At 52.8% G+C, this 922,746-nt stretch carries 831 protein-coding genes, 18 tRNA genes, 3 rRNA genes, 2 other RNA genes, 19 pseudogenes and 1 other annotated feature (2 of these 874 only partly in view); of the genes and pseudogenes, 362 read left to right on the forward strand and 511 right to left on the reverse strand.

The features are described 5' to 3' along the window. Positions 1-13, reverse strand: the start of a protein-coding gene (locus tag HV107_RS01070; protein WP_182061724.1) for a polysaccharide export protein. It extends 1,121 nt beyond the left edge of the window; the window shows 13 of its 1,134 coding nt (coding positions 1-13); it begins with the start codon at positions 11-13; its stop codon lies off the left edge, out of view. Between the two features lie 367 nt (positions 14-380). Between HV107_RS01070 and HV107_RS01075 the strand changes: the two genes are divergently transcribed. Further along, the gene (locus tag HV107_RS01075; protein ID WP_182061725.1) at positions 381-713 is read left to right on the forward strand and encodes an RcnB family protein; all 333 of its coding nucleotides are present in this window, start codon (positions 381-383) and stop codon (positions 711-713) included. Further along, positions 688-1,143 carry a GNAT family N-acetyltransferase gene (locus HV107_RS01080; protein ID WP_409050244.1) on the forward strand — a complete coding sequence of 152 codons (456 nt, stop codon included), beginning with the start codon at positions 688-690 and terminating at the stop codon, positions 1,141-1,143. Before HV107_RS01075 ends, HV107_RS01080 begins: the two co-directional genes overlap by 26 nt. Positions 1,144-1,225: 82 nt before the next feature. Here the strand turns inward: HV107_RS01080 and apbC are convergent, their stop codons facing one another. Next, positions 1,226-2,335, reverse strand: coding sequence for an iron-sulfur cluster carrier protein ApbC (apbC, locus tag HV107_RS01085; RefSeq protein WP_182061727.1), 1,110 nt, complete (start codon positions 2,333-2,335; stop codon positions 1,226-1,228). A gap of 137 nt (positions 2,336-2,472) precedes the next feature. Here apbC and metG point away from each other — a divergent pair, with 137 nt between their 5' ends. Continuing rightward, positions 2,473-4,506: a methionine--tRNA ligase gene (gene metG / locus HV107_RS01090; protein WP_182061728.1), complete on the forward strand. Its 2,034-nt coding sequence runs from the start codon at positions 2,473-2,475 to the stop codon at positions 4,504-4,506. A 78-nt stretch (positions 4,507-4,584) separates the two neighbouring features. Here the strand turns inward: metG and HV107_RS01095 are convergent, their stop codons facing one another. The 3 genes from HV107_RS01095 to HV107_RS01105 are packed head-to-tail and all read right to left on the reverse strand — an operon-like array spanning position 4,585 to position 7,500. After that, on the reverse strand, positions 4,585-5,055 hold the full coding sequence (locus tag HV107_RS01095; RefSeq protein WP_182063435.1) for a DUF1456 family protein: 471 nt from the start codon (positions 5,053-5,055) through the stop codon (positions 4,585-4,587). 46 nt (positions 5,056-5,101) lie between these two features. Beyond that, on the reverse strand, positions 5,102-5,821 hold the full coding sequence (gene btsR / locus HV107_RS01100) for a two-component system response regulator BtsR (RefSeq protein ID WP_182061729.1): 720 nt from the start codon (positions 5,819-5,821) through the stop codon (positions 5,102-5,104). Next, the gene (locus HV107_RS01105) at positions 5,815-7,500 is read right to left on the reverse strand and encodes a sensor histidine kinase (protein WP_182061730.1); all 1,686 of its coding nucleotides are present in this window, start codon (positions 7,498-7,500) and stop codon (positions 5,815-5,817) included. The genes btsR and HV107_RS01105 overlap by 7 nt, the downstream gene beginning before the upstream one ends. A gap of 218 nt (positions 7,501-7,718) precedes the next feature. On the opposite strand from HV107_RS01105, the gene mlrA reads away from it, so the two are divergent. Both mlrA and HV107_RS01115 read left to right on the forward strand, forming a co-directional pair. Continuing rightward, positions 7,719-8,459: an HTH-type transcriptional regulator MlrA gene (gene mlrA / locus HV107_RS01110; protein WP_182063436.1), complete on the forward strand. Its 741-nt coding sequence runs from the start codon at positions 7,719-7,721 to the stop codon at positions 8,457-8,459. A 70-nt stretch (positions 8,460-8,529) separates the two neighbouring features. Continuing rightward, complete coding sequence (locus HV107_RS01115) at positions 8,530-8,643, forward strand: protein YohO (RefSeq protein ID WP_010433613.1); 114 nt, start codon at positions 8,530-8,532, stop codon at positions 8,641-8,643. Here HV107_RS01115 and HV107_RS01120 read toward each other — a convergent pair. The 7 genes from HV107_RS01120 to HV107_RS01150 all read right to left on the reverse strand — a co-directional run bounded on the left by HV107_RS01120 (position 8,618) and on the right by HV107_RS01150 (position 16,635). After that, on the reverse strand, positions 8,618-9,355 hold the full coding sequence (locus HV107_RS01120; RefSeq protein ID WP_182061731.1) for an ABC transporter permease: 738 nt from the start codon (positions 9,353-9,355) through the stop codon (positions 8,618-8,620). The two genes, HV107_RS01115 and HV107_RS01120, sit on opposite strands and share 26 nt — an antisense overlap. Beyond that, entirely contained in the window at positions 9,339-10,289 is a 951-nt protein-coding gene (locus HV107_RS01125) for an ABC transporter ATP-binding protein (RefSeq protein WP_182061732.1), read from the reverse strand. Before HV107_RS01125 ends, HV107_RS01120 begins: the two co-directional genes overlap by 17 nt. Next, positions 10,282-11,439 (reverse strand): ABC transporter permease, encoded by a 1,158-nt coding sequence (locus tag HV107_RS01130; protein ID WP_310649366.1) that lies wholly within the window; start codon positions 11,437-11,439, stop codon positions 10,282-10,284. Before HV107_RS01130 ends, HV107_RS01125 begins: the two co-directional genes overlap by 8 nt. Positions 11,440-11,451: 12 nt before the next feature. After that, the gene (locus tag HV107_RS01135; protein WP_182061733.1) at positions 11,452-12,369 is read right to left on the reverse strand and encodes an ABC transporter substrate-binding protein; all 918 of its coding nucleotides are present in this window, start codon (positions 12,367-12,369) and stop codon (positions 11,452-11,454) included. Between the two features lie 70 nt (positions 12,370-12,439). Continuing rightward, positions 12,440-13,675: an MFS transporter gene (locus HV107_RS01140; RefSeq protein ID WP_182061734.1), complete on the reverse strand. Its 1,236-nt coding sequence runs from the start codon at positions 13,673-13,675 to the stop codon at positions 12,440-12,442. Between the two features lie 51 nt (positions 13,676-13,726). Next, a complete protein-coding gene (locus HV107_RS01145) occupies positions 13,727-15,286 on the reverse strand; it encodes an MFS transporter (RefSeq protein WP_182061735.1) in 1,560 nt (519 codons plus the stop codon). A gap of 23 nt (positions 15,287-15,309) precedes the next feature. Then, positions 15,310-16,635: a glycoside hydrolase family 28 protein gene (locus tag HV107_RS01150; RefSeq protein WP_182061736.1), complete on the reverse strand. Its 1,326-nt coding sequence runs from the start codon at positions 16,633-16,635 to the stop codon at positions 15,310-15,312. Between HV107_RS01150 and HV107_RS01155 the strand changes: the two genes are divergently transcribed. Next, entirely contained in the window at positions 16,634-16,882 is a 249-nt protein-coding gene (locus HV107_RS01155) for a hypothetical protein (protein ID WP_182061737.1), read from the forward strand. The genes HV107_RS01150 and HV107_RS01155 overlap by 2 nt on opposite strands. Before the next feature lie 93 nt (positions 16,883-16,975). Here HV107_RS01155 and bglX read toward each other — a convergent pair whose 3' ends face one another. Beyond that, positions 16,976-19,273 carry a beta-glucosidase BglX gene (gene bglX / locus HV107_RS01160; RefSeq protein WP_182061738.1) on the reverse strand — a complete coding sequence of 766 codons (2,298 nt, stop codon included), beginning with the start codon at positions 19,271-19,273 and terminating at the stop codon, positions 16,976-16,978. Between the two features lie 189 nt (positions 19,274-19,462). On the opposite strand from bglX, the gene dld reads away from it, so the two are divergent. From dld to HV107_RS01190, 6 genes are all read left to right on the forward strand, one after another. Then, the gene (gene dld, locus HV107_RS01165; protein WP_182061739.1) at positions 19,463-21,211 is read left to right on the forward strand and encodes a D-lactate dehydrogenase; all 1,749 of its coding nucleotides are present in this window, start codon (positions 19,463-19,465) and stop codon (positions 21,209-21,211) included. 112 nt (positions 21,212-21,323) lie between these two features. Continuing rightward, complete coding sequence (locus HV107_RS01170) at positions 21,324-21,878, forward strand: GNAT family N-acetyltransferase (RefSeq protein WP_182061740.1); 555 nt, start codon at positions 21,324-21,326, stop codon at positions 21,876-21,878. A 515-nt stretch (positions 21,879-22,393) separates the two neighbouring features. Next, positions 22,394-22,873 (forward strand): hypothetical protein, encoded by a 480-nt coding sequence (locus HV107_RS01175; protein WP_220458425.1) that lies wholly within the window; start codon positions 22,394-22,396, stop codon positions 22,871-22,873. Between the two features lie 99 nt (positions 22,874-22,972). After that, the gene (locus HV107_RS01180) at positions 22,973-23,176 is read left to right on the forward strand and encodes a hypothetical protein (RefSeq protein ID WP_182061742.1); all 204 of its coding nucleotides are present in this window, start codon (positions 22,973-22,975) and stop codon (positions 23,174-23,176) included. 248 nt (positions 23,177-23,424) lie between these two features. Then, positions 23,425-25,176 carry a hypothetical protein gene (locus HV107_RS27155; protein ID WP_259349669.1) on the forward strand — a complete coding sequence of 584 codons (1,752 nt, stop codon included), beginning with the start codon at positions 23,425-23,427 and terminating at the stop codon, positions 25,174-25,176. Continuing rightward, complete coding sequence (locus HV107_RS01190) at positions 25,157-25,570, forward strand: hypothetical protein (protein ID WP_182061743.1); 414 nt, start codon at positions 25,157-25,159, stop codon at positions 25,568-25,570. The genes HV107_RS27155 and HV107_RS01190 overlap by 20 nt, the downstream gene beginning before the upstream one ends. A 396-nt stretch (positions 25,571-25,966) precedes the next feature. Here the strand turns inward: HV107_RS01190 and pbpG are convergent, their stop codons facing one another. Together pbpG and HV107_RS01200 are read right to left on the reverse strand one after the other, a co-directional pair. Further along, the gene (pbpG, locus tag HV107_RS01195) at positions 25,967-26,887 is read right to left on the reverse strand and encodes a D-alanyl-D-alanine endopeptidase (protein ID WP_182061744.1); all 921 of its coding nucleotides are present in this window, start codon (positions 26,885-26,887) and stop codon (positions 25,967-25,969) included. A gap of 167 nt (positions 26,888-27,054) precedes the next feature. Then, positions 27,055-27,642, reverse strand: a complete 588-nt coding sequence (locus HV107_RS01200; protein WP_182061745.1) for a Yip1 family protein — start codon at positions 27,640-27,642, stop codon at positions 27,055-27,057. A gap of 174 nt (positions 27,643-27,816) precedes the next feature. Here HV107_RS01200 and HV107_RS01205 point away from each other — a divergent pair, with 174 nt between their 5' ends. Further along, positions 27,817-28,383, forward strand: coding sequence for a DedA family protein (locus HV107_RS01205; RefSeq protein ID WP_182061746.1), 567 nt, complete (start codon positions 27,817-27,819; stop codon positions 28,381-28,383). Between the two features lie 22 nt (positions 28,384-28,405). On the opposite strand, the gene mdtQ is transcribed toward HV107_RS01205, so the two are convergent. From mdtQ to HV107_RS01245, 8 genes and pseudogenes are all read right to left on the reverse strand, one after another. Then, positions 28,406-29,824: a multidrug resistance outer membrane protein MdtQ gene (gene mdtQ / locus HV107_RS01210; protein ID WP_182061747.1), complete on the reverse strand. Its 1,419-nt coding sequence runs from the start codon at positions 29,822-29,824 to the stop codon at positions 28,406-28,408. A gap of 201 nt (positions 29,825-30,025) precedes the next feature. After that, entirely contained in the window at positions 30,026-31,420 is a 1,395-nt protein-coding gene (locus HV107_RS01215) for a glycoside hydrolase family 1 protein (protein ID WP_182061748.1), read from the reverse strand. Between the two features lie 12 nt (positions 31,421-31,432). Continuing rightward, positions 31,433-33,404 (reverse strand): annotated as a pseudogene (bglF, locus tag HV107_RS01220) (PTS beta-glucoside transporter subunit IIABC). A gap of 25 nt (positions 33,405-33,429) precedes the next feature. Continuing rightward, complete coding sequence (gene bglG / locus HV107_RS01225; RefSeq protein WP_014071014.1) at positions 33,430-34,263, reverse strand: transcriptional antiterminator BglG; 834 nt, start codon at positions 34,261-34,263, stop codon at positions 33,430-33,432. A 165-nt stretch (positions 34,264-34,428) separates the two neighbouring features. After that, positions 34,429-35,784 carry a carbohydrate porin gene (locus tag HV107_RS01230; RefSeq protein WP_182061749.1) on the reverse strand — a complete coding sequence of 452 codons (1,356 nt, stop codon included), beginning with the start codon at positions 35,782-35,784 and terminating at the stop codon, positions 34,429-34,431. A 354-nt stretch (positions 35,785-36,138) separates the two neighbouring features. After that, a complete protein-coding gene (gene dusC / locus HV107_RS01235) occupies positions 36,139-37,071 on the reverse strand; it encodes a tRNA dihydrouridine(16) synthase DusC (protein ID WP_182061750.1) in 933 nt (310 codons plus the stop codon). A 65-nt stretch (positions 37,072-37,136) separates the two neighbouring features. Further along, positions 37,137-37,916 (reverse strand): type I methionyl aminopeptidase, encoded by a 780-nt coding sequence (map, locus tag HV107_RS01240; protein ID WP_182061751.1) that lies wholly within the window; start codon positions 37,914-37,916, stop codon positions 37,137-37,139. Then, on the reverse strand, positions 37,897-38,115 hold the full coding sequence (locus HV107_RS01245; RefSeq protein ID WP_014071020.1) for a ParD-like family protein: 219 nt from the start codon (positions 38,113-38,115) through the stop codon (positions 37,897-37,899). The genes map and HV107_RS01245 overlap by 20 nt, the downstream gene beginning before the upstream one ends. Before the next feature lie 185 nt (positions 38,116-38,300). Here HV107_RS01245 and HV107_RS01250 point away from each other — a divergent pair, with 185 nt between their 5' ends. The 5 genes from HV107_RS01250 (at position 38,301) to HV107_RS01270 (ending at position 42,757) form a co-directional block, all read left to right on the forward strand. Then, complete coding sequence (locus HV107_RS01250; protein ID WP_182061752.1) at positions 38,301-38,696, forward strand: CidA/LrgA family protein; 396 nt, start codon at positions 38,301-38,303, stop codon at positions 38,694-38,696. Further along, positions 38,693-39,388, forward strand: coding sequence for a CidB/LrgB family autolysis modulator (locus HV107_RS01255; protein ID WP_182061753.1), 696 nt, complete (start codon positions 38,693-38,695; stop codon positions 39,386-39,388). The genes HV107_RS01250 and HV107_RS01255 overlap by 4 nt, the downstream gene beginning before the upstream one ends. Before the next feature lie 128 nt (positions 39,389-39,516). Continuing rightward, positions 39,517-40,401: a cytidine deaminase gene (gene cdd, locus HV107_RS01260; RefSeq protein ID WP_182061754.1), complete on the forward strand. Its 885-nt coding sequence runs from the start codon at positions 39,517-39,519 to the stop codon at positions 40,399-40,401. A 127-nt stretch (positions 40,402-40,528) separates the two neighbouring features. Further along, positions 40,529-41,248, forward strand: a complete 720-nt coding sequence (gene sanA, locus HV107_RS01265) for an outer membrane permeability protein SanA (protein WP_182061755.1) — start codon at positions 40,529-40,531, stop codon at positions 41,246-41,248. Positions 41,249-41,368: 120 nt separating this feature from the next. After that, positions 41,369-42,757 carry a glutamine synthetase family protein gene (locus HV107_RS01270; protein WP_182063440.1) on the forward strand — a complete coding sequence of 463 codons (1,389 nt, stop codon included), beginning with the start codon at positions 41,369-41,371 and terminating at the stop codon, positions 42,755-42,757. Between the two features lie 46 nt (positions 42,758-42,803). Here the strand turns inward: HV107_RS01270 and mglC are convergent, their stop codons facing one another. The 7 genes from mglC to HV107_RS01305 all read right to left on the reverse strand — a co-directional run bounded on the left by mglC (position 42,804) and on the right by HV107_RS01305 (position 50,997). Beyond that, the gene (gene mglC, locus HV107_RS01275; protein WP_182061756.1) at positions 42,804-43,814 is read right to left on the reverse strand and encodes a galactose/methyl galactoside ABC transporter permease MglC; all 1,011 of its coding nucleotides are present in this window, start codon (positions 43,812-43,814) and stop codon (positions 42,804-42,806) included. A 15-nt stretch (positions 43,815-43,829) separates the two neighbouring features. Further along, positions 43,830-45,350, reverse strand: a complete 1,521-nt coding sequence (gene mglA, locus HV107_RS01280; RefSeq protein ID WP_014071027.1) for a galactose/methyl galactoside ABC transporter ATP-binding protein MglA — start codon at positions 45,348-45,350, stop codon at positions 43,830-43,832. Positions 45,351-45,429: 79 nt separating this feature from the next. Next, entirely contained in the window at positions 45,430-46,428 is a 999-nt protein-coding gene (mglB, locus tag HV107_RS01285) for a galactose/glucose ABC transporter substrate-binding protein MglB (RefSeq protein WP_014071028.1), read from the reverse strand. A 294-nt stretch (positions 46,429-46,722) separates the two neighbouring features. Beyond that, positions 46,723-47,745 (reverse strand): HTH-type transcriptional regulator GalS, encoded by a 1,023-nt coding sequence (galS, locus tag HV107_RS01290; protein WP_182061757.1) that lies wholly within the window; start codon positions 47,743-47,745, stop codon positions 46,723-46,725. A gap of 155 nt (positions 47,746-47,900) precedes the next feature. Next, on the reverse strand, positions 47,901-49,058 hold the full coding sequence (yeiB, locus tag HV107_RS01295; protein ID WP_182061758.1) for a DUF418 domain-containing protein YeiB: 1,158 nt from the start codon (positions 49,056-49,058) through the stop codon (positions 47,901-47,903). An 18-nt stretch (positions 49,059-49,076) separates the two neighbouring features. Then, positions 49,077-49,745, reverse strand: coding sequence for a GTP cyclohydrolase I FolE (folE, locus tag HV107_RS01300; protein WP_014071031.1), 669 nt, complete (start codon positions 49,743-49,745; stop codon positions 49,077-49,079). A gap of 103 nt (positions 49,746-49,848) precedes the next feature. Beyond that, entirely contained in the window at positions 49,849-50,997 is a 1,149-nt protein-coding gene (locus HV107_RS01305; RefSeq protein ID WP_182061759.1) for a YbfB/YjiJ family MFS transporter, read from the reverse strand. Between the two features lie 137 nt (positions 50,998-51,134). Here HV107_RS01305 and fghA point away from each other — a divergent pair, with 137 nt between their 5' ends. Next, positions 51,135-51,971 carry an S-formylglutathione hydrolase gene (gene fghA, locus HV107_RS01310; RefSeq protein WP_182061760.1) on the forward strand — a complete coding sequence of 279 codons (837 nt, stop codon included), beginning with the start codon at positions 51,135-51,137 and terminating at the stop codon, positions 51,969-51,971. Positions 51,972-52,074: 103 nt separating this feature from the next. Here the strand turns inward: fghA and cirA are convergent, their stop codons facing one another. From cirA to yieE, 3 genes are all read right to left on the reverse strand, one after another. Beyond that, positions 52,075-54,045 (reverse strand): catecholate siderophore receptor CirA, encoded by a 1,971-nt coding sequence (gene cirA / locus HV107_RS01315; protein WP_182061761.1) that lies wholly within the window; start codon positions 54,043-54,045, stop codon positions 52,075-52,077. A 225-nt stretch (positions 54,046-54,270) separates the two neighbouring features. Beyond that, on the reverse strand, positions 54,271-55,740 hold the full coding sequence (locus HV107_RS01320) for an amino acid permease (protein ID WP_182061762.1): 1,470 nt from the start codon (positions 55,738-55,740) through the stop codon (positions 54,271-54,273). Positions 55,741-55,923: 183 nt separating this feature from the next. Continuing rightward, entirely contained in the window at positions 55,924-56,790 is an 867-nt protein-coding gene (gene yieE, locus HV107_RS01325) for a DNA-binding transcriptional regulator YeiE (protein ID WP_182061763.1), read from the reverse strand. A gap of 98 nt (positions 56,791-56,888) precedes the next feature. Between yieE and HV107_RS01330 the strand changes: the two genes are divergently transcribed. The 3 genes from HV107_RS01330 (at position 56,889) to HV107_RS01340 (ending at position 59,954) form a co-directional block, all read left to right on the forward strand. Then, complete coding sequence (locus HV107_RS01330; RefSeq protein WP_182061764.1) at positions 56,889-57,935, forward strand: YeiH family protein; 1,047 nt, start codon at positions 56,889-56,891, stop codon at positions 57,933-57,935. A gap of 64 nt (positions 57,936-57,999) precedes the next feature. Continuing rightward, complete coding sequence (nfo, locus tag HV107_RS01335; protein ID WP_182061765.1) at positions 58,000-58,857, forward strand: deoxyribonuclease IV; 858 nt, start codon at positions 58,000-58,002, stop codon at positions 58,855-58,857. A gap of 2 nt (positions 58,858-58,859) precedes the next feature. Next, positions 58,860-59,954: a sugar kinase gene (locus HV107_RS01340; RefSeq protein WP_182061766.1), complete on the forward strand. Its 1,095-nt coding sequence runs from the start codon at positions 58,860-58,862 to the stop codon at positions 59,952-59,954. Positions 59,955-60,060: 106 nt separating this feature from the next. Here HV107_RS01340 and HV107_RS01345 read toward each other — a convergent pair. The 4 genes and pseudogenes from HV107_RS01345 to fruB form a co-directional block, all read right to left on the reverse strand. Beyond that, positions 60,061-60,309 (reverse strand): annotated as a pseudogene (locus HV107_RS01345) (Na+ dependent nucleoside transporter N-terminal domain-containing protein); the annotation flags it as partial. A 107-nt stretch (positions 60,310-60,416) separates the two neighbouring features. Beyond that, positions 60,417-62,102, reverse strand: coding sequence for a PTS fructose transporter subunit IIBC (fruA, locus tag HV107_RS01350; RefSeq protein ID WP_182061767.1), 1,686 nt, complete (start codon positions 62,100-62,102; stop codon positions 60,417-60,419). A gap of 16 nt (positions 62,103-62,118) precedes the next feature. After that, positions 62,119-63,057: a 1-phosphofructokinase gene (gene fruK / locus HV107_RS01355; protein ID WP_014071044.1), complete on the reverse strand. Its 939-nt coding sequence runs from the start codon at positions 63,055-63,057 to the stop codon at positions 62,119-62,121. Then, the gene (gene fruB, locus HV107_RS01360) at positions 63,057-64,187 is read right to left on the reverse strand and encodes a fused PTS fructose transporter subunit IIA/HPr protein (RefSeq protein ID WP_182061768.1); all 1,131 of its coding nucleotides are present in this window, start codon (positions 64,185-64,187) and stop codon (positions 63,057-63,059) included. The genes fruK and fruB overlap by 1 nt, the downstream gene beginning before the upstream one ends. 357 nt (positions 64,188-64,544) lie before the next feature. Here fruB and setB point away from each other — a divergent pair, with 357 nt between their 5' ends. Next, entirely contained in the window at positions 64,545-65,726 is a 1,182-nt protein-coding gene (gene setB / locus HV107_RS01370) for a sugar efflux transporter SetB (RefSeq protein ID WP_182061770.1), read from the forward strand. On the opposite strand, the gene HV107_RS01375 is transcribed toward setB, so the two are convergent. Continuing rightward, positions 65,723-65,977 (reverse strand): YkgJ family cysteine cluster protein, encoded by a 255-nt coding sequence (locus tag HV107_RS01375; RefSeq protein ID WP_182061771.1) that lies wholly within the window; start codon positions 65,975-65,977, stop codon positions 65,723-65,725. The genes setB and HV107_RS01375 overlap by 4 nt on opposite strands. A gap of 164 nt (positions 65,978-66,141) precedes the next feature. On the opposite strand from HV107_RS01375, the gene yeiP reads away from it, so the two are divergent. Then, positions 66,142-66,714: an elongation factor P-like protein YeiP gene (yeiP, locus tag HV107_RS01380; protein ID WP_008500940.1), complete on the forward strand. Its 573-nt coding sequence runs from the start codon at positions 66,142-66,144 to the stop codon at positions 66,712-66,714. Positions 66,715-66,838: 124 nt separating this feature from the next. On the opposite strand, the gene uxuA is transcribed toward yeiP, so the two are convergent. Then, on the reverse strand, positions 66,839-68,029 hold the full coding sequence (gene uxuA / locus HV107_RS01385; protein WP_182061772.1) for a mannonate dehydratase: 1,191 nt from the start codon (positions 68,027-68,029) through the stop codon (positions 66,839-66,841). A gap of 205 nt (positions 68,030-68,234) precedes the next feature. Between uxuA and HV107_RS01390 the strand changes: the two genes are divergently transcribed. The 9 genes from HV107_RS01390 to yejF all read left to right on the forward strand — a co-directional run bounded on the left by HV107_RS01390 (position 68,235) and on the right by yejF (position 79,892). Further along, positions 68,235-69,701, forward strand: coding sequence for a mannitol dehydrogenase family protein (locus tag HV107_RS01390; protein WP_182061773.1), 1,467 nt, complete (start codon positions 68,235-68,237; stop codon positions 69,699-69,701). A 116-nt stretch (positions 69,702-69,817) separates the two neighbouring features. After that, positions 69,818-70,804 (forward strand): GTP-binding protein, encoded by a 987-nt coding sequence (locus HV107_RS01395; RefSeq protein ID WP_182061774.1) that lies wholly within the window; start codon positions 69,818-69,820, stop codon positions 70,802-70,804. A 34-nt stretch (positions 70,805-70,838) separates the two neighbouring features. Continuing rightward, on the forward strand, positions 70,839-71,552 hold the full coding sequence (locus HV107_RS01400) for a phosphatase PAP2 family protein (protein ID WP_182061775.1): 714 nt from the start codon (positions 70,839-70,841) through the stop codon (positions 71,550-71,552). Between the two features lie 416 nt (positions 71,553-71,968). Then, positions 71,969-72,538, forward strand: coding sequence for a bifunctional murein DD-endopeptidase/murein LD-carboxypeptidase (mepS, locus tag HV107_RS01405; RefSeq protein WP_014071052.1), 570 nt, complete (start codon positions 71,969-71,971; stop codon positions 72,536-72,538). 181 nt (positions 72,539-72,719) lie between these two features. Further along, on the forward strand, positions 72,720-74,276 hold the full coding sequence (locus HV107_RS01410) for a cyclic di-GMP phosphodiesterase (RefSeq protein WP_182061776.1): 1,557 nt from the start codon (positions 72,720-72,722) through the stop codon (positions 74,274-74,276). 90 nt (positions 74,277-74,366) lie between these two features. Beyond that, a complete protein-coding gene (locus HV107_RS01415; RefSeq protein WP_182061777.1) occupies positions 74,367-76,172 on the forward strand; it encodes an extracellular solute-binding protein in 1,806 nt (601 codons plus the stop codon). Positions 76,173-76,181: 9 nt separating this feature from the next. Then, positions 76,182-77,276 carry a microcin C ABC transporter permease YejB gene (locus tag HV107_RS01420; RefSeq protein ID WP_182061778.1) on the forward strand — a complete coding sequence of 365 codons (1,095 nt, stop codon included), beginning with the start codon at positions 76,182-76,184 and terminating at the stop codon, positions 77,274-77,276. Beyond that, positions 77,276-78,301: an ABC transporter permease gene (locus HV107_RS01425; RefSeq protein ID WP_182061779.1), complete on the forward strand. Its 1,026-nt coding sequence runs from the start codon at positions 77,276-77,278 to the stop codon at positions 78,299-78,301. The genes HV107_RS01420 and HV107_RS01425 overlap by 1 nt, the downstream gene beginning before the upstream one ends. A gap of 1 nt (position 78,302) precedes the next feature. Further along, positions 78,303-79,892: a microcin C ABC transporter ATP-binding protein YejF gene (yejF, locus tag HV107_RS01430; RefSeq protein WP_182061780.1), complete on the forward strand. Its 1,590-nt coding sequence runs from the start codon at positions 78,303-78,305 to the stop codon at positions 79,890-79,892. A gap of 3 nt (positions 79,893-79,895) precedes the next feature. On the opposite strand, the gene HV107_RS01435 is transcribed toward yejF, so the two are convergent. The 3 genes from HV107_RS01435 to rsuA all read right to left on the reverse strand — a co-directional run bounded on the left by HV107_RS01435 (position 79,896) and on the right by rsuA (position 82,494). Then, positions 79,896-80,240 (reverse strand): YejG family protein, encoded by a 345-nt coding sequence (locus HV107_RS01435; RefSeq protein WP_014071058.1) that lies wholly within the window; start codon positions 80,238-80,240, stop codon positions 79,896-79,898. Between the two features lie 334 nt (positions 80,241-80,574). Beyond that, a complete protein-coding gene (locus HV107_RS01440) occupies positions 80,575-81,771 on the reverse strand; it encodes a Bcr/CflA family multidrug efflux MFS transporter (protein ID WP_182061781.1) in 1,197 nt (398 codons plus the stop codon). Positions 81,772-81,786: 15 nt separating this feature from the next. Next, positions 81,787-82,494, reverse strand: a complete 708-nt coding sequence (rsuA, locus tag HV107_RS01445; RefSeq protein WP_182061782.1) for a 16S rRNA pseudouridine(516) synthase RsuA — start codon at positions 82,492-82,494, stop codon at positions 81,787-81,789. Positions 82,495-82,646: 152 nt separating this feature from the next. Here rsuA and HV107_RS01450 point away from each other — a divergent pair, with 152 nt between their 5' ends. From HV107_RS01450 to rplY, 4 genes are all read left to right on the forward strand, one after another. After that, on the forward strand, positions 82,647-84,404 hold the full coding sequence (locus HV107_RS01450) for a DEAD/DEAH box helicase (RefSeq protein ID WP_182061783.1): 1,758 nt from the start codon (positions 82,647-82,649) through the stop codon (positions 84,402-84,404). 821 nt (positions 84,405-85,225) lie between these two features. Continuing rightward, the gene (gene uspF / locus HV107_RS01455; RefSeq protein ID WP_182061784.1) at positions 85,226-85,660 is read left to right on the forward strand and encodes a universal stress protein UspF; all 435 of its coding nucleotides are present in this window, start codon (positions 85,226-85,228) and stop codon (positions 85,658-85,660) included. A 170-nt stretch (positions 85,661-85,830) separates the two neighbouring features. Further along, positions 85,831-88,128, forward strand: coding sequence for a heavy metal translocating P-type ATPase (locus HV107_RS01460; protein ID WP_182061785.1), 2,298 nt, complete (start codon positions 85,831-85,833; stop codon positions 88,126-88,128). A gap of 289 nt (positions 88,129-88,417) precedes the next feature. Beyond that, entirely contained in the window at positions 88,418-88,702 is a 285-nt protein-coding gene (rplY, locus tag HV107_RS01465; protein WP_182061786.1) for a 50S ribosomal protein L25, read from the forward strand. A 52-nt stretch (positions 88,703-88,754) separates the two neighbouring features. Here the strand turns inward: rplY and yejK are convergent, their stop codons facing one another. Beyond that, a complete protein-coding gene (gene yejK / locus HV107_RS01470) occupies positions 88,755-89,762 on the reverse strand; it encodes a nucleoid-associated protein YejK (RefSeq protein ID WP_014071063.1) in 1,008 nt (335 codons plus the stop codon). 134 nt (positions 89,763-89,896) lie between these two features. Between yejK and HV107_RS01475 the strand changes: the two genes are divergently transcribed. The 3 genes from HV107_RS01475 (at position 89,897) to HV107_RS01485 (ending at position 92,053) form a co-directional block, all read left to right on the forward strand. After that, positions 89,897-90,124: a YejL family protein gene (locus HV107_RS01475; protein ID WP_182061787.1), complete on the forward strand. Its 228-nt coding sequence runs from the start codon at positions 89,897-89,899 to the stop codon at positions 90,122-90,124. 19 nt (positions 90,125-90,143) lie between these two features. Next, positions 90,144-91,904, forward strand: coding sequence for an LPS biosynthesis-modulating metalloenzyme YejM (gene yejM, locus HV107_RS01480; RefSeq protein WP_182061788.1), 1,761 nt, complete (start codon positions 90,144-90,146; stop codon positions 91,902-91,904). 72 nt (positions 91,905-91,976) lie between these two features. Beyond that, positions 91,977-92,053, forward strand: a tRNA-Pro gene (locus HV107_RS01485). Between the two features lie 97 nt (positions 92,054-92,150). Here HV107_RS01485 and HV107_RS01490 read toward each other — a convergent pair. Both HV107_RS01490 and HV107_RS01495 read right to left on the reverse strand, forming a co-directional pair. Next, positions 92,151-92,471 (reverse strand): hypothetical protein, encoded by a 321-nt coding sequence (locus HV107_RS01490; RefSeq protein WP_182061789.1) that lies wholly within the window; start codon positions 92,469-92,471, stop codon positions 92,151-92,153. Then, on the reverse strand, positions 92,471-92,710 hold the full coding sequence (locus HV107_RS01495) for a hypothetical protein (RefSeq protein WP_182061790.1): 240 nt from the start codon (positions 92,708-92,710) through the stop codon (positions 92,471-92,473). Before HV107_RS01495 ends, HV107_RS01490 begins: the two co-directional genes overlap by 1 nt. A 100-nt stretch (positions 92,711-92,810) precedes the next feature. On the opposite strand from HV107_RS01495, the gene HV107_RS01500 reads away from it, so the two are divergent. Next, positions 92,811-93,050 (forward strand): DinI family protein, encoded by a 240-nt coding sequence (locus tag HV107_RS01500; RefSeq protein WP_182061791.1) that lies wholly within the window; start codon positions 92,811-92,813, stop codon positions 93,048-93,050. A gap of 56 nt (positions 93,051-93,106) precedes the next feature. Here the strand turns inward: HV107_RS01500 and HV107_RS01505 are convergent, their stop codons facing one another. The 21 genes and pseudogenes from HV107_RS01505 to HV107_RS27160 all read right to left on the reverse strand — a co-directional run bounded on the left by HV107_RS01505 (position 93,107) and on the right by HV107_RS27160 (position 114,238). Continuing rightward, the gene (locus tag HV107_RS01505) at positions 93,107-94,267 is read right to left on the reverse strand and encodes a tail fiber domain-containing protein (RefSeq protein WP_182061792.1); all 1,161 of its coding nucleotides are present in this window, start codon (positions 94,265-94,267) and stop codon (positions 93,107-93,109) included. A 64-nt stretch (positions 94,268-94,331) separates the two neighbouring features. After that, positions 94,332-98,480, reverse strand: a complete 4,149-nt coding sequence (locus HV107_RS01510; RefSeq protein WP_259349670.1) for a DUF1983 domain-containing protein — start codon at positions 98,478-98,480, stop codon at positions 94,332-94,334. Between the two features lie 52 nt (positions 98,481-98,532). Then, a complete protein-coding gene (locus HV107_RS01515; RefSeq protein ID WP_047345243.1) occupies positions 98,533-99,123 on the reverse strand; it encodes a tail assembly protein in 591 nt (196 codons plus the stop codon). A gap of 42 nt (positions 99,124-99,165) precedes the next feature. Beyond that, positions 99,166-99,552, reverse strand: coding sequence for a hypothetical protein (locus tag HV107_RS01520; RefSeq protein ID WP_048986097.1), 387 nt, complete (start codon positions 99,550-99,552; stop codon positions 99,166-99,168). 88 nt (positions 99,553-99,640) lie between these two features. Then, positions 99,641-100,354: a C40 family peptidase gene (locus HV107_RS01525; protein WP_182061793.1), complete on the reverse strand. Its 714-nt coding sequence runs from the start codon at positions 100,352-100,354 to the stop codon at positions 99,641-99,643. 1 nt (position 100,355) lies between these two features. After that, entirely contained in the window at positions 100,356-101,111 is a 756-nt protein-coding gene (locus HV107_RS01530) for a phage minor tail protein L (protein ID WP_047345241.1), read from the reverse strand. Then, a complete protein-coding gene (locus HV107_RS01535; protein WP_047345240.1) occupies positions 101,108-101,455 on the reverse strand; it encodes a phage tail protein in 348 nt (115 codons plus the stop codon). Before HV107_RS01535 ends, HV107_RS01530 begins: the two co-directional genes overlap by 4 nt. A 2-nt stretch (positions 101,456-101,457) precedes the next feature. Next, a complete protein-coding gene (locus tag HV107_RS01540; protein WP_182061794.1) occupies positions 101,458-103,977 on the reverse strand; it encodes a phage tail tape measure protein in 2,520 nt (839 codons plus the stop codon). Continuing rightward, positions 103,961-104,275: pseudogene (locus tag HV107_RS01545) on the reverse strand (phage tail assembly protein T); the annotation flags it as partial. The gene HV107_RS01540 and the pseudogene HV107_RS01545, both read right to left, overlap by 17 nt. Before the next feature lie 8 nt (positions 104,276-104,283). After that, positions 104,284-104,706, reverse strand: a complete 423-nt coding sequence (gene gpG, locus HV107_RS01550) for a phage tail assembly chaperone G (RefSeq protein WP_182061796.1) — start codon at positions 104,704-104,706, stop codon at positions 104,284-104,286. 36 nt (positions 104,707-104,742) lie between these two features. Next, the gene (locus tag HV107_RS01555; RefSeq protein WP_182061797.1) at positions 104,743-105,480 is read right to left on the reverse strand and encodes a phage tail protein; all 738 of its coding nucleotides are present in this window, start codon (positions 105,478-105,480) and stop codon (positions 104,743-104,745) included. A gap of 7 nt (positions 105,481-105,487) precedes the next feature. Beyond that, positions 105,488-105,886 (reverse strand): phage tail terminator protein, encoded by a 399-nt coding sequence (gpU, locus tag HV107_RS01560; protein WP_047345237.1) that lies wholly within the window; start codon positions 105,884-105,886, stop codon positions 105,488-105,490. Further along, entirely contained in the window at positions 105,883-106,437 is a 555-nt protein-coding gene (locus tag HV107_RS01565; protein ID WP_063249643.1) for a phage tail protein, read from the reverse strand. The genes gpU and HV107_RS01565 overlap by 4 nt, the downstream gene beginning before the upstream one ends. 8 nt (positions 106,438-106,445) lie before the next feature. Beyond that, positions 106,446-106,721, reverse strand: coding sequence for a hypothetical protein (locus HV107_RS01570; protein WP_045406520.1), 276 nt, complete (start codon positions 106,719-106,721; stop codon positions 106,446-106,448). Continuing rightward, the gene (locus HV107_RS01575; protein ID WP_045406798.1) at positions 106,714-107,040 is read right to left on the reverse strand and encodes a DUF2190 family protein; all 327 of its coding nucleotides are present in this window, start codon (positions 107,038-107,040) and stop codon (positions 106,714-106,716) included. The genes HV107_RS01570 and HV107_RS01575 overlap by 8 nt, the downstream gene beginning before the upstream one ends. An 83-nt stretch (positions 107,041-107,123) precedes the next feature. Then, positions 107,124-109,139: a ClpP-like prohead protease/major capsid protein fusion protein gene (locus HV107_RS01580; RefSeq protein ID WP_409050246.1), complete on the reverse strand. Its 2,016-nt coding sequence runs from the start codon at positions 109,137-109,139 to the stop codon at positions 107,124-107,126. Continuing rightward, on the reverse strand, positions 109,084-110,586 hold the full coding sequence (locus tag HV107_RS01585) for a phage portal protein (RefSeq protein WP_182061799.1): 1,503 nt from the start codon (positions 110,584-110,586) through the stop codon (positions 109,084-109,086). The genes HV107_RS01580 and HV107_RS01585 overlap by 56 nt, the downstream gene beginning before the upstream one ends. Next, the gene (locus HV107_RS01590; RefSeq protein ID WP_045406801.1) at positions 110,583-110,798 is read right to left on the reverse strand and encodes a hypothetical protein; all 216 of its coding nucleotides are present in this window, start codon (positions 110,796-110,798) and stop codon (positions 110,583-110,585) included. Before HV107_RS01590 ends, HV107_RS01585 begins: the two co-directional genes overlap by 4 nt. Beyond that, positions 110,795-112,897 carry a phage terminase large subunit family protein gene (locus HV107_RS01595; protein ID WP_182061800.1) on the reverse strand — a complete coding sequence of 701 codons (2,103 nt, stop codon included), beginning with the start codon at positions 112,895-112,897 and terminating at the stop codon, positions 110,795-110,797. Before HV107_RS01595 ends, HV107_RS01590 begins: the two co-directional genes overlap by 4 nt. Beyond that, positions 112,897-113,385: a DUF1441 family protein gene (locus HV107_RS01600; RefSeq protein WP_156731048.1), complete on the reverse strand. Its 489-nt coding sequence runs from the start codon at positions 113,383-113,385 to the stop codon at positions 112,897-112,899. Before HV107_RS01600 ends, HV107_RS01595 begins: the two co-directional genes overlap by 1 nt. Positions 113,386-113,617: 232 nt before the next feature. Then, entirely contained in the window at positions 113,618-114,238 is a 621-nt protein-coding gene (locus tag HV107_RS27160) for a hypothetical protein (RefSeq protein ID WP_259349671.1), read from the reverse strand. 182 nt (positions 114,239-114,420) lie between these two features. Between HV107_RS27160 and HV107_RS01610 the strand changes: the two are divergent. Next, a pseudogene (locus HV107_RS01610) lies at positions 114,421-115,124 on the forward strand (helix-turn-helix domain-containing protein); the annotation flags it as partial. Positions 115,125-115,152: 28 nt separating this feature from the next. Here HV107_RS01610 and HV107_RS01620 read toward each other — a convergent pair. Beyond that, a protein-coding gene (locus HV107_RS01620; protein ID WP_087451024.1) for an IS3-like element ISSen4 family transposase occupies positions 115,153-116,273 on the reverse strand; the annotation gives its coding sequence in 2 pieces (ribosomal slippage) (positions 115,153-116,015 and positions 116,015-116,273; 1,122 coding nt in all). Between the two features lie 70 nt (positions 116,274-116,343). Between HV107_RS01620 and HV107_RS01625 the strand changes: the two are divergent. Next, positions 116,344-117,003, forward strand: a pseudogene (locus HV107_RS01625) (IS3 family transposase); the annotation flags it as partial. A gap of 40 nt (positions 117,004-117,043) precedes the next feature. Here HV107_RS01625 and HV107_RS01630 read toward each other — a convergent pair. The 17 genes from HV107_RS01630 to HV107_RS01710 all read right to left on the reverse strand — a co-directional run bounded on the left by HV107_RS01630 (position 117,044) and on the right by HV107_RS01710 (position 127,748). Beyond that, the gene (locus HV107_RS01630; RefSeq protein WP_182061802.1) at positions 117,044-117,310 is read right to left on the reverse strand and encodes a hypothetical protein; all 267 of its coding nucleotides are present in this window, start codon (positions 117,308-117,310) and stop codon (positions 117,044-117,046) included. A 751-nt stretch (positions 117,311-118,061) separates the two neighbouring features. Continuing rightward, entirely contained in the window at positions 118,062-118,586 is a 525-nt protein-coding gene (locus HV107_RS01635; protein WP_108090970.1) for a Rha family transcriptional regulator, read from the reverse strand. Positions 118,587-118,679: 93 nt separating this feature from the next. Continuing rightward, entirely contained in the window at positions 118,680-118,844 is a 165-nt protein-coding gene (locus HV107_RS01640; RefSeq protein ID WP_182061803.1) for a hypothetical protein, read from the reverse strand. A 165-nt stretch (positions 118,845-119,009) separates the two neighbouring features. After that, positions 119,010-119,390, reverse strand: a complete 381-nt coding sequence (locus HV107_RS01645) for a DUF2570 domain-containing protein (protein WP_182061804.1) — start codon at positions 119,388-119,390, stop codon at positions 119,010-119,012. Positions 119,391-119,405: 15 nt separating this feature from the next. Continuing rightward, positions 119,406-119,846, reverse strand: coding sequence for a lysozyme (locus HV107_RS01650; protein ID WP_182061805.1), 441 nt, complete (start codon positions 119,844-119,846; stop codon positions 119,406-119,408). Further along, on the reverse strand, positions 119,833-120,174 hold the full coding sequence (locus HV107_RS01655; RefSeq protein WP_014071190.1) for a phage holin, lambda family: 342 nt from the start codon (positions 120,172-120,174) through the stop codon (positions 119,833-119,835). Before HV107_RS01655 ends, HV107_RS01650 begins: the two co-directional genes overlap by 14 nt. Before the next feature lie 1,082 nt (positions 120,175-121,256). Next, complete coding sequence (locus HV107_RS01660) at positions 121,257-122,087, reverse strand: antitermination protein (RefSeq protein ID WP_182061806.1); 831 nt, start codon at positions 122,085-122,087, stop codon at positions 121,257-121,259. 12 nt (positions 122,088-122,099) lie between these two features. Continuing rightward, positions 122,100-123,089, reverse strand: coding sequence for a DUF968 domain-containing protein (locus HV107_RS01665; protein WP_182061807.1), 990 nt, complete (start codon positions 123,087-123,089; stop codon positions 122,100-122,102). A gap of 7 nt (positions 123,090-123,096) precedes the next feature. Next, complete coding sequence (locus HV107_RS01670) at positions 123,097-123,891, reverse strand: KilA-N domain-containing protein (RefSeq protein WP_023330784.1); 795 nt, start codon at positions 123,889-123,891, stop codon at positions 123,097-123,099. A 70-nt stretch (positions 123,892-123,961) separates the two neighbouring features. Next, positions 123,962-124,369, reverse strand: a complete 408-nt coding sequence (locus HV107_RS01675) for a RusA family crossover junction endodeoxyribonuclease (protein WP_182063441.1) — start codon at positions 124,367-124,369, stop codon at positions 123,962-123,964. Beyond that, positions 124,369-124,587, reverse strand: a complete 219-nt coding sequence (locus HV107_RS01680) for a hypothetical protein (protein ID WP_182061808.1) — start codon at positions 124,585-124,587, stop codon at positions 124,369-124,371. Before HV107_RS01680 ends, HV107_RS01675 begins: the two co-directional genes overlap by 1 nt. After that, the gene (locus HV107_RS01685; protein ID WP_182061809.1) at positions 124,584-125,243 is read right to left on the reverse strand and encodes an MT-A70 family methyltransferase; all 660 of its coding nucleotides are present in this window, start codon (positions 125,241-125,243) and stop codon (positions 124,584-124,586) included. Before HV107_RS01685 ends, HV107_RS01680 begins: the two co-directional genes overlap by 4 nt. Further along, positions 125,243-125,677, reverse strand: coding sequence for a PerC family transcriptional regulator (locus HV107_RS01690; protein ID WP_259349697.1), 435 nt, complete (start codon positions 125,675-125,677; stop codon positions 125,243-125,245). The genes HV107_RS01685 and HV107_RS01690 overlap by 1 nt, the downstream gene beginning before the upstream one ends. A 5-nt stretch (positions 125,678-125,682) precedes the next feature. Continuing rightward, a complete protein-coding gene (locus HV107_RS01695; RefSeq protein WP_182061811.1) occupies positions 125,683-126,600 on the reverse strand; it encodes a conserved phage C-terminal domain-containing protein in 918 nt (305 codons plus the stop codon). Next, the gene (locus HV107_RS01700; RefSeq protein WP_182061812.1) at positions 126,590-126,769 is read right to left on the reverse strand and encodes a DUF4222 domain-containing protein; all 180 of its coding nucleotides are present in this window, start codon (positions 126,767-126,769) and stop codon (positions 126,590-126,592) included. The genes HV107_RS01695 and HV107_RS01700 overlap by 11 nt, the downstream gene beginning before the upstream one ends. Positions 126,770-127,009: 240 nt before the next feature. Continuing rightward, a complete protein-coding gene (locus HV107_RS01705; RefSeq protein WP_182061813.1) occupies positions 127,010-127,480 on the reverse strand; it encodes a YmfL family putative regulatory protein in 471 nt (156 codons plus the stop codon). 25 nt (positions 127,481-127,505) lie between these two features. Then, positions 127,506-127,748 carry a YdaS family helix-turn-helix protein gene (locus tag HV107_RS01710; RefSeq protein WP_182061814.1) on the reverse strand — a complete coding sequence of 81 codons (243 nt, stop codon included), beginning with the start codon at positions 127,746-127,748 and terminating at the stop codon, positions 127,506-127,508. A gap of 139 nt (positions 127,749-127,887) precedes the next feature. Here HV107_RS01710 and HV107_RS01715 point away from each other — a divergent pair, with 139 nt between their 5' ends. Further along, positions 127,888-128,574: a helix-turn-helix transcriptional regulator gene (locus HV107_RS01715; RefSeq protein WP_182061815.1), complete on the forward strand. Its 687-nt coding sequence runs from the start codon at positions 127,888-127,890 to the stop codon at positions 128,572-128,574. Here HV107_RS01715 and HV107_RS01720 read toward each other — a convergent pair. Then, a complete protein-coding gene (locus tag HV107_RS01720; RefSeq protein ID WP_182061816.1) occupies positions 128,560-129,447 on the reverse strand; it encodes a BRCT domain-containing protein in 888 nt (295 codons plus the stop codon). The genes HV107_RS01715 and HV107_RS01720 overlap by 15 nt on opposite strands. 856 nt (positions 129,448-130,303) lie before the next feature. Between HV107_RS01720 and HV107_RS01725 the strand changes: the two genes are divergently transcribed. The 9 genes from HV107_RS01725 to HV107_RS01765 all read left to right on the forward strand — a co-directional run bounded on the left by HV107_RS01725 (position 130,304) and on the right by HV107_RS01765 (position 135,913). Continuing rightward, on the forward strand, positions 130,304-130,825 hold the full coding sequence (locus tag HV107_RS01725) for a hypothetical protein (RefSeq protein WP_259349672.1): 522 nt from the start codon (positions 130,304-130,306) through the stop codon (positions 130,823-130,825). Beyond that, positions 130,818-131,840, forward strand: coding sequence for a chromosome partitioning protein ParB (locus tag HV107_RS01730; RefSeq protein WP_182061817.1), 1,023 nt, complete (start codon positions 130,818-130,820; stop codon positions 131,838-131,840). The genes HV107_RS01725 and HV107_RS01730 overlap by 8 nt, the downstream gene beginning before the upstream one ends. Before the next feature lie 91 nt (positions 131,841-131,931). Then, positions 131,932-132,465 carry an ead/Ea22-like family protein gene (locus HV107_RS27170; RefSeq protein ID WP_409050280.1) on the forward strand — a complete coding sequence of 178 codons (534 nt, stop codon included), beginning with the start codon at positions 131,932-131,934 and terminating at the stop codon, positions 132,463-132,465. Continuing rightward, a complete protein-coding gene (locus HV107_RS01740) occupies positions 132,462-132,659 on the forward strand; it encodes a hypothetical protein (protein ID WP_182061818.1) in 198 nt (65 codons plus the stop codon). The genes HV107_RS27170 and HV107_RS01740 overlap by 4 nt, the downstream gene beginning before the upstream one ends. Further along, entirely contained in the window at positions 132,656-133,171 is a 516-nt protein-coding gene (locus HV107_RS01745; RefSeq protein WP_182061819.1) for an ead/Ea22-like family protein, read from the forward strand. Before HV107_RS01740 ends, HV107_RS01745 begins: the two co-directional genes overlap by 4 nt. A 1-nt stretch (position 133,172) precedes the next feature. Then, positions 133,173-133,409 carry a hypothetical protein gene (locus tag HV107_RS01750; protein WP_182061820.1) on the forward strand — a complete coding sequence of 79 codons (237 nt, stop codon included), beginning with the start codon at positions 133,173-133,175 and terminating at the stop codon, positions 133,407-133,409. After that, positions 133,406-134,065 (forward strand): DUF551 domain-containing protein, encoded by a 660-nt coding sequence (locus HV107_RS27175; RefSeq protein ID WP_259349674.1) that lies wholly within the window; start codon positions 133,406-133,408, stop codon positions 134,063-134,065. Before HV107_RS01750 ends, HV107_RS27175 begins: the two co-directional genes overlap by 4 nt. A gap of 458 nt (positions 134,066-134,523) precedes the next feature. Beyond that, on the forward strand, positions 134,524-134,733 hold the full coding sequence (locus HV107_RS01760; RefSeq protein WP_182061821.1) for a hypothetical protein: 210 nt from the start codon (positions 134,524-134,526) through the stop codon (positions 134,731-134,733). A gap of 1 nt (position 134,734) precedes the next feature. Further along, a complete protein-coding gene (locus HV107_RS01765) occupies positions 134,735-135,913 on the forward strand; it encodes a phage integrase Arm DNA-binding domain-containing protein (RefSeq protein ID WP_182061822.1) in 1,179 nt (392 codons plus the stop codon). A 214-nt stretch (positions 135,914-136,127) separates the two neighbouring features. Here the strand turns inward: HV107_RS01765 and HV107_RS01770 are convergent, their stop codons facing one another. Beyond that, positions 136,128-137,315 (reverse strand): MFS transporter, encoded by a 1,188-nt coding sequence (locus tag HV107_RS01770; protein WP_182061823.1) that lies wholly within the window; start codon positions 137,313-137,315, stop codon positions 136,128-136,130. A 138-nt stretch (positions 137,316-137,453) separates the two neighbouring features. Further along, positions 137,454-137,714 carry a DUF2534 family protein gene (locus HV107_RS01775; RefSeq protein WP_014071065.1) on the reverse strand — a complete coding sequence of 87 codons (261 nt, stop codon included), beginning with the start codon at positions 137,712-137,714 and terminating at the stop codon, positions 137,454-137,456. Positions 137,715-137,918: 204 nt separating this feature from the next. Here HV107_RS01775 and eco point away from each other — a divergent pair, with 204 nt between their 5' ends. Further along, a complete protein-coding gene (gene eco / locus HV107_RS01780; RefSeq protein ID WP_182061824.1) occupies positions 137,919-138,428 on the forward strand; it encodes a serine protease inhibitor ecotin in 510 nt (169 codons plus the stop codon). A gap of 135 nt (positions 138,429-138,563) precedes the next feature. On the opposite strand, the gene mqo is transcribed toward eco, so the two are convergent. Further along, positions 138,564-140,213 (reverse strand): malate dehydrogenase (quinone), encoded by a 1,650-nt coding sequence (mqo, locus tag HV107_RS01785; RefSeq protein ID WP_182061825.1) that lies wholly within the window; start codon positions 140,211-140,213, stop codon positions 138,564-138,566. Positions 140,214-140,401: 188 nt separating this feature from the next. Here mqo and HV107_RS01790 point away from each other — a divergent pair, with 188 nt between their 5' ends. After that, the gene (locus tag HV107_RS01790) at positions 140,402-141,697 is read left to right on the forward strand and encodes a SulP family inorganic anion transporter (protein WP_182061826.1); all 1,296 of its coding nucleotides are present in this window, start codon (positions 140,402-140,404) and stop codon (positions 141,695-141,697) included. Here the strand turns inward: HV107_RS01790 and mgtE are convergent. The 6 genes from mgtE to HV107_RS01820 all read right to left on the reverse strand — a co-directional run bounded on the left by mgtE (position 141,660) and on the right by HV107_RS01820 (position 149,030). Beyond that, positions 141,660-143,096, reverse strand: coding sequence for a magnesium transporter (gene mgtE, locus HV107_RS01795; protein ID WP_182061827.1), 1,437 nt, complete (start codon positions 143,094-143,096; stop codon positions 141,660-141,662). The two genes, HV107_RS01790 and mgtE, sit on opposite strands and share 38 nt — an antisense overlap. A gap of 151 nt (positions 143,097-143,247) precedes the next feature. Then, the gene (locus tag HV107_RS01800; protein ID WP_182061828.1) at positions 143,248-144,891 is read right to left on the reverse strand and encodes a multidrug ABC transporter permease/ATP-binding protein; all 1,644 of its coding nucleotides are present in this window, start codon (positions 144,889-144,891) and stop codon (positions 143,248-143,250) included. Between the two features lie 76 nt (positions 144,892-144,967). Then, complete coding sequence (alkB, locus tag HV107_RS01805; protein ID WP_182061829.1) at positions 144,968-145,618, reverse strand: DNA oxidative demethylase AlkB; 651 nt, start codon at positions 145,616-145,618, stop codon at positions 144,968-144,970. Continuing rightward, on the reverse strand, positions 145,618-146,676 hold the full coding sequence (gene ada / locus HV107_RS01810; RefSeq protein WP_182061830.1) for a bifunctional DNA-binding transcriptional regulator/O6-methylguanine-DNA methyltransferase Ada: 1,059 nt from the start codon (positions 146,674-146,676) through the stop codon (positions 145,618-145,620). The genes alkB and ada overlap by 1 nt, the downstream gene beginning before the upstream one ends. Positions 146,677-146,748: 72 nt before the next feature. Further along, positions 146,749-147,807 carry an FAD:protein FMN transferase ApbE gene (apbE, locus tag HV107_RS01815; protein WP_182061831.1) on the reverse strand — a complete coding sequence of 353 codons (1,059 nt, stop codon included), beginning with the start codon at positions 147,805-147,807 and terminating at the stop codon, positions 146,749-146,751. A 116-nt stretch (positions 147,808-147,923) separates the two neighbouring features. Beyond that, positions 147,924-149,030 (reverse strand): porin OmpC, encoded by a 1,107-nt coding sequence (locus HV107_RS01820; protein WP_182061832.1) that lies wholly within the window; start codon positions 149,028-149,030, stop codon positions 147,924-147,926. Between the two features lie 741 nt (positions 149,031-149,771). On the opposite strand from HV107_RS01820, the gene rcsD reads away from it, so the two are divergent. Continuing rightward, entirely contained in the window at positions 149,772-152,444 is a 2,673-nt protein-coding gene (gene rcsD / locus HV107_RS01825) for a phosphotransferase RcsD (protein WP_182061833.1), read from the forward strand. A gap of 16 nt (positions 152,445-152,460) precedes the next feature. After that, on the forward strand, positions 152,461-153,111 hold the full coding sequence (gene rcsB, locus HV107_RS01830) for a response regulator transcription factor RcsB (RefSeq protein WP_003859405.1): 651 nt from the start codon (positions 152,461-152,463) through the stop codon (positions 153,109-153,111). 79 nt (positions 153,112-153,190) lie between these two features. Here rcsB and rcsC read toward each other — a convergent pair whose 3' ends face one another. Beyond that, positions 153,191-156,037, reverse strand: coding sequence for a two-component system sensor histidine kinase RcsC (gene rcsC, locus HV107_RS01835; RefSeq protein ID WP_182061834.1), 2,847 nt, complete (start codon positions 156,035-156,037; stop codon positions 153,191-153,193). Positions 156,038-156,173: 136 nt separating this feature from the next. After that, positions 156,174-158,810 carry a DNA topoisomerase (ATP-hydrolyzing) subunit A gene (gene gyrA, locus HV107_RS01840; RefSeq protein ID WP_182061835.1) on the reverse strand — a complete coding sequence of 879 codons (2,637 nt, stop codon included), beginning with the start codon at positions 158,808-158,810 and terminating at the stop codon, positions 156,174-156,176. Positions 158,811-158,942: 132 nt separating this feature from the next. On the opposite strand from gyrA, the gene ubiG reads away from it, so the two are divergent. The 4 genes from ubiG (at position 158,943) to yfaE (ending at position 163,742) form a co-directional block, all read left to right on the forward strand. After that, a complete protein-coding gene (gene ubiG, locus HV107_RS01845) occupies positions 158,943-159,671 on the forward strand; it encodes a bifunctional 2-polyprenyl-6-hydroxyphenol methylase/3-demethylubiquinol 3-O-methyltransferase UbiG (protein WP_182061836.1) in 729 nt (242 codons plus the stop codon). A gap of 349 nt (positions 159,672-160,020) precedes the next feature. Beyond that, the gene (nrdA, locus tag HV107_RS01850) at positions 160,021-162,306 is read left to right on the forward strand and encodes a class 1a ribonucleoside-diphosphate reductase subunit alpha (RefSeq protein ID WP_182061837.1); all 2,286 of its coding nucleotides are present in this window, start codon (positions 160,021-160,023) and stop codon (positions 162,304-162,306) included. A 51-nt stretch (positions 162,307-162,357) separates the two neighbouring features. Next, on the forward strand, positions 162,358-163,488 hold the full coding sequence (nrdB, locus tag HV107_RS01855) for a class Ia ribonucleoside-diphosphate reductase subunit beta (RefSeq protein WP_182061838.1): 1,131 nt from the start codon (positions 162,358-162,360) through the stop codon (positions 163,486-163,488). Further along, the gene (yfaE, locus tag HV107_RS01860) at positions 163,488-163,742 is read left to right on the forward strand and encodes a class I ribonucleotide reductase maintenance protein YfaE (protein WP_182061839.1); all 255 of its coding nucleotides are present in this window, start codon (positions 163,488-163,490) and stop codon (positions 163,740-163,742) included. Before nrdB ends, yfaE begins: the two co-directional genes overlap by 1 nt. Before the next feature lie 24 nt (positions 163,743-163,766). Here yfaE and glpQ read toward each other — a convergent pair whose 3' ends face one another. After that, on the reverse strand, positions 163,767-164,819 hold the full coding sequence (gene glpQ / locus HV107_RS01865) for a glycerophosphodiester phosphodiesterase (RefSeq protein WP_182061840.1): 1,053 nt from the start codon (positions 164,817-164,819) through the stop codon (positions 163,767-163,769). Positions 164,820-164,830: 11 nt separating this feature from the next. Further along, a complete protein-coding gene (glpT, locus tag HV107_RS01870; protein ID WP_182061841.1) occupies positions 164,831-166,183 on the reverse strand; it encodes a glycerol-3-phosphate transporter in 1,353 nt (450 codons plus the stop codon). 255 nt (positions 166,184-166,438) lie between these two features. On the opposite strand from glpT, the gene glpA reads away from it, so the two are divergent. Genes glpA through glpC form a run of 3 tightly spaced genes read left to right on the forward strand, consistent with a single transcriptional unit; the run spans position 166,439 to position 170,494 of the window. Further along, the gene (gene glpA, locus HV107_RS01875) at positions 166,439-168,067 is read left to right on the forward strand and encodes an anaerobic glycerol-3-phosphate dehydrogenase subunit A (protein WP_182061842.1); all 1,629 of its coding nucleotides are present in this window, start codon (positions 166,439-166,441) and stop codon (positions 168,065-168,067) included. Then, positions 168,057-169,307, forward strand: coding sequence for a glycerol-3-phosphate dehydrogenase subunit GlpB (gene glpB, locus HV107_RS01880; protein ID WP_182061843.1), 1,251 nt, complete (start codon positions 168,057-168,059; stop codon positions 169,305-169,307). Before glpA ends, glpB begins: the two co-directional genes overlap by 11 nt. Next, positions 169,304-170,494: an anaerobic glycerol-3-phosphate dehydrogenase subunit GlpC gene (glpC, locus tag HV107_RS01885; protein ID WP_182061844.1), complete on the forward strand. Its 1,191-nt coding sequence runs from the start codon at positions 169,304-169,306 to the stop codon at positions 170,492-170,494. Before glpB ends, glpC begins: the two co-directional genes overlap by 4 nt. A gap of 34 nt (positions 170,495-170,528) precedes the next feature. Here glpC and HV107_RS01890 read toward each other — a convergent pair whose 3' ends face one another. The 10 genes from HV107_RS01890 to HV107_RS01935 form a co-directional block, all read right to left on the reverse strand. Continuing rightward, complete coding sequence (locus HV107_RS01890) at positions 170,529-171,728, reverse strand: nicotinamide mononucleotide deamidase-related protein YfaY (protein WP_182061845.1); 1,200 nt, start codon at positions 171,726-171,728, stop codon at positions 170,529-170,531. 92 nt (positions 171,729-171,820) lie between these two features. Continuing rightward, positions 171,821-172,363 carry a YfaZ family outer membrane protein gene (locus HV107_RS01895; RefSeq protein ID WP_182061846.1) on the reverse strand — a complete coding sequence of 181 codons (543 nt, stop codon included), beginning with the start codon at positions 172,361-172,363 and terminating at the stop codon, positions 171,821-171,823. 133 nt (positions 172,364-172,496) lie between these two features. Then, positions 172,497-173,858 (reverse strand): o-succinylbenzoate--CoA ligase, encoded by a 1,362-nt coding sequence (gene menE / locus HV107_RS01900; RefSeq protein ID WP_182061847.1) that lies wholly within the window; start codon positions 173,856-173,858, stop codon positions 172,497-172,499. Continuing rightward, positions 173,855-174,820 carry an o-succinylbenzoate synthase gene (menC, locus tag HV107_RS01905; protein ID WP_182061848.1) on the reverse strand — a complete coding sequence of 322 codons (966 nt, stop codon included), beginning with the start codon at positions 174,818-174,820 and terminating at the stop codon, positions 173,855-173,857. The genes menE and menC overlap by 4 nt, the downstream gene beginning before the upstream one ends. After that, complete coding sequence (gene menB, locus HV107_RS01910; protein ID WP_182061849.1) at positions 174,820-175,677, reverse strand: 1,4-dihydroxy-2-naphthoyl-CoA synthase; 858 nt, start codon at positions 175,675-175,677, stop codon at positions 174,820-174,822. The genes menC and menB overlap by 1 nt, the downstream gene beginning before the upstream one ends. Next, a complete protein-coding gene (menH, locus tag HV107_RS01915) occupies positions 175,674-176,450 on the reverse strand; it encodes a 2-succinyl-6-hydroxy-2,4-cyclohexadiene-1-carboxylate synthase (protein ID WP_182061850.1) in 777 nt (258 codons plus the stop codon). The genes menB and menH overlap by 4 nt, the downstream gene beginning before the upstream one ends. Further along, positions 176,447-178,117, reverse strand: a complete 1,671-nt coding sequence (menD, locus tag HV107_RS01920) for a 2-succinyl-5-enolpyruvyl-6-hydroxy-3-cyclohexene-1-carboxylic-acid synthase (protein WP_182061851.1) — start codon at positions 178,115-178,117, stop codon at positions 176,447-176,449. Before menD ends, menH begins: the two co-directional genes overlap by 4 nt. 88 nt (positions 178,118-178,205) lie before the next feature. Next, positions 178,206-179,501 (reverse strand): isochorismate synthase MenF, encoded by a 1,296-nt coding sequence (menF, locus tag HV107_RS01925; RefSeq protein WP_182061852.1) that lies wholly within the window; start codon positions 179,499-179,501, stop codon positions 178,206-178,208. Between the two features lie 98 nt (positions 179,502-179,599). After that, on the reverse strand, positions 179,600-179,905 hold the full coding sequence (gene elaB / locus HV107_RS01930) for a stress response protein ElaB (protein WP_182061853.1): 306 nt from the start codon (positions 179,903-179,905) through the stop codon (positions 179,600-179,602). 53 nt (positions 179,906-179,958) lie between these two features. Further along, complete coding sequence (locus HV107_RS01935; RefSeq protein ID WP_182061854.1) at positions 179,959-180,420, reverse strand: GNAT family N-acetyltransferase; 462 nt, start codon at positions 180,418-180,420, stop codon at positions 179,959-179,961. A 72-nt stretch (positions 180,421-180,492) separates the two neighbouring features. On the opposite strand from HV107_RS01935, the gene rnz reads away from it, so the two are divergent. Both rnz and HV107_RS01945 read left to right on the forward strand, forming a co-directional pair. After that, positions 180,493-181,410 (forward strand): ribonuclease Z, encoded by a 918-nt coding sequence (rnz, locus tag HV107_RS01940; protein ID WP_182061855.1) that lies wholly within the window; start codon positions 180,493-180,495, stop codon positions 181,408-181,410. A gap of 64 nt (positions 181,411-181,474) precedes the next feature. Further along, on the forward strand, positions 181,475-182,479 hold the full coding sequence (locus HV107_RS01945) for a chemotaxis protein (protein WP_182061856.1): 1,005 nt from the start codon (positions 181,475-181,477) through the stop codon (positions 182,477-182,479). A 163-nt stretch (positions 182,480-182,642) separates the two neighbouring features. Here the strand turns inward: HV107_RS01945 and nuoN are convergent, their stop codons facing one another. From nuoN to lrhA, 14 genes are all read right to left on the reverse strand, one after another. Continuing rightward, a complete protein-coding gene (nuoN, locus tag HV107_RS01950; RefSeq protein ID WP_182061857.1) occupies positions 182,643-184,100 on the reverse strand; it encodes an NADH-quinone oxidoreductase subunit NuoN in 1,458 nt (485 codons plus the stop codon). 6 nt (positions 184,101-184,106) lie between these two features. Next, positions 184,107-185,636, reverse strand: coding sequence for an NADH-quinone oxidoreductase subunit M (gene nuoM / locus HV107_RS01955; protein ID WP_182061858.1), 1,530 nt, complete (start codon positions 185,634-185,636; stop codon positions 184,107-184,109). 76 nt (positions 185,637-185,712) lie between these two features. Next, entirely contained in the window at positions 185,713-187,554 is a 1,842-nt protein-coding gene (nuoL, locus tag HV107_RS01960) for an NADH-quinone oxidoreductase subunit L (RefSeq protein ID WP_182061859.1), read from the reverse strand. After that, positions 187,551-187,853 carry an NADH-quinone oxidoreductase subunit NuoK gene (gene nuoK / locus HV107_RS01965; RefSeq protein WP_003861496.1) on the reverse strand — a complete coding sequence of 101 codons (303 nt, stop codon included), beginning with the start codon at positions 187,851-187,853 and terminating at the stop codon, positions 187,551-187,553. The genes nuoL and nuoK overlap by 4 nt, the downstream gene beginning before the upstream one ends. After that, a complete protein-coding gene (nuoJ, locus tag HV107_RS01970) occupies positions 187,850-188,404 on the reverse strand; it encodes an NADH-quinone oxidoreductase subunit J (RefSeq protein ID WP_182061860.1) in 555 nt (184 codons plus the stop codon). The genes nuoK and nuoJ overlap by 4 nt, the downstream gene beginning before the upstream one ends. 10 nt (positions 188,405-188,414) lie before the next feature. Continuing rightward, entirely contained in the window at positions 188,415-188,957 is a 543-nt protein-coding gene (gene nuoI, locus HV107_RS01975) for an NADH-quinone oxidoreductase subunit NuoI (protein WP_014071104.1), read from the reverse strand. Between the two features lie 13 nt (positions 188,958-188,970). Further along, positions 188,971-189,948 carry an NADH-quinone oxidoreductase subunit NuoH gene (nuoH, locus tag HV107_RS01980; RefSeq protein WP_006176509.1) on the reverse strand — a complete coding sequence of 326 codons (978 nt, stop codon included), beginning with the start codon at positions 189,946-189,948 and terminating at the stop codon, positions 188,971-188,973. Continuing rightward, entirely contained in the window at positions 189,945-192,668 is a 2,724-nt protein-coding gene (gene nuoG / locus HV107_RS01985; RefSeq protein ID WP_182061861.1) for an NADH-quinone oxidoreductase subunit NuoG, read from the reverse strand. Before nuoG ends, nuoH begins: the two co-directional genes overlap by 4 nt. Before the next feature lie 55 nt (positions 192,669-192,723). Further along, a complete protein-coding gene (gene nuoF / locus HV107_RS01990; RefSeq protein WP_182061862.1) occupies positions 192,724-194,061 on the reverse strand; it encodes an NADH-quinone oxidoreductase subunit NuoF in 1,338 nt (445 codons plus the stop codon). Next, positions 194,058-194,558, reverse strand: coding sequence for an NADH-quinone oxidoreductase subunit NuoE (gene nuoE, locus HV107_RS01995; protein WP_014071107.1), 501 nt, complete (start codon positions 194,556-194,558; stop codon positions 194,058-194,060). The genes nuoF and nuoE overlap by 4 nt, the downstream gene beginning before the upstream one ends. Positions 194,559-194,560: 2 nt before the next feature. Next, positions 194,561-196,363 (reverse strand): NADH-quinone oxidoreductase subunit C/D, encoded by a 1,803-nt coding sequence (gene nuoC / locus HV107_RS02000; protein WP_182061863.1) that lies wholly within the window; start codon positions 196,361-196,363, stop codon positions 194,561-194,563. An 89-nt stretch (positions 196,364-196,452) separates the two neighbouring features. Further along, on the reverse strand, positions 196,453-197,127 hold the full coding sequence (gene nuoB, locus HV107_RS02005; RefSeq protein ID WP_003861482.1) for an NADH-quinone oxidoreductase subunit NuoB: 675 nt from the start codon (positions 197,125-197,127) through the stop codon (positions 196,453-196,455). 15 nt (positions 197,128-197,142) lie between these two features. Next, the gene (gene nuoA, locus HV107_RS02010) at positions 197,143-197,583 is read right to left on the reverse strand and encodes an NADH-quinone oxidoreductase subunit NuoA (protein ID WP_014071109.1); all 441 of its coding nucleotides are present in this window, start codon (positions 197,581-197,583) and stop codon (positions 197,143-197,145) included. Positions 197,584-198,206: 623 nt separating this feature from the next. After that, entirely contained in the window at positions 198,207-199,151 is a 945-nt protein-coding gene (gene lrhA, locus HV107_RS02015; RefSeq protein ID WP_182061864.1) for a transcriptional regulator LrhA, read from the reverse strand. A 947-nt stretch (positions 199,152-200,098) separates the two neighbouring features. On the opposite strand from lrhA, the gene alaA reads away from it, so the two are divergent. Together alaA and yfbR are read left to right on the forward strand one after the other, a co-directional pair. Then, on the forward strand, positions 200,099-201,313 hold the full coding sequence (alaA, locus tag HV107_RS02020; protein WP_003861471.1) for an alanine transaminase AlaA: 1,215 nt from the start codon (positions 200,099-200,101) through the stop codon (positions 201,311-201,313). Positions 201,314-201,408: 95 nt separating this feature from the next. Continuing rightward, on the forward strand, positions 201,409-202,008 hold the full coding sequence (gene yfbR, locus HV107_RS02025; RefSeq protein ID WP_182061865.1) for a 5'-deoxynucleotidase: 600 nt from the start codon (positions 201,409-201,411) through the stop codon (positions 202,006-202,008). Positions 202,009-202,062: 54 nt separating this feature from the next. Here yfbR and HV107_RS02030 read toward each other — a convergent pair whose 3' ends face one another. The 4 genes from HV107_RS02030 to yfbV form a co-directional block, all read right to left on the reverse strand. Beyond that, positions 202,063-203,895 carry an SLC13 family permease gene (locus tag HV107_RS02030; protein ID WP_182061866.1) on the reverse strand — a complete coding sequence of 611 codons (1,833 nt, stop codon included), beginning with the start codon at positions 203,893-203,895 and terminating at the stop codon, positions 202,063-202,065. 77 nt (positions 203,896-203,972) lie between these two features. Continuing rightward, a complete protein-coding gene (locus tag HV107_RS02035) occupies positions 203,973-204,632 on the reverse strand; it encodes a sugar phosphatase (protein WP_182061867.1) in 660 nt (219 codons plus the stop codon). Positions 204,633-204,643: 11 nt separating this feature from the next. Next, on the reverse strand, positions 204,644-205,138 hold the full coding sequence (locus HV107_RS02040) for a YfbU family protein (RefSeq protein WP_182061868.1): 495 nt from the start codon (positions 205,136-205,138) through the stop codon (positions 204,644-204,646). A gap of 92 nt (positions 205,139-205,230) precedes the next feature. Continuing rightward, positions 205,231-205,686, reverse strand: coding sequence for a terminus macrodomain insulation protein YfbV (gene yfbV / locus HV107_RS02045; RefSeq protein WP_014071115.1), 456 nt, complete (start codon positions 205,684-205,686; stop codon positions 205,231-205,233). 337 nt (positions 205,687-206,023) lie between these two features. Between yfbV and ackA the strand changes: the two genes are divergently transcribed. Both ackA and pta read left to right on the forward strand, forming a co-directional pair. Further along, entirely contained in the window at positions 206,024-207,226 is a 1,203-nt protein-coding gene (ackA, locus tag HV107_RS02050) for an acetate kinase (RefSeq protein WP_182061869.1), read from the forward strand. 76 nt (positions 207,227-207,302) lie between these two features. Next, a complete protein-coding gene (pta, locus tag HV107_RS02055; RefSeq protein WP_014071117.1) occupies positions 207,303-209,444 on the forward strand; it encodes a phosphate acetyltransferase in 2,142 nt (713 codons plus the stop codon). A gap of 107 nt (positions 209,445-209,551) precedes the next feature. On the opposite strand, the gene HV107_RS02060 is transcribed toward pta, so the two are convergent. The 5 genes from HV107_RS02060 to HV107_RS02080 form a co-directional block, all read right to left on the reverse strand. Next, on the reverse strand, positions 209,552-210,505 hold the full coding sequence (locus tag HV107_RS02060) for a transketolase family protein (RefSeq protein ID WP_166716418.1): 954 nt from the start codon (positions 210,503-210,505) through the stop codon (positions 209,552-209,554). Further along, positions 210,498-211,328 carry a transketolase gene (locus HV107_RS02065; protein ID WP_182061870.1) on the reverse strand — a complete coding sequence of 277 codons (831 nt, stop codon included), beginning with the start codon at positions 211,326-211,328 and terminating at the stop codon, positions 210,498-210,500. The genes HV107_RS02060 and HV107_RS02065 overlap by 8 nt, the downstream gene beginning before the upstream one ends. Next, the gene (locus HV107_RS02070; RefSeq protein WP_182061871.1) at positions 211,325-212,716 is read right to left on the reverse strand and encodes a PTS ascorbate transporter subunit IIC; all 1,392 of its coding nucleotides are present in this window, start codon (positions 212,714-212,716) and stop codon (positions 211,325-211,327) included. Before HV107_RS02070 ends, HV107_RS02065 begins: the two co-directional genes overlap by 4 nt. Before the next feature lie 22 nt (positions 212,717-212,738). After that, positions 212,739-213,011: a PTS sugar transporter subunit IIB gene (locus HV107_RS02075; protein ID WP_182061872.1), complete on the reverse strand. Its 273-nt coding sequence runs from the start codon at positions 213,009-213,011 to the stop codon at positions 212,739-212,741. Between the two features lie 80 nt (positions 213,012-213,091). Beyond that, entirely contained in the window at positions 213,092-213,535 is a 444-nt protein-coding gene (locus HV107_RS02080) for a PTS sugar transporter subunit IIA (protein WP_182061873.1), read from the reverse strand. A 236-nt stretch (positions 213,536-213,771) separates the two neighbouring features. Here HV107_RS02080 and HV107_RS02085 point away from each other — a divergent pair, with 236 nt between their 5' ends. Continuing rightward, positions 213,772-214,791 carry a LacI family DNA-binding transcriptional regulator gene (locus tag HV107_RS02085; protein ID WP_182061874.1) on the forward strand — a complete coding sequence of 340 codons (1,020 nt, stop codon included), beginning with the start codon at positions 213,772-213,774 and terminating at the stop codon, positions 214,789-214,791. Between the two features lie 3 nt (positions 214,792-214,794). Here HV107_RS02085 and yfcD read toward each other — a convergent pair whose 3' ends face one another. Genes yfcD through yfcF form a run of 3 tightly spaced genes read right to left on the reverse strand, consistent with a single transcriptional unit; the run spans position 214,795 to position 216,656 of the window. Continuing rightward, positions 214,795-215,349 carry an NUDIX hydrolase YfcD gene (gene yfcD, locus HV107_RS02090; protein WP_182061875.1) on the reverse strand — a complete coding sequence of 185 codons (555 nt, stop codon included), beginning with the start codon at positions 215,347-215,349 and terminating at the stop codon, positions 214,795-214,797. Between the two features lie 55 nt (positions 215,350-215,404). Continuing rightward, complete coding sequence (gene yfcE / locus HV107_RS02095) at positions 215,405-215,956, reverse strand: phosphodiesterase (RefSeq protein ID WP_182061876.1); 552 nt, start codon at positions 215,954-215,956, stop codon at positions 215,405-215,407. Positions 215,957-216,011: 55 nt separating this feature from the next. Beyond that, positions 216,012-216,656 (reverse strand): glutathione transferase, encoded by a 645-nt coding sequence (yfcF, locus tag HV107_RS02100; RefSeq protein ID WP_182061877.1) that lies wholly within the window; start codon positions 216,654-216,656, stop codon positions 216,012-216,014. A 139-nt stretch (positions 216,657-216,795) separates the two neighbouring features. Between yfcF and yfcG the strand changes: the two genes are divergently transcribed. From yfcG to HV107_RS02120, 4 genes are all read left to right on the forward strand, one after another. Continuing rightward, positions 216,796-217,425 carry a GSH-dependent disulfide bond oxidoreductase gene (gene yfcG / locus HV107_RS02105; RefSeq protein ID WP_182061878.1) on the forward strand — a complete coding sequence of 210 codons (630 nt, stop codon included), beginning with the start codon at positions 216,796-216,798 and terminating at the stop codon, positions 217,423-217,425. Positions 217,426-217,499: 74 nt separating this feature from the next. Next, positions 217,500-217,868: a dihydroneopterin triphosphate 2'-epimerase gene (folX, locus tag HV107_RS02110; RefSeq protein WP_182061879.1), complete on the forward strand. Its 369-nt coding sequence runs from the start codon at positions 217,500-217,502 to the stop codon at positions 217,866-217,868. 13 nt (positions 217,869-217,881) lie between these two features. Further along, complete coding sequence (locus tag HV107_RS02115; protein ID WP_182061880.1) at positions 217,882-218,787, forward strand: TIGR01777 family oxidoreductase; 906 nt, start codon at positions 217,882-217,884, stop codon at positions 218,785-218,787. 3 nt (positions 218,788-218,790) lie between these two features. Further along, the gene (locus tag HV107_RS02120) at positions 218,791-219,312 is read left to right on the forward strand and encodes a GNAT family N-acetyltransferase (RefSeq protein ID WP_182061881.1); all 522 of its coding nucleotides are present in this window, start codon (positions 218,791-218,793) and stop codon (positions 219,310-219,312) included. A 94-nt stretch (positions 219,313-219,406) separates the two neighbouring features. On the opposite strand, the gene hisP is transcribed toward HV107_RS02120, so the two are convergent. The 7 genes from hisP to HV107_RS02155 all read right to left on the reverse strand — a co-directional run bounded on the left by hisP (position 219,407) and on the right by HV107_RS02155 (position 225,397). Continuing rightward, positions 219,407-220,180 (reverse strand): histidine ABC transporter ATP-binding protein HisP, encoded by a 774-nt coding sequence (gene hisP / locus HV107_RS02125; RefSeq protein WP_182061882.1) that lies wholly within the window; start codon positions 220,178-220,180, stop codon positions 219,407-219,409. Positions 220,181-220,188: 8 nt separating this feature from the next. Then, positions 220,189-220,905, reverse strand: coding sequence for an ABC transporter permease (locus HV107_RS02130; protein ID WP_182061883.1), 717 nt, complete (start codon positions 220,903-220,905; stop codon positions 220,189-220,191). Beyond that, positions 220,902-221,588, reverse strand: a complete 687-nt coding sequence (locus HV107_RS02135; protein ID WP_182061884.1) for a histidine ABC transporter permease HisQ — start codon at positions 221,586-221,588, stop codon at positions 220,902-220,904. The genes HV107_RS02130 and HV107_RS02135 overlap by 4 nt, the downstream gene beginning before the upstream one ends. Positions 221,589-221,676: 88 nt before the next feature. Continuing rightward, positions 221,677-222,459: a histidine ABC transporter substrate-binding protein HisJ gene (gene hisJ, locus HV107_RS02140; protein ID WP_182061885.1), complete on the reverse strand. Its 783-nt coding sequence runs from the start codon at positions 222,457-222,459 to the stop codon at positions 221,677-221,679. 242 nt (positions 222,460-222,701) lie between these two features. Further along, positions 222,702-223,484, reverse strand: a complete 783-nt coding sequence (argT, locus tag HV107_RS02145; protein WP_182061886.1) for a lysine/arginine/ornithine ABC transporter substrate-binding protein ArgT — start codon at positions 223,482-223,484, stop codon at positions 222,702-222,704. A gap of 288 nt (positions 223,485-223,772) precedes the next feature. Continuing rightward, positions 223,773-224,342, reverse strand: coding sequence for a UbiX family flavin prenyltransferase (locus HV107_RS02150; RefSeq protein WP_182061887.1), 570 nt, complete (start codon positions 224,340-224,342; stop codon positions 223,773-223,775). Positions 224,343-224,383: 41 nt separating this feature from the next. Further along, positions 224,384-225,397, reverse strand: coding sequence for a LacI family DNA-binding transcriptional regulator (locus HV107_RS02155; protein ID WP_182061888.1), 1,014 nt, complete (start codon positions 225,395-225,397; stop codon positions 224,384-224,386). A 298-nt stretch (positions 225,398-225,695) separates the two neighbouring features. Between HV107_RS02155 and HV107_RS02160 the strand changes: the two genes are divergently transcribed. Both HV107_RS02160 and HV107_RS02165 read left to right on the forward strand, forming a co-directional pair. After that, entirely contained in the window at positions 225,696-227,102 is a 1,407-nt protein-coding gene (locus HV107_RS02160; protein WP_182061889.1) for an MFS transporter, read from the forward strand. Positions 227,103-227,109: 7 nt separating this feature from the next. Next, on the forward strand, positions 227,110-229,080 hold the full coding sequence (locus HV107_RS02165) for a glycoside hydrolase family 127 protein (protein ID WP_182061890.1): 1,971 nt from the start codon (positions 227,110-227,112) through the stop codon (positions 229,078-229,080). 39 nt (positions 229,081-229,119) lie between these two features. On the opposite strand, the gene purF is transcribed toward HV107_RS02165, so the two are convergent. From purF to pdxB, 9 genes are all read right to left on the reverse strand, one after another. Further along, positions 229,120-230,637 carry an amidophosphoribosyltransferase gene (gene purF, locus HV107_RS02170; RefSeq protein WP_182061891.1) on the reverse strand — a complete coding sequence of 506 codons (1,518 nt, stop codon included), beginning with the start codon at positions 230,635-230,637 and terminating at the stop codon, positions 229,120-229,122. Between the two features lie 180 nt (positions 230,638-230,817). Then, on the reverse strand, positions 230,818-231,306 hold the full coding sequence (cvpA, locus tag HV107_RS02175; protein WP_014071138.1) for a colicin V production protein: 489 nt from the start codon (positions 231,304-231,306) through the stop codon (positions 230,818-230,820). Positions 231,307-231,493: 187 nt separating this feature from the next. Beyond that, entirely contained in the window at positions 231,494-232,195 is a 702-nt protein-coding gene (gene dedD, locus HV107_RS02180; protein ID WP_182061892.1) for a cell division protein DedD, read from the reverse strand. Beyond that, positions 232,185-233,453 carry a bifunctional tetrahydrofolate synthase/dihydrofolate synthase gene (gene folC, locus HV107_RS02185; RefSeq protein WP_182061893.1) on the reverse strand — a complete coding sequence of 423 codons (1,269 nt, stop codon included), beginning with the start codon at positions 233,451-233,453 and terminating at the stop codon, positions 232,185-232,187. The genes dedD and folC overlap by 11 nt, the downstream gene beginning before the upstream one ends. Positions 233,454-233,522: 69 nt before the next feature. Continuing rightward, positions 233,523-234,428: an acetyl-CoA carboxylase, carboxyltransferase subunit beta gene (gene accD, locus HV107_RS02190; RefSeq protein ID WP_182061894.1), complete on the reverse strand. Its 906-nt coding sequence runs from the start codon at positions 234,426-234,428 to the stop codon at positions 233,523-233,525. 154 nt (positions 234,429-234,582) lie between these two features. Next, positions 234,583-235,242, reverse strand: a complete 660-nt coding sequence (locus tag HV107_RS02195; RefSeq protein ID WP_014071141.1) for a DedA family protein — start codon at positions 235,240-235,242, stop codon at positions 234,583-234,585. A gap of 27 nt (positions 235,243-235,269) precedes the next feature. Beyond that, entirely contained in the window at positions 235,270-236,082 is an 813-nt protein-coding gene (gene truA, locus HV107_RS02200; protein WP_182061895.1) for a tRNA pseudouridine(38-40) synthase TruA, read from the reverse strand. After that, a complete protein-coding gene (locus HV107_RS02205) occupies positions 236,082-237,095 on the reverse strand; it encodes an aspartate-semialdehyde dehydrogenase (protein WP_182061896.1) in 1,014 nt (337 codons plus the stop codon). The genes truA and HV107_RS02205 overlap by 1 nt, the downstream gene beginning before the upstream one ends. A gap of 67 nt (positions 237,096-237,162) precedes the next feature. Further along, positions 237,163-238,299: a 4-phosphoerythronate dehydrogenase PdxB gene (gene pdxB / locus HV107_RS02210; protein WP_182061897.1), complete on the reverse strand. Its 1,137-nt coding sequence runs from the start codon at positions 238,297-238,299 to the stop codon at positions 237,163-237,165. A gap of 113 nt (positions 238,300-238,412) precedes the next feature. Between pdxB and flk the strand changes: the two genes are divergently transcribed. Beyond that, complete coding sequence (gene flk, locus HV107_RS02215) at positions 238,413-239,417, forward strand: flagella biosynthesis regulator Flk (RefSeq protein ID WP_182061898.1); 1,005 nt, start codon at positions 238,413-238,415, stop codon at positions 239,415-239,417. 90 nt (positions 239,418-239,507) lie between these two features. On the opposite strand, the gene HV107_RS02220 is transcribed toward flk, so the two are convergent. Together HV107_RS02220 and fabB are read right to left on the reverse strand one after the other, a co-directional pair. Next, entirely contained in the window at positions 239,508-240,686 is a 1,179-nt protein-coding gene (locus HV107_RS02220) for an MFS transporter (RefSeq protein ID WP_182061899.1), read from the reverse strand. Between the two features lie 68 nt (positions 240,687-240,754). After that, on the reverse strand, positions 240,755-241,972 hold the full coding sequence (fabB, locus tag HV107_RS02225) for a beta-ketoacyl-ACP synthase I (RefSeq protein ID WP_182061900.1): 1,218 nt from the start codon (positions 241,970-241,972) through the stop codon (positions 240,755-240,757). 158 nt (positions 241,973-242,130) lie between these two features. On the opposite strand from fabB, the gene mnmC reads away from it, so the two are divergent. Continuing rightward, complete coding sequence (gene mnmC / locus HV107_RS02230; protein ID WP_182061901.1) at positions 242,131-244,131, forward strand: bifunctional tRNA (5-methylaminomethyl-2-thiouridine)(34)-methyltransferase MnmD/FAD-dependent 5-carboxymethylaminomethyl-2-thiouridine(34) oxidoreductase MnmC; 2,001 nt, start codon at positions 242,131-242,133, stop codon at positions 244,129-244,131. 45 nt (positions 244,132-244,176) lie between these two features. Here the strand turns inward: mnmC and HV107_RS02235 are convergent, their stop codons facing one another. From HV107_RS02235 to prmB, 6 genes are read right to left on the reverse strand one after another with little or no spacing between them, the layout of a single operon-like run. Continuing rightward, positions 244,177-244,452: a YfcL family protein gene (locus HV107_RS02235; protein WP_014071149.1), complete on the reverse strand. Its 276-nt coding sequence runs from the start codon at positions 244,450-244,452 to the stop codon at positions 244,177-244,179. A gap of 13 nt (positions 244,453-244,465) precedes the next feature. After that, a complete protein-coding gene (locus tag HV107_RS02240; protein WP_182061902.1) occupies positions 244,466-245,011 on the reverse strand; it encodes an elongation factor P hydroxylase in 546 nt (181 codons plus the stop codon). Then, a complete protein-coding gene (locus tag HV107_RS02245; protein ID WP_182061903.1) occupies positions 245,011-245,820 on the reverse strand; it encodes a sulfite exporter TauE/SafE family protein in 810 nt (269 codons plus the stop codon). The genes HV107_RS02240 and HV107_RS02245 overlap by 1 nt, the downstream gene beginning before the upstream one ends. After that, positions 245,820-246,644: a penicillin-insensitive murein endopeptidase gene (mepA, locus tag HV107_RS02250; protein ID WP_182061904.1), complete on the reverse strand. Its 825-nt coding sequence runs from the start codon at positions 246,642-246,644 to the stop codon at positions 245,820-245,822. The genes HV107_RS02245 and mepA overlap by 1 nt, the downstream gene beginning before the upstream one ends. A gap of 2 nt (positions 246,645-246,646) precedes the next feature. Beyond that, positions 246,647-247,732, reverse strand: coding sequence for a chorismate synthase (aroC, locus tag HV107_RS02255; protein ID WP_182061905.1), 1,086 nt, complete (start codon positions 247,730-247,732; stop codon positions 246,647-246,649). 60 nt (positions 247,733-247,792) lie between these two features. Continuing rightward, on the reverse strand, positions 247,793-248,725 hold the full coding sequence (gene prmB, locus HV107_RS02260; protein ID WP_182061906.1) for a 50S ribosomal protein L3 N(5)-glutamine methyltransferase: 933 nt from the start codon (positions 248,723-248,725) through the stop codon (positions 247,793-247,795). A gap of 145 nt (positions 248,726-248,870) precedes the next feature. Here prmB and smrB point away from each other — a divergent pair, with 145 nt between their 5' ends. Next, positions 248,871-249,422 (forward strand): endonuclease SmrB, encoded by a 552-nt coding sequence (smrB, locus tag HV107_RS02265; RefSeq protein WP_182061907.1) that lies wholly within the window; start codon positions 248,871-248,873, stop codon positions 249,420-249,422. 37 nt (positions 249,423-249,459) lie between these two features. Here the strand turns inward: smrB and sixA are convergent, their stop codons facing one another. The 4 genes from sixA to HV107_RS02285 all read right to left on the reverse strand — a co-directional run bounded on the left by sixA (position 249,460) and on the right by HV107_RS02285 (position 254,102). Further along, on the reverse strand, positions 249,460-249,945 hold the full coding sequence (gene sixA / locus HV107_RS02270; RefSeq protein WP_182061908.1) for a phosphohistidine phosphatase SixA: 486 nt from the start codon (positions 249,943-249,945) through the stop codon (positions 249,460-249,462). 209 nt (positions 249,946-250,154) lie between these two features. Continuing rightward, positions 250,155-252,302: a fatty acid oxidation complex subunit alpha FadJ gene (gene fadJ, locus HV107_RS02275; RefSeq protein WP_182061909.1), complete on the reverse strand. Its 2,148-nt coding sequence runs from the start codon at positions 252,300-252,302 to the stop codon at positions 250,155-250,157. After that, the gene (fadI, locus tag HV107_RS02280; RefSeq protein WP_182061910.1) at positions 252,302-253,612 is read right to left on the reverse strand and encodes an acetyl-CoA C-acyltransferase FadI; all 1,311 of its coding nucleotides are present in this window, start codon (positions 253,610-253,612) and stop codon (positions 252,302-252,304) included. Before fadI ends, fadJ begins: the two co-directional genes overlap by 1 nt. A gap of 205 nt (positions 253,613-253,817) precedes the next feature. Beyond that, complete coding sequence (locus HV107_RS02285) at positions 253,818-254,102, reverse strand: YfcZ/YiiS family protein (protein ID WP_182061911.1); 285 nt, start codon at positions 254,100-254,102, stop codon at positions 253,818-253,820. 371 nt (positions 254,103-254,473) lie between these two features. On the opposite strand from HV107_RS02285, the gene fadL reads away from it, so the two are divergent. Continuing rightward, a complete protein-coding gene (gene fadL, locus HV107_RS02290; RefSeq protein WP_182061912.1) occupies positions 254,474-255,820 on the forward strand; it encodes a long-chain fatty acid transporter FadL in 1,347 nt (448 codons plus the stop codon). A gap of 44 nt (positions 255,821-255,864) precedes the next feature. On the opposite strand, the gene mlaA is transcribed toward fadL, so the two are convergent. Beyond that, positions 255,865-256,617 carry a phospholipid-binding lipoprotein MlaA gene (gene mlaA, locus HV107_RS02295; protein WP_182061913.1) on the reverse strand — a complete coding sequence of 251 codons (753 nt, stop codon included), beginning with the start codon at positions 256,615-256,617 and terminating at the stop codon, positions 255,865-255,867. A 314-nt stretch (positions 256,618-256,931) separates the two neighbouring features. Here mlaA and HV107_RS02300 point away from each other — a divergent pair, with 314 nt between their 5' ends. From HV107_RS02300 to HV107_RS27180, 3 genes and pseudogenes are all read left to right on the forward strand, one after another. Continuing rightward, on the forward strand, positions 256,932-257,861 hold the full coding sequence (locus HV107_RS02300) for a formate/nitrite transporter family protein (RefSeq protein ID WP_182061914.1): 930 nt from the start codon (positions 256,932-256,934) through the stop codon (positions 257,859-257,861). A 75-nt stretch (positions 257,862-257,936) separates the two neighbouring features. Next, positions 257,937-258,011: transfer RNA gene (locus HV107_RS02305), tRNA-Arg, on the forward strand. Positions 258,012-258,087: 76 nt separating this feature from the next. After that, a pseudogene (locus HV107_RS27180) lies at positions 258,088-258,204 on the forward strand (integrase arm-type DNA-binding domain-containing protein); the annotation flags it as partial. A 203-nt stretch (positions 258,205-258,407) separates the two neighbouring features. Here HV107_RS27180 and HV107_RS02310 read toward each other — a convergent pair. The 5 genes from HV107_RS02310 to HV107_RS27495 all read right to left on the reverse strand — a co-directional run bounded on the left by HV107_RS02310 (position 258,408) and on the right by HV107_RS27495 (position 264,707). After that, positions 258,408-261,617: a hypothetical protein gene (locus HV107_RS02310; protein WP_182061915.1), complete on the reverse strand. Its 3,210-nt coding sequence runs from the start codon at positions 261,615-261,617 to the stop codon at positions 258,408-258,410. A 10-nt stretch (positions 261,618-261,627) separates the two neighbouring features. Next, positions 261,628-263,043 carry a hypothetical protein gene (locus HV107_RS02315; RefSeq protein WP_182061916.1) on the reverse strand — a complete coding sequence of 472 codons (1,416 nt, stop codon included), beginning with the start codon at positions 263,041-263,043 and terminating at the stop codon, positions 261,628-261,630. 251 nt (positions 263,044-263,294) lie between these two features. Then, positions 263,295-263,438 carry a hypothetical protein gene (locus tag HV107_RS27185; protein ID WP_259349675.1) on the reverse strand — a complete coding sequence of 48 codons (144 nt, stop codon included), beginning with the start codon at positions 263,436-263,438 and terminating at the stop codon, positions 263,295-263,297. A 73-nt stretch (positions 263,439-263,511) separates the two neighbouring features. Next, entirely contained in the window at positions 263,512-263,841 is a 330-nt protein-coding gene (locus HV107_RS27190; RefSeq protein ID WP_259349676.1) for an HTH domain-containing protein, read from the reverse strand. A gap of 656 nt (positions 263,842-264,497) precedes the next feature. Further along, positions 264,498-264,707 carry an RNase A-like domain-containing protein gene (locus HV107_RS27495; protein ID WP_409050281.1) on the reverse strand — a complete coding sequence of 70 codons (210 nt, stop codon included), beginning with the start codon at positions 264,705-264,707 and terminating at the stop codon, positions 264,498-264,500. Between the two features lie 93 nt (positions 264,708-264,800). Between HV107_RS27495 and HV107_RS02325 the strand changes: the two genes are divergently transcribed. The 3 genes from HV107_RS02325 to ypdK all read left to right on the forward strand — a co-directional run bounded on the left by HV107_RS02325 (position 264,801) and on the right by ypdK (position 266,918). Then, positions 264,801-265,277, forward strand: a complete 477-nt coding sequence (locus tag HV107_RS02325; RefSeq protein WP_182061917.1) for a WbuC family cupin fold metalloprotein — start codon at positions 264,801-264,803, stop codon at positions 265,275-265,277. A gap of 308 nt (positions 265,278-265,585) precedes the next feature. Further along, a complete protein-coding gene (lpxP, locus tag HV107_RS02330) occupies positions 265,586-266,506 on the forward strand; it encodes a kdo(2)-lipid IV(A) palmitoleoyltransferase (protein ID WP_182063443.1) in 921 nt (306 codons plus the stop codon). A 340-nt stretch (positions 266,507-266,846) separates the two neighbouring features. Beyond that, positions 266,847-266,918, forward strand: a complete 72-nt coding sequence (gene ypdK / locus HV107_RS02335) for a membrane protein YpdK (RefSeq protein ID WP_099458937.1) — start codon at positions 266,847-266,849, stop codon at positions 266,916-266,918. 64 nt (positions 266,919-266,982) lie between these two features. Here ypdK and alaC read toward each other — a convergent pair whose 3' ends face one another. Then, a complete protein-coding gene (alaC, locus tag HV107_RS02340) occupies positions 266,983-268,206 on the reverse strand; it encodes an alanine transaminase (protein ID WP_182061918.1) in 1,224 nt (407 codons plus the stop codon). 386 nt (positions 268,207-268,592) lie between these two features. Here alaC and HV107_RS02345 point away from each other — a divergent pair, with 386 nt between their 5' ends. Both HV107_RS02345 and HV107_RS02350 read left to right on the forward strand, forming a co-directional pair. Beyond that, positions 268,593-270,290: a sensor histidine kinase gene (locus tag HV107_RS02345; RefSeq protein WP_182061919.1), complete on the forward strand. Its 1,698-nt coding sequence runs from the start codon at positions 268,593-268,595 to the stop codon at positions 270,288-270,290. A gap of 13 nt (positions 270,291-270,303) precedes the next feature. After that, positions 270,304-271,035 carry a LytTR family DNA-binding domain-containing protein gene (locus HV107_RS02350; RefSeq protein ID WP_166716470.1) on the forward strand — a complete coding sequence of 244 codons (732 nt, stop codon included), beginning with the start codon at positions 270,304-270,306 and terminating at the stop codon, positions 271,033-271,035. Positions 271,036-271,072: 37 nt separating this feature from the next. Here the strand turns inward: HV107_RS02350 and glk are convergent, their stop codons facing one another. Beyond that, entirely contained in the window at positions 271,073-272,038 is a 966-nt protein-coding gene (gene glk / locus HV107_RS02355; protein WP_182061920.1) for a glucokinase, read from the reverse strand. A gap of 204 nt (positions 272,039-272,242) precedes the next feature. On the opposite strand from glk, the gene HV107_RS02360 reads away from it, so the two are divergent. Further along, the gene (locus HV107_RS02360; RefSeq protein WP_182061921.1) at positions 272,243-273,478 is read left to right on the forward strand and encodes an ion channel protein; all 1,236 of its coding nucleotides are present in this window, start codon (positions 272,243-272,245) and stop codon (positions 273,476-273,478) included. On the opposite strand, the gene ipdC is transcribed toward HV107_RS02360, so the two are convergent. After that, a complete protein-coding gene (gene ipdC, locus HV107_RS02365; RefSeq protein WP_182061922.1) occupies positions 273,479-275,137 on the reverse strand; it encodes an indolepyruvate decarboxylase in 1,659 nt (552 codons plus the stop codon). A gap of 184 nt (positions 275,138-275,321) precedes the next feature. Between ipdC and HV107_RS02370 the strand changes: the two genes are divergently transcribed. After that, the gene (locus HV107_RS02370) at positions 275,322-276,320 is read left to right on the forward strand and encodes an aldo/keto reductase (RefSeq protein ID WP_182061923.1); all 999 of its coding nucleotides are present in this window, start codon (positions 275,322-275,324) and stop codon (positions 276,318-276,320) included. 126 nt (positions 276,321-276,446) lie between these two features. Then, on the forward strand, positions 276,447-276,782 hold the full coding sequence (gene ypeC, locus HV107_RS02375) for a DUF2502 domain-containing protein YpeC (protein WP_182061924.1): 336 nt from the start codon (positions 276,447-276,449) through the stop codon (positions 276,780-276,782). A gap of 34 nt (positions 276,783-276,816) precedes the next feature. Here the strand turns inward: ypeC and HV107_RS02380 are convergent, their stop codons facing one another. Further along, entirely contained in the window at positions 276,817-278,055 is a 1,239-nt protein-coding gene (locus HV107_RS02380) for an Nramp family divalent metal transporter (protein WP_182061925.1), read from the reverse strand. Positions 278,056-278,405: 350 nt separating this feature from the next. Between HV107_RS02380 and HV107_RS02385 the strand changes: the two genes are divergently transcribed. After that, a complete protein-coding gene (locus HV107_RS02385) occupies positions 278,406-279,593 on the forward strand; it encodes a NupC/NupG family nucleoside CNT transporter (protein ID WP_182061926.1) in 1,188 nt (395 codons plus the stop codon). Between the two features lie 43 nt (positions 279,594-279,636). Here the strand turns inward: HV107_RS02385 and HV107_RS02390 are convergent, their stop codons facing one another. From HV107_RS02390 to HV107_RS02400, 3 genes are all read right to left on the reverse strand, one after another. After that, the gene (locus tag HV107_RS02390) at positions 279,637-281,826 is read right to left on the reverse strand and encodes an EAL domain-containing protein (protein ID WP_182061927.1); all 2,190 of its coding nucleotides are present in this window, start codon (positions 281,824-281,826) and stop codon (positions 279,637-279,639) included. A gap of 214 nt (positions 281,827-282,040) precedes the next feature. Next, positions 282,041-282,116: transfer RNA gene (locus HV107_RS02395), tRNA-Ala, on the reverse strand. A 41-nt stretch (positions 282,117-282,157) separates the two neighbouring features. After that, positions 282,158-282,233: transfer RNA gene (locus HV107_RS02400), tRNA-Ala, on the reverse strand. A gap of 217 nt (positions 282,234-282,450) precedes the next feature. Here HV107_RS02400 and HV107_RS02405 point away from each other — a divergent pair. Together HV107_RS02405 and HV107_RS02410 are read left to right on the forward strand one after the other, a co-directional pair. Then, positions 282,451-282,807 carry a YfeC-like transcriptional regulator gene (locus HV107_RS02405; protein ID WP_182061928.1) on the forward strand — a complete coding sequence of 119 codons (357 nt, stop codon included), beginning with the start codon at positions 282,451-282,453 and terminating at the stop codon, positions 282,805-282,807. 1 nt (position 282,808) lies between these two features. Then, the gene (locus HV107_RS02410; RefSeq protein ID WP_182061929.1) at positions 282,809-283,204 is read left to right on the forward strand and encodes a YfeC-like transcriptional regulator; all 396 of its coding nucleotides are present in this window, start codon (positions 282,809-282,811) and stop codon (positions 283,202-283,204) included. A gap of 43 nt (positions 283,205-283,247) precedes the next feature. Here HV107_RS02410 and gltX read toward each other — a convergent pair whose 3' ends face one another. Further along, on the reverse strand, positions 283,248-284,663 hold the full coding sequence (gltX, locus tag HV107_RS02415; RefSeq protein ID WP_182061930.1) for a glutamate--tRNA ligase: 1,416 nt from the start codon (positions 284,661-284,663) through the stop codon (positions 283,248-283,250). A gap of 258 nt (positions 284,664-284,921) precedes the next feature. Here gltX and HV107_RS02420 point away from each other — a divergent pair. The 4 genes from HV107_RS02420 to HV107_RS02435 all read left to right on the forward strand — a co-directional run bounded on the left by HV107_RS02420 (position 284,922) and on the right by HV107_RS02435 (position 285,301). Next, positions 284,922-284,997 (forward strand) — tRNA-Val (locus HV107_RS02420). Positions 284,998-285,039: 42 nt separating this feature from the next. Then, a tRNA-Val gene (locus HV107_RS02425) sits at positions 285,040-285,115 on the forward strand. Between the two features lie 30 nt (positions 285,116-285,145). Beyond that, positions 285,146-285,221: transfer RNA gene (locus tag HV107_RS02430), tRNA-Val, on the forward strand. Between the two features lie 4 nt (positions 285,222-285,225). Further along, positions 285,226-285,301 (forward strand) — tRNA-Lys (locus HV107_RS02435). An 85-nt stretch (positions 285,302-285,386) separates the two neighbouring features. Here HV107_RS02435 and HV107_RS02440 read toward each other — a convergent pair. From HV107_RS02440 to xapA, 3 genes are all read right to left on the reverse strand, one after another. Further along, positions 285,387-286,274: a LysR family transcriptional regulator gene (locus HV107_RS02440; protein ID WP_182061931.1), complete on the reverse strand. Its 888-nt coding sequence runs from the start codon at positions 286,272-286,274 to the stop codon at positions 285,387-285,389. A 68-nt stretch (positions 286,275-286,342) separates the two neighbouring features. Beyond that, positions 286,343-287,599 carry a nucleoside permease gene (locus HV107_RS02445; protein ID WP_182061932.1) on the reverse strand — a complete coding sequence of 419 codons (1,257 nt, stop codon included), beginning with the start codon at positions 287,597-287,599 and terminating at the stop codon, positions 286,343-286,345. A 52-nt stretch (positions 287,600-287,651) separates the two neighbouring features. Continuing rightward, positions 287,652-288,476 carry a xanthosine phosphorylase gene (xapA, locus tag HV107_RS02450; RefSeq protein ID WP_182061933.1) on the reverse strand — a complete coding sequence of 275 codons (825 nt, stop codon included), beginning with the start codon at positions 288,474-288,476 and terminating at the stop codon, positions 287,652-287,654. Positions 288,477-288,680: 204 nt separating this feature from the next. Here xapA and HV107_RS02455 point away from each other — a divergent pair, with 204 nt between their 5' ends. Next, positions 288,681-289,025 carry a FlxA-like family protein gene (locus HV107_RS02455; RefSeq protein ID WP_182061934.1) on the forward strand — a complete coding sequence of 115 codons (345 nt, stop codon included), beginning with the start codon at positions 288,681-288,683 and terminating at the stop codon, positions 289,023-289,025. On the opposite strand, the gene HV107_RS02460 is transcribed toward HV107_RS02455, so the two are convergent. Then, entirely contained in the window at positions 289,016-289,957 is a 942-nt protein-coding gene (locus HV107_RS02460; protein WP_182061935.1) for a LysR family transcriptional regulator, read from the reverse strand. The genes HV107_RS02455 and HV107_RS02460 overlap by 10 nt on opposite strands. Before the next feature lie 89 nt (positions 289,958-290,046). Between HV107_RS02460 and HV107_RS02465 the strand changes: the two genes are divergently transcribed. Further along, a complete protein-coding gene (locus tag HV107_RS02465) occupies positions 290,047-291,042 on the forward strand; it encodes a bile acid:sodium symporter family protein (RefSeq protein WP_182061936.1) in 996 nt (331 codons plus the stop codon). Here the strand turns inward: HV107_RS02465 and HV107_RS02470 are convergent. From HV107_RS02470 to zipA, 3 genes are all read right to left on the reverse strand, one after another. Next, the gene (locus HV107_RS02470; RefSeq protein WP_182061937.1) at positions 291,039-291,254 is read right to left on the reverse strand and encodes a DUF3820 family protein; all 216 of its coding nucleotides are present in this window, start codon (positions 291,252-291,254) and stop codon (positions 291,039-291,041) included. The two genes, HV107_RS02465 and HV107_RS02470, sit on opposite strands and share 4 nt — an antisense overlap. 1 nt (position 291,255) lies before the next feature. Further along, the gene (gene ligA / locus HV107_RS02475) at positions 291,256-293,271 is read right to left on the reverse strand and encodes an NAD-dependent DNA ligase LigA (protein WP_182061938.1); all 2,016 of its coding nucleotides are present in this window, start codon (positions 293,269-293,271) and stop codon (positions 291,256-291,258) included. A 69-nt stretch (positions 293,272-293,340) separates the two neighbouring features. Beyond that, the gene (gene zipA / locus HV107_RS02480) at positions 293,341-294,315 is read right to left on the reverse strand and encodes a cell division protein ZipA (RefSeq protein WP_182061939.1); all 975 of its coding nucleotides are present in this window, start codon (positions 294,313-294,315) and stop codon (positions 293,341-293,343) included. Between the two features lie 230 nt (positions 294,316-294,545). On the opposite strand from zipA, the gene cysZ reads away from it, so the two are divergent. From cysZ to crr, 5 genes are all read left to right on the forward strand, one after another. Then, positions 294,546-295,307: a sulfate transporter CysZ gene (gene cysZ / locus HV107_RS02485; protein ID WP_182061940.1), complete on the forward strand. Its 762-nt coding sequence runs from the start codon at positions 294,546-294,548 to the stop codon at positions 295,305-295,307. Between the two features lie 163 nt (positions 295,308-295,470). Beyond that, a complete protein-coding gene (cysK, locus tag HV107_RS02490) occupies positions 295,471-296,442 on the forward strand; it encodes a cysteine synthase A (protein WP_182061941.1) in 972 nt (323 codons plus the stop codon). 317 nt (positions 296,443-296,759) lie between these two features. Continuing rightward, positions 296,760-297,017 (forward strand): phosphocarrier protein Hpr, encoded by a 258-nt coding sequence (gene ptsH / locus HV107_RS02495; protein ID WP_000487600.1) that lies wholly within the window; start codon positions 296,760-296,762, stop codon positions 297,015-297,017. Between the two features lie 44 nt (positions 297,018-297,061). Next, the gene (gene ptsI / locus HV107_RS02500; RefSeq protein ID WP_182061942.1) at positions 297,062-298,789 is read left to right on the forward strand and encodes a phosphoenolpyruvate-protein phosphotransferase PtsI; all 1,728 of its coding nucleotides are present in this window, start codon (positions 297,062-297,064) and stop codon (positions 298,787-298,789) included. Positions 298,790-298,829: 40 nt separating this feature from the next. Continuing rightward, entirely contained in the window at positions 298,830-299,339 is a 510-nt protein-coding gene (crr, locus tag HV107_RS02505) for a PTS glucose transporter subunit IIA (RefSeq protein WP_003861316.1), read from the forward strand. A gap of 44 nt (positions 299,340-299,383) precedes the next feature. Here the strand turns inward: crr and pdxK are convergent, their stop codons facing one another. The 10 genes from pdxK to HV107_RS02555 form a co-directional block, all read right to left on the reverse strand. Beyond that, on the reverse strand, positions 299,384-300,220 hold the full coding sequence (gene pdxK, locus HV107_RS02510; protein WP_182061943.1) for a pyridoxine/pyridoxal/pyridoxamine kinase: 837 nt from the start codon (positions 300,218-300,220) through the stop codon (positions 299,384-299,386). A 5-nt stretch (positions 300,221-300,225) separates the two neighbouring features. Next, a complete protein-coding gene (cysM, locus tag HV107_RS02515) occupies positions 300,226-301,137 on the reverse strand; it encodes a cysteine synthase CysM (RefSeq protein WP_182061944.1) in 912 nt (303 codons plus the stop codon). A gap of 115 nt (positions 301,138-301,252) precedes the next feature. Then, the gene (cysA, locus tag HV107_RS02520; RefSeq protein ID WP_182061945.1) at positions 301,253-302,347 is read right to left on the reverse strand and encodes a sulfate/thiosulfate ABC transporter ATP-binding protein CysA; all 1,095 of its coding nucleotides are present in this window, start codon (positions 302,345-302,347) and stop codon (positions 301,253-301,255) included. Further along, positions 302,337-303,212: a sulfate/thiosulfate ABC transporter permease CysW gene (gene cysW, locus HV107_RS02525; RefSeq protein WP_182061946.1), complete on the reverse strand. Its 876-nt coding sequence runs from the start codon at positions 303,210-303,212 to the stop codon at positions 302,337-302,339. The genes cysA and cysW overlap by 11 nt, the downstream gene beginning before the upstream one ends. Continuing rightward, on the reverse strand, positions 303,212-304,045 hold the full coding sequence (cysT, locus tag HV107_RS02530; RefSeq protein ID WP_182061947.1) for a sulfate/thiosulfate ABC transporter permease CysT: 834 nt from the start codon (positions 304,043-304,045) through the stop codon (positions 303,212-303,214). The genes cysW and cysT overlap by 1 nt, the downstream gene beginning before the upstream one ends. Continuing rightward, positions 304,045-305,058 (reverse strand): sulfate ABC transporter substrate-binding protein, encoded by a 1,014-nt coding sequence (locus HV107_RS02535; RefSeq protein WP_182061948.1) that lies wholly within the window; start codon positions 305,056-305,058, stop codon positions 304,045-304,047. Before HV107_RS02535 ends, cysT begins: the two co-directional genes overlap by 1 nt. A 154-nt stretch (positions 305,059-305,212) precedes the next feature. Then, positions 305,213-306,112, reverse strand: a complete 900-nt coding sequence (locus HV107_RS02540; protein WP_182061949.1) for a Dyp-type peroxidase — start codon at positions 306,110-306,112, stop codon at positions 305,213-305,215. 92 nt (positions 306,113-306,204) lie between these two features. After that, complete coding sequence (locus HV107_RS02545; protein ID WP_182061950.1) at positions 306,205-306,780, reverse strand: RpoE-regulated lipoprotein; 576 nt, start codon at positions 306,778-306,780, stop codon at positions 306,205-306,207. A 62-nt stretch (positions 306,781-306,842) separates the two neighbouring features. Next, positions 306,843-307,292 (reverse strand): DUF2919 domain-containing protein, encoded by a 450-nt coding sequence (locus HV107_RS02550; RefSeq protein ID WP_182061951.1) that lies wholly within the window; start codon positions 307,290-307,292, stop codon positions 306,843-306,845. Next, positions 307,279-307,704 carry a GNAT family acetyltransferase gene (locus HV107_RS02555; protein ID WP_182061952.1) on the reverse strand — a complete coding sequence of 142 codons (426 nt, stop codon included), beginning with the start codon at positions 307,702-307,704 and terminating at the stop codon, positions 307,279-307,281. The genes HV107_RS02550 and HV107_RS02555 overlap by 14 nt, the downstream gene beginning before the upstream one ends. Positions 307,705-307,917: 213 nt before the next feature. Between HV107_RS02555 and amiA the strand changes: the two genes are divergently transcribed. Both amiA and hemF read left to right on the forward strand, forming a co-directional pair. Beyond that, a complete protein-coding gene (amiA, locus tag HV107_RS02560) occupies positions 307,918-308,793 on the forward strand; it encodes an N-acetylmuramoyl-L-alanine amidase AmiA (RefSeq protein WP_182061953.1) in 876 nt (291 codons plus the stop codon). After that, positions 308,793-309,692: an oxygen-dependent coproporphyrinogen oxidase gene (gene hemF, locus HV107_RS02565; RefSeq protein ID WP_182061954.1), complete on the forward strand. Its 900-nt coding sequence runs from the start codon at positions 308,793-308,795 to the stop codon at positions 309,690-309,692. Before amiA ends, hemF begins: the two co-directional genes overlap by 1 nt. A gap of 22 nt (positions 309,693-309,714) precedes the next feature. Here the strand turns inward: hemF and HV107_RS02570 are convergent, their stop codons facing one another. The 4 genes from HV107_RS02570 to maeB form a co-directional block, all read right to left on the reverse strand. After that, complete coding sequence (locus HV107_RS02570) at positions 309,715-310,398, reverse strand: DUF2931 family protein (protein ID WP_182061955.1); 684 nt, start codon at positions 310,396-310,398, stop codon at positions 309,715-309,717. A gap of 5 nt (positions 310,399-310,403) precedes the next feature. After that, complete coding sequence (locus HV107_RS02575; RefSeq protein ID WP_182061956.1) at positions 310,404-311,087, reverse strand: DUF2931 family protein; 684 nt, start codon at positions 311,085-311,087, stop codon at positions 310,404-310,406. Continuing rightward, the gene (gene tssD, locus HV107_RS02580) at positions 311,084-313,072 is read right to left on the reverse strand and encodes a type VI secretion system tube protein TssD (protein WP_182061957.1); all 1,989 of its coding nucleotides are present in this window, start codon (positions 313,070-313,072) and stop codon (positions 311,084-311,086) included. Before tssD ends, HV107_RS02575 begins: the two co-directional genes overlap by 4 nt. A 207-nt stretch (positions 313,073-313,279) precedes the next feature. After that, positions 313,280-315,559 carry an NADP-dependent oxaloacetate-decarboxylating malate dehydrogenase gene (gene maeB, locus HV107_RS02585; RefSeq protein ID WP_182061958.1) on the reverse strand — a complete coding sequence of 760 codons (2,280 nt, stop codon included), beginning with the start codon at positions 315,557-315,559 and terminating at the stop codon, positions 313,280-313,282. 293 nt (positions 315,560-315,852) lie between these two features. Between maeB and tal the strand changes: the two genes are divergently transcribed. Next, positions 315,853-316,803 (forward strand): transaldolase, encoded by a 951-nt coding sequence (gene tal / locus HV107_RS02590; protein ID WP_182061959.1) that lies wholly within the window; start codon positions 315,853-315,855, stop codon positions 316,801-316,803. A 19-nt stretch (positions 316,804-316,822) separates the two neighbouring features. Next, positions 316,823-318,811, forward strand: coding sequence for a transketolase (gene tkt, locus HV107_RS02595; RefSeq protein ID WP_182061960.1), 1,989 nt, complete (start codon positions 316,823-316,825; stop codon positions 318,809-318,811). Between the two features lie 49 nt (positions 318,812-318,860). On the opposite strand, the gene HV107_RS02600 is transcribed toward tkt, so the two are convergent. Further along, the gene (locus HV107_RS02600) at positions 318,861-319,193 is read right to left on the reverse strand and encodes a tRNA-binding protein (RefSeq protein WP_182061961.1); all 333 of its coding nucleotides are present in this window, start codon (positions 319,191-319,193) and stop codon (positions 318,861-318,863) included. Between the two features lie 138 nt (positions 319,194-319,331). Here HV107_RS02600 and ebgR point away from each other — a divergent pair, with 138 nt between their 5' ends. The 6 genes from ebgR (at position 319,332) to ygjK (ending at position 328,960) form a co-directional block, all read left to right on the forward strand. Further along, positions 319,332-320,315, forward strand: coding sequence for a transcriptional regulator EbgR (ebgR, locus tag HV107_RS02605; protein WP_182061962.1), 984 nt, complete (start codon positions 319,332-319,334; stop codon positions 320,313-320,315). 155 nt (positions 320,316-320,470) lie between these two features. Further along, entirely contained in the window at positions 320,471-323,554 is a 3,084-nt protein-coding gene (ebgA, locus tag HV107_RS02610) for a beta-galactosidase subunit alpha (protein ID WP_182061963.1), read from the forward strand. After that, positions 323,551-324,000: a beta-galactosidase subunit beta gene (locus HV107_RS02615; RefSeq protein WP_182061964.1), complete on the forward strand. Its 450-nt coding sequence runs from the start codon at positions 323,551-323,553 to the stop codon at positions 323,998-324,000. The genes ebgA and HV107_RS02615 overlap by 4 nt, the downstream gene beginning before the upstream one ends. A 57-nt stretch (positions 324,001-324,057) precedes the next feature. After that, on the forward strand, positions 324,058-325,494 hold the full coding sequence (locus HV107_RS02620; protein WP_182061965.1) for an amino acid permease: 1,437 nt from the start codon (positions 324,058-324,060) through the stop codon (positions 325,492-325,494). A gap of 38 nt (positions 325,495-325,532) precedes the next feature. Further along, positions 325,533-326,591, forward strand: coding sequence for a protein YgjJ (gene ygjJ, locus HV107_RS02625; protein WP_182061966.1), 1,059 nt, complete (start codon positions 325,533-325,535; stop codon positions 326,589-326,591). A 17-nt stretch (positions 326,592-326,608) separates the two neighbouring features. After that, the gene (gene ygjK, locus HV107_RS02630; protein WP_182061967.1) at positions 326,609-328,960 is read left to right on the forward strand and encodes an alpha-glucosidase; all 2,352 of its coding nucleotides are present in this window, start codon (positions 326,609-326,611) and stop codon (positions 328,958-328,960) included. On the opposite strand, the gene HV107_RS02635 is transcribed toward ygjK, so the two are convergent. The 3 genes from HV107_RS02635 to aegA all read right to left on the reverse strand — a co-directional run bounded on the left by HV107_RS02635 (position 328,957) and on the right by aegA (position 332,744). Then, positions 328,957-330,000 (reverse strand): DUF1176 domain-containing protein, encoded by a 1,044-nt coding sequence (locus HV107_RS02635; protein WP_182061968.1) that lies wholly within the window; start codon positions 329,998-330,000, stop codon positions 328,957-328,959. The two genes, ygjK and HV107_RS02635, sit on opposite strands and share 4 nt — an antisense overlap. A 109-nt stretch (positions 330,001-330,109) precedes the next feature. Then, a complete protein-coding gene (nudK, locus tag HV107_RS02640; protein WP_182061969.1) occupies positions 330,110-330,700 on the reverse strand; it encodes a GDP-mannose pyrophosphatase NudK in 591 nt (196 codons plus the stop codon). Between the two features lie 67 nt (positions 330,701-330,767). Then, on the reverse strand, positions 330,768-332,744 hold the full coding sequence (aegA, locus tag HV107_RS02645) for a formate-dependent uric acid utilization protein AegA (protein ID WP_182061970.1): 1,977 nt from the start codon (positions 332,742-332,744) through the stop codon (positions 330,768-330,770). Positions 332,745-332,938: 194 nt separating this feature from the next. Here aegA and narQ point away from each other — a divergent pair, with 194 nt between their 5' ends. Further along, the gene (narQ, locus tag HV107_RS02650) at positions 332,939-334,633 is read left to right on the forward strand and encodes a nitrate/nitrite two-component system sensor histidine kinase NarQ (protein WP_182061971.1); all 1,695 of its coding nucleotides are present in this window, start codon (positions 332,939-332,941) and stop codon (positions 334,631-334,633) included. A 201-nt stretch (positions 334,634-334,834) separates the two neighbouring features. Beyond that, positions 334,835-337,948 carry a multidrug efflux RND transporter permease AcrD gene (gene acrD / locus HV107_RS02655; RefSeq protein ID WP_182061972.1) on the forward strand — a complete coding sequence of 1,038 codons (3,114 nt, stop codon included), beginning with the start codon at positions 334,835-334,837 and terminating at the stop codon, positions 337,946-337,948. Positions 337,949-338,137: 189 nt separating this feature from the next. Here the strand turns inward: acrD and ypfM are convergent, their stop codons facing one another. Continuing rightward, a complete protein-coding gene (gene ypfM / locus HV107_RS02660) occupies positions 338,138-338,197 on the reverse strand; it encodes a protein YpfM (protein WP_015572204.1) in 60 nt (19 codons plus the stop codon). A gap of 385 nt (positions 338,198-338,582) precedes the next feature. Between ypfM and HV107_RS02665 the strand changes: the two genes are divergently transcribed. The 3 genes from HV107_RS02665 to HV107_RS02675 are packed head-to-tail and all read left to right on the forward strand — an operon-like array spanning position 338,583 to position 340,293. After that, on the forward strand, positions 338,583-338,939 hold the full coding sequence (locus HV107_RS02665) for an ArsC family reductase (RefSeq protein ID WP_182061973.1): 357 nt from the start codon (positions 338,583-338,585) through the stop codon (positions 338,937-338,939). A gap of 3 nt (positions 338,940-338,942) precedes the next feature. After that, on the forward strand, positions 338,943-340,070 hold the full coding sequence (dapE, locus tag HV107_RS02670; protein ID WP_166716562.1) for a succinyl-diaminopimelate desuccinylase: 1,128 nt from the start codon (positions 338,943-338,945) through the stop codon (positions 340,068-340,070). A 25-nt stretch (positions 340,071-340,095) separates the two neighbouring features. Then, a complete protein-coding gene (locus HV107_RS02675; RefSeq protein ID WP_059179411.1) occupies positions 340,096-340,293 on the forward strand; it encodes a YpfN family protein in 198 nt (65 codons plus the stop codon). 48 nt (positions 340,294-340,341) lie between these two features. Here the strand turns inward: HV107_RS02675 and ypfH are convergent, their stop codons facing one another. The 6 genes from ypfH to dapA all read right to left on the reverse strand — a co-directional run bounded on the left by ypfH (position 340,342) and on the right by dapA (position 346,854). Continuing rightward, positions 340,342-341,037: an esterase gene (gene ypfH, locus HV107_RS02680; RefSeq protein WP_182061974.1), complete on the reverse strand. Its 696-nt coding sequence runs from the start codon at positions 341,035-341,037 to the stop codon at positions 340,342-340,344. Between the two features lie 73 nt (positions 341,038-341,110). Next, positions 341,111-343,111 carry a tRNA(Met) cytidine acetyltransferase TmcA gene (locus tag HV107_RS02685; RefSeq protein WP_182061975.1) on the reverse strand — a complete coding sequence of 667 codons (2,001 nt, stop codon included), beginning with the start codon at positions 343,109-343,111 and terminating at the stop codon, positions 341,111-341,113. A gap of 3 nt (positions 343,112-343,114) precedes the next feature. Continuing rightward, positions 343,115-343,981 carry a neutral zinc metallopeptidase gene (locus HV107_RS02690; protein WP_182061976.1) on the reverse strand — a complete coding sequence of 289 codons (867 nt, stop codon included), beginning with the start codon at positions 343,979-343,981 and terminating at the stop codon, positions 343,115-343,117. A gap of 120 nt (positions 343,982-344,101) precedes the next feature. Next, complete coding sequence (purC, locus tag HV107_RS02695; protein WP_014071282.1) at positions 344,102-344,815, reverse strand: phosphoribosylaminoimidazolesuccinocarboxamide synthase; 714 nt, start codon at positions 344,813-344,815, stop codon at positions 344,102-344,104. A gap of 109 nt (positions 344,816-344,924) precedes the next feature. After that, positions 344,925-345,959, reverse strand: a complete 1,035-nt coding sequence (gene bamC / locus HV107_RS02700; RefSeq protein ID WP_182061977.1) for an outer membrane protein assembly factor BamC — start codon at positions 345,957-345,959, stop codon at positions 344,925-344,927. 16 nt (positions 345,960-345,975) lie between these two features. Beyond that, on the reverse strand, positions 345,976-346,854 hold the full coding sequence (gene dapA, locus HV107_RS02705) for a 4-hydroxy-tetrahydrodipicolinate synthase (protein WP_182061978.1): 879 nt from the start codon (positions 346,852-346,854) through the stop codon (positions 345,976-345,978). A gap of 145 nt (positions 346,855-346,999) precedes the next feature. Between dapA and HV107_RS02710 the strand changes: the two genes are divergently transcribed. Then, positions 347,000-347,569, forward strand: coding sequence for a glycine cleavage system transcriptional repressor (locus HV107_RS02710; protein WP_182061979.1), 570 nt, complete (start codon positions 347,000-347,002; stop codon positions 347,567-347,569). Beyond that, positions 347,569-348,039 carry a thioredoxin-dependent thiol peroxidase gene (bcp, locus tag HV107_RS02715; RefSeq protein WP_182061980.1) on the forward strand — a complete coding sequence of 157 codons (471 nt, stop codon included), beginning with the start codon at positions 347,569-347,571 and terminating at the stop codon, positions 348,037-348,039. Before HV107_RS02710 ends, bcp begins: the two co-directional genes overlap by 1 nt. An 85-nt stretch (positions 348,040-348,124) precedes the next feature. On the opposite strand, the gene HV107_RS02720 is transcribed toward bcp, so the two are convergent. Continuing rightward, entirely contained in the window at positions 348,125-349,189 is a 1,065-nt protein-coding gene (locus tag HV107_RS02720) for an AI-2E family transporter (RefSeq protein WP_182061981.1), read from the reverse strand. 221 nt (positions 349,190-349,410) lie between these two features. Here HV107_RS02720 and bepA point away from each other — a divergent pair, with 221 nt between their 5' ends. Further along, the gene (gene bepA, locus HV107_RS02725; protein ID WP_182061982.1) at positions 349,411-350,874 is read left to right on the forward strand and encodes a beta-barrel assembly-enhancing protease; all 1,464 of its coding nucleotides are present in this window, start codon (positions 349,411-349,413) and stop codon (positions 350,872-350,874) included. A gap of 18 nt (positions 350,875-350,892) precedes the next feature. Further along, a complete protein-coding gene (gene arsC, locus HV107_RS02730) occupies positions 350,893-351,249 on the forward strand; it encodes an arsenate reductase (glutaredoxin) (protein ID WP_182061983.1) in 357 nt (118 codons plus the stop codon). Here the strand turns inward: arsC and HV107_RS02735 are convergent. Then, positions 351,246-352,070 (reverse strand): XRE family transcriptional regulator, encoded by an 825-nt coding sequence (locus HV107_RS02735; RefSeq protein WP_182061984.1) that lies wholly within the window; start codon positions 352,068-352,070, stop codon positions 351,246-351,248. The two genes, arsC and HV107_RS02735, sit on opposite strands and share 4 nt — an antisense overlap. Before the next feature lie 159 nt (positions 352,071-352,229). On the opposite strand from HV107_RS02735, the gene celB reads away from it, so the two are divergent. Genes celB through HV107_RS02750 form a run of 3 tightly spaced genes read left to right on the forward strand, consistent with a single transcriptional unit; the run spans position 352,230 to position 355,933 of the window. Then, entirely contained in the window at positions 352,230-353,549 is a 1,320-nt protein-coding gene (celB, locus tag HV107_RS02740) for a PTS cellobiose transporter subunit IIC (protein ID WP_182061985.1), read from the forward strand. A gap of 3 nt (positions 353,550-353,552) precedes the next feature. Beyond that, on the forward strand, positions 353,553-354,506 hold the full coding sequence (locus tag HV107_RS02745; protein WP_182061986.1) for a N(4)-(beta-N-acetylglucosaminyl)-L-asparaginase: 954 nt from the start codon (positions 353,553-353,555) through the stop codon (positions 354,504-354,506). Between the two features lie 2 nt (positions 354,507-354,508). Beyond that, entirely contained in the window at positions 354,509-355,933 is a 1,425-nt protein-coding gene (locus HV107_RS02750; RefSeq protein WP_182061987.1) for a M17 family metallopeptidase, read from the forward strand. Positions 355,934-356,028: 95 nt separating this feature from the next. On the opposite strand, the gene HV107_RS02755 is transcribed toward HV107_RS02750, so the two are convergent. The 5 genes from HV107_RS02755 to bglK all read right to left on the reverse strand — a co-directional run bounded on the left by HV107_RS02755 (position 356,029) and on the right by bglK (position 361,389). After that, the gene (locus HV107_RS02755; RefSeq protein WP_217187534.1) at positions 356,029-356,730 is read right to left on the reverse strand and encodes a DnaA inactivator Hda; all 702 of its coding nucleotides are present in this window, start codon (positions 356,728-356,730) and stop codon (positions 356,029-356,031) included. Between the two features lie 96 nt (positions 356,731-356,826). Then, positions 356,827-358,116: a uracil permease gene (gene uraA / locus HV107_RS02760; RefSeq protein WP_182061988.1), complete on the reverse strand. Its 1,290-nt coding sequence runs from the start codon at positions 358,114-358,116 to the stop codon at positions 356,827-356,829. Between the two features lie 87 nt (positions 358,117-358,203). Next, positions 358,204-358,830 (reverse strand): uracil phosphoribosyltransferase, encoded by a 627-nt coding sequence (upp, locus tag HV107_RS02765; protein ID WP_014071296.1) that lies wholly within the window; start codon positions 358,828-358,830, stop codon positions 358,204-358,206. Positions 358,831-359,054: 224 nt separating this feature from the next. After that, positions 359,055-360,485: a 6-phospho-beta-glucosidase gene (locus HV107_RS02770; protein ID WP_182061989.1), complete on the reverse strand. Its 1,431-nt coding sequence runs from the start codon at positions 360,483-360,485 to the stop codon at positions 359,055-359,057. 10 nt (positions 360,486-360,495) lie between these two features. Next, positions 360,496-361,389, reverse strand: a complete 894-nt coding sequence (gene bglK / locus HV107_RS02775; RefSeq protein WP_182061990.1) for a beta-glucoside kinase BglK — start codon at positions 361,387-361,389, stop codon at positions 360,496-360,498. Between the two features lie 259 nt (positions 361,390-361,648). Here bglK and purM point away from each other — a divergent pair, with 259 nt between their 5' ends. The 6 genes and pseudogenes from purM to ppx all read left to right on the forward strand — a co-directional run bounded on the left by purM (position 361,649) and on the right by ppx (position 373,002). Beyond that, positions 361,649-362,686 carry a phosphoribosylformylglycinamidine cyclo-ligase gene (gene purM, locus HV107_RS02780; protein WP_182061991.1) on the forward strand — a complete coding sequence of 346 codons (1,038 nt, stop codon included), beginning with the start codon at positions 361,649-361,651 and terminating at the stop codon, positions 362,684-362,686. Continuing rightward, positions 362,683-363,324, forward strand: a complete 642-nt coding sequence (gene purN, locus HV107_RS02785) for a phosphoribosylglycinamide formyltransferase (RefSeq protein ID WP_182061992.1) — start codon at positions 362,683-362,685, stop codon at positions 363,322-363,324. The genes purM and purN overlap by 4 nt, the downstream gene beginning before the upstream one ends. Before the next feature lie 136 nt (positions 363,325-363,460). Continuing rightward, a complete protein-coding gene (locus HV107_RS02790) occupies positions 363,461-367,441 on the forward strand; it encodes an RHS repeat-associated core domain-containing protein (protein ID WP_182061993.1) in 3,981 nt (1,326 codons plus the stop codon). Between the two features lie 424 nt (positions 367,442-367,865). After that, positions 367,866-368,170, forward strand: a pseudogene (locus HV107_RS02795) (RHS repeat-associated core domain-containing protein); the annotation flags it as partial. Between the two features lie 1,220 nt (positions 368,171-369,390). Further along, entirely contained in the window at positions 369,391-371,451 is a 2,061-nt protein-coding gene (ppk1, locus tag HV107_RS02800) for a polyphosphate kinase 1 (RefSeq protein ID WP_182061994.1), read from the forward strand. Positions 371,452-371,454: 3 nt separating this feature from the next. Next, entirely contained in the window at positions 371,455-373,002 is a 1,548-nt protein-coding gene (ppx, locus tag HV107_RS02805) for an exopolyphosphatase (RefSeq protein WP_182061995.1), read from the forward strand. 4 nt (positions 373,003-373,006) lie between these two features. Here the strand turns inward: ppx and HV107_RS02810 are convergent, their stop codons facing one another. Beyond that, positions 373,007-375,247 (reverse strand): EAL domain-containing protein, encoded by a 2,241-nt coding sequence (locus tag HV107_RS02810; RefSeq protein ID WP_182061996.1) that lies wholly within the window; start codon positions 375,245-375,247, stop codon positions 373,007-373,009. Between the two features lie 352 nt (positions 375,248-375,599). On the opposite strand from HV107_RS02810, the gene HV107_RS02815 reads away from it, so the two are divergent. Beyond that, a complete protein-coding gene (locus tag HV107_RS02815; protein ID WP_182061997.1) occupies positions 375,600-375,788 on the forward strand; it encodes a YfgG family protein in 189 nt (62 codons plus the stop codon). Here HV107_RS02815 and HV107_RS02820 read toward each other — a convergent pair. After that, positions 375,785-376,675 (reverse strand): LysR family transcriptional regulator, encoded by an 891-nt coding sequence (locus HV107_RS02820; RefSeq protein ID WP_182061998.1) that lies wholly within the window; start codon positions 376,673-376,675, stop codon positions 375,785-375,787. The genes HV107_RS02815 and HV107_RS02820 overlap by 4 nt on opposite strands. A gap of 97 nt (positions 376,676-376,772) precedes the next feature. On the opposite strand from HV107_RS02820, the gene HV107_RS02825 reads away from it, so the two are divergent. Then, a complete protein-coding gene (locus tag HV107_RS02825) occupies positions 376,773-378,002 on the forward strand; it encodes an MFS transporter (RefSeq protein ID WP_182061999.1) in 1,230 nt (409 codons plus the stop codon). A gap of 56 nt (positions 378,003-378,058) precedes the next feature. On the opposite strand, the gene HV107_RS02830 is transcribed toward HV107_RS02825, so the two are convergent. Continuing rightward, positions 378,059-378,502 (reverse strand): helix-turn-helix domain-containing protein, encoded by a 444-nt coding sequence (locus HV107_RS02830; protein WP_182062000.1) that lies wholly within the window; start codon positions 378,500-378,502, stop codon positions 378,059-378,061. Positions 378,503-378,617: 115 nt separating this feature from the next. Between HV107_RS02830 and HV107_RS02835 the strand changes: the two genes are divergently transcribed. Continuing rightward, positions 378,618-379,832: an MFS transporter gene (locus HV107_RS02835; protein ID WP_259349677.1), complete on the forward strand. Its 1,215-nt coding sequence runs from the start codon at positions 378,618-378,620 to the stop codon at positions 379,830-379,832. On the opposite strand, the gene iolB is transcribed toward HV107_RS02835, so the two are convergent. The 10 genes from iolB to HV107_RS02885 form a co-directional block, all read right to left on the reverse strand. Then, a complete protein-coding gene (gene iolB, locus HV107_RS02840) occupies positions 379,798-380,622 on the reverse strand; it encodes a 5-deoxy-glucuronate isomerase (protein ID WP_182062001.1) in 825 nt (274 codons plus the stop codon). The genes HV107_RS02835 and iolB overlap by 35 nt on opposite strands. Positions 380,623-380,631: 9 nt before the next feature. Continuing rightward, on the reverse strand, positions 380,632-381,522 hold the full coding sequence (gene iolE / locus HV107_RS02845; RefSeq protein ID WP_182062002.1) for a myo-inosose-2 dehydratase: 891 nt from the start codon (positions 381,520-381,522) through the stop codon (positions 380,632-380,634). 11 nt (positions 381,523-381,533) lie between these two features. Next, positions 381,534-383,438 carry a bifunctional 5-dehydro-2-deoxygluconokinase/5-dehydro-2-deoxyphosphogluconate aldolase gene (gene iolC / locus HV107_RS02850; protein WP_182062003.1) on the reverse strand — a complete coding sequence of 635 codons (1,905 nt, stop codon included), beginning with the start codon at positions 383,436-383,438 and terminating at the stop codon, positions 381,534-381,536. A 12-nt stretch (positions 383,439-383,450) separates the two neighbouring features. Then, positions 383,451-384,584, reverse strand: a complete 1,134-nt coding sequence (locus HV107_RS02855) for a Gfo/Idh/MocA family protein (protein ID WP_182063445.1) — start codon at positions 384,582-384,584, stop codon at positions 383,451-383,453. A gap of 8 nt (positions 384,585-384,592) precedes the next feature. After that, positions 384,593-385,621, reverse strand: a complete 1,029-nt coding sequence (locus HV107_RS02860) for an ABC transporter permease (protein ID WP_182062004.1) — start codon at positions 385,619-385,621, stop codon at positions 384,593-384,595. Between the two features lie 11 nt (positions 385,622-385,632). Next, positions 385,633-387,180, reverse strand: a complete 1,548-nt coding sequence (locus HV107_RS02865; RefSeq protein WP_182062005.1) for a sugar ABC transporter ATP-binding protein — start codon at positions 387,178-387,180, stop codon at positions 385,633-385,635. A 54-nt stretch (positions 387,181-387,234) separates the two neighbouring features. After that, complete coding sequence (locus HV107_RS02870) at positions 387,235-388,164, reverse strand: sugar ABC transporter substrate-binding protein (protein WP_014071315.1); 930 nt, start codon at positions 388,162-388,164, stop codon at positions 387,235-387,237. Positions 388,165-388,195: 31 nt separating this feature from the next. After that, positions 388,196-389,182, reverse strand: coding sequence for an inositol 2-dehydrogenase (gene iolG, locus HV107_RS02875; RefSeq protein ID WP_182062006.1), 987 nt, complete (start codon positions 389,180-389,182; stop codon positions 388,196-388,198). A gap of 344 nt (positions 389,183-389,526) precedes the next feature. Continuing rightward, positions 389,527-391,452 carry a 3D-(3,5/4)-trihydroxycyclohexane-1,2-dione acylhydrolase (decyclizing) gene (gene iolD, locus HV107_RS02880; protein WP_182062007.1) on the reverse strand — a complete coding sequence of 642 codons (1,926 nt, stop codon included), beginning with the start codon at positions 391,450-391,452 and terminating at the stop codon, positions 389,527-389,529. 11 nt (positions 391,453-391,463) lie between these two features. Beyond that, complete coding sequence (locus HV107_RS02885; protein ID WP_182062008.1) at positions 391,464-392,969, reverse strand: CoA-acylating methylmalonate-semialdehyde dehydrogenase; 1,506 nt, start codon at positions 392,967-392,969, stop codon at positions 391,464-391,466. A 292-nt stretch (positions 392,970-393,261) separates the two neighbouring features. Between HV107_RS02885 and HV107_RS02890 the strand changes: the two genes are divergently transcribed. After that, the gene (locus tag HV107_RS02890) at positions 393,262-394,092 is read left to right on the forward strand and encodes a MurR/RpiR family transcriptional regulator (RefSeq protein WP_014071319.1); all 831 of its coding nucleotides are present in this window, start codon (positions 393,262-393,264) and stop codon (positions 394,090-394,092) included. Between the two features lie 181 nt (positions 394,093-394,273). Here the strand turns inward: HV107_RS02890 and HV107_RS02895 are convergent, their stop codons facing one another. The 4 genes from HV107_RS02895 to HV107_RS02910 form a co-directional block, all read right to left on the reverse strand. Further along, on the reverse strand, positions 394,274-394,756 hold the full coding sequence (locus HV107_RS02895) for a DUF2514 domain-containing protein (protein WP_182062009.1): 483 nt from the start codon (positions 394,754-394,756) through the stop codon (positions 394,274-394,276). 217 nt (positions 394,757-394,973) lie between these two features. Beyond that, the gene (locus HV107_RS02900) at positions 394,974-395,600 is read right to left on the reverse strand and encodes a glycoside hydrolase family 19 protein (protein WP_182062010.1); all 627 of its coding nucleotides are present in this window, start codon (positions 395,598-395,600) and stop codon (positions 394,974-394,976) included. Beyond that, positions 395,590-395,883, reverse strand: a complete 294-nt coding sequence (locus tag HV107_RS02905) for a phage holin family protein (protein ID WP_182062011.1) — start codon at positions 395,881-395,883, stop codon at positions 395,590-395,592. Before HV107_RS02905 ends, HV107_RS02900 begins: the two co-directional genes overlap by 11 nt. Continuing rightward, the gene (locus tag HV107_RS02910; RefSeq protein ID WP_182062012.1) at positions 395,870-396,274 is read right to left on the reverse strand and encodes a putative holin; all 405 of its coding nucleotides are present in this window, start codon (positions 396,272-396,274) and stop codon (positions 395,870-395,872) included. The genes HV107_RS02905 and HV107_RS02910 overlap by 14 nt, the downstream gene beginning before the upstream one ends. A 153-nt stretch (positions 396,275-396,427) precedes the next feature. On the opposite strand from HV107_RS02910, the gene HV107_RS02915 reads away from it, so the two are divergent. The 3 genes from HV107_RS02915 to HV107_RS02925 are packed head-to-tail and all read left to right on the forward strand — an operon-like array spanning position 396,428 to position 399,161. Further along, a complete protein-coding gene (locus HV107_RS02915; protein ID WP_182062013.1) occupies positions 396,428-396,790 on the forward strand; it encodes a GtrA family protein in 363 nt (120 codons plus the stop codon). Then, the gene (locus HV107_RS02920; protein WP_182062014.1) at positions 396,787-397,704 is read left to right on the forward strand and encodes a glycosyltransferase family 2 protein; all 918 of its coding nucleotides are present in this window, start codon (positions 396,787-396,789) and stop codon (positions 397,702-397,704) included. The genes HV107_RS02915 and HV107_RS02920 overlap by 4 nt, the downstream gene beginning before the upstream one ends. Continuing rightward, positions 397,701-399,161, forward strand: coding sequence for a glucosyltransferase domain-containing protein (locus HV107_RS02925; RefSeq protein ID WP_182062015.1), 1,461 nt, complete (start codon positions 397,701-397,703; stop codon positions 399,159-399,161). The genes HV107_RS02920 and HV107_RS02925 overlap by 4 nt, the downstream gene beginning before the upstream one ends. 30 nt (positions 399,162-399,191) lie before the next feature. Here the strand turns inward: HV107_RS02925 and HV107_RS27195 are convergent, their stop codons facing one another. After that, positions 399,192-401,624, reverse strand: coding sequence for a hypothetical protein (locus tag HV107_RS27195; protein WP_259349678.1), 2,433 nt, complete (start codon positions 401,622-401,624; stop codon positions 399,192-399,194). 195 nt (positions 401,625-401,819) lie between these two features. Here HV107_RS27195 and HV107_RS02935 point away from each other — a divergent pair, with 195 nt between their 5' ends. Then, positions 401,820-402,080, forward strand: a complete 261-nt coding sequence (locus HV107_RS02935) for a hypothetical protein (RefSeq protein WP_182062016.1) — start codon at positions 401,820-401,822, stop codon at positions 402,078-402,080. A gap of 223 nt (positions 402,081-402,303) precedes the next feature. On the opposite strand, the gene HV107_RS02940 is transcribed toward HV107_RS02935, so the two are convergent. From HV107_RS02940 to HV107_RS03010, 15 genes are all read right to left on the reverse strand, one after another. Beyond that, positions 402,304-405,060 carry a hypothetical protein gene (locus tag HV107_RS02940; RefSeq protein ID WP_182062017.1) on the reverse strand — a complete coding sequence of 919 codons (2,757 nt, stop codon included), beginning with the start codon at positions 405,058-405,060 and terminating at the stop codon, positions 402,304-402,306. Further along, positions 405,060-406,625: a hypothetical protein gene (locus HV107_RS02945; RefSeq protein WP_182062018.1), complete on the reverse strand. Its 1,566-nt coding sequence runs from the start codon at positions 406,623-406,625 to the stop codon at positions 405,060-405,062. The genes HV107_RS02940 and HV107_RS02945 overlap by 1 nt, the downstream gene beginning before the upstream one ends. Continuing rightward, a complete protein-coding gene (locus tag HV107_RS02950; protein ID WP_182062019.1) occupies positions 406,625-409,153 on the reverse strand; it encodes a hypothetical protein in 2,529 nt (842 codons plus the stop codon). The genes HV107_RS02945 and HV107_RS02950 overlap by 1 nt, the downstream gene beginning before the upstream one ends. Before the next feature lie 12 nt (positions 409,154-409,165). Next, complete coding sequence (locus HV107_RS02955) at positions 409,166-409,705, reverse strand: hypothetical protein (protein ID WP_182062020.1); 540 nt, start codon at positions 409,703-409,705, stop codon at positions 409,166-409,168. Beyond that, positions 409,705-410,169 (reverse strand): hypothetical protein, encoded by a 465-nt coding sequence (locus HV107_RS02960; protein ID WP_182062021.1) that lies wholly within the window; start codon positions 410,167-410,169, stop codon positions 409,705-409,707. Before HV107_RS02960 ends, HV107_RS02955 begins: the two co-directional genes overlap by 1 nt. Then, on the reverse strand, positions 410,169-412,634 hold the full coding sequence (locus tag HV107_RS02965) for a hypothetical protein (RefSeq protein ID WP_182062022.1): 2,466 nt from the start codon (positions 412,632-412,634) through the stop codon (positions 410,169-410,171). The genes HV107_RS02960 and HV107_RS02965 overlap by 1 nt, the downstream gene beginning before the upstream one ends. Continuing rightward, positions 412,634-413,239 carry a hypothetical protein gene (locus tag HV107_RS02970; protein ID WP_182062023.1) on the reverse strand — a complete coding sequence of 202 codons (606 nt, stop codon included), beginning with the start codon at positions 413,237-413,239 and terminating at the stop codon, positions 412,634-412,636. The genes HV107_RS02965 and HV107_RS02970 overlap by 1 nt, the downstream gene beginning before the upstream one ends. Next, complete coding sequence (gene gp10, locus HV107_RS02975) at positions 413,239-413,574, reverse strand: capsid staple protein (protein WP_032636536.1); 336 nt, start codon at positions 413,572-413,574, stop codon at positions 413,239-413,241. The genes HV107_RS02970 and gp10 overlap by 1 nt, the downstream gene beginning before the upstream one ends. Positions 413,575-413,638: 64 nt before the next feature. After that, positions 413,639-413,923, reverse strand: coding sequence for a hypothetical protein (locus tag HV107_RS02980; protein ID WP_182062024.1), 285 nt, complete (start codon positions 413,921-413,923; stop codon positions 413,639-413,641). Beyond that, positions 413,916-414,308 carry a Bbp16 family capsid cement protein gene (locus HV107_RS02985; protein ID WP_015971042.1) on the reverse strand — a complete coding sequence of 131 codons (393 nt, stop codon included), beginning with the start codon at positions 414,306-414,308 and terminating at the stop codon, positions 413,916-413,918. Before HV107_RS02985 ends, HV107_RS02980 begins: the two co-directional genes overlap by 8 nt. 12 nt (positions 414,309-414,320) lie before the next feature. Further along, complete coding sequence (locus tag HV107_RS02990) at positions 414,321-415,328, reverse strand: major capsid protein (RefSeq protein WP_058659533.1); 1,008 nt, start codon at positions 415,326-415,328, stop codon at positions 414,321-414,323. 10 nt (positions 415,329-415,338) lie between these two features. After that, positions 415,339-416,046, reverse strand: a complete 708-nt coding sequence (locus HV107_RS02995; RefSeq protein ID WP_182062025.1) for a peptidase — start codon at positions 416,044-416,046, stop codon at positions 415,339-415,341. Between the two features lie 2 nt (positions 416,047-416,048). Beyond that, positions 416,049-416,345, reverse strand: coding sequence for a hypothetical protein (locus HV107_RS03000; protein WP_182062026.1), 297 nt, complete (start codon positions 416,343-416,345; stop codon positions 416,049-416,051). After that, positions 416,342-418,012: a portal protein gene (locus HV107_RS03005; protein WP_182062027.1), complete on the reverse strand. Its 1,671-nt coding sequence runs from the start codon at positions 418,010-418,012 to the stop codon at positions 416,342-416,344. Before HV107_RS03005 ends, HV107_RS03000 begins: the two co-directional genes overlap by 4 nt. Before the next feature lie 14 nt (positions 418,013-418,026). After that, positions 418,027-418,233: a hypothetical protein gene (locus tag HV107_RS03010; RefSeq protein WP_032634944.1), complete on the reverse strand. Its 207-nt coding sequence runs from the start codon at positions 418,231-418,233 to the stop codon at positions 418,027-418,029. A gap of 703 nt (positions 418,234-418,936) precedes the next feature. Here HV107_RS03010 and HV107_RS03015 point away from each other — a divergent pair. Next, positions 418,937-419,296, forward strand: coding sequence for a Gp49 family protein (locus HV107_RS03015; RefSeq protein ID WP_182062028.1), 360 nt, complete (start codon positions 418,937-418,939; stop codon positions 419,294-419,296). Positions 419,297-419,375: 79 nt separating this feature from the next. Then, positions 419,376-419,531, forward strand: coding sequence for a hypothetical protein (locus HV107_RS03020; protein WP_182062029.1), 156 nt, complete (start codon positions 419,376-419,378; stop codon positions 419,529-419,531). An 11-nt stretch (positions 419,532-419,542) separates the two neighbouring features. Here HV107_RS03020 and HV107_RS03025 read toward each other — a convergent pair whose 3' ends face one another. The 16 genes and pseudogenes from HV107_RS03025 to HV107_RS03095 all read right to left on the reverse strand — a co-directional run bounded on the left by HV107_RS03025 (position 419,543) and on the right by HV107_RS03095 (position 427,941). Then, on the reverse strand, positions 419,543-421,018 hold the full coding sequence (locus tag HV107_RS03025; protein ID WP_182062030.1) for a terminase: 1,476 nt from the start codon (positions 421,016-421,018) through the stop codon (positions 419,543-419,545). Next, on the reverse strand, positions 421,015-421,647 hold the full coding sequence (locus HV107_RS03030; RefSeq protein ID WP_182062031.1) for a terminase small subunit: 633 nt from the start codon (positions 421,645-421,647) through the stop codon (positions 421,015-421,017). Before HV107_RS03030 ends, HV107_RS03025 begins: the two co-directional genes overlap by 4 nt. A 102-nt stretch (positions 421,648-421,749) precedes the next feature. Further along, complete coding sequence (locus HV107_RS03035; RefSeq protein ID WP_182062032.1) at positions 421,750-422,088, reverse strand: hypothetical protein; 339 nt, start codon at positions 422,086-422,088, stop codon at positions 421,750-421,752. Beyond that, positions 422,081-422,446, reverse strand: a complete 366-nt coding sequence (locus HV107_RS03040; protein WP_182062033.1) for a phage protein NinX family protein — start codon at positions 422,444-422,446, stop codon at positions 422,081-422,083. Before HV107_RS03040 ends, HV107_RS03035 begins: the two co-directional genes overlap by 8 nt. After that, complete coding sequence (locus HV107_RS03045) at positions 422,446-422,652, reverse strand: hypothetical protein (RefSeq protein ID WP_182062034.1); 207 nt, start codon at positions 422,650-422,652, stop codon at positions 422,446-422,448. Before HV107_RS03045 ends, HV107_RS03040 begins: the two co-directional genes overlap by 1 nt. Positions 422,653-423,027: 375 nt before the next feature. After that, positions 423,028-423,372, reverse strand: a pseudogene (locus HV107_RS03050) (hypothetical protein); the annotation flags it as partial. A 3-nt stretch (positions 423,373-423,375) separates the two neighbouring features. Further along, on the reverse strand, positions 423,376-423,579 hold the full coding sequence (locus tag HV107_RS03055) for a hypothetical protein (RefSeq protein WP_180238328.1): 204 nt from the start codon (positions 423,577-423,579) through the stop codon (positions 423,376-423,378). A gap of 2 nt (positions 423,580-423,581) precedes the next feature. Continuing rightward, positions 423,582-423,956, reverse strand: a complete 375-nt coding sequence (locus tag HV107_RS03060; protein ID WP_182062035.1) for an alpha/beta hydrolase — start codon at positions 423,954-423,956, stop codon at positions 423,582-423,584. Next, a complete protein-coding gene (locus tag HV107_RS03065; RefSeq protein WP_182062036.1) occupies positions 423,953-424,234 on the reverse strand; it encodes a hypothetical protein in 282 nt (93 codons plus the stop codon). Before HV107_RS03065 ends, HV107_RS03060 begins: the two co-directional genes overlap by 4 nt. After that, positions 424,231-424,713 carry a hypothetical protein gene (locus HV107_RS03070; protein ID WP_182062037.1) on the reverse strand — a complete coding sequence of 161 codons (483 nt, stop codon included), beginning with the start codon at positions 424,711-424,713 and terminating at the stop codon, positions 424,231-424,233. Before HV107_RS03070 ends, HV107_RS03065 begins: the two co-directional genes overlap by 4 nt. Then, on the reverse strand, positions 424,710-424,841 hold the full coding sequence (locus HV107_RS27200; protein ID WP_259349679.1) for a hypothetical protein: 132 nt from the start codon (positions 424,839-424,841) through the stop codon (positions 424,710-424,712). Before HV107_RS27200 ends, HV107_RS03070 begins: the two co-directional genes overlap by 4 nt. A gap of 56 nt (positions 424,842-424,897) precedes the next feature. Further along, complete coding sequence (locus HV107_RS03075; RefSeq protein WP_182062038.1) at positions 424,898-425,362, reverse strand: crossover junction endodeoxyribonuclease RuvC; 465 nt, start codon at positions 425,360-425,362, stop codon at positions 424,898-424,900. Between the two features lie 120 nt (positions 425,363-425,482). Further along, positions 425,483-426,316, reverse strand: coding sequence for a DnaT-like ssDNA-binding domain-containing protein (locus HV107_RS03080; RefSeq protein WP_182062039.1), 834 nt, complete (start codon positions 426,314-426,316; stop codon positions 425,483-425,485). Next, a complete protein-coding gene (locus HV107_RS03085) occupies positions 426,316-427,368 on the reverse strand; it encodes a DNA cytosine methyltransferase (protein WP_182062040.1) in 1,053 nt (350 codons plus the stop codon). The genes HV107_RS03080 and HV107_RS03085 overlap by 1 nt, the downstream gene beginning before the upstream one ends. Then, the gene (locus tag HV107_RS03090; RefSeq protein WP_032636567.1) at positions 427,365-427,559 is read right to left on the reverse strand and encodes a hypothetical protein; all 195 of its coding nucleotides are present in this window, start codon (positions 427,557-427,559) and stop codon (positions 427,365-427,367) included. Before HV107_RS03090 ends, HV107_RS03085 begins: the two co-directional genes overlap by 4 nt. Before the next feature lie 151 nt (positions 427,560-427,710). Then, positions 427,711-427,941, reverse strand: coding sequence for a hypothetical protein (locus HV107_RS03095; RefSeq protein ID WP_032634928.1), 231 nt, complete (start codon positions 427,939-427,941; stop codon positions 427,711-427,713). A gap of 154 nt (positions 427,942-428,095) precedes the next feature. On the opposite strand from HV107_RS03095, the gene HV107_RS03100 reads away from it, so the two are divergent. From HV107_RS03100 to HV107_RS03155, 12 genes are all read left to right on the forward strand, one after another. Next, entirely contained in the window at positions 428,096-428,686 is a 591-nt protein-coding gene (locus tag HV107_RS03100; protein ID WP_182062041.1) for a helix-turn-helix domain-containing protein, read from the forward strand. 151 nt (positions 428,687-428,837) lie between these two features. Then, the gene (locus HV107_RS03105; protein ID WP_162843058.1) at positions 428,838-428,987 is read left to right on the forward strand and encodes a hypothetical protein; all 150 of its coding nucleotides are present in this window, start codon (positions 428,838-428,840) and stop codon (positions 428,985-428,987) included. Beyond that, the gene (locus HV107_RS03110) at positions 428,984-430,051 is read left to right on the forward strand and encodes a hypothetical protein (RefSeq protein WP_182062042.1); all 1,068 of its coding nucleotides are present in this window, start codon (positions 428,984-428,986) and stop codon (positions 430,049-430,051) included. Before HV107_RS03105 ends, HV107_RS03110 begins: the two co-directional genes overlap by 4 nt. A gap of 7 nt (positions 430,052-430,058) precedes the next feature. Beyond that, positions 430,059-430,358 carry a hypothetical protein gene (locus HV107_RS03115; RefSeq protein ID WP_150318762.1) on the forward strand — a complete coding sequence of 100 codons (300 nt, stop codon included), beginning with the start codon at positions 430,059-430,061 and terminating at the stop codon, positions 430,356-430,358. Further along, complete coding sequence (locus HV107_RS03120) at positions 430,355-431,176, forward strand: PD-(D/E)XK nuclease-like domain-containing protein (protein WP_182062043.1); 822 nt, start codon at positions 430,355-430,357, stop codon at positions 431,174-431,176. Before HV107_RS03115 ends, HV107_RS03120 begins: the two co-directional genes overlap by 4 nt. Continuing rightward, the gene (locus tag HV107_RS03125) at positions 431,173-432,081 is read left to right on the forward strand and encodes a RecT family recombinase (protein ID WP_182062044.1); all 909 of its coding nucleotides are present in this window, start codon (positions 431,173-431,175) and stop codon (positions 432,079-432,081) included. The genes HV107_RS03120 and HV107_RS03125 overlap by 4 nt, the downstream gene beginning before the upstream one ends. A 49-nt stretch (positions 432,082-432,130) precedes the next feature. Next, positions 432,131-432,379, forward strand: coding sequence for an AlpA family transcriptional regulator (locus tag HV107_RS03130; RefSeq protein ID WP_182062045.1), 249 nt, complete (start codon positions 432,131-432,133; stop codon positions 432,377-432,379). 108 nt (positions 432,380-432,487) lie between these two features. Continuing rightward, a complete protein-coding gene (locus HV107_RS03135; protein WP_182062046.1) occupies positions 432,488-432,787 on the forward strand; it encodes a PerC family transcriptional regulator in 300 nt (99 codons plus the stop codon). Next, positions 432,780-432,938, forward strand: coding sequence for a DUF1317 family protein (locus HV107_RS03140; RefSeq protein ID WP_182062047.1), 159 nt, complete (start codon positions 432,780-432,782; stop codon positions 432,936-432,938). The genes HV107_RS03135 and HV107_RS03140 overlap by 8 nt, the downstream gene beginning before the upstream one ends. Next, entirely contained in the window at positions 432,935-433,126 is a 192-nt protein-coding gene (locus HV107_RS03145) for a DUF1382 family protein (protein WP_182062048.1), read from the forward strand. Before HV107_RS03140 ends, HV107_RS03145 begins: the two co-directional genes overlap by 4 nt. Beyond that, entirely contained in the window at positions 433,123-433,770 is a 648-nt protein-coding gene (locus HV107_RS03150) for an MT-A70 family methyltransferase (RefSeq protein ID WP_182062049.1), read from the forward strand. The genes HV107_RS03145 and HV107_RS03150 overlap by 4 nt, the downstream gene beginning before the upstream one ends. Then, positions 433,767-433,952: a hypothetical protein gene (locus tag HV107_RS03155; protein WP_047344943.1), complete on the forward strand. Its 186-nt coding sequence runs from the start codon at positions 433,767-433,769 to the stop codon at positions 433,950-433,952. The genes HV107_RS03150 and HV107_RS03155 overlap by 4 nt, the downstream gene beginning before the upstream one ends. Positions 433,953-433,965: 13 nt before the next feature. Here HV107_RS03155 and HV107_RS03160 read toward each other — a convergent pair whose 3' ends face one another. The 3 genes from HV107_RS03160 to guaB form a co-directional block, all read right to left on the reverse strand. Further along, positions 433,966-435,216, reverse strand: a complete 1,251-nt coding sequence (locus HV107_RS03160) for a site-specific integrase (protein WP_182062050.1) — start codon at positions 435,214-435,216, stop codon at positions 433,966-433,968. A gap of 191 nt (positions 435,217-435,407) precedes the next feature. Next, positions 435,408-436,985, reverse strand: a complete 1,578-nt coding sequence (gene guaA, locus HV107_RS03165; RefSeq protein ID WP_182062051.1) for a glutamine-hydrolyzing GMP synthase — start codon at positions 436,983-436,985, stop codon at positions 435,408-435,410. Positions 436,986-437,053: 68 nt separating this feature from the next. After that, the gene (gene guaB / locus HV107_RS03170; protein WP_014071321.1) at positions 437,054-438,520 is read right to left on the reverse strand and encodes an IMP dehydrogenase; all 1,467 of its coding nucleotides are present in this window, start codon (positions 438,518-438,520) and stop codon (positions 437,054-437,056) included. 159 nt (positions 438,521-438,679) lie between these two features. On the opposite strand from guaB, the gene xseA reads away from it, so the two are divergent. Then, the gene (gene xseA, locus HV107_RS03175; RefSeq protein ID WP_182062052.1) at positions 438,680-440,053 is read left to right on the forward strand and encodes an exodeoxyribonuclease VII large subunit; all 1,374 of its coding nucleotides are present in this window, start codon (positions 438,680-438,682) and stop codon (positions 440,051-440,053) included. Here xseA and HV107_RS03180 read toward each other — a convergent pair. The 5 genes from HV107_RS03180 to HV107_RS27205 all read right to left on the reverse strand — a co-directional run bounded on the left by HV107_RS03180 (position 440,050) and on the right by HV107_RS27205 (position 445,767). Beyond that, positions 440,050-440,265: a zinc ribbon domain-containing protein gene (locus HV107_RS03180; protein ID WP_182062053.1), complete on the reverse strand. Its 216-nt coding sequence runs from the start codon at positions 440,263-440,265 to the stop codon at positions 440,050-440,052. The genes xseA and HV107_RS03180 overlap by 4 nt on opposite strands. Positions 440,266-440,318: 53 nt before the next feature. Continuing rightward, complete coding sequence (locus HV107_RS03185) at positions 440,319-441,353, reverse strand: Gfo/Idh/MocA family oxidoreductase (protein WP_182062054.1); 1,035 nt, start codon at positions 441,351-441,353, stop codon at positions 440,319-440,321. A 63-nt stretch (positions 441,354-441,416) separates the two neighbouring features. Beyond that, positions 441,417-442,958 carry a peptide MFS transporter gene (locus HV107_RS03190; RefSeq protein WP_182062055.1) on the reverse strand — a complete coding sequence of 514 codons (1,542 nt, stop codon included), beginning with the start codon at positions 442,956-442,958 and terminating at the stop codon, positions 441,417-441,419. A 526-nt stretch (positions 442,959-443,484) separates the two neighbouring features. Beyond that, the gene (locus tag HV107_RS03195) at positions 443,485-444,294 is read right to left on the reverse strand and encodes a DUF2971 domain-containing protein (protein ID WP_182062056.1); all 810 of its coding nucleotides are present in this window, start codon (positions 444,292-444,294) and stop codon (positions 443,485-443,487) included. Between the two features lie 876 nt (positions 444,295-445,170). Further along, positions 445,171-445,767 (reverse strand): hypothetical protein, encoded by a 597-nt coding sequence (locus tag HV107_RS27205; RefSeq protein WP_259349680.1) that lies wholly within the window; start codon positions 445,765-445,767, stop codon positions 445,171-445,173. Positions 445,768-445,891: 124 nt separating this feature from the next. Between HV107_RS27205 and HV107_RS03205 the strand changes: the two genes are divergently transcribed. Both HV107_RS03205 and HV107_RS03210 read left to right on the forward strand, forming a co-directional pair. After that, a complete protein-coding gene (locus HV107_RS03205; protein WP_182062057.1) occupies positions 445,892-447,262 on the forward strand; it encodes a P-loop NTPase fold protein in 1,371 nt (456 codons plus the stop codon). 273 nt (positions 447,263-447,535) lie between these two features. Continuing rightward, positions 447,536-448,654 (forward strand): annotated as a pseudogene (locus HV107_RS03210) (IS3 family transposase). 18 nt (positions 448,655-448,672) lie between these two features. Here the strand turns inward: HV107_RS03210 and HV107_RS03215 are convergent. The 11 genes and pseudogenes from HV107_RS03215 to HV107_RS03265 form a co-directional block, all read right to left on the reverse strand. Continuing rightward, positions 448,673-449,446: pseudogene (locus tag HV107_RS03215) on the reverse strand (tyrosine-type recombinase/integrase); the annotation flags it as partial. Between the two features lie 211 nt (positions 449,447-449,657). Continuing rightward, the gene (gene der, locus HV107_RS03220) at positions 449,658-451,133 is read right to left on the reverse strand and encodes a ribosome biogenesis GTPase Der (RefSeq protein WP_182062058.1); all 1,476 of its coding nucleotides are present in this window, start codon (positions 451,131-451,133) and stop codon (positions 449,658-449,660) included. 112 nt (positions 451,134-451,245) lie between these two features. Further along, a complete protein-coding gene (gene bamB / locus HV107_RS03225) occupies positions 451,246-452,424 on the reverse strand; it encodes an outer membrane protein assembly factor BamB (RefSeq protein ID WP_014071330.1) in 1,179 nt (392 codons plus the stop codon). 10 nt (positions 452,425-452,434) lie between these two features. Further along, on the reverse strand, positions 452,435-453,055 hold the full coding sequence (locus HV107_RS03230) for a YfgM family protein (RefSeq protein ID WP_182062059.1): 621 nt from the start codon (positions 453,053-453,055) through the stop codon (positions 452,435-452,437). 13 nt (positions 453,056-453,068) lie between these two features. Beyond that, complete coding sequence (gene hisS / locus HV107_RS03235; RefSeq protein ID WP_182062060.1) at positions 453,069-454,343, reverse strand: histidine--tRNA ligase; 1,275 nt, start codon at positions 454,341-454,343, stop codon at positions 453,069-453,071. 81 nt (positions 454,344-454,424) lie between these two features. After that, positions 454,425-455,543 carry a flavodoxin-dependent (E)-4-hydroxy-3-methylbut-2-enyl-diphosphate synthase gene (gene ispG / locus HV107_RS03240; RefSeq protein WP_014071333.1) on the reverse strand — a complete coding sequence of 373 codons (1,119 nt, stop codon included), beginning with the start codon at positions 455,541-455,543 and terminating at the stop codon, positions 454,425-454,427. Between the two features lie 26 nt (positions 455,544-455,569). Continuing rightward, positions 455,570-456,586, reverse strand: a complete 1,017-nt coding sequence (rodZ, locus tag HV107_RS03245; protein WP_182062061.1) for a cytoskeleton protein RodZ — start codon at positions 456,584-456,586, stop codon at positions 455,570-455,572. A 293-nt stretch (positions 456,587-456,879) separates the two neighbouring features. Further along, the gene (locus HV107_RS03250) at positions 456,880-458,046 is read right to left on the reverse strand and encodes a bifunctional tRNA (adenosine(37)-C2)-methyltransferase TrmG/ribosomal RNA large subunit methyltransferase RlmN (protein ID WP_182062062.1); all 1,167 of its coding nucleotides are present in this window, start codon (positions 458,044-458,046) and stop codon (positions 456,880-456,882) included. A gap of 168 nt (positions 458,047-458,214) precedes the next feature. Further along, the gene (gene ndk / locus HV107_RS03255; RefSeq protein WP_014071336.1) at positions 458,215-458,646 is read right to left on the reverse strand and encodes a nucleoside-diphosphate kinase; all 432 of its coding nucleotides are present in this window, start codon (positions 458,644-458,646) and stop codon (positions 458,215-458,217) included. 157 nt (positions 458,647-458,803) lie between these two features. Further along, the gene (pbpC, locus tag HV107_RS03260) at positions 458,804-461,128 is read right to left on the reverse strand and encodes a peptidoglycan glycosyltransferase PbpC (protein ID WP_182062063.1); all 2,325 of its coding nucleotides are present in this window, start codon (positions 461,126-461,128) and stop codon (positions 458,804-458,806) included. A 1-nt stretch (position 461,129) separates the two neighbouring features. Further along, a complete protein-coding gene (locus HV107_RS03265) occupies positions 461,130-466,091 on the reverse strand; it encodes an alpha-2-macroglobulin (protein ID WP_182062064.1) in 4,962 nt (1,653 codons plus the stop codon). Between the two features lie 285 nt (positions 466,092-466,376). Between HV107_RS03265 and HV107_RS03270 the strand changes: the two genes are divergently transcribed. The 4 genes from HV107_RS03270 to HV107_RS03285 all read left to right on the forward strand — a co-directional run bounded on the left by HV107_RS03270 (position 466,377) and on the right by HV107_RS03285 (position 471,006). Further along, positions 466,377-467,921 (forward strand): PTS transporter subunit EIIC, encoded by a 1,545-nt coding sequence (locus tag HV107_RS03270; RefSeq protein ID WP_182062065.1) that lies wholly within the window; start codon positions 466,377-466,379, stop codon positions 467,919-467,921. Between the two features lie 12 nt (positions 467,922-467,933). After that, positions 467,934-469,301, forward strand: coding sequence for a 6-phospho-alpha-glucosidase (locus HV107_RS03275; protein WP_182062066.1), 1,368 nt, complete (start codon positions 467,934-467,936; stop codon positions 469,299-469,301). A gap of 89 nt (positions 469,302-469,390) precedes the next feature. Next, a complete protein-coding gene (gene sseA / locus HV107_RS03280) occupies positions 469,391-470,236 on the forward strand; it encodes a 3-mercaptopyruvate sulfurtransferase (protein ID WP_182062067.1) in 846 nt (281 codons plus the stop codon). Continuing rightward, positions 470,236-471,006, forward strand: a complete 771-nt coding sequence (locus HV107_RS03285) for a MurR/RpiR family transcriptional regulator (RefSeq protein ID WP_182062068.1) — start codon at positions 470,236-470,238, stop codon at positions 471,004-471,006. Before sseA ends, HV107_RS03285 begins: the two co-directional genes overlap by 1 nt. 18 nt (positions 471,007-471,024) lie before the next feature. Here the strand turns inward: HV107_RS03285 and sseB are convergent, their stop codons facing one another. The 11 genes from sseB to trmJ form a co-directional block, all read right to left on the reverse strand. After that, the gene (sseB, locus tag HV107_RS03290) at positions 471,025-471,801 is read right to left on the reverse strand and encodes an enhanced serine sensitivity protein SseB (protein ID WP_182062069.1); all 777 of its coding nucleotides are present in this window, start codon (positions 471,799-471,801) and stop codon (positions 471,025-471,027) included. Positions 471,802-471,882: 81 nt separating this feature from the next. After that, positions 471,883-473,169 (reverse strand): aminopeptidase PepB, encoded by a 1,287-nt coding sequence (gene pepB / locus HV107_RS03295; protein ID WP_182062070.1) that lies wholly within the window; start codon positions 473,167-473,169, stop codon positions 471,883-471,885. Between the two features lie 53 nt (positions 473,170-473,222). Further along, positions 473,223-473,423: a Fe-S cluster assembly protein IscX gene (gene iscX / locus HV107_RS03300; protein WP_181681346.1), complete on the reverse strand. Its 201-nt coding sequence runs from the start codon at positions 473,421-473,423 to the stop codon at positions 473,223-473,225. A gap of 1 nt (position 473,424) precedes the next feature. Next, positions 473,425-473,760: an ISC system 2Fe-2S type ferredoxin gene (fdx, locus tag HV107_RS03305; RefSeq protein WP_014071345.1), complete on the reverse strand. Its 336-nt coding sequence runs from the start codon at positions 473,758-473,760 to the stop codon at positions 473,425-473,427. 1 nt (position 473,761) lies between these two features. Next, on the reverse strand, positions 473,762-475,612 hold the full coding sequence (gene hscA / locus HV107_RS03310; protein ID WP_182062071.1) for a Fe-S protein assembly chaperone HscA: 1,851 nt from the start codon (positions 475,610-475,612) through the stop codon (positions 473,762-473,764). A gap of 15 nt (positions 475,613-475,627) precedes the next feature. Next, on the reverse strand, positions 475,628-476,143 hold the full coding sequence (gene hscB, locus HV107_RS03315; RefSeq protein WP_182062072.1) for a co-chaperone HscB: 516 nt from the start codon (positions 476,141-476,143) through the stop codon (positions 475,628-475,630). A 77-nt stretch (positions 476,144-476,220) separates the two neighbouring features. Continuing rightward, positions 476,221-476,544 carry an iron-sulfur cluster assembly protein IscA gene (gene iscA, locus HV107_RS03320; RefSeq protein ID WP_014071348.1) on the reverse strand — a complete coding sequence of 108 codons (324 nt, stop codon included), beginning with the start codon at positions 476,542-476,544 and terminating at the stop codon, positions 476,221-476,223. Positions 476,545-476,557: 13 nt separating this feature from the next. Further along, positions 476,558-476,944, reverse strand: coding sequence for a Fe-S cluster assembly scaffold IscU (iscU, locus tag HV107_RS03325; RefSeq protein ID WP_005120408.1), 387 nt, complete (start codon positions 476,942-476,944; stop codon positions 476,558-476,560). Positions 476,945-476,968: 24 nt separating this feature from the next. Continuing rightward, the gene (locus tag HV107_RS03330; protein ID WP_182062073.1) at positions 476,969-478,183 is read right to left on the reverse strand and encodes an IscS subfamily cysteine desulfurase; all 1,215 of its coding nucleotides are present in this window, start codon (positions 478,181-478,183) and stop codon (positions 476,969-476,971) included. Positions 478,184-478,302: 119 nt separating this feature from the next. After that, positions 478,303-478,794, reverse strand: coding sequence for a Fe-S cluster assembly transcriptional regulator IscR (iscR, locus tag HV107_RS03335; RefSeq protein WP_008502158.1), 492 nt, complete (start codon positions 478,792-478,794; stop codon positions 478,303-478,305). A 231-nt stretch (positions 478,795-479,025) separates the two neighbouring features. Beyond that, positions 479,026-479,751, reverse strand: a complete 726-nt coding sequence (gene trmJ / locus HV107_RS03340) for a tRNA (cytosine(32)/uridine(32)-2'-O)-methyltransferase TrmJ (RefSeq protein ID WP_182062074.1) — start codon at positions 479,749-479,751, stop codon at positions 479,026-479,028. A 131-nt stretch (positions 479,752-479,882) separates the two neighbouring features. Between trmJ and suhB the strand changes: the two genes are divergently transcribed. Beyond that, positions 479,883-480,686 carry an inositol-1-monophosphatase gene (gene suhB, locus HV107_RS03345; protein ID WP_014071352.1) on the forward strand — a complete coding sequence of 268 codons (804 nt, stop codon included), beginning with the start codon at positions 479,883-479,885 and terminating at the stop codon, positions 480,684-480,686. A gap of 36 nt (positions 480,687-480,722) precedes the next feature. On the opposite strand, the gene HV107_RS03350 is transcribed toward suhB, so the two are convergent. Next, positions 480,723-481,703, reverse strand: a complete 981-nt coding sequence (locus HV107_RS03350; RefSeq protein ID WP_182062075.1) for a nickel/cobalt transporter — start codon at positions 481,701-481,703, stop codon at positions 480,723-480,725. Beyond that, positions 481,694-482,332 (reverse strand): DUF1007 family protein, encoded by a 639-nt coding sequence (locus HV107_RS03355; RefSeq protein WP_182062076.1) that lies wholly within the window; start codon positions 482,330-482,332, stop codon positions 481,694-481,696. Before HV107_RS03355 ends, HV107_RS03350 begins: the two co-directional genes overlap by 10 nt. A gap of 125 nt (positions 482,333-482,457) precedes the next feature. On the opposite strand from HV107_RS03355, the gene csiE reads away from it, so the two are divergent. After that, the gene (gene csiE, locus HV107_RS03360) at positions 482,458-483,735 is read left to right on the forward strand and encodes a stationary phase inducible protein CsiE (protein WP_182062077.1); all 1,278 of its coding nucleotides are present in this window, start codon (positions 482,458-482,460) and stop codon (positions 483,733-483,735) included. Here the strand turns inward: csiE and HV107_RS03365 are convergent, their stop codons facing one another. Continuing rightward, complete coding sequence (locus tag HV107_RS03365; protein ID WP_182062078.1) at positions 483,736-484,875, reverse strand: 3-phenylpropionate MFS transporter; 1,140 nt, start codon at positions 484,873-484,875, stop codon at positions 483,736-483,738. It lies immediately after the preceding gene. Between the two features lie 172 nt (positions 484,876-485,047). On the opposite strand from HV107_RS03365, the gene HV107_RS03370 reads away from it, so the two are divergent. Continuing rightward, on the forward strand, positions 485,048-485,470 hold the full coding sequence (locus HV107_RS03370; RefSeq protein ID WP_182062079.1) for a DoxX family protein: 423 nt from the start codon (positions 485,048-485,050) through the stop codon (positions 485,468-485,470). 52 nt (positions 485,471-485,522) lie between these two features. Here HV107_RS03370 and glyA read toward each other — a convergent pair whose 3' ends face one another. Next, positions 485,523-486,776: a serine hydroxymethyltransferase gene (gene glyA / locus HV107_RS03375; RefSeq protein ID WP_182062080.1), complete on the reverse strand. Its 1,254-nt coding sequence runs from the start codon at positions 486,774-486,776 to the stop codon at positions 485,523-485,525. 304 nt (positions 486,777-487,080) lie between these two features. Here glyA and hmpA point away from each other — a divergent pair, with 304 nt between their 5' ends. Next, entirely contained in the window at positions 487,081-488,271 is a 1,191-nt protein-coding gene (gene hmpA / locus HV107_RS03380) for an NO-inducible flavohemoprotein (RefSeq protein WP_182062081.1), read from the forward strand. 80 nt (positions 488,272-488,351) lie between these two features. Here the strand turns inward: hmpA and glnB are convergent, their stop codons facing one another. The 5 genes from glnB to purL all read right to left on the reverse strand — a co-directional run bounded on the left by glnB (position 488,352) and on the right by purL (position 496,715). Beyond that, on the reverse strand, positions 488,352-488,690 hold the full coding sequence (glnB, locus tag HV107_RS03385) for a nitrogen regulatory protein P-II (protein ID WP_003860685.1): 339 nt from the start codon (positions 488,688-488,690) through the stop codon (positions 488,352-488,354). Positions 488,691-488,770: 80 nt separating this feature from the next. Next, positions 488,771-490,108, reverse strand: a complete 1,338-nt coding sequence (gene glrR, locus HV107_RS03390; protein WP_182062082.1) for a two-component system response regulator GlrR — start codon at positions 490,106-490,108, stop codon at positions 488,771-488,773. Then, positions 490,105-490,866: a two-component system QseEF-associated lipoprotein QseG gene (qseG, locus tag HV107_RS03395; RefSeq protein ID WP_182062083.1), complete on the reverse strand. Its 762-nt coding sequence runs from the start codon at positions 490,864-490,866 to the stop codon at positions 490,105-490,107. The genes glrR and qseG overlap by 4 nt, the downstream gene beginning before the upstream one ends. Continuing rightward, positions 490,863-492,296, reverse strand: coding sequence for a two component system sensor histidine kinase QseE/GlrK (gene qseE, locus HV107_RS03400; RefSeq protein WP_182063446.1), 1,434 nt, complete (start codon positions 492,294-492,296; stop codon positions 490,863-490,865). The genes qseG and qseE overlap by 4 nt, the downstream gene beginning before the upstream one ends. A gap of 531 nt (positions 492,297-492,827) precedes the next feature. Continuing rightward, positions 492,828-496,715 (reverse strand): phosphoribosylformylglycinamidine synthase, encoded by a 3,888-nt coding sequence (gene purL / locus HV107_RS03405; protein ID WP_182062084.1) that lies wholly within the window; start codon positions 496,713-496,715, stop codon positions 492,828-492,830. A 35-nt stretch (positions 496,716-496,750) separates the two neighbouring features. On the opposite strand from purL, the pseudogene HV107_RS27500 reads away from it, so the two are divergent. Beyond that, a pseudogene (locus tag HV107_RS27500) lies at positions 496,751-496,828 on the forward strand (hypothetical protein); the annotation flags it as partial. A gap of 153 nt (positions 496,829-496,981) precedes the next feature. Further along, positions 496,982-498,532 (forward strand): membrane-bound lytic murein transglycosylase MltF, encoded by a 1,551-nt coding sequence (gene mltF / locus HV107_RS03410; RefSeq protein WP_182062085.1) that lies wholly within the window; start codon positions 496,982-496,984, stop codon positions 498,530-498,532. Here the strand turns inward: mltF and tadA are convergent. From tadA to murQ, 4 genes are read right to left on the reverse strand one after another with little or no spacing between them, the layout of a single operon-like run. Continuing rightward, positions 498,420-498,926 (reverse strand): tRNA adenosine(34) deaminase TadA, encoded by a 507-nt coding sequence (tadA, locus tag HV107_RS03415; protein WP_041162105.1) that lies wholly within the window; start codon positions 498,924-498,926, stop codon positions 498,420-498,422. The genes mltF and tadA overlap by 113 nt on opposite strands. 56 nt (positions 498,927-498,982) lie before the next feature. Then, positions 498,983-499,618 (reverse strand): phosphatidylglycerophosphatase C, encoded by a 636-nt coding sequence (yfhb, locus tag HV107_RS03420; protein ID WP_182062086.1) that lies wholly within the window; start codon positions 499,616-499,618, stop codon positions 498,983-498,985. Between the two features lie 3 nt (positions 499,619-499,621). Then, positions 499,622-500,983, reverse strand: coding sequence for a PTS transporter subunit EIIC (locus HV107_RS03425; RefSeq protein ID WP_182062087.1), 1,362 nt, complete (start codon positions 500,981-500,983; stop codon positions 499,622-499,624). A gap of 13 nt (positions 500,984-500,996) precedes the next feature. Further along, positions 500,997-501,890: an N-acetylmuramic acid 6-phosphate etherase gene (gene murQ, locus HV107_RS03430; RefSeq protein WP_182062088.1), complete on the reverse strand. Its 894-nt coding sequence runs from the start codon at positions 501,888-501,890 to the stop codon at positions 500,997-500,999. Positions 501,891-502,009: 119 nt separating this feature from the next. On the opposite strand from murQ, the gene HV107_RS03435 reads away from it, so the two are divergent. Then, positions 502,010-502,858: a MurR/RpiR family transcriptional regulator gene (locus tag HV107_RS03435; RefSeq protein WP_182062089.1), complete on the forward strand. Its 849-nt coding sequence runs from the start codon at positions 502,010-502,012 to the stop codon at positions 502,856-502,858. Between the two features lie 56 nt (positions 502,859-502,914). Beyond that, positions 502,915-503,175: a YfhL family 4Fe-4S dicluster ferredoxin gene (locus HV107_RS03440; protein WP_014071370.1), complete on the forward strand. Its 261-nt coding sequence runs from the start codon at positions 502,915-502,917 to the stop codon at positions 503,173-503,175. A gap of 10 nt (positions 503,176-503,185) precedes the next feature. Here HV107_RS03440 and acpS read toward each other — a convergent pair whose 3' ends face one another. The 12 genes from acpS to rseD all read right to left on the reverse strand — a co-directional run bounded on the left by acpS (position 503,186) and on the right by rseD (position 512,583). Then, the gene (acpS, locus tag HV107_RS03445; protein ID WP_166716663.1) at positions 503,186-503,566 is read right to left on the reverse strand and encodes a holo-ACP synthase; all 381 of its coding nucleotides are present in this window, start codon (positions 503,564-503,566) and stop codon (positions 503,186-503,188) included. Then, positions 503,566-504,297, reverse strand: coding sequence for a pyridoxine 5'-phosphate synthase (gene pdxJ / locus HV107_RS03450; RefSeq protein WP_014071372.1), 732 nt, complete (start codon positions 504,295-504,297; stop codon positions 503,566-503,568). The genes acpS and pdxJ overlap by 1 nt, the downstream gene beginning before the upstream one ends. A 32-nt stretch (positions 504,298-504,329) precedes the next feature. Then, positions 504,330-505,037 carry a DNA repair protein RecO gene (gene recO, locus HV107_RS03455; protein ID WP_182063447.1) on the reverse strand — a complete coding sequence of 236 codons (708 nt, stop codon included), beginning with the start codon at positions 505,035-505,037 and terminating at the stop codon, positions 504,330-504,332. Positions 505,038-505,055: 18 nt separating this feature from the next. Further along, positions 505,056-505,961: a GTPase Era gene (gene era, locus HV107_RS03460; RefSeq protein ID WP_014071375.1), complete on the reverse strand. Its 906-nt coding sequence runs from the start codon at positions 505,959-505,961 to the stop codon at positions 505,056-505,058. Next, positions 505,958-506,638 carry a ribonuclease III gene (gene rnc / locus HV107_RS03465; protein WP_182062090.1) on the reverse strand — a complete coding sequence of 227 codons (681 nt, stop codon included), beginning with the start codon at positions 506,636-506,638 and terminating at the stop codon, positions 505,958-505,960. Before rnc ends, era begins: the two co-directional genes overlap by 4 nt. A gap of 222 nt (positions 506,639-506,860) precedes the next feature. Next, on the reverse strand, positions 506,861-507,835 hold the full coding sequence (lepB, locus tag HV107_RS03470) for a signal peptidase I (protein WP_182062091.1): 975 nt from the start codon (positions 507,833-507,835) through the stop codon (positions 506,861-506,863). A 16-nt stretch (positions 507,836-507,851) separates the two neighbouring features. Beyond that, the gene (gene lepA / locus HV107_RS03475) at positions 507,852-509,651 is read right to left on the reverse strand and encodes a translation elongation factor 4 (RefSeq protein ID WP_182062092.1); all 1,800 of its coding nucleotides are present in this window, start codon (positions 509,649-509,651) and stop codon (positions 507,852-507,854) included. 186 nt (positions 509,652-509,837) lie between these two features. Further along, on the reverse strand, positions 509,838-510,314 hold the full coding sequence (gene rseC, locus HV107_RS03480) for a SoxR-reducing system protein RseC (RefSeq protein WP_182062093.1): 477 nt from the start codon (positions 510,312-510,314) through the stop codon (positions 509,838-509,840). Then, a complete protein-coding gene (rseB, locus tag HV107_RS03485) occupies positions 510,311-511,264 on the reverse strand; it encodes a sigma-E factor regulatory protein RseB (protein ID WP_182062094.1) in 954 nt (317 codons plus the stop codon). Before rseB ends, rseC begins: the two co-directional genes overlap by 4 nt. Next, positions 511,264-511,914: an anti-sigma-E factor RseA gene (gene rseA, locus HV107_RS03490; RefSeq protein ID WP_182062095.1), complete on the reverse strand. Its 651-nt coding sequence runs from the start codon at positions 511,912-511,914 to the stop codon at positions 511,264-511,266. The genes rseB and rseA overlap by 1 nt, the downstream gene beginning before the upstream one ends. Before the next feature lie 31 nt (positions 511,915-511,945). After that, positions 511,946-512,521 (reverse strand): RNA polymerase sigma factor RpoE, encoded by a 576-nt coding sequence (gene rpoE / locus HV107_RS03495; protein WP_006176728.1) that lies wholly within the window; start codon positions 512,519-512,521, stop codon positions 511,946-511,948. Beyond that, a complete protein-coding gene (gene rseD, locus HV107_RS27210) occupies positions 512,518-512,583 on the reverse strand; it encodes a rpoE leader peptide RseD (RefSeq protein ID WP_224955222.1) in 66 nt (21 codons plus the stop codon). Before rseD ends, rpoE begins: the two co-directional genes overlap by 4 nt. Before the next feature lie 353 nt (positions 512,584-512,936). On the opposite strand from rseD, the gene nadB reads away from it, so the two are divergent. Then, on the forward strand, positions 512,937-514,556 hold the full coding sequence (gene nadB / locus HV107_RS03505; RefSeq protein ID WP_182062096.1) for an L-aspartate oxidase: 1,620 nt from the start codon (positions 512,937-512,939) through the stop codon (positions 514,554-514,556). Here nadB and trmN read toward each other — a convergent pair. After that, positions 514,541-515,278 carry a tRNA(1)(Val) (adenine(37)-N(6))-methyltransferase TrmN gene (trmN, locus tag HV107_RS03510; protein ID WP_182062097.1) on the reverse strand — a complete coding sequence of 246 codons (738 nt, stop codon included), beginning with the start codon at positions 515,276-515,278 and terminating at the stop codon, positions 514,541-514,543. The two genes, nadB and trmN, sit on opposite strands and share 16 nt — an antisense overlap. Positions 515,279-515,410: 132 nt before the next feature. On the opposite strand from trmN, the gene srmB reads away from it, so the two are divergent. Then, entirely contained in the window at positions 515,411-516,739 is a 1,329-nt protein-coding gene (gene srmB / locus HV107_RS03515) for an ATP-dependent RNA helicase SrmB (RefSeq protein ID WP_166716667.1), read from the forward strand. Between the two features lie 53 nt (positions 516,740-516,792). Here the strand turns inward: srmB and grcA are convergent, their stop codons facing one another. Beyond that, a complete protein-coding gene (gene grcA, locus HV107_RS03520; protein WP_014071384.1) occupies positions 516,793-517,176 on the reverse strand; it encodes an autonomous glycyl radical cofactor GrcA in 384 nt (127 codons plus the stop codon). Between the two features lie 313 nt (positions 517,177-517,489). Here grcA and ung point away from each other — a divergent pair, with 313 nt between their 5' ends. Then, positions 517,490-518,179, forward strand: coding sequence for a uracil-DNA glycosylase (ung, locus tag HV107_RS03525; RefSeq protein WP_182062098.1), 690 nt, complete (start codon positions 517,490-517,492; stop codon positions 518,177-518,179). Positions 518,180-518,228: 49 nt separating this feature from the next. On the opposite strand, the gene HV107_RS03530 is transcribed toward ung, so the two are convergent. Further along, positions 518,229-519,344 (reverse strand): tRNA/rRNA methyltransferase, encoded by a 1,116-nt coding sequence (locus tag HV107_RS03530; RefSeq protein ID WP_182062099.1) that lies wholly within the window; start codon positions 519,342-519,344, stop codon positions 518,229-518,231. Between the two features lie 206 nt (positions 519,345-519,550). Here HV107_RS03530 and trxC point away from each other — a divergent pair, with 206 nt between their 5' ends. The 5 genes from trxC to HV107_RS03555 all read left to right on the forward strand — a co-directional run bounded on the left by trxC (position 519,551) and on the right by HV107_RS03555 (position 525,271). Then, on the forward strand, positions 519,551-519,970 hold the full coding sequence (gene trxC / locus HV107_RS03535; protein ID WP_182062100.1) for a thioredoxin TrxC: 420 nt from the start codon (positions 519,551-519,553) through the stop codon (positions 519,968-519,970). A 69-nt stretch (positions 519,971-520,039) separates the two neighbouring features. Next, complete coding sequence (tapT, locus tag HV107_RS03540; protein ID WP_182062101.1) at positions 520,040-520,738, forward strand: tRNA-uridine aminocarboxypropyltransferase; 699 nt, start codon at positions 520,040-520,042, stop codon at positions 520,736-520,738. Between the two features lie 35 nt (positions 520,739-520,773). Beyond that, positions 520,774-523,437 (forward strand): bifunctional acetate--CoA ligase family protein/GNAT family N-acetyltransferase, encoded by a 2,664-nt coding sequence (locus HV107_RS03545; protein WP_182062102.1) that lies wholly within the window; start codon positions 520,774-520,776, stop codon positions 523,435-523,437. 110 nt (positions 523,438-523,547) lie between these two features. Further along, entirely contained in the window at positions 523,548-524,903 is a 1,356-nt protein-coding gene (gene pssA / locus HV107_RS03550) for a CDP-diacylglycerol--serine O-phosphatidyltransferase (protein ID WP_182063448.1), read from the forward strand. Between the two features lie 32 nt (positions 524,904-524,935). Then, the gene (locus HV107_RS03555; protein ID WP_409050248.1) at positions 524,936-525,271 is read left to right on the forward strand and encodes a YfiM family lipoprotein; all 336 of its coding nucleotides are present in this window, start codon (positions 524,936-524,938) and stop codon (positions 525,269-525,271) included. Here the strand turns inward: HV107_RS03555 and HV107_RS03560 are convergent. From HV107_RS03560 to rluD, 8 genes are all read right to left on the reverse strand, one after another. Continuing rightward, positions 525,268-526,563 (reverse strand): MFS transporter, encoded by a 1,296-nt coding sequence (locus HV107_RS03560; RefSeq protein ID WP_182062104.1) that lies wholly within the window; start codon positions 526,561-526,563, stop codon positions 525,268-525,270. The two genes, HV107_RS03555 and HV107_RS03560, sit on opposite strands and share 4 nt — an antisense overlap. Before the next feature lie 472 nt (positions 526,564-527,035). Then, a 5S ribosomal RNA gene (gene rrf, locus HV107_RS03565) occupies positions 527,036-527,151 on the reverse strand. A 71-nt stretch (positions 527,152-527,222) separates the two neighbouring features. After that, positions 527,223-530,128, reverse strand: a 23S ribosomal RNA gene (locus HV107_RS03570). A 194-nt stretch (positions 530,129-530,322) separates the two neighbouring features. Then, positions 530,323-530,398 (reverse strand) — tRNA-Glu (locus HV107_RS03575). A gap of 86 nt (positions 530,399-530,484) precedes the next feature. Beyond that, positions 530,485-532,024, reverse strand: a 16S ribosomal RNA gene (locus HV107_RS03580). Together the 16S, 23S and 5S rRNA genes with 1 tRNA gene alongside form the textbook arrangement of a ribosomal RNA operon. Before the next feature lie 461 nt (positions 532,025-532,485). Further along, complete coding sequence (clpB, locus tag HV107_RS03585; RefSeq protein ID WP_182062105.1) at positions 532,486-535,059, reverse strand: ATP-dependent chaperone ClpB; 2,574 nt, start codon at positions 535,057-535,059, stop codon at positions 532,486-532,488. 129 nt (positions 535,060-535,188) lie between these two features. Next, positions 535,189-535,920, reverse strand: coding sequence for a purine nucleoside phosphorylase YfiH (gene yfiH / locus HV107_RS03590; RefSeq protein ID WP_182062106.1), 732 nt, complete (start codon positions 535,918-535,920; stop codon positions 535,189-535,191). Continuing rightward, positions 535,917-536,897 (reverse strand): 23S rRNA pseudouridine(1911/1915/1917) synthase RluD, encoded by a 981-nt coding sequence (gene rluD / locus HV107_RS03595; protein ID WP_182062107.1) that lies wholly within the window; start codon positions 536,895-536,897, stop codon positions 535,917-535,919. Before rluD ends, yfiH begins: the two co-directional genes overlap by 4 nt. 131 nt (positions 536,898-537,028) lie before the next feature. Between rluD and bamD the strand changes: the two genes are divergently transcribed. From bamD to pheA, 4 genes are all read left to right on the forward strand, one after another. Beyond that, a complete protein-coding gene (gene bamD / locus HV107_RS03600) occupies positions 537,029-537,766 on the forward strand; it encodes an outer membrane protein assembly factor BamD (RefSeq protein WP_181620428.1) in 738 nt (245 codons plus the stop codon). Between the two features lie 269 nt (positions 537,767-538,035). After that, on the forward strand, positions 538,036-538,377 hold the full coding sequence (gene raiA, locus HV107_RS03605) for a ribosome-associated translation inhibitor RaiA (RefSeq protein ID WP_014071397.1): 342 nt from the start codon (positions 538,036-538,038) through the stop codon (positions 538,375-538,377). A gap of 103 nt (positions 538,378-538,480) precedes the next feature. After that, positions 538,481-538,606: a sequence feature (Phe leader region), on the forward strand. Then, positions 538,482-538,529, forward strand: a complete 48-nt coding sequence (gene pheL / locus HV107_RS03610; RefSeq protein WP_100249759.1) for a pheA operon leader peptide PheL — start codon at positions 538,482-538,484, stop codon at positions 538,527-538,529. It overlaps the preceding feature by 48 nt. Positions 538,607-538,636: 30 nt before the next feature. Continuing rightward, positions 538,637-539,797, forward strand: a complete 1,161-nt coding sequence (gene pheA / locus HV107_RS03615) for a bifunctional chorismate mutase/prephenate dehydratase (RefSeq protein WP_182062108.1) — start codon at positions 538,637-538,639, stop codon at positions 539,795-539,797. On the opposite strand, the gene HV107_RS03620 is transcribed toward pheA, so the two are convergent. Genes HV107_RS03620 through aroF form a run of 3 tightly spaced genes read right to left on the reverse strand, consistent with a single transcriptional unit; the run spans position 539,794 to position 542,928 of the window. Further along, positions 539,794-540,666, reverse strand: coding sequence for an SMP-30/gluconolactonase/LRE family protein (locus HV107_RS03620; protein WP_182062109.1), 873 nt, complete (start codon positions 540,664-540,666; stop codon positions 539,794-539,796). The two genes, pheA and HV107_RS03620, sit on opposite strands and share 4 nt — an antisense overlap. A gap of 59 nt (positions 540,667-540,725) precedes the next feature. Next, a complete protein-coding gene (tyrA, locus tag HV107_RS03625; RefSeq protein ID WP_182062110.1) occupies positions 540,726-541,847 on the reverse strand; it encodes a bifunctional chorismate mutase/prephenate dehydrogenase in 1,122 nt (373 codons plus the stop codon). Positions 541,848-541,857: 10 nt separating this feature from the next. Next, the gene (gene aroF / locus HV107_RS03630) at positions 541,858-542,928 is read right to left on the reverse strand and encodes a 3-deoxy-7-phosphoheptulonate synthase AroF (RefSeq protein ID WP_182062111.1); all 1,071 of its coding nucleotides are present in this window, start codon (positions 542,926-542,928) and stop codon (positions 541,858-541,860) included. Positions 542,929-543,142: 214 nt separating this feature from the next. Between aroF and HV107_RS03635 the strand changes: the two genes are divergently transcribed. The 4 genes from HV107_RS03635 to HV107_RS03655 all read left to right on the forward strand — a co-directional run bounded on the left by HV107_RS03635 (position 543,143) and on the right by HV107_RS03655 (position 545,920). After that, positions 543,143-543,517: a DUF2799 domain-containing protein gene (locus HV107_RS03635; protein WP_182062112.1), complete on the forward strand. Its 375-nt coding sequence runs from the start codon at positions 543,143-543,145 to the stop codon at positions 543,515-543,517. 154 nt (positions 543,518-543,671) lie between these two features. Further along, positions 543,672-544,208 carry a YfiR family protein gene (locus tag HV107_RS03645; protein WP_395677025.1) on the forward strand — a complete coding sequence of 179 codons (537 nt, stop codon included), beginning with the start codon at positions 543,672-543,674 and terminating at the stop codon, positions 544,206-544,208. After that, positions 544,201-545,421 (forward strand): diguanylate cyclase DgcN, encoded by a 1,221-nt coding sequence (gene dgcN, locus HV107_RS03650; RefSeq protein ID WP_182062113.1) that lies wholly within the window; start codon positions 544,201-544,203, stop codon positions 545,419-545,421. Before HV107_RS03645 ends, dgcN begins: the two co-directional genes overlap by 8 nt. A 13-nt stretch (positions 545,422-545,434) precedes the next feature. After that, positions 545,435-545,920 (forward strand): OmpA family protein, encoded by a 486-nt coding sequence (locus HV107_RS03655; protein WP_182062114.1) that lies wholly within the window; start codon positions 545,435-545,437, stop codon positions 545,918-545,920. 3 nt (positions 545,921-545,923) lie between these two features. Here HV107_RS03655 and HV107_RS03660 read toward each other — a convergent pair whose 3' ends face one another. From HV107_RS03660 to ffh, 7 genes are all read right to left on the reverse strand, one after another. Next, positions 545,924-547,294, reverse strand: a complete 1,371-nt coding sequence (locus tag HV107_RS03660) for a PepSY domain-containing protein (RefSeq protein WP_182062115.1) — start codon at positions 547,292-547,294, stop codon at positions 545,924-545,926. Between the two features lie 39 nt (positions 547,295-547,333). Then, on the reverse strand, positions 547,334-547,738 hold the full coding sequence (locus tag HV107_RS03665) for a DUF2946 domain-containing protein (RefSeq protein WP_182062116.1): 405 nt from the start codon (positions 547,736-547,738) through the stop codon (positions 547,334-547,336). 132 nt (positions 547,739-547,870) lie between these two features. Further along, a complete protein-coding gene (gene rplS / locus HV107_RS03670; RefSeq protein WP_006178051.1) occupies positions 547,871-548,218 on the reverse strand; it encodes a 50S ribosomal protein L19 in 348 nt (115 codons plus the stop codon). A gap of 43 nt (positions 548,219-548,261) precedes the next feature. Next, positions 548,262-549,029 carry a tRNA (guanosine(37)-N1)-methyltransferase TrmD gene (gene trmD / locus HV107_RS03675; RefSeq protein WP_182062117.1) on the reverse strand — a complete coding sequence of 256 codons (768 nt, stop codon included), beginning with the start codon at positions 549,027-549,029 and terminating at the stop codon, positions 548,262-548,264. A gap of 31 nt (positions 549,030-549,060) precedes the next feature. Beyond that, positions 549,061-549,606 carry a ribosome maturation factor RimM gene (gene rimM / locus HV107_RS03680; RefSeq protein ID WP_182062118.1) on the reverse strand — a complete coding sequence of 182 codons (546 nt, stop codon included), beginning with the start codon at positions 549,604-549,606 and terminating at the stop codon, positions 549,061-549,063. 18 nt (positions 549,607-549,624) lie between these two features. Then, on the reverse strand, positions 549,625-549,873 hold the full coding sequence (gene rpsP, locus HV107_RS03685) for a 30S ribosomal protein S16 (RefSeq protein WP_022649067.1): 249 nt from the start codon (positions 549,871-549,873) through the stop codon (positions 549,625-549,627). A 249-nt stretch (positions 549,874-550,122) separates the two neighbouring features. After that, entirely contained in the window at positions 550,123-551,484 is a 1,362-nt protein-coding gene (gene ffh / locus HV107_RS03690) for a signal recognition particle protein (protein ID WP_182062119.1), read from the reverse strand. Between the two features lie 166 nt (positions 551,485-551,650). Here ffh and HV107_RS03695 point away from each other — a divergent pair, with 166 nt between their 5' ends. After that, positions 551,651-552,442, forward strand: a complete 792-nt coding sequence (locus HV107_RS03695; protein WP_182062120.1) for an inner membrane protein YpjD — start codon at positions 551,651-551,653, stop codon at positions 552,440-552,442. A gap of 18 nt (positions 552,443-552,460) precedes the next feature. After that, on the forward strand, positions 552,461-553,747 hold the full coding sequence (locus HV107_RS03700) for an HlyC/CorC family transporter (RefSeq protein WP_182063450.1): 1,287 nt from the start codon (positions 552,461-552,463) through the stop codon (positions 553,745-553,747). 52 nt (positions 553,748-553,799) lie between these two features. On the opposite strand, the gene grpE is transcribed toward HV107_RS03700, so the two are convergent. Continuing rightward, positions 553,800-554,393 carry a nucleotide exchange factor GrpE gene (gene grpE, locus HV107_RS03705; protein ID WP_182062121.1) on the reverse strand — a complete coding sequence of 198 codons (594 nt, stop codon included), beginning with the start codon at positions 554,391-554,393 and terminating at the stop codon, positions 553,800-553,802. 122 nt (positions 554,394-554,515) lie between these two features. Here grpE and nadK point away from each other — a divergent pair, with 122 nt between their 5' ends. From nadK to bamE, 3 genes are all read left to right on the forward strand, one after another. Beyond that, the gene (gene nadK, locus HV107_RS03710) at positions 554,516-555,394 is read left to right on the forward strand and encodes an NAD(+) kinase (protein WP_041162108.1); all 879 of its coding nucleotides are present in this window, start codon (positions 554,516-554,518) and stop codon (positions 555,392-555,394) included. 85 nt (positions 555,395-555,479) lie between these two features. Next, positions 555,480-557,141 carry a DNA repair protein RecN gene (gene recN / locus HV107_RS03715; RefSeq protein ID WP_182062122.1) on the forward strand — a complete coding sequence of 554 codons (1,662 nt, stop codon included), beginning with the start codon at positions 555,480-555,482 and terminating at the stop codon, positions 557,139-557,141. A 138-nt stretch (positions 557,142-557,279) separates the two neighbouring features. Then, a complete protein-coding gene (gene bamE, locus HV107_RS03720; RefSeq protein ID WP_182062123.1) occupies positions 557,280-557,618 on the forward strand; it encodes an outer membrane protein assembly factor BamE in 339 nt (112 codons plus the stop codon). Positions 557,619-557,718: 100 nt separating this feature from the next. Here bamE and HV107_RS03725 read toward each other — a convergent pair whose 3' ends face one another. Then, entirely contained in the window at positions 557,719-558,006 is a 288-nt protein-coding gene (locus HV107_RS03725) for an RnfH family protein (protein WP_182062124.1), read from the reverse strand. Beyond that, a complete protein-coding gene (locus HV107_RS03730; protein ID WP_041162109.1) occupies positions 557,996-558,433 on the reverse strand; it encodes a type II toxin-antitoxin system RatA family toxin in 438 nt (145 codons plus the stop codon). The genes HV107_RS03725 and HV107_RS03730 overlap by 11 nt, the downstream gene beginning before the upstream one ends. A 156-nt stretch (positions 558,434-558,589) precedes the next feature. Between HV107_RS03730 and smpB the strand changes: the two genes are divergently transcribed. The 3 genes from smpB (at position 558,590) to HV107_RS03745 (ending at position 560,920) form a co-directional block, all read left to right on the forward strand. Beyond that, positions 558,590-559,072 (forward strand): SsrA-binding protein SmpB, encoded by a 483-nt coding sequence (gene smpB, locus HV107_RS03735; RefSeq protein ID WP_014071418.1) that lies wholly within the window; start codon positions 558,590-558,592, stop codon positions 559,070-559,072. Positions 559,073-559,162: 90 nt separating this feature from the next. Beyond that, positions 559,163-559,525, forward strand: a transfer-messenger RNA (tmRNA) gene (ssrA, locus tag HV107_RS03740). A 165-nt stretch (positions 559,526-559,690) separates the two neighbouring features. Then, entirely contained in the window at positions 559,691-560,920 is a 1,230-nt protein-coding gene (locus tag HV107_RS03745; protein ID WP_169737566.1) for an integrase arm-type DNA-binding domain-containing protein, read from the forward strand. Between the two features lie 1,061 nt (positions 560,921-561,981). Here the strand turns inward: HV107_RS03745 and HV107_RS03750 are convergent. Further along, a pseudogene (locus tag HV107_RS03750) lies at positions 561,982-562,260 on the reverse strand (integrase core domain-containing protein); the annotation flags it as partial. A gap of 202 nt (positions 562,261-562,462) precedes the next feature. On the opposite strand from HV107_RS03750, the gene HV107_RS03755 reads away from it, so the two are divergent. The 3 genes from HV107_RS03755 to HV107_RS03765 are packed head-to-tail and all read left to right on the forward strand — an operon-like array spanning position 562,463 to position 568,513. Further along, positions 562,463-564,010, forward strand: a complete 1,548-nt coding sequence (locus HV107_RS03755; RefSeq protein ID WP_128321142.1) for a class I SAM-dependent DNA methyltransferase — start codon at positions 562,463-562,465, stop codon at positions 564,008-564,010. After that, positions 564,007-565,215 carry a restriction endonuclease subunit S gene (locus tag HV107_RS03760; protein ID WP_103468898.1) on the forward strand — a complete coding sequence of 403 codons (1,209 nt, stop codon included), beginning with the start codon at positions 564,007-564,009 and terminating at the stop codon, positions 565,213-565,215. Before HV107_RS03755 ends, HV107_RS03760 begins: the two co-directional genes overlap by 4 nt. A 58-nt stretch (positions 565,216-565,273) precedes the next feature. Continuing rightward, positions 565,274-568,513 (forward strand): type I restriction endonuclease subunit R, encoded by a 3,240-nt coding sequence (locus HV107_RS03765; RefSeq protein WP_128321141.1) that lies wholly within the window; start codon positions 565,274-565,276, stop codon positions 568,511-568,513. A 45-nt stretch (positions 568,514-568,558) separates the two neighbouring features. Here the strand turns inward: HV107_RS03765 and HV107_RS03770 are convergent. Beyond that, positions 568,559-569,223 (reverse strand): IS1 family transposase gene (locus tag HV107_RS03770; RefSeq protein ID WP_224360164.1). Its coding sequence is split into 2 segments (ribosomal slippage): positions 568,559-569,007 and positions 569,007-569,223, totalling 666 coding nucleotides; the frame shifts between segments, so codons are not numbered across the junction. 519 nt (positions 569,224-569,742) lie between these two features. Between HV107_RS03770 and HV107_RS03775 the strand changes: the two genes are divergently transcribed. From HV107_RS03775 to HV107_RS03805, 8 genes are all read left to right on the forward strand, one after another. Further along, a complete protein-coding gene (locus HV107_RS03775; protein ID WP_259349681.1) occupies positions 569,743-570,435 on the forward strand; it encodes an ankyrin repeat domain-containing protein in 693 nt (230 codons plus the stop codon). 657 nt (positions 570,436-571,092) lie between these two features. Next, the gene (locus tag HV107_RS27460) at positions 571,093-571,533 is read left to right on the forward strand and encodes a hypothetical protein (RefSeq protein WP_001044498.1); all 441 of its coding nucleotides are present in this window, start codon (positions 571,093-571,095) and stop codon (positions 571,531-571,533) included. A 15-nt stretch (positions 571,534-571,548) separates the two neighbouring features. After that, positions 571,549-572,493, forward strand: a complete 945-nt coding sequence (locus HV107_RS03780; protein WP_128321325.1) for an ankyrin repeat domain-containing protein — start codon at positions 571,549-571,551, stop codon at positions 572,491-572,493. Between the two features lie 177 nt (positions 572,494-572,670). After that, a complete protein-coding gene (locus HV107_RS03785) occupies positions 572,671-573,075 on the forward strand; it encodes an ATP-binding protein (protein WP_128321326.1) in 405 nt (134 codons plus the stop codon). Then, positions 573,072-574,271 carry a relaxase/mobilization nuclease domain-containing protein gene (locus HV107_RS03790; RefSeq protein WP_182062125.1) on the forward strand — a complete coding sequence of 400 codons (1,200 nt, stop codon included), beginning with the start codon at positions 573,072-573,074 and terminating at the stop codon, positions 574,269-574,271. Before HV107_RS03785 ends, HV107_RS03790 begins: the two co-directional genes overlap by 4 nt. A gap of 188 nt (positions 574,272-574,459) precedes the next feature. Next, complete coding sequence (locus tag HV107_RS03795; protein WP_045889457.1) at positions 574,460-574,732, forward strand: hypothetical protein; 273 nt, start codon at positions 574,460-574,462, stop codon at positions 574,730-574,732. A gap of 49 nt (positions 574,733-574,781) precedes the next feature. Next, positions 574,782-575,168: a hypothetical protein gene (locus tag HV107_RS03800; RefSeq protein WP_045889458.1), complete on the forward strand. Its 387-nt coding sequence runs from the start codon at positions 574,782-574,784 to the stop codon at positions 575,166-575,168. Between the two features lie 26 nt (positions 575,169-575,194). Then, positions 575,195-575,515, forward strand: coding sequence for a cell wall-binding protein (locus tag HV107_RS03805; protein ID WP_128321328.1), 321 nt, complete (start codon positions 575,195-575,197; stop codon positions 575,513-575,515). A 145-nt stretch (positions 575,516-575,660) separates the two neighbouring features. On the opposite strand, the gene HV107_RS03810 is transcribed toward HV107_RS03805, so the two are convergent. Next, entirely contained in the window at positions 575,661-576,086 is a 426-nt protein-coding gene (locus tag HV107_RS03810; RefSeq protein WP_045889460.1) for a hypothetical protein, read from the reverse strand. 1,291 nt (positions 576,087-577,377) lie between these two features. On the opposite strand from HV107_RS03810, the gene HV107_RS03815 reads away from it, so the two are divergent. Together HV107_RS03815 and HV107_RS03820 are read left to right on the forward strand one after the other, a co-directional pair. Then, positions 577,378-577,941, forward strand: coding sequence for a helix-turn-helix domain-containing protein (locus tag HV107_RS03815; RefSeq protein WP_045889379.1), 564 nt, complete (start codon positions 577,378-577,380; stop codon positions 577,939-577,941). 69 nt (positions 577,942-578,010) lie between these two features. Further along, positions 578,011-578,316, forward strand: coding sequence for a hypothetical protein (locus HV107_RS03820; protein WP_045889377.1), 306 nt, complete (start codon positions 578,011-578,013; stop codon positions 578,314-578,316). Between the two features lie 173 nt (positions 578,317-578,489). On the opposite strand, the gene HV107_RS03825 is transcribed toward HV107_RS03820, so the two are convergent. The 3 genes from HV107_RS03825 to HV107_RS03835 all read right to left on the reverse strand — a co-directional run bounded on the left by HV107_RS03825 (position 578,490) and on the right by HV107_RS03835 (position 580,153). After that, positions 578,490-578,765: a hypothetical protein gene (locus HV107_RS03825; protein WP_045889375.1), complete on the reverse strand. Its 276-nt coding sequence runs from the start codon at positions 578,763-578,765 to the stop codon at positions 578,490-578,492. A 204-nt stretch (positions 578,766-578,969) separates the two neighbouring features. Then, positions 578,970-579,176 (reverse strand): AlpA family transcriptional regulator, encoded by a 207-nt coding sequence (locus tag HV107_RS03830; RefSeq protein ID WP_045889374.1) that lies wholly within the window; start codon positions 579,174-579,176, stop codon positions 578,970-578,972. Between the two features lie 122 nt (positions 579,177-579,298). Then, entirely contained in the window at positions 579,299-580,153 is an 855-nt protein-coding gene (locus HV107_RS03835; RefSeq protein WP_016246264.1) for a DUF6387 family protein, read from the reverse strand. Between the two features lie 240 nt (positions 580,154-580,393). On the opposite strand from HV107_RS03835, the pseudogene HV107_RS03840 reads away from it, so the two are divergent. After that, a pseudogene (locus HV107_RS03840) lies at positions 580,394-580,520 on the forward strand (IS3 family transposase); the annotation flags it as partial. A gap of 66 nt (positions 580,521-580,586) precedes the next feature. Here the strand turns inward: HV107_RS03840 and HV107_RS03845 are convergent. Then, positions 580,587-580,734 (reverse strand): annotated as a pseudogene (locus HV107_RS03845) (ATP-binding protein); the annotation flags it as partial. A 174-nt stretch (positions 580,735-580,908) separates the two neighbouring features. Here HV107_RS03845 and HV107_RS03850 point away from each other — a divergent pair. Then, positions 580,909-581,901: an ankyrin repeat domain-containing protein gene (locus HV107_RS03850; RefSeq protein WP_045889372.1), complete on the forward strand. Its 993-nt coding sequence runs from the start codon at positions 580,909-580,911 to the stop codon at positions 581,899-581,901. A gap of 773 nt (positions 581,902-582,674) precedes the next feature. Continuing rightward, positions 582,675-585,272: a hypothetical protein gene (locus HV107_RS03855; RefSeq protein WP_045889370.1), complete on the forward strand. Its 2,598-nt coding sequence runs from the start codon at positions 582,675-582,677 to the stop codon at positions 585,270-585,272. A gap of 273 nt (positions 585,273-585,545) precedes the next feature. On the opposite strand, the gene HV107_RS03860 is transcribed toward HV107_RS03855, so the two are convergent. The 3 genes and pseudogenes from HV107_RS03860 to HV107_RS27215 form a co-directional block, all read right to left on the reverse strand. Continuing rightward, positions 585,546-586,673 (reverse strand): hypothetical protein, encoded by a 1,128-nt coding sequence (locus tag HV107_RS03860; protein ID WP_045889369.1) that lies wholly within the window; start codon positions 586,671-586,673, stop codon positions 585,546-585,548. Between the two features lies 1 nt (position 586,674). Continuing rightward, a complete protein-coding gene (locus HV107_RS03865) occupies positions 586,675-587,298 on the reverse strand; it encodes a hypothetical protein (protein ID WP_045889368.1) in 624 nt (207 codons plus the stop codon). Between the two features lie 485 nt (positions 587,299-587,783). Continuing rightward, positions 587,784-587,998, reverse strand: a pseudogene (locus HV107_RS27215) (hypothetical protein). A gap of 654 nt (positions 587,999-588,652) precedes the next feature. Between HV107_RS27215 and HV107_RS03870 the strand changes: the two are divergent. After that, entirely contained in the window at positions 588,653-589,594 is a 942-nt protein-coding gene (locus HV107_RS03870) for a thymidylate synthase (protein WP_045888796.1), read from the forward strand. Positions 589,595-589,603: 9 nt separating this feature from the next. Beyond that, positions 589,604-590,542: a hypothetical protein gene (locus tag HV107_RS03875; RefSeq protein ID WP_045888781.1), complete on the forward strand. Its 939-nt coding sequence runs from the start codon at positions 589,604-589,606 to the stop codon at positions 590,540-590,542. A gap of 2 nt (positions 590,543-590,544) precedes the next feature. On the opposite strand, the gene HV107_RS03880 is transcribed toward HV107_RS03875, so the two are convergent. Then, on the reverse strand, positions 590,545-591,627 hold the full coding sequence (locus tag HV107_RS03880) for an ImmA/IrrE family metallo-endopeptidase (RefSeq protein ID WP_045888782.1): 1,083 nt from the start codon (positions 591,625-591,627) through the stop codon (positions 590,545-590,547). A 984-nt stretch (positions 591,628-592,611) separates the two neighbouring features. Here HV107_RS03880 and HV107_RS03885 point away from each other — a divergent pair. Next, the gene (locus HV107_RS03885) at positions 592,612-593,802 is read left to right on the forward strand and encodes an integrase domain-containing protein (protein WP_182062126.1); all 1,191 of its coding nucleotides are present in this window, start codon (positions 592,612-592,614) and stop codon (positions 593,800-593,802) included. A gap of 38 nt (positions 593,803-593,840) precedes the next feature. Here the strand turns inward: HV107_RS03885 and HV107_RS03890 are convergent, their stop codons facing one another. The 5 genes from HV107_RS03890 to HV107_RS03910 all read right to left on the reverse strand — a co-directional run bounded on the left by HV107_RS03890 (position 593,841) and on the right by HV107_RS03910 (position 597,924). Further along, positions 593,841-595,190 (reverse strand): nucleotide-binding domain-containing protein, encoded by a 1,350-nt coding sequence (locus HV107_RS03890; protein WP_182062127.1) that lies wholly within the window; start codon positions 595,188-595,190, stop codon positions 593,841-593,843. Continuing rightward, positions 595,187-595,744 carry a Pycsar system effector family protein gene (locus HV107_RS03895; protein ID WP_182062128.1) on the reverse strand — a complete coding sequence of 186 codons (558 nt, stop codon included), beginning with the start codon at positions 595,742-595,744 and terminating at the stop codon, positions 595,187-595,189. Before HV107_RS03895 ends, HV107_RS03890 begins: the two co-directional genes overlap by 4 nt. Positions 595,745-596,380: 636 nt before the next feature. Then, on the reverse strand, positions 596,381-596,947 hold the full coding sequence (locus tag HV107_RS03900) for a phage polarity suppression protein (RefSeq protein ID WP_182062129.1): 567 nt from the start codon (positions 596,945-596,947) through the stop codon (positions 596,381-596,383). Between the two features lie 18 nt (positions 596,948-596,965). After that, the gene (locus HV107_RS03905; RefSeq protein ID WP_047352759.1) at positions 596,966-597,193 is read right to left on the reverse strand and encodes an ogr/Delta-like zinc finger family protein; all 228 of its coding nucleotides are present in this window, start codon (positions 597,191-597,193) and stop codon (positions 596,966-596,968) included. Next, on the reverse strand, positions 597,190-597,924 hold the full coding sequence (locus HV107_RS03910; RefSeq protein ID WP_182062130.1) for a glycoprotein 3: 735 nt from the start codon (positions 597,922-597,924) through the stop codon (positions 597,190-597,192). The genes HV107_RS03905 and HV107_RS03910 overlap by 4 nt, the downstream gene beginning before the upstream one ends. A gap of 552 nt (positions 597,925-598,476) precedes the next feature. Here HV107_RS03910 and HV107_RS03915 point away from each other — a divergent pair. From HV107_RS03915 to HV107_RS03945, 7 genes are all read left to right on the forward strand, one after another. Next, entirely contained in the window at positions 598,477-598,743 is a 267-nt protein-coding gene (locus HV107_RS03915) for an AlpA family transcriptional regulator (RefSeq protein WP_182062131.1), read from the forward strand. Continuing rightward, positions 598,740-599,300: a host cell division inhibitor Icd-like protein gene (locus HV107_RS03920; protein WP_182062132.1), complete on the forward strand. Its 561-nt coding sequence runs from the start codon at positions 598,740-598,742 to the stop codon at positions 599,298-599,300. Before HV107_RS03915 ends, HV107_RS03920 begins: the two co-directional genes overlap by 4 nt. Further along, positions 599,287-599,580 carry a Derepression protein gene (locus HV107_RS03925; RefSeq protein WP_182062133.1) on the forward strand — a complete coding sequence of 98 codons (294 nt, stop codon included), beginning with the start codon at positions 599,287-599,289 and terminating at the stop codon, positions 599,578-599,580. Before HV107_RS03920 ends, HV107_RS03925 begins: the two co-directional genes overlap by 14 nt. After that, entirely contained in the window at positions 599,573-600,022 is a 450-nt protein-coding gene (locus HV107_RS03930; RefSeq protein WP_182062134.1) for a hypothetical protein, read from the forward strand. The genes HV107_RS03925 and HV107_RS03930 overlap by 8 nt, the downstream gene beginning before the upstream one ends. Before the next feature lie 71 nt (positions 600,023-600,093). Further along, the gene (locus HV107_RS03935) at positions 600,094-600,354 is read left to right on the forward strand and encodes a hypothetical protein (protein ID WP_182062135.1); all 261 of its coding nucleotides are present in this window, start codon (positions 600,094-600,096) and stop codon (positions 600,352-600,354) included. Further along, complete coding sequence (locus HV107_RS03940; protein WP_182062136.1) at positions 600,351-600,671, forward strand: DUF5375 domain-containing protein; 321 nt, start codon at positions 600,351-600,353, stop codon at positions 600,669-600,671. Before HV107_RS03935 ends, HV107_RS03940 begins: the two co-directional genes overlap by 4 nt. 14 nt (positions 600,672-600,685) lie before the next feature. Then, positions 600,686-603,019 carry a primase-helicase zinc-binding domain-containing protein gene (locus HV107_RS03945; protein WP_182062137.1) on the forward strand — a complete coding sequence of 778 codons (2,334 nt, stop codon included), beginning with the start codon at positions 600,686-600,688 and terminating at the stop codon, positions 603,017-603,019. Between the two features lie 724 nt (positions 603,020-603,743). Here HV107_RS03945 and HV107_RS03950 read toward each other — a convergent pair. The 3 genes from HV107_RS03950 to HV107_RS03960 form a co-directional block, all read right to left on the reverse strand. Next, entirely contained in the window at positions 603,744-604,286 is a 543-nt protein-coding gene (locus HV107_RS03950; protein ID WP_259349682.1) for a hypothetical protein, read from the reverse strand. A 108-nt stretch (positions 604,287-604,394) separates the two neighbouring features. Then, complete coding sequence (locus HV107_RS03955; RefSeq protein ID WP_182062138.1) at positions 604,395-607,088, reverse strand: cation-transporting P-type ATPase; 2,694 nt, start codon at positions 607,086-607,088, stop codon at positions 604,395-604,397. A gap of 47 nt (positions 607,089-607,135) precedes the next feature. Next, positions 607,136-607,567, reverse strand: coding sequence for a universal stress protein (locus HV107_RS03960; RefSeq protein WP_182063452.1), 432 nt, complete (start codon positions 607,565-607,567; stop codon positions 607,136-607,138). 397 nt (positions 607,568-607,964) lie between these two features. Between HV107_RS03960 and HV107_RS03965 the strand changes: the two genes are divergently transcribed. From HV107_RS03965 to HV107_RS03975, 3 genes are read left to right on the forward strand one after another with little or no spacing between them, the layout of a single operon-like run. Beyond that, complete coding sequence (locus HV107_RS03965; protein WP_182062139.1) at positions 607,965-609,050, forward strand: efflux RND transporter periplasmic adaptor subunit; 1,086 nt, start codon at positions 607,965-607,967, stop codon at positions 609,048-609,050. Beyond that, positions 609,050-612,112 carry an efflux RND transporter permease subunit gene (locus HV107_RS03970; protein WP_182062140.1) on the forward strand — a complete coding sequence of 1,021 codons (3,063 nt, stop codon included), beginning with the start codon at positions 609,050-609,052 and terminating at the stop codon, positions 612,110-612,112. The genes HV107_RS03965 and HV107_RS03970 overlap by 1 nt, the downstream gene beginning before the upstream one ends. Beyond that, the gene (locus HV107_RS03975; RefSeq protein ID WP_182062141.1) at positions 612,109-613,074 is read left to right on the forward strand and encodes an acyltransferase; all 966 of its coding nucleotides are present in this window, start codon (positions 612,109-612,111) and stop codon (positions 613,072-613,074) included. The genes HV107_RS03970 and HV107_RS03975 overlap by 4 nt, the downstream gene beginning before the upstream one ends. Here HV107_RS03975 and pagP read toward each other — a convergent pair. Continuing rightward, positions 613,071-613,646: a lipid IV(A) palmitoyltransferase PagP gene (pagP, locus tag HV107_RS03980; RefSeq protein ID WP_182063453.1), complete on the reverse strand. Its 576-nt coding sequence runs from the start codon at positions 613,644-613,646 to the stop codon at positions 613,071-613,073. The genes HV107_RS03975 and pagP overlap by 4 nt on opposite strands. Before the next feature lie 262 nt (positions 613,647-613,908). On the opposite strand from pagP, the gene rhaD reads away from it, so the two are divergent. The 6 genes from rhaD to HV107_RS04010 all read left to right on the forward strand — a co-directional run bounded on the left by rhaD (position 613,909) and on the right by HV107_RS04010 (position 617,198). Continuing rightward, positions 613,909-614,736, forward strand: a complete 828-nt coding sequence (gene rhaD / locus HV107_RS03985) for a rhamnulose-1-phosphate aldolase (protein ID WP_014071428.1) — start codon at positions 613,909-613,911, stop codon at positions 614,734-614,736. A gap of 275 nt (positions 614,737-615,011) precedes the next feature. Then, on the forward strand, positions 615,012-615,215 hold the full coding sequence (locus HV107_RS03990; protein WP_182062142.1) for a hypothetical protein: 204 nt from the start codon (positions 615,012-615,014) through the stop codon (positions 615,213-615,215). Between the two features lie 4 nt (positions 615,216-615,219). Then, entirely contained in the window at positions 615,220-615,495 is a 276-nt protein-coding gene (locus HV107_RS03995; protein WP_182062143.1) for a hypothetical protein, read from the forward strand. A gap of 196 nt (positions 615,496-615,691) precedes the next feature. Continuing rightward, positions 615,692-616,048 carry a hypothetical protein gene (locus tag HV107_RS04000; protein WP_182062144.1) on the forward strand — a complete coding sequence of 119 codons (357 nt, stop codon included), beginning with the start codon at positions 615,692-615,694 and terminating at the stop codon, positions 616,046-616,048. 130 nt (positions 616,049-616,178) lie between these two features. Then, a complete protein-coding gene (locus HV107_RS04005) occupies positions 616,179-616,523 on the forward strand; it encodes a cupin domain-containing protein (RefSeq protein ID WP_182062145.1) in 345 nt (114 codons plus the stop codon). Between the two features lie 99 nt (positions 616,524-616,622). Next, complete coding sequence (locus HV107_RS04010; RefSeq protein ID WP_182062146.1) at positions 616,623-617,198, forward strand: YceI family protein; 576 nt, start codon at positions 616,623-616,625, stop codon at positions 617,196-617,198. Here the strand turns inward: HV107_RS04010 and HV107_RS04015 are convergent. The 3 genes from HV107_RS04015 to HV107_RS04025 are packed head-to-tail and all read right to left on the reverse strand — an operon-like array spanning position 617,178 to position 619,036. After that, positions 617,178-617,966 carry an anti-sigma factor gene (locus HV107_RS04015; RefSeq protein WP_182062147.1) on the reverse strand — a complete coding sequence of 263 codons (789 nt, stop codon included), beginning with the start codon at positions 617,964-617,966 and terminating at the stop codon, positions 617,178-617,180. The genes HV107_RS04010 and HV107_RS04015 overlap by 21 nt on opposite strands. After that, positions 617,963-618,439, reverse strand: a complete 477-nt coding sequence (locus HV107_RS04020) for a sigma-70 family RNA polymerase sigma factor (protein ID WP_259349699.1) — start codon at positions 618,437-618,439, stop codon at positions 617,963-617,965. Before HV107_RS04020 ends, HV107_RS04015 begins: the two co-directional genes overlap by 4 nt. Before the next feature lie 60 nt (positions 618,440-618,499). Continuing rightward, positions 618,500-619,036: a tetratricopeptide repeat protein gene (locus HV107_RS04025; protein WP_182062148.1), complete on the reverse strand. Its 537-nt coding sequence runs from the start codon at positions 619,034-619,036 to the stop codon at positions 618,500-618,502. A gap of 685 nt (positions 619,037-619,721) precedes the next feature. On the opposite strand from HV107_RS04025, the gene HV107_RS04030 reads away from it, so the two are divergent. From HV107_RS04030 to HV107_RS04045, 4 genes are all read left to right on the forward strand, one after another. Continuing rightward, positions 619,722-629,756: a BapA/Bap/LapF family large adhesin gene (locus HV107_RS04030; protein WP_182062149.1), complete on the forward strand. Its 10,035-nt coding sequence runs from the start codon at positions 619,722-619,724 to the stop codon at positions 629,754-629,756. Positions 629,757-629,835: 79 nt separating this feature from the next. Beyond that, positions 629,836-631,236, forward strand: coding sequence for a TolC family outer membrane protein (locus HV107_RS04035; protein WP_182062150.1), 1,401 nt, complete (start codon positions 629,836-629,838; stop codon positions 631,234-631,236). Continuing rightward, positions 631,233-633,419, forward strand: a complete 2,187-nt coding sequence (locus HV107_RS04040) for a type I secretion system permease/ATPase (RefSeq protein WP_182062151.1) — start codon at positions 631,233-631,235, stop codon at positions 633,417-633,419. Before HV107_RS04035 ends, HV107_RS04040 begins: the two co-directional genes overlap by 4 nt. Positions 633,420-633,429: 10 nt before the next feature. Next, entirely contained in the window at positions 633,430-634,599 is a 1,170-nt protein-coding gene (locus HV107_RS04045) for an HlyD family type I secretion periplasmic adaptor subunit (RefSeq protein ID WP_182063455.1), read from the forward strand. 117 nt (positions 634,600-634,716) lie between these two features. On the opposite strand, the gene HV107_RS04050 is transcribed toward HV107_RS04045, so the two are convergent. Further along, positions 634,717-634,962 carry a hypothetical protein gene (locus HV107_RS04050; protein ID WP_182062152.1) on the reverse strand — a complete coding sequence of 82 codons (246 nt, stop codon included), beginning with the start codon at positions 634,960-634,962 and terminating at the stop codon, positions 634,717-634,719. Positions 634,963-635,237: 275 nt separating this feature from the next. Between HV107_RS04050 and HV107_RS04055 the strand changes: the two genes are divergently transcribed. From HV107_RS04055 to HV107_RS04070, 4 genes are all read left to right on the forward strand, one after another. Continuing rightward, a complete protein-coding gene (locus HV107_RS04055; protein WP_182062153.1) occupies positions 635,238-635,786 on the forward strand; it encodes an Arm DNA-binding domain-containing protein in 549 nt (182 codons plus the stop codon). A 324-nt stretch (positions 635,787-636,110) separates the two neighbouring features. Next, positions 636,111-636,800, forward strand: coding sequence for a hypothetical protein (locus HV107_RS04060; RefSeq protein ID WP_182062154.1), 690 nt, complete (start codon positions 636,111-636,113; stop codon positions 636,798-636,800). Between the two features lie 7 nt (positions 636,801-636,807). After that, a complete protein-coding gene (locus tag HV107_RS04065; RefSeq protein ID WP_182062155.1) occupies positions 636,808-638,211 on the forward strand; it encodes a PAAR domain-containing protein in 1,404 nt (467 codons plus the stop codon). 55 nt (positions 638,212-638,266) lie between these two features. Then, positions 638,267-638,650 carry a hypothetical protein gene (locus HV107_RS04070; protein WP_182062156.1) on the forward strand — a complete coding sequence of 128 codons (384 nt, stop codon included), beginning with the start codon at positions 638,267-638,269 and terminating at the stop codon, positions 638,648-638,650. 284 nt (positions 638,651-638,934) lie between these two features. Here the strand turns inward: HV107_RS04070 and HV107_RS04075 are convergent. Further along, a pseudogene (locus tag HV107_RS04075) lies at positions 638,935-639,255 on the reverse strand (serine hydrolase); the annotation flags it as partial. 691 nt (positions 639,256-639,946) lie between these two features. Here HV107_RS04075 and HV107_RS04080 point away from each other — a divergent pair. From HV107_RS04080 to nudI, 3 genes are all read left to right on the forward strand, one after another. Continuing rightward, positions 639,947-640,384, forward strand: a complete 438-nt coding sequence (locus HV107_RS04080) for a hypothetical protein (RefSeq protein ID WP_182062157.1) — start codon at positions 639,947-639,949, stop codon at positions 640,382-640,384. Between the two features lie 548 nt (positions 640,385-640,932). Continuing rightward, positions 640,933-641,184: a HigA family addiction module antitoxin gene (locus HV107_RS04085; protein ID WP_182062158.1), complete on the forward strand. Its 252-nt coding sequence runs from the start codon at positions 640,933-640,935 to the stop codon at positions 641,182-641,184. 75 nt (positions 641,185-641,259) lie between these two features. Next, entirely contained in the window at positions 641,260-641,685 is a 426-nt protein-coding gene (gene nudI / locus HV107_RS04090; protein ID WP_182062159.1) for a nucleoside triphosphatase NudI, read from the forward strand. 3 nt (positions 641,686-641,688) lie between these two features. Here nudI and HV107_RS04095 read toward each other — a convergent pair whose 3' ends face one another. Next, positions 641,689-642,198, reverse strand: a complete 510-nt coding sequence (locus HV107_RS04095) for a DUF6622 family protein (protein WP_182062160.1) — start codon at positions 642,196-642,198, stop codon at positions 641,689-641,691. Positions 642,199-642,285: 87 nt separating this feature from the next. Then, positions 642,286-643,467 (reverse strand): PLP-dependent aminotransferase family protein, encoded by a 1,182-nt coding sequence (locus HV107_RS04100; protein ID WP_182062161.1) that lies wholly within the window; start codon positions 643,465-643,467, stop codon positions 642,286-642,288. A gap of 488 nt (positions 643,468-643,955) precedes the next feature. Between HV107_RS04100 and HV107_RS04105 the strand changes: the two genes are divergently transcribed. Genes HV107_RS04105 through HV107_RS04120 form a run of 4 tightly spaced genes read left to right on the forward strand, consistent with a single transcriptional unit; the run spans position 643,956 to position 654,421 of the window. Then, entirely contained in the window at positions 643,956-645,578 is a 1,623-nt protein-coding gene (locus HV107_RS04105) for a ShlB/FhaC/HecB family hemolysin secretion/activation protein (protein ID WP_182062162.1), read from the forward strand. Beyond that, positions 645,578-646,126 (forward strand): toxin-activating lysine-acyltransferase, encoded by a 549-nt coding sequence (locus tag HV107_RS04110; protein WP_182062163.1) that lies wholly within the window; start codon positions 645,578-645,580, stop codon positions 646,124-646,126. Before HV107_RS04105 ends, HV107_RS04110 begins: the two co-directional genes overlap by 1 nt. Next, the gene (locus HV107_RS04115) at positions 646,119-654,050 is read left to right on the forward strand and encodes a hemagglutinin repeat-containing protein (protein ID WP_182062164.1); all 7,932 of its coding nucleotides are present in this window, start codon (positions 646,119-646,121) and stop codon (positions 654,048-654,050) included. Before HV107_RS04110 ends, HV107_RS04115 begins: the two co-directional genes overlap by 8 nt. An 11-nt stretch (positions 654,051-654,061) precedes the next feature. Then, the gene (locus tag HV107_RS04120) at positions 654,062-654,421 is read left to right on the forward strand and encodes a hypothetical protein (protein ID WP_182062165.1); all 360 of its coding nucleotides are present in this window, start codon (positions 654,062-654,064) and stop codon (positions 654,419-654,421) included. Positions 654,422-654,529: 108 nt separating this feature from the next. Here HV107_RS04120 and HV107_RS04125 read toward each other — a convergent pair whose 3' ends face one another. Next, complete coding sequence (locus HV107_RS04125; protein WP_182062166.1) at positions 654,530-655,438, reverse strand: LysR substrate-binding domain-containing protein; 909 nt, start codon at positions 655,436-655,438, stop codon at positions 654,530-654,532. A gap of 98 nt (positions 655,439-655,536) precedes the next feature. On the opposite strand from HV107_RS04125, the gene HV107_RS04130 reads away from it, so the two are divergent. Then, positions 655,537-656,139: a short chain dehydrogenase gene (locus HV107_RS04130; RefSeq protein WP_182062167.1), complete on the forward strand. Its 603-nt coding sequence runs from the start codon at positions 655,537-655,539 to the stop codon at positions 656,137-656,139. On the opposite strand, the gene HV107_RS04135 is transcribed toward HV107_RS04130, so the two are convergent. From HV107_RS04135 to HV107_RS04165, 7 genes are all read right to left on the reverse strand, one after another. Further along, entirely contained in the window at positions 656,136-656,624 is a 489-nt protein-coding gene (locus tag HV107_RS04135) for a hypothetical protein (RefSeq protein WP_182062168.1), read from the reverse strand. The genes HV107_RS04130 and HV107_RS04135 overlap by 4 nt on opposite strands. 120 nt (positions 656,625-656,744) lie before the next feature. Then, a complete protein-coding gene (locus tag HV107_RS04140; RefSeq protein ID WP_182062169.1) occupies positions 656,745-658,124 on the reverse strand; it encodes an amidohydrolase family protein in 1,380 nt (459 codons plus the stop codon). 16 nt (positions 658,125-658,140) lie between these two features. After that, positions 658,141-659,091, reverse strand: coding sequence for a carbamate kinase family protein (locus HV107_RS04145; RefSeq protein ID WP_182062170.1), 951 nt, complete (start codon positions 659,089-659,091; stop codon positions 658,141-658,143). Between the two features lie 80 nt (positions 659,092-659,171). Further along, a complete protein-coding gene (locus tag HV107_RS04150) occupies positions 659,172-660,716 on the reverse strand; it encodes a xanthine permease (RefSeq protein WP_182062171.1) in 1,545 nt (514 codons plus the stop codon). Between the two features lie 11 nt (positions 660,717-660,727). Further along, a complete protein-coding gene (locus HV107_RS04155) occupies positions 660,728-662,143 on the reverse strand; it encodes a DUF1116 domain-containing protein (protein WP_182062172.1) in 1,416 nt (471 codons plus the stop codon). Further along, on the reverse strand, positions 662,143-663,684 hold the full coding sequence (gene fdrA, locus HV107_RS04160; protein WP_182062173.1) for an acyl-CoA synthetase FdrA: 1,542 nt from the start codon (positions 663,682-663,684) through the stop codon (positions 662,143-662,145). Before fdrA ends, HV107_RS04155 begins: the two co-directional genes overlap by 1 nt. Positions 663,685-663,790: 106 nt before the next feature. Then, positions 663,791-664,396, reverse strand: a complete 606-nt coding sequence (locus HV107_RS04165; RefSeq protein ID WP_182062174.1) for an ankyrin repeat domain-containing protein — start codon at positions 664,394-664,396, stop codon at positions 663,791-663,793. Between the two features lie 368 nt (positions 664,397-664,764). Here HV107_RS04165 and HV107_RS04170 point away from each other — a divergent pair, with 368 nt between their 5' ends. Further along, entirely contained in the window at positions 664,765-665,694 is a 930-nt protein-coding gene (locus HV107_RS04170) for a LysR substrate-binding domain-containing protein (RefSeq protein ID WP_182063456.1), read from the forward strand. Here HV107_RS04170 and HV107_RS04175 read toward each other — a convergent pair. Further along, complete coding sequence (locus tag HV107_RS04175) at positions 665,691-665,849, reverse strand: YqaE/Pmp3 family membrane protein (RefSeq protein WP_002903230.1); 159 nt, start codon at positions 665,847-665,849, stop codon at positions 665,691-665,693. The genes HV107_RS04170 and HV107_RS04175 overlap by 4 nt on opposite strands. A 177-nt stretch (positions 665,850-666,026) precedes the next feature. Here HV107_RS04175 and HV107_RS04180 point away from each other — a divergent pair, with 177 nt between their 5' ends. The 3 genes from HV107_RS04180 to HV107_RS04190 all read left to right on the forward strand — a co-directional run bounded on the left by HV107_RS04180 (position 666,027) and on the right by HV107_RS04190 (position 667,117). Continuing rightward, complete coding sequence (locus HV107_RS04180; protein WP_014071463.1) at positions 666,027-666,326, forward strand: helix-turn-helix transcriptional regulator; 300 nt, start codon at positions 666,027-666,029, stop codon at positions 666,324-666,326. A 10-nt stretch (positions 666,327-666,336) separates the two neighbouring features. Continuing rightward, positions 666,337-666,858: a rhodanese family protein gene (locus HV107_RS04185; protein WP_182062175.1), complete on the forward strand. Its 522-nt coding sequence runs from the start codon at positions 666,337-666,339 to the stop codon at positions 666,856-666,858. A 79-nt stretch (positions 666,859-666,937) separates the two neighbouring features. Continuing rightward, entirely contained in the window at positions 666,938-667,117 is a 180-nt protein-coding gene (locus HV107_RS04190; RefSeq protein ID WP_182062176.1) for a hypothetical protein, read from the forward strand. 39 nt (positions 667,118-667,156) lie between these two features. On the opposite strand, the gene stpA is transcribed toward HV107_RS04190, so the two are convergent. Beyond that, positions 667,157-667,561, reverse strand: coding sequence for a DNA-binding protein StpA (stpA, locus tag HV107_RS04195; RefSeq protein WP_182062177.1), 405 nt, complete (start codon positions 667,559-667,561; stop codon positions 667,157-667,159). A gap of 637 nt (positions 667,562-668,198) precedes the next feature. On the opposite strand from stpA, the gene alaE reads away from it, so the two are divergent. Next, positions 668,199-668,648 (forward strand): L-alanine exporter AlaE, encoded by a 450-nt coding sequence (alaE, locus tag HV107_RS04200; protein WP_182062178.1) that lies wholly within the window; start codon positions 668,199-668,201, stop codon positions 668,646-668,648. A gap of 33 nt (positions 668,649-668,681) precedes the next feature. Here the strand turns inward: alaE and HV107_RS04205 are convergent, their stop codons facing one another. Then, positions 668,682-669,026 (reverse strand): DUF2002 family protein, encoded by a 345-nt coding sequence (locus HV107_RS04205; protein WP_182062179.1) that lies wholly within the window; start codon positions 669,024-669,026, stop codon positions 668,682-668,684. 160 nt (positions 669,027-669,186) lie between these two features. Between HV107_RS04205 and HV107_RS04210 the strand changes: the two genes are divergently transcribed. From HV107_RS04210 to leuA, 13 genes and pseudogenes are all read left to right on the forward strand, one after another. Next, positions 669,187-669,513: a DUF883 domain-containing protein gene (locus HV107_RS04210; protein ID WP_010434339.1), complete on the forward strand. Its 327-nt coding sequence runs from the start codon at positions 669,187-669,189 to the stop codon at positions 669,511-669,513. A 251-nt stretch (positions 669,514-669,764) separates the two neighbouring features. Beyond that, positions 669,765-670,004 (forward strand): glutaredoxin-like protein NrdH, encoded by a 240-nt coding sequence (gene nrdH, locus HV107_RS04215; RefSeq protein ID WP_014071471.1) that lies wholly within the window; start codon positions 669,765-669,767, stop codon positions 670,002-670,004. Beyond that, positions 670,001-670,411, forward strand: a complete 411-nt coding sequence (nrdI, locus tag HV107_RS04220) for a class Ib ribonucleoside-diphosphate reductase assembly flavoprotein NrdI (RefSeq protein ID WP_182062180.1) — start codon at positions 670,001-670,003, stop codon at positions 670,409-670,411. The genes nrdH and nrdI overlap by 4 nt, the downstream gene beginning before the upstream one ends. Beyond that, positions 670,384-672,528: a class 1b ribonucleoside-diphosphate reductase subunit alpha gene (gene nrdE, locus HV107_RS04225; protein ID WP_182062181.1), complete on the forward strand. Its 2,145-nt coding sequence runs from the start codon at positions 670,384-670,386 to the stop codon at positions 672,526-672,528. Before nrdI ends, nrdE begins: the two co-directional genes overlap by 28 nt. A gap of 9 nt (positions 672,529-672,537) precedes the next feature. Beyond that, positions 672,538-673,497 (forward strand): annotated as a pseudogene (gene nrdF, locus HV107_RS04230) (class 1b ribonucleoside-diphosphate reductase subunit beta). A gap of 365 nt (positions 673,498-673,862) precedes the next feature. Next, positions 673,863-675,065: a glycine betaine/L-proline ABC transporter ATP-binding protein ProV gene (gene proV / locus HV107_RS04235; protein WP_182062182.1), complete on the forward strand. Its 1,203-nt coding sequence runs from the start codon at positions 673,863-673,865 to the stop codon at positions 675,063-675,065. Beyond that, entirely contained in the window at positions 675,058-676,122 is a 1,065-nt protein-coding gene (gene proW, locus HV107_RS04240) for a glycine betaine/L-proline ABC transporter permease ProW (protein ID WP_182062183.1), read from the forward strand. The genes proV and proW overlap by 8 nt, the downstream gene beginning before the upstream one ends. A gap of 9 nt (positions 676,123-676,131) precedes the next feature. Continuing rightward, entirely contained in the window at positions 676,132-677,127 is a 996-nt protein-coding gene (gene proX / locus HV107_RS04245; protein ID WP_182062184.1) for a glycine betaine/L-proline ABC transporter substrate-binding protein ProX, read from the forward strand. Positions 677,128-677,275: 148 nt separating this feature from the next. Then, positions 677,276-678,460, forward strand: a complete 1,185-nt coding sequence (locus HV107_RS04250; protein ID WP_182062185.1) for an MFS transporter — start codon at positions 677,276-677,278, stop codon at positions 678,458-678,460. Positions 678,461-678,787: 327 nt separating this feature from the next. Further along, positions 678,788-679,318 (forward strand): transcriptional repressor MprA, encoded by a 531-nt coding sequence (gene mprA / locus HV107_RS04255; RefSeq protein WP_182062186.1) that lies wholly within the window; start codon positions 678,788-678,790, stop codon positions 679,316-679,318. A 128-nt stretch (positions 679,319-679,446) separates the two neighbouring features. Beyond that, positions 679,447-680,619, forward strand: a complete 1,173-nt coding sequence (gene emrA, locus HV107_RS04260; RefSeq protein WP_182062187.1) for a multidrug efflux MFS transporter periplasmic adaptor subunit EmrA — start codon at positions 679,447-679,449, stop codon at positions 680,617-680,619. 15 nt (positions 680,620-680,634) lie between these two features. After that, on the forward strand, positions 680,635-682,182 hold the full coding sequence (emrB, locus tag HV107_RS04265) for a multidrug efflux MFS transporter permease subunit EmrB (protein ID WP_182062188.1): 1,548 nt from the start codon (positions 680,635-680,637) through the stop codon (positions 682,180-682,182). A 185-nt stretch (positions 682,183-682,367) separates the two neighbouring features. Next, on the forward strand, positions 682,368-684,017 hold the full coding sequence (leuA, locus tag HV107_RS04270) for a 2-isopropylmalate synthase (protein ID WP_182062189.1): 1,650 nt from the start codon (positions 682,368-682,370) through the stop codon (positions 684,015-684,017). On the opposite strand, the gene HV107_RS04275 is transcribed toward leuA, so the two are convergent. From HV107_RS04275 to mltB, 19 genes are all read right to left on the reverse strand, one after another. After that, positions 684,014-684,778, reverse strand: coding sequence for a helix-turn-helix transcriptional regulator (locus tag HV107_RS04275; RefSeq protein WP_182062190.1), 765 nt, complete (start codon positions 684,776-684,778; stop codon positions 684,014-684,016). The genes leuA and HV107_RS04275 overlap by 4 nt on opposite strands. Positions 684,779-684,831: 53 nt before the next feature. Continuing rightward, positions 684,832-685,347 (reverse strand): S-ribosylhomocysteine lyase, encoded by a 516-nt coding sequence (luxS, locus tag HV107_RS04280; protein WP_014071484.1) that lies wholly within the window; start codon positions 685,345-685,347, stop codon positions 684,832-684,834. Between the two features lie 152 nt (positions 685,348-685,499). Next, positions 685,500-687,044 carry a glutamate--cysteine ligase gene (gshA, locus tag HV107_RS04285; RefSeq protein ID WP_166717650.1) on the reverse strand — a complete coding sequence of 515 codons (1,545 nt, stop codon included), beginning with the start codon at positions 687,042-687,044 and terminating at the stop codon, positions 685,500-685,502. A gap of 83 nt (positions 687,045-687,127) precedes the next feature. After that, positions 687,128-687,556: a YqaA family protein gene (locus HV107_RS04290; protein ID WP_166717649.1), complete on the reverse strand. Its 429-nt coding sequence runs from the start codon at positions 687,554-687,556 to the stop codon at positions 687,128-687,130. Further along, the gene (yqaB, locus tag HV107_RS04295; protein WP_014071487.1) at positions 687,553-688,119 is read right to left on the reverse strand and encodes a fructose-1-phosphate/6-phosphogluconate phosphatase; all 567 of its coding nucleotides are present in this window, start codon (positions 688,117-688,119) and stop codon (positions 687,553-687,555) included. The genes HV107_RS04290 and yqaB overlap by 4 nt, the downstream gene beginning before the upstream one ends. Positions 688,120-688,378: 259 nt before the next feature. After that, a tRNA-Arg gene (locus tag HV107_RS04300) sits at positions 688,379-688,455 on the reverse strand. Positions 688,456-688,652: 197 nt separating this feature from the next. After that, positions 688,653-688,729 (reverse strand) — tRNA-Arg (locus HV107_RS04305). A 29-nt stretch (positions 688,730-688,758) separates the two neighbouring features. Then, positions 688,759-688,835, reverse strand: a tRNA-Arg gene (locus tag HV107_RS04310). A 197-nt stretch (positions 688,836-689,032) separates the two neighbouring features. After that, positions 689,033-689,109 (reverse strand) — tRNA-Arg (locus HV107_RS04315). Positions 689,110-689,113: 4 nt separating this feature from the next. After that, positions 689,114-689,206 (reverse strand) — tRNA-Ser (locus HV107_RS04320). Positions 689,207-689,548: 342 nt separating this feature from the next. Beyond that, the gene (csrA, locus tag HV107_RS04325; protein WP_000906486.1) at positions 689,549-689,734 is read right to left on the reverse strand and encodes a carbon storage regulator CsrA; all 186 of its coding nucleotides are present in this window, start codon (positions 689,732-689,734) and stop codon (positions 689,549-689,551) included. A gap of 241 nt (positions 689,735-689,975) precedes the next feature. Next, the gene (gene alaS, locus HV107_RS04330) at positions 689,976-692,603 is read right to left on the reverse strand and encodes an alanine--tRNA ligase (RefSeq protein WP_182062191.1); all 2,628 of its coding nucleotides are present in this window, start codon (positions 692,601-692,603) and stop codon (positions 689,976-689,978) included. 131 nt (positions 692,604-692,734) lie between these two features. After that, positions 692,735-693,235 carry a recombination regulator RecX gene (gene recX / locus HV107_RS04335; protein WP_182062192.1) on the reverse strand — a complete coding sequence of 167 codons (501 nt, stop codon included), beginning with the start codon at positions 693,233-693,235 and terminating at the stop codon, positions 692,735-692,737. Between the two features lie 68 nt (positions 693,236-693,303). Next, a complete protein-coding gene (gene recA / locus HV107_RS04340; RefSeq protein WP_182062193.1) occupies positions 693,304-694,362 on the reverse strand; it encodes a recombinase RecA in 1,059 nt (352 codons plus the stop codon). 91 nt (positions 694,363-694,453) lie between these two features. Then, on the reverse strand, positions 694,454-694,951 hold the full coding sequence (pncC, locus tag HV107_RS04345; protein ID WP_014071491.1) for a nicotinamide-nucleotide amidase: 498 nt from the start codon (positions 694,949-694,951) through the stop codon (positions 694,454-694,456). A gap of 129 nt (positions 694,952-695,080) precedes the next feature. Next, complete coding sequence (locus HV107_RS04350) at positions 695,081-695,959, reverse strand: metal ABC transporter substrate-binding protein (RefSeq protein WP_182062194.1); 879 nt, start codon at positions 695,957-695,959, stop codon at positions 695,081-695,083. Positions 695,960-695,973: 14 nt separating this feature from the next. Then, positions 695,974-696,834, reverse strand: a complete 861-nt coding sequence (locus HV107_RS04355) for a metal ABC transporter permease (RefSeq protein ID WP_182062195.1) — start codon at positions 696,832-696,834, stop codon at positions 695,974-695,976. Beyond that, complete coding sequence (locus tag HV107_RS04360) at positions 696,831-697,484, reverse strand: metal ABC transporter ATP-binding protein (RefSeq protein ID WP_182062196.1); 654 nt, start codon at positions 697,482-697,484, stop codon at positions 696,831-696,833. The genes HV107_RS04355 and HV107_RS04360 overlap by 4 nt, the downstream gene beginning before the upstream one ends. Positions 697,485-697,796: 312 nt before the next feature. Continuing rightward, a complete protein-coding gene (gene mltB, locus HV107_RS04365) occupies positions 697,797-698,897 on the reverse strand; it encodes a lytic murein transglycosylase B (protein ID WP_182062197.1) in 1,101 nt (366 codons plus the stop codon). Positions 698,898-699,171: 274 nt separating this feature from the next. Here mltB and srlA point away from each other — a divergent pair, with 274 nt between their 5' ends. The 7 genes from srlA to gutQ all read left to right on the forward strand — a co-directional run bounded on the left by srlA (position 699,172) and on the right by gutQ (position 704,120). Beyond that, positions 699,172-699,735 carry a PTS glucitol/sorbitol transporter subunit IIC gene (gene srlA / locus HV107_RS04370; protein ID WP_182062198.1) on the forward strand — a complete coding sequence of 188 codons (564 nt, stop codon included), beginning with the start codon at positions 699,172-699,174 and terminating at the stop codon, positions 699,733-699,735. Then, a complete protein-coding gene (locus HV107_RS04375) occupies positions 699,732-700,703 on the forward strand; it encodes a PTS glucitol/sorbitol transporter subunit IIB (protein WP_182062199.1) in 972 nt (323 codons plus the stop codon). The genes srlA and HV107_RS04375 overlap by 4 nt, the downstream gene beginning before the upstream one ends. A 12-nt stretch (positions 700,704-700,715) precedes the next feature. After that, positions 700,716-701,078, forward strand: a complete 363-nt coding sequence (srlB, locus tag HV107_RS04380) for a PTS glucitol/sorbitol transporter subunit IIA (RefSeq protein WP_182062200.1) — start codon at positions 700,716-700,718, stop codon at positions 701,076-701,078. 15 nt (positions 701,079-701,093) lie between these two features. Continuing rightward, on the forward strand, positions 701,094-701,873 hold the full coding sequence (gene srlD, locus HV107_RS04385; protein ID WP_182062201.1) for a sorbitol-6-phosphate dehydrogenase: 780 nt from the start codon (positions 701,094-701,096) through the stop codon (positions 701,871-701,873). A 92-nt stretch (positions 701,874-701,965) separates the two neighbouring features. Further along, on the forward strand, positions 701,966-702,325 hold the full coding sequence (gutM, locus tag HV107_RS04390; protein ID WP_182062202.1) for a transcriptional regulator GutM: 360 nt from the start codon (positions 701,966-701,968) through the stop codon (positions 702,323-702,325). A gap of 63 nt (positions 702,326-702,388) precedes the next feature. Further along, positions 702,389-703,162: a DNA-binding transcriptional repressor gene (locus HV107_RS04395; RefSeq protein WP_014071501.1), complete on the forward strand. Its 774-nt coding sequence runs from the start codon at positions 702,389-702,391 to the stop codon at positions 703,160-703,162. Next, positions 703,155-704,120 carry an arabinose-5-phosphate isomerase GutQ gene (gutQ, locus tag HV107_RS04400; RefSeq protein WP_182062203.1) on the forward strand — a complete coding sequence of 322 codons (966 nt, stop codon included), beginning with the start codon at positions 703,155-703,157 and terminating at the stop codon, positions 704,118-704,120. The genes HV107_RS04395 and gutQ overlap by 8 nt, the downstream gene beginning before the upstream one ends. Here gutQ and norR read toward each other — a convergent pair. Continuing rightward, positions 704,117-705,631, reverse strand: coding sequence for a nitric oxide reductase transcriptional regulator NorR (norR, locus tag HV107_RS04405; RefSeq protein WP_182062204.1), 1,515 nt, complete (start codon positions 705,629-705,631; stop codon positions 704,117-704,119). The genes gutQ and norR overlap by 4 nt on opposite strands. Before the next feature lie 186 nt (positions 705,632-705,817). On the opposite strand from norR, the gene norV reads away from it, so the two are divergent. The 4 genes from norV (at position 705,818) to HV107_RS04425 (ending at position 710,636) form a co-directional block, all read left to right on the forward strand. Further along, entirely contained in the window at positions 705,818-707,266 is a 1,449-nt protein-coding gene (norV, locus tag HV107_RS04410; protein WP_182062205.1) for an anaerobic nitric oxide reductase flavorubredoxin, read from the forward strand. Next, positions 707,263-708,396, forward strand: a complete 1,134-nt coding sequence (gene norW / locus HV107_RS04415) for an NADH:flavorubredoxin reductase NorW (protein ID WP_182062206.1) — start codon at positions 707,263-707,265, stop codon at positions 708,394-708,396. Before norV ends, norW begins: the two co-directional genes overlap by 4 nt. 244 nt (positions 708,397-708,640) lie before the next feature. Next, positions 708,641-708,799 (forward strand): hypothetical protein, encoded by a 159-nt coding sequence (locus HV107_RS04420; RefSeq protein ID WP_182062207.1) that lies wholly within the window; start codon positions 708,641-708,643, stop codon positions 708,797-708,799. A 163-nt stretch (positions 708,800-708,962) separates the two neighbouring features. Beyond that, positions 708,963-710,636 carry an SgrR family transcriptional regulator gene (locus HV107_RS04425; RefSeq protein ID WP_182062208.1) on the forward strand — a complete coding sequence of 558 codons (1,674 nt, stop codon included), beginning with the start codon at positions 708,963-708,965 and terminating at the stop codon, positions 710,634-710,636. Here the strand turns inward: HV107_RS04425 and HV107_RS04430 are convergent. From HV107_RS04430 to HV107_RS04445, 4 genes are all read right to left on the reverse strand, one after another. Then, entirely contained in the window at positions 710,609-711,631 is a 1,023-nt protein-coding gene (locus tag HV107_RS04430; protein WP_182062209.1) for a HoxN/HupN/NixA family nickel/cobalt transporter, read from the reverse strand. The genes HV107_RS04425 and HV107_RS04430 overlap by 28 nt on opposite strands. 1 nt (position 711,632) lies before the next feature. Then, on the reverse strand, positions 711,633-713,867 hold the full coding sequence (gene hypF, locus HV107_RS04435) for a carbamoyltransferase HypF (protein WP_182062210.1): 2,235 nt from the start codon (positions 713,865-713,867) through the stop codon (positions 711,633-711,635). A 6-nt stretch (positions 713,868-713,873) separates the two neighbouring features. Next, positions 713,874-714,419 carry an electron transport protein HydN gene (hydN, locus tag HV107_RS04440; RefSeq protein ID WP_014071512.1) on the reverse strand — a complete coding sequence of 182 codons (546 nt, stop codon included), beginning with the start codon at positions 714,417-714,419 and terminating at the stop codon, positions 713,874-713,876. Between the two features lie 133 nt (positions 714,420-714,552). Continuing rightward, on the reverse strand, positions 714,553-715,590 hold the full coding sequence (locus HV107_RS04445) for a LacI family DNA-binding transcriptional regulator (protein WP_409050282.1): 1,038 nt from the start codon (positions 715,588-715,590) through the stop codon (positions 714,553-714,555). Positions 715,591-715,780: 190 nt separating this feature from the next. Here HV107_RS04445 and ascF point away from each other — a divergent pair, with 190 nt between their 5' ends. Together ascF and HV107_RS04455 are read left to right on the forward strand one after the other, a co-directional pair. Then, positions 715,781-717,232 carry a PTS cellobiose/arbutin/salicin transporter subunit IIBC gene (gene ascF / locus HV107_RS04450; protein WP_182062212.1) on the forward strand — a complete coding sequence of 484 codons (1,452 nt, stop codon included), beginning with the start codon at positions 715,781-715,783 and terminating at the stop codon, positions 717,230-717,232. Positions 717,233-717,250: 18 nt separating this feature from the next. After that, positions 717,251-718,675 carry a 6-phospho-beta-glucosidase gene (locus HV107_RS04455; RefSeq protein WP_182062213.1) on the forward strand — a complete coding sequence of 475 codons (1,425 nt, stop codon included), beginning with the start codon at positions 717,251-717,253 and terminating at the stop codon, positions 718,673-718,675. Positions 718,676-718,757: 82 nt separating this feature from the next. Here HV107_RS04455 and hycI read toward each other — a convergent pair whose 3' ends face one another. The 9 genes from hycI to hycA all read right to left on the reverse strand — a co-directional run bounded on the left by hycI (position 718,758) and on the right by hycA (position 726,548). Further along, a complete protein-coding gene (gene hycI / locus HV107_RS04460) occupies positions 718,758-719,213 on the reverse strand; it encodes a hydrogenase maturation peptidase HycI (protein ID WP_182062214.1) in 456 nt (151 codons plus the stop codon). Next, positions 719,206-719,616 (reverse strand): formate hydrogenlyase maturation HycH family protein, encoded by a 411-nt coding sequence (locus HV107_RS04465; RefSeq protein WP_182062215.1) that lies wholly within the window; start codon positions 719,614-719,616, stop codon positions 719,206-719,208. Before HV107_RS04465 ends, hycI begins: the two co-directional genes overlap by 8 nt. Then, the gene (locus tag HV107_RS04470) at positions 719,613-720,380 is read right to left on the reverse strand and encodes an NADH-quinone oxidoreductase subunit B family protein (RefSeq protein WP_182062216.1); all 768 of its coding nucleotides are present in this window, start codon (positions 720,378-720,380) and stop codon (positions 719,613-719,615) included. The genes HV107_RS04465 and HV107_RS04470 overlap by 4 nt, the downstream gene beginning before the upstream one ends. After that, the gene (locus tag HV107_RS04475; RefSeq protein ID WP_182062217.1) at positions 720,380-720,922 is read right to left on the reverse strand and encodes a formate hydrogenlyase complex iron-sulfur subunit; all 543 of its coding nucleotides are present in this window, start codon (positions 720,920-720,922) and stop codon (positions 720,380-720,382) included. Before HV107_RS04475 ends, HV107_RS04470 begins: the two co-directional genes overlap by 1 nt. 9 nt (positions 720,923-720,931) lie before the next feature. After that, positions 720,932-722,641 carry an NADH-quinone oxidoreductase subunit C gene (locus HV107_RS04480; RefSeq protein ID WP_182062218.1) on the reverse strand — a complete coding sequence of 570 codons (1,710 nt, stop codon included), beginning with the start codon at positions 722,639-722,641 and terminating at the stop codon, positions 720,932-720,934. 15 nt (positions 722,642-722,656) lie between these two features. Beyond that, positions 722,657-723,580 carry a respiratory chain complex I subunit 1 family protein gene (locus HV107_RS04485; RefSeq protein WP_182062219.1) on the reverse strand — a complete coding sequence of 308 codons (924 nt, stop codon included), beginning with the start codon at positions 723,578-723,580 and terminating at the stop codon, positions 722,657-722,659. Between the two features lies 1 nt (position 723,581). Next, positions 723,582-725,408, reverse strand: a complete 1,827-nt coding sequence (hycC, locus tag HV107_RS04490) for a formate hydrogenlyase subunit 3 (protein ID WP_182062220.1) — start codon at positions 725,406-725,408, stop codon at positions 723,582-723,584. Beyond that, complete coding sequence (locus tag HV107_RS04495) at positions 725,405-726,013, reverse strand: 4Fe-4S dicluster domain-containing protein (RefSeq protein ID WP_182062221.1); 609 nt, start codon at positions 726,011-726,013, stop codon at positions 725,405-725,407. Before HV107_RS04495 ends, hycC begins: the two co-directional genes overlap by 4 nt. A gap of 70 nt (positions 726,014-726,083) precedes the next feature. Then, positions 726,084-726,548: a formate hydrogenlyase regulator HycA gene (gene hycA, locus HV107_RS04500; RefSeq protein ID WP_182062222.1), complete on the reverse strand. Its 465-nt coding sequence runs from the start codon at positions 726,546-726,548 to the stop codon at positions 726,084-726,086. 210 nt (positions 726,549-726,758) lie between these two features. Here hycA and hypA point away from each other — a divergent pair, with 210 nt between their 5' ends. From hypA to HV107_RS04550, 10 genes are all read left to right on the forward strand, one after another. After that, positions 726,759-727,109, forward strand: a complete 351-nt coding sequence (gene hypA, locus HV107_RS04505; RefSeq protein WP_182062223.1) for a hydrogenase maturation nickel metallochaperone HypA — start codon at positions 726,759-726,761, stop codon at positions 727,107-727,109. A 2-nt stretch (positions 727,110-727,111) separates the two neighbouring features. Continuing rightward, positions 727,112-727,975, forward strand: a complete 864-nt coding sequence (hypB, locus tag HV107_RS04510) for a hydrogenase nickel incorporation protein HypB (protein ID WP_182062224.1) — start codon at positions 727,112-727,114, stop codon at positions 727,973-727,975. Then, positions 727,966-728,238, forward strand: coding sequence for a HypC/HybG/HupF family hydrogenase formation chaperone (locus HV107_RS04515; RefSeq protein ID WP_182062225.1), 273 nt, complete (start codon positions 727,966-727,968; stop codon positions 728,236-728,238). The genes hypB and HV107_RS04515 overlap by 10 nt, the downstream gene beginning before the upstream one ends. A 2-nt stretch (positions 728,239-728,240) precedes the next feature. Beyond that, positions 728,241-729,362, forward strand: coding sequence for a hydrogenase formation protein HypD (gene hypD / locus HV107_RS04520; protein ID WP_182062226.1), 1,122 nt, complete (start codon positions 728,241-728,243; stop codon positions 729,360-729,362). Then, positions 729,359-730,369 (forward strand): hydrogenase expression/formation protein HypE, encoded by a 1,011-nt coding sequence (gene hypE, locus HV107_RS04525; RefSeq protein WP_182062227.1) that lies wholly within the window; start codon positions 729,359-729,361, stop codon positions 730,367-730,369. Before hypD ends, hypE begins: the two co-directional genes overlap by 4 nt. 66 nt (positions 730,370-730,435) lie before the next feature. Continuing rightward, positions 730,436-732,508 (forward strand): formate hydrogenlyase transcriptional activator FlhA, encoded by a 2,073-nt coding sequence (flhA, locus tag HV107_RS04530; protein ID WP_182063457.1) that lies wholly within the window; start codon positions 730,436-730,438, stop codon positions 732,506-732,508. Between the two features lie 153 nt (positions 732,509-732,661). After that, a complete protein-coding gene (locus tag HV107_RS04535; protein ID WP_182062228.1) occupies positions 732,662-733,660 on the forward strand; it encodes an ABC transporter substrate-binding protein in 999 nt (332 codons plus the stop codon). Then, entirely contained in the window at positions 733,660-734,697 is a 1,038-nt protein-coding gene (locus HV107_RS04540; protein ID WP_182062229.1) for an iron ABC transporter permease, read from the forward strand. The genes HV107_RS04535 and HV107_RS04540 overlap by 1 nt, the downstream gene beginning before the upstream one ends. Next, entirely contained in the window at positions 734,697-735,458 is a 762-nt protein-coding gene (locus HV107_RS04545) for an ABC transporter ATP-binding protein (protein WP_182062230.1), read from the forward strand. The genes HV107_RS04540 and HV107_RS04545 overlap by 1 nt, the downstream gene beginning before the upstream one ends. 15 nt (positions 735,459-735,473) lie before the next feature. After that, the gene (locus HV107_RS04550) at positions 735,474-736,721 is read left to right on the forward strand and encodes an MFS transporter (RefSeq protein WP_182062231.1); all 1,248 of its coding nucleotides are present in this window, start codon (positions 735,474-735,476) and stop codon (positions 736,719-736,721) included. A 2-nt stretch (positions 736,722-736,723) separates the two neighbouring features. Here the strand turns inward: HV107_RS04550 and HV107_RS04555 are convergent, their stop codons facing one another. After that, complete coding sequence (locus HV107_RS04555) at positions 736,724-737,071, reverse strand: nitrous oxide-stimulated promoter family protein (RefSeq protein ID WP_182062232.1); 348 nt, start codon at positions 737,069-737,071, stop codon at positions 736,724-736,726. Positions 737,072-737,247: 176 nt separating this feature from the next. Between HV107_RS04555 and HV107_RS04560 the strand changes: the two genes are divergently transcribed. From HV107_RS04560 to HV107_RS27225, 6 genes and pseudogenes are all read left to right on the forward strand, one after another. Beyond that, positions 737,248-737,478, forward strand: a complete 231-nt coding sequence (locus HV107_RS04560) for a SymE family type I addiction module toxin (RefSeq protein WP_182062233.1) — start codon at positions 737,248-737,250, stop codon at positions 737,476-737,478. A gap of 338 nt (positions 737,479-737,816) precedes the next feature. Continuing rightward, the gene (locus HV107_RS27220) at positions 737,817-738,191 is read left to right on the forward strand and encodes a hypothetical protein (RefSeq protein WP_123912595.1); all 375 of its coding nucleotides are present in this window, start codon (positions 737,817-737,819) and stop codon (positions 738,189-738,191) included. 16 nt (positions 738,192-738,207) lie between these two features. Beyond that, the gene (locus tag HV107_RS04570) at positions 738,208-739,362 is read left to right on the forward strand and encodes a hypothetical protein (RefSeq protein WP_004114812.1); all 1,155 of its coding nucleotides are present in this window, start codon (positions 738,208-738,210) and stop codon (positions 739,360-739,362) included. Continuing rightward, positions 739,355-741,229 carry a ThiF family adenylyltransferase gene (locus HV107_RS04575; protein ID WP_004114814.1) on the forward strand — a complete coding sequence of 625 codons (1,875 nt, stop codon included), beginning with the start codon at positions 739,355-739,357 and terminating at the stop codon, positions 741,227-741,229. Before HV107_RS04570 ends, HV107_RS04575 begins: the two co-directional genes overlap by 8 nt. Next, positions 741,222-741,704: a Mov34/MPN/PAD-1 family protein gene (locus tag HV107_RS04580; RefSeq protein ID WP_031275127.1), complete on the forward strand. Its 483-nt coding sequence runs from the start codon at positions 741,222-741,224 to the stop codon at positions 741,702-741,704. The genes HV107_RS04575 and HV107_RS04580 overlap by 8 nt, the downstream gene beginning before the upstream one ends. An 898-nt stretch (positions 741,705-742,602) precedes the next feature. Beyond that, positions 742,603-743,036, forward strand: a pseudogene (locus HV107_RS27225) (hypothetical protein). A 30-nt stretch (positions 743,037-743,066) separates the two neighbouring features. Here the strand turns inward: HV107_RS27225 and HV107_RS04585 are convergent. Continuing rightward, complete coding sequence (locus HV107_RS04585; protein ID WP_045783774.1) at positions 743,067-743,426, reverse strand: hypothetical protein; 360 nt, start codon at positions 743,424-743,426, stop codon at positions 743,067-743,069. A 978-nt stretch (positions 743,427-744,404) separates the two neighbouring features. Between HV107_RS04585 and HV107_RS04595 the strand changes: the two genes are divergently transcribed. From HV107_RS04595 to HV107_RS04645, 13 genes are all read left to right on the forward strand, one after another. Beyond that, the gene (locus tag HV107_RS04595; protein WP_000101605.1) at positions 744,405-745,952 is read left to right on the forward strand and encodes a class I SAM-dependent DNA methyltransferase; all 1,548 of its coding nucleotides are present in this window, start codon (positions 744,405-744,407) and stop codon (positions 745,950-745,952) included. Continuing rightward, the gene (locus HV107_RS04600; protein ID WP_021536851.1) at positions 745,949-747,070 is read left to right on the forward strand and encodes a restriction endonuclease subunit S; all 1,122 of its coding nucleotides are present in this window, start codon (positions 745,949-745,951) and stop codon (positions 747,068-747,070) included. The genes HV107_RS04595 and HV107_RS04600 overlap by 4 nt, the downstream gene beginning before the upstream one ends. A 58-nt stretch (positions 747,071-747,128) precedes the next feature. Then, positions 747,129-750,368, forward strand: a complete 3,240-nt coding sequence (locus HV107_RS04605; protein WP_001096909.1) for a type I restriction endonuclease subunit R — start codon at positions 747,129-747,131, stop codon at positions 750,366-750,368. Between the two features lie 52 nt (positions 750,369-750,420). Next, positions 750,421-751,014, forward strand: a complete 594-nt coding sequence (gene kwaA / locus HV107_RS04610) for an anti-phage protein KwaA (RefSeq protein WP_000378353.1) — start codon at positions 750,421-750,423, stop codon at positions 751,012-751,014. 10 nt (positions 751,015-751,024) lie between these two features. After that, positions 751,025-751,996 carry a Kiwa anti-phage protein KwaB-like domain-containing protein gene (locus HV107_RS04615; protein ID WP_000494846.1) on the forward strand — a complete coding sequence of 324 codons (972 nt, stop codon included), beginning with the start codon at positions 751,025-751,027 and terminating at the stop codon, positions 751,994-751,996. 429 nt (positions 751,997-752,425) lie between these two features. After that, positions 752,426-753,412, forward strand: a complete 987-nt coding sequence (locus HV107_RS04620) for an ankyrin repeat domain-containing protein (RefSeq protein ID WP_045783776.1) — start codon at positions 752,426-752,428, stop codon at positions 753,410-753,412. Between the two features lie 355 nt (positions 753,413-753,767). Next, complete coding sequence (locus HV107_RS27465; RefSeq protein WP_001044498.1) at positions 753,768-754,208, forward strand: hypothetical protein; 441 nt, start codon at positions 753,768-753,770, stop codon at positions 754,206-754,208. Positions 754,209-754,223: 15 nt separating this feature from the next. Continuing rightward, a complete protein-coding gene (locus tag HV107_RS04625) occupies positions 754,224-755,168 on the forward strand; it encodes an ankyrin repeat domain-containing protein (protein ID WP_001062023.1) in 945 nt (314 codons plus the stop codon). Between the two features lie 177 nt (positions 755,169-755,345). Then, on the forward strand, positions 755,346-755,750 hold the full coding sequence (locus HV107_RS04630; protein ID WP_012139001.1) for a hypothetical protein: 405 nt from the start codon (positions 755,346-755,348) through the stop codon (positions 755,748-755,750). Then, on the forward strand, positions 755,747-756,970 hold the full coding sequence (locus tag HV107_RS04635) for a relaxase/mobilization nuclease domain-containing protein (RefSeq protein WP_182062235.1): 1,224 nt from the start codon (positions 755,747-755,749) through the stop codon (positions 756,968-756,970). Before HV107_RS04630 ends, HV107_RS04635 begins: the two co-directional genes overlap by 4 nt. Positions 756,971-757,158: 188 nt before the next feature. Continuing rightward, on the forward strand, positions 757,159-757,431 hold the full coding sequence (locus HV107_RS27230; RefSeq protein WP_000377562.1) for a hypothetical protein: 273 nt from the start codon (positions 757,159-757,161) through the stop codon (positions 757,429-757,431). A gap of 49 nt (positions 757,432-757,480) precedes the next feature. Further along, positions 757,481-757,867 carry a hypothetical protein gene (locus HV107_RS04640; RefSeq protein ID WP_016239769.1) on the forward strand — a complete coding sequence of 129 codons (387 nt, stop codon included), beginning with the start codon at positions 757,481-757,483 and terminating at the stop codon, positions 757,865-757,867. Between the two features lie 26 nt (positions 757,868-757,893). After that, positions 757,894-758,214, forward strand: coding sequence for a hypothetical protein (locus HV107_RS04645; RefSeq protein WP_016239768.1), 321 nt, complete (start codon positions 757,894-757,896; stop codon positions 758,212-758,214). Positions 758,215-758,359: 145 nt separating this feature from the next. Here HV107_RS04645 and HV107_RS04650 read toward each other — a convergent pair whose 3' ends face one another. Then, on the reverse strand, positions 758,360-758,785 hold the full coding sequence (locus HV107_RS04650; RefSeq protein WP_004114857.1) for a hypothetical protein: 426 nt from the start codon (positions 758,783-758,785) through the stop codon (positions 758,360-758,362). A gap of 983 nt (positions 758,786-759,768) precedes the next feature. On the opposite strand from HV107_RS04650, the gene HV107_RS04655 reads away from it, so the two are divergent. After that, on the forward strand, positions 759,769-760,335 hold the full coding sequence (locus tag HV107_RS04655) for a helix-turn-helix domain-containing protein (RefSeq protein WP_016239675.1): 567 nt from the start codon (positions 759,769-759,771) through the stop codon (positions 760,333-760,335). 89 nt (positions 760,336-760,424) lie between these two features. Here the strand turns inward: HV107_RS04655 and HV107_RS04660 are convergent, their stop codons facing one another. After that, positions 760,425-761,000, reverse strand: a complete 576-nt coding sequence (locus tag HV107_RS04660) for a hypothetical protein (protein WP_004114867.1) — start codon at positions 760,998-761,000, stop codon at positions 760,425-760,427. Between the two features lie 11 nt (positions 761,001-761,011). After that, complete coding sequence (locus tag HV107_RS04665) at positions 761,012-762,466, reverse strand: tyrosine-type recombinase/integrase (RefSeq protein ID WP_001530776.1); 1,455 nt, start codon at positions 762,464-762,466, stop codon at positions 761,012-761,014. 159 nt (positions 762,467-762,625) lie between these two features. Here HV107_RS04665 and mutS point away from each other — a divergent pair, with 159 nt between their 5' ends. Next, positions 762,626-765,193 carry a DNA mismatch repair protein MutS gene (mutS, locus tag HV107_RS04670; RefSeq protein ID WP_182063458.1) on the forward strand — a complete coding sequence of 856 codons (2,568 nt, stop codon included), beginning with the start codon at positions 762,626-762,628 and terminating at the stop codon, positions 765,191-765,193. A 90-nt stretch (positions 765,194-765,283) separates the two neighbouring features. Here mutS and HV107_RS04675 read toward each other — a convergent pair whose 3' ends face one another. Genes HV107_RS04675 through HV107_RS04685 form a run of 3 tightly spaced genes read right to left on the reverse strand, consistent with a single transcriptional unit; the run spans position 765,284 to position 767,535 of the window. Further along, positions 765,284-765,505, reverse strand: coding sequence for a non-oxidative hydroxyarylic acid decarboxylases subunit D (locus tag HV107_RS04675; protein WP_182062236.1), 222 nt, complete (start codon positions 765,503-765,505; stop codon positions 765,284-765,286). Positions 765,506-765,515: 10 nt separating this feature from the next. Continuing rightward, on the reverse strand, positions 765,516-766,943 hold the full coding sequence (locus HV107_RS04680) for a non-oxidative hydroxyarylic acid decarboxylases subunit C (protein ID WP_166717616.1): 1,428 nt from the start codon (positions 766,941-766,943) through the stop codon (positions 765,516-765,518). Beyond that, entirely contained in the window at positions 766,933-767,535 is a 603-nt protein-coding gene (locus HV107_RS04685) for a non-oxidative hydroxyarylic acid decarboxylases subunit B (RefSeq protein ID WP_182062237.1), read from the reverse strand. Before HV107_RS04685 ends, HV107_RS04680 begins: the two co-directional genes overlap by 11 nt. 173 nt (positions 767,536-767,708) lie before the next feature. Between HV107_RS04685 and HV107_RS04690 the strand changes: the two genes are divergently transcribed. Then, entirely contained in the window at positions 767,709-768,116 is a 408-nt protein-coding gene (locus tag HV107_RS04690) for a MarR family winged helix-turn-helix transcriptional regulator (protein WP_182062238.1), read from the forward strand. Here the strand turns inward: HV107_RS04690 and HV107_RS04695 are convergent. Beyond that, entirely contained in the window at positions 768,113-769,000 is an 888-nt protein-coding gene (locus HV107_RS04695) for a LysR family transcriptional regulator (protein ID WP_182062239.1), read from the reverse strand. The genes HV107_RS04690 and HV107_RS04695 overlap by 4 nt on opposite strands. 108 nt (positions 769,001-769,108) lie before the next feature. Between HV107_RS04695 and HV107_RS04700 the strand changes: the two genes are divergently transcribed. Both HV107_RS04700 and HV107_RS04705 read left to right on the forward strand, forming a co-directional pair. Continuing rightward, positions 769,109-770,311 (forward strand): MFS transporter, encoded by a 1,203-nt coding sequence (locus tag HV107_RS04700; protein WP_182062240.1) that lies wholly within the window; start codon positions 769,109-769,111, stop codon positions 770,309-770,311. Continuing rightward, entirely contained in the window at positions 770,308-770,685 is a 378-nt protein-coding gene (locus HV107_RS04705; RefSeq protein ID WP_182062241.1) for a DUF4440 domain-containing protein, read from the forward strand. The genes HV107_RS04700 and HV107_RS04705 overlap by 4 nt, the downstream gene beginning before the upstream one ends. Before the next feature lie 52 nt (positions 770,686-770,737). Here HV107_RS04705 and rpoS read toward each other — a convergent pair whose 3' ends face one another. From rpoS to cysG, 13 genes are all read right to left on the reverse strand, one after another. Further along, complete coding sequence (gene rpoS / locus HV107_RS04710) at positions 770,738-771,730, reverse strand: RNA polymerase sigma factor RpoS (protein ID WP_013098493.1); 993 nt, start codon at positions 771,728-771,730, stop codon at positions 770,738-770,740. A 59-nt stretch (positions 771,731-771,789) separates the two neighbouring features. After that, positions 771,790-772,914 carry a murein hydrolase activator NlpD gene (gene nlpD / locus HV107_RS04715; RefSeq protein ID WP_182062242.1) on the reverse strand — a complete coding sequence of 375 codons (1,125 nt, stop codon included), beginning with the start codon at positions 772,912-772,914 and terminating at the stop codon, positions 771,790-771,792. 116 nt (positions 772,915-773,030) lie between these two features. Next, positions 773,031-773,657 carry a protein-L-isoaspartate(D-aspartate) O-methyltransferase gene (locus tag HV107_RS04720; protein WP_014071545.1) on the reverse strand — a complete coding sequence of 209 codons (627 nt, stop codon included), beginning with the start codon at positions 773,655-773,657 and terminating at the stop codon, positions 773,031-773,033. Next, a complete protein-coding gene (surE, locus tag HV107_RS04725) occupies positions 773,651-774,412 on the reverse strand; it encodes a 5'/3'-nucleotidase SurE (protein WP_182062243.1) in 762 nt (253 codons plus the stop codon). Before surE ends, HV107_RS04720 begins: the two co-directional genes overlap by 7 nt. Further along, positions 774,393-775,442, reverse strand: coding sequence for a tRNA pseudouridine(13) synthase TruD (gene truD, locus HV107_RS04730; RefSeq protein WP_182062244.1), 1,050 nt, complete (start codon positions 775,440-775,442; stop codon positions 774,393-774,395). Before truD ends, surE begins: the two co-directional genes overlap by 20 nt. Further along, a complete protein-coding gene (gene ispF / locus HV107_RS04735; protein ID WP_014071548.1) occupies positions 775,439-775,918 on the reverse strand; it encodes a 2-C-methyl-D-erythritol 2,4-cyclodiphosphate synthase in 480 nt (159 codons plus the stop codon). The genes truD and ispF overlap by 4 nt, the downstream gene beginning before the upstream one ends. Further along, positions 775,918-776,628 carry a 2-C-methyl-D-erythritol 4-phosphate cytidylyltransferase gene (ispD, locus tag HV107_RS04740; protein WP_182062245.1) on the reverse strand — a complete coding sequence of 237 codons (711 nt, stop codon included), beginning with the start codon at positions 776,626-776,628 and terminating at the stop codon, positions 775,918-775,920. The genes ispF and ispD overlap by 1 nt, the downstream gene beginning before the upstream one ends. Before the next feature lie 19 nt (positions 776,629-776,647). Then, positions 776,648-776,959, reverse strand: a complete 312-nt coding sequence (ftsB, locus tag HV107_RS04745; protein ID WP_182062246.1) for a cell division protein FtsB — start codon at positions 776,957-776,959, stop codon at positions 776,648-776,650. A gap of 167 nt (positions 776,960-777,126) precedes the next feature. After that, the gene (locus HV107_RS04750; RefSeq protein WP_182062247.1) at positions 777,127-777,453 is read right to left on the reverse strand and encodes a DUF3561 family protein; all 327 of its coding nucleotides are present in this window, start codon (positions 777,451-777,453) and stop codon (positions 777,127-777,129) included. A 58-nt stretch (positions 777,454-777,511) separates the two neighbouring features. Then, positions 777,512-778,117, reverse strand: a complete 606-nt coding sequence (cysC, locus tag HV107_RS04755; RefSeq protein WP_182062248.1) for an adenylyl-sulfate kinase — start codon at positions 778,115-778,117, stop codon at positions 777,512-777,514. Then, on the reverse strand, positions 778,117-779,541 hold the full coding sequence (cysN, locus tag HV107_RS04760) for a sulfate adenylyltransferase subunit CysN (protein ID WP_182062249.1): 1,425 nt from the start codon (positions 779,539-779,541) through the stop codon (positions 778,117-778,119). Before cysN ends, cysC begins: the two co-directional genes overlap by 1 nt. A 9-nt stretch (positions 779,542-779,550) precedes the next feature. Next, the gene (gene cysD / locus HV107_RS04765; RefSeq protein ID WP_008499613.1) at positions 779,551-780,459 is read right to left on the reverse strand and encodes a sulfate adenylyltransferase subunit CysD; all 909 of its coding nucleotides are present in this window, start codon (positions 780,457-780,459) and stop codon (positions 779,551-779,553) included. Between the two features lie 9 nt (positions 780,460-780,468). Further along, entirely contained in the window at positions 780,469-781,818 is a 1,350-nt protein-coding gene (gene cysG / locus HV107_RS04770; protein ID WP_182063459.1) for a siroheme synthase CysG, read from the reverse strand. A gap of 246 nt (positions 781,819-782,064) precedes the next feature. On the opposite strand from cysG, the gene HV107_RS04775 reads away from it, so the two are divergent. Then, positions 782,065-783,108: an aminopeptidase gene (locus HV107_RS04775; RefSeq protein WP_182062250.1), complete on the forward strand. Its 1,044-nt coding sequence runs from the start codon at positions 782,065-782,067 to the stop codon at positions 783,106-783,108. A 117-nt stretch (positions 783,109-783,225) separates the two neighbouring features. On the opposite strand, the gene cysH is transcribed toward HV107_RS04775, so the two are convergent. From cysH to cysJ, 3 genes are all read right to left on the reverse strand, one after another. Further along, positions 783,226-783,960: a phosphoadenosine phosphosulfate reductase gene (cysH, locus tag HV107_RS04780; RefSeq protein ID WP_182062251.1), complete on the reverse strand. Its 735-nt coding sequence runs from the start codon at positions 783,958-783,960 to the stop codon at positions 783,226-783,228. 76 nt (positions 783,961-784,036) lie between these two features. Next, the gene (gene cysI / locus HV107_RS04785; protein WP_182062252.1) at positions 784,037-785,749 is read right to left on the reverse strand and encodes an assimilatory sulfite reductase (NADPH) hemoprotein subunit; all 1,713 of its coding nucleotides are present in this window, start codon (positions 785,747-785,749) and stop codon (positions 784,037-784,039) included. Beyond that, complete coding sequence (cysJ, locus tag HV107_RS04790; protein WP_182062253.1) at positions 785,749-787,554, reverse strand: NADPH-dependent assimilatory sulfite reductase flavoprotein subunit; 1,806 nt, start codon at positions 787,552-787,554, stop codon at positions 785,749-785,751. The genes cysI and cysJ overlap by 1 nt, the downstream gene beginning before the upstream one ends. A gap of 304 nt (positions 787,555-787,858) precedes the next feature. Here cysJ and queD point away from each other — a divergent pair, with 304 nt between their 5' ends. Next, the gene (queD, locus tag HV107_RS04795; protein WP_014071558.1) at positions 787,859-788,221 is read left to right on the forward strand and encodes a 6-carboxytetrahydropterin synthase QueD; all 363 of its coding nucleotides are present in this window, start codon (positions 787,859-787,861) and stop codon (positions 788,219-788,221) included. Positions 788,222-788,310: 89 nt separating this feature from the next. Here queD and queE read toward each other — a convergent pair whose 3' ends face one another. Beyond that, positions 788,311-788,982 (reverse strand): 7-carboxy-7-deazaguanine synthase QueE, encoded by a 672-nt coding sequence (gene queE, locus HV107_RS04800; RefSeq protein WP_182062254.1) that lies wholly within the window; start codon positions 788,980-788,982, stop codon positions 788,311-788,313. A 537-nt stretch (positions 788,983-789,519) separates the two neighbouring features. Between queE and HV107_RS04805 the strand changes: the two genes are divergently transcribed. Continuing rightward, the gene (locus tag HV107_RS04805; RefSeq protein WP_182062255.1) at positions 789,520-790,629 is read left to right on the forward strand and encodes an SDR family oxidoreductase; all 1,110 of its coding nucleotides are present in this window, start codon (positions 789,520-789,522) and stop codon (positions 790,627-790,629) included. A 55-nt stretch (positions 790,630-790,684) separates the two neighbouring features. Here HV107_RS04805 and eno read toward each other — a convergent pair whose 3' ends face one another. The 5 genes from eno to rlmD form a co-directional block, all read right to left on the reverse strand. Beyond that, positions 790,685-791,980 carry a phosphopyruvate hydratase gene (gene eno / locus HV107_RS04810; RefSeq protein WP_182062256.1) on the reverse strand — a complete coding sequence of 432 codons (1,296 nt, stop codon included), beginning with the start codon at positions 791,978-791,980 and terminating at the stop codon, positions 790,685-790,687. A gap of 82 nt (positions 791,981-792,062) precedes the next feature. Further along, entirely contained in the window at positions 792,063-793,700 is a 1,638-nt protein-coding gene (gene pyrG, locus HV107_RS04815) for a glutamine hydrolyzing CTP synthase (RefSeq protein ID WP_182062257.1), read from the reverse strand. A 223-nt stretch (positions 793,701-793,923) separates the two neighbouring features. Then, complete coding sequence (mazG, locus tag HV107_RS04820; protein WP_182062258.1) at positions 793,924-794,715, reverse strand: nucleoside triphosphate pyrophosphohydrolase; 792 nt, start codon at positions 794,713-794,715, stop codon at positions 793,924-793,926. 68 nt (positions 794,716-794,783) lie between these two features. Next, positions 794,784-797,015 (reverse strand): GTP diphosphokinase, encoded by a 2,232-nt coding sequence (gene relA / locus HV107_RS04825; RefSeq protein WP_182062259.1) that lies wholly within the window; start codon positions 797,013-797,015, stop codon positions 794,784-794,786. A gap of 51 nt (positions 797,016-797,066) precedes the next feature. Next, positions 797,067-798,365: a 23S rRNA (uracil(1939)-C(5))-methyltransferase RlmD gene (gene rlmD / locus HV107_RS04830; protein ID WP_182062260.1), complete on the reverse strand. Its 1,299-nt coding sequence runs from the start codon at positions 798,363-798,365 to the stop codon at positions 797,067-797,069. 57 nt (positions 798,366-798,422) lie between these two features. Between rlmD and barA the strand changes: the two genes are divergently transcribed. Further along, positions 798,423-801,182, forward strand: a complete 2,760-nt coding sequence (gene barA, locus HV107_RS04835) for a two-component sensor histidine kinase BarA (RefSeq protein ID WP_182062261.1) — start codon at positions 798,423-798,425, stop codon at positions 801,180-801,182. Positions 801,183-801,234: 52 nt separating this feature from the next. On the opposite strand, the gene HV107_RS04840 is transcribed toward barA, so the two are convergent. The 8 genes from HV107_RS04840 to syd all read right to left on the reverse strand — a co-directional run bounded on the left by HV107_RS04840 (position 801,235) and on the right by syd (position 809,576). Beyond that, on the reverse strand, positions 801,235-802,374 hold the full coding sequence (locus tag HV107_RS04840) for a glycerate kinase (RefSeq protein WP_182062262.1): 1,140 nt from the start codon (positions 802,372-802,374) through the stop codon (positions 801,235-801,237). Positions 802,375-802,461: 87 nt separating this feature from the next. Then, positions 802,462-803,799 carry a glucarate dehydratase gene (gene gudD, locus HV107_RS04845; protein ID WP_182062263.1) on the reverse strand — a complete coding sequence of 446 codons (1,338 nt, stop codon included), beginning with the start codon at positions 803,797-803,799 and terminating at the stop codon, positions 802,462-802,464. A 12-nt stretch (positions 803,800-803,811) separates the two neighbouring features. Next, positions 803,812-805,155: an enolase C-terminal domain-like protein gene (locus HV107_RS04850; RefSeq protein ID WP_182062264.1), complete on the reverse strand. Its 1,344-nt coding sequence runs from the start codon at positions 805,153-805,155 to the stop codon at positions 803,812-803,814. After that, on the reverse strand, positions 805,155-806,510 hold the full coding sequence (gudP, locus tag HV107_RS04855) for a galactarate/glucarate/glycerate transporter GudP (RefSeq protein ID WP_182062265.1): 1,356 nt from the start codon (positions 806,508-806,510) through the stop codon (positions 805,155-805,157). The genes HV107_RS04850 and gudP overlap by 1 nt, the downstream gene beginning before the upstream one ends. A 324-nt stretch (positions 806,511-806,834) precedes the next feature. Further along, positions 806,835-807,284, reverse strand: coding sequence for a flavodoxin (locus tag HV107_RS04860; protein ID WP_182062266.1), 450 nt, complete (start codon positions 807,282-807,284; stop codon positions 806,835-806,837). Between the two features lie 21 nt (positions 807,285-807,305). Further along, positions 807,306-808,085 carry a tRNA pseudouridine(65) synthase TruC gene (truC, locus tag HV107_RS04865; RefSeq protein ID WP_182062267.1) on the reverse strand — a complete coding sequence of 260 codons (780 nt, stop codon included), beginning with the start codon at positions 808,083-808,085 and terminating at the stop codon, positions 807,306-807,308. Then, positions 808,082-808,411 (reverse strand): YqcC family protein, encoded by a 330-nt coding sequence (locus tag HV107_RS04870; protein WP_182062268.1) that lies wholly within the window; start codon positions 808,409-808,411, stop codon positions 808,082-808,084. The genes truC and HV107_RS04870 overlap by 4 nt, the downstream gene beginning before the upstream one ends. Positions 808,412-809,030: 619 nt before the next feature. Continuing rightward, the gene (syd, locus tag HV107_RS04875) at positions 809,031-809,576 is read right to left on the reverse strand and encodes a SecY-interacting protein (protein ID WP_182062269.1); all 546 of its coding nucleotides are present in this window, start codon (positions 809,574-809,576) and stop codon (positions 809,031-809,033) included. A 69-nt stretch (positions 809,577-809,645) separates the two neighbouring features. Between syd and queF the strand changes: the two genes are divergently transcribed. From queF to xni, 5 genes are all read left to right on the forward strand, one after another. Continuing rightward, a complete protein-coding gene (gene queF, locus HV107_RS04880; RefSeq protein WP_182062270.1) occupies positions 809,646-810,488 on the forward strand; it encodes an NADPH-dependent 7-cyano-7-deazaguanine reductase QueF in 843 nt (280 codons plus the stop codon). Between the two features lie 116 nt (positions 810,489-810,604). Next, positions 810,605-811,969 carry a nucleotide 5'-monophosphate nucleosidase PpnN gene (gene ppnN, locus HV107_RS04885; RefSeq protein ID WP_182062271.1) on the forward strand — a complete coding sequence of 455 codons (1,365 nt, stop codon included), beginning with the start codon at positions 810,605-810,607 and terminating at the stop codon, positions 811,967-811,969. Positions 811,970-812,485: 516 nt separating this feature from the next. Next, positions 812,486-813,781, forward strand: coding sequence for an HAAAP family serine/threonine permease (locus tag HV107_RS04890; RefSeq protein ID WP_182062272.1), 1,296 nt, complete (start codon positions 812,486-812,488; stop codon positions 813,779-813,781). Positions 813,782-813,845: 64 nt separating this feature from the next. Continuing rightward, entirely contained in the window at positions 813,846-815,213 is a 1,368-nt protein-coding gene (locus tag HV107_RS04895; protein ID WP_182062273.1) for an L-serine ammonia-lyase, read from the forward strand. A gap of 112 nt (positions 815,214-815,325) precedes the next feature. After that, positions 815,326-816,084, forward strand: a complete 759-nt coding sequence (gene xni, locus HV107_RS04900) for a flap endonuclease Xni (protein WP_182062274.1) — start codon at positions 815,326-815,328, stop codon at positions 816,082-816,084. A 39-nt stretch (positions 816,085-816,123) separates the two neighbouring features. Here xni and rlmM read toward each other — a convergent pair whose 3' ends face one another. Genes rlmM through gcvA form a run of 3 tightly spaced genes read right to left on the reverse strand, consistent with a single transcriptional unit; the run spans position 816,124 to position 818,570 of the window. Beyond that, a complete protein-coding gene (rlmM, locus tag HV107_RS04905) occupies positions 816,124-817,224 on the reverse strand; it encodes a 23S rRNA (cytidine(2498)-2'-O)-methyltransferase RlmM (protein WP_182062275.1) in 1,101 nt (366 codons plus the stop codon). Then, complete coding sequence (locus tag HV107_RS04910) at positions 817,217-817,612, reverse strand: DUF423 domain-containing protein (protein WP_003862756.1); 396 nt, start codon at positions 817,610-817,612, stop codon at positions 817,217-817,219. The genes rlmM and HV107_RS04910 overlap by 8 nt, the downstream gene beginning before the upstream one ends. A 40-nt stretch (positions 817,613-817,652) precedes the next feature. Further along, on the reverse strand, positions 817,653-818,570 hold the full coding sequence (gene gcvA, locus HV107_RS04915; RefSeq protein ID WP_182062276.1) for a glycine cleavage system transcriptional regulator GcvA: 918 nt from the start codon (positions 818,568-818,570) through the stop codon (positions 817,653-817,655). Positions 818,571-819,010: 440 nt separating this feature from the next. Between gcvA and csdA the strand changes: the two genes are divergently transcribed. Then, the gene (gene csdA / locus HV107_RS04920; RefSeq protein ID WP_182062277.1) at positions 819,011-820,216 is read left to right on the forward strand and encodes a cysteine desulfurase CsdA; all 1,206 of its coding nucleotides are present in this window, start codon (positions 819,011-819,013) and stop codon (positions 820,214-820,216) included. Beyond that, entirely contained in the window at positions 820,216-820,662 is a 447-nt protein-coding gene (gene csdE, locus HV107_RS04925; protein ID WP_182062278.1) for a cysteine desulfurase sulfur acceptor subunit CsdE, read from the forward strand. Before csdA ends, csdE begins: the two co-directional genes overlap by 1 nt. On the opposite strand, the gene tcdA is transcribed toward csdE, so the two are convergent. Next, positions 820,653-821,459 (reverse strand): tRNA cyclic N6-threonylcarbamoyladenosine(37) synthase TcdA, encoded by an 807-nt coding sequence (tcdA, locus tag HV107_RS04930; RefSeq protein ID WP_182062279.1) that lies wholly within the window; start codon positions 821,457-821,459, stop codon positions 820,653-820,655. The genes csdE and tcdA overlap by 10 nt on opposite strands. A 76-nt stretch (positions 821,460-821,535) precedes the next feature. Next, positions 821,536-822,633, reverse strand: a complete 1,098-nt coding sequence (gene mltA, locus HV107_RS04935) for a murein transglycosylase A (RefSeq protein ID WP_182062280.1) — start codon at positions 822,631-822,633, stop codon at positions 821,536-821,538. Positions 822,634-822,842: 209 nt separating this feature from the next. On the opposite strand from mltA, the gene HV107_RS04940 reads away from it, so the two are divergent. The 3 genes from HV107_RS04940 to HV107_RS04950 all read left to right on the forward strand — a co-directional run bounded on the left by HV107_RS04940 (position 822,843) and on the right by HV107_RS04950 (position 823,288). After that, positions 822,843-822,919 (forward strand) — tRNA-Met (locus tag HV107_RS04940). Between the two features lie 172 nt (positions 822,920-823,091). Beyond that, positions 823,092-823,168, forward strand: a tRNA-Met gene (locus HV107_RS04945). Between the two features lie 43 nt (positions 823,169-823,211). Next, positions 823,212-823,288, forward strand: a tRNA-Met gene (locus HV107_RS04950). A gap of 87 nt (positions 823,289-823,375) precedes the next feature. Here the strand turns inward: HV107_RS04950 and amiC are convergent. Then, positions 823,376-824,629: an N-acetylmuramoyl-L-alanine amidase AmiC gene (amiC, locus tag HV107_RS04955; protein ID WP_014071587.1), complete on the reverse strand. Its 1,254-nt coding sequence runs from the start codon at positions 824,627-824,629 to the stop codon at positions 823,376-823,378. A gap of 226 nt (positions 824,630-824,855) precedes the next feature. On the opposite strand from amiC, the gene argA reads away from it, so the two are divergent. After that, a complete protein-coding gene (argA, locus tag HV107_RS04960) occupies positions 824,856-826,187 on the forward strand; it encodes an amino-acid N-acetyltransferase (RefSeq protein WP_182062281.1) in 1,332 nt (443 codons plus the stop codon). Between the two features lie 36 nt (positions 826,188-826,223). On the opposite strand, the gene recD is transcribed toward argA, so the two are convergent. The 12 genes from recD to rppH form a co-directional block, all read right to left on the reverse strand. After that, positions 826,224-828,044 (reverse strand): exodeoxyribonuclease V subunit alpha, encoded by a 1,821-nt coding sequence (gene recD / locus HV107_RS04965; protein WP_182062282.1) that lies wholly within the window; start codon positions 828,042-828,044, stop codon positions 826,224-826,226. Further along, the gene (gene recB / locus HV107_RS04970) at positions 828,041-831,583 is read right to left on the reverse strand and encodes an exodeoxyribonuclease V subunit beta (protein WP_182062283.1); all 3,543 of its coding nucleotides are present in this window, start codon (positions 831,581-831,583) and stop codon (positions 828,041-828,043) included. Before recB ends, recD begins: the two co-directional genes overlap by 4 nt. After that, positions 831,580-834,462, reverse strand: a complete 2,883-nt coding sequence (gene ptrA / locus HV107_RS04975) for a pitrilysin (protein ID WP_182062284.1) — start codon at positions 834,460-834,462, stop codon at positions 831,580-831,582. The genes recB and ptrA overlap by 4 nt, the downstream gene beginning before the upstream one ends. A 140-nt stretch (positions 834,463-834,602) precedes the next feature. Continuing rightward, a complete protein-coding gene (gene recC / locus HV107_RS04980) occupies positions 834,603-837,977 on the reverse strand; it encodes an exodeoxyribonuclease V subunit gamma (protein WP_182062285.1) in 3,375 nt (1,124 codons plus the stop codon). Between the two features lie 12 nt (positions 837,978-837,989). Continuing rightward, positions 837,990-838,313, reverse strand: coding sequence for a prepilin-type N-terminal cleavage/methylation domain-containing protein (locus tag HV107_RS04985; RefSeq protein WP_182062286.1), 324 nt, complete (start codon positions 838,311-838,313; stop codon positions 837,990-837,992). Beyond that, positions 838,298-838,702, reverse strand: a complete 405-nt coding sequence (locus HV107_RS04990; RefSeq protein ID WP_182062287.1) for a DUF2509 family protein — start codon at positions 838,700-838,702, stop codon at positions 838,298-838,300. The genes HV107_RS04985 and HV107_RS04990 overlap by 16 nt, the downstream gene beginning before the upstream one ends. Then, positions 838,699-839,259 carry a prepilin peptidase-dependent protein gene (locus HV107_RS04995; RefSeq protein ID WP_182062288.1) on the reverse strand — a complete coding sequence of 187 codons (561 nt, stop codon included), beginning with the start codon at positions 839,257-839,259 and terminating at the stop codon, positions 838,699-838,701. Before HV107_RS04995 ends, HV107_RS04990 begins: the two co-directional genes overlap by 4 nt. After that, on the reverse strand, positions 839,250-839,714 hold the full coding sequence (locus HV107_RS05000; protein WP_182062289.1) for a prepilin peptidase-dependent protein: 465 nt from the start codon (positions 839,712-839,714) through the stop codon (positions 839,250-839,252). Before HV107_RS05000 ends, HV107_RS04995 begins: the two co-directional genes overlap by 10 nt. Before the next feature lie 185 nt (positions 839,715-839,899). Further along, entirely contained in the window at positions 839,900-840,694 is a 795-nt protein-coding gene (gene thyA / locus HV107_RS05005; protein WP_182062290.1) for a thymidylate synthase, read from the reverse strand. Between the two features lie 6 nt (positions 840,695-840,700). After that, positions 840,701-841,576 (reverse strand): prolipoprotein diacylglyceryl transferase, encoded by an 876-nt coding sequence (lgt, locus tag HV107_RS05010; protein ID WP_182062291.1) that lies wholly within the window; start codon positions 841,574-841,576, stop codon positions 840,701-840,703. 194 nt (positions 841,577-841,770) lie between these two features. Further along, complete coding sequence (ptsP, locus tag HV107_RS05015) at positions 841,771-844,017, reverse strand: phosphoenolpyruvate--protein phosphotransferase (protein WP_182062292.1); 2,247 nt, start codon at positions 844,015-844,017, stop codon at positions 841,771-841,773. Positions 844,018-844,029: 12 nt separating this feature from the next. Next, a complete protein-coding gene (rppH, locus tag HV107_RS05020) occupies positions 844,030-844,560 on the reverse strand; it encodes an RNA pyrophosphohydrolase (RefSeq protein WP_014071600.1) in 531 nt (176 codons plus the stop codon). Between the two features lie 442 nt (positions 844,561-845,002). On the opposite strand from rppH, the pseudogene HV107_RS27235 reads away from it, so the two are divergent. From HV107_RS27235 to HV107_RS05040, 4 genes and pseudogenes are all read left to right on the forward strand, one after another. After that, positions 845,003-845,089: pseudogene (locus tag HV107_RS27235) on the forward strand (hypothetical protein); the annotation flags it as partial. 154 nt (positions 845,090-845,243) lie between these two features. After that, positions 845,244-845,936 carry a DNA mismatch repair endonuclease MutH gene (gene mutH, locus HV107_RS05030; protein ID WP_182062293.1) on the forward strand — a complete coding sequence of 231 codons (693 nt, stop codon included), beginning with the start codon at positions 845,244-845,246 and terminating at the stop codon, positions 845,934-845,936. A 129-nt stretch (positions 845,937-846,065) separates the two neighbouring features. Beyond that, positions 846,066-846,284 (forward strand): YgdI/YgdR family lipoprotein, encoded by a 219-nt coding sequence (locus HV107_RS05035; RefSeq protein WP_014071602.1) that lies wholly within the window; start codon positions 846,066-846,068, stop codon positions 846,282-846,284. A 123-nt stretch (positions 846,285-846,407) separates the two neighbouring features. Beyond that, positions 846,408-847,448: an NADP(H)-dependent aldo-keto reductase gene (locus tag HV107_RS05040; protein WP_182062294.1), complete on the forward strand. Its 1,041-nt coding sequence runs from the start codon at positions 846,408-846,410 to the stop codon at positions 847,446-847,448. A 146-nt stretch (positions 847,449-847,594) separates the two neighbouring features. On the opposite strand, the gene lplT is transcribed toward HV107_RS05040, so the two are convergent. After that, positions 847,595-848,788: a lysophospholipid transporter LplT gene (lplT, locus tag HV107_RS05045; RefSeq protein ID WP_182062295.1), complete on the reverse strand. Its 1,194-nt coding sequence runs from the start codon at positions 848,786-848,788 to the stop codon at positions 847,595-847,597. Further along, positions 848,781-850,940, reverse strand: coding sequence for a bifunctional acyl-ACP--phospholipid O-acyltransferase/long-chain-fatty-acid--ACP ligase (aas, locus tag HV107_RS05050; RefSeq protein ID WP_182062296.1), 2,160 nt, complete (start codon positions 850,938-850,940; stop codon positions 848,781-848,783). The genes lplT and aas overlap by 8 nt, the downstream gene beginning before the upstream one ends. 622 nt (positions 850,941-851,562) lie before the next feature. On the opposite strand from aas, the gene galR reads away from it, so the two are divergent. Further along, complete coding sequence (galR, locus tag HV107_RS05055; RefSeq protein ID WP_182062297.1) at positions 851,563-852,579, forward strand: HTH-type transcriptional regulator GalR; 1,017 nt, start codon at positions 851,563-851,565, stop codon at positions 852,577-852,579. Here the strand turns inward: galR and HV107_RS05060 are convergent. The 4 genes from HV107_RS05060 to HV107_RS05075 all read right to left on the reverse strand — a co-directional run bounded on the left by HV107_RS05060 (position 852,540) and on the right by HV107_RS05075 (position 856,638). Beyond that, positions 852,540-853,016: a GNAT family N-acetyltransferase gene (locus HV107_RS05060; protein WP_182062298.1), complete on the reverse strand. Its 477-nt coding sequence runs from the start codon at positions 853,014-853,016 to the stop codon at positions 852,540-852,542. The genes galR and HV107_RS05060 overlap by 40 nt on opposite strands. Then, complete coding sequence (locus HV107_RS05065; RefSeq protein WP_182062299.1) at positions 853,013-853,786, reverse strand: FCD domain-containing protein; 774 nt, start codon at positions 853,784-853,786, stop codon at positions 853,013-853,015. The genes HV107_RS05060 and HV107_RS05065 overlap by 4 nt, the downstream gene beginning before the upstream one ends. A 91-nt stretch (positions 853,787-853,877) precedes the next feature. Next, positions 853,878-855,305 carry a glycoside hydrolase family 1 protein gene (locus tag HV107_RS05070; RefSeq protein ID WP_182062300.1) on the reverse strand — a complete coding sequence of 476 codons (1,428 nt, stop codon included), beginning with the start codon at positions 855,303-855,305 and terminating at the stop codon, positions 853,878-853,880. Between the two features lie 7 nt (positions 855,306-855,312). Continuing rightward, entirely contained in the window at positions 855,313-856,638 is a 1,326-nt protein-coding gene (locus tag HV107_RS05075) for a PTS sugar transporter subunit IIC (protein WP_182062301.1), read from the reverse strand. A gap of 299 nt (positions 856,639-856,937) precedes the next feature. On the opposite strand from HV107_RS05075, the gene HV107_RS05080 reads away from it, so the two are divergent. Continuing rightward, positions 856,938-857,954, forward strand: coding sequence for a LacI family DNA-binding transcriptional regulator (locus HV107_RS05080; RefSeq protein ID WP_182062302.1), 1,017 nt, complete (start codon positions 856,938-856,940; stop codon positions 857,952-857,954). On the opposite strand, the gene lysA is transcribed toward HV107_RS05080, so the two are convergent. Continuing rightward, positions 857,946-859,208: a diaminopimelate decarboxylase gene (gene lysA, locus HV107_RS05085; protein WP_182062303.1), complete on the reverse strand. Its 1,263-nt coding sequence runs from the start codon at positions 859,206-859,208 to the stop codon at positions 857,946-857,948. The genes HV107_RS05080 and lysA overlap by 9 nt on opposite strands. A gap of 123 nt (positions 859,209-859,331) precedes the next feature. Between lysA and HV107_RS05090 the strand changes: the two genes are divergently transcribed. Next, complete coding sequence (locus tag HV107_RS05090; protein WP_182062304.1) at positions 859,332-860,264, forward strand: LysR family transcriptional regulator; 933 nt, start codon at positions 859,332-859,334, stop codon at positions 860,262-860,264. 19 nt (positions 860,265-860,283) lie between these two features. On the opposite strand, the gene HV107_RS05095 is transcribed toward HV107_RS05090, so the two are convergent. Then, complete coding sequence (locus HV107_RS05095; RefSeq protein WP_014071614.1) at positions 860,284-860,832, reverse strand: flavodoxin family protein; 549 nt, start codon at positions 860,830-860,832, stop codon at positions 860,284-860,286. 168 nt (positions 860,833-861,000) lie between these two features. On the opposite strand from HV107_RS05095, the gene HV107_RS05100 reads away from it, so the two are divergent. Further along, on the forward strand, positions 861,001-861,399 hold the full coding sequence (locus tag HV107_RS05100; protein WP_182062305.1) for a helix-turn-helix domain-containing protein: 399 nt from the start codon (positions 861,001-861,003) through the stop codon (positions 861,397-861,399). A 26-nt stretch (positions 861,400-861,425) separates the two neighbouring features. Here HV107_RS05100 and HV107_RS05105 read toward each other — a convergent pair whose 3' ends face one another. Beyond that, the gene (locus tag HV107_RS05105) at positions 861,426-862,118 is read right to left on the reverse strand and encodes an aspartate/glutamate racemase (RefSeq protein WP_182062306.1); all 693 of its coding nucleotides are present in this window, start codon (positions 862,116-862,118) and stop codon (positions 861,426-861,428) included. Between the two features lie 134 nt (positions 862,119-862,252). On the opposite strand from HV107_RS05105, the gene HV107_RS05110 reads away from it, so the two are divergent. Further along, the gene (locus HV107_RS05110; RefSeq protein ID WP_166717568.1) at positions 862,253-862,576 is read left to right on the forward strand and encodes a cupin domain-containing protein; all 324 of its coding nucleotides are present in this window, start codon (positions 862,253-862,255) and stop codon (positions 862,574-862,576) included. A 29-nt stretch (positions 862,577-862,605) separates the two neighbouring features. Here the strand turns inward: HV107_RS05110 and wzz(fepE) are convergent, their stop codons facing one another. After that, on the reverse strand, positions 862,606-863,739 hold the full coding sequence (gene wzz(fepE) / locus HV107_RS05115) for an LPS O-antigen length regulator Wzz(fepE) (RefSeq protein WP_182062307.1): 1,134 nt from the start codon (positions 863,737-863,739) through the stop codon (positions 862,606-862,608). A gap of 546 nt (positions 863,740-864,285) precedes the next feature. On the opposite strand from wzz(fepE), the gene HV107_RS05120 reads away from it, so the two are divergent. The 5 genes from HV107_RS05120 to HV107_RS05140 all read left to right on the forward strand — a co-directional run bounded on the left by HV107_RS05120 (position 864,286) and on the right by HV107_RS05140 (position 869,706). After that, entirely contained in the window at positions 864,286-865,176 is an 891-nt protein-coding gene (locus HV107_RS05120) for a carbohydrate ABC transporter permease (RefSeq protein ID WP_014071620.1), read from the forward strand. Further along, positions 865,169-866,071 (forward strand): carbohydrate ABC transporter permease, encoded by a 903-nt coding sequence (locus tag HV107_RS05125; protein ID WP_014071621.1) that lies wholly within the window; start codon positions 865,169-865,171, stop codon positions 866,069-866,071. Before HV107_RS05120 ends, HV107_RS05125 begins: the two co-directional genes overlap by 8 nt. A gap of 12 nt (positions 866,072-866,083) precedes the next feature. Next, positions 866,084-867,211, forward strand: a complete 1,128-nt coding sequence (locus HV107_RS05130; RefSeq protein WP_182062308.1) for an ABC transporter ATP-binding protein — start codon at positions 866,084-866,086, stop codon at positions 867,209-867,211. Positions 867,212-867,224: 13 nt separating this feature from the next. Continuing rightward, on the forward strand, positions 867,225-868,511 hold the full coding sequence (locus HV107_RS05135) for an ABC transporter substrate-binding protein (protein WP_182062309.1): 1,287 nt from the start codon (positions 867,225-867,227) through the stop codon (positions 868,509-868,511). Positions 868,512-868,578: 67 nt separating this feature from the next. Then, positions 868,579-869,706, forward strand: a complete 1,128-nt coding sequence (locus HV107_RS05140; protein ID WP_182062310.1) for an oligogalacturonate lyase family protein — start codon at positions 868,579-868,581, stop codon at positions 869,704-869,706. Positions 869,707-869,795: 89 nt separating this feature from the next. Here the strand turns inward: HV107_RS05140 and HV107_RS05145 are convergent, their stop codons facing one another. The 3 genes from HV107_RS05145 to kduI all read right to left on the reverse strand — a co-directional run bounded on the left by HV107_RS05145 (position 869,796) and on the right by kduI (position 873,186). After that, the gene (locus tag HV107_RS05145; protein WP_259349700.1) at positions 869,796-871,229 is read right to left on the reverse strand and encodes a sugar porter family MFS transporter; all 1,434 of its coding nucleotides are present in this window, start codon (positions 871,227-871,229) and stop codon (positions 869,796-869,798) included. Positions 871,230-871,524: 295 nt separating this feature from the next. Further along, positions 871,525-872,286: a 2-dehydro-3-deoxy-D-gluconate 5-dehydrogenase KduD gene (gene kduD, locus HV107_RS05150; protein WP_182062312.1), complete on the reverse strand. Its 762-nt coding sequence runs from the start codon at positions 872,284-872,286 to the stop codon at positions 871,525-871,527. A gap of 63 nt (positions 872,287-872,349) precedes the next feature. Further along, on the reverse strand, positions 872,350-873,186 hold the full coding sequence (kduI, locus tag HV107_RS05155; RefSeq protein WP_182062313.1) for a 5-dehydro-4-deoxy-D-glucuronate isomerase: 837 nt from the start codon (positions 873,184-873,186) through the stop codon (positions 872,350-872,352). A gap of 412 nt (positions 873,187-873,598) precedes the next feature. On the opposite strand from kduI, the gene HV107_RS05160 reads away from it, so the two are divergent. Continuing rightward, complete coding sequence (locus HV107_RS05160; RefSeq protein WP_182062314.1) at positions 873,599-874,774, forward strand: oligogalacturonate lyase family protein; 1,176 nt, start codon at positions 873,599-873,601, stop codon at positions 874,772-874,774. A gap of 827 nt (positions 874,775-875,601) precedes the next feature. On the opposite strand, the gene HV107_RS05165 is transcribed toward HV107_RS05160, so the two are convergent. The 3 genes from HV107_RS05165 to HV107_RS05175 form a co-directional block, all read right to left on the reverse strand. Beyond that, complete coding sequence (locus HV107_RS05165; RefSeq protein WP_182062315.1) at positions 875,602-876,285, reverse strand: oligogalacturonate-specific porin KdgM family protein; 684 nt, start codon at positions 876,283-876,285, stop codon at positions 875,602-875,604. Between the two features lie 319 nt (positions 876,286-876,604). Continuing rightward, positions 876,605-877,783, reverse strand: coding sequence for an acetyl-CoA C-acetyltransferase (locus HV107_RS05170; RefSeq protein ID WP_182062316.1), 1,179 nt, complete (start codon positions 877,781-877,783; stop codon positions 876,605-876,607). A gap of 92 nt (positions 877,784-877,875) precedes the next feature. Then, positions 877,876-878,742 (reverse strand): LysR family transcriptional regulator, encoded by an 867-nt coding sequence (locus tag HV107_RS05175; protein ID WP_182062317.1) that lies wholly within the window; start codon positions 878,740-878,742, stop codon positions 877,876-877,878. Positions 878,743-878,843: 101 nt separating this feature from the next. On the opposite strand from HV107_RS05175, the gene HV107_RS05180 reads away from it, so the two are divergent. Both HV107_RS05180 and HV107_RS05185 read left to right on the forward strand, forming a co-directional pair. Continuing rightward, positions 878,844-879,305, forward strand: a complete 462-nt coding sequence (locus tag HV107_RS05180; RefSeq protein ID WP_182062318.1) for a multidrug/biocide efflux PACE transporter — start codon at positions 878,844-878,846, stop codon at positions 879,303-879,305. Positions 879,306-879,424: 119 nt separating this feature from the next. Then, on the forward strand, positions 879,425-880,654 hold the full coding sequence (locus HV107_RS05185; protein WP_182062319.1) for an amino acid permease: 1,230 nt from the start codon (positions 879,425-879,427) through the stop codon (positions 880,652-880,654). Between the two features lie 603 nt (positions 880,655-881,257). Here the strand turns inward: HV107_RS05185 and HV107_RS05190 are convergent. Continuing rightward, positions 881,258-881,530, reverse strand: a complete 273-nt coding sequence (locus HV107_RS05190; RefSeq protein ID WP_014071634.1) for a GNAT family N-acetyltransferase — start codon at positions 881,528-881,530, stop codon at positions 881,258-881,260. Positions 881,531-881,540: 10 nt separating this feature from the next. Continuing rightward, positions 881,541-881,771 (reverse strand): 4Fe-4S mono-cluster protein YjdI, encoded by a 231-nt coding sequence (yjdI, locus tag HV107_RS05195; protein ID WP_182062320.1) that lies wholly within the window; start codon positions 881,769-881,771, stop codon positions 881,541-881,543. A gap of 179 nt (positions 881,772-881,950) precedes the next feature. Here yjdI and HV107_RS05200 point away from each other — a divergent pair, with 179 nt between their 5' ends. The 6 genes from HV107_RS05200 to HV107_RS05225 all read left to right on the forward strand — a co-directional run bounded on the left by HV107_RS05200 (position 881,951) and on the right by HV107_RS05225 (position 889,257). Continuing rightward, entirely contained in the window at positions 881,951-883,588 is a 1,638-nt protein-coding gene (locus tag HV107_RS05200) for a sensor histidine kinase (RefSeq protein WP_182062321.1), read from the forward strand. Positions 883,589-883,591: 3 nt separating this feature from the next. Further along, positions 883,592-884,293, forward strand: coding sequence for a response regulator (locus tag HV107_RS05205; protein WP_182062322.1), 702 nt, complete (start codon positions 883,592-883,594; stop codon positions 884,291-884,293). 163 nt (positions 884,294-884,456) lie between these two features. Continuing rightward, positions 884,457-885,545, forward strand: coding sequence for an ABC transporter substrate-binding protein (locus HV107_RS05210; protein WP_182062323.1), 1,089 nt, complete (start codon positions 884,457-884,459; stop codon positions 885,543-885,545). Positions 885,546-885,624: 79 nt separating this feature from the next. Then, complete coding sequence (locus HV107_RS05215) at positions 885,625-887,394, forward strand: iron ABC transporter permease (protein ID WP_182062324.1); 1,770 nt, start codon at positions 885,625-885,627, stop codon at positions 887,392-887,394. Further along, positions 887,387-888,457, forward strand: coding sequence for an ABC transporter ATP-binding protein (locus tag HV107_RS05220; protein ID WP_182062325.1), 1,071 nt, complete (start codon positions 887,387-887,389; stop codon positions 888,455-888,457). Before HV107_RS05215 ends, HV107_RS05220 begins: the two co-directional genes overlap by 8 nt. 401 nt (positions 888,458-888,858) lie before the next feature. Next, entirely contained in the window at positions 888,859-889,257 is a 399-nt protein-coding gene (locus HV107_RS05225; RefSeq protein WP_182062326.1) for a hypothetical protein, read from the forward strand. Positions 889,258-889,320: 63 nt separating this feature from the next. On the opposite strand, the gene HV107_RS05230 is transcribed toward HV107_RS05225, so the two are convergent. Then, complete coding sequence (locus tag HV107_RS05230; protein WP_182062327.1) at positions 889,321-889,935, reverse strand: outer membrane beta-barrel protein; 615 nt, start codon at positions 889,933-889,935, stop codon at positions 889,321-889,323. A 98-nt stretch (positions 889,936-890,033) separates the two neighbouring features. Further along, positions 890,034-890,663, reverse strand: coding sequence for a winged helix-turn-helix transcriptional regulator (locus HV107_RS05235; RefSeq protein WP_182062328.1), 630 nt, complete (start codon positions 890,661-890,663; stop codon positions 890,034-890,036). Positions 890,664-891,015: 352 nt separating this feature from the next. Between HV107_RS05235 and HV107_RS05240 the strand changes: the two genes are divergently transcribed. Continuing rightward, complete coding sequence (locus HV107_RS05240; RefSeq protein WP_182062329.1) at positions 891,016-892,893, forward strand: flagellin; 1,878 nt, start codon at positions 891,016-891,018, stop codon at positions 892,891-892,893. Between the two features lie 511 nt (positions 892,894-893,404). Here the strand turns inward: HV107_RS05240 and HV107_RS05250 are convergent. Together HV107_RS05250 and actS are read right to left on the reverse strand one after the other, a co-directional pair. Continuing rightward, positions 893,405-893,478: transfer RNA gene (locus tag HV107_RS05250), tRNA-Gly, on the reverse strand. Positions 893,479-893,558: 80 nt separating this feature from the next. Next, a complete protein-coding gene (actS, locus tag HV107_RS05255) occupies positions 893,559-894,299 on the reverse strand; it encodes an amidase activator ActS (protein WP_182062330.1) in 741 nt (246 codons plus the stop codon). 164 nt (positions 894,300-894,463) lie between these two features. Between actS and idi the strand changes: the two genes are divergently transcribed. Beyond that, positions 894,464-895,006 (forward strand): isopentenyl-diphosphate Delta-isomerase, encoded by a 543-nt coding sequence (idi, locus tag HV107_RS05260; RefSeq protein ID WP_182062331.1) that lies wholly within the window; start codon positions 894,464-894,466, stop codon positions 895,004-895,006. A gap of 48 nt (positions 895,007-895,054) precedes the next feature. Here idi and lysS read toward each other — a convergent pair whose 3' ends face one another. The 5 genes from lysS to xerD form a co-directional block, all read right to left on the reverse strand. Next, entirely contained in the window at positions 895,055-896,572 is a 1,518-nt protein-coding gene (lysS, locus tag HV107_RS05265; RefSeq protein ID WP_182062332.1) for a lysine--tRNA ligase, read from the reverse strand. 9 nt (positions 896,573-896,581) lie between these two features. After that, positions 896,582-897,680 (reverse strand): peptide chain release factor 2 gene (gene prfB / locus HV107_RS05270; RefSeq protein WP_182062333.1). Its coding sequence is split into 2 segments (ribosomal slippage): positions 896,582-897,604 and positions 897,606-897,680, totalling 1,098 coding nucleotides; the frame shifts between segments, so codons are not numbered across the junction. Positions 897,681-897,770: 90 nt separating this feature from the next. Next, on the reverse strand, positions 897,771-899,504 hold the full coding sequence (gene recJ / locus HV107_RS05275) for a single-stranded-DNA-specific exonuclease RecJ (protein ID WP_182062334.1): 1,734 nt from the start codon (positions 899,502-899,504) through the stop codon (positions 897,771-897,773). Between the two features lie 5 nt (positions 899,505-899,509). Continuing rightward, on the reverse strand, positions 899,510-900,223 hold the full coding sequence (dsbC, locus tag HV107_RS05280; protein ID WP_182062335.1) for a bifunctional protein-disulfide isomerase/oxidoreductase DsbC: 714 nt from the start codon (positions 900,221-900,223) through the stop codon (positions 899,510-899,512). Between the two features lie 28 nt (positions 900,224-900,251). Next, complete coding sequence (xerD, locus tag HV107_RS05285; RefSeq protein ID WP_182062336.1) at positions 900,252-901,148, reverse strand: site-specific tyrosine recombinase XerD; 897 nt, start codon at positions 901,146-901,148, stop codon at positions 900,252-900,254. 101 nt (positions 901,149-901,249) lie between these two features. On the opposite strand from xerD, the gene fldB reads away from it, so the two are divergent. Continuing rightward, positions 901,250-901,771, forward strand: coding sequence for a flavodoxin FldB (gene fldB / locus HV107_RS05290; RefSeq protein WP_182062337.1), 522 nt, complete (start codon positions 901,250-901,252; stop codon positions 901,769-901,771). A gap of 5 nt (positions 901,772-901,776) precedes the next feature. Here the strand turns inward: fldB and HV107_RS05295 are convergent, their stop codons facing one another. Then, positions 901,777-902,187 (reverse strand): protein YgfX, encoded by a 411-nt coding sequence (locus tag HV107_RS05295; RefSeq protein WP_182062338.1) that lies wholly within the window; start codon positions 902,185-902,187, stop codon positions 901,777-901,779. After that, on the reverse strand, positions 902,168-902,434 hold the full coding sequence (gene sdhE, locus HV107_RS05300; RefSeq protein WP_014071654.1) for an FAD assembly factor SdhE: 267 nt from the start codon (positions 902,432-902,434) through the stop codon (positions 902,168-902,170). The genes HV107_RS05295 and sdhE overlap by 20 nt, the downstream gene beginning before the upstream one ends. Positions 902,435-902,727: 293 nt before the next feature. Here sdhE and ygfZ point away from each other — a divergent pair, with 293 nt between their 5' ends. Further along, positions 902,728-903,708 (forward strand): tRNA-modifying protein YgfZ, encoded by a 981-nt coding sequence (gene ygfZ, locus HV107_RS05305; RefSeq protein ID WP_182062339.1) that lies wholly within the window; start codon positions 902,728-902,730, stop codon positions 903,706-903,708. Between the two features lie 73 nt (positions 903,709-903,781). On the opposite strand, the gene trhA is transcribed toward ygfZ, so the two are convergent. Further along, complete coding sequence (trhA, locus tag HV107_RS05310; protein WP_182062340.1) at positions 903,782-904,435, reverse strand: PAQR family membrane homeostasis protein TrhA; 654 nt, start codon at positions 904,433-904,435, stop codon at positions 903,782-903,784. 165 nt (positions 904,436-904,600) lie between these two features. Beyond that, complete coding sequence (yqfB, locus tag HV107_RS05315) at positions 904,601-904,912, reverse strand: N(4)-acetylcytidine aminohydrolase (RefSeq protein WP_182062341.1); 312 nt, start codon at positions 904,910-904,912, stop codon at positions 904,601-904,603. Positions 904,913-904,964: 52 nt separating this feature from the next. Between yqfB and HV107_RS05320 the strand changes: the two genes are divergently transcribed. The 6 genes from HV107_RS05320 to HV107_RS05345 all read left to right on the forward strand — a co-directional run bounded on the left by HV107_RS05320 (position 904,965) and on the right by HV107_RS05345 (position 910,883). Further along, complete coding sequence (locus HV107_RS05320; RefSeq protein ID WP_182063460.1) at positions 904,965-905,696, forward strand: MurR/RpiR family transcriptional regulator; 732 nt, start codon at positions 904,965-904,967, stop codon at positions 905,694-905,696. Between the two features lie 116 nt (positions 905,697-905,812). Next, on the forward strand, positions 905,813-907,246 hold the full coding sequence (locus HV107_RS05325) for a 6-phospho-beta-glucosidase (protein WP_182062342.1): 1,434 nt from the start codon (positions 905,813-905,815) through the stop codon (positions 907,244-907,246). Positions 907,247-907,371: 125 nt separating this feature from the next. Then, on the forward strand, positions 907,372-907,731 hold the full coding sequence (locus HV107_RS05330; RefSeq protein ID WP_182062343.1) for a copper resistance protein: 360 nt from the start codon (positions 907,372-907,374) through the stop codon (positions 907,729-907,731). A 48-nt stretch (positions 907,732-907,779) separates the two neighbouring features. Beyond that, positions 907,780-909,789, forward strand: a complete 2,010-nt coding sequence (locus HV107_RS05335) for a protein-disulfide reductase DsbD (protein WP_182062344.1) — start codon at positions 907,780-907,782, stop codon at positions 909,787-909,789. Between the two features lies 1 nt (position 909,790). Beyond that, positions 909,791-910,393, forward strand: a complete 603-nt coding sequence (locus tag HV107_RS05340; protein ID WP_182062345.1) for a DsbA family protein — start codon at positions 909,791-909,793, stop codon at positions 910,391-910,393. Further along, positions 910,383-910,883, forward strand: a complete 501-nt coding sequence (locus HV107_RS05345) for a protein disulfide oxidoreductase (protein ID WP_182062346.1) — start codon at positions 910,383-910,385, stop codon at positions 910,881-910,883. The genes HV107_RS05340 and HV107_RS05345 overlap by 11 nt, the downstream gene beginning before the upstream one ends. A gap of 3 nt (positions 910,884-910,886) precedes the next feature. On the opposite strand, the gene HV107_RS05350 is transcribed toward HV107_RS05345, so the two are convergent. The 8 genes from HV107_RS05350 to HV107_RS05385 form a co-directional block, all read right to left on the reverse strand. Next, the gene (locus HV107_RS05350) at positions 910,887-911,630 is read right to left on the reverse strand and encodes an SDR family oxidoreductase (RefSeq protein ID WP_182062347.1); all 744 of its coding nucleotides are present in this window, start codon (positions 911,628-911,630) and stop codon (positions 910,887-910,889) included. Positions 911,631-911,699: 69 nt separating this feature from the next. Further along, positions 911,700-914,573, reverse strand: a complete 2,874-nt coding sequence (gcvP, locus tag HV107_RS05355) for an aminomethyl-transferring glycine dehydrogenase (RefSeq protein ID WP_182062348.1) — start codon at positions 914,571-914,573, stop codon at positions 911,700-911,702. 127 nt (positions 914,574-914,700) lie between these two features. Beyond that, the gene (gene gcvH, locus HV107_RS05360) at positions 914,701-915,090 is read right to left on the reverse strand and encodes a glycine cleavage system protein GcvH (RefSeq protein WP_166717536.1); all 390 of its coding nucleotides are present in this window, start codon (positions 915,088-915,090) and stop codon (positions 914,701-914,703) included. A 23-nt stretch (positions 915,091-915,113) separates the two neighbouring features. Further along, positions 915,114-916,208 (reverse strand): glycine cleavage system aminomethyltransferase GcvT, encoded by a 1,095-nt coding sequence (gcvT, locus tag HV107_RS05365; RefSeq protein WP_182062349.1) that lies wholly within the window; start codon positions 916,206-916,208, stop codon positions 915,114-915,116. Between the two features lie 429 nt (positions 916,209-916,637). Next, positions 916,638-917,840 (reverse strand): FAD-dependent 2-octaprenylphenol hydroxylase, encoded by a 1,203-nt coding sequence (gene ubiI, locus HV107_RS05370; protein WP_182062350.1) that lies wholly within the window; start codon positions 917,838-917,840, stop codon positions 916,638-916,640. Between the two features lie 12 nt (positions 917,841-917,852). Next, positions 917,853-919,031, reverse strand: coding sequence for a 2-octaprenyl-6-methoxyphenyl hydroxylase (gene ubiH / locus HV107_RS05375; protein WP_182062351.1), 1,179 nt, complete (start codon positions 919,029-919,031; stop codon positions 917,853-917,855). Further along, positions 919,028-920,341: a Xaa-Pro aminopeptidase gene (gene pepP, locus HV107_RS05380; RefSeq protein WP_182063461.1), complete on the reverse strand. Its 1,314-nt coding sequence runs from the start codon at positions 920,339-920,341 to the stop codon at positions 919,028-919,030. Before pepP ends, ubiH begins: the two co-directional genes overlap by 4 nt. Positions 920,342-920,372: 31 nt before the next feature. After that, entirely contained in the window at positions 920,373-920,951 is a 579-nt protein-coding gene (locus HV107_RS05385; RefSeq protein ID WP_182062352.1) for a YecA family protein, read from the reverse strand. 167 nt (positions 920,952-921,118) lie between these two features. On the opposite strand from HV107_RS05385, the gene zapA reads away from it, so the two are divergent. The 3 genes from zapA (at position 921,119) to HV107_RS05400 (ending at position 922,294) form a co-directional block, all read left to right on the forward strand. Beyond that, positions 921,119-921,448 carry a cell division protein ZapA gene (gene zapA / locus HV107_RS05390; protein WP_182062353.1) on the forward strand — a complete coding sequence of 110 codons (330 nt, stop codon included), beginning with the start codon at positions 921,119-921,121 and terminating at the stop codon, positions 921,446-921,448. A gap of 41 nt (positions 921,449-921,489) precedes the next feature. Further along, positions 921,490-921,673: non-coding RNA, 6S RNA (gene ssrS / locus HV107_RS05395), on the forward strand. 24 nt (positions 921,674-921,697) lie between these two features. Continuing rightward, complete coding sequence (locus HV107_RS05400) at positions 921,698-922,294, forward strand: 5-formyltetrahydrofolate cyclo-ligase (RefSeq protein ID WP_182062354.1); 597 nt, start codon at positions 921,698-921,700, stop codon at positions 922,292-922,294. A gap of 96 nt (positions 922,295-922,390) precedes the next feature. On the opposite strand, the gene serA is transcribed toward HV107_RS05400, so the two are convergent. Continuing rightward, positions 922,391-922,746, reverse strand: partial view of a phosphoglycerate dehydrogenase gene (gene serA, locus HV107_RS05405; RefSeq protein WP_182062355.1) — the end only. 877 nt of this gene lie beyond the right edge of the window; only the last 356 of its 1,233 coding nucleotides appear in the window; its start codon lies beyond the right edge, outside the window; its stop codon occupies positions 922,391-922,393.

Below are 922,746 nucleotides of genomic sequence, written 5' to 3' on the forward strand. Positions count from 1 at the left end.
TTATTAATTTCATTTTTTATATTGATGATAGGCATGGGTTAATCGCCTGAAATATTTAGGAAATAAATATTAAATATCAGCGAGTGATAAAGTCTGCATCCTAAGTTAGAGGGTGTGCTAATACAAGAATTGCGCCCAACAATAATAGAAATTAACAGAAGCAACGCTAAGGAGAATAAACAGACTATTACAGCGAGAGTGGAGTGTTCGCTCGTCCGATAGCCAGCGCTATCACATCGCTCTTTCTGATAAAGACAAGACACAACCATTTGTTACATTTTTTCCCAAACGAGCCACACTGCCAGTCATAAGATACACTGTTTCTGGCTGGTCACGGAACCACAGGCCAGATTATCGCTAAATGAAACATCGGAGAAACAATGTCGAAAGGTAAATTACTGCTTCTGGGCGCGTTGATGTCAGTTGCAGGTATCGCGTTTTCCGCGCCAGAGGCGGCGGCAGCCCCTGCGGGCATCCAGGCATACGCAGAACAAGAGTTCATTGCCGATTTCACGAAATTCAAGATCGGTGACACGGCGCCTGCGCTGTACCAGACACCGGAATACACCATCAAACAGTATCAACTGCGTAACCTTCCAGCACCGGATGCGGGCACGCACTGGACCTATATGGGCGAGAATTACGTTCTGATCGGTGATGCCGATGGCAAAATCTATAAAGCGTACAATGGAGATATTTTCTATCACCGCTGATTCAATAACGATCCGCCCGTGGCAGGAAAGCGACCATCCTTTCCTGCGCACGCTCTACCTACACGCGCGCCGTGATGCCTGGCCGTGGTTAAACAGTTCGCAATGGCAACCTGAAGACTTTGACGCAGCAACCCGCGACGAAGAGATTTGGGTCGCTGTGCAAGACGGCCATCGCCTGGGTTTTGCATCCATCTGGATTACCGATAACTTTCTGCACAACCTGTTTGTCGACCCGCAGTACCAGAGTCTGGGCGTGGGACGATTGCTACTGGAACAGGCGCAAAAGACGTTTACCAGTACCGGGGCATTAAAGTGTCTGGTGAAAAATAAACGGGCCGTCGTCTTTTACCAGCGCCACGGCTGGCATATCGAGGCATCGGGAGATTCTCCGGACGGAGAGTATTATTTGATGCATTACCGGTTGCGTTAAAAGTCGGGTGGCGGCTTCGCCTTACCCGACCTACGTGATGAGCCGGGTAAGCGAAGCGCCACCTGGCACTAAAGCAAAGAAATTACACCGCGCGGAACGCGATTTCACCCGGAATGACTTCACCCTGCCAGTAGAGCTGCGCGGCAACGCGGCCCGCAAGCTGGCGATACATATCAGCGAACTCACTTTCAGGGCGGCTCACAACCGTCGGTTTACCGCTGTCCAGATCTTCACGCAGCGTAATGTGCAGCGGCATCTGGCCGAGTAACTGGGTGTGATACTGCTCAGCCAGTTTCTCTGCGCCACCGGTGCCAAAGATTGGCTCATGATGTCCGCAGTTGCTGCAAATATGCATACTCATGTTCTCGACAATACCGAGCACCGGTACGTCCACTTTCTCGAACATGACGATCCCTTTTTTGGCATCAATCAGCGCGATATCCTGCGGCGTGGTCACCACAACGGCACCAGTAACCGGAATGTTCTGCGCCAGAGTGAGCTGAATGTCACCCGTACCCGGCGGCATATCCAGAACCAGGTAATCCAGATCGGGCCACATCGTTTCCTGCAACATCTGCATCAGCGCTTTACTGGCCATCGGGCCACGCCAGACCATCGCGTTATCGTCTGTTACCAGATAGCCAATCGAGTTGGTTGCCAGGCCATGCGCCATGATAGGCGCCATGTGCGTACCATCTGGCGAAGTTGGACGTTGGTTTTCTGCGCCCAGCATGTTGGGAATCGACGGGCCGTAGATATCAGCATCCAGAATACCCACTTTTGCCCCTTCGGCAGCCAGCGCCAGCGCCAGGTTTACCGCCGTGGAGGATTTACCCACCCCACCCTTACCGGAGCTGACCGCGATGATATTCTTCACGCCGTTCACACCCGGATGGTTTTTCACCCGCTTAAGCGTGGCGATGTTGTGGGTCAGCTTCCAGTCAATGGCTTTCGCCCCGGTGATGCGCAGCAGATCAGAGCTGCACTCCTCTTTTAACGCATCAAAGGCGCTGGTGAACACGAACGGCATTTGCAGTTCAATGTGCAGCGTTTCATCCAGCCAGGCGACATGATGCAGCGCTTTCAGCGTAGTGAGATTGTGCTTCAGGGTTGGATGCTGAAAATTAGCCAGGATCCCGGCAACCATTGCGCGTAGGACTTCCGGTGATTTGGCCTGGGATTGCGAACTCATCCCGACTCCTTTGTTCTTGTGAATAAGACCTTAGTTGAACAAGTTTACCTGAAAGGCCGCGGTTTGTGCTTACTTAATAATGCCCCATTTGGTAATATCAAAAACCCTTTTCACAGTTAAAAGAAGTAATGACTACTATGACTCAAGTCGCGAAAAAAATTCTGGTAACGTGCGCACTGCCGTACGCCAACGGCTCAATCCACCTCGGCCACATGCTGGAGCATATCCAGGCTGATGTCTGGGTCCGTTACCAGCGAATGCGCGGCCATCAGGTCAACTTCATCTGCGCGGACGATGCCCACGGCACGCCAATTATGTTGAAAGCACAGCAGTTGGGTGTTTCTCCTGAGCAGATGATTGCCGAAATGAGTCAGGAACATCAGACTGATTTTGCTGGCTTTGACATCAGCTACGACAACTACCACTCCACGCACAGCGACGAAAACCGTGAGCTGTCGGAGCTTATTTACTCGCGTCTGAAAGAGAACGGTTTTATTAAAAACCGCACTATCTCTCAGCTGTACGATCCAGAAAAAGGTATGTTCCTGCCGGATCGTTTCGTGAAAGGCACCTGCCCGAAATGTAAATCACCCGACCAGTATGGCGATAACTGCGAAGTGTGCGGCGCAACCTACAGCCCAACCGAGCTTATCGAACCAAAATCGGTAGTATCTGGCGCAACGCCGGTGATGCGTGATTCCGAACACTTCTTCTTCGACCTGCCGTCGTTTAGCGAAATGCTGCAGGCGTGGACCCGCAGTGGCGCGCTGCAAGAGCAGGTGGCGAACAAAATGCAGGAGTGGTTCGAGTCTGGTTTGCAGCAGTGGGATATCTCCCGCGATGCACCATACTTCGGCTTCGAAATCCCGAACGCACCGGGCAAATATTTCTACGTCTGGCTTGACGCGCCAATCGGCTACATGGGCTCCTTCAAGAACCTGTGCGACAAGCGCGGCGACACCGTCAGCTTTGACGAATACTGGAAGAAAGACTCCGATGCCGAGCTGTATCACTTCATCGGCAAAGACATCGTTTACTTCCACAGCCTGTTCTGGCCGGCAATGCTGGAAGGCAGCAACTTCCGCAAGCCGACCAACCTGTTCGTACACGGCTATGTGACGGTCAACGGCGCGAAGATGTCCAAATCTCGCGGCACCTTCATTAAAGCCAGCACCTGGCTGAACCACTTCGACGCGGACAGCCTGCGTTATTACTACACCGCGAAACTCTCTTCACGCATCGACGATATCGACCTGAACCTGGAAGATTTCGTGCAGCGCGTGAACGCAGACATCGTGAACAAAGTGGTCAACCTGGCTTCCCGTAACGCAGGTTTTATTGCCAAGCGTTTCGACGGCGTGATGGCAGCTGAACTGGCCGACCCGGCCCTGTACAAAACCTTCACCGACGCAGCTGCCACCATTGGCGACGCGTGGGAAGCACGTGAGTTCGGTAAAGCCGTGCGTGAAATTATGGCGCTGGCAGATCTGGCTAACCGCTATGTGGATGAGCAGGCTCCGTGGGTCGTGGCGAAGCAGGAAGGCCGTGATGCCGATTTGCAGGCCATCTGCTCTATGGGGATCAACCTGTTCCGCGTTCTGATGACGTATCTGAAGCCGGTTCTGCCACAGCTTGCTGCCCGTGCAGAAGCGTTCCTGAACACTGAACTGACCTGGGATGCGATCGCTCAGCCGCTGCTCAGCCACAAAGTGAACACCTTCAAGGCGCTGTATAACCGCATCGAGATGAAACAGGTTGAAGCGCTGGTTGAAGCCTCTAAAGAAGAAGTGAAAGCCGCTGCTGCACCGGTCACCGGCCCGCTGGCTGACGATCCGATTCAGGAAACCATCACCTTTGATGATTTCGCGAAAGTTGACCTGCGCGTAGCGCTGATTGAAAACGCGGAATTTGTGGATGGCTCCGATAAACTGCTGCGTCTGACGCTGGATCTGGGCGGCGAGAAGCGTAACGTCTTCTCTGGTATCCGTTCTGCGTATCCTGATCCGCAGGTACTGATTGGTCGTCAGACCGTCATGGTTGCTAACCTGGCACCGCGTAAAATGCGCTTTGGTATTTCTGAAGGCATGGTGATGGCCGCAGGTCCTGGCGGGAAAGATATCTTCCTGTTAAGCCCTGATGAAGGCGCGAAACCTGGTCAGCAGGTGAAATAATAAAAAAGCCGGAGATCATCTCCGGCTTTTTTTTAGCTTTTTTGCCGGGTGGCGACTCCGCTTTACCCGGTCTGCAACCTACGCTTTTTTGGCGTGCTCGCGTACCGTCAACCCGCGTAAAAAATAACGCATAAACTGGTCGCCACACTCGCGGTAATTTTTATGGTCCGGGGCGCGCATCATCGCGGTGATTTCCGGCATCGACACGCGGAATTTCTGCTCGGTCATGATCGCCAGAATATCGTCGGTTTTCAGTGAAAACGCGATACGCAGCTTTTTCAGCACCGTGTTGTTGTTCACACGACGCTCCAGCGCCAGCTCCGGCGCAGATTCATCTTTGCCGCGCTTATGATAGATAAGGCCGTTCAGGAAACCAGACAGAATGATGTCCGGGCAACGCACAAAGCCCTCTTCATCTTCTTTGGTCATCCAGGTGTCGAAACCGGCTGACGTGGATTCCATATCGGCCAGCGTAAGAATACGCACCATATCGTTGTTGTTTGCTTTCAGGGTGTAGCGCAGGCTACGGAGTATATCGTTACTGAGCATAGAGCCTTCGAATGTCGATGATGCAATGGCGCGCAGTGTACCAGTTTTACAGGCCAATCGCCTCTTTCAAACTTTTCAGATAGCGACGGCTCACCGGTACGGTCTGTCCTGCGCGCAATACCAGCTCAGCCTGGCCGTTATCCTCCAGGCGGATCTCTTTCAGGTGCGCCATGTTAACCAGGTACTGACGATGGCAGCGAATCAACGGCGTGCGGCTTTCCAGCGTGCGCAGGGTCAGCTCGGTAAAGCCTTCGTTACCTTCGGCGCTGGTGACAAACACGCCGCTCATGCGGCTACTGACAAAAGCCACATCGTCCATTTGCAGCAGATAAATTCGGCTGTGACCGGTACAGGGAATAAACTTCAGCGGCTGCTGATTTTCCGGTAACAGGGTAACATCCTGCACGGTACGCTCCTGGCGCAGGAGGATGAGCGTCTTTTCCAGTCTTTTTTCTTCTATCGGTTTAAGCAGATAATCAAAGGCATGTTCTTCAAAAGCTTTCACGGCGTATTCGTCAAACGCCGTCAAAAACACAATATACGGGCGGTGTTCCGGGTCGAGCATCCCGACCATCTCCAGCCCGCTGATGCGCGGCATCTGGATATCCAGAAACAGCACGTCCGGGCGCAGTTTATGTACGGCCCCAATTGCTTCTATAGCGTTAGCACACTCACCAACGATCTCGATATCGCTTTGCTCCTGCAACAGAATGCGCAGGTTTTCCCGTGCTAACGGCTCATCATCAACAATCAGCACTTTCAACATGCGTTTTCCTCCAGCGGTAATCGTAAGGTAATGCGGGTAAATCGGTCCGGCTCACAGGCGACGGTAATGCCGCACGCATCGCCGAAGTGAGCGCGCAGGCGTTTATCCACCAGGCTCATCCCTAATCCGCCCGAGGCGGTTGGCTGGTAGAGCCCGGCGTTATCTTCAATATCCAGCACCAGATGGTGATTAAAACAGCTGGCCGATATGGTTATCTCCCCGATGCCCAGCAGCTGCGACGTGCCGTGTTTGATGGCATTTTCCACGATAGGTTGCAGGGTAAAGGCCGGAAGATGCTGATACGCCAGCTCGTCCGGCACGGATAACGACACATGCAGCCGCGACTGAAAACGCGCTTGCTCGATTTGCAGATAAGCGTTCACATGCTCAATTTCATCGGCCAGGGTAACAATTTCCGAAGGGCGTTTGAGGTTCTTACGGAAAAATGTCGATAAATACTGCACCAGCTGCGCGGCCTGGTCGCTGTCACGGCGAATAACCGCTTTTAGCGTATTCAGGGCGTTAAACAGGAAGTGCGGGTTCACCTGCGCATGAAGAAGTTTGATCTCCGACTGGGTTAAGAGCGCTTTTTGTCGCTCATATTGCCCGGCCAGGATCTGCGCCGAAAGCAGCTGCGCAATCCCCTCACCCAGCGTGCGGTTGATTGAGCTGAACAGCCGGTTTTTTGCCTCGTACAACTTGATGGTTCCCATCACATGCTGGTTTTCCCCACGCAGCGGGATCACCAGAGTAGAACCGAGTTTGCAGTGAGGATGCAGCGAACAGCGGTATGGCACCTCGTTACCGTCGGCATACACCACTTCACCGGTTTCAATGGCACGTAGCGTATAGGTGGACGAAATCGGTTTGCCTGGCAGGTGATGGTCATCCCCTGTTCCGGTAAACGCCAGCAGCCGCTCGCGGTCGGTTATCGCCACCGCGCCAATATCCAGTTCTTTATAAAGAACCTGCGCCACCTTCATGCTGTTTTCTTCGTTAAACCCCTGGCGCAGAATGCCTTCCGTAGAAGCGGCAACCTTCAGAGCGGTAGCGGAAAACGCCGAGGTGTATTTCTCAAACATGGCGCGCTTGTCCAGCAGGATGCGCATAAAGAGCGCCGCGCCCACGGTATTCGTCACCATCATTGGGGCGGCGATGCTGTTCACCAGATGCAGCGCATCCTCAAACGGGCGGGCAATCAGCAGAATAATTGCCATCTGCGCCATTTCTGCGACAAACGTAATCGCACCCGCGGTAATGGGGCTAAAGACTTTATCCGGGCGACCGCGCTTAATCATGTAGCTGTGAACCAGGCCGCCGAGCAGCCCTTCGACGATCGTCGAGATCATGCAGCTTAGCGCCGTCATGCCGCCCATCGAATAACGATGCAGGCCACCAGTTAACCCGACAAGGCCGCCAACAACAGGCCCCCCGAGCAGCCCGCCCATCACCGCACCGATGGCGCGCGTATTGGCGATTGAATCTTCGATATGGAGACCAAAGTAAGTCCCCATAATGCAGAAAATAGAGAAGGTAACGTAACAGAGCAGCTTGTGCGGCAGGCGTACGGTAACTTGCATCAACGGGATAAACAGGCGCGTTTTACTCATCAACCAGGCGATGACAAGGAAAACACACATCTGCTGAAGCAGCAGCAACACCAGGTTAAACTCGTACATACTTGCAAACCGCACGTTCTAAAAACGCGTAACATACACTGATGTGGTTAAACTTTCTTTGAAGCGTACCGAAAAAGGTGTAATTCGTGTTCGATATCACATCTTTTGCTGAATATAACGTTACCTTCGCATTCTTTGTTCAAAAAGTCGCCAATCCTTCCTGGTTCACCATTCTGGGTCTACAGTTAAGCTGGGGACGCGTAAGCCAGGGGGCGAATATGGCGCTTTACACAATAGGTGAAGTGGCACTCCTTTGTGATATCAATCCCGTTACTCTACGGGCTTGGCAACGACGATACGGATTACTTAAACCGCAGAGAACAGACGGTGGTCATCGCCTGTTTAATGATGCGGATATCGATCGGATCCGCGAGATCAAAAGCTGGATCGACAACGGTGTTCAGGTAGGGAAAGTTAAATCGTTACTCAGCCAGGACGATCCTGACACACAACATATCTGGCGCGAACAACAAGAAACCCTGCTGCGACTGTTGCAGGCGGGGAATCTGCAACGCCTGCGTGCGTGGATTAAAGAGCAAGGGCGCGACTACCCTGCGCAAACCCTGATTACCCATCTTTTTATTCCATTACGCCGCCGTCTTCAGTGCCAGCAGTCCACCTTGCAGGCGCTGCTGAGTATGCTTGATGGCGTACTCATCAATTACATTTCCGTTTGCCTTGCCTCGGCAAGGAACAAAAACGGAAAAGATGCGCTGGTCGTTGGCTGGAATGTGCATGATACCACCCGTCTGTGGCTGGAAGCGTGGATAGCCACACAGCAGGGCTGGCGCGTGGATGTACTGGCGCATTCTCTGGCCCAGCTTCGGCCCGAATTCTTTGACGGACAGACGCTACTGGTCTGGTGTGGCGAAGTCCCGACAGCCTCACAGCAACAGCTGCTGACGGAGTGGCGCGAGCACGGCTACCCGGTTTATTCGCTCGGTCCGAATGAGTCGTAACGGCATTTAATGGTTCATTAACAGCTACGCTTCACCGTATAATTGCTCCGTTAACAACAGGAGCACATTTATGAAGGCAACTAAACTGGCCGTGATCACCCTTTTCGTCCTGATGGCCGTCAGCGGGATCGGCGGTGTTATGCTGGCAGGTTACTCGTTTATTGTTCGCGGCGGTGTCGGCTGAGGTAATTCGCCAGACGCTCGAAACCGCGGTCAACCACAATGGCCGCGAGCGCAACCAGCACTGCCCCCTGAACGATATAGGCCGTATTAAATCCGCTTAGGCCGATAATGATCGGCGTGCCCAGGGTGTTTGCCCCTACCGTGGAGGCAATGGTCGCAGTGCCGATGTTAATAATTACGGATGTGCGGATCCCCGCAATAATGACCGGGGCGGCCAACGGCAGCTCAACATTGCGAAGCCGCTGCCAGGCGCTCATTCCCATCCCTTCTGCCACACTCATCACCGATGCGGGCACGGCCGAAATCCCTGCTAGCGTCCCCTGCAATATGGGCAGCACGCCATATAAAATCAGGGCAATTATCGCAGGCTCCTGACCAAAACCTATCACCGGGACGGCGATCGCCAGCACGGCTACGGGCGGAAATGTCTGGCCGATGGCGGCAATGGTTTCAACCAGCGGGCGAAACTCCCGGCCCGAAGGCCGTGTGACCACAATCCCGGCGCCCACGCCAAGCACAATGGCCAGCACACTGGAAACCGCCACCAGCCAGAAGTGCGCCAGCGTCAGATTAATAAAACTTTCCTGCTGGTAGACCGGGCGCGGCAGCCCGGGAAAAAGCGCGCTGAATACCCTGGCGCTGTGCGGCATCAGGATTAACAGTGCGGCAAAAACCAGCACCAGCCAGATAAGCGGATCACGCACCCACTTCACGCGCCACCTCCCCCACCAGCAGATCGCGAAAATAGAGCGTGCCACAGAGTTTGCCCTGCACGTCCGCCACTGGCAGAACGTCACACTGCCGGGCAACAAAAGCCGATAGCGCATCGCGCAGGCTCATGTGCTCCAGCAACGGTTCGCCACCAGTTTGCGTCTCCTGCCGATGCATCGCCTCCCCGACGGTTCGCAGCGAAAGCAGGCGCACGCCCAGTTCACTACGGCCAAAAAACTCACGCACAAAATCGTTCGCCGGGCGCGTGAGGATCTCAAGCGGCGTGCCCTGCTGAATGACCTCGCCGTTGTCCATCAGTATCAGCCGGTCGGCTAGCTGAAGCGCCTCGTCAATATCGTGGGTCACAAGGATTATCGTGCGCCCCAGAATACGATGAATACGGGTCATCTCCGCCTGCAATGCGCTACGCGTCACCGGATCCAGCGCACCGAAAGGTTCATCCATCAACAGCACCTGCGGATTGGTAGCCAGCGCCCGCGCCACGCCAACCCGCTGCTGCTGCCCGCCGGAAAGCTGATGCGGATAACGGTCACGCAGGACAGGCTCTAACCCCAGCAGCGCCATCAGCTCATCCACACGCGCATTGATTTTTTGCCGTGTCCATTTTTCCAGCTGCGGTACGGTGGCGATGTTCTGCGCCACCGTCCAGTGCGGAAACAGGCCAATAGACTGGATGGCGTATCCCATTCGTCTGCGAAGCTCTAGCACCGGCAGGCTGCGGATCTCTTCACCGGCAAAACGGATCAGGCCGCTGTCGTGCTCCACCAGCCGGTTGATCATCTTAAGCGTGGTGGATTTTCCCGAACCCGAGGTGCCTATCAGCACGGAAAAGGCCCCCTCCTCAAAATGCAGATTCAGATGGCTTACCGCCGGACGCCCCGCAAAGGTTTTACTTACATCGTGGAATTCAATCATTCTCCCTCCCCCTGAGCAGCGCGAGCCATAGGGCAAACAGCGCATCCACCACCACCGCCAGGGCAATCGCCGGAACAACACCCAGCAGCACTAAATCCAGTGCGCTGCTGAGCAAGCCCTGGAATACCAGTGCGCCAAACCCGCCTGCGCCAATCAACGCCGCGATCACCGCCATCCCTACCGTCTGCACGGCCACCACCCGCAGGCTGCGCAGCAGCAGCGGTAACGCGATGGGCAGTTGTATCTTCCAGAAGCACTGGCGCGTGCTCATTCCCATCGCCTGCGCGCTTTCCAGCACATTCGGTGCAACCTGGCTTAGCCCCGCCACCACACCGCGAACCAGCGGCAAGAGCGCGTACAGCACCAGCGCAATCAGTGCAGGGGTTAATCCCGTACCGGCGATACCGAGTGAAGCAAGCAGCGGGAATGATTTGACCAGGCCTGCCAGCGGCGCAATCAACAGGCCAAACAGCGCCACGGACGGGATAGTCTGAATGACGTTCAGCAGTGCAAAGACCGCGCCCTGCCGCGCGGGATGGCGATAACACCATATCCCCAACGGCAACCCCAGCAGCAGCGCCGGGAACAGCGTCCCGAACAAGATGGTCAGATGCTGGGCCAGGGCATCATCAAAGATGTCCTGGCGGTTGGCATACTCTTTTAACAATGAGAGGTTATCCAGCGCACCGCTGAACAGCAGCAATAGCGGGATAGACCAGATCTGCGCATTTAGCACCCAGCGCCAGACGGCGTGCGGCGTAAGACGCCGAATGGCATCACTGCTTGCCAGCAGACAGAGCGCAAGCCACAGCCACAGGCCGCTCCCCACAGAGGTTCGCGCCAGCGGGCTTTCGGCAGAAACCATCTGCGTTGCCGCAAGGCCTGCGCCCCAGAACAACACAATAAACAGCGCTTCGCAGAGGATAAGCGTCAGCCACTGGGCCGCACGTCCTTGCCAGAGCGATAACGCAATAATCGCGCCCAGCGCCCCTGCCAGCAGCAGCGGCGTAAATGACCAGACCTGCCAGAGCGCGCGCCCTTCACCTGACACCAGGCGGTTAGGCGCGACATTCACAAACGGAAGCGCAACGGCCACGATAGCGACACCGGTCAGCATCAGCAGAACGCGGTTATGACATTTTATTGGCACAGCCCTGTCCTGTTACTTCGCAAGCCCTTGTTGTTTCAGGAAGTCGGCAGCCACTTTTTTGGCATCCAGCCCCTCGACGGCAATACTGGCGTTGAGCTGTTGCAGCGTTTTCTCATCCAGTTTTTCAAAGACCGGTTTGAGCCACGCGCCAATCTCCGGGTACGCCTTCAGCGTGGCTTCACGCACGACAGGTGCTGGAGCATAAATTGGCTGAACGCCTTTCGGATCGGTCAGGGTTTGCAGGCCAAGCGCCGCAACCGGGCCATCGGTCCCGTAGGCCATAGCGGCATTCACCCCGGAGGTTTGCTGCGCCGCTGCTTTGATAGTCACTGCCGTATCGCCCCCGGCCAGAGAGAGCAACTGGCTCTGATCAAGTTTAAAGTCATAGGCTTTTTCAAACGCCGGAAGCGCGTCTGGCCGCTCGATAAACTCAGCGGACGCGGCGAGCTTAAAGTCGCCCTTCTCTTTGAGGTAACGACTCAGATCGTCAAGCGACGTCAGCTTGCCTTTTTCGGCAAGATCTTTGCGCACGGCAATGGTCCAGGTGTTGTTGGCAGGCGCTGGGGTCAGCCAGACCAGCTTGTTCTGATCCGCATCCAGCTTTTTGACTTTTTCATAGCCGGCCTGCGCATTTTTCCAGGCAGGATCGTTCTCATCTTTGAAGAAGAAGGCCCCGTTGCCGGTATATTCAGGGTAGATATCCAGCTCGCCAGAAGTGATAGCACCACGCACAACGGGCGTTGTGCCAAGCTGTACTTTATTGACCGTTTTGACACCGTGGCTTTCCAGCACCTGCAAGATGATATTGCCAAGCAGCGCACCTTCGGTATCAATCTTAGAACCAACTTTCACCGGCTCCGCCGCCTGTAGCGGCAGGCTCAGCGCTGCCAGAAGTACCGCTGAGCCAGTGATCCCCTTTGCAATCGTCATTGGGCTTTCCTCATTATTTTGCCGCCTTTTTCATAGGCTTGAGAGAAAAGCGTAGCCTAAAAACCAGAATTCAGCCTTCTTCCGGTAAGGTCAGCGGCACACTCAGCAGGCTGGCGGCAAAATAGAGAATGGCGATCACCCATAACGTGCCCTCCACACCAAGCGGGACAACGCAGAGTGTGACAATCAGCGGCCCGACAAAATTACTTAACCCGGAGCCCAGATTCAGACAGGAGATGGCCGCCCCTTTGTTGTGAGGTAACAGAGAAGGTATCAGCGCGCTCAGCGGGCCAAACGCCCCAAGACCAATGGCATATAACACCAGCGCCATAAACAGGGCTGTTTCACTGTTGCCAAACCACACCGGCGCGTAACAGACGGCAAGCATCGCCAGCCCGCACAGCGTGCCCGAGAACCAGACCACCGTCTTGCGCCAGCCGATAGTGTCCCCAAGCCAGCCGAAGAAGTAGTTGGCGAAGATATTGACCACGTTCACCAGCCCCCAGATGCCCAGCCACTGGGCGATGCTGAAACCAAAGCGCGGCAGGTAGACCGGCATCAGGATCACCAGCGAGAACTTGCCGATGTCATTGATGGTTTTGACGATAACCGCAAGGCGCATTTTTGGCTCGCGTACCAGCACCAGTAATCCTTCCGCCAGCGCGGTGCCAAGCCTGCCCTCGTGCTGCCACTGCGGACGATCACGGTTGAGCACCAGCGCGCAAAACGCCCCCAGCACCACAAATACAAAGCCGCTAAGCAGCGTGGCGGTTTCGCCAATAACAGGCAACATCACGCCGGAATACCACGGCCCGACAATGGTCATCCCCACGCCGAAGGCAATCCAGAACCAGGAGACCGCGCGGCCAAGAATACCTGGCTCACAGCGCTGGTTGACCCACACCAGAAACGAATAGGCAAACAGAGGATACGCCACGCCGCGCAGAGCGTAGCTCGCCACCATCAGCGGGTAATGCCCCTGCGGCAGCGCCCAGCCAATAAACGGGACTGAGCCGATAAAGTAAATCAGCGTAGCGACCCACATCAGACGACGCAGCCCGAGCACGCCCGCACCAATGCCGGAGAACCACGACACCAGCGCCACACACAAGCCAAAGACCGACGAAAGCAGGCTGATATGCACCGCATCAAACCCACGGTGCTGTAACAACGAGGCGAGCCAGCTTTGTTCGATAGTCGCCCCGGTAATAAACAAGAAAATGCCAAAAAATCCCCAGCACAACTCACGGGGCAGCCCTAACCGGGCCCAGATCCCCTGCTGGATAATCATACTGTGTTCTGTCATGTCAGTTCATCTTAAGCAGGCCGGGCGCACGAGCCCGGCCAAATCAGAAAGTCAGGCGTTTTCCAGTTGCCCGGCCAGTTTGCGGGCAAGCATCCGCTTGCGATTGAGGTAGCCGACGGTGTTTTCACCCCAGCAATGTTCGTATGGCATCCCGGTCAGGCTTTCGATCACCGCCCGGTTTTCTGTGCTCACGGTGGCCTTACTGCCGCCCTGTTTCAGACGCGCGACTTCCTCGTTCAGAATGGCGTGCGTACGGCTGTTCACCCTGAACTGGAAGGCAGACCAAATCCCCCACAGGGTGAGGACAACCGGCAGGGCAATCATGATAATCATGATCATGCTGATAGCTGACTGCGGCTGAGCGCTCTGCCCGGAGACGAAGCCCGACATCTGCAACGCGACCCCGACCAGGAAGATCGAGAGCGCCTGAGAAGCTTTGCGCAGCAGGCTCATAAACCCGGCAAAGATCCCTTCACGACGATTCCCGGTAAGGATTTCATCCACATCGGCCACAAAGGTGTAGTTGTTCCACGGAATGGCATAAATCCCCCCGCGCGCCAGACCGGCAACCGCAGCGCCCACATACAGAAGGGTCATTCCACCCACGCCGCTGATGTACGCCGAAACAAACAGAGCAAAAGCGAGCAGCGCCATGGTGGCCTGAGTGGCGAAAGCCCGGGAAGGCGAGAAGCGCAGCGTCAGCCAGGTGGCGATACCAACGCCAAAGAATTGCAGGCCGTTGATCACCCCCAGCAGGTTAGAGGCCATCACGGATGAGGTCATCATCGCGAAGACCACAAAATAGGTGAATACCGAGTTGAAGATGTCCTGTGCAACTGAGCCACCAAGGTACATGCCCAGATGCGAACGGAAGGTCTTTATCTTAAGCGTGGAGACAAAATCGTAGTAGATATGAAAAATGCGGGTCCCAAACGGCTCCTTTTCCTCGTCTTGCGCGTGGTGCTCGTTTTGCTGTATTTCTTCCAGCGAGCGCTCCCAGGTGCCGAAATAGACAAAGAACAGCACTATCATGAACGACACGGTGAAAATGGCCCCGGTGTAGAAGAAGGAATCCGAAGAGTCCTGGCCGAAGTAACCCACCAGCCGTCCGGGCAGGAATGCCGCCGCAAACCCGGCCAACTGGGCAATGTACATGCGGGCGCTGGTCAGTTTTGAGCGTTTTTTGAAATCAGAGGTCATCTCCGCCGACAGCGTGTCGTACGGGATAATTATCATGGTGTAGACGATTTCAAAGAGGATATAGAACAGCAGATACATCCAGTAATTGAACCCTTCTACCCACAGCAGGCTGTAGACCGACACCAGCGGAATACTGGCCAGCAGGAAGAAACGGCGGCGACCAAACCGACGTCCGAGTCGGGTTTTATGGAAGTTATCGGAAACATAACCGATAACCGGACACATAATCACATCGACAATCCTTGCCACTGCAAACAGCGACCCTGCCTGGAGAGGCGTCAGGCCGCAAAATGTGGTCAGGAAGAACAAAAGCCAGGCGCTGACAAGCGTAAAGGCCCCAGAACCAATCACATCCGCCAGCCCGTAACAGACATAGTTACGCAGCTTTATTTCACGTATTTTTTTTATCATTTTTATCCCCTGAATTTACCGTGTTAAACCCGGATTTCCTCAACATCCCAACCCTCAGGCAGCGGTGAAGGACGCGTTATGTGTAAATCACTTAATTGCAGCCGACTGACACCGCTGGCGAAAATCGCAGGTAGCCCTTGCGGATAACGCTCTACACCGTGGGCGCGCCCGGTATCGGGGTTCACCTTATAGGCGTTGTCCAGCCCCATTCCGGTTGGCCGTTCCGGGTTACACGGCGGGCGCACGTCGTAGCAGCCCTGTTCGTCTGACGGCCCACAAATCTGGTTGAAGGTCACTCCGCTGAAGGTGATACCGGAAATGGCATCGGGTATTTCACTGTGAAGATTGATGGCGCCCTCGCCCACGCCATTCAGGCCGGAGAAGGTGATTTGACTGATGTTGCCAGGACGGATATCCAGCGCGCGGTAACGCAGGGAGACAAAGATCGGATCGGCTTTCCCCCAGTGACAGGGATCGCCATGACGGCAATCAAACAGGATATTGCTAAAGACCATCTGGCTGAACGCGCCGCCATCGCGTGACACCAGGCCGATGCCGCGATTGGATTCAAAAATCACACAGTTGTTGACGGCAATATTGCGGATGTCCGCGTGGGTTTCAGTCCCGACTTTAATGGCGCAACTTTTAGAGCGAATAATGCAGTTATTCACCGTGACGTTATAAATTGGCTGCTGGAGTTCAGGTGCTTTGGCGGTTGTTTTCAGGCAGATGCCATCATCAGCGGCGCTGAAGTAGCTGTCACTGATGTGTACATGCTGGCAGCTGTCGATATCCAGCGCGTCGGTGTTGGAGAGCGTCAGGTCGTTATCGATGGTGAGATTACGGATAAAGACGTGGTTGCAGCTCACCAGATGGGCGGTCCACATGGGTGAGTCATACAGGGTGATATTACTGATACGCACCTGCTCGCAACTTTCGAACACCGCCAGACGAGGACGTTGGGTTTTCGGCTGGCGATACCCCTGCGCATCTGCCTGCGGCTCAAACCAGGCAGTGGCGTTCCCGTCAATACAGCCCGCTCCGCTTAGCGTCACGCCGCGGGCATCACGGGCGTATATCAGCGCCATGTGCGAAAGCTCTGCCATGCTTTGCGTCACTGCCGCCTGGTAATCCTCTTCGCGATGGCTGGCAAGCAGCCGGGCACCAGCTTCCAGATGCAGCGTGATATGTGAGGACAATACCAGGGTTCCGGTCAGATAGATGCCTGGCGTGACCACCAGCGTGCCACCCCCGGATATCGCCAGCTCGTCGATTAAGCCCTGTAGGGTCGCCGTCACGAGCGAAGCCCCGGTACGGTCCAGTTCGACGTTTTCTAATGTGAGTTTCATGTCGTTACCTGTCAGTATTGATTTAACAGGCATTAAACGGGGATTTCAGTGCACGCTCGTGGCGCAATCAGCGGGAATTTATACGAAGAGTGAAGGTCATCACGCCTGTCTGATGGCATTGCCGACACTTTTGATGTTGTTCACGTTTTCGCCCGGGGCGCAAAAAAGAAGTGTGAAAAACCTCACATTTCAGGGGCGCAGAGAGGGGAAAAAAGCGGGTTTTGGGGATTTTTGTAGTGAGGAGTAAGAAAAGTTGCGTTGTGGGTCACGGAACAGGAGGAATGAGAACAGATCGGGGGTTGTCAGTCCGCTCTCCCCAAAGGAGAGAGCGGCGGGAAAATCACTGCAATTCGAACTCGCCTTTATTCACGCGAGCTGAATCCACCCCGATAAACACATTGAATTTGCCCGGCTCAGCATCGTATTTCATCTGCTGGTTCCAGAACTTCAGTGCATCCACATCGATCGGGAAGCTGACGGTTTTGGTTTCACCCGGTTTCAGGCTCACCTTATCAAAGCCGCGCAGCTGTTTCACTGGACGACTCATTGATGCAGTGACGTCCTGAACGTACATCTGGATAACCGTTGCCCCTTCACGTTTGCCGGTGTTGGTCACCTCTACACTGGCGGTCACTTTGCCGTCACGCTTCAGTGTTGGCGCAGACATTTTCACGTCAGAAACCTTGAAGGTGGTGTAGCTCAGGCCATAACCAAACGGATACAGCGGGCCATTGGCTTCGTCGAAGTAGCGCGAGGTGTACTTGTTCGGCTTGTCAGCGTTATACGGACGACCGGTGTTCAGGTGGCTGTAGTAAACCGGGATCTGCCCAACCGAGCGCGGGAAGGACATCGGCAGCTTGCCTGACGGGTTGTAATCGCCAAACAGCACATCGGCAATGGCGTTACCGCCTTCGGTACCGGCAAACCAGGTTTCCAGGATGGCGTCAGCCTGCTGATCTTCTTTCACCAGCGCCAGCGGACGGCCGTTCATCAGCACCAGCACCAGCGGTTTGCCCGTGGCTTTCAGCGCAGCAATCAGGTCACGCTGGCTTTGCGGAATGGTGATGTCAGTGCGGCTGGACGCTTCATGCGCCATACCCTGCGCTTCCCCAACAACGGCAACCACCACATCGGATTGCTTCGCTGCGGCCACGGCTTCGTCAATCATCTCTTTCGGCGAGCGAGGATCAACTTTCACCGCCTCTTCATACTGATTAAGGAAGGTGACGATATCTTTATCGTTGGTGACGTTCGCCCCTTTGGCGTACACCACTTTACCGTTGTCACCGATGGCGTTTTTAATGCCGGTCAGAACGGTCACGGACTGATCGGCTACACCAGCTGCCGACCAGCTTCCCATCACATCACGCTTGCTGTCAGCCAGCGGGCCAACCACGGCGATAGTGCCGGATTTTTTCAGCGGCAGCGTTTCCAGACGGTTTTTCAGCAGCACCAGGCTTTCGCGTGCCACGTCACGCGCGTCTTTGCGGTGCAGGCGGCTTTCAGCGTTGGTATCAACAGGGTCTGACTCTTTTGGCCCCAGGTGGCTGTACGGGTCGTTAAACAGCCCCATGTCATATTTCACGTTCAGCACGTGGCGGGTGGCATCGTCCAGCTCTGCCTTCGTCACTTTGCCGCTCTTCACCAGCCCCGGCAGGTATTTGCTGTAGTACTCGTCGCTCATACTCATGTTAATGCCAGACTTGAGCGCCACACGCACCGCATCTTCAGGGTCAGACGCCGTACCGTGCTTGATAAGCTCTTTAATCGCGCCGTGGTCAGACACCGTGATGCCCTTAAAGCCCCACTGGTCACGCAGCACGTCTTTCAGCAGCCAGGCGTCAGAGGTAGCAGGCGTGCCGTTGAGCGAGTTCAGCGCCACCATCACCGCGCCGCTGCCTGCATCCAGGCCCGCTTTGTACGGCGGCATGTAGTCGTTGAACAGGCGCTGCGAGCTCATGTCGACGGTGTTGTACTCTTTCCCGCCTTCAACTGCGCCGTAAGCCGCGAAGTGCTTGACGCTGGTCATGACCGAATAGCGATCCGCCGGGCTTTTGCCCTGCATCGCTTCGACCATGGTTTTGCCCATCGTCGAGGTCAGATAAGTATCTTCACCAAAACCTTCAGAAGCACGCCCCCAGCGCGGATCGCGCGAGACATCCACCATCGGTGCCCAGGTCATGTTCAGGCCGTCATCCGCCGCTTCATAAGCAGAAATGCGCCCGACGGTTTTGACCGCATCGAGGTTAAATGAGGAGGCTAAGCCCAGGCTAATCGGGAAGACGGTACGCTGGCCGTGCAGCACGTCATAGGCGAAGAACAGTGGGATTTTCAGGCGGCTGAGTTCCATCGCCTGATCCTGCATTTTGCGGATATCCTGGCGGGTGACGGTGTTAAAAATCGCCCCGACCTGGCTATCCTTAATCATTTCGCGGATGGCCTCTTTCGGGTTATCCGGGCCAACGCTGATAAGACGAAGCTGACCGATTTTTTCATCGACCGTCATCTTCTTGAGCAATTCAGTGACAAATGCATCACGAGCTTCCGGCGTTAGCGGGTGATTGCCAAACAAATCATCTGCCAGTGCAGGTTGTAACGCCAGACTGACGGCGACCCCTACAGAACAAAGCCATTTCATGTTGTTTTACTCTCTCATCAATAACCGCCGGAAGATCTCGGCCAAACCGTGCGAAAAGCGCAGTTTGCCACAAACCCTCTGAACCTTGCAGGGTTATTCTCTGATTTTTCTCATGAATACTCGACCACTTAACAGTTTATCGCGCTATGCTTTACAGCGAGAAATTTGCCCCACCACAAGGAGTGGAAGATGTCTTCTGTTCGAACCTACGATAACAATACTTTTATTAACGAACTGTCGCGCCTGGTTGGTCACTCTCACCTGCTCACCGACCCGGCCAAAACGGCCCGCTACCGTAAGGGCTTTCGCTCCGGACAGGGCGATGCGCTGGCGGTGGTGTTCCCCGGCACGCTGCTGGAACTGTGGCGTGTGCTAAGCATCTGCGTCGATGCCGACAAGATTATACTGATGCAGGCTGCCAACACCGGCCTGACCGAAGGCTCGACGCCAAACGGCAACGATTACGATCGCGACATCGTAATAATCAGCACCCTGCGCCTGGACAAACTGCACCTGCTGGACAAAGGCGAACAGGTCCTCGCCTTCCCGGGCACCACGCTTTATTCGCTGGAAAAAGCCCTGAAGCCGCTGGGACGCGAACCGCATTCGGTGATTGGTTCCTCCTGTATTGGCGCCTCGGTTATTGGCGGCATCTGTAATAACTCCGGCGGCTCACTGGTGCAGCGCGGCCCTGCCTATACCGAAATGTCGCTATATGCCCGTATTGATGAAAACGGCAAGCTGACGCTGGTTAACCATCTGGGGATTGATTTGGGTGTGACCCCGGAACAGATCCTCAGCAAGCTTGATGATGACCGTGTAAAAGACACCGACGTTCAGCATGATGGCCGCCACGCCCACGATCATGACTACGTAACACGCGTGCGAGATATCGACGCCGATACACCAGCGCGCTACAACGCCGACCCGGACAGGCTGTTTGAGTCTTCCGGCTGCGCAGGCAAACTGGCGGTATTTGCGGTGCGTCTGGACACCTTCCCGGCAGAGAAAAAACAGCAGGTGTTTTATATCGGCACCAATCAGCCGGACGTGTTGACCGAGATCCGTCGTCATATTCTGGGGGAATTCACCCACCTGCCAGTGGCGGGCGAGTATATGCACCGGGATATTTACGACATCGCCGAGCGTTACGGGAAGGACACCTTCCTGATGATCGACAAACTCGGCACCGACAAAATGCCATTCTTCTTCACCATGAAGGGCCGCACCGACGCGATGCTCGATAAAGTGTCGCTGTTCAAGCCCCACTTCACCGACCGTTTTATGCAGAAACTGGGCAACGTCTTCCCGGCACATTTACCGGAGCGGATGAAGACCTGGCGCGATAAATACGAGCACCACCTGTTGCTGAAAATGGCCGGGGATGGCATCGAAGAGGCGCAAACCTGGCTGACGGAATTCTTCAAAACCGCCGAGGGTGATTTCTTTGCCTGTACGCCAGAAGAAGGCAGCAAAGCCTTCCTGCACCGTTTTGCCGCAGCGGGCGCAGCGATTCGTTATCAGGCCGTTCACGCTGAAGAGGTGGAAGATATTCTGGCGCTGGATATTGCCCTGCGCCGTAACGACACCCAATGGTATGAGCATCTGCCGCCGGAAATTGATAGCAAGCTGGTACATAAGCTCTATTACGGCCACTTTATGTGTTATGTCTTCCATCAGGATTACATTGTCAAAAAAGGGGTGGACGCGCATGAGCTGAAAGAGCAAATGCTCGCCCTGTTACATGAGCGTGGCGCGCAATATCCTGCCGAACATAACGTCGGGCATCTGTATAAAGCACCGGCAACGTTAAAGCGTTTTTATCGCGAGAACGACCCAACTAACAGTATGAACCCCGGCATTGGTAAAACTACACGGCATAAACACTGGAAAGAGCGGGCTGAAACCGTGGATCCTGATACACAACACATTGATTAATGTGTACAGCCATTTTTAAGAGATTGTTAAGCGTTCCTCAATCGTACTAGAGTAAATGACCGACGCCGGAGAAACGTTTCTCCGGCTTTTTATGACGAGGAGCCAGCACATCATGTCGGCCGTCGAAATTTTATCCGAAACCGAAGTTGAAGTGCGCGATGCACTACCCGACGATGTGCACGCTATCTCGGCTATCTATGCCTGGCATGTGCTTCACGGACGCGCGTCGTTCGAGGAAGTCCCCCCTGCGATTGACGAAATGCGCCAGCGAATGAAAAGTGTTGCTGACAGCGGTCTGCCGTGGCTGGTAGCGCTGTATCGCGGCATTGTGGTGGGCTATTGCTATGCTACCCCTTATCGCCCACGTCAGGCCTACCGATATACCCTTGAAGAATCTATCTATGTGGATGCCAGCACCACAGGTCGCGGTTTTGGCACGGCGCTGATGGACGCTCTGATTGCGCGTTGTGAAGAGGGGCAGTGGCGGCAAATGATCGCCGTTGTCGGCGACGGAAATAACAACCCCGGCTCGTTGCGATTGCATAAAAAACATGGCTTCGAGGTGGTCGGGCAGTTGCGCAGTGTGGGTTATAAAAAAGGTGACTGGCGCGATACGATTATTATGCAGCGCTCACTGAACGATGGTGACTGGACGCTGCCGGAATAAGGCGCTGTGCGGTCTGTGCCCTCACCCCGACCCGCCCTCTCCCACGGGGCTGAGGAATCCCCAAAAAAATTAAATATGGAAAAGTGGTTTTTTATCGTTCAAAACAGAGGTAAAACAACCGATAACCCGACAAGAGATGATCTTTTATGATCACTTTTCTGTCAGTTTACGAGCAGAGTGAAACTAACTGCTCGTAAAACATTCATTCTAATTATCTGAAACCACTAATAAAAAATTAGTGGGGATTCCTCAGCCCACGGGGAGAGAAATATTCAAAATCATTGACTATAATTTAATCGCAAACTTGTTATAACTACCTGATTAACAAGATAATTTAATAGTTGTGCAATCTCAAGTGAATTCATACGATTTCAACGTAACAGCCCCCACAACAACCCCCGCTGTTATGCAAATTGTATGCACCGCTTATGCAAAGGAGATAGCAACATGCGGCTAAATAATAGTGTGATCGGCGGATTACACGCAGCATCCAGCACTGAACAAAACAGGGTTATATGCCCAGAGCAAAGGAAGTAAGAAAGAAACTTCATGTCCTATATGAATATGGTGTTGTGGTTGATAACGATCCCATGAGCGATTCAGTATCTAACGGGGTGCAGTTTCAGATATCTCATAACCCTGTCAGGAATGTTCAGGACTTTGAAGCCGGAACCCCCGGAGAGCGTTATCTTGATTTTAAAGAATTGCGTTATCTGTTAACACTTCTTGCAAATGAAAAATACGTATTACTACCGGATGTACATGCCTTAATTGAGCAGGGGTTCTATACGTGCGGTCAGCGTCCATTCGAGTTATGTCACTTACAAAAAATTAGGTTTATCCCGGAACAAAATAAAATCATTCTAGCTAAAGAATTCTCAAAAACAGGGATCGAAACAGCCATTTTTTTATGTGATAAAGCGAAAAAAAATCTGTACGAACAGGCGACGCGACATCCTGAAAGTGATTTCCTCTTTCTTAATGTCAACTATTAGGAACAATTAAATACATACAATAAGAAAATAAAAGGAATTTCTGTTATCAGTGCTGAAAAGCCAACAATTGGCCTTAACAGTGATGCATGGAAGAATCATATGAAGAACTTTACCAGGAAAAATTTTGATAAATCACTTATGATGCGGGATATACGTCGTACATTTAAAACCCTGGCGGGTATGTTGCATTTTACTGAAAACGAACGTGATATCGTCAATCAGCATGTAAACAAAACAACCAGCAAAAAACACTATGATAAATATGATTATTTTATTGAAAAACGTGAAACGACTCAGAAATAGGAAAACGCATTAAAGGTTCTATTATCAAGCAATGGCCTTAATGAGATAAATTTGATTATTGAAAAGAAAAGTATGCTTTAACACATATCTCAAATGAATAGCATATAAAATAATATTGATTGCCTGAATCTTTGAATAAAGATTCAGGCTTTTTTTTAACGTTTGAGAAAACGATCACAATCTTAATCAATCATATAGTCTGAAATCATATGGTTAATAAAAGGACCGTTTCAATAAAGGATGCATGAATGAATAAATCAAGAGGTTTTCTGTTATCACCATACGACAAAACCAGTTGTGGAGGATATATTTTAAGGCATGAAAATGTTTATACTCTTGAACAATTTGAGTTTGCTTGTGAAGGAGATGAATATATATGTGGGATGGATGGTCAAAAATATATAATAGAGGGAGGGATGCCTAACGGGGAACTGATAGAAAAAAGTTGGCCATTGTATAGGAATTACAACGAAGAAGACCTTTGTATAACAGGTGAAAAAGTCATACCTTTCTCTGAAAGAATGAAAAATCCAGGTGATTTAGAACAATTACAAATTGATCCGTTTAGCAATTTTAATATGTTTGACATGAGAAGAAGTCAAAGATTAGGAATCGTAGGGGGACTAATACAATCCGGCAGAACTGAAATAATTACTGATGCAAAGCCGAATAAATTTGGTTTTATTGACCGTGATACCTTTATGCGATTAGAAATCGACAATAAGACATATGATTTTTATAAAAGAATTAGAGGGGACTTATCTCATTATTTCACGAAAATCATAAAACATTTAGCAGGTTCGGCACATAGTCAGGGAACCTGTGGATGCCGTTGCAGATTTATTCCTAAATTAAACATAACATATACATTTGATAAATATGCACAATACGGAGTGCAATCAGTACAACAAAATCCAATACGCAATACACAACAAAAAAGACAAATGACACCGCCACGCCAGCCTGTAGATCCTGGCTTTTGTGTAGTACCAGATCAGACAACACCTAATACATATGAATTAGAATTAATGATTAATCCACCATCAGGAGTGAAAGAGTTATACCGTGAGTTAAACCCGGAAAGAAAGAAAAAACCGGGTTCGATACTTATTGTTGCAGACCCATTATCCGACTCACCGGAAAAAATAAAGAAAATGCAGATCGCAAGAGACAAAATAGATGCGGCATTAGAACCTTTGACAGTTCAGGAAGCAAAGTTATTGCATGATAACAGGGGGGCTGTGGATGCATTTTCACATCAGCTTTTTGCCGATAATTTAAGTAAAGCTGGCGATGGATTGGGCTATATCAGTGAAATTGGGAAAAGTTATTATGAAGAAACTAATAGGATTCTAAGAGAAGTTGAGGATTTATATAAAAATACTTACAACCGAAACAATGGTATTGTTTCAGGTAAAGAGTTTTTTGGTCAAAGAACAAGGTTATTCAAACAACTTGATTTGGTTTTAACTAAATTTTCAAAAGCACAGTTAAATTTAGGTGAATATCATAGCATTAAAAGAGCGTTGGGCTTATCAACAAGATCTATTATGCACCGTTGGGATAGAACAGGCGTTGATAACATAGAAGGATATGCGTCATATATTGAAAAATCAGCCAAACTTATGAAGATCATGAAAACTGTAGGTTATGTAGGTATAGGTTTAGATTTTGCAAGTTATACTTCTAATGTCTATGATGCATGTTCGAAGGGGCGAGAAAGCGAATGCCGTAAAGTTGCTATTACAGAGTATAGTAAATTCGGCACCAAACAAGGCGTAAGTTATGCAGCAGGTGCTATAGGGGCATGGGCTGGTAATAGTGCTTGTATGTGGATATTAGGATTAGCAACTTCCGAGGTAGGCGCAATTGGAGCGGGTTTATGTCTCGTGACAGGTATCGGGACGGGAATGGGCGCAGCCAAGATGGTGGAAGGAAAAGCTGAAGATGCGGGGGAATATTTTGGAGAGCATATTTTATATGAAAAACTTTTTAAATAGTCACCCGAATATTGGCTTGTTATTAATAGCAATTTCAGCAATTGGAATGCTATTTATACTAATAGTATCAGCAGTAAATAAACTAGCATATAAAAAAATAATAAAATTATACATTGGTAAGTATTCAAGGTTACCTCTCACGGCGGCTTTAGCAAAAGAAGCGAGCTTAGTTGCCACTCCAGGTGCGTATCATGCTAAAGTTGGATTTATTATGGGTTCATTAATGTTACCCTATAATAAAATTACTAATCATGACATGACAAGAGAACAATATGATTATATTAACAACTTGCCACTTAAATTAACAATCGGGTTTAGAGTTGAAGCTTTTTTATGGGTGGTAATTGGTACAGGAATGGTCTTTGGATTTATATTGGAATTTGTTTTTAATTAAAAAAAGGGACTCTATTGAGTCCCTTTGCTTGGTAAAGTTGTTGAAGGCTATTTCTCGTTAGAGTTTGAGAAGCCAACGTCCTTGTCTTCCGGAATAAGTTACATACCTGCATACGGAAGAGTTGAAGCTCAAAGTAACATATTTGATGTTGATTGTACTTTAGAATGAGAACTCATTAAGTTATGAGTGAATGAATATGCATCCGAATGAATGCATATAATTTGAAACAGATACAGCGCCCGCTAAAGCACCCAATCAAAAATATTGAACCAAGATAAGAACTCTAATTTATTGTAATATCAGGATTAATATCATTTTTTATTATTCTAATCCTCTCGCCGTGGGAGAGGGAGAAAACATAAAAAACGGTAACCTGGGTTACCGTTTTACATTTACCTAATCGTTTTGCGCAGTTGCCATCTGTTCAGCTTTCTGCTTTTTGTAACTCAGTGCCGCAGCCGGCACTGGCTGTACTTTCCCGGTTTCAATCCAGGTACGCAGGCGGCTTGCATCCGCGAAGTGGGTATATTTGCCAAACGCATCCATCACCACCAGCGCCACCGGTTTACCGTTAAATACGGTACGCATCACCAGACAGTGACCCGCCGCATTGGTAAAGCCCGTTTTGGTTAACTGGATATTCCAGTTTTCGCGATACACCAGATGGTTAGTATTGCGGAACGGCAGCGTATACGCAGGGTTGGCAAAGGTTGCCATCTCTTCACGCGTGGTGCTGAGCTGGCCAATCAGCGGATACTGTTTGCTGGCAATCAGCAGCTTCGTCAAATCGCGTGCGGTAGAGACGTTGCGAATCGACAGCCCGGTAGGCTCAACATAATGGGTGTTAGTCATGCCGAGCGATTTGGCTTTTGCATTCATTGCGCGAATAAACGCGTCATAACCGCCCGGATAATGGTGAGCCAGGCTCGCCGCCGCGCGGTTTTCAGAGGACATCAGCGCCAGCAACAGCATATTCTTACGGCTGATTTCGCTGTTCAGACGCACGCGAGAGTAAATCCCTTTCATTTCTGGCGTCTGGCTAATGTCTACCTTCAGTTTTTCATCCAGCGGCAGTCGTGCATCAAGCACCACCATCGCGGTCATTAATTTGGTGATTGACGCGATCGGGCGCACCAGATCAGGGTGGCTGGCGTAGATCACCTGGTTGGTGTTCAGATCAACAATCATCGCGCTGCCGGAGGCAATTTCCGGCTGTGCAGCGGTGGTCACTGCGGGCGTTTTGGCTAACGCTGGCACAGCAACAGATGCGCCCAGGATCAGCGCAAGGCTAAGTAAAGAAACTCGGAATTTCAGCATGGTGAGACTTCTGATAATTATTCACGCACGTAATGACGTACACCGCCTGTGTTGAAGGATAAGCACAGGCTGGCTTCGGCATCATAGCGGTCACCGTGCTTTGTCGCCAGCGAAGAATCATGAACAGATGCTGCATTGCTGGCATTTACGCCAGCAATGCAGTGAACTTAAAAGAGACGATATCCATAACCCCAAAGAATAACTGTCAGGGCAAGTAAGGCTTCCAGCACCAGCACACCAATTGCGAGTGTTGAACTGGAGAAGCTAAGCCCCTCTTCTTTGTTGATATTGAGGAAGGTTGGAACCCCCAGATACAGCAGATAACCTGTGTAAAAGAGAGCAACAGTACCGATCAGCGCGCACAGCCAGACCAGTGGATAGAGCGCAACAATACCGCTTAAGAACAGCGGGGTCGCGACATATCCGGCAAAGACCATACAGTGTGCCAGCGACGGGCGTTTCGGATAGTTACGTGCCATCCAGTGAATGACACGCCCCATGACGGCCACCCCTGCCAGCATAATGCCGTAGAACAGGACGGCGAGATAAAGCCCGGTAAACCAGTTAAGCTTCACAACGGTGCCATCACCGAAGTTCCAGCCAATTTGCGTGGTGCCGATAAATGCGCAGATCACCGGCACTGCCGCCATCAGCAGCACGTGATGCGTGTAGTGATGCGCAATCGTTTCGTTCTCGCCTCTTATCACGTGCATTTCACGGTCGGGATGGGAAAAGAGTCCCCAGACATGGTTCATAGCGCCCCCTTGTTGTCGGCCCGTCAGCGATACTTCAAGTATAATGCAGGCTTCAGATTATTTTATGTGCAACGCTAAAAATGCCGCCTGGTGCAATCTGCATTCATTGCACCAATATTGATTCATGGGGTATATGATTAATGCAGGCACTGGCAGGGAGACTACGCTGACTTTATGGATATCAATGGTCTGATTGAACAGTACGGCTACGCAGCGCTGGTGATAGGCAGCGTAGCTGAAGGCGAAACCATCACGCTGCTTGGCGGTGTGATCGCGCATCAGGGATTATTACGTTTCCCGTTGGTGGTGGCCGCCGTGGCACTGGGCGGCATGATTGGCGATCAGCTGCTCTATTTTCTGGGGCTGCGCTACGGCCCTGCCCTGCTGCAACGTTTTTCAAAACACCGTAAGAAAATCCGCCGTGCCCAGCGACTCATCCAGCGTCATCCGTACCTGTTTGTGATTGGCACGCGCTTTATGTACGGCTTTCGTATTATCGGGCCGATCCTGATTGGCGCCAGCCGCCTGCCGCCTAAAATTTTCCTGCCGTTAAATATCCTTGGCGCCATTGGGTGGGCGTTGATCTTTACCACGCTGGGTTATCTCGGCGGTGAGGTCATTGGCCCGTGGCTGCACAATCTTGATCAGCACGTTAAACACTGGGCATGGTTGATTCTGGTGGTTGGGGCGGTGATTGCCGTACGGATTTGGCTCAAACATCGGGAAAATAAGCGTGAGTGAAAATGCGCTCCCGCCGTTGCTGTTACCCGTGGTTATAGCCCCCACCCAGCGCGGAGGTCAGCTGGAGCGATGCGTCAAGGTACTGCCCTTTCAGGGTCAGCCCGGCAATGTGTTCCTGTAATGCGGGGATTTTGGCCTCGCTGACGCGTGAACCGGCAATCAACCCGGCGCTAAAGCGGGCCTGTGCAAGGTTCACCACCCGCGCGGCATCGTGTTCCACTTTCTGCTGCTGTTGATTTTTGTGGGCCAGCGTTTCAACTTCACTGGCGGTTCGCGCTACCTGATTGACCGCATCCACAACCGCTTTGTTGTAATCGGCAATGCTCAGGTTGGTTTGCGCCTGGGCAATATCCAGCCCGGCATTAAGCCGGCCGCTATCGAAGATGGGCAGCGTAAACCCGGCGGTGACGCCCATCTGCTGTGCAGAATGGCGGAACAGGTCGCTCAGGTGCAGGGCATCCTGTTGCAGGAACGCCATCAGGTTGAAGTCCGGGTAGAAGGCCGCTTTGGCGGCATCAACATTGCTCATGGACGCTTCAATGTACCAGTGTGCTTCCTGAAGATCCGGGCGACGTGCCAGCAGCTCATAACCCAGCGTTGAGGGTAACGAGGCCTCAACCGCAGGTAAATCATGACGCGCCAGCTTTATCGACGACGAGTTAGTCAGCGCCTGTAGTCTCGCTTCAATAACCTTCATCTTACCGCTCACTTCGGCAATGCGTTCATCAGTTTTGCTGGCGTTGATATCCGTCTCCACCCCTTCGATGGATGAGGTGATCCCGTGCTGATAAAGCTCTTTATCCGCCGAGATAATCGAATTTTGTTCCTGCCTGATGTCGCTTAACACGCTGTTGATCGCCGACTCGGTCTGCCACTCCCAGTAAAGCCTTGCCACGCTGCTGGCCAGCAGTTGCCGGGTCTGTTCCAGCTCGGCTTTCTGGGCGTTAACCTTACCGATACGCGCCTCAACGAGATCGCGGTTTTTACCCCACAGATCCAGGTCCCAGCCCGCCGTCACGCCAAAGGTGCCGTTGGTATACCACGGCCCGGTAGTGCCTGCGGCCGGATCGGTTATCGCGAAGGGCCCCATTAACCCTTCGGCGGACATTTTTTGCCGTTCGACATCTGCGGATAAATCGATCTGCGGGCCGTCGGCGGCCATGGTGGCTTTAGCCTGCGCTTCCGCAAGCGTAATGCGCTGCCGGGCGATTTGCATATCTGGCGCATCATTCAGGGCCTTCGTAATCAGCGCATTAAGCTGCGGATCGCCATAGGCTGTCCACCATTCACTTTTCGGCCAGTCGGTATGGCTAAGTTGTGTTGCCACCGTCGCGTTTACCGCTTGTGTTCCGATGGGGGCTACCGTGGAATGTTGCGGTGCGCAGGCAGTAAGAATGAATAAAAGAGGAGCACTCAGAGATATAAAAAGAGACGATTTCATTACGCCATTCACTCAAAAAATAAAGGCGCAAATTACCCCTGTAAAACTTCTTTTTTTTAGGAAACCGTGGCAATCCGTAATTTGTTATACAAATTCACGTTTAGAAAAATATTCAGCGGACAAATTAATTAAATATATTTAATATCCAAACTAATTATTAACCCGACAGAAATAAAATCTGCCGGGTTAATAACCAGTGTTTTACACTTTCAGTGACGCGCCTTTTGTGGCAATCACTTCTTTATACCAGTGGAAACTTTTCTTACGGCTGCGCGCCAGCGTCCCTTTTCCGCTATCGTCACGGTCGACATAAATAAAGCCGTAGCGTTTAGACAGTTCCGCTTTAGAGGCGCTTACCAGGTCGATTGGCCCCCAGCTGGTATAGCCCATCACCTCAACGCCGTCGTCAATCGCCTCACGCACCTGGACCAGGTGATCGTTGAGATAGCTGATACGGTAGTCGTCCTGCACCACGCCTTCAGCATCCGGTTTGTCTTTCGCGCCCAGACCGTTTTCCACAATAAACAGCGGTTTCTGATAGCGATCCCACAGCACGTTCAGCAAGGTGCGCAGGCCAACCGGGTCAATCTGCCAGCCCCACTCAGAGCTTGCGAGGTGCGGGTTTGGCACCATGCTCAGGATATTGCCGCGCGCCTGCTGGTTCAGCTCTTCATCGGTGGTCACACATCCGGTCATGTAATAGCTGAACGAGATAAAATCGATGGTCGATTTCAGCGCATCGCGATCCGCATCGGTAATCTCCAGTTGGATGCCATTATCACGGAAGAAACGCAGCATGTAGCCCGGATAAGCGCCACGGCACTGTACGTCGCCGAAGAACTGCCAGGCGCGGTTTTCCTGAAGTGCTTCCAGCACATCTTCTGGTTTACAGGTCAGCGGATACATCAGGCCGCCCAGCAGCATGTTGCCAATTCTGGCGTCAGGAATAATGTCATGGCAGGCTTTTACCGCCAGCGCGCTGGCCACCAGCTGGTGGTGAATAGCCTGATACACCTCGCCTTTACTGCTGGTTTCCGGCAGGCCAACACCGGTCATTGGCGCGTGCAGCGACATGTTGATCTCGTTGAAGGTCAGCCACAGTTTGACTTTCTCTTTGTAACGCGCAAACACGGTACGGGCGTAGCGTTCGAAGAAACCAATCACCTGACGGCTGCCCCAGCCGCCATACTGCTTCACCAGTCCCCACGGCATTTCATAGTGCGACAGGGTGACCAGCGGCGTGATGTTGTGCGCGGCCAGTTCGTCGAACAGCTTGTCGTAAAACGCCAGGCCCGCTTCGTTTGGCTGTTGTTCATCCCCATTCGGGAAGATGCGCGTCCAGGCAATAGAGACACGCAGGCAGCTAAAGCCCATCTCGGCAAACAGGGCAATGTCTTCCGGGTAGCGATGATAGAAATCGATCGCCACATCTTTAATGCCGTTGTCACCCGCCACGCGCTCCACCACCGGGCCAAACACCCCCTGTGGCTGGACGTCAGAGGTGGACAACCCTTTGCCATCGGTCAGGTAAGCGCCTTCTACCTGATTCGCGGCAACCGCGCCGCCCCATAAAAAATCATCCGGGAAAGTTTTCATCACGTTCTCCTGTTATTGATGGCTTACGCTGAGTAACGGGGTTCCGGCATTGACGGACGTCGCCGCCACGGTCACCACTTCGCGGTACTCGTCGCTGTTACTGATAATAATCGGGGTCGCCAGATCGTATCCGGCATCAAGAATGGCCTGACGATCAAACTCCAGCAGCAGGTCGCCCGGCTGTACTTTGTCTCCCACCTTCACGTGGGCGGTAAATGGCTTGCCGTCGAGTTTCACGGTGTCGATCCCCACATGGATCAACACTTCAATGCCACTTTCACTGAGCAGGCCGATGGCATGTTTGGTCTGGAACAGCGAGGCCACCTCGCCGGCAAACGGCGCAATTACCTTGTTATCCGCGGGAATGATGGCCGCACCGTTGCCCAGCAGGCCGCTGGCAAAGGTGGCGTCCGGCACCTGGTCCAGCGCCAGCACGGTACCGGTCATCGGCGACAAGACTTCGTTTTCGCCTACGCTCGCCGGTACTGCCGTTTCTTGCGTGGTACGCCGTGGCATCCCCGCCACCAGCGTCAGGCCGCAGCTCAGCACCAGCGCCACGACTGTACCGATAATACCGCCCCACAGAGTTGCATCCACGCCGCCTGGCGGGATCATCTGCGCGATGGTAAAGATGTTGGCAAAGCCGAACGAATAGACATGGGTATCGCTAAAGCCGACAATCGCCCCACCGATCGCCCCCGCCACACAGCCAAAGATAAACGGGCGGCGCAGCGGCAGGTTAACGCCATACACTGCCGGTTCGGTAATCCCGAAAATCCCCGCCGTGACAGACGACCCCGCCAGCATTTTCTGGCGAGCATCACGGGTACGCAGGAAGATACCGAGCGCCGCCCCCACTTGCCCGAACACCGCAGGCAACAGCATCGGTAGCATGGAATCGTGGCCAAGCACGGCCAGGTTGTTGATCATCAGCGGCACCAGCCCCCAGTGCAGACCGAAAATCACGCAGACCTGCCACAGCGCACCCATTGCCGCGCCCGCCAGCCACGGCGCCAGCACGTAAATCCACTGGTAGCCGTTTGCCAGCATCTGACTCAGCAAGGTCGCCAGCGGGCCAATCACCAGGAAGGTCAGAGGCACGGTAATGCCTAAGCAGATCAGCGGCGCGAAGAAGTTTTTCATCGACGGCGGCAGAAGCTTCGTGCTCTGTTTTTCCAGCCAGCAGCTCACCCAGGCCGCGAGGATAATCGGGATCACCGACGAACTGTAGTTGAACCAGGTCACCGGAATACCGAGGAATGCATCAGCCACCGCACCCGGCTGCTGGCTGGCGGTAAACGCCGAGATCATCAGAGGGTGTGTCAGTGCGCCACCAATCACCATGGTGATAAATGGGTTGCCGCCAAACTTCTTCCCTGCGGTGTAGCCCAGCACCAGCGGGAAGAAGAAGAACAGCGCGTCACTGGCCGCAAACCAGATTTTATAAGTCCCGCTGTCGGTGGTGAGCCAGCCGCACACCACCGCCAGGGCCAGCAGTCCTTTCAGGATCCCTGAAGCCGCCAGGATGCCGATAAACGGAGTGAAAATCCCGGAGACGATGTCAATCAGACGCCCCAGCAGATTGCCTTTTTCACCCTTCTCTTCCACGACGGGCGTATCATCCGTCAGCCCTGCTTCGCTTCGTACCGCCTTCCAGACGCTGTTCACATGGTTACCAATCACCACCTGAAACTGGCCGCCGCTTTCGACAACCATAATCACGCCCGGATTTTTCTTCAGCCCTTCGGCGTTCGCTTTTTGATTGTCTTTCAGTTTGAAGCGCAGTCGGGTGGCGCAATGGACAAGACTGACGATGTTCTCTTTACCGCCAACGTGGCCGAGAATATCCTTCGCTAAAGCCTGGTATTCCATCTCGATTTCCTTACATCCGATGCCCGCAGGCACCTGTTGACTGAGTATAAAAATAAAAAAACCCGAGAACGTCCTCCTTTCGAAGGCCGCGCTCAGGTTTTGCCTGCGTTATGCAGTAACAATCCAGATTTTGAGGCTTAACGCCCCTCTTTTCTCACCCGTTCAATATGAATGGCGAGGAACATAATTTCTTCGGTTGTCAGCTCGCGCTGATAACTTTTCTGCAAATGCTGCGCGATTTTCTCGGCGCACTTCCAGGCTTTCGCGTAGTTGTCTTTCACCGCCGTATGCAGAGATACATCATCGTCTTCCACCACGGTGCGGGTGAGCATCCGTTGGGCAAAGAACTTCAGATGGGTAACAAAACGCTGATAGCTTAACGACTCTTCGTCGTACTCCAGGTGCAGCTGGTATTTCACCAGTTGCAGGATCTCCTGCATGACCCGGGTAACGTGCATCACTTCCGGCATTTCGCTGTTCAGCTGCGCGGTCACCAGATGCAGCGCGATAAACCCGGCCTCATCCTCTGCCAGTTCGACATTCAGGCGTTTGGCGATAATGGCCCGCGCCTCTTGCCCCAGTTCGAACTCTTTTGGATACAGGCGTTTAATATCCCACAGCAGCACGTTTTTGATTGCCAGCCCTTTCTTTTGCCGTTCAATCGCAAAGTAGCAGTGGTCCGTTAAGGTGATATACAGACTGTCCTGCAATTTCCCTAACCGCTGCGCTGCCAGTCCAATGATGCGGTCGCAGGTGGTCATCACTTCCAGCGGGATCTGACTCAGTAGTTCCCCCAGCCGACGCACCAGTTCGTCACTTTGCAGCGCAAACACTTTTTCGACAAGCGCAGTATCCAACTCTTCACCGACGCGCTTCTGGAAGGCAAGTCCTCGCCCCATCACAACCTGTTCGCGCCCGCGTTCATCCTGAACAACCACCACATTATTATTAAGAATTTTGGCGATTTTCATCGGAACTCCAGAAACAAAAAAACCTGACCTCCGGCAGATGCCAGAAAATCAGGTTTTGCCTGCCTAAGCAGTAACAATCCAGTTCTGGCACTCTATCAGTTTCATTCGTAGCTTCAATGTGTCACGAGCAAAAACGTGACGCAGATCGTACTTGCTACGGTTTAATCAGAAGGTCACAACGGTTTTCAGTTCGGTTACCCATGCATCCTGAGTGCGGGCAACCCCACCCGGATGGTGCCAGTACTGAATACCCGGTTGTAGTTCCAGCCAGGATACCGGACGGAAGCGATAATAGAATTCACCGTTCACCGAGTGACCCGGAACAGGGTGATACGCCGGATCGTTATAGTCAGAAACACCGCTCAGGGAATTCAGATACCGCTGGTTACGCGCGTACTGGCTGCTCATATCAATCCAGGTCAGACCAAAGCCAATCCAGTCATCCGGGCGGGCGTCAAACAGCCCGCGGTAGCGTAGCGAGGCGGCGTAGACCTGATGCATATAGTTACTGCTTTGATCGGCAAGGCTCATGCTGACAGAGGTGCTCAGACCGCGATTGGGATCGTCCTGATGCCGCGTCAGCTGCTGGTTCAGCCCGGCATACATAAACCAGGTCCGGTTATGCTCTTCGTATCCTTCAGGGTCACTTGCCCCTGCACCACCCGATTTTCCGCGATAGAGGTCAGCCTGCGGCGCATTGGTAAACACCACGCCCAGGTTGTACGCCCCCGGCAGCCCGTTAATCAGCGGACGGGCTTCGATTTCAACCGGCAGTAGGACGCCCTGGCTGCCTTTCGTTGACCAGCTCCAGGCGTGGTTACGGCTGGAGGCATCCGGGTTTTGCTCCATCACACCGCCTTTTAAGGTAACGGTTGGCGTCACTTTATACTCAAGCGTGGTGCCCCAGGTGTGGACGTTCCAGTTGTTCCAGGTCAGCGAGTTGGCCGATTTCCCGCCGCACTGGGAGAGCATCTGGAAATCACACGGGATGATTTGGTCGAAGGTTTGCACCTTGTTCATCATTCCGATACGCCAGGTCAGGCGACGGTCATCAAAGCTACGGGCAAAGGTCAGCCAGCCCAGACGGGTAATGGACTGCCCTCCCCAACTCTCCTGGGTCAGGTCGTTAAAGTTGACGCGCGGATCCTGCACACGTTTGGTGGTGAGATCGTCGTTGTGATTACGGTTGACGATATTCCCTTCGATGCGTGCATCCGGGATGCCGGTCCAGCGCTCCAGATCCTGATTGAAGGTCAATGCAAACTGGTCAATATAGGCCACATGGGAGTCGTGGTTGTAACCGCCGCCGCCATTCCAGCCGATTTCATTCAGATAGCCCAGGTTGTAGGTAAACCCGTTGTCATTGAGGATCTTACGAATGCCGAGCATATCGCCCAGGATCGGGTCGGGCGGCGCTTCAAAACCTAACACCGTCCCGTTCCACTCCTGCGCCATCGACAAAGGAGAAACCGTCAATAAGGCAAGTGCGCACAGCTTATAGTGAATATTTTTATATGCCATAATTAAACCTGTGATTGAGTATTTAGTGCGTAACCGGTCGCAGGCAATTTATATATCACCTGTCATCATTAAATTTATTTTGGTAATAGCAGCCCGTGCAGTTATTCAATAACCACAAATGGTGTCCTGCTTTATTTCTGCGTATCGCGTTAAGGCAAATGTCTCTCCTGCGTAAATGACAGGCAAAAAAAAACCTAAGCGCTCCACAGCGATGAGCGCCGTGGAACGCTTAGGTTTTGCCTGTTAACCAGTAACAATCCTGCGTTGAAAACAGTGGCACCTTAACACCCTCGTGCCACATTGAAAACCGGATTTGTTTTATATATTAAAAAAGTGTGAGCAAATTAACGCTTATTATTTTGACTGAATGACGCGTGCAATATCCGCCGATGTCTGTAACGTGCGGATCTCCTGGAATAATCCCAGCGCCTCAGAATATTCTTTACGCAAATAACTCAGCCACTGTTTAATCCGCGCGACGTGATACAAACCGGTATCCCCCTGCTTTTCCAGGCGGGTATATTTTTGCAGTAAGGTGACGACATCCGGCCAGGCCATGCGTGGCTCATTGTATTTCACCACCCGGCTGAGGTTCGGCACGTTAAGGGCGCCACGCCCAATCATCACCGCATCACAGCCGGTCTCTTTCAGACAGGCCTGCGCGCTGGCGTAATCCCAGATTTCGCCGTTGGCGATAACGGGAATGGTGAGTCTTTTTCGGATCTCGCCAATTGCCTGCCAGTTGATGCGTTCGGCTTTGTAGCCATCTTCTTTGGTGCGGCCATGCACCACCAGCTCGGTGGCCCCGGCCTGCTGCACCGCATCGGCGATTTCAAACTGCCGTGCATCGCTGTCCCAGCCCAGGCGCACTTTTACCGTCACCGGCAAATGCGAGGGCACGGCTTCACGCATGGCTTTAGCGCCACGGTAAATCAGCTCCGGATCTTTGAGCAAGGTCGCACCGCCACCGCTGCCGTTCACAAGCTTAGACGGACAGCCACAGTTGAGATCAACCCCATACGAGCCAAGCTCAACCGCGCGGGCGGCGTTTTCCGCCAGCCATTCAGGGTACTGACCCAACAGCTGAATACGCACCAGCGTGCCAGAGGTGGTACGGCTCAGACGATGCAGCTCCGGGCAGAGTCGGTAGAATGATTTTGCTGGCAGCAACATATCGACCACGCGCAAAAACTCCGTCACGCAGAGATCGTAATCGTTCACCTCGGTCAGAAGTTCGCGTACGAGGGAATCGAGCACGCCTTCCATTGGGGCCAGTAAAACACGCATATCAGTACCTGTGAAAAAAGACGCGCTATAGTAGCCGCTCTCCAGGTATGTTGAAAGCCCGGAGGTTAATCCGGGATCGTCTCGTCAGGCCGCAGAGTAAGGACGTCAAAACCATCGGCTGTAACGGCAATGGTATGCTCCCACTGGGCCGACAGTTTTTTATCGCGGGTGACCACCGTCCAGCCATCTTTTTTGGTTTTGATCCGGCTGTCCCCCTGGTTCACCATCGGCTCAATGGTAAACACCATTCCCTCTTTCAGCACCGCGCCTTCACCCGGTTTGCCGTAGTGCAGCACCTGCGGATCTTCGTGCATCTCTTTACCCACACCGTGTCCGCAATATTCGCGCACCACGCTGTAGCCGTTGCCTTCAACGTGCGACTGAATGGCGTGGCCAATGTCCCCAAGCGTTGCGCCGGGTTTCACCGCCTTGATCCCCTTCCACATGGCCTCATAGGTTTTTTTCACCAGCCGGCGCGCCAGCGGTGACACGTCACCAATCAGGTACATTTTGCTGGAGTCGGCAATCAGGCCGCCTTTCTCAAGGGTGATATCCACGTTGACGATTGACCCGGTTTTCAGGTGTTCCGACTCTTTCGGGATCCCGTGGCAGACGACCTCGTTTACCGAGGTGTTCAGCACGTACGGAAAGTCATACTGCCCTTTACTGGCCGGGCGGGAGTGCAGCTCATTAACAATAAAATCTTCCACCCGGTTGTTGATTGCCATCGTCGTGACCCCGGGCTGGATAAATCCGTCTAACATGGTAAACACGGAGGCAAGCAGTTCGCCGGCATGGCGCTGCGTTGCAAGCTCATCAGCCGTTTTAATGATTATTGACGGCATTGATCACCTCCAGCAGACGGTCGGATCCTGATTTCAGCATCATCATCTTAATTTGTTGGTAATTGAGTTCAGGATAGAGTTCGCACAACATCCCCAGACGGAGCCAGTATTCGGCCTGCGCGTTCACCGAGCGCGACATAGCCTTACTGGCATCGCGGATGTCGTCATGCAGCAGGTCAGATATTTTTACGATTCCCATTTATACATACCGTAACGATTCATATATGAATCATATATTCTCATTTAACCGGCGCCCTGTCCATTTGTGGAAATGCCCGACGTTCCATTCAGGAATGTCTGGTATGCTCAAAATTCATGATGTGATCCGTGGCACATTTCCGGGTTTAATTGTATGATGAATGCGTTTCATCAAGGACTTTCACCATGAGCAAATCATTGAATATCATCTGGCAGTACTTGCGCGCATTCGTCCTGATTTACGCTTGCCTCTACGCCGGGATTTTCCTCGCATCGCTGCTTCCTATCACTATTCCTGGCAGCATTATCGGGATGCTGATCCTGTTTGTTCTGCTGGCGCTGCAAATCTTGCCGGCAAAATGGGTCAACCCTGGCTGCTTTGTGCTCATCCGCTATATGGCCCTGCTGTTCGTGCCTATCGGTGTCGGGGTGATGCAGTACTTTGATTTGCTCAAAGCCCAGTTCGGCCCCATCGTTGTGTCTTGCACGATAAGCACGCTGGTGGTTTTCCTGGTAGTCAGCTGGAGTTCGCATCTGGTTCACGGCGAACGTAAAGTGGTTGGGGAGAAAACAAAAAAATGATGGCCAATATCTGGTGGTCGCTGCCGTTAACGCTGGTCGTGTTCTTCGCCGCACGTAAACTTGCCGTACGTTTTAAGATGCCATTACTTAACCCACTGCTGGTGGCAATGGTGGTGATTATTCCTTTTCTGCTGCTGACGGGCATCCCGTACGAGCGCTATTTCGCTGGCAGCAAAATTTTAAACGACCTGCTGCAACCTGCCGTTGTCGCACTCGCCTTTCCTTTATATGAACAGTTACATCAGATCCGCGCGCGCTGGAAATCCATCATCACCATCTGTTTTGTCGGTAGCCTGGTAGCGATGATCACCGGGACTTCCGTCGCGCTATTGATGGGGGCATCTGCGCAAATTGCCGCTTCTATTTTGCCGAAATCCGTCACCACGCCTATTGCGATGGCCGTAGGTGGCAGCATCGGCGGCATTCCGGCGATCAGCGCCATGTGCGTCATTTTCGTCGGTATTCTGGGTGCGGTATTTGGTCATACTCTGCTGAATCTCATGAAAATCCGGACTAAAGCCGCCCGTGGCCTGGCGATGGGAACCGCCTCACACGCCCTGGGCACCGCGCGCTGCGCTGAGATGGATTATCAGGAAGGTGCATTTAGCTCGCTGGCGCTGGTAATCTGCGGGATCATGACCTCCCTGATTGCGCCATTCCTGTTCCCGGTTATTCTGGCCGTTGTGGGCTAAAATTTGCGATGCGTCGCGCAAATTTCATTTTGCTTTCATAAGTTGCATAAATAATGAGAAGTGGATCACATATAAAGCCCTGACGGCTCCGTACACTACCGATCCATTAACCTTTATGAGGCATTGCCATGCATCCACGTTTTCAAGCCGCTTTCGCCCAGCTTGCAGAGAATTTGCAGTCAGCCCTGGCCCCGGTTCTGGCGGATGAGCATTTCCCCGCCCTGCTGACGGCAGAGCACGTCACGACGCTTAAACAGGCGACGGGGCTGGACGAAGACGCGCTGGCTTTCGCACTGTTGCCGCTGGCTGCCGCCTGTGCCCGCGCCGATCTCTCCCACTTCAACGTTGGTGCCATTGCACGCGGCGTGAGCGGAACCTGGTATTTCGGCGGGAATATGGAATTCCTCGGCGCCACCATGCAGCAAACGGTTCATGCAGAGCAGAGTGCCATCAGCCACGCCTGGCTTCGTGGCGAAACAGCGCTGAGTGCCATTACCGTTAACTACACCCCGTGTGGTCACTGTCGCCAGTTTATGAATGAACTGAACAGCGGGCTGCAACTGCGTATCAACCTGCCAGGCCGTGCACCGCACACCCTGGGAGATTACCTGCCAGATGCCTTCGGTCCAAAAGATCTCGATATCAAAACACTGCTGATGGACGAGCAGGATCATGGCTTTGCGCTTTCCGGTGACGCGCTAAGCGAAGCGGCAATTGTTGCTGCAAATAAAAGCCATACCCCATACAGCAAATCACCAAGCGGTGTGGCGCTTCAGTGCCGTGATGGCCGCATCTTTAGCGGCAGTTACGCTGAAAATGCGGCATTCAACCCAACGCTGCCGCCTCTGCAAGGCGCACTGAATCTGTTGAACCTGAACGGATACGATTACCCTGATATCCAGCGCGCGATTCTGGCAGAAATTGCCGATGCACCGCTGATCCAGTGGGATGCGACCGCCGCCACGCTGAAAGCGCTCGGCTGTACCACCATTGATCGTGTACTGCTTGCGTAATACTGAGTGCGGGCAGAAATGCCCGCATATCTGATGAAAAACCCCTCAGTTGAATCGCTGTTTCTTGCTCTTACCGGACGGGTAAAGTAGCCTGAGTGAAATCCCATCTTCGGAACGAGCCATCTGCATGTTAAAGCGCGTTTTTTACAGCCTGTCTGTCCTGGTCGGCATACTGCTGTTGACTGCGCTTGGCCTCGACCGCTGGATGAGCTGGAAAACCGCCCCCTACATCTTTGATGACCTGCAAGACCTCCCTTACCGCCAGGTTGGCGTGGTGCTCGGCACCGCCAAGTACTATCGCACTGGCGTTATCAATCAGTATTACCGTTACCGTATTCAGGGTGCGCTTAACGCCTACAACAGCGGCAAGGTAAATTACCTGCTGCTCAGCGGTGATAACGCACTGCAAAGCTATAACGAGCCGGTAACGATGCGTAAGGATTTGATTGCCGCAGGCGTCGATCCCGCCGATATCGTGCTCGACTACGCCGGTTTCCGCACCCTCGACTCTATCGTGCGGACCCGCAAGGTGTTCGACACTAACGACTTCATCATCATTACCCAGCGTTTCCACTGCGAACGCGCGCTGTTTATCGCGCTGCATATGGGTATTCAGGCCCAGTGTTACGCCGTGCCATCACCTAAAGACATGCTTAGCGTACGCGTACGTGAGTTTGGTGCCCGTTTTGGCGCGCTGGCCGACCTGTACATATTCAAACGTGAACCGCGCTTCTTAGGCCCGCTGGTGCCGATCCCGGCGATGCACGAAGTCCCTGAAGATGCGCAAGGTTACCCGGCGGTGACACCTGAGCAATTGCTGGATATGCAGAAAAAAGAGAAAAAATAGCCCTCTTTTATTCTTTCTTTACGACACCAGCCACTCTTTTTATCCCTCCTTTACACCCGCCCTTTTAAGCTGAGTTCACTGCCGTTACGGCTTCATTGAAGAATCACTATGAACTCAATAATGAATGCTTTTTTCCTGAAAAATATCCGCCAGTACTTCAACTTTCCGGGCTTATCTCTTCCGGGCACCCGCAATTCCGGCCTGTATTTGGATGAGAAAATGGCGGCCATGAAGCGCACGTTTTCGGTGGAAGTGGCGGATTATCTGGAGCGTTACCCGCAGACAAAACACATTGACGTTTATCTGAACGATATCAATGGCATTATGCGCGGTAAGCGACTTTCAGTGGATAACATGCTGAGTCTCGAGAACGGCTGCTATTTCCCTCTCTCGGTCTATTCGATGGATCAGAAAGGGAAGATCGCCGCACCTCTTCATGATGAGCCAGACCGGCTATGCGTTCCGGTCGCTGGTTCCCTGCGCCCTTCTTTGCACGATCCGCAGCACAGCGCGCAGATCCTGCTGACGATGAAAGACACTAACGGGCAAGACTGTCCGTTTGAACCCCGCGTGATATTGCAGAATGTCCTCGAACGCTTCCACCAGCATGGGCTTTTCCCGGTGATTGCGCCGGAAGTTGAGTTCTATCTGACGGGGAAAGGCGCTCAGGATCCGCAAAATCAGGGCTGCTTTCATATGGACACCTCAGCGGCACACGCGGCACTGTTTGATGAGCTGGAACAGCTGGCACATTGCCAGCATATCCCACTCACCGGGATCGTAGCTGAGGCTGAATCCGGCCAGTTCGAACTGAACCTCAGGCACAGTCATCGGGTGGTTGAAACGTGCGATAACGTGCTGGCGTTACGCCGTTTGACCCGCTTTGTCGCCGACAAAAACGGTCTTCAGGCCAGCTTTATGGCTAAACCCTTTAGCCTTCAGTCCGGTAGTGGTCTGCATTTCCATTTCAGTCTGAATAATATTCACGGCGAAAACGTGTTTGCCTCACCCGCCGAGGAACTCAATGGCATGATGCGCTTATGTATCGCGGGCCAACTGGCGCTGATGCCCGCATCCATCGCCATTCTTGCTCCGGGCGTTAACGGCTTCCGCCGTTTGCGTAAAAACCTTACCGAGCCGTTGTTCAATTCCTGGGGCTATAACACCCGCTCTGCCGCGCTACGCATACCCTGCTCGGATGAGGGCAATCGTCGTATTGAGTATCGGCTCGCCGGCGCAGATGCCAACCCCTATCTGGTGGTCGCTACCATCCTGACCGGTATGTTGTATGGACTGGAAAAGGTCGATGAGCAAGATTTACAAGAGCCGCAACATGATGAACCTGTACTGCCGCTTTTCCAGCAGCAAGCTATCGAGGCATTTTCCGGCAACCAATATCTCATTGATAGCCTGGGCGAGGCCTTTTCACAGCAGTGGATTGCCTGCAAACTTTCTGAGCTCGAAGGGTTTGAACGTATCGTCACCGAGCAAGAATTGACGCTTGCGTGAAATAAAAAGCCCGCTCAGAGAGCGGGCCTGATAATGCAAGGTATCTTTATTTCTTACGGGCGTATTTCAGTGAATCCAGCGCTACCGCGAAGATGATGATTGCGCCTTTGATGATGTACTGCCAGTACGGGTTCACGCCGATGTAGGTCAGACCGTAGTTGATAACAGTGAAGATAATTACACCAGTTACCACGCCGAGCACCGTACCTACGCCACCGCTGAAGGAAACGCCGCCGACCACGCACGCTGCAATCGCATCCAGTTCGTACATGAAGCCGAGGTTGTTGGTTGCAGAACCGATACGACCTGCTTCCAGCATCCCGCCGAAGGCGTAGAACACACCAGACAGGGCATAAATCATCAGCAGATTCAGAGCCACGTTTACGCCGGACACTTTCGCCGCTTCCGGGTTACCACCGATAGCGAAGATGTTCTTACCGAAACGGGTTTTGTTCCACAGGACCCAGACGAAGGCCACCGCAATCAGTGCATAGAAGGTGATATACGACAGGCGGAAGCTGCCCAGCGCGATAAACCCTTGCGTAAATGTTGAGAAGCCGCTGTCGAAGCCTGAAATTGGGGATGCACCCACGAAGTCATAGTACAGGGAGTTGATACCGTAAACGATGATCATCGTACCTAAGGTGGTGATGAATGGCGTCACGTTCAGGTAAGCGATGATGATGCCGTTAATCAGGCCAATGATCGCACCGATGACACACACAATCAGGATCACCACGAAAATCGGCATGGTCGCCATTTCCGGGAAGACTTTGTTGGCGTTTTCCATCGACTGCAACATGGTTGCTGCGATAACCGCTGCAAGGCCAACCTGACGCCCTGCGGAAAGGTCAGTACCCTGGGTCACAATCAGACCTGCCACGCCCAGTGCGATAATAATACGCACGGAAGACTGAGTCAGAATGTTACTCAAGTTCAGCAGGCTTAAGAACGTAGGGTCCTGGAAAATGATGATGGCCAGTAACACTAAAAGAACAACGTAAATACCGCCGTCTTTCAGATAAGTGAGAAAACTTTTTTTATTTAACGCACTCATGAGGAGCCCCTGATCTTAAAGGTGCAAAGACGCAAGACGGAGAATTTCGTTTTGCGTTGTCGTTTTGGTGTCAACAATACCGGCAACGAGACCATTGCTCATAACCAGAATACGATCTGTGATCCCTAACAATTCCGGCATTTCGGAAGAAATAATAATGATCCCTTTATTCTTTTTAGCCAGCTCAGCAATCAACTGATAAATTTCAAACTTTGCACCCACATCGATACCGCGGGTTGGTTCATCCAGCATCAGAATTTCTGGCTGGGTTAATAACCAACGCCCGATAATAACTTTCTGCTGGTTACCCCCTGACAGAGAGCCGATTTGTGTACGGTGGCCTGGCGTTTTAACACGCATGGAGTCAATAACCCACTGGGTATCACTCTTCATACGGGAATTATCCAGCAGACCGACTTTGTTCTTATAATTACGAATATTCGAAATTAACGAGTTAAAGTTAATATCCAGATAAGCGTAAATACCGGTAGAACGACGTTCTTCCGTCACCAGCGCAAAACCATGGTTAATGGCTTCGTTGGCGTTGTGGTTGTTAATTTTTTTACCGTGCAGCGTAATGGTGCCGTCGGCTTTTTCGCGAATACCAAACAGGGTTTCCACGATATCGGTACGTTTGGCACCGACCAGCCCTGCGATCCCCAGAATTTCGCCTTTATGCAGGTCAAAAGAGACATCGCGAATGGACGGCTGACGCAGCGAGGTCAGGTTACGCACCTCAAGGATCACTTCACCCGGTTTGTTCTCACGGTCCGGGAAGCGCTGGTTCAGTGAGCGGCCAACCATCATGGCAATGATCTTGTCCATGTCCAGGCCTTCGAGCGGCTGAGTGGCAATCCACTGACCGTCACGCAGGATGGTAATTTCATCACACAGCTGGAAGATCTCTTCCATTTTGTGCGAGATATAGACAATACCGCAGCCGCGATCTTTGAGTTTACGAATAATGGTAAAAAGGTGGTTAACCTCTTTTTCCGTTAATGACGATGTCGGTTCATCCATGATGACGATTTTTGCATCATAAGAGAACGCTTTTGCAATTTCGATCATCTGCATCTGGGATACCGATAATGTGCCGACGCGGGCGCGCGGATCGATATCAATATCCAGTTCATCGAAAATGGCTTTGGTGTCGCGATACATTTTATCCTGATCGACAAACACACCTTTGGTTGGATAACGACCCAACCACATATTATCCATAACCGAACGTTGCAGTACCAGGTTCAATTCCTGGTGAACCATCGAGATACCGTTTTCCAGTGCTTCTTTAGCTGAATGGAAATCGATCTCTTTCCCCTGAAAAAGTATGCTGCCAGAATCTTTTTGATAGATCCCAAAAAGACATTTTAATAATGTCGATTTCCCTGCACCGTTTTCACCCATTAAGGCATGAATAGAGTGAGGACGAACTTTTAAATTAACATTATCGAGTGCCTTAACACCGGGAAAAGACTTGTTGACACCGGTCATTTCCAACAAGTATTCACCGGACGACTGAGTATTTGTGCTGACCATAATTATACCTTGTTGGCCTCGCATATCGCGTTATAAAAGGGCGCAACGAATTGCGCCCAGTGGAGACAGTACTAATGACTTATTTACCGATAAACTCAGCCAGGTTGGACTGGTCTACGCCCACGTATGGAACGCGAACGATTTTGTTTTCAATCTTCCAGTTGGTGCCATCAGCTGCACCTTTACCGTCGGCCAGGTTTTTCGCCAGATCGAAGGTGGCTTTCGCCTGGTTGTTAGCATCGTTCAGAACGGTACCGGCCATTGCGCCAGATTTAACCAGCGCCAGTGCTTCAGGCAGAGCATCCACACCGAACACAGGGATGGAAGATTTGTTGTGTGCTTTCAGCGCTTCTACTGCACCCATTGCCATCGCATCGTTGTTGGCGATAACCACTTCGATTTTGTTAGCATTCGGGCCAGACAGCCACGCGTCCATCTTATCTTTCGCCTGAGCGGTATCCCACATTGCAGTATCTAACGCCAGTTGCTGAGTTTTCAGGCCTTTGTCGTTCAGTTCTTTGATAACGTAAGTGGTACGTGCTTCAGCATCCGGGTGGCCTGGTTCGCCTTTCAGCAGAACGAACTGGATCTGACCATCTTTGTTCAGGTCCCAGTTAGGGTTTGCCGCCCAGTGTTTAGCAATCAGATCGCCCTGGATAATACCGGACTCTTTAGAGTCAGTACCTACGTAAAACGCTTTGTCATAGCTGTCCAGCGCTTTACGAGAAGGTTCTTTGTTGAAGAAAACGATTGGCACATTCTGGCCACGCGCTTTCTCGATAACTGTGCCTGCCGCTGCTGGGTCAACCAGGTTGATTGCCAGTGCTTTCACGCCTTTCGCCAGCAGTACGTCGATCTGATCATTCTGCTTGGACTGGTCGTTCTGGGAGTCATTCATCAGCAGCTGAACGTCTGGCGCTGCTTTAGCATCTTTCTCGATAGCTTTACGAACAACAGACATGAAGTTGTCGTCGTATTTATAGATTGTCACACCAATACGGGTATCCGCAGCGTGCGCTGTTGCACCAAAAAGCATACTTGCCATAACAGCAGACAGAGTCAACACCTTCTTATTCATGGTATCTCCGGTTTTTTTATGCAGGGTAGTTCTTGTGAATAACGGTCGGCGGGCAGGTGTTAAAAAAACGTTACTGACAGCCGAAGTTCACTTATAAAATTTCTATCTTCCGTGTTCGGTAACGCTCCAGAAATGCGTTTTATTGGTTGTTTGCGGTACTTTGGCTATAGTGAAAGTGATTAATCACCGTTACATAGCGTTTCAGCTCCTAAAACGCTGACATCATAGTAAGCGCCTTGTTAAGATACTGTGAATTTACTCACAGATTGAAAACGGTTACATCGACCTACGTAATCAGTTAGTGATCGGAACCACAGTTTGCCGAATAGATACCGAATGGCGACGCACTAAAGTCGGCATGAAACAGTGTGTTGCCCCCGGATCCAACTGCCCTGCCGCGCCTTGTAACGCCAGCTCAGTCGCCAGTTTTGCCATTGAAGCAATCGGATATCGCACCGTGGTCAGCTGCGGATCGGTGTAACGCGCAATCGGGATATCATCAAAACCAATCAGCGACAAATGCTGTGGCACCGCAATTCCGTTGTCTTTCAGCGCCGTAAGCGCGCCCGCCGCCATGTTATCGTTGTAGGTAAAGACAGCAGAAAGGTGAAGATTGCGCCCCAGCAGTTCGACCATCGCCGCTTCCCCACCCTGCATATCAGGCGAGCCAGTACCCACCCAGCTTTCCAGAGGCGTAATGCCGTGCTCTTTCAGCGCCCTCTGCCACCCTTCGCGGCGCATAGCATCGTCTTCAATATGATGGTTGGATGCCAGAAAGCCGATACGCTGATGGCCATTGTTAATCAGCATCCGCGTGGCCATCATGGCACCGCTGACGTTATCCAGCCCGACACAACGGTGGGCGTAACCTGGAACAATTCGATTGATCAGCACCATACCAGGGATTTGTTCCATAAACCCTGCCAGCTCCTCATCACTCAAGGCTTTTGAGTGAACAATCAATGCGTTACATCGCTGGCGAATCAGAACTTCAATCGCATGACGCTCTTTTTCAGCCTCATGATAGCTATTGCCAATCAGCACATACTTCTGGTGCTGCTGCGCGACAACGTCGACCGCTTTGACCAGCGCGCCAAAGAATGAGTCAGATACATCCATCACCACCACACCAATGGTGTCACTTACCTGGGTGGCTAACGCCTGGGCATTGGCATTCGGCCTGTATCCCAGTTGCGTGACGGCTTTCATCACGGCTTCACGAGTTTCAGGGCTGACCAGCGCGCTGTTGTTCAGCACGCGCGAGACAGTAGCAACAGAAACGCCCGCCTGGCGGGCGACATCACGAATGGTGATCATATTCACCATCCTTAATAGGATTGCAGCAACTCACAGACACCCCCTGTGTTAAGCAAGGTGGCTATTTTGGCAGCGAGAGAAAGGGGACTACGTGAAGAAGCTCACACGGATGAAAACGTTTACATCCGTTTTGTTAATGATTGTGATCCAGATCGTTATCTGGATGTATTACTCAATGATACACCCGAAGCATGTGCGGTTAATTGCCGCCATAGCCATTCCAGTGGTCCCTGGCGGAAATAACGCAGCCAGATAACCGAAAACGCCACATTCACGACCCATACCGGAATAACAAACGCCAGCAGTTCGAGTCGGTCGAATTTCATAAACAGACCGAAACGATAGAAAAGCGTGGTGCAAATCAACGTTTGCAGTAAGTAATTGCTCAGCGCCATTCGCCCGACACAGGCAACGGCACTGACTAACCAGAAGCGACACAGCTGTGGCCAGAAGCCATAAATCAGCGCCGCATAGCCAACGGTCTGGAACGGTGCGCCAAGCTCGCGAGGCACCTGAAGCAGGAAGGCACACCAGCGGTAATTCCAGTCAAGATGCCACTGCATCACGATTGCCGGAACATTAATCAGCACACCAATCGCAACCAGCCCGGCCCCGACTCGACGATAATGGCGAAGGCTGAATTCGCCTTTCAGCCAGCCCGTTCGCATCAGCGAGGCGCCCATCAGCATCATTCCCGCCAGCTGCCAGCCATACTGCGCCCCCAGCGCCAGAAGATTGTCACCGAGCATATCTGCGCGGTTGCTTATTGCTTCCACGCCACCTTTCAGCTTCCAGAACTGTTCATACTGGAGGTTCGCCGCATCCGGGATCCACGAACGGTTGGTAGCGTCGCCCGAGATCATCCCCAGCAGTATCAGCACACCGATGCCCATGAGATACAGCATAACGCCGGTGTTAAAGAGGCTTTTCACGCTGTGCGCATCGCGGATCAGTCGCCAGCAGATTAAGCCGACTAATCCATAAGCCAGCAGAATATCGCCGTCCCAGAAAAGCAGGCCGTGGATAAAACCAAGAATAACTAACAGAGTCAGACGAGACTGTATCCAGCGCGTACCGCGCTTTAACAGCAACTGAAGACCGGCACCAAACAACAGCGCAAAGAGGGTGAGGAATTTGACCTGGGCGAAAAGATCGAGCAACGCCCACGTCCAGGCATCGCTACGGGTGATGTCACCGTACCACGCCGGGTTGAGATAAGCGGCCTTTGGCAAACCAAAGGCGCTGATATTAAGCAGCAGGATACCGAGAATGGCGACGCCGCGAACAAAATCGAGCGTGACATTTCGCTCCATGTACCCTGCCCTGCCTGATTAGTTGTGGTGACGCACCGCGCGCAGGAACTCCTGGCGAGTGTTCTGGCTGGATTTAAACAGGCCGCCCAGAGACGTAGTGGTGGTCGCACTGGTCGCATCACGAACGCCGCGCGCTTTCACACAATAGTGAACCGCATCAATAGACACCGCCACGTTATTGGTTCCCAGCAATGTTTGCAGCGCAGTCAGGATCTGTTGCGTCAGACGTTCCTGTACCTGCGGGCGCTGCGCAAAGAAGCGCACGATACGGTTGATTTTCGACAGACCAATAACCGTATCTTTCGGAATGTATGCCACGGTGGCTTTACCGTCGATAGTGACGAAGTGATGCTCGCAGGTGCTGGTCAGCGTAATGTCGCGAACCGTTACCATCTCATCAACCTTCATCTTATTTTCGATAACGGTGATTTTCGGGAAGTTAGCGTAGTCCAGGCCCGAGAAAATCTCATCGACATACATTTTCGCGATGCGGTGAGGGGTTTCCATCAGGCTGTCATCGCTCAGATCGAGATTCAGCAGTTGCATAATCTCGGTCATATGGCCGGAAATCAGACGTTTACGTGTTTCATTGTCCATCTCCTGAACGGGTGGACGCAGAGGCGTTTCAAGGCCGCGCGCAAGCAGGGCTTCATGAACCAGGGCAGCTTCTTTACTGAGTGATGACATTTTTTTCTCCCGCAGGTGTGGCTGTCTTCTGCCCTCGTTGTGGCAAAAGTGTGCGCTCATTGTGCGTGAGGCGGCGCACATAATCCAGTATTCACGACGATAATTATTGCAATTGCTGTTGCCTTTCGGCCTTGCGGTTCCAGACTAGCGCACCGCCGATAAACAGTGCAATACCCGCAAGCCCTAACGCAGGCTCCAGCTGATGCAAAAACCAGGTAGATAATGCCGAGGTCACAGGGCCAACAAGTTGCCCTACCGCATAGCCTGTGGTGAGCAGCCCAGCCATATAACGCGTATGCTGAGGTGCCAGTTCCCGGCCATACAAGAGGGAAAGCTGAACGGCGCACAGGAATCCACCGCCCACCAGCAATCCGCCCAACAATAAGCCCGTGATACCCGGCACCAGCCAGGCAGCCAGTACGCCGACACCCTGCAACCACAGAACAATGGCCAGCCTGCGATTAGAGGATGAGAAGTGACGTAACACAATGCTGAGCGCAATCCCCACCACGGACGCCGCGCCAAAGAGCGGCCAGACAAACTGTGCAAACAGGCTGCCCGGGAAACGCGCGACCGCCATTTGCGATAAAAATGTCGCCGGAAGGATATACCCGAAGCCCGCCAGGCTATAGCTCCAGACCAGACGCCGCAGATTGGTGGTCAGTACCAGAGGTTCAGGTGCCGTCTCCGGGCGGTGAAGCTGACCACCACGGGGAAGATAGCGCGCTACCAGCGTCACCAGGGTAAGCGCCAGGACGCCATAAATCTGCCACGCGGCCCCCGCCGGGATCGCCCTGCTCTGAATATAGACTGCCAGCAAGCCGCTGAGGGCAATACCCGCACCCGGTCCGGCAAACACCGCCGCGCTCAGCCCCGGTTTCCCCAGATATCCCAGCCGCTCGTTGGTCCACGCCGCAATCAGCACCATCGACCAGCCGCTCATACATCCGATAGCAAACCGCAGCACGCCGTGAACTATGGCGTTATCCGCAGCTGCCGAGAGCAACGTCAGTGCAACCGCGCCTGTAATCCCCACCCAGAGTCGCAACTCAACGAAACGGTGCGCTCGCATGGCATCCCAGGCCCCGACCAGATAGCCGAGGTAGTTCATCGCCGCCACCAGCCCGGCGCTCGTCAACGTAAGTTGTCCGTCCGCAATCATCAGCGGTACCTGCGGGGTGAAGGCGAAGCGCCCAATTCCCATCGCAACGACCAGAACGACAAATCCGCTGAGCGCAATCCGCAGCGCCATGACCACCCCAATTGTTAAAAATAAGTTAATTTATGATGCAGTATCTTGCCGCTAAGCGGAAGTGAAAGTTACTCACAGGTAAATGAAAACTCTGTATTATGGGTTTAATAAATACCATTTCGTATAAGGAGCCTTGCATGGAACTGCTCGAAGAGCACCGTTGTTTTGAAGGTCGACAGCAGCGCTGGCGGCACGACTCCACCGTACTGAACTGCGCCATGACGTTCAGCATTTTCCTGCCGCCGACTGAACAGGGAGCGAAACCACCCGTTCTGTTCTGGCTGTCTGGCCTAACCTGTAACGACGAAAACTTCACCACCAAAGCGGGTGCACAGCGCATTGCCGCTGAACTGGGCATTGCCCTGGTGATGCCTGACACCAGCCCGCGCGGTGATGATGTAGCCGATGACGCCGGATACGACTTAGGTAAAGGCGCAGGGTTTTATCTGAACGCCACCGAGCAACCGTGGGCTAGTCATTACCGCATGTATGATTATGTTGGTGATGAGCTCCCGGTATTGATTCAGGCCGAGTTTGCGGTAAGCGATCGTTGCGCTATCAGCGGTCATTCGATGGGCGGACACGGCGCGCTGATCATGGCGCTGAAAAATCCCGGTAAGTTCACCAGCGTTTCGGCATTTGCGCCCATTGTGAACCCAACGCACGTACCGTGGGGGCAGAAAGCCTTTACGCAGTATCTGGGGAATGATGCCGAAAAATGGCAGGCATGGGATAGCTGCGCGCTGCTGCTGGCAAGCAATGCTGAAGATGCGATCCCGACGCTTATCGATCAGGGGGATGCCGATCAGTTCCTGGCCGGACAGTTACAACCTGCGGTGTTTGCTGAAGCTGCGCGCCAGAAAGACTGGCCACTGACGCTGCGTATTCAGCCGGGATACGATCACAGCTATTACTTTATTGCGTCCTTTATTGAGGATCATCTCCGCTTCCATGCGGAGCATTTGTTCGGGTAATTGCGGCCTTTCATGCCCGGTGGCGCTTCGCTTACCGGGCCTACGAGTTTGTGCTGTTTTGTAGGCCGGGTAAGGCGCAGCCGCCACCCGGCACATTACCGCATCAGAACTTATAATCCACGCCCACAAAGTAACGGCGGCCATCTTCCGTGTAGCTGTAATCGTCACGGTTCAGGTCTTTATCCAGCAAGTTCTGCACGCCGGCACGTAGCTTCACGCTTTTCGTTGCCTGCCATGCCGCGCCGGTGTTCCAGATAACATAACCCCCCGGCGTCGCTTCCCCCGAGGTCAGCGCACGCTTCTCACCGGTGTAGTTCCCCTGAACATAGAATGACCAGTCCTGCGTTGCCTTCCAGTCGACGGTACCATTGGCGGTATGGAACGGCAGCTCAGACAACGGTTTGTTACCACCGTTGCTGATATCACGGCCATCGTTATAGGTGTAGTTCAGCGTCACTTTCCAGTCTTCTGCAACCGGGAACTTCAGCTCAGTTTCTACCCCACGGATACGGGCCTTATTGACGTTGTAATATCGGAAAATAGGTTCGCCGTCGGCGTTCAGCCCGACATAGTTCGGGTAGCTCTGAGCCTGGTTTACGTTAGCGGTACGGCTGATGCTGATCCGGTCATCCACATCGTTCTGGAATGTGGTAATGCTGGCCTGCACGCCTTCTAACCAGCCCTCTTCCCCGCTGTAGTACAGCCCAAGTTCGACGCTTTCGCTGGTTTCCGGTTTCAGATCCGGGTTACCCACAATTTCGCAGGCGCCGCGGCACGAACCGGTCACCCAATCCGGGCTAAGTTGCAGCAGCGATGGTGCTTTAAATGCGGTTGCCCACCCCCCTTTCACCGTGACGGTATCGGTCGCGTTATAGACCAGATAGGCACGCGGGCTCCAGTGATCGCCGTAAGTTTCATGGTCATCCATACGGATGCCGGTGGTCAGTGCCAGCGGTTCAAAGATCCGCCATTCGTCTTCCAGGAAGAGTGCATACTGGCTCGCAGATGTCGCACTGCTGGAGCTGCCCGTCAGGTTAACCGGGTCTTTAAGCTTGTCGTGACGCCACTCCCCGCCGAAGGTCAGAAGCTGGTTAATCTCAGACAGCGGCAACACGTATTTACCGTCAACAGAATTGCTTTCGGACGTAATAGTGCCGGTGTTCCCCGGGTTCTTGTTATCAACTTTCTCACCGTAGAATTTGAGCTCACTATTGCCCATCCCCCAGCGACCATTGTGGCTCAGGGAGTAGTTTTGGCGCTCCAGGCGGTTCTGGTCCAGCGAATCGGAATCACGATCCTGGCGATCGAAACCATAGCCCGCGGTAAAGTCATGATCTTCATTTGGTGTCCAGGCGAATTCAACGTTGGCATCGCGGCTGGTGAAGCCCTCAATACGCGGCGTTTCCCCGGTGGCAGACGTGGAAGATTGTTGTTGGTCGTCTTTTTCGCGCTTAGACAGGCTACCGTAGGCTTTCAGCCCCAGAACGCCGTCCACCAGCGGACCGCTGGTATAGAATTGGCCGTTATAGGTGTCGCCACGATCGCGGTGTTCCTGAATGGTGGAATCTGCACTCAGTGTCCCCGTCCATTTCTGGCCGATTTTTTTAGTGATGATGTTCACCACCCCGCCCAGGGCATCAGAGCCGTACAGCGAAGACATTGGCCCGCGCACCACTTCGATACGCTCGATAGCGTCTACCGGGACCCAGTTCAGGTCAAAATCGTTGTGACGGAAAACCGCATTGCGGGAGTTCACGCGTTTTCCGTCGACCAGGATCAGCGTATAGCTGCTGTCCAGGCCACGGATGCTGACCCCTTTGCGGTTATCCCCTTCGTTGGTGAGCTGTACACCCGGCACGTCCTGTAACACATCTTTCAGGTTCTGGACGGGTTTACGCTGCAAATCTTCCTGAGTAATGACGCTGATACTGGCCGGTGCATCTTTCAGGTTTTGCTCGGTAGCGGCGGCCGTCACCACCATAGTGTCGCCGGATTCGGCTGCGATGACAGGCAGTGCCAGGGACATTGCGGACGCACAAAGTCCTCCCCGGACGAAGGGATTCAACCTAAACATTCCATATCTCCATGAGGTAAATACAATTAAAACAAATAATTATTGCTCGCAATGCCTTGCTGCCCGCCCGCATCTCCGGCTGGTCGGGTTGCTGCTTATTTTTCCGTAACGATAAAGCAAACGATAACCATTATCAATTTAATTGTTAAGAAATATATCTGTTCTTCATAATGTGGAGATAAAAAAACCCGCTCAGTTGAGCGGGTTAAAAGAGAGGAAGTGCGATTATTTTTTAAATCGTTCCGGGAAATCCATTTCGCTGTAGCGAACGAATTGGGTTCCTTTCGTCAGTTTGTAACCAAACCAGATGACCAGGAACAGCGGGATACCAATGTACGTGGCCGTTACTGCGCCCCAGTCAATGGTGTCCGCAAGGAAGGCTTCATAGTTCTGACCAAGCGTAATAATCAGGCACAGAATGAAGGCGAAAATCGGCCCCAGTGGGAAGAAACCTGAACGGTACGGCAGGTTGTTAAGGTCGTGACCCTGCATCACATAACCGCGACGGAAGCGGTAATGGCTGATAGCAATCCCCAGCCAGGCGATGAAGCCCGTCATACCGGACGTGTTAAGCAGCCACAGGTAGACCGTCTGGTTGCCGAACATCGAGGTCAGGAAGCACAGACCCGCAATCACAGTGGTGGCATACAGCGCGTTACGCGGCACGCCGCCACGGGACAATTTGGCGAAGATGCGTGGCGCTTTACCATCGCATGCCAGGGTGTAGAGCATACGGGTTGAGGCGTACATACCTGAGTTACCCGCAGACAGCACCGCGGTCAGGATAACGGCGTTCATTACCGCAGCCGCAGAGAGCAGGCCCGCGTGCTGGAAGACCAGCGTAAACGGACTCACGCTGATGTCTTTCACATCATTACGCAGCAGGCTCGGATCGGTATAAGGAATGATCAGGCTGATAATCAGGATGGCGAACACATAGAACAGCAGGATACGCCAGAACACCTGACGCACCGCGCGCGGAATGTTCTTCTCTGGATCTTCGGATTCCCCTGCGGCGATACCGATAAGCTCTGTCCCCTGGAAGGAGAAGCCAACAATCATCGCCACACCAATCATTGCTGAAAACCCGCCAGCAAACGGTGCATCGCCAATCGTCCAGTTGCTCCAGCCCACAGGTTCAGCACCTTTGAAAATACCGACGATCATTGCCACACCGACAACGATAAAGATAATGACGGTCGCCACTTTGATCAGAGAGAACCAGTATTCTGCTTCACCAAAACCGCGAACGGAGATGTAGTTCAGCAGGAAAATTACGCACAGGAAAAGTGCGCTCCAGATCCAGCCCGGCGTATCCGGGAACCACCAGTTCATGACCAGCTGTGCGGCCACCAGGTCCACGGCGATGGTCACCGCCCAGTTGTACCAGTAGTTCCAGCCCAGCGCGAAGCCAAAGCCTTCTTCAACGTATTTTTGACCGTAGGTTGAAAACGAACCCGACACTGGCATGTATGCCGCCAGTTCACCCAGACTGGTCATCAGGAAGTACACCATCAGGCCAATCAGGATATAAGAAAAGAGTGCCCCACCCGGGCCTGCCGCGGAAATCGTTGCGCCAGAGGCAACGAAAAGACCTGTACCGATAGAACCGCCGATGGCGATCATCGTCAGGTGGCGCGCCTTAAGTTCGCGACGTAGCGCGGGCGCTTCTGTGGTTTTAATTTCTGAAACCATGTGAAAATGCTGTCCATTTAATAAATGAGGCGCGATTGTAACAGACGATAAGCGTTCCTTCTGGCAGAAATGCCCAGTTATAAGAGAGCTTCATGACTCGGCCTGGATTATAAGTAACGTAGAAAAAGGCAGGACAAAAAGAGGCCCTTCCCCGGCCCGCGAAGCGCCACCGGGGAGAGAAATTCAGATTTCGCAGTAACGCAGAAAACGCTGGAGCGAGCTGGAAAGGTGCTTTTGACGATGGTGAATGCACCACAGCGTTCTCACCAGTTTAGGCAACGGCACCGGAATTTCGACCAGGGTGCCGGATTCAAGCTGTTCTGCAATCACTCGCCGGGAGAGGCAGCTGATCCCTAATCCGTGGCGCACCGCGTGCTTGATGGCTTCGGAATTCCCAAGCTCCATCCCCAGCTGAAACTGCGGCAGGTGGGATAACAACAGATAATCAACTATTTCGCGCGTCCCGGAACCGTGTTCACGTAAGATCCACTGCGCCTGGGCCAGACGCTCCAGGGTTACCTCTCCTTCCAATAAAGGAGAGGCAGGAGATGCAAACACCACCAGCTCATCTTCCAGCCAGGGTTCAGCAATCACATCCACGTTATGACAAGGTCCTTCGATAAGACCGATGTCCACACGGAAATCGATCACCGCATTAATGACGTCCTGGCTGTTTCCCACGCTCATCTCCAACGGCAAGGTGGGAAAATCACGGCGATAGCGGGCAATCACTTCCGGGAGAATGTAGTTACCAATGGTACTGCTGGCGAAAACGCGGATCGCGCCGTTGTCTTCGCGGAACAGCTGCTCGATTTCTGTCGCCTGCTCCAGCAATGCCAGCGCGCGCGGGTAAAGCAGACGACCATGTTCGTTCACCACCAGGCGCTTCCCTACCCTGTCGAAGAGCTGAACGCCGAGCTGCCCTTCAAGATCGGTCAACGCCGCACTGACCGCAGACTGAGACAAAGCCAGCATCTGCGAAGCCTGGGTTGTTGACCCGCTTTTCAGCACTTCGGCAAAAACTTCCAGCTGACGCAATGTAATGTGCATGGTTGCTTACCACTTATAAAGATTAATTATAAATATATAATCAATTTTATTTTTAAGCCAGACCGCCGTAACCTTTTAGCCAGATAAAGGAGAAGGTTATGACAGAACTCACCCTACAGAATCATCGTACAGTGTGGCACTTCGTGCCCGGTCTTGCGCTCAGTGCCGTTATCACGGGCGTGGCATTATGGGGCGGCAGCATTCCGGCGGTCGCTGGCGCAGGTTTCAGCGCATTAACGCTGGCTATTTTGCTTGGCATGGTCGTCGGGAATACCGTCTATCCACATATCTGGAAATCCTGCGACGGCGGCGTTATCTTCGCCAAGCAACACCTGCTGCGTCTGGGGATCATCCTGTATGGCTTCCGCCTGACCTTTTCGCAGATTGCTGATGTCGGTGTCAGCGGTATCGCCATCGATGTACTCACGCTGACCAGTACCTTTTTACTGGCCTGCTTTATTGGGCAGAAAGTCTTCGGGCTGGATAAACAAACCAGCTGGCTTATCGGGGCAGGCAGCAGTATTTGCGGCGCCGCAGCCGTGCTGGCAACCGAGCCGGTGATTAAGGCTGAATCCAGCAAAGTGACCGTGGCCGTGGCGACCGTTGTTATCTTCGGTACGCTGGCGATATTCCTCTACCCGGCCATGTATCCGCTGGTCGCTCACTGGTTTACACCTGAAACCTATGGCATCTACATTGGTTCAACAATGCATGAGGTTGCACAGGTGGTGGCCGCCGGTCACGCCATTAATCCGGATGCAGAGAACGCGGCGGTGATTGCCAAAATGCTGCGCGTGATGATGCTGGCACCGTTCCTGATTATCCTGGCGGTGCGTGTTAAACAGCTGGCTCCGGCAGGCAGTAGCCAGCAAAGCAAAATCACTATTCCGTGGTTCGCCATTCTGTTTATTGTGGTGGCAGTGTTTAACTCCTTCCATCTGCTGCCTAAAGCCGTGGTTGATATGCTGGTCACGCTGGATACGGTTTTACTGGCGATGGCGATGGCGGCGCTGGGTGTCACCACGCACGTCAGCGCGCTGAAAAAAGCCGGTGCTAAGCCGCTGCTGATGGCGCTGGTGCTCTTTATCTGGCTGATTGTGGGCGGCGGCGCAATTAACCTGGTCGTTCACAGTTTGATGGCATAAACCACCTCGTCCTTCTCCTGTTAACCCGCTATCATAAGCATTTCGGGTTAACAGGAGTTCTTGTATGAAATATGTTGGAGCGCACGTAAGCGCTGCCGGTGGCCTTGCGAATGCCGCCATTCGTGCTGCTGAAATCGACGCGACCGCTTTCGCTCTGTTCACCAAGAACCAGCGCCAGTGGCGCGCCGCCCCGCTTACCAGTGACGTGATTGATGATTTCAAAGCCGCCTGTGAGAAATATCACTTCGGGCCGGGCCAGATCCTTCCCCACGACAGTTATCTGATTAACCTCGGCCATCCGGTTGAAGAAGCGCTGGAGAAATCCCGTGAAGCCTTCCTCGATGAAGTGCAACGCTGTGAACAGCTCGGCCTGACGCTGCTGAACTTCCACCCGGGCAGCCACCTGACGCAAATAGATGAAGATGCCTGCCTGGCGCGCATTGCGGAGTCCATCAACATTACGCTGGATAAAACCAAAGGTGTGACGGCGGTTATCGAAAATACTGCCGGTCAGGGCAGTAACCTCGGATTTAAGTTCGAGCATCTGGCGGCCATCATCGACGGCGTGGAAGACAAGACCCGCGTCGGTGTGTGTATTGATACCTGCCACGCCTTCGCCGCCGGTTACGATCTGCGCACCCTCGAAGAGACCAAAAAGACCTTCGACGAATTCGAGCGCATTGTCGGCTTTAAATACCTGCGCGGGATGCACCTAAACGATGCCAAAAGCACCTTTGGCAGCCGTGTTGACCGCCATCACAGTCTGGGTGAAGGCAATATCGGTCATGACGCTTTCCGCTTTATCATGCAGGACGCCCGGTTTGATGGTATCCCGATGGTGCTGGAAACCATTAACCCGGATATCTGGGCAGAAGAGATAGCCTGGCTGAAAGCACAGCAGACTGATAAGGCGGTTGAGTAATAATGAACGACAGAGAGAAGCAGATACTCAAGATCCTGCGTCGTAATCCTCTTATCCAGCAAAACGAGATCGCCGATATTTTGCAGATCAGCCGTTCACGTGTGGCGGCACACATTATGGATTTAATGCGCAAAGGGATGATCAAAGGGAAAGGCTACATCCTGACCGAGCAAGAGTACTGTGTGGTGGTCGGCGCGATTAACATGGATATTCGCGGCGTGGCGGATATCCATTATCCGCAGGCCGCATCAAACCCCGGGAACATTCAATGTTCGGCGGGTGGCGTGGGCCGCAACATTGCGCATAACCTGGCCCTGCTGGGGCGCGATGTGCATTTGATCTCCGCCGTAGGCAGCGATTTTTACGGCGAAACCCTGCTGGAGCAGACCCGTCAGGCAGGGGTAAATATCTCCAGCTGTATCCGTCTGCATGGGCATAATACCTCTACCTATCTTTCCATTGCCAACCAGCAGGAAGAGACGGTTCTGGCAATTAACGATACCCACATTCTGGAAAAACTGACCCCGCAACTGCTGAACGGCTCCAGGGATCTTATCCGCCACGCCGGAGTTGTGCTGGCTGACTGCAACCTGACGGCTGAAGCTATCGAGTGGGTATTTACCATTGCGGGCGATATCCCGGTCTTTATTGATACCGTTTCTGAATTCAAAGCAGAAAAAATCAAGACCTGGTATTCGCGGATCCACACTCTGAAACCGACGCAAAAAGAGCTGGAGATCCTGTGGGGCCAGCCAATTCACTCCGATGCCGACCGCATAAAAGCGGTGAATGCGCTCCATCAGCAGGGTGTTGAGCACATTTATGTGTGCCTGAAAGATGAGTCGGTCTTTTGCAGCAAGAAGAATGGCGAACAGTTTCTGCTTACATCCCCAGCTCACACGGTAGTGGACAGCTTTGGCGCCGATGATGGCTTTATGGCCGGGCTTATCTACAGTTTTCTGGAAGGGTGCGATTTTCGCGACAGCGCGCACTTCGCCATGGCCTGCGCCGCGTTATCGCGCGCCAGCGTCAGCATTAACAACCCGACACTTTCCGCGGATAACGCACTTTATCTGCTGCAAACCGCCCAGGCGTAATGCCCGGGCAGTTTCGTTATGAACCAATAAAGAACCCTGCAATAGTGGCATCACTCCAGTCCACGCCCATAATCCTGGCCAGTGGAGCCAGCATGTAACCGAAGATCCCCACCAGCGAGCCAAAAATAAAGGCACTTCCCGCGTCGCTATAGGACATCACCTTGTGAACGTCGAACGCGGCCTGCTCCACCAGCCATTTCCCCGGTGGAAAATAGAGCATAACCCCACCGATAGCGATTTGTAGCACCAGCGCAGCGCCCACGGTTCGCAGGCTGATGCGCTTTTCATTTACTGACAACAGGAAAGCAATTGCCAGTAATACCACCATCCCCACAACACTACTCATGATGTCCATAATGAATTCCCTTCATGCCAGGAAACCCGGCGCTATCGGCAGGTTTCCTGGCATAAAGGCATAAAAAAAGGGCAGAGAAATCTCTGCCCTTGTGAAGTGGAGTGGGATCAGGCAACTTTTGCTGCGGATTCCACTTCTGGACGTTTCAGCACGGCATAAGACAGACCTGCTATCAGCGTACCGGCAATAATCGCCATCAGATAACCCAGAACCGGGGTGATCGCGCCGGGGATCAGCAGAACAAACAGACCACCGTGTGGTGCCATCAGTTTCGCGCCAATCGCCATAGAGATTGCGCCTGTCACCGCACCGCCGACGATACAGCATGGCAGTACACGCATCGGATCACGCGCTGCAAACGGGATTGCACCTTCAGTAATGAAGCACAGACCCAGTACCAGTGCGGCTTTACCACCTTCCTGCTGCGCTTTATCGAACTTACGACGCGCAATAATGGTCGCCAGACCCAGTGCCAGAGGAGGCACCATACCCGCAGCCATAATCGCCGCCATCGGAGCGTAGGTCTGAGTACTCAGCAGGCCCACACCGAAGGCGTATGCCGCTTTGTTCACCGGCCCACCCATGTCGGTACACATCATACCGCCGAGGATAGCACCCAGCAGAACCGCGTTCGCCGTACCCATCGTTTGCAGCCAGTGGGTCAGACCCGCCAGGATGCCAGCAACCGGTTTACCAATCAGGTAGATCATCGCCAGACCCACCACCAGACTGGAAATCAGCGGGATGATCAGGATCGGTTTCAGCGCTTCCATACTTTGCGGCAGTTTCAGTTTCGAGCTGATAAGCTTCGCAACATAACCGGCCAGGAAGCCCGCAATGATACCGCCAATAAAGCCGGAACCGGTGCTCACCGCCAGCATACCGCCGATAAGACCCGGGGTCAGGCCCGGACGGTCCGCAATGGAGAAGGCAATAAAGCCTGCCAGAACCGGAACCATCAGTGCGAAGGCTGAACCACCGCCGATTTGCATCAGCGCAGCCGCCAGCGTGCCTTGTTCTTTAAACGCCTGAATACCAAACGCAAACGACAGCGCGATACACAGACCGCCAGCCACCACCATCGGCAGCATGTAGGAAACACCAGTCAACAGGTGACGGTAGGCCCCCGCAGACTCTTTCTTACCTTCAGTCGCGCTCTGTGCAGCACCGGTTGCCTGATAAGGTTTGGCTTCCACCAGCGCTTTATCAAACTCCTGAGCGGTCTTTTTCAGCGCCTGGCCGGTAGAGGTACGGTACATTGGCTTACCGGCGAACTTCGCCAGATCCACTTCGATATCGGCCGCGACAATCACCAGATCGGCTTCAGCCACCTCTTCCGGGGTAATCGCATTGCCCGCACCCACGGAGCCGCGGGTTTCAACTTTTACCCACCAGCCGCGTTTTTTGGCTTCAGTTTCAATGGCTTCAGCAGCCATAAAGGTATGTGCAACGCCGGTCGGGCACGCGGTGACTGCGACAACGCGTTTTGGACCAGAGGCGGCAACTGGAGCGGCCGCAACAGGTGCGCTGTAAACAGACGCGTGACCTTTCGCTTCACTCAGGAACAGTTCCGGGTGTGCCACTGCGCGATTAATATCGCCCAGCCACACTTTTTTACCGTTCAGCGCGCTATCCGCCGGGATTTTATCGCCAAGAACAACTACCAGTTCGGCATCGCTCGGGTTATCGATAAACTCCAGATGTGCTTTGCTTGCCGCCGCTCCCAGCAAGGTCTTCGCCATATAAGTGCGAGCCTGTCCAAGACCGGAGTCAATAATCAGCAGCGTTTTCATTATTCCTCTCCTGCTGTTAGTTAAAAGGTTTTAAGTCAACGCGCGCCATCATCGCGGCTAACTGGGTACGATCGGTAATACCGACATTGCTCTGACTCACGGCCAGGGCAGCAACGGCGGTGGCAAGACGTAAGGTATGTTCACTGGATTCGCGCATCAGCAGGCCATAGATCAAACCGCCAACCATTGAATCCCCTGCACCAACGGTACTCACAACTTCAACCGATGGCGGTTTGGCGATCCATTCGCCAGAAGCGTTAACCCACAACGCCCCTTCTGCACCCAGAGAAATCACCACGTGAGCGATACCTTGTTCGCGCAGCGCATGTGCAGCTTCAATCACATCTTTTAATTCTGGCAGCTTACGGCCAGCCCAGATCTCCAGTTCGCGGCGATTTGGTTTAACCAGCCACGGCGCAGCTTTAAGACCCGCAACCAGCGCATCGCGGCTGCTGTCGAAAATAATGCACGGGCACTGGCTGCGCAGGCGCGTCATCCAGTCGGTGAACGCTTCCGGGCTCACGCCGGACGGCAGGCTGCCGCTGACACACACCATGTCGAACTGACCAAGCCAGGTCAGGGAATCATTAACAAAACGCTCCCAGTCTGCCGGCGTCACTTCAAAGCCGGAGAAGTTCAGGTCGGTAACTTCACCGTCTTTCTCCGTCAGTTTGACGTTGATACGGGTACGGCCCTGCACAACCTGGAAACGGTTAGCAATTCCCAGTTCGCTGAACAGCTGCTGGAAACCATCCTGGTTATCTTTGCCGAGGAATCCGCCCACGGTGACATCGATACCGAGATCCTTGAGCACTTTCGCGACGTTAATCCCTTTGCCTGCTGCATGAAGGCCAGTGGTACGCACGAGGTTTACTTCGCCACGCTCAATCTCCGGGCAAAACCCCACCAGGTCGTAAGCCGGGTTCAGCGTAATAGTCGCAACACGTCTGCTCATTATGCGCCCTCCCCAAGACCTGCCGCGATGGCGTCGCCAATCGCTTTCAGCGCCTGTTCTGCATCAGCACCCTGTGCAGTGAAACGCAGGCGGTGGCCTTTTTTCACACCCAGAGCAACCACTTTCATCAGGCTACGGCCATTCGCTGGCTTACCTGTGCCATCAAGGTTCGCTACGGTGATTTCACTGTCGAATTGTTTGATGGTATTCACCAGCATAGTACCTGGACGCGCGTGCAGGCCGTGTTCGTTACGCACAACGAATTCAGCATTCAGCACATCGTCAGTCAGCGCATCATCGCTGGTCAGCAGCGCCAGTACGGTCGCCGCATCTGCGTTCAGCAGTTTTTCAGCTTTATTGTTCAGCAGCAGATCGCCCAGACGCTTCAGCACGGAAACCGGCTGGTCATCAGTCATTGCTACGGTCACCAGCATCTCGGCACGGTCACCGTCAACCTCAAAGGCGTTTGCCGCACGGCTCACTGCGACAGCGCTGCGCAGGTTGCCTTCCGCACTGTCGTTGAGCCAGATACCCTGGCCCAGATTCAGCGGTTTATCGTTGATGACGTGCGCGACAAATGTTGCATCAGCAGCGCCTGCCTCTTTCAGACGGGCAGCGTTCAGTGCCTGCAAGGTCACCAGATCGGTGGCAGCCACATCCAGCGTCAGCGTTTCATTATCCAGTTTCAGCGCTTCGCTCTGTTTTTCACCCATCAGCAATGCACGCAGCTCTTCAGCTGTGGTTGCTGATTGCAGCTGTTCTGCAACTGAGTCATCGCTCAGCACATGCGTCAGCTGACGCAGCAAACCTAAGTGCTCGTCGCTGCTGGCGGCGATACCGATAGCCACGTAAGCCACCTGCCCGTCACCCCACAGCACGCCCTGAGGGAACTGATAAACCTGAACACCGGTTTTCAGCACCTGGTCGCGGGTGTCAGTTGTCCCGTGCGGAATAGCGATACCATTGCCGAGGAAGGTAGAGGTTTGCTGCTCGCGCGCCAGCATCCCGTTAACGTAGCCGTCAGCAACGTTGCCTGCCTGTACGAGTGCAACGGCAACCTGGCGAATGGCCTCTTCTTTATTCCCGGCCTGAGCGCCCGGGTGAATATCCTGAACAGATAACTGGAACATGGTTCTCCTCTCCTGCTGAACTTGAATCGTTTCAGCCCAAATGAGAAAAAATGCGCTAACCTGCTCCTTCAGTTAAAACAAGATAGCGCTGAAACGTTTCAAGAAGTCTTGCTCTTTCTACAAGGCGTTGCAAGGAAAGTTACATTTCTCGTTTCAGAATTTAGAGATGCAGCACATTTCTTCTTCGCTCAGCTGAAACTTGCTGACGTTCAGCAACCAGTTTCAGCTAAACTCAGCCTGAATGTGTAAGTTGAAATGCCATTTTGATTTTTGTGGCGAAATTGACCGCACCATCTGTTTATTTTCTGACAAGCGGCGTACACTCCGCGTCTCTCACGCAATCACTGATATAGAAACATGCATAACACCCCCGCTGCCGCCTCACCAAAGCCTTTTGATTTGACGTCAACGGCGTTTTTGATTGTTGCCTTCCTCACCGGAATTGCCGGTGCGTTACAAACACCAACGCTAAGTCTATTTCTGACCAACGAAGTCCATGTCCGCCCGGCTATGGTCGGCTTCTTTTTTACCGGAAGCGCCATCATCGGCATCCTGGTCAGCCAGTTTCTGGCCGGGCGTTCGGATCGAAAAGGCGACCGCAAGAGCCTTATCGTCTTCTGCTGTTTGTTAGGTGTTTTTGCATGTGTGCTGTTTGCCTGGAACCGTAACTACTTCATTTTGCTGTTCGTAGGCGTGTTTCTGAGCAGCTTTGGCTCCACTGCCAACCCGCAAATGTTTGCCCTCGCCCGCGAGCACGCCGACCGCACCGGACGTGAAGCCGTCATGTTCAGCTCAATTCTTCGTGCGCAGGTATCCCTTGCCTGGGTGATTGGCCCGCCGCTGGCCTATGCGCTGGCGATGGGTTTTGGCTTTACGGTGATGTACCTGAGTGCGGCGGTTGCCTTTGTGGTGTGTGGCGCGATGGTGTGGTTTTTCCTGCCGTCGATGCGTAAAGAGCCCAAAGCGGCTACCGGCGCACTGGAAGCTCCCCGCCGTAACCGCCGCGACGCACTGTTGCTCTTTATTATCTGCACCTTAATGTGGGGCACTAACAGCCTCTATATCATCAATATGCCGCTGTTTATTATTGATGAACTGCATCTGTCGGAAAAACTGGCCGGGATAATGATGGGTACGGCCGCAGGTCTGGAAATTCCCACCATGCTGATTGCAGGTTATTACGCAAAGCGCTTCGGAAAACGTTTTTTGATGCGCATAGCAGCAGTGGCAGGATTGCTGTTCTATATTGGAATGCTGACCGTTCACACACCGGCGTTGCTGCTTGCTTTACAGCTGCTGAACGCGATTTATATCGGGATCCTCGCCGGGATTGGGATGCTCTACTTCCAGGATCTTATGCCGGGTCAGGCGGGGTCAGCAACAACCCTCTATACCAATACCACCCGCGTGGGCTGGATAATTGCCGGTTCAATGGCCGGTGTCGTTGCCGAAATCTGGAACTATCATACGGTGTTCTGGATTGCGCTGGTGATGTGCACGCTGACTATTGGCTGTCTGACGCGCATTAAGGATGTTTAAGGCGCAGTGAGGGATTCCAACTCCAGAAGATAAGTCATGGCCTGTGCACGGGTGTTACCGCACATCTCAGCCGAAGGCATCAGCCCGGAACACACTTTTGGGCGCAGGGGTGAGCCAAAAATCATACACAGATTGTTTTCAGAAAGCTGAACACAGCGCGTATTAGCAGGCTTGCCATCCGGCATCCCAGGAATGGAGCTTGAAATGGACGGTGCAGTGCAACATGCGCCACAGTCTGGACGGCAATCCATAAATGTTCTCTTTCAGCGACGGATACCCGCACAATCGGGCGTGGCGCGCACAGTAACACCTTTTGCGTATTGATAGCAAAAGCCACGAAATCCACTTGCCTGAAAGGCCGCGCGCGAGTAATTTGGCGCGATATTTTTTACCTCCCGTAAACAGGATTACTGCAATGCCAAGAGCGAACGAAATTAAGAAAGGTATGGTACTGAATTACAACGGCAAACTGCTGATTGTGAAAGATATCGATATTCAGGCCCCTAGCGCCCGTGGAGCAGCAACGCTGTACAAAATGCGTTTCGCCGATGTTCGTACTGGCCTGAAGGTAGAAGAACGCTTTAAAGGTGACGATATCGTGGATACCGTGACCCTGACCCGTCGTTATGTGGATTTCTCTTACATCGATGGCAACGAATATGTGTTCATGGATAAAGAAGACTACACCCCGTACATCTTCACCAAAGATCAGATTGAAGAAGAGTTGCTGTTCATTCCTGAAGGTGGGATGCCGGACATGCAGGTTCTGACCTGGGATGGCGTGCTGCTGGCGCTTGAACTGCCGCAGACCGTAGACCTGGAAATCGTTGAAACAGCACCTGGCATCAAAGGCGCTTCCGCCAGCGCACGTAACAAACCAGCCACCCTGACCACCGGCCTGGTGGTACAGGTTCCTGAATACCTGTCCGCTGGCGAGAAGATCCGTATCCATATCGAAGAAAAACGTTATATGGGTCGTGCTGACTGATTGTGGCATTTGCCGGGTGGCGTCTCCGCCTTACCCGGCCTACGAAAGCGCGAATAAAAAAACCGGCCCGATGGCCGGTTTTTTTGTAGGCCCGGTAAGCGCAGCGCGCTCCGGGCAACAGAACCTACAGCAGTTCCGGGTACTTCGTCATCTTCAGTGCCAGCTCAACGCCGCGTACTTCCGCCATCCCTTTCAGTCGGCCAATGGCTGAATAGCCTGGGTTGGTTTTCTTACGCAGATCGTCCAGCATCTGATGACCATGGTCAGGGCGGAACGGAATAGGACGTAAATCACCTGCGTGTTTACGGCGCTGCTCTTCCGCCAGAATAGCGTCAACCACTGCCACCATGTTCACATCACCACCCAGGTGTGCGGCTTCGTGGAAGGTTTTCGGGTTATCTTCACGGCAGGTTGCGCGCAGGTGGGTGAAGTGAATACGATCGCCGAAAGTTTCAATCATTCGCACCAGGTCGTTATCCGCACGCACGCCATATGAACCGGTGCACATGGTAAAGCCGTTGTAGATGCTGTTTACCGTCTCTTTCAGCCACTGCATATCTTCAATGGTGGATACAATGCGCGGCAGGCCGAGGATTGGACGCGGAGGATCGTCAGGGTGCACGGCCAGGCGTACACCTGCCTCTTCGGCGACCGGCACAATCGCGCGCAGGAAATGCGCCATGTTTTCACGCAACTGGTTCTTATCTATATTGCCGTACTCCGCCAGACGCGCGCGGAACTGATCCAGCGTGTAGCCTTCTTCGGCACCCGGCAGGCCAGCAATAATATTGCGGGTCAGTTTTTCGATATCGGCTTCGCTCGCGGCGTTAAACCATGCCAGCGCCTGCTGCTGCTCTTCTGCGGTATAATCCGCCGCCGCACCTTCGCGCTTCAGGATATGTAATTCAAATGCCGCGAACGCAATCTGATCAAAGCGCAGCGCTTTTGAACCGTCCGGCAATGTGTACTCCAGGTCGGTACGCGTCCAGTCCAGAATCGGCATAAAGTTATAGCAAACCGTGTCAATCCCGCAGACAGCCAGGTTGCGAATGCTTTGCTGATAGTGAGCAATCCAGGTTTCACATTCGCCTGAATGCGTTTTGATATCTTCGTGAACCGGGATACTTTCAACAACAGACCAGGTTAAGCCCTTTTCAGCCAGCAGTGCCTGGCGCTTTTTGATTTCGTCTACCGGCCAGACCTGGCCGTTAGGGATATGATGCAGCGCGGTAACGACACCCGTTGCGCCAGCCTGACGCACATCATCAAGAGAAACCGGATCGTTCGGCCCATACCAACGCCAGGTTTGTTCCATTGTCTCACCCTCTCAAGTTGTTATACCAATACATGTTAATGCAATGACGACTACCATACATGTTTAATGGGAAGGGTCAACACACCGCGACACATTGATTGATCAAACTCACAGAACAGGGATATTTACGGCTCACCAATTTAATTTGTTGTCATATAACTTTACACTGACGTTGTTAATTAATGGTTAATCAGGTGTGTACTTAATGAAGACTATTGCCTCCGCCTCGCTTCCTGCCCACGTCCAGCAGCCACGCTACGATCGCCAGCAGTTACGCTCACGTATCGTTCACTTTGGGTTTGGTGCTTTTCACCGCGCGCATCAGGCACTATTGACCAATCGCGTACTGAATGCGAAAGGAGGCGACTGGGGGATTTGTGAAATAAGCCTCTTCAGCGGTGATGTGCTGATGAGCCAGCTGCGCGCACAAGACCACCTGTTTACCGTGATGGAAAAAGGGGCCGACGGAAATCAGCCGATCGTTGTCGGTGCCGTCCATGAATGCCTGAATGCAAAGCTGGATTCACTGGCTGCCATCATTGAGAAATTCTGTGAGCCGCAGGTAGCCATTGTTTCACTCACCATCACTGAAAAAGGCTACTGCATTGACCCGGCCACCGGGAAACTGGATCTGAACAATGCCCGCATTGTTCACGATCTGGAAACACCTTGCGAACCGCATTCCGCACCAGGGATCCTGGTGGAGGCCCTGCACAGGCGTCGCGAGCGCGGCTTGCCGCCATTTACCGTACTTTCCTGCGATAACATCCCGGACAACGGCCATGTCGTGAAAAATGCGGTACTGGGGATGGCCCAGAAGCGTTCAGCCGAACTCGCCGAGTGGGTTAGCGCACATGTCAGTTTTCCGGGCACGATGGTAGACAGAATTGTCCCCGCCGCTACGGACGCCTCGCTTTCGGAAATCACACAAGCGTTGGGCGTTGAAGATCCCTGTGCCATCAGCTGCGAACCTTTTATTCAGTGGGTCGTCGAAGACAACTTTGTCGCCGGACGCCCTGAGTGGGAATTGGCTGGCGTGCAGATGGTGCAGGACGTTTTACCCTGGGAACAGATGAAACTGCGGATGCTGAACGGCAGTCACTCTTTCCTGGCCTACCTGGGTTATCTTGCCGGATACGCACATATCAGTGACTGTATGCAGGATGCCAGCTTCCGCACCGCTGCACGCAGACTGATGCTGGATGAGCAAGCTCCTACGCTGCGTATCACCGACGTTGACCTCACGGCGTATGCCGATAGTCTGATTGACCGTTTTGCCAATCCGGCGTTACAGCACCGCACCTGGCAAATCGCCATGGACGGTAGCCAGAAACTGCCTCAGCGAATGCTGGAGGGTATTCGTGTTCATCTGGAGCGTGGCAGCGCGTGGCCGCTGCTGGCGTTAGGCGTTGCTGGCTGGATCCGTTATGTCAGCGGTGTGGATGACAGTGGCAACGCCATTGATGTGCGCGATCCGCTCAGCGATAAGATCCGCGCGATTGTCGATGCCAGCAGTAATGACGAGCGCGTAAATGCTCTGCTGACGCTGAATGAAATCTTCGGCCAGGACCTGCCGCAATCGCCGCTGTTTGTTGACGCGGTCAATCAGGCCTATCAGCGTATTGCACAGCGTGGTGCGCGCCAGGCTGTTATCGAAACGTTAAATATTTAGCGATAATTGCGCTTAACGCGAATGGAAATGTTCTCCGTTCGCCTTTCCCCCTTCTCATTGCGCTCTTTTTTCGTCAGGATAATGTGCATAGCATCACACTGATTTCTGGAGCGCACGTGACCAAAACCAACCTTATCACCGGCTTTCTCGGCAGCGGTAAAACCACCTCAATTCTGCATTTGCTGGCCAATAAAGATCCGGCAGAAAAATGGGCCGTTCTGGTGAACGAATTTGGCGAGGTCGGTATTGATGGCGCATTGCTGGCGGACAGCGGCGCGTTGATCAAAGAGATCCCCGGCGGATGCATGTGTTGTGTAAATGGTTTACCCATGCAGGTTGGACTAAACACTCTGCTGCGCCAGGGCAAGCCAGACCGTCTGCTGATTGAACCGACCGGGCTCGGCCATCCAAAACAAATTCTCGATTTGCTGACCGCGCCCGTGTACGAGCCGTGGATCGATCTGCGGGCGACGCTGTGCCTGCTTGATCCACGTCAGTTGTTGGATGAACGAGCCGTTAACAATGAAAACTTCCGTGATCAACTTGCCTGCGCCGATATTGTCATCGCCAATAAAGAGGATCGCGCAACCGCAGAAAGCCATGTGGCGTTTGATACCTGGTGGCAACATTTTGGCGGTGAACGTCAGCGTGTTTACAGCACACAGGGCAAGATTGACAACGCCCTGCTCGACCTTCCCCGGCTGAATCAGGCTGAACTGCCTGCCAGCGCAGCGCATAGCCACAGCCAAAGCGCCAAGCAGGGTCTGGCAGCACTGAGCCTGCCTGAACATCAGCGCTGGCGTCGTAACCTGAATAGCGGCCAGGGGCATCAGGCCTGCGGCTGGATTTTCGATGCCGATACGGTTTTTGACACCATTGGGATCCTGGAGTGGGCGAGGCTTGCCCCGGTGGATCGCGTGAAAGGGATCATGCGTACGCAGGATGGTCTGGTTCGCATCAACCGTCAGGGAGAAGATTTCTTCATTGAAACCCAAAATGTCGCGCCGCCTGATAGCCGAATAGAGTTAATTAGTGCGGTTAACACCGACTGGAACGCCTTGCAGTCCAGCCTGTTGAAGCTTCGTTTAAGTTCGGGCGGCTAACGTTGCCCCTGATTTAACTGTATGCTGAATAGTGATGACGACTCGATTTCCCCTGATTTTATTGCTTAACGTTGCCGGCCTGGCGCTCTTTTTCTCCTGGTATCTTCCAGCGAATCACGGTTTCTGGTTCCCGCTGGATTCCGCGATTTTCCACTTCTTTAACGAAGAATTAGTGAAGAGCCAGGCTTTTCTGTGGCTGGTAGCCCTCACCAACAATCGCGCTTTCGACGGCTGTTCGCTGCTGGCGATGGGTGGCCTGATGCTCTCTTTCTGGCTGAAAGAAGATAAATCAGGACGCCGCCGTATTCTGATTATTGGTCTGGTGATGTTACTGCTGGCAGTAGCGATTAATCAGCTGGCATCCAACATTATTCCCGTGAAACGCTCAAGCCCAACGCTCTTTTTCGACAATATCCATCGCGTCAGCGAGCTGTTGTCTGTTCCGACAAAAGATGCCTCTAAAGACAGTTTCCCGGGTGATCATGGAATGATGTTGCTTATTTTTGCTGCAATCATGCTTCGTTATTTCGGTCAAAAAGCGTTCACGGTTGCCCTGATTATTTTTGTGGTTTTTGCCTTCCCACGGGTAATGATTGGCGCTCACTGGTTCACTGATATTGCCGTTGGCTCCCTTTCCGTTGCGCTTATAGCACTGCCGTGGTGCCTGATGACACCTTTGAGCGACTGGATAATAGAGCTATTTGATCGCCATCTGCCCTGTCGAATGCAACAAGTTCAAAACAAATAATTAACTTAAATTCAGGTTATCCATCAGGGATCATTTTCGATCCTTGATGGATTTTCACCCAAATCCTGCCGTTTCTGTCATAATCTCGTAATACTATTCGTGATATAAATGAATGCATTGCACGGTTTTTAACCTAAATTGACTTCATTTTGAGCAATTCCGTTTATTCACTTTGTGTATCACAATTTCTTATAAAAAAACGGATATTTTTGCTCGCAATGCCCCTGCCAATCGGTTAATCTCGAACTCGTTTTGCCCCATAGAGACAATTATTTTCAGGGTGAATAATTTTGTGCGTTGTGCCACAAATCTGACCAGAAAGAATTGTCTCATTGTGAACAGATAATTAGTCTCGTCACGGTTGGCATTTTTATAACGATATTTATCGTTAAGGACTTCAAGGGAAAATAAACAAAATGGTCAAATCTCAACCGATTTTGAGATATATCTTACGGGGGATCCCGGCGATTGCAGTTGCGGTACTGCTTTCAGCATGTAGTACATCTAACACCGCGAAGAATATGCATCCTGAGACGCGTGTTGTGGGAATGGAAGATTCCTCTTCACTGCAAGCCTCTCAGGATGAATTTGAGAATATGGTTCGTAACCTGGACGTGAAGTCCCGAATTATGGATCAGTATGCTAGCTGGAAAGGCGTGCGTTATCGTCTGGGTGGCAGCACCAAAACAGGTATCGATTGTTCCGGTTTTGTACAGCGTACTTTCCGCGAGCAGTTTGGGTTAGATCTTCCGCGTTCAACCTATGAACAGCAGGAGATGGGCAAGTCGATTTCTCGTACCAAACTGCGTACAGGTGATTTAGTCCTGTTCCGTGCAGGCTCTACGGGTCGACATGTTGGCATCTACATTGGTAACGACCAGTTTGTACATGCTTCCACCAGCAGTGGTGTGACTATCTCCAGTATGAATGAACCTTACTGGAAGAAGCGCTACAACGAAGCGCGACGAGTTCTGACCCGCAGTTAATCTGTCATGTTGCCGGTTATCCCTTGGCTAGTAACACGACAAAAAAAAGCACTGCTTCGGCAGTGTTTTTTTTTGCCTGTCACTCGAAATTCACTTTACGCTGTACCAGGCTGTAGTCTTGTCATAACGTAAGTTTAGCCGTGCTGATGGCACTCACGGCAATCCAGGAACCACGACGTCTATGTTCACCCGCTACCTGTCCAGTAACCGCAAGATCCTTACCGTCAGTATTCTCGCTGGTTTCTTCATTGCTCTGCTCCTGGGGACATTGCAGTTTTTCTGGAGCTACCATAAGCGGGAAGTCAAATTCGACACCTTAATTACGGATTTGAGCGTTTACATGGAGAGCTATTTCGAAGAACTAAAAACCTCAATTGATACGCTCCAGCCGCTCACCCTGAATAATTGCCACGACGTTAGCGCTGAGTTAACCTCCCGCGCCGCCTTTAGCATCAACGTTCGCGCTTTTTTGCTGGTGAGGGATAAAAAGGCGTTCTGCTCTTCCGCGACCGGGCCGATGGACGTCCCACTGGAAGAGCTCATACCTGAGCTGCATATCAACAAGCCACTCGATATGGTGCTGTTGCCTGGCACGCCTATGCTGCCCAATAAGCCGGCAATAGCTATCTGGTATCGAAATCCACTGGTGAAAGACGGCGGTGTCTTTACGTCAGTTAATATCAATCTGACCCCTTATCTGCTCTACACTGCGCGCCAGGACGAGTTTGCGGGCATTGCGGTGATTATTGGCGACCAGGCGTTATCGACGATGTCTGGCTCTCTGCTCAAGACGCACGATCTCCGTGAACCCCCTTCCCGCACCGCCACACTGAAAGATTTTCCCCTCACTATTAATCTGTATGCCGAACAGTGGACGACGGATGAGCTGCTGTTTGCGCTCTTTTTTGGGCTGGTGTGTGGTATTGCGGCTGGCTCGCTCAGTTTCTATATCCTGACTATCCGCCTGAACCCGGGAAAAGAAATTTTAACCGCCATCAAGCTTGGCCAGTTTTATGTGGTCTACCAGCCGGTAGTGGATGCTAAAGAACTCAAAATGCGCGGCGTTGAAGTGCTGATGCGCTGGAAACACCCGACGATGGGAGAGATCCCACCGGATGCCTTTATCAATTTTGCTGAAGCACAGAAACTGATTGTCCCGCTCACGCTCCATCTTTTTGATCTCATCATCCGGGATGCCCCGCTTTTACAAACGATGCTACCGCCGGGGGCAAAACTGGGGATTAACATCGCACCAGGGCATCTGCACGCTGACAGCTTTAAAGAAGATATGCGCACCTTCAATGCCGCTCTCCCGCGGGATCATTTCCAGACAGTACTGGAAATAACCGAACGCGACATGATTCAGCAGCGTGAAGCCAACCAGCTTTTCGAGTGGTTACACAACGAAGGGTTTGAAATTGCAATTGACGATTTTGGCACCGGCCACAGTGCGCTGATTTATCTTGAACGTTTCACGATGGACTATCTCAAGATTGATCGTGGTTTTGTGAACGCAATTGGTACTGAAACCGTCACCTCTCCGGTGCTTGATGCCGTTTTGACGCTTGCAAGACGCCTGAATATGTCCACCGTGGCAGAAGGGGTAGAAACCCCCGAACAGGCCGCCTGGCTGCGCGAGCACGGGGTGAATTTCCTGCAAGGATACTGGATAAGTCGCCCGATGCCGCTGGAGCAATTCAGAAAATGGCAGCCGGATATGCACCCTGACCGTGAATAATTTCACAACGGTGGCGGCGTCACTTATTATTCAGCTTAACTAAGTGCGCCGACGCGCATGAGTCAGAATAAAAGAGGGAACCGCCGCAAGATGTTAATGCGCTCCGTGTTGCTGCTGCTGGCATTCGTCAGTTTTTCCGGTCAGTCGGAAACCATCAAAGAAAACTACGCATTTGCCGTGCTTGGTGAGCCTAAGTACGCCATTAACTTTAATCATTTCGACTACGTCAATCCTGCAGCCCCCAAAGGCGGGAAAGTGACGCTCTCGGCGACCGGGACATTTGATAACTTTAACCGCTTCGCGTTACGTGGCGTGGCGGCGGCGCGTACTGAATCACTTTACGACACGCTCTTTGTCACCTCTGACGATGAGCCTGGCAGCTATTATCCACTGGTGGCAGACAACGTCCGCTACGCAGATAACTTCTCCTGGGCAGAAATATCGATTAACCCTCAGGCTCGTTTCCATGACGGCTCGCATGTTCAGGCAAGCGATGTGGCCTTCACGTTTCATAAGTTTATGACCGAAGGTGTTCCCCAGTTCCGCCTGGTGTATAAAGGCGCAACGGTTAAGGCCATCGCCCCGCTGACTGTGCGCATCGAACTGAGTGAACCGAATAAAGAGAACATGCTCAGCCTGTTCTCACTGCCCGTCATGCCAGAGTCTTTCTGGAAAAACCATAAACTTAGCGACCCCTTATCCACACCGCCGCTGGCGGGCGGGCCTTATCGCATTACGGACTGGAGCATGGGGCAATATGTGGTCTATTCCCGCGTAAAAGACTACTGGGCTGCCAATCTGCCCGTAAATCGTGGCCGCTGGAACTTCGATACCCTGCGCTATGATTACTATCTCGACGACAACGTGGCGTTCGAAGCCTTTAAAGCCGGTGCCTTTGATTTACGCGTGGAGAACAGCGCCAAAAACTGGGCCACTCGCTATATCGGCAAAAACTTCACCAATGGGTATATCGTCAAAGACGAACACAAAAATGAGTCTGCGCAAGATACGCGCTGGCTGGCGTTCAATATCCAGCGCCCTGTCTTTACCGATCGCCGGGTTCGCGAGGCCATTACCCTGGCATTTGATTTTGAATGGATGAACAAAGCGCTGTTTTACGGCGCCTACAGCCGCGCTAACAGCTATTTCCAGAATACCGAATATGCCGCGCGTAATTACCCGGACGCCGATGAACTCACCCTGCTGGCTCCACTGAAAGCGGAGATCCCGCCAGAGGTGTTTACCACCGTGTTTCAGCCACCGACATCCGACGGTAAGGGCTTTGATCGCGAAAACCTGCTGAAAGCCAGCAAACTGCTGGATGACGCGGGTTGGGTTCTGAAAAATCAAAAACGGATCAATACCCAAACAGGTAAACCGCTGAGCTTTGAGCTTTTGCTCTCTTCGGGCGGAAATGACCAGTGGGTGCTGCCGTTTAAACAGAATCTTGCCAGACTTGGCATCACCATGAACATTCGCCAGGTCGATAACGCGCAGATAACCAACCGGATGCGCAGCCGCGATTACGATATGATGCAGCGTCTGTGGTCCGCCCAGCCGTGGCCAAGCTCTGATCTGCAAATCTCGTGGGCCTCCAGCTACATCAATTCGTCCTATAACGCACCTGGCGTTAAAAGTCCGGTTATTGATGCGCTGATCGCCAAAATCGTGGCGGCACAGGGAGATAAGGACAAACTGTTACCTTTAGGGCGTGCCCTCGACAGGGTGTTAACCTGGAATTACTACATGCTGCCGATGTGGTATATGGGGGAAGACCGCGTGGCCCAATGGAACAAATTCTCGCAGCCCGCCGTACGCCCCATTTACTCACTGGGATTCGATAACTGGTGGTACGACGTTAATAAAGCCGCCAAACTGCCCGCAGAGCGGCGTTAAGGAACCAAAATGGGTGCTTATCTGATACGCCGCTTATTGCTGGTTATCCCTACGCTGTGGGCAATTATCACCATTAACTTTTTTATCGTGCAAATCGCCCCAGGCGGCCCGGTTGATCAGGCTATTGCCGCCATTGAGTTTGGCAATAACAGCGGAATGCCCGGCGGCGGCGGTGAAAACCTGAGCGCCAGCCACGCCAGAACCGGGACAGGTAATATCAGCGAAAGCCACTACCGGGGCGGACGCGGGCTTGATCCCGAAGTGATCGCTGAGATAACCCACCGCTACGGTTTTGATAAACCCATTCATGAGCGTTATTTCAAAATGCTCTGGGACTATGTACGTTTTGACTTTGGCGACAGCCTGTTTCGCAGCGCCTCAGTCCTGACGTTGATCAAACAAAGCATGCCTGTCTCCGTGACGCTCGGTCTGTGGGGAACGCTGATTATCTATCTGGTGTCTATTCCGCTTGGGATCCGCAAGGCGGTTTACAACGGCAGTCGGTTCGATATCTGGAGCAGCACATTTATTATCATTGGTTACGCCATCCCGGCGTTCCTGTTCGCGGTTTTGCTGATTGTCTTTTTTGCCGGTGGCAGTTACTTCGACGTCTTCCCGCTGCGCGGGTTAGTGTCAGCCGATTTTAGCACTCTGCCATGGTATAAAAAGATCGCTGATTACTTCTGGCACATCACGCTGCCCGTCCTCGCTACGGTGATTGGCGGGTTTGCGGCGCTGACCATGCTTACTAAAAACGCCTTTATGGATGAGATCCGCAAACAGTATGTAGTGACCGCGCGCGCAAAGGGCCTGGCTGAGAAGCAGATTATGTGGAAGCACGTGTTCCGCAACGCCATGCTGCTGGTAATTGCCGGATTTCCTGCCACGTTCATCAGTATGTTTTTTACCGGTTCGCTGCTGATAGAAGTCATGTTCTCGTTAAACGGCCTGGGTCTGCTGGGTTATGAGGCCACCGTCTCGCGCGACTACCCTGTGATGTTTGGCACACTCTACATTTTCACCCTGATTGGCCTGCTGCTGAATATCATCAGTGATATCAGCTATACGCTGGTTGATCCACGAATCGATTTTGAGGGTCGCTGATGCCGCGTTTAAGCCCCGTCAACCAGGCCCGCTGGGGCCGTTTTCGCCACAATCGCCGCGGCTACTGGTCACTGTGGATTTTTGCCGTGATCTTTATATTCAGCATGTGTTCTGAACTGATTGCTAACGATAAACCGCTACTGGTGCATTTTAATGACCGATGGTATGTCCCGGTGCTGGCAAACTACAGCGAAAGCGATTTTGGCGGCCCCTTTGCCACGCCGGCGGAGTATCAGGATCCATGGCTTCGCGAACAGATAGACCAACACGGCTGGGCGCTCTGGGCCCCTGTCCGCTTTGGTGCGAACAGCATTAACTATGCGACATCCACCCCCTTCCCGTCGCCCCCTTCCACGCAAAACTGGCTGGGAACCGATGCAAACGGTGGTGATGTTCTGGCACGCATTCTCTACGGTACGCGTATCTCCCTGCTTTTCGGACTGATGCTGACGCTTTTCTCAAGCGTGATGGGCGTTGTGGCCGGTGCGGTTCAGGGCTATTACGGCGGAAAAATCGATCTCTGGGGACAACGCGTGATTGAGGTCTGGTCCGGGATGCCAACGCTGTTTTTAATTATCCTGCTCTCAAGCGTGGTGCAGCCAAACTTCTGGTGGTTACTGGCCATTACGGTGCTCTTTGGCTGGATGGCGCTGGTGGGCGTGGTTCGCGCTGAATTTTTACGCACCCGTAATTTTGATTATATCCGCGCCGCGCAAGCGCTGGGGGTCAGCGATCGGGGGATCATCTTCCGCCATATGCTCCCCAATGCCGTAGTAGCTACCCTCACCTTCCTGCCATTTATTTTGTGCAGCTCCATCACCACCCTGACGTCGCTCGATTTTCTCGGGTTCGGGTTGCCGCTTGGGTCGCCTTCGCTCGGTGAATTATTGCTGCAAGGCAAGAATAACTTGCAGGCGCCCTGGCTTGGCATAACAGCCTTCCTTTCTGTGGCAGTATTGCTCTCGCTGCTGATTTTTATTGGCGAAGCAGTGCGTGATGCCTTTGACCCGAACAAGGCGGTATAAGATGACGCAACCCCTTCTCAGTATCGATAATCTGTCGATTGCGTTTTCGAATCAGGGTGAAACTCGCACCGTGGTCAGCGATTTGTCGCTGCGCATCCAGGCGGGCGAAACGCTGGCGCTTGTGGGTGAGTCGGGCTCAGGTAAGAGTGTTTCCGCCCTTTCCGTACTGCGTTTGCTGCCCTCGCCGCCGGTGAGTTATCCCCAAGGCGATATCCTGTTTCAGGGTAAGTCGCTGTTACATGCCGACGAACACACGCTGCGTGGCATTCGCGGGAATAAGATTGCCATGATCTTTCAGGAACCGATGGTGTCCCTTAATCCGCTGCATACGCTGGAAAAACAGCTGTACGAAGTCTTGTCGCTGCACCGGGGAATGCGTAAAGAGGCGGCACGGGGCGAGATCCTGGATTGTCTTGAACGCACGGGTATTCGCCATGCGGCTAAACGGCTGAGCGATTTTCCACATCAGCTTTCAGGGGGAGAGCGCCAGCGCGTGATGATTGCGATGGCCCTGCTGACACGCCCGGAACTGCTGATTGCCGACGAACCCACCACCGCACTGGACGTAACGGTACAGGCGCAAATCCTTCAGCTTCTGCGGGAGCTGAAAGATGAGTTGAATATGAGCCTGCTGTTCATCACGCATAATCTTAGCATCGTGAAAAAACTGGCAGACAGCGTTGCGGTGATGCAAAACGGGCGCTGTGTTGAGCAAAACACCGCGCACATGCTCCTGAACGCCCCTCAGCACCCTTACACACAACGTCTGCTTGATAGTGAGCCTTCTGGCGACCCGGTCCCGCTTCCCGTGAACACCGTGCCTTTGCTAAGCGTTACCGATCTGGCCGTTTCGTTCCCGATACGCAAAGGCCTGTTAAGGCGCATTGTCGATGAAAATCCGGTGCTGAAAAACATCAGCTTTTCCCTGCGGCCAGGAGAAACGCTGGGGCTGGTTGGTGAATCGGGCTCGGGCAAAAGTACCACCGGCCTGGCGCTGCTGCGCTTAATCACCTCTCAGGGGACAATCCAGTTTGACGGAATGCCGTTACACAGCTGGAACCGCCGCCAGATGCTGCCCGTTCGCCCGCGAATGCAGGTGGTGTTTCAGGATCCCAACTCCTCGCTCAACCCTCGACTGAGCGTTTTGCAAATTATCGAAGAGGGACTTCGCGTTCACCGCCCGGCCCTCACGCCACAGCAGCGCGAAGAAGAGGTGATAAGGGTAATGGAAGAAGTGGGTCTGGAGCCCCGGGCCCGGCATCGCTACCCGGCGGAGTTCTCTGGCGGGCAGCGTCAGCGTATCGCCATCGCCCGCGCCCTGATCCTCAAGCCTGAGTTGATCATTCTGGATGAACCTACGTCGTCGCTCGACAGAACCGTACAAGCGCAGATCTTAGCGCTTCTGAAGGGGTTACAGGAAAAACACCGGCTGGCCTATATCTTTATCAGCCACGATTTACAGGTCGTCCGTGCGCTATGCCATCAGGTGATTGTGTTGCGACAGGGGGAAGTGGTAGAGCAAGGGGAGTGCCAGCACGTGTTCACTGCACCGACGCAGAGCTACACGCGCCAGCTGTTAGCCTTAAGCTAGCACTTAGAAAGGATATTGCCCTGAAAATGGCTCTGCAATCGCCACACCGAAGTTTTTCAGTCGGCAGGTAGCGGCAAATTCGTCCTGGCTTTTAACAAACAGGCACGGCTCACCTTCACACTCCAGTACTGAACTGTCGACTTCGATATCCGTCAGCGCCTGGCTCAGGCGCTCCATTACCGGCCATGCGCTTTCATCGCTTGGGCTCAGCAGTTTGAGCGCGACCAGACAATTCTCGCACCCGGCCACGTTTTGCGGAATCGGTTCAACTTTCGAACCTGCAAAACCCGCCGACCAGCGATAGCTCTGGGGCAAGCGATGGACTATGGAGAGTTGTAATGTATTCACGTTCGTTCCCCGGAAGCAAAATTTACTTCACAATTTATTTACATTCATAGTAACACATCGTCGCTAACCTGCCCTGTTTTTGATAAGAAAACGCTTACAGCCGCAGTTTACGGGCATTAGCATCTTATTTATCCGAGCTTTTTTAAAGGAGGTGCAGGTTCGCGTCGGCGCTATATGTACCCGTTTCTGCGATCTAACTCAACCTTTTTAACTACAATGATGTGACTTTTTACATAAATAGATTTTACATAAAAGAAACAAATACGGGGTAAACGAACGATGCTTTGGTTGATATGCATCAACAAAAAGGCCCGTAACGGGCCTTTTAAGTGATTCAGTGCGCCGTTTTTCGCGGGCGACTAGCGTAGAGATAGAACAGAATGGAGCTGGTTGCGCAAAAAGCGATAGCCCACAGCATCGGCCAGGCGGTGTTAAACGTTGCCATCGACAGCAGCGCCCCCACAATAGCACCAATGCCAAAGCGAAACGTCCCCGCAAGCGATGAGGCCGTCCCCGCCATATGAGGGAACTCATCAAGAATAACGGCCATCGCGTTTGAGGAGATCATCGACACGCAGCCCACAAACGCCGCAACGCCCAGCACCAGTGCCCAGAAACCGATCCCCAGAAACGCGCTCACCACAAGCCAGATAGCCATCACAAACTGGATCCAAAGCCCGGCACGGAACATGTTCAGCGCCCCAACCCGCCGGACAAAACGGCTGTTGATAATGGTCAGGATAAACAGGAACACGATGTTCAGCGCAAAGTAATAGCCAAAATGCTGCGGTGAAACATGGTTAAGCTCGATGTAAACAAACGGCCCGGCACTCAGGAAAGAGAACATCCCGGCGAAGCTAAAACCGCTCGCCAGCATATAGCTCAGCACACGCTTATGGCGGAACAGTGAAGCAAAGTTACCCAGCGTGGTGCGGATGTGGAATTTCTGCCGACGCTCAACGGGTAGCGTCTCATCGATGAAGAAGAAAATCATCGCCGATGCCAGCAGCGCCGCAAGCGCCAGGATCCAGAAAATCGCGTGCCAGCTAAACCACACCAACACCGCCCCACCCGCCATCGGCGCAATCAGCGGGGCAATGGTAGTGACCAGCATGACAAACGACATCATGCGGGAGAACTCTTCTTTCGGATACACATCGCGCATCAGGGCGTTAATTACTACGCTGGCCGCCGCCGCTGCAAGCCCGTGGAAAAAGCGCATGACAATCAGATGATCGATAGTTTGCGCCAGAGCACAGGCGACTGCTGCACCTGCAAACACCAGCGTGCCACCCAGAATGACCGGTTTACGGCCAAGACTGTCGGCCATTGGCCCATATAACAGCTGCCCAATCGCAAAGCCAAGAATATAGGTACTGAGTGTCATCTGCGCGCTGCCCGCCGGTACGCCAAACTGCGCGGAAATGACCGGCAGTGCTGGCAAATACATATCGATGGACAATGGCATCAGCATGGCCAGCAGGCCAAGGATGAAAACAATTTTGAAAGACGAGTGTGGCCTGGTGGTCACAGAGTTCTCCTGAAATTAGCGCGAAGGCAACCCTACGCTGGCGATTTCTTCTTCCGTCAATGGGCGGTATTCACCTGGTTCAAGTTCCGGGTCGAGTTCAATCGCACCAATACGCTCACGGTGTAAGCCCACAACATGATTTCCTACAGCTGCAAACATGCGCTTAACCTGATGATAGCGCCCTTCGCTGATAGTCAGACGCACCTCGGTCGGGGCTATCACTTCCAGCACAGCCGGTTTCGTCAGGTCTTTCTCATTATGCAGCTGAACGCCTTTTGCGAATTGTTCTGCTGTGTCATCGGACACCGGCGATTCCAGCGTCACAAGGTAGGTTTTTTCGCAGAGATGGCGCGGGGACGTAATGCGGTGTGACCATTGACCGTCATCAGTCATCAGCACCAGCCCGGTGGTGTCGATATCAAGACGCCCGGCCGCATGTAGCTTGTGCGCCACAGGCTCGTCGATAAAATAGAGGACCGTCGGATGATCGGGATCATCCGTGGAACAAACATAACCTTCCGGTTTGTTCAGCATGAAATAGCGTGGGCCATTTTGCTGAGTCAGCGGGTTACCGTCGTACTCCACCTGATGTTCAGGCTGAAGTTTGAAGGACGTGTCTTTTACAATGTCGCCATCCACGGTAACGCGGCTGGCGCGAATTTCACGCCCGGCAATAGCGCGGCTAACGCTGAGTTGCTGAGCGATAAACTTATCAAGTCGCATGAAGTCTTTTTAGCCTTAATGGTGCTGGAAGTCGGACGACGCGTCCGAAAAAAGAAGCAGTCAAGAGTCGTTCAGTATAATGGTCTGGTTGCGCCACTCAAGGGAAAAAGTTTCGTGGCATACTATGGATGAGTTAACCAATCAGAGAACCCATGACTTTTACACTTCGCCCCTATCAGCAGGAAGCCGTCGACGCCACCCTCTCCTGGTTTCGAAAACATAAAGAACCGGCTGCGATTGTGCTCCCGACGGGGGCTGGAAAAAGCCTGGTGATCGCCGAACTGGCGCGCCTGGCGCGTGGGCGCGTGCTGGTGCTGGCGCACGTAAAAGAGCTGGTGGCGCAAAACCACGCCAAATATTGTGCGCTTGGCCTGGAGGCTGATATTTTCGCCGCCGGGCTTAAACGTAAAGAGAGCCACGGCAAAGTGGTGTTTGGCAGCGTGCAGTCGGTTGCGCGTAATCTGGAACATTTTCTAGGCGAATTCTCGCTGCTGATTGTCGATGAGTGTCACCGCATCAGCGATGATGACGATAGTCAGTATCAGCAAATCCTTTCGCACCTGAAAGAGGTAAATCCTCACCTGCGCCTGCTCGGCCTGACCGCCACGCCGTTTCGCCTGGGGAAAGGCTGGATTTATCACTTTCATTATCATGGGATGGTTCGCGGGGATGAGAAAGCGCTGTTCCGCGACTGCATCTATGAACTCCCGCTGCGCTATATGATTAAACATGGTTATCTGACGCCACCCGAACGCCTGGATATGCCCGTGGTGCAGTACGATTTCAGCCGCTTACAGGCGCAAAGCAACGGCTTATTCAGTGAAGCCGATCTCAACCATGAGCTGAAAAAACAACAGCGTATTACCCCGCATATCATCAGCCAGATTGAAGAATTCGCCCAGACGCGCAAAGGGGTGATGATCTTTGCCGCCACCGTTGAGCACGCCAGGGAAATAACCGGCTTACTTCCGCCAGGGAACGTTGCGCTCATTACCGGCGAAACCCCTGGCCCTGAACGTGACGCGCTGATTAACGCTTTCAAGGAACAGCAGTTCCGCTATCTGGTAAACGTCTCGGTGTTAACCACCGGATTTGATGCGCCGCACGTCGATCTGATTGCCATTTTACGCCCCACAGAATCCGTCAGCCTGTATCAGCAGATCGTCGGGCGCGGCCTGCGTCTGGCACCGGGTAAAACCGATTGCCTGATTCTGGACTACGCCGGAAACCCGCACGATCTCTATTCCCCGGAAGTGGGTACACCGAAAGGGAAAAGTGACAATGTGCCGGTTCAGGTCTTTTGTCCGGCCTGCGGTTTCGCCAATACCTTCTGGGGCAAAACCACCGCCGACGGCACGCTGATTGAACATTTCGGGCGCCGCTGCCAGGGCTGGTTTGAAGATGACGAAGGGCATCGTGAGCAGTGCGATTTTCGTTTCCGCTTTAAAAACTGCCCACAGTGTAATGCCGAAAACGACATTGCCGCCCGACGCTGCCGGGAATGTGACACGATACTGGTCGACCCGGACGATATGCTGAAGGCTGCGCTTAAGCTCAAAGATGCGCTGGTGCTTCGCTGTTCCGGTATGGCGTTACAGCCGGGTGCAGATGAAAAAGGTGAGTGGCTGAAAATTACCTATTACGACGAGGACGGGGCCGACGTCAGCGAGCGATTCAGGGTGCACACACCAGCCCAGAGAACGGCCTTTGAACAACTTTTTATCCGCCCGCATACTCGTACTCCAGGAGTGCCTCTGCGCTGGATAACGGTGGCCGATATCGTGCATCAGCAGGTGCTGTTGCGCCATCCAGATTTTGTCGTCGCCCGCAAGAAAGGCCAGTTCTGGCAGGTGCGTGAAAAGGTCTTTGACTATGAAGGACGCTTTCGCCGGGCGAATGAAATGCGCTAGTGTGGGATCTCGCTGTAGTTCATGGCATTGGCGACAAAGCAACTGGAGGATATCGCACTGGAGTTTTCGACATTTATCGTTGATGGGCGACCGGACTAAATCATGATGGTTATTAACCCCGCAGACGACGAAAGCCAGCGGCGGCTCCGCCAGGTGACAACCTCAGCGGTATAGTCCTTTATTTAATTCTGAAAAATGAGATAAGCCACGCTTTCAGAGAGCACAGAATAGTATCAGCATTTATGCTCAAACCTTTACTTATTGCAACCTGTGAATAATAAAACGGTTGTGCCTCATGGTGTAAGAAATATAAACAACCACTTTAAGAGAAACCTGCCATGAAATAATTTTAGCCATTAGAATGGTTACACTCAAGAATGTAAATCACCTCTCAATATCACTTTCATTATCATTTAGTGCACTTTATTCATTGAGACTGCCTGATTGAGAAGATATTTACACCCTAATAGTTCTCTCTTAGTGAGACTGAAAAAATCCTTCGATTAGGTGAATGAAGAACCCCCTACTTAGGGGGATAATTTCGTTTGGAGTTGAAAAAGTATAACAACTATAAAACTTATGCGCCTGGTCTCCGCAGAGGGTTGGTTGTAATGCGGGATAACGGTCACGGTAATTTATTGGTCTAAACATTTATAATGTATAGGACTGATATATTTTATTTCCTTCGGTATCTGACTGAATCTGTCGGGATTGACAGATGCAAAGACCGATATTCTACGCTGACGTGCCAGGATAAAACGACAGGGTAAAAACAGACGCTTACTAACCGTGTACAGAACAAATGCAAACAGGAGGATCAAATGTACAACCCTACTTTAGTACCGATTGATATTTCTGAAAGCGGCCTCACAGAGATGGTTATACCTCACGTTCAGAGGCATACGGTCCTGAATACAACAAAAGTCCATTTTCTTACCGTCGTTCCTTTTTTTCCTTACTACTCTTCTCTTGGGATGGGCTATGCGCCGGAAATGTCGGAAATAAGTGAAATGACACAGAAAGCACTAGCAAAACTCAATGAAATCGTTAAAGAATTCAAGTTACCTGCCGAGAAGGTTGTAACACATGCAGTCGTCGGAACGCCTAAAGATAAAATTCTCGAATATTCTGAGGAAATTGGAGCAAAGTTGATCATTATTGCCTCTCACCGTCCTGACCTGACAACCTATCTTTTAGGATCAAATTCATCTGCAATTGTACGACATTCGAAATGCCCAGTGCTGGTAGTTCGTTGAATCAGCTAACATCCGCAGAGGCAGTTATGTGGGTAAGATAACGTTCATCGTTAAAATTAAAAGATATATATCTGTTTATCCAGGAGACAATGTTAAACCAGACAACGGTTAATGGTTCATATGTTCTACTTTTAACCGACCCAGGAGCATAGCTCTGGAGGCAAAAACCCATGAAAAACAGCCGATTATTACTCGATATTATGCTGTTAATTTTCCCTCTACTGGCTTTGATGCTGTATATCTTCAATCAGGATGCTACCTGGGTACAGAGTATCTCCATTATATTAATCATTTCGACTATCCCCTCTTTGCTTTTATTAATTTATGAAGTGGTTAAATCATTATTAAATCATAAGTTTGGGGTGGATTTACTCGCCATTCTTTCAATGTCAGGGGCTCTCTGGATGAATGAACCGGCCACTGCGGCCGTCATTGCTGCTATGACGGCTTCAGGCCGATTTCTAGAAAACTACGCCCGGGGTCGTGCAGAACGTGAAATGGTTGCGTTGCTGTCCAGAGTCCCTCGTGTCGCCAACCGACTGACTGAGGATGGCATTCAGGTCATTCCCGTTGAATCCATTCAACCTGGTTATCTACTACTGGTTAAGCTGGGAGAAACCATTCCAGTAGATGGTCCGTTGGTGAGTGTGAGCGCTGTGCTAAATGAATCCTCTATTACCGGGGAATCGTTGCCGGTCACCAGGCAAACTGGTGAATTACTGCTAAGTGGTACCATTAATGCTGGTGATGCTCTGAAAATGCACGCTGCCCGTGCAGCTAAAGACAGCACACTTCAGGGTATCATCAGTGTGGTTGAACAAGCAGGCCAGGCTCGTGCGCCAGCAGCCAGACTCGCTGATCGCTATGCGGTCTGGTTCATCCCTTTCACCCTTATTGTTGCCTGGCTGGCCTGGTTAGTGAGTCAGGATCCAATACGTGCACTGGCCGTCCTGGTTGTTGCAACGCCTTGCCCCCTCCTGCTGGCTGTGCCGGTGGCACTGGTATCCGGGATTTCTCGTTGTGCAAAGCGGGGAATTTTGATCAAAGGTAGCGCTGCGCTGGAACAACTTGCCCGGGCTGATTATTTGTTTTTTGACAAGACCGGCACTCTGACTGGTGGTATGGCAAAACTGATGTCGATTCACAGTTTCTCTCCCCATTTCTCACAACCTGATTTGCTCAGACTGGCAGCCAGCATGGACCAGCTTTCCTGTCATGTTATAGCCAGTGCCATTTTGCAGGCTGCACAAGAGCAAGGTCTCGGATCCTTGCCGATGCCAGAGTCAGTACAGGAAGTGGCTGGAGCAGGCCTGACAGGAAAAGTGAACGGACAACAGGTTTGTCTCGGCACACTGGATTTTGTCCTGAGCCAGGCGCGCGCGGGAAGCTGGCTGGAGTCTGCCCGTCAGCGCTTATTTATTGAGAACTCGACGGTCGTTGCGATTGCGGTGAATGCCGAACTGGTCGGCTGGTTGTTGTTTTCTGATCAGTTACGACTTGAGACCCCGCGGGCTTTGCGTATGTTACGCAAATCAGGCGTTCACGAGATCGTCATGCTGACAGGTGATAAGCAGGAAGTAGCGGATAGTATTGGCACTGGTCTCGGCGTAGATCAGGTACTGGCAGAATTAACTCCAGAGATGAAACTGAAGTATGTCTCAAGCGCTTCATCCGCTCACTGCACAATGATGGTTGGTGATGGAGTGAATGATGCCCCAGCACTGGCAGCTGCGGGCGTCGGGGTTGCAATGGGGGCAAGAGGCACGGCTGCCGCAGCAGAAAGCGCAGATGTTGTATTGCTGACAGACCGCTTAGACCGGCTGGCTGAGGCCAAAGCCATAGCCAAACTGTCAATTCGTATTGCCAGACAAAGTGTCTGGCTAGGCATGGGTCTGTGCTGTGTTGCCATGGGCTTTGCCGCCCTGGGTCTGCTTCCCCCCTTTGAAGGTGCCCTTTTGCAGGAGTTAATAGATCTGCTGGCCATTATGTCGGCATTGCGGGTTCTTGCGAGTGGGATAGCTCGCCCGGCGGACAAGACAATGAGTGCAGAGCAGGTTGCTACCTTACGTAATGAACACCAAATGTTGCAGCCACTACTCCAGCGTTTGACCGAGGTTGCAACACAGTTACCTCTGGCAAGTCCGGAAGAACGACGCACGCTCATGAAGACACTCCATGAGCAACTGACCCAGGATATCCTTGCTCATGAACAGCAAGACGAACAAGGGCTGTACCCCACCATGACATTGATGCTGGCCGGTGATGACCCTCTGGCTGCCATGAGCCGAAGTCACCAGGAGATTTATCTGCTTGTCAGAAAACTGGGCCAGTTGAGCAACCTTCTACAGAATACAGACGGCTCTTCAGGTACTGTTCAGGATATTCAACAGTGTCTTTATGGCCTTGAAGCGATTCTGAGATTGCATTTTGCCCAGGAAGAAGAATTATTTAGTGGTCTTCAAAAGTAGCCTCTACCAGCTACTTTCTGAGAGCTTCAGTGAATAAAGACAAGCCGTGTCTCTCCCGCAATTTCTCGCTGGCAAGTGTAAAAATCAGCGTAGCTGTCTCTTTAATCATGAAAAATCCCCCCGAGAATCGCCTGGGGACATTACAGCTTAGGATTAACAGACCGTAGGTTTTGATTGCCCCGTGGGGGATTGGGGGCTATAATGCCGCCCGCTTTTGCATCCGCAAAGCAGAACACTCACCTGCTGCTGGGTCGCCTGTAGTAGGGTTTTAAAATACAGAGAGAAATCAATGTTTACTATCGAAGCAGAAGTACGTAGCGTTCAGGGTAAGGGTGCGAGCCGCCGCCTGCGTAACGCCAACAAGTTCCCAGCTATCGTTTACGGTGGCGAAGCTGCTCCAGTTGCAATCGAACTGGACCACGACAAACTGTGGAACCTCCAGAACAAAGCTGAATTCTACAGCGAAGTTCTGACCATCGTTGTTGGCGGTAAAGAAGAAAAAGTGAAAGTTCAGGCTGTTCAGCGTCACCCGTTCAAGCCAAAACTGTCTCACATCGACTTCGTTCGCGCGTAATCGCAAACTTGTCGAAAAAAAACCCCGCGTCTGCGGGGTTTTTTTATGGCTGCTATTTACCGCCAGAGGTGCGGCGTTGCAGCTGATCGCGCAGGTTTGGTGGCGTCCCTTTGATGGTCAGGGTGTCAGTCGCCGGATCCCAGAAAATACGTTCACCAAGCAGCATGGCATCAAAGTTAACCGTTAACCCACCGCCGCTGCCGGCGAATTTGGTTAACTGACGCAGCGTACTACGGTCTGCCGGGAAACTCTCTTCCAGCTCATAACCTTTATCAGCCGTAAATTCCTGGAAGCTCACTTCACTCACGCCCGCCAGTTCTTTGGAAAGCGACTCCAGCTCAATCTCTTCGCCCGCCTGCAACTGTTCGTTGCAATAGCTGTAAACCTGCTGACGCACATTCTGGCGTTCTGATTTATCAAGCTGGGCTTCCGCGGTGAAGTCATCTACCGCCTGCAACAGACCTTTATTCTGTGCCTTGGCGTTAAGGCCTTCGCTGGCACCCAGGAAGTCCATAAAGAAATCCGCCACTTTGCGGCCTACCCGTCCTTTGAGGAAAGTCAGGTAGCGGGTGGATTCCGGGTTGGTTTCCCATTCGGTCAGATCGATACGCGCGACGATATCGGCATGGTTAATGTCCAGATAGTGCGTAGAGCTGATATCCAGCTGCTCATTGACGCGCATACTGCTTAAATTATTCAGCACGGTCACCAGCAGGTACTCAACCGCAAGATAGCGATACTGGCAGAACAGAACGATGCCGCCATCAGCGAACGGGTATTTTGCCAGTTCATCACGCAGACGCCCGGTTGCCGCCCGGCTGAATGCCAGAAAATCTTCTTCGCCCTGGCGTTGCAGACGCAGGCTATCCGCCAGTTCGCTCTCTTCGCTGAACAGGCCATAGGCTTTATTTTTAGCGCTATAAACGCGATGCAATTCCGCCATCATTTCAACAACAGTAGGCGTTGGTTCAAGTAACGAATCGCGCAGCACCACTTCAAGGGTTTGCTCATCACGCTTGATAAGCTGGTGCAAGGCAATCTGGTTGATATCCAGACTCATGATAAACTCTCCTTTTAGACCGGGCGGTATTCAACCACCACCAACGCATGTGTGCAACAAGAGATAAAAAAGGGGAAAAAAAGCTGTTCCTACGGTAATATGTTGCCCTTTCATCAACAAACTGATTTTGATTTATGCCACAACATTCCCGCTACAGTGACGAACACGTTGAACAACTGCTCAGTGAGCTGGTCAACGTACTGGAAAAACATAAAACGCCGACCGATCTTTCCCTGATGGTATTGGGAAATATGGTTACCAACCTTATCAATACCAGCGTTGCTCCGGCTCAGCGTCAGGCGATCGCCAGGTCTTTCGCCCAGGCTTTGCAGTCATCCGTTAGCGACGACCAGGCCCACTAAGGGAAACGAACAACAGTTTATGGTGACGAATCGTCAGCGCTACCGTGAAAAAGTCTCCCAGATGGTTAGCTGGGGGCACTGGTTTGCCCTGTTCAACATTTTGTTGGCCATGGTGCTTGGCTGCCGTTATCTGTTTGTGGCGGACTGGCCAACCACGCTGACCGGGCGCATCTATTCCTGGATGAGCGTTGTCGGCCACTTTAGTTTTCTGGTTTTCGCCACCTATCTGCTGATTCTGTTCCCGCTGACGTTTATCGTCATGTCGCAACGCCTGATGAGGTTCTTATCCGCCATCCTTGCGACGGCGGGCATGACGTTATTGCTTATCGACAGCGAAGTCTTTACCCGTTTCCACCTCCATCTCAACCCCATCGTCTGGGAACTGGTGATTAACCCGGACCAGAACGAAACCGCGCGTGACTGGCAGTTGATGTTTATCAGCGTGCCGGTGATCCTGCTGATTGAGATGCTGTTTGCCACCTGGAGCTGGCAAAAGCTCCGCAGTCTGACGCGGCGTCGTCATTACGCGAAGCCCGTTGCTGCGCTCTTTTTTGTCTCATTTATTAGTTCGCACATCATGTATATCTGGGCCGATGCGAACTTCTATCGCCCTATCACCATGCAGCGAGCTAACCTGCCGCTCTCTTATCCGATGACGGCACGTCGTTTCCTTGAAAAACACGGTCTGTTGGATGCGCAGGAGTATCAGCGTCGTCTGGTCGAGCAAGGCAACCCGGAAGCCGTCACCGTTCAGTATCCGCTGAGCGACCTGCGTTACCGGGATATGGGACGTGGTCAAAACGTACTGCTGATAACCGTTGATGGTCTGAACTACTCGCGTTACGAGAAGCAGATGCCTGCGCTCGCCGAGTTCGCTGATAAGAACGTGTCGTTCACGCAGCATATGAGTTCCGGTAACTCAACCGATGCCGGTATTTTTGGCTTGTTCTATGGTATTTCGGCCGGTTACATGGACGGCGTGCTTTCGGCGCGCGTTCCCGCGGCGCTCATTACCGGGCTTAACCAGCAGGGTTACCAGTTGGGGCTGTTCTCTTCGGATGGCTTTAACAGCTCGCTGTATCGCCAGGCACTGTTGTCTGATTTCTCACTGCCTGCTGCGCAGAGCCAGTCTGATGAACAGACCGCTAATCAGTGGGTGAACTGGCTTCAGCGTTATGCTCAGGAAGATAACCGCTGGTTCTCCTGGGTTGCGTTTAACGGCACCACACTTGATGACAGCAACCAGAAAGGCTTTGCACGCCGTTATAGCCGTGCGGCTGGCGACGTTGACGCACAAATTGGCCGGGTGCTGAACGCACTGCGTGAATCCGGCAAGCTGGATAACACCGTGGTCATTATTACCGCCGGACACGGTATCCCGCTGGGTGACGAAACGAAAAGTATGGTCTGGTCGCGCCCTAACTTGCATGTTCCGCTGGTCATCCACTGGCCGGGAACGCCAGCACAGCGCATCAATATGCTTACCGATCATAAAGACGTGATGACCACCCTGATGCAACGTCTGTTGCACGTAAGCACTCCGGCGAATGAGTACTCGCAAGGACAGGATCTGTTCAGCGCCACTCGCCGCCATAACTGGGTGACTGCTGCCGGGAATAATACGCTGGTGGTAACCACACCGGAACTGACGCTGGTGCTGAACAGTAATGGCAATTACCAGACGTATAATCTGCAAGGTGAAAAATTGCATGACCAGAAACCGCAGCTCAGCCTGCTTCTGCAAGTGCTGACGGATGAGAAGCGGTTCATTGCTAACTGATTAATTATAAACCAGTTAGCGCCTGACTCCCTTGCATTCAAAAAGGAATCGAGTAGTATTCTTTTTACGCGTCGGCACGTAGCGCAGCCTGGTAGCGCACCGTCATGGGGTGTCGGGGGTCGGAGGTTCAAATCCTCTCGTGCCGACCAAAAATCTCTAATCAAACCAACCAATTACGGTTGGTTTTTTTATGCTTCAGATTTTCAGATGGTGAAACCATGGTGAAATGGTGGTGAAACTAGCCGTTTAAATAGCTGGGCAACTATCATTTTTTACACTGTTTAGTGTGTGCGTCAGAACGCCATGCACTTTCACATCTTCCAGCGCATCACCTTCTATCGCCTCGCCTTCTTCTGTTATCAATGCCAGACCATGCAGTTTAACAAACTGATTTATACCATCCATGGTTGCCAGCAGCGTATCACCGTCGCTCGCTTTCATGGCCACGTTAATGACGGCCCATCCGCATGACGTTTCAATCACCCAGCAGTTACCGTCAATACCACACAGAGAATCGATGGTCAGCCGTTCTTCAACATAGTCAGTAGCAGGAGAAACAAACCCCATCAGAATACCCTCCCCATGTTACGCAGGATCCAGTAACGGTTCTCGCTGCCGTCAGTTGTCTTGTCAGCGAAGTCTGGCTGATTACGTTCAATCCACTGGTTTGCATCAACCTGGCTAAAGTGACAGTTCTTTTCTCGTAACTTGGTGATGAAGCTGTCCGTGCTGAGATAGCGATAACCCTTTGGATTTAGCTGTATGGCCTCAATGAATGCAGCCCGTATCTCATATGGACGTGGCATGAGTCCCACCCTCACTCGGTTATTGACTGTATGCATATACAGTAGTATTTTTGAAGCTACAGATCAAGCCAAGACTATTTTCACATTCTAAGGAAAGGTTATGTTCGTAGAACTCGTTTATGACAAAAGAAATTTTGATGGTTTGCCTGGCGCCAGAGACATCATTCTTGGCGAATTAAGCAAAAGAGTGCACCGTATTTTTCCAGATGCTGATGTTCGGGTTAAACCGATGATGACTCAGCCGGCTATCAATACTGACGCCAGCAAACATGAAAAGGAGCAGATCAGCCGGGTCGTGCAGGAGATGTTTGAAGAAGCTGATATGTGGCTTGAGGCTTAATCGTTAATCGTACCGGCAGGCAGCCATTTGATTGTATGACTGCCTGGTGAGGACTCTTATGGTTTCTGAGTATTAAGCATCTCTTTCAACTCTACCAGCTCACCCTGCATATGCTGGATAGTCAGGGTCAGTTTTGCGATAGCTGCCATTGGGTCAAGATAGTACATGCCGGAGAGATCATCGCTTTCGAGGTCAACCCCGGAAGGCAGGCCAGTACCTTTCACAACCTCTGGGGAGACCTCCTTCATGTCGTTAGCGATGAAGCCGAGCTGCCCCGGTTTCTTATCGAGAACGCCCCTGGCTTTCATATCGAAGAGAGCAACCTGCCATCTGCTTACTTCATCTGCTGCCTTTTCCCGGTCGGTCTGATAGACGATATTCTCTTTCAGCTCCCGGTCCGATGAAGTAACGGTGATGGCTCCAACGTCACTGTTGTCTACATAAAGACGCATAGCCCCACTGGTCCAGAGCATGTTAAACACGCTCGCACTGTAGCTGCCTTTTGTCCCGGAACGACACTGATAACCGCCTTCAACCTGAAGTATGCCAGTTCCACCACCTGTGCCGCCTTTCACTTCAAGTGAGGCTGTTCCTGAGGCCCACAATCGCGCAGAGTAATCGTTAGTGGTAGAGCCGTAATGAAAATCGAGGAACGGTGAAGCTGCCGATAATTCGATGGACGCAAAGAAAGGGGTGTCAGTGCTTCCTAAACCAAGGTTTGTGCGAGCATCTGCGGCGGTTTTCGCACCGGTGCCACCCTGGCCAACGCTGAGCGCGGTAGTCAGCCCGGAAAGGCTGGTGATGTCGCTGTTAGCCCCCTTCTTCGCCAGCGATTTCTGACCCGGTACAGTGACGGCCACGCCGTTAATCGTGATGGTGACGTCTGTAGTACCGTTCATTACATCAGCGAAACCGCTCATGTAACGCTGGTACATCGTGAAGGTTTCAGCAATGTCCTGCGCCAGGCCATCCACACTCAGGCTGTCGCTCAGCAAAATCGAATACTTCGTTCCGGCAGGGATTGCAGGGCTTGCCGCAGGTGTCACGGTGAGACTGGTTGCCCCGCCGATAGCAGTAATCTGGAATACCTGGGCGGGGCTGGTCAGCGCGATAACTGTGCATCCGTTGCGGATCAGTGAGCCCGCAGCAGTAAAGTTTGTACCCGTTCCGGTAAGCGTATTGCCGCTGACTGCAATCGTGCCTGTTGTGTAAATCATAATTTCTCCACGCAATAAAAAACCCGCCGAAGCGGGTTATAAATCAGGTTGAATATCAGGAAGGTCAGGCAAAAGAGCCGGTACCACGGGTAATAGTTAATGTCGGGGCTGATATAATCTTACTGGCCGTTCCTGTTCCGGTTACCGTTATGATTCCGGTTACAGTCGATGTTGTTATATTCCTCACAGCGTGTCTTACGGTCATCCAGACCCCGGCAGTCCCGGAAGGGACATTGATTTTCCCTAAATCACGCGTGCTCCCGTTAATGTTGAGGGTGATACTGACCGTTGTTGCAGCAGATGCAGAAAGATAAATTAGCGCCTCAAGAAGTGCTGATTTACCAAGTGCTGATGTTGAGGAATCCGTAAACGTGATCGTTCGTGTCGCAACCCCACCGCCAGAAATACTGACGTCACCGCCAATTCCCACGTTTGCAATGTCACCAACAAAAGTAGTCGCCTCTACCGTGCCTTTAAAGTTGCCACCGCTGGCGTATACCATTCCCCGGATCGTGACGTTATTCAGCTCAGCGTTACCGCTTTTAGGCAGATTCCATCCAGCCCCATTCGAACCAGTAACGAAGTTATCCGATTTCAGTGAATCGGTGATTTTCCCGAACTGAATACTGGCATCGCGGAAAAATGCATCGTTTATGAAGACCTGTCCGTTCTGGATAACAAATGGCAGAGTCACGGTCCCGCCCGCCTGGGTCATCACGGCGAAGCGGTCAGCAAGGAAGAGAACCTGCGACTGCATACCCGCTGGCGTATTCTGAACACCAATCCCCATCCCTGCCGCGTACTGGTTACCATTAGAATCAACAGCGACCTTGATGCTGTACATCGCATTCAGGTTGTTATTGATATCTGCCGACACCTGAGCGTTCGTGACAATGGCCGCTGACTGCCCGTTAACCGTGACCTTAAGCGAGTTGATCTGCGTGGCTGATGCCTGAGAGAAGTCCGCCATGGTTTTGGCGAAATCCGTCACGTTCGCGGTGTTACCACCTGCGCTGGAGTCCAGCCTTTTCAGCGATTCGGCAACTGCTTTGCTCGCATCAGCCATCACGTTATCAACGCGTTCAATACCGGCCTTGTTATCACCGTACTGCACGCTCTGGGTCATTCGCTGATTCACCTGAGCAAGCGTACTGGTGATAAGCGCAATTGCGTTGTTCTGGATGCCACCATTTGCCGTATCGGTTCTGGCTCCCAGCTCATCCAGGCGGGATGCCATAGACGAAGCAGTGTCCGTTACAACCTGCTGCAAACTGGTGATGTCAGCGCTGTTCTGTGAACTGGCCTGCCCGGCAGCATCAGCCTTGTCAGAAATCACCTGGGTGGTGGCTGTGAGCTGGTCTACCGCTGAGGCCCTGGCCTGCGTTTCATCGGACAGTGCCTGCCTGACCTCAGTAATGCCGGCGGCATTGTCTGCTGTCTCCGCCTCCAGCCGGGTGACGTCAGTAACGCGCGCTTCCGTTTCCGTGGCAATCACTTCCCGGAGCTGCTCAAAGGTTGCAGTGTTGGCTCCCTGCTGTGCCGTCTGACGGACAACGACATCAGCAATGGCCAGCGCGTTGCCGATAATGGCTTCCGCTGTCTGCTTATTCGAGCCTACAGCAGCCGCCAGCCCCTCAGCATTCTCCTTAATCGCATCAGACAGTTCAGCCAGTTTGTCACTGCTGGCCACAGCATCCTCGATCAGGTCCTTGAAGCTTTCGGAACCTTTGATGTTCTCCAGAATCGCATCAGTGATATCCGATACATCCACGCTGGCCTGCCCGCGCACAAAATCTGTATACCCTGATTCGTTGCCGGTCCGATCAACCAGCTGCGCGCGGTACCAGAATATCTGCCCTGCCTTCAGGCCCATCTGCTGATATTTGCGCTGCGGGTAAGGTACATCGGCCAACAGGATTGCATCATCCTCGGTACCGGTCAGGCTGTACTGAATTTCCGTTTTCAGGGTATCGCCGGTGTTCGCCGGGAACCCCCAGTTCAGCTCGATACCAAACACCACATCTTCTGATGCAGTAAAGCCAACCGGCTTCGGCGGATTCCCCACCTTGCCTGTTAACGTTTTCTCTTCTGAATAACCCCATCCTGAGGAAATCTCAGAGGCGTTGATGGCGCGGACACGAACCAGATATCGACCAGCATAAATCCCCGGCACATCGAAGGATGTGGTGGAGCTGCGCGGAACGTTCACCCAGTTTCCGTCATTACGCCTCCACTGAGCTTCATAGGCGATAGCGTTCTGCGCCTGGTCCCAGCTCACGCGCATGGTTTGCACACTGATATTCTGCTGAACCACTGAGAACGCGCTGATCACGATGTTGGCTGGCGGCGACTGGTTCCCTGGTGGAATAACACTCACCGGGCGCTGGTCGATGATGGCGCCGGTATCGATACGGGCATATTTATCCGGGTCATGCCACGCACCGGTAATGGAGAAAGTGCCATCATTTTTATCGGAGACACTGACAACACGATACTGCTGTGCGTAGAGCTCGTCTGACTCAACTACCCATACTGCTTCAGCTTGAGGCGTCTCGCTGTACGTAGTGGTGACCGTAACAGTTTCTCCGTTTACGGCCTGAATTGTCCTGCTCTGTGAAGCTCCGGATGGAAGGTTGAGAATAAGGCGATCGCCTGCTGTTGCATCAGCAACGCGGTCAAGTTTGATAACGCGACCGTTAACCGCACTGATTCGACCACCCATAACCTTTCCGGACAGCAGCTCGTCTGCCACAGCGATGATGTACCCTGGCTGAGGAATATTGCCGTCCAGGCCAACATCGAAGGAAACAACGCGATCTTTATTATTGGTCAGTATGCCCCAGCGGCCCTTTCGGTTTGCTTCTGACTGCCTGGTGCAGCCGATGGCTGTCATTTCCAGTTGATTGAATCCGTACCGAGCTACCAGAGTCTGCTCAAACACAGGCTCCATTGCATCTGCATAAGCATTCGCCGGGTCAGACCAGGACACAAGCGCATTGGTATATCGGCTTTTTGATGTGCTGCTGGAATAATTGAAAACACCGTCGATCACATTGCTGCGGTTATACGTGTAATCAATATCCCGTGGCATGTCGGCTAGGGCAACAATTTGATCGCCCCCCCAATAGGTCATGCCACGGAAGATAGCAGCAAAATCGCGCAGGACTGTGTAAGCATCGTTCCGATCCTGAATATACACGTTGCAGATATACCGCGGCTCTGTACCACTGCCACCTTTACCGTCAGGCACTTGCTGATCGCAATACTGGGCTACCTGGTACAGTGTCCATTTATCAATGTTCGCCGCCGTCAGGCGGTTCCCAAGTCCGAAGCGGTCGGATACCACCAGATCGTAAAAAATCCATGCCGGGTTATCCGTCCACGCCCACTTAAATGCCCCGGTCCATGTGCCGCTGTAAGTCCTCGTTTCAGGATCATAAACATCAGGCACTCGAATGACGCGGCCACGCGGCTCACAGGAAATCTGCGGGATGGAGCCATTGAACTGGCTGGAGTCGAATTCAATGTATAACAGCGCGGTATTAGGGTAGCGCAACTTGGCGTCAATCACTTCAGTGAAGCTCTGCAACGTCATGGTGTCGCCAATTTTCGCGCTGTTTGCATCAGCGGTAATCTTGCGCAGGCGTATTGTCCAGGTGCTGCCCGCCTGAGGTAAATCAATTCGGTGGCTACGCTCATAACCGGACGTGGTTTTTCCAGTCACGCTGGTGTTTAACACCGTCTTCCATGTGCCACCGTCAGTCTGTAGGTCAATGGCATAATTGACAGAATTACCAACCAGGTCGCCGTCATCCTCCTGTTTGAAAAGTGAAGGCCATTTCAAGCGCAGGCGAACTGCTGAAAGCTGAGTATTGGTAAACGTGCGCGCCCAGGCGGTAGCGCTTGAAACTTCGGTTCCCACACTGATTTCATTTTCGGTACCAGGGATACCCTGAATATATTTCTGAGCCTGTGTCCCAGCACGGAACTCCCAGGTGACACCGCTAAAGTTTTGGGAGCCATCGGCATTCTCCAGCGCAGTTCCGTCCAGATAGATATTTTTGCCGGTTAGCTGTCCTGCAAACTCGCCTTCCCCCAGCGCGAGAAGGATTTTCGCCTTTGCTACAGATTGCAGATCATCAGGCTGCTCTGTAGGGGTTCGTGAACTGGAGCTGCCGCCCTTGCGGCCTTTAATTGGGGTTGCTGTAGCCATATCGCGCCCATAAAAAAAGCCACCCTGAGATGGCCTGATGGAAAGAAAATCGTTACTGCTGATCTTCGACGTAGATACCGGCGGAAATTATCGCCCCGCCAATGAGTCGCTTGCCGTAAAGCAGCGGTACCGGATTACCCTGTGCCGTTGTATTAGTGACACCACCGAAGGCATAGCTGGCTTTATTATCAGCCGACTGCTTGCTGGCCAATCCTTTTGTTTGTGGTGAGAGCATCTGGATCACCCCTCCGAGCGCGAGTGCGGCCCCCACCTGGAAAACAACATTACTGGCCCAGATTGCCGCCCCCCACGGAGCGAACGCGGCGACGGCGATCAGTGCAGCACCCAGAATGGTCTGCATCAACCCGCCACGCTTGCTGCCAATGATGACGGGTGCGATACGGATATCATCGCCACCTTCATCCATTTCCAGCGCTTTCTGATCCAGATTCTGCTTACCACTGAAAACGGCATAGGTCAGTCCACGCTGTCGACTGTTATTCAGGAACCTTTCAAAGCCAGGAACAATGACACATAACGCCCTCACCGCTTCCCTGGCTGACGATACAGCAAGCTGATATTCACGCCCAAAAGTTGCCCCCAGAACACCGTAAAGGCGAACCTTTCTTACTGATTCAGACATGTTTGCTCCCAATAAAAAACCCGCCGTAGCGGGTTATTTTTATCATTTACACTTTTCAATCCAGTCTCTGACGAATGTTGTCGGCCTCATGCTGTCCACATAATACTCGCGATAAAACGCCGTTCTTCCGTTGTCAGATACACTGAGATTTACGATAAAACTCTGCCTTCCTGAATAAGCTCCAAATGAATTTTTCCCATTTACATAACCGCAGACATAGCCAGTGAGTACACCGCCAGAAGCATCCCCTCTCTGGTAAAATTTCGATGACTCAAACTTAACTGAGTCTGGATCTTTCATCATTGAGGATATTTTCTTTTCGGCAAATGTTATTGCATTACCCGGAGATGGGGGTAAATGGTTATTTATGATTGCAAATGCAGCGAATAAAACTATCAATACAACAATGGTAATTATTGCTTTTTTCATATCCTGATTCCTTTCTAAAAAATTAAGACGAGAATAACAGGATAAAATGTAACAACAAAACTCAGAAACCACGTTCACAGGTTAGAGATCATCTCATAAGATTTTTAAATCTTACGATCTTCATTGTGCGCTCAATCCAGTATCCGCCATACGGCACTCGCTGGCTCAGATGGCCGTACAGATGATGCAGTAGCATATTGCCATCAAGCAGGATCCCCGCATGATTCCACTTATCGGCCTGGAGCTGCATGATCACCATATCGCCTGGTTGTGGCGGCCCGTCGAATTCCCGGAATCCACACTCATACCAGCAATCCTGGTAAAAGTTGTCAGGATAGTCGTTTTCCCACCAGGGATAATCTACCCGGTAATCTTTCAGCTCAATGCTGTGTTCCTGCCGGAAATAACTCATTACGAGCCCCCAGCAGTCCAGGTGACCAAGTACAAAAGGACGTTGCAGCAGCGGCAGTTCTCCGCGAGGCTGTATAGTACGTAAGTCTCCTTCGGGCCAATTCACAATATGCCAGGGCAAAAGAGTTAAATCACACTGCGCCTTGTCCAGCTCACTCGGTTGCGTGGTGGCGTCTGGATGACTGTGGACTATTCCTGTAATGGCTCCCCAATCCTCAGCCGATGCATAATCTTCGGGACAAAGGTGAAATTGCTCCGTTGGCTGAGCAGCCATGTTCCGGCATGGGAAATAACGCTCAACCCGGTTTTTCTGCGCCACTACGCCACAGCATTCGCGCGGATACTCCGCTGCGGCGTGCGCCATGATCGCATCAATAGTTTTCTGACGCATATCAGCTCCTGATTAATGACGTTCCGGGGAAGCCTCCAAATGGAAGCTCATTACCTTCACCGTGACGGAGTTCGCAGGCAGAAAGTGTTCCGTTGCATTCATCCAGAGAAGGGTCGCTTACCGGTTTGTTGTTTTTGTCAAAATACTGCGTTCCCGCATAGTCGCAGCCATCGCCGCTACGGTATTTATTACGAATACACCAGGTGCAAAGGGAATGTAGCTGGCGCGTTGGGATCATCATTCCCTGTACGTCCATCGGACTGGATAGAACAAACTGCACCGTCTCATTTGTCTCACCAGTCCTGCCATCGATGTACCATGTCTGGCGTTTTTCCTGCGTCGGGTTCGCCAGGGGATTTCCTGACGGGAAGTTACGATCATCCAGATACTTTGCCATCGTGTCGTGAATGACAACACGCGCCAGGACAAGATCGTCATACGCAAGACAAAGAGCGGTGATCGAGCTGTCCAGATTGGCAACTGAAAGTTTGGGTTCGGCGCTGGTACCATCCGTGGATTTTTCCAGCCCCTCTATCTGATATGGCCACGCCTTGTATTCAGTGCCCTGCCACCAGATTGATTTGGGCGGTAGCCGAGTTTCATCACCACCAGCGGCGGCAATCTCTTCTGGCGTATGTGGGATGTTGTAAGCGTGAAAATACATCACATCAGACATACCAAACGCTGTGCCGTCCACTTCAATCAGCCGGATATCATTACCCGGCTCCAGTTTTTGATAATCAGCGTTAAGACTCATGGTGCGAATGCCTGTTCAAACGTTGCTGAAACAGAAAGCAGTTTGTTGCCAAGAACAACCTTCTGTAGAGAATTGGCCTGAACTCGCCACAGGGCGAGCTCTCCGAATGGCGGTGTGAAGATGAACGATTTGGTTTTGTGGCGGCGAAGAAAGGTGTAGATCTCCAGCCCTTTTTCAGGTCGTCCCCTGAACGAATATTCAAAAATCAGCTTTTCATCATTCAGACCGGAGCCGCTCACCTGCTCATAACCATCACCAAATTTCGCTTTCCGGATGGTGTCTTCACTTTTGGTGGTGGGCTGGCTTGCCGACTGGATCCCCCACGTAAATGTTTCAATTGCCATGTTTACCTGACCTTCATCGCATTCCAGATAATCCCGCCCGGACGCGAAGCCTTGCGGATGCCGTCCTGAACTGATTTATCGATAACCTGCTGATAAGCGCGACCGAGTTGGTCACCCTGTGACTGCTGCTGTCCTCCCTGCTGCTCAGTCGTCACATTGACAGGCGCGTACACACTGATGCCGAACGGCACACCGACACTGGAAGAGGAACCGCCCCCCACATAGCCACCACTGGCGTATCCCTTCATCATTCTGTAGAGATTACCCACGCCAATCCGTGAGGTGGATTCTTTGTTAAAGACAAACTCGCCGCGGTGTACCACACCAGCAGGCTCATATTTACCGCCGGAACCGGTATAACCACCACCAGCAAACCCAATAGCAGAGCCAACTGCTCCGACGATCCCCACGCCCGCCTGTTTGATAGCGATCTGCGCCAGCATCGAGAGTGTTGACCGGGTAAAATCAGCCCATTTTGCCTTGCCAGTGGTCAGCATATTGGCAAGGTTTTGCGTCATTCCGTCGAAGGTGTTGGCCGCCACAGACTTCATCTGACCATAAGCGTCACCCGCAGAATCGGCATAATCCGCCCAAGCTGATTTCGCCCCAGAAAGCCAGTCGCCTCGCAACTTATCCTGTTCTGCATAGTATTTTTTGAGAGCAGCCGATTCCTTCAGATAACCAGCATCTTCCAGTGTACCCACTGCATTAATCCACCCCTGACGTAGCTGAGCCTCTTCGTTCATACGCTGAGCCTGTCGGCTACTTAATCCTGCGCTGCTCTGAAGTGAAGAGGTTTTTTCATCCATCTGGGTGACGTATTTTTGTGAAGTATCCTGAAGACGGTTAAGGCGTTCCTGAGCGGCAATCTGATCGCCCAGTTTTGCATTCATCTCCGCGCGCGAAAGCACTTCATCCTTACTGGCCAGCAGGGATTTTTCTTCCACAGAGAGGGGGCGTTTTTTTGCGGCCTCTTCCAGAACGGAGAAGCGGGCCTGCTGCCGCCAGAGCTCCTGCCGCTGCTGGCTGATAGTGTCATTGATACCCTTGTGCTCTTGCAGTGTGCGTAACTGCGTCTCAAGCTCCATCGTCTGTGCGGTGGCGGTATCGGTCGCCCGGGTGCCGGCGGGTGTTCTGACCGTGGCAGTCTTTTTCGACGGCTTCTTGAGAGTATCCTCATACTCTTTTTTCGCCGCAGCCAGGTTGATGTTGTAGTCGGCCTGGAGGATCCGGCCATCCTTCAGAGCCTTGTTAAGCTCATTCTGGCGGGCCGTGTACTTTTCCAGTGCGCTTTGTGTTTTGGCGTAATTGGACTGGGCCTGCGCGGCGTACTTTAGGCGGTCAGATTCAGCAGCCGCTTCACGCGATGCATTATCTTGCTTCTCCTTCTCAGCTCCGGCCTTGCGCCTGGCATTTTCAAGCTCAACTCTCGCTGTTTCTCGATCATTCCAGTAAAGATCGCGTGCCTGAGAATTGACATAACCATCATTTTTACGAAGGTTCCAGATTTCATCCGCTTTCTTAAAGGCGGCTTCTGCCTTTGCCACCATCTCCTGCGCAGTATCAGGACGGCCGATATCAAGCGCCGCATCCCACATCGATTTAAAGGCACGCTTCAGGCTGTCTGCCGATGACTCAATCGTTCCCATGTTGTCGCGGAGCGATTTGGTCTGCTCGTTAAACCCGGAGGTCGCAGCATCGTTTGCCGCTTGCAGGGCAGCTGCTTCATCACCGGCCCGCTGCAATTGCGCCACATAGGCTATCTGCTCAGCAGTCACATTGTGAAATTGCTGGGCCATGGCAATCAGCCCGGATGTCGGGTCTGAGGTCAGTTTCCCAAACGCGGCGGCAACCTTATCAACCGGCACACCTGAAGCGTCAGTGAAGCGCGCAACCGCCTGGCTCATATCATCAAAGCGGGAACCCGCACGAACACCCGCATTGACCAGCTCAGTCAGCGCTTCGCTGGTCTGGTTGAATGTCAGTCCTGCGGCCTGCCCGTTTCGTGCCAGAACCAGCATTCTGTCGGCGGTCAGCCCCGCTGAATTCCCTGAGAGCACCAGCGTTTTGTTGAAATCAGACAGCGTTGACGAACCGGCATACCATGCATAGAACAATGCCCCTGTTGCCGCAGACAGCGCTGTAACACCCACCATAACCGGGGAGATAGTGCCCAGCAGCGCGCGGAACGTTGGAATAATACCGCCGAAGGAGTCTTTAACCTGGCCGCCCTGCTGGAGGAGGATAAGCCACGGACTCTGCCCGCCAGCCAGCTGGGTCGCAATATCAGTAAACTGCGCCGGGAGCATACGCATTGCAGCGTTATATTGCCCGACAGATATCACGGCCTTACGGGCGGCACTCTCCTGGCGGGTAAATGACTGCTGCATTCGCAACGCGGCATCATTTGCCGCATCACCCGTCTGCTTAAATTCTTTTTTAACGTAGCTGATCTGTTCAGTGAATTTCGTCGAGTTAACGTCAAGGTTAACGACCAGATCACCGACTGCCGTCTGGGCCATAGCGTACGCCTCCTGAAATTCCTGCTGCCTTTGCCATCAGCGTCTCATCGCCAGGCCCATCGATATCGACAGGATCTGATGCAGAAGAAAGAATGCTGAAACTGTCGGGGGTTAATTCCGGATCGGCGAAAAACAGGGTTGATATGGTGTAGAGCAGGCCGGAGAAATGAGCATCCAGCTGCGCATCATGAAAGTAGTTGTCCCGGTAGAAGATTTTCCAGTCGCCATATTCCGTAGAAGACATGCCAGCAAGCATGGCGCGCCAGTCAGGGCGACCGAACTCACGCGCCAGTTTCATGGCAAATATCAGCTCGCTGGCGAGGGCTTTTCCGCCGTAATGGGTTCAGCTGGCTCATTCTGTTCTTCGCCTGGCTCTGCCGGCTCATCCGTTACAGGTGCAATCATCCCGGACAGGAGTTTCACCTTAAATTCTGCTTCGGCAACGAGTTCCATCGGCCAGGTCTGCATGACTTCATCCTGAATTTTTGCCACTTCTGCCGCTGCATTTTCGCCCTGCGAGCCTTTCAGTGGGTGACCATGCCAGAGAGACATTGCCACCAGATAAGCCCCACTATTCACGGTGAGTGTAACGGCCGCCTGAATATCGCTCCCTTCAATCGCTTCCATCTGTTTCAGGTATTCAAGGTGTTCAATACGCTGTAATGCTGACAGCTGGAACAATGTGACACTGCTGCCGTTACTTTCAAGCAGTTCGCTCTTTAGAAACATAATTACTCCGGGAGAACGGGGCTTTCGCCCCGGTTATCAGGAAACAGTGACCTTACAGATCGCCACAAAGTTACCGTCATTGCTCATAACGATGATTTCTACGGTACCTGCCGCCACGCCGGTGACAGTCAGGGTATTGCCGCTGACGGTGACCGTTGCCTTAGACGGGTCAGAGGTTGCAACCCGGAACGAGGAATCGGAAGCACTGGCTGGCAGCACAGATGCCACCAGCTGAGTGGTCGCGCCAACAGCAACGGCAGCCGTGGCTTTATCCAGAGTGATCCCCGTTACGCCAATCGGTACCGAACCGCTGTCTTCTGCCAGAGACGGCTTACCGTTGTTGGTGATTTTTACGGTTCGCGTCATCGTCTCTTTGGACGTAACTGTCTTGCCAAGGCTGCTCACCCACCCTTTAAAGGCATCGATAACGCCGTTCGGATACTTAATCTTGTAGCCTTTAACAGCGCCCTCATCGAACCAGTTAACCAGGTCCTGCTGTCCGCTTTCACCCGGCAACCAGGCCAGTGTGAAGCTGGTTTCGCCGGCTGATTTCTGGCCCTGCATGGTCGAGGTCCAGTCAGGGTTGTCATCATCGAGGTAGGTATCATCTTCGGATTCGGCTGTCAGTTCGCCCGGCTGAATATCTTTAACCTTTGCCAGGCGGATCCAACTAACATCCGAAGCAGGGTTCGCAAATGGGTCACCGCTTCCGGTATAAACCCACAGCGTTGTACCAGCGCCTTTCGTTGGCGCCAGAGGGTTTGGTGTGGTCATAAAGTCCTCACATTACATAGCTGATTGAGTAGCTGAGATCGGCCGATCCCCACATCATCGCTTCATCATCGCGTTGATAGTCATAACCGCTTGCGTTCATCAATTCGATGAGGGGAAGCAGCTCGGGGATATCACCCAGGGCGGGATACACTTTCTCTTCCATCCAGGCATCCAGAGCGGAATCAGGCTCCTTCGCTTTCAGGAAAACTTCGATATGCAGCAGTGCGGACCACATATCTTCATCGATGTTGTCGTCCGAGGCGCGCGCATCCGTCAGGTATACCGCCACTGCCGGAAGATCCTCCTCGTCAAGGAAGCCAGGGCGACCGTCAAACCAGGTGACCTGTTCGGTAATGTTACGTTTAAGCGCCGCCAGAACGGCGGCACGGATTTGTGGGTGTTTCATCGTGAAAGAATCAACCTCAGCTGGTTTTGCAGATTCTGCCGCATCACCTCAGGCATACGTTCATCCATCAGTCTCGGTAGCTCTGCGCGGAAAGCTTCAGTCAGCGGTACCGCCAGAGGGATGCTGACCACTTCGATCGGATACCGGTTGCGGGTTGTTCTCCGCAGTACATGCCAGCGACCATTTGCCAGTTGCTGAATAAAGGCGCCAGGGAAACGAAACGGTCCGATCCTCAGCACGCTGCTGGCTCCTGATTTATCGCGTTTTCTGCGCGACAGACGAACACTGGCGGTCCCAAGTTTAATTGCGGGTAAATTTCCCCGGTTCACGCGGATAAGAGCGCGGGGTTTGCCGACGGTTGCCCGCCGGATCCGGGCACGCTGTTTAACCAGCTTTCGGGGGACACGGGTTGACTTTGAAACGACTGAAACACTGCGATTGACTGCCTGTCCTGCAATGCGGTTAACAGATTGTGCACTGGCGCGGGGGACGGCTTTTTCACTGATGCTGTTGAGGTTAGCGATTGCCTGTTCCAGGCCTTTAATCGACATAACACCTCCTATTCAATGAAGATACGTGGTTTCCCGTTAAAAGTGTCGTGGCGGGTAACGGTCCAGTTCTTGCCCTCCCATTCCACTTCGTCGTTTCGCCGCGGGGAATACTCTGCACTGAACACCACCAGCGAATGAATATTCCCTGATAGCGGGCCCATCTCCTCCAGAAGGTCGGCTGAGATGGCATCGTGAGACACGCCATTGATCAGCACAGTTTTTCCCATGGTTTTCACCGTGGCCGCGTCCATGCGACCCGCCAGCCGTTCAAACGGATTAGCCATTGATTTTGACTTCAACCACAGTCACGTTTGCACCTGCGGATTCCCAGGCGACCCCGGCCACGACCGCATCGGTTTCCGTCAGCTGCACTTTACCGTCTTTCAGGTAAACCTGTTCCCCGGCAGTGATTGCATCAGCGGCCAGCTTAGGAAGCAAAAACACGCCTTCCGTGAAACCGTCCCCGCTCTGGCCAGCTGCAATATCCGTGATGGCCACAGCAATAACTTTTCCGACTGCAACCGGTTCACCACTGAGAATGTCATCCGTCCCGCCATTCACCAGAGAGATGGTTTTACCGTCCTGTACAAAATTCTTCGCCATGTTGTGCTCCATTCAGCCCCTTTCGGGGCTGGTTTCAGGTATAAAAAAAGCCCTTACGGGCGTCTGGTTATCGGGGCTGTTTATTACTGGCCAGTTGATTTGGTCATGCCGCGATAGTCAAGCGGCGCCACACCGGCATCAATACGCACTTTCGTGGCGATACCATCAGTGGTGAATCCCTCCTGCTGGTCGATGTATGGCGTATCGACCCCGTTCAGATAAGCCACTTCAATGGTATCTGTGCCCTGTGCGGCTGCCAGATACCAGGCTTTTGCATCGGCATCATCCAGTCGCGCTTCCGCAATCACTTCTGCAAAGTTCTGGATAGGGTTGATAATACCGGCATTAATATCCGCCCCTTTCACGCTGGCAGACTTGATGGTCTGGTTTGCCAGTGTTTCAAGGCCAACCGGTACCAGCATGAATGCCGGACGAATATTCAGGGAGCGCTCGCCCTCTTTCTGAAGGCGCATCAGCTTACGCGCATCATCAAGGCTACTGACGGAGATCGCGCCAGATGAAAGGTTTTTATGGTCAGCATGGAACAATGCTTTCCCATCTGACAGTTTCGGGTTTTTGGTCAGAACGGCATAAACCAGATCACCGATGGTACCCTTGGCTGCGCGGCCCATCTTCATCGGCACATCAGTCAGCTGATTGAGGTCATCGTTGATAATAGCCTGACGGGTGATGGAGAAGATTTCGCCGTAAGTCGCCAGGGCGATGGTTTCGCCTTTATCGCCAGTGGTAACGTATTTGTACTCAGCCCCTTCACGAACCTGACGCAACGACTGGAATCCACCCATGCCAACACGATTGGCGGTCTTAAAGTCTGACAGTTGCCCCTTTTTGGTCCAGAGCTGGAAGGTTTCTTCAGCTTCTTCCCAGCCCTGCAACAGAGCTTTGTTTGCAACATCGAGCAGGATATTGCCGAAGTCAGATGAACTGTGCGTCAGTGCAAGCCCGACCATCTGCATCGGGTTATAACTGGACACACCGATACCTTTTTCGGTCAGGGCCATGCGCGCATATTCACGCAGCGTCATACTGTTGTAGACGTTGTCACGCTCCTGATTTTCGTAACCGGCACGCGCCATCAGTGCCTGGCGAATACCATCAGCCACGAAATTACCGTTGCTGGCATGAATATGAACCTGAGTGGTTTTGTTGGATGGGGTTGCAGTTTTACCCAGCTCAGCCAGTAGCAAATCTTTAGCCTGCTCAACGGAACATTCAGGATCTGCAATGCACTTATTTTGCAGCTCCATGTGTTTGTTACCGAACATGGCGAAGAGATCGCCAATACCATTCACACGGGCCTTCTGCTCAGTCAGAACCTGGGCGCGGACATCGCCCTCGTTGACGACCGGTGCGGGATTCGGCTGCTGGGATGGATTATGCTGATTTCCCTGGTCACGCTGGGTAGAGTTGCGCGGCGGGGTGATCATATTGCGAATGCTGTTTGGCATCTTTTCAAATTCCTCGATACGTTTTGAATGAATACAGGCCATCGCCTGCAAAGAAGGCGTCACCTGATCGGCAAACCCCAGCGAGACGCATTCAGTGCCGTCCATCCAGGTTTCGTCTTCCAGCATTGCCGCGATTTCTTCAGTGGATTTTCCGGTCTTTTGCGCATATGCCGGGATGAGCACTGATTCAACTTTGTCGAGGAGGTCTGCATAGTCGCGCATGTCGTTAGCATCACCCCCGGCAAATCCCCAGGGCTTGTGGATCATCATCATGGTGTTTTCAGGCATGATGACCGGATTGCCCACCATTGCGATGACGGATGCCATTGACGCGGCCAGACCATCAATATGCACAGTGATTGACGCGCCATGATGTTTGAGGGCATTAAAAATGGCGATGCCATCAAAGACATCACCACCCGGTGAGTTGATGTGAAGGTTAATGTGACTGACTTCACCGAGAGCTTTGAGGTCATTGACGAACTGTTTTGCGGTCACCCCCCAGTAGCCGATTTCGTCGTAGATATAAATTTCGGCCGCATTGTTATTGCTGGCCTGCATCCGGAACCACGAATTACTTTTTACGCTGGCTTTCGGACGGTGGACCGCCCGGCTCTTTGACTTCGGCACTGGTGCCTCCTTTATCATTGGAGGGGTCAGTGTCAAACACCAGCCCCATTTCTTTGTTTTCATCAACTTCCGCTTTACGGCGTGACTTCACATCGTCCGGATTACGGCCGCTGGCGCGAACCCAGTCAGATTCAGTTGCAGCACCACCGCGTATCTGGGTTTTCCAGGCATTTGCTTCTTTGACAGGATCAATCCAGGGCATGACCGGCCCTGAGTAGACAGCGTTGTAAAGCGTATCCATGTCAACACCGCGTGGAAGGCTGATTTCTCCAGCGGCGACTGCCATCTTCAGCCAGGCCCGGTACATCGGTCGGGTGACTGAGCCGATAAACCAGTCCTGAAGTATCAGATACCCATCGGTTGACTCCACCAGCTCCTGCCGCTGGGCGCTGTAGGTACCGTTATAGTTGCGGGCAGTGCTGGAAAAGCTGAGGCGACTGCCTGCGGCAACAGCACGCAGCTGACCATTGCGGAACGTCTCAAGGTTAGGGTTAGGTCGGTCAGACTTAATCATCCCGATTTCTTCCCCGGCCTGAAGGTCGTCATACAACATGCCAGGCTGGATCATGAGCTCACGGTCATCACCAGATTTGTCATCGGAGTCAAAACTCTGCCCGTCACCCTTTTTGATATACATGCCCAGTACTGCGGCAATTCTCGCTGCGGTAAGTTCGGAGTCTTCATACTCCTTGAGCGCACTCAGGCGCATCAGTACCCCAGACAAAAGAGAGGTGCCTCGGGTCTGGTGAAGGCGGCGGGTAAATTTGAGGTGGAGCATGTTCGCCGCGTCTACCTCTTTGGTATCAAACTGTCTCCCGGAAACCGGCAGACTTTTGTAAACCTGGTATTTTTTGGGTCGTCCCCAGTTGTCAACAAAGACCCCCTGATTCATCTGGGTTGCGGCGTCACTGTTCATGGGTACGAAATCAGGCTCAAGCGCTTCCAGCCAGAACGGCACACCCGCGACTGGTTGAAGGCCGTTGCCTGTACCACTAACCAGTTGTGCAAATACTTCACCATCCCGTAACCAGGTGCGCAGCATCAGGCGCTCAAGCATCGGTCGGGTAAACTGGTTAGTCACTTCAGGTCTGACAGACCATTCACCAAACTTTCTACGGATATCCTTTACCAGTTTCTTGGCGATTTTCCCGTTGGTCAGCAGGGGGATCGGTTCAACAATAATCCCCTGCTTACCAATAACCCGCTCTTCAAGCTTGTCGAACACGCCAATCACCAGATCGTGATTGTTATCCAGCCAACGGGCCTGCTCACGAAGCGAAACCGCCCCCATCTGGCTGAGCTGGTCGGCAGAACGATTCTCCCGTTGTGCTTTATGGGTCCGGGTAGGCTTTACCGCCTCATAGGCCTTGATTACCGCACGGGCACGCAGGCGTGAAGCTTTCCAGCCCGGCGAAAACAGGCCTATTGCATCATCTAAAAGACTCATCCAAACCTCGCCAGCCTGTAGCCGGGTCTCCCACGGCGTTTGTTGTTGAGTGCAGTAAGACGACGTTCCCACTCCTGTCGCCCTTTTCGGATTTCCGACAGGTTTTCGAATGTCATCTGCTGACCATTAAAGGTGATGGATTTTCCTTCCAGAACGGCAAGCTCTGCTGATGCATAGCGGTCGATCATATTTTGAATATCTGCCTGATTCACACCCATCCTCCTGAGTTTGTCCACGGATTCGCCTCGCTGGTTACGGGCTTCTCACGTTTTGGTTTTGGCTTTGGTTTCGCCGCAGGTATCGGGGATGGCGCTTCGCCAGTTTCCGTCTGCGTGCTCTCGATCCACGTTTCCCGCCGTGCCCATTCAGGAACAGACGGCCATTTGATTTTTTCGTACCCGCTAAGGATGGCGAGGGCATCGGCATAGACGAGAAGGTCAAATGCTTCGTTGGCGCCGCGGCCTGGCTTACTCCATTTCCCTTCATTTGAGCGTTCCTCATAGGTCAGTTCATCGTAGAACCAGTTGCCCAGCCAGGAGGGAAAATGAACATATCCAGGCCCGGGAGAATCACGCCAGAGTGCATTATTCACCCGGTCTTTCAGGGCATCAGTCTGGAGAAGATAAAGAGGAACATCACCGGTCGCCTGCGCGCGGCGGGTAGACCTGCCGGTGTTATCTGGGAATGTCCTCTGAATAAGTTTGCTGCGGCGTACACTGTCGCCCTTAAAGAGATAAACCCGTTTACCCAGCCCTTCACGGCGACACTTGCGCCAGAATTTGTAAGCGTTATCCGTGACGCCATCCTCACCGCCGGAGTCAACCGCCATCGACATCAGCCTCATACCTTTTGACGGATCAGATGCCAGAGGCCAGATTTTCTCGAAGACATCCGTAAGCAGGAGATCCCAGTCTTCCGGGTAGCTCGCGGGATCGATCTGGATGCTCTCTCCGTTACCATCACATCGCAGGGACTGCCGTATGTTGTAGCGGTCAACTATCCAGCGCTCTCCCATACTCCCGTAACCGGTTATCTGGACAACAAACCGCCTGTTGCGGCCCGCCTGAACGTCCACGGTTGCTGTAAGGAACAGCACGCCGTCCGGGACCGAGCGTTTTGGCACGTCTTCAGCACGTTGCTCCAGCAACTCACTTTTGCGTTGCTCTATGCTGGCGCGGGGTAAATAAGGTCGGCCAAAGTCGGTATTGATAACCGTCTTCAGGGTTTCCTCACTGCGGGTGGTTTCATATTCCTGCTCTGCTGTCAGGAATTTGTAGATAAGCTGAGCCCAGGTCTGGTAAGCAGCTGCCGGGCCTTCCATCCAGAACGAAGCAATACGTGAGCGGCGACCATCACCCTGAATATTGCCGCTGCTGTCAATATGCTGGCCATCACGTAACCAGACGCCCTTCATGTTCAGGGCGCGCTTCATGTCCGGGGTGACCCGGCCTTTACATGCAGGGCACTGGAGGAATGCCGCTTCACTCGCCAGAACCGGATCATTGCTATCGCGGTAGCCAGCCATATTGTCCATTTCCGGCTGGAAGTATTCGCCGCAATGTGGGCAGGGCCAGTAAAGCCGGCGGCGATCGCCCCGGTTGTACAGCGATAAAATACCCGTGGTCGGCGGTGCTTCATGTGGCGTAGTCCGGCGCCATTTGGTATCCCTGATATCCCGGCCAGGAGAACTCTCGACCAGCGTCATGCCAGATGACATAAATGTGGTGGTTCGTTTGGAAGCCAGTGAGTAAGCGTCCCCTTCCCCGTCGATGTCTTCCGGGAAACGGTCATAATCCGTCAGCGCAACGCTTTTATAGTCGGAAGAGGACATGATATTTACTGATGGCCAGCCCAGTTTGAGATAGTTGCCGGCGCGGAAAGTCCGATCATAAACGTTGTTGTCATTACGCCGGGGGCTGAGTCGGGTTTTGACTTCTGGGCTGGAGCGGAAGGTACGATCAAGGCGTTTTTTGGAATGCTCGCGCGCCTTCTCTTCGGATACCTGAATAACGAGCATATCGGCGGGATCGCAAACGATATTGTAGACAATCCAGCCATCAATCAGGCCAATGGTTTTACCGGTTCGCGCCGGACCAACAAACACAACCGCGTCATATTCGCGTGATGCCAGGCAGTTCATTGGCTCAATAACGTAAGGTGCCAGGTTCGGGTCCCACGGAACGGAGTTCCCCGCTCCCATTGGTACTCGCATGTAATCTTTCACCGCGTCGGCAACTAACATTCGACGTGGAGCGCGTAATATACCGGAAACATCGCGACGAATGCCCCTGGCTGATGCCCGCTTTGCCATCAGTCCTCCTCCTGGTCGTCCTCCTCTTCTTCGGCATCCAGTACTTTCTGGGCCATCTGATCTCGTAAATCATCTATCACGCTCTGAACACGGCTAACTGCTGCGGGCGTAAGTGCGCAGTCGCGTTCAAGTACATCAGGAAGGGTCTCAAGCACCATGACAATGGCCTTTGCCATCAGAGAAAATTCACGAGCAACTTCATCTGCCGGGATGAGTTGCCCGGTTTCCTGCTCGAACTTTATCCGTTCATTCTCCGCTTTCCAGTGGGCCAGGCGGTCAGACGGAGTCATCTCTTCGAGCTCTCCTGAGACAGTCGGTACCATCAGTTCGGTGAGAATGTCTGTTATCTGGAACAGTTTTAATTTGGCGTTACTGCCTGGTGCCGGCTCAACATTTTTCAGCCTGGCGGCGACCGTCTGCCGGTGAACACCCGTTATTCCGGCCAGCTGATTTATGTTCAGCTTAAAAGAAGCGATTTCCTGGTCCATGATGGTGAACACTTTTTAAACAATTCGACATCTTGTGAAAATGGCCTCTAATTAAATCAAAGACCTGCATAAATGATGATGATGACCCTAGATCGCAAAAACTAGGCGTTTTCCGCGCACCGGCCGCCCCGTGGCAGGCCACCCCTCCGGGAGGACCCGCAAATGATAATGAATCCTATTCGCACAACACATCACTAATCCACGCTCATTTAGACGTCTAAACGTCCATAAATCATCGACGTGAGATAGCTGCCCAAAGAGCGCCTCCCGGTTTGATCGCATTCCGGATAGCATCGCCCACTGCGTCATGCAGTGACTGTTTCAGGTCAGAGGTTGAGGCTGCCTGAGCAGCTATCGCAGTCTGAAGGGATGTGAACAGATCGCTTTCACGCACTGCATCAATGATGGCCTGTTTCATTTCATCGCTGAGCGAAGTTTTCACCTTCATGTTTGAAACCACAGCGTTTTCGATGGTTGATTGAGCGGCTTTATTCCACTTTAAGTGGTCAGCCTCAAACACTACCTTGCGCTGGTCACCTTCAATACTGACGCCAATACCGGCAGAGTACAGCTTGCCTGAAGCTTCCCCAAGGTAACCACCTACAGGCACACCAAAGCGAGTCTTGACCAGGTTCTCAATGGCAAACTCCTGCCCCTGGGCAGTCAGGAAGGTAAAGTGACTTGTCTTCAGATATTCCGTTGCAGTATGACGGCTTTCAGCTAACCCAAGCTCACGAAGTTCGGCAGCGCCTGATTTAGATGGCAGGTTGCCAGAATGCAACGCACCACGGAAAAACAGCGCATACAGAACATCCGTCGCGCGGCCGGATAAACTAATGATTTTCTCTGCCATGATTTATTTCCTTTTAGACGTGAGCCTGTCGCACGGCAAAGCCTCCGAAAGTTAACGGTTTGCCCAGGCTCACAGCTGAAAGACTTTCTTCGATGTGCGCGTGCGATGCGCAATAAAAAAGCCGCACGATTGAAGTGAACCCCGAAAGTTGGACATCCAACGATTAGGGGTTTTGCGTTTCAATGGGCAGAAAAAAATACTCACCTGAATTCAAGCAGCAAGTCGTACTCCACTATCTGTTCAGCAGTGATGGTGCAAAGAAAACAGCGCGGTTGTTCGGCGTTGATCACGGAGCGGTCAGACGCTGGACTGAGCACTGGAAAGTGAATGGGATGGACAGTTTTACCATTCCTACCAGGGCTTACTCTGCCGAGTTTAAAGAGTCTGTCGTGCTCTGGATGCAGCAACACAACAAATCATCCCGGAAAGCTGCGGCGGAGTTTCGTATTGCAGCCGCTTGTACTGTCAGCAAATGGGAGCGTCTTTACCGTACTGGCGGTATCATTGCCCTACAGGATAAACCCAGAGGACGCCAGATGAAGTCAGGGAAGAACGAAACTTCAGATAAAGAACTTAATAATCCCCGTCCAGCGTTCCAGAACGCTGAGGAAGAACTTGAATACCTGCGTGTTGAGAATGCCTACCTAAAAAAGCTTCAGGCCTTGATTCGGGAAAAGCAGAAGACAAAGCAAAAATAATTACCGAATTGAGGCGAAACCATAACCTGAGAATGCTGCTTCATATAGCAGGATTACCTCGCAGCACGTACTACTGGCATGTCAAAGCAGATAGCCGTGGAGAGCGCTATGAGGGCGAACAGCAAAGAATAGCCGCACTGTTCCACTATCATAAAGGACGATATGGTTACCGGCGCATTACCCTGGCTGACCTGCCCCCACGATTAGATACAACGCTCAGTTAGTAACGTCGGAATCTTCATTCTCAGAATGACCCTTTCTCCAGCCCGCTGCAAATTCAGACGGTGTCTGATAATTCAGCGTGGAGTGCGGGCGGCATTCGTTATAATCCTGCCGCCAGTCATTAATAATTTTCCTGGCATGAACGATATCGCTGAACCAGTGCTCATTCAAACATTCATCGCGAAATCGTCCGTTAAAGCTCTCAATAAATCCGTTCTGCGTTGGCTTGCCCGGCTGGATTAAGCGCAACTCAACACCATGCTCAAAGGCCCATTGATCCAGTGCACGGCAAGTGAACTCCGGCCCCTGGTCAGTTCTTATCGTCGCCGGATAGCCTCGAAACAGTGCAATGCTGTCCAGAATACGCGTGACCTGAACGCCTGAAATCCCAAAGGCAACAGTGACCGTCAGGCATTCCTTTGTGAAATCATCGACGCAGGTAAGACACTTGATCCTGCGACCGGTGGAAAGTGCGTCCATGACGAAATCCATCGACCAGGTCAGATTGGGCGCCGCCGGACGGAGCAGCGGCAGACGTTCTGTTGCCAGCCCTTTACGACGTCTTCTGCGTTTTACGCCCAGGCCACTGAGGTGATAAAGCCGGTACACGCGCTTATGATTAACATGAAGCCCTTCACGGCGCAGCAACTGCCAAATACGACGGTAGCCAAAACGCCTGCGCTCCAGTGCCAGCTCAGTGATGCGCCCTGATAAATGCGCATCAGCAGCCGGACGGTGAGCCTCATAGCGGCAGGTCGACAGGGATAAACCTGTAAGCCTGCAGGCACGACGTTGCGACAGACCGGTCGCATCACACATCAACATCACGGCTTCCCGCTTCTGGTCTGTCGTCAGTACTTTCGCCCAAGAGCCACCTGAAGCGCCTCTTTATCCAGCATGGCTTCGGCAAGCAGCTTCTTGAGTCTGGCGTTCTCTTCCTCAAGCGACTTCAGGCGCTTAACTTCAGGCACCTCCATACCGCCATACTTCTTACGCCAGGTGTAAAACGTGGCATCGGAAATGGCATGCTTGCGGCAGAGTTCACGGGCGGGTACCCCAGCTTCGGCTTCGCGGAGAATACTGATGATCTGTTCGTCGGAAAAACGCTTCTTCATGGGGATGTCCTCATGTGGCTTATGAAGACATTACTAACATCGGGGTGTACTAATCAACGGGGAGCAGGTCATGGCGTTGCGTAATGAAGGCTATGGCATTAATCATAAAACAGTACGGAAACTGATGCGCAAGATGGGGCTGGCCTCATGCCTGAGAAGCAAAAAGTATCAGTCATACAAAGGCACCTACGGTAAAGTAGCGCCAAATACCCTTGCACGTGATTTTAAGGCCAGCAGTCCAAACCAGAAATGGGTCACGGATGTGACAGAGTTCAACGTAAAAGGGACAAAGCTGTATCTGTCACCAGTGCTTGATCTGTATAACAGCGAGATAATAGCCTGGAATATGACGACGCATCCGGGAATGAATCTGGTCGAAAACATGCTCAGCAAAGCCGTCAAGAGGCTGAAACCGGGTGACAGACCGGTACTGCACTCTGATCAGGGTTGGCAGTATCAGATGGCACGGTATCAGGAGAAACTTAAAGCTAAAGGCATAGAACAAAGCATGTCGCGCAAAGGGAACTGTCTGGACAATGCAGTGATAGAAAATTTTTTTGGTCTGCTGAAAACAGAATGTTGGTACCACGAAGAGTTTGAAAATACAGACCATCTACGAAAAACGGTGGAAGAGTATATCCACTACTACAACAACGAACGAATCAAGCTAAAACTAAACGGCCTGAGTCCGGTACAATACCGAACCCAGGCCATGTCAGCCGCCAGTTAAGAACGTGTCCAATATATGGGGTTCACTTCACGATGGCGGCTCAAGAATTAACTTTTGGTTTTGGTTTTGGTTTTGGTTTCGGCTTTTGTTTGGGTTTTGGCATTTCGCGAGGTGCATCGTGTGCCATCGGCACTAAACCTCGCTTGAGGCATGTATACTGCTTCTCTGTCATATTCAACAATCCAGCCTCATATTTCTCCATAAGCTTCTGAGCTACAGGTATCGCATAATCACGATCCTCGACAACGGGAATACCTAACAAACCGTGCCACACTTCGGAGAACTCTTTGTCGCTTAAAATTTCCATATTCCACCTCTTGCAAATGAGGTCGTATAATTTGCTGAGGTTGTGCTAAATGCAAGTATCGACTAACACCAGAGAAATGACATTATCACAGGCACTCTGTGAATGTTTGCTGTAAGGCCAACAATCTGCTACCTCGACAATACATACGTTAATACCAACGCTGGTATCCCTATCAATACAGTCAAAATCATGAATGCAGTAGCCAGCTTCCTGTACCCCAGCCTATACATGTAGAACGACTCAGCAAGAAGGATCAGGCAGAGAATCGGTGATAGACCAAGAAAAAAAGTTGTCAATGGTGAGGCATTAAGAACTGATACCACCGTACCTATCCTTTTGACGTGGGTAAATGATTTAAAACTGCACTACAGCAGCTGCGCTTGAAATCAGTAAAAACACAAGGGATAGGATCATCAGCTTTTTCATCTGAAGCCCATACGAAATGAGCGTTAGGCTTAAGAAGACTATCGCTGATATCAGGCTAAAAATCATAAAGAAGCCGTTGAGGTCTTCACTTGAGATAAACATAAGCTTTTAGCTCTTTTCTTAGGTTTATGCAGCAGTTATAGGTTTCGTTCATTTTAACTTTACAACATTTCTGACATCAAATTGCTACTTTTCGGCCTCTGTTGGTTGCCGCCATCCACTACCTTTATCCCTTTATCACCTTGTTGGTATATTGAATGTCTTATCAGCTACAGGGGATAACCATTATCAAGCCCACCAGCAGATGAGCTTTGTAATGACATCTTCAACTAATCAGCAATTCAGGCTGCGTCACTTGCAATATGTGCTCGTGCTCGAGCTCAAGAACGCGCTTCTCTTTCTTCCGCTCATTCATCAACCGGCTGCCGATCGTGCCTTTCAGCTTTGAGCGAGTTTCTTTGATGGCGTAGCGATGTTGCATTTCTTCACCCAGGGCAAGGCGACGGCTAAGTTGCTCAGACATCCAGTTGAACGCTGAAATGTAGCTTTCTTTGATAGCTGCAGCAGCTTTCCCGGTGAACCCCATCACAACCATGATCCAGCCATCTTTCGTCAGGTTGTACATCGGGCGTACCTTACCCTGCTCATCGATATAATCAGCCGACGCAAAATTGCGTTGGCTAAACTCATTCGAGCAATCGGCTTTAACCTGCTCGATTTTCCTGAGCACATCGCCGTGACGCTTGCCGAAATACGTGGCAACTTTTCTGGATGTGGTAACGACCTCTCCGTTTTTTGCTTGCACCATTTCGCGGAAGTCGAAGGCCGGAATAACTGACGGATTATTCATAGCGTGTACCTTACTTTGAGATGAACCTTTGCCGCATAGGAAATCAGCCCGTCGAGGCTCGCCAGCACTAACTGACTTCCTCAAAGGCTCATTTCAAAGGGTTTGGTTCGACGTGGTTTGAATGCGCTGCGGTGCGCGGTGAAATGCGGATACAAAAAAGCCACGGCGATTGCCGAGGCTCAGAATTTTGTTTTTGACACTTGTTGATTTTTCTTCAGCTAGACTGCTCACAGCATGACTGACTTTTACTACTTTCATTTCTCGATTTCAATTTATTTTTTTCTCGCTTCTTCAATTTTCCTAATCCCCGCTTTATCCAGATTGCACTGCCCCAGCGCCGTATAGAGCTGAGCGTTTAACTCCAGACTTGCTTGCCAAGTGAACGGAACCGCCATTCCGGGGATCGGCGTCTCTGCGGTCAGGTCAGGGCTTATTGGTACTACCGGAGCCGGGACGTAAACTGTCTGCGTATTCCCGCAGGCTGTCAGCAGCGGCAGCAGGAACAAGCTGGTTAGCGCACGGGTCGCCTTCAAGCGCCTGCCTGATGTAGACAATGCGCGTTTCGCCTTTCTGGGCCAGTTCGTTCTTAGCATTCTGGGTAGCCTTTGAGATGTCACGGATGAGGTTCATCGCGGTGATAACGTTATTGGTGATGGCTTCGGATGTATTGGCGCGAACAACAGCCTTATCGCGCTGGTCTTTGTATGTGATGGCATTGTTGCGATAAATGTTGCTCTGTACAAACAAGGCGGCAACCAATCCGAGAAGGATCGCAATAGTGATTGTCACTGTTTTATCAATCATTTGCTTACCCACCAATCACGACAGGAACAGGGTGCGCTCTGCCTCACGCCGCCGGGTCAGCCCTTTCAGGGCTTTGCCACCAGCTTTATTCCAGCTCATGAACTCAGCGGCAGCGCCAGTGTAATCACCGGCGTTGAGCTTGCGCAGCAGTGTTGAGGTCGACAATGAGCGAGCGCCAAGGTTATACGTGAACGACACCAGGGCATCGAATTGCCCCTGAGTCATACCGACTTTAACCAGGCGAGACACGTCGCTTTCATAACTTACCAGTCCGGTCTTCAGCAGGCGTTCTGCCGTCTCCTGCTTAATGGTCATTCCGGCGCGGATTGGTTTCCCATCTACAGGCTGAGTCCAGCCATAGCCGATCGTCCAGACGCCTACGCTGTCCTGGTAGGCGGTGAGTTTGCAGCCTTCGAACTCTTTGATCAGGGCAATGCCTTTATCACTGGTTTGCATCGCCACCTCCGAATCGAGAACTAAACACCCTGCCAGCTACAGCTTTAACCTGTTCAACACCAACAAAGCCCAGAGCGCCGCCGATAGCAATCGACAGAGACTGCGGAAGGTTAAAGTAATCAAGAGCTGATACAGCTGTAAGAGTTAGCGCTCCACAAATAGAGCCTTCCAGAATCATTTTCTTCCAGCCACCACCGCCGTAGGCAATCCTCATGGCAGCCATGACTACCGATAGCAAGACAGCACCCATCGGCGTTTCACCACGCCACCAACTGTGGAGCAGTTCGATAAACTCCGTCCAGGAGTGGGGATCGTTATGCATTTTCATCGTCTCTCACCTCGCTGCTTGCGGGTGCTGTGTGAAGGAATAAAAAAAGCCCGCGTTTAAGGGCGGGCTATATGGTTAGACTATCAATTAAGGTAGGAGCAAGAACGACTGACTATCCAGAGTGGTACTGTATCGGCAGATCCACTATTGGTTCAGGAGAACCATTAGACAGGTAGAGTCGACTCACGACTAAAGCATAGCGGCAATTGGAAAATTAGGGCAAAAAAAAACCTGCTGTTTATGGCTGGCTCTCAAGGGGTGGAAAGCATTATTAATATTTATACTTTGTGGTGCCGGGTGCCTCCCGGTGACTCTACCCCATGTCAGTAAAATCGCGCGCATACCTGCAAATAACAGTCGACTGGAACGCCCTTTCGCTTAGAAAGGATTCACCACATTCATAATCTATGTTTGATTCATAATCTGAGTCAATGGCAATTTAACAGGAGGCTGACCAAAAAAGACGCCTGTCCGGGTAAACAGGCCGAAGTTTATTCACAACAGGAATTGTTATAGTTAAGTGGCGCCGGGTGCCTCCCGGTGGACTCTCCAGTCACGAAGTCCGCGATCTCGTTTACGATTCTCATCAGAGAAACTTTGACTGTGCGCCCCGCCGCATAGGGGGATTCACCACGAGAGCAATTTACCTGTGATTCATAAATATCGTCAATCTACCAAACGACAGGGGTTGATATTTTTTAACTTTATTAATTAAATTTTTTACTTTTGAGATTGTCATTTCAATTGTAAGGGGCTACATTCCTGCCGCTGGTTTTCACAGCCACAGACAGAAAAACGTGAAAACCGTTGAGCGGGGAATGCGATGTCGTTCCCCGTTTTTTTTGCATTGCGCAACGGCAACCGAGATGAATGTTAAGCCCCCTCTAATTGCCGTGAGTCCTCTCAGAACGAGGGGAAACAAAAAAGGCCACCCATAGAAACAACAAAACCCCGCCGTAGCGAGGTTTTTTATATTTTCTTTCTAACTGTGGACATACAAAGCCCATCGTTAGATAGAAATTAACACAGATTCGGGAAAAGTAAATAGCTAGCGATAAAATCGCAGTCTATTTTTTAAAACACTATCTTGTTATTGCTTTAAGTTGTGAATCTGCCCAAGCCTCTTCAACATCGAATTTGATGATCAGTTGGTCATAGAACGGTTTCACTGACTTCTTCCAGGTATCGAGGCTGATAGCATCAGTGATTTGGCAAACAGCTGAATGTGCAACTGTCGATGGTATGCGTTCATAACCACGCCCACCACAGCGTTTACAGTCAGCAAGAACTGGCACACCCTGTTTCTCTGACAGCTCCTGATTCACCGCTTTACCGCGCCCGTGGCAGTCATTGCAGGCGCAACTGATCACCTTCTTTCCTTTGCAATGATGACAGAGAACGCGGGTTACCTCTTTAACATCTCGTCTGTTCTGGTACTGAGATGGATAAACCTTCAACCCCCACTCTTTTGATTTTTTGACGATCTCTTTTGCACAAGACGGGGTGTAAGTTTTCATGCTGAAAACATCGACTTCAATGAACCCCTCACCATCGCAACAATCACACTTTTTCGTGCTGGCGGCGCTGCGCGAGTAATCTTCAAAAGCGAAGGTAGCCAACTGTCGAATTACCAGCGGTTTTATACCTGCTTCCAGTTTACGCAACGCAGGAACATTATCGCATTTTGTCATGGCGTACTCAGAGAGAAGCTCGATCGCTCTCTCCCTGTCATTATTGCTGATGCCCAGCTTTCCAAGAAAAGCAGAAAAGCCGAATGATGCTCGACTTTGTGACATTCCCTGTGCAGCCATTACATCGGTGACCGTCAATGCATCGCTGCTTGTTGCAGGGCTGTCATCACTAAGTTTTGGTGATTTAGGTGAATAGAATTTTGGTAGTGATTCAATATTCATGAGCGTCTCCACTTACGCCAGTACGCCGATTGCCAGCGCACGATCTAAAACCCGAAACACCAGCGTCAACTGGTCGCCGTGCTTCGCTTCAAATGCCACAGGATCAGCGTGCAACTCATCGTGATGCGCTCTGCACAGCGGTATCACAAACAGGTCGTGCGCTTTTGTACCCATTCCACCCTGCCCGTGGCCAATCAGGTGGTGGGGGTCGTCTGCCGGGTTATTACAGCAACTGCACTGCTGTGACTTTACCCAGCGGGTGTACTTCTCATTCACCCAGCGGCGGCGCTTTGGCCTCAGCATAAAAGACTCTGGCGTTTCGGGGTCAACCTTCACAGCCACGATCTTCTTTGCTTTTTCCTGGAGGATTTCAGTTGCCGGTAATGATGGGGTGATATCGCTTTCCCGCATTATCGAGCTGAACGATTCAGGCTTCATCCTGAGGGCTTTAGTCGCTACCGATTCAGGAATGAGGTCAGCCAGATCATTTCGTACCATCCACCAGCAGAACTCTGGAAGTGTCAGGGTATGGTAAGAGTTAAAACCCAACTCAATATTCACCCTTTCGAGTAGCCATTCTACCAGGTTCTGTCTGGCAATTCCCGCCAGCCTTTCAGTAGTTTGCTCACGTAATTGATTATCACAGCCCCAGCAAAGACGGATGCTGCCGGGTGCGTGACGCATAACAGTGAAGTCACTGGAGTGCCAGTCGTTATGTTCCCACTGGCATTCAAACTTTCGTTCCAGCCAGCTATCAAGACCATTCAGGCCGCCAGCACGCTGAATAACCCTCTCGTTCTCAAAAATTGCCTGCATACTGGCGTCATCTGCCAGCGGTTGATCTGCTTCAGGGATAAGGCCTGATGGCAAATGCTGGATTGCTTCTGATGGCGTCTCAATAACCACCCTTCCATGACGAAACAGCCAGAGCAACTCATTACCAGGGCGGAACAGAACCACCCCGGACATTGGTGCAACTTCAGGTGTCAGTAATGCTCTCACTGTTACCTCAGGCTACGATGTCAATTATTTTAAGAAGCTCCGCAAACTTCGACTCAAAAAAATGAGGCTGAGTTTCTCGTGGGTTTGCAGGACTGGTGATGTTCTTGCCGTACATGCAGCCTTTAGCAGTAAGTGACCAGAACTTTTTAACACCGTTCACACCAGAACGACTGTTTCGCTCTTTTTGTTCCACAATCCCAAAGCGGGACATCATGTGATAAACCTGATTGGCGGTGATGCGGATGTTTTTTGCTTTAAGCAAAGCGCTGAGTGATTGGGTAGGACGGCTGGACCCATCCTGCGCACCGGCAGGTGCATCGATCGCGTAATGCGGCATCAGATCTGGAAGACCAGCTACCTGCTGGAGTTTTTGATAAGCACCGAGTCTTGAAGAGTTTGAGAGGTTCAGCATTTTCGCCGCCGATTCAAGCAGGATCACGCCAGCCTGAATTTTGTCGGATGTCGGCGCATTGGATGCAGGATTCTGTACGGCATCGAACGTTCTGATGACTTTGAGGTTAAATTTCGGGCTGATCCACATTGCATAGGAATAAACCAACTCCTTGCAAACGAATGTCCCCTGATTAACGCCACCAGTAAGGGTGACCAACGGGGCCGCTCCTGTAATTCCAGGAGCGCTCGAAATTTCAGCGATGAGTTCTTGCGTTTGGGTAAGACAGGACCAGTTGGAAGGCTGGTGACGTTTTTCACCTCCCGCCGCACGATGCAAATCATTCAGGCAGTAACGACCATCAAAATCACGGCGTACGGAAACGCCATCAATTACGAATAACTGATTCATGTGTTTCTCCACTTGTTGTAGTGCGAGCGGGTCTGCACTCCCGCTTCGCTGACACTTTTTAATCTAACACTCATTCGCGCACCAATGCATTGCTATTTTGCCTACCATTTTCGACATAGCTGGTGATCGTTATTTCAACCCTCCCACCAGGCACCTGCGATGCCCACTCCACCAGCATTCGTTTAACCTGACTGTCATCCTCCCAGATACCAGCATGTGTCAGTGCATCAAAAAGCGCCTTGTTGTAATTGTCGATATCACGGCGGCGGGCATCTGGTGGATAGAGAACAATCTCAACCGCTGCTGGTGATGAAGATGGTTTGGGCAGGCGGCGCAATTGTTCAATAATCGCAGCGCAAGCAGCGCTCTGGAATGCCCTTCCCTTTGCGCTGATGAGATGTTGACCTTTGAGTGGGCCGCTATTCGGAGAGCGCCAGTATGTGTTTACGCTCGGTGGGAACGGGAGAACCAGTTTCATCATGACTCCACTCCATATCGCCCGTTCAGGCGGCCAATGACACTGACAAACTTCACGAACGACACGCCAAGAGGCTTCACCTTTGCATAGTGCTTGCTCAGCAATGGCTTGCTCACGCTGTCGAATTTAGGCTTTGGCTTAACCTTCATGGCCGATTTAATTGCATCGCTACAGCGCTTTGCTTCAGCCTGAATTGCGTTCTCAGTTGCCTGGTTCATGCTGCACGCTCCTGGGGCTTAATAACCGGAATCACAGCGCCGGGGACAAGTTCAACAGCAGCAGACTCGGTCTGATTTCCCCAGTGGTCCCAGCCAGGCGCACCGCAACGGCTGAATAACTCAATGCGTGGCACATCACCGTAAAGTTTTTCCAGACGGAAACGCGCCTCTGCTGGCTTCTCGCTATGTTCACCAAGTGGGCTGTAGATAACCTGTTTCACGCTGGCGTTCTTGCGCTCAAGGCCATTACCTCTGGTGGCAATCAACATGTCTTCGGTATTGGCGCGGGTGTAGTTACCGCCATTCATGCGGGTCTGCGCATTCAGCAAGTCGAGGAAGTCGTAAAAGTCCTCCACTCCACCAGCCTGAAGCGCTTTGTTGATGTGTTGCTCTGCAAGCTGGTTTAACTTCACCCAGGTAAAGCCCTTCATGGTTCGAACCTTAAAGCCCCATGCTTCTGCCAGTTCGATGGCTTCGCGGGTATGTGTACCGGTGAACCACATAGCCAGAACGGCATCATCAGCGGCCAGTTCCCATACAGGCAGGCGCTTCATGTCGATGAGCTTCATCGTGCCGTAGTGGTTGGTAGCTGCGCCGTTGCTGATGGTGTTCCCGTATTCCCAGGCAGGATCAGCATAAATCAGTGAGTATTTCATCAGTGGCCCCCGTTAAACTGGCCAGCCAGATACCATTCACTCTGGCTCTTTGCCTGCTTCACTTTTTTCAGGCACTGCTGGCGCTGTTTCAGGCTGCGTTCCCGCAGGGTCATTACCTTTGAACGTTTAAAAATATCCATCCAGAGGGTTGCAGCGCGGCGATAAAGACCGCCGTTCTGAAGTTCCTCTGCACGTTTCACCAGCTCATCAAGGCCCTTATCCACCGGCTGCTTGTTGGTGCTGGCTACCACTTCGGAATTCACCGCGTAATAACGGCACTCTTTCCCCTTAAATTCACGTGTCAGGAAATTCAGGTCGTGAAGGCGGCATACAGCACGCTGTGCAGACTCCACATTGAAATCAGCAAACTGTTCTGCAATATCGCGGCTGGTTAACCCAGGGTTAGCGGCAATGAATATCTCAAGTGCTTTCATCAGGCTCACTGAGCACCTCCAGATACACGGAAACCAGAATTTCCAGGGACTTCGTATTTTTTGTCCTGGAATGACTCGACAAATACGCCGGTACTCTTCTTAGCGCGTAGCTCATCCCATTTGTCACGGGCTGGTTTACCGCTCTTTTGCCAGCGGGTTGCAACCTGTAGATAGCCTGGGAAGTTTCCGGGAATGAAAAGGGTTTTTGGACGCATGTACTGGTAATCCTTCGTCCCGTTCCAGTGCTCGTGCTTGTAATCGACCACCAGCATGAGTTCTTCCGGAGTGAAGCCCTCGCGAAGTCTTGCGCGGATGTTATCCAGCGACGCAGAGCAATTCTGGAAACGAGAACCGCTCACCTGGTTGAGATGTTTCAGTACTGATTTTGAATTGTCAGTCAGCAAAACTTCAGGATCAGTCTTTTTGCCAGAACTCACATCGTCGGGTTGCGGGGCAACCTGACAAGAAGGTTTTTTATCTGATGGATCAGTAGTTGATTTTACTGACGGATCCCCACCAGATTCTGACGGGTCAAAACTGCCGTTATTGCTGTTTTTTGATGCCTCAAATTTTGACGGGTCGGATTTTGATGCATCAGATTTTGATGCGTCAGATTCTGACAGGTGAGAAAAGGCAAACTCACGAAGCTTACTGACGTTCAGTTGGTAAACATTCGAGGCATTTCTGTTTCCCTTACGGCGCTGCTGGCGAGTCAGCCAGCCATCTTTCTCAAGCTGGCCTATGGCCGTGCGAACGGTGCTCTCACCCGCACCAATCTGACGAGCAATAGTTGCGATAGAAGGCCAACTAACGCCCTCATCACTGCTGAAGTCTGCCAGACGCGCCATGATAGCAACGCTGGACAACTTCATTCCTGAAGAAGCGCAAGCGTCCCAAACGTAACCGGTTAATTTAGTGCTCATGGTCGTCCTTTAACTCTGTAAACTTACGCTGGAATTGTTCAAGAGGGCTGAAGCACTCATGATCGTACCCTTCGCGAAGGTATATAACGCGTCGAGTCTCGGGCTCCCATCTGATGACGTGGACTGTGATACCTCTGTGGTCTTTGAACCGCCGGTCAACTTCAGCCATTCTTCACGCCCCTTCTCGTTCATCAGAGAAAATGTCTCTACCATCGCTCTGTCAGGCTGGTAGTTGTTCACTTCACCCTGGTCGTTTAATCTCTCCACATAGCCGAACGGGGAGTCTTTCCCCACCAGCGGAAGGCATCGGAATTGCTTAGCTGGTCTGAATCGGTTTAAACTGTTCATGCGTTAGTTTCTCCACTGAATACGACACGCCACGACGCCCGGAGCTGCACACTCGCGGGCGTCACTTCTTTTGGCTTTTCTTACGGCTAAACAGCGCGACAATCGCGCGGATTTCTTCTTCACGCGCAGCCAGGTGACGGCGGTGATGCTCGTGAATCTCTTCAGCTTCATGAGGCTCAATCACTCCATCTTCGAGAGCTTTCTGGATAATCTGATCAACCTGTCCACGCGCTGCCGCAGTTCTCATTGCGCGGGTAAACAGGTCAACGCGGTCCAGGTCTTCCAGTTGCGGAATGTCCACCAGCAAAGCGCCGCGACGCTGGGCAAAGTAATCAGCCAGGAGAGACGTGTTTGAAATGTCTTCCATCGCTTCCAGCTCGTTCACTTCGAAGAATCGGCAGCCGTTCTTTTCGTAGAGGTTGTTGTTGAACTGAGTTACTGACATGCCAAGAGCACCAGCCATCGCCTCACGGCCTCCTGGGTACGCTTTGCACATCGCTTTCACTACTTCTTTCCGGCTTGGCTCTACCATGTTGATTTCCCTTTTGTAGTTACTTTCACATTGCTGAATTTGTAGACTCATGGAAAACATCAGGTCGCAGCCGTTCTTTAGTTACCCCAGTAGCACGCTCAATAAACTGTGATTGCTTAACTGGTGGTCTTTTCTCGCGATGTAACCAATTCCAAACCTGCTGTTGCTTAACTGTTCGACCTGATATTTCGGTAAGCTTGCGAGCAAGTTCAGATTGGCTACCAGCGGCATTGATTGCCTCAGTCAAGGCCTCCTGCACTGGCGTCATGGTCTTCTCCTGTCATTAATGGGTGGTAAAGTTGTTAATCGATAGCATTATACAACCTTCACAACTTTTATCACAACTTTTAGGTGTTGGAAAGCTAAAACATAAAGTTGTAATCTCGCCTTATACAGGGGGGAAAGTTGTGAATACACTTGCTGAAAGATTGAAAGCCGCGCGGGAAAAGTTGGGCATGAGCCAAGCTCAGCTTGCAGACCAGGTTGGTCTGTCCCAGCAATCGGTCGCAAAAATTGAGAATGGTGATACTCTCCAGCCAAGAAAGATCAAAGAGATAGCTAAGATTCTTGAGGTATCGCAGAAATGGTTGATGCTTGGGGTTGAAGAGAATGGGAAGCTGTCTAATTTTGTAATCGAAGAAGCTGAGGAAGCTAGGCTCGATCCATCGGTATTTGCGGATATCCCAGTACTGGATATTGAGCTTTCAGCCGGAAATGGATGTGAAGCAGAGATTATTGAAAGCGTAGTGGACTCTTTCCCACTTCGAAGAATTGACCTTAGAAAATCTGGTGTCAGCCCATCCAATGCGAGAATTGTTCAGATTTGGGGTAATAGTCTTCTACCCGTTCTAAACAATGGAGACTATGTTGCGGTTGATATGTCTCAATCACGACCAATTAGGGATGGGGATCTTTATGCAATTAGAGATGGCGTTCTTCTAAGAGTTAAAGTTTTGATTAACCAGCCTGATGGCGGACTCATCCTGAGAAGTTTCAATAAAGAAGAGTACCCGGATGAAGTACTCAACTTTGATGAACGAAGAGCAAGAATTCACGTTATAGGACGGGTATTTTGGTCCTCACGGTCTTGGTAATGCGTCAAAAAGCATTTCTTCTGATATCACTTTAAGGCCAACGCCTTCGTTGTCTCTATAAGAAATTGCTTTCTCAATTTTTCGTCCGTGGCTGGAGAATCTCCAGTCGCGAGAAGATAAGGTTCCAATTACCAAGTAATCAATTTTTTTAGTAACTGTGTTTGAAATCAGTCCGTTGCTGCGCTTCAAAATATCCTCTACATGGCTTCTTTTACCTGCCATGAATACTCCTGTCAGGCAAAATACTTTACCTTCAAGATCAATGTCAGCATCACTATCTACAGGAAGCTTTGTTGATAGACCATCGACAACTCCGCTTTCTAGATCGCAGCCAGTAAAATCTACCAATGCTTTGTGCAACGTCTGGCTTTCCTCGGTAGTGATTACACCATCTTTGAGAATTTCTTTTACCAGCGTATATAGTTCTTTGCCTGGATAGTTACTCTTTAGAGTCCCGTTTTGAGTTAACCACCAATCCAAATATCTAACCTCTTCTTCAGACAGCGCTTTGTCTGATATAAGTCCTTTGCAAAGCCCATTGAGCAAATGCAGGTCCGATTCTTTCGAGAAGAAGTCCACCTCTGGGATATCAAGTATGTCCCTTTGGATATCCAGTAGATGTTGTTTAAGTTCCTGCCTCTCTTCCTCAGTTACTGCGCCGTCAGACAGTATTTTTGATACGCGCGAACTTAGCCCTTTAATGACACCATTTTGAATAATTTCTCCGGCCTCTAATAGCCATGTGTCTAGGTAAAGAATCTCTTCATCCCTAACCACTCCATCTGAAAGAATCCCATCAATGATGCTGATTAAGTTGTTGAAAAGTTTGTCTCGGTTTTGTGTGTAGTTAAATACGTAGAGCTTATCTTCCATACAGCCTCCTTTTTATTTACATCCTTGCATTGCTACAAAATTCAATCAAACCACATAAAGTTGTTGACACATAAGATTCCCACAACTAAATTACACCTTAAAGTTGTTATGAGTTACACCATTCAACAACTTTTCAGTACGGTATATGGCACATGTGCCGCAGCGGTCCGGGGATTCCTTGCAAGACATATCCAGATCCAGCGGGTAGCCGGAATGTGCAAGCCAGGCGCGTACGACAGCCAGAAGCGTTTCACCAGCGTGGCGATTAGGAGTGACACCTCGGAAGAGACGAGGATGCAACGATGAGAGCACTATCTGTGAATAAGCACATCGACCCGCAGCGCGGACGTGATGCCCAACCGATAGCTGTTAGAAGCATCATTTAGTGCTCTCAACGTTGTGGTTATGCGGCTATGCGCACGTGACGAAGCCAAACTCATTCAACTTTTTAATGAATGCGCTCTTGATAGTGTGACGTCGCTGGTAATGGCTTAACCGGCAGGTGGAGGCACCACCGCCACAACCTCTAACCCTGTAACTTGTAATGATGTGCTGTGTGTAGTCTTGGCGGTGGCAGTGCTTTGTTTGTTTTCCTTGCTGACCACCGCATTTTTTCACAACTGAAAGCGCGTTCGGAATTTTTCTTGAGAGGCCGCAGTCGTTAAATCAACTCAGGAGAACGCGCTCCCAATTGTGGAGAAACTAACTGGCGGTTGCAGCCGCCCGTTTCACTAAGCGTCCTGGTTGGGTGCTTACTAAAACGAAACCCTTTTATTTTTTGTCGCCATCTTGCGAGGGATTCGTGCAACCAAAATTCAGCGCTGTGCAGATCGCTTATAACACGGAGAAACTATCCATGACGAACACACAGAACGTCACAGAGTTACAACCACGCATGACCAGGGAACAACTGATCGACGCGGCACGTACAGCAGCGAAGTTCCTGCCAGTTGCATCAGCTCAGCTTATGAATGAGCTTGCCAACCGTCTCGACATCACCAGTGTGGCGCTGTGCGAATCCATGCATCAACGCTCCGCTCTTGCCATTGAAAACACTGTCCTTCGCGATGACGTAACTTGCTGGGCTAAAGAGTGTGACCGCATCGTCGAGCGTCACACCAAGAAGCATACCAATATGCATCAACTGGAAGCTCAGCGAGAGCTGCGCGAACTGACGCCTGTTACTGACTATGTGATTAAGGAGTTTAAATCGAACGCCGTTGATGAACTGGCCATCCTGTACCGCAAGTTTGCCGATGAAAAAGGATGTTCAGTGAACATGCAATGCAGTTACAGACTAACTGCCGAACGAGCAGAAAGTTATGCCTCATACATTCGCAGCGAAGATAAAACTGATGAGGCTGCTATCAATGGCTAATTCATTCAAACAGATGACCCGTGACGGAAGCATTAAGCGTACCGACACCGGGATGTTTATCGCCCTGTCCGATATCCATGTGCGTGAAGGCTTCAACAAACGTGAAGACGACGAGCGCACCCGCCAGGCTGATGATGAACTGTTTAACTACCTGATGAATGGTGGTTCCGTTCCTCCACTAGAAGTTATCGCCCGTGATGAAGGTGGTGTCTGGGTTGTTGAAGGCCACCGCCGCCGCCGTTGCTATGCGCGTTGTGCTGAAGCTGGTAAGCCGGTAGACCGAATCCACATCATGCCGTTCAACGGTAGCGATGTTCAGCGTCTGGCCCGCATCATGACCAGTAACAACCAGCTTCCTCTCTCCGATATGGAACAGGCAGCGGTTATTCAGGAGCTGCATAACGCTTTCAACCAGACCACCAGCGAGATTGCGAAGCTGGTTAATAAGTCCGTAGCCACCGTCGAGAAGTTGTTACTCCTCAGTACAGCAAACCATGACGTGCAGCAGGAAGTTAAATCCGGTGCAGTGTCTGTTGATGTTGCTGTTGACCGCGTTCGTGAGTATGGCGAACAGGCCGGTGAAGTTCTCCAGCATGACAAAGCTGTAGCTGCTGCCCAGGGCAAAACGAAAGTTACCCGCAGCTCTATCGCTCCAGAACTCAGCATCAAGAACGCGCGCCGTTTCGTCGAGCTGATGGCCCAGGCTGCAATCAGTGATGAAGGTGTTTTCACTCTTGAAGGTACGGCACTGGCAGAAGCTCTGTCGATTATCGACGAGCACAAAGCGATCACTGATGCCCGTGAAACCTACCGCCTGTCACAGCCAATACCTTCCGCTGAAGTTCGTGGGAAAACTCTTCACGTCAGCCTAGGCGGTGTTGAAATCGGTACAGCTCAAATCTATCGCGGAAAAAACGTAACCCTTAATGGTGTCGTAACTAGCCAGTCAAAGGCTGTGGCCCACTTTGTTAAGCAGCACAAACTGCAACAGGAGAATAGTCATGACAGCCAATAAACCAATGACCGGCGAGCAACTGGATGAACTGATGACTGTTGCAGTCAACATGCAGCGCGACAGTGAAAAAGCAGGTGACCGCCCCGCCGCTATGTTCGCGTATGCAGTTCAAGTTGCTGTTCTGGAGCTACGTAAGGTTCGTGATGATGCGGCAGCTCTGGCTGCGGAGAGTGCGGGGCTGAAGGATTTTGTCAAACCCTGTTTCCGTGCTGCGGCTGATGGCGCATCACTTGACGGTGCTGATATTCAGGAGCTTGGCGAACGTCTTGGCTTGTTTGGACGGGAAGCCTATCAACCTGCACTGCACGGTTACATCTGTGGCCATGAGGCTGGAGAAGACACCGTCTACGTCATGAAGAAAACCCCGGCGACCTCCGCTTTCCTGGCTGAAGTGCGTGCGCAGGCTCACAAGGAAGGCGCTCACTTTGTTGCTAACCGGATGCTGGCTGCATGGGATGCAGGATTTATCGATGACACGGCGAAGAACGCGGCAGACATCGCACGGATGATTCTCACATCTACAGAGTTTATGGCTGATGCGCCGGAGGGGGATTTCGATCGCTCGTTCGCTGATGGCGTACTCGAAGACATCGCCGCCCAGCTTCGCAAAGGAGTGCAGTCATGAGCGAAATCACTAAAGCGCTGAACTATGACCCGACTGACCCGGACAAGATGCGCCTGCCAAAGGGCGAGAGCTGCGGTAACTTCCATCACATCCGGCGCTGTAAATTTCTGTGTGGGCATACAGAAACGGATACCTATTGCGACTGGTCGCCATCGCGCTTCATCCCGGTACGGACAGAAGGAGCCGCCCAATGAACAACATCGACAAACGCGCATTACGCGAGGCGGCGGAGAAGGCTACGCCTGGTCGCATCGGAGACAGAATTGATGGCAGTGGCAGTATCAAATATCAGTGCTTCGGTAACGATGGCTCTTTGGTTCTGCAAACCGACCATAAAAATATGGAGTACGGATTCATTGGTGGAAATAGTGAAGCTGATGAGTTGTTCTTCAGGTTGTGTGACCCCGCCACAGTGCTGGCGCTGCTGGATGAGCTGGAAGCATCTCAGGCCAAAAATTCGCGCGTCGCTGGCGGTATTGAAGCGGCAATTAAGTTACAGGAGCGCGCTGAGGTAGCGGAGAAGCTGATTGCTGAGCTGGAGGCGCGGGAGGTGAAGTTGCCTGAGTTGAAAATGCTAAGTGATTATCTTGCTGAAGTAACCATGCGTGAACGCGAAGATATTCTGGTTGGTGTTCGCCTGGAATTCCATCGCGCCCTTAAAGAAGGTGGTATCAAAATCGCCGCCAGCAGCCCTAAAGGAGAGTGATATGGCTCGTTACATCGCAGTTATTCACGGGTGGCACGTCAGTAGCAATGGGTTTGATGTGCATGAACTAGGCGCGAAAGACAAAGTTGAAGCTCACAACGAAGCTGTTCTGCTTACACATCAGCGGGAAAGTACCTTCGACAAATGCGCATTCACTGTGATCGAGATTGCTGACCACGAAAGATTGCCACGCAAGTTAACTCTCCGCGAACGCCTGACAGGGAGGACTAACCCATGAGCACTATTACCAAAAAATGGCTTTCGCAGAAAATCGCAGCAATGGAAGCTGCCCGCAATGAAATCCCGTTCGGCCTGGACGAAGACGACAGCAACACGCTGGCAGCGCTGCGTATAGCGCTGGCATCGCTCGAAGCGGAGGCTGTAGCTGATGTTGTTGCATGGTCTTCGCCAAACGAAGAGAGAACCTGTGATGTCCGCCTGCGCCGTCATGATATCAAGCCTGGTCCGCTATATACCGCCCCTCCAGCGCCGGTATCTGTGCCTGATGGCGTGCTTAAAAGCCTCTTACCGGATGCTGAGAAGTCCGAGTTCTGGTTTGAGCATAATGGAAAAATCTTGTTTGAAGGTGTGAAGTTTAACAATGCTGTGTTTGACGCCTGCCGCGCCGCCATGCTTCAGGGTGCCGAATCTGTAAGTAATCGTGATGAGTTGTCAGATGGCTGGGTGGCTTGCAGTGAGAGGATGCCTACGCCAAAACAATATGTTCTGGTCTGCAATGACGTGTGGGTTGGTATGGGTATGCATAACGACTCTGAGCACCTTGAAGATGATGAGCGTTGGCAGGATGAGCACCATGAATTTATCGACCTTCTTCACCATCCAGTCACTTACTGGATGCCACTGCCAGCAGCACCGCAGCAGGAGGTGAAGTGATGCCTCCTGTCAAAGTAGTAATAATCACTCTGGTGCTGATCGTTATTGCAAGATTCATGAGCGGTGAGATGGGGGCGATTTGGTGATGGATAACCCATTCGACGTAATCATGTTTGCTCTGCTGACAGGTGGAGCGCTCCATGAGTTGGGGTGGCCATGGTGAGCAAACTCAAAAAGCGGCGTTCGCGCCGCCTTCAAGCAAACGTAGCCTGGTGGAAAGCTGAGGCGCAGGAGTGGCAGCAAATCGCTATGGAACACGCAGCGGAAATCGACAGGCTCAAGAAACTGGTTATCCGCGTGCCGATGCCGGTTCTGATGCCTAAGGAAATGGTCCACCAGCTCTACCGAACTGAAACAAAGAGATGTCTCACATGCAATGATGGACTCCGTGGTGGGTGTTCATCGTGTGTGTTCTATAAATAAATACCGGGTGCAGCCGGTTAAGTGGGGAAATGACCATGGCCAAGTTAATGAAGGCGAGTCAGTGGAAAAAACGAGAGTTTGAAGCAGGCTCATTACCAGATAACAGAACTATCAAGCGCTGGATAGAAAACGGTAAACTTCAAGGCCGTATAGTTGATGGCGCGATCCTTGTCAGTTCCTCCGAAAAGTGGGGAGTTGATTCAATGGTCAGTGAGATGGTTCGTCGGTTAATTCAAGAGGATTAACATGGCCGCAAGACCACGCAAAAGGGAGAACAGAAATCTCCCTGACTTCCTGCTTTTCGATAAAGCTACGGGCCAGTACCGATTTACGCTCATAACCGGTAAGCGTAAAAGCATTGGTACTGACCGTGTTATGGCCATAGCCATAGCAAAAGAGTACAACCTGAGAATGCGACCAGAGACAGCGCCATCTGTTGAGAGCTTAATTCGGGACTCTGGCGGCTATAATGGTGAAGCTAAACCGTTTGCACAGCATGTCGACCGAATAATGTCTCGCGCTATTGCAGATGAAAATCCATCACAAAGCACCCTTGAAGACTGGCGCAATGATGCGATCAGGGTGAAAGAGTATTTCGTTGATATTCCTGCCTGTGACATTGAACTTGAGCATGTTAACCAGTTTATTAACCGGTATCACTCCGAATCGTCTGCTAACGTTCAGAACCGCAAGGTCAGCTTTTTAAAAAAACTATTCTCTTATGCAGTAGACGAATCGTTAATGATGGATAACCCGGCAAGCCGGAAAAAAATGCGCCGGGTTGAAGAGAAAAAACGTAAGCGCCTACCGTTTGATATTTTTATTGCCATTAGAAATGCAGCGGAACCATGGTTAAGAACAGCAATGGATCTGGCTCTTCAAACAACACATGCACGCCTCGAAGTTTCCAGAATTAAATATTCAATTAAGGAACCTAAAAACGGTGTGTGTGGTTGTGTATGGTTTGAACAACCTGAAAATAATATTTATGGAACGTTATATATTCACCGGCAGAAGGTGCAGAGGAAAGAGGCATCACACGTAGCGATCCCTATTGGAGAAGAGTTGAAGAGGATTATTGATGAAAGCAGGGATAGCGTTGCAAGCCCTTACGTTGTGCACCGTATACCAGAGAGAAATAACAAGCGGAGTAAAGAAGTTTCGCACCCTACCCAGGTAGCTCCAGATTATCTCAGCCGTTCGTTCTCTGCCCTGCGTGACAAGCTTGGGTTATGCGGACATCTACCAATGGATGAACGGCCTACATTTCACGAGATAAGGGCTCTTGCTGCTCACTTGTTTGATAGCCAGGGCATTGATCCTCAGGGCAGGATGGCACACAGTGACGCTAAATCAACAAAGATATATACCAGCAACCATATCGACTGGGTTATGGTTCCCCATGGGGAGATCAAGGCGGGGTAAGGGATGGTGAAACTACCCCTTAACTCATTGATGTATATAGAGCGCAAAATGCATAAAAGACACTGTTTGTTTATACAGTCAAATAAGCTGTAAGCCAGACACCACGCGGCTTTAGAGTAATTTAAACTGGTGTCATGGGGTGTCGGGGGTCGGAGGTTCAAATCCTCTCGTGCCGACCAAAAATCCCTGAAAACCAGCCATATGGCTGGTTTTTTTATTGCACTTCATCCGGCATTCTAATCAGGTAACAGAGCGTCAGCAGACAGATAACCGCCCCGGTATAAAACGTATATTCCGCGCCCCACGTTTCCCAGATAACCCCGGCCACCACACTGGCAATCAATAATCCGACGCCACTGATCATGCTGAAAATACCGTAAGCCGTGCCGCGCAAATCCGCGGGTGCCGTTTTCGCAATCATTGCCGCAAGCAGTCCCTGGGTCATTCCCATATGCACGCCCCAGAGCGCAACACCCAGAATAATGCCTGTCCAGTGGGTCGTGAACGCCAGCACAATATCCGCTGCGATTAATACCACCAGCCCCCACTGCAACAGGCGGGTATGACTCATCGCATCGGATAATTTGCCAAACGGATAGGCAGAAAGGAAATAGAGCAGGTTCATGGCAACCATGACCAGCGGGATCAGAGCTAGCGGTACGCCCGACTGCTGCGCCCGAAGCACCAGAAATGCTTCACTGAAACGCGCAAGGGTGAAGACAGCCCCTAAACCGATGACCCACCAGCACCCTTTACCCAGCCGCTTAAGATTCTCTTTTTTTACCGGATTGCTCCGTTTGTGCTCAACCGGCGTTTTTGGCTCATGCAGTCCAAAAAACAGCAGCGCGACAGCGAGCACGCCGGGGATCACCGCGACCCAGAAAATAGTGCGGAAGTCATTATTCCACAGCAGCATTAACCCTACTGCGATCAAAGGCCCGAGAAAAGCGCCGACGGTGTCCATTGACTGACGCAGGCCAAACGCTGCACCGCGCAGTTCGGGTGGCGTAACATCCGCGACTAACGCATCTCGCGGTGCACCGCGTATCCCCTTCCCCACGCGGTCGATTAATCGCGCACCTAAAATCATGCCGGACGACGAGGCTATCGCAAACAACGGTTTACTTAACGCCCCCAGCCCATAACCCAGCACTGCTAGTCCTTTTCTTTTACCGATGTAATCACTGATCGCCCCGGAAAAGATTTTGATAAACAACGCGGTGGCTTCTGCCAGTCCTTCAATCAGGCCGATAAAAATCACGCTGGCCCCAAGCGTAGTCACCATAAACAGCGGCAACAGGCTATGGATAATTTCTGATGAGATGTCCATCAGCATACTGACACCGCCCACCACCCAGACTCCCTTTGGGATCCGGCTAAGCGTTGCAAACCGGGATAGCATTAACGTCTCCTGCTTTCTGTTGAACAATCATGCGGTCGAAACAGAGCATCATAGAAATGAGAATAAATATCGTTAATGAAAATAATGACATAAAAAAAGCCAACCCGAAGGATGGCTTTAGTATAGCAATATGGGGACTTAATGCTTTTCGCGGTCACCCAGGAAATAGATCCCCAACGGGATGGCGAGCAGAACGGTAAACACCAGGCTGTAAACGCAGATCATCGCTGATTGCAGCACATACATGCTGGTCGTCCACTCGGAAAGTGGGATGTTATACTGCTCGATAACACCGACAATGGTTGCCCGCCCAACGCCTGCGGCAGCAATCATAAACACAACGAGCAGTGCCAGTAAAAACTTCCGGCCTTCAGGTGTTTTCAGTTTTGCGCGAACCATGTCTCTCTTTCCTTTACAGATGAACAACATTATTTAGCGCTAACACTAACACGATCTCCAGCCTGACTCCATGACAGAATTAACAACCACCAAAACTCTTAAAATGCAGTTTATTGCACTAAAACAAATTAAAATATAAGTAAATACGTCCAACCATTCACTAACGTTATGCTAATCTGGACAGGATCGTTTTGACATAAAGGAATGACTGTGAAAAACGCACCTAAATTTGCCATTGCCCTCATCGCCGCAGCGTGCGTCAGCACCAGCGCTTTTGCCAGTGAAACCTCAAAAGAGCAGCCTCTGGAAAAAGTCGCGCCTTATCCGCAAGCGGAAAAAGGCATGAAGCGTCAGGTGATCCAATTACCGGTTCAGCAGGATGAAGCAAATTTCAAAGTGGAACTGTTGATTGGGCAGACCCTGGAAGTGGACTGCAACCAGCATCGCCTGGGCGGTCAACTGGAAAGTAAAACCCTGGAAGGCTGGGGTTACGACTACTACGTCTTTGATAAAGTCACCTCTCCGGTATCGACCATGATGGCCTGCCCGGACGGTAAAAAAGAGAAGAAATTTGTGACCGCGTATCTGGGTGATAACAGTCTGCTGCGCTACAACAGCAAGCTGCCCATTGTGGTCTATACGCCTGAAAACATCGACGTGAAATATCGGGTGTGGAAGGCAGATGAGACTATCGGACAAGCGGTAGTACGTTAAAAATAAGTCGGGTGACAGCTTCGCCTTACCCGACCTGGAAAGGGTGCGCTCTGGTGCCCTCACCCCACCCCTCTCCCACCGGGAGAGGGAGAAAACACTAAAAACGGTAACGTCTGTTACCGTTTTGCTTTTACCTTACAGCGCGATATCCGCAACCGGTTTGTTTTCCGCCTGAGGCTTCAGCTCTGCCTTCGGCGCCGCTTCAGCAGCCTGTGGCTTAACATATTGCAGTTGCAGAACGTGGCTGGTGTACTCCAGCTCTTGCTCCGTTGCTGCCACGTTACCGTTCAGCTTTGTACCGTAAGACGGGATAATGGTTTTCAGCTTCGCCTGCCATTCCGGGCTGGCTACTTTATCTTTAAACACTTTTTCCATCAGATGCAGCATGATTGGTGCAGCGGTGGACGCTCCCGGTGACGCGCCCAGCAGGGCCGCGATGGTGCCGTCTTTATCGCTCACCACTTCAGTACCCAGACGCAGCACACCGCCCTCTTTTGGATCGCGCTTGATGATCTGCACGCGCTGACCCGCCTGCCACAGACGCCAGTCTTCTTTCTTCGCCTGCGGATAGTACTCTTTCAGCGCCGCGAAACGATCGTCGTCAGAAAGCATGACCTGGCTAATCAGGTATTTCACCAGATCAAAGTTATCCAGACCCACGTCGACCATCGGTTTGAAGTTGGAGGTAGTGGTCGCGCTCAGCAGATCGAACAGAGAACCGTTTTTCAGGAATTTGGTAGAGAAGGTCGCGAATGGCCCGAACAGCACGACGCGCTTACCGTCAAGAATACGGGTATCGATGTGCGGAACGGACATCGGCGGCGCCCCTACAGAAGCCTGACCGTACACTTTCGCCAGATGACGGTTCACCACTTCCGGGTTATCCGACACCAGGAACTGCCCGCCTACCGGGAAGCCAGCATAGTCGTCAGCTTCAGGAATGCCTGATTCCTGAAGCAATTTCAGCGCTGCACCGCCCGCACCGATAAAGACAAACTTCGCTTTAATTACATGTTCAGCGTCGTTGTTTTTCAGATCGGCAACCGTCACGCTCCAGCTGTTATCCGCATTGCGCTTGAAGCCGCGCACTTCGGTGCTCAGTTGCAGTTTGAAGTTCTCTTTTTTCTTCAGAGAGCCCACCAGCTGGCGGGTAATTTCGCCGTAGTTGACGTCCGTACCAATTTCAGTGCGGGTGGCGGCCACTTTCTGATTTGGATCACGACCTTCCATCACCAGCGGAGCCCACTCTTTAATCTGCGCGTGGTCTTCTGAGTACTTCATACCGCGGAACAGCGTGCTCTGCTGTAAGGCCGCGTAACGCGCGCGCAGGAAGTTGACGTTCTGATCGCCCCACACAAAGCTCATGTGCGGCACGGTATTGATGAAGGCGTGCGGATCGTGCATCACACCGCTGTTTACCTGGTGTGACCAGAACTGGCGGGAGATCTGGAACGCTTCGTTGATCTCTACCGCCTTCTCGATACTAATGGAACCGTCCTTTTTCTGCGGTGTGTAGTTCAGTTCCATGAGTGCCGAGTGCCCGGTGCCGGCGTTGTTCCAGCCGTTAGAGCTCTCCTGAGCCACACCATCAAGACGTTCGACCATGGTCATCGACCAGTCCGGCTCTAATTCTTGCAGATAGGTTCCCAGCGTGGCGCTCATGATGCCACCACCAATTAAAAGGACGTCCGTTTCCTGCTCTTTTGGCGCGGCAGCGTTAGCCACCATCGAGACGCTATTCAGCCCCATAGCCAGAGAAAAGAGCATGGCAGTCATTTTTTTCATAATTTATGCCTTAGATTAATAGTGCTTTATGCGTGGAAATTGCAGGTGAAAAAAGCTGCGGGGGGAACGGTAACAACTTTTAAATATTGTTTAAAGGTTACGAAATTATTGTAATTGTGAAATTTAATGATGGATTGTTTGTAGGGGATTGGGGGTTCAACTGGCAAAACGCTGTTTTTCTGGCTACTATGCTGCACTTTGTGATCGCGCGCACGGAAGCCTGCCCTAACCTGCGAATTGTTATGTCATTACCACACTCTTCTCTGCCCGATGAGGGCCGCATTGCTGTTGTGCTGCGATCCCCGACGCTCTTCATCCGTGAAACACTGGCCGGGGTGATTACCGCGCTGGCACTGACCCCTGAAGTCATCTCCTTCTCCGTGGTTGCGGGCGTTGACCCGAAAGTCAGCCTGATCGCCTCTGTGGTGCTTTGTCTTGTACTCTCGGTACTCGGTGGTCGCCCGGCCATGGTCACGGCTGCGGCGGGCTCAGTGGCGCTGGTTATCGGCCCGATGGTGCACCAGCACGGCGTACAGTACATTTTGCCTGCGGTGATTATGGCGGGGGTGATTCAGATCCTGTTTGGCGCACTCGGGATGGCGCGGTTGATGCGTTTCATACCGCAGTCGGTGATGACCGGGTTCGTTAACGCGCTCGGGATTTTGATTTTCTTTGCTCAGGTGCCCCATTTCTGGAGCAGAAGCCCGCTAATTGTTGGCCTGTTCGTGCTGACGCTGCTGATTGTACTGTGGGTTCCGCGCTATATAAAAAGCATTCCCTCTCCGCTAATTGCCATTGTGGTATTAACCCTGTTCACGGTGACCACCGGACAAATCCTGCCTACCGTAGGTGATGAAGGCTCGATGAGTGGCGGTCTTCCCGGGCTGACTCAGTTACTTGTCCCCCTGAATCTGGAAACCCTGAGCATTATCTGGCCCTGTGCGTTAAGTATCGCGTTTGTCGGCCTGCTGGAATCATTGCTGACGGCAAAACTGGTGGATGAACTGACGGTTACGCCATCGGACAAGCGCCGCGAAAGCATTGGTCTGGGCATCGGTAATATCATGGCCGGTCTTTACGGGGGCATTGCCGGTTGTGCCATGATTGGGCAAACCATCGTCAACGTGGAGATGGGTAAAGGCCGTAGCCGCATTTCGACCCTCGCTGCAGGCATTGTGCTGCTGGTGCTGGTCACCGCGCTGAGCGAAGTGATGGCCAACATCCCGATGGCAGTTCTGGCCGGGATTATGGCGATTGTCGCCATCAAAACCTTCAGCTGGCACAGCATTCAGCCTGCGACGGTGAAAGGGGCACCCATCGCAGAAACGGTGGTGATGCTGGTCACCGTAGCCGCGACGGTATCGACCGGTAATCTGGCCATTGGCGTGCTCGGCGGGATTATTGTAATGGCGATCCTCCCTGGGCGTATTAAGCGCAGGCACGAACTTACATCAGAAAAATCGTCGCCAGCCCAAGAAAAATAAAGAAACCGCCGGTATCGGTAATGGCGGTGATCATCACGCTCGACCCCACCGCGGGGTCGCGCCCAAGCCTGGTCATCGTCATTGGGATAATCACCCCCATCATGGCGGCCATCAGCAGGTTAAGCACCATCGCCAGCATCATCACACCGCCTAGTGCCATATCGCTGTACAGCCACCATGTTATCCCTCCCATGATCCCGCCCCATACCAGGCCGTTAATCAGTGCCACCCCCATTTCCCTGAAGATGAGGAACGCGAAGTTACCGGGCTGAATGTTTTCCAGCGCCAGAGCGCGAACAATCATAGTAATGGTCTGGTTTCCGGTGTTCCCGCCAATCCCGGCGACGATAGGCATCAGAGAGGCCAGCGCCACCAGTTGCGAAATCGTGTGTTCAAAGCCATCAATCACGCGGGAGGCAATGAACGCGGTACAGAGGTTAATGGCAAGCCATGCCCAGCGCGTTTTAACGGCTTTTCCCACCGAGGCGTGTACGTCATCTTCCGCACTCAACCCCCCGAGAGCACGCAGGTCGTTATCGGTTTCTTCGTAAACCACGTCAACAATCTCATCGACGGTCAGACGCCCCATCAGTTTGCCCACGGAATCCACCACCGCCGCACTGACCAGGTCGTCACGTTCGAAGGTTCGTGCCGCTTTTTCGGCGTCATCTTCAGGTGAGAAGACCATTGGCTCGGTTTCCATCACCTCACTCACCCGCCGCTGCGCACTGTTCAGCAGAATGGTTTTCAGCTCAAGCTCACCCAGCAGGGTTTTATCACGCGAGGTCACAAACAGCTTATCGGTGTTGTCCGGCATCTTGCCCAGGCGGCGCAGATAGCGCTGCACCGCCCCAAGCGTCACGTCCGGGCGTACCGTGATGACGCCAAACTCCATAATCGCGCCGACGCTGTTTTTCTCGTAATGCATCACCTGGCGTACACGGGCACGCTCATCGGCTGGCAGTGACGCCAGCAGTCGGCCGGTCAAATTTCGCGGCAGGTGCTGAACAAGGTAAATCTGCTCGTCGATATCCAGGGTCTGCACCGCATCAAGAATATCCCGGTCACTCATCTCATCAATGAGGTCATCCCAGACGTTTTCGGAAGCTTCCAGTAATACCTGACCACGTTCGTGATCCTCAACCAGACGCCACAGTGCGTGACGCTCTTCGGATGGGAGAGCTTCAAGAGTATCCGCCAGGTCAGGCGGCGGAAGATGAGCAACCAGCGCACCTACCTCAGCAATATCGTCGGATAAGGTGCCGACATCATATTGCTCAGCCAGGGTCAGTTTGCCTAATAACGCTGAAGTGACCGCTTTATCGGTCGTGAGAAGCCAGATGAGCCGCGCACGCTCCTGGTCGCGCAGCCTTGCGCTGTTTTTGTTTATTACCGACATCAATCATTAATCCATGAAATGAGATGACATCAAGCATAGCGCGGGGATATGTAAATAAGAATAAACAACGGGACGGGATGGGCAAAAAAGCAGCGAGGAAATATAAAAAGTAGGCCGGGTAATGCGAAGCCGCCACCCGGCACACAAACTCTTACGCCGTACGCGCCACCGCATCACGGGACGCAGCATCGCGCTCTTCACCTATCAACTCACTCAACTGTCCGTCACGCATCTCCAGCAGGCGATCGGCGTGAATGAAGTAGTGATCGTCGTGGCTGATGGCAAAGATGGTTTTGCCCATTTCCTGCATCAACGGCAACAACACCTGATAAAATTCGCGGCGGAAATGCGGATCCTGATCGGCGGCCCACTCATCCAGCAGGATGATGTCACGCTCCTCCGCCAGCGCCAGCAGCAGCGCCACGCGTTTCTTCTGCCCTTTGGACAGCTTGAGGTTCAGGATCTTGCCCTCTTTCAGCTCCAGCTTATGCGACATTTGCAGATGCGAAAGCCACTTCTCCACCAAAGCCGGATTCGCCTGCTGCCCCTCTGATCCCAGCAGTTGCTCGAACAGCCAGACATCGGTGAACACCGCTGAAAACAGCTTGCGGTAGTCCTCCGGTTTCTCTGCGTTCAGCGTATTGCCATCCAGCAGGATCTCACCGGACTGCGGCTGGTATAGCCCGGTCAGTAACATCGCCAGTGTTGATTTCCCGCTGCCGTTACCGCCAATAAGGAAAAGCAGCTCACCCCGGTGAATGGTGAGATTAACCGGACCAACCGAAAACGCGCTGTCCTGGTAGCGGAAAGTCACATTACGCAGTTCCAGGGTTTTCCAGTCCGGGAATGCCTTAGGGCGCGGGAACTCGGCTTTAAACGGCGCGAGGTCGAATTTTTTCAGTTTGTTGAAAGCTACCTGGGCGCTCAGCAGCGTCGGCAGGGCCCCTACGGCAGAAAGCAGCGGCGTGCGCAAAAACAGCAGCGTCAGCGAGTAGGTCGCCGCGACATTGGTGTCAGCCCATCCCAGACTGTTTGCCATCCAGAACACCAGGCCAATGGCACCCAGCATCATGATGTTTGACCAGTTCACCGCGCTCAGGTGGAAGGTATCCGCCCGGATAATGTGATGACGATACTCGCGGGCATCCGGGATATAGAGATGATTAAAGATATGCTCGGCACGTTCGCGGTTCAGCGTCAGCTCTTTGCGCCCTTCCAGCACCGTCTGATAATCGTTATAGAGCTTATCTTCCGTTTCACGCAGCACCGCCATGTGTTTGTAGACACGCGCCACCAGCAGGTAACCGCCCCAGATGGTGACCACAATCCACAGCGCGGTCACTGCCAGCATTTTGGTTGAGAGCCAGGCAAGATAAGCCGCCGAGCCAAAGGTCAAAATAATCCCCTGCACCAGCTCCGGCAGACGCACAAATGCGATGGTAATGGCACGCACATCGCTGGTCAGCCCCGCCAGCAGAGAAGCACTGCCGAGTTGCTCGACGCGCTCTACCTGGGTGTCCAGAATTCGCTTGATAAACTCGCTACGCAGGCGATAAACAAAGTGGTGGCCCAGCGCGGTTAACGCCAGCTGGGAGCCTAACGTCACGGCCATCAACAGTAACAGCAAACCCAGAAACTCTGGCAGAACGGACAATGACGTGTCGACCATTTCAATCAGTCGCACATTGATGAACGCGATCAGGCCAATACCTAACGCCGCGCTGGCCAGGCTTAATGCCATCACCGCCATAAAAGGCCAGCGGTACTGACGCCAGACAAGAAGAAGTAGTTGCATACAGAGCAATCCAGGCAATAAAAATCAGCCAGCAGTGTAAACTGCCCCGCGCTCACATCAAGAATAATTCTTATTTTTATTCGCTATACGCTGCCTGACGGAAGGTCAGGTTATAGCGGAACGCTTGCGTCTGCGGATGAAAACCCGGTTTAAGCGGCTGAATACCGTGATAGTAGAGCCGCGATTCCCCGCCCCACACCACCACGTCGCCATGCTCCAGCATCAGGCGTTTCAGCGGATCGTTACGCCGCAATCCACCAAACTGAAAGACCGCCTGCAGCCCTAAAGAGACTGAGACGATGGGCGCCCGTAAATCCGGCTCATCTTTATCCTGATGCAGCGAGAGCTTCGCGCCGACGGCATAACGGTTAATCAGGCAGGCATCCGGGGTAAAATCGGCATAACCCGCAGCCACGGCGGCATCATGGCACAACGCCAGAAACGCATCGGGCATGGCTGGCCAGTGGTTACCCGTTATTGGATCTACTGGGGCGTAAAGATAACCGCGATCGTCCGTCGTCCAGCCTAACCTGCCGCAGTTGGTCATCGCCACTGACATGGTATAGCCGCCCGGCGTCACCATATGGCGAAACGGCGAGCGTGCCGCGACGGTATTTATACCGTCAAACAGCGCCGCCGCGCGGGATAGCGCAAAACGACGCAGGATCACCGCACCCGGTGCCAGCGGCTCTTGCCAGGGTTCAGCCTCTGCGAACAGATCGAGCATTATCCCTCCCGGTTTTTCGCTTCACGTTGTAATAACAGCGCCTTGCGCGCAGTGCCCCAGCGGTAGCCTGAAAGTGCGCCATCGTTGCGCACCACCCGATGACAGGGGATCACTATCGCCAGCTTATTGGCAGCACATGCCCCGGCAACGGCGCGCACCGCGGCGGGTTTCCCAATGGTTTTCGCCACCTGCTGATAGCTTGCCGTTTCACCGCAGGGGATGGCGCGCAACGCCTGCCAGACCTGCTGCTGGAAAGCGGTGCCGCGAATATCCAGCGGTAACGTTAACGGGGTATTTTGGTTGTCGAGGCTTGCGATAACCTGGCGAACCCGCAGCGCAAAAGCGCCGTCCGCAGGCTCGGGCTGGGCATGGGGAAACAGGGAATGCAGCTCATCCGTTAACGTCGCGTCGTCATCACCCAGCAAAATAGCGCAGATCCCCCGCTCGCTTTCCGCCACCAGGCAGCGGCCTAAGGTGCAGTTACTCAGCGCGTAATGCACTGCAACATCACCTTTACGGTACTGTTTTGCGGTCATACCCAACGCGCTATCGGCTTTACGATAATAACTGCTGCTGTCGGGAAAACCTGCGGCCAGCACGGCATCGGTAATTTTATCGCCCTGTGCCAGCGCACTGCGCAGGCGACGATCGCGTGCTGCCTGCTGCCAGGCTTTGGGCGTCATGCCGGTGATGGATTTAAACAGGCGATGGAAATGGAATGGACTCATCGCCACCTGCTGCGAAAGCAGTTCAAGGGTAATGGACGAGTCCTGTTCCAGCAGACGGCAGGCCTGTTCGACTTTTGCCAGTTTCTGCTCCTGCGGGTCACGTTTATCCGGCATACAGCGCTTGCAGGGGCGAAAGCCATCCTGCCCCGCATGTTGGGCATCAGGATAAAAGCGAACATTTTTGCGCAGCGCATGGCGTGCCCGGCAGGACGGGCGGCAAAAGATACCGGTCGTTTGCACGGCAAAGACAAACTGATTATCGGCGCGTGGATCGCGGGCGAGCACGGCCTGCCAGCGATCCTCATCGGTTTTAAAGGTCAGGTTTTTCATCATCGGCTCCTCTTACAAGCATACTCATACCTTGCCTGAGTGCCACCGGACAAAAACCCGTAACCTTGCTTTTTAATTTTGTTCGCTCACGAGGAAACTTTCAAACTGCGGGGAGCTCCAGGTTTTAAACCCATCGCCCTCTTTGGTTATCATGTACACCGCAAGGCCTTCCTGACGCACCACCTCTTTAGCCTTTTCCGGGCCAAGGACCATTAACCCGGTGTCCCAGGCATCGGCTTCCAGGGCGGTCGGGGCGATCACCGTCACGGACACCAGATTGTGTTCGATCGGACGCCCCGTTTGCGGATCGATAACATGTGAAATGCGTTTGCCGTCCAGCTCGTAATAGTTGCGGTAGCTGCCGGACGTACTGATCCCGTGGCCGTTGATATCTACAATTGCCTGCACGGCGTTTTGTTGATCGGTCGGTTTTTGAATGGCCACGCGCCACGCTTTGCCCGTGGCGTTCATCCCCCGGCTGACTAAGGCTCCACCTACCGACACCAGATAACGCGAGATCCCTTCCTGAGTCATCAGTGCCGCAAGGTGATCGGCGGCATAGCCCTCTCCTACCGTTGAGAGATCGACAAACAAATCAGGAATGTCTTTTTGCAGATACTGCTGCCCGTACTGATTAATCACCGTTAAATGCTGCAAACCCGTTCTGGCGCGCGCATCATCAATAGCCGCCTGATCGGGCGTTGTCACCGGCTGTTTATTCGGACCAAATCCCCACAGGTTTACCAGCGGCCCAACTGTGACATCCATAGCGCCGTTTGTTTTATAACCCACGCGCATCGCCTCAATTACGATATCAGCCATCGCTTCACTTACCGGCCAGAGCGAGGTGCTTTTCGAGAGGTTAAAGCGCATCAGCGCAGAGTCATTTTTGTATGTGGAAAGCAGTTGATCGTCGGCATCAAGCTGTGCCTGAATTTTACCGCGCAGATCGTCGGCACGTGCACTATCGAGGTGCATCACGCTGACACGCCAGAAGGTGCCCATCGTTTTGCCTTCCAGAACGGTTGCCGCTGGGGTGTCTGTTTTCGCCACCGGGGGGGTGGAAGAGTCACATGCTGTCAGGAAAAAAAGGGTAGCCAGAAAGCTGGCGCGTAAAAAAGTCATGTCCATTCATTATTATCCTCATGCCAGGCCGGCAAGAGTACACCAAAAAGGGTCATTTGTAAGACCCCAAAAAAAGTATGAAAAAAGGGGCCAGATGGCCCCTTTGTAATACTGAGAAGCGATTAGAACTGGTAAACCAGACCCAGCGCTACGATGTCATCAGTACCGATACCAGCCTGTTTGGTGAAGTTGTTGTCATCCAGCAGGTTGATTTTGTAGTCCACGTAGGTAGACATGTTTTTGTTGAAGTAGTAAGTCGCGCCAACATCAACATATTTCAGCAGATCTTCGTCGCCGTAACCTTCGATGTCCTTACCTTTAGACTGGAGGTAAGCCACGGAAGGACGCAGACCGAAGTCGAACTGGTACTGAGCAACCACTTCGAAGTTCTGCGCTTTGTTTGCAAAACCGTAGATGTCGCTGCTGCTCTGGGAGTTACCAAAACGGGTTGCGTTATAGGTCTGAGAGTACTGAGCGGCCAGATAGATGTTGTTCGCATCATATTTCAGACCACCAGAGTAGACTTCAGCGTGATCGCCGTTACCCAGCGCTGCGGTGTTGTTCTGATCGTAAGTACGTTTGGAAGAAGACATAGCACCACCGATGCTGAAGCCTTCGCCCAGGTTGTAGGTCAGGGATGCACCGTAACCGTCACCGTTCTGTTTCAGGGTGCTACGACCGGTGTTGTTCTCACCGTCTACGCTACCGTTTTTGCCCTGATACTGAAGAGCAAAATTCAGGCCATCAACCAGACCAAAGAAGTCCTGGTTACGGTAGGTTGCTACGCCGTTAGCACGGGATTGCAGGAAGTTATCTGCACCGTAGGTGTCGCCGCCGAATTCTGGCAGAACGTCGGTCCAGGAGGTCACGTCGTAGATAACGCCGTAGTTACGACCGTAATCGAAAGAACCCGCATCGGCGAATTTCAGACCTGCGAACGCAACACGCGTCCAGGCCTGGTTGTCGCTTTCAGAGGTATTACCCTGAATCTGGTATTCCCATTGGCCATAACCGGTCAGCTGATCGTTAACCTGAGTTTCGCCTTTGAAGCCGATACGCATGTAGGTCTGGTCGCCGTCGTTACCTTTGTCGTCGGAGAAATAGTGCAGGCCGTCGACTTTACCGTACAGATCTAATTTGTTGCCGTCTTTGTTATAAATTTCAGCCGCATTTGCTGCGCCTGCTACCAGCAGTGCTGGTACCAGGAGGGACAGTACTTTAACTTTCATGTTATTAACCCTCTGTTATATGCCTTATTATTACCACTGCTTACTGATTAACCCTCTTAACCAGTCGGCAATTTCATTCTCCTTAAAATTACAGAATAATCCAACGGGAATATGATACGAAAACTTTGAAGATGTTTCATTTTCCACCCAAGATGTTTCATTTTGTAAATTCTCGGGAACTTTTACAAAGCACGAAGAGCTTAGAAATATAGCACTTATAATCAAACGAAAAAGTTCACCATACAAAATCAATGAGTTACATTGAAAAATGTTACAGCACTGAATGACAAAACAAAATCCAGCAAAATCACTAAAATAACTCTCGCTATCATCATTAACTTTATTTATTACCGTCATTCAGTTTTGAATGTCTGTTTATCCCTAATTGAACCGAATGCTGAGCATTCGGTTTTTTTTTACCTTTCTTTACGTAATTATATTTTCGTTGTGCTACCGCCATGAAATCATAACGACTATTAATTAAATACAGCCGAAATCATCTCTCCGTATTCACCGTTGCTACAAAGCATAATTTCTTGTTAAATCGTGCTATTTTCTGAACCTCGCTGCTCCTTATTTGTACAAACGCGCGCGAGTTGTACACGTTTAATGCAACGTTGTGCAGGGATAATCGCCACGGAAAAAGTCATCTATTCACAGGCTACGGCGCTGGAAATTCAGTTATTACCCTTTATACTGCCCTATCCCATTAAAGCGCGGCCATCACGGGTTAACATATCAATGAGTCAGTCTGAAACCACCGCCCCGAACAAATTCTCCCTTCTTCCCGGGAGCATCACCCGTTTCTTTCTTCTGTTGATCGTCGTGCTGTTAGTCACGATGGGGGTGATGGTTCAGAGTGCGGTTAATGCCTGGCTGAAGGATAAAAGCTATCAGGTCGTGGATATCACCCATGCGGTGCATAAGCGCATCGATACATGGCGCTACGCCACCTGGCAGATTTACGACAATATTGCCGCTGCGCCTGCAACGTCATCCGGAGAAGGGTTACAGGAAACGCGCCTTAAGCAGGACGTTTACTACCTGGAAAAACCGCAGCGTAAAACAGAAGCGCTCATTTTCGGTTCGCACGACAGCGCAACGCTTGAGATGACCCAGCGCATCTCCTCGTACCTTGATACCCTTTGGGGTGCAGAAACAGTGCCGTGGTCGATGTACTACCTGAACGGTCAGGACAACAGCATGATCCTGATTTCGACCTTACCGCTCAAAGATCTCTCCTCCGGGTTTAAAGAAACCACGGTGGGCAGCATTGTGGATTCCCGTCGTGCAGAAATGCTGCAACAAGCCAACGCGCTTGATGAACGCGAGAGTTTCTCTTCATTACGCCGCCTTGCCTGGCAAAACGGTCACTACTTTACGCTTCGTACCACCTTCAATCAGCCTGGGCATCTGGCGACCGTGGTGGCATTTGATCTGCCTATCAACGACCTGATCCCACCCGATATGCCGCTGGACAGCTTCCGTCTCGATCCCGATAACAACACGCAAAACATGCGCACGCCGCCGGAGAAAGAAGGCGCTGAAAGTGTCGCTATCTCCTTCAACGGCTCGAAGATAGAGATAGCCTCCTCGCTGAACTCAACCGGGATGCGCCTGGTGTGGCAAGTGCCATTTGGCACCTTACTGCTTGATACACTGCAAAACATTTTACTGCCGTTGCTGCTGAACATTGGTCTGCTGGCGCTGGCGCTTTTTGGTTACAGCACTTTCCGTTTTCAGCCCGGGCGTCAGAGCGAAACCGCATCTGTCCCGGCGGGAACCAGTAATGAACTGCGCATACTGCGGGCGTTGAATGAAGAGATTATTTCCGTTCTGCCGCTTGGAGTACTGGTTCACGACCAGGAGGCGAACCGCACGGTGATGAGCAATAAGATTGCCGATCACCTGCTGCCGCATCTTAACCTGCAAAACATCACCACCATGGCGGATCAGCACCAGGGGGTGATTCAGGCCACCATCAATAATGAACTGTATGAAATCCGTCAGTTCCGCAGCCAGGTCGCTTCCCGCACGCAAATCTTTATTATCCGCGACCAGGATCGTGAAGTGCTGGTCAACAAGAAGCTCAAGCAGGCGCAGCGACTTTACGAGAAAAACCAGCAGGGTCGTGCGGCATTTATGCAGAATATTGGCGAGGCATTTAAACGCCCATTGAAAGCCCTCGCGAGCGGTGTGGCCAGCATCAACACGCCTGAAGGTCATCAGATAGCCAGCCAGGCGGATTCACTGGTTCGCCTGGTGGATGAAATTCAGCTGGCGAATATGCTGGAAAATGACAGCTGGAAAGGAAGCTCTACCCTCTTCTCTATCCAGGATTTGATCGACGAAGTGGTCCCTGAAGTGCTGCCGGTCATTAAACGCAAAGGCCTGCAACTACTGATCAACAACCACTTGCCTGCCAATGACGAACGCCACGGCGATCGGGAAGCACTGCGCCGTATTCTGCTGATGCTGATTCAGTATTCTGTGACCACTACCCAGATTGGCAAGGTGACGCTCGAGGTCAGCACCGACGAATCGGCTGACGACAGGCTGACGTTCCGTATTCTGGATACCGGAGAAGGCGTCACCCCGAGTGAAATTGATAATCTGCACTTCCCGTTCCTGAACGATACCCAGAACGATCACTACGGCAAAGCCAATGCCCTGACCTTCTGGCTGTGCGATCAGCTGGCGCGCAAACTTGGCGGGCATCTGAATATCAAAGCCCGGGAGTCGCTCGGCACCCGCTATTCTCTGCATGTGAAAATGGCCGCGAATCCGCAAGAAGAAGATGAAGAACGCCTGCTGGATGAAGTGACGGTGATGGTTGATGTGACCTCAAATGAGATCCGCAATATCGTGGTTCGTCAGTTAGAAAACTGGGGAGCAGCGTGCATCACGCCTGATGAAAGGCTCACGAGTCAAGAATTTGATCTGTTTTTAACAGATAATCCGTCTAATCTTACAGCCTCCGGCTTGCTTTTAAGCGATGATGAGCCAGGCGTGCGAAAAATCGGCCCAGGCCAGATGCGCGTCAACTTTAATATGAGCAATGCTATGCAGGAAGCTGTACTACAACTAATAGAAGAACAGCTGGCGCAAGAAGAGATCCTGGAGTCCCCTTTGGGCGGTGACGAAAATGCCGAACTCCATGCCAGTGGCTACTATTCACTCTTTGTTGATACAGTACCAGATGATGTTAAGCGGTTGTATACTGAGTCCGCTGCGAATGATTTTGCAGCGCTGGCGCAGACAGCACACCGGCTTAAAGGGGTGTTTGCCATGCTTAATCTGGTTCCCGGCAAGCAGTTATGTGAAACGCTGGAACATCTAATTCGTGAGAAAGATGCCTCTGGCATTGAAAAATATATCAGCGACATTGACGCCTACGTCAAAAGCTTGCTGTAGCAAGGTAGCCTAATACATGAACAATATGAACGTAATTATTGCCGATGACCATCCGATTGTACTGTTCGGTATTCGCAAATCACTTGAACAGATCGAGTGGGTGAATGTAGTCGGTGAATTTGAAGACTCCACAGCACTGATCAATAACCTCCCAAAGCTTGATGCCCACGTGCTCATTACCGATCTCTCCATGCCTGGGGACAAGTACGGTGATGGGATCACGCTTATCAAATACATTAAACGCCATTTCCCGGACATCTCGATTATCGTTCTGACCATGAACAACAACCCGGCGATTTTAAGCGCCGTGCTGGATCTGGATATCGAAGGGATTGTGCTGAAACAAGGCGCGCCGACCGATCTGCCAAAAGCGCTGGCCGCGTTGCAGAAAGGCAAGAAATTCACCCCTGAAAGCGTTTCCCGTCTGCTGGAGAAAATCAGCGCGGGTGGCTACGGTGACAAACGCCTGTCGCCAAAAGAGAGTGAAGTTCTGCGCCTGTTCGCTGAAGGTTTCCTGGTGACCGAGATTGCCAAGAAGCTGAACCGCAGTATTAAAACCATCAGTAGCCAGAAGAAATCAGCCATGATGAAACTGGGTGTGGATAACGATATTGCACTGCTGAACTATCTCTCCTCCGTTACGCTGAGCGCGACGGACAAGGATTGATCCCCGGCGGGTGTGCGACCTGATGCCCTCACCCACTGGGAGAGGGAGAACAAACAAAAAGGCCCTTACGGGCCTTTTTTTATTTCCGCGTTTTTCTCACGCGATCGGCATAAATTGACAACGTCTGCTTGAGCACGTCCAGCGTCACCGGTTTCGACAGACAGCTATCCATGCCGGATTCCAGACAGCGCTGTTTCTCTTCCGCCAGCGCATTTGCCGTCACCCCCACCACCGGCAGAGTCAGGCCAAGCTGGCGAATACGCTGCGTCAGGCGATAACCGTCCATGTTCGGCATGTTGACGTCGCTTAACACGATATCGATGTGGTTTTTACTCAGGACATTCAGGGCATCCACGCCGTCATTGGCGGTTTTACACTGGTAACCCAGAGAGCCTAACTGGTCGGCAAGCAGTCGACGGTTAATTGGGTGATCGTCCACCACCAGAATCATCATATCGTCGTTCTCAGACGCCAGAGATTCTGGTGACGGCAGCGCCGCAGCCCCTTCGCTGTCTTCCAGCTGAACGCTGTAAATACGCGCCAGCAGCCCCAAAATTTCATGCGGCGTGGCGACACTGTGGATCCATTCCCCGGGAGCGCGTTCAAGCGGGATGCCGATATGACGACGGCAGAACGTGACCACGCCTCTTCCCGTCCAGGCCTGTTCCAGCTCGTCATCGGTGACCAGTATATCGTCAGCGTCCGGCGTTTGCCCTTCATAACGCGAAACCCGCATCCCGCTGTTGCTCAGCAATGAGACCAGGAAATCATGCAGCGAGGCGTTGTGAACGACCAGCCAGCAGCGCTTGCCGTTCAGCCCATCCAGCGTTGATTTCACCGGATACTGCGCCGAATAGAGCGGAATACGGATGGTGAACTGGCTCCCCATGCCGGGTTCGGTGTCTACGGAGATATCGCCGTCCATCATACTGATCAGTTTTTCACAAATTGCCAGCCCCAGCCCTGTGCCCTGGAAGTTGCGCTGCACACCGGTACCGACCTGGAAGAACGGGTCAAACAGGCGAACGACTTCCTTTGCCGGGATCCCCACACCCGTATCACGCACGCGAATGCTCAGGTAATCCCCATCGTGGCCGACATGCAGCACAATACACCCGATGTCGGTAAACTTAATGGCATTGCTCAGCAGGTTAGAAATCACCTGCTGTAAACGCATCGGATCGCCCTGTAGCGTCAGCGGCACATCCGGTTCGATAAAGCAGTAAAGTCCGAGCTGTTTGCGCACCACCAGCGGCATGTAGTTGGCGCTGATGTGGTTCATCACTTCACGCGGGGAGAACTCGCGCGGCTCAATTTTCAGTTGCTCAGATTCAATTTTGGAGAAGTCGAGGATATCACTGATGATTTTCAGCAGCAGGCTCGACGAGTTGTTCATTGCCGTTACCAGGCGCTCAACGCCGTTTGGCAACTCTTTGGTTTGCAGAAGATCGAGGTTACCGATGATCCCGTACAGCGGGGTTCGCAGTTCATGGCTGACTGTCGCAAGGAACATGGATTTCGACTGGCTGGCCTGCTCTGCCGCCTGGGCCATCTCCTGCAATGACTCTTCCATTTTCACGCGGGCAGAAACATCCACCAGTACACAAATCGCCACGTTTTCATTGCGATAGCGGGAATGGACGAAACTGATTTGCAGGTTGGTATGGGTGCTGGTCAGCACATCCACAAAGTTAACCTGTTGCCCACAGATAATCTGCGTCAACCGTTGCCTGTCTTCATGCGTCAGCATGTTCAGGTAGTTATGCGCCAGCTCGTTACTGAGGATGTTCGTACCATCCTGGGTGCGCAGGATACAGATACCCACCGGGGCGGAAGCAACAATCTTACGGTTAAATTGCTCGTGCTCTTCCAGCCTCTGCGCGTCAATTTCCGCCGGGATAAAGATTTTCCGCTCGTACATACGCGCCAGTGTAAACAGCGCAATCCCGACCAGGACATTAAGAATAATGGCGTTGAGGATAAGGATTCGAATCCGCTCCAGCACCATGTCCACTGGCACGGAGTAAACAATGCTGAGCGAAGACGGGGGTAAACTTTTCTTCAGCACCAGCTCACGAAAACCAGACGTATAGCCAAACCAGGAACGTTCCTGCATCCAGTGGGAATCGACTTTTAACCGGTTTTCCGGCCCGGTCAGTGAAATCAGGGCATGGCCATTTTCATCCAGAACGGTCACGCCCATCGGCAGGCTACCAGGAGTGAAGAAGTTCTCCATACGGATGGTTTGTTCAATGCCCAGCAGTGCCTGTAAGCGATTCCCCAGATAGACCGGCGTCAGGGCATAGAAATAACCCACGCCCATACGCGGCCCCTGGCTTATCCAGAAAAGATTGTTGCCGCGCTCGTCCTGCGGCGCATTACGGTACTTCACGATCCGTTCATGCAGGCTTTTCAGGGCGTCATCGCGCTCAACCGGAACATCACGCAGACCGAAATCAGCCATACACAGGTTGTCGCTGCCTATCAGGAAGACGCGATTAAGATCATAGGCGGCAGAAAAATTATCGCGCCAGTAGCGCATAAACCAGGCCAGTGATTCCAGTGACCCTCGCCAGGTGTTGCCCATTGCAGAGCAGTCAGAGTCCGGGAACAAAGGTTCGAAGTCCGGCACTTCCGTTTTGTCATTACGCCCGCGCGTGGCAAGCACCCCGTTTTCCGCCGTCAGGCGGTTTTCAGCGATGTACTTCAGCTCTTTCATCACATCAGAGGTGCGCTGAATATAACGCTGAGCCTGATCGGAACTGAGATTGAACTCCTGGCGGATCTCAGATTCTTTCTGGTGTAGCGCGTTTACGATGTAAAACACCGAGAACAGTGCCACCAGCAACCAAAGCAAAAGCGCCAACGCCCGGAACAGATAGCGAGAAACTTTAAGCGTGGTACGAAAGGAAACGAGGTATTTCAAGGGGGCGAGGCTCCGCCGTCGGGGTCAAAAAGAATGTGGTTTAAGGTAGCGGTAAACGCGCCTTGTCGCAACGTTCACTTGTCTGCATCTGAAAAAGAAAAGGGCCGGAATCCGGCCCTTTTTGCATCAGGAGACATTACTCTTCAGCGTCATCCGCTGCATCATCGTCGGTGTCGGCTTCTGGCGCGATTTCATCATCGCCTTCTGCTGCGCTACCGTCGATAGAGTCGAGCTCTTCGTCATCCACTGGCTCTGCCACACGTTGCAGACCCACGACGTTTTCATCTTCCGCAGTACGGATGAGGATAACGCCCTGGGTGTTACGGCCAACCACGCTGATCTCGGAAACACGTGTACGCACCAGCGTACCGGCATCGGTAATCATCATGATCTGGTCGGTATCATCTACCTGAACCGCGCCCACAACGGAACCGTTGCGCTCAGTCACTTTGATAGAAATAACGCCCTGCGTGCCACGGGACTTGGTCGGATATTCAGTTTCCGCCGTACGTTTACCATAGCCGTTCTGCGTCACGGTCAGGATTGCACCTTCACCGCGCGGAACGATCAGGGAAACAACGGAGTCTTCGCCCGCCAGTTTGATCCCACGAACGCCGGTCGCCGTACGACCCATCGCACGTACCGCGTTCTCTTTAAAGCGCACCACTTTACCGGCGGCGGAGAACAGCATCACTTCATCAGAACCGGAGGTCAGATCCACGCCAATCAGTTCATCGCCTTCGTTCAGATTCACCGCGATAATACCGGCAGAACGTGGACGGCTGAACTCGGTCAGTGCGGTTTTCTTCACGGTACCGCTTGCCGTCGCCATAAAGACGTTCACGCCTTCCGCATACTCACGTACTGGCAGGATAGCGGTGATACGCTCGTTCGCTTCCAGCGGCAGCAGGTTGACTATCGGACGACCACGCGCGCCACGGCTCGCTTCTGGCAACTGATACACTTTCATCCAGTACAGACGACCACGGCTGGAGAAGCAGAGGATCGTGTCATGGGTGTTGGCCACCAGCAGTCGGTCGATAAAGTCTTCTTCTTTAATGCGTGCCGCAGATTTACCTTTACCACCACGACGCTGTGCTTCGTAGTCGGTCAACGGCTGATACTTCACATAACCCTGGTGAGACAGGGTAACAACAACATCTTCCTGGTTGATCAGGTCTTCGATGTTGATGTCCGCAGTATTCGCGGTGATTTCGGTGCGACGCTCATCGCCGAACTGATCGCGGACCAGCTCCAGCTCTTCACGGATCACTTCCATCAGGCGATCTGCGCTACCCAGGATATGCAGCAGCTCAGCAATCTGCTCCAGCAGCTCTTTGTACTCGTCGAGCAGTTTTTCATGCTCAAGGCCGGTCAGTTTCTGCAAACGCAGATCCAGAATGGCCTGGGCCTGCTGTTCAGTCAGGTAATACTGACCATCACGCACGCCAAACTCTGGCTCCAGCCACTCAGGACGCGCAGCGTCATCGCCCGCACGTTCAAGCATTGCCGATACATTACCCAGCTCCCACGGACGCGCAATCAGAGAGGCTTTCGCTTCAGCTGGCGTCGGCGCACGACGGATCAACTCGATGATCGGATCGATGTTAGCCAGAGCAACGGCCAGCGCTTCAAGGATGTGCGCACGATCGCGTGCTTTACGCAGTTCGAAAATAGTACGGCGAGTCACCACTTCACGGCGGTGACGCACGAACGCGCTCAGGATCTCTTTCAGGTTCATGATCTTCGGCTGACCATGGTGCAGTGCGACCATGTTGATACCGAAGGAGACCTGAAGCTGAGTCTGGGAATACAGGTTGTTCAGAACAACCTCCCCCACCGCGTCGCGTTTGATTTCAATCACGATGCGCATCCCGTCTTTGTCAGACTCGTCACGCAGCGCGCTGATACCTTCAACACGTTTTTCTTTTACCAGCTCGGCGATTTTCTCAATCAGACGAGCCTTGTTCACCTGATACGGGATCTCGTGAACAATAATGGTTTCACGGCCGGTTTTGGCGTCGGCTTCTACTTCGGCGCGGGCACGGATGTAGATCTTGCCGCGACCGGTGCGATACGCTTCTTCGATACCACGACGACCGTTGATGATCGCCGCCGTCGGGAAGTCCGGCCCCGGAATGTGTTCCATCAGCCCTTCAATGCTGATCTCTTCATCGTCGATAAAGGCCAGGCAGCCGTTGATCACTTCCGTGATGTTATGCGGTGGGATGTTGGTTGCCATCCCGACTGCGATACCGGACGAACCGTTAACCAACAGGTTCGGGATCTTGGTTGGCATGACGTCTGGGATGCGTTCGGTGCCGTCGTAGTTATCGACGAAATCAACGGTCTCTTTTTCCAGGTCGGCCATCAGCTCATGGGCGATTTTCGACATACGGATTTCCGTATAACGCATCGCCGCGGCGGAGTCGCCGTCGACCGAACCAAAGTTACCCTGTCCATCTACCAGCATGTAACGCAGGGAGAATGGCTGCGCCATACGGACGATCGTGTCATAAACGGCAATATCACCATGCGGGTGATATTTACCGATAACGTCACCCACGACACGGGCAGATTTTTTGTAGGCTTTATTCCAGTCATTGCCCAATACGTTCATGGCGTATAGTACGCGACGGTGTACCGGCTTAAGGCCATCGCGGACGTCCGGCAGCGCACGGCCAACAATGACCGACATCGCATAGTCCAGATAGGAGCTCTTCAGCTCTTCCTCGATGTTAACCGGTGTAATTTCTCTCGCAAGGTCGCTCATCTAACCGCTATCCCTCTACTGTATCCCGGATTCAAAGGTCGCAAATTATAACACACCCACAGGGTTATAAACCAATTTGGTTTATTATCCTGATATACTGCCCCGTCTTTAAATTACGGAGTAAAAGCGTCCATGAATGCCGAAAAATCCCCGGTGGCTCACAACGTTGACCATGAAGAGATTGCCAAATTCGAAGCGGTGGCGTCCCGCTGGTGGGATCTCGAAGGTGAGTTTAAACCTCTGCACCGTATTAACCCGCTGCGTCTGGGCTATATCGCGGAGCGTTCCGGCGGTCTGTTCGGGAAAAAAGTGCTCGATGTTGGTTGTGGCGGCGGCATCCTGGCGGAAAGCATGGCACGCGAAGGGGCAACAGTTACCGGCCTGGACATGGGATTTGAACCTTTGCAGGTTGCGCGCTTGCACGCGCTGGAGTCCGGTGTGCAGGTCGAGTATGTGCAAGAAACTGTCGAGGAACATGCAGCGAAGCACGCCCATCAGTACGATGTGGTGACCTGCATGGAGATGCTCGAACACGTACCCGACCCACAGTCGGTGGTGAATGCCTGTGCAAAACTGGTTAAACCCGGCGGCCAGGTGTTTTTCTCCACCATTAACCGTAACGGTAAAGCCTGGCTGATGGCCGTGGTCGGTGCAGAATATGTCCTGCGCATGGTGCCGAAAGGGACACATGATGTGAAGAAATTCATCAAGCCTGCTGAATTACTGAGCTGGGTGGATCACACATGGCTCAAAGAGCAGCACATCACGGGTCTGCATTACAATCCATTAACAGACAAATTCAAGCTCGCCCCGGGTGTTGATGTTAACTATATGTTGCATACAACAGCCAAAAATGACTAACGTCATCAAATAATCTTATAAAGATTGCGCGACATCATGTTGCGCAATTTTGACCTCCCGTTGAAGAAATCAGCACTCGATCAAATTTTGAATTTTTTTTCTAAATTATTGACATGTCTTCCAGGCCTTACGGTACGAGGACTTAGGCTTTTTTACCCTTTCACAACCTCAATTTAACGTCAAAATCAACCCTTGTGCTGAAATGATTCGATACTAGAATACTCACCATATAGCGTTTATCTTATCGCAAACCCCCTATATGTAGTATTTATCCACAGAGTTAGTCACAAGGCTGCCCTGTGGATAAACGGGGGATATTTTTTTATTTCACGGACAGGTAAAAACCCACATGAATCAGAGTCTGCTGGTGACAAAACGCGACGGTACTACCGAGCGTATCAATCTGGACAAAATCCATCGAGTTCTCGACTGGGCAGCAGAAGGACTGAACAACGTATCTATTTCCCAGGTTGAACTGCGTTCCCATATCCAGTTCTACGACGGCATCAAAACGTCTGATATTCACGAAACCATCATCAAAGCAGCGGCAGATCTGATCTCCCGCGAAGCACCGGATTATCAGTACCTGGCTGCACGCCTGGCCATTTTCCACCTGCGTAAAAAAGCCTACGGCCAGTTTGAGCCGCCAGCGCTGTTTGACCACGTCGTGAAAATGGTTGAGTTAGGAAAATACGACACGCATCTGCTGGAAGACTACACGGAAGAAGAGTTCGAGCAGATGAACGGGTTTATCGATCACTGGCGCGATATGAACTTCTCCTACGCGGCAGTGAAACAGCTTGAAGGCAAATACCTGGTTCAGAACCGTGTAACCGGCGAAATCTACGAGAGCGCCCAGTTCCTCTATATTCTGGTTGCTGCCTGCCTGTTCTCTAACTATCCGCGTGATACCCGTCTGGAATACGTGAAGCGTTTCTACGATGCGGTGTCGACGTTCAAGATTTCTCTGCCAACGCCAATCATGTCTGGCGTGCGCACCCCTACCCGTCAGTTCAGCTCCTGCGTACTGATCGAGTGTGGCGACAGCCTGGATTCCATCAACGCCACCTCCAGCGCCATTGTGAAATACGTCTCCCAGCGTGCCGGTATCGGTATCAACGCCGGTCGTATTCGTGCCCTGGGTAGCCCAATTCGCGGCGGCGAAGCGTTCCACACCGGCTGTATCCCGTTCTATAAGCACTTCCAGACGGCAGTGAAATCCTGCTCTCAGGGCGGCGTGCGTGGTGGTGCAGCAACCCTGTTCTACCCAATGTGGCATCTGGAAGTTGAAAGCCTGCTGGTACTGAAAAACAACCGTGGTGTTGAAGGCAACCGCGTGCGCCACATGGACTACGGCGTGCAGATCAACAAACTGATGTACACCCGTCTGCTGAAAGGTGAAGAGATCACCCTGTTCAGCCCGTCCGACGTCCCGGGCCTGTACGATGCCTTCTTCGCCGATCAGGATGAGTTTGAGCGTCTGTACACCAAATACGAAAAAGACGACAGCATCCGTAAGCAACGCGTGAAAGCGGTAGACCTGTTCTCTCTGATGATGCAGGAACGTGCCTCTACTGGCCGTATCTACATTCAGAACGTTGACCACTGCAACACTCACAGCCCGTTCGACCCGGCTGTTGCGCCAGTGCGCCAGTCTAACCTGTGCCTGGAAATCGCCCTGCCAACCAAACCGCTGGACGATGTAAACGACGAAAACGGTGAAATTGCGCTGTGTACGCTGTCTGCTTTCAACCTGGGTGCCATTAAGAGCCTGGACGAGCTGGAAGAGCTGGCTGTGCTGGCTGTACGCGCACTCGATGCCCTGCTGGATTACCAGGATTACCCAATCCCGGCGGCAAAACGTGGCGCAATGGGTCGTCGTACCCTGGGTATTGGCGTGATCAACTTCGCCTACTGGCTGGCGAAAAACGGCAAGCGTTACTCTGACGGCAGCGCCAACAACCTGACCCACCAGACGTTTGAAGCAATTCAGTATTACCTGATGAAAGCGTCCAACGAGCTGGCGAAAGAGCAAGGTGCGTGTCCGTGGTTTAACGAAACCACTTACGCGAAAGGCATTCTGCCAATCGACACCTATAAGAAAGACCTGGATGCGATCGTCAGCGAACCGCTGCACCTCGACTGGGAAGGTTTGCGCGAGTCCATCAAAACGCACGGCCTGCGTAACTCTACGCTCTCTGCCCTGATGCCGTCCGAGACCTCTTCGCAGATCTCTAACGCCACCAACGGTATTGAGCCACCACGCGGCCATGTGAGCATCAAAGCATCGAAAGACGGCGTTCTGCGTCAGGTAGTGCCAGATTACGAAACGCTGGGCAACAACTACGAGCTGCTGTGGGAAATGCCAAACAACGACGGTTACCTGCAGCTGGTGGGTATCATGCAGAAGTTTATCGACCAGTCGATCTCTGCGAATACCAACTATGACCCAACGCGCTTCCCGTCTGGCAAGGTTCCGATGCAGCAACTGCTGAAAGACCTGCTCACTGCCTATAAATTTGGCGTGAAAACCCTGTACTATCACAACACCCGTGATGGTGCTGAAGACGCCCAGGACGACATGGTACCGTCAATTCAGGACGATGGCTGCGAAAGCGGCGCATGTAAGATCTAATGAAGGGCGGGGATATCCCCGCCTTTATTTCGTAAGACAGGACTCCAATTCATGGCATATACCACCTTTTCACAGACGAAAAACGACCAGCTCAAAGAGCCGATGTTCTTCGGCCAGCCGGTCAACGTGGCACGCTACGATCAGCAAAAATATGACATCTTCGAAAAGCTGATCGAAAAGCAACTCTCCTTCTTCTGGCGCCCGGAAGAAGTTGACGTTTCCCGCGATCGTATTGATTTCCAGGCTCTGCCGGATCACGAAAAGCATATCTTCCTCAGCAACCTGAAGTACCAGACGCTGCTGGACTCTATTCAGGGTCGTAGCCCGAACGTAGCGCTGCTGCCGCTGATCTCGATTCCAGAGCTGGAAACCTGGGTTGAAACCTGGGCGTTCTCAGAGACGATCCACTCCCGCTCTTACACCCATATCATCCGCAATATCGTTAACGATCCGGCGGTGGTGTTTGACGATATCGTCACCAACGAGCAGATCCAGAAACGTGCGGAAGGTATTGCGCACTACTACGATGAGCTTATCGAGATGACCAGCTACTGGCATCTGCTGGGCGAAGGCACGCACAACGTGAATGGCAAAACCATTACCGTGAACCTGCGCGCACTGAAAAAGCAACTGTACCTGTGCCTGATGAGCGTAAACGCGCTGGAAGCCATTCGCTTTTACGTAAGCTTCGCCTGCTCCTTCGCTTTCGCTGAGCGCAAGCTGATGGAAGGTAACGCTAAAATCATTCGTCTGATCGCCCGTGACGAAGCCCTGCACCTGACCGGCACTCAGCATATGCTGAACCTGCTGCGCAGCGGCGCGGACGACCCGGAAATGGCAGAAATCGCCGAAGAGTGCAAACAGGAGTGCTACGACCTGTTTGTACTGGCTGCACAGCAAGAGAAAGAGTGGGCAGATTACCTGTTCCGCGATGGCTCCATGATCGGCCTGAACAAAGACATTCTGTGCCAGTATGTTGAGTACATTACCAACATCCGTATGCAGGCTGTTGGCCTTGATCTGCCGTTCCAGACCCGCTCCAACCCGATCCCATGGATCAACACCTGGCTGGTATCCGATAACGTGCAGGTTGCGCCGCAGGAAGTGGAAGTGAGTTCTTATCTTGTCGGTCAGATTGACGCTGAAGTGGATACTGACGACCTGAGCAACTTCCAGCTCTGATGACACGCGTAACGCTCAGTCTTTCTGGTACAGAAGTGCTGTGCCAGGAAGAGCACCCTTCTCTGCTGGTGGCGCTTGAAGCGCATCAGGTTGAGGTAGAGTACCAGTGTCGTGCCGGGTATTGCGGCTCCTGCCGCTGCCGCCTGGTCGCAGGCCAGGTCGACTGGCTGACCGAACCGCTGGCCTTTATCAACGAAGGGGAAATTTTGCCCTGCTGCTGCCGGGCAAAAGGCGATATCGAAATCGAGATGTAAAAAAAGGGCCTTACGGCCCTTTTTCTATTTTAAGAACGTTACTGCTTTATCCGGGAAATCCGTAAACAACCCGTCCACACCCGCCTGGTTATACAACACGTCGTAAAGCTGGTTTACGTCCGTCGCATACTCTGGCAACTGGTCTGCACGCACCGTATACGGATGCACCTGCATTTTGCTGGCGTGTGCTTCTTTCACCATCGCCGTCAGCTTCACGTGGCCCGGCGTTGAACCTTCAGCCACCAGCATATGGTAATCCGGCCCGATGCCGTCGGCGTACTGCGCAATCTGCTTCATCGCGCCAGGCTTAAACATCCAGTCGTAGTTGTAGTTCACCCACTTCCCGTCTGGCTGTTTCTCCTGGGTTTCATTCCAGTCGGTATACGCAATCAGCTGCACCAGATTGAGGTTCATCCCCATTTTTGGCTCCAGCTCGGTTTTAATGCGCTTCAGTTCAGCGGCATCAAAACATTGCAGATAGACTTTGTCCTGTTTGCTGGTGTAGCCGTACTTCTTCAGTACCTCCAGCGTTCTGGCAGCAATGTCCTTGCCTTCCTGATGATGGAACCACGGCGCTTTTATTTCCGGGTAGATGCCAATGTTTTTGCCCGTCGAGTGGTTCAGCCCCTGAACAAACTCTATCTCCTCTTCGAAGGTATGAATGCGGAAATCAGATTTGCCCATCGGGAAACGTCCCGGATAGACCTGCACTTTCTTGCCGTTTTCAATCTCAAAGCCTTCGGTAAATTTCAGCGAGCGAATCTCCGCCAGCGTGAAGTCGATGGCGTAATAGCGCCCGTCTTTACGGGCGCGATCCGGGAAACGTTCGGCCACATCTGTCACACGGTCAAGATAGTGGTCATGCAGGACAACCAGTTGGTCGTCCTTCGTCATCACCAGATCCTGCTCCAGGTAATCCGCGCCCTGCGCATAGGCCATCGCTTTCGCCGGCAGCGTGTGTTCCGGCAGGTAACCGCTCGCGCCACGGTGGGCAATAACAATCTTATCGGCTGCCAGTGCGGAGCCTGTTATCAGACCGGCCAGCAACAGGCCGGTCGCAAGTTGCGTCAATTTCATCGTAATATTCCTTATCGACGACGCGCCAGCACTTCAGCGTGGTGACGTTTTTCACCAATCATCACAACAATCAGCAGCAGTACAGCCAGCACGCTACCGCCAATCATCACCATAAAGCCGCCATCCCAGCCGAAGAAGTCAACGGTATAGCCCACAATGGCGCTCGCCGCGACCGAGCCGCCCAGATAACCAAACAGCCCGGTAAAGCCTGCTGCCGTCCCTGCCGCTTTTTTCGGTGCCAGCTCCAGCGCGTGAAGGCCAATCAGCATCACCGGGCCATAAATCAGGAAGCCAATTACGATCATACAGGCCATATCCACACCCGGGTTGCCCGGCGGGTTGAGCCAGTAAACCACGGTAGCGATGGTCACCAGGGTCATAAAGAACACGCCCGTGGCACCACGGTTGCCTCTGAACACTTTGTCCGACATCCACCCACACAGCAGCGTGCCTGGGATCCCGGCATATTCATACAGGAAGTAAGCCCAGGAAGATTTATCCAGCGCGAAGTGCTTAACCTCTTTCAGGTAAGTTGGCGACCAGTCGAGGATGCCGTAACGCAGCAGGTAGACAAACACGTTCGCCACTGCGATGTACCACAGCAGTTTATTGGGCAGCACATACTTCATGAAGATCTGTTTCGCCGTCAGCTCTTCTTCGTGTTGCTCGCTGTAATCATCCGGGTAGTCATTTTTATACTCTTCAATCGCTGGCAGACCGCAGGACTGCGGCGTATCGCGCATCAGCGCGAAGGCAAAAATGGCTACCACAATTGCGCCAAAGGCAGGCATGTAGAGCGCGGCTTTCCAGTCGTTGAACCAGGCCATCCCCAGCAGGAACAGCAGCGGCGGAATACCGCCACCCACGTTATGCGCACAGTTCCACACCGACACGATGCCGCCACGTTCTTTCTGCGACCACCAGTGCACCATGGTACGTCCGCACGGCGGCCACCCCATCCCCTGGAACCAGCCGCACAGGAACAGCAGCACAAACATAACGGCAATGCTCGACGTCGCCCATGGCACAAAGCCCATAAACAACATCACTGCGGCCGCCAGAATCAGACCGGCAGGCAAGAAAACGCGCGGATTCGAACGATCCGACACCGACCCCATAATGAATTTAGAAAAACCGTAGGCAATTGAAATCCCGGACAGCGCGAACCCCAGGTCACCGCGCGAGAAGCCCTGCTCTACCAGATACGGCATGGCGAGCGCAAAGTTCTTACGTACCAGATAGTAAGCCGCGTACCCGAAGAAAATCCCGAGGAAGATTTGCCAACGCAGGCGACGGTAAAGCGGATCGATTTCTGCCTCTGGCAGACGCGCCCGATGCGGGGCAGGTTTGAAGATACTGAGCATGATAGCCTCCGTGGCCGTATTTGAATTTTCAGAGGGTTATCTACCCCCTAACTCCAGAGAGGCGGCGATGTTAAAAAATCACAGTGATTGTTACTGTGAAACAACGCACAGATTGTTACATAAATATGACAGGATGCGCAAAAAGGCGCATGAAATCACGTTTCACTTTCGATTCTTGCTCGATTATGTTCGAAATCAAACAAACCACAGAATTGATGTGGCTAAATGGTAAAAAAACGAACATGAGGGAAGACAATGACAATTCACGATCCCCGCTATAGCGATGTGATTATCATTGGCGGTGGGGCAACAGGTGCAGGTATCGCACGCGACTGCGCCCTGCGAGGGTTAAATGTGACGCTACTCGAGCGTCACGATATCGCAACGGGCGCAACCGGGCGTAATCATGGTTTGCTGCACAGCGGCGCGCGGTATGCCGTCACAGACGGTGAATCTGCGCGCGAGTGTATTGCCGAAAACCAGATCCTCAAACGCATCGCCCGCCACTGTATTGAACCGACCGATGGCCTGTTCATCACCCTTCCCGAAGATGATCTCGCGTTCCAGCACACCTTTCTTACGGCCTGTACTGCCGCGGGTATTCGCGCCGAAGCGATAGATCCCGCCATGGCGCGTCGCCTTGAGCCTTCTGTAAACCCGGCGCTGATGGGTGCTGTTAAAGTCCCCGACGGCACCGTGGATCCGTTTCGTCTCACGGCCGCCAATATGCTGGATGCCCGTGAGCATGGCGCCCGCATCCTGACCGGACATGAAGTCACTGGCCTTATCCGCAAGGGAGATAGCGTGTGCGGCGTGCGGGTGTTTGACCCGCAATATAATGAATACAGCGAACTGTATGCTCCCGTGGTGGTCAATGCGGCGGGGATCTGGGGGCAGCGCATTGCAGAATATGCCGACTTATCCATCCGCATGTTCCCGGCCAAAGGCTCGCTGCTGATCCTCGATCACCGCATCAATAACCATGTCATTAACCGCTGCCGTAAACCGTCTGACGCCGATATTCTGGTGCCGGGTGACACAATCTCGTTGATTGGCACCACCTCAACCCACGTTGACTACAGCGAGATTGATTACAACCGGGTGACCGCCGAAGAGGTCGATATTCTGCTGCGCGAAGGAGAAAAACTGGCCCCGGTAATGGCCCGCACTCGTATTCTTCGTGCTTATGCTGGTGTACGCCCACTGGTTGCCAGTGATAACGACCCCAGCGGTCGTAACGTCAGCCGTGGCATTGTGCTGCTCGATCACGCACAGCGCGACGGCATGGAAGGCTTTATTACCATCACCGGCGGTAAACTGATGACCTACCGTCTGATGGCGCAGTGGGCCACAGACGCCGTGTGTCGCAAACTGGGCAATACTGAGCTCTGCGTTACCGCAGAGAGGCCCCTCCCTGGATCACAGCAATCCACCGAAAAAACGCTGCAAAAAATCATCTCATTGCCCGCGCCACTGCGTGGGTCTGCGGTCTATCGCCACGGTGACCGGACACCAGCGTGGCTCGGTGAGGGGCGACTTAGCCGAAGCCTGGTGTGCGAGTGCGAGGCGGTGACCGCTGGTGAAGTGCAGTACGCGGTTGAAAACCTGACGGTGAATAACCTGCTCGATTTACGCCGCCGCACGCGCGTCGGCATGGGGACCTGTCAGGGCGAGCTTTGCGCCTGCCGCGCGGCCGGGCTGCTGCAACGTTTTCACGCCACCACCTCAACCCGGTCGCTTGCTCAGCTCAGCGATTTTTTAAACGAACGCTGGAAAGGCATTCAGCCTGTTGCCTGGGGCGATGCCCTGCGCGAAAGCGAATTCACCCGCTGGGTCTACCAAGGGCTTTGCGGTCTGGAGAAGGAACAACACGATGAAATTTGATACGGTTATCGTTGGCGGCGGGCTGGCAGGTGTGCTTTGCGGTATCCGGCTGACACAGCAGGGCCTGCGCTGTGCGATTATTACTCGCGGCCAAAGTGCCCTGCACTTCTCTTCAGGCTCTCTGGATCTGCTGGGCGCGTTGCCTGACGGCTCGCTGGTCCACACGCCGCTAAAAGCCCTCGACAATCTGCCGCCTGAACACCCTTACACCCTGATTGGCGCGCAAAATGTTGCCCGTTTTGCCCATCAAACCGAAACCCTGCTGGCGGCTTGCGGCGCGCGCTTACAGGGCAGCGCCCAGCTCAACCATCAGCGGGTGACACCGCTCGGCACGCTGCGTAGTGCCTGGCTTAGCCCGGAAGAGGTTCCCGTCGCGCCATTCAAAGCCAGACACGTGCTGGTGGTGGGTATCAGCGGTTTTCTCGATTTCCAGCCGCATCTTGCTGCGGCCTCGCTTAACCAGCAGGGTATCAGCGCCGACACGGCGGAAATCGAGCTGCCCGAACTGGATGTTCTGCGGGAAAACCCGAGCGAATTTCGGGCGGTCAACATCGCCAGGCTGCTTGATAACGAAGACAAATGGCCGCTGCTGTTTGAAGCGCTTAAACCCCTCAGCGAAAAATACGACACTCTGTTTATGCCCGCCTGCTTTGGCTTAACGGACAACCGGCTCTGGCGCTGGCTGTCGGACCGTCTCCCATGCTCTGTTGGTTTACTTCCCACACTGCCTCCGTCCGTGCCTGGCATTCGTTTGCATAACCAGTTGCAACGCCAGTTCATCGCCCAGGGCGGTATCTGGATGGCGGGAGATGAGGTGAAAAATATCACCCTGAAAGACGGCGCAGTCAGTGAAGTCTGGACCCGAAACCATGCTGATATTCCCCTGCGCACCCGTTTTGCCGTACTCGCCAGCGGGAGTTTCTTCAGCAATGGGCTGTTAAGCAGCCGCACTGGCATCCGCGAAGCCATTCTGGGGCTGGATGTCCGGCAAAGCACGTCCCGTGCCGACTGGTACCAGAGCGATTTCTTCACTCCACAGCCCTGGCAGCAGTTCGGCGTCATTGTCGATAACACCCTGCGCCCGCAGTTGTCAGGCGCGTCCATCGATAATCTCTACGCCATCGGTTCCATTCTGGGCGGATACGATCCCATCGCCCAGGGCTGTGGCGGCGGTGTTTGTGCCATTACGGCGCTCAGTGTTGCAGAACAGATTTGCCAGCGCGCGGAGGCGGAACAATGAACGACACCCATTTTGAAAGCTGCATTAAATGTACGGTCTGCACCACGGTTTGCCCGGTAAGCGGCGTTAACCCTGCCTATCCGGGGCCAAAACAGGCCGGGCCGGACGGTGAACGCCTGCGCCTGAAAGATGGCGCGCTGTACGATGAAGCGCTGAAGTACTGTATCAACTGCAAACGCTGTGAAGTGGCCTGCCCGTCAGATGTCAACATTGGCGACATCATTCAGCGGGCGCGGGCGCGCTACAGCCGGCAAAAGCCGACGCTGCGCGATGCCATTCTCAGCCATACCGACCTGATGGGCAGTGTCTCAACGCCTTTCGCTCCGCTGGTAAATGTCGCCACATCGCTCAAACCGGTGCGCCAGCTGCTGGATGCCACGCTTAAGATCGATCACCATCGTAGCCTGCCAAAGTATTCCCACGGCACTTTCCGGCGATGGTACAAATCCGTGGCGGCAAAACAGGCGCAGTTTGCCGATCAGGTGGCCTTCTTCCACGGTTGCTACGTGAATTACAACCATCCGCAACTGGGGAAAGATCTGCTGAAAGTGCTGAATGCGATGGGCACCGGCGTGCAGCTGCTGAGCAAAGAGAAGTGCTGCGGCGTGCCGTTGATTGCCAACGGTTTTACCGATAAAGCACGTAAACAGGCCAAAAGCAATGTCACGTCGCTTCGTGAGGCGATTGTCGATAAAGGTATTCCGGTGCTGGCGACCTCTTCCACCTGTACCTTCACGCTACGCGATGAGTATCCGCACGTGCTGGATGTGGATAACAGCGGACTGCGTGAACACATCGAACTGGCGACCCGTTTTCTGTGGCGCAAGCTCGATAGCGGACAGACTCTGCCGCTGGGCAAATTACCGCTGAAAGTGGTCTATCACACTCCCTGCCACATGGAAAAAATGGGCTGGTCGCTCTATACGCTCGAACTGTTGCGCCTGATCCCAGGGCTGGAACTAACGGTGCTGGATTCACGTTGTTGTGGTATCGCGGGAACGTACGGGTTCAAAAGTGAAAACTACGAAACATCGCAGGCGATTGGGGCGCCCTTGTTCCGCCAGATTGAAGAGAGCGGTGCGGATTTGGTGGTGACCGACTGCGAAACCTGTAAATGGCAGATTGAGATGTCCACCAGCAAACGTTGCGAACACCCTATTACCTTGTTGGCTAAAGCACTGGGGTAAACAGCGCCGGGGTGCGTTCACCCCGGCAAAGGTGTTACCCGATAAACATCGACTCGACGACGTTGATCCAGCCGTGTTCGCTGGCTACCTCTTTTCCGTTCAGCCAGCGGCGCAGCATGTTCAGCGCCATCATGGCGCACACCTCCTGACGCACGGCTAAACTGTGGCGGGTAATGCTCATTTTCACCCGCAGCGCGTGCGTCCCTTCGGGGGTGGCGAGCGCAAAGTTAAGGTGGTCATCGTCAATCCCGCCGATGGCAAGCGCCAGCCCGGCAAAATGATTAACCCTGCGCTCAGACGCCCAGTGCGCCGTTTGCGCCAGCGTCTCTTGCTGGAACGGTACAACCTCGCTGGCCAGCAGCGGTGCTTCGGCTCTGGAAAGCTGCAATGCCAGCAATCCGCCGGTGAACTGTTCGCTTAAAGTGACGCTCAGTTGGCTGGATTGCAGACTGCGGGCAATTTGCGCGGGCAGCCCTTCTGTCCCTTCAAAAATCAGGCTTTCACCCGCCACACGCTGTACTTCTGGCCACAGCGCCAGCATGGCCGCTTTTTGCGTTGCCGGCCCCGTCAGTTTGAGCTCGATAATCGGCATTGAGGAGCGGTAGCCCATCGACACGCCAGGCGGCAGTTGCAGGTGATCAAGGCTTTGCGCCAGATCGCTTTCAGAGCGGCCAAAGGTGGTCAGGCGCAAGCACAGCGGCGGTTCAGGCAGCGTAAAGCGCTCGCGCAGGCGCGGCAGAATTTGCTGCTCCACCATGACTTTAAATTCAGAAGGGACACCCGGTGTGAAGAACATCAGGCAACGGTTCAGTTTGATGGCAAATCCGCAGGCGGTGCCTACCGGATTATCCACCAGTTCGGCGCTGGCGGGAATTTCAGCCTGCTTGCGGTTGCTCGGGGCCATGACCCTACCGCGTTCTGTGAAGAAGCGCTCCATCTGAGTGAGCCACTCTTCATGCATCACCAGGCCTTCGCCTTTGGCCGTGGCGGCGGCCAGCGCGCTTAAATCATCACTGGTGGGGCCAAGCCCGCCGTTCACGATCAGTACATCGGCGTGTTCACTGCGTTCGCGCAGAATATTCACCAGTGACTCAAGATTGTCGCCCACTGTATTGCGGCGCGTTAACGGTAATCCTTGCTCAAAGAATAAATCGGCCAGCCAGGCAGCATTGGTATCAATAATTTGTCCATGCAGCACTTCGTCGCCAGTGGATAACATTTCCACGCTTATCATTGTGTTCTCCCACTTCTATGGTCAAAACACTATAACGCAATGAGCATAGGTGGGAAGAGAAACTGGCGCGGCAGAACACCGCGCCGAAGAGATTAGAAGCCTGCGCTGACACCCACATACGGGCCATCGGCCAGGGCGTTGTCGCGATTGCCATCTTTACCTGCCAGATTCAGGTAACGGTAGCCTGCTTCAATCGTGATCGGACGCATGATAGTCCAGCGCGCACCGGCGTTGGCTTCTTCATAGCTCTCAATGCCGCTGGAAAGCGAATCCGGAGAGTAGTAGTACTCGCCGAACAGGCCGAAGCTGTCGCCGATTTTCCACTGCAAACCGCCACCCACAGCCGCCGCGTAGCCTTCATCACCGTCATTTGGATTGGTGTAAACGCCTTTGCCGCCTACGGTCGCCAGGAATGGTCCCAGAGGAATGTTCAGACCCAGGCCGAGGCTTGCCGCATCGCCATCGTCGTCGTTATGCGTCCAGCCGCCGGTCATTGCCAGGCCGGAGCTTTCCGTGCCCAGGCCAAAGCCCAGGTGGGTGTAATCCTGACCCGCCGAGCCGTTAAAGCTGATGGCGTTAGCCGCCGCAGAAACAAAAATAAGGCCGCTGAGGCCCAGTAATGCCACTTTTTTCATTGTCGTGATCCCACACCGTTTAATTAGAGATGTCCCAAAACCGCGAGATTTTAACCCGAGTCTCTCTGGGATCAAGCACTCTGCGTGCGCCAGACAAGAAGATTGTAACTATTTGATACTCTGGCAGGTGTGGCTATCCCTTTAAGGTTGCATTGACCCACTGCTGCAATGCGCGGCGCGAAACCTTAATGCCGCCATTTTTTAGCTCTGCAGGCAACGCCAGCCAGCGCACGGGCTGCTGGAAACGCGCCAGCTTATCTCTTATCCAGTCAGGGAAAAGCGTAATATCCGTGCCCGGCTCGCATTCCACTACCGCCACCGGACGCTGGCCAAATTCGGCGTCATCCAGCGGGACGACAAACACCTGGCTTATCTGCGGATGGGTGGCGATAACACGCTCCAGTGATTCCGGCTGAACCCCTTCACCACCGCTGAAAAAGAGATTATCCATACGCCCAAGGATGGACAGCCTGCCGTTATGCAACTCCCCACGATCGCGGGTGGCAAACCAGCCCTGACCGTTGGTGAGCGGGATCAGCGCGCCGTCTCGCCAGTAGCCTGCGGCCATACTCTGCGCCCTGACCCAGACTTCACCTTCCACCACCTGCACGTCCCTGCCCGGCAGGGCGACACCGACATCCGGCTCACCGTCGGCCTCTTTAGCACAAACGGTAGAGGCAAATTCGGTCAGGCCGTAGCCGCAGAACGTGCGGATCCCCTGCTCCCGCGCTTTATGCGTCAGCTCAACAGGGATTGCCGCCCCGCCGAGTAAAACTGCTTTCAGCGCAATATGATGCGGGACATTGAGCAGACGCCAGAGCTGTGTGGGCACCAGTGAAGCATGAGTGCACCCCTGTAATGCCTGCTCCAGCGGCTGTTTTTCCCGCACGGTTAAGCGCGCCCCTGAGAGCAACCAGCGCCACAAGATCCCCTGGCCGGAAACATGAAAAAGCGGCAACGACAGCAGCCAGTCGTCCTCATCGCCATACGGCATTAACGACAACACGCCACGTGCGCTGGCAAGATGGGCAGCACAGGTATGCACCGCCGCTTTGGGTAATCCGGTGGAGCCAGACGTCAGCGTCATGGAAGCCAGACGCTCAGGCTGCCACATCACCGCATCGTCGCCAAACCTATCCTCCATCTGTAGTGGCGGAAGTCCGTCATAGGTTGCGTCCAGCACCAGCGCAAAGCGAAGCGTCATCTGTGGGATCAACACATCCAGCAGTGGGCGCGGCAACTGTGGATTAACAGGCAGAATACGGGCACCGCATTGCAGCAGCGCCAGCCATGCCAGTAACGTCTGCGGATGGTTATGGGCGAGCAGCATGACGCCATCGCCCTCTTTTACCCCTTGCTGATGAAAGCCGGCTGCAAGGCTATCGATACGCGCGCACAACATCGCCCAACTGAGGACGCTGTCGTCTAAGCGCAGCGCCGGTTTATCGGCAAATTGTGCACGCCAGTGCCGCCACGGCCAGTCACTAAAACTCATCGCAGCGGCTCCAGCGCCTCAACACCCAGGCACGGCAGCGTGCTGCCAGGCCACTGGCGGATAAGCTGCGCCTGCATCAGGTTTAGCGTATCCAGCCCGGGAACGGTGTGTGGCGTTAACCATGCGGCAATGCGCGCCAGTTGCGTCAGGCCAAGACTGGATTCAATGGACGAGCTGATCACCGCCGTCATTCCCAGGGAATGTGCCGCAGAAACCTGCTCGCGTACTTTTTCCAGGCTGCCGGTCAGCATGGGCTTAATCACCACCGCGCTGACGCCCGGTTCCGCCGCAAACACAAAATCTGGCTCACGCAGGCTTTCATCCCAGGCAATCGCGATCCCCGTATCCAGGGCAAAGGCTCGCGAATCGTCACGGGTTTTACACGGTTCTTCCAGAAAGGCGATACGGTCGCGATACGCAGGATTGACGTACTTTGCAAACTGCTGCGCCTTAAGCGGCGTCCAGGCGCGATTGGCATCCAGACGCAGACGCAAGTCGGGGATGGCTTCCAGCAGCAGGTTAGCCACCATTCCGTCGCGCACCGCTTCATATAATCCGACTTTAATTTTCGCCACTTTCTCGCTGGGCATGGCCGAGAGTAGCGCAAACAGTTCATCAGGATCGCCGGTACACAGGGGTGCTGTGCGGTAGTCCGCATCGGCAGGCAGACTGCCGTCAAGCTCTGCCAGCGCGCAGCTTATCCCGAACGCCGCAGAAGGCACGTCAGGCAACGCGGGATCAACTCCCGCACACCATTCGTTCGCCCAGGCCAGCAACGCCGCCTGAGCGTCATCCAGCGATTCCAGGCTAAAGCCCGGAAGCGGTGACACTTCACCCCACCCGTGATTGTCGCCCTGCTGTAAGTAAACGAAAAATCCGTCACGGGTTTTTAACCGCCGTTCACGCAGCACCACGCCCGCGTCCATGGGTATCTGCCAGCGATAAACCTGCGCGCGACGCATTATGGATTCCGTTTGTATTTGCTGAAGTCTGGCTGGCGTTTTTCGTTAAACGCGTTGCGCCCTTCCTGACCTTCTTCGGTCATGTAGAACAGCATGGTGGCGTTACCCGCCAGCTCCTGTAAACCGGCCTGGCCGTCGCAGTCAGCGTTCAGAGCGGCTTTCAGGCAACGCAGTGCCATTGGGCTGTTTTGCAGCATCTCGCGGCACCAGCGCACAGTCTCTTTTTCGAGGTCAGCGTTCGGTACAACGGTGTTAACCAGCCCCATATCGAGAGCTTCCTGGGCATTGTACTGACGGCACAGGAACCAGATCTCACGGGCTTTTTTCTGCCCAACGATACGCGCCATATAGGAGGCGCCCCAGCCACCGTCGAAAGAGCCGACTTTCGGGCCAGTCTGGCCGAAGATGGCGTTTTCAGCGGCAATAGTCAGGTCGCACATCATGTGCAGCACGTGGCCGCCACCGATGGAGTAACCCGCCACCATCGCAACAACCGGTTTCGGGCAGGTGCGGATCTGACGCTGGAAATCGAGCACGTTCAGGTGATGCGTACCCGCATCATCCTGATATCCGCCGTAGTCGCCACGCACTTTCTGATCGCCACCGGCGCAGAATGCTTTGTCACCTTCGCCGGTCAGAACGATTACCCCGATATTGTCGTCATAGCGCGCATCGGCCAGCGCCTGAATCATCTCTTTGACGGTCAGCGGACGGAAGGCGTTACGTACCTGCGGGCGATTAATCGTGATTTTGGCAATGCCGTCAGCGGATTTGTGGTAACGAATGTCGGTGTAGCCTTCGGAGCAGTCTTGCCATTCAACCGGTGCGTAGAGCATTTGTTCATCAGGATAGATCATAGAGAGTCCTTTATTCGAAGACGCAGTATCTGAGCCAGACTCGCGGCAACCGCGGCCGGGTTTTCCCGGTGGGCGTTGTGTCCGGCATTAGGGATCACATGGCAAACGGCATCCAGTTCACGCGCGATGGCGGCAAACTTTTCATCACGTTCACCATATAAATAGTGAAAAGGGAAATCGCGTGCCCGAAGTGCCACACGCAAATCGGGCTGGACGGCAAGCGAGGTTGCCTCAAGCATATCCGCCAGCTGTGCACCGCGGTTCTGGCGGCGCAGCATAATCAGGTCATGACGTTGTGCGTCAGTGAGGGATGCAAAGACAGGCTGTTGATACCAGTCGGCAAAAACAGACTCAAGTGGCTGCTGGCGAAAACGCGTTGCCCAGCGCCCGTCGGACTGACGTCGGGCATTGCGTTCTTCGGCATTTTGCAACCCCGGATGCCCACCTTCGACAATCAAACCACACAGCCCCGCAGGTTGCTGAGCCGCATGGCACATCGCAATGCGGCCGCCGAGAGAGTACCCCACCAGCCAATAGTTAAGTATGTTGTAACTAAGAAGGGTATTTTCCAGTAACGCGTTAACCGCTTCAAAACCAGAGACAGTGATATGCGCAGATCCCCCGTGCCCGGGCAGATCAAGATACAGTCGGGGAGAGTCACACAGCGATTCCCCGACGGCCTGCCACTCGCGGCAATCGCCTGAAAATCCATGTAAAAAGACCAGCCAGGGAGTTCCTGGCTTTCCGGCCTGCTGCGCACCCGCAAGGATCACAGGTGGCTTACCTGTGCCAACAGACTTTGCAGCTGCTGTGCCCCGGCGGAATCATTTACCACCAGCTCAATCAACGTTGCACCCGGCTGACGCCATGCGCTACTCAGCGCGGTTTCCAGCTCTGACCAGCTTTCAGGGCGGTGATATTTCAGGCTGAACATCGCCGCCGCGTGTTCAAACTGCACATTCTGCGGCATCAGATAGAACTGTTCGCGCTCACTCTGCGGCGTGGGCAGTAACGAGAAAATCTGCCCGCCATTGTTGTTCACCACAATCAGCACAAACGGAGCCGAAGCCTGGCGCAATAACGCCAACGCGTTGAGATCGTAAAGTGCAGAGAGATCACCCACCACCGCCAGAGTCGATTTCGCACTGGCGCGCTGCACGCCCGCCGCCGTAGAGATAAGCCCGTCAATCCCGCTCGCGCCACGGTTGCTGTAAACCGGGTATCCGGCAGGCAGCTTAGAGAATGCATCAATCAGACGCACCACCAGGCTATTGCCGACAAACAGCTGCCCCTGCTCTGGCAGATACTGACGAATGCGATGCGCAAGCCCGGCTTCGCCAAAGCCTTCGCACTGTGATTTGGTTAACTCCCACGCCTGGCGCGAAAGCTCGGGGATTTCCACCGCCCAGGGTTTACGTTTTTCTGCGGGGTGAAGTTCCAGCCAGGTATCAATACTGCTGACCAGACGACGGCCACGATGGTGCGCCGGGTCGAGCCGCCCTTCCAGCGGATCCACCAGCCAGTACTCTTCCGGCTCACAGGCGGCCTGCCACTGCAAGACGCGTTTTCCCGTGAGGCTGGAGCCAATCTGGACGACAATTTGCGCTTGCGCCAACTCGGTAACCGCTTTTGCGTTACCCAGCCAGAGATCGGCGCACGGCAGCGGCTGCCCGGTTTGTGAAAGGACATCGCCAATCAGCGGCCAGCCGAGGGTTCGTGCCCATTCAGCCACCTGCCTGCCTTCTGCCGCGCTCATGCGCCCGGCAATGACCACACCGCGCTTTTGCCGCCAGAAGAACCAGTCACGCTGCTTCGCGCTTTCCAGATGAGTCTGTTCGCGCAGCCAGGTTTTTTCACTGTTCCACCAGTCGCCAAGTGTCTGCTGCCATTCAAGCCCAGTGTCATCCAGCTCGCCATACAGCGGCTCGGCAAACGGACAGTTGATATGCAATGCCCCACCGCGCAGCGTGCCCATCGCGTGATCGAGCGTCGATACCAGCCAGCTTGCCGGGATGTCCTGGGTTGGGCGCGGCAACGAAATACTCTGCGAAGGATGAGACGCAAAAATACCCGGCTGACGAATGGCCTGATTTGCGCCGCAGTCAATAAGCTCTGGCGGGCGATCGGCGGTTAGCAGGATCAATTTTTCACCGGTTAACCCGGCTTCAATAATTGCCGGGTAGAGGTTAGCCACCGCCGTACCGGATGTAACAATCACCGCCACGGGCTCTTTACTGACTTTTGCCAGCCCCAGCGCCAGGTGGCCTAAACCGCGCTCATCAAAATGGGTGTGATGAATAAACGTCCGGTTTTCAGCTGCCGCAAGGGTCAGCGGCGTAGAGCGGGAACCGGGTGCAATACACACGTGCCTGACACCATGGCGGGTCAGGGCTTCAAGGATCACCGTCGCCCAGCGTCGGTTAAAAGAACTTACTGACATGAGATTGTCCGGTATCAATATTGCGACACAGTATAAATAATAGAAAAAGATGGAATTTTGATATGAATCGGGAATGCGCGACTCAGTATTAATCCCTAAGGAGCAGAGTGCGCAACCCTGCGGCTTTATTTTCTATCTCCAGCCACTCTTGCTCCGGGTCAGAGCCGCTAACAATTCCGGCCCCGGCATATAGCCTCAGCGCGTCGTTGTGCAGCCGTGCGGAGCGGAGCGCCACACAAAACTCGCTTTTTCCGGGTGATAAATACCCGGCAGAGCCGGCATACCACTCTCTGTCGAACGGTTCGTTATTTTCGATAAAATCGCGTGCCGCCTGACGCGGTAACCCCGCCACGGCGGCGGTCGGTTGCAATACGTGCAGGCATTGTTCGTCATCGGTATGTTTTAGCGCAGTCCAGATACATCGACGCAAATGCTGCACCTTGCGCAGACGCACAATCTGCGCGGGCAGAACGTCCAGCATCCGGGTGTGATGTTGCAGACGCTGGCAGATATCCTCTACCACCAGCATATTTTCGCGCTGGTTTTTGTCGTCATTCATCAGCCATTCGCCCAGCCGCTGCGCCTGTTTATCTTCAGCATGGCTGGCAACTGTCCCGGCCAGCGCCTCAGTGCGTAACAGTGCGCCCCGGCGTCGCCACAAGCGTTCAGGCGTGGAACCCAGAAACGCGTTGCTGGCGTCAAACACCATGCAGAAATGGTAGCAATGTAAATTCAGCGCCCGGCTGGCGGCCATCAGTGCGATGGCGTTAACGGGCTGGTTAAACTGCACGTCTGTCGCCCTGGCGAGCACCACCTTTTCAAAATCACCGTGCGTAATGGTCTGCGTTGCAAGGCGGACAAGGCGCAGCCATTCCGGTTTGTCGGGCTGATGCGTCTCTCTGAGAGCCTGAAGCGACAGAGCGGGAATCGGCTGGGATTCACCCAACTGCTGTAAAAAATCCAGCGCCTGACGCGCATCATCCTGAAGGGAAGTGGCACTCCACAGGTGCAGGCGTAATGTGGCTATTCCCGCATTGCGTAACCACAGCAGGCGCGGCAAAAACAGACTGCCCTGCTCCGGGTTAAAGGCATTAAGCCCACAGATCCGGGTGGTATCCGGCGCGTCACAGGCGTTTAAAAACTGTGATGCCAGAGCCAGAGAAGAAAAGTGTGCGACGGCACCCAGCGCGGCCAGCTCTTCATCGCCGTTACGCTGTTGCCAGTAGAACTGGGGATAAGATGCCTGGGAGCCAAGCCAGGCCAGGGGATCAAAAGCATCATTTAGCGGGAAAGAGACATCGAAATGACGTAAACCGGGCGTAGCCGGTAGTGCTTGCGCAAGCTGGTCACGCAGACGTTCCAGCGCGATGAAAATCGATTGCACGCGAACCTCTCCCTGTTAAAACCTCACATTATACGGGGTACTGATAATAAATAGCAGTACCCACGTATAGGGAGTGGTTTACCGTCTGCATCAACCTCTTAACGACGCGCCAGCAGCAGCCCTAATACCAGCCCCGCCGCAGCACCAACCCCGATGCCGTGCCAGGGTTTTTCATGCACATAGTCATCAGTACGATACACAGCGCGTTTGGCGCGGTAGTAGTAGGTATCTGAAGCCTGACTGACGCGGGACTGCACGTCACGCAATGCATGCTCGGCACGCTCTTTTAGCTCGATATACTTCTGATCGGCGGGGTCACCTGAAGAACGTAACACCTCTTCCAGCGTTTCGCTCAGTAAAGCCAGGTCGTCGTCGATACGGGTCTCCCAGGAATGAAAAGACATATTTTTCTCCATGTTAGTACGCCAGTCCGCTAACTATAGACAACGACACCCCATTACGCCTGTTTCGCTTCTCGCGCCATGCCGATATGCGCAATGCCGTCTTCATCATACACATCCGTCACCGGAGCGAACCCGAAGTGCGCATAGAATGACTGAAGATGCGCCTGTGCACCCAGGTATAACGCCTTGTCTGGCCACTGTTTTTCGCAGGCAGCCAGCGTTTGTTCCATTAAGCGATAACCTAGCTTTTCACCACGCGCGCTGCCGCTGATGATAACGCGGCCAATCACCACCGGCTCAAATTCGTCTTCGCTTTTCAGAATCCTCGCATACGCGACCAGCTCGTTATCTTTCCAGCCCAGAATGTGATGGTTTTCCCCTATCAGGTCATCACCATCGATGTCCTGATACGGGCAGGTTTGTTCAACAATGAACACTTCACAACGCAGTTTCAGAAGTGCGTACAGGGAAAAGGTGGTCAGCTCGCTATGGTGTAAATCTTGCCACTGGATCATGTCAGGCTCCTTCTTAGGGTTCATCACGTTATACTAAACCCCTTCCCATTCAGCAAAGGGTCTGACTGTGTTATGGAACTGATTTTTCTGGGTACTTCCGCCGGCGTGCCAACCCGCTCACGAAATGTAACGGCCATGCTGCTGGATTTGCAGCATCCCACCCGTGGCGGGCTGTGGTTGTTTGACTGTGGCGAAGGCACGCAGCATCAGCTATTACACACGACTTATCATCCCGGTAAGCTCGATAAAATCTTCATTACCCATCTGCACGGTGATCATCTGTTTGGTCTGCCCGGCCTGCTTTGCAGCCGCTCGATGGCCGGGAATGCCAATCCCCTGACCATTTATGGCCCTGCGGGGATCGCGGAATTTGTTGAAACGACCCTGCGTCTGAGCGGTTCGTGGACCGACTATCCGCTGGAGGTGGTTGAGATTGCCGACGGGCTGGTCTTCGATGACGGTGCTTATCGGGTCATTGCCAGGCCGCTAAATCACCCGGTTGAGTGCTACGGTTATCGCATTGAAGAGCATGATAAGCCGGGTACGCTCAACGCCGCGGCGCTGATTGCCGATGGCGTGCGCCCGGGGCCACTGTTCCAGCGGCTGAAACTGGGCGACACTGTCGAGCTTGAAGACGGGCGCATGATTAACGGTCTGCAATATCTCTCGGCCCCATCGCCCGGCAAGACGCTGGCGATTTTTGGCGATACCGCGCCATGCCCTGACGCACATGAGCTTGCTCAGGGTGTTGATGTGATGGTGCATGAAGCCACGCTCGAAACGGCAATGGAAGAGAAAGCCAACAGCCGTGGCCATAGCTCTACCCGCCAGGCCGCCCGGCTTGCGCTGGAAGCAGGTGTCAGGAAACTGATCGTGACGCATGTCAGCTCTCGTTACGACGCCCGAGGCTGTGAAAATCTGCTGGCGGAGTGCCGGGAAGTGTTTGAAAACTGCGAGCTGGCGGAAGATTTCACTCAGGTCAGCGTTTAGTCCTTCATTTTTCCCTCAGGATGCCGATAACGATTAAAAGGTCAGCATTTCACTTGAGGGTAGAATGGATAATTTCCAGAAAGATATTGATGACAGGGCGAATCTGACCCTGTCGAACCGTTTTGAGCTGTTGCTGTTCCGTCTTGGCACCTCTCTGAATGCAAACAAATCCGAGCTGTTTGGCATTAACGTCTTTAAGCTGCGCGAAATTGTGCCAATGCCGGAATTCACCAAACCCGCGGGAATGAAATCACCGCTGATGGGGATGGTGAACATTCGTGACCAGGTGATCCCGGTGATCGACCTGGCTGCCGTCGCGGGTTGTAAGCCTACAACCGGGCTGAATATCCTGCTGATCACCGAATATGCCCGCAGCGTACAGGCCTTTGCCGTGGAATCAGTCGAGAACATTATGCGTCTGGACTGGAAGCAGGTGCACGCGGCGGAAACCGCCGTCAGCGGGCGGTACATCACCAGCATTGCCTGTCTTGATGAGAAGACCGATACCAACGATCTGGCGATGGTGCTGGACGTTGAGCAGATCCTGTATGACATCACACCGGCAAACCACGATCTACACGCCACCAATCTGCAAACCACGAAATTCAACATCAAGCCTGGCGCGGTGGCTATCGTGGCGGAAGATTCCAAAGTTGCGCGTTCCATGCTGGAGAAAGGCTTGCAGGCCATGGAGATCCCGGCGCAGTTACATATCACCGGCAAAGACGCATGGGAAAAAATTGGCGTTCTCGCTGCCCAGGCGCAGGCCGAAGGTGTGCCAATCACCGATAAAATCGCCCTGGTGCTGACCGACCTCGAAATGCCAGAGATGGACGGTTTTACGCTGACGCGCAAAATCAAATCCGACCCGGTACTGAAAGATATTCCGGTGGTGATCCACTCGTCCCTTTCAGGGAATGCCAACGAAGATCATATCCGCAAGGTGAAGGCCGACGGATATGTGGCGAAGTTTGAATTGAACGAGCTGTCGTCGGTGATTGAGGAAGTGCTGGACCGTTCGGTGAAGAAGATTGACGGGCCGTTGATTAGCCGGAAGCAGCTGGCATAGCCGGGTGGCGCTTCGCTTACCCGACCTACAAAACCCGTAGGCCCTGCAAGCGCAGCGCCGCTGGGCACTCTGTGCGGGCTGATGCCCTCACCCCGTCCCTCTCCCACCGGGAGAGGGCGCAAACATTAAAAAAGGCAACTTTCGTTGCCTTTTTGCTTTCACCTTACATCAGCGGCATCGCGTGTTGCACGATGGTGATCAGCGGTTGCGGATAGATACCGAAGATCAGTACCAGCAGCGCAGAGATCAGCACCACAATACCACCGGCGCTGTACTGCCAGTTGGTTGGCGCATCGCGGTTGAGCTGCTGAGGAGCACTCAGGTACAGGCTCACAGCCACGCGCAGGTAGTAGTACAGACCAATCGCGGAGCCAATCACCACACCGGCGGTCAGCCACCACAGGCCCGCCTGCACACCGACTGCCAGTACGTAGAACTTACCGATAAAGCCCAGCGTCATCGGAATACCGGCCAGGGACAGCATCATCACGGTCATTACCGCAGACAGAATCGGACGGTGCCAGAACAGACCACGGTAAGAGAACAGTGAATCTGCATCCGGGCCACGGTACGGGCTGGACATCAAACTCACCACGCCGAACGCGCCGAGGCTGCTGAACAGATAACCTGCCAGATACACACCAACGGCTTCCATCGACATCTCACCGCTTTGCAGCGCGATCAGTGCCACCAGCAGGTAACCCAGATGGGAGATAGACGAGTAGCCCAGCAGACGTTTGATATTGGTCTGGCTCAGCGCCATCAGGTTACCGAAGATGATGGAAACAAACGCGATAATGCCCAGCACCACGCGAACCGCTTCACTATCACCCACTGGTGCGTACAGGAACAGACGCATCACCACACCGAAGATAGCGATTTTGCTCGCCGTCGCCAGGAAGGTAGATACCGGTGCCGGAGCACCCTGGTATACGTCTGGCGTCCACAGGTGGAACGGAACCAGAGACAGTTTAAAGCCAAGGCCAACAATCATCATACCCAGGCCTGCCAGCAGCAGTGGTTCGTGCAGCATCCCGTCGCCGAGGCTCTTGCCGAGCGCCACGAAGGAGAGGTTACCGGACTGTGCGTACAGCAGCGCAATACCAAACAGCAGGAACGATGATGCCGCCGCTGACAGGATGGTGTACTTGATACTCGCTTCCAGTGAACGCTTCTGACGGAAGGCGTAACCAATCAGGCCGAACAGCGGCAGAGAGATAAGCTCAATACCGAGGAACAGCGCAGCCAGGTGGTTCGCATTCGCCAGCAGAATGCCGCCCAGTGCGGCAATCAGTACCAGCAGGTAAAACTCTTCTTTGTTGTCGTTGTAGCCTTCAAGCCACGGGTACGCAAAGGTGCAGGTTGCCAGACTCGCCAGCAGAACCAGCCCTGTGTATAGCATGGCATAGCCGTCAACACGCATCAGCGGGGTGACATCCATCGCGCCCGCCTGGCCAACAAACCAGAGGGAAACCAACGCAGCGTTCAGACCCAGAACGGACAGGGTCGCATTCAGGAAGTGATTGCGTCGCCACGCAATGGAGAGCATCACAACCACCACCGTCAATCCGACGATCAGCAGCGGTAGCAGCGCGATCAGTTGTTGTGGAGTTATTGTCATGGCGAATTACGGCCTTGTAGTAGAAGCAGAATTAACAAACCACTGCTGGATGTTACCCATCGCGGAATGCGAGGTATCCAGAATCGGCTGTGGATAGAAGCCCAGCAGCACCAGCAGTACGACCAGCAACAGGATGATGAACAACTCACGCAGCGACATCCCAGGCAGTTCTTGTGCAGCAATCTCACTCTTCGCTTTACCGAAGTAAGCGCGGTGCAGCATCGCCAGTGAGTACACAGAAGCAAACACCAGACCGAAGGTGGAGACAACGGTAATCACCGGAACCACTTTGAAGCTGCCGAACAGAATCATAAATTCGCCGACGAAGTTACCGGTGCCTGGCATCCCCAGGGTGGCAACAGCGAAGAACATGGACAGCGCTGGCAGCCATTTCATTTTGCCCCACAGGCCGCCCATCATACGCATGTCACGAGTGTGCAGACGTTCGTACAGCTGGCCACACAGGATGAAGAGGCCGGCTGCGGACAGACCGTGCGCAATCATCTGGATAACCGCGCCCTGGTACGCCAGCTGGCTGCCGGTATAGATAGCAATCAGCACGAAGCCCATGTGAGAAACGGAGGTGTAAGCAATCAGACGCTTGATGTCGTACTGCGTAAACGCCATCCAGGCACCGTAGAAGATACCAATCACACCCAGCCACATGGCAATCGGTGCGAACTCAGCGGAGGCGTTCGGGAACAGCGGCAGAGCGAAACGCAGCAGGCCATAGGCTGCGGTTTTCAGCAAGATACCCGCCAGGTCAACGGAACCCGCCGTTGGTGCCTGAGAGTGCGCATCTGGCAGCCAGCCGTGCAGCGGAACCACCGGCATTTTCACCGCGAAGGCGATGAAGAAGCCCAGCATCAGCAGATATTCAACACCGTGAGACATTGGTGTCTTCAGCAGATCCTGATAGTTGAAGGTCCAGATACCGGTCGCGTTGTGGTGAACAAACACCAGCGCCAGGATCGCAATCAGCATTACCAGACCACTCGCCTGGGTATAGATGAAGAACTTGGTTGCCGCCGTGATACGCGTTTTACCGTCGGATGCCTTATGGCCCCACAGCGCGATCAGGAAGTACATCGGCACCAGCATCATCTCCCAGAAGAAGAAGAACAGGAACATGTCGATGGCAAGGAACACGCCGATGACGCCGCCCAGGATCCACATCAGGTTCAGGTGGAAGAAGCCCTGGTATTTTTCGATTTCTCGCCAGGAACAAAGTACCGCCAGAACACCGAGCAGACCGGTCAGCACGACCATCAGCAGCGACAGACCGTCGATCGCCAGGTGAATCGTAATGCCGAAACGTGGGATCCACGGCAGGATAAACTCAGACTGCCACTGCGGAATACCCGCAGACTGGGTCAGAGAGTAACCACCCTGCAACCAGAGTTGCAGACCAAGCGCGAGCGTTAATCCCATGGTGATCAGCGCGATCCAGCGCGGCATCTTCACGCCAAAGCGTTCAGTCTGCCAGCACAGGAAGCCGCCGATGAAGGGAATTAATATTAGCCAGGGTAGTAACATGGCGATTTACATTCCTTTTTAAGGCCCCCAGTAGGGGCCTGATTTTCAACGAATTCGAATAAAATTCACTTAACGATCAACGCAACACCATCAGCAGCGCCAGCACGACAACCGCACCGATGCTCATGGACGCCACATACCAGCGCAGGTAACCGTTCTCGCTGTACAGCAGGCCTTTACCTGCAAAGCGGGACAGGATCGCCGGGATATTCATCATGCTGTTCAGTGGATCACGTTTCACCAGCCACGCAACACCCAGGAACGGCTTGACGAAAATCATGTCGTACAGCCAGTCGAAGCCCCACGCGTTGTACCACCAGGTGCCCAGCAGACGGCCTGGCGCACTGTTGGCAACAGAGGTTACCAGCGTACGTTTACCCAACCACAGCCATCCCGCAATCAGGATGCCCGCGATAGCGACCACACCAGAGGTGATTTCAAGCGTCAGAACGCGACCGTGCTCAAGCTCGGTTGTCGCCGGCAGTACGCCCTGCAACGGTGGCACAATCATCGCGCCAACGAAGGTGGAAAGTACCAGCAGCACAATCAGCGGCAGGTGGTGGGTAATCCCCTTCCCTGCGTGAGCATGAATTTGTTCTTTACCGTGGAATACGATGAAAATCATACGGAAGGTATACAGAGAGGTCATGAACGCACCGACCAGACCTGCAACCATCAGATTGATATGACCATTCGCCATGGCACCCGCAAGGATTTCGTCCTTACTGAAGAAGCCCGCGGTAATCAGCGGCAGTGCCGCCAGCGCCGCGCCGCCCACCAGGAAGCAGACATACACCAGCGGGATGGACTTACGCAGTCCGCCCATTTTGAAGATGTTCTGCTCGTGGTGGCAGGCCAGGATCACGGAACCGGATGAGAGGAACAGCAGCGCTTTAAAGAAGGCGTGCGTCATCAGGTGGAAAATTGCCGCGTCCCATGCCTGAACACCCAGTGCCAGGAACATGTAACCAATCTGGCTCATAGTGGAGTACGCAAGAACACGTTTGATGTCGGTCTGAACCAGCGCGGCAAAGCCTGCCAGCACCAGCGTGACCGCACCCACAATACCCACCAGATGCAGAATTTCCGGAGTCATCAGGAACAGACCGTGGGTACGCGCAATCAGGTAAACACCCGCGGTAACCATGGTCGCTGCGTGGATCAGCGCGGAGACAGGGGTTGGACCCGCCATCGCATCTGCCAGCCATGTCTGCAACGGCAGCTGTGCGGATTTACCCACAGCACCACCCAGCAGCATCAGCGTTGCCCACATCAGCATGTTGTTGCCTGCTTCGAAGTGAGCCGGCGCCAGTTCCACCATTTCGCGGAAGTTCAGCGTGCCCAGTTCGTTGTAGAGAATGAACAGCGCGAAAGCGAGGAACACGTCACCCACACGGGTCACGACGAACGCTTTCATGGCCGCTGCGCCATTCTTCGGATCGGTGTAGTAGAAACCGATCAACAGGTAAGAACACAGACCCACGCCTTCCCAGCCCAGATACATCAGCAGCAGGTTATCGGCCAGCACCAGAACCACCATGCTTGCGATAAACAGGTTGGTGTAGGCGAAGAAGCGGGAGTAACCCTCTTCACCGCGCATATACCAGGAGGCGAACATGTGGATCAGGAAGCCCACGCCGGTCACCACGGAGAGCATGGTCAGAGACAGACCATCCAGCACCAAGTTGAAACCGATGTTGAAATCACCGACCGACATCCAGGTCCACAGCGGCACGCTAAAAGGCTGACGTCCGTTGTTGAAGAAATCGATACCCGCGTACGCTGTTACCAGCGCCGCCAGACCGATGGAGCCAATGCCCACGGTAGCCGACAGATTCTCAGACCAGCGGCCACGAGAAAATGCCAGCAGCACGAAGCCAATCAGCGGAAAAATAATGGTTAAGGCAAGCATGTTCATCCACGCAACTCACTTACTGAATCGATGTTCAGGTTCTGGCGGCGACGATGGAGCTGCAACAACAGCGCCAGGCCAATACTCGCTTCGGCAGCCGCGAGGCTGATGGCGAGAATGTACATCACCTGACCATCGGTCTGGCCCCAGTAGCTACCGGCAACCACAAAGGCCAGCGCGGAAGCGTTAATCATGATTTCCAGGCCGATCAGCATAAACAGCAGATTGCGGCGGATAACCAGACCGGTCAGACCCAGAACGAATAAAATCGCCGCGAGGATCAGTCCATGTGTTAAGGGGATCATGCGCGTTCCTCCGTTTTTCTTTTCGCGCGGTCGTCAGTGCGGTTGCTCAGCACCTCGCCAACACGCTCTTCGCGGCCAACGTGGAAAGCAACAACCAGGCCTGCCAGCAGCAGCATCGAGGCCAGTTCAACCGCCAGAACGTACGGACCAAACAGGGAAATACCCACGGCTTTCGCGCTGATTGGCGTGCCGTCGATGCCCTGGTCGTTCACGCCCAGAATGGCGTAAACGATCACCGCCAGCATGATGGCCGACAGAATTGCCGGGCCAATCCACACCTGCGGTTTTAACCACTGACGTTCCTGCTCAATTTCTGAGCCGCCCAGGTTCAGCATCATCACCACGAAGACGAACAGCACCATGATGGCCCCGGCGTAGACGATGATTTCCAGCGCACCAGCAAAATGCGCGCCCAGCGCAAAGAACACCCCGGAAATAGCCAGCAGCGAAATGATTAAATAGAGCAGCGCATGCACCGGGTTGGTGTGCGTAATCACTCGCAGCGTAGCCAGGATGGCGATAAGGCCACAGATATAAAAAGCGAATTCCATTGCCCTCTCCTTACGGTAACAGGCTCTTGACGTCGATAGGCTTAGCTTCGTTCTCTGCTTCGCCCTTATCTTTGCCGTCGATTGCCATACCCGCCATCCGGTAGAAGTTATATTCCGGGTATTTGCCCGGACCGGAAATCAGCAGATCCTCTTTCTCGTACACCAGATCCTGACGCTTGTACTCACCCAGTTCGAAGTCTGGAGTCAGCTGAATCGCCGTGGTTGGGCACGCTTCTTCACACAGACCACAGAAGATGCAGCGTGAGAAGTTGATGCGGAAGAACTCAGGATACCAGCGGCCATCTACCGTCTCTGCTTTTTGCAGAGAGATACAGCCTACCGGACACGCTACCGCACACAGGTTACAGGCAACGCAGCGCTCGGAACCGTCCGGATCGCGCGTCAGCACAATACGACCACGGTAGCGCGGCGGCAGATATACCGGCTCTTCCGGGTACATCTGGGTTTCGCGTTTGGCAAACGCGTGCAGGCCGATCATCCAGATACTGCGTAGCTGGGTGCCGGTGCCTACCAATAATTCTTTTAAGGTCATGGTCTAAAGCCCCTTATGGCTGCTGCCAGAGAATGACAGCTGCCGTTACCAACAAGTTGACGAGCGTCAGCGGCAGGCACACTTTCCAGCCGAAGGACATTACCTGGTCATAACGAGGACGCGGTAAGGACGCACGAATCAAAATGAACATCATCATGAAGAACGCGGTTTTCAACGCGAACCAGATGAACGGCGGTAAGAACGGGCCATGCCAGCCACCAAAGAACAGCGTTACCATCAACGCGGAAATGGTGACAATACCGATGTACTCGCCCACGAAGAACAGACCGAATTTCATACCGGAATATTCAATGTGGTAACCGTCGGCCAGTTCCTGTTCGGCTTCTGGCTGGTCAAACGGGTGACGGTGACACACTGCCACGCCCGCGATAGCAAAGGTAACAAAACCAAAGAACTGCGGGATAACGTTCCAGATGTCGGCCTGGTTGTTGACGATGTCGGTCATGTTGAATGAACCGGCCTGCGCCACCACGCCCATCAGGGAAAGACCCAGAAATACTTCGTAGCTCAGCGTCTGCGCAGAAGCACGCATTGCACCCAGCAGGGAGTATTTGTTGTTACTGGACCAGCCTGCGAACAGCACCGCGTAAACCGCGAGACCTGCCATCATCAGGAAGAACAGAATGCCGATGTTCAGGTCAGCCACAACCCAGGTCGGGCTGACAGGAACGATAGCAAACGCCAGCAGCAGCGAGGTAAAGGCGATCATCGGTGCCAGAGTAAAGATCACGCGATCCGAGAAGCGCGGGATCCAGTCCTCTTTAAAGAACATCTTGATCATGTCCGCGACCAGCTGGAGTGAACCACCCCAGCCCACGCGGTTCGGTCCGTATCGGTTCTGGAACAGACCGAGCAGACGACGTTCACCAAAGCTCATGAATGCACCGCAGGTGACCACCACCAGCAGAATCACAACCGCTTTCAGAATGCTCAGCAGGATGTCGATAAGGTCCGGCGTTAACCAACTCATGCTTTTGCCTCCTGCAAGTTATCAAGACGCGCGCCCGCCAGTACCGGAGCGATGCCAGGCATCCCCATTGGCAGACCCACCTGCCCTGCTGTCAGACCTTCGGAGATAATCAGCGGCAGGCTGATTGTCTGGCCATCGTAGCTAAAGGCAATGTTCGCGCCCGCATTCACGCCAAGCTTCGCGGCGTCTGCCGGGTTGAGCTTGATGTAAGGCTGCGGCATACGTTGCTGGAATACAGGAGAACGTTGGGACATTTCGTCGCTACCAAACAGATGGTAGTACGGCGCAATACGCCAGTTACCTTCCTGAGCCTGGAAGCTTGCCGGTACGGCGCTGAAGAAATCCAGACCGCTTTCGGAGGCTTCAATCAGACGCACACCCGGATCGCCGTGACGCAGGGAGCCGCCCACTTCTGCCTGGAACTTGTTCCATGCCTGTGGGGAGTTCCAGCCCGGTGCCCATGCGAACGGAACCTGAGAGCGCGGCGCAGACGGCTGGTTGTTCCCTTCCATAGAGAAGGCGAACATCGTGTCTTTGTCCTGCGGCTGACGAGGTTCATGCACGCTGATGTTGGCACGCATTGCGGTACGACCGCTGTAACGGTGTGGTTCACGCGCCAGTTTCTGGCCGCGAATACGGAAGCTTGCGTCAGGTGCAGCATCTTTGATGCCCGCCAGCTGAGGCAGTTTTTCCACAACCGCGTCGATAACGTGGTCAAGCTGCGTCCAGTCCACTTCACGGCTCTGCACGGTGCTGTCCAGGGAGTGCAGCCAGCGCCAGCTTTCCAGCATAATGGTGTTGCTGTCGTAGTACGCCGGGTCATAAACCTGGAAGAAGCGCTGTGCGCGGCCTTCGTTGTTAATCACCGTACCGTCGCTTTCTGCGAAGCTTGCCGCAGAGAGCACAAGGTGCGCTTTATCCATAATCGCGGTGCGCTGATGGTCAATCACCATCACCAGCGGTGCTTTTGCAAGCGCAGCGTCAACGCGTGCCGCAGAGGCATGACGATGCAGGTCGTTCTCAAGCACGATAACCGCGTCAGCAGCACCGGTTTCCAGTTCGCTTAACGCTGCGTCCAGAGAACCGCCGCCAATCATACCCAGGCCAATGCTGTTCACCGCACGGGCAATCATGGTCACGCCAACGTCTGAACCGCGGCCTTTCAGGGCTTTGGCAACGTTTGCTGCAGCCTGAACGATCTCAACGCTACCGGCATTAGTACCGGAAATAATCAGCGGTTTCTTCGCACCCGCCAGCGCCTGAACAATCACGTCAACCTTGTTTTGCAGGTCGCGATCCAGTTCAACTGCCGGAGAGTTGCTGTCCAGCGCGTGTGCAATGGCAAAGCCGAGACGGGCCTGGTCTTCAACCGGCGCGCGGTAGGTCCACGCTGCGATATCATCCAGACGGGTATCATCAATGCTGGTAACAAACAGAGGATGCTTGGCGCGCTGGCCGATATTCAGGATTGCCGCAATCTGCCAGTCAGCCACTTTCTGGGCTGCCGCCATTTCGCGTGCTTTACCTTTCACCGCCTGGCGAACCGCCAGAGCCGCGCGAGCGCCGGTCTGAGTCAGGTCTTCACCTAACACCAGAACTGCATCATAGGATTCGATTTCGCGCAGCGCAGGAGTATGAATACCGCCTTCGCGCAGCACTTTCAGCACCAGTTGCAGACGTTCCTGCTCGCCCTGGGCGATACCGGTGTAGAAGTTTTCAGCTCCAACCAGTTCACGCAGCGCGAAGTTACTTTCGACGCTGGCACGTGGGGAGCCGATACCGATCACTTTCTTCGACTGGCGCAGAATATCTGCCGCGCCCTGCATCGCTTGTTCAGCGTTCAGGGTGATCAGGTCATCGCCACGGCGCTGAACCGGCTGACGCGGACGGTCTTTCAGGTTCACATAGCCATAACCGAAACGACCACGGTCGCACAGGAAGTAGTGGTTAACGGTACCGTTATAGCGGTTTTCGATACGACGCAGTTCGCCGTAACGTTCACCCGGGCTGGTGTTACAACCAAGGGAGCACTGCTGGCAGATGCTTGGTGCAAACTGCATGTCCCATTTACGGTTGTAGCGCTCGGAGTGGGTTTTGTCCGTGAATACGCCGGTCGGGCAGATTTCTACCAGGTTACCGGAGAATTCGCTTTCCAGCGTACCGTCTTCCGGACGACCGAAGTAGACGTTGTCATGTGCGCCATATACGCCCAGATCCTGACCGTCTGCATAGTCTTTGTAGTAACGCACACAGCGGTAGCAGGCGATGCAGCGGTTCATTTCGTGAGAGATGAACGGCCCCAGATCCTGATTGCGGTGGGTACGTTTGGTAAAGCGATAGCGACGGAAGCTGTGACCGGTCATAACGGTCATATCCTGAAGGTGGCAGTTACCGCCCTCTTCACAGACCGGACAATCGTGCGGGTGGTTGGTCATCAACCATTCCACAACGCTTTCGCGGAACTGTTTGGCTTCTTCATCGTCAATCGAAATAAAGGTGCCTTCGGTAGCTGGCGTCATACAGGACATCACCAGGCGACCACGCGTGTCTTCCGCGTTTTGATATTGCTTCACCGCACACTGGCGGCAAGCACCGACGCTGCCCAGCGCCGGATGCCAGCAAAAGTACGGAATATCAAGGCCGAGCGACAGACAAGCTTCTAGCAGGTTGTCCGCCCCGTTGACCTCGTATTCTTTGCCGTCTACATGAATCGTAGCCATTAGCATGCTTCCAGTTGGCTCAGATTAGCTCTGAGCGTTAATCAAAATTCTGTCTTTACCAGCGCGCTTTCAGCAGGTTCGGCTGAATACCATTAATTGAATGGGTATTGCTGAACGGCTGCTTGATGCCTGCTTCGAATTCGTCGCGGAAATATTTAATCGCGCTCTGCAATGGCTCTACAGCACCCGGTGCGTGGGCACAGAAGGTTTTACCTGGGCCCAGGAATCGACACAGTTGCTCAAGTGTCTCGATATCGCCCGGCTGGCCTTCGCCACGTTCAATAGCACGCAGGATCTTCACGCTCCACGGCAGACCATCACGGCACGGTGTACACCAGCCGCAGGACTCACGGGCGAAGAACTCTTCCAGGTTACGTACCAGCGACACCATGCCGATCTCGTGGTCGACAGCCATCGCCAGCGCCGTACCCAGACGGCTGCCTGCTTTACCAATGCTTTCGAATTCCATTGGCAGATCAAGGTGGGCCTCGGTCAGGAAATCTGTCCCTGCCCCGCCTGGCTGCCAGGCTTTGAATTTCAGCCCGTCACGCATCCCGCCTGCATAGTCTTCAAGAATTTCGCGCGCGGTCGTGCCAAATGGCAGCTCCCAGACACCCGGGTTCTTCACGCGGCCAGAGAAGCCCATCAGCTTGGTACCTGCATCCTTACTTGAAGAGATGCCCTGATACCACTCCACGCCATTGGCGAGGATTGCCGGGACGTTACACAGGGTTTCGACGTTGTTTACGCAGGTCGGTTTACCCCATACGCCAGAGCTCGCCGGGAACGGTGGCTTGGAACGCGGGTTCGCACGACGGCCTTCAAGGGAGTTAATCAGCGCGGTTTCTTCACCGCAGATGTAACGCCCTGCACCGGTGTGCACGAACAGTTCGAAGTCAAAACCGGTGCCCAGAATATTTTTACCCAGCAGACCCGCTTCGGTCGCTTCGGCAATCGCGCGACGCAGGTTTTCTGCCGCTTCGATGTACTCACCGCGCAGGAAGATGTAGCCACGGTACGCTTTCAGCGCGAACGCGGAGATCAACATGCCTTCCACCAGCAGGTGCGGCAGCTGTTCCATCAGCAGGCGGTCTTTATAGGTGCCCGGCTCCATTTCATCGGCGTTACACAGCAGGTAACGGATGTTCATGGACTCGTCTTTCGGCATCAGACTCCACTTCAGACCGGTGGAGAAGCCCGCACCGCCGCGCCCTTTCAGGCCAGCGTCTTTCACCACATTAACGATGTCGTCCGGTGCCATGCCACCCAGGGCTTTACGCGCACCGGCATAACCGTTTTTGCTTTCGTATTCTTCAAGCCATACCGGCTGTTTGTCATCGCGCAGACGCCAGGTCAGCGGATGAGTCTCAGCAGTACGAATTACAGTTTTCATTTGTACTGCTCCAGAAGGTCAGGAATGGCTTCCGGCGTCAGATGGCTGTGAGTGTCCTCATCAATCATCATGGTCGGCCCCTTGTCGCAGTTACCCAGGCAGCAGGTTGGCAGCAGGGTAAAACGACCGTCGAACGTGGTCTGGCCCGGTTTGATATCGAGTTTCTTCTCAATAGCAGCCTGAATGCCCTGATAACCCGTAATGTGACAAACCACGCTGTCACAGTAGCGGATCACGTGGCGGCCAACCGGCTGGCGGAAGATCTGGCTATAGAACGTTGCCACACCTTCTACGTCACTTGCCGGAATACCCAGCACTTTTGCGATCTCATAGATCGCCCCATCCGGCACCCAACCACGCTGTTTCTGTACGATTTTCAGCGCTTCAATGGACGCCGCACGCGGGTCTTCGTAGTGGTGCATCTCGTGCTCAATGGCGGCACGTTCTGCTTCACTCAGCTCAAAAGCCTCGGTCTGTGGTTGTTGATTTTCGTGCATAATTAGCGGTCCACATCTGACATAACAAAATCGATACTACCCAGATACACAATCAGGTCAGAGACCAGACTGCCGCGAATAGCGGCCGGGATCTGCTGCAAGTGCGCGAAGCTTGGCGTACGCACACGGGTACGGTAGCTCATGGTGCTGCCGTCGCTGGTCAGGTAGTAACTGTTGATACCCTTGGTCGCTTCGATCATCTGGAAGGATTCCTGCGCCGGCATGACCGGGCCCCAGGACACTTGCAGGAAGTGCGTGATAAGGGTTTCGATATGTTGCAGCGTGCGCTCTTTCGGTGGCGGCGTCGTCAGCGGGTGATCCGCTTTGAACGGGCCTTCCGGCATGTTGTTGAGGCACTGCTCAAGGATGCGCAGACTCTGGCGCAGCTCTTCCACTTTCAGCATCACACGGGTGTAGCAGTCGGAAACGCCGCCGCCAACCGGGACTTCAAAGTCGAAGTTCTCGTAACCAGAGTAAGGACGGGCTTTACGCACGTCGAAATCAATACCGGTCGCACGCAGACCTGCCCCTGTTGTACCCCACTCCAGCGCTTCTTTCGCACCGTAAGCGGCAACGCCCTGGGAACGGCCTTTCAGGATGGTGTTACGCAGCGCGGCTTTCTCGTAAGAAGCCAGACGTTTTGGCATCCAGTCGAGGAATTCACGCAGCAGACGGTCCCATCCGCGCGGCAGATCGTGTGCTACACCGCCGATACGGAACCAGGCCGGGTGCATACGGAAACCGGTAATCGCTTCTACCAAATCGTAAATTTTCTGACGGTCAGTAAAGGCGAAGAAGACCGGGGTCATCGCGCCAACGTCCTGAATGAACGTGGAGATGTACAGCAGGTGGCTGTTAATACGGAACAGTTCTGAGAGCATCACGCGAATCACGTTAACGCGATCTGGCGTAGTGATACCTGCCAGTTTCTCAACGGCCAGCACGTATGGCATTTCGTTTACGCAGCCGCCGAGATATTCGATACGGTCAGTATACGGAATGTAGCTGTGCCAGGACTGACGCTCGCCCATCTTCTCAGCACCACGGTGGTGGTAGCCGATATCCGGTACGCAGTCGACAATCTCTTCACCATCGAGCTGAAGAATAATACGGAATGCACCGTGCGCAGACGGGTGGTTTGGACCGAGGTTAAGGAACATGAAGTCCTCGTTTTCGGTACCACGCTTCATGCCCCAGTCTTCCGGCTTGAAGGTCAGCGCTTCCATCTCCAGATCCTGCTTGGCTTTGGTCAGCTCAAACGGGTCGAATTCAGTGGCACGCGCCGGGTAGTCTTTACGCAGCGGGTGGCCTGTCCAGGTCTGCGGCATCATGATGCGCGTCAGATGTGGGTGGCCGTCAAAGGTCATACCGAACATTTCCCAGGTTTCACGCTCATACCAGTTGGCGTTCGGGAAAAGTTTGGTGATCGTTGGCAGATGCATGTCGTTTTCAGACAATGCCACCTTGAGCATGATATCCGTGTTGCGGTCTATTGAGATCAGGTGGTAGAAAACGGAAAAATCCGCAGCAGGGAGGCCCTGGCGGTGGGTACGCAGACGTTCATCCATGCCGTGTAAGTCAAACAGCATGACGTATGGTTTTGGCAATTTCTTGAGGAAATCGACGACTTCCAGTAATTGTTCACGCTTCACCCAAACAACGGGTACCCCGGTGCGGGTGGCCTGAACAGTAAAGGCATCCGGCCCAAAACGGTTGTGCAGCTCGCCAATGACCGGGTCATCCAGATGATCCCGGGTTTGCCATGCGGCTTCTTGCGCGGTTAAGTCGGTCATATTGTTCACCATTGCAAATGGTCCGTGGTGACTGTCAAGCCTGGCTTCGCGCTATTTGAGTAGTGATATGCGAAGGTGTTCTCCAGGCCTACAGGCGCAAATTAAATTTCGTCAGGCGTACGCAGATTGGTGACGGCAATACGTTCACCGCGTTTACGCTCGCGCTCAGACTGCATGTTGGCGCGATACACACCCTGATCGCCTACGACCCAGGAGAGCGGACGGCGTTCTTTACCGATGGACTCCTGCAACAGCATCAGAGCCTGCATATAAGCTTCCGGACGTGGCGGACAACCTGGGATGTACACATCCACGGGAATGAACTTATCAACGCCCTGCACAACGGAATAAATGTCGTACATACCGCCTGAGTTTGCACATGCGCCCATGGAGATAACCCATTTTGGTTCCAGCATCTGGTCATAAAGACGCTGAATGACAGGTGCCATTTTGGTAAAGCATGTACCGGCTACCACCATCAGGTCGGCCTGACGTGGGGAAGCACGCAGTACCTCTGCCCCAAAACGCGCAACGTCATGCACCGCAGTGAATGACGTCACCATTTCAACGTAGCAGCAAGAAAGGCCAAAGTTGTATGGCCAGATGGAGTTCTTACGACCCCAGTTGACCATATCGTGCATGGCGTGCTCGAGCTTGCCCATGTACACGCTTTTATTGACTTCTTGCTCCAGGGGGTCGGTTACGATCTCCTGTTTTTGCAGGGGGTAACGGTCATTCTCACCGTTAGGATCTATGCGGGTGAGCGTATAATCCATCTTATTGCCTCGCTGTTACTGCTGACGATTAGAGATACTGTTTTCCGGGTTGATGTGTTCACGACGTGAACGCACAGGCGTCCAGTCCAGCGCGCCGATACGCACCAGATAAACCAGACCGGCCAGTAGCACTAAAATGAAAATTGCGGCCTCGACAAAGCCCACCCAACCACTTTCGCGGATGGAGGTAGACCATGCGAAAAGGTAAAGCGCTTCAACGTCGAAGATGACGAAGAACATGGCTACCAGGTAGAACTTGGCAGACAGGCGTAAGCGAGCGGAACCTACTGAATCAATGCCTGATTCGAAAGGTGTGTTTTTGTGCCTTGCGCGGGCGCGACCGCCCAGGAACCAGCCGCCGACTAACATCAGGCAGCACAGGCCAATGGCTACAATAAGAAAGATTGCGAATGCCCAGTGATGAGCGATGACTTCTGTGGATGTTGACATACTCATTGCTTACTCATCAAAAGTGATACCGACGACACTGCTCTTGCTGGCAGATGGGCATCACATCGATTCATGGGGAGGAACAAATAACCTTACACTAACTGTCGGAAATGAGGCGTAGACAGCAAAATGATGTGGTTTTTTACTCCTTTCTATAACCTTTTGTCAACTTTAACAAAGGTTTCTTCACATTAAATTACATCGAACGATTCCCATTAACATTTCATGCCATTTAACCCTGGTGGGTGCCTGACTTTACGTCAACAGCATGTTGTTGAATCGTGTCCGTTTTGGAAGTAAAAAAAATAACCCTCCTATTTTGACAGGATTTGCCAACGATTCCTCCCCCCAAATAGGAGTATTTTCTTGATCTGAGACACGCTTTTGTTAATTCAATCAAAAAAACGGCAACATATTTCCCGTTTTTTTAACATGAACACCCCAGAAAGGAACTGAGAACAGAAATTGTTTAAATTTTAAACCAATCACACTAACTTAATGATAATTAATATTTATTTTCATAACCCTTATTTTGACGAAGGTTATTTTTATCAAAAAAAAACCACTCCGTGAGAAAATCACGCGAGTGGCTCTTTTTTACACTTACATTTTGTTACCAGAAATTTGAGCTATTGATCACTCAAATCCCCTTGAACCACCAGGGAGTCGCCCCCCCCTTCGGGAGTAACATGCTCATATTGCCAGGGGTTATGGTAGTTTTCCATGGCCTCAAACACGACCTTCGCCAGTTCGTTATTGCTGGACGCGTTGTGGCAGAGCAAGTATTCCGTATCCGGCAGTACCGGAAGACCGTCGGCTTTACCCAATACGCGCAGATCCGGGCTCATCATCTCTACCGGACGAGCCGTTACGCCAAGCCCCGCTTTCACGGCGGCACGCACTGCTGGCAAGGTCGACGCCACATAAGCCAGACGCCACGGGATATTGGCTTCATTCAGCGCTGAAATCACCATATCGCGGAACGGGCTCGGCTCATCGAGCAAGACCAACGGAATAGCCTCACCTTTTTGCAGAACATATTCGGCTGCGCAATACCAATGTGTTGGTGAGGTCCGTAACGTCAGACAATCAAATTGCCCAGGACGATGCGTAGTCACCACCAAATCAACTTCATTCTCCTTCAACATATCCACCATAAAGGCGTTACGTTTTACGCTAACATCTAGCGCAAGTTTCGGATAAACCGAACTAATACGGTTGAGAAGGAAAGGCAATATGGTATCAGCGGATTCATCAGATGCGCCTAATGTTAGCACTCCCTGAAGGTTGCTAAACATTAATGACATACATGCTTCATCATTAAAGCGAAGTATTTTCCTGGCATAACCTAAAAGCTGAATACCGTGCTCAGTTAAAAGTTTATTACGCCCATGGCGTGCAAAAAGCTCTTTACCGACCAGTTGTTCCAGCCTTTGCATTTGTTGGCTAACGGCTGACTGGGTACGGCAAACTGCGGCAGCAGCTGCTGCAAAAGTGTTGAGATCGGCGACCGCAACAAACGTTCTCAGCAGATCGAGGTCGAGATTCATTATCGGACGATTTGCATTTATCATATCTATTCACTTACAGGTTGCTCGTGCGGAGCTGCCCGGGTTGAAGCTGTGTAACAGTTAAACAATTCCTTCTGAAGGATTTCCCTCGCATCCCGGCCCGGCAGACTGCCTGACAGATAGTTATTGTGCTGCTGTGAACCAACAGTCAGAAATCACGTTTCATGACGTTATTTTTATTCTCTAAAACGTTCAGGATATTTAGATGTTTGCAGGTTTATGTAAATTCCATTAAAGGAAATGCACATTACCTGCCATCTTGATCGCAGCGCTGTTAACGTAGCAGGATGTAGTTTACACATTCCCGCCAGAGATAACTCTAACAATAACAATCAATTATATAAAAAAAGTTGATTCAGATAGGCAATACATGAGTATCTCTCATCTACTCTTCTGAAAGACATCTTAACCCAAATCCACTTTATTTATAAGTATTATTGCAATATTCAGGATTTAACAGGGCTGGTAAGCAACTTAACTAATTTTATTAAAATTAACGAAAGTTGCATTTTCATCGGTAATAATAAATAAATTTTAATTTAGATTAAGGTCATTCATTAATAACACTTAACATTAATTTTACATGGACAACTTTTAACCCTGTTAATCAATATAATGCGCAACACCCCTTAAAGCTCAGGTTTTACGAAAAGTCACGCAGGGAAACTGCTCTGCAGTTCCCCGTCTTGCAGATCTGAGCTTTATTTATTCCAGCATAAAATGCAACAAATCAATACATAAAAAGCACAATAAACCTAATACCACACTACATACGTTACTTTAGTGCAGGCAAATCGTTTACGAATAGGGTAATAGATTGCAAAGAATTTATCCCATTGTGCAAAATCTTCTTCTGTACGCCCTTCAAAACGACGCGAGGTGGGAGTACATTGTTCCGTGCTGACTTCCACGGCAGGGAGTGGCAATAATAGCGAAAAGGTTAAAGGTTCATGTCCCCTATCGAAAAATCCAGCAAACTAGATAACGTCTGTTATGACATTCGCGGCCCGGTACTCAAAGAGGCAAAACGTCTCGAAGAAGAAGGCAACAAGGTTCTGAAGCTCAACATTGGTAACCCCGCGCCATTTGGTTTTGAAGCGCCGGATGAAATCCTGGTTGATGTGATCCGCAACCTACCTACTGCGCAAGGTTATTGCGATTCCAAAGGACTCTACTCAGCACGTAAAGCCATCATGCAGCATTATCAGGCGCGTGGGATGCGTGATGTGACCGTGGAAGATATCTATATCGGTAACGGCGTTTCCGAACTGATCGTACAGGCGATGCAGGCACTGTTGAACAGCGGTGACGAAATGCTGGTTCCGGCACCGGATTACCCGCTGTGGACGGCAGCCGTGTCGCTGTCCAGCGGTAAAGCGGTGCACTACCTGTGCGATGAATCCTCCGACTGGTTCCCGGATCTGGATGATATCCGCGCCAAAATCACCCCACGTACGCGCGGGATTGTGATTATCAACCCGAACAACCCAACGGGTGCGGTGTACTCCAAAGAGCTGCTGATGGAGATCGTAGAGATCGCCCGCCAGCACAACCTGATCATTTTCGCTGACGAAATCTACGACAAGATCCTGTATGACGCAGCGCAGCACCACTCTATCGCCGCGCTGGCCCCAGACCTGTTAACCGTCACCTTCAACGGCCTGTCAAAAACCTACCGCGTGGCGGGCTTCCGTCAGGGCTGGATGGTACTGAACGGCCCGAAAAAACACGCGAAAGGTTATATCGAAGGGCTGGAAATGCTGGCGTCTATGCGCTTGTGCGCAAACGTCCCGGCGCAGCACGCGATCCAGACGGCGCTGGGCGGTTACCAGAGCATCAGCGAGTTTATTGTCCCTGGCGGGCGTCTGTATGAGCAGCGCAACCGTGCATGGGAACTCATCAACGATATTCCGGGTGTGTCCTGCGTGAAGCCAAACGGCGCACTCTATATGTTCCCGAAAATTGACGCTAAGCGCTTCAATATTCATGACGATCAGAAAATGGTGCTGGATTTCCTGCTTCAGGAGAAAGTGCTGCTGGTTCAGGGGACTGCGTTTAACTGGCCGTGGCCGGATCACGTGCGTATCGTTACCCTGCCGCGCGAAGATGATCTGGAAATGGCCATCAGCCGCTTCGGGCGTTTCCTCTCCGGTTATCATCAGTAATCTTAAAAATCAGGCTACTTCAGGTAGCCTGATTTGCATCTTGCCTCCCCTCCCCGCACAATGAAACCTGTCGCAGTGAAGACAAAAGGTAACCTATGAGTCAGAGCCATTTCTTTGCCCACCTCTCCCGCCTAAAGCTCATCAACCGCTGGCCGCTGATGCGCAATGTGCGCACTGAGAATGTGTCAGAACACAGTTTGCAGGTCGCGATGGTCGCCCACGCGCTGGCAGCCATTAAAAACCGTAAATTTAACGGACAAGTCAACGCAGAACGCATTGCCCTGCTGGCGATGTACCATGATGCGTCAGAAGTTCTGACCGGGGATTTACCCACCCCGGTGAAATATTTCAATTCGCAAATTGCCCAGGAATATAAGGCCATCGAGAAGATTGCTCAGCAGAAGCTGATCGACATGGTGCCGGAAGAGTTACGCGATATCTTCGAGCCGCTAATCGATGAGCATAGCTACACCGAAGATGAGAAATCACTGGTGAAGCAGGCAGATGCGCTGTGCGCCTATCTGAAGTGTCTGGAAGAGTTGTCAGCGGGAAACAACGAATTTTTACTGGCAAAAACGCGTCTGGAGAAAACGCTGGAGTCCCGCCGCAGCGATGAGATGGACTATTTTATGCAGGTGTTTGTGCCGAGCTTCCATTTATCGCTGGACGAGATTAGCCAGGATTCGCCGTTGTAATTTTTTTGCCGGGTAGCGGCTTCACCTTACCCGGCCTATGTTTCTGCGCTGGCGCTAAAACTGGAATAAAACAGGAATTAACACCACGCACACCACCATCACCAGCACCGTAAATGGCACCCCAATCTTCACGAAATCACTGAATTTATAGTTACCCGGCCCCAGCACCAGCGTGTTAACCGGTGAAGAGACAGGCGTCATAAAGGCCGCCGACGCCGCCATCGCCACCATCATGGCAAACGGATAAGGCGAGACGCCCATTGATTTCGCCATCGCCAGGGCAATGGGCGCCATTAATACGGCTGTTGCGGTGTTTGAGATAAACAAGCCAATCGCGGCACACATAACAAACAAGCACACCATCATCATATAAGGCCCGTAGCCACCGCCAACGTCCATCAACCCTTTCACAATCAAGTCCACACCGCCGGTTTTTTGCAGCGCCAGCGCAAAGGGCATCATCCCGACGATAAGAATAATGCTCGGCCAGTGAACGGCTTTGTAGGCACTTTCCGCATCTATGCAACGGAATTTGCCCATTAGCAAACAAGCAATAATCGCCGCCACCGGATTGGGGATCTCGTCGGTAAGCATCAGAGCAACCATCAGCACCAGGCAAAAAATCGCATGAGGTGCCTGGCTGTGAGCAGGTGAGGCATCGCTCTCTTCAATGGGCATGTTGAGAACCACAAAATCACGGCCTTTTTGCCCCAGCTGGCTGATGAGCTTCCAGTTGCCCACGACCAGGAAGATATCCCCCAGCAGAATAGGTTCATCGACCACGGCGCCTTCAAGCGCCACGCCGTCACGCTTCAGACCAACAACATTCAGGCCGTAGCGGGTACGAAAACCAATTTCGCGGACGGTTTTACCCAGCAGTTCCGATTCAGGAATAAGTGAGACTTCAGCCATGCCCACATCCAGCGCCTGATCCGAAAAATACTCGCCGCGCAGAACCATGGGCTCAAGCAGCTGCTCGCTGCAAAACTCGCGCAGATCGACGTCTGCCGTGGACATATCAATCAGCAAAACATCGCGCGCACGGAATTCTGATACCCCGTTAACATTGACAATAACCCGACGAAAGCGACGCCAGCGCTCCACACCGATAACGTTCGCGCCGTAACGCTCGCGCAGCCTGAGGTCATCAAGCCGCTGACCAACCATCGGCGAACCCGGGCGGATCGCCAGGCGGCGGGCCCGGCCAGTCAGGCGATACTCTTTAATCAAATCGCGGAAGGTGCGCCGCTTCCAGCCATCTTTCGCTTTATCCTGTTTTTCGCCCTTTAGCGCAAAACGGGTTAACAGCATATAGATAACGCCCAGAACCAGAATCACCAGCCCAAGCGGGGTGACGCTAAAAAAGCTAAACCCCTGCAACCCTTCGCGGATTAACTCACTGTTGACCACCAGGTTTGGCGGCGTGGCCACCAGCGTCATCATGCCGCTGATAAGCCCGGCAAAGCTCAGGGGCATCATCAGACGTGACGGCGAGGTCTGCATTCGCATGGAGACACTCAGGACAACCGGAATGAAAATGGCCACCACGCCGGTTGAACTCATAAACGCGCCCAGCCCGGCAACGGTTACCATCAGGTAGACCAGCATTTTGGTTTCACTGTTACCCGCAACTTTGACCAGCCACGCCCCCATAATGGTCGCCACACCGGTGCGCACCAGGCCATCACCGATAATAAACAGGGCCGCAATCAGAATGACGTTAGGGTCACTAAACCCTGAGAAGGCTTCATGCAGCGTGAGCGTGCCGCTCAGTACAAAGGCAACAATGACAAACAAGGCGATGGCATCCATGCGCACCTTGCCTGTGGCAAAGAGAATGATGGCGATTAAAAGCAGGCTGAGGACCCAAATCAGTTCACCGTTCACAACATATCCTTGTCAGAGGGATCAAAGGAAAAGAGTGCCATAAAAAAGCCCCAACAAAGTGGGGCTAAATCATGGGGTTACATTTTCAACGAGACAGTTACAATTCCGTCAGGCGACTTAGAGACCGCTATCGCCGTCAGAGAGCTGAGGACAAAATCGGCTTCGTCCAGCCGGGGAGAGTCCGCCGGTACGTTAACCGCGATAACGTGGCTGCCGGCATTCAAACCAGCCAGAACACCGGCCGCCGCATCTTCCACCACGACACACTCTGCGGGTGCAAGCCCCAGTAACTCAGCGCCCAGTAAAAATGCATCAGGCTCTGGTTTGCCGCGCTTAACGCGTTCTGCGGTGATAAACACTTCAGGCTTAGGTAAACCTGCTGCTTTATGACGCGCATGTGCAACAGGGATTGAACCTGATGTCACGATAGCCCACGGGATGTGCGCTTCGTTCAGATGTTCAAGCAGTTCACGCGCACCAGGAAGTGCAACGATCCCGTCAGTATCTGTCGCTTCAATTTGCTCAAGATATTTGAACTCCGCCTGAATCTCTTCCTCCGGGCTCCCCGTCAGGAAATGGCGCAACGAGGTAATGGCCTGTTTGCCATGGATGAAATTCAATACTTCCTGGTGGTCTATGCCATGCCTGTCGGCCCAATGGCACCAGGAGCGCTCCACAACCGGCAGCGAATCCACCAGCGTACCGTCCAGATCAAACAGAAAACCTTTACACTGCACATGCACCTCCGTCAGGCATTAATGATTTGTTGAATTTCGTTGCTACTTAAATGGTACTGGCGCGGGCAGGAGTGCCAGACGCTCAACATACGCTGGTATTTTTCCCACATTGGAGTCTGCGCATTAAAACCGTGCGTGCCCGCATCAAAGTGGGTATAACGCCCTTCTGTGTTCACCATAAAGCGCACATAGCTGAGATAACGCGCTTCAGTTGCGGCATCAAAGCCCAGGAACGTGACGCGACGTTCATCGATGGACTGCTGATCTTTGAGATTGGTCCAGGAAACGTTCAGTGCGTGATACATCTCCATGATATCGATAACGGTACGGCAGGTTTCTTCTTTAAGCTCGCCAAACTCGCGATCCAGTTCGCGCATCTGCAAACCAAACCCGCGTTCAACGATAGTCTGCAAGCGGCTGTAGCGCTCAGCGTTGTCGGGATCAAGCATAGTCATCATCTTGTACTGGTTAGACAAAATCAGACGTTGAGCATGGGTCATTTCCATCTTTCGACTCCTGTAGCGCATTGCACTTAAAAAAAAAGACACGGTAACTGTTTGTTACTGTGCCTTCTTTTAATAGTCGTTTCGATGATCAATCACAAATCATCGAGGAATGTTTTATCAAGTTGTTTAAATGCTCGCTTAAGGGTATCGGCCAGCGCCTGATAATCCGGTTTACCTTCAACCGGGGCTAACGCCTGCCCTGCCTCTTCAAGTTTTCCGCGAACTTCATAAAACCAGTGTAAAATTGTTGGTGGCAACGGCGTTACCGAACGTTTGCCTAACCACCACAGGCCCTGCATTGGCAGGCTCAGCGCAAACAGCGCTGTGGCAACGGCCGGCCCAAGCTGGCCACCCAGTGCAATTTGCCAGCACAGGGTAAAGATAGCCACAGGCGGCATAAAACGAATCGCATAACGCGTGGCGCGTATCACGCGATTCTCAACGAACATTGGCGCAAGGCGCTTTTCCATGGGCCACGTCTTTGCGTAATGCTGGCCCCGACGAAACAGACTGAAAAAGCTCACGGAGGGGATCTCAGGTGTCGACATGGCTGTACCTCAACTTCACATATAAAAATTAAAATTTTCGTGCAAAACCACAACAAGCTATGACAACGTTCAAAATATTTTGTCATCGCTACCCAGTATCGGGTATTCTGTGCCAGCCTGATAGGGCCTTAGACGAGAATCGTTAACTCGTCAAATTATCGCATATTATGCCATTGTCTGAAAAATGTTCAAAATGGCATAAAATCATATGTATTTCTTCCATCATGCCAGAATGTTCGTTCGGCATGATGTTAATCATAAATGTCTGGGTCCGATTGCGTTACGCTTCACGACTCACTGACGTTTTTTTAGCCACGTATCAATAATAGGTACTTCCATGTCGAGTAAGTTAGTACTGGTTCTGAACTGCGGTAGCTCCTCACTGAAATTCGCCATCATCGATGCGCTCAACGGTGACGAGTACCTCTCTGGTTTGGCCGAATGTTTCCACCTGCCAGAAGCACGTATCAAGTGGAAGATGGACGGCAGCAAACAAGAAGCGGCTTTAGGTGCAGGCGCCGCTCACAGTGAAGCGCTGAACTTTATCGTTAACACTATTCTGGCACAAAAACCAGAACTGTCTGCTCAGCTGACTGCGATTGGTCACCGTATCGTCCACGGCGGCGAAAAATACACCAGTTCCGTGGTGATCGACGAATCTGTGATCCAGGGTATCAAAGACTCTGCATCCTTCGCGCCGCTGCACAACCCAGCTCACCTGATCGGTATCGCTGAAGCACTGAAATCCTTCCCGAATCTGAAAGACAAAAACGTGGCCGTATTCGATACCGCGTTCCATCAGACTATGCCGGAAGAGTCTTACCTGTATGCCCTGCCGTACAGCCTGTACAGAGAGCACGGCGTACGTCGTTACGGCGCGCACGGCACCAGCCACTTCTATGTCACTCAGGAAGCGGCAAAAGTGCTGAACAAACCGGTTGAAGAAGTGAACATCATCACCTGCCACCTGGGCAACGGTGGTTCTGTTTCTGCTATCCGCAACGGTAAATGTGTTGATACCTCCATGGGCCTGACCCCACTGGAAGGTCTGGTGATGGGTACGCGTTCCGGTGATATCGACCCGGCGATTATCTTCCACCTGCACGACACCCTGGGCATGAGCGTTGATCAGATTAACAAGATGCTGACCAAAGAGTCTGGCCTGCTGGGTCTGACCGAAGTGACCAGCGACTGCCGTTATGTTGAAGACAACTACACAGACAAAGCAGACGCTAAACGTGCAATGGACGTTTACTGCCACCGTCTGGCTAAGTACATCGGTTCTTATACTGCACTGATGGAAGGTCGTCTGGACGCGGTTATCTTCACCGGTGGTATCGGTGAAAACGCCGCAATGGTCCGTGAACTGTCCCTGGGTAAACTGGGCGTTCTGGGCTTCGAGGTTGATCACGAACGTAACCTGGCTGCCCGTTTCGGTAAGTCTGGTTTCATCAACAAAGAAGGCACCCGTCCTGCTATCGTTATTCCAACTAACGAAGAGCTGGTCATCGCGCAAGACGCGAGCCGCCTGACAGCCTGATTCCACACCGCCAGCTTAGCTGGCGGTGCTGTTTTGTAGCCCGCCCAATTTCGGCGGTAACGAAAGAGGATAAACCGTGTCCCGTATTATTATGCTGATCCCTACCGGAACCAGCGTCGGCCTGACCAGCGTCAGCCTTGGCGTTATCCGTGCTATGGAACGCAAAGGCGTTCGTCTGAGCGTCTTTAAGCCAATCGCCCAGCCACGTGCCGGTGGCGATGCGCCTGACCAGACCACCACCATCGTGCGCAAGAACTCCAATCTGCCAGCAGCTGAACCGCTGAAGATGAGCCACGTTGAATCTCTGCTTTCCAGCAACCAGAAAGACGTGTTGATGGAAGAGATCATCGCCAACTACCACGCCAGCACGCAAGATGCAGAAGTGGTACTGGTTGAAGGCCTGGTGCCAACGCGCAAGCATCAGTTTGCCCAGTCTCTGAACTTTGAAATCGCGAAAACGCTGAACGCTGAAATCGTTTTTGTGATGTCCCAGGGTACAGATACTCAGGAACAGCTGAAAGAGCGTATCGAACTGACTCGCAGCAGCTTCGGCGGCGCGAAAAATACCAACATCACCGGCGTTATCGTTAACAAACTGAACGCACCGGTTGATGAGCAGGGTCGTACTCGCCCTGACCTGTCCGAAATCTTCGACGACTCTTCCAAAGCGAAAGTGGTTAAAGTTGACGCGGCTAAACTTCAGGAAGCCAGCCCACTGCCTGTTCTGGGCGCGGTGCCATGGAGCTTTGATCTGATTGCGACCCGTGCAATTGATATGGCGCGTCACCTGAACGCTACCGTGGTTAACGAAGGCGACATCAACACCCGCCGCGTGAAGTCTGTCACCTTCTGTGCGCGCAGCATTCCGCACATGCTGGAACACTTCCGTGCAGGTTCCCTGCTGGTGACCTCTGCTGACCGTCCTGACGTGCTGGTTGCCGCGTGCCTGGCTGCGATGAACGGCGTGGAAATCGGTGCCATCCTGCTGACCGGTGCTTACGAAATGGACCCACGCGTAAGCAAGCTCTGCGAGCGTGCTTTCGCCACTGGCCTGCCAGTATTCATGGTGAACACCAACACCTGGCAGACCTCTCTGAGCCTGCAAAGCTTCAACCTGGAAGTGCCGGTTGATGACCACGAGCGTATCGAGAAAGTTCAGGAATACGTTGCAAGCTACATCAACGCAGACTGGATCGAATCCCTGACTGCAACCTCCGAGCGCAGCCGTCGTCTGTCTCCTCCGGCATTCCGTTACCAGCTGACCGAGCTGGCGCGTAAAGCAGGCAAACGTGTTGTTCTGCCAGAAGGCGACGAACCACGTACTGTTAAAGCGGCTGCCATCTGTGCAGAGCGCGGTATCGCGACGTGTGTGCTGCTGGGTAACCCGGAAGAGATCAACCGCGTAGCAGCCTCTCAGGGCGTTGAGCTGGGCACAGGCATTGAAATCGTCGATCCAGAAGTGGTTCGCGAAAGCTATGTTGCACGTCTGGTCGAACTGCGTAAGAGCAAAGGCATGACCGAAGCTGTTGCGCGTGAACAGCTGGAAGACAACGTGGTTCTGGGTACGCTGATGCTGGAACAGGACGAAGTCGACGGCCTGGTTTCTGGTGCGGTTCACACCACTGCGAACACCATTCGCCCGCCATTGCAGCTGATCAAAACAGCGCCAGGCAGCTCTCTGGTGTCTTCTGTGTTCTTCATGCTGCTGCCTGAACAGGTTTATGTTTACGGTGACTGCGCGATCAACCCAGATCCAACCGCAGAACAACTGGCTGAAATCGCTATCCAGTCTGCTGACTCCGCGATTGCGTTCGGTATCGAACCACGCGTGGCGATGCTCTCTTACTCCACCGGTACTTCTGGTGCAGGTAGCGATGTAGAGAAAGTTCGCGAAGCGACTCGTCTGGCACAGGAAAAACGTCCTGACCTGATGATCGATGGCCCACTGCAATACGACGCCGCCGTTATGGCAGACGTTGCGAAATCCAAAGCGCCGAACTCGCCGGTTGCAGGTCGCGCTACCGTGTTCATCTTCCCGGATCTGAACACCGGTAACACCACCTACAAAGCGGTACAGCGTTCAGCTGACCTGATCTCCATCGGGCCAATGCTGCAAGGGATGCGCAAACCTGTGAACGACCTGTCTCGTGGCGCGCTGGTAGACGATATCGTCTACACCATCGCTCTGACCGCGATCCAGTCTTCACAGCAGCAGTAAGATAAAAAGCCCGGTGGCGCTAGCGCTTACCGGGCCTACGGTTTTGTAGGCCGGATAAGCGAAGCGCCATCCGGCAAGAAAGGCGACTACAGAGTCGCCTTTTTTATTTACAGCAGCTCTCTTGCCGCCGACACAATGTCATGTGCCGTCAGGCCGTACTCTTTTTGCAGGAAATCCTGCGTACCCACCTGGCCGTAACGTTCCTTCACGCCCACGCGCCGCATCGGCACCGGACACGTCTCTACCAGCACTTCCGCGACGGCTGAACCCAGCCCGTTATGAATACTGTGGTTTTCGCAGGTGACGATACGCCCGGTTTTCTCTGCATAATTCTTCACTAACATGCGGTCAATGGGCTTGAGGGTAAACATGTCGATGACCGCAGCGCTCACCCCTTCCTGCTCAAGCTGACGCGCGGCTTCCAGCGCTTCTGCCACCATAATGCCGTTGGCAATCAGAGTAATGTCGGTTCCTTCACGCAGCACGTTGCCTTTACCGATAGTAAACGTCGAGCCCGGCGCATAGACGCTCGGTGCCTGCTTACGGATGGTGCGCACCCAGTAAAAGCCTTCGAGGTCGATAAGCTGGCGCAAAACATCTTCGAACATCACTGCATCGGTGACTTCCAGCACTACCGAATGGGCAAGGCCACGCACAATGCCCATATCCTCAAACGACATATGCGTGCCACCGTTGTGACAGGCCGTCACGCCGGCATCAGATGCGATAACTTTCACGTTATTACGCTGGTAGTCCAGGGACATAAACAATTGGTCAAAACAGCGGCGGCTGGCGAACGCGGTAAAGGTATGCACGAAGGGTTTACGTCCGGTGAGAGACAACCCAGCCGCCGTACCAATAACGTTAGCCTCCATAATGCCGCAGTTAATCACATGCTGCGGGTAATCGCGCGCCACGCCGTCCATTGCCATAGAGCTCATCAGATCGGCTTCCAGGGCGATTATCTTGCTCCCGGCCTCAATCTGTTTTGCCACAAAACCGGCGTAGACTTTACGCATCTCTACGGCATCTTTTTGTCCTGCGGGTGCAACCTTAATCATGTGAAGCCTCCAGTTGGCGGATTGTCTCGTTGAGTGCCGCTTTGCTCTCTTCGGTCAATCGCAGGTGGTGCGAATTGCTAAGCTGCTCCAGATACGGCACCCCCTGCCCTTTGATGCTGTCGAGGATCACCACCCGCGGACGCGCATCGGCCTGCGGTATCAGGGATGTCACCTCCAGCAGCGCCGGGATGTCGTCACCTTTTACCGTCACCACGTCAAAGCCAAAGGCGCGGAATTTCCCTTCCAGGTCGAATGCGCTGATGATTTCGTCCAGCTCGCCATCAAGCTGCTGTTTGTTCCAGTCAACGAACACCGTCAGGTTGTTCAGGCGATGGTGGGCAATAAACTGGAACGCTTCCCAGCACTGCCCTTCGTTCAGCTCGCCGTCACCCACGATGCAAAATACCCGGTTCGGCCTGCCTGACAGCTTGTGCGACAGCGCCATTCCGCCTGCGATGGAAATCCCCTGCCCCAGGGAACCGGTGGTAGCGTCCACACCACGCGTTTTCAGCCTGTCCGGGTGGCTTGGCAGACGCGTTCCGTTCTGGTTCAGGGTGCTCAGCTCTGCAACCGGGAAGTAGCCCTTAATCGCCAGGGTGCTGTACAGCGCCGGGCCAGCGTGTCCTTTCGACAGCACAAAGTAGTCACGCTCTGGCCAGTCGGGGTCGGCCGGGTCAATTTTCATTATCGCCCCGTACAGAACGGCCAACGTTTCGACCACCGACATACTGCCGCCATAGTGACCAAAACCCAGCTGCGTCAGTGATTTCAGGGTTTCAACGCGGATTTCACGCGCCAGTTGGGTGATTTCAGTGACATTCATGATTTGGCTCCGGTGTTTTCCTGCGCATTACCGCCCGCAGATTTGTTTTTAGCGAACACGTTGTACGCCACCAGCAGCGCGAACAACGCAACAACAAGCCCGGTGATCGCCATTGGCGACAGGAAGCGTGCGAGGTTGCCCAGCACAATCCCGACTGCGCCGAAATCAGCATCCGAGAAGGTGGTGTTGGCAAAACCAATCGCCCCGAGAACCGGCAGCAGCAGTACAGGCAAGAAGGTGATCAGCAGGCCGTTGGCAAACGCGCCAATCATGGCCCCGCGACGCCCGCCGGTTGCATTACCGAACACACCCGCCGTTGCGCCAGTAAAGAAGTGCGGCACCACGCCCGGCAGGATAAGCACCCAACTGAACTGACCGCAGATGAACAGCCCGACCAGACCGCCGAGGAAGCTGAACAGGAAGCCAATCAGCACCGCATTTGGCGCATACGGGTAGACCACAGGGCAGTCCAGCGCCGGGCGCGCATTCGGCACCAGTTTTTCAGAGAAGCCGGTAAAGGCCGGAACGATCTCCGCCAGAATCAGACGCACACCTTGCAGGATAATGAACACGCCAGCCGCAAAGGTAATCGCCATGATGATGGCATACACCAGGTAGTTCTGGCCGCCGCTGAAGGTCGCCTCTACGTATTCACGCCCGGCACTTACTGCCATGATCAGATAGATAATCATCATGGTCAGGGAGATAGAAATAGAGCTGTCACGCAGGAAGCTAAGGTTCTTCGGCAGGTTCATCTCTTCGGTTGAACGCGAGCCTTTGCCGCACTTGCTGCCAATCCAGCCTGAAAGCACATAACCAAGCGTGCCAAAGTGGCCGAAGGCGATCTCATCGTTGCCGGTAATGCGCTTCATGTAACGCTGCGCAATCGCCGGGAAGAACGCCATGATCAAGCCCAGGATCAGTGAGCCGGTGAACACCAGGCCGACACCTTCAAACCCTGCCACTGTCAGGATCACGCCAATCATGCACGCCATATAGAAGGTGTGGTGTCCGGTCAGGAAGATGTACTTCAGGCGGGTGAATCGCGCGACAATAATATTTGCCACCATCCCGAAGGCCATAATCAACGCCGTGGATGCACCGTATTTCTCCAGCGCAATAGACACAATCGCTTCGTTATTAGGGATGATGCCCTGAATAGTAAAGGCATGTTCAAACATTCCACCTAACGGATTTAAGGAGCCCACCAGTACCGTGGCGCCGCCGCCCAGAACAATAAAACCCAGAATGGTTTTAATTGTGCCTTTAACGACATCGGAAAATGCTTTTTTCTGCGCAACCAAACCGATTAACGCAATTAAGCCAACCAGCACCGAAGGGACTTTTAAAATATCAACAACAAAATTCAGCGTTTCAAGGATAAACATATCCACCTCGCCTCTTCAGGGTTTATTGTTTTGCGAACCAGGCACGCAGTTGCGTTTCAAGTTCGTTGATATCGATGATGTTATTGATCACCACCAGTTGGCTTTCTGGCACGCTGGCGCTGGCCGCAATGTCTTTTGCCATCACAAAGAGATCGGCGGCACCCGGCGTGGCTGAAGAGAGATCGGAGTGTTCGACATCCGCGTCAATTCCCAGTTTTTTAAGCACCTTTTTAATATTCATTTCGACCATAAAACTACTGCCCAGGCCAGAACCGCAAATAGCCATGATTTTCATTGTTATCCCCTTTTTTGAGTAGAGTACGTCGCATCACGCTTTCGCGTAATGTTGAGACCAATCGGTTTAAAGTAATTAAATCAGAAGCGGTCGATAATCTTTTTAATATCCTCCAGCGTATTCGCCTGATGCAATTCAGCCATATCTTCGTCACTGGAAAATAACTCTGCCAGCGCAGATATCATTTCAATATGACTATGCTTATCGGGGGCCGCCAGCATAACGATCACATCAACGGGATCGAATTCTCCGGCACCAAAAGACACTCCGTGTTTCAGTTTTAATAATGACAGGCCAAGTCCTTTTGCCCCCTCTTCTGGCCGCGCATGTGGCATAGCCAGCCCTGGTGTCAGCACATAATACGGCCCGAGCTTATGGTGCTGCTCAACGATTGCCGTCACATACTCTGGCGCGATCACCTGCATGTCGAGCAACGGTTTTGCACACAGCTCCAGCGCCTGAGGCCAGTTTTCTACGCTGTCCTGAAGGGTGATGGTTGTATCATATATCCAGCTTTTGAGCACTTTGCTCTCCCGGTGTTACGCAAAAGATGAGCAAACTTTATTCAACACCTGAATACTTGACTGTGATCATGATCGCAAAGATAGCGCTACCAATTACTAACATTCAGAATTGTGATAGCGCTATCAAATTGTAATCAATGTGTGAAATCACAGAAAATAAAGGGATTTAAGGCGTATACTGCCTGTCACGTGAAGCGAAGGATGAAATGAGTCGCGACTGGTCAGCAGGAAGGTGTATGTCTCTAACCCGAAAACGACGTAGTACCGGTAAAGTGACACTTGCCGATGTTGCACAACTTGCTGGTGTGGGCACGATGACCGTGTCCCGTGCGTTACGCACACCCGAACAGGTTTCCGATAAACTACGTGAGAAAATTGAAGCCGCTGTGCAGGAACTGGGGTATATGCCCAATCTGGCCGCCAGTGCGCTGGCATCGGCCTCCTCATGGACGATCGCAATGGTTGTTCCCAACCTTTCCGAAGCAGGTTGCTCGGAAATGTTTGCCGGTTTACAGCAGGTACTGCAACCCGCGGGCTACCAGATAATGCTGGCAGAATCTCAGCATCGTCTTGAACAAGAAGAGAAACTGCTCGAAACCTTGCTGGCATCAAACATTGCCGCCGCGATTTTACTCAGCGTCGAACATAGCGATACCGTTCGCCACTGGCTGAAGAATGCCTCAATTCCGGTGATGGAAATGGGGGCAATGCGTGCCGACCCTATCGATATGAATATCGGGATCGACAACGTGGCCGCCATGTATGAGCTGACGGAGATGCTTATCCAGCGCGGCTACCAGAACATAGGCCTGCTGTGCGCTAACCAGGAACAGTGGATATTCCAGCAACATTTGCAAGGTTGGTACAAAGCCATGCTGCGCCACCATATGTCGCCTAATCGGGTGATTAATGCCGCCATGCCGCCTAATTTCTCCACCGGCACGGCGCAACTGCCGGAGTTTTTACTGGCCTGGCCTGAGCTGGATGCGCTGGTTTGCGTCTCGGACGAGATGGCCTGCGGGGCGTTGTACGAATGTCAGAGACGTCGCATCAAAGTGCCGGACGAGCTTGCGGTGGTCGGGTTTGGCGATAGCGATGTGAGCCGTGTCTGTCAGCCGCCGCTGACCACAATGGCCGTGCCGCATCGTAAGATTGGTATTGAAGCGGGAAAGGCGCTGCTGGAACGTCTTAATGACGGAGACTGGAGCGATCATAAACCTATCGCCTCCAGCCTGTGTTTGCGAGAGAGTTGTTAAGGCTTATTCAGCCTCTTCCTGTTTCTCGGGTTTTGCGGATTCGTTATTGGCGTTGCGACTCATCCACAGCGCCAGCGCTTTTAACGAATCTGGGGTGAATTCATCGCAGCGAGCGGTGATCTCTTCAGGGGTCATCCAGCTCACTTCGCTGACTTCTTCTTCCTGAAGCGCAAATGGCCCATGGGATACGCAGCTAAACAGCCCGCCCCAGACGCGGCAATTTTCGTCTTCAAAATAGAACTGACCGTGCTCGGCAAACGGTACGCCCGCAATACCTAACTCTTCTTCGGCTTCACGACGTGCTGACTCCAGCAACACTTCGTCTGCCTGAACGACGCCGCCCGCAGTGGCATCCAGCATCCCGGGGAGAAAATCTTTGGTGTCAGTGCGACGTTGTACCAGGATTTTGCCCATACCATCATGAACCACGATATAGGTTGCACGGTGGCGCAGACGCTCTGCACGCATTTGCGCGCGGCTTGACTGCGCGATCACTTCATTGTCTTCGTTGACAATGTCTACCCACTCTGTACTTGCCAAATGACTCTGCTCCACCATCGGGAAACCTTTTCGTCTGAGCGCTCTTACGGCGCGTTTGCAGTTGAGGTGTAACTTACGGATTAATCGTTACCTGCGCAATAACTTGCTGATCATTAAGTGCGATAACGCTTAACGTATTCTCATCCAACAACCCGTAGCTCGCCGGGTATCCGCCTTTCGGTATGCTCACTGAACCGGGGTTAAAGTGATAAATCTCCCCACGTTTTTCCGCCACAGGAATATGAGTATGACCATAAACCAGGACATCGCCAGCGGCGAGCGCAGGGAGATTGTCCGGGCTAAAAAGATGACCGTGAGTCAAAAAGAGACGGCATTTTTCCAGCACAACCTGCTGCCAGGGTGCCGTCATGGGGAAATGCAGCAGCATCTGGTCAACTTCACTATCGCAATTACCGCGCACGGCAATAATGCGCTGTGCAACCGTGTTGAGCTTCTCAGCAACCTGCGCCGGGGCGTACCCTTCCGGTAACGCATTGCGCGGGCCATGGTTCAACACATCGCCCAGAATAACCAGCCACTGCGCCCGGCTCTGTGCGAACAGAGATAACACCTGCTCTGTTGCGGGCAGCGACCCGTGAATATCCGACGCAAACATAAGTTTCATCAGCCACTCCTCAGGAAAACAGACTGCCCTATCATACCTGAAGCCTCAGGGCTTATCAGCACGCACGCTTAGCGGAGAGTGCCACAAAGCGCTGTACTGACGCGCGCTGCCACTGGAATGTCACATAATCGACCAGCAACTGAGGAACTTCGTCGCCGTTGAGAATAAGACGGTTCAGCATCAGCGCCAGGTCGATATCGGCAATACACCATTCACCAAAAAGATTCGGATTACCGTGGGCCAGCAGCGATGATGCGGTATCAATGAGTTTACGCGCGCTGGCAAGGCCTTCCTCACTGAGCGGCGGTTTTTTCACCCCGGCAAAAACAACATCGGTGGAGCGTTCCACACGGATCGGCACCAGGTCACTGCGTAACCACGCCTGGATCTGACGCGCCCGCGCACGTTTCTGGAGATCGTGCGGGTAGATGCGTTCCCATTCCGGCGGCGCAAACCGCTCTTCCAGGAATTCCGCAATCGCCGACGATTCGCTGAGCTCGAACCCGTCAATTTCCAGCACCGGCACGCGGCGGGTCAGCGTGTAGCCCTGCCATTCTGGTTTCAGGTGAGCGCCACTGTTCAAATCAACGGTTTTAAGCGTAAACGACAGCCCTTTTTCGGCCAATGCGACGTACACGCTCATGACATATGGGGAAAAGAAATCGGCATCGGACCATAACGCAATTGCAGGTTGGTTCATAATTTCCTCATCGACTGACTGGTTTTCACTCAACATATAATCTCTTTGCTTCCCTGTCACTTGATGAAAACTCACGATTTACAACAAGCACCTATACTCGTTTTTATCGCCCGGCACTTTGTCATAACAGGAGATGAGAATGATAGACCTCTACTATGCCCCTACCGCGAATGGTCATAAGGTCACCCTCTTTCTGGAAGAAGCAAAACTGGATTACCGGATCATCCGTGTCGATATCAGCAAGGGCGACCAGTTCAGACCGGATTTTCTTGCCATCTCACCCAATAACAAAATTCCTGCCATTGTTGATAACGCGCCAGCGGACGGCGGTAGACCGCTTAGCCTGTTTGAATCAGGCGAGATTTTGCTGTATCTGGCAGAGAAAACCGGCAAGCTTCTCAGCGGTGAATTGCGTGAACGCCACCACACACTGCAATGGTTGTTCTGGCAATCAAGTGGGCTCGGGCCCATGCTGGGGCAGAATCACCATTTTAATGCCTTCGCGCCGCAGCTGATCCCCTACGCGATAGAGCGCTATCAGGTTGAGACACAAAGACTTTATGGCGTGATGAATCGTCGGCTGGAAAAATCACCCTGGCTCGGAGGCGATCATTATAGTATTGCCGACATCGCCTGTTGGCCGTGGATCAACACCCACGAACGGCACCGTATTGATTTAGCCACTTACCCTGCGGTGAATAACTGGTTCGAGCGCATCCGTACGCGCCCGGCCACCGAGCGCGCCCTGCAAAAAGCGCAACAGATTTAAACACCTGCCCCTCTTGGGCAGGTGTTATATCCTCATGTATCATAGAGGAAATAATGACACGGAGAAGACCTGCAATGTCGCAACATGACGCTATTATTCGCATCAAAAACTTACGCTTACGCACCTTCATCGGTATCAAGGAAGAAGAGATCGCCAACCGCCAGGATATCGTCATCAATGTGGCAATCCACTACCCGGCCGACAAAGCGCGCGCCAGCGAAGACATCAACGATGCGCTGAACTATCGCACCATTACCAAAAGCATCATCCAGTACGTTGAGAACAACCGCTTCTCTTTGCTGGAAAAATTAACTCAGGATGTGCTCGATATCGCACGCGAACATCATTGGGTCACTTATGCTGAAGTAGAGATCGATAAACTTCACGCCCTGCGTTACGCCGACTCAGTCTCCATGACGTTAAGCTGGCAACGCCAGGCATAAACCTGGAGGTCGTATGAAGATTCTGCTGACTGGCGGCACTGGTCTGATTGGAAGCCATCTCATTCCTCGCCTGCAAGCATTACACCACGAGATTACTGTTGTCACCCGCAGCCCGGAAAAAGCACGTCAGGTGCTCGGAACAGGGGTCGACATCTGGAAAAGTCTGGCAGAGCAGCAGAATCTTGACGGCTTTGATGCCGTTATCAACCTTGCCGGCGAACCCATCGCCGACAAACGCTGGACAGCAGAGCAAAAACAGCTGCTGTGCAGCAGCCGGTGGAATATCACTGAAAAGCTGGTTGAGCTATTCCGTAACAGCCATACCCCGCCAGCGGTGTTCATATCCGGCTCTGCTGTGGGATATTACGGCGACCTTGGTGAAGTGGTGGTTACCGAAGAGGAACCACCGCATAACGAATTTACCCATAAACTCTGCGCTCAGTGGGAACGCATCGCCTGCGCCGCGCAGAGCGATAACACCCGCGTTTGCCTGCTGCGAACCGGCGTGGTACTTGCGCCAAAAGGCGGCATTCTGGCGAAGATGCTCCCCCTCTTCAGGCTGGGACTGGGCGGACCGATCGGTAATGGCCGTCAGTATCTTGCCTGGATCCATATCGACGATATGGTCAACGGTATACTCTGGCTTCTGGATAACGATCTGCGCGGGCCGTTTAATGTGGTGTCTCCATATCCGGTACGTAATGAACAGTTTGCTCATGCGCTGGGTCATGCGCTTCATCGCCCGGCGATATTGCGCGTGCCTGCAACGGTAATCCGGTTAATGATGGGCGAAGCGTCTGTGCTGGCGCTCGGTGGGCAGCGCGCGCTGCCAAAAAGGCTGGAAGCGGCGGGATTTGCGTTTCGCTGGTACGACTTAGAAGAGGCGCTGGGGGATGTGGTGGGTCATTCTCACCCGTAGATTATGGCAACTATCACCACACCCCGGCTGCACCTGGCTCCTTTCGAACCCTCTGACTGGGCGTTTTTCCGCACCCTGCGGGAAGACCGCGCCATCATGCGCTATATGGCTGCCATCGCACCGGAAAAAGAGACGCGTCGCGTGTTCGCTGCGCGCCTGACCGCGCCGCATATTTTTGTTATTCGTATGCATGATGATGATACCCCGCTTGGTGATATTGGCCTGCAAATCAGCGCGGTAAACCGCGAAGAAGCGGATATTGGTTATACGGTGGTGCCCGCAGCGCAGGGAAAAGGGATCGCCAGCGAAGCGCTTTGTGCGATGTGTGAGTACGCGTTTAACCAGACGGGCGTGAAGGCAGTTAACGCCTACGTGCTTGCGGATAACGGCGGGTCGGTGCGGGTGTTAGAAAAAGCGGGGTTTGTGCGTACCCAAGTGCTGGAAAAGGCGTATGAGATTGACGGGGTTCGGTATGACGACTGGGTTTATCGACTGGAATCTACCGGACGGCAACAGACTTTGTAGGCCCGGTAAGCGAAGCGCCACCGGGCGAATTGGCGGTACTGCGGCCTGATGCCCTCACCCCGTCCCTCTCCCACAGGGAGAGGGAGAACTCCAGTTACTTCAGAGAGCCTTTCAGGAACTGTTGCAAACGCGCGCTTTGCGGGTTCGCTAACACCTCATCCGGGTGTCCTTGCTCTTCGATTTTCCCCTGATGCAGGAAAATCACGTGGTTCGACACGTTACGGGCAAAGCCCATTTCGTGCGTCACCACCACCATCGTTTTCCCCTCTTCGGCCAGCTTCTGCATAATGCGCAGTACCTCGCCAACCAGTTCAGGGTCCAGCGCAGAGGTCGGTTCATCGAACAACAGCACTTCCGGCTCCATCGCCAGCGCGCGGGCAATAGAGACACGCTGCTGCTGACCACCGGAAAGATGCACCGGGTACTTCATCTGCTGACGCTCATCAATACCCACTTTCGCCAGGTATTTGATCGCGCGTTCGCGTGCTTCCTGTTTGCTTAAGCCCAGCACCTGAACCGGCGCTTCCATCACGTTCTCCAGCACCGTCATATGGCTCCAGAGGTTAAAGTGCTGGAACACCATTGTCAGGCGGGTACGCAGCAGGCGCAGCTGGTTTTTATCCGCCACTTTCAGCTGACCGTCTTTATCTCGCACCAGGTTGATGTTCTGGCCGCTTACCACGATGGAGCCTTCGCTCGGCTTTTCGAGGAAGTTAATGCAGCGCAGGAAGGTACTTTTACCCGAGCCAGATGAGCCGATAATACTGATCACATCGCCCGCATTAGCCTGTAGCGACACCCCTTTCAGCACTTCATGTTCGCCGTAGCGTTTGTGCAAGTCGATAACGTTTAGTTTGTTCTCAGCCATCATAATTCTCAGTGCGTCGAAGAAGGTTTTATATGCTGCAACCAGCGTTTTTCAGCCTTGCGGAACAGGCTAATCAGGACATACGAAATAATCAAATAGAGTACTGCCGCAATGCCAAACGCGGTAAACGGCTGATAGGTCGCGGAGTTAATATCACGGGCGATTTTGAGCAGATCCGGCACAGTGGCAGTAAACGCCAGCGCGGTAGAGTGCAGCATCAAAATCACTTCGTTGCTGTATGCCGGCAGTGCGATACGCAGTGCCGATGGCAAAATAATGCAACGGTAAAGCTTCACAGAAGAGAACCCGTAGGCACGCGCGGCTTCGATTTCACCGTACGGCACTGAGCGAATAGCACCGGCGAAAATCTCGGTGGTATAGGCACAGGTATTCAGCGTTAAGGCCAGCACCGTACAGTTCAGACCGCTACGGAAGAAGGCATTCAGCATTTCAGTGCCTTTTACTATCTCCAGGGTGTACATACCGGAGTAGAACACCAGCAGTTGCACGTACAGCGGCGTGCCGCGAAAAACATAGGTAAACAGCCAGATAGGGAAACGAATAAATTTGTTATTCGACACGCGACCAATGGCCATAAAGATCGCCAGAATGCCGCCCATCGCCACCGACGAAATCAGCAGCCACAGGGTTATCGCCACACCGGTGAAGCGATAACCATCTGTCCACAGCAGCGATTTCCAGTATTCCTGAATAATCTCAATCACAGGTCAGCCCTCTTCACACCCACGGAGTAGCGACGTTCGAGCAGAAGCAGCACACCATTGGAGACGGTCGTAAAGACCAGATAGATAACGCCACATACCACAGCAAAGTAGAACGGCTCCCAGGTACTCTTACCCGCAAGCTGCGTCGCTTTAACCACGTCTTCCAGGCCGAGCAGAGAAACCAGCGCGGTCGCCTTGAGGATAACCTGCCAGTTGTTACCGATGCCCGGCAACGCGTAGCGCATCATGGCCGGGAACATGATCCGGCGAAATGTTTGTGAGGAGGTAAAACCAAACGCGGTCGCTGCTTCAATGTGCCCTTTCGGCACAGCCATGTAAGCACCGCGGAAGGTTTCCGTGAAGTACGCACCGTAGATAAAGCCGAGGGTAATAATACCGGCCACCATTGGGTCGATATCAATTTGCTCCATGCCGATGGCGTCTGTCAGGCTGTTCAGCGCAATCTGGAGGCCGTAAAAAATCAGCAACATCAACACCAGATCAGGAACACCGCGAATCAGCGTGGTATAGCCTTCAAACAGCAGCGCCAGAGGTCTGTTTGCTGAAAGCTTTGCCCCTGCACCCGCCAGGCCTATCAGCACCGCCAGCACCACGGAGCTGATAGCCAGCTCAAGGGTGACCAGCGCGCCTTGTAAAATAACGCCAGAAAATCCGTACAGCATACCGCGTGCCCTGTCGTATCGTGAGTAGTGAAACCGTGTCTTTTCCCCTCCCATATCAGGAGGGGGCGCACGTTATATGACGGGGTGATTAGCCGCCGTACACGTTGAAATCAAAGTATTTTTTCGCCAGTTTTTCGTAAGTACCGTCAGCACGCATTTCTGCAAACGCTTTATTCAGTGCTTCACGCAGTTCGTTGTCTTCTTTGCGCAGGCCCATACCGGTACCCACACCAAAGAGTTTCACATCCTTAATGGACGGACCACCGAACTTGTAATCTTTACCCACAGGCTGTTTCAGGAAGCCTTCGCTTGCGGCGACTTCATCCTGGAATGCGGCATCAATACGGCCAGCCGTCAGGTCAGCGTAGATATTTTCCTGGCCCTGATAAGAGACAATTTCAATCCCCTTTGGCGCCCAGTGTTCGTTACCGTAGGTTTCCTGAGTGGTCCCCTGCAACACGCCCACGCGTTTGCCTTTCAGTGATTCAATCGTTGGCTGGATATCAGAAGTTTTTGCCACCACCAGGCGAGAATCCGCAGCGTAGAGTTTGTCCGTGAAGGCAATTTCCTGCTGACGTTTTTCGGTGATAGAGAGAGAGGACATAATCACGTCGATTTTTTTCGCTTTCAGCGACGGGATCAGCGCATCCAGTGGGTTTTCAACGTAGGTACATTGCGCTTTGATACGTTTGCACAGTTCGTTGGCCAGATCGATGTCAAAACCGATCAGTTCCCCTTTCGCATTCTTCGATTCGAACGGGGCATAGGTTGGATCAGTACCAATACGAATTTTTTGCGGAATGGCAGCGAAAGCCGCGGTTGTGCTGGAAACGGCCAACACCAGAGAAAGTGACAATATCAGTTTTTTCATATCTATCCTCAACAGACTGGATTCTTACGGGATTTTTTACTACGACGGGGTGGCCTTAATGTGCCATTAATCCCCTCCGCAAGGCAAAAGATAATGCCCCACCGGTGGGATTTTTTGCATCATGAGTGCTTAAGTATGCATTAACAGGCCATTTACTGACCGCCAATGCACCATAATGGTTCACCAACACCCGTAAAGCACCACGACAGCCCCCTGCCATGGTGCATTCCCGCCAGCAGCGATTAGTCGCCGTATACGTTGAAGTCGAAGTATTTCTTCGCCAGTTTGTCGTAGGTACCGTCTTTACGCAGCTCTGCAAATGCTTTGTCGAACGCTGCTTTCAGCTCAGTATCGTCTTTACGCAGGCCAATACCGGTGCCGTCGCCAAAGTATTTTTTGTCTTTAACAGACGGGCCAGCAAACGCATAATCTTTGCCCGCAGGTTGTTTCAGGAAGCCTTCGCTTGCGGCCACTTCGTCCTGGAACGCAGCATCAAGACGGCCTGCCGCCAGGTCAGAGTAAATCAGATCCTGGTTCTGGTAAGCCACCACATCCACGCCTTTTTCACGCCAGGTCGCATTGGCGAAGCCTTCCTGGGTTGAGCCCTGAAGCACACCCACGTGCTTACCTTTCAGCGAGTCGATGGTTGGCTGGATTGGGGAGCCTTTCGCGGCAATCAGACGAGAGTCTGCGGCGTAGAGCTTGTCAGAGAAGGCAATCTCCTGCTGACGTTTTTCGGTGATGGAAAGAGAGGAGATAATGGCGTCAATTTTCTTGGCTTTCAGTGACGGGATCAGTGCGTCGAAGTCACTGCCCACCCATGTGCATTTAACCGCAATGCGTTTGCACATCTCATTTCCCAGATCGATATCAAACCCAACGAAATCGCCTTTCGCATCCTTGGAAGAGAATGGCGCGTAGGTTGCGTCTGTACCGATACGTACTGTCTGTGGAAGCGCTGCGTAGCTACCTGCTGCTGCACTTAACCCCACGAGCAAAGACAGAGCCAAAACCGTCTTCTTCATACATTTACCCTCAAGTACCGTGATTTTATTATGTATTGTGTTGTGTTGTGTTGCAGGCTTCTCTTGCAGGTCTTATGCCACATTGCCGTCTGGTCAAAAAATCGACGTTAAATATGTTAATAAAACGTTGCGATATTGCCTTAATGGTGAAAGATAGCAGGTCTGCCGAACGAACCGGAAAGAGAAAAAGGGAAAAAGCGAATTAAATGTTGAGGATATGATCGCGGTTGCAGTTTTGCCCTGAAACAGGGCAACTTGTCTTTTCATGCACACATCTGGTGCACAGATTCAGGCACCTTGCCAGCGCGTGAAAAGGTCTTCAGGCAGGTCGATATCAAACTGATCCAGCACGCGGTTAACCGTCTGATTAATCACATCATCCAGCGACTGAGGCCGGTGGTAGAACGCTGGCACAGGCGGCATGATGATGGCACCCAGCTCTGCCGCCTGGGTCATTAAGCGCAGATGCCCCAGGTGCAGCGGCGTTTCGCGTACGCATAATACCAGCGGGCGGCGCTCTTTCAGCACCACATCCGCAGCGCGCGTCACCAGCGTGTCGGTATAGCTGTTAACAATGCCTGAGAGGGTTTTAATTGAGCAGGGCAAAATCACCATTCCCGCCGTTTTAAACGAACCCGAAGAGATGCTGGCCGCGATATCACGGGCATCGTGAACCACATCAGCCAGTGACTGAACATCGCGCAGGGAGAAATCGGTTTCGAGGGAGAGTGTCTGACGCGCCGCCTGGCTCATCACCAGATGGGTTTCCACTTCTGCCACGTCACGCAGTATCTGCAACAGACGAACGCCGTAAATTGCGCCGCTGGCACCGCTTATCCCTACAATGAGTCGTTTCACTAAGATTGCCTCTTCCACATAATGACGCAAACTTTGCCGGATTAACGTGCCGGGCGCAACAGCGCATGAGATGCTTCGCTGCCAGAGCTTTCACGAATGACAAGCCGGACAGGCTGGAGCAAGTTTCTTTCGCTCTCTTCATTCAGCAAGAGGCGAAATGCATCCCGGCCAAGCTCTCGCTTATCAATCGCCACCGTGGTCAGCGGAGGATGAGCCCAGGCCGCGGCATCAATATCGTCGAAACCGACAATCGCCATATCCTCCGGGACATTCAGCCCCTTACGTGCACAAACACGCATCGCCACCAGTGCGGCAACGTCGTTATAAGCAAAGATAGCATCCGGCGGACGAGGCAAGGCGAGAAGATGATGCATCCCGTCAACCAGCGCCTGTTCAATGTCTTTCACCGGTGGCACTTCAACCTGGTACTCAGGGGGTAAAGTCAGCCCGGCATCAAATAATGCCTGCTGGTAGCCCTCCACACGCTGGCGAATGCTGTAATGGTGTAAAGAGTGCCCCAGAAAGGCAATCCGTGTTCTGCCCTGCTGGATAAGATGCCGGGTCGCCACAAAACCACCGTGGAAATTATCCGGGTTCACGCAGGGGAATTCCGGCGCCCACAGGTCGACCAGCGCCACGGGTAGCGATATTTTATGGATCTCCCGTAATACCTCGGGCTCCATATAACCTGCGCAAATCACCGCATCGGGCTGATGCAGGTTAACTATCTCATTGATCGAATCTTCCGGGCCGACGGGCTGAAAGCTCATGGCGACGTCATTTTCCCGACACGCATCGGCAACACCCAGCATGACTGAAGAATAAAAGGGTAAAGCGCTGGCAATATTGTGCTGTTTATGGAGTAAAAACAGCAGGCGCTTAATTCGCCCATTACGTAAACGACTGAAGTCGTAACCTTCAGCTTCGGCAATGAACAGGATACGCTGGCGAGTCTCCTCACTCAGACCAGGCTGCCCTTTCAGGGCACGCGATACCGCCGCAATCGACACGCCGCTTGCCGTAGCAATATCCTTAATTCGGGTCTTTTTTACCATTTTTTACGGTGTTACCTTTCAGTCGCCCTTCGCCTTTCACTCAATACATATTACTCACTCCTGCAACAAAACCCCACGCCAAATCGCTCCCCTGTACCATTGAGTGATGAGTATCACTATAAATAATTTATTTTTAGTAAAAATTACGATCGATTTCACATCGAATACACAACGCCATATACCGAAACTCCATGCCAGATCTATGCTCACCTGCGTTTATTTTTACGTAAAAAAGTCAGAGAAATGTCGTAATGGCTTGCTAAACGATCGCTAACTGCTACTGCATATGGGATGAGTTATGGCTACTGTCGATGATCTGGATAGTGATGTACCAAGCGTTGTTGATGCGGGAGAAACCCTCTCTACCCGCGAAAAAATTGGCTACGGATTAGGGGATGCAGGCGGGCACTGTATCTCTGATTTGATCAGCGGTTTTTTACTTTTTTTCTATACGGACGTGTTTGGTCTTAGCCCGGCGATTGTTGGGGCTATGTTCTTTGTACTGCGTATTTTCGATGCCATCTCCGACCCGGTGATGGGCATTATCGCCGACCGCACCCGCAGCCGCTGGGGCCGTTTTCGCCCCTGGCAACTGTGGACTGCCGTACCGCTTGGCGTAATCGGTATTCTGACCTTTACCGTGCCGGATATGGGTCCGAACGCAAAAATCGCCTGGGCATTTGGTACCTATTTCCTGCTCTCCATTGGTTACACCGCCAATAACGTACCTTACTGCGCGCTGATTAATGCGATTACCAACCGCCACGACCAGGTGATGTCCTGCCAGTCATGGCGCTTTGTGTTGAGCGGCATTGCCGGTTTTCTGGTGGCGGTCGGCCTACCCTGGATGGTGGAGTACTTCGGCCAGGGCAATCTGGCAAAAGGGTATCAGTACGGTGTGACCGTATTATGCACCATTGGGGTCGTGATGTTTTTGCTGTGCTTCATCTGGGTGAAGGAACGCGTGCCGCTGTCGCTGGCAGGCAATTTTACCCTGCGCGAGCATTTACAGGGGCTGCGTAAAAACGATCAACTGCTGATGATGCTGGTGATGTCTTTCCTGCTGGTCAACATCCTGTGCATTCGCGGCGGTGGGTATATGTATTTTATCTCCTACGTCCTCCAGGGAAGCGCGGGATATATGTCGCTGTTCTTTGGGATCCTCACCGTGGCCGGGATTGCCGGTGCGGTTATTGTTAACCCGCTCTCCCGCCACGTGGATATGGTGCGTCTGTATTTCTGGACTAACCTGGTGCTGGTCGCATTCGGGATTGGCATGTACTTCCTCCCAATCGGGCCGCAATACCAGACACTGTGGCTAGTGTGCATTGCCATTAACAGCGTGATCCAGGGCTTCACCCTGCCGCTGCACTTCTCAATTATGGCCTTCGCGGATGACTACGGTGAATGGAAAACGGGCGTGCGCTCCTCCGGGATGAACTTCGCCTTCAACCTCTTTTTCATCAAGCTCTCCTGGGCCTCTTCCGGCGGCATCATCAGCCTGATCCTGATTATGGTGGCCTATCAGCCAGGTCTTGGTAATCAGACCCCGGCCTCCGTTCACGGCATCACCCTGCTGCAAAGCCTGGTTCCGGCGATGTTTCACTTTGTGCTGGCCATGTGCCTGCTGAAGTGCCGCCTCAACGGCCCAATGATGAAACGTATTTCAACCGATCTTCACCAACGACATTCACACATTTCCTGAGGTAAACATGATGCAGTCTGATGTGATTGAAGCCGATCTGAATCGAATCACCGTTACCGACCCGTTTTTAGGGGAATATCAACGCCTCATCCGCGACGTCGTGATCCCTTATCAGTGGGAAGCCCTTAATGACGCTCTCCCGGAGGCGGAGCCCAGCCACGCGCTGGCCAACTACCGTATCGCCGCCGGGCTGGAGCACGGTGAGTTTTACGGCATGGTCTTTCAGGACAGTGACGTCACCAAATGGCTTGAAGCGGTTGCCTGGTCTTTACGCCAGAAGCCAGATCCACAGCTTGAAAAAACCGCCGATGAGGTAATTGAACTGCTGGCACAGGCCCAGTGCGAAGATGGCTATCTGAACACCTGGTATACCGTGAAGGAGCCAGGTCAGCGCTGGACCAACCTGGCCGAATGCCACGAACTTTACTGTGCCGGGCATCTGTTCGAAGCGGCGGTCGCGTTCTTTAACGCCACCGGCAAGGGCCGCCTGCTCGAAATCGCCTGCCGTTTTGCCGATCACATCGACTCGGTGTTCGGCCCGGCTCCCGGTCATCTTCGCGGTTATCCAGGCCACCCGGAAATCGAACTGGCGCTGATGCGCTTGTATGAAATTACCCGCGAACCGCGCTATCAGGCACTGGCCCGTTTCTTCGTCGAAGAGCGCGGTCAGCAGCCGCACTATTACGATATTGAGTTTGAAAAACGCGGCGGCACTCGCCACTGGGTCGGCTGGGGCGATGCCTGGCCGGGGATAATCAAAGACAAAACCTATACCCACGCGCATAAGCCGCTCAGCGAACAACATGAAGCTGTAGGCCACGCGGTGCGTTCGGTGTACCTGATGGCTGGCCTCGCGCATATCGCGCGCATGACGCACGATGAAGAGAAGCGTCAGAGCTGCCTGCGCATCTGGAACAATATGGTCCAGCGGCGGATGTATATCACCGGCGGTATCGGTTCACAGGGGATCGGGGAAGCGTTTACCAGTGACTACGACCTGCCAAACGACACCGCTTACGGCGAAAGCTGTGCCTCAATCGGCCTAATGATGTTTGCCCGCCGGATGCTGGAAATGGAAGGCGATGCACACTATGCCGATGTCATGGAGCGGGCATTCTACAATACGGTGCTGGGCGGCATGGCCCTGGACGGTAAGCACTTCTTTTACGTTAACCCGCTGGAAACCTACCCGAAAAGCATTCCCCATAACCACATTTATGACCATATCAAACCGGTTCGCCAGCGCTGGCTCGGATGCGCCTGTTGCCCGCCCAATATCGCCCGCACGTTAGTGGCAATCGGCCATTACATTTACACCCCTCGCCCGGATGCGCTGTTCATCAACTTCTACGCCGGTAGCGAGGCGCAATTTACGGTAAATAATCAGACGCTGGCGCTCATTATTGAGGGCAACTACCCGTGGGATGAAGACGTGACAATTCGCTTTACCCATCCCGGGGCCGTGGAGCATACGCTGGCGCTGCGCCTGCCAGAATGGTGTGCAACCCCGCAGGTTCTGGTCAACGGTGAAGCGGACCAGGGTAAAAACATCAAAGGCTATCTGCACCTGCACCGCACATGGCGAGAAGGTGACGTCATTACGCTTCATCTGCCAATGACCATTCGTCGCGTCTACGCCAACCCGCTGGTACGTCATGCTGCTGGTAAAGTGGCAATTCAGCGTGGGCCGTTGGTCTACTGCCTGGAAGAGGCGGATAACGGCGCAGAATTGCATAACCTCACCCTGCCGGAAGCGAGCGCGTTTCGCGAGAAACCGGGCACGGGCGTGCTGAAAGGAAAAGTGTTGCTGCAAGCGGAAGGATTACGTGTTCTGACAGCGCAGGAAGAAAAACCGCTGTACAGCTTTGATACTCGCCAGACGGCGGTGGAAATGCAGACGCTGACGTTTATCCCATGGTTTAGCTGGGCGAACAGAGGAGAAGGAGAAATGCGGATCTGGGTGAATGAAGGCCGTTAAAAAATCGAAGGGCGGCATCAGCGCCGCCCTTCAGGTTTATCAACCTTCGTTGTGCATCTCTAAGCTTTCGAGATCGTTTTGCAGCTGGACGGCTTTCGCATCGTCGTTGCGCAGCGAGTCAAGGTAGTCAAGGTACTGCTGGTCAACGTCTTTAGTTACGTAGATACCATTGAATACGGAGCATTCGAACTGCTGAATATCCGGGTTCTCGGCGCGTACGGCGTCGATCAGATCGGTCAGGTCCTGGAAGATCAGGCCGTCGGCACCGATTATCTGGCGAATTTCGTCCACTTCGCGACCGTGAGCAATCAGCTCATTGGCGGTTGGCATATCGATGCCATACACGTTCGGGAAGCGGATTTCCGGTGCTGCAGAGGCCAGGTACACTTTCTTCGCACCAGCTTCACGCGCCATCTCGATAATCTGCTCAGAGGTCGTACCACGCACGATGGAGTCATCTACCAGCAGCACGTTCTTGTCACGGAACTCAGCACGGTTGGCGTTCAGCTTACGGCGCACGGATTTACGGCGCAGCTGCTGGCCCGGCATGATAAAGGTACGGCCAACGTAACGGTTTTTCACAAAACCCTGACGGTATGGCTTATCCAGAATGCGGGCGATTTCCAGTGCGATATCGCAGGAAGTTTCCGGGATTGGGATAACCACGTCGATATCAAGATCGTCCCACTCGCGGGCAATCTTCTCACCCAGTTTGGTGCCCATGTTCACGCGTGCGCTGTACACAGAAATCTTATCGATGAAGGAGTCAGGACGGGCGAAATAGACGTATTCGAACAGGCATGGGTTGCTGACCGGGTTGTCGGCACACTGACGGGTAAACAGCTGGCCCTTCTCAGTGATGTAAACCGCTTCGCCTGGTGCGACGTCGCGCAGGAACTCAAAGCCCAGGGTATCCAGCGCCACGCTTTCAGAGGCAACCATATATTCAGTACGGCCATCGCCAAGATCGCGCTTGCCGAGCACCAGCGGACGGATACCGTTTGGATCGCGGAAGGCAACCATTCCGTGACCGATAATCATCGCCACACAGGCATACGCGCCACGGATCTGGCGGTTAGTCGCGGCAACGGCGGCAAAGATGTTGTCTGCTTCCAGCGGATAATGGCGGAAGTTATCCAGCTCACTGGCGAAGATATTGAGCAGGATTTCAGAATCAGAAGTCGTGTTAATGTGGCGACGTTTCTCTTCGAACAGCTTTTTACGCAGCTCATGGGCGTTGGTCAGGTTGCCGTTGTGGGCAAGCGTGATGCCGTATGGAGAGTTAACGTAGAAAGGCTGAGCCTCAGAGGCGCTGGAACTGCCAGCAGTAGGATAACGAACGTGACCAATCCCCATATTACCTTGCAGGCGCTGCATATGGCGGGCTTCAAACACATCGTTTACCAGGCCGTTTGCTTTACGTAAACGGAAGCAGTTGTTTGCATCAATGGTGATGATGCCTGCTGCATCCTGTCCACGGTGCTGAAGCACCGATAATGCGTCATAAATAGACTGGTTTACCGGCATGAAACCGGCGATACCGACAATACCGCACATTCGTCTTTTCCTCGTTAAGAGTTTGGTTTAGTAGGCGTAATTGTCGCAGACAGTTTGAACACGGACAGCGCGCGACAACCGGAGCGTACACGTAGTACGCGAGGATTGTGAGCACTGCCCTGGTTCAAAATGGCAAGTAAAATAGCCTAATAAACCAAACTCTAAGCCACATCTCAGAGCTTATGCCCTGGGCAAGAAACTCGACGAGCTTTGCAGATAGTCAAAGAACCATCTGATGATGAAGCTGAACTCTGGAATGAGCTGCGACTTCTGCCAGTCTTCACTTTTTGAGAACCCGGTAAAGGTATCAAGGAAGAACAGTATCGCAGCCACAATCAGCACGCCACGCAACGCCCCGAAACAGATCCCGAGCACCCTGTCCGTTCCTGACAGACCGGTTTTCTCGACCAGCTGACCTATCACGTAATTCACGATAGCGCCGACTAACAGCGTCGCGATAAACAATACCGCGATGGCGATTCCATTTCGGACCAGTTCATCTTCAAAGCCCGTGAACCAGACAGACAGGTAAGTGTAGTAATGACTGGCAACAAAGAAAGCACAACCCCATGTCACCAGCGATAACGCTTCACGTACAAAGCCACGGATCAGGCTAACCAGACAGGAAAAACCAATCACCGCAATGATGGCGTAATCAATCCAGACCATATGTGTCCCACGATTAAACGCCCTGTCATCCAGTTCGGGGCGAATTCTAACAGAAAAAGAAAACGTTTGCGTAGGGATTTCCTTCCCGCGCGTAAATAAAAAAGGCGCTGAAAAAATGTTCAACGCCACAGGCTTTTTACGTCTCTGCGGACGTATGTTTCCCTCACCCCAGGGGGAGAGAGGAAGATCAGTTCGCGCTGTAATTCATCACCACACCGCTCAGACCAGAGATTTGCTTCAGTTCGCCAAGCGATCCTTTCAGCTTATCTTTAGATGCTTCCGGCCCCACGAGAATACGGGTGATTTTACCCTGTACAGGCGTGGAAGGTGAAGTGTAAACCCGATAACCCGCACTGCGCAGTTTACCCACTACCTCATTGACTTTATCGGCATTTTTTAGCGCACCGAGCTGCACAACGTAGGCTTTACCGGTTGGGGCAGCATCCTGCTGAGCCGGTTTTGCCGGAGGCGGTGTTTCTGACGCAGCCGCAAGCTGATCGGTGGTTTTATCACGCTGCGGTTTTGGCTGTGGTTTCTCGACAGGTTTCGGTTTTTCAACAGGCTTAGGCTGCTCAACCGGAACAGGCACAGGATCGATTTCACTGTTGGTGTTCACTGCCAGACGAGAAGGATCGAGCGACGGTGCCGCAGCATCCCCTGCCCGCACCTCTTCAGCCGCACCTTCCGGGGGCTGAGCAGGCAGAGCCTGAGTGGCAGCAGGGGACATATCAGGCTCGTCACGGTCGCCCGGTTTAGGGACCAGCGGGATTGCCGCGAATTCGTCCTGATAATGCTTTTTCTGCCCGTCGAGCAAACCGGGGAGAATAATCACCCCCAGCGCAACAAGCACAATGGTTCCTGTTAAACGGTTCTGAAACTTACTCGCCACCGGTTCTCCCCGCGTCCATCACTTCCATGACATGTGCTACGGTGTGGAACGACCCACACACCAGCACGGTATCTTCTGGGTTAGCATCTGCCATCGCAGCTTCCCAGGCCAGCGCCACGCTTTTATAGATTTCGCCTTTGCCGAGATGTTCCATCAACTGTTCGGCAGTGGCGCCACGTGGCCCCTCCAGTGGAGCACAATACCAGCAATCGACCACAGTCTCCATGCAGGCCAGCGTGCCAGCGATATCTTTATCATGAAGCATACCGATAACCGCCAGGACGCGCCCGGTTTTTGGTAACGATTTAAGACGTCCGGCAAGATATGCTGCCGCATGAGGGTTATGCGCCACATCCAGGATCACGCGCGGTGACTCACTGACAATCTGGAAACGCCCGGGCAGAACCGCATTCCGGATGCCGTCGCGAATCGCCTGTTCACTAACGTTCAGTCCACTGGCACGCAGCGCTGCCAGTGCGGTTGCCGCATTCGGCTGCGGCACCTGCGGCAGCGGCAGGTTTTCCAGCGCACCCTGAGCATCGCTGAAATGCCAGCCGTTTTCCTGCACCTCGTACTGCCAGTCAACCCCGCGACGCAGTAGCACAGCGCCCTTCTCTTTCGCAACGTCAGCAATGGTGTGCGGCATATCCGGCTCGCCTACTACAGCAGGCCTGTTAGCGCGGAAAATACCGGCTTTCTCGCGGCCAATGTTTTCCCTGTCCGGCCCCAGCCAGTCGGTATGATCCAGGGCAATACTGGTCACCACGGAGACATCAGCGTCCACCATGTTGGTGGCATCAAGACGCCCGCCCAGACCAACTTCCAGAATCACGACATCAAGCTCTGCCTGCTTAAACAGCCACAATGCAGAGAGCGTACCGTATTCAAAATAGGTTAATGAGATCTCACCGCGCGCGGCTTCGATTTCGGCAAAGGAGGCGGTATGGGCAGATTCCGGCAATTCGCTGTTCTGTACGCGCACACGCTCGGTATAACGCACCAGATGCGGAGAGCTGTAAACGCCAACCTTAAAGCCCGCGGCCATCAGTATCGATTCCAGCGTGCGGCAGGTGGTACCTTTACCGTTAGTGCCCGCAACAGTAAACACGAAAGGTGCCGGTTTTAACACGTCCAGACGCGCGGCGACCTGGCTTACGCGCTCAAGCCCCATATCAATAGTTTTACTGTGCAGGTTTTCCAGATAAGAAAGCCACGCGGCCAGGGGCGACGTGGCTTGGGGAATGCTGTTATTTTCCATGATGCCCGGTTGTCATTAACGATTAGAAAGAAAAAGGGCAGCGCCAACCGGCCCTGCCCTTTTCAGTTATCAGGCTTCGGGTTCCTGATCCGGTACGACCACGCCTTCGCGCGGCTCATCCGGGTTAGGCGCTGGCAGATTCATCAGCTTCGCCAGAATGCTTGCCAGTTTCAGGCGCATTTCCGGGCGGCGAACGATCATGTCGATAGCGCCTTTCTCGATGAGGAATTCACTGCGCTGGAATCCAGGCGGCAGTTTTTCACGTACGGTTTGTTCGATAACGCGAGGGCCCGCAAAGCCGATCAGCGCTTTTGGCTCAGCGATGTTCAGATCGCCCAGCATCGCGAAGCTTGCAGAGACACCACCCATGGTTGGGTCGGTCAGTACAGAAATGTACGGCAGACCGCGTTCCTGCATTTTCGCCAGCGCAGCAGAGGTTTTCGCCATCTGCATCAGGGACATCAGCGCTTCCTGCATACGTGCGCCACCAGAGGCGGAGAAGCAGATCAGCGGGCAGTTGTCTTCCAGCGCCTGCTCTACAGCACGAACGAAACGCGCCCCCACTACGGAGCCCATTGAGCCACCCATAAAGGAGAACTCAAACGCTGCGGCAACAACCGGCATCTCGTGCAGAGTGCCTTTCATCACGATCAGCGCGTCTTTCTCGCCAGTCTCTTTCTGAGCAGAGGCCAGACGATCTTTGTATTTTTTGGAATCGCGGAACTTCAGCACGTCTTTCGGCTCGAGTTCGCTACCCAGTTCTACCAGAGAACCTTCGTCCAGCAGACTATGCACGCGGTTACGCGCCGACATGCGCATGTGGTGGTCACACTTAGGACACACCTCAAGATTGCGTTCCAGCTCCGCGCGGTACAGAACCTGGCCGCAGCTATCACACTTCGTCCATACCCCTTCTGGAATACTCGCTTTACGAGTCGGGGTTATGTTGCTTTTAATTCGTTCAATCCAGCTCATTGATAACCTTTCTGCCTGAACCTGGTCGGATGCCAGTTTTGCTATAAGAGGCGAATAATGCCATTTTTGCCTCCAACAGACCATGAATGTTGCACATTAAAACATAACAGCCCGAAACTTTGGATAAAAAAGTGGTCGAACCGCCGATGTGCATTTACTTCGCTTGTTTTGCCGCCGCGCGTCTGTGGCGAATAATTTCGATAACGCCTGGCAGGATTGAGAGCACAATAATGGCTACAATCAGCAACTTAAGGTTTTCCTGCACCACCGGAAGGTCACCAAACAGGTAACCTGCGTAGGTAAACAGCAGTACCCACAGCAGTGCACCAACAACGTTGTACGCCGCAAAGTGACGATAGGACATATGGCCCATTCCTGCCACAAAGGGGGCAAAAGTACGAACAATTGGCACAAATCGCGCAAGGATAATAGTTTTGCCGCCATGACGTTCGTAGAACGCGTGCGTTTTGTCTAAGTAGCTACGGCGGAAAATCTTCGAGTCAGGGTTGCTGAATAATCGCTCACCGAACACCCGACCAATGGTGTAGTTGAGGGCATCACCCACAATCGCTGCGACAACCATCAGCGCCACCATCATATGTACATTCAGATCATTCGTTGGCAGCGCCGATAACGCCCCGGCAACGAACAGCAGCGAATCTCCCGGCAGGAAAGGTGTAACTACCAAGCCGGTTTCACAGAACAGGATCAGGAACAGAATGGCATATACCCACACGCCATATTGTGCGACCAGCTCCGCCAGGTGAACATCGATATGCAGAATAAAATCAATCAGAAAACGTATTAAGTCCATATTATCTAAGCCTTAATTGCACCTTGTTTAGTCCGCTAAAAATAGCGGGCCCATTGGCGGTTTAGGAAGGTCAAACCGTTCCGGATAATCGACTGATACCAGATACAGCCCTTCAGCTTTCGCCGTTGCTGCCGCAAGCGTTCTGTCCTTAATTGCCAGCAGTTCTGCAATCCAGCTCTCCGGCTGGTGTCCGGCGCCCACTTCCATCAGGCTGCCAACAATATTCCTGACCATATGATGTACAAAGGCATTGGCTTTGATATCTACCACCACATATGCGCCATAACGACTGACGTTAATGTGCATGACGTTACGCCACGGCGTACGGGACTGACACTGCACCGCACGGAACGACGTAAAGTCATTTTCTCCTAACAAAGACTGCGCCGCACGGTGCATACGTTCTGCATCCAGCGGTTCATAAAAATGGGTCACGCCCTGGCTTAACACCGCAGGACGCAGGCGCTGGTTATAGATGACATAGCGGTAGCGGCGTGCGGTGGCGCTGAAGCGCGCATGAAAATCATCCGGCACAGCTTTCACCCAACGAACCGCAATGTCTCCAGGTAAATTCGCATTTACGCCCAGCGTCCATGCGGCGTCTTTACGTACAGCGGTGGTTTCGAAATGAACCACCTGCCCGGTGCCGTGGACACCGGCATCCGTGCGGCCAGCGCACAGGACGTTGATCGGCTCATTCGCCACCTGAGAGAGCGCTTTCTCCAGCTTTTCCTGGACGCTGCGCACTTCATTCTGACGCTGCCAGCCATAGTATTTACTGCCATCGTATTCGATACCGAGGGCAATTTTATGAACTGGCTTTTGTTCCACTTCCGACATTAGTACAGGTACTCCTGCACCAGTTTTTCAGCAATTTTTACCGCCATCAGCGCGCCGCCAAAGCGCACGTTATCGGCAACGGACCAGAACTGAACTTGCTCCGGCATCCCGTAGTCGTTACGCACACAGCCAACGGAAAGGTGTGCGCTACCGGTGGCATCGCCAACCTGGGTCGGGAATTCGCTCTCTTCAGACAGCGCGATATCGTCACCACGACCAAACGCATCGCGCGCTTCTTCCGCCGCCAGCGGGCGCAGTGCTTCAAAACTCACCATCTGCGCATGGCCATAGAAAACAGGTGACTGCACCACGTTTGCGGAGATCATCAGGCCATCGTCCTGCATAATTTTGCGGGTTTCATCAACGATACGGCGTTCTTCGCGCACTGAGCCTTCGCGGTCTGGCAGCAATGGCAGCATGTTGAAAGCCAGCTGACGACCAAAGAAATCGTCTTCGTCAATCGGGATGCCGTTCAGCAGCTTCGCACTCTGCCCCGCCAGCGCATCGACGGCCTTTTTGCCGTTCGCGGAGGCGGACAGCAGGCTGGTCACGGTGATACGTGACAGGCCGCCATCGTCGATCAGCGGTTTCAGCGCGGTAAGCAGCTGGCTGGTCAGGCTACCTGGAACCGCAATGATATTGCGGTTACGGTAGTCAGCCAGAACAAACGGGTTCACATCCGGCACAACCAGCGGAACATCAGGCTCCATTGAGAACAGGCCGCTCAGATCAATCACCAGGCAGCCGGAGTTGGTGGCGTCTTCAATATAAGACGCGGTGGCTTCAACGCCAGCTGCGAAAAACGCCAGCTGCGCCTGCGTCCAGTCGAATTCGGCCGCATCCTGAACCATGACGGATTTACCGGCAAAACGCAGATGTTCGCCTGAGCTGTCGGTACGCGCCAGGGCGTAAATCTCTCCCACCGGGAACTGACGCTCAGCAAGGGTTTCAAGCAGGGCTTCGCCCACGGCGCCAGTGGCACCTAAAATGGCAATGTTCCAGCCTTCAGACATGGTGGTTTACTCCAGAAATAAAAAAGCGTCCCTGCCGGAGTATCCGACAGGGAGCATTAAGAAGACATTAACGCGCCGGGTTATGTGTGGCGTTAAAACCCAGTCGATGCAGCAGCGTCGCCGCCGCTGCGTCGTCGCACATTACGTACAGGGAAGACCATTCACGACGCTCAAGATAGTTCTTGCGCAGCTTGTCAAATTCACCCGGAATACCTGCGACTTTTCGCAGCAGCGCGTCATCGCGGCGCACATCATACACCAAATGCACCAGTCTTTTCAGCGTAGCCTCATCAAGCGGGCCATGCAGCGTGATGCGACCAAATTCCGGTGCAGGCAGCAACATATCCAGCGCGACCTGCTGCGGTTTGCCAATAAAGGCGCTATAGGCTTCAAAGACCTGCGTGGTACCACGCGCTTTGCCTTCAAGGGTATAGCCTGCAATATGCGCGGTGGCCACATCGACCCTGTTGAGCAGCTCAACATTAAGTTCCGGTTCAGGCTCCCACACGTCCAGTACGACGCTCAGTTCCTGCCCTTCTTTCAGGCATTTCAGCAGCGCCGCATTGTCAACAACCGGGCCACGGCAGGCATTTATCAGAATAGTGCCAGGCTTCAGACGGCGGATAAGGGTTTCATCAACCAGATGCAGCGATTTATACGGGCCATCTTTGAAGAGAGGCGTATGGAAGGTGATGACATCGCACTGCGCGACCAGCTCGTCTAGCGTGCGGAAATCCCCCTCATCACCCTTATCTTTACGCGGCGGGTCGCACAGCAGCGTACGGATGCCCAGCGCTTCAAGGCGCTTTTGCAGACGTCCGCCGACGTTACCCACCCCCACAATTCCCACCGTGCGGTCTTTCAGAGCAAAACCATCGCGCTCGGCCAGCATCAGGAGTGAGGAGAAAACATATTCCACTACAGCAATGGCATTGCAGCCCGGTGCGGCAGAGAAACCAATCCCCGCCTGGCTGAGCCATTGGTCATCCACATGATCGGTCCCTGCAGTTGCCGTCCCGACAAATTTCACTGCTTTGCCGGAAAGTAACGACTCATTTACTTTGGTCACCGAACGCACCATCAGTGCGTCAGCATCATCCAGCTCGTTGACTGGAATTGGGCGACCCGGGACAGCCTTAACCTCACCCAGGCGGCTAAACAGCTCACGGGCGTAAGGCATATTTTCATCAACGAGGATTTTCACGTCTGAGTACCTGTTTGAGAGGAAGAAAACCTGCCAAGTGTGCCATAATCTTGCCGCCAGGCATACACGAAACCCTGGTTTAGGCAGAGTTTTGACTTTAAGGATTTTTGACGATGCAGCCCATTTCAGGTACGCCTCCGCGCCCTCCCGGTGAAGGCCCCGTAACCCCCAATGTCGCAGGTGAACAACCGCTATCCACGCAACAGCGTACCGTGCTGGAGCGCCTGATAACACGCCTGATAGCCCTCACTTCCCAGCAAAACGCAGAGGTATGGGCCGGGGTGAAGCATGATTTAGGAATAAGAAACGACGCGCAGCTCCAGTCGCGTCACTTCCCTGCTGCAGAGCAAAACCTGAATCAGCGCCTGAATTCGGCACAACTTAACCACAATACTCGCCAGATTATTGCGCAGTTGACTGAGCTGTTGGGCCAGGGCAATAACCGCCAGGCGGCGAGCGATTTCATTCGCCAGCAGTACGGCCAGACCGCGCTCAGCCAGCTCACACCAGAACAGTTAAAGACCGTGCTGACGCTTTTGCAAACCAATCAGCTTGCTATCCCTCAGCCGCAGCAGCGCCCGGCGACCGAACGCCCGCTACTGCCCGCAGAGCACAATACGCTTAAGCAAATGGTGACAAAACTGGCGGCCGCGACGGGCGAACCGACGAAGCTAATCTGGCAATCGATGCTGGAACTTTCTGGTGTGAAAGCCGGAGAGATGATCCCGGCAAAACAGTTTACCCATCTGGTTACGTGGCTCCAGGCGCGCCAGACACTCAGCACTCAGAGCGCCCCGACCCTGCATACGTTACAGGCAGCACTAAAACAACCGCTTGAGCCGCATGAGTTTGAGGCTGTTCAGGATTACGCCCAACAGACCTGGCAGGCAACGCCGCAAACGATACTAACCACGCCGCAGGTGCAGGATTTGCTGAATCAGATCTTTGTCCGCCGTGCAGAACGCGAAGGCGGTATACCTGAAGCGCGCAACATTCAGCCGATCTACAGCCCGCTGTTTGCGCCGGTAGTGGAGACGTTCAGAACCTTGTCTGCCCGCCCTGGGTTGATGTTTATTGCGCTGTTGGTGGCACTGGCGATTTTCTGGCTGGTTGCGTGATGTTTTGCCCGGTGGCACTTCGCTTAGCGGGCCTACAACGACTCGAACCGTAGGCCGGGTAAGGCGCAGCTGCCACCCGGCAACAATGGCTCAAGACCTGCGAAACGCCACCAGTGTCACCACGATCCCAACAACTGCGGATACCGCACCTGCCAGGAAGACGGACGGATAACCAAAGGATGTGGCAAGCACTCCCGCCAGTGGTCCGGTCACCCCGTAGGAGATATCCTGAAACGCGGCATAACCGCCAAGAGCAGTCCCTCTGACCTGCGGCTGAACACGTTTAACCACCTCGACGCCGAGCGCCGGGAAAATAAGCGAGCAACCGCAGCCGGTCAAAGCCGCGCCAAGCAGAGCAACAGACGCCACAGGTGCCTGCCAGAGCATGACCAGACCGATGGCCTCAATCACCAGCGATACCACCGCCACTTTCACCCCACCGAAGCGATCCGGCATCCAGCCGAACAGTACGCGCATCAGCACAAAGGCACCACCAAAGGCCGTCAGGGTAAAACCGGCCATCGCCCAGCCACGGCTTATAAAGTAAAGCGAGACAAATGTGCCAATCACCGCAAAGCCGACGCCCTGCAAGGCTAATCCCAGCCCGGGTTGCCAGATTTTCCCGACCACACTCCACAGGGACGGACGTTCACCTTTATGAGCAGGCACTTTACGCACCGAACCGTTGAACGCCCACGCCAGCAGTGGCAGCACCATGGTCGTACCCGCCAGCGCTGCAAAACCAAACTGACTGTTGATCAGCAGCCCTAATTGTGCCCCCGCGGCCAGTGCGCCATAAATGGCCATCCCGTTCCAGGACATCACTTTACCCGAACGCGCCGGGCCAACCAGCCCCATTCCCCAGGTCAGGGTGCCGGTCAGGAGCTGGCTTTCACCAAACCCCAGAATCAGACGCCCCACTATCAGCAGCGCAAATTTATACAGGGGCTCCACAGGCAGGAGTGCCGCCACTAGCCAGGCGCCACCTGCCAGCCCGCAGGCGAACATGCCCTGTAGCGCAGAACGTTTAGCCCCGTGCTGATCGGCCAGCCGTCCGGCATAACCACGCGTTAATACCGTGGCTAAAAACTGGATACCGACGGCAATGCCGACCATGGTGTTGCCATAGCCCAGCTCCTGATGAACGAACAGCGGGATCACCGGTAGCGGCAGGCCAACGGTCATGTAGGTCAGGAATACTGCAAAGGCGATGCGAAACAGAGACACGTTCCCGGAGGAGGCATTTTTTGCTGAGGTAACGGCCGTCATGCATAACTCCATGTTCAGGCATAAAAAAAGGGAGCCATCAGGCTCCCTTCTACTATACATTCAAAAACTTATGCTTTCAGCTTACGCATAACCAGGGTGGCGTTTGTGCCACCGAAACCAAAGCTGTTGGACATTACGGTAGTCAGTGTCGCTTCAGTTGGTTTGGTTACGATGTTCAGGCCAGCAGCCTGCTCATCCAGCTCTTCCACGTTGATGCTTGGGGCGATAAAGCCGTTTTCCAGCATCAGCAGAGAGTAGATGGCTTCCTGCACGCCAGCCGCACCCAGAGAGTGACCGGTCATCGCTTTAGTTGCAGAGATTGCCGGACCGTTGTCGCCAAACACTTCACGGATCGCACCCAGCTCTTTCACGTCGCCTACCGGAGTAGAAGTACCGTGGGAGTTCAGGTAGTCGATTGGGGTATCAATGCCATGCATTGCCATCTTCATGCAGCGCACTGCGCCTTCGCCAGATGGTGCAACCATGTCAGCGCCGTCAGACGTTGCGCCGTAACCCACGATTTCAGCATAGATGTGAGCACCACGAGCCAGAGCGTGTTCCAGCTCTTCAACCACAACCATACCGCCACCGCCAGCGATAACGAAGCCGTCACGGTTCGCATCATAGGTACGGGAGGCTTTGTCTGGCGTTTCGTTGTATTTGGTGGACAGTGCGCCCATCGCATCGAACTCACAGGCCATTTCCCAGCCCAGCTCTTCGCCGCCGCCAGCAAATACGATGTCCTGTTTGCCCAACTGGATCTGCTCAACCGCATTACCGATACAGTGCGCGGAAGTCGCACAAGCGGAGCTGATGGAGTAGTTAACGCCGTGGATTTTAAACGGCGTTGCCAGGCACGCGGAAACCGCTGAACCCATCGCTTTGGTCACAACGTAAGGACCCACAGCTTTCAGGCCGCGCGGGCTACGCATCGCGTCAGCACCAAATACCTGGGCTTTAGAAGAACCACCGGAGCCTGCAATCAGACCAACACGCGGGTTGTTCTGGTAAACTTCTTCGCTCAGACCGGCGTCAGCAATGGCTTCCTTCATAGAAAGATAGGCGTAAATAGAGGCATCGTTCATGAAACGAACCACTTTACGGTCGATCAAACCGGTGGTGTCCAGTTTGACGTTACCCCATACGTGGCTACGCATTCCCGAATCTTTAAACTCTTCAGAGAAAGTGATCCCGGAGCGTCCTTCACGCAGAGATGCCAGGACTTCCTGCTGGTTATTACCGATGCTGGAAACGATGCCCAGGCCAGTAATCACTGCACGTTTCATTCAATACCTCTGTAAGTCGCACTATATTAAGTTTCGAGTCGCACAATAGCGTACACTTGTACGCCGAACAAGTCCGATCAGCCAATTTCTGCGGAAATTTGCGCCGATGGGCTCACATCGTTAAGATCGTGCCACTGCCTGCCAGACGAGTAACTTACGTGAAACAAAACGCCATACAACCCGCCAACCTCGAATTCAACGCTGAGGGTACACCTGTTTCCCGAGATTTTGATGATGTCTATTTTTCTAATGATAATGGACTCGAGGAAACCCGGTATGTTTTCCTGGGCGGAAACCAGCTTCCCGATCGTTTCCCTTCGCATCCGCGCAGCCAGTTTGTGGTAGCGGAAAGTGGTTTTGGTACCGGGCTTAATTTCCTCACCCTCTGGCAGGCGTTTAACCAGTTTCACGCGACGCATCCTGAGGCTACGCTACAAAGATTACATTTCATCAGTTTCGAAAAATTTCCGCTGACCGCGCACGATCTGGCGCTCGCGCATCAGCACTGGCCAGAACTTGCCCCCTGGGCCGGGCAGCTTCAGGCGCAGTGGCCACCGGCCGTTGGTGGCTGCCATCGCCTGTGGCTTGACGGCGGGCGCGTGACGCTGGATTTATGGCTTGGCGACATCAACGACCTGACCGATAAGCTCGACGATACACATAATCAGAAAGTGGACGCCTGGTTCCTGGATGGTTTCGCTCCCGCCAAAAACCCGGATATGTGGAGCCAGCATCTGTTTATGGCAATGGCGCGACTGGCACGCCCAGGTGCAACGCTTGCTACCTTCACCTCAGCAGGTTTTGTCCGCCGCGGGTTACAGGAAGCAGGCTTTACCATGCAGAAAACCAAAGGATTTGGCCGCAAACGTGAAATGCTGACGGGCGTGATGGAGCAAACTCTGGAGCAACACGCTCAGGCCCCCTGGTTTGCCCGTTGCGCCAGCACATCCCACGAGACCGCAATTATTGGCGGGGGCATTGCCAGCGCCCTGCTCTCTCTCGCGCTTTTGCATCGGGGCTGGAAAGTGACGCTTTACTGCGCTGATGACGCCCCGGCAACAGGCGCATCGGGTAATCGTCAGGGCGCGCTCTACCCGCTGTTGAGCGCACACGATCCAGCGCTGAGCCAGTTCTTCCCGGCGGCATTCACCTTTGCCCGCCGCCTGTACGACAACCTGCCGGTGTCATTCGATCATGACTGGTGCGGCGTCACGCAACTCGGATGGGATGAAAAGAGCCAGCAAAAAATCATGCAAATGCTCTCTCTGGAATTACCACCCGAGATAGCCCGCCCGGTAACGGCGCAACAGGTCCTGGAAAGCACCGGCCTCGAAACTGGCTGCGATGGCATTCAGTATCCGCATGGCGGCTGGCTATGCCCGGCAGAACTGACCACTGCGGCAATCAGCCTTGCCCAGTCACGCGGATTGACGGTGCACTACTCCCGTGAGATTGCGTCATTGAGCCGGGACGACGAGCATTGGTCCCTGCACTTTACCCAGGGTGAGCACGCGCAACATGCCAGCGTGGTGCTGGCGAACGGGCACCACATCAACCAGTTTAGCCAGACGAAAAACCTGCCGCTCTATCCGGTCGGCGGTCAGGTCAGCCATATTCCCGCAGCGCCTGAACTGAGCAAACTGCGCCAGGTACTGTGCTATGACGGCTATCTGACACCGCAAAACCCGTCTAACGGGCATCACTGCATCGGTGCTAGCTACCATCGTGGCGCGACGGAGATGCACTACAGCGAAGAAGACCAGCACCAAAATCGTCAGCGCCTGATTGACTGCTTCCCGCAGGCTGGCTGGGCGAAGGAGGTGGACATCAGCGCCGGAGAAGCGCGCTGCGGCGTGCGCTGCGCCACCCGCGATCATCTGCCAATGGCAGGTAATGTGCCGGACTATGATGCAACCCTTGAGGCTTATCGGGATCTCGCCGAAAACAGGGAAAGCGCAGTCAGTGCTCCGGTGTACCCGGAGCTGTTTATGCTGGGCGGATTGGGATCCCGCGGATTGTGTTCTGCGCCGCTGCTGGCTGAAGTGCTGGCCGCGCAGATGAGCGACGAGCCAATTCCGCTGGACGGGGTTACGTTGGCGGGGCTCAATCCGAATCGCTTGTGGGTGAGAAAATTGCTGAAGGGAAAGATGGTTAAGTAAGGTGCGGTCTGGTGCCCTCTCCCACAGGGAGAGGGGATCCACGACTTAACGTTTGGCCTGCTGGAACAACGTGTCCCACATACCCAACACTAGCGTCTGGTCGCGCGGGGAGAGTTCACCCGCCTGAATGGCTTTCTCAAGGCTGCGAGTCACTTCCTGATGCACGGCTTCAGCAGAGTGATCGTCCCCTGCTTCCAGCTCGGCAACCGCCAGCGTCAGGTGACCACGCAGATAACCGCTGGCGAACAGCTCATCATCACTGGCGTGTTCCACCATGTCATCAATTAACGCCAGAATGCGTGATTCAAATTCTGCGATCATCTTATTTCCTCAGTTAAAGATCTTCCGGCCACGGGAAGCAATCCGCCGTCATCTCCGGCGTGTGGTAATAATTCTGTAAAGCCCTGATGAGAGTCGCCGGACGTGCCGGGATCCCTTTTTCAAGATATTCCATCACCTGCGCATGCACACGGCGCTGGAAGACAATGCGGTCCGGCTCGAAGTCACCTTCGAGGTTGTCACAGCTGACATTAAACGGAAATCCTGCCGCTACGCACAGCAACCATTCCAGCGCCTGCGGTTTCACTTCTACGTCTTCAAACTGCCCCTGGGTCGCGGCGTCGCGTCCGTCCGGGCAGTACCAGTAGCCGAAGTCCACCAGCTCACGACGCGCTTTTCCCGCAATACACCAGTGAGAGATCTCATGCATCCCGCTGGCATAAAAGCCGTGCGCAAACACAATTCGGTTGTACGGGATCTCTGCATCAGCAGGAAGATAGATCGGTTCGTCGTCGCCTTTAATCAGACGTGTATTAAAATCAGCGGCAAAACAGCCATCAAAGATCTCAATCAGCTGTTCGTAATTATGCTTACTGTCCATTAGTTCATCCCCAACCAGTGGAGGATCTCCTGTCCATGGCTATCATAAAGAAGCTTGGAACTCATCACCGCCGACACCACAACAATCATCGGACGGATCAGTTTCTGCCCTTTGCTTAACACCAGACGCGAGCCTGCGCGCGCACCCAAAAATTGCCCCGCCATCATCACAAACCCGGTCGCCCAGATAACTTTTCCACCAATGATGAACAACAGCAAGCCGCCTAAGTTGGAGGTCGCATTGAGTACTTTGGCATGAGCAGTCGATTTGGCGAGGTTAAACCCGGCCAGCGTCACAAACGCTAAGGCATAAAATGAACCTGCACCTGGCCCAAAGAAGCCATCGTAAAAACCGACGCAACCACCCGCGATCAGTGCAAACGGCAAACCATGCAGGCGACGCTGTCTGTCTTCTTCGCCAAGCCGTGGCATCAGTAAAAAGTACAGGCCAATACAGATAACCAGGATGGGCAGGATCTGACGCAAAATGTCGGACTGCACGTGCTGAACCAGCAGTGCGCCAGACGTAGAGCCGATAAAGGTCATCAGGATATTCAGTTTCTGATCGGCAAGATTAACCACCTTACGGCGGATAAAATAGAGCGATGCGGATAGAGACCCGCCACAAGCCTGAAGCTTATTGGTTGCCAGGGCCTGTGCAGGGTTCATGCCAGCGGCCAGCAGGGCCGGAACAGTCAGCAAACCGCCCCCACCCGCCAGCGCATCAATAAATCCGGCTAACATAGCGACAAAAAACAGCACCACCAGCAGCGTGGGTGACACCATAAAAAGATCGACGAAATTATCCATTAGAGTACATGCTCATCCAGTAGCGCCTGGCAGGAAGGCGGCAACGGAGGCGGTGTCTTCTTCTCAGGCTTAGAGGTTCCAGGTTTTGCAGGTTCAAACCAGCTTTGCAGTTCCGCGCCACAGCCATCGCCTGGCGGCGGTAACGGCTGATCTTCGCATTCAAGACTGTTTGCCGGGCAACGCAGACGAACGTGCATATGCGCACGATGCTGGAACCACGGGCGCACTTTGCGCAGCCAGTCGCGATCGGTGCCGGCATCCTGGCAGAGCTGCTGTTTAATGGCCGGGTTCACAAAAATCCGCGTGACGTCGTTATCTTTCGCCGCCAGCTTGATCATACTGGAGACATCCTGCGACCAAAGTGAGGGCACAACGTTTTTACCGTCGCCCGCGACCAGATCCAGCGCCTGCGGTTTCAGTAGTTGTGAGGAACTCCAGCGCGCTTTCGGCAGTTGCAAGAAGATATCGACATCCAGTCCGGTCTGGTGGCTGGCGTGTCCACTGTTGAAACGCCCACCGGCAGGCATTCCCATATCGCCGATGAGCATGGTCCCCAGCCCCAGATTGTGCACCTGGTTGCCCAGACGCTGAATAAACAGCACCAGGTCCGGGTGACCAAAATAGCGGCGCTGGTCAGTGCGCATCACCTGATAGGTGTCTGATTGCAGCGGCAACTCTTGTGCACCAACGATACAGCCGTTCGAAAATGCACCAATAGACTGCGCACTCCCCGCTACCGGATGGCTGATTTTTTGCCACGGTGTAGCAGCCAGACTGGCTCCACTGGCGAGTAACGCCAGCAGAGCAATTGCGGTTTTTTTCATGTTTACCAGCGTGGAATGGTGGTCGTCACATCCGCATTCTGCGCGCGCTGGCGCAGGAAGTGATCCATCAGCACAATCGCCAGCATCGCTTCAGCAATCGGCACTGCGCGGATCCCCACGCACGGATCATGACGGCCTTTCGTGATCATCTCGACTTCTTCACCAGAGCGGTTAATCGTATGGCCCGGTACGGTAATGCTGGAGGTTGGTTTCAGTGCGATGTTAGCGACAATCTGTTGCCCGCTGCTGATCCCGCCAAGAATACCGCCCGCGTGGTTGCTCTGGAAACCGTCTTTGGTAATTTCGTCACGGTTCTGGCTACCACGAAGCTGAATCACGCCAAAACCGTCGCCAATCTCAACACCTTTCACCGCATTGATGCTCATCATCGCGTGGGCAATATCAGCGTCAAGACGGTCAAAGACCGGCTCGCCCCAGCCTGCGGGAACACCATCTGCCACAACGGTCACTTTGGCACCGATGGAGTCGCCCTCTTTCTTCAGGCCACGCATCAGTTCGTCCAAAGCCTCCAGCTTATCGGCATCGGCGCAGAAGAACGGGTTTTGTTCAACCTGGTCCCAGTCTTTAATCGCCAGCGGAATGTCGCCCATCTGGGTCAGACAACCGCGGATAACGATGCCAAATTTTTGCGCCAGGTATTTTTTCGCGATCGCGCCTGCGGCTACACGCATGGCAGTTTCACGCGCGGAAGAACGACCGCCACCGCGATAATCACGAAAACCGTATTTTTGCTCGTAGGTATAGTCAGCATGACCCGGACGGAAGACGTCTTTGATGGCACCGTAGTCCTGCGAACGCTGATCGGTGTTTTCAATCAGCAAGCCAATGCTGGTACCGGTGGTACGGCCTTCGAACACGCCAGAGAGAATTTTGACCTGGTCCGGCTCGCGACGCTGCGTGGTGTAGCGAGAGGTGCCAGGGCGACGACGGTCGAGGTCGTGCTGTAAATCAGCTTCGGTCAGCTCGATGCCTGGCGGGACGCCATCAACGATACAACCCAGTGCCAGCCCGTGCGACTCACCAAAGGTGGTCACGCGGAATAATTGTCCAATACTGTTTCCTGCCATCACGGCTCCGCTGTCGTTATTTGTGTTTGAGCGTTGTGAAACGGGCCGAAGCCCGCTGGATTAATCTTTGTAAATGCTGAAGTGTTCACGCGCGTCGAGAAGCTGCGCTTTGGTCAACATAAAGACGCCATCACCGCCGTTGTCGAACTCGAGCCAGGTGAACGGCACATCCGGGTACTGCTCTATCAGATGTACCATGCTGTTGCCGACTTCACAAATCAGAACGCCATCGTCGGTCAGATAATCCGGCGCGCAGGCCAGAATACGACGCGTCAGTTTCAGGCCATCAGAGCCTGATGCCAGCCCCAGCTCCGGCTCGTGGCGATACTCATTTGGCAGATCGGACATGTCTTCCGCATCTACATACGGCGGGTTAGTCACGATCAGATCGTACTGGAGCACAGGCAGATCGCGGAACAGATCAGAGCGGATCGGCGTAACGTGATGGATAAGCCCATGCTCTTCAATGTTGTGTTCAGTCACGGCCAGCGCATCGGTGGAGATATCCACGGCATCCACTTCCGCTTCCGGGAAGGCATAAGCACAGGCAATAGCGATACAACCGCTGCCGGTACACATGTCCAGAATATGCTGCGGCTGGTGATTAATCAGGCCATCGAAGTGGTTGTTGATCAGCTCACCGATCGGCGAGCGCGGTACCAGAACACGTTCATCAACATAGAATTCGTGGCCACAGAACCAGGCTTTGTTGGTCAGATAGGCAACAGGAATACGTTCGTTAACGCGACGGATCACGCGCTCAACGATGCGATGTTTTTCGCTGGAGGTCAGGCGCGCACTGCGCATGTCTTCAGGGATATCCAGCGGCAGATAGAGTGACGGCAGCACCAGCTGAACAGCCTCATCCCACGGGTTATCGGTACCATGACCGTACCAGATATTCGCGGCGCTGAAGCGGCTAACCGACCAGCGCAACATGTCCTGTATGGTATGCAGCTCGTTTACTGCTTCATCGACAAATATTTTATCCACTCTTTCCTCCAGGGCACGCTCGCATAATTTTCGGCGGCTAGTTTGCCATGAAGACGGCGATAAATCAGCAATGACGCTTACTGCTTGAGGTTAAAAAATGCGTTTAGTCAGGTACACTATTGGAAATAAGAGATGAGACAGGCTAATGAAAAAGAAAACAACGCTCAGCCAGGAGGATCAGTCGCTCTTCCGTCAGCTCATGACCGGAACGCGTCAAATCAAGCAGGACACCATTGTCCAACGCCCGATTCGTAAGAAAATCACTGAAGTACCGGTTAAACGTTTATTGCAGGAACAGGCTGATAACAGCCACTATTTTTCGGATGAATTCCAGCCGCTGCTCAATACCCAGGGCGCAGTGAAGTATGTACGTGAAGACGTCAGCCACTTTGAGCTGAAAAAATTACGTCGGGGAGATTATTCGCCGGAACTGTTTCTCGATCTGCACGGGTTAACCCAGATGCAGGCGAAACAAGAGCTGGGGGCATTAATTGCCGCGTGCCGTCGGGAACACGTTTTTTGTGCCTGCGTGATGCACGGCCACGGTAAACATATCCTGAAGCAGCAAACGCCGTTATGGCTTGCCCAACACCCGCACGTGATGGCATTTCATCAGGCACCAAAAGAGTACGGCGGAGATGCCGCATTACTGGTGTTGATTGAAGTGGAAGAGTGGCAGCCACCAGAACTGCCCTGACAGACTGGCGGGTGGCCCCGCCAGAATGCAAGTCAGGTCAAATAGCTTTCGCCATCTTCAGATTGCACGGACTCATTTGCCAGTTAAAGACCCCTTTGCCCGTTTCGTCGAGTGTGACGTTAGCAATGGCAGAAGTCGTAAACATCGGTGGCGTTTCGCCCGGGCACAGTTCAGATACCAGATAGCCAACCAGTGGCAGGTGGGAAATGACCAGTGCAGAGGAGACTCCCTCATTGCACAGCGCCTGAAGATACGCGCTCACAAGGCCAACATCGCCGCACGGCGTGAGTTCTGGGAGAACATCGACGTCGGAAGGCAGGATCATACACTCACCCACCACTTCAAGGGTCTGTTCTGCACGCAGGAACGGACTCACCAGAACACGTTCGATGTCCACTTTTTGACCTTCAAGCCAGGTAGCCATTTGACGGGATTCGTCGCAGCCACAAAGGGTCAAAGGACGTACTGAGTCACTGGCGGCATCGAGTGCCGCGTCGCCGTGACGCATGATAAAAACTTGCATATTGCACCGCTTTTGTTAACCAGAATCACCAGCGCTGACTACCTGGGATGATGCCATAGAGGTAGAAAACCTGGTGGCCGGGCATTGTGCCTGATCCATTCGGTGAATGAAACGCTGTTTTTTACCTCAATGGCGTAAGTATAGTCAATCTTTGTTTACAAATTCGCCAAAACAGGTTCGCTCAACTCAGGATTTACCCTTCTTTGACCTCAACTTACGAGGCCAGTTTCCCTTGCAGACCAAAAAGTTTGGCCGCGTTCCGCCATTTGCAATAATTCGTCACAGGGCGTAAACCGCGGACCAAATTGCGTGGCAAGACGTTGCAGAGTGGCAACCACTTCACCCGCTCCCAGTGTATCCATGTAACGGAACGGGCCGCCAAGGAACGGCGGGAAACCGATACCAAAAACAGCACCTATGTCACCATCGCGTGCGCTTTTGATTACCTGCTCGCCAAAGCAGCGCGCTGCTTCGTTAAGCATCATCATCACACAGCGTTCAGCACACTGAACCGCCGACAGTTTTCCCTGCCCGGTTGCTGAAATAAGCCCATAAACCGAAGGGTCGACCTGTTTCTTGCTTTTACGCCCTTTCTGCACGTAAAGATAGAAACCGCGTTCATTTTTTCTGCCTTTGCGATCGTCCTTCAATATTGCTGAAACAATGTTTGCAGGCGGGCTAAAACGATCTCCATATGCGGCCTCCAGCACTGGTATAATTTTAGTGCCGGTATCTATTCCTACCTCATCCAAAAGTTGGATTGGGCCAACCGGGAAACCAAACTTCACCAGTGCCTCGTCTACATGTTCGATCTTCTCCCCTTCCGTCAGTAGCCGCATCGCCTCATTTATATAAGGCGCAAGAATACGGTTAACGTAAAAACCGGCTTTATCGGCCACCACAACCGGGGTCTTGCCCTGCATTTTGGCAAGCTTCACTACGGTTGCGATGGTCTGCGGGCTGGTCGTGGCGTGTGGAATGACTTCCACCAGCGGCATTTTTTCGACCGGGCTAAAGAAATGCAGGCCAATCACCTGTTCAGGACGCGCCGCGTGCATCGCAATATCGCCAATCGGTAACGATGAGGTGTTAGAGGCAAAGATGGTATGGGGTGCGCAATGCTGCTCGACATCCGCCACCATCTTTTGCTTCAGCGCTAAATCTTCAAATACCGCTTCAATAACAAGGTCACGATGGGCAAAACCGCTATAGTCAGTCGCACCCGAAACCAGCGCCAGCGTTTTGTCTCGCTCACTTGCCTTTATATGGCGCCGTTTGACCTTTTGATCAAGCAACTGCCAGCTGTATTGCAGCGCATGATTAATCCCTTTCGGATTGATGTCTTTAATACGCACGGGCAATTTGCCCTTGCTGGCGGTCACAAAGGCAATACCGCCGCCCATCAGCCCGCCACCCAGTATTCCCACAGCGCGCAAAGATGCAGGTTCTGCGTCACTGCCCGGATCTTTTTTAACATCGGTGCTGGCAAAGAAGATGCTACGCAACGACTGAGACTGCGGCGTCATAGCCAGTTCACCAAAGGCCTTTGCCTCAGCGGCATATCCACTGCTGCTGCCGTGCGCCAGACCGGTTTCAATCACCTCCAGAATGCGTGTGGTTGCCGGGTAATTGCCCTTCGCTTTTTGCTCTGTTTTTTTACCGACCATACTGAAAAGCAGCGCGCGTCCAAGTGGCCCCGCCAGGATACGCTCGCGTACCGGCAGATGCCGTTTGGCCTGGCGCCCTTTCAACGCCCGCTCAACTGCGGCTTCCAGCAATATCGAATGCGGCACAACCTCATCCACCAGACCCGTCCTCAGCGCCTGACGCGCACGAAGTTGTTTGCCGGTTAAGATCATCTCCAGCGCCGTACTGACGCCAACCAGTCGCGGTAAACGCTGCGTGCCACCCGATCCTGGTAGCAGTCCAAGTTGTACTTCGGGTAAGCCTAAAACGGTTTTCGCATCGTCGGTACATATCCGGCTGTGACAGGCCAGGGCAAGTTCCAGCCCGCCACCGAGACACGCTCCGTGAATAGCCGCAATCACCGGAACAGGCAACGCGTGGATCTCAGCCATCACCTGCTGCCCCTGCCGCGCCAGGTCTTCCGCCTCCTGAGCGCTTTTTGCACGGGCGATCATGTTGATATCCGCCCCGGCAATAAAGTTATCTGATTTGGCCGAAATAAAGACCAGCCCACGAAGGTCTTTATTTTCGCGGATCTGCTTTAACATCGCCCGCACCTGAACACCAAACTCGGCCTTCAGTGTATTCATCTTTTCGCCAGGGACATCAATAGTGACAACAGCGACGTTATCGGGGCGAACATTCAGCGTAAATGCCGATGTCATGTCCATTATTCAGCCTCCACAACCATTGCCGCACCCAGCCCACCCGCCGCACAGGCGGTGACCAGCCCAAATCCGCCGCCGCGGCGACGCAGTTCATGTAATGTTTGGGTTATCATTCGCGCGCCCGTGGCCGCGAAAGGATGGCCGTAAGCGATAGAGCCACCCAATACGTTAAATTTGCTTTCGTCCACTTCACCGGTGGCGTTTGCCCGCCCCAGAACTTCGCGTGCGAATCTGTCGCTTGCCAGAAGCTGCACGTTTGCCAGTGTTTGTGCGGCAAAGGCTTCGTGCATATCAATGAGCGTCAAATCAGCCAGCGTTAACCCGGCGCGTTCCAGTGCCAGTGGCGTAGACCAGGCTGGGCCTAAGAGCATGTCCTGCCAGACATCAATAGCCGTAAACGCGTAGCTGCGCAGATAGCCCAGCGGTTTTATGCCCAGCTCTCTGGCGCGGGATTCGGTCATCAGGATCACGGCGGCGGAGCCGTCCGTCAGTGGCGTACTGTTGGCGGCGGTAACAGTGCCATGTTTGCGATCAAATGCCGGGCGTAGTTTTGCATAATCCGCCAGCGTCGACGTGCCACGAATATTGTTATCTTCCACAAGCGGTTCACGGTAAGGGGGAACATAGGCGGTCATCACCTCGTCGGCCAGTTTGCCTTCAGACCAGGCTTTTGCGGCGAGCTGGTGCGAACGGTGTGCCAACGCATCCTGCTGTTCACGCGTGATGCCATAGGTTTTCGCCATCTGCTCGGCGGTATCGCCCATGCGCAGACCGGTCGAATACTCTGCCACGGCGGGCGGTACAGGCATCAGGTCGCGTAAACGCAGGCGTGAGAAGAGTTTGAGTCGCTGCCCGGTGGTACGGGCTTTATTGACGTCCACCAGAATGCGGGCCAGCTTTTTACTAACCCCGATTGGCAGTACGGAAGAGGAGTCGGCACCGCCGGCAATTCCCGCGCGGATTGTACCGGCCATCAGGCTTTCCGCCACGTTGGCAACCGCCTGAAAACTGGTGGCACACGCGCGGCTGACGCTATAAGCATCGGTATGCACGTTCATGCCTGTACCCAGGACAATTTCACGCGCAATGTTGGGCGCTTCCGGCATTTGCACGACCTGGCCGAAAACCAGCTGTTCAATGACCTCAGGTGGTATTTCGCTGCGAGCCAGCATCTCTCCCACCACCATTTTTCCCAGATCGACCGCCGGGATGCCGTGAAACGCCGTTGCCTGACGCGCAAACGGCGTGCGCAACCCGCTGACAATGGCGATGCGGTCACCTTGTCGGGTGATAAGCGGTAATGCCTGACTCATAACACTCCCCTGTAAAATTCATGCTCAACGCAAAGTGGTCTGACCTGATAACAGTCTTAACCATTTTTTTACATTCAGCCAATCGGGGAAACGAAAAAGTGCGAGCTAAAACACAGAGAGGAAAAAGAAAATGCCCCTGCAAAGCAGAGGCATGGTGCGAGTTATTACGCCCTCTCTTGTGGGAGGACGCATCAGACCGCAGAGATTAGCGCAGACCCAACTGGAAGATCAGGGTTTCTGCTTCACAGGCGAATACAAAATCGATATCCAGCTGCACGCCGCCTTCAACCTCTTTGAAGGTCGATTTGATGTCGCACGGTTCGGACTCAACATCACGCGCACGCTTAGTCAGCGCTGCCAGGGTTTCGTCAGCGTCGGCACGGTTAGCGAACACACGGCTGTAGGACGCGGTGCAATCGGTGTTGTCCATGATGGTACCAACATCCATACAGCAGCAAACCGGGGTTTCATCAGCACTGCATTTACTCATAGTAGCTTTCCTCTGTATTCGCGCCGGGCGCGAGATAAACACGTTGCCGATATTTTACGCCCCGATGACCAGGTGCTCCAGCCGTTAATGGCGCAAAATGGGATAAGTGACCAATATCACGCTTAAAAATGATCTAAAACAAAAATCACCCTTTCGGATGAGATGCGATGGTCACATTTTTGCCAAGCAGATCTCGTTTCAAGAAACATATTGGAAAAACTTAATAAACAAACTTGCAACATTACATCTGGTCAGACCTATACTCACGCCACTGGTCTGATTTGTATGTTTTAACACAGACCCTACACTTCGCGCTCCTGTTACGGTATGTAACAATTTTTGAATAAAAATAACTCAATGAGGTTATGGTCATGAGCCAGAAAACCCTGTTCAAAAAGACTGCGTTAGCAGTTGCAGTGGCAATCGTCTCAACGTCCGCCTGGTCAGCGGGCTTTCAGCTTAACGAATTTTCTTCCTCTGGCCTTGGCCGCGCGTACTCCGGGGAAGGTGCAATAGCTGATGATGCAGGTAACGTGAGTCGTAACCCTGCGCTTATCACGATGTTTGATCGTCCTGCCTTCTCTATCGGTGCGGTTTATATCGATCCTGATGTTAACGTCACCGGTAATTCAGCCTTAACCGGCCAAAGTGCTAACCAGGACAACATCGCGCCAAGCGCGTGGGTTCCTAACATGCACTATGTTATGCCAATCAACGAGCAGTTTGGTTGGGGTGCATCCGTGACCTCAAACTATGGTCTGGCAACTGAATTTGGTGAAAACTACGGTGCCGGTATTTATGGCGGTAAAACCGACCTGCAAACCGTTAACCTGAACCTGAGCGGTGCCTATCGCCTGGATAGTAACTGGAGCTTCGGCTTAGGCGTTGACGCCGTTTATGCAAAAGCGAAGATCGAGCGTTATGCCGGCTCTCTGGGCCCACTTCTGGCAGGGCAGCTCAATGGCAAGGTTCCCCCTTCTTATCTGGATGGGATCAGCTCCCCGGACGACCAGATCGCGCACCTGAAAGGTGACGAATGGGGCTTCGGCTGGAACGCGGGTATCCTGTATGAACTGGATAAAAACAACCGCTGGGGTCTGACCTACCGTTCTGAAGTGAAAATCGACTTCGACGGCGACTACAAAAGCTCCATCAACCCGAACCTGAGCACCATTCTGGGTAATATGGGTATGACTGGCCTTCCTGCTGGTACCGGCGGGCGAACCGAGAACGGTTCTTTGTCGTTGCATCTGCCAGAAATGTGGGAAATCTCCGGTTATAACCGTGTAGCACCACAGTGGGCTATCCACTATAGCCTGACTTACACCAGCTGGAGCCAGTTCCAGGAACTGAAAGCCACCGGTGATAACGGCCAGACACTGTTCTATAAAGATGAAAGCTTCAAAGATGCGTATCGCATCGCACTGGGTACAACCTATTACTACGATAAGAACTGGACTTTCCGTACCGGTATCGCATTTGATGATAGCCCGGTTCCGGCCGACAAGCGTTCTATCTCCATCCCGGATCAGGACCGTCTGTGGCTGAGCGCCGGTGCGACTTACGCATTTAACGATGACGCCTCAATCGACGTTGGCGCATCTTATATGCACGGCCAGAAAGTGAACTTCACCGAAGGTGAAGGCGCGGCGGCTTATACCTTCCACTCAGAAGGCAAAGCCTGGCTGTTCGGTACGAACTTCAACTACAAGTTCTAATCGCACAGAGATCAAAAAAGGTGAGCATTGCTCACCTTTTTTATTTACTGCGAATCGATATCTTTTAATTCGTTTTCGATTGCCTTCGCGTTTGGATTCTCTTCCGGCTTCAGCTTGCCGCCATTAGCAATAAAGTCGTGATTCTGGAAGTACGCTTCACGAACCATGATGTACGGATCGGAAGACTGGCGCAGCAGACCGTCGGAATCCAGCAACTGGGCACGAGTTTCAATACCTTCAACCGTCCATTTCCCAATTGATAGTGGCCACGTCAGCCACGACAGCACCGGATACAGCGTATCGACCATATCGCCGCCATCATCACGGACAGTAAAGCTGCCGTAGAATGGCAACTGCATATACGGACCATAACCCACGCCGTAACTGCCCAGGGTACTACCAAAACGGTGTGGTTGTTCACGTTGCAGTTTCTGGTTCGCCATACCTGCAACATCAATAAAGCCGCCCATACCCAACAGGGTGTTCAGGAAGAAGCGGGTGAAGTGCACCATGCCCTGGTAAGGATCGCCTTGCAGGAAGTAGTTCACCATCACCGCAGGCTCTTCCAGGTTACTGGTGAAGTTGCTCAACCCGTTACGTGCAGGCTGTGGAACATAATCGCGCCACGCAACCGCCACCGGACGGACCACATAGGGATCCAGCACGTTGTAGTTGAAGTTGTACATGGTGCGGTTAAACCCTTCTAAAGGATCAGAGCGCCCAGTTTGCTCGCCCGAGCTTGCACAGCCCACGAGCAACGTAGTGCCCAGCGCAAGCGCCGACAGCCGAAGTTTCATAAATATCTCCCTGTTCAGTATGGCTATCGTTGATTGCCATCCGTAACGGAGCGTCTGACGCCCCGTCTGTAAACGTGCAAGTGATTGTAACAGCACGCTTACCGATGTCCACGCACACAATTACGGGCAGTAATCACCGTCACTCTGATCTCAGCATAGCCTGGCTTTTTGATTTCGTTTCGCTGGCAATTTTATATTGGCTTTGAAAGAGATGTATCACCTTTGTTGCCATTGTCTGGATTTTAAGAGCATCCCCACGGGTAAACCATAAAAAATCGCTACCCTTAACATAAAGACCCTTATCCGGAGCGGCTATGAAAGAAATTGGCGAAGAAAAAATCGGTGAGCAGAATGGCGACCATGAAGTCGACAGCGAGGAAAAACGTCGGGGAGAGAAGATAGAAGTCGATGAAGACCGTCTGCCTTCCCGGGCGATGGCAATCCACGAGCATATTCGCCAGGACGGGGAAAAAGAGCTCGAGCGGGATGCCATGGCCCTGCTGTGGTCAGCCATTGCCGCAGGTTTATCGATGGGCGCATCGCTGCTGGCGAAGGGGATTTTTCATGTCCATCTGGTGGATGTGCCCGGCGGGTTTTTACTGGAAAACCTCGGGTATACCTTCGGCTTTGTTATCGTCATTATGGCCCGCCAGCAACTGTTTACGGAGAACACCGTTACGGCTGTGCTCCCGGTGATGCATAGCCCTACCTCCGGGAATGCCATCCTGCTGATGCGCTTGTGGAGCGTGGTGTTACTCGGAAATCTTATCGGCACGGGCGTCGCGGCCTGGGCCTTTGAGTACATGCCAATTTTTGATGAAGCCACCCGGGACGCGTTTGTGAAAATCGGTATGGATGTGATGAAAAACACCCCTGCTGAGATGTTTGCTAACGCGATTATCTCCGGCTGGATTATCGCGACGATGGTCTGGATGTTTCCCTCTGCGGGCAGTGCGAAAATTGTGGTGATTATCCTGATGACCTGGCTTATCGCACTCGCAGACACCACGCACATTGTGGTGGGCAGCGTCGAAGTTCTTTATCTGGTCTTTAGTGGCACGCTGCACTGGAGCCATTTTTTATGGCCTTTCGCCCTCCCGACGCTGGCAGGCAATATCTGCGGCGGGACGTTTATTTTTGCCCTGCTGAGCCACGCGCAAATTCGCAATGACATGTCCAACAAGCGCAAAGCCGAGCTTAAGGCTCGGGAAGATAATGAAAAATCGGCAAAAAAAATGGACTGAATGGCGACTCTTTGAGCAGTCAGGCGGCGATGAGCTTAACGCAAAGTGTAAATAAGGCTATACTCGTGCCGCTTCGTCCCCTTAGTTAAATGGATATAACGAGCCCCTCCTAAGGGCTAGTTGCAGGTTCGATTCCTGCAGGGGACACCATATAAACAGCTTTCCTGAAGTCTGCCTCGCGATAAACCCTCCACTCTGCCTATGCGACGTCAATTGATGTCTACTCATTTCAACGCCCAGAGACAAAGCCCAGAAGCTCGCTGAAGGTTGAAGGCTCTATCTCATGGTTAATACCAATGATTCAAAGTCCTGGCGAATGAAGTATCGATTTGCCGGGAAACAGAATACCCACGGGCAACAACCTGTTTGACAGCTTCAATTTTAAACCCTTTAGGATAAACGCTTACTGCTCATAAGCACCTCTCTTTAACCCATTTTAAATGACTTTGAGGTGTCTGTTAAAACCGTGGCGATTCACTCAATCATGCCCGTTATACCTTGAGTAACGGGCAAATAATGAGATTTGATCAAGGTTGCGAGACTAAGTTACTTCACCTGATTCGCCCAAATATACGTCCCTAATCGAAGGAGTGTTTCGTGAGAGTTCGGTGAATAGACACTCAATAACCCCTGTTCGTTGGCTGCGAGATACTGCCAGCTTCCCTCTTCCATCATCAGTTCTTTGAAATCCGTACCGTTATTGCTCAGGTAGATAACCTGTCGGTTATTGCTTGATGGGAACAGGCTGATCCCATCAAGGTGGAAACAATCAGAGACGCGCATTTCGTTGTCATGCCGTTTCCACTCGTAGCCTTTAACGGACGTCAGCAGATAGCAGGAGTAGAAACACATCAGCGTGTCATTCATTCGTGTTACCCGAACGTCGCTGTAGAACTCTTTCTCGCTATTCCAGGTGCAGCTACGCCAGTTTTTACCGGGCACATGGTATTCGATCATCGGTTCTGATTTGGGGCGCTTTTTCACTGAGGTGTAGTAGCTGTCGTATTTGCTGAATGCCAGTAGACAATCCACGCCCGGCAGCGCGCAAAGGTTTTCTATCTCGATACCTTCACTGTAGTTCGGTGACTCGTCATAGCGTTGCCATGCTGCGCCCGGATTGTCGGCGCAGAAAATCAGCGGTTTATCATAGGTCGAGGTTTTCGTTGAGTCGAAGAAAAAGCCCTCATCCTTATACTGATACTCTTTGCGCTCTTTAAAACGCCACAACCAGCGATGATTAAAATAGACCAGATCCTCGGTGGCGCTGTAGTCCCAGGCGTTGGGAAAATCCGGGAACTGGCTTTTTTGCCAGTTAAGCGCTTCGCGGGAATAGAGGAAACCCTCGCCGGAGCCGCCGAACATCACCCACACACCTTCAACAATAATTATTTTACTTACATAGCATCTTTCATCTGATGCAACGGGGTTCACGCTCTGCCAGTTCAGCCGATCCTCGCTTCGGTAGAAACATTCGTCGTTATCAACGATTAACCACACTTTGCCGTCGGTTTTGATATGACGGATATTTTCCGGATCGCAGGGCGGGTTTTCCACCTCCTGCCAGTCAATGCTAAGTTTGTACTCCCGTCCCGCTTTAATCACAGTAACCGACTGCTTATTACGTTTTTCCTGTTCCTGCTGCTGCAACCAGTCAGCGTGTTTTTGCTTTTTAATACGAATAACCGAACTATCAAAATCACCTCGGGCAAAGAGTTCCAGTTGCTCAGCTGCATCGGAACAAGCCCTGGAAAAGGCGGTTAACACGCTGTCAATTTGGTTCTGATATTCGTTGAATTGATCGTACCACTCTTCGTTTTCGGCGGAATTATCCAGTTCATAATCGGAATAACTGATGTACCCGTCATAGTCAAACGTCGGCAAACCCCAGCGCGAGGTCATTGCGTTGCCGGTACTCAGCGCTGAACCGTTCGCCGAGATAAACTCGCTGGCTTTTTTACGGAAATCATTAAGACCAGAAAGACAGGATTTGCGTCCCAGCGTGTAAGCCGAGCTACCGACCGCCGATCCCATTTTGCCGAGGAAGCTGTCACCTTCAAATGAGCCCATAAAGAAGCTCACGTCGGATGCTTTGTTGGTAATTTTCATCAGCTCAAAGCCCAGCATCGTTGCGGCATGGTCGGCGGCGTAAAGCTGTTTAATCGCGGCGGAAAAATACTCTTTAAATTGCAGTTCGCGGTAGCGGACGATGTTTTTCCACCCCTGCGTCAGCGCGTTTAATTTCACTGCGCTGGCAAGTAACTGCGTTTCGTCACTTTCGCGGATCAGCGTTAGCATAGCAGCGAAATTATCTTTAAACTGCGCAGGTTTCAGAACGCCAAGCAGGCGCATCACCTGCGGGTTTTCAATGGTCTTGCCGCAGAGCGCCAGCAGGAAAAAGACGTCGAAAAGCCAGCTGTAACGTGCGTTATCATCACTCAGCAGTGACAGCATCTCCGGCTGATATTGCTGGTATTTGTACGCGCTATCGGCCAGGCTGGCGATTTCTTCAGCCACTGCCGGGCAGCCCGCTTTCTCGCCGAGCAGCGCCAGAAACTCAGCTCCTTGCATACTCAGCGATGCTGAATTCTCAATGCTTAGCGCCAGCAGCAACAGATAAATGTGTTTTTTCTCTTCGCTCTCTGTGGTATCCAGAAAACTGTGCTGGCGGATATCGGGCAGCTCAGAAACCAGCGTTAACGCCTCAGCGGCGTCATCTTGCGGAGCCTCAATTGCAGCGGCATTTAACCCGTTAATATCTTTATAAATATCGATAGTCACCAGACTACCGCCGATCACTTCGCTAATCAGATCGCGGATACTGTAGATGGTTGATAAGCCAGCAAAGGTTTCGCCAAACAGCCTGGAAATCAGTTTTTCGCGTGCTTCATCACTATTGCACAACACATCATCATCAATCAGTGAAACTATCTTTTCATATTGATCAGAAAGGAAATAGAGGGCGTTAAACCCGATCCCGGAGATATTGGTCTGGATAAAATGAGAATCAATCAGATGCTCATCCAGCGAAATTTCAATCAGCGAGCGGTAGCGATCAATACCGGCAATCTCGATCTGGTCGATAAGCTCAATAATAAAATCCAGCAGACGTACTTCTTCATCGCAGTTGATGCCGAGTTTTTCCAGTGTCACGATCAGGTAATTGATATCCGCTGTCGCCAGTTCAGCATCTTTGTGTCGACGCATAAAATCATAGGTCAGGCTTAATACCAAAATAGTGCCTGGATAAGATTTATAGCGTCGTTTATTCGCTTCGATATCTAATGACCAGTTATTAAAGCGAGTGTTATTTTCCACATGTACCAGTCGGCGATTAATTTTATCAATTGCCTGCTCAAGGAAATCCCGGGTTTCAATAATAAATTCGTTCATCGTTCCCAGGTTATTACGAATAATGGCAATGCTCTGAGAATTGAGTAAATTCTGCTGCTGCAATTGCATCAGATAATGCCAGGCAAACTTCTGCATTTGCAACGCATCAGACTGATTTTGTAACTGATTTTCACTGTTCTTGCCGGTAATCGCGCCGGCAAAACGTTTGAAAAACCCGCTGCTCGCCTGATTTTGCAGCCGATCCTGACTGGTGGAAATCAGCTTTGAGGCGTCCAGCGCCAGTTGTTGCGTAAGCGCCGCATTAGCAGTGTGTTGTCTGACCAGGTGGTTTACTGCCTCCAACTCAGCCCCTTCCAGGGGTTGATGAAAAATCTGTTGTTGCAGCTCAGCTGTCATGTCGGTCATTTTCTGTTCCTTACAGATTATTAATTTTATTTTTTAAACGCAGGCTCTGCATTTGCAGGGTTTTTATCTGACTGGCGAAGTGCTTTTCAGAGAGATAAAGCCCTTTATGGAAATCGGCGTAATAGGTTTGCGATTGCTGCAGATAATTGAGCGCATCGTGCATCACCAGGCCGCTGCTCACCACCTGTTCGGTGTTGGCGAGGATAAGCTGGAAATTTCTCTCGATATGGTTGTCAATGGCGATATTCATGGCGAGCGTTGTAATCACGCCGCCGATAAGACTACCTACCAGCGCGCCCACCGGCCCGCCGAGTGCGCCCACCGCCGCGCCTACCGAGGCTCCCGTGACGCCCGCGCCGGTCTGGAACAGATTCTTACCCACCCTGGATTCTAGCTCCTGGGCACTAATTTTCCCCGCCGCGTACAGCACCACGTTTTGCACCACATCCACGGCGCAAACGGCCGCCCCGGCAACACCGCCGTTCGCCATACTGCGTTTGAAAACCGTACCGGCAAACAGGCCGGGCATAGAGCGGGCAGCGATGCTGACGCTGGCACTGGCAACCCCGGCTTTCAGGGCGCTGTCCCCGGCGGCAATTACCGTGTTTTGCAGGATCTGGACAGTGGCTTGTTCAACCGTAATCTCGCCATTTTTTACCTGCCGAATATACTGGAAAGTATTGATACTTCCGGCAATAACAGTCGTGATAACCGCCGCCGATCCCGCCGCCCGCACGCTTCGCTGGATGGTCGCTTTATTGAGATAACCATCCTGCATGTTCTTATGCAGATCTTTCCCTGCTGGCGTACCGGCTCCCACAGACTCAGCATCGCGTTTGCTGAGCGGTGTGGAACTCACCCCTTCCGCCTCAATGGATCCGGCAGTGTTATCACGCACTTTTGCCGCGGCTTTGGAAACCTCGGGACGCGTTTGCTGATTTTTATGTACGGTACGCTGCGCGGAGGCTTTAATATCCTCAATTTGATCGGCCGGACCGATAAACACATCACTGTGCTGATATTGATGCACGCCATCTTTGGTTGAACGGAATGCGTTCTGCGTTTTATTGGCATTCTGAAAATATTTCAGTTGCGCTCCCAGCACCTGCTCATCACCCTTCATCACCACGATGTCATGCACCTGATGATTTTTTACCAGAGGGGAATTCTTAAACTGGTCAGTAAAGGCGCAAATGTCTTTATCTTGCAGAATGGCATCAAGGTTGAAGGATTCTGCGTGCCAGGTCTCAGCAGCAAAACCGCCTTTTATGGCGTTGTTTTGCATCGTGGACGAGATGGTAGACATAATAGAGTTAGCCTGGTTTATTTCACCCACCATGCGGCCAATCTTTTCTGCTGCCTGCATTGGCCAGATTGGACAGAGGCTAATCGACTGCGTTATGGCCTTTTTGCGATCGTTCGTCATGCTGCATCCTCAAACGTTATCCTGAAAAGTATTATCGGTTATAGGGTCATTTTCTTGAGTAAGTCGCGAGATATATTGAGAAAGTTGCGCTACAAATGCGCTAGCTTCAGCGACGGGTGATACGATCCGCACATCAGGTAACCAGAACCGCAAGTAGAAAAAAGCTTATCCCGATGGGCAATTCGCGTCGTCATGATTTACTTCCCTTCTGGCGTTTTGCTGATGATTTTTTGCTGCGGCAATATGCTGCGTCATTCGAAATAGCGGGCGATATCAGGAAGTACTTCAACGGTCACCTCTATTATGTTCATGCTGAACCAGCTGCCATCTTCACTATTGAGATAGTCATGAATATCACTGTCGGCGTCGAAGGCGTTTTTTTGACACCCAGCCACTCAATTACGCTGACCTTCCAGGCTTTGATCATCAACTCCGCATCCGTTGCCGTCAGATACCCCCCTTTTAAATTCATAAAGCGGTATGGATGCACCTTCCTCGATTTATCCTTGTATTGCATGATGCAGACATGACGCTCTTTAATGGCTTTTTCCAGCGTGGATATATCCGTTTTTGCAGATCCGAATTCAGCGATTCAGCAGGTAGCGGCAGTAATTCTCCCATCCCCGTTTTTTCACTTAAGCAGGTTAATGACGGCAGTTTATCTTCTGCCTCATTCAGCAAGGAGATATGATAAATGCCGTCTTGCGAGCAGGAGAGAAATGCGCCCATGCGATTTAAATCGCGATAAATGGTTCTTTCACTGACATTAAAACGGCTGGCCAGTTCACGGCGGGACACGCAGCCAGACTAAAATAATTGCAGTAAAATCATATAAATATGGTTTGAAATACGCTCATGGCGTGAGGCATTTTCCATTATCAAATCCCAACTTGAATTTGATTATCAGATTACCCCGGCGTACTGACAGGCAATGTCAGTACGCCGGGGTAATCTGAAATTTCAATCATAAGCTAATTGCTATAATTAACATCATTTATGTATCTGAATTTTCCTGCACCTTTATTCATGAATTTTACAGTTGCAATGAGCTGTTGGTTCTGTAAATCTCAGAAAATTATGCGTGAGTCGCAAGAATGACGCCAGCCGCTCAAATGCCATCAAATGATTGATATATTTATGCTTATAGTAGATATTCCTGGTCCCAAGGGTCAGCGTGGTCAGCTAAAAATGGTAAATGAACTGGCATCCAGTTGTTCCTCCTGACCCAGAAACTCCTCAATATCTTCAAACAAAGTAATTTGCATACTTTTACTGGAGTGTCAGGTATACGCCTCAATTATCGGTCCGATTTCATTACTGCCGTCTATGACGTCGTAACCCTGCCCGAAGTAGTTTTCGACAAGGTTATCCAGTACCCGCAGCGTGTTCATACCCATCGTTTTATTCCATTGGAATTGATGTCAGGATAAAATAAGGTTTTCCATTATAGTTTGTCATTTCCAGCCAGATTTCGGCACGATTACACTTCCTCGTCTGACTACGATCCCTGTTGGTGTCCTGAATTGCATGTTAATTTTCTTCCGAAGTGGTATCCCTCTTGGGGCATTTTTGACCCACATCTCAATCTCATACTTGTGCGCCTTGAGTGTTCTTGTCGTCAGGATCTCTGACTGCTCCAGAGACTTAAAGTTTGTTTTGATAATTAGACAGGAATACCTTCCCCACCAATATCCCCTTCACTTACACTCTTCAGCACTTTCCAGACTCTGTTACTGAACTCACCTCAGGCGACTTAAATGAAACAAATCACAGTCAGCGATTTGAAGCAACAAAGTGAAGCGGCTGCAAACTCCCCCCGCTTACGTGCCCACCGCAATTTTCATCCGGAGCTGAGCGACCCCGTACAGCGTCTGGCCATTGCGATGGAGCCAGGCACTTACGTGCGTCCTCATCGTCACCCGCATACCTTTGAGCTGCTGATTCCACTCAGCGGGCGGTTTGTGGTGCTGAATTTTGACGACAACGGAAACGTCACGCGCCGCGTGGTTTTAGGCGAAGAGTGCATGGCACTGGAGATGGAAGCCGGTACCTGGCACGCAGTGCTGTCGCTGGATAATGGCGGAGTGATCTTTGAAGTCAAACACGGTGGCTATCAGCCGGTTGCCGCTGAGGATTTCGCCGCCTGGGCCCCCGCAGAAGGCGAAGCCGGAACTGCGGAACTGATGGAATGGTATAAGCACGTACAGCCCGGTGCGAACGCGTTTAACCAATAATCCCGCAACAAGAAATAGCCCGCATGAATCTGAAAGTTATGTTACTGCGGGCTATTTTATGAACAAAAAATGCGCCCCTTGCCCAGTCAAATCAAGCACGTCCAGATTTGCCGCTTTTTTAATCAAAAACGATCAATAGCACATATCGTATAAGGGTGCTACATTACGCCGCCAGCCAACATCGGCAGTGGACAGGTGACGCCGTAAAGATCGGTAAAGCCTGCAACCATCACCTCAATATATGGTCTTATAGGCACGACGTATCGCGATGTCTGCGCTACCTTTACTGGCTTCACATAGGTTTCACTATTTTGTCTCAATCCAAATTCGAACGCGCGTTTTTACACCCGCGTTACTGGTTTACCTGGTTTGGTCTTGGCGTCCTCTGGCTGTTGGTTCAACTTCCTTATCCGGTACTTCGTTTACTGGGTTCGAAACTGGGCAGCGCATCACGTCACTTCCTTAAGCGCCGTGAATCCATCGCCCGCAAAAATATTGAGCTGTGTTTCCCTCAGTACAATGCGCACGAACGCGAAAAACTGATTTCCGAAAACTTCAAATCCATTGGTATGGCGTTGCTCGAAACGGGTATGGCCTGGTTCTGGCCCGACGAGCGTGTCCGCAAATGGTTTGACGTTGAAGGTCTGGAAAACCTGAAGCGCGCGCAGGCGCAGAACCGTGGCGTAATGGTGGTTGGTGTGCACTTTATGTCACTGGAGTTGGGTGGCCGCGTAATGGGTCTTTGCCAGCCGATGATGGCAACCTACCGTCCGCACAACAACCCGCTGATGGAGTGGGTACAAACTCGCGGGCGTATGCGTTCCAACAAAGCGATGATCAGCCGTAATAACCTGCGTGGTATGGTTGGCGCACTGAAAAAAGGCGAAGCCGTCTGGTTTGCTCCCGATCAGGATTACGGGCGTAAAGGCAGCAGCTTTGCACCATTCTTTGCGGTTAAAAACGTAGCGACCACCAACGGTACGTTCGTGATTTCACGTTTGTCAGGCTCCGCCATGTTAACCGTGACGATGGTGAGAAAAGCGGATAAGTCGGGCTATCGTCTGCACATTTCCCCGGAAATGGCTAACTACCCGGAAAACGAATGCGAAGCCGCTGTGTTTATCAACAAAGTGATCGAAAAAGAGATCATGCGTGCGCCTGAGCAATATCTGTGGATGCACCGCCGCTTCAAAACCCGCCCGCTTGGCGAATCTTCGCTCTATATCTAAGCCCTTTTTGAAGGTTAGTTTCGCTAAGAAACTAACCTTTTCAATCACCTGTAATTACCCTGAGTAACTGTTTTTTTCTTACGTCGCTCAACGGGAATTTATTGCGTGTTGAAATCAAACTGTCGCCGTTCCACGACACTCGTAAGTGTCGGAAATTATTTAAAAAAACCCCTCTTGTCACCCCCCATATTTAGGCGTACATTAGCGCCGTCTGGCAACAGGAAGGCGCAGAATTCTGAGCTGAAGTTAGCGGCTTTGTGAGCAGCCCAATTTCAGTTCTCTAACATCAGGTGGACTCTGTTTTTCAATGCGTACCATAAGATACGCGGAGCGATGAAACGTGAAATATTTCTTTATGGGCATTTCGGTGATTGTTTTAGTCTGGGCCGGAACCTTTGCTCTCATGATCTAGCAAAGTGAATGCAGTCAAAAAAAAGGAGCCGTTGGCTCCTTTTTTTATGTCATGACAACGCGGCTTACTCGCTGCCGCCCTTCGATGTCAGCAGCCCATCAGCACGGAACATGCTCTTAATCCCTCTCACCGCCTGGCGAATACGATCGCTGTTTTCGATCAGTGCAAAACGCACGTGGGTATCACCATAATCACCAAAGCCGACGCCCGGGGAAACACAGACTTTCGCGTCGTGTAGCATCTTTTTAGCAAACTCCAGCGATCCCATCGCCGCATACGGCTCAGGGATCTTCGCCCAGACATACATTGATGCCTTCGGCATTTCTACCATCCACCCCGCCTCATGCAGGCCTTTGACCAGCACATCGCGGCGGCGTTTATACTGCGCGGCAATGTCTTTCACACACTGCTGGTCGCCTTCCAGCGCGGCAATTGCCGCCACCTGCAACGGGGTAAAAGTACCGTAGTCGTGGTAGCTCTTAATGCGGGCCAGGGCACTCACCAGCGTTTTGTTACCGACCATAAAGCCAATACGCCAGCCGGCCATATTGTAGCTTTTGGAAAGAGTGAAGAACTCGACTGCCACATCGCGCGCACCAGGCACCTGCATAATTGAAGGTGCTTTCCAGCCATCATACACAATATCGGCATAGGCTAAATCGTGAACCACCAGCACGTCGTAACGTTTTGCCAGGGCGACCACTTTCTCAAAGAACTCAAGTTCAACGCACTGCGCCGTTGGGTTTGACGGGAAACCGAGGATCATCATCTTCGGTTTTGGGTAGCTTTCGCGGATAGCGCGTTCGAGTTCATTGAAAAAGTCTACGCCTTCCACCAGCGGCACAGAGCGAACCTGCGCGCCGGCAATCACGGCCCCGTAAATATGAATGGGATAGCTCGGATTTGGCACCAGAACGGTATCACCGTGATCCAGCGTTGCCAGCATCAGGTGCGCCAGCCCCTCTTTTGAACCGATGGTCACAATGGCTTCGCTTTCAGGATCGATATCGACCTGATAGCGATCCTGATACCAGCGGGAGATCGCACGACGTAAACGAGGAATACCGCGGGAAGTCGAGTAGCCATGCGTATCAGGACGCTGGGCAACCGTACATAATTTCTCGACAATATGCGGTGGTGTAGGGCCGTCAGGATTACCCATGCTGAAATCGATAATGTCTTCGCCACGCCGACGCGCAGCCATTTTCAGTTCAGCAGTGATATTGAAAACATAAGGGGGTAAACGATCGATACGCGTAAAACGGCGTTCAGGACTGGAGTCAGCCATAGGTTCCTCAGATTCACGTTAGCGCCCGGACCGTCCGAGCGACGCTGCCACGTATGTGGCGTGCTTAGAAAATAACCTGAAAAAAAACGTGCTGTCGAGAGGGAAAATAAAAAAAATATTTCGCGCTAAAACGGGAATGCTGCTGCGCATAAAAGCGGAACAGCAAAGTCTAAATACGCATTTTTAATACCTGTTATTTAACACAATGATATCAAATACGTTACCTTAACTCTGCCGCGTGCGATAAACCCGGCACGATTCAGGAACCCTCTCATAATCCCCTTTGGAAATTATGGTTTTTCCTCATTTGATAAAGCAGATGGATAGCTGGTCATTAGGTGCCAGGTTTTTTATCATAGCTTTTTCCCGATTTCCCAGGTTCACCCGTGCACGAAATATTCGATATGCTCCTGGCGGTTTTTGACCGCGCGGCATTAATGCTGATCTGCCTGTTTTTCCTGATCCGCATTCGCCTGTTCCGCGAGCTTTTACATAAATCCGCCCACTCGCCCAAAGAGCTGCTGGCCGTCACAGCCATCTTCTCGATGTTCGCCCTGTTCAGCACCTGGTCCGGCGTCCCGGTTGAAGGCTCACTGGTGAACGTGCGCATCATCGCCGTCATGTCCGGCGGGATCTTATTTGGCCCGTGGGTGGGGATTATCACAGGCCTCATCGCAGGGACACATCGTTACCTGATTGATATTGGCGGCGTCACCGCCATTCCCTGCTTTATCACCAGTATTATCGCCGGGGTGCTTTCCGGCTGTATCAACCGCAAAATACCGAAAAAGCAGCACTGGCGCGCAGGGATCATCGCCGGCATGGCGTGTGAAACACTGACCATGATCCTGGTGGTGGCCTGGGCGCCCACCACGGATCTTGGGCTGGATATTGTCTCGAAAATTGGTATTCCGATGATTCTGGGAAGCGTCTGCATCGGCTTTATCGTGCTGCTGGTGCAGAGTGTTGAAGGTGAGAAAGAGGCCAGCGCGGCGCGCCAGGCTAAGCTGGCGCTCGATATTGCCAACAAAACGCTGCCACTGTTCCGCCATGTCAATGCCGAGTCACTGCGTCAGGTCTGCGATATTATCCGCCGCGATATTCACGCCGATGCCGTTGCGATCACCAATATCGATCATGTGCTGGCCTACGTAGGTGTGGGCGAGCATAACTATCGCGATAACGATGACACCGTTAGTCCTACCACACGACAGGCGATTAATTACGGGAAAATCATTATTAAAAACAATGATGAAGCCTACAGAACCCCTGAAATTCACTCCATGCTGGTGATCCCGCTGTGGGAGAAAGGTGTGGTGACCGGCACGCTGAAAATTTACTACTGTCATGCGCACCAGATAACCTCGTCGCTTCAGGAAATGGCTATCGGCCTGTCGCAAATCATTTCGACCCAGCTTGAAGTCTCTCGCGCCGAACAACTGCGCGAAATGGCAAATAAGGCAGAGTTGCGCGCGCTGCAAAGTAAAATTAATCCCCATTTCCTGTTTAACGCGCTGAACGCAATTTCCTCGTCCATCCGACTGAATCCAGACACCGCGCGCCAGCTGATTTTCAATCTGTCACGCTATCTGCGCTACAACATCGAACTGAAGGACGATGAGCAGATAGACATCAAAAAAGAGCTGTATCAAATTAAAGACTACATCGCCATTGAGCAGGCACGCTTTGGTGACAAGCTGACGGTCATCTACGATATCGATGAAGAGGTTAACTGTGTGATCCCAAGCCTGTTGATTCAGCCACTGGTCGAAAACGCCATTGTCCACGGTATCCAGCCGCGCAAAGGCAAAGGCGTGGTGACAATTAGCGTGGCCGAGAGCGGAAATCGCGTCCGCATTTCGGTTCGCGATACCGGCCACGGCATCGATCCCAAAGTCATTGAGCGCGTTAAGTCCAACGAAATGCCCGGTAATAAGATTGGGTTACTGAACGTGCATCACCGCGTCAAACTGTTGTATGGCGATGGGCTGCACATTCACCGTCTTGAGCCTGGCACTGAAATCGCTTTTTACGTCCCGAATGAACGCTCACCCGTTCATGCGCCGACATCCCTGTTGCCGTAGGCAGGAGTAACGCATGAAAGTCATCATCGTAGAAGATGAATTTCTGGCTCAACAAGAGCTGAGCTGGCTGATTAAAACCCACAGCCAGATGGAGATCGTGGGCACCTTTGAAGATGGCCTCGACGTACTGAAATTTTTGCAGCACAACCGGGTCGACGCGATTTTTCTGGATATCAACATCCCTTCGCTGGACGGCGTGTTGCTGGCGCAGAACATCAATCAATTCGCCCATAAGCCGTTTATTGTGTTTGTCACCGCCTGGAAAGAGCACGCTGTAGAAGCCTTTGAACTGGAAGCGTTTGACTACATTCTCAAACCTTACCAGGAGTCACGAATTGTGAGTATGTTGCAAAAGCTGGAAGCAGCATGGCAGCAGCAGGCGGCACCCGTGAACACAAGCCCGGCAACGCGTGAAAATGACACCATTAATCTGGTCAAGGATGAGCGGATAATCGTGACGCCGATAGACGATATCTACTATGCCGAAGCGCATGAGAAGATGACGTTTGTCTATACCCGGCGCGAATCGTACGTGATGGCGATGAACATCACCGAGTTTTGCAGCAAACTGCCGGCCGCGCACTTTTTCCGCTGCCACCGTTCGTTTTGCGTGAATTTAAATAAGATCCGCGAGATCGAACCCTGGTTTAACAACACCTATATTTTGCGTCTGAAAGATCTCGATTTTCAGGTGCCGGTGAGCCGCAGCAAAGTGAAAGAGTTTCGCCAGCTCATGCACCTGTAAGGGCTGTCCCCTCTCCCGCCGGAGAGGGGAACACAACTCAGAGCACCTGGCCGAGAACCTGACGCAAATGCGCGCCAGAACCCAGCAGGCCTGGGTTATTGTGCACAATCAGGTACACCGGAATGTCCTGAACGTAGCTTCTGAAACGACCTTTGTCTTCAAACCCACCGCGGAAGCCAGAGGCTTTAAAGAAATCGAGGAAGCGCGGCACGATGCCGCCCGCAATGTACACGCCGCCGAAGGTGCTGAGATTCAGCGCCAGGTTGCCACCAAAACGCCCCATGATGACGCAGAACAGCGACAGCGCACGACGACAGTCGATGCAGGTGTCTGCCAGCGCGCGTTCGGTGACATCTTTCGGTTGCAGGTTTTCAGGCAGACGACCGTCAGACTTCACAATCGCACGATAGAGATTCACAAGCCCGGGACCAGAAAGCACACGCTCAGCGGACACATGACCAATCTCAGCACGCAGTTCTTCGAGAATAATGCCCTCTTCTTCGCTGTTTGGCGCAAAATCAACGTGACCACCCTCGCCCGGCAGGCTGACCCAGCGCTTATCAACGTGCACCAGATGCGACACACCCAGACCGGTTCCTGCGCCATAGACAGCAATCGGTTTACCTTCGACTGGGGCGGTGCCACCGAACTGAATCAGGTGTTCTGGCTTTAACATCGGGATCGCCATCGAAACCGCAGTGAAATCATTAATGATTTCAAGATGTGAAAAACCGAGGTTCTTTTTCATTTCTGCGATAGAGAATGCCCAGGTATGGTTGGTCATTGCCACCCAGTCGCCAGTAATCGGGCAGGCAATGGCAATACAACCGTCCTCAACGCTTATCTTATGCTCATCAAGATAGACGCGTACCACGGCCTCAAGGCTTGGATAATCCAGCCCTGAATAGGTCTTCGCCTGGGAAATCTCACCGGTGTTTACATCGCAGAGTGCAAGACGTGCGTTTGTCCCACCCACATCACCTACTAAAGCATACTTTGTCATTCTTCTACTGCTCCGCTAAAGTCAGAATAAATCTTTGGGACACTGTAAATTCAAGGCTGAATAACAACAACGACCTGAAGGCAGGCGCCCCAGGATTATCGATCTTCGTCACAGAATAACTTTACCGTTTCAGCATCTTTTGCACTATTGCCACAAAGTTGATTGTGCAAAGTAACACCATACGTTTTGTACAAGGAAATCATCATGCTCCACCCGCGAGCCAGAACCATGCTGCTATTGGCTATCCCGGCGCTCATCATTGGTATTGCCTCAAGCCTTGTGCTCATCGTCGTGATGAAGGTCGCGTCGGTGCTGCAAACGATGTTATGGACTACTATCCCGGCACAATTCGGCATCAACATCGACTCCCCCGTGTGGATAGTATTGATGCTGACGCTGACCGGTATTGCTGTAGGCCTAGTGATTCGGTTTAGCCCGGGTCATGCGGGGCCTGACCCGGCTCTGGAGCCGTTAATTAGCGCGCCCGTCAACCCATCGGCGTTGCCGGGGCTGCTCATTGCGCTGATTACTGGCCTTGCGGGCGGCGTTAGCCTGGGGCCAGAACATCCCATTATGGCGGTGAATATCGCCCTGGCGGTGTTTCTTGGCTCGCGTATCCTTCCTCGCGTTGGCGCGCTGGACTGGACTATCCTTGCTTCCGCAGGCACCATTGGCGCGTTGTTTGGTACTCCCGTTGCCGCTGCGCTGATTTTCTCTCAGACGCTCAGTGGCAATAGCGATGTGCCTCTCTGGGACAGACTCTTTGCCCCATTGATGGCCGCCGCCGCAGGCGCGTTAACCACCAGCCTGTTTTACCAACCGCATTTTTCACTCTCGTTGCCCCACTACGGGCAAATGCAGATTGCCGATATTTTCAGTGGCGCCATCGTGGTTGCCATTGCCATTGCACTGGGGATGGTTGCAGTGTGGTGCCTTCCACGCCTGCATCGCCTGATGCATAAGCTTAAACATCCGGTGCTGATGCTGGGTGTCGGCGGTCTTATTCTTGGCATTCTTGGCGCTATCGGCGGACCGGTAACGCTGTTTAAAGGTCTGGATGAGATGCAGCAGCTGGCCTTCAGTCAGGTGTTTAGCGTGTCAGATTATCTGCTGTTTGCGCTGGTGAAACTGGCCGCGCTGGTTGTGGCGGCAGCGTGCGGTTTTCGTGGCGGGCGTATCTTCCCGGCGGTATTTGTCGGCGTGGCGCTGGGGCTGATGCTGCACGAGCACGTGGATGCTGTTCCGGCAGCGATTACGGTGTCGTGTTCTATTCTGGGGCTGGTTCTGGTTGTGACGCGCGATGCATGGCTCAGCCTGTTTATGGCCGCCGTGGTGGTGCCAGACGCCACGCTTATCCCGCTGTTATGTATTGTGATGTTGCCCGCCTGGCTCCTGCTGGCGGGCAAACCGATGATGATGGCCTGGCGAAACGACAAATAATCAGGCTCTGTTGCGCGCCTCCAGGGCCTTAGTGATTGCACCAAGCAGCGGCGGGATATCGGCTTTCGGTAGCATGACCTCAATCAGCGAAAGCCGCTCGTGGTGCGCCACTTTTTCCAGCACGTCCGCCAGTTGTTCAACCTCGCTCACTCTCCAGCACTCGGCCTGCGGATTCAGGCTGAGTGCCTGCGGGATCTGCGTCCAGTTCCACAAGGCAATATCGTTGTACCGCTGCTCTGGCCCGTGGATCGCCCTTTCCACCGTATAGCCTTCGTTGTTTAACACCAGAATGATGGGCCGCTGTTTATCGCGTAGCATAGAGCCCATCTCCTGAATGGTCAGTTGTGCGGCGCCATCACCCGTAAGCACAATCACGCGGCGCTGAGGGCAAGCCGTCTGAGCACCAAATGCGGCGGCCAGCGTGTATCCAATCGATCCCCAGAGTGGCTGAACGATAAAATTCACATCAGAAGGTAAGCGCAACGAGAATGCACCAAAGGCAGAGGTCCCCTGGTCGGCCAGGATGATGTCACCGGGCCGGATAAAGGTTTGCAGCGTGCTCCAGAAACTTTCCTGGGTCAGTTCACTGCCCTGCGCCGTCGGTGAAAATGAATGATGAATAGCAGGTGCAACCGGCCCGGTAATGTGCTGTTTGCAAAGCTCGGCCAGCGTTTCTATCGCCTGGATCATCGGAATACCAGTAAACCAGATATCCCCCACGCGTGAAGCATGAGGCTGAACTTCGATGGTTTGCGCCGGAGTAAGCTGATGCGTAAATCCGGCGGTCAGCGTATCGGTAAAACGCGTGCCGATGCACAAGACCGTATCCGCGCCTTCAATGGCCTCTTTCGCGGCATCAGCACTTGCCGACCCGCTGTACGTACCGTAAAAGCCCGGCTGGCGCTCGTCAAAAATCCCCTTACCCATCAGCATGGTTGCATGCGCCATCGGTACCTCTTTCACCCACTTCTGAAGCGAGTGCTTCAGCCCGTGGCGCAGGACCAGAAAATCTGCCAGCAGAGCCGTTCGTTTGCTGCAGGCAAGCCGGTTCTGGGCAGCCTCACGAAATGCTTTAAGACAGCCATTATCCGCATGAGCAGGCTTAAAAGTGAGAGCGGTTACAGGCGGGGTGGCCGCTTTTTTTGCCACATCAGCGGGTAACATCAGATAGCCAGGACGGCGTTCACGCAGCATCGTGGTGAGTACCCGGTCTATTTCGTAACAGGCATTTTGTTCGGTAAGGATCGCCTGGGCGACAGTGACAGGCTCACTCATATGGTAAAAATGACGGAAGTCTCCATCACCCAGAGTGTGATGTAACAACTCACCTCGTTGCTGAGAAGCCATGCCAGGCGCACCCACAATGTGCAACACCGGAACATACTCAGCAAAGCTGCCAGCAATGCCGTTCATGGCACTTAACTCGCCGACGCCAAACGTCGTCAGCAGCGCGGCAAAGCCCTTACATCGGGCATAGCCGTCAGCGGCGTAAGATGCATTCAGCTCATTTGCACAGCCCACCCAACAGATATCCGGGCTGTCTATCACGTGGTCGAGAAACTGCAAATTATAGTCGCCTGGCACGCCAAACAGATGATCGGCTCCACAATCTGTAAGACGGTCCAGCAGGTAATCGGCGACGCAGTATGGGGTACGCATGACAGGTATCCTTCTTATGTTGACCTCACTTTGAGTATTAAAGAAGCGTGATGGCTGTCCAGAATTGGCAATAAGATGGACATGGAAAGAATGCTTTACAAAAAAGGCTGCGTTATGCTCTTTTTCTTCACGCGAATGTAAACGTATACACTCGTTTATCTTTTTAGCACCAGAGGTCACGAGAATGGGTTATCAGCCTGACAAAAATCGTTATCAGTCAATGCAGTATCACCGTTGTGGACAGAGCGGGCTTAAATTACCGGCCATCTCTCTGGGGCTTTGGCATAACTTTGGTGACACCACGCTCATTGAAAACAGCCGCCAACTTTTACAGCGGGCCTTCGATTTGGGCATCACCCATTTTGATCTTGCCAACAATTACGGACCACCTCCTGGCTCAGCCGAGCGCAATTTCGGGCGCATTTTGCAGGAAGATTTTTTGCCCTGGCGTGACGAGTTAATAATTTCCACCAAAGCAGGCTACACCATGTGGGACGGCCCTTACGGCGACTGGGGCTCACGCAAATATCTGATTTCAAGTCTGGATCAAAGCCTTAAGCGTATGGGGCTTGAATATGTCGATATCTTCTATCACCACCGCCCTGATCCTGAAACGCCACTTCAGGAGACAATGAAAGCACTTGATCACGTGGTGCGTCAGGGGAAAGCACTGTACGTTGGTTTATCGAACTATCCGGCGGAACTGGCGCGTAAAGCGATCGATATTCTTAACGATCTCGGTACGCCTTGTGTTATCCACCAGCCTAAATACTCCATGTTTGAGCGCGCGCCGGAAGAGGGATTACTGGACGTCCTGAAAGAGAAAGGTGTCGGGTGTATTCCCTTCTCGCCGCTGGCAGGTGGCCAACTGACTAACCGCTATCTGCACGGAATTCCACAGGATTCACGCGCGGCGAGCGGCAGTAAGTTCCTTAACCCCGACCAGTTAACCGAAGAAAAACGGTTAAAGGTCGTCGCGCTGAACACGCTGGCGGAAAAGCGCGGCCAGAAACTCTCGCAAATGGCACTGGCGTGGGTATTGCGCCACGATGCGGTAACGTCCGTACTGATTGGCGCGAGTAAAACGTCGCAAATTGATGATGCGGTCGGGATGCTCGAGAATCGTCATTTCTCCCCACAAGAGCTGACCACCATCGACGATATTCTGAACCGGTCAAATTAAAACCATTTTTAGCAAAACGTGCTCTTATTTGTGATTTAGGAGTTGAGGCGATGAAACGGGGCTTTACCGCCCCGTAATATTGCGTTAACAGGCCGCACGACGGCCCCGATCGTGAAGGAGAAGAGTATGTTCAGGTCACTGATTCTGGCTGCGGTTTTAATGGCTGCGGCACCGCTGGTTGCAAATGCGGGCGAAATCACCCTGTTGCCATCAGTAAAATTACAAATTGGCGATCGCGATAATTACGGTAACTACTGGGACGGTGGCGGCTGGCGTGACCGTGATTACTGGAATCGTCATTATGAATGGCGTAGAGATCGCTGGTGGAGACATGATAATGGTCGCCATCGTGGCTGGGATAACCGTAAAGCCTACGAGCGCGGCTATCGCGAAGGGTGGGACGACCGTGACGATCGTCGCGGAGGATGGGGTCGTGGCCACGGCCATGGTCACCACCACTAAAACAGAAAGGAGCCTGTTGGCTCCTTTCTTATTTCTATAATCCCAGTATCGTCCCGACCAACAACCACAGGTTGAGCGCCACCACCACAACCACAATGGCCCAGCCAGTGCGTTTCACAAGCGTAGTGTTCACCAGATCGCCCATCAGGGATTTGTCGCTGGTAAAGATCAGCAGCGGAACCAGTGCCAGTGCAATACCAAAGCTCAGCAATACCTGGCTCATTACCAGGATACGCGTTGGATCAAGCCCCATCAGGATAACGATAAATGATGGCAGCATGGTGACTGAACGGCGCACCCACAGCGGGATGTGAAAGCGCACGAACCCCTGCATCACCACCTGCCCTGCCAGGGTTCCCACCACGGTCGAAGACAGGCCCGCAGCAACCAGACTCAACCCAAATACCGTGGCAGCCGCATGGCTCAGCAAGGGTTCCAGCGTCAGATACGCCTCATCAAGATCGGCAATGCCCGTGTGCCCGTTAAAATGAAACGCGGCGGCGGCAGTTGCCATCATCGCCAGATTCACAAAACCGGCAATCGTCATTGCGATACCAACATCCCATTTGGTTGCGGAATAACGCTGCTGGCGCGTCCCGCCGTGCAGGTGCTGCGTTAAAGAAGAGTGAAGGTAAATCACGTGCGGCATTATAGTAGCGCCCAGAACGCCCGCAGCCAGGAATACGGCTTCAGAGGTTGGCAGGCTTGGGATAACCATCCCTTTACTTAACTGCGCCAGGTCAGGCCGCGAAAAAATTAACTCAACAATATAAGCCGCAGCCACAAACAACAGCAGACCACCAATCACTTTTTCAAGCGGCTTTTGCCCACGACGCTGCAACATCAGGATAAGGAAAGTCGCAATCCCGGTCAGCACCGCGCCCTGTAACAGAGAAACGCCCAGTATCAGTTTGAACCCGATAGCCGCCCCGATAAATTCAGCCAGATCCGTTGCCATTGCAATGATTTCAGCCTGGATCCAGTAAAGCCAGACGGCGGGACGCGGATAATGGTCGCGGATCTGTTCTGCCAGGTTTTTACCCGTGGCGATCCCAAGCTTTGCGGAAAGCATCTGAATCAGCATTGCCATCAGGTTCGCCCAGACGACAACCCACAGCAACTTATAGCCGAAGCTCGCCCCGGCCTGAATATTGGTCGCAAAATTACCCGGATCGATATAGCCAATGGCAGCAATGAACGCAGGTCCCATTAATGCGAACCGCAACTTGCGCGCTGCTCTGCCACTGCTACCCTCTACGCGACTGTTTGTCATTTCTGCCTCTGGAAATATAGCCTTTGCTATGTTTGATGCTAACAAAATGAGAATGATTATCAAGATCATTTAAAACGTTTTGAGTGATTTCTCTGATAGCTTTGAACGATAGAAGGGCAGCTTCGCTGGTGCGACCCCACAGAATGTGGATTCGCGCAGTCTTTTGTGAAGCGTAGCACACAAACTTAACTTTTCACTAATTTACTCAACATAACAAAAATGTATTGTTGATCACTATTTTTGAGACTCGTCACAGGATGTGACTATAGTGTGGCTTTGATCTCGTTTTCTTTACGCTTGTTACATAGAATGTGCACGGAAATTAAACCTGCCTCAAATTTGGAGCAAATATGGACCGCGTCCTTCACTTTGTCCTGGCACTCGTTGTCGTTACTGCGCTTGCATTGCTGGTCAGCCATGACCGCAAAAAAATCCGCATCCGCTATGTTGTTCAGCTTCTCGTCATTGAAGTTTTACTCGCGTGGTTCTTCCTGAACTCCAACGTGGGGCTTGGCTTCGTGAAAGGCTTCTCCGAAATGTTCGAAAAACTGCTCGGATTCGCCAACGAAGGGACTAACTTTGTTTTCGGTAAAATGAACGACGAAGGCCTGGCATTCTTCTTCCTGAAAGTGCTGTGCCCTATCGTCTTCATCTCTGCGCTGATTGGTATTCTGCAACACATCCGTGTTCTGCCTGTCGTTATCCGCGCTATTGGTACTGTACTGTCTAAAGTCAACGGTATGGGCAAACTGGAATCCTTCAACGCAGTAAGTTCCCTGATCCTGGGTCAGTCTGAGAACTTCATTGCGTATAAAGACATTCTGGGCAAAATGTCCCGCAACCGTATGTACACCATGGCAGCCACGGCAATGTCTACCGTTTCCATGTCTATTGTGGGCGCGTACATGACGATGCTGGAACCGAAATACGTTGTTGCAGCTCTGGTTCTGAACATGTTCAGCACCTTTATCGTGCTGTCTCTTATCAACCCATACCGCGTTGAAGAGGGCGAAGAGAACCTCCAGATGGCAAATCTGCATGAAGGTCAGAGCTTCTTCGAAATGTTAGGTGAGTACATCCTGGCAGGTTTCAAAGTTGCGATTATCGTTGCAGCTATGCTTATCGGCTTTATCGCGCTGATTTCTGCATTGAACGCACTGTTCGCTGCGGTTCTGGGTATCTCCTTCCAGGGTATCCTCGGCTACATCTTCTATCCGATTGCGTGGGTAATGGGTGTTCCGGCAAGCGAAGCATTACAGGTTGGTAGCATCATGGCCACCAAACTGGTTTCCAACGAATTCGTTGCGATGATGGATCTCCAGAAAATTGCCGGCACGCTCTCTCCGCGCGCTGAAGGTATTATCTCTGTGTTCCTGGTTTCCTTCGCCAACTTCTCTTCTATCGGCATCATCGCGGGTGCGATTAAAGGTCTGAACGAAGAGCAAGGTAACGTGGTTTCTCGCTTCGGTCTGAAACTGGTTTACGGTTCTACCCTGGTGAGCGTACTGTCTGCTTCTATCGCAGCACTGGTACTGTAATCCGGATCGAAAACAAAACCGGGAGCCTGTGCTCCTGGTTTTTTTATGCCTGCAGTTCGCTAAGCGCCAGAGGTTTACCCAGCAGATATCCCTGCAAATAGTCCACGCCAAAGCGGAGCAACATCTCGCGCTGTTCCGGCGTTTCAACAAATTCGGCAACCACACATAACGACTTCGTTTTCGCCAGATTGCAAATTGACTGCACAATCATTGCATCCATGCTGTCGCTACAGATATCTTTTACGAAACAGCCATCTATCTTGATGATATCGGCCTGAAGTCGCTTGAGGCGCTCGTAATTGGCATATCCTGTGCCAAAGTCATCAATCGCAATACGGAAACCGTAGTCCCTCAGTTGCTGAATGTTCTTGATACTGGTTTCTGAATTCGAGAACGCCTGCTCTTCGGTTATCTCAATCACAACAGCATGAGGCGGAACCAGATAGTGTTCGAAGAGCGAGATAATTTCGGTCGCGACCTCTTTTTGCATCAGCGTCAACGGCATGAGGTTAACGGAAAACCGGGTTTTGTCATGCAATACCGGGTTATCACGCAGCCATGCCAGTAAGTTCTCAACCACGCTCAGGTCGAACCGATGACTCAGGTTGAACTGGGCAATCAGCGGGATAAAACGGTCAGGCGTAATGATTTCACCATCACTCTCGAGCCGCGTCAGGATCTCGTGATAGCCCTTTCCGGCAGCATTCTGGATCGGCTGGGCGTACAAGCGGATACCGCCCGCGTCGAGGGCGCGTTTGATACGCCCCAACATCAGCACTCTATCGGTGGTTTGCCCTGAAACAGTTTCAAGGCTGTTGGTCAGGGCCAGCACATTATGCGTTGCACAAGACTGTTCAGAGAGCCAGCTTAGCTGCCCCAGGGTGTGATGGAGTTTTTCACCGTTTTCAATTTCGCCCCATGATGCACCAAACTCAATATCCAGCCCGGTGTTGTTCCAGAAAATTTTACGGCTGTTCAGCTGATCAACCATATGCTGCAAGCGTTCAGCCGTTCCCGGCCCCAGCAGAACCAGCACCAGTTCGCTGCCTGGCAGTTGGAATAGTTGTTCATCTTTCTGCATTAGCGGCTGGAGGGAGGCCGTAATCATGCGCTTGCAATGCACACGCATGAGAATGCCGTAGTGGCGACTCAGGAACTCCAGGTTGTCCATCCGCAGGCAGCAGATCTTCGCATCAGGATGGAGATACAGGTAATCCTCAAGCGCACGAATGTTGGGCAGACCCGTTAGAGGATCGGTTAATGCCCTCTTCTGCCAGCCTTGTTTCATCCATTCACTGTGTCGATAAATCCTCGACATATAGAGCAAACAAATAGCAAAAGAGATCAGCACCGACAGGATAAAGGAGAGGGAGTATCCCGATTCCACCCCATTGAGAAAGTTATAATTGTACGTTAGCAGTAAGAGTGCCGATGTCGCCCACAGCAGCGAGATAACCGCATAGCTCATGCGGCTGATCCCAAGCGTAAAGAGGATAAAGATGATTGGCATTAAATATCCCGCAATTATCGGTGACTCCAGTGGAGCACACAAAACTGCAACAATAAACACCAAAACCATTAGCCAAATTACTCTATAAATAGGTTTTTTATTCAAGAGTAATGGTTTAAGACTCAGCCGCCAGAATGCTACTGCATACCGGGGACTAATTATCATTCTTAAGGGGTAATAGAACATCATTGTAAATATGAGCGCCGCACATATCAGACTTTGAATATCAACAACGTTATAAATTGCACTACCTTCGCCGAAGTAGGTGGAGATAGTCACAGGAAAATCAAATAAGTAGCCAGCCAGATACATCGATAGCTTAATGCCTACCGGAACCATAAATCCGAGCCAGAATATACGAAGACCGATGTACTTATTGGGCACACTGTGGCGCCAGCGCTTGCCCAACACCAGACGGATCACACCACAAGCGGCAAAGACGGAGAAAGTCTGACAAAACAGCAAAACTAAATATTGTAGCGGTGCTAAATTAATGCTGTAAATATTAGTAGCAGTAAAACTTAACAGGATGGGAATAATTGCGCGGCGGCCAAACAATAAAATCACGGCCAGCATTACACTTAATGGTAACCATGCCAAATAAACATCATGACCGTTAACTATTGCTCGCGGTGAGATATAACGAGAAAACGGAACCGCAATCAGACAAAGCAGCAACGCTATCATAAATATCTTTACATTATTGACATTTTTACTGTTCATTAAGGTGAATAAACTATTTTCCGCTATTATTCATTGACCGGACGGATAATATGTTTATTAATTGCGCGAAGCAAGATCAAGTCTATAAATAGACCGCTTTCTTAAGCTGGATTGAGGCGAAGTATAGGAAAACACCATCACTTGCAACAAAAGCCGTGCGTGGATGTTACAAAAGCATAAAAAAACCCCCGTCTTTCGACGAGGGTTTAAATTTTGGTGGAGCTAAGCGGGATCGAACCGCTGACCTCTTGCATGCCATGCAAGCGCTCTCCCAGCTGAGCTATAGCCCCACATGTTACTTTACATACCGCACTCTGTTGGGTTCAGAGTTTGGTGGAGCTAAGCGGGATCGAACCGCTGACCTCTTGCATGCCATGCAAGCGCTCTCCCAGCTGAGCTATAGCCCCATCGTAAAGCTGTCATGTTGACGGGCGGCATAATATGAATTCCGCCGCGGAGTGTCAACGGCAAAATCGATCGCTTTGAACCAATCGTCGAAAAATCATGCAAATGAATCACTTTGCGTACCTGCTCGCAGTCAGGAGTTAAGCCTGTCACGTTTTCACGTAAAACGGTGCTATAAAATGAACCACTAATTAACCCTACTATTATTCAGGCAATTGCATGATCAAGGAACGAATGACGCCAGAAGAGTTAGCCCTGCTCACTGGCTATAGCCGCCAGACCATCAATAAATGGGTACGCAAAGAGGGTTGGATTACATCGCCTAAGCCAGGAGTACAGGGTGGCAAGGCGCGGCTGGTGCATGTCAATGAACAAGTTCGGGATTTTATTCACAGCGCTCGCCGGGCGTCGGACACACCTGATATGCCTGAAAACCATGACCGTTCGCTGCACACGTTACTTCTGACGCTGGCAAATGAAATGACGCCGGATGAGCAAAAGCAGCTAACATCTCTGTTACTGCGGGAAGGGATTACCGGATTATTGCAACGTTTAGGGATACGCGAACAGAGCTGATATGAAAAGATTACGCAGTAAAATGACGACCGAAGAGTTGGCCGATAGTTTAGGTGTTGCCCGGCAAACCGTTAATCGCTGGATTCGGCAGCAAGGATGGAAAACGGAAGGCATTAACGGGGTAAAAGGCGGACGCGCACGGTTAATTCATATTGATGCCCGCGTTCGCGAGCATATCATGAGCATTCCAGCCATCCGTAACCGCCAGGCTATCTATCAACTGGCAGAAGCGCCCTCTTTATACGGGGAACCAAAATCGTCTGGCTTACTTCCCCAAATCATCGACTCTCTTGAAAATTTAACGCTGATTGAGCAAGAACGACTTCAGGTATTATTGACCCGGGAAGGTCTTCAGGGATTTCTTACCCGCCTCGGAATTACTGAATTGCACGCATAAAAAACGGCAGGTTTCCCTGCCGTTTTTCTTACCTTACGCGCAATTACTGCTGGCTTTCACGCTCAGCAATAAAGCCCAGTGCTTTGTTAATACGCGCGACGCTGCGTGTTTTACCAATAGCATGAACGGTGACATCCAGTGCAGGTGACTGACCAGCGCCTGTTACTGCCACGCGCAGAGGCATCCCCACTTTACCCATGCCCACTTCCAGCTCATCGGCGGTCGCCTGAATCACGTGGTGAACATTTTCAGCGGTCCACTCGGTAATCGCCGCCAGTTTGTCACGCACGACTTCCAGTGGCTGACGCGCAACCGGACGCAGGTGTTTCTTGGCCGCATCGGCATCAAACTCGTCGAACTCTTCATAGAAGTAACGGCAGCTTTCGGCGATCTCTTTCAGCGTTTTGCAACGCTCGCCAAGCAGTTTCACCAGTTCCGCCAGCTCAGGGCCAGTGCGGGTATCGATGTTTGCCTGTTCGATGTGCCATTGCAGGTAAGTCGCAACGTACTCTGGCTGCATGGTGTTGATGTAGTGGTGGTTCAGCCACAGCAGTTTATCGGTGTTGAACGCACTGGCGGATTTGCTGACCGCGCCCAGGGAGAACAGATTGATCATCTCTTCACGGCTAAAGATCTCCTGGTCACCGCTGGACCAGCCCAGGCGAACCAGGTAGTTCAGCAACGCTTCCGGCAGATAGCCGTCATCACGGTATTGCATTACACTAACCGCACCATGACGTTTAGACAGTTTTTTACCGTCGTCACCGTTGATCATAGAAACGTGCGCATATACCGGGACAGGCGCATTCAGTGCTTTCAGGATGTTGATCTGACGTGGGGTGTTGTTGATATGGTCTTCACCACGGATAACGTGAGTGATTTCCATATCCCAGTCATCTACCACAACGCAGAAGTTATAGGTTGGCGAGCCGTCGGTACGACGGATGATCAGGTCATCCAGCTCCTGGTTGCTGAATTCGATCGGACCACGGATCTGATCGTCAAAGATAACAGAACCTTCCTGCGGGTTGGCAAAACGCACAACACAAGGCTCATCCACAGCATGTTCGCTGTGGTCGTGGCGGCAACGGCCGTCGTAACGTGGTTTTTCGCCATTCGCCATTTGCTCTTCACGCAGAGCATCCAGACGTTCTTTAGAGCAGTAGCATTTATATGCCGTGCCCGCGACCAGCATTTCATCAATCACGGCGTTATAGCGGTCAAAACGTTTGGTCTGGAAATACGGGCCTTCATCCCATTCCAGATTCAGCCAGTTCATCCCATCCATAATGGCTTCGATTGCTTCCGGCGTGGAGCGCTCGAGATCTGTGTCTTCAATACGCAGCACGAACTCGCCCTTATTGTGGCGTGCGAAAAGCCAGGAATAGAGAGCAGTACGTGCACCACCGACGTGCAGATAGCCTGTCGGGCTGGGCGCGAAGCGAGTTTTGATTTTCATGAAATGGCCTTACGTTATAAAGATGCCGGCAATCGGCAAATCCTGGGAAAAAAACAATGGGCAATATTCTATCACTGTGGGGCGATTCCTCAATGTTGATCCCTGTATCGGGTTCGAGTTTGCTGTTTTTGTTTAGAAATCATGCGCAATAGTCCATTTCGCGATCGTTTTGTTTAATTTTACGACGAACGAATAAAAACTTTAGAAAATGCGTTGACTCATTTTCAACTCTCCCTATAATGCGACTCCACACAGCGGGGGTGATTAGCTCAGTTGGTAGAGCATCTCCTTTACACGGAGGGGGTCGGCGGTTCGAGCCCGTCATCACCCACCATCTACTTCACGTAGACTCGCAGTGTAGATAAGAATTGAGAATGGGCGATTAGCTCAGTTGGTAGAGCATCTCCTTTACACGGAGGGGGTCGGCGGTTCGAGCCCGTCATCGCCCACCATTCTCACCTTATCGATAGCAGTTCCGAAATGGGCGATTAGCTCAGTTGGTAGAGCATCTCCTTTACACGGAGGGGGTCGGCGGTTCGAGCCCGTCATCGCCCACCATTTCGGGTCGTTAGCTCAGTTGGTAGAGCAGTTGACTTTTAATCAATTGGTCGCAGGTTCGAATCCTGCACGACCCACCAATGTAAAAAAGCGCCCTAAAGGCGCTTTTTTGCTATCTGCAATTTGAACGATTCGAACCTGCGATTCCGGCCTAATACAAATTTTTTATCCTTCAACCAGTGTGGCGACTAACCTCTCCACCGCCGGTGTTGCCTGCTTCTCGTCATACACCACGTATAAATCTGCCGGTATACGCTCTTTCAACGGGCGAAATACCACACCGGGCCACTGCATTTGTGCGTAACTGTCTGCCGCAAGCGTAATCCCCATACCCATACTGACCATCGCCAGAACCGTCTGCGGCTCAACGGCCTCACGGACAATCATCGGCGAAAATCCCGCCTGTTGACACACTCGCTGGAGAAAGGCCCAGTCTGAATGCGCCGACGGCATGGTGACAAAATATTCATTTTGCAGCTCTGAAAGTGAGATCGCCGAGCTGCTGACTAACCGGTGATCTTCCGGCATCGCCACCAGAAACGCGGCATCACGCAGGCGAATACTGGTGAACCCCGGGGCAGGTTCCGTGGCCATACGCCAGATCCCCACATCAAGCTCACACCGTTCAAGCAATGCCATCTGCATAACCGGTGATTTCTCGCGAAAAACCACGTCCACGTTCGGGTGCTCTTTTAAAAACGTTCGCATAACTGAACGCACTTCACTCCACATTGCCGTTCCCACAATGCCAAGCTCGATGCGCCCTGCCTCACCGCGACCAATTTGTTCGACCCGGGCCAGCGCCTGATTCGCACTGGTCAGCAGCCGACGTGACTCCTCCATCAGCACTTTCCCGGCATGGGTCAACGCAACGCTGCGGGAGTGACGAATAAAAAGCAGCGTTCCGAGCTGGCTTTCCAGCTCCTTGATATGCAGGCTTAACGGAGGCTGCGACATATTCAGGCGAGCCGCTGCCCGCCCAAAATGCAGCTCCTCCGCCACGGCCAGGAAATAGCGCAGGAGTTTAAGGTCGGTTCGGTAGACGCGTTCCATCAAAACATATCCCGGAGAAAGCACTGAATACCTCACCTTAAATCTTTTCGCGTCAGTAACAACCCGTTTTAATGCGTCGCTGTGCGCAACGCGTTGTTTTTACCCGCGTGTCGATAGTTAAAACTCAGGAAAAACACCACCGCCAGGATCAATGCGTAAGCCGCAAATACCAGCCAGATGGTCTGCCAGTCTTTCACGCCATCAACGGAGAAATAGTCCACCGCCATCCCGCTCAGGATCGACCCCACGTACGCCCCAACGCCGTTCACCATGGTCATAAACAAGCCCTGGGCGCTGGCGCGGATGTCCGGCGTCACCTCTTGCTCCACAAATACCGAACCTGAGATGTTGAAGAAATCAAAGGCGCAGCCATAGACAATCATCGACAACATCAGCAAAACAAATCCCACCGCAGACGGGTCGCCAAAGGCAAACAGCCCAAAACGCAGCATCCAGGCCATCATGCTCATCAGCATTACGGTTTTAATACCAAAGCGTTTCAGGAAAAACGGAATTGTCAGGATGAAGAAAACTTCAGACATCTGCGAAACAGAGAGCAATATCGACGGATATTTAACGATAAAGCTGTCCGCATACTCCGGGTTACGCGCAAAATCGTGCAGGAAGGGGCTGCCGAAGGTATTGGTGATTTGCAGCACCGCACCTAGCAGCATCGCGAACAAGAAAAAGATGGCCATTCGCGGCTGTCTGAACAACACAAAAGCATTCAGGCCCAGTTTGCTTGCAAGCGTCGGGGCTGATTTGCTCTTCACTACCGGGATTTTAGGCAATGTCAGGGAGTAAAGGGCTAGCACCAGTGAGGCCCCCGCAGCAATGTAGAGCTGAACATTACTGAGCTCAACCCCCATCAGGCTGATTGCCCACATCGCTACAATAAAGCCCACCGTGCCGTACACGCGTACCGGTGGAAAATGGCTCACCGTATCTAGCCCGGCCTGCTCAAGACAGGAATAAGGGAGCGTATTCGACAACGCAATCGTGGGCATAAACGCCATCGCATTGACCAGCATCACCCAGAACATCAGGCCGGGTTCGTTGACATGCGCGGCATAGCAGAGTGCAACCGCACACACGAGATGGCAAATCATATAGGCCCGGTCTGCACGCAGCCATTTATCGGCAATAATGCCCACCAGGGACGGCATAATGATCGCCGCAAGCCCTTTGGAGCTATAGACCAGCCCCACGTCTGAGCCGGTAAAATGTAGGGTATTAATCATGTAGGAGCCCAGCGTGACCAGCCAGCTCCCCCAGATAAAATATTGCATAAAGGACATCATCTTTAATCGGGTCGTGATGTTCATAACCTGTTCCTTTTCGCAGGGTGTGGCCCCTTTTCAGAGCCACGTATTTTTATCAGGCGATTTTGCGCAGGAAGCCGCAGATAAGATTGATGAAATTCTGCCGTGAGAGTTCAGCAGCCGCCAGCGTCTGCTCGTGGGACAGTTTCACATCGCCCAGCCCTTCGGCCAGATTCGTAATTGCCGACACAGCAACTACTTTCAGGTCGCAGTGTCGCGCGGAAATCACTTCCGGGACCACCGACATGCCTACGACATCGCCGCCGATAATCTGCATCATGCGGATCTCTGCCGCCGTTTCGAAATTTGGGCCTGGGTAGGAAACAAATACCCCCTCGCTCAGCGGGAAGCCCTCTTCAGCCGCGACGGTTTGCAGCACAGCACGGAATTGCGCGTCATAAGCATTTGCCAGGGTGAAAAAGCGCTCGCCGAAACGCTCATCGTTTAACCCCACCATCGGCGTGCCGGGCATGGTGTTGATGTGATCATTCAGGGCAACAAGGCTACCAGGCCCGACTTCCGGGCGAAGAGAGCCTGCCGCATTGGTACAAAACAGCAGCTCACAGCCCAGCAGTTTGAAGGTGCGGATCGCGTCGGTCATGATGGTCATTCCACGGCCTTCATAGAAATGACCGCGACCTTTCATACAGACAACCGGAACTCCGGCAAGATGGCCTAATACCAGTTCCCCCGCGTGCCCATGTACAGTACTGACCGGGAAACCGGGTAATTTCGCATACGAGATAGCCACGGCATCTTCAATTTGTTCTGCCAGCGCGCCCAGGCCAGAGCCCAGGATAAAAGCAACGCGTGGCGTGAAATTTGGTTTGTGGGCGTGAATGATATCCGCACAGTACCAGGGATTATTTGAGAGGGTCATAGAGGCTCCTTCAGGACAAAGATTGCGATAGCAGATCGCATGACCTTTGTCTTATATCTGGAGCCTGGGGTGTATCACCAATACACTTTTGCAGGGTTATCAATACTGTTTCAGTATCGATATCTTCGGCCACGTCCTCCGGCTGGCCTCAAGCTATTGCTCACCGTGCCGATATCCCTTATTTATGGCGAAAAGGATCTTTATATGACAACCCTCAAGGCAGTATCTCTGTCAGCGATGGAAATCGGCAGCGCTGATAATAGCTCCGGTGGTAATGACATTGCTTCTCAAATTTCGCGTCTGGCCAAACAGATAACGAAAGCCACCCAGCAGTTAAAAGAGGTGGCATCGGGTGATGGCACCGCGGAAGAAAAACAAAAGCAGCAGGAGATGCTTGAGTCGCAACTGGCGATGTTACAGGCCCAGATGGAGGCGCTTCAGCGCCAGCAAGCTGAAGAATCCGCTCCGAAGCAAAGCCCGGTTCAGCAGGCCGTTGAAGAAGGCGTGAATAAACCGTCCGCAGAGCATCAGATTGATATCTACATCTGATAATCGGTTGGGTTAAACAGTGGGTCGCGTATCCGTGCTGCGGTTAATTGCTGAGCCTGCATACGCACCACTTCCCAGATGGCGAGTGCCGCACCGGAGATAGAGCGATTTTTACGCCTGACCAGCATCAGTTTTCGGTCGATAGTCGGTGTAAACCGTTTCACTGTCAGATGGCTTCCCTGAGGCAGCGGCAGCGCAAGTGCGGGTAACACACTAATACCTATCCCCGCCTCAACCATCGGAAACAGCGTGGCAGGATGACCGATTTCCTGCACTATCGTTGCGTTGACGCCCTGCTCCGCAAGCGCTGCATCAATCAGCGGTCGACTCCCCGACGCATAGTCCTGAAGCACAAGATCCGCCCCTTCCAGCGCCTGCCATGTTACCTCCGCCAACGATGCCAGCGGATCGTCGTCCCGGCATAACAGCAAAAACGGCTCCGAAAGCACGACTTCGCTTTCAAGATCGCTCACGGCACCAGGATCGATAACGATCCCAAAATCCACCTCCCCCTGGCGAATGCTTTCCAGTACCCACTGCTGTGGGCGGTCATGGAGAACAAAATCAATATCCGGGTAGAGATGATTACTTTCGGCAATGCACTGCGGAATAAGATGCGCAGAGATAGTCTGGCTGGCCGCCACTCTTACGGTGCCGGAAAGTTGTTGCCCGAGCCGGCCCACATCCCGCAGCGTGGTGTTCAGCTCGTCCAGTAACCTTTCCAGCCGGGAAGCCAGTTGTTGACCGGCATCGGTGAGCACCACTTCGCGCGTGGTTCTGTCGAGCAGCCGCACTCCGGTCTGCATCTCAAGCTCTTTCACGCTATGGCTGACCGCCGACTGGCTCAAACCGATTATTTCTCCTGCCCGGCTAAAGCTACGGGCATGTGCCACGGTCACAAAGACACGAAGCTGACGTAAGGAATAATTCATCTTTTTTTTTCATGAATGGATGCAATAAATCAATTTTATTTCTCAAACAGAAAAAAGCACAATAGCGAAATCTGTTTTCAGGAGTCATTATGAAACTCTTTCGTATCCTTGATCCGTTTACGCTTACCCTTATCGTCACCGTCTTACTGGCCTCTTTTTTCCCGGCACGCGGCGGCTTCGTCCCTTTCTTTGAAGGTTTAACGACCGCAGCTATCGCCCTGCTGTTCTTTATGCATGGAGCCAAGCTGTCCCGGGAAGCCATTATCGCCGGCGGTAGCCACTGGCGGCTTCACCTGTGGGTGATGTGCAGCACCTTCATTCTGTTCCCGATCCTTGGCGTGCTGTTTGCCTGGTGGGCACCTGTGAATGTTGATCCTGCGCTGTATACCGGTTTCCTGTATCTGTGCATTCTGCCCGCGACTGTACAGTCTGCCATTGCGTTTACCTCGCTTGCTGGCGGCAACGTCGCCGCGGCAGTTTGTTCTGCCTCGGCATCAAGCCTGCTGGGGATTTTTGTCTCCCCGCTGCTGGTCGGTCTGCTGATGAATATGCACGGTGCGGAAGGTAACCTGGAACAAGTGGGTAAAATCTGCTTGCAACTGCTGCTGCCGTTTGTGCTTGGGCATCTTTCTCGCCCGTGGACTGGCGCGTTTGTGGCGAAGCACAAGAAATGGATCTCGAAAACCGACCAGACCTCGATTCTGTTGGTGGTCTATTCCGCATTCAGTGAAGCCGTTGTGAACGGCATCTGGCACAAGGTTGGCGTGGGGTCGTTACTGTTTATCGTTGTTGTCAGCATTGTGCTGCTGGCGATTGTGATTGTCGTCAACACCGTCGTCGCACGCAAATGCGGCTTCAATAAAGCGGATGAAATCACGATTGTCTTCTGTGGATCGAAAAAGAGTCTGGCGAACGGTATCCCGATGGCCAACATTCTGTTCCCGACATCAGTCATTGGGATGATGGTGCTGCCGCTGATGATTTTCCATCAGATTCAGCTCATGGTCTGCGCTGTGCTGGCGCATCGCTACAAGCATCAGGCAGAAAAGCAGGCGCAGGAAGAGACCCGCGCCGCGAAAGCTTAAGGGCGTTTCAGGGGCTGAACCAATTGCGTCAGCCCCTCGGTTTTGATCAGTAATGTGATGGACATCAGCTCACCCAGCCGCCCTGCCGGGAATTGGTCCTTACGGGCAAACCACAGCAGATACTCCTCCGGCAAATCAATCAGCCTGCGGCCTTTATACTTGCCGAACGGCATCTCGGTGTTGGCGATCTCAATAAGCTGTTCTTTTTCCACATTACTCTCCTAACAGGCGCAGCATTTCGGCTTCGTCGATAACCGCAATGCCCAGCTCCTGTGCTTTGGCGAGCTTCGAGCCCGCCGCTTCTCCGGCAATCACCAGGTCGGTTTTCTTCGACACACTGCCCGCCACTTTTGCCCCCAGCGCCACCAGACGCGCTTTGGCATCATCACGCGACAACTGGCTCAGGCTACCGGTCAGCACGACCGTTTTACCGGCGAATGGGCTGTCTATCTCTTCTGCATTCACCGCCACTGGCGCAGGCCAGCGAATACCCTCTTCCAGCAGCTTGCCAATCACCTCACGGTTGCTCTCTTCGGCAAAGAAGTTAAAGACGTGCGTGGCAACCACAATGCCAACATCCGGGACTTTTTGCAGTTCGTCGAGAGTCGCTTTTTCCAGCGCCTCCAGCGTACCGAAGTAGGCCGCAAGCCCTGCTGCTGTCGCCTCGCCCACTTCACGAATGCCCAGTGCATAGAGGAAGCGCGCAAAGGTGGTTTCTTTTGCTGTTTCCAGCGCATTCACCACATTTTGCGCCGACTTTGGCCCCATGCGATCAAGGCCGGTCAGCTTACCTGCCGTTAGCTTAAACAGATCCGCCGGGGTGTGGACATACTCTTTCTCGACCAGCTGATCGATAATTTTATCGCCCATGCCGTCAACATCCATCGCCCGACGCGACACGAAGTGTTTCAGCGCTTCTTTACGCTGGGCACCGCAAATTAGTCCGCCGGTACAACGCGCCACCGCTTCGCCTTCCACACGCTCAACGTCCGATCCACACACCGGACAATGGGTTGGAAATTCAATGGCGCGCGTATCGTCAGGACGCTCTGATTCGACAACGTTCACCACCTGCGGGATCACATCACCCGCGCGGCGGATGACCACTTTGTCGCCAATACGCAGACCCAGACGCTCAATCTCATCGGCGTTGTGCAGCGTGGCATTACTGACCAGCACCCCGGCAACCTGGACCGGCTCAAGACGTGCCACAGGCGTGATCGCCCCGGTACGGCCCACCTGGAATTCCACATCGCGGACAAAGGTCATTTGCTCCTGCGCCGGGAATTTGAAGGCCACCGCCCAGCGCGGCGCACGGGCCACGAAACCGAGCTGTTCCTGCAATTCGAGTGAGTTGACCTTAATCACCACACCGTCGATATCAAAGCCGAGCGTTGGGCGGTCTTCTTCCACCTTGTGATAAAACGCCAGCACCGCCTCGGGAGAGTCGCAAAGCTGCACGCGATTGCTCACCGGCAATCCCCACTCCCTGAATTGCAGCAGACGCCCCAGATGGGTATCAGGCAGTTCACCGCCTTCCAGAATTCCCACGCCATAGCAGAAGAAAGTAAGCGGTCGCTTCGCGGTGATACGGGAGTCCAGCTGGCGCAGAGAGCCTGCGGCTGCGTTACGCGGGTTTGCAAAGACTTTGCCCCCGGTGCGACGCGCCTCTTCGTTGATCTTTTCGAAGCCTGCCTGCGGCAGGAATACCTCTCCACGTACTTCCAGACGGGCCGGGATGTTCTCGCCCCGCAGCTTTAACGGGATGGCGCGGATGGTACGGACGTTAGTGGTGATGTCCTCACCGGTTGTACCGTCGCCACGGGTGGCAGCTCGTACCAGCAAGCCGTTTTCATAGAGAATGCTGACGGCAAGACCATCAAGCTTCAGCTCACAGCACCAGCTCAGGGTATCGCTGCTTTTCAGCCTGTCCTGCACGCGCTTGTTGAACGCCAGGAAGCTCTCTTCATCAAAAACGTTATCCAGCGACAACATTGGCACTTCATGGCGTACCTGGCTGAACGCACCCAGCGGCTCAGCGCCCACGCGTTGCGTGGGGGAATCTGGCGTAATGCGGTCCGGGTGCTGCGCTTCCAGTTCACGCAGCTCGCGCATCAGGCGGTCGTACTCCGCATCCGGGATCTCCGGTGCGTCCATAACATGATACAAATATTCATGATGGCGAAGCGTGGTTCGCAGTTGAGTCAGTTGTTGTTCGATTGAGTCCATATCGCACCATCAATGAGAAAAAACCCCCGACATGCGGGGGTTGAGGAGGAGTTGAAGTTAACGCAGAAATTACGCGTTGGCTTCCTTAACTTCGCGGATGCGGTCCTGATACTCGCGCAGTTTCTGCGGCGTCATCATGCGACGCTGGTCGTCAAGCACCACACCTCCCACTTCGTCGGCAATGTGCTGAGCAGACTGGAGCATCAGCTTAAAGTTTTGCAGTTCGTCACCGTAAGCCGGCACCTGCATAAAGATAGTTACACCCGGCGTCACGAAATCACCGGTCATTTCCGGGTCAAACGTGCCAGGGCTCACCATGTTAGCCAGGCTGAACAGCGCAGGGCCGCTACCGTCCGGGCTCAGGTGGCGATGGAAAATATTCATATCGCCAAATTTGAAGCCAGCCTGTTGAATGCTGTTAAGCAGCACATCACCATTCAGGTGACTGCCATGATGCGCGGCCACGTTCATGATGATAACGGCTTCTTTACGCTGCGGTTTTTCAACCACAGGGGCTTCTTCAACAACAGGTTCAGGCTCAACGTGTGGCGCTGGCGCGGGTTGCGGCGCAGGTTGCACATGAACAGACTGCTGCTGCGGTTGATGTACCGGCTGCTGAGGCTGTTGCACGGATTGCTGTTGAACTGGCTGCGGTGCTGCAGGCTGCTGATGGACAGGCTGTTGCGGCGGCTGACGTACCGGCTCTTCTACAGGCTGCGGCGCGTGCTGGCGCGGCTGTGCAGAAGCATACGGCGGTTGATACTGGTGCTGCGCGGCGCGAGGTGCTTCATGCTCCCCATGGCCTGCGCCGGGCGCAGTAGTATTGACCCGATGAACGCGAACTTCACCCACGCCGTCGTCTTCGCTATCGTCGATGTCGTCTTCACCGCCATCTTCGTCACGACTGGACTTCATGCGCTTCAGTGGGCGATCGCGAAACATAGAAGAACGTTCTTTACGGCTGGTCCAGAAACCATGTACCAGTAAAGCGATTATGGCGATCGCGCCAACAATGATTAATATCAGACGCAAATCCTGCATCATTATATTCTCTGTTGTTCTAACACCTTGCCACCACGGCAAACATTTACTCACTAAGAGTATTTGCCGTTGACGTCAAGTGCAAGTGCGTGCAGAGCATTCACAGCATAAAGATGAGATAAATTGTGCTTTTTGCTGTTTTTTCGAACATTTCCGAACTGGTCATTGGTCCGTAACTGGATAATATAGTCGTGCAATTCCACTGGTTGTGAAAAAAGGAGTACAGCCTGGTCATGGTTTCAACATCAACATCCGCCCCTCGCAGCGGCGTTCACTATTTTTCTCAGGGCTGGAAACTCGTTTCTCTGCCTGGCATCCGCCGCTTCGTGATTTTGCCTCTGTTAATCAACATCATTTTGATGGGCGGCGCGTTCTGGTGGCTGTTCACCAAGCTGGAAAGCTGGGTTCCGGCCATCATGGGCCACGTCCCGGACTGGCTACAGTGGTTAAGCTATCTGCTGTGGCCTATTGTCGTTATCTCGGTGCTGCTGGTGTTTGGCTACTTCTTCTCGACAATTGCCAACTGGATAGCCGCGCCTTTTAATGGCCTGCTGGCAGAACAATTAGAAGCGCGTCTTACCGGTGCCACACCGCCAGATACCGGCGTGCTGGGAGTCATGAAAGATATTCCGCGCATCATGAAGCGCGAGTGGCAGAAACTGGCCTGGTATCTGCCGCGCGCGATTGTGCTGCTTATCCTTTATTTTGTACCTGGCATCGGCCAGACGGTGGCCCCGGTACTGTGGTTCCTGTTCAGCGCCTGGATGCTGGCAATCCAGTACTGTGATTACCCGTTCGATAACCACAAAGTGCCATTTAAAGAGATGCGCACAGCCCTGCGCACCCAGAAAGTTGCGAACATGCAGTTCGGGGCTCTGACCAGCCTGTTTACCATGATCCCGGTTCTCAACCTGTTCATCATGCCGGTGGCCGTCTGTGGCGCAACGGCGATGTGGGTGGACTGCTATCGCGCTAAACACGCGTTATGGAAGTAATGCAAAAATGTGTAAACAAGGGGTGGCTTATGCCACCCCTTATTCCATACTGGATGGCATTATTTCTCATCAGCATATAGATATGCGAATTCCTTACTTCCCCATACTTATTCAGCAGGTATGCTGGGTCGGTATCCCAATTTCATACAGTTAAGGACAGGCCATGAGTAAGATTTATGAAGACAACTCGCTGACTATCGGTCATACGCCCCTGGTTCGACTGAACCGTATCGGTAATGGACGCATTCTGGCGAAGGTCGAATCCCGTAACCCAAGCTTCAGCGTAAAATGCCGTATCGGTGCAAACATGATTTGGGATGCTGAAAAACGTGGCGTTCTGAAGCCGGGCATTGAACTGGTTGAGCCAACCAGCGGCAACACCGGTATTGCATTGGCCTACGTTGCAGCCGCGCGCGGCTACAAGCTGACGCTAACCATGCCTGAAACCATGAGTATTGAACGTCGCAAGCTTTTGAAAGCGCTGGGCGCAAACCTGGTTCTGACCGAAGGCGCTAAAGGTATGAAAGGCGCCATCCAGAAAGCCGAGGAAATTGTCGCAAGCGATCCGGCAAAATACTTGCTGCTTCAGCAGTTTAGTAACCCGGCCAACCCTGAAATTCACGAAAAAACCACCGGCCCGGAAATCTGGGAAGATACTGACGGCCAGGTTGATGTGTTTATCTCTGGCGTGGGTACCGGCGGTACGCTGACCGGTGTTAGTCGCTACATTAAAGGCACAAAAGGTAAAAAAGACCTGATTACCGTTGCTGTAGAGCCAACCGACTCCCCTGTTATTGCCCAGGCGCTGGCGGGTGAAGAGCTCAAACCTGGCCCACACAAAATTCAGGGCATCGGTGCAGGCTTTATTCCAGGTAACCTGGATCTAAAGCTGATCGATAAGGTTGTTGCCATTACCAACGACGAAGCCATCTCTACCGCCCGTCGTCTGATGGATGAAGAAGGTATTCTGGCTGGTATCTCTTCCGGTGCCGCTGTTGCGGCTGCACTCAAACTTCTGGAAGATGAAACCTTTACCAACAAGAATATTGTGGTTATCCTTCCTTCCTCAGGTGAGCGTTACTTAAGCACTGCACTGTTTGCCGATCTCTTCACTGAGAAAGAGCTGCAACAGTAATGCCAGCATGTTAAAAACGCGTAAAAAAGCACCTTTCTGGGTGCTTTTTTGTGGCCTGCTTCAAACTTTTACCCCTCCTGGCATTGATTCACCTCGTTGGGTCTGGTATTTAAACCAGCAATTATTTTGATGCGTGAAATTAATCGGTGAACGAAATAGCCTTGCTGAATCGATTTTATGATTTGGTTCAAGTCTTGCTTTCACTGCATAATGTTTAATGACGATCGAAACGTCAGCGCTAACAATACAGGCTAAAGTTCAGTCGCCAGGCTAGACTTTAGTTCCACAACACTAAACCTATAAGTTGGGGAAATACAATGTTCCAGCAAGAAGTTACCATTACCGCTCCGAACGGTCTGCACACCCGCCCTGCTGCTCAGTTTGTTAAAGAAGCGAAAGGCTTCACTTCTGAAATCACTGTGACTTCCAACGGCAAAAGCGCTAGCGCAAAAAGCCTGTTCAAACTGCAAACTCTGGGCCTGACTCAAGGTACCGTAGTCACCATCTCTGCGGAAGGTGAAGACGAGCAGAAAGCAGTTGAGCATCTGGTAAAACTGATGGCTGAGCTCGAGTAAGTTTCCGGGTTCTTTTCAATATCAGTCACAAGTAAGGTAGGGTTATGATTTCAGGCATTTTAGCATCCCCGGGTATCGCTTTCGGCAAAGCACTGCTGCTGAAAGAAGACGAAATCGTCATTGACCGGAAAAAAATTTCTGCCGACAAGGTTGATCAGGAAGTTGAACGTTTTCTGAGCGGTCGTGCCAAGGCATCTTCGCAACTGGAAGCGATCAAAACTAAAGCTGGCGAAACTTTCGGTGAAGAAAAAGAAGCCATCTTCGAAGGGCACATCATGTTGCTCGAAGATGAGGAGCTGGAGCAGGAAATCATAGCCCTGATTAAAGATAAAGGCATGACGGCCGATGCGGCTGCACATGAAGTTATCGAAGGTCAGGCGACTGCCCTGGAAGAACTGGATGACGAATACCTGAAAGAACGTGCGGCTGACGTACGTGACATCGGTAAGCGCCTGCTGCGCAACATCCTGGGTCTGGCCATCATCGATCTGAGCTCCATTCAGGACGAAGTTATCCTGGTTGCCGCTGACCTGACGCCGTCTGAAACCGCACAGCTGAACCTGAAAAAGGTGCTGGGTTTCATCACTGACGCAGGCGGACGTACCTCCCACACCTCTATCATGGCGCGTTCACTGGAACTGCCAGCCATCGTGGGCACCGGTAGCGTCACTGCGCAGGTGAAAAACGACGACTATCTGATTCTGGATGCCGTAAACAACCTGGTTTACGTCAACCCAACTAACGAAGAGATCGAGCAACTGCGTGCCGTTCAGGAGCAGGTTGCCACCGAGAAAGCGGAACTCGCTAAACTGAAAGACCTGCCAGCCATTACGCTGGACGGCCATCAGGTAGAAGTGTGCGCAAACATCGGTACCGTACGTGACGTTGACGGCGCTGAGCGCAACGGTGCGGAAGGTGTAGGTCTGTATCGTACTGAATTCCTGTTCATGGACCGCGACGCGCTGCCAACTGAAGAAGAGCAGTTTGCTGCGTACAAAGCTGTTGCTGAAGCCTGTGGCTCTCAGGCAGTTATCGTCCGTACTATGGATATCGGTGGCGACAAAGAACTGCCGTACATGAACTTCCCGAAAGAAGAGAACCCGTTCCTGGGCTGGCGTGCAGTGCGTATCGCCATGGATCGCAAAGAGATCCTGCGTGACCAGGTTCGCGCTATCCTGCGTGCTTCCGCTTTCGGTAAACTGCGCATCATGTTCCCGATGATCATCTCTGTTGAAGAAGTGCGTGCACTGAAGAAAGAGATCGAAATCTACAAACAGGAACTGCGTGACGAAGGTAAAGCCTTTGATGAAACCATCGAAGTTGGCGTGATGGTGGAAACACCTGCTGCGGCGACCATTGCACGTCATTTAGCCAAAGAAGTTGATTTCTTTAGTATCGGAACCAATGATTTAACGCAGTACACCCTGGCAGTTGACCGTGGTAATGATATGATTTCACATCTCTACCAGCCAATGTCACCGTCCGTACTGACGCTTATTAAGCAAGTTATTGATGCTTCTCATGCAGAAGGTAAATGGACTGGCATGTGTGGTGAGCTTGCAGGCGACGAACGTGCTACACTTCTGTTGCTGGGTATGGGTCTGGACGAATTCTCTATGAGCGCCATTTCCATCCCACGCATTAAGAAGATTATCCGTAACACGAACTTCGAAGATGCGAAGGTATTAGCAGAGCAAGCTCTTGCTCAACCGACAACGGACGAGTTAATGACGCTGGTTAACAAGTTCATTGAAGAAAAAACAATCTGCTAATCCACGAGATGCGGCCCAATTTACTGCTTAGGAGAAGATCATGGGTTTGTTCGATAAACTGAAATCTCTGGTTTCTGATGATAAGAAAGACTCCGGAACTATTGAGATTGTTGCTCCGCTCTCCGGCGAGATCGTCAACATCGAAGACGTGCCGGATGTGGTGTTTGCTGAGAAAATCGTTGGTGATGGCATTGCTATCAAACCAACTGGCAACAAAATGGTTGCTCCAGTTGACGGCACCATCGGTAAAATTTTTGAAACCAACCATGCGTTCTCTATCGAATCTGATAGCGGTATCGAACTGTTCGTTCACTTCGGTATCGACACCGTTGAACTGAAAGGCGAAGGCTTCAAACGTATCGCGGAAGAAGGCCAGCGCGTTAAAGTTGGCGACCCGGTCATTGAATTCGATCTGCCTCTGCTGGAAGAGAAAGCCAAGTCTACCCTGACTCCGGTTGTTATCTCCAACATGGACGAAATCAAAGAACTGATCAAACTGTCTGGCAGCGTTACCGTGGGTGAAACCCCGGTTATCCGCATCAAGAAGTAATTCTTGCCGCACAGAAAAATGGCGCCTTCGGGCGCCATTTTTGTTTATGCAGGTAAGATAAGCTCGTCGTACCCTTTCGACTGCGTCCAGGTCATCACGTCCGTGACGCGATCGCCCGCACAGCGAATTGCATCCGCCACCGTTTTGCCTTCGACAATGCCGCTCACCAGTTCAGAGCAGAACAGATCCCCTGTACCTTTCAAATCGGTCTCTACGCGCGGGTGCGCGCTTACCGTTACGCTCTCTTTGGTCACCAGCACAACATGAATGTTTTCAGGATCGCCAGCCACCGGGGCGCTGGTGATAGCCACCCATTTCAGGGTCTCTGACAACAGCCCCTGCGCAGCCTCAATGGCGCTTTCAGGTGTCCGGCACGGTTTACCGCTTAAGATTTCAAGCTCAAACACGTTTGGTGTGATCCCCTGCGCCAGCGGCAGCAAATGCTGACGATAGGCGTCTGGAATGTCGGGCTTAACATAGATACCGCTGTCTGTATCGCCAATCACAGGATCGACCAACACCAGTAAATCAGGATGCTGCACCTTAATGGCGTTGAGCCACTGGGCCAGCAATGCAATCTGGCTGGCGCTGCCCATATAACCGGTGGTAACCGCTTTTAACTCGCGCAGGATGTCACGCTCTTCCAGCGCTTTAAGATAGCCGCTAAACCACTCGTCGGGGATCACTCCGCCGTAGAAGGTATCGTAGTGCGGCGTGTTGCTGAACAGGACCGTCGGTATAGCGGTGACGTTTAGCTGATGCGTTCTGATGTTCGGCACCGCAATGCTGTTACCCACGCTGCCGTACACTACCTGTGACTGCACCGCGACAATATCGGTTTGCTGCGCCCGGGATGTGTCCCGAAATAAAACCATCTCCATGATGCTTAAATCCCCGCCCCCTGCGAATAACTCTCTTCACCAAAGACACCGGTAGACAGATAACGATCTCCGCGATCGCAAATAATCGCCACCACTACTGCGCCCGGATTTGCCTGCGCAACCCGGAACGCGCCCGCTACCGCGCCACCTGAACTGACACCGCAGAAGATACCTTCACGGACAGCCAGCTCGCGCATGGTATTTTCCGCCTCGCGCTGGTGAATATCCAGTACCTGATCCACAAGCTGCGCGTTAAAAATCCCCGGCATGTATTCAGCAGGCCAGCGGCGAATACCGGGAATACTGCTCCCCTCTTCCGGCTGCAGGCCAACAATGGTAACGGGTTTAGCCTGCTCACGCAGAAAACGGGAAACCCCCGTAATGGTGCCCGTAGTCCCCATGCTCGAGACAAAATGGCTGATGCGCCCGTCGGTTTGCTGCCAGATTTCCGGGCCGGTGGTGGTGTAGTGTGCGTACGGGTTATCCGGGTTATTGAACTGATCGAGCAGCTTTCCTTCGCCGCGTTCGGCCATCTCCAGCGCTAAGTCACGCGCCCCTTCCATCCCCTGCTCTTTGGTCACCAGGATCAGCTCCGCGCCATAGGCTCGCATGGCGGCCCGGCGCTCCTGGCTCATGTTGTCCGGCATCAGCAGCTTCATGCGATAGCCTTTCAGCGCGGCGATCATCGCCAGTGCGATCCCCGTGTTTCCGCTGGTCGCTTCAATCAGCACGTCACCGGGCTTAATCTCGCCGCGTTTTTCCGCCTGGACAATCATCGACAATGCCGCTCTGTCCTTGACAGAGCCCGCCGGGTTATTGCCTTCGAGTTTGACCCAGATTTCGCTGCCGTTGTCCGGCCCCATGCGCTGAAGTTTGACCAGAGGAGTATTGCCGATGGTATGTTCTAATGTACTCATGCTCGTTGCCCAATAAAAAGCCCGGTGGCGCTTTCGCTTACCGGGCCTACAGAGAGCATGATTGTAGGCCGGGTAAGCGCAGCGCCACCCGGCAAAACTACGTGACCTTAACCTATCAGGCTGACTCCGCCAGAGCAATATCCTCGCGCGTTTCAATACGTTCATTACCGTGGTAAATCCGCGCATGTTGCAAGCCAACAAACAGACGCTCGCCCCGGAACGGCGGCTCTTCATCACGCATAACCACAGTCAGAGGTTCGGTGTACCAGCCCAGTGGCTGTACTACCAATTGGGTGTAGTGACCTTTAGGGCTAGCTTCCAGAACCTGCACCGGCAGCGGTGAGTCGAGACTGGTGCGACGGCTCACATCCACTTCCCACGGGCGCAGGAACAGATCGACCGGCCCCTGATGCGCAGAGGTATAGCCCAGAGGCCAACGGTGCGCACCCACATGGAATTGTCCCCCGCGAATGGTGCCCTGTAAGCGGTTCACTTCGCCCATAAACTCCAGCACAAAACGGGTCGCCGGTTCACGCCAGAGCTGTTCTGGTTCATCAACCTGCTCAATGTTCCCCTGGCTCATCACCACTACGCGGTCGGCCACTTCCATCGCCTCTTCCTGGTCGTGGGTCACGAAGACGCTGGTGAACTTCAGCTCTTCATGCAACTGACGCAGCCAGCGACGCAGCTCTTTACGCACCTGCGCATCCAGCGCGCCGAAGGGTTCATCCAGCAGCAGAATTTGCGGTTCAACAGCTAATGCACGCGCCAGCGCGACACGCTGCTTCTGCCCGCCAGACAGCTGAGCCGGGAAGCGGTCTGCCAGGTGGGCAAGCTGTACCATCTCCAGCAGTTTGGTGACTTTCGCCTTAATGGTGGCGGCATCCGGGCGTTCGCGACGCGGCAACACAGTCAAACCGAAAGCGATGTTATCGAACACCGTCATATGGCGGAACAGCGCGTAATGCTGGAACACAAAGCCAACCTTACGGTCGCGGGCATGAAGACGGCTCACGTCTGTGCCGTGGAAACGGATGTGCCCGCTGGTCTGATGCTCAAGCCCGGCGATAATACGCAGCAATGTGGTTTTACCGGAACCAGACGGCCCCAGCAGAGCCACCATTTGTCCGGAAGGGATATCCAGCGAGATATCATTCAGCACCTGGGTGCGACCAAAAGACTTCTTAATATTGGCAATCTCAATGCTCATGATTTCCCTCCTGATGCTGACGTTTTTCCTGATTCTCTAAACGCCACTGCACCACACTCTTCAAAAACAGGGTCAAAATAGCCATCAGCGTCAGTAACGCTGCGGCGGTAAAGGAACCGACGGTGTTGTAGTCCTGTTGCAGTAACTCAATCTGTAACGGCAGCGACAAGGTTTCGCCGCGGATAGAGCCGGATACCACCGACACCGCGCCAAACTCGCCAATCGCACGGGCATTGGTCAACACCACGCCGTAAAGCAGCGCCCAGCGGATGTTTGGCAGCGTGACGCGACGGAACATCTGCCAGCCAGATGCGCCCAGCAGTACCGCCGCTTCGTCTTCATTGCTGCCCTGGCTTAACATCACCGGCACCAGCTCGCGCACCACAAACGGACAGGTCACAAACACCGTCACCAGCACCATGCCCGGCCAGGCGAACATGACTTGCAGGTTGTGTTCATCAAGCCAGCCACCCAGCGGGCCATTGGAGCCGTAAAACAGCAGATAAACCAGACCGGCCACCACAGGTGACACTGCAAACGGGATATCCAGAAGGGTCAGCAGCAGCTGACGTCCCGGGAAGTTAAAGCGCGTCACCAGCCAGGCCAGCAGCGTACCGAACACCAGGTTCACCGGCACGGTGATCAATGCAATCAGTACGGTCAGCCAGATGGCATGCAGCATATCCGGGTTCGCCAGGTTTTCCAGCGCAGGCATCAACCCCTTGCTGAACGCCTGAACGAAGATATAAATCGTCGGCACGACGAGAATAAAGGCGGAAACCAGCACGCCCGCCCCAATCAGAAACCATTTACCCCAGTTGATACGGGGTGCATCGTATCGCTTCAATTGCGTAACTTCCGCCATCAGTGACCTACCACACGTCGACCAAAGCGACTTTGCAGAGTGTTAATCGAGTACAACAGCAGCAGCGAGGCCGCAAGGATCACCGAAGCAATCGCGCTCGCCGCCGGATAATCAAACTCCTGCAGACGGATGAAAATCATCAGCGAGGTCACTTCCGTTTTCCAGGCGATGTTCCCGGCGATAAAAATCACCGCACCGAACTCACCGAGGCTGCGGGTAAACGACAGCGCAACACCCGCCATCAGCGCCGGAGACAGCTCTGGCAGAACCACTTTGCGGAAGCTCTGCCAGCGCGTAGCTCCCAGCGTTTCTGCCGCTTCTTCGTATTCCGGGCCTAACTCTTCCAGAACAGGCTGAACGGTACGCACCACAAACGGAATACTGGTAAAGGCCATCGCCACGGCAATACCAAGCCAGGTGTAGGTCACTTTGATATCAAACTTCGCTAGCCATTCGCCGTAAAAACCGTTCACGGAAAAGAGCGATGCCAGGGTTAAACCGGCTACCGCCGTCGGCAGGGCAAAGGGCAAATCCATTAACGCATCGAGCAACGTGCGGCCCGGGAAACGGTAGCGGGTTAAAATCCACGCCATCAGCAGGCCAAACACGCCGTTAAAAATGGAGGCGACAAACGCTGACAGCAGCGTCACTTTATAGGCCGCCACCACCTGAGGGTTGGTGACCACTTCCCAGTACTGCGCCCAGCTCATCTGCGCAAGCTGCATCACCAACGCGCTGAGCGGCAAAAGCAAAATCAGGCAGACGTACAGCAGGCTGGTTCCGAGGCTTAAGGTAAAGCCCGGCAGCACGCGTTTAGTCGATACTGCAAACATTACTTATGCCCCGCCGCCAGCAATTTGTCTAACTCACCGCCACTGGCAAAATGTGTTTTCATCACATCAGGCCAGGAGCCGAAATGGTCTTCCACGCGGAACAGTTCGGTCTGCGGGAATTTGTCCTTCAGTTTGTTCATCACTTCCGGGTTATTCACACGGTAGTAGTAATCAGTAATAACAGTCTGCGCCTGCGGGCTGTACAGATAGTTGAGGTAGGCTTTCGCCGCTTTCTCTGTACCGTTGGCTGCAACGTTTTTATCCACCCACGCTACCGGGAACTCGGCCAGGATGTTGGTTTTCGGGATAACAACTTCAAAGCCCTGCGCTTCGTACTGTTTACGGATGTTGTTCACTTCCGATTCAAAGCTGATCAGCACATCGCCCAGACCGCGTTCCGCGAAGGTGGTGGTCGCGCCGCGACCGCCGGTATCAAACACTTCGACGTTTTTCAGGAACTGGGTCATGAACTGCTCGGTTTTGGCTTTATCGTTACCGTCAGCTTTGTCCGCTGCGCCCCACGCCGCCAGATAGGTATAACGTGCGTTTCCGGAGGTTTTCGGATTCGGGAAAATCAGTTTTACGTCAGAACGCACCAGGTCGTTCCAGTCGTGGATATTTTTCGGGTTGCCCTTACGCACCAGGAAACCCATGGTGGAGTAGAATGGGGAACTGTTATTCGGCAGACGGCTCTGCCAGTCCGCCGGGAGCAGCTTGCCTTTGTCATGCAGGATCTGCACGTCCGTCACCTGGTTATAGGTCACCACATCCGCTTTCAGGCCCTGAAGGATCGCCAGCGCCTGTTTGGACGAGCCCGCATGAGATTGTTTGATGGTCAGCTTATCGCCGTTGTTCTCTTTCGCCCACTGCTGTTCAAACGGTGGGTTCAGGGCGGCAAACAGCTCGCGAGACACATCATAAGAACTGTTCAACAGCTCAGTTGCCTGCGCCTGTGCCACCAGCAGTAAACCTGCCAGCGCCAGAGATCCTTTTTTCAGTACAGTAACGGCCATTGAGCACCCTTATAAATGTGATGACTATCTAATGGTCATAATATTTATAACGAGTACGAAAGGAGTAACGGTTTTATATACCGTTTGGTGATTTACAAGCAGAAAAGAGAATAAGGGGAAATCCCCTCTCCCGGCGGGAGAGGGAGAAAGGCAATTACAGCGCCAGCAGACGCTCAACGGACGGAGCGAAGTAATAGCCGCCGGTCACCGGTTTGGTGAAACGCAGCATCGCATCGCGCTTGCCGTCGGTATCACCAAACATGCTCAGTAGTTGCTGTTCGATATTGTACAAACGCGCGCAGTACGCGCAGAAGTACAGGCCATGCGTGCCGCTCGCTGTGCCATACGGCAGGCTCTGGCGAACAATTTTCAGGCCTTTACCGTCTTCTTTCAGGTCAACACGAGTCAGGTGAGACGTAACCGGACGGTCGTCGCCGTCGATCTCTTCGTTGGCTTCTTTGGTACGACCGATCATCATCTCCTGGTCGTGCACGCTCATGCGGTTAAGCTGGTTGAGGTTGTGCTCCCAGCGCTGCACGAACACATAGCTGCCGCCTGCGTCCACACCGTCTTTGATCACCGCCACTTCGCGGCGCGTTTCTTCACCCGCCGGGTTTTCAGTACCGTCGACAAAGCCGCTCAGATCGCGCTCTTCTACCCAACGGAAACCGTGCACTTCTTCCTGCACGTCGATGCTGTCGCCAAACGCTGCTACCGCCGCCTGCGCAACAGAGAAGTTCACGTCATGACGCAAAGAGAGAATATGAATCAGAACATCGTACTGGGTCGCTGGCGCAAGACCTTTACCGTAAGGGATAAAGTCTTTCAGCTCTTCAGCCCCTTCGCCGCCGCTCAGCTGATGCCAGGCGTTATTACCGAAAGCAACAACGGCGCCCAGGTGGGCGTCAGGGAATTTGGCCTGGAAGGAAGCCAGTTTATCGACGAATACTTTGCTGGCCGCACGCAGGGCATCCACATCCCCTTTTACATTGGCTTCAATCCAAATCGCCGCGCGGCAATGTTCTGGCAAAATGCCACTCTGAACCTGAGACATCGCTCCTCCTGAAATAAAGATGCCACGACAACGTGGCATTCATGGTGGCCATTATACCTGGATTTCAGCGAGTCGGTTTGTTCAGACGCAAATTACTGCTTCCAGATAATTTTGCTCACTTTCCAGTTTTTCAGCGTATCGTCAGACGGCATTAACCCTTCCGGACCGCTCCAGGTGCCGGTAAAGAGGTAACTGATGTGCTCGCTGCCTTCTGCTTTACACTCCACCGCCACGCTGTCGTCGGATGGCACGCTGGTGCAGTTGCCGAAGGCCTGTTTGTAGAGCGCGCTAAATGGTGTGCCCACTTTTACACCGCTTGTGGTCGGGATATCTTCGTCCATTACCGCAACCCGGTTTACCGTACCTTTATCGCCGTTAATCACCAGCGCCAGCGTGTCGCCTTTCAGCGCTTCGAAATAATGCACGATGGTACCATTTTCCGTTTTCATACCGCTACGCAAGCGATAGTCACTACTCAGCGCAGACTGAATAGCGTCCTGATCCAGCGCCGTCGACGCGGTGATTTTGCCCACGCCCTGCTCGGTCACTTCCGTTGAAGAACCAAACCAGTTCCACGGATAAGCAGCCGACCAGTTAATTGAGGAGAGCGTTGAACAGCCGGTTAATGCCAGCGGGAGAGCGCATAAAAGTAAACGCAGCGATTTCATTGAAACGTCCTTACTTGTTAAATCAACGCTTGTTGGAGTGCAGCATCGGCAAAAAGTGCCGCTTAATCTTTCTCGGGCGTAAAACAGGCGCGAAGACGGGGGTTAGTTAACAACCAAATCAGCGCCACGATATCCGCCACCAGCAACCCAATCCCCAGCCCGGTGAGCGGCTCGCCATAGAGCCAGAGCACAGGCTGCCAGCACAGAAGCGCAATTTGCGCCACAATCAGCAGCCAGCGAAGCGCCTGCCAGATTCGCGGGATAAGATGGCGTCGCCCACTGCACAGAAACGCCACGACCGCCGGCACGCCCGGTAGCAACCCCAGCCAAAAGGCGTCGTGATCGGGGTAAAAAAGCGTCAGCAGCGTATCGCCCTGCCCGCGTGATGCCGCGGCCATAACAAACAACACCCAGGTGCGTGCCTGCAAGAGCAAAACGCACCAGAACAAAAACGGCAGCCTGACACGCCCTTGCGCATCATAGTCTGCCGGATGGATCTCAGTACTCTTCATCTTCTATCAGGCGCTTACATAAACTCAACACATCAGAATGCTCATAACCCAGGCGCTCATACATGCCCAGCACCACGTCGTTATCTTCCCGCACCATGATCTGAATTTTCGGGCAGCCTCGGGCGATCAATTTCTTTTCCAGGCGATTGAGCAGCGCATTGGCGATACCGCGACCGCGGTATTCCGGGTGCACGCCCAGATAATAAGCTGAGCCGCGATGACCGTCGTAACCGCCCATCACCGTGCCAACGACTTCACCGTTCACTTCGGCAACCAGGAACAGACTGACGTCGTGATTCACCTTACGTTCAATGTCCATTTCCGGATCATTCCACGGACGCAACAAATCGCAGCGCTCCCAAAGGGTGACCACCTCTTCGAAATCTTCCTGGCGAAAAACGCGTATCTCCATGGTATTAACCGCCTTTTCAGGTTTAAAAACAGTGATTATGGCGCGAACGCCGTCAATAGCCAATAACCGGCGAAAATCCCACTAAAATTTGGCATAATGTCACTCTGTCACGTATTGAAATGAAAAGTAAAACAATTCTCAACAAGGACTGTCGTATCGTGAAACGCGATACGATATAACACCAGGACCCCAATTTTTTACAATTCAGGCCGCATGAGCACATTCAAACCATTAAAAGCACTCACATCGCGTCGTCAGGTTCTCAAAGCGGGGCTGGCGGCCTTAACGTTAACGGGCATCGCTTCACAGGCGCAGGCAAAAGAAGAGACCGCGCTGAAAACCAGTAACGGACACAGTAAGCCAAAAGCTAAAAAAGCGGGCGGGAAACGCATTGTCATGCTCGACCCGGGCCACGGTGGTATTGATACCGGCGCCATCGGTAAAAATGGCTCTAAAGAAAAACATGTCGTACTGGCGATTGCAAAAAATGTACGCGCAATTTTACGCAGCAACGGCATTGACGCCCGTCTGACGCGCTCTGGTGACACCTTTATCCCGCTCTACGATCGCGTAGAGATTGCCCATCAGCACGGCGCAGATCTGTTTATGTCGATTCACGCTGACGGTTTTACTAATCCCTCTGCGGCCGGGGCGTCGGTGTTTGCGCTCTCTAACCGTGGGGCCAGTAGCGCTATGGCGAAATACCTCTCAGACCGCGAAAACCGCGCGGATGAAGTCGCCGGGAAAAAAACCACTGACAAAGACCACCTGCTGCAACAGGTGCTGTTCGATTTAGTCCAGACCGACACCATTAAAAACAGCCTGACGCTCGGGTCGCATATTCTGAAAAAGATTAAGCCCGTCCACCGTCTGCACAGCAGTGGCACGGAACAAGCCGCGTTTGTGGTGCTGAAATCGCCGTCAATTCCGTCGGTGCTGGTCGAGACATCTTTTATTACTAACCCGGACGAAGAGCGTCTGCTTGGCACCACGGCGTTTCGCCAGAAAATCGCCAACGCGATCGCCTCCGGGATCATCAGTTATTTCAACTGGTTCGATAACCAGAAAGCGCACTCCAGGAAACGTTAATGAAACCCAATGCTGAGCGGGTAAAAGAATTTCTGCTGCACTTGCAGGATGAGATTTGCCAGAAACTGGCTGCCGTTGACGGCGGTGAATTTCAGGAAGATAACTGGCAGCGAGAAGCCGGTGGCGGCGGGCGCAGCCGCGTGCTGCGTAACGGCAGCATCTTTGAACAGGCGGGCGTCAATTTTTCTCACGTTCACGGAGATGCTATGCCCGCTTCTGCCACAGCGCATCGTCCTGAACTGGCAGGCCGCAGCTTTGAAGCGATGGGCGTTTCTCTGGTAGTGCATCCGCTTAACCCCTTTGTCCCGACCAGCCACGCTAACGTGCGCTTTTTCATTGCCGAAAAACCCGGTGCCGACCCGGTGTGGTGGTTTGGCGGTGGTTTCGACTTAACACCATTCTACGGTTTTGAAGAGGATGCCGTACACTGGCACACCACCGCACGCGACCTGTGCCTGCCGTTTGGCGAAGACGTTTACCCGAAATACAAAAAGTGGTGCGATGACTACTTCTACATCAAGCATCGCGACGAGCAGCGCGGCATTGGCGGGTTGTTCTTTGACGATCTGAACACGCCTGATTTTGACACCGCATTCCGCTTTATGCAGGCTGTCGGCCAGGGTTATACCGATGCCTATCTGCCGATTGTCGAACGCCGCAAAAACACCGACTACGGCGTACGCGAACGCGAGTTCCAGCTCTATCGCCGCGGGCGCTATGTGGAATTCAACCTGGTCTGGGATCGCGGTACGCTGTTTGGCCTGCAAACGGGCGGACGCACGGAGTCGATTTTAATGTCGATGCCGCCGCTGGTGCGCTGGGAGTACAGCTTTGAGCCAAAAGAAGGCAGCCCGGAGGCCGCCTTGCGTGAGTTTATTCAGGTTCGGGACTGGGTTTAAACGCTGAAGCCATCGCTTTTTGCTAATCCCAGTTCCCGTACGGGTAGGTTTTGCCTTTGATGAAATCCTGCGTCGACTGAATGAAATTGAACGAGCCACCGGGGACGACATAGTCTTTGCACAGGGTCATTGCATTGCCGGAGAGGGTCCACATCTTCAACGGTTTTATGGGGATGCTGGGGCGTCCGCCAATATCGGAAAACCAGATGTTAACTTTGCCTCCGGGGGACAAACCAAACACCATTCTGTTGTACCACATTGGTGCGCCCGATAGACGATTGTGGTCGGCAGGGGTTTTCATACGCTGCCAGGTTTCCGGCCCAAACACAGCACTGGTTTCGTAGGTTTTTTGATCAATATAAGAATCCCAGCAGAAGACGATGAACTGCGGCGGTTTTTTGACTTTGTTGAAATGGACGCTCCCACCAAAGGTCACATCTGTCCATTTGTTAACGGAATCTGGATCGGGAGAAGTCTGATCAAGCGTGTTAAAGGTATACAGGTAACCATCCGTGTCGATCACTCTGGCATGGAGTACTTCTGCCGGTAACTCGTAAGGTGTGATAAACGAAAAGCTCCACTCACCATAGGGTAACGTCCAGTCAGCGCTGGCGGCCTCTTTTGACTGTAATGGATATTTTTTTTGTGGACTGCAACTGGTGGTTGTCAGCAGCAGTATAAAAACCATCAACTTTTTCATCTTCATCCCTGTTATTCCCAGTTCCCGTACGGGTAGGTTTTGCCTTTGATGAAATCCTGCGTCGACTGAATGAAATTGAACGAGCCACCGGGGACGACATAGTCTTTGCACAGGGTCATTGTATTGCCGGAGAGTGTCCACATCTTCAACGGTTTGGTGGGGATGCTGGGGCGTCCGCCAATATCGGAAAACCAGATGTTAACTTTGCCTCCGGGGGACAAACCAAACACCATTCTGTTGTACCACATTGGTGCGCCCGATAGACGATTGTGGTCGGCAGGGGTTTTCATACGCTGCCAGGTTTCCGGCCCAAACACAGCACTGGTTTCGTAGGTTTTTTGATCAATGTACGAATCCCAGCAGAAGACGATGAACTGTGGCGGTTTTTTGACCTTGTTGAATATGACACTGGGACCATGAACGGTTGAAGCCCACTTATCAAGGGAATCCGAGGCGGGGGCGGTCTGATCAAGCGTGTTAAAGGTATACAGGTAGCCGTCCGTGTCGATCACCCTGGCATGGAGCGCTTCTGCCGGTAACTCATAAGGTGTGATAAACGAAAAGCTCCACTCACCATAGGGTAGCGTCCAGTCAGCGCTGGCGGCCTCTTTTGACTGTAATGGATATTTTTTTTGTGGACTGCAACTGGTGGTTGTCAGCAGCAGGGCTAGTATGAGTACGCTAGGTATTTTCATCGCTGTTTTCCGTCCATGTTGTAAATCGTTCTGTTCCAGTTTTCATCTGGCCGGTTCACAAAGCCGACGATTTTGGTAGCGGCGGCACCGCCATGCAATCCACCCTCTGGGTTGAGCTCTACGGCGTTCCAGTGGGCTGAACAGTGGATATAGCGCCTGGCGATCATTTCCACCTCTTCAGGTGTGAATCCGGCTACTTTTTCTACATTCCGACGGGTCGCTGTACCCATCTCCCGGGCACGTTTGCAGAAATCGTCAAGTTCCTCTGGAAGACGATGTTTTTTGACCTTTTCCACATCCGTAAATACCGAGCCCGCTTCAGTTGCCGCGTCGATCATCATCCTTAATGCCACCTTCGACCAGTCAAAGCTAACCGTGCGATGGCGCAGCGTCAGGGCGGAAAAAGTACGTTTCTGCGGCTGGCTGTAGTGGTCCCGCGGGGCGTAATCGTCCTCCCACACCTCCGGTGTGACTGCATGGGTTCGAACAATAGGCATAATGGCCGCTGAATGCTCTAGCTCAGGCAGTTGCGCTATCGTCTGCCGGTAAACAAGCGACTGTGTCCCGGGCTGGTTGTGCGGCTGGGTTTCCACCAGTGGACGGGTGAGAAAAAGATCTTCCCGCAGCTGCGGCAGATAGCCACCGCAGATATCGGAATGCACGCCGGGAAGTGCCAGCTCCGGCCAGTCAGGGGCAACGCTGTTGAGCGCAAAGTTGTAGCGACACTCATGCTGGGCGGTAATATGAAACACCTTCTCCGCGACGCCGGGAAGCAGGCGGATGTCGACATTGCCGGTATCGGCACTGTGCGGATTGAGACCGTTCGCCACTATGCCGACTGCTGCCACGGTATCTAAAATACCGAGAAAGCGCGTTTTACCCGCCGGGGCACCGCGATAGCTAACCTTGTCCATTCCCGCTGAAATGGCGCTGATAATAGCGCTATCCTCTGCCTGTACACGATTGGCGAAGTGACGTGCCGCCGCCGCACCGCGGCTGAAGCCGAAGATATCGAACAACAGATTTTCGACAACAAACTTGCCCTCCAGTAGGTTAAACGCGATATCTATCGCAGCAGCCAGTTGCGCCACCGCATCGTCAGTTTTGGCGATAATCCCCGTTTCAGCCGTCCCCAGCCCAATACCTACCAGGCTATCTGGTTCGCCTGCCTGGGTACCAATTCCTTCGACATAAACGACACCCTGTGAATAGCAACTGTCTGGTGGGAAGTACTGTTCATACAATTCATGCAGCCAGTGAATATTCGTGTAATACCCTAGATAGCTGGTTGCCCCAATCCCGCTGACCCCCATCTTCTCTGATGCATTCCTGGCGAGAATAGTTGCCGCATCAGGGTTGTTGATTTCATAGTGCTGTGCCGTCAGCGCCTCGAGCATATTTCGGGTGTTCACCGCGTTGTTGCCGGTACCGTCAAAGAATATTCCCAGCGCCAGCGTCACCTTACGTTCTGGCAGCGCTTCGGGAAGGAGGGTCTTCTGCACCACCGGGAAAAGCTGGTTATAACGCTCCGGCGTCAGCAGATAAGCAAACTCAGTGCCGGCAATCAGGTGGCGACTCAGAATATAATCATAATCCACCGAGATATATTCATAATCTAAATTGTTCATCCTTGAATTCAGATAAAAGGAGTTTATCGTCGCACCGCGAATTTCAATCAGATAATATTTCTCCAGTCGTCCGTATTGATTTGCCCGGTAAATATCAAACGTCATATTAAGACGTTCATTATTATTAATGGCGTTGCTGAGTAACGGAGAGCTTTTATCCAGGAGTTTGCAAAATTGCAGGTCGCGATGGTGAACACGGCCATTGGCACCGTCTGCCGCCTGCATCAGGCTGAAGACGAAGATCTCATCTTCATGCCCCTGCTGATAACGGTTACCAACGGAACCCTGTGAGCCGCATCCCGCAGAAATCTGTCCCTGAATATCACCCTCAAGCGTTAAATAAATAAGGCTGCTCATTTATTTTCCTGAGTGTGTTTAGTCAGAACGAAGCGTAATGATAAAAAAAGAGAAGCAACTTGTTATTAATCAAATTACAGAATAAATGCTGGCGATTATTTAAACGTAAAAGGAACCGCTAATAAAACCGCATCAGGCACGAGATAACGTTAAAAAAATCCCCGATGATAAATACCGGGGATTTGTATATTAAGGTGAGAGCGCTAATTACAGAGGCTGCGTCTGCGCCTCAACCACCGCCAGCGCCACCATGTTCACAATACGACGCACGGACGCAATCGGTGTTAACACATGCACCGGTTTCGCCACGCCCATCAGTACCGGTCCCACGGTCACCCCTTCAGAGCTGGACACGCGCAGCAGGTTGTAGCTGATTCGCGCCGCTTCCACGTTTGGCATAATCAGCACGTTTGCCGAGCCTTTCAGCGGGCTGTCCGGCATCCGCTCGTTACGAATACTCTCCACCAGCGCTGCATCGCCATGCATCTCACCATCAATCATCAGCTCCGGCGCGCGCTCGCGCACCAGCTCCAGTGTCTGGCGCATTTTGCAGGCCGCCGGGGATTTAGATGAACCAAAGTTGGAGTGCGACAGCAGCGCCACTTTTGGCTCAATGCCAAAGCGGCGTACGGTTTCAGCCGCCATCACGGTGATCTCCGCCAGCTGTTCCGGGGTTGGATCGTCGTTGACGTAGGTATCAGCAATAAAGGTGTTACCGCTTGGCAGCAGCAGCGCGTTCATCGCCCCGGCGGTGTGTACCCCTTCGCGATAACCGAAGATCTCCTGCACGACGCTGAAATGCTCGTGGTAATCACCGATTGTACCGCAGATAAGCGCGTCGGCCTCACCGCGATGCACCATGATAGCCCCGATCACCGTCGTATTGCTGATAACCGCCCGTTGCGCCTGCTCCTGGGTGATGCCGCGGCGCTTCATGATGGCATAGTACTCGTTCCAGTACTCTTTAAAGCGCGGATCGGATTCGTTGTTTACGATTTCAAAATCCACACCAGGCTTGATTTGCAGACCCAGTTTCTGAATACGCATTTCGATAACGCTCGGGCGACCAATCAGGATTGGCTTCGCCAGCCCCAGTGAGATCAGCTCCTGCGTGGCGTGCAGCACACGCGCCTCTTCCCCTTCGGCCAGCACCACGCGTTTCGCATCCGCACGTGCCTGAGAGAAGATAGGTTTCATGAACAGGTTGGTTTTGTAGACAAACTCAGTGAGCTTATCGACGTAAGCATCGAAATCCTTAATCGGACGCGTTGCCACACCGGAATCCATCGCCGCTTTCGCCACGGCAGGAGCGATTTTAACAATCAGGCGCGGGTCGAACGGTTTTGGAATGATGTAATCCGGGCCGAAGCTCAGATCCTGGTCGCCATAAGCGGAAGCCACCACTTCGCTCTGCTCAGCGTGAGCCAGCTCGGCAATCGCGCGAACGGCCGCCAGCTTCATCTCTTCGTTAATCGCCGTTGCGCCCACATCCAGCGCTCCACGGAAGATGAACGGGAAACACAGCACGTTGTTCACCTGGTTCGGGTAGTCAGAGCGCCCGGTACAGATAATGGCATCTTCACGCACCGCTTTCGCCAGCGGCGGCAGAATTTCCGGTTCAGGGTTAGCCAGGGCCAGGATCATTGGCGCGCGCGCCATCTTCTGCACCATCTCCTGGGTCAGCACTTTCGGGCCAGAACAGCCAAGGAAGATATCCGCACCGTCGATCACATCGTCCAGGGTGCGTTTACCATCGTCTTCCACCGCGTAGGCCGCTTTGGTTTCTACCATGTTTGGTTCACGGTTTTTGTAGATAACGCCTTTAGAGTCACAGACCACAATATTGTGCTTCTGCATCCCCAGCGCCACCAGCAGGTTCATACAGGCAATGGCTGCAGCACCCGCACCGGACACCACCATGCGTACGTCAGAAAGATTTTTTTCCACCACCCGCAGGCCGTTCAGAATGGCCGCGGTGCTGATAATCGCCGTACCGTGCTGGTCATCGTGGAACACAGGAATGTTCATACGTTCACGCAGTTTCTGCTCAATGTAGAAACATTCAGGCGCTTTGATGTCTTCCAGATTGATACCGCCAAACGTTGGCTCAAGTGCCGCCACCACGTTGATAAATTTATCGGGGTCGAGCTCATCGACTTCGATATCGAACACGTCGATACCGGCGAATTTCTTGAACAGCACCCCTTTACCTTCCATGACCGGCTTACCGGCCAGCGCGCCGATGTTACCTAAGCCCAGCACCGCCGTGCCGTTAGAGATTACGGCAACCAGGTTACCGCGCGCAGTGTATTTGTAGGCCGCCAGCGGATCTTTTTCGATTTCAAGGCATGGCGCGGCAACGCCTGGCGAATAAGCCAGCGCCAGATCTCGCTGGGTCGCCAGCGGTTTGGTAGGGGAAACCTGGATTTTGCCCGGAACAGGAAACTCATGAAAATCGAGGGCACTCTGTTTTAACTGATCGTCCATCTTATCGTTCCTTTCACGTATCGTTCATAAAGGGTGGCGTAATAACTCTCCTGATGCTCACCCAGGAATGCCGGCTAGTATCGCCAATGCAGGCGCGACAAACTTTGAAGGCTGCCAAACTCTCGCCATCAGAAAGCAAAAATTGTTATCAATTTATAACGACCATGTTACCCGTCGCAGAAAGCAATGCCTCCCTCGTCTGCTATGCTTTTTTGTTAAGTACCTCTCGTATTTCGCAGAAGTGTGAACTAACGCACTCATCTAACTCTTTTATTCCAAAGGAGTAATTTTCAATGAACCAATTAGACGGCATCAAACAATTCACCACCGTCGTCGCCGACAGTGGTGATATTGAATCTATTCGCCATTATCAGCCTGAAGATGCGACCACCAACCCTTCACTGCTGCTAAAAGCAGCCGGGCTTGCGCATTACAGCCACCTGATCGATGACGCCATCACCTACGGCAAGCAGCGCGGTAAAACCCAGGAACAGCAAGTTGCCGAAGCCAGCGACAAGCTGGCGGTCAATTTCGGTGTGGAGATCCTGAAAAGCGTCCCGGGCCGGGTTTCAACCGAGGTGGACGCGCGCCTCTCTTTTGACCAGCAAAAAAGCATCGCCAAAGCCCGCAGGCTGGTTGAGCTGTATCAGGAACAAGGCATTGATAAATCCCGCATCCTGATTAAGCTGGCCTCAACCTGGGAAGGCATTCGTGCGGCGGAAGTGCTGGAAAAAGAGGGGATCAACTGCAACCTGACGCTGCTCTTTTCCTTTGCTCAGGCGCGTGCCTGCGCTGAGGCCGGTGTATTTCTGGTCTCACCGTTTGTCGGGCGCATCTACGACTGGTATCAGTCCAGACAGCCCATGGATCCGTACATCGTTGAGGAAGACCCCGGCGTGAAGTCCGTGCGTAATATTTACGACTACTTCAAACAACACCGCTACGAAACCATTGTTATGGGCGCCAGTTTCCGCCGCACCGAGCAGATCCTCGCGCTGGCAGGCTGCGACCGCCTGACCATTTCTCCGGCTCTGCTAAAAGAGCTTCAGGAAAAAGAAGAACCCGTCGTCCGTAAGCTGATACCGACATCAACCCTGTTACCGAAACCAAAAGCAATGACGGAAGCGGAGTTCCGCTGGGAGCACAATCAGGACGCAATGGCCGTCGACAAGCTGGCGGAAGGCATCCGTCTGTTCGCCGTTGACCAGCGCAAACTTGAAGATCTGCTCGCCGCCAAACTTTAACCTTGCCATGGAGTGAATTATGTCCCGTAAAGAGCTCGCCAATGCCATACGCGCCCTCAGCATGGATGCCGTGCAAAAAGCCAATTCCGGCCACCCTGGCGCCCCTATGGGCATGGCAGATATTGCCGAAGTGTTGTGGAATGACTTTCTCAAACACAACCCCAATGACCCCACCTGGGCCGACAGAGACCGCTTTATTCTCTCCAACGGCCACGCGTCTATGCTGCTCTACAGCCTGCTGCATTTGTCCGGCTACAACCTGCCACTCGAAGAGTTGAAAAACTTCCGCCAGCTGCACTCGAAAACGCCAGGACATCCGGAAATTGGTTATACGCCAGGTGTGGAAACCACCACCGGCCCACTCGGGCAGGGGCTGGCGAATGCCGTGGGAATGGCCATCGCGGAACGCACGCTGGGCGCGCAGTTCAATCAGCCAGGGCATGACATTGTCGATCACTACACCTGGGTGTTTATGGGCGATGGTTGTCTGATGGAAGGCATCTCGCATGAAGCCTGTTCGCTGGCGGGCACCTTGGGTCTTGGCAAGCTGATCGGCTTTTACGATCACAACGGCATTTCTATCGACGGCGAAACCGAAGGCTGGTTTACCGATGACACGGCAAAACGCTTCGAGGCATACCACTGGCATGTGGTACATGAAATTGACGGCCACGATCCTGAGGCGGTGAAAAAAGCGATCCTCGAAGCCCAGAGCGTGAAGGATAAACCGTCGCTGATTATCTGCCGCACGATTATTGGTTTCGGCTCCCCGAATAAAGCCGGGAAAGAAGAAGCGCACGGCGCGGCGCTGGGCGAAGAGGAAGTGGCCCTTACCCGGCAAAAACTGGGCTGGAAATACCCGGCATTCGACATTCCAAAAGAAATCTACAAGGCCTGGGATGCCCGTGAAGCAGGTGAAAAAGAGCAGCACGCCTGGAACGACAAATTTGCCGCCTATAAGCAGGCACACCCGGACCTGGCCCGCGAGTTTTCCCGCCGCATGAGTGGCGGGTTACCGGACGACTGGGAAGCAAAAACCCAGGCATTAATTGAAAATCTGCAATCTAACCCGGCTAAAATTGCCACCCGTAAAGCATCGCAAAACACCCTCAACGCCATTGGCCCCATTCTGCCGGAACTGCTTGGCGGCTCTGCGGATCTGGCACCCAGTAACCTGACTATCTGGTCGGGCTCTAAATCGCTGAAAGAAGACATCTCCGGAAATTACATTCACTACGGCGTACGTGAGTTCGGGATGACCGCAATTGCCAACGGCATCGCACATCACGGCGGATTTGTGCCCTACACCGCCACCTTCCTGATGTTTGTGGAGTATGCCCGCAACGCGGCGCGTATGGCGGCGCTGATGAAGGCGCGTCAGATCATGGTCTACACCCATGATTCCATCGGGCTTGGCGAAGACGGGCCAACGCACCAGGCGGTCGAGCAACTGGCAAGCCTGCGCCTGACGCCAAACTTCAGTACCTGGCGTCCGTGCGATCAGGTTGAAGCGGCGGTGGGCTGGAAGCTGGCTGTGGAGCGCCACAACGGACCAACCGCGCTGATTTTGTCACGGCAGAATCTGGCGCAAATTGAGCGTACGCCAGAGCAGGTGAAAAACATCGCGCGCGGCGGGTACATCCTGAAAGACAGCGGCGGCAAGCCTGATGTTATTCTGATTGCGACCGGCTCAGAAATTGAAATCACGGTTAAAGCCGCAGAGAAACTGACCGCCGAAGGTCATGCGGTGCGCGTGGTTTCCCTGCCCTCCACGGATATTTTTGATGCCCAGGATGAGGCATACCGCGAATCTGTTCTGCCATCGAATGTGGCCGCCCGCGTGGCCGTCGAGGCCGGGATCGCCGACTACTGGTACAAATATGTCGGGCTGAAAGGCGCGATTGTCGGGATGCACGGCTATGGCGAATCGGCCCCGGCCGACAAACTGTTCCCGTATTTCGGCTTTACCGTTGAGAACGTGGTGGAGAAAGCGTTGAGCATTATTTAACGCACAAACCATGCAGGCCGGGTAAGGCGTAGCCGCCACCCGGCTTTTTTCAAACCACTCTTACCCCTGCCGGCATCACCCGCTCCGGCGTCAGTAACACGCTCTCGCTGGCGTCATCGGTTTCCGCGCACAGCAACATGCATTCGGACGTTTCACCGCGCATTTTGGCTTTCGCCAGGTTGCACAACACCACGACCGTTTTCCCCATCAACTCTTCTTCCCGGTAATACGGCACCAGGCTTGTGACAGTTTGCAGCGTTTTACCGCCCACCTCTATCTGCGCGATGTAGAGTTTATCGGCGTTGGCATGGCGTTTAACGTCGATTATGGTCCCTACGCGGATCTCAAGCTTTGCAAAATCATCGTATGCTACCGTTTCCATATTTTCTCCTGAGTAAAATTTTACTAAATACTAGCACGGTATTTACGATCAACAACAGGTTGGATATTTACTAAAAACGGATGCATGTGCGAACGCATCCTTTACAATGGGCACATCACGTGGGGAAAAAGGACAAACATGGCAACGCTCAAAGATATTGCAACAGAAGCGGGTGTCTCGCTGGCGACGGTATCCCGGGTATTAAACGACGACCCAACGCTTAATGTAAAAGAAGAGACTAAACACCGTATTCTGGAGATTGCCGAAAAGCTGGAATACAAAAGCAGCACCTCCCGCAAGATGCAGTCGGGGGCCGTGGGACAGCAGCATATTCTGGCGCTTTACAGCTATCAGCAAGAGCTGGAAATCAACGATCCTTACTACCTTGCTATTCGCCACGGCATCGAAACTCAGTGTGAAAAGCTCGGCGTTGAGCTCTCTAATTGCTACGCCAATGCCACGCTACCAGAGACGAAAAAACTCACCGGCGTGCTGATTGTCGGTAAACCCTCCCCCGCCGTACGCCGTGCCGCCACCGCGCTGAGCGACAACGTCTGCTTTATTGATTTTCACGAGCCGGGTAGCGAGTACGATGCGGTTGATATCGATCTTTCGCGTATCAGCAAGCAAATTGTCGATTTTTTTATCCAGCAAGGCGTTGAGCGTATTGGGTTTATTGGCGGCGAAGATGAGCCCGGTAAAGCGGATATTCGTGAAGCTGCATTCGTTGAATACGGGCGTCTCAAGAACGTAGTGTCTGAAGACGATATCTGGCGCGGCGGATTTTCCAGTTCCTCTGGCTACGAGCTGGCGAAAAAAATGCTCTCACAGGCAAGCTGGCCTTCTGCGCTGTTTGTGGCGTCAGACTCTATTGCCATTGGGGTTTTGCGGGCCATCCATGAGAAAGGGCTGGCTATCCCGCAGGATATTTCGCTCATTAGCGTCAACGATATCCCGACCGCCCGCTTTACCTTCCCACCGCTTTCCACCGTGCGCATTCATTCCGAAATGATGGGCAGCCAGGGCGTAAACCTGCTGCTGGAAAAATCCCGCGATGGCCGCGCCCTGCCGCTTCAGGTCTTTGTTCCCAGCGTGCTCAAACTGCGCGGCACCACGCGCTAACTCCCCACTTTTCGTCCTGCCCCACACACTGCCGGGTTCGCCCGGCAGAGATTTATTTCGTGATCGAGTTAAAGCAAATAGGTTTTACTGATTTTATTTAGTAAAACTTTTACTAAAATACTCAGCAATGATGTTTTACCCCACAGGGAGATAACATGAATCGCTGGGAAAATATTCAAATCACGCATGAGAACCGGCTTGCGCCGCGTGCGTACTTCTTTTCGTATGACGATGTTGCACAGGCGCGAACCTTTGCCCGCGAAGCCAGTAGCCACTTTTTGTCATTAAGCGGCCAGTGGAATTTTCGCTTTTTCACCAACCCGCTGCTGGTACCTGAAAACTTCACTTCTGAATATATGGCCGACTGGGGCGCTATCACCGTGCCAGCCATGTGGCAGATGGAAGGTCACGGCCACCTGCAATATACCGATGAAGGATTCCCCTTCCCGGTTGATGTGCCCTGGGTGCCCAGCGATAACCCCACCGGAGCCTATCAGCGCTTTTTCACCCTGTCTGACGGCTGGCAGAACAAACAGACCCTGATTAAGTTCGACGGCGTAGAAACCTATTTCGAGGTTTACGTTAATGGCCGTTATATCGGCTTTAGCAAAGGCAGCCGGCTAACCGCCGAGTTCGATATCAGCGATGCGGTGGTGACCGGGCAAAACCTGCTGTGCGTGCGCGTCATGCAGTGGGCAGACTCAACCTACATTGAAGATCAAGATATGTGGTGGACGGCGGGTATTTTCCGCGACGTCTATCTGGTCGGCAAAAATCAGGCCCACGTGCAGGACTTCACGGTCAAAACCACGTTTGATGAAAACTACCAGGATGCAACCCTCGCCTGCCAGCTTGTGCTGGAAAACCTGGCCACACAGCCGGTTAATGTGTCGCTGGAATATGCTCTCTATGACGGTGACGTGGTCTTGCACCAGGGCGCAACCCGCAGCCTTGCACTCACCCATACGGCGGAAACTGGATTTAGCATCGCAGTTAAGCAGCCGCAGCAGTGGTCAGCAGAATCACCGTACCTGTATCACCTGGTTATCACGCTAAAAGATGAACAGGGGCAGACGCTGGAAGTGATCCCTCAGCGCATTGGTTTTCGTGATATCACCGTGCGAAATGGCCTGTTCTACGTCAACAACCATTACCTGAAGCTGCACGGCGTCAACCGCCATGACAACGATCACCTCAAAGGCCGTGCCGTGGGGATGGATCGCGTCGAGCGCGATATCGTCCTGATGAAGCAACACAACATCAACTCGGTGCGAACTGCCCACTACCCGAACGATCCGCGCTTCTACGAGCTATGCGATATCTATGGCCTGTTTGTAATGGCAGAAACGGATGTTGAATCCCACGGTTTTGCCAACGTAGGCGATTTGAGCCGCATCACCGACGATCCGGTGTGGGAGCATGTTTACGTCGAGCGCATCGTACGCCACATCCACGCCCAGAAAAACCATCCGTCCATCATCATCTGGTCACTCGGCAACGAATCCGGCTACGGCTGTAATATCCGCGCGATGGCGCGTGCGGCGAAAGCACTGGACGATACCCGCCTGCTTCACTACGAAGAAGATCGCGATGCCGAAGTGGTGGATATTATTTCCACCATGTATACCCGCGTGCCGCTGATGAATCTGTTTGGCGAATTCCCGCACCCGAAACCCCGCATCATCTGCGAATACGCACATGCGATGGGGAATGGTCCTGGGGGGTTGACCGAATACCAGAACGTGTTCGATCGCCACGATTGTATTCAGGGGCACTATGTCTGGGAGTGGTGCGACCACGGTATTCAGGCAACCGATGCCAATGGCAGGACGTTCTACGCCTACGGCGGTGACTTCGGCGATTACCCGAACAACTACAATTTCTGCCTCGATGGGCTTATCTATTCAGATCAAACCCCGGGGCCGGGCCTTCGCGAGTACAAACAGGTTATCGCACCGGTGAAACTGGCATGGCACAACGGCGCGCTGCGGGTTGAAAACAGACTGTGGTTCACCACACTGGATGACTACAGCCTGCATCTCGAGGTGCGCGCAGAGGGAGAAACGCTGCACAGCCAGCAGCTGAGCCTGGCCGGGATTGCCCCGAACAGCACGCACACCCTGGCGGTCACCTTGCCGGCGCTGGATGAACGGGAAGCTTTTCTCACCGTTCACGTTCGCAAGAACAGCCGCACGCTTTACAGCGAGGCCGGGCATGAAATCGCTACCTACCAGTTCCCGCTAAAAGCGCGTACCGCCAACGCAACGCCATTTATCGACCGCAACGCCACCCCGCTGACGTTTAAAGAGGATCGTCTGAGCTGCACGGTTACCGGCCACAACTTCCGCGTGAGCTTCTCAAAACTGACCGGAAAGCTCAGCGCCTGGCAGGTAAACGGGGAAGAAAAACTGACCCGCGAACCGAAGATTAATTTCTTCAAGCCGATGATTGATAACCACAAACAAGAGTACGAAGGACTGTGGCAGCCCAACCATCTGCACATCTTACAGGAGCATCTTCGCGGCTTTGAGGTAGACACCTGCGACAGCGAGGTGGTGATAACTACCCGCACGTTGATTGCGCCGCCGGTGTTCGATTTTGGGATGCGCTGCACCTACCGCTGGCGGGTTGCGGCTGACGGGCAGATCAACGTCGAGCTGAGCGGGGAGCGCTACGGTGACTACCCGCACATTATTCCGTGCATCGGCGTCACCCTCGGCATCAACGGGGTATTCGACCAGGTAACCTGGTATGGCCGCGGGCCGGGCGAAAACTACCCGGACAGCCAGCAGGCCAGCACCATCGATCTGTGGCACGCCACGGTGGATGAGATGTTTGAAAATTATCCCTTCCCGCAGAACAACGGCAACCGACAGCAGGTGCGCTGGACATCCCTGGCGAACCGTCAGGGCAGCGGAGTGCTGGTGGTTCCCGAGCAGCCTATTCACTTTAGCGCGTGGCACTACACCCCGGAGAACATTCACGCGGCACAGCACTGCAATGAACTGCAACGTAGCGAAGACATCACCCTGAATCTTGACCACCAGCTGTTGGGGCTAGGCTCAAACTCCTGGGGCAGTGAAGTGCTGGACTCCTGGCGCGTCTGGTTCAGGCCGTTTAGCTACGGATTTACCCTGCTGCCGCTGGAGGGCGGGCAAACCGCGTCACGCGTCCTGGCGCAGCATCAGTTTGGCGCAGGTTTCTTTTCGACGAATTCGCACAACGAGGCAGACCAATGATCGTTCTCGATAGCCTGGAACAGTTTAAGCAGCTTTATCGCACAGGCCGCAAATGGCAACGCTGCGTGGAAGCCATTAATAACATCGACAACATCCCGGCAGGCGTTGCCCACTCGATTGGGGATTCGCTGGCCTACCGTGTGACCCGCGATACCACCACGGACGCATTATTCGTAAGGCATCGCCGCTATTTCGAGGTGCATTACTACCTGCAAGGGAGACAAAAGATTGAGTATGCCCCCCGGCAGGAACTTCAGCCCGTTGAATGCTATCGCGACGACACTGACCGCGAGTATCTGAAAGGTGTCGGCAAGACCCAACAGGTGCACGAGGGACAACTCGTTATCTGTGAAAACCATGAAGCCTACCGCTTCATCAGTGAAGAGCCAGTAAAAAAAGTCGTCCTCAATGTGACCATTGAAGACGGTTACTTCCATAACAAATAAAAAACACGAGCGGTGCCAATGCAGCACCGCTATCCTCCTCGTACCCGGAGAAACGTTATGTCTGAAACAACCAAGCGCAATACCATCGGCAAATTCGGCCTGCTGTCGCTGACGTTTGCCGCCGTTTTTAGTTTTAACAACGTTATCAACAATAATATCGAACTGGGGCTCACCTCGGCTCCGATGTTCTTTTTAGCCACGCTGTTCTACTTCATTCCGTTTTGTTTAATCATCGCGGAGTTTGTGTCGCTGAATAAAAACTCCGAAGCCGGGGTGTATGCCTGGGTGAAAAGTTCGCTTGGCGGACGCTGGGCATTTATCACCGCCTACACCTACTGGTTTGTTAACCTGTTCTTTTTCACCTCATTATTACCGCGCGTTATCGCTTACGCCTCTTACGCCTTTCTGGGCTATGAGTACATTCTTACGCCGTTTGCCACCACGGTACTGAGCATGGTGCTCTTCGCCTTCTCAACCTGGGTATCCACTAACGGGGCGAAAATGCTGGGGCCTATTACCTCAGTGACCTCCACGCTGATGTTGTTGCTGACGCTCTCCTATATCCTGCTGGCCGGCGCGGCGCTGATGGGCGGCGTGCAGCCTGCCGATCCGATTACCGTCGATGCGATGATTCCCCATTTCAACTGGGCATTCCTCGGCATTACCACCTGGATCTTTATGGCCGCCGGGGGCGCTGAGTCCGTTGCGGTATACGTTAACGACGTGAAGGGCGGCTCAAAATCTTTCGTTAAGGTCATCATCCTGGCGGGGATCTTTATCGGCGTTCTGTACTCCATCACTTCTGTGCTGATTAACGTCTTTATCAGCAGCAAGGAGCTGAAATTTACCGGTGGTTCAGTGCAGGTATTTCACGGCCTGGCGGTCTGGTTTGGTCTGCCTGAAGTGCTGATGAACCGTTTTGTGGGCCTGGTCTCCTTTACGGCGATGTTTGGCTCGCTGCTGATGTGGACTGCCACGCCGGTAAAAATCTTCTTCTCTGAAATTCCAACCGGGATTTTTGGCCCGAAAACCGTGGCCCTGAACCAGAACGGCGTACCGGCTCGCGCGGCCTGGATACAGTTTCTGATTGTCATCCCGCTGATGATTATCCCGACTATGGGCTCGAATACCGCGCAGGAGCTGATGAACACCGTCATTAATATGACCGCCGCAGCCTCTATGCTGCCACCGCTGTTCATCATGCTGGCGTACCTGAACCTGCGGCGTAAGCTCGATCATCTGCCGCGCGATTTCAAAATGGGGTCACGTACCACGGGCATGGTGGTGGTGTCGATGCTGATTGTTATTTTCGCCATCGGCTTTGTTGCCTCAACCTTCCCGACCGGCGGCAATATTCTGACCATTATTTTCTATAACGTCGGCGGTATTGTTTTATTCCTCGGCTTTGCCTGGTGGAAATACAGTAAATACGTAAAGGGTTTATCAAAAGAACAACAAGAAGTTGAAGCATCACCCGCCTCAAATATTACCTGATACAGCAGGCAGGGATTTTATTTCTTTGGGATGAGTTTATGAAAATTAAAGCAAATTATGCTGGGGCACTCGCTGCCCTCTCTTTCTGCTGCCCGTCATTTGCCGCAGAGGACGCGCGACCGGCAGAGCACGATGACACGAAAACACCGCAGATAAGTTCTCCGTCATACCGTTTTTATGGCGAACTGGGTGTCGGCGGATATATGGATCTGGAAGGCAAGGAAAAACACAAATACAGCGACGGGACCTATATTGAGGGCGGTCTGGAAATAAAACAGGGCAATTGGTTTGGGCTGATTTACGGCGAAGGCTGGACGGTGCAGGCCGACAGCCAGGGCAATGCCTGGGTCCCCGATCACAGCTGGGGCGGTTTTGAAGGCGGGCTTAACCGTTTATACGGCGGTTATAAAACCGATAACGACACCGAAATCATGCTCAGCGTGCGGCAGGACTCCTCGCTTGATGACCTGCAATGGTGGGGCGACTTCACGCCGGACATGGGGTATGTGATCCCCAATACGCGCGACATCATGTACGCCCTCAAGGTGCAGAATCGTTCGGGTAACCTGCGCTACAGCGTGACCGCCACGCCTGCGGGGCACCATGACGAAAGCAAGGCCTGGCTGCATTTTGGCAAATACGATCGCTATGACGATAAGTACACCTACCCGGCAATGGCGAACGGCTATATCCAGTATGACATCGTTAAAGACGTCACCTGGATGAACGGACTGGAACTTACCGATGGCACCGGCCAGCTCTTGCTGACCGGCATTTTGTCCCCGAACCTGGCCGCTCGCGCCTGGCACCATACCGGGCGCGCCAGCGGCAAGGACACCTCCGGTACGGAATCGGGGTACATGGTCAGCGCCATGGTAGAGGCGCTTAAGGGTGTCTATCTCTCCACTGCCTACAGCTACGCCCGGCATCGCCCGGACAACGCGGCCGACGAAACTACGTCGTTTATGCAGTTTGGTATCTGGTACGAATACGGCGGCGGGCGCTTCGCCACCGCTGCCGATAGCCGCTTCTATATGAAAAATGCCTCAGGCGATCCGAGTGACCGGGTCTTCCTGATGCAATATTTCTACTGGTAAAAAGAGAACCACCGCCAATGAAAATATCGACCTGTCTGACCCCGCTTGCCTGCGTGCTCGCGTTGAGTTTCTCCGCTCACGCCGCCACGGCTGACGCGTTTAAAAATGTCATAAACCGTACCGGCGCGCCGGCATACATGCACGATTTCGATGATGACGACCACCAGCGTTTTAACCCCTTTTTCGATTTGGGTGCCTGGCATGGTCATCTGTTGCCGGACGGGCCGCAGACCCAGGGGGGATTTCCCGGCGTCGCGCTGCTCACCGAAGAGTACATCAATTTTATGGCGACCAATTTTGACCGCCTGACCGTCTGGCAAAACGGCAAGAAAGTGGACTTTACGCTTGAGGCTTACAGTCTCCCCGGCGCGCTGGTGCAAAAGCTCACCGCCAAAGACGTGCAGATTGAGATGACGCTGCGCTTCGCCTCTTCGCGTACCTCGCTGCTGGAAACCCGAATTACCAGCAGCACCCCACTCGACCTGGTGTGGGACGGCGAACTGCTGGAAAAACTGGAAGCCAAAAGTGGCAAGCCGCTCTCAGATAAAACCATCGACGGTGCGTTCCCGGATTATCAGCGCCAGATTGTCCCGACCCGCGATGGGCTGAAAGTCACCTTCGGCAAGGTGCGTTCAACCTGGGATCTGCTGACCTCCGGCAGTTCGGAATATCAGATCCATAAATCGATAGCCACACAGACCAGCGTGGATGGCCACCGCTTTATCAGCAAGGCACACATTTCCGGCAGCACCACGCTCTACACCACCTATTCCCATCTGCTGAATGCCGACGAAGTGAAACGTGAACAGCCGCAAATCCGCGATATTCTGGCGCGCCCCGCCGTCTTTATGAGCGCCTCAAAAACGCGCTGGGAAGAGTATCTGCGCAAAGGATTAAGCAATCCGAACGCCACGCTGGAGCAGACTCGTGTGGCGGTAAAAGCTATTGAAACCCTCAACGGCAACTGGCGCTCACCGGGCGGTGCAGTGCGCTACAACACGGTTACGCCGTCCGTGACCGGGCGCTGGTTTTCTGGCAACCAGACCTGGCCGTGGGATACCTGGAAGCAGGCCTTTGCCATGTCGCACTTCAACCCAGACATTGCCAAAGAGAACATCCGTGCGGTCTTCTCCTGGCAAATCAAACCCGACGATCCGGTACGCCCGCAGGACGCCGGTTTTGTGCCCGACCTTATTGCCTGGAACCTGAGCCCGGAACGCGGCGGCGATGGCGGTAACTGGAACGAACGCAACACCAAACCGAGCCTGGCGGCATGGTCAGTGATGGAGGTTTACAACGTCACTCACGACAAAACCTGGCTTGCCGAGATGTACCCAAAACTGACGGCGTATCATGACTGGTGGCTGCGTAACCGTGATCATAACGGCAACGGTGTGCCGGAATATGGCGCAACCAGGGACAAAGCCCATAACACGCCCGGCGGCGAGATACTGTTTATGGTCAAAAAAGGCCAGAAAGAAGAGTCGCTTTCAGGCCTCGATAAGTACGAAAACGTGGTCAACAACGGGCATTACGACAGCCTTGAAATTCCGGCGCAAGTGGCTGCGTCCTGGGAATCAGGACGCGATGACGCCGCCGTGTTCGGCTTTATTGATAAAGAACAGCTGGATGCGTACGTGAAAAACGGCGGGAAACGCAGCGACTGGACGGTGAAATTCGCAGAGAACCGCAGTAAAGAAGGGACACTGCTGGGCTATTCCCTGTTGCAGGAGTCGGTCGATCAAGCGAGCTATATGTACAGCGACAATCACTATCTGGCGCAAATGGCGACCGTACTTGGCAAAACCCAGGACGCAACTCACTATCGCCAGCTGGCAGATAAGCTCGCGAACTATATCAATACCTGCATGTTCGACGCCGCCAGCGGCTTTTACTATGACATTCGTATTGAAGACAAACCGTTGGCAAACGGCTGCGCGGGGAAACCTATCGTCGAGCGTGGTAAAGGGCCGGAAGGCTGGTCACCGCTGTTTAACGGCGCGGCAACGCAGCAACATGCTGATGCCGTAGTGAAAGTGATGCTGGATGAGAAGGAGTTCAATACTTATGTGCCGCTCGGGACTGCCGCACTGACAAACCCGGCATTCGGCCCGGATATTTACTGGCGTGGCCGCGTCTGGGTAGATCAGTTCTGGTTTGGTTTAAAAGGGATGGAGCGCTACGGTTATCGCCAGCAGGCGCAGCATCTGGCGCAGGCGTTCTTTACTCATGCGAAAGGGCTCACGTCAGACGGCCCGATTCAGGAAAACTACAATCCACTGACAGGGGCACAGCAAGGCGCACCTAACTTCTCGTGGAGCGCGGCGCATCTGTACATGCTGTATAACGACTTTTTCCGTAAAGATTAACGCGTGATCCACAGCGTGGGCCAGGCATCTGGCCCATGCCAGTTATCGCAGCTTGGCTCTTCTGCATACCGCACCAGGCGAAAATGCTGGCCGTCAAAACGCCAGCGGGTCTGAATGCCGCAATCCGCAATCCCCCGCCCTAACGACAGCGTGCTCAGCTCCCGGGTTTTCTCATCAAAGCTGGCATTCATCAGCTCCATTTCACTGCTGTCGCTCGACGGCGTAAACGGCAGTCGCAGCCTGACGCTTCTGGCGGCAAAGGGCTTTTTACGTGACACCAGCCATGCCAGGTCGACGGTGTTGTAGGCTCCAGCTTCACAGCTGATCATCAACAGCGCCTTGTCGTCGGTTAATGCCGTTACCCGCACTTCCCGGCGATTAGGATCAAGAGAGCACTGGCTGTTGTTCATCCGCCAGCTGCCGTAATCCAGCAGATCGTTGAGTTCATCATGGGAAAGCGGCGTCGGCGTGGGGTTCACGACCGCCACCTCTTTCAGGGCAGGTGCAGGCGGCACGCTCAACGGCGGCTCGCCACCTTTTTTAATCCACGCGGTTTCGCTGCCCACGCGCTTTTGCTGGGCATCAATAAACAGCAAAGCGGCCTTCAGCCCGTCCAGGGAGATAATCTGTCTTCCCCCTTTCAGGGTCAGCGCTTTGCCTTCCTGAATGCTTTTCAAAAAGGCGGTAATGGTCGTGGCGTCATCCGTCATTAAATGCCACGCAGTGACCTGCCAGTGCAGTGGATCCAGCTTTAACGGGGCGTTATCCAGCAGAAGGCGCGGCGCGATGTCAGGCTCTTTAACCGACGGGGAATCAAGCCCTCCCAGGTCGATACGCAGCGTGGCGTCTGTTTTCGCACCGGCACTGCGGCTGAGCGTCATCACCAGCCCATGATGTTCACCGGTATTGCGTGCAACGCAAAAGTTTTGGTTGTTACAGGTTACCTGCCAGTCAGAGAAAGACTGCTGTGCAGGCGCAGCCCACACCAGAGGCGCACGTAGCACGCAACATAACGAGAGAATAAAAACGCAATAGCGCATGGATGGCACAATCCCGGAAACAAAAACGTAAATCTGGGCAGTATCTTCGTGTTACAACCAGGCGGGCTCAATCGGATTTATCGGATAGATTTATCCGAAAGTCATCAGACTACCGTTCGAAAGAACCGTTCATTAACCCGGTTGTTTGCAAATACTGCAATAAGATCACCGCTTTACCGTCCTTGATCTCCCCTGAACGCAGCATTGCTAATGCCTGAGAAAAAGGGATTTCCAGCACTTCAATATCTTCGTCATCCACGCCGCCGCCCCGGTGAGTGCGCTGTGCATCGCTATATTCCGCAATAAAGAAGTGCACTAATTCCGTTACGCCGCCTGGCGACATAAATAACTCAAAGACTTTTTTCACCTTGCCCACTTCAAAGCCCGTCTCTTCGATGGCTTCTTTGCGGATACAGACTTCTGGTTCGTCGTCATCAAGCAGACCCGCGCAGGTTTCGATGAGTCGTCCGTCCGGATTGCCGTTTACCCATGTCGCAACCCGGAACTGGCGAATTAACACCACGCTCTGTTTTTCACGGTTATACAGCAGGATGGTCGCACCGTTACCGCGATCGTAGACCTCACGCTTGTGACGGATCACCTCACCGTTTTTACGTGTTAAATCATAAGTAATGTTACGCAGGACAAAGTAATTTTCAGAAAGAATTTTGTCTTTGATAACGTCTATTTTCAGGGTCATACGGGCTCCACGGCGCAATGAATGTACTTATACTACGCCGCGAAACCCGCTTTGTCGCCCGCCTGATTTAGTGCGTTTTGGGTGCGCGAACCCCAAGCCAGTCCATCATCCCTTGCGCCGCATGACGCCCTTCCGCCATCGCGGTGACCACCAAATCCGCACCGCGCACCGCATCGCCACCGGCGAAAATTTGCGGGTTGGTTGTCTGGTAGCGATAAGGACTGTCAACAGAAGCCACAATGCGCCCCCAGTCGTCGGTGTTGACGCCGTGGGCCTGCAACCACGGCATCGCGTGCGGGTTAAAACCAAACGCCATGATGACCGCATCCGCAGGCATCACGAACTCACTGCCCGCAACCGCAACTGGCCGACGCCGCCCCTGAGCGTCAGGCTCGCCCAGTTCAGTGCGCAGCATTCTGATCCCGTTCACCTGTCCGTTTTTCGCCAGCGTCAGCTCAACCGGCTGCACGTTAAATTCAAACCCGGCGCCCTCTTCCTTCGCATTTTTCACCTCTTTTTTCGAGCCAGGCATATTGGCCTCATCACGGCGGTAGGCGCAGGTCACTTTCGCCGCACCATGACGTAATGCAGTACGCACGCAGTCCATCGCCGTATCGCCCCCGCCAAGCACCACCACGTTCAGCCCCTGCGTGTTGATGTACGGCTCGGCAGTTGTCGGCTCAAGCCCCATCACCTGACGCGTGTTGGCCACTAAAAACGGCAGGGCATCGTACACACCAGGTGCATCCTCATGAGGAATACCCGCTTTCATCGAACGATAGGTGCCCACGCCGATAAACAGGGCATCGTAGTCAGTCAGCAACTGAGACATCGACACGTCTTTGCCCACCTCGCAGTTCAGCTCGAAGTGGATCCCCATGGCGGTAAATATCTCCCGGCGGCGTGCCAGCAGTGATTTGTCCAGCTTGAAGGCCGGGATACCAAAGGTTAGCAGCCCGCCGATTTCCGGGTGTCGGTCATACACGGTGACGTTCACCCCGTGGCGCACCAGCACATCTGCGCAGGCAAGCCCGGCCGGGCCAGCGCCAATAATGGCGATGCGTTTATCTACCGGGACGACCCCAGTCATATCTGGTGTCCAGCCCATGGCCAGCGCCTGATCGGAAATATAACGTTCGATATTGCCAATCGTCACTGCACCAGATTCATCCCGCACCGTGCAGGCACCTTCACATAATCGGTCCTGCGGGCAGACGCGGCCGGTAATTTCAGGTAAACAGTTGGTCTGATGAGAGAGCGCCACCGCACCGGCGATGTCCCCCTCTTTCACGCGCTCAATCCACTGAGGGATGTGGTTATGCAGCGGGCATGTCCATTCGCAGATGCTGTGTTCGCCGCATTTCAGGCAGCGTGATGCCTCGCGATGCGCCTGCTCTGCCCGGAATGGCAGGTAGATCTCGTTAAAATTGCAGCCGCGGGCTTCAGGGCTAAGCTTGTCCGGCTCACCGCGGGGTACCAGCGCCTGCATCTGCTGCAATTTTGTTGGTGGCGTTTGGCGCGGTGCCGCCTCGCTATGCCAGGGCTGCGCTTCAAGCCTTGCGGTGCGCTGGCGGCGTGATTTCGCCAGATTATCCAGTACCCCGGGCGTGGCGAGCGTCAGGACTTCCGCCGGGCAGTTTTCGATGCAGGCCGGGCCTTGCGGGCGCTGCACACAGAGATCGCACTTGTGGGCCGTGGCCTTCACGCTACCGTTGTTCAGCGGCGTAACGATGATTTCCATCGTGCCAAACGGGCAGGCCACCACGCAGGCTTTGCAACCAATGCATTTTTGTTGATTCACCTGTACGCTGTCATTGTTTTTGCTGATAGCGCCGTTAGGGCAGCTCTGCGCACAGGGCGCATTCTCGCAATGATGGCAGGTGACGGGGCTTTTTCTGGCACCCGACCGGAGTACCGTAATGCGGGGATGAAAATGGCGCTCGCTCAGGACATGTTGCTCGTCGTTGTGCGCCATGACACAGGCGACTTCGCAAGCACGACATCCGATACATTGCTGACTGTTGGCCATAATAAAACGATTCATAACTACACCTGTTTTGGCTTCAATAACCTTATTCTTTATATGAATATTGTATTTACCGAGTGCGGTGTTATCAGGCAATGTTCAAATGCCCAGGAAGCCAAACTATTTACAGTGAACCTGTGGCAGATCAATTTATTTCATTCGGGATGAAATTGCGTTTCATCTGATTACCTTTATTTTCAGGAAGCTGTTTTGTGACCGTTAAACGACCTGTTTCCAGAAGCCTGGCTCGGGCTTTTTTTTCGATAGTGTTGTTGTCCGTTTTCACCAGCGCTATCGCGCTGCTGACGCTCGCCAGCAGCCAGCGTGACGCTGAGGCCATTAACATTGCAGGCTCCCTGCGAATGCAGAGCTATCGCCTGGGCTACGAGATGCAGCGGGCAAGCCCGGAGCTGCAAAAACACCGCCAGACCTGGCAGCAAACCCTGAGCGCACCCGCGCTGCAAAAGCTCGACCGCTGGTATGTGCCGGACAACGTTAAACAGCGCTACCAACAGCTGCACCTTGCCTGGCAAGAGATGGACAGGCAGATAGCAAAAGGGGACATCGCCTGGTACCAGACGCATATTCAGGACTTTGTCGGCCGTATCGACGCCTTTGTGCTGGCGCTTCAGCACTATACGGAACACAAGATCCAGCTGGTTATCCTGATTTCGCTCGCCGGTGGGCTGGGTATTTTACTGCTCGCCCTCATTACCTTGCGGGGCATCCGCCGTCAGGTTGTGGCACCGCTGAACCATCTGGTTGAGGCGAGTGAACGTATTGAACAGGGCGATTTTAGTACCCCGGTCCCAAATACCCACCTGCCTAATGAACTGGGCCAATTATCCCGCGCGTTCAACCATATGTCGGCAGAGCTGCACTCGCTGTATCGTTCTCTGGAACACTCCGTTGCGGAAAAAACCCAACATCTGAACGAAGCCCATCAGCAGCTCGACATGTTATTCAAGTGCTCGCAGGCGCTGAATACCGGACAGATAGACAGCCACTGCTTCCGCCATATTTTGCAGATTGTGCATGAGTACACGCAGATGAGTTATCTGGAGCTGCGCACCAGCGACGACTGGCAGCTTTGCGAAGGCAGTGAGCAGGACGCACTGAAGATGCAAAACCTACCGGTACTGATGCAGGACACGCTTTACGGCGAGCTGCGCTGGCAAAGTGAAACGGGGACGGTTCCGGTTCCGCTAATGAAAAGCGTGGCCACGATGCTGGGTCGCGGGCTTTACTTCAACCAGGCACAAAAACATTATCAACAGCTGCTGTTAATGGAGGAGCGCGCCACCATCGCTCGCGAGCTGCACGATTCGCTGGCGCAGGTGCTCTCGTATTTACGTATCCAGCTTACGTTGCTCAAACATGCCGTGCCGGAAGAGAACGCTGCGGCGCAAACCATTATTACTGACTTTTCCCGCGAGCTTAACAATGCGTGGCATCAGCTGCGCGAGCTGCTTACCACCTTCCGCCTGACGCTTAACCACGCCAACCTGCCGGGGGCGTTACAGGAGTCGCTGGATAGCTTACAAAGCCAGACGCAGGCCAGACTGATCCTCGACTGCCGTCTTTCTTCGCTGGCGCTGGATGCGCAAAAGCAGGTGCACCTGTTACAGATAGTCCGTGAGGCAGTACTGAATGCCATTAAACATGCCCAGGCGAGTGAGATAACCGTCAGCTGTATTACCGCCACTGACGGAACGCACAGCGTGAATATTCGCGATAACGGGATTGGTATTGGCGAGGCAAGCGAGCCGCCAGGACACTACGGGCTGAACATTATGCGCGAGCGCGCAGGCAGGCTGGGCGGCACTCTGCACTTTTCTCAGCCGCCGAATGGCGGAACCCAGGTCAGCGTAACATTCAGAACGCCGATGAGCCTGGCGGGTAAATAACGGTAAATTAACGACTAATGTCACCCTCACGCCACTGCCATGCGTGATACTTCCCGTTACGCCTGCGGGGAGGAACGCTGTAAAAGGGCATGATAATTTACAATATCTCCTTTATTTCTCCACGTTTGGCCCTCGCCTTACCGCTAGAGTGATGCGGGCAATATACAATAATGACGTGCTGCAAAAAGAGGTCACATTTTCATGGCGAATTTCTTTATCGATCGCCCCATTTTTGCCTGGGTGCTAGCAATTATTTTGTGTCTGACTGGCGTCCTGGCTATTACTTCACTTCCTGTTGAGCAATATCCCGACCTGGCACCGCCAAACGTACGTATCACGGCAAACTACCCTGGTGCGTCGGCACAGACGCTGGAAAATACGGTAACGCAGGTCGTCGAGCAGAACATGACCGGGCTCGATAACCTGATGTACATGTCCTCGCAAAGTAGCGCCACCGGGCAGGCGACGGTCACCCTGAGTTTTACCGCCGGTACTGACCCGGATGAAGCTGTACAGCAGGTACAAAACCAGCTGCAATCGGCCATGCGTAAGTTGCCTCAGGCGGTCCAGAACCAGGGCGTCACGGTACGTAAAACCGGTGATACCAACATTCTGACCATTGCGTTTGTGTCCACCGATGGTTCAATGGATAAGCAGGATATTGCAGATTACGTTGCCAGTAATATTCAGGATCCTATCAGCCGTATCAACGGTGTCGGCGATATCGATGCCTACGGCTCGCAATATTCCATGCGCATCTGGCTGGATCCCAACAAGCTGAACAGCGTCCAGATGACCGCGACAGACGTGACTGACGCCATCAAATCCCAGAATGCCCAAATCGCCGTCGGGCAACTGGGCGGTACCCCTTCCGTTGATAAGCAGGCGCTGAACGCCACCATTAACTCGCAGTCGCTGCTGCAAACGCCTGACCAGTTCCGCAATATTACGCTGCGGGTGAATCAGGACGGCTCTGAAGTACGCCTGGGGGATGTCGCCACGGTAGAAATGGGGGCGGAAAAGTATGACTACCTGAGCCGCTTTAACGGCAATCAGGCGTCCGGTCTGGGGATTAAACTGGCGTCCGGGGCGAACGAAATGGCCACCGCGAAGCTGGTGTTGGATCGTCTGGACGAGCTTTCGCAATATTTCCCGCACGGGCTGGAGTACAAAGTCGCCTACGAAACCACCTCCTTCGTGAAGGCCTCAATTGAGGACGTGGTGAAAACCCTGCTCGAAGCAATCGCGCTGGTGTTCCTGGTGATGTATCTGTTCCTGCAAAACTTCCGCGCCACGCTTATCCCGACCATTGCGGTGCCGGTGGTGCTGCTGGGCACTTTCGCGGTGCTTTACACGTTTGGCTACAGTATCAACACCCTGACCATGTTTGCGATGGTGCTGGCGATAGGCCTGCTGGTGGATGATGCCATAGTGGTGGTCGAAAACGTCGAGCGAATCATGAGCGAGGAAGGGCTATCGCCGCGTGACGCAACGCGTAAATCGATGGGACAAATTCAGGGCGCGCTGGTGGGTATCGCGATGGTGCTCTCGGCGGTATTCATTCCGATGGCGTTCTTTGGCGGCACAACCGGCGCGATTTATCGCCAGTTCTCCATCACCATAGTGTCGGCAATGGTGCTTTCGGTGCTGGTGGCGATGATCCTCACCCCGGCCTTATGTTCCACGATCCTTAAACCGCTGCATAAGGGTGAACAGCACGGCCAGAAAGGTTTCTTCGGCTGGTTTAACCGCATGTTTAATCGTAACGCGGCGCGTTATGAAGCGGGCGTTGGCCGGGTGCTGCACCGAAGCCTGCGCTGGATGATGATTTACGTTGTGCTGCTGGGCGGAATGGTCTGGCTGTTCCTGCATCTGCCTACGTCATTCCTGCCGATGGAAGACCGCGGTATGTTCACCACATCCGTGCAGTTGCCCAGCGGGGCAACGCAACAGCAGACGCTGAAAGTGGTCGAGAAAGTTGAGCACTACTTCTTCACCAAAGAGAAAGACAACGTGGTGTCGGTGTTTTCAACCGTCGGTTCCGGGCCTGGCGGCAACGGTCAAAACGTGGCGCGCATGTTCGTGCGCCTGAAAGACTGGGATGAGCGCGACACGAAAACGGGCACCTCGTTTGCCATTATCGAACGCGCCACCAAAGCGTTTAACAAAATTAAGGAAGCGCGCGTCTTTGCCAGCAGTCCGCCAGCCATCAGCGGGCTGGGTAGCTCCGCCGGTTTTGATATGGAGCTTCAGGACCATGCCGGTGCCGGACACACGGCCTTAATGGCGGCGCGCGACCAGCTGCTTGACCTGGCAAGCAAAGACGCCACTCTGACCCGTGTTCGTCATAACGGCCTTGATGACAGCCCACAGCTACAGGTCGATATTGACCAGCGTAAGGCGCAGGCGTTGGGCGTTTCTATCGATGATATTAACGACACGTTGCAAACGGCGTGGGGCTCCAGCTATGTGAATGACTTTATGGACCGGGGGCGTGTGAAAAAGGTTTACGTCCAGTCCGATGCACAGTTCCGAATGCTGCCGGATGATATCAACCGCTGGTTTGTGCGTAACAATGCGGGCAGCATGGTGCCCTTCTCTGCGTTCTCCAGCTCGCACTGGGAAAGTGGCTCTCCACGTCTGGAGCGTTACGATGGCTATTCTGCGGTAGAAATCGTCGGTGAAGCCGCGCCGGGCATCAGTACAGGGACCGCGATGGACACTATGGAAAAACTGGTGCAGCAGTTGCCGAACGGATTTGGCCTCGAATGGACGGCAATGTCTTACCAGGAACGGCTCTCTGGTGCCCAGGCTCCTGCCCTTTATGCCCTCTCACTGCTGGTGGTCTTCCTTTGCCTTGCTGCGCTTTATGAAAGCTGGTCTGTGCCGTTCTCCGTCATGCTGGTTGTGCCGCTTGGCGTGATCGGCGCGCTGCTGGCGACCTGGATGCGCGGGCTGGAAAACGATGTTTACTTCCAGGTCGGGTTGCTCACCGTAATTGGCTTGTCAGCAAAAAACGCCATTCTGATTGTTGAGTTTGCCAACGAGATGAATGCGAAAGGTCACGATCTGATGTCGGCCACGCTGCACGCCTGCCGTCAGCGTTTACGCCCGATCCTGATGACGTCACTGGCCTTTGTGTTCGGCGTCTTGCCTATGGCGACCAGCTCAGGTGCAGGTTCAAGTAGCCAACATGCGGTTGGTACAGGCGTAATGGGGGGTATGATTTCAGCCACCATTCTGGCCATCTATTTTGTTCCGTTGTTCTTTGTGCTGGTGCGTCGGCGCTTCCCGCTGAAGGAGCGTCCTGAATAACGCACTGAAATATACCCGAAATAATTCGGGTTGCATGACGGGGGGTGTGCAGGCCAGGCCATCGCCCGGGCAATCTGGCGTATAACGGGTATAAAAAAGGCGGCTCTTAAGGCCGCCTTTTTATTGTGTGATTACTTCACACTATGGTTATTCTAGTTATTTTAGTGCTCTTGCAATTTCTACTGAAAGTCATTTACGAAGCATACCTTCGATAAAATCTTTCCAGTTCCCCAGTTCACGTTCAATCATAACGACCTCTCTTATTATTATGCGCATTCTACGTAAACCCATCATCACTGTGAAGACATTTTAACCAATTACTGTGATTAGGCCCGCTTCTCATCGGGATTTAAACTAAATATGGGCGCAGAATCTTAAATTTTATGTGACCAATAGCAATATTTTGAAATAACCATGCGGGCGAATGAGATTTAAATTAAACACTGACTTTATTAGGAATTTAAACAATATGGACATCTATGCTTAAAAGATGAAAGAATATTCAGCTTACAGGTGTGCGTTGAATTAAGAAGAATTGTAAATCAGCGATTCCCTGAATGTGTTATATTCCATTTAAGGATATATCTTCGAAATAATTGAATGTTTAACCATCATAAGAACAAAAGGATTCAACATGGTTGTGATGTATGGCATTAAAAATTGCGACACCATCAAAAAAGCGCGTCGCTGGCTGGAAACGCACGGTGTGGAGTATCGTTTTCATGATTACCGTGCCGACGGTCTTGATGCAGAATTTCTGCATACTGCTATCGCTGAACTGGGCTGGGAAGCGCTGCTGAATACCCGGGGCACCACCTGGAGAAAACTGGACGAATCGCTTCGCGCCAGTATCAACGACGCGACCAGCGCAGCTAAACTGATGCTGGAAATGCCAGCAATTATCAAACGCCCATTGCTCTGCGCGCCCGGTCAGCCTATGCTGCTGGGCTTTAGTGATTCTCTTTATCAGACTTTTTTCGTTGAGGTGTAGTCTATGTCATGCCCGGTCATTGAGCTGACTCAGCAGCTTATTCGCCGTCCCTCCCTCAGCCCGGACGACGCAGGTTGTCAGGCATTAATGATTGAGCGCCTGCGTGCGATCGGTTTTACCGTCGAACGTATGGATTTTGGCGATACACAGAACTTCTGGGCCTGGCGTGGCCAGGGTGAAACGCTGGCCTTTGCCGGGCATACCGATGTGGTTCCCGCCGGGGATGCAGACCGCTGGATCAACCCACCGTTCGAACCCACTATCCGCGACGGAATGTTGTTTGGCCGTGGCGCGGCTGACATGAAAGGCTCGCTGGCGGCAATGGTCGTTGCAGCAGAGCGCTTCGTTGCCCAGCATCCAGACCATAAAAACCGCCTTGCGTTTCTGATCACCTCTGATGAAGAAGCCAGCGCGCACAATGGTACCGTGAAGGTCGTTGAAGCGCTGATGGCGCGTAACGAGCGCCTGGATTACTGCCTGGTGGGTGAGCCATCCAGCACCGAGGTGGTCGGTGATGTGGTAAAAAATGGCCGTCGTGGCTCGCTGACCTGTAATCTGACCATTCATGGCGTACAGGGGCACGTTGCCTATCCGCACCTTGCAGATAACCCTGTTCACCGTGCCGCACCGATGCTGAATGAGCTGGTCGCGATTGAGTGGGATAAAGGCAATGAATTCTTCCCGCCGACCAGTATGCAGATCGCCAACGTGCAGGCTGGCACGGGCAGCAACAACGTCATTCCGGGTGACTTTTACGTGCAGTTCAACTTCCGTTTCAGCACCGAGTTGACCGACGAGATGATCAAAGCCCGCGTTGTGGCGCTGCTGGAAAAATATTCACTGCGCTACACCGTCGACTGGTGGCTTTCTGGTCAGCCATTCCTGACGCAGCGCGGGAAACTGGTGGACGCGGTGGTGAATGCTATCGCGCACTATAATGAAATAAAGCCACAACTGTTGACGACCGGCGGAACATCAGACGGGCGCTTTATCGCTCGTATGGGTGCGCAGGTTGTAGAACTGGGCCCGGTGAATGCCACCATTCATAAAATTAATGAATGTGTAAATGCGGCAGATTTGCAGCTGTTGGCCCGCATGTATCAACGTATCATGGAGCAACTCGTCGCCTGACGAATGCTCTGAGAAGGAATAGCGAATGGATTGGCTGGCGAAATATTGGTGGATTCTGGTGTTGGTTTTTTTGGTCGGCGTGTTGCTCAACGTCATTAAAGATCTGAAACGTGTTGACCATAAAAAGTTCCTTGCCAACAAGCCGGAACTCCCGCCACACCGTGATTTTAACGACAAATGGGACGATGACGACAACTGGCCGAAGAAAGACCAGAAGAAGTAATCCTCTCTATCTCAGCCCTCTTCCCTGTGGGGAGAGGGCTGAATTTCATCACATAAACTCGACAATATTATCGTCATTCGGCTTACCGCCGCTTAGCGCTTCATCGAAGTAGTGCTTCGGCACGGTATAGCGCAAATGGTCAAGCGCAAACTGCATACTGCGATCGTCGATGGCGTGTCCCAGATCATCAACAATATCCAGCGTCACATCACCACCACCGCGAATCAGGGCTTCCTGAGCGGCAACCGCATGAGAAAGCTCAATCACCCGGTCTTCACCACCGTGAATAAGGTGGATGGTGGTCTGCGTGGTTGCACTTTGCGGTAAGGTGGCAAAGCGGCCGTTAAAGGCTATCACGCGGGATACCAGCCCGGGCTGCGCTTTGACGCTTTCAAGGGACATAATCGAGCCCTGGGAGAAACCGATAAGCGCGGTGGCCTCCGCGCCCACACCGCTCTCTTGCTGCCAGTAGCGAACCGTTTCAATAAAGGTTGGCATAATGGCATCAATACGCGCCTGACGATTCTCTTCGGTCACGCCCTGCACGGAAAACCACTGCCGTCCGTTCGGGCCGCACGGCTCTACTCCACCGACACTGACAATCATCGCGTCCGGGAAAAGCGGCGCGAACCAGCTGCCAATCTGACCCATATTGACGGCATTATCACCAACACCATGAAACAGAAGCAGTAACTGTTTAGCCGGTTTGTCAGGACGTTGAACAACAAAATGGTCGTGTTTCATGGCGGTCTCCTTAATTGATGACCTGGATTCTACGCCTCTCCGGGGTAATGACCATGCCACTTTACTGAAGAAGTCATTGAAAAAATTGCCATTGCAAAATGTCGCGCTTCAGCCGCTGACAGCGGTCGGAGTCCAGATATTCCAGCATCTGCGCCGTTTCAGCACGAAGCATGACCAGCAGCGCTTTTCGCCCGCTGAGCGCCAGTTCAGCGCTGAGCGTTGTGTCATCCTTATACCCTTCGATTTTGCCGCGCAGTGCCGGGAGCGGAGCCTCCACCGTCAGCAACAGACGCGTTAACGCGGCCACTGATGTGGAAAATGGTCGATGTGCAAAGGCGAACCCTGCCAGCTCAAGCCAGTCGTCATTATTAAGGGTAGCTTCCCAGCTATCTTCCACTGGGATCTTTTCTGCATTCCAGGCCGACAACACGCGCGCATCCCGGCAAAGCTGCTGGTGCGCCTGCGCGCAAAGCTGATGCCCCGCATCACTTAGCGGCAGTAATGCCATCGCCGTATAACAGCCGCTGCTGGCCTCGCGATGGCTGCCCATTCGTACCAGTACAAAACCGCACTGCCGCCAGAAATGCCAAAGCTCATCGGTATAACCAAAACTCACCGACAGGTAATCCTGTTGCGCGTACTGTTTTGCGCTGTGAATGAGCGCATGTCCTGTACCTTCGCGCTGGCGAGCCGGATGGACGGCAATACGGGTGACTCTTCTGCCCGTGAGCGTGGCGGCCAGAGGAGAGCCCCCATGTGCGGCAAGAGACTGGGCGACAAGGTTACCGCGTGGGCGACGATATCCCGCCCAGACGGCCTGGCTCAGCCCAGCCGTTAACCCGCCCTCTTCCACCAGCCACAGCGCCCCGGCGATGGCATCATCGGTTTCTGCCACTGAAAAATGCTGGCCTGGCGCGTCCATCATGCGGCGTAAATCAAGCGGAGAGGTGCGGTAATGTGCCGCGCATAATAGCTCATACACACTGGCGGTTAATTCCGGGTGGCTTTCCCACGCCTGAGGCTCTAACGCCCTGATGCGTATCTCGCCCTGGGGAATACAATCAATAAGCGCATCATCAAACAGCAACGCTTTCGCGACGACTCGCTCCAGTGGGCAGCCTGCCTCCCAGCGGACCGGGGCGGATAACGTAAAGCGCTGCAACCCGCTAAACCGGGCGCAGAATTTCAGTAAAAAGCCCCTGCCCGTCCCTTCGTAGCCCTGAACGGTGGTGGTGAGCAATACACGGGGGAAACGTCTCACCAGCTTTTCAAGGAGTGGACCCGGGATGGCCGCTGCTTCATCAACGATCAGCCAGTCAGCCTGAACGCTGGACGCCAGCAGTGCATCCGGGGCCATAAAGCGATAATTTTCGCCGGCAAAACGGGCAATGACATCCGTTGCCCCTTTGGCTGGTGCGGTTACAACGGCGCTGCCATCAATGCTATTCAGAAGCATCCCCGCAAGGGCGGATTTCCCGCGCCCGCGCGCTGCCGTTACGGCAGCAACACCCTGTTGCATAGCCAGAAGCTGCGCAAGGATCGCAGCCTGTTCACGCTGCGGCTCTCCTTTAGCGGGCTGCCAGTCGTGCGACGGGGGAAGTGGCCTGAGATGCAATGGCGAGTGCTGCTGCCATAACACCACATCCGGGTCGGCCGCGATAACACGGCAAAAATGGTGAACAAAATGCGGAGTGGTAATAGGCTCTGCGCTGTCGCTCCAGCGCAGGGAATCGGTGTCAGGTTGATTAGCCCAGGTGGAAAGCGGAGGAAGAAGCAATACCAGCAGGCTGCCGGCACGTAAGGTGCCACTCACTGCGGCAAAGGCCGAAACGTCAAAGCCACTGCGGGCATCAAAGATGGCATGAAGGAACTCACGCCCCAACAGCCCGCTTAACGCCTTGGGTGCGCTGTGTGGCTCAACGGGAGCGTGCTCCCCCACCCACAGCCAGTCTCCCCGCAGCTGTTCGCGTAAGGCCAGCGCCTGCTCCTTCGCCCAGCGTCTATCACCGCTCAATACCACCAGATGACGATGCCCTCTGCGCTGTAACTGGCCAGTCAGACGTTCAAAAGGCATGTCTTACAGTGCTTTGCCGAAGGTGTTACATTGCGCTGGATCGCCGCTGGCGAAACCGCGTTTAAACCAGGTGTAGCGTTGTTCGGATGTTCCGTGCGTGAAGCTGTCCGGCACGACGCGGCCCTGGCTTTGCTGCTGGAGACGATCGTCACCAATAGCCTGCGCGGCGTTTAATGCCTCTTCCAAATCACCGGTTTCCAGCACACCTTGCTGCTGCATACTGTGGCCCCAGACGCCCGCAAAGCAGTCTGCCTGCAGTTCCATACGGACGGAGAGACGGTTCACTTCTGCCTGAGAGGCATTTTGTTGCAGCTGGCGTACTTTCGGTTCAATTCCCAGCAATTTTTGCACGTGATGCCCCACTTCGTGAGCAATGACATAGCCCTGGGCAAAATCGCCATCCGCGCCCAGTTTGCGTTTCATGTCATCGTAGAAAGAGAGGTCAATATAGACGGTGCTATCAGCCGGGCAGTAGAAAGGCCCCATCACTGACTGGCCGGTGCCACATCCGGTGCGGGTCGCACCGCGGTACATCACCAGTTTTGGCTGTTGATAGGTTCGCCCCATCTTGTCGAAAAGCTGGCCCCAGGTATCTTCCGTAGTCGCCAGAATAACAGAGGTGAATTTAGCGGCTTCATCTTCATTCGGGCTGATGGAGCGCTGAGTTTGTTGCTGCTGTTGTAACGGTTCTCCGGTCATTAAACCGGTTAGATCGACGCCGTAGTAGCCCGCGATCAGCACGATGACCAGCAAAATAATGCCGCCCTTCCCGCCCGGTAAACGGAAACCGGGGCCGCCCATCATAGGGCCGCCGCCGCTGCTGCGCCTGTCTTCTACATTGTCACTTTCACGACGCCCTTGCCAGCGCATAACTACCTCGAACTATTCCATTAACAATAGATATGATCGTAGGCGGTTAACGGCAAGATTACCATAGGAAACAAAGGTAAGACGCCAAAGGATGCGTACATCCTTTGGCAGAGGCTGGACTTAGTCGAGCTTAACGCCTAAGCGATGAGCAACCGCTTCATAGGCTTCAATCAGGCCACCCAGGCTCTGACGGAAACGGTCTTTGTCCATTTTATCCAGCGTTTCTTTGTCCCACAGACGGCTGCCGTCTGGAGAGAACTCATCGCCGAGCACCACTTCACCTTTGAACAGACCGAATTCCAGTTTGAAGTCGACCAGGATCAGACCGGCATCATCAAACAGTTTTTTCAGCACGTCGTTGGCTTTGTAGGTCAGCTCTTTCATGCGAGCCAGGTTCTCTTTGTTCACCCAGCCGAAGGTTTCGCAGTAAGAGTCGTTAACCATCGGGTCGTGCATTGCATCGTTTTTCAGGAACAGGTCAAACAACGGCGGGTTCAACTCGATACCTTCTTCAATGCCAAGACGCTTCACCAGGGAGCCCGCGGCACGGTTACGTACAACACACTCAACCGGAACCATATCCAGTTTTTTCACCAGACATTCCGTGTCGGACAGTAACGCTTCCATCTGAGTCGGAATGCCCGCTTCGGCCAGTTTGGTCATAATGAAATGGTTGAACTTGTTGTTTACCATGCCTTTACGGTCGAACTGCTCAATGCGCGCGCCATCCCCTGCTGACGTATCATTGCGGAATTCGAGCACCAACAGATCCGGGTTTTCCGTGCTGTATACGGTTTTCGCTTTGCCACGATACAACTCAGCTTGCTTCTGCATCTTCATTACTCCTGGTGTGATGATTTGTGTTCAAAACTGGGGATATTATGCCACGCACACGTTTGCGTGGCACTAAAATAAAAAGGGCTGGATTAACCAGCCCTCTTTTTTATTTGCTGAATGCAGCCTGGAAGACCGCGACCAGCGCATCATTCTGCGACTGGGTCAGCGTGTGACCTTTCGGATCAATAAACTGCAAGCTACTGCGGTTATCGAGGTCGCCTACCTGAATTTTGTAGTCACCCGAGGCCAGATCTGGATCGTGTGCACCCAGTTCCTGCCATGCGCTATCAGACAGCGGCTTGTAGGTTGCCGTCATGCTACCCGTTGAACGGGTGCTGTCGGTCACTTTCATGCCCACTTTTTCAAGTGTTGCTGGCAGGCGCTGCCAGGTCTGGTTAAACGGTGCACGCACCACCAGCATTGGCAGACCGGTATCATCTGCGGCGCTTTGAACGTCGAAGGTTGCACCGTTGCGGCTCTGCGCAGCGTTTGCAGCGTCAGTCGCATTTTTGTCCAGCCCTGAAGCGATGACGTTCAGCATTTCAGTGCTGTAACGCTGCATTGAGGAAGGATCGGCAACCGGCTTACCAGCCTGCTCCAGGTTCAGCAGTTTAACGGTAACAGCCTGCTGGTAACCCTGAGGTTTAACGGAGACTTGATAACGACCACGGTACTGCTGATCTTCATCCAGGCGGTTCCAGTCAACCCAGTCAGTGGTTAACGTCTGGCTGGCGTCATCGCGTTTCGCAATCGTGTAGTTCTTCGACTGGATCACGCTAACAACCTGCGGCCACAACGTATTGTTACGACTGTTTTCAACCATCAGAGAGGCCGTATCACCAGTAAACTGGGTACGCGCCCCATTCACCAGAGCCAGAGGCTGAGCTGGCGGACGAATATCAAGCGCTTTACCAACCTGACCACTACCGTTGGTCACGGGGATATTATAATCGCCGTTCTGAATCGGCAGGATCATTCCCGCGGGTGCGTGAAGTTCAGCAAGCGGTGTCGCTTCCAGATAGGATTCATCACCGCTCACCTGGCGCTTGTAGCGTGAATCTGAGCTACAGGCAGCGAGCAGCATAACAAGCGAAACACTCGCAACCTTCGCCAGGCGCGACTTCTGTACTGAATAAGCCATCAAATCTCCCTAAACTTTACAGCAAACCGGCATGTTTCAGCGCTGCTGCAACGATTTCACGACCGTGGTCGGTAATCGGTGTCATTGGCAGACGCAACGTGTCGGTTGCTACAAGTCCCAATTCCTTACAAGCCCATTTCACTGGGATCGGATTGGGTTCGACAAATAATTTATTGTGCAACGGCATCAGACGCTGGTTAATCACGCGAGCTTCATCGAAATGACCGGCCGCAGCCAGTTTGCACATTTCAGCCATATCACGTGCCGCAACGTTAGAGGTTACGGAAATCACGCCATGACCACCCAGCTGCATAAAGTCCAGCGCGGTCGCATCATCACCGCTCAGCAGGATAAAGTCATCTGAAACCAGCTCTTTGATCTGGTGAACGCGACTTAAGTTCCCGGTCGCTTCTTTAATCCCGATAATATTTTTTACTTTCGAGAGGCGGCCAACTGTTTCCGGCAGCATATCGCACCCGGTACGGGACGGCACATTATACAGAATTTGTGGCAAGTCAGTATGTTCAGCGATGGCTTTGAAATGCTGGAACAAACCTTCCTGAGTAGGACGGTTGTAATATGGCGTTACCGTCAGACAGCCAACAATGCCGCTGTCGTTAAAACGTTTGGTCAGGCTGATAGCTTCTGCGGTTGCATTAGCGCCCGTTCCTGCGATGACCGGAATACGTCCATCGGCCAGCTCCAAGGTCAGCATAACCACATCGCCGTGCTCTTCATGGCTCAGCGTTGCAGATTCACCGGTAGTCCCTACCGAAACGATCGCCGAGGTTCCATTGGCGACATGGTAATCAATGAGCTTCTTCATGCTTGACCGGCAGACATTACCTTTTTCATCCATCGGTGTAACAAGCGCGACAATACTTCCCGTGAACATGGGCCATCCTCTGTGCGAACAAGAGCCTCAATGTTACGTTTGGAACTGTAATAAAAGCAAGCGACCTGAGGCTCTCAGGCGGTTGTATGCATGTTTTTTTTATGCTTTCCTTAGGAAGACTTAACCAAGCAAAGGAAGAACGGGTTTGACAACCTCATCACAACATTACCTGGTTATCACTGCGCTGGGTGCTGACAGGCCGGGTATCGTGAACACCATCACCCGCCACGTAAGCAGCTGCGGCTGTAATATCGAAGACAGCCGCCTGGCGATGCTGGGCGAAGAGTTCACATTTATTATGTTGCTTTCAGGGACATGGAACGCCATCACGTTAATTGAATCGACCCTGCCCCTAAAAGGCGCGGAGCTGGATTTATTGATCGTGATGAAACGCACCACGGCACGCCCGCGTCCTGCTATGCCTGCGACCGTGTGGGTGCAGGTTGAAGTACCTGACTCACCACATCTTATTGAACGCTTTACCGCGCTTTTTGACAGCCATCAGATGAACATTGCTGAGCTGGTTTCCCGTACCCAGACCGGCGATGACAGCGCCCTTCCAATGCTGTTTATTCAGATTACGGCGCACAGCCCTGCCTCGCAGGATGCGTCAAATATTGAGCAAGCGTTTAAAGCCCTCTGTACAGAATTACACGCGCAAGGCAGTATAAGCGTCGTCAATTATTCGCAGCATGAACAAGATGGAGTTGATTAATGAATCCACTGAAAGCCGGTGACATCGCACCGAAATTTAGCCTGCCGGATCAAGACGGCGAGCAAGTAAATTTAACCGACTTCCAGGGACAGCGTGTTCTGGTCTATTTCTACCCGAAAGCCATGACGCCGGGCTGTACCGTACAGGCCTGCGGTTTGCGTGACAACATGGACGAGTTGAAAAAAGTCGGTGTGGAAGTGCTGGGGATCAGCACCGATAAACCAGAAAAACTGTCACGTTTTGCTGAGAAGGAGCTGCTGAACTTCACGCTGCTTTCCGACGAAGAGCACCAGGTGTGCGAGCAGTTTGGTGTCTGGGGCGAGAAAACCTTTATGGGGAAAACCTACGACGGTATTCATCGCATCAGCTTCCTGATCGACGCTGACGGTAAAGTTGAGCATGTATTTGATGACTTCAAAACCAGCAATCACCACGACGTGGTGTTGAACTGGCTGAAAGAGAACGCCTGAGACTTTTGTGCCGGGTGGCGCTGCGCTTACTCGGCCTACATTCCATGTGTAGGTCGGGTAAGGCGAAGCCGCCACCCGACAAAACCTACTTCTCTTCCACCGCCGGCACATCCGGCCATGCGTGAACCACCGCCTTAATCAGCGTCGCCAGCGGAATGGCAAAAAACACGCCCCAGAATCCCCACAGCCCGCCAAAAATCACCACCGATAAGATAATCACCAGCGGATGCAGGTTCACGGCCTCAGAGAACAGCACCGGCACCAGCAGATTACCATCCAGCCCCTGAATGATCAGGTACACCGCGAAACAGCTCCAGAACTCCGTGCCCAGACCAAACTGGAACAGCGCAACGCCCACCACCGGGATCGTCACCACAAAAGCGCCGATATACGGGATGAGCACCGAAAACCCTACCAGCACCGCCAACAGCAGCGAGTAGTTAAGGCCGAAGATCAGGAAGCCAATCCAGGTCGCCACACCCACCACAATCATCTCCAGCACTTTGCCGCGAATGTAGTTGGTGATTTGCTGATTCATCTCTTCCCAGACCTGCCCGGCCAGACCGCGATTGCGCGGAAGAATGCGCCGCACCGCATTCAGCATCTGCTCTTTATCTTTGACCAGGAAGAAAACCATTAACGGAACCAGCACCAGATACACCGCCAGCGTCAGCAGCCCGACCAGAGACGCCAGGGAATATTTCACTACGGAATCCCCCATCGTCATTATCCGGGCGCGCATATTTTCGGCCATCGCATCGATAATCCCGGCGTCCATCAACGCGGGATAACGACGCGGTAGCGTGGCGGCAAAATCGGAGAGTTTATTCAACATGCCGGGCATATCACGGATAAGGTTAATGCCCTGCTGCCAGGCAACCGGCATCACCACAAAAGACATCAGCAACAGAATACCGACAAACAGCACCAGCACGATGCTGGTCGCCCAGCGACGTGAGCAGCCGATATTTTCCAGGCGCACCGTTGGCCACTCCAGCAAATACGCCAGAACGATGGCCACCAGCAGCGGAGCCAGCAGGCCGCTAAAGAAGAACAGAATACCGAATCCGGCAACCAGAATGACGAGCAAAGCAATGGCTTCCGGGTCGCTAAAACGACGCCGGTACCACTGCATTAACATTTCGAGCATACAACCCTTCCCTGAATCGAATGGCGGGAGTGAGAATGTGAATTGTATCTAACTGTCACAAAAAAGACTTTCGCTTTTTGTATCACGGTAACGATCCGCAAAAGCCTGATGAATGGGATTTTCTTCACGCTGCAACACGGCTACACTCGCAGGGCAGTGGTGATGAACGAAGTACGGGTTCGTCGGTCAAATTAGCACACCCAAAATACAGGACAGTGGTTATGTTCAGGCAGTTGAGAAAAACACTGGTTGCGACACTTATCGCCGCACTGACAGTCGGTCAGGTCATGCCTGCTTTTGCTGACTCTGCCGATACTTTGCCGGATATGGGCACCTCAGCAGGAAGCACGCTCTCCATTGGACAGGAGATGCAAATGGGTGATTACTACGTTCGCCAGTTGCGTGGCAGTGCTCCGCTCATTAATGACCCGCTGCTGGTGCAATACATCAACGGCCTGGGGATGCGCCTTGTCGCGCACGCCAACTCGGTGAAAACCCCGTTCCACTTCTATTTAATTAATAACGACGAAATCAACGCCTTCGCCTTCTTCGGCGGCAACGTGGTGCTGCATTCGGCGTTATTCCGCTACTCCGATAACGAAAGCCAGCTCGCTTCAGTAATGGCGCACGAAATCTCCCACGTAACGCAGCGCCACCTGGCGCGCGCGATGGAAGACCAGAAACGTAATGCCCCACTCACCTGGGTTGGCGCACTGGGCTCTATTTTGCTGGCAATGGCCAGCCCGCAGGCCGGGATGGCAGCGTTAACCGGTACGCTGGCCGGCACGCGCCAGGGCATGATCAGTTTTACTCAGCAGAATGAACAAGAAGCGGACCGAATCGGTATTCAGGTGTTGCAACGTGCAGGCTTCGATCCCCAGGCCATGCCAACCTTCCTGGAAAAACTGCTCGATCAGGCACGCTATTCAACACGCCCACCTGAAATCTTACTGACTCACCCCCTGCCGGAAAGCCGCCTGTCAGATGCGCGTAACCGTGCCAACCAGATGCGTCCGGTGGTAGTGCAGTCGTCGCAGGATTTCTACATGGCGAAAATCAGAACGCTGGGGATGTACAAATCCGGGCGTAATATGCTTACCAGCGATCTGCTGGATGCGCTGGCCAAAGGCAACGTCCGCGAGAAAAACGCGGCGCAGTATGGCCAGGCGTTGCAGGCGATGGAAGCCGACAAATATGATGAGGCGCGCAAAGCACTGCAACCTCTTCTGTCGGCAGACCCGAATAATGCGTGGTATCTCGACCTTGCCACCGATATCGACCTGGGGCAGAAGAAAGCCACCGATGCCATTAATCGCCTGAAGGGCGCAAAAGATGTGCGTACCAACCCGGTACTGCAATTAAACCTGGCGAATGCTTACTTACAGGGTGGCCAGCCAAACGAAGCAGCAAACATTCTTAACCGCTACACCTTTAATAATAAAGACGACCAGAACGGCTGGGATTTACTGGCACAAGCGGAAGCACAGCTGGGCAACCGCGATCAGGAGCTGGCTGCGCGTGCTGAAGGTTTTGCACTGGTCGGCCGTCTCGATCAGGCTATTTCGCTGTTAAGCAATGCTAGCTCGCAGGTTAAGCTCGGCAGCCTGCAACAGGCTCGCTACGATGCCCGAATCGATCAGCTGCGCGGTTTGCAGCAGCGCTTCAAGCCGTATGAAAAGATGTAATAAAGGAGAGATCAGGTCATGACAGACGCGGTAAAAATCTACCACAACCCTCGCTGCTCCAAGAGCCGCGACACCCTCAGCCTGCTGAAGGCTAATGGCCTGGACCCGGACGTGGTGTTGTATCTGGAGACACCGCCGGATGCACAGACTATCCGCCAGCTGCTGCACATGCTGGGAATGGGCAGCGCAAGAGAACTGATGCGCCAGAAAGAAGACCTGTATAAGTCGCTCAATCTGGATGATTCACATCTTACTGAAGATCAGTTGGTTCAGGCGATGGTTGAAAATCCAAAGCTGATTGAGCGCCCGATAGTCGTGGCTAACGGCCAGGCGCGTATTGGTCGCCCGCCGGAAGACGTGCTCGAAATCCTCTAATCCTTACGCCGCAGTGCTTCGAGAAAGGCCTGCGGCGTACAATTCCCCAGCTTTTTCTGCGTTTTTCCCTGGTTGTAGAAATCACACATCTGGATCAGAAGCTGCCCGGCAGGTTCAACATTCACACGCGGAATAATCTCCCCTAATGGAACAGCCACCTGGACGGCATTGTGTTTAGCAGCATGGACCTTCACCGCGATATCGCGCCCTGGCAGAGCGACGTCAAAACCAAAAGTCTCAAGAGATTGTATATCAGCCGGACAGGCATCCAGCAGCGCCTGCGTCCAGTTCGTCAGCAGCTGGGGTGAAACCCCGGCATAAAGACGGGCATACAGCCATCCGCTTACAGGCTCACGCGCCCACAGCAGATGTTGCTCTCCGCCATCATCCATATGCAGTGATAACGGCTGATGGTGCAACGCAAGCTGGCGGGGCACAACACCTGCCTTTAACGCCTTTTTACCCTGCACTGGTGCGTTTCTGGTTTTTGCAGACGCAGGTTTCAGGTAGCGGTTCAGCGTGGCGCGTGAAACGGCAATGCCCAACCCTTCATTGACCAGCAGGAGTAATTCATCCAGCGGCGCGCCAGTGGTATCGCGAAGGTGATTCACCAGTGAAACCTGCTCTTGTCTCATCGCTTTGTGTATCATTTTTGGCGTGGTGTGATTATCTGAAACCTGTTCGCGATTGCGCCAGCGTCTGACGGTTGTCACAGAGATACCAAGCTCTACAGCCAGCTCCCTGTCACTCTTATCAGACTGATGAAGATAGCGACGAATACGCGGCGTGGTTGTAGCGTTGGCGTGCAGTTTGATTTCCATCGCGAGTGTTCCAGTTAATTTTCTTATAACCAATCTTATGAGATTTATAGTACCTAAGCGAATACAATGTGACCAATTTCACCTTTCAGCCACCCCGCTTCACTGATAATCCACAGACATAACATAAACAACACCACTCAATCTTGTACGGAGTTCACAATGAACAATGTTCTGGGATTTCTTGAAGCAAAACTGATGCCGCTGGCAGCGAAAACGGCGCAACAGCGTCATCTTGGAGCCATTCGCGGTGCCTACGTTTCATTCATGCCATTTATCATCGTTGGCTCGATACTGCTGGTGATCTCGTCGTTCCCGAATCAAACCTATCAGCACTTTATGGCGCAAGCCTTTGGCGAGAGCTGGAGCTCAATTATCGAAATCCCGTTCAATGCGGTGTTCTCGACCATGTCGTTGTTCATTAGCTTCCTGGTCGCCTTCCGCCTGGCCGAACATTACGGTGAAGACCGCATCTCCTGCGGCATTCTTGCGCTGGTGGCATTCTTGATCCTGACCCCGTTTATCAAGGTGGCCGAAAACGGGGGTATTACCGTGATGCCGGTAGAATGGATAGGCAGTAAGGGGCTGTTTGTGGCGATGATTGGCTCTCTGCTTTGGACAGAGCTGTTCTGCTGGCTGAAGCGCAAAAATCTGGTCATCAAAATGCCGGATGGCGTACCGCCTGCGGTGCAGGAGTCGTTTGCGGCGCTGATCCCGGCGCTGCTGGTCATGATTCTGGTGCTGGTTATCCGCATTGTCTTCGAAAACACCCACTACCACACCATTCACCAGTTTATTTACGAGGTCGTCGCCACGCCGGTGCGCCACTATGGCACGTCCTATTTTGGCGCGCTGATGACGGTGTTCAGTATTACCATTCTGTGGTCAGTGGGCATTAACTCCGGCTCGATGATCAACGGCATTATCCGCCCGCTGTGGATGGAGAACCAGACCGATAACATCGCCGCTATCCAGGCGGGTACAACCCCGCCGCACATTATCACTGAACAGTTTTTTGACATGATCTGGATGGGTGGCGCAGGTGCAACCCTGTCGCTGGTGATAGCCATGCTGATTTTCGCCCGCAGTAAAAATATGCGCGAAGTGGCCCGGCTTGGCGCAGGAGCATCGGTGTTCAACATTAACGAACCGATCCTGTTTGGCCTGCCAGTTATCATGAACCCCATCATGCTTATCCCCTTCAATCTTGTCCCGTTGGTGCTGGTCACCGTGCAGTATGCGGCGATGAAAATCGGTGCAGTTGCTGTCACCACCGGGGTCTTTATTCCCTGGACTCTGCCCCCCGTCATCAGCGGTTTCATCGTCACCGGACACCTCAGCGGTAGCGTCATGCAGCTTATCAATTTGCTGATCGGCGCGATGCTGTACCTGCCTTTCATGCGTATCGTGGATAAACAGTACCGCGCGGCGGAAATTGCCACCCTTACGCAAACCGAAACCACGCTGGCTAAACAGGAGTAAAGCATGTGGGGAATTATCGCGACCTGGCGAATGGCGCTTGAAGGGGTAACGGAGTCTGCGTCTGCACTGGCTGCGGGGAAACCGGTGGCAACAGCAGTTGTGGATGCTGTCGCCACCGTAGAGGACTTCCCGTTGTATAAATCCGTCGGCTATGGCGGGCTACCCACGGAGAATGGCGAAGTCGAACTCGACGCCGCTTACATGGACGGCGATTCGCTGGCCTTTGGCGCCGTGGGTAATCTGGTGGATATTGCCAACCCGGTGCGTGTTGCCCACGCATTAAGCCGCCAGCGCTATAACAGCCTGCTGGTTGGCCAGGGCGCGCGCGAGTGGGCGCTGAGCCAGGGCTTTGCCGACAAAACCATGCTGACCGACCGCGCCATGCAGCACTACCGTAAGCGATGCCGCGAAACGCTGGATAAAGGCTTAAGCCCGTACGATGGTCATGATACCGTCGGCATTATCGGCCTGGATAAACAGGGCTCGATGAGCGTGGCGACCTCTACCAGCGGCCTGTTTATGAAAAAGCGTGGCCGCATTGGTGATTCGCCCATCATTGGCTCCGGCTTTTACTGTGACAGTGAAACCGGCGCAGCCACCGCCACCGGCGTGGGTGAAGATCTGATGAAAGGCTGCACCAGCTACGAAATTGTGCGCCGGATGGCGCAGGGAATGTCACCGCAACAGGCGGCTGACTCGGTGGTTTTTGAGCTGGAAGATAAGCTGATGTCCCGCTTTGGCCGCGTGGGGGATCTCTCCGTTGTCTGTATGAATAACAAAGGCGAATTCGGCGCGGCGACTAACATCAAAACCTTTTCGTTCGTGGTGGCCACCGCCCGTCAGCCGCTCACGGTGTTTCGCACTGAGCGGTTGCGGGAGAAAACCCATTATCAGGCCGTCGATGATGACTGGATGCAGGCTTATGCCGCACGTATTCGCGCCCCGATTGAGGAATAATGATGATTACCTGGCAACTCATAACCACCCTTTCACAGGCTAAGCCGCAGAGTCACCTGATTGCCTGTACATCCGGCTCACAGCTGCCGGACACCGCGCTTATCGCTGAAATGCGTGAACACAAAACCGTTGCCGATACCCGTTTTGGCTGCGCCCCGTTTTCCCGGATAACCCTGCTGCCAGAGCCTTTGTGGCACGACACGCTGACCGGGGGCTTACTTGCCGCACTGCGCCCCCTGTTCGCCGCCCACGTCAGCCATGAGGTCATCCTTGATGTGACGAACATCCACGATACGGTCCTGGCACAGGTGCTGCGGTTTCTCTTTAATCAGGCCCATTCCCTGAGCGATTTACAGCTGAAGAAAACCGACGAAACCGCCGTCCGGCTTTGCCACATTACCGCCCTCTGTCGGCCGGAACAGCAGGCACGCCTGGAAACGTTCTTCCACCAGCAGCAGACCATTGCACATGGCATGGTCGCAGCAAGACGCCTTGCCGATCTGCCTTCCGATCGTTGTACCCCACAGTTTGTGGTCGAAGAGGCGCAAAAACTGTGTGCCGCATTCCCTGCCCTGCACTGCGAGGTGCTTGATGAACGGCAGATCGTAGCGCAAAGTCTGGGGCTGCTGCACGCCGTTGGCAAAGGTGCCACCTGCCCACCGCGCCTGCTGGCCATCCACTATAACGGTGTACCTGATGGCCCGGTGCGCTGCTACGTGGGCAAAGGCATTACGTTTGATACCGGCGGTCTGTGGCTGAAAGAAGGCGCGGGCATGTACACCATGAAATATGACATGTGCGGCGCGGCAAACGTGCTGGGTTTGATGCTCAGCGTTGCAGAGCAGTGTCTGCCCGTTCGGATCATGGGTGTGCTGGCCCTGGCAGAGAATGCGATTGGCCCGGATGCCATGCAGCCAGGCACAGTGGCGACGGCCTGCAACGGGACCACGGTTGAAATCAACAATACCGATGCTGAAGGGCGGCTGGTGCTGGCAGACGCTATCGCCTGGACCAGCAAGCGCCATCCGCAGGCGCGCTATATTATTGATATGGCGACGTTAACCGGTGCAGTGGTGAAAGCACTGGGGTATGAGCTAAGCGGACTGATGACCCAGGATGAGCCATTACGCCATGCGCTTACCCGGGCAGGCCAACAGAGCGGCGACGAAGTGTGGTCACTGCCTCTGGATGCGCGGCTGAAAAAACAGACCGACAGCGCTATCGCCGATCTGTGCAACACGCCCACCAACAACGCGGCGATTAGCGCGTCGGCAGCCTGGCTGCTGCATCACTTCTGCCCACCGACAATCCCGTGGGCACATCTGGATATTAGCGGTACGGCCTTGTGGCGTGAGAATGGACGCAGCGTGGCGTCGGGCAGACCGATTCCGCTGCTGATGGAGCACCTGATGGGGGATGATGCCTGAATGTGTTGCCGGGTGGCGGCTGCGCCTTACCCGGCCTACAGATCGTGGCGGGTTTTCGTAGGCCCGGTAAGCGCAGCGCCACCGGGCGAGCAAACTCAAAGCTTGAGAATATCTTTCACAAACGGAATGGTCAGCTTGCGCTGGGCAGTAATGGAGGCGCGATCGAGCTGGTCGAGCGTATCAAACAGCGTGCGCATTTCGCGATCCAGGCGCTTGAGCAGGAAGCGCCCTACGTCTTCCGGGAGTTCAAATCCACGCAGTCTTGCCCGCAATTGCAGCGCCTGAAGTTTGTCTTCATCAGACAGCGGCTGCAATTTGTAGATTTGCCCCCAGTCCAGGCGTGAAGCCAGATCCGGTAGCCCCAGATTGAGCTGACGCGGGGGGCGATCGCCGGTGATCAGCAGCCGGGTTTTGCCCGATTCCAGGATCCGGTTGTAGAGATTAAACATCGCCATTTCCCACGGCTCATCTCCCGCAACGCATTCGATATTGTCGATGCAGACCAAAGAGAGGTGTTCCATTCCCTCCAGCACTTCAGGTACGAACCAGGTACGCTTATCCAGCGGCACATAGCCTACTGCATCACCACGCGCAGACAGCTCCGCGCAGGCAGCGTGCAAAAGATGGCTGCGCCCCGCGCCTTCGCGTGACCAGATATAGATGTATCCGCTGTGTTCCTGGCGCAACACGTTTTGCAGTGCGGCCAGTAAAGAGGGGTTATCACCCGGCCAGAAACTCGCGAAAGTTTCGTCGTCAGGTAGATAAAGTGGCAGAGAGAGCTGTGCCGGTCCGTTCAGAAATACCTCAACCAGAGATCCTACATATAATCGGCATGAAGTTTAACACGGAACCTGCAAGGAGAGAACCGGGCGATCCTTCGCCCGGTTAAACGATCAGTGTGACGCTTTTCCGCTTTCGTCAGCGTCCAGTATCTCTTCTTCCGGGCGGATCACAGAGATCAATTTGAAGATAAGGCTCAGCGCCACACCAACGATGGTCGCCAGCGCCATGCCTTTCAACTCTGCCGCACCAATGTGTACCTTCGCACCGCTCACGCCGATGATCAGGATAACGGAGGTCAGGATCAGGTTTTGCGCTTTGCTGTAATCCACTTTGGACTCAATCAGTACGCGAATACCGGATGCACCGATCACCCCGTACAACAGCAGAGAGACACCGCCCATGACCGGGACCGGGATAATCTGAATGGCCGCAGCCAGTTTACCCACACAGGAGAGCAGGATAGCGATAATCGCCGCACCACCGATAACCCAGGTACTGTATACGCGGGTGATCGCCATTACGCCGATATTCTCACCGTAAGTGGTGTTAGGCGTAGAGCCGAAGAAACCGGAGATAATCGTAGAGAGGCCGTTAGCAAACATCGAACGGTGCAGACCCGGGTCGCGGATCAGGTCACGCTTAACGATGTTGGCCGTCACCACCAGGTGACCCACGTGTTCCGCGATAACTACCAGTGCCGCAGGCAGAATGGTGAAAATGGCAAACCATTCGAAACGCGGCGTGTAGAAGGTTGGCAGCGCGAACCAGTGCGCCTGAGCGATAGGTGCCGTATCCACAACCCCCATCACGAAGGAGAGCGCATAGCCCGCCAGCACGCCGATAAGGATAGGGATAATGGCCATAAACCCACGGAACAACACAGAGCCGAAGACCGTCACACCCAGTGTTACCATCGAGATAATGATGGTTTTGGAATCCGGTGACTGACCGTCAGCAGGCAGCAGACCCGCCATATTTGCCGCAACACCCGCCAGTTCAAGACCGATGACGGCAACGATTGCGCCCATCGCCGCAGGAGGGAACATCACATCCAGCCAGCCCGTACCCGCTTTTTTCACAATGAAGGAAACCAGACAGAACAGCACGCCACACATGATAAAACCACCCAGCGCCACTTCATAACCTAACGGCAGCAGTAGCAACACGGGCGAAATAAAGGCAAAGCTCGACCCCAGATACGCCGGGATTTTACCTTTACAGATAAAGAGGTAAAGCAGCGTACCGACACCGTTAAACAGCAGCACGGTAGCCGGGTTAATGTGAAACAGGATTGGCACCAGCACGGTTGCGCCAAACATGGCGAACAGGTGCTGCAAACTAAGCGGGATTGTCTGTAAAAGCGGCAGTCTTTCACTCACCCCGATAGCACGGCGCGTCATAGTGTTTTCCTCAAGTGTTGTTTGTTGTGGGACGTTTTATTCAAAAAAAAGCCGACTATCAAAGTCGGCTTTTCATTTGTTATTCGATTATTTAGTACCAAAAATCTTATCGCCGGCATCGCCAAGCCCCGGGATAATGTACCCGTGCTCGTTCAGCCCCTGGTCGATAGATGCGGTGTACAGCTCAACATCCGGGTGCGCTTTTTCCAGCGCGGCGATACCTTCAGGTGCCGCAACCAGAACCAGAACCTTAATGCTGCTACAGCCCGCTTTTTTCAGCAGGTCGATGGTAGCGATCATAGAACCGCCTGTCGCAAGCATTGGGTCAACAACCAGCGCCATACGCTCGTCGATGTTAGACACCAGCTTCTGGAAATACGGAACCGGCTCCAGCGTCTCTTCATTACGGTAGATACCCACCACGCTGATACGCGCGCTCGGTACGTGCTCCAGCACACCTTCCATCATGCCCAGGCCTGCACGCAGGATTGGCACAACAGTAATTTTCTTACCTTTAATCTGCTCGACCTGAACCGGACCGTTCCAGCCTTCGATGGTCACTTTTTCAGTTGCCAGGTCAGAGGTTGCTTCGTAAGTCAGCAGGCTACCCACTTCCGATGCCAGTTCGCGAAAACGCTTCGTGCTGATGTCATGCTCACGCATCAGGCCCAGCTTGTGTTTAACGAGTGGGTGTTTCACTTCCACAATCTTCATTCTCTTTCTCCTCTGAGGTGGCAACCGCAAAAAAATCGCGGGATTATACCGCTTTTTTCGGATTGCGCCACACCCTCTTGCTTGACTACGATCAATCAAAATGATTTAGAGATAAAAAAACCGGAGGCAAGCTCCGGCTTTGGTACGGGGTTCTGTCCGGTGGCGCTACGCTACACGAGCCTACGCAAAGTGTAGGCTGGGTAAGCGTAAGCGCCACCCGGCAACTAAAGGTTATCCCCGTTACTGGCAATAACCTGCTGATACCACTCGAACGACTTCTTCTTACTGCGGTTCAGCGTACCGTTGCCTTCATTGTCTTTATCGACAAAGATAAAACCGTAGCGTTTTTTCATCTCGCCGGTACCGGCGGAAACGAGGTCGATACAGCCCCACGGGGTGTAACCCATCAGATCAACGCCATCTTCCACCACCGCCTTTTTCATCTCGCTGATGTGCGCCGCGAGATAATCAATGCGGTACTGATCGTTCACCGTACCGTCACTCTCCTGCACGTCGATTGCGCCGAAACCGTTCTCCACGATAAACAGCGGCAGCTGGTAGTGATCCCAGAACCAGTTCAGGGAATAACGCAGGCCAACCGGGTCAATCTGCCAGCCCCAGTCAGATTTTTGCACATATGGATTGGACACCAGGCTCTTGCTCTCGTCGTAATCCAGCTGTGGGTTATCTGCCGTGGCTTTGGTGGCGAATGACATGTAATAGCTGAAACCGATGTAATCCACGCAGCCTTGTTTCAGCGCGGCTTTATCTTCGGCGGTAATATCCAGCGCGAAGCCACGACGCTCAAAGTAGTTGAGCAGGTGCTGCGGGTACTTGCCGCGTACGTGAACGTCGGTAAACCAGTAGCGACGGTGCATTGCATTCATCGCCATCATCATGTCGTCTGGCGCACAGGTCAGCGGATAAATTGGGCACATGGCAATCATGCAGCCAATCTGCAAAGACGGATTAATTTCGCGCCCGGCTTTTACTGCCAGCGCGCTGGCCACCAGCTCGTAGTGCGCCGCCTGGAACATTACCGGCTCGCGGTCTTCGCCCGGCTCGTACTTCAGCCCGGAGTTGGTAAACGGTGCGAAGTCTTCGTGGAAGTTTGCCTGGTTGTTGATCTCGTTAAAGGTCATCCAGTACTTCACTTTATGCTGGTAGCGCTGGAAGACCACTTTTGAGAAACGCACAAAGAAATCGATCAGCTTGCGGTTACGCCAGCCGCCGTATTCGGTGACCAGATGGAAAGGCATCTCGAAGTGCGAGAGTGTGATGACCGGTTCGATGCCGTACTTCAGGCACTCGTCGAACAGGTCGTCGTAGAATTTTAGGCCAGCCTCGTTAGGCTCCAGTTCATCCCCTTTCGGGAAAATACGCGTCCAGGCGATAGAGGTTCGGAAACATTTGAACCCCATTTCGGCAAAGAGTCGGATGTCTTCTTTATAACGATGGTAGAAGTCGATGGCTTCATGGTTCGGGTAATTTTTTCCCTGCAACACGCCGTTGGTGATTTCACGCGGTACGCCGTGCGCCCCTGCGGTCATCACGTCGGCGACGCTGACGCCTTTGCCGCCCTCTTTCCAGCCGCCTTCCAGCTGATGCGCTGCAACCGCACCGCCCCACAGAAAACCTTCTTTGAATCCTGACATACTCTTTCCCTCATTCGATGTTGCTGATTGCTGACGGATACTGCTGTCTGAAATGGTAAACCGCGCCAATCAGGCCGGCGCTGTTGCCGTGGCTCACGACATCGGCAATATCTGCGATGCCAAACCACGTAAGATGCGTGCGAAGTAAATCCATGAACCCTGGGCGTTCTGCGATACCGCCGCCGATAAAAATGGTTTGTGGATCGAAGACATTTGCCAGGTTGTAAAGCCCTGTCGCAATGCCGTTAAGAAAGTCATCGACCAGACGACGGCAAACCACATCGCCCGCATCGTAACCATCAAAAATGGTCTCCCCCGTGACATCATCAAGCCCCTGGCCGTGATAGTCGGCATAGCGCTTGCGAAGCGTACGCAGGGTGCAGTTTTCATTCATGGAGTGACGGGCGACTTTTCTGGAGTCTGCGCGCTCGGTAAGCATGTAGCCGAATTCCCCGGCACGAAAACGCGCGCCGTGAACCAGCTTGCCGTTGCAGAAAATCGCGCCGCCTATCCCGGTGCCGATGGTCAGCACCAGAAAATTATCAGTACCGGCCGCTTTCCCCTGCCAGCGTTCGGCCAGAAGCACACAGTTAGCGTCATTTTCAACGGTGACCGGTAAACCCGTTTGCGCGCTCAGCCACTCCTGCATCGCAAAGTTATCGAAGCGGCGAATCGCCCCGCCCATTTCGATATAACCGGTATGGGGATTGACGTAGCCCGGCGCGCTGATGGCAATACCCTCAAGGTCCGGGTGTAACGCCACCCATTGCAGCATTTCTGAAAGAATGGCATCACCGTCGCTGTTCTTAATAGCGGCTTTATCCCTGTGCAACAGCTCGCCCTGCGTGGTTACGATGCCCATTCTTAATGCGGTGCCACCAATGTCGAATGCGGCAATGTTCATGACGTTCATCCCTCCTGAATGAAACTGAAACCGGTTTCAGTTTCATGATGTTCATTCAACAAACCGCTTGCAAGCAACTTCCCGAAACCGGTTTCATTTTCGTGAACAGAGTCAAGTTTGAGCGTGAACAATCACCACAGCGCTAAAAAAATCCCTGTGCACATTTCTGTTGCAGAATAGGCTCGCAAACGTTTGCCTGGACTGTTAGAATTGCGCCGATTTTTCTTACTAGCTATGCAATCGCGTGGGGATTTAAGCCGTGACCAACAAAACTTCTCTCAGCTACAAAGATGCCGGTGTTGATATTGACGCAGGTAATGCGCTGGTTGACCGAATCAAAGGTGTGGTGAAAAAAACCCGCCGCCCGGAAGTGATGGGTGGTCTGGGTGGATTCGGCGCACTGTGCGCGCTGCCGCAAAAATATCGTGAACCTGTTCTGGTCTCGGGTACTGACGGTGTGGGTACGAAACTGCGCCTGGCGATGGATCTTAAACGTCATGACACGATCGGTATCGATCTGGTGGCGATGTGTGTAAACGACCTGGTGGTTCAGGGCGCAGAGCCGCTGTTCTTCCTTGACTACTACGCAACCGGCAAACTGGATGTGGATACCGCAGCCAGCGTGATTAACGGCATTGCCGAAGGCTGCCTGCAATCCGGCTGTTCCCTGGTTGGTGGCGAAACGGCTGAAATGCCGGGTATGTATCACGGTGAAGATTATGACGTCGCCGGTTTCTGCGTCGGCGTGGTAGAAAAATCAGAAATTATCGACGGCAGTAAAGTGGCTGACGGCGATGTGCTGGTTGCGCTGGCTTCCAGCGGCCCGCATTCCAACGGTTATTCTCTGGTGCGAAAAATCCTTGAAGTCAGCGGTTCTGACCCACTGACCACTGAGCTGGATGGCAAACCTCTGGCCGATCACCTGCTGGCACCTACCCGCATCTACGTGAAAAACGTGCTGGAGCTTATCGAGAACGTCGACGTTCACGCGATTGCCCACCTGACCGGTGGCGGCTTCTGGGAAAACATTCCGCGCGTACTGCCGGATAATACCCAGGCCGTGATCGACGAATCCTCCTGGCAGTGGCCGTCCGTATTTAACTGGCTGCAAACCGCAGGTAACGTCAGCTCTCATGAAATGTATCGTACCTTCAACTGCGGCGTGGGCATGGTCATCGCACTGCCTGCAAGCGAAGCTGATAAGGCCATTACGCTTCTGAATGAGAAAGGTGAAAACGCGTGGAAAATCGGTATCATCAAAGCATCTGATTCCGAACAGCGTGTGGTCATTGAATGAAAAACATCGTGGTGCTCATTTCCGGTAACGGAAGCAATTTGCAGGCGGTCATTGACGCCTGCAAACAGAAGAAGATAAATGGCACCATACGTGCAGTTTTCAGCAACAAGGCCGATGCATTCGGCCTTGAGCGTGCCCGCGATGCAAATATCCCGGCGCACGCGCTGGAAGCCAGCCAGTTCTCAGGGCGTGAAGCCTTTGACCGCGAACTGGTGCAAGAAATAGACGCTTATGCGCCGGATGTTGTGGTGCTGGCAGGTTATATGCGTATTCTCAGCCCGGCGTTTGTTTCCCACTATTCCGGGCGTCTGCTCAATATCCACCCTTCTCTTCTGCCTAAATACCCAGGCCTGCATACTCATCGCCAGGTGCTGGAAAATGGCGATGAAGAGCATGGGACATCCGTACACTTCGTCACCGACGAACTCGACGGCGGGCCTGTTATTTTACAGGCGAAGGTTCCGGTATTTGACGGCGACACCGAAGAAGATGTCACTGAGCGCGTGCAGGCGCAGGAACACGCTATTTACCCGCTGGTGGTGAGCTGGTTTGTTGACGGGCGTCTGGAGATGCGCGACGGCACGGCCTGGCTGGACGGCGTTCAGCTTCCTGCACAAGGTTATGCGGCTGACGAGTAGTTTTTTGAGCGTTTTTGTAGCATTTTTTGATCACTAAATATTTTCTGATTTTTCTCTGACTGCCAGTACCCTTTGTTTTTTGAAGGTAATATCACGCTATTCTTCCCGCTCATTTCAGGTACAAAAGGATTTGACCATGAGCGGTAAACCGGCTGCCCGGATGGGCGATATGACCAAATACGGCGGGCCGATAGTTCAGGGCTCTGCCGGGGTGTTTATCGGTGCCCCCACCGGTATTGCCTGCTCAGTCTGCCCCGGTGGTATCACGTCGGGGAATCCGGTCAATCCGCTGCTGGGTGCCAAGGTCCTGCCCGGCGAAACCGATATCGTTCTGCCCGGCCCGTTGCCGTTTATCCTTTCCCGCAGCTACAGCAGCTACCGGACGAAAACGCCTGCCCCGGTGGGCATCTTCGGCCCCGGCTGGAAAGCCCCCTCCGATATCCGCCTGCAGCTTCATGATGATGAACTCATCCTCAGTGACAGCGGCGGGCGCAGCATTCATTTTGAGCACCTCTTTCCCGGCGAGACGGCCTTCAGCCGCAGCGAGTCCCTGTGGCTGGCCCGCGGCGGGGCGCTGACGCTGCATGAGAGCAACGCCCTGCATCAGGTGTGGCAGACCCTGCCGGTGGATATCCGGCTGAGTCCGCACATTTACCTGGCAACCAGCAGCCCGCAGGGGCCCTGGTGGATGCTCGGCTGGGCTGAACGTGTCCCGGACGCAGAGGACGTCCTGCCCGCACCGCTGCCGCCGTACCGGGTCCTGACCGGGCTGGCGGACCGTTTCGGGCGCACGCTCGCCTTTCACCAGGCGGCGCAGGGGGACTTCAGCGGTCATATCACCGCCGTCACCGACGGCGCAGGCAGGCGCTTCCGGCTGGCGCTGAGCGCACTGACACAGACCCCGCCGGTGTCAGGCTACGGTGCCGACAGCGGTGTCCGCCTGGAGGCGGTCTGGCTGACACACGACCCGGAATATCCGGACAACCTGCCCGCCGGGCCGCTGGTGCGCTATGAATACACTCCGCGCGGTGAGCTGGCGGCGGTGTATGACCGGGGCGGCACTCAGGTGCGCAGTTTTACATATGATGATAAACACCCTGGACGCATGACGGCGCACCAGCACGCCGGACGCCCGCAGACCACCTACCGCTACGATGATGCCGGGCGGGTGGTGGCGCAGCATAACCCTGAAGGGCTCAGCTACACCTACGGATATGAAAAAAACGCCGTCATCATGACCGACAGTCTGAACCGCCGGGAGGTGCTGCACACCGAAGGCGAAGGGGGGCTGAAGCGGGTGGTGAAACAGGAACAGGCGGACGGCAATTGCATTCTCAGTGAATTCGACAACGCGGGTCGCCTGCTGGCACGGACCGATGCGGCCGGGCGCCGGACGCAGTACCGGCTGAACGTCGGGTCCGGTGACACCGATGCCATCATTGCCCCCGACGGCAGGACCACGCGGTTTTATTACAACAGCCGGCGTCAGCTGACGGACACGACCTGGCCTGACGGCCTGAGCACCCGCCGGAAATACGATGAGCAGGGACGGCTGACGGCGGAGACTTCACGCGGGGACAATACCAGCCGCTGGTTTTATGCCGGCCCGCAGGATGAGCTGCCCTGTGCCATGCAGGACGCCACCGGCAGCAAAAAGAATATGGTCAGGAACCGTTATGGCCAGGTGGTCACCTTCACTGACTGCTCCGGTTACCAGACCCGGTATGAGTACAACCGCGTCGGCCAGATAACGGCCATTCATCAGGAAGAAGGGCTCAGTCAGTATTTCACGTACGACAGCCGCGGGCGTCTCATCAGCCGGCAGGATGCACAGGGCCATGAAACACGTTATGAATACAGCGTTGCGGGCGACCTGACTTCCACTGTTAATCCGGATGGCAGCCGCAGCGAAACGCAGTACGACGCAGCAGGGCACCCGGTCAGCGTCACCGCAGGCGGCCTGACCAGAAGCGTGAAGTATGACAGCGCCGGGCACATCACCACCCTGATAAACGAGAACGGGGCCACCACCGCCTTCGCGTACGATGTCATGGACAGGCTGGTCCTGGAGACGGGCTTTGACGGCAGAACACAGAGGTATGATTACGACAGGACTGGCCAGCTTATCCGCAGCGAGGACGAAAGCCTGGTCACGCTGTGGCATTACGACGACGCAGACCGCCTGACGCACAGCACCCTCAACGGCGAACCGGCAGAGGCGTGGCAGTATAATGACCGCGGCTGGCTCACTGAAATCAGCCACCTCAGTGACGACCACTGCGTTGCGGTCCACTACAGCTATGACGGTAAGGGTCGGCTGGTCAGCGAGAAACAGACGGTCCATGCTCCGCAGACGAATGAACGGCTGTGGGAGCACATCACCAGATACGCCTACAGCACACAGGGACTGGCAAACCAGACCACACCTGACCAGCTTCCCCCCGTGGAATGGCTGACGTACGGCTCCGGTTATCTGGCGGGGATGAAAACGGGTCACACCCCGCTCATCGATTTCACCCGGGACCGTCTGCACCGGGAGACGCAGCGCACGTTCGGGACTTACATACAGACCACGGCATACACGCCTGCCGGGCAGTTACAGCGCCACACGCTGAACCTGGCGGCGCTTAACCGGGAATACGGTTACAGCGACAGCGGCCAGCTGGTCCGCATCAGCAGTCCCCTTCAGCAGCACCACTATCAGTACGACGACGCCGGACGGCTGAGCCGGGTGCATCACCTCCCTGCAGACACCACCGCTGACTTCCTGACCGACCCGGCGGGCAACCGGATTGCGGACCGGGTGCAGTACCCCGCGCTGCCTGCCCGCTTCCCGGATAACCGCATCAGCGAAGATGCGGGCTGGTTTTACCATCACGATGAACACGGCAGGCTGACCCGGAAGGACGAACGAAACATCCGCGACGGCGGCAGCCACAGCCACCAGTATCACTACGATAACCGGCACCGGCTGGTGCACTACTGCCTCACGCAGCAGGGGCAGACGCTTCGGGAAAGCCGCTACCTGTATGACCCGCTGGGTCGGCGGGTGGGCAAAGAAGTGTGGTACGGTGCGGACAGGATGCCGGAAGTGACCTGGTACGGTTACGACGGTGACCGGCTCACCACCACGCAGACGGAGGTGAAGCGCATCCAGACGGTATACCTGCCGGGCAGCTTTACCCCGCTACTGCGCATCGAAACGGAAATGACGGAGCTGGCACGGGCGGGGTACCGCACGCTGGCGCAGAAACTGCAGCAGGACGCGGGGGTGACCTTCCCTCCGGTGCTGGCGACGATGCTGGACGGGCTGGAGGAGGAGCTGCGGTGCGGGGAAATCAGTGCTGCTAATCAGCAGTGGCTGGCACAGTGTGGGCTGACGGCGGAGCAGATGGCGCGACAGCTGGAGCCGGTGTACACGCCGCTGCGTAAACTGCACCTGTACCACTGCGACCACCGGGGGTTGCCGCTGGCGCTGATACACCATAACGGCAGTGTCGCGTGGCAGGCGGAATACGACGCATGGGGCAACGTGCTCAGGGAGGATAACCCGGAGGGTCTGGAACAGCTTATCCGCCTGCCGGGCCAGCAGTACGATGCAGAGACGGGGCTGTATTATAACCGGCACCGGTATTACGACCCGGCGCAGGGACGGTATATCACCCAGGATCCGATTGGGCTGATGGGGGGATGGCATTTATATCAGTATCCTTTTAATCCAATTCGATTTATAGATCCACTAGGCTTGGCTCAAATTTGTACAAGACCCCTTAAAGGTTCGCGAGGTTTCAGGACAAATGGCATAACAGGTCTCGATCTTGGCATTTTCCATGCACACATATTCTTTGATGATGGTACTAATATCGGATATGGTGGTGATAGTGGGTTATTTAGTGAATCTAAAACTAATGATTACACCTGTAATAAAGAAAAATATAACGATGAAATAATGAAAAAAGCAATCGATATAGTCAAAAATGAACCAGATAATTTATTATTTCCGAAAGGAAGTAAACAATATAGAAATGATAACTATGGTTTTATAATAAATAACTGTCAAGACTTTGTAAGCGATGTCCTGGATGAGTACAAAAAAATAGAAGGTGCGAAACAATGAGCCGTTTTCTGGTAAGAATTTTTATCGCTGATATGTTTATATTATCAATTCAGGCTGCATTGCTACTTTACCATCCATTTCAGTCGCAGAAAAATGATGTAACATCTGATCTTATTATTAATTTAATGTTTACTATAAAAAATGACACCATTCTTTTTCTAAACCCACCACTGTTAATTCTTTTATATTACGCACTGTTTTTTTTAACAAATAAAACTGATAGATTAACACCAAGATTATTCCTATTAGGGATTTTAAATTTCATTATTCTGTATTGCTTTTCTTGGGTTGAAATGCTTCTGTTAATAGCCAATGACGTCAGGGTATAGAAGTACGAATACAGTCACCTCCGTGAGGATGATTTTAGTTAAATGAACATGCCCCGTATTAGCACCTGACGGGAAAACTGGAGGAGGAGTACCTACAGGATAGGAAAGTTCATCTGTATCACTGCGACTACCGGGACCTGCCGCTGGCACTGGTCAACGCGAAGAGGAAAGCGGACTGGTCGGCGGAATATGATGCGTGGGGCAATGTGCTCAGTGAAAATAACCCTCACAATCTGAAACAGCTCATCCGTCTGCCGAGACAGCAGTATGATGAAGAGACGGGGGTACTATAATCGGCATCGTCACTATGATCCGTTGCAGGGGCGGTATATCAAGCAGGATCCGGTGGGGCTAGCGGGAGGGATGGAATCCTTATACATATCCATTAAATCCAGTTACAGAGTTTGTTTTTGGGATGAGTATAGGTTCCCCGTTTATCAGTATGAATGCTTTGGAACTGGGAGCCGCCACATAAATCTCTGTGGTGGACGGAAGCGCAACTAGTGTTAATGATGTCGATAATGCTCTGATCGTTGAGAGAGAAGTCGATGCACAGAGTCTAACTTTAAATTGTGTAAAAACCTTTTTAAATAAAGAATCTGGTTTCTTACAAGAAAAAGCATCTGATTTTCTTATCGAAAGTTTATCTTCATACAACCATAAACAGTAAAACATACAAAAGAGTTATATCATGAAAAAACATCCCCATATGTATCTAGTGGTTCCCAGCATCATAGTAATAACTTTAACATCAATTTACTTTGTTAATATGAAAAACAAATTAAAACCCGAAGATAAAAAAGCAGAAAACTCAATTTACTGCCAGTAATATTAGAGAAATTGAGGAACAAACACAATATGGGAAGGCATCCGCACTATCATAGCTTGGTTTTTGCTATGAAACTGGGTAAGGATATACTGAAGAGAGACCGGGAGTACAGTTCTAATGACAGCAGGCAACCTGTAAGCATCTGCTTAACTGCTTTAAACACATAAGAGCCTTACTCGCTAGTTGGACAAAATACCACCAGAGACAAGCAAACTGCTGTTACCGACCCAGACGATGCTTAACGAAGCGGCAATGGAGTGACAACAAATTGAAAGCTCGTTGCATAAGGCAGACCAAAATGAAGTAGCTGTTGGTACATAGCAGCGATAACGGCAACTTGTTGCTGCACGAGCGGCTATGAGATGGTAGTGGCGATGGTGCGCACTTGTACGGGCGAATTAAACAGGGTGCAAAGTCCGCGAATTACTCAGGCAAGTTAGAGCATACTGACCGAAAGTTGCCTCAACGTTGGCCCCATGTAGGAGCTAAACAGAATTGAAGGTGGATGAAATGTATATCAATATCAGTAGATTCCTATACCCCCCAAAATCAGCAACCGAACCAGGTTATACCGAGCATTTCATCATTCCCCCGGAACCTAATGCCGCCTGGATGCGCAAATTGATGCAGGGGCTCCCTTTGACCTCCCACCCCAAGCCTCTAAAATCCCCCAGAAAAAAAATAACTGTCATACTTTTCTGGCACTGTTGGACATATCGTGGAAATGCTCGCCATAATAAGGACGAGACGGATTTACCACGTCCTGTGATTGAACTGGAGTGTGAGCTGTAATGGGTCAGGAAAAGTTATATATCGAGAAAGAGCTGAGCTGGTTAGCATTCAACGAGCGTGTCCTTCAGGAAGCGGCAGATAAAGGTAACCCGCTGATTGAGCGTATGCGTTTTTTGGGTATTTATTCCAACAACCTGGATGAATTCTATAAAGTTCGCTTTGCAGAGCTGAAGCGCCGAATCATCATCAGTGAGGAGCAAGGCTTAAACTCGCACTCGCGGCATCTGCTTGGCAAAATCCAGGCCCGCGTGTTGAAAGCCGATCAGGAATTTGACGGTCTGTACAACGAACTGCTGCTGGAAATGGCACGCAACCAAATCTTCCTGATTAATGAACGCCAGCTCTCCGTCAACCAGCAAAACTGGTTACGTCACTACTTCAAGCAGTATCTGCGCCAGCACATTACCCCGATTCTGATTAACCGCGAAACTGACCTGGTACAGTTCCTGAAGGATGATTACACCTATCTGGCGGTTGAGATCATTCGCGGTGAATCTATTCGCTACGCGCTGCTGGAAATCCCGTCTGATAAGGTGCCACGTTTTGTGAACCTGCCGCCGGAAACGCCGCGCCGACGCAAACCGATGATCTTGCTCGACAACATTCTGCGTTATTGCCTGGATGATATCTTCAAAGGCTTCTTCGATTACGATGCGTTAAACGCCTATTCCATGAAGATGACCCGTGACGCCGAATATGACCTGGTGCACGAGATGGAAGCCAGCCTGATGGAGCTGATGTCATCCAGCCTGAAACAGCGTCTGACGGCAGAGCCGGTGCGCTTCGTTTATCAGCGTGACATGCCAGATGCCATGGTTGAAATGCTGCGCGAAAAACTGACGATTTCCCGCTATGACTCCATCGTACCAGGTGGTCGCTACCACAACTTTAAAGACTTTATTGGCTTCCCGAACGTCGGCAAAGCCAACCTGGTCAACAAACCGTTGCCGCGTTTACGCCATATCTGGTTCGATAAATTCCGTAACGGATTCGATGCCATCCGCGAACGCGATGTGCTGCTTTACTACCCGTACCACACGTTTGAACACGTGCTGGAACTGCTGCGCCAGGCCTCTTTCGACCCGAACGTACTGGCCATCAAGATCAACATCTACCGCGTGGCCAAAGATTCACGCATCATCGATGCCATGATCCATGCCGCGCACAACGGCAAGAAAGTGAGCGTGGTCGTTGAGTTGCAGGCGCGTTTCGACGAAGAAGCCAACATTCACTGGGCTCGTCGTCTGACAGAAGCGGGTGTGCACGTTATCTTCTCGGCTCCAGGCCTGAAAATTCACGCCAAGCTGTTCCTTGTTTCCCGTAAAGAGGGTGACGACGTGGTGCGTTATGCCCATATCGGTACCGGTAACTTTAACGAGAAGACCGCACGCATTTATACCGACTACTCGCTACTGACCGCCGATGCGCGCATCACCAACGAAGTGCGCCGGGTGTTTAACTTCATTGAGAACCCGTACCGTCCGGTCAGCTTCGATTATCTGCTGGTGTCGCCGCAGAACTCGCGCCGCCTGCTGTACGAGATGATCGACAAAGAGATCGCCAATGCGCAAAAAGGGTTGTCTTCCGGCATCACGCTGAAGCTTAACAACCTGGTGGATAAAGGACTGGTTGACAGACTTTACGCTGCGTCCAGCTCGGGCGTACCGGTCAATCTGCTCATTCGCGGCATGTGTTCCCTGATCCCGGAACTGGAAGGCATTAGCGAAAATATCCGCGTAATCAGCATCGTTGACCGCTATCTGGAACACGACAGGATCTACATTTTCGATAATGCGGGAGATAAACAAGTTTATCTTTCATCTGCGGACTGGATGACACGCAATATTGATTACAGAATTGAAGTAGCGGCTCCGCTGCTTGATCCTCGACTGAAGCAGCAGATCCTCGACATTATCGAGATTTTGTTTAGCGATACGGTGAAAGCACGCCATATCGATAAAGAACTCAGTAACCGCTATGTGCCGCGCGGCAATCGCCGCAAAGTGCGGTCACAGCTGGCGATTTACGACTATATCAAATCACTCGAGCAACCCGATTAACCTATGCCGATAAATGATCAGACCCCACGACCGCAGGAATTTGCCGCGGTCGATCTTGGCTCTAACAGTTTCCACATGGTCATCGCCCGTGAGGTGGATGGCGCGTTGCAGATAATCGGTCGTCTGAAGCAGCGTGTACATCTGGCGGACGGTCTGGATGAGAGAAGTATGCTCAGCGAAGAAGCGATAGAGCGCGGCCTAAACTGCCTGTCTCTGTTCGCTGAACGCCTGCAAGGCTTTTCTCCGTCCAGCGTTTGTATTGTGGGAACACATACCTTGCGCCAGGCGCTGAATGCGCCGGAATTTCTCAAGCGTGCTGAAAAAGTGATCCCCTACCCGATTGAAATCATCTCGGGTAACGAAGAAGCACGTCTGATTTTTATGGGCGTAGAGCACACGCAGCCCGAAAAAGGCCGCAAGCTGGTGATTGATATCGGCGGCGGCTCGACGGAGCTGGTGATTGGCGAAGACTTTGAACCCCGCCTGGTGGAAAGCCGCCGCATGGGGTGTGTCAGCTTCGCGCAGCTCTACTTCCCTGGTGGGGCAATCACCCGCGAAAACTTCCAGCGTGCGCGCATGGCAGCTATTCAAAAGCTGGAAACGCTTTCCTGGCAGTATCGCATTCAGGGCTGGAACGTTGCACTCGGGGCATCCGGCAGCATTAAAGCGGCGCACGAAGTGCTGCTGGCTTTGGGTGAAAAAGACGGTTTTATTACCCCGGAACGCCTGACAATGCTCACCGAAGAGGTGCTCAAGCATAAAAGCTTTAATGCACTAAGCCTGCCGGGGCTTTCTGAAGAGCGAAAAGCGGTGTTTGTGCCGGGCCTTGCTATCCTGTGCGGCGTGTTTGATGCGCTGGCCATTAAGGAGCTGCGTCTTTCCGATGGCGCGCTGCGTGAAGGTGTTCTGTATGAAATGGAAGGCCGCTTCCGTCATCAGGATATCCGCAGCCGCACGGCACAAAGCCTGGCCAACCAGTACAACATTGACCGTGAACAGGCCAAACGCGTGCTGGATACCACGACCCAAATGTATGACCAGTGGCAAGAGCAGAATCCTAAGCTTGCGCACCCGCAGCTGGCCGCGCTGCTGAAATGGGCCGCCATGCTGCACGAAGTGGGTCTGAATATTAACCACAGCGGAATGCATCGCCATTCTGCTTATATTCTGCAAAACAGTGATTTACCTGGTTTCAACCAGGAACAACAGACCATGATGGCGACGCTTGTGCGTTACCATCGCAAAGCCATTAAGCTTGATGAGCTGCCGCGCTTTACGCTGTTTAAGAAAAAGCAGTTCCTGCCGTTGATTCAGCTACTGCGTTTAAGCGTGCTGCTGAATAACCAGCGTCAGGCGACCACCACGCCGCCAACGCTGCGTCTGAAAACGGACGATCATCACTGGACGCTGAGCTTCCCGCATGACTGGTTTAGCCAGAATGCGCTGGTGCTGATGGATTTGGAGCGCGAGCAACAGTACTGGGAAGCGGTGACCGGCTGGCTACTTAAAATTGAAGAAGAGAACTCGCCCGACGCGAACGTTGCGGCCTAATGATTCAGGCGCTCTCACAGGGCGCCTCCTCTTCGAGTAATGATTCCAGCGCCACCGGTTTACCTATCAGATATCCCTGAACATAATCGATACCTAGCGCGTGCACAGCGCTACGTATCTCTTCGCTTTCCACATATTCCGCCACCACCAGCATTTTCTTCATCCGGGCCAGATGGCAAATTGACGCCACAATCTGATAATCCAGACTGTTGCTCACAATATTGCGAATAAAGCTGCCATCAATCTTCAGAATATCGGCATCGACGCTTTTCAGACGCGCATAGCTGGCATATCCCGTACCAAAGTCATCAATGGCAATGCGCACGCCCATCTGCTGTAACTGCCTGAGAGTGTGCACCGCCAGCGGCGAATTGCCGAAGCAGCTGCTTTCAGTGATTTCAAACACTAACTGCCAGGCTTCAACACTGTACTTTCTCAGCAGGCGGCTGACCTCCAGCGGCAGTTGCGCGCGGCACACCGTCGACGGCGCCAGATTAATGGCAAAACGCTTGCCTGGTAGTTTGTCGCGATGCTCAGTAAGAAAACGCAGCGTACGTTCCAGTACCCACAAATCAACGCGCGACGACAAGCCAAACTCCTGAGCCACCGGCAGGAACAGATCAGGCGAAATGAGCTCACCCCGTTCATCGGGCATCCTCAGCAACACTTCATGGTAATGATCACCACGCAGTCCCCGCACTGGCTGGACCATCAGGGTAAATTCATCCTGCTCCAGCGCGCGCTGGAGGCGATTCATCATGGCCACTTTGCCCTTCAGATCCCGCTGTAAATTCACGGCGCCGCGCTGCTGAAGATTTTCAGGATGGTTGGTTGACAGCGACAGGTCAGCAATGACCCCCAACTCACCCAGAACGAGATAGAGATGATTAACCGGCGACCGGACAAAACAGTAACTGACCCCCACCTGGGGCTGCAACGGCATTCCATCCCAGATGAACCGGAACTGTTTAATATGCTCATCCAGCGTGTCGATGCGCTGCTGGTGCGACTCGGTATTCAGACGCACGGCCAGATCGTAGCCGGTAAGATGGTAGACCCGTTCATTGGGCTGGAGCGTGCCATTAATCCATTCCGCCAGCTTTTGTTTGTACTGAATACGCAACAGCACGCCATAGTTACGCCCTAATACTTCAAGTTCAGGGATACGCAACAAACAAAGCGCCGACCACGGATTTTTGGCCAAATCGCGCGACAACGCCCGCAGGTTTGGCATATGCACCACCGGGTCGAGTAGCGCCAGCCTGCGCGAGCGGATATTAATAGCCCGCTGGCGTGTTGCCAGCATGGACATGTAAGTCACCACAAACGAAAAGACCAGATAACTGGACGAAGTAATTGCCAGCTGCACGTCATATCCCTGATGCAGCGGAATGTAGCGGTAATAGTAGTGAATGGTTACCAGCAGTACCGGCGTCCAGATAATCGACATCAGCTTATAGCCAAACCGCATTGCGCCCCAGAGCATTACCGGCATCAGCAGCGATAAGGTGTAGTTGGTACTGAAAATGGAGCTGTTTTCGTTCATCGGGAGCAACAGCAAAGAGAGCAAGCCACCTAACATCGCAGCCCAGATCAGGAACTCCATGATGCTGACTTTCTTATCTATCTGCGCACGTACCTGAGAGATCAACGCTTTGATGTAGCGCGGGTTACGGATAAGGCGAATCAACAGATAGCTCAACGGTACGCCCGTCAGCCCACTGACCAGCAGCGCCTGATAATTGATAAGCGTCCGGATATTCAGGGGATTCAGGCCTGCCATGCTCTGACGACTTTCATACACCCCCAGATACACCGCAAACTGAAACAGCGACAGAAACAGCGTCGCCGGGCAAAAGACCTGCCAGAAAATGCGCTGCGCCATCAGACGCACATCCCCGTATGCCGTCATATTACGTCTGGGGGTAAACACACGATAGCCCCCCCAACTGAGCACCAGCGGGACGATAAAATGCAGAATGCCTGCGCCGGTTTCAAACAACCCGACCGAAGGGTAGTAGCGGAAAAACAGCGCCAGAATAACCCCGGGGATCGCCGCCAGGCCAAAAAACAACATCATGGCAAGCAGGAAAAAGAGGGGAAGATAATAGAGCGCAGCCAGTCCATCGCCCAGTTGCGAAAAGGTGTTCACCACACTGAGCAACGGCAACAAGATACTGGGTAAAATTAGCGGAAGCGCCCACCAGCGATCTTTGTTGTTTTTCAGGAAGATGAGAATGTTCATAGATGCCCGATTAAAAACCCATTCGATCCTGTGGGTAAATTAAGACAGGCATCCAACCTGACGAAGATGCCGCCAGTCAATTTCTGCGCGGGCATATTGGAGGATGGATTTTAGTTCGAGGCCCAGGGAATCCGTTGACTTAAATCAAACTAATTTATTCGAATAATGCTTTCTTACGAAATTCGGAACTCGTTTTATTTATTTTATCAAAGCGGTAAATGCATAAACCATGTTTAATAACATTAGTTAATGTAAACGTTGACGGTTTTTTACACATTCCAGAATTGACCCCCTCTTCCCACTGTGCCTTAATATCCGTATCGCCCAAAAGGGTATGCCCAGGATAAACACAGTGAGTCAGGCCACGCGTATGCACAAACGACATCGATTTAACACTCGGATGACCCGCATCATACTGCTTATCAGTTTTCTCTTTTTCTTTGGCCGCTTTGTTTATTCTTCCATCGGTGCCTGGTATCACCATCAGGATAAAATGCAATCTCAGCAAACCAGTCTGTCCGTCTATACTTCCGAACGCTAAACCAGCGGCTTATTTTGCAGCATCCGTATAATGGCAGAGATCCCTTTGCTCAGGATTTTATCCTGGCGCATCACTACAGCCAGTTGGCGATGCAAAACCGGCGTCAGCGAATGCACGCTTAACCCTTCGCAATCGGCTGGGTTTTCCACCGCCATTCGCGGCACGATGCTGTATCCAAGCCCTGCACGCACCATACGTTTGATAGCCTCGATGCTTCCGAGCTGCATGACCGGCGCTATCGCGATCCCGCAGGCCTCAAACCAGCTGTCAATCAACGCGCGTGTACCGCTTCCCGATTCGAAAGCAATCAGGGGCTGAGCGTGCAGAACCTCTGGCGTCAGCAAATGCCACGCGCCGGGCTGCTCCTGAGAAACAATAAAGACGAACTCTTCGTTCATCACCGGCATAACATCCAGCGCGCGCCCGCTGACAGGCAGCGTGACCAGCCCCATGTCCAGACGATTTTCTTCAATCGCGCGCACAATATCGAGCGTATTCCCGGTGGTGACGCCCACCTTTAACAACGGGTAGTCGTTTCGTAGCTGCTGCAACAGCGGAGGCAAAAGATGGATACAGGCCGTTGCCCCAGTCCCGAGCGTGATTGTGCCGCTCACCTCGCGGTTAAACTCGCTGACGGAACGAATAGCCTCATCCACCACTTGTTCGATACGCTCCCCGTGGCTTAACAACGCCAGCCCGGCTGCAGTGGCTTTAATGCCGCGCCCAGTTCGCTCAATTAATCGCGTCTGGAGAAATTGCTCTAGCTGGCGGATTTGCAGACTAACCGCAGGCTGAGAAATACCAAGCACATCCGCAGCGGCGGAAAAGCTGCCCCGCTGTACCACCAGGCGAAAAGTCGCCAGATTGCCCAGATTTAGCGTCGTCATTCAAAGTTTCTCTTATACAGGTCATAAGGTCGCGAGCCTGCCTGCACAATACCGCGCCCGTTATGCTGAGGACAACTGCATAACGGAATGAAAAATAATGGAAACACCTGCCCTGCCTCGCCGACTCGCCCTGACGGCGGGATGCAATCAACTCATCAACTGGGGAATTTCGTTTTATATGCCCGGCACCCTTGCGCGATCGATTTCAGCCGACCGGGGTTGGTCATCACCGCAGATTTACTTCGGCCTGACGCTGGCGATGCTGGTGATGGCGGCGGTTTCTCCGTTTGTCGCCCGCCTGCTGGCACGCTTTGGCGGTCAGAAGGTGGTGATGGGCGGCACGTTACTGATCGCCATAAGCTGCGCGGGGATGGCGTATACCCAGACGCTTTTTGGCTGGTACTGTGCCTGGCTGGTCACCGGCGTCGGGATGCGCCTGTCGCTGTACGATGCGCTGTTCGCCGCGCTGGTGAACCTGTACGGGCAGCAGGCGCGAAGAACCATCTCGCGCGTCACGCTGGCAGGCGGGCTGGCCTCAGCCATCTTCTGGCCGCTGGGTGATGGCCTGCTTCACGTCATGGGCTGGCAGGACGTGCTGCGCGTCTATGCCCTCTTTGGTCTGCTGAGCGCGGCACTGATACGTACGCTTCCCCGGCAGCGGCTGACGGTGACGACAAAGGTCAGCACGCCGCCGCTGAATAACGAGCGGCGTAACGGCTGGCTTTATGCTGTCTTTATTGCCCTTATCACCTTCGTCTCTAACGGAACGTCCACCCACCTGCCAGAGTTTATCACCCACTTTGGGCTGCCAGTGGTCGTTGGCATGCTGTGGGGATTCGGCCAGACCGGCGCGCGCGCGATGGAAGTGATGGCGGGCACCCGCATAACGCCGTTCAATCTGACCCTTTTCACCGCGATCGCTATGCCGATCTGCTTTCTCGTCGGGTTAAGCAGCGCCCTTTTTGTCTGGTGCGCCGCCGGGTTCGTGCTGGGATACGGTGCGATAAACGGGCTGGTCACCCTCGTCAAAGCCACCCTGCCGCTGGAACTGTTTAGTCCCGAAAGCTATGCCGCCCGCACCGGTATACTGCTTATTCCCGGTCAACTGATGGCGGCGGCGTCGCCGTTTGCCTATGCGTGGCTGAATAAAACGCTGGGGATTGTCGGCGCAATGTGGGTCTCAGCGGGCCTGACGCTGGTGATTGCCGGGCTGGCGATAGCGATTGTCCGTCTTCCCGGCAGGCTAACTGCATTGCACTGTATCCAGCGCGCCACGCTGACTAACGGGTACAAAACGGCGCCTCCGGCAAATCTCTCTGATACATAAATACGGTTATCTGTGTCCGACATCATTCAGAACCGATGGTTTGCTGAAAAGGCGGCTCATTTAACTTTCTGCACTTCCGTATCCCCCGGCAGCAGAGCAGTGCCGTCCTGCGCTGCTGGCACCATAAAGGGAACCGGCTTGCCCGTCCGCCTGTCGACCAGCAGCGAGTGGCGCTCGCCCTGCGCAAAAAGATGCTGTTCTCCCCACTGACGCAGTGCCACGACCACGGGAAAAAGACTCTCACCTTTATCGGTCAGCACATATTCCTGATACGCCGTGCCGTCTGATGCCCCCTGTAACGTCAGGATGTCCGCATCAACCAGCTTGCGAAGCCGGTCAGAAAGGATGTTGCGCGCCACTCCGAGGCTCCGCTGAAAATCCCCGAAGCGCGTCATGCCGTCAAACGCATTACGCACAATAAGCAGCGACCAGCGATCCCCGATCGCCTCGACGCTGCGGGCAACGGGACAATATTCCTGTTTAACCGTCTTTTGGGACATCTCGTTTTTTCCTCACAAAGGCCAGCCATAACCAGTTGCATTTTAAAACCACATAACCTAGCATTCAACCAGTTTCATTTTAAAACCAGGTTAACTCAGGCGAGGAATAGTAAATATGTCACTGACATCAGCCCCTCTTTCAGCCGATATGCCGCGCAGCATGGTCTGGCTGTTCGCCATCGCCAGTGGTTTAAGCGTGGCTAACGTCTATTACGCACAGCCTTTGCTTGATGCGCTGGCGAACGATTTCGGTATCAGCCATGCGGCAGTGGGTGGCGTGGTGACCGCGACGCAAATGGGCTGCGCACTGGCTCTGTTGCTTGTGGTTCCTTTGGGTGACAACGTTGATCGCCGGCGACTAATGGCAATACAACTGGTGGGGCTGGTAGTCGCGCTGTTTTACGTCAGCATGGCGCAGACCTCCTCCGCCCTGCTCGCAGGTATGCTTGCGACCGGCATGCTGGGTACGGCAATGACGCAAGGGCTGATTGCCTATGCCGCCAGCGCCGCGTCGCCGCATGAACAAGGGCGTGTTGTCGGTGCGGCGCAGGGGGGCGTGTTCATGGGTCTGTTGCTCGCGCGCGTCTTTGCTGGCGGCATCAGCGATATCGCTGGCTGGCGTGGGGTCTATCTGTGTGCCGCCGCGCTGATGCTCATCATTGCATTACCACTGTGGTGGAGGCTTCCCGCTCTGCCAGCCGTCTCTGCCAGGATAAGCTATCCGCGCCTGATGGGCTCAATGCTGACACTGCTGCGCCAGGAAAAAATCCTGCAGATACGCGGCGTGCTGGCGCTGCTGATGTTTGCGTCGTTCAACATTTTCTGGAGCGCGCTGGTGCTGCCGCTGAGCGCCCCGCCCTTTAGCTTCTCGCATACCGCGATTGGCGCATTTGGACTGGCTGGCGCGGTGGGGGCACTGGCGGCTGGCCGGGCAGGACGATGGGCCGATCGGGGCTATGCTCAACGCACCAGCGCGGCGGCACTGGTGATTCTGCTGTTGGCATGGTGGCCGTTGTCGCTTATGGACCGTTCACTCGGGATCCTGCTTATCGGCATCATCCTGCTCGATTTGGGCGCACAGGCACTGCACGTCACCAACCAGAGCATGATTTTTCGCACCCGTCCCGAGGCGCACAGCCGACTGGTCGGGATTTACATGCTGTTTTATGCCGTCGGCAGTGGACTCGGCGCGCTCGGCACGACGATGATGTATGCCTTTGCCGGCTGGCCGGGCGTCTGCCTGCTTGGCGCCTCGGTCAGCCTGCTGGCGCTGGTGTTCTGGTTGTTAACCCGCTTCAGCGCCCACTCTCTGCGGGATAATCGCGATTAATCCACGCGTGATCGTCTTCCCAGGTGAACATCCATTTTCGCACCGGCCCGGCCATCACGTTGAGGTAATAGCTGTCATACCCGGCCATCGTCGCCACCGGGTGATAGCCCTTCGGCACCATGACCACATCACGGTTGTAGACCGCCATACACTCATCCAGCGTTCTGTCGTCGGTGTAAACGCGCTGCATACAAAACCCCTGCTCCGGGTTCAGACGGTGATAGTACGTCTCCTCAAGATAGGTTTCGTTCGGCGGATTATCCGTGTCGTGCTTATGGCTCGGGTACGAGCTGGTACAACCTTCGTTGGTCCAGACCTCCACCACCAGCAGGCTGTCGGCCTGTTTGTCTTCCGGAAGAATATTATGCACGTAGCGCTGGTTATTACCCTTGCCGCGCGCTTCGCCGTCGATATCCTGCGGGGCAATCAGCCGCGTCGGATACGTGCCTTTGCCGGGAGCGGCGCAGACCGCCAGCTCCAGTTTTGTCAGCGCCTTCACCTGCACCGTCTCCTGCGGGGTGACGTAAACCGACCACGGCTTGATGCGTTCGAACGGGCTCATCCGCTCGCCGATGTCGTTAAACTGCGCGGAAGGCGTACTGATGGAAGCGCGTCCGGCCACCAGCACCAGACAGCGCTCTTCGCTCACGGCGGGCAGCGTCAGCTGCTGCCCCTCCTGTAGTTCATACGCCTCAAAGCCGACATACCCCCAACCTGCGCTTTCCGGCGTGACCGACTGGGTGCGCCCCTCGCCGTTCGGCTGCTGCCAGCGTGATAACAGACGTGACATGTCACCTCCTCAAATAAGTCCGGCGTCGCGCGCCAGGCGGCTCAGATTGTTATACCCCAGACGGGCGTAGGTCAGCGGATGGGCTATCGCCGGATCCTGTTCGGCCTCCACCACCAGCCAGCCGTGATAGTCCTGTGCTTTCAGCAGCCGCATGATCGGCGGGTAATCCACGCAGCCGTCGCCCGGCACGGTAAACACGCCGCTCAGCACCGCATCGAGGAAGCTGGTTTTACGGTTTTTCACGTCCGCCAGTATGTCGGCACGCACGTCTTTGCAATGAACGTGGTTGATACGCGACGCCCAGCGCTGCGCCACCGCCAGCGGATCGGCCCCGGCAAAGGTCAGATGCCCGGTATCCAGCAGTAACCCCACCGCGTCGCCGGTGTGGGTCATCAGGTTGTCCACGTCGTCAGCGGACTCAATCACCGTGCCCATATGGTGATGGTAGGCAATCTGCACTCCCTGCTGCTGCGTATAGCGGGCAAATTCGGTGAGTTTCTCGCCATACTCTTTCCAGCGCTCCTGCGGGAAACGCGGGCGCAAATGCACCGGGGTCTGCTGCTCGCCGTGAATGCAGCCGCTCACTTCCGCAAAGACCAGCACCTTCGCGCCCAGTTCGCGCAGCAGCGTCAGGTGCGGCTGCACGGCGGCGATCTCCTCCTCCACGCTGCGCTCCAGCAGGCGGCCAGAATACCAGCCGGAGACCAGTTGCAGGTCATGGCGCTGCAAGATGGGGCCGAGCAGACGTGCTTCGCGCGGGAATTTATTGCCCAGTTCAAAACCGGCGAAACCGGCCTCTTTACCTTCGCTCAGGCAAGTTTCCAGCGACGTCTCCGCGCCGAGTGAAGGCAGATCGTCGTTCGTCCACGTCAGCGGGTTAATGCCCAGTTGTACACTCATTGTCGTCTCCATTATGCGTGTCCGCGCTCGCGCCACCAGGCGATAAGCTGCAGGTAGTTGTCCCGAATGCGCGCCACAAGCTGCGCATCGTCAATATCGTGTTTCAGCCATGCGCGCGAGGCATCGCCAAACAGCGTGCGTCCCACGGCGAAGCCTTTGACCAGCGCCTGCCCCGAGGCCGCTTTGAAGTCGGCGCGCAGCTGTTCTGCCGGGGCGTCCAGACCCAGGATCACCACCCCACGGCAGTGCGGGTCACGACGTTCGATGATTTCGCTCAATGCCGTCCAGCCCTCGGCTGAGAGCGGCGGCAGTTTCCACCAGTCGGGGTAAATGCCCAGGTTGTAGAAACGGGAGATAGCACGCAGGTAAAGTTCGTCACTGCGCGGCATGGTCGCGGGCAATATCACCTCCAGCAGCAGCTCATGCCCGGACTGACAGCAGGCGTGGTACACCTCGGCGATTTTCTGCTCCTGCTCCAGGCGCAGGCCGTGGGCGTCTTCCGGGTGGAAGAAGACCAGGCACTTCACCACGTGTTCCTGCGGCCAGCTGATAAGCTGAGTACCGATGTTGCCGTGCTCCATCTCCAGCGGCCGGGAGCCCGGCAGCTCTATAGGGCGGCCAATCCACCACCCTTCGCCGGTTATCGCGTTCAGCGCGTCCTGACCAAAGGTGCCGTCGCACAGCAGACCAGCTTTGCCCTCCAGCCCGGCGCGGCTCGCCGCCTCACGGCTGGCTTGCAGGATCAGCTGTTTCAGCGCCGAAATGCGCTTGAGCGACGCGCCACACTGCATTGCCATATCTTCCAGCTGGCTGCGGTGGTCGAAGGCCATCACGCACAACTCCGGCCATTCGCGGCGGCGGGTCGTGACGCGATGGAGATGGTTAAGACGCGGGTCAAGATCCGGGCGCGGAACGAGGGCGGCGCGGGAAAGATAATCATCCAGTTCAATTTTGCTCGGCATCGCCGGGGCGCAACCGTGGCGCGAGACCACCAGCGCGCCGCAGGCGTTGGCATAGCGACACGCCTGCTCCCAGCCCTCGTCGTTCAGGTAGCCGCGCAGCAGACCGGACATAAACGCATCCCCCGCGCCGAGAACGTTCAGCACCTCCACGCGCACGCCGGTCACCGTCAGGCCGTCGTCCAGTCGGGGCGGAATGGCGTCGGTATAGACCGAACAGCCAAGCGCACCACGTTTGCAGACCAGCGTGGCCTGACTCACACCACGCACCTGCCCCAGCGCCTGTAGGGTATCCGTGCTGCCGCCCGCAATGTGGAACTCCTCTTCGGTGCCGACGATGACGTCGAAGAGGTGCAGCACCTCCTGCAATTCGCAGGTGACCTTATCGGCGGCGATAAAGCGCGTTTCGCCATCGCCTAAGGCGGTCAGCCCCCACAGCACCGGACGGTAGTCGATGTCCAGCACCGTGCGAACGCCGTGACGGCGGGCATAGCCCAGCGCCGTTAGCACCGCCTCGCGGGTCTGTGGGTGAGAAAGGTGAGTCCCGGTGATGGCAAGACAACGTGCGGAGGCAATGTAGCTTTCATCCACATCGCTGGCGGTAATCGCCATATCCGCGCAGTTATCGCGATAAAAAATCAGAGGAAAAGTGTCCCGGTCTTTAATGCCGAGTAACACCAGCGCCGTAAGGCGGTCTTTATCGGTAATCAGATGGCTGGTATCGCAGCCCACCTGGTTGAGCTCTTCGCGCAGGAAGCGGCCCATATGTTCATCGCCCACGCGCGCCAGCATCGACGAACGTAAACCCTGACGCGCGGTGCCGTACGCCACGTTGCCGGACGACCCGCCGAGATATTTGGCGAAGCTTGACACATCCTCCAGGCGGGCACCAATCTGCTGACTGTAGAGGTCTACCGCCACGCGGCCCATGCATATCACATCAAACTGCTTTTCCACGTTGATACCTCATCAGACAATGTCGTTCACGTTCAGCCAGCGGCCCTGTAGATGCGAGAGTGCAATCGCGTCCAGCACGCGAGACACTTTCCAGCCCTCTTCGAAGTCCGGCCACATCGGCGCGTCGGCGGCAATCCCGTCTACCAGGTCGCGCACCTCCACCGTTTTTTGATCGTTAAAGCCAATACCGTGGCCCGCGCCCATGCAGAACGCGGCGTAGTCCGGGTGTGACGGGCCGACGAGCAGCGTGCGGAACCCCTGGCGGTTCACCGGATCGTCATGCAGATAGAGCTTCAGCTCAGCCATGCGCTCCTGGGTGAAACTGATAGCGCCTTTGGTCCCGGTGATGATGTACGACAGCCCCATCTTGCGGCCGCAGGCAACGCGTGAGGTTTCAATGACGCCCTGCGCCCCACCGGCAAAACGCACCATCGCGTGGGCCTGATCCTCGTTTTCGACGGCAATCATCTCCGACGATCCGGCCTTTGCAGGGCGTTCCGGGACCACGATCTTCAGGTCGCCGCAGACCTGCTCAATCTCCCCCACCAGGTACTGCGCCATATTGACGATATGCGCCGCCAGATCGCCCAGTGCCCCTAGTCCGGCGGTCTCTTTAAAGCAGTGCCAGTGGATCGGAGAAAGCGGGTCGGCCATATAATCTTCGTTGTGGGTGCCGTAGAAATGGATCACCTCGCCAATCTCGCCGCGCGCAATAATCTCTTTCGCCAGCTGCGCCGTCGGATTTTTCATGTAGTTGAACCCCACCAGCGTTTTCACCCCTGCCCGCTTCGCGGCGTCGACCATCTCGCGCGCGTCGTGGGCATTCAGCGCCAGCGGTTTCTCCGAGTAGACGTGCTTGCCGTGACGGATTGCCTCCAGCGCCATCTCTTTATGCAGATGGTTAGGCGAACAAATATCCACCACGTCAATGGCCGGGTCGGCCACCAGCGCCCGCCAGTCCCCGGTTGAACGGTTGAAGCCAAACGCCTGCGCCCGCTCTGCCGCCAGCGTCGGGTTCACTTCGGCCACCATCTCGCGCACCAGCTTGCCGCGCAGGTTGAATACCGTCGGGGCCTGGGCATAGGCGATGGCATGTGCCTTGCCGATATACCCGGTGCCAATCAATCCAATACGAACCTCTTTCATCATGATCCTCACAGTGCGCCGCGACGGCTTTTGGCGTAGGTATCAAACGCCACCGCCAGAACGATAATTAATCCGGTGATAATTTGCTGGTAGTAGGCCGAGACGTTCATCAGCACCAGGCCGTTAATCAGAATACCCATGATGATGGAGCCGATAATGGTGCCGCCAATGCGCCCGTAACCGCCCATCAACGAGGTGCCGCCAATCACCACCGAAGCGATGACGCGCAGCTCAAAGGAGATCCCGGCGACTGCCTCGGCGCTCCCCAGACGCGCGCTCAGAATGAAGCCCGCCAGCCCCGCCAGACAGCCAATCAACACATACACGCTGACCAGCACGCGCTTCACGTTCACCCCCGCCAGGCGCGCCGCCTCCGGGTTACCGCCAATGGCGTAGACGAAGCGGCCCCAGCGGGTTTTGTGCAGCGCCAGATAGCCGCCGACAGCAACGATGGCGAAGATCCAGATAGGAATGGAGACGCCGAGCAGCTCCCCGCGTCCCCACCAGCGGTAGCCAGGATCAAAACCAGCAATCGGCGCGCCGTCGTTAATCACCAGCGTGAGGCCGCGCCAGATGGTCATCCCGCCAAGGGTAACGATGAACGGCGGCAGGCGCAGGCGAGTCACGCCCAGACCGTGCAGGAAGCCAATCGCCGTGCCCATTGCCAGACAAATCCCCAACCCAATCAGCCAGCTCATGCCGCCCCAGGCGTTCGGGTCGACGGTGGTGAAGTTGTCGCCCTTAATCACGTACGCCGCGGTCATGGCGCACACCGCCAGAATGGATCCCACGGAAAGGTCGATCCCGGCAGTCAGGATGACGAAGGTCATCCCCACGGCCATGATTCCGTAGATAGAGACTTCGGTCAGGATGTTGAAAATATTGCGTTCAGAGAAAAAATTACTGTTCTGCGACTGGAAGAAAATCAGCAGCAGGATCATGAAAATCAGCACCCCGAAGCGCTCGAAGAAGGCGATGGGATCGATGCGTCCGGCGCGTTTGACCGGGGCCTGTGTTTTAGAAATCATCTGCGTCATGAGAAACTCCGTTATGCCGCGTTCAGGGCGTTGTGGTTGATGGCCATCATCGTCATCAGCCGTTCTTCGTTAGCGTCGTCACCGTGGATCTCGCCGGTCACCCGGCCTTCACTGAGCGTGATGATCCGGTCAGACACCGCCATCACTTCAGGCAGATCGGAGGAGATCACGATCACCGCCACGCCCTTTTTCGCCATATCAAACAGCACCTGGTGCACTTCTGATTTGGTCCCCACGTCGATGCCGCGCGTCGGTTCATCGACGATCAGCACCCGCGGGTTGAGCGCCATGCAGCGCGCGAGGATCACTTTTTGCTGGTTGCCGCCGGAGAGCTTGCGCACTTCCTGCTCGCTGTTGACCATTTTTATCTGCAGCGCTTTGCGGTAGGACTCAATCAGGTCGTCCTCTTTGCGGGTGTTCACGAACCAGCGCCACTGCAGAAGCGAGGAGAGGCAGGAGAGCGACAGATTGTCGCGAATCGACAGCCCCAGCACCGCCCCCTCTTTTTTGCGGTCTTCCGGTACCAGCGCCACGCCCTGATCAAGGGCATAAAGCGGGTCGCGCGGCTGGTACGGCACGCCGTCCAGCTCAAAGCTCCCCGAGGTAAAGGCGTCTGCGCCAAACAGGCAGCGCGCCACTTCGGTGCGCCCTGCGCCCACCAGCCCGGCAATGCCTAAGACTTCCCCGGCGTGAACGTGGAAGCTGATGTCGTGCAGGGCAATGCCGTGCGGATCCAGCGGCGGCTTTTCGCGGCTCAGCCCCTTCACTGCCAGGCGGACGGGTTTATCTTCATGATGGGTTTCGCTGGCCGGACGGCGATTAAAGGCCACGTCGCGCCCGACCATCAGGCGGATCAGCTGTTCAACGTTGGTCTCTGCCACTGCGCCGGTGCCGGTGAAACGGCCATCCTGGAAAACGGTGAAGCGATCGCAAAGCTGGAAAACTTCATGCAGACGGTGGGTGACATAAATAATGCTCACACCACGGTTTTTAAGCTCACGCACCACGCGGTGCAGGCTTTCCACCTCGCTGTCGCTCAGCGCGGCGGAAGGTTCGTCCATAATGATTAACCTGGCGTTCAGGGTCAGCGCCCGGGCGATCTCCACCATCTGCTGCTGGGCCACGCTCAAACGGGCGACAGGCGTGGTTGGGGCGACGTTCAGCTGCAGGTAATCGAGAATGACCTGCGCCTCCTGATTAACCGCCTTTTCGTCAACGATCAGGCTACGCCTGCGCGGCTCGCGCCCAAGAAACATGTTTTCTGCAACGGTCATATTGGGCAGCAGGTTAAATTCCTGATAGATGGTGATAATGCCCTTGTTCTGCCGCACCACCGGGGAGTCGTCCACCGGCAGCGTTTCACCGTTGAACCAGATATCGCCGCGCGTTTGCGGCTGCGCGCCCGCGAGCGCTTTCAGCAGCGTGGATTTTCCTGCCCCGTTTTCCCCCAGCAGGGCGTGAATTTCTCCGCTGCCGACGGTCAGTTGAGCGCTGCTCAGCGCCCAGACGCCGGAAAAGCTTTTGGCCAGGTCGGTCACTTTCAGTAAGGGTTGCGACATCAGTCTGCTCCTCCTTTAGAGTGAGCCGCCGCTTACGCGGCGGCTGCGGACATATCAATTGCCAGCTTCGCCGATACGCTCAGCCTGTTGCAGGTTCTCTTTGGTGATAAGCGTCGGCGGGTAATCCGCACCAGTGATGGCTTTCTTCTCACGCACGCTGGCCACCAGCTGGCTCATCGCCGTCTGCACCGCAAAGCCCGGACGCTGATCCGCCGTTACCGCCAGCCAGCCATCTCGCACGCGGGCCAGCGCCTCAGGAACGGCATCAAAACCAGTGACCAGAATTTCGCCCGGCTTCACGCCCTGGCTTTGCAAGGCTTCAATCGCCCCCAGCGCCATATCGTCGTTGGCAGAGAGGATCACCTGCGGACGTTTCGGCAGTGAAGGCAGAACGCTTTCAACGATGCGCATCCCTTCTGAACGCATCCAGTTACCGGTCTGATCGGCGACGATCTTGTACTTATCCCCGCCCGCCTTCAGGCTGTCGCGGATCCCTTTGGTGCGTTCAATATTGGAGGAAGAGCCTGGCTGACCGGTGAGCAGGATAATGTCCGCGCCGTTGGGGAATTTGGTTTTGACGAAGTCACCAATCGCCTGGCCGCCTTTGTAGTTGTTGGCGCCAAAGTGCGGCACTTTTTTCTGGCTATCGACGGAGCGGTCAAGGGTGACGACCGGCAGCTTCGCGTCCTGAATTTCATCCACCGCACTGGAGACCGCGTTCACATCGTTCGGGGAGACGATAAAACCTTGCGCCCCACGAGTGATGGCGTTTTCCAGGTCAGCCACCTGTTTCGGTGAGCTGCCCTGCCCGTCCAGCACCTGAAGCTTCACGCCCATCTCTTTTGCGGCTTTCACCGCCGTGCGCTGCATGTGAACTTCAAACGGCATGGCCAGGTTTGGCGTACTGAAAACAATTTGCTCGTTTTCGGCGAGAGCGGCCCCGGACGTCATGGCGATGAGGGCGGCTAAGATCAGTTTTTTCATTATTATGTCTCTCTGTGTAGGGTTGTTGTGTTTAGAGGACGATCTCGCGCTGGCTACGCAGCGATTCCAGCGCTTTATCCGCAAGGTACAGCGCACGTTCACCATCATCGCCGCTGCAATCAGGCACCGCTTCGCCGCGCAGAACCGCAACAAAGTGTTCCCATTCCGCGGCGTAAGCGGATTTGTAGCGTTGCAGGAAGAAGTGTTCCGGCAGCGCGCTGGTGCAGCCCTGTTTGCCGAAGTGCTGCACCTGGTTTTCAAGAATGTTGCCCGCGCACAGCAGCCCTTCGGAGCCGTGCAGTTCAAGGCGCTGGTCATAGCCATAAGAGGAGCGGCGGCTGTTAACAATGGTGGCCATCGCGCCGGAAGCATATTTCAGAACGATAAACGCGGTATCGATATCCCCCGCCTCGCCAATCGCCGGATCCACCAGGTTGCTACCCTGGGCATATACCGACACCGGCTCTTCACCCATGATGAAGCGCGCCATATCAAAGTCGTGAATGGTCATATCGCGGAACATACCGCCGGAGACACGCACGTACTCCGCAGGTGGCGGAGACGGATCGCGTGAGATAATCAGCAGTGATTCCGGTTTACCGATGCGCCCGGCCTGGACATCGGTTTTCACACGGCGGAACTGCGGGTCAAAGCGACGGTTAAAGCCGATGAACAACGGCACGTCGTACTCTTTGACCACTTTCAGGCAGTCGCGCACGCGGGCGAGGTCAAGGTGTACCGGCTTTTCACAGAAAATGGCTTTGCCGTGGCGGGCGGCCATTTCAATCAGGTCAGCGTGAGTATCGGTCGCGGAGGCGATCAGCACGGCGTGAACGTTAGGGTCGGTCATCGCTTCGTCAAGGCTCTGCTGGCGGGCCTGATACTGCGTCGCGAGGCGAGTGGCAAATTCCTGATTAGGGTCAACCACGGACCAGAGCGTGGTCGCGCTGTGGCTGGCGATGTTAGCTGCATGTACCTGGCCAATTCGGCCAGCGCCCAGTAAAGCAATGTTAAACATAACGGCTCCCGGTGTTGGTGAATGCTGTGAACTAACGACCCTATAAATAAAACATTTATTTCATTTTTATAAATAGTGAAAATTATGTTTTTGAGTGCGAGTTAACACTTTTGAGATGAATGAGATAAATTCTGTTATCAATCTCACAACATAGAGGGGAGGACATCTTCCCCTCACCCCGGCCCTCTCCCCAAAGGGGCGAGGGAGAAAAGACAGCCCCAAGCCGTCCCCTCTCCCCAAGTGGGCCAGGGAGAAAAGGCCGCACCGAACCATCCCCTCTCCCCTTTGGGGAGAGGGTTAGGGTGAGGGGAAATGAAATGAAAATTTCGTTAAGGAGGGAAAAATTAATACTGACGCGCTTTTTTCACCTGTGCCTGCGTTTGCAGAGCGGCCTGGCACACCGCAGATGACTCCGCCACCTGCGCATCACCAGTTCGCCACCACGCGGCGTAATCGTGGGTCATGGTCTTCGGTAGCACTTTGATGTCCAGCAGCGTCGGGCCCGGATGTGCGCGTGACGCCTCAAGTGCCGCCAGCAGGCTTTGCTCATCGTTTACCCGCCACGCGCGACAGCCGTAGCTTTGTGCGTTTTGCGCAAAATCGACCTTCACCAGCGGCCCGTCAAGCCGCCCGGTTTTAGGATTGCGCTGGCGGTTTTCCGTGCCAAAGCTGCCCATGCCGTGCCCCATTTGCAGGTTATTAATGCAGCCGAAGCTGGCGTTATCAAACAGCAGAACGGTGACCTTAAGGCCCTCCTGCACCGCGGTTTGCAGCTCGGAGTGCAACATCATGTAAGAGCCATCCCCCACCATGGCGTATACCGGTTGCTCGGGTCTGGCGAGCTTCGCACCAATGGCGGCCGCAATCTCGTAGCCCATGCAGGAATAGCCGTACTCCAGGTGATAGCTGTCCGGCGTTTTGACCTGCCAGAGGCGCTGTAAGTCTCCTGGCAGCGAACCAGCCGCCCCCACCACGATGGCGTCATCTTCAATATGCTGGTTGATAAGCCCCAGCACCCGCGTCTGGGTCAGGCGGGTGTTAAGCGTCTCACCGTATTCCGTCAGTTGCGCATCCAGGTGCCCCGCCACTTCGGGTGTATCTGCCGGATGCCACTGGCGAGCCCACAGACGGCGACACTCGTCGCGCCAGGCGGATTGCGCCTGGGCAATCTCCTCCCCCCAGCCGCTGCGGTAATCCCTGAGCGTGTGGGTTAAGGACTGCAGCCCGGTCCGGGCATCAGCAATCAGCGCGGTGGCGTCAAGCTTCAGGGCATCAAACTCGGCCACGTTCAGCAGCAGAAATTCGACGTCAGGATGGGAAAAGAGCGCCTTGGAGCCGGTGGTAAAGTCGGTCAGGCGCGTACCGATGCCAATCACTAAATCCGCCTTCGGTGCAAGCTGGTTGGCGGCCATTCCGCCCGTCACACCCACCCCGCCCAGATTAAGTGGGTGGTCACTTACCAGCGCCCCTTTCCCGGCCTGGGTTTCGGCAAACGGCAGTTGTAACGTCTCGACAAATTCACGAAACGCCTCATGCGCGCCGGAGTAACGTACGCCGCCGCCACACACCACCAGCGGACGACGCTTGCGGGCGATCAGCGCCTGCGCCTGCGCCAGACGCAGCGGGTCAGGTGGGCGACGTTCGATGTGATGCACGCGACGCGCGAAGAAGCTCAGGGGATAATCCCAGGCTTCGCCCTGCACGTCCTGGGGCAGGCAGATAGTCACCGCCCCGGTATTTGCAGGGTCAGTAAGCGTTCGCATCGCGCTTAGCATCGCGCTCATCAGTTGCTCTGGCCGGTTGATGCGGTCCCAGTAGCGGGAGACCGGACGGAAGCAGTCGTTGGTGCTGATGCTGAGATCGTGATACTGCTCGATTTGCTGTAACACCGGATCCGGCTGGCGACTGGCGTAGATATCTCCCGGCAACAGCAACAGCGGGATGCGGTTCGCCGTGGCGGTTGCCGCGGCGGTCACCATATTGGCGGCGCCCGGCCCGACGGAAGAGGTGACGGCAAAAATGCGCTGACGGCGGTGCTGTTTGGCGAATCCCGTCGCCATATGGGCGATCCCCTGCTCATTGCAGCCCTGCATCACCTGCAAATGGCCGGGGTCCTGCTCCAGCGCCTGGCCAATACCGAGCACGTTGCCATGCCCGAAAATTGTGGCGATACCCTCCACGAAGGGCGTTTCGTCGCCGTCTACGCTGACGTACTGTTGATTAAGGAACCGGACCAGCGCCTGAGCCATGGTCATACGTTCGGTTTGCATAAAACCTCCTGTCAGCCCAGCGTTGGCATGGAGAACGCAGCGCCTGTCTCCTGCTGCATTTCCGGCCAGCGCGCGGTGATGGTTTTCATTCGGGTGTAGAAACGCACGCCGTCGTTGCCGTGGACGTTGAGCGCACCAAAGATAGAGCGTTTCCAGCCACCAAAACTGTGGAATGCCATCGGCACCGGGATCGGCACGTTGACCCCCACCATGCCCGCCTGCACTTCTTCGCAGAAGCGGCGCGCACAGCCGCCGTCACGGGTGAAGATCGCCGAGCCATTACCATATTCATGGCGGTTAATCAGATCCACCGCACTGGCGTAATCTGCTACGCGCACCACAGAAAGCACCGGGCCGAAAATCTCTTCTTTATAGATGGTCATCTCCGGAGTGACGTTATCGAACAGCGTCGGCCCGACGAAATAGCCTTGTTCGTGCCCTTTCACGCTGAAGCCGCGACCGTCCACGCGAAGTTTCGCCCCCTGCGCTTCCCCGCTATCGATGTAGCCCAGCACTTTACTGCGGTGGGCGGAAGAGATAAGCGGACCCATTTCGTTTTCTGGCGTCTGGTCCAGACCCGGCCCGACGCGCAGCGCGGCAATCTGTTTTTCCAGCCGGGCGCAGAGGTCATCGGCCGTTTTATCACCCACCGCCAGCACCACCGAGAGCGCCATGCAGCGTTCCCCCGCTGCGCCGAAGCCTGCGCCCATAATGGCGTTGGCCGCCATCTCCATGTCCGCATCTGGCATTAAAATGCAGTGGTTTTTCGCACCGCCCAGCGCCTGGCAGCGCTTACCGTGAGCGGACGCGGTCTGGTATATGTATTCCGCAATTGACGTGGAGCCGACAAAGCTCACCGCCTGCACGCGCGGGTCGGTCAGGAGCACATCAACAGACTCTTTATCGCCCTGCACCACGTTGAACACGCCGTCCGGCAGGCCGGCCTCTTTCAGCAATTGCGCCAGTGCGAGCGCGAGAGAAGGATCTTTTTCCGACGGTTTCAGCACGAAGGTGTTACCGGTCGCCAGCGCAATCGGGAACATCCACATCGGTACCATCGCCGGGAAGTTAAACGGCGTGATCCCGACGCAGACCCCAAGCGGTTGCATCAGCGAGTGGCTGTCGACGCCGGTGCCCACGTTCGCAGAGTGTTCACCCTTTTGCAGATGCGGGATGCCGCAGGCAAATTCCACCACCTCCAGGCCACGGGTCAGTTCGCCCACCGCGTCAGAGAAGACCTTGCCGTGCTCTTCGCTGATGATGCGGGCCAGGCGCGCCATGTTCTCTTCCAGCAGCGCCTTGAAGCGGAACATCACACGCGCGCGCTTAAGCGGAGCCTGACGCGCCCACGCCGGAAACGCCTGCTGCGCGGCGGCAATGGCCTGCCCGGTTTCCTGTGCCGTACTCATCACCACCTGGCGGATCTGCTCGCCAGTGGCCGGGTTGAAGATCGCCTGAACGCGCTGGTCTGAACCGGTGACACTTTCGCCGTGAATAAAATTCGCTACCGTCTCCATCCTTAACCTCTCGCTGTTGATACGTGATTGTTACCTGAACACTGTGTACTGAACACTATATATGAAACAAATATTCCATTTTAAGTTGAAATAAAATAAATGATGATTATTGTGATCAAGGATGGATTTTTATGTTAACAGCCAACAACACTGACGCAGCGTGCGCTATTAAGGGATTTCGGGCGAGGAAATGACTGAAGCTTCTGTTTCATTTTTGCTGCCAGATGGATGGCCGACATTTAAAAGACGCGGTTTTGCGTTTAGAATCATATGACTGTATTTGGGGGATAACATGACGACAGCAACCAGCCTGAACGAACTGCAGCAGCAAATCCGCGATCGCTACGATAGCCTGAGCAAGAGGCTGCAGCAGGTTTCCCGCTACGTGCTGGATAACACCAACAGCGTGGCCTTTGATACGGTTGCCGTTATTGCCGAGCGCGCCGATGTGCCGCCGTCGACGCTGATCCGCTTTGCCAACGCCTTTGACTTCACCGGGTTCAACGAAATGAAACAGCTGTTTCGTATGAACCTGGTGGAAGAAACCGCCAGCTACAGCGATCGCGCCCGGCTGTTCCGCGAAATGGAGAACGAGACCGTACCGGAAACGCCGCTCGATATCCTGCAAGAGTTCGCCCGTTCAAATGCACAGGCGCTACAGCAGCTGGCCGCCCGTGCCGAGCCGGAGATGCTGGAGCGTGCCGTTCAGCTGTTGGCCGATGCCGACACCATCTACATCGCCGGTTTACGTCGCTCCTTTAGCGTCGCCGCCTATCTGACCTACGCCCTGAGCCATCTGGAGTGCCGCCCTATTCTGCTCGACGGCATGGGCGGGATGCTGCGCGAACAGATCAGCCGCATTAAGGCGCGCGACATTGTGGTGTCGATCAGCTTCTCGCCGTACGCGGAAGAGACGGTGATGGTCAGCGAAACTGCCGCCAGCGTCGGTGCGCGGCAGATTGTGATTACCGATAGCCAGATAAGCCCCCTGGCGACGTTCAGCGATCTCTGCTTTGTGGTGAAAGAGGCGCAGGTGGACGCGTTTCGATCTCAGTCAGCGACGCTGTGCCTGGTGCAGTCGCTGGTGGTGGCGCTGGCGTATCGGTTGGGTGAGGGGAAGTGAGGAAATAAAAAACCCCCTGCGCAGGCAGAGGGTTTTGGGGTTAGATCAGAGGGGGATTATTCCCACTCAATTATTTACGGATAACATAACCGATTGACTGGTAACAACTTTCTTAAATCTAATTTTCATCGTACCGTTTTATATACCGTCACCGGAAATCAGTACCATGAAAAATACCATGTCACCTGGTCAACGAATCGTACTGCTTTTCGCAGACTCGTCCGGCTTCGGCGGCCCTGTCAGCGTACTCTGCCAGTTGTCGGTTTCGCTCGAGAGATTTGCTGAGCACGTCGGCAAGCAAAACTCCGGTGTCTGCGGCTGACGCCCCAGAGCCGACAGTGGCGTTATACTGCCTGAGCTGCTCACGGATGGCAACGAGCTGTTGCTGCAACCGGCCAGCGCGAGCGGCAGCATCAAGAGCATCATTGCGCGCCTGGTCGATCCTCTGCTGCGCTTCACGTTCATTGGTCGCTTTCTCCTTTTCGTCCTGCTGACGAGCTTTCTCATCTTCGGCTTTGCGGTCTGCCTGCGCCTTCGCATAACCGGCGGCGTACTGCTGGTCTCCGTGGACATTCCAGGCAACCACTCCGCCTATAACCAAGGCAGCAAGCATCACCACGATAAGCAACTGTTTCCAGTACGCTTTGACGAATGCCCAGATCATAGGATTGCCTTTGGCTGAAAGCGCCTAACGTTAATTGGCTCGCCATAAGGCCATGACCAGTTCAGCCAGGTAAAAGTTTTCAGTTCACACATTCCATCAAACCACTCGCCAGGTTCAATGTCTGAATAACTGCAAACTATCTCCATGCCTCGCTCTGTTTCTTGCAGAGCAACAGTATCCGTCTCCCATCTTGGGATGAGTGAAGAGATTATTCTTTTCATAAAAGAGCCTTACGGGCAGCACCGTAACGAGCGCGCCGGTCATCGATGCCATTCTGGCCGCCATTGATGATCTGCGTGACGCGCACCAGGTCGCCGGTGTACTTCATGCAGCCTTTAGTGGCAAAGAACCACGCAGCGCTGCGGGCAGCGTACTCATCCTGCGCCAGCAGTTCAGGTTGTTTAACCAGATCCACCTTCAGGCCGTTGCCACAGTCGCGGTAGTTGTTCAGTCCTGTGATCTGGATAAGCCCGCGACCGCGATAAAACCAACCGTCAGTAGGCCCGTTATTCCCCATGCGTTTGCTGTACACCAGGTTGGCGATGGCACGCTGGCGCTCCAGTGGCAGTGATGGCTCACCAGCACGGCGACCCAGCGCGTTGGCCTGTCCCTGCGTGAGTCGGCCAGCTCGGACGAATCCAGCCAGCCCGGTCACGCTGTAATTGAAGTTCTCCTGCAACCTGGTAAAGCCGCCAGACTCATGCCCCACCTGCGCGATAAACATCGCCTGGTGCTCAGGAATATCGATACCAAACTCTTTCATGGCAGCGGTGATATGCGGAAACCAGCGTGTGGCCAGCACGTCACTGATACCAGCTGCACGCTGAAACTGATTAATGTCCATGCTGGGACCTCGTTATCTTGAAGATTTGCACCACGTTCCCTTTTGTCTTGATGAGCGCAGCCAGGAACACGGCTTTAATGATGACTTCTGACCAGTCGGCGCTGACGTAGTACCCGTAGAACGTCCGGATAGGAACGCTGGCGGCCACGACGATCAGCACGTAGGCGAGCCATCCACCCCACCAGCGATGGCGTGCCCCGTCACGACGAAACAGAAGAACTCGGATTGCAATGCCACCACAGATAGCGGCGTTAAGGATGAGAAGCATCTCAGGACTGGTCATCGTCTTTTCTCCCCGGGATCAGGTCGCGCGGATTTTCAGAACGGTGATACAGCCATGAGCCGATGCGGACAGCAACGATTGAGGAGACGAAAGAACCGGCAGAGAACACGACACCTTTCTCGAACATGTCAGGAGTCACGCCGGGAAGCATTGCCGCAAGGCCGATGAGGATAGTTGCCGTTGGTTTGTAGAAGAGAAGCCCGCAGAAGAAGCTGATGACAGAAAGAAGTAACCTGCGCTTTATCGGATATTCTGCCGCGAAGGTAACGAAAATTACCGCCCCGGCCAGACCACCGATAACCACTTCTGACGGGACGCCCACCAGCCACGCGCCAAGCGCACCAATGCTAAGCCCCTGATTGACATCTGACACCGTCATGGATGCAGACATAGTGACCACCGTTTAATGTGCATAAAGAACCCCCTTGGTTGGTGAGTTCATCATACACAATAAACCATATGTGGATTAAATTTCATCGGATAACTCTTAACGAAATTACCCTAAAGGTGATAAAGTGATGTTTTATTTTTTACGGATGAAACAGTGCTTAAGTTATTTGCCAGATACACTTCGATAGGTGTGATTAACACACTCATTCACTGGGTTGTGTTTGCAATCTGCATTTATTGGTTACACGCCAGCCAGGCGATAGGGAATTTTTCAGGGTTCATAGTCGCTGTGTCATTCAGTTTCTTTGCAAATGCAAGATTCACGTTTAGAGCATCGACAACCACCATGAGATACATGCTTTATGTTGGGTTTATGGGGGCTCTTAGCGCCATTGTTGGCCTAGCAGGTGACAAATCTGGAATGGCACCAATTATCACGTTAATCATATTTTCCGTCATCAGTCTGGTGTGCGGCTTCGTCTACTCAAAATTCATTGTGTTTAGGGATGCGAAATGAAAATTTCTCTGGTCGTTCCGGTCTTTAATGAAGAAGAAGCAATTCCGATCTTCTATAAAACGGTGCGGGAGTTTGAAGAGTTAAAGTGGCATGAAGTTGAGATAGTCTTCATAAATGACGGTAGCAAAGACGCGACAGAATCTATCATAAACGCGCTTGCTATCGCTGATCCGCTTGTTGTGCCGCTCTCATTTACCCGCAACTTTGGTAAGGAACCTGCACTTTTCGCCGGGCTGGATAATGCCACTGGTGATGCAATAATCCCTATCGATGTCGACTTGCAGGACCCGATTGAAGTTATTCCGCACCTGATAGCTAAATGGCAGGATGGAGCTGACATGGTTCTGGCCAAGCGTTCAGATCGCTCTACTGACGGTCACCTTAAGCGTAAAACAGCCGAATGGTTCTATAAGCTGCATAACAAAATCAGCAACCCGCAGATTGAAGAGAACGTGGGCGACTTCCGTTTGATGTCCCGCGATGTAGTGGAGAATATTAAGCTGATGCCCGAGCGCAACCTGTTCATGAAAGGCGTGCTTAGCTGGGTCGGTGGGCGCACTGACGTAGTGGAATACGCCAGGGCAGAACGCGTTGCAGGAAGTACCAAGTTCAATGGATGGAAGCTATGGAACCTGGCTCTTGAAGGCATCACTAGTTTCTCGACCTTCCCGCTGCGCATGTGGACATATATCGGCTTATTCGTTGCCGGTATTTCGTTCCTTTATGGCGCTTGGATGATTGTCGATAAATTGTTGTTTGGCAACAATGTTCCTGGTTACCCATCGTTACTGGTTTCGATTCTGTTCCTCGGTGGGGTTCAGCTAATCGGGATCGGCGTTCTCGGTGAGTACATTGGAAGGATTTATGTTGAGGTCAAGAACCGTCCTCGCTATATATTGAAGGCAAAGAAATGACTAACAATAATATTGTAGATTTTAGGCTTTACTTTTTATTGTCTATGGTTTGCGGACTGGCTCTTTACGGTTTCGAGATAACCAATTTCTCACTATCAATAGATGAAGAGTTTTCAAATAACTTTGCTCAGACTATAAGCCTTGGCAGGTGGGGTCATGCGTTACTTAGAGAGTATATTCTCCAAGAACCATTTGCAGCATTCTTTACTCCATTGTTGGCAGTTGTCGCTTTTTCACTTTCAGCATCAGTGTTTGCGATATCTACAGGCCTTGATAAATTTTACGCCTCAGTTATTGCTGTGCTTTATGTTTCCATTCCCCAGTTTACATATCAGATAGCATTTTCTAACCAGAGCGATACCGTTGGAATTGCATTTTTACTTGCATCTATTTCAGTTTATGCATTTAAACTGACTGGGTATAAGGTTTTAAGTTATGGAACGCTGGTATCGGTTATCTGTTATGTAATGTCATCTTCAATTTATCAGTCAATGGTATTCCTACCTGTTAGCATGATTATATCAGTGGTGACATTTGATCTGCTAAGAGAAAGGATAACACAAAAAGATTCGCTCTTTGTGCTGGTGAAATTCGCCGTGCTTGCTGCTGTATCAGTGATAATCTACAGCCTTGCATCACGATTTGCACAGGCATACACAGGCTTCGTGAACGAGGGATATCTTGATGACAAGATATCGTGGTCTACTGCTGGTATGACTAACTCAATTGCATCTATCTTAAATTATATAGAAAGCTACATCACGGCTACAGCACCAGTCGGACTATCATGTTATTTTATCGCATTTATATCTGCACTGGCATCTATAATATTGCTTCTTATAAAAGGAATTAAATCACCATTCCTGTATGCTCTAGTGGTTATATCTGTATTTTCGCCATTCCTGATTAACGTTGCTTTCGGTGGCACAATGCCTGAAAGAACAATGACCGCTCTTAGCGTTGGGTTCTCAACTTCAGTTGGAATGCTTCTTTTCCTGCTTGGTAAAAAATCAATAGCTATTATCTCATGTATAATATTGATGTTAAGCGGATCAGTTTATTCAAACAAAATGATTTTTGCAGATTACGCCTCTTACCAAGCTGATGTCCAAATGGCTAACAGGATTTTAATGTCAGTCTATGCAAAATATCCTGACTTTGACCAGGCTAGAACTCCTGTATATTTTCATGGGGCCTGGAAAAATGACAGAGTATGGCCTGAGAAAATGCACTCATTTGGGAACTCTTTCTTCTCATGGGATGGAGGTAAGAACAGAAGGATAATGAACTTTATGGCTAAAAGCGGAGTGGCTCAAATGCATAAAGTCGAGAATGGAAAACTTGGTGGGCTTGATAATGCTGCCAGGTCTATGCCGGTGTGGCCTAACCCTGGCAGCATTGAGATGAGCGATGGGGCATTGATTATAAAACTTGGAAATGCTCCAAGTCGTGATTAATTTTATTCCCCCGAATATCGGGGGCTTTTTTTATGCTACTGCACTTAGTGATGTTGCCGTCAGCGTTGCGGCCGCCACCGTAAAGTTAGTGAATGTAACGACCGCTCCTGATTTGGAGATCCTGATCGAGCCATCACCAGCCGCACCTGTTCCTGTTTGCAGAACGTTGCCACCAGAAGTTGATGTCTGTCCAAGGATGACAATACCGTTAGTTGACGCATCAACGAGAATAAGTGCTGATGCCGTACTACCCCCATATGAGAAGCGAAGTAATAACAGGGTGCAACCGGCGGCAGGTAATCCTGCAACAGAAGCGTTAACTGCAATTGCAATTGGAGCTGGAGTGCCATTGACACCACCTAAACCAATACCTGCTGAATTAGGTGACACAATGGTATAAAGAGGAACTGGGCCTAGAATAAGGCTGCCATAGTTTGCTGTGGCTGAAAGTCTGTTATCCCTAATCCACTTGCTCGTAACTGCTGCGTTTTGCCTTATCCCGTACTGCTTGGCTCCCGCAAATGTATTATCGCTTACCTTCGCATTAGTGGCACCTGAGGTAACGTTAATTGCAGCTGCCCCATCAGAGTTAGAACCTCCACATTCGATCGTATTATTTACTGCCTCACAGTCAGTTCCGGTAAACACAATAGCATCTTCAGTTCCGTCAGTAGCAGTGGACGGTCTGTTTGCTCTAAAGTCGCAATTGTGAATCAGGGCCTTCTGGAAGGCATTAACAAGGCACGGTCCAGAGAACCAGCTCGAGGCACCAACCATCTGGATATTACTGCCCTCAACAATTTTCTTAACCGCCCTGGCGTGAATGTTATTCAGTTTTAATGGACCGTTTGCAGAGTTGTACTGGAAGTACCAGCCAGGCGTCGAAGCGTTTGATATCAATCGAGCGCCGTTAAAACTAACTCCATCGTTATTACCATTGGCAGCATAAATCATCGGAAAGTCAGAGCGTTGCCATGATAATTCTGCGTTAGGAAATGATACCTCGTTAACTCCCTGAATTATGCTCGATACGCTAGTAGGTGAAGCTTCAAGCTTTGCCTCAGCAAAGGATACGTGGCGAGTGCGTTCCAGTATTTCAAATAATTTAGGACATCCCTCAATGTGGAATCCGGTAAATCTAATGGCATTACATCCATCATTGGCGCTTGTTCCAGGTCCCATGTGCAACCCAACAACGTTATTGCTCGATGTATACCCAAGACCACAGGCCTGAATCTGGGTAGTCATTATGTCTACATCCCAAACCTCATCTAAATGCAGACCTGTTCCATTAATATGCTTGAGTGTCACATGCTCCATCTGGAACCAGGACGCATACTGAATCAGAATACCGCCAACACCTGCCGGTATAGGCTCTAACCCTTCAACATATCCAGCACCAATTGATGCATTTCGGATCCCACCTCCAACATAGCGCTTCGTGATCCCGCCTGTCGCATAGTCTTGTGTTCCCTGTGTTTTGAAGAGGAAAGAGCTTCCTGGCTTTTGTTTGTATCGAGTAACCCACTCGCTCTCACCTTCAAAGACACAGCCTGAAGGCAGAACGATATCACCAAACATATAGATGCCGCGGCCAAACTTAAATTTAGCGAATTTTTGGGTTCCGATGATATAGCAGCTGTTATACCCGGCACCCACAATTGACTCAATTGCGGCAATAATTCCCGCTGTAGAATCAGTCTTACCTGTATTATCAACACCGGGGAACCCATCAAGATAAATTGACGTAAGAGCGTTCTGGACTGTCCCACCTTGAGCTATACCACTATGATCAGCACCGGTTGGCTTGGCGAGTTCGATAAGCACGTCACTTGCAGATCCTGAAGGTGGCAATGTCACCATCGGATTACCTGAGTTGTCGAAGGCCACAATCTTATTTGCCCTGACTGACGCGCCAGGCAATGAAGGAATATTTTCAGGGGTGCGAAGTGTTCTGTTCAGGTTTGAACTCGCCAGGATATCGACATAGTTCTTTGTGGCTGCATCCTGCGGGTCACGCGGGTCTTTCACGTTGCGAATGTAGTTATTCAGTGCATCGTACCAGTTAGCAATACTGGTAGGCTTACGCAGCGCCAGGCGAAACATACTGATGCCCTGCTGGATCAGCATGGTCAGCTTGTCAAATGCATCCTCATGCACCTCCGCAAAAAACTTCCCCTGGTTACGCAGGTCGGTTTCCTGCGTTGGTTCAAGCTCTCGCGCAACAGAGATCTGCCATCCTGTCGCCAGCGGCGCTGTTAGGACTACATTACCGCCGTTATAACCACCGGCATTCGTCACCGTATAGTCCGTATCAAGCACCATAACCGTAATGTTTTCGTCAAGGTCGACAACCGATACGGCAAGATCTGTCTTATTGAATATGCGGAAGGTATACGGGAAAGATGTCGTAACGCCGTTCCCCGTGTAATCGTTATGGTCAACTACGGTTGATACCGTCATGGCCTGTCTCCTGAAAAGCAGCGCCCGGCGCGCGTGCATCATCAGGACAGTTTATTACCTGACAAGCCTTATATGAATTGAATGAATAACAAACACAGTACTTATTACCTTACAGGTAATTCACATATCGTGCTGGATAAGGAGGGCATCATCTGATACTGTTTATATATACAGTAATTGCATGGAGAACATGAGATGCAACGTCAGTATTATCACCCGCTGGAAAAAGGATTTGCTGAACGAATACACACGCCGGGAGGCGTCCGATCCCTGGTTGAAGAGTCACACCTGATGACGTTGCTGAGACAACTCAACGAGGATGGCTTTAACGTTGATGGCCCGATGGCAGAACTGGCAGCGCTGGTGAACTACGTAACCAGCTCCCAGATGTCCATGAAGGATCTGCAAATGCATCTCGATTACTGCGTGGAAAAACTGAAGCAGGAAACGACATAAAAGAAAAGGCCGCATGGCGGCCTCGTGACATGTCACAGCAATGGAAGCTTAAACACTATTGCAGCAAGAATAACGAAGGTCGCGAAATAAACGACCTTCGAAGATGTCTCGCCAAGCCAGCCTTTTTTTATCGCGAATATAACCGCCCATAAATAAAAAGTACCGGTCACAACCACTACCAAAAACCAGAAAACTATTAATCCGATATTGGTCATAATATCTGTCATTGTCCTACCGCCTTACCTAAATCTGGCGCTCTGCGCGGAGTTGTCTCGCCAGGCTCCCACCAACTTGTAGTGTTGAACTCCCGCTGTGCGCGGTCCCTTACCCTGTCGTTGTATCCTGGGTTCGCCATTTCCTGAAGCTGCTGAAGGATCAGATGATTGGTGATCGCCTTTGCATACCAGAGGTTGGCGAATGGTGTGATCATGCGGGCGGTCTTCAGCGCATCGGCACCGAATGAAGTTTTCTCACCCTGTAGAGCCTTCTGCGGGTTCGTGATCAGCAGCTTGGTTAACTGCTCGGCAAAGCTCAGTACCGGTCCGCCAATGGTGGCCGCGATACTTGAGCCGTATTGGGTGTGGTCCTGGAACAGGAAATCGCCGTAGATACCGAATGAACCGCCCTTCAGTAGCGCCTGCACCCACGTCGTCGGCTTTGTCATATCCAGTGGATCATTACCAGTCAGCAGGCTATTCATCTGGTTAGCGAACATCCCTGCCAGTGTAGTGCCAGCGATATACGAAGCCAGGAATTTGATGGCAGGAACCGTATCCAAATCATTGGCCCGGTTAACCAACTGGCGGAAGCCTGCAAACGGGGTGGTTTTAAAGAGCATGAAGCTCTTAATTAACTGGCCAGCATCGTCTCTGGCGTAGGTATCCAGGCCGGTGGCAGTAGTTACGGCACTGGTCATTTCACCGTGTGTGATACCCAGCAATTTCTGCGCTGCTTCAGCGCGGGCGTTACGCACCATTCGCGTTATGGTCTGCTCTGCTTCTGCGTCGAATGCTTCTTTCATCCGCTTAAGGCGTTCAGGCGGGAGATCTCCCAGGGCTGCCAGCGCCGATTCACTCCCGGCGCGAACCTGTGCAATGCGGTCAGCCATTATGCCGGCGATCACGTCATCGGGCACGGCGTAAATAGCATCAGGCGTCATGCCCATATGTCCGGAGGTTGTCATTGGCCTGAGGTCTGCCGCAGCCATGATGGACCAGTCTTCGTTGCTCCAGCCTTTATTAGCCAGGATGGTTTTATCTGACCCTTTCACTTCATCAAGCGTCTTAAATTTGCGGGTCAGTTCACCAATGTTTTTGTACATCAGCAGGCCGAAAGACGCTTTGTTTGCGCGGTCCATTGCGATTAGACCTGACCACTTCAGTGTCTTTTCTGCGAACCAGCCAGTGATTCCGCGTGACAGGTCAAAGCCGCCCATCTTTGAGACTACAGCTGCGTGCGAGTCCACCAGCAGGCCAAGCTCTGCATTAGCCTTTTTGGCATCACCACTGAACAGATTTTTAATCGTGTTGGCTGACAGGCGCATACCGTCACGAGTGAAACCAAGAGCCTGGGCATTGGCGCGCATGATGGCCTGATCGCTGGTTGCCGTCAGTACGCTGGTACCCAGCATGGCACTGGTCATCAGGTTGCGCAGCCCACCAACCGCTGATGTGAACACGCTGGAAGATGCGGCACCGTTAAGCCCGGCCATTGAATTAAACATGCGCTCAACCATCTTGCGCTCGTCGTTCATCTTGCCGACTTCCTTACCGCCGGTTACCGCACGCTGATATACGCGGTCCAGCACCATGGAAAAGTTGCGGGCAGCATCCGGGCCGAATGCTTTAACGACGCCAAGATCGCGGGACGAAGATTGCAGGTGCGACATCATCACGCCAGCAACAGGTTGCTGCGTGTAGCGCTCCATGTAGGCAAAGTGAGATTGTGCATCCTTGAACGCCATCACCCTGCTCTGGGACCCACGGTTCTTAATCCCACCAGTACCCATGAATGCGCCCGGGTCGATTTTGTTCGCGCCGTCGGTAGCCTTCGTTTCGAATATCGCTTCCAGTGCCTGGCGGTACTCGATGTCATTCATCGGGCTGCCGTCCGGATTAACGTAGTTGCTGCGATCCTGAGTGTTGTAGACATCATCAACCCACGCCTGGCGAGCGAACTCAATCGGTGGCTGGCGGCCTGAGAGTCGCGCTTTGGCCTGTTCTGCGACTGGTAATGATGCGAGCCACTCATCGCGCCCTGCATTGCGGATAAAATCAGCATCGTCAACATACGGCAGATGCCAGTCATCACGCAGTCCGATATCAAAACCGTTGTCGTTCATCTCCTGGCGGGCCCGGCTCGTAACGTCATTCCATACCTGGGCGATTTTCTTCGCCTGTGGGTTTCCGGTGTCTTCACCGTAAAGCTCCTTCAGGATCTGGAACTGTGCAGATTTAGCTGCCTGCTGTTCGAAGAGGCTGCGGAAGCGCTGCTCGCCAAGAGCCTTACTCTGCTCAAAGAATTTGCGTACATCATCACCGGCTTTGAGCAGTTCAGCGCTGAGCTGACGTGACCAGTCCTGATATGCTCCGGTAGCCAGCTCTTCAGCAGACGTGACAGCGATATCTGTACCGTCAGTTGTTCTGCGGCCGGAGAATATAAATTGCTGCAAATTGGCTGGCGTCTGCTGCTCTGGTGGGATATTGGCGTCAAGGGTATCTGTTACCCTACTGATGGCGATCGCGTTCTGAGCGACGCGCTGGCGCTTCTTATAGACGTCATGCACAACGCGCTGGCGCACAAGATCGGCGGCCTCCATATACGTCTGCGCATGAGGGATGCCAGTCTTACCTTCCCTGGCATTTTTTTTATGCACCTGGCGCACGGCTTCTTTAATGCGGTCCTCAATACCTTTCAGCTCGTCAGCCTTTGGCTGGCGGCCCAGTGTCTGCGCAATGGCTTCAACACATGCCTGTTTCATTATGGATTCCTCAGGAAGCACGCGGCGGCGACTGAATATACTTTCGACTCGTTCTGCACCGTCTTGATCTGCTCGTCAAAATCAGCCAGAACATCGGAGAGTTTCGCAGGCTGCCCGGTGTCAGGGTGCGTAATTGTCAGATCCGGATTGGTAGTCGCCATATCGCGCGCCGCCATCAGGTCGTAACTGTTTGATGAAATCGCCTGACCAGTATCTGGATCCACACTGACCTGCCCGCCAGTTTCACCTGCTGCTGTGAATGCACTTTCTGCACGCGGCGCCATTGCTTCTCCAGCCAATTCTGGCGGCGTTTCATACCTGACACCATTCTCTTCGAAAACCTGCTGCATTGCATGGTATTGCTCGTTTGCAGACTCCAGCATCCCTGGTCGAGCAGGGCCGTCAAGTCCGCGAGCCATCATTCCGACGTTAACGGGCTGGCCGTCATTCAACTGCCGGTATGCCTCATCCATAGCTGATACATGGCTATTAATGCTTTCGTTGCTGGCGTGCAGGACCGGGGAGGATTCCAGATCGTAATAGAGCCCCTCATTCAGTGTGTGGGCAGCATCGATGTCGCTCGGCTTAATGGCAGGAATATCTGGCGCTGCGGCAGGCTCTGCCACTGGTGCCTGAGCATCAGATCTCACCGGCGCGCCAGGCGCATCCGTTACTGGCGTAGCTTCGGCCGCAGGCGATGGCTCTGCGGTTGCATCAGGAACACTCTGCACCTCTGCTGCCGGGATCGGCGCTTCAGTCTCTGGCGGTGGCGGCACGTCAGCATTTCTCGCGGCAAGGTGATGAGCACCACCAAATGCGCCACCCAGCACCGCATCCACCAGCATGGCCTGACCGTCGAATACCCGGTACTGCTTCGCCATATCGGTGTAACCTTTTTCCTCCAGCGTTTCGCCGACAGAGTAACGGTTCAGGCCGCCGAATCCGGTGTTGATTGCCACGCCTGAGGCAATGCGCGTTGCCAGTGTGGTGCCAACGGCAGCAGGGAGGGCCATACCAGCCGCGTTGAAAAGGCTCTGCTGAGTTGCCAGATTGCGCGCCGTCGACTCGTCTACGCCCTTCCCTTTAAAATCCTGATAGGACTGCTCATACGTCGAGCTAAATGCAGTGGCTGCGCCGACTGTAGGTCCGCCGACAATCGTCGCACCGATCGCTGGTACAAACTGGCCGAGACCATAAAGTACCTCGGCAGCGGTGCCCTGGCTACCTGCATCAGGCTTCACGTATCCGCGTGCATCCTGCAACTGCTTTCCGATCGTGTCATAGGTTTCATTCAGCGTTTTATCAGCATCCGGGAACATAACCCGGAAGATATTCACCGTTGGAGCTACGTCTGCAGTGAATGCCGGATCGCTGATCAGGCGTTTACTGAATCCGACGGCAGACTGCGCAAGACCGATTGTGCCTTCAGCCACGCCGCGCACCGGCGCAGCAATTGACCCCTGGAAGAATGTAGGCTCGTAGTCTTCTTGACGTGCCGGATTGGCCGCAGTTTTATCGTCTGTCCATGCCTGGCCTTCAGGCGCCAGAGAAAATACATCAGACATTATTCGACCCTCACGACAATAGCTTCATTGGTTTTCGGATCCGTCGCCCAGCGCCCGCTGCCGCTTACCAGCCGATACTGATTGTTGCCGATATTTACCGGAGTGAAGTTTGATGCGGCGTTGACGTTCAGCCCGGCATCTTTCAGTGCCTGCTGCGCAGATGCGGTATAGCGGTCCTTGAAAGTGGATTTATCCATGCCGAATGGCATAACCACATCACCACCATTAAAGCCCTTGTATACGCCTCCTGTGGCGTACTGCGCAGCCTTCTCCACTACATCCGAGTTGGCCACATCAGTTTTCGTCATGGAAGCATCTCCTGACTGATAAGCGATCCCGGCGTAGGCTGCTTTAAAAAGGTTGTAACTGAGCTGCCGAGCCTGTGGGTTGTTGGCAAACGAATTTCCGACCTGATCGTCAAAGGCACGCTTCAGTTTATCCTCGCTCGGCAACTGGACCGGAGTTATCCCGGCGTCTTTCATCGCTTTTGTCGGATTCAGAAGCTGGTCACCTGCCAGAATCACCTTCGATACGTCGTATTTGTTCATGGCCGGCTTGTAGCCGATGAACTGACTGTAGGCGATTGATGACTTGGTGTTGTCGTACTGGTTGTCCGGCGTGCCAAGCAGCAGCGCAGAATAGGCCGTTGCTGCGTTGTTCGGCGCGATAGCTGAAGCAACCTGGCGCATCGCCGGAGCCGACAGAGTTTCACCCATGCTCTGCAACAGGCTGATGGTCTGGTTAACGTCTTTGGTACCGCGCACCTGCTCAGACAGCGCAGCGGCCTCTTCACTGGAAAGGATGGGCGCATTGATGCCCAGCGCGCGCAGGCCCTCCTGAGATGAGAACCGGTTGGCAACCTCTGCCGTGATGTCGTTAGGATTGTTGCTGGCGATCGGCTTATAGGCGCCAATCTCTACCGCAGCGTTGAACGGGTTGTTCTGGCGCTGGCTGATCACCTTCGTGGCCGCAGCCGATACCTGATCAAATAGTTCAGCACGTGATGCATATCCCTCGCCTGTTTCTTCGGTTCCCGGGCTCAGCTGGTCAACGTAGGCCGTTATGCTGCTCGTCGGCATATTGCGGAACGAGCCAATATACTGCCCGGCGATCTGCGTGTTTTTGAACTCGGTATACCGGAGATTACCTTCGCGCACGCCATAGGCAGCGAGGAATTCGGTCTGTGTTGGAGCATTGGGGAAATCGACGCCGCGTATGTAAGCCGCCGTTGCGTCGCGGACCTGACTGTCAATGCTGGTGCGATACTCCGCCTGCTGCTGCTTGCGGATTTGATCGGCCTGGCGGAGGAAGGTTGCCTGCGCCTCTGGTGAGGCAGCGTCGAATGCCGCATTGCCGGTGTAGCGTTTGGTGCTGGTAGGCAACTGAGATAGGCCAATAGCCGCGCTGACACCGGTAGAAAGTTGCTGGTCGGTGTAAGGCTGGCTTCCGTTCTCGTGATGGATGATAGCGCCACATAACGCTTTCAGGGTGTCAGGGTTTGATGCATCGAGTTGCTGATCAGGCGTTACACCGAGTTGCGCGCAGACCGCCTTGATATACGCATCTGTGTTGTTATTGTCGGATGGCGGCGCCCAGCGATTAATGATGTCGCTGACGGTATCAATACCCTGACGCTGGTAAGACAGCAGGTTTCGTCCAAGAGCTCGGATGCCATGCTCAGGAGTTTCGAATTTGGCAAAGCGACCATCGTCACCGGTCTGACCTACCCACGGATTGGTTTTGCTGTACTCGAGGTTTCCGGGGTTGTTATTCCTGATGCCGCGGGCGCCATCACTGGAACTGCCTTCTGACACAGCCCGGCGGGATCCAGCAACTGTATCGCTCAGTTCACCATTGCTCTGGATGAACTCAATAGAGTTGTTGGCAGACCACTGGGAAAGTGATGCATCAGCAACCTTCTCCTTGAACTCGACCTTCTTGGCGTTAATCTGTTCAGGACTCCAGCCGTGCGCTGCGCCGTAGTCGTCGATCTGCTGGAAAGTCTGCTGGTTGTACAGCACGTAGTTTGCATTGTCGCCGTAAGCGGATGCTGCAAGTTTGCCGTTATTCGCCAGAGTTGCCTGGAACTGACCTTCCTCATAGGCATTGAGCTGGCCTATCTCATGTCGCCCGGCCTGAGTTGTGAACTGAATTCGCTGCTGCTGCGCCTGCAGCATAAATCCGGCTCGAGCGCCTTCAGGCAATGTCATGGCAAGCTGTTCTGCGTGCGCATCGAACTGCTGGGTATACTCCTGACCTTTCCCGAGAGCGTTTTTACCCTGCATATTCAGCAGGCCGGTATTCGGATTCGTCAGTAAATCACTGGAAAACTGACTGAGTTGCAAAGATGCATCCTGTGCCTGGGCAACATCTGCACGCTGCTTGGCCTGCGCAAACATGTCGATCGCCTTTGGACCTACCTGCGCCAGCGCATCACCGATATTAGGCTGCTCAAAAGCCTGAATACCAGGAGACTGGAAACCGCGACTCTCTACCTGGCGACCGGTAACTGTTGGTACTGTTGGCATTTCACTGTCTCCTTATCGCCCGGTTGGTGTGCCGACGGCCGCGCTGATTGGTGCGGCTTTCTGCGTGAACGGCGACCAGGTTCCGCCACCCATCTGGTAAGCGCCATATGCCTGCAAAGGCGCAGTGAGAAGCGTCGTCAGTGCCCCCATATTTCCCTGCTTACGTGAAGAGCTTGCCTGGGCTTTATAGTTTTCGGCCTGGACCTGATATCCGTATGCCTCACGCTGGGCATTGTTAACTGTTGTCAGCGCATCCAGCGCACCGAACTGCGCTGTATCACCGAAGATATCAAGAGCATTACCGGTTGATAGATCCGCACCAGTTGCTCCCATCGTGGCCGCCTGGGTTCCGGCGGCCTGGCGATTGCGGCGACGCACCTCATCTGCCTGAGCATTGCCACGGTTAATAGAGTCCTGAGCCTGGGCCTCTGCAACGTTCGCATTCTGCTCAGCGACCGCTGCGGAATATTTCCCTGACTGGTACTGGTTATAAGCTGAGATGCCACTCAGAGCGACGCTGGCGCCAGCGAGAGCAATAGCCGGGCTACACATTATTTTCTCTCCATGTGGAAGCGGTGGAACGGGATGCCTTGAATGCCGAAAGGCTGAGGATCTTCAATCGTGAACCCAAGCCAGTGCAGCCAGATGCGCGCAGTGTGGTTGCGGGCATCAACATAGTTCTCAAGATACGGGTATACGGCCAGCATTGCATTGACCACTTTCCCGCAGCGGCGCAGGAAAGTGCGCTGATATTTCTCCAGTGCGTCAGTGCCTACCAGCCAGGGTATTCCGCTCCCGCCGATCATGGATGCCGGAGCCACGCCGAAGATGGTTACTACCTCACCATTAATCAGCCCGGCACAGGCGAAGGTGGACGTGCGCAGCCCGGATTCAAGTACGCGCCGCGGGCTCCACCCGTTTGTCGCCAGAAATTCATCAACGTCAGCCTGGCGGACATGCGGCAGCATGGACTCGATATGCTCTGCGGTGGCCGGAACAATCTGAGCATTGATCATCAGAAGCCTCCTACCGTCATGCGCGGAATGACAGCCAGTACGGAGAGTGGCAATGGGTCGAGCTGCCGCACTTTAACGCGACCGTTCTTATCCCAGTTGCTGTCGATCTTCACTTCCACCTTTCCGGTGGCATCGTCAACCGGGTCATCGTAAAACTCAAACTCGCGCTGTTGATATTCGTACCAGGTGCCGCCAGGCGTTGTTGCCCAGATGCCGCGGCTGGCGTTGACCACCATCGTGACGGTCGGGATGACCTGCTTTTTATCAAGCAGTGTTTCCTGCCCGTTGATGTTGATGTCCAGCGTTTCGAATTCAGCGGTGATCGGCAGACCGATATGCACCACTGCGCCCGGCGACTCCAGCGTGACAGCGCCACCAGATACGGTTTTCTGTGGCTCAACACTTGCGTCTGAAAGAATGTTGACTGTCTGGCCTTCGAGGTGTGTCAGGCCGCTGAATGTCTGACGAGCCATCTGCCAGTTTGTTGTGGCCGCATTGCGCAGCACCGCAGGAACGTTACGGTTAAATCGCACGACCACCGCGGTGGTGCTGGTTACGGAGATGATGTCTCCACGCAGTTCTTTCGCTACCGCCTCGCCAGTATCGGTATCCACCTCTGAATATGGGAACTGGATCTGAGCGCCAACATCCGTACTAACAAAATAAGCACCACTGCTCACGGTTACCGGATAATCGACCTGATAACTCCAGTCACCGCTGCCGCCGCTGATGGTCATAGTACGTGTTGAGGTATTGCGCCCGTCATAACTCAGGCCGCAGTCGACAAAGAACGCGTCTTCATCATTGGTAAACAGGCGGCTGGAAAGACGTTCGATGTAACGTTTTGTCTGGCCATTGATGGTGCGGTTAACCACGAAATAAACAGCATCCTCGCTGCCTTCGCTGATTGAGCAGGTGCTTTCATACTTCCCGGCGCTGGACTGCGGCGCCCATGCGAATACCTGCTGATCGCGAAGATAGGTCAGCACCAGCAGTTTTCCGTCGTCACGAATGCAGAATGCGCTGCTGTACGGCACAATGCAGAATGACCAGTCGACGATGCTGCGCTTCTGGAAAAGATGGTTTGCCAGAATGGTCAGGTCGGTGCCCTGGTACCCATCCACATCGAATGAGTAGGCCAGATCACGGACCACGCTACCTTTTTCCTGGATGAACAGCGCGATATTGGCCACCGCTATCGGCGGCACATTGCTTGAGCCGTTGTTTCCCTGAGAACTGAACGAAAACGCCGATGGCGTCAGCACCTTATTCTGGTCACCGGATATCGTATATTCACCGCCAGATGTCAGAGCAACCAGATTTCCGACATCAATCAGGTGGCGGATCTCATTCACCTGCCGACCGGCATAGGTGTAGATAATGCGATCGTCATCCTGAATAGGGTTGTTCTTGCCGAAGTCTTTATAGTCACCGGTACGGCTCGCCCAGATGGTTTGCGGGTACGCGGTAGATGCGGCGAAATACAGACGTTGCTGATAGTAAACAACCGTGCTCGGATATCCGTTGACACTGTTCCATGCGTACCGTGCCCACTTGTAACTTCCGTTTGCTGCTCCTACTACCTGAGACGGGATATAACTGATCACCGTGGCCGTGGCAGTAAGGCCATCACCGGCTACCGCTGTAATACACGCTATGCCGAAACCGCTGTGCAGGTATTCCCATTGAATGCCGGTGTCGCCACCCCATCCATCCCATGACATGCCCTCTGTATGAGATGGTCTAAGCGTTCCGGTTGTCCCTCCGGTGTTTGCCCGGTAATAGTTGCTGTCAGCACGGCGAACATCGTTAATGGTTGTTCCTTTACTGGTTTCCCATACCTGCACAGAATCAACGGCCGGCTGCTCGAGGTAGAACAGCTTACCGACCTGTTCCGCGCTGAAGATGGCAGAGCTCGCCGTCAGCGTAATGGTGCCGGTGCTGGCGCTGGCATATACCTTCACCGACTCGTCAACGTTGATATCTTCGAACGGGCCGTTTTTGGTGGTGACGTCGACTATCTGCCAGTTGTCGTGCGCGTAGCGGCGCAGCTCCTTCGGCGGGTAGGAAGGATGAACCAGCGTAAGCACGTCGGCGCTCTGCGTGAATTTGATGCGGAAAAGGTCTGCCTCAGCATACGGCATAGCCAGTTCGTAGATCACATTGCTGCTGTTCAGCACATACGCACCGTCTTTGATAACGCGCATGTAGTTGTGCCCGAACTCCAGCGCATAGGTCTGGACGGTCGAGAACTGGAAAGGGATAAGGCGGCATTTGCGCGTCGGGTATTTGGCTTCGCCGACGAAGCGCGTTCCCGGGCGATTTTCCACGCCGCCATACTGACGCACGATAAAGTTATCGCACTTGCGCAGCGCAACCTGATACTTAGACATGTCGATACGCCCGTACAAAGACGGGCCAATTTCACCACCGGCGAAACTCGGCTGGATCCAACTGAAGGCCATTATGACAACCTCGCTGCGGTGAACTCATCAACAGGCGGCTGCGGCTCCTGCGATTCATTCTGACTATGAGAGCCAGCACTCAGGATTACGCTGCGGTACATCGTCAGTGCGTTGTTACCGAGATCTGCGCTGCCGGTAAGTGGCATGTTGATGGCAGCCGCCAGACGCCAGGAAAGCGCCTCCATGAAAATGGCATCGAACATGTTCACGTCTGTTACGCGCGCAATGTACTTCAACCATGCCTTAGGCTGGTCGGTGTAGATAAGCTTTCCGGTACCATCCGTATCTGCCCCAACCTCATAGTTGATGCGCATAGCGGCAGTCGGGTTACGGATACCGGGCACCATAATTTCGGTGATGCGCAGGCAGTCTGTCGGGTACTGGTAGGAATATGCCCAGTCCGGAGGCGGATTATTGGTATCGGCCAGCGCCAGGCGCTTGGTGGCAAAGTTCCAGTCGAAGTCTGCCAGTGCTGCATCTCGACACGCATCAAAGTGCAGGGAGCACTGCCCGGCTTCTTTGCTGGCTTCAGTCAGGCTGTTAATGCTGCGGCTGTTGCCGATATTGCTCAGCGCGCGGTTGCAGATTTCGATAACTGAGGCCATTAATCATCCTCCCCGCCTGGGTAGAAAGCATCTTTCAGCTCTTTGGCATCATCACGTTTCTGTGGAGCCAGGCCAATATCGGTGATCTGCAACTCAACATAGTTGTCTTCACCGTGATCTGTGGTGCGGGTAGACACAGAACATACGTTAGCCATTGCCATAACTGAAACGCTATCACCTACCGCTGGCAGTGATTTTGCATTCAGGCCGAGACGTTGCAGAGATTCGTTATCCAGCGTGATGCGCAGACCCCACGGATACTGATCTTTGGTTTCTGGTTTTCCATCTTCACCAACGAATGAGTCGGTGCCTGTTTTCATGTTTACAGTTTTCATTCTCAGGTCTCCGCATAGAAAAGCGGGGCCGAATGGCCCCGGCTTTTAGCACTTTATTGAGCGCTTACACGCCCAGTTCTTTACGCCGGGCGTCAATCTTCTCTTTGAGAGTTTTTGCGCTGGTGTTTTTATGCGGAGCTTCGCCGAACATCTCTTCGTAAATGGTACGAAGCTGGTCCAGCTCCTGAAGCTCTTCATTGGTTGGCAGATCGTCATTCTTCACCACGACATCGCCGTCGTTATGAGGGATAAGGTTTTTGCCAGCCTCCCCGGAAAACTCCACAATATCGCCAGGCTCGCAGAGCTTGCCGTTAATGAAGGAGCGTTCTTTGACGCGATATTTAGACATTGGTCTGCACCCCGCCAACAATGCCAGCGGTTACTTTGCCAGTGGTCGGCGCGGTACCGGTGACGGTGTAGTTAAGTCGGATGTAGCGCTCCAGCTTCATCGGCAACGTGATGACCGGCGTTTTGTAACCAACGGTCAGGGATGCCAGAGGAATGACCATGGAGATCACATCTGTTGCAGAGCTGAAAGACGAGTTGTCATCAGTCTGCACCGTTACTGTCAGGCTGGTAAGGGTGTTAAATGCCTCAACAACCTGAATCAGCAGCGGGATATCGCCATATTTACCGACATCCTTACTGGATCCGGTGTCAATAACGTTTGTTGATACCGCGGTGGCCGTAATGGCCTGAGCCGCGGAGAACAAAGCCTGTTGATCAAGCAACATGATTCTCTCTCCTTACGCCGTTACGGCAGATTCAGTGTTGAGGATTGCATCCGCACGACGGATAGGAATGCCCAGGAAGGAAACGATCTTCTTACCGCCGTACTCTTCGATAGTAAGGTTCACGTTTTTGGCATTCATAGCCTGTTTGTGCAGCCATGCGTGGATTGTTTTGTTGGCATAGATAACTTCTTTGCCATCACCCAGCATCGCCACGTCGCGGGCATAGTACGCATCAACCATCATGCTGATCAGGTCAGCGCCGGTTGCTGCGTCTTTGGTCAGCGTGGTCACATCGATGTTGCAGATGCGGGAAATTGAACGCCAGTCACGCACGCTCAGACCCAGGTCCCACTTGAATTCGTCGCGATACGCACGGAACTGGCCGCCGTTACCGTCACTTACCAGGTCGTCACCAAGGTCTTCATGCTGGAAGCCTGCAACCATGCCTTCCGGATAGATCATGTGAGCAGTGTTCTCACCCCATGACATAAACCAGATAGAGGTGTTGGTAGAGCCGCTACCACCGGCGCTGAATACGTTCTCTGCGCTTGCCGCTTTGCTGGTGCTCAGCGTGTTGAAGCGTGGTGCCAGACCCATGAATGCTTCAGGTTCAGCATCAGTGTTACCGTAGAAGGTATAGCGGGATACTTTGTTGTTGAAGCCCTGCAACTTGCCCATGTTTTCGGAAACACGGAACGCGGAGGCGTTGTTTGAACGGTCCGCCAGAGCCTTATCAACGAAGCCCAGGTCGTACAACATACCGGTGGTGTCGGTTACTGGTACGGTCTGGGTTTTGGTTGGCTGAACGCCCTGGTTATAGCGGCGCCATACCGGTTCAGGAATACCTGCGCGGATGGTGGTTTTGTGCTTTGAGCCGTCGTTACACGGCACATAGATCGCATCGGTCAGGATGTCGTTGGTTTTCGCCAACTGCTCCACGATGCGCGCGATTCGCCCGTTCTTGTCAGTACGATTGTAGATGTCAAGCAACGATGGCAGAGTTTGACCGATTAAAGCCATTTTTCATACCTCACTTTTTGGGATAGAAGGCGGAGATAAGGTCACTGCCGCCGCTTTCATGACCGCCGGTGACAACCTTGTCTTCTGACATTGCCTTGCCGACTTTGATAAACGCTTTAACAAGCGCCGGGTGATTACCCAGACCGGTTGAATCCAGGTATTCTTTCAGTTCTGGATCGCCGAATTGTTCCAGTGCACGCTGCGCAGCGCTTAGGTTTGCGGTCAGCTTGTCGCCGCCGATCTCTTTGTCAGCCTTCACGTCAGCCGCCCACTGCTCTGTCTGCGCCTGCCAGGCTTCTGCCTGACGCTGCTGCACACCGGCAAGGATTTTCGGGTAGGCGTCCACCAGCTTCTGCGCTTGCTCATTGGTCAGGTTCAGATCGCGGGCAACCGGCTCGAAGTCCTTCAGAGCTTCGGTATCCAGCTCAACGCCTTCGCCAGCCTGAAACTCGTATTTCTCCGGAGCGCCTTCCTGCTTCTGCTCTTTGTCACCTGGCTTTTCAGCTGGCTTATCACCATCAGCGGGCTTATCTTCCTGAGGCTTGTCACCTTCAGCGCCAGGCTGTGGCTTATCGCCTTCTTGTTTCGCTGGTTCGCCTGCAGGCTCCGGAACTTCTGCAGCAGGTGCTGCTGGCGCAGACGGTGCCGGTGCAGCGCCACCATCAGCAGGTTGCTCATTGCAAAGACGGCGATGCAGCAAACGTTCAAATAAATTCATGGTTACTCCTGTTCACTGGCCTCGGAGGCCATCGTCAGATACTGATCCGGGCAGTGCGCCATGACGCGCTGAAGCAGCACCAACGCCAGGTTGCGCTGCCCTTCGTTGAATGCTGTGATGTGCGGGTCTACGTTGAAGCAAGCGCCGAACACCTGACCTTTCTCCAGAAGTGACCAGACAACACGGCGGCCCTGCTCGCTATCCATGACGAACTTGATGTCGTCCTTCTCGCGCTGCTCCAGATCGTGCTTCTTACGCTCGTTCTGAATGCGCAGCTCCTCTTCGTCGAAATCCGTCATTGCTGCTGCGCCCCCACTGCGTTAGTGATTGCGGTAAGCGCACTTGGGTCAGTGGTCTGCGTCTCGCTGAGCGTCTTGGCTCCCTGCGTAACTGCCTGGCCCATTGCCAGCGCCTGAGCTGCCTGCTGCTGTTTGTTGCGCTCTTCACGAATGCCCTGCACCTGCTCCTGCGGAACGATTACGGTTGGCGATACGCCGGACATTTCTGAGAACGCGTCGATAGCCTGATCCACGTCGAGCTTGTCGAGCGCTTCAGGTTTGAACTGTGCGAGCTGGCCAATGAAGCCAACGGTCTGCGACAGGCTGGTGAGGCCGATAGATTTCTGCGCCTGCGCCATCACGGAGATGTACTCTATGCGCAGCGGCATCCCCTGCATAACGTCAGGCGGAGGCGGAAGCATGTTCTTGCGCGCCATGATGGAGAACACGCGATCGATAAGCGGATTGAGAGCCTCGTCGTTCAGACGCTCCAGCACCGGGCCGAGCATCAGCAGCTTCTCTTCCTTCATCTCGATCACTGCTTCCACCGGCATGGAGCGGGTGTTGATGTTTTGCAGCATCATGAAGAGGTCGACAAAGTAGGCGCTGTTGATGGTCTGGCGGGTGTCCTGAATGTCAGCCAGCAGGTCGGCGGTATTCGGGTTGACCAGGTACGCAGGTTTGAAACCGTCCTGCCCGCTCAGTACGTCGAGATAGGTGACATCACCAGGCAGCAGAGAAACGCGCTGATTCTTCAGCGACGTCGGCGCAACCATCGGCGGGTTAGTGGCTTTGTCGATCAACTGAGCTTTACGTTTCTGCTCAACCTGAAGCGCTTTAACCTGCCCGAGCGCCAGCATGCCGGGGCAGGATGATGCGTAAACGTCCTCGCCGTTAACTTCCCAGCGCGGAGCCAGGATCGGGAATTCGTCAAAGCCAGATTCACGCAGCAGCTTGTCGGAGTCGCCGCCTGTCTCGAAATAGACAGAGCGATACGGCTTGTTCTTGCTGTCCATCTTGCCGCTGTCGCGGTTGATGTTAGGCGTGATGCAGTGGTTTACCTCGATCCAGTTTTCGTATGTGCCGTTTTCCCACATGCCCTTAACGGACGTGCTCACGTTGTCCAGGCCGAATTCCTGCACGAGCTGGCGCACGGTCATGGAGAACTGGCGGAAAGAGGTATCGACGCTGCCGCGCGGGCTGTTCGCCAGGTAGTAGCTGCCAATCGGGAATGGCATTGTGCGGATCACGTCCTGGTCATCTTCCAGCACAGCCATAGCGGCGGTACCGAAAGTACCCAGGCTGGCGTACATGACAGGCAGAGACTGGTACAGATTCGACTTGTTGAACACTTCGTTCATGCGGCGCTGCACGACTTCAAGCCAGACCTTCACCGGACCGTAATCCATCATGTCAGGGTCAGGTGTTGCCAGCTTGAACCACGGACGGGCAGGGCTGGTGATGCCGGACATCATGCCGCTGGCGAGAATGCGCTGAGCGAGTGAGCCGGTAGGGTCAACAATTTTGGTGTTGCGGCGATCATCACGGTTAACGTCAGACGTCAGGAAGCGGGAACCGCGCGGATTGATAAAGTCGCTCAGGTCGCGCCAGTGCGGCTCGAACGATGTGCGCTCATTCTTCAGCTGTGCGAGCTGCTTCAGCAGCCGCTCTTTTTCGGTTTCCGCCATCTCTCAGGTCTCCGTTACTGACCGAGCAGCGTTTTACCGCTGGTGTTGGCTTTGGAAGTGTCGCCCTGGGCACCGGTGAGCATGGTCGAGTTACGACCAGCAGCAGCACGGCGGCGGCGCTCTTCGTCATCGCGGGCACTGACCACAGCGGCATCCTGCTCCTGAGGTGCGGCCTGAACTTCTGGTGCCGCTGGCACTGATGGCTTGCTGCCGATACACATAGCGATAACCTCACACACGATTAAATTATTACCAATTTAACCATATACGGATTATTTTACGTAGTATATTGACAGAATGCTGTGCAATTATTACCCTTAAGGTAACACAACATGAAAGCGCACTTCGATATCGGTTCTGTGAGGTCTTGTCGCTAAATCAAAACTGGTTAGTGCGCTTCCAGGTGTGAGCAGTACGGCATATGGCACATGTGTCGCAGCGGTCCGGAGGGGTTCCTTGGTGTTCCTTATCCCCGAGCGGGTAGCCGGAATGTGCAAGTCAGTGTTTCTGTATGCACGGACATGACGACTCACCATCGTGGCGATACGGCGTGACACCTCGGAAGAGACGAGGCCATAACAGGTAAGAGCATTGAGCGATGTCGGAGATCGCCATTCTTGGTAGAGGGTTCGAATCCCTACTCAGTGCTCTTTCCGTTGTGGTGAAAGTTGCTATTAGCACGCGACAAACGCTATCGCCGGCGCACCGGCCACCACACACCAAATCACGTTAGGACCGTGATACGGCAGTACCAGGCAATGCGTGTAGCTTTGGCGGTGGCAGTTACTCCCACTTCTGACCACCGCCCTTTTTACAGCAGAACGCCATCCCGATGACGTTGCGCTGTAAACCCGTAACTGCCAAGGAAGGCACTCCGTTGATTATTCGCCCGGTTCGTCCGGGCATTTTTTTAAGGTGAATATGATGAGCGATAAAGATATTGAGCAGGAAATTCAGGCTAAGGGCTTAACCGCGCCGCGCGTTACGCCTGACCATGTTGAAAGCATTATTGCCAGCGAGCATTATTTTACTGCTGCTGACGGCGAACGCTTCGCTAAATGGGGGGAGCAATTCGCTAATGAGGACGTTGCAGATCAACTGAGCTTGCTGACCTTCTGCGTCCTGGTTCTGCGCAACGGCTTCACTGTCACCGGCGAGAGCGCGTGCGCAAGCCCAGAAAACTTCGACCCGGAGATCGGTCGTAAAATCGCCCGCGAAAACGCGGTGAATAAAATCTGGATGCTGGAAGGTTATCTACTGAAGCAGAAACTGAGCGAGAAATAAAAGACGAATTCGACGGCTTTTAACGCCGTGACATGTCACAATCAGCCCGCCGATGCGCGGGCTTTAATTCGAGGTCAACATGTCAAAACTCAGACTGAGCGCCAGAACAAAGAAGCGAAGAGCAGCAGACCAGGAAGTGATGGACAAGATGAATGACATCTTCCAGAAGGTTAAAAAGTGCGAGCATGAGCTGACAGATACCATCCTGAGCACTCCGTATTTCAAGGCCCGCTAATGCGGGCTTTGTTATTTCCACGGGTCATATTCTGTCACGGCCTTGCCCTGCTGGCTCTCCTGCCCTGGAATGCGCATCCGCTTGGAAACGGGGAAAGCAAATGTCAGCAGCAGCGCGTCACCCTTGCCAGGCGAGCGGCCCAACCGTTCTTTGATATCTTCCTTCGGCTCAATGACGATCTTGCCGTCTACCCTGACTTTGTACTCTGCCGCCGACAGGTCGTCAGCCGTCTCCTGGTCATCCAGCGCGCCGCCGAGCTTCAGCCACGTCTTGGCGCTGTTGAACATTTCGCCGCGCTTGTTGAGCATCTGAGGGTCGGTCGAGCCGCCGCCGAACGGGATTAGCTGCCACGTCCGGCCCCAGCCGTCACCGATGGATTTCAGCCCGGTACCATAGCCGAAGTCGATGAACACCGCGTCAGCCTGGTACTGGTCCTCAAAGTCGGCAATGCGCTTAGCCATAATCAGATCGTCGGTGGTCTTGTTTCCGGTCCAGAGGACTTTGCTGTGCAGACCCTGGCGCAGGTATATCACTGCGTCATCCACGCCGGAATAAGCCGGGTCTACGCCGATAATCACCGGTGCATGTGCCACCTGCGCCGAGGTCACCACGCGCTTCATTGCTTCGTCAGTGAGACCGGTCGGGATGAACTGAAGTTCAGACGCGTCAGGGAATATCCCGCGCACACGAACCTTCACGAAGTCGCTGTCTTCGCCGTAGTCGTCCACCCATTTCTGGAGCTGTTGTTTATTGGTGCCTTCCACAGTGCGGCTGTCAATCTGCGCGCACTTCCAGCGGTGTTTGTATTTACGGAAGCACTCACGGAAACGACCGGTGTTACGAGTCGGGTTACCGAACGCCACCCAGATGATTTCCGTATCTTCATCCGTCAGCGCACCCTCAGCAACTTCCCACACCAGATCGGCAATATTGGAGGCTTCGTCGAACACCACGATGATGCGCTTACGCTCGTTGTGCAGTCCGGCGAAAGCCTCTGTGTTGTGCTCAGACCACGGGATAGCGTCAGCGCGCCAGCGCTTATCGTGCCCAGGGTCGTTGCTGTACATCGCGGTTGCGGTGCAGGTGAACCACTCTTTCGTGATAGCCAGGTTCGACCATTTGATGATTTCCGGCCAGGTCTTGGTGCGTAGCTGGTTGTCGGTGTTGGCGGTCACCACCACCTTGCAGTCCTCACAGGTCGACATGCCCCAGTTGATGAGCATTGAGATGAAAGCGGACTTGCCGATACCGTGCCCGGATGCCCTGCCAAGCATCAGCGGCTGGTGACGCGTCACCGGGTTCTGGAGGTGATCTCGTATTTCGCGGAATGCATCTGCCTGCCACTTGCGCGGCCCGGTGGCGTGCGCCAGCTCTGTGCCCTCCTCGCCCCACGGGAACGCATACAGCGCATAGCCCAGCGGGTCATACGTGAACGAGGCGATATCCTCGACGAGCTGCTCTTCCGTAGACATGGCTGCGGCTGTCATTCTTCACCACCAGCCTGCTCTTTGACGCGGCGGCGGGCGGCAGCCATACGGTCGGCAATGGTGACGGTGCCGGAAACCTCCAGGCGCTCTTTGAACGCGTTGACGTCGACGTGCTTACCGATGAGCTCGAGGTTTTTCACCTTGTCGGGCCACTTCACCTTCTTCAGGATATGCTCGACATCCTCAACAGAGAGATCTGCCTCGCCATTCTCTTTTTTCAGGGAGGCCTGGGTCGTTTTGATGGTAGCGATATCCATCGCACTGAGAGATGTGCGCCAGACCTTCGGCCATTCCGCAATTGGCTTCATCCCGCCGTCATCGTTCAGGATATCCAGGACGTCCATCTGGTCGATTTCCACCAGGCGCATGAGCACGTAGTCAGCGCTGACGCGGTTTCGCTTGTTGCGCTCCTCCATAAGCTCGGCGATTCGTTTCTGGATTCTTTCGTCGCGCATCATGTTGCTGGCTTTGACCGCTGCCGTATTAGGTGAAAATCCTGCGTTAATCGCCGCCTGAGTCTGGTTCTCAGGTGTCTTAATGTATGACTGGCAGTAAGCCTCCATCATCGCTGTAATAGGCTTATATTGCGTTGATTTGCGTTTGTGGGTTTTTGGTATCACGAGCATCATTACCACCTGAGTAATCTTATTACCATGAAGGTAATACTATCACGCAAAACAAAGCCGCCATAGTCGGCGGCCATTGCAATTCAGTGGCGCTATCGTGACATGTCACACCACAATCTTCGTTTCGTGCCAGCCCATTCGCGCCCAACATGATTCCTCTTCCTTCAGACAGCAATCAGCAACAGGCAATTTATCTCCGCACCTTCCGCACCGGTTGGCACTAATTGCTTTGATACGCCCACGCACCCGGGCATCATCCTGGCGGATCAGCAGCGCAATGTACTCGCTCAGTTCATACGGGTCACGCCCGGGTCGCCGCCCGGCGCAGTTCCGCGCCAGCATCTCCATTTCCTGCTCGTCGAGCACCAGTTCCAGTTTGCGCTCACCTGCTTCCGCCTGGCGGGCGCGCTGCGCTGCTTTGCGTTCTGCTGCGGTTTTAGCCATTCTGATTTTCCTGCATCATGAGGAAGACAATCATGGCGGCACGAAGCCCACTCCAATCTTCACACTGGAAACAATCATCAAGACGCTCATCAATGTACGAAGATTCGCCGTTTAACGTTAAATTACTTACAGCTACCCAGCCAAATCCACCTGATGGAATTAACGCGATGTTGCTGTCATCGATAATCGGCCATGCGTCTGCCGGGTTGTTGCAGTAATCAACCCACTTACTTGGAAGGTGTCCAATCACGCATGCAGATGGTGTCCTGCTTTTGCTCTCGATAACCTCTCTACCCGGATGCATAATTCTTGCAACCTGAATGTTTATCTCTTGGTCTGTTAACTGTGAATAGTCCATCAACCCACCTCTCTCAATTTCAGTTCATCGGCCACAGACTCGGGCACCACCACGGGCATCGGCACGCGGATAACCAACTTCTTTAGCCTGTCGATTTCAACTGCGTGCTCCATGGCGATATCCTTCCAGTCCTGCGCTTCGGCCATCCACCAGGCGATATCGGCCTTGAGGCGGCGCAAGCGCCGCTGTTTGAGTTTTCTCACCATGTCCACCCTGCCTGGTCGATTACGCCCCAGGTGAGCAGCACGAACATAACGAAGTCGAATGGGTTAGGCATCACCAAATTACCCCCATCTCGCCGCTCATGAATCTTGCAACAGCTATCAGGACCAGAGTGATAATTACTACTTTGACTGGAGGCATCACTTCACCTCCTGCTGCGGTGCTGCTGGAAGTCTGGTTGCATCAAATGCTGCTTTCTCGTTATTCACCAGGAGTTCAGCTGTTTCAGGTGACAGCGCCCGCACGACAGACCAGAGCGCCGAAAAGTAATCACTACTATCGTTGAAGTAAATAGCCGCCACAGCATCAGAAAGCGCTTCTTTTGAACCATCCGGAATCACCGGAGAGTTGCCATCGGCACCCTGAAGCATGGCGGCGCGGCAGGCGTTCCAGCCTACAGCTTTTCCGTGTTCAAACGCGCTGTCAAAGTCATCATCCATTTCCATCGCAGCGGGCACAGATACCGGTGCTGGCGGGGCGGTGTAGAGCGGCGTTACTTCTCGCAGCGGGTCGGCATAAGCATTGCCACTATCGAAGCTGACGTTGTTTTTTGCGCCGCCGCCTGACAGCAGCCACGCCACAGCCTCCGCTTCGAGCGATGCCAGCGCGATACGCGCCAGCTCCATTTGTTCGCCACGGGTTAAGCCGTTATCGAGAGGTTTTTTGATGAATTCTGCAACGCGTTCTTTGGTAATAGTGCTCATGGGTTAGTCCTCAACCTTGCTACCGCACAATGGGCAGTAAAAGAATTTTCGAGCGAAACCAGGGTGCGGAATGGCAAAGCGCTTTGTCTTCTCGTTCCAGTCGTCGATAACTTTGTCAAAGTCAGCAGCGGCAGCACGCCAGTTCCCGGCGAGAATCGGTTTTGTGCCGATTATCCCAACCGTGCATTTTTCGCATTTGTCAGTCATGCTCACTCTCCTTTACCGGCTGCGGCGGCGCGTGCCGCGTCCCACTTCTGCATGTATTCTTCGATATCACTCCATTCCTCACCTGAACTAGCCAACGCATCAATTACTGACTGGCGTTCACTGTGCTGTTCTTTACTCTCCAGCTCAGCAATCCGCTTCTCTGCGGCTTCTGAGCGCTCCATTGCCACGACAAGAGCGATGGAAAGTGCAGTTGTATATTCTGAATCGCAGCAACTGGCGCATATGCACCCGCCGTCAGAGTGCTTAACAGTAAGAGCCCACTGCTGGCAGAAGTCGCAGTCACGCATTACCGCCTGGCTCCAGTCATGTTTTTCGCGCTGCGGAATGACAAGAGCCTGTTTGTCGATGTTGCTCATTGGGCGGCCTCCGTTCTTTTTCTTGCGCTGAAGCGAGGTACATATTCCATTTCAACCGCAAATACACCTACGCTCTCGCCGTCAACGAACAGTTCGATATCCAACGGCCAAGATGACTCCCAACCGTCATGGTTGTCGAAATAATCAAGGGCAGCATCTTGCGCCAAGCTTTCAAATTCCCACTCAGAAGTGAGCTCATCGATATGTCGAGGGTCGAGGAAATATGCATCCTCGGGAAACGTACCTGCATCGCTTGCGACGTACTGGATTACGCTCATGACTGCACTCCTTTGCGAAGTTCCTGCGCCAACCACTCAAGCGCCATTACTGGAACGCCAATGTGACCTGTGCCTTCGAATTTGTTAAGCAGGTGTTCGATAGCAGCATCCACACCCTGCGCCCGCACTTCAGCCAGGAAAGCGTCTGTTGCCGGGGTTCGCTTCATCTTGAGAATTTCAAAGGCCTCGATCATCGCCAGCTCTGGCATTCCGTCATCCATAAGCTCTTCGGCTTTCTCGATAGCCTCAAACATCGAGGCGCTATGCGGATTAGGACTCCACTCCTTCATCCCCTCATTCTCCGCAGCCAGCTGAGCATTTTGGTCTGCCAGCATATTCCCGGTTTTTATGGCGGCATCCAGTGAAGCGCTGCAAATGCGAAACTCTTTCGCCAGCTTCAGGAACTTCTGCTCTCTGATCGACAGCTCGCCTGCGCTCTCCAGGGAGGCGATGAGCTCGTTTACTGTTTCGATGTTCATGCCGCCACCCATTCATTAATCAGCCAGACACCAAACGCCGACAGTGCAATCACAGCGATTACCACGACAAAGTTGAGCGTCAGCGAATAAACACGAAGAGTTCTGCCGCTATAGTTCTCAAAATCCATACTTACCCCCGCTTACCTGTATAAATTATTGATTACGTTGATATCAAAAAGGATCGTTATTTAACGCCGATCCCGAATCTTGCGATTAACAGTGCATCCGCGATGGCCTGGCCTTTCGCTTTGGCATCCAGTGCCCTGAGCTCCGGGTAAAGCTGAATCGCCCTGCTGCGCGCCGCGTCTTTGTCGCTACCGATAAGCCCGGCTGACTTCTTCCAGGCCTGCGGCGTTACCAGCGTGTACGGAATGTTGAGCCCCTGTAGGATCCCCTCAGCTACACCAGCTGCATGACCGAACGTGAACATGCTCGCCGTTCCCTGCCCTGGCATTGCACCGACCTGCTCAAGGTAAGCGTGCGTTATTCCGTACTGCCTGATCCATGCCGCCACCGCTGCACCGTTGACTCTGGACTTTGTGCCGACCTTGATGGTTGGCATTGCCAGATGGTGGATGTATCCGCCCTGTTCAGTGACGAGAACCAGCGCTCCGCTACATCCCGGGTCAATCCCTAAAATCGCCGTCATGATTTACCCCCTAGGTAATTTAAATCCATATATGAATTAAAATCAATAGCAATGCGCACATTTCGTTACCCGCAAGGTAATTATGAAGGCGTAAAAAAATGCGCTGCCGCGCTGGTGCTGCTATGTGGCCTGGTAGCCCCTGAATCCCTCTGGAATTGTCTTGTCTGGCTCCGGAACGTCGTTGATATCCCTTCTCTGCTGCTGGGCAGCTGGCCTTGCCCTGGACTGCTGCACGCTTCTCGCCAGCTTCTGCTGCCACTGGTCGTGATGGAATGCCTTGCCCTCCGCTTTCCAGTACGTGATGAATTCTGCCAGCTCGAACGGTGTGATTTCCGTCTTCAGGTTTATTCCCCATTGAGAAGCTCTCTTGGCGAACTGCGGATCCGGCTTCCAGTTGTCGTGCATCTGGAATTTCCCAAACTCACCCATTCCACCAGGAGCAACGTAGCCATTCAGCATCGCGTTGTTCGCATCCGGATCTGGTTCACCGCCACCAGCAGAGTTATCCACAGGTGAATTTTGCTCGCCTCCTATGAGTGGGGTTTTTCCTTTCCCTTCCTTTCCCTTCCCTTCCCTTCCAGGCGGTAGTTGTTCGGTATCAGTACCGTAATCATACGGTAACACACATAAGTCTTTGATAATGCTCTTTTTAGCCTTGTTGATGACCTGATGTTTGGCAAAGTTATTCACAAGTCCGTAAATTTTGCCATCATGGCCGGAAAACAGGCTGATATATCCCACGCTGTAAAGCTCTCGCATCAGTACCGGAATGCTACCGGACTGCTCCCGTATAGGGAAAATTGCAGCTTTAATCAGTTTCGGGTTGGCATTGAAATACCCTTCATCATCGGCGTAATTAAGAAGGCCGATCGCCAAAAGGCATGCTGCCTCTGATACCTCTGACATATCTTCATCGGTCCAGAACTCAGGCTTAATCGTGCGTATACGTGCCATCAGATCACTCCCATATAAGCCCGGATGAACTCAGATGCGGCCTGTGCGTTTATGGCGTTACCGTAGCCCTTAAGTCGGCCTGTGCGGTTGCGTCCAGCCATTGCTCGTAATGAGGACTTACCGTGTCCCAGGCTTTTGGCAAACCTTGCAACCAGCGGGAATGTGCCGGATTCAACTGGACGCCATTGCCCATCTCGACAAAAGACCCAGTCCGCATCTCGCCAAAAACCGTTAACCTCAATGGGCCTGCTGTGTAAGCCTGGCGCGGTAACTGATCCAGTCGCTCTTTCCCTTCCCTCTGCGCTGTCATCCCTGATGTGTCCTTCCAGTCGCGAGTTGTCGGCGTAACCCATCCCGCCAGTAACGCTGTGCCCGGCAGCTTCAAGCACACTTTTGGTTGCCCGTTCTGATTCTTCCCACTGTAGCAATGAGTCGACCCGGTTGAGTCGTTCGCCACCGGTGTTTGCCAGCCTGTCAGTCGAGCTGCTCCGGAGACGTGCTGTAATCCCCGTTTCGTTTCCGGCTGCGGATTCGTATTCGCTACTGGCGTTGGCCACCCAGTAGGCCCGCTCTCTGATGTGCGGCGCACCGACGCCCGCTGCCGCAAACGGCACAAGCCCGAAGGCGTATCCCATTCCTTCCAGGTCAGCTTGTACAAGGTCGAACCATGCGTTTGCGTTACCGCTTGCAACCTGTTCGCCAAAGACATGCTGAGGTCTGCGCTCGCTGATGAGGTGGAAGAAGTGGGGCCAAAGGTGCCGCTCGTCAGCAAACCCATCTCCTTTGCCTGCCGCGCTGAAAGGCTGGCACGGGCAGGAGCCAGTCCAGACTGGTTTATCGTCAGGCCATCCGGCGAGGCGCAGGGAATGAGACCAGACGCCAATTCCGGCGAAGAAGTGGCACTGTGTGAATCCTCGCAGGTCGTCAGGTTTGACATCTTCAATACTCCTTTCATCAACTTCGCCCGGGGCGATATGGCCGCCGGCGATCAGGTTACGCAGCCACTGCGCTGCAAATGGGTCGATTTCGTTGTAATACGCTGCGGGTTTCATGCTTCACCCCGTGCGGATTTGAGAGCGGAAGAGAACTCGCTGCGGTGACGGTTTGCGCTCTGAAGTGCGCACTCAACACAGGTGCCATTCAGTACGTAGCGCTCCGCCTTATGACCATTCCGGCAGGCTTTGCCGGTGTAGAATCTGTTCAGGCCAGCCTTAGCGGCCTCCATTCTGGTGACAATTTTCACGAAAACGGCCTCATGTTTGGTTATGGATATCGGTAATTTTGTGCGATGGCCGAAAAAAGATCAACCATATTCGGATCATTATTACCTGAGAGGGCTGAATAGATATGAAAAGACCGCCAGAAGGCGGCCTGATGGGGGTTTGAAAGAGGTTTTATTCGTAGAAAAAGATAGCCAGTTCCGGCTTTGTTCTGACCCATCCGCGTTGTTTACATGCCTTAAATAGCCCATTCATCAATGTCTTACCGGGCATTTTCCGCCGCCCTGTCAGATGCGTCTGGATGTAATGACTAGTCGTCCCGGCCTCGTCAGCAAAGGCATTTCGCTCATCAGGAGTGAGTTGCAACCAGTGTTTTTTGAAGTCGAATTTTTCGTTCTCGCTCATAGCTATTGCCTGATATTAATTTCAGATAACAAATATTCACCCAGAAGGTAATAAAAATCAAGGTTTGTTACCTGTGGGGTGCATTTACCCTACAGGTAAAATCGCTTTTAATTGATTCACTAACTGATTCATATATGAGGCGATTAACCAGAGCATGAAAAGTATTCAGGATATCCGCAGGCAGAATATTAACGATATCATCGACCGTGATTTTAACGGGGTGCAGACTCGTCTGGCGGAAAGACTGGAAACTCAGGCTAACCTGGTAAATCGCTGGGCGCGTGGTCAGAAGGTTGTCGGCGACACGGTGGCGCGCAAGATTGAGAAGGCAGCCAACAAGCCAACAAACTGGCTGGATATCGACCATTCTCTGTCTGCTGTCGCTATCGTACACGAAGAGATTACCCCGTCAGATATCGGCCAGCTGGCGGCGCATAACCTGGAATCTTGGATGCAGAACAACCGCGACCTTTCATCTCAGGGTAAATTGTCAAAAGCGTCCGGCGTTGCCCAGGCGACAATCAACAGAATGCTGAACAATGAGGTTAGCGTTTCGATCTCCACACTGGAGTCCATCGCCAGCGCGTTCGGGCGCCGTGGCTATGAGTTGCTCATTCATCCCCGCGACCCGGCAACCATTCATTACGACCGGGCCCGCTACGCATTGTTACCTGAGAGCGAGAAAAGCAAGATTGAGAGCTATGTCGATTTTGTGATTGTTCAGAATGGTAAAACGCAAGAGTAAAATCATACATTTCAGATACTAAGCCGCCATTGAGCGGCTTTTTTATTGCCATAACAATTACCTTATGGGTAATTTTTTATAATCATACCTATTGACTTCAAACCACATAGGGATAATTATTACCTCAACGGTAACACTGAGGTAACGAATTATGCAGTGGAAAATCATCAACGGTTGGTACTGCGTTACGGCGTGCGGGCTGATGAGCACCAAGTGCCGCACTCTGCATGAGGCCATCAACTGGGCGTTCGTCACCAAGATGGCAGTCAAAACTGAAATGGATATGGGGGTGAGCAAGTGAGTGAATTAGCAATCATCGAAATCGCGCCGGACCTGGCGCCAAGCATTTACGTTGAAAACGGTCTGGAAAAGTTTCTCGAGCAGATCCGTAATGGCGTTAACGAAGTTCCTGACCTGAGCACCGCTAAAGGCCGCGCCCGTATCGCATCGCTGTCAGCCCAGGTATCCCGCAGCAAAACTGCTGTTGAAAAACCAGGTCGTGATTATCTGAAGCGCCTGAAGGAACAACCGAAAGTTGTTGAAGCCGAACTGCGCCGATTCGTGACCGAATGCGATCAGATTCGCGATGAAGTACGCCGCCCTCTTACTGAATGGGAAGACAAGGAAAAGGCTCGCACTGAAGCATTGCAACAGCGTCTTGTAGATTTGCGCTCGCTGTCTGACGTGATCGACGCTGCCGGCAACTACCTTCCATCCACTGATATTCAGTCGCGCATTCAGGAAGCTAAATCCGTAGTGCTGGATGACAGCTGGCAGGAGCGCACAGCAGAAGCTGGTGTTGCTAAGGATTCAACCATTCAGCAACTGGAAGCATCTCTGGCAGTAGCGCAAAAGCGCGAGCACGAAGCTGCTGAGCTGGAACGCCTGCGTAAAGAGGCAGAAGAAAAAGCACGCCTCGAACGTGAAGAGTCTATCCGCCGGGAGGCAGCAGAGCAGGCTAAGCGTGATGCAGAAGCAAAAGCACAGGCCGAGATTGATGCTGCTGCACGACGTGAAGCTGAAGCCAGAGCTGCAACTGAACGCGCAGAACGCGAAAAAATTGAAGCCCAGCAGAAAGCAGAGCGTGAAGCAAAAGCTGCTGCGGAAAAAGCTGAGCAGGAAAAGAACGCTGCTATCGCAGCTGAGCGCCGCCGCCAGGAAGAAGCGGAAGCCGCACGCCTGGCAGAACAGAAACGCATTGCCGATGAAGAAACGCGCCGTGCTGCTGACAAAGAGCACCGCCGCACCATCAATCGCCAGGCTATCGCAGACCTGGTTGAAAGCGGTCTTTCGCAGGAAATGGCAGAGAAAGCACTGATCGCCATCGCCAGCGGGAAGGTTTCTGCAATCTCTATCAAGTACTGAGGTGCGTATGAACATCCAGCAGATTAACAACCTGAAAAAAATCATGACCAGCATCGGCAGCGACTATCAGCTGAGCCAGTTGCACTACGAGCGCCAGGTAGAGCTTATCGACGCAATCAGTCATCTCAAACTGCAATCGCCATTCTACGAACTGGAGCGCAAAGGCGTACGCCGTGAGGTTCTTGAAGAACTGATGATGAGCCCTGAGTTTGAAGAGCTTCTCGCCGCATACCAGCGCGAGCTGACTGGCGTTATTGCCAAGTGGGATCTGGCTGACCAACTTGACACGGCGAGGAACGCGGCATGAAACCAGGTATTTATTTCGACATCAGCAACGAGGACTACCACGCCGGTGACGGCGTGAGTAAGTCTCAGTTGGATATGGTTTCACTGAGCCCGGCTCTGTTGCAATGGCAAAAATCAGCGCCGGTCGACACCGAAAAACTGAAAGCGCTGGACATTGGCACCGCACTGCACTGCCTGCTGCTGGAGCCGGAAGAGTTCGATAAGCGCTTCATCGTGGCGCCGCATTTCAACCGCCGCACGACAGCAGGCAAAGAGGATGAAGCTGCGTTCCTGAATGATGTTGCTGGCATGGGCATGACGGTGATGGACGCAGAACAGGGACGAAAACTGCAACTGATGCGCGACAGCGCGATGGCCCACCCGGCTGCGAGGTGGCTTCTGGAAGCGGAAGGATTCTGCGAAGCATCGCATTACTGGACGGATCCGGAGACTGGTGAACTGTGCCGCATTCGCCCGGATAAGCGACTGAAGAATCATCCGGTTCTACTGGACGTGAAGAAGGTTGCCGACATGGAGCGGTTCTCACGACACGTAGAGGAATTCCGGTACCACGTACAGGACGCCATGTACCGCGAAGGCGTGCAGCAGACCACCGGCGAACCACATGGCTTCTTCTTCCTGGCAGTAAGCGAAACCATCGACTGCGGCCGATACCCCGTGCGTGTGTTCGAACTGGATGCGCCGGACGTCGATGCCGGGCACGCGCTGTTCCGCAGGGATCTGAATACCTACCACCAGTGCCGAGAAACAGGCGACTGGGGTGGATTTGAAATTATTAAACGCCCTGAGTGGGCACGCAAACAGGATATGTACGTATGAGCAACGACATCGCAATCACATCGCAGCCTGGCGCTACCGTCGGTACCGCCGCGGCAATCTTCAGTCCTGAGGGTATGGACCGCCTTGTGCGTTTCGCAACCCTGATGGCTGACAGTAAGGCCACGGTTCCTGCGCACCTGGCAGGAAAGCCTGCTGACTGCCTGGCCGTGACCATGCAGGCGGCGCAGTGGGGAATGAACCCGTTCGCCGTGGCGCAGAAAACTCACGTCGTCAACGGTACCCTGGGCTACGAAGCGCAACTGGTGAACGCGGTTGTGTCCTCCTCCAATCTGCTGGCCACCCGCCTGAATTATCGCTGGGATGGTGACTGGTCGAAAGTAAACGGGAAATCCGACAAATCGCCGAACCTCACCGTAACAGTGTCGGCAACCCTCAAAGGAGAGTCAGAGCCGCGCGAACTGACGATCAGCATGGCCCAGGCAGGAGTACGCAACTCTCCTCTCTGGGAGCAGGATCCTCGCCAGCAGCTCGCATATCTTTGCGTTAAGCGCTGGGCGCGTCTTCATGCCCCTGACGTCCTTCTTGGCGTGTACACCCCTGACGAATTGCAGGAGACGGCACCGCGCGTTGAACGCGATATCACGCCAGTACCAGCCACCGCATCAGGCATGAACAAGCTGATCAACTCTAAACCTGAGCAGCACCAGGAAGAGAAGCCGAAGAGCAGCGACGACCGCGATCCAGATGAGATGCTGATGTCTTTCACTGATGCGGCTGGCAAAGCTGAGAGCGTAGAAAAGCTGAATTTGATCTTCAACGGCGGGGTATGGCCTGACGGGAAAAAGCGTCCTGGTGCAAAAGATGCGCTGTCCGGTAAATGGCTTGAAATGGCAGAAGACGTTTACAACGTCCGCCGCGATGAGCTGAACGAAGTCCCTATGTAATCACCACCGTGGCGCCACGGCGCCACACCTGCAACCACGAGAGGTTTTTATGAAAGGTGCATTTGGTAAGAAGGAACTCCTGGCGGTGGTGCCACTGTCATGGAGCACGATTGACCGCCTGGAACAGGCTGGAGAATTCCCGTCCCGTTTCTGGATCACCGACCGCCGCTGTGCGTGGGACCAGAGCGAAGTTGAATCCTGGCTCGATAAGCGTAAGGCGGCAAGCCCGGCAACGTTTACCGGAAAAAAGCCGCCAGTTGACCGCCGCGTTTATCGCCCGGTGAGCGCAGCAGCATGACGGCGCTGAAGAGGCATTTTGGGAGATGGTCAGATGTGTACCTGTATCTGACCGTAATCGCCTACCTGATGTGGCTGGCGGCGGTAATCAGTTAAGGGGGATTGAAAAGTGAAAAAGCTAACCCGTCTTGAAAAGTATCACATGAACAAAGTTTCTCAGCGCAGCCCTGGCAAAGTTGTCGCTGTAACGCCTGAAGCAATGGAAATTGAAAGTCGGGCCATTGACCGCGAAAACAGAGGTCATTACCGCATTGCTGCCCGTCTCTGGCTTCAGTGCATGGATGTTGCAATAGGTGAAGTGGAGCGCGCCCGCATCGCGGTGCGCCGCCAGCAATGCATAACTATGAGCAACCACATTCGCCAGGGTGAATATAGCGGGATCGGATGTCGCGGGGTGGTGTATGACTAACCCGCATGACGGTATCACAGTTGGCAGTGTAACGCTGCCTTACTCCATTAATCGCCGTGGATGGATAGCACCAAGCGGTGACGTTATCAGAGACCCATTAAAGGCTCAGCGCCTGGCTGAGTTGATGAACAGCAAGAAGGTGGCAGCATGAACAAAGCAGCACCAGCAGATTTAAGAAAGTGCCTCGAGGCTGCAAATATGCTCGCCTCGTTCGGCATCCGATTTGTTCCAATGCCAGCAGCAACAGACGCGGAGTACGCAATGCTGTCTGCAATGTTTATGGATAAGTTGGAGTCTCTTGCTTTAGAAGCTGAGAAGTCTGAAGGCGGTGAAGCATGACCGGTAAATACACTCTTATCTACGCAGATCCTCCCTGGACATACCGCGACAAAGCCGCTGATGGGAACCGCGGCGCCGGGTTCAAATACCCTGTCATGAGCGTGCTGGATATCTGCCGCCTGCCAGTGTGGGATCTTGCCGCTGACGATTGCTTGCTGGCTATGTGGTGGGTTCCGACCCAGCCGGTTGAGGCATTGAAGGTTGTTGAGGCATGGGGTTTCAAACTGATGACGATGAAAGGATTCACCTGGCACAAGACGAATAAGCACAAAGGCAACAGCGCGATCGGCATGGGCCATATGACCCGGGCGAACAGCGAAGACTGCCTGTTTGCGGTACGCGGAAAACTGCCGGCGCGCATGGACGCCTCAATCTGCCAGCACGTCACGGCGCCACGCCTGGATAACTCGCGCAAGCCGGACGTTATCCGGGAAAAACTGGTGCAGTTGCTGGGCGATGTGCCGCGAATTGAGCTTTTTGCCCGCGAGTCGTCGCATGGCTTTGATGTCTGGGGAAACCAGTGCGAAGGACCGGCGGTGCAGTTGCACCCTGGCTACGCGCTGGATATCGCCGGGATGACGCGGGCATTCGCAAATGCTCCGCTGTCACCAACAGACAACCAGGGCCGGGAGCGTGCAGCATGAGTAAAGAGGTGCAAGACCATAAGGATGGTTTCTATTGCCCATATTGTCAGCGGATGATAAAGCCTGAAGTTGGCGATGACGGAGAGATTATCGCGCTCAACGATGGCATGGATACGTTTTATGTTTATGTCCATGATGACGTTGAGCATGACAATGATTTTTCATTTACACCGATACATTAACCTAAACAAGCGGCTATACAGTTTCCATCCACTTCTCAAACTTCGACGGGGAGAACGGCACCAGATCGGTGTGCTCCCCGTTAATCCATGCATCAATCATATCCGCCCACTGCTGCAACATATAGGCTCGCTGCCTGGCATACTCCGCTTTGTTGTACACCGCTCGCACGCCCTTCTGTTCATGTGCCTGTGCCTTCTCGATCCAGTCTGAAGGGTAATCCGCTTCGTGCAGTAGCGTGCTGGCCGTCCGGCGCAGGTCATGCACGGTGAAGTCCTGAATTTTCTCTCCGTCTTTGTTTATGGCATCCACGGTCCGGTCTATCAGCGAGTTTAGAGCAGCGTTCGATAACGGCTTGCGGAAGTTGTAGCGCCCGGGCACCAGGTACTCACTGCCACCGGCGCACATCTGCAAACCCACCAGCAAATCCTGAGCCTGCTTCGGCAGGTAAATCACATGCGCGCGCCCGGCCTTCATCCTGTCTGCGGGAATCGTCCACGTCCACTTTTTGAAATCGACTTCATCCCACGTTGCAAAGGTGAATTCGCTTTTGCGCACCAGCGTCAGCAGCACCAGTTTAAGAGCCATCTTCATGGAGCCCATAGCACCGACGTCATCCAGTGCGCGGAAGAATAATCCGATCTCTTCCGGTGATAGCGTGCGCTCACGCGGCTTAAACATGGCGATGGATGATGGCTTAATGTCTGCCGCCGGATTGAACAGGCCATGACCTCTGTCATTGGCGTACCGGTAGACGCTGCTGATTATCTCCCTGACCTGAATCGCCGTCGCCCGGCCGCCACGCTCTACGATACGATCGCAAAGGTCGCGCACCACTCTGGTGGTTATCTCAGTCATCATCTTGTTGCCGAGCGCCGGTAGGATATCCCGTTCGATAACCGCCTGCTTCATGGCGCGGGTACTGTCTGCCAGGGTGACGTGCTTCATGTAGGCGTCGGTATATACCGCGAATGTTTCGGCTCCGGCGATCTGCCTGATACCGTCACGTTTCGCCGCAGCAGGCGACTGGCCTGACTTCAGCAGCTTCTTGGCGGCAATGAGTTCCTCGCGCGCTTCCGCCAGACTGATACCGTCACGACCGTACTGGCCGATCACCAGCGTTTCCCGGCGGCCGTTAATGCGGTAGTCGTAGCGGAACGAGACAGAGCCTGACGTGAGCACGGCGACATACAGCCCGTCACGGTCGGAAACCTTGTACAGTTTCTCCTGTGGCTTCAGGTTTTTCAGTTTTGTATCGGTAAGCAAAATTCACCCGTAATGCATCCATGTTTTGTCGGTATGAGAGTATACCTTTCGGGTAATACCGTCACCTGTACCGTCGAAAAATGTGGTGTAGAGTGAATAGATATGAGTAGCTATAAACAAAAACCCTCTGCAATTACAGAGGGTTAGAGATGAAATTGAATAGATATGATGTGCTATGAACTAGCTATACATCATTCCCACTCAATCGTAGCCGGTGGCTTACCGCTGATGTCATACACCACGCGGGAAATACCGTTAACTTCGTTGATGATGCGGTTAGACACGCGGCCCAGGAAGTCATACGGCAGGTGCGCCCAGTGTGCGGTCATGAAGTCGATGGTTTCTACCGCACGCAGGGAAACAACCCAGTCGTACTTACGGCCATCGCCCATTACGCCGACGGAGCGAACCGGCAGGAACACGGTGAACGCCTGGCTCACTTTGTTGTACAGGTCGGCTTTGTGCAGCTCTTCGATGAAGATAGCATCCGCACGACGCAGCAGGTCGCAGTACTCTTTCTTCACTTCGCCCAACACACGCACGCCCAGACCTGGACCCGGGAACGGGTGACGGTAGAGCATATCGTACGGCAGACCCAGCTCCAGACCGATCTTACGCACTTCGTCTTTGAACAGCTCACGCAGCGGTTCAACCAGACCCATCTTCATCTCTTTCGGCAGGCCGCCTACGTTGTGGTGAGATTTGATGACGTGTGCTTTGCCGGTTGCTGAGGCAGCAGATTCAATAACGTCAGGGTAGATAGTGCCCTGTGCCAGCCATTTAACCTCTTCAAGCTTCAGCGCTTCTTCGTCGAACACTTCTACGAAGACACGACCAATGATTTTACGTTTGGCTTCTGGATCGTTTTCACCTTCCAGCGCATCGAGGAAGCGCTTCTCGCCTTCCACGTGAACGATGTTCAGACCGAAGTGGTCACCGAACATGTCCATAACCTGCTGGGCTTCGTTCAGACGCAGCAGACCGTTGTCCACGAATACGCATGTCAGGTTTTTGCCGATAGCACGGTGCAGCAGCATCGCGGTCACGGAGGAGTCAACGCCACCGGACAGGCCGAGGATCACTTTGTCATCGCCAACCTGCTGGCGGATACGCTCAACGGCGTCGTCGATGATTTTTGCCGGGGTCCACAGGGCTTCACACTGGCAGATGTCACGCACGAAGCGCTCCAGCATCCGCATCCCCTGACGGGTGTGGGTCACTTCCGGGTGGAACTGTACGCCGTAGAAGCGTTTTTCTTCGTTCGCCATAATCGCGAACGGGCAGCTTTCGGTGCTGGCAACAGTCACGAAATCAGCCGGGATAGCGGTCACTTTGTCGCCGTGACTCATCCACACGTCCAGCAGCGGTTTGCCGTCTGCGGTCAGGGAGTCTTCGATACCACGCACCAGCGCGCTGTCGGTAACCACTTCAACCTGCGCATAGCCGAACTCACGCTCGTTAGAACCTTCAACGTGGCCGCCCAGCTGCATTGCCATGGTCTGCATCCCGTAGCACACGCCGAATACCGGAACGCCTGCTTCGAACACGTACTGCGGTGCGCGTGGGCTGTTCTCTTCGGTGGTGCTTTCCGGGCCGCCGGACAGGATGATGCCGCTTGGATTGAATTCGCGAATCTGTGCTTCCGTGACATCCCACGCCCACAGTTCACAGTAAACGCCCAGTTCACGCACGCGGCGCGCCACCAGCTGAGTGTACTGAGAACCGAAGTCGAGGATGAGAATGCGATGTTTATGAATGTTTTCCGTCATTGACGCTAATTCCGAGGCAAGTGAAACAGATTAAATAAATCGCCCGACACAAGGTCGGGCGAAGAAAATCAGGAGCCCAGACGATAGTTCGGGGACTCTTTAGTGATCGTCACGTCGTGAACGTGGCTCTCCTGGATACCCGCACCGCTGATACGTACGAATTCCGCTTTAGTACGCAGCAGGTCAATGGTACCACAGCCGGTCAGACCCATACAGGAGCGCAGGCCGCCCATCTGCTGGTGAATGATCTCTTTCAGACGGCCTTTATAGGCAACGCGACCTTCGATACCTTCCGGCACCAGTTTGTCAGCCGCGTTATCGGTCTGGAAGTAACGGTCAGAGGAACCTTTAGACATCGCGCCCAGGGAACCCATACCACGGTAAGATTTATAAGAACGGCCCTGGAAGAGTTCGATTTCACCCGGGGATTCTTCAGTACCGGCCAGCATGGAGCCTACCATCACAGCAGCAGCGCCAGCGGCGATAGCTTTAGCGATGTCGCCGGAGAAGCGGATGCCGCCATCAGCGATAACCGGAACACCGGTGCCTTCCAGCGCTTCAACCGCGTCAGAAACGGCGGTGATCTGCGGAACGCCCACGCCGGTCACGATACGGGTAGTACAGATGGAGCCAGGACCAATACCCACTTTCACCGCGCTGCAACCAGCTTCAGCCAGAGCACGAGCGCCTGCGCCAGTCGCCACGTTACCGCCAATGATTTGCAGGTCAGGATATTTCGCACGGGTGTCACGGATACGTTGCAGAACGCCTTCGGAATGGCCGTGAGAGGAGTCAATCAGCAGCACGTCAACGCCTGCCGCAACCAGCGCATCAACACGCTCTTCGTTGCCAGCACCCGCGCCAACCGCAGCACCTACGCGCAGACGGCCATGCTCGTCTTTACAGGCGTTTGGTTTACGTTCTGCTTTCTGGAAGTCTTTAACGGTGATCATGCCGCGCAGATGGAAGTTCGCATCCACAACCAGCGCTTTCTCAACGCGTTTTTCGTGCATTTTCGCGAAGACCACTTCACGTGTTTCGCCTTCACGAACGGTCACCAGACGCTCTTTCGGCGTCATGTAAACGCTGACAGGCTGGTTCAGGTCGGTCACGAAACGCACGTCACGGCCGGTGATGATACCCACCAGTTCGTTGGCTTCAGTCACAACCGGGTAACCGGCAAAGCCGTTACGTTCGGTCAGGGCTTTAACTTCGTGCAGAGTAGTGGTTGGCAGAACGGTCTGAGGGTCGGTGACGATACCGGATTCATGTTTCTTCACGCGGCGAACTTCTTCAGCCTGACGCTCGATAGACATGTTTTTGTGAATAAAGCCAATGCCACCTTCCTGTGCCAGGGCGATTGCCAGGCGCGCTTCAGTCACGGTGTCCATTGCCGCAGAGAGCATAGGAATGTTCAGGCGAATGGTTTTAGTCAACTGCGTGCTGAGGTCGGCAGTATTCGGCAGAACGGTGGAGTGAGCGGGAACAAGGAGGACGTCGTCAAACGTCAGTGCTTCTTTAGCGATACGTAGCATGGGCAATATCTCTGACCTGGGTGGTTAAATATTGCCGTGGCATTATACAGAGCGTAACCGATTGCATCTACACTTTTTTATAAAAAATACTTGCGCTCCCCTCTCAGCAGGTTACTATCGACTGAATAACTTGCTGATTTAGAATTTGATCCCGCTCACATGTTATCCTCTCAAACCCCCTCAATTTTTACTGTCAGCCGCCTAAATCAAACGGTTCGTTTACTGCTTGAGCAGGAAATGGGGCAGGTCTGGATCAGCGGTGAAATCTCAAACTTCACCCAACCGTCATCCGGCCACTGGTACTTTACGCTAAAAGACGACACCGCTCAGGTGCGCTGCGCGATGTTCCGCAACAGCAATCGTCGCGTAACGTTCCGCCCGCAGCACGGCCAGCAGGTTCTGGTTCGTGCCAATATCACCCTGTATGAACCTCGCGGTGACTATCAAATTATTGTCGAGAGTATGCAGCCTGCGGGTGAAGGCTTACTGCAACAGAAATACGAACAGTTAAAAGCCAAACTCTCCGAAGAAGGTCTGTTCGACCAGCAGTTCAAAAAACCCCTGCCCTCACCGGCACACTGCGTGGGCATCATCACCTCTAAAACCGGTGCGGCCCTGCACGATATTTTGCACGTGCTTAAGCGCCGTGACCCTTCCCTGCCCGTCATCATCTACCCGACTGCCGTGCAGGGTGACGATGCACCGGGCCAGATTGTGCGCGCCATTGAACTGGCGAACGCGCGTCAGGAGTGTGACGTATTAATCGTTGGGCGTGGCGGCGGTTCGCTGGAAGACTTGTGGAGCTTTAACGACGAACGCGTGGCGCGGGCAATCTTTGCCAGCCTTATCCCGGTGGTGAGCGCCGTCGGACACGAAACAGACGTGACTATCGCTGATTTTGTGGCGGATCTGCGCGCGCCTACGCCATCGGCGGCGGCAGAAGTGGTTAGCCGCAATCAGCTTGAGTTGCTGCGCCAGCTTCAGAACGGGCAGCAGCGTCTTGAAATGGCGATGGACTATTTCCTCGCGAATCGCACCCGCCGCTTTACGCAGCTTCATCATCGCCTGCAACAGCAGCACCCTCAGTTGCGTCTGGCGCGTCAGCAGACCGTGCTGGATCGCCTGCGCCAGCGGATGAACTTCGCCCTGGATAATCAGGTTAAGCGCGCGGTATCACGCCAGCAGCGTGTGACCCAACGCCTGAACCAGCAAAACCCGCAGCCGAAAATTTATCGCGCGCAAACGCGTATTCAACAGCTGGAGTTTCGCCTGGCAGAGAACCTGCGTGCACGACTGAGCAACACCCGTGAGCGCTTTGGTAATGCCGTGACCCATCTTGAGGCCGTTAGCCCGCTTTCCACGCTGGCGCGCGGCTACAGCGTGACAACCGCAACGGATGGCAAAGTGCTGAAGCAGACCAAACAAGTGAAAGCCGGTGATGTGCTCACCACCCGGCTGTCAGATGGCTGGGTGGAAAGCGAAGTGAAAGGCGTAACCGTTGCCAAAAAAACGCGGAAGAAAAAGCCGGATTAAACCGGCACAAATTCCACGCGTTTTTTAGAGATCAACCCGTGGCCGTTCTGGCAGAAATAATCCACTGCACCGCAGGCTTTTAGCACCTGGAGCGGCTTATGGCACTCCGGGCAGCGCGCTTCAAGCGCAATGTCGTTGTTACACTTTTCACAGTGAGCCACACCGTTTTGTGGCTCCAGCTCTGCATGGCAATCCGGGCAGATAATCGACATAGTGACTCCTTTAACCTGGTATTCATTACTGCGTTAATTTTATCACGATGCGCTTAATGGGGGCCACGCAGCTGTTGCTGTAATGTCAGCAGAAGCTCAACCTCTTCAACCCTGCGTTGAGTTATGCGGGGCACTTCTTGCGGATCGCGTTCGAACACACTTTGTGCCCCCAGAATATGCCCGGCCAGGCAGTGCTCATAGATGGAACCAGGTACTTGCCAGCGTTGAATGTCCTCACCATCAATATGTTCCAGAACATCTTCTGCACCGCGTCTGTCGTGGCTGATGATGCGCCCATTGCGCAGATAAATCCGCACCCCTTTTTGCCCACCTGACGGCCCGGCATATTTGTTCAGCCAAAGCTCGACCGGCACGCCGCTGATCTGCCCCTGAAGGTGTGCTTCACCCTCTGCGGTGGTCAAATCCCCCTTCCCGATATCGCGCCCCAGGCGGTCTTTCGCAGTCAGCACCTGCAAGGCCATATCACCATTCCCCCCGAGATAGCGCAAGGTTTCACGCATCATCGCCAGCACATGCGTGCCAATATCCAGGATAACGCCGTCCGGGTGGCGAAGCGTGCGCGTATCCGGCTCGCCGGTGGCAAAGTTCAGCGCGATGGACTCACCCGCCGCGTTATACCCACTCGGCTCCTGAAGAAATCCTTCGATTCTGACAATATCAGCCGCGGTGTCGACCAGCCCCTGCTGCACGGTACCGAGACGCGCCATCCAGTGATCGAGCGCCAGCACACGGGAAGCCGCGCCGGGCAATGCCAGCAGTGTTTTCAGTTTTTCGATTTGGGCAAGCGTCGCGACAATAGGCTTTTCAACAACAATACGCGGGACCGGGGAAGCCAGCGCCTGCTCAAGCACCTCAAGATGGTGCAGGGAAGACGTTGTGATAAACAGGGTATCAAGAGGTTGGGCGAGAAGCGCATCAAGTGATTCGCATCGCGTCACGCCGTCGGGCTGTTTTGCGGGGTCAACATCAAACCCCAGACACTGTACAGATTCGCTAAAGCGATGTCGTAATGCAGGCAAGTAGGCCGTTTCAACTACGGAGCCTAGTCCGACAAACCCTAACAGCATGTGCTTACCTCGTTGAGTTAATTGCCGGGGCATTACGCCTGCCCCGGCAACATCGAGGTTTTATCAGGCGTTAGCTGCCGGTTTAGTCTGGGTATTTTCCAGCATCCGGCGTACCGGAACAATGAGCACAATCAGAACCGCGGCACAAATCAGCAGTGCGACAGAACAGCGGGCAAACAGATCCGGCAGCATATTAAGCTGGTCGGCCTTCACATGCCCGCCAATCAGGCCAGCCGCCAGGTTGCCCAGCGCGCTTGCGCAGAACCACAGGCCCATCATCTGACCACGCATTCTTTCCGGTGCCAGCAGCGTCATGGTCGCCAGACCAATCGGGCTTAAGCACAGCTCGCCCAGCGTCAGCATCAGAATACTGCCCACCAGCCAGAACGGAGAAACCCCCGCCCCACCGTTAGCCAGCACATTCTGCGCGGCCAGCATCATCAGGCCAAAGCCCGCTGCGGCACACAGAATGCCGATAACGAATTTGGTGATACTGCTCGGGCGAATGTTCATGCTCGCAAGCTTCGGCCATGCCCAGCTAAATACCGGCGCCAGAAGGATGATAAACAGGGCATTGACCGACTGGAACCACACCGCCGGGATCTCGAAATCGCCCATCATGCGATTAGTGTAGTCGTTGGCAAACAGGTTGAACGAAGTTGGCTTTTGCTCAAACGCAGACCAGAAAAATGCCGCCGATACCAGCAGGATGAAACACACCAGCAGTCTGGCGCGCTCTTTACGGCTGAGGCCGGCAAAAACAAACAGGTAGATGAAGTACAAAGCAACAGACGCGGCAATGACGTAAACCAGCGTACTGGCAACCGCAACCGGGTTAATGACAATCACACCCTGCGCAATCAGCGTCACAACAACAGCCACACCCACAGCCAGCGCCAGCAACCAGGCACCCACGCCTTTTCGCTTTACTACCGGGCTGTTCCAGGTGGAATCCAGGCCAACTTCACTGTCGTAGCGTTTCATGGACGGAACGGCAAACACGCGGAAGATAACCAGCGCCACCAGCATCCCGATACCACCGATACCAAAGCCCCAGTGCCAGCCATGAGTTTTAATCAGCCAGCCGGAGATCAGCGGAGCAATGAACGACCCCATGTTGATGCCCATATAAAACAGCGAGAAACCGCCGTCACGGCGCGCATCGCCTTTTTTATACAGTGTACCGACCATCACCGAGATACAGGTTTTGAACAGGCCAGAGCCAAGCACAATAAACATCAGACCGATGAAGAACAGGTTATTCCCCATCACAGCAGACAGCGCGATCGAGAGGTGGCCGAGGGCGATCAGAATAGAGCCGTACCAGACGGCTTTTTGCTGGCCGAGCCAGTTATCTGCCAGCCAGCCACCCGGCAGCGCGGCGAGGTACATCGAGCCGGCAAAAATCCCCACGATGGCGGACGCGTTCTCACGTGCCAGCCCCATACCGCCGTCATAAACGGTTGCCGCCATAAACAGAATGAGTAACGGGCGGATACCGTAAAACGAGAAACGCTCCCACATTTCAGTAAAGAACAGTGAGCCAAGCGGATACGGATGGCCGAAGAACGTTCGGCTTTCTTTTTGATTAACAGAGGATTGCATAATTCTCCCGAAAAGGTATGTCGTCGTGCTTGTAAACACCGCAAAACACGCCGACCAGTTATATATCTGGCCGATTTTTTGCCTGCGGCGAAGAGTTATTTAACCATTTGATAACCTGGTGCCAGTTTTGTCTAGTACCAACAGCAGGCCTTTAAGATGAAAGTTCGACAATCGTCTACTTTCTCAGATTTAAAATTGGCTAATAACGAATAGTGATTGACATCACACAGAGAAACATACGACAGGTTAAGACGAAAAAAAACCCGCGAAATACGCGGGTTATCGAAAGACAGGCAATAATTATTTGCTTTTCTTGATGTGAAAGCACGAAACAATCATAAGTAGTTGTTATTAGATTAATTTTTACCTTAAAAAACACAACTGTGTACACCCTTGGGTACACAAAAAGCGACTATTGGTCGCTTTTTGATGCTTAGTTGACCGATGACACCTTCGGTAAAAACAGCCTTCTCATTGTGCGTGAAGGAAAGAAATCAGATAACGTCTAAGTTCGTATTACCTACCATCAACTACGGAAAGGCGTTTCCGTGAAAGAGTATGTCACATTCGTATACCCTTTACTTTGAAGTAAAAATTTAATTCCATCCCATAAAAATGCTTTTTCCTTTGCAGGCCCAATTTTGATACTTTTCAAGGGCAAGCGACCGTTCCACATATTATTTTCATTGGCTTTCAATTCAAGATAAGGAATAACCCCATAAGCGTTCACTCTAAATTTTACATCTTCATATGGTTGATTAGGTTGTACTACAATGCGAAACTCTTTTTCTTCAGAAAATCTATCATTCTTTAAAAAAGGTGGAAGTTTATGGACAATGTCGATTGCACTGATTATTTCATACATAGGTTCAACTTCTATTTTTTTAATTAATTTTTCGTCGCGCAAAAAATTAATAATTTCTTTTTTAGCCTCCAAAGTTGAATCTGGTTTAGTATAGATCACTGGCCCAGATAACACCTGTGCATTTCCATAAAATAACGATTCAATTAACTCATTGCTCTCAAACTCAAGGCATACACCTTGAGTTGCTCCATACCCTCTCCACTGACTTAGAAGATCTGGCTCTTCACAAAATGATATGTTGTACTGGTGGTTTGCTCGATGCATATTGAATCTGATGATTTCACTCTTGAGTATATTAATACTTTTTTCATTTAAGTCATCTGACAAATATTCTAAAGCATTCCTGAACGCTCTTATTCCATGGCGTAACTCTTCAGAATCATTTAGAAAGAAAAAATTAGTCGCCCAAAGAGAGTGATTCTCAACAATACCTTTCAACCCATTTAGATCAGTATAATGATATATTCGCATACTAATTGCTCACTCATGAATAAATTAAATCTTTAAAGAGTATACTCTATGGAATAAAAAATAACATTTTTATACGACCCATAAATTAGATATTTTCAATAAGTTAGCCATAGCTTAAGGCAAGAAGGATATTTGTCGTAATGAAGCAACTGTAGCTTAGGCTCCCCTGCATCGTTCCTGCCACTCGTCCTGAGCTTGTGGGATTAAAGCAGGAGAATCAGCCCAGACGAGTTACCTGGAAAACAAGCTGCGGTAGCAAAAGTGTAAAGCTGGTGGGTTTTTGCCTAGTCACTTTACACTTTTGCTCTTTCTTCCGGCGCGGACCTTAACATTTCTATACATCGGTACTTGAAATTTTCTTCCTGAAACCACTTTTCACACGATTTACAACCTGGCTAAGACTCTTGGTTTTCACATCCATAACTGTATAAACCTGTATATCGTGGATTAGCTCCTCTCCCGCCCCCCTTATCCTTAAGGTGTGCCGGATTGCCGCATGGTTTACACTTTGTTATTTCCTCAATATTTGCCCCAAAAACCTTAGGAAATGCGCAGTTTTGATATGGGGTTTTCTGACATTATTCGCGGTTTAAACCGCGAAAACCCAGCAATCATAAGGCCTAAAGGCTGGTTTACACTTTCCACTATTTGCGCAAAAAAACCTTAGCATTTCTTAGCATACCAACTTGACACTTTTCGCCTGAGAGCCGTCCTTGACCTTAATAATTCTATATATTTTCGGCTCGTATTTTGCCTGGAAGCTGCGATAGCAAGAGTCAGAGGGTAGGTTGACACTTTGGATGGGTGTTTTGATTGAGGCGGCTCTGAATTGAAACTTTTGCCCTTGGGCAATAGCTTACAGTGTACATTTCAACACTAACTTTCATCCTCACCCATGTATTCGTGGAAGCGCTTTAAACGAGCTTCATCTGTTTCCGGCGGCGTGCACAATGCTTCGAGCCCCTTCACAGACCATCTGTCCCACTCCGGATCTATATGGTCTCCTTTTCCGCGTAATTTCATCCTCAGGCAATCTGCCAGGATAAAATCTTGTATGAAGTCCATAGCGTTGCCCAGCTGGTGGGACCCATGGAAATAGTGCTCGCAATCGTCGGGTTCGTGGTAAAGCCTGACAACCTCTTCTCCGTCTTTATCACACAGGTGCTCAATATCGTATGAAATTAACTGGGCGGCGGCTTCAAGCAGCTGTTTCGCTTCTTCCTGGCTTTGCGCGGCAGGGAACTTATCTTGATTGGTATGAATCCATTCAATTACCTGCGAGGCAGACAGGACCAGGTAGTCCTTGCCCTCAGCTCCCTCAGAATGTTCGTTGCCATGCTGCATTTGTTCAGTAGCTTCAACATCAATCTTGTTACCGGACATCACTACTTCCCCCTTGGCTACCCAGTCATAAACTGTCTGGCGACTCACCCCACAATGACGGGCATAGGCCGATTTACTCATTACAGCCATGTAAACCTCACGTCAATATATTGATTCAATCACGCAGAATGGGCAAAAAAAGTTGAACATTACTGCCTAACCCTTTAATTTCGCTATTGCTTAGGTTAAACATTATAAACAAAAAGGATTATTTATGATACTTACAACCCCAGATAATAACTTCAGCGATGGTTTTACTGATGCCTTAGATTTATTTGAAAGAAAACCTTTATTTGAGCAAATAATGAGGGTCACTTTCCAGGCACCAGATGAAAATTTGGCATTAGCGCTTGAGGATAAATGGGGGAACGGCAAATCAACATTTGTTAAAATGATGACATCAGAAATAAAATTAAATCATGACAATATTAATGTCATCTATTTTGACGCTTACGAAAATGACTATCAATCAGACCCCTTTATATCATTATCCTCAGTAATATATGAAATGGTGGAAAATGATAAAAATCTCACATCGAAATTTGGTGAAAAGCTTTTAAGTGCAAGTAAAAAAATCGGTCTATCTGTACTTTCTCATACTGCAAAATTTGCCATTTCTACTGCAACAGCAAACCTCTTAACCACTACCACTATTGAAAAAGCATCGGAAGCTCTTGCAGAGTCATTAACTAACCCTTTAGAGGAATATATAGCTAACAAAATAAAATCAGCAAAAAATGAAAGAAACAACATTGCTCACTTTAAAGAAACTCTGGAAGAAATTCACGCTAGAACCCAGAAGAAAACCCTCATAATTATTGACGAACTTGATAGAGCAAGGCCTGATTATGCATTAGATTTACTCGAGAAAATTAAACACTTATTTTCTGTGAAAGGCTTTATTTTCCTTCTTGTTGTTAATCGTGAGCAATTCGAAAAAAGTATTGAATGCCGTTACGGACAAATTGATTCACGTCTTTATCTAAATAAATTCATACATTACTGGTTTACTTTGCCAAAATTGACTCTCGCTAGCGAAGATGTAAGGAATGGCTTTTATCAATCTACACTGGAGAAATATTTATTCTCAATTGATACAAAGCAAAAGTTACTGACACGAGGGGGATCTCTAGTAAAAATACTATCCATGTTGTTAGAAAACAATGGATGTTCTCTCAGAGAAGCTGAAAGATGCTATTCAGTAATATCAGTCATTGATAATAAACATATGATACGCGATTTGAGCGGTAAAAACTTCCAGGTTTCACTAGCACTGATTTGTTATTTAAAGGTATGCAACCCGAAGCTTTTAGACGATTTAATCTTCAAAAGAATTACGGCTGACAACATGCTGAAAAACCTACACATCAAACCGTATGAAATCGACACGGATGCAAACCTTTCCAAACTAAACTCTATAATTAACTACCATCTTTTGAGTGATTCTGAAATGAGAAACAGGAGAGAGAACTCACAACCTAAAGATTTATTACTTCAAGAGATAGAAGGTAGTCGAAACGAACGAATTGAATATATTCAAAACATATATAACTCATTCAATAATATGCGCATATCTAATTTTTAGATTGCATAAAGGGAGCTGCATAGCTCCCATTAAACTAATAAAATTTATCGATCATGGTTATGCCCAGCGTCTGATGCATATCATCAGACTGTTCCTGCTGGATACGCCTCACCAGTCCGTCAGCATCACGCCACCAGCAGTTATGTTGTAGTGGTTTGTCTGGTTGATGGTTCCCCCTGTATGGCAGCTGGTGGTGTAAGTATCCCTGCAAAACGGCCCATTCACTTTTAGAGATCTTCCGACATACTGATTATGTCCCCTGAGGAGATCGCTATGCGTAAGATCCGATTCACCGAGCACCAGATCATCGCCGTCCTGAAGTCCGTCGAAGCGGGCAGGACCGTCAAAGATGTGTGTCGTGAGGCCGCTATTTCCGAAGCCAGCTACTACAACTGGAAGGCGAAATATGGCGGGATGGAAGCTGCTGATATCAAAAAAATCAAAGACCTTGAGGACGAAAATCGTCGTCTGAAGCAGATGTTTGCCGATCTCAGCCTTGAATGTCGGACACTGAAAGACGTTATCGAAAAAAAGCTTTAAAACCAGCGATAAAGCGGGAGCTCGTCAGCTATCTGACGGCACAGTTTGCCATGAGCATCCGCCAGGCGTGCAGGACATTATCGCTGAGCAGGACGGTGTATTTTTATCAGCCCGATACCCGGCGTGATGAACCGGTGATCCTTGCGTTGACTGAACTGGCAGAACGCTATCCGCGATACGGTTTTAAGAAGCTGTTTCAGGTGCTGCGCAGGCAGGGTAACGCCTGGAATCATAAGCGTGTTCACCGGATTTACTGCGTACTGAAGCTGAATTTTCGCCGCAAAGGCAAGCAGCGTCTGCCGGTACGAAACCCTGCGCCACTGGCAAGCCCTGAGGCACTTAATCAGAGCTGGTCCATCGATTTTATGCACGACGCGCTGGTGTGTGGCAGACGCTTCCGTACCTTCAATGTGGTGGACGATTTTAACCGGGAAGCGCTGGCTATAGAAATCGACCTGAATATCCCGGCCCAGCGTGTAGTCCGGGTACTGGACAGGATAGTAGCAAACCGCGGATATCCACTGAAAGATGCGAATGGATAACGGGCCAGAACTGCTGTCGCTGGCGCTGGCGCTGGCACAATGGGCGGAAGAACACGGGGTGATGCTGGAGTTTATCAGGCCGGGTAAACCGACGCAGAATGCCTTTATCGAACGGTTTAACCGGACGTACCGGACAGAAATCCTGGATTTTTATCTCTTCAGGACCCTGAATGAAGCACGGGAAATCACTGAGCGATGGCTGGCTGAATATAACAGTGAGCGGCCCCATGAATCCCTGAATAACCTGACGCCAGAAGAGTACCGTCTGATGGCTGAAAACCCGGAAATCTCAAAAAGTGCGTGGAACTAAAACGGGTGTGCTTACACATTCAGCGGCACACAACTCCATTTTTCGAACACCCAGCGCCAAAATAATTTTAAACGTCAGCTCGTTCTCTCTACTAATTCCCCTGCCTCGGCGAAGTGCTTTAAAGAACATGATTAATTCGTCTCTGGTAAGCGCTCGCTTACGCCCCTGCTCTTTCCCACCAGCATCTTTTGAACCAAAAGATATCGCCGGATTAACCTCGATCATCCCGCGAACCACTGCGTAATCAAACAGACGCTTAAGCATCCTCAACACATCATTAGCGACCGTTGGTGAGCCACGGCCCAATACATCTTGTAAAACGTTATCTACATGGCGGGGGCGAACATCTTCAACCTTCATACTGCCAATCAGGGCCACTATGTTTTTTTGTAGGCTGCTGCGGAAAAGCTCAGGATGTTTATAGGTGGTTTCTATATGGCGGGTGTAATACTCAGTTGCTAGGTCAGAGACACGAAGGGCATTTTTTTCAGCCTCAATTTTTGCCAGGGCTCCGGCCTTTCTTTCCTGCTTTTCTCCGGTAACGTCATAACCCAAAGTAACTCTGGCAGATAGTTCTTTAGCTATTTCCCTTGCCTTTGCTAATGGAATCTCACTATAGGAACCTATCTGCATAACTCGAGACTTTCCGGCTAACTTATAGCGGAATCGCCACGACGGTACACTGTCAACCTTCCGATACCGAAGATACAGCCCGCCACCATCTGCTCGTCCTTCAAAGCGCCCATCCGCTTTAATCCACGCCTTAATCTGCATATCAGTTAGCTTCGGCATCACAGGCCTCCATTTGTACCCAATACGGGTAAACCATAGATGGGTACTCGTAAATGTACCCATAAGCATCGTGTCAAATCACTGAGTACACCCTTGGGTACATGACAATAGTGAGTTTTGATGCTTCGTTATGATAGCACCTGATAACAAAAAAGCCCGGCATAATGCGGGCTTCAGGGTTTTCTGAAAGCAGATGATTTTTACTGAATCGTCATTTGCTTTTCTTGATGTGCTTAATCAAACGCTTACGCTTACGCATCTGGTTTGGCGTCAGGGTATTGCGCTTGTTCGCAAACGGGTTATCCCCTTCCTTGAACTGGATACGGATAGGTGTGCCCATCACATCCAGCGATTTACGGAAGTAGTTCATCAGATAACGTTTGTAAGAATCCGGCAGATCTTTCACCTGGTTACCGTGGATAACCACGATTGGCGGGTTATAACCACCGGCGTGAGCATATTTCAGCTTCACGCGACGACCACGCACCAGCGGCGGCTGATGGTCTTCTGCTGCCATATTCATGATACGGGTCAGCATCGCGGTGCTCTGACGACGGGTTGAGCTGTCGTAGGCTTCGCGAACGGAATCGAACAGGTTACCCACGCCGCTACCGTGCAGCGCAGAGATAAAGTGCACACGCGCGAAGTCGATAAAGCCCAGACGGAAGTCCAGCGTCTCTTTCACCTGCTCACGCACTTCATTGCTCAGGCCGTCCCATTTGTTGACGACGATAACCAGTGAGCGCCCACTGTTAAGGATAAAGCCCAGAAGCGACAGATCCTGATCGGAGATCCCTTCGCGCGCATCGATAACCAGCAGCACCACGTTGGCATCTTCAATTGCCTGTAGGGTTTTGATAACGGAGAATTTTTCCACCACATCGGTGATTTTCCCGCGTTTACGCACACCGGCAGTATCGATAAGTACGTACTCGCGTTCATCGCGCTGCATCGGGATGTAGATACTGTCACGCGTGGTGCCAGGCATGTCGTAAACGACCACGCGCTCTTCACCCAGAATACGGTTAGTAAGCGTAGACTTACCTACGTTTGGACGGCCCACAATCGCCAGCTTAATAGGCAGATCCTGCGGGTTGAATGCCTCTTCAGGCTCTTCCTCTTCGCCCTCTGCAGCTGCTTCGAACTGCGCCCAGTATTCAGCGTCTTCGTCCACTTCCTCCGGCGGGTTCACTTCGTCAACCCACGGCAGCAGAACGGTTTCGAGCAGGCTGGTCACGCCACGGCCATGAGAGGCCGCGATTGGGTAGATCTCACCCAGACCTAAGGACCAGAAATCAGCAACCGCCTGATCGGCATCGATGCCGTCAGTTTTATTCGCCACCAGGAAGGTTGGCTTTTCACGCGCGCGCAGATGTTTGGCGATAGCGGAGTCCGCTGGCATCAGGCCAGCACGGGCATCAACCATAAACAGAACAACGTCTGCTTCTTCGATTGCCAACAGAGACTGTTCCGCCATACGGGTTTCGACGCCGTCCTCTGTCCCATCAATACCGCCAGTATCGATGCAGATGAACTCACGCCCCTCCACTTCTGCACGACCGTACTTACGGTCACGCGTCAGCCCCGGGAAATCCGCAACCAGCGCATCACGGGTGCGTGTTAAACGGTTAAAAAGAGTGGATTTTCCAACGTTAGGGCGCCCGACAAGCGCGACCACAGGTACCATGTTTGAAGCCTCATAAAATTCAAAATCACGTCGCTTTCGCGGCGTTTTTAAAAAAGTCAAAACGGCCCCTGAGTTAACAGGAGCCGTTTAGTATACAACAACCGCTGAATAATTAACGCGTGATCGCGTACAGCGTGCCGTCTTTTGCCTGGATCAGCAGTTTGCCATCAGCCACAACCGGTTCCGTCAGGAAGCCAGAGCTGTCAACTTTTTGCTGAGCAGTGAAACGACCCGTTTCTGGGTCAATCCAGTGCATATAACCTTCGCTATCACCGACAACCAGGCTGCCGTTATACAGCGCCGGAGCCGTCAGCAGACGGTGCAGCAGATCGCTTTGCGTCCACAGCGTTACGCCACCTTCGGTGTTCAGTGCCAGCAGGCGATCGTTCTGATCAACCATATAAATACGGTTGCCATCAACGATGAAATCATTCACAGAGCCCAGCTCACGTTTCCACATGATCTGGCCGCTGCGCAGGTCCAGCGCGGTCAGGTTACCATTATAAGCCAGCGCGTAAACCACGCCATTGACGATAACCGGCGTTGTGTCCACATCGCTCAGGCGATCAATTTCAGTCGAACCGGTTGCCTGAGAAATACGCTGCTGCCAAATCATCTGGCCCTGTTGCATCAGTACCGCACTGACACGCCCATTGTCGCCGCCAACAATTGCCGCGCCAAAAGCAGATGCCGGAGCAGATTCACCGCGCAGAGACAGTGAAGGCATATCCAGGTTTACCGTCCATTTCACCAGACCGTCGGCTTCGTTCAGCGCCTGCAACTGGCCGTTGCTGGTGTGGATCAGAACCAGGCCATCGCTCACAACCGGGCGGGACAGCGATTCGCCAGCCACCGTAGTTTGCCATGCGATTGAGCCATCACTGGTGTTCAGCGCGTAAACCTGCGCTTTTTCACTGCCAACATACACATGGCCACCGGCAACCGTCAGACCGCCAGAAAGCAGTGCAGGCTTACGGGAGAACCAGCCATCTTTTTCCGCCAGGTTGACGGACCACACTTCTTTGCCGTCATCGGAATTAAGCGCTTTTACCGTGCCTTTACGGTCAGCCGCATAGACAACGCTGTCAGCAAATGCCGGGTGCAGGTTGGAATAAAATTCACCAATACCGTCACCGACGGAAGAGCTCCACGCGGTTGACGGGGTAAACTGGTTTTCAACAGTCGGCAGCGGGGACATTTTTACAACATCTTCTTCGCCACTGAACAGTGAACAGCCACTCAATAACGTAACAGAAAGCAGTCCTGGCAGAAGTAATTTACGCAATTGCATCGGGTCCCTCTCAGACGGACAAATTATTTATTTTCATCTGCATCATTTCGCTCAGCGCAGGTGAAGCTTTGCTATCTACGCCAGCTTGCCACGCTTTACGCGCGCCCTCTTTGTCACCTTTGCTCAGCAGTGCTTCACCGCGCAGGTCGGCAACAATGGCCGCAAAGCCTTCACCTTTGATGGTATCGAGCGTTTTCAGCGCATCATCAACTTTTTTCTGCTGCACCTGGATACGCGCCAGACGCATGTTGATGACCGCTTTCAGGTTTTCATCACTCGCCGCAGCAAGGCCTTGTGACAGCTGTGCTGCTGCTTTATCCAGCTCATTTTTATCAACAAACTGCTGCGCGACTTCCAGCGCGGCCAGCGCACCGTAGGTGTTTTTGTTTTCAGCAGAAAATTTCTCGGCAGCGGTCAGCGTTTGCGGCTGATCGGCACGAATAGCGCTGATGGTATTTTCATACGCCAGAGAAGCGCCACGCGCGGAATCAGCCTGATGACCGTTCCAGAAACGCCAGCCCACTAACGCACCCACACCCAAAATTACCCCAACAGCCAGTGCTTTGCCATTTTCAGCAAAGAAGCGTTTAATCGCGTCAACCTGGTCGTTTTCGTTCTCGTAAATTTCCACGCAGTTCTTCTCCTTAGGAAGTCAAAGTGCGCAAGTGCGCCGCAACGCCATCCTGCGTTACCGTTGTTTGCTCACCAGAGCGCAGGTCTTTAACCACCACTTCGCCGTTAGCCACTTCAGACTCACCCAGCACCAGTGCAATACTTGCGCCCCACTTATCGGCACGAGCAAACTGTTTTTTGAAGTTGCCGCCGCCATGGTTGGTCATCAGCTTAACGCCCGGCAGTTCGTCACGAACACGTTCGGCAAGCTGCATTGCCGCAGACTGCGTATCCGCGCCTGAGGCCACCAGGTATATATCGACAACGGAATCTGCTTTAAATTCCGGATTAACTGCCTGAACCAGCAAAACAAGTCGCTCAAGACCCATTGCAAAACCAACGGCAGGTGCCGCACGGCCACCAAGCTGTTCAACCAGACCGTCATAACGACCGCCTGCACATACGGTTCCCTGTGAGCCGAGGCTGCTCGTCACCCACTCGAAAACGGTACGGTTGTAGTAATCCAGACCGCGCACCAGACGCTGGTTAACGGTATAAGCAATACCGGCCGCTTCCAGCAGTTTGCACAGACCCGCGAAGTGCTCGCGAGAATCTTCGTCCAGATAATCACCCAACGCAGGCGCACCGTTCAACAGAGCCTGGACTTCTGGGTTTTTGGAATCAAGAACACGCAACGGATTGCTGTACATGCGACGTTTGCAGTCTTCGTCCAGCGACTCTTTATGCTGTTCCAGGAACGCAACCAGTGCATCGCGATAGTTCGCACGCGCTTCCAGAGAACCGATAGAGTTCAGCTCCAGAGAAACATGCTCAGAAATACCGAGCGCGCGCCACCAGCGGGCTGTCAGCAAAATCAGTTCGGCATCGATGTCCGGGCCTTGCAGACCAAAGACTTCAACACCCAGCTGGTTGAACTGGCGGTAACGACCTTTCTGTGGACGTTCGTGGCGGAACATCGGGCCGATGTACCACAGGCGCTGCTCCTGATTGTACAGGAGACCATGTTCGATGCCGGCGCGTACGCAGCCCGCCGTACCTTCCGGACGCAGTGTCAGGCTGTCGCCGTTGCGGTCCTCAAAGGTATACATCTCTTTTTCAACCACGTCGGTCACTTCACCGATCGCGCGTTTGAATAACGGGGTCTGCTCTACAATCGGCAAACGGATTTCGCTGTAACCGTAGCTGCCGAGCACCTGTTTCAGTGTGCCTTCAATGCGCTGCCAGATGGCGGTTTCGCCAGGCAGATAATCGTTCATGCCGCGGATGGCTTGAATGTTTTTTGCCACGTTTATTCTCTTTCTATATACAAAAAAGAACCCAAAGAATGGGTTCAATCATACATGGGAAGCGAGCGGCTTCCCATCACGTTATTTTTCAACCTGCTGAATGCTGATACGCTGCGCTTCATCCATCATCGTGGCTTTGGCGCGAATGCGGGCTTCAAGCTGATCGATCATGTCGCTATTATCCAGACGATCTTTACGAATGCCATCTTCATAGAGACCACTTTTCTTGTTACCACCGGTCACGCCAAGCGTTGACACGAGCGCTTCACCCGGGCCATTCACCACACAACCGATAATGGACACATCCATCGGGGTGATAATGTCTTCCAGGCGCTGCTCAAGGGCATTCACTGTACCGATGACGTCAAACTCCTGACGCGAACAGGTTGGGCAGGCAATAAAGTTGATCCCACGCGCGCGGATACGCAGTGATTTCAGGATATCGAAACCGACTTTGATCTCTTCAACCGGGTCGGCTGCCAGAGAGACACGCAGAGTGTCGCCGATCCCTTCCGAGAGCAGCAGCCCCAGACCGATCGCCGATTTTACGGAACCGCTACGCAGGCCGCCGGCTTCGGTGATCCCCAGGTGCAGCGGCTGATCGATCTGCTTTGCCAGCAGTCGATAAGATTCCACCGCCAGGAACACATCAGAAGCTTTTACGCTGACTTTGAACTGATCGAAGTTAAGACGATCCAGATGATCCACATGGCGCATAGCGGACTCAAGCAGCGCCTGCGGCGTCGGTTCGCCATACTTTTCTTGCAGATCTTTTTCCAGTGAACCGGCGTTTACACCGATACGGATTGGAATATTTTTGTCTCGCGCGCAGTCCACTACCATGCGGATACGTTCTTCGTTACCGATGTTGCCTGGGTTGATGCGCAGGCAGTCAACGCCATATTCGGCGACTTTAAGTGCAATACGGTAGTCGAAGTGAATATCTGCAACCAGCGGAACACTGACCTGTTGTTTGATCAGTTTGAAGGCCTCGGCGGCATCCATGGTTGGCACGGAAACGCGGACAATGTCCGCGCCGACGCGTTCTAATGCTTTGATTTGATTGACCGTTGCTTCCACATCTGTGGTACGCGTGTTGGTCATCGACTGGACGGCGATAGGAGCCCCATCGCCAATTGGCACATTCCCAACGTAAATCCGTTTCGATTTTCTACGTTGAATCGGAGCCTGGTTATGCATGAAAAATCTCCCGCGTTGCCCGTCTGTTACTGTGCTGCTGATTGTTCGGCATTAACGGTAAGACGCGCAACCTGGTTAGTTCTGATAAAGCGACTCAGATCGACAGGTTTACCCTGGTACTGGATCTGTACCGCAGATGGTGCGCCAATCTTGAGCTTATACGGCGCCTGACCCGTCAGGTTTAACGTGCCATCTTTACGCTGTAAGCCGCTGAAAAGTTTTTTACCGGTTGCATCAGTCACTTCTAACCAGCAATCGGCCGAGAAGTTCATCACCAGCGCATTCGGGTTGGCCGCAGCATTTGCTACGCCCGCCTGATCGGTTGGCAGTGGCTGAGCAGCGCTATTCGCAGGCGCAGATGCCGCTGGCGTGGTGGCCGCGGTATCAACATTCGCCTGAGAAGGAGCTACAACGGTATTATTTGGTGCTGGTGCAGGAGCAGCAGGATTCGCCGCTGGCGCTTGTGCCTGCGCCGGATCGGTTGCAGGTGCATCTGTTGCAGCCGTTTGCGGGTCGTTAGACGTTGCCGCGTTATCGGTGCTCAGCGGCACGTTCTGTGCGTTATCGCTACCCGCGTTGTTCAGCTCGGCGGAAGATTGATCGGCCATAGTGGTTATCTCTTCCTGCTGCGCTTTGTGGTTTTGCCACCACCATGCGCCCGTCAGGCCAATAACCACAAACAGCACCAGCCAGGTAAAGCTCATCAGCCAGCCATCACGTTTTTTACGACGTTTCCCCAGCGAGAAGGTCTGCATCGGCGCAACTTTTGCTGCACGCACCGGCGCCTGCTTCTCGATCATAGGCAGTAATTCGTTTTCGGGAATATGCACCAGTTTTGCGTAAGAGCGGATATAACCACGCAGAAATGTTGAAGCCAGATCGGCAGGTGCCTTATCTTCTTCAATATCGCGAACCGTGGATACCTTCAGGCACAAGCGTTCTGCAACAGCTTGCTGGCTGAGTCCGAGTTGTTCACGGGCGTTGCGAAGACGAACGCCAGTGGAGAGTGCTTCATGTTGGTCGTGAGTGGCTTCAGTATTCATTCGCTACAACTACTGGTACGTGAAAAATAAGGGTTCAGGTGCCGGTGAGTCACAATGCCACCCGCACCGCGAAACTTCTGGTCAGTTAACCTGGAACAGACAGTATAAGACTGTCAGCCCGTAGATGACAGTACAGCCCTGCCTGTGCAGCCAAACTGTTTTTAGGCCGTTACATACTGCCCGAAAGTCGTATGAAACGCACCGTAATTATTAATCAATCATCACGAATATGACTGATTATTCAGTAAGATTATGCGTCACGGCGATGATAATGCGCCGTGACTGAATAATAATCAAACAGCTTTAACCGCGATTGCCTCACCCTGCATACGTTTACGCAGCGTTCGTTTCGTACGATCAATCACATCACCCGCCAGCTGTCCGCACGCTGCATCAATGTCATCACCACGCGTTTTACGCACGATAGTGGTGAAACCGTACTCCATCAGTACTTTGGAGAAACGATCGATACGGCTGTTTGAACTGCGGCCATACGGCGCACCCGGGAACGGGTTCCATGGAATCAGGTTAATCTTGCACGGCGTATCTTTCAGCAGCTCAGCCAGCTGATGCGCATGTTCGGTGCCATCATTAACGTGATCCAGCATGACGTACTCGATAGTTACACGGCCCTGGTTCGCGTTGGATTTTTCCAGATAGCGGCGCACTGCGGCGAGGAAGGTTTCGATATTGTACTTTTTGTTGATTGGTACAATTTCGTCACGGATTTCATCGTTTGGCGCGTGCAGGGAAATTGCCAGCGCAACGTCAATCATGTCGCCGAGCTTATCCAGCGCAGGTACAACACCTGACGTAGAGAGAGTGACGCGGCGTTTAGACAGACCAAAACCGAAATCATCCAGCATGATTTCCATCGCCGGTACGACGTTAGTCAGGTTCAGCAGGGGTTCACCCATGCCCATCATCACCACGTTGGTGATTGGACGTGTGCCCGTCACTTTTGCTGCGCCAACAATTTTAGCCGCACGCCACACCTGGCCGATAATTTCAGACACGCGCAGGTTACGGTTAAAGCCTTGCTGAGCCGTAGAGCAGAATTTGCACTCAAGCGCACAACCGACCTGAGAAGAGACGCATAGCGTGGCGCGGTCATCTTCCGGGATATACACGGTTTCAACGCGCTGATCGCCTACAGCGATAGCCCATTTGATGGTGCCATCGGCAGAGCGTTGTTCTTCCACCACTTCAGGCGCACGAATTTCGGCCACTTCTTTAAGCTTGTTGCGCAGCACTTTGTTGATGTCAGTCATGTCATCAAAGTTGTCGCTGCAATAGTGGTACATCCATTTCATGACCTGGTCGGCACGAAACGGCTTCTCGCCCATCTCTTTAAAGAATTCGCGCATCTGCTGACGGTTCAGATCCAACAGGTTGATTTTTCCATTTTTATTTGGAACCGCAGGAATGGCGACTTCGGAGGTATTCACTAGTTCAGACATAATTTTTTCCGGCCTCGTTGTTACACGTTATGGCCCGTGGAGGGTTAAAAAGAAACGCCCCGGAAAGCATCTGCTCGTCCGGGGCGTTGCATTGTACAAAGTCTGGCGCAGGGATGCCACGTCTGCACGCGGCATTTACGAAAATAATGTGTAAACGAAACCGTTAAATTAACGGGTACGTGGACACACTTCGCCTTCAGCGAAGAAGAAAGCGATTTCGCGTGCAGCAGATTCCACAGAGTCAGAACCGTGGGTGCCGTTCTCGGTGAAGCTGTCAGCGTAGTCAGCGCGCAGAGTACCTGCCAGCGCGTTATCCGGGTTGGTTGCGCCCAGCAGATCGCGGTGACGCTGTACTGCGTTTTCACCTTCCAGTACGGAAACGACGATTGGGCCAGAAGTCATGAACTCAACCAGGCCGTCAAAGAATGGACGACCTTCGTGCTCAGCGTAGAAACCGCGAGCCTGTTCAACGCTCAGGTGCAGCATTTTGGTGCCTACAATTTTGAACCCTGCTGATTCAAAGCGAGCGAAGATGCTGCCAATAACGTTTTTTGCCACCGCGTTTGGTTTAATGATGGAAAAAGTACGTTCAATAGCCATGATAACCTCTGTCAAATGTTCTGTTGTTTTGCATACCTGAGTATGGTGTGGCGCGGATTATAATGAGCAATAGCGCCATTGCCTACGGATCTAAGTAACATTTTTTTAAAATAAGATGAGTTTTAGCAACAGCTCACATCTAAAGGCCACTATTTCGCTACTGAAGCGTAAAGTTCACCGTTGTTACCTGACCTGCGTCATCCATTACCAGTAACTGATAATCACCTGACTTATCAAGCTGTAAAGTGTAAACCCTTCCTTTCACATCCAGCGGTTCACCGTTTAAAAACCACCAGCGTTCGCCGCTACTGCCACTGGCCTGTAGGGGCAGCGACACGCGCGTTTCACCCGGCAGACGTTTGATGACGGCACCCTCACGCACACCAGAGAGGATAAGCGGTGCCGGCGAATCCTGCGCTAACGGCGGACAAACCGCAGACGCCGTCGGGATCCTTACTGCCCGCCGTTCGGCTGCCGGGAGCCAGGGTTCCAGCGGCAACGGCCACACGTCCACGACCTTCTCTGTGGCATCCGGGCAATCCGCAGCAACACGCTTGCCCTCTTTATTCAGCCAGATGGGGAAGCGGATACCGCGAACACCTTCCTGTTCCGGCAGCAACAGCGTTGGTGGCTCGCTGCCATCCAGTAACCAGGTAGAAAGGCGACGACGGCAGTTCTCACTGCCTTCCGGCAGAGACTGCCCGCCAGGCCAGCAGATAACGCCGCGCCCAACCGATGCCGGACGAGGGTCGCGCGGCAGACGCGCTTCGGCAATCGTCGAGCGAGACTGAAGCATGTTATTGACCTGGTTTAGCAACGGCACCGCACTCGCGAAGCCAAACTGTCCGGCCACTGGCGTGCCATCCGGCCGTCCGGTCCAGATCCCAATGATATAGCGGGCGTTAAGGCCGATGGCCCAGGCATCCCGATAGCCATAACTGGTGCCGGTTTTCCACGCGAGCGGCACCACCTGTGGCAGTGCGCCATCAGGCAGAGGTTGTGCCTCATTCGCCAGAATCCGGCGAATAATCCACGCCGCACCCGGTGACAATAAGGGGCGCTCCAGAAGCGGGTCGCCAGGCCGGATACGCAATTTTGCCGCTTTGCCGTGTCGGGCAAACGCGCTGTAGGCGGCCGTAATATCCGCGAGCCTTGCCCCTGCGCCCCCCAGGATCAGCGATAAGTTGGGCTGAGCCCCCGCAGGCAGAATAAGCGGTAGCCCTGCATTGCTGAGCATTCCGGTAAAGCGTTTTGGTCCGTAGGCTTCCAGCACCTGCACCGCCGGGAGGTTCAGCGACCGCACCAGCGCTTCGCTCATACTGACTGGCCCATGAAATCCGCTGTCGAAATTACCGGGCCGGTAATCCCCGGTTCTGCGCGGCACGTCCTGTAGCAGTGACGCGGGATGGATCAGCCCCTCGTCCAGCGCCATACCGTAGATAAAGGGCTTGAGTACCGATCCCGGCGATCGGATCGCATTAACCATGTCCACGTGGCTGAACCGGCTATCGTCGTTGATATCCACAGAACCTACCCAACCGCGCACTTTCATATCGGTATGATCGACGACGATCATCGCCAGAGAGCTTCTTGCCGGCAGGCGCGCCTTCCAGTTAAGCGCCAGCTCCTCAAGCTGTCGCTGCAATGACGCATCCAGCGTGGTGACAATTTTGTTGTCCCGACTTTTGCTAAGCATCATCCGTGAAAAAAGCGGTGCCAGCTGCGGCATTTGCCGTGGCGCCAGCCAGACGGCCTCTTCACGGGACTCTTTAACCTGCTGTGCTGACCAGACACCCTGGGTCACCATTCTGTCGAGTACTTTATTTCGCGCGGCTTCAGCACGCTCCGGCCATCTGTCAGGGCGTAACCGGCTTGGGGCCTGGGGTAAAACGGCCAGCAGTGCGGCTTCCGAATAGCTTAGCTGTGAGGGCGGTTTGCCGAGATAGGTCCAGCTGGCCGCGCCTACACCCTGCAACGTGCCACCAAAGGGCGCCCGGTTCAGGTAGAGCGTCAGAATATCGCGTTTTGAGAGATGCCATTCGAGCTGGACAGCCCGCCAGAGCTGGCGGATCTTGCCGCCAAAGGTACGCGGATGCGGGTCGAGTAACCGTGCGACCTGCATGGTGAGCGTGCTTCCCCCGGATACTACTTTGCCGGAGCTCAGATCCTGCCAGGCCGCACGCAGCACGGAAAAAGGGTTAACGCCGGGATGATCCCAAAACCAGCGGTCTTCATACTGGATCAGGGCGTCGAGATAGCGCGGAGAAACCTCTTCAATGGTCACCGGATAACGCCAGATCCCTTCGCTGTCGGCAAAGCGCCACAGTGGTGTCCCCTGCTCATCCACCACCACGCGCGCGGGATTGACCTCTTTGAGCGGTAACGGCCACAGGCGGTCGGCGGCAATGATAAGCCCCCATAAAATGAGAAGCGCTCCCGCCAGTTGAAGCCAGCGGGAGCGTGTCAGACGAGCTATCTGCATGTTATGGAACAACAATCAGCGGGCCACTTGCCGCACCTGTTGCCCGCCACTGCGGAACATACATGGATTCCACCATCGGGGCCGGCACCTGATAGGTCCCAGGCGTTACGGCGCGCGCCAGATAAACCAGCGTTACCGGCTGGCCGTCACTGACCGGAACCGCCGCCACGAAGCGATCGTCGCGGAACTCCATATGCTGAATATCCGCCTGCTGCATCTGTGTCAGCAGGTTCTGCACCTCGCTCCCGCTATCCTGCAAGCTGGCGCTGCTGTTTGCCAGATTCTGATTCTCCAGCTCCAGTCCTGCCGGGAGCAAATCAACCACCAGCGCATCCGGGACGTTCTGGCTGGCTTTCACATCAAGCCATACCAGCACCAGCTCACCGCTCTTCAACGAGGAGAGCGATTTGGTGCTGCCATCGGTGGCCAGAATATGTCGTTCGATTTGCAATACGCTGGATGAAGGCTGAGGCGCATTTTCCGGGTATCCGGTGCTATCAAGGCGGATCCAGAGTGGTGTTGTGCCGGTGTTGGTCACCTGCAACGCACCGAGCTGGTCACTATTGACGTTCTGCACCTGTACATTGTCGCCACTGAGTGGTTTGTCAGCCAGACTGGTCGTGGCCTGCCAGGCACCGGACAGCGTTGGCAATAAACGGCCGGCCAGGAACAGCGCATTGCTCTCCTGAGTAGAGAGCCAGCGCTGGCTAAAGGCCTGTTCAGAAAGCGTGTTCAGTAAGGTATTTTGCACATCCGGCAGCAGTTTGTACTCTTCCAGTAGGGAGAGCATCAGCGCGTTATCGCGCAGCGCGCTACCGTAATCAGCCATCCAGTTTTTGCTATCGTTACGCAGCGTTTTGATGGCCAGGTCCAGCGCCTGCTGGCTACGTGGCGCATCACCCATCAGTTTTAACGCCATGCCGAGCTGCATCAGTGGCAATCCAGACGCCGCCTGACCGTGGCGATCCCAGATCTCACGCAATGCGCCGAGCGGCGCTTTTTGCTGACGCGCCAGCACCAGCGCTGCATAAGCCTGTACCGCAAATTTACTGGCCTGAGTATCGTCACTGTAGCGAATTGACATCATGCCCGGGTCCTGCAAATAGCGCAGCAGGCGGTTATTGGCGTTATTAATGGCATCGGCCGGAACGCTGTAGCCCTGCTCGCCAGCACGCACCAGGAAATCGGTCACATAGGCGGTGAGCCAGTACTCTTCCTGGCCATTTTTATCCCAGAGCGCAAAGCCGCCGTTATCACGCTGCATTTGCAACAGACGAGATATCCCGATGTCAATCGCGGCACGACGCTTATCATCGCTATCCCCTTTAATGCCCAGCGCCGTCAGCTGTGCTGCATTGGTATACAGCGACGGGAACAGGCCACTGGTTGTCTGCTCAAGACAACCATACGGATAAGCCTGCAACTCACGGATATAGCGCGCCAGATTCAGCGGTGGTTTACCGCTAAGCAGCAGTTGTCCCTGCAAGGTTTCAGGGGATAACCCATTGATATGCTGCGCAGGTGCAGTCCAGGACTCACCCGAGTTCAGCATTGCTCCTGTATTCACCGTCTGGGCCGGGAACGCCGGACGAACACCGATTTTCCAGCTTTTTTGCTGCGGTGCAAAGGTTTCCCCCGGAAGCACCAGCCCCGTCACCTGTGCGGTAATTTCACCATCGCCATAGCCAGCGAGCGCCCGAACCGGAATAAACAGGGTGGTTCGCACGCCTGGCGCCAGCTTAACCGGCTGCGGCTGCGCGCTTTCCAGGCTTAGCAAGCCCGATGCCGTTAAGGCGACGTTCAGGGTCTGCGGCTGATCGGTCAGGTTTGTCACATCCAGCGTTAACCTGGAGGTGTCGCCGCTGGCGAGGAAGCGTGGCGTATTCAGCTCAGCGATAACAGGTGCCGCGACAATAACTTTGCTTTCGCTGCTGCCAAAGTCGTCTTCCGTCCAGGCTTGCGCCATCAGACGTAATTCGCCGTTGAAATCACCTATCGGCATCGTAATGGTGCCTTCGCCATTGGCATCAAGCTCTACGGGTTGTGCCTGCTGGGCAATAATGGTGACGTGATTCACCGGCGGTTTACCCCCGCGTTTCAGTTCATCACCATCACCACCAAAACGCAGCGCCGCCATGCGGCCCTGACCTTCGATAACCTGGCCGTAGATATCGTAAATATCTGCCCCGTAACGCTTCTGCCCGAAGAATGCCTGCCACGGATCCGGCGTGACGTAATCCGTAATGTTCAGCACGCCGCTATCCACCGCAGAAACCAGCACGTTGACTTTCTGCGGTACCGCGCCCTCTTTCACGCTGGCTTTCACTTTCACCGACAGCGTCTGATTTGGGCGCATTTTTTGCGGATTATCGAGCGCAATATTCAGGCGACGATTCTCGTCCCCCATTGGCAGGTGCAGCAGCCCAACGGCGCGTTTTGGTGTGGCCGATTTAGATTTATCGCCCGGACGCACCACCAGCGTGCTGAGATAAAGATCGTGACGTTTCCAGGCTTTATCCACCGGGATCGCCAGATCAAGACCGTTGGCCGGAACATCGATTTCCTTCCACCACAGCGGCCCTTCGCTGGATTCAATCATCGCGTAGCCTTTGCCTGCGGCAGGTGCGGCAATGTGCAGATTGATGGTGTCGCCAGGCTGATAGGCCGGTTTATCCAGCTTCAGCGTCACGCGGTCGGGACGCGCCGCACCGGTACCATCGCTGTTGTCCTGCCAGCTGTAGCCGGCCCAGAAACGCACACTACTGACCGTATCATCTGGCGCTTTGACCTCCAGACGATAAGAGCCCCACTCCACCGGGAAGGTCACTTTACCGGTCTGATCGGCGGCGATATCGAGTGATTGCTCACCTTCAACCAGATCTTTTTGATCAAATTGAGACTGCCATCCGTCCGTTTCGGACCAGTTCCAGAAGTAATCCCGGCGTTCGCGGATAAGCCGAACCTGTAGCCCTGAAACTGCTTTTTTCGCTCCGCTGGCATCGGCATAGACGATATCAAAACCGGCGTTGCTGTTTTCATCAACAATAGGCTGATTGACGGTGGTGTCTGTGCGGTAGTCATACACTGCTTTGCTGGCAAACTCCGGGCGGATCCCCGGCAGGGTTTGCGCTGGCCAGATGGCCTGCTCTGCGCGACGCGTCACCGGACGGCCGCCGGATTCCAGCAGGCTGGCTTGCAGGATCACCTGTAACGGCGAGTGCGCCTCTTTCCACTGACTTTCCGCTGATACCTCACCCCGGCCCTGCTCGTTAAGCGTGAGCTGTACTTCATCCAGGCTACGCGTCAGGTTCTCTTCAGCGATATCCCCGAACTGGAAGCCCGGCAGTGCCGACACGGCCTCACGCAGAGGACGCAGGAATAGCTGACCTTGCAGGCTGTTTCCGTTGGCGGGTGCGCCATAGAGGTAATAACCCGTTACATCAAACCTGACGTCATCAGCCGGGGAAACCGGCGTTTTTTGCCCTGAGAGATTTAACGCCATGCGCTCCGGCATAAAATCTTCGACGTGGAAATCCCACATCCGTTGCAGGTTATCGCCGGTATTGGCGCGAATATGCCACATACCGGTTTGCGCCCCGCTGTCCAGCGGATAGGTAAAGCGATACAAACCGTTTTCCGGCTGAACCACCAGGGTGCGCGCAACCTGCCCGTCCGGGCGCAGCACATCAAGTTTGACCGGTTGTGCAGGCAGTGGCTTACCGTCACTGTCACGGAGCAGGCCATTGAGAATAACGGTTTCACCCGGGCGATAGAGATCGCGCGGGCCAAACATAAAGAACTGTTTGCTGTAACCAGGCGCGCCGGCGATATCAAACTCAGCCAGATCCAGCGCCGGAAGTTTCAGGTCGAGCAGGGTTGTCTGCCCGTCTTTTCGCGCCAGTATTAACGCGGCTTCTTTATCAGTCTCCAGTCTGGCGTGTCCGTCACCATCGCTGGTGCCTTGCGCCAGCGTCTGCCCTTTATCATTGAGTAATGAGACCTCAATACCGGACTGTGCCGCGCCGTTTTCCAGGCTCTGGGTAAAGATATCGAGGCGATTATGATAACGGTGAGCGGACAGACCAATGTCGCTCAGGGTAAACAGGGTGGCCGCATTGCTGTAGTTGTAATGTCCCGCCTGGTTCATCACGGCGATATACACGCCAGACTGTTGCAGCGGTTTGATATCACTCAGGGGCAGCAGCAGTTTTTCGCGCGTGTTTCGCGCCGGGTTAAGATCAAAACGGCCGGTATAGACCAGATCGGCCATTTTGAGCAGATTGTCAGACTCCCAGTTGGTGAGCGAGTTACGGTATTCCCACTGGCTGACAAACGATGCCAGAGATTCAGGCTTCACGCGGTAGAAGTTCACATCCACGTTGTTGACGTTGAGCGCCATCACCGGCAGCCCTTCCACCACTTTTCCTGGCAGAAGCGAGCCGCGGCTGGCAAAACCGACAGTCGGTTCGACATCCCGGGTGGTGATCGCTTTTTCGTAATCGATGCCAAATGTGGCTTTGTTCAGCGCCAGCAGGTCGCGTTCGACGGTAATCACCAGATTGCGGTTCGGCTCGAGGTGACGCAAGCGCAGCTCTTTCAGATTGGGCGCCAACTCCCATGCGCCATCCACTTTACCGCTTTTCTTATCAACGACATGAACGGTACGCGCAAAATCCTGATCGGGATTGAGTGGGACAGAGAATGTCAGAACTAACGTAGCCGCTCCGTCGAGCTGGATTTCAGAGGCATCCAGTAAGGTGAGAGGTTTACCCTGACTGGCAGACGCCAGCTTCGCCAGTTGCGCGCTATCGGGTTTTACCGGAGTGTTCTCTTTCGATGAACTGGCGGTTGCAGAAGGTGCCGGGGCCGAAGCCTGTGGTTTTTCGTCGCTGTTATCACAGCCGACAAGCGTAAAAGCGGTAAGCAGCGCGAGTGAGATCGCGGCTAAGCGGAACGGTTTCATCCTTTATCCCTGGCCCATTGAGCCTGTTGGTCGTCATCCGGGTAAGTATTATCCGCAAGTTTCATTAATACAAAAAGTCTAAATTGAGATTCTGGAAAGCACCTCGCAAAGAGGTGATACCTCACAACCGGTGCTGCAACGCCGATCACACCATCAAACGTCACATGTTACCTTTCACGTCATTTGTTTTTAAAACAAGCGGATAGCTGGATGAACCCGCCAGTTGCCTGCTAGTTTAAGGCCCAAGACGCACACCGAGTGCGCGGTTCAATAAGAGAGATAGCCATGAAACGAGCCGTGAACGCCTTACAAAATTTCGGAAAATCATTGTACGGACCGGTACTTATCTTACCGATTGTCGGCCTTTTTATCGCCCTGGGTAACGTGCTGGGTAACGGTAACCTGGCAGACTATCTGCCATTCCTCGGCCACCCGTTAATCCAGAATCTGGGTCAACTTATCGCCAAATCTGCCGTATCAGTGCTGGTTAACCTGGCGCTGGTCTTTGCCGTGGGTATCCCGATTGGCCTGGCGACCCGTGATAAAGGCTACGCCGCCCTGATTGGTCTGGTGACCTTTGTGGTGTTTATCAATGCTATGAACGTCACGCTGCAGTTGCAGGGCGAGCTTGCTCCGGCAGACCAGATGAAAGCGGCCGGACAAGCCATGGTGCTGGGGGTTCAGGTTCTGGAGATGGGCGTTTTTGCCGGGATCCTGACCGGGGCTATCTCCGGCTACCTGTACAACAAATACGCCAGCGTACAGTTTAATGGCGCGATGGCGATTTATTCCGGCCACTGTTTTGTCGCCATTGTGATGCTTCCCGTTTCCATGCTCCTCGGCGTGGTAATGAGTGAACTCTGGCCATTTGCCCAACATGGCATTAGCACCCTGGCGCTGGTGATAAAAGACTCTGGTCCGTTCGGTGTGGCCATTTACGGTTTCCTTGAACGCATTCTGGTGCCAACCGGTTTGCATCATCTGGTTTACACGCCGTTCCTGTATACCGAACTGGGCGGGACACAAGAGGTCTGCGGTGCAACCTACCAGGGTGCGCGCAATATCTACTTTGCCGAGATGGCTTGCCCGCAGGTGAAACAGCTCAGCAGCACGGTAGTGTGGGATGCGCGTGGCATCAGCAAGATGTTTGGCCTGCCTGCGGCGGCGCTGGCGATGTATATGACCGCGAAGCCAGAACGCAAGGCTGCGGCAAAAGCGATTCTTATCCCGGCCGCACTGACCTCTCTGCTGGTGGGGGTGACCGAACCGATTGAGTTCTCGTTCCTGTTTGTTGCCCCCCTGCTGTTCGTGGTGCACGCGGTACTGACCGGCATCGGCATGATGCTCTTCTCGCTGTTTGGCGTTCATGCAATTGGCGCTAACGGGATTATTGATTTCATTCTTTACAACCTGCCGCTCGGCACAGAGAAATCCAACTGGCCAATGTACCTCGTGGTTGGGCTGATTATGTTCGTGCTCTACTTCGTGGTGTTCCGCTTCCTGATCCTGCGTTTCAACATGAAGACGCCAGGCCGTGAAGATGACGAGCAGGAAACACGGCTCTACAGCAAACACGAGTATCAGGCGAAGGGGAACAATGAGGGCCTGGGGGGATCCATCGTGTCGGGTCTTGGCGGACGAGAAAATATTGAAGCGGTAGATAACTGCTACACCCGCTTACGCGTCACAGTGAAGAATGTCGAGATCATTGACGAACCGTGCCTCAAGGCGACCGGCGCGAAAGGGATTATCAAACAAGGTAACAATGTTCAGGTGGTCTACGGGCTGCATGTCAAAAAAATGCGAGAAGCCGTTGAGACGTTTCTCTGAAAGGAGCTAAAGATGTTTAAACCCCCGTTTATTCTCTCTATTGCCGGTGGCGGCAGCACTTACACGCCGGGTATCGTGAAAAGCCTGATGGTACGCCTGCAGGATTTCCCGCTGGCAGAAATACGCCTCTACGATATTGACGACGCGCGTCAGAACACCATTGCGCCGGTGGTGGAGAAGGTTATTCGCGACCACAGCCAGAGCATTAAATTTACCGTCACCAGCGATCCGGAAGTGGCTTTCAGCGGCGCACATTTTGTCTTCGCCCAGATGCGCGTTGGCCAGTACAAAATGCGCGAGCAGGATGAGAAGATCCCATTGCGTCACGGCGTGGTTGGGCAAGAAACCTGCGGCCCTGGCGGGCTGGCGTACGGCCTGCGCACCATCCTGCCGATGGTGGAGCTTATCGATTTGGTGGATCGCTACGCGCATGAAAAAGCGTGGATCGTAAATTACTCCAACCCGGCGGCGATCGTCGCGGAAGGCGTGCGTCGTCTGCGTCCGAACGCCCGCGTGCTGAACATCTGCGATATGCCGGTGGCCGCGATGCGTAATATGGGGGCGATTCTGGGTGTCGATCGCCACAAGCTGGAGGTGGACTACTTTGGTCTGAACCACTTCGGCTGGTTTACCCGCGTGCTGGTGGATGGCGAAGACAAGCTGCCGGAGCTGCGTCGACATATCGCGAAGTTTGGTCTGCTGACGGAAGATGCCGCGAAAACCGACCCGCAGCATTCCGATCCTTCATGGGTAAAAACCTGGCGCAACATCAAACCGATCATGGACAATTTCCCGGAGTATCTGCCGAACCCGTATTTGCAGTACTACCTGATGCCGAACCAGATTGTCGAGCACCAGAACCCTGAATACACCCGCGCTAACGAAGTGATGAACGGGCGCGAGAAGAAGCTGTTCGCGGCCGCAGAAGAGTACAAGCGCACCGGCGTACTGTCGGATGCCTTCCACGTTGGCGTGCACGGTGAATTCATTGTTGATGTTGCCTGCTCGCTGGCCTTTAACCTGCGGAGCCGCCATCTGGTGATGGTGGAAAACCGCGGGGCGATTACTAATCTGCCGTACGATGCCGTGGTGGAAGTGCCAGCCTATATCACCTCAGAAGGGCCAGAGCCAATACGCGTGGGCCAGGTACCGCTGTTCCACCAGACGTTACTGCAACAGCAGCTGGCTTCTGAACAGCTGCTGGTGGAAGCCACTATAGAGGGCAACTATGAAAAAGCGTTGCAGGCATTCACCCTGAACCGTACCGTGCCCACTATGGAACATGCAAAAGCGATTCTCGATGAGATGATAGAGGCTAACCGTGATTACTGGCCTGCGCTGCAAAAAGCCTGGAATAACGGCGAAGCGGTGAAAAAATAAGGCGTTGCTCGCGAGTTGAACGTGGTGTGCTTGTCGGTGTCAGAAAAAACACCGACAATCCTTTTTTACGGAAAAAAATGGAGGCACCCATGTCCACCTCATATTTTGTCGCCGCCGACTGGTTGATTGAACACAGCGACGACCCGGAAGTCCAGATTATAGACGCACGTATGGCCCCTCCGGGGCAAGAGCATCGCGACGTTCCCGGTGAGTACCGCGCCGGACATCTGCCTGGCGCGGTATTTTTTGATATTGAAGCCCTCTCTGACCACACTTCTCCCCTGCCGCACATGCTGCCGCGTTCGGAAGCGTTTTCCGTGGCGATGCGCGAGCTGGGCGTCAGCAAAGACAAACACCTCGTTGTTTATGACGAAGGTAACCTCTTCTCGGCGCCGCGTGCGTGGTGGATGCTGAAAAACTTCGGCGTGGAAAACGTCTCGATTCTGGCGGGCGGCCTTGCGGGCTGGAAGCGCGACGAGCTGCCGCTCCAGCAGGGCGACGTGACGTTGCCGGAAGGCGAGTTCGATGCTACCTTCGACGCTCACGTGGTGAAACGTCTGACCGATGTGCTGGTCGTTAGCCATGAAAAAACAGCGCAAATCATCGATGCTCGCCCTGCACCGCGTTTCAACGCCGAAGCGGATGAACCGCGTCCGGGGTTAAAGCGCGGCCATATTCCTGGCGCTCTGAACGTTCCCTGGGGTGATTTAGTGTTTGAAGGTGAGCTCAAAACCACCGACGAGCTGCGCGCTATTTTTGACCGTGCGGGCGTGGATTTACGCCGCCCGATTATTGCCAGCTGCGGCTCCGGCGTAACGGCCTGCGTGGCGATCCTGGCGCTCGCCACGCTCGGCGTCAATGACGTCACGCTCTACGACGGCGCGTGGAGCGAATGGGGTGCCCGTGACGACCTGCCGGTTGAACCTGCCAAATAATGGATAACCGCCTGACCACGCTCTTAACGCGCGGGGAGTCATTGACCCGCGCGGAGTATCGCGTGCTCGCCCACCTCACAGAACATCCGCTGCTGGTGGGTAACATCACGGTGCGCGAGCTGGCGCAGGCGACATTCGTCTCTACCGCCACCATTATGCGTCTGTGCCAGAAACTGGGGTTTAGCGGTTTTAGCGAGTTTATCTGGCACTGCAAACAGCTTCTTTCAGACACACCACACATTACTGCGCAAAGGAATGACCTCCCGGAATTGCCTGCCCTGTTCAGCCAGTTCATTGCGAATTATCAGCAGACATTCCAGTGGGTTACGCAAGAAAAACGCCAGCAGTTTGCCGACCTGTTGCGCCAGAAAGAGAGTTTTTTTCTCTACGGCGCCGGGTTTTCTTATCTTTTTGCCGAATACCTCACCAAGAAATTGCAGGTGTTGGGCAAAACGGCCTTTATTTCCGGGCCCGGCGACAGCAGGAATATTTTTCTGAGTAACGCTGCTCGTTATCAGGTGTTTATTGCCGTCTCACGCAGTGGCGAAACAGAACAGGTGCTGGATAAAGCGCGGATTGCCAAAAATGTTGGCATGACGGTGGTGGCCTTTACTCGCGCCTCTGCAAATACGCTGGCGAGCATGGCGGATTTGCATTTCGCGTTATATGACGAAGCGGTACATTACGCCGCAGAAGCCGCTGGCGTGACGTCGTTCGAGTCTAATCTGGTGCTGTTGATGGATTTACTGCTGTTGGAAGCAACGGGGTGAGTGCTCACCCCAGTGCTATCAGATAATGCGATTGGTTTTAAGATCGCGCAGGAAACCGCCCCAGCGACGTTCATAGAACGGGGTGATGTGTTCAGTAATAAAGTGGCTGATGCCCTTCTCACCTTTCACAACACGGCAGATATCAATCGGCTCATCACCTGGCAGAGTGTCAGTAGCCACGCTTCCGGCAGCCTGAATGATCTCGTCGATGTCACCGTCGGCTTCAATACCCATCAGCAGCACTGGCTGTTCGTCCGCGCTCTCTTTAATGGAGCACAGGAACGCGCGTTTTACTGGCTTGATGGTTTTGAATAGCGTGGTCAGGGAGTCAATCATCTGCGCCGGCGGTTCTGCCACTTCAGACAACAGCAGCGTTTCGCCACCTTCAATCACTTCCTGCGTGCTGAGCGGGTTGCCCTCTTCGCCAATCAGATGGCTGATTTCGCGCGGGGTGAACTCTTTTCCGGTCGGCAGTTTGGCGTTCAGGAACAGCGTCTGGCCCAGCGTCATTTCAAACAACGTGCGCACGGGCATCACCACAAATGCCTGTTCATCTTCAACCGCTTCCTGGAGTGCTTCAAGAGAGGTGAAGAACGGAATGACTGAAGTGCCGTCGTCTTTCTCCCAGTGCAGCAGATCCAGCGCGCTGTCTTCTACGACCTGCTCACCTTCCGCCGCGGTGCCCGGCACCCAGACAGTGGATTCCAGCAGCGTGCGGAAAAATGCCGGACGGTGGGCGGGCTCGGTCGCCGCCTTTTCCAGCAGGGTTTCTAATTCGTTTTTGGTTTCTGACATAACAATTCCAGATGATGCATTTCCCCCCTCACCCCAGCCCTCTCCCCTTTGGGGAGAGGGCTGGGGTGAGGGGGGCAACAATTACTCAGCCGTCAGCAGGTTCGCCACGGTACGCACACCCAGACCGGTCGCGCCCGCAGACCACTGCTCAACTGCCGCTTTACGGTACGTTGCGGAGCAGTCGATGTGCAGCCAGCCTTCATGGTAGTTCTCAACGAAGTGAGACAGGAAGCCAGCGGCGGTGCTTGCACCTGCCGGGTACGCCGCGCTTGCGGTGTTGTTCAGTTCGGCAAAGTTAGACGGCAGCTGGCTGCGGTGGAACTCGGCCAGCGGCAGACGCCAGAACGGTTCGTTCTCTGCGGCAGCGCTTGCCAGCAGGCGGGCAGCCAGTTTGTCGTCGAAGCTGAACAGCGCGTGGTAATCATTGCCCAGGGCGGTTTTGGCCGCACCGGTCAGGGTTGCCATATCGATAATCAGCTCGGGTTTCTGCGCAGATGCGTCGATCAGGCCATCGGCCAGCACCAGACGGCCTTCGGCGTCGGTGTTCATCACTTCGACGTTTTTGCCGTTGCGGTAGCGAATGATGTCGCCCAGTTTAAAGGCATTGCCGCTCACCATGTTGTCCGCGCAGCACAGGTATAGCTTCACGCGCTTGTTCAGACCACGGGTGATAGCAAACGCCAGCGCGCCGGTAATGGTCGCCGCGCCGCCCATATCAGATTTCATGGAATCCATGAATGCGCTCTGCTTCAGGCTGTAACCGCCGGTATCGAAGGTAATACCTTTACCAACCAGGCAGGCAAAGACGGGCGCCGTTTTGTCGCCGGTTGGGTTGTAATCCAGCGCCAGCAGCACAGGGGGACGCTCAGAGCCGCGGCCCACGGTATGAATACCCATGTAGTTCTGCTCGCGCAGATCTTCGCCTTTGGTGATGCGGTAAGACATTTTGTCACCCGCCACGCCGCACAGCAGGTCAACCGCGCGCTGCGCCAGCTGCTCCGGGCCTAATTCTTCAGCCGGGGCGTTGATGGTGTCACGCACCCAGTCGATAATGGTCAGACGGCTTTCCAGCTCTTTCTGGCCGGCTTCATCGAGGTTTGCCCACTCAATTTTACGGGTGCCTTTCGGACCTTTGTAACCTGCCCAGAACGCCCAGCTGCGATCGATATCCCAGCCTTCGCCGTCCAGCGTCACGTGTTTAATCCCAAGACCATCCACTTTGCGCGCCGCGCGCTGGATCAGGCCCAAATCATCTTTGCCCGTCAGGTGCAGGGTAATGCCGTCGTTGTTGATGCTGTAGGTGGCTTTCTCGCCCCAGCGTGCGTCGGCAGGCTGTGTGGAGAGCGTAATCTTCATCGCTTCGGTCATTTTATTTATCCTTATTAGCAAACGGGCCGCCTGAAGGCAGCCCGTAATGTGATTTAGCTAGCCTCATCTAACCAGACTAACAGAATCGCCTCCAGAATTTTTTCATTGGATGCGTTTGGATCGTCGTCAAAATCCTCTAAATCGCAGATCCACTGATGCATGTCGGTGAATCGTACGGTCTTTGGATCGAGATCCGGGTTCGCGTCGTAGAGCGCTTCGCCGATTTCACGGCTGTCTGTCCACTTCAGTCCCATATTAATGCTCGCGTGCGTGGTTGATGGTGTAACGTGGGAATTCCACAACCAGATCTTCGTCGGTCACCAGTGCCTGGCAGCTTAAACGGCTGTCTGGCTCCAGACCCCATGCTTTATCCAGCATGTCGTCTTCGTCTTCGGTGCTCTCAGCAAGAGAGTCAAAACCTTCACGCACAACGCAGTGACACGTGGTGCAGGCACAGGATTTTTCACAGGCGTGTTCCACTTCGATACCGTTACGCAGGGCAACGTCGAGAATGGTTTCACCGGTCTTCGCTTCCAGAACAGCGCCATCCGGACAGAGGTCCGCATGAGGCAAAATAACAATCTTTGGCATATTAAACCTCGTCCACGGACTGGCCTTTCAGCGCGACGCGGACAGATTTGTCCATGCGGCGAGCGGCGAAGTCCTGGGTTTGTTTATCAACGTTTTTAATGGCTTCTTCTATTGCATCAGCGTCATCGGCTTGCGCTACGGCACGTAAGTGCTCGGCAGCGTCGTCGATCACCTGACGCTCAGCGGCGCTTAACAGCGCGGCATCGGCAGTGAGTGCGCCAACCAGGCTTTCCAGCACGCGCGCGGCTTCAACTTTCTGTTCAGCCAGCATTCGTGCCTTCACGTCTTGTTCGGCGTAGCTCATTGAATCCTGAATCATGGTCACGATTTCGCCATCGGTCAGGCCGTAAGACGGCTTCACCTGGATGGACGATTCAACACCGGTCGATTTTTCCATCGCCGTGACGCTCAGCAGGCCGTCCGCATCTACCTGGAAGGTCACGCGAATGTGCGCCCCACCCGCAGGCAGCGCCGGAATACCGCGCAGCGCAAAGCGCGCCAGAGAACGGCAATCCTGCACCAGTTCACGTTCGCCCTGCATCACGTGGATAGACATCGCGGTCTGGCCATCTTTGAAGGTGGTGAACTCCTGTGCACGCGCCACCGGAATGGTGGTGTTACGCGGGATCACTTTCTCTACCAGGCCGCCCATCGTTTCCAGCCCCAGGGAGAGCGGAATGACGTCCAGCAGCAGCATTTCGCTGTCCGGCTTGTTGCCGACCAGAATATCAGCCTGAATTGCGGCGCCCACAGCGACCACTTTGTCCGGGTCGATGGAGGTTAGCGGCGTGCGGCCAAAGAATTCACCCACGCGTTCACGCACCAGCGGCACACGGGTGGAACCACCCACCATGACCACTTCAAGTACCTCTTCCGCTTCAACACCCGCGTCTTTCAGCGCGCGGCGGCAGGCCAGAAGCGTGCGTTTTACCAGAGAGGTAATCAGATCATTAAACTGTTCACGGGTGATTTCACCCTGCCAGCCCGCGACATTCACGGTGACAGCCTGGGCGTCACTCAGTGCAATTTTGGCTTCAACCGCCGCATCCAGCAGTTCACGCTGAACGCGCGCGTCGCTACGATCGGTAATGCCCGCCTGCTCGCGAATGTGATCCGCCAGCAGGTGATCGAAATCATCACCGCCGAGCGCAGAATCACCGCCGGTGGCCAGTACTTCAAATACACCACGGCTTAAGCGCAGGATGGAGATATCAAACGTCCCGCCACCCAAATCGTATACCGCAATCACCCCTTCCTGACCGGAATCCAGGCCATAGGCAATGGCAGCGGCAGTCGGTTCGTTCAGCAGACGCAATACGTGCAGCCCAGCCAGACGCGCAGCGTCTTTGGTGCCCTGACGCTGTGCATCGTCAAAATAGGCTGGAACGGTAATCACCACGCCGTCCAGTTCGCCTTCAAGCGTAGCTGTGGCGCGGGCCGCCAGCGCTTTGAGGATGTCTGCAGACACACGAATCGGGTTCAGTAAACCGGCGGTGGTGGCGATCATCGGCAAGCCATTTTCACTTGCCTGGAACTGATAAGGCAGGTGCGGGTAGCGGCTCTGGATATCCGCCAGAGAGCGACCCATCATGCGCTTAACAGAGATGATGGTGTTGACCGGATCGCGGGCGGCGTTAGCACGCGCATCGTAGCCGACCGTGTGGCCCTGCTGATGATAGTGGACCACAGATGGCAGCAAATGGCGGCCGTCTGCGTCAGCCAGCGTTTCAGCCTGGCCGCTACGCACGGTCGCCACGAGGGAATTGGTGGTACCTAAATCAATGCCCACCGCCAGACGACGCTGGTGCGGTGCAGCACTTAAACCAGGCTCACTAATTTGTAATAAGGCCATGTTGAGCTTCCAGAATCAAAAATCGAGCAGCTTTTCTTCGAGTTGTTCAGCGCTGCTTCGCAGTTTATCGAGAAAACGGAGCTTGCGTACTGTGTCCGCCGCTACGTCCCATGTCTCGTTATTCAATTGTTCAACCATCTGCTGATGGCGGGTATCAAACATCTCTTTGACACGTTTGATAAAGCGCGACAGCCGGTTTTCGTCTTTCGCCTGGTCAATCTCATCCAGCTCTTCACGCAGCTCCAGCTGTTCCATCAGGAATGCGGTATCGCGTACGGTGTGTTGTTCGCTCGCCAGATCAAATCCGTGAAGAGAGAGTAAGTACTCTGCGCGGGTTAACGGATTACGCAGCGTCTGCCAGGCCTGATTGATGGTCGCAGATTGAGACACGGCCGCCAATTGCTCTGACTGAGTACCACTGGCGAATTTATCCGGGTGATATTGACGTTGCAGATCCTGAAAACGGATCGTCAGGGCCGGAATATCGACAGTGTACTGAGCGGGTAATCCGAAGAGGGTGAAGTAATCCATAACAATCTCAGGGGTAGCCGATTAAAACAAACCCCACGCACAGATTCCTGCGGTGGGGTTCATCGGATGACGCACGATCAAACGTGGAAGCTTTCGCCGCAACCGCACTCGTCTTTTACGTTCGGGTTCGTGAATTTGAACCCTTCGTTCAGGCCTTCTTTTACAAAGTCCAGCTGAGTGCCATTGAGGAATTGCAGGCTCTTACCATCGACCACCACCTTCACGCCCTTGTCTTCAAACACGGTGTCGTCGGACGCCGGTTCATCAACAAACTCCAGTACGTAAGCCATACCAGAACAGCCGGAGGTACGTACGCCCAGTCGCAGGCCATAGCCTTTACCACGGTTCGCCAGGAAGGCGCTTACTCGCGCGGCAGCGCTGTCGCTAAGGGTAATCGACATACTCAAACCTCAATTATTTTGCTTCACGTTTGCTTTTGTAATCCGCAATAGCGGCTTTGATCGCGTCTTCTGCCAGGATAGAGCAGTGAATTTTCACCGGCGGCAGTTCGAGTTCGTCAGCAATATCGGTGTTTTTGATTGCCTGTGCTTCGTCCAGAGACTTGCCCTTTACCCACTCGGTCACAAGTGAGCTGGACGCAATAGCAGAACCGCAGCCATAGGTCTTGAAGCGCGCGTCTTCAATGATACCTTCATTGTTGACTTTAATCTGCAACTTCATCACGTCGCCACACGCTGGTGCACCGACCATGCCGCTACCTACGGATTCATCGCTGTTGTCAAAAGAGCCAACGTTGCGTGGGTTCTCGTAATGATCAATAACTTTTTCGCTGTATGCCATGATTGAATTCTCCTTATGTACCGATTAGTGATGTGACCATTCAATGCTGTTCAGATCCACGCCCTGTTTGAACATTTCCCACAGTGGAGAAAGGTCACGCAGACGGCCAATGGAGTTGCGAACCAGCTTGATGGTGTAGTCAATCTCTTCTTCGGTAGTGAAACGACCTAAAGAGAAACGGATAGAGCTGTGTGCCAGCTCGTCGGTCATCCCCAGTGCGCGCAGCACGTAGGATGGCTCCAGGCTTGCAGAAGTACATGCAGAGCCAGAAGAAACCGCCAGGTCTTTCAGTGCCATGATCAGCGATTCGCCTTCAACATAGTTGAAGCTTACGTTGAGGATGTTTGGTGCGCCCTGCTCCAGGGAACCGTTCAGATACACTTCTTCCATATCTTTCACGCCGTCCCACAGACGGTTACGCAGAGTGCGCAGACGCGCCATCTCGGTTTCCATCTCTTCTTTCGCAATGCGGTACGCTTCGCCCATGCCCACGATCTGGTGAACAGGCAGAGTACCTGAACGCATTCCGCGCTCGTGACCGCCGCCGTGCATCTGCGCTTCGATACGGATACGTGGCTTACGACGAACATAAAGCGCGCCAATACCTTTCGGACCATAGATTTTGTGGCCGGAGAAGGACATCAGATCCACTTTCAGCTGGCTCAGGTCGATAGGCAGTTTGCCCACGCTCTGAGTCGCATCAACGTGATAGATGATGCCGCGCGCACGGCACATTTCGCCGATGGTCGCGATATCCTGCACTACGCCGATTTCGTTGTTCACGTGCATGATGGAAACCAGAATGGTGTCTTCACGCATTGCCGCTTCGAGCTCTTTCAGGTCAATGATACCGTTGCTCTGTGGCGCCAGGTAGGTGACTTCATACCCTTCACGCTCCAGCTGACGGCAGGTATCCAGCACGGCTTTGTGTTCGGTTTTGCTGGTGATAACGTGCTTGCCTTTTTTCTGATAAAAGTTGGCCGCACCTTTGATCGCCAGGTTGTCGGATTCGGTTGCACCGGAGGTGAATACGATTTCACGCGGATCGGCACCCACCAGGTCAGCAATCTGATTACGGGCGATATCTACCGCCTCTTCAGCATGCCAGCCAAAACGGTGTGAACGGGAAGCTGGGTTACCAAAGTTTCCGTCCAGGGTCAGACACTGCATCATTTTCTCGGCAACACGCGGGTCCACCGGCGTGGTTGCGGAGTAATCGAGATAAATCGGTAATTTCATTGCTCTATAAACTCCGTACATCGCTTCAATGCAAGGAATCAGGCAACCGGCTGGATGTACGACCGAGTACACGGGGCGAGCGAACGCCCCGGCCTGATTCTGAAATACTTATCTTTTTATTACGCGCGCAGTTTAACGTCGATTGCGTCTTGCGCGCGGGTGCTGCGTTGGGAATCATGGCTGTGCTGACGACCAGACACATCCAGAACTTCCTGGTTATTCACCAGCTCACCAAGGGTGATGTTGTTCAGGAAGCCGGTCAGACGGTCACTCAGATCGCGCCACAGCGCATGGGTCAGGCACTTATCGCCGCCCTGGCAGCCGCCTTTACCCTGGCAACGGGTCGCGTCAACGGATTCGTCAACTGCGCTAATCACTTCGCCTACCGCAATACTGCCCGCGTCTTTACCCAGCAGATATCCGCCGCCTGGGCCACGAACGCTGGAAACCAGTCCATTTTTACGCAGTCTGGAGAACAGCTGTTCCAGGTAAGAGAGGGAGATCCCTTGTCGTTCAGAAATATCAGCCAACGGAACCGGGCCCGCTTCGGAGTTGAGCGCAACGTCCAGCATCGCGGTCACGGCATAACGCCCTTTAGATGTCAGTCTCATGTCTTACTTAACCTCAAACTCGCCCCTGCCCGGGGTTTTTTATTGTAAAATGGGGGTATTGCATAGCAGGGCCAAGTCTGACATTCCTGACTAAATTGGTCAACTATTTACTTGACTGTTTTAGTCAGGTATTTAACCTTCCGTGCCGTTTTTGTCGGGTGGCGCTTCGCTTACCCGACCTACGGTTCTGTAGGCCGGGTAAGCGAAGCGCCACCCGGCGAACAGACGACGCTACTCTTTATTCTTCTGCTCAATCGACGCCAGGATACCGCGCAGGATGTTCAGCTCCTGGCTTTCCGGGCGCGCACGGGTAAACATACGGCGCAGTTTGTTCATCACCTGCCCCGGGTGACCTTCACGGATAAAACCGGTTGAAAGCAGGGTCTGTTCCAGATGACCGTAGAAACGCTCCAGGTCGTCCACCAGCGGGTAAGCCGCCTCTTCTTTATGTTCTACCGGTTTCTCCTGCGTTGCCAGCCAGGCCATGCGCACTTCGTAGGCAATAACCTGTACCGCCATCGCCAGGTTCAGCGAGCTGTATTCCGGGTTTGCGGCAATCGCCACGTGATAATGACATTTTTGCAGTTCGTCGTTGGTCAGGCCAACGCGTTCACGGCCAAACACCAGTGCAACTGGTGCCTGTTCAGCTTCTGCCACGCTTTTCAGACCGCATTCACGCGGGTCCAGCATCGGCCACGGCAGCGTACGCGAGCGCGCGCTGGTGCCCACCACCAGGCTACAACCTGCCAGAGCTTCGTCGAGGGTATCAACAATCTGGGCATTGCCGATAACATCACTGGCACCGGCCGCCAGGGCGATAGCCTGGGAGTCGGGTTTGACCAGTGGGTTTACCAGCCACAGATTGGTTAAACCCATGGTTTTCATTGCGCGGGCAACAGAGCCCATATTGCCGGTATGCGATGTTTCGACCAGCACGATTCGAATGTTTTGCAGCATAGTTTTTAGTGTCTGAATTCAGTGTCTGAAGAATATTCGGGCATATTATCATAATCGGGAGACATAATCCGATCCCGCTGCTATACTCTGCGCCGATTTTCATGTTCTTTAACATCCAGTGAGAGAGACCGATGCATCCGATGCTGACCATCGCCGTGCGCGCAGCGCGCAAGGCGGGTAATGTAATTGCCAAACACTACGAAACTCCAGACTCCGTAGAAACCAGCCAGAAAGGCAGCAATGATTTCGTGACTAACGTCGATAAAGCCGCAGAAGCGATTATTATCGAAACGATCCGCAAATCTTACCCGCAGCACACCATCATCACCGAAGAAAGCGGTGAACATGAAGGTACCGATCAGGATGTTCAATGGGTTATCGATCCACTGGATGGCACCACCAACTTCGTAAAACGCCTGCCACACTTCTCTGTGTCTATCGCTGTACGCATTAAAGGCCGTACTGAAGTCGCCGTTGTCTACGATCCAATGCGTAACGAACTGTTCACCGCAACCCGCGGCCAGGGCGCTCAGCTGAACGGCTACCGTCTGCGTTGCAGCAATGCACGTGACCTGGACGGCACCATTCTGGCGACCGGCTTCCCGTTCAAAGCGAAGCAGCACGCAACTACTTATATGAATATCCTGGGCAAACTGTTCACCGAATGTGCCGATTTCCGTCGCACCGGTTCTGCTGCACTGGATCTGGCATACGTTGCGACCGGTCGCGTTGACGGTTACTTCGAACTGGCACTGAAGCCGTGGGACTTTGCTGCGGGTGAGCTGATCGCGCGTGAAGCGGGCGCACTGGTGTGTGACTTCACCGGCGGCCACAACTACATGACCACCGGCAACATCGTTGCAGGTAACCCACGCGTTGTTAAAGCCATGCTGGCAAACATGCGTGATGAACTGAGCGACGCGCTGAAGCGTTAATTCAGTCATCAGGGTGCGGGCACCTGCCCGCCCCTGTTAAAACGGCCGCAATCCCCTTCCTACCGGCACCGCACTCATCCACATCGTTACCGCCGCAACAAGTAAAATAACGCCACCTGCCAGCGCAAGTGTTGTCCAGCCAACCTGTCGCCACAATACCGGCGTTTTATTACCGCTCAGTTTTACCGCCAGTTGACGGAAACTGTGTACCAGCAACGCCAGTGAAGTAATCGTTAGTGATGTTCCCGCCGCCATCGCCAGCGCTGAGATCATTCCCCAGCCAAACACACCAATAACCTTACTGAACAGCAGCACCATGATCGCCCCCGAACACGGGCGCATTCCCATCGAGAGAACAATCATCAACCGTGCGCGCCAGTCATCGCCATTTTGCAGCTGTTTTTGAGTCGGCAAATGTTGATGTCCACAGCCGCAATGAGCATCGTGAACGTGGTATGGCATAAAGGTTTTGAATGTTGGTTTTTGCAGTAAGGCGCGCATTTTCTTTAGTGCTCGCCAGCAGAGGATCAGCCCCAGCACGCCCACCAGCGCGTAGCTGCCCTTCTCTAGCCAGAAACTGCTCAAATGAAGCTGACGCGCCGGGAGTTGCAGAAGCGACAGGACGACCACTACCAGCACAATAGCCACAAGCCCCTGTAGCAATGAGGAGGCCAGCGTCAGGCCAATACTCGATTTCAGCTTTGAGGGATGCGTGGCAAGCCAGGTGGTAATCACAATTTTGCCGTGTCCGGGGCCAAGCGCGTGCAAAACACCATACAGAAAGCTGAAAATCAGCAGCGATCCCCCCGCCTGAGTCGGGTTGTCGGCCACGGCTTTTAGCAGCCCGCTCATCTGCTGATTAACATCACGCTGCCAGAGGATGCTTTTCATCATCACCTGCGGCCATAATTGCCACAGCCAAAGCATGCCGCCTGCGGCCAACACCAGAAACAGGGCCAGCGGCCAAAGCTGCAACCAGCGGCGGGGTTTTCTGACGGGGGAAGAGATCACTGACATTGCAACGTTACCTGCTGTGCAAACTGTTTACCCAGCTCCATATCCTCTGGCGGAGCATCTTCTTTATCGAGAGACACGGCAAAGTTAAGCGTTTCTTCACTGGGTTTAGGGGTGTGGACCGCCAGCGTACAGCGTTTTTGCAGCCCGGCAGGCAGCTGCGCATCGCTGTCTTCGGCATAACTCATATCGACGTAATAGCTTGGGTCAAAAGTTGAAAAGGTATACTTTTGCCCCGCCAGCGGCTGGGGTTGCGCCAGAGGCAGCACAAACGTCAGCACCGCCTGATGCCCTTCACGCGACATCCCGTATTCCGTCGGGCGATTAAGGAATTTAACTTTCTGGCCGTTATGCCAGAACTCGGTGAAATAGTGCTGACCCAGTACATTCGCCATCACTTCCGCCGCCAGTTTTTTCCAGACATCATCGCCAGGTTTGGCATTTCCGGCATCATAAAGCAGGTCAGCAGAGGTGATTTCGTCCATCGTCCAGCGCATCTTAAGGCCGCTAAGTTGCGTCCCGTCTGTCACCAGCGTTGTTTGCAGGCTAATAAAACTGTGAGGATGTGCGCTGACGGTAAAAGTGAAAACCGCCAAAAATAACGTCAGAGCACTTTGTTTAACTATTTGCATCAATTCCTCACGTCAAAAATTCTGTGATGTTCGCCTGCAATCCTGAAGGAAAGCATTCCCGTTGCGCTTTATTGCAGACATCCTTTAGCTATTCTTACCAAACACTCACACTGGATACCCGACAGATGATGACGACGCTTGAGATTCCATCTGTGCTTTCCAGTTCGCAGCGCCGCTGCCAGGTGCTTTTGATGCTTTACCTGCCAGATACTGCCGTAACCGCACAGAGCATTATGGCTGCCAACGGGGTTGACGACACCATCGCACGGCAAGATATAGCCGAGACACGCGATGAAATCCAGCGCTATCATCGGCTTGATATCGTCACGCATCATGACGGCAGCTACCGAATTGAGGGCACCGCGCTGAATCAGCGTTTATGCCTGCTGCACTGGTTGCGCAGGGCGCTCAGGCTTTGCCCACAGTTTGTTTCTCACCAGTTTACTCCGGCATTAAAAACCGCGCTTAAACGGCACGGCATTGCCCGCCCTCTGTACGATGACATCAACCTGCGCGCGCTGATTAACTTCTGTTCCCGCAGGCTTCAGCGCCAGTTTGAATGCCGGGATGTGCAGTTTTTACAGCTTTTTTTACAATATTGTCTGATTCAACACCATCAGGGGAATACGCCGCGCTTCACCCACGTTCAGCGCAACTGGGCGCAGTCCAGGGGAGAATATTTTACGGCGCAGGAGATTGTTCGCCACTGGAAACGTCGTGTACCCGCAGCACCGCATATCGATGAGCAACTGTTTTTGTCGCTGCTGTTCATGATGCTGCGCACTCCCGATCCGGTTCTGGATAAACACCAGCAGGATCAGCGTTTACGCCGTACTATTGTCCGCATGATTGCGCGTTTTCGGGCACAGACCGGGATGAACTTCAGCGACGAGCAAGGGCTGACCGATCAGCTTTATATCCACCTGACTCAGGCGCTTGATCGCTCTTTATTTGATATCGGCATCGATAACAGCCTGCCGGAAGAGATCCATCGCCTTTACCCGCGCCTGCTGCGTACAACCAAAGCGTCGCTGTTTGAGCTGGAAGCCGAATTCGGGCTGCGTTTTTCCGAAGAAGAGATGAGCCTGGTGGCGGTGATTTTTGGAGCCTGGCTGATGCAGGAGAACGATCTGCACGAAAAACAGGTCGTGCTGTTAACGGGGGATGATAAAGAGTGCGAGGCGTTAATTGAGCAACAGCTACGTGAACTGACGCTGCTGCCGCTCAATATTCGTTATCTGACGTTACAGGCTTTTCAGAAGGAGGGAGCACCGCGTGAAGCCTCACTGGTTATCACCCCCTACCCCACGGCGCTGCCGCTATTCTCACCGCCGCTGGTCCATGCCGTTGAGACACTCAATGCGCAGCAGCAAGAACATATTCGCACCATGCTGGAGTCGTAATCAGACCCGCGCCGCCACTTTGGGACGTACTACCATTGCGGGCAGCGCGACCAGTGCCATGACCCAGAATACGCCGTGGCCCAGTTGCTGATACAGGAAGCCCGCAAATACGGTCATCACGGCAATACTGCCGCCCATTGCAACGGCTGAATAGACCGCCTGCAAGCGAATAACATCCCCACCTTCCCGGGCTGAGATATAGCGCATGGCAGCCAGATGGCACACCGTGAAGGTGCCACAGTGCAGAATTTGCGCCACGAGAAGCCACGGCAGTTCTGTCGTCCAGCCCATAATGCCCCAGCGCGCCACACCGCACACGGCGGAAAGCAGCAGCAGGTCGCGAGCCCCAAAGCGACGGAACAGTTTTTTGCTCAGGGCAAAGATAATCACCTCAGCAACAACGCCAAGCGACCAGAGATACCCCACGGCTGAAGCCGAGTACCCTGCCCCTTGCCAGTAAATTGCGCTAAAACCGTAATAGGCTGCATGTGCTCCCTGAAGCAGGCACACGCACGCCAGAAAGCGCCAGCTTTGGACGACCAACGCCCTCCAGGCAGGCCAGCCAGCGCTTTCCTGATGGCGGTTTTCTCCCTGCGGCATCACTGAAGGGCGCAATAACATACCCAACAGCATTGAAGCGATCCCGAGGCTCAACAACGCCAGAATGGCGTGATAATCGTAGAGACTGACCAGCTTGCCCACCAGCGCAGAGCCAATCACAAAGGCAATCGAACCCCACAGACGTACGCGACCATAATCCATGGTTATCTGTTTTTGCCAGGTATTCGCCAGCGCATCCGTCAGCGGTACCAGCGGAGAGAAGAACAGATTGAAGCCCACCATCACTACCATCAACCACGCAAACTGATGGCTGACCCAGAAGCAGGCCACAAAGACCAGCGTCAGCAGCGCCAGAATTCGTACAGCTTTAATCAGTAAGGAGGGATCGCTGACGCGTGGCGCAATTAACAGACTTCCCAGAAAACGCGCAACCAGCCCGGCGCCCAGCAGCACGCCAATGGTTTCCGGCGTAAGGCCAATCCCTTTGAGCCAGACGCTCCAGAAAGGCAGGAAAATACCGTAGCTAAAAAAGTAGGTGAAATAGCTGAGCGCCAGCCAGCGTGTGGAATGCAAAACCATGAATCCCTCCTGAAATGGAGGCGATAGTCTGGCGTTAATCCCCGACTTTAGCAAGTCATTAGCGTGCTATAAATTAACGATAAATTAACATCAGTGAGAGCCGGATAGCGTATGGCGAGAGCGGGAAAATTGTATTACGTTTAAACTACATCGCATGCAGAGGTCGTTTGCCATGAACAGCTTACGTTATTTCGATTTCGGCTCCTCACGCTCCTTCCTGTTATTGATTGCCCGTATCGCCATCGTTGTCCTGTTTATTATTTTTGGCTATCCCAAACTGACGGGGTTTAGCGGCACCGTTCAATATATGACCTCGCTCGGCGCCCCCATGCCCACGCTGGCGGCCATTATCGCGGTGGTGATGGAAGTCCCCGCAGCTATTCTTATCGTGCTGGGTTTTTACACTCGCCCTATTGCCGTGCTGTTTATTTTCTACACGCTGGGAACGGCGGTGATTGGTCATCACTACTGGGATATGACCGGTGATGCCGTGGTGCCGAATATGATTAATTTCTACAAGAACGTCAGTATTGCTGGTGCATTTATTTTGCTGGCGATAACCGGCCCTGGCGCAATATCCCTCGACAGGCGTTAAACAAAAAAAAGGCCGCAATCGCGGCCTTTTTACTTTCTGCAAAGCAGAGGGATTATGCGTATACCGGGAAGCGCGCGCAGATATCCAGAACTTTACCTTTAACGCGCTCGATTACCGCTTCGTCATTGATATTGTCCAGAACGTCACACATCCAGCCAGCCAGCTCTTTCACTTCGGCTTCTTTAAAGCCACGGCGAGTCACAGCCGGAGAACCGATACGGATACCGGAGGTCACAAACGGGCTCTTCGGATCGTTTGGTACGCTGTTTTTGTTCACGGTGATGTTGGCGCGGCCCAGGGCTGCGTCAGCTTCTTTACCGGTCAGGTTTTTATCAACCAGATCCAGCAGGAACAGGTGGTTTTCAGTGCCGCCAGAAACCACTTTATAGCCACGGCTCAGGAACACTTCCACCATCGCTTTAGCGTTTTTAGCAACCTGCTGCTGGTAAACCTTGAACTCAGGTTCCATCGCTTCTTTCAGCGCAACCGCTTTACCCGCGATGACGTGCATCAGTGGGCCACCCTGCGCGCTTGGGAACACAGCAGAGTTCAGTTTTTTGTACAGCTCTTCATCGCCGCCCTTCGCCAGGATCAGGCCGCCGCGCGGACCCGCCAGGGTTTTGTGGGTGGTGGTGGTCACGACGTGAGCGTGAGGAACCGGGTTCGGGTAAACGTCTGCGGCAATCAGACCGGCAACGTGCGCCATATCCACGAACAGATATGCACCGATGCTGTCAGCGATTTCACGCATTTTTGCCCAGTCAACCACGCCAGAGTATGCAGAGAAGCCACCGATGATCATCTTCGGTTTGTGGGTCTGAGCCAGCTTCGCCATCTCTTCGTAGTCAATTTTACCTGACTCATCAATACCATAAGGCACGATGTTGTACAGTTTGCCAGAGAAGTTAACCGGGGAACCGTGAGTCAGGTGACCGCCTTGCGCCAGGTTCATACCCAGAACGGTATCACCCGGTTGCAGCAGCGCGGTGTAAACCGCGAAGTTAGCCTGGGAGCCTGAGTGCGGCTGCACGTTAGCGTAGTCTGCACCAAACAGCGCTTTTGCGCGGTCGATAGCCAGTTGCTCAACGATATCAACGTATTCGCAACCGCCGTAGTAGCGCTTGCCCGGGTAACCTTCAGCATATTTGTTGGTCAGCTGAGAACCCTGCGCCTGCATAACGCGCGGGCTGGTGTAGTTCTCGGAGGCGATCAGTTCGATGTGCTCTTCCTGACGTACTTTTTCCTGCTCCATAGCCTGCCACAGTTCGGCATCATAATCGGCAATGTTCATTTCACGCTTTAACATCCGCATCTCCTGACTCAGCTAACAATAAAATTTTGGCCTGAAAAGGCAGTCCTGTTGGACGACGGGCAACAGTATAACTGATTAGTTCTGTGATAACAGGTCTTGACAAACGATTTTACGCAAACGTTTTCCTCCACGCCACGCAAGGGTTTGAGGAATAAAGCTCTCACTATTTTCAACGGATTTCTTTTCAGGTTTGTGATGCATATTTTTCACGATGCAAAGAACCATTTACAACGCAGGGGTACTTTCTATAAGATGCATTTAAAATACATCATTAAAGTAACATCTAAAGGACGCGCTCATGCTCGACGCTCAAACCATCGCTACTGTTAAGGCTACTATTCCCCTGCTGGTTGAAACCGGCCCTAAACTCACCGCCCATTTCTACGATCGTATGTTTACGCATAACCCGGAGCTCAAAGAGATTTTCAACATGAGCAACCAGCGTAACGGCGATCAGCGCGAAGCGTTGTTTAACGCTATCGCCGCATATGCCAGCAATATTGAAAACCTGGCGGCGCTGCTGCCTGCGGTAGAGAAAATTGCACAGAAACATACCAGCTTCCAGATCAAGCCAGAGCAATACAACATCGTTGGCGGTCACCTGCTGGCAACGCTCGATGAGATGTTCAGCCCGGGTCAGGAAGTACTGGACGCCTGGGGTAAAGCCTACGGCGTGCTGGCAGGTGTCTTTATTAACCGCGAAGCGCAGATCTACAGTGAAAACGCCAGTAAAAATGGCGGCTGGGAAGGCACTCGCGCATTCCGTATTGTCGAAAAAACGCCACGCAGCGCACTGATTACCAGCTTCGAATTCGAACCTGTGGATGGCCAACCAGTGGCAGATTATCAGCCGGGTCAGTATCTGGGCGTGTGGCTGAAACCAGAAGGTTTCCCGCACCAGGAGATCCGCCAGTACTCTCTGACTCGTAAGCCTGACGGTAAAGGCTACCGCATTGCCGTGAAACGCGAAGATGGCGGTCAGGTTTCCAGCTGGCTGCATAACAATGCCAGCGTGGGTGATGTGGTGCATCTGGCCGCGCCTGCGGGTGATTTCTTTATGGCCGTTGACGCCAATACCCCGGTTACGCTGATTTCCGCAGGTGTTGGTCAAACACCAATGCTGGCGATGCTGGATACGCTGGCGAAAGCGAGCCACAGCGCGCAGGTGAACTGGTTCCACGCCGCAGAAAATGGTGACGTTCATGCGTTTGCGGATGAAGTGAAAACGCTGGCGGCAGATCTGCCACGCTTTAGCGCGCACACCTGGTATCGCCTGCCAACTGAAGCCGATCGCGCGGCTGCTCGCTTCGACAGCGAAGGTTTGATTGATTTAAGCCAGCATGAAGGGGCGTTCAGCGCACCGGATATGCAGTTCTATGTGTGTGGCCCGGTGGCATTTATGCAGTATGCGGCGAAGCAGTTGGTTGAGCTGGGTGTGAATAAAGACAGCATTCATTATGAGTGCTTCGGCCCGCATAAGGTGCTGTAATCGCCCGGCGGCGCTGTACTTGCACGGGCCTGTGAGAGGTATTGCAGGCCGGGTAAGCACAGCGCCACCCGGCAAGAAAATTAAATTGCGGCGTCGTCTTCTTCACCGGTACGGATACGGATCACGCGCGCCACGTCAAAGACGAAAATTTTACCGTCGCCAATTTTGCCCGTCTGCGCCGTGCGGATAATGGTATCCACACACGTATCCACGATGTCATCGCTCACCACGATTTCGATTTTCACTTTTGGCAGAAAGTCCACCATGTACTCCGCACCACGGTACAGTTCGGTGTGGCCTTTCTGGCGACCAAAACCTTTCACTTCTGTTACGGTCATCCCGGTGATGCCGACTTCAGCCAGCGCTTCACGTACATCATCCAGTTTGAAAGGTTTAATAATCGCATCAATCTTTTTCATGGTGGGTCCTTAAACTCTTGCCAGTAAGCTGCCTCGTAATCGGTTGCTCACAGTATCATATTCATTCGGTTTTTGCGGTACTACTCTTTAAAATCGTTTGCTTCCAGCTCGTGTCGCGACAGCAGTTTGTAGAATTCGGTGCGGTTACGCCCTGCCATTCGCGCCGCGTGGGTCACGTTGCCTTTGGTAATTTGCAGCAGCTTACGCAAATAGTTCAGCTCGAACTGGTTACGCGCTTCTGCAAAGGTCGGCAGTGCCGTATTTTCCCCTTCGAGTGCCTGCTCCACCAGCGCATCGCTGATCACCGGCGACGAAGTGAGCGCCACACACTGCTCGATAACGTTGACCAACTGGCGCACGTTTCCCGGCCAGCTGGCGGTCATCAGGCGCTTCATGGCATCGGTAGAAAAAGCACGCACGAAGGGTTTATGACGATCGGCAGACTGGCGCAGTAAATGGTTAGCCAGCAGCGGAATATCTTCCGCACGTTCGGCAAGCGCGGGGATTTTCAGGTTCACGACGTTCAGACGGTAGTAAAGGTCTTCACGGAACTCGTTACGCGCCATCACTTTCGGCAAATCACGGTGCGTCGCTGAAATGATACGCACGTTGATGTCGATATCGCGGTTACTGCCGAGCGGGCGCACTTTACGCTCCTGCAACACGCGCAACAGTTTGACCTGCAACGGCGCAGGCATATCGCCAATTTCGTCAAGAAATAGCGTGCCGCCTTCTGCGGCCTGGAACAGCCCTTCCCTGCTACTCACCGCACCGGTAAAGGCCCCGCGCGCATGACCAAACAGCTCAGACTCCAGCAGCTGTTCCGGCAGTGCGCCACAGTTAATGGCGATAAAAGCGTTTTTACTGCGCGGGCTGGCATTGTGGATGGCCTGCGCCAGGATCTCTTTCCCGGTTCCGCTCTGGCCATTAATCAGCACGCTGACGTCAGACTGCGCCACCATCCGTGCCTGTTCGAGCAGGCGTAACATAACGGGGCTGCGGGTCACGATAGATTCCCGCCATGCTTCATCACCAGAAGGTGCGGAGTGTTCAAGCGCGCTGTCGATGGCTTTATAAAGCGCGTCTTTATCGACGGGTTTGGTCAGAAAACTGAATACGCCCTGCTGCGTGGCAGCGACCGCATCGGGGATAGAGCCGTGAGCGGTGAGGATGATAACCGGCATCCCTGGCTGCTGCTTCTGGATCTCCGCAAACAGCTGCATCCCGTCCATCTCGTCCATGCGCAAATCGCTAATCACCAGGTCTATCTTTTCGCGACTGAGCACTTTCAGCCCTTCCTGCCCGCTTTCGGCGGTAACCACGCTATAGCCTTCGCTGACCAGACGCATTCCCAGCAGTTTTAACAATCCAGGGTCGTCGTCCACCAGCAAGAGATGGGCAGGTTTGCGGCTTGTCATGGCTTCACATCCTCTTGTTTCTGCGTGTCGCTATCCTGATCTGGCGAGGTGGATGGCGAACTCCCCTTTGATCCATCCGGCAGATAGTTGCTCGCCGGTTTACGCGTCGAAAGCTGTCTTTCTATATCGGTCAGGTTTTCAAGTTTGCGCGTGGTGGTATCAAGCTGGGCGCGTAAGTAATCCTGCTGCTGGCGAAGCGTATCAAGTTCAGCATCGCTGGACTGCTGCAATTTGCTGTAGCGAGAGCGCTCCTCGGCCAGCTGAAGTTGCTGTACCTGCCCGTCCCGCCAGAGCTGATACACCGGGCGCACCTGCGCCGGAATGCTTGCCGCCAGCCCGTCCAGGCGTGAGGTATTTGCACGACGTTCAACAGGTGTAATTTTGGCATCAGCCAGTAAAATGGCGCGTTTAAACGCGTCCTGCCAGGTGTCATCGTCCCACATCGCCGCCCGCGCTCGCGCGGTTGTCGGCGCAAGGCGCTGCGAGCAATCTATGCCACGCAACCAGAACAGCGGGTTTGCTTCAACGTCATGCCCCGATAAATTCCAGATATCGTCGCATCCCGTTGTCAGAAAATCGGCCAGCTGATTCTCTGGCCATCTGGCATCCTGTTTATCATTGATGGCACTCGTTGGTGCATGGGAAACGCAGCCAGCCAGCAGAAGACATGGCAGACCCAGGCGTAATTTTTTGCTGGAAAACACCGCGCGCACTGCGCGGAAAAAGACGTGTGACATACTCACCAGACATAGATTCATTGTATTGATTTTTCCGGCCCAAGAGGCAGTTCGATACGAAAGCACACATCCGAGCGTTCGTCACTGGCGATATTGAGCTCACCCTGCATTCGCCGTATGCAGTCGCGGGCAATACTCAACCCCAGACCACTTCCTTTAACCGCACCTTTTCGCTGATGACTCCCCTGGAAGAAGGGTTCGAAAATCATCGCTTTTTCGTCATCAGGGATTGGGGTTCCCGTATTAGCTACGTCAATAAACACGCGCGAGCCATTGGTATAACTACGGATATAAATGTTACCGGATTCAGTACCATAGTGCACCGCATTGGAATAAAGATTATCCAGTACGCTCATTAACAACATCGGCTCTGCAAAACAGACTGACTCACCAAGTTCCACATTGGTATGCATCATTTTAGCTCTTGCTGGCAGGCTATGTGCGGAGATAACCATATCCACCAGCGGCGCTATCGCGACTTTTTCCAGAACCACTGCGCCATCAGCCAGTTTGCGGTTGTAATCCAGCAGTTGCTCGATGAGCTTTTGCAAATTACGGCTGCTGGCATCCAGGATTTCGACAATCTCTTTTTGTTCGACGGTTAATGGCCCTGCCACTTCGTCAGCCAGCAGCTCTGTGCCTTCACGCATACTGGCGAGCGGCGTTTTCAGCTCATGAGAGATATGGCGTAAAAATTGATGACGCTGAGATTCGAGCCATGCCAGACGCTCGGAGAGCCAGATGATCCGTTGCCCGACCGAGCGTAATTCACGCGGCCCCTTAAAAGTGACCGTATCACCCAGCGATTTCCCCTCGCCAAGGCGATTGATCATCCGCTGGATCCCTTTCACCGGGCCGATGATCATGCGGGTAAACAGCAATACCAGCCCCAGGCTGACCAAAAACAGCACCAGCGCCTGCCATCCAAAGAACTGACCTCGTTCGGCAATCTCTTGTTGCAGCTGCTGCCCACGGGAATAAATCACCGTTCGTGTCGCCTGAACCATGTCCGTGTTGGCGCTGGCAAAGGCCTCAAGGCGCGCGGCGGCAGAAGCTGCCGGGCCACTGTTGTGACACTGAAGCTGAGCCAGATCGTTAAGATCCTGACGCAGCGCCTGATACAGTTTGTCGTCAGGCAGGACACCTGCATGGGCATCCAGCATTTCGCTGTAGCGCTTACGCTGATTTTGATACACCTTTTCCAGCGTGCGATCGTCCAGAACGCAGTACTGACGATAGCTACGCTCCATCTCCAGCGCAGCATTCGTCATCGCTTCACTGCGTCTTGCATCAACCAGAGTAGTACGGTTGGTTAGCGCAGCCTGAGCACTTAGTGCATTCAGGCTTTGCCATGCCTGCCACGCCAGCACCAGCAGAGGCAACAGGATCAGCAAAAACGCCATCATCACGAGTTGTCGTAAGGAACGAGGGAAAACAGGCCAGCGTTTCAACACATTACTCTCTTCATGTTGGTTTCAGGAGAGCGTAACTGAGTCTGCCCTTCAGATACAACAAAGCCGGGTAAAAACCCGGCTTTGTTATGGAATGAGGCGGTGCCTAACTCGACGTTACGCCCTGGCCTGATAAGCAATGCTTTTATCAGTAGTTGGACGGCAGGCACCTTTTTGTGCGTCATTCGAAGTTTATGTAGCACGTCCCGAAGGGGCTGACATAAGAGGGTGAATGAGCCACTGGTTATTATTATGCAACAGCCGTGCCATAATGCAAAACAATTATTTATCTATATGATACTTAACGATTTTCAAGGTTAAATATATTAATTGGTTGTTGAATGATTTTCACCCTAAGTGTCGCTAAATAGCAACACGTTATCAGAAACTCAGCCAGCCTTAGATAAATCAATAACTTAAATGTCGCCATTTGGCGACATTACAAATAGCGGATTGTCGCGGTTTTGCGACAGGCATAAAAAAGCCCGGTCGCAAATCGCTGACCGGGCTTTTAAGGGCAATCGTTAATGATTAGCCAAGCTGTTTACGCGCATTGCGGAAAATACGCATCCACGGGCTGTCTTCACCCCAGTTTTCCGGGTGCCACGAGTTGCTCACCGTGCGGAATACGCGTTCCGGGTGCGGCATCATGATGGTCACACGGCCGTTTTCCGTGGTAACAGCGGTGATACCGTTCGCTGAGCCATTCGGGTTAGCCGGATAGGTTTGCGTGACTTTGCCGAAGTTATCGACGAAGCGCAGTGCCACCAGACCTTTGCTTTCCAGTTCGGCAAGGTGTGCCGCGTTACGCACTTCGATTTGTCCTTCACCGTGAGAAACCGCAATTGGCATCTGCGAGCCCACCATTCCCTGCAACAGCAGAGACGGGCTTTGCGTGACTTCTACCAGGCTGAAACGCGCTTCGAATCGGTCGGACTGGTTACGCACAAAGCGCGGCCAGGCTTCGCTACCCGGGATCAGTTCACGCAGGTTAGACATCATCTGGCAGCCGTTACACACACCCAGCGCCAGCGTCTGCGGACGGTGGAAGAAGGTTTCGAATTCGTCACGCACACGATTGTTGAACAGAATGGATTTCGCCCAGCCTTCACCCGCGCCCAGCACGTCACCGTAAGAGAAGCCGCCGCACGCGACCAGCGCCTGGAAATCTTCCAGACCGGTACGTCCTGCCAGCAGGTCACTCATATGCACGTCGATGGCATCAAAGCCTGCACGGTGGAAGGCTGCCGCCATCTCAACGTGGGAGTTAACACCCTGCTCACGCAGTACGGCCACTTTCGGACGCGCACCCGTTGCGATGTACGGTGCGGCGATGTCTTCGTTGATGTCGAAGGAGAGCTTCACGTTCAGGCCAGGATCGTTGTCGTTGGCTTTCGCGTCGTGTTCCTGATCGGCACATTCCGGGTTGTCACGCAGGCGCTGCATCTGCCAGGTGGTTTCTGCCCACCACATGCGCAGGGTCGTGCGGCTTTCGCTGAACACCGCGTGGCCATCAGCTTCAATCACGAAGCGGTCGCCCTGCACGGCTTTACCCAGATAGTGCACGCAGTCGGCCAGGCCGTGCTGTGTCAGTACGGCTTCAACGGCGTCGCGATCCGCGTCACGAACCTGAATGACCGCGCCCAGCTCTTCGTTGAACAGCGCTGCCAGTCGGTCTTCACCCAGCGTGGCAATGTTTGCTTCCACGCCGCAGTGACCGGTAAAGGCCATTTCTGCCAGGGTAACCAGCAGGCCACCGTCTGAACGGTCGTGGTAGGCCAGCAGTTTGCGCTGAGCGACCAGCGCCTGAATGGCGTCGTAGAAACCTTTTAACTGCGCCACGTCGCGTACATCGGCAGGTTTGTCACCAAGCTGACGGTAAACCTGTGCCAGCGCGGTTGCGCCCAGCGCGTTGTGGCCTTTACCCAGGTCAATCAGCAGCAGGGCGTTGTCTTCGGTCGCCAGCTGCGGGGTGATGGTATGACGCACATCTTCCACGCGGGCAAATGCAGTGATAACCAGCGACAGCGGAGAGGTCATCTCGCGCTGCTCGTTGCCTTCCTGCCAGCGGGTTTTCATCGACATGGAATCTTTACCCACCGGAATGGTCAGGCCGAGCGCAGGACACAGCTCTTCACCTACCGCTTTCACCGCTTCATACAGACCCGCATCTTCACCCGGGTGGCCAGCAGCAGCCATCCAGTTAGCAGACAATTTGATACGCTTGATGTCGCCAATCTGGGTTGCCGCGATGTTGGTCAGCGCTTCACCCACCGCCAGACGGGCAGATGCTGCGAAGTCCAGCAGCGCCACCGGCGTACGTTCACCCAGCGCCATTGCTTCACCGTAGTAACTGTCGAGGCTCGCGGTAGTCACGGCGCAGTTCGCCACCGGGATCTGCCACGGGCCAACCATCTGATCGCGCGACACCATACCGGTTACGGTACGGTCGCCGATGGTAACCAGGAAGGTTTTCTCTGCCACAGCCGGCAGGTGCAGAACGCGGTTTACCGCTTCGGCAACGGTAATATCCTGACGATCCAGCGCTTTGCCTGCCGCTTTACGGGTCTGCACGTCGCGAGTCATCTTCGGCGTTTTGCCGAGCAGCACGTCCAGCGGCAGATCGATTGGCTGATTGTCGAAGTGAGTGTCGCTTAATGAGAGGTGCTGCTCTTCGGTAGCTTCACCGATAACGGCATAAGGTGCACGCTCGCGGCGGCACAGCTCGTCAAACAGTGGCAGCTGGTCGGCGGCAACCGCCAGCACGTAGCGTTCCTGGGATTCGTTACACCAGATTTCCAGTGGGCTCATGCCTGGCTCATCGCTCAGGATGTCACGCAGGTTAAAGCGGCCGCCACGACCACCGTCGCTTACCAGCTCTGGCATGGCGTTAGAAAGACCGCCCGCACCCACGTCATGAATAAAGAGGATTGGGTTAGCATCGCCAAGCTGCCAGCAGCGATCGATCACTTCCTGGCAACGACGTTCCATTTCCGGGTTGTCGCGTTGTACAGAAGCGAAGTCGAGATCTGCATCAGACTGACCGGATGCCATTGAAGAGGCCGCACCGCCGCCCAGGCCGATGTTCATTGCCGGGCCACCCAGTACGATCAGCTTCGCACCGACGACGATCTCACCTTTCTGCACGTGATCGGCACGAATATTACCGATGCCACCAGCCAGCATGATCGGTTTGTGGTAGCCACGCAGCTCTTCGCCGTTGTGGCTGTCCACTTTCTCTTCGTAGGTACGGAAGTAACCGTTCAGTGCCGGACGACCAAATTCGTTGTTGAATGCTGCGCCGCCCAGCGGGCCTTCGGTCATGATATCCAGCGCGGTCACAATGCGCTCTGGTTTACCGAAATCTTCTTCCCACGGCTGTTCAAAGCCCGGGATACGCAGGTTGGAAACAGAGAAGCCCACCAGACCGGCTTTCGGTTTTGCACCACGTCCGGTTGCGCCTTCATCGCGGATTTCACCGCCAGAGCCGGTTGCCGCACCTGGCCACGGAGAGATCGCCGTCGGGTGGTTGTGGGTTTCAACTTTCATCAGGATATGCGCAGGCTCCTGGTGGAAGTCATAGCGCCCTGCTTCGCGATCGGCAAAGAAGCGGCCCACCTCGGAACCTTCCATCACCGCGGCGTTGTCTTTATAGGCAGACAGCACGTGGTCAGGGGTTTGTTCCATGGTGTTTTTGATCATTTTGAACAGCGACTTCGGCTGTTGTTCACCGTCGATGACCCAGTCGGCGTTGAAGATTTTGTGGCGGCAGTGCTCTGAGTTAGCCTGCGCGAACATGTAGAGTTCGATGTCGTTCGGGTTACGGTTCAGCTTAACGAACGCGTCCTGCAGGTAATCAATCTCATCTTCTGCCAGTGCCAGGCCGAGACGCAGGTTGGCGTCAATCAGCGCCTGACGGCCCTGCCCCAGCAGGTCTACGCTCTGAACGGGTGCAGGCTGATGGTGAGAGAAGAGCTTCTGCGCGTCGTCCAGAGAGGTAAACACGCTCTCCATCATGCGATCGTGCAGTTCAGCGGAAACGGCCTGCCATTGTTCGGCCGTCAGCGTAGAGGCTTCCACATAGTACGCCACACCGCGTTCCAGACGGTTAATCTGGTTCAGGCCGCAGTTGTGGGCAATGTCGGTGGCTTTGGAAGACCAGGGGGAGATGGTTCCAGGGCGAGGCGTAGCCAGGATTAATTTGCCGGTTGGCGTATGGCTGCTCAGACTTGGGCCATACTTGAGCAGGCGTTCCAGCTGTACTCGCTCCTCTGCATTCAGGGGTGCATTCAGGTCAGCAAAATGGACATACTCAGCGTAAATATTGCTTACCGGAAGGTCGGCTGCCTGAAAACGTGCCAGCAGTTTGTTGATACGGAAGGCAGACAGTGCAGGCGAACCACGCAGAATTTCCATCATAAGTCTCTCGTCTTCGAAGCGCCGGGGCGCTTACAGTGTGCGCAAGGGGGAAAACGGGCGTCATTATAGAGAATCCTGAGCGCCGACGAAACCGTTTGCGTCGAAATAAAATCTTCGGAGACATTTAACAATAGATGTGACCTGTCTCTCTAATTTGTTGCCAACTGGCGTAAGTTTGCGCAAAATGCCGCACATTCAATGACAAACCTTATTCTTAACATGGCTACAGCACACTGAGGCATCCGGCGTCGCAGAGAATTAACTAATTGAAAAAATTAAAGATTAATTATCTGCTCATCGGCATAGTTACCTTGCTGCTGGCAGTGGCCCTCTGGCCTTCTATCCCCTGGTTCGGCAAAGCCGAAAACCGTATCGCCGCGATCAAAGAGCGGGGAGAGTTGCGCGTCAGTACCCTGAGCTCCCCGCTGATTTACGGCGACATCAACGGTAAAACCATTGGCCTGGATTATGAACTGGCCCAGCAGTTCGCCGATTACCTCGGCGTGAAGCTCAAAATTACCGTTCGCCAGAATATCAGCCAGCTGTTCGATGACCTGGATAACGACGATGCCGATATCCTGGCCGCCGGGCTGGTGTATAACAGTGAACGCAGCAAGAACTATCAACCCGGACCAACCTACTATTCGGTTTCGCAGCAGCTGGTTTACCGCGTTGGAAACCCGCGCCCGCGTTCGCTTGCGACTATTAATGAGCAGCAGCTCGCTATCGCCCCGGGCCATGTGGTGATTGACGATCTGCGCACACTCAAAGAAAAGAAATACCCGGACCTCAGCTGGACGGTAGATCCAAAGCTTGGCACCACCGCGCTGCTGGAGCAGGTTAAGGACAAAAAGCTGGCATACACCATTGCTGACTCCGTGGCCATCAGCCTTTTCCAGCGCGTACATCCGGAAATCGCCGTGGCGCTTGATGTGACCGATGAACAGCCTGTCACCTGGTTTAGCCAGCTGGATGACGACCAAACCCTGTCCGCTGCGATGCTCGATTTCTTTAATTCGATCAATGAAGACGGGACCCTGGCTCGTCTGGAAGAGAAGTATCTGGGTCACGGTGAAGACTTTGATTACGTCGATACCCGTAGTTTTCTGCGTGCGGTAGATAGCGTGCTGCCGGACCTGCAACCCTTATTCGAGAAGTACGCCCAGGAGATTGACTGGCGGCTGCTGGCGGCGATTTCTTATCAGGAATCCCACTGGGACACTCAGGCCACCTCCCCGACGGGCGTGCGTGGTTTAATGATGCTAACCAAAAATACCGCGCAGAGCCTTGGCATTAGCGACCGGACCGATGCGGAACAGAGCATCAGCGGTGGTGCGCAGTATTTGCAGGATATGATGACTAAAGTGCCTGAGACGGTGCCGGAAGAAGAACGTATCTGGTTTGCGCTGGCGGCCTATAACATGGGCTACGCGCATATGCTTGATGCGCGCGCGCTGACGGCAAAAACAAAAGGCAACCCCGATAGCTGGTCAGATGTAAAACAGCGGCTGCCTTTACTGAGCCAAAAACCCTGGTACAACAAGCTGACCTATGGTTACGCGCGTGGGCATGAGGCTTACGCCTATGTGGAAAATATCCGTAAGTACCAGATTAGCCTGGTAGGTTATCTGCTTGAAAAAGAAAAAGAAGCAGTAGAAGCGAAACAGCTGGCGCAGAGCTATCCGGTGGTATTACCGAACGAAGTTAATCGTCCGACGGCTTCAATTCTGCCTTTTGTTGCTTTTTCTGCTGCCGGCGCATTCGAAAGAAGTCACTTAGTAGCCCCGAACACTCTGGTGCAAGCACCCCGCCGATAGTCTTGACCTGATGATTCATGCCCGGATGGCCAAGCACATCCATCAGTGAACCTGCCGCACCGGTTTTTTCATCCCGTGCGCCAAAGACCAGCGTGCCAATACGGCTGTGCACCATTGCCCCTGAGCACATAACACAGGGCTCAAGGGTGACATACAGTGTGGTATCCAGCAGACGGTAGTTTTGCAGTACCAGCCCACCCTGACGTAACGCCATGATTTCAGCATGAGCCGTGGGATCGTGGCGGCCAATAGGGCGGTTCCACCCTTCTCCAATCACTTGGTTGTTATGAACAAGAACCGCACCCACGGGCACTTCGCCCTCTTCCCAGGCGCGTTGGGCCAGCGTCAGCGCGTGGCGCATCCAGTATTCATGATTGTGTTCGGGATTGGACAACGGTAGATACTCCAGTCTAAAGCGGGCGGCATTATACACACCCCTTCCGGATAAGACTATTCGAGTTGCTGAAGTTCACCAGCCGGGGTGACGCGCCAGCGGTGCTGGCAGAAATAGAGCAGCGGGTTATCCTGCTTGCTGTCGCTATAGCCGCTGTAGAGGCGAAGCGGCGTGCCGATCCGCTTTTCTAATTGCGCCACCTTCTCGTGCCCCAGGCAGCGTATTGTCAGCACCCAGCCGCCGTAACCGCGGGCAATTTGAGTGGCGATAAGATTGACCCGTGGTAGCCAGGGTGTGTCGACGTAAACCTGTTCCACCAGCGACTGCGGGGAGCCGGTAATCAGCCAGATATCCGCATCATTTTCAGCGAGGTAATTGGTCAGCCTTTCTTGTACAACCGGAAACGCGGTCACATGACCGCGAAACCAGTGGGCAAAATCCTGTTCGAGCTGTTTCAGCCGTGCTTCACGGTGGCCGAATGTGCAGCCCCACAACAACAGGCTCATCGGCCAGCGAGCGGCACGCCCCTTGATCAGCAATCCCAGGCCAACAACCGGTAAGAGTGGCAGTACGAGCAATGCATTCAGTGGCTGACGCTGTAGCAGGTAACGCATAAACGTACCAAACATATCCTGCTGATGCAGCGTTCCGTCCAGGTCAAAAAAGACAACGCGACGCTCGTGATTAGCCAAACCTTACTCCTCTGGATCGTTGAATCCTAACAGCCAGGTAAACAAGAACCCGGCGATCACCGCTACCAGATAGCCTAACAGATAGAGCATGACTTTTCCGGTCACGATGGTTAACGCCAGCGGCAAACCGGAAATGCCAAAGGTGATCACCGTTGCCACTTTCCAGTAGCTGATGAGCGCGCCCCCTATTGCACCACCCAGACATGCCCCGAGGAAAGGCTTCCCAAGCGGTAGGGTTACACCAAAGATCAGCGGCTCGCCAATGCCCAGTAATCCGACCGGCAGCGCCCCTTTAATCACCTTCTTCAGACGTGTATTGCGGGTCTTCATTAGCACCGCAATGGCCGCGCCGACCTGCCCGACGCCCGCCATCGAAAGGATCGGCAGCAAAGCGTTATAACCATGCGCCTGAACCAGCTCAACATGGATGGGCACCAGTCCCTGATGCAAACCGGTTAACACCAGCGGCAGGAAGGTCCCCGACAATATTGCGCCCACCAGTAAACCACCCCGGTCGATAGCCAAAGAGGCGCCGTGGGCTATGGCCTCTGAGATCCAGCCACCGAGCGGTTGCAGCGCAACAATCGCCACGCTGCCAGTAATTAAGGTGGTGAGCAGTGGATTGAGGATAAGTTCAATCGAGCCTGGCAGCAGGGTGCGCAACTTTTTCTCAATCCAGCACATCAGGATGACCACCAGCAGCACGGCGATAACGCCGCCGCGCCCGGGCTGGAGCGCCTCGCCAAACAGGGTAATCTGCGCCAGCTGCGGACTGGAGAGGATCCCGGCCATTACGCCACCCATTGCCAGCGAGCCACCAAATACTTTTGCGGTATTGACCCCCACCAGAATATTCATGATAGCGAAGACGGCGCTGCCAAAAATGCCCAGAATACCCAGTAAGTTTGGATAGTGGGTGGCAAAGTCCCCCACGATGTCCGGGCGCTTGAGGATATTGATGATCCCGGTAATCAAGCCAGAGGCAATAAAGGCCGGAATAAGTGGAATAAAGACGTTTGCCAGCTGTCGCAGCGCATCGCTCATTGGGGCTTTGTATTTTGCCTTTGCCTGCGCTTTGGTGCGTTCAGCATCGTCAAACGAGGCTGTTGCTTCACCCCCCATCAGCGCACGCATGGCATCCACCACCTGTGCGGCTTTACCCGGGCCGACAATCAGCTGGTGCTGTTGCCCCTGTTTGACGTATCCGCTCACCCCGGAAAGCTGCTTCAGGCGTGGCAGGTCAAGCTGCCCGTCGTCATGCACCTCGACACGCACACGCGTCATGCAGTTTTCCAGACGCTGTATATTTTTCTCCCCGCCAATCCCTTGCAAAATACCGCTGGCGAGCGCTGCCGTTTTTTCCATACACGCCTCTTTTTTAGTTTTCTAAAGCCGCCCGTAAAAACCCATGATGCGTATCGAGTTTTGCTCTCGCAGCGGTTGCATCCAGCCCGCTTAAGATCATCAAAATGGCGGGTTTCACATCGTAATCCGTCTGTCTGAGGACGGATTCCGCCTCTTCGCGGGTTGCGCCTGTGGCTTCCACCACCATCCGGCAGGCCCGGTCTATAAGCTTGATATTGGTGGCTTTCATATCCACCATCAGGTTTTGGTATACCTTGCCAAACTTCACCATCGCGCCGGTTGAAATCATGTTGAGTACCAGCTTTTGTGCCGTGCCGGATTTCAGACGCGTAGAGCCGGTAAGCGCCTCAGGCCCGACGACCGGGGAAATGGCAATGGCAGCAACCTGTGCAATCGGTGAGCCCGGATTACACGAGATAGCGACCGTGGTGCAGCCAGTCTGGTTAGCATATTCCAGCCCGCCGATGACATACGGCGTGCGCCCGGAAGCCGCCAGCCCGACAACCAGATCCCGCTCATTCAGGTTCAGCGCTTTCAGGTCATCTTCCCCGAGCTGTTTGTTGTCTTCCGCACCCTCTACGGCTTTCAGAAGCGCGCCGGGGCCACCTGCGATGAGCCCAATAACCAACCCATGTGGTACGCCAAACGTCGGGGGACATTCAGAGGCATCGAGTACGCCAAGACGCCCGCTGGTTCCCGCCCCCATGTAGATGATGCGACCACCTGCTTTCAGAGCAGTAGCCGCCGCGTCGACGGCTTTTGCCACTTCGGGTAATGTCTCTTTCACTGCCTGCGCGACCAGCGTATCCTGTTGATTAAAACGGCTAACCAGCTCCAGCGTGGAGAGAGCATCCAGATCCATGGTTTGCGGATTGCGCGTTTCAGAAACAAGTAAGCCAAGATTCATCTTTTGTACCTCAGGAATTTTTAATTCATAATAATCACACTATAATGGAATATAAAATTCATTCAGGCGAGCAAATTTCTTTATTTGCAGCAGCAATCACATTTTCGCCAGGAGAACGTATGAACTGTTTAATTCGCATCCGCCAGCGTTACGCGGGTTTTGCCCAGAGCGACAAAAAACTGGCGGATTTCCTGCTTACGCAGCCCGACCACGCCCGCCATCTCAGTTCTCAGCAGCTGGCAAGCGAAGCCGGAGTGAGCCAGTCCAGCGTGGTGAAATTTGCCCAGAAGATTGGCTTTAAAGGTTTTCCGGCGTTAAAACTGGCCATCAGTGAAGCGCTGGTGAGTAACCCCAACCCGCAGTCTATGCCGGTTCACAACCAGATCCGCGGTGATGACCCGATGCGTCTTGTCGGTGAAAAACTGATCAAAGAGAATGTGGCGGCAATGCACGCCACGCTCGACGTCAACACTGAAGAGAAATTGCTGGAAAGCGTGGCGATGTTGCGTACCGCGCGGCGGATCATTTTGACCGGGATTGGCGCATCGGGTCTGGTGGCGCGTAACTTTGGGTGGAAGCTCACCAAAATCGGTTACAACGGCATTGTCGAGCTTGATATGCACGCCCTGCTTGCCACCGTGCAGGCGATGGAGCCTGACGACCTGCTGGTGGCTATCTCCTATTCCGGCGAGCGCCGCGAGATCAACATGGCCACCGATGAGACCCTGCGCGTGGGCGGTAAAGTACTGGCGATCACCGGTTTTACCCCTAATGCCCTGCAACAACGGGCAACGCGCTGTTTGTATACCATTGCGGAAGAGCAGGCTACGCGTAGCGCGGCTATCTCATCCACCAGCGCCCAGATGATGCTGACGGATCTTCTTTTTATGGCACTGGTTCAGCAGGATCTGGAGCACGCTCCGGAACGTATTCGGCACAGTGAGGAGCTGGTAAAAAAATTGGTTTGAACAGGGAATGCGCATATAATGCCCGCCCTGTTTGTGTTGTTTCTGAGAATTTCCTGATGGCGCTGTTAATCACCAAAAAATGCATCAATTGCGATATGTGCGAACCCGAATGCCCAAACGAGGCGATTTCGATGGGTGACAGCATTTATGAGATTAACAGCGACCGCTGCACGGAATGTATCGGCCACTACGAAACACCGACCTGCCAGAAAGTGTGCCCAATCCCCAATACGATCCTCAAAGATCCGGCACACGTTGAAAGCGAAGAACAGCTGTGGGATAAGTTTGTGCTGATGCACCACGCGGACAAACTTTAAGGGCCTGTCTCTAACTTTCGATAATTACCGTCGCACTGGCGTAGTGACGTTCATCCGCGATTGTCACGTGCATATGCGCCACGCCGAGTTTCTCGGCCAGCTTCTGTGCTTCGCCCCATAAACGCAGACGCGGTTTGCCCAGTTCATCGTTAAACACTTCAAACTGATTAAACGCCAGACCGTTGCGAATTCCCGTACCAAAGGCTTTGGCGGCCGCTTCTTTCACTGCAAAACGCTTTGCCAGAAAACGCACCGGCTGCTGGTGTGCTTCCCAGATGGCCCATTCGTTATCGCTTAACACGCGTCGAGCAAGGCGATCGCCACTACGGGCGATCACCGCTTCAATGCGGGCTATTTCGACGATATCCGTCCCTAAGCCCAGAATGGCCATTACTTGCGCGCTTCCAGCATCAGGCGTTTCATCTCAGATACCGCCTCTTTCAGACCGCTCATCACCGCACGGCCAATAATGGCGTGACCGATGTTCAGCTCATGCATTTCTGGCAATGCTGCGATGGCTTTGACGTTGTGATAAGTCAGGCCATGACCCGCGTTAACTTTAAGACCCAGACCTGCCGCATAGGTGGCAGCTTTGGCGATGCGCTCCAGCTCTTTAGCCTGAGTGGCATCGTCTTCGGCATCTGCATAGCAGCCGGTGTGGATTTCGATGTATGGCGCACCCACGTCAGCAGCGGCTTTAATCTGGTCGAAATCGGCGTCGATAAACAGCGAAACCAGAATCCCCGCGTCCGCCAGGCGCTTGCAGGCATCACGCATTTTGTCGAACTGACCTGCCACATCCAGCCCACCTTCAGTGGTCACTTCCTGACGTTTTTCCGGCACCAGGCAGCAGAAATGCGGTTTGGTGTCGCAAGCAATGGTCAGCATCTCTTCCGTGACGGCCATTTCCAGATTCATGCGGGTATCCAGCGTCTGACGCAGAATGCGTACGTCACGGTCGGTGATGTGGCGGCGGTCTTCACGCAGGTGAACGGTAATGCCGTCAGCGCCAGCCTGCTCAGCGATAAATGCCGCCTGAACCGGATCAGGATAAGCCGTGCCGCGCGCATTACGCAGCGTGGCAATGTGATCAATGTTGACGCCTAACAGTAATTCAGCCATGACAATCCTCGGTTTTCTTGTGTTTCTACGATCTAACGTTTCGGCATAAACTGCCTGAATAATTCGCGGCTCTTTAAGGGCTTGCCACCAAGATACGGCTTGAGTGCAATTCGGGTAAAGCGTTTTGCCGCGCGCAGGGTGTCAGCATCAGGGAACTCGCGTTCATACAGCGCCCTGAGCTGCCGCCCGGTAAATGTACTGTTATCAATCACGATACTGGCGATAAAGCCCTTTTCCTCGCGATAGCGGTAGGTCATCGTGTCATCTACCTGCTCGCCGCTGCCTGCACAGTGCAGAAAATCCACGCCGTAGCCAAGATGCCCCAACAGCGCCAGTTCGAAACGGCGTAGTGCCGGTTCCGGCGTGCCAGTTGCGCCAGCAAGCGCCTGGATACAGTGCAGATAATCAAAGAAAAGTTCAGAGAAGCGGGTCTCATGTTCAAGAACGCGCGAGACGAGTTCATTGACATAAAGACCGCTGTAAAGCGTGATACCAGAAAGGGGGAGCGCCAGAGAGACGGCTTCAGCGCTGCGCAGGGTTTTCACTTCCCCTCGCCCACCAAAACGCACCAGCAGCGGAGTGAAAGGCTGTAATGCGCCTTTCAGATTAGAACGTTTGGAACGTGCGCCTTTAGCAACAAGACGCACGCGACCCGACTCTTCCGTGAAGACGTCCAGCATAAGGCTGGTTTCGCTCCAGGGACGACTATGCAGGACGAAGGCACGTTGCCATCCTTCCATCATACTCGTCGTCTTTGGTTATTGGTCTTCGCCGTAACCGAGGCTGCGCAGAGCACGCTCATCATCGGCCCAGCCAGATTTCACTTTCACCCACAGTTCCAGGTGAACCGGTGCTTCAAACATGTCCATCATGTCTTTACGGGCTTCAATACCGATGGTTTTGATCTTGGCACCTTTGTTACCAATCACCATCTTCTTCTGCCCTTCACGCTCAACGAGGATCAGGCCGTTGATGTCATAGCCACCGCGCTCATTACTCTGGAAACGTTCAATCTCAACGGTAACAGAATACGGCAGTTCCGCACCCAGGAAACGCATCAGCTTTTCACGGATGATTTCAGACGCCATAAAGCGCTGAGAGCGGTCTGTGACGTACTCTTCCGGGAAGTGATGAATCGCTTCTGGCAGATGCTTACGCACGATGCCGGCGATGGTATCGACGTTCAGACCGGTCTCTGCAGACAGCGGTACGATGTCGAGGAAATTCATCTGGCTACCCAGCCATTGCAGATGCGGTAGCAGGTCAGCTTTTTCCTGTACGTTGTCCACTTTGTTGACTGCCAGGATAACCGGCGTTTTGCCATCGCGCAGTTTGTTCAACACCATTTCGTCATCCGGCGTCCAGCGAGTGCCTTCCACAACGAAAATCACCAGCTCAACATCGCCAATCGAGCTGCTCGCGGCTTTGTTCATCAGGCGGTTGATGGCACGCTTCTCTTCCATATGCAGGCCCGGGGTATCGACGTAAATCGCCTGATACGCGCCTTCAGTATGGATACCGACGATGCGGTGACGCGTGGTCTGCGCCTTACGAGAGGTGATAGAAATCTTCTGCCCAAGCAGATTATTCAACAGGGTGGATTTACCAACGTTCGGACGTCCGACGATGGCAATAAATCCGCAATAGGTTTTTTCTTCGCTCATTCCAGCTCCAGCATTTTTAACGCCTGTTCGGCGGCAGCCTGTTCAGCCTTGCGTCGGCTAGAACCTGTGCCAACCACCGGTTCACTCAGGCCACTGACCTGGCAATGGATGGTAAATTCCTGATCGTGCGCTTCGCCACGCACCTGCACCACCAGATAGGATGGCAGCGGGAGATGACGGCCCTGCAAATATTCCTGCAAGCGCGTTTTCGGATCTTTTTGTTTATCGCCCGGACTGATTTCGTCCAGACGTGTCTGATACCAGTTCAGGATCAGCTTTTCTACGGTCTGGATATCGCTGTCCAGGAAAACGCCACCGATTAATGCTTCGACCGTATCAGCGAGAATAGATTCACGGCGGAAACCACCGCTTTTCAACTCACCCGGCCCAAGACGCAGACATTCACCCAGTTCAAATTCGCGGGCGATTTCCGCGAGGGTGTTACCCCGTACCAGCGTGGCGCGCATCCGGCTCATATCACCTTCGTCCACACGCGGGAAACGGTGATAAAGCGCATTGGCGATCACATAACTTAAAATAGAGTCGCCAAGAAACTCAAGACGCTCGTTATGTTTGCTGCTGGCACTGCGATGGGTTAATGCCTGTTGCAACAACTCCTGATGATGAAAAGTGTAGCCCAGCTTCCGTTGAAGCCGATTAATTACGATGGGGTTCATGCGATACCAATAAATGAATGCGTCAAAAATGCAGCACACGAAACCGACCTGAGAAAACCAACGCGGTTTCGTGTGCCGTGGCACCCTTACAGGGCCAACCTTAAACTTCGGGGGAATATTCTATACACAACGACAGGGGATGTCGTTAGTTCGAAGAGATTTATCGCTTAAATAATTCACGTAGCCACTAATTCAAGTGGCTACGCGTTCAATTATTGAGAATTAATGGATCCCACCGATACGACTCAGGCGCACGCCAGTAGGCCATTCGCCTTCCTGCTTCTCAAAACTCATCCAGATAGCCGTCGCTTTACCCACCAGATTGGCTTCCGGTACAAAGCCCCAATAACGGCTGTCCGCTGAGTTATCGCGGTTGTCACCCATCATGAAGTAGTGTCCAGGAGGAACAATCCAGCTTGCCAGTTGCTGACCAGGTTGTTTGTAGTACATACCCAACTGATCCTGCGCAATCGGCACGGTCAGAATACGGTGTGTAACATCACCCAGCGTCTCTTTGCGCTCAACCAGACGAATGCCGTTATCTTTGCTTTCACCTTTCGGAACCTGGAAGAAACCGCTGGTCGCTTCACCGCCGTTACGGCGGGCAAAGGTCTGCACAAAATCGCTCGGCTCAACGTTTGAGTAAGTGATTGGCAGCGCGTTTTCACACGCCGTACCGGAGCTGCAACCTGGCTGTACGGTCACTTCTTTCGCCACCGGATCGTAAGAGACCCGGTCACCCGGCAGGCCTACCGCACGCTTGATGTAATCAAGACGCGGGTCTTCCGGATATTTAAAGACAACGATATCGCCGCGTTTCGGATGACCCGTTTCGATCAGCGTTTTCTGGTAGATAGGATCTTTAATGCCATAGGCAAACTTCTCTACCAGAATAAAATCACCGATCAACAGTGTTGGCATCATTGAACCAGACGGGATCTGGAAAGGTTCGTAAATGAACGAACGGACAACCAGAACAATCGCCAGCACCGGGAACACCGATGCACCAGTTTCCAGCCAGCCCGGTTTCGGGCCAACTTTCTTCAGGGTCTTCGCATCGAGCCCGTCGCCAGTAGTTGCCTGCGCGACAGCCTGACGTTCACGACGTTTTGGGGCGAAAATAAACTTATCCAGACACCACAACAGACCTGTCACCAGGGTAGCAATGACCAGGATCAGGGCAAACATGTTCGCCATGCCAACTCCTTAAGGGTTATTTGCCGTCTTTACCAACGTGAAGAATGGCAAGGAATGCTTCCTGCGGCAGCTCAACGTTACCGACCTGCTTCATACGTTTCTTACCGTCTTTCTGTTTCTGGAGCAGCTTTTTCTTACGGCTGACGTCACCGCCATAGCATTTAGCCAGAACGTTTTTACGCAGCTGTTTCACGGTAGAACGCGCAATAATATGGTTACCGATCGCGGCCTGGATCGCGATGTCGAATTGCTGACGCGGGATCAGCTCTTTCATCTTCTCAACCAGCTCACGGCCACGGTATGGCGCGTTGTCGTTGTGGGTGATCAGCGCCAGCGCATCAACACGTTCGCTGTTGATCAACACGTCCACACGTACCATGTTGGATGTCTGGAAGCGTTTGAAGTTGTAATCCAGCGACGCATAGCCGCGAGAGGTAGACTTCAGACGGTCGAAGAAGTCGAGCACCACTTCTGCCATCGGGATTTCGTAGGTCAGCGCAACCTGGTTACCGTGGTAAACCATGTTGGTCTGCACGCCACGCTTCTCGATACACAGGGTGATCACGTTGCCGAGGAACTCCTGCGGCAGCAGCATGTGACACTCTGCGATAGGTTCGCGCAGTTCATAAATATTGTTCAACGGCGGCAGCTTGGACGGGCTATCGACGTAAATCACTTCTTTCGACGTGGTTTCGACTTCATACACTACAGTCGGCGCCGTGGTGATCAGATCCAGATCGTATTCACGCTCCAGACGTTCCTGAATGATCTCCATGTGCAGCAGGCCGAGGAAGCCACAGCGGAAGCCGAAGCCCAGCGCTGTTGAGCTTTCTGGCTCATAGAACAGGGAAGCATCGTTAAGGCTCAGCTTGCCAAGCGCATCACGGAAGTTTTCGTAATCATCAGAGCTGACAGGGAACAGACCCGCGTATACCTGCGGTTTCACTTTTTTGAAGCCAGGCAGCGCTTTATCCGCCGGATTACGTGCCAGCGTCAGCGTATCGCCTACTGGCGCGCCGAGGATGTCTTTAATTGCACACACCAGCCAGCCTACCTCGCCGCATTTAAGCTCGGTACGGTCAACCTGTTTTGGCGTGAAGATACCCAGACGGTCAGCGTTATAGACCTGCCCGGTACTCATCACCTTAATTTTGTCACCTTTACGCATGGTGCCGTTTTTAATACGGACCAGTGACACAACGCCCAGGTAGTTATCAAACCAGGAGTCGATGATAAGCGCCTGTAATGGTGCATCCGGGTCACCTTCTGGCGCAGGAATATCACGCACCAGACGTTCCAGCACATCCGGGACACCCACGCCGGTTTTCGCCGAGCAGCGCACTGCATCGGTGGCATCGATACCGACGATGTCTTCAATCTCTTCGGCTACGCGCTCAGGATCGGCGGCAGGCAGGTCGATTTTGTTCAGAACCGGCACCACTTCGAGATCCATTTCCATCGCGGTGTAGCAGTTTGCCAGAGTCTGAGCTTCTACGCCCTGCCCGGCATCCACCACCAGCAGCGCGCCTTCACAGGCCGCCAGCGAGCGAGAAACTTCATAGGAGAAGTCAACGTGGCCCGGGGTGTCGATAAAGTTCAGTTGGTAGATTTCGCCATCAGCAGCCTTGTAATCGAGCGTTACGCTCTGTGCTTTGATGGTAATACCACGTTCGCGTTCCAGGTCCATGGAGTCCAGAACCTGGGCTTCCATTTCACGATCAGACAGGCCACCGCAAATCTGGATAATACGGTCAGACAGCGTCGACTTACCGTGGTCAATGTGAGCAATGATCGAAAAGTTACGTATGTTCTTCATATAGTTAAATAATTATGCCTTACGAATTCCTGGAGGCCGCTGTTCTTAGCCTGACGTTTTTCAGTGCGAAAACGCAGCATTCTACACTACATCTCCGTAACCTGGAAATGCACTTAGAGCCAAGCATAGCGTGAAGAAACAGCGTTTTCTTATTAGAGATGTAAATAATGATAAAGCCCGGTGAAATCACCGGGCTTCAGAAGAGAGCGTTTCAACACGAAGCTGGTCTGGTGCCAACGCAACGTTCAGAATAACGGGCTGCCATTCTTCCCGTGCGGCAAGCTTATGAGAAAAGCCCCGGGCCAGTAAAAAGCCCCCAACGCCACCCAGTGCTGCCCCGCACATTGCGGCCAGGTCGGTGCCAAAAAGCATCTGGAACACACCGCCCATCACGAACAAGCCCACCAGCGGGGAGAGGTAAACCAGCATGGCAGAAGTGAGCAAACTGCCTTCGGTGATACCCAGTTCGACTTTTTGCCCTTCCACCAGCGGTTGTTCACTTGGCACTGAGATGGTATGAGAAGTCTGCGGCCCAAGCTTGTTCAGCACGCGGCTTCCACAACCGGCTCTGGAATCACAGCTGTTGCACGACGCTTTTACATCGCAGCTGACCAGCGCAATGCCATCCGACCACGAAATGACCGTGGCCCACTCTTTAATCATTGTGCTGCCTTGAATTTAATGCTGTCGGAAATGCGCTTCGCTGTTTGCGGCGGCAATTCACCCACAATCGTTATTTCTGCGTTATCTCGCACCGTGGTGCTGACAGTCCGGCGACCGGTACGCAGCATTTGCTCAGAACTGTTTGCCGTCGCACGGTTGATGTTAACCGAGAAACTGAACAACCCATCGGAGTAGAGTCGAGATTCCACCGGCGTTTCGATGGTCGGCAACTGACGGCGGCTGCTAGAAACTTCGCTAAAGCCCTGTGGGATCCAGGAAGGTACCCAGTTGAAATTAACTGAGTCGCCCGCAGGCACAGACAAAAGCGGTGGCAGGCTGGCTTTTGCCAGATTGAGCATACTGTTCCCGACCTGGTTGTTGACGGTGAAGGAGATAACCCGGAACTGTTCCAGGGTCTCGCCATCACGATCGAGCAGGTCCACACGCATCGGCAGCTTAGTTTCTGCGTCAATCCAGACAATGTAGCTGTAACGTGTACCATCGCGCGCAACTACGCGGATCACCTCGCACAGACGATCGGCAATGCGCGTACGACCAACCGAGATAAAATCATAGAAAGGCGCAAGACGCTTAAAGTCTGTGTAGATAAGCGATGGGAGGGAATCAACGATGTAATCGCCATTAAGCGTGAAAGGCTCAAGACCAGGTTCGAAATAGCTGATTTCGTTACCGCGCTGAACAACTTCCCGACGCGGACCATCCATCTGTAAAAGCTGGGCAAGCGGCTGTTTATCAAGGCGGGCATGGCGATAGCGTAATGATTCTACACCCTGCTTATTGATGCTGATAAATGCCAACTCGTAATTGAGTGACTGGCTGGCCATATTCATTTGCTGCAACAACGCCCCGGATGAAACATCAGCCGAGGCGTTTGCACAGAAGAACAGGCTACCCGCCATCAGAGACATGGCGAACCAAAGTTGCTTCATTACTGCGATTGCGTTCCTAAAGTTTGGTTACCTGGCACCTGCACAGCGGCTTGCTGGGTTTGTGCCTGCTCAAACTGAAGCTGTTCAGAGTGCAGACGACGCTGCAACTCATAATCCTGCAACATCGCATTAATGCGACGGCGCTGCTCTTGTACCTGCTGTTGCTGACCGCCGCTTGCGGATGCATCTGCTGGTACGCCCAGGCTAACCGGGCTGGCTTTACCCATCATCGGCAGTGTATTAAACACTGGCGCTTCAGGCTGCTGATTGGCTTCAGACTGAGTATTATAGTGCTGGACGCCAACGATAACTGCAAGCGATACACATGCAGCCACACCCATTTGGGTAAGTTGACTGGCCCACGGGCGCACCTTTTGCCAGAACGGCATTTTCTGCCACTGGTGAGGCGCTGGTTGAGCTTCAGGAATCAGCGGTGTGGTCTGATGAACAGGCTCGTTCTCAATCGCCGCCATAACGCGTGCTGAGATATCGAAATGGAGAACCTCTTCGGTATCACCGCGCAGGGTGTCACGGATGAGATGATAACTCGCCCAGGTCTCTTGCATTTCGGGAGAATGAGACAGCTCGTTGAGCAGCTCACTATCCAGCGTTTCACCATCCATTAAAGCGGAAAGTTTTTCTTTCTGCATGCCTAATACCTTTTTCAGTATCCCGCTATCGTCAACGCCTGATAAGCGGTTGAACTTTATTATCAATAGCTTCTCGCGCACGGAAGATACGTGAACGTACCGTGCCGACCGGACAATCCATGATAGCGGCTATCTCTTCATAGCTCAGACCATCCAGCTCCCGTAACGTAATTGCCATGCGTAAATCTTCCGGGAGCGACTCGATCGTGCGAAAAACGATTTGTCTCAGTTCTTCTGACAACATTAAGTTCTCAGGGTTCGAAATTTCTTTCAATGCGCCGCCACTTTCGAAATTTTCGGCGTCGATTGCGTCCACATCACTGGAAGGTGGACGGCGGCCCTGAGCGACCAGATAATTCTTTGCTGTATTAACTGCAATACGATACAGCCAGGTATAAAAAGCACTATCTCCCCGGAAAGAATCCAGCGCACGATAGGCCTTAATAAAAGACTCTTGTACAACATCAGGGACGTCCCCTGACGGTACATAGCGGGAAACCAGACTCGCCACCTTATGCTGGTAGCGAACCACCAGAAGGTTAAAGGCTTTCTGATCTCCCTTCTGGACCCGTTCAACCAGGACCTGGTCCGTTAACTGCTCGCTCATCCGAGGTAATGTCTCCCCAAACCTAAATTCCACGCGTTATCGAAACGCCACTCTAAAAACACTGCACTTTTGAGCAAGCACCGACTTAGAGTGTCTGTTCTTCAATAAGTTCCGTAACACCTTTGTTTTTGTTCATCGCGCCGCAGACCGTTCATTTTCTATCATTATAAGTCCGTTCACGATACGTTCGCACTTTCTGCCTGTTTACCGTCAGAAGAGTAACGCAACACAGCCTTTATTTCACCACAAAATCTGAAGCTAACGATCTGCTTCGCAAAATATTTTCATACATTTACCCGCATTTAAGCCCTCACATAGAGTTTAGCCATTGCAACATCATTTAAAAAAAACGTGCGACATCTCGCATTCGGGTGCTATTCTGACCAAACAATGTTTAGTAAATTAAACAAGCATCATGAACACAACACCAGAACTGACGTGTGACGTACTGATTATTGGCAGCGGCGCTGCAGGATTATCTTTGGCGCTTCGCCTGGCTAAAAATCAGAAAGTTATCGTATTGAGTAAAGGGCCAATGAGCGAAGGCTCAACCTTTTATGCACAAGGCGGTATTGCCGCCGTGTTTGATGAAACTGACAGCATCGCTTCCCATGTGGAAGATACGCTGATTGCCGGGGCGGGGATCGTGGATGCGCACGCCGCCGAATTTGTCGCCAGCAATGCACGCCACTGCGTTCAGTGGCTCATCGATCAGGGTGTGTTATTCGATACGCAGATCCAGCCAAACGGTGAAGAGAGTTATCACCTTACCCGTGAAGGTGGACACAGCCACCGCCGCATCCTCCACGCAGCGGATGCAACCGGTAAAGAAGTTGAAACCACGCTGGTCAGTAAAGCCCTGGGCCACCCGAACATTCAGGTACTGGAACGCAGCAATGCGGTCGACCTTATTATTTCCGATAAGATTGGACTGCCTGGTACGCGCCGCGTGGTGGGCGCCTGGGTCTGGAATCGCAATAAAGAGAAAGTCGAAACCTGCCAGGCGAAAGCCGTTGTGCTGGCAACAGGCGGCGCATCCAAAGTTTATCAATACACCACAAACCCGGATATCGCCTCAGGTGATGGCATTGCCATGGCCTGGCGCGCTGGCTGCCGGGTGGCGAACCTGGAATTTAACCAGTTCCATCCAACAGCCTTATTCCACCCGCAGGCGCGTAACTTCTTACTGACTGAAGCCCTGCGCGGCGAAGGTGCTTACCTGAAACGCCCGGATGGTTCGCGTTTTATGCCGGACTTTGATGCCAGAGGCGAACTCGCCCCACGTGATATCGTTGCGCGAGCCATCGACCACGAGATGAAACGTCTTGGTGTTGATTGTATGTATCTGGATATTAGCCATAAACCGGCTGATTTCATTCGCCAGCACTTCCCGATGATTTACGAAAAACTGCTGAGCCTGGGAATTGATCTCACCCGCGACCCGGTTCCTATTGTTCCCGCGGCACACTATACCTGTGGCGGCGTCATGGTTGACGATCACGGTCGTACCGACGTTGACGGCCTGTATGCCATTGGCGAAGTAAGCTACACAGGGTTGCATGGGGCAAACCGCATGGCGTCTAACTCGCTGCTCGAATGCCTGGTCTACGGGTGGTCAGCATCGGAAGATATTATTAAGCGGATGCCTTATGCACGCCCGACGGCGCACTTGCCGGCCTGGGACGAAAGCCGCGTTGAGAACCCGGATGAGCTGGTTGTCATCCAGCATAACTGGCACGAGTTAAGGCTATTTATGTGGGACTACGTGGGGATTGTCCGTACAACCAAGCGCCTTGAACGCGCTTTACGACGCATCACCATGCTGCAACAGGAAATCGACGAGTATTACGCAAACTTCCGCGTATCCAATAACCTGCTCGAATTGCGTAACCTGGTACAGGTAGCTGAACTGATTGTGCGCTGCGCCATGATGCGTAAAGAGAGCCGCGGATTGCACTACACTCTGGATTACCCGGATCAGTTGGCCGAATCAGGCCCGTCGGTACTCTCCCCGGGTGCTCACATAAACAAATAAAATGCCTGGGTCAGAGCAGTGTAATCTTCGGAATAACGCTGGTCTGACCCACGGATAACCATCCGGTCGTTAAAACACTCGCCCTCTTTTGGTGACAGTGCCAGTAACACCCGGTGGGGCAAGCGCCCTTCTGTATCTGAAATATCAGTTCGCAGACGCAAGTTCCAGCCGATTTCCCGCGCAATTTCAATAAAGGTATTACCGGTGTTTTCTGGCAATACGACGCAGAAAAAACCCTCTTCTGAAATCAACTCAGCGGCACTGGTTAATAACGCGCGGTGATCAAGCGAACCGGTGTAGCGGGCCTGTTCACGCTCCGGCGTGCCGCACTCTACGCCGGGTTCATAGTAAGGTGGGTTGCTGACGATAAGATCGTAACGCGCAGTCTGCTCTGGTGCCCAGACAAGTACATCGGCACATTCCACTTTTACACGTTCAGCCCAGGGAGATTCAGCGGCATTTTCACTTGCCTGCTCAGCGGCTTGTACGTCAAGCTCAACGGCATCGATGGTGACATGTTGCTCGGTACGCTGCGCCAGCATCAGCGCCAGAAGTCCGCTTCCTGAACCAATATCGAGAATACGTTTAACGCCAGCAACAGGAGCCCAGGATCCAAGAAGGATCCCATCTGTGCCGACTTTCATCGCACAGCGATCGTGAGCAATAAAGAACTGTTTAAATGTGAAACCATCGCGGCGCAATTGCGCTTTGAGTTGAGACATGTCAGGGCAACCTTCTAAGTGAAACTGGAGTAGCATAGGGGAAAGCGAAGTGGTCGCAAAGCGATATCCATACAAACAGATGAAGATTACAGCCGTAACGTCTATAATCAGCGCCCCACACAGAGGTAGAACATGACTGTAACGACTTTTTCCGAACTTGAACTCGATGAAAGCCTGCTCAATGCACTTGAGAGCAAAGGCTTTACACGCCCGACCGCCATTCAGGCCGCGGCCATTCCGCCTGCGCTTGAGGGCCGCGATGTGCTCGGTTCTGCGCCAACCGGCACGGGGAAAACAGCAGCCTACTTGCTGCCTGTCTTGCAGCATTTGCTCGATTTCCCCCGCAAAAAATCAGGCCCGCCGCGTATTTTGATCCTGACGCCTACTCGTGAACTGGCAATGCAGGTTGCCGAACACGCGCGTGAACTGGCTGCGAACACCCATCTTGATATCGCCACCATTACCGGCGGTGTTGCGTATATGAACCACGCTGAAGTGTTCAGTGAGAACCAGGACATCGTCGTGGCGACGACTGGCCGTCTCCTGCAGTACATTAAAGAAGAGAATTTCGACTGCCGTGCGGTTGAAACGCTGATCCTCGACGAAGCTGACCGCATGCTGGACATGGGCTTTGCGCAGGATATCGAACACATCGCGGGTGAAACGCGCTGGCGTAACCAGACCATGCTGTTCTCTGCCACCCTGGAAGGGGAAGCGATTAAAGACTTCGCAGAGCGCCTGTTGGAAGATCCGGTGGAGGTGTCTGCAACCCCTTCCACCCGTGAGCGTAAGAAGATCCACCAGTGGTACTACCGCGCAGATGATCTGGAACACAAGGTTGAGTTGCTCAAGCATTTGCTGAAGCAAGAAGACGCGACTCGCACCATCGTCTTCGTGCGTAAGCGCGAGCGTGTGCACGAGCTGGCTGAAATGCTGCGTAATGCAGGGATCAACAACTGCTACCTTGAAGGCGAGATGGCGCAGGTTAAGCGTACCGAAGGCATCAAGCGTCTGACCGATGGTCGCGTAAACGTGCTGGTTGCCACCGATGTTGCTGCACGCGGGATCGACATTCCGGATGTAAGCCATGTGATTAACTTCGATATGCCCCGCAGCGGTGACACCTATCTGCACCGCATTGGCCGTACCGGTCGTGCAGGCCGCAAAGGTATAGCTATTTCTCTGGTCGAAGCACATGATTTTCTGCTGCTGCAGAAAATTGGCCGCTATGTTGATGAGCCGCTGAAGGCTCGCGTTATCAGTGAGCTTCGTCCGACCACGCGTGCACCGAGCGAAAAAATGACGGGTAAACCGTCCAAGAAAGCGCTCGCCAAACGTGCTGAGAAGAAAGAGAAAGAAAAAGAGAAGCCGCGCGTTAAACAACGCCACCGCGATACCAAGAATATTGGTAAGCGCCGTAAGCCAAGTGCTGCTGCGCCAGATTCGCAAACTGAAGAGTAAAAAAAAGCCGGGTATCACCCGGCTTTTTCATTCTGCTTCCGTGACAAAAAGCCTTACAGGCTTTCAGTAAAGGTACGCGCGATAACGTCGCGTTGCTGCTCGGGAGTCAGAGAGTTGAAACGTACTGCATAGCCAGACACACGAATGGTCAGCTGTGGATATTTTTCCGGGTGCTCAACGGCATCCATCAGCGTTTCGCGGCGCAGTACGTTAACGTTCAGGTGCTGACCACCTTCCACGCGTACTTCCGGTTTCACTTCCATTGGAATTTCACGGTATTCGATGTCGCCCAGTTTGCTTACTGGAACGATTTCATCTTCTGCAAAACCTGCTTTAGCCACTACACAGCGCGCTTCACCTTTCTCGCTGTCCAGCAGCCAGAAAGAGTTGAGCAGGTCGTCATTTGCAGCTTTAGTAATCTGGATACCTGTAATCATGTGATGCCTCCCTTAGGCTACATTAACTGGTGTCGGCCTGTTCAGGCCAATTGGTAAAACCATTGTTGCTTGCGTGTATATATATCACTCAGCCCCTTGCGATTTATTGATTTAAATCAACAAAAACACCAACCACATAAAGAGTGTGGTTTGATTTTATTGCTCCAGATCAATTTAACCACCTTACCAATTCAACCCAAATTGCATAGTTTCAAATTAAATTTAAGGACTTAGGGCATTTTTCCGCGTGGAATTTTGATCACCAGGGTTTAACGGGTAAGCTAGGCGCAGATGAGATTCGCAGGAGAGCGAGATGACAACCCCTTTAACATGGCACGACGTTCTGGCCGAAGAAAAACAGCAACCCTATTTTATTAATACACTCAGCACCGTCGCGGCAGAGCGGCAATCTGGCCAGACGATTTATCCGCCGCAGAAAGATGTCTTCAACGCTTTCCGCTATACCGAACTGAATGATGTAAAAGTGGTTATCCTCGGTCAGGATCCTTACCACGGGCCAGGGCAAGCGCATGGTCTGGCATTTTCCGTGCGTCCTGGCATTGCCATCCCCCCTTCTCTTTTGAATATGTATAAAGAGCTTGAAGGTACCCTTCCCGGCTTTACCCGGCCAACACACGGTTACCTGGAAAGCTGGGCGCATCAGGGGGTTCTGTTATTGAATACCGTATTAACCGTGCGCGCAGGTCAGGCCCACTCTCACGCCAGCCTGGGCTGGGAAACTTTTACGGATAAAGTGATAAGCCTCATCAATGAACATCGTGAAGGCGTGGTGTTTTTATTGTGGGGATCTCATGCGCAGAAAAAAGGGGCGATTATTGACCCGCAGCGTCATCACGTGCTGAAAGCACCGCATCCATCACCGCTGTCTGCACACCGCGGCTTCTTTGGCAGTAATCATTTTGTTCTGGCGAACGAATGGCTGGAAAAACGTGGCGAGACGCCGATCGACTGGATGCCTGTGCTGCCGGCAGAAAGTGAGTAGTTTTATGCAGTATGCCCGGCTCACCGGGCATACCACCGCAGATTAAGGCTTATGCCTTATTCTGACGCCACCATTCAGCCAGCAGTACGCCGGTTGCAACGGAAACGTTGAGGCTTTCGACATTACCAGTACCGTCGATAGACACGCTCAGATCGGCACTCGACAGCGCAGCATCAGACAGACCATCGCGCTCCTGACCCAACACCAGCACCATCTTACGCGGCAGCGTCGCTTTAAACAGCGGTGTACCGGCGTGGCTGGAGGTGGTCACAATGGAATAGCCCGCTTTGCGGAACTGCTCGATGGCATCCAGAACACTATCACCGGTGATCGGCTGAACATGCTCAGCACCACCTTCTGCGGTACGGATCGCCGCACCTGATTCCAGCAGCGCAGCGTCCTGCAACAGCACGCCTTTCACGCCAAAGTGCGCGCAGCTACGCATCATCGCCCCCAGGTTATGCGGGTTGCCGACATCTTCCAGCGCCAGAACGCAGTCATCTGCCTCAGCCTGGCTCACCCATTGCTGAACAGTCGTCCCGTTACGTTTTTTGATCAGGAAGCAAACGCCACCGTGGTGTTCGGTACCGGACGCTTTGGTCAGCTCGGCATCATCAACCACATGGTAGGCTTTACGGTTCGCCGCCATCCAGCGCAGCGCTTCTTTGAAGCGTGGCGTTACGCTCTGAATAAACCAGGCACGAACGATGCACTCAGGGCGGCTCTGGAACAGTGCCTGGCACGCATTCTCACCGTACACGCGGGTCTCTTCCGCACGCTGACGGCGCAGCACTTCAGGATCGATAAAGCTTTTACCGCTGATACCGCCGTGATCGGCCTTTTCTGGCGTCTCGTCGCCAGGGGCGCGAGAAACGGTACGCCACGGGGACGAGCCATCACGTGAGAAATCATCACGTGGACGGTCATCGCGTGGACGGTCATCGCGTTTGCGATCGTCACGCTTACGATCATCACGTTTGCGGTCATCACCGCGGTTATTTCTGTCATCGCGGGCGGGGCGACGGCCACCGTCTGCACGAGAAGACGCCGGACGCCCGCCACCTTTTCCGGTACGCGGATTTTGGGTGCGTTTATCAGAATCCTCATCACTGCGGACATACATCACTTTGACCTTGCCGCTTTTGTTCTTTAATTCGTCGTTCATGCTTTTCTCCACCAGCGCTGCGCGAAGCGCGCAGATTACCCGATGTGCAAGCTCATAGCCATTATTTCGTACAAAAGCCTGCGACTATTGTTCTCATTGAATAAAACGCATTGTCGTTTCAAATAGGCTCATTGATAATATGTAACATATTAGAAACAAAATCGGCGTTCTGCCGCTCTGTCCCACAGCTCTATCAGAGGTTAGTTATGAATACCGTATGTGCCAACTGTCAGGCTCTTAACCGCATTCCCGATGATCGGATTGATGATGGTGCGAAGTGCGGGCGTTGCGGTCACGAATTGTTTGATGGTGACGTGATTAACGCGACGGGTGCTACGCTGGACAAACTCCTCAAGGATGATCTGCCCGTGGTTGTGGATTTCTGGGCGCCATGGTGTGGTCCATGCCGGAGTTTTGCGCCAATCTTTGAAGATGTTGCAGAAGAGCGCAGTGGTAAAATGCGTTTCGTGAAAGTGAACACCGAAGCTGAACGCGAGCTTAGCGCTCGCTTCCGTATACGCAGTATCCCGACCATTATGATTTTCAAAAATGGCGAAGTGATCGACATGCTTAACGGCGCAGTTCCTAAGGCTCCATTTGAGAGCTGGCTGAACGAATCCGTGTAACAATCACGGGGCACATCTTGTGCCCCGTTCTTCCCTCTGCGAAAATGGTGTTTTTCCTGCATTTCGCCCATGACTGATAACGCCGTACTTCAATTACGCGCCGAACGCCTTGCGCGTGCGACCCGCCCTTTCCTTGCTCGTGGCAACCGTATCCGCCGCTGTCAGCGCTGCCTGCTGCCGCTCAAGGTTTGCCTGTGCGAAACACTTGCCCCTGCTCAAGCACAAAGCCGTTTTTGCCTGGTCATGTTCGATACCGAACCCATGAAACCCAGCAATACAGGGCGTCTGATTGCGGATATTCTGCCGGACACAACGGCATTTCAGTGGTCACGTACCGAACCATCTCAGGCGCTGCTCGATCTGGTTGCCAGTGATGAGTATCAGCCGATGGTCGTTTTCCCGGCCTCTTATGCAGGAGAGAGCCGTCAGGTGCTTTCTGCGCCGCCTTCAGGGAAGCCGCCGCTATTCATTATGCTGGATGGCACCTGGACCGAAGCGCGAAAAATGTTCCGCAAAAGTCCTTATCTTGACGCGCTGCCAGTCATTTCAGTCGATCTGTCACGCGTATCTACTTACCGACTGCGTGAAGCGCACGCAGAGGGACAATACTGCACCGCAGAAGTGGCAATTGCGCTGTTGGACCTTGCCGGGGATACGTTAGCGGCAGCTGCGCTGGGCGGCTATTTTTCCCGTTTTCGTGAGCGCTACCTGGCAGGAAAAACCATTCATAAGGGCAGTGTCACAGCAGACGAAGCAGAAAACGTTTAAAATCATCAGGTCACTCGTATCTACTGGAGACTTGCATGAGTCAGCGAGGCCTGGAAGCGCTACTACGCCCTAAATCCATTGCTGTTATCGGTGCGTCGATGAAGCCTGATCGTGCAGGTTATCTGATGATGCGTAATTTACTGGCCGGTGGATTTAATGGCCCCGTGTTGCCGGTTACGCCCTCCTGGAAAGCGGTACAGGGCGTACTGGCGTGGCCCGATGTGCAGAGCCTGCCTTTTGTGCCAGACCTTGCCGTGCTGTGTACAAACGCGAAACGTAACCTGGACCTGCTTGAGTCACTTGGCCAGAAAGGGTGTAAAACCTGCATTATCCTCTCTTCTCCTCCTGAACAGCATCCTGAGCTTCTCGCCTGTGCCAGCCGGTATCAGATGCGCATTCTCGGCCCAAACAGTCTCGGTTTGCTGGCGCCCTGGCAGGGTCTGAATGCCAGTTTTTCCCCCGTTCCGATTCGCAAAGGCAAGCTGGCGTTTATTTCCCAGTCTGCGGCTGTATCAAATACCATCCTCGACTGGGCGCAACAGCGCGAAATGGGATTTTCCTACTTCATCGCGCTGGGCGACAGCCTGGATATTGATGTCGATGAGCTGCTGGATTTCCTGGCCAGGGACAGCAAAACCAGTGCAATATTGCTGTACCTAGAACATTTAAGCGATGCCCGCCGTTTTGTCTCAGCAGCCCGTAGTGCATCGCGTAATAAACCGATTCTGGTCATCAAAAGTGGCCGTAGCCCAGCCGCACAACGGCTTCTGCATTCACATTCAGGAATGGATCCTGCGTGGGATGCCGCTATTCAGCGCGCAGGTTTGCTGCGTGTTCAGGATACACATGAGCTTTTTTCCGCGGTCGAGACACTGAGCCATATGCGCCCGTTGCGCGGTGAGAAATTAATGATAGTCAGTAATGGTGCAGCACCTGCTGCACTGGCTCTGGACGAACTGTGGCTACGTAATGGCAAACTGGCGGCGCTCAGTGAGGAGACGCTTCAGCGCTTGCGTGACGCCCTGCCAACAAGCGTTTCATCCGGTAATCCGCTGGATTTGCGCGATGATGCCAGCAGCGAGCGTTACATCAAAGCCATCTCTATCTTGCTGGATAGCCAGGATTTTGATGCGCTGATGATCATTCATTCGCCAAGTGCCGCCGCCCCCGGCAGCGAAAGTGCGCGAGGGCTTATCGAAGCGGTTCGAAATCATCCTCGCGGGAAATACGTCACGCTGCTAACCAACTGGTGTGGAGAGTTTTCATCACAGGAAGCACGGCGGCTGTTTAGTGAAGCCGGGCTTCCGACCTATCGCACCCCGGAAGGCACCATCACCGCGTTTATGCATATGGTGGAATATCGTCGTAACCAGAAACAGTTGCGTGAAACCCCTGCTTTACCGGGTCATCTGGCGGCGAATACCGTTGATGTTCGCAGGTTGTTGCAACGGGCCATCGAGGAGGGTGCAACATCTCTGGACACCCATGAAGTGCAGCCGATCCTCGGCAGCTATGGGATACACACCCTACCCACCTGGATTGCCAGCGACAGCGCAGAGGCCGTTCATATTGCCGAGCAAATTGGTTACCCGGTTGCGCTGAAACTGCGTTCGCCGGATATCCCGCATAAGTCCGATATTCAGGGCGTTATGTTGTATTTACGCACTGCTGCGGAAGTACAACAGGCCGCAGACGCCATTCTCGATCGGGTAAAAATGGCCTGGCCGCAGGCGAGGATCCACGGTTTGCTGGTGCAAAGTATGGCCAACCGTGCCGGTGCCCAGGAGTTACGGGTGGTGGTTGAGCACGACCCGGTCTTTGGCCCACTGATTATGCTGGGTGAAGGCGGTGTTGAATGGCGCCCTGAAGAGCAGGCAGTGGTCGCCCTGCCACCACTGAACATGAACCTGGCGCGCTATCTGGTTATTCAGGCCATTAAAAGCAAGAAAATCCGCGGGCGAAGTGCACTGAGACCGCTGGATATCGCCGGGCTAAGCCAGTTTTTGGTGCAGGTTTCTAATCTGATTGTTGATTGTGCTGAAATTCAGCGCCTGGATATTCATCCGCTGCTGGCTTCTGGCACTGAATTTACCGCGCTGGACGTCACGCTGGATATTGCGCCCTTTAAAGGTGACAGCGAAAGCAGGCTGGCTATTCGTCCTTACCCGCTGCAACTTGAAGAATGGGTGGAAATGAAAAACGGCGAACGCGTGCTGTTCCGCCCTATCCTGCCAGAAGATGAACCTCAGTTGCGGGTGTTTATCTCGCAAGTAACGAAAGAAGATCTCTACTATCGCTACTTCAGCGAAATCAACGAATTTACCCACGAAGATTTAGCCAACATGACCCAGATCGACTACGATCGTGAAATGGCATTTGTGGCTGTTCGTCGCCTGGAAGCAGAGGAAGAGATCCTGGGTGTTACGCGTGCGATCTCTGATCCTGATAACGTGGATGCGGAGTTCGCCGTGCTGGTACGTTCCGATCTGAAGGGGCTGGGTCTGGGCAGACGCCTGCTGGAAAAACTCATCAGTTATACGCGCGATCACGGATTGTTACGCCTGAATGGCATTACTATGCCTAACAATCGCGGCATGGTAACTCTGGCGCGAAAACTTGGTTTTGACGTTGATATCCAACTGGAGGAAGGTATTGTTTCCCTGACCCTCGGCCTGAATTCGGCGGATAAACAAGAGTAACCTACTGGAAATGTTAACCACTTTGGATGGTACTGGTGGTATCATTGTCCGCTTATGTTGTTTGCCTGGTACAGACAACCCTTCAATGAACAGAGAAGAAACGCACTGTGATGTTGTCAAAATTTAAGCGTAATAAACATCAACAACACCTTGCTCAACTACCGAAGATTTCTCAGTCAGTTGATGATGTAGAGTTCTTTTACGCTCCCGCTCATTTTCGGGAGACACTTCTGGAAAAAATTGCCAGCGCCACGAGACGTATTTGCATTGTGGCTCTTTATCTCGAACAAGATGAAGGTGGCCGCGGGATCCTGAACGCGCTTTATGAAGCAAAACGGCTTCGTCCAGAGCTGGATGTACGTGTGCTGGTTGACTGGCATCGCGCACAACGCGGCCGTATTGGTGCCGTGGCTTCTAACACCAACGCAGACTGGTATTGCCGAACTGCCCAGGAAAACCCGGGGATTGATATCCCGGTTTATGGCGTTCCCGTCAATACTCGCGAAGCACTTGGCGTACTCCATTTCAAAGGCTTCATCATTGACGACAGCGTTCTGTATAGCGGCGCGAGTCTGAATGATGTTTACCTGCACCAGCTCGATAAATATCGTTACGACCGCTACCATCTGATTCGCAATCCGCAGATGGCTGACATCATGTTCAACTGGGTTGATAAGAATCTGGTGCATGGACGTGGCGTGAATCGTCTTGATAACCCTCACCGTCCCAAGAGCCCGGAAATTAAAAACGACGTTCGTCTCTTCCGCCAGGAATTACGTGACGCGATTTATCATTTTCAGGGTGATGCAAACAACGAGCAGTTATCTGTCACTCCGCTCGTTGGACTGGGCAAGTCGAGCCTGCTGAATAAGACCATCTTCCATCTGATGCCGTGCGCCGATCAGAAACTTACGATCTGCACCCCTTACTTCAACCTGCCGGCCGTGCTGGTGCGTAACATCATTCAGCTGTTACGTGATGGTAAGAAGGTCGAAATCATCGTGGGTGATAAAACCGCGAACGACTTTTTTATCCCGGAAGATCAGCCGTTCAAAATCATCGGTGCATTGCCTTATCTCTATGAGATTAACCTGCGCCGTTTCCTGAGCCGTTTACAGTACTATGTCAACACTGACCAGCTAGTTGTGCGCTTGTGGAAAGATGAAGACAATACCTATCACCTGAAAGGGATGTGGGTAGATGATGAGTGGATGCTGCTGACAGGTAATAACCTGAACCCGCGTGCCTGGCGCCTGGATCTGGAAAATGCCATTCTGATCCACGATCCACAGCATGAACTGGCCGCGAAACGTGAACGCGAACTGGATTTGATTCGCACGCATACCACGGTGGTGCGTCACTACCGCGATCTGCAAAGCATTGCTGATTATCCGGTGAAAGTCCGCAAGCTCATTCGCCGTTTGCGTCGGATCCGTATCGACCGCCTTATTAGCCGCATTTTGTAACGCCAGGCCCTGTCAACGACGGGGCTTTTTTTATGGAGCTCATTGTGCGTATACCTCTGCTGCTTACAATCCTCTGTCTGACTGGATGTAGCCACATGGCTAACGATAACTGGTATGGCCAGGACAAGGCTCAGCACTTTCTTGCCTCAGCAATGTTGTCCGCTGCGGGCAATGAATACGCACAACATCAGGGTTACAGCCAGGATCGTAGCGCGGCGATTGGTTTCATGTTTTCTGTAAGCCTTGGGGCATCCAAAGAGCTTTGGGACAGCCGCCCGGCAGGGAGCGGCTGGAGCTGGAAAGATTTCGCGTGGGATGTCGCCGGAGCAACCACCGGCTATGCCGTGTGGCAGATGGCGCATTATTAAAGGCGGATCCCCTTCCCTTTACGGTGCAGCATCAGAGAAACAATAAAGGCCAGCGCCCCCATGACGGTGACATACCAGAAGAAGGTCGTTTCGCTTCCCCATGATTTGAGAGACAGCGCGACATATTCAGCTGAGCCCCCAAACAGTGCGTTAGCCACCGCGTAAGAGAGACCAACCCCCAGAGCACGCACCTGTGCAGGGAACATTTCCGCTTTTAATATCCCGCTGATAGAGGTGTAGAAACTGACTATCACCATTGCCATCATAACGAGGGCAAAAGCTGCATAAGGCGAGGAGACATGCTGAAGTGCGGACAAAATGGGCACGGTACATAACGCAGACATTCCGCCAAAAATCAGCATCGATGTGCGCCGACCAATTTTATCAGAGAGCGCGCCAATCACCGGTTGTATCAGCATAAAGACAAACAGCGCCACGGTCATTACTACACTGGCGACGTTCGCGTGCATTCCCGTTGTGTTCACCAGGTACTTTTGCATATAGGTGGTGAAGGTGTAAAAGCTTAGCGAGCCCCCGGCGGTGAAGCCCAGCACCATCAGAAATGCTTTGCGGTTACGCCATAAGCCTTTGAACGATCCGGCTTCCTTTAACGCCCTGACTTCCTGCTGCGATGTTTCATCTAACTGTCGACGCAGCCAAAGCGCAACGATCGCCAACACGGCCCCCATTGCAAAGGGGATCCGCCATCCCCAGGCGTGTAACTGTTCATCGGTCAGGATCTGCTGAAGGATCACCACCACAAGGATCGCCAAAAGTTGGCCGCCAATGAGAGTGACATACTGGAAAGATGCGTAGAATCCTTTACGACCTTCGAGCGCAATTTCACTCATGTAGGTCGCGCTGGTGCCGTATTCCCCGCCAACCGAAAGCCCCTGGAATAAGCGAGCCAGTAACAGCAGCGCCGGTGCCCATGTACCAATAGCGTCGTAACCCGGTAAGCAAGCAATCACAAGCGAACCAAAGCACATCATACAGACCGAGATCAGCATAGAGATTTTACGGCCACGGCGATCCGCAATTCGGCCGAACAGCCAGCCACCAATTGGGCGCATCAGGAACCCAGCGGCAAAAACGCCCGCAGTTTGCAGTAGCTGCGTGGTTGTGTTACCGGACGGGAAGAAAATGTGAGCAAAGTAGAGCGAACAGAACGAATAGACGTAGAAGTCGAACCATTCAACCAGATTTCCTGAAGAGGCGCTGACGATTGCCCATACCCTTCGGCGGGTATCACTGTTAGCCAGCGTCCCGTGTGATGTGATGTTTTCTGTCATTATGATTATGCTCCTGCCATCTACAGCGGCGTGTTGAGTCTAAGAGACTCAATTGCTTCGTAAATGAAATGTTATAATTTTGTTATAAACCACATTGCGATGGAGATCACATATTTCATTAGCAGGATAAGGGATTAGGAGAAAGGCCAGAAAGGGGATCGTGCGGTCGACATTGCCGGGTGGCGGCTTCGCCTTACCCGGCCTACGGTTTTGCAGGTCCGGTAAGCGTAGCGCCACCGGGCATTTTTTACGCACAAAAGCAAAAAACCCCGCACCTTTCGGTACGGGGTTCTTCTTAATTGATGCCTGGCAGTTGTATGCCGGGCTTCCTGCCCGGCACCCTGCGGGCAGCACTCCGTGCTGTGCAAATCCGCTCCCGGCGGATTTGTCCTACTCAGGAGAGCCCTCACCGACAAACAACACCTAAAACAAAAGGCCCAGTCTTTCGACTGGGCCTTTCATTTTAATTGATGCCTGGCAGTTCCCTACTCTCACATGGGGAGACCCCACACTACCATCGGCGCTACGGCGTTTCACTTCTGAGTTCGGCATGGGGTCAGGTGGGACCACCGCGCTAAAGCCGCCAGGCAAATTCTGTTAAATCTGTATCAGGCTGAAAATATTCTGTCTCTCAACCGCCGAAACAGCTTCGGCGTTGTAAGGTTAAGCCTCACGGTTCATTAGTATCGGTTAGCTCAACGTATCGCTACGCTTACACACCCGACCTATCAACGTCGTAGTCTTCAACGTTCCTTCAGGACTCTCAAGGAGTCAGGGAGAACTCATCTCGGGGCAAGTTTCGTGCTTAGATGCTTTCAGCACTTATCTTTTCCGCATTTAGCTACCGGGCAATGCCATTGGCATGACAACCCGAACACCAGTGATGCGTCCACTCCGGTCCTCTCGTACTAGGAGCAGCCCCCCTCAATTCTCCAGCGCCCACGGCAGATAGGGACCGAACTGTCTCACGACGTTCTAAACCCAGCTCGCGTACCACTTTAAACGGCGAACAGCCGTACCCTTGGGACCTACTTCAGCCCCAGGATGTGATGAGCCGACATCGAGGTGCCAAACACCGCCGTCGATATGAACTCTTGGGCGGTATCAGCCTGTTATCCCCGGAGTACCTTTTATCCGTTGAGCGATGGCCCTTCCATTCAGAACCACCGGATCACTATGACCTGCTTTCGCACCTGCTCGAGCCGTCACTCTCGCAGTCAAGCTAGCTTATGCCATTGCACTAACCTCCTGATGTCCGACCAGGATTAGCTAACCTTCGTGCTCCTCCGTTACTCTTTGGGAGGAGACCGCCCCAGTCAAACTACCCACCAGACACTGTCCGCAACCCGGATTACGGGTCTACGTTAGAACACCAGCCATTAAAGGGTGGTATTTCAAGGTTGGCTCCACGCAGACTGGCGTCCACGCTTCAAAGCCTCCCACCTATCCTACACATCAAGGACCAGTGTTCAGTGTCAAGCTATAGTAAAGGTTCACGGGGTCTTTCCGTCTTGCCGCGGGTACACTGCATCTTCACAGCGAGTTCAATTTCACTGAGTCTCGGGTGGAGACAGCCTGGCCATCATTACGCCATTCGTGCAGGTCGGAACTTACCCGACAAGGAATTTCGCTACCTTAGGACCGTTATAGTTACGGCCGCCGTTTACCGGGGCTTCGATCAAGAGCTTCGCGTTGCCGCTAACCCCATCAATTAACCTTCCGGCACCGGGCAGGCGTCACACCGTATACGTCCACTTTCGTGTTTGCACAGTGCTGTGTTTTTAATAAACAGTTGCAGCCAGCTGGTATCTTCGACTGATTTCAGCTCCACCCGCAGGGGCTTCACCTACACATCAGCGTGCCTTCTCCCGAAGTTACGGCACCATTTTGCCTAGTTCCTTCACCCGAGTTCTCTCAAGCGCCTTGGTATTCTCTACCTGACCACCTGTGTCGGTTTGGGGTACGATTTGATGTTACCTGATGCTTAGAGGCTTTTCCTGGAAGCAGGGCATTTGTTACTTCAGTACCGTAGTACCTCGTCATCACACCTCAGCGTTAAAAAGAGTCCGGATTTACCTAAACTCTCCGCCTACATGCTTAAACCGGGACAACCGTCGCCCGGCTAACATAGCCTTCTCCGTCCCCCCTTCGCAGTAACACCAAGTACAGGAATATTAACCTGTTTCCCATCGACTACGCCTTTCGGCCTCGCCTTAGGGGTCGACTCACCCTGCCCCGATTAACGTTGGACAGGAACCCTTGGTCTTCCGGCGTGCGGGCTTTTCACCCGCATTATCGTTACTTATGTCAGCATTCGCACTTCTGATACCTCCAGCATCCCTCACAGGACACCTTCAACGGCTTACAGAACGCTCCCCTACCCAACAACGCATAAGCGTCGCTGCCGCAGCTTCGGTGCATGGTTTAGCCCCGTTACATCTTCCGCGCAGGCCGACTCGACCAGTGAGCTATTACGCTTTCTTTAAATGATGGCTGCTTCTAAGCCAACATCCTGGCTGTCTGTGCCTTCCCACATCGTTTCCCACTTAACCATGACTTTGGGACCTTAGCTGGCGGTCTGGGTTGTTTCCCTCTTCACGACGGACGTTAGCACCCGCCGTGTGTCTCCCGTGATAACATTCTTCGGTATTCGTAGTTTGCATCGGGTTGGTAAGCCGGGATGGCCCCCTAGCCGAAACAGTGCTCTACCCCCGAAGATGAGTTCACGAGGCGCTACCTAAATAGCTTTCGGGGAGAACCAGCTATCTCCCGGTTTGATTGGCCTTTCACCCCCAGCCACAAGTCATCCGCTAATTTTTCAACATTAGTCGGTTCGGTCCTCCAGTTAGTGTTACCCAACCTTCAACCTGCCCATGGCTAGATCACCGGGTTTCGGGTCTATACCCTGCAACTTAACGCCCAGTTAAGACTCGGTTTCCCTTCGGCTCCCCTATACGGTTAACCTTGCTACAGAATATAAGTCGCTGACCCATTATACAAAAGGTACGCAGTCACACCACGAAGGTGCTCCCACTGCTTGTACGTACACGGTTTCAGGTTCTTTTTCACTCCCCTCGCCGGGGTTCTTTTCGCCTTTCCCTCACGGTACTGGTTCACTATCGGTCAGTCAGGAGTATTTAGCCTTGGAGGATGGTCCCCCCATATTCAGACAGGATACCACGTGTCCCGCCCTACTCTTCGAGTTCACAACCTGTGTGCTTTCGTGTACGGGGCTATCACCCTGTATCGCCGGACTTTCCAGACCGTTCCACTAACACACAAGCTGATTCAGACTCTGGGCTGCTCCCCGTTCGCTCGCCGCTACTGGGGGAATCTCGGTTGATTTCTTTTCCTCGGGGTACTTAGATGTTTCAGTTCCCCCGGTTCGCTTCGTTAAGCTATGTATTCACTTAACGATAGTGTGTCGGAACACACTGGGTTTCCCCATTCGGAAATCGCCGGGTCAAAGGTTCATATCACCTCGCCGGCGCTTATCGCAGATTAGCACGTCCTTCATCGCCTCTGACTGCCAGGGCATCCACCGTGTACGCTTAGTCGCTTAACCTCACAACCCGAAGATGTTTCTTTCGATTCATCATCAAATTGCGAAAATTTGAGAGACTCGAACACACCACTTAAGGTGTGTCGTTTCAATTTTCAGCTTGATCCAGATTTTTAAAGAGCAAATATCTCAAACATGACTCGCTGAGTCAGTTTTGAGATACGGGGGTCGGCGACTTTCACTCACAAACCAGCAAGTGGCGTCCCCTAGGGGATTCGAACCCCTGTTACCGCCGTGAAAGGGCGGTGTCCTGGGCCTCTAGACGAAGGGGACACTGAAGTCTGCTTCGGCAAGACGCCTTGCTATTTACTTTTCATCAGACAATCTGTGTGAGCACTACAAAGGCAGGTTCTTTAAGGTAAGGAGGTGATCCAACCGCAGGTTCCCCTACGGTTACCTTGTTACGACTTCACCCCAGTCATGAATCACAAAGTGGTAAGCGCCCTCCCGAAGGTTAAGCTACCTACTTCTTTTGCAACCCACTCCCATGGTGTGACGGGCGGTGTGTACAAGGCCCGGGAACGTATTCACCGTAGCATTCTGATCTACGATTACTAGCGATTCCGACTTCATGGAGTCGAGTTGCAGACTCCAATCCGGACTACGACATACTTTATGAGGTCCGCTTGCTCTCGCGAGGTCGCTTCTCTTTGTATATGCCATTGTAGCACGTGTGTAGCCCTACTCGTAAGGGCCATGATGACTTGACGTCATCCCCACCTTCCTCCAGTTTATCACTGGCAGTCTCCTTTGAGTTCCCGGCCGAACCGCTGGCAACAAAGGATAAGGGTTGCGCTCGTTGCGGGACTTAACCCAACATTTCACAACACGAGCTGACGACAGCCATGCAGCACCTGTCTCAGAGTTCCCGAAGGCACCAATCCATCTCTGGAAAGTTCTCTGGATGTCAAGAGTAGGTAAGGTTCTTCGCGTTGCATCGAATTAAACCACATGCTCCACCGCTTGTGCGGGCCCCCGTCAATTCATTTGAGTTTTAACCTTGCGGCCGTACTCCCCAGGCGGTCGACTTAACGCGTTAGCTCCGGAAGCCACTCCTCAAGGGAACAACCTCCAAGTCGACATCGTTTACGGCGTGGACTACCAGGGTATCTAATCCTGTTTGCTCCCCACGCTTTCGCACCTGAGCGTCAGTCTTTGTCCAGGGGGCCGCCTTCGCCACCGGTATTCCTCCAGATCTCTACGCATTTCACCGCTACACCTGGAATTCTACCCCCCTCTACAAGACTCTAGCCTGCCAGTTTCGAATGCAGTTCCCAGGTTGAGCCCGGGGATTTCACATCCGACTTGACAGACCGCCTGCGTGCGCTTTACGCCCAGTAATTCCGATTAACGCTTGCACCCTCCGTATTACCGCGGCTGCTGGCACGGAGTTAGCCGGTGCTTCTTCTGCGAGTAACGTCAATCACCAAGGTTATTAACCTTAATGCCTTCCTCCTCGCTGAAAGTACTTTACAACCCGAAGGCCTTCTTCATACACGCGGCATGGCTGCATCAGGCTTGCGCCCATTGTGCAATATTCCCCACTGCTGCCTCCCGTAGGAGTCTGGACCGTGTCTCAGTTCCAGTGTGGCTGGTCATCCTCTCAGACCAGCTAGGGATCGTCGCCTAGGTGAGCCGTTACCCCACCTACTAGCTAATCCCATCTGGGCACATCTGATGGCAAGAGGCCCGAAGGTCCCCCTCTTTGGTCTTGCGACGTTATGCGGTATTAGCTACCGTTTCCAGTAGTTATCCCCCTCCATCAGGCAGTTTCCCAGACATTACTCACCCGTCCGCCGCTCGTCACCCAGGAGCAAGCTCCCTGTGTTACCGCTCGACTTGCATGTGTTAGGCCTGCCGCCAGCGTTCAATCTGAGCCATGATCAAACTCTTCAATTTAAGTTTGATGCTCGTGAATTAAACTTCGTAATGAATTACGTATGTTCACTCAGAGACTTGGTATTCATTTATCGTCTTGCGACGTTAAGAATCCATGTCACTTTGAGTGCCCACACAGATTGTCTGATAAATTGTTAAAGAGCAGTGCCGCTTCGTTTTCGCTGCGGCGCGGGGTGTGCATATTACGCTTTCCCGCTACAGAGTCAAGCATTTATTTTCGCTTTTCTCCGGGATTCTTCAGCGGCTTTCGCCGGAGAACCCTGCTGACCCGGCGGCTTGCTTGCCGTTGTTCCGTGTCAGTGGAGGCGCATTATAGGGAGTTATTCTGAAGCTGCAAGTGCAAAGTGAAAATTATTTACTGACCGCTCACTTTCCAGGCAAAACACACTCCAGACATTCATTTTCGCCTGGTTTTTAAACAAAAACGAGCCGCAAGCGACTCGTTTTTGATGTTTTGTGACTTACTGCACTGCCACAATTCGATCTTCATTCACTTCCAGACGAATTACTTTTCCTGGAATCAACTCCCCGGAAAGGATTTGCTGAGCCAGAGGGTTTTCGATCTGCTGCTGGATAGCACGTTTCAGAGGGCGTGCACCATAAACAGGATCGTAGCCATTCTCACTGAGCAGTTTCAGCGCGTCATCAGAGATGTGAATTTCATACCCACGTTCTTCCAGACGTTTATAAAGACGCTGGAGCTGAATCTGCGCGATAGAAGCAATGTGTTTTTCACCTAATGGGTGGAATACCACGACTTCATCGATACGGTTAATGAACTCAGGGCGGAAGCTATGACTCACAACCCCCAGAACCAGTTCCTTCATATGACCGTAATCCAGCTCACCAAAACGTTCCTGAATCAAATCAGAACCCAGGTTAGACGTCATGATCACAACGGTATTACGGAAATCGACTGTTCTCCCCTGCCCATCGGTGAGTCGTCCATCATCCAGAACCTGCAACAGAATGTTGAACACATCCGGGTGCGCTTTCTCCACTTCATCCAGAAGAATGACGGAGTAAGGACGGCGGCGTACCGCTTCAGTCAGATAGCCACCTTCTTCGTAGCCAACGTATCCCGGAGGTGCACCCACCAGACGTGAAACCGAGTGTTTTTCCATAAACTCAGACATATCGATACGGATCATCGCGTCATCGCTATCAAACATAAAGTTTGCCAGCGCTTTGCAGAGTTCTGTTTTACCCACCCCCGTTGGCCCCAGGAACAGGAATGAACCAATCGGACGATTTGGGTCAGACAAGCCCGCACGGCTACGGCGAATTGCATTCGATACAGCCTCAACGGCTTCATCCTGGCCGATAACCCGGTGGTGTAAGTCCTGCTCCATCCGCAGCAGTTTTTCACGTTCACTTTCCATCATGCGAGCGACCGGGATACCCGTCCAGCGCGCCAGCACTTCAGCGATTTCCGCATCGGTCACTTTGTTACGCAGCAGACGCATGGTTTTGCCTTCTGTCTGCGTTGCAGCTTCCAGCTGTTTTTCCAGCTCTGGAATTTTACCGTACTGAAGTTCAGACATCCGCCCCAGGTCACCTACCCGGCGAGCCTGTTCAATGGCAATTTTTGCCTGCTCCAGTTCTGCCTTAATCGTCTGGGTACCCGAAAGCGACGCTTTCTCCGCTTTCCACTCTTCTTCTAACTCAGAATACTGGCGCTCTTTGTCATCCAGTTCCTCGTTAAGCATATCCAGGCGTTTCTTACTGGCTTCATCAGACTCTTTCTTCAGCGCCTGCTGTTCCAGCTTGAGCTGAATGATTCGGCGGTCGAGTCTGTCCAGCTCTTCGGGTTTTGAGTCAATCTGCATACGAATACTCGACGCAGCTTCATCAATAAGGTCGATAGCTTTATCCGGCAGCTGGCGATCGGAGATATAACGGTGCGAAAGCGTCGCCGCTGCAACAATGGCCGGGTCGGTGATCTGCACATGGTGGTGCAACTCATAACGCTCTTTCAGGCCACGTAAAATCGCAATGGTGTCTTCGACCGTTGGCTCAGCAACGAATACTTTCTGGAAACGACGCTCAAGCGCAGCATCTTTTTCAATATACTGACGATACTCATCAAGCGTTGTCGCACCGACACAGTGAAGTTCACCACGCGCCAGCGCCGGTTTCAGCATGTTCCCGGCATCCATTGCGCCATCCGCTTTACCGGCACCGACCATAGTGTGCAATTCGTCGATAAACAGAATGACGTTGCCTTCCTGTTTTGCCAGGTCGTTAAGCACGCCTTTCAGACGTTCTTCGAATTCACCGCGGTATTTCGCCCCGGCTACCAACGCACCCATATCCAGAGCCAGCACACGGCGACCTTTCAGGCCTTCCGGTACTTCTCCATTAACAATACGTTGCGCCAGCCCTTCAACGATGGCGGTTTTACCGACACCCGGCTCACCAATCAAAACGGGATTGTTTTTGGTACGACGTTGCAGCACCTGGATGGTACGGCGAATTTCTTCATCACGGCCAATTACCGGGTCAAGCTTGCCCTGCTCGGCACGCTCGGTCAGATCGACCGTAAATTTTTTCAAAGCCTGACGTTGGTCTTCGGCTCCTTGATCGTTCACGCTTTCACCTCCGCGCATTTTTTCAATCGCCTGAGTCACGTTGGCGGTTGTTGCTCCGGCAGTTTTCAGCAGGTCGGTCAAAGTACCGCGTGATTCAAGCACCGCCAGAACAAACAGTTCCGACGATATAAAGTTGTCGCCACGTTTTTGCGCCAGTTTGTCGCAAAGATTCAGTACACGTACCAGATCCTGGGACGGCTGAACATCACCGCCAGTCCCTTCTACCTGCGGCAACCGGCTCAGTGCCTGATCGATAGCCGTGCGCAACTGGCCAGCATTAATACCGGCGGACGTTAATAATGGACGTACCGATCCCCCTTCCTGATTCAGCAAGGCGCTCATTAGATGAAGAGGTTCGATAAATTGGTTGTCGTGCCCCAGTGCGAGGGACTGGGCATCGGCGAGTGCTAGCTGGAATTTATTAGTAAGACGATCCAGACGCATAACTCCTCCCATAACAGGTCAAATTTGCTACTGGAGATTAAATGAGGTCATCCCTCAATTATTCAAGGTTAATGACCTGAATTATGTGAAAAGAAAACGGCACGTACCGGATCGTCTTGATTCTTTAGGTTATATCAGCCAAATAAAACTTGCCATACGACCCGTCGTCTTGTCACGACGATAAGAGAAAAAATCACCCTTTTCGGTGAACGTACAGCGATCGCCACCGAAGATTTGCGTAATGCCCGCGCGATTCAGACGCTGACGCGCAAGCTGATAAATATCGGCCAGATACTTTTCACCCACCGGCTGAAACGCGGTGACGGCTTGCGAGTCTTTATCCATAAAGGCTTCGCGTACCTCGGGCCCAACTTCAAATGCACGAGGACCAATTGCCGGGCCAAGCCAGGCAATAATGTTGGCAGGGTCATCGGCAAAGCAGGCGACCGTCTCCTCCAGAACCCCTTCGCACAAGCCACGCCATCCCGCGTGCGCGGCCGCGACTTCAGTTCCAGCATGGTTACAGAAGAGAACCGGCAGGCAATCGGCGGTCATAACGGCACAAACTGTCCCGGGAGTATTACTGTAAGAGGCGTCGGCGCGTTTAGAAACATAGGGTTCACCCGTCAGTTTCAGTACGTCCTTGCCATGCACCTGCTCGAGCCAGACGGGTTTTGACGGTAAGTCACCGGCCGCAAACATACGCTTGCGGTTTTCCTCAACGTGTTCCAGAACATCACCGCAATGCGCGCCGAGATTTAATGACTCCCACGCGCCCTGGCTTACCCCGCCGATGCGGGTCGAACTACAGGCGGCCACGCCCTCAGGAAGTGGCCACTCCGGGACAATCAGTTTGGTCATAACCAGGCCACCTGGTCCTTATGCTCTTCAAAATCAGCACGTAATGCTTCGATAAGCTCCACCATATCCTGTGGGATAGGCGCGTGCCATTCCATCTGAATGCCGGTGATCGGATGGTAAAGACGCAGCATTGTTGCGTGCAGTGCCTGGCGGTCAAACTTGCGCAGGACGCTGATGAACTCATCAGATGCGCCTTTAGGTGGGCGCGGACGACCACCGTAAACCTGGTCACCCACCAGCGGATGAGTGATGTGTGCCATATGGACACGAATCTGGTGTGTACGACCCGTTTCAAGGCGCAGACGCAGACGCGTATGGATACGGAAATGCTCCATAATGCGGTAGTGCGTTACCGCCGGTTTCCCCATTGGGTGCACCGACATATGCGTGCGTTTGGTTGGGTGGCGGCTGATAGGTTCTTCTACCGTGCCCCCCGAGGTCATATGACCAATCGCGACAGCTTCATATTCACGGGTAATTTCACGCAGCTGCAACGATTCCACCAGACGTGTCTGTGCAGGAATGGTTTTCGCCACCACCATCAGACCTGTGGTGTCTTTATCCAGACGGTGAACAATACCGGCGCGCGGAACGTCCGCAATTGGCGGGTAATAATGGAGGAGCGCGTTTAATACTGTACCATCAGGATTACCGGCACCTGGATGAACAACCAGATCGCGCGGCTTGTTGATAACCAGAATGTCATCATCTTCGTAGACGATGTCCAGTGGGATATCCTGCGGTTCAAAACGCACTTCTTCTTCAATTTCAGCATTGATGGCGACAGCTTCCCCACCTAACACTTTCTCTTTTGGTTTGTCCCAGACTTTGCCGTTTACCATCACGCGTTGGTCAAGGATCCATTCTTTTATACGTGAACGCGAATAATCAGGGAACAATTCGGCCAAAGCCTGATCTAAGCGTTGACCGAGCTGATTTTCGGAGACTGTTGCGGTGAGTTCTACTCGTTGTGCCATAAACTGCTTCTTCGTTTAACGTTGGGTTTTACGGCTTTGCCGTTTAATATAGTGTGCTATTGTAGCTGGTCTTAATCGGGAGCAGGAACAGAGTTTCTCCCGGACAAACATTTGAGGAAAGTCAAAACGTCATGACGCGCATGAAATATCTGGTGGCAGCGGCCACGTTGAGCCTGGCTTTGGTGGGCTGCTCCGGTTCAAATGAACAGGTCCCTGACAATCCGCCGAATGAAATCTATGCGACTGCACAACAAAAGTTGCAGGACGGTAACTGGAAACAGGCGATAACGCAACTGGAAGCGTTGGATAATCGCTATCCATTTGGTCCGTATTCACAGCAGGTACAGTTAGATCTCATCTACGCATACTATAAAAATGCCGATCTGCCGCTGGCTCAGGCAACCATCGATCGTTTCATGCGTCTGAACCCGACTCATCCTAACATCGACTATGTGATGTACATGCGCGGCCTCACCAACATGGCGCTGGACGACAGTGCTCTGCAAGGTTTCTTTGGTGTTGATCGTTCCGACCGCGATCCTCAACATGCGCGTGACGCCTTTAACGACTTCTCCAAGCTGGTGCGCAGCTATCCAAACAGCCAGTATATTACCGATGCCACTAAACGTCTGGTTTTCCTGAAAGACCGTCTGGCTAAGTATGAATACTCCGTTGCCGAATACTACACTCGCCGTGGCGCATGGGTTGCCGTGGTTAACCGTGTAGAAGGAATGCTGCGCGATTACCCAGATACGCAAGCCACGCGTGATGGCCTGAAGCTGATGGAAAATGCATACCGTCAAATGCAGATGAACGCGCAGGCTGAAAAGGTCGCGAAAATCATCGCCGCGAACAGCAGCAATACCTGATATTCCGCTCAAAGCAAAACGGCAGCCCAATGGCTGCCGTTTTTTTATTCGTTTCTGTCGCAAGCTGAAGCGGTTTAGCTACAACACATCCTATCAACTATGGCCTCAATTTCTGACTTCGACAAGGTAAAAATCGCCTCTTCCTGTCCTGCCTCACAAAAAAGATTCCCTGACAAAAACCGACAAAATAACGTGATCTAAATCACACATTTTGACATTAGGACAGGTATGCTGGAATCACCAAGACGGAAAGACAAGAGGTAAAATTTATGACAATGAACATTACCAGTAAACAAATGGAAATTACTCCGGCAATTCGCCAGCACGTCGCAGACCGTCTCGCCAAACTGGATAAATGGCAAACTCATTTGATTAATCCACATATCATCCTGTCCAAGGAGCCACAGGGTTTCATCGCTGACGCAACTATCAATACTCCAAACGGCCATCTGGTCGCCAGCGCTAAACACGAGGATATGTACACCGCAATTAACGATTTGATCAACAAGCTGGAACGGCAGCTCAATAAAGTGCAACACAAAGGCGAAGCCCGTCGCGCCACAACATCGGTGAAAGACGCCAGCCTCGCGGAAGAAGTTGAAGAAGAGTAATCCTTTAAATTGAGTGTACCGCCAACGCGCCTTCGGGCGCGTTTTTTATTGACAGGGTGAAAACAGTGCAGGTACTTTAACGGTATCAACCACAGGATGACTCAATGAAACTAACGCCGTTTTTCTTCGCATTCTTTTTTACCTTCCCCTGAATGGGAGGCGTTTCGTCGTGTGATAAAGAATGCGAAGACGAACAACAAGGCCTCCCAAACCGGGGGGCCTTTTTTATTGATAACGATAAAATGAGACAGGCAACACTATGACACCGGAAAACCCGTTACTGGATCTGCGAGTAAAAATCAGCGCGCTGGATGAAAAATTACTGGCACTGCTGGCAGAACGCCGCTTACTCGCTGTCGAAGTGGGCAAAGCCAAGCTGGACTCCCATCGCCCCGTACGTGATATCGACCGTGAGCGTGACCTGCTGGAGCGTCTGATTCAGCTTGGAAAAGCGCACCACCTTGATGCCCATTACATCACCCGTCTGTTCCAGCTTATCATCGAAGATTCCGTTCTGACCCAACAAGCGCTGTTACAGCAGCATCTGAACAAAACTAATCCGCACTCTGCCCGTATCGCGTTTCTGGGTCCGAAAGGTTCGTATTCACACCTGGCGGCACGTCAGTATGCAGCCCGCCATTTCGAAGAGTTTATCGAAAGTGGATGCGCGAAGTTTGCCGACATTTTCAATCAGGTTGAAACCGGCCAGGCCGATTACGCCGTGGTCCCGATTGAAAATACCAGCTCCGGCGCCATCAATGATGTCTACGACCTGCTGCAACACACCAGCCTGTCGCTGGTTGGCGAGCTGACTATTCCAATTGACCACTGTGTTCTGGTCTCAGGCTCCACTGACCTGAGCAAAATCGACACGGTGTACAGCCATCCGCAGCCGTTCCAGCAATGCAGCCAGTTCCTGAACCGCTATCCGAACTGGAAGATTGAGTACACCGAAAGTACCTCTGCGGCGATGGAAAAAGTCGCGCAGGCAAACTCCCCGACCGTAGCCGCACTGGGTAGCGAAGCGGGTGGCGCACTGTACGGATTGCAGGTGCTGGAACGTAACCTCGCTAACCAGACGCAAAACATTACGCGTTTTGTGGTGCTGGCGCGCAAAGCCATTAATGTGTCCGATCAGGTCCCGGCAAAAACCACGCTGTTGATGGCCACCGGCCAGCAGGCTGGTGCGCTGGTTGAAGCCCTGCTGGTGCTGCGTAATCACAATCTGATTATGACCAAACTGGAATCGCGCCCGATCCACGGCAACCCGTGGGAAGAGATGTTCTATCTTGATGTTCAGGCCAATCTGGAATCTGCATCCATGCAGAAAGCCCTGCGTGAGCTGGGTGAAATCACCCGCTCAATGAAAGTGCTCGGTTGCTATCCGAGCGAAAACGTTGTTCCGGTCGACCCGGCTTAACGTTCGATAAAGCGGCTTTTCTTCATCCCTGCCACGCTGACAGGCAGGGTGAAGATGGCCCCGGAAAGCGGATATTTCGCTGTTTCAGCAGCGTCCATATTTTCCCGGGTCGTCGTGATAAACAACGTCTTCATATCGTCACCGCCAAAGCAGACCATCGTCGGGCAACGAACCGGAAGCCGGTATTCCTCGAGCTGTTCACCCTTTGGTGAAAATCTGGCGATGCGCCAGCCATCAAACAACGCGCTCCAGTAACAGCCTTCCACGTCCATCGCGGCACCGTCAGGTATCCCCTCGCCTTCCTTAAACCGCCGGAAAACATCTCGTTTGCCAGGCTCCCCCTGTTCATCCAGCGGTGTGCGATAGATAACGCCATTCGGCGTGTCAGAGGTAAACATCCATTGCTGGTCATTACTGAATGCCAGGCCGTTATGCCCGTGGATATCGCACTGAAGTACCTTCGGGGTCAGGTCGTTGTCGATACGCATCAGCATTGCGCCGTTATAGTCCCCAGGCCCCCAAAACGTCCCCGCATAGAAGCGACCACGGTGATCGGTGCCACCATCATTAAATCGTGCCAGCTGCGGGTTCGAGGGGTTGTCGCACACCTTGCGCTGAGGCAGCCCGTGCTTATCGGTCAACCAGATGGCATTTCGCATCGCGACAATAAAACCGCCACGTTCCCGCAGGGCAAAACATCCAACCTCTTCATGAAATGACAGGACAGTGTGCTCAGCCGTTGGCAGATGGTAACGATGGATCTCCCCTTCCAGAATATCAGCCCAGTAGAGTGCATTTTCATCTTCGCTCCACGTCGGGCATTCCGGTAAGTGCCCGGTGTAGTTCAATAACAGCTGCGGTTCCGTCATGTCATTTCCCCAAAAGAAAAAAGCCAGCAATGCTGGCTTTTAGTATATACATCATCACATTACTGGCGACTGTCATTTGCCTGGCGCAACAGGGTGCGGCTTTCGCTCTGGAAACGCTGCGCATAATCGCCAAACCAGTGTTCAACCTTACGGAAGCTGTCGATAAATGCTTGTTTATCGCCATGCTCCAGCAAGGTGATGGCCTCGCCAAAGCGCTGGTAGTAGCGTTTAATCAGCGTCAGGTTGTTCTCTGACGACATAATAATGTCAGCATAAAGCTGCGGATCCTGCGCAAACAGACGCCCTACCATGGCCAGCTCCAGGCGATAGATTGGCGAAGAAAGCGCCAGCAACTGCTCAAGCTGCACGTTTTCTTCCGCCAGATGCAGGCCATAAGCAAAGGTTGCAAAGTGGCGCAGCGCCTGGATGAACGCCATGTTCTGATCGTGCTCAACCGCGCTAATGCGGTGCAAACGCGCACCCCATACCTGAATCTGTTCCAGGAACCACTGATAAGCTTCCGGCTGACGGCCATCACAATAGACCACCACCTGTTTGGCAAGGCTACCGCTATCCGGGCCAAACATCGGATGCAGACCCAGCACCGGGCCAGTGTGAGCGGCCAGCATCGCCTGCAACGGACCGTTTTTCACCGACGCCAAATCCACCAGAATACAATCCTCCGGCAGCGGAGGTAGTTTCTCGATAATCTGTTCCGTCACGTGAATTGGCACGCTAACGATCACCATGCCCGCATCTTTTATCAGTTCTGGCGCGCGAGCCCAGTCCTCTTTTTCCAGAATACGAACCTGATAGCCAGAAAGCGTCAGCATTTTTTCAAACAGACGCCCCATCTGGCCCGCACCGCCCACAATCACAACCGGTCGCAGCGACGGGTAAAGGGTTTTAAAGCCTTTGTCGTTTTCGCTGGAATAGGATTCACGCATCACCCGACGCAGTACATCTTCAATTAAGTCTGGAGAAACCCCCAGCGCCTGCGCCTCTTTGCGGCGGGACGCAAGCATGGAAGCTTCACGCTCTGGTACATAAATCGGCAGGCCATATTTACTCTTAACCTCGCCCACTTCGGCAACCAGAGACATACGGCGCGCCAGCAGGTCCAGCAACGCCTTATCCACTTCATCAATTTGATCGCGCAATGCGGTCAATTCAGCAACCATAACTACCCTCTTATGCCAGACGCGTCGCCAGCTGGCCGTTCAAATCTTTGTGGATCTCACGCAGCAGTGCATCCGTAGCTTCCCAGCTGATACAGGCATCGGTTACAGACACCCCGTGCTTCATTGCGCTACGCGGTTGTTCAGATGACTGATTGCCTTCATGAATGTTGCTTTCAATCATCAGGCCGATAATAGAACGATTGCCATCTTTGATTTGCGCGACAACAGATTCAGCAACTGCAGGCTGACGACGGTAATCTTTGTTCGAGTTACCATGACTGCAATCTACCATCAGAGCCGGACGCAGTCCCGCCTGTTCCATCTCTTTTTCACACTGAGCGACATCTGCCGGGCTGTAGTTTGGCGCTTTACCGCCGCGCAGGATCACATGGCCATCCGGGTTACCCTGCGTTTGCAGCAGACAAACTTGCCCCGCCTGGTTGATGCCAACAAAGCGGTGTGGCATTGCCGCAGCACGCATTGCGTTAATCGCAGTTGCCAGGCTGCCGTCAGTCCCGTTTTTGAAACCAACAGGCATGGACAGACCAGACGCCATCTCGCGGTGGGTTTGCGACTCAGTGGTACGCGCACCGATAGCAGACCAGCTAAACAGGTCACCCAGGTATTGCGGGCTATTCGGATCCAGCGCTTCGGTTGCCAAAGGCAGCCCCATGCTGACCAGCTCAACCAGCAGGCGACGCGCAATCTTCAGGCCTGCTTCCACATCAAACGAGCCATCCATGTGCGGATCGTTAATCAACCCTTTCCAGCCAACAGTGGTACGTGGCTTTTCAAAATAGACGCGCATCACCAGATAGAGGCTATCGCTGACCTCCTCCGCTAATGTTTTAAATCGACGGGCATATTCAATGGCGGTTTCAGGATCGTGAATGGAACATGGACCACATACCACCAGCAGACGCGGATCGCGCCCGGCGATGATGTCAGAAATGGTCTGGCGAGAGTGCTCAATTTGCTCCTCTTGCGCAATGCTCAGCGGGAATTCCGCTTTCAGTTGATCCGGGGTAATTAAAATCTGTTCGTCAGTGATATGTACGTTGTTCAGCGCGTCTTTTTGCATGATTGCGATCCTGTAAAGCTCGTTTGCGATAGTTGTTTTCCTCTAAGAGGTGGGACAACGATACCACAACAAGTAAAGATTTCAATCCAAAATACGTACACATTACTTTACAACAACCAATTTATTGCAAAAATCAGCCGATAAAATCGTAAACTAAAAATTACACCCTACTTATCTTATGCCAGGCTATGCTGAAGGAAAAAGGAGAATGTCTATGCGTTCAATCGCGTTAGCGCTACTGGTCCTTTCTTTATCAGGCTGCCAGATCAATCCCTACACCTTCCAGCCCGACTGGACAAGTCCTGACTGGTTTGGCGCGGGAAAAGAAGACGCCATGAACGGCGTACCGGTTAAAGATAATCAGGCGCTGGCCGATAATTTTAACGACCCGAAAATTGATCGTAGTGAATATCTCCGCGGTTATGCGGAGGGTCAGAAGAAAGTTTGTGAAGAAGGTTTTATTCATGCATGGGGTTTAGCAGGAAAATCATTTCCAGCCAGTTGCGACACCGTAGAGAATGCAGCCAAACTTCACGATGCCTGGCAACAAGGGATGGATGAAAGCATGAAGGCCAGTCGGCTTAATTGATTTTTATCTTTTACCATCGTAATAAATGAAACTGTGAGATTTAACCTAAGTCAACCCAGTTGCATTTCTGACATAATGACGGCTTTGACAAACAATGGTATTCTGCCGACAACTCTTAAGGACATCTATTTCCAGAGCGGTATGGCGGTTTCTGGTGAGAATTTCATTCTTGATCTCTTTGTACCGACTAACTCTGGCATTGATACTGCTGCTTACTGCGGGCGCAACGGTTGCCGGAACGCTAACGGAGACCGATAAATCGGTGCGTTTAATTGTATCGGGTATTGTAAGTTATACCCGATGGCCAGCACTTTCCGGCCAGCCAAAACTCTGTGTTTACGCCACATCGCACTACGCGCACACACTCAGCCACACAGATGGGCATAGTGAGTTACCTTATACTCCTGTTATCGTGCGTAACGATCAGGAAGCACTGGCAGCCATGTGCGACGCTATATATTTTGGGACTGAATCCCCTGCCCAACAGCTTGATTTAATAAGTCAGTATCAGGGCCGAGCGTTGCTATTAATCTCAGAACAGAATCCGGAATGTGTTATTGGAAGCGCATTTTGTCTCATTATAGAGGACGACCGGGTTAGGTTTTCCGTAAATCTGGATGCACTGTCTCGTAGTGGTGTGAGAGTCAGTCCAGATGTATTAATGCTTGCACGGAATTCGAAGCATGAATAAGGATTTCACTTCAGCTCCACGTCCTACGTTTAAAAGAACGTTGAGGCGTATCAGCATGATAAGCGTCATAATAACAATGACGTTTATATGGCTGTTGCTTTGTTTTGCTTCCGTCGTGACGTTAAAACAATACGCGCAAAAAAATCTCGAATTAACCGGCGCAACCATGAGCCACAGCCTTGAAGCTTCACTGGTTTTCAACGACTCACTGGCCGCGAATGAAACACTCGCCACCCTCGGCAAACAGGGGCAATTTGCGGTGGCAGAAGTCCTCAATATTCATGAAAAACGTTTTGCCTGGTGGTCATGGAACCCTGAAGACAATACGGATACGCTGGGTGCGTTAGTCAGCCGCTGGTTGTTCCCAAACCCTGTCGCGCAGCCCATTATGCATAACGGAAATAAGATTGGTGAAATTCGCCTTACGGCGCGCGACAGTCTTATCAGCCACTTTATCTGGATGTCGTTTGCCGTTCTCACAGGCTGCATTCTTTTTGCTTCTCTGGTGGCATTAACCATTACCCGCTCCCTGCATCACGGCATGGTCACAGCGATGCAAAATATTACCGATGTCGTCCACGACGTACGCACCAACCGTAATTTCTCCCGCCGGGTAAAAGAGGGCAGGATCGAAGAGTTCCATCATTTTGGTGAGGACTTCAACAGCCTGCTGGACGAAATGGAAGAGTGGCAACTGAAGCTCCAGGCCAAAAATGCACAGTTGCTGCGTACCGCAATGCACGACCCGTTAACGGGTCTGGCTAACCGGGCGGCATTTCGCAACAGTATTGCGGCATTAATGAATGACCCCTCCGCAAAAATGAACTCTGCGCTGCTTTTCCTGGATGGCGATAACTTTAAATTTATCAATGATACATGGGGACATGCCGCAGGCGACTGCGTGCTAATTGAGGTCGCCAGCAGAATGGTTGAGTTCGGGGAAAACCGCCATCAATCGTACCGTCTTGGCGGCGATGAATTTGCAATGATCCTGTACGGCGTACATTCAGAACCCGATGTCCAACACATTTGTTCTGCGCTGTCGCAGCAGTTTATCCGCCCGTTCGATTTGCATAACGGGCACACAGCGTCAATGTCACTCAGCATTGGCTTTGCTCTGGCGTGGGAAAATGCTTCGGTGGAAGCATTACTGGAGCAAGCCGACCGCAATATGTACCAGGTTAAAAATCAGCGTTCAAAAACAATATCCTAGAAAGGAATACGATATGTTAAAGCGATACCTCGCACCGCTCTTACTGGCATCAATGGTTCTGGCAGGATGTCAGACGCCGCCACAAGGAAAATTCACTGCAGAGCAAATCGCCGCCATGAAGTCATATGGCTTCAATGAACTCAATGGCGACTGGTCACTGGGACTTTCAGACACTATTCTGTTCGGCAAAAATGAAGCGCAACTGCGTCCTGAGAGTGAAAAACAGATCCAGACAATGGCAACACGTCTGGCTGCGACCGGTTTAACTCATGCGCGCATGGATGGACACACCGACAACTACGGTGAAGATAGCTATAACGAAGCGTTATCGTTAAAACGAGCCAATGTCGTTGCCGACAGCTGGGCAAAAGGTGCCAGCATCCCGCGCAGTAATCTCACCACCCAGGGGTTAGGTAAAAAATACCCGGTGTCCAGCAACAGTACATCGAAAGGTCGTGCTGAAAACCGCCGCGTAGCAGTAGTCATCAGCACGCCATAGACATTATTTAACGGATGATTCGGCGAGCAACACATTTATGGCCGCTCGCCAGCGCAGCCAGTCAAACAAAATGAACAGCAACAGACTGCCTCCCATCACCGGAAGCGCCAGTCCCAGCAGTATGCTCATAACTGCAGTGACTAACCTTGCAGGAAGCGATAACGCCAGCCAGCTCTGACAGAGTGTCTGAACCGGGTTTGCGCTTGACTGCGCAGGACGACGCATCCACCACAGGCGGTATCCCCAAATGATCAGCACGCAGAGCGCCAGACCAAAAGCGATAAGCAAAAGCTGGTTTGCCAGACCAAACAAAATCCCCATGTGGAAATCCACACCCCAGCGGGTCAGCTTGGCCATGAGCGGGAAATCGTCGAACCGGGTTCTGTCCAGGACCTGCATGGAATGGGGATCAACCGACACGCTATCTACCTGTGTCGGCCAGCTACGATCGATTTCGGTTACCGTCCAGGCTTGATTAGCTACTTTGGCCGGGCGGATCTCCAGCTTGCTGGCATCGATTCCTGCCTTTCTGGCGGCATCCAACACACCGTCAAACTGCGTCAGATCCATATCCATCTCTGGCATCATCATTCCGCCATGATGACCGTGATGCTCAGCGTGCTCATCCATCTGCTGAGGCGCACCGGAAAGCTGGGTGTTAACCTGCGGCGTGAGCCAGTTCATTTCAGCACGCAGTTTATCGACATTCCCCCCTGCCCACTGCGACCAGGTCAGCCCGGTTGCCGAGAACAGCAACATCCCGCCCAGCAAGGTCCAGCCGAGCGTGACATGCAGGCGTCGACGGTTCTGGAAGCGATTATTGATGCGTCGCTTTGGCCGGGTATAAAACCACAGAGCAATTCCCCCCAGTGCGGCAACCCACATCCATGAAGCGGCCAGCTCGCTGTAAAGCCGTCCGGTATCACCCAGCATCAGCGAGGTATGCAGATAATCAATAGTCTGACGAAGTGGCAGAATTCCACTGGTGCCGTATACCGTCAGATCGCCACGCACTTCAAGGCTGACAGGATCGATAAAAATCGCCCGATTCTCTGATGACCCAAGCGAAGGGTCGGCGAACATCACACGGGTCGTTTCACCTTCAGTCAGTCCAGGGCGAACGGCATGCAGTCTCAGTTCCGGGCCCACAGTTTTTTCTGCCACGGCAATTTGTTCCGCCAGCGACTGCGGTTCCCCCACAGCATCCGTGTGAAGCGCGTGCCGGTACAACACATTTTCCAGCTGCGGCGTTGCCACATACAGCGTGCCGGTCAGGGCCGCGAAGAAGATAAACGGGCCGACAAACAGCCCAATATAGAAATGGAGTCGACGCAGCAGGTTTCCCCATGCCGCGCGCGGAGTGCAGGTGGTCATACTTTTCCTTTTTAAGGCAAAAAGTTATCGAATTTATTTTTAAAGGGAAAAAGCAGACCAGCGCGGTGGCGCGCGAGTATCAGGATAAAGCCAGGGGAAAAAGTGCCAGTGACTGACCGCCTGACGAGGCGGCTTTACCTGCAGTCTTTGCATCACCACACTGAGCAGGACGATCAGCGCCAGCATCATACCCGGGACATGGGCTAACAGTACGCAGTAACCACACGCTTCAGCATGATCGACCGGCATGGTGTGCTGCATATCGCCATGATGTTCATCCATCGACATCATGCTCATATCATGATGCATTCCCGGCATCGCGCTCATGGGATCTTTTTGCAACGAGACGGAGACAAGCGGCGCCACCACGATCAGCAGGATCGCAAACAGCGCGGTCAATGCCGCTGCGCGTTTCCAGTTGTGCTGATGCAGTGTGTTATCCACTTACCCTCCACCGAAGAGGCAAACATTGTAAATGATTTATGACGAAAGGGTTAACGCGAGAGATGCGTTGAGATAAAAAAAGGGCCAGCCTTTCGGCCAGCCCTTTTTAACAGGATGTCGCTTAAGCGAATCTTAGTTCAGACGCTCTTTAATACGAGCTGACTTACCAGTACGCTCACGCAGGTAGTACAGTTTAGCTTTACGTACAGCACCACGACGTTTAACAGCAATGCTGTCAACTACCGGAGAGTGAGTCTGGAAGACACGCTCAACGCCTTCGCCGTTGGAAATTTTACGAACAGTGAATGCAGAGTGCAGACCGCGGTTACGAATAGCGATAACCACGCCCTCGAATGCCTGCAGACGTTTTTTGGAACCTTCAACAACCCATACTTTCACTTCCACGGTGTCACCTGGACGGAAGGAAGGTACGTCCTGCTTCATCTGCTCTTGTTCAATTTGTTTAATGATGTTGCTCATAATTTAATCTCTTATCCTGGGTAAACTGATATTCGGGAGCGTATTACGCATTCCCATCATGTTCATGCTGCTGGTGCGCGTGTTCAGTTTTGAACTCGGCCAGCAACTTTGCTTGCTCTTCAGTCAGAGCCAGGTTTTCCAGAAGTTCAGGTCTTCTAAGCCAGGTTCGGCCCAGCGACTGCTTCAAACGCCAGCGACGTATCTCGGCATGGTTTCCAGACAGTAGCGCTGCCGGTACTTCCATCCCTTCTAACACTTCAGGACGAGTATAGTGTGGACAGTCCAGCAATCCATCGGCAAAAGAATCTTCTGTTGCCGAAGCTTCATGGCCCAGTACACCCGGAATGAACCGGGAAACTGAGTCAATCAGCGTCATCGCTGGTAACTCACCACCGCTGAGAACGTAATCGCCGATAGACCATTCTTCGTCAATCTCGGTTTGAATTACGCGCTCATCTATCCCTTCGTAGCGACCACAGACCAGAATCAGCTTTTGATTCGTCGCCAGTTCGCTCACGCCCGCTTGATCAAGCTTGCGTCCCTGAGGTGACAGATAAATCACCTTTGCGCCTTCACCTGCCGCGGCTTTTGCTGTGTGAATGGCGTCCCGTAAAGGTTGCACCATCATTAACATCCCCGGTCCGCCGCCGTAAGGACGTTCGTCCACGGTACGGTGCCGGTCATGAGCAAAGTCACGAGGACTCCAGCTCTGGATGCTCAGCAGGCCATTTTTTACTGCCCGGCCAGTTACCCCGTAATCGGTAATCGCGCGGAACATTTCAGGAAACAGGCTAATTATGCCAATCCACATAGCGCCGTCTTTTACCGTTTATCCGGAGAATTTAAAAACCAGGATCCCAATCTACTTCAATGGTTTGAGTAGTGAGATCGACATTCTTGATAACCTGTCCATCGAGGAACGGAACCAACCGCTCCTTGATGCCAAATGCATCTTTCAGGTTTGCCTTGATGACGAGAACGTCATTTGATCCGGTTTCCATCATATCAATGACTTTACCAAGACCATAACCTTCAGTGGTCACTACCTGGCAGCCAATAAGGTCTTTCCAGTAGTAGCCATCATCCAGCTTCGGCAACTGCGACGAATCAACGACAATTTCACAATTAGTCAGTAGATTCGCGGCATCGCGATCGTCAACGCCTTTCAGCTTGATAACGATATCCTGATTGTGGTGACGCCAGCTTTCCAGCTCGACCTCTTCCCACTTACCGCCTTTCTGGATAAACCAGGGCTGGTAATCAAAAATGCTTTCGGCGTCTTCAGTGGAGGAAAACACTCTGAGCCAACCACGGATACCGTAAGTAGAACCCATTTTCCCCAATACGATCGGTTCAACAGGTACTGGTGCGGTGTGTTGCTTGCTCATCATGACCACCGTGACAGATTAAGCTGCTTTGTTTGCTGCTTTGATCAGCGTAGCAACGCGATCGGAAACAGTAGCGCCCTGGCCAACCCAGTGAGCGATACGATCCAGATCCAGACGAGTTTCTTCTTCTGCGCCAGAGGCCAGTGGGTTGAAGAAACCAACGCGCTCAATGAAGCGACCGTTGCGTGCATTACGGCTGTCAGTAACAACAACCTGGTAGAACGGACGCTTTTTAGCGCCGTGACGTGCTAAACGAATAGTTACCATAACATCCTCTTGTGTGAATAAAACAACCGGGCCCCATCGAGGAACGGAGCCCGGGTGTCATATTAAAAGCCCGAAAATTTTACTGATTTCTGCGGAAAATGCAATCAGCAGTTGCGAAGTCTGCCAGAAAAGGCCGTCGGCGGTGCAGTCAGTTCGGTGCCGGCGTGCGCGCAGCCACCGGAACGTACACGTAGTACGTGAGGATGGCGAGCACACCCCGGTGCCGAAATGGCAAACAAGCCAGGCCGCTTAGCGGCCTGGGAATCCTGGGGGCATCATCCCTTTCATGCCGCGCATCATCTTCGCCATACCGCCTTTCTTCATTTTCTTCATCATGCGCTGCATGTCGTCGAACTGTTTCAGAAGACGGTTAACGTCCTGTACCTGCATCCCACATCCTGCTGCGATACGGCGTTTACGGGAACCTTTGATGATGTCCGGGTTAGCGCGCTCTTTCAGCGTCATCGAGTTGATGATGGCCTCCATACGCACCAGCACTTTGTCATCCATCTGCGCTTTTACGTTGTCAGGGATCTGGCCCATGCCCGGCAGTTTGCCCATCAGGCTCGCCATGCCGCCCATGTTTTTCATCTGACGCAGTTGCTCAAGGAAGTCGGTCAGGTCGAAACCGTCGCCTTTTTTCAGCTTGCTGGCCAGCTTCTCGGCCTGCGCACGGTCTACTTTGCTCTCGATATCTTCGATAAGCGACAGCACATCGCCCATGCCGAGAATACGTGAGGCAATACGGTCTGGGTGGAACGGCTCCAGGGCTTCGGTTTTCTCGCCCACGCCGAGGAACTTAATTGGCTTACCGGTGATATGGCGAATAGAAAGCGCCGCACCACCACGCGCATCACCGTCCACTTTCGTCAGCACCACGCCGGTTAACGGCAGTGCTTCGTTGAAGGCTTTTGCGGTATTCGCCGCATCCTGGCCGGTCATGGCATCGACAACAAACAGAGTTTCTACCGGATTGATAGAAGCATGAACCTGCTTGATTTCGTCCATCATCGCTTCGTCAACGTGCAGACGACCGGCGGTATCCACCAGCAGCACGTCGTAGAATTTGAGCTTCGCTTCTTTCAGCGCAGCGTTCACGATGTCGACAGGTTTCTGGGCAACGTCAGACGGGAAGAAATCCACGCCAACCTGCTCTGCCAGGGTTTCCAGCTGTTTGATTGCCGCAGGGCGGTATACGTCCGCAGAGACAACCAGCACTTTTTTCTTGTGCTTCTCGCGCAGGAATTTACCCAGCTTACCCACGCTTGTGGTTTTACCTGCACCTTGCAGGCCAGCCATCAGCACAACTGCCGGTGGCTGGGCCGCCAGGTTAAGCACCTGGTTCTCTTCGCCCATCGCCGAAACCAGTTCGGTACGAACGATTTTGACGAACTCCTGACCCGGGGTCAGGCTCTTGTTAACTTCGTGACCAACCGCTTTTTCTTTAACGCGGCTGATAAAATCACGCACGACAGGCAACGCAACGTCTGCTTCGAGCAGCGCCATACGCACTTCGCGCAGCGTTTCCTTAATATTTTCTTCGGTGAGGCGTCCGCGGCCGCTGATGTTGCGCAGCGTGCGCGACAAACGATCGGTTAAATTATCAAACATTGTCTCTCGCCTGAGGTAGAAACGTTGGGTCGCATTAGCGACACATACACAGAATTTTGCCGGAGTATAACATGAAGGCGGCTTTGTTGTTATGCAACGGTTGGAGCACGCGTCACGTAACGTTATACTGCTTCTCTTTATTATTAAGACGACTGTCGACGCCTATATGCCTGTTTTCGCACTGATCGCCCTTGTTGCCTACTCTGTCAGCCTCGCGCTGATCATTCCTGGCCTGCTGCAAAAAAACAGCGGCTGGCGGCGTATGGCCATTCTTTCAGCGGTGATCGCGCTCATATGCCACGCTTTTGCGCTGGAATCGCGCATTATTCCCGGCGATGGCAGCGTGCAAAACCTGAGCGTACTTAACGTCGGATCGCTGGTCAGCCTGATGATCTGTACGGTAATGACCATAGTGGCATCCAAAAACCGTGGCTGGCTGCTGCTGCCGATTGTCTATTCCTTTGCGCTGATCAATCTGGCCTTAGCCACCTTTATGCCCAATGAGTTCATTACCCACCTGGAAGCTACGCCGGGAATGCTGGTGCATATTGGTTTGTCGCTGTTCGCGTATGCCACGCTGATTATTGCCGCGCTGTACGCAATGCAGCTGGCCTGGATTGACTACCAGCTGAAAAACAAAAAGCTGGCCTTCAACCATGAAATGCCGCCGCTGATGGTCATCGAACGTAAAATGTTCCACATCACCCAGGTCGGGGTTGTACTGTTGACGCTAACACTCTGTACTGGCCTGTTTTATATGAAAAACCTCTTCAGCGTGGAGAATATCGACAAAGCCGTCCTCTCCATCATTGCGTGGTTTGTCTATATTGTCCTGTTATGGGGCCATTATCATGAAGGCTGGCGCGGTCGCCGCGTAGTCTGGTTCAACGTTGCGGGTGCAGGCATACTCACACTTGCCTATTTCGGTAGCCGCTTCATACAGCAATTTGCTGGCTAAGTAACAAAGGAGTTCCCCCTGGAACACATCTCTACCACCACGCTGATCGTCACGCTGATCATCATGGTGGTCATATCTGCCTATTTCTCGGGCTCGGAAACCGGCATGATGACGCTGAACCGCTATCGGTTGCGTCACCGCGCTAAACAAGGTAACCGCGCCGCACGTCGTGTAGAAAAGCTATTGCGTAAGCCGGACCGCCTGATTAGCCTGGTCCTCATCGGTAACAACCTGGTCAATATCCTCGCCTCAGCACTGGGCACTATCGTCGGGATGCGCCTGTACGGTAACGCCGGTGTGGCGATTGCCACCGGTGTACTGACGTTTGTGGTACTGGTGTTTGCCGAAGTGCTGCCAAAAACCATCGCGGCGCTTTACCCGGAGAAAGTCGCCTACCCGAGCAGCTTCCTGCTGGCCCCTTTACTGATCCTGATGATGCCGCTGGTCTGGCTGCTGAATATGGTGACGCGTATTCTGATGCGCATGGTCGGCATCAAAGCGGACGTCACCATTAGCAGCGCACTCAGCAAAGATGAGCTGCGCACCATCGTGAACGAATCCCGCTCGCAAATTTCCCGCCGCAACCAGGACATGCTTCTGTCGGTGCTGGATCTTGAAAAGGTCAGCGTTGACGACATTATGGTGCCGCGCAACGAAATCGTCGGTATCGATATCAATGACGACTGGAAAGCTATTGTTCGTCAGCTCACGCACTCTCCGCACGGTCGTATCGTGCTGTACCGCGATTCGCTGGACGATGCCATCAGTATGCTGCGTGTACGCGAAGCTTACCGTCTGATGACCGAAAAAAACGAGTTTACCAAAGAGATACTGCTGCGCGCTGCTGACGAGATTTACTATGTGCCAGAAGGCACGCCGCTCAGCACTCAGTTGGTGAAATTCCAGCGCAATAAGAAGAAAGTCGGGCTGGTTGTTGATGAATATGGCGATATTCAGGGGCTGGTGACGGTAGAGGATATTCTCGAAGAGATTGTCGGGGACTTTACCACCTCAATGTCACCCTCGCTGGCAGAGGAAGTTACCCCGCAGAACGACGGCTCAGTGCTAATTGATGGCAGCGCCAACATCCGTGAGATCAATAAAGCCTTTAACTGGCACCTGCCAGAAGACGAAGCCCGCACCATGAACGGAATGATTCTGGAAGCACTGGAAGAAATCCCGGCGGCAGGCACGCGGGTACGCATTGAGCAATACGATATTGATATCCTGGACGTGCAGGACAATATGATTAAGCAGGTGAAAATCCTGCCCGTGAAACCACTGCGCGAAAGTATCGCTGAGTAACGTTGTAGGCCGGGTAAGGCGAAGCCGCCACCCGGCACTACAGGGCGGCAAATTACGCTTTCGCTTTCGCCACCGTCACCATAGCAGCGCGGATGGTACGGCCGTTCAGGGTGTAACCTTTCTGCATCACGCCCAACACTTTACCGGCTTCAACGTCTTCAGATTCCACCATAGCAATTGCCTGGTGAACGTTTGGATCCAGCGGCACGTTGGTATCGGCAATCACTTCAACACCAAACTTACGTACCACATCCAGCATGGATTTCAGCGTCAGCTCGATACCTTCAATCATGGCAGTGTTATCCGGATTAGCTTTATCAGCCACTTCCAGCGCGCGATCCAGGCTATCGATAACCGGCAGCAGTTCGTTGATAAACTTCTCCAGCGCAAACTTATGCGCCTTTTCAACGTCCAGCTCGGTACGACGACGCAGGTTTTCCATTTCCGCTTTGATGCGTAACACACCATCGCGTTCGCGATTCTGTGCTTCTACAACCTGGGCTTCCAGATTCGCAATTTTTTCATCGCGCGGGTCCACCTGCTCAGCAGAAGTTGCTGACTCTACGGCCTCAACTTCATCGTGCTGTTCCGTGATAATTTCTTCCGGGGCTTGCCCCTCAGGCGTTTTCTGTTCTTTACTACTCATGAATTTCTCCGCGTTTTTCTGCATTCATCTCGCTAACTTCGCTTATTATGGGGATCAGTTTCCGGGATTCAAGGGAACAAGACAGATTGTCATCATTCATTAGGCACAAGGACCTCCAGAAAATGAATAATCATTTCAAGTGTATTGGGATCGTCGGGCATCCGCGTCACCCTACCGCATTGACGACACATGAAATGTTGTATCGCTGGCTGTGCGCCAAAGGCTATGACGTGATGGTCGAACAGCAAATTGCGCAGGAGCTACAGCTTAAGAGCGTCAGAACCGGTACGCTGGCGGAAATTGGGCAGCAGGCGGATCTCGCCGTCGTGGTCGGCGGTGACGGCAACATGCTGGGCGCGGCCCGTACCCTGGCGCGCTACGATATCAAAGTTATCGGCATTAACCGTGGCAACCTCGGTTTTCTGACCGATCTCGACCCGGACAATGCCCAGCAACAGCTTGCCGACGTTCTGGAAGGCCACTATATCAGCGAGAAACGCTTTTTGCTTGAAGCGCAGGTGTGCCAGCAGGACTGCCAGAAACGCATCAGCACCGCCATTAACGAAGTGGTTCTCCACCCAGGAAAAGTGGCGCATATGATTGAATTCGAAGTCTATATCGATGAGATCTTTGCGTTCTCTCAGCGTTCTGACGGGCTGATTATCTCCACGCCGACGGGTTCTACCGCCTACTCGCTTTCTGCGGGCGGCCCCATTTTAACGCCGTCGCTGGATGCCATCACACTGGTGCCAATGTTCCCGCATACGCTCTCTGCCCGCCCGCTGGTCATCAACGGCAGCAGCACCATTCGCCTGCGTTTTTCACATCGCCGCAACGACCTGGAGATCAGCTGTGACAGCCAAATCGCGCTGCCTATACAGGAAGGTGAAGACGTGTTAATCCGCCGCTGCGATTACCACCTGAATCTGATCCACCCAAAAGATTACAGCTATTTCAATACATTAAGCTCTAAGCTCGGCTGGTCAAAAAAATTGTTCTGATTTTGCATCCAGCACTTTACTGTATATAAAACCAGTTTATACTGTATGAAAACACAGTTATGGTTTTTCATACAGGAAAACAATTATGCTGGCACAACTGACCATCAGCAACTTCGCCATTGTTCGTGAACTTGAAATCGACTTCCACAGTGGCATGACGGCTATCACCGGGGAAACCGGTGCTGGTAAATCCATTGCCATTGATGCTCTCGGCTTGTGCCTGGGCGGGCGTGCAGAAGGCGACATGGTGCGCGCTGGCGCTAACCGCGCCGATCTCTGCGCCCGCTTTTCATTGAAAGACACCCCCGCCGCTCAGCGCTGGCTGGAAGTGAACCAGCTTGAAGATGGACGTGAGTGTTTACTTCGCCGTGTGATCAGCAGTGATGGCCGCTCACGTGGCTTCATCAATGGCACGGCCGTACCGCTTTCCCAGCTTCGCGAGCTCGGCCAGTTACTGATTCAGATCCACGGCCAGCACGCCCACCAACAGCTTGTTAAGCCCGAGCAGCAAAAAGCCCTGCTCGATGGCTACGCGGGTGAGTATGCACTTACTCAACTGATGGCAGAACACTACCGCCAGTGGCACCAGAGCTGCCGTGAGCTTGCCCAGCACCAGCAGCTGAGCCAGGAGCGCGCCGCGCGCGCCGAGCTGCTTGAATATCAACTGAAAGAGCTGAACGAATTTAATCCGCTGCCAGGGGAATTCGAGCAAATCGACGATGAGTACAAGCGCCTGGCCAACAGCGGCCATTTGCTCTCAACCAGCCAAAACGCCCTGAACCTGCTGGCGGATGGCGAAGACGTTAACCTGCAAAGCCAGCTGTATAACGTACGCCAGTTAGTTACCGAGCTGGCAGGCATGGACAGCAAACTCTCCAGCGTGCTGGATATGCTGGAAGAGGCCGCCATCCAGATTTCAGAGGCGGGGGACGAACTGCGTCACTATTGTGAGCGCCTGGATCTCGACCCTAATCGTCTGTTTGAACTTGAACAACGCATCTCTCGCCAGATTTCGCTGGCGCGTAAACATCATGTGTCACCGGAAGAGCTGCCAAACTTTTATCAGAGCCTGCTGGATGAACAGCAGCAGCTTGACGACCAGGCCGACTCGCAAGAAACCTTAACGCTGGCGGTGAATCTGCACCATCAACAGGCGCTGGCGACGGCAAAACAGCTGCACGACATCCGTCAGCACTATGCGCAGGAATTAAGCCAGCACATCACCGAGAGTATGCACACGTTGGCAATGCCGCACGGTGTGTTCACGATTGATGTTCGCTTTGAAGAAAATTACCTGACAGCTGAAGGCGCGGACCGCATCGAATTCCGCGTGACCACAAACCCAGGTCAGCCTTTACAGGCCATTTCTAAAGTGGCATCGGGTGGTGAGCTGTCCCGTATCGCCCTCTCCATCCAGGTGATTACGGCACGTAAAATGGAAACCCCGGCGCTCATTTTCGATGAAGTGGATGTGGGGATCAGCGGCCCAACGGCGGCCGTGGTGGGCAAACTACTGCGTCAGCTGGGCGAATCCACCCAGGTGATGTGCGTCACCCACCTTCCGCAGGTGGCAGGCTGTGGCCATCACCACTTTATCGTCAGCAAAGAAACTGATGGCGAAATGACCGAAACGCACATGACGCCTTTAGATAAGCGCTCGCGTTTACAGGAGCTGGCGCGCCTGCTGGGGGGAAGTGAAGTGACGCGCAATACCCTCGCTAACGCGAAAGAACTACTGGCTGCCTAAACTTTTTCGGGATCTCAGAGTCATAGAGAACAATAAAAACGCCGCCAGACCGGTTTCAAAGTGGGGCAAGGTCTATTATCATCGGCATATTACATATGAGCCGCGTACTGCTCGGGCCCGAAAAGGAATCAAATCACTATGCGCTGTAAAACGCTGACCGCTGCCGCAGCGGTTCTTCTGATGTTGACCGCAGGCTGTTCCACTCTGGAGAAAGTGGTTTACCGTCCTGACATCAACCAGGGGAACTACCTTACCCCTAACGATGTGTCCAAAATCCGTGTGGGGATGACACAACAGCAGGTCGCTTATGCACTGGGAACCCCGATGATGTCCGATCCATTCGGCACAAACACCTGGTTCTATGTATTCCGTCAGCAGCCTGGCCATGAAGATGTGACCCAGCAGACCCTCACGCTGACCTTCAGCAGCGGCGGTGTGTTGACTAACATCGACAACAAACCTGCGCTGACCAACTAATCTGGCGTCAGAAATGCAAAAAGGTGCTCAATGAGCACCTTTTTTGTTTTCTTTTATCCCCTCGCCCTCTGGGGAGAGGGTTAGGGTGAGGGGAACAAAACTACTTACCCGATTTCTCCGCACGCTGGCGACGCAGCTCTTTCGGATCGGCAATCAGCGGTCGATAAATCTCTACCCTGTCGCCCTCTTTCAGTACATCCCCCAGTTTTACCGGGCGGCTGTAGATACCGACTTTGTTCTTTGCCAGATCGATATCACGGCGAAGCTCAAGCAAGCCCGAGGCACGAATGGCGTCCTCAACCGTTGCATTCTCTTCAAGCGAAACGCGTTGCAGATACTGTTTTTCCGGCAGCGCGTACACCACTTCTACAGCAATCTTATGCGACACTGTAGACCTCTTTGGCGCGAGAGGTGAACGCCTGAACCATGTTTGAAGCCAGCTCTTTAAAGATACGGCCAAACGCCAGTTCTATAAGCTTGTTGGTAAATTCAAAATCGAGATGGAATTCAATGCGGCAAGCGTCAGCGCTCAATGGCGTGAACTTCCAGCCCCCCATCAGGGTTTTAAACGGACCATCAACCAGATGCATCAAAATACTCTGATTATCGGTCAGCGTATTGCGGGTCGTGAACGTCTTACTGATCCCCGCTTTAGAGACATCCACGGCCGCCGTCATCTGCGTCGGGCCTGATTCCAGTACCCGGCTACCGGTACATCCCGGAATAAACTGCGGATAAGACTGAACATCGTTCACTAACTGATACATTTGTTCCACGCTGAAGGGGACAAGCGCAGTACGGCTAATCTGAGGCATAGCATTTTCCATGGTCACACAACGGACAAATAATAACATTTATCACCTGTTAAAAAAACGCTAAGCCTCATCTCGTGCTAATATAGCGCGTTAGACCTCACAGGACGCAATGAGGTGACTTTTTGAAATCAGATTACCGACGGCTTTACGACACCTATGACGAAGAAAAAAGCACATAAACCAGGTTCGGCGACCATTGCACTTAACAAGCGTGCTCGCCATGAGTATTTCATCGAAGAAGAATTCGAAGCAGGTCTTGCATTGCAGGGCTGGGAAGTAAAATCACTGCGCGCTGGCAAAGCCAATATTGGTGATAGCTATGTGATCTTCAAAGACGGCGAAGCCTTTTTATTTGGCGCAAACTTTACGCCGCTGACGGTCGCCTCTTCGCACTACGTGTGCGATCCAACCCGCACCCGTAAGCTGCTGCTGAACAAGCGTGAGCTGGATTCCCTTTTCGGGCGCATCAATCGCGAAGGTTATACCGTGCTGGCCCTGTCTCTGTACTGGAAGAACGCCTGGTGCAAAGTGAAAATCGGCGTCGCGAAAGGTAAGAAGCAGCACGACAAACGTAACGATGCTAAAGATCGCGAATGGCAGGTCGATAAAGCGCGTATCATGAAGCACGCAGGCCGTTAATTTTAGGATACTTATTGAGCGATTCAATAAGTTAGCGTTCCGGGCTGGTATCCAGGAAGTGAAATCTGGTATACTCAGTTCAACACTATTGGGGCTGATTCTGGATTCGACGGGATTTGCGAAACCCAAGGTGCATGCCGAGGGGCGGTTTGCCTCGTAAAAAGCCGCAAAAAAATAGTCGCAAACGACGAAAACTACGCTTTAGCAGCTTAATAACCTGCTAAGAGCCCTCTCTCCCTAGCTTCCGCTCTTAAGACGGGGATCAAGAGAGGTCAAACCCAAAAGAGATCGCGCGGATGCCCTGCCTGGGGTTGAAGTGCTAAAACTAATCAGGCTAGTTCGTTAGTGGCGTGTCTGTCCGCAGCTGGCGTGCGAATGTAAAGACAAACTAAGCATGTAGTACCGAGGATGTAGAAATTTCGGACGCGGGTTCAACTCCCGCCAGCTCCACCAAATATTGATGTACCGAAGTTCAGTAAAGTCTACTAAGCCCGCACAGCACAAGCTCTGCGGGCTTTTTTACGTCCATTGTCGTCTAGTGAGAATTGCTGAGAACCACGAGTTATGGCACCCTAAATGGGACCCAAGACAAAGGGTCCAAAAATCGAGGGTCCCAAAATGGCAAAGATCGCGAAGAAACTCACCGACACTGAAATCAAAAACACCAAGCCAGCAGACAAAGAAATCAACTTGTTTGACGGGGATGGCTTGATTCTACGAATCTCTCCCCTCTCAACAGGTGGGAAAAAGAATTGGTATTTCAGGTATTCAGTGCCAGTGAGCAAGAAAAGAACCAAGATGAGCCTTGGGACCTACCCTCACCTTACCCTGGCAAGAGCAAGAGCCTTACGTGATGAATACCTCTCCTTGCTTGCGAATGGCACGGACCCTCAAGTCCATAACAACGATAAAGCTAATGCATTAAAGAATGCCACAGAACACACATTACAAGCCGTGGCGAGAAAATGGTTGGATGAGAAGGTAAAGACCTCTGGCATCTCACAAGACCATGCAGAAGACATCTGGCGGAGCCTTGAACGAAATATTTTCCCCGGTCTGGGTAATGTGCCAATCAATGAGATCCGTCCCAAGCTCTTAAAACAGCATCTTGATCCAATTGAACAACGGGGAGTACTGGAAACTTTGCGGCGGCTAATTTCCAGGTTGAATGAAATCTTCCGTTGGGCGGCTACAGAAGAGCTGATTGAATTTAACCCCGCAGATAATCTAGGCCAACGTTTCAGTAAGCCTAAAAAACAGAATATGCCTGCCTTACCCCCCTCTGAACTCCCTCGTTTTCTGGCAGCACTGAACAATGCTTCTGTCCGTTTAGAAACAAGACTACTGATTGAATGGCAACTTCTCACATGGGTTCGCCCTGGTGAAGCTGTCCGCGCAAGATGGTCTGATATAGATATGGATAACAGCATGTGGAACATCCCAGCTGAATTTATGAAGATGAAAAAACCTCATAAGGTCCCATTAAGCAAAGAATCTCTTCGGATACTCAAGTCTATGGAATCAATCAGTGGGCACCGCGAGTGGGTATTTCCCAGCATAAAGGCTCCCTTAAATCATATGCATGAACAAACAGCCAATGCAGCAATTATCCGTATGGGCTTGGGAGGTGAACTTGTTGCCCACGGGATGCGATCTATTGCAAGAACGGCAGCGGAAGAGTCAGGTAAGTTCAGGACAGATGCCCTTGAAGCGGCCCTTGCCCACTCAAAAAAAGACGAAATTATCGCTGCATATAATCGTGCGGAATATATTACCGAACGAGTAGCTCTCATGCAGTGGTGGGGAGATTATGTCCTGGCGCAACAGCTTAAAATTTTTGCTGCTTAAAGGGACGAAAGGCTACTAATCAGTAGCCTTTCCAGTATCCCCATACATGGGGCAAATAACAAACTGTACATAGTACAGGATACATATCAGCAAAAACACTTGATGACATACATTATTAATAAATCATTTTTAAATAATGTCAACGTCTGTGATGTGATTTATTTCTATAATTAATGTTAGATCTGGCAATGCCATTATACTTTTAAAAAAAATAAAATCCATACTATTCCCCCCCGTTACTTATAATCAAATGAAAATATAACTCATCGTAATCCTGTCAAATAAAATTTATTTTTCACTTACAAATAATTAGCCTTTAAAAAAATAACTAATACAAATTCAATACACGATAATAATTTCACACCTACATATTTACCATTCACTGTTATAGCCCATTATAATCTTGAGCTGAAGAAATGTATTACCGGGTTTCACTTGCACAATCGAAGATGTATATTAGAAGCACTACCTGCGCTGCAAGAGAAGCCTTTAAAATCAATACAAGCGAAGCATTTAAACAGCCTTTTCATATAACTTCCTTTAAGCTACCGAAGCGATGCATTCGGAGCTTCTCCTGAACTGCAAGAGAAGCTTTAAAATCAATGCAAGCGAAGCTGTATATATTTATATAAGAATATCCGTTACTACAGTTTTTTATTATTATAACTAAAGCAAGGGCTAACTCTGCGAAGCCGCTGCGCTTGCTTCTTCGAGTTCCCCTTGCTTTTCTGCCCTTCGGTTAGAAAAGAAACCAAACCGCTACCAACCTTGAATATCTATATTTTTGAATAGATCCCCCACCTTAGCTACCACTATCAAAAATAAAAAATCATTTTACAAACAACCCCACACACATCATTTTATATTGCGACCATATTAAATTAAAAATTCAACCTTAGATGGAATTTAATGTACAAGGAATGTCTTACTGTAAAGGAGAATTTTTAAATATTAAAAATTATAGCTATGGTTTGTCATAGCCTGTACACCTATTCACCCCATGTATGTGCACTAAGAAAGCTTTTTGAATACTGGAGTTGCCCCTGCTAAAACGGACACAGCTAATTAACTGCTAATATGGCATCATGATATTCGCGTGGCGATTTCATGTTCAACCCCTTGTGTGGATGCAGATTATTATAATCCTCTATTTATTCTGCCATTTTTTCCATCACTGAGACTGCATCCAGCAGATCATTTACGTACACCTAATCCCGCTTGAACGTCTTTACAAACGATTCTGCCATACCGTTACTTTCTGGACTGCGTACTGGTGTAGTACACACGATGCCCCCCAGTGAACTGGCGAATGTAAGCGTGGCATCGGCTGTGCAGCAATTATGCCAACGACACTGGCTCCATTGACGGCAATGATCTGACATATACATTCCCGCTACAAAGCACTTACTCCATGAGTCATTGCACTTGCTGAGCTAAACGAACACACTAAAACCAGATAATAATTAATCGCTGTATAAGCTCGTAACAAGCGGAACTTTAAGGCAAAATAGGGCCATCTTCCCCCTTCACAAAGTTACGCTAATGGCCAGAAAACCTAAAGAAATCAAAACAGACCCGTTAGAGGTCATCCTGTGGAAAGCGGCGGACAAGCTGCGAAAAAACATTGATGCAGCCGAGTACAAGCATGTCGTACTTGGCCTCATTTTCCTAAAGTATATTTCTGATTCTTTTGAATCGCATTACGAACTGCTGAAAGCTGGCGAAGGTGAATTTGCAGGAGCCGATCCGGAAGACAAAGACGAATACACCGCCTATAACGTGTTTTTTGTTCCTGAACTGGCGCGATGGAGTTACCTGATATCTAAGGCCAAGCTACCGGAAATCGGTAAGCTGGTTGATGATGCGATGGAACTTATCGAAGCGGGTAACCCACAGCTAAAAGGTGTGTTGCCGAAAGTCTATGCTCGCCAGAATCTTGATGCCACAGTGCTGGGCGAACTGTTTGATCTGATTGGCAACATTGCACTAGGCGATGCCAAAGCGCGTTCTGCTGACGTTTTAGGCCACGTATTCGAATACTTCCTTGGTGAATTTGCACTGGCAGAAGGCAAACAAGGCGGTCAGTTCTATACGCCAAAATCCATTGTTAGCCTGCTGGTTAACATGCTGGAACCCTACAAAGGCCGTGTCTTTGATCCCTGCTGTGGTTCTGGTGGTATGTTCGTCCAGTCTGAAAAATTTGTTGAAGCTCATCAGGGCAATATTGACGATATTTCGATTTACGGTCAGGAATCAAATCAGACAACCTGGCGTCTGGCAAAAATGAACCTGGCTATTCGGGGCATTAACTCAGAACACGTCCGGTGGAACAGTGAAGGTTCATTCCTTAATGACGCTCATAAAGATTTAAAGTCTGATTTTATCATTGCTAACCCACCGTTTAACGTTTCCGACTGGTCAGGTGAGCAACTACGTGGTGATGCTCGCTGGCAATACGGTATCCCTCCTGCCGGCAATGCTAACTTTGCCTGGATGCAACACTTCCTGTATCACCTGTCGCCAAAAGGTCAGGCTGGCGTTGTACTGGCAAAAGGGGCATTAACCTCTAAAAGTTCAGGCGAAGGTGATATCCGTGCGGCGCTGGTTAAAGATGCCAATGTGATTGACTGTATCGTTAACTTACCTGCAAAACTGTTTCTGAACACCCAGATCCCTGCCGCATTATGGTTTATGCGTCGTGATCGTGGAAACAGCAGCCTGTATCGTGATCGTAGTAAAGAAATTCTGTTTATTGATGCACGTAATCTTGGTCATTTGATCAACCGTCGTACCAAGGTACTTTCCGACGACGATATCAAGACCATTGCCGATACCTATCATAACTGGCGTAACAAAGGTGGCGACTACGAAGATGTGGCTGGTTTCTGTGCATCTGTCGATATCAATGAAGTCGCTAAACTTGATTATGTGCTGACTCCTGGCCGTTATGTTGGCCTTGCTGATGAAGAAGACGATTTCGACTTTAAAGAGCGGTTTACGGCTCTTAAAGCTGAGTTTGAGGCACAACTCGAAGAAGAAGCGCGTCTGAATAAGGTTATCGCTGAAAATCTGGCGAAGGTGGTGTTATGAGTGAGTGGGTGGTTAAAAATTTAGATGAAGTTGTTGAATATTTCATTGATTACAGGGGAAAAACTCCTGATAAAAAAGATTCAGGTATACCACTCATCACGGCCAAAATTGTCAAAGATGGGCGCTTAAACACTGCTACTGAATTTATTTCGGTCGAGGATTATCCACTTTGGATGACCCGCGGCTATCCAGAAGTCAACGATGTTGTTTTAACCACAGAGGCTCCACTGGGTGAAGTTGCATTAATCAAGAATAAAAATGTCGCCCTTGCTCAACGAATTATTACCCTAAGAGGGTATAAAAACATCCTTGATAATAAATTTCTAAAATACTGGTTGCAATCAGAACAAGGCCAGTATGAACTGGAATCACGAGCTTCGGGTACAACCGTTTTCGGGATTAAATCATCGATCCTTAAAAAGATTCCAATATTTCTACCACCTTATAATGAGCAAGTTACTATAAGTTCTATATTGCACTGTATTGATGAAAAAATAGACCTGCTCCATCGCCAGAATAAAACACTGGAATCTATGGCTGAAACCCTATTTAGGCAGTGGTTTATAGAAGAAGCACAAGAAGATTGGAAAACATACAAACTTAGTGATGTTTCTGATATATTTATAGGAAGAACACCTCCAAGAAAAGAAACTCATTGGTTCTCTAAAGATCCTAAAGATATCAAGTGGCTATCAATTAAAGATATGGCTGAATCTGGAATTTACAGAATGAGCACAGCAGAATATTTACCACTAACTACGATTGAAAAATTTAAGATACCCATGATACCAGAAAATACAGTCATTTTAAGTTTCAAAATGACTGTAGGTAGAGTTGGAATCACATCAGAAAGCATGGTTTCGAATGAAGCAATAGCACAATTTAGAATAAAGAAAATCATAACAAAAGAATTTTTGTATTGTTTTTTAAAGGCATTTAATTATGACGCACTTGGAACAACTTCAACAATTGTTACTTCTATCAATTCATCATTGATTAGATCAATGGAGTTTTGCATTCCTAATGATAGCGATCACAGAATTAGTAATTTTACATCCATCACGTCCCCCCTATTCATAAAAACCATGAAAAATCAAGAACAAATACGTTCACTCTCTAATCTCCGCAACACCCTACTTCCCAAGCTAATGAGCGGTGAAGTACAGGTTCAGTATGCAGAAGAGGCAATCGCATCAGTAGCATAAAATAATTATGCGGGTGTACAGCCCGCTCTCTGGTTAAGCAGCAATAAGGACAGTACGCATGGCAAAGATGACCGAATCCGATATTGAAGTAATGGCGATTGAACACCTGCGAGGGATGGGCTATGAATATGTTTACGGCCCGGACATTGAACCCAGTGGAATCAATACATTACGTAGTTATCAGCAGGTTATCCTTGAAGATAAGGTGCGTACTGCCCTACAACGCCTGAATCCTCACCTCAGTGAACAAAAGTGTGAGGAAGCCTTGAAACAGATGATGCAGATCAGCACAACTGAACTAATGGCAAACAATCTGGCCTTTCATCGCCTGTTGACCGAAGGAATCAATATCGAAGTCAGCAAGGATGGTAATACACAAGGAGAGCTGGCCTGCCTGATCGACTTTAACGATCCCACTAATAATGAATTTCTGGTCATTAATCAGCTCACCATCAAAGAAGGCAACCATACCCGCCGACCGGACCTTATTTTATTCATCAACGGTCTGCCATTAGTCGTTATTGAACTAAAAAATGCTACTGACGAAAACGCTACGGTATCGGGCGCTTATAACCAGATTAAAACCTATCAGAAACAAATACCCAGCCTGTTTACCTACAATGCGTTTAATGTTATTTCAGACGGGCTGGAAGCCAAAACGGGGACGGTTTCTGCCGATTTCAGTCGTTATATGACGTGGAAAACTGCTAACGGTAAAACGCAAGCCACCAGTACCCAACCACAGCTTGAAGTTTTATTACAGGGGTTGCTTAATCCTGTAACACTGCTGGATATGATCCGCCACTTTATCGTGTTTGAGGCCAGCAAACATGAAGACAGCAAAGGGATTATCAGTATCCGTACTGTTAAAAAAATGGCGGCTTATCACCAGTACTACGCGGTCAATGCAGCAGTTCTTTCCACTATTCGTGCCTCAGCGGTGAATGCGGACTCCCCCTCTGCCGAAGTGGCACTGCGCCAGCAGGGACGTAACAGTAAAGATCTTGTTAATGCGCAAAAAACCGGAGATCGTAAAGCGGGCGTAGTCTGGCATACTCAGGGTTCCGGTAAATCGCTTTCGATGGTGTTTTATACCGGGAAAATTGTGCTGGCGCTGGATAATCCGACAGTTGTTGTGATTACTGACCGTAACGACTTAGATGATCAGCTATTCGGTACGTTCTCTTCCGCGACCCAGCTACTTCGTCAGACACCAAAACAGGCCAACAACCGGGAAGAACTCAAAGACTATTTGCGTGTCGCCTCTGGCGGTGTTGTGTTTACCACTATTCAAAAATTCCAGCCTGATGACGGCGGCAATATCTATGAGCTACTATCAGACAGAACCAATATTGTCGTTATCGCAGATGAAGCACACCGTTCCCAGTACGGTTTCGGCGCCAAAGAAGTTGACGTGAAGGACGGCGAAGGCAACGTAACAGGTAAACGCACCGTTTACGGCTTTGCCAAATATATGCGTGATGCCTTGCCCAATGCGACCTATCTGGGCTTTACCGGAACCCCCATAGAAAAAACGGACGTAAACACACCTGCTGTTTTTGGTAACTACGTTGATATCTACGATATCTCACAGGCCGTAGAAGACGGTGCAACCGTGCGTATCTTCTATGAAAGCCGTCTTGCCAAAATTGCCATCAGTGACGAAGGTCGCCAGCTCATTGAAGACTTCGACGATGAGTTTAACGAGGACGAACTGACACTTACTCAGAAAGAACGTTCTAAATGGGCGAGAATCGAAGGGCTGATTGGCAGTTCAAAACGTATTAAAGCCATTGCGGCGGATATGGTTCAGCACTTTGAACAGCGCTTAAAATCTAATGCCGATCATGGCAAGGGCATGATTGTCACCATGTCTCGTCGTATTGCTGCTGAACTTTATAAAGAAATCATAGAATTAAGACCTGAATGGCACAGCGATGATCTAAATGATGGCGTGATTAAAGTCGTCATGACCTCTTCTGCTGCTGACGGACCAGAAATCGCTAAACACCACACCACAAAAAAAGAACGTCAGGTTCTGGCTAACCGCATGAAGGATGACGACGACAAGCTGAAACTGGTGATAGTGCGTGATATGTGGTTAACCGGCTTCGACGCTCCCAGCATGCATACGCTGTATATCGACAAACCAATGAAAGGCCACAACCTCATGCAGGCGATTGCCCGTGTGAACCGTGTGTATAAAGATAAGATAGGCGGTCTGGTTGTTGACTATCTAGGCATTGCCTCTGATTTAAAAGAAGCCCTCTCCTTTTACTCTGATGCAGGTGGACGTGGAGAACCTGCTGAGGTTCAGGAAGAAGCCGTAACGCTCATGCAGGAAAAGCTGGAAATCCTGGAAGGCATGATGCATGGCTACGATTACAAAGCTTACTTTACTGCAACGACTTCACAGCGCCTGACGATTATCCTTGAATCAGAAAACCACATTTTAGGGCTGGATAACGGCAAAGGGAAAATGCGTTTCCTTGCCGCCGTTGCTGCCATGTCCCAGGCATTTGCCCTGGCAACGCCTCATGATAAAGCAATGGAAGCAGCACCCGAAGTCGCCTTCTTCCAGGCGGTGAAGGCTCGTCTGAATAAATTTACTGAAAACTCAGACGGATCAGAAGAAGAACACAATGACAGTCTCGAAGTGCGGGTAAAACAGACTATCGATCAAGCTTTGGTCACGGATAAAGTTGTTGATATCTTTGACGCAGCAGGAATACAGAAGCCGGATATCTCTGTACTATCTGATGAGTTTCTCCAGGAAATGAAGGATTATCAGCACAGAAATATTGCGCTGGAAACGCTTAAAAAACTGCTTTCTGATGAGATCAAGGTTCGCTCGAACCAGAGTATTACGCAGGGTAAAAAACTGATCGATATGCTGACCTCTGCAATCAATGGCTACCAGAACAAGGTACTGACCGCTGCGGAAGTGATCGATGAACTGATCAAACTTGCTAAAACAATTCATGAATCTGACAGCCTTGCCAGTCAGTTAAATCTCAGCACCTATGAATATGCTTTCTACTCAGCAGTTGCAGATAACGACAGTGCACGCGAGTTAATGGAAAAGGAAAAGCTGCGTGAATTGGCAGTCGTACTGACGGAAGCTATCCGCAACAATGTCAGTCTGGACTGGACAGTGAAAGAGGCGGCAAGAGCGAAAATTCGTGTGGTTGTAAAACGTCTGCTCAAAAAATATGGTTATCCACCCGATATGTCCTTGCTCGCCACAGAGACCATTTTGAAGCAGGCTGAACTTTTAGCTGGAGAATTAGGAAAATGATTCCCTAAATTTTTAGCATATAAACTATTTGGTAATGGTCCCAACTTATTGATAGTGTTTTATGTTCAGATAATGCCCGATTACTTTGTCATGCAGCTCCACCGATTTTGAGAACGACAGCGACTTCCGTCCCAGCCGTGCCAGATGCTGCCTCAGATTCAGGTTATGCCGCTCAATTCGCTGCGTATATCGCTTGCTGATTACATGCAGCTTTCCCTTCAGGCGGGATTCATACAGCGGCCAGCCATCCGTCATCCATATCACCACGTCAAAGGGTGACAGCAGGCTCATAAGACGCTCCAGCGTCGCTATAGTGCGTTCACCGAATACGTGCGCAACAACCGTCTTCCAGAGCCTGTCATACGCGTAAAACAGCCAGCGCTGGCGCGATTTAGCCCCGACGTAGCCCCACTGTTCGTCCATTTCCGCGCAGACGATGATGTCACTGCCCGGCTGTATGCGCGAGGTTACCGACTGCGGCCTGAGTTTTTTAAGTGACGTAAAATCGTGTTGAGGCCAACGCCATTCATGGCCATATCAATGATTTTCTGGTGCGTACCGGGTTGAGAAGCGGTGTAAGTGAACTGCAGTTGCCATGTTTTACGGCAGTGAGAGCAGAGATAGCGCTGATGTCCGGCAGTACTTTTACCGTTACGCACCACCCCGTCAGTAGCTGAACAGGAGGGACAGCTGATATAAACAGAAGCCACTGGAGCACCTCAAAAACACCATCATACACTAAATCAGTAAGTTGGCAGCATCACCCCTTCCTGGCTGTTGAAAAAGACTACGCTGCTTAAATTTTAAATGAGCATCCTCAAGCCGAATAACTTAAAGGATGCTCTTCAAATTTTAATAAGAATTATCAACAGCAAAAAACCTCATAAAAAACACTACTCATTTAATTTCCAAAATTAAGATGAACATTAATAACCACCATTATATTACATGATCTTTTCCATATCCTATAGCATTACTCTCTATAGTATTAATATCTGAGCCTCTAATTATCTCCTTTATACAGATTAGCTCCAATATGGATAAATATTCTTGTGAAAATGGTTAATCCACATCACATAGGATAACCTTAACGTCCCTATGTTCCATTAAGTTAAGAATAACCTTAAGCAAACCAAATCAGATACCCCCTAATAAAACAAAAATAAATTTGAATACCGTAAAATCTGGTGTCATTAATATCTTGAAAACAACAAAAAAGGAGATGAATAATGATATCAAGAGAAAATAATAAAAATAACCTATTCCGTGTAAAGTCTAAAAATGGTGTCCTTCGTTGCCTTAAGGCTGGCATGGATATAAATATGTGCAATAGTAAAGGTCAAACTGCTCTTTTTACCTGTAATGTACCTGAAGCTATACAGGCAATGATTGACGCTGACATTGACATTCACCACTTGGATAATGACGGTAATAATGCATTATTCTATGCTCAAAATGTTGAAACAGTGGAACTTCTTGTCAGCAATGGTATTAATGTTAACCACCGGAATAAGTCAGGCACCCTTGCGATTCAATATATTGATGTTTCACCAGGGTTAGTAAAATATCTTATAAAAGCAGGACTAGATATCCATACCAAAGATAGCTATGGCAACTCCTTTCTTTTCATTCCATTTGAAGGATATGTATACGATGCACTCATTGAGGCTGGTTGCGACATTAATCATAAAAATTTAAGCGGGCAGACAGCATTCGATTACTGGCAGTCAGAAAACCACAGCATAGCTGGTAAATATACTCACTGGGAATCTAAAAACGATAACTACATTCGTTTTCTTATCCGTAATATTCATCTTAAAGACAGTTCAAAAATTGTATTCACGAACATTACATTTAAAACAATTGAGCTGTTGTCGTTACTTATAAAGCAAAAAAATGAATTTGAGATAAGTGATAAGTGATAAGTGCATTATCACACCAACAAATGCCAACGTTAAAAAATTAATTTTACAACTAAAGAAACTGACAGACATTAGTCATGTTTGGTTTTACATAAACAGTACATATCTACTGACTCACTATGCAGGAAGACTGCTAATTAAATGGTTAATATGTCATGATATAAAAGTTGATATAGAATCACTAAAAGAACGCTACTTCTATGAAGAAATCCTCCAGGAAAAATCACAGAGAGAGCAAAAGGTTTTACGAACAACGCTTCAACCAGTTACCTGTAAAGCAATTACAAAAAAAAGATTATGAATTGAATCTGCCTGAACACTCTCCCCTTGGCTTTAACCTTTAGTTAGATAGCCAAGGGGCGCTAACATCATTAATTTAATACAAAGCCCCACATTGCACCTTAGCACTTTGATAAATTTATTTTTTAAAACACCCTCATCGCCAATTCATACAATATCAATCACTACTCTCAAACCAAATCAATCAAATAAAACACAGCACTTTTTGATAAAAATAATATAACAATGAAAAACAACACCTTATATGAAATATAATAAAAATATATCTATTCAATTAAATAAATATAAAAATATATTTGCATTTTGTTTATTTAATAATATATATTTCCTTTGTTAATTAAATAAAGGAGAGCTAAAATGAATAAAACAAACTATCCAAGCCTGACTAACTATCTCGCCAAAACAAAAAAGAACGCAGATCTTTATAGATTATATAATCCACAATTTTCTTTTTTCTGCAAAAGTGACACTCAGGAGCAAAGATTTTATTTCGATTATTTCTCAAGACATATGGTCTCGAAGAGAAATATTTTAACCGTATTCTCTATCTATACATTCACCTCTTATAACATGAACAAAAAAGAGACAATAAAAAATTTCATTCGATTTCTCAAAACGACGAATGAAAGTACATTCCATAATGCTTTTTCATTTCGCGGTGGTAACATTTTGTATGTAAGCAACAAAAACATGTTGAAAGAGATCTCATGGTTTTCACTCGCTCGAATTTACGAAGACATTAAAAAAATAAAGGAATATAAAACCAACCATGACAACTATATCAGATTAGTCGCTTAACAGAGGAGAAAAATTATGAATAACAACGCAATAAATGCATTACTCTCTTGTAAAACTCCAAAAGACATTCAGGTTTGCATTAATGCAGGCTCCGATATTAATACACTGGATTCGTTTGGAAGAAATATACTGTTTTACTGTAAAAACCCAAGAATGATTGACACTCTGGTTAAAGCAGGAATAGATTTTAACCATGCTGACAACTATGGTCACAATGTTTTGTTTAACCAGCGAAATCCTCACATACTGAAAAAATTGATTGATTCCGGCGTAGATATACACCACAAAAATGGTCTAGGCCAAACCTGTTTATGCTCGTTAGCTGATAATATATCCTGTTGCAAAACCCTGATCAATGCTGGAATTAATGTCAACAATGTGGATAAATGCGGAAGAACAATACTTTTTTACGTAAAAAATCACTCTATCTTTGATTTGATGGTACAGGCCGGTTGCGATATAAACCACAGAGATAACCAGGGTCACGGTATTTTTGAAATTTGCTATTCATTAGGCGATTTCAAAGCCAAAATGCTCATTCGTCATATTAGTATGAAGGATAGCAGTCCAGTAATTTTCAACTACCTCAACAGCGAAAGTCTGCAGATAATGGATTTGCTTCAGAAGAAAAACCTTAACTTTACTATCTCTGATAACTGCCAGGTTTATCTAAGTGCCAATGAAAATGAAATGAGCTCTTTCTTCAGTGAACTAAAGAAGAAGACAGATATCAGCAACACACATTTTCGCCATATTGTACTGCGAGGTTATGATTTACGCGGGGACATTGAAACCATTAAATGGTTTATCCGCAATGATATCAAAATAGATAAAAAACAACTGGAACAGCATATTCGACATGATGAGATTTGTAAATATATAGCAGAACATGAGAGAAAGAAACTTAGCGAAATTATGAAACAAACAATCTCTTTAATGCCAGTAAAACGTAGATTGTAACCTCCGCCCCTCCTCACTGTCATAATGAATTTAATATGAACCCTATTTTTACCCAGAGCAGATTACCTAATTAGCAATCTGCTCCACCTCTCTTATTTATAAATTTCGACACTGCCTTGACTTATTTTACCAATGCGCTAACTGTAGATCATGAACACATTTTAAAAAAGGTTAGATATGCATAAAAATGAAAGTAAAGAAGATCTATCAAGAAGCTCAAGAAGAGGTAAATTCCATACAGCAAAATATTCACCTAATGAAGTTCGAACTCACTGCGTCAGCGTTCGGTTAAACGAAGAAGAATTATCTATTCTCGATAGTAAAAGAGGCCCTTATAAAAAAGGGGAATGGCTAAGAATGGCATCCCTCAACAAACTCCCACCGGTATTACCTGAAATCAATCGTGAAGCATGGATTAAACTCGGCAACCTTTCACAGGATTTAAACCGCCTGCTGAATCATCTCGACAGCAAAAGCCCTGACAGCGAACTGACCCATACAGAACTCTTCGCCCTGCGCAGACAAATCAAAACTCTCAGGGATCACCTTATTCCATCAACCTTTCTGGATCCAACTCAATGAAAGGTATGCAGAAAATAAAGCGGGGTAAACAGTTCGCAGGTGTGGTTCTCTATAGCCTTAAGTCAGGATCTCACCACAAAATCACGCCTTATATTATCGGTGGTAATATGGCCGGAAGTTCGGTGGCTGCGCTTATCAGTGAGTTTGAAAGTTCTAAACAATTGCGTCCCGATGTCGCTAAACCTGTCTGGCATAATTCACTTCGCCTGCCAAGGGGAGAAACACTGTCAGCCAGACAGTGGGCGGCATTCGCCGACGATTATATGACCCGGATGGGGTTCACTGAAACGCACCTTCGCTGTTATATCCTTCACGACGATACCAACGGGCAGCATATCCATATCATTGCGAGTCGCATTAACATGGTCGGTGGAAAACTGTACCTGGGGAAAAATGAAAATCTCATCAGCACCCGCATTATCAGCGAGCTGGAGCGAATACACGGACTCACTGAAACAACACCTGCAATCAGTAGTCGCCCTCAGGCTAAAAGAAAACCCTCACGCAATGAGCTGATGATGGCAGAGCGAACAGCAGCTCCCTGCCCTAAGTCTCAGTTGCAGACCCTGATTGATAATGTCTTAACGCATCGTCCCGATTTACTGACTTTTATCGACATGCTGGAACGGAAAGGTGTGACCTGTAAACCCAATATCGCGTCGACGGGAAAAATGAATGGATTTTCATTTCAGTACCAGGGCATTGCCTTTAAAGCGTCTCAGCTTGGAAAAAAGTATGGCTGGTCTTCTCTGCAAACACAGATTGATTTTACACCAGAGCACCTGGCTTTACTGAAAAAAGAGCAACAGCAGACTGTGCCAGTACCAGTACCAGTACCATCATGCGAGTCTGAAGAACAGGCTGCAAACCGGGAAACGATTCTGGAGAAAATCCTTCAGCTTGAAGAAAAAATTCGTCTGGAACGACAACAGGAAACAGTGAGTGTCATTCAACTCAGGAGCAAACTGCACAATACAGCTCGTCAGATACCCCGCCAGCGTCGTCTGTATTCGTGGCTAGTATTTCTCGGCCATATTGTGGCACTTCTCAGGCGCAGGGGCATGTCTCTGTTACATGCCACTGCACATCCTTTCCACCAAATCCTGCACCTGCATCTTCTGATACCCTGCCATTCCATGACAACAAATCCCGCTAAAGAACAATTAGTTACAAACAACCACCATCCTGCACCGTAAGTTTACTAGTCTATACTTTAGTAATAGTCAACAAAATATTGATCGTTTATATAGATCAATAATCTAGTTATGATAGTTATAACCTATTAACAGAGATCCATCGATCGGTACAAGCAATTTTACTAAAGCGGATCATTCATGGAAAATGTTCAAAAATACATCACCTTAAATCAGGCCACGGAGTCATGATGGATAATAAAACGATTAGCTGCCCCTTCTGCTTTACACAAAGCCCGCACGGCGTGCAGATTTGCAAAGGCTGCCATGCAAAAGTGGCCTATGGTGAAAGTCCGCTCAGTGTGGCATTCCTGTTTCAATTCGTGGCATTCGGTCTCGCCTGGTTAGTATTTTCATTGACTGGCAGCACTCCTGTCTCAGTCATTACGTTTTTTGCCAGCATCATTATTCTTATCTGCATTATTAAAAAGAAATATGCAGACAGAGTTGTTTTTATACGGTGATATTAATTTCATACCACTGCAAACATAAAAAATTAATATGAGAGAACTTATGAACAGATTCATGATTTCTGTGTTTTTTATTTCTGCTTTACTTATTTCTGGCTGTTCAACATCAGGCAACCAGCATCTAAAAAAAGAAACATCACAAAGTCTGCAGTCGAAAATTATCAAAAATAAAACGACGAAATCAGAAATCATTACCGCATTAGGTGAGCCCGAAACCAAAACTACACTTGATAGTGGCAATGAAGAATGGACTTATTCAATGGATAACAATCAGTTTGATGCCACCACATTCATTCCAGTGGTCGGGTTGCTGACAGGCGGTTCACAGACGCAGGCCAAAACGCTGGAAATCGAATTTAAAGGCGAAACGGTCAGCAAGTGGACGTTCTCTGAAAATAAAAGCAGGATGAATACGGGTCTGATTCAATAACTCACCTTATAGCCAGGAATCTATTTATGAAAACCTATGCCGTTATCACACTCGTTACCGCTGCCTTGTTGCTTAGTGGCTGTAACAGCGAGCCTTCCGAACAGGATATTTACACTGCTATGAATAAGGTCGTTGCGCAGGCGAATGCTTTCGTCAAATCCATAGCAGGTAAGGATGTCCCGAAAGACGCACTGAGCGAATTAAAATCAGTCAAAAAGCATGACTGCGTAGAAGTATCTGATAAAAGCTATAAATGTAATGTGACTGCTGTTGTCGATAACGAAAAGCGTACTGCTGCTGTAACTCTTGTCAAAACGGATGATGGCTGGCAGGTAGTTGACAAATAAGACCACCGTAAAGTAATCCCGACAGGCAGGACACCGAATGGGTGGTTCCTGCCTTTTTTATGCTATGTAGTGTCCTACCGGAAACGCCTGTTCCATTTATCTCCATCATCCAGTATCCCATGCCTTATCCACACCGCTGTCGCTGTCACAGTCTTTTCCTGATCACTGAGCCTGGCGGAGTATAAGCCAGAGAACCGGCAATGCGTTTCTTTTCATACTGTGAAAGCAAATCAGCATAAATATGCTCTGCTTCATCCAGATTGCCTGAAATATAATTCACGAGCGAATTCAGGCAATGCAACAATGTGTCACTGTTTGCGAGTTGCCTGAGCAGAGGGGCCTTCAGGGTAGAAACGACACCCATAAACATCTGCATGATATTATCAACGTGATAACACGAATTGCGATATTGCGCCCGTGAATAAAAATACTTCAGATGGTATCCAGCGAAAAGCACATAAAGATTTCTGTAAAAAGCATTGTTATTAACACTGTCGCGATGATGTGTTATATATTTATCAACAACAAATATAAACTTTTCTTCCTGAGATGAAACACAAATATTACTCATAACTCTCTCCTTTTTTGTTTTTATAATTAAGTACTATCACCTTTAAGATTTAAATCAATACAAAACTGAAAATATTTTATTTTAAAATAATAAATAGTTATTCTGTTAATACTGGAAACAGCTTTCGCTGTTGCAATGTTGAGTCCGATCGATTGCAGTACCACTTTCTTTTTTCAAAAGCCAGGTAGTTTCCAGATTTCAGATAAAACCCCCTCAGGAATTTTTTTGAGAGAGTGCTACGCACTGGCTCACGCCCCCGACGACAGATATATGTTGATTATTTTTACCCGTCAGATGAAAACTCAACGTTTAATCTCCCTTGCAGCGCCGCTGAGTGCCCTCAGCACTCACTCGCTGAAGCAGAAAGGATTTTTCCGAAGGGGTTCCGGCGTGAGCCGTATTAAGTTAACGGGTAAATCATGTAGTCGGGTCCACTCTTTCGCAAAACTCAGCAGTCTGAACCTCCGCGCGAAGCGTATTTGTGCTGAGAGTTAAACTCAGCTGTCTGAACTTCTGCGCGAAGCGTATTTCTACTGACAGCTAAACCCGGCTGTCTGAACTCCTACGCGAAGCGTGTTTGTGCTGAGAGTTAAACTCAGCTGTCTGAACTTCTGCGCGAAGCGTATTTCTACTGACAGCTAAACCCGGCTGTCTGAACTCCTACGCGAAGCGTGTTTGTGCTGAGAGTTAAACTCAGCTGCCGGAACTTCTGCGCGAAGCGTATTTCTACTGACAGCTAAACACGGCTGTCTGAACTCCTGCGCGAAGCGTGTTTGTGCTGAGAGTTAAACTCAGCTGCCGGAACTTCTGCGCGAAGCGTATTTCTACTGATAGTTAAACACTGTAGCAATGTTCTGAAGCCCAGTGGCGCACCACACAGGTGCGCAGGCTTCACTTAAGGAATAATATTACGAAAGAAAATCAGCAATGGCAGTGTTTATCAAACTGTGTACAAAAGAATTTTGTGTCAGTCTAAAGCAAAATTTCGGTTTCTTGTTTCTTTATCACTCTTTTATCTTGCAAATCTAAAACAAAAATTAATAAATTATATCAATAAGTTAAAACACAATTACAGTTATATTTTTCAGAACCAAAAATTATTAATTACATAACAAGTGATGGTGAAATTTAGCACCCTTCGTAATAACTCTGACAACCCTTAATTTTACATTAAAAAAGAATAAGCACAGAGCAATAAATATAATATTTTTTAAATTTTTATTACTAATAATATTGACAAACAAATTTAATATGCCATATCTGTTATCACAATAATAAAAAAGGAGCCATTATGTCAAACACAAGTGTTATGTTAACTAAAGAACAAAAAGCAATTATTGCAGAAGCATTAGATGTTATGCCCGAAGATCTGGAAGAAATAAAAGTTAAAGCAAGTGCCTGTAAAAAGACATCCTTTCGTGACGATTTTTCGATGGTCTTTAAAGATAATACGGCTACACTCGCCAGAATGGATCTGACACCAACGGCATTCAGAATTGTTCTTTATCTTTTCTCAGCCATTGATTATGGAAATATTATCCCTGACTTTTCACAGTCACGTACCGCCAGAGAGTTAGGACTGAATAAATCGAATGTTTCACGTGCATTCAGGGAATTATTTGAGAGGAAAATACTGATCCGTAATGCTGAAGATGGTCAGGTTTACCTGAATTCTAATTTATGCGTAAAAGGTATTCCTCATCGTTTCAATGAAGATCTGATGGATAAATTCAGTAAATCCAGACTTGAGACTGAAGATTTTGCCACTTCATTCAACTTTTATCGCGCAGGGCGCAAAACAAAGCCTGTAAAAAAATCCAGAAACAGATATCCAACTGACGGCATTCCCTTTTAAAAGACATAACAGCGCGGTGATTTTACGCCCCACACCAGCGAAAAACTTAACAAAATAAAAGATATCTTTATGAAGCAAAGACTCCCTGCTTACCTTTACCAGAATAAATTATCAGATGAACAACGCAATCTGAACAATACTGCTCACAATGTGTTTTGGCTTCTCACATTAATCGCTTCATACACACCAGATAAAAACACTGTTTACCTGAACTTTCACCGTGCAACATCCATCGCACAGCAGGAAGAGATACATATTACGCCAGCCCGATTTTATCGGGCCATCGATGAACTGATTGATACGAATGTTATTATACCTACTGAGTTTAAATACCAGTATCGTTTAAACCCTGTATTTTTCAGTTATCTTAAATAAAACAAAGGGCAGAGAATGAAAGTTCAGGATATTCCTATCCTGCAATGCTTGCTATAGCAAAACCACATGACCACTATCAAAAGCATATAATTTTTATATATCATTGCCAGTAGAATTAAAATAAGAAGGTACAGACTTGTGCTGTCTGTACCCATGATAATTTATTACAGACTTTACACCTTTTTACCTGCGTTATTCTTTCTGATAATATTTTTTTCATTGACAAGGTACTCAATACACATTCGTACTTCATCATTAATGGTAACATCTGTAGCACCCTCCACCAGTATAGAACACAACAAATAAAGAAGGACGTGCTCAAACTCTATCTCTTCGACTGGATCTACATAATTACGATAGGTTTCAATAGCCTCATACAAGCTATCCGGTGAAGTCACAAATGCACATACAAAATCTTTATCTTCCGGTACTCTGATTGAATTATTCATTTTAAATCTCCTGTACTTATTAATCTATAATGTCACGGTAAAAATGCCATCATAATTTTTACCAATGACTATTGTTATTACTTCTTAATACCAAAGCCTGACCTAATACTACTTGTAAAATATCAGGCGGCCCTCTGCTCATTGTTGAATAGCACCATTTATTTTTACACACCAAATTTAATACACTCATCATTAACCCCGTAATCAGGCTGCATTTTTACGTGAACGCTCAATTGCAGATGCGATCCATTCATCAACTTCGCTTTCGACAAATGCAATTGCACGCGAACCAATTTTTATTGGTTGTGGAAATAAACCTTCGTTGATTAGACGATAAATCCAGGCCTTGCCATAGCCGGTTCTGTTCATAACTTCTGGCAAGCGAATTAGGCGGGTATTTTGATTTTTCATTTTGTTTTCCCTTTATCGTTGTGATGGGATCACTATACGAACAGTTGGGAAAAGAAAGGAGCGAGCTTCCTAACTGCAGGGTTACGGTCTGCCCTGCAGTAGTAGACTTCGGGAATTCGAGATCAGTTAGAATCAGAGAGTTTCATCACATCTGAAACTCTCATGTTTTTCAGGTGGGGATTTCGGTTCATGAAAAAATTGAACTGCCTAATGAAGTCTATCGTTGCAGCTTTCATCGCAAGCGGACGATCTGAGTCTTTAATGTGATACCCTAAACGGGTAGTTGTTTCTTCATCTTCATCAGTATAAAGAAGCCGGGAGAGGCGATCATCTGAGATTCTTAGTTCTTTCCTTTTTGCCCAAAGTAAGATGTCCAGCATCGCAACCAACCTGTAATTTATGATTTTTTTAATGGTTCCATAGCCGAAACGAACGATACCGGTTTCATTAACTTCCACTCCTTTTACCGATCTCCATTGTGGCAGGGCCGCTTTTATCGATTCGGCTATTTCATCGTCAGTACCACTACCAAGATCGATTTCAAGCAACACCGTTTTCTCACATAAGGGGGACAAGAGTTGTGACACATAAGCTTCGTGATGAGGCGCATTAACACAATATTCATCGTTTCCTTCCTCCCAAGTGAAAAGATTCACACTAAGGGCCATCACACTAAGTTCAGCAAGCCTGGTGATATCCGTGATAAAAATGTGTGGAGGACTGTAGAGAGTATCGTTAACTGTTGGATAATCGAGTTGCTTCCCTTTGAAAAGATGGGGGTTCCCACTGAAAATTTCAGTCATGTACACCCATAGCCCTTTCTTTTCTTCGTCAGTAGGCCCTGGCTTGTACAGAAGCGCTCTTGCCCAAAGTTCGTGATACAAGGCATTTAAACTGATGTCTTCGAGCTTGCGATAGTTATCTATGTCAAGCCAAGCTTTGATTTCTTTAGTATGCTCTGGTGACCAGTTTTTCAAAATTCAAATCTCCTGCCTTCTTAAAGATTTAAGTCATACGAATAGAGTTCAGTTAGTTTGAAAAAACTACCGTATTCACTAATCGATGAAAAGCAGTTCCTGCTTGCACGTTAACCTAGCCAGAAGGAAGTTGAACTGAGAAATTTGTTATCTTTTGATGCAACTTGCCAGGGTCTACGTCCTGTCAGGAGAGAAGAGGCAGGGATATGACCCGACTACGCCCTGCCTCTTACTTTACTCTGGGCGTATCTTATCGTTGTTCTCGACCTGTTTGCCAGAAAACCCGGTGGGTGGCAATGAAATTCAATTCTCACCTGACAGCAAACTTACCATCAGAGCACTGGAAATGGCTTGGGAGCGCCAGGGGTCAACAACGGGTAAAAAGTGATCCACATACCTCCACCACCGACGGTCTAATGTTGATCCACCTTGTTTACTCAGGATTAGCTTCAGCGACAACCCCGGCTTTCCGTTTTTGCTTCAGTCGATAGCCTTCTCCTTTTATTTGTACGATGTGTGTGATGTAAAATCCGGTTCAACATTGCCGATATAATGGTAGCATCTCCCACGAAGGTTTGGTCCTATAGTCCGGACGGTAGGTTACAGGCGTAAATTTACTGCAGGTGTTTCTGATGTATCCACGGGTGGTTTGTTGAAATTTTTATTCCGCACATCATGAACACCTTTCCCCAGTTGTTGCATTTCACAGAATTTCTGATATCTAATGACTTAAACATTTTTTCATGGGGGTGTTTATGGACTTAGTCATGTCCTTATTACAAAAGGGATTATTAGAAAAGGCATTAGACCTTGCCATTTCTGAATCATTCTTCAATGCAACGTCGCCTGATGGTATAAAGAATGCTTTAAAAGCTGGCTATGATATTAATGCTGTTCATAATAACGGAGACAATGCCCTTTTTAGCTGCAGAACCCTGGAAGCCATGGATTGCCTGCTAAGTTATGGAATTAATATACACCATATCAACGGACATGGGCAAAATGCGCTCTTTCATCAAAAAAACCCAGAAATACTGAAGAAACTGATTGGACTGGGTTTAGACACCTCGCATACGGATACTAATGGCTACACATGCATTTTTGAACATTACAGGAATGCTGAAGGACTGACAGAATTAATTAATGCTGGTTGTGATATAAATCACATCGATAAAAAAGGAAGAAATATTCTCTTCCTGCCCCTCTCCCCGGAAGTTTTATCCGTAGCAATAGATGCTGGATGCAATGTCAATCAAATTGATCATTCAGGGAAAGGGTTTATTGACAATGTATATGATTATGAATTACATGATATCATTCTCTCGCATATTGATAGATTTGACAGAAGAACGCTGCATGTAGATTTTTGTAATCTCGACTCAGCCTTTTTCTTGTATTACCTTTCTGAACATGGATTCAAAATAGAACTTAATAAAGACCATTTCACCATTAACAGTTACATTGGTGATTATAAAGAAATCTTATCCATACTTGATTTCATCAGTGAAATTCATGATATTCACTTCTATAAATACAAAGGCGGCCCTCTCTATAAAGATATCGACAAGCGAATTGTAAAGTGGATGATAAGAAATAAGCTCTTGGTTGATTTATCAAAAATAAATAAACACAAGGATTACGAAGAAATTAATTTATACAAAATCCGTCGCGAACAGAAAGAAATCTCCAAGCATTTAAAACCTGCTAAAAGTATATCTGTAACAGTTAAAAATGGCGGAAGATTGTGAGAGCTTATATGTGTGATTTATTCGAATTGCTTCAATATACTGCCTCAACATGAACAAAGAAATTCAGCATTAACTATATTGGGAATTACTCTATGAAACGTATGGTGCTAAGGGTCTGACGCCTCTGCCTGGTGATGTGGAAGCAGCAGGCAATTTGAAAATATCTGCTCGTTGTTTAGTGAACTTGTCAATCATTACCCAGTGATATTGGTTATCAGCACTCGTGCTGGATCACGGCACTTCTGGAAATAAAATTTAATGAGGTAAAGGATTGTCAGACGTATTCAAGAACTGCCCGTCGCTGATAGCCAGTATCAATGTCAAATCAGGTTCTGATCTCCTAATCGTGCTCTCGCGATCAGTTTTCATAGAAACAGTATCCTTTATGCTCAGAAAGGCATATACCCCTAAAGTAGCTCAGGTTTATCTGGCTGAGGCTATGACGCGAAACCATTAGGGAATCTGAAAAAAGTAAAGACTGTGTGATTTGTGAGCTTGATTGAATGCACTGTGAGCTCACGCCGCTGGCGATATTGCTTAAACACCACCGGCAAATAGATCGATAGTCCCCACGGAGGAACGAGGGCATATGCCAGCTTACGTTGTTCAGGAACTTCTGCTTAGTGCCAGAAGCAGACATTTCTAGCTTTAAAACTGGGAGCAAGTCAGGGCAGCTCTTTGCAGTATCGTTTGACCGAGCACTCATTCAGGAGCCCCAAAAAAAGATACGATATTTTTTTCGACTTGTACATCAAAGAGCAAAGGAAGCAAAGATGTCTGAATTAGCACAAGAATCAATCGGAACCAATGACTTCGAAAAGTGGCTGAATGAACGTAGTAACTGGCTTCAAACGGCAGCAAAACAGCTTATCGAGAATAAACGTTTACCAAATGAGGTCGAACTCACTGAGCTGGTTCGACTCTGCAAACTGGAAGCAGCTAAACAAAATGACCCTGGGTTCTTGAAGGTTGCACCTGGCTCATTCTCAGCAGGGTTGCTACAGCGAATTGTACGTATTGAAGAAGTAAGCCAAGTATTTGGTGTAAATGCCATCAAACCAGGGGCGTCCTTACCATTCGGAGCTGGTAGTTTAGCTGTTATATATGGGCAGAATGGCTCAGGGAAAAGTAGTTTTTCTCGTCTGCTCAAACAACTCTGTGGCTCACGTTCAAGGGACGAAATCCGCCCGAATGTTTTCAGCAGCGAAGAGCATACATGCAGTGCTCAATGTCGAATCACCATTGATGGTAAACCCGTAGAAATCAATTGGCAGGCGGGGGCTGCCCCACATCCGATGCTCAAGTATGCCCAAGTATTTGACTCGAAAACTGCGACTCAATATATGGGACGCACTGAATCAAGCTACGAACCGAGCAGCATGCGTTTTATATCTTTGCTCATTCAGATCTCAGGAATGGTTTCTGAACAATTAAGTCGAGAGAAGGAAAAGCTTGTCCGTGCTCTTCCACTTTTCCCAAGTGATCTTACAGAGACCGCCGAAAATACTTGGTTCTACTCTCTTAAAGCATCAACCTCCGCTGAGAAAATTGAATCGTTTTGCCAATATGGGAATGATTTGGAAGATGAGCGTATCAAAGGTGAAGCTCTGTTAGCAGAGAAAGACATCAAGGGACGCCTGATTGCAATTAGTAAGGAAGAGATTGCCTCAGAAAACATTAAGCAGGCCATGAGGTTATTGAAGGAAGGTCTTGCGGATGGGAAAGCCGAGGAATTGTTTAAGGCAAAAGAATTGGCTGTTGCAGCAAGAAAGGCTGCCAATATAGTTGCACAGCAGGCATTCGCAACAGCCCCTCTACAAGGCGTTGGTGAAACGGCTTGGAAGCTAATGTGGGATCAAGCGCGAAACTACTCTATTGTTCATGCTTACCATAGCCGCGAATTTCCCGTTACTACTGGAGGTGCGTATTGTGTGCTCTGCCAGCAGAAACTTACGGAGGAAGGCTCAGCTCGACTCAAAAGTTTTGAGGCTTTCGTTACGGCTGGTTTAGAGACCACGGCAAAAACTGCGGAAGCCACTAGCGCTGAACTCATTGCGAAGGTCGTTCAGTTACCTTCAATAGAGGATTGGATTGCACGGCTGGCTCAATTGAAATTTGATGAGACCTTTGCTCGTGCCTGTTATGAAACTTTGAAAGCAAGGCGCTCACAGTTTGAGGCATGTACCGCCGTTGGTTCTATCATCGCATTCGATTGGGCGCTTATTGATCAGGCAGTTGAAAAACGTGCTATCGACTTAATTGCTGAGAAGATTAGTTTGATGCAATTGCAACAAGATGGGCAACGCCAGCAACTTGAAAAACGCATTAAGCAACTCAAGGCACTGCAATGGTTATGTCAAAACAAAATGGCAATTCTCGCCGAGCGTGAGCGCTTGGTTGCAGTGGATTTGCTAGATAAAGCTGTGAGACTAACGGCCAGCAATTCCTTGACAACTAAGCGTACCGAACTAGGGAGAACTGAGCTTGATGCTGGATATCAGAGCCGTTTTGATGCGGAGTTAAAGGTACTTGGTGGGCGACGTTTGCCGGTAGTGCCGCAGAGCAAAGCTCAAGGTAAAGGAGTAATAACTTTTGGGCTTACCCTTGTCGGGGCACGAGCTGGCTTCACTCCTGATGTAATACTCAGTGAAGGAGAAGCCCGCATTGTTGCATTAGCGGCATTCTTGGCCGATACGACTGGTTCGAATCAGTTAGCCCCCTTCATCTTTGATGACCCTATTTCGTCATTAGATCAAGACTTCGAAGAGCGGGTTGTAGCTAGGCTTGTCGAGTTAGCGAAGACCAGACAGGTCATAATCTTCACACACCGCCTTTCGCTTGTTTCCATCATTGATGCTGTAATTAAAAAGCACAGTGAGAATCCGGCTAATGAGAAAATTAACCATACCGTGCAGTCGCTTAGACGATTAGATAAAATTTCGGGAATCTTGGCGCAACACAGCTTGCGGGATGCCAAGCCTGAAAAGTCGCTTAATATGATTAGGGATCATGTCATCCCTAAGCTCAAAAAGCATCAAGCCGATGCAGATGCCGATGTTTATGATCTTACGGCAAAAAGTGCATGCAGTGATTTTCGGATAATCTTGGAACGAATAGTAGAATTTGTCCTTTTAAATGATGTGATTGTCCGGTTCAGACGTGATGTCAATACTAAAGGGAAGCTGCGGGGTATCACCAAGGTAATAGCAGAAGACTGTGATCTTATTGACGCGCTGATGACCAAGTATTCAGTTTACGAGCACTCTCAATCCGATGAGCTGCCTCTGGTTCCGGTTGAACTCGATGAATTCGAAAAAGATGTATTGGAGCTCATTGCATGGATAAATGAGTTTAAAACTCGAATCGGCTGAAGTTAAAATTGCGAGCGGCCTCGCAGCCATGGGCCGCTATTCGCTCACAACGGATCTTGTAACTTTGCTTTGAAACCGCTACCAGGCGGTTTTCTTACCCCCTCTTCCAGGAATTCGGTAAAACGCTAATTCTGCCAAACTAAACATAAAAAAACCGTCCCTAATGAGACGGTCTAAAACGTTAAGCTGAATGCGATTTTGCAGCTGAAGATATCTAAAATTATACAACAATAATTTATAAATTTTCATTATCAATAAACAAAGGCTATGACGCTAATCAACTTTTGAATTACTCAAATATTCTCTCATTCCCTCATCGATTGAATCTTTATGAAAAATAGAATTCATTTCATTATGAACGGCTGTCAATAATGTATCGACTTGCAGAGATAACTTTAGCAGCTCACCTTTTTTTTCGTCAGTGTCAAATATCTTCCTGGTTCCATCAGGGACCTCCAGTTTCTTTGCCTCGTCAAAATTATGCCATAACCAGTCAAGCCAGCGCTGTGTTTCGCTTAGTATTGCAAGTTCATAGAAGTGACCTCTTAAGAGGTTGCCAATATCAGCATGATACATAATAGATGCAATATCAAAACTACTGAGGTTTATTTCTATGCTTTCCTCATGCGCATCTGTTTTGATATTTTTAAGTAATCTTATTGATTTCCTTAAGCCGCCTAGCGTTGTGTTGCAGCGGCTCTCAATATAATTAATATGAAGGAACGGCGTGTTATAAATCCGCTGGTTATCCTTTTTATTTAAAATTGCCACACCTCTGTCAACTTCATTGCCTGTATCTTGATATCTGGCATTATTCCACCAAACAGCCGGGACTACATCCACATCTCTGGCTAAAGAGCCGCCAGTTATTTTTACTGCTTTAGAGTTTTCAGTGTGAACCTTTGCAGCCGGGAAAGCAGCCCTGAGGCTATCTTCAATTTCTTCCCGTAGGATCTGGAGTACATCTACAGCTTGTTTCTTGGATAAAACATAACTATTTGCTTTGCTTCCTTCGTTTGAAAAAACGAATAGCTGTTCATCAATAGTAAGAATATCTACATCGCTAACGCCTTTAATATGGATGTTAAGCGGTACAGAACCCTGCAAACGAAAGGATGCTGTAATTTCCTTTTTTTCCAATCGGTTAGATAGTTGGTTTTCTATCCTTTTCCCTGTTTCGATGCTAACCCTAGTATAAACTGGATCAACTTCCTGCATGGCACCTAATGCATATTTCGTAGCTGATTTCCCGGAAGCCCTGCTTTCCCAGGTTTCTTGTTGTAGAGATTTATTCAGTAAGATCTCTCTGCTTTCAAGCCCGCTGTCCATTGCAAATATTTCATTTATCCCTCTTCTTCGCGTTCTTAAACGTTCGATTCGTGATGAAAAGTTATCGGCCATGTTATAACTTCCTTAGCTTCATTGTCCCAAAGGTATTCCGACCTCTGCCATTAAAATACTCGCCATCAGCAGTTGTCAGGCTTTTATCAAAAATTAATTCTGCAAATCCCATATGCGGACTTAACTCTTTTTCGTTTATTCTCGGATCATTCCTGTAGTTGTAAACTAACCGATAACCTATTTCTCCATCATATATAATGGAGGCAGCTATGCTGTCGGAACCTGACTGTGAGGTTTGCAACCGTATATGAACTTTATCCCATGACTGGAATATATTAATTTTAGCATGCCATGAAAAAACGTCTCCTTCCTTGTTTTCGCCGCGCCCTTCACAATCCCACTCTCCCGACAGGTCCGGGACATTTATTATTTTTGATATTAACTTCCACTTCCATAACCTTGAGTCAAAAATCCAGTAGAGAATTAGATACATTGTACCTGCACTAATAAGCGAAGAGACCGTTGGGGTCATTACAGATTTCGCCTCAATATAAGAATTATTTTCAAGGTAAGTTAAAATAACAAAAACCAAAAACCCTGATATCAGAGAAGCTAATGAACCAATTATTTTACCTACCTTACTCCTGTTAAAACCACTTATAACAATATATTCATGGCTTTTCATATGACTCCTGAAAGTATGAAAGTATGATAGTGATAGATGTACCGCTAAGTTCTTCCTGAAACTGATAACAGTATCTTATAGGAATCATCCTAACTCCACAGGATTGTAGCAATTTCTTTGAAAAGCAAGCCCTACAATCAGTTGCATTAAGTCTCCATGCCGGTTTTACCAATAGATTTGCCAATTCGGTAAAATCCTTATTTTGCAGAATGAACCCCGCTGCGGCGCTCAACACTATATCTTGTGCCTCCCTCAGTTGGACGGCATGTCAGATATAGTGATCGGCGGTGATTATCAGGACAGAACCCGCCGGTTTCCCCACTGCGCCCTTCGGTAAAAATCCGGCCGTGGCGAGGTTCAACCACAAAATGTCATTTTTGATATAAAGTCAATGTCCGCTTTTCGCTCACAGCGGACCTTCTGCTCAGTTAGTTCGGCCGCTTCGTGCCAGGAGCGGACTCAATGTAATGCTATCCATTAAATCCTTATTCGATGCGCTCCACATTTGGATAACGCTCGGTAGTGGCTTCATGGAAAATGTCACCCAGCCAGCAATCTCACCTTCTGCCATATCGTCTAGAATAGCGATGTCATAAAGTCGAGAAAACTTTCTCTCCGTCAGGTCGGCACGAAATACTAGCCACCGATCATTCTTGCGTTGAACACCAATATGCCGTCCAAAAACGTTATAAATCAACATATGCAATCTCTGATCATGCTAATGAGTCCCTGAATCTATGATACATACGTCTGGGCGGGTCTCGTACAAATATGAAAGCCCAGCATCCATCCCTCACTCACACCAGCCATTTGCTTTACTTTATATCCTCCTGACAACTCGGAAGAAAATTAAGCATCGACCTTTTGAGATTGATTAGTTTGGCTTTATTTCATCCGTTACCCATCAGACCTAATCTGTCGGGCCCGAAACGCATTACTTCGCGGTTCGGCGGAGCTTACCAGCCTGCCGGTTAGCGCAGCTGGGCTGACGACCCGGCTGGCCGTGGTGGAACCGGAGGGGGCATTTAGGTTCGTTAAGGGAGATGGGGTTCAATGCCGTTAATAAAAGTAAGGGAAAGATCTGACTCGTTATGCGGGTTCGAGTACCAAAAACATAAGTTGCTGACAACAATCTGCATTCACTCTGAGCTAACGAGCTGAATGCTGTGGCCAGGATCAAATAACCAATCTCGTCATCACAGTAGACTCAGCCTACACAAGCCAGTTTTTTGCTCCAAAGCTCAAATCTGTAGACAAAATGTACAACCTGAATGTATAACGACCAATTGGGATTATTCTTACTTGCTGACTGATATCTGGCACCCTGCCCACGGCTCTCACTTGGATGACAAATATGGAAATTGAGAAAAACACGATTGATGATGTTATGCGGGCTGTGTTTGAAAATATCCTGTCAGATGGGGTTCCTGTTGAAACAACACGGGGACCGACAAAAGAGATTCTGGGTACACACATCATTTTAAACAATCCGATTTGCCGGATTAGCAGAACAGAATCCAGGGGTAAAATATTCACCTGTCTGGGGGAGTTAATGTGGTACCTATCGGGCAGTGACGATGTCGAATCTATTCGCTATTACATCTCAAAATACCGGGATTCTGCAGAAAGTGATGGCACGATTAATGGCGCTTACGGGCCTCGTCTCTTTGGTACCAAGAATGGAATCAACCAGATTGAGAATGTCATCCGGCTTTTAAAAAAACGCAACACATCCAGGCGAGCAGCCATACAACTGTTTGACGCAAATGATATAGCCCATCCCTTCGTTGATGTCCCCTGTACTGTCGGGCTCCAGTTTGCGATTAGGAATGATTCCCTCGATATGTTTACATTCATGCGCTCTAACGATGCACGGGCAGGACTGGTTCACGACATATTTGCATTCACGATGCTTCAGGAAATGATTGCAAAAACCCTCGGTTTAAATTTGGGTGTTTATCGCCACTATGCGGCAAGTCTGCACATCTACATCGAGGATATTCCCCTCATCGAAGCTGCGCTCAAAGAGGGTTATGCGCCATCTGTACCAGTTATGGTAGCAATGCCCACAGAGGATATAACTAACTACTTATGCAACATTGTTGATGCAGAGAAACGCATCCGTGAGGGCGATATTCCAGATATTGATGCGCTAAGGCTGAGTGAATACTGGAAAGATGTCCTTCGTATGCTGGCGATATTCAGATGCAAAAAAGATAAGAACCTGCCAGCTGCTCAGGCCATTGCAGGGAAATTGCAAAATCAGTCCTACAAAATTTATCTTGAGTGGTTGTGAGGGAGAAAAATGAAACGACAGGACCTAATTGATGAAATTTCAGAACAGCTCAAATCATTCAGTACACATGAAACCCCGCTTGAGGGATTAGATACCCCCGACAAAATCACAACGCTCGCCGCACAGATACTCGACAGCAAGCGTCGCATTGAGTACGTCGGAGCCATTGGCAGAAATAAGATATCCCCGCTACGGGGAAATCCCCACTGTGATATCTTTGATCCGCTACGGGCTGCGTGGTTGCATGTTTATGAAGGGAATGTAGATGAGGCGTGCTGGCTTATTTTCCTGTCTACCCACTTTGGCAAACATCTTAAGTACGGTTGGCAGTTGTGCGCCGACATTTACGGTGGCCTCGGTGGCGATGTATGGACCTGGGAGAAAGTGGTTGCGGAAGTGGACACCTTTCACGCCTGGTATGAGGGCTGCTATCGCCAGATGCTGGCAGACGGTCAGAAAAGAAGGTTTGGGAACCACAGAAAGTACGAATCCCTCAGACCGGACTGCAAGCGCCCCCTTCCACGCGTCATCAGCTCATATGTAGCGTGGGTAGGAAACGCAGGTAGTCATGAAGCGCGGTTTGCTGAAGCCAAAGCCGCATCCAGTAGTCAGGAAGAGTACTTTGATATTCTTTACCGGAGCATGAAGGCGGTTTTGTCATTTGGGCGGGCTGGAAGGTTCGACTTTCTGACGATGCTCATCAAGTTCGGCATTATTGATGCCAAGCCGGGGACGCTGTATCTGAACGGGGCAACAGGACCTCTGGATGGCGCAAACCTTCTGTTTTACGGTGAAGCGAGAAATGCGGCCAATTATAAAGTATTGGACGATCTTCTGGCGAGGCTCAGCGCCTTCATGGACATGGGGCAGCTTGAAATGCAAATTCTTGAAGATGCTCTTTGCAACTGGCAGAAATCACCCTCTCGCCACGTTTACTTTGGAGGATGACTTCAGGACAGATCTTCACGGTTATATTTGACTTTGAATTTGGCAAAATGATCAAAGGGGATTCTTTGGGCGTGCTGTAACTGCCCCAGCACTATCCCTTTTGATACACCAATTTTCCGGGCAAATTTAATAATATTTTTCCAGTTCCGCCCAGTCAGCGTGTCAAACTCTGCACGGTATGCTGGGGGAATCAGGACGCTGCTGGAAAACTCGTTTGCTTCCTGTTCTTCTTTTTCAGAAAGGCCACTCATTCCTTCTATGCGGTGCTGTTCACAGTTGTGCAGAACCAGATGGCCAACCTCATGAAACAACGTAAACCAGAAATGATCGTCTCTCAGATACCGAAAACTCATTATCAGTGTCGCTTTGCCGTGTTCAAAAAAACAGGTAGCGCCGCTTGCTGGACATCCTTTTGGCGTTGGCAGGATCACAAGCGCTACACCAGCGTCAGCGAGTATGCTGCGTATCGCAGGAAGAAATACTTTGGGATCAGGCTCAAGAGAATGTTTTCTTAAATCTTCCAGACTGCCTTTAAGTATTTCCTTATCCCATGCATAAGTTCTCTGTTTCCGCGAAATATATTCAGCTTTCTTGAGCCAAGTAATTACGGCCATTTCTTCCGTTCTGAAAGCTTCGGATTTTCTGAAAGCTATAGCAGTCTGTTTATTTTTATAATAATTAAACCATTCGGGTACGGATGAAACGCCGAAAAAGCTCAGGCAACACTCGACTTTTTTATTACCGCTCAGGCCCTTCGGAATCCAACCCAGTTTACTCATATCTGACGTAGGCAGAGACTGAACCCATTCATTATTTTGGCGAATGATCGCATCTTTATGTTGGCGATATTTGTCTTCACGACTGAGCCAGAAAGTCGTGCTGACATCGAAGAGAGATTCAAGCTTGTTGGCAATCTTCTCAGTGAGAATAAGCTCACCAGAAATCAACTCACGACCTTTAATCAGGGAAAGGCCAACTCTTTTACTGAGCTCTTCTTCGTTGAAACCATGTTCGTCCATGAGGTCTATTATGGTATCTCCGGGGGCTGACACCCAGTCCGGGTTAAATCCGTTATCAGAAACCATAATCTTCGCCTATATGAACCAGTTTCAACCGGGTTACCCGCCCCCAGTCAAGTGAGTTGTCTGCCTGCCGGGGGGGGGCTAGATGCCCATTTACAAAGTACATTTTAACCCCTTCTGTGAGGTTAATTGTAATGTAATCGCATCCATTTTCGCATAAAAATTCTGTTTTAAGAAAACCCGGAAGCTTAGCTACCGATGCTGAAGACCAGATATCAGCACACCGCACGCGCAGTTTTGCAGCTACTGCATCACCGAACAAATTTATCCCTGCTTCTTTGAACTCAACTGAATCTCTGAGTTCGGAACTGTCACAAAAAATCTGCAATGGGTTACCAACGCTGAGCGATTTATCAGAGAATATTATATTCTAATGTATAAAAAATCCACGATTTCACGGGTGGTTATGACCAGCTCCCCGTTGATTCACACAGAAGGCTGTTAGCAATGTCCGCAGATCGCTCATAGCAGACATGAATACTCTGCTGATTGGCCACTCCGTGCCTGAACGGGCGAGGTACACCATCTACTCAAACGGACAAGTTTATGGATCACTACAGTATTTGAGATAGAGCAGTTTTTATTGACCCCCTCAGTAATCAGACGCTAAATATCCCGCCACACTTACATTTAGTATGCCATAGAGGGTGTTATTTTGAAGTCGCTAGGCATGTTGGAACCATGCGAGGTACTGTGGTTCTACTTTATGGTTCCTTTTTGGAACCCATAACGAAATTAATTTAAACAGAAACATTAAATATCAATACACTATGATTAAAAGTACAGGGACGCCAGCCCACCAAATAATGATCCGGATGTGTCCGGTGAAGTACAGAAAGCCCGCATGGCACAAGCCCTGCGGGCTTTTTTTGTGTCTGTCGTTGTCCGAGAACATCCGGCTGAATCCGGTGATTATTGGTATACGTTTAGGTATACGGTAGGATGTATACCTAAAAGCGTATACCAATTCATGAAGGAGCGGCCACAGTGGCACGGACAACACGCCCCCTGACCAACACCGAAGTTCTACGTGCTAAGGCGCTAGAGAAGGATCTAACGCTGCATGATGGCGACGGGCTTTTCCTGATAGTGAAAACCAGTGGCAAAAAACTCTGGCGTTTCCGTTATCAACGTCCGGCAACAAAGCAGCGGACAATGATTGGGCTCGGAGCCTTCCCCGCCCTATCACTTGCAGATGCCCGAGGGTTAAGAGCGGATTACCTTGCCTTGTTAGCTAATGGCATCGACCCCCAAGTTCAAGCTGAAGTTGCAGAGGAAGAGCAGCAAATCGCTCTGGACAGTATTTTTTCGACGGTTGCCGCTAACTGGTTCCAACTCAAAAGCAAAAGCGTTACCCCTGATTACGCAAAAGACATTTGGCGCTCACTGGAGAAAGATGTATTCCCTGCCATCGGTGAGATCCCCGTTCAGCAAATCAAAGCCCGGACACTGGTTGAAGCTCTTGAGCCAATCAAAGCTCGTGGGGCGCTTGAGACTGTACGTCGGCTGGTGCAGCGCATTAACGAGATAATGATTTATGCCGTAAACACTGGTCTGATTGATGCCAATCCAGCATCAGGTGTTGGAATGGCCTTTGAGAAACCCAAAAAACAAAACATGCCGACACTACGACCAGAAGAATTACCAAAGCTAATGCGTTCTCTGGTGATGTCGAATCTCTCTGTTTCGACTCGCTGCCTGATTGAATGGCAACTTTTGACCCTCGTGCGCCCCTCTGAGGCCTCCGGTGCACGTTGGGCTGAGATCGATCTCGATGCAAAGCTCTGGACTATTCCAGCCGAGCGGATGAAGGCCAAGCGTGAGCATATTGTTCCCCTATCGCCGCAGGCATTAGATATTCTAGAAGTGATGAAGCCAATCAGCGCTCATCGTGAACATGTTTTTCCGAGTCGAAATGACCCAAAACAAGCAATGAATAGCCAGACGGCAAATGCTGCTTTAAAACGAATTGGGTATGGAGGTAAATTGGTTGCACATGGATTGAGGTCTATTGCAAGCACAGCTTTAAATGAAGAGGGTTTTAATTCTGATGTCATTGAGGCAGCTTTAGCGCACAGCGATAAAAATGAAGTCAGGAAAGCTTATAATCGCTCTACGTATCTTGAACACAGGAAACAACTAATGGATTGGTGGGGGAACCATGTATCTTCTGCGTAATAATAATTTTAAGGGCAGCATAAGCACTGCCCTTACCCCTATACAATATACACACCTATAATGTTTCGATAATAAATAGCTGCCCCTCCCCCTCGTACAATAACCTCCATTGTATGTAAGCCTCTAAAAGATGTTGCTTCTGACAAGGTTAATATTAAACCTTCGCTATCGCGTTTTAAATTTATTCGAGAAGCGTTATCCACCTTAATTAAGCTTTCATTTTCCACACGAACAACATAATCCTCGGATAAATCATCCTTAGCTTCTTCCCCATGATTTTTTTTGCAAAAAATTATATTTAGATTACCTAATCCAGGGTAAATCCTTAATTTAAATATTAATTTTTTTTGTTTTGGCAAAAATCGAGATATTGATTTATATTCTACTTCTTTATCATCCTCGTCAACATAACAACCAAAAATAAAATGATTAGGATGTAAAACAGATGAGGACATTTTTTTATCATTCAATTTGAATGGCAACAAGCTTTGATATTCATCCATATTTAATAATCGAATTCGCCTGTCTATAGGCCTTCCTTCCTTATTCGTTATATTCGGCTCTATAAACTTAATCTCTCGCCCTGCTTTACTCTTCAATGAAGTATATTCCAAAGGAAAATCAATATAATCTAAAATCCCTTGCCCTAACATGGCTGTATTTTTGTCTGCTAGTTGTTGTAACTTGGCTGTCATATCAACTGGAAGCCCTAATGCTGTTACTTCGCACGATTCTCCTAAACCAAAGTTACCCCAAATAACTTCATCTTCTGACCCATAATCCAAGCCAATTCGGACACCTAGATCAATTTCAGTGCCAAGGTCCTCGTTCAAAGATGGGAATATATACTCCTTCAAAATCAATCTGAGTGTTGATGCAGCGTTTATAGCATCTGCTATTGCATCCTCTTTGCTTACATCAGACCTACCAAAGAAGGCCATCAAAGCATCGCCCATAAGTCGATGAGGATAACCATCTAGCGCTCGAACAATGTCAATGCAAGCTTGAAGTATTCTATTTTTAACGATATATGCTTGTTCTAGCGGCAATAAAAGTGATAAGCGGGAGCTTTTACGTATATCAATAAACATCGTCACTATGTATTGATTATGCGTTACACTAAGACCATTTAACATTGTAAGTTCAGGATGGGTGCCAATTTTATGTTCGTTTAATCCAAGCTTATTAAACAGAGGTCTAATTTCACGCTGATAATCATACTCCAAGAAATTGCTCGGGCTTGTTGAAAAAGATTCTGAAATAAGTACCGAATCTCCCCTCCGACTTTCCATACCAACAGACAAAGCGCCATCCATGGTCATTCCTTTTCTTAAGGTTATATTTTTTATACCCTTAAAGTTTTTCTCGGTAATATCTTTAAAACTCATAATAGAACTCCATTTGCAAAATCAACGAATTTTGAAAAGCAAAGACAAATCATGCAAAAATATGCATATTTCAAATATCTAACCGCATCAGAAAACAACAAGAACTTTTCCTTGGCAATTCCCGCCAAAATATAGCTTTGAGCACACATATCCCTTAATAACCCTTCATCATCTTCGTCATTATATTTTGAAAAGTATTCATTCACATCGTTTAGATTACCAATAAATACAAATGAAACCAGTGATCCACTTGCCTCGTGAACTTTATTTACCGACTTCATTTTTGGAATGATACTTCGCAGCGAATAAACCACAGATAAAACAATAAAAAAACCGATCAAAAAAACCATTACACAAAAAAACAAGTTATACAAATTGCTACCTAGAAACAAACCTTTAAAGCTTCCTATTTTATTCGAGAATATTGTTAAACTCGCCCCACTCGCAGCCAAAAGCAAGGCTGCCTTGTTATTTGTGGTGGAAATATAACCATCAGTCCTTTTTATTATATCAAACTGTAGTTTTATTTTCTCTTTGTTTTCTTGAATATCCACTTCACCCCCTCAGACATATACTTTAAATATTATTTTTTTGTCGCCCATCTTACAACTTACTCTCCAAAAAATTTGTTATGCATCACAATATATTCTTGAAGCATTGCTATTGAATTTTATAACATTAACTTCTAATAGATATGACACTTCATAATCATTATGCATAATGATTATGCCCGCACAATTCCCTCCCCCACACACCAGGCCGCATATACTACGTGAATGTACGGATTGGGCACTACAGAATTCAAATGTAATCACTTATCTCCTAGATGAACGATTTCTGCTAACTCAAGGTAGCGCTTGTAACACCTTGATGAAACGCCTCACAACATCATCATTTTGTCTCCACTTATATTGGCCATAAATCTCTTGGTGAATCCGCGTGTCACTGAGACTCGTTCAGACAGAGAAAATAAATAAGCGAATTACTTCTGGCGCGCAATGCTCTCCCCGCCCCGCCTGCCCGCTTAATGGGGCGCTTTTAATGCAGGTGCATGGGTGGCCTCAGGCCGCGCCAGAGCTGGTGCTGGCGGGGGAGGCAGGGACGCGAAAACGCATGCAAAACCATGCACCTTATGCATGCATGGCTTAATTCGGGAAAAAGGGCGGGATTTACGGGGATTTTTTGACGGGCTACTGCGCGGCAAGTTCAGCGCGTTTTCGGACGTAATTCTGGTTTTGTGCAGGCGTGAATTTTTCACGATTATCATCCCGTGAAGCCGCGTCAGGCCTGAATCCGATGGCTGTTAAAATGTCATTATCCTGTGCGGAATAATTTATTTTTTCACCAGCAGCCAGCCACACCGACAGCGCTTCACGCAGATAATCGACTGAATGCTGCATCACGCAGTGTTTTACAGCGGGATGCTGGTTGTTATAGCCCATCAGCTCAGGTGCAAGAGCGGCGGTCAGCTCCGCGCCGTGCGTCTGCATAAAATCATTCAGGCGGTTACGGATGCTGATGCGCTGCACGTCCTCATGTGAGCGAATATAGCGACCGGCAGCCTGATTAATTTCCCATTTTTTTACATCGATAATATCGCGCAGCGTTTGCAGGCTGCGGGAGCTATTAGCCTCACCTGTGGCTAACAGCTCTCCGTATTCCTGTTCGGCATCAGCCAGCTCCTGTTTGCGGGTCAGCCAGCTGGTTTTGTTGTTCTGACAGACGTCAAAAGCCTGCTCCAGCGTTAATGTTGTCATCGGGTGTCTCCGTCGACGTTACAGACTTTGTTTTTTCGCTTTCCCGGCATGAGCCGAGATAAATTCGTCATCCTTTAATTCTGTCTCTGAAGGCGGCCTGATAACCGAGTCGAGCGACTCCATCGTCCGGAATGTGGCCGAACAGAGAATGTTGGTGCACTGGTAATAGGCATGTTTGACGGTTTCAGACAGATAGCGGCTGGTACGGGTATGTGCCGGGCACTTACAGAACGGGCAGTGCATCATGACAACAATCCCCGCGCTTCAAGGTCAGCCTTTCGCACACTCAGCTTGTCAAAGTAGCTCTTACGCTGACCGGCGGTTACTGCGACGCCGTAATCCATATGCGGCAGCGTCTCGGGCGACAGCCCGGCTTTAAACAGCACCGGCTCATCAGCCAGACGGATATGGCAGCCTTTCACCGCTTGCTTAAGCCACGTCTGCACCTCCTGCATAATCGCTTTATCCGGCTCGACATAGCCCTGAATCCCGACGGTGTTCGCAAGAGGATTCCCCAGTGCCAGCATTTTGAGTTTCATCGCCCGGACAAGCGCCCCGCACGTATCGCGTAACGCGTTATCCAGCTCTTTTCCCGCATACTGGCTGAGCACATTGTGATGTGCCTGACGGTATGCTCTGGCCGTACTGTCACAGTTACCTTTCAGCCGGTCGCATTCAAAGGTCAGCACCTCAGCGAGCTGGTCACACTCCTGTGCCAGTTCACGGGAAGCGACACGCGCCAGATGCTGTTTTTTCAGCTCATCCGTCAGCACCGCACCACCGGCACGAAATGCCGTGCGCCATTCACTCGCGTCACTACCGCTCTCCTGCTCAAGCTCTTTTTTTTGCTGTGCGGTACGGGCAATCGCGGTGGCGGTGTCATCCATCATGCGGGCGTTTTCAAGATGCTCAGTTCTGGCCGCGTTCAGTTGCCGGAATGCCGGAGTCAGATAGTCAGGAATAGTCGTGGTGGTCATGTTGTTACTCCTCAGTGATGTCAAGCTGAGGAGATTCTGCATCGCCCCGCACAACAACTCGATTCATTGCCGTTGTAGCAGACATGGCACAAACAGGACTTTAAAACCTAGCTGGCCAGAGAAAGGTCTCAGGAAATTCCTCTCTCTCTGTTTGTTTTTTTACATATAACTATTCACTACTATTCACTGTAAATAAAAATATAGTTAATACAGCAAGTTAAGAAGTGAACAGTTGAGAGAAAAGTGTTCACCGGGTGTTCACTACTGTTCACTGAGTGGATATAACGCATTTCTTTTTTTGATGGTTTATACCTATTAATAAATAGAGAATCCTCATCTTTATGAAACAAAATAGTATATCTGTCTCCACTCAAGACCACCCAAGACCACTCAAGACCATTCGAACTTTTTTCGTATAAAATTCATCCATGCAACTTGAACTCTTACACAATTCTCCCTTGTTGCATTCAGGAAATATATTCACAAAATAGAGAGCTACCCGATTCCGGACGGATGAGTTCGGATCTCTGTGGATATTAATGAGGTAGCGTTATGCACACGGCTTTATCAGTACCAGTTTCCCGCTCTGGCGCGCATTTAACGCCAGTTTCAGCACCACCTCAGGAGCGTTTTTTACGACTCCCTGAAGTGATCCATCAATGCGGCCTTTCCCGTTCCACACTCTACGATTTAATCGCCCGAGATGCTTTCCCGGCGCAGGTCTCCCTCGGAGGGAAAAACGTCGCCTGGCTTCAGTCCGAAGTGACCGCATGGATGGCGGAACGCATTGCTCACCGCAACAGGAAGTGTGACGCATGAATCAGAGTCACTTTCAAAAAGCGCCTTTTCCTGGCTTGCATCTGTTGTGTGTTTCCTGGTACAGTTTTGTTGCTGTCGCAAAATCGGCAGCCGGGATTTGCAGCCCGTGTAATTCACAGGCGACACAACACGCGCCTTGCGTGTTTTTTTACGTCGTAGCTCAGGCACACCTATATTTCGGGCTGTGGTGTTTACACCGTGGTTCCAGTCAAATAATGGTGGCTCGAGTGGGGCAGTCTTCGGACTGGCCGGTATTCTGTGAAGCCGGTACTGCAAACCCTGTTCGGGTCACCACCAATGAGATTTGCAGCTCCGGTGGTGGCGTTAACCGCTATTCACAGGAGGTTGCCCTAATGGCTACGACCCTCACCCCGTTACACCCAAAATTTATCTTTGTGTTTGCCGCCGTTCGTCGTGCAGACCGCAAGCCGCGTATCTGTATGCTCCGCACCGTTGCCGGTGACGAACAGACCGCTCGCCGCTCTCTCGTTCGTGACTACGTGCTTTCCCTTGCTGCCCGTCTGCCGTTTACGGAGGTGTGCCATGCATACCAGTGATCAGACCATCTCAGCGCGTCATGATGACCTCAATAGCATCCGTGAGCACCTGAGCCTCGAATCGTTTCATAAACTCAATCGCGCCTGTGAAACCCTGCATTATTTTGGCAGCGATTTACGGCGTCATGAAATAAACGGGCTCAGCCAGCTTTATACCCCTCAAATCCTGAGTTACGTACACGAAGATATCAGTCATGTGCTGGAAGAACTCAAAGCCAAAGGCCTGTGCCGGGATTTCATTGCCCCGTCATCTGTGAACGGAGGTGAACGCCATGTTTGATTTCCCTCAGCCGGGTGAAACATACCGTTGTTCAGGTTTTCCTGACGTGGTGGTGTCGGGCGTACTGGCCGACGGTATTCCGTGGGATATGCCGTATCGCTGTCCGGGGCTGGTCTGGAATCCCTACCGGCGCACCTACACCATCCTCATCCGTATTATCGCTACGGGTGGTATGGCAGAAATTCCGCTCAGTCGTTTTTTGCGGGACTTTACCTGTGAGCGGCCGGACGTATTTAAGCGCGACCCCGAAAACCGTCATGTCGTTTTACGCGAAATTGCCGCCAACCCGGATTTACAGCAATACCGGGCACGAAATCTCGATATTTATCCGGGCGATATTTCCCCGGTCAGGCGGCCAGCGCCGGTGGCGCGAAAATGGCGGAACAATGTCGCAACGGAGACAGAAATTAAACCGGATAACAGCTACCGCCATTATCTGTAATTAAAAACGACACCCAAAAATAAAATGTGCGTATCTGCGCAGGGATACGCACGTGCTCAGGAGACGGAATCATGCCTGTTAATAACCCGGCTTTAATACAGAAAGAGCGCCTTGCCGCGTTCAGCCAGAATGACCTTGCATGTCAGGAACACATTCGCAACGTCGGCCAGTTCGTCGGCGATATGATGCAGGAACTGGAGAGTACGACCCTGTGTCGTGACACGATACACCAGACTCAGCTCGCCCCGGTTATTTACCTCATGACGTTACAACTCGACGGTGTGGTCGACCGCTGCGGTCAGAGCTGGCTGACCGGGGAGGCTGCTGTATGAAACAGCCGCTCACGCCCGTTCTTCGCGCCGCGCTGTATCGTCGTGCGGTCGCCTGCGCCTGGCTGAATTTGTGCGCCCGTCAGCACCGCTATCCGCAGCTCACGCTCGATACGCTGGAAACTGCCATGAGTGCCGAGCTGGAGGGCTTTTATCTGCGCCAGCACGGTGAGGAAAAAGGTCGCCAGATTGCCTGTGCGCTGCTGGAAGATTTAATGGAAGCCGGTCCACTCAAAGCCTCGCCGTCACTGTCCTTTCTCGGGCTGGTCGTTATGGATGAACTCTGTGCCCGTCACATTACATCGCCGGTTGTGCACTGAGGGAGAAAATAACGATGAAAATGAACGTAACCGAAACCATAAAACAGGCGTGCGGCCACTGGCCACGCATTCTCCCGGCGCTGGGCGTACCGGTCATCAAAAACCGGCATCAGGCGTGTCCGGTGTGCGGCGGATCTGACCGCTTTCGTTTTGACGATAAAGAGGGGCGCGGGACGTGGTTTTGTAACCAGTGCGGCGCAGGTGACGGGCTTAAGCTGGTCGAAAAGGTGTTCGGCGTGTCGCCCTCCGAGGCCGCCGGGAAGGTGAACGCCCTGACCGGCAGCCTGCCGCCGGTTGCTGAGGATATTATTGCCGCCGCTGAGGCTGAAACTGACGCCAGCCGCAAAGCCGCTGCCACGCTTGCCGCAAAGCTTCTGGAGAAAACCCGCCCGGCCACCGGCAGCGCCTACCTGACCCGCAAGGGCTTTCCTGCGCTCGAATGCCGGACGCTGACCACCACACACAAGACCGGCGGCGTGACCTACCGCGCCGGTGATTTAATCGTGCCGCTGCAGGACGATACCGGCGCACTGGTTAACGTTCAGCTCATTAATGCTGACGGCCTCAAACGCACCCTGAAAGGCGGAGCAGTAAAAGGAACGTATCACCTTATCGAAGGGAAAAAAGAGGCGGGAAAACGGCTGTGGATAGCGGAGGGCTATGCGACCGCACTCACCGTGCATCACCTGACCGGTGAAACCGTTATGGTGGCGCTCTCGTCCGTGAACCTTCTTTCTCTGGCAAGCCTTGCCCGACAGAGGCACCCGGCCTGTCAGATTATCCTCGCCGCCGACCGCGACCTCAGCGGAAACGGCCAGACCAAAGCCGAAACGGCCGCGCAGGCCTGTGAAGGCACGGCTGCCCTCCCGCCGGTGTTCGGTGACTGGAATGATGCGTTTATGCAGAATGGTGAGGAGGCCACACGTAAGGCGATTTATGGTGCCATCCGGCCAGCGTCTGAAAGTCCGTTCAGCACCATGAGTGAGGCGGAATTTACCGCCATGAGCACCAGTGAAAAGGCGATGCGGGTGCATGAGCACTATGGTGAAGCGCTGGCCGTGGATGCTAACGGCCAGCTCCTGTCCCGCTATGAAGCCGGGATATGGAAAATTATCCCGCCGTCAGATTTTGCGCGCGATGTAGCCGGGCTGTTCCAGCGTCTGCGCGCCCCGTTCTCGTCGGGGAAAATTGCCTCGGTAGTCGACACCCTGAAACTGATTATTCCCCAGCAGGACGCCCCTGCACGGCGGCTGATTGGCTTTCGCAACGGCGTGCTCGATACCCAAAGCGGCTTATTCAGCCCACACAGTAAAACGCACTGGCTGCGCACGCTGTGCGACGTGGATTTTACCCCGCCGGTGGAGGGGGAAACGCTGGAAACCCACGCGCCGAATTTCTGGCGCTGGCTCGACCGTGCGGCCAGCGGCAATGCTGAAAAACGCGATGTTATACTCGCTGCGCTGTTTATGGTGCTGGCTAACCGCTACGACTGGCAGCTCTTTCTCGAAGTGACCGGTCCCGGCGGCAGCGGGAAAAGTATTCTGGCCGAAATCGCCACCATGCTCGCTGGTGAGGACAACGCCACGTCGGCCACCATCGAAACGCTGGAATCCCCACGGGAACGTGCGGCGCTCATTGGTTTCTCGCTGATACGCCTGCCTGACCAGGAGAAATGGAGCGGTGACGGTGCAGGGCTTAAGGCTATCACCGGCGGCGATGCCGTGTCGGTCGACCCGAAATACCGCGATGCCTACTCGACGCATATCCCGGCGGTGATTCTGGCCGTGAACAACAACCCGATGCGCTTTACCGACCGCAGCGGCGGTGTATCGCGTCGCCGGGTGATCATGCACTTCCCGGAACAGATTGCCCCGGAGGAGCGTGACCCAAAGCTTAAGGATAAAATCGCACGCGAGCTGGCCGTCATCGTGCGCCAGCTCATGCAAAAATTTAGCGACCCGATGACGGCGCGCACGCTGCTACAGTCTCAGCAGAACTCTGACGAGGCACTCAGTATCAAGCGCGACGCTGATCCAACATTTGATTTTTGTGGCTACCTTGAGGCGCTGCCCGAGCCTGACGGGATGTATATGGGGAATGCGAATATTGTCCCGCGTCAGCCGCGTCTGTACCTCTATCACGCGTATCTGGTTTACATGGAGGCGCACGGCTACAAGAACACGCTCAGCCTGACCATGTTCGGCAAAGGGCTGTCATCGATGCTGAAAGAGTACGGGCTGAATTACGGCAAACGGCGAACGAATCAGGGGATGCAGACCAATCTCACGCTCAGGGGCGAAAGCAACGCCGACTGGCTGCCCCGGTGCGACGAAACCTCAGCGATATAACCTACCCTGACCGGCATCAGCCGGTCTTTTTTTACCTGTAATCCCGGAAAGTGAACAGTAAAGTGTTCACTGTTCACGGACTATTCACTACCTATCTTATTGAAATATATTGCAATTAATGCCGAGTGAACAGTGTGAACAGTTTTCTGTAAAAAAAGTTTTTTTCTTGATGTGATCTATTCAAAAACAAGTTCGCTTAATCACAGGAAACATAGCTACAAATCACCATTGGTATACGTTTAGGTATACCAATGAAAGTTGAATTGAAAAATAAACAATAAAAACATAAAGTTGAGAACATTATTCAGACTCCGCCAGCCCACCAAAATTCTCCATCGGTGATTACCAGAGTCATCCGATGAAGTCCTAAGAGCCCGCACGGCACAAGCCCTGCGGGCTTTTTTGTACCCTTAATTTACCCCGCAAAGTCTGAAGTCAACACATTAAATCCGAACCTTTCAGCCATTCAGAGGAAAATTTCTTCGTCGAAATAGATCGATTAACCTGATATTTAGCATGGCATTAAGTAACGAAATTACTACGCGGCAGCCCTACAGGCTTATGTAATGATCAGAACAGTATCAGAACGAATTCCGCTAAGATGAATCAGTAGGTTATCTCCCTTCGGAACCGAGGGGGAGCTATGCGGGGGAATCGGCGCTTTTAGAAGACAACATAATTTTATGCCAAATAAGCATAGTGCTGAGAGCATTTTCTAAAAATTTTATCTAAAACTCCACTGCACAGTAATAACAAACACCGAGGGTATTATTAAACCAACATCCATACCAAAATATGATGTGAAATTATACTGGAACCCATGATAAATATAAGGTGAGAAACCAACTCCAGTCACTTTTTTAAAATCATGATAAGAACCATGGTCACCACAATCGCTAAAGGCATCAAAGAAAAACTCACCTACATACCCATATATCCCCTTAAAAACCAGTCCATCGCCAAGATACGCCCAATCTTTTCTGACGCCAGCCGCTAAGCATCTGTCATTAAAGCTATTATTCATCGTACCAAGAATATAACTATATTCTGATTGTTCTGAAAATTTTCGTTCTACCGATACAAATTTGTTGTCAAGATGTTCTGTATATTGTCCATGATTATGCGTTAAATGGTAAACATAAGACCCTGTATTTATCGAATAAAGATTTATGTCATCTGCCTGACAAGTGAATGTCGCGATACATGCCGCCCCGCATAAATAATGACGTATATCTGGTTTGATTTTATTCTCATATTTAGCATTCATGATTAGGCTCTTAAAGAGAAAACGTTTTACATTTCAAAGAACTTTAAAGTCGTTTGTGATAGCAGGTGGATGTAATGTTTTACATCCACCTGCGTGGTGATATACGTTTTAGCGTTCTACAACTCTCCATCGTTTCGTTAATTGTTTTTCCATTTCAACAATCAAAAACAGAATGAATCCAATACTGAACGTTATAACCCAATACCGGAACGGCAGCGCTTCAGTGCCAAACAGCATCTGCATGAACGGTGCGTAAATGATAAGAAGCTGTAGCGCTAACAGTACGCCGCTCACGATCCAAATCCCTTTATTCTCCAGCAGGCCTTTACTCAATGAGAAGCCGTCATTCACGCGGCAGTTAAGCATGTAGAACCACTGCGCGGTCACCAGGGTTTGCAGCAGCACGGTACGGATAAACTCAGCTGAGTAACCGCGGGGCTGTAGCCAGGCTTCCAGCACGAAGGCGCTGATGGCAATCAGCAGACCGACAAACACCACGCGCCAGATGGCATAGCCGTCCATGACGTGGAGATTCGCCTTGCGCGGTGGGCGGGTCATGATGTCCTTCTCGCCTGCTTCAAACGCCAGGCCAAACGACAGTGTTGCCGACGTCGCCATGTTCATCCACAGGATCAGGACCGGCGTCAGCGGGATCAGGTTCCCCGCCAGCAGCGCAATAATGATCAGCAGAGCCTGTGCGATGTTACTGGGGATAACGAACAGAATGGTCTTTTTCAGGTTATCGTAAACCCGCCGTCCCTCATGTACCGCACGGGCAATGGTGGCAAAGTTGTCATCCGTTAACACCATGTCGGCGGCTTCCTTGGTGACTTCCGTCCCCTTAATCCCCATGGCGATACCCACGTCCGCCCGCTTGAGCGCCGGGGCATCATTGACGCCATCCCCGGTCATGCCCACCACTTCCTGTTTACTTTGCAGGGCCTGCACAAGGCGGAATTTATCCTCCGGGCTGGTTCGGGCAAAAATATCGTACTGCTGCGCGGCGTCGCTCAGCTGACGATCGTCCATCGCCTCCAGCTCACGTCCAGTGATGGCGCTAGCGGCGTTACCAATCCCCAACATTTGCCCAATACTCATTGCCGTTTGCGGGTGGTCGCCGGTGATCATCTTCACGCGGATCCCCGCCTGCAGGCAGTCGGCAATGGCGGTAATGGCCTCCGGACGCGGCGGATCCATCATTCCGGCAACCCCAAGCAGGATCACCCCATCCTGCAAATCCGGGTGATCCAGCTCTCGTTGACCGTCGCGGGCGGGTTTCCAGGCCGCAGCCACCATGCGCAGCCCCTCACGGGCATACTCTTCAATCTTCCCTTCCCAGTAAGGAAGATCAAACGGCTGCAGTCCGTCATTCGTCTGCTGGAACTGACAGAGGCGGAACAGGACGTCCGGCGCGCCGGTAATCAGAATCACCTCTTCATCGCCAAGACGGTACAACGTGGACATGTATTTATACTGCGAATCAAACGGGATTTTACTGCGCATTTCGGTATCGAGCGGTGGAATCGGGATTTTCGCCGCCAGCACCTTCAGCGCGCCCTCGGTCGGCCCCCCGGTGATTTTCCACAGCCCCTGCTCGTCTTTGATCAACTGACTGTCGTTACAGAGGTCAATGGTGCGCAGATAGCGTTCCAGTAACGACCCCTGCGTTACGCTGACGGGCGTCGGGTCATCAACGGGGTGAATATTCCCCACCGGTTCGTAACTGTCGCCCTCCACGCGATAAGTTGTGTCAGCGGTAATCACCGCTTTGACCGTCATTTCATTCATGGTCAGGGTGCCGGTTTTATCCGAGCAGATGACCGTCATCGCGCCCAGTGTTTCCACCGTAGGCAGCTTACGAATGATGGCCTTGCGACGCGCCATGGCCTGTACGCCGAGAGAAAGAATAATGGAAATGATGGCCGGCAGGCCTTCCGGCACCGCGGCAACGGCGAGGCTGATGAGCGACAGCACCAGCTCGGAAACCGGCATATCCCGGAACAGAAGACTGAAGACAAACAGCGCCACCATCATCACCAGGATAGTGATGAAGATGGTCTTACCGAGCTTATCCATCTGCACCATCAGCGGCGTACGGTGTTTTTCGATATCGGACATCATCTGGTTGATATGGCCAAGCTCGGTTTCGCCCCCGGTTGCCACCACCACGCCTTTCCCGCCGCCGGAGCTTACGGTGGTGCCGGAATAGAGCAAGTTATACCGGTCACCTAAAGGCAGTTCCCCGCTTAACGCATCGCTGTTTTTCTCAACAACGGTGGATTCGCCGGTCAAAATGGCCTCCTCCACGCGAAGGTTATGCGCTTCAATCACACGCAAATCCGCAGGAATACGATCCCCGGCGCGGATCACTACGATGTCGCCCGGGACCAACGCCGTGGTGGGGATCGTTTCATGATTACCTTGTCGCACCACCACGGCTTCGCTGGAGAGCATATTGCGAATACTTTGCAGCGATTTTTCTGCATTGCTCTCCTGAATATGGCCAATCAGCGCGTTAATGATGGCCACCCCGAGGATGACAAACATATCTACCCACTGGCCCATAAAGAGCTTGAGTAGCGCAGCCACCAGCAGAACGTAAATCAGCACATCGTTAAAATGGGCCAGGAAGCGCAGCCATGCGGGCTTGCCCTTTTTCTGCGGTAACGCATTCTCACCATACTGCTGGAGTCGGGCCGATGCCTCAGTGCTGCTCAGCCCCTCCGCGGTGGAGTTGATATTCGCCAGGGTGTCGTCAACAGTTTGTTGATAATAAGGACGTTCAGGTTTTCCTGTTTTCATCGTTCCTTCCTCAGGTTCTTTTCAGAAATCACCTTGCTTTCATGTCATTAACGAATAACGAAAACAGGAACATGTGCGTAACGCACAATACTTGCCGCCTCTGACCCTAACAGATGGGTTTGAATATTGGGATTTCGAGAACCGATAATAATTGCCCCGGCAGCAAGTTCATCCGCAAGCTTAATAACCTCATCGCGAACATTCCCGCTCCGGACATGGAGATGAATACGTTCTTCTGGCAGATTCAATTTTTTGACCAGGTCAGTCAGTTTTTCTTTCGAATTATTAATCATATATTCATCCATCTTGCGCGCATCTGAAATAAAACCACGCGTCAGTTCGGCTGAAAACCTGGGCATGACGTGCAGCAAATGAATGTCACCCGACGCGCTTTGCGCCAGAAACTGTGCATGGTGCAACGCTTTATCCGCCAGGCCAGTCTCGTAAACATCCACCGGAACCAGAATATTTTTATACATATCGAGCATCCTTTTTATAACCAACACGGTAGTGAGAGAAGCAATAAAACGCATTAAATGCAGGGGGTTACCCTTAATGCCAGCAACGGGAAAAAGAGATGAATGATATTAAACGTAGCACAGGAATATCAGGTTAAACGCTTACCCACTGATATTGGTTAATTAACATTTGTCTTTTCTCCAACTATGCTCATAGAAAGACGCTCCTTACGGCGCATGGAGGAATGAATGTACGGTTTAAGCCTTTTCCGTCTTGGTTTGTTTATCGCACTTGCCATTATTGCCAGCACGGCAATTGGCCTATTTACCTATATGGTTGTCACTGTTCTGGCAGAATAGTGTCACCCCCTGCCCTTGCTACGGAATAAATAAAACAGTTATTTATTAGGGGAATACAGTGAACCGCTACCTCTCTCTTTTACCATTCATTATGTTAACGCTCACGGCGTGCGACCCGAAACACGAGCAAGCTTCTCCCCTGCCGCGAATGGTAAAAGTGGCGGAGGTGACCGTCCCCGGTCATGCCCAGCAGCGTGTTTTCCCCGCCCGCATAGAATCGGGTGATGCAACAGACCTTTCCTTCAAGCGCGCAGGTCAAATTGAAGCGCTCGATATACGTCAGGGCGCAACCATCAAACAGGGGCAACAGCTTGCCAGACTGAATGCCCGTGAAGCCCAGCAGCGTGTTAACGACAGACAAACGGCCGCGACGCTGGCCCAGAGGCAATTCGATCGCTTCCAGACGCTGGCAGGTCGCCAGGCGATTTCGAAAGCCGAAATGGACGTGCAGCGCGCGAACCGCGATTCGGCGAATGCGTCGTTGCAGATTGCCCGTGAAGAGCTGAATCAGATGACGCTCGTCGCCCCCTTCAGCGGAACGGCGGCCAGCGTGCATGTGCGAAACCATCAGGTGGTGTCTGCCGGTCAGCCCATTGCGACCCTGACCCGCACCGACCTGCTGGACGTGGTGTTTAGTATTCCTGAGAACCTGTTCAAAACCTTTGATATCCGTAACGCGCAGTATCGTCCCGTGGTGAGAATTAACGCCTTCCCGGATCGGGAGTTTACCGCTGTCTACAAAGAGCATTCGGGCAGCAGCGACAGCAACACCCTGACCTGGCAGGTGATACTCACCATGCCGCGCCCGGATGATTTTCCCGCCGTGGGAGGCGTAAGCGGTACGGTGACTATCAATTTAACCAACCTCCCGGCTGGCGCGGGCGCTCAGGCGCTGGTCATTCCGGTTGAAGCGGTCTTTAACCCGGACAACAGCCCACGCAATGAACCGCACGTCTGGGTGGTGGCCGGGGAAGGTGACGCACTCCATCTTGAAGACCGCAAGGTCAGCGTGGGGCAAGTGACCGCAGAAGGTGTGGTGATCACCAGCGGGCTTAAGGCCGGTGAGCGCGTGGTGGCTGCAGGTGTTGGTGAGCTTCATGCTAACCAGCCGGTGCGTATCTGGACGCGTGAACGGGGACTGTAATGGATATCTCTCGTCAGTTTATCAATAACCCCATTCGCGTCTGGCTGACGATCCTGCTGCTGGGTGTGGGGGGCATTTTCGCCCTGCTCAACATCGGCAGACTGGAAGATCCCGCCTTTACCATCAAAACTGCCGTGGTCATCACCCACTATCCCGGCGCCTCTGCTCAGCAGGTTGAAGAGGAGGTTACGCTGCCGCTGGAGAATGCCCTTCAGCAGTTGCCTTATCTGGACAATGTCAGCTCCATCTCTTCAAACGGTCTGTCGCAAATCACCGTGAACATTGCCTCACGCTATCATTCGAACGAACTGCCGCAAATCTGGGACGAACTGCGCCGTCGCGTGGGCGATGCTTCGCGTCAGTTCCCGCCCGGCGTCGTTACGCCCTTCGTGAATGATGATTTCGGCGACGTGTTCGGCTTTTTCTTCGCGATTTCCGGGGATGAATTCAGTAATCCTGAACTGGTGAGATATGCCGAACAGCTGCGTCGCGAACTGATTCTGGTCCCCGGCGTCGGTAAGGTTGCCATCGGTGGGGCCATCAGCCAGCAGGTCAACATCGATATCTCCCTGACTAAAATGGCCGCGCGCGGCATTACGCTGAACCAGCTTTCCGCCCTGCTCAGCAGGCTTAACGTCGTTTCCAGCGCCGGAGAAATCAGCTCCGGAACAGAATCCATTCGCCTGCATCCGACCGGTGAGTTCGAAAATCTTGACGAGCTGGCGGATCTCATCATCACCCCTTCCGGCACCGGGGCGGCGACGCGGCTGCGGGATATCGCCACGCTATCGCGCGGGCTGAACGAATCGCCCGCCAGTATCTATCATGCCAACGGCAGAAAAGCCGTCACCATGGGCGTTTCATTTATTCCCGGCGTGAACGTGATCGACGTGGGCCACGCACTGGAGGCGAAGCTAAACCAGATGTCGGCGGAAAAACCGGCAGGGATACACATCGACCTGTTCTACGATCAGGCTGCCGAAGTGGGCCACTCTGTTAACGGTTTTATCATTAACTTCCTGATGGCGCTGGCGATTGTCATCGGCGTGCTGCTGATCTTTATGGGCGTGCGCAGCGGGATCATCATCGCCTTTTCCCTCGCGCTTAACGTACTCGGCACGCTGCTGATCATGTATCTGTGGGGCATTGAACTGCAGCGCATCTCGCTCGGCGCCCTGATTATCGCCCTCAGTATGCTGGTGGATAACGCCATCGTGATTGTTGAAGGGGTGCTGATTGCGCGTCAGCAGGGCTCCCCGCTGTTGACCGCCATTAACTACATCATCCGTCGCTCCGCCCTGCCGCTGCTGGGGGCGACGGTGATCGCCATCCTGGCGTTTGCGCCTATCGGGCTGTCACAGGATTCTACCGGGGAATACTGTAAATCCCTGTTCCAGGTACTGCTGATTTCCCTGATGCTGAGCTGGTTCTCGGCGCTCACCATCACGCCAGTGCTAATCAAGTGGTGGCTGTTTAAAACCGACAGCACACCAGAAAAAAGTAACGAGTCAGACCCTTACGACAAACGCCTCTACCGCCTTTACCAGCGCCTGCTTAATACGCTGCTGCACTGGAAAGCACCGACGCTCATCATGATGGCGGCGTTGCTGGCCGCGTCAGTCTGGGGTTTCGGCGCCGTGCGGCAAAACTTTTTCCCGTCGTCAAATACGCCGATTTTCTTTGTCGACCTCTGGTTACCCTACGGCACCGATATCAAATGGACCGAGAAAATGACCAGCGATATCGAGAAAACCATTAACGGCCAGCCGGGCGTAGAAACCACCGTCTCAACCATTGGCCAGGGCAGTATGCGGTTTATTTTGACCTACAGCGGACAGCGGCAGTACAGCAACTACGCGCAGATCATGGTGCGCATGGATGACCAGCGCAACATCTCCGCACTGACACGCCACGTCGATGAGTACATCGCCCGAAACTACCCGCAGGTTAACGCCAGTACCAAACGTGTGATGTTTGGCCCCTCCGGCGACAGCGCCATTGAGGTGCGCATCAAGGGCCCCGATCCTGACCGACTACGCCTGATTGCCAGCCAGGTGGACGATATTCTGGTGCGCGACCCGGCCACAGCAAGCGTAAGAAACGACTGGCAAAACCGCAGCAAGGTGATTCGCCCGCAGTATGTCGCCGCGTTGGGGCGCGAGCTTGGCGTGGATAAGCAGGACGTCGACAACGCGCTGGAGATGAATTTTTCCGGCAGTCGTGCGGGGCTGTATCGGGAAGGCAGCGACCTGCTCCCGGTCGTGGTACGCCCGCCGGAAAGCGAACGACTGGACGCCAATCACCTGAACAACGTGCTGGTCTGGAGCCAGACCCGACAGCAGTATATCCCGCTGAGTAACGTCGTCAGCCGCTTTTCACTGGAGTGGGAAGATCCGCTTATTCTGCGCCGCGACCGCTCGCGGGTGCTGACGGTTATGACCGACCCCGATCCGCTTAGCCAGCAAACATCAGGCGACATTCTCGCCCGGGTGAAACCACAGATTGACGCCCTCGCCCTGCCCCACGGCTACAGCATCGAGTGGGGAGGTGATGCAGAAAACTCCAGCGAAGCACAGCAGGGGCTCTTCACCACGCTGCCGATCGGATTCCTGGTGATGTTTGTTATCACCGTTTTGATGTTCAGCTCGGTGAAAAACGCCGTCGCCATCTGGCTGACCGTGCCGCTGGCGCTGATTGGCGTCACGCCGGGATTCTTGGTAACCGGTATTCCGTTTGGCTTTATGGCGTTGATTGGTCTGCTAAGCCTGAGCGGGATGCTGATCCGCAACGGCATTGTACTGGTGGAAGAGATCGAGCAGCAGAAAGCGCATAAAGATCAGCACGAAGCGATCGTTTATGCCGCCACCTCGCGCCTGCGCCCCATCTTGCTCACCGCATTTACCACCGTTCTGGGGCTGGCGCCGCTGCTGCTGGATGTTTTCTTCCAGAGCATGGCCGTTGTGATTATGTTCGGACTTGGGTTTGCTACAATCCTGACGCTGCTGGTACTTCCCGTGATTTATGCGTGCTTCCATCGTAAGGACAAAGCGGAACAACAATGAATGCGACAGGCCTGAACATTATCAAGACGCTGGGCTGTATGACGGCAGTCACCTTCTTCACCATCTACAATACCTGGGATCATTATGATTATGACTATCACTGGATCCTGGGGTTTTTAACCTTTATCTCGACCATCGCCACGCCGCTGTTTTTTGTGGTCGCGGGCTATCTCGACGGCCAGTCCCGGCACGGCACCCGCTGGCAGTTGGGCAAGATTAAAAGCCTGGTGATTGTCTTTCTGTTCTGGATAACGATCTACTACCTGTGGGAACCGTATCAGCGCGGGTATTTAATCCAGCCGTGGTTCGTGTTTGCGTTTGTCGTGATTTACACCTTCCATCCGGCGGTGGAGTGGCTCAGCCAGCGGCGCGCACTGTTCTGCGGCGTGATTGCCAGCCTGCTTCTCTTCTCCTACGGGTATGATTTGCTTTCAGCGCTCTATCCGAACGTCCACGTCTTTTCCCTTTCGCCACAGTACCGCCTGTGGACGTGGTTACTGTTTTACCTGACGGGGCAGCTTTTCTGCGATCCCAACATCGCCGAGTGGATAAGCCGCAGGAATGTGGTCAGGGCCGCGGTTATCGCCATCCCGTTTATTTATCTCTTCACCTGGTTTTACGAGCGCCACTTCTTTTTTGCCCTGTTCAAGGCTGACAGAAACGCCTTTATTCTCACCGGCTCGCAAATCTACATTCTGATCATTGCGCTGGTGATCGCGGCGAACGGCGTGCACTTTCGCCGCAATGCAGAATTGAAAGAATCCATTCTGGCCGCCATCAGCAAAACGATGACCGGCGTGTACATTGTGCACTACTCGGTGTTTCACCTGCTGACGGCGCTGTTCCCGGTGACATCTCTCGGTATGAAGCTGACCCTGATCGTGCTCACTTTCGTCACCTCGGTGCTGTTCTCCATGCTGGTGCTTTCTAACGCCGTAGCAAAAAAGGTGATCACCCTTTAAAAGCCTAAACGCAGCCAGGCAAAGAGCACGTTACCGTTGTTATAGGTCCCGGGAATATAGGTGAACTGGACGGTAACGCGCTTATACCCGGCAGAGAACAGCGGGAAGATAAACGGCAGAGGCACATAGTTCGCAAAATCATCGCGCGCCGTGATCCCCGCAGCGGCACCCAGTCCAAGCCGGAAGTCTTTGGCATTATCCAGATACCAGCCCTTCTCCCAGCCATAGCCCATCGCGGGCTGCCATTCGTTGTGCGAGTCTTTGAACATCATCGCGAAAAGCGCGCTCCAGTTGCCCTCTTCGTTATAGCGGGAGACGCCCAGCCCGCCGCCCCACGGCATTTCATTGTATTTGTCCGTTTTTTCTTTGTCGTACATAAAGCGGGCGTGCCAGCTCAAAAATGGCAGGTAGAGATCGTAACGTTGAGGCTGCTCCCAGGTTTGCGAAATATCATCCGTCAGCGCATTCCACCAGCCGCTGATGCGCTGTTCACCATAGACGCCAGGCTCCGCATGAAGCGGCGCGATGAATAAAAACAGGGCCATCCAGAATGCCGAAAAGGTGCGTTGCATCATTATTCCCTCAGCTTAACTCACGCAGCGGTCACTATTACTGTAAACCATTCAACACTTAATTATATCGCCGCTGGTGTAGATGAAATTTATCTCTTCAACATCTTCGCAGGTATCCCACGCACCTGCCCCCCCAACGTCTTTAAATTTCTGCCAACCCTCCGCCATTTATGGCAAACAGCCAAAGGCGGCATGACGACCATCTCTATATAGTTGTCCATAACACAACACTAACACCCTCTCGGGTGCAGTAGAGGTAGTCATGCGTAACGTTGAATTGAACGCGGCCGTTCGTGCTGAAATAGAAAAAGTGATCGAAGTCTCCGCCTACCTGTGGCAACGAGAATGGGCAGAGCGTAATGGTGGCAACATCTCGGTAGATTTGACGGATATCTTCGGTGAAGTACCCTTCAATCTTGACCAGTTCCCGCACTGCCCACTGTCAATGGTTGGGGGCAGCAGCGCCTTCCCGGCCGACAGTGCAGGCCATATTTTCTTCGTGAAGGGAACAGGGGAACGCATTCGCGAACTGCGCGACCCTACGCTCGCGGGTTGTGTGCTGCGTATTGATGACAAAGCACAAGGTTATCACCTGCTGTGGGGCGGTCGCGGTCAGTCTGATTACAAACCCACCAGCGAATTTATCTCTCATGTCGAAATTATCATGGATAAACAGCGCGCTGGTCGCCCTGACCGCTGCGTGGTGCACACGCATCCACTTGAGCTTATCGCCCTTTCTCACCATCCAAAATATGCCCATGACAGCAAAGCCTACACCCAGGCCTGCTGGCAGATGCTCCCTGAAGTTCGCGCCTTCGTTCCGCGCGGTATCGGCATCGTTCCTTACTGTATGCCGGGCAGTCAGGTAATGGCGGATGGCACAACCACGCAGCTGCGTCATCACGATGTGGCCATCTGGGAAAAACACGGCGCTGTTGCCACCGGTATTGATGCGTTGCAGGCCTTTGATTTCGTCGATGTCGCCAACAAAGGCGCCAAGCTGCACTTAATGTGTCTTGCAAGCGGCTTCGAGCCGGAAGGCGTAAGCATGAACGACATGCGAGAGCTGGAAGAGACGTTCGGGCTTTAATCCGCCAGCAAGAAGTAAGGCTGTTCCCCGCAGGCAATGTCAGAAATACACTGCCTGCGTCGTATTGCCCACTCCCCCGCCATACCTGTACCACAACACAAGTCACTCAACGAAATAATCACCAGTTGAAATAACAGCATATTTTAATTAATAAATAATAAAAACCTGAAAAGCTATGTTGATTTATATCAAGGTTCTTTAGCGCGGCAAGTGGAAAATTACTGGTGTTGGGAAAATTCTTATCTGATAAATAATGGAACTGGGTAGAGAATAAAATGGAAATTACACTTCAAAGCCTTGATTTTATAGCGCAATCGTTTGCAATGATGGATGCAACCACCCACACACATTCAGTAGACGCTCTGACGGGGAATATGCCGGCAGAGGTAAGAGAGGAATTTAATACCTTATACAACAAGTATCTGGATGAGATAACGCTCGATACGCATCCTGCTACCGGCGGCGAAAAAAGAGGCTAACACGATGCTGAAAACGTACGCGGTATCGACCTCTGCGGCCATGAAACGGCTGAACAACGTGTTCCTCAAAAAGGGGCAAAAAGTTCACAAAATACGGGATAAACGCGCCCAGGTTGTACTGGGTAAATATTGTATAAAAGATGTCGAGACCGGCGATATTATTTCATTCTCCAGCCAACTGACCGACTGGTTAAAAGAGGAGTGGCTGCTGGGGCATGAGGAGTTCGTCACAGACGAAAATATCAATATGGATGGATATCAACAATGTACAGGCCAATAGTTGTTGTACTGTTCATTCTCCTGACGCTCTCAGCGCTGGTCGAAATGGGTTATTTAACACTCGGGTAATCAGACCCTGAAATATAATGCGCGGGAAGTCGCTGACCATTTACAGTTTTTTCCTAAAGCCTTCCCCGCATTCATCATGCCATTCTTAATCACGCTCATAATACGAAAATGTTAATTGAGGATGAATGATGAAAAAAACAATTATTGCATTATCTGCCGTTCTGCTGGCTTCTCCTGTTTTTGCCGCGACCACACATGCCACCGACGATACCGTTGCTGCCGCTACGGCTAATGCCAACGACGCGAAGCAAAAGCTGCACGAAGAGCAGAACAAAGGCGAAGAGCTTAAGCTGAAAAAGCAACATGCCGCTGAAGGTAAGAGCGAGAACTTCTCCAGTAAGGTGAGTGAAGACTCCCAGAAAGCCTGGCATAAAACCAAAGAAGGCACCGAAAAAGGTTGGGATGCAACCAAAGAAGGGGCTGAAAAAGGCTGGAACAAAACCAAAGAAGGCGCAGCCGAGCTGGAAAAGAAAGTCACTGAATAATGTCCGAAAAGGTCGCGAGAGCGGCCTTTTTTATTTCCCCGCCCTTTTCCCCTTTCATTCCACCTGAAACCGCTAATATTGAAGCGTAAAGACCGCACATTCTTCATCCCATGAAGAGAGGTACACGCACATGAATATTGAAGAAGTGGCGCCAGAAACCTGCGGTGTCACGGTCGAGCTGTTGACGAGTGTTGATCTGGGTCCTGAAATTGCTGGCATGGAAGGTCGTCAGTTACGTATGCGCAGGGTCACCATCGCGCCGGGCGGCGTTTTCGGGCCTGTGCATAACCATATCGACCGTCCAGGCACGGTCTACATTTTACAGGGCACCATCACCGATCACCGAAACGGTATTGCCACCGATTACGGCCCCGGCGTGGGATGGCCGGAAGATCACGACACAACGCACTGGCTCGAAAATCGCGGAACACTTCCTGCGATCGAAATCTCCGTCGATATCGTCCACATCGCCTGACAGAAAACCCGGCCTCTTTGTGCCGGGTTTGTTGTTGCGGGCCGAATAAAATCTCTGCTCCATGCGTTAACACTATACCGGAATGATGGAGAGCCTTGTATGACGCGTTTTGCCACCCTGTTGATTGTTATTTTATTCAGCCCGATGCTGCTTGCGGCACCCGTTCGTTATGACATCGACCAGCAGAAAACAGGCATTGTGCTGTCGTGGCGCGCGTTTGGTGGGATCCTTTCCCAGGCGTGGCTGAAAGACGTCACCGGAAGAGTCACCCTCGATCCTGATAACGAATTTAATGACCAGATCCAGGTGACGATCCCGGTTGCGACGCTGATGGCGTCCAACAGCCTTCTCACCTGGCAGCTCAAAAGTAATATGTTTTTCGACGCCGAGCGCTATCCGACAATCGCGTTTATCAGCGACCGGGTCGTTATCCTCCAGAAGGGGCATTTTCGGGTGTTTGGCGTTCTGGACGTGCGGGAGATACGTCGTCCGGTCATTCTGGACGTCACACTTGAAGAGCAATCGCCATCATCGCTGACTCTCCATGCCACTACCGCTATCTCGCGTTCGGCATTCGGTCTGGATCGCTTCGCGATGGTTGTGGACGACCGCATTGCTATCGATATTAATATTGGGGCGCATCCACTGTCCGGGTCAGCCAATCACCCGCAGTAGCGCCTGCGCCGTTGCCTGGAGTTCTGAGGCCGGGTTTCGGCCAATCAGCACATACTGATGCCCGCGATGATTCCACCAGGCCAGGTTCATGCTGTGTCGTTTTTCCTGTTTAACCGGCGTTGTCTCCCCCGTGTCCGTGGCGGAAATACACAGCGCCATCGGGCCATAGTCGTGATGAAGCCAGGCAATCTGCGCAATCGAGGTGCGTTCGTAACGTAAAATACGCACCATCTTCAGCTCTGCCCCCGGCAGCATCAGCTGCTGTTCATCCAGCTGTAGCCCCAGATCCTGTGCGGTGCGGGCCAGACCACGTTGAAGCACCGGTGCGGCACTGTCGGCGTCCACCAGCGTTTCGGTACTGTAAAGCGACATATATTGCGCTTCCAGATCGCGGATCTGCGCACTCTCGTCGCGCTCTCCCGACGATGTTCGCACCAGATACCCCACGCCAGTTCCCAGCACCAAAAAGCTCAGCGATGCTGCAATTAATGCGCGGCGGCTGACATTTGCCTGCGGCGGCGAATTGGCGGCCAGATGTGCCTCCAGCCGTTCCTGCATTCGGGCCAGCGGCGCTTCGTTAAGTAACGGGGCAAACGCGCTTTGATAATCCTGATGGCTTTTACGCAATTCAGCCGTGCGCCCGGCAAGCTGTTCATCACGTTGCAGATACTGTTCAAACTGGCGCGCATCCTCGCTCTGCATCTCGCCATCCAGCCAGGTGACAATGGCATCGTCGTGATACGGGGGAGTAAAACGGGTAGTTTTCAAGAGCGTTTCTCCTTTGCAGTGGGCGGCAGGTCAAACGACTTCACCAGCGTCGCGCGCGCGGTGGCTAAACGACTCATGATCGTGCCAACAGGAACCGCTAACGTGTCCGCCGCCTCCTGATAGGTAAACCCTTCAACATAAACTAAAAACACGGTATTCCGTTGCGCCTCAGGCAGCGCATTCACCCGCTGCATAATTTGCCGGTAACGCAGGCTGTCATCATTGCTTTCGCGGGTATCTGGCGCTTCCAGTTCGTCGCTTTCCACAAAGCCCTGCCCCTGCCGGACACGACGCGCACGCAGATCGGAAACCCATATTGAATGCAGAATCGAAAACAGCCACCTGTCGATGCGCGTACCCGGCGTAAACTGCGCGCTCTTTTCGAGCGCACGCACGCAGGTGGACTGAACCAACTCTTCGGCAATATCACGATTTCGCGACAACACCAGCCCGTAGCGCCACAGGCGCGTCAGGTGTGCTGCAAGCTGCTGGCGAACGTCACTGGTTGTGATTTTTAGCTCCTCCCACGGGGCTCAGGACTCAGAATGTCCGTTAATGGCGGCCTGCAAATCGCGATACTCTTCGCAGGTCTGGCCACAAATACCGGCAATAACTTTCAGCTGTTCTTTTGCCAGATCGGGGCGACCTTTTACCATCCAGGCTTCGCCCAGGTATTCACGGGCTTTGGCGTAGTTAGGCTCCAGGGCAAGCGAACGCTGGTAATAGCCAATCCCTTCATCCGTGCGGCCAAGCTTACGCGTCGCGTAGCCCCGGTAGTTCCAGGCTTCTGCCGTATTGCTGTTTTTCAGGGTATCGAGCAGGTTCAATGCTGCCTGATACTCCCCTTTTTTTGCCAGATGATAGGCATAGTTGGTCTTGTCCTGATCGCTCAGACTGCTGGTTTTATCCGGTACACATTTCTGGCTTACGCTGTCGTATACCTGCCCGGACGGGCAATCAGGTGTTTTACTCTCAGTACTATTATTACCCATTGCCAGCGCAAGTGGGGATTGCAGGAAAAGCACCAGTGCTGAAACGGCCAGGTAACGAGTCGTGGTCAACGTTTTCATGTTCTGCTCCAGGATAAATGCACAGTGGGTGTTCATGCAGTTAACGCGTGACCTGGATTTTTTATTCATCACCTGGTGCACTTTTTTCAGCGAAAAGGGGGGGTGATACCCACAACAGATAATGCGTATTTTTAATACATATTCATGCCAATTATGATTATAAAAATAGTGCTAGCAGATTATATTTTTCACGCCACTACGCCATTAAATCATTTAATGGATAATATATCATATTCTTCAATTAATATAATGAAGCTTAAACATCTGTTAAGCTACCGTTAAGTTACTATATAAATAAAATAAGCCAGCATCAAAAAATCAATACCCCTAACGCAAATTAATCACTTTACCTCAGAGTAGAATCGTCAAAAAACAACAATAATCGATTGATAATTAACACAAAAGCCATCACACACCATCATCACTGTCATTCTGCGTTTATTCGCTGGCGCTACATTTGCGCAATCGCCTGTTTATAGCTATATCCTTTTTACAGGCAATTAAATAATAACAACATTAATAAAAAGGTTTTATCGAAAATAAACACTGAGAATATCGCCATCGACATCAAATAATACGTTTCACGCGCGTAGCCACTCTTCAAACTGGCGGGTCTCGCTCGCTCTGAAGAAACCAAAAGAGAGTTGCTAATCCAAATAGTATCGCTGCCGGGAGCCGTTACCCTATGAGCAAAATATCTGTCATCTCAAAACTGACTGGTGTGGAGTCAACCACAGAAGGCACTCAGGTCACTCTGACCCACTCTTCTGTCATTAAGCTTCACCTTGAGCGCTCCGATATCGACCACTTTGCCCGCAGTAGCAACGATCTGATTATCACCCTTCACTCGGGTGAAACCATCACCATTAAGAACTTCTACGTTGCGGATGCGCAAGGACTTAGCCAGCTGGTACTTGAAGAGGATGGCGGCCTGCTGTGGTGGGTTGATGATCCGGCGGTGGTGCACTTCGAGTCCATCGCTTCCACGGATGTACTGCTTGCCGCAGCGGGGACAGAGTCCGCAACCGGTGGCGCCGTGTGGCCCTGGGTACTTGGCGGTGTTGCCGCGGCAGGGGGCATTGCCCTTGCCGCAGGTGGCGGTGGTGGCGGCGGTGGTGGTGGTCACAGTAGTGGCGGCAATGGCGGGCAAAACCCTGGTACCGATCCAACAGACCCCACTACACCGGTAGACCCGGCCGATCCTGATACCACCGCCCCGGCGGCCCCGACGATCACCGGTGCCAGTGATGATGTTGGCTCAATTCAGGGGGCGCTCTCTCGCGGTCAAAGTACCGATGATACGCGCCCTACCTTCAGCGGCGTGGCGGAAGCTGGCGCGAAGGTGACAATTTATGACAACGGTAAAGCCATCGGCACAGTGACTGCGGGCAGTGACGGCAAATGGCAATTCACTCCCTCTTCAGATTTGAGCGAAGGCGCGCACAGCATTACCTCAAAAGCCACCGATAGCGCAGGTAACACTGGCCCTGCATCCCCATCGTTTACCGTGATAATAGATACCACTCCACCCGCAACACCCGGCGTGCTGAGCGCCAGCGATCGCACGGGCTCCAGCGCCATTCCGATCCTGAGCGGCCAGTACACCCATGCCGGCAAACCCGTGTTGAGCGGAAAAGGTGACCCGGGCGATACCATCACCCTGTATGACAAAGGGGTGAAAATTGGCGAAACGACGGTAGATGCGAAAGGTAACTGGAGCTTTACGCCAGGTAAGACGCTTTCAGAAGGTGCGCACTCCCTGACGCTCACCGAAACCGATCCCGCCGGGAACACCAGCGGGATGTCCAGGCCTCTGAACTTTATTATCGACACTCAGCCGCCTGCTACCCCAGTTGCACAGATTAACGGCACGGGGGATCAGGTCACCGGCACGGCCGAAGCCGGCAGTATTATTACCATCAAAAACAGCGCCGGAACGGTGATTGGGACCACCACCACAGACGGGACTGGCCACTTCACCCTTACGCTCTCGCCTGCCCTCACCAACGGTGAAAAAATATCGATAATCGCCACTGACGAAGCCGGTAACCCGAGTGCCCCGGCAAACCTGAATGCCCCGGATACCACACCGCCGGCCATTCCTGATGGCGTGGCGGTATCTCAGGATGGCGACCACGTTACCGGCACAGCCGAGCCGGGCAGTACCATTATCGTGAAGGGGGAAAACGGCCAGCAAATTGGTACGGGAACCACCGACAATAACGGTCATTTCGACGTAACCATCTCCCCGGGGCAAAAAAACGGTGAGCTGCTGGACGTCACGGCAACCGATGGCGCAAACAACACCAGCCAGCCGGCCCATGCCACTGCCCCGGATACCACTCCACCGGCCGCACCGACCGACCTGGATGTCTCAGCAGATGGCACGGAGCTAACCGGTAAAGCTGAAGCGGGCAGCACCGTCACCGTGACCAACAGCACGGGCACCGTGGGAACGGCGCTGGTGGACGATCAGGGTAACTTTACAATCACGCTCAACCCGGCACAAAACAACGGTGAAACCTTAACCGCACGGGCAACCGACCCGGCAGGCAATACCGGCGATCCGGCCAGTACCGTTGCGCCAGACACGACACCAGCGCAAACGCCAGAGATAATCGGCGTGACGGATAACCAGGCTGACTTCACCGGCAGCGTGGCTAATGGCGGCATCACAAACGACAACCACCCTACCATCTACGGTAAAGGCGAAGCGGGCACTACGCTGGACCTGTACACCAACGGCAATAAAATTGGCTCGACGGTGATTTTGTCTGACGGCACCTGGAGCTTCCCGGCGGATGTGCATCTGGTAGAAGGCGGGAACGTCATTACGGCAAAAGCGGTAGACAGCAAAGGCCAGGAGAGCGGCTGGTCCGCCACCTGGAGCATTACCGTCGATACCAGCGCCCCGAACGCCCCTGTTATCAGCCAGGTGATTGACGATGCTGCGGCCAGTACAGGGAATATCACCAGCGGGCAGCTCACCAACGACACCACCCCAACCTTTAACGGCACCGGGGAGGCTGGCGCAACCATTAACGTAATGGAAAACGGCAATATCATAGGTACTGCGCTGGTCGCGCCAAACGGGTCATGGACATGGACACCGTCCAGTGCCTCCGCCTTTGTCACCGGGACACACAACCTGAGTTTTGTGGCCGTTGATGCTGCGGGTAACCACAGCACCACCGCCACCAGTTTTGTGCTTAACCTTTCAACGGTAGCCCCTGGCAAACCGACCATTGATAACGTAACCGATGATGTGGGCAGCGAGAAAGGCCCGGTCACCAGTGGTCAACCGACCGATGACACCCAGCCCCTTTTCGAAGGGAAAACGGATGTGGGTAGCACCGTTGCCATTTACGACGGCAGCAAGTTCCTGGGCAACGCAACGGTAGATGCCTCCGGCAACTGGAGTTTTACGCCGCCTCTGCCGCTTGGCGAAGGGTCGCACAGCATTACGGCGGTCGCCATCAATGCCGCCGGGAACACCACCACTTCCAGCACGTTTAACGTGGTGGTGGATACCATTGCGCCAGATGCCCCGTCCACCCCGGTTGTCACCGTGAACCCGGACGGCACGGACGTCATACTCGCACCAGGGCAGCCAACCCGCGATACCACGCCGACCCTGAGCGGAACCGGCACAAAAGGGGATGTGATCACCATCTACAACGGCAACGCAGTGCTGGGCACCGCCGAGGTTGATGATACCGGCCACTGGAGCTGGACGCCTACAACGCCATTGCCGAACGGAACTTACAACATCACCCTGACCGCCACCGACAAAGACGGCGCGGGCAATGAGAGCGCCGCCTCGCACGGGGCGACCATTATTATTGATACCGATCCACCAGCCACGCCGTCGGCTCCGACCATTACTGATAACGTGGATGCATTCACCGGGGTTATCGCCAATAACGGCACCACCAACGATCCGCGCCCGGTGCTGAGCGGAACAGGTTCAGCGGGTGATGTGATCACCATTTACGACGACTATAACGGCACCAAAAGTCCGATTGGTACGGCGACGGTTGATATCAACGGCAACTGGAACTTCCAGCCATCGGCGCTGGGCCAGGGCGATCACACCTTCAGCACTACAGCAAAAGACGAAGCCGGGAACGTCAGCGCAAGCGGTACGCCGATTACCGTGACGGTAGATACCTTAGTGCCTGCGCAGCCTTCAGATATCAGCATTAACGTGCAGGGCACCACGCTGTCCGGTACGGCTGAAGCAGGCTCTACGGTGGAAATTCGCGATGCCAACAACAACCTGATTGGTACCGGCACCGCCGATTCCAACAACCACTTCAGCATTACTCTGACCAGCCCCCAGACGTCAGGGAATAACCTGACCGTGACCGCCGAAGACAAAGCCGGGAACACCAGCGATCCTGCCAGCTACCAGGTCACCGGCACCGTTCAGCCCCCCACCATCGACACCATTATCGATGATGTTGGCATCCTGGTAGGGAACGTGAAAGGCAGTACTTCAGACGATACGCTGCCGGTGCTGAACGGTACGGCTGCCGCAGGCAGCACCGTGAACCTGTACCAGGACGGGCTGCTCCTGACCACCTTCACACTGGGTGCCAGCCAGACAAGCTGGAGCTATCAGCTGACCACACCGCTTGTCTCGGGCACACACAGCTTTACCGCCACGGCCACGGTGGGTTCTGCCACCAGCGATCTCTCCGCCGCCGCCAGCGTGACTATCGATCTGATTTCTGTGGGCGTTCCGGTTATCGATGCAGTCACTGACAATGTTCCGCCTTACACCGGGCCGCTGACCAACGGGCAATCCACTAACGATAACACCCCAACCCTGAGCGGCACCGCAGGCGTGGGCGATATCATCACCATCTTTGATAACGGGCTGCCGATTGGCGTCGCGACGGCGGTGGCAAATGGGGCATGGTCCTTCACTCCCGTCCCCCAGTTGGATGGGCTTCACACCTATACCATTACCGTGACTCACCTGGGCATTACCAGCCTGCCTTCCATGCCATTTATGGTGGTCATCGACACCACAGCACCAGATAAACCGACGATCACAACCATTACTGACGACGTTCCGCTGTACGTGGGCGGCATCGACAAGAACGCGTCCACCAACGACACCACACCAACCCTGAACGGCAAAGCCGAAGCGGGCAGCACGGTGACCATCAGCGATAACGGCACGGTGCTGGGTACAGCACTGGCCGACGTCAACGGCAACTGGACCTTTACGCCTTCAAAAGCGCTGGCAGACGGTCAGCACAGCTTCACGGTGGTGGCAACCGATCCGCTGGGCAACCAGAGTACGGTGTCGGACAGCTACGGTATTACTATCTCTACCACACCGCCCGCACAGCCAACGCTGGATACGGTCTATGACGATGTGCAGGGAAGCGTGGGCAATCTCACCAACGGTCAGTTGACCAACGATAACCTGCCGACCCTGAGCGGTACGGGCAGCGAAGGCAATATCATTCACATTCTGGATAACGGCGTGCAGATAGGCACGGCGATTGTGAGCGGCGGCGTCTGGAGCTTCACCCCAACCACGGCCCTGACTGATGGCGTACATAACCTGCGCATTTATGCCAACGACGATGCGGGCAACGTGTCCACTACCACGCCTGTTTTCGCCATCACCGTCGATGCCACCGCTCCGGCCACACCTGCCGTCACCGGCGTCCTGGACGATGTGGGTTCGATTACCGGGCAAATAGCAGCTAACGGTCGCACCGATGACAATCGTCCGACCCTGAGCGGCACCGGGGATGCCGGCACCACCATCCACATCAAAGATGGCGCAAACGAAATTGGTACCGCAGTGGTCACTGCGGGGGGCACCTGGACATTTACCCCTACTGCGAATCTGGCCGACGGGCTGCACAGCCTGGTCATCACCGCCACCGACCCGGCCGGGAATACCAGCACCGGCAGCACAACCGTGACCTTCACGGTAGATACCAGCGCGCCAGTTGCCCCGATAGTCGCAAGCGTAATCGACAACGTGGGTACGACGGTGACCCTGGCCAATGGCGATTCCACCAACGACACCACACCAGCCTTTAACGGCACCACGGAAGGCAATGCCCTGATCACCGTCTACGACAATGGCAAGCAAATTGGCCAGGTCACAGCAGACGGCTCAGGATTGTGGGCTTACACCCCCGCCGCACTGACAGAGGGCAGCCACAGCTTCACCTTTACCGCCACCGATGTGGTCGGAAACGTAGGCCCGGCCTCCCCGCCGTATGTGCTGGTGGTTGACCTGACGCCGCCTGCCGCACCGGCCATCACGCAGGCGGTGGATGATTTCGGCACCATTCAGGGGCCACTGGGCGCCGGGCAGCTCACCGATGACGCCCAGCCACTGCTAAAAGGCACCAGCGAGCCGCTCGCCACGGTCAACGTCTATGACGGAGGCACGCTCATCGGCACGACTAACGCCGATATCAACGGCAACTGGTCGTTGCAACTGAGCGCCAACCTGAGCGAAACCACCCACAGCTTCACGGCACGGGCGGTAGATGCAGCCGGTAACATCAGCAACCCGTCTGCACCGTTCCAGCTGACCGTCGATACCACGCCGCCAGCTCCGCCGGTTATCCTTACCGTGGCTGATGACGCAGGCCCGAACATTGGCAATCTCACCAGTGGCCAACTGACGGACGACAACAAACCGACCCTGAGCGGCACGGCGGTAGCGGGTTCACTGGTTCGTATTTACGATGGCAGCACCCTGCTTGGCAGCGTTGTCGCCACCAACGGCAACTTGAGCTTTACTCCAACCAGCCCGCTTACCGATGGCTCGCACACGCTCAGGGCCACGGCCAGCGATCCGGCAGGCAACGTCAGCGGTGATTCAAACACCTTCACCCTGGTGGTGGATGCGACCGCACCGAACGCGCCAGCCATTACCTCCATCGTGGACGATGTGGGCAGCATCACCGGGCCAGTGACCAGCTCAACCCCCACCAACGACACGCGGCCTGCGCTGAACGGCACCGCAGAAGCCAACAGCGTGGTGAAAATTTATGATGGCACTACGCTTGTCGGCCAGGTTACCGCAGATGCCAACGGCAACTGGAGCCTGCCACAGACCACCACCATCCTCAGCGACGGGCAGCATAACTTTACCGTTACCGCCACGGATGCTGCGGGTAACACCAGTACCGCATCCCCTGTCACCTCTATTGTGGTGGATACCCTTGCACCGGTGGCGCCGGGCGGACTGGCGGTGGTTAACGTTGGTACGCGCGTAACGGGTACAGCAGAAGCGGGCAGCACCGTGACCATCACCACCAGCGGCGGTACGGTGCTCGGCACCGCCACGGCGGACGGTAACGGCAACTTTACCGCCACCATCAACCCGGCGCAGACCAGCGGTGAAACGCTGCTGGCCTTTGCCACCGATAAAGCGGGCAACGTCGGGCTTTCTTCCCCGGTCATCGCACCGTTTACCACCCTGCCGGGTGCGCCAGTCATCAACACCGTGACAGATGATTTCGGTACGGTGAAAGGCACGCTGAGTAACGGGCAGAGTACCGACGACGCCACTCCGACGCTTGCGGGGACCGCGCAGCCAGGCTCAACGGTGACCCTGTTTAACAACGGGGTGTCGATGGGCACAGTCACCGCTGACGTAAACGGCAACTGGAGCTTTACCGCGCCCGCTCTGAGCGAAGGTGCGCATACGTTCACAGCAACCGCCTCCAACGGCACGGGTACCGGCCCGGTTTCGGGCAGCATTGCCGTGGTTGTGGATACCACCGCACCAGGCATCCCGACAGGCACTTTTAACGCCGATGGCAGCGTGCTGACCGGTCAGGCCGAAGCGGGCAGCACGGTCACCATTCGCCTGCCGGATGGCACCACCTACACCACGACGGCCAACGCCAGCGGTGTCTTCTCTCTGACCTTTGCCAACAAGCAAACTGAAGGGGGAACTCTGACACTGAACGCGACCGATGCCGCAGGTAACACTTCACTGCCGGGGCAGGCTATCGCCCCTAACCTGCCGCTGTCTGCAGCGAATAACCTCGACGAGCTGAACTTCACCACCACGGCGACAGTGACCGATGCCCAGTACAGCGATTACGGTCTGCTGCTGGTGGGCGCGGTAGGTAACGTGCTCTCGCTGCTGGGGAACAACAGCGCGCAGGTCACCTTCACCATTGACCCGGGAGCGTCGGCCAATATCAGTATTAACGCCTACGGGACGGGCGCGGTGCTCAGCTTGCTCAACACCATGCAGATTGTGGTGCAGCACTGGGACGCCACCAACAACGTCTGGACTACGGTGGTGGACTCCGGGGATGGCAGCACGCTGAACCTGTTGACCCTCGGGGCGAACGGCGTATCCCTGAACCTGACCGGGCTGCCTCAGGGGCAGTATCGGGTGCTGACCTACAATACCAGCCTGCTGGCAACAGGGGCTTACAGCAGCCTCGATGTGGACGTCACGCAAACCAGTGCGGGCACCATTGTTGGCAGCAACCTGAACGTTGCGGGTAACGTGATAACCGACAACGATGCCGTCTCCGGCAGCGACAACGCGCCGTCCGGCACGCTGGTCACCCAGGTGACGAACGCGCAGGGCCAGACCATCGCGATCAATGCCAGCGGCACCACCGTGGTTCACGGTCTGTACGGCGACTTGACCATCAGCGCCAACGGGACCTACACCTACACGCTGACCACCACCAGCGCCAGCGCCAACGGCCGCACGGAGAACTTCACCTACACCATCGCGCATAACGGCTCAACCGCCAGCGCCCAGCTGGTGATTTCGCTTGGCACCAGCTCCGGGGCAACGGTCGCCCATGCGACGGCTGTAGATGACGCGACAAGCTTCACTTTCGATACCAGCGTTCATGCCATCGACAACGGGACATCATCCCAGGGCGGGTTCACGGTGGTGGGCGTCAGTCTGGGCAACGTGCTGAGTCTTGACGTGCTAAGTAACCTCAGCAACCCGATTATCTATAACGTCGATCAGGGCACCACCCGCACCATGACGTTGCAGGCAAGCGTTGGCGGGGTAGCCATCGGCTCGGTGTTTGACCTTTACGTCTATAAGTTCAACGCCGCAACCCAGACCTACCAGCAGTATCGTTACGATAAAAGCTGGCTGACCGCGCCGCTGCTGGGCGGCACGTCCGGCAAGCTAACGCTGGATCTCCCGGCCGGGCAGTATCTGTTCCTGCTGAATACCGCATCGGGGATCACCGCCCTGACTGGCTACACCCTGAACGTGCTTGAGGATCACGTTTACACCGTATCCAGCACCGACGGTTCGACCACCGGTAACGTGATGGCGGACGACATCCTGCCAACCGGCGTGACCGCCACGGTGACCGAAGTGAACGGCGTGCAGGTTAACGCAACCGGCACCACAACCATTCAGGGGCTGTACGGCACACTGACCATTGATGCTCAGGGCCACTACAGCTACACCCTGAAAGCCGGCACCGGGGCAGACAAAATCCGCACCCCGGATACCTTTGTCTACACCATTACCGACTCGACCGGGCACAAGGACAGCGCGTCGCTCAACATCACCCCAACGCCGCACGCGCTGGATGCCATCGACGATGTCAGCAAACTGGTGACCTTTGATGCCACACAGCACATCGCAGCCTGGAGCGATACCTCCGTTGGCAGCGCAAGCTGGCAGGCCGCCCTGCTGAGTACCACCCGCGCCTCCGGTAGCGGCACCTTTACCGTCGACCCGAACACCGCGCTGCACAATGTGGTGCTGCACTTTGACATTGCATCCGTGCTGCCGCTGGGCGGGCTAGGTGTCACCTGGTCGATTACCCTGCAAGGGGCTTCAACGCCGATTGCCTCCAGCTCGTTTAGCGGTGGCTCCACCACCATCAACCTGAGCGGGCTGGATCTGGATGCAGGGACATACACCCTGAGCTTTACCGGTACTGCGGGGCCACTGGGTGTGGGCGGCATTACGATCACCCCATCCGTAACAGGCACCTCAGTGTTCCTCAATAACTTCGAAACCACCGCCGGGCATCTGGTGACGGGCAATATCTACGACGGTACGGATTCGCAGGGGGCGCTGGATCAGCTGGCATCGGTGAACACCCGTCTGAGCATCACCGGGTATGACGGCCATGTCACCACGCTTGATCCGTACACCACCAGCAACGCCAGCGCGTCGATTGTCGGGCATTACGGCACGCTCTCTATTGGCGTGGACGGCAGCTACACCTACACGCTGAACAGCGGGATCTCGCTTTCCACCATGACCAGCAAGGAGGTCTTCAACTACACCCTGACCGCTGCCAACGGCCAGACCGATACCGCCTCGCTGACCATCAATCTGTCACCGCAGATGACCAGCACCAACCACAACGACTTCATGACCGGCAGTGCCTATGGCGACACGCTGATTTATCACGTGCTCGATACCACCACAGGTGCCGGTACCGGGGGCAACGGCACCGGCGATCACTGGACCAACTTCTCTGTTTCGCAGGGGGATAATATCGATATCGGCGATTTGCTGGTGGGCTGGAACGGCCAGACATCGTCGCTCGGTAACTATGTGTCCGTCTCCACTAACGGAAGTAACACCGTGATTTCCATCGACCGCGACGGCACAGGAAGTGCTTACGCCAAAACCACACTGGTCACCCTGGATAATGTTCAGACCACCTTCGACGAGCTTGTAAATCAGCACCACAACATCATTACCTGACAGCCGAAAATAATGACCCGGGCGCTTGCCGCCCGGGCATAGACAACATAAAGCGGTACTCTTTTATTAGGGACAAGACATGAGAAAAAGAATGCCTCGCTGGTGGCTCTCGTGCTGCCTGTTTTCTGTACCCGTGTTGCCTGCTCAGGCGGTTGTGATTAATGCCGAACAGCTGAGTGCTGAGCAGGAACTTCCCTCTCTTGAAGGCCGCGTTGCACTTCCGACCAGCAAAACACCGCCGGGCGTATTAAACCTGGATGACGCCGTCGTCCGCGCCGTGAGCTGGCATCCGGCCATCAGCGAAGCGGTGGGAAAACTCTTCCAGCAATCAGAACAGGTCGATGTCGCCAAATCGAAATACTATCCGCAGGTTAACGCCGGGATGGATAGCGGCTACACGCATAATGGCGGCGACTCCGGTTTTACCCCTTCACTGGTGCTCTCGCTTTCGCAAATGCTGTATGACTTCGGCAAAGTGGCAAGCCAGGTGCGCGCCGAAAACGCTGGCGTCGCACAACAGCAGGCCAATGTGCTGGTCAGTATCGATACCATTGCCCACGACACGGCCACCGCCATGGTGCAGGTTCAGACCTGGCAACAGATGGTTGAAACCGCCAGAGAGCAGCTTGATGCCCTGAACGCAATCGGCAAGCTCACCCGCCAGCGTAACGACGAAGGGGCGACGTCGCTCTCAGACGTAGTACAAACCGATGCCCGTGTTGAAGGCGCACGCGCACAGTTAATGCAGTATCAGGCCAACCTGGACAGCTCGCGCGCCACGCTGATGAGCAACCTCAGCTGGAATACACTGGGCGCAATCAGCAATGATTTCCCGGACCGAATGAAACGCAGCTGCGACATCGCTGAGCCAGACGACCGGCTAGTGCCGGCGGTGCTTGCGGCCTGGGCGCAGGCTAATATCGCGCAGGCCAATCTGGACTACGCCAACGCCCAGATGACCCCGACCGTCTCGCTGGAGCCGGAAGTTCGCCACTATCTGAATGACAACTATGCGGGACACGGTTCACTGGATCGCACCCAGTATTCCGCGTGGGTCAAAGTCGAGATGCCGCTCTATCAGGGCGGCGGGTTAACCGCGCGGCGCAATGCAGCCGGACACGCGGTTGAAGCGGCACAGTCTACCATTCAACGCACGCGGCTGGACGTCAGACAAAAACTGCTGGAATCGCGCAGCCAGGTGATGAGCCTGCTCAGCACATTGCAGATCCAGTCCCGCCAGGAATCGCTCAGCGTGCGCACCCGCGAGCTCTACCAGCAACAGTATCTTGAGCTTGGCTCACGCCCGCTGCTGGACGTGCTAAACGCTGAACAAGAGGTCTACCAGGCGCGTTTTACTCAGCAGCAAACGCTCGGCCAGTTGCATCAACTCCAGCTGAACTGCCTGTACAACACGGGCCGTATGCGCCACGCCTTTAGCCTGGATAACCGCACGATCCAGTCTGTGGAGATCCAGCCATGAAACACACCGACCCATCGCAAAACGAACCGATTTCGGATCAGGCCCTGGCGCACTGGGCCCAGGCATTTGGTCATGTTGCCGATCACTACCGGGTGGCCTGTTCCCCCGGCGCGCTGGTTGCGGACGCCCCGTGGCTCAGCGGCAAACCGATGATAAACGCCCTCACCCTGCTGGCGCGTGAGGCCGGGCTTTCGTTCCAGCTTTTGCACTCCACGCAGGACGCCATCAACAGCTGGCGTTTGCCGCTGGTGGTTGAGCTGAAAGAGGGCAAGATTGGCGTCATTGAATACTTTGACGGCGAAGACACGCTGGAGATCTGTTTTATCGACAGCACGCCGCAAACTAACCGTCTATCCCTTCAGGCGCTGCTGCCCGCCATTCGTCATGTGGCCGCCCTGCGCCCGCTGGCGGCCTTAAAAGACAGCCGCGTGGATGCCTATATTTCGAAGTATCGCCCGGACTGGCTCTACCGACTGGTAATGCGCGACCTGCGCCCCTACACCTGGGTGATGCTGGCTGCCCTCTTTATCAACCTGTTATCCCTTTCTGGCGTGGTCTTTTCGATGCAGGTATATGACCGGGTGATCCCCGCCCAGTCGTACCCCACCCTGTATGTGCTGACGATTGGCGTGCTGATTGCCACCCTGTTTGGCTTTGTGCTGCGTATCGCCCGGGGTCACATTATGGATCTGCTGGGTAAACGCGCCGATTTACGCGTCTCTGACCGGGTCTTCGGCCATGCCCTGCGCCTGCGTAACAGCGCGGTGCCTCGCTCCACCGGCAGCTTTATCTCGCAGCTGCGCGAGCTGGAGCAGATCCGCGAAATGGTCACCTCGTCGACCATTTCCACCATTGTCGACCTGCCCTTCTTTCTGCTGTTTGTGGTGGTGCTGGCAATCATTGCCCCACCGCTGGCGTGGATTGCGCCGGTAGCCGCCGTGCTGATGGTGCTGCCTGGTATTCTGTTGCAGAAAAAGCTGGCGGAGCTGGCGAAACAATCGGCCCATGAATCCACCCTGCGCAATGCGGTACTGGTCGAGAGCGTTCAGGGGCTGGAAGACATCAAGCTGATGCAGGCGGAAAACCGCTTCCTGCAACAGTGGAACAGCTACATCCAGATCACCGCAGAATCTGGCCTGCGCACCCGCGAGCTGAGCCAGGGGCTGATCAACTGGGGGATGACGATCCAGAGCCTGGTCTACGCAGGGGTGATCGTTTTCGGCGCACCGATGGTTATCGAAGGCTCCTTAACCACGGGCTCCGTGGTTGCCGCCTCGATGCTGGCCTCGCGCATGATTGCCCCGATGGCCACCCTGTGCGGCGTGCTGGCGCGCTGGCAGCAGGTGAAAGCCGCCAAAGAGGGCCTGGACAGCATCATGCAGTTGCCCACCGAAAACCTGAGAGAAGACACCCCGATTCGCCAGGATGTGCTGCGCGGGCACTATCTATTCGATCAGGCGCAGTTTCGCTATCACCCGGAAGACCCGCGCATGGCGCTGCGCATCAACCGGCTGGAGATCAAACCCGGTGAGAGCATCGCGATCCTCGGGCGCAACGGCGCGGGCAAATCGACGCTGCTTCAGGCGCTGGCGGGCGGTATGGAGCTGGCCAGCGGCGAGCTGCGTCTGGACAACTTCAGCCTGCCGCATCTGGACGTGGCCGACCTGCGGCGCAACGTGGGCTTTATGACCCAGAATGCGCGGTTATTCCACGGCACGCTGCGCGAGAACATCACGCTCGGGATGCCACGTGCCACCGACGAAGAGATCGTTAATGTGCTGGAGATGTGCGGCGCGGCAAGCTTTGTACAGAAGCTACCAAAGGGGCTGGACTACCCGATCATGGAAAATGGTGTGGGATTGTCCGGCGGCCAGCGGCAATCCATTTTGCTGGCGCGAATGCTCCTGCGCGATCCCAATATCGTCCTGCTCGACGAACCCACTGCCTCTCTTGATGAACATACCGAACGCGAGTTTATTCAGCGCCTGAGTCAGTGGCTGGGCAACCGCACGCTGGTTGTCGCCACACACCGCGTGCCCGTACTGGAACTGGTTGAGCGCGTGGTGGTGCTGAAAGAAGGGATGCTGGTCATGGATGCGCCGAAAGCGCAGGCCCTCAACAACAGCCGAATGCAGCAACAGGCGAACGGACGGGAGTGGAAAAATGAAAACCAGTCAGCATGATGCCGCAACGATGGACGATCTGGACAATACGCTTGATTCGGAAAGCGGCTATTCCGGCGCGCGACGCATTGTACTGTGGACGCTTCTGCTGTTTATCGTCACCGGCGTGTGGGCATGGTTCGGAATGCTGGATGAAGTCTCTACGGGAACCGGCAAAGTGATCCCAAGCTCTCGCGAACAGGTATTGCAGTCGCTCGATGGCGGAATACTGGCCGGGCTGAACGTGCATGAAGGGGATCAGGTTCAGGCAGGCCAGGTACTGGCAAGGCTCGACCCGACCCGTTCTGAGTCCAACGTGGGGGAAAGTGCCGCCCGCTACCGCGCATCGCTGGCGTCCAGCGTGCGTTTAACCGCAGAAGTTAACGACCTTCCGCTGGTTTTTCCTGAATCATTAAAAGCCTGGCCTGACCTTCTCGCCACCGAAACCCATCTCTACAAATCCCGCCGCGCACAGCTTGAAGACACCGTGCGTGAACTGAACTCGGCCCTGAGTCTGGCGAATAAAGAGCTGGCGATAACGGAGCGTCTGGTAAAAACCGGTGCCGCCAGCCACGTTGAAGTGCTGCGTCTTCAGCGGCAGAAAAGCGACCTGGAACTCAAGCTGACAGACGTGCGTTCGCAGTATTACGTGCAGGCGCGCGAGGCGCTGTCAAAAGCCAATGCCGAAGTGGATATGCTCTCCGCTATTCTTAAAGGACGTGAGGATTCCGTTACCCGCCTGACGGTACGCTCCCCTGTTCGCGGCATTGTGAAAAACATCAAAGTCACGACCATCGGCGGTGTGATCCCGCCAAACGGCGAGCTGATGGAGATTGTCCCGGTGGACGATCATCTGCTGATTGAAACCCGCCTTTCGCCGCGCGACATCGCCTTTATTCATCCCGGGCAAAAAGCACTGGTGAAGATAACCGCCTATGACTACGCCATTTACGGCGGTTTGCACGGGGTGGTGGAAACCATCTCCCCGGACACCATTCAGGACGAAGCCAAACCGGAAGTGTTTTATTACCGGGTGTTTATCCGCACCAGCCAGGATTTTCTGGTGAATAAAGCGGGAAGGCATTTTTCGATTGTGCCAGGGATGATTGCCACGGTGGATATCAAAACCGGCGAAAAAACCGTGCTGGATTATATGATTAAGCCGTTTAACCGGGCGAAAGAGGCGCTGAGAGAGCGGTGATTTTTGGTTTTCGCCCTCTCCCTGTGGGAGAGGTCATACGAGCACGGACGGCCCCCTCTCCTCTTTGGGGAGAGGGCTGGGGTGAGGGGGAACATACGGCTCAGGTGGTCATTCCGTTCACTTTACGTTCCTTGCTACTCTGTCACCACAATACCGGTGAACGTGCCAGGGTAGCTCACCGCCGCTACCCTGGCGACCCGGGCTCCCGGCAAGAAAATCGTCGCTTCGCGATGCCCTCAGCGTTTGCTCCAGGCTAACCGGGGACGGGCGGATGAAACGTCCCTGTAAAGTCGCCCTCGCCGCGCATCCATGCGCGTCGCCCCGGCCTTCCGTAAACGCTTCGGCGATTTTCAGCCGGACCATGACACCGCTGTAAGTCCCTTAATTCAATGGCGTAATATCATCGCTGAATTAAAGACAAAAATTACTGGGGAACCATCAGCCCTGTGGGAGAGGAACATTCAAAATCATTGACTATAACCCAATCACAAACTTGTTATAACCAACTGATTAAAAAGCCAATTTAATAGTTGTGCAATCTCAAGCGAATGCATACGGTTTCAACGTAATAGCACCCACAACGACACCCGCTGTTATGCAAATTGTATGCACCGCTTATGCAAAAGGAGATAGCAACAATGCGGTTAAATGATAGTGTGTTCGGCGGACTACGCACAAAAGAATCTGCTTACTATGTTTTCCGGGATGATGGTACAAGAGGCACCGGACGTTTAGGTATCAAAATTTTCCCTTCAGGACGTAAGTCTTTCGTCTATCGTTTCCAGGTCGGGGGAAAGCGCCAGTTTAAAACGCTGGGAGACTGGCCTCACTTCACGCTCGAACAGGCAACGCAACGTTATGCTGAACTGGCAGGTATGGCGCACCAGGCACGTTCTGATGCGATGGGTAAAAAAATGCGCACCGGAACACTGCGCGAGCTGTTTGGAGCATTTCAGGCGTTTAAATCGCTCTCTGGCCATCGCAGTACAATCGGTCAATACGGCGCACACCTGGAACAGCTAATCAAGCTGGAGCTTTTTACAGGTGATGAATCAGCTAACGAGATCACCTCTGTACAGATCACCCGCAAACATTTTGATAAGTCATTTACGATGAGGGATATACGCCGTACATTTAAAACTTTGGCGGGTATGCTGCATTTTCTGAAAACGAACGTGATATTGTAAACCAACATGTAAACAAGACAATCAATAAAAAGCACTATGATAAATATGATTATTTCATTGAAAAACGTGAAACAACTGAAAAATGGGGAAAGGCTTTAAACTTACTGCTTTCCGTCGACGGACTTAAAGGAATTTAAATGATAGTTGAGAACCAAAAAACCCTCTAAATTATTCGCGCGATGATTATTAATTGAATATCAATTTACAGCCTGAATTTTAAAGAAAAAAATTCAGGCTTTTTTAGTGCTAGTGTGATCATGACCTCATTATCTAATTATAAAAACGTGTGATGTTCAGCCTTTAATAAAAGGAAGTGAATGATGCATGTATTTTTTTCAGGAAGATAAAAACATCAATCAGTATATATGTCAGCATGAATTATGGGTTCTTGCCCGTGTTGTTGATTTATATAACAGCAATACAAACAAAGAAGAAAAAATGTTAGAGCCACTCTGGAGGAAATACCGTGAAGGATTAGAAGGGATCATGGTATTTTTTTCGAGAATAGAAGCAGCAATATACAGCATTCATCTGGAGAAAAAATTCCGGCAAAAATGGGCGGTTTATTCTTTGAATGAATTAAATATTAAAGAAATGATAATACATAATCAGAGTATTAAAAACACTGATGATTATAATTTATTACTTAGTGCAGGTTTTTGGGCAAATAAAGATAATCAATTAATGTATTCAGGTTATCATCTGGTACAGGTTACGATTCCTGTAACCTATAATTCCAATGCTGTAGCAAATAAAGAAGGTCATGCAATATTAAGAATACCTTCGAGCGTTGTTGAGCGCTTTGAAAAATACTGGAGAGGAAGATTTTCAGATTTTAAAGAGTATACCGGATTTATGACAGGTTCTGATAATGAAATTATGGCGCAAGCCTTACTCGCATACAATCATATAAATTTAACTGAATCTAACAGTATAGAAGACTGTAAATATATTGTTACCTGGAAAAACAACTGGATTTTTAATAATCCGGATAATCTAACTTTGATTAAATGAGGTCGTAATGGGTACTGGATATTTTTTAGTGCGTGGTGATAAAACTACTTGTGGTGGCAGTATTATAGAAGGATGTGATTCTCATTCGATACATGGTCAGGCTACAGCACGGATGGGTGATAAGTATATTTGTGGTGCTGATAAAAAAACATATCGTATAGCAGGAGGTATCCCCAATTATTCTATACATGGCGTTCAGGCAGCCGGGACTGCACATAGCAGGGGAACGTGTGCCTGCAAATGCTATTTTATAAATTCTTTTACTGATTGCATTTACGGATATGAATCTGAAGCTATTAAAAGTTCTGTGAGTGCTACCCGGCCCATTTCCCTCATACACTCAGAATCATCACCAACACCAAAACCTGTTACACCAGTAGTAGAACCTGCTGAAGCGCCTACAGAGCCACAGGAAGAACGGGAACTCGTAGATGCAGGATTTTGCGTTCTGCCTTATGGTGCAACGCCAAAAGCTTTTGAACCTTATTTATTCAATACTCCCCCAGATGGTACTAAGGAGTTGTATAATCAATTGAATCCGGATATAAAGAAAAAACCTGGTTCAATAGTTATCATTGCTGATCCTGAACGCCAAAATCCAGAACAAATCAAACATCTGGAAAATGCCAGAGATAGAATTGATAACGCTTTAGAGCCTCTTTCATTAGATGAAGCCAGATTCCTTTATCAAAACAGAAATTTGATAGATATGGTTACTTCATATGGTTCAGATTATGGAGGGGTTATAAGTGATATGTCTGAGAAATATTTTGGTGAAATTGAGAAAACCTTAACTAAAATTCATGATGCATATAAAAACCAATATTTAACTCGTGGAACATTGATAGGGGAACAATTTTTTATTGAACGTAGAAAATTATTTAAGGAATTAGATGGGATACTTTTAAAGATTTTCAGAAACAATATAGGTCTTGCTCAGTATGATGATATGAAAAAAGCCTTAAGGTTATCATCATCTTCGATCATTCATAGATGGAATCAAACTGGCGTTAATGATATTGAAGGTTATGCAACTTATATAGAAAAATCTGCAAAGCTTGCTAAACTTATGAAAACCTTTAATAAAGTAGGCATTGGTTTATCTGCTTTAAATGGAATGAATTCAATCTATGATGCCTGTACTGTTGGAAGGGAGTGTGAAAAAACCACTTATACAGAAATTGGAAAGTTCTCAGGTGGTATACTTGTTCCTATATTATTAAGAAGTGCGACAGTTGCAGCATCTACTGGCTGTGTAGTTGTATTATCATATCTTAGTGCGCCCGCTGGAGGAGTTGGAGCTATTGCTTGTGAAATTGTTGTACCTGCACTTACCGGGTTTGGTCTTAGTAAAGCTGGAGAAGTAAGTGGTGAAATCATAGCTGAAAAAATATATAATTATTCTCATTAAAAATCCGGCAGGAGTATTTAATAACCCCTGCCGAAAGAAAAAGGTAAATATATTGATGGCAGAATATGTATTTTTAATTTTAACATGCATAGTAATTTTAGGTTTAATTTTAATGTTTATTTTAATGCATGTTGAAAATAATAAGTTTTATATTATTTGTGATTTATATAAAAAAGAATTTGGAACTTTACCTTTTGAAGCGAAATTATTTAATACATCAAGCCCTTTTTTTATTATCGGATATAACATCAAAATGAATTTCATTATAATTCCTCTTGTGTTCAATATGCCCTCTAGTTTGGGTTTACAGGATGAAAAAGTGAAATTTATAAGAGGTTTGCCTAAAGAGTTAACAAATATTTTCTTAATGACTTTCTATCTTAGTGTATTAATGACTATTGTATTTATTGCATTAATAATTGTTGCTATGACTGCATAGGATCTTCTTCATAGCTCACTTGTGATTATTTATTTTAAAGCGAATATATTCCATCCCAAACAAGGAAGCATATAGTGATAGATTCAATCATTTTAATACTTGCGTTTCCTTTATTAATAGCTTACCAGGAAAGCACACTAATATATTCATTATTATTTGATTATTGGGCTTTTTAATTGTATTATTAAGCCTGTTGGTGATATTTATAAATCGAAATGGCATTATCAATTTTCTTTTTGATTAAAAAAGGACTCCAATGGAGTCCTTTTTTAATAGTTTTAAATTTATTTCAATGCACCATATATCTGATCAACAATCCATCCATATGTTGCCGCTGGCAATAAACCGCTGACAAACACATTAGGATTCACGGAAGGATTCGCCACTGGCGAATGCGGCCTGTTACCGAGGATAACGATAGCCATATTGTTAGCCGGGTCGATGGCCGTCAGAGTACCTGTCCATCCGGTGTGGCCATATGTCAGAGAACTTGCCAGCACACCGAAAGTTGGTGTCATCGAAGCATTACCATTTACACGCCAGCCCAGGCCAAACGTAGCGTCTTCTGGCGAGCTTTGAGTGAACTGCTCTACCGTAGCCCTGTCATTTCCTGTAGGCCGGGGCGAGGCGCATGGATGCGCCGAGAGGGCGCGACTTGCATGGACGCTGCATCGCGCCCGACCCGAAAGCCGAAAGGAATAAGCTGAAGTGGTCTACTTAATTTGGACAGCGCTTGCGCTGGCCCCGAAGGGGTGAGCCCCAGGGATGGCGCGAACAATTCGCGAAGCGGCGATTTTCTTGCCGGGAGCCCGGGTCGCCAGGGTGGTGGCGGTGAGCCACCCTGGCACGTTCACCGGTAATGTAGTAACAGAGTAGCAAGGAACATAAAGTGAACGGAATGACCACCTCAGCCATATGTTCCCCCACACCCTAACTCTCTCCCTGAAGAGCAGAGGGCAACACACCACAGGTCATTGCAACGCCATACATCTTTCCTGAAGCCATCTCGCAGGTTTCAACTTCTCCTTTCTCACCCTCTTTTTCATAAGGTTATTCGAGCGTATGTTTCTTCCACGCCAGCAAAATCTGGCGTCGGGATTGGCATCCTGGTTATTATTGGAGACGGCGTAAGTTCTTGTTGCGCCGCGCGTCTGGCTACATCTCAATGGTGGGCTGGACGGGGGCGTCGCAAGACGCGCCGGTACACTCCAAGCCGGTAATGCCAACTCCGTTCAGACCTGCCACCAGGGAAATTGGCATTTCCCTGGTCGGTTTATCAACTGATTGGAGAAGAATATGAATACCAGTAACGCACTTTTCACTACCCCATTCAATCACAACACCGACTTCATCGACCTTGCCGACAACTGCGAACGTTTTTGTGAGGCTCTGGTAGAAGAAACCGATCCCGCAAGAAAAATGGCTCTTTGTGGCCGTCTTGCCACCAGCCTCGCCCTGCTCCGCCCCATGCTGCTGGAGCCGGTTCCTGAATATTTACAGGAACGTCTTACCGTGGATGTTTTTCCCGATCATGCCCCCGCATTTACCACAGAATCCGATCAGCTCAACCGTTACTGCGAGGAGATCACGCAGTTACTTATCAGTGGTGCACTTGCCCCTGAATCAGCCCGCGTGATGGGTGATTTACTGTTTGAACTGACCCGTTATTTTGCCGACCTGTTAAAAGCTCCGCGCTGGCTGAGAACAGAGGCTGGCGTCGCGTTACTGGGTTAAATGTCAAAGCCGGGTGGCGGCTGTGCCTTACCCGGCCTACTCGATAAGCGATTAAATAACTTCATTAAAATAAAATGCTTACAGCGACTCCATGGTCCGGCTGAAAATCGCCGAAGCGTTTCCTGTAGGCCGGGGCGAGGCGCATGGATGCGCCGAGAGGGCGCGACTTGCATGGACGCTGCATCGCGCCCGACCCGAAAGCCGAAAGGAATAAGCTGAGGACAAAATTGCCGGGAGCAATTTTGGACAGCGCCTGCGCTGGCCCCGAAGGGGTGAGCCCCAGGGATGGGGCGAACAATTCGCGTAGCGACGATTTTCTTGCCGGGAGCCCGGGTTGCCAGGGTGGTGGCGGTGAGCCACCCTGGCACGTTCACCGGTAATGTAGTAACAGAGTAGCAAGGAACATAAAGTGAACGGAATGACCACCACAGCCGTATGTTCCCCCTCACCCTAACCCTCTCCCAAAAGGAGAGGGGACAGTCCGTGATCGCATTCCCTCTCCCACAGGATGCGTGCGTCAGACCACACACATAAACAAGGTATTAATCATGAATAACCATAAAGACCTACGTATACCCACCGGACCAGGCGATGTGTTGCTATACGAGTATCTTAAACCGCTTAATATGGAAATCTCCGATCTGGCCGATATGCTGAACGTAGACCCCAATACAGCCAGCGCGCTGATCAACAATAAAATCATTCTTACCGCAGATATGGCTTCCCGTCTCGCAAAGACATTCGACACCAGTGTCGAATTCTGGCTGAACCTACAACAAAATCCTGATAACCCACGGTGAAAATCAGCCACCAGTAACACACCTGGCACCACGTACCTGCTACCATAAACCACTCTCATTTTTCAGGAAGAAACCATGCGTCAACGTACGATTGTCTGTCCGATTATTCAGAACAACGGGGCTTATCTGCTGTGCAAAATGGCCGATGACCGTGGGGTATTCCCCGGCCAGTGGGCGCTTTCCGGTGGCGGGATGGAACCAGGAGAAACCATGGAGCAGGCGCTACGCCGTGAAATTCGCGAAGAGCTGGGCGAAGTGCTGGAGATAACCGACGTGAAGCCCTGGGCCTTTCGCGATGACATCCGCGTGAAAACCTACGCCGACGGCAGCACGGAAGAGATTTACATGATTTACCTGATCTTCGACTGCTTCAGTGCCAACCGTGAAGTAACGTTTAATGAAGAGTTTCAGGAGATAGCCTGGGTACAGCCGGAGTCACTTAAAGCTCTGGATCTGAACGAAGCCACGCGTATCACCTTTGCACAGAAAGGGTTGCTGTAATCCTCACGCGGGTACGCGGGCGAGAAAAACGCTCGTGTACCGGATAAATTTGCCGATAAACACCCCCGCAAACACCCCACCAGAGACAATGGCGAATGCGCTCATGGCAGGCTGTTGCAATGTTTGCGGCGAAATGGCGCTCATCACACCCAGCACATATTTCACCAGAAACGCCAGCATCATAAACGGTAGCGCCGAATAATCCGCCTGTCGGGAAATACTGCGCGGTGCGGCAGCGCGCGTAATGGCAGCCGACTTTATCAGCATGAAGCCGAGCGCTGCGCCCGCCACTATTCCTGCAATCCACAGAGCAACGGTGGTAAGAGTAAGCTGACGGTAAATCACCAGGTCGTAAATATCCCAGACCAGAAAAATCGCAGGAATAATGGCGAGTTTTTCGAGCGTCACAATGGCGGGTTTACGGGCTTTAATCCCGCGAGATATCAGAAAAATAAACAGCACCCACACCCAGACGGGCGTATGGGTCAGGATACCGATAATCAATTCAGACATGTTGCTCACCGTGGCGGAATAACAAAACGTTAAGACCCGGATCAGTATTGCCCATTGCGGCGCAAACGCCACAATGGGCAGGGAAAATTACAGTGATATTTTCAGGCGGCGTACGGCCTCTTTCAACTGCTCATCCGTTGGCGTAACAAACGACATTCGCAGCGTCGTATGATCCGGCTCGTTGCAATAGAAAAACTCACCCGGTACAAATACTACGCCGTTACTGAGCGTTTTTTCCAGCCAGCGGGTCGTATTAATGCCGTTATTCATTTTCGCCCACAGGAACATGCCGCCTTTTGGCTTATGGAATGACATCACATCACCCAGCTCCGCTTCCAGCTCGCTGGCGAAGGTCTGATATTTCTGGCGATAGGCTTCACGGATCATTTTAATTTGATCCGCCAGACGGCCAGTCTTCAGATATTCATAGGTCATCAGCTGCGACAGGGTACTGGTGTGCAAATCGGTAGTCTGTTTCAGATTCACCACCGCGCGTTTCAGCCACTCTGGCACCAGCACCCAGCCCACACGGGTTCCCGGGGCGAGAATTTTAGAGAAGGTGGAGGTATAAACCACGTTCTCTTCATTGCCAATATCTTTGGCATGAGCAATCAGCGGGCGGAAGACTTCGTCGGTGTAATTAATTTCGCTGTACGGGTCATCTTCAATAATCACGAAGTCATAACGCAGAGATAATTCCACCAGCTGTTTACGACGAGCTTCAGACAGCGTTACGCCGCCAGGATTACCAAAGGTCGGGACAATATAAACCGCTTTGATGGTCTTTTTAGCGACCAGCGCTTCAAGCTCATCAACAATCATGCCGTCGCCGTCAGTGCCCACCGATTCAAATTGCGCCTGCGCCAGTCCAAATACCTGCAAAGCAGCCAGATAAGTAGGACGTTCCACCACGACGATATCGCCTGGGTTAATTAATGCGCGGGCCAGCACATCAAGGGATTGTTGCGAACCGGACGTAATAACCACATCATCAGCTTTACAGGTAATTCCACGGCCAATACAAATCTGTTGAACTGCCTCGCGCAGGCCCGGAACACCCTCTGTCAGACCATACTGAAAGGCCTCACCAAAATGCTGTGATAAAACGGCATCTGCGGCAATTTTAAGGCCTTCGTGATCGAAAAGCGCCGGATTAGGAATACCACCGCCCAGCGAAATTACTCCCGCCATTTTGCTATGTTTTAATAATTCACGGATGGCAGATGATTGCAGGCCTTGTGCACTGCTGGCGAGTTTATTAACAGACATTCTCTTGTAACCTTATTTTTTATGATGTGCTCAATCTTAGTATCATATGCAGATCGCTTTGATAACCCTTTTCAACGCTGACCGCAGGAATGTTCTGCCTGCAAGTGCGTCAACACCCGCCACGAGACAGCACAACAAACCAGAATAATGAAAATTAGCCACATTAACCACCAGGCGAAGCCACGCCATTCGCGCTCAGGGAATTTGGTGAATAAATAACACCACGTATCGGGCAAGGATATATTTTTTCTCACTGCGCCAAACGCAAATATATTCCTCAATTTCACCTGACCTACCAGATTTAAGGATATTCAGGCTCGGAATCTTCCGAGCTTTAGGATTATTCCCCCTTTAATTACCTCGCCATTATTTAAACAATCTTACACAAATTCACATTGCATCCATTTTCCTTACATTGCGCGGAACGTTTGATGATAGCCCGACAAAATATAGCGATAATAATATCCACAGCCACTGGCCTGACTTTAATGCTCTCTGCCCATGCTGCTGAGCCGAATAACCAGTTTATTATTCAGCAGCAACGTCAGAAAGCACTTGAGCAGCAACTGACGCCGCCCGTCCCGGATGTGCGTCTTTCGGAGCCATCATCAAGCTTTGGCAGGATTGATTTCCCCACCGAAACGCCCTGCTTCCCTATTCAGCGCGTAGAGCTGAGCGGCCAGGATGCCCTTCCCCACTGGCTGCCGTTGCAGCGCCTTGCCGATCAGGCTCAGGGCCGTTGTCTTGGCGGCAAAGGCATTAACCTGCTGATGAGTACGATGCAAAACCGCATTGTCGATCACGGCTGGATAACCACCCGCGTTCTCGCACCCTCTCAGGATTTAAAAAGCGGCACACTGAAGCTGGCGATTGTCCCGGGCTATGTTCGCCACGTGACGCTCACCAAAGAGAGCGACGATTACATCCAGCTTTACAGCGCCTTCCCTGCTCACGAGGGAAATCTGCTGGATCTGCGAGACATTGAGCAGGGGCTGGAGAATTTACAGCGCTTGCCCACCGTGGAAGCCAGCATGGAGATCCTGCCCGGTGAAAAACCCGGCGAGAGCGATGTGGTGATCACCCGTAAGCAGAGCAAGATGTGGCGTCTTGGGCTGTCGCTGGACGACGCAGGAACCGAAACCACCGGGCGCTACCAGGGCGGTGTAACCTTGTCCCTGGATAACCCCTTCTCCCTGAGCGATCTGCTGTATGTCTCCGCCAGCCACGACCTTAACGACAAAAGCGGCAAGGGCAGCAAAAACTACACCGCGCACTACTCGGTGCCGTTTGGCTACTGGATGCTGGGGGTTACCGGCAGTGACTACGACTACCACCAGACCATCGCCGGGCTGAACGGGGATTACCGCTACAGCGGCAAAAGCAAAAACCTCGACGTGCAGCTAAGCCGCGTTCTGCATCGCAGCGGCTCGCAAAAAACCACCTTCACGTACGACGTGCTCGCGCGCGAAACACGCAACTACATCGACGACACCGAAGTGGGCGTGCAGCGACGTCAGACGGCGGGCTGGCGCGTGGGGCTGGAACATCGCCACTACATCGGCCAGGCCACGCTGGACGCGGGCATCAGCTACCAGCGTGGTACGCGCTGGTTTGGCGCGCAGCCTGCCCCGGAAGAATTTACCGGCGATGCCACCGCCCTGAGCAAAATTACCCAGTTGAGCGCCCAGCTCGATCTGCCGTTTGAAATTGGCTCACAGAACTTCCGCTACAACGTGCAGTACCAGCGCCAAATCAGCAACACGCCGCTGACGCCGCAGGATCAGTTTGCCATCGGTAACCGCTGGACGGTGCGCGGCTTTGACGGGGAACGCACCCTGAATGCCAGCCACGGCTGGTACGTGCGTAACGACCTGGCCTGGAGCACACCGCTGCCAAACCAGGAGCTTTATCTCGGCGCGGATTACGGTGAAGTGGGCGGTTACAGCTCGGACTACCTGATTGGCAAACATCTGGCGGGCGGCGTGGTGGGGCTGCGCGGCAGCGCCTTCAACACCGGGTATGACCTGTTTGCCGGCACGCCGTTCTCGAAGCCGGATGGGTTCACCACCAGCAACCTTACCCTCGGTTTTAACCTCAACTGGAGCTGGTGATGCGCATCGGAAATCTGGATATCAAAGCCCCGCTGATCCTCGGCGGCGAAGAGAGCGAAGCGGAAGTGCTGGGTGCCACCGTCTGGCTGTGGATGCACTCGCCCATGCACCGGGATGCGCCCCTGCACGCGTTGCCAACGCTGCTGCTGCCCATTATCAAACGCCGCCAGTACGTTCTGATCAGCGAAAACGAACGCCCGGTGTTTTTCCTGAGCTGGGCCTGGCTTAACGAAGAATCTGAAGCGCGCTACCTCACCCGCCCGTCGATTGAGATGAAAGAAGAGGACTGGGACAGTGGGGACAGGATGTGGTTTTGCGACTGGATAGCCCCCTTTGGCCACACCCGCGCCATCAAAAAACTGATCTGCAACGACATCTTCCCTGACCACTGCTGGCGCGCGCTCTATCACCGTGGCGCAGAGCGCGGCAAACGTGTCGTGATGTTCCACGGCGGACACATCAGCCGTACCACCGCACGCGAATGGCAACTGAAACACCCGCTCACCGTTAATCTGCCGGAAGCGCTGAAAGGAACGAACCATGAATAAGAACCTGTACCGGATTGTCTTTAACAAAGCGCGCGGCATGTTGATGGTCGTGGCGGATATCGCCCGCTCTGGCCGCGCCGGTTCGTCCCGCTCTTCCGGCATCGGTCACACCCATAGTCGTCTTGTCGGCAAGGTGAGCGCCCTGAGCTTTAGCCTGTGGATGGCAATGGGAGCCATACACAGCGCCGACGCGGCCATTGTCGCTAACAATGGCGCACCGAAAAACCAGCAGCCGACGGTCATCAAAAGCGCCAACGGCACGCCGCAAGTGAACATTCAGACGCCGTCCAAAGCCGGGGTATCACGCAACAACTACACCCAGTTCGACGTGGATAAAAACGGCGCGATACTCAATAACTCCCACAAAAATGTGCAGACCAACCTCGGCGGCATGGTGGCGGGTAACCCCTGGCTTGCCAAAGGGGAAGCCAAAGTCATTCTTAACGAAGTGAGCTCGCGCGATCCGAGCAAACTCAACGGCATGATTGAAGTGGCAGGGAAAAAAGCGCAGGTGGTGATCGCCAACCCGGCGGGCATCACCTGTAGCGGCTGCGGTTTTATTAATGCCAACCGCGCCACGCTCACTACCGGCCAGGCGCAGATGAAAGACGGCAACCTCACCGGTTTTAACGTCGAGCGCGGTGAAGTGGTGGTGGACGGTAACGGGATGGATACCTCCGGCGCAGATTACACCGATATCATCGCCCGCTCGGTGAAGGTCAACGCCGGGCTGTGGGCGAAGGATCTGAAAATCACCACCGGGCGCAACAAGGTCGATGCCGCCCACGAGAAAATCGAAAAAGGCAGCGATGATGACGCCACGCGTCCACAGCTGGCGGTGGATGTTTCCAGTCTTGGCGGCATGTACGCCGGTAAAATTCGCATGGTCGGCACCGAGCGTGGCGTGGGCGTGCGCAATGCCGGTGCCATTGGCGCGCAGGCTGGCAGCGTAACCCTCACTGCCGATGGCCGTATCGAAAACAGCGGAACCCTTCGCGCCAGCGACAGCGCAGCCCTGCGCACCGCTGGCGAGGTATCCAACACCGGCGTGCTGACGGCGGCAAACAACGTGCAGGTCAATGCAGCAAGCCTGACCAGTAGCAAAGAGAGCGTTCTGGCCGCCGGGGTGAACACCGACGGCAAGCTGTCGGATGCCGGTGATTTACAGCTGACGACCAGCGGGCAGCTCAGCGCCCACGGCCAGACGCTGGCCGGGGGCAACCTCAGCGCCAGCGGTCAGGGCGTGGATGTGAGCGGCAGCCAGACTCAGGGTAAACGTGTCACCCTGGACGGTGGCGCGCAGGATGTGACGACCGCCAGCGCCAACGTCCGCGCCAGCGAGCTGACGGTCCGTACCGGTAAAACGCTCAATAACACCGGCGGTACGCTGAGCGCTGAGACGGTGAACGTCAGCGCTCACGATCTGGCAAACCAGAAAGGCAAGCTGCTCCAGAGCGGCAGCGGCGCACTTGCGGTGACACTGCCGGGCAATATTGATAACCAGCAGGGGCAGATTGGCGCGGCGAATGGCGTGCAGCTTCGCGCGGATGCGCTGAACAACACCGAAGGCCAAATCGTTGCCGTGGCGGGGAAAACCGGGCTTGATACCGGCAGCCTGAATAACGAGCAAGGGCTGATTTCCGCAGCCGCAGGCGACGGTGAAATTCGCAGCCAGCAAAGCGTAAACAACACCAAAGGGCGTATCGAAGCGGCAAAAACCCAGCACATCACTGCGGGTGACGTGAACAACCAGCAAGGGGTGATTGTCGCCAGTGGCACTACCCTCACGCTGGGCAGCGGCACGCTTGATAACCGCTCCGGCTCCCTGCTTTCTCAGGGCGCACTCAATGTTGACAGCGGCGCTATCAATAACCAGGATGGCTTCCTTGCCAGCGACGGTAATTTTGCGCTTAACAGCGGAGATGTGGATAACACCCGCGGCCAGATTGGCGCGAACCAGAGCCTGAACGCCACCTTTGCCGCGCTGCACAATACCGGCGGTGCCGTGAAATCGGTCGGCGCGATGACGCTTGCAGGCGGTGAGCTTGATAACACCAGCGGCACCACCTTCTCCGGTGCCAGCCTCGCGTTCACAGGCGATACGCTGAATAACACCAGTGGGCAACTGGCGGCAGCCGATGGTCTGTCGCTCAACGCGGCGAGCCAGCTGCTTAACACTTCGGGCGTGCTTCAGGGCAATGGCATTAACCTGACCACTGGCGCGCTCGATAACAGCGCAGGCACGCTCAACAGCCTGGATGCACTGAACCTCTCGGCAGGCAGCCTGAACAACCAGGCAGGTACACTTGCCGCCACGGGTGCAGCCGATATCGCGGCAAACAACGTAGATAACCGCAGCGGCGGGCGCATTATTGGCAAGTCGGATGCCGCACTGCACACCGACAGCCTGCAAAATGGCGGCGGGCAGATCCAGACCGTTGGCGACCTGTTGCTCGACAGCGCCAGAGGCCTGGTCGATAACGCGTCCGGGCTTATCCGCAGTGGTAAACAGCTGACGGTCACGGCGCTTAACGTCGTCAATCAGAACACCCAGGGCGAAAATCAGGGGCTGGAGGCACAGAATGTTGCCCTCAATTCAGAGACGCTCGACAACCAGAGCGGCAGCATTCTGGCGAACAACGCGCTGACGATCCGCAACAACGGCGTGCTGAACAACACCGCCGGTGTCCTCTCTTCAGCGGGCACGCTTGATACCCGCGGTAGCGGGCTGAACCTCATCAATGGCGGCGGTACGCTAAAAGCCGGTGAAAACCTCAACGTACAGGCTGATAGCCTCGATGGCAGCGGCCAGCTGTTATCGCTCGGGAATATGACCCTGAGCAGCGCAAACGGCGTCGCCCTCAGCGGCAGCACCCTTGCCAACGGCAATCTCACCTTCACCACGCCAGGGGATATCACCAACAGCGGTAAGCTGATGGCAGGCAGCGCGCTGAACGTGCAAAGCGCCAGTCTCACTAACGTTGCCAGCGGTGAAATTAATGCCGGAAGCACCACCCTGAATGCCTCCGGCGCGGTACTGAACTATGGCCTGATCGACGGTATTGCCACGCGTATCAACGCCAACACGCTGACCAACATCGGCACCGGGCGTCTTTATGGCGATACGGTAGGCGTCAACGCCATCACTTTCAACAACCTGGCAGAAAACGGCACGGCGGCCACGCTTGCCGGGCGCGAGCGTGTGGATCTGGGCGTGCAGACCCTGAACAACAGCGGCCACGGGCTGATTTACAGTGCCGGGTCAATGCACATTGGCGGCGCGCTGGATGAGAACGGTACGCCTGTTGGCCAGACTCAGGCCATCAACAACCACAGCTCAACCATTGAATCAGCGGGGGATATGGCCATCGCCGCCTCGCAGATCAATAACATCAACGATAACTTCTCAACCGAAGTGGCGCTGGTTTCACAAGAACAGCTGACCGAATACCAGCACACCGGCTCCACCAGCCGCTGGAAAGCGGGCGATGAAGGCGTCTGGGTTGACGGTAACTCTTCCGATGGCCTGCGTAATCTCAACACCCCGGAAAAGAGTGGCCACGGTAACGACAACTTCAACCAGTACGACTACACCCGTACCGTTGAAGAGACACGCATCAAAGAGAGCGACCCGGCGAAGATCCTCGCGGGCGGCAATATGACCCTGACGGGCGACCGCCTGTTTAACGACAAGAGTCAGGTTGTCGCAGGCGGTACACTGCTGATTGACCAGTTGGGCAGCGTGCAAAACGACGATGTAACCGGCGAGCGCTATACCACCGATAACGGCACCGTGACCCACTACTACCGTATTCGCCACAAGGGCGATGACGAACAGGGGCGCAGCAGCACCGTGTACACCCCGCCAACGGCAATTCAGAGCATTTCTCTGAAGCCGGGCCAGCTTGTGAGCAATGGCAGCGTAGAGGGCAGCAATCTCAGCATTACCCCGCTGGTGTTGCAGGGAGCCAATGTGGCGATTGGTCAGGCGGCAGGCGTCAACGCCACGCCTGAGCAGACCGTCTCGCCGGGCGAACCGGTCACGCCGCCTGCCGGACAGCAGTTTGAGGTGACGCCAGCCGACGGTGCAATCCGCATTATCGGCCCGAACACCACCCTGCCGGACAACAGCCTGTTCAGGGTCAACCCGAACGCCGACGTGCCGTATCTGGTGGAAACCGATCCGCGCTTTACCAACGAGCGGCAGTGGCTTGGCAGTGACTACATGCAAAATGCCTTCACCGACGATGGCGATAACACTCTGAAGCGCCTGGGTGATGGTTATTACGAGCAGCGTCTGGTGCGCGAACAGGTGGTTGGCATTACCGGGCAGCGTTATCTGGATGGCTTCACCAATGACGAAGATCAGTTCAAATCGCTGATGGACAAAGGTATCACCTTCGGCAAGCAGTATTCCCTGAAGCTGGGTGTGGCGCTCACACCAGAGCAAATGGCGTTGCTGACCGGCGATATCGTCTGGCTGGTCAATACCCGGGTCAAAATGCCGGACGGCTCGATGCAGACCGTGCTGGTGCCACAGGTTTACGCCAAAGTGAAACAGGGTGATATCGACGGCTCCGGGGCGCTGATTGCCGGGAATAACGTGTCGATGAAGCTCAACGGCGATCTGTTTAACAGCGGAACCATTGCCGGGCGTAAGGTGTTGCAACTGGATGCGGACAACATCACCAACCAGTCCGGCACGCTTCAGGCCACAGACGTGAACCTCAACGCACGTACCGATATCAACAACATCGGCGCGGCGATTGTCGGCGACAACAGCGTGCTGGCTAACGCCGGGCGCGATATTAACGTCACGACCACCACTACCAGCGGGCAGAGCGTTAACGGCGAAAACAGCTTTACCCGCACCGCCATCGACAGCGTTTCCGGCATTTACGTGCAGGGCGACGACGGCAAGCTGGCGCTGCAATCCGGGCGCGACATTACGCTCACCGGGGCGCAGGTGATCGCCAGCGGCGAAAACGGCAAAGCACAGCTGGTGGCCGGGCGCGACCTGAACCTGAACACCGTAACCACCGCCAGCAGCGACAATCTGGTCTGGGATGCGGATAACACCCTCAAACAGAGCAGCACAGACCACAACGCCAGCACCGTACAGGGCGTGGGCGGCGTCGCACTGGCGGCCAATAACGACATCAACGTGCGCGGGGCGCAAATCACCTCTGACGGTGCGCTGACCGCTGCCGCGAAGCATGACGTGAATATCGAAGGCGTGCTCAACGACAGCCAGCTTGATGAGAAACATAAAGTGGTGGGCGGCAACGGCTTCTTATCCAAAACCACCACCAAAACCCGCGACACGGTAGACCGACAAACCGTTCAGGGCAGCGAACTGAGCGCAGACTCGGTGAACATCGCTGCCGGAAACGATCTCAGCGTGGCGGGCAGCAGCGTGGTTGGCTCGGGCGACGTGGCGCTGCGGGCAGGCAACGATTTAACCCTCACCAGCATGGGCGGGCGCAATAACGAAACCCATCTGAAAGAGGAGAAAAAATCCGGCCTGATGGCCTCCGGCGGCATTGGCTTTACCGTGGGCTCGCGCAAAGAAACCACCGACCAGGCAAGTCAGGCGCTGGCGGGACAAGGTTCGACGATCGGCAGTCTGAATGGCGATACCGTCCTGCTGGCGGGTAACAACTACCGCCAGACCGGCAGCACGGTTGCCTCACCAAACGGCAACGTGGCGATCCAGGGTAAAAACGTCACCATCGAGGCGGCGCAAAACACCTATGCCTCACAGTACAAACGCACCGTTGAGCAGAAAGGCTTTACCCTCGCGGTGAACGTACCCGTGGTGCAGGCGCTCCAGAGCGTGATTGCATCGACCGAGAAGGTCGGACAAAGCAACGACGATCGCATTAACATGATGGCCGCCGCAAACGCCGCGTGGGATAGCGCGCGGGCGGCTAACACCATGATGAATGCTGCTCAGGGCGTGATGGCGAACGGTGCACAGGCGGCTGCGCAGAACGTCAGCGTCTCGCTGACCTACGGCGAGAGCAAGCAGACCCACACCCAGACCAACGACAGCACCACGGCGCTGGCCAGTAAAGTGAATGCCGGGAAGCAGGCCGTGGTGGTCGCCACCGGCGGCGGTGAGCAGTCTGACATCAATATCATCGGCTCGGACGTGAGCGGCAAACAGGGCACCACGCTGTTTGCTGATAACGACATCAATATTCTGGCGGCGCAGCAGGAGAGCCACGACCGCAGCACCGACAACTCCAGCGGCTGGAACGCCGGGATAGCGGTGAGCTACGGCCAGGGCGGCGCATCCTTTGGCGTAACCGCAGGCGCCAACAAAGGCAAAGGTTACGGCAACGGGGATGAAGTCTCCTGGCGCAACAGCCACGTGGGTGATATGGACGGGCAAACCCGCATCATCAGCGGCGGCGACACCACCCTGCGCGGCGGGCAGTTGCTGGGCAAAGGCGTTGATATCACCGCTGATAACCTGTACATCGAAAGCCTTCAGGACACCATGACCTACAAAGGCGAGCAGAAAAGCATGGGCGGCCAGGTCACCGTGGGCTACGGCTTTGCGGCATCGGGCAACTACGGCCAGTCGAAAGTGGATGCGAACTACGCCTCGGTGCAGGAGCAGTCCGGCGTCTTCGCGGGTAACGATGGCTATAACATCAACGTGAAAGGCAATACCGACCTGACAGGCGGGCTGATTACCTCCAGTGAAAGCGCCGAGCTTGCCGGGAAAAACCAGTTCAGCACCGGCACGCTGAGCTGGCGCGACGTTCACAATACCTCGGAATTCGAAGGCAACGGCTTTGGTATTGGTGCCTCGGTCAGCAACAACCCTGACACCGGAAAAGATAAAAACGTCACCTTCGGTATCGGTCACGACAGCGGGAACGACAGCGGCACTACCCGCAGCGGGATTAACACCGGTAATATCACCATCACCAACCCGGACGCGCAGCAGCAGGCTGTCGATGGTGTGAAAACGGATATCACCACCGAAACCGCCGCGGCGAACTCAGGGGCGATTAAGAACAACTTCGACAGAGACGAGGTGTTTAAAGAACTGAACCTGCAAGTCAGCGTGACGCGTGATTTCAAAGAGAATGCGAATCGCCAGATTGGCGAATATCTCGATGACAAGCAGGCCGCTGCGCGTAAAGATCTTCAGGACGCCATCAAAACCGGCGATAAAGCGAAGCAAGACGCGGCGATAGAGGATATCTACAAGCTGCAATATCAGCGCCGCTTCCTGCAAACGCTGGTCGGCGTGGTGGCCGGATCGCCGGATGCCGCGATTACTCAAGGCACCCTGTCGCTGGCGGCGACCAAAATGCGTGAAGAGACGCTGAAAAACTCCCTGCTCTTCCCGGGGGTTGTCGACAAAGACGGCAATGAAATCAGCAACGTTTCCGGGCCAAGCGACGGGCTTTACGACGGCGTTAAGCTCGGTGGCGTCCGCGTTGGCCTCGACTTCATCTGCGGCGATAACAACGTCCGCTGCGTAAATGATGAGAATAACAATCACGCCCTTATTCTCGACGACAAAGGCAGGGTTCAGTACAAAGGGGATGAACGTCATAAGACATTCGGCGCCCTGCTGGAAGACCGGACGTTATCTGGCGGGCTGTACGGCCCGACCGGCGGGTTCCAGGGCGGCGTGGGGATGATGAACTCGTGGACCTATTCGCCGGGCTCCTTCCTCGACGATCTGGTGGAAAGCTACGCCGGTACCCATGATTTGGTGGGCGGTCAGCTGCCCGGTTTTTATGATGGTGAAGGGAATACCGCCCGAGGTCGCGGCCCGCTGGCTAACGTGGCGGCCAATACCTGGACCGTCGCAGCTATTCCGATTGCCACACCGTTTGCCATGAGCGAGCTGGTGTCGCCAGAGCTACTGCAATTTATCTTCTCAACCTCTCAGTGAGTGAGCGAACCATGAAAAAAAGTCTGCTTGTTCTTTTGCCCTTCCTGCTCACCGGCTGCGTGGTGGGCAATATGGACTCAACCGATTACCAGTATGTGAAATACGCCCAGACCTTCCAGAAGCTGGATAAAACCGGGCGTACCGACACCGCTCAGCGTAAAGAAGATCTCTACAGCTGTGGCGTAGAGAGAACGGCCAATCTGGACGACGGCAGCTATAACGGCGGCAGCGCCCGTCAGGGCCAAACGCTTCAGGAAGTGGTTGCCAGAGAAGAGAAAATCTCAAGCTGCATGAAAGCGAAAGGCTATACGGTCTACGGCTACGATGAGTGCGGGCCGCTTAAAGCCCCGACCGGGCTGTGCCCGAATTAACATGACCGATTCACCTGACATGGAGTATCCATATGAACGGCGATCGGGATGAGCATTATTATGTGGATTAACGGCTTTAACGTGGCCGTGGGTTATCGTTTCTGACAGTTATGTAGACCCAGTAAGCGCAGCATCAACAGGCAATGCCTGCATAATATGCGCAATAAACTGCGTAAGCTTTGGCAGCGGGCGTAAATCCTGCCGCCAAAGCAGATGTACCGGCCTCGGCTCCGGGGTGTAATCCTCAAGCACCCGCACCAGCCTGCCGCTCGCCAGCTCTTCCGCCACCAGCACTTCCGGTTGCAGCAGTAACCCCGCCCCCGCTCTTGCCGCCATGCGCAGTCCGTAGCCGTCGTTACATCTTAAGATAGCATCGCGTTTCCAGCGCACTTCCCCTTCCACGCCCGGTAGCCGCCACTCGTTGCGCGCGGTCCAGACCGTGTGCGAAAGACACAGATGATCCACCAGGTCGGCGGGCGTTTGCGGTGTGCCGTGACGGGCCAGATACTCCGGCGCGGCGCAAATCACCATCCGATACGGGCAGAGATATTTCGCCACCAGATCGTCGTGATGGATGTCGCCAATACGAATGGCCAGATCAACGCCTTCATCCACCAGATCCACCATCCGGTTAGTCAGATCCAGCTCGACCCGCACTTCCGGGTAGCGCTGTAAAAACGTGGCGGTGAGCGGGGCAATCACGCAGCCACCGAACGACGTGGGCGCGGATACCCGCAAGGTTCCAGCGGGCGTCGCGCGCAGCCGTTCAACGGCGCGTTCAGCCACCGACACCTGCTCCAGCACCCGCCTGGCTTCGTCGAAATAGACTCGTCCGGCGTCAGTCAGGCTCTGGCGGCGCGTGTTTCGCTCCAGCAGGCGCGTACCCAGCTGAGACTCCAGCAACGCAATGTACTTCCCGACCATCACCGCCGACATCTCAAGGCGCGATGCGGCAAGGGTGAAACTGCCGCTCTCTACCACGGCGATAAACGTCTCCATGCCGCGAAGCTTATCCATATTGCAAACCCCTGATTAGTAATCATCTAACTTTAGCCCAGTTTATCTGACTTTTTATTTATTAAAGAATGAGGGCTCACAACATAAAGGAGTCTGCTATGAAAATCGTCATTATTGGTGCCAGCGGTACGGTTGGCCGTGCAGTAACGGAAGAGTTAAGTCGTCGCCATGAGGTTATCCGCGTGGGGCGTACGCAGGGTGACTATCAGGTGGATATCACCTCGCAGGAGAGCGTGCAGGCGCTGTTTGAAAAAATCGGCCCGGTGGATGCCATTGTCTCGGCCAGCGGCGGCCTGTTCTTTGGCCCGCTCGCCACGATGAAAGACAGCGATTTCAACCAGGGCTTGCAGGACAAGCTTCTGGGGCAGGTGCGCCTGGCGCTGACCGGCCAGCACTACCTGAACGAGGGCGGCTCGATCACCCTGATTAGCGGAATTGTGGCACACGAACCGATTGCTCAGGGGGTAAATGCCACCACGGTGAATGCTGCGCTGGAAGGGTTTGTCCGCGCGGCGGCCTGTGAACTGCCGCGCGGTATTCGTATCAACCTGATTAGCCCGACGGTGCTTACCGAATCCGCCGAAGCGTACGATGGTTTCTTCCCCGGCTTTGAAAGTGTGCCAGCGGCGACCGTGGCCCAGGCCTATCGCCGCAGTGTGGAAGGTGTGCAGAGCGGGCGGGTGTATAAGGTGGGTTATTAAGCCTTACGGGCTGAAATCAACACCAGCATCGGGCGTTCAGCCTCTTCGGCCAGCGCAGGCCAGGCATCAATCTGTGCCTGTGTTGGCCCCCATTCATTGACTTCGTTTATCGTTAAACCCGCCCTGATAAGCGTATTGAGCGTTGTGCCGAGCGGGCGGTGGTATTTAATCACCCCTTCTGCCAGCCAGTTGCTTACGCGCTGCCCCTCTTCCTGATAGTGATTCACGCCCCAGAAACGCTCTCCGTTGTCGTCGGTCAGCCAGCCCTGACGAGTGGCACAGGTGTAGATCGGGTGTTCCATCGAAAAGACCAGACTGCCGCCTGGTTTGAGCGCTTGCTGAACGTTTGCAAACAAGGTATCCAGCTCTGGCAGCATCGCGTTGAGTGATGGCCACTCCGGCGCACCGTCCAGGCCGTGCACCGAACGTGGAAGCTGGGCGTAGCCTTCAAAAAACGCCGGGTTGTCGTAGATGTTTTGCGCCATGACAGAACCCTCTTTAAGAATGTGCATAGCAGTATACTGCATTGTCGGGTGGCGGCCTCGCCTTACCCGACCTACAAAATCTCCGAACCGTAGGCCGGGTAAGCGCCACCCGGCACCACATTAGCCCACTGATCCCCAGACCAGATTACCGTTATGGAAGGTCGCGGTACGCGGGGAAATGCGCGCTACGGCTTCGGCGGAACAGGAGGCATCCACCAGCACAAAACTGGCATCATCCTGCGCTTTTGGCCACACGCGCTCGCCTTTGTCGTTGAGCGGCAGCACGTCACCTGTGGCGATACCCAGTGCGCGGGAAAGGGTTTGCTCGTTCGGGCGAATATACAGCTGGGCATAAAGGTTAGCTTTTTCCAGCATATCGCCCAGGCCGTACGGCGACCAGTGGTCGATCACGCTGTCGGTGCCCGTCATCACAAACACGCCCTTATCACGCAGCTGCTTCAGCGGCATGTGCAGGGTGCCAATCGGCACGGTAGAGGCAATGGTCACCTGCTGCGCCGCCATGCGGGTGGCAATCTCATCCACCTGCTGCTCGTTGAGCGTGGCCAGCGCGAAGGCGTGGCTGATGGTCAGCTTGCCCTTCAGCTCAGGCGTTTTCTCCACGGTTTCGACCATGTAATTCACCGCCGCCACGCCCGCCGGGCTGGTTTCGTGCAGGTGAATATCCACCCCTTTGTTGTAGTCCAGTGCAATCTGGAACATGGTGTCGAGGGATTTTTCCATCGCCCCATCCACATTGGTAGGATCAAGCCCGCCGACGTAGTGCGCCCCGGCTTGCATCGCTTCGCGCATCAGCTTTTCGGAATGGGATAACAGCAAACCATGCTGCGGGAAGGCGACAATTTCGCAGTCGAAACCGGGCTTGCGCCGGGATAATACGGCTTGCAGGTTTTCCAGATTTTTCAGGCCGGACACCGGCTCAATATTGCAGTGGCTGCGGGCAATGGTGGAGCCTTTCGACTGGATCAGGTCGATCAGTTTTTCCGCTCGCTCCTGGGTATAGGGTTGCAGCTCCGGCAACAGCTTCTGCTCCAGGCGGATCATGTCCTGGATGGTTGTCCCGGCCGGGCGATTCAGCGAACGCCACGGACCGCCGTAAAAGGTTTTATCCAGATGGATGTGCATGTCCCGCATCGCCGGAAGCATCAGCTTGCTGCCCGCATCGTAGTGCGGCAGCGTGGCATCGGCGTGGCTTTTGTTATCCCGCAGGGCGACTATCTTCCCGTCTTTGATTTCCAGCGTTTTCAGCTCGGTGCGGGTGCTGGTCGCGACGCTGCCGTCGAAATTGAACCCGGCTTCCAGCAGGACGTTATCCAGATAGTAATGTTTTGCGGTGATGCTCATGGGTTTGCCTGTCTCACAGATTTGCTTCGCGGGATCCGCAGCATACGCGACAGAGCCGGTAGCACCAAACAGCGCGCAGGCAGTGACCATTTTGCCGCTCTGGCTGATAAATTCACGGCGGCTTTTATTCTCACTCATCTTTTCTTCCTTTTGCTTATGCATTCACAATGTGGGTGCCGGTTTCACCGCGCAACGCCGCTGGCAGGCAGTCCGGCGAGGTGATCACCACCCGCTTGCCGCCGTGGTGCAGGAATTCCAGTGAGGCGACGATTTTTGGCAGCATGCTGCCCGCCGGGAAGTGCCCCTCCAGCATAAAGCGTGTCATCTGCGCCACGTTCACCGTATCCAGCGCCTGCTGAGTCGGCTTACCGAAGTTCACGCACACTTTTTCCACCCCAGTGGTGATAACCAGCACATCCGCGCCGATCTCGCGCGCCAGCAGCGCGGTGGAGAGATCTTTATCGATCACCGCATCCACGCTCTGGTAATCCCCCTGCTTAGTACGGACAACCGGAATACCGCCACCACCGGCGCCGATCACCACAAATCCCTTTTGTGTCAGCGTTTTGATGGCATCGGCTTCAACAATACTTAACGGCTGCGGTGAGGGCACTACGCGACGATAGCCCCGGCCAGAATCCTCCACAAAATGCCAGTCCGGGTGCGCAAGCTGTAACGCATCGCGTTGTGCTTCGCTGAAGAACGCACCGATTGGCTTTGTAGGATGGGTAAAACCTGCATCGTTTTTATCCACCTCCACCTGCGTCACCACGGTCACCGCCTTTTTCTCGCCGCGTGCGGCAAGGCGGTTGTTTAACGCCTGCTGGATCAGGTAGCCGATCCCGCCCTGGGTATCCGCCACGCAATTCGCCAGCGGGGTCAGCGGTAACCCTTCGCGCTCGTGGGCGATTTCCGCCCGGCGCAGATCCAGCCCCACCTGCGGGCCATTACCGTGGGTGAGCACAATGTCATAATCGGATGCCAGCATCTCCAGCACCGACTCCGCAACGGCTTTAACCGCCTGCGCCTGATGTTCAATCGACTGGCTGGCGTTATCTTTGATAATGCTGTTGCCGCCAATGGCAACGACCATGAGCTCTTTCATTTTTGTTCCTTTGAGAAGGTGCGATCTGGTGCCCTCACCCCGGCCCTCTCCCACAGGGAGAGGGGGAAGGTACGGCATTATCAGGATTCAGAAACCGGTGCCGCAGCGCTCGCCACTTCACGGCTATCAAGCACATGCTTCACCACAAACATGCCACCCATCATCAGATACGCAGTGACGAACATCAGCGAACTGCCTTCGGCAAAGCCGACCACCGGCGCGTGGATCACACCAAACAGTGCCAGCAACGCCCCGACAGCGGCAGCAATTGCACCACGCAGCGGTTTATTGATGATGGAGAAGATGGCGATACAGCCCCACAACATACTGGCGAGCGGAGCGCCATTGCCCAGATGCATCAGCCCTTCGTAGTAGATGCCCTTGCTGTGCAGCACATCGGTACCGATTTTCGCCGCATTAGTACCCGCAGCCCCCATCACGCTGTTCATCATGGTCAGCGCCCAGTTGGCGATCCACGGGAACAGGCAGATGAAGATAACGGGCACCTCCACTTTGGGCGTTTCCCTCACCACCTGGTTGGCAGTCACCACGCCGATAAACACCAGAATCGGCACGATGGCAGTCATCGGAATGATGGCGAGCATAAACGCCCCCAGCCCGAACAGCGGTACGATGAACATGGTCACACCGGACGCCAGCGTGTAGCCGATGCTTGCCCCCATGGCTTTCCAGCCAGCATGGCCCACGTAGACCGTCACCGGGAATGGGTTGCCCATCAGGCAGCCCAGCATCGACGCCAGACCGTTCGCCAGCATCACCTTACGGGTCGGGTATTCATCCCCCGCCGCGTGGGCGCTTTCGATGTTCTCAAGGTCAAAGATGTAGTTCGCCAGCCCAAGAGGAACCGCTGATGCCAGGTACGGCAGCGCGTGCGGCAGCCCTTGCAGGAAGCCTTCCACATGCACTTGCGGCGGGTTAAAGCCAAACGACGACATAGATGCTTTAATCGCCTCCGGGCTTTGCAGGCCGGAGATCCACGCCAGAGCCGTACCGGCAATCAACAGCAGCAGGCCGGTCGGGATTTTGGCGAAGATCGGCTTTTTGCCAAACCAGTTAATGAAGATCAGCAGCAGCACGATGAACGATACGGTCGGCGCTTCGAAGGCCTGAAGCATCGGGTTCATCGCCAGCAGCAGCAGACCCAGCCCGGACAGGCACGACAGCAGCACGGTGCGCGGGATCATCTTGCGGATGGTTTCCCCTAAAAACGAACCGCCCGCCAGGATCATCGCTTCCACGAAGCACCACACCAGACCAATCTGGATGGCAAAATCCGCATCGCCGGTTTGCTGGTAGACCGGCATCAGCACCAGGAAGGTCACGGTAAAAATAGAAGGTGCACTCGGGCCGGACGGCAGCGCGGTAACGTCGTTACGCCCGGTCTGGCGCGCCATTTGCAGGCCAAACCACGCATAGCAAATGCTCGCGACCAGTACCGCCAGCCCGAAGGCTGGCGCGATGCGTCCATAAACAATCTCTTTCGGGATGCCAACGACAAAAATGAGCAACCCCATCATGGTCAGCAAATTGGTCAGGTTGTTAGTCATCAACCCGAAATATGCCGCCCAGTCACCTCTTTTCCACTCCAGTTTCATGTTTTTCATGGATGCATGCCTTATAAAAAGTAGCGATCGCGGAAGGTCAACAGCGCCTTTTCAAAACAGCTAAATGGCGGGTGAACGATACCCGCCCCAATCATGCCGATGCCCGCATCTTTGTGGGCGATGGCGGTATTGATCACCGGCAAAATGCCGCTGCCCGCGACTCTGGTGATGTCGATGGCGGTCGGGATGCCCATAAACGAGAGCAGCGGAATGGTGACGTTCGGGTTTTCGCCGAGCGTGATTTCACGCATCTGGCGGGAGAAATCGATGGCTTCATCCACCGTGCCGCCCACCAGCGCCACAATCGCCGGGGCCGTTGCCATCGCAAAACCGCCGATACCGTAGGTTTCAGTGATGGCGCTGTCGCCGATATCCAGACCGGAGTCTTCCGGTTTATAGCCCGCAAACATTGGGCCAATTACCTGCTGCGCCGGGCCGGTGAACCACTGCCCCGGCAGGCCGGAAATGCGCAGACCGAACTCATAACCGTTACGCGCCATGGTGGTCACCACGGTGCTGTACTCAATGCCGTAGGCGGCATCCAGCGCGGCTTTACACATCGCCATCCACGTTGGGCCAGAGAAGTAGTCACTGCTGGCGACAAACTCGAACACTTCGCGCTGTTGTTCCACCGGATAACCCGCCTGAATAAGGCCCGGCGTCAGCGCCTGGATAAGCAACGTGGTGCCCGCGTTGTTACGGTTGTGGCACTCATCGCCCATGTGCAGGGCCTGCGCCAGCATTAAGCGCAGGTCAATTTCGCCGATGATTTTCATGGCATCGCGCAGCATCGGGCCGAGCACGTCACGCATCCAGTTCAGGCGGTCGATCACGCTCTGGTCATTGGCACCCATACGCAGAATTTTCGCCATCTGCTCGCTTAAGTTGGTGAACGCGCGGTTGCCGTAGGTTTTGTTTTCGACGATGTGCATGAACATCGAGGCAGATGTGACACCCGCCATGGAGCCAACGCAGTCATGTTCGTGGCACGGCGAGAAGGTGATATCGCCGGATGCCGCCAGCCTGGCCGCGTCTTCCAGGTTTTTCGCCAGCCCTTCAAACACCAGCGCGCCGGTAACCGCCCCTTTCATCGCCCCACACATGTTCTCCCACGCCACCGGCGGGCCGGCGTGCAGGATGGTGGTGCGGGTCATGCCCGGCACCACGTTAATCGCCTGGTCGTAGCCCACCAGCACTGGATGTGACTGAATAATGCGCTCAAGGGCTATTTTGTTGGCGGCGGCAATTTTGTCGGCCAGCGGTTTGCCCGCCAGCTGATCAAGCGCTTCCACCACCTGCATATTGCCCTGCCCTGGCGGTGTCCAGTCCAGCTGAGTCACGGGAACATGCTGCTTTTTGAGGTCGTCACTGAACATCGCAATGCCGACGTTAATTACGTTCAGCGGCTGATTAAATAAAGTCGTCATTATGCTTTCTCCCCTTTGCAGACAAATTCGCGTGCCAGTAATCCGGTATTGGTGCTGCTGCTGGCCCAGATAACGCCGGCATCGGTCAGAAGCTGGCACTGCTGAGCCAGTGACGGTGCATCCTGGTCAGTACCCAGCACGTAGCCGAGGAGCTCCAGCGGACGGTTGTCGGCCTTCGCAATTGCCTGTGCCTCTTTAATGGCGTCGATCATCACTCCTACCGGATCTTCGTGCGAGCCAAATCCCAGCACAAAGTCCATCACGATCACTCCCACTTCCGGGTCGCGCGCTTCCTGCAACAGGCGGCTGATCCGGTTGGTCGGGTCGATCATCGGATGCGGTTTGCCGTTGGTGAAATCGTCGTCGCCAAAGTCGAGGAAGGTATGGGCTTTACTGACGTTAATGTCGCTGAGACGTTTCGCTGGATCGGGCTGAATGTTGCTGTAGACGTCGTCGAATTTATCGAGCGCGGCGAACATCGCTTCATCGCACAGCGTGCCGCCGCAGAACAGACCGCGAATGTATTTTTGCTGTGGGGTCAGGCGGGCGCGCACCTCTTCGATCAGCGGCCAGTTGAGCGGATGCAGATCAAGAGGCTCTTTTTTGATGCCGGTCAGCAGCACCGCTTTCAGCGCAGCTTCCTTGGTGCCACGGGCAAACTGCAATCCGTCTTCATCAGCAGGCGGTGCGTTGCGACCGAGGAAGCACGCGATCACAGGTTTACGGCAGGCGCGCGCACGGGCCAGCACTTTTTCAGCCACCGCAGGCGCAGGCGGCTTGGAAATCAGGGCAATCACCTGCGTGGCATCGTCGGCTTCCAGCATGTCGATGGCATCGAGCATCATCAGCCCGCCGATTTTTTCACTCAGATCGCGGCCACCGGTCCCAATCAGCTGCGACACACCGCCGCCAAACTCATGAATGCGCACGCTCAGCTCCTGGCTGCCGGTGCCGGACGCCCCGACGATACCAATCGGCCCACGGCGTACCGCGTTGCCAAAGCACAGCGCCGCGCCGTTAATAATGGCGGTGCCGCAATCTGGCCCCATCATTAACAGCCCTTTCTGGTGAGCCAGCTGCTTCAGTGCCAGCTCGTCGTCGAGGCTCACGTTGTCGGAGAAAAGCATTACGTTGAGGTCGTTTTCCAGCGCCTGACGCGCTTCGCGGGCGGCAAAGGTGCCGTTCACCGAGATCACCGCAAGATTTGCATCGGGACGATGGGTTTTGGCGCTGGCCATGGTGGCGTAGCGTGCTTCATGGCTTCCGCCGCTCTCTTTGCGGGTGAACAGCGCTTCAATGGCCGCCAGCGTTTCGTCATTCGCCGTATCGCCTTTAATGACAATCATCAGGTCGCCGTTTTTAGCGTCGGCTAATTCTGGCGTTAACAGCCCAAGGTTTTTCAATACGCCTTTATTCATTTCCGTTGCCATAGCCACAAATGCCTGATCAACGCCCGGCAATTTATTGGCTTTGGTGGAAACCGACATTAATGAGACGGAATCAAAATAGGTGTTCTTTTTTATCACGATTTTCGTTGGCATTATTTTCACCTGTTTGAGGATAAAAGGGGGCCGCCATCGTGCAAAAAGCACGACGGTAAAATGCTGTGTTTATTCGTAGCCAGCCCGGTCAGGCTGGCCGAGTTATTTACGCGCCAGCTGCCAGCAGCAATTCGGCGATTTCATGGAAACCTTTTTCCCGCGCCAGTTCGAGCGGGGATTTACCGTATTTGTCGGTCATGTGCGGATTGGCGCCGTTATCCAGCAGCAGCGTTACAATCTCCTGCTGCTTCGCGCCGCCATCATTGAGGACAATGGCTTCCAGCAGCGGCGTCCAGCCCACGAAGTTGGTGTGATTGACGTTGATATCGGTTTTTTCCAGCAGCTCGCGTACGATCTCCACGTGTCCTTTTTCACTGGCAGGCGTGATGCCCACGCCGCCAAAACGGGTCAGCCTTTCGAGGTCAGGGTTTGCCGGAAGCACAATCCGCAACAGGGTTATATCGTTGGTCAGGCAGCTAATCAGGAAGGGGTTAAAGCAGGTTTGGTCCTGTTTATCGATATCTGCACCGGCGGCAATTAAATGCTCCACACAGGCGTAATGTTTATTCAGGCTGGCAATAATAACGGCGGTTCTTTTCTGTCGGTTGCTGGCATTAATATCCACACCTTTATCCAGACAGGCTTTTAGTGCATCGATATTCCCTTGTTCTGCCGCCAGCAGAAATTCAGTAACGAGTTCATTTGCAGACATATTCAGACTCCGGTGTTTTCATTTCTGATGCCCTGAGAATAGCAACAGCCCCTTCAGAAAAGAATCCGCTTAAATATCATTCACCGGAATGTGACGGATTGTTGAATAAAAATTAATAATTGAGCCAAAACGTGCGCCGGTACAATGTTTTTCTTATGTTTGCCTGCATTTGATGACGGAAAACAGCATTCTGCTTATGTCTCGCAATCCCTTGCCGGGCGCGGCTTTCAACAAATTACAGGAAGTGTGATGCTGTTCAAATCAGTTGTAACGTCAGTGTTAAAATTCGTTCAAAACTGGTTGCTCCCGCAGGGGATTACAAATAGATTCAACAATGCCGCGATGGCCTGTTTGCCTGGAGCCTGATGATGAATTCCATTTTTACCGAAGAGAACCTGCTGGCCTTCACCACGGCGGCGCGCTACAGCAGCTTTAGCAAGGCGGCAGAAGAACTGGGCCTGACGACATCGGCCATCAGCTACACCATCAAACGCATGGAAACCGGGCTGGACGTGGTGCTGTTTGTGCGTAACACGCGAAGCATTGAGCTTACCGAATCCGGCTTTTATTTTTACCGCAAAGCCACCGACCTGCTGAACGACTTTCACGCCATTAAGCGCGGGATAGATACCATTTCCCAGGGTATCGAGGCGCGGGTGCGCATCTGCATTAACCAACTTTTATATACGCCGCGCCATACCGCCAGGCTGTTACAGGTGCTGAAAAAACAGTTCCCGACCTGCCAGATAACCGTCACTACCGAGGTGTACAACGGCGTCTGGGATTCCATCATTAATAACCAGGTCAACATCGCGATTGGCGCGCCGGATACGCTGCTCGATGGCGGCGGCATTGATTACACCGAAATTGGCGCGATCCGCTGGGTCTTTGCGATTGCCCCGGAGCATCCGCTGGCGTTCACGCCTGAGCCGATAGCCGAAAGCCAGTTGCGCCTGTATCCGAATATCATGGTAGAAGACACCGCGCACACCATTAACAAAAAAGTCGGCTGGTTGCTGCACGGGCAAGAGGCGATTCTGGTGCCGGACTTCAACACCAAATGTCAGTGTCAGATCCTGGGCGAAGGGATTGGTTTTTTACCGGAATATATGGCGCGGGATGCGGTAGAAGATGGGTTACTGGTGACGCGGCGTATCAATAACCCACGCCAGGATTCGCGCATGTTGCTTGCCACACAACATGCAGCGACCGGCCAGGTCACACGCTGGATCAAACAGCAGTTTGGCCCCCAGGGTGTACTGACCGGGATATACAGTGATTTGCTCTGGCGCGCTTAATCGCGGGTTTGTACCCAGAACGCGTGAATAAGACCCGGAATATAACCCAGTAGCGTCAGAATGATGTTCAGAATAAACGCCCAGCCGAAGCCTTTACCCAGCAGCACGCCCAGCGGCGGCAGGATGATCGTGAAAACGATACGCCAAAAACCCATACAAACTCCGTGCAAGCTAATTCATTAAAGATAAAAAGAGGACACCCCCTAAGCGTAGTCAGTTTAGCGGGCGGGACTTCTCTGCGTTGGCCTTTTACCCTCTTTTACGCTTTTGACACTGGCTTAATCCTCTCCTTTAGTTTAGCATTTACTTAATTAAGTAAACTCTAAAGTAAAATGACTGAACTCGAACAACTCCAGGCCAGCGCTGAGCAGGCCGCAGCACTCCTGAAAGCGATGAGCAACGCCCGCCGGCTGCTGATCCTGTGCACGCTGTGCGGTGCACCGGGCACCAGTGCCGGCGAACTGGCGCGTGCCACGGGGCTTAGCGCATCGGCCACCTCGCAACATCTGGCGCGAATGCGTGAAGAAGGGCTGATCGACAGCACCCGCGATGCCCAGCGCATTCTTTACTTCATTAAAAACGATGCGGTGAATCAGCTCATCAGCACCCTAAAAACCCTTTATTGCCCGTAAGGAGCCGCTAATGTCCCTTCCTCTTATCTCCCCCCAGCAGGCGAATGCGCTGATTGCTGAAGGCGCAAAACTGATTGATATTCGTGATACCGATGAATATGCCCGGGAGCATATTCCAGCTGCCCGCTCCGTTCCGCTGGATACGCTCCCTGCCGGGCTTCAGATGCAGCCTGGTGAAACGGTTATTTTTCACTGCCAGTCGGGCGCACGCACCTCTGGCAATGCAGCGCGACTTGCACAAGCGGCATTACCCGCGCAGGCGTATGTTGTTGAAGGCGGAATTCAGGGCTGGAAACAGGCCGGGCTGCTGACCATTGAAGATAAATCACAGCCACTCCCGCTGATGCGCCAGGTGCAAATTGCCGCCGGGCTGTTGATTTTGTGCGGTGTGGTGTTGGGTTATAGCGTCTCCAGCGGCTTTTTCCTGCTCAGCGGTTTTGTCGGCGCAGGGTTGCTGTTTGCCGGGCTGAGCGGTTTTTGCGGAATGGCGCGTCTGCTGAAAATAATGCCGTGGAACAGACGTACCTCATAAGCAGTAATCCGTTGAATACACTGTACCCTGCGCAAGACGTGGGCTAAGGTGAAGAACACAACAATGATGAGGAGGTACTATGTTTTCAGTCGGCGATTTTGTGCAACCACGTATGGGCGGCCCAAAACTAAAAGTTACCGAAGTGAATGGCGAGAGCATCGTGGCGGTACAAGCCAGCAATGAGCAAGGCGAGAAATTTACGCTGAAGGCGGCTGATGTCACCCTTTATACTGAAGACGGTGATTTCGGCGTCTGCTAAAAAACGCAGCCGGGCGGAGCCTTCCGCCCGGCACACGGGTTAAATCAGGAAATCATCCAGTGATTTACCGTTTGCCAGTGCGCTCGCAATAGGTTTTGGCGTGCGGCCCTGACCGGTCCAGGTTTTTTCTTCACCGTTAACGTCGATGTAGCGATATTTTGCTTCACGCGCTTTACGTTTTTTCGCCTGCTGACCCACGTTGCTCGCTTCAGAGCCCAGCAGATCGGCTGGAGAAATACCGTCAGCTTTCATTCGTTCCAGCAGAGCATTAATTTTATCCTGCTGTTCAGCGCGCTGTTGTTCGAATTCAGCCTGCTCGTTACGTTTTTCTTCAGTAACGATCCTGACTTTTTCCAGCATCTCTTCTAGCGCTTCAATAGAGAATTCACGCGCCATTGCACGAAGCGTGCGGATATTATTAAGATTCTGTAACGTCAAAGACATATTAATTGAAAACCTTTTCTTTGTGATAAATCGAAAAATCAACAGATAGAATAATTCATTTCCCCTGCGATATCCACCCATCGAAACTTAAAACCATTTATTTTAAATATTTAAAAATATAATTTTGGATACCGGTTATGTTTCCAGGGAGAGACGGCTTATTTCTCAGGGACACAATCTGCCTGCGTTACCGTAGAGATCTCATCGCGTTGCCCCCCTGCAAACAAAAAAGAATAACTATGCACTTAACGTGAATAAAACAGGGCATTAATCAACAGAGTTTTTATCTACCAAAATGAATAATTAAGAACAATCATCATGGAATGGGTGGTTTTCACACAAACTAAAGAATGCCATGCTGAACCACGCGTCGGGGGCAAAAACCAACCCATGCAAAATTAACATAACACACTGATTTTACATCAAATAAAACAACAAAAGAGAGAAAATAGCGAGGCGATTAACAAATACACAATTACAGAGAATTTTGTGGACAAAAAGGCAATAAATAAAAATTAATCACTAATTGTTAGTTTTAAACCAGAGATATACGCTATACACGTCAAACAAACCAACCTAAAGCACTAAAGCTGAACGGTAAAGCCTCATTATAGTGTTCTTCTCAAGGAGTTCAGACATGTTCTCACCGCAGTCTCGCCTGCGCCATGCGGTAGCGGATACCTTCGCGATGGTTGTCTACTGTTCCGTCGTGAACATGCTGATCGAAATATTCCTCTCCGGAATGTCCTTCGAGCAATCACTTTCCTCTCGCCTGGTGGCTATCCCGGTGAACATTATTATTGCATGGCCTTACGGATTGTACCGTGATGCCGTCATGCGCGTTGCCCGCCGCATCAGCCCGGCTGGTTGGGTGAAAAACCTGGCCGACGTGCTGGCCTATGTCACTTTCCAGTCACCGGTATATGTCGCGATTTTGCTGACCGTGGGCGCAGACTGGCATCAAATCGCCGCTGCGGTAAGTTCAAACATCGTGGTGTCGATGTTGATGGGTGTGGTGTACGGCTATTTTCTCGACTATTGCCGTCGACTGTTTAAAGTCAGCCAGTACAACCAGGCTAAGGCGTGATGTATCGCGACTGGCGCATTGCCAGTCGCACGCTTACTGCTGTTCGCCGAACAGTCCTTTCAGAAAACGCTCCAGCGCCATGCGAGAGCTGAAACCATGCGGAATACCATAATGTTGATGCGTTTCACCGCCTAAATAGAGCGGGAATTGCTGGTAGTGATCGCAGGTTTTTATATCCGAGGCAGGCTCAGCAAATGAGAGACTTCTGTCTTTCAGCGTCGGGTGAATAATGAGAGCGGTGCGCCCCATTCTGGCTTCACGGTTGACGTAAACATAATTCTCGCCGCGGCGATATCCATAGGCTTTTGATGTCACTTCGTCCATGGTAAATCCCGCTTTTTCAAGAACGCGCGCCACCTCATCGGGTCGTAAATACATATTTAATCCTCGTTATCTTTTCCTGCCCGGCAACCTTACAGTATTCAGCATTAGCAGCGCTTTCAGAATATTCCATAAACCGCCGGATAAGTCGTGACTCGCTTCAGATAATAAAATCCTGGGCTAAACTCAATGGGAATGCAAAATGACGGAGGATCGTATGTTTAACAGACCGAACCGAAACGATATAAACGACGACGCCCAGGATATTCGTAATGATGTCAGCCAATTAGCGGACACGCTGGAGGAAGTGCTGAAATCCTGGGGTTCAGATGCAAAGGACGAAGCAGATGCCGCAAAACGTAAGGCTCAGTCTCTGCTGCGTGAGACCCGCGCCAGAATGCATGGCCGTTCTCGTGCCACGCAAGCCGCCTGTGACGCAGTCAGCTGCGCCAATACCTTCGTCCGTGAAAAACCGCTCTGCGCGCTTGGCACGGTGGCGGCGGTCGGGATTTTTGTCGGCGCCCTGCTCAGCCTGCGTAAGTAACCCACCATGAGATGTACGTCAGCCCCGGCTTGTCACTGGCACCGGGGTTTTTCTTTATCCATCGGCTGAAAATCCCGTACAGCCTGCCCTGCCCCGCTGTGCTCATCATCGTGGCGACACTCATCGAAATTTCCCATATATTGTATGGTTGAAACTTCTTATAACTACATCTAGTATTCCTTTTAGCAGGACACACACAACCTGACGCGACAATTCGCGCCGCCTCTCTATTTTAAATGGAAATACGAATCATGAGCATTATTATTTACACTCGTAACGATTGTGTTCAGTGCCACGCCACAAAACGCGCAATGGAAAGCCGCGGCGTCCAGTTTGAGATGGTGAATGTCGACCTGGTCCCGGATGCTGCCGACACTCTGCGCGCGCAGGGCTTCCGCCAGCTACCGGTGGTGGTCGCCGGGGAAACCAGCTGGTCTGGCTTTCGCCCGGACATGATTAACCGGATCGCTGCTCAGGCCGCCAGTGCATGAGTGGGCTGGTCTACTTCTCCAGCAGCTCGGAAAACACGCTCAGATTTATCGAGCGCCTCGGGCTGCCTGCGATACGTATTCCGCTCAATGAGCGGGAGCGTATTCAGGTAGACGAACCTTACATCCTGGTGGTACCGAGCTATGGCGGTGGTGGGACGGCTGGGGCTGTTCCCCGCCAGGTGATCCGCTTTCTTAATGATCCACGGAACCGGCAGCTTATTCGCGGTGTGATTGCCGCAGGCAATCGTAATTTTGGCGATGCGTATGGCCGCGCCGGTGATGTCATCTCTCAAAAATGCGGCGTGCCGTATCTCTATCGTTTCGAACTGATGGGGACACAGCAGGACGTAGAGAACGTGCGTAAAGGAGTGAACGAATTTTGGCAACGACAACCGCAGAACGTGTAATTCAGGCCACGCCGGATTACCACGCATTAAACGCCATGCTTAACCTCTACGACAGCGAGGGGCGCATTCAGTTTGCTAAAGACCATGAGGCGGTAGACGCCTTTTTTAGTGCCCACGTTCGCCCGAACAGCGTCCATTTCTCCAGCCAGCACGAACGTCTCGACTATCTGGTTAAAGAGGGTTATTACGAAGAGCGCGTTCTTACCCGTTACGCCCGGGGCTTTGTGGTGACGCTGTTTGAACGCGCCCACGCCAGCGGCTTTCGTTTCCAGACCTTCCTTGGCGCGTGGAAGTACTACACCAGCTATACCCTGAAAACGTTCGACGGCAAACGCTACCTGGAAAGCTTTGAAGATCGCGCCGTCATGGTGGCGCTGACGCTGGCGCAGGGGGATGAAAAACTGGCAGAACAGCTGACGGATGAAATCCTGTCGGGCCGTTTCCAGCCCGCCACCCCGACATTCCTGAACTGCGGCAAAGCCCAGCGCGGTGAGCTGGTGTCGTGCTTCCTGCTGCGCATTGAAGACAATATGGAGTCCATTGGCCGTGCAGTGAACTCGGCATTACAGCTTTCAAAGCGCGGCGGCGGTGTGGCGTTTCTGCTCTCTAACCTGCGTGAAGCAGGGGCCCCGATTAAACGCATTGAAAACCAGTCCTCCGGCGTGATCCCGGTAATGAAAATGCTGGAAGATGCCTTCTCTTATGCGAACCAGCTTGGCGCTCGTCAGGGTGCCGGGGCGGTGTATCTGCACGCGCACCACCCGGATATTTTGCGGTTTCTGGATACCAAACGGGAAAACGCTGACGAAAAAATCCGTATCAAAACCCTCTCGCTGGGGGTCGTTATCCCGGATATCACCTTTACGCTCGCCAAAGAGAATGCAGAGATGGCGCTGTTCTCGCCCTACGACATTGAGCGTATTTACGGCAAGCCCTTTGGCGATGTGGCCATTAGCGAGCTGTATCACGAGCTGGTCGCCGACGATCGCATCCGCAAAAACTATATCAATGCCCGCGACTTCTTCCAGCGGCTTGCAGAGATCCAGTTTGAGTCTGGTTATCCGTACATCATGTACGAGGACACGGTGAACCGCGCCAACCCGATTGCCGGGCGCATTAATATGAGCAACCTGTGTTCGGAGATCCTGCAGGTTAACAGCGCCTCCACCTATGACGAAAACCTGGACTACGACCAGACCGGAAAAGATATTTCCTGCAACCTGGGCTCGCTGAATATCGCGCACACGATGGATTCCCCGGACTTTGGCCGCACGGTGGAAACCGCCATTCGTGGCCTGACGGCGGTATCAGACATGAGCCACATCCGCAGCGTGCCATCCATTGAGGTGGGGAATGCTGCATCGCACGCCATTGGCCTGGGGCAGATGAACCTGCACGGTTATCTGGCACGCGAAGGGATTGCCTATGGCAGCCCGGAAGGGCTGGATTTCACCAACCTCTATTTTTACACCATTACCTGGCACGCGCTGCATACCTCTATGCTGCTGGCGCGCGAACGTAACCAGCGTTTTGCAGGCTTTGAGCAGTCCCGCTATGCCAGCGGCGAGTATTTCCGTCAGTATCTGGAAGGGGACTGGCAACCCAAAACTGAAAAGGTCCGCGCGCTATTTGAGCGCGCCAGTATCACCCTGCCCACGCGTGAAATGTGGCACCAGCTGCGCGATGAGGTGATGCACCATGGCATCTATAACCAGAATTTACAGGCCGTACCGCCAACCGGGTCTATCTCGTATATCAATCACGCCACCTCGAGCATCCACCCGATTGTGTCAAAAATTGAGATCCGCAAGGAAGGGAAAACCGGGCGCGTTTACTACCCTGCCCCGTTTATGACGAACGAGAACCTGGCGTTGTATCAGGATGCCTATGAAATTGGCCCGGAAAAAATTATCGATACCTACGCCGAGGCCACAAAGCACGTGGATCAGGGGCTGTCACTGACGCTGTTCTTCCCGGATACCGCCACCACGCGTGATATCAACAAGGCGCAAATTTACGCCTGGAAGAAAGGCATCAAGACGCTGTACTACATTCGCCTGCGCCAGCTGGCGCTGGAAGGCACCGAAATCGAAGGCTGCGTGTCCTGCGCGCTGTAAGGAGAAAGGATGAAACTGTCGCGAGTTAGCGCCGTTAACTGGAACAAAATCCAGGACGACAAAGACCTGGAGGTCTGGAACCGCCTGACCAGCAACTTCTGGCTGCCGGAGAAAGTACCTCTTTCTAACGATACTCCCGCCTGGCAGACGCTAAGCCACGCAGAGCAGCAGCTGACGATCCGCGTCTTTACCGGCCTGACGCTGCTGGACACTATTCAGAACACCACTGGCGCACCCGCGCTGATGGCCGACGCGCTGACGCCACATGAAGAGGCTGTGATGTCGAACATCAGCTTTATGGAGGCGGTTCATGCCCGCTCCTACAGCTCGATTTTTTCAACATTGTGTCAGACCAAAGATGTGGATGAGGCCTACAGCTGGAGTGAAGCGAGCGAGTAGCTACAGCATAAAGCCCGGCTGGTGCTGGAGTATTACCGTGCCGACGAACCGCTGAAGAAGAAAATCGCCAGCGTATTTCTGGAATCGTTCCTGTTCTATTCCGGCTTCTGGCTGCCGATGTACTGGTCAAGCCGGGGCAAACTCACCAACACAGCAGATTTGATTCGCCTGATCATTCGCGACGAAGCCGTTCACGGATATTACATTGGCTATAAATATCAGAAAGGGCTGGAGAGAATTAGCGAGGCTAAGCGCGAGGAATTAAAAGGATTCGCGCTTGATTTGCTGATGGATCTCTATGATAACGAGCTACGTTATACCGAAGAGTTGTACGCCGGAACCGGTTGGGAAGAGGATGTAAAAGCCTTCCTCTGTTACAACGCCAACAAGGCGCTGATGAACCTCGGTTATGAAGCGTTGTTCCCGCCAGATATGGCTGGCGTGAACCCGGCAATCCTTGCAGCGCTTTCACCCAATGCCGATGAAAACCACGATTTCTTCTCCGGGTCGGGTTCGTCGTATGTGATGGGCAAAGCGGTGGAAACCGAAGACGCGGATTGGGATTTTTAACGGTTATTGCCCCTCTTCCCACAGGAGAGAGGGGCGTGAAAATAACGATCATTAATAAAATATAAATCCCATTATTCTCCCCGTAATATTTCCCTGACATCTATACTGTAATTCCACCGTCATATTCGTCTGAATCATTCCGATTCAGACGAAATTTCCCGACCGCGCGACAAAAATCTCAGAAAAATTCAACACCCGCTCAGCCCTTTACTCATGGGAAATTCAGCGATTTAGTCTTCGGCAAAATTCGTGCCATAAGCGGACTGAGGGTTGTCTCAGATTCTGAGTATGTTAGGGTATTGTCAGGTAATTATTCCAACTGGAAACCATATCGACACAATAAATAACGGGAAATACTCTATTGCATGGCAATTAAATTAGAAGTTAAAAATCTCTATAAAGTATTTTGCGAGCATCCACAGCGTGCATTCAAATATATTGAAAAAGGATTTTCAAAAGAGCAAATTCTGGAAAAAACAGGGCTATCGCTTGGCGTTAAAGACGCCAGTCTGGCCATTGAAGAAGGCGAGATTTTCGTCATCATGGGGTTATCCGGTTCGGGTAAATCCACTATGGTTCGCCTTCTCAATCGCCTGATTGAACCCACCCGCGGGCAGGTACTGATTGATGGTGAGGATATTGCCAAAATATCAGATGCTGAGCTCCGCGAGGTGCGCAGAAAAAAGATTGCGATGGTGTTTCAGTCATTCGCTTTAATGCCACATATGACGGTGTCAGATAATACCGCATTCGGCATGGAATTAGCAGGAATTCCGGCCCAGGAACGGCAGGAAAAAGCGCTGGATGCATTACGCCAGGTTGGGCTGGAAAATTATGCTCATGCTTATCCTGATGAACTATCGGGCGGTATGCGGCAACGCGTCGGATTAGCCCGCGCATTAGCGATAAATCCCGATATATTATTAATGGATGAAGCCTTCTCCGCGCTCGATCCTTTAATTCGTACTGAGATGCAGGATGAACTGGTAAAACTGCAAGCTAAACACCAGCGTACGATCGTATTTATTTCCCATGACCTTGATGAAGCGATGCGTATTGGCGACCGTATTGCCATTATGCAAAACGGCGAAGTGGTACAGGTGGGAACACCGGATGAGATCCTCAATAACCCGGCCAACGATTATGTGCGCACCTTCTTCCGTGGCGTGGATATTAGCCAGGTATTTAGCGCAAAAGATATTGCCCGCAGAGCGCCAAACGGCATTATTCGCAAAACCCCAGGTTTCGGCCCGCGTTCGGCACTGAAGGTCTTACAGGATGAAGACCGTGAATTTGGCTATGTGATTGAACGTGGTAATAAATTTGTAGGCATTGTCTCCATCGACTCCCTGAAAAAAGCGCTTGGCGAAAATCAGGGACTCGATGCGGCGCTTATCGCGTCCCCGCTTGCGGTCGACGCCGAAACGCCGCTCAGCGAGTTGCTCTCCCATGTCGGTCAGGCACCCTGCGCCGTTCCGGTGATTGGGGAAGAACAACAGTATGTCGGCATCATCTCCAAAGGGATGTTGCTTCAGGCTTTAGATCGCGAGGGGGCAAACAATGGCTGATCAATCCAATCCATGGGGAACCACAGAAGCCGCAGACAGCGCAGCGCAATCTGCCGATGCCTGGGGCTCATCAACGCCTGCGCCAGCTAATGGCGGTTCGGCAGACTGGCTCAGCAGCGCGCCTGCACCGGCGCCAGAACACTTCAATATTATGGACCCGTTCCACAAGACGCTGATCCCGCTGGATAGCTGGGTAACGGAAGGGATTGACTGGGTGGTGACTCACTTCCGCCCGGTGTTCCAGGGGATCCGCGTCCCGGTGGATTACATTCTGAACGGTTTCCAGCAGTTGCTGTTGGGAATGCCGGCACCTGTCGCCATCGTGATATTTGCCCTGATTGCCTGGCAGTTTGGTAGCGCGGGCATGGGGATCGCCACGCTGGTCTCCCTGATTGCCATCGGTGCCATTGGCGCATGGTCACAGGCTATGATCACCCTGGCGCTGGTGCTGACCGCCCTGCTCTTCTGTGTGGTAATAGGGTTACCGCTGGGGATATGGCTGGCGCGTAGCCCGCGGGCAGCGAAGATAATCCGTCCGTTGCTGGATGCGATGCAAACCACCCCGGCGTTTGTCTACCTGGTGCCTATCGTGATGCTGTTCGGGATCGGGAATGTGCCGGGCGTGGTGGTCACCATTATTTTTGCCCTGCCGCCGATTGTTCGTCTGACGATACTTGGGATCAACCAGGTGCCAGCCGATCTTATTGAGGCTTCACGCTCGTTCGGTGCCAGCCCGCGTCAGATGTTGTTTAAAGTTCAGCTCCCGCTGGCGATGCCAACCATTATGGCGGGTGTTAACCAGACGCTGATGCTGGCGCTCTCTATGGTGGTTATCGCCTCGATGATCGCCGTTGGCGGTCTTGGCCAGATGGTACTGCGCGGTATTGGCCGCCTCGATATGGGGCTTGCCACCGTAGGCGGCGTGGGCATTGTGATCCTCGCTATTATTCTTGACCGCCTGACCCAGGCTGTCGGTCGCGATTCACGCAGTCGCGGCAACCGTCGCTGGTACACCACCGGCCCTGTCGGGTTAATCACCCGCCCATTCGTAAAATAAGGAACAACGATGCGACATAGCGTACTTTTTGCCACAGCGTTTGCCACCCTTGTCTCCACCAGCACATATGCGGCTGACCTGCCTGGCAAAGGCATTACCGTGCAACCGATTCAGAGCACCATTTCGGAAGAGACCTTCCAGACCCTGATTGTCAGCCGTGCGCTGGAAAAACTGGGTTATACGGTCAAGACGCCAAGTGAAGTGGATTACAACGTGGGCTATACCTCTATTGCCTCCGGTGATGCCACCTTTACCGCCGTAAACTGGCAGCCGCTGCACGACGATATGTATGCAGCAGCGGGCGGTGATAAGAAATTCTACCGTGAAGGCACCTTCGTGACCGGTGCGGCACAGGGTTATCTGATCGACAAAAAAACCGCTGACCAGTACCACATCACCAACATTGAGCAGCTTAAAGATCCGAAGATTGCCAAACTGTTCGATACCAATGGTGACGGCAAAGCCGACATGATGGGCTGTTCACCGGGCTGGGGTTGCGAAGCGGTCATTAACCACCAGAACAAAGCGTTCGACCTGGCCAAAACCGTCGACGTGAGCCACGGTAACTACTCCGCGATGATGGCCGACACCATTGCCCGCTTTAAAGAAGGCAAACCGGTTATCTATTACACCTGGACACCGTACTGGGTCAGCGACGTGCTGAAGCCGGGTAAAGATGTGGTGTGGTTGCAGGTTCCGTTCTCTTCTCTGCCAGGTGAACAGAAAGATATCGACACCAAACTGCCAAACGGTATGAACTATGGCTTCCCGGTGAACACCATGCATATTGTGGCTAACAAAGCCTGGGCTGAGAAAAACCCGGCGGCCGCGAAGCTGTTCTCAGTGATGAAACTACCGCTGGCGGACATCAACGCGCAGAACGCCATGATGCACGAAGGTAAATCCTCTGAAGCGGACATCAACGGCCACGTTGACGGCTGGATCAAAGCCCACCAGCAGCAGTTTGATGGCTGGGTGAAAGAAGCGCTTGAGGCGCAGAAGTAACAACCTTTCTCCTCACCCTACCCCTCTCCCCTTTGGGCAGAGGGGGTTAACCGCACAAACCCACACATAACAATCCCCCAACATTCACAATCATTGGTTATCATGGTTTCTGGAAAAATAATCACTTAACTTACGATCCCAGAACCTGATGACAAAAAATCCACAAGGGCTTAGCCCGGCACTGATCCTGTTAATGTCCATGGCGACCGGCCTTGCCGTCGCCAGTAACTACTACGCGCAGCCTCTGCTCGACACCATCGCCCACGCTTTCAGCCTTTCTGCCAGCTCCGCAGGTTTTATTGTGACAGCGGCCCAGCTTGGCTATGCCGCAGGCCTGCTGTTCCTGGTGCCACTGGGCGATATGTTTGAACGCCGGATGCTGATTGTCTCCATGACGTTACTCGCCGCGGGCGGGATGCTGATCACCGCCAGTAGCCAGTCGTTAACCATGATGATTGTCGGCACTGCCCTGACCGGGCTGTTCTCAGTTGTGGCGCAGATCCTGGTGCCGCTGGCGGCAACGCTCGCCTCACCGGAAAAACGCGGCAAAGTGGTGGGCACCATTATGAGCGGCCTGCTGCTGGGGATTTTGCTGGCGCGTACCGTGGCCGGGCTACTGGCAAGCCTTGGAGGCTGGCGTACCGTTTACTGGGTGGCCAGCGTGCTGATGGTTATCATGGCGCTCGCGCTGTGGCGCGGACTGCCGAAAGTGAAGCAGGAAAACCACCTGAACTACCCGCAGCTGCTTGGCTCCGTATTTGCGCTTTTCACACAAGATAAACTGCTACGAACGCGCGCACTTCTTGGTTGTTTCACCTTTGCTAACTTTAGCATTCTGTGGACGTCGATGGCCTTCCTGCTGGCCTCGCCGCCCTTTAACTATTCCGAAGGGGTAATTGGTCTGTTTGGTCTGGCGGGTGCGGCCGGTGCGTTGGGTGCGCGTCCGGCTGGCGGCATGGCGGATAAAGGCAAATCTCATCTGACGACAACCTCCGGGCTGATTTTGCTGCTGCTCTCCTGGGGGGCTATCTGGCTTGGGCACTCTTCCGTGCTGGCGCTGATAGTCGGTATCCTGGTGCTCGACCTCACCGTGCAGGGCGTGCATATCACTAACCAGACCGTGATTTATCGCGTCAAGCCGGATGCGCGTAACCGCCTTACCGCAGGTTACATGACCAGCTATTTCATCGGCGGTGCGGCAGGTTCATTAATTTCAGCTTCGGCATGGCAACACGCTGGCTGGGCGGGTGTTTGCAGCATCGGGGCAATTGTTGCAGCACTCAATCTGCTGGTCTGGTGGCGCGGATTCCATCGCCAGGAGGCAATTTCTTAAGCTTTACATTGCATTGGGACGTCTTAGGGTGTTAAGGCGTCCCTATGTCTGTTAAGGTTAGCGTAATCATATATCCCAGAAATTTTAATGTGGGTGACATATTAACAAGCAGCATGAATAGCTCATACCTGTTGGCTTTTCCCGGTTCTCACATCCCGTCTTCCTGGGGCCCACGCCCACCCTTTTTTGTGCTCACCGGGTCATGGATTTACCCGGCGCTTTCTGATGGTGACATACGTTTGGCGGATATAACCGCACAAATAATTCATTTACATTATTTGTCACTATCGTTACTATATCGGCTGTAATTAATGAGGTTATGCCCAAATGGATAGTTCGTTTACGCCCATTGAACAAATGCTTAAATTCCGCGCCAGTCGTCATGAGGAGTTTCCGTATCAGGAAATTCTGCTGACCCGCCTGTGTATGCACATGCAGGGGAAACTGCTGGATAACCGTAATAAGATGCTGAAAGCTCAGGGGATTAACGAGACGTTATTTATGGCGTTGATTACGCTGGAGTCTCAGGAAAACCACAGCATTCAGCCGTCTGAGCTGAGCTGCGCGCTGGGTTCGTCCCGTACTAATGCCACCCGTATCGCTGATGAGCTGGAAAAACGCGGCTGGATTGAGCGCCGTGAAAGCGACAACGACCGCCGTTGCCTGCATCTGCAACTGACCGACAAAGGTCACGAATTCCTGCGTGAGGTGCTGCCACCTCAGCACAATTGTCTGCATCAACTCTGGTCTGTCCTTAGTACTGCCGAGCGCGATCAGCTTGAGCACATCACTCGCAAACTGCTCACCCGTCTGGATCAGATGGATGAAGACGGTGCCATCCTTGAGGCGCTGCGCTAACGCGACGACACGCTCGAACATCCAGATTTAAAAAAGAAAACTGACAGGCCAGCACGTAACACTGCTGGCCTTTCTGACAACAGGTCGGCTCAGCCGATGTGAAAATAAGAAGATCGTGGAGAACAACAATGAGCGCAAATGCGGAGAACACAACCCCGCAGCAACCGGCCAACAAGAAAGGCAAACGTAAGAGCGCCCTTCTTCTGCTGACCTTGCTCTTTATCATTATTGCTGTGGCATATGGGATCTATTGGTTTTTAGTATTGCGTCATGCTGAAGAAACAGACGATGCATACGTGGCAGGAAACCAGGTACAAATTATGGCGCAGGTGTCGGGCAGCGTGACGAAAGTCTGGGCTGACAATACCGACTTTGTGCAACAAGGGGATGTGCTGGTCACGCTTGACCCGACCGATGCCCAGCAGGCATTTGAAAAAGCGCAGACAGAACTGGCATCCAGCGTCCGTCAAACCCGCCAGTTGATGATCAACAGTAAGCAACTCCAGGCCAGCATCGATGTGCAGAAAACTGCACTGGCGCAGGCACAAAGCGACCTGAATCGTCGTGTACCTCTCGGTACTGCCAACCTGATTGGTCGTGAAGAGCTGCAACACGCCCGCGATGCCGTTGCCAGCGCCCAGGCGCAGCTGGATGTTGCTATTCAGCAGTACAACGCCAATCAGGCGATGGTTCTGGGGACTAACCTGGAAAACCAGCCTGCGGTAAAACAGGCCGCGACCGAAGTGCGTAACGCCTGGCTTGCGCTGGAGCGTACAAAGATTGTCAGCCCGATGACCGGCTATGTCTCGCGTCGTTCCGTACAGCCTGGCGCGCAGATTAGCCCAACCACTCCGCTGATGGCGGTAGTACCGGCTAACAATCTGTGGGTGGATGCTAACTTCAAAGAGACGCAGCTTGCGCATATGCGTATTGGCCAGACGGCGACCGTCATCAGCGACATCTACGGTGACGACGTGAAGTACACCGGTAAAGTGGTCGGTCTTGATATGGGTACGGGTAGCGCATTTTCCCTGCTGCCTGCGCAGAACGCCACCGGCAACTGGATCAAAGTGGTTCAGCGCTTACCTGTACGTATCGAGCTGGATCCTAAACAGCTGGCAGACCATCCGCTGCGTATCGGCCTGTCTACGCTGGTAACGGTTGATACCGAAAACCGCGAAGGTCAGATCCTGGCAAGCCAGGTGCGAAGCAGTCCGGCTTATGAAAGTAACGCCCGTGAAATTAGCCTCGATCCGGTCAACAAGCTGATCGATGACATCGTGAAAGCAAACGCCGGTTAATCCGAGGTGAGCGCTATGCAACGGCAACAACCGCAAAAACCGCTGGAAGGCGCGCAACTGGTCATTATGACCATTGCGCTGTCACTGGCGACATTCATGCAGGTGCTGGACTCCACCATCGCGAACGTGGCAATTCCGACGATTGCCGGGAACCTGGGCTCGTCACTGAGCCAGGGGACGTGGGTTATTACCTCATTCGGGGTGGCAAACGCCATCTCGATCCCCATTACCGGCTGGCTGGCAAAGCGTGTTGGTGAGGTGAAGCTGTTCCTCTGGTCTACCATCGCCTTCGTCATCGCATCCTGGGCGTGTGGCATGTCCACCAGCCTGACGATGCTGATTTTCTTCCGCGTCATTCAGGGTATTGTGGCCGGGCCGTTGATTCCGCTGTCGCAGAGTTTACTGCTGAACAACTACCCACCTGCCAAACGCTCAATCGCGCTGGCGCTGTGGTCGATGACGGTGATCGTCGCGCCGATTTGCGGCCCTATCCTGGGCGGCTATATCAGCGATAACTATCACTGGGGCTGGATCTTCTTTATCAACGTACCGATTGGCGCCATCGTGGTCATGATGACGTTGCAGTCGCTACGTGGCAGAGAAACGCGAACCGAACAGCGGCGTATTGACAGTGTAGGCCTGGCGTTATTGATCCTCGGTATCGGTAGTCTTCAGGTTATGCTCGACCAGGGGAAAGAGCTGGACTGGTTCAACTCCCGGGAGATAATCATCCTGACGGTTGTTGCGGTGGTATCGCTAAGCTTCCTGATTGTCTGGGAGTTGACCGACGATAACCCGATAGTCGACCTGTCGCTGTTTAAGTCGCGAAACTTCACCATAGGCTGTCTGTGTATTAGCCTTGCCTACATGCTCTACTTCGGTGCCATTGTTCTGCTACCGCAGTTGTTGCAGGAGGTATATGGCTACACCGCCACCTGGGCGGGTCTGGCCTCTGCGCCAGTTGGGTTGATTCCGGTCCTGCTGTCGCCGATTATCGGCCGTTTCGCCCACAAGCTCGACATGCGCAGGCTGGTGACATTCAGCTTTATCATGTACGCCGTGTGCTTCTACTGGCGTGCGTATACGTTCGAACCGGGAATGGACTTTGGCGCTTCTGCGTGGCCGCAGTTTATTCAGGGCTTTGCGGTGGCGTGCTTCTTTATGCCACTGACCACCATCACGCTTTCCGGCTTACCGCCTGAGCGCATGGCGGCGGCATCGAGCCTGTCGAACTTTACCCGTACGCTGGCAGGCTCCATCGGGACGTCGATCACCACGACGCTGTGGACTAACCGTGAATCGATGCACCATGCGCAATTGACCGAAGCGGTGAACCCGTTCAACCCTAATGCTCAACAGATGTATAGCCAACTTGAGGGCATGGGGATGACGGAGCAGCAGGCTTCCGGCTGGATAGCCCAGCAGATAACCAACCAGGGTCTGATAATCTCGGCAAACGAGATTTTCTGGATATCGGCGGGGATCTTTATTGTTCTGCTGGGGCTGGTGTGGTTTGCCAAACCACCGTTTGGTGCCGGTAGCGGCGGCGGTGGGGCGCACTAGCCCTGCGCGCTGGTCGCCGGGTGGCGGCTACGCCTTACCCGGCCTACAAAACCCGTAGGCCCGGTAAGCGCAGCGCCACCGGGCAACTTTCACGGTTGTCCAAAACGCGACAGCGATTGTCAGTTCCGATAAAGCAGCGCTCCTGAAATCGATTCACGATAGTGAAAAGACAACAGGAGCGCATCATGCTGAATACACCCGCCGACAAATACCGACCCTATCCCGCTATTTCCCTTCCCGACCGTCGCTGGCCGGAGCAACGTATCACCCATGCCCCACGCTGGCTTTCCACCGATTTACGTGACGGCAACCAGGCGCTTGCCGAGCCAATGGACAGCGCACGTAAGCTGCAATTCTGGGATCTGCTGCTGAGCTGTGGATTTAAAGAGATTGAAGTGGCCTTCCCGTCGGCCTCGCAGACCGACTTTAACTTTGTCCGCCAGCTGATTGACGAAAACCGCATCCCGGATGACGTCAGCATTCAGGTATTAACCCAGGCGCGGGAAGACTTGATCTTTCGCACCTTCGAATCCCTGAAAGGCGCGCGTCAGGCTACGGTGCATCTTTATAACGCCACCGCCCCGCTGTTCCGCCGCCTGGTGTTTGGCATGGAAAAAGCGCAAATCGTTGAGCTGGCAACACGCTCCACGCGCCTTATCCGTAAGCTGTGTGAAGAAAACCCTGAAACCCGCTGGCAGTACGAATACTCCCCGGAAACCTTCTGCTTTACCGAGCCGGAATTTGCACTGGAAATTTGTGAAGCCGTAGCGGAGATCTGGCAGCCCTGCGCCGAACGCCCGATGGTTATCAACTTACCGGCTACCGTCGAAGTCAGCACCCCAAACGTGTATGCCGACCAGATTGAGTATTTCTGCCGTCACTTTAGCCGACGCAGCGACGTTTGCATCAGCGTTCACCCGCACAACGATCGCGGTACCGGTGTCGCCAGTGCGGAACTGGCGGTGATGGCAGGTGCCGACCGCGTGGAAGGCTGCCTGTTTGGCAATGGCGAACGCACGGGAAATGTCTGCCTGGTCACGCTGGCAATGAACCTCTACAGCCAGGGTGTTAGCCCCAATCTGGACTTCAGCGACATGAATCGCGTGGTTGAAGTGGTAGAGAACTGTAACCAGCTGCCAGTACATCCACGGCATCCGTGGGCGGGCCGTCTGGCCTATACCGCGTTTTCCGGTTCACATCAGGATGCCATCAAGAAAGGGTTTGATGCCCGTAAACCTGACGAGCGCTGGGAGATGCCCTACCTGCCTGTCGATCCGCAGGACATCGGCTGTACTTATGAAGCGGTTATCCGCGTGAACAGTCAGTCGGGTAAAAGCGGCAGCGCGTGGCTTATCGAACAGAATCACGGCCTGAAACTGCCCCGCGCGCTGCAGCAGGATTTTAGCCAGCACGTTCAGCAAGAAACGGACAACCACGGGAAAGAGATGACGCAAAACGCGCTGTGGCAGCTTTTCCGCAGCCGTTACGGGCTGGTTGCTACTCCGCGTTTCACGCTGCAAACCTATCGCAGTGAAAGCCAGCATGATGGGCTGTTACGCTTAACCGCCACGGTTGCCACCGGCGGTGGGACACGTCAGCTGGAGGGACAAGGAAATGGTCAGTTGTCGGCGGCCGTCAATGGGCTCAGCCGCTGGCTTAACACCCCGTTTGTGATTAAGGATTACCACGAGCATTCGTTGGGTGAACGCAGCGATAGCCGCTCGGTGGCGTATATCCGCTGCCTGTTCCAGGACGGCAGCAGCCGCTGGGGCGTAGGGATAGACAGTGACGTGGCGCGCGCATCCATTCAGGCGCTGTTCAATGCTGTGGGTTAGTCGTTCCTGAAATAATCGCTGGGTGATATCCCCATCACCCGGCGAAACATCGCCGTAAATGCGCTGTGGCTGCCGTATCCCAGGTCCAGCGCAACGCGCAACACCGGCTGGCCTTGTGCCAGACGCAGCAACGCCTCCATGAGACGCGCCCTTCTCACCCATTCGCTATAGCTTAACCCGGTCTGCTGCTGGAAATGGCGGTTAAGGGTGCGCTCGCTCATCCCCAGAATGCTCGCAGCCTGGCTGCTGCTCCAGCTTTCTCCCGGCGTTTGCCGGATTTTCTGGCACAGGTTGCGTAAAGCTTCACTTTCCGGCTCCGGCAGGTGAAACGGCAGCACCGGCATAATGCGAATTTCATCCAGGATCAGTTCATATACCCGCTCATCCCGGCTGCCGGGCGCGTAGGATTCGGGAAGCGTAAGGGAGGTGAGGATCAGTTCACGTAATAGCGCAGAGATCTGCACGATCTGACACGACGCAGGGAGATCGGCTCGCGCCAGCGGATCGATAAACAGCGTTCGCGCCGCGACATTGCCCGTAATGCGAATCGCGTGCGGTGTGCCGGCCGGTAGCCAGACGCCACGCCCGGGAGGTACGACCCAACAACCCGATGCGGTATCTACCCTCACCACACCACTCAGGCTGTGCAACAGCTGGGCGCAGTCGTGCTGATGCCACGGCTCGCTGGCGCCATGAACATAGTCATGCGCAAAGGGAACAAGTGGACGATGGGTAAAAGAGAAGGTTGTGGTGGTGGTCATGGGGCAAATAACCCTCACCCTACCCTCTCCCACAGGGAGAGGGAAAAGGTGCACTAGATGTGCAGTTCCTGCAATTTGTCTTTCGGCAGGGCCAGCTCTTCGTTGCTGTTTACGCGAACATCACGTTCGATAATATGACGCGCGATCTCTTGTGCTTCTTCCAGAGAGTGCATCTGGTAGGTGCCACACTGGTAGACGTTCAGCTCAGGGATCTGGTTCTGCTCTTTAACTTTCAGCACGTCCTGCATTGCCGCTTTCCACGCATCTGCAACGCGGGTTTCTTCCGGCACACCAATCAGGCTCATGTAGAAACCGGTACGGCAACCCATTGGGGAGATGTCGATAATCTCAACACCGTTGCCATTCAGGTGATCACGCATAAAACCAGCAAACAGGTGCTCCAGAGTGTGAATACCTTTCTCAGGCATCACTTCTTTGTTTGGCACGCAGAAGCGCAGATCGAATACGGTGATCGTGTCGCCGTGCGGGGTATGCATGGTCTTCGCCACACGTACAGCAGGTGCTTCCATACGGGTATGGTCGACAGTAAAGCTATCTAATAACGGCATACGTCACCTCCGATAGTGATTTTTTTTAAAATAAACTGAACTCTTCTACAGAATGCGCGTCTGAGTATATGAAAGACGCGCATTTGTTATCATCATCCCTGAATTCAGAGATGTATATTTTGGCCACAGCGATGTGGCCTTTTTCTTTTGTGTCAGGCGTTCTTCGCCAGAAATGCATCAAACGACTCAGTATCTGCCGCTTCCACCTCTTTCTGACGCACCAGTGATGCTTCCCGCTCAGCAACAAATTCCGCTTCGCTCAGGATCTCTAACGGTTCCTGCCGCAACATTTCACGGTATTCTGCGCCCAGCGCGCGCCCTGTACCACCAATACCCTGATCAATCATAGAACGCAAAATACGCGCAGAGAACGTCAGTTCTGGGTTATCAAAGCTTTCAACCAGCTGATCGCACACTTTCTGATACTCATCACCGCCGTAAACGCTATCCATCGTCTGCGCGACGCGCTTCAGGTCGCGGAACAGATCTTTACCCACTTTAGCCAGCGGGAATTGCGCCGTTTCACAGCCGATACCCAGCGTCAGACCCGGCTTGCGCCCTTCCAGAATCACGCGATTCCAGTTAGTACGGGTACAAAGCAGTTCGTCAGAACTCATTTCCGGCGCATCCGCCAGCACGCACCAGACCATAAACAGATCGAGGAAGCGAACCTGCTGCTCATCCACGCCAATTGGCGAGAACGGGTTGATGTCCAGTGAACGCACTTCGATGTATTCGATCCCCCCACGCTGCAATGCATCAGACGGCGTTTCACCGCTTCGCGTCACGCGCTTAGGACGAATTGGCGCATACAGTTCGTTCTCAATCTGTAGAACATTACTGTTGATTTGCAGGCGTTTACCGTCTTTTTCGAGGCCGATTTTTTCGTACTCTTCGGACGGCGTTTTGATCGCCCGCTTCAATCCTGCCACATATTCATGCAATTCGTTAAACGTAATACCGAGATTGCTTTGCGATTTATTGGTATAGCCAAGATCGCTCAGGCGCAGGGACGTTGCGTACGGTAAGTAGTACATACCGCATTCGGTCTTCTCGAACGGCAATGTGGTCGGCTTCCCTTGCAGGAACGACGAGCAAATAGCCGGCGAAGCACCGAACAGATAAGGAATGACCCAGCCAAAACGGTAATAGTTGCGGATCAAGCGGAAATAACCCGCTGAAATCGCTTCTTTATCCGTTTCACCACACTTTGCCTGCCAGAAAGCCATCGGCAGAGAGAAATTGTAGTGTACGCCGGAGATGGTCTGCATCAGCGCACCGTAGCGGTTTTTCAGCCCTTCGCGATACAGCGTTTTCAGACGGCCAATATTTGAGGTGCCGTACTGAGCAAGCTCAATCTCCTGCCCCTGCTCGATATAGCACGGCATACTGAGCGGCCACATACGCTCATCACCCAGGTTACGGGCGGTATAACGATGAACGTCACGCAACAACTTCAGCATATGATCGATATCGTCATCTACTGGAGTAATAAATTCCAGCAGCGCTTCGGCGAAATCAGTTGTGATCCATTTATGTGTCAGCGCCGAGCCCAACACCTGAGGGTGGCCCGTTGTCGCTAAGCTGCCATCTGCGTTTACGCGCAGCGTTTCTCGCTCAAGACCACGCTGAATACCCTTCAGAGCCTGAGGGTGGTTTTCCAGCCAGGCCAGCGCCTGTGATACGTCCGGGATCAAATTGACCTCCCGCCTGTCAAAGTAATGTTACTCAGCATAATTGTAATGGTTGACGATTGAAGGTCGCGTATTCATTCCACCAATTAGTGCCACCACGTCATACCCTGTAGTGTTACCCATGCCACGAGAACATAGCGTAACGCCTTGCCAAGGCACAAAAAAAAGAGCACCGGCCCCCAGGAGATGCGCATCCATCCCGCCAGCAGGCACAGCAAATCACCTATTACAGGCATCCAGCTTAATAACAGCGTGGCAGCGCCATAGCGTTTTAGCCAGCCAACTGCCTTTTCCTGCCAGCGCGATTTTTCACGCAGCGGAAAGAAACGCCCAAGAATAACGTTAGTCAGCCCTCCAAGGCTATTACCCATTGTTGCTATTAATACCAGCAACCACGGCTGACTCACTCCCGATAACAGCATGGCGACCAGCACAACCTCGGAATTACCCGGTAGAAGTGTGGCGCTTAAAAAACTGCTGGCGAATAGTGACGAAAGTGACAGCAGGTCACTCACAGAAGACGGACATCCACTGCATCCATGCCCGCATCGCGTGCGGCTTGCAGACCAAAATCTGCATCTTCAAAAACCACGCATTTAGCCGCAGGCACACCCATTAGCTCTGCACACAGCAGAAAGGTGTCCGGTGCGGGTTTGTGGTTTTTAACATGATCGGCGGCAACCACAGCAGAAAAATAGTGACGCAAGCCAAGATGGCTCAGCAGCGCCTCTGCGATTGCACTTTCACTGCCCGTCCCGACCGACATAGGACGACGCCCATGCCACTCTTTCACCACATCAATTAATGGCAAAGGACGAACCGTGTCTAAAAGCATGGCTTTTACTGCATCTGTTTTTTCGCGCGCGAGCTGGTGCGGGTCGAGATCGGCCTGATTCAGTTCAATCACCGCCTCGGCAATGCGCCAGGTGGGGGAACCATTGAGGGCAACCATAGACTGCAAGTCGAAACGCATCCCGTATCGGCCCAGGACTTCAGTCCAGGCTTTGCGGTGTGTGGGTTCGGTATCCAGGATGGTGCCATCCATATCGAAGATCAAACCGTCATACTGTGCGTACATCGTGCTCTCGCTAAACGATTAACAAGGCATTACTTTATCGTAAACGGTGGTTTTTGTCGCTGATTGCGAAGTGATAACAATAAGTGTGATTAAGAACTGAACGTTGGGGGGAATAACAAGAAGAGATGGTGCATCCGGGAGGATTACCCGGCTTACGCCTCGCCCTGCGGGCCGTTGCTGAAGCAACGTTATCCTCCCTGGTGCTGGCGATTAACTCGCAGACCTTAAAACAACAGTGTTGCTGTTATCTCGGAGAATATGGTGCATCCGGGAGGATTCGAACCTCCGACCGCTCGGTTCGTAGCCGAGTACTCTATCCAGCTGAGCTACGGATGCATCGGGATTTACTACTGTTACTGCTGATACTCGGTATCACTTCAAAAGCAACACGAAGTAAAAGATGGTGCATCCGGGAGGATTACTCGGCTGCGCCTCGCCCTTCGGGCCGTTGCTGAAGCAACGTTATCCTCCCTGGTGCTGGCGATTAACTCGCAGACCTTGAAACAACAGTATCGCTGTTATCTCGGAGAATATGGTGCATCCGGGAGGATTCGAACCTCCGACCGCTCGGTTCGTAGCCGAGTACTCTATCCAGCTGAGCTACGGATGCATCAGGGAACTGCTTTCAGAAATAGTAAATGGTGCATCCGGGAGGATTCGAACCTCCGACCGCTCGGTTCGTAGCCGAGTACTCTATCCAGCTGAGCTACGGATGCATCAGGATTTACTACTGTACTGCTCGATACTCATATCACTTCGAAAGCAATATGAAGTAATAGATGGTGCATCCGGGAGGATTACCCGGCTTACGCCTCGCCCTGCGGGCCGTTGCTGAAGCAACGTTATCCTCCCTGGTGCTGGCGATTAACTCGCAGACCTTAAAACAACAGTGTTGCTGTTATCTCGGAGAATATGGTGCATCCGGGAGGATTCGAACCTCCGACCGCTCGGTTCGTAGCCGAGTACTCTATCCAGCTGAGCTACGGATGCAAAATGGCGGTGAGGCGGGGATTCGAACCCCGGATGCAGCTTTTGACCGCATACTCCCTTAGCAGGGGAGCGCCTTCAGCCTCTCGGCCACCTCACCACACAACGCCTCTTTCGAGTGCTTCGAGTAACTCGTTAAGAGCTTCTCGTCGCTGCGTGGCGCATATATTACTTTCTGGGACTTATAAGTCAAACAATTTTCCACATGCTTTTATCGTTTGCACAAATCACACGCAATTCGCATGTAAAAGCCGCAAAGAGGGTGTTTTATAAGCGGATTTTGCAGGATTCTGAGCAGTATTCATGAGGCATAGCGCTGCTATTGGTAAGAGATAAGGCAAAGAGAAAGGCGAAAAAGCGAGCTGTTGAAATCGAATGGTAACTTTAAGCGGGAAAAATGTCTGGAAGGTTGCGTCTCGCCAGACAGCGAGACGCGATAATATCAGTAACTGGACTGCTGGGATTTTTCAGCCTGGATACGCTGGTAGATCTCTTCACGGTGGACAGATACTTCTTTAGGAGCGTTTACGCCGATGCGTACCTGGTTGCCCTTAACCCCTAAAACTGTCACGGTGACCTCATCCCCAATCATGAGGGTCTCACCAACTCGACGAGTCAGAATCAGCATTCTTTGCTCCTTGAAAGATTAAAAGAGTCGGGTCTCTTGTATCCCGGCATTATCCATCATATAACGCCAAAAAGTAAGCGATGACAAACACGTAAAGTGTAAGCAGTCACGGCATCACATTCTGTTAAACGTAAGTTTAGCCGATATACACAAACTCAACCTGACTTTATCGTTATCGATAGCGTAGTGAACAAGACGCCATAACGTTGCCGCCATGACGTCTGCTTACGCTTTGTAATTATTACAGTTTTGCGCTTACCCAGCTTTCAACACTGGCCAATGCCGCAGGAAGTGCCGCCGCATCCGTACCACCGGCTTGCGCCATGTCCGGACGACCGCCACCCTTGCCACCCACCTGCTGGGCGACCATACCAACCAGTTCCCCTGCTTTAACGCGGTCAGTCACATCCTTAGAGACGCCCGCAATCAGAGAAACCTTACCTTCTGCCACTGTCGCCAGAACGATAACCGTTGAACCCAGCTGGTTCTTCAGATCGTCGACCATAGTGCGAAGCATTTTAGGCTCAACGCCTGCCAGGTCACTGACCAGCAGTTTAACGCCTTTAATCTCTACCGCTTTACTGGAGAGGTTTGCACTTTCCTGCGCAGCCGCTTGTTCTTTCAGCTGTTGCAGTTCTTTTTCCAGCTGACGAGTACGATCCAGTGCAACACGCACTTTCTCGCCCAGGTTCTGGCTATCGCCTTTCAGCAACTGTGCAATATCATGCAGTTGGTCGCTCTGCGCGTGCAGGCTGGCAATTGCACCTTCGCCGGTTACCGCTTCGATACGACGAACACCCGCCGCAGTACCAGACTCAGAGACGATACGGAACAGACCGATATCACCGGTGCGCGCTGCGTGAGTACCACCGCACAGTTCGGTAGAGAAATCGCCCATGCTCAGTACGCGAACACGTTCGTCATATTTCTCGCCAAACAGCGCCATCGCACCTTTTTTCTTCGCCGCTTCGAGATCCATGATGTTGGTTTCGATGGCCAGGTTACGACGGATCTGCGCGTTCACCAGATCTTCAACCGCGCGGATTTCAGACGGTTTCATCGCTTCAAAATGAGAGAAGTCGAAACGCAGCACTTTGTCGTTAACCAGAGAACCTTTCTGCGCCACGTGCGTACCCAGAACATCGCGCAGTGCTGCGTGCATCAGGTGCGTTGCGGAGTGGTTCAGACGAATGCGCGCACGGCGTGCTTCGTCAACGTTCGCCTGAACGCCCTCGCCCACTTTCAGTGAACCGGAAACCAGTTTGCCCTGGTGACCAATTGCCTGACCGTATTTCTGGGTGTCAGCAACGCTGAAGCTAAAGCCGTCGCCTTTCAGTTCGCCTTTATCGCCAACCTGGCCGCCGGATTCAGCATAGAACGGCGTTTTGTCCAGAATAACCACAGCATCCTGACCCGCGCTGATGCTGTCTACGGATTTACCGTCAACAAACAGGGCAGTCACTTTGCCGGTCAGTTCCAGATTTTCGTAGCCTTTGAACTCGGACGCGCCATCAACGCGGATCATCGCGTTGTAGTCAGCGCCAAAACCGCTGGACTCGCGCGCACGACGGCGCTGCTCTTCCATAGCGGCTTCGAAGCCAGCTTCGTCAACTTTGATGTTGCGCTCGCGGCAAACGTCAGCCGTCAGGTCAACCGGGAAGCCGTAGGTGTCATACAGACGGAAAGCGGTTTCGCCATCCAGCGTGTCGCCCTTAAGCTTCGCCAACTCTTCATCCAGCAGCGCCAGGCCGCGTTCCAGAGTACGCGCAAACTGCTCTTCTTCGGTTTTCAGAACATGCTCAACCTGCGACTGCTGGCGTTTCAGTTCATCACCCGCCGCACCCATCACACTAACCAGTGGGCCAACAAGTTTATAGAAGAAGGTGTCCTTCGCGCCCAGCATGTTGCCGTGACGAATAGCACGACGAATGATACGGCGCAGCACGTAGCCACGGTTTTCATTCGACGGGATAACGCCGTCAGCAATCAGGAACGCACAGGAACGAATATGGTCTGCAATAACGCGCAGCGATTTATTGCTCAGATCGGTCGCACCGGTCACTTCCGCCACGGACTTAATCAGCGTGTGGAACAGGTCGATGTCATAGTTGGAGTTAACGTGTTGCAGAACCGCAGCAATACGCTCCAGACCCATACCGGTATCAACGGACGGTTTTGGCAGTGGTTCCATCGTGCCATCGGCCTGACGGTTGAACTGCATGAAGACGATGTTCCAGATCTCAATGTAGCGATCGCCATCTTCTTCCGGGCTTCCTGGAGGGCCGCCCCAGATGTGATCACCGTGATCGTAGAAGATTTCGGTGCACGGGCCGCAAGGACCGGTATCACCCATCTGCCAGAAGTTGTCAGACGCATATGGAGCGCCTTTGTTATCACCGATGCGGATAATACGTTCGCGCGGGATACCTACTTCTTTTTCCCAGATTTCGTAGGCTTCGTCATCGGTTTCATAGACGGTAACCCACAGACGCTCTTTCGGCAGCTTGAACCAGTTTTCACCGGTCAGCAGTTCCCACGCGTACTGGATAGCATCGTGTTTGAAGTAGTCGCCGAAGCTGAAGTTACCCAGCATTTCGAAGAAGGTGTGGTGACGTGCAGTGTAACCGACGTTTTCCAGGTCATTATGTTTACCGCCCGCACGCACACAACGCTGTGAGGTTGTTGCACGGGAATAATTACGCTTATCGAGACCAAGGAACACATCCTTGAACTGGTTCATCCCGGCGTTGGTAAACAGTAAAGTCGGGTCGTTATTCGGTACCAGGGAGCTGCTGGCAACAACCTGGTGTCCTTTACTATGGAAAAAATCGAGAAACGCCTGACGGATCTCAGCGGTGCTCTTGCTCATAATTATCCTGAAATCAAGCTAACGAAATGTCGCAGCCAGTCTGTACCTGTAATCAGTTGGACAGACCAGCTACTGGAAAAAGTGGGAATAAGATAAGTTTTCTTGGGAGGGAAGTAAAATCCCTCATGCGTTCAATCGGCAAAATTACGCCATATATCCTGAATATCTTCCATCAGGAAGCCACGATAGAGCAAAAAGCGCTGGATTTTAACTTTTTCTGCAAACTCACGCGGCAGCGGCTCGCCGTATTTGCGAATTGCCTGATCTCTCGCAAGTTCTCCCCACGCGATATCGCATTCGCGCATGGCCTTTTCGGTTGATTCACGCGCGATCCCTTTTTGGTTAAGCTCCTGGCGAATACGCGCAGGGCCATAGCCTTTACGACTGCGGCTGGCGATAAACCGTGAGACAAAGCGCTCATCATCCAGATAATGATGCTCATAGCACCAGGCGATAACCCGGTCGTAATCTTCCGCCGTGGCATCAATCTCTTCCGGCCCATTTTTGCCCATCACCGGGGCCGCGAGTTTACGCCGTAACTCTTGCTCGCTGTGGTCGCGCACGGCCAGAATACGCACCGCGCGGTCCAGTAAGCGGGCATAGGCAGGGCGACGAGTTGTGGGTTCGGTCATACAAAACCTGCTGGTTCAGAAATGCAAAAAGGGCCGCATTCGCAGCCCTTCATTTTTAAACGAGAGAATTAAAAGTCTTCGTTAGTTTCTTCAACGTTCGCGCCATCAACCGCGAAATCAGGTGTTGAATCCTGGTTGTTCAGCAGCAGTTCACGAACTTTCTTCTCAATTTCTTTCGCCGCAGCCGGGTTCTCTTTCAGCCAGGAGATGGCATTCGCTTTACCCTGACCAATCTTGTCGCCGTTGTAGCTGTACCAGGCGCCCGCTTTTTCAATCAGCTTCTCTTTCACGCCCAGGTCAACCAGTTCGCCGAAGAAGTTGATACCTTCGCCGTAGAGGATCTGGAATTCAGCTTGTTTGAACGGTGCAGCGATTTTGTTCTTCACAACCTTCACGCGGGTTTCGCTACCGACCACGTTCTCGCCCTCTTTCACCGCGCCGATACGGCGGATATCAAGACGGACAGACGCGTAGAATTTCAGTGCGTTACCACCGGTAGTGGTTTCCGGGTTCCCGAACATCACACCAATTTTCATACGGATCTGGTTGATGAAGATAAGCAGCGTGTTGGACTGCTTCAGGTTACCCGCCAGCTTACGCATTGCCTGGCTCATCATACGTGCCGCGAGGCCCATGTGAGAGTCACCGATTTCGCCTTCGATTTCCGCTTTTGGCGTCAGTGCAGCAACGGAGTCGACTACGATAACGTCAACAGCACCGGAACGCGCCAGCGCGTCACAAATTTCCAGCGCCTGCTCACCTGTGTCTGGCTGAGAACACAGCAGGTTGTCGATATCAACACCCAGCTTACGGGCATAGACCGGGTCCAGCGCGTGTTCGGCATCGATAAACGCACAGGTTTTACCTTCGCGCTGCGCAGCTGCAATAACCTGTAAGGTCAGGGTCGTTTTGCCGGAGGATTCTGGCCCGTAGATTTCTACGATACGGCCCATTGGCAAACCGCCAGCGCCCAGTGCGATATCCAGAGAAAGCGAACCGGTGGAGATAGTTTCCACATCCATGGAACGGTCTTCACCCAGGCGCATGATGGAGCCTTTACCGAATTGCTTTTCGATCTGGCCCAGTGCTGCCGCCAACGCTTTCTGTTTGTTCTCGTCGATAGCCATTATTACTCCTGTCATACAGTAAATACGTTTACGTATTTACCGGGGTGAATTCTGTTCTGTTGGTGCAATTATACTGTATGGTCATACAGTATCAAGTATTTTGTAGAAATTGTTGCCAGAGCGTTTTTAACGCATATTCCGTTGCCTGACGACGCACGCTTTCGCGATCGCCGCTAAAGCATTCACGGCGGGTAATCCCCTCGCCTTTCGACGTTGCAAAACCAAACCATACGGTACCAACGGGTTTCACATCGCTACCGCCGTCCGGCCCGGCAATGCCACTTATCGAAATGGCATAATCCGCGCGCGCCGCTTTAAGGGCACCAATGGCCATTTCAATCACCACCGGCTCACTGACCGCGCCATGCTGTTCGAGCGTGGATTCACGCACGCCAATCATCTGTGCCTTAGCTTCATTACTGTAGGTCACAAAGCTACGCTCAAACCAGGCGGAACTGCCCGCAATATCCGTAATCACTTTCGCTACCCAGCCGCCAGTACAGGACTCTGCCGTTGTTACTGTCGCACCGCGCTGCTTTAACGCCAGCCCTACCACTTCGCTAAGCTGCATCAATTCATGGTCAGTCATTATCGCTCCAGGCCTTTGAAAAACGTGCAGCACAAGATAACACTTTCTCGTCAGATATGGGGATGAGGTTCAGGTTTTACGAGGGGTCTTCAGAAAAAGCCGATGCGGGCGCATCGGCTTCCGGGGTTCTTATTTCATGCTGTCGGCGATGGTATCAACATTGTGGCGAAATGCTTTAACGTAGGTATCCGCCACACCACCTTTTGCCGAAAGCGCTTCAGGGTAGAGTTCGCCTCCTGGCTGCGCGCCTGTCGCACTGGCAATCTGTTTCACCAGACGCGGATCAAGCTGGTTTTCCATAAACCAGGTTTTCACACCATCGGCTTTAATCTGGTTGATAATCTCAGCCACCTGCGCCGCGCTGGCTTCGCTCTCGGACGACAACCCTTGTGGTGCCATAAAAGTCACACTGTAGGCGCGGCTGAAATAACCAAAGGCATCATGGCTGGTCAGCACTTTGCGTTTTTCCTGCGGGATCGGGCTAAAGCGTGATTTGGCCCAGTTATCCAGCTGGATGAGTTGTGCGATATACGGTTTGCCGGTGCCTTCCAGCGCAGCTTTATCTTCCGGGTCGGCCTTCACCAGCCCATTCAGGATATTTTGCGCATACAGGGCACCGTTTGCCGCGCTGTTCCAGGCATGTGGGTCAGTCACGGTTTTTCCGTCTTCTTCCAGAGTGTGTGTTTTCACACCGGCCGATGCCACCACCAGTTGGCCTTTAAAACCGGACGCTTTCACCAGACGGTCAAGCCATCCCTCCAGCCCAAGGCCGTTCACCACCACCACATCAGCCTTACTCAGCGCGGCGCTGTCTTTGGGTGACGGTTCGAAGGTGTGTGGGTCGCCATCCGGCCCCACCAGCGTTGTCACGTTTACGTTTTTACCGCCGACTTCCTGGGTAATATCTCCCAGGATCGAAAAGCTGGTCACCACATTAAGCGTTTTTGCCATCACAGTGTGCGACATCATTCCGAGCGCGAGCGCAACGACTAACCCTGTACGTTTCATTTTTTCCCCTTGCGTTAAAAAAGCGTGCGCAGACTGCCAGCCAGCCTGCTGCGCGTGCCAAATAAAACCGAAATAAAGAACAACGCGCTGGCGGTCAGCACAATGGACGGCCCGGCAGGTAAACTCACCGCCCAGGAGAGGCTTAACCCCAGCCATGCGCAAAAAATACCGCTAATACCGGCCATCAGGAGCAACCCAGGCAGCGTACGAACCCAGCAGCGCGCGGCTACCGCAGGTAGCATCATCAGCCCGACTGCCATCAGCGTGCCGAGCACCTGGAAACCGGCCACCAGATTGAGTACCAGCAGAGCGAGAAACAGGCCGTGCAACAGGCCTGGCAACCCGCGGGCGTTAACCTGCAACCAGGCTGTATCGAACGCCTCCGTCACCAGGCCACGATAAAAAATAGCCAGCGTAATCAGGGTGAAGATACACACACCAGCCACGAACATCGCCGCGTCGTTATCCACCGCCAGAATGGAGCCAAACAGCAAATGCAGCAGGTCAACGTTTGAACCGCGCAGCGACACCAGCGTGACGCCCAGCGCCAGCGAGCCAAGATATAAACCGGCAAAACTGGCATCCTCTTTAAGCGGTGTGCGACGGCTAACCAGACCGGCCACCAGCGCTACCACAATCCCGGCGATAAAACCGCCGAGACTCATCGCCAGCAGTGACATCCCGCTCAGTAAGTATCCCACTGCCACACCTGGCAAAATCGCGTGTGACAAGGCATCGCCCATCAGGCTCATGCGGCGTAACAGAAGAAAGACCCCCAGCGCAGTGGTGCTGACAGACAGCGCCAGGCACACCACCAGTGCGCGACGCATAAAGCCGTAGTCGATGAACGGCTGGAAAAAGAGATGCCAGATCATGCCACCTTCACCCGTTCGGTTTGCAAGAAAGGGATATCGGAATCCAGTCGTAATGTTTGCGGGAAGTGGCGCGCCACGCGCTCGCTGTCATGCAGCACCGCCAGCAGCGTTTGCCCCTGCTGGTACATCTCCAGCATCAGCGCCATCAGCACGTTGCAGGTTGCTTCGTCAACGCCTGTAAAGGGTTCATCGAGCATCACCAGCGGGGCCTGTTGCACTAATACGCGGGCAAATAACATGCGCTGAAACTGGCCGCCAGAGAGTTCATCAATAGTGGAAAGCGCCATCGACTCCAGCCCCACGCGCTCAAGAGCGCTGCCGATACGCAGCCGCGCTCCCCGTCGTAATCCGGCAAGCAGCGAAATTCCCGGCCAGCATCCCATGCTGACAACATCCAGCACGGTCAGCGGAAATTGAGTTTCCAGGGCATGGCGCTGCGCGAGCCAGCCGATCACCGGGCGTTTTCCCTGCCAGCGAAAGCTGCCGCTTACGGGCGGGATAAACCCGGCGAGCGTTTTCAGCAATGTCGATTTCCCGCAGCCGTTGGCACCGATGATGGCGGTCATACTCCCGTGTTCAATAACACCGGTAATAGCACCGGTGACGGGCTGGCGTTCATAGCCTGCGGTCAGTTGATTCATGACGATCATGGCAAGGCCACCGCCCAGCGCACGGCCAGCCCGATAAAGACAATAAGCACCAACGCCAGTAGAAATCGCGTCAGTGCGGAAAGGGAGAAAAAGGACGTTGACATCTCAGCACCACATCAAATGTTATAACATAACAATAATGAAAGATAATTAAGATGTAAATGAGAGAGGTAAAAGGGAGTGTGGCGAAATGTTTCTACGGGATGCCCCTCTCCCATTGGAGAGGGTCAGGGTGAGGGCATCAGGCCGCATCGTGCATGCAGCCATGCCGGGTGGCGGCGTTGCCTTACCCGGCCTACCCGTCAGAATGAGTTACTGACTAAACGGAGACGCCGCTGGCGTACGCGCCTGTGACACCGCCAGCCCCAATTGCCACACTGCCATCGCGTAATGGGTACTGTGGTTGTAGCGGGTAATGGTGAAGAAGTTCGGCAGCCCGTACCAGTACTGATAACCCGTACCAATATCCAGACGCAGCAGGCTCGCCTGCTGTGCATTACCCAGCGATTGCGTTGGTGTTAAGCCCGCTGCTGCCAGTTGCGAAATGCTGTAGTTGGTTTTGAAGCCATTTTCCAGGCCCGGAGCCTGACCATTGGCCTGCACGGCAACCTGGTCGCCCGGTACCCAGCCATGCGCTTTGAAGTAGTTCGCCACGCTGCCGATAGCATCCACCGGATCCCACAGGTTGATGTGGCCATCACCGTTAAAGTCAACGGCGTACTGCTTATAGGAAGACGGCATAAACTGGCCATAGCCCATTGCCCCGGCAAACGACCCTTTCAGATCCAGCGGATCGTCCTGTTCGTTACGCGCCATCAGCAGGAAGGTTTCCAGCTCAGAAGAGAAGTATTCAGCACGGCGCGGATAGTTAAAGGAGAGCGTTGCCAGCGCATCCAGGATGCGGGTCTTACCCATCACACGGCCCCAGCGGGTTTCAACGCCAATGATCCCGACGATAATTTCAGGCGGTACGCCGTACACCTGCCACGCGCGGTTCAGGGCATCTTCATACTGGTTCCAGAACACCACGCCATTTTGCACGTTGTCCGGGGTAATAAACTGTTTGCGGTAACGCAACCATGCGCCATTTGGCCCGGTCGGCGCCTGTGCGGTCGGGGCTTGTCTGTCCATCAGACGCAGCACGTAATCCAGACGTTTCGCCTGGGAGAGGATCTCATGCAGCTGTTGTCTGTCAAAACCGTGTTTGCTCACCATATTATCGATGAACTGCTCGGCTGCCGGGTTATTCGCGAAGTCGCCGCCCATCTGCATCGTATTGTGCTGAGGCTCAAGCAAGAATCCCCCTGAAGGCGCACCAGCAGTGGGCTGAGCGGTTTCAGTTTTAGGTTTGCTACTACAGGCAGAAAGCAGGATAAGCGCAGGTAACAACGCTGCATAACGACGCTTGAACATGGGACATCCATTTAACGAGTTCGACAAGAAGCCAGTATGGTAAAACATCCCCGACACCTCAAGGAAGCGGTACTCGCGCCCACTACCAAATCTTTACGCTCCCCAACGCAAATCTGCACTTTTTTCAACCAAAGCACTTTTCTCTCGCCCATAAACTTTCAAAATTAATACATTTTTCTTTCATTGTGAGATCTAATTAACACTTTAAAACCTTTCAAAGTGATTATTATTAGCCGCAGTTATACAAAAACAAGAAGCCCCACAGGAGAGAAGAATGATAGATATCATCACCCACGGCGCCGAGTGGTTCATCGGGCTATTTCAGAAAGGCGGAGAAGTGTTTACCGGCATGGTGACCGGGATCCTGCCGCTGCTGATAAGCCTGCTGGTTATCATGAACGCGCTGATTAACTTTATCGGCCAAAAACGCATTGAACGCTTTGCCCAGCGCTGCGCCGGGAATCCGTTATCCCGTTACCTTGTCCTGCCCTTCATCGGCACTTTCGTGTTCTGCAACCCAATGACCTTAAGCCTCGGCCGCTTTATGCCAGAGAAATACAAGCCGAGTTATTACGCCGCTGCATCTTATAGCTGCCACTCGATGAATGGCCTGTTCCCGCACATCAACCCCGGCGAATTGTTTGTTTACCTCGGTATTGCCAGCGGCCTGACGACGCTTGGCCTGCCGCTCGGCCCGCTGGCGGTGAGCTATTTGCTGGTCGGCCTGGTCACTAACTTCTTCCGTGGCTGGGTGACCGACCTCACCACGGCGATTTTCGAGAAAAAAATGGGCATTCAGCTTGAACAAAACGTCCAGCTTTCAGGAGCCACAGCATGAGCCGAATTCGTATTGAAAAAGGAACGGGCGGCTGGGGTGGCCCGCTGGAACTCGACGCCACACCGGGTAAAAAGATTGTTTACATCACCGCAGGCACACGCCCGGCGATTGTCGACAAGCTGCGCGAATTGACCGGCTGGGAAGCGGTAGACGGCTTCAAAGAAGGCGAGCCGCCAGAGTCCGAAATCGGCGTTGCCGTAATCGACTGCGGCGGCACGTTGCGCTGCGGCATTTATCCAAAACGCCGTATCCCGACCGTGAATATCCATTCAACCGGGAAATCTGGCCCGCTGGCTCAGTACATCATTGAAGACATTTATGTTTCCGGCGTGAAAGAAGACAACATTCGTCTGGCTGATGGTGCTGCTGCCCCACAGAAAACTGAGGCGAAAGCGGCGCCGCGCGATTACGACACCAGCAAGAAAATCACCGAGCAGAGCGACGGACTGCTGGCGAAAGTCGGGATGGGGATGGGCTCGGCGGTGGCGGTGCTGTTCCAGTCCGGGCGCGACACCATCGACACCGTGTTGAAAACCATTCTGCCGTTTATGGCATTCGTTTCGGCGCTTATCGGCATCATCATGGCGTCGGGCCTGGGCGACTGGATTGCCCACGGTCTTGCCCCGCTTGCCAGCCATCCGCTTGGGCTGGTGACGCTGGCGCTGATCTGCTCCTTCCCACTGCTGTCGCCGTTCCTCGGCCCGGGCGCGGTGATTGCGCAGGTGATCGGCGTGCTGATTGGCGTGCAAATTGGTCTGGGCAATATTCCCCCGCACCTTGCCCTGCCCGCTCTGTTTGCCATTAACGCCCAGGCGGCGTGCGACTTTATCCCGGTTGGGCTTTCGCTTGCCGAAGCGCGTCAGGACACCGTACGCGTTGGCGTGCCATCGGTTCTGGTGAGCCGCTTCCTGACGGGTGCGCCAACGGTGCTGATTGCCTGGTTTGTCTCTGGATTTATTTATCAATAAGAGGTTCCTGTGATGACCGTGATTTACCAAACCACCATTACCCGCATCGGCCAGAGCGCGGCCGATGCGCTCAGCGACCAGATGCTGATTACCTTTCGCGAAGGCGCGCCAGCGGATATCGAAGAGTTCTGTTTTATTCATTGCCATGGCGAGCTAAACGGTGAACTCAAGCCCGGCAGCCAGCTGGAGCTGGGTGAAATGCGTTATGCCGTGACCGCCGTGGGCGATGTGGCTGAACAAAATCTGCGTGAACTGGGGCATATCACCCTGCGGTTTGACGGCCAGCCGCAGGCGGAATATCCCGGCACCGTTCATGTGGATGGCCCTGTTCCGCAGGCTGTTACCCCGGGCTGCACATTAAAGTTTGTTGCGTAATTTAAGGAGAGAAATATGAGTCAGGTTGCCGTTGTCATTGGTGGGGGACAAACCTTAGGAGAGTTCCTCTGCCGTGGGCTTGCCGCAGAAGGTTACCGCGTGGCGGTTGTCGATATTCAGAGTGAAAAAGCCGCCCGCGTGGCGGACACCATCAATACCGAATTTGGTGAAGGGATGGCGTACGGGTTTGGCGCCGATGCCACCAGCGAGCATAGCGTAATGGCGCTTGCCCGCGGAGTGGACGAAATTTTTGGCCGTACCGACCTGCTGGTTTACAGCGCCGGGATTGCGAAAGCGGCGTTTATCAGCGACTTTGCGCTGGGGGATTTTGACCGCTCCTTGCAGGTGAATCTGGTGGGCTATTTCCTCTGCGCTCGCGAGTTTTCGCGTCTGATGATCCGCGACGGTGTTCAGGGACGCATCATCCAGATCAACTCGAAATCCGGCAAAGTGGGCAGTAAACACAACTCGGGTTACAGTGCGGCCAAATTTGGGGGCGTAGGGCTGACGCAATCCCTGGCGCTGGATCTCGCCGAGTACGGGATCACCGTGCACTCGTTGATGCTGGGCAACCTGCTGAAATCACCGATGTTCCAGTCCCTGCTGCCACAATACGCCACCAAGCTTGGGATTAACGCCGATGAAGTAGAACAGTATTACATCGACAAAGTACCGCTGAAGCGCGGCTGCGACTATCAGGACGTGCTAAATATGCTGCTGTTTTACGCCAGCCCGAAAGCCTCATATTGCACCGGACAGTCGATTAATGTGACCGGTGGGCAGGTGATGTTCTGAGTTCATTCCCCGGTGGCGCTGCGCTTACCGGGGCTACAAAACCCCGTAGGCCGGGTAAGGTGCAACCACCACCCGGCAATTAAGGAGCCAACATGGTTACAGCACTCATCACCGTCGCCGCTATCGCCTGGATCTGCCAGATGGCGTTTGGCGGCTGGCAAATCCATCAGTTCAACCGCGCGTTTGATGCATTGTGTCAGAAAGGCCGCGTGGGCGTCGGGCGCTCTGGCGGGCGCTTCAAACCGCGCGTGGTCGTGGCGGTTGCACTGGATGAACATGACAATGTCTGCGATTCACTCATCATGCGCGGGATGACGGTTTTTGCCCGACCGGCGAAAATCCAGGCAATTAACGGCAAATCGTTGCAGGAATTGCAGCCTGATGTGATCTTTCCCCATGATTCACTCTGTCAGAATGCACTATCATTAGCGCTTAATCTGAAACATAGATAATTTCGTTGTGAACGCTATAAGCTTGCGAAATTATCATTTTGCAACTTAAGGAACAGAGCGCCTATGAAACCACGTCAGCGGCAGGCGGCCATTCTGGAGCATCTGCAAAAGCAGGGGAAATGCTCGGTAGAGGAACTGGCGCACTACTTTGACACCACCGGCACGACGATACGCAAAGACCTGGTGTTGCTCGAAAACTCCGGTGCCGTCATCCGCACCTACGGCGGAGTGATGCTCAATAAAGACGAAGCCGATCCCCCTATCGACCACAAAACGCTGATCAATACCCACCAGAAAGCGCTGATTGCCGAAGCTGCCGTGAAGTTTATCCACGATGGCGACTCCATCATTCTGGATGCCGGCAGCACGGTATTGCAGATGATCCCGATGCTCAGCCGCTTTAACAACATCACCGTGATGACCAACAGCCTGCACATCGTTAACGCCCTGTCGGAGAACGACTGCGAGCAAACCATCCTGATGCCAGGCGGGACGTTCCGTAAAAAATCAGCCTCGTTCCACGGCCAGCTGGCCGAGAATGCCTTCGACCACTTCAGCTTTGATAAACTGTTTATGGGGACGGACGGCATCGACCTGAACGCCGGGGTGACCACGTTTAATGAAGTGTTCAGCGTCAGCAAAGCCATGTGTAACGCCGCGCGGGAAGTCATTTTGATGGCAGACTCGTCGAAGTTTGGCCGTAAAAGCCCCAATATTGTGTGCAGCCTTGAAAGTGTCGATAAGCTGATTACCGATGCGGGCATCGATCCGGCGTTTAAAAAAGCGCTGGAAGAGAAAGGAATCGACGTTATCGTAACCGGAGACAAAGATGAGTGATTTTCTGTTAAACGCAGGCCGCCAGACCCTGATGCTCGAATTGCAGGAAGCGAGCCGCCTGCCGGATCGCCTGGGCGATGATTTTGTCCGTGCGGCGAACACCATCATTCAGTGTGAAGGCAAAGTGATCGTCTCAGGTATGGGCAAATCCGGCCATATCGGTAAGAAGATTGCCGCCACGCTTGCGAGTACCGGAACGCCTGCGTTCTTTGTTCATCCGGCAGAAGCGCTGCATGGCGATCTGGGGATGATTGAAAGCCGCGACGTGATGCTGTTTATCTCCTACTCCGGCTCGGCAAAAGAGCTGGATCTCATCATTCCGCGCTTGCAGGAAAAAGCCGTTGCCCTGCTGGCGATGACCGGAAAATCCCGCTCGCCGCTGGCGCTGGCGGCAAAAGCGGTGCTGGATGTTTCCGTAGAGCGTGAAGCCTGCCCGATGCACCTGGCCCCCACCTCCAGCACCGTAAACACCCTGATGCTGGGTGACGCGCTGGCGATGGCGGTTATGCAGGCGCGCGGCTTTAATGAAGAAGATTTTGCCCGTTCTCACCCTGCAGGCGCGCTGGGCGCACGGCTACTCAATAAAGTGCACCACCTGATGCGCACCGACGATGCCATTCCACAGGTAACACTGGATACCAGCGTGATGGATGCGATGCTGGAGCTGAGCCGTACCGGGCTTGGGCTGGTTGCCGTCTGCGATAACAACGGTTTTGTGAAAGGCGTCTTTACCGACGGCGACCTGCGTCGCTGGCTGGTCGGCGGAGGCAAGCTGGAATCTCAGGTTTCAGAAGCAATGACCCAGGGCGGGCTGACGCTGAATGCAGAAAGCCGCGCCATCGAAGCCAAAGAGGTGCTGATGAAGCGCAAAATAACTGCCGCCCCGGTGGTCGATGAGAGCGGCAAGCTTTGCGGTGCAATCAACCTGCAAGATTTCTATCAGGCCGGGATCATCTAACCTTTCAGACCCAGACGTTTCGCCAGCCGGTGCAGGTTGGCGACGTCCGTTTCCAGCGCCCGCGCGCACGCCGACCAGCTGCGGTTATTTTGCTCAAGCACGCGGGTGATCATCTGCCGTTGAAACTCTTCTGTTGCTTCGCGCAGGTTCTCGTTGCTGATTTCCGGGATGTCCTGAGTCACAACATGCGCGGTTTCATCATGCAGCGCAAAATGACGCGCGTGGATCAGCACTTCATCACCTGAACGTGCGGCCCGTGCCAGCACGACGGCACGGTGGATGGCATGTTCCAGTTCACGCACGTTGCCCGGCCAGCCGTAACTTAACAGATGTGTTCTCGCCCCGGGGCTTAACACCACGCGGGAAAGCCCCATCCGCAGACGACACTGTTCGCAGAAGTAACCCGCCAGCAGAACCACATCTTCACCGCGCTCACGCAGCGCAGGGACGGAAAGCGGGAAGACGCTCAGGCGGTGGAACAGGTCAGCACGGAAATTCCCGGCCAGCACCTCTTCACGCAGGTCGCGGTTGGTCGCCGCCAGCACGCGTACATCCACTCTTAAGCTGCGATCGTCCCCCACGCGCTGAATATCACCGTACTGCAACACGCGCAGCAGTTTGGCCTGTAACGACAAAGACAGCTCGCCAATCTCGTCGAGGAATAACGTGCCGTTATCCGCCATTTCAAACTTACCGCTGCGGTTGCTGATGGCCCCGGTAAACGCCCCTTTAACGTGACCAAACAACTCACTTTCTGCCACGCTTTCCGGCAACGCAGCACAGTTGAGGTACACCAGCGGGTTGACCACACGTGGAGAAGCTTCGTGAATCGACTTTGCCACCAGCTCTTTACCGGTGCCGGTTTCACCGAAAATCAGCACGTTCAAATCAGAAGCCGCCACAATGTCGATCTCTTTTTTGAGCTGCACCATGCCCGGCGAAAGGCCAATCATCTCGGTGTGGGTGACCTGTTCAAATGCCGCCGGGCTACCCGGCAGAATGTTCTGGCTCTCCAGCTGTTCAATCAGCAGTGCGTTGTTAAGCGCACCGGAAGCCAGGGCCGCAATCAGCCGCAGCTCTTCGTCACTGAAGGTATCGAACTGATCCGGTGACATACCATCAAGCGTCAGGGCGCCAATCAGGTTCTGCCCGGCAAACAGCGGCAGGCCAATACAGGCGTGTACTTTGAGGCTCTCCTGCCCCGGGATCAGCCCATCATAGGGATCAGGCAAGTCGCTGTCGGCAGGGAAACGCACCACATCACCCGCACGGGCGATAGTTTCCAGCCGTGGATGGCCTTCCAGCGTAAAGCGCCGCCCCAGCACATCCTGCGCCAGGCCGTCGATGGCCAGCGGAATAAACTGCCGACCTTCGTAACGCAGCAGCGCCGAGGCATCACACTCCAGCACGTCGCGGAGCGTGGAGATCAGCCGTTGAAATCGGTCCTGATGGCCAATACCGGTTTGCAGTTCAATGGCGATCTTCGCCAGTACGTTTACAGAAAAGCTCATCTCAACCTCGCTGTCATTTTGACAATGCATATTGTCATATTGACAGTTTTTAAGATAGTCATAATGACTACCCATTACGAGTAATAAACAATTAAATACATTTAAATCAATCAGATAAAAAGTTGGCACGCAACTTGATATAGCTAAAACATCTTATTTGAAAACGCCGTATTAATTGAGGTTGCTATGTCTATTCTGGTTAAAAATAACATTCATTGGGTTGGCCAACGTGACTGGGAAGTGCGTGATTTCCACGGAACTGAATACAAAACGCTGCGCGGCAGCAGCTACAACAGCTACCTCATCCGTGAAGGTAAAAATGTTCTGATCGATACCGTCGATCACAAATTCAGCCGCGAGTTCGTGCAGAACCTGCGTAGCGAAATCGATCTGAACGCTATCGACTACATCATTATCAACCATGCAGAAGAAGACCACGCCGGCGCGCTGACCGAGCTGATGTCTTATATCCCAAATACCCCAATTTACTGCACCACCAATGCTATCGACTCAATCAACGGTCACCACCACCACCCGGAGTGGAACTTCCACACCGTGAAAACCGGTGACTCACTGGATATCGGCAACGGCAAACAGCTGATCTTCGTTGAAACGCCAATGCTGCACTGGCCTGACAGCATGATGACTTACATGACCGGCGACGCGGTGCTGTTCAGTAACGATGCATTCGGCCAGCACTACTGCGACGAACGTCTGTTCAACGACGAAGTGGATCAGGCCGAGCTGTTTGAGCAGTGCCAGCGCTACTATGCCAATATCCTGACGCCATTCAGCCGTCTGGTGACGCCGAAAATCACCGAGATCCTCGGCTTCAATCTGCCGGTTGATATGATTGCGACCTCTCACGGCGTCGTGTGGCGTGAAAACCCAACCCAGATCGTTGAGATGTATCTGAAATGGGCAGCGGATTATCAGGAAGACCGCATCACGATTTTCTACGACACCATGTCCAACAACACCCGCATGATGGCGGATGCGATTGCCCAGGGCATCAACGAAGTTGACCCGAACGTGGCGGTGAAAATCTTTAACGTGGCGCGCAGCGATAAAAACGACATTCTGACCAACGTGTTCCGTTCCAAAGGTGTGCTGGTGGGGACGTCCACCATGAACAACGTGATGATGCCGAAAATCGCTGGTCTGGTGGAAGAGATGACAGGTCTGCGTTTCCGTAACAAACGCGCCAGCGCTTTTGGTTCACACGGCTGGAGCGGCGGCGCGGTTGACCGTCTGTCTACCCGCTTGCAGGACGCCGGTTTTGAGATGTCTATGAGTCTGAAAGCCAAATGGCGACCGGATATCGATGCCCTGGAAATCTGCCGCCAGCATGGTCGCGAGATTGCACGTCAGTGGGCGCTTGCTCCACTGCCAGAATCCACGGTGAAAACCCCTGAACAGCAGGAAGCCTGCGCCTGTGCGGCTGCCGCGGCGGCAAATCTCGGCCCGCGTATGCAGTGCAGCGTGTGCCAGTGGATTTACGACCCGGAACTGGGCGAACCGTTGCAGGACGTAGCACCAGGCACACCGTGGAGCAATGTCCCGGACAACTTCCTGTGCCCTGAATGTTCATTGGGTAAAGACGTCTTTGACGAACTGGGTACGGAGGCAAAATGAACAACGGGATCGTGATCATCGGCTCGGGCTTTGCCGCCCGCCAGCTGGTGAAAAATATCCGCAAACAGGACGCGAACGTGCCGCTGACGCTTATTGCCGCCGACAGCATGGACGAGTACAACAAGCCAGATTTAAGCCATGTCATTAGCCAGAATCAGCGCGCAGAAGATCTCACCCGCCAGACGGCGGGAGAGTTCGCAGAACAATTTAACCTGCGTCTGTTTCCCTATACCTGGGTTACGGATATCGATGCCGCCGCGCATGTCGTGAAGAGCCAGGATAAAACCTGGCAGTACGACAAGCTGGTGCTGGCAACAGGTGCGGCCGCTTTTGTCCCACCGGTTGAAGGTCGCGAGCTGATGGTGACACTGAACAGCCAGCAGGAATATCAGGCCAGCGAAACCAGGCTGCGGGACGCACAGCGGGTAATGATTGTCGGCGGCGGTCTGATTGGCACCGAGCTGGCGATGGATTTTTGCCGCGCGGGAAAAGCAGTCACCCTGGTTGACCATGCCGCGAGTATTCTTTCCGCACTGATGCCAGCAGAAGTAAGCAGTCGCTTACAACACCGGCTGACCGATATGGGCGTACATCTGCTGCTGAAATCTCAGCTGCAAGGTCTGAGCAAAACCGAAACCGGCATTCGCGCCACGCTTGATCGCCAGCGCAGCGTAGAGGTTGACGTGGTGATTGCCGCAACCGGCCTGCGCCCGGAAACAGCGCTTGCCCACCGTGCGGGCGCAGAAACGAATCGCGGTGTGAAGGTCGACAGTTACCTGCAAACCACGCAGCCGGATATTTATGCCCTGGGTGATTGTGCGGAAATTAACGGACAGGTATTGCCCTTTCTGCAACCTATTCAGCTCAGTGCCATGTATCTGGCAAAAAACCTGCTCGGGACAAGCGCGCCGCTGAAATTACCCGCCATGCTGGTGAAGGTGAAAACGCCGGAGTTACCGCTGCATCTTGCAGGCGAAACGCAGCGACAGGATTTGAACTGGCAGTTAGCCATTGAGCCGCAGGGCATGGTGGCCCGCGGCGCTGATAATGACGGTCAGCTACGCGCCTTTGTGGTTAGTGAAGATCGGATGAAGGAGGCTTTCACACTGTTGAAATCGCTGCCCGCTTAGTTTTCAGTCTGTTACCACGCTTACTTAACCTTAGGATTTTATTATCCGCCGCCCCGATGTCCCGGGGCTTTTTTTTGCGCATCCTGTTGGCCATATAAATACAAAAAAGATAAATCATCGCTATCAATCCCTAATTTATTATTTCCATTAATTTATAAATGCGGAACAGCTGAAAAACATCACCCTGTTTTATTATTTTCATCCGGCTTACGCTGAAAAGGTATTAATCAGCCGGAGACAAATCGTGGCAACCTTTAATAAAGAACTCAATTATCTTTCTCGTTATTTCCAGCAGACGAAAAATGCGGAATACATTTTATTCCGCTGGCTTTATCTGAGTCCGGAAGCCCGTATTGCCCGCTTGCGTGAGCTGATGATGCCGGTCAGTAAACATGAGCGGTAATTGCCGGGTGGCGCTGCGCTTACCCAGCCTACATACCCCGTAGGCCCGTGCAAGCGTAGCGCCGCCGGGCAAAAAAAACCGGAACACTTTACTTAACCAGACCTTATTTATTCCGCAAAACACCCTACACTCTCAGCATCCCTTTTTGTCAGCGGAATGCCCCATGCGCCAGCTTCAGAAAATCCGTCAGTATCAACGGCTTTATCAGCATTACGGAGCAGACCCGAAGCCAACAACCATCGCCGAGGTTGCCGAAACAGCCCTGTGCAGCGAGCGCCATGCGCGCACCCTGTTGCGCCAGCTCGCCCAGAGCGGATGGTTAAGCTGGAGCGCACAGCCTGGGCGCGGGCACCGCGCCATCCTGCACTGCCTGGCAACCACCAGCGAGCTCAGCGCGCCGCTGATGCATGCCTGCCTGGAAAAGGGAGACTATCAAAGCGCATTGCAACTTGCAGACGGTGACCCTGCCAGCCTGCATCACATCATCACCCCTTTTCTGGGGGGAAAATGGCTTAAGCACCAGCCGACCCTGCGTATTCCCTGGTATCGCCCGCTCACCTCGCTTTACCCGGCGTTGCAGCGCCGCCGCGCCGAACAGCACATTATCTGCGCGGTACATGCAGGACTGACGCGCTACACACCCGGCCAGCCATACCCTGCGCCAGATCTGGCGCACCACTGGGAAACCCGTGATAACAACCTCTGCTGGCGGTTTTACCTGCGCAGTGGCGCACACTGGCATAACGGCCAGGCCATCAGTGACGAAGATATCTTTGCAGGAGTACAACAGCTGCTGGCCGATCCGGCGCGCAACTCGGGGCTTAAGCATGTTCATCAGGTTTCGCTTGCTGCCCCCTGGTGTCTTGATATTACCCTGCACGCACCGGATGCCATGCTGGCGCATCGTCTGGCGCACCACGTCTGCCGCCTGCCTCATCCACAACAGCCGGATATCGGCGCCGGGCCGTTTGCCATCGCCCGTCATCACTCCCACTTTTTACGACTGGAGCGTCAGCCCTGGTACTTTGCCGCCCACCCGCTTTTGCACGCGATAGAGTTCTGGCGAACCCGCGCCGGGGCGCAAAAACCGGCCTGGATAACCGTCGGAAAAGGGAAAAGCGCTCAGGAAGCCGTCACCTCCACCAGCGGCGGATTCGCGTGGTTAATGGTTAACATCGCACTGGCGCAGCCGCTTGCCGCCTGGCTGCGCCAGGAAATCGTCCTTTTGAGCCAGCGCAACTTCGCACAGCGTGACGATCTGCAAACCCGTACCGAACTCCTTCCCGGCCTGCAAACACCGCCGCTCCCGACAGCACCAGACGTCCCGTTACCGCCCGCCTTAACCCTGGTCTGCTACCACACACCGGAGCTGCTCGAGCTGGCCGATACGCTTCATGCCGCCCTGAAAAAACGCCAATGCGAGCTGACTATCGTCTGGAAAGACCGCGATGAGTGGCACGCTCCCGGTGCGCTAGAGCAGGCCGACCTGGTGCTGGGGGATTATCTGGCGGGCGAGTTGCCAGGCTTTTCCCTGGCTGAATGGTTTACCGACGAGCCCGCGTGGGCCACCGCACTTGGCGACGCCCGCTGGCAGGAAGAGAAACAGCAGTTGATGGGGTTTTGCGAAAGCGAAGAGCGCCTGAACTCGCAGCTCATCCCCTTTTTCCGGCGGCTGCTGGAGAGCGGTGCCTGTACGCCGCTGTTCCACTATCGCTATCGCATTAACACCATGGAAAACGTGCAGGATATTGTCCTGACCGCAGGCGGCTGGCTGGATTTCACGCGAGCCTGGCTGCCCCCGGCAATGCCTCAGGAGCGTACGACCAGCGCATCGTAACCACGCCAGCGGTAGTTGATCATCGAGACGAGCCAGCAGACGACAAACAGCCCAACCACCACAAACCCGGCATTACCGAGATTGTCATTAACCGCACCAATGGCATCCCAGATACCACCGCTCAGGGCAAATTTATCCATCAGTAAACCGAGCGCTTCCAGCCCGCCAATAAACAGGGCAACCACAACGGAAGTGCCGGTGATGGTCATGTTGTAATAGATCTTACGCTGCGGTTTGTTGAACGCCCAGCCGTAGGCTCCCACCATCAGCAGGTTATCCAGGGTATCGACAAGCGCCATCCCGCTGGCGAACAGCGCCGGGAAGATCATGATCGACCAGACCGACATACCGTTAGAGGCGCTGGCGGCGGAGATCCCCAGCACACCGATTTCGGTTGCGGTATCAAACCCGAGCCCAAACAGGAAACCGACCAGATACATCTGCCAGCTTTTGTTCACCAGGCGGAATGTAGTGCCAAACAGCCAGTTCATCACCCCACCCGCAGCCGGAAGCGTGACATCGCCATTCATTGCCTGACCGTTTTTTAGCGCCTGAAAATTGCGCCAGACACCGTGCAAAATCACCATATTGACTAGCGCCATCGCCAGCAGAAACGTCGCGGATACCGCTGTACCGATCAGGCTGCCCGTCTCATGAAACCAGGCCATGTTCTTCTGAAACGCCGTGGCGGTGGCAGCAATCGCCACCGAGGCCAGCACCACGATAGTTGAGTGGCCCAGCGAAAACCACGCCCCCACGCCAGAGGGCCGCTGGCCCTGCTGCATCATCTTACGCGTCACGGTATCAATTGCCGCGATGTGGTCGGCATCCACTGCGTGACGCAACCCGTAACACCAGGCCAGCAGGCTTGCCGCCATCAGCGCCGTACTGCCGCTGAAGGTTCGCCACGCCCAGCCCCAGGCGAGCAGATTGGCCATGACCAGAGCCAGCAGCAAAAACGCTGCACGCGGTTCGTTGCGTAAGAGTCGTAACATTTTAAGTCCTTTGTGAACATGACCGGGCCGCAGCAACCACTGCCTGCCCGAAGGAGATAGCCCCGTCACCTGCGGGCAGGCGACACGGCAAAAGAAGAGTAAAGTCAGAAAGATAATGGCGCAGGCGCGCGCGCAGCAGGCGGTTATGTAACACCCCGCCGCTACAGCACACCGTAGAGAGGGACGCGCGCCGGGCGTGGAAAGCGGCGAGTTCTGCCAGCCCGCTTGCCAGCGCATCATGAAATGCCCACGCGCGTTTGCTCGGCTCCGCCTGCCAGTCCAGCCACTGTTGCCAGAATACGCTCAGCGCCAGGTTGCCGTTTATCACCGGCAGCGTGACCGGATGTGCAACGCCACTGCAGCAGGCAGCCAGCGCTTCCAGCCGACATGCTGCCTCACCTTCATAGCCCTGCTTATCCGGCGTGATATCCAGCGCGCAGGCAACTGCGTCGAACAACCGCCCGCATGACGATGCCAGCGGTGTACTGATGCCGCGTGAAATCGCCGTTGCCAGCAATGGCCAGTTTTGCGCCTGTACCGCGTGAGTTTCCCTGCGCTGCTGCCAGCCAGGCACAAATGCCAGGCAGTGTGCGAGTAAATTACGCCACGGCTGAACGGCCGCCAGATCGCCGCCCGGTAATGCCACCGCAGGTAGCCCTCCGAGATGCTCACAGTCACGGTAGTTCACCCGCAAACATTCCCCGCCCCACAGCGCGCCGTTATCGCCCATGCCGATACCGTCCAGCGTCAGGGCAATAACATCACCGCCGTCGAGCGGCCAGCCGTTTTCCGCCAGGCAAGCCGCCGCGTGGGCATGATGATGCAATACCGTTTCGGTGCTCAGTGCCTGCTCATCAGCCCAGTGCCGGGCGCGGTATCCCGGATGCGCGTCACACACCACGCGCACAGGCTGAAACGCATACATCTGCTGCATCACCGCCAGCGCGGTACGCCACTGGTGCTCCACGCCGTCATCACTGAGATCGCCAAAGTGCTGGCTCATTACGGCCTGACTGCCGCGCACAAGACAGAAGGTGTTTTTCATCTCGGCCCCCAGACACAACATGGCGGGAATATTGTGAAATCCGGCAGGCAACGTGATGGCATCCGGTACAAAACCCCGGGCGCGACGCAGCATAGTGCCATCCGCATCCACCACGGAATCATCCATCCGTTGCAGGATGTCACGGTTATGCAGCAGAAAACCGTCGGCAATATCCCTGAGGTCGTCCAGCGCTTGCGCATTGGTGGTGGCCGGAGGTTTGCCGCTGAGATTTCCGGAGGTCATCACCAGCAGGCGCTGCACATCCGCCATCAGCAGATGCTGGAGCGGGTTAGCCGGCAGCATGATGCCCGCACAGTCCAGGCCTGGTGCTACCGCCTCAGACAGTTCAGGTAGCCAGGCTTTTGGCGTGAGCACAATGGGTGCTGCGGGTGAACTCAGCAGTTTACTGACAGACTCCGGCAGGCCATCAGCATGGGGGATCATCACCGCCAGGGGTTTTGTCGGGCGCTGTTTTCGCTCCCGCAGCCGCGCCACTGCACGCGGATTTTGCGCGTCACAGGCCAGGTGGAAACCACCCAGGCCTTTGATGGCCACAATCCCGCCCTCTCTCAGCATCGCAACGGCCGCTGCCAGCGCCTGTTCGCGCGTGGCGTGCATGTTTTCGCCGCACCATTCAAGCTGTGGCCCGCAGTCCGGGCAGGCGACAGGCTGAGCGTGAAAGCGCCGGTCAGCGGGGTTGCGATACTCTGTTTCGCACGGCGTACAGAGCGGGAATCCGGCCATCGCCGTGGCCGGACGGTCGTAAGGCATGGCGCGGATAATGGTAAAACGCGGGCCACAGTGGGTGCAGTTAATAAACGGGTAGCGGTAACGGCGTTCGCGCGGATCGCGCATTTCTGCCAGACACGCCGGGCAGGTGGCGGCATCCGGCACAATCTGCGTATCCATCGCCCCACTCGCGCTGTGGCGGATGGTGAAGCCGTCAGGCGGGTCTGGCCACTCGAACGGCTGGGTCTGGATCGCATCGATACGGGCCAGCGGTGGGCAGTCCTGGCGCAACCTCGCGGTAAAGGCCCCCCCATTACCCGCGAGGCGCACCAGTACTCCCTCCCCGTCATTGCAGACATCACCGGTCAACTGAAGCGCCTGCGCCAGCTGCCAGACGAAGGGACGAAACCCGACGCCCTGCACTTTTCCGCGCACCCGCACCTGTATGCCGTTACAGCTCATGGCGGATCAGAACAGCATGGACGACGAGGTATCGAACGCCGCACGACGACGTTTTTCAGCGCTCATCTGTTCGAGCTTGTTACGATCGACACACACCAGCGCGTGCGTTGGGCAGGCTTCCATACAGGCCGGGCCCGTTTCACGGTGATGGCACAAATCGCATTTGTTGGCTTCGGCTTTGTCTGCCCGCACGCTCAGCCCCATGCCACTGTTGCGCACAACCGGGCGAACCACCACTTCCATCGCGCCATAAGGGCACGCCACCACACAGGTTTTGCAGCCAATGCAGCGCTCCTGCATCACATGGACAAACCCTTTTTCACGTTTGATAGCCCCGTTAGGGCAGACATTGGCGCACGGCGCGTCTTCACACTGGCGGCAAATGGCGGCAGTAGAAATATTCACGCCCTTGATAACGTGAATACGCGGCAGGAAAGATTCAGGGGTGAGTGATGCACAATCCTGATCCGCCTGATGCGATACCACGCACGCCACTTCACAGGTACGGCAACCAATGCATTTACTGGCATCGGCCATAATAAAACGGTTCATCTGCTTCTCCAGCATAACAGTCATGCGCGGAGACATTCATAAACCGTGCCAGTTTTTAACTTGCTGATTTATATTGATTTAGAAATTACACGGAGACTGTCATCGTCACTTCTGACGATGACAGATGTCGATGTCAACGATGCGGGCCGTCGATAACCGAGTCGCGTAACACCAGTTCCCCGGAGAAGGTTTGCTGCCAGGTGAACTCACCGCCATCCAGCATAAAGATCAGGCGACTGATGGTTTCTTTGATCATCTCTGTGACCGGCACACGTACGCTGGAAAGAGACGGCACCATGTAAGGCGCAATGGCCACATCATCAAACCCAATCACCGACACCTTCTCAGGCGTGGCGATGCCGCTGTCGTGCAGCTGCTTCATGGCGCCGATGGCCATATCGTCATTACTTGCCACCAGCGCCGAAAATGTTTCGCCCCGGGACAGCAGCTCCGCCACTGCCGCCGCGCCGCTGGCGGGGTTCCACTTCCCCTGCGCAATCAGCGCCTCGCGTAGCGGAATACCGTGCTGCGCCAGCGCGTCCCTGTAGCCGGAGAGACGCTCAACCCCGGTCGGCGAATCCAGCGAGCCGGTAATAAACGCGATTTCCCGGTGACCTTTCGCAATCAGCCGCGCCACCGCGTCCTGGCTGGAGGCCTTATGATCGGACCAGACGCTGTGGCTGCTGTTTTTCCGCAGGCGGCGGTTGAGCACCATAATGGGCTGCTCGCACTTCTCGACGATCTCATCCATCTCTTCCACGCTCAGGAAACGCGGATAAATAATGACCGCATCGCAGCGCATATCCAGCAGATACTGAATCGCCTCACGCTCTTCATCCGCGCTGTGCTTACCGTCCGCCAGGATCAGCTGCCGCCCCTTCTCTTCGGTCATCCGGGCGGCATGGAACAGTAACTCGCTGAAGTAAACGCCGTGATACAGGGTGTTGGTCACCACCAGCCCCAGGGTTTGCGTGCGTTTGGTTGCCAGATTGCGCGCCAGCAAATTGGGGCGATACCCACTCTCTTCAATCGCCTGGAACACCCGGTCTTTGGTCTCCTGGCTCACGTAGCCATTTCCCGACAACACCCGGGAAACCGTCGCTTTCGAGACACCTGCGCGCTTCGCCACTTCCAGCATCGTGGTCATGTTTTTATTCCGTCTGAAACTGATGGGGCGCAGTGTACTGCACCGCAGGAAAATTGTCGCAGCGGCAATATCACGCTTTCAACACCTCAAAGTGATCGTCATCACGAATATAAAAAATGTACAAAATGTGATCTTGTTTCATTCAAAGAAACTCATGATGATTGTGTGGAACCGGTTTCCTACATTTCACACAACGATAACAGGATCTCATCCGATGGCCAAAAATTACGCTGCGCTGGCGAACGACGTTGTCAGCGCGCTGGGCGGCAAAGACAACATCGTCGCCGTCACCCACTGCATGACGCGACTGCGTTTTGTCCTGAAAGAGGAAGCCCTCACCGACACCGCTCGCCTGAAAAGCATCAGCGGTGTACTTGGCGTGGTGCGCAACGATAACCAGTGCCAGGTGATCATTGGCAACACCGTATCCCAGGCTTACCGTGAAGTCGTGAGCCTGCTGCCGACAGAACTGCAACCCGCCGTGCCTGAAGGGCCGCAAAAGCTCACCTTCCGCCGGGTTGGCGCGGGGATCCTCGATGCGCTGATCGGCACCATGTCCCCGCTGATCCCGGCGATCATCGGCGGCTCGATGGTCAAACTGCTGGCGATGATCCTGGAGATGACCGGGGTGCTGCCAAAAGGTGCGCCGACGCTCACCATTCTGACCGTGATCGGCGACGGGGCGTTCTTCTTCCTGCCGCTAATGGTGGCGGCCTCTGCGGCGGTGAAATTCAAAACCAACATGTCGCTGGCGATTGCCATTGCGGGCGTACTGGTCCACCCAAGCTTTATCGAACTGATGGCGAAAGCGGCGCAGGGTGAACACGTCGAGTTCGCTTTTATTCCGGTCACGGCGGTGAAATACACCTACACCGTGATCCCGGCGCTGGTGATGACCTGGTGTCTGTCGTATATCGAACGCTGGGTTGACCGTATTACCCCTGCCGTCACCAAAAACTTCCTCAAACCGATGCTGATTGTGCTGATTGCCGCTCCGCTCGCCATCGTGCTGATTGGGCCACTTGGGATCTGGATCGGTAGTGCCATCTCTGCGCTGGTTTACACCATTCACGGTTACCTCGGCTGGTTGTCCGTGGCGATTATGGGCGCGCTCTGGCCGCTGCTGGTGATGACCGGGATGCACCGCGTGTTTACGCCGACTATCATTCAGACCATTGCCGAAACGGGCAAAGAAGGGATGGTGATGCCGTCAGAAATTGGCGCCAACCTGTCGCTCGGCGGCTCGTCGCTGGCGGTGGCGTGGAAAACCAAAAACCCGGAACTGCGTCAGACGGCGCTGGCGGCAGCAGCCTCTGCCATCATGGCGGGTATCTCTGAACCGGCTCTCTACGGCGTGGCGGTCCGTCTGAAACGTCCGTTAATTGCGAGTCTTATCAGCGGCTTTATCTGCGGCGCGGTCGCCGGGATTGCCGGTCTTGCCAGCCATTCAATGGCCGCTCCGGGGTTGTTTACCAGCGTACAGTTCTTCGACCCGGCGAATCCGATGACCATCGTTTGGGTGTTTGGCGTCATGGCGCTGGCAGTTGTTCTGTCGTTTGTCCTGACGTTAATACTCGGCTTTGAAGACATCCCGGTTGAGGACGAAGCAGAAAAAGCGCGCGCCCTGCAAACCGCACCGGCTCAGGCCAAAGCCGCACAAGCATAATTTTATAGCGAGGTAAAAATGTCTGTTTTTCCACAAGGATTTTTATGGGGTGGCGCACTGGCCGCCAACCAGAGTGAAGGTGCTTACCGTGAAGGCGGTAAAGGGCTGACCACCGTCGATATGATCCCCCACGGCGCAAACCGTCTGGCGGTGAAGGTCGGTAAGGAAAAACGTTTTTCGTTGCGTGAAGACGAATTTTACCCAAGCCACGAGGCGATTGATTTTTACCATCGCTATAAAGAAGACATCGCCCTGATGGCGGAAATGGGTTTCACGGTGTTCCGTACCTCCATTGCCTGGAGCCGTCTCTATCCGAATGGCGATGAGCCGCTGCCAAATAAAGAGGGTATTGCCTTCTACCGCGCGGTGTTTGAAGAGTGCAAAAAGTACAATATCGAACCGCTGGTGACGCTGTGCCACTTCGACGTGCCAATGCATCTGGTGACGGAGTACGGCTCCTGGCGTAACCGCAAGATGGTTGATCTCTTCGCCCGCTACGCCCGCACCTGCTTTGAAGAATTTAACGGTCTGGTGAAATACTGGCTGACTTTCAACGAAATCAACATCATGCTGCACAGCCCGTTCTCGGGTGCGGGGCTGGTGTTCGAAGACGGTGAAAACGAAGATCAGGTGAAATATCAGGCCGCGCATCACGAGCTGGTGGCAAGCGCGCTGGCGACCAAAATCGCCCACGAGGTGAACCCGGAAAACCAGATCGGCTGTATGCTGGCGGGCGGCAATTTCTACCCATATTCCTGCAAGCCGGAAGACGTGTGGATGGCGCTGGAAAAAGACCGAGAGAACCTGTTCTTTATCGACGTGCAGGCGCGCGGTAGCTACCCGGCCTACTCTGCCCGCGTGTTCCGTGAAAAAGGGGTGGTGATTGTTAAAGAGCCTGGCGACGAGCAACTGCTGAAAAACACCGTCGATTTTGTGTCGTTCAGCTATTACGCCTCCCGCTGCGCATCTGCGGATATGAATGCGCAGAACACCAATGCAGCGAACATCGTGAAATCTCTGCGTAACCCGCACATCGAGGTGAGTGAATGGGGCTGGGGTATCGACCCGCTGGGCCTGCGCATCACCATGAACATGATGTATGACCGTTACCAGAAACCGCTGTTCCTGGTGGAGAACGGCCTCGGTGCGAAGGATGTGATTGAGGCAAACGGCGAGATTAACGATGACTACCGCATCAGCTACCTGCGCGAACATATCCGCGCGATGGGCGATGCCATTGAAGACGGCGTGCCGCTGATGGGTTACACCACATGGGGCTGTATTGACCTGGTGGCCGCCTCTACAGGTGAAATGAGCAAGCGCTACGGGTTTGTGTATGTTGATCGCGACGATGCCGGGAACGGCACGCTGGACAGAAAGCGCAAAAAATCGTTCTGGTGGTACAAGAAGGTGATTGCGAGTAACGGGGCGGATCTGGTGTAGTCTGTTTTGCCGGGTGGCGGCTTCGCCTTACCCGGCCTACAAAACCGTAGGCCCGGTAAGCGTAGCGCCACCGGGTACCGGCTCAAAGCCTGGCAAATCCCCCATCCCCAACCCACGCACCCAGCCGGGAATAAACCACGTCCACCGCCTCTTTTACCGGCAGCGTCATCGGGTAATAAAAGCCCACGATATCCGGCTGAATGCCTAAAAACAGCACCTCACCCACGTCGTCCTTAATCTGATCGACCAGGTAATTGAGCGGCATATTGTGGGTCGTCATCATGAACATCTCTGCAATATCGTCGGGGTCGATAAGGCGCGTTTCGCCGGGGTTGAGCCCCATATCGGTGGCATCGACAATCAACAGTCTGTTCGGGTGCAATTCGCGGATTGCCACTACGTCGTTTTCCGGCGCGCTGCCACCGTCAATGACCACCCAGTTACCCTGGGGATGGGCCGCGCACATTTCTGCAAGCAGCGGGCCTGCGCCATCATCGCCCATCATGCTGTTGCCCACACACAGTAAAACGTCAGTCACGTAATCTCCTCACCATCAGGTAGATGGCGCTCTCCTGATGAATATCATGGAGCATCCCGAGCAGGGTTTTGCTCCACACCTGCTGTTCAGGGGTTTGTCGGCTTAGGGCCGCGTCGAACGCATTGGCAAGCATGGCAATATGGTTAGCATCGATAACAATCTCACCGTATTTCGGGACACCTTCCATCTTGCGCCGCGCTGTACTGCCCTCTTCCAGCGTGGCAATCCACGCCAGATACGCTGACCACGGGCAACTTAACGCCGCCTCCAGGCAGTCGATCACCCCCAGGTGGTGGCCAATCGCCAGGCTGTAATAGACCACCTGCTGCGCCGCATCCGGCGTGGCATCGTTCTCATCAATAAACTTACGGCTCAGCTGACTGAACACCACCGTTTCACTCATCGGATACGCGCCTCTTCCACCACCTGATTCAGGTTTGCGACAATCTCATTCAGACGCGGATCGTTTTCCGCCTCCAGCCAGCGTGCTACCTGATGATCGCCCTGACTGAGCAGACGCAGATAATCATCGGCAATCTGGCGGCCATAGCGATAGCCCGCCAGCTTGCGTGCCATGCGGTCGACTTTCACGCGCAATGGCTGCACCATATCCGGGTGCAATATTGTCGCGGGCTGGCTGTCGAGCTCACCCGGTGCACGGGCGTGGATCTTCTGCTCCAGCAGACCGAGCGCCATCGCAAACCCATACAGCGTCGCGGCAGGCGTTGGCGGACAACCCGGAATATAAACGTCCACCGGGACAATTTTGTCAGTGCCGCCCCACACGCAGTAAAGGTCATGGAAGATACCGCCGCTGTTGCCGCACGCGCCGTAAGAGATACAGATTTTCGGATCAGGCGCTGACTGCCAGGCACGCAGCGCAGGCGATCGCATGGCGCGGGTTACCGCCCCGGTAAAAAGCAAAATGTCGGCATGACGCGGGGACGGCACCACTTTGATGCCAAAGCGTTCGGCATCGAACAGCGGCGACAGCGTGGCAAAAATTTCAATCTCGCAGCCGTTGCAGCCGCCGCAATCCACGCGGTAGACGTAGGCCGAGCGTTTGATTTTTTTCAGCAGCGACGCCTTCATGCTGGCGATGGATTCGTCCACCGTCATGGGCACCGGAATGCCGTTATCGTCGCGTGGGCCGAGTAAGTTTTCCATCAGCTGGCCTCTCTCATATGGCGGGTTAAATCGATGCGGTCGGACGGCAGCAGGCATTTCTGGCGTTTGCATTCCGGGCAGGTTTCAAAGCTTTCCCGGTGGTGCTCAGCGCGGACGTCACCGTTGTGCTTTAACAGCGCAATGGCGTAGTCGATCTCTTTTTGCACGGCAAACGGGCGGTTGCAAACGCGGCAGTTGCACAGTTCAAAGCGCGACTGCTGGAGGAAATCCTCCTTCTTCCAGACCGCCAGCTCGTATTCCTGAGAAAGACGGATAGCCACCGTCGGGCACACCTCTTCGCAGCGACCACAAAAAATGCAGCGCCCGAGGTTAAACTGCCAGGCAAGCTCGCCGGTTTTCAGGTCCGTCTCCACCGTCAGGGCGTTAGACGGACAGGCATTCACGCAGGCGGCACAACCGATGCACTGCTGCGGATTGTGCTCTGGCTTACCACGAAAGTTTTTATCCACCGGCATTGGCTCCAGCGGATAACTGCTGGTCTGAGTGCCGGTTTTGATGACTTTTTTGATAAAGGTAAACATGACGAGTCCTTATTTCAGCGGCGAGTTTTTACGCTCGATGCTGTAGCGCTCAAGCTCTTTGTACGGCACCACCTGGCTTTTCTTCTTACGTACATCCACCACCGTCATACGGTCGGTGCAGGAGTAGCACGGGTCGAGACTGCCGATGATCAGCGGCGCATCAGACACGGTGTTGCCACGCAGCATATAGCGCAGGGTTGGCCAGTTGGCGTAAGTTGCCGCACGGCAGCGCCAGCGGTAGAGCTTCTGGTTGTCGCCGGTCATGCTCCAGTGGATGTCGTCACCACGTGGCGCTTCAGCAAAACCAAGGGCAAAGCGGTTTGGAATATAGGTGAAGCCTTCCACCATCAGCGGGCCGCCTGGCAGGTTATCCAGGCCGAAGTCGATCATATTCAGCGCGGTGAACACTTCGTTGATACGCACTTTCAGGCGAGAAATCACGTCGCAGCCCTGTTCGCTGTGTACCGTCATCGGCAGCAGACCGTAGCCCACAAACGGGTGATCGGCACGGGTGTCACGGGCGTGGCCGCTGGCGCGCACCATCGGGCCAACGTTGCTGAAGTCGCGGGCAATCTCAGGATCCAGACGGCCAATACCGACGGTACGCTGCTCGATGTTTGGCGTGCTGAGCAGCATATCCACCAGATCCTGCACATCGCGACGCATCTGCTGCGCAAGCTGGCGGGTCTGGATCATGTCGTCTTTCAGCAGGTCGCGGCGGATCCCGCCGATCAGGTTCAGGCCGTAGGTTTTACGCGCCCCGGTGAGGATCTCCGCCATCTTCATTGACGCTTCACGCACGCGGAAGAACTGCATAAACCCGGAATCGAAGCCGACAAAGTGACAGGCCAGGCCGAGATTCAGCAGGTGCGAGTGCAGGCGTTCCACTTCCAGCAGAATGGCGCGAATCATCTGCGCGCGCTCTGGCACCACAATTCCCATGCCGTTTTCCACCGAGGTGGTGTAGGCAGTGCTGTGGGCAAAGCCACAAATACCGCACACGCGATCGGAGAGGAAGGTCACTTCGTTGTAACCCATGCGGGTTTCCGCCAGCTTTTCCATGCCGCGATGGACGTAGAACAGACGGTAGTCGGCGTCGATAATGTTCTCGCCGTCAACGAACAGACGGAAGTGCCCCGGCTCATCAGAGGTAACGTGCAGCGGGCCAATCGGCACCACATTGTTCTTTTTACTGCCGAGTTCGTTGATGAACTCGTAAGTTTCGCTGTCGGTGGTCGGTGCCGGACGCTGACGATAATCCATGCTGTCTTTACGCAGCGGATAAAGTTCGTCCGGCCAGTCGTCCGGCAGCACCAGGCGGCGTTCATCCGGCAGACCGACAGGCACCAGGCCGTACATATCGCGCACTTCACGCTCGCCCCAGACCGCAGCAGGCACGCGCGGCGTAACGGACGGATACTCTGGTTTGTTCGGGTCCACTTCGACGCGCACGGTTACCCAGCACTTCTCGAACTGCTCCATCGACATCACGTAGTAAACCGCATAGTTCCCGCACAGCTGACGTTCGTCGTTGCCGAACAGCACGGAGAGCCAGCCACCCTGCTGGTAATACAGGAACTCCACCACCTCTGGCAGGTAGTTCACCTTCACGGTGAGGGTTATCTGGTCTTTGGTCTGCCAGGACTCTTCCAGCACCACGCCGGGAAACGCCTGATGCAATGCGGCGAGATACTGCTGACCTTTTTTCTCTTCAGACATAAAAATTCTCTTTAATCACGCCACCAGCAAGGAGACGAATGCTAAAAATGCAAAGCCAAAACCGGCCCAGGTGATACGGGACGTCGCTACAAAACGCAGACGCGCCATGCTGTTTTCAAACAGCGCAATTACCAGCACGCCAATAAGCAGCTTGAGGACGGCAACCACCACTGCCAGCACCAGGCCGCCAGCGGAAAAGTGCGTCATCTGTCCCCACGGGAAGAAAACGCCTACAAACATTTGCAGCACCACCAGCTGTTTGAGGCTGATGCCCCACTTCAGCACCGCAAAGCCGTAGCCGCTGTACTCGGTCAGTGGCCCTTCTTGCAATTCCTGCTCTGCTTCTGCAAGGTCAAACGGCAGTTTGCCCATCTCAATAAAGGTGGCGAACGCGCAGGCGCACAGCGCCAGAACCAGCGGAATGGAACGTGCAACAGGCCAGTGGTAGACGGTGTCGGTGATAAAACTGATATGAGTCGAACCCGCCACCTGCGCGGCAACCCACAATCCCAGCAGCAGGATCGGCTCAACCAGCACGCCCAGCATTGCCTCGCGGCTGGCGCCAATGCCGGTGAACGGGCTACCGGTGTCCAGGCCCGCAATGGCAAAGAAGAAACGCGCGATGGCAAACAGATAGATAAGGGTGATCAAATCGCCCAGTACCGGCAGCGGAGAGCCAACGGTAACCACCGGCAGCGCGGTGGCGATGGTCAGCATGACGCCCACCATCACAAACGGCGTCAGGCGAAACACCCAACCTGCGGCATCGGGTGCAACGCTCTGGCGGGTGAATAATTTGAACAGGTCGCGGTATTCCTGAAGGACACCCGGCCCGCGACGGTTATGCATCCGGGCGCGCAGCACGCGGCACACCCCGGAAAGCAGTGGCGCAATGGCGAATAACACCAGCGCCTGAAGTAATGCCAGTAACAGACTCATGTCAGGCTCCTCGTGAAATCACAATCACCACCAGCACCGCCAGCTCGATAACCGCCAGACGGCGGAACAGCACAGGCACGGCAGCACTCTGCCAGCCAGGGACCCAGGCCACTGGGTTCAGCCAGTGACGCAGCTTCAGCACGGCAGCGAAGTTCTCTTTCACCGGCATGGCAAAGCCGTGGGCGGTGATCACCATTGATTGCTCATGTTCATAGCCGCAGGCCCACGCCGCACCGCGTGAGCGGGAAGAGAGACGGTCGCGTTTGAAGAACAGCATCAGAATGAATGGCAGCAACGGCGCGGCAATCAGCAGCAGCGCAATCATCGGCTGTGAAACAGTGGTGTGCGCCGTCGTGAGCGGCAGCGGTATCGCGCTACCCAGCAGCGGCAGCAGCCACGGCGCAGCCACACCGCCGATAACGCAGCACAGCGCCAGTGCGACAACGCTTGCCGCCATCAGCACCGGCGCGCAGCAGGCCTGTTCCGCCTCTTTCGTGCGCGGTGCGCCGAGGAAGGTCACGCCATAGACTTTCGCCATACACATCACCGCCAGCGCGCCGGTGATAGCCAGCCCCACCGCCAGCAGCGGACCGAGCAGACGCGCAATAAACGCATCACTCTGACCGAGCGCGAAGAAGGACTGGTAAATCACCCACTCACCGGCAAAGCCGTTCAGCGGCGGCAGCGCGGCCATCGCCATCAACCCCACCAGCATGGCAAGAGAGATAACCGGCATCTTTTTGCCGATGCCGCCCAGTTTTTCGATATCGCGATGGCCGGTACGGAACCAGACGCTACCCGCGCCGAGGAACAGCGTGCTTTTAAACAGGCTATGGTTGACGAGGTGATACAGGCCGCCGATAAACCCGGCAGCAATCAGCGCAGGTTGATTGAGCGCCAGCCCGGTCACACCTGCGCCAAGCCCCAGCAGAATGATGCCGATATTCTCCAGGGTGTGATAGGCCAGCAAACGCTGGATGTTGTGCTCCATCAGCGCGTACAGCCCGCCGACAAATGCAGTTACCATACCCGCCAGCAGCAACACCACGCCCCACCAGAGCGGCGGCTGCCCACCCGTAAGCGACAGCGTAAGAATGCCGAACAGCCCAACCTTCATCACCACGGTGGAGAACAGTGCCGCCGCCGGAGCAGAGGCATTGGCATGTGCCTGTGGCACCCAGCCGTGCAGCGGGATGATCCCGGCCAGCAGACCAAAGCCCACCACGCCCGACAACCAGATGTCAGCGCCAAACGGCAGCTGCTGTGCCCGCTCGTTCAGCAGGGCTAAATCCAGGGTGCCGTAGCGTTGCCACACCAGCCAGCAGGTTAACGCCAGCAGCAGCGTGCCGAGCCGCCCAAGCGCAAACCACAGCTTGCCGGAAGCACTGCACCCGGTCAGGAACACGCCGCACAGGGCCATGATTTCGGCCATCACCACCAGCGCACCCAGGTTGCTGGCGGTCACGGTGCAGAGCGCCGCAGCCATCAGCACATTCACCAGCAACCCGTTCGCTTTGGTGCTGTGATGGCGGTGCCAGTCAATATTAAACAGGCTGATAAACAGCCCGCACAAACCAAACGTCACCAGCCAGATGGCATTCAGCGGGGTCACCTGAACCGCGTGATGCACCACCGGAATGGTGGCTTCAACGGATTGCCCGCCGAGCAGAACCACCCCACCCGCGGCCAGGGTCATCAGGCTCCCTATCGCCCCGCCTATCCCGGCAATCCAGCCGCTCAGGGTTTTATGGAACGAAAAAATCAGCGCCAGAACGGCCGCGGCGGCGAACCAGGCCACAGCGCTGTTCATCATCGTCACCGCGTTCATTTTGCCCCCTCGTTAAGTTCCTGAAGCAGCGAAAGATCGCCAAAATCGGTGTTGATCGTCAGCTCGCGCTTGCGCTTGCTGGTACGGGCGATATCGCGAATGTTGACCAGAATGAGCGCTTTAGTCGGGCAGGTGCGCACGCAGGCCGGGCCTTGTTCATCAAAGCAGCACAGATCGCACTTCACCGCGATGGCTCGCACGCCGGGAACCCAGTCCAGCAGCGTACTGACGCGTGCCGGAGCCGGTGGCGCTGGCGGCGCTTTCGGGGAATTGGCATTCGCCGGAATATGCAGCGGGCGGCTGCCGGAAAACTCAATCGCGCCAAACGGGCAGGCAATACCGCACAGCTTGCAGCTTACGCACAGGCTTTCATTGAGCTGTACCGCACCATCAACACGGGTGATGGCATTAACAGGGCAGACACCCGCGCACGGGGCATCCTCACAGTGGTGGCAGAGCTGCGGCGCAGACTCTTTTTCATTTCGCATGACGCGCAGGCGCGGCATTGACTGCAATCCGTGCAGGCGGTGTGTTTCCGAACACGCCGCTTCACAGGTTCGACAGCCGATACAGACCGTCGAGTCGGCAATTACAAAACGGTTCACCGGGTAATCCTCTGGTGATGGTCATTTTTGACGAAAATCTGTCTTATCGACACTTCTCGACACGCAATACTCAGGCAACGTTTGCCGATGGGTTTCCGTTCATCAGCTGTTGCAGGTTGACCGGTAAATCGTGCTCAACCGCGGTGTAAAGGCCGTTGTAGACCGGCGCAATTTTTTCCAGGTAATGTTCCAGCACCTGCTGGCGATCGCGGTTGCTGACGTGGCCATCAACCATGCCATCAGTCATCAGTTGCGCCTGAGCAATGCGTTGTTTATCCCCGTCTTTTGTCTCGACGTAATACTCGATGGTGTGGCTGTTGAAGCTGTCTGCCAGGGTGACGTAAATCGTAAAGTGCCCGAACAACACAAAGCGCATATCGCCCTGTGCCGCGCAGCTCATGGCATGGTGTAGCCGGGCTTTCGACAGGGTTATCCCCTGAACCAGAGAATTGCAGTAAAGATGCCACTGCTCCTGTAACTGCTGATGTCGCTGTGCGATGTAATCCGCTTTTTCGCTGATTTCCCAAATAGTCATGTCAGATATCCGGTTAATGGAGATTGCGGCTATTAAGCAGATTCCATGCCAATTTTTAATTTATTGATTTTTAATGCTTTAAATACAAAACACACTGCTGTAACGGCAGTGTCGACGTGTCATTTCGACAGCGTTGACATCGTCACGCCTTAACAAAAATCAAGATGGCATCGTTATTGCATTACAGGCGCAATTCATTGAGGAGGCGTCATGCACGAAATCACCCTCTGCCAACGGGCTCTGGAGTTAATCGAACAACAGGCAGCACAACACCACGCAAAACGTGTGACCGGTGTCTGGCTGAAACTCGGCGCGTTTTCCTGCGTCGAAACCAGCGCCCTCACCTTTTGCTTTGAGCTGGTGTGCCGCGACACGCTGGCGGAAGGCTGCCAGCTTCATATTGAAGAACAGCAGGCGGAGTGCTGGTGCGAACAGTGCCAGCAGTACGTCACGTTGCTGTCGTCGAAAGTACGAAGCTGCCCGCAGTGTCAGAGCACCGGGCTTCGCATCGTGGCCGATGACGGAATGCAGATCCAACGCCTCGAAATCGAGAGGAAATAATTATGTGTAGTACCTGCGGTTGTGCCGAAGGCAACCTCTATATAGAAGGGGATGAGCATCGTCCTCACTCTGCGTTTCGCTCCGCACCCTTCTCTCCTGCGCCTCGTCCATCAGGAGTCTTTACCGGCCTGGCATTTACGCCAACCCAATCCGCTGACGGCGACCTGCATTACGGCCACGGTGAAGCCGGTACGCACGCGCCAGGCATCAGCCAGCGGCAGATGCTGGACGTCGAAATCAACGTGCTTGATAAAAATAACCAGTTGGCTGCGCGTAATCGCGCCCGCTTTGCCGCCCGCAAACTGCTGGTCCTGAACCTGGTCTCCAGCCCGGGCTCTGGCAAAACAACACTGCTAACAGAAACGCTCAAACGCCTGAACGGACGCGTTTCTTGCGCAGTTATCGAAGGCGATCAGCAGACGGTAAACGATGCCGCGCGTATTCGTGAAACCGGCACACCAGCCATTCAGGTGAATACCGGTAAGGGTTGCCATCTTGATGCGCAGATGATTGCCGATGCCGCGCCACGTCTGCCCGTAGCGGATAACGGCATTCTGTTTATTGAGAACGTGGGTAACCTGGTCTGCCCGGCGAGTTTTGATCTGGGCGAGCGGCATAAAGTAGCCGTGCTATCGGTGACCGAAGGGGAAGACAAGCCGCTGAAATACCCGCATATGTTTGCAGCGGCATCGGTGATGATCCTCAACAAAGTCGACCTGCTGCCGTACCTGAATTTCGACGTCGATAAGTGTCTGGCGTATGCCCGTGAAGTGAACCCGGATATTGAAATCCTGCTGGTGTCTGCCACCGGCGGGCAAGGTATGGATAACTGGCTGAACTGGCTGGAGAGAGAACGATGTGCATAGGCGTCCCGGGGCAAATCCATGCGATTGACGGCAATCAGGCCAAAGTAGACGTGTGCGGCGTGCTGCGCGATGTCGATCTGACGCTGGTTGGCAATGTGGATGAAAACGGTGCGCCCCGCATCGGCCAGTGGGTGCTGGTACACGTTGGCTTTGCCATGAGCGTGATTAACGAAGCAGAAGCGCGCGACACGCTGGATGCCCTGCAAAACATGTTTGATGTGGAGCCTGATGTCGGGGCGCTGCTGTACGGCGAGGAGCGATAACCATGCGCTATGTTGATGAATATCGAGCGCCCGAACAGGTGATGCAGCTTATTGAACACCTGAAAATGCGGGCAAAACATCTGCGCTATACCGCCGAAAAACCGCTGCGCATCATGGAGGTGTGCGGCGGGCATACCCACGCCATCTTTAAATTTGGCCTCGACCAGCTGTTGCCGGACAACATCGAGTTTATCCACGGCCCGGGCTGCCCGGTGTGCGTGCTGCCAATGGGACGCATCGACAGCTGTATTGAGATTGCCAGCCAGCCTGACGTGATTTTCTGTACCTTTGGTGACGCCATGCGCGTGCCGGGGAAAAATGGCTCGTTGCTCCAGGCCAGAGCGCGGGGAGCGGACGTGCGTATCGTCTACTCACCGGTAGATGCCCTAACGCTGGCCGCCGACAATCCCACGCGGAAAGTCGTCTTTTTCGGCCTAGGTTTTGAAACCACCATGCCAGCAACGGCCATCACCTTACAGCAGGCCAAAGCGCGCAACATCAGCAACTTTTTCTTTTTTTGCCAGCACATTACGCTTATCCCGACCCTGCGCAGCCTGCTGGAAGAGCCGGGCAACGGCATTGACGCGTTTCTGGCGCCAGGGCACGTCAGTATGGTCATCGGCACCGGGGCTTACGGTTTCATCGCCAGCGACTTTGATCGTCCTTTAGTGGTCGCTGGTTTCGAACCTCTTGATCTACTGCAAGGCGTGACCATGCTTGTTGAGCAGAAAATAGCAGCCCTGAGTAAAGTGGAAAATCAGTATCGCCGCGTGGTCCCGGATGCCGGGAATGTGCTTGCCCAAAAAGCCATTGCTGAGGTTTTCAGTGTGGAGGGCGACAGCGAGTGGCGTGGCCTGGGATTGATTGCCGAATCAGGTGTGCGCCTGACGTCTGCATACCGTGCGTTCGACGCCGAAGCCCATTTCCACCCGCAACCGCAACAGGTTTGCGACGATCCCCGCGCCCGCTGTGGCGACGTACTCACCGGTAAATGCAAACCACATCAATGCCCGTTATTTGGCAACACCTGTAACCCGCAAACTGCATTTGGCGCACTGATGGTTTCATCAGAAGGCGCATGCGCTGCGTGGTATCAGTATCGCAATCAGGAGTGTGAAGTATGAACAGGGTAGAAATGGCGCACGGTAGCGGCGGACAAGCCATGCAGCAGCTCATTAATCAGCTGTTTATGGACGCCTTTAACAATCCCTGGCTGGCCGAACAGGAAGACCAGGCGCGCATTGATCTCTCTACTCTCACCGCTCAGGGCGACAGGCTGGCGTTTTCGACCGACAGCTACGTTATCGATCCGTTGTTCTTCCCGGGCGGTGATATCGGCAAGCTGGCCATCTGCGGTACAGCAAACGATGTGGCAGTCAGCGGCGCAATTCCACGCTATCTCTCCTGCGGCTTTATCCTTGAAGAAGGGCTGCCAATGGACACCCTGAAGGCCGTTGTCGCCAGCATGGCATCCACTGCACATGAAGCAGGGATCGCCATCGTGACCGGGGACACCAAAGTGGTACAACGCGGCGCGGCTGACAAACTGTTTATCAACACCGCCGGGATGGGGGCAATTCCTGCCGATATTCACTGGGGGGCGGGGCAACTGACCCCCGGCGACGTGTTGCTGGTCAGCGGAACGCTGGGCTGCCACGGCGCGACTATACTCAACCTGCGTGAAGGCCTGGGGCTGGATGGCGAGTTACGCAGCGACTGCGCCGTACTGACACCGCTTATTCAGACTCTGCGTTCATGCCAGGGCGTAAAAGCCCTGCGCGATGCCACACGTGGTGGCGTTAATGCTGTGGTACATGAATTCGCGGCAAGCAGCGGATGCGGTATTGAACTGACCGAACGCGGATTACCGGTCAAACCTGCAGTACGGGGGCTTTGTGAACTGCTTGGGCTGGACCCGCTAAACTTTGCCAATGAAGGCAAGCTGGTTATCGGCGTGGAACGCCAGGCCGCCGAAGCCGTACTGGCGCAGCTGCGTGCTCATCCCTCAGGGAAAGAGGCCGCGATTATCGGCGAAGTGGTTGAGCGCAAAGGGGTGCGCCTGACCGGGCTTTACGGCGTTAAACGTACGCTGGATCTGCCGCACGCCGAACCTTTACCCCGAATTTGCTAGAACCGCGCCAAAAGCGGGCAGCACAGGATTTTCTCTTTTTTTGCCAGTTTCAATTGGAAAGCAATGATGCCGTATACACCGATGAGCGATCTTGGACAGCAGGGCCTGTTCGACATTACGCGCACTCTTTTACAGCAGCCGGACCTCGGCTCGCTGAGCGATGCCCTGACGCGGCTGGTCAGACAGTCTGCACTGGCGGACAGCGCTGCCATTGTGCTTTGGCATAGCGGGAGTCATCGCGCGAGCTATTTTTCCGCGCACGACAACGGCAAACCCTTTCAGTACGAAGATGAAACAGTCCTGGCTCATGGCCCGGTGCGGCGGATCCTCTCCCGCCCTGAAGCCCTGCACTGCAGCTTTGAAGAGTTTCGCCAGGCCTGGCCGGTGCTTGCAGAGAGCAACCTGTATCGTCCTTTCGGACACTACTGCCTGCTGCCGCTGGCGGCTGAAGGGCATATTTTTGGTGGCTGCGAATTTATCCGCAAGACTAACCAGCCGTGGAGCGAGGCGGAGTATGAGCGCCTGCATACCTTTACCCAGATTGTGGGCGTGGTGGCAGAGCAAATCCAGAACCGCGTGACCAACAATGTCGACTACGACCTGCTTAGCCGTGAACGCGACAACTTCCGCATTCTGGTGGCAATTACTAACGCCGTGCTCTCGCGCCTGGATATGGACGAGCTGGTCAGTGAAGTCTCTAAAGAGATCCACCACTATTTCAAAATTGATGCGATCAGCATCGCGCTGCGGGGCCACCGCAAGGGCAAACTCAACATCTACTCAACACACTATCTCGACGAAGCCAATCCGGCTCACGAGCAGAGCGAAGTGGATGAAGCGGGAACCCTTTCTGAACGCGTGTTTAAGAGCAAAGAGATCCTGTTGCTCAATCTGAACGAACACGATGCACTGGCACCCTACGAACGATTACTGTTTAACACCTGGGGCAATAAGATCCAGACACTGTGCCTGCTCCCGCTGATGTCCGGCAATACCATGCTGGGCGTGCTAAAGCTGGCACAGTGTGAAGAAGGTGTGTTCAACACCGCCAACCTGAAGCTGCTGCGCCAGATTGCCGAACGTATTTCCATTGCGCTGGATAACGCGCTGGCTTATCAGGAAATTCATCGCCTGAAAGAGCGGCTGGTGGATGAAAACCTGGCCCTGACGGAACAGCTCAACAATGTCGACAGCGAGTTTGGTGAAATCATCGGCCGCAGCGATGCAATGTACAGCGTGCTCAAACAGGTCGAGATGGTGGCGCAAAGCGACAGCACGGTGCTTATCCTTGGGGAAACCGGGACAGGCAAAGAATTAATTGCCCGTGCCATTCACAATCTCAGCAACCGCAACAGCCGCCGGATGGTGAAGATGAACTGCGCCGCCATGCCTGCGGGCCTGCTGGAAAGCGATCTCTTCGGTCATGAACGCGGTGCCTTTACCGGCGCCAGCAGCCAGCGGCTGGGTCGTTTTGAGCTGGCGGATAAAAGCTCGCTGTTCCTGGACGAAGTGGGCGATATGCCGCTGGAGCTCCAGCCCAAGCTGCTGCGTGTGTTGCAGGAGCAGGAATTTGAACGCCTGGGCAGCAATAAGCTTATCCAGACGGACGTGCGGTTGATTGCCGCCACCAACCGCGATCTGAAAAAAATGGTCACAGACCGCGAGTTTCGCAGCGACCTCTATTATCGCCTGAACGTCTTCCCGATTTATCTGCCGCCGCTGCGGGAACGCCCTGAGGATATTCCGCTGCTGGTTAAAGCCTTTACCGCGAAAATTGCCCGCCGGATGGGGCGCAGTATCGACAGCATTCCTGCCGAAACGCTACGAACGCTCTCGTCCATGGAGTGGCCTGGCAACGTGCGCGAGCTGGAAAACGTCATTGAACGTGCCGTATTACTGACACGCGGCAGCGTGCTGCAACTCTCCCTGCCCGAAGTGACGATGTCAGAAGAACCGCTGGTCGCGGCAGAAGTGGCACAGGCGGGCGAAGATGAATTCCAGCTGATTATGCGCGTGCTGAAAGAAACCAACGGCGTCGTCGCCGGGCCGAAAGGCGCCGCGCAGCGTCTGGGCCTGAAACGCACCACGTTGCTTTCGCGAATGAAGCGACTGGGCATTGATAAAGAGAGCCTGGTGTAACCTGTCTTGCCGGGCGGTGTTTCCTGACGCCGCCCTTTGTCACTCCGCGAAATTGCCCCTCATTGACACAATATATTTTCCTCTGTATAAAATTCCGCCTTAATAATGAGTTTCATTTGCATCAAAAATACAATAAATGAAGGGTAGCGTTTCATGAAAAAGGTCATCTGCGCGCTGGGAATGGCGTTCGCATCGGTCGGTTCTGCTCTGGCAACAACATATCCTCTCACTCTTGAAAACTGCGGATATAAAGAAACATTCACCAAAGCGCCCGAGCGCGTTGTTGCCCTGGGGCAAAATACCGTCGAGATCCTCTTACTGTTAGGCCTGCAAAATAACGTAGCCGCCAGTGCATTCTGGCCCACAAAAGTGTTACCGGCGCTGGCTGAGCAAAATGCAAAAATTAAAACGCTGACGGTAGAAATCCCGACCCTTGAATCCATTCTCGCCCAGAACCCTGATTTCGTGCCTGCACAACTTCCCCTGCTGCTGGGGCCTGAAAGTAAGGTCGCAAAACGCGAAGACCTGGCCACCGTGGGGGTGAACAGTTATTTATCCCCAGGCATGTGCGCCACCAAAAAAGCCGCAGGTGATATGTACGGCAGCCGCCAGAAACTGTGGGATATGACCTATCTCTATAAAGAGATTGAAGATTTCGCCACCATTTTTAATGTGCAGCCTCGCGGTGAAGCATTAATTGCCGACTTTAAAAAACGTGAAAACGATTTGCGCGCTGAGTTTGGCAAGAATAAAAAAGACCTCTCTTTCGTCTTCTGGTTCTCCAGCGCCTCACCTTCTGCTGATGCCTACGTCGGCGGTAAAAACAGTGCATCTGGTTTTATTGCCAACGTTCTGGGTGGGCACAATGCCATTACCTCTGAAACAGAGTGGCCAACGGTGAGCTGGGAAAGCATTATCGCCGCCAACCCGGATGTGATTGTCGTTTCCAGCCTGGATCGCAACCGCTGGGCGCTCGATAACGCACAGGAAAAAATCAAATTTCTGAAAAGCGATCCTGCCGTCAGCCAGCTGGATGCCGTTAAAAAAGGTCACATCGTGGTGATGGACGGCCAGGCGATGAACCCGACCATTCGTACCCTCTACGGTGCTGAACAGGTGGGCGAGCAGCTCAGAAAACTGGGGCTTAACTGATGACCGCTGTTGTTCATCAAGCGCGACAGGGATTCATCCTGACGACCTCGTGTTTGCTTTCCGTCGTGCTGTTGTTCCTGGTGATCGCCGTTGGCGTCAGCGTGGGTGAGCTTTCTATTCCACTGCAAAACGTCTTTTACACCATCAGCAATAAAATGGGGCTGACCGCAGTCCCGCTAAACCGCATTTATGAAAGCGTGATTTGGGATTTTCGCCTGAGTCGTGCGCTGGTGGCCGCGTGCTGCGGCGCGGGCCTGGCAATTTGCGGGGCGGTGCTGCAAAGCTTGTTGAAGAACGCGCTGGCTGAACCTTATGTGCTGGGCGTGTCTGCGGGGGCATCAACGGGCGCGGTATCGGTGGTGGTATTAGGCATCGGCACCGGTGCGGTGTCGCTCTCGGCAGGCGCATTTGCCGGGGCGTTTGCCGCCTTTGTCTTTGTGGCTTTCCTGACAAACGGCGCGCGTGGCGGCAACGAACGCACCATTCTGGCGGGCGTTGCCGCCTCTCAACTTTTCAACGCCATTACCGCATATACCATCAGCACCTCGGCAAGCGCGCAGCAGGCCCGCGACGTGATGTTCTGGCTACTGGGCAGTTTCAGTGGCGTGAGGTGGCCTGAGTTTCAGCTGGCGCTGGTGGTCGTTCTGGCCGGGCTGGCGGTTTGCCTTTATTACTCGCGCGCGCTGGATGCCTTTACCTTTGGCGATGACGCCGCCGCGTCACTGGGTATTGCCGTGCCCTGGGTACGCCTGATCCTGTTCACCACGACTGCGCTAATCACTGCCACCATTGTCAGCATGGCAGGCTCCATCGGCTTTGTCGGGCTGGTTGTGCCGCATGTGATGCGCTTCTTCTTTGGGCCGTTGCATCGCATTCTGCTGATCGCCAGCGCGCTGGCCGGGGCCATTCTGATGGTGCTGGCAGACATTGCTTCGCGTTTACTGATTGCCCCCCAAAGCCTGCCTGTGGGCGTTGTCACCGCCCTGGTTGGCGTGCCTTTCTTTGCCGTTATCATCTACCGTTCAAGGAATAAGTGATGAGTATCACCGCTGAAAATATTACCTGGAAGGTAGGCAATAAAGTCATCGTCAACGATGTCTCGCTGAACATCGCGCGCGGGGAAACCGTTGGGCTACTTGGCCCTAACGGCTGTGGTAAATCGTCGCTTTTACGTGTGCTGGCGGGGCTACGTCGCCCGGATGCCGGGTGCGTGAAGCTTGACGGGCATAACATCGCCCGGATGCCCAAAAAGCAGCTTGCCCGCCGCGTGGCATTCGTTGAACAACACGGCATGACCGATGCCAACATGCGTGTACGTGATGTGGTGAAGCTGGGGCGTATTCCGCACCATTCGCCTTTCTCCAACTGGAGCACGCAGGATGATGAAACCGTCACCTCCGCCCTGCAACGTGTAGATATGCTCGATCGCAGCGAACAAGGCTGGCTGAGCTTATCCGGCGGGGAGCGCCAGCGTGTGCATATCGCCCGTGCCCTGGCGCAATCCCCCACTGAAATTCTGCTGGATGAACCGACCAACCACCTGGATATTCATCACCAGATCCAGCTGATGCATTTGATAAGCGAGCTGCCGGTAACCAGCATCGTGGCGATCCACGATCTCAACCACGCAGCGATGTTTTGTGATTCGCTGATTGTGATGCAAAAAGGCCAAATCGTCACTACCGGGACACCGCAGGAGATCCTGAGCGAAGAACTGCTCTGGGATGTATTCCGGGTCAAAACCAAAATTGAGATCTCTGCGTACCATGGCAAAAAGCATATCCACTTCATTGTTTAACGCCGGGTAATGCGCATGTCACTGTTTTCCCTACGCCCTGCGACAACACTCTGGCCGCCCGTGTTACTGGGCAGCCAGTTCGTTTTTAACATTGGCTTTTACGCGGTAGTCCCCTTTCTGGCGATTTTCCTGCGTGACGATTTGATGCTCTCCGGCGGGCTTATCGGGCTGGTTCTGGGGCTGCGCACGTTCTCGCAGCAGGGCATGTTTATCGTCGGGGGCGCACTTTCAGACCGGTTTGGTGCCCGGGTGATTATCCTGTGCGGCTGTCTTGTCCGCATCGCGGGGTATCTTCTGCTGGCGTTTGGTCAGTCCCTGTGGCCCATCATTCTGGGGGCATGTCTGACGGGCATTGGCGGTGCGCTTTTCTCTCCATCCATTGAAGCGCTGCTGGCAAAAGCGGGAACACAGAGTGAAGCAAAGGGCAAGCGCAGCCGCGCGGAGTGGTTTGCGCTGTTTGCCGTATGCGGTGAACTGGGCGCCGTACTCGGCCCGGTGGCTGGCGCCCTGCTTACCGGGCTTGGCTTTCGCCAGGTTGCTCTGGCGGGTGCAGGCGTCTTTGTGGTTGCGCTGATCGTGCTGTTTTTTTGCCTTCCTCCTGCTCAGCGCAGTAAGCAAACGCTGGAGATCCACCCGTGGTGGAGCACGTTCCGCCAGCCGCGATTTGTCGCTTTTATTATCGCCTACAGTTCGTGGTTGCTGAGTTACAACCAGCTTTATCTGGCGCTGCCGGTAGAAATAGAGCGCGCTGGCGGCAGTGAGAAAGATCTTGGCCCGCTCTTTATGCTGGCTTCAGTGCTGATAATCCTGTTTCAGTTACCGCTTGCGCGTTTCGCCCGTCGGGTGGGGGCTGTCAGAATCTTACCGGCGGGGTTTCTGCTGCTTTCGGCATCGTTTGCGAGCGTGGCCCTGTTTGCCGCCCACCCTCCACCGGAAGGCTGGCTGAGGCTTCTGCCTGCGGGGTGTTTTGTTACGCTACTGACGTGCGGGCAAATGCTGCTGGTACCGTCCGCGAAAGATCTCATCCCGTGGTTTGCGAAAGAGTCTACGCTTGGTGCACACTACGGCGCGCTCTCTACCGCCGGGGGTTGCGCGGTGCTGGCGGGGAATTTACTGTTCGGCAGCCAGCTGGATCACGCGCTAACACCGTCACCACAGGCCGTTTTCCCCTGGCTACAGCTGGCGTTTTTCCCTTTATGCAGCGCGGTGGCCCTGGTGTTCATCTGCCGCCCAATGCGCGCAGCACGGGTTTCCCGGGCGTAGGTTTACTGTTTTTTTGGCCGGTATTTTTCCGGTAATTCAGGAACCGGGCGGCGATCGTCAATCAGATGGCGGATAGTCAGGATGGGGTGTCGCCATAGCATTCGCGGCCCGGCCCAACGCATCACCTGCTTCATCTCTTCACGTTTTGCCGGCTGATAGCAGTGGACGGGGCACTGCTTGCAGGCGGGCTTCTCTTCGCCAAAGACACATTTATCCAGGCGTTTATCTGCATAATCATTAAACGCCTGATAATGCCCCTCTTCTTTCAAAGCCTGCGGGCACTTATTTTCATACAACGCGATCATTTTACCGATCGTCTCTTTTTCTCGTGCGATGCGTTTTCCAGACATGGCGGATCACCCAACAATAACGTGCATTTATAATACCTTTTTATGTGCCCGATTTCAGCCGTTGCATTCCATTTGCTGAAGACGCCTTCCAGTTTTGCCCCTTCCCGCCGTGATATTTACTGGTATTTTATACAGTAAATATCATCGTCACGTTGTGCTTAACTACCGGAGCGCGTATGCAAGAGATCGCTATCACCAAACCCTATCGCCACCTGAAGGTCGGTTACTTCAGAAAGCGTCACGAAGACCGTAAAACTAAAATCCCGACCCGCTATAGCGTCCACGCAGCGCTAAGCCTGAAAGGAGACTGGCTGGAAAAAGCCGGATTTACCACAAACTCACAGGTAAGAGTGGGTGTTGAACATGGAAAAATCGTCATTGAGTTAATGGCGGAAGACGTCTCGTAAACACGCGACATTTTTCTGCGCCGTGCCATTTTTTCATGCGACAATAGAGGGAACTAACGGCCAATGAGCCGCTCAAAGCTCAATATTATCAAAGAAATGGATATCATAACTCCATGACCACAATCGACAATTTCGACGCACATACGCCGATGATGCAGCAGTACTTCTCTAGACAATCTAATGTCATGATCTAAAATGAATAAATATAAAAACCCTCTTCAAAAGTTACTTATAGGCTACATATGAAAAGGATAATCGGTTATCTCTTCACATTACTCTTACTTGTTGTGCTTGTGTATGCAGGATTAGTAAAGGGCGATGTATTCCCTGAATGGATCATGAGTAAGAAGCTCATGATTCGTTGTGGATTGATAGGTGTTCTTGGTGGAACTCTTTACTGCATTCGTGGAGTATATCTAAACAAATGTGTTAGGAATTGTTGGGATGACCGTTGGCATGTTTGGTATGTATTAAGACCTATCGTTAGTGGCATCTGCGGTGTAGTGGCTTATCTATTCCTTAAAGCTGGATTAATAGTGTTAGATGCATCACAAAATGGCAGTGGTGGTGACTACGGATATATGGCATTTGCCTTCTTTGCAGGGTTGAATGTCGATAAGTTCGTTGGCAAAATTGAAGATGTTGGTATGGCTATTTTTGGGATTGAAAAATCTCGCACAGCAAGATCGGGTGATAATTCCGATCAGAAATAATTAAAAAGGATATGATATGTCTGCAAAGATATGCTTCTTTCCCGTTGGGAATGGGGATATGACCCTCATCCAAACGGAAGATGATAAAAATATTTTAATAGATTGTCGCATCAGGGATGGTGAAGAACATCCTGATGTTCGCACCCAACTCAGAGAAAAGCTTCCTCGAAATAACGAAGGTCGTTTGTTTGTCCATCTTTTTATTTGGACTCACCCTGATTCAGATCATTGTGATGGGGTGGCTGACCACTTTCATTTAGGAAAACCAGAAGATTGGAGTGAGAAGAACGATAAAATTTTTATAAATGAGATTTGGTCAAGTCCAATTGTATTCAGGCGACACCATGCACAAAATCATCCGTTATGCGATGATGCAATAGCTTTGAATAAAGAAGTTAAGAGAAGAGTTAATCTTTATAAAGAAAAAAATTATTTGGATGGAGTTGGAAACCAAGTTCTGGTCTTAGGAAAAGACGAAGATGGGAAAACAGACGACATACCAGGTATCCTATTAGAATTAGACCAAACAACCCGCTGGATTAATCAAAGTTATTCTTCATATTTTGAAGCTCATTTATTGGGTCCTTCACCCAAGAAAGATCTTGATGAGTTGGAAGATAAATTAGGTAAAAATCATTCCAGCGTAATAATAAATTTTGAAATTAAAGGTGACAATAAAACTGCACACTTTTTAAGTGGTGGTGATGCAGAAGTCGTTTGTTGGGAAGGTGTTAGAGATCGTTTAACCAATAAATATTCTATGTCATGGTTAGATTATGACATTTTACAAGCACCACATCACTGTTCTTGGCATAGTCTATCTCATGATAGTTTAAGCAAAAAAGGAGATGATGCTAAAACTTCCGAGAAAGCTATGGAAGTTTTTAATAGAGCAAAAGAAAAAGCATTTATAATTTCAAGCTCTAAAACAATTGAAAATGACGAAAAAGATCCTCCAGCATACCGAGCCAAAGAAGAATATGAAAAAATAGTAGATGATGTGCAAGGTCAGTTTTTATGTGTGTCAGACCATAAAAAGAATGGAGAGAATATTCCGTTAGAGATTGAAATTTCCGATAACGGTATTAAGAAAATTGCTGCATCTGCATTAGGTATGGCCGAATCATCAAGTGCCGCTGTAAATAGACAAGGTGGTGGTGGTTATGCCTGATTGTCTTAATAAAAAGATAGATCAGTTGAGCACTATCCTTGCACCTTATGGTGCAAGGAAGCTTTCTACGAATGAATTATCAAAATTCAACGGTAAATATGTTTGTGCTTGGGAATTAGTAACTGATTTAGAATTTAGTAATGAACCTATTGTATTGCAACTAAGATACAAAACTCTTAGTCAATTTGACATCCCAGATGTGTTTATTTCCTCACCAAAAATTGATGTTTGCCAACTCCCACACTTGGAAAAAAATGGCAAGTTATGTGTTTGGCCTGACAGTTATATCATCGATCATAATGATATGACCTATGCAGTCGATTTACTAAACGATGCTATACTAATGCTAAGAAAAGGAATAAATGGTGATTTAAATGAGGATTTTATTGATGAGTTCCAGAACTATTGGATTTATCAATGTAATAAAATAGATCGACTTATAAGCCAGTGTGATCTAACAAATAAAAACACAAGGTTGGTTTTCGGTTATCGGACCCGGAAATTTGGAGTAATATATTCTGACACACAAAAAGAATTAATTAACTGGTTGGAAAACCAAAAAATATTGCCATTAGAATCGGATGGAAGTAATTCAAAAGATAAACGAATAAGGCAACAGCAACTCTCTAAAGTAGTTTCAATTCCATTGATATTCTTCAATGAAGCCTGGTATCCGAGTCAGTATCCCAAAACTGCAAGGGATTTTTTTGAACTCATAAATCAGCAACAGGAAGATCCAGAAAGCACTATTGAATTGATCTTAAGATCTTGTGCTAATATGTTCAATGTCAAGCCCATAATTCTAGTTTCATTCCCAACGCCTTCTGGGATGAATATTATAGGAATACAGATTCCTAAGGGAGTTAGTGATCTTGCCACTGACCGCTTTGATACCAGAGGTATTAGTCGGGGTCGATTCAGAAATACAGCTTTATTAGATGGTTATAGAAATTACATTGATGGAAAGATTTTAAAAAATAGAATAGGCCAAACTAAAACAGAAAATCTTATAGTAGACCGTTCTGACGATTCTTGGTTAACGGGTCGTGAGCATAACAAAACTTACAAGAAAATCTCTGAACATAAAGTAGCTATCGTCGGATGTGGTTCAGTAGGATCTTCGGTATCAAGACTGTTACTTCAATCAGGCATTAGAAAAATGATGCTTTGGGATGATGATTTAATGAAGAGTGAAAACTCCTCTCGTCATCTATTAGGATTTGATTCTGTTTATAAAAATAAAGCATTAGCTCTTGCCTCAAGGCTACGGGAAGAGTTTCCAAATGTCTATATAGAAGCTTTTAATGAAGATTGGACAGAAGATTCCAAGAATAACAAAAAAATTGCAGAAGCCGATATTATAGTAAGCTGCACTGCACATTGGAATACTGAACAGCAGTTAATTAAAAGACAGTCGGAAGACATTCTCGGTGCTATTGTCTTTGCATTTGTTGAAGCTCATGCAATGGCGGGGCATGTAATAGTCAACCAAGTGGATTCTAATGCTTTTAATAGCTGGCATATTACAGAAGGCAAAAATATAGGTGCATTAAAATATCCTGCTACTTACTGGAAAGAAAATACTCGTAAAAGAATAGCAGCATGTGCCGGAGAGTTCCAACCATACGGAGCTATCCCTTTGACTAATTTACATGCTCTAACGGCAAGAACTGTAATAGATCTAATCATGGATCGTTTTTCAAATAAATCTTTTGCATATAGTTACATAGGAAGAGAAGCAGAGCTTTTAGAACTTGGTGGTAACTGGAATGATAAATGGATTGCACAATTCGGAAACCCAGGAAAGGGTGATTGTATTATACCTTTGATTTTTGAAAATTCTAATTGGGAAAAAAGTGATGCATAAATTTCATTGTGCCGAATTAGATTTCAAAATATGCATCAGCCAAAGCATAGTAGATGAATTATTTTCTCATCGTCAAACCCACTGTTTTAGTAAAGAATCAGGAGGTATGCTATTTTCCAATAATCTCAATGATTCTGAGATTGAAATCAATAAAATAACTACACCAGGCTCTACTGACTTGAGGAAAAGAAATTATTTCAAGTTAGATGAGAAAAAAGCCAAAGAAGATATCATATCGTTATTCAAGCAGGGTTTCCACTACTTAGGTGATTGGCATACACATAACGAAGGAATGGCAAGCCCATCAGGAACAGATATCCGCAGTATCCAAGACTTATTTATCAAATCAGGTCATACAAGACCTTTTTTTCTCATGCTAATAATCCCAAACAAAGAAAATATTTCACACTGTTATTTATCAGCAGCAGATGGGAAGATGTTATATAAATTCACATATCAAAAACCAAACAAATAAAAAGGTTGTAATTATATGAATAGCACAAGTAAATCATATCCACGGTGGTTAATCATATTAATACTGTTATTTATTTTTGCTGGCTTCGTTGTTCTTGGGGTAATAATTAATCATAAGTATCACTCTAATGAAAGCTTATCTAAATATATACTCTTAATTCCCCCTGCAATTTTGTCATTAGGTTTTTCTGTATTTTATAAAAGATACGAAGTACAAGCTGAGTGGCTATTTTCATTTGCGACAGCTTCGGCTGCGATAAGTTTATGCGTTGATTCTTTACCTGGTGTCCAAAATGACCTTTTCCCTATATTCCTTCAAAGCGGGTTAGGCTATGCACTTCTCGTAATAATTGCAGCATTGTCGTTCGCAAAAATAATTTCGGCTTTCGTCAGTAGATTCATAAACTAATCATATTTCAATTCTTAAAAGTGTAGTTAATATTTTCAGTTGCTACACTTTTTTACAGGAAAGAAAACAAAAGGGAATACAATAATATAATATATAGGTAGTAAAATTATAAATGTTTCACCAAGACTATTGCTGTTAGCTAATAGTTCATTAACGAAAAAAGTGTATATGAATGATAACAGGAACATAAAAGCCAACAGATATAGTATTTTTTTATTATTAATCATAATCAGGCCTCATCTATTTTAACAATAATCCATTGATACAACATTATATGAGTATGTCAATAGCATCTATATAGATGCAAGGTATGACTAAACGAAGCGGAGCTTCGTTTAGTCTCCTTGTTTTTCGCCCTTCGGTTGAAAAAGAAAGAAAGTCAAAGTCTTATCTAACTAATTGACATAAATTGCATTTCTATTATAACTGTATTATGGGTGTGCAAGGATTGCTCACCATAAAGCGAATACACATATGAAAAGGAGTTTCTATGAGTAATACAATAACCTTATCCTATACAAATGATTTTAAACCAGTCAATAATCATATCCCCCCTGCTCAATCTTTGCGAATACATTGTGTCAGTGTTCGATTTAATAAAGAAGAATTGGCTATTCTCAATAAAAACAGAGGTGACAAAAGCAAAGGCGAATGGCTTCGATTAACCTCTTTGATAGGCTTCCTCCTGTCGTTCCTGCTATCAATGTTGAAGCTTGGAAATCACAGTCTAACATATCCCAAAAGCTGAACCGCCTTATAAGCCATCTTGATGCAAAAAGTAGCAATAGTGAGTTAGCTAAAACAGAGATCTTCGCAGTCAAGAAACAGATCAAAGAGCTTCGCTCGTGCCAGACAGCCTCTATGAGTAGGTATTCCTATGAAGTGAATGCAACAGCCCCTCATCCCTCTAAAAAATGGTCATGAGAGCATGATTGTCAGGATTGCAATTAACCATCAAATTCTTTTTATTTTTTTAGCTTTATCTGAATTTTCTAATATGATTGAAGAAATTATTTTTTCTTCTTTTTTTGCAATTAGAGATTGGATATTAATAGTACCATAATCTAAATTATCACCCCACCAGTACATGAATTCTTTTATTACGGGAGTGATATTGTCTATAACCTCTTGAGATCCTTCGTTATAAATAAAAGATAATATTTTTAAATTTTCAACATCAATCTCTTGCACAATTACCCGAAACATATCATCAGTTGGATATAAATTCGTTTCATTTAATGATATATTTAATTTTTCAAGCATCTCATTCATAAGCAAGTCTACTTCATTGAAGGCCGTATTATATTCAGTCATTATTTAACCTCTTGTTTTAAATTTATACAACATTATAATTAATCACTTTAAGAAAGAATATCAAGAATTTTTGTGAAATAAATAATATTTATTATAAAAAGAATTGCTTGAGTGAATAATTTTTTAATTATAAGCACCATACAGTGTCATCTATTCAACCGAAGCGGAAATTTATAGCATCTTCTGTGCTGCAAGAGAAGCTTTAAAATAAATGCAAGTTAAGCTGTATATCTGTATATAAAATATCAGGCACTGCGATTTTTTATTATTATAGCGAAATGAAGCAAGGGCTAACTCTGCGAAGCCGCTGCGCTTGCTTCTTCGAGTTCCCCTTGCTTTTCTTCCCTTCGGTTAGAAAAGAAAGAAAACCTCTGCCAACCTTGCATATCAATAATTTTACTCAGTAAAATATCATATATACTTCTCTTAAGCATATCTTCCAAAAATAAACCTCTCACTTTACAAACAACTTGACACATCATTTTAGCTTGACATCCTATTCGTTTAGAATATTAACATCCGATGAATTTTAATGACCAAGTAAAAATTTTCACCATGACAAAAAACTTAATAACTAAACGTGATGTAAGTACATTAAGACAGTTTTTTGATTACAAAGTTTTGTATCTTTTGCTTTATCTTCCTGTAAATATGCAAGAAGAGGATAGAGTAAAGGGTACAGAAAATGCTCACAGTTATGTAGTATGGAACTCACTTGGTGTTAGTCCGAGTAGTAGAAATTCACCCAGACAAACATTAACAGCTATACAGCAATTATGTCTATGACCGTGACTCCATTGAGGGCCAACGACTGACATCAACAACCCTGTTACAAAGCACTTACCCCATGAGTCATTGCACTTGCTGAGCTGAACGAAAACACTAAAATCAGATAATAATTAATCGCTGTATAAGCTCGTAACAAGCGGAACTTTAAGGCAAAATAGGGCTACCATCCTAATTCACGAAGTTACGCCAATGGCAAGAAAACCTAAAGAAATCAAAACAGATCCGTTAGAAGTCATCCTGTGGAAAGCGGCAGACAAGCTGCGTAAAAACATTGATGCAGCCGAGTATAAGCATGTCGTGCTGGGCCTCATTTTCCTTAAGTATATTTCTGATTCTTTTGAATCTCATTATGAGTTGCTGAAGGCAGGTGAAGGCGAGTTCGCAGGCGCTGACCCGGAAGATAAAGACGAGTACACCGCTTACAACATTTTCTTTGTCCCTGAGCTTGCACGCTGGAACTATCTAATATCTAAGGCCAAGCTACCTGAAATCGGTAAGCTGGTTGATGATGCTATGGAGCTTATCGAAGCGGGTAACCCACAGCTAAAAGGTGTGCTGCCGAAAGTCTACGCTCGCCAGAACCTCGACGCCACCGTGCTGGGTGAACTGATAGATTTGATTGGCAACATTGCACTGGGAGATGCCAAAGCGCGTTCTGCTGATGTATTAGGCCACGTATTCGAATACTTCCTTGGTGAATTTGCACTGGCAGAAGGTAAACAGGGCGGTCAGTTCTATACGCCAAAATCCATCGTAAGCCTGCTGGTTAACATGCTGGAACCCTATAAAGGCCGAGTCTTTGACCCCTGCTGTGGTTCTGGTGGTATGTTCGTTCAGTCAGAAAAATTTGTAGAAGCACATCAGGGAAATATTGACGATATTTCGATCTATGGGCAGGAGTCCAACCAGACCACCTGGCGTCTGGCAAAAATGAACCTGGCAATTCGTGGGATTAATTCTGAACACGTTCGCTGGAATAATGAAGGTTCATTTCTTAACGATGCTCACAAAGATTTGAAATCTGATTTTATCATAGCTAACCCACCGTTTAACGTTTCCGACTGGTCTGGTGAGCAGCTTCGTGGTGATGCCCGCTGGCAATATGGCATTCCACCTGCTGGCAACGCTAACTTTGCCTGGATGCAACACTTCCTGTATCACCTGTCGCCAAAAGGTCAGGCTGGCGTTGTGCTGGCAAAAGGGGCTTTAACCTCTAAAAGTTCGGGTGAAGGTGATATTCGTGCAGCACTGGTCAAAGATGCCAATGTGATTGATTGTATCGTTAACTTACCCGCAAAACTGTTCCTGAATACCCAGATCCCAGCGGCCTTATGGTTTATGCGCCGAGATCGTGAAAACAGCAGTCATTATCGTGATCGCAGTAAAGAAATTCTGTTTATTGATGCCCGTAATCTTGGTCATTTAATCAACCGCCGTAGCAAAGTGCTTTCTGACGAAGATATCAAAACTATTGCTGACACCTACCATAACTGGCGTAACAAAGGTGGCGACTACGAAGATGTGGCTGGTTTCTGTGCATCTGTCGATATCAATGAAGTCGCTAAACTTGATTATGTGCTGACGCCTGGCCGTTATGTTGGCCTTGCTGACGAAGAAGACGATTTTGACTTTAAAGAACGTTTTACGGCTCTTAAAGCGGAGTTTGAAGCACAATTGGAAGAAGAAGCGCATCTGAATAAGTCTATCGCTGAGAGTCTGGCGAAGGTGGTTTTATGAGTCAGTGGATAAAAACTAAACTTGGTGAGATTGTCATTCTTAATTATGGTAAAGCATTAAAGGCACAGGATAGGAATGCTGGCTCTATACCTGTATATAGTTCAGGTGGATTAACTGGTTGGCATAACAAAGCATTAATAAACGAACAAGGAATTATTATTGGTCGTAAAGGAACTGTTGGGAAAGCGTACTTAACTTATGGACCATTTTGGTGTATTGATACTGCTTATTATATTTTACCTAACCCTTCGAAATATGATTTTGTTTTTTTATTCTATTTGTTGAAAACATTAGGGCTGGAAGAACTGAACGAAGATAGCGCTGTTCCTGGACTAAACAGGGATACCGCTTATAGTCAAGAGATCCTATTACCTTCACTGCCAGAGCAAAAAGCCATCGCCTCTGTGCTGTCCTCTCTTGATGACAAAATAGACTTGCTTCATCGCCAGAATAAAACTCTGGAATCCATGGCCGAAACCCTGTTTAGGCAGTGGTTTATTTTAGATAGTACTGGTGTATCAGTTAGTATAGATCAGATAATTGACTTTAATCCAAAGCGAACTTTAATTAAAAGCCAAGACGCTACTTATTTGGACATGGCTGGACTGAGCACTGTTATTTTTCGTGCAAATGGATATTACAGACGTCCATTTTCTTCAGGAACTAAATTTACTAAACGAGATACCTTGCTAGCCAGAATTACCCCATGTTTAGAAAATGGGAAAGCGGCCTATATTGATTTTTTAGACGACAATGAAACTGGATGGGGTTCTACCGAATTCATAGTTATGCGTCCTAAAAAAGAAATCCATCCTTTTATCTCATATATCATGTGCCGAAACCCGGACTTCAAAGAATATGCAGAAAGCTGTATGGAAGGTTCAACTGGCAGACAACGAGTTAACTTGGATCATCTTAAGAAGTTCAATGTTAATCTGCCAACAGAAGCTTCGCTACGTATAATTAATGAGCTATTAGATTCATTTGAAAGTAAACTTATTAACAACTCAAAACAAATTGATAGCTTAGAAAAACTCCGCGATACCTTACTTCCCAAACTGATGAGCGGTGAAGTACGGGTTCAGTATGCAGAAGAAGCAATCGCATCAGTAGCATAAAATAATTATGCGGGTGTACAGCCCGCTCTCTGGTTAAGCGGCAATAAGGACAGTACGCATGGCAAAGATGACCGAATCCGATATTGAAGTAATGGTAATTGAGCACCTGCAAGGGCTGGGCTATGAGTATGTTTACGGCCCGGACATTGAACCCAGTGGCATCAATCCGTTACGTAGCTATCAGCAGGTTATCCTTGAAGATAAGGTGCGTATTGCTCTACAACGCCTGAATCCGCACCTTAGTGAACAGAAGTGTGAGGAAGCCCTGAAACAGGTGATGCAGATCAGCACACCTGATCTAATGGCAAACAATCTGGCCTTTCATCGCCTGTTGACCGAAGGGATCAATATCGAAGTCAGTAAGGATGGTAATACACAAGGAGAGCTGGCCTGCCTGATCGACTTTAACGATCCCACTAATAATGAATTTCTGGTCATTAATCAGCTCACCATCAAAGAAGGCAATCATACCCGCCGACCTGATCTTATTTTATTCATCAACGGCCTGCCATTAGTCGTTATCGAACTTAAAAATGCCGCTGACGAAAATGCTACGGTAACAGGTGCCTATAATCAGATTAAAACCTATCAGAACCAAATCCCCGTTCTGTTTAACTACAATGCTTTTAATGTGATATCTGACGGGCTGGAAGCCAAAGCGGGGACGGTTTCTGCCGATTTCAGTCGTTATATGACATGGAAAACCGCTAATGGTAAAACACAAGCTACCAGTACCCAACCACAGCTCGAAGTTTTATTACAGGGATTGCTTAATCCTGTAACGCTGTTGGATGTGATCCGCCACTTTATCGTGTTTGAAGCCAGCAAACATGAAGACAGCAAAGGGATTATCAGTATCCGTACCGTTAAAAAAATGGCTGCTTATCACCAGTACTACGCGGTTAATGCAGCAGTACTTTCCACTATTCGTGCCTCAGGTGTAAATGCAGATTCCCCCTCTGCCGAAGTAGCACTGCGCCAGCAGGGACGTAACAGTAAAGTTCTTGTTAATGCGCAAAAAACCGGAGATCGTAAAGCGGGGGTCGTGTGGCATACCCAGGGTTCCGGTAAATCGCTTTCGATGGTGTTTTATACCGGGAAGATTGTACTGGCGCTGAATAATCCAACAGTGGTAGTGATCACTGACCGTAACGATTTGGATGATCAGCTATTCGGTACGTTTTCTTCTGCCACTCAGCTACTTCGTCAGACACCAAAACAGGCCGACAACCGGGAAGAACTCAAAGAATATTTGCGCGTAGCCTCTGGTGGTGTGGTGTTTACCACTATTCAAAAATTCCAGCCTAATGATGGCAGCAATATCTATGAGTTGTTGTCAGACAGAACCAATATTGTCGTTATCGCTGATGAAGCCCACCGTTCACAATACGGTTTCAGCGCCAAAGAAGTTGACGTGAAAGACAGTGAAGGCAACGTTACAGGTAAGCGCACTGTTTATGGCTTTGCCAAATATATGCGTGATGCCTTACCTAATGCGACCTATCTCGGCTTTACCGGAACCCCCATAGAAAAAACGGACGTCAACACGCCTGCTGTTTTTGGTAACTATGTTGATATCTACGATATCTCGCAGGCCGTTGAAGATGGTGCAACAGTTCGTATCTTTTATGAAAGCCGTCTTGCCAAAATTGCCATCAGTGATGAAGGTCGTCAGCTTATTGAAGACTTTGATGATGAGTTTAACGAGGACGAACTGACGCTCACGCAAAAAGAACGTTCTAAATGGGCCAGAATCGAAGGTTTGATTGGCAGTTCAAAACGTATTAAAGCGATTGCGGCGGATATGGTTCTGCACTTTGAGCAGCGCTTAAAATCCAATGCCGATCATGGTAAGGGCATGATTGTTACCATGTCCCGCCGTATTGCTGCTGAACTATATAAAGAAATCATAGCCTTAAAACCTGAATGGCACAGCGATGATTTAAATGACGGTATAATAAAAGTCGTCATGACCTCTTCTGCTGCTGACGGGCCAGAAATTGCCAAACACCACACCACAAAAAAAGAACGTCAGGTTCTGGCTAACCGTATGAAGGATGACGACGACAAGCTGAAACTGGTGATAGTGCGTGATATGTGGTTAACCGGCTTCGACGCTCCCAGCATGCATACGCTGTATATCGACAAACCAATGAAAGGCCACAACCTTATGCAGGCAATTGCCCGTGTGAACCGTGTGTATAAAGATAAGATAGGCGGTCTGGTTGTTGACTATCTGGGCATTGCCTCTGATTTAAAAGAAGCCCTCTCCTTTTACTCTGATGCAGGTGGACGTGGAGATCCTGCTGAGGTTCAGGAAGAAGCCGTAACGCTCATGCAGGAAAAGCTGGAAATCCTGGAAGGCATGATGCATGGATACGATTACAAAGCTTACTTTGCCGCAACTACCTCACAACGCCTGACAATTATTCTTGAATCAGAAAACCATATTTTAGGGCTGGATAACGGTAAAGGTAAAATGCGTTTCCTGGCTGCGGTTGCAGCCTTGTCGCAGGCATTTGCATTGGCGACACCGCACGATAAAGCAATGGAAGCGGCACCCGAAGTAGCATTCTTCCAGGCAGTAAAAGCCAGACTGAATAAATTTACTGAAAACTCAGACGGATCAGAAGAAGAACACAATGACAGTCTGGAAGTTCGGGTAAAACAGACTATCGATCAGGCTCTGGTTACCGATAAAGTTGTTGATATTTTTGACGCTGCTGGGATACAAAAGCCTGATATTTCCGTTCTTTCTGAAGAATTCCTTCAGGAAATGAAGGATTACCAACACAGAAATATTGCTTTGGAAACGCTTAAAAAACTGCTTTCTGACGAGATCAAGGTTCGCTCGAATCAAAGTATCACCCAAGGCAAAAAACTGATTGATATGCTGACCTCTGCAATCAATGGCTACCAGAACAAGGTACTGACCGCAGCGGAGGTAATTGATGAGCTAATCAAGCTTGCCAAGACTATCCAGGAATCTGACAGCCTTGCCAGCCAGTTAAACCTCAGCGCTTATGAATATGCCTTCTATTCTGCTGTTGCAGATAACGACAGTGCTCGCGAGTTAATGGAAAAGGAAAAACTACGAGAACTGGCAGTCGTACTTACAGAGGCTATCCGCAACAATGTCAGTCTTGACTGGACAGTGAAAGAAGCAGCAAGAGCAAAAATTCGCGTGGTGGTAAAACGTCTGCTCAAAAAATATGGTTATCCACCCGATATGTCCTTGCTCGCCACAGAGACCATTTTGAAGCAGGCTGAACTTTTAGCTGGAGAATTAGGAAAATGATTCCCCTAAATTTTTAACATACAAACTATTTTAAGTTATACAGGAGAAGCTAATGGATAGCAGGCCATATCTTAAAACAGTACTATATATACTATCACTATGGCTTCTATTTTTATCATTATTAATTATGTCCTACGATAAGGTTTTGATAAAAAATGTGTGGGACTATATTTTTACTGAAAACTTTACTTTCTCAATCTCGTCATTGAAAGTGAGAAATATCGTTTTCATAGTTAGTTTGATTTTCATCTTTATTGGTGCAATTATTTTAATAGTCCTTGCAAATAGCTTTGGTTCGGGTTGGTCTGTTGCATGCACTGTCTCGGATATCAGCAATGAAAACCATGAACATTTAGAGTTTTTAACCACTTATATAATGCCCTTAGTTTTCACTGATGTCGATAGTAAGAGAACTGTATTAAATTTAGGATTGATGATATTTTTAATCGGCGCAATATACGTAAAGACAAACCGGTTTTATTCTAACCCATCACTTGCAATACTCGGATTCAGAATATACAAAGCTAATGTCCATGACCGTGGAGTGAAAAAATGCACAGTAATCTGCCGCAGTGTTCTAAAGAGCACAGATAATATAAAGTATATAAAAATCGACAATGAAACTTATTTGGCTAAAATAGTGTAGAGGTCATGACATGTTCACTAACATTGAAAATATTTCAAAATCGAAACGCATCTCTGGCGAAGCTTTTTTTGTCACTGATATTCAAGGTACGATAGATATATTTAAGGTTAACCTTGAACCTGATGCTGAAAAAGATCTGACCACTTCATTTTCTAAAAGCTTAATCAATAATATTATTGAACCTAACAGAGGTAAAGTGGCCGTTCCACTTGTATCAACTTTATTAGAAAGAGATAAACAAGTTTTCGAATATGATCACTTAGCAATTAATCATCTCCCAATTGAATTTACTAAAATGAACAACGTGCTAAATTTCGGTGTCAATGGGAATGCAACACAGTTTGATTTTGCAACACAAAGCCTGACATCGGTAAAAGCCGTAATTTACCACCTTTGTGATGGTAATGGAAACAGCGTAGTCATTTACCAACATAAATATCCTGTTTCTCTACATAAGAAAACAAAAAAGTCTTTCTTGAGTCTAAATGGCAGAACCTTAGATAAGATCACTCATGACAGTATTGATATAAATGACACGATTGACTTCTTCTTTTTTCAGAATAAGTACTATGCGCTAAACATTAAACTTCTTGAAAGAATGTATGGATTAGAAAGTGTAATAGATAATCTTGCAAATAACTCAACGCCATTAATAATAAACCTTGGAATTGTTAATACACAAGGTATGCCAGTGCCACTAGATATTTTCAAGGACATGTATAAAGACAGAGCATTTATGCGTAGACTTGCTATGGTTTCAAAAGGGAATTTAGTAAAAACGGGAGTTTCAGTCCCTCAAATACAACAAGTTATGCAAAAATTCCCTGTATTTCAACGGAATATTGATCTAACAGGAGGATTAATAAACCTTAATACTAAAGATCAAAAGAGATACTTTATTCGGCTTCTAAATAATGAAGCATCTTTTGCAGCACTTGATAACTCGCCCTTCCTGGCTGTTGAAAAAGACTCCGCTGCTTAAATTTTAAATGAGCATCCTCAAGCCGAATAACTTAAAGGATGCTCTTCAAATTTTAATAAGAATTATCAACAGCAAAAAACCTCATAAAAAACACTACTCATTTAATTTCCAAAATTAAGAAGAACATTAATAACCACCATTATATTACATGATCTTTTCCATATCCTATAGCATTACTCTCTATAGTATTAATATCTGCGCCTCTAATTATCTCCTTTATACAGATTAGCTCCAATATGGATAAATATTCTTGTGAAAATGGTTGATCCACATCACATAGGATAACCTTAACGTCCCTATGTTCCATTAAGTTAAGAATAACCTCAAGCAAACCAAATCAGATACCCCCTAATAAAACAAAAGTAAATTTGAATACCGTAAAATCTGGTGTCATTAATATCTTGAAAACAACAAAAAAGGAGATAAATAATGATATCAAGAGAAAATAATAAAAATAACCTATTCCGTGTAAAGTCTAAAAATGGTGTCCTTCGTTGCCTTAAGGCTGGCATGGATATAAATATGTGCAATAGTAAAGGTCAAACTGCTCTTTTTACCTGTAATGTACCTGAAGCTATACAGGCAATGATTGACGCTGACATTGACATTCACCACTTGGATAATGACGGTAATAATGCATTATTCTATGCTCAAAATGTTGAAACAGTGGAACTTCTTGTCAGCAATGGTATTAATGTTAACCACCGGAATAAGTCAGGTACCCTTGCGATTCAACATATTGATGTTTCACCAGGGTTAGTAAAATATCTTATCAAAGCTGGACTAGATATCCATACCAAAGATAGCTATGGCAACTCCTTTCTTTTCATTCCATTTGAAGGATATGTATACGATGCACTCATTGAGGCTGGTTGCGACATTAATCATAAAAATTTAAGCGGGCAGACAGCATTCGATTACTGGCAGTCAGAAAACCACAGCATAGCTGGTAAATATACTCACTGGGAATCTAAAAACGATAACTACATTCGTTTTCTTATCCGTAATATTCATCTTAAAGACAGTTCAAAAATTGTATTCACGAACATTACATTTAAATCAATTGAGCTGTTGTCGTTACTTATAAAGCAAAAAAATGAATTTGAGATAAGTGATAAGTGCATTATCACACCAACAAATGCCGACGTTAAAAAATTAATTTTACAACTAAAGAAACTGACAGACATTAGTCATGTTTGGTTTTACATAAACAGTACATATCTACTGACTCACTATGCAGGAAGACTGCTAATTAAATGGTTAATATGTTATGATATAAAAGTTGATATAGAATCACTAAAAGAACGCTACTTCTATGAAGAAATCCTCCAGGAAAAATCACAGAGAGAGCAAAAGGTTTTACGAACAACGATTCAACCAGTTACCTGTAAAGCAATTACAAAAAAAAGATTATGAATTGAATCTGCCTGAACACTCTCCCCTTGGCTTTAACCTTTAGTTAGATAGCCAAGGGACGCTAACATCATTAATTTAATACAAAGCCCCACATTGCACCTTAGCACTTTGAGAAATTTATTTTTTAAAACACCCTCATCGCCAATTCATACAATATCAATTACTACTCTCAAACCAAATCAATCAAATAAAACACAGCACTTTTTGATAAAAATAATTAACAATGAAAAACAACACCTTATATGAAATATAATAAAAATATATCTATTCAATTAAATAAATATAAAAATATATTTGCATTTTGTTTATTTAATAATATATATTTCCTTTGTTAATTAAATAAAGGAGAGCTAAAATGAATAAAACAAACTATCCAAGCCTGACTAACTATCTCGCCAAAACAAAAAAGAACGCAGATCTTTATAGATTATATAATCCACAATTTTCTTTTTTCTGCAAAAGTGACACTCAGGAGCAAAGATTTTATTTCGATTATTTCTCAAGACATATGGTCTCGAAGAGAAATATTTTAACCGTATTCTCTATCTATACATTCACCTCTTATAACATGAACAAAAAAGAGACAATAAAAAATTTCATTCGATTTCTCAAAACGACGAATGAAAGTACATTCCATAATGCTTTTTCATTTCGCGGTGGTAACATTTTGTATGTAAGCAACAAAAACATGTTGAAAGAGATCTCATGGTTTTCACTCGCTCGAATTTACGAAGACATTAAAAAAATAAAGGAATATAAAACCAACCATGACAACTATATCAGATTAGTCGCTTAACAGAGGAGAAAAATTATGAATAACAACGCAATAAATGCATTACTCTCTTGTAAAACTCCAAAAGACATTCAGGCTTGCATTAATGCAGGCTCCGATATTAATACACTGGATTCGTTTGGAAGAAATATACTGTTTTACTGTAAAAACCCAAGAATGATTGACACTCTGGTTAAAGCAGGAATAGATTTTAACCATGCTGACAACTATGGTCACAATGTTTTGTTTAACCAGCGAAATCCTCACATACTGAAAAAATTGATTGATTCCGGCGTAGATATACACCACAAAAATGGTCTCGGCCAAACCTGTTTATGCTCGTTAGCTGATAATATATCCTGTTGCAAAACCCTGATCAATGCTGGAATTAATGTCAACAATGTGGATAAATGCGGAAGAACAATACTTTTTTACGTAAAAAATCACTCTATCTTTGATTTGATGGTTCAGGCCGGTTGCGATATAAACCACAGAGATAACCAGGGTCACGGTATTTTTGAAATTTGCTATTCATTAGGCGATTTCAAAGCCAAAATGCTCATTCGTCATATTAGTATGAAGGATAGCAGTCCAGTAATTTTCAACTACCTCAACAGCGAAAGTCTGCAGATAATGGATTTGCTTCAGAAGAAAAACCTTAACTTTACTATCTCTGATAACTGCCAGGTTTATCTAAGTGCCAATGAAAATGAAATGAGCTCTTTCTTCAGCGAACTAAAGAAGAAGACAGATATCAGCAACACACATTTTCGCCATATTGTACTGCGAGGTTATGATTTACGCGGGGACATTGAAACAATTAAATGGTTTATCCGCAATGACATCAAAATAGATAAAAAACAACTGGAACAGCATATTCGACATGATGAGATTTGTAAATATATAGCAGAACATGAGAGAAAGAAACTTAGCGAAATTATGAAACAAACAATATCTTTAATGCCAGTAAAACGTAGATTGTAACCTCCGCTCCTCCTCACTGTCATAATGAATTTAATATGAACCCTATTTTTACCCAGAGCAGATTACCTAATTAGCAATCTGCTCCACCTATCTTATTTATAAATTTCGACACTGCCTTGACTTATTTTACCAATGCGCTAACTGTAGATCATGAACACATTTTAAAAAAGGTTAGATATGCATAAAAATGAAAGTAAAGAAGATCTATCAAGAAGCTCAAGAAGAGGTAAATTCCATACAGCAAAATATTCACCTAATGAAGTTCGAACTCACTGCGTCAGCGTTCGGTTAAACGAAGAAGAATTATCTATTCTCGATAGTAAAAGAGGCCCTTATAAAAAAGGGGAATGGCTAAGAATGGCATCCCTCAACAAACTCCCACCGGTATTACCTGAAATCAATCGTGAAGCATGGGTTAAACTCGGCAACCTTTCACAGGATTTAAACCGCCTGCTGAATCATCTCGACAGCAAAAGCCCTGACAGCGAACTGACCCGTACAGAACTCTTCGCCCTGCGCAGACAAATCAAAACTCTCAGGGATCACCTTATTCCATCAACCTTTCTGGAGCAAGACCAGTGAAAGGCATGCAGAAAATAAAGCGGGGTAAACAGTTTGCAGGTGTGGTTCTCTATAGCCTTAAGTCAGGATCTCACCACAAAATCACGCCTTATATTATCGGTGGCAACATGACGGGAAGCACTGCTGCTGAACTTATCAGTGAATTTGAAGGCACAAGACTACTGCGCCCCGGTGTCGCCAAACCTGTCTGGCATAATTCGCTTCGCCTGCCAAAGGGAGAAACACTGTCAGTCAGACAATGGGCGGCATTCGCTGACGATTATATGACCCGGATGGGATTCACTGAAACCCATCTTCGCTGCTATATCATGCACGATGATTCGGACGGGCAGCATATCCATATAATAGCTAACAGAATTAACATGGTCGGTGGGAAGCTGTACCTTGGGAAAAATGAAAATCTTATCAGTACCCGGATTATCAGCGAGCTGGAGAAAGTCCACAAACTCACTCAAACCACATCTGCAATCAGTAGTCATAGTCAGGAGAAAAGAAAGCCTTCCCGCAACGAGCTGATGATGGCTGAAAGAACGACAACTCCCTGCCCCAGGTCCACTCTGCAGAGCCTGATTGATAATGCGTTAACCGGCCGCCCTGATTTGCTGACTTTTATCGCTATGCTGGAAAAGGTAGACGTCAGCTGCAAACCCAATATCGCCTCAACGGGAAAAATGAACGGCTTTTCATTTCAGTACCAAGGTATTGCCTTTAAAGCCTCTCAATTGGGTAAAAAATATGGCTGGTCTTCCCTGCAAACATTGATTGATTTCGTACCGGAACATCTGACTTTACTGAAACAAGCACAAAAGCCAACAGTACCTGCACCTGTGCCATTAACAGTGCCAATGCCAGTGCCAATGCCATCATGCGAGTCTGAAGAACAGGCTGCAAACCGGGAAACGATTCTGGAGAAAATCCATCAGCTTGAAGAAAAAATTCGTCTGGAAAGACAACAGGAGACAGTGGGTATCATTCAGCTCAGGAGCAAGCTGCACAATACAACCCGTCAGATACCCCGCCAGCGTCGCCTGAAGGCGTGGCTTGTATTGCTCGGCCATATTGTGGCACTTCTCAGGCGCAGGGGCATGTCTCTGTTACATGCCACTGCACATTCTTTCCACCAAATCCTGCACCTGCATCTTCTGACACCCTGTCATTCCATGACAACAAATCCCATTAAAGAACAATTAGTTAAAAACAACCACCATCCTGCACCATAAGTTAAACAGTCCATACTTTAGTAATAGTCAACAAAATATTGATCGTTTATATAGATCGATAAACTAGTTATGATAGTTAAAACCTATCATCTAAGATCCATCGATCGGTACAAGCAATTTTACTAAAGCGGATCATTCATCGAAAATGTTCAAAAATACATCACTTTAAATCAGGCCACGGAGTCATGATGGATAGTAAAACGATTAGCTGCCCCTTCTGCTTTACACAAAGCCCGCACGGCGTGAGGATTTGCAAAGGTTGCCATGCAAAAGTGGCCTATGGTGAAAGTCCGCTCAGTGTGGCATTCCTGTTTCAATTCGTGGCATTCGGTCTCGCCTGGTTAGTATTTTCATTGACCGGTAGCACTCCTGTCTCAGTCATTACATTTTTTGCCAGCGTCATTATTCTTATCTGCATAATTAAAAAGAAATATGCAGACAGAGTTGTTTTTATACGGTGATATTAATTTCGCACCACCGCAAACATAAAAAATTAATATGGGAGAACTTATGAACAGATTCATGATTTCTGTTTTTTTTATTTCTGCATTCCTTATTTCTGGTTGTTCAATATCAGGCAACCAGCATCTAAAAAAAGAAACATCACAAAGTCTGCAGTCGAAGATTATCAAAAATAAAACAACGAAATCAGAAATCATTACCGCATTAGGTGAGCCGGAAACCAAAACTACACTTGATAGTGGCAATGAAGAATGGACTTATTCCATGGATAACAATCAGTTTGATGCCACCACATTTATTCCCGTGATTGGACTGCTGACAGGGGGTTCACAGACGCAGGCCAAAACGCTGGAAATCGAATTTAAAGGCGAAACGGTCAGCAAGTGGACGTTCTCTGAAAACAACAGCAAGATGAAAACCGGTCTTATTCAATAACGTACTCTACAGTCTGGGATTATTTTATGAAAACATATGCATTTACCACACTCATTGCGTCCATTTTTTTGCTGAGTGGCTGTACCGGTGAACCGTCTGAGCAGGATATTTACACTGCGATGAATAAGGTCGTGGAGCAGACGAATGCCATCGTTAAATCCATAGCAGGTAAAGATGTCCCGAAAGACGCACTGCGGGAATTAAAATCTGTCAAAAAGCATGACTGCGTGAAAGTATCGGATAAAAGCTATAAATGCAATGTAACAGCTGTTGTCGATAACGAAAAACGCACAGCGGCAGTCACGCTGGTCAAAACGGATGATGGCTGGCAGGTCGTTGACAAGTAAGACCACAGTAAAACAATCCCGCCAGGCAGGACACCAAACCGGTGGCTCCTGCCTTTTTAATACTCGATTATGACCTGCCGGAAACGCCAGCTCCATTTCTCTCCACCATTCAGCATCCCATTCCTTGTACACGCTGCTGCCGCTATCAAAGTCTTTTCCTGATCACTGAGCCTGGCGGAGTATAAGCCAGAGAGCCTGCAATGCGTTTCTTTTCATACTGAGCCAGCAAATCAGCATAAATATGCTCTGCTTCGTCCAGATTGCCTGAAATATAATTCACAAGTGAATTCAGGCAATGCAGCAATGTATTGCTGTTTGCAAGCTTCCTGAGCAGAGTTGTGTTCAGGGTTGAAACGACTCCTGTAAACATCTGCATAATATTATCAACATGATAACATGAATTGCGATACTGCGCCCGTGAATAAAAATACTTCAGATGATACCCGGCGAAGAGAACATAAAGTTTTTTGTAAAAGACATTGTTATTAACGCTGTTGTGATGATGGGTTATAAATTTATCAACAACATGTATAAACTTTTCCTCCTGAGATAAAACATCAATAGCACTCATAACTTTCTCCATTTTTTGTTTTTATAATTAAGTACTATCATCTTCAAAAATAAAATCAATAGTAATTTAAAAATATTTTTATAAAACAATATTTGTTCTATCCTCACTTAAAACAGCTTTCACTGTGGAGATATTGAGTCCTCCAGATTGCATTACTATTTCATATTTCAATTATCTGAGTCATTTCCATATTTCAGATAAAAAAACCACAGGAATATTTTTGAGAGCGTGCTACGCACTGGCTTACGCCCCGACTACCGATAAATGTTAATTATTTTTACCAAACCGGTGAAAACCATAATTTTGTTTCCCTGGCAGCGCCGCTGAGTGCCCACAGCACTCACTCGCTGAAGCAGAAAGGTTTTTTTCCGAAGGGTCCCGGCGTGAGCCGTACTCAGCAAATGGGCAAATCATGTATCTGTGTTCTCTTTCCCGATCAACTCAGCCTCCTGATTTTTTGCGCGAAGCGTATTTGTAATGACAGTTAACCTCAGGTCTCTGAACTCGTGCGCGAAGCGTATTTATACTTACAGAAAATACTGTAGTAATGTTCTGAAGCCCAATGGCGCAACACACAGTTGCGCAGGCTTCACTTAAGAAATGATATTATGTAAGAAAAACAATAATAAAAGTGTTTTCATCAGGTACACCAAGGCCTTGAGTATCGTTCTAATGCAAAACTGTGGTTTCTTATTTCTTTATCACTCTTTTATCTTGCAGAACACAATTGAAAATTAACCAATAAAATCAAATAATTAAACAAACCCTGCCGTTATTAATTTCAGAACCAAAAATCATTAATTACATAACAGGTGATGGTGAAATTTAGCACCCCTTGTTTTAAATTTGATAACCAACCATCTCCCACTAAATAACAACCGTAAAATCTCAAAGTAAATACAATTAAATAATACTACCAACCAAGTTGACAAATAAATTAAATGTGCCATATATGTAATCACAACAATAAAAAAGGAGCCATCATGTCAATCACAAGCGTTGTATTAACTAAAGAACAAAAGTCCATTATTGCAGAAGCATTAGAGGTTATGCCCGAAGATCTGGAAGAAATAAAGATTAAAGCAAATAGCTATAAAAAAACGTCATTCAGAGACGATTTCTCAATGATATTCAAAGGCAATATGGCCACACTCGCCAGGATGGATTTGACGCCCACAGCGTTTAGAATTGTGCTTTATCTCTTCTCAGTAATTGATTATGGAAATATTATCCCTGATTTTTCACAGTCACGTATAGCCAAAGATCTTGGGCTGAATAAATCAAATGTCTCACGCGCATTCAAAGAGTTATTTGAGAGAAAAATACTTATTCGTGACGCCATAGATAACCAAGTATACCTTAATTCAAACTTGTGTGTTAAAGGAATCCCTCGTCGTTTCAATGAAGATCTGATGGATAAATTTAGAAAGTCCAGACTGGAGACAGAAGACTTTGCCAATTCGTTTAACTTTTATCGTGCAGGGAGTAAAACAAAGCCGGTTAAAAATCCCAAAAGAAGATATCCTACAGACGGCATTCCATTTGATTAAAATAATAAATAATGCTGTTGAACAATTTATACTTCCGCAAATGACTATTTCCCAATATAAATTCAATTTTATATTGGGAATGAAATTAATCATAAAATATCATTAAGTATATGACGTTCTTGTTCAATTTCACATGATTTAACCATCCCACTTAGTACACTAACAAAAACATCATTCCATTTCTGGCGCTCTCTCGAAGCATGCCAGTTCTCAAACAACACTTTCTCAAGAGAGATCCAAATAACTTCTGCACGAGAGGTATTTAATAGCTCCTTGAATACTTCGTCAGATACAGTAAGGGCATGAGAATAAATTTTATTATCAATAGTCCAGAAAGGCTCTGGCTTGGTAAAATCAGCCAAAGAAGCAAAAGCCAACCCACGGACCTGTGCTGCTTCCATTGTGCTGTTCACTTTATGATTATCCCGCCAGGTTTTTAAATCACCCAACAGATAATTTACGCGTTGATTTCTTGCTTTGCTATCTTCAGCCTGGTATTGGATATAAGCAGGGCCATTACCAGTCTGGCGATAACGAGCCAATGTTTTGACACTTACACCAAGGTAAAGGGCCGAAACTTCAGCACTCAGGGTTGCATCATCTGGCATACTACCAAATAGCCGCCATACTTCAGCATATTCCCTTAAAGTATCGATTGCACTCATTCCCTGTCCCCCTAATTTGTTGGCAATGGTTGATATTTCGCCGAAGCCAAAAGTGTATTATACAACTCAGGTACTGTCATCAGCATATGAAGCTCAATCCGTTGAAGTGCCTCAAAAACTCGCTCGTTATCAGGCTCAGCATATCTTTCAGTAGGGTCCGTGGTATTACGGTGGTTAAGCAATCTTTTCACCACTGCATACGAAGTTAGTTCTTCTGCAACACGGCCAAAAGTTCTTCGCAGATCGTGCATTCCCAGCTTCATTATTCCAGCTTCCTGACAGATATACTCGCGCAAGCTTTTACTGTCAGAATAATGTCCAACCTTGCTTCGTGATGAACGAGCCGGAAAAACCCATTTGCGTTTATCTGCCCGTATTTCGGTATCGTTGACGATATCTCGTCGGTCTTCCAGAATTCGCTTTGTAGCATCACAGATTGGAAGCTCATGGTCGTTACGATTTTTCGTGTCGTAAAAGCGAATAACCCGGTTTTCGAGATCGACATAGCTTGTCGTTCTGACTTCCTCTTCTGTCAGGGCCTCTCGCCAGCACAGTGTTGCTGTCTCTTCTTTCCTGGCTCCTGTCAAAATGGTCAGCAACAGATAATCACAACCCAAACGATTAAAACCTCTCTTATTGTGTAATGCAGCTAGAAACCGTCCCAAAGTATCTTTGGGGGACAATGGATTTCGTACGCCCTTGGCACGATAGCTATCTTCCAGCTCAGATCGTGTTCTGAACTTCTTCTGTACCTTTAAAATTGAAAAAGGATTATAGGACAACGAAGGTTGTCGTTGCTGGGTCTGAGCATTCCCAGCTTCAATCTCGATTGCGTGTTTTACAGCAACATTGGCCCACCTAAAAGTCTGTTCTGCTGCTGTTCTGGCTCTTGAAGCAATCTCGTCAAACTTTCGAAGGATTTCATTACCAGTAAGATCCTTGATTCGAAGGTTTTGCCATTCTTTCAACCGATTCTCAGCTTTGTCTAACACATTGAGAGTGTTTGGTTTAGCAGGTTTGGTTCTGCCAAGTAAGTGACTCCTGTATTGGGCAAAAGCTTCACTCACGGTCAATTCAGCCAGATCGAGTTCCCTTTTAATCTTGTTGGGATTTCTCTTTGTTGCAATCATTGTCTGAACCAACTGCCGAGCTGCCTCACGGGCTTGATCGATACTCGGAAAATCGGACACATTCCCAACCTTTACTTTCAAGACAGAGCTTGGCTTCTTACCCTCACTGACATTACGATCTGAAGAGGCTACTCTTCGCTGGATTACATAGGTTTTTTTCGTCAAACTGACCTTCACACCGAAGCCAACGGGTGAATCTCGATGATCGTCAAAAACTATGTAAGGTTTTTGGTCAGGGTTGGCTTCGAAAACGACTTTTCCAGAGCTACTGAGCTCAGGCTTAACATTAATACTTAACTTGTTGATAATAAAAGCCTGATTGAGAGTTGTTTTCAAAGTATCACCACCATTTGTAACCCAAAGAAGGAGTACAACCAATCTATCACGCTTTGGGCTACAAGTGAGCTACAAATTTATGGGTTTATGTGGGTTTAAAGGGGTTTTATCTGGGGCCATATGAGCACTTGAAAGAATTAAAAAATGAGTAAAATCAATATGAATGAAGACATTGATAAGGACTTCTCTAGCCATACCCCCATGATGCAGCAGTACCTGAAGCTTAAAGCTCAGCATCCGGAAATCCTGCTGTTTTATCGTATGGGCGATTTTTACGAGCTTTTTTATGACGATGCGAAACGCGCATCGCAGCTGCTCGATATCTCCCTGACCAAGCGTGGCGCATCGGCGGGTGAACCTATCCCGATGGCGGGTATTCCGCATCACGCGGTAGAAAACTACCTGGCGAAGCTGGTGAACCAGGGCGAATCCGTCGCCATTTGCGAACAAATTGGCGACCCGGCCACCTCGAAAGGCCCGGTAGAGCGTAAAGTCGTGCGCATCGTCACGCCCGGGACCATCAGTGATGAAGCGCTGTTGCAGGAGCGCCAGGATAACCTTCTGGCCGCCATCTGGCAGGACAGCAAAGGTTTTGGCTACGCCACGCTGGATATCAGCTCCGGGCGTTTTCGCCTGAGCGAACCGGCAGACCGCGAAACGATGGCTGCCGAATTGCAGCGCACGAACCCGGCTGAGTTGCTTTATGCCGAAGATTTTGCGGAAACGTCGCTGATTGAAGGCCGTCGCGGATTACGCCGTCGTCCTTTGTGGGAATTCGAGATTGATACCGCACGTCAGCAGTTGAACCTGCAATTTGGTACGCGTGACCTGATCGGTTTTGGCGTTGAAAACGCGCCGCGCGGCCTGTGCGCTGCGGGTTGCCTGCTGCAATATGTGAAAGATACCCAGCGTACTGCCCTGCCGCATATCCGCTCCATCACCATGGAACGTCAGCAGGACAGCATCATCATGGATGCCGCAACGCGTCGTAACCTGGAGATCACCCAGAATCTGGCGGGTGGTGTGGAAAACACCCTTGCTTCGGTACTCGACAGCACGGTGACCCCGATGGGCAGCCGAATGCTCAAGCGCTGGCTGCACATGCCTATCCGCAATACTGAAACGCTGATCGGCCGCCAGCAAACCATCGCCGCCTTGCAGGACCGCTTTAGCGAATTACAGCCGGTGCTGCGTCAGGTTGGCGATCTGGAACGTATTCTGGCGCGTCTGGCCTTGCGCACAGCACGCCCGCGTGATTTGGCGCGGATGCGCCACGCCTTCCAGCAATTGCCTGAGCTGCGTGCTCAGCTTGCCGAAGTGAACAGCACCCCGGTGCAAAAACTGCGGGAAACCATGGGCGAGTTTACAGAGCTACGTGAACTGCTCGAACGTGCCATCATTGACGCGCCACCGGTTCTGGTGCGCGACGGCGGTGTTATCGCCCCGGGTTACAACGAAGAGCTGGACGAATGGCGCGCGCTGGCAGACGGCGCGACGGATTACCTTGATAAACTGGAAATCCGCGAGCGTGAGCGTCTGGGCCTCGACACCCTGAAAGTGGGCTATAACGCGGTTCATGGGTACTACATTCAGATAAGCCGTGGGCAGAGCCATATGGCACCTATCCACTACGTGCGCCGCCAGACGCTGAAAAACGCCGAGCGCTACATCATTCCTGAACTGAAAGAGTATGAGGACAAAGTTCTCACCTCGAAAGGCAAAGCACTGGCGCTGGAAAAACAGCTGTATGACGAGCTGTTCGACATGCTAATGCCACACCTTGCCGACCTGCAATTAAGTGCTGGCGCGCTGGCAGAACTGGATGTGCTGGTAAACCTCGCAGAGCGTGCCGATGCACTTAATTACACCTGCCCGACTTTTACCGACAAGCCCGGTATTCGCATTACTGAAGGGCGCCACCCGGTGGTGGAACAGGTGCTGAACGAGCCATTCATCGCCAACCCACTGAGCCTGTCGCCGCAGCGAAGAATGTTGATCATTACCGGTCCGAACATGGGCGGTAAAAGTACTTATATGCGCCAGACTGCGCTAATTGCGCTTCTGGCCCATATCGGCAGCTACGTTCCTGCGCAAAAAGTAGAGATTGGCCCGATTGACCGCATATTTACCCGCGTGGGTGCGGCGGACGATCTGGCAAGCGGGCGCTCAACCTTTATGGTGGAGATGACCGAAACGGCCAACATCCTGCATAACGCAACGGAACACAGCCTGGTATTGATGGATGAAGTAGGACGAGGCACCTCAACCTATGACGGCCTGTCACTGGCGTGGGCATGTGCTGAAAGCCTGGCGAACAAAATCAAGGCGATGACGCTGTTTGCGACCCACTACTTCGAACTGACTCAGCTACCAGAGAAAATGGAAGGCGTGGCAAACGTCCATCTCGATGCGCTGGAGCATGGCGATACCATCGCCTTTATGCACACCGTGCAGGATGGCGCAGCAAGCAAGAGCTATGGTCTGGCCGTTGCGGCGCTGGCTGGTGTACCGAAAGAGGTCATCAAACGCGCACGCCAGAAACTGCGTGAGCTGGAGAGCTTGTCGCCCAACGCTGCGGCGACGCAGGTTGACGGTACGCAGATGTCACTGCTGATGCCAGCAGAAGAGACGTCACCAGCCGTAGAAGCACTGGAAAATCTCGACCCGGATTCTCTGACGCCGCGTCAGGCGCTGGAGTGGATATACCGCCTGAAGAGTTTGGTCTAAGACTTCTGCGGATTATTGCCCGGTGGCGCTGCGCTTACCGGGCCTATGGGTTTTGTAGGCCGGGTAAGGCAAAGCCGCCACCCGGCTTTTTTACAGCAGCGGCGGAATGGTTGGCACCTGCGGTGCGTCATCAATATCCTTCTGCGTCATTCGGAACGCTTGCGGGTAGTGCTCACGGCTGGTACGGCGTAGCGGCTCAGTATCACGCCAGGTATACAGACAATGCTGGCACTGGTAGACAGTCCAGACCCCTGACACCGGGGATGTCGCCATCACTTCAATATGCTCATCGGCACAACGTGGACAAATCATGTTTTCCTCCTTATTGGCGAGCTGCGAGCATCGCGGTCAGTTTTTCAGCCCAGGCTTTCGTTTCAGGTAAATCCTGTACCGGCTGGCTATAGTGGCCACGGTTGTCCGGTGCGACAGGCGTGGTGGCATCGATGATCAGCTTGTCGGTGATCCCGGCCGGGCTGGAGCCTGGGTCAAGTTCAAGCACCGACATGTTCGGCAACTGCACCAGATCCCCCGCCGGGTTAACTTTCGACGACAGCGCCCACATCACCTGCGGCAGGTTAAACGGATCGACGTCCTCATCCACCATAATCACCATCTTCACGTAACCCAGGCCATGTGGCGTGGTCATGGCACGTAACCCCACGGCACGGGCAAAACCGCCGTAACGTTTTTTGGTGGAGATAATCGCCAAAAGACCGTGGGTGTACATGGCATTCACTGCCTGTACTTCCGGGAATTCAGCTTTAAGCTGCTGGTAGAGCGGCACGCAGGTTGCCGGGCCCATCAGGTAGTCAATCTCCGTCCAGGGCATCCCCAGATAGAGCGATTCAAAAATGGGTTTAGTGCGGTAAGAGACTTTATCAATGCGTACGACGGTCATATTACGGCCACCGGAATAGTGGCCGGTAAATTCACCGAATGGCCCCTCGATTTCACGTTTGCGTCCCTCAATTACCCCTTCGAGGATAACTTCAGAGCCCCACGGCACGTCGAACCCGGTCAGCGGTGCAGTCGCGATTGGATACGGACTTTCACGAAGCGCGCCAGCCATTTCGTATTCAGACTGGTCGTACTTAAGCGGCGTTGCCCCCATCAGGGTAATAATCGGGTCATTACCCAGCGTGATCGCAATCGGCAGATCCTCCCCGCGCTCTTCCGCTTTATGCAGGTGCAGAGCGATATCGTGCATAGGAACAGGTTGCAGGCCCAGTTTGCGCTTGCCCTTGACTTCCATACGGTAGATCCCGACGTTCTGCTTGCCGAAATGGTCCGGGTCCAGCGGATCGCGTGATACCACGCAGGCTTTATCAAGGTAAAAACCACCATCACCGTCGTTCAGGCGGAACAGCGGCAGAATATCGAACAGGTTAATGTCCTCGCCATCCACCGTATTTTCGGCCCATGCCGGGTTAGCACGGCGCTCAGGTGCAACGGGGAATTTATCCCAGCGGCGAATAAATTCGTCTATCTGGCTCTTCACCGGCGTATTGGCTGGCAACCCCATTGAAATCGCATGGTTTTGCCAGGAGCCGATGGTGTTCATCACCACGCGGGCGTCGGTGAAGCCGCGAATGTTGTCAAACCACAGTGCAGGTGCACCGTCGCCAATACGTCCGGTAGCGTTGGCCGCTGCCGCCAGATCGGGTTCGGCGTTGACCTCTTCCTCAATTTTCAACAGCTGCCCTTGCTCATCGAGCGCCTGGAGGAAGCTTCTCAAATCATCAAATGCCATCTTTGTTCTCCTGTGAAAAATGTCTGGCCTCCTGCAACCCGTTCCAGCGGCGCGCTTTTTTGTGCTCCATACCAAACTGGTCAAGCACACGCGTCACAATATGCTGGGTAATGTCATCGGCGGTTTGCGGGTGGTTGTAATACGCGGGCATCGGCGGCACCATTGCCACGCCCATACGGGAAAGTGCGAGCATGTTCTCCAGATGGATCGTACTGAGCGGGGTTTCACGTGGAACCAGCACCAGCTTGCGTCCCTCTTTTATCACCACATCGGCAGCACGGCCCACCAGCCCTTCGGCATAACCCGCGCGGATACCGGCAAGGGTCTTCATGCTGCATGGAATAACAATCATGCCGTCAGTACGAAACGAGCCGGACGAGATAGTCGCAGCCTGATCGGCCGGGCTGTGGACAACATCCGCGAGCGCAGCAACATCCTGAGCGGAATACGGCGTTTCCAGCACAATGGTTGTTTTCGCCCACTTTGACATCACCAGATGCGTTTCCACTTCTGGCATATCACGCAGCGCCTGAAGCAGCGCCACACCGAGCGGTGCGCCAGTCGCCCCTGTCATTCCCACGATCAATCTCATTCAGCACCTCAATTAATTTGTTCGTGTACGAACATTATGAGTAAGCTACTCCCGGGTCGCTTTTCTGACAAGATCGTTCGCACACGATCACACGAATAGCTAAAAAATGGCGCGTTAAAATCCGGAGCAATAGCGGCTATCATAGTGGGAGATTTTTTTCCGTCGGAGTGTTCATGGAACTAAGACAAGAGGCGTTCCATCTGTTACGTCAGCTTTTTCAACAGCATACCGCGCAGTGGCAGTATGCCTTACCGGAACTCACCAAGCCGCAGTACGCGGTTATGCGCTCCGTTGCCGAGCATCCGGGTATTGAACAGGTGGCATTGACCGAAGTGGCGGTCAGTACGAAAGCGACCCTGGCGGAAATGCTGAGCCGCATGGAGGCGCGCGGGCTGGTCAAACGCGAGCACGACCCGGCAGACAAGCGCCGCCGGTTTGTCTTCCTGACGCCAGAAGGTGAAGCTCTGCTTGCAGGCTGTAAGCCGGTGGGCAACGCGGTGGATGAGGCGTTTTTAGGGCGTCTCACTCAAGCCGAGCGGGAGCAGTTCTCTGCCCTCATCAAAAAGATGATGCACGGTTAATTCACGCTGGTGCGCATAAAATCAATAAAGGTGCGCACCTTCGCTGGCAGATGTTGGGCATCCGGATACACCGCATAGATCCCCTGCTGCGCAAATGTATATTCCGGTAGAACCGGGACCAGCTTTCCCGCATCAAGCGCATCGCGCGCCAGCCATTCCGGCAGTAACGCCACCCCACCTCCCGCAAGCGCAAAGGCCATGAGCGCCTGAGCGCTGTCGGCAAACAAACGCGGCGCTTTTTTAATCTCCAGCGTTTCAGGCGCGCCGCCGGCATTTTTCACCTGCCAGCGCAGCGGCGAAGCGACACGCTCGTGAATAATCCAGTCGGCCTGCGCCAGCTGCGCCAGCGATTCAACCGGATGGCTTACGAGCCACTCGGGCGCCGCAACGGGGAGAATGGAGAAGTGCGAAATCAGCGCGGCGTGATAGCGAGAATCGGCAAGCGTTCCCAGCCGGATGGCCACGTCAAAGCGCTCCGAGATAAGGTCGGCGTGCAATGACGACGAAACATGACGCACGCGAAGATCCGGATGCTGCTGGCTAAACCTGGCCAGCAGCGGCACCACGACCTGCGAGCCATACTCAGGCGTGGTCGTGATCCGCAGCTCCCCCGTGAGCCCCGCATGGTTGGCGCGGACATCATCCTGCAACTGTTCTGCGTCCTTCAGAAGCGCGACACTGCGTTTATGAAACGGCGCGCCCGCCTCGGTTAGCGTCAGACGGCGGGTGGATCGCAGCAGCAGGGTGACGCCCAGCTCAGCTTCGAGCTGGCGAATATTGAAGCTGACCACCGCTTTTGTCAGGCCCATCGCATCCGCTGCCGCCGTGAAACTCCCGGTGTCGGCCACCGCAACAAACATCTGCGCGCGCTGTAAGTTAATCATTATCGCCCTTTATACTGTCAAAATATTTTTGACAGTATATCGCGCTTTGTCAGGTTTATCCGTGCTTCACCGGCCGATACGATACGCCACCTCACCGGAGGATCCACCATGACGTATCGCAGCAAAGTTGCCGTTGTTTATCTGCTGGGCTTTTTTCTAGATCTGATCAACATGTTCATTGCCAGCGTCGCCTTTCCGGCGATGGCTCACGATTTTAACGCCACGCCTTCAACGCTTGCCTGGGTCAGTAACGGGTACATTGCCGGTCTGACGCTGGTGATCCCGTTCAGCTCCGTGCTGACGCGCCGGATCGGGCCAAAGCGCGTCATTCTGCTCTCGCTTTTTCTGTTCAGCGCCGCCTCTGCTGCGGCAGGCATGTCGGCAACGCTTGAAAGCCTGATCGCCTGGCGCGTGCTGCAGGGCGTGGGAGGTGGCTTACTGATCCCCGTCGGACAGGCGCTGACCTGGCAGCAGTTCCGGCCTCACGAGCGTGCCCGGCTCTCCTCCGCGGTCATGCTGGTAGCGTTACTTGCACCCGCCTGTTCTCCTGCTGTCGGTGGACTGCTGGTTGAGACGCTGGGCTGGCGATGGATATTTTTCGCCACGCTCCCGGTGGCTATGGTGACGTTTGTTCTGGCCTGTCTGTGGCTAAAACACGAAAAACCCACGATGAACGCGGCCAGACTGCTAAACCTGCCCTTACTAACGGACCCGCTTTTGCGTTTTGCCATGCTTGTCTATTTATGCGTCCCCGGCGTATTCATTGGGGTGAACGTCACGGGCATGTTTTATCTTCAGCACGAGGCGAACATGAGCCCAGCCGCAACGGGAATGCTCATGCTGCCGTGGTCTGTGGCATCGTTTATAGCCATCACGGCGACGGGACGTTATTTTAACCGTATCGGCCCCCGACCGCTGATCGTCATCGGCTGCCTGCTGCAGGCGGCGGGTATTCTGCTTTTGATTGACGTCAGCTCGTCAACGCTGTTGCCTGCCGTCGCGTTTACCCTAATGGGCGCGGGAGGAAGCCTGTGCAGCAGTACGGCTCAGAGCAGCGCGTTTCTGACAACGCGCCGGGATGACATGCCGGATGCCAGCGCGCTGTGGAACCTCAATCGTCAGCTGAGCTTTTTTGCCGGCGCCCTGCTGCTGGCACAGGCGCTGAACCTGGCGCAGATCTGGCTACCGCCGCTCGCCGCATGGCACGGGATGTTTATTTTTGCCGCAGGCATGACCTTGCTGCCTGTACTGTACGTTTTTCGACTTAACAATACGCAGGTACTCACCCAGCTGCGACAGGAGAATTCATGACGCCTTTCGAACACGACATTATCGACCTCCACATTGCGCTTGAAGACTGGTTAGGCAAAGGCGAAGGCGATTACGACGCCCTGCTCGCCCGCTTCAGCCCGGATTTTCTGATGATCCCGCCGGGCGGTGTGCAGGTCGACTATAACGGCCTGGCCAGTTTTCTGGAAAAACAGCGCGGAAGCCGTCCCGGACTGAAAATCGGCATTGACGAATTAACCACGATCCAGAGCGGCGATTGGAGTGCGGTGCTTCACTACCGGGAGACGCAAACCCGGCCGGATCTGCCCGTCAACGTGCGTTGGTCAACAGCGGTGCTTAATCAGGATGGCGATAAGATAACGTGGCGTCTGTTACACGAAACAGCACAGCCATAGCGCAAAAGAAAAAGGCCCGTCTCACGACGGGCCTTTTTTGACGAAAGATTGCTTATTCGCGGAACAGCGCTTCGATATTCAGACCTTGCCCCTGCAGGATTTCACGCAGGCGGCGCAGACCTTCAACCTGAATCTGGCGAACACGTTCACGGGTCAGGCCAATTTCACGGCCGACGTCTTCCAGTGTCGCAGCTTCATACCCCAGTAAACCGAAACGACGTGCCAGCACTTCACGCTGTTTGGCGTTCAGTTCGAACAGCCATTTGACGATGCTCTGTTTCATGTCATCGTCCTGCGTGGTGTCTTCCGGGCCGTTGTCTTTTTCATCGGCCAGGATGTCCAGCAGCGCTTTTTCGGAGTCGCCACCCAACGGGGTGTCAACGGAGGTAATGCGCTCGTTGAGACGCAGCATACGGCTTACGTCATCAACCGGTTTATCAAGTTGCTCGGCAATCTCTTCCGCACTTGGCTCGTGGTCCAGTTTATGGGACAACTCGCGCGCGGTACGCAGATAGACGTTCAACTCTTTGACGATGTGAATCGGCAGGCGGATCGTACGGGTCTGGTTCATAATAGCCCGTTCGATGGTCTGACGAATCCACCAGGTCGCGTAGGTTGAGAAGCGGAACCCACGTTCCGGGTCAAACTTCTCTACTGCGCGGATAAGCCCTAAGTTGCCCTCTTCAATCAGGTCCAGCAAAGCCAGACCACGATTGCCGTAACGACGGGCAATTTTCACGACCAGACGCAAGTTACTTTCAATCATGCGGCGGCGTGAGGCTACATCACCACGCAAAGCACGACGTGCGAAATAGACTTCTTCTTCGGCCGTTAACAGTGGGGAGTAACCGATCTCCCCAAGGTAAAGCTGAGTCGCGTCCAGTACACGCTGTGTGGCACCCTGCGATAGCAGCTCTTCTTCAGCTAAATCGTTATCACTGGGTTCCTCTTCTACTAAGGCTTTTTCGTCAAAAGCCTCTGCTCCGTTCTCATCAAATTCCGCATCTTCATTTAAATCATGAACTTTCAGCGTATTCTGACTCATAAGGTGGCTCCTACCCGTGATCCCTGAACGAGACACCCTGGCTGGCATGCCCCGTCAAATTATCGCTGCGGTAAATATTGCAGCGGGTTTACGGATTTCCCCTTGTAACGAATTTCAAAATGCAAGCGTGTAGAACTGGTGCCGGTGCTACCCATAGTAGCTATTTTTTGCCCCGCCTTAACTTCTTGTTGTTCCCGGACCAGCATTGTATCGTTATGGGCGTAGGCACTCAGGTAATCATCGTTATGTTTGATGATAATAAGATTACCGTAACCACGCAGAGCGTTACCGGCATACACAACGCGCCCGTCTGCGGTCGCGATGATAGCCTGTCCTTTACTCCCTGCGATATCGATCCCTTTATTCCCACCTTCGGTAGAAGAGAAGTTCTCGATAACCTTGCCGTCAGTTGGCCAGCGCCATGCAGAGATTGGCGAACTGGTTGATGTACTGCTGGCAGTCGGTTCGATAGAGCTAACCACAGGTGCCGTAATCGGTGCTGTGACAGTCGTCGCAGTCCCTTTATTATTAGGCAACATTTTGTTAGCACTCTGATCACCTGAATCCTCAGAATACGTAATTACCGGTTGCGAAGCAACCACTGTGCTGGATTTTTGTGCAGGCTTAACACTGTTGTTCTGCGCGGTCACGTCGGCCGCTGAAACTGTGTTGCCAGGCGTTAGTGGCGTGCCTGTCGCATTACCAACCTGGAGCGATTGACCCACTTCCAACCCGTAAGGTGCCTGTACGTTATTACGCTGAGCCAGGTCACGGAAATCGTTCCCGGTGATCCAGGCAATATAGAACAACGTATCACCGCGTTTCACGGTATAGGTGCTGCCACCGGTATAGCTACCTTTCGGAATATTCCCGTACTTCCGGTTATACACGATGCGGCCATTTTCGGTCTGCACAGGTTGTTCCACAGGTTGAATCTGTGTCGGCTGCGAAACCGGGCGCTGAACGGGCTGAATTTGCGGCGTCTGTTGAACCGTTGATGTGCCCATTTTAGGTGGAGGGGTAATCAACATTCCGCCGGACGTACTACCCGAGCTGCTGTTCCCGCCTACCGTGCTGACCGGCGCAGGTGCGTTACCAGAACTTGAACAGCCTGCCAGCCATAGCGAAACCAGTGATAATGCCGCAACACGGCTGATGGTGAATTTTGGGCTTCCCGCGCTCATTTATCCCCCAGGAATGTGTTAACTACCAGTGACTTAAAAATAACCGTGATGGCACGAACCTTTTGCGCCACACCATACGCTGAATTTGCCTTAATAACCCTGGATAATTCTGAGTCTCAGGCCAGCTCTCCCTTAACAAGAGGCACAAAGCGTACGGCTTCCACAGTATCGATAATAAACTCGCCGCCACGCCGACGAACACGCTTCAGAAGCTGCTGCTCGTCGCCCACGGGCAGGACAAGAATGCCGCCTTCATCCAGCTGCGATAAGAGTGCAGCTGGGATCTCAGGCGGCGCTGCCGTCACGATAATGGCATCAAACGGAGCGCGAGCCTGCCAACCCTGCCACCCATCACCATGACGTGTTGAAACATTATGTAAATCAAGTTGTTTCAGGCGACGACGCGCCTGCCACTGCAAACCTTTAATTCGCTCGACCGAACAAACATGGTGAACCAGATGCGCCAGGATCGCGGTTTGATAACCCGATCCGGTGCCAATCTCCAGCACGCGGGATTCTGGCGTCAGTTCCAGTAACTCCGTCATGCGCGCCACCATGTAGGGCTGCGAAATAGTCTGACCCTGCCCGATAGGCAGCGCCACGTTTTCCCACGCTTTGTGTTCAAACGCCTCGTCTACAAATTTCTCACGCGGGACCTGGGCGAGCGCATCCAGTACATGCTCGTCAGCGATCCCCTGAGCGCGTAATTGTTCCAGAAGAGTTTGTACACGTTTGCTTACCATTGCGTGTTCACTCCAACGCGATCCAACCAGTCCGACACCACATCATGCGCGTTATAAGCGGTTAAATCTACGTGCAATGGCGTAACCGAAACGTACCCTTCATCCACCGCGGCGAAATCGGTATCCGGCCCGGCATCGTGTTTTTCGCCTGGCGGGCCAATCCAGTAAAGCGTATTACCACGCGGATCCTGCTGCGGGATCACCTGATCGGCCGGATGGCGGCTCCCACAACGGGTTACGCGAATACCTTTGATTTCGTCCAGAGGCAGGTCAGGTACGTTAATATTGAGGATACGGCCCGTACGCAACGGTTCGCGGTTGAGCGCGCGCAAAATGGAACAAGTGACTGCCGCTGCCGTTTCGTAATGCTTGTGGCCGTTTAACGAGACCGCCAGTGCGGGAAATCCCAGATGGCGGCCCTCCATTGCGGCAGCAACCGTACCGGAATAGATAACGTCATCACCCAGATTCGGGCCAGCATTGATGCCGGATACGACGATATCCGGGCGCGGGCGCATAAGCGCATTCACGCCCAAAAATACGCAGTCCGTCGGCGTGCCCATCTGGACAGAAATGTCGCCATTTTCAAAGGTAAAGGTGCGAAGCGACGACTCCAGCGTCAATGAGTTAGACGCCCCACTGCGGTTACGATCGGGTGCCACAACCTGCACATCGGCAAATTCACGCAGGGCTTTCGCCAGCGTCTGAATGCCTGGGGCGTGGATCCCATCATCGTTACTCAGCAATATTCGCATAGTCACCCGACGTGTTGATAAGTTCCCTGACAACACTGGTGGCAAAGCTACCTGCCGGCAGCCAGAAGCGTAACTCGACGGTCACGTCATCCCACCAGTTCCAGCTCAGCTGTTGCGGGTAGAGCAGCATCGCACGGCGTGCTGCTTCGACTTTTTCCCGCACCAGCAATGATTGTAATTCTGACGCATCTGCCACGGCCAACTGCTCTGCGGCCAGCGCTTCACCCTGAGTACCCCACTCGCCCGTACCGGGCAATGCAGCGGTAATCATCAGGGATTTGGCATCCACGCGCGACTGCACATCGGCCATTTCTTCAGCCGTTGCCACAAACCAGCTCCCGCGTCCCGCTAATTGTAGCGCATCGCCGACAACAACTTGATTCGCGTCCGGTTTTTTCAGTCGTTCGCTCACCATTTGATTAAACAACGCGCTTCGGGCTGCCGACAACCAAAAACTGCGTTTATTCCTGTCACGAACCGGGGCATCGCTTTGCGCCCAACGCAACGCGCCCTGAATGTTACTGCCACCAATACCGAAACGCTGCGCGCCAAAGTAGTTCGGCACGCCCTGCTCGTTGATGGCATTCAGGCGTTTTTCAACGTCGTCGCGGTTCGTTACCTCACGCAGCACCAGCGTGAAGTCGTTACCTTTCAGCGCTCCCAGGCGCAGCTTGCGCTTGTGGCGGGCATATTCCAGCACTTTACAGCCTTCAAGCTCAAACTTGCTTAAGTCCGGCATCCCATTGCCCGGTACGCGCGCGCAGAGCCATTGTTCGGTAACCGCGTGTTTATCTTTTTGGCCTGCAAAGCTCACTTCACGGACGTGGATTTTCAGAAATTTAGCCAGCGCATCCGCCACAAAGCGGGTATTGCAGCCGTTTTTCAGGATGCGGACCAGGATGTGCTCGCCTTCCCCGTCCGGTGCGAAACCTAAATCCTCGACCACGACAAAATCTTCCGGGCTGGCTTTCAGCACGCCGTTACCCAGAGGTTTGCCGTACAGGTATGTCAGGTTGTCGAAGTCTGTCATTTTGCCGCCTTCACCAGAAGCGCCACGGCCTCACAGGCAATACCTTCACCCCGACCGGTAAAGCCGAGCTTTTCGGTGGTGGTGGCTTTAACGTTAACGTCATCCATATGGCAACCCAGATCTTCGGCAATGAATACGCGCATCTGCGGGATGTGCGGCAGCATTTTGGGCGCCTGAGCAATGATCGTCACATCCACGTTACAAAGGCTGTAGCCTTTGGCCTGGATACGGCGCCAGGCTTCGCGCAACAGCGCACGGCTGTCAGCCCCTTTGAACGCCGGGTCGGTGTCCGGGAACAGTTTGCCAATATCGCCCAGCGCAGCAGCGCCCAGCAACGCATCGGTTAACGCGTGCAGCGCCACGTCGCCATCAGAATGCGCCAGCAGCCCTTTTTCATAAGGAATACGTACGCCGCCAATGATAATTGGGCCTTCTCCGCCAAAGGCGTGTACATCAAAACCGTGTCCAATTCGCATTATGCCTTCTCCTGATGGGTCGAACGGGTAAGATAAAATTCCGCGAGCTGTAAATCTTCAGGACGTGTCACTTTTATATTATCAGCGCGTCCTTCAACCAGCTCAGGGTGAAAACCGCAATACTCCAGCGCCGAGGCTTCATCAGTGATGGTCGCACCTTCTTTAAGCGCACGCGTTAAGCAATCGTGGAGTAACTCGCGGGGGAAAAACTGTGGTGTCAGCGCGTGCCACAAATCAACGCGCTCAACGGTATGTGCGATAGCCTGTTTGCCCGGTTCGGCACGCTTCATGGTGTCGCGCACTGGCGCGGCCAGAATGCCGCCTACCGTGCTTGTTTCGCTCAACGCCAGCAGGCGTGCAAGGTCGTCCTGATGCAGGCACGGACGCGCGGCATCATGCACCAGCACCCACTGCGCGCCTGCGGCAGCCTGAATGCCAGCCAGCACGGAGTCGGCGCGCTCTGCGCCGCCATCAACAACGGTAATTTGCGGGTGATTCGCCAGTGGCAGTTCGGCAAAACGAACATCGCCGGGGCTGATAGCGATAACGACGTGCGTCACCCGTGGATGCGCCAGCAGCGCCGCCACGGAGTGCTCAAGGATCGTTTTATCGCCAATTGAGAGGTATTGCTTTGGACATTCTGTCTGCATACGCCGGCCAAAACCTGCGGCTGGCACCACGGCGCATACGTCCGAAAAAGTAACTGCCATGTCGTAATCCTGGGCCTGATTATCGATTGTTTTGTGCTGAGCCCTGATTGCGTTTAGACGCATCCGGTACCAGACGATAAAACGTTTCGCCCGGCTTAGTCATACTGAGTTCGTTGCGTGCGCGTTCCTCAATCGCCTCTTGCCCGCCATTGAGGTCATCAATTTCAGCAAAAAGTTGATCGTTTCGCGCCTTAAGTTTGGCGTTTGTTGCCTGCTGAGCCGAGACATCATCGCTCACCCGGCTATAGTCGTGTAGCCCGTTCTTACCGAACCACAGCGAATATTGCAGCCAGACCAGCAAAGCCAGCAACAGCAGCGTTAGTTTACCCATCCTGCCCCCTGAAAAACGGCATCATCATCCTATAACTTTCCCCGGGACTCTTCGCCGGGGTTACAGAGATGCCGCAACATCGCGGGCAAATGTACCACATTTTTTCCGCAGAATCGCCCTGCACAATATCGTCACACAGTTGGTTACGGTTTGAATTATGGCTGAAGTTAGCCCATGAGCCACAAAAATAACAGACCAAACATCAAGACCACCGTCACAATCGTGACGATCGCACTATATAGGAGTTTGCCATTGAGTAGCGAATGGAGCGCAATGCCAACCACGACCGCAACGGGCATCAGCGCAAGGAAGAAAGGCCAGGTATAGAGAAAGAAGAACAGCGTGTTACCGCCGTAGATAAGAAAAGGGATACCCAGCGCCAGCAACCACGAGACGAAGCCGACTATGGCCCCAGGAAATGACCAGGTCGTCTCGTCGTCGGTCGATAACGGCTCCGACCCGGTGGTGATAATGTAGTTTTCACTGTTGCGCATAGCTAATCCTGTGACCATGACTCATCGTTCGGGAAGACAGCTCCCGAACGATACCGTCTCAGGATCTGATAATATCGTCCCGTCTGAGCAGGTCTAATAATTGGCTCACTAAATTTGTTACCAATTGTTGACCTTCCAGGTGAATCTCTGGGGATTCAGGCGCTTCGTATACCGAGTCAATTCCAGTGAAGTTTCGCAGTTCACCCGCACGGGCTTTTTTGTAGAGTCCTTTTGGATCGCGTGCTTCGCAGATTTCCAGCGGGGTATCAACAAACACCTCGATAAAGCGATCGTGGCCCACCCGCTCACGCACCATCTGGCGCTCGGCGCGATGAGGCGAGATAAACGCGGTCAGCACCACCAGCCCGGCATCGGCCATCAGGCTCGCCACTTCCCCGACCCGACGGATATTCTCTTTACGATCGTCATCGCTGAACCCCAGGTCGCTGCACAGGCCGTGGCGCACGTTGTCCCCGTCCAGCAGATAGGTACTTACCCCCTGCTGATGTAACGCTTCTTCCAGCGCCCCCGCGACCGTGGATTTACCTGAGCCAGACAGCCCGGTAAACCACAGCACAACCCCACGATGACCGTGGAGTTGTTCACGCTGAGCAACCGTCACCGGATGAGGATGCCAGACGACGTTCTCATCATGTGCAGCCATTACTTGCCTCCCAGCAGATCGCGCGCGCCCCAGTGCGGGAAGTGCTTACGCACCAGTGCATTCAACTCCAGTTCAAATTCACTGAATTCAGAGGTTACAGCAGCCTTGTCATTTGGCTCACGCACCATCCCTGCACCCACGGTCACGTTAGAGAGTCGGTCGATAAAGATAAGCCCGCCAGTCACCGGGTTCTGCTGGTATTGATCCAGCACCAAAGGCTCGTCAAAGGTGAGATCCACCAGACCGATGCCGTTCAGCGGCAACTCTGCCACTTCACGCTGCGTCAGGTTGTTGATATCCACCTGGTACTTAATGCCGTCCACGCGCGCACGGGTTTTCTTGCCTGCAATTTTGATGTCGTAGCTTTGGCCGGCTTTCAGTGGCTGCTCAGCCATCCATACCACATCCACAGCAGCGCCCTGAACGGCCGCCAGCGTTTCATGGGCATCAACCAGCAGGTCACCGCGGCTGATATCAATTTCGTCTTTCAACACCAGAGTGACCGCTTCGCCAGCGCCCGCTTCTGGCAGATCGCCATCGAAGGTCACGATACGCGCAATGGAAGACTCCACGCCCGAAGGCAGCGCTTTCACTCGTTGCCCAACCTGCACACTGCCTGACGCAATCGTGCCGGAAAAACCACGGAAATCCAGGTTCGGACGGTTAACGTACTGCACCGGGAAACGCATCGGCTGGGTGTCGACCACACGCTGAATTTGAACGGTTTCGAGCACTTCCAGCAGCGTCGGGCCACTGTACCACGGCATATTCGCGCTCTGGGAAGCCACGTTATCGCCTTCCAGCGCGGAGAGCGGCACAAAGCGAATGTCCAGATTGCCCGGCAGCTGTTCAGCAAAGGTCAGGTAACTCTGACGGATCTCATCGAATTTCTCTTCGCTGAAATTAACCAGATCCATTTTATTGATCGCCACCACCAGGTGTTTGATCCCCAGCAATGTGGAGATAAAGCTGTGACGACGGGTCTGATCCAGCACGCCTTTACGCGCGTCGATCAGCAGGATCGCCAGCTCACAGGTCGATGCACCGGTGGCCATATTACGGGTGTACTGTTCATGCCCCGGGGTGTCGGCGATGATAAATTTGCGTTTTTCGGTAGAGAAATAACGATAAGCGACATCAATGGTAATGCCTTGCTCACGCTCAGCCTGTAAGCCATCCACCAGCAATGCCAGATCCAGCTTTTCACCCTGGGTGCCGTGACGTTTGCTGTCGTTGTGCAGGGAAGAGAGTTGGTCTTCATAAATCTGGCGCGTGTCGTGCAGCAGACGGCCAATCAGAGTACTTTTCCCGTCATCGACGCTGCCGCAGGTCAGAAAGCGCAGCAGGCTTTTGTGCTGTTGCGCGTGCAGGTAGGCTTCAACGCCACCTTCATCAGCAATTTGTTGAGCAATAGTGGTATTCATGGCGGCTCCTTAGAAATAACCCTGACGTTTCTTCAGCTCCATGGAGCCTGCCTGGTCGCGGTCAATCACGCGGCCCTGTCGCTCGCTGGTAGTGGACACCAGCATCTCCTCGATGATCTCCGGCAGCGTCTGCGCGTTAGATTCCACTGCGCCGGTCAGCGGCCAGCAGCCGAGGGTACGGAAACGCACCATCTGTTTTTTGATCACTTCGCCAGGCTGCAAATCAATGCGATCGTCATCGATCATCATCAGCATCCCGTCACGCTCCAGCACCGGACGTTCAGCGGCCAGGTACAGCGGAACAATCTCGATATTTTCCAGATAGATGTACTGCCAGATATCCAGCTCGGTCCAGTTAGAGAGCGGGAAAACGCGAATGCTTTCGCCTTTGTTGATCTGGCCATTGTAGTTATGCCACAGCTCCGGGCGCTGGTTTTTGGGGTCCCAGCGGTGGAAACGGTCGCGGAAGGAGTAGATACGCTCTTTCGCACGGGATTTTTCTTCGTCACGGCGCGCGCCGCCGAAGGCCGCATCAAAACCGTATTTATTCAGCGCCTGCTTCAGCCCTTCGGTTTTCATGATATCGGTGTGTTTGGCACTGCCGTGGACGAACGGGTTAATGCCCATCGCCACCCCTTCCGGGTTTTTATGCACCAGCAGCTCGCAGCCGTAGGCTTTTGCAGTACGGTCGCGGAATTCGTACATCTCGCGGAATTTCCAGCCGGTATCCACGTGCAGCAGCGGGAACGGCAGTGTGCCCGGATAAAACGCTTTACGCGCCAGATGCAGCATCACGCTGGAATCTTTACCGATGGAGTACATCATCACCGGGTTAGAGAATTCGGCAGCCACCTCGCGGATAATATGAATACTCTCCGCTTCGAGTTGCCGCAGGTGAGTCAGTCGTTTTTGGTCCATAACCGTTCCTTAAGCCAAATTTATAACAGAAGAACCGAAGCCTTCTGTGTCGGTTGTGTGTTGAAACCAGGCGAGCGTGCTGTGCAGCTGCACCACTTCACCCACCACAATCAGGGCGGGCATAGGCGCGTCTTTCGCAAGGTGTACAAGGTCTTGTAGTGTGCCGGTGGCAACGTGTTGGTCGACGCGTGTCCCGCGAGAGATCACGGCCACTGGCGTTGTCGCATCGCGACCATGCTGAATAAGCTGTTCGCTGATTTCCGCCGCTTTCATCGTGCCCATATAGATGGCAAGCGTTTGTCGGCTCTCGGCCAGATGCGACCAGTCAAACGGTGTGCTGTCGGCCTTGTAGTGGCCGGTTACAAAGGTCACGCTCTGAGCGTAATCACGGTGAGTCAGCGGGATACCGGCGTAGGCTGTTACCGCAGAGGCCGCGGTAATACCTGGCACCACCTGGAACGGTACACCCGCCTCGGCAGCGGCCTGAAGCTCTTCCCCGCCACGGCCAAAGATGAACGGATCGCCCCCTTTCAGGCGCACCACGGTTTTGCCTTCTCTGGCTGCCGTAATCAGCATCTGATTGGTTTCGTGCTGTGGCACGGCGTGTTCACCGGCGCGTTTACCCACGCAAATCTGTTCGGCATCGCGGCGGATCAGTTCGCGCACGCCGTCGCTCACCAGGTGGTCGTAAAATACGACATCCGCATCCTGGAGAACCTGTAGGCCGCGCAGGGTTAACAGCCCGGCATCACCCGGCCCTGCGCCTACCAGAATGATTTCACCGCTTCCGCTGCCGGGGTTATCCAGTTCATCTTCCAGAATCTGCTGCGCTGCGGCTTCATTACCGGCGTGCATCAGGCGGGCAAAACGGCCACGGAAGACGCGCTCCCAAAAGCGACGACGCTCGGCCACGCTTGTCAGACGCGTTTTCAGATGGTTACGCCAGTAACTTGCTTTCTCGGCCATACGCCCGAGGCTTGTGGGCAGCAGTGCTTCTATTTTTTCCCGCAGCACCCGCGCCAGAACCGGGGCCGTGCCACCAGAGGAGATGGCCACCAGCAGCGGCGAACGGTCAACGATCGACGGGAAAATGAATGAACACAGTGATGGATCATCCACCACGTTTACCAGACGAAACCGGGACTGTGCCGCCAGAGAGACCCGACGGTTAAATTCACGATCGGGGGTTGCGGCGATCACCAGCACCACGCTGTCTATCTGCGATTCGTCGAACTGCGCGTCAGTAACGACCTGCACCTGTGCGCCAGCACGATGCAAGAAAGCAATTTTGCGATCGGCAATCTCACCCGTGCCAACCACCAGCACGGGCCTGTCTTTTAGGGCAGCAAATAAGGGCAGATAGTCCACAAGCACCAACTCACTAACAACCAGGAATAGTGGGACTATAGGGGTCGGTTTAGATCGAATGAAATTACGAATTGGAATGAGTAGTTACTCAATGGAATAACGCCGTGAAAAAGCAAATATCAAAAAGTGCTTAACACACGAAATTTCGGGCATTTAAGAGCAATTCAAATTGTGTATACCGGGTCACAGTTTCATACTAAGCCAGTTAAAATTTTGCTCTGTTTTTAAGGACTCACTATGTTTTCCGCAACGCGCCACCGTATTGCTGCCCTGGCGCTCGGCGTTTGCTTTATCCTTCCGGCCCAGGCAAAAAATCCACCGTACGGCGAAATTGCCAGTACCCAGGCGCGACATATTGCGACTGTCTTTCCTGGCCGTATAACCGGCACGCCAGCCGAGATGCTCTCCGCCGACTATATCCGCCAGCAGTTTGCCGGGATGGGCTACCAGAGCGATATTCGGGCCTTTCACAGCCGGTACATCTATACCTCACGCAATAACAGCAAAAACTGGCATAACGTGACCGGCAGTACGGTCATTGCTGCACATGAAGGCAAGAGCGCCCAGCAAATCATTATTATGGCGCACCTGGATACCTTCGCCCCGATGAGCGATGCCGATACCGACAACAACCTCGGCGGCCTGACGCTTCAGGGAATAGACGATAACGCGGCGGGTCTGGGCGTGATGCTTGAACTGGCCGAGCACCTGAAGAATATCCCGACGAAATACGGTATTCGCTTTATCGCGACCAGCGGTGAAGAAGAAGGAAAACTCGGCGCTGAGAATATCCTTAAGCGCATGAGCCCTGAAGAGAAGAAAAATACCTTGCTGGTGATTAATCTCGATAACCTTATCGTCGGCGACAAACTCTATTTTAATAGCGGGCAGAGTACGCCAGGAAGCGTGCGCAAATTAACCCGCGACCGGGCGCTGGCGATTGCCCGCAGTCAGGGCGTCTACGCCACCAGTAATCCGGGCGGTAATCCTGCTTATCCACGTGGAACAGGCTGTTGTAACGACGGTGAAGTGTTCGATAAAGCCGGCATTCCGGTATTGTACGTGGAAGCAACGAACTGGGCGCTGGGCAAAAAAGATGGTTATCAGCAGAGAGCCAAATCTAAAGCCTTCCCGAACGGAACAAGCTGGCATGATGTGAGGCTTGATAATCAACAGCACATTGATAGCGCGCTGCCGCAGCGTATTGAACACCGTAGCCGCGATGTGGTGAAAGTGATGCTGCCGCTGGTGAAGGAGCTGGCGAAAGCGGGTAAAGCCTGATGGGTATTTTCCCCTCACCCCAGCCCTCTCCCCATAGGGGCGAGGGAGAAAAGACGGCTCCGGGCGATCCCCTCTCCCCTATGGGGAGAGGGTTAGGGTGAGGGGGAGTTAATGGGATCACCCTTCGTGCAATCCGCACTCTCGCTTGAGCCCAAAGAATCGCGTCTCTTCTTCCGCCATTCCCGGTTCCCATTTACGCGTGGTGTGGGTATCGCCTACAGACAGATACCCCTGGTCCCACAGCGGATGGTACTTCAGCCCGTGTTTTTGCAGATACTGATAAACCGTACGGTTGTCCCAGTCGATAATCGGCAGCACTTTGAACACACCGCGCTGAACCGCCAGCACCGGCAACGTGGCGCGGCTACCAGACTGCTCGCGGCGTAAACCGGCAAACCAGGTCTGTGCATTCAGATCTTTCAGCGCACGGTTCATCGGCTCAACTTTGTTGATTTCATTGTATTTCTCAATGCCTTCAACGCCCTGCTCCCACAGTTTGCCGTAACGCGCCTCCTGCCAGGCCGCGCTTTCAGTCGCGCGGTAGACTTTCAGGTTCAGCTTGAGCTTGTCCGTCAGCTCATCGATAAACTGGTAGGTTTCCGGGAACAGGTAGCCGGTATCGGTGAGGATCACCGGAATGTCTGGTCGGATCTGATTCACCAGATGCAGACTGACTGCCGCCTGAATACCAAAGCTCGACGAGAGCACATAGTCACCCGGCAGATTTTCCAGCGCCCACGCCACACGCCCTTCGGCGTCCAGCTTTTCCAGTTGTGCGTTGGTTTCTGCCAGTGCAAGGATGCGCTCGACTTTTGGCAGGTCGTTAAGGGCGTTTAGATCGAGTACGGACATAAGAACCTCGTTTGCCTGTTTTGCCGGGCGGCACTGCGTTTGCCCGGCTTACAAAACCTGTAATACCGTCGGGATGTTACTCCCAGAAATCCCGAGCGGGATCGAGCACCGGGCGAATGATGCCCGCACGCACCGTAAAGTCACCGAAGCCTTCACCCGCTTCGCGCTCTTTCGCCCAGCGCCCGACAAGCTCGTCAACGGAATCGAGAATTTCTGATTCCGTAATGTTCTCGCGATACATACGCGGAATGCGCGTACCCATCCGGTTACCACCCAGATGCACGTTGTAGCGGCCCGGCGCTTTACCCACCAGACCCAGCTCAGCCAGCATCGCACGGCCACAGCCGTTCGGGCAGCCGGTCACACGCATCACAATATGCTCTTCAGGAATACCGTGTTTTTCCAGAATCGCTTCCACTTTGTCGGTGAACGACGGCAGGAAGCGTTCCGCTTCGGCCATTGCCAGCGGACAGGTCGGGAATGACACGCAGGCCATTGAGTTTTCACGCTGCGGTTTCACCGCATTCATCAACCCATGATCGCGCGCCAGTTTCTCGATCTTCGCTTTCTGGCTTTCCGGCACACCGGCAATGATCAGGTTCTGGTTGGCGGTAATACGGAACTCACCTTTATGGATCTTAGCAATTTCCAGCAAACCAGTTTTCAGAGGGCGGCCCGGATAATCCAGAATACGGCCATTTTCGATAAACAGCGTCAGGTGCCATTTATTGTCGATGCCTTTTACCCAACCGATACGATCGCCGCGACCGGTGAATTCATAAGGACGGATCGGTTCAAATTTGATACCAGCGCGACGTTCCACTTCTTCTTTAAACGTCTCAACGCCCACGCGCTCCAGGGTGTATTTGGTCTTCGCGTTTTTACGGTCGGTACGGTTACCCCAGTCGCGCTGCGTGGTAACAACCGCTTCCGCCACGGCCAGCGTGTGCTCAAGCGGCAGGAAACCGAACTCACTCGCCGTGCGGGCATAGGTTTTTTTGTTGCCGTGTTCGATGGACAAACCGCCGCCCACCAGCAGGTTAAAGCCCACCAGCTTGCCATTTTCCGCAATCGCCACGAAGTTCATGTCGTTGGCGTGCAGATCGATATCGTTCTGCGGCGGGATCACCACTGTGGTTTTGAACTTACGCGGCAGATAGGTCTGGCCGAGGATCGGTTCTTCATCCGTGGTGGCAACTTTTTCCTGATCGAGCCAGATCTCCGCATACGCGCGGGTACGTGGCAGCAGGTGCTCAGAAATCTTCTTCGCCCATTCGTACGCTTCGGCATGAAGCTCAGACTCAAACGGGTTCGAGGTGCAGAGCACGTTACGGTTCATGTCGTTGGCGGTCGCCAGCGCGTCCAGCCCGACCGAGTGCAGCATCTGGTGTACCGGCTTCACGTTCTTCTTCAGAATGCCGTGGAACTGGAAGGTCTGACGGTTCGTCAGACGGATGCTGCCGTAAATGGTGTTGTCATGGGCGAATTTGTCGATTGCCTGCCACTGTTTAGTGGTGATAACCCCACCCGGCAGGCGGCAGCGCAGCAGCATCGCGTGACGCGGCTCCAGCTTTTGTTCTGCACGTTCGGCACGGATATCGCGGTCATCCTGCTGATACATACCGTGGAAACGGATCAGCAGGAAGTTGTCGCCTTTAAAACCGCCAGTCAGACCGTCATTCAAATCTTCGGCAATGGTGCCGCGCAGATAGTTACTCTCAACTTTCATGCGCTCGGCATCAGTCAGTTTGCCTTCGACCACCAGTGGGCCAGGGTGTTTTTCGCTCATTAGTAGACATCTCGCTGATAACGGCGCTCTACGCGCAGCTCACTTAAATATTCGTCCGCCGTTTCGGCATCCATACCGCCGAATTCGGCAATCACTTCCAGCAAAGCCCGCTCAACGTCTTTCGCCATGCGATTGGCGTCGCCGCAGACATAAATGTGGGCACCGTCATTGATCCAGCGCCACAGCTCTGCGCCCTGTTCGCGCAGTTTGTCTTGTACGTATACTTTTTCTTTCTGGTCACGCGACCAGGCCAGGTCGATGCGGTTCAGCACGCCTTCTTTAACATAGCGCTGCCACTCAACCTGGTAGAGGAAATCTTCGGTAAAGTGCGGGTTGCCGAAGAACAGCCAGTTTTTACCGGGTGCTTCATCTGCCGCACGCTGCTGCATAAAGGAACGGAACGGCGCGATACCGGTGCCTGGGCCAATCATAATGACCGGCGTTTGCGGGTTTGTCGGCAGACGGAAGTTGTCGTTGTGCTCGATAAAGACGCGAACCTCGCCCTCTTCTTCTACACGCTCAGCCAGGAAGCTGGATGCACCGCCCGCGCGAGCACGGCCTTCGATGTCATAACGCACCACACCCACGGTCACGTGGACTTCGCTTTCCACTTCCGCCTGCGAAGAGGCGATAGAGTAAAGACGCGGCGTCAGCGGACGTAACAGACCAACCAGGGCTTCTGCATCCAGCTGGGCTGGCGCGAAACGCACCATATCAACAATCGGGGTGGTGGCCGCATAGTGCTGCAACTTCGCTTTATCACCCACTAAAGGCAGCAGGGATTCACTGCGCGTTAAGGTGGCGTAATTCTCAACGATGTTGGCCGTGTTCACGGTCAGCTCAAAATGCCATTGCAGCGCTTCAGCAAGTGTCTGTGTTTTGCCTTCAACGGTGACCGGTTCGTCGCCTTTCAGCCACAGCAGCTCTGCCAGCTCTTTCACTAATGCAGGGTCGTTCTGATACCAGACACCCAGCGCATCACCCGGCTGATAACGTAAACCGGAATCGCCCAGATCGATTTCGATATGGCGAACGTCTTTCTCTGAGTCGCGGCCAGTGATCTTCTGATTCACCGACAGGCTTGCCGTCAGCGGTGCCTCTTTGGTGTACGGGCTGGTGTGAATATCATTGACGGCGCCACTGGCGCTGAATGCTGCCTGCGTGGATGTCTCTTTCGGGACACGCGCTTTCAGCACCTCGACCACGCGAGAACGCCATTCCGCCGCCGCGGTCTGGTATTCCACATCGGCATCGACGCGGTCCAGCAGACGCTCAGCGCCAAGCTCTGCCAGCTTGCTGTCGAAGTCTTTACCGGACTGGCAGAAGAATTCATAGGAGGTGTCGCCCAGGCCAAACACGGCAAAGGCAGTGCCATCCAGTTTTGGCGCTTTCTTCGAGAACAGGAATTTATGCAGCGCCACCGCCTCTTCAGCGGGTTCGCCCTCGCCCTGTGTTGAAGCCACAACCACCAGCAGTTTTTCTGACGCGATTTGTTTGAATTTATAATCCCCGGCGTTCACCAGGTTCACGTTCAGTTTGGCGGCAAGCAGGTCATCACGCAGCGCTTCGGCCACGCGGCGGGCGTTGCCCGTCTGCGAGGCAGAGATAAGCGTAATAGCCGGGATCTCAACGGCAGCGGCAGGCGCGGCAACAACGGCCCCTGGCTGTTGGTTAAGCATTCCCCAGAAATAGCCGGACACCCAGGCAAGCTGAGTGGGTGAAAAATCAGTGGTGGCGGCCTGTAGGCGCGCCAGTTGCTCCGGGTTCAGGGGAAGCAAATTTGAAGGTGGGGCCTGTGTTGTCATGCGTCGTTATGTTCCAGTAGCAAAGCGGAATTTATGCAAAAAGACCAAACTAGAGATAAGGTTAACGGCGTGGATAATAACAATTAAAGAAGGGATGGAAATAATAAATAACCAAATGGACTAACCTGTTTTAGCTATCGTTCTTAACGATAAAACCGATTATCTAATCCATTGAAATATAAATATAAAAACCAGCTAAAACGCTGTATCCGCCATCAATGAAGGTAAAGGCCGTTTTAGTTAATGCTAAAAAATGTGCTTTCCGGTACTATGCGGCGGTTTTTTCCGCATTACTTGAGAGTTCATGATGTCCACCACACTGTTTAAAGATTTCGTCTTCGAAGCCGCACACCATCTTCCACACGTCCCTGCCGGGCATAAATGCGGCCGTTTACACGGGCACTCATTTATGGTGCGTCTTGAAATCACGGGTGAAGTCGATCCGCATACTGGGTGGATCATGGACTTTGCTGAGCTGAAAGCGGCGTTTAAGCCGACTTACGATCGCCTGGATCACTACTATCTGAATGATATCCCGGGTCTTGAAAACCCAACCAGCGAAGTGCTGGCAAAATGGATTTGGGATCAGATGAAACCGCTGGTGCCACTGCTGAGCGCGGTGATGATTAAAGAAACCTGCACGGCGGGATGCGTGTATCGCGGATAGTCACAGTAGTGTCGGGTGACGCTACGCTTACCCGACCTACAATACTGGACGTCTGAAGCCCGGTAAACGCTAGCGTCACCGGGCTTTTTTTAGGCGATATTCAGATACTTGTGTGTCTGCATCGACAGGCGCCAGTTGCGCGCAATACAGGTTTCAATGCACAGACGTGTGGCATCGTCTTTCTGGCTGATAGGCTGAAGAGCAATCACGCGCTGTTTTTCGTCAGACAACGTCGCCAGCAGTTCATCCAGCGCTTCGATATCACGTACGCGGCCAACCGGGTGTTTGATTTCGTCAGCACGCTCCAGCGCCTGCGACAATACATCGTAGCCACCGCGCATACTCACTTTCGGTGAAACCGTCACCCAGGTTGCATGAGAACAAAGCACTTCATGCGTTCCACTGGTTTCAATCTGACAGCTATAACCGTTCTTTTCGAGCAGCTCTGTCAGGGGCGTTAAATCGTGAATACAAGGCTCACCACCGGTGATCACCACATGGCGCGCCGTCCAGCCCTGACGACCGATAATCGCCAGCAGATCTTCTGAACTCCCCGCGCCCCACTTATCGCTCTCTTTGGTTTTAGCCAGAATGCTAAACAGCGACACTTCCCGATCTGCAAGTTTATCCCACGTATGTTTGGTATCACACCAGGCACAGCCAACCGGGCATCCCTGTAAACGAATAAAAATAGCGGGAACGCCGGTAAAGTAACCCTCGCCTTGCAGGGTCTGGAACATCTCGTTAATCGGGTACTGCATAGTCTTCTCAGTTAAAGGGGTAATCGTTAATTATCGCAGATCCCCGTCGAAGGATCATGCTCCATCGGTGCTTTGCCCGCTAATTACCGGGACATACCGCTCCAGCCCGGCTGTGGAGGGTCTGACAATCCCGCAGAAAGGCAGTGCAACACTTCCTCCATTATTATAACAATTATTTAGCAGGTTATTTCATCGCGGCCTGTTACGCTATTCGCTGTTTGTGTCCTTTGTTTTACTTTGGGAAATGACCATTCGTTTTAGCGTTTCGTCATGGTGTAACAAAGCATTTTTATTTTTACATTTAGAATTAACTAGAAAACATAAAAACAGAAAATTAATTCATTAAAAAACAATACATTAAATATTTTAAATTATTTAATTGAATCATTCATTACATACCGTTGTCGAATATCTCCTCCTGATTTCCTTACCTTAAAATAAGCTTAAGATACGGCCTTTAATGGCATTTCTTTATTTAAACGCCGTTTACTTTTCCCCGCCTACAATCCGCTCATCTATCAGCATGAGACAGTATCCATGAATACGTTATTCATTACGGGCGTGACCGGGTTTCTTGGCGGAGCAGTACTCGAAAAAATCCTTAATAGCGATCAGACAGTAAACTTGCTGCTTCTGGTACGTGCCGGCAACCCGCAAGAAGGGCTTGAGCGCGTAAAGGAGAATATGCGCAAATTCCATGTTCATGAGAACACGCTGGCCAGGCTGACAGCGGATGACATCCTCATCGGCGATCTCGCTAACACGCACGACTTCCTGAGCGATCCGCGACTGGATCAGGTTACTCATGTGGTCAACTGTGCGGCCGTCGCTTCCTTTGGTAATAACCCGCTTATCTGGAAAGTAAACGTTGAGGGTACGCTGGCACTCGCTACCCGAATGGAACAGGTGGCAGGTTTACAGCGTTTCCTGCACGTGGGGACAGCCATGTCATGCACGCCAGAACAGGATAGTCTGGTTGCAGAAAGCGCAGAGTTTAGAGAGAACGCCGAACATCTGGTGGAATACACCTACTCGAAATCCACCATTGAGCAGTTGATGCGCCAGCAATGCCCGCACTTACCATTGTTGATTGCCCGCCCGTCGATCGTGGTCGGCCACACACGTCACGGCTGCACGCCTTCGAGCAGTATTTTTTGGGTCTTCAGCATGGGGCTGATGCTGCAAAAATTCATGTGCTCTATGGAAGATAAAGTCGATGTTGTGCCTGTGGATTACTGTGCTGATGCGCTGCTGATGCTGCTCAACAGTTCTGCCCGTCAGGGTGAAGTTGTCCATATTTCGGCCGGAGAAGAGAGCAGCGTTCGCTTTGCTGATATTGATATGGCGATGGCGGAAGCGCTGGAAAAAGCGCCGGTCGGCGACAAATACGCCCAGGTGAGTTATGAAACTCTGGTGAAAATGCGCCGGGAACTGAAGCACATTTTTGGCCCCTGCAATGAGCGCCTGATGCTTAAGGCTATGCGTTTGTACGGTGCGTTTGCCACGCTTAACGTGCGCTTCAGCAACGACAAACTGTTGAGTATGGGGATGCCAAAACCGCCCCGCTTTACGGATTATATCGCCCGCTGTGTGCAGACCACTCAGGGGCTGACAATCCCCGAACAGATGGCAGTCGATTTCAAATAGCCAAAAAAAATGCCAGTCATTTGACTGGCATTTTCATCTTAAGATTTAAAGGCTATTACTGGCCTTTGATCTCTTTAAGACCGTTGTATGGTGCTTTTTCGCCCAGAGCTTCTTCGATACGAATCAGCTGGTTGTATTTAGCAACACGGTCAGAACGGCTCATAGAACCGGTTTTGATCTGGCCTGCTGCGGTACCAACAGCCAGGTCAGCGATGGTAGCGTCTTCAGTTTCGCCAGAACGGTGAGAGATAACAGCGGTATAGCCCGCGTCTTTCGCCATTTTGATCGCAGCCAGAGTTTCGGTCAGAGAACCGATCTGGTTGAATTTGATCAGGATGGAGTTAACGATGCCTTTCTCGATGCCTTCTTTCAGGATCTTGGTGTTAGTTACGAACAGATCGTCACCAACCAGCTGGATTTTGTCGCCCAGTACTTTGGTCTGGTATGCGAAACCAGCCCAGTCAGATTCGTCCAGACCGTCTTCGATAGAAACGATTGGGTACTGTTTGGTCAGGTCTTCCAGGAAGTGAGTGAATTCTTCAGAGGTGAACGCTTTGTTGCCTTCGCCAGCCAGAACGTATTTACCGTCTTTGTAGAATTCAGATGCTGCACAGTCCATCGCCAGGGTGATGTCTTTGCCCAGTTCGTAGCCAGCAGCTTTCACTGCTTCTGCGATAACTGCCAGAGCTTCTGCGTTAGAACCCAGGTTTGGCGCATAGCCACCTTCGTCACCAACAGCAGTGTTCATACCTTTAGCTTTCAGAACTTTAGCCAGGTTGTGGAACACTTCAGAACCCATGCGTACCGCTTCTTTCAGGGATTTCGCGCCAACTGGCTGAATCATGAATTCCTGAATATCAACGTTGTTATCCGCGTGCTCACCACCGTTGATGATGTTCATCATTGGTACTGGCATGGAGTATTTGCCTGGGGTGCCGTTCAGTTCAGCGATGTGCTCGAACAGTGGCTGGCCTTTTGCAGCTGCTGCTGCTTTGGCGTTTGCCAGGGAAACAGCCAGGATTGCGTTCGCACCGAAGTTAGATTTGTTTTCAGTACCGTCCAGATCGATCATGATCTTGTCGATGCCAGCCTGGTCTTTGGCGTCTTTGCCAAGGATTGCCTGAGCGATAGGACCGTTTACAGCGCCAACAGCTTTCAGTACGCCTTTGCCCATGAAACGGGATTTGTCGCCATCGCGCAGTTCCAGCGCTTCGCGGGAACCAGTAGAAGCACCTGATGGAGCAGCTGCCATACCGACGAAACCACCTTCCAGGTGAACTTCGGCTTCAACGGTCGGGTTACCACGGGAGTCGATGATTTCACGACCGATGACTTTAACGATTTTGGACATTAGATTTTCCTCAGTACAAGTTAAACTAAAACTCCAGACAAACAACGCGTACCAATGGTACGCGTTGCCGTTCTAACTTTTTTTACTTCGCCTGACGCTTCTGGTAATCGCTGGCGGCTTTCACAAAGCCTGCAAACAGCGGATGTCCGTCACGCGGCGTTGAAGTAAATTCCGGGTGGAATTGGCAGGCAACAAACCACGGATGGTTTGGCACTTCAATGATCTCGACTAACTGATCATCCCCGGAACGGCCCGCAATACGCAGACCCGCAGCTTCAATTGGTTTCAACAACATGTTGTTGACTTCATAACGGTGACGATGACGTTCGGTGATGGTTGACTCACCATACAGCTTGCGAACAACGCTATCGTCGGACAGCTGGCAGGCCTGTGCGCCAAGACGCATAGTGCCACCCAGATCGCTCTTCTCGGTACGGACTTCGACGTTGCCGTCTTCGTCGCGCCATTCAGTGATAAGCGCCACTACAGGGTACTTACAGTCTGGCACAAATTCCGTAGAGTTCGCGTTTTCCATTCCCGCTACGTTGCGCGCAAATTCGATCAGCGCAACCTGCATACCCAGACAGATGCCGAGGTATGGAATATTGTTTTCACGCGCATAGCGTGCGGTGGCGATCTTGCCTTCTACACCACGGTAGCCGAAGCCGCCAGGGATAAGGATAGCATCCAGATCTTTCAGAATTTCAACGCCGCGAGTTTCAACATCCTGCGAATCAATCAGCTTGATGTTAACGGAGACGCGGTTCTTCAGACCACCGTGTTTCAGCGCTTCGATAACTGACTTATAGGCATCTGGCAGTTCAATGTACTTACCAACCATACCGATAGTCACTTCGCCTGCCGGGTTAGCTTCTTCGTAAATAACCTGTTCCCATTCGGACAGATTTGCTTCCGGGCAGCTCAAGCTGAATCGTTTACAAATATAATCGTCCAGGCCCTGTGATTTCAACAGGCCCGGGATTTTATATATGGAATCGACATCTTTCATTGAAATAACGGCTTTTTCTGGCACGTTACAGAACAATGCAATTTTGGCACGTTCGTTGGCCGGAATAGCGCGATCGGAGCGGCAAACCAGGATATCAGGCTGAATACCGATAGAGAGCAACTCTTTAACGGAATGCTGAGTCGGCTTGGTTTTCACTTCACCTGCGGCAGCCATGTAAGGCACCAGCGTCAGGTGCATGAACAGTGCATGCTCACGACCAATGTCTACCGCCAGCTGACGAATCGCTTCAAGGAACGGCAGGGATTCGATATCACCCACAGTACCGCCGATTTCAACCAGCACAACGTCATGGCCTTCGCCACCAGCAAGAACACGTTCTTTGATTGCGTTAGTGATGTGCGGGATAACCTGCACAGTTGCGCCCAGGTAGTCACCGCGGCGCTCTTTACGCAGAACGTCAGAGTAGATACGGCCAGTCGTAAAGTTGTTACGACGGGTCATTTTGGTACGAATGAAACGCTCGTAGTGGCCAAGATCCAGATCGGTTTCAGCGCCGTCTTCAGTAACGAACACTTCCCCGTGTTGGGTTGGGCTCATGGTGCCCGGATCGACGTTGATATACGGATCCAGTTTCATCATGGTCACATTGAGGCCACGGGCTTCAAGAATGGCTGCGAGGGAGGCTGCGGCAATGCCTTTACCCAGAGAGGATACGACCCCGCCGGTCACAAAAATATAGTTCGTTGTCATGCTGAACCTGAGAAGTTAGGGTGAAACGATGGAATAACCAGGACGGGAAAGTAGTATACCCGAACACCGCGAGCGCCACAAACTTTCATTCTCCGTCTCCTTTCCAGGCTATGACAAACATAAGGAGTGAGAAAATAGCCCGTTTTGGGTAAATGTTTTTGACGCAAATCAAGCGCTTGTCATTTAAAAAATCACACAAATTGCGCTTGATCGCAAAAATCCGTTAGAGATCAGATTCCTGGCGTTTTACTTCCTGCCAGACTTCTTCCATCACATCGAGGTCTACACCGGTCATTTCCAGGCCGCGTGAGGCCACAATCCGCTCCACTTCGCGGAAACGACGCTCGAACTTAATGTTGGCTTTTTGCAGTGCAGTTTCCGCTTTTACACCCAAATGGCGCGAAAGATTGACAGTCGCAAACAACAGATCGCCCATTTCCTCTTCCAGCTTTGCTTCATCCACAACTGCCTGTTGCGCTTCGTGCATCACTTCGTCGATCTCTTCATGCACTTTGTCCAGCACCGGGCCAAGCGATGTCCAGTCAAATCCCACCGCAGAGCAGCGTTTCTGGATTTTGTGCGCACGCATGAGTGCAGGCAGGCTCAGCGGGATGTCATCCAGCGCTGAATGCTGGGATTTTTCAGCGCGCTCAGCGCTTTTTATCTGCTCCCAGCGAGCCAACACTTCCGCGCTGTTTTCGGCGGTAGCATCGCCGAAAATATGCGGATGACGGCGCTCCAGTTTGTCGCTGATGGCAGCACAGATGTCGTCAAAATTAAAACGCCCTTCTTCCTGTGCCATCTGGGCATAAAACACCACCTGGAACAGCAGGTCACCCAGCTCACCGCGCAGATCGTCGAAATCTTCACGGGAGATGGCATCCAGCACTTCGTAGGTTTCTTCGAGGGTATATGGCGCGATGGTGGCAAAAGTCTGCTCTTTGTCCCACGGGCAGCCGTTTTCCGGGTCGCGCAGGCGTTTCATGATGCCGAGCAGGCGGTCGATTTGGGTCATAATATGTTCCATTAAAAAACAAGCCGGGTGGCGGTAAAACCTTACCCGGCTTACAAAAGAAAGCGCGGTTAACCGCCGTGCAGACGACGTGCGTCAATCACGTCCGGTACCTGATTCAGTTTGCCCAGCACGCGGCCCAGCACCTGGAGGTTGTAGATTTCGATAGTCATATCGATGGTGGCGAGCTGCTCGCGGGTATCACTGCGGCTGGCGACGCCAAGCACGTTGACCTTTTCGTTGGCAAGAATGGTCGTGATATCACGCAGTAAACCGCTGCGGTCATTCGCGGTGACGCGCACCACCAGCGAATAGCCAGCAGAGTAACTCTCGCCCCACACAGCATCGACAATACGCTCCGGTGCATGGGATTGCAGTTCGGCGAGCTGATCGCAATCCGAGCGGTGAATAGAGATCCCGCGCCCCTGAGTGATAAAGCCGACAATATCATCACCCGGAATGGGCTGGCAGCAGCGGGCGATGTGGTGCATCAGATTACCGACGCCCTCTACCACCACGCGGCCGTTATCTTTGCTGCGCTGCTGTGGAGCATAGCTTTTCTGCTGAAGCTGTTTCAGCGCGGCGGCGTCCTGCTCTTCCGCACTTGGCTTGTTGAACTGAGCTTGCAGGAAATTCACCATCTGATTCAGACGGATATCGCCCCCGCCGATGGCGGCTAACAGCTCATCCAGCTCATTAAAGTTGTAGCGCGGCAGCAGGTGCTTCTCTGCCTCTTTCAGGCTGATGCCGACATGCTCAAGCTCATCATCAAGGATCTGACGGCCGGCAAGGATGTTCTTATCGCGATCCTGTTTGCGGAACCAGGCATGAATTTTGGAGCGCCCGCGGCTGGTGGTCACGTAGCCCAGGTTTGGATTCAGCCAGTCGCGGCTTGGGTTCGGCTGCTTCTGGGTGATAATTTCAATCTGATCGCCCATCTGTAGCTGGTAGGTGAACGGCACGATACGCCCACCAATTTTTGCGCCGATGCAGCGGTGCCCTACATCGCTGTGGATGTGGTAAGCAAAGTCGAGCGGCGTAGACCCCGCTGGCAGGTCAACGACATCGCCTTTCGGGGTAAAGACATAAACCCTGTCATCAAAGACCTGGCTACGAACTTCGTCGAGCATCTCGCCGGAATCCGCCATCTCTTCCTGCCACGCAATCAGTTTACGCAGCCATGCAATGCGGTCTTCATGGCCAGAACGCGCACCGCCGGTTGTGCCTTCTTTGTATTTCCAGTGCGCAGCAACGCCCAGCTCGGCATCTTCATGCATCTGTTTGGTACGGATCTGGATCTCAACCGTTTTGCCGCCAGGGCCAAGTACCACGGTATGAATAGACTGGTAGCCATTCGGTTTTGGGTTCGCGACATAGTCATCAAACTCATCCGGCAGATGGCGGAAGTGCGTGTGCACTATCCCCAACGCGGCATAGCAGTCCTGCAAGCGATCGGCCACGATACGCACCGCGCGCACGTCAAACAACTCGTCAAAGGCGAGGTGCTTCTTCTGCATTTTGCGCCAGATGCTGTAGATATGTTTTGGTCGACCGTACACTTCGGCACGCACGTTCTCTTCTTTCATCGACTGACGCAACCCGCCGACAAACTCATCGATATAGTGTTCGCGGTCAATGCGACGTTCATGCAGAAGCTTGGCAATACGCTTATATTCCGCCGGGTGCAGGTAGCGGAAGCAGTAATCTTCCAGCTCCCATTTCAGCTGCCCGATACCCAGACGGTTCGCCAGCGGTGCATAGATATTTGTACACTCTTTAGCCGCCAGCACACGTTCATCTTCCGGCGCATCCTTCACTTCGCGCAGGTGAGCAATACGCTCGGCAAGTTTGATGACCACGCAGCGGAAGTCATCCACCATGGCCAGCAGCATCCGACGGACGTTATCGACTTGTTCAGAGGAGACTGAATCTGTATGGGCAGCTTTCAGCTGGCGGATAGCTGCCATATCACGTACGCCATGGATCAACGCCACAACGGGTTTGCCGACGCTCTCCACCAGCACATCCTCAGAAACTACGTCAGCGTCTGCGAGTGGGAACAGGAGCGCCGCCTGTAGTGTTTCGATATCCATGTTGAGCATGGAGAGGATTTCGACCATCTCAATACCGCGCCACAACAGCAATTCAGCATTAGGATGCCCTTGCGTGGTGCGCAGACAATAAGCCCAGGTTCCGGTTAAGCGTTCACACGATTGCTGGCTGGAAATCCCCAGACTTGCTATCCATTTTTGTGGGTCAAACTCACCAGCTTTATTGAGATGTGCACTTCTTACCGCAACCATTGTCCTCTCCTTTAGGGACCAGGGCCTGTCGAAGTCGACAAGCCAAACTCATTATATGTGCTCGAACAACACCATTGATTCCAGATGCCCAGTGTGCGGGAACATGTCCAGCATTGCCAGACGCTGAATTTGGTAACCCGCCTGGGTTAATGTCTCGCTATCTCTGGCAAGCGTGGCCGGGTTACAGGAAACATAGACCACGCGCTTTGGTGCGAGTTTAATAATATGCTGCATCACGCCCGGTGCGCCAGCGCGCGCCGGGTCGAGTAAAATCTTGTCAAAACCCTGCTTAGCCCACGGCTGCCGGGTGACATCTTCCTCCAGATTTTGATGAAAGAATGTCACATTTTGCAACCCATTAAGCTGAGCGTTCTCCTGCCCTTTTGCCACCAGCGCCTCGACGCCTTCAACGCCCACAACGCTTGACGCTTTCTGAGCCAGCGGCAGCGTGAAATTGCCCATACCGCAGAACAGATCGAGCACCCGGTCAGTTGGCTGAACATCCAGCCACGCCAGCGCTTTTTCTATCATTTGCTGATTCACGCCGTCGTTTACCTGAATGAAATCACGCGGACTGAACGTTAAGCGTAGCCCGTTTGACGCATACCAGGGAGCCTCTCCTGTAACCTGCTCAAGTATCTCGCTTTGGGGCGCAAGGAAAAGCGCAAGCTCGTGAGAATGCGAAAAGCGTTCCAGTTTTTCACGGTCTTTTTTCGACAGTGGTGCAGTATGGCGCAGCACCATGAGCGGCCCATTGTTTGCCAGCACCAGTTCAACGTGTCCCAGATGGCGAATGCCGTCCAATTCAGACAGGCAGGAACGCACTTCCGGGAGCAATGCCTCAAGTTGGGGCACCAAAATGGGGCACTGTCGGATATTCACAATATCGCTGGAGCCCGCTTTGCGAAAACCCATATCCAGCTGTTCCGTTTTGGGCTGATAGCTGAGACTCAGGCGGGCGCGGCGGCGGTAACCCCAGGGTTGATCTGCAATAATGTCATTAACGTCATGTCTGATAAGACGCGCTAGTGCGTGACTTTTACTTTTTTGCTGAAGGTCAATACTGGCGTGCTGCTGTTGGCAACCACCGCATATGCCAAAGTGAGGGCAGCGTGGTACAACACGTTCAGGGCTCTCACTCAGGCGACGTTTGACCTGGCCACGGGCATACTGGCGCTTATCTTCCGTCAGGGTTATTTCTGCTCGTTCATCAGGCAGCAAACCTGTTATAAACAAGGTTTTACCATTGTGACGAGCGACCCCCTGACCAAAGGAATCGAGGTCTGTGGCTTCAACAGTTATGATCTGACGCGTCGTCACGCGTCGCTTTGCAGAGTAGAATTGCGCCATCGCCAAGATTTTTCTCAAATAAACATAATTAGCTTAATTGTCCCATAACGGAACTCCATGACCAACTACAGCCTGCGTGCGCGCATGATGATTTTGATCCTTGCCCCCACCGTTCTTATCGGTTTGCTGCTGAGTATCTTCTTTGTGGTGCACCGCTATAACGATTTGCAGAGACAACTGGAAGATGCCGGTGCCAGCATTATCGAGCCGCTGGCGGTGTCCAGTGAATACGGCATGAACCTGCAAAACCGTGAGTCCATTGGTCAGCTCATCAGCGTGCTCCACCGGCGTCATTCCGAGATTGTGCGTGCGATATCGGTCTACGATGAAAATAACCGTTTGTTCGTCACCTCTAATTTTCACCTCGATCCGGCCGAGCTGAAAATCCCGGACGGCTCGCCGTTCCCACGCCATCTCAGCGTATTGCGCCGCGGCGATATCATGATCCTGCGCACGCCTATCATTTCTGAAAGTTATTCGCCTGATGAATCCGCCATGTCTGACGCTAAATCCAGCAGCAATATGCTGGGATATGTGGCGCTTGAGCTGGATCTCAAGTCGGTGCGTCTACAGCAGTACAAAGAAATCTTCATTTCTGGCGTGATGATGCTGTTCTGTATCGGGATTGCGCTGATATTTGGCTGGCGCCTGATGCGCGACGTCACCGGGCCTATCCGCAATATGGTGAATACCGTCGATCGCATTCGTCGCGGGCAGCTCGACAGCCGTGTGGAAGGTTTTATGCTGGGCGAGTTAGATATGCTGAAAAACGGCATCAACTCGATGGCGATGTCGCTGGCAGCCTATCACGAAGAGATGCAGCATAACGTTGACCAGGCGACCTCCGACCTGCGCGAAACGCTGGAGCAGATGGAAATTCAGAACGTCGAGTTGGATCTGGCGAAAAAACGCGCTCAGGAAGCGGCGCGTATCAAGTCTGAGTTCCTGGCGAACATGTCGCACGAGCTGCGTACGCCGCTGAATGGTGTTATCGGCTTCACCCGCCTGACGCTGAAAAGCGAGCTGAACCCGACCCAACGCGATCACCTGCACACCATTGAGCGCTCTGCCAACAACCTGCTGGCGATCATTAACGACGTGCTGGACTTCTCCAAGCTGGAAGCAGGCAAACTGATTCTGGAGAGCATTCCTTTCCCGCTGCGCAGCACACTGGACGAAGTGGTAACGCTTCTTGCCCACTCCTCACACGATAAGGGTCTTGAGTTAACGCTCAACATTAAGAATGACGTACCGGATAACGTGATTGGCGATCCCCTGCGCTTGCAGCAGGTGATCACGAACCTGGTGGGTAACGCCATTAAATTCACCGAAAGCGGTAACATCGATATTCTGGTGGAAAAACGCGCAATCAGTAACAATAAGGTTCAGGTTGAAGTTCAGATCCGCGATACGGGCATTGGTATCCCGGAGCGTGACCAGTCGCGCCTGTTCCAGGCCTTCCGCCAGGCGGATGCCAGCATTTCCCGCCGTCATGGCGGCACGGGGCTTGGGCTGGTTATTACGCAAAAACTGGTGAAAGAGATGGGCGGGGATATCTCCTTCCATAGCCAGCCAAACCGCGGTTCAACCTTCTGGTTCCATATTAATCTGGACCTCAATCCAAACGTCCTCACGGATGGCCCGGTCACAGACTGCCTGAAAGGGATGCGTCTGGCCTATGTTGAGCCTAACGCCGCAGCGGCCCAGAGCACGCTGGACGTTTTAAGCTCTACGCCGCTGGAGATAATCTACAGCCCGACCTTCTCCGCCCTGGCGGTGGGGCATTACGATATCCTGCTGATGGGTATTCCGGTCACCTTTACCGGCGAGCTGACCATGCAGCAGGAGCGCCTGGCGAAAGCCGCGTCGATGACCGATTACCTGCTGCTGGCGTTACCGTGCCACGCCCAGATTAATGCCGAAGAGCTGAAAAACGACGGCGCGGCCGCCTGCCTGCTTAAACCGCTCACCGCCACGCGACTCCTGCCAGCGTTGACGGAATACTGCCGCCTGAGCCAGCACGCTCTGCCGCTGGTTAATGATGAACAGAAGCTGCCGATGAGCGTCATGGCGGTGGACGATAACCCAGCGAACCTGAAGCTCATCGGTGTATTGCTGGGGGATCAGGTTCAGCATGTTGAACTCTGTACCAGCGGTGCCCAGGCGGTCGAACAGGCCAAACAAATGCAGTTCGATCTGATCCTGATGGATATTCAGATGCCGGGCATGGACGGCATTCGCGCCTGTGAATTGATTCGCCAGCTTCCGCACCAGCAGCAGACCCCGGTGATTGCCGTCACGGCGCACGCGATGGCGGGCCAGAAAGAAAAATTACTGAGCGCCGGAATGAATGATTATCTGGCAAAACCTATCGATGAAGAGAAGCTTCACAACCTGCTGCTGCGCTATAAACCGGGTCGTATAGGCGGAACTTACTCGCCATCCACCGAAACCGTTGAGAGCACGATCAACCAGAACGCCACGTTCGACTGGCAACTGGCGCTACGCCAGGCGGCGGGCAAACCCGATTTGGCGCGCGAAATGCTGCAAATGCTGGTGGCGTTTTTGCCGGAAATCCGCAACAAAATCGAAGAACAATTGGTGGGTGAACATCCCGAAGAACTGCTGGAAGCTATCCACAAACTCCACGGCAGCTGTGGTTACAGTGGCGTACCGCGGCTGAAAAACCTGTGTCAGCTGGTGGAACAACAGCTGCGCGCCGGAACACCGGAATCAGAGCTTGAACCTGAGTTCCTGGAACTACTGGATGAGATGGATAACGTGACGCGGGAAGCAAGGAAGATGCTGGGGAACTAACGTAAAAGCCCGGTGGCGCTACCGCTTACCGGGCCTACAGGTGCACTCACAGTTAAAATCCCTGCCCCACTTTCAGTACCGCCGCAATATTTCTTGCTGCCAGGCGGACGTTCTCACCCGCATTTTCCAGCGCATCTTCCAGCGAGCAGATGGTATAAATCACGCTAAACACCGCGTCGATGCCGTGCTCATGAACCACCCCCACATCCGCAGTCAGGCTTCCCGCAATCCCGATAACCGGTTTGTTAAAGCGTTTAGCGACCTTCGCCACGCCAACGGGAACTTTGCCGTGAATAGTCTGGCTATCGATACGCCCTTCACCAGTGATAACCAGATCCGCATCAGCAACCTGCTCATCAAGGTGCAACGCGTCGGTCACAATCTCGATACCCTGACGCAGCTGCGCGCCGCAAAACGCGTACAACGCAGCCCCCATGCCACCAGCTGCACCGCCGCCTGCCAGATTTAAGACATCAATATCCAGATCCCGGGCGATCACTTTCGCGTAATGGGCAAGCGCGTTATCCAGCATCAGGATCATCTCTGGTGTGGCGCCTTTCTGTGGCCCAAACACCGCTGATGCGCCCTCTTCACCCGTTAACGGATTCGTGACGTCGCAGGCGACTTCTATCCGGCAGTCGGCAAGGCGTCTGTCCAGGCTGCTTCTGTCTATTTTCGCCAGCCGCTCAAGCTCGCTGCCGCCAGGACCAATGGCGTGGCCCTCGGCATCAAGCAATCTGGCACCCAGCGCCTGCACCATGCCAGCACCGCCGTCATTGGTTGCACTGCCGCCAATACCAATAATGATATGCTTAACCCCCACATCCAGCGCATGACGGATGAGTTCACCGGTTCCCCAGGAGGTTGTTTTTAATGGATTGCGTTGAGAGGGTGCGACCAGCTCCAGGCCGCTTGCCGCCGCCATTTCGATAAATGCGCTTTGTTCGTCGCCGGATAACCCATAGAACCCTTCCACGCGTTCACCCAACGGGCCAGTGACGGGGACGTGAACAATTCGCCCGCGGGTGGCAGCAACCATCGCCTCTACGGTGCCTTCACCGCCATCTGCAACCGGCAGTTTGACGTACTGTGCCGACGGGAAGATCTCGCGAAAACCCTGTTCTATCGCTGTCGCAACCTCAAGAGCACTCAAACTTTCCTTATACGAGTCCGGTGCGATAACTATTTTCATAAGCCATCCTTACGCATGTTAACTACGTTAAGCATACACCCGCCAGGTCGTCGAAAATGCCGATTCCCGCAGGAACCGGCAATACGCTTAACGCACCATGCAAGGGCGTTTGTTGTTGAAGGTCCAGTTCGGGATCAGATACTGCATTGAGATTGCGTCATCGCGCGCGCCCAGGCCATGCTTCTGGTATAGCTCATGCGCCTTCATCACTTGATCCATATCCAGCTCAACGCCCAGACCTGGCGTTGAAGGCACCTGCACCATACCGCCTTTGATTTCGAACGGCTGTTTGGTCAGACGCTGGTTGCCTTCCTGCCAGATCCAGTGGGTATCGATAGCGGTAATGTTGCCCGGCGCGGCGGCGGCGACATGGGTAAACATCGCCAGCGACACGTCGAAGTGGTTATTGGAGTGTGAGCCCCAGGTCAGGCCAAACTCATGACACATCTGCGCGACGCGCACAGAGCCCTGCATCGTCCAGAAGTGCGGGTCAGCCAGCGGAATATCGACAGATTGCAGAGAGAGCGTATGCCCCATCTGACGCCAGTCGGTCGCAATCATGTTGGTTGCCGTTGGCAAGCCGGTGGCGCGGCGGAATTCCGCCATCACTTCACGGCCGGAGAAGCCTTGCTCAGCGCCGCATGGGTCTTCTGCATAGGCCAGCACGCCTTTCAGCTGTTTGCCAATGTTGATGGCTTCATCGAGCGACCATGCGCCGTTTGGATCCAGCGTTACACGCGCCTGTGGGAAGCGTTTCGCCAGGGCAGAAATGGCTTCTGCCTCTTCCTCGCCCGCCAGCACGCCGCCTTTCAGTTTGAAATCGTTGAAGCCATATTTTTCGTAAGCGGCTTCTGCCAGACGCACAACCGCATCCGGGGTCATCGCTTCATCATGGCGGATGCGATACCAGTCGCATTTTTCATCCGGCTGGCTCTGGTACGGCAGTGGCGTCAGCTTACGGTTACCGACAAAGAACAGATAGCCGAGCATTTCTACTTCGCTACGCTGTTGCCCCTCGCCCAGCAGCGACGCTACGTTCACGCCCAGATGCTGACCAAGCAGATCCAGCATCGCAGCTTCGATACCCGTGACAACGTGAATGGTGGTGCGCAGATCGAAGGTTTGCAGACCACGTCCACCAGCATCCCGATCGGCGAAGGTGCTACGCACCGCATTCAGGACGTTTTTATACTCACCAAGGGTTTTGCCCACAACCAGAGGGATTGCATCTTCCAGCGTCTTACGGATCTTCTCACCGCCCGGAATTTCGCCCACCCCGGTGTGGCCGGAGTTGTCTTTAATAATCACAATATTACGGGTAAAGAATGGGGCATGTGCGCCACTCAGGTTCATCAACATGCTGTCATAACCCGCAACCGGAATGATCTGCATGGAGGTAACTACAGGGGTAGAAAATGTGCTCATCGTTCAATCCTTTTATTTGTGACGTCCAAAAACAGGGCGTTTGCGGTCAAATGTCCAGCCAGGGATAAGGTATTGCATTGGGCCTGCGTCATTACGCGCACCACCCGGCAGTTTTTTATACGCCTCATGTGCTTTGTGGATCTGATCCCAGTCAAGCTCCACACCCAACCCTGGCGCATCGGGTACAGCGATTTTGCCGTTTTTGATTTCCAGCGGGTTTTTCGTCAGACGGGCTTCGCCCTCCTGCCAGATCCAGTGGGTATCAATAGCGGTCGGGTTGCCCGGAGCCGCTGCACCCACATGGGTAAACATCGCCAGCGAAATATCGAAATGGTTGTTAGAGTGGCAACCCCATGTCAGGCCCCAGTCATCGCAAAGCTGCGCAACCCGCACCGCGCCTGAGAGCGTCCAGAAATGCGGATCGGCCAGCGGAATATCAACTGAATTCAGCATGACCGCATGACCCATTTCGCGCCAGTTGGTCGCAATCATGTTGGTCGCCACCGGCAACCCGGTAGCACGACGGAATTCCGCCATCACTTCACGGCCGGAGAAACCCTGTTCAGCGCCGCACGGATCTTCCGCGTAGGTCAGCACGTCACCCAGGCCTTTGCACAAGGCGATAGCTTCATCGAGCAGCCACGCGCCGTTCGGATCAACGGTGATACGAGCATCCGGGAAGCGCTTTTTCAGGGCACGAGCGCTTTCAATCTCTTGCTCGCCCGGCAACACGCCACCTTTCAGTTTGAAATCTTTAAACCCGTAGCGATCCTGCGCCGCTTCAGCCAGGCGAACCACCGCCTCACTGGAAAGCGCTTCCTGATGGCGCAGGTGATACCACTCATGGTTGCCCGGCGAACACGCCAGATAAGGCAGGTCCGTTTTGTTTCTGTCGCCGACATAAAACAGATAACCCAGAACCGTTACCGCATCGCGCTGCTTGCCTGGCCCTAATAGTTCACACACCGGGACATTCAGTGCCTTGCCCAGCAGGTCCAGAAGCGCGGCTTCCAGTGCGGCAACCGCATTCACACGCAGTTCAAACGTCCAGGCACCCTTGCCGAAGGTATCAAAATCAGCAGACTGGTTGCCCTTATGTACTTGTTGAACCACTTTGTTCAGACGGGCCACTTCCTGGCCTACAACCTGTGGGATCGCATCGACCAGCGTCTGGTAAATCACCTCACCACCCGGCGCTTCACCTACACCTGTATTACCGGCACTGTCGGTTAGCACCACAATGTTGCGGGTAAACCAGGCATTATGCGCGCCGCCGATGTTGAGCAGCATACTGTCTTGCCCGGCCACCGGGATGACCTTCATTTCAGTGACGATTGGGCTTGATTGCGTTGTCATCACCCACGCTCCGCAGCAGGTTTCAGTTCGATACGTTTGATATCACCCACCAGCACCAGGTAGCTCAGTACAGCGACCAGCGCATGGACACCCACGTAAATCAGCGCACCGTTAAAGGAGCCAGTGGTACCGACGATGTAACCAATAGCAATTGGGGTGACAATGCCGGAAATGTTGCCGAACATGTTGAACAGACCACCACTCAGGCCGCTGATCTCTTTTGGCGCAGTATCTGCCATCACCGCCCAGCCCAGCGCACCGATGCCTTTACCAAAGAACGCCATCGCCATAAAGCCGATAATCATCCATTCCGCACTCACGTAGTTACAGAACACCATAGTCATCGAGAGCAACATGCCGAGTACGATTGGCGTTTTACGGGCGATATTCAGAGAGCCGGTACGACGCATCAACCAGTCAGAAATCACGCCCCCCAGCACGCCCCCCACAAATCCACAGACCGCCGGAATTGAGGCAACAAAACCTGCTTTGAGGATGGTCATCCCACGAGCCTGCACCAGATAAACCGGGAACCAGGTGATGAAGAAGTACGTTAAGGCGTTGATACAGTACTGGCCCAGATAGATGCCGATCATCATGCGAGAGCCGACCAGCTGTTTGATCTGCCCCCACTTCTGGCTGAACGGCACTTTTGTTTTAGTTTTCTGCTGATCCATGTTGATCAGCGCACCGCCTTCGGCAATGTACTCCAGCTCTTTCTTGTTCACGCCAGGATGCTGGTTTGGTTCATGGATCACTTTCATCCAGATGATACTGATGATGATCCCAAGCCCACCCATAAAGAAGAAGACGTGCGACCAGCCCACCTCCTGCGTCAACCAGCCCATAATCGGGGCGAAAATAACCGTGGCGAAGTACTGTGCGGAGTTAAAAATTGCCACCGCCGTTCCCCTCTCCTGCGCCGGGAACCAGGCCGCCACTATACGGCTGTTACCGGGGAAGGAAGGTGCTTCTGCTAACCCTACCAGGAACCGCAGGGTGAAGAGCGCAACGATAATGCCAAAGCCGCTGAAGATATCGACGAAACCCTGCAACAGGGTAAACATCGACCAGATAAAGATGGACCAGAAATAGACACGTTTGGAGCCAAAGCGATCAAGCAACCAGCCGCCCGGGATCTGACCTATAACATAGGCCCATGAAAATGCAGAGAAAACGTAACCCATGCCAACCGGATCAAGCCCGATATCTTTTGCCATTTCCGACCCGGCAATCGACAGCGTGGCGCGGTCACCATAGTTAAAGGACGTGACGATAAACAACATCACCACAATCCAGTAGCGAGCATTAGTGCGCTTCTCAGCGCTGCTGGCAGCCTGGCTTAATGTACTCATAGTTGCACTCCTGAATCCTGGCTTTCGCCGGTTCATTCTGTACAGTACCTGTAGGGTAATCAGAATGAGGTTAGTGTTTAGCAGTTTTGGTACGGCTTAACGCTGTTTTATAGTGAAGCCCTGCCTTTTAGTAACTGACGGGGAAAGTATATGAAGGAGTGATGCGTTACCTCACCGTGCATGAACACAACATTGACGGCATGGTAAGAGGTTGTTTGTGGCATAAGCCCAAACCACTGGAAGGTACTTCACGGAAATAAGGATTTTGAGAGGTAGGTCTCGCCGGGTGGCGGCTTCGCCTGACCCGGCCTACAAACTACAAAACTATTTTAGCAGTGTCGCCCAGTGTTCAACCCACGGGTTTGATTCGCTTTCCGGTTCAGGATGTTCACCGGCATCAATCAGCAGCATTTCACCCACGCGCTGAGCGCTTTGTTCCTGCAACAGGGCATCGAACTGCTTGCCACCGCCACAGAAATTGGCATAGGAGCTGTCCCCCAGGGCAATGATGCCGTAGTGAACGTCAGGCTGATAGCCAAGCTGGTCTTTAATTCCCTGGAAAAGCGGTACGATACTGTCCGGCAGATCGCCCTGTCCGGTGGTCGAGGTCACCACCAGGATGTATTTGTCCTGGTACTTTTTCCAGTCGTCCAGCTCCGGGTCTTCATACACGGTGGCCTTATGGCCCTGGTTTGTGAGGATCGCTTCGGCTTCTTCCGCCACCAGCAGTGAATTACCGTACATCGTGCCAACAAAAATGCCGACTTCAGCCATGTGTTGCTCCGTTAATTTTTGCTATTGCTGTTCATCCTGAACGCTGCCTGAAACAAACTCAACCCTTTCATTTTCGGGGAGTTGCCCCATCCAGCCAAACTGTGACAATGCCTGCATCCAGACGTCGTCCAGCCCCGCATGTATTGTCAGCGGTTTGCCGGTAAACGGGTGCGTAAGGCTCAGTTCGCTTGCGTGCAGCATCAGACGATGGCAGCCAAAATGTTCGGCCGCGCTGCGGTTCTGGCGCAAATCACCGTGCTTACTGTCGCCGATAATCGGATGGCGCAGATGCGCAAGATGGCGACGCAACTGGTGTTTGCGCCCGGTTTTGGGCAAAAGCTCAACCAGGCTGTATCGCGTGGTCGGAAACTTGCTGGTGGCCACTGGCATTTCCGTGGTCGCCATGCCGCGATAATCCGTCACCGCAGGTTGCGGGCCTTTGTCATCGCGGGCAAATTTATCGGCAATTTTATCCAGTTCTTCCACCAGCGGATAATCCAGCCGGGCGGCATCTGTCAGCCAGCCACGTACAATCGCATGGTAACGTTTCTGGATCTGATGCTGCTCAAACTGCTGTGACAGCAGGCGCCCTGCCTCGCTGGAAAGCCCCATCAGCAATACGCCGGATGTCGGCCTGTCCAGGCGATGCGCGGTAAACACATGTTGACCAATCTGATCACGCACGGTCTGCATCACCACCACTTTTTCGTCGCGATCGAGCCAGCTACGGTGAACCAGCCAGCCTGAAGGTTTATTAACCGCCACCAGCCATTCATCCTGGTACAGGATTTCAAGCGTCATTCATCATCACCTGCAAACAGCGTATCCAGACGTTCCAGCTCAATCAGGAGTATTTCGCGCGCCGGATGTGCGGCATCCAGCGCCATTTCATAATACGGCGACACGGCAAAAGCCTGAGGGAGCGGATGCCCCCCGTCCAGCAACGCGTGCATACGCGGGATAAGGACCCATTGCAGCCACTCAAAAGGTTCAAGCGTATCCAGGCAGAAAGGCTGTGTACTAGAGAATGCTTCCGGCTGCGGAGATACCGCCTGCCAGAGCTGATGCTGACGTAATACTGCTTCGATGGCGTGCAGTTGGGCACGCACGTTGTCGTGACGCGTCATGAAAACCTCGACCGAAAAACACAATGGCGCGAAGCATAACACTGCCGAAGGGGGAAATAAAAAAAGGGAGCACTGTATAAACAGTGCTCCCGGTTCGTTTCGCAGCATTCCAGCTACAATTCGTGCTCCCTGCTCATCCGTGACAACTTTTCCTGAAGCCCGAAGGCCTGGTCATCCGTAAACCTTTGCATCCTTCTCACATCATCCTGACGTGAATGTTTCATCCTGAAACGTCCTGGTATTCCTGACCCACCGCCCATCCTGGCCGGTTCTCATTCTCCTTCCTGGAGGTGTCCTTTACGCGTCCTGCGTGATCCTTTTGCTTCATCCTGAAGCCTTCCTGAAGCGCCATCCTGACGTGTCCTGCGTGAGAAACGCCATCATCCTGATGTTCGTTTCTCGTGTCGGCGTCCTGTCGACAGAGATAGAATCCGCTATTCCGCTTCGTCTTACAACCCACTCTGTAAGCGCTGTAAGACTCATCCCAACACAACAAATTCACTATCCAATTGAAAATAATGAAGTTAATAGCAAAAGGTGGATGGGATTTAACTTAACGACGCGCCGATCTCTCACAAACCTTGTAAGAGATCTCTCACACGCGCTATAGCATGATGGATTACAGGAGAGGCTCAAGCCGGGTAAGGAAATCCGCAAGTGAAGGGGCGAGAACGTCGCGATTGCGGGTGCCGAGTGTCTCTTTAATCACTTCACCAGACAGATTGCAGACGGAGATAACGTCCAGTTCACTGTCGAGCGTGGCTATAAAAAGGGTCGGAGAAAGTTTAAGGCGCTTTTGCGTGACCAGATGACCAATCAGGTTCTCCTGAACACGTTGCAAATCATCTTCGCTCCACGTCTGTAACAGTGTCAGCGGTAAGCCGGCAAAGCGGGCATTCATATCCCCAGCGAATTGCAGGGTATAAAACGCATGAAGCGCAGGTTGTATCACAAGGTCCATTGCGCGTTCAACCGCATTTACATTGGGTTCCCCGGTGAACGGCTTCGGTTGCCAGATAACGCAATCGTCCAGAGTCGAGATGACGCATGGTGAAGGAATGCCATATAAGTCAGCGCTTTGCGGCCACGTCCCTTTCGCTTCTTGCCATGCTTCGCAGTAGCGAGTTGTAAATGTGGTCAGGGCATTTGCAGTTTCGATATCCACCGATTTCTCTCTTCTCGTAAGACAGGATAAACTCAGCCCTTAAGTGTACCTGCAAAGTGGCAATGAAACATGTCTTACGAAAATCATCAGGCGTTAACGGGCTTAACGCTGGGGAAATCGACCGATTACCGCGACACCTACGATGCAACCCTGTTGCAGGGTGTGCCGCGCAGTTTGAACCGCGATCCGCTTGGACTGCACGCCGATGCACTGCCATTTGTGGGTGGTGATATCTGGACACTGTACGAACTCTCCTGGCTGAATGCGCGCGGCCTGCCACAGGTGGCCGTAGGCCATGTGGAGCTGGATTACGCCAGCCTTAATCTGGTGGAGTCCAAAAGCTTCAAGCTGTACCTCAACAGCTTTAACCAGACCCGATTCGACAGCTGGGAAGATGTGCTGCACACCCTGGAGCGCGATTTACGTGCCTGCGCGAAAGGCGACGTCACAGTATCGTTGTATCGTCTGCATGAGCTGGAAGGCCAGCCTGTTGCCCACTTCAATGGAACCTGTATCGACGAACAGGATATTGAGATTGATAACTACGAGTTCAGCACCGACTACCTGGAAAACGCAGCCGGTGGCAAAGTCGTGGAAGAGACGCTGGTCAGCCATCTGCTGAAATCCAACTGCCTGATAACCCATCAGCCAGACTGGGGATCGGTGCAGATCCTGTATCGAGGGCCGAAGATCGACCGGGAAAAGCTGCTGCGCTACCTGGTGTCATTCCGCCATCACAACGAATTCCACGAGCAGTGCGTAGAACGCATCTTCAATGACATTCAGCGTTTCTGTCAGCCCGAGAAGCTGAGCGTTTATGCCCGCTATACCCGCCGTGGCGGCCTGGACATTAACCCGTGGCGCACCAATACCGATTTTGTGCCTGCGACCGGTCGTCTGGTGCGTCAGTAATATAAATATTTTCACAATATGCGGGCGGTATTCCGCCCAAACTGTTGTGAAACCTCATAAGCCAGGGCTATTGTAATCAACAGGGAAAGACGATAATCGTCCCGTAAGGAGCTCACTTGATTACACATATTAGCCCACTTGGCTCAATGGATATGTTGTCGCAGCTGGAAGTGGACATGCTTAAACGCACGGCCAGTAGCGATCTTTATCAACTGTTTCGTAATTGTTCTCTTGCCGTACTGAACTCCGGAAGCCTGACAGACAACAGTAAAGAACTGCTGTCCCGTTTCGAAAGCTTTGATATCAACGTGCTGCGCCGTGAGCGCGGTGTAAAACTTGAAGTCATCAATCCACCGGAAGAGGCCTTTGTCGACGGGCGAATTATTCGCTCACTCCAGGCAAACCTGTTCGCGGTGTTGCGCGACATCCTGTTTGTTAACGGGCAAATCCACAACGCGGGCCGTTTCCAGCATCTCGACCTGGAAAGCTCTGTTCACATCACTAACCTGGTCTTTTCTATCCTGCGTAACGCCCGTGCCCTGCACGTGGGTGAAGCACCGAATATGGTCGTTTGCTGGGGCGGTCACTCGATTAACGAAACCGAATACCTCTACGCCCGTCGGGTGGGGAACCAGCTCGGCCTGCGTGAACTGAACATCTGTACCGGTTGCGGCCCGGGCGCCATGGAAGCGCCAATGAAGGGGGCGGCAGTCGGCCATGCGCAACAACGCTATAAAGAGGGGCGCTTTATCGGGATGACCGAGCCGTCCATCATTGCGGCCGAGCCACCGAACCCGCTGGTCAATGAGCTGATTATCATGCCAGATATCGAAAAACGTCTTGAGGCGTTTGTCCGTATCGCCCACGGGATAATCATCTTCCCTGGCGGGGTGGGTACGGCGGAAGAGCTGCTTTATCTGCTGGGGATTCTGATGAACCCGGCCAACAAAGATCAGGTATTGCCGTTGATCCTGACCGGGCCAAAAGAGAGCGCTGACTACTTCCGCGTTCTGGATGAGTTTATCGTACATACGCTCGGTGAATCTGCGCGCCGTCACTATCGCATTATCATTGATGATGCGGCGGAAGTCGCGCGTCAGATGAAGAAAGCCATGCCGCTGGTCAAAGAGAACCGTCGCGATACCGGTGATGCTTACAGCTTCAACTGGTCAATCCGTATTGCGCCGGAGCTGCAAATCCCGTTCGAACCTTCTCACGAGAATATGGCCAACCTGAAACTGTACCCGGATCAGCCGGTTGAAGTTCTGGCGGCCGATTTACGACGCGCCTTCTCCGGTATCGTTGCGGGTAACGTCAAAGAGATGGGGATCCGCGCTATCGAAGAGTTTGGCCCTTATAAGATACACGGTGACCCCGAGATGATGCGCCGCATGGATGACATGCTACAGGGCTTTGTCGCTCAACACCGCATGAAGCTGCCGGGTTCAGCCTACATTCCTTGCTACGAGATTTGCACGTAACTCCCGCAAGTGACGTCCATCAAGCCGGATAGTGCCGAAGCGCTATCCGGCTTTTTTTATTACCGTTACAACTCATACTTATCTCTTATGTGATTTACATAATCTAACTTCACGCAAACGATTACCTCGATTTTCAGACCGTAAATTATCAGCCTTAATCAAAATTACTCGTCAGAAAACACTAAAAAGCCTCTTCTTTACAGCGTAAGACTCCTAACTCACTGGTCAGTCTTTCAGGCTGCATGTTGTTAATGGTAGCCTTCGCGCCCGTAAATTCTCTTTGATGTTTCTTTAACAGATAAATGGTCTAAAGATATCCATATCAAAAGTGGATTATTGCATTTGGGATCAGGATCACTGATAGATTCATAACTAGAATGTATCTTTCCGCCCGCCAATAGTTACGGGCAAAAATTATTAAAAAACCGTCACTGAACGAATTTCATATTACCGTCAGGCACTTTTTCATCGGATTTGACTAAAAACCTGACAATTCGCTTCCTCCAGGAGATACAGATGGAAACCACTCAAACCAGCACCGTTGCTTCGATTGAATCCCGAAGTGGTTGGCGCAAAACGGATACCATGTGGATGCTTGGCCTTTACGGCACAGCAATCGGCGCTGGTGTACTGTTCCTTCCTATCAACGCAGGTGTCGGCGGTCTGATCCCGCTTATCATCATGGCCATCATCGCTTTCCCGATGACCTTCTTCGCACACCGCGGTCTGACCCGTTTTGTGCTGTCCGGTAAAAATCCGGGTGAAGACATCACTGAAGTGGTTGAAGAGCACTTCGGTATTGGCGCAGGCAAACTGATTACCCTGCTCTACTTCTTCGCGATTTACCCAATTCTGCTGGTGTATAGCGTGGCAATCACCAACACCGTTGAAAGCTTCATGACGCACCAGTTGCACCTGACGCCGCCACCGCGTGCCATTCTGTCGCTGATTCTGATCGTTGGCATGATGACCATCGTGCGTTTCGGTGAGCAGATGATTGTTAAAGCGATGAGCATTCTGGTGTTCCCGTTTGTGATTGCCCTGATGGTGCTGGCCTGCTACCTGATCCCACAGTGGAACGGTGCGGCTCTGGAAACCCTGTCGCTCAGCAGTGCATCCGCGACCGGCAACGGCCTGCTAATGACCCTGTGGCTGGCCATCCCTGTGATGGTGTTCTCGTTCAACCACTCGCCAATCATCTCCTCCTTCGCCGTGGCGAAGCGTGAAGAGTACGGCAATGGTGCAGAGAAGAAATGCTCCAGCATCCTGGCTCGCGCTCACGTAATGATGGTTCTGACCGTGATGTTCTTCGTATTTAGCTGCGTACTGAGCCTGTCTCCAGCCGACCTGGCGGCAGCGAAAGAGCAGAACATTACGATCCTGTCTTACCTGGCTAACCACTTTAACGCACCGGTTATCGCCTGGATGGCGCCAATCATCGCGATTATCGCTATCACCAAATCCTTCCTGGGGCACTATCTGGGCGCACGTGAAGGTTTCAACGGTATGGTGATTAAATCTCTGCGCGGTAAAGGCAAGAGCATTGAAATCAACAAACTGAACAAAATGACCGCTCTGTTCATGCTGCTGAGCACCTGGGCTGTTGCCACGCTGAACCCAAGCATTCTGGGCATGATTGAAACCCTGGGTGGTCCGGTTATCGCGATGATTCTGTTCCTGATGCCGATGTATGCAATTCAGAAAGTACCTGCTATGCGTAAGTACAGCGGCCAGGTCAGCAACATCTTCGTTGTCATCATGGGACTTATCGCTATCTCTGCGATCTTCTATTCCCTGTACACCATGTTCTGATTATCTCCCGCGCCGCCTTCGGGCGGCGCACTCCTCCCTCCTGACTGATAGCAATGGACGCATCATGATTAGCGTATTCGATATCTTCAAAATCGGTATTGGTCCTTCCAGCTCTCACACCGTCGGACCAATGAAAGCCGGTAAACAATTCACGGATGACTTGATTGCACGCGGCATTTTGCACGACGTAACCCGCGTGGTTGTCGATGTATACGGTTCCCTTTCCCTGACGGGTAAAGGCCACCATACCGATATCGCCATCATCATGGGTCTGGCGGGAAACCTGCCGGATACCGTTGATATTGACGCGATCCCTGGTTTCATCCAGGACGTAAATACTCACGGTCGTTTGCTGCTGGCGAACGGCGAGCACGAAGTGGAATTCCCGGTTGATCGGTGCATGAACTTCCATGCCGACAATCTCTCCCGGCACGAAAACGGGATGCGTATTACCGCACTGGCCGGCGATAACGCCGTCTATAGCCAGACCTATTACTCCATCGGCGGCGGTTTCATCGTCGACGAAGACCATTTTGGTCAGTCCAACAATTCTGCTGTTGAAGTGCCGTATCCATACAAAAATGCAGCAGATTTACAGCGCCACTGCCAGGAGACGGGTCTTTCGCTCTCTGGCCTGATGATGAAAAACGAACTGGCGCTGCACAGCAAAGAAGAGCTGGAGCAACACTTCGCGAACGTCTGGGAAGTGATGCGCGGCGGTATCGAGCGCGGGATCACCACCGAAGGCGTTCTGCCAGGCAAACTGCGTGTACCGCGCCGTGCGGCAGCACTGCGCCGGATGCTGGTCAGCACCGACAAAACCACCACTGACCCAATGGCCGTTGTCGACTGGATTAACATGTTCGCGCTGGCGGTAAACGAAGAGAACGCCGCAGGTGGCCGCGTGGTTACAGCACCGACTAACGGTGCGTGCGGTATTGTTCCTGCCGTGCTTGCCTACTACGACAAATTTATCCGTGAAGTGAACGCCAACTCTCTGGCGCGCTATATGTTGGTTGCCAGTGCCATCGGCTCACTCTACAAGATGAACGCCTCAATTTCCGGTGCGGAAGTGGGCTGTCAGGGTGAAGTCGGTGTGGCCTGTTCAATGGCGGCTGCGGGCCTGGCTGAACTACTGGGCGCGAGCCCGACTCAGGTGTGCATCGCCGCCGAAATCGGCATGGAGCACAATCTGGGGCTAACCTGTGACCCTGTCGCCGGGCAAGTTCAGGTGCCATGCATCGAGCGTAACGCGATTGCTTCTGTTAAGGCAGTCAATGCGGCACGAATGGCGCTGCGTCGTACCAGCGAGCCGCGCGTGTGTCTCGATAAGGTTATCGAAACCATGTACGAGACAGGTAAAGATATGAACGCCAAATACCGTGAAACCTCTCGCGGTGGCCTGGCGATGAAGATCGTGACCTGCGATTAAACCGCTTAAGAAGCCTCGTTTTGCGAGGCTTCTTCCTGTTTTCCCCCGCACTATTCGTTTCATCCTGCCGACAGTGTTACCCTTTACTCAGTAGATTTAAGGGAGATTATCTGTGGCTGTTCATTTGCTTATCGTCGACGCACTTAACCTGATTCGCCGTATCCATGCGGTGCAGGGCACCCCCTGTAAAGACACCTGTCTGCACGCTATGGAGCAGCTTATCCGCCACAGTGAGCCAACCCATGTGGTTGCGGTGTTTGACGACGAAGCCCGAAATACAGGCTGGCGCCACCAACGACTGCCCGACTACAAAGCCGGGCGCGCGCCGATGCCAGACGATCTGCACGCCGAAATGCCCGCAATCCGCGCCGCCTTTGAACAGCGTGGCGTCCCTTGCTGGGGCGCTGAGGGCTGTGAAGCAGACGACCTGGCGGCAACGCTTGCGGTAAAGGTCGCAAGCGCCGGACATCAGGCGACGATTGTCTCAACTGACAAAGGCTACTGTCAGTTGCTCTCCCCCACGATCCGTATTCGTGATTACTTTCAAAAACGCTGGCTTGATGCGCCGTTTATCACCAGCGAGTTTGGCGTCTCGCCTGAACAACTTCCTGATTACTGGGGCCTGGCGGGGATCAGCAGCTCGAAGGTGCCCGGTGTTGCCGGTATCGGGCCAAAGAGTGCCGCTCAACTCCTGACTGATTTTCAGAGTCTGGAGGGGATTTATGCCCGACTGGAAGACGTACCAGAAAAATGGCGTAAGAAGCTGGAAGCGCATAAAGAGATGGCATTTATCTGCCGGGATGTGGCGACATTACAGACGGATTTGCAGCTGGACGGGAATTTGCAGCAACTGCGGTTAGAGCGCAGTTAATACCCTCTCCCCAATGGGGAGAGGGTTAGGATGAGGGGACTATCGCTCGTCGCGACGCCCGCCCACAGCCGCCCACCAGCGACGAATGTGCACCGTCACCTCTTCGCGGTCGTGATACAGCTGACGCGCCTGGATGACCACGTTAATACCGTGCTCATCCATCTGCTCCTGAATGTACGCCAGGTTCTGAGAAACTTCCTCATAGCGCTTTTTCATCGGCAATTTGAGGTTAAAAATCGTTTCACGGCACCAGCCGTTCACCAGCCAGGATGCCATCAGCGCAGCAACTTTCGCTGGCTTCTCTACCATATCGCACACCATCCATGAGATGTTGTTACGGGTTGGACGATAACGGAAACCGTCTTCGCGCAGCCAGGTCACCTGCCCGGTATCCATCAGGCTTTGCGCCATAGGGCCATTATCGACAGAAGAGACCCACATGTTGCGTTTCACCAGCTGATAGGTCCAGCCACCCGGGCACGCACCGAGATCGACGGCGTACATCCCGTTTGCCAGACGTTCGTCCCACTCATCCGCTGGAATAAAGACGTGAAACGCCTCTTCCAGTTTCAGCGTCGAACGGCTTGGGGCGTCGGACGGGAACCTCAGGCGCGGGATGCCCATAAAGAACGGCGAGTTATTATTGGTGTAGGAATACCCCGTATAACAACAGCCCGGTGCAATAAAGAAGATATGCACCACCGGGCGTTTCGGCGTCTCGTAGTTTGTCAGGATCCCGGCCTCGCGAAGTGCAGCGCGCAGCGGAACGGTGAACTTGCGGCAGAACTTCATCAGCTCTTTGCTTTCGTTAGTGTCTGCCACCTCAACGCGCAGGTCGCCGCCCTTCTCGACTACGCCCTGCAACATGCCCACAACAGGTGTAATGCGGTCTTCAGGCGGAAGATCTTTCAGCAGTTCTCCCGCAACAAACATCTGACGTGCAAAAATAAGCGAACTGAACGGCAACTCACGTGCCAGCTTATCGGCATCCTCAGGCTGATAACATTCAAACACCACGTAGCCCGCGTTCTCTTTAACGCGAGCAAAACCGAACACTTCGCGGCGTGCAGCCTTATCAGTAATTTCCGCGGCGCACTCTTTCTCAAACCCCGGGCGACAATATAAAACAACCTTATTCATGAACAACGCCCTTGCGTTTCAGACGGATAGCTCCGATAAACATTAATACCCAACCGGCCAGGAAGCTTACGCCGCCGACAGGTGTAACAAACGCCCACAGGCGCAAATGCGAGAGCGCCAGGCAATACAGGCTGCCACTGAACAGCACCGTACCCAGCGCCAGGAAGACGCTGCTCCAGTAAAACCAGATACTAATACGACGCTGCATCGCCACGGCCAGTCCGAAGATAGCCAGCGTGTGGAACGCCTGATATTCGAGGCCGGTCTGGATCCAGCCCATTTCCACAACCCCCAGGGATTTGCTTAACACATGCGCACCAAAGGCGCCCAGTGCGACAAAAATAAAGCCACTCACCGCGGCAAAAATCAGCATGAATCGGCTGGTCATGTTTCGGTCCTAAAGTTATGCGTGCCCTGCACACAAAAAGTTATTGTTCATATCTGAAGCGGAATTTTTCTTGCTCGCTCGCCGCTTTCGCCAGGATCCACTGCCGGAAGGCGGCTATTTTACCCAGTTCTGCCTGGCTGTCATGGCAAACCAGATAAAACGCATTCTTGCTGACCAGAACATCATTAAAAGGGCACACCAGACGGCCTGCCTCAATTTCGGACTGAGACATGACGTTGTTTGCCAATGCCACACCCTGCCCGTGAATCGCAGCCTGTAACACCATCGCACTGTGGCTAAAAATGGGGCCTTGCTGCACGTTTATATGATTAAGACCTAGCTGGCGGGTATAAGTTTGCCAGTCCCGACGAGAAGCATCGTGTAAAAGGGTGTGTAGCGCCAAATCTGATGGCGTTTTCAATGCTTTATCGCCGGTAAGTAAAATCGGGGAACAGACCGGAAGCAGATATTCTGCGTATAATTTCTCGACGCGTAAACCCGGCCAGTTGCCACGGCCATAAAAAATCGCCACATCGACATCATCCGCCAGTTTCTCTTCCTGACGGTCTACAGCCTGGATTCGGACATCAATTCCCGGATAAGCTGAGTTAAAGCTTGAGAGTCTGGGCACCAGCCATTGAATCGCAAAACTGGGCAATAAGCTTACGGTTAGCGCGCCTTTAGCGCTGCGTGCCTGTAGCTTGCGCGTGGCCTCGGTGAGCTGGGAGAAAATCTCTTTAATATCCTGAAAATAGCTCTGCCCCTCTTCCGTCAGAAGCAACGAACGGTTGCGACGACGAAACAACTTAAGCCCCAGGAAATCCTCCAGAGACTTGATTTGGTGACTTACTGCGGCCTGTGTCACAAAAAGCTCATCTGCTGCGCGGGTGAAACTCAGATGACGTGCTGCTGCATCAAAAACACGTAATGCATTAAGGGGTGGTAATCGCTTCGACATGGTTATCTGGCTTAGATGTTAACAAGATTTAACATATAGGAAACAACGTTTAACCTATTAGTTTTTTTTATCTGAGACATTATAATTTGTCCGTTGAGGAACTACCAGCAAATACCTATAGTGGCGGCACTTCCTGAGCCGGAACGAAAAGCTTTTTTTGGAATGCGTGTTCTAAAAGGCTTTTGGCTTACGGTTGTGATGTTGTGTTGTTGTGTTTGCAATTGGTCTGCGATTCAGACCACGGTAGCAACGCTACCAATTTTTCACTTCCTGTACATTTACCCTGTCTGTCCATAGTGATTAATGTAGCACCGCCGATTTGCGGTGCTTTTTTTTGTCCATTTTTTACCTCCCAAGTTTCTCCCCCCTGCGTTTCCTTTAACGACCTTGCCCTGCCGCCAAATTTGCGCGACGATCTAAGGACAGAAATGAGGAATTCCATGAACGCTTTCAGTCCCGCACATTTTCGCGAACAGTTTCCGGCGCTGGCCGATGCCGGTGTTTACCTTGATAGTGCTGCAACCGCGCTCAAACCGCTGGCGGTTATCGAGGCAACAGAGCAGTTCTATAGCCTGAGTGCCGGTAACGTCCACCGCAGTCAGTTTGCCGAAGCACAACGCTTAACCGCACGCTATGAAGCCGCCCGCGATCAGGTAGCGCGCCTGCTGAATGCCGAAAGCGGTAAAAATATCGTCTGGACGCGCGGAACCACAGAAGCCATAAACATGGTTGCCCAGTGTTACGCCAGACCGCTCCTGCAACCTGGCGACGAGATTATCGTCAGTGAAGCTGAACACCATGCCAACCTGGTTCCCTGGTTGATGGTTGCCGGGCAAACCGGGGCACGTGTCATCAGGCTGCCGCTGGGTGCCGATAATCTGCCCGATGTGGCTCGTTTGCCCGAGCTTATCACCGCCCGCAGCCGGATCCTGGCGCTGGGGCAGATGTCTAATGTCACCGGTGGCTGCCCGGATTTAGCGCGTGCCATTACCACCGCCCATGCCAGCGGCATGGTGGTCATGGTTGATGGTGCGCAGGGTGTTGTGCACTTTCCGGCAGACGTACAAAAACTCGATATCGATTTCTATGCATTTTCAGGGCACAAACTCTACGGGCCGACCGGCATTGGCGCCCTGTATGGCAAACCTGAGCTGCTGGCGCAGATGACACCGTGGCTTGGCGGCGGCAAAATGATTACCGAAGTCACGTTCGATGGCTTTAAAACTCAGGACATTCCTTACCGACTGGAAGCTGGCACCCCCAATGTGGCGGGGGTTATTGGGCTAAGCGCGGCGCTGGAGTGGCTTGGCGAAACGGACATCGTCCAGGCTGAAAGCTGGAGCCGCGGACTGGCAACCCTTGCGGAAGAAGAACTCAAAAAGCGCCCGGGATTCCGGTCGTTTCGCGTTCAGGATTCAAGTCTGTTAGCCTTTGATTTTGAAGGTGTTCATCACAGCGATATGGTGACACTTCTTGCCGAATATGGCATTGCCTTACGCGCCGGACAGCATTGCGCACAACCGTTACTGGCCGCACTGGGCGTCAGCGGTACGCTGCGTGCCTCTTTTGCTCCGTACAATACAAAAAGCGATGTCGAAGCGCTGGTTGCAGCCGTCGACCGCGCCCTTGAATTACTGGTGGATTAATGACTAGCCCCGCTTTAGCCGGACACCCGTTTGGTACCGTCATCACAGAAGAGACGCTAAAACAGACCTTCGCCCCACTTACCCAGTGGGAAGATAAATACCGTCAGCTGATTATGTTGGGTAAGCAGTTACCTGCTCTTTCAGACGCGCTTCGGGCACAGGCAAAAGAGATTGCCGGGTGTGAAAATCGCGTCTGGCTGGGGTTTAGCGCTACCGGCGAAACGCTGCATTTCTTTGGTGACAGCGAAGGCCGTATCGTTCGTGGCCTGCTGGCGGTACTGCTGACCGCCGTCGAAGGCAAAAGCGCCGCGCAACTGCTGGCCCATTCACCCTTAACGCTGTTTGATGAGCTGGGCCTGCGTGCGCAGCTTAGCGCCTCGCGCAGTCAGGGGTTGACCGCGCTTAGCGAAGCGGTGCAGGACGCGGCGCGACAGGCTCAGGCCTGACGTTCCGCCTTTGCCATCATTTTCTTCAGCGCGTGCGACACCGCGATAAAGCCAAAGGACGCGGTCACCATGGTGGCCGCGCCAAAACCGGAAGCGCAATCCATCCGTTTTGGCCCTTCCGCTGTGCTTTTCATGGCACAAACAGACCCGTCAGCCTGTGGGTAAACCAGCGCTTCTGTCGAAAATACGCAGTCCACACCCAGCTTACCTTTGCTGTTTTTCACGACGTTAAAGTCGCTTTTTAATCTCTCGCGCAGTTTCGCCGCCAGAGGATCCTGAATCGTTTTCGCCAGATCAGCCACCTGGATCTGCGTCGGGTCGATTTGCCCACCCGCGCCACCGGTTGTCACCAGCGGAACCTTGTAGCGACGGCAGTAAGCAATCAACGCCGCCTTTGGACGCACGCTGTCGATGGCATCAATCACGTAGCTATAGCCTTTGCTCATGTACTCAGCAACGTTTTCTGCCGTCACGAAATCATCAATCACCGTGACCTGGCACTCAGGGTTGATCAGACGAATACGCTCGGCCATCACCTCAGATTTGGCAAGACCTACGTTATCCCGCAGAGCGTGGATTTGTCTGTTGGTGTTGGTGACACAGACATCATCCATATCAATCAATGTGATGGCACCAATACCGGTTCTGGCCAGCGCTTCTGCCGCCCAGGAGCCGACACCACCGATCCCCACTACGCACACGTGCGCATCTGCAAACAGTTGCAGGGCTTTTTCGCCATATAAACGTGCCGTACCGCCAAAACGCTGGCGCCACGCATCGCTGATTACCACAGACATAAAACCTCAGATGTAAAAAGGGTGAGGTTATCCCTCACCCTGAACAGTAATCCGTATTCCGATCAGAATACCATAATCAGCCGCTGAATACGTTGCCGCCCGGTGCTGCCGCTTTCAGCACCCAGACACGCCCGTAGTGGTTATACCAGCCAGCACGATGACCAGCATCCGGGCCAATCCCCTGATAAATATCGAAATGCTGGCCCTTGATAGCGCCACCAACATCCAGGGCAACCATCAGGCGTAATTCATACTGGCCGCTAAATTTCCCGTTGTTATCCAACAGAGGCACTTCCGCCAGCAGTGTGGTACCCGCCGGAATAATTGAACGATCAGATGCCACAGAAGCACGGCCAATCAACGGTACGGCACTTGCCCCTTTCACCGGGGCATAGTTCTGCGGTTTGAAGAAGACGAAGGATGGGTTTTGCTCCAGCAGCTCGCGCACTTCGGCCTCGCTGTGTTTTTCGCCCCACTCGCGGATAGCCTGCATCGACATATCTTCTTTCTTCACTTCACCACGATCGATAAGCACTTTGCCGATACTGCGGTAGGCATGTCCGTTTTTACCGGAGTAGCTGAAGAAGTTAAGCGGAGAACCATCACCAAAATCGATATAACCACTGCCCTGCACGTCCATGATGAAGTTGTCCATCAGGGAGTTACTGTAGGCCAGCACATAGCTATCACTTAAGCCACCCGAGTAAATCTCTGCACGGGACGGTAAACGCCCACGTTTTGGTGGCATCCGGTAGATAGGGTACTGGAATTCGCCCTGACGGGTGTGTCGCGCCTGGATGACAGGCGTGTAGTAGCCAGTAAACTGGACGTTGCCGTAGTTATCTGCACCTTCCATCTGCCAGGCATCAATACCAAACTGGCGCATATTGCGCGTGTCGCCGCCCGCACGCAGCCAGTCCTGTACTGCACTGTAAACGTTATTCTGTGAGCCATACAGACGCGGTGACGCACTACGGATCTGATAGACCTGCTCGGAGAAATCCCCGGCGTTAATCGGTGCGCCTACGGCATCGGGTTGGTTAACTAAAGAGAAAGGCTGGGACAATTTCCCGTCTTTATACTGTTGACCGCGATCGGTCGGTTTGGAAGAGCAGGCCGCAAGAATAGCTACCATTGCGCCTGTCATTAGATACTTCGCCCAACGTCCTTTCATTATATCTCGTCTTTAAGTTGCCCTTATCCGCGTGATGAAGATAACAAACCACCAGGGCTAATGAAATGCAATCACATGCCCTTTGGCAAATTTTGCGCAAAAAATAGTCCACAGGATGCGATGTCGTTCAATTTACATACTAATTACATCAATTATGTAAAAAAGGGGTTGCATCACAAAGCTATCCGCGTATAGTGCGCATCCACGGACGCGGGGTGGAGCAGCCTGGTAGCTCGTCGGGCTCATAACCCGAAGGTCGTCGGTTCAAATCCGGCCCCCGCAACCAATTAAAATTTGATGAAGTATCTTCTATGAATAGAAGAGATTTTTGTTAAGTAGTTTGAATCACAGCAAGGCGGCGACGCAGTGAATCCTTAGAAGCTTACTCCAGTAAGTGACTGAGGTGAACGAGGAAAGCCAACGCAGATGTGATTTGAAATACGAAGCAAAAAGACGGACGCGGGGTGGAGCAGCCTGGTAGCTCGTCGGGCTCATAACCCGAAGGTCGTCGGTTCAAATCCGGCCCCCGCAACCAATCAAATTTGAAGAAGTAAGTTCTGCTAAAAGCAGAAGACGGACGCGGGGTGGAGCAGCCTGGTAGCTCGTCGGGCTCATAACCCGAAGGTCGTCGGTTCAAATCCGGCCCCCGCAACCAACACGTCTAAAACAATAAACACCCTTATGGGTGTTTTTTTGTATCTGTAATAAGTGAATTTGCCGGGTAATGCCCCGGCATCAGTCACTACCCTCTTCTGGCGAGCGTTGCGCTGTCAGAGAAATAGGCTTTAATTCCCGACAATATCGATTCCGCCACTTCCTGCTGGAACTTCGCCGTTTTGAGCTTGCGCTCCTCTTCAACGTTACTGATAAACGCCGTTTCGACCAGAATAGACGGTATTTCAGGCGCCTTCAGCACCGCAAAACCGGCCTGCTCCACACTGTTTTTATGCAGTTTGTTGACGTTGCCAAGTTTGCCCAGTACCGCTTTACCAAATTTCAGGCTGTCGGTAATGGTCAGGGATTGCACCATGTCGAACATGGTGTGGTCGACATAGCGATCGCCGCTTTTACTCACACCGCCAATCAGGTCAGAGGCGTTCTGAGTGTCGGCAAGGTATCGCGCTGCGGTACTGGTTGCCCCTTTTGTCGACAGCGCAAATACCGAAGAACCGCTCGGCTGACGGCTGGTAAAGGCATCAGCGTGGATAGACACGAACAGGTCCGCGCGCTGTTTTTGCGCTTTTGCCACACGGACTTTCAGCGGAATAAAGATATCTTCATTACGCGTCATGTAAGCACGCATGTTGCCTTCTTTGTCGATCAGCGCTTTCAGACGTCGCGCAATTTGCAGCACCACATCCTTTTCACGAGTGCGATACTTCCCGACCGCACCGGAGTCCTCTCCACCGTGCCCCGGATCAAGCATGATCACGATCGGGCGATCGCGCCCGGCTTTACCGGGTTGCGGCCCGCTTTGCGCAGGGGGAACCTGACGCTGAAGATCGCCTTTGTTGTAATCTTCCAGCAGTGCCAACAGCGGATCCTGGATATCCGTGGCATTCGACGGATAGAGATCCATCACCAGGCGCTCTTTAAATGCGGCAACCGGTGCCAGAGCAAAGAGCTGCGGTTTAACGTTCTGCTTAAGCTCAAACACCATACGCACGGTTTGCGGATCAAACTGCCCCACTCGAGCAGATTTGATAAAGGGATCGTCGCCACGGATCTGCGCACTCATCCCTTTCAGGACGGAGTTCAGGTTAACACCTTCGAGATCCACCACGACACGTTCAGGGTTGCTTAGCGCAAACTGCTTATACTTCAGCACCTGATTAGATTCGACAGTCACACGTGTATAGGTTGACGACGGCCAGACACGCACCGCCACCACCTGACTGACAGCAGCAAACGCAACCTGACTGACGCTAAGCAACCACATCGCCCCGGCCCCTTGTAACAAGCGGCGGCGGCTTATTGTTGATTTGGATCCCGACATGCTTCTCCCGAGCAAGAAATCAAATTGATAAATAAACGCCCAAATTGACCGAAAACTTTAACGAATGACGCATAAACTGTCATCTATAAAAGGGTAAACAATCATACGTTAACGCACGCATTACTTATAAATTTCTATGCTTCGCGGAAAATTTAGGCTTGCGCGCGCGGCCACAATCGAATAAAAATACACAAATTACGAATAAACATTCATTAAGGGTTGTGTCATGGTGAAGGAACGTAGAACCGAACTGGTCCAGGGATTCCGCCATTCTGTTCCCTATATCAATGCCCATCGGGGAAAAACGTTTGTCATCATGCTTGGCGGTGAAGCCATCGAGCATGAAAACTTTTCCAGTATTGTCAATGATATTGGCTTATTGCACAGCCTCGGCATTCGTCTGGTTGTGGTCTATGGTGCGCGTCCGCAAATCGATGCCAATCTGGCCGCACATCATCATGAGCCGATTTACCACAAACACACCCGCGTAACAGATGCGAAAACCCTCGAACTGGTAAAACAGGCCGCCGGGCTTTTGCAGCTGGATATCACGGCGCGTTTATCCATGAGCCTGAACAACACCCCATTGCAGGGTGCGCATATTAACGTGGTCAGCGGCAATTTTATCATCGCGCAGCCGCTCGGCGTGGACGATGGCGTGGATTATTGCCACAGCGGTCGTATTCGTCGTATCGATGAAGAAGCCATTCACCGCCAGCTGGACAGCGGCGCAATCGTGCTGATGGGGCCAGTCGCGGTCTCCGTGACCGGTGAAAGTTTTAACCTCACCTCAGAAGAAATAGCCACCCAGTTGGCTATCAAGCTAAAAGCGGAAAAAATGATTGGCTTTTGCTCCTCACAGGGTGTTGTTAACGATGAAGGCGTAATTGTACCGGAATTATTCCCGAACGAAGCGCAGGCCCGGGTCGAAGAGCTGGAAGCGAAAAGCGATTACCATTCCGGCACGGTGCGTTTTCTGCGTGGGGCGGTAAAAGCCTGCCGCAGCGGCGTGCGCCGTAGCCACCTCATCAGTTACCAGGAAGATGGCGCACTGTTGCAGGAACTGTTCTCCCGTGACGGTATCGGTACACAGATTGTGATGGAGAGCGCCGAGCAAATTCGTCGCGCTACCATCAATGATATTGGCGGTATTCTGGAGTTGATCCGCCCGCTGGAGCAGCAAGGTATTCTGGTGCGTCGCTCTCGCGAGCAGCTGGAAATGGAGATCGACAAATTTACCATTATTCAGCGCGACAACCTGACCATCGCCTGCGCCGCACTCTATCCCTTCCCGGAAGAGAAGATCGGTGAAATGGCCTGCGTTGCCGTACACCCTGACTACCGCAGCTCATCACGCGGTGAAATGCTGCTGGAGCGCATTGCGGTGCAGGCGCGCCAGATTGGCCTGAGTAAATTGTTTGTTCTCACCACCCGCAGTATCCACTGGTTCCAGGAGCGTGGTTTTACGCCTGTGGATATTGATTCCCTGCCGGAAAGTAAAAAAGAGATGTACAACTATCAGCGCCGTTCAAAAGTGCTGATGGCCGATCTGGGATAGAACGTGCAGCCCTCACCCGAACGTGAGGGCCAACCTTTAGCTTGCCTCAAATATCGCGCTTAACCCGCTACGACGCTCCGTACGGGTGGCAATCGCCTGCACCAGTACACGCTCATCGGTATACAGCGACAGGCGCTTACGTGCGCGGGTGATAGCGGTATAAATCAGTTCACGGGTTACCACCGGCGAAAGCTGCGAAGGCAGGATCAGCGCGGCATGGTTGAACTCAGAGCCTTGCGATTTATGCACCGTCATCGCCCAGGCCGTTTCATGTTCGGGTAAACGGCTTGGCTGTACCGACTTCACGCTGCCATCGGGCATCAGGAACCACACACGCAGGCCCTGACCACGGTCGAGCGCAATGCCAATATCACCGTTAAACAGACCCAGCGCGCTATCGTTACGGGAGATCATCACCGGACGCCCTTCATACCAGCGCGAATGCGGTAAACGGGTAATTCTGCGCTTCTGAGCCAGCACCTGTTCCAGCCTCTCGTTCAGGCCTGCTACGCCGAACGGCCCTTCCCTCAGGGCGCACAGAAGCTGATATTCGCCAAAGGCGGCGATCACCTGCTCAGGGGGACGTTGCTGCTGTACGCTCGCAAGGAAAAGCTGATACCCCTGCAAAGCCTCATCAAGCATGGCCTGGTACTCTTCGCCATTTTGCAGCGATTTCTTCTCGATATCGTCAAACTCGCCGCTAAAGACCGAGCGTGTTGCATTGCGATCGCCACGGTTTACCGCCGCCGCAAGCTGGCCAATACCCGAATGGCTACCAAAGCGGTAGCTTTTTTGCAGCAGGCAAAGGCTGTCGCGTAATGCGCCTGCGAGCGGGTTGTCGTTGCCTGCCAGCACGCATCCGGTCAGACGCGCCAGCTCCTGCGCTCGCGCCGTGGTGTAGCCCAGGCTTGCATAAGTGCAAATATCCCCCAGTACCGCACCGGCCTCCACGGAGGCAAGCTGGTCACGATCGCCCAGAAAAATGACGCGCGCATGGGAAGGTAATGCCTCAATCAGGCGCGACATCATTGTGAGGTCAATCATAGACGCTTCGTCCACCACCAGCACATCAAGATGCAGCGGGTTGCCGGCATGATAACGCAGACGCTGGCTACCAGGCTGCGCGCCGAGCAAACGGTGCAGCGTGCTGGCCTCATTAGGGAAAAGCGCTAACTGTTCTTGCGTGAGCGGCAGTTTTTGCAGAGCACCACCTAACGATTCCGTCAGACGTGCCGCCGCTTTTCCGGTAGGTGCCGCCAGGCGAATACGGCATTTTTGTTCGCCAGACAGCTGGATGAGCGCCGCGAGCAATTTTGCCACCGTGGTTGTTTTGCCCGTACCTGGCCCACCAGAAATAACCGAAATCCGACGCGTCAGCGCCACGGCAGCGGCAACTTTTTGCCAGTCAATGGGCTCCTGCGAGGTAAACAGGCCATCCAGCGTTTGGCGGAGCAGTACCTCATCGCAAGGGAGAGGAGCGTTGGCCTCGCTAAAATAACGGGCGACGGTCAGCTCATAGCGCCACAGACGATTCAGGTATAAACGCCCGCCTGTAAGGATTAGCGGAGCGGGTGTTGAACCGTCACTGACGGCGGATGAATTGAGCAAAACGCGTTGCCAGTCCACAGCGTCACCCAGAAGAGCAAAACAGGATTGCAACGCGGGCGGGGTTTTGTCATCACAGACCAGTCGTGAAAGCGGCAGACACACATGCCCCTCGCCAGCATCCCGGCTCAGGATGGCTGCGGCAAGCATCACGGCAGGCTGTTCGCCTGCCACCATAATGGCGAATTGCACATCGAGTTGACGCAGCAGGCGCTGTTCTGTGGCCCCAAGCAATAATTCCTGCATTGTCATGCCACGTCCTCCGTGATTGCTGCAAACAGGCTATCCATTTTTTCAACCAAAGCTGCATCCGGGCGGGTGCGATATACCCCCGACTGCGGATCGGCGGCATCAACCCCGCGCAGGAACAGGTAGATAACGCCGCCAAAATGTTCTTCGTAACTGTAGTCAGCAATGCGATGACGCAGATAGCGATGCAACGCCAGGGTATAAAGTTGATACTGCAAATCGTAGCGATGAGACTGCATTGCAGCGGCCATCGCCTGCTGCGTATAGGCTTCGCTGTTCTCACCCAGCCAGTTCGATTTGTAATCCAGCAGGTAATAGCGTCCTTCATGGCGGAAAATAAGGTCGATAAAGCCTTTCAGCATTCCCTGTACCTGACGGAAATCGAGCGGCGGACAGCCCGCAGATAACGGATCATGTGCGCGAATAATCGCATCCAGCTCGTTCGCGTTAAGCGGGCTGACAATAGGAAGGTAAAACTCCATCTCCACCTGTTTGTCTTTGGCGGTGAGCTGGTTCAGGGAGATGCCGTTTTCCGTCAGCGGCGCTTGTAAGATTGCGCTCACCCAGGTTGTCAGCACCGGCTGCCAGGCGGCATCATAACCGCCCTTCTGCAACATCTCCTGCACCCATTCCGGGGAAACAGGTTGTGTGAAATCAAGCTCTTCAAACAAACTGTGTAAAAACGTGCCCGGCGATGCCCCGCGCGGGAACTGGTGCGGCGTAAGCATTGGCTCTACCTGCACATCGCCCACTACTGCGGCATCCACATCCAGCTTAGGCATCAGATCCTGCGCGATGCTTTGGCCATGCTGCTGCAAACCGGAGTAACTCGTTACGCGCCAGTTATCCGCAACGGTTCTCGTTATTTTTCGGGCATCCAGATCGGGTTCACGTTGTTCCGGCATTTCCCAACGATTGTTATCTGGCAGGCCAGGAACACGCAACGCAATATTCTCGTCGCAAATGGACTCAAGGCACTGACGCAGCCCTGCCGCATCTTTTGGCTCGCCCCGCTGGATAAGCCGCCCCACCGCGCTCAGATGGAAATCAGACTCTCCCGCTTTCTCTCCACGTCGACGGAACAGCGGTGCAATACCCAGGCTGCAATGCCAGACTGAACGGGTCAGGGCTACATAAAGTAGTCGCAAATCTTCTGCCAGACGTTCGGCTTCCGCCAGCTCAACGCTCGCATCGGCCTTGCTGAGGTCCAGCACTGCCTCAAAAGAGTCCCGGTCGTGATAAAACGCTTGATCCTGTGCCCGGTAATTCGCAATGAAAGGCAGCCAGACCAGTGGATATTCCAGACCTTTCGATTTGTGGATGGTGACAATCTGCACCAGATGCTTATCGCTTTCGAGGCGCATTTGCTGGCTTGAGGAGTTACTGTTGGGATCGGCAATTTGCTGCGCCAACCAGCGCACCAGGGCGTGTTCGCTCTCAAGCTGCGTGCCGGCCTCCTGCAATAACTCGCTGATATGCAAGATATCCGTCAGGCGACGTTCTCCGCCCGGCGTCGCCAGCATGTTCTCAGCAATATGACGCTGGGTTATCAGCTCACGCAGCATCGCCATAACACCGCGTTTTTGCCAGCGCTCACGATAGTGAACAAACTCTTCAACCACCGCATCCCAGGCAATTTCATCGTTGTTGAGCGCATCAATATCCCGGGCGTTCAGCCCCAACATTGAGCTTGCCAGCGCACTGCGAAGCGTACTTTCCCGCTCCGGTGACAACACCGCCTGCAACAGCCAGAGCAACTCCTGGGCCTCAAGGGTTTCAAATACGCTATCGCGATTCGACAGGTAGACCGAGGGGATATTCAGGATTGTCAGCGCGTCACGGATCAGAGCCGCTTCCTGACGACTACGCACCAGCACCGTGATGTCGGAGGCCTTCACCGGGGAGGCAGTTTCGCCTTTCCATAGCAGCGCCTCACCCCGCACGCCAGCACTGAGCCAGTCGCGAATTTGCGCCGCACAGTGCTGGGCCATCGCGTTCTGGTAGTCGCTTATCCCGAAGCCGTCTCCCTCCAGCAACCAAAAACTCATCGCTGGCTGAAATTCACCATTGAACTCAAAACGAAGGGCGGCGTTTTTAGGTGCAGATTTGACCGGTAAAAACGGGATTTCCCGGAACATGAAAGCGGCATCCATGCGCTCGAACAGCGCATTTACGCTCTCGACCATGCCGGGTGATGAACGCCAGTTGGTATCCAGCGTATAGTGCGCTTCTACCTCACTACGGGCTTTCATGTAGGTAAAAATATCCGCACCACGGAAGGCATAAATAGCCTGTTTCGGATCGCCAATCAGCAGCAGCGCCGTGTCCGGCTGCTGCCGCCAGATACGGCGGAAGATACGGTATTGTTGCGGATCGGTATCCTGAAATTCGTCGATCATCGCCACCGGGAAACGGGCACGAATGGCGGCGGCCAGGGCTTCACCGTTTTCGCTGCGCAGCGCGGCATCGAGCCGGCTCAGCATATCGTCAAATCCAAGTTCACCACGACGCTGCTTTTCACGAGCCACTGTTTCGCGGATCTCGGCCATTGCGCGGGTGATCATCAGATCATTAAGGGTCAATGGCTCGGCCAGCAAGGCTTCAATGGCAACAAACAGGGGATGTTCAGGGACAACGCCGTCAGCCTTCGTTCGTTCAATCAGGAATCGCTGCGAGAATTTTTCCAGCGCGTCCGGAAGCTGATAGCCCCGGGACTCTTCCTGCGCCCAGATGCTGATTTTTTCAATCCACTTTGCCTGGTTACCGCGGTTGAACTTGCGTCTGTCGATACCTGAATTTTCGACGATGGCCTCAATGTCACCGACCGACTCGTTCCATTTCTGCTTCAGGGCGGCAATTTGCGACACGATTTTTTCATGACGTGATGCCAGCGTTTCATCAGCCGGAGGGGGTGATTTAATCACCGGCGCTTCGCCCTGCAAATAACGGTCGATAGAGCGAAGAAGCTCTTCCGGCCCTTTCCATAACGCATGAACCGCTTCGGCAATATCGCGGGGCAATGGATAGCAATGACGACGCCAGAAATCCGCGCAGGCCTGATAGCGCAACTCAGATTCGTCTTCGATAAGCTGCTGTTCAAACAACATGCCGGATTCAAACGCATTCAGGCTCAGCATTCGCTGGCAGAAGCCGTGAATGGTGAAGACGGCGGCTTCATCCATTTGCCGCTCTGCTAACAGCAGCCACTGGGCTGCTTGCTGCTTATCGACAATCTCGTCCAGAAGACGCGCGTAAAGGGGGTTATCCGTGCTCTGGCGCAAGCAGGCGATGCGCAGTTCGTGGATGTTTGAACGAATACGCCCGCGCAGCTCAGCGGTGGCGGCTTCGGTAAAGGTTACTACCAGCAGCTCTTCCACACTCAGAGGGCGTGAAAAAGCCGCGTTTCCTCCAAGCCCGAGCAGCAGGCGCAGATAAAGCGCGGCTATGGTAAAGGTTTTTCCCGTTCCCGCTGAGGCTTCAATCAATCGTTCACCCTGTAGAGGTAAACGTAAGGGATCAAGGGACTCAGCGGTATCGGTCATTCTTTCTTACTCCAGGGCATAGATTGCTGCAATGCGCTGACGCTCTTCCAGACTTTCCAGCCTTTCGGGTTTACGTATTCCGTTTTGCCGTTCTGGCTACCGGAAACCTGAGACAAGATGGCCATTCCCTGCGGTTTGACTACCGCCTGATGGAAGAAATCGGCAACCTTTTGAGGCGTCAGCTGTTTTATCTCTGCCACTACTTTATCACGCGAATCGAAACTCAGATTACCGCGATCAAAATCTTTGCTCAGTTGCGAGGCTTCTTCACCCAAAGTTTGCGGCGGCTGCATCACCTGCGCGATAACCGCCTGCTGGATCTGGGCAAATTCTTCAGGCTTCATCGCACGCAGTTTTTCTTCTGCCTGCGGGAAGAAGGCCTGATAGCGCTTCCAGAGATAGACTGGCTGTTTATCACTGCTTTGCAGCAAGAAACCTAATCCCCACTGGCGCCCGACGTTCATTGAGAACGCGAAGACCGCGTAGCCAAGCTGCTCTTCAGTGCGCAGTTGATTATAGAACCAGGGTTGAATAATCTGGCCCAACACCGCACTCTGCGCCGAACTGGCGAATTCGTCATAACCAGTTGGGACAAATACCGCAGCCAGAGCGGAATCAGTACTGGTCCCAGGCTTTTCAAAAATCACATTCTGTTTTTTCTCAACCAACACATCCTGGTTACGACACCAGACTTCACCTTTCGAACCCAGTTGAGTACGCACATTCTGCGCCAGCGTTTTGGCCTGTTCTTCCCCCATATTCCCGACAATCAGGAATTCAGGACGGGTGTTAGTTTTCAGAGAATCACGGTAATCCAGCACATCTTTCAGCGAGACAGACGGCAGCAGAGCACGCCGGTCTTCACGCTGGAAATACGGGATCTGCGACAGCATCTGCGCTGGCATAATCGCCTGGTCGTAGGCTTTGCCTTTCTCTGCGGAGTCCATCATCTGTGCATACCAGGATTTCGCCTGCTCGAGCTGTTCTTCCGTTGGCGTGTAGCTGAAATACCCTTCAAGCAAGGCCTGGAACAACTGAGGTAAACGCTGGGTATAGCCGTTGGCATTAACCATCAGCCCGTTATTGGCATTGGTGGAGAAGCTAATCCCCCCGACCGCGGCCTGGTTGCTGAGCTGATCAAGCGCGATACCTGCCAGATAGTCGTTAAGTGCAAACAGCACCTGGTTTTTAGCGCTATCCATCGCTTTTGGATTACGCAGCACCACGCTGACATCCGCTTTCGGCTCATTCGCAAAATAATGGCTCGGCGCATAGACCACACGCAGCGTTGGCTCATCAACGATAAGCTCCGGGTGCGGGTACGCTTTTGTGGTTTTAATCAGCGAGAAATCATCCGGGATGTAGGGGTTCAGCTCCGGTAATTTAAGCGCGATCTCTCCGGCTTTTTTCTGCCAGTCAGAGAAGGTCTGTTCACTGATTTTATCCACCTGATAAGGGGCTTCCACGAAATAAGCCGTTTTATTGTGTGGCTCGTTCGGACTGATATACCAGATACGGGCATTCTGTGGGGTCATCATGGCCAGACGGGCTTTTACCGCCGCAGCATCGTACTGGTCGGCAATATTGACCGCATCCAGCGTGTGTTCAACCGGCACGCGGATCATAGTGTCGGCGAGCCATTCCACGTAGTCCATATCACGCGTGATAGAAGGGTAGCGGAAATCGAGATCCAGCACGTGTGCCAGCTCATCGAAATAGCTTTTATCTATGCCTTTATCACGTAACAGGGAGAGGTAGCTGAAAATAGCGGCAACCACTTCATCACGGTTGGCAAGGCCTTTATCCGTCAGGGTTGCGGAAATTGCCAGCACACCGCTGTTACCGTTCACAACGGGATCGGAATCAGCGCGGATACCTTCCACCAGCCCCTGTTTTTGCAACCAGTCGGAAAGCGTTCCCGGGCTACGGTTGCCAATAAGGTAGGTGACAAGTTCATCCGTTTTGCTGCGGAACTGCGCCGTATTGTTATCGATACGGAATTCAACGCGTAACACTTTGCGAGGAAGCGCAGGCACGTAATGGATCACAATACCTTTCTGCGCGTCCGTGACTACCGGCACGTTAATCTGCGGTAACTCAATGTTCTTATTTGGCACCCGACCAAAAGTTTGCGCGGCTATACCTGCCAGCTCTGGTAACGGTTTATTGCTGTAGATAACCGCTTTCATCAGGTTGGCTGAGTAGTATTTATCACGAAACGCATGCAGGGCATCGAGCACCGGGCTGTTAGGTTTGTCGCTCAGAGTATCCAGGTTACCGCCCGAGAAGCGCGAACCCGGGTGTGCCGGGTTTATCGTTTCGGCGCTGACCTGCGCCATTCGCATCCCGTCTCGCGTACGCGCCAGAGTCAGTTCCGCATTGACGGCATTGCGTTCACGATCGGCGTATTTTTTGTCCAGCAGCGGTGCCGCTATTGAATCCGCAAGGCGATCGACCGCCCCTTCCAGCGCATCGTTTTCAACTTCGAGATAAAACGCGGTACGGTAAGGTGCAGTGCTGGCGTTGTGGCTACCGCCATGCATTTTCAGAAATTCAGACAGACTATCAGGCTGCGGGTATTTTTTAGACCCCATCAGCGTCATGTGCTCAAGGTAGTGAGCAAGCCCCGGGTGGGCTTCTGGATCTTCAAGTGATCCAACAGGCACAACCAGCGCAGAAAGAGATTTCACCGCCTGCGGATCGGAAACCAGCAGCACAGTCATCCCGTTATCAAGGTGAATAGCCTGATACTGGCGGGTATCTTTTTCGCTCTTACGGATAGTTTCCTGAACGGGTTGCCAACCGGAATCTGCCTGAGTGATGGGTGCCCAAAGGGCGACAAACAAAACAAACGCTTTGAACAAGGTGCTGCCTGGCATTAACGGACCTCTTTATCACGGCTACATCATTAACAAACTACGTGCTGGACACGCCAACATCTCTTTCTCTGATACATCAGTCCGTGACAGGAATTGCATAATAAATGAACAGTCAAATATGCGCAATTTTTATACGGTCATCAGGACTGATTAAATTTGAACAAAGGTAACAGGTAGCGCTGTGCCTCTTCCGTGATAGCGTCAAAGTATTCTGGCTCAAGCGTGCGCCATAAACGCTGATACCAGACATCTTCCCCTTCCCCGCGCACGATCATGTTCCCTTCGTACGCCTGGATAAATTTACTACGGGCTTTTTGCAGCGAAATGTTATCCGTTAACATGGCATCATTCTGCGCGTCATAACAGGCTTTTATCCACGCACCACCACTTTCTGGCAGCAGCAGCAGAGGTTTTGTCATCCCCTGTCGATATCCTTCGATGAATATCGAGAGATATTCCATTGCCTGCCCGGAAGCCATTGGTGGAAAGCGCCATTCCCCCTCTTTACGCACAAATAACCGGCTTTCACCTTCGTTGCCACCCGCACTGTAGACAAGGTGTTCGAGCCAGAGTTGCAATCCTTGTGAAACACTGAGCATCGAAGGTCGCCAGCGTAACAGCCCATCTTGCTGAACCTGGGGCAACCAGCCCGTAAGCTGGACACCGTTACAGTTGAGATCGATTTCAATACTTTTACCCGGCTTGCGGCATTCAATAACGCGCTCAGCAAGGGCCTGCATCTCCTGACATTGCGCATCCCAGGCGATTTCGCCAAACGCGCCATAAGGTAGCTGCCCCGCTGCGCGATAGCGGCGGAAAAGACTGTGTGCATCTTCCTGTTCAACGAGCGCATTCAAAAGCTGAAGGTTGAGCTGATACCGTTCGAGCCCGTCCAGCGTAAAGGGTTCTGAGTCCGGAATATCGTTCTCTTCAGAACGGAAGTTGACCTGCAATCGTTGCTGGAAGAATGCCCGCACCGGATGGGCCCAGAATCGCTGGAGCTGCTCAAAGGTCAGCGTGTCAAAAGGACGTGGTTCAAGCGCCTGAATAAAATCAGTGTACGCAGCGCCCTCTTTCTTCGCCGCAGGCAGCCACTCACGAGCATAGCTTCGGTACTCATTCGCTCCGTAGTTCACCGGGTCAAACGGCATTCGGGTATGGCTACAGGTAATATGCGCCTTTACCCGCTGCTCGCTTTCATCACAATTGCGCTCTTCATCGCCGGGCAGATAGTGGCTCTGCCCGATATAGTCCACGAGTTCCTGCACCAGTACGGACGGGAAGCGCTCACTGTTGTCCTGAATGGAACGCCCGATGTAGCTGATATAAAGCTTACTTTGGGCGGATATCAGTGCTTCGAGGAAAAGATAGCGGTCATCGTCACGGCGGCTACGGTCACCGCGCTTCGGCTGTGGGCTCATCAGGTCAAAGCCCAGCGGCGCTAATGCCCGCGGATAGATGCCGTCGTTCATACCAAGCAGGCAAACCACTTTGAAGGGGATCGAACGCATAGGCATTAAGGTACAAATGTTGACCGGCCCTGCGAGGAAACGCTGGCTGATACGCTCCTGATCAAGACGTTGTGTCAGTTCGTCACGTAACAGCGATAACGGAACCGCTTCCGTGTAGTGCGATCCGACCCCCTCATCCACGATGGCCTGCCACTGTTTTTCAATTAGCGCCATTGCAGCTTCGGTTTCACTATCAGGCAGGAAGAAATCGCTGAGCATTTCACGGCATACCGGCAGCCACTCTTCCAGCGGACGAGGCTGCATCAGTTCACGACGCCATCGGTTGAGCTGCATCAGGAGCGAAGCAAGATGGCCGACCAGCCCGGCAATTAAGCCGCTGGATTCGTCATAAGGAAGTACCTCATTCCACTCGCCCTGGCTGCTTTCCATGGCATAGCCAAGCAGCATTCGCGTCAACCCAAACTGCCAGGTATGTTGACCTGTCGGCGGGAGTTCGAATTCCTGAACGTTATCGTCGTCGATTCCCCAACGCACGCCGGATTCATTAACCCACTGTCGAAGGTAGCGCAGCCCCTCTTCGTCAATGTCAAAGCGCGCGGCCAGCACGGGTACATCAAGCAGGGCCAGCACATCTTCAGAAATAAATCGGCTATCCGGTAGCGACAGCAAGCTCACAAAAGCCTGTAATGCGGGGTGAGACTGACGCGCACGGCGGTCGGAAATCGCATACGGCAGATAGCGTTCTCCTGTTGCACTGCCAAATACCGCCTGAATAAACGGGCTGTAACTGTCGATATCAGCCACCATTACCACAATATCGCGCGGTGTAAGGGTTGGATCGTCCTGCAACATCGCCAGTAACCGGTCGTGCAGGATCTCTACCTCACGCTGCGGGCTATGGCAAACGTGGACCGTGATACTGCGATCGTCAGGATCCAGTCGTCTTTTATTGTTGCTGTGTGCAAATTCTTCCGCGGTGATGCCCATGACCGCGCGGTTTTCCAAATCCAGGATATCTAGCTGAATGTTGTGCAGCAGGCTATCCGGTGTTATTTCAGCAAACGCATCCACGTCACCTTCACCCGAAGAGGTGATATCAGAGAGCATGTGGATATAGTCGCGCCCCAGTTTTCCCCATGATGCCAGCAGAGGGTTAGGCAGGTTTTGAATCCCCTCTTCATCGAAAAGCTGCGAAGCGGTTGCACTGTCTTTAAACAACGGCACGGTGCGTTCCTCAAAGATGCGTCGTCTTTGGCGGGTAACGAGCCGTGAGAGCCAGCGGGAGTCCTGGATGTCACCCCAGTAATGTCGGCACGGGTTGGTAAAAAGAATATGGATATCAACATGCTTACCCAACGCTTTCAGAGCGTCCAGGTAAACCGGCGGTAAGGCCGATATGCCGCAGATAAACACCCGCGATGGCAAGCCGGGCGGGGGTTCAGAAGCCGTTTCCAGTATGGATATAAACTTGTCATATAAGTTCGCACGGTGCCATTTCGGCTGACCCAGCGCCTCAGTATGTTCCACCAGCGCTTTCCACAGCGGAGCCTGCCAGATTTGCGCTTCGGATAAACCTTCTACAAGTTCCCCCGCTTCCCAGCGAATTAACCAGTCGGAACGGTAAACCAGGTACTGGTCATAGAGATCGGCGGTACGCGACGCCAGCTGGAATAACTTGCGCTTGTCGGTGTCATCAGTGAGGTAGTGCCGCAGCATGGCAAACTCATCGCGCGACAGCATTCCAGGCAGCAGCGACATCAGCTTCCAGCTCATGCTTTGCTTGTTAAACGCACTCTGCTTTGGAATATCAGGCAACACGCGAACAAACATGTCCCAGATAAAGCTCGCGGGCAGAGGGAACTCAATATTTGCCGCGATGCCAAACTTTTGTGACAAGGACATTTGCAGCCACTGTGCCATACCGGTGCTTTGCACCAGCACCATCTCTGGCTCAAACGGATCGTCAAGGCGTTCTCGCTCAACGATAAACTCCATCAGCGCTTCCAGCACATCCAGACGATTTGAGTGATAGACCCTTAACATAAACGCTCCCGACTACTGGCTAACCGGGCAGTGCAGGCGAGTCATCTCACCGCGCTGCCCCAGAGGAGAAATAATAATAGCTGTGATGCTGACACATCCGGACTGCAATGTCTGCACCCGGCTCACCTGCCAGCCCGCTGGTAACGCGTTGACGTCAACCTGAGACTGATTCCAGGCGTTATGCCAGAGCTGACGATACTGGTTTAGCGTCACGAATCGGGACGCCAGAGCCCGGTAATAGCCGGACAATGCTGTGACGGTCATCACCAGAAGTACCATCGCCAGCAAGACTTCAACCAGACTAAAACCCTGCTGTCTGTTCAGGGCAACTGACATAGTGCATTCTCCTTCAGTGGGCAAAAATCAGTCCAGCCATGGGGTGAAAAACGTATACGCCCTTCTGTAATGTCCCCCAACCGCCACAACAGCTGGTCATGGCTTCCTGCGATCAGTAACACCTGATAGTCACTCAGCAGTCGCAAACAGACTCGTGATTGTTGACCAGGCTGCCTGCACTGAACATCAGGCTGTAGCGCCCATTGCTGGCCTTTGCCCCACTCCAGCGCCGACTGCACGTTGGCCTGGTGGTGGATGGCGTTTCTCTCACTACTGACCAGTGCGCTAAAGGTTTCAAGCTGTTGGTTTAGCCCCGTCAGGATCAAACTGCCGAGCACCAGCAAAAGCAGAACCATAGCCAGTGACGATATCCCGGATTGCCGGTTCACAGATTAAACCCCGTCACACCATAGCGCGCCAGATAAGCGTCGCCCTGCCCGTTTTTTCGGCTGGCGGCCAGCTCAATATTCAGCTCTGGAGCGAAACCAGAACGCTCACGCTTGCTTACCACGAATGTCTGGATAAAAAGCCTGTCCGGGTCGGTTAGTTTTTCCCAGCCTTTGCCATCGCATGATGTCGCACCGCGCAGGGTTTCCAGTGAACCGGACTCCAGGCGAAAGCCCGTACTGTCGTTTTCCGATGCAGACATATCCCAGATACCATTGCTGTTCGCATCCCATCGCACTATTACGCAACGCCCTTGCCGACCAATGACCAGTCCTTCTCCCTGACAACCTCCTGCGCAGTATCCCGCTCGCTGAAGGTGCTTACCTATTGAAAAAAGCCGTTGCCAGACCTCCTCTTCAAGCTCCTGTCGACCTGATTGCAGCAGAACAGCCCGCTGCATCCCGGGTAAAAACCGGGCAGTGCTCAACAGCAGAATGCTGCCAATCAGCATGGCAATCAGCACTTCTGTCAGCGAGAAGCCGCGTTGCTTTAACGACATACACTCCCTCCGGCGGTATTACACATCCTGATTCGACTTGTGTTAGAGACAATCACCAGCCATTCACCCGCCCCACTGCTCACCCGAACGTGCCCGGCCCATGCTGTATCTCTTAGCCCATAGAACCCAAGCGCAGGAGTCAATTCAGTGATAGTGACCTCCGGCCAGAGTGGTTTTAGGACAAAGGCGCCACCCGCCTCACAGTCCAGGACAACGGAGCTGAAAAGACACCCGCTTTCCCCGTTCTCCTGAAGGGAAATTTTATGTTCACGGTTATGCCTGTTGGCATCGTTGCGCAGGAACACAAGGTAGTCACGTACCTGGCTGGCGGTTTGCCATAAACGATGCTGCTGTTGCCAGCTGTTCCAGCTGTAAAGCCCGGTAGAACTAAGAATGACAACCAGTGAAATAGCGACCAGGGTTTCGATTAGCGTAAAGCCCGTCTGTTTTTTCATGGCGGCAGTGTGGTACAGCGCAGTAAGGCTGACGAGTCAAAAATCAAGACATTACGAGGTGCTTTCCAGTGAATTAACCCTGTTGCAGGGCTTTGCAAAATCGCTGGATAGCAGCTCGAAAAACAGAATGGAGGCGAAAAAAAAACCGGCGCTAAAAAGCACCGGTTGTGTCAGGATTTACGCTATTAGATAGCGACAGGAGCTTTGATACCTGGATGCGGGTCATAACCCTCAATTTCGAAATCGTCAAAGCGATAGTCGAAGATTGATTCCGGTTTACGTTTGATAACCAGTTTCGGCAGTGCGCGCGGCTCACGGGTGAGCTGAAGATGCGTCTGTTCCATGTGGTTGCTGTACAGATGGGTATCACCACCCGTCCAGACGAAATCTCCCACTTCCAGGTCACACTGTTGCGCCATCATGTGCACCAGCAGCGCATAGCTTGCAATGTTAAACGGCAGGCCGAGGAACACATCGCAGGAACGCTGATAGAGCTGACAAGACAGTTTTCCGTCTGCGACATAGAACTGGAAGAACGCATGGCAAGGCGCCAGCGCCATTTTGTCCAGTTCGCCAACGTTCCACGCCGAAACGATAATGCGGCGCGAATCCGGGTCGTTTTTCAGCTGGTTCATCACAGTGGTGATCTGGTCGATATGGCGGCCATCAGGCGTTGGCCATGCGCGCCATTGCTTTCCGTATACCGGGCCGAGGTTGCCGTTATCATCTGCCCATTCGTCCCAGATAGAGACGTTGTTTTCTTGCAGATAAGCCACGTTGGTATCGCCTTGCAGGAACCAGAGCAGTTCATGAATGATCGAGCGCAGGTGGCAGCGCTTTGTCGTCACCAGTGGGAAGCCTTCTTGCAGATTGAAGCGCATCTGGTGGCCAAAAATGGAGAGCGTGCCGGTACCGGTACGGTCATTTTTCGGCGTGCCCTCATCGAGCACTTTTTTCATCAATTCAAGATACTGTTTCATGGTTCCTCAGGAAAGTTGTTGCTGTGAGCGACGACGATACGCCCAAATCATCATAATGGCACCCGCTACAATCATCGGAATGGAGAGGATCTGCCCCATACTGATGTACTGTACCCACTCACCGGTAAACTGTGCATCCGGCTGGCGGAAGAACTCGACGATGATACGGAACGCGCCGTAGCCAATCAGGAACAGGCCAGAAACAGCCCCCATCGGGCGCGGTTTGCGGATAAACAGATTCAGGATGATAAACAGCACCACGCCTTCCAGCGCCAGCTCATAAAGCTGAGACATGTGACGCGGCAGAACGCCGTACGTATCGAAAACAGATTGCCACTCAGGATGAGACGGCAGCAGTGCGATATCTTCAGCGCGGGAGCCCGGGAACAGCATGGTCCAGGAGACACTCGGGTCGACACGGCCCCACAGCTCACCGTTGATGAAGTTACCAAGACGCCCGGCACCCAACCCAAACGGGATCAGCGGCGCAATGAAATCCGATACCTGGAAGAAGTTACGTTTGGTGCGTTTGGCGAAGATCACCATCACCAGGATCACACCAATCAGGCCACCGTGGAAGGACATACCACCGTCCCAGACGCGGAACAGATAGAGTGGATCGCTCAGGAAGACCGGGAAGTTATAGAACAGGACATAGCCGATACGGCCACCCAGGAATACGCCAAGGAAGCCCGCATACAACAGGTTCTCGACTTCGTTCTTCGTCCAGCCACTGCCAGGACGGCTGGCGCGACGGCCCGCAAGCCACATAGCGAAAACAAAGCCCACCAGGTACATCAAACCATACCAGTGAAGCGCTACAGGTCCTACTGAGAAAATGACCGGATCAAATTCCGGAAAATGCAGATAACCACTGTTCATCTGTCACCACAAGATGTTGTTATTCCGCTGAAAGTGGACAGCGGTAAAAATGCGTCCCCGCCGTTGGCAGGTGCTCCAAGGTTGCGAATCATAGCATAAGCCTGAGGCTGAGGATGCGCCTGAGATGTAAAAGATGTGTATAGAGTTTTGTGCCGCCAGATGCCCTCTTCCACGGGGAGAAGGCGAAAAGCGGCTTAGCGGCCGCCGCGGATCAGCCCGCCCATGCCACGACGCTCCATAAAGGCAGCAACCTGATGACGTACCTCGGTTGCCAGTTGCGCTTCGAGGCTTCGTGCGGCCAGTTCACGAGCATCTTCAAATTCGATATGACGTAGCAGGTATTTCACGCGCGCCACGGAGCGTCCGTTCATCGACAAATGGCGGAATCCCAGTCCGATAAGGATAGCCACACACATGGAATCACCGGCCATTTCACCGCACAGACGCAGGTCGATACCGTACTGCTCAGCTTCGCGGGAAATCATGGACAATGCTCGCAGCATGGCTGGGTGCAGGCTGTCGTAAATGCTCGCGACGCGGGTGTTGTTACGATCGACGGCCAGAATATACTGAGTCAGATCGTTGGTGCCGACAGAGATAAAATCAACACGATTAGCCAGTTGCGGCAGCATAAAGACCATTGACGGGACTTCAAGCATCACGCCGATACGCGGTTTGGGGATCGCGTAACCGATCATCTCTTCAACTTCACGCCCGGCGCGTTCGATCAAACGCCGCGCTTCGTCAATCTCGTCAATACTGGTGACCATAGGCAGCAGGATACTGAGATTACCGGTCGCGGCATTCGCACGCAGCATAGCGCGCACCTGGATCAGGAAGATCTCTGGCTGATCGAGCGTAATGCGTATCCCTCGCCAGCCCAGGCACGGGTTTTCTTCACTGATTGGCATATAGGGCAGCTGTTTATCTGCCCCAACATCCAGAGTACGCAGCGTAACGGGTTTGTCGTTGAACATCTGCAACATGCCCTGATACTGGGCGACTTGCTCTTCTTCAGACGGGAAGCCGCTTTGCAGCATGAACGGGATTTCAGTGCGATATAAGCCAATACCGTCTATTCGGCTGCCGAGCTTTTCTTCATGCTCAGGGCTTAAGCCAGCATTGAGCATCACTTTGACCCGCTCGCCGCTTTTCAGCTGCGCGGGCAAGTTAACGTCATCTTCTGCCAGCTTGCTTAATTCATTCTCTTCGCTGATAAGACGCTGGTATTCCTGAAGCAGAACGGGTTCAGGATCAACCAACAACTCACCACGATAACCATCCACCACCAGCGTACGTCGGTGCAGCACCGATGGCTGGATATCGGCCCCCATAACCGTCGGGATGCCGAGTGCACGCACCATAATGGCGGCATGAGAGTTGGCGGCACCATCGCGCACCACCACACCGGCCAGCCGGTCTTGCGGCAGCTCTGCAAGTGTCGTTGCCGACAGCTCATCGGCAACCAGCACGAAGCGTTTTGGCCAGGCATTTGCGCCCTGAATGGTGTCGTCGAGGTGGAACAGCAGGCGCTGGCCCAGGGAACGTAAATCCCCTGCGCGCTCTTTCAGATAACCGTCAGTCAGCGCGGCAAACTGTTCGGCAAATTTCTCGATAACCTTCTTTACAGCCCACTCGGCAACAAAGCCTTTATCCACCTCAGCAAACAGCTCCCGGCGCAAACGTGCATCGGACAACAGGTGTGAATAAAGATCAAAAATTGCAGCCGTCTCTTTTTGCGCCCCCGCAGCAAAACGCTTGCTGTAACGACGAAACTCGTTTGCCGCCTCTTCCAGTGCGGCAGTGAGGCGCTCACGCTCTAGTGCTTCATCCAGTGTCGAGGCTTCGTACACCTGCTCCATCAGCGGCAGCGTTGCGTCCATCCAGCCTTCTGCGATGGCAACGCCCGGTGAAGCAGGGAGCGCGCGGATACGGGTATGACGATACTGCCCGAACAGTGCGGTGAGCTGAGACTGTGAAAGAATGGCCGCCATCTGCGTGGCCAGCGTGACGAGGAAAGACTCTTCACTTTCATCGTACTGACGCAACTCGCGCTGCTGAACAACCAGCACGCCAAGAAGCTGACGGCGTTGAATGATAGGCACACCCAGAAACGCGCGGAAGCGCTCTTCTTTCACGGAAGGAATGTATTTAAAGCTCGGGTGTTTTTGCGCATCGGCAAGGTTGATGGGTTCGGCAAGCCGCCCTACCAGGCCGACAATACCTTCATCAAATGCGAGCGTAACGGTGCGTCCGCGTGGTTTTTTCAAACCTCGGGTCGCCATAAGGTAATAGCAACGCCGGTCATGGTCGGCCAGATACACCGAACAAACCTCGGTCTCCATCGCAAGACAGATGTCAGTAACCAGAATGTTGAGCGCCTCGTTGAGACGAGGCGCACTGGCCACTTTTTCGACTATTTCTCGCAAGCGGGTGAGCATGATTTGCGTAGCTTAACCTCTTTTACGTCGCCAGGCAGGTGCGCTTTGCGGCTTAGGAGGCGTCTCCTGAAGCGACATCACCACACTTGCGAACTCTTTCATCACCCTACGGTAAACATCGCGCTTAAAGGACACGACCTGACGAACAGGATACCAGTAGCTCACCCAGCGCCAGCCATCAAACTCCGGCGTACTGCTGGTTTGCATATTGATATCTGAATCGTTTCCCACCAACTGCAATAGAAACCACTTCTGTTTCTGGCCGATACAAACCGGCTTTGTGTCCCATCGCACCAAACGTTTCGGTAACTTGTAACGCAACCAGTTGCGGGTTGAAGCCAGGATGCGAACATCTTTCCGGCTTAAACCGACCTCTTCAAACAGCTCCCGGTACATCGCTTGTTCTGGGGACTCTCCTGGATTGATCCCGCCCTGCGGGAACTGCCATGAGTGCTGACCATATCGCCGGGCCCACATGACCTGACCCTGACGATTACAAATTACAATTCCTACGTTTGGGCGGTAGCCATCGTCATCTATCACCGGACTACCCCAAACTAAACCTTATATATGAATGATTGTTTCACACTCCAGGGAGGCGGTAAACCACTCTCTTACAGGCCTGTAACCTAATAACATTTGAATAACCCACAATTATGAGTGGAGTTATAAACAGATAAGGTGCCATAAGGCCAATTTTATTCACCTTTTCTGTGGATATAGTTGTGAAGAAGTACGGAATTACCGATGAACAACCTTTTCAGACGTTAAAATCCTCTGCGATACGAAATAAATATACTCTTTGTTTTTCATATAATTAATTATGTTTTCATGCCAAAAAACATGAATAACGTGATGATCATCACACGAGAGATCGTCATGCTGATGAAAGATCGAGCAGCGTCGGTTTTATCCACAGATTGTGCCAATAAGTTAGACACAATTTGTGTGAAAATTCGATTTTCGTCGCACGTCAAGGCTGTAAATTGAAACAGTAGTAGGGGTTATTCCCAGTTATCCCACTTTTCTGTGGATAACATGGTGTAAGATCCTGTTTATTGTCAGTGACCAGATTTGAACAACCTGTTTTTTGCACCCATTTGATTTCTAAATAAAAGATAAAATCACATACAAATCATACACATGGAATATTCGTACAGAAAAAGTTAAACTCTATCCACAAGGCACAAAAACTTAGTTCATTTTTTAATCAAAAGGTTATCTTCATGCATTCGCTTACGCCGCTGCTCTCTCCTCCCACCAACGAAGACCAATTGCTGCATCAGGCACAGCGCCTGGCGGGTTTTTCGCTTGGCGAGCTGGCCGCGATGGCAGGCTTGCCCATTCCCAACGATCTCAAACGTGACAAAGGCTGGATTGGCATGTTGCTTGAGTTGTGGCTGGGGGCTAGTGCGGGCAGTAAACCCGAGCAAGATTTCGCAGCGCTTGGCATTGAACTGAAAACGATCCCTGTGGATAGCCAGGGAAAGCCGCTGGAAACCACTTTTGTGTGCGTTGCGCCATTAACCGGTAATACAGGCGTAACGTGGGAAACCAGCCATGTACGCCATAAACTGAAACGCGTGCTGTGGGTACCTGTGGAAGGCGACAGGCGAATTCCGCTTGCAGAGCGCCGCGTCGGTACGCCGTTGCTCTGGAGCCCGGACGAAGATGAAGAAAGACAATTGTGCCTGGACTGGGAAGAGTTGATGGATATGATCGTGCTTGGGCACGTTGAGCGCATTACCGCCCGGCATGGCGAAGTTTTACAGTTGCGCCCTAAAGCTGCCAACAGTAAAGCGCTTACAGAAGCTATCGGCGCTCATGGCGAACCGATCCTGACGCTGCCCCGCGGCTTTTATCTCAAAAAGAATTTCACCGGCGCTCTGCTTGCTCGTCATTTCTTACTAAGAACATAGATTTTTCACGAAATTTGCGATGTATCAAACACAATCACCTGGTTTTTAAGATTTTACCGCTTTCTCCTGTCGGATTATCGGGTTATTACTACACTATGATTTGATACGAGCCAGGTGAGGACGATAACGATGAAAAAATGGGCAGTGTTAATTTCAGCAGTCGGTTTAGCGTTTGCAGTATCGGGCTGTAGCAGTGATTACGTTATGTCGACAAAAGATGGCCGGATGATCCTGACAGACGGCAAACCCGAAGTTGATGACGATACCGGGCTGGTCAGCTACCGCGACCAGGAAGGCAACAAAATGCAAATCAATCGCGACGAAGTTTCGCAAATCATCGAGCGGTAAACAGATAAAGGTCAGTGGCTTGCTGGCCTTTTTGATTTTTCTCTTCCCCTTTTGCCTCCCCTCTGCCATGTTTATATTCCTTCGTCGGGGAGTTCCTGACGCCCATTGTAAAGGAAGCCGGCTATGCATTATCACCGTATCCCCCACAGCTCTCTGGAGATAAGCCAACTGGGGTTGGGCACGATGACATTTGGTGAACAAAACAGCGAAGCCGATGCCCATGCACAACTCGATTATGCCGTGAGTCAGGGGATTAACCTGATTGACGTTGCAGAGATGTACCCTGTTCCTCCGCGCCCGGAAACGCAGGGCTTAACAGAAACGTATGTCGGAAACTGGCTGGCAAAACACGGTAATCGTGAAAAGCTGATTGTCGCCTCTAAAGTCAGCGGTCCGTCGCGTAACAATGATGCAGGGATCCGCCCAAACCAGATCCTCGATCGCAAAAACATCCGCGCTGCGCTGGATGCCAGCCTTCAGCGCCTGCAAACCGACTATCTCGATCTTTACCAGGTGCACTGGCCACAGCGCCCGACAAACTGTTTCGGTAAGCTCGGCTATAGCTGGAATGAAAGCGCGCCGGTCGTCACCCTGCTCGAAACGCTGGAAGCCCTGGCTGAATGCCAGCGCGCAGGCAAGATCCGCTACATTGGCGTCTCTAACGAAACGGCATTTGGCGTGATGCGCTATCTGCATCTGGCGGATAAACACGATCTGCCGCGTATCGTCACTATTCAAAACCCGTACAGCCTGCTGAACCGCAGCTATGAAGTGGGTCTGGCCGAAGTGACACAGTATGAAGAGGTTGAGCTGCTCGCCTACTCATGCCTGGGCTTTGGCACACTGACCGGTAAATACCTGAATGGTGCGAAACCTGCCGGCGCGCGTAACACCCTGTTCAGCCGTTTTACCCGTTACAGTGGCGCGCAGACGCAAAAAGCCGTCGCGGCATATGTTGATATCGCTAAACGACACGGACTGGATCCTGCGCAGATGGCGCTGGCTTTCGTGCGTCGTCAGCCGTTTGTTGCCAGCACCCTGTTGGGCGCGACCACTATGGAACAGCTGAAGACCAACATTGAGAGTTTCCATCTTCACCTCAGCGAAGAGGTGTTAGCGGAAATTGAAGCGGTGCATCAGGTTTATACCTACCCGGCACCGTAATAAATGCAGAACGGCAACACATGTTGCCGTTTTTTTTGCGCCGCAGAATACCGTAGGCCGGGTAAGGCGAAGCCGCCACCCGGCTTTTTGTCGGTGTCAGTGCCTGCCATTGCCCGGTGGCGCTACGCTTACCGGGCCTACAACACTTAACGCCGACGCTGCCAGACCCACAGCCCGGCAATCGCCAGCGCGAAGATAGCGCCAAACCCGACCCCAATCGCCACGGCTGGTGTACCCGCTTTCACAGCCAGCGAGTACAGCCCAAGCATCAGCAACATCGCCGCGTTCTCACCCAGGTTTTGCACCGCAATGGCATTTCCCGAACCAACGGTCTGCTTGCCGCGATCCTGGAGCAGCGCATTGAGCGGCACAACGAAGAAGCCGCCGAGAATACCGATCAGAACGAGCAGGACATACGCCGGAAGTAATGCATGTTGCAGAGAGAAAATCAGCACAACAACGCCTATCAGTATCCCCGCAGGCATACAACGCGCGACGGTGTCGAGCGTTACCAGCTTCGCCGCAGCGCCTGCGCCAACCACAATCCCGATCGCCACCATCGCGTTAAGATAGGTCGGCGTGGCATTGTCAGTGATCCCCAACGCCACCGGAACCCACAACACCAGCAGGAAGCGCAGGGTAACACCCGCCCCCCAGAACATACTGGTTCCGGTTAACGAAAAACGCGTTTCGCCGTTACGCCACAGCACGCGGCAAGCATTAAAGAAGCTGGCGGTCATTGGCGTAAAGCGCCAGGATTGCCCCGGTCTTGCCACGGCCAGTTTCGGGATAAACAGGTTCGCCACTACCGCTCCGCCGTATACCGCGGCACAAATGCCCAGCGCCGCCAGCACATGCCAGTCGGCCAGTACGCCGCCCGCCACAGAGCCAAGCAGAATAGCGGCAATCGTTGAAGACTCCATCAGACCGTTAGCTTTAACCAGCCTGTCTCCGGTGGTCAGTTCACCGAGGATGCCATACTTCGCCGGAGAATAGGCCGCCGCACCAATACCCACCAGCGTATAGCCGATAAACGGGTTGAAACCAAAACAGATGCTGGCAGCACCCAGCAGCTTGAGGCTGTTGGCAAACATCATTACCCGGCCTTTCGGGAAACTGTCCGCCACTTGTCCCACAAAGGGAGCAAAAACAATGTAAGCACCCACAAACACCATCTGGAGGATCGGCTGACTCCAGTCGGGGTAGAACTCTGCTTTCAGCAGTGCCAGGGTGGCAAACAGCAATGCGTTATCACCAAAGGCTGACAGGAACTGGGCAGCAATCACTGCCATCATGCCTTTTGACCAGATTGAGGTGTTAGTGTGCACTGACTCACGCATTCTGCTGTTCCGCCTCTTCAAGCATCCCTTTCAGGGTGACAAAATCGGGCTTACCGCTGCCCAGTACCGGCAATTGTTTCAGATAGCGGATATCGCGTGGCACGGCCAGTTCAGGAATGCCGTGTTCACGGGCATGGCGAAGCAGCTGTTCGCGCTTAAGTTCACTGTCGGTCGTATACAGCACCAGCGCTTCACCTTTGCTGGCATCGCTTTTCACGACCGTAGCATGAAGTTTGTCGGCAGAAACCGCCGTCGCCAGCTGTTCAACCATCTCCAGCGAAATCATCTCGCCTGCTATCTTGGCAAAACGTTTTGCTCGCCCCTGGATTTGTACAAAACCTTGCTCGTCGAAGCGGACGATATCACCCGTGTCGTACCAGCCTGTTTCAACAACGCCATCAATGTTTTCTGCCGTTGGCACTTCAAGCACGCCTGGGTTTTCGACACGCAAATACCCGTTCATCACGTTCGGCCCTTTCAGCTGCAAGCGGCCACCGTCTTCAATGCCCGGCACGGCCAGCAAACGCGCGTCCATACCTGGCAGAATTCGCCCAACGGTTGCAGGTTTTGATGCCATAGGCACGTTAATAGACACTACCGGCGCGCACTCCGTCACCCCGTAGCCTTCAAGGATGCGCAGGCCAAATTTGTCCTGCCAAATCTGACGGGTGCTGTCCTGGAGTTTTTCCGCCCCGGCAACCACATAACGCACACGATAGAAGTCATAAGGATTGGCAAAACGGGCGTAGTTTCCGAGGAAAGTGGATGTTCCGAAAATCACGGTACAGTTACGGTCATACACCAGTTCCGGCACAATGCGATAGTGCAACGGGCTTGGATAGAGGAAGACTTCGGCACCGGTCAGCAGCGGCGTAAACAACCCCACCGTCAGGCCAAAGGAGTGGAACAGCGGTAGCGCCGACATAAAGCGGTCATTCGCCGTAAAGTCAGCAATGGTTTTGATCTGTTCGACGTTGGCCAGAATGCTCTTGTGGCTGTGGACGACCCCCTTCGGGTTCCCTTCCGAGCCAGAGGTAAAGAGGATAATCGCCGCATCTTCCGGCTGCTGTTTCACCTGCGCCAGGCGTGGCATCAGCAGGTGGGCAAAGATCCACAGCTTGTCGCCCGTTGTCACGTCCGCTTTGAGATCTTCCAGGAATACCCAGCGAACCTGAGTCAGTTGCTCCGGCAGATGCCACAATTTGCCTTTATCGAGGAACTGACGCGAGGTAAAGACGGTTTTAAGTTGCGCCGCCGTGATGGCGCTGGTCAACCCTTTGACACCCGCCGTGTAGTTCATCATTGCCGGAATGCGGCCGCTGGAGACAGCGCCAAATATCACCGCCGCACTGATACCGGCGTTAGGCAGCATCAGGCCAATTTTTTCGCCTTTCTGGCTGTATTTTTCAAGAATCCGGCCAACAAACAGCGTTTTGGTCAGCAGCTTGCGGTAGGTATCAGGCGTAAAGTTGATGTCTTCGATACAGTTTTTCTTCGCACCATAACGATGTTGCGCCGATAGCAATGATTCGTAGAGCGTTTCGCGTGGGCGGATCGCCATGCGCGCTTCCATCATTATCTGGTGCAGCATTTCACCCGCAATTTTACGGCGGTCGCGCGCACGTGGCGCATCAGGCATCGGCAACGTGGTCGGCGGCAGAATATGCAGGGTAATCTTCGGGAAATAACGCTGCTTCACCAGCCCTGTCAGGCGGCTGAAATGGCTCAGCTCCGCGCCTTCAATACGCAGCGGTACAACGGTTGCTTTCGATTTCGCAGCCACAAAACCCGCGCCATCGTAGATTTTCATCAGCGACCCTGTCACCGAGATTCGCCCTTCAGGGAAAATCACTACCGGGCGACCCTGCTCCACCAGACGCACCAGATGTTTAATCATCATCGGTTTTGTCGGGTCGAGTGGAACAAAATCAATCAGTGGTGCCAGCCAGCACATAAACCACTGTTGGCTGATAGAGGTATAAACGGCAAAAACCGGACGTACAGGCAAGAACAGCGCCAGCAAAATGCCATCAATAAAGGAAACGTGGTTTGGGGTGATAAGAACGCGCTCGCCTTTTAGCGCCTGGGTATCACCGGTGACGCGAATGCGAAAGAGGATACGAAAGAGTGTACGGAAGAACCCAAAAAGCATTTCAACTCCCTTGCCAGCCAGAGTGGGATGTTCTTTAAATGGTGGCAGATTACACGAGAAGTGCAGCAGGAGCGATAGCTAAAACCGGGCAAAAAAAAACCTGCGCATCCGCGCAGGTTGGTGCAAGTGATGAGTACGAGATGCGTACTAAGAATTCTCACCAATCAATACCTCTGGGATCTTGATTGTGGATGTTCACCATGTGCTTCGCCAGTGAGAAAACGCAAGGGAATGAGCCGAAGTGCAACCAGTTGTGAATATTCTCTGTTGCTGTTACAGGTTGAACTGTGAGGCAAAAAAAAACCTGCGTAGAAACGCAGGTTGGTGTAAATCGTGTTAATCAACCGGAGTTGATTTCACCTATCAATACCTCTGGGATCTCGACTCTATCAATCAGCCAACCGTCCCGACTATCAGACAATCGCAACAGCCTGAGGCAAAGTGTAACTAAAGGTTCAGATTGACATTATTTTGACATGTCTTGCTGTGTAACGATTACACCGTCAGGGTATGTTCTGCGTCACGTTTGTGGATTGCGAAAACCCCCGCCCCTTGTATGCGCGCTACTTTTCCGCAACACTAGTTCGTGTGTAAACGCTTACCCCCACTAAGAAGGTATTAAATGGCGACAATTAAGGATGTGGCCCGTCTGGCAGGTGTTTCCGTCGCGACCGTCTCGCGCGTGATTAACAACTCACCAAAAGCCAGTGACGCATCACGCCAGGCAGTACAAAGCGCCATGGAATCGCTGAATTACCACCCCAACGCCAACGCCCGCGCACTGGCTCAGCAGTCGACAGAGACCATTGGTCTGGTCGTAGGTGATGTGTCAGATCCCTTTTTCGGCGCAATGGTTAAAGCCGTCGAACAGGTGTCTTACCAAACAGGTAACTTCTTGCTGATTGGCAACGGTTACCATAATGAACAAAAAGAACGCCAGGCCATCGAACAGCTGATCCGCCACCGCTGTGCCGCGCTGGTCGTCCATGCCAAAATGTTGCCCGATGAAGAACTCATCAACCTGATGAAACAAATTCCCGGGATGGTAATAATCAACCGCATTATTGCCGGATATGAAAAACGCTGTGTTGCGCTCGATGACCGTTACGGCGCCTGGCTGGCGACCCGTCATCTGATCCAGCAGGGTCATACCCGCATCGGCTATCTCTGTTCTAACCACCCCATTTCGGATGCGGATGACCGCCTGCAAGGCTACTACGACGCACTGCGCGAAAACGGTCTGCCGTGTAATGACCGCCTGGTTGCCTACGGTGAGCCTGACGAAAGCGGTGGCGAGCAAGCCATGACGGAGCTGCTAGGCCGCGGGCGGAATTTCACCGCCGTTGCCAGCTATAACGACTCAATGGCCGCGGGTGCGATGGGGGTGTTAAATGACAACGGTATTGACGTGCCGGCAGAAATTTCGCTGATTGGCTTTGATGATGTGCTGGTGTCCCGCTATGTACGTCCGCGTCTGACCACCGTGCGTTATCCTATTGTAACGATGGCAACGCAGGCGGCAGAGCTGGCATTAGCGCTGGCGGATAAACGCCAGCCACCGGAAATTACGCATCTGTTCAGCCCAACGCTGGTGCGCCGTCACTCCGTGGCGTCACCCGTTGAAGGGCTAAGCGAATAACGATAGAGATGGACCGTTTTGTTCGGGTATTCCAGACCATCACCGATATAATGCCAGCCGTAACGTTCGTAAAAGTTGCGGCAGGCAGACCAGAGATGTAATTCGCAATACCCGGCCTGCGCGGCAAAGGCGATGACATGTTCCTGTAGCAACCCCGCAAGCCCCTTACCGCGAGCCGCCTCGTCAACGTACAACGCGGCAAGCCAGGGATAAAGATCCTGACGGCTAATCAAATCACAGCGCCATAACCCCACCGTCCCCAGAAGCTGCTCGCCCTCCGCGGCGATAAACGTCAGCGGCAACGCGCCCGGGGTCTGGCTGTGCTCAACCACGCTCTGGAAAAACTCACGCGGCAGGCCGTCGCCAAAAGCCTGCCAGATCCAGTCGATAACCTTCTCTGCAAACTGCGGCGCGGCATAAAGCGGCATAATTTTCACACCAGCTTCCCCTGAAATACAGGCACAGACTCAAAAAGGTAACCGTCAAAATCTGGCGCATCTTCGTCAGACAGTTCCAGCAGACTCTTTTTCACATTTTCGAGATGCTGGAACATGGCCTGCCATGCGCCCATCACATCGCGCCGACGCAGTGCCGCAAGGATCGTCTGACGATCGCCGAGCCATTTCAGACGCCAGGCGCGGCTGCCAATATGCACGTTGAACTGCTGCCACAACGGGCTGCTGTCCATGTGATGCCAGATGCTTTCAACCGTTGCCAGCAGCATCTGATTTTGCGTTGCGCCCGCCAGCACCAGGTGGAACATTTTGTTGTTATCCTGGCTTTTATCGTCGGCGGCAATGGCGCGTTGCTCCTGTTCGATGATACGGCGCAGGTTATCAATGTCCGCCCGGGTGGCCATTTTTGCAGCAAACGCAGCGATGTTACTTTCAAGCAGTTGTCGGGCCTGTAAAATCTCAAACGGGCCGACATCGCTATTCAGGAACCGCTCTTCTTCACTTTCATGTTCGTCAGGGATGCGCATCACATAGACGCCCGACCCCTGGCGAATATCCACTGTGCCCTGCAACTCCAGCATCAGTAACGCCTCACGCACGATGGTTCGGCTTACGCCATAGGTCTCGGCAATGTTTCGCTCCGGCGGCAGGCGCGAGCCAACGGGATAATGCCCCTGGATAATTTGCGCGCGCAAATCCTCGCCAATCTCCTGGTACTGTTTTTTTTCTGGCGGGACGACTGCCTGATCCACGATATCACCTGTACTTATCTGTTAATGCGCAGGCCGGGCATCCTCCCGACCAGTTTGTGCACTATTTTACCAGAACCCACACTGTTTGCGCTTACTTCCATTCATCGTCAATACAGAGCGTGAGCACGCGCGCCTCGCGCAGTTGCCGGAACCAGGCGGCCGACTTTTTGGCGCGTCGGGCGCGGTTGTCCTCCAGAGCGATCTCAATCAATCCATAGCGATTTTTGAATGCATTCATGGGCGAGACGTTGTCCGTGAACGCCCACAGCATAAAGCCGTGACAGTTTGCCCCCTCTTCCCGCGCCAGTAGCGTGTAGTAGAGATGTTCGCTGATAAATTCGATACGGTAATTGTCTTCGATAATGCCATCACGATTGCGGAACTGCGCTTCGTTCTCAACGCCCATACCGCTTTCCGCCACAAACCAACTGATGTTGCGATAGTCGTTTTTAATACGCATCGCCATGTCATAAATAATGCGCGGGTAGATTTCCCAACCGCGGGATTTGTTCATCCGCCGCCCCGGCAGTTCAAACGGCTCATAATAGTATGCCGGGTGGAAAGGTGTTTCCGGGTGCCAGGAGCGGGATGGCGCTTTCACCCGGTGCGGGTAATAGAGGTTGATCCCCAGCTCATCAACGGTGTTGTCGGCAATCAGCGCCAGCTCTTCTGGCGTGTAATCCCACTGAACCTGGTGTTGCTCCAGCAGGGTAAAAAGCGCCTGCGGGTAATGCCCGTGCACCAGCGGGTCAAGGAATACGCGGTTATAAAACAGATCGTACATTTCGGCGGCGCGCACATCATGCGGCGCACGCGAGCGCGGATAGGTCACTTCCGGGTTAAGAATGCAGCCCACCGAGCCGTGATAACCTTTCTCGCGGAACAGCTTCACCACCTTCGCTGTCGCCAGCACTTTATGGTGGTTCCACTGCATCCAGGTACTGGTGTTCTGCTCATAGGGCCAGCGCAGCGCATCGAGGTAAACGCGGGTCTGCACTACAATCGGCTCGTTGAAGCTAAACCAGCGCGTCACTTTTGTGTGGTAGCGCTCAAACACTTTTTCAGCGTAACGCACAAACAGCTCGACAACATGCTTTGACCCCCAGCCACCGTAGGTTTCCAGCAGCACGCCGGGTAGCTCGTAATGCTCCAGGCAGATCATCGGTTCGATCCCCTGACGGTGCATTTCGTCAAACAGGGCGTCGTAATAGGCCGCGTACTCTTCGTCCACAGTCGCGTTTTCGTAGTCGGTCAAAAAACGCGACCAGTTGATCGAGGTGCGATAGTGCGTCAACCCCGCCTGTTTCATCAGCGCGACATCTTCACGATACCGGTTGATAAAATCGGTCGCCACCGACGGGCCATAGCCGTTATGCCAGACGTGGCGATCGTTTTTATACCAGAGGTCGAGCCAGGAGTCCTGCCCCGCCTTCTTGCCGCTCCAGCCTTCCGTCTGCCAGGCAGATGCCGCCGCCCCCAGGATAAAATCTTTCGGTATTGCTATCTGTTTGGTGCTCATCAGATCCTCACGCGTTGTTGGTGGCTTGTTGCAATGCAGCCTGTTCAGCACGGCGGGAAGCGATCTTCACAAACGGCAGGTAAATAATCACGGCCGTTACAATACAGATAAGCTGAGTGACAACCGCCCCCATTGAGCCCGCAGTTGAAAGCCAGGCGTTAATCAGCGGCGGCGTGGTCCAGGGCACCATCACCACAGCTTTTCCGGCAAAGCCAGTAGCCGTTGCGAAATACCCGATGGAGCCTGTCACCAGTGGGGTGATGATGAACGGGATCGCCAGGATCGGGTTAAGCATGATAGGCATCCCGAAAATCACCGGTTCATTGATGTTAAAGAGGCCAGGGCCGATGGAAAGCTTGGCTATCTCTTTCATCTCTTTGCGTTTAGTGGCAATCATCACCGCAATCAGCAGACCAATGGTTAAACCGGAACCCCCAATGCTCATATACACATCCCAGAACGGCATGGTGATGATGTTCGGGACCTCTTTTCCCTGCTCAAATGCGCTCATGTTGACGGTGATCGCCCCCAGAAGCAGCGGTTCGCGGATCGGTTTGATCATCTGGTTGCCGTGAATACCGATAACCCAGAACAGCTGAGCCACAAACATCAGCAGAAGAATACCCGGCAGGCTTTGTACCACGCGCTCCAGCGGTTGTTGCACCACCTGATAGACCGCATCGTAAAGGTACATGCCGGTAATTTGGTGGAAAACGAAGCCAAACGTCGCGATAGCGGTAGTGGTAATGATGGCAGGGATCAGCGCCGAGAAGGACGCCGCCACGTTAGGCGGCACTGTGTCCGGCATCCGAATCTTCAGGCCTTTGCGGTTTTCCAGCCAGCAGTAAATCTCAACGGAAAGAATGGCAATAAACATGCCGAGGAACAAACTGCGGGTATCCGAGAACTGGCGCAGCAGCACGTCTTTCACCACATGCATCTGCCCGTCGACCATCATTTCAACCGTCGTCGGCGTAACACAGATAAAGCAGATCACCGCCAGCAAACCCGGGAAGAGCGATTTGATCCCGTTGATACGCCCCAGCTCAATACCGATTAAAAAAACCGCACCGATGTTCAGAAAGTTCAGGGTGGCGTAGTTAATCGCACTGGTAATCGGTTTTAGCGCGGCGAGAAAAGAGAGCGATTCGAAGCTCGCCAGGCCATTTTTCGGATCCAGCACCATGTTGGAGATCAGCACAGAGAATGCGCCAACGATGATGACCGGCATTAAGGTAATAAAGGAGGACTTGATCGCCATGATATAGCGATAGCTATTGAATTTGGTGGCGAAACTGCCCAGAGCGTCGATCAGTTTTTCCTGCAATGCCATAGGGTAATACCTCAGTGAAGGGCTTTTATTGGAGTAGATCTACAGCCGCCTGTTATTGGCATACCAAAAATAGCTTTCTGGTGTTATTCGTTCTGTGATTAATCTCCCATCATGACAACAGGTATTCCAAATCATGATTTACAACCACTTTGGCATGCCACTTATTCCGTTTTATGCTGTTGTGATAGCCCGTTGCCAAAAAGCGTGATCGTGGTGGGGATTTTGCCTTCGCCGCTGCACATATGTGCCTGAGTGTCTGTGATAAACTGCGGACGATTACGTGAAAGCAGGAATTTCTAATGGCAACAATGCTGGATGTCTCATTACGCGCTGGTGTTTCAAAAGCCACAGTCTCACGCGTGTTGAACGGCACAGGTCAGGTAAAAGAAAGCACGCGCAAGCAGGTGTTTAAGGCAATGGAAGAGTTAGGTTATCGGCCGAACTTTCTTGCGCGCTCGCTGGCGAACCAGACCAGCAACAGCATTGGTCTGGTGGTGTCGACATTTGACGGTTTTTACTTCGGACGCCTGTTACAGCAGGCATCGCGACAAACGGAAACGCACGGCAAGCAGTTGATCGTCACCGACGGTCACGATGCCCCCGAACAGGAAGAGATGGCCGTGCAAATGCTGGCAGACCGCAAATGCGATGCCATCGTGCTTTATACCCGCTACATGAGCGAAAAAGCGATCATGAAGCTCATCCATTCCGTGCAAACGCCGCTGGTGATCATCAACCGCGAAGTGAGCCAGGCGGCGGACCGCTGTGTGTTCTTCGAACAACAGGATGCCGCCTTTAAAGCCGTGGATTATTTGATAAGTCAGGGCCACCGCGAGATTGCCTGTATCACCGTTCCGATCCACACGCCAACCGGTAAGGCGCGCCTGATGGGGTATCGCAAGGCACTGGAAAAGCACGGAATTGTCTGGGACGATCGTCGGGTGAAATATGGCGATGCAGGAATGACGCGGGGATATGAGCTGTGCAAAGAGCTCATCACTGAAAACGTGCCGTTTAGCGCGCTTTTCGCCTGTAACGACGATATGGCTCTGGGTGCGTCTAAGGCGTTACATCAGGCCGGGCTGCGTATTCCTCAGGATATTTCGCTGTTTGGTTTTGATGATGCGCCGAGTGCGAAGTGGCTGGAGCCTGCGCTCTCTTCGGTCTATTTGCCTATCGATAATATGATAGTGACGGCTATCGATCAGGCGATCCGGCTGGCAAAAAACCAGCCGGTCGAAACGATCCCGCCGTTTACCGGCACGCTGGTGTTGCGCGACTCAGTAACCACGGGCCCGTATTTTCACTCAAAATAGTTCCAGCGCCAGCAGTTCCTGAATGGTCTGGCGGCGGCGAATCAGCCGCGCCACACCATTATCGAACAGCACTTCCGGCAGCAGCGGGCGGCTGTTGTAGTTCGAGGACATTGACGCCCCGTACGCTCCGGTATCATGCAGCACCAGATAATCACCCGGTTTCACTTCAGGCAGCGCGCGGGTTTCCACTTTACCGCCCTCCTGCTGAGTAAACACATCGCCCGATTCGCACAGCGGGCCTGCCACTACAGTTTCAACCCGCGGAGCCTGCGTTAAATCGCGGCCATCTGCGGCCAGCGCGGTAATGTGGTGGTAACTGCCGTACATGGCCGGGCGCATCAGATCGCTAAAGCCTGCATCAATCAGCACAAAGTGACGTGACCCCATCTCTTTCACGCTACGAACCTGCGACACCAGCACGCCAGACTCCGCCACCAGGAAACGACCCGGTTCGATTTCCAGCTTCACCGCATGCCCCAGATGGGCGGCAATTTTATCGCGCGCCGCGCTCCACAGGCCGTAATAGTGATCGGTATCAATCGCCTCTTCGCCTTCACGATATGGAATAGACAGGCCGCCACCGGCGGAGATCGCCTCCATACCCTGACCAAAATCAATAACCTGGCGCACCATCGCGCCACATACTTGCTCCAGGTGACCGTAATCGACACCGGAACCAATATGCATATGAATACCCACCAGCTCCAGGCTGTAGCGCTGTATCACTTCAAGCGCCGCGGGCAGATCGGTATACCAGATCCCGTGTTTGCTGTTTTCACCGCCGGTATTGGTTTTTTGGCTGTGACCGTGGCCAAAACCCGGGTTCACGCGCAGCCATACGCGATGACCAGGAGAAACCTGACCGAGCTGCTCCAGCATATCCACCGAACCTGCATTAACCGGAATCCGCAGTTCATGTACGCGGGCAAGTGTAGGTTCATCAATCAAGTCAGCCGTGAACACAATGGCATCGCTGTCGCTCTTCGGATCGTATCCGGCCGCCAGCGCGCGTTCAATTTCACCCAGAGAAACCGAATCGACCTTCACCCCCTGCTCACGCATCAGGCGCAAAATATGGATATTCGAGCAGGCTTTCTGAGCAAAACGCACCACGTCAAACTGATGTAGCGCGGCAATCTTTTCGCGGACGATCTGCGCGTCGTAGACCCACACAGGGCAGCCAAATTCGGCTGGCAGGCGCAGTAAATTATCGGCGTTCAAATCGGTATCAGTCTGGTTAAGCGGGCGTGGCATGGTCTTCTCCGGGTGATGTCATTTTTTTATGATTACGCCACAGTGCGAAGAGAATAAAAAATATCGTTTTATCGTGAGTCTATGCAAAAATGATATGGATAACCCTCAGTCATCAGGTGCCCAATGCCCGCCGTCAACTTACGCCATATCGAGATTTTTCACGCCGTGATGACCACGGGGAATCTCACCGAAGCTGCACTTATGCTGCATACCTCGCAGCCAACAGTCAGCCGCGAGCTGGCACGCTTTGAGAAAGTGCTGGGGCTGAAGCTGTTTGAACGTACGCGCGGCAGACTGCATCCCACGGTGCAGGGGTTACGCCTGTTTGAAGAAGTACAGCGATCCTGGTACGGCCTGGACAGGATTGTCAGTGCGGCCGAAAGCCTGCGGGAATTCCGCCAGGGTGAGCTGTCGATTGTCTGCCTGCCCGTCTTTTCGCAGTCATTTCTGCCCATGCTGCTGCACCCTTTTCTGACGCGCTATCCCGAGGTCAACCTCACCATCGTGCCGCAAGAGTCGCCACTGCTGGAAGAGTGGCTTTCGGCTCAGCGCCATGATCTCGGCCTGACCGAAACGCTTGTCACCCCTGCGGGAACGCAGCGCACCGAGTTGCTCTCTTTAGATGAAGTTTGCGTACTGCCAGCAGGGCATCCGTTAGCGCAGAAACAGATCCTGACTCCCGCCGATTTTCAGGGCGAAAATTACATTAGTCTTTCGCAGACTGACAGCTACCGGCAGTTACTGGATACCCTGTTTGCCGAGCATCAGGTTAAACGCCGAATGGTGGTCGAGACGCACAGTGCCGCCTCAATATGTGCGATGGTGCGCGCGGGTGTGGGAATTGCGGTGGTGAATCCCCTAACGGCGCTGGATTATGCCGGAACCGGGATCGTTATCCGCCGTTTTAGCGTATCCGTTCCTTTTACCGTGAGCCTTATCCGCCCGCTTCACCGCCCGGCATCGGCACTGGTGGATGCCTTCAGTGAACATCTGCAAGGGGGGCTTAGCACGTTCACTGCAAAACTGGACGATGTGCTTAACAATATGCCCGGCTAACTGCCGGGCATTCGTCAATTCAGTTGAAACGTTTCGCGACAGAAGCTACACGCTCACCGAATTTCACTGCAGTTTCCAGATCGCCCGATGCAATCGCACCTGCGTCAGCATCTGACGGAGACTGCACCAGCAGCCCAACAGAACCGCCCAGGTTGTTGATATCCTGGCGCGTGGCAGCCTGAGTGTTTGACGGTGGCAGACCCAGGCTCACCCAGATACCGCCATGCTGTGAAGCCAGCGTTTGCAGATACTGAAGAGACACTTGTTTGTCACCGTTCAGGCTCGCACTGTTGCTAAAGCCCGCAAACACTTTGTCCTGCCAGCTGCGCACAAACCAGGCTTTCGACGTGGCATCGGCAAACTTCTTGAACTGCCACGGCACACTGCCCATATACGTTGGCGCGCCAAAAATAATCGCCTTCGCATCGTTGAGTTTTTGCCAGTCGCTTTCCTGAATATCGCCATTGCTATCAATCGCGATCAAATCAGCACGCGCGCCTTCAGCAACCGTTTCAGCTACGCGTTTTGTGTGGCCGTAGCCGGAATAATAGATAACTACAACGCTCATTATGTGTCTCCTGATGGAATATTGCTCAAGAAGTCAAACATTTACGGCTGGGTTGCCATTTTCGGTTCCCTGGTATCAAATAGAAACCTTACGTCGTTTTATACACGCAAACATTCGCTTGCGTAAGAAGGCACCTTTACCTCACCTGGTTACCTCGAGGGAACCACCATGACTGACGCTGAAACCGCAACAAAAGAGATGCCACCGTATAATGTGTTCGACGAGCGCTGCCCGACACGCAATGTACTGGCGCGTATCGCCGATAAATGGGCGCTGCTGATCCTTGCGCGTCTGGAAAACGGACCGATTCGGTTTAATCACCTGCAACGTGAGATTCAGCGGATCACCAAGAAAGTGCTGACCCAGTCGCTGCGTAAGCTGGAGCGAGACGGCCTGGTTTCGCGAAAAGTGTTTGCCACTGTGCCGGTAACGGTAGAGTACAGCCTGACGCCGCTCGGCCAGGCGCTCACTGAAACCGTCACCGTGCTGGCTCACTGGGTAGAAAGTAATATGGATGCCATCGTCGCCGCGCAATCTGCTTATGATGCCGCCAACGAACAAGACTGAGCCGGGCAAGCCCGGCTTTGTGCTGCTCAGGAGAGCATAAATTCAACGGCATCCGCGGCATGAATGGCTGCCGTGTCAAACACCGGGATCGGGCTGCGCTCAACCGGCACGAGTAAACCAATCTCTGTACAACCGAAAATAACACCCTCTGCCCCCTGCTGTGCGAGCTTCTCAATCACGCTGACGTAGTACTCGCGCGAGGGTTCGCTGAAGGTTCCGAGACAAAGCTCCTCAAAGATAATCTGATTAATGCGTGCCCGGTCTGCCTCATCCGGGATCAGGCTTTCAATCCCAAATTCACTGCTCAGTCGCCCACGATAAAAATCCTGCTCCATGGTATAGCGGGTTCCCAGCAGCGCCACGCGCGTCATCCCGGAGGCGGTAATCGCGCGCCCGGTGGCATCGGCAATATGCAGGAACGGCAGCGAACAGCGCGATTCAATGTGTGACGCCACTTTGTGCATGGTGTTGGTACAGAGCAAAATCCCTTCTGCGCCCGCACGCTCCAGCCCCAGCGCCGCCTGCGCCAGTATCTCGCCGGCTTTATCCCACTCACCGCTCGCCTGGCAGGCTTCTATCTCATGGAAATCAACGCTGTGCAGCAGCAGGCTTGCGGAGTGCAGCCCGCCAAGACGTTGCTTCACCCCTTCATTAATCAGGCGGTAGTACGGGATGGTCGATTCCCAGCTCATTCCACCTAACAGGCCGATCGTTTTCATACTTTCTCCTTTATGTTTCTTCCAGTGAAGCAAACTTGTGATCCTGTTTCCAGTTCTTTGGCTAGCCGTTTCTTTTTACCGCGCGGTGATATAAATTAAATGAAACATTGTTTCATTACCTTGCGGGGCTAGATATGTTTATTTTTCACAAAGAGACAACGCTTGAAGATCTCGGAAACGGCGTGACACGTCGAATTCTGGCGCATGACGGAAAGATGATGGCGGTAGAGGTGAATTTCCAGCAGGGCGCCATCGGGCCGATGCATAACCATCCGCACGAGCAGTTAACCTATGTGCTTTCCGGCGAGTTCGAATTCACCATTGGTGATGAAAAACATGTCGTGACGGCGGGAGACACACTCTATAAAGAGCCGCATATCATGCATGGCTGCGTGTGCCTGAAACCCGGCACACTGCTTGATACCTTTACGCCTGTGCGCGAAGATTTTCTGCAATAAAAAAAGGCGGTGTCACCACCGCCCTTTTATTACATTTCCGCTTCCGGAAGGGCTTCCGCTAAAGGCTTGCGCATCAGCATCGCATTTTGAACTAGCACAAAGCCGCAGGCGAAAAGCCCACCAACAATGCCTGCGAGCAGCGCAATAACCAGCTTGCCCGGGCCATCTTTTTTCACCGGCAGAGACGGTGACAGCTGATATTTAAAAGGCTCAAGCTTCACATCTTCAACAGACAGTTTCTGCAACTGAGCCAGATGATATTCGCGATTCTGGAAATCGGAATTCAGCTCAGCAACATCCTTGATCGATTTTTCAATTTCCAGCTTTTGCGCAATACCATCAGCACCCAGCGCCACGGAGTAATCCGGGTCATCTTTAACCGCCTGGCCATTACTGTAGACCGGCTTTTTAATTCCGGCGGCATTGGCCACTTTCAGGGAATAATTCAGACGTTGCAGGTTGGTGTTGTGAATATTGGTCAGACGAACCCTGTCCAGTTCCAGCTGCTCTCTCTCCATTCGCGTTTTCAGCGTGACCTGATTACGAATGTTCTGCATCGTTTCTTTTTCGACCAGCGCGGATACGAACTCGATATAGCCTTCAAGCACGGTACGCGCATCTGTTGCCGTCGGCGCTGTAAAGCTCAACGTCCAGGACGCATAGGGCGCTTTATCGGCATCTTTCGCCGCGGTGTTATCCGCCGCTTTCATCTCCTCGGCAATATTGACCACGGCGCGATGCAGCTCAACAGGATCAATATCTGCACCTTCCAGCTGCGCCATAACAAACGGCGAGGAGGTCATATATTCTTCAAGCAGTGACTGTGACTGGAATTTTTTGATAAACAGGTTGAATACATCAGGGCGGGCGATTTTTACGTCCACATCCAGTACCTGAAGTGCCACCAGCATCTGTCGCAGTGGGTTCCACTGCGTTTGTTCTGCCGGCGTGATCACCGCTTTACTGGTCCACTTTTGCGGCAGGATAAATGCCATTGCCAGACCTGCTACAGCACAGGCGAAAGCGGTAACCAGAATACGTTTTTTGGCGACCCACAAGACATCCAATAATCCCAGAAGGTCAATCTCTTTATACTCATGTGCCGGGGAGGCATGACGGGAAAAATCCACATCCGTATTTTTTTTAAAATCCATGACTGACATAACAATTCTTCTATTTTGATGGCGCAGTGAATCTGCCTGAGAGGTCCCTGAGCGTTCGATGATACAAGAAAGTAAGAATTATCTGAATGCCAAAAGATTAAAACCTGATACCTGACTATCAGAATTAGTAGTAAAAATTGGCGCTATATCACGCACATTAATCATTCTTTCTGAAGACTCATCCACTCTCCAGCCGTTTTACGGTGACTCATATCCCGGTTAAAAGTGCCACCTTCCTCACCTTATTGAAACAGCGTTTCGACATCGATCACATTTCCATCATTAAGCGCATGACGCGGAAATAAATAGCAATAAAATAAAATAAAACGATGTTTTAGTATTCAAGAACAACAGTTCGTGAGTTTTTAAAACCCTGACAAGGCTTGCCAGGACGATCCAATAAAATGTTATATAAAACATAAGGTAAGAGAGTAACCGTAACGCGTTTCATACCGAACACACATCCCCGGGCCTGCCATCAGGCGTGGGGCGACAGCATCACAATCGGATTCCGTTTTAAAACCATTGATTGCCAGGTAGGTATGTATGAATGAAAACAAAATGCTGGGGCTAGCGTGGATATCACCCTACATAATCGGGCTGATAATCTTTACCGCGTTTCCCTTTGTCTCATCGTTCTTTCTCAGTTTTACTGATTACGATCTGATGAGCCCGCCGGTGTTTAACGGCATCGAGAACTATCGTTACATGTTTACGGAAGATACTCTCTTCTGGAAATCCATGGGCGTGACTTTTGCCTATGTATTTTTGACCATTCCATTAAAACTGGCATTTGCTCTGGGAATTGCGTTTGTTCTGAACTTTAAATTACGCGGCATCGGTTTCTTCCGTACTGCCTACTATATTCCGTCGATCCTCGGCAGCTCCGTAGCAATTGCGGTTCTGTGGCGTGCACTGTTTGCCATCGATGGCCTGCTGAACAGCTTTATTGGCGTATTTGGCTTTGACCCGGTGAACTGGCTGGGTGAACCTTCTCTGGCGCTGATGTCCGTAACCCTGCTGCGCGTCTGGCAGTTCGGCTCTGCGATGGTTATCTTCCTTGCCGCGCTGCAAAACGTTCCGCAATCACAGTATGAAGCGGCAATGATCGACGGCGCATCAAAATGGCAGATGTTCATGAAAGTGACAGTGCCGCTGATTACGCCGGTGATTTTCTTCAACTTCATCATGCAGACCACGCAGGCGTTCCAGGAATTTACCGGGCCATACGTCATTACCGGTGGCGGACCAACCTACTCGACTTACCTGTTCTCGCTCTACATCTACGACACCGCGTTCAAATACTTTGACATGGGCTACGGCGCTGCGCTGGCCTGGATCCTGTTCCTGGTGGTTGCCGTCTTTGCCGCTATCGCCTTTAAGTCTTCGAAATACTGGGTGTTCTACTCCGCCGATAAAGGAGGCAAAAATGGCTGATATCCAACAACTCTCCACGGCGAGAAGCATTGCTGAGCGCGAAGTGGCTCGCACGCTGCGCAAAGAGAAAATCAACGCCAGTATCCGCTATGTGATCCTGCTGTTTGTCGGCCTGCTGATGCTCTATCCGCTGGTATGGATGTTCTCGGCGTCGTTTAAACCGAACCACGAGATCTTCACCACCCTGAGCCTGTGGCCTGCACACGCCACCTGGGATGGATTTATTAACGGCTGGAAAACCGGGACTGAATACAACTTCGGTCATTACATGCTGAACACCTTTAAGTATGTGATCCCGAAAGTGATCCTGACCATTATCTCCTCCACCATCGTGGCGTACGGCTTTGCCCGCTTCGAGATCCCGTGGAAGAAATTCTGGTTCGCAACGCTTATCACCACCATGTTGCTGCCAAGCACCGTCCTGCTTATCCCGCAGTACCTGATGTTCCGTGAAATGGGCATGTTGAACAGCTATATGCCGCTGTACCTGCCGCTGGCGTTTGCCACACAAGGGTTCTTCGTCTTTATGCTGATCCAGTTCCTGCGTGGCGTACCGCGTGACATGGAAGAAGCGGCGCAGATTGACGGCTGTAACTCCATCCAGGTGCTGTGGTACGTGGTAGTGCCAATCCTGAAACCGGCCATTATCTCGGTCGCACTGTTCCAGTTTATGTGGTCAATGAATGACTTTATCGGGCCGCTGATTTACGTCTACAGCGTGGACAAATACCCAATTGCACTGGCTCTGAAAATGTCCATCGACGTCACCGAAGGTGCGCCGTGGAACGAAATTCTGGCAATGGCGAGTATCTCCATTCTGCCATCCATCATTGTCTTCTTCCTGGCACAGCGCTACTTCGTACAGGGCGTAACCAGCAGCGGAATTAAAGGTTAAGAGGGAAATATCATGGCTGAAGTTATCTTCAACAAACTGGAAAAAGTGTACTCCAACGGCTTCAAAGCGGTACATGCTATCGACCTGAAAATCGCTGAAGGGGAATTCATGGTGATCGTCGGGCCATCCGGTTGCGCGAAATCCACCACCCTGCGAATGCTGGCCGGGCTGGAAACCATCAGCGGCGGTGAAGTGCGCATTGGTGAGAAAATTGTCAACAACCTGGCGCCGAAAGAGCGCGGGATTGCGATGGTATTCCAGAACTACGCGCTGTATCCGCACATGACGGTGCGCGAAAACCTGGCCTTCGGTCTGAAGCTGAGCAAGCTGCCGAAAGATCAGATTGAATCTCAGGTGAATGAAGCGGCGAAAATTCTGGAACTGGAAGAGCTGCTCGACCGCCTGCCACGCCAGCTTTCCGGCGGCCAGGCGCAGCGTGTGGCCGTTGGCCGTGCGATTGTGAAAAAGCCGGACGTGTTCCTGTTTGATGAACCCTTATCTAACCTCGACGCCAAGCTGCGCGCCTCGATGCGTATCCGTATTTCTGACCTGCACAAGCAGCTGAAGAAATCCGGTAAACCGGCGACGACCGTTTATGTGACCCACGACCAGACCGAAGCCATGACCATGGGTGACCGCATCTGTGTGATGAAGCTCGGCCATATCATGCAAGTGGATACTCCGGATAATCTCTACCACAAGCCAAAAAACATGTTTGTGGCAGGCTTCATCGGTGCGCCAGAAATGAACATTCGTGCCAGCAAGCTGGTGGAAAGAGAGGGGAATCTGCTTATCGCTATCGGCAATGAAACCATGCCGCTCAACGGTGAAATGCAGGAGAAAGTGTCTGGCTACGCGGGCCAGGAGATCTTCTACGGCGTGCGCCCTGAATTTGTTTCGCTCTCAGACGAACCTTTCCAGGAAGGGGGTTGCAGCGGCGAAATGGTGCGTGTGGAAAACATGGGCCATGAGTTCTTTGTGTATCTGAAAGTCGCGGATTACGAACTGACCGCCCGAATTCCTTCCGACGAAGCTAAGCCAATGATTGATAAGGGTCTTCATCGTAAGGTGTATTTCAAGTTTGATATGAATAAATGTCATATTTTTGACGCTAAAACTGAACAGAACATCTCTCTCTAATGGAGTTATAAAAATGAAAAAAGTGCTTTTAAGCGCCGCTATCTCCGCTACCCTGGGCCTTACTGCTTTGCCATCGATGGCACAAGATGTTGATTTACGTATGTCCTGGTGGGGCGGTAATGGCCGCCACCAGGTTACCCTGAAAGCGCTGGAAGAGTTCCACAAGCAGAACCCGGATATTAACGTGAAAGCGGAATACACCGGGTGGGATGGTCACCTGTCCCGTCTGACGACCCAGATTGCTGGCGGCACCGAGCCGGACGTGATGCAAACGAACTGGAACTGGCTGCCGATCTTCTCCAAAAGCGGGGAAGGATTCTACGATCTGAACAAAATGAAAGACGTGATCGACCTGAGCCAGTTCGATCCTAAAGAGCTGCAATCCACCACGGTGAACGGCAAGCTGAACGGTATTCCAATCTCCGTGACCGCGCGTGTGTTCTATTTTAATGACGAAACCTGGAAAAAAGCGGGCGTCGAATACCCGAAAACCTGGGATGAACTGATGGCCGCAGGCAAGGCCTTCGAGAGCAAGCTTGGCAAACAGTACTACCCTGTGGTGCTGGAACACCAGGACACCCTGGCGCTGCTGAACTCCTACATGATCCAGAAGTACAACATCCCAGCCGTGGACGAAAAGACCAAAAAATTCGCCTACAGCAAAGAGCAGTGGGTGGAATTCTTCCAGACCTATAAAAAACTGGTTGATAGTCACGTGATGCCAGACACCAAATACTATGCGTCATTTGGTAAGAGCAACATGTATGAGATGAAGCCGTGGATCCAGGGGGAATGGGGCGGAACCTATATGTGGAACTCCACCATTAACAAATATTCCGACAACCTGAAGCCACCGGCAAAACTGGAGCTGGGCAATTACCCAATGCTGCCGGGCGCCACCGATGCGGGCCTGTTCTTCAAACCGGCGCAGATGCTGTCGATTGGTAAATCAACCAAGAACCCGGAAGCCGCCGCGAAGCTGATTAACTTCCTGCTGAACAGCAAAGAAGGTGTCGATACGCTGGGTCTGGAGCGCGGTGTGCCGCTGAGCAAAGCAGCTGTGCAATTCCTGACCGAAGACGGCACCATTAAAGAGAGCGATCCTTCCGTTGCGGGTCTGCGTCTGGCGCAGTCTCTGCCTGCGAAACTGTCCGTATCGCCATACTTTGATGACCCACAGATTGTTGCCCAGTTCGGCACCTCTCTTCAGTACATCGACTATGGCCAGAAAACTGTGGAAGAGACTGCCGCTGACTTCCAGCGTCAGGCGGAACGTATCCTGAAACGCGCCATGCGCTAATCCCCTGGCCAGAACATACCCTGCCACTAACTGTGGCGGGGTATTTTTTTATCTCAAGGAGAGAAAAATGAAAGGCAAAATCATCCCGCTGAATTTTCGCACTCGCCTGGATAATAAAACCGGGCACGAGGTGATACGGATGACGCCCCCGCACATTATTTGTCACCGTAATTACTTCTATCAAAAATGCTTCACCTGTGATGGCAGCAAGCTGATTTTTGGCGGTGCATTCGAAGGCCACTGGAATTACTACCTGCTGGATATTGAGAAACAACAGGCAACCCAGCTTACCGATGGAGGCGGGGATAATACCTTTGGCGGCTTTTTATCTAATGATGATAAGTCCCTGTGGTATGTGAAAAATAACCGCGAACTCCGGCGCGTCAACCTCGACAGCCTTGAGGAGTTTATCGTCTATGATGTGGATGACGAATGGGTGGCGTACGGCACCTGGGTGGCAAATTCAGACTGTACTAAGCTTGTCGGGATCGAAATCAAAAAGAGCGACTGGCAGCCGCTGACCGACTGGAGCAAGTTCCGCGCGTTTTACTTTACCCAGCCTGAATGCCGCCTGATTAATATCGATTTACGCACTGGCGAACGCCGGGTGATGTTGCAGGAAAACCGCTGGCTCGGGCATCCGATCTATCGCCCGTTTGATAGCACCACCGTCGCGTTTTGCCATGAAGGCCCGCGTGATGCCATCGATGCCCGCATGTGGCTGATTGATGCCGACGGCAGCAACGTGCGCAAGGTTCGCCAGCACGCGCCCGGCGAGAGTTTCACCCATGAATTTTGGGTCCCGGACGGCTCCACGCTGTATTACGTAGAACATAAAGAGAACGACCCGAAACGCTATCTGTGCAGCGCCGATCCGCTAACGCTGGAAAACCGCCAACTGATGGCGATCCCGCCCTGCTCTCACCTGATGAGCAACCACGATGGCACGCTGATTGTCGGTGACGGCGCGCCGCATAATACCGGGGATATCAGCCTCAACGATCCGTTTATCTGGGTATTTGATGTGCGTGCGGGGACGCAAAAGGCCGTTTGTCAGCACAACACCAGCTGGAAAGTGCTGGATGGCGACCGTCAGGTGACGCATCCGCATCCGTCATTTTCGCCGGATAATAAGTGGGTGTTGTATACGTCTGATGAGGAAGGAATGCCTGCGCTTTATATGGCGCGGGTGTAAAAAAAAGCCGGGTGGCGGCTATGCCTTACCCGGCCTACATTTGGCGCTACTTTGTAGGCCCGGTAAGCGTAGCGCCACCGGACACGCCATCAGACGCCGATATCGCGTAATTTCTCCCCGGCCATTAGCTTGCGTTCAATGTGTTCCAGCGTCACGCCTTTGGTTTCAGGAACAAGCCAGAACGTAATACCGATAAACACCACGTTCAGCACCGTATAGAGCCAAAATGTACCAGCCGCGCCAATCGAATCCAGCAGCGTCAGGAATGTCGCACCGATAATCATGTTCGACACCCAGTTGGTGGTTGTAGAACAGGTTATCCCGAAGTCACGGCATTTCAGTGGCTGAATTTCAGAGCACAGGATCCACACGACCGGCGCGGCACTCATCGCATATCCTGCAATACACATCATGGTCATGCCGACAGAGAGCCATGAAAGCCCGCTTGATGCCGTGCCGTTATCGAACTGCATCAGGCAGTAGCCGAGGATCAACGTGCCGATGGCCATCACGCTAAAACCAATTTTCAGCGCCGGTTTACGTCCGGCTTTATCAACGGTGAATACCGCAATAAAAGTGGCGAACATAAAGGTCAACCCGACCACCAGCGTGGCTATCATCTGCTGTTCGGTGTTGGTGAATCCGGCCATTTTGAAGATGCGCGGGGCGTAATACATGATGATGTTCATGCCGGTGAACTGCTGCATCGCCTGCAACAACATGCCGAGGAACACCGCTCGACGCACGTTGCTGTTGGCCTTAAACAGCGCCCAGCCGCCCTGCTTCAGTTTCAGGCTTTCGCGGATTTCGTTCAGCTCGTCACGCGCCTTTTCAGACGTATCACGCAACATGCGTAGCACCTCTTCCGCCTCCACGTGACGCCCTTTTTGCGCCAGCCAGCGCGGGCTGTTCGGCAGGAATATCACCAGCACGATCAGCAGCAACGCAGGCAGCGCCAGCACACCCAGCATCGCCCGCCAGTTACCGCTGTAGCTGAAATAGGTATCGGACAAAAACGCCAGCACGATACCGAGCGTCACCATCAGCTGATACATACTGATCATCTTGCCGCGCACGTTCTCGCTTGCCATTTCTGACAGATAAAGCGGCGCGGTGTACGACGCAATCCCCACCGCTACGCCCAGCAGCACGCGGGACAGCAACAGCAATTCCACGCCTGTGGCAAACGCAGAGCCGAGTGAACCGGCGACAAACAGAATGGCGCCAACCATCAGGCTGTATTTGCGCCCAAGGCGGAACGAAAGCCAGCCGTTAAACAGCGCACCGATAGCTGCGCCAAGCATCATACTGCTCACCACCCACTCCTGGAGGCGGCTGCTCAACGTAAAGTGATCGGTAATAAACGGCAACGCACCGGCAATCACGCCGATATCCAGCCCAAACAGCAAACCGGCTACCGCTGCCGCGATAGAGACAAACTGGTTCATCCGGCGGGTATCGCGCAGCGCGCCGGGCATGAGGGTAGAGTCATTTATAGATGTCATATTTTCCTGCCTGAACAGCGAAATTCGTTAACTGAAATTACGAGATGGCGAAAAAAAGTGTCAGGCGGTAATCTGCGAAGATATGGATAATTTTGCTGCGACATACCGATCTGTGATGGACATTACAATTTCAACTAATGCTGAATAATCACATTTTTTTACTAATCAGTTAATTTTTAAGCAATAAAACTGTGATTTATGTCATTCATGATTTTTTGGTATGGATTTTTCATCTTTACGGGTATGGATAATGACATTTTTTGTGCAAAAAAACCTCCGCCATAAGGCAGAGGTTCTTCGTCTGCGGGCGGAATTAACGCGCCAGCCAGCCACCGTCAACGGCAACGGTGTAGCCGTTGATGTAGTCAGAAGCTGGGGACGCCAGGAACACAATCGGCCCCATCAGGTCGCTCGGCAGACCCCAACGGCCAGCCGGGATACGGTCGAGGATTTCCGCGCTACGCTGTTCATCAGCACGCAGCTGCTGAGTGTTATTGGTTGCCATGTAGCCTGGTGCAATGCCGTTGACGTTGATGTTGTGCTTCGCCCACTCGTTCGCCAGCAGACGGGTCACGCCCATTACGGCACTTTTTGACGCGGTGTAAGACGGCACGCGGATGCCGCCCTGGAACGACAGCATAGAGGCGATGTTAATGATCTTGCCGCCTTTACCCTGGGCGATAAAGTGCTTCGCCGCCGCCTGAGACATAAAGAACACGCTCTTGATGTTCAGATTCATCACGTCGTCCCAGTCGCGCTCGCTGAAGTTGATAGCATCTTCACGGCGGATCAGGCCTGCGTTGTTGACCAGGATATCGATATGCCCGAATTCTGCCACAGCGCGATCCAACAGCTCAGGAATGGCATCGATTTTACGCAGGTCAGCGGTCAGGCTCAGGAAACGACGGCCCAGTGCGGTGACGCGTTCAATGGTTTCAGTCGGTTCAACAATGTTGATCCCGACGATATCGCAGCCAGCTTCCGCCAGACCTAATGCCATACCCTGGCCCAGACCGGTGTCACAACCGGAAACTACAGCCACTTTACCCTGTAGAGAAAATGCATCCAGAATCATGTTAGTTCCTTAATCTTTTAACGCCTGTCACGAACAGGCAGGTTTATGCTTAACTGCCCGCGACTAGCGCAGATCTTTAACAGCGACGTGGTCCATGTCATCAAAGACCTGGTTTTCACCGACCATACCCCAGATAAAGGTGTACGCACGGGTTCCCACGCCTGAGTGAATCGACCAGCTCGGAGAAATCACGGCCTGCTCGTTATGCATCACGATATGACGCGTTTCCTGCGGCTGCCCCATCATGTGAAACACGCAGGCATCTTCTTCCATGTTGAAGTAGAAATAGACTTCCATGCGGCGCTCGTGGGTATGGCACGGCATGGTGTTCCACAGGTTGCCCGGCTCAAGCTCGGTCAGCCCCATGCTGAGCTGGCAGGTTTCCAGCACATCGGGAACAAAGTATTTGTTGATGGTACGGCGGTTGCTGGTGAGGTTATCGCCAAGCGTGACCGGGGCTACGTCCGCAGGTGTCACTTTTTTGGTTGGGTACGTGGTGTGGGCTGGCGCACAGTTGTAGTAGAACTTCGCCGGCTTGCCACTATCAATGCTGGCGAAGACCACTTCTTTCGCGCCTTTGCCAACGAACAAAGCATCGCGATGACCAATCTCGTAACAGTGGCCGTCTACGGTGACAGTGCCAGGACCGCCGATATTGATAACGCCCAGTTCGCGGCGTTCCAGGAAGTAGCTCACGCCGAGCTGTTTGCCCACTTCGCCACCAACAGAAACCGTTTTTGCCACCGGCATGATGCCGCCAACAATAATGCGATCGATATGGCTGTAGACCATGGTGTACGCATCGGCTTCAAATACCTTCTCAACTAAAAACTCGTTGCGCAGCGCCTGGGTATCCAGCGTTTTAGCGTGCGCGCTGTGGATGCTTTGTCTGACGTCCACGGTAACCTCCAGAAGTGATCCGTGCCCGAAGGCAAAATAATTAACGAAACATCGTTCCGTTTTCTCGATTGGCACATAGTATCCCCTGAGAAATGGGTTTTCAATTGAATTTAAAACGACGTTTCACTTTTTCTGTATCTTTATGCCAGAAATGATGTTCGGATCACGATTGTTGAGGGGTTGACGCAGAAATGGTTAAAAGCAGCCTGGATGTTAATCATAATAAACAATAAGTTATAAAACCTTTGAAATATGACGGCCTACAAAACATTCAGCGTTAAAAATCTAAGATGACATCGCTTTCATCAATTTTTCTTACAAATTGCGCCATCAGTCACACACATTGAAACGATGTTTTGATAATTTAACACCCAGTTTTTAACTCAATTTTTATCGTATAAAGGAGTGCATTATGGCTAAAGGTATGCGGGTCAAGCTGAACTACGAGGTCAGCCGCGATCCGGATACAGGCGTGGAAGTCACCCGCCTGACCCCACCCGAAGTAACCTGTCATCGCAACTACTTCTATCAGAAGTGCTTCTTTAACGATGGTAGTCACCTGCTGTTCGCGGGAGAGTTTGACGGGAACTGGAACTACTACCTGCTGGATCTGAAAAAAGCAGAAGCCGTGCAGCTGACTGAAGGTACCGGCGATAACACCTTTGGCGGGTTCCTCTCCCCGGATGATAAGTCCTTCTACTATGTGAAGAACGACCGCACGCTGCTGGAAGTGAACTTACACACCCTGGCCGAGCGCGAAGTGTACCGCGTCTCTGACGAATGGGTGGGTTACGGTACCTGGGTGGCCAATAGCGATTGCACCAAACTGGTTGGTATTGAGATTGCCAAAAGTGACTGGACGCCGCTCAACGACTGGAAGATTTTCCATGACTTCTTCCATAAAGGGCCACGCTGCCGCCTGCTGCGCGTGGATCTTAAAACCGGTGAAAGCTCAACCATCCACGAAGAGAAAAACTGGCTGGGGCACCCTATTTATCGTCCGTTCGACGACAACACCGTGGCCTTCTGTCACGAAGGGCCGCACGACCTGGTGGATGCCCGCATGTGGCTGGTCAACGAAGACGGCAGCAACGTGCGCAAAGTGAAAGAGCACGCAGAAGGTGAAAGCTGCACCCATGAATTCTGGGTGCCGAATGGTTCTGCACTGGTCTACGTCTCGTATCTGAAAGGTCAGCAGGGCCGCACGATTTACAGCTTTAACCCGGATACCGGCGTTAACGATGCCGTTATGCAGATGCCCGCCTGTTCGCACCTGATGAGCAACTTCGACGGCACAATGCTGGTTGGGGATGGCTCTGGCACGCCGGTCGATGTGAAGGATACCAGCGGTTATACCATCGATAACGATCCTTACCTTTATGCCTTTGATGTGGCGAAAAAAGCGTACTTCCGCATCGCCCGTCATGATACCTCCTGGGCAACGGTGGCCAATAGCCGCCAGGTGACCCATCCGCACCCATCCTTTACCCCGGATGACAAAGCGGTTCTGTACAGTTCCGATAAAGACGGCAAACCTGCTCTCTATATCGCGAAACTCCCCGAGCAACCTGAAATGTTGCAAGCATGATTTGAGTTAGTGTTTCTGTAACTGGCCTTGCCCTCCTTTATGGAGGGCTTTTTTTTGGGGGGCAGTGCGTGCTTTTTTGCCCGGTGGCGCTGCGCTTACCGGGCCTACAAAACCGGGAGTTCCGGGCATAAAAAAACCGGCTCACGCGGAGCTAATGCCAGTCAGTTAAGCGATATTAAACCACTCTGCTATTTGAGTGGCATCGTTCCGTTCACTTAGGCTTTCCTGCTACCTGCATAATCCGCTGCGGTGAACGTGCTAAGGGGGTTGCCGCCGCCCCCTTAGCAATCCCGGCTCCCGGCAAAGAAACTCGCCGCTTCGCGGTACCCTCAGCTTATTCCTTCCGGCTTATCGGGGACGGGCGGAGGTAACGTCCCTGTAAATCCGCCCTCGCCGCGCATCCCTGCGCGTCGCCCCGGCCTTCAGGAAACGCTTCGGCGATTTTCAGCCGGACTCACGAACCTTCAACCTTCTCTGCGGCCTGAAAATGGCACGGATGTTGAGTCCCGCAGAAATCGGCGAACCGGAGACCGCATGACAAGGGCTGGACGCCATGGATGGCGGCCAGAGGCGAAATGAGACAGGATGTCGAGTCGAGCCGACCGCAGGCAGACGGTCGTGAGGTGAGCGCAGTGCGAAGCACCGATTTCTTTGCGGGCCGCGGGGATTGATAAGGGGGCCGCGGCGGCCCCCTTATCCCGTTCACGTGTTCTGAACGAATTATTTTCTGCTGATATTAAGGTGAACGGAACCCTGCACCGTGCTTCACTGACAAGCATTACTCACGCGGAGCCGGTTTTTTTCCCGGAGGTACTGCTTATTATGTCTTAGAAAGAGTACGCCACACCTAAACGGAAACGGGTCTGGCGCTCATCGGTATCTTTCACGCCCACGTTACCCACTTCAACATAGGGTGCCCAGTTTTTATCCCATTTGTATGCCAGCTTGGCGTTATATTCGTTGGAGTAATCTTTATTATTATTACGAATCATACCTTCCGAACTTTTCGCGTAAACATAGTTCAACTCAGTGCGGAAATTGCCCATTACCCAGCCAACCCAGGCATCACCACGGTTTACTTTATCATCGTCCTTATTTGAGCTTGATGGATAACGGGTATATTCATAACGGTAACGCGCCGCAACGTAGAACCCATTATCGAAGCTATATTGCAAGTGCAGGTTCGGTTTATAAATAGTTCGGCTGTCATTACTCTCAATCGTAAACGCAGGTGTCAACGAGATATTGTCCGTTGCTTTCCAGCGCCAGCTAATCTGGTCTTCGTGGCCGTTACCCACCACATCTGCAAATGGCTGGTCGGCCTTATCGCCGCCAGATTTCCATTTCGCCTCAACCGAAAAACCTAAGCCGTTTTCAAAACGATGTGAAACAGATACGCGATCTGCGTTCGAGCCGCTATCGATGTATTCATGACGTAAATCAACAGTAACAGCCTGAACTGCAAAAGACGCACCGACAAGGGAAGCAAGAGCCAGAGATTTCTTAAACATGAAAAACCCTCAATTGAAATAACGTTTCGTTTTTATGGAATTGCAGTTTATTTTTTTATAAACGTAATTTCAGTGACAAAGATCGTAATTATTTGTTTCATTTTTTTTGGCAAGGATCGACGTGAACCCCGTCAACAAAAAAGGGGCTTTAAGGTGAATTTTTATGGGAGAGATCACACTAAAAACTTAGCGGGGAATATAATTCGGCGTGCAAGTATTAATGATAACTTTAGATTTACCTGAAAAGGGTAAAAATATGATTCTTCATGTCAAAAAAAAACCTCCAGGCAGGAGGCTTTAGTGTCGGGCTGATGGAATATTACCTTTCGATCGCTAGCGCAACCCCCTGCCCACCACCGATACACAGCGTGGCGATCCCCTTACGGGAATTACGTTTCATCATTTCGTGGACCAGTGACACCAGGATCCGGCAGCCGGATGCGCCGATCGGGTGGCCAAGGGCTATCGCCCCGCCGTTGACATTGACGCGCAGCGGATCCCATTCCAGCATTTTGCCTACCGAAATGGCCTGAGCCGCAAAGGCTTCGTTCACTTCGATAAGATCCACATCACTGAGATGCCAGCCCGCGCGCTCCAGGCAGCGACGGGTCGCATAGACCGGTGCGATCCCCATTAAGGCCGGGTCAACACCTACGCTGGCAAATGCCTTGATGCGCGCCAGCACGGGTAAATCCAGCTCCTGGGCTTTGCTTTCACTCATCATCATCACCGCTGCTGCACCGTCATTTATAGAGGATGCGTTCCCGGCGGTCACCGAGCCCAGGGTTTCAAATGCGGGATTCAGCTTTGCCAGCCCTTCGGCGCTGGCATCGGTACGCGGCTGTTCATCCGTGTCGACGACAACAGATTCACCGCTCTGTCTAAGCGTGCTGACGGGCACGATTTCATCGCGAAACCGCCCGGAATCGATAGCCGCACGGGCTTTTTGCTGTGAGCTTAGCGCGTAGGCATCCTGAAGCTCGCGGCTGATGCCGTACTCCCGCGCCAGGTTTTCTGCCGTCACGCCCATGTGGTAGTCATTGAACGCATCCCACAACCCGTCATGCACCAGGCTGTCGATAAGCTGGCTGTTGCCCAGCTGCGCGCCGGTACGGCTGTCGGTGAGGACGTGCGGGGCGCGGCTCATGTTTTCCTGCCCTCCGGCAATCACCACATCCGCTTCACCACACTGTATCGCCTGGGTAGCAAGATGCAGCGCTTTCAGGCCAGAGCCACAGACATCGTTGATGGTAATTGCAGACACGGTATTCGGCAGGCCGCCTTTGAGCGCCGCCTGGCGCGCAGGGTTTTGACCGGCACCGGCAGTCAGCACCTGACCGAGGATCACTTCGTCGATTTCATGCCCGGCGATCCCGCTGCGTTCCACCAGTGCCTTCACCACCACGCTGCCCAGATCAACGGCAGAATAGCGCGACAGTGCTCCCTGAAAACAGCCGATAGCCGTACGCAACGCACCCACTATAACGACATCTTTCATCACGACCTCTGTATAAAATGACATGACGATAGTAGAGGATTGTTATCAACAATTGACGCAATTGTTTAAAAAAAGTGAGTTTAGTCACAGGATTAGCGTGCATCCTGCAAATACTGGCGCAGCCAGCTTCCGGCGACGCCTGGCGGGGATCGTTTGTTCCACAGCAGATCAATCCCGATCGCGCGCGGCCAGCCCGTTACGTTCAGCTGCACCAGAGATTTTGATGCCGCAAACTCATCCACTAGCGCGCATGGCAGCGCACACCAGCCAAAGCCCTGCACCGCCATACTCAAGAGTAACAGGTAATTGGGCGCTGACCAGACCGGCCCCCGCGCAAGCGTTGTTTCCCGCTCAAGATAGGTACTCAGGCGCAACTCGCGCCAGCCGTGAAGTTCGTCAGCCTGTGTCTCATGTTGCGCAGCAAGGGGATGGTCGGCAGAAACATAGATTGCCATCCGGGTCTGCATGGGCAGCCGGGTGACACCGATATCGGTCGGGTAGCCGTCGCGCGCTTCCGTTAGCCCGACCTGCGCCCGCTCCTTTTGCAGCAGGTCGATAACATCCTCTTCCTCGCCGATCAGACATTCGAATTCCGTATGGGGAAAACGCTGGTCGAACTGTTTCATCAGATCTTCCAGCACGTCCGGGTTCAGCGTATCGGAAAGCACAAATGTCAGGCGCGCTTCGGTTTGCGCCGTCAGCGACACCGCCAGCTCGTCGAGCCGCGCGCTGGCCGCAAGAATGGATTGCACATAACCCAGCACTTGCTCGCCCTGCGCGGTTAATACAGGCTGACGCGCCGAACGGTCAAATAGCTCAAAGCCCAGATCGGCCTCAAGATTGGCAATGGAGGTACTGATGGTGGACTGGCTTTTACGCAGCCGACGTGCGGCAGCAGAAAACGAACCGGCGGCAACCGTTTCGACAAACGCGGTGAGAGCTTCGGGTGAATAGCGCATGAAGTATCTATTTTATCGATGGATACCATCTTTTATATATCATCTTTAGCGATAAAAATAGGCCGCAACAACGCCCATTCTGGCGAATTAATGAGGTCACTATGCAACATCAGGATGCACTCCAGCGTAAGCTACCGGAGCGAATCTTCCATGCGGTCTGTTTTGAAGGGATTGCCACGGCGATCCTCGCCCCGACGGCCGCGTGGTTAATGCAACGTTCAGTGGTTGAAATGGGCGGCCTGACCATTATTCTGGCCACCACGGCGATGGTGTGGAATATCATCTATAACTTTGGCTTTGACCGTTTCTGGCCTGTACAGCGGGTGAAACGCACGGCCAAAGTCCGCGCCCTGCACGCGTTAGGATTCGAATGCGGTTTTATTGTGATCGGCGTAAGCATCGTGTCTGCCGTGCTCGGTGTCACGCTGCTTGAGGCATTCACACTGGAAATAGGTTTCTTCCTGTTCTTCCTGCCCTACACCATGTTCTATAACTGGGCGTATGACACTCTGCGCGAGAAAATCATCAAGCGTCGCCAGCAACGACGCGCCCTGGCAGGCTAATTCTCCACTGGCCGGACCCCCGCTCCGGCCAAACCACTCAGAAGCAACGGCGATCTCCTCTCATAATTATGGTAAATTGCACTCCTTTTTGTTCGTTTTATAGTTGATGCGTTGCTCTAATGTCGAAAATTTGGTCAAAAGAAGAGACTCTCTGGAGTTTCGCCCTCTATGGCACTGCCGTGGGCGCAGGAACCTTGTTCTTGCCCATTCAGATCGGCTCCGCAGGCGCCATTGTCCTGCTTATTACAGCCCTTGTGGCTTATCCGTTAACCTACTGGCCGCACAAAGCGCTGGCGCAATTTATCCTGTCGTCGAAAACAAAAGGCAACGAAGGGATCACCGGAGCGGTGTGCCACTACTACGGTAAGAAGATCGGTAACCTGATCACCGCGCTCTATTTTGTCGCCTTCTTTGTGGTGGTGCTTATCTACGCGGTGGCGATTACAAACTCGCTCACCGAACAGCTGGCGAAGCGCATGACGGTCGACCTTAGTGTGCGGGTGATGGTGAGTTTTGGCGTGGTGCTGGCGCTGAATCTGATCTTCCTGATGGGGCGCCATATCACCATTAAAGTGATGGGATTTTTGGTCTTTCCGCTGATCGCCTACTTCCTGTTTTTATCGCTCTATCTGACGGGTAGCTGGCAACCTGAGCTGCTCACAAGCCAGATGGCATTCGATCAACATACGCTGCACCAGGTATGGGTTTCTATCCCGGTGATGGTTTTCGCTTTTAGCCATACCCCGATCATCTCGACGTTTGCGGTCGATCGTCGCGAGAAGTACGGTGAAGCCGCCATGGGTAAATGCAAAAAAATCATGAAGGTGGCGTACCTGATTATTTGCCTGAGCGTACTGTTCTTCGTGTTCAGCTGCCTGCTTTCCATTCCACCGTCTTACATTGTGGCGGCGAAAGAGGAAGGGGTAACGATTTTGTCGGCGCTGTCGATGATGCCCTCTTCTCCTGCCTGGCTTGGGATTTCCGGCATTATTGTCGCCATTATCGCGATGTCGAAATCGTTCCTCGGCACCTATTTTGGGGTGATTGAGGGAGCGACGGAGATAGTGAAGTCGTCGCTGAATCAGGTGGGGGTGAAGAAAAGCCGCGCCTATAACCGTGCGGTTTCCATCCTGGGCGTGTCGCTGATTACCTTTGTGGTGTGCTGTATTAACCCGAATGCGATTTCAATGATTTACGCCATCAGCGGCCCGCTGATTGCCATGATTTTGTTTATTATGCCGACGCTGTCGACGTATTTGATTCCATCGCTGAAGCAGTATCGTTCGGTGGGGAATTTGCTAACGTTGATTGTGGGGGTGTTGTGTGTGTCGGTGATGTTTGTGGGGTGATTCGAGGAATGAGGATGCAGGCTGTTCCGTTCACTTCTATTCCGGTATAACATTTATTCTTCACAGCCCGTGAACGGGAAAAGGGGGCCACCGCGGCCCCCTTTTCAATCCCCGCGGCCCCGCAACAAAATCGGTGCTTCGCACTTCGCTCACCTCCCGACCCTCTGCCTGCGGTCGGCTCAACTCGACATCCTGTCTCGATTCGCCTCTGGCCGCCATCCATGGCGTCCAGACCTTGTCATCCGGTCTCCGGCTCGCCGATTTTAGCGGGGACTCAACACCCGTGCCCCTTTCCGGCCGCAGTGTAGGTTGAGGTGATGCCAGTCCGGCAGAAAATCGCCGAGGCGTTTCACCGTAGCCGGGGCGACGCGCAGGGATGCGCGGAGAGGGCGTGACCTGCATGGATGCAGGATCTCGCCCGACCCGAAAGCGAAGGGGAAAAAGCCGAGGGAACCGCGAAGCGGCGATTTTCATGGCCGGGAGCCGGGATTGTTAAGGGGGCGGCGATAGCCCCCTTAACACGTTCACCGCAGCGGGATAAACAGGTAGCGGAGAAGCTATAGCGAACGGAACGCTACCACCGATCGTGCAGACGGTGGAACATCACGCCCGAATATCGTCATACTCTCGCGTATTATCAAACTCATGCTTCGCGAACGGGCACAGTGGGATAATCTTGCGGTTCTCACCGCGCATCTTCTCCACCACTTTCGCCACCAGCTGCTTACCGACGCCTTGCCCCTTCAGGCTCGGGTCGACATCGGTGTGCTCGATAATGCTCAGGTGCTCGCCGGTCGGGACAAACACAATCTCGGCGACCTGATTTCCGTCTGCATCGTTCACATAAAACTTGTTATGGCCTTCCAGAATATCCATAGTTCCTCGCTTATTTTTGGCGATACTTCAGCGCACCGCTCGGGCAGGTATCAATCACACGAATAACCGTTTCTACATCCACTTCATCCGGGATGATCCACGGTTTGCGTTTCAGATTGAATAGCTTAGCGCTACCGCGCACACAATTCCCTGAATGTTCGCAGATCCCGGTGTTGAAGTAGACATCAATTTTGTCCCCGGTATAGGCCCGGTAACCTGCGTCCAGTAGTTCTTTATCCATGACATTGCCTCTGTAGTTATTATGGTGCTAAACAAAGCATAGCCTTGTGGGATCCTGATGGCTATCCACGCAAAAAACGAAAAGCCAGCTCACAACTCTGTTTTTGTCAGATTGCACGTCACATTTCCCCATGTCAGGCTCCGCAAATATCTCATTTTTGTATTTCAGCCGCAGGACATATGAAACGCAGACTCCCTTTTCAGGTGAAGCTTTTTTTATCTCTGGTGTTCTTTTCCTGTCTGCTATTAGTGCTGCTGGGTGCGATTCTGTTCCATTTTATCGACCGACAGCTGCACCATGACCTCGGACAGCGTGCGCGCGTGCAGGCCAGCGAAATAGCCCTGATGCCGGGGCTTGCCGATAAAGTCGCTGCCAGAGATATCAGCGGCATTGCCCGCTTAATTCAGCCTTTACGCGCAGAAAGTGATGCCAGTTATATTGTCATCGGGGATATCCGCGAACAGCATCTGTATCACTCAGAATCACCTGAACGCCTTAATTTACCCATGATTGGTGGGGATAATGCCGAGGTCTTAAAGGGAAAAACCATTATTTCCGTACGTAAAGGCGGGATAGGTGTTTCATTACGTAGTAAAGCCCCGATATTTAATGCACAACATCAGGTGATCGGGATTGTCTCGGTGGGTTATCTGACGTCGTACATTGCTAATATTAATGCCCGCATCCTCTGGCAGTCGGGCTTATATGGCATTGGACTTTTGCTTCTGCTGTTTATTTTTTCCTGGCTGTTTACCCGTAATCTCAAAAAGCAGATGTTCCGCCTGGAGCCCAAAGATATTGCCCAGCTGGTTCTGCAACAAAAAGCCCTGCTTGAAGCCATGTACGAGGGCGTATTTGCGGTAAATGCTGAAAAGCAGCTGATTTTAATAAACCGGGCGGCGCGAGAACTGCTGGATATTCGCCAGAGCGAAAAAGAGCTTATCGGCAAACCGCTCGATGAGGTGTTGCAGACCTCACCCGGTTTCTTTTCACAGCGCTATACCTCAATAAGCAGCGGTAGCCACGATCAGATTGCCGTCCTTAATCATCGGGAAGTGATCGTTAACCGCGTGGCAATGGAGGTTGAGGCGGGTGTCGAAAGCGGTTGGGTGTATAGCTTCCGCGATAAAAACGACATTAACACCCTCAGCAGCCAGCTGAGCCAGATAAAGCGTTACGCTGACAATCTGCGCATTATGCGCCATGAGCAATTAAACTGGACCGCTACCCTCGTCGGGTTGTTGCAGATGAAGCATTATGACGAGGCCATTCGCTACATTCAGGCCCAGTCCGATGGCGCGCAAAAGGTGCTGGATTTTGTCTCTGCCCGTTTCACGTCGCCGGCATTATGCGGGTTGCTGCTGGGGAAATACGTCAGCGCACACGAAAAAGGCGTTGAACTGCTTTTCGATCCTGCCTGCCAGTTAACCCATATGCCGTTAACGCTCAACGAAACAGAGCTGATGTCGGTTATAGGCAACCTGCTGGATAACGCCGTGGACGCCACGCTAAAAGCCTCCGTACCCGCCGCAGTGGAACTCTATATTTCGGACAGAAACCAGGAGCTGCTGATAGAAGTAGCCGACCGGGGCTGCGGCGTGGACGATGCCATGAAGCCGCATATTTTCCAACAGGGATTCACAAGTAAGCCCGACACCGGCAACGAAATAACGGGCTCCGAGCACGGTATCGGTCTGTTTCTGGTGGCAGGATATATTGATAAGGCCGGTGGCAATATTGAAATCACCGACAATACCCCGCAAGGCACTATTTTCACGGTGTTTATTCCATTTAAACCTTCCGTTCGACAGGGCTAACACATGACTACTACCCGGGCAATTGATGTCGTCATTGTTGAGGACGAACCTCACCTCGCCGAGCTGCATCGTGAGTATATTGAGCAGAATTTCCATTTGCGCGTTGTCGGCATTGCCCCTTCGCTGGAAAAGGCGCGTGAGCTGATTAGCCGCCATCAGCCACGGTTGATCTTGCTTGATAACTATCTTCCTGATGGTAAAGGCGTGAACTTAATCGACAGCCCGCTGCTGAAGAGTTTTGAGTGCTCGGTCATTTTCATCACTGCGGCCAGCGATATGCAAACCTGTAGCCATGCTATGCGCAGCGGCGCGTTCGACTACCTGATAAAACCGGTCTTTTTCCAGCGCCTGCACGCCTCGCTTGAGCGGTTTTTGCGATTCGTCCACACCGTGCAACAGGTGAAAGTGGTGGACCAACATGCGCTGGATCGCCTGTTTAATCTGCCTGCGGCAGAGTCCTCCCCGGCCCCTTCCACAAAAGGGATTGAGCCCAACACGCTGGAGCGCATTAAGCGCTTTTTCACGGATAACCCTGAAAGCAATATGTCTGTAGAAGAGGTGGTAGAAAACGTGGGCATCAGCAAAACCACGGGCCGCCGTTATCTGGAATACTGCGTGGAGAGCGGTTTTATTAGCATCGAAATGTTGTACGGCAATATTGGCCATCCAAGACGGCTATATCGCAAAGCACCCGCCAAAGAATAAGCCGTAAACCGGGTGGTGTTTTGCGGATTTAATGGTGTTAATTGCCGAAACAACGCCGACAATCACACTTCGGAAGCGGGGCTTTCGCCCCCCTATTGTCTGATGTTCCCCATACGCTATGTTGACCATTAGTTCCTCAAATGTAACTAAAAGGTTAATTATAATGTCGAACACTTTCCGAATTTCTCTGCTTACCGCTACTGTACTGATCTCTACGTCTGCAATGTCTGCTTTGCCGCAGGGCTATCCTGCCGAGTATCAAAAAGTCGTGGATGCTGCGACCAAAGAGGGAAAAGTGGTGATTTACTCCACCACCGACACCAAAGCCGCCGGGCCGCTGATTGAGGGCTTCGAGAAAACCTACCCGGGCATTAAAGTTGAATATAACGACATGAACAGCACCGAGCTGTACAACCGTTTTATCAGCGAACAAGCCTCCGGTGGCAGCAGCGGTGATGTGGTCTGGAGCTCCTCAATGGATACCGCACTGAAGCTCGCTACCGACTATGCGCAGGAGTACAAATCCCCTGAGCAAAGCCAGTTACCAAAATGGGCAGTCTGGAGCGATAAAGCCTACGGCACCACCTATGAGCCAGTGGTCTTTATCTACAACAAACGCCTTATTCCTGCGGCCGAAGTACCGGATTCACACGCGGCGCTGGCTAAACTTATCGCCAGCCAGAGCGATAAATTCAAGAGCAAAGTCACCACCTACGACATCGAAAAATCCGGGCTGGGCTTTATGCTCTCCGTTCAGGATTTCAAGGCAGATCCTAACTACCTGAAAACCCTGGCTGATATCGCCAAAGGCGGTTTAGCCGTGCAGTCTTCAACCGGCACGATGATGGAAAGGGTATCGTCAGGTGAAAACCTGATTGGCTTTAACATCCTTGGCTCCTACGCTGAAGCCCGTGCGAAGAACGATCCGTCACTGGGCATCTCCTATCCGAAGGATTACACCCTGGTGTTATCGCGCGTGTCCTTTATCAGCCAGCAGGCGCAAAACAACAACGCCGCGAAGCTGTGGCTGGACTATGTGCTGTCAGAAAAAGGGCAAAGTATTCTGGCGAATCAGGCTGATATCCCGTCCATTCGTAACGATATCGAAGGCAAAAATGATATCGATGGCCTGACCAAAGTGCTGGGCAGCGCGCTGAAACCGATCCCGGTTGATGAAAGCCTGCTGGAATACCTGCAACCGAAAAAACGTCTGGACTACATCAAACAGTGGCGCGAAGCCGCAGCTAAATAAGTCCGGTCATAGCGCGGCGGCTCTGCCGCGCTCCTTCACCTGATGTCGTTGTTCTGGGTTCCAGTACCAGGGATACACTATGAATACATTACACAGAAAGTGGCAAAGCCTGCCTCGCGGCGTAGTGGTGTTGATAACCGCTCTGGTTATCTATGTTCCGCTGTCGTTCATCGTGATACAGAGCTTCTTATCGGCTCCCTTTTTTTCTCCGGCTAAAGAGTGGAGCTTTGAATCATTTGGATTTATTTTCACCGACCCCGACTTCTATAAAGCACTCAGAAGCGGCTTCATTCTCGCGTTCGGTCTGGTCGTTATCGCCATTCCGCTTGGCGGGGTACTGGCGTTTCTGATGGTCCGCACCGACTTGCCTGGCCGGCGTCTGATTGAGCCGCTGATCCTGGTGCCGATTTTTGTGTCGCCGATGGTTCTGGGCTTTGGCTATGTGGTCGCCGCCGGGCCGGTTGGTTTTTTATCTCTGTGGGCGCAGTCGCTGATTGGTTTTGTGCCCTGGAATATCTACGACATGTCGAGCATCGTGGTCATCGCTGGCCTGACGCATGTTCCGCACGCGTATCTGTATATTTCTTCTGCGCTGCGAAGCGTGGGTTCTGATGTAGAAGAAGCCGCGCGCACGGCGGGGGCTTCTCCCTTGCAGGTCATGACCTCCGTCAGCCTGCCGATGGTGCGTCCGTCTATTCTGTACGCCATCGTGTTGCTGTTCTTCCTCGGGCTGGAGGTGTTTGGCCTGATGCTGGTGCTGGGCGATCCAGAAGGCAACATGGTGCTGGCAACCTACCTGTATCAGCTGACCAACAAGCTCGGCACACCGTCTTATCACCTGATGGCGGCAGTGGCCGTGGTGCTGATTTGTATCACCATCCCACTGGTCATGTTACAGCGTCGCCTGATGCGCACTGCCAACCGCTTTGTGACCGTGAAAGGCAAAGCGTCACAGGCGCGCGCGTTGCCGCTGGGCAAATGGCGCTGGGTGGCAGGTGCCGTGGTGGCGTTCTGGCTGACCGTGACCATTGGCGTTCCACTGCTTGGCGTGGTGTTACGCGCATTTATCTCAAACTGGGGGGTGGGAGTATCTCTCTGGGATGAGCTTTCCCTGAGCACCTTCCGCACTATCTGGGCACAACCAAACCTGCTGCGCGCCATCGTCAACTCGATGTCTATCGGCGTGATTGGCGGTGCGCTGGCGGTGGCCTGCTATCTGTTTGTCGGTATCGCCATGCACCGCAAACCGGACAACACCACGCGGTTCCTCGATTACAGCGTGCTGGTGCCACGTGCGGTCCCGGGCTTGCTTGCGGGTCTGGCTTTCCTGTGGGTGTTCCTGTTCCTGCCAATGTGGCTGGATAACTCACTGAAATCAGGATGGCTTTCCGGGTTTGCGTGGTCAGACTGGATGCGTGAACATCTGATTGTCTGGTTGCGTTCATTACGCAGCACCATCTTCAGCGTCTGGCTGGCCTACACCGTGGTGTGGATGGCATATGGGCTACGGCTTATCTCCTCAACGCTGCTCCAGGTCGGGCCTGAACTTGAAGAAGCGGCGCGCAGCACAGGGGCAACGCGCGGGCAAATTACCCGTCACGTCACCATCCCGTTATCACGCTACGGTCTTATTGGCTCATGGTTGTTGATGTTCCTGATCTTTGAACGCGAATACTCAACCGGTGTGTACCTGCTTTCGCCAGGTACGGAAACCATAGGCTCGATGCTGGTTTCCCTGTGGGCGGCGGGTGCCATTGATATCGTGGCTGCGCTCTCTTTTATTAACATCCTGCTGGTCGTGGTAGGTCTGGGCATTGCCCTTCGCTTCGGAGTTAAATTACATGATTGAATTAGCGGTCGAAAATCTGCACTTAACCTACGGCGACAACCCGGTGTTAAAAGGGGTTTCCATGAACCTCAAACGCGGCGAAGTAGTTTCCTTGCTGGGGCCATCGGGCAGCGGCAAGACCACATTGCTGCGCGCGGTTGCGGGCCTGGAAAAGCCGACCCAGGGTTCGATTGTCATCGGCAAAAACAGCGTTTACAACGGCACACCGCGCAGTGAAATCCCGGCAGAGGAACGCAACCTGGGGCTGGTGTTTCAGTCCTACGCCCTATGGCCGCACAAAACCGTTTTTGAGAACGTGGCATATCCTTTAAAGCTGCGTAAGGTCCCAGCGAAAGAGGTAACCCAGCGCGTTCAGGATGTACTGGATCAGCTCGGCCTGGGCCATCTGGGTAAGCGCCACCCGCACCAGCTTTCCGGTGGTCAGCAACAGCGCGTGGCGATTGGCCGGGCGCTGGTCTATAACCCGCCGGTGATCCTGCTGGATGAACCGCTTTCGAACCTGGACGCCAAGCTGCGCGAAGAGGCCCGCGTGTTCCTGCGCGAGTTGATTATCAAGCTCGGCCTGTCGGCGCTGATGGTCACGCACGATCAGAATGAAGCAATGTCGATTTCCGATCGTATTCTGCTGCTGAACAACGGAAAAATTGAGCAACAGGGTACGCCGCAGGAGATGTATGGCTCGCCGAAAACGCTGTTTACCGCCGAGTTTATGGGCAGTAACAACCGCCTGCATGGCAAAGTGACCGAAGTCCGCGACGGCAAAGCGCACATTGAAGGCAACGGCTGGAGGCTGTGGGGCCAGGCGGCGGAAGGCGTGAAAGCAGGGAGTGAAGCCACGGCGGTTATCCGTGTGGAGCGTGTAGCAGTGGTGGACGGCCCGGGAGAAAACCAGCTTGAGCTGCCGTTACTCACCAGCATGTATCTGGGGGATCGCTGGGAATATCTGTTCCGTACCGCGGGGGATGATTTTGTGATCCGCGCCTATGGCCACGACGTTCGGGATCCGCAGCACTGCCATTTGTCGTTACCGGAAAAACACGTCTGGATCTTCCCTAAAGGGTGATGAAAACCTGACAGTGCCCGGTGGCGCTTCGCTTACCGGGCCTGCAATACCAACGTCGGGTAAGCGAAGTGCCACCCGACACAAACGCGTGCTACCGCTTATGGCGTAACAATATTGAACCAGAAATCAAAGGTATCCAGGCAATGCGGGTTCCAGATAACATTGCCCTCCTCGCCCTTGATCATTTCCTGCGAAAGTGGCGCAATAACCCCTTTGCACTAACACGCATTTTCAGTTTCATAAATCCTCGATAGATAATAATGAGTGTCGAAGAAACAAAGCTACCACCTGCATGTTTTATACCCCATCGCTAATACATTTAAAAATAAACAATTTAAATCTGATAGCGCAGTCAACGTTTTAGATAATGTCAGTCTCTCTCATTTACCCAGAGTTATTCCATGAAGAAACTGTCATTATTTGTGGCTATATTCAGCTTGAGTACATTAACCGCGTGTAGCGCCCCTCATCAGGATGAGGTTGAAAAGATAAACCGCCTGCAAATCCCGTTGGTTCTGCCAGGTGAAAAACCCGCAGAGGTGCAAACTTCACACATTGCAGCACTTTACCAAACGAACAAGCAACACATTAATGTGCTAACCACCAGCCTGAAAAATCACTATTTACAAAATACAACAGCGAAAGATATTTTTACCGAAGACAGTCCGGTTCAGCGCGTATATGCCTCTCTGACGAAGCTGGAGCAACTGGATATGATTAACCAGCAATATCTGAAAGATAATAATGAGATGGGTCTGAGAAGTATTAATATCGCCCTTCAACCTTTAGTGGCCGGTTAAATGTCAAAAAGCCCGGCTACAAACGTAGCCGGGCTTTTTCTATTATCATGATTCTGGCAAGTCTTAATCGTGCTGCCCAAAACGATAGGTTAACCCTGCCGTTACAGAGCTCACATCGCTGCTGACGCCTATCTGGTTGGCATTACCCACGTTGCTCACCCACTGATACTCCAGGCGACCCGCCCAGTTTTTGTTGAATGCGTACTCCGTACCGACAGCAGCTAGCGGGCGTACACCAGTATCAAAACGATTGTGACCACTTACATCGGACTCAGCGCGATAGGCCATCGCCCCGGCACGACCATAAATATCCCAGCTGTCCGTCAGGCCGTAGCTGGCTTTTAAGGACATCTGCAAACCCTGGCTTTTCATTTGCGCACCCGCGCTATGATGACCATTAATCTGCATATTGCCTAAATAATCGTAACCACCTTCAACGGCCAGCCATGGCGTTATCTGGTAACCCGTATAAATACCGCCACCGACGTTATCGTGATCGACATTATACTGGTTAGAGCCGTTGTTGTTGTCGTGCGCCTTAGACGCGGTATTGGCATCAAAATAGTGAGACCAGCCAAATTTAGCGCCACTGTACCAGGTGCCTGCATTAGCTGCCGCAAACGCCGTGGTAGCGGTAAAGGCATTAGCAATAATTAATGCGACAAGTGTCTTTTTCATATAAATCCCGTTTGCTTAATTGAATGTTTTCAGTCAGCAAACGATATAGATAAATAAGTGCGTCGTTAATTGATTTTCAGTTTAATTTTAAATTATCACTAGAAAGATTCCGGTAAATGCGTCATCTCCAGCAAATAACCGCCACGCTTAAATGAGATGTATTGCCCTTTTTTTAACGCCGATAATACATTGAGAATACTGCTGCGCGACAATAGCGTACGATCCTGAATATAGTCAAGAATTGTCGTGCGCATTCGCGCTTCTTCGGGCAGCAATATCATCTCCTGCAAATGATTGCGAATAACGGAATAGGTACGTTGCTGTACCACCTGGGCATCACGGTAAACTAAATAGGCCGTGTGATACGAGAGCACTGCCGCGACATCCTCCCATACGCCCTGTTCGCGAAAAAGCGTGGCGGCATGGTCTGCATCGGCACGCAAAACGGTCGATTCACTTTCCACCCGCAGAATATGTCCCTGCGTAGGCTGGATCATCTCGGCGATCCCAAACAGATGCGGTTCATAAACCGTCACCAGCAACAGCCCGTCAGAAGCACGCAGCAACGACAACTCACCCTGCTGGAAAAGGTACATTTGCTGCCGACCTTTATGCGTCCAGGTGATGCGCTTACGCGGAACTAATTTCACGTTCTCCGCGATCGGTTCAAGGATCGCAGTCAGACGTTCAATGGACTGTTCGGGTCGAACAGGAGGTAAAATATGCATGGCACTGCCCTGTAGCCTGGCGACTTTGCCAGTATAGACCAGAAAGTTAAGCGGTTACTGCTTCAGAACTGATAACTGTAGTTCACACTGGCAAACCAGAGGTGTGGATTATCATAGCTGCCGGATAAAACGGCGCGGGGCGCATGACCCAGCCAATGAGCTAGCGCACAGATATATCAGGCGATATTTAGCGAGTAAAAAGAAAAGGGGTTCAATTTTAAATTTCAGCCTGGCGGCTCAGAAAAATTTCGGTAAAGTCACCTCTGAAATATAGTGGTTAATTTAACCTAAATATATCCTCTTCCTGGACGATGATCTCTCAAAGCATAATACTAAGAAAAGCAGGTGAACGATGTCTGGGATCATCACCAACGTCAATACTCTGGTAGTACAAAATACCGCGTTAAAGACCAGTTCCGTATTACAGCAATCCGTTGAGCGACTCTCCTCCGGGATGCGAATTAACAGCGCCAAAGACGATGCGGCAGGTCAGGCGATTGCTAACCGTATGGGCAGCCAGATTAAAGGTCTTCTTCAGGCGCAGCGAAACGCCAGCGACGGGCGTTCAATGGCCGAAACGGCGGAAGGTGCGCTCAGCGAAATTAACCAGCGCTTGCAGCGCATTCGTGAGCTGTCCGTTCAGTCGTTGAGTGAAACCTACACTCTGGAAGATGCAGACAGCATTCAGGCTGAAATTAACGTCAACCTGAAAGAGATTGCCCGTCTTAATTCACAGACCACCTTTAATGGCAAAAACGTACTCGATGGCAGTGCCGGGAATGTGCCGATACAGGTTGGCGTAAATGATAATGAAACCCTTGGCCTCTTCCTTGGCAAACCGGGTTTCAGCGTTGACGAACTTGGACTGACCGACCTGGTGATCCGCGGAATTAGCGGCAAAGTGACGCCGACCGATCAGCTACTGGGCTCCGCCAGCAATATCTCGCTGAGCAGCGGCAGTACCAGCGTCACCTTTAATACCGCAGGCGTCGCGCTAACATCCGCCAAACTGGTTCGCAGCAGCAGCGGTATTTTGTTTATTCAGGGCACCGATGCGCAGGGGAAAAACACCTATCTGACGGCGAACTACGGCGCGACGTACAATACCGCTACCAGTTCGGCCAGCGTAAGCGTTTCAGCCGTGACATCTTCACCGCTCTACAGCGATATCTCCACGCTGCCGTCACGCGCGGTGTCAGGGCTTTCGTTTGTAGACAACAGCAACGCGGCGATGAGCGCCGATGCGCTGGTGAGCAGCAACGGCAAATATTATATCCAGCAGGGAACGGACTATTACGAAGCCGAACTCAACTGGGGCCCGACCGGGGCAATGCAGGCCAAAGTCACTGACCCCACGGCGCTGACGACCCTGGCATCACCGGTTAACGTCACCAGTACACCGGCGGTAGATTTAACCAGCGCCACCCCCACCTTCCTGGACAGCAGCGGGAATGCGGTTTCCGGCACCGCGCGGCTGGTGAAAAATGGCAGCTCGTATTTTATGGAAGTGGACAACGGCGGCGGCGATTTTCGCTATTATGCCGCCTCTGTTGCTGTCAGCAGCGATGGCGGAACACCCGCCGTGACCGTTCAGGCAAACACCGCGACTGCACAAAACGCCTTTACGGATGTCAGCACCGTCGGCGGTACATCTTACATAACGATCGACCCGGCAAAGATGCAGCTGAACTATACGGATAACGACGGCAAAATCTTCGCTAACGTACTCGATAGCGATGCTGACGGGAATTATGTGATGAACCTCGGCGCGGATGGTAAAAGCGCCACTCTGGTACAGCAAAGTGACGGCTCGCTGCTGATTAAGACACTCAACGGCAGCGGCGAGATCCAGATTTATTATCCCAACAGCTATACCACCACAACCGACGCCGCAACGGGCTGGACCACCATCAATCTACGGGAAACCGGTGATGGGATCCGTCTGCGCAATCCGGAAGATCCACTGGCAACTCTCGATGCGGCGATTGCCCGTGTCGATCAGCGCCGTAGCCTGCTGGGCGCAACCATGAACCGCCTCGAATCCGCGCAGAATGTGCAAGCGGCAACCTCCACCGCACTAAGCGCCTCGCGTTCGCGAATTGAAGATGCTGATTACGCGGAAGAAGTGTCGCAAATGTCTCGCGCGCAGATTGTGCAACAGGCGGGGAACTCGGTGCTGGCGAAATCGAACCATCTGCCGGATGCGGTACTTTCATTGTTGCAGGGGTAATTGGCGTGATGGGGTGAAGGGAATCGAACCCTCGTATAGAGCTTGGGAAGTTCTCGTTTTACCCTTTAACTACGCTGTCAGACATAGTATAGCTACCGTTGCTCCCATTCATTTTCAGAGAATAGCCATGAACGCTAAGCCGTGGGTTTTAGTATTTATTATTTTTGTGGGTTCGTTGAATACTGCTATGGCGGATAGTTGCCGAGCCAACATTTTTGATGGCCAGGACTGTCGCTATGACGATGGCACAACATCCAGCAGTCGGGCCAATATTTTCGGCGGGCAAGATACGCAAAACTATTAGCACCAGTAGAGGGTTATGAATGGAATCAGCATGGTCTGCTCGCACAACGCCTGCGGCAGATTTAAAATGAGCGAAAAACAATAACTTCAAGCTATGAGCAAAGCAGATGGGAAACTCTTGCGTGAAACAAAGATACCCCGCCAGTTGCACCGAAATTGTATTGTTTTTTGTTCATGGGCGGATGGGAAAATAAAGGTAGGGGAATTTTGGAGCGGGTGAAGGGAATCGAACCCTCGTATAGAGCTTGGGAAGCTCTCGTTCTACCATTGAACTACACCCGCTTTGAAGTGCGTAAAGCATTATAGGCCTTACGCACTTTCACACAAGCCTCTTGATGACTAAGTGGCGATTAAATAATCACTTAGCACTTCGGTTTGCTGCCCTGTGCCGGAAGATAACGCTGCGGATCGATGGCCGTGGCGCGATAGCGGATCTGGAAGTGGAGCTTCACCGAGTCCGTCCCTGTGCTGCCCATGGTCGCAATCTTCTGCCCCGCCTTCACGTTCTGCCCATTGTTCACCAGCATAGTGTCGTTGTGCGCATACGCCGTGATGTAATCTTCACCATGCTTAATCATGATCAGATTACCGTAGCCGCGCAGCTGGTCGCCGACGTAAACCACTTTCCCGGCACCGGATGCATAAACAGGTGTCCCGCGCGCCGCAGAGATATCAATGCCCTTGTTTCCGCCCTCAGACGTTGAATACGGCATCACTACTTTGCCACTGGCAGGCCAGACCCAGCAGCGCTGCCCGACCGGCGGCCAGGACGATTGCGGCACTGCGTAAGATGGTGTCACTTTGGCGGTTTTCGTTTTAGACGACGTGGAGTTTTTTGCTGTAGAAGAAGAGCCGCCGTTAACCTTCAGCTTTTGCCCCACCTCGATGGTATAGGGCGCAGGGATATTGTTCATCCGCGCCAGATCTTTCACGCTAGTGCCCGTTGTACGCGCAATTCGGTACAGCGTATCCCCGCGCTTAACGGTGTACACCGCACCGCCCATATCGGAGGATTTACTGCCCGAACACCCCGCCAGCAGTAGCGTTAGCGTCAGAAGGGATAAGGCAATAATGGGGTTTCTGTTCAGGCTTCCTGCAAACAAAACGGATCCTCGGTCAGCGTAAATGGCGCACTATGATACCAGCCCGGAGAGATAAGGGTCAGCCCTTTTCCGCTCCTGGAGACAAACCGTTCGTATAAGAATGCCGTATAATACTCCTCTGCTGATGGTGCAGAACCATCCGCATTATTGGCACTGGAGCAGGAATGAGCATTCAAGAACACGTCATTTTAGTAAATGACCAGGGAACGGTAATTGGCACTCAGGAGAAATACGCCGCACACACGTCGCATACCCCGCTGCATCTGGCCTTCTCATCCTGGCTGTTTAACGCAAAAGGCGAATGTCTGGTTACACGGCGCGCCATGTGCAAAAAAGCCTGGCCTGGCGTCTGGACCAACTCCGTGTGCGGCCACCCTCAATCCGGTGAAGAGATTGAACAGGCCATTATCCGCCGCTGCCGATTTGAATTGGGCGCAGAGATTACTGACATTACCGCCGTCGCGCCTGAATTTCGCTATCGTGAAGTCGATCCTTCCGGGATTGTCGAAAACGAGATCTGCCCGGTTTATGCCGCACGCGTCACTGCCGACGTCACCATCAACCATGATGAAGTGATGGAGTACCAGTGGGTCACGCTGGAAGCGTTATTCCGTGCGCTGGACGCAACGCCTTGGGCATTTAGCCCGTGGATGGTGATGGAAGCCACCGTCGCACGCGACGCGCTCCGCGCTTTCGCCACACAATAAAAAAGCCCCGGCGATAATCGCACGGGGCTTTTTTAACGTCCTGACGGCTTATTTCACCGGACGCATCGCCGGGAAGAGGATCACGTCACGGATAGTGTGGCTGTTAGTGAACAGCATTACCATACGGTCGATACCAATGCCCAGGCCTGCGGTTGGCGGCAGGCCGTGTTCCAGTGCAGTCACGTAGTCTTCGTCGAAGAACATAGCTTCGTCGTCGCCAGCCGCTTTCGCATCAACCTGATCCTGGAAGCGCTGCGCCTGATCTTCAGCATCGTTCAGCTCGCTAAAGCCGTTGCCGATTTCGCGGCCACCGATGAAGAATTCGAAGCGGTCAGTGATTTCTGGGTTCTCGTCATTACGACGCGCCAGCGGAGACACTTCTGCAGGGTATTCGGTGATGAAGGTAGGCTGAATCAGGTGCGCTTCTGCCACTTCTTCGAAGATCTCAGTCACGATACGGCCCAGACCCCAGCTCTTCTCAACCTTGATGCCGATGCTTTCTGCAATCGCTTTCGCAGAGTCGAAGTTATCCAGGTCAGCCATCTCCGTTTCTGGACGGTATTTCTTGATAGCTTCGCGCATGGTCAGCTTAACGAACGGCTTACCAAAGTCGAACACCTCGTCACCGTAAGGCACTTCAGTTTTGCCCAGAATGTCCTGCGCCAGGGTACGGAACAGGGATTCGGTCAGTTCGATCAGGTCTTTGTAATCTGCGTAAGCCATATAGAGTTCCATCATGGTGAACTCTGGGTTATGGCGAACGGAGATACCTTCGTTACGGAAGTTACGGTTAATTTCGAACACACGGTCGAAACCACCCACCACCAGACGTTTCAGGTACAGTTCCGGCGCGATACGCAGGTACATGTCCAGATCCAGGGCGTTGTGATGCGTGATGAACGGACGCGCAGACGCGCCGCCTGGGATCACCTGCATCATTGGGGTTTCCACTTCCATAAAGTCGCGGTTAACCATGAACTGACGGATACCAGCCATGATCTGGGAGCGGATTTTGAAGGTCTTGCGGGATTCATCGTTAGAGATGAGATCCAGGTAACGCTGACGATAGCGCGCTTCCTGATCCTGCAAACCGTGGAATTTATCCGGCAGTGGGCGCAGTGCTTTGGTCAGCAGACGCAGCTCGGTACAGTGGATAGACAGCTCACCGGTCTTGGTTTTGAACAGCTTGCCTTTCGCGCCCAGGATATCGCCCAGGTCCCACTTCTTGAACTGCTCGTTGTAGATGCCTTCTGGCAGGTCGTCGCGGGAAACGTACAACTGAATACGACCGCCAACGTCCTGTAAGGTCACGAAAGAGGCTTTACCCATGATACGACGCGTCATCATACGGCCAGCCACAGACACTTCTACGTTCAGCGCTTCCAGCTCTTCGTTTTCTTTGCCGTCGAAGTCAGCGTGCAGTTGGTCTGAGGTGTGGTCACGACGAAAATCGTTCGGGAACGGCACGCCCTGCTCGCGCAGTGCTGCCAGCTTCTCGCGGCGGGTTTTCAGTTCGTTGTTAAGATCGACTACCGCGTCAGCGCCCTGTGCTTGTTGTTCAGACATGTTGGTTCCTCATAACCCTGCTTTCAAACTTGCTTCGATAAATTGGTCCAGGCTGCCATCCAGCACCGCCTGCGTGTTACGGGTTTCAACCCCGGTACGCAGGTCTTTGATGCGGGAGTCATCAAGGACGTAAGAACGAATCTGGCTGCCCCAACCGATGTCAGATTTGTTGTCTTCCATCGCCTGTTTCTCAGCATTTTTCTTTTGCATCTCCAGTTCATAAAGCTTCGCTTTCATCTGCTTCATGGCCTGGTCTTTGTTCTTATGCTGGGAACGGTCGTTCTGGCACTGCGTAACCGTGTTGGTTGGAAGGTGGGTAATACGCACCGCCGATTCCGTACGGTTAACGTGCTGACCACCCGCACCGGATGCGCGGTAAACGTCGATTCGCAGGTCGGCCGGGTTGATTTCGATATCGATATCGTCTTTCACTTCCGGATAGACAAACGCGGAGCTGAAGGAGGTATGACGGCGGCCGCCGGAATCGAACGGGCTCTTACGTACCAGACGATGAACGCCGGTTTCAGTGCGCAGCCAGCCGTAGGCGTAATCACCAATAATCTTAATGGTGATGGATTTAAGACCCGCGACTTCACCTTCAGATTCTTCGATGATTTCGGTTTTGAAACCGCGAGCTTCTGCCCAACGCAAATACATACGCGCCAGCATACTGGCCCAGTCCTGCGCTTCTGTACCGCCAGAACCGGCCTGAATATCGAGATAGCAGTCGGCGCTGTCATATTCGCCGGAGAACATGCGGCGGAATTCCAGCTGCGCCAGCTTCTCTTCCAGCACGTCGAGTTCTGCTACGGCTTCGTTAAAGGTTTCTTCGTCGTCGGCTTCTACAGCCAGCTCCAGCAGACCGGAAACATCTTCCAGGCCCTGAGCCATTTGATCCAGCGTATCTACGATGGCTTCGAGAGAGGAACGCTCTTTACCCAGCGCCTGTGCGCGTTCAGGTTCGTTCCAGACGTCCGGCTGTTCCAGCTCGGCGTTTACTTCTTCAAGACGCTCTTTCTTGGCATCGTAGTCAAAGATACCCCCTAAGAACGTCGGAGCGCTCGGTGAGGTCCTGAATGCGGTTTTTTACCGGATTAATTTCAAACATGGTCTGTTTTCTTTTATGGACTTGTCAAAATGCGGTGATAAGAGCGGGATTGTACCGAATCCACGCTCTTTTTTATAGAGATTACTGACGCTAAATTGGCCAGATATTGTCGATGATGATTTGCAGTGAGCGGTTACCGCGAAACTCGTTAATATCCAGCTTGTAGGCAAGCTCGACTTCACGTACGCCGTTGTCCGGCCAGATGGCGGTGTCGACGTTGAAAGCAATCCCGTCAAGCAGTGGGCCGCCGCCTGACGGCTCGACCATCACCTTAAGATGGCGTTCGCCAACGATACGTTGTTGCAGCAGGCGAAAACGCCCATCGAACAGCGGTTCCGGGAACATCTGCCCCCACGGACCGGCATCGCGCAGCATCTGCGCCACTTCCATGGTCATTTCAGTGGCCGTTAACGCACCATCGGAAACCACTTCACCCTGCAACAAAGACGGGTCTATCCAGTCCGTCACCAGCTCACCAAACAGGCGCTGGAACTCGTCGAACTTCGCCGCTTCCAGCGACAAACCTGCCGCCATCGCGTGCCCGCCGAACTTGATCATCAGCCCAGGATAGAGCGTATCCAGACGCTCCAGCGCATCACGCATGTGCAGCCCCTGAATCGAACGCCCCGAGCCTTTTAGCGTGCCATCCCCTGCCGGGGCAAACGCGATCACCGGACGATGGAAACGCTCCTTGATGCGCGACGCCAGAATACCCACCACGCCCTGATGCCACTCGGGGTGATACATCGCCAGGCCGCCAGGCAGCGCATCGCCGCTGCGTTCCAGCTTTTCGCACAGGGTCAGCGCTTCGGCCTGCATCCCCTGCTCAATCTCTTTACGGGTCTGGTTCAGCGCATCCAGCTCGTTTGCCAGCATCCGCGCTTCGCCGATGTTGTCGCACAACAGCAGCGCAACGCCGACGGACATATCGTCCAGCCTTCCGGCGGCGTTCAGACGCGGCCCCAGGGCAAAGCCTAAATCGCTTGCCGCCAGCTTGAGCGGATCACGGTTGGAAATTTCCAGCAGTGCTTTAATGCCAGGACGGCATTTGCCTGCACGGATACGGCTTAACCCCTGCCAGGTCAAAATGCGGTTATTGGTATCGAGCGGCACAACGTCCGCCACTGTGCCCAGCGCCACCAGGTCGAGATACTCTGCCAGGTTCGGCATCGCAATTCCACGCGCGTCAAACCAGCCTTTTTCACGCAGCAGCGTGCGCAGTGCCAGCATCAGATAAAACGCCACACCCACACCGGCCAGTGATTTGGACGGGAATTCACAGTCGCGCAGGTTAGGGTTAATGATTGCCTCGGCGGCAGGCAGGGTTTCACCCGGCAAATGGTGATCGGTAACCAGCACCGGGATCTTCAGTTCATGCGCACGATCGACACCGGCGTGTGAGGAGATCCCGTTATCCACGGTCATGATCATCTGCGCGCCAAGCGCATGGGCCTGCTCCACCACTTCCGGACTCAGACCATAGCCATCTTCAAAGCGGTTAGGCACCAGGTAGGTGACGTTATCGCACCCAAGCGCACGCAGGCTTAGCACGCTCAGCGCCGTACTGGTCGCACCATCGGCATCAAAATCACCGACGACCACAATCCGCGTCCCTTCACGGAACGCGTCGTAGAGCATCGCGGTGGCTGTTTCAACCCCGCTCAGCTGCTGCCAGGGAAGCATCCCTTTCACGCTACGTTCAAGATCGGCGGCGTTTAACACGCCACGGCTGGCATAAAGCCGACGTAAAAGCGGTGACATATCCGCAGGGAGATCTGCGTTCTCATTCACTTCACGACGGCGGAGTTGGATGGGTGCTTTCACGCGGATTAGTTACCACCAAACTGTTTCTGGTGCGCGTCGAGGAACTCTTTCATCTCTTTCGGCCCCTGATAACCTGGCACAACGTAGCCATTGTTCAGCACAATAGCAGGCGTACCGTTCACACCAAACTGCACGCCCAGCGCGTAGTGGTTCGCGATATCAATGTCGCAAGAAGCAGGCGTAACGCCTTTGCCGTTCATTGCATCATCAAACGCTTTGTTGCGATCTTTTGCACACCAGATAGCCTTCATGTCCTGCTCTGGCTGGCTCTGCACGCCCGCACGCGGGAAGGCCAGGTAACGCACAGTGATCCCCAGCGCGTTGTAGTCTTTCATCTCTTCATGCAGCTTGTGACAGTAGCCACAGGTGATGTCGGTGAAGACAGTAATAACGTGTTTTTCCTGCGCCGCTTTATACACGATCATCTCTTTTTCAAGCGCGTTCAGGTTTTTCATCAGTAGCTGGTTGGTCACGTTCACCGGCTGTCCGCCGCTGACGTCATACATTGGCCCCTGAATGATGTGTTTGCCGTCTTCGGTCACATACAGCACGCCACTGTTGGTCAGCACAGTTTTCATGCCGGCGACTGGCGCAGACTGGATATCGCTGCTGGTTACGCCAAGCTTGGTCAGCGATTGCTTAATTGCGGCATCATCAGCGTGAGCAAAACCGGTAAAAGAGGCTGCCAGCAAAGAGAGCAGCGCTAAAGACTTTTTCATATTCAATCCTATTACAATTCGTCGGCACTCACGCGCGTGGGTGGTGCTGTTGGTGAAGCTGCCGCAGGCGTTCCGTCGCGACATGGGTATAAATTTGCGTCGTTGAAAGATCGCTGTGCCCAAGTAGCATCTGCACCACGCGTAAATCAGCTCCGTGGTTTAGCAGGTGCGTCGCGAAGGCATGACGCAAAACGTGCGGCGACAGTTTTTCACTATCGATACCTGCCAGTGTGGCGTAATGCTTAATGCGATGCCAGAAAGTTTGCCGCGTCATCTGTTGCGCACGCTGGCTTGGGAAGAGCACATCAATAGAAACGCCGTTCAACAACCACGGGCGGCCATGCTCCAGATACGTTTCCAGCCAGTAGACCGCCTCTTCTCCCAGCGGCACCAGCCGTTCTTTGTTCCCTTTACCGATCACACGCACAACCCCCTGACGCAGGCTGATATCACTCATCGTCAGCCCGACTAACTCAGAAACACGCAAACCGGTAGCATACAATAGCTCAAGCATGGCTTTATCGCGTAACTCCAGCGGCAGGTCAACCGCTGGCGACTGTAATAATCTCTCAACTTGTGCTTCGCTCAGATCTTTAGGCAGTCGCTGCGGGAGTTTAGGGGAGGCCAGCATCGCGCTGGGATCGTCGGCACGGATCTTCTCACGGTAAAGGTGCTGAAAAAGCCGCCGCATGGCGCTTAACAGGCGCGCGGAGCTGGTCGCTTTGTAGCCCCCTTCAATGCGTTCAGCCAGCAGTCCTTGCAGGTCATCGCTTTGCGCGTTTTCAAGCCCCAATTCCCTGTGCGCCAGCCACTCCACCAGCAGGGTAAGGTCACGTCGATAGGCGCTAATAGTGTTGTCGGCCAGGTTTTTCTCAAGCCACAGCGCATCGAGAAACTGTTCAATGAGTGCGAGATCCTTTTCCACATCAACCCCTTTGTTTCTGCAATCCGCGCATTATGCCTGATTGCCAGTGGTTTCTGGTACACTACGCGCAAAGTCAAAGCAAGAATTGAGATATTTACGCGATGAATATTGGTCTGTTCTACGGTTCCAGCACTTGCTACACCGAAATGGCGGCAGAAAAAATTCGTGACATCATTGGCCCGGAACTGGTGACGTTGCACAACCTGAAAGATGACACGGTCGCGCTGATGGAGCAGTACGATGTGCTGATCCTTGGCATCCCGACCTGGGATTTTGGCGAGATACAGGAAGACTGGGAAGCTATCTGGGATCAGCTTGATACCGTCAACCTCGACGGCAAAATCATTGCAATGTACGGGATGGGCGATCAGTTAGGTTACGGCGAGTGGTTCCTGGATGCGCTAGGTATGTTGCACGATAAACTGGCCCTGAAAGGCGTTACGTTTATCGGTTATTGGCCGACCGAAGGGTACGAGTTCACCAGCAAAAAACCGATTATTGCCGACGGACAGCTTTTTGTCGGGCTGGCGCTGGATGAAACCAACCAGTACGACCTCAGCGAAGAGCGTGTGCAAAACTGGTGCGAGCAAATTCTGGGCGAAATGGCCGAAAAGTTTAGCTAACCGCCCTATTCCTGCGTCGGTTGTTGCAACACCATCCGACGCAGATCCCGCCACTCCACTTCATCCATGCTGTCCGCTGCCAGCCACAAATGCTGGCGACGCCCACCGCCCACCTTACGTAGCCGGAGCATCATGCCGGAACTGAGCATCCAGGGCGTGCCAATAATGTCCCACTCTTTCCCCTGCCAGCGCAGGCGCGAATCCATCATCAGTTTGATTTCACCCTGACAGGCATTGATACGGCGCTGGCTACGCACGCTGTCAAACACCACGAATGACAATAACAGCAACCAGAGAGGGGTATAGCTAAGCGGCCACGGCATCAGTAATACAAATGCCGCAACCAGCCCGTGGAGTAATAAAGACATCCACTGCGAGCGCCATGAAACGCGAAGATCAGATTGCCACAGGACCACGTTCCCGATTCCGTGTTTGAATTAATTGCACCATCCGTTGCAACTCGGTGTCGGCGGGTTTGCCGTGGTTCATTAGCCAGTTGAACAAATCAGGATCGTCGGATTCAAGCAGGCGAACAAACAGACGCTTATCGTCTTCGCTTAAGCTGTCGTACTCGTATTCGAAGAATGGCATGATGGAAATATCAAGTTCACGCATTCCGCGACGGCAAGCCCAGTGGATACGGGCCTTGTTGTTAATATCCATGTTCTTTTTCCTGCATTACGTTTGGCACAGTCGGTGTCCCGTTCGGGATGCTTTATTTCTGCCGGGAACTCTGGCTAGTGTAACGTGTTTTTGACCGTTTCTTTACTGGAATATTGCGAACCCGGAGCAGGGTTCCAGAATAAACCACATTAAGATAGCGGATTACACTGTTTTGCGTAGCGCTGAGCAGAAGTCAGATATGGCACGAATGGTCTGCTGAAAGCGCTTGCAATGACAACAGTCTCTTTTACCATTAGGCATTATCAAAGCGTTAAGCAATTCAGGACATCACTATGGCTTTTACTCCATTTTCTCCTCGCCAGCCCGTCGCCTCTGCGCGTCTGCCGCTGACGCTTATTACTCTTGATGACTGGGCGCTGGCGACACTGACCGGCGCCGACAGCGAAAAATATTTGCAGGGTCAGGTCACTGCTGACGTCAGCCAGATGACTGAAAACCAGCATTTACTGGCTGCGCACTGCGACCCAAAAGGCAAGATGTGGAGCAATCTGCGTCTGTTCCGCCGCCTGGGCGGGTTCGCGCTTATTGAGCGCCGCAGCCTGCGCGACGCCCAACTGACCGAACTGAAAAAATACGCGGTCTTTTCCAAAGTCACCATCGCGCCTGACGATGAGCATGTCCTGCTTGGCGTCGCCGGGTTCCAGGCGCGCGCGGCCCTGAAAAATCTGTTCAGCGAGTTGCCAGATGCCGAAACGCAGCTGGTGCATGACGGCGCGACCTCAATCCTGTGGTTTGAGCACCCGACTGAGCGTTTCCTGCTAGTGACCGACGTCGCCACCGCAGAACGCGTCACCGATGCCTTGCGTGGTGAAGCTCAGTTGAATAATAGCCAACAGTGGCTGGCACTCAACATTGAAGCCGGGCTGCCGATCATTGATGCGGCGAACAGCGCACAATTTATCCCGCAGGCCACCAACCTACAGGCGCTGGGGGGCATTAGCTTTAAGAAAGGGTGCTACACCGGCCAGGAAATGGTCGCGCGCGCAAAATTCCGTGGTGCGAATAAACGTGCTCTATGGACGCTGGCAGGCCACGCCAGCCGCGTACCGGAAGCCGGTGAAGATCTTGAGCTGAAAATGGGTGAAAACTGGCGCCGTACCGGCACGGTTTTGGCCGCAGTACAGCTGGATGATGGTCGCGTGCTGGTGCAAGCGGTGATGAATAACGACATGGAGCCAGACAGCGTGTTCCGCGTACGTGACGATGCAAAAACCCTGAGCATCGAGCCACTGCCGTATTCGCTGGAAGAGTAATGATTACCCGCCCTCTCCCACTGGGAGAGGGCGGGGGTGAGGGCATCAGACCGCAGGGTGCAAAAAACTACACCTACCCCACATACAAATAAATCGCCAGGAAGTGACACACGCTGCCGCCCAGCACGAAGCCGTGCCAGATAGCATGGTTGTAGGGAATGCGCTTACAGACGTAGAAAATCACGCCCAGCGAATAGACCACCCCGCCAACGGCCAGCAAGGTTACCCCACCTGCCGCAAGCTTGATTGCCAGTTGATACACCACAATCAGTGATAGCCACCCCATTGTCAGATACGTCACCAGCGACAACACCTTAAACCGGTGCGCAATGGTCAGCTTAAACAGAATACCCAGCAGCGCCAGGCTCCAGATAACGATCATCAGGCCACGCGATAGCGGAGAGTTTAACCCCACCAGCAAAAACGGCGTGTAGGTGCCTGCAATAAGAAGATAGATAGCGCAGTGGTCAAATTTCTTGAGCCAGATCTTAGCCCGCTGATGCGGAATAGCGTGGTACAGCGTCGATGCCAGAAACAGCAGGATCATGCTCCCGCCATACAGGCTGTAGCTGGTAATCGCCATGGCGCTGGCGTTGGTATCCGCCGCCTGCACCAGCAGTAACACTAAACCGACAATCCCAAATACCAGGCCAATGCCGTGGCTAATGCTGTTGGCTATTTCCTCAGCCAGCGAATATCCCTGTGCGATTAATGGCTTGCTCACCATAAGTAACTCCGGGAAAACAAAAGATGATTATTCATCGCCTGACTATGCTAACTGAGAATGATTCCAGTGAACACCTGTTAGCTAAAATAAAGTTAACTCTCAATTTTCCAATTTACAATCAGAGAGTTACAAAAACATTTCAGCTAACAAATGTGTTTATTTAACTTAAACACATTTAAAATCAATCACATAAAACTGGGTCTGCCCTGGATAGATTTCGGCGATCACACTTCTCAGCGTACCCACCGTCATGTTTTCCTGCTCAGCATGTTTTTCCGTCAGCGTATCCAGCGTGACGGTCGATGTTCCCGTTACTTCGATGGTGCAAAAATAGCCGTCATCTTCATAGCGCCCAACGCGCAGGATATCGCCGGTTTTAAAATGGGATTCACTTTCATCACGGATGGTGATGGTTTTACGCCCGGCCAGAATGTCATCCTGAAAGCGCTGAAAAAAAGTGATGTCGTTTGGCTGCATGTTATTATTCCCTGAAGATAAAGTCTGATGAGTGAGTGTAGCCACTGTGAGCATGTTCTCCCATTCCGCCGTTGCCAGTCTCAACAATCTGGAGATGATGGTCTACAACTATGTCATTAAAAATCGTGACAAAGTGATGTACATGACCATCCGTGAACTGGCGGATGCGGCGGGAGTTTCGACCACCACCATTCTGCGCTTTTGTCGCAAGCTCAGCTGCGAAGGCTACTCCGAATTCCGCGTGCGCTTTAAACTCTATTTAGAGCAGAACGAACCCCAGCAGGTAAATTTCGGTGCCAGCGAAATCATTAGCTTCTTTAAAAGCGTTAATAATGAAGAGTTCGATGCGTTATTAGATGATGCCGTTGATATTATATTATCCTCTGAGCGAATTATATTTGTCGGCGCTGGCACATCAGGGTCGCTTGCAAAATATGGTGCGCGGTTTTTCTCGAATATCGGAAAATTCAGCAATCATATCGATGACCCTTATTTCCCGGTAACCAACGATATGGCTAAAAATGCGCTGGCGATCGTGCTTTCCGTTTCGGGAGAAACAGAAGAGATCCTGCGCTTCGCCAGCCAGTTCAGCCTCCACCACTGCAAGGTCTTGTCGATTACCAGCCACGAGCACTCCCGGCTGGCAAAACTGGCGGACTTTAATCTCTCCTGGCATGTTCCGCAAACGCGTATTGCGGGCGTCTACGATATTACAACACAAATTCCCGTCATCTATATTCTGGAATCACTGGGGCGTAAACTGGCGAAGAAATTAACAGAATAAAACACCCTGTTTTTTCAATGTGACAAATTACATTTTCTGAGAATTGTTATATCGTGACATTTAATTCCGCTTTGCTAGACTCGAAAGCAATAAGCCATACATTGAGAATAGCAAAGATGAAAAAACTCACCTTACCAAAAGATTTTTTATGGGGTGGCGCAGTTGCGGCGCACCAGGTTGAAGGCGGCTGGAACAAAGACGGCAAAGGGCCAAGCATTTGTGACGTGCTGACTGGCGGCGCCCACGGCGTACCGCGCGAAATCACCCAGCAAGTGGAGCCTGGCAAATACTACCCAAACCACGAAGCCATCGATTTCCACGGCCACTACAAAGAAGACATCAAGCTGTTTGCCGAAATGGGCTTCAAATGTTTCCGTACCTCTATCGCCTGGACCCGAATCTTCCCGAAAGGTGACGAAACGCGGCCAAATGAAGAAGGGCTGAAGTTCTACGATGACATGTTCGATGAACTGCTGAAATACAACATTGAGCCGGTGATCACCCTCTCCCACTTCGAAATGCCGCTGCACCTGGTGCAGGAATACGGCGGCTGGACCAACCGTAAAGTGGTGGATTTCTTTGTACGCTTCTCCGAAGTGGTCTTCGAGCGCTACAAAAACAAGGTCAAATACTGGATGACCTTCAACGAAATCAACAACCAGCGTAACTGGCGTGCGCCGCTGTTCGGCTACTGCTGCTCTGGCGTGGTCTACACCGAACACGACAACCCGGAAGAAACCATGTACCAGGTGCTGCACCACCAGTTCGTGGCCAGCGCTCTGGCGGTAAAAGCCGCACGCCGTATTAACCCGGAAATGAAAGTCGGCTGTATGCTGGCAATGGTTGCGCTCTATCCGTTCTCCTGCAAACCAGAAGATGTGATGTTTGCTCAGGAATCTATGCGCGAACGTTACGTCTTTACCGACGTGCAGTTGCGTGGTTACTACCCGTCTTACGTGCTGAACGAGTGGGAACGCCGTGGTTTCTCTATCAAAATGGAAGCCGGCGACGATCAGATCCTGCGTGACGGTACCTGTGATTATTTAGGTTTCAGCTACTACATGACCAACGCCGTGAAAGCGGAAGGCGGTACCGGTGATGCTATTTCCGGCTTCGAGGGCAGCGTGCCGAACCCACACGTGAAAGCATCTGACTGGGGCTGGCAGATTGACCCGGTGGGTCTGCGTTATTCCCTGAGTGAGCTGTACGAGCGTTATCAGAAGCCGCTGTTTATCGTCGAAAATGGCTTTGGTGCATACGACAAAGTGGAAGAAGACGGCAGCATCAACGATGACTATCGTATCGACTACCTGCGTGCTCACGTGGAAGAGATGATGAAAGCGGTCACTTACGATGGTGTTGATCTGATGGGCTACACCCCGTGGGGCTGCATCGACTGTGTATCATTCACCACCGGCCAGTACAGCAAACGCTACGGCTTTATCTATGTGAACAAACACGACGACGGCACCGGCGACATGTCCCGCTCCCGTAAAAAGAGCTTTAACTGGTACCAGGGCGTGATCGCCAGCAACGGCGAACAGTTATAATCCTTCGCCCTCTCCTCCCGCAGGAGAGGGCAAACCGCTTATCTTCCAGACACTTCTTTACAGCTTTCGCGTTGCCAAAAAACCTGCGCCCTATAAGATAGGCCTCGTGAATATTTGAGGCGAACATGATCAAGCGACAACGCAAAGCAATCCTGCTTGTAGCCCTGGCCTGTCTGGTGGTGCTGATATGCACCGCCCAGCGGATGGCCGGGATGCACGCGCTTGTCATAAATGCCACCGCCTCAGCCCAGTCCGTTCAGCAGGGCCAGGAGAGCAGCGACGCGCCGGTGACGCCGTGTGAACTCAGCGCAAAATCGCTGATGGCGGTGCCGCCTGTGCTGTTTGAAAGCGCACTGTTCGCCGTTACCCTTCTGCTGGCGCTGCTGGCAGCTATTCCACCGCGCCGCGAGCGTCTGTGGCCTCCTCGTGTTATCTCCCCACCCCGATTGCGGGTGCATCTGCGATTATGCGTCTTCCGTGAATGAGCATTCGCCTGACACATCAGGTTAATTCATCATTTACGGAGAAAATTTATGTTTACTGTATTCAGGCGACTGCTGGTCTGCCTGCTTTGGCTATGGCTACCCCTCAGCCAGGCCGCCGACACGGGCTGGCTGCGCGCCGCCGATAATCAGCACGCCAGCGTCAGGCTGCGTGCCCAAACTGAAAACAGCGGCGAAACCCGCCTGCTTCTGGACGTTGCCTTACAGAAAGGCTGGAAGACCTACTGGCGATCGCCGGGAGAAGGCGGGATTGCCCCAGCGATAACCTGGCATCAACCGCTGGAGGCGCTCTGGCGCTGGCCAACGCCCGAGCGTTTCGACGTGGCGGGTATCACCACGCAGGGATATCACGGCGACGTCAGTTTCCCCATCACCCTGCGCGGCAACGTACCCGAACGCCTTAGCGGCGTGCTGACGCTGTCCACCTGTAGCAACGTCTGTATTCTGACCGACTACCCGTTCTCACTGGATTTGACGGCCTCTACGGGCGGTGGCTTTGATTATGATTTCAACCGGGCGATGGGCACGCTGCCACTCAGCAGTGGATTGACGTCTGCGCTTAGCGCTCGCTACGCCTCCGGCAAGCTGACGGTGACCGCGCAACGCGACGCGGGCTGGCAGCAGCCATCGTTATTTATCGACAGCATGGACGATATCGATTTCGGCAAGCCGAGCTTCTCCGTGCGCGACGGCACGCTCACTGCCACCGTGCCGGTGTCCGATAGCTGGGGCGAGACGGCACCGAATCTCAGCGGCAAAACCCTGTCTCTGGTGCTGGCCGATAGCGGTCAGGCGCAGGAGTCCAGCCTGCCTGTCGGGCAAGGCGGCTCTGCGCCAGCCCCCGCCTTAGGCTGGATATTGCTGATGGCGCTGGTGGGTGGGTTAATCCTCAACGTGATGCCCTGCGTACTGCCCGTGCTGGCGATGAAGCTGGGCACGCTGATGCAAACCGAACATCAGGCGCGCGGTCAGGTACGCTGGCAGTTTCTGGCTTCGGTATGCGGGATAGTCATTTCATTCCTCGCGCTGGCGCTGATGATGACGGTGTTACGCTTAGGCAACCAGGCGCTCGGCTGGGGCATCCAGTTCCAGAATCCGTGGTTTATCGCTGCGATGGCGCTGGTGATGGTGCTGTTCAGCGCCAGCCTGCTGGGGCTATTTGAGATTCGGCTTACCTCTTCTGCCAGTACCTTCCTCGCCACGCGCGGCGGCAATGGACTGGCGGGCCATTTCTGGCAAGGCGCTTTTGCAACCCTGCTGGCGACGCCGTGTACCGCGCCGTTTCTTGGTACCGCCGTGTCGGTAGCACTGGCGGCACCGCTCCCGCTGCTGTGGGGCATTTTCCTGGCGATGGGGATCGGGATGAGCCTGCCCTGGCTATTCGTCGTCGCCTGGCCGGGGCTGGCGCAACGGCTGCCGCGCCCCGGTCGCTGGATGAATGTCGTGCGGGTCATGCTTGGCCTGATGATGCTCGGCTCGTCACTGTGGCTGCTGAGCCTGCTGGTCGCGCACATCGGCACCCTGCCTGTCATCACGCTGGGTGTGGTACTGATCCTCATTCTGCTGCTGGCGACGGCCTGGCGCTACCGCTGGCAAACGGCACTGCGCGCCGGAGCATTAACCATTGTGGTTGCAGGTGCTGTCGCGTTTGTGACCGGCTCCGGTGGAGAGAACCCCCGTCGCGACCGGGTGAACTGGCAGCCGCTTAGCGAACAGGCTATTGCCCGCGCGCTGGCGGAGAACAAGCGCGTCTTCGTCGACGTGACCGCCGACTGGTGCGTGACCTGTAAAGCCAATAAATACAACGTGTTGCTTCGCGACGACGTACAGGATGCGCTTTCAGCACCGGATATCATCGCCCTGCGCGGAGACTGGAGCCGCCCCTCCGCCAGCATTAGCCAGTTCTTAACCACGCGCGGCAGCGCCGCCGTGCCGTTTAACCAGATTTACGGACCAGGACTGCCGCAGGGCCACGTGCTGCCTGCGCTATTGAGCCGCGAAGCGGTGTTAACCACCCTGTCCAATGCGAAAGGAAAATAACATGAGAGCCATTGTTGCTTTACTGCTGCTGTCTTTATCAACGTTCAGCGTTGCTGCACCGTCTGAAAAATCGTCTGATGACCAGCTGGCAGAACTGCTGTTTAACGACCCCTACAGCCCGCGAACCGGTGCCAAAGAGCCAAAGCTGACCATTGTCTCGTTCACCGACTACAACTGTCCTTACTGCAAGCAGTTCGACCCCATGCTGGAGAAAATCGTGCGCGATAACCCCGACGTGCAGCTGATCATCAAGCTGCTGCCGTTCAAGGGACAAAGCTCGGTGAATGCCGCTAAAGCAGCACTCTCTACATGGCGTCAGCAGCCCGATATGTTCTGGCCGCTGCACCAGCGTTTGATGATGAAAAAGGGCTATCACGATGATGCCAGCATCGCAGCGGCACGGGTGAAAACCGGCACTGACAACATCACGACGGATGAAAAAACCATGGACTCGCTGAAAATGAACCTGATTTTGTCGCAGGTGCTGAATATCCAGGGTACTCCGGCGACTATCATCGGCGATCAAATGGTTGCGGGTGCGATCCCCTATGACGATCTGGAGGAGCTGGTGAAAGCGCAGCTGGCATCCGCCCGTGGCAAGTAAACTCACGCGCTTGCTGCGCGAGCTGGCGCTATGGCTGACGATTGGCGTTGTTGTGAGCATCGCGGTGGACTATTTCCGCCAGCCTGCGCTGCCGCAGAATTTCTCCGCGACGGCGCTGCAAACCCTCGACGGTGAGCCCGTTGATCTTGCCGCCATGAGCAGGGATCGGCCGCTGCTGGTCTACATCTGGGCGACCTGGTGTGGCGTGTGTCGTTACACCACCCCCTCGGTGGCGACGCTCGCCGCAGAGGGTGGCAACGTGATATCCGTTGCGTTGCGCTCTGGCGATAACGCCATGCTGGAAACGTGGCTTGCGAAGAAGAAGATGACGCTGCCGACGGTCAATGACGCCAGCGGAGAGCTGGCGCGTCAGTGGGACGTTCAGGTAACGCCGACGATGGTGGTCATTTCTCACGGTGAGGTGAAGTCGATCACCACCGGCTGGACCAGCAGTTGGGGCATGCGCCTGAGACTGTGGCTGGCATCGTAGGTTTTACTTTCCGCCAGCAAGTTCCAGGAAGCTGCCGGTCACATAGGACGCTTTGTCGCTCAGCAGCCAGGCAATGGCCTGAGCGACTTCTTCCGGCTGGCCGCCGCGCTGCATTGGCAGCATAGACTTGACCCTATCCACACGCCCCGGCTCACCGCCCGAGGCGTGAATATCGGTGTAAATCAGCCCGGGACGCACGCAGTTGACGCGAATACCCTGCGCGGCCACCTCCAGTGCTAACCCGGTGGTCAGCGAATCTACCGCACCTTTGGAAGCAGCATAGTCTACATATTCGCCCGGCGCGCCTAAGCGTGACGCCGCCGAAGAGACATTCACAATGGCCCCGCCCTGGCCACCATGCTTATGCGACATGCGTTTTACCGCTTCGCGACAACAGAGAAAATAGCCCGTCACATTCGTGGCCAGCACGCGGTTGATACGCTCGGCAGACAGGTTTTCGATAGTGGATTGCTCGAAAAGGATCCCGGCGTTGTTGACCAGCGCGGTCAGCGGCTCGCCTTCCCGGTCGAGGCTTTCGAACATCGCCAGCACCTGCGCTTCATCGCTGATATCCGCGCGCACGGCAAAGGCTTTACCGCCCATATCAACAATCGTCCTGATGACATCGGTTGCCGCCTTGATGTTGCGGTGATAGTTCACCGCAACGGTGTAGCCTTCGCCTGCCAGCTGTAGCGCGGTGGCTTTACCAATTCCGCGGCTGGCACCGGTCACAAGTGCAATTCCCATTCTCTTCTCCCAATAAAAAAGCCGGGTAGCGCTAACGCTTACCCGGCCTACGTTACTACACCACGACTGTTACTGGTATTCGCTCATCGGCACGCAGGAGCAGAACAGATTACGGTCACCGTAAACGTCATCAAGACGCTTCACGGTCGGCCAGTATTTGTTCGCCACGCCAGCCGGGAAGACGGCCAGCTCACGGGTGTAGCTGTGGTTCCACTCAGCCACCAGCTCGTGCTGGGTGTGTGGCGCGTGAACCAGTGGGTTGTCTTCCAGCGTCCATTCGCCGTCCAGCACGCGATCGATCTCCATGCGGATCGCCAGCATCGCATCAATAAAGCGGTCCAGCTCAGCTTTGCTCTCGGATTCCGTTGGCTCCACCATCAGCGTACCCGCTACCGGGAACGACATGGTTGGGGCGTGGAATCCGTAGTCGATCAGACGTTTGGCGATGTCCAGTTCGCTGATGCCGCTTTGCTCTTTCAGCGGACGAATATCCAGAATACATTCGTGTGCCACACGGCCATCGCGGCCAGTATAGAGCACCGGGAAGGCAGACTTCAGGCGAGTCGCAATGTAGTTGGCATTCAGAATAGCCACCTGGCTTGCCTGCTTCAGCCCTTCCGCACCCATCATGCGGATATACATCCAGCTGATAGGCAGGATAGAGGCGCTACCAAACGGTGCCGCAGATACCGCACCCTGACGGGTCAACATGCCTTCAATCTGCACAACGCTGTGGCCAGGAACAAACGGTGCCAGATGCGCTTTCACACCGATTGGCCCCATACCCGGGCCGCCACCGCCGTGTGGAATGCAGAAGGTTTTGTGCAGGTTCAGGTGCGACACATCGGCGCCGATAAAGCCCGGAGAGGTAATGCCAACCTGGGCGTTCATGTTGGCACCATCGAGGTATACCTGGCCGCCAAACTGATGCACCACTTCGCACACTTCACGGATAGTCTCTTCGTACACGCCGTGGGTGGACGGGTAAGTCACCATGATGCAGGAGAGCTTATCGCCCGCCTGTTCTGCTTTTGCACGCAGGTCAGCCAGGTCGATGTTACCGTTCTTATCGCAAGCCACAACGACCACTTCCATCCCTGCCATCTGTGCAGATGCCGGGTTAGTACCGTGAGCAGAGCTTGGGATCAGGCAGATATCGCGATGCCCTTCGTTGCGGCTTTCGTGATAGTGGCGGATCGCCAGCAGACCTGCATATTCACCCTGTGCGCCGGAGTTCGGCTGCATACAGAGTGCATCGTAACCGGTCAGTTTCACCAGCCAGTCAGAAAGCTGGTTGATCATCAGGTGATAGCCTTCTGCCTGCTCTGGCGGGCAGAACGGGTGCAGTTCAGAGAACTCAGGCCAGGTGATTGGGATCATCTCAGCCGCAGCGTTCAGCTTCATGGTGCAAGAGCCCAGCGGGATCATCGCCTGATTGAGCGCCAGATCTTTGCGTTCCAGAGAGTGCATATAACGCATCATCTCGGTTTCGCTGTGATAGCGATTGAACACCGGGTGCGCCAGGATGGCATCGTCACGCAGCATGGATGGCTGGATGGAACGGCTGTCATGGGCCACATCTTTATCCAGTGAGTCAACATCCAGGCCGTGCGCGTCACCCAGCAGCACGTTAAACAGGTTCAGGATATCTTCACGCGCGGTGCTTTCATCCAGTGTAATACCCACTGCGTTGTGAATATCGCTGCGCAGGTTAATTTCTGCTGCATCAGCGCGCGCGAGAACGGCCGCTTTGTCTGCCACTTCAACACACAGGGTGTCAAAGTAGTGAGCGTGGCGCAGCTTGAGGCCTTTTTGTTGCAGGCCGCAGGCCAGAATATCCGCCAGACGATGAATTCGGCTGGCAATACGCTTCAGGCCAGCCGGGCCGTGGAAGACGGCATACAGGCTGGCAATGTTTGCCAGCAAGACCTGCGAGGTACAAATGTTGGAGTTCGCTTTCTCGCGGCGGATGTGCTGCTCACGAGTCTGCATCGCCATACGCAGTGCGGTGTTACCAGCAGCATCTTTCGATACCCCGATAATACGGCCAGGCATAGAGCGTTTGAATTCATCTTTCGCGGCGAAGAATGCCGCGTGCGGGCCACCGTAGCCCATCGGTACGCCAAAGCGTTGTGCAGAGCCGAACACAATATCCGCGCCCTGTTTGCCCGGTGCTGTCAGCAATACCAGCGCCATAAAGTCAGCGGCGACGCTCACTACCACTTTGCGGGTTTTTAACTCGGCAATTAGCGGGCTGTAGTCGTGAACTTCACCGGTAGTGCCTACCTGTTGCAGCAGCACACCGAAGACGTCCTGGTGATCCAGCACTTTGTCTGCATCATCAACAATCACGTCAAAACCGAAGGTTTCCGCACGGGTGCGTACCACGTCCAGTGTTTGCGGGTGAACGTCTGCCGCCACGAAGAAGCGGTTGGCATTTTTGAGCTTGCTGACACGTTTGGCCATCGCCATGGCTTCTGCCGCAGCGGTCGCTTCATCCAGCAGAGACGCGGAAGCGATATCCAGGCCAGTCAGATCCAGCGTGACCTGCTGGAAGTTCAGCAGCGCTTCCAGACGGCCCTGAGACACTTCAGGCTGATAAGGGGTGTAAGCGGTGTACCAGCCTGGGTTTTCCAGCATATTGCGCAGGATAACCGGCGGTAACTGCACGTTGGTATAGCCCATGCCAATGTAAGACTTGTAGCGCTTGTTCAGGCCGGCAATGGCCTTCAGCTCCGCCAGTGCGGCGAATTCTGTGGTGGCTTCACCTACCTGCGGCGGTGTTGCAAGCTGGATGTCTTTTGGCACTATCTGGCCGATCAGTGCGTTTAATGAATCCGCGCCAACCGTGTTCAGCATCTCCTGCTGTTGCTGAGCATCCGGCCCAATGTGACGTTCAATAAAAGCGCCACGGTTTTCAAGCTGGCTTAAAGTCTGTGTCATGAGCGATGGTTCCTGAAACGTGCAGTGAATGTGTTTTCTCCCTCTCCCTGAGGGAGAGGGCTGGGGTGAGGGTGTCGTCTGTTCCCCCTCCCCCTACCCTCTCCCCAAAGGGGAGAGGGATAATGGCTTACTCGTCTTCTAACAGGGCTTCGTACGCGGTCGCATCCAGCAGGGCGGCAACTTCCGCTTCGTCGCTGGCTTTAATTTTAAAGATCCAGCCGCCTTCATATGGTTCGCTGTTCACCAGCTCCGGGGAGTCGCTCAGTGCATCGTTCACGGCCACGATTTCGCCGCTGACGGGTGCATAGATGTCGGATGCCGCTTTAACAGATTCCGCAACCGCGCAATCGTCACCTGCGCCTACGGTCGCGCCCACTTCTGGCAGATCAACAAACACCATATCCCCCAGCAGCTCTTGCGCGTGCTCGGTGATCCCTACGGTGTAAGTGCCGTCCGCCTCTTTGCGCAGCCACTCGTGTTCTTTGCTGTATTTCAGTTCTGCTGGCACATTGCTCATTGAATTTCTCCTGATAAAAATGATTAGGCGACCGGCTTACCGGCGCGAACAAAAATCGGTTTAGTCACATTGACCGGCATTTCGCGGTTGCGGATTTGCACCACCGCCGTTTCGCCAATTCCCGCCGGTACACGTGCCAGTGCAATACTGTAGCCCAGAGTCGGGGAGAAGGTACCGCTGGTGATAACGCCTTCGAGGTGATTGCCGTTAGCATCGGTGAAACGTACCGGCAGTTCGCCGCGCAGCACGCCTTTTTCGGTCATCACCAGGCCGACCAGCTGTTCGGTGCCTTGTTCACGCTGAATTTCCAGTGCTTCACGACCAATGAATTCACGGTCTGCGGGCTCCCACGCAATGGTCCAGCCCATGTTGGCTGCCAGCGGAGACACACTCTCATCCATTTCCTGCCCGTAGAGGTTCATCCCGGCTTCCAGACGCAGCGTATCGCGCGCACCCAGACCCGCTGGCTTAACGCCCGCTTCTACCAGCGCACACCAGAAATCGGCGGCTTTCTCATTCGGCATGGCAATTTCGTAGCCCGCTTCACCGGTATAGCCGGTGGTCGCGATAAACAGATCACCTGCCTGCACGCCGAAGAACGGCTTCATCCCTTCAGTCGCTTTACGTTGCTCATCGCTAAACAGAGAAGCGGCTTTTGCCTGTGCGTTCGGTCCCTGTACGGCGATCAACGACAGATCGTCACGAACAGTGATATCTACAGAGAAAGGTTCAGCGTGTTGGGAAATCCAGGAGAGGTCTTTTTCGCGGGTGGCGGAGTTTACAACGAGGCGGAAGAAATCTTCAGTGAAGTAATAAACAATCAGGTCATCTATCACACCGCCGGAAGCATTGAGCATCCCGGTGTAGAGCGCTTTGCCTGGGGTCTTTAGTTTTGCGACGTCGTTTGCCAGCAGATAACGCAAAAACTCCCGGGTGCGGCTACCGCGCAGGTCGACAATGGTCATATGGGACACGTCGAACATGCCGGCATCGGTGCGCACCGCATGATGCTCATCAATCTGTGAGCCGTAGTGCAGCGGCATCATCCAGCCATGGAAGTCCACCATGCGCGCGCCGCATAACACGTGTTGATCGTACAAAGGAGTCTGTTGAGCCATCTTTTCCTCGTTGAATAAGCAGGGCTATCTTGCGTTTCATGCGCCCAAAATCGCCACGAAACCTGGCGTCGACATCGCCTTACGGATGTCGACGCAAACGTTCTCTTTGACCTGAAGTTACCACCGAAATGGGTGATTAACCATAAGGCAAAGCGGGTCATCACATTAGCTTATGACTAAAAACCGCTAAAAAGCCTACAGAGTTATTCACTGGTAAAATGCGATTAACCCCGCATAAAATTAACATCACGCCAACATGATTTAGCACATGGTGATATTTCATGCGGAAAAGTGGGCTGAATTTCCGTAACATAAAAAACGTAAGATTAGATAATCTAATGCGAAAAATGGCGTGGAATTAGAATATTTCAAACGAGGGAATTTCCCCGGCGCAGAAGCCGGGAAAATAAAGTGTGACGGGGGTCAATACTATTGGAGCCAGTCGGGAAGATCGTTAAGGCCCATCGCCTGACGCAGGAGTTGCGGTTTTACACCCGGGAGGGTGTCGGCCAGTTTCAGGCCAATATCACGCAGCAGTTTTTTGGCCGGGTTTGCGCCAGCGAACAGCTCGCGAAAGCCCTGCATGCCTGCCAGCATCATCGCGGCACTGTGCTTGCGGCTACGTTCGTAGCGACGAAGGTATAAATGCTGACCAAAATCTTTGCCTTCACGGTGCAGACGACGCAGCTCATCAACCAGCTCTGCGGCATCCATAAAGCCCAGATTAACCCCCTGCCCGGCCAGCGGATGTATGGTATGCGCGGCATCTCCTACCAGAGCCAGACGGTGCGCCGCGAACTGACGCGCATAGCGTCCGGTAAGCGGGAAGACCTGCCGTTCGCTTTCAAGGGTGCACAACCCCAGACGATTATCAAAGGCAACGCACAGCGCCTGGTTAAATTCTTCAGGCGTGGCTTCCTGCATCCGTTGCGCTTTTTCCGGCACCAGCGACCAGACAATGGAACAGAGGTGCGGGTCGGCAAGCGGCAGAAATGCCAGAATACCGTCATTATGGAAAATCTGACGCGCCACGCCGCCGTGTGGCTCTGCGGTTCGGATCGTGGCCACAAGCGCGTGATGACGATAGTCCCAGAAGGTCAGCGGAATATCTGCTTTATTACGCAGCCAGGAGTTTGCGCCGTCGGCCCCTACTACCAGCCGCGCGGTGAGCATATCGCCGCTTTGCAGGGTAATGAATGCCTCATTTTCGCCCCAGGCCACCTGCTGGATTTGCGCGGGCGCCATAAGCGTGACATCGCTACAGCGCTGGGCTTTTTGCCACAGCGCGTGGTGGATAACTGCATTCTCAATAATATGGCCCAGATGGCTGTACCCCATGCTTTCGTCATCAAAAGCAATATGGCCAAAGCTGTCTTTGTCCCACACTTCCATTCCGTGATAGCAACTGGCGCGGTGTGCGACAATATCCGACCACACGCCCAGGTGAGTCAGTAGTTTTTCGCTGGCGGCATTGATGGCCGACACACGTAATTCTGGCTGCGCATCCTGTGCAACGGGCTGAGGCAGTTTTTGCTCAAGCACGGCCACACGCAGGCCGCTACCCTGTAAACCACAGGCCAGCGCCAGCCCGACCATTCCGCCGCCGACAATGGCGACATCAACATTCTGCACGGTGATAACTCCTTAACGAGCGACCCAACCAAGAGTCCTCTGCGCCAGCACATCACGTGCCGGGATAAATAATTCCATCGCCATCAGCCCGAGGTTGCGCCCGGCAACCAGCGGTGCCCAGCGATTAGCAAACAGATGCACCAGGCCATCCGTGACACCGATTGTGGCTTCTTTATCGGCATGACGGCGCTTCTGATAATGGCTAAGCACCGAATATGCGCCACAATCTTTTTGTTCACCCCACGCCTGCGCCAGCGATTCCGCCAGGCTCATGACATCACGCAGGCCCAGATTAAACCCCTGACCTGCAATCGGGTGCAGGGTTTGCGCGGCATTCCCCACCAGCGCAACGCGATGGGAAATGGACTGGGACGCCGTCGTCAGCGACAGCGGATAAACAGATCGTTTCCCCGCATGGGTGATGCGCCCAAGCCGCCAGCCGAAGGCCTTTTGCAGCTCAGTGCAAAAGCGCTCATCGCTCCAGGACAGCACTTCATCCGCCCTGTCTTGCGGATGGCACCACACCAGCGAACAGCGATCCTCCGCCATGGGCAGCATCGCCAGCGGGCCATGCTGCGTAAAACGCTCAAACGCACGCCCGTGATGCTCGCTCTGTGTAGAGACATTCGCAATGACCGCCACCTGCCCATAAGGCTGGGTGCGCCATTCCACGCCACACTGTGTGCCCAGCGCAGAACGGGAACCATCAGCCGCAACCAGCAGCTGGCCTTCAAGTGTCGTGCCATCGTCGAGCGTGACGTTAACGGCATCTTCGCTGCGGCTAAAACTTGCCACGCGCGCCGGGCAGTGTAGCGTCACGCCGGGTGCGTCCTGTAACAAGCGGAACAGGCGGAGCCCAACGTCATGCAGCTCAACAACCTGGCCCAGCGCGTCGATGCGATAATCCTGCGCATCAAGGGTAACAAACCCCGCATGACCGCGATCGCTGACGTGCACTGTTTCAATGGCAGTCGCACAGTCGGCGATAGCCTGCCAGATACCAATGCGCGCTAACTGCTGGCAGGCGCCTTGTGCCAGCGCAATTGCGCGGGCATCAAAACCAGGATGTTCGGTGGTTTGAGGTGCGACAGCTTCAATCAGATGAACCGGAAGCTGCCCCTGAGTTAAATGAGATATTGCCAGAGCCAGCGTGGCTCCTGTCATGCCGCCGCCAACGATAATCACGCTCATACGCGTGCCGCTGCCATCAGCGCCTCAATGTCGTCGGCATTTTTCACAACAGAGGCAGTCAGGTTTTCATTGCCGGTTTCGGTGATGACAATGTCATCTTCAATACGAATGCCAATCCCGCGGTACTCTGGTGGGACATCCGCGTCCGGGGCGATGTACAGCCCGGGTTCAACGGTTAATACCATGCCTGGTTCCAGCACGCGCGAACGTTCAGAACCATAGGCACCCACGTCATGAACATCCAGCCCCAGCCAGTGACTCAGGCCATGCATAAAGTACGGACGATGGGCATTTTCGGTGATCAGGGTATCAACTTCGCCTTTCAGGATGCCAAGACGCACCAGACCGGTAATCATTATCCGCACGACAGCACCGGTGACTTCCTGAATCGAGGTGCCCGGACGATAGAGCGTCAGCGCCGTTTCCAGTGATTCAAGAACAATGTCATAAATCGCACGCTGTGCAGGCGTGAATTTGCCGTTTACCGGGAAAGTACGGGTGATGTCCCCTGCATAGCCCTGATATTCGCAACCGGCGTCAATCAGCACCAGGTCGCCCTTACGCAGTTCACTTTCGTTCTCGGTGTAGTGCAGGATGCAGCCGTTTTCCCCGCCCCCCACAATGGTGTTGTAGGACGGATAGCGCGCGCCGTGGCGGGTAAATTCGTGGTGGATCTCGCCTTCGAGCTGGTATTCAAACATCCCGGGACGGCACTTCTCCATCGCGCGGGTATGCGCCAGAGCGCTGATTTCACCTGCACGGCGTAGCACGTCAAGTTCTTCTTCAGACTTGAAGAGACGCATCTCGTGGACCACCGGGCGCCAGTCCGTAAGCGTAGCTGGCGCAGCTAAGTTCTGGCGCGAACCCTTACGCAGCTTATCCAGCGCGTTGAAGACAATCTCATCGGCCCAGGCATATTCACCCTGGGCGTGGTACAGCACGTCCAGGCCGTTAAGCAACTGGTAAAGCTGCTGGTTGATTTCGCTAAACGCCAGGGCGCGATCGACACCAAGCTTTGCAGGCGCGGCCTCCTGGCCTAAGCGACGGCCAAACCAGATTTCGGCGGTTAAATCCCGCACGCGGTTGAAAAGCACGCTGTGGTTGTGGGTGTCATTGCTCTTTATCAGTACCAGTACTGCTTCAGGCTCGTTAAACCCGGTGAAGTACCAGAAATCGCTACTCTGGCGATAGGGGTATTCGCTGTCGGCGCTGCGCGTCACTTCAGGAGCTGCAAAAATTAACGCAGCGCTTCCTGGCTGCATTTTTGCCAGCAGCGCCTGACGACGGCGAGAATACTCTTGATTCGAGATAACCATGACACCCTCCTGTGCGTTATTTTTCTTAATGTAAGGTTGGCTTGCGCACTTCCGGCGCGGTTGGCTGCGAGCGCGTAAAGGTGTCGTGGCACAGCAGCGCCGCAACGCGAACGTACTCAATAATCTCTTCGAGGGACATTTCCAGCTCTTCCTGGTCTTCCTCTTCGTCATAGCCAAGCTGTGCGATGTTGCGCAGATCGTCGATAGCTTCACCCGCTTCGCCGGTCACTTTATCGAGCTTAGGCTGTGTCACGCCAAGACCCAGCAGATAGTGGTTTACCCAACCGGCGAGCGCATCGGCGCGTTCGAAGACGCTAACGTCGTCGCCTTCAGGCAGATAAAGCTGAAAAAGGAAGCCGTCATCTTCCAGAGAATCGCTGGTTGCGGAGTGCATTTTACGCAGCGCTTCAGCCAGCTCGTGACCAAACGCCAGCCCCTCGTTCGTCAGGTCATGAACCAGCGGCTGCCATGAGCTGTCGCTGTTTCCGCCACACAGCATCCCGGCGATCAGACCGTGCATTTCGGCAGGGGTTAAACCCACTCCCTGCTGGTTCAGTAACTGGTTTAATTCGTTGTAACCAGGCATTTCGTTCTGTATAGACATATGCATTCGTCATCAAAGGGAGAAGATTCATGGTATGCTACCACTTTGGACCCTGGTGATACCAGAAAAGGGCTTGTATCTTCACATCAGGGTAGCTATAGTGTCGCCCCTTCGCGGCCCCCGGGGCAGTAAGCGAAGGCAGCGCAGTCAATCAGCAGGAAGGTGGCATGTCTGCACAACCCGTCGATCTCCAGATTTTTGGCCGTTCACTGCGAGTGAATTGTCCACCTGAACAAAGGGATGCTTTGAATCAGGCTGCGGACGATTTGAATCAGCGGTTGCAAGATCTAAAAGAACGCACTAGAGTCACAAATACTGAGCAGCTGGTCTTCATCGCCGCGTTGAACATCAGCTATGAATTGACTCAGGAAAAAGCAAAGACCCGCGATTACGCGGCGAGCATGGAGCAACGCATTAAAATGCTCCAGCAGACCATAGAACAGGCATTGCTTGATCAAGGTCGCACTCCCGAAAGAGCAGGACCAAAGTTTGAATAACACTTCTCAGTTGACTATGGTAGAGTAACTGGGAAGACAAAATTTCTCTGAGATGTTCGCAAGCGGGCCAGTCCCCTGAGCCGATATTTCATACCACAAGAATGTGGCGCTCCATGGTTGGTGAGCATGCTCGGTCCGTCCGAGAAGCCTTAAAACTATGACGACACATTCACCTTGAACCAAGGGTTCAAGGGTTACAGCCTGCGGCGGCATCTCGGAGATTCCCTCTCTCTTCTTCTACCGACTACCATGACTCTACTTTCTGAAGTTTCTGCCTCACGCCAGGACATCCGTCAGTTAATCCGTAAACGCCGTCGTGCGTTAACCTCCGAACAGCAAACGCATTTCGCCCAGCAGGCCGCCGCACGCATGATGGCATACCCGCCGGTTGTGATGGCACATACGGTCGCCCTGTTTCTGTCATTTGATGGCGAACTGGATACCCAGCCGCTTATCGAACAGCTTTGGCGCGCCGGGAAAAAGGTTTGCCTGCCGGTGCTGCATCCGTTTAGCGAGGGGAACCTGCTGTTCCTGAACTACCATCCACACAGTGACCTGGTAGTCAATCGCCTGAAAATCACCGAACCGAAACTGGACGTGCGCGACGTGCTCCCACTTGCGGATCTGGATGTGCTGGTGACCCCACTGGTAGCGTTCGATGAACAAGGTCAGCGCCTGGGAATGGGGGGCGGCTTTTACGACAGAACGCTGCAAAACTGGCAGCAGTATGGATTGCAGCCGGTGGGCTATGCGCATGATTGTCAGGGCGTGGAGGCGTTGCCGGTGGAGAAATGGGATGTGCCGTTGCCTGCGGTGGTGACGCCCAGTAAAACCTGGACCTGGTAGAATAAAGCCGGGTGGCGCTTACGCTTACCCGGCCTACAAAACCTCAACGTAGGTCGGGTAAGGCGCAGCCGCCACCCGACACTACAAACCGCACGATCAGTAAAGCAGACGCGCGCGGATAGTCCCCGGGAGCGCCTTCATGCTCAGCAGCGCCTTCTCGGCCACATCTTCATCCGCTTCAATATCAATTACCACGTAACCCATCTGAGAGTTGGTTTGCAGATACTGTGCAGCAATGTTGACGCCCTGCTCAGCGAAGATCTGGTTAATTGCGGTCAACACGCCTGGGCGGTTTTCGTGAATGTGCAGCAGACGGCGGCCACCGTGCAGCGGCAGAGACACTTCCGGGAAATTCACCGCAGAAAGCGTTGAGCCGTTGTCGGAGTATTTGCTCAGTTTGCCCGCCACTTCCAGGCCGATGTTCTCCTGCGCTTCCTGAGTTGAACCACCGA

The organism is Enterobacter sp. RHBSTW-00175, from assembly GCF_013927005.1.
Lineage (GTDB): Bacteria > Pseudomonadota > Gammaproteobacteria > Enterobacterales > Enterobacteriaceae > Enterobacter.

Coding starts and splice junctions, on each gene's coding strand:
- csdA (WP_182062277.1), top strand. CDS start 819,011: ATGAACGCTTTCAGTCCCGCACATTTTCGCGAACAGTTTCCGGCGCTG.
- HV107_RS02925 (WP_182062015.1), top strand. CDS start 397,701: ATGACTAACAATAATATTGTAGATTTTAGGCTTTACTTTTTATTGTCT.
- aroC (WP_182061905.1), bottom strand. CDS start 247,732: ATGGCAGGAAACAGTATTGGACAATTATTCCGCGTGACCACCTTTGGT.
- HV107_RS04805 (WP_182062255.1), top strand. CDS start 789,520: ATGAATACGTTATTCATTACGGGCGTGACCGGGTTTCTTGGCGGAGCA.
- HV107_RS01170 (WP_182061740.1), top strand. CDS start 21,324: ATGTCGGCCGTCGAAATTTTATCCGAAACCGAAGTTGAAGTGCGCGAT.
- nuoK (WP_003861496.1), bottom strand. CDS start 187,853: ATGATCCCCTTAACACATGGACTGATCCTCGCGGCGATTTTATTCGTT.
- nuoH (WP_006176509.1), bottom strand. CDS start 189,948: ATGAGTTGGTTAACGCCGGACCTTATCGACATCCTGCTGAGCATTCTG.
- HV107_RS03120 (WP_182062043.1), top strand. CDS start 430,355: ATGAAACCAGGTATTTATTTCGACATCAGCAACGAGGACTACCACGCC.
- HV107_RS01255 (WP_182061753.1), top strand. CDS start 38,693: ATGATGGCCAATATCTGGTGGTCGCTGCCGTTAACGCTGGTCGTGTTC.
- srlA (WP_182062198.1), top strand. CDS start 699,172: ATGATAGATATCATCACCCACGGCGCCGAGTGGTTCATCGGGCTATTT.
- sseB (WP_182062069.1), bottom strand. CDS start 471,801: ATGTCAGAAACCAAAAACGAATTAGAAACCCTGCTGGAAAAGGCGGCG.
- acrD (WP_182061972.1), top strand. CDS start 334,835: ATGGCGAATTTCTTTATCGATCGCCCCATTTTTGCCTGGGTGCTAGCA.
- HV107_RS03270 (WP_182062065.1), top strand. CDS start 466,377: ATGAAACGAGCCGTGAACGCCTTACAAAATTTCGGAAAATCATTGTAC.
- yqfB (WP_182062341.1), bottom strand. CDS start 904,912: ATGCAGCCAAACGACATCACTTTTTTTCAGCGCTTTCAGGATGACATT.
- nadB (WP_182062096.1), top strand. CDS start 512,937: ATGAACACAACACCAGAACTGACGTGTGACGTACTGATTATTGGCAGC.
- HV107_RS01205 (WP_182061746.1), top strand. CDS start 27,817: ATGGATATCAATGGTCTGATTGAACAGTACGGCTACGCAGCGCTGGTG.
- HV107_RS02980 (WP_182062024.1), bottom strand. CDS start 413,923: ATGTCTAAATATCGCGTCAAAGAACGCTCCTTCATTAACGGCAAGCTC.
- HV107_RS01680 (WP_182061808.1), bottom strand. CDS start 124,587: ATGAACCAGGCAACTGAGAACGCAATTCAGGCTGAAGCAAAGCGCTGT.
- apbE (WP_182061831.1), bottom strand. CDS start 147,807: ATGGACATGACTTTTTTACGCGCCAGCTTTCTGGCTACCCTTTTTTTC.
- trhA (WP_182062340.1), bottom strand. CDS start 904,435: ATGGTGAGCAAGCCATTAATCGCACAGGGATATTCGCTGGCTGAGGAA.
- HV107_RS02965 (WP_182062022.1), bottom strand. CDS start 412,634: ATGGCCTTCAGTTGGATCCAGCCGAGTTTCGCCGGTGGTGAAATTGGC.
- xseA (WP_182062052.1), top strand. CDS start 438,680: ATGTTATCCTCTCAAACCCCCTCAATTTTTACTGTCAGCCGCCTAAAT.
- HV107_RS01705 (WP_182061813.1), bottom strand. CDS start 127,480: ATGGTAGAGCCAAGCCGGAAAGAAGTAGTGAAAGCGATGTGCAAAGCG.
- pheA (WP_182062108.1), top strand. CDS start 538,637: ATGACACCGGAAAACCCGTTACTGGATCTGCGAGTAAAAATCAGCGCG.
- HV107_RS02825 (WP_182061999.1), top strand. CDS start 376,773: ATGGAAACACCTGCCCTGCCTCGCCGACTCGCCCTGACGGCGGGATGC.
- glpQ (WP_182061840.1), bottom strand. CDS start 164,819: ATGAAATTGACGCAACTTGCGACCGGCCTGTTGCTGGCCGGTCTGATA.
- aas (WP_182062296.1), bottom strand. CDS start 850,940: ATGCTTTTTGGGTTCTTCCGTACACTCTTTCGTATCCTCTTTCGCATT.
- HV107_RS01555 (WP_182061797.1), bottom strand. CDS start 105,480: ATGACCACACCAAACCCTCTGGCGCCAACGAAAGGCGCTGGTACAACG.
- HV107_RS03425 (WP_182062087.1), bottom strand. CDS start 500,983: ATGGAAAAAACGGCAGCGCTCGCCAGCGGTATTTTGCAAGGGATTGGC.
- HV107_RS03815 (WP_045889379.1), top strand. CDS start 577,378: ATGTCAAACACAAGTGTTATGTTAACTAAAGAACAAAAAGCAATTATT.
- iscX (WP_181681346.1), bottom strand. CDS start 473,423: ATGGGACTGAAGTGGACAGACAGCCGTGAAATCGGCGAAGCGCTCTAC.
- HV107_RS04110 (WP_182062163.1), top strand. CDS start 645,578: ATGCGCATCGGAAATCTGGATATCAAAGCCCCGCTGATCCTCGGCGGC.
- HV107_RS03440 (WP_014071370.1), top strand. CDS start 502,915: ATGGCGCTGTTAATCACCAAAAAATGCATCAATTGCGATATGTGCGAA.
- eno (WP_182062256.1), bottom strand. CDS start 791,980: ATGTCCAAAATCGTTAAAGTCATCGGTCGTGAAATCATCGACTCCCGT.
- yfaE (WP_182061839.1), top strand. CDS start 163,488: ATGACACGCGTAACGCTCAGTCTTTCTGGTACAGAAGTGCTGTGCCAG.
- sanA (WP_182061755.1), top strand. CDS start 40,529: ATGTTAAAGCGCGTTTTTTACAGCCTGTCTGTCCTGGTCGGCATACTG.
- glk (WP_182061920.1), bottom strand. CDS start 272,038: ATGACAAAGTATGCTTTAGTAGGTGATGTGGGTGGGACAAACGCACGT.
- HV107_RS04535 (WP_182062228.1), top strand. CDS start 732,662: ATGAAAAAGGTCATCTGCGCGCTGGGAATGGCGTTCGCATCGGTCGGT.
- cysC (WP_182062248.1), bottom strand. CDS start 778,117: ATGGCTGCACATGATGAGAACGTCGTCTGGCATCCTCATCCGGTGACG.
- HV107_RS02615 (WP_182061964.1), top strand. CDS start 323,551: ATGATCGTTCTCGATAGCCTGGAACAGTTTAAGCAGCTTTATCGCACA.
- cdd (WP_182061754.1), top strand. CDS start 39,517: ATGCATCCACGTTTTCAAGCCGCTTTCGCCCAGCTTGCAGAGAATTTG.
- HV107_RS01660 (WP_182061806.1), bottom strand. CDS start 122,087: ATGAATATTGAATCACTACCAAAATTCTATTCACCTAAATCACCAAAA.
- yieE (WP_182061763.1), bottom strand. CDS start 56,790: ATGCACATTACATTGCGTCAGCTGGAAGTTTTTGCCGAAGTGCTGAAA.
- HV107_RS02075 (WP_182061872.1), bottom strand. CDS start 213,011: ATGAAAATCATGGCTATTTGCGGTTCTGGCCTGGGCAGTAGTTTTATG.
- HV107_RS02135 (WP_182061884.1), bottom strand. CDS start 221,588: ATGCTGTACGGATTTTCTGGCGTTATTTTACAAGGCGCGCTGGTCACC.
- bamE (WP_182062123.1), top strand. CDS start 557,280: ATGCGCTGTAAAACGCTGACCGCTGCCGCAGCGGTTCTTCTGATGTTG.
- HV107_RS01095 (WP_182063435.1), bottom strand. CDS start 5,055: ATGCTCAGTAACGATATACTCCGTAGCCTGCGCTACACCCTGAAAGCA.
- HV107_RS04105 (WP_182062162.1), top strand. CDS start 643,956: ATGCTCTCTGCCCATGCTGCTGAGCCGAATAACCAGTTTATTATTCAG.
- trmN (WP_182062097.1), bottom strand. CDS start 515,278: ATGTCTCAACTCAAAGCGCAATTGCGCCGCGATGGTTTCACATTTAAA.
- HV107_RS02040 (WP_182061868.1), bottom strand. CDS start 205,138: ATGGAAATGACCCATGCTCAACGTCTGATTTTGTCTAACCAGTACAAG.
- purF (WP_182061891.1), bottom strand. CDS start 230,637: ATGTGCGGTATTGTCGGTATCGCCGGTTTCATGCCGGTAAACCAGTCT.
- hscA (WP_182062071.1), bottom strand. CDS start 475,612: ATGGCCTTATTACAAATTAGTGAGCCTGGTTTAAGTGCTGCACCGCAC.
- ipdC (WP_182061922.1), bottom strand. CDS start 275,137: ATGCGTACCCCATACTGCGTCGCCGATTACCTGCTGGACCGTCTTACA.
- HV107_RS04350 (WP_182062194.1), bottom strand. CDS start 695,959: ATGAAACGTACAGGGTTAGTCGTTGCGCTCGCGCTCGGAATGATGTCG.
- glyA (WP_182062080.1), bottom strand. CDS start 486,776: ATGTTAAAGCGTGAAATGAACATTGCCGATTATGATGCCGAACTGTGG.
- HV107_RS03105 (WP_162843058.1), top strand. CDS start 428,838: ATGCAGTGGAAAATCATCAACGGTTGGTACTGCGTTACGGCGTGCGGG.
- HV107_RS04425 (WP_182062208.1), top strand. CDS start 708,963: ATGCGCCAGCTTCAGAAAATCCGTCAGTATCAACGGCTTTATCAGCAT.
- HV107_RS02410 (WP_182061929.1), top strand. CDS start 282,809: ATGAAAAGATTACGCAGTAAAATGACGACCGAAGAGTTGGCCGATAGT.
- HV107_RS01570 (WP_045406520.1), bottom strand. CDS start 106,721: ATGGCTAATCCGTTTGAACGGCTGGCGGGTCGCATGGACGCGGCCACG.
- HV107_RS01515 (WP_047345243.1), bottom strand. CDS start 99,123: ATGTCTGAATCAGTAAGAAAGGTTCGCCTTTACGGTGTTCTGGGGGCA.
- HV107_RS02220 (WP_182061899.1), bottom strand. CDS start 240,686: ATGACGGCCGTTACCTCAGCAAAAAATGCCTCCTCCGGGAACGTGTCT.
- celB (WP_182061985.1), top strand. CDS start 352,230: ATGAACAATGTTCTGGGATTTCTTGAAGCAAAACTGATGCCGCTGGCA.
- gcvH (WP_166717536.1), bottom strand. CDS start 915,090: ATGAGCAATGTGCCAGCAGAACTGAAATACAGCAAAGAACACGAGTGG.
- HV107_RS04375 (WP_182062199.1), top strand. CDS start 699,732: ATGAGCCGAATTCGTATTGAAAAAGGAACGGGCGGCTGGGGTGGCCCG.
- HV107_RS04720 (WP_014071545.1), bottom strand. CDS start 773,657: ATGGTAAGCAAACGTGTACAAACTCTTCTGGAACAATTACGCGCTCAG.
- HV107_RS04035 (WP_182062150.1), top strand. CDS start 629,836: ATGAGAAAAAGAATGCCTCGCTGGTGGCTCTCGTGCTGCCTGTTTTCT.
- tssD (WP_182061957.1), bottom strand. CDS start 313,072: ATGAGCAGCCTTATTTATTTAACGCTTGAGGGTGATATTCAGGGACAG.
- HV107_RS03085 (WP_182062040.1), bottom strand. CDS start 427,368: ATGAAACCCGCAGCGTATTACAACGAAATCGACCCATTTGCAGCGCAG.
- recN (WP_182062122.1), top strand. CDS start 555,480: ATGCTGGCACAACTGACCATCAGCAACTTCGCCATTGTTCGTGAACTT.
- glpB (WP_182061843.1), top strand. CDS start 168,057: ATGAAATTTGATACGGTTATCGTTGGCGGCGGGCTGGCAGGTGTGCTT.
- ispF (WP_014071548.1), bottom strand. CDS start 775,918: ATGCGAATTGGACACGGTTTTGATGTACACGCCTTTGGCGGAGAAGGC.
- HV107_RS03905 (WP_047352759.1), bottom strand. CDS start 597,193: ATGATGCACTGCCCGTTCTGTAAGTGCCCGGCACATACCCGTACCAGC.
- purN (WP_182061992.1), top strand. CDS start 362,683: ATGAAAAACATCGTGGTGCTCATTTCCGGTAACGGAAGCAATTTGCAG.
- fldB (WP_182062337.1), top strand. CDS start 901,250: ATGAATATTGGTCTGTTCTACGGTTCCAGCACTTGCTACACCGAAATG.
- HV107_RS05325 (WP_182062342.1), top strand. CDS start 905,813: ATGAAAAAACTCACCTTACCAAAAGATTTTTTATGGGGTGGCGCAGTT.
- pdxK (WP_182061943.1), bottom strand. CDS start 300,220: ATGGAGATGGTTTTATTTCGGGACACATCCCGGGCGCAGCAAACCGAT.
- cysW (WP_182061946.1), bottom strand. CDS start 303,212: ATGGCGGAAGTTACGCAATTGAAGCGATACGATGCACCCCGTATCAAC.
- hycA (WP_182062222.1), bottom strand. CDS start 726,548: ATGACTATTTGGGAAATCAGCGAAAAAGCGGATTACATCGCACAGCGA.
- HV107_RS04515 (WP_182062225.1), top strand. CDS start 727,966: ATGTGCATAGGCGTCCCGGGGCAAATCCATGCGATTGACGGCAATCAG.
- fadL (WP_182061912.1), top strand. CDS start 254,474: ATGAGCCAGAAAACCCTGTTCAAAAAGACTGCGTTAGCAGTTGCAGTG.
- HV107_RS01460 (WP_182061785.1), top strand. CDS start 85,831: ATGAAAAACAGCCGATTATTACTCGATATTATGCTGTTAATTTTCCCT.
- ndk (WP_014071336.1), bottom strand. CDS start 458,646: ATGGCTATTGAACGTACTTTTTCCATCATTAAACCAAACGCGGTGGCA.
- HV107_RS03190 (WP_182062055.1), bottom strand. CDS start 442,958: ATGCAATCCTCTGTTAATCAAAAAGAAAGCCGAACGTTCTTCGGCCAT.
- sseA (WP_182062067.1), top strand. CDS start 469,391: ATGTCCACCTCATATTTTGTCGCCGCCGACTGGTTGATTGAACACAGC.
- HV107_RS03830 (WP_045889374.1), bottom strand. CDS start 579,176: ATGAAAAATCAAAATACCCGCCTAATTCGCTTGCCAGAAGTTATGAAC.
- ypeC (WP_182061924.1), top strand. CDS start 276,447: ATGTTCAGGTCACTGATTCTGGCTGCGGTTTTAATGGCTGCGGCACCG.
- yfcD (WP_182061875.1), bottom strand. CDS start 215,349: ATGGTGGAGCAGAGTCATTTGGCAAGTACAGAGTGGGTAGACATTGTC.
- HV107_RS01645 (WP_182061804.1), bottom strand. CDS start 119,390: ATGATTGATAAAACAGTGACAATCACTATTGCGATCCTTCTCGGATTG.
- nrdH (WP_014071471.1), top strand. CDS start 669,765: ATGAGCATTATTATTTACACTCGTAACGATTGTGTTCAGTGCCACGCC.
- HV107_RS04690 (WP_182062238.1), top strand. CDS start 767,709: ATGGAACTAAGACAAGAGGCGTTCCATCTGTTACGTCAGCTTTTTCAA.
- sixA (WP_182061908.1), bottom strand. CDS start 249,945: ATGCAAGTTTTTATCATGCGTCACGGCGACGCGGCACTCGATGCCGCC.
- recX (WP_182062192.1), bottom strand. CDS start 693,235: ATGACCGAACCCACAACTCGTCGCCCTGCCTATGCCCGCTTACTGGAC.
- yfcG (WP_182061878.1), top strand. CDS start 216,796: ATGATAGACCTCTACTATGCCCCTACCGCGAATGGTCATAAGGTCACC.
- mutH (WP_182062293.1), top strand. CDS start 845,244: ATGCATTCGCTTACGCCGCTGCTCTCTCCTCCCACCAACGAAGACCAA.
- stpA (WP_182062177.1), bottom strand. CDS start 667,561: ATGTCTTTGACGTTACAGAATCTTAATAATATCCGCACGCTTCGTGCA.
- HV107_RS05205 (WP_182062322.1), top strand. CDS start 883,592: ATGACTACTACCCGGGCAATTGATGTCGTCATTGTTGAGGACGAACCT.
- HV107_RS05125 (WP_014071621.1), top strand. CDS start 865,169: ATGGCTGATATCCAACAACTCTCCACGGCGAGAAGCATTGCTGAGCGC.
- mlaA (WP_182061913.1), bottom strand. CDS start 256,617: ATGAAACTTCGGCTGTCGGCGCTTGCGCTGGGCACTACGTTGCTCGTG.
- HV107_RS01245 (WP_014071020.1), bottom strand. CDS start 38,115: ATGGGAATCGTAAAAATATCTGACCTGCTGCATGACGACATCCGCGAT.
- HV107_RS01175 (WP_220458425.1), top strand. CDS start 22,394: ATGCCCAGAGCAAAGGAAGTAAGAAAGAAACTTCATGTCCTATATGAA.
- HV107_RS02910 (WP_182062012.1), bottom strand. CDS start 396,274: ATGTCTGCATCCATGACGGTGTCAGATGTCAATCAGGGGCTTAGCATT.
- HV107_RS04890 (WP_182062272.1), top strand. CDS start 812,486: ATGGAAACCACTCAAACCAGCACCGTTGCTTCGATTGAATCCCGAAGT.
- HV107_RS04065 (WP_182062155.1), top strand. CDS start 636,808: ATGGGTACTGGATATTTTTTAGTGCGTGGTGATAAAACTACTTGTGGT.
- hypE (WP_182062227.1), top strand. CDS start 729,359: ATGAACAGGGTAGAAATGGCGCACGGTAGCGGCGGACAAGCCATGCAG.
- HV107_RS02405 (WP_182061928.1), top strand. CDS start 282,451: ATGATCAAGGAACGAATGACGCCAGAAGAGTTAGCCCTGCTCACTGGC.
- menE (WP_182061847.1), bottom strand. CDS start 173,858: ATGAGTTTTAGTGACTGGCCGTGGCGGCACTGGCGTGCACAATTTGCC.
- dsbC (WP_182062335.1), bottom strand. CDS start 900,223: ATGAAAAAGTCTTTAGCGCTGCTCTCTTTGCTGGCAGCCTCTTTTACC.
- HV107_RS03435 (WP_182062089.1), top strand. CDS start 502,010: ATGAACTGTTTAATTCGCATCCGCCAGCGTTACGCGGGTTTTGCCCAG.
- HV107_RS03975 (WP_182062141.1), top strand. CDS start 612,109: ATGAATGCGACAGGCCTGAACATTATCAAGACGCTGGGCTGTATGACG.
- bglG (WP_014071014.1), bottom strand. CDS start 34,263: ATGAAAATCGCCAAAATTCTTAATAATAATGTGGTGGTTGTTCAGGAT.
- HV107_RS02895 (WP_182062009.1), bottom strand. CDS start 394,756: ATGATCTGGGCATTCGTCAAAGCGTACTGGAAACAGTTGCTTATCGTG.
- HV107_RS04660 (WP_004114867.1), bottom strand. CDS start 761,000: ATGAGTGCAATCGATACTTTAAGGGAATATGCTGAAGTATGGCGGCTA.
- hydN (WP_014071512.1), bottom strand. CDS start 714,419: ATGAACCGTTTTATTATGGCCGATGCCAGTAAATGCATTGGTTGCCGT.
- HV107_RS01720 (WP_182061816.1), bottom strand. CDS start 129,447: ATGGAAGATAAGCTCTACGTATTTAACTACACACAAAACCGAGACAAA.
- HV107_RS03920 (WP_182062132.1), top strand. CDS start 598,740: ATGAATCAGAGTCACTTTCAAAAAGCGCCTTTTCCTGGCTTGCATCTG.
- HV107_RS05215 (WP_182062324.1), top strand. CDS start 885,625: ATGAATACATTACACAGAAAGTGGCAAAGCCTGCCTCGCGGCGTAGTG.
- lepB (WP_182062091.1), bottom strand. CDS start 507,835: ATGGCGAACATGTTTGCCCTGATCCTGGTCATTGCTACCCTGGTGACA.
- HV107_RS01075 (WP_182061725.1), top strand. CDS start 381: ATGTCGAAAGGTAAATTACTGCTTCTGGGCGCGTTGATGTCAGTTGCA.
- HV107_RS05095 (WP_014071614.1), bottom strand. CDS start 860,832: ATGAGCGTTGTAGTTATCTATTATTCCGGCTACGGCCACACAAAACGC.
- HV107_RS03530 (WP_182062099.1), bottom strand. CDS start 519,344: ATGAACGACGAATTAAAGAACAAAAGCGGCAAGGTCAAAGTGATGTAT.
- fruK (WP_014071044.1), bottom strand. CDS start 63,057: ATGAGCAGACGTGTTGCGACTATTACGCTGAACCCGGCTTACGACCTG.
- HV107_RS03250 (WP_182062062.1), bottom strand. CDS start 458,046: ATGTCTGAACTAGTGAATACCTCCGAAGTCGCCATTCCTGCGGTTCCA.
- hisP (WP_182061882.1), bottom strand. CDS start 220,180: ATGGCTGAGAACAAACTAAACGTTATCGACTTGCACAAACGCTACGGC.
- mprA (WP_182062186.1), top strand. CDS start 678,788: ATGGATAGTTCGTTTACGCCCATTGAACAAATGCTTAAATTCCGCGCC.
- der (WP_182062058.1), bottom strand. CDS start 451,133: ATGGTACCTGTGGTCGCGCTTGTCGGGCGCCCTAACGTTGGAAAATCC.
- dapE (WP_166716562.1), top strand. CDS start 338,943: ATGTCATGCCCGGTCATTGAGCTGACTCAGCAGCTTATTCGCCGTCCC.
- srmB (WP_166716667.1), top strand. CDS start 515,411: ATGACTGTAACGACTTTTTCCGAACTTGAACTCGATGAAAGCCTGCTC.
- HV107_RS04205 (WP_182062179.1), bottom strand. CDS start 669,026: ATGTATTTACGACCCGATGAGGTGGCGCGCGTTCTTGAAAAAGCGGGA.
- crr (WP_003861316.1), top strand. CDS start 298,830: ATGGGTTTGTTCGATAAACTGAAATCTCTGGTTTCTGATGATAAGAAA.
- queD (WP_014071558.1), top strand. CDS start 787,859: ATGATGTCCACCACACTGTTTAAAGATTTCGTCTTCGAAGCCGCACAC.
- mltB (WP_182062197.1), bottom strand. CDS start 698,897: ATGTTCAAGCGTCGTTATGCAGCGTTGTTACCTGCGCTTATCCTGCTT.
- setB (WP_182061770.1), top strand. CDS start 64,545: ATGCATAACACCCCCGCTGCCGCCTCACCAAAGCCTTTTGATTTGACG.
- HV107_RS02235 (WP_014071149.1), bottom strand. CDS start 244,452: ATGATCGCAGAATTTGAATCACGCATTCTGGCGTTAATTGATGACATG.
- HV107_RS03825 (WP_045889375.1), bottom strand. CDS start 578,765: ATGAATAATTCAATCAGAGTACCGGAAGATAAAGATTTTGTATGTGCA.
- iolB (WP_182062001.1), bottom strand. CDS start 380,622: ATGTCACGTCTGTTATCACGCTGGCAGCAGCCGAACGGCGAGGGGCGC.
- menC (WP_182061848.1), bottom strand. CDS start 174,820: ATGCGTCGCGCGCAGGTTTATCGCTGGCAGATACCCATGGACGCGGGC.
- HV107_RS05330 (WP_182062343.1), top strand. CDS start 907,372: ATGATCAAGCGACAACGCAAAGCAATCCTGCTTGTAGCCCTGGCCTGT.
- mdtQ (WP_182061747.1), bottom strand. CDS start 29,824: ATGAAATCGTCTCTTTTTATATCTCTGAGTGCTCCTCTTTTATTCATT.
- menB (WP_182061849.1), bottom strand. CDS start 175,677: ATGATCTATCCTGATGAACAAATGCTCTACGCACCGGTTGAATGGCAA.
- HV107_RS02860 (WP_182062004.1), bottom strand. CDS start 385,621: ATGACGCAGATGATTTCTAAAACACAGGCCCCGGTCAAACGCGCCGGA.
- HV107_RS04540 (WP_182062229.1), top strand. CDS start 733,660: ATGACCGCTGTTGTTCATCAAGCGCGACAGGGATTCATCCTGACGACC.
- aroF (WP_182062111.1), bottom strand. CDS start 542,928: ATGCAAAAAGACGCGCTGAACAACGTACATATCACTGACGAACAGATT.
- iscR (WP_008502158.1), bottom strand. CDS start 478,794: ATGAGACTGACATCTAAAGGGCGTTATGCCGTGACCGCGATGCTGGAC.
- ebgR (WP_182061962.1), top strand. CDS start 319,332: ATGGCAACGCTCAAAGATATTGCAACAGAAGCGGGTGTCTCGCTGGCG.
- lysS (WP_182062332.1), bottom strand. CDS start 896,572: ATGTCTGAACAACAAGCACAGGGCGCTGACGCGGTAGTCGATCTTAAC.
- mgtE (WP_182061827.1), bottom strand. CDS start 143,096: ATGTCGGTAATAAACAAAAACAGCGCAAGGCTGCGCGACCAGGAGCGT.
- HV107_RS05140 (WP_182062310.1), top strand. CDS start 868,579: ATGAAAGGCAAAATCATCCCGCTGAATTTTCGCACTCGCCTGGATAAT.
- amiA (WP_182061953.1), top strand. CDS start 307,918: ATGAGCACATTCAAACCATTAAAAGCACTCACATCGCGTCGTCAGGTT.
- HV107_RS04040 (WP_182062151.1), top strand. CDS start 631,233: ATGAAACACACCGACCCATCGCAAAACGAACCGATTTCGGATCAGGCC.
- gcvP (WP_182062348.1), bottom strand. CDS start 914,573: ATGACACAGACTTTAAGCCAGCTTGAAAACCGTGGCGCTTTTATTGAA.
- argT (WP_182061886.1), bottom strand. CDS start 223,484: ATGAAGAAGACGGTTTTGGCTCTGTCTTTGCTCGTGGGGTTAAGTGCA.
- HV107_RS04870 (WP_182062268.1), bottom strand. CDS start 808,411: ATGACGCGTCACGACAACGTGCGTGCCCAACTGCACGCCATCGAAGCA.
- HV107_RS01935 (WP_182061854.1), bottom strand. CDS start 180,420: ATGATCCAGTGGCAAGATTTACACCATAGCGAGCTGACCACCTTTTCC.
- iolE (WP_182062002.1), bottom strand. CDS start 381,522: ATGAGTGTACAACTGGGCATTAACCCGCTGACGTGGACGAACGACGAT.
- csrA (WP_000906486.1), bottom strand. CDS start 689,734: ATGCTGATTCTGACTCGTCGAGTTGGTGAGACCCTCATGATTGGGGAT.
- HV107_RS04640 (WP_016239769.1), top strand. CDS start 757,481: ATGAACAGATTCATGATTTCTGTTTTTTTTATTTCTGCATTCCTTATT.
- HV107_RS03330 (WP_182062073.1), bottom strand. CDS start 478,183: ATGAAATTACCGATTTATCTCGATTACTCCGCAACCACGCCGGTGGAC.
- HV107_RS02455 (WP_182061934.1), top strand. CDS start 288,681: ATGACAACCCTCAAGGCAGTATCTCTGTCAGCGATGGAAATCGGCAGC.
- maeB (WP_182061958.1), bottom strand. CDS start 315,559: ATGGACGATCAGTTAAAACAGAGTGCCCTCGATTTTCATGAGTTTCCT.
- HV107_RS02085 (WP_182061874.1), top strand. CDS start 213,772: ATGTCTCTAACCCGAAAACGACGTAGTACCGGTAAAGTGACACTTGCC.
- ptsP (WP_182062292.1), bottom strand. CDS start 844,017: ATGCTCACCCGCTTGCGAGAAATAGTCGAAAAAGTGGCCAGTGCGCCT.
- HV107_RS03035 (WP_182062032.1), bottom strand. CDS start 422,088: ATGGCTAAAACCGCAGCAGAACGCAAAGCAGCGCAGCGCGCCCGCCAG.
- HV107_RS05035 (WP_014071602.1), top strand. CDS start 846,066: ATGAAAAAATGGGCAGTGTTAATTTCAGCAGTCGGTTTAGCGTTTGCA.
- HV107_RS01270 (WP_182063440.1), top strand. CDS start 41,369: ATGAATGCTTTTTTCCTGAAAAATATCCGCCAGTACTTCAACTTTCCG.
- gutQ (WP_182062203.1), top strand. CDS start 703,155: ATGAGTGATTTTCTGTTAAACGCAGGCCGCCAGACCCTGATGCTCGAA.
- trmJ (WP_182062074.1), bottom strand. CDS start 479,751: ATGCTGCAAAACATTCGAATCGTGCTGGTCGAAACATCGCATACCGGC.
- HV107_RS04995 (WP_182062288.1), bottom strand. CDS start 839,259: ATGTCGTTAAAGCAACGCGGCTTCTCGCTGACAGAAGTGCTGATTGCC.
- HV107_RS03855 (WP_045889370.1), top strand. CDS start 582,675: ATGTCTGAATTAGCACAAGAATCAATCGGAACCAATGACTTCGAAAAG.
- iolG (WP_182062006.1), bottom strand. CDS start 389,182: ATGTTTAACATTGCTTTACTGGGCGCTGGCCGAATTGGCCAGGTACAT.
- HV107_RS02770 (WP_182061989.1), bottom strand. CDS start 360,485: ATGTCAGGATTCAAAGAAGGTTTTCTGTGGGGCGGTGCGGTTGCAGCG.
- xapA (WP_182061933.1), bottom strand. CDS start 288,476: ATGACCCTCTCAAATAATCCCTGGTACTGTGCGGATATCATTCACGCC.
- glnB (WP_003860685.1), bottom strand. CDS start 488,690: ATGAAAAAGATTGATGCGATTATTAAACCTTTCAAACTGGATGATGTA.
- zapA (WP_182062353.1), top strand. CDS start 921,119: ATGTCTGCACAACCCGTCGATCTCCAGATTTTTGGCCGTTCACTGCGA.
- ffh (WP_182062119.1), bottom strand. CDS start 551,484: ATGTTTGATAATTTAACCGATCGTTTGTCGCGCACGCTGCGCAACATC.
- zipA (WP_182061939.1), bottom strand. CDS start 294,315: ATGATGCAGGATTTGCGTCTGATATTAATCATTGTTGGCGCGATCGCC.
- bglK (WP_182061990.1), bottom strand. CDS start 361,389: ATGAACATTGCCGCATTCGACATTGGTGGCACCGCATTAAGAATGGGC.
- relA (WP_182062259.1), bottom strand. CDS start 797,015: ATGGTTGCGGTAAGAAGTGCACATCTCAATAAAGCTGGTGAGTTTGAC.
- HV107_RS02060 (WP_166716418.1), bottom strand. CDS start 210,505: ATGATTAAGGTTGCACCCGCAGGACAAAAAGATGCCGTAGAGATGCGT.
- HV107_RS04100 (WP_182062161.1), bottom strand. CDS start 643,467: ATGTCTGTTAATAAACTCGCCAGCAGTGCACAAGGCCTGCAATCATCT.
- HV107_RS02465 (WP_182061936.1), top strand. CDS start 290,047: ATGAAACTCTTTCGTATCCTTGATCCGTTTACGCTTACCCTTATCGTC.
- ygfZ (WP_182062339.1), top strand. CDS start 902,728: ATGGCTTTTACTCCATTTTCTCCTCGCCAGCCCGTCGCCTCTGCGCGT.
- HV107_RS03275 (WP_182062066.1), top strand. CDS start 467,934: ATGTTTAAACCCCCGTTTATTCTCTCTATTGCCGGTGGCGGCAGCACT.
- HV107_RS01135 (WP_182061733.1), bottom strand. CDS start 12,369: ATGACGATTGCAAAGGGGATCACTGGCTCAGCGGTACTTCTGGCAGCG.
- hycC (WP_182062220.1), bottom strand. CDS start 725,408: ATGAACGCGGTGACGATGATGAACAGCGCTGTGGCCTGGTTCGCCGCC.
- HV107_RS04005 (WP_182062145.1), top strand. CDS start 616,179: ATGAATATTGAAGAAGTGGCGCCAGAAACCTGCGGTGTCACGGTCGAG.
- HV107_RS03015 (WP_182062028.1), top strand. CDS start 418,937: ATGAGCGATAAAGATATTGAGCAGGAAATTCAGGCTAAGGGCTTAACC.
- HV107_RS03760 (WP_103468898.1), top strand. CDS start 564,007: ATGAGTGAGTGGGTGGTTAAAAATTTAGATGAAGTTGTTGAATATTTC.
- cysK (WP_182061941.1), top strand. CDS start 295,471: ATGAGTAAGATTTATGAAGACAACTCGCTGACTATCGGTCATACGCCC.
- HV107_RS01450 (WP_182061783.1), top strand. CDS start 82,647: ATGACTTTTACACTTCGCCCCTATCAGCAGGAAGCCGTCGACGCCACC.
- rnc (WP_182062090.1), bottom strand. CDS start 506,638: ATGAACCCCATCGTAATTAATCGGCTTCAACGGAAGCTGGGCTACACT.
- gltX (WP_182061930.1), bottom strand. CDS start 284,663: ATGAAAATCAAAACTCGCTTCGCGCCCAGCCCGACAGGCTATCTGCAC.
- HV107_RS04120 (WP_182062165.1), top strand. CDS start 654,062: ATGAAAAAAAGTCTGCTTGTTCTTTTGCCCTTCCTGCTCACCGGCTGC.
- norV (WP_182062205.1), top strand. CDS start 705,818: ATGTCTATTCTGGTTAAAAATAACATTCATTGGGTTGGCCAACGTGAC.
- glpA (WP_182061842.1), top strand. CDS start 166,439: ATGACAATTCACGATCCCCGCTATAGCGATGTGATTATCATTGGCGGT.
- norR (WP_182062204.1), bottom strand. CDS start 705,631: ATGAGCTTTTCTGTAAACGTACTGGCGAAGATCGCCATTGAACTGCAA.
- luxS (WP_014071484.1), bottom strand. CDS start 685,347: ATGCCGTTATTAGATAGCTTTACTGTCGACCATACCCGTATGGAAGCA.
- cysZ (WP_182061940.1), top strand. CDS start 294,546: ATGGTTTCAACATCAACATCCGCCCCTCGCAGCGGCGTTCACTATTTT.
- HV107_RS02620 (WP_182061965.1), top strand. CDS start 324,058: ATGTCTGAAACAACCAAGCGCAATACCATCGGCAAATTCGGCCTGCTG.
- HV107_RS04135 (WP_182062168.1), bottom strand. CDS start 656,624: ATGGCGCAAAACATCTACGACAACCCGGCGTTTTTTGAAGGCTACGCC.
- ygjK (WP_182061967.1), top strand. CDS start 326,609: ATGAAAATATCGACCTGTCTGACCCCGCTTGCCTGCGTGCTCGCGTTG.
- HV107_RS01700 (WP_182061812.1), bottom strand. CDS start 126,769: ATGGCTGAAGTTGACCGGCGGTTCAAAGACCACAGAGGTATCACAGTC.
- argA (WP_182062281.1), top strand. CDS start 824,856: ATGGTGAAGGAACGTAGAACCGAACTGGTCCAGGGATTCCGCCATTCT.
- HV107_RS04655 (WP_016239675.1), top strand. CDS start 759,769: ATGTCAATCACAAGCGTTGTATTAACTAAAGAACAAAAGTCCATTATT.
- HV107_RS01510 (WP_259349670.1), bottom strand. CDS start 98,480: ATGGCTACAGCAACCCCAATTAAAGGCCGCAAGGGCGGCAGCTCCAGT.
- HV107_RS03695 (WP_182062120.1), top strand. CDS start 551,651: ATGCCTGTTTTCGCACTGATCGCCCTTGTTGCCTACTCTGTCAGCCTC.
- HV107_RS05070 (WP_182062300.1), bottom strand. CDS start 855,305: ATGAGCACCAAACAGATAGCAATACCGAAAGATTTTATCCTGGGGGCG.
- HV107_RS04700 (WP_182062240.1), top strand. CDS start 769,109: ATGACGTATCGCAGCAAAGTTGCCGTTGTTTATCTGCTGGGCTTTTTT.
- HV107_RS05225 (WP_182062326.1), top strand. CDS start 888,859: ATGAAGAAACTGTCATTATTTGTGGCTATATTCAGCTTGAGTACATTA.
- alaA (WP_003861471.1), top strand. CDS start 200,099: ATGTCCCCTATCGAAAAATCCAGCAAACTAGATAACGTCTGTTATGAC.
- ackA (WP_182061869.1), top strand. CDS start 206,024: ATGTCGAGTAAGTTAGTACTGGTTCTGAACTGCGGTAGCTCCTCACTG.
- yeiB (WP_182061758.1), bottom strand. CDS start 49,058: ATGGAGCGAAATGTCACGCTCGATTTTGTTCGCGGCGTCGCCATTCTC.
- HV107_RS05165 (WP_182062315.1), bottom strand. CDS start 876,285: ATGTTTAAGAAATCTCTGGCTCTTGCTTCCCTTGTCGGTGCGTCTTTT.
- HV107_RS05000 (WP_182062289.1), bottom strand. CDS start 839,714: ATGAAAAAACAGACGGGCTTTACGCTAATCGAAACCCTGGTCGCTATT.
- emrA (WP_182062187.1), top strand. CDS start 679,447: ATGAGCGCAAATGCGGAGAACACAACCCCGCAGCAACCGGCCAACAAG.
- HV107_RS04595 (WP_000101605.1), top strand. CDS start 744,405: ATGGCAAGAAAACCTAAAGAAATCAAAACAGATCCGTTAGAAGTCATC.
- HV107_RS04630 (WP_012139001.1), top strand. CDS start 755,346: ATGCATAAAAATGAAAGTAAAGAAGATCTATCAAGAAGCTCAAGAAGA.
- uraA (WP_182061988.1), bottom strand. CDS start 358,116: ATGACGCGCCGTGCTATCGGGGTGAGTGAAAGACTGCCGCTTTTACAG.
- HV107_RS04155 (WP_182062172.1), bottom strand. CDS start 662,143: ATGACGACTTTATTTAATCAGCCGCTGAACGTAATTAACGTCGGCATT.
- lgt (WP_182062291.1), bottom strand. CDS start 841,576: ATGAACAGTGGTTATCTGCATTTTCCGGAATTTGATCCGGTCATTTTC.
- HV107_RS03620 (WP_182062109.1), bottom strand. CDS start 540,666: ATGACGGAACCGCAGCTGTTATTGAACTACACCGGGCACTTACCGGAA.
- gudP (WP_182062265.1), bottom strand. CDS start 806,510: ATGAGTACATTAAGCCAGGCTGCCAGCAGCGCTGAGAAGCGCACTAAT.
- HV107_RS03355 (WP_182062076.1), bottom strand. CDS start 482,332: ATGCAAATAGTTAAACAAAGTGCTCTGACGTTATTTTTGGCGGTTTTC.
- HV107_RS03925 (WP_182062133.1), top strand. CDS start 599,287: ATGCATACCAGTGATCAGACCATCTCAGCGCGTCATGATGACCTCAAT.
- hmpA (WP_182062081.1), top strand. CDS start 487,081: ATGCTCGACGCTCAAACCATCGCTACTGTTAAGGCTACTATTCCCCTG.
- lysA (WP_182062303.1), bottom strand. CDS start 859,208: ATGCCACGCCCGCTTAACCAGACTGATACCGATTTGAACGCCGATAAT.
- gcvA (WP_182062276.1), bottom strand. CDS start 818,570: ATGTCGAAGCGATTACCACCCCTTAATGCATTACGTGTTTTTGATGCA.
- cysD (WP_008499613.1), bottom strand. CDS start 780,459: ATGGACCAAAAACGACTGACTCACCTGCGGCAACTCGAAGCGGAGAGT.
- nrdA (WP_182061837.1), top strand. CDS start 160,021: ATGAATCAGAGTCTGCTGGTGACAAAACGCGACGGTACTACCGAGCGT.
- HV107_RS01375 (WP_182061771.1), bottom strand. CDS start 65,977: ATGGATTGCCGTCCAGACTGTGGCGCATGTTGCACTGCACCGTCCATT.
- csiE (WP_182062077.1), top strand. CDS start 482,458: ATGATGACGACGCTTGAGATTCCATCTGTGCTTTCCAGTTCGCAGCGC.
- HV107_RS01495 (WP_182061790.1), bottom strand. CDS start 92,710: ATGCCACGTCCATATGAGATACGGGCTGCATTCATTGAGGCCATACAG.
- HV107_RS04250 (WP_182062185.1), top strand. CDS start 677,276: ATGACAAAAAATCCACAAGGGCTTAGCCCGGCACTGATCCTGTTAATG.
- HV107_RS03010 (WP_032634944.1), bottom strand. CDS start 418,233: ATGTGTATCGGCAGCAAGCCATCAGTGCCAGCGGCACCAGAAGTTCAG.
- arsC (WP_182061983.1), top strand. CDS start 350,893: ATGACAGACGCGGTAAAAATCTACCACAACCCTCGCTGCTCCAAGAGC.
- HV107_RS03810 (WP_045889460.1), bottom strand. CDS start 576,086: ATGAGTAATATTTGTGTTTCATCTCAGGAAGAAAAGTTTATATTTGTT.
- qseG (WP_182062083.1), bottom strand. CDS start 490,866: ATGAATCTATGTCTGGTGAGTATGTCACACGTCTTTTTCCGCGCAGTG.
- aegA (WP_182061970.1), bottom strand. CDS start 332,744: ATGAATCGTTTTATTATGGCCAACAGTCAGCAATGTATCGGATGTCGT.
- HV107_RS03060 (WP_182062035.1), bottom strand. CDS start 423,956: ATGAGCAACATCGACAAACAGGCTCTTGTCATTCCGCAGCGCGAAAAA.
- recB (WP_182062283.1), bottom strand. CDS start 831,583: ATGACCGATACCGCTGAGTCCCTTGATCCCTTACGTTTACCTCTACAG.
- acpS (WP_166716663.1), bottom strand. CDS start 503,566: ATGGCCATTCTGGGCTTAGGGACGGATATCGTCGAAATAGCCCGCATT.
- HV107_RS04180 (WP_014071463.1), top strand. CDS start 666,027: ATGACTGAACTCGAACAACTCCAGGCCAGCGCTGAGCAGGCCGCAGCA.
- proX (WP_182062184.1), top strand. CDS start 676,132: ATGCGACATAGCGTACTTTTTGCCACAGCGTTTGCCACCCTTGTCTCC.
- mepS (WP_014071052.1), top strand. CDS start 71,969: ATGGTCAAATCTCAACCGATTTTGAGATATATCTTACGGGGGATCCCG.
- rseC (WP_182062093.1), bottom strand. CDS start 510,314: ATGATTAAAGAGTGGGCCACGGTCATTTCGTGGTCGGATGGCATTGCG.
- recA (WP_182062193.1), bottom strand. CDS start 694,362: ATGGCTATCGACGAGAACAAACAGAAAGCGTTGGCGGCAGCACTGGGC.
- HV107_RS04910 (WP_003862756.1), bottom strand. CDS start 817,612: ATGACCAGCCGATTCATGCTGATTTTTGCCGCGGTGAGTGGCTTTATT.
- HV107_RS01650 (WP_182061805.1), bottom strand. CDS start 119,846: ATGCAAACCAGTGATAAAGGCATTGCCCTGATCAAAGAGTTCGAAGGC.
- HV107_RS01525 (WP_182061793.1), bottom strand. CDS start 100,354: ATGCGTCAGAAAACTATTGATGCGATCATGGCGCACGCCGCAGCGGAG.
- trmD (WP_182062117.1), bottom strand. CDS start 549,029: ATGTGGATTGGCATAATTAGCCTGTTTCCTGAAATGTTCCGCGCGATT.
- cysJ (WP_182062253.1), bottom strand. CDS start 787,554: ATGACAACACAGGCCCCACCTTCAAATTTGCTTCCCCTGAACCCGGAG.
- HV107_RS01575 (WP_045406798.1), bottom strand. CDS start 107,040: ATGGCGAAGAATTTTGTACAGGACGGTAAAACCATCTCTCTGGTGAAT.
- HV107_RS05235 (WP_182062328.1), bottom strand. CDS start 890,663: ATGCATATTTTACCTCCTGTTCGACCCGAACAGTCCATTGAACGTCTG.
- HV107_RS02575 (WP_182061956.1), bottom strand. CDS start 311,087: ATGAAAATACCTAGCGTACTCATACTAGCCCTGCTGCTGACAACCACC.
- HV107_RS02675 (WP_059179411.1), top strand. CDS start 340,096: ATGGATTGGCTGGCGAAATATTGGTGGATTCTGGTGTTGGTTTTTTTG.
- smpB (WP_014071418.1), top strand. CDS start 558,590: ATGACGAAGAAAAAAGCACATAAACCAGGTTCGGCGACCATTGCACTT.
- HV107_RS01320 (WP_182061762.1), bottom strand. CDS start 55,740: ATGGTTTCAGAAATTAAAACCACAGAAGCGCCCGCGCTACGTCGCGAA.
- gpU (WP_047345237.1), bottom strand. CDS start 105,886: ATGAAACACCCACAAATCCGTGCCGCCGTTCTGGCGGCGCTTAAACGT.
- HV107_RS02990 (WP_058659533.1), bottom strand. CDS start 415,328: ATGGCTTTAATCGGTCAAACTCTGCCATCGTTGCTTGACATCTACAAT.
- alaC (WP_182061918.1), bottom strand. CDS start 268,206: ATGGCTGACTCCAGTCCTGAACGCCGTTTTACGCGTATCGATCGTTTA.
- HV107_RS02315 (WP_182061916.1), bottom strand. CDS start 263,043: ATGACGAACGATCGCAAAAAGGCCATAACGCAGTCGATTAGCCTCTGT.
- smrB (WP_182061907.1), top strand. CDS start 248,871: ATGAAAAAGAAAACAACGCTCAGCCAGGAGGATCAGTCGCTCTTCCGT.
- HV107_RS03755 (WP_128321142.1), top strand. CDS start 562,463: ATGGCCAGAAAACCTAAAGAAATCAAAACAGACCCGTTAGAGGTCATC.
- HV107_RS04360 (WP_182062196.1), bottom strand. CDS start 697,484: ATGATCGTCATGAATCAACTGACCGCAGGCTATGAACGCCAGCCCGTC.
- HV107_RS03785 (WP_128321326.1), top strand. CDS start 572,671: ATGCATAAAAATGAAAGTAAAGAAGATCTATCAAGAAGCTCAAGAAGA.
- HV107_RS02835 (WP_259349677.1), top strand. CDS start 378,618: ATGTCACTGACATCAGCCCCTCTTTCAGCCGATATGCCGCGCAGCATG.
- HV107_RS01500 (WP_182061791.1), top strand. CDS start 92,811: ATGTTCGTAGAACTCGTTTATGACAAAAGAAATTTTGATGGTTTGCCT.
- dgcN (WP_182062113.1), top strand. CDS start 544,201: ATGAATAAGGATTTCACTTCAGCTCCACGTCCTACGTTTAAAAGAACG.
- HV107_RS27460 (WP_001044498.1), top strand. CDS start 571,093: ATGAATAAAACAAACTATCCAAGCCTGACTAACTATCTCGCCAAAACA.
- bamB (WP_014071330.1), bottom strand. CDS start 452,424: ATGCAATTGCGTAAATTACTTCTGCCAGGACTGCTTTCTGTTACGTTA.
- amiC (WP_014071587.1), bottom strand. CDS start 824,629: ATGTCGGGATCCAAATCAACAATAAGCCGCCGCCGCTTGTTACAAGGG.
- HV107_RS02945 (WP_182062018.1), bottom strand. CDS start 406,625: ATGTCTGATGTATTTTCTCTGGCGCCTGAAGGCCAGGCATGGACAGAC.
- era (WP_014071375.1), bottom strand. CDS start 505,961: ATGAGCGAAGAAAAAACCTATTGCGGATTTATTGCCATCGTCGGACGT.
- bglX (WP_182061738.1), bottom strand. CDS start 19,273: ATGAAATGGCTTTGTTCTGTAGGGGTCGCCGTCAGTCTGGCGTTACAA.
- HV107_RS05340 (WP_182062345.1), top strand. CDS start 909,791: ATGAGAGCCATTGTTGCTTTACTGCTGCTGTCTTTATCAACGTTCAGC.
- HV107_RS03850 (WP_045889372.1), top strand. CDS start 580,909: ATGGACTTAGTCATGTCCTTATTACAAAAGGGATTATTAGAAAAGGCA.
- HV107_RS04455 (WP_182062213.1), top strand. CDS start 717,251: ATGTCTGTTTTTCCACAAGGATTTTTATGGGGTGGCGCACTGGCCGCC.
- cysH (WP_182062251.1), bottom strand. CDS start 783,960: ATGTCCGTACTCGATCTAAACGCCCTTAACGACCTGCCAAAAGTCGAG.
- ispG (WP_014071333.1), bottom strand. CDS start 455,543: ATGCATAACCAGGCTCCGATTCAACGTAGAAAATCGAAACGGATTTAC.
- grpE (WP_182062121.1), bottom strand. CDS start 554,393: ATGAGTAGTAAAGAACAGAAAACGCCTGAGGGGCAAGCCCCGGAAGAA.
- HV107_RS03265 (WP_182062064.1), bottom strand. CDS start 466,091: ATGAAACCGTTCCGCTTAGCCGCGATCTCACTCGCGCTGCTTACCGCT.
- queF (WP_182062270.1), top strand. CDS start 809,646: ATGTCTTACGAAAATCATCAGGCGTTAACGGGCTTAACGCTGGGGAAA.
- HV107_RS04650 (WP_004114857.1), bottom strand. CDS start 758,785: ATGAGTGCTATTGATGTTTTATCTCAGGAGGAAAAGTTTATACATGTT.
- HV107_RS04125 (WP_182062166.1), bottom strand. CDS start 655,438: ATGGATAAGCTTCGCGGCATGGAGACGTTTATCGCCGTGGTAGAGAGC.
- nuoC (WP_182061863.1), bottom strand. CDS start 196,363: ATGGTGAACAATATGACCGACTTAACCGCGCAAGAAGCCGCATGGCAA.
- hypF (WP_182062210.1), bottom strand. CDS start 713,867: ATGAGCTGTAACGGCATACAGGTGCGGGTGCGCGGAAAAGTGCAGGGC.
- ung (WP_182062098.1), top strand. CDS start 517,490: ATGACAACCCCTTTAACATGGCACGACGTTCTGGCCGAAGAAAAACAG.
- gutM (WP_182062202.1), top strand. CDS start 701,966: ATGGTTACAGCACTCATCACCGTCGCCGCTATCGCCTGGATCTGCCAG.
- recO (WP_182063447.1), bottom strand. CDS start 505,037: ATGGAAGGATGGCAACGTGCCTTCGTCCTGCATAGTCGTCCCTGGAGC.
- HV107_RS05120 (WP_014071620.1), top strand. CDS start 864,286: ATGAATGAAAACAAAATGCTGGGGCTAGCGTGGATATCACCCTACATA.
- HV107_RS01945 (WP_182061856.1), top strand. CDS start 181,475: ATGGATAATTTCCAGAAAGATATTGATGACAGGGCGAATCTGACCCTG.
- HV107_RS02245 (WP_182061903.1), bottom strand. CDS start 245,820: ATGGATAATTTCGTCGATCTTTTTATGGTGTCACCCACGCTGCTGGTG.
- HV107_RS05320 (WP_182063460.1), top strand. CDS start 904,965: ATGTTCTCCCATTCCGCCGTTGCCAGTCTCAACAATCTGGAGATGATG.
- HV107_RS04475 (WP_182062217.1), bottom strand. CDS start 720,922: ATGTTTACCTTTATCAAAAAAGTCATCAAAACCGGCACTCAGACCAGC.
- HV107_RS01155 (WP_182061737.1), top strand. CDS start 16,634: ATGTCGTTACCTGTCAGTATTGATTTAACAGGCATTAAACGGGGATTT.
- HV107_RS02535 (WP_182061948.1), bottom strand. CDS start 305,058: ATGGCCGTTACTGTACTGAAAAAAGGATCTCTGGCGCTGGCAGGTTTA.
- HV107_RS01390 (WP_182061773.1), top strand. CDS start 68,235: ATGAAGACTATTGCCTCCGCCTCGCTTCCTGCCCACGTCCAGCAGCCA.
- HV107_RS01800 (WP_182061828.1), bottom strand. CDS start 144,891: ATGCAACTACTTCTTCTTGTCTGGCGTCAGTACCGCTGGCCTTTTATG.
- HV107_RS02855 (WP_182063445.1), bottom strand. CDS start 384,584: ATGAAAGAGGTTCGTATTGGATTGATTGGCACCGGGTATATCGGCAAG.
- HV107_RS04185 (WP_182062175.1), top strand. CDS start 666,337: ATGTCCCTTCCTCTTATCTCCCCCCAGCAGGCGAATGCGCTGATTGCT.
- HV107_RS04705 (WP_182062241.1), top strand. CDS start 770,308: ATGACGCCTTTCGAACACGACATTATCGACCTCCACATTGCGCTTGAA.
- HV107_RS05385 (WP_182062352.1), bottom strand. CDS start 920,951: ATGTCTATACAGAACGAAATGCCTGGTTACAACGAATTAAACCAGTTA.
- HV107_RS04115 (WP_182062164.1), top strand. CDS start 646,119: ATGAATAAGAACCTGTACCGGATTGTCTTTAACAAAGCGCGCGGCATG.
- yfcF (WP_182061877.1), bottom strand. CDS start 216,656: ATGAACCAACCTGCAATTGCGTTATGGTCCGATGCCGATTTCTTTTCC.
- HV107_RS01635 (WP_108090970.1), bottom strand. CDS start 118,586: ATGAATAATCCGTCAGTTATTCCGGCCTTCGACTTCCGCGAAATGGTG.
- hypD (WP_182062226.1), top strand. CDS start 728,241: ATGCGCTATGTTGATGAATATCGAGCGCCCGAACAGGTGATGCAGCTT.
- HV107_RS04560 (WP_182062233.1), top strand. CDS start 737,248: ATGCAAGAGATCGCTATCACCAAACCCTATCGCCACCTGAAGGTCGGT.
- HV107_RS05130 (WP_182062308.1), top strand. CDS start 866,084: ATGGCTGAAGTTATCTTCAACAAACTGGAAAAAGTGTACTCCAACGGC.
- HV107_RS01415 (WP_182061777.1), top strand. CDS start 74,367: ATGTTAATGCGCTCCGTGTTGCTGCTGCTGGCATTCGTCAGTTTTTCC.
- kwaA (WP_000378353.1), top strand. CDS start 750,421: ATGGATAGCAGGCCATATCTTAAAACAGTACTATATATACTATCACTA.
- rlmM (WP_182062275.1), bottom strand. CDS start 817,224: ATGAATAAGGTTGTTTTATATTGTCGCCCGGGGTTTGAGAAAGAGTGC.
- HV107_RS03095 (WP_032634928.1), bottom strand. CDS start 427,941: ATGAGCGAGAACGAAAAATTCGACTTCAAAAAACACTGGTTGCAACTC.
- HV107_RS03350 (WP_182062075.1), bottom strand. CDS start 481,703: ATGTCAGTGATCTCTTCCCCCGTCAGAAAACCCCGCCGCTGGTTGCAG.
- rpoS (WP_013098493.1), bottom strand. CDS start 771,730: ATGAGTCAGAATACGCTGAAAGTTCATGATTTAAATGAAGATGCGGAA.
- HV107_RS01490 (WP_182061789.1), bottom strand. CDS start 92,471: ATGGGGTTTGTTTCTCCTGCTACTGACTATGTTGAAGAACGGCTGACC.
- fruA (WP_182061767.1), bottom strand. CDS start 62,102: ATGAAAACGCTGCTGATTATTGACTCCGGTCTTGGACAGGCTCGCACT.
- gpG (WP_182061796.1), bottom strand. CDS start 104,706: ATGTTTCTAAAGAGCGAACTGCTTGAAAGTAACGGCAGCAGTGTCACA.
- HV107_RS01535 (WP_047345240.1), bottom strand. CDS start 101,455: ATGGCAATTGAAACATTTACGTGGGGGATCCAGTCGGCAAGCCAGCCC.
- HV107_RS01690 (WP_259349697.1), bottom strand. CDS start 125,677: ATGAAAGCACTTGAGATATTCATTGCCGCTAACCCTGGGTTAACCAGC.
- HV107_RS04775 (WP_182062250.1), top strand. CDS start 782,065: ATGTTTTCCGCAACGCGCCACCGTATTGCTGCCCTGGCGCTCGGCGTT.
- fadJ (WP_182061909.1), bottom strand. CDS start 252,302: ATGGACATGACATCGGCATTTACGCTGAATGTTCGCCCCGATAACGTC.
- HV107_RS03995 (WP_182062143.1), top strand. CDS start 615,220: ATGCTGAAAACGTACGCGGTATCGACCTCTGCGGCCATGAAACGGCTG.
- nuoN (WP_182061857.1), bottom strand. CDS start 184,100: ATGACAATAACTCCACAACAACTGATCGCGCTGCTACCGCTGCTGATC.
- nuoI (WP_014071104.1), bottom strand. CDS start 188,957: ATGACCTTAAAAGAATTATTGGTAGGCACCGGCACCCAGCTACGCAGT.
- recD (WP_182062282.1), bottom strand. CDS start 828,044: ATGACAATGCAGGAATTATTGCTTGGGGCCACAGAACAGCGCCTGCTG.
- srlD (WP_182062201.1), top strand. CDS start 701,094: ATGAGTCAGGTTGCCGTTGTCATTGGTGGGGGACAAACCTTAGGAGAG.
- HV107_RS01770 (WP_182061823.1), bottom strand. CDS start 137,315: ATGCTATCCCGGTTTGCAACGCTTAGCCGGATCCCAAAGGGAGTCTGG.
- HV107_RS01200 (WP_182061745.1), bottom strand. CDS start 27,642: ATGAACCATGTCTGGGGACTCTTTTCCCATCCCGACCGTGAAATGCAC.
- HV107_RS03185 (WP_182062054.1), bottom strand. CDS start 441,353: ATGCTGTTAGGGTTTGTCGGACTAGGCTCCGTAGTTGAAACGGCCTAC.
- mglC (WP_182061756.1), bottom strand. CDS start 43,814: ATGAGTGCGTTAAATAAAAAAAGTTTTCTCACTTATCTGAAAGACGGC.
- HV107_RS01250 (WP_182061752.1), top strand. CDS start 38,301: ATGAGCAAATCATTGAATATCATCTGGCAGTACTTGCGCGCATTCGTC.
- HV107_RS01420 (WP_182061778.1), top strand. CDS start 76,182: ATGGGTGCTTATCTGATACGCCGCTTATTGCTGGTTATCCCTACGCTG.
- HV107_RS05200 (WP_182062321.1), top strand. CDS start 881,951: ATGAAACGCAGACTCCCTTTTCAGGTGAAGCTTTTTTTATCTCTGGTG.
- HV107_RS01475 (WP_182061787.1), top strand. CDS start 89,897: ATGCCACAACATTCCCGCTACAGTGACGAACACGTTGAACAACTGCTC.
- dusC (WP_182061750.1), bottom strand. CDS start 37,071: ATGCGTGTTTTACTGGCCCCAATGGAAGGCGTGCTCGATTCCCTCGTA.
- truD (WP_182062244.1), bottom strand. CDS start 775,442: ATGACAGACTTCGACAACCTGACATACCTGTACGGCAAACCTCTGGGT.
- HV107_RS02920 (WP_182062014.1), top strand. CDS start 396,787: ATGAAAATTTCTCTGGTCGTTCCGGTCTTTAATGAAGAAGAAGCAATT.
- HV107_RS02240 (WP_182061902.1), bottom strand. CDS start 245,011: ATGGACAGTAAGCATAATTACGAACAGCTGATTGAGATCTTTGATGGC.
- HV107_RS02935 (WP_182062016.1), top strand. CDS start 401,820: ATGCAACGTCAGTATTATCACCCGCTGGAAAAAGGATTTGCTGAACGA.
- pssA (WP_182063448.1), top strand. CDS start 523,548: ATGTTGTCAAAATTTAAGCGTAATAAACATCAACAACACCTTGCTCAA.
- HV107_RS02745 (WP_182061986.1), top strand. CDS start 353,553: ATGTGGGGAATTATCGCGACCTGGCGAATGGCGCTTGAAGGGGTAACG.
- ppx (WP_182061995.1), top strand. CDS start 371,455: ATGCCGATAAATGATCAGACCCCACGACCGCAGGAATTTGCCGCGGTC.
- HV107_RS02720 (WP_182061981.1), bottom strand. CDS start 349,189: ATGCTCGAAATGTTAATGCAGTGGTACCGGCGTCGTTTTAGCGACCCG.
- HV107_RS03560 (WP_182062104.1), bottom strand. CDS start 526,563: ATGACAGAAAACATCACATCACACGGGACGCTGGCTAACAGTGATACC.
- grcA (WP_014071384.1), bottom strand. CDS start 517,176: ATGATTACAGGTATCCAGATTACTAAAGCTGCAAATGACGACCTGCTC.
- ubiG (WP_182061836.1), top strand. CDS start 158,943: ATGAATGCCGAAAAATCCCCGGTGGCTCACAACGTTGACCATGAAGAG.
- HV107_RS03730 (WP_041162109.1), bottom strand. CDS start 558,433: ATGCCTCAGATTAGCCGTACTGCGCTTGTCCCCTTCAGCGTGGAACAA.
- HV107_RS01670 (WP_023330784.1), bottom strand. CDS start 123,891: ATGAATCAGTTATTCGTAATTGATGGCGTTTCCGTACGCCGTGATTTT.
- flk (WP_182061898.1), top strand. CDS start 238,413: ATGCAGCCCATTTCAGGTACGCCTCCGCGCCCTCCCGGTGAAGGCCCC.
- mazG (WP_182062258.1), bottom strand. CDS start 794,715: ATGACCCAAATCGACCGCCTGCTCGGCATCATGAAACGCCTGCGCGAC.
- HV107_RS05180 (WP_182062318.1), top strand. CDS start 878,844: ATGCAACATCAGGATGCACTCCAGCGTAAGCTACCGGAGCGAATCTTC.
- HV107_RS01410 (WP_182061776.1), top strand. CDS start 72,720: ATGTTCACCCGCTACCTGTCCAGTAACCGCAAGATCCTTACCGTCAGT.
- HV107_RS03115 (WP_150318762.1), top strand. CDS start 430,059: ATGAACATCCAGCAGATTAACAACCTGAAAAAAATCATGACCAGCATC.
- truA (WP_182061895.1), bottom strand. CDS start 236,082: ATGTCGGAAGTGGAACAAAAGCCAGTTCATAAAATTGCCCTCGGTATC.
- nuoE (WP_014071107.1), bottom strand. CDS start 194,558: ATGCACGAAAATCAACAACCACAGACCGAGGCTTTTGAGCTGAGTGAA.
- csdE (WP_182062278.1), top strand. CDS start 820,216: ATGACTAGCCCCGCTTTAGCCGGACACCCGTTTGGTACCGTCATCACA.
- HV107_RS02300 (WP_182061914.1), top strand. CDS start 256,932: ATGAAAGAAATTGGCGAAGAAAAAATCGGTGAGCAGAATGGCGACCAT.
- HV107_RS01145 (WP_182061735.1), bottom strand. CDS start 15,286: ATGATAAAAAAAATACGTGAAATAAAGCTGCGTAACTATGTCTGTTAC.
- HV107_RS03045 (WP_182062034.1), bottom strand. CDS start 422,652: ATGGTGAGAAAACTCAAACAGCGGCGCTTGCGCCGCCTCAAGGCCGAT.
- HV107_RS02205 (WP_182061896.1), bottom strand. CDS start 237,095: ATGTCTGAAGGCTGGAACATTGCCATTTTAGGTGCCACTGGCGCCGTG.
- HV107_RS03055 (WP_180238328.1), bottom strand. CDS start 423,579: ATGACTGACAAATGCGAAAAATGCACGGTTGGGATAATCGGCACAAAA.
- HV107_RS05075 (WP_182062301.1), bottom strand. CDS start 856,638: ATGGCATTGCAGGAAAAACTGATCGACGCTCTGGGCAGTTTCGCCACC.
- lrhA (WP_182061864.1), bottom strand. CDS start 199,151: ATGATAAATGCAAATCGTCCGATAATGAATCTCGACCTCGATCTGCTG.
- HV107_RS04095 (WP_182062160.1), bottom strand. CDS start 642,198: ATGTCTGAATTGATTATCGGTATCCTGACCCATACGCCCGTCTGGGTG.
- HV107_RS04985 (WP_182062286.1), bottom strand. CDS start 838,313: ATGTCAGTTGCCCTGAACAGACAGCAGGGTTTTAGTCTGGTTGAAGTC.
- rseB (WP_182062094.1), bottom strand. CDS start 511,264: ATGAAGCAACTTTGGTTCGCCATGTCTCTGATGGCGGGTAGCCTGTTC.
- HV107_RS05175 (WP_182062317.1), bottom strand. CDS start 878,742: ATGCGCTATTCACCCGAAGCTCTCACCGCGTTTGTCGAAACGGTTGCC.
- HV107_RS02735 (WP_182061984.1), bottom strand. CDS start 352,070: ATGGAAATCAAACTGCACGCCAACGCTACAACCACGCCGCGTATTCGT.
- ispD (WP_182062245.1), bottom strand. CDS start 776,628: ATGGCAGTTACTTTTTCGGACGTATGCGCCGTGGTGCCAGCCGCAGGT.
- HV107_RS01740 (WP_182061818.1), top strand. CDS start 132,462: ATGAGCGAAATCACTAAAGCGCTGAACTATGACCCGACTGACCCGGAC.
- nrdB (WP_182061838.1), top strand. CDS start 162,358: ATGGCATATACCACCTTTTCACAGACGAAAAACGACCAGCTCAAAGAG.
- HV107_RS04695 (WP_182062239.1), bottom strand. CDS start 769,000: ATGATTAACTTACAGCGCGCGCAGATGTTTGTTGCGGTGGCCGACACC.
- proW (WP_182062183.1), top strand. CDS start 675,058: ATGGCTGATCAATCCAATCCATGGGGAACCACAGAAGCCGCAGACAGC.
- HV107_RS02370 (WP_182061923.1), top strand. CDS start 275,322: ATGGGTTATCAGCCTGACAAAAATCGTTATCAGTCAATGCAGTATCAC.
- ptsH (WP_000487600.1), top strand. CDS start 296,760: ATGTTCCAGCAAGAAGTTACCATTACCGCTCCGAACGGTCTGCACACC.
- HV107_RS02885 (WP_182062008.1), bottom strand. CDS start 392,969: ATGGAGACGGTAGCGAATTTTATTCACGGCGAAAGTGTCACCGGTTCA.
- HV107_RS03910 (WP_182062130.1), bottom strand. CDS start 597,924: ATGACCACCACGACTATTCCTGACTATCTGACTCCGGCATTCCGGCAA.
- HV107_RS03790 (WP_182062125.1), top strand. CDS start 573,072: ATGAAAGGTATGCAGAAAATAAAGCGGGGTAAACAGTTCGCAGGTGTG.
- hemF (WP_182061954.1), top strand. CDS start 308,793: ATGAAACCCAATGCTGAGCGGGTAAAAGAATTTCTGCTGCACTTGCAG.
- HV107_RS03990 (WP_182062142.1), top strand. CDS start 615,012: ATGGAAATTACACTTCAAAGCCTTGATTTTATAGCGCAATCGTTTGCA.
- HV107_RS04130 (WP_182062167.1), top strand. CDS start 655,537: ATGAAAATCGTCATTATTGGTGCCAGCGGTACGGTTGGCCGTGCAGTA.
- mltA (WP_182062280.1), bottom strand. CDS start 822,633: ATGAAAGGACGTTGGGCGAAGTATCTAATGACAGGCGCAATGGTAGCT.
- HV107_RS02115 (WP_182061880.1), top strand. CDS start 217,882: ATGAAGATTCTGCTGACTGGCGGCACTGGTCTGATTGGAAGCCATCTC.
- HV107_RS04480 (WP_182062218.1), bottom strand. CDS start 722,641: ATGTCTGAAGAGAAAAAAGGTCAGCAGTATCTCGCCGCATTGCATCAG.
- HV107_RS01330 (WP_182061764.1), top strand. CDS start 56,889: ATGACAGAACTCACCCTACAGAATCATCGTACAGTGTGGCACTTCGTG.
- nfo (WP_182061765.1), top strand. CDS start 58,000: ATGAAATATGTTGGAGCGCACGTAAGCGCTGCCGGTGGCCTTGCGAAT.
- HV107_RS02445 (WP_182061932.1), bottom strand. CDS start 287,599: ATGAACATCACGACCCGATTAAAGATGATGTCCTTTATGCAATATTTT.
- HV107_RS04175 (WP_002903230.1), bottom strand. CDS start 665,849: ATGGGTTTTTGGCGTATCGTTTTCACGATCATCCTGCCGCCGCTGGGC.
- trxC (WP_182062100.1), top strand. CDS start 519,551: ATGAATACCGTATGTGCCAACTGTCAGGCTCTTAACCGCATTCCCGAT.
- HV107_RS04085 (WP_182062158.1), top strand. CDS start 640,933: ATGAATAACCATAAAGACCTACGTATACCCACCGGACCAGGCGATGTG.
- HV107_RS03070 (WP_182062037.1), bottom strand. CDS start 424,713: ATGAACATCGAAACAGTAAACGAGCTCATCGCCTCCCTGGAGAGCGCA.
- HV107_RS02380 (WP_182061925.1), bottom strand. CDS start 278,055: ATGACAAACAGTCGCGTAGAGGGTAGCAGTGGCAGAGCAGCGCGCAAG.
- bamC (WP_182061977.1), bottom strand. CDS start 345,959: ATGGCTTATTCAGTACAGAAGTCGCGCCTGGCGAAGGTTGCGAGTGTT.
- HV107_RS02160 (WP_182061889.1), top strand. CDS start 225,696: ATGGCTACTGTCGATGATCTGGATAGTGATGTACCAAGCGTTGTTGAT.
- HV107_RS04030 (WP_182062149.1), top strand. CDS start 619,722: ATGAGCAAAATATCTGTCATCTCAAAACTGACTGGTGTGGAGTCAACC.
- alaE (WP_182062178.1), top strand. CDS start 668,199: ATGTTCTCACCGCAGTCTCGCCTGCGCCATGCGGTAGCGGATACCTTC.
- HV107_RS01745 (WP_182061819.1), top strand. CDS start 132,656: ATGAACAACATCGACAAACGCGCATTACGCGAGGCGGCGGAGAAGGCT.
- rlmD (WP_182062260.1), bottom strand. CDS start 798,365: ATGGCGCAATTCTACTCTGCAAAGCGACGCGTGACGACGCGTCAGATC.
- HV107_RS03080 (WP_182062039.1), bottom strand. CDS start 426,316: ATGGCACGTATACGCACGATTAAGCCTGAGTTCTGGACCGATGAAGAT.
- HV107_RS02890 (WP_014071319.1), top strand. CDS start 393,262: ATGACGACAGCAACCAGCCTGAACGAACTGCAGCAGCAAATCCGCGAT.
- HV107_RS01760 (WP_182061821.1), top strand. CDS start 134,524: ATGGCCAAGTTAATGAAGGCGAGTCAGTGGAAAAAACGAGAGTTTGAA.
- HV107_RS05230 (WP_182062327.1), bottom strand. CDS start 889,935: ATGAAAAAGACACTTGTCGCATTAATTATTGCTAATGCCTTTACCGCT.
- rseA (WP_182062095.1), bottom strand. CDS start 511,914: ATGCAGAAAGAAAAACTTTCCGCTTTAATGGATGGTGAAACGCTGGAT.
- HV107_RS02985 (WP_015971042.1), bottom strand. CDS start 414,308: ATGTTGCTTGATCAACAGGCTTTGTTCTCCGCGGCTCAGGCCATTACG.
- HV107_RS01595 (WP_182061800.1), bottom strand. CDS start 112,897: ATGGCAAAGCGGGCATCAGCCAGGGGCATTCGTCGCGATGTTTCCGGT.
- HV107_RS04150 (WP_182062171.1), bottom strand. CDS start 660,716: ATGAAAAACATGAAACTGGAGTGGAAAAGAGGTGACTGGGCGGCATAT.
- HV107_RS04605 (WP_001096909.1), top strand. CDS start 747,129: ATGGCAAAGATGACCGAATCCGATATTGAAGTAATGGTAATTGAGCAC.
- HV107_RS02570 (WP_182061955.1), bottom strand. CDS start 310,398: ATGAAGATGAAAAAGTTGATGGTTTTTATACTGCTGCTGACAACCACC.
- alkB (WP_182061829.1), bottom strand. CDS start 145,618: ATGCTCGATCTGTTCGCAGAGGCTGAACCCTGGCAAGAGCCGCTGGCA.
- nudK (WP_182061969.1), bottom strand. CDS start 330,700: ATGACCCTGAAAATAGACGTTATCAAAGACAAAATTCTTTCTGAAAAT.
- HV107_RS04165 (WP_182062174.1), bottom strand. CDS start 664,396: ATGTCTGCAAATGAACTCGTTACTGAATTTCTGCTGGCGGCAGAACAA.
- HV107_RS03195 (WP_182062056.1), bottom strand. CDS start 444,294: ATGCGAATATATCATTATACTGATCTAAATGGGTTGAAAGGTATTGTT.
- rpsP (WP_022649067.1), bottom strand. CDS start 549,873: ATGGTAACTATTCGTTTAGCACGTCACGGCGCTAAAAAGCGTCCGTTC.
- HV107_RS03955 (WP_182062138.1), bottom strand. CDS start 607,088: ATGAAAACAGGAAAACCTGAACGTCCTTATTATCAACAAACTGTTGAC.
- HV107_RS03875 (WP_045888781.1), top strand. CDS start 589,604: ATGAAACGACAGGACCTAATTGATGAAATTTCAGAACAGCTCAAATCA.
- HV107_RS02540 (WP_182061949.1), bottom strand. CDS start 306,112: ATGTCTCAGGTTCAGAGTGGCATTTTGCCAGAACATTGCCGCGCGGCG.
- iscA (WP_014071348.1), bottom strand. CDS start 476,544: ATGTCGATTACCCTTAGCGACAGCGCTGCCGCGCGAGTAAGCGCCTTC.
- HV107_RS01630 (WP_182061802.1), bottom strand. CDS start 117,310: ATGGAAATTTTAAGCGACAAAGAGTTCTCCGAAGTGTGGCACGGTTTG.
- HV107_RS02360 (WP_182061921.1), top strand. CDS start 272,243: ATGCTCCACCCGCGAGCCAGAACCATGCTGCTATTGGCTATCCCGGCG.
- HV107_RS03145 (WP_182062048.1), top strand. CDS start 432,935: ATGAACAAAGCAGCACCAGCAGATTTAAGAAAGTGCCTCGAGGCTGCA.
- fadI (WP_182061910.1), bottom strand. CDS start 253,612: ATGAGTCAGGCATTACCGCTTATCACCCGACAAGGTGACCGCATCGCC.
- HV107_RS04860 (WP_182062266.1), bottom strand. CDS start 807,284: ATGGCTGAAGTCGGCATTTTTGTTGGCACGATGTACGGTAATTCACTG.
- HV107_RS01695 (WP_182061811.1), bottom strand. CDS start 126,600: ATGAGCACTAAATTAACCGGTTACGTTTGGGACGCTTGCGCTTCTTCA.
- nuoF (WP_182061862.1), bottom strand. CDS start 194,061: ATGAAAACTGTAATTCGTACTGCTGAGACTCATCCGCTGACCTGGCGT.
- HV107_RS03800 (WP_045889458.1), top strand. CDS start 574,782: ATGAACAGATTCATGATTTCTGTGTTTTTTATTTCTGCTTTACTTATT.
- ygjJ (WP_182061966.1), top strand. CDS start 325,533: ATGAAAATTAAAGCAAATTATGCTGGGGCACTCGCTGCCCTCTCTTTC.
- HV107_RS04050 (WP_182062152.1), bottom strand. CDS start 634,962: ATGGTCCGGCTGAAAATCGCCGAAGCGTTTACGGAAGGCCGGGGCGAC.
- HV107_RS04680 (WP_166717616.1), bottom strand. CDS start 766,943: ATGGCATTTGATGATTTGAGAAGCTTCCTCCAGGCGCTCGATGAGCAA.
- HV107_RS03865 (WP_045889368.1), bottom strand. CDS start 587,298: ATGAAAAGCCATGAATATATTGTTATAAGTGGTTTTAACAGGAGTAAG.
- HV107_RS02440 (WP_182061931.1), bottom strand. CDS start 286,274: ATGGAACGCGTCTACCGAACCGACCTTAAACTCCTGCGCTATTTCCTG.
- mlrA (WP_182063436.1), top strand. CDS start 7,719: ATGGCGCTTTACACAATAGGTGAAGTGGCACTCCTTTGTGATATCAAT.
- guaA (WP_182062051.1), bottom strand. CDS start 436,985: ATGACGGAAAACATTCATAAACATCGCATTCTCATCCTCGACTTCGGT.
- HV107_RS04555 (WP_182062232.1), bottom strand. CDS start 737,071: ATGTCTGGAAAACGCATCGCACGAGAAAAAGAGACGATCGGTAAAATG.
- lplT (WP_182062295.1), bottom strand. CDS start 848,788: ATGCGTGAGTCAGTGCACACTAACACCTCAATCTGGTCAAAAGGCATG.
- HV107_RS04580 (WP_031275127.1), top strand. CDS start 741,222: ATGCATAAATTTCATTGTGCCGAATTAGATTTCAAAATATGCATCAGC.
- HV107_RS03940 (WP_182062136.1), top strand. CDS start 600,351: ATGAAACAGCCGCTCACGCCCGTTCTTCGCGCCGCGCTGTATCGTCGT.
- metG (WP_182061728.1), top strand. CDS start 2,473: ATGACTCAAGTCGCGAAAAAAATTCTGGTAACGTGCGCACTGCCGTAC.
- mglB (WP_014071028.1), bottom strand. CDS start 46,428: ATGAATAAGAAGGTGTTGACTCTGTCTGCTGTTATGGCAAGTATGCTT.
- HV107_RS03820 (WP_045889377.1), top strand. CDS start 578,011: ATGAAGCAAAGACTCCCTGCTTACCTTTACCAGAATAAATTATCAGAT.
- HV107_RS05110 (WP_166717568.1), top strand. CDS start 862,253: ATGTTTATTTTTCACAAAGAGACAACGCTTGAAGATCTCGGAAACGGC.
- HV107_RS01565 (WP_063249643.1), bottom strand. CDS start 106,437: ATGTCGATTAAAGGCCTGGAACAGGCAATCGCTAACCTCAACAGCATC.
- yqaB (WP_014071487.1), bottom strand. CDS start 688,119: ATGTACGCACAGTATGACGGTTTGATCTTCGATATGGATGGCACCATC.
- HV107_RS01895 (WP_182061846.1), bottom strand. CDS start 172,363: ATGAAAAAAGTGGCATTACTGGGCCTCAGCGGCCTTATTTTTGTTTCT.
- upp (WP_014071296.1), bottom strand. CDS start 358,830: ATGAAGATTGTGGAAGTGAAACACCCACTCGTTAAACACAAGCTGGGC.
- HV107_RS05090 (WP_182062304.1), top strand. CDS start 859,332: ATGCCCGCCGTCAACTTACGCCATATCGAGATTTTTCACGCCGTGATG.
- pbpC (WP_182062063.1), bottom strand. CDS start 461,128: ATGCAGATAGCTCGTCTGACACGCTCCCGCTGGCTTCAACTGGCGGGA.
- cvpA (WP_014071138.1), bottom strand. CDS start 231,306: ATGGTCTGGATTGATTACGCCATCATTGCGGTGATTGGTTTTTCCTGT.
- HV107_RS04470 (WP_182062216.1), bottom strand. CDS start 720,380: ATGGAAAACTTACTCGGCCCACGCGACGATAACGGCATTCCGGTGCCC.
- HV107_RS03655 (WP_182062114.1), top strand. CDS start 545,435: ATGTTAAAGCGATACCTCGCACCGCTCTTACTGGCATCAATGGTTCTG.
- HV107_RS02955 (WP_182062020.1), bottom strand. CDS start 409,705: ATGTGTAGCCCGGCTATTGCTCTCGCTGGCGCCAGCGTCGCTCTGAGT.
- HV107_RS02195 (WP_014071141.1), bottom strand. CDS start 235,242: ATGGACTTAATACGTTTTCTGATTGATTTTATTCTGCATATCGATGTT.
- HV107_RS03150 (WP_182062049.1), top strand. CDS start 433,123: ATGACCGGTAAATACACTCTTATCTACGCAGATCCTCCCTGGACATAC.
- HV107_RS01540 (WP_182061794.1), bottom strand. CDS start 103,977: ATGGCCCAGACGGCAGTCGGTGATCTGGTCGTTAACCTTGACGTTAAC.
- idi (WP_182062331.1), top strand. CDS start 894,464: ATGAGCATTCAAGAACACGTCATTTTAGTAAATGACCAGGGAACGGTA.
- HV107_RS02285 (WP_182061911.1), bottom strand. CDS start 254,102: ATGAGTAAATGCAGTGCTGATGAAACCCCGGTTTGCTGCTGTATGGAT.
- cysI (WP_182062252.1), bottom strand. CDS start 785,749: ATGAGCGAAAAACACCCTGGCCCACTGGTGGTCGAAGGCAAACTGACT.
- HV107_RS02325 (WP_182061917.1), top strand. CDS start 264,801: ATGAAACAAATCACAGTCAGCGATTTGAAGCAACAAAGTGAAGCGGCT.
- nuoJ (WP_182061860.1), bottom strand. CDS start 188,404: ATGGAATTCGCTTTTTATATCTGTGGCCTTATCGCCATCCTGGCTACG.
- yfbR (WP_182061865.1), top strand. CDS start 201,409: ATGAGTCAGAGCCATTTCTTTGCCCACCTCTCCCGCCTAAAGCTCATC.
- HV107_RS04545 (WP_182062230.1), top strand. CDS start 734,697: ATGAGTATCACCGCTGAAAATATTACCTGGAAGGTAGGCAATAAAGTC.
- fdrA (WP_182062173.1), bottom strand. CDS start 663,684: ATGCCAACGAAAATCGTGATAAAAAAGAACACCTATTTTGATTCCGTC.
- HV107_RS03100 (WP_182062041.1), top strand. CDS start 428,096: ATGAAAAGTATTCAGGATATCCGCAGGCAGAATATTAACGATATCATC.
- glrR (WP_182062082.1), bottom strand. CDS start 490,108: ATGACAAGCCGCAAACCTGCCCATCTCTTGCTGGTGGACGACGACCCT.
- HV107_RS02950 (WP_182062019.1), bottom strand. CDS start 409,153: ATGCCAACAGTACCAACAGTTACCGGTCGCCAGGTAGAGAGTCGCGGT.
- pbpG (WP_182061744.1), bottom strand. CDS start 26,887: ATGCTGAAATTCCGAGTTTCTTTACTTAGCCTTGCGCTGATCCTGGGC.
- fabB (WP_182061900.1), bottom strand. CDS start 241,972: ATGAAACGTGCAGTGATTACTGGCCTGGGCATCGTTTCCAGCATCGGT.
- HV107_RS01765 (WP_182061822.1), top strand. CDS start 134,735: ATGGCCGCAAGACCACGCAAAAGGGAGAACAGAAATCTCCCTGACTTC.
- HV107_RS03075 (WP_182062038.1), bottom strand. CDS start 425,362: ATGACGGCGATTTTAGGGATTGACCCGGGATGTAGCGGAGCGCTGGTT.
- HV107_RS03025 (WP_182062030.1), bottom strand. CDS start 421,018: ATGACAGCCGCAGCCATGTCTACGGAAGAGCAGCTCGTCGAGGATATC.
- HV107_RS04840 (WP_182062262.1), bottom strand. CDS start 802,374: ATGAAAATAGTTATCGCACCGGACTCGTATAAGGAAAGTTTGAGTGCT.
- purL (WP_182062084.1), bottom strand. CDS start 496,715: ATGATGGAAATTCTGCGTGGTTCGCCTGCACTGTCTGCCTTCCGTATC.
- HV107_RS01150 (WP_182061736.1), bottom strand. CDS start 16,635: ATGAAACTCACATTAGAAAACGTCGAACTGGACCGTACCGGGGCTTCG.
- HV107_RS02810 (WP_182061996.1), bottom strand. CDS start 375,247: ATGAACATTCTCATCTTCCTGAAAAACAACAAAGATCGCTGGTGGGCG.
- galS (WP_182061757.1), bottom strand. CDS start 47,745: ATGATCACCATTCGTGATGTCGCCCGCCAGGCGGGCGTTTCTGTTGCT.
- menD (WP_182061851.1), bottom strand. CDS start 178,117: ATGTCAGTAAGTTCTTTTAACCGACGCTGGGCGACGGTGATCCTTGAA.
- HV107_RS03935 (WP_182062135.1), top strand. CDS start 600,094: ATGCCTGTTAATAACCCGGCTTTAATACAGAAAGAGCGCCTTGCCGCG.
- bepA (WP_182061982.1), top strand. CDS start 349,411: ATGTTCAGGCAGTTGAGAAAAACACTGGTTGCGACACTTATCGCCGCA.
- HV107_RS04355 (WP_182062195.1), bottom strand. CDS start 696,834: ATGATCTGGCATCTCTTTTTCCAGCCGTTCATCGACTACGGCTTTATG.
- murQ (WP_182062088.1), bottom strand. CDS start 501,890: ATGAATCTTGGCTTACTTGTTTCTGAAACGCGCAATCCGCAAACCATG.
- HV107_RS03945 (WP_182062137.1), top strand. CDS start 600,686: ATGAAAATGAACGTAACCGAAACCATAAAACAGGCGTGCGGCCACTGG.
- HV107_RS02685 (WP_182061975.1), bottom strand. CDS start 343,111: ATGCCTTTTGAACGTCTGACTGGCCAGTTACAGCGCAGAGGGCATCGT.
- HV107_RS01730 (WP_182061817.1), top strand. CDS start 130,818: ATGGCTAATTCATTCAAACAGATGACCCGTGACGGAAGCATTAAGCGT.
- flhA (WP_182063457.1), top strand. CDS start 730,436: ATGCCGTATACACCGATGAGCGATCTTGGACAGCAGGGCCTGTTCGAC.
- HV107_RS02750 (WP_182061987.1), top strand. CDS start 354,509: ATGATTACCTGGCAACTCATAACCACCCTTTCACAGGCTAAGCCGCAG.
- purC (WP_014071282.1), bottom strand. CDS start 344,815: ATGCAGAAGCAAGCTGAGTTGTATCGTGGCAAAGCGAAAACCGTATAC.
- HV107_RS03140 (WP_182062047.1), top strand. CDS start 432,780: ATGACTAACCCGCATGACGGTATCACAGTTGGCAGTGTAACGCTGCCT.
- rcsD (WP_182061833.1), top strand. CDS start 149,772: ATGAGTCAGTCTGAAACCACCGCCCCGAACAAATTCTCCCTTCTTCCC.
- HV107_RS02310 (WP_182061915.1), bottom strand. CDS start 261,617: ATGACCGACATGACAGCTGAGCTGCAACAACAGATTTTTCATCAACCC.
- rluD (WP_182062107.1), bottom strand. CDS start 536,897: ATGGCACAACGAGTAGAACTCACCGCAACAGTCTCCGAAAATCAGCTC.
- HV107_RS01820 (WP_182061832.1), bottom strand. CDS start 149,030: ATGAAAGTTAAAGTACTGTCCCTCCTGGTACCAGCACTGCTGGTAGCA.
- HV107_RS27195 (WP_259349678.1), bottom strand. CDS start 401,624: ATGACGGTATCAACCGTAGTTGACCATAACGATTACACGGGGAACGGC.
- HV107_RS01600 (WP_156731048.1), bottom strand. CDS start 113,385: ATGGACCAGGAAATCGCTTCTTTTAAGCTGAACATAAATCAGCTGGCC.
- rodZ (WP_182062061.1), bottom strand. CDS start 456,586: ATGAATACTGAAGCCACTCACGACCAACATGAAGCACTCTCCACTGGC.
- HV107_RS03065 (WP_182062036.1), bottom strand. CDS start 424,234: ATGAGCGTAATCCAGTACGTCGCAAGCGATGCAGGTACGTTTCCCGAG.
- HV107_RS01520 (WP_048986097.1), bottom strand. CDS start 99,552: ATGAAAAAAGCAATAATTACCATTGTTGTATTGATAGTTTTATTCGCT.
- HV107_RS03880 (WP_045888782.1), bottom strand. CDS start 591,627: ATGGTTTCTGATAACGGATTTAACCCGGACTGGGTGTCAGCCCCCGGA.
- dapA (WP_182061978.1), bottom strand. CDS start 346,854: ATGTTCACGGGAAGTATTGTCGCGCTTGTTACACCGATGGATGAAAAA.
- HV107_RS04465 (WP_182062215.1), bottom strand. CDS start 719,616: ATGAGTGAAACGGTGGTGTTCAGTCAGCTGAGCCGTAAGTTTATTGAT.
- HV107_RS27155 (WP_259349669.1), top strand. CDS start 23,425: ATGAATAAATCAAGAGGTTTTCTGTTATCACCATACGACAAAACCAGT.
- HV107_RS05350 (WP_182062347.1), bottom strand. CDS start 911,630: ATGGGAATTGCACTTGTGACCGGTGCCAGCCGCGGAATTGGTAAAGCC.
- eco (WP_182061824.1), top strand. CDS start 137,919: ATGACTGTGAAAAACGCACCTAAATTTGCCATTGCCCTCATCGCCGCA.
- fdx (WP_014071345.1), bottom strand. CDS start 473,760: ATGCCAAAGATTGTTATTTTGCCTCATGCGGACCTCTGTCCGGATGGC.
- HV107_RS03960 (WP_182063452.1), bottom strand. CDS start 607,567: ATGTATAAAAATATTCTGGTTCCGGTGGATGTTTACGAGACTGGCCTG.
- HV107_RS03780 (WP_128321325.1), top strand. CDS start 571,549: ATGAATAACAACGCAATAAATGCATTACTCTCTTGTAAAACTCCAAAA.
- HV107_RS04575 (WP_004114814.1), top strand. CDS start 739,355: ATGCCTGATTGTCTTAATAAAAAGATAGATCAGTTGAGCACTATCCTT.
- HV107_RS01710 (WP_182061814.1), bottom strand. CDS start 127,748: ATGACGCCAGTGCAGGAGGCCTTGACTGAGGCAATCAATGCCGCTGGT.
- HV107_RS01105 (WP_182061730.1), bottom strand. CDS start 7,500: ATGTACGAGTTTAACCTGGTGTTGCTGCTGCTTCAGCAGATGTGTGTT.
- hisJ (WP_182061885.1), bottom strand. CDS start 222,459: ATGAAAAAACTGATATTGTCACTTTCTCTGGTGTTGGCCGTTTCCAGC.
- map (WP_182061751.1), bottom strand. CDS start 37,916: ATGCCGTCAATAATCATTAAAACGGCTGATGAGCTTGCAACGCAGCGC.
- gudD (WP_182062263.1), bottom strand. CDS start 803,799: ATGAGCACATTTTCTACCCCTGTAGTTACCTCCATGCAGATCATTCCG.
- kduD (WP_182062312.1), bottom strand. CDS start 872,286: ATGATTCTGGATGCATTTTCTCTACAGGGTAAAGTGGCTGTAGTTTCC.
- yjdI (WP_182062320.1), bottom strand. CDS start 881,771: ATGGATAAAGAACTACTGGACGCAGGTTACCGGGCCTATACCGGGGAC.
- guaB (WP_014071321.1), bottom strand. CDS start 438,520: ATGCTACGTATCGCTAAAGAAGCACTGACGTTTGACGACGTCCTCCTT.
- hypA (WP_182062223.1), top strand. CDS start 726,759: ATGCACGAAATCACCCTCTGCCAACGGGCTCTGGAGTTAATCGAACAA.
- HV107_RS05040 (WP_182062294.1), top strand. CDS start 846,408: ATGCATTATCACCGTATCCCCCACAGCTCTCTGGAGATAAGCCAACTG.
- HV107_RS03285 (WP_182062068.1), top strand. CDS start 470,236: ATGGATAACCGCCTGACCACGCTCTTAACGCGCGGGGAGTCATTGACC.
- HV107_RS05080 (WP_182062302.1), top strand. CDS start 856,938: ATGGCAACAATGCTGGATGTCTCATTACGCGCTGGTGTTTCAAAAGCC.
- ascF (WP_182062212.1), top strand. CDS start 715,781: ATGGCCAAAAATTACGCTGCGCTGGCGAACGACGTTGTCAGCGCGCTG.
- rnz (WP_182061855.1), top strand. CDS start 180,493: ATGGAACTGATTTTTCTGGGTACTTCCGCCGGCGTGCCAACCCGCTCA.
- HV107_RS27205 (WP_259349680.1), bottom strand. CDS start 445,767: ATGGCTGTAATGAGTAAATCGGCCTATGCCCGTCATTGTGGGGTGAGT.
- recC (WP_182062285.1), bottom strand. CDS start 837,977: ATGTTAAGGGTCTATCACTCAAATCGTCTGGATGTGCTGGAAGCGCTG.
- HV107_RS02390 (WP_182061927.1), bottom strand. CDS start 281,826: ATGAACAGTAAAAATGTCAATAATGTAAAGATATTTATGATAGCGTTG.
- HV107_RS27175 (WP_259349674.1), top strand. CDS start 133,406: ATGAGCACTATTACCAAAAAATGGCTTTCGCAGAAAATCGCAGCAATG.
- HV107_RS01425 (WP_182061779.1), top strand. CDS start 77,276: ATGCCGCGTTTAAGCCCCGTCAACCAGGCCCGCTGGGGCCGTTTTCGC.
- ppk1 (WP_182061994.1), top strand. CDS start 369,391: ATGGGTCAGGAAAAGTTATATATCGAGAAAGAGCTGAGCTGGTTAGCA.
- HV107_RS05220 (WP_182062325.1), top strand. CDS start 887,387: ATGATTGAATTAGCGGTCGAAAATCTGCACTTAACCTACGGCGACAAC.
- gcvT (WP_182062349.1), bottom strand. CDS start 916,208: ATGGCTCAACAGACTCCTTTGTACGATCAACACGTGTTATGCGGCGCG.
- nuoA (WP_014071109.1), bottom strand. CDS start 197,583: ATGAGTATGTCAACATCCACAGAAGTCATCGCTCATCACTGGGCATTC.
- ptrA (WP_182062284.1), bottom strand. CDS start 834,462: ATGCCAGGCAGCACCTTGTTCAAAGCGTTTGTTTTGTTTGTCGCCCTT.
- nuoB (WP_003861482.1), bottom strand. CDS start 197,127: ATGGATTATACGCTCACCCGCATAGATCCTAACGGTGAGAATGACCGT.
- HV107_RS01775 (WP_014071065.1), bottom strand. CDS start 137,714: ATGGTTCGCGCAAAACTGAAAACACCTGAAGGCCGGAAGTTTTTACTG.
- HV107_RS03900 (WP_182062129.1), bottom strand. CDS start 596,947: ATGACAACATTAACGCTGGAGCAGGCTTTTGACGTCTGTCAGAACAAC.
- pagP (WP_182063453.1), bottom strand. CDS start 613,646: ATGCAACGCACCTTTTCGGCATTCTGGATGGCCCTGTTTTTATTCATC.
- yejF (WP_182061780.1), top strand. CDS start 78,303: ATGACGCAACCCCTTCTCAGTATCGATAATCTGTCGATTGCGTTTTCG.
- HV107_RS03890 (WP_182062127.1), bottom strand. CDS start 595,190: ATGAGTTTTAAAGATATTACCGAGAAAAACTTTAAGGGTATAAAAAAT.
- rhaD (WP_014071428.1), top strand. CDS start 613,909: ATGCGTAACGTTGAATTGAACGCGGCCGTTCGTGCTGAAATAGAAAAA.
- HV107_RS03205 (WP_182062057.1), top strand. CDS start 445,892: ATGATACTTACAACCCCAGATAATAACTTCAGCGATGGTTTTACTGAT.
- suhB (WP_014071352.1), top strand. CDS start 479,883: ATGCATCCGATGCTGACCATCGCCGTGCGCGCAGCGCGCAAGGCGGGT.
- cysN (WP_182062249.1), bottom strand. CDS start 779,541: ATGAATACCACTATTGCTCAACAAATTGCTGATGAAGGTGGCGTTGAA.
- norW (WP_182062206.1), top strand. CDS start 707,263: ATGAACAACGGGATCGTGATCATCGGCTCGGGCTTTGCCGCCCGCCAG.
- mglA (WP_014071027.1), bottom strand. CDS start 45,350: ATGGTCAGCACAAATACTCAGTCGTCCGGTGAATACTTGTTGGAAATG.
- HV107_RS04140 (WP_182062169.1), bottom strand. CDS start 658,124: ATGAGTGAGAATAAAAGCCGCCGTGAATTTATCAGCCAGAGCGGCAAA.
- HV107_RS02545 (WP_182061950.1), bottom strand. CDS start 306,780: ATGAAATCGCTGCGTTTACTTTTATGCGCTCTCCCGCTGGCATTAACC.
- HV107_RS01530 (WP_047345241.1), bottom strand. CDS start 101,111: ATGAGTCTTAACGCTGATTATCAAAAACTGGAGCCGGGTAATGATATC.
- HV107_RS01725 (WP_259349672.1), top strand. CDS start 130,304: ATGACGAACACACAGAACGTCACAGAGTTACAACCACGCATGACCAGG.
- HV107_RS04550 (WP_182062231.1), top strand. CDS start 735,474: ATGTCACTGTTTTCCCTACGCCCTGCGACAACACTCTGGCCGCCCGTG.
- HV107_RS02690 (WP_182061976.1), bottom strand. CDS start 343,981: ATGCGCTGGCAAGGGCGTCGTGAAAGTGACAATGTAGAAGACAGGCGC.
- HV107_RS05135 (WP_182062309.1), top strand. CDS start 867,225: ATGAAAAAAGTGCTTTTAAGCGCCGCTATCTCCGCTACCCTGGGCCTT.
- HV107_RS01505 (WP_182061792.1), bottom strand. CDS start 94,267: ATGATTTACACAACAGGCACGATTGCAGTCAGCGGCAATACGCTTACC.
- raiA (WP_014071397.1), top strand. CDS start 538,036: ATGACAATGAACATTACCAGTAAACAAATGGAAATTACTCCGGCAATT.
- surE (WP_182062243.1), bottom strand. CDS start 774,412: ATGCGAATATTGCTGAGTAACGATGATGGGATCCACGCCCCAGGCATT.
- HV107_RS02790 (WP_182061993.1), top strand. CDS start 363,461: ATGAGCGGTAAACCGGCTGCCCGGATGGGCGATATGACCAAATACGGC.
- HV107_RS01230 (WP_182061749.1), bottom strand. CDS start 35,784: ATGGCATATAAAAATATTCACTATAAGCTGTGCGCACTTGCCTTATTG.
- HV107_RS03155 (WP_047344943.1), top strand. CDS start 433,767: ATGAGTAAAGAGGTGCAAGACCATAAGGATGGTTTCTATTGCCCATAT.
- emrB (WP_182062188.1), top strand. CDS start 680,635: ATGCAACGGCAACAACCGCAAAAACCGCTGGAAGGCGCGCAACTGGTC.
- HV107_RS04430 (WP_182062209.1), bottom strand. CDS start 711,631: ATGTTACGACTCTTACGCAACGAACCGCGTGCAGCGTTTTTGCTGCTG.
- HV107_RS01890 (WP_182061845.1), bottom strand. CDS start 171,728: ATGATAAGCGTGGAAATGTTATCCACTGGCGACGAAGTGCTGCATGGA.
- HV107_RS05400 (WP_182062354.1), top strand. CDS start 921,698: ATGACTCTACTTTCTGAAGTTTCTGCCTCACGCCAGGACATCCGTCAG.
- pdxJ (WP_014071372.1), bottom strand. CDS start 504,297: ATGGCTGAATTACTGTTAGGCGTCAACATTGATCACATTGCCACGCTG.
- ada (WP_182061830.1), bottom strand. CDS start 146,676: ATGAAAAACCTGACCTTTAAAACCGATGAGGATCGCTGGCAGGCCGTG.
- uxuA (WP_182061772.1), bottom strand. CDS start 68,029: ATGGAACAAACCTGGCGTTGGTATGGGCCGAACGATCCGGTTTCTCTT.
- HV107_RS03365 (WP_182062078.1), bottom strand. CDS start 484,875: ATGGTTTTGCATTCCACACGCTGGCTGGCGCTCAGCTATTTCACCTAC.
- HV107_RS01180 (WP_182061742.1), top strand. CDS start 22,973: ATGAAGAACTTTACCAGGAAAAATTTTGATAAATCACTTATGATGCGG.
- truC (WP_182062267.1), bottom strand. CDS start 808,085: ATGACGCTTGAAATCCTGTACCAGGATGAATGGCTGGTGGCGGTTAAT.
- HV107_RS01400 (WP_182061775.1), top strand. CDS start 70,839: ATGACGACTCGATTTCCCCTGATTTTATTGCTTAACGTTGCCGGCCTG.
- HV107_RS02940 (WP_182062017.1), bottom strand. CDS start 405,060: ATGAAACAGGCATGTGTTGAAGCCATTGCGCAGACACTGGGCCGCCAG.
- HV107_RS05190 (WP_014071634.1), bottom strand. CDS start 881,530: ATGGATATTCTGGAAGGCCATAACAAGTTTTATGTGAACGATGCAGAC.
- HV107_RS04750 (WP_182062247.1), bottom strand. CDS start 777,453: ATGCGCAACAGTGAAAACTACATTATCACCACCGGGTCGGAGCCGTTA.
- HV107_RS02830 (WP_182062000.1), bottom strand. CDS start 378,502: ATGTCCCAAAAGACGGTTAAACAGGAATATTGTCCCGTTGCCCGCAGC.
- rcsB (WP_003859405.1), top strand. CDS start 152,461: ATGAACAATATGAACGTAATTATTGCCGATGACCATCCGATTGTACTG.
- HV107_RS02070 (WP_182061871.1), bottom strand. CDS start 212,716: ATGTTTATCCTTGAAACGCTGAATTTTGTTGTTGATATTTTAAAAGTC.
- hscB (WP_182062072.1), bottom strand. CDS start 476,143: ATGGATTACTTCACCCTCTTCGGATTACCCGCTCAGTACACTGTCGAT.
- HV107_RS02635 (WP_182061968.1), bottom strand. CDS start 330,000: ATGCGCTATTGCGTTTTTATTCTCTCGTTATGTTGCGTGCTACGTGCG.
- HV107_RS27170 (WP_409050280.1), top strand. CDS start 131,932: ATGTTCGCGTATGCAGTTCAAGTTGCTGTTCTGGAGCTACGTAAGGTT.
- mutS (WP_182063458.1), top strand. CDS start 762,626: ATGAATGAAGACATTGATAAGGACTTCTCTAGCCATACCCCCATGATG.
- cysT (WP_182061947.1), bottom strand. CDS start 304,045: ATGTTTGCAGTATCGACTAAACGCGTGCTGCCGGGCTTTACCTTAAGC.
- HV107_RS03125 (WP_182062044.1), top strand. CDS start 431,173: ATGAGCAACGACATCGCAATCACATCGCAGCCTGGCGCTACCGTCGGT.
- hypB (WP_182062224.1), top strand. CDS start 727,112: ATGTGTAGTACCTGCGGTTGTGCCGAAGGCAACCTCTATATAGAAGGG.
- HV107_RS04895 (WP_182062273.1), top strand. CDS start 813,846: ATGATTAGCGTATTCGATATCTTCAAAATCGGTATTGGTCCTTCCAGC.
- HV107_RS02995 (WP_182062025.1), bottom strand. CDS start 416,046: ATGAATTTATTTGAACGTTTGCTGCATCGCCGTCTTTGCAATGAGCAA.
- HV107_RS27220 (WP_123912595.1), top strand. CDS start 737,817: ATGAGTAAGAAGCTCATGATTCGTTGTGGATTGATAGGTGTTCTTGGT.
- folC (WP_182061893.1), bottom strand. CDS start 233,453: ATGGAAAATAACAGCATTCCCCAAGCCACGTCGCCCCTGGCCGCGTGG.
- bamD (WP_181620428.1), top strand. CDS start 537,029: ATGACGCGCATGAAATATCTGGTGGCAGCGGCCACGTTGAGCCTGGCT.
- rimM (WP_182062118.1), bottom strand. CDS start 549,606: ATGAGCAAGCAACACACCGCACCAGTACCTGTTGAACCGATCGTATTG.
- mqo (WP_182061825.1), bottom strand. CDS start 140,213: ATGAAAAAAATGACTGCCATGCTCTTTTCTCTGGCTATGGGGCTGAAT.
- HV107_RS03370 (WP_182062079.1), top strand. CDS start 485,048: ATGAACAGCTTACGTTATTTCGATTTCGGCTCCTCACGCTCCTTCCTG.
- HV107_RS05335 (WP_182062344.1), top strand. CDS start 907,780: ATGTTTACTGTATTCAGGCGACTGCTGGTCTGCCTGCTTTGGCTATGG.
- HV107_RS02900 (WP_182062010.1), bottom strand. CDS start 395,600: ATGGACATTAATCAGTTTCAGCGTGCAGCTGGTATCAGTGACGTGCTG.
- alaS (WP_182062191.1), bottom strand. CDS start 692,603: ATGAGCAAGAGCACCGCTGAGATCCGTCAGGCGTTTCTCGATTTTTTC.
- HV107_RS04585 (WP_045783774.1), bottom strand. CDS start 743,426: ATGACTGAATATAATACGGCCTTCAATGAAGTAGACTTGCTTATGAAT.
- HV107_RS01585 (WP_182061799.1), bottom strand. CDS start 110,586: ATGAGTCTTTTAGATGATGCAATAGGCCTGTTTTCGCCGGGCTGGAAA.
- HV107_RS03030 (WP_182062031.1), bottom strand. CDS start 421,647: ATGATGCTCGTGATACCAAAAACCCACAAACGCAAATCAACGCAATAT.
- HV107_RS02165 (WP_182061890.1), top strand. CDS start 227,110: ATGATGCAGTCTGATGTGATTGAAGCCGATCTGAATCGAATCACCGTT.
- pncC (WP_014071491.1), bottom strand. CDS start 694,951: ATGACTGACCATGAATTGATGCAGCTTAGCGAAGTGGTAGGGCTGGCG.
- HV107_RS05100 (WP_182062305.1), top strand. CDS start 861,001: ATGACTGACGCTGAAACCGCAACAAAAGAGATGCCACCGTATAATGTG.
- tyrA (WP_182062110.1), bottom strand. CDS start 541,847: ATGGTTGCTGAATTGACCGCATTGCGCGATCAAATTGATGAAGTGGAT.
- thyA (WP_182062290.1), bottom strand. CDS start 840,694: ATGAAACAGTATCTTGAATTGATGAAAAAAGTGCTCGATGAGGGCACG.
- HV107_RS05240 (WP_182062329.1), top strand. CDS start 891,016: ATGTCTGGGATCATCACCAACGTCAATACTCTGGTAGTACAAAATACC.
- HV107_RS04070 (WP_182062156.1), top strand. CDS start 638,267: ATGGCAGAATATGTATTTTTAATTTTAACATGCATAGTAATTTTAGGT.
- btsR (WP_182061729.1), bottom strand. CDS start 5,821: ATGTTGAAAGTGCTGATTGTTGATGATGAGCCGTTAGCACGGGAAAAC.
- HV107_RS02905 (WP_182062011.1), bottom strand. CDS start 395,883: ATGACCAGTCCTGAGATGCTTCTCATCCTTAACGCCGCTATCTGTGGT.
- ligA (WP_182061938.1), bottom strand. CDS start 293,271: ATGGACTCAATCGAACAACAACTGACTCAACTGCGAACCACGCTTCGC.
- HV107_RS27160 (WP_259349671.1), bottom strand. CDS start 114,238: ATGGCAGAGAAAATCATTAGTTTATCCGGCCGCGCGACGGATGTTCTG.
- uspF (WP_182061784.1), top strand. CDS start 85,226: ATGTACAACCCTACTTTAGTACCGATTGATATTTCTGAAAGCGGCCTC.
- yeiP (WP_008500940.1), top strand. CDS start 66,142: ATGCCAAGAGCGAACGAAATTAAGAAAGGTATGGTACTGAATTACAAC.
- HV107_RS02155 (WP_182061888.1), bottom strand. CDS start 225,397: ATGGTAAAAAAGACCCGAATTAAGGATATTGCTACGGCAAGCGGCGTG.
- elaB (WP_182061853.1), bottom strand. CDS start 179,905: ATGTCTTTTCATTCCTGGGAGACCCGTATCGACGACGACCTGGCTTTA.
- HV107_RS27465 (WP_001044498.1), top strand. CDS start 753,768: ATGAATAAAACAAACTATCCAAGCCTGACTAACTATCTCGCCAAAACA.
- yejM (WP_182061788.1), top strand. CDS start 90,144: ATGGTGACGAATCGTCAGCGCTACCGTGAAAAAGTCTCCCAGATGGTT.
- yfcE (WP_182061876.1), bottom strand. CDS start 215,956: ATGAAACTTATGTTTGCGTCGGATATTCACGGGTCGCTGCCCGCAACA.
- rpoE (WP_006176728.1), bottom strand. CDS start 512,521: ATGAGCGAGCAGTTAACGGACCAGGTCCTGGTTGAACGGGTCCAGAAG.
- barA (WP_182062261.1), top strand. CDS start 798,423: ATGACCAACTACAGCCTGCGTGCGCGCATGATGATTTTGATCCTTGCC.
- nudI (WP_182062159.1), top strand. CDS start 641,260: ATGCGTCAACGTACGATTGTCTGTCCGATTATTCAGAACAACGGGGCT.
- HV107_RS27200 (WP_259349679.1), bottom strand. CDS start 424,841: ATGGATTTTGAGAACTATAGCGGCAGAACTCTTCGTGTTTATTCGCTG.
- HV107_RS04025 (WP_182062148.1), bottom strand. CDS start 619,036: ATGAAAACGTTGACCACGACTCGTTACCTGGCCGTTTCAGCACTGGTG.
- HV107_RS02600 (WP_182061961.1), bottom strand. CDS start 319,193: ATGGAAACGGTAGCATACGATGATTTTGCAAAGCTTGAGATCCGCGTA.
- HV107_RS01340 (WP_182061766.1), top strand. CDS start 58,860: ATGAACGACAGAGAGAAGCAGATACTCAAGATCCTGCGTCGTAATCCT.
- tal (WP_182061959.1), top strand. CDS start 315,853: ATGAACCAATTAGACGGCATCAAACAATTCACCACCGTCGTCGCCGAC.
- HV107_RS05170 (WP_182062316.1), bottom strand. CDS start 877,783: ATGAAAGATGTCGTTATAGTGGGTGCGTTGCGTACGGCTATCGGCTGT.
- apbC (WP_182061727.1), bottom strand. CDS start 2,335: ATGAGTTCGCAATCCCAGGCCAAATCACCGGAAGTCCTACGCGCAATG.
- HV107_RS27230 (WP_000377562.1), top strand. CDS start 757,159: ATGGATAGTAAAACGATTAGCTGCCCCTTCTGCTTTACACAAAGCCCG.
- rplS (WP_006178051.1), bottom strand. CDS start 548,218: ATGAGCAACATCATTAAACAAATTGAACAAGAGCAGATGAAGCAGGAC.
- rsuA (WP_182061782.1), bottom strand. CDS start 82,494: ATGCGACTTGATAAGTTTATCGCTCAGCAACTCAGCGTTAGCCGCGCT.
- HV107_RS04620 (WP_045783776.1), top strand. CDS start 752,426: ATGATATCAAGAGAAAATAATAAAAATAACCTATTCCGTGTAAAGTCT.
- HV107_RS04645 (WP_016239768.1), top strand. CDS start 757,894: ATGAAAACATATGCATTTACCACACTCATTGCGTCCATTTTTTTGCTG.
- gp10 (WP_032636536.1), bottom strand. CDS start 413,574: ATGAAAACTGTAAACATGAAAACAGGCACCGACTCATTCGTTGGTGAA.
- leuA (WP_182062189.1), top strand. CDS start 682,368: ATGCTGAATACACCCGCCGACAAATACCGACCCTATCCCGCTATTTCC.
- ebgA (WP_182061963.1), top strand. CDS start 320,471: ATGAATCGCTGGGAAAATATTCAAATCACGCATGAGAACCGGCTTGCG.
- cirA (WP_182061761.1), bottom strand. CDS start 54,045: ATGTTTAGGTTGAATCCCTTCGTCCGGGGAGGACTTTGTGCGTCCGCA.
- HV107_RS03745 (WP_169737566.1), top strand. CDS start 559,691: ATGGCAAAGATCGCGAAGAAACTCACCGACACTGAAATCAAAAACACC.
- HV107_RS03545 (WP_182062102.1), top strand. CDS start 520,774: ATGAGTCAGCGAGGCCTGGAAGCGCTACTACGCCCTAAATCCATTGCT.
- HV107_RS01655 (WP_014071190.1), bottom strand. CDS start 120,174: ATGAAAATGCATAACGATCCCCACTCCTGGACGGAGTTTATCGAACTG.
- HV107_RS01140 (WP_182061734.1), bottom strand. CDS start 13,675: ATGACAGAACACAGTATGATTATCCAGCAGGGGATCTGGGCCCGGTTA.
- HV107_RS02065 (WP_182061870.1), bottom strand. CDS start 211,328: ATGAATGTCACTGAAATCACCCAACTGGCGCGTGAAATCCGCGTTGAA.
- nadK (WP_041162108.1), top strand. CDS start 554,516: ATGAATAATCATTTCAAGTGTATTGGGATCGTCGGGCATCCGCGTCAC.
- ftsB (WP_182062246.1), bottom strand. CDS start 776,959: ATGGGTAAACTAACGCTGCTGTTGCTGGCTTTGCTGGTCTGGCTGCAA.
- HV107_RS05105 (WP_182062306.1), bottom strand. CDS start 862,118: ATGAAAACGATCGGCCTGTTAGGTGGAATGAGCTGGGAATCGACCATC.
- mepA (WP_182061904.1), bottom strand. CDS start 246,644: ATGAAAAAAACCGCAATTGCTCTGCTGGCGTTACTCGCCAGTGGAGCC.
- HV107_RS04190 (WP_182062176.1), top strand. CDS start 666,938: ATGTTTTCAGTCGGCGATTTTGTGCAACCACGTATGGGCGGCCCAAAA.
- fruB (WP_182061768.1), bottom strand. CDS start 64,187: ATGTTCCAGTTATCTGTTCAGGATATTCACCCGGGCGCTCAGGCCGGG.
- HV107_RS04675 (WP_182062236.1), bottom strand. CDS start 765,505: ATGATTTGTCCACGTTGTGCCGATGAGCATATTGAAGTGATGGCGACA.
- HV107_RS02960 (WP_182062021.1), bottom strand. CDS start 410,169: ATGATCAATGCTCAGATTGTTCCGGCCACCGCAGAGCATATCGAGTCC.
- HV107_RS02865 (WP_182062005.1), bottom strand. CDS start 387,180: ATGTCGCAACCCTTACTGAAAGTGACCGACCTGGCCAAAAGCTTTTCC.
- HV107_RS03950 (WP_259349682.1), bottom strand. CDS start 604,286: ATGAATGCTAAATATGAGAATAAAATCAAACCAGATATACGTCATTAT.
- HV107_RS03635 (WP_182062112.1), top strand. CDS start 543,143: ATGCGTTCAATCGCGTTAGCGCTACTGGTCCTTTCTTTATCAGGCTGC.
- HV107_RS05160 (WP_182062314.1), top strand. CDS start 873,599: ATGGCTAAAGGTATGCGGGTCAAGCTGAACTACGAGGTCAGCCGCGAT.
- HV107_RS05210 (WP_182062323.1), top strand. CDS start 884,457: ATGTCGAACACTTTCCGAATTTCTCTGCTTACCGCTACTGTACTGATC.
- HV107_RS03970 (WP_182062140.1), top strand. CDS start 609,050: ATGGATATCTCTCGTCAGTTTATCAATAACCCCATTCGCGTCTGGCTG.
- HV107_RS02820 (WP_182061998.1), bottom strand. CDS start 376,675: ATGACGACGCTAAATCTGGGCAATCTGGCGACTTTTCGCCTGGTGGTA.
- HV107_RS04145 (WP_182062170.1), bottom strand. CDS start 659,091: ATGAAAGAGCTCATGGTCGTTGCCATTGGCGGCAACAGCATTATCAAA.
- HV107_RS01750 (WP_182061820.1), top strand. CDS start 133,173: ATGGCTCGTTACATCGCAGTTATTCACGGGTGGCACGTCAGTAGCAAT.
- gyrA (WP_182061835.1), bottom strand. CDS start 158,810: ATGAGCGACCTTGCGAGAGAAATTACACCGGTTAACATCGAGGAAGAG.
- HV107_RS02120 (WP_182061881.1), top strand. CDS start 218,791: ATGGCAACTATCACCACACCCCGGCTGCACCTGGCTCCTTTCGAACCC.
- HV107_RS03180 (WP_182062053.1), bottom strand. CDS start 440,265: ATGTCGATTATCTGCCCGGATTGCCATGCAGAGCTGGAGCCACAAAAC.
- tapT (WP_182062101.1), top strand. CDS start 520,040: ATGACTGATAACGCCGTACTTCAATTACGCGCCGAACGCCTTGCGCGT.
- rplY (WP_182061786.1), top strand. CDS start 88,418: ATGTTTACTATCGAAGCAGAAGTACGTAGCGTTCAGGGTAAGGGTGCG.
- HV107_RS02970 (WP_182062023.1), bottom strand. CDS start 413,239: ATGGCCTCAGTTATCGAAATCTGCAACCGCGCGCTGAGCAATATCGGC.
- HV107_RS04170 (WP_182063456.1), top strand. CDS start 664,765: ATGAATTCCATTTTTACCGAAGAGAACCTGCTGGCCTTCACCACGGCG.
- cysM (WP_182061944.1), bottom strand. CDS start 301,137: ATGAGTACATTAGAACATACCATCGGCAATACTCCTCTGGTCAAACTT.
- HV107_RS05185 (WP_182062319.1), top strand. CDS start 879,425: ATGTCGAAAATTTGGTCAAAAGAAGAGACTCTCTGGAGTTTCGCCCTC.
- HV107_RS04395 (WP_014071501.1), top strand. CDS start 702,389: ATGAAACCACGTCAGCGGCAGGCGGCCATTCTGGAGCATCTGCAAAAG.
- iolD (WP_182062007.1), bottom strand. CDS start 391,452: ATGCAAACCGAACGTATGACCATGGCTCAGGCGCTGGTCCGGTTCCTT.
- ubiH (WP_182062351.1), bottom strand. CDS start 919,031: ATGAGCGTGATTATCGTTGGCGGCGGCATGACAGGAGCCACGCTGGCT.
- ptsI (WP_182061942.1), top strand. CDS start 297,062: ATGATTTCAGGCATTTTAGCATCCCCGGGTATCGCTTTCGGCAAAGCA.
- HV107_RS01125 (WP_182061732.1), bottom strand. CDS start 10,289: ATGATTGAATTCCACGATGTAAGTAAAACCTTTGCGGGGCGTCCGGCG.
- sdhE (WP_014071654.1), bottom strand. CDS start 902,434: ATGGATATTAACAACAAGGCCCGTATCCACTGGGCTTGCCGTCGCGGA.
- HV107_RS04045 (WP_182063455.1), top strand. CDS start 633,430: ATGGACGATCTGGACAATACGCTTGATTCGGAAAGCGGCTATTCCGGC.
- HV107_RS02870 (WP_014071315.1), bottom strand. CDS start 388,164: ATGAAAAAACTGATCTTAGCCGCCCTCATCGCCATGACGTCCGGGGCC.
- nuoM (WP_182061858.1), bottom strand. CDS start 185,636: ATGTTACTACCCTGGCTAATATTAATTCCCTTCATCGGCGGCTTCCTG.
- HV107_RS04850 (WP_182062264.1), bottom strand. CDS start 805,155: ATGACAACGCAATCAAGCCCAATCGTCACTGAAATGAAGGTCATCCCG.
- HV107_RS01790 (WP_182061826.1), top strand. CDS start 140,402: ATGCTGCACTTTGTGATCGCGCGCACGGAAGCCTGCCCTAACCTGCGA.
- HV107_RS01640 (WP_182061803.1), bottom strand. CDS start 118,844: ATGAAAGTAGTAAAAGTCAGTCATGCTGTGAGCAGTCTAGCTGAAGAA.
- HV107_RS04625 (WP_001062023.1), top strand. CDS start 754,224: ATGAATAACAACGCAATAAATGCATTACTCTCTTGTAAAACTCCAAAA.
- HV107_RS03930 (WP_182062134.1), top strand. CDS start 599,573: ATGTTTGATTTCCCTCAGCCGGGTGAAACATACCGTTGTTCAGGTTTT.
- HV107_RS04000 (WP_182062144.1), top strand. CDS start 615,692: ATGAAAAAAACAATTATTGCATTATCTGCCGTTCTGCTGGCTTCTCCT.
- HV107_RS04055 (WP_182062153.1), top strand. CDS start 635,238: ATGCGGTTAAATGATAGTGTGTTCGGCGGACTACGCACAAAAGAATCT.
- HV107_RS04485 (WP_182062219.1), bottom strand. CDS start 723,580: ATGAGTCTGTTACTGGCATTACTTCAGGCGCTGGTGTTATTCGCCATT.
- HV107_RS03130 (WP_182062045.1), top strand. CDS start 432,131: ATGAAAGGTGCATTTGGTAAGAAGGAACTCCTGGCGGTGGTGCCACTG.
- HV107_RS03775 (WP_259349681.1), top strand. CDS start 569,743: ATGATATCAAGAGAAAATAATAAAAATAACCTATTCCGTGTAAAGTCT.
- HV107_RS03555 (WP_409050248.1), top strand. CDS start 524,936: ATGGAGCTCATTGTGCGTATACCTCTGCTGCTTACAATCCTCTGTCTG.
- HV107_RS01675 (WP_182063441.1), bottom strand. CDS start 124,369: ATGAAACTGGTTCTCCCGTTCCCACCGAGCGTAAACACATACTGGCGC.
- tcdA (WP_182062279.1), bottom strand. CDS start 821,459: ATGTCTGTGGTAATCAGCGATGCGTGGCGCCAGCGTTTTGGCGGTACG.
- fghA (WP_182061760.1), top strand. CDS start 51,135: ATGGAACTGCTCGAAGAGCACCGTTGTTTTGAAGGTCGACAGCAGCGC.
- HV107_RS02385 (WP_182061926.1), top strand. CDS start 278,406: ATGGACCGCGTCCTTCACTTTGTCCTGGCACTCGTTGTCGTTACTGCG.
- HV107_RS02555 (WP_182061952.1), bottom strand. CDS start 307,704: ATGGAGATACGCGTTTTTCGCCAGGAAGATTTCGAAGAGGTGGTCACC.
- HV107_RS04210 (WP_010434339.1), top strand. CDS start 669,187: ATGTTTAACAGACCGAACCGAAACGATATAAACGACGACGCCCAGGAT.
- glpC (WP_182061844.1), top strand. CDS start 169,304: ATGAACGACACCCATTTTGAAAGCTGCATTAAATGTACGGTCTGCACC.
- HV107_RS03040 (WP_182062033.1), bottom strand. CDS start 422,446: ATGGACTATTCACAGTTAACAGACCAAGAGATAAACATTCAGGTTGCA.
- HV107_RS01115 (WP_010433613.1), top strand. CDS start 8,530: ATGAAGGCAACTAAACTGGCCGTGATCACCCTTTTCGTCCTGATGGCC.
- yejK (WP_014071063.1), bottom strand. CDS start 89,762: ATGAGTCTGGATATCAACCAGATTGCCTTGCACCAGCTTATCAAGCGT.
- HV107_RS03020 (WP_182062029.1), top strand. CDS start 419,376: ATGTCAAAACTCAGACTGAGCGCCAGAACAAAGAAGCGAAGAGCAGCA.
- dld (WP_182061739.1), top strand. CDS start 19,463: ATGTCTTCTGTTCGAACCTACGATAACAATACTTTTATTAACGAACTG.
- tkt (WP_182061960.1), top strand. CDS start 316,823: ATGTCCCGTAAAGAGCTCGCCAATGCCATACGCGCCCTCAGCATGGAT.
- HV107_RS01305 (WP_182061759.1), bottom strand. CDS start 50,997: ATGGCGCTGCGGATTGCGCTCAGCGGATTTGTCGTTCTGGTCGTTGCG.
- HV107_RS04010 (WP_182062146.1), top strand. CDS start 616,623: ATGACGCGTTTTGCCACCCTGTTGATTGTTATTTTATTCAGCCCGATG.
- HV107_RS02665 (WP_182061973.1), top strand. CDS start 338,583: ATGGTTGTGATGTATGGCATTAAAAATTGCGACACCATCAAAAAAGCG.
- cysA (WP_182061945.1), bottom strand. CDS start 302,347: ATGAGCATTGAGATTGCCAATATTAAGAAGTCTTTTGGTCGCACCCAG.
- pyrG (WP_182062257.1), bottom strand. CDS start 793,700: ATGACAACGAACTATATTTTTGTGACCGGCGGGGTCGTATCCTCTCTG.
- HV107_RS03765 (WP_128321141.1), top strand. CDS start 565,274: ATGGCAAAGATGACCGAATCCGATATTGAAGTAATGGCGATTGAACAC.
- HV107_RS03860 (WP_045889369.1), bottom strand. CDS start 586,673: ATGGCCGATAACTTTTCATCACGAATCGAACGTTTAAGAACGCGAAGA.
- HV107_RS03660 (WP_182062115.1), bottom strand. CDS start 547,294: ATGACCACCTGCACTCCGCGCGCGGCATGGGGAAACCTGCTGCGTCGA.
- nuoG (WP_182061861.1), bottom strand. CDS start 192,668: ATGGCTACGATTCATGTAGACGGCAAAGAATACGAGGTCAACGGGGCG.
- HV107_RS01190 (WP_182061743.1), top strand. CDS start 25,157: ATGAAAAACTTTTTAAATAGTCACCCGAATATTGGCTTGTTATTAATA.
- HV107_RS04685 (WP_182062237.1), bottom strand. CDS start 767,535: ATGAGATTGATCGTGGGAATGACAGGGGCGACTGGCGCACCGCTCGGT.
- ypfH (WP_182061974.1), bottom strand. CDS start 341,037: ATGAAACACGACCATTTTGTTGTTCAACGTCCTGACAAACCGGCTAAA.
- HV107_RS03005 (WP_182062027.1), bottom strand. CDS start 418,012: ATGGCGGAAACCGAAAAAGAGCGGCTGCTGAAGCAGCTCGCACAGCTG.
- HV107_RS03870 (WP_045888796.1), top strand. CDS start 588,653: ATGGAAATTGAGAAAAACACGATTGATGATGTTATGCGGGCTGTGTTT.
- galR (WP_182062297.1), top strand. CDS start 851,563: ATGGCGACAATTAAGGATGTGGCCCGTCTGGCAGGTGTTTCCGTCGCG.
- HV107_RS04570 (WP_004114812.1), top strand. CDS start 738,208: ATGTCTGCAAAGATATGCTTCTTTCCCGTTGGGAATGGGGATATGACC.
- accD (WP_182061894.1), bottom strand. CDS start 234,428: ATGAGCTGGATTGAACGAATTAAAAGCAACATAACCCCGACTCGTAAA.
- HV107_RS03915 (WP_182062131.1), top strand. CDS start 598,477: ATGCACACGGCTTTATCAGTACCAGTTTCCCGCTCTGGCGCGCATTTA.
- HV107_RS01685 (WP_182061809.1), bottom strand. CDS start 125,243: ATGAAATACTCACTGATTTATGCTGATCCTGCCTGGGAATACGGGAAC.
- HV107_RS02550 (WP_182061951.1), bottom strand. CDS start 307,292: ATGAAGAGTACTGAGATCCATCCGGCAGACTATGATGCGCAAGGGCGT.
- HV107_RS04060 (WP_182062154.1), top strand. CDS start 636,111: ATGTATTTTTTTCAGGAAGATAAAAACATCAATCAGTATATATGTCAG.
- iscU (WP_005120408.1), bottom strand. CDS start 476,944: ATGGCATACAGCGAAAAAGTTATTGATCATTACGAGAACCCACGCAAC.
- HV107_RS01080 (WP_409050244.1), top strand. CDS start 688: ATGGAGATATTTTCTATCACCGCTGATTCAATAACGATCCGCCCGTGG.
- HV107_RS03805 (WP_128321328.1), top strand. CDS start 575,195: ATGAAAACCTATGCCGTTATCACACTCGTTACCGCTGCCTTGTTGCTT.
- yfiH (WP_182062106.1), bottom strand. CDS start 535,920: ATGACCAAACTGATTGTCCCGGAGTGGCCACTTCCTGAGGGCGTGGCC.
- HV107_RS03000 (WP_182062026.1), bottom strand. CDS start 416,345: ATGACGGATTTCGACGAAGAGGAGCTGCGCATTCAGAACGAGCGTAAG.
- glpT (WP_182061841.1), bottom strand. CDS start 166,183: ATGCTCAGTATCTTCAAACCTGCCCCGCATCGGGCGCGTCTGCCAGAG.
- pepB (WP_182062070.1), bottom strand. CDS start 473,169: ATGACCGAAGCGATGAAGATTACGCTCTCCACACAGCCTGCCGACGCA.
- srlB (WP_182062200.1), top strand. CDS start 700,716: ATGACCGTGATTTACCAAACCACCATTACCCGCATCGGCCAGAGCGCG.
- proV (WP_182062182.1), top strand. CDS start 673,863: ATGGCAATTAAATTAGAAGTTAAAAATCTCTATAAAGTATTTTGCGAG.
- HV107_RS03795 (WP_045889457.1), top strand. CDS start 574,460: ATGGATAATAAAACGATTAGCTGCCCCTTCTGCTTTACACAAAGCCCG.
- HV107_RS02350 (WP_166716470.1), top strand. CDS start 270,304: ATGAAAGTCATCATCGTAGAAGATGAATTTCTGGCTCAACAAGAGCTG.
- HV107_RS04600 (WP_021536851.1), top strand. CDS start 745,949: ATGAGTCAGTGGATAAAAACTAAACTTGGTGAGATTGTCATTCTTAAT.
- folE (WP_014071031.1), bottom strand. CDS start 49,745: ATGTCATCACTCAGTAAAGAAGCTGCCCTGGTTCATGAAGCCCTGCTT.
- nlpD (WP_182062242.1), bottom strand. CDS start 772,914: ATGAGCGCGGGAAGCCCAAAATTCACCATCAGCCGTGTTGCGGCATTA.
- yfbV (WP_014071115.1), bottom strand. CDS start 205,686: ATGTCGACACCTGAGATCCCCTCCGTGAGCTTTTTCAGTCTGTTTCGT.
- HV107_RS04080 (WP_182062157.1), top strand. CDS start 639,947: ATGAATACCAGTAACGCACTTTTCACTACCCCATTCAATCACAACACC.
- folX (WP_182061879.1), top strand. CDS start 217,500: ATGTCGCAACATGACGCTATTATTCGCATCAAAAACTTACGCTTACGC.
- nrdI (WP_182062180.1), top strand. CDS start 670,001: ATGAGTGGGCTGGTCTACTTCTCCAGCAGCTCGGAAAACACGCTCAGA.
- HV107_RS01215 (WP_182061748.1), bottom strand. CDS start 31,420: ATGAAAACTTTCCCGGATGATTTTTTATGGGGCGGCGCGGTTGCCGCG.
- lepA (WP_182062092.1), bottom strand. CDS start 509,651: ATGAAGAACATACGTAACTTTTCGATCATTGCTCACATTGACCACGGT.
- clpB (WP_182062105.1), bottom strand. CDS start 535,059: ATGCGTCTGGATCGTCTTACTAATAAATTCCAGCTAGCACTCGCCGAT.
- bcp (WP_182061980.1), top strand. CDS start 347,569: ATGAATCCACTGAAAGCCGGTGACATCGCACCGAAATTTAGCCTGCCG.
- HV107_RS02460 (WP_182061935.1), bottom strand. CDS start 289,957: ATGAATTATTCCTTACGTCAGCTTCGTGTCTTTGTGACCGTGGCACAT.
- nuoL (WP_182061859.1), bottom strand. CDS start 187,554: ATGAACATGCTTGCCTTAACCATTATTTTTCCGCTGATTGGCTTCGTG.
- queE (WP_182062254.1), bottom strand. CDS start 788,982: ATGCAGTACCCGATTAACGAGATGTTCCAGACCCTGCAAGGCGAGGGT.
- HV107_RS04615 (WP_000494846.1), top strand. CDS start 751,025: ATGTTCACTAACATTGAAAATATTTCAAAATCGAAACGCATCTCTGGC.
- HV107_RS04275 (WP_182062190.1), bottom strand. CDS start 684,778: ATGACCACCACCACAACCTTCTCTTTTACCCATCGTCCACTTGTTCCC.